The sequence below is a fragment of the Streptosporangium sp. CA-135522 genome, from assembly GCF_050949235.1.
Taxonomy (GTDB): Bacteria; Actinomycetota; Actinomycetes; order Streptosporangiales; family Streptosporangiaceae; genus Streptosporangium.
This window is the reverse complement of record NZ_CP192026.1, coordinates 3631953-4554698: the sequence shown is the minus strand read 5'-3', so window position 1 is coordinate 4554698 and position 922746 is coordinate 3631953. Positions and strand designations below refer to the sequence as shown.

Sequence of the window (922746 nt, the reverse complement as noted above, 5' to 3'; positions counted from 1 at the left end):
GGCCGCCCACCTCGCCGACGACGCCGCCCCACAGCGTGTTGTCCAGGTCGAGCGCCAGGACCTTGCGCGAGAGGCCCAATGTGGCCTGGACGACGCGGCGGACCTGCCTGGCCAGCACCAGCAGGGCGCCGTCCGTGTAGGGCAGGTCGCCGAAATGGTGCAGCCGGTCATCGCGGGCCGCCACTGGCGTCTCGGCCAGCTCTCCGGCCAGGTCGGTGACGGCCACCTGACCGTGCTCCCCGGCCAGGTCCAGCAGCCCGGCGTTGAGCCTGTACCAATGGCGTTGCAGCCGGGCTCGGCCGCGCAGCCCGATGACGGTGTCACTCACCACCGCAGGCAGCGGCACGGTGTGCAGCACGAAGGTCGCCGCCGAGCGGGCGGCAGCCGCCTCCAGCAGGCCGCGCAGGTCTGCGAGACGCCCCTCCAGGTGCTCGCCCAGGCCGTCAAGGTCGGCGGGATGCCAGTCGGCAGGCAGGAAGTAGGAGTCGTCGAGCAGGCAGATCACCATGTCGGCTTGGAGGTTGGCCGTGCCCATCTCCAGCTCGAAGGCGCCGTACTGCCCGCATTCCACCAGCGGGTTCACCCCCGCCCCGGCCAGCACGCCGTACAACATCGGCTGGAACGCGCCGATCGAGCAGGTGGCCAGCACGCGAACGCGCACGTGATCCTCGCCGGCCGGAAGGCGGGACAGCAGGCGGCCGGCGCGGCGCACGAGTTGCGGGTCGCGGCAGGCCGCCAGCTCAGCACGTACGGCGGAGCCGGGCACGCGGCCCGCCTCGACGGCGGCGTGCAGGGCCTCCAACAGGTCACTCATCGGCCGTTCCCGGGCTGAGGCTCCCACGCGGCGAACTCGCGCACAAAAGCGTCCTCCGCTGATGTGTCCATGGAAATTCCGACCTCCCTCGCAATGCGCTTTCAAGGCGTTGGGACAACACCATTCATGGCGTCGCGAGCGGATCCCGAAAAGAAACGTTTACTAATGCGCCGCATACTGGGCAAGCCCAGACAGTAGACCGGCGACAGCCGGATGACCAGTTGCCCGCCCGCACGGCCCTGGTCATCCAGCGGCGAACGTCGTCGAGTAACTGAACACCTTCAAGGTGCCGCAACAGCACCCGGCGTCCAAGTGCTGACCGTCCCTGGTTGAACGCTGCCTGACCGAGCGCCAGCGTGTGCTCGACGGTGGTCTTGACACCGCGCAGAAAAGACCCTCCGTCATCTCCACCGGGGAACCGGATCCGGTGCGCTGTTCACTCCGTGGTCGCGCCGCCCGAACGCGATGCCTACCATCGATCATCCGCAGGGTGCCGCGCCGGCGCCGTTCAACCGCGACGTCTTCCTTTCCCCGTTTGCCCATTGAATTTCTCCGCCTTAGCGGCCGCACCACGGCCGGTAATGACGTCCGATAATTCAGCCCACTCGAGATTGACTGAGGACCCATGACAACGCGGATCATCGGCTTCAACATAAGCCACGACAGCAGCGTGTGCCTGGTCGAGGACGGCGTCATTCGATCCGCACTCGCCCTCGAACGCACCTCACGGGTGAAACACGGAACCGTTCCCATTCACGCCTACGCGGCGGCGATGTCCGACCTCACCCAGGAAATGCTGGCCGATGCCGGAATTCAGGCCTCCGACATCGATTACTGGATCTCCTCCTCCACCGAAGCCCGCGACGAGCAGGAGGAGTCGCGGCTGAATCGGGTGCTGGGCCTGATGGCGCCGCCCGAGCGGTCACTGCACCTGCCGCACCCCAGCCACCACCTGGCCCACGCCGCCTCTGCCTTCTACTCCTCGGGATTCGACGAGGCCGCATCCCTCATCATCGACGCCTACGGCTCGCGGGTCGGCGCGGGACGCGAGCGTGAGAGCGCCTTCTACTTCCGTTCGGGCGCGACACCCGAGCGGGTCTTCTCGATGCTCCGCGAGTCCGACCGCATCGCGGGCACGCAGCGTGACGGCCACACCTGGCTGCCGGCCAACCCCGACGGCGTGGGCGAGCTGTACCGCGTCGTCACCCTGACCCTCGGCTTCCGCGAGTCGGGCACCGTGTACGACGACGCCGGCAAGACCATGGGCCTGGCCTCCTACGGCCGGCGAATGACACAGGAGAACCTGTTCATCGACGTGCTGCCGGACGGCACGCTCAGCTTCGCGCGCACCCCCGACTCCCTGATCGAACTGGGGCTAGCCGTCCGCGAGGGCGATGAGCTGCGGTTGATCCCCCACAAGTCGGGCGCGCCGTTCGAGCGCTTCCACCACGACCTCGCCGCCCAGATCCAGGCCGAGTTCGAGGAGGCCTGCCTGCACCTGACCCGCCGGGTGCTGGCCGAGACCGGCAGTCGCTCTCTGGTGGTCTCCGGCGGCTGCTTCCTCAACTCGATCTTGAACACGCGCATCCTGCGCGAGTGCGAGGTGGACCGCCTGTTCGTCTTCCCCGCCGCCACCGACGACGGCAACTCCGCCGGCGCCGCCCTGTACGCCTACCACAACCTCATCGGCCTGCCCCCGACCATCCGCCCGGCGCTCAGGCATGTCTACCTGGGCCCCTCCCGAGTGGCCGGACGCGATCTGAAGGCCATGGCCGACCACTGGAAACTGTCCAGCCGCGAGCACGCCGGCACCACCGACATGGTGGCCTCGGCCGCGGCGGCGATCGGGCGCGGCGAGATCATCGGCTGGTTCCAGGACCGCGCCGAGTTCGGCCCGAGGGCGCTCGGTGCGCGCTCGATCCTGTGCCATCCAGGCATCGAGGGCATGAAGGACAGGCTCAACGCCAGGGTGAAGTTTCGCGAGGGCTTCCGCCCGTTCGCCGGGTCGGTTCTGACCGAAAGGGCCGTCGACTTCTTCGAGGTTCCGGCCGAGGAGAGCCCGTTCATGCTGCACGTGTGCCCGGTGCTGCCGGAGCGGCAGGAGTCGATCAGCGAGATCGTGCATGTGGACGGCACCTGCAGGATCCAGACCGTTGCCGAGGACACCCCCGGCCCCTACCGCGCGCTGATCGAGGCGGTCGAGCGGCAGATCGGCCTTCCAATGGTGCTCAACACCTCCTTCAACCTGCGCGGCATGCCGATCGTGGAGCGGCCGGAGGAGGCCATGGACTGCCTGTACGGCGCGCGCCTGGATCGGCTGTTCATCGGCGACCTGGAGATCGAGGCGCCGGACCTGGACTCGCTACGCCCGCTGGCCACCGGCCGGAGCGGCAGGCAGGTCGAGGGCGTAGAGGCGAGGATCCTGGAGCTGGCCGACGGTGAGCGGCCGATGACCACGATCGCGGCCGAACTCGGCATCGACGTGTACGTGGCGGTGGACGCGGCACTGGAACTGCGCAGGCACGGCCTGATGCGGTGGGCGGACCTGCCCGAACCGGCCGGGCCGGCCGTACCCCTCCAGCAGTACTCTCCCAGCGCGACTCCTGCCTGACAGCACACCAGGCAGGACAGCCGGATCCCCGCCGGCTGTCCTGCCGTTGTCGCGACGGCTCCGCGAGACCGGGAAGCACATCGTAGGATAGGGTCGCGTCTCTGGCCGCCCGGGGAGTCGGAGGCACGGCATGCCGCTCGAGCAGGTTGATCTCGCCGACCCCGACACGTTCGTCGCCGGGCCACCTCACGCGGTGTTCGCGAGGCTGCGCCAGGAGTCTCCGGTGTTCCTGCATCATCGGGAGAACCTGCCGCCGTTCTGGGTGGTCACCGGATATCGGGACGTGGTCGAAGCATCGCGGGATTGGCACACCTTCTCCTCGCAACGCAACGGGGCGTTTCTCGACGAGCGGTCGGTTGAAACGGGGACTATGGTCAATCTGGATCCCCCGGGCCACACTCGGCTGCGCGGAATGGTGAGCCAGAGGTTCACGCGTCAGGCGATCGAGGGTTTGACGCGAAGAATCCGGCGGAGATGCACGTCGATCCTCGATCGGGTCTGCGAGAAGGGCGAGTGCGATTTCGCCGAGGAAGTCGCCGGGGTGTTCTCCTTCACTGTCCTCGCCGATCTGATGGGCATTCCCGAGGACGACTGGGAGCATGTGCGGCGGCTGACCACCGTCCTGGACGACCCGCTGGAACAGACCTTCCCCGACGCGGTGGAGAGGGCTGCCCGGCAGCTGCTCGAGTACGCCAACGAGCTGACCGACTGGCGGCGCAGATCGCCAGCGGATGATCTGGTCAGCGAATACCTTGCCAGCCCGGCCTTGGCGGGCCGTGACGCGCGGCGGGAATTCGAGTTGTTGTTCTTCCTGCTCATCACCGCCGGTCACCTGACGACACGACACCTGCTGTCCGGAGGAATGGCGGCGCTCAGCGAGAACCCGCAGCAGTGGCAGTTACTGCGGCAGGATCCGGCGCTGCTGGAGTCGGGGGTGGAGGAGATGCTGCGCTGGGTTACGCCCGTCATGCAGTTCCAGCGAACGGCCACCCGGGACACGATCCTCGGTGGCCGGCGGATCGCCGAAGGCGACCGGGTCGCGCTCTACTACGTCGCCGCGAATCGCGATCCCGAGATCTTTCATGATCCTGACCGTTTCGACGTGGCGCGCACACCCAACGACCACGTCGGGTTCGGCGCGGGCGGACCGCACTTCTGCCTCGGCAGCCGGCTGGCCAGGCTGCAGACGCGCATCATGGTCGAGGAGCTCCTACGGCGGGTGCCGGACATCGAGGTGATGGCGCCGCCTGAGTTCATGTCCTCCACGTTCGTCAACGGGATCCGATGGCTACCCGTGCGGTTCACTCCGGTTCCGCGAAGCTGAGACCGGGTGGGTCGAGGATCCAGGTGTGGTGGAGGAAGGCCTCCAGCTCCGCCTCCGCACCGGGGTAGGTGAGTACGAGGATCTCGGGCCGGGCCGCGCGCACTTGGGCGCACAGGGTCTCGTCCCCGCTGAGGAACAAGCATTCGCCGGCGGCCGCACCGGTCGCGTCCAGCTTCTCCAGCAGGGTTCGCCCATCCGCCCACGCCGTGATCTGGGGGTGATCCAGCGACGACGGCAGTGTGTTCGCGCAGACGTAGACACGCCGTCCCTGGTTGGCCAGCGACACCAGCGCCTCTGCCATCAGCTCGAACCCTCGCGGCGGCAGTCCAGCCATATCGTCGACGACGACTGTGTCGGGGTAGGAGCTGGTCAGGGCCGACAACTGCCGGGCCAGCCCGGTCCCCAGCGCGGCGAAGAACTCCGGGGTGTAGGGGACGTTCGCCGCTTCCTCTCTGACCGGATCCCGGAACTCCTCCACTCCGTACAGCCCAGCCATCGCGCCGGCGTCCAGGCAATACACCCCGTCGAGCCCTTCCAGCACTCTCGCGAACCGGGCCCGCCACGAGCTGTCGTCCGACCCGTCGGTGTCCGGGCAGAGGACCACCACGAATGGCCTGGGCCGTACCGCCAGAAAGGCCGCGAGCGCTCGGGTGAAGTCGCCATCGAGGTTCTCGTTCCCGGGCCAGTCCTGCCGCCGCACCATGACCACGTTCACCCCGTCGTGGTTGCCGGCCATGGCGCTTTCCGGATCGAGGAGCTGCTGGAACGCCTGGTTATACGGCGCGAACGACACGCTGAGGGGGAGATCCAGCCGTTCGCTCCAAAAGGCCAGGGGCTCCTCCACGGACTGGGCGGTGAACGTCGATCCGATCACGACCGGCAGGCTCGCGGGCGGCGGAAGCAGCGGAAGCTCGCCCAGCCCGATCTCGGGATCCTCGAGTACGGCGGCCAGCGCGTCCTGGAAAGCGTCCAGCAGCCACCTGATGGTGGACTCGTTGAAGAGGTCGGTGCTGTAGTCGACGGTCCCGCGCAACCCGTCCGACGACTCCTCCATGGCCAGGTTCAGGTCCATGAAGACATGCCCCTGGTGGACGTCGAGCGGCGTGACCTCCAGGCCCGCGATCGCGGGTGCGAGCTGCAGGTCGTTGATGTAGACGAACATGACCTGGAAGAGCGGATTCTGCGTCAGGTCGCGTTCCACTCCCAGGTCGGCCACCAGCTTGTCCACAGGCAGGCTCTGGTGATCGTACGCGCCCAGCACGGTGTCCTTGACCCGTCCGAGCAGTTCGGTGAAGGCGGGGTCGCCGCCCACGTCGGTGTGCAGCACCGTGGCGTTGCCGAACAGCCCGATCAGCGGTTCCAGCTCGGGGACGTCACGCCCGGCGACGGGCACGCCGACCACGATGCGCTCCTCCCCCGACCAGCGGTGCAGCAACGCCTTGAAGGCGGCCAGCAGGATGACGAAGACAGTCGTGTCCAGCCGCGCGCTGAGCGTCTTCAGCCCGTCCGAGAGTTCGGCCGAGATCTGGAAGGAGGTCTGCGCGCCACGATAACTGGCCACCTCGGGCCGCGGCCGGTCGTAGGGCAGCGCCATGACAGGCGGCGCTCCCTCCAGCGCGTCCCGCCAGTACGCCAGGAGCCCGTCCATGACGGGTCCGGCCAGCCAGTCCCGCTGCCAGATGGCGTAGTCGGCGTACTGGACGGGCAGCGGCGGCAGCGGCGATGGCCGGCCGGAGATGTAGGCGGCGTACAGCGTGCCGAGTTCGCGCGCCATGACCGCGATCGACCAACTGTCGGAGACGATGTGGTGAGTCGTCAGCAAGAGCACGTGCTCCCGCGCACCGACCCGCACGAGCGTGGTCCGCAGCAGAGCGTCATGTTCCAGGTCGAACGGCTTGCGTGCCTCGTCGAGCGCGAGCCGCAACGCCTCTGGCTCGGACGCGGGCAGCCCGGACACGTCGATGAGCGGCAGTGGGATGCGGCGCGCAGGGGTGATCACCTGTACGGGGACGCCGTCCTCGAGGGCGACGTTGGACCTGAGGACCTCGTGCCTGCCGACGATCTCGTTGAAGGCTCGGCGCAGCGCGCCCGCGTCGAGATCGCCGCGCAGGCGCAGCGCTGCCGACAGATGATAGGCGGTGATCCCGGGGTTGAGCTGGTCGAAGAACCACATGCGCTGCTGCGCGTGGGACAGCGGCAGCACGCCCTCCCGGCCGGCGGGCAGCAGCGGAGGGATCACGGTCATGGGCAGCCCGCCGTCTATGGCGCGCACGCGCTCGGCGAGGTCGCCTACGGTGGCCGACTCGAAAACGGTACGCAGCGTCACCTCCTTCCCCAGAGCGGCACGCAGGCGCGAGACCATCTGGATCGCCATCAGCGAGTGCCCGCCCAGGTCGAAGAACGTGTCGCGCATGCCGACCTGGTCGACCTTGAGCACGTCCTGCCAGATCCCGGCGATCGTCGCCTCCAGCTCGTCGCCGGGCGGCACGTACCGAGCCTGCGTCACCGCAGCTCGGATGGAGCGCTGGCCCTCGGTGGAGTCGGGGTCGGGCAGCGCCTGGTAGTCGACCTTGCCGCTGGAGTTGAGCGGCAGGGCATCCAGCCAGATGAGGACGGCTGGGACCATCACCTCGGGCAGCGTGCGCAGCAAGGCCTTGCGCAGTTCTTCCGGCGCCGGGGGCGTGCCCGCGGCGACCAGATAGGCCACGAGGTGGTCGTCGGCGATCACCGCGGCCTGCCGTACCGCAGGATGATCGAGCAGGACGCTTTCGATCTCGCCGAGCTCGATCCGGTGGCCGCCGAGCTTGACCTGTCGGTCCACCCGCCCGAGGAACTCGATGCGCCCGTCGGGCAGGTACCGGGCGCGATCACCGGTGCGATAGAGCCGCGCTCCCGGTGTGTACGGCGAGGGCCTGAAGCGGTCGGCGGTCAGGCCGGGGCGGTTCAGATACCCACGCGCCACCCCGAGCCCGCCCAGGTACAACTCGCCGGGCACACCGACGGGCAGCGGGCCCAGGTCGTCGTCGAGGATGTAGACGGTGGTGTTGGCGATGGGCCTGCCGATGGAGACCTCGCTAGTGACGAGGCTCGTGGTGGACCAGATGGTCGTCTCCGTCGGACCGTACATGTTGCGGAGTGCGGCGCAGGGGACGGCGGCGGCCAGCGCCGGCGGCAACGCCTCACCCCCGATCAGCAAGGTGCCCACTCCGCTCAGCGCCTGCCGCGTGGCGGGGTCGGCGACGAGGATGCCGGCGAGGGACGGCGTGCACTGGATGTGGGTGACGCCGTGGCGCTCGATCTGGGCGGCGACGGAGTAGTCGGCCTCGGCCGTTCCGGCGTCGGGGACCCGCATGCGCACGCGTACCTGGTCCAGCAGTGGCAGGCCGGCCAGCACGTCGTCGGAAGGAATGCCGAAGTCGATCAGACAGGCGAGCTCGTCGACGCCGCCGGAGCGCAGCCGCTCGGCCATGGCCGTGCATTCCTCCAGCGTTCCCATGAGGGCGCCACCGTCGTAGTAGTGCTCGAAGGCGTGGTCGAGCAGGGCCTCGACATCCTCCTCCGTCGGTTCGCCGTCGATGCCCAGGCTAGGCGCCAGCGCCTGTACCAGGCCGAAGGAGCTTCTGAGGTAGTCGCGGAACGGTTCGCGCACCGTCTTCTTCGTGGTGGTCGCGTCGGTGCCGACGTAAGCGTGGACCATGAGCGTGACGTGGCCGTCACCCTCGTGGCCCGCGGCCCGCCAGGCGCGCCGATACACGGCGATCTTGTCGACGAGCTCGTCCACGCTCTGGCCGAGCAGGTGGGTCAGGAGCCTGGCGCCGAGCTCTCCCGCCTGGCGGAAGGTCTCGGGGTTGCCCGCGGCGGTGAGCCAGAACGGCAGCTCGGGCTGTACCGGCCGCGGGTAGGTTCGCTTCTCCACCTCGCGCCCGACGCCGTTGGCCGCCGTGACGGGGTCGCCGCGCCACATCGCGCGGACGGCCTCGATGTCGGCCAGCATGGCGTCCTTACGCCTGCCGTAGACGCCGGGGTCCGGAGCGAGGACGAAGTCGTCGGCGTGCCACCCGGGTGCGAAGGAGATGCCCACCCGGCCACCGGACAGATTGTCCACCACCGCCCACTCCTCGGCCACCCGGATCGGGTTGTGGAGCGGCAGGACGACGCTGCCCGCGCGGAGCTGGATCCGTTGGGTGATCGTGGCCAGGGCTGCGGACGTCACCGAAGGATTGGGGTAGAAGCCACCGAACGGGTCGAAGTGCCGCTCCGGAGTCCAGACAGCGGTGAACCCGTTCCGGTCGGCGAACTTGGCGCCCTCGACCAGGAGCCGATAGCCGTCGCCCTGATCCTCGCTGACGGCGAAGTAGAACAGTCCGAAGTCGAGCGTGCCGACCGAGGCGCGGGCTCCGCCGCCGGGTAGCACATCGCCGTCGTCCTGGACGACCACCTGCCAGCCGCGGGTCAGCGGCCAGAGCAGTTCCAGCACGGCGATGTCGAACGACACACCGGTCAACGCGAGCCAGACGCCCGGCTCGCGCTCGTCGAGGACGTCGTCCATGGCCGACAGGAAGTTGGCCAGGTTCCCGTGCTCCAGCATGACGCCCTTGGGTCTGCCGGTGGAGCCGGAGGTGTAGATGACGTATGCCAGATCGGACGCCGATACTGACACCGGATCGGAGACGCGTGGGCCGCCGTCGTCCACGTCCGCGAGGACCTGCCTGACGGGCATGTCCGCGAAGCGATGCCGCTGAGCGTCGCTGGTGACGACCACGGAAACCCCGGCGTCCTGGAGCATGTAGGACAGGCGTTCCGGCGGCAGCGTGGTGTCGATGGGCAGGTAGGCGGCGCCGGCCTTCAGTACCGCCAGCAGGCTCACGATCATCTCGGGCGAGCGTTCGACGCAGACGGCGACCGGCGGCCCGCCCCGGACGCCCACCGCGCTCAGCCGCGCGGCCAAGGCGTCGGCGGCGCCGTCGAGCTCGGCGTAGGTGAGCTCGCGATCGCGGAAGTGCACAGCGGGCGCGTCGGGGGTGAGCCGTGCCTGAGCCGCGACGCGTTCGTGCACGCAGGAGATCGGGTACGGCTCGGCCGTGGCGTTCCAGTCGTCCAGCAGGAGGGCCCGCTCCTCACCGGACACCGTCGGCAGCTCGCTCACGACCCGTTCTGGGTCGGCGACAGCGGCTTCCAGCAGTGTCCGCCAGTTGCCGAGCAACCTGCGCATGGTGTCGTCGTCGAAGATGTCGGCGTTGTACTGGACGTTGGCGCGCGACTCGGTGCCGGAGTCGACGAACTCCAGCGTCAGGTCGAACTCGGTCGCGGTCCGGCGGCCCGGCAGCGGCTCGATGGCCAGCCCCGCCAGCTCCAGCGGCGACATGTCCGTGTTCTGCAGGGTGAACATCGTCTGGAACAGCGGCGGCCTGGACGCGTCCCGGCGCGGGTGCAGGACCTCGACCAATCGCTCGACCGGCACGTCCTGGTTCTCGTACGCGCCCAGCGCGACCTCGCGCACGCGGCGGAGCAGTTCGGTGAAGGTAGGAGCTCCGGACAGGTCGACGCGCAGCACCAGCGTGTTGACGAAGAAGCCGATGAGGTTCTCCGTCTCGGCCCGCGTCCGGTTGGCGATGGGCGAACCGAGCAGAAGGTCGGTTTCGCCGGAATAGCGCGACAGCAGTACGGCGAACGCTGCCAGCAGGCCCATGAAGCGGGTGGCGCCTTCGCGCCGGCACAGCGCGTCCATCCCGGCGACGAGATCGGCCGGCAGTTCAGCGCTCTGCCGCCCGCCCGCGAAGCTGCTGGTCTGGGGCCGGGGCCGGTCGGTCGGCAGTTCGAGGAAGGACGGCGCGCCCGCCAGGTGCCCGGTCCAGTAGTCGAGCTGGCCACCCATCGCCTCCCCCTGTAGCAGGGAGCGCTGCCAGACGGCGAAGTCGGCGTACTGGACGGGGAGCGGCGGCGGCTCCTCCCCCGCGTACAAGGCCGCCAGCTCCCTCATCAGCACGTCCAGGGACCACATGTCGGCGATGATGTGGTGGATGGTGAGCGTCAGCACGTGAACGTCGTCATCCATCCGCAGCAACGTGGTCCGCAGCAACGGCGCCTCGGCCAGGTCGAAGGGGCGCGCGCACTCGGCGGCCAGCAGGCGGTCGGCTTCCAGCCGGCGTTGGTCATCCTCCAGTGCCGTCAGGTCGATCACGGGCAGCGGTATGTCCACGGAATCCGCGATGAGCTGCACCGGGTCGTCCTCACGGAGCTCGAACGCGGTGCGCAGAGTCTCGTGGCGGTCGGCCAGTGCGGTGAATGCGCGGTGCAAGGCGTCCACGTCGAGGTCGCCGGTGATCCGTGAGGAGGCCGTCATGTGGTAGGTGGCGGTGCCCGGGTGCACCTGCTCGAAGAACCACATCCGCCGCTGCGGGAAGGACACCGACAGCGGTTCACCACGCTCGGCGCGGGCGATGGCCGCAGCCGGGCCGGGGGCCCGGCGGAGCAGATCCATCACCTCCGCCCGATGCTCGCCCAGCGCGTTCCTCAGCTCGGGGGTGAGGGCGCCGGGCGGCGCGCTGAAGCGCAGGCGCTCGCCGTCCACCCAGAGGTCCACTCCGGCCGCGCGCAACCGGGACAACAGGTCGATGGGCTTCACAGCTCCCCCTCCTCGTAGCCGTCCGTCCCGGCGACACGGCACTGGCCCGCCTCGCGGAGCACGTTCACCAGTTCTGCCTGAGCGCCCATGGTCGGTGCGTCGAACAAGTCCCTCAGCCTGACCTCCACGCTGAACGCCTCCCGAAGGCGCGTGGTCAGCCGGGTGCCCAGCAGTGAATGGCCGCCGAGATCGAAGAAGTTGTCACCGGGGCTGATCGTGGGGACGCCGAGCAGGTCGGACCAGATCGCCGCGACGGCCCGTTGCGTGTCATCGGACGGACCTGAGCCGACGAACGGATCCGCACCCGGCTCGGTCTCCACCTCGTGGTGCGAGACCGTGGCGATCGCGGCGCGGGGCTCAGTTCCGGTGACCCGGACGTCGTCCAGCCAGTAGCGCTGATGCTGGAAGGGGTACGGCGGCAGCGGCACGCGGCGACGACGGCGGTGAGCGTTCCTGCGACGCCAGTCGATCGACGCGCCGGCCGCCCACAGCAGCCCGGCCGCCTCCTGCAAGACCGCCGCGTCCGAAGCGGGCGAGAGAGGATGGCGCATCGAGGGCACGACGGCTGTGCCGTCCACGGCCGCCATCCTGGCCAGGGTGGACAGCGCCTGCCCCGGGCCCGCTTCGAGCAAGGTGTGCGCGCCGTCGCGGAGCACGGTGGCCAGGCCGTCGGCGAACCTGACCGGGCTGAGGGTGTGCTCGGCCCAGTAACCGGGGTCGGTGGCCTGCTCGTCGGTGATCCACTCGCCGGTCACGTTGGACACGAACGGGGTCACCGGCGGCCGGACAGTCATCCGTCCGACCAGATCGCGCAACTGCCTGGCTGCCGGCTCCATCATGGCCGAGTGGAAGGCGTGCGACGTGCGTAGCCGACGGCAGGCGACCTGCCGTTCCGCCAGCCGTACTGCGAGCTCGTCGATGGCGGGCTCGGGGCCGGAGACCACACACAGACCGGGCGCGTTGACGGCCGCGACGGAGAGGCCGGGCGTCAGCGTGCCCAGCTCCTCCTCCGAAAGCTGGACGCTGAGCATCGCACCTCTCGGTGCCTGCTGCATGAACCGGCCGCGCGCGGTGACCAGGGTGAGCGCGTCGGGCAGGGTGAACACTCCGGCCAGGCAGGCGGCCACGTACTCGCCGATGCTGTGGCCGAGGTAGGCGCGCGGCTCGACGCCCCAGGACTGCCAGAGGCGGGCCAGGGAGTACTCGACGATGAACAGGGCGGGCTGGGCGACGGCGGTCTCGTCGAGGTCACCGCCCGGGGCGAACAATTTCCCGCGAAGGTCGACGTACTCGCTGCAGCGGTCGATCTCCTCGCGAAAGCGGGGCTCGCTGTCGTACAGTTCGGCGCCCATGCCCGCGTACTGCGCGCCCTGGCCAGGGAACATGAACACCACTGGCGGGGCGATGGCCGGGCGGCGCCTGACCGGCGCGGTGGCCAGGCCGCTGACGGCCTCGACGACGTCCTGGCAGACGGCGAAGCGGCGATACTCGAGGGCGGTCCGCCCCACCTGCGTCGTGCAGGCCACGTCGGCGAGGTCGACCTCCGGGGTGGCGCGCAGGCGGGCCGTCAGGTCGGCGGTCATCTCCGCCAGGGCTGCGGGCGTCTTGGCCGACAGCAGCAGCACCTCGTGGAGCGCCTCGGCCGGTCTCTCCGCCGTGAGGGCCGGCGGAGCCTCTTCGAGGATGACATGGGCGTTGGTGCCACCCAGGCCAAACGAGCTGACGCCGGCCCGGCGGGGCACGTCCCCCGACGGCCACGGCCTGGCCTCGGCGTTGACGAAGAACGGACTGTCGTTGATCTTCATGGCCGGGTTCGGGCTCTGGAAGTGCAGGCTTGCCGGAATGAGCTCGTTCTTGAGCGCCAGCACGGTCTTGATCAGGCCCGCGATACCCGCCGCGACATCCAGATGCCCGATGTTGCTCTTGACCGACCCGAGGGCGCAAAAGCCCGTGCGGTCCGTCCCCGCGCGGAAGGCCCTGGTCAGACCGGCCACCTCGACCGGGTCGCCGAGCGCGGTCCCGGTGCCGTGCGCCTCGACGTAGCTGATCGTCTCCGGCGTCACATCAGCCACCTGCTGCGCCGCCCTGATCACCGCTGCCTGCCCGGAGACGCTCGGCGCGGTGTAGCCGACCTTGGCGGCTCCATCGTTGTTGACGGCTGTGCCCTTGATCACCGCGTGGACGTTGTCACCGTCCTCCAGCGCGGCCGTGAGCAGCTTGAGAACGACCAACCCGACACCGTCGCCGTGAACCGTGCCGTTGGCACCGGCATCGAAGGCCCGGCAGTGGCCGTCGTGGGAGTAGATGCCCTCGTCGTGGAAGGTGTAGCCCTCCACCTTCGGGAACGCGATCGACACCCCGCCGGCCAGCGCCACGTCGCAATCCCCAGCCAGCAAGGCCTGCACCGCGGTGTGCACCGCGACCAGCGAGCTCGAACAGGCCGTCTGCACACAGACGCTCGGGCCGCGCAGGTCGAGCTTGTAGGAGGTGCGGGTGGTGAGCTGGTCCTTGTCGTTGCCGAGCACGATGTCGTGGGCGTCGTTCCGGCGCGCCAGGTCGCGGGGCGAGAGCGGCAGGTACGAACCGGCGCTGGAGCCGCCGTACACGCCGATGGCGGCCTTGGTGTCGGCCGGAGCGATACCGGCGTGTTCGAGCGCATGCCAGGCGCATTCGAGGAAGAGCCGCTGCTGCGGGTCGATGATGCTCGCCTCGCGCGGGCTGTAGCCGAAGAAGGCGGCGTCGAACAGGTCCGAGTCGGGCAGGATGCCCTTGGCCGGCACGTAGCGCGAGCCGTTCACGACCTCCGGCGGAACGCCCTCCTCAAGGAGCTCCTGTTCGGTGAAGAACGTGATGCCCTCGACCCCGTCGCGGAGCATGATCCAAAACTCGTCGATACCCCTGGCTCCGGGAAAACGGCCGTCCATACCGATGACCGCGATGTCGGTGGCGCTCACTGTCTCTCCGTCCTTGTCCGGCGCTGAAGCAGACGCTCCCGCCCTCCGGCCGCTCTCGCCTCGTCCGTCTCACCGATGTCCGGCCGCTCCGCCGTGCCCGGCTCCCCGAGAGACAGGTGGCGGGCCAGCGACGCGACGGTCGGGTGTTCCAAGATCGTCAGTGGTGTGATCTCCATGCTCAGGCGTTCCGCCACCAGGCTGCTCATCTGCACCAGCAGTACCGAGTGCCCGCCGAGGTCGAAGAAGTTGTCGGTCACCCCGACCGCCTCCATACCGAGCACCTCACGCCAGATCCCAGCGAGGGCATGCTCCAGTCCGGTGCCCGCCGGCACGTGCCCGCCGCCGACCTCGACGCCGACCTCCGGCAGTGCCGCTCTGTCGATCTTTCCGTTGGCGGTCAGCGGCAGCGCCCCGACGATCCCGATCCGCGCCGGCACCATCGGCTCAGGCAGCCGCTGGCGCAGGTAAGAGCGCAGCTCGCCGGCCGTGGCGAGCGCGCCGGGCGCCGGCAGCACATGCGCGTCCAGCCGCAGCCCGCCAGAAGGCTCGGCCGCGGTGGTCACCACGGCGGCGCGTACGGCGGGGTGCCGTGCCAGCACGCTCTCCACTTCACCCAGCTCGATCCGGAACCCCCGGATCTTCACCTGCCCGTCGGACCGGCCGACGATCCGCAAGCGACCGTGCGGGTCGAGCCTTGCCAGGTCCCCGGTCCGGTACATCCGCCCACCGCAGAACGGGTCCGGGACGAACCGCTCGGCACTCAGCCCTGGACGGCCCGCGTACCCCCGGGCCAGCCCGCTGCCACCGATGTACACCTCACCGGTCAGGCCGATCGCGAGCGGCCGCAGCTCGTCGTCCAGCACGTGCACGCAGGTGTTGGCGATGGGCAGCCCCACCGTCATCGGCCCTGATCCCACCACGCCGCAGGTGGACCAGATGGTGGTCTCGGTCGGGCCGTACATGTTCCACAGGGCGCGCACTCGGGGCCGCAGTTCCGCAGCCAGCTCTGGCGGCAGGGCCTCTCCTCCCGCCAGGGCGGTCAGCTCAGGCCTGCCCGCCCATCCGGAGGTGACCAGCATCCGCCAGGTGACGGGGGTGGCCTGCAGCATCGTGGCCCCGGTGGCGTCCAGCAAAGCGCTCAACGCGGCGGGGTCGGCGGCGGTCGCCCTGTCCGCGATGGTGACGCGCGCCCCGACGGTCAGGGGTAGGTACAACTCCAGCCCGGAGATGTCGAAGGACAGGGTGGTGACAGCCACCAGGCTGTCGTCGGCGGCGATTCCCGGCCGAAGGCGCATCGCGTGGAGGAAGTTGGCGAATGCCCGGTGGGAGACCTGCACGCCCTTGGGCCGGCCGGTCGAGCCGGACGTATGGATCACGTAGGCGAGTTGATCGGGGTCGATGTCCAGGTCGAGGTTTCGCCCGTCGGCGCCCTGGCTGCCGCCCACGAGCGCCGTACGCCCGCCGTACGCACGGAGGATCGCAGACTCCTCGTCCCGCGCGATCATGATCGGCAGGCTGGTGTCCTCGACGATGAGCTGGATCCGTTCGGCCGGATGGGAGGGATCGATCGGGACGTAGGCAGCACCCGCCTTGTGGACGGCGAGCACCGCGACGAGCATGTCGAGCCCGCGCTCCAGACACAGCCCGACCAGCGTCTCGGCCCCTGCCCCGAGTTCCACCAGCCGCCGGGCCAGGTGGTTGGCACGAGCGTTGAGCTCACCGTAGGAGGTGTCCGTACCGTCGGCCGTCACAGCGGTGCGGGCGGGATCCTTGGCCGCCTGCTCCTCGAAGAGCTCATGCGCGCAGCGAGCGTCGGCGAACTCCACCGCGGTCCTGTTGAACCCGGCCAGGCGTTCTGCCTGTGCAGGACCGACCGCGCTGAGCGCGCCGAGAGCCGTCTCGGGCTGCGCGTTTCGCGCCAGCGCCACCAGCTCTTCCAGCAGGCAGTCCATCATCGCCGCGTCAGCGTGTGCCTGCTCGAACTCCAGCGTCAGCCGCAGCCCGTGCGTGCCGCGCTGGCAGCGCAGCTGCACGCCGATGGGCACCGTCCAGGCGAAGTGGTCCAGCAGCGTGAACACCGCCCCGCCCGACTCGACCGGCGACGGCAGGTCCACGTACTCGAAGCCCCACGCCGAATCGGACGCGGCGGGGTCCCAGAACGACTCACCCTCCAGCGCCTCACTGACGGCGTGCCGGATCCGCGCGGCGACCTGCCCGAACGGGTCGGTGTCCGCGAGCCGGGCGACCACGGGCAGCGACTTGGCCAAGGGGCCGATCACCGGTTCGAGCTCCTGGTAGACCCGCCCGTCGCAGACCAGCCCGACGACCGGCTCCGCCGTACCTGTCTGCTGCCATATCAGCGTCGTCCAGCAGGCGAGCAGGAAGTCCGGCGTGCTGACACCGCAGCGGGCCGCCGCGGCGTCGAGGTCGTCCGGGTCCACGTCCACCGAGCGTGCTGCCGGTCCGCGCGGCGAGTCACCGCCGGGCTCGAACGGCAGCGGCGCGGGGAGCGCGGGCGTCGCCGGGTTCTGCTCGATCAAGGCGTTCTGCCACGCGGCGACCTGCGCGTACTTCACGACCTCGCGCTCGTCACCATTGGCGACCTCGTGGAAGAGATTGCGCAGCCCGCGGGCGTCGGTGCGCAGAGCCGGCAGCGTCAGCACCAGCTCGTGCCTGAACGGCTCCCGCCTGACCAGCGTGGCGTGCAGCGGTGACTCGTTCCCGCGCCTGGCGTACTTGTCCAAGTGGAACGCGTCCCCGTCGTGCTGGTGGAACGTGTGCGCGCCCAGCAGGTCGTGCCGCAGCGCGACGCGCTCCAACCTCGCACGCAGACCGTCCACGTCCAGCTCACCGTCGATACCGATCACGCAACTCGCGTCCGGCGGCGACGCGGCGGCCATGAGTCGCTGCTGCGGTGAGAGTGTGCTGTCCATCTCAGCCTCCATCCGGGGTCAGGCCGTCGAACGTGGCTCGCGCGGCCGACAACCGCTCGCGGGAGAAGGCTTGTTCCGCCCGCGCCGCCAGCTCGTCCACCCTGCGGTCCGGCTCCGACACCATGGCGTCGAGCAGCATGCGGAGTTCCCCGCTCAGCCGCCTGGCCGTCGCGGCGGAGAACAGGCCCGCGTTGTAGGTCAGCCCGCCGTACAGGAGCGTTTCGGTCTGAACCACGTGGAGCGACAGGTCCAGCGTCGTGACCGCTCCGTGCAACCGCCGGGGGCGGACGGTCAAGCCCGGCGGCCCCGGCATCCTGTCGGTGGCGCGCTGGAAAGTGATCTCCACCTGGAACAGCGGCGCCCGGTCGGGCAGGCGCTCGGGCCTGACCAACTCCACCAACCGGTCGAAGGGAAGCTCCTGGTGGGTGTACGCGTCCAGCAGCACCCGCCGGACCTCGGCCAGCAGCTCGCGCACGGTCTCGTCGCCACGGACATGGGCGCGCAGCACGACCAGGTTGGTGAAGAACCCGATCAGCCGCTCGACCTCCACCCGGTCCCGGTTGGCCGTGTCGGTTCCGATCACCAGATCGGGGTATCCGGCACGACGGCGCAGCAGCACCAGGTAGGCGGCGAGCACGGTCATGAAGGGGGTCACGCCCTCCCGCCTGCTGAAGGCGACCACCTCGTCGGCCGGCATCTCGAACGGCGCGGTCTCGCTGGAGAAGACCTGCCCAGCCGAGCGTGGACGGCCGGCGGCCAGGTCGAGGACGCCAGGTGCCCCGGCGAGCTGACCTGTCCAGTACTCCTCGGCCTGCTTCAGCGCCCCGGCAGCCAGCCGATCGTGTTCCCAGATGGCGTAGTCGGCGTACTGGATCTGCATCGGCGCCAGGTCCCGGGACTGGTACAGCTCCCACAGCTCGCCGAGGAGCAGGTCGATGGACCAGGCGTCGGTCACGATGTGATGCAGCATCACCAGCAGCGTGTGCCGGTCATGGCCCAGACGCAGCAGGGTGACGCGCAGCAGCGGGCCGCTTTCCAGGTCGAAGGGCCGGGCCGCATCTGCCTCCACCAGCCGCTGCGCCGCCTCTCCTACCCCATCGGGGCCGAGACCGGACAGGTCGATGAGGGGCAGTGGCGCGGGCTCGTACGCGGAGATCACCTGTTCCAGCCGGCCACCGGACCGGCGGAAGGTGGTGCGCAGCGACTCGTGGCGGCGCCGGAGCGCCTCGACCGCGGCGTGCAGCGCGCCCACCCGCAGCGCGCCGTCGAGGTCCAGCGCGATCGCGACGATATGCACGGTGCCAGTCGGGTCGAGCTGGTCGATGAACCACAGCCTGCGCTGCGCGCTGGACAGCGGTATCGGTCCGTTCCGCCGGGCGGGTTCGATGGCGGCGACCGGCTCGGCGGCGCCCGCGATGCTCGCCCTACGGGCGAAGGCGCGCAGCGTGGGGGCATCGAACAGGGCGCGCACCGGCAGTTCCACCCCGAGCAGCGCCCGCACCCTGGCCACGACCTGGGCGGCGAGCAGGGAGTGGCCGCCGGCGGCGAAGAAGTCGGTGTCCGGGCCGATCCTGACCTCGGTGCGCAGAACCTCGCCCCAGATGTCGCTCAGCAGGTCGAGCATCGGCTCGTGCATGAGACCGGCGACGAGCGGTGCCGCGTGATCCTCCGGCTTCGGGAGCCTGGCGCGGTCCAGCTTGCCATTGGGCGTCATCGGCAGGGCGTCCAGCGGCACCACGACGGCCGGCACCATGTGCGCGGGCAGCCGCGCTGCGGCGAACTCCCGCAAGGCTTGCCCGCCCACGCCGCCGACCACGTGCGCGACCAGGCGCGTGTCGCCGGGCTCGGGCTCCCAGACGGTCACAGCGGCGTCTCGTACCTGCGGGTGGGCTCGGAGGGCGGCCTCTATCTCGCCCAGCTCGACCCGGTGGCCGCGGACCTTGACCTGCTGGTCTCGCCGGCCGAGGAACTCCAGCAGCCCCTCTCCGGTCCAGCGGGCCAGGTCACCCGTGCGATACAGCCGCCCGCCGTCGCCTCCGTACGGGTCGGGCACGAAGCGTTCCGCCGTGAGCCCCGGCCTTCCCACGTACCCTCTGGCGAGCTGCGCCCCCGCCAGGCAGAGCTCGCCGGGCAGGCCCGGCGGGACCGGCTTGAGGTTGTCGTCGAGCACGTACACCCTGGTGCCTGCCAGCGGCCGCCCGATCGGCACGGTCGCCGTGGCGGGCGCGGGACCGTGGTAGGTGACGCATCCGACGGTGGCCTCGGTGGGGCCGTAGTGGCACAGCAAGCGGCAGGACCCGGCGACGCTCAGCTCACGCCACAGTTCCGGCGCGACCGGCTCGCCACCGAGGATCAGCCACTGTGCCGGCAGCACCTGGGCGGCCGGAGCCTGTGCCAGCAGCATGCGCATCTGGGTCGGGGTGGTCTTCAGCACGTCGAGCGGCGTCCTGGCCACCGCGTCGGCATAGGCGTGACCGTCCATGGCGCACTCGCGCGACAGCAACGTGAGGCATCCGCCGTGCAGCAGCGAGGGGAAGATCGCGGTGTTGCCGAGGTCGGTGCCGGGCGCGGCCAGGAACCCGAAGCTCCACCCCTCGACCTGGCCGAGGGTCTCCCGGATGGCGGCGCTGTAGGCGACGACCGCACCGCGCGGCACCCCGACGCCCTTGGGGCGCCCCGTGGACCCCGAGGTGAAGATCACATAGGCGAGACTCCGGTCGTCGGCCGACCCGGGCGGGTTGTCCTCGGGTAGGTCGCGAGCGTCGGTTTCGAGGCAGAGGACGTCGGCATCGCCGTGGCGGTCGCGCCAGCGATCCTGGGTCAGCACCAGGCTCACACCAGCGTCCTCGCGCAGTCCCGCCAGCCGCGCCGGGGGGTACTCCGGGTCCATGGGCACGTACGCGGCGCCCGCCTTGAGCACCCCGAGCAGGCCCGCCACCAGGTCCGGCGTCCAGTCTCCCGACAGGCCCACCCTGGATCCGTCCCCGATGCCGCGTTTCAGCAGCGCGTGCGCCACCTGGTTGGCACGCTCGTTCAGCGCGCCGTACGACACCCGCTCGTCCAGGTGAGCGACGGCCGTCGCATCCGGCATGCGGCGGGCGCGCTCCTCGAACAACCCCACCAGATCGCCCCGTCCGGGCGGCGGGGTGGCGTTCCAGTCCACCAGCGCGACGCGCTCCTCCTGCGGGGTGGCCAGGGGCAGCTCGGATATCGGGCGCCCCGGGTCGCGGCAGATACCGCTGAGCAGAGTGCTGAAGTGGCTCAGAAATCGGCTCACCGTGGGCTCGTCGAACAGATCGGTGCTGTAGTCGAGGGTGGCCACGAGACTCTCGTCGTCGTCCCTGATCGCCATCGACAGGTCGAACTGCAGGGCCGGGCTGGTGACGCGCCACGGCTTGACTGTGACACCCGGCAGGTCCCAACTGGCCGGCGGCGTATTCTCCATGACGAACATGACCTGGTAGACGGGGGTGTGCCCGGCGCCACGCTGGACCGGCAACTCCTCCACCAGCCGCTCGAACGGCAGAGCCTGATGGGCGTAGGCGGCCAGCGTCCCCTCACGCACCCGCCCGAGCAACTCGACGAACGCCGGCTCACCGCTGAGGTCGGTTCGCAGAGCCAGGGTGTTGACGAAGCAGCCGATGAGGTTCTCCAGATCGCCGCTCACGCGTCCGGCGATCGGGGAACCGACGACCACGTCGTTCTGGCCGGTGTAGCGGTACAGCAGCACCTGCAGCGCGGACAGCAGCGTCATGTGCAAGGTGGCGCCCTCACGCCTGCCCAGCGCGCGGAGCTCGGCCGTCACCTCGGGCGGGATGCGCAGGTCCAGGTTGCCGCCCCGGTAGCTGGGGACGGCGGGTCGGGTTCGGTCGGAGGGCATGGCCAGCACCTGCGGGCTGCCTGCCAGGCGCGCGGTCCACCAGTGAAGTTGCTCGGCCAACTCGCCATCGCCGACACTGCGGTCCTGCCAGGCCGCGAAGTCCGCGTATTGCAGGGGAAGGTCCGGTACGGCAGGCGGACGGCCCTGGCGGTAGGCGGCGTAGTGCTCCGACAGTTCCCGGACCAGGACGGCCTGCGACCAACCGTCGGCCACGATGTGGTGTAACGACAGCAGCAGCAGGTGCTCCTCGTCGCCGATCACCAGCAGCGCGGCGCGGAGCATCGGCCCGCCGGCCAGGTCGAACGGGTGTCCTGCTTCGGCCTCCAGAAGCGGCTCCGGGGACATCCCCCGGAGGTCGACGACCGGGAGGGGGAGGGTCACGGCGGGCGCCACTCGCTGCACCGGCCGGCCGTCGACCTCTTCGAACGTGGTGCGCAGGATCTCGTGGCGGGCCACGACGGCGTTGAGTGCGCGGCGCATCGCGGGAACGTCGAGCGGGCCGCTCAGACGGAACGTCGAGCGCACGCCGTACAGGACGCTGCCGGGCTGCCAGCGATCGAGGAACCACATGCCGCGCTGCGCGTACGACAAGGGGGCGGAACCCTCGTCCGTGCGGCGCGGGATGCGGGCGGCGCGCTGCCGCTCCAGCAGCCTGCGTTCCAACTGGGCACGTTTGGCCGCGGGCAGCCGGGCCAACCGCTCGGAGAGATCGGCCATCATTGCTGCCCTTCCGCCTCCGCCAGCGCGGCGTCCTCGGGCATCGCCTCCAGTTCGTCCAGCAGGTCCAGCAGCTCGTCGTCGAGGGCCAGTGGCGTGATGACGGCAGCCAGGGCGGCGATGGTGGGAACGCGGAAGAGGCTGCTCAGGGGAAGTTCGATGCCGAGGCGGTCGCGCACGCGTGCGACCACCTGGTTGGCCAGCAGCGAGTTGCCGCCCGCCTCGAAGAAGTCCTCGCTCGTGCCGATACTGTCCCGCTCCAGGAGGTCGCACCAGATCTCGCTCAGGAACTGCTCGATCGGGGTGCCGGGAGCGCTGCCGGTGAGCGTGGCATCCTCGCGCGGCTCGGGCAGCGCGGCACGGTCGACCTTGCCCCCCGAGGTCAGCGGCAGAGCCTCCAGCCAGACGAAAGCGGAAGGCACCATGTAGTCGGGCAGCTTGCCGCCGGCGAAACGCCGTAGCTCGCGTGGATCTGGCGGGGCGTGCCGCTGCTCGCCATCCAGGCGCGGGACGCAGTAGGCGGCCAGGCGGCCATCGGTGGCGGTCACGACGACCTGGGCCAGATCGGGGTGGGTGGCGAGCACCGTCTCCACCTCGCCCAGGTCTACCCGGTACCCGCGGATCTTCACCTGGTCGTCGACGCGCCCGGCGAACTCCAGGTCGCCCCCGGGCGTCACCCGGGCCAGGTCGCCGGTCCGGTACATCCGCTCGCCCCGGCCGTAAGGGCTGGGTACGAAGCGCTCAGCGGTCAGGGCGGCATCGCCGACGTACCCGCGAGCCAGTCCCGCTCCGGTGACCCACAGCTCCCCGACCGTCCCGGCCTGGACGGGTTCCAGCTCAGCGTCCAGGACGTGCGTGCCGGTGCGTGGCAGCGCCCGTCCGATGGGCACCCGTTCCAGCTTCGCAAGCCGCGCCGGATCCATCGGCGCCTCGTACATGGTGGCGGCGATCGTGGTCTCGGTCGGGCCGTAGGCGTAGAAGAAGCGGTGCTCCGAGCCGGCCAGGCGCGCCCACTCCACCAGCCGGTCGACCGGGATGCTCTCGCCGCCGGTAATGAACAGCCGCATCCAGGACATCGAACGCCCCGTCAAGGCCAGCGTCTCGACCAGCAGCCGAAAGTAGACCGGAGGAAGCATGACGCCGGTCACTCCGCGGCGCTCGCACTCGTCCAGTAGTTCGAGGGGTGAGGTCCAGCTCGGGTTCGAGTGCACCACCAGGGCGGCGCCGGAGATCAGGGTCGGGTAGATCTCGTCGGCCGCGGCGTCGAAGCCCAGCCCGGTGAACTGCAGAACACGATCGCCCGGCGCCAGACCGTACAGGTCTGCCTTGGCCACCACTCGCTCCGACAGCGCCCGATGATCGATCATCACGCCCTTGGGCCTCCCAGTGGACCCCGAGGTATAGATCACGTAAGCGAGGTTCTCCGCATCCGCTTCTCTGGGAGTCTCATCCCCCGGTTCTTCCGGGGTGTCCACGCACACCGTCACCGCGCCGCATTCCGGAATCTCGGCTGCCAAGGCCTCCTGCGTGAGCACCAGCGGGGGCCGGGCGTCGCCGAGAATCTGGGCCAGCCGCTCTGTCGGCCAAGCCGTCTCCAGCGGCAGGTAGGCGGCCCCGGATTTCAGTACGGCGAGCAGTGCGACGATCATGTCGAGCGAGCGGCCCACGTACAGCCCGACCAGCACGTCCGGTCCGGCCCCCCGCCGGGTGAGCCGCCGGGCGAGCCGGTCGGCCCGCTCGTCGAGTTCCCTGAAACCGATCTCCTGCTCGCCGACGACCACCGCGACCGCGTCCGGGGTGAGCGCGGCTTGGGCGGCCAGCAACTCGGGCAGGTTCGTCATCAGCTTCCTCTCGGTCATGCCGTGGACGGCCGCTGTCCCATCCCGGCCATCGGGCCTAGCCACGGTCGGCTCGCGGATGGAGCCGGACGAACAGGCGGTTGTCGATCGCGGACTTCAGGTAAGGCGTACCGACCGTGTATCCGGTCCCGCTCTCTTCCCCGATCATGCGGACCGCCAGCTTCCAATGCGTTTGCTTCCATCGTTGGTGGACGTCCTCCAGCTCACCGGCCGCATCTCCGACGAGGTCACGCCCCTCCGGGTCCAGTACGCCCCGAGCCAGCGACTCTTCGACGGCCGAGGTCAGATCGAGCCACTCCCCCAGCACGCGATCCCTGATGACCGGTACCGACTCGTACGCCGGAGAGTCGATACGCGAGCGCGGCGGCGGCGAGCACAACGCCTCGAAGATCTTGTAGTTGTCCGACTGGATGGCGCTGGCGCCGACGGTGTAGATGCGGAAGGCGCGGAAGGACTCCGCCCTCATGGTCGCCAGCAGCGAGAACAGGGAACGGCTCGCCGCCAGCACGCCGGCGCAGCGCCTGAGGCAGGCCGCTGCCTCCTCTGCCAGCCCGGCCCGCACCGCCGCGATGGCGTCGCGAAGCTCGGCGGCCATCGCTGCGAAGGTCACTTCGAAGGCCTGGAGCACGCGGATGAACAGATACTCGTCGTGCACAACGTAGACGGGCTGCATGCTGACCAGAAGGGTCCGGGTCCGCGCGGTGGAGGCCTCATGGAGCAGCCGCCTGGCTCGCTCGTCCAGGCCACTGCCATCGCCGTCGTCGAAGCTCGTGGACAGCGCGGCCTCGAGCAGGCGCAGCCTCTTGTTGTGCAGGTCGGCGTCGGGCCGCATCATCGGCAGCCAGTCGTGCGCCTCGTCTCGGGCTCCGGTCTCGAAGACGAGCAGGTCGGCGAGGAGTAACCCGACCCATTCGTCGCGCTGGCGCCGCGCGGTCGCACCGTCGGCGTCGGGCACCAAGCCGAGCAAGTCGATGCCTAGGTAGGTCAGATAGTTGTAGCTCTCATCCCACTTATCCAGAGCCACATCAAGAAAGCCGATGAGAACCTCGTGCCCCGGCTCCGTCGGCGACAGCCGTGCCCGGGCCACATCGAGCGTTTTGAGCACGACGCCGGCCACGAACTGCTTACCTCTGGTGCGGTAGCACTCCATTACCTCCGCATAGGGAAACTCGCGCTCGTCCCGCTCCCAAGTCGCGAGTTCGCGTAAGACAACATCCTCTGGTGTGGTCCCCGTTTCCATAGAAAATTCGACCCTTCCGAAGTCGATTGAACATCCCCCGCGACAATGCGCTCGGCAAACCATCCAATCGAGTCGGAACGCGCATTTTCAAGGGTCGCAGCGCCCGAACGGCAGCCATTCAAGGGCAGCATCGAACCACGCCTGACGATATCGTCAGAACGCAATAGAACAATAATCCGCGACTATCGGGCGACCGGCTCCGCGACCTTCCCCGCACTCCAGCCGGACGGATATGCGAGTTTCAGCAGCGGCCCACAGAGCACGGTGGTGATCACCGCCATCGCCACCATGAGCGAATACATCCGGTCGTCCACTATCCCCATCTGCAGGCCTACGGTGAGCAGCACGATCTCAGTGAGCCCGCGAGTGTTCATCAGGGTCGCCAGGGCGAAGGCCGAACGCGGGTCCAGGTGGCTGAACCTGGCGGCCGCATAGACGCCGACGAGTTTCCCGCCCATCGCCGCCACCAGGATCAGGCCGAGTTCGAGCAGGTTGGATCCGGTTAGCTGGGACAGATCCACGTTGAATCCGGCGATCACAAAGTAGACAGGCAACAACATCGTGGCAAGCGGGGCGACCCGGCTACGCAGGTCGGCGCGCAGCCCCTCCGGCCGAGGCATGACCAGCCCGAACAGGAACGCGCCGAAGACGAAGTGCAGCCCCATCCACTCCGTGGCGCCTCCGGAGATCAGCACGCCGACCACCGCGACGGCCAGTCGCACCGATCCCGTGACCCGCGCCCACAGCACGCCGGTCAGGCGTGGCACCACGGTGAACATCAGCACGAGGTACGGCAGCGCCCAGAGGAGCTGCCAGGCGTGACCGCCGCTCCCATAGGAGGCGACGATCACGGCCAGCAACGTCCAGGCGATGACATCCCCGACTGCGGCGGAGGCGAGCGCCAGGCCACCGACCCTGCTCTGACCCATTCCCCGGTCTTCGATGATCCTGGCCAGGACGGGAAACGCGGTTACCGCCATCGCGGTCCCGATGAACAGGACGAATCCGGTGCCGCCCTGATGACCACCGCTCAGCCAGAGCGCCACCAGCACGCCGAGGCCGAACGGCAGGAGCACCGACCCGGCCGAGATACCGACCACAGCCCGGCCCTGAGCCACGCCGGAGCCCCGATCCAGTTCCAGCCCGACGAGAAACATGAACAGGGCGACGCCGAGGTTGGCCAGGGCTCCGAGCATGGGCCTGACGTCAGAAGGAAACAACGTGTCGGCGATCCAGCCCTGAAAAAGAGTGGGCCCGACGAGAATGCCGGCGACAATCTCGCCGATGACCGCCGGCATATCGAATCGCCGCGCCAGTGCACCGAGCAGCTGGCAGACCACGAAAATCAGTGCGAGACCCAACAGTAATTGCACGACAATTTCCGACTTCACGCACGCTCCTCAGAACTCGAGGTCATCCCGCGACAGAACTTCCGTTCTCGTCGTCAATACGTTCGGCGAGATCGCTCCAGTCGGCTGCACAGCGGCGGGCCAGCTGGGCCACCAGGACCAGGCAATGCGGTGGCACACCGTCGAGGAGCCGGACGAATTCTTCTACATCGAGGAGGTGTCTTTCGAGCTGCCCTAGCAGGGCCCGACCCGACTGCTTGTGCCTGACCGACGGATCCCTTCTCATCTTTTCCAGGATCGAAGGCACCTCGGGCAGCCCTGCATTTCGCCCGCGAGCCGCCAACTGCGCCGCCGCCGTGCGGTTCTGCGCCGCCTGCGGTGCGCTCGGCACGGGATCCTCACCCCTGCGTAGCCGCTCGCGCACGTCACGTACGGTCGTCGGTGAGATCCCCGCATCCCGGGCGACCTCCCTCAGGGATGCCTCCGGTTTGCTGCGCAGCAGCTCGGAGGCGAGCTGCCGGCCGACCGCCGCGTCCACGGGCCGGACCCTTCCGTCCATCCCGATCCTGGCGTCCAAGTGCTGCCGGACGTCGGTTGCACGCTGTCTCACGGTGCGCACCGACTTGGCGGAGATGCCCGCCGCGGCGGCGATGGCACGGTCTGACCACTGCGGATATGAGCGGATGAAGCGCTCGGCGGCCGCCTCTCGGTCCTTCCACGACAGCGGCAAACCATGGGTGATGTTGGCTCGCACTCCGCACAGGAATGACGCCTCATCGTCACCATCAAAGAATCTGACCTCGATGAATCGATCACCGCGCAACCGTGCGGCCATAACGCGGTGCATCCCGTCGACAATCCGCATCGAACCCCGCTGGACCAGTATCGGCGGAAGGACACCGTCCTGCCCAGAAAGCATTTTTGCGTGTTGTCTGTCGGTGCCATCCAGCCGCGGCGATTCCGCAGGGAGCAGGAGGTCGATGGATACGCGATGGACTTCTCCTGCGACTTCTTCCGGTAGTGCATCGCTTACAGACTGCGACGAATCAATCTCTTTGTGCACGAGCTACCCCCGGGCGTCCCGTTTGGTGTCAGCACTTTTCGTCCCCGTGGATCCAATCATGACAAGCATTGCACCCGCTTTGTGATCATATAGTTTGAAAACCGGCGATTCCAGAAGCGGTAAGGTTTGTAGTTAGATGTCCGTTCTGCTGGTCGGACAGCCAGCCTGGACGACTGGATCGCCCGCGCCCCACATGAGGTCGACGCCCGACGCCATCGGCGATCCCGTCCGCACCGAGCCCACGCTCCGGCGCCCCGCGCGCGCCGTTCCCTCGCGAACCCGGCAGAGCATGAAGGTCGTCGCCTGGCCGGGCGAAAACAACTCTCAATCGGCTCGATTGACCTTGCTCGCCTTTCAATGAGGATTGTTCATATATTCGCGCTACGAATCCCGCCGTTATCCACACCCGACAATTGCCGAGGGAAATGTCCATGCGAATCATCGGCTTCAACTTAAGTCATGACAGCAGCGCGTGTATCGTCGAGGACGGCGTCATACGTTCGGCACTTGCCCTCGAACGCACCTCGCGGGTGAAACGCGGAACCGTGCCAACGTACGCCTATGCAGCGGCCATGGCCGACCTCACCGAAGAAATGCTGGCCGACGCCGGCCTACATTCGGCTGAGATCGATTATTGGATCTCCTCCTCCACCGAATCGCGCAACATCGAAGAGGAGTCGCGGCTGAATCGAATACTCGGCCTGATGGTCCCGCCCGAGAAGTCGCTGCACCTGCCGTATCCCGGTCACCACCTTGCACACGCCAGCGCCGCCTTCTACTCTTCTGGATTCGACGAGGCAGCTGCGCTCGTCGTCGACGCCTACGGCTCGCGCGTCGGCCCCGGCCGCGAGCGCGAAACCGCCTTCCACTTCCGCACGGGATCCCCGCCTGAGCGGGTCTTCGGGATGGTCCGAGAGTCCGACCGTATCGCCGGGATTCAGCGAGACGGTCACACCTGGCTGCCCGCTGTCCCCAACGGGGTCGGCGAGCTGTACCGGATCATCACCCTGGCACTTGGGTTCTGCGAGTCCGGAACCGTGTACGACGACGCGGGCAAGACCATGGGCCTGGCCTCCTACGGCGAGCGAATGACACGGGAGAACCTGTTCATCGACGTCACGCCCGACGGCGGCATCAGCTTCGCGCGAACCCCGGACTCGCTGGTCGAGCTGGTACTGGCCGTGCGCGAGGGGGAGGAACTGCGGCTGATCCCGCACCCTTCCGGCTGGCCGTTCGAGCGCTTCCACCACGACCTGGCAGCACAGATCCAGTCGGAGTTCGAGGAGGCCTGCCTGCACTTGACCCGTCGGGCGCTGGCCACGACCGGCAGCCGGTCGCTGGTATTGTCCGGCGGCTGCTTCCTCAACTCGAGCCTGAACACGCGGATCCGGCGCGAGTGCGAGATCGACCGGCTGTTCGTCTTCCCCGCCGCGACCGACGACGGGAACTCCGCTGGTGCCGCGCTGTACGCGTACCACAACCTCATCGGGCGGCAACCGCCGGTGCGATCCGCGCTGCGCCACGTTTACCTCGGGCCGTCCCGGGTCGCCGGACGGGACCTGGCCGCGCTCGCCAACCGGTGGCACCTGCGCAGCCACCAGCACGGCAGTACCGCCGAGATGGTGATGGCCGCCGCGGCGGCCATCGGGCGCGGCGAGATCGTGGGCTGGTTCCAGGACCGCGCCGAGTTCGGCCCGCGGGCACTGGGCGCCCGATCGATTCTGTGCCACCCCGGCATGGACGGCATGAAGGACAGGGTCAACACGCGGGTGAAGTTCCGCGAGTCCTTCCGCCCGTTCGCCGGGTCTGTCCTGAGCGAGCAGGCCTACAAGTTCTTCGAAATCCCGGCCGAAGAGAGCCCCTTCATGCTGCACATCTGCCCGGTGCTGCCGGTCCGGAGGGGATCCATCAGCGAGATCGTGCACGTCGACGGCACCTGCCGGATCCAGACCGTCGCCGAGGACACACCCGGCCCCTACCGCGCGCTGCTCGAGGCCGTCGAACGGGAGACGGGCCTGCCCATAGTCCTGAACACCTCGTTCAACCTGCGCGGCATGCCCATCGTGGAACACGCGGAAGACGCCGTCGACTGTCTGTACGGCTCGCGCCTGGACCGGCTCTTCATCGGCGACGTAGAGGTCGAAGCCCCGGACCTGGACGCCCTGTGTCCCGTGACCACCAACCTCAGCACGGAGCGGGCGAACTGCTCCGAAGCCGAGATCCTGGCGCTGGCGGATGGGTTCCGGCCGATGACCGCGATCGCCGACGAGCTCGGTATCGACATCTACCAGGCGGTCGACGCCGCGCTCGAGCTGAGAAGGCACGGTCTCCTCCGGTGGGCGAGGGTCCCCGAGCGCGTACGGCCCGCCGTACCCCTGCCTCAATACTCCCCAAGCACCACAATCTGACATCGCCTACTACCATCACCCGCCGACGTCAGCGCAGGCCGGACAGCCTGATCTCCGGCTGCCCGGCTCCGGCGGCCAGGACGGCGGCGAAGTCGCCGGCGAACGTGTCGGCGGTGGCCTGCGTGAACAGGTCACGGCGGTAGTGCACCTCCACGGTGTCATCCCTGACGATGGTCAGCAGGTCGAGCGTGGTGCCGCTCTGTCCGGCCCGCACCGGCGAGCACACGATGCCCGGCAGCGCGACCCGGCTGGTGCGAGCGCCCAACGACTGGAAGCCCACCTGCACGATCGGGTTCCTGCTCAGGTCACGCGGAGGCCGCATCACCGTGACGAGCCGGTCGAAGGGGGTGTCCGGGTGCCGGTAGGCACCGAGCGCCGCCGAGCGCACCCGGCCGAGCAGCTCGGCGAAGCTCGGATCGCCCGCGCACCGCATCCGCAACGCGAGCGTGTTGACGAACAGGCCGACGAGGTTCTCCGTCTCGATACGCGTGCGGTTGCCGGCGAAGGTGCCGATGACGAAGTCGTCCCTGCCCGTGCTCAGGCTGATGGTCGCGACGTAGGCCGCGAGCATCGTCATGAAGGGCGTCGCCCCCGACGCCTTGGACGTCACGGCCACCGTACGCATCGTCTCGGCAGGTAACGTGAGCTCGACCACGGCCTCGGCCGACGCTCCCTGGGCGCCACGCGGATGGTCGAGCGGCAACTCCAGTTCCAGCGGCACCCCGTCTAGATGCGCCCGCCAGTAGTCGAGCCCGCTGTCCACCGAACGCTCGCGTTGCCAGCAGGCGTAGTCGGCATACTGGATGGGCAGTGGAGCGAGCTCGGGCTGGTTGCCCATGATCTCGGCGCGATAGCAGGCGCACAGGTCGCGCCAGAACACGTCCAGCGACCAGTCGTCGGCCACGATGTGGTGCATCACCACCAGGAGGATGTGGTCAGCCGCGCCGAGCCGTAGCAGCAGCATGCGTACCAGCGGCCCGTCGGCCAGTGAGAACGGCCGCAGCGATTCCTCCTCGATCATCACCAGCGCCGCCCGCTCCCCCGCCGCGCTCCCCTCCAGGTCTCGCACTTCGAACGGCACCGGCGAGTCCCGACCGACGAGCTGGTACGGCAGGCCGTCACGCTCAGGGAAGGTCGTCCGCAGCACGTGGTGGCGCGCCATCGTGCCGGCCAGCGCCAGACGCAGCGCGTCCGGGTCGAGGTCACCCCGCAATCGGTAGGACTCGTAGAGGTTGTGGTCGGCGCTCCCTGGCGCGAGCCGGTCAAGGAGCCAGAGCTGCTGCTGGGCGGAGGAGAGCGGGATGCCGGTGTCCCGGTGGCCTGCGAGCGGGATCGAGGACACGGGCGTGGCGGCGCTGTCGACGATCTCGCCGAGTCGTTCGACGGTGGCGGCGGTCAGCATCGCGTCGATGGACACCTCCGCCCCGAGCGCCTGCCGTATCCGGGCGCAGACGGCGGTCGCGGCCAGCGACTGCCCGCCCAGATCGAGGAAGGCGTCGCGGACGCCGACCGGTGATACTTCCAGGACGTCCTGCCATATCTCGCTCAGCGCGCGTTCGGTGGAGGTGCGCGGGGCGAGGTAGCTCTGGTCCAACTCGGGGCGGGCGGTGCCGGGGTCGGGCAGGGATTTGCGGTCGATCTTTCCGCTGACCGACATCGGCACTTCCCCGATCGTGACGCACACGGTCGGGATCATGTATTCGGGCAGCCTTCGCGACAGCCACTCCCGCATGGAGTCGATCCGCAGGGGGTCGGCGCCGTCCTCGGCGGGCACCAGGTACGCGATGAGCCGCTGGTCGCCGGCCTTGCCTGCCTGGCACGTGACGGCTGCCGCCGCGACCGCGGGATGGTCGGCCAGCGCGGCCTCGATCTCGCCCAGCTCCACCCGGTTTCCCCGGATCTTGACCTGCTGATCGAGCCTGCCCAGGTAGTCGATGGAGCCGTCCGGCAGCCGTCGAACCAGGTCGCCGGTCTGGTAGAGGCGGGCGCCCGGCTCGGTGGCGTGCGGGTCGGGCACGAACAAGTCGGCGGTCAGCCCCGGGCGGCGGTGGTAGCCGCGTGCGAGCTGCACCCCGGCCAGGCACAGCTGTCCCTCCTCCACCGGCTGGAAATCCTCGTCGAGCACGTGGGCCCGGGTGTTGGCGATGGGCAGGCCGATCGTGACCGACTCGCCGGGCAGGCAGTGGGCGGCGGTGACCTCGATGGTGGCTTCGGTGGGACCGTAGAGGTTGTAGACGTCACAGCCGATCCGCTCGTACACAGCCGCCACCAGGTCGCCGGGGAGTGCCTCGCCGGTGCACATCAGCCTGCGCAACGTCGGCAGCGCGCCGAACGGCGTGGCCAGGAAGGCGCGCAACATCGACGGCACGAAGTGGACGTTGGAGATGTTCCGCTCGTTGATCACGCGCGCCAGGTACGCGGGGTCGCGGTGCCCGCCGGGCCTGGCCATCACCACTGTCGCACCGTACGACAACGGCCAGAACAGCTCGGGCACCGACACATCGAAGCTGTAGGGCGTCTTCTGAAGCAGCCGCTCGCCCGATGACAAGCCGAAATACTCCTGACCCCAGACGATGCGGTTGACCACGCCCCGGTGCGCCACCACGACGCCCTTCGGCCGGCCGGTCGAGCCCGAGGTGTACATCACGTACGCGGGGTTGTCCGGGTGGGCGCCCGGCCGGGGGTTGTCCTCCCGCCCCGCGCACTCGTCCTCGACGTACACCAGGACACCGCTGTAGTCGCCGACGCTTCCTTCCAGTTTCCTGCTGGTGATCACAACAGGCGCGCCCGAGTCGGCCACCATGTAGGCGAGGCGGTCGGCCGGGTAATCCGGGTCGAGTGGCACGTACGCGCCGCCCGCCTTCAGTACGGCCAGCAGCACCACCAGCATGTCCGTACCACGATGCAGGCAGACCCCGACGCAGCTCTCGGGCCCGACACCCAGGGCGCGCAACTGATGCGCCAGGCGGTTGGCCCTGAGGTTCAGCTCCGCATAGGACGTTTCGCCGTCCACTTCGTCGTCGATCACGGCCAGAGCGTCAGGAGTCTTGCTGACCTGGGCCTCGAACAGCTCATGTACGCAAGGACTTCTCACCGGCCGACCTCCTTGAGACGAATGGATGGGGGACGGCTGCGCCTCGCGCTCACCACCACGTCACCGGCGAAAAGCCCCCGGCCTCCGAAAATACTGAGGCTCCCTAGCGGCCACCAGCCGGACACCTCCCGCCATAGCCCGTCCTGATCCGCATATCCGGTCATCGACGGACACGGGCCGGGCGAAGTAGCGTACGGCCTGATGATCTCAAACCCCCGCGCGCCGTCGAAGACGGACAGCGCCGCCGATGACCACACGTCCAAGGGCGGACCGGCCTCGGTTGGACGGCGCTGACATGGCGGAGCGGGAGTTGAGCCCGGACTGCCGACGCTGCTTCGGGCTGTGCTGTGTCGCCCCCGCCCTGCGCGCCTCGCCCGAGTTCGCGATCGAGAAAGACGCCAACGAGCCGTGCCTCAACCTGCGGGCCGACGACTTCCGCTGCCGCATCCACGACACACTCAGGCACAGCGGCTTCCCGGGGTGCGCGATTTACGACTGCTACGGCGCCGGCCAGCGGGTCGCGCAGGAGACCTTCGGCGGTACTGACTGGCGGCAGGCCCCGCACACCTCCACGACCATGTTCGCCACCTTCATGATCATGCGGCAGCTCCACGAACTGCTCTGGTACCTCGACGGGGCGCTGCGGCTTACCACCGCCACGGCTCTCCACGACGAACTGCGGCAGGCGAGCGCCGAGATCGACCTGCTGGCCTCCGGCGATGCTGTCACGCTGCTAGGGCTGGACGTGGCGGCGCACCGCCGAGAGGTCGAGGCCCTACTCCTTCGCACCGGAGCCGCCATCCGCGGCCAATAGGGAACCCTTCATCCCATGGCCCTGGCAAAGTGGCGCTGATGGCCATGATGTCCAGTTCATGGCTTGAGGACCGTGCGGCCGAGCCGAAGCGACAGGACGGGCCACCCAGCTGAACGAACAGGCACGACCTTCGAGATCATGAGGTTCTCGACGCCAAATGATCAGAGAAGGCCGTGCCTGCCCCCTTGTCATTGCCGATCACCCCTGCCCTGAACCACTTGACGACCGTGACCTGCGGTTCCGCGCCTGCTGCCGTCGCCGAGTACGCCAGCCTGCTCGATCACCTGCGCCAAGTTCCCGACCCACGGCGGCGACGCGGCATCCGCCACACGCTCGCCTCGATCCTGACGATCACCGCAGCCGCCGTACTGGCCGGAGCACGGTCCTTCACCGCCGACGCGCTCCACACCCAGCGCGAGCACGCCACCTTCCTGGTGACCGACAAGAACGCCCACTACATCCTGATCGTCAAGAAGAACCAGCCCACCCTGCACACCCAGCTCAAACGGCTGCCGTGGAAGCAGGTCCCCATCGCCGACCGACAGCGCGATCGCGGGCACGGCCGCGAGGAGCGCCGCACGCTGAAGGTACTCACCGTCAAAGCCGGCCTGCTCTTCCCGCACGCGGCACAGGCCATGCAGATCAAACGCCAGGTCAGGGACCTGGACAAGGGCAAGTGGCGGACCGTGACCGTCTACGCCATCACCGGCCTGCCCACCTGGCAGGCCGACCCCGCCGACCTGGCCACCTGGATCCGCGGCCACTGGAGCATCGAAAACCGGCTCCACTACGTCCGCGACGTCACCTACGGCGAAGACCACTCCCAGGCCCGCACCGGCAACGCACCCCGCAACATGGCCGCCCTGCGCAACCTCGCCATCGGCGCACTACGCCTGACCGGCGCAACCAACCTCGCCCAAGCCATCCGGCACCTCTCCCGAAACGCCACCCGCCCCCTGACCGTCCTCGGAATCACATGATCAACTGACTTTGCCGGGGCCCTGAGACGGAGCCGTCACGATGAACAGCACCGCGTCATCGTGAACGTGGCGGCCGGATCTCGGCCCGGACCTACCAGATGTCCCACCGAGAAAGAAATGCGGGCGTGACGCAATTCCGAATGCCTTCCAGGCGCTGTCTTCCCTGGTGACAGCCTTGAAGTATGAGGTACTCCGACAAAAAGCCGAGGGCGGGCCGGGACCGGCCCACCCGGTCAGGCAGGGTTCGCGGGACGGCCGCCTCACCGGCCCCGGTCCGCACCGGACAGCGCCCTACCGGCAGGTCTTCGTCTCCACCGAGCAGTGCTTGACTTCGGGGAAACGCCCGGAGGGCTTGTTCAGCAAGGGTTGTGGCTTCTTCAGCAGGTGCTGGTCGAGGAAGGCGCGCACGTACGCACGGGTGATCTCCATGGAGCGAACCCCGGACAGCTCGGCGCCGGACTCGATGCCGAGCTGGTCGACCAGCACGCCGAGGTCGGTGAAGGACGTGTGCTCCGCCCCGGTCACCATGAGCCAGCGCTTCCAGCCGTTCAGCTGCTTCCAGTCACGCTCCCAGGTGGCGGCCGCCTCTCCCTGACCCGGGGTGTAGGAGGACTGCTTGCCCAGGAACAGGAACGGCCGCGACAGCCCGCCGTCCGGGATCGGGGCCTGTGTGGTGCCGTCCATGTCGATTCCGGCGCGTACCCGGGAGTCCGTGAGCATGGTCGGGATGGTGCTCGCTCCTCCGGCGGAGTGGCCGGCCATCGCGATCCTGGATGGGTCGATCAGGCGGGCGCCTTTCCATTTCGGGTGTGACCCGGTCAGCCGGTCGAGCACGAAGGAGACGTCGGCCGCCCGGCTCCTCCCCAGTTTCTCCCACCACGCCGGGTCCTTCTTGATCTCGCACGTGACACAGGTGGCGACCCGTCCGTCGGGGAAGGTGGTGGCGACGTTCTCGTATGTGTGGTCGATCGCGGCCACCACGTAACCTCTGCTCGCCAGATCCTCGGCCAGCGCCGTCAGTTCGGACCGGGGCTTGGTGAAGCCGGGGGAGAGTACGACAAGAGGTAGACCGTGCTTGCGACCTTCCGGTTCGGCGTCGCTGAAGGCATTGGTCCGTGTCTTGCTCAGCACGTCCAGCGGCACTGTGGTGATCTCCCCACTTCTCAGGAGGAGCTCGGACTCCTTCGGTGTCATGTACTGCGCCCGGTGGCGGCCCGGTGACTTCGCCGGGTACCACAGGGAGATCATGAGCTCCCGCGCCTTCGCCTCGGGGACCCACGGGTCGGGCCGGGAGGTGTCCTTCAGGTAGAGGGACGTGGTCCCGATCGCGTGCGTGCCAGTCGGCTTGGGCAGGTAGGGCGTGCTGCTCGAGGTCGGTGAAAGGCCGGCGGAGGCAGGCGCGGACGCGGACGAGGCAGACCCGGACCAAGAGGACGCGGCTGAGGCGGACGCGGCTGACGCGGTGGCCACGAAGGCGAGCAGCCCGGTCGCGGCGACCGCACCGCCGCACAGGATCCGGCTCCGCGACGCAGGCCTTCCGCCGCGGGAGGTGCCCCGCTCGGCGGACGCCCCTCCCCCGGCGGTGCGCGCCGGCGCACCCGCGCCGCCGTACCGCCTGCCCGTACCCGTGCCCGTGCCCGCCGGCTCTGTCACATGACCCATGAACGTGTCCGTCCTTCGATCGGAATGGCCGCTTCGGCGGGAAGTCCCGCAGCGACCTGATGGCAGGGACGAGGCTAGAAGCGGCCGATGTCCACGCGCGTCGGCCGTCGCACCGATATCGGATACCTCCGGGGAACGACCTGCTCGTGGTGTCATCCCTGCGATGTACTCCCAACGGACACCGCCCTGGTCACTGAAGACGATGCGCGACAGATCACGCGAACACGACAATGTTCCGATGGCAGCAGACGAACGATGGCTTTGGCGGCGATACGTGCTGGACGCACTGCGTCCGGAACCGCGCACCGCCCGTCCGTCTGGCAGGGCACTCGCCGCCGACACGCTGCTCGCGATCTTCCTGACGATCGCCGCGCTGATGGCGGCGGGGGGACTCCAGGGGCCGGTCCATCGCGTCGACGTGCAGTCGCGCCCTCTGGTCGAGTTGCTGCGACTACGGCCGTCACCGGTGTCTCCCTCTCATCCGGCGTCTCCGTCTTCTCCGGCCTCCCCGGACGCGGGCATCGGCATCCGGCCACCCGTCCCGGCCCGGATCTTCCCACCACCCGTCCCGGCCCCGATCTCCCCACCACCCGTCCCAGCCCCGATCTCCCCACCGCCGGGCGTCGGCTCCGAGGGGTACGAGCCGCCCGTGCTTTTGGTGGCGCTGACCGCCTTACCTCTGGCGGCCCGGCGCCGGTATCCGCTCACCACCTTCTGGGCGGTGGTGTCGGCGGCGCTGGCCACGAACGGCGGCGAGACATGGATCACCGTGCTGACCTGTGCGATCGCCGGCTACAGTGTCATCACCCACAGCCGCAACCGCGTGCCCGCGGTGGCCGGCCTCCTGCTCGCGGCCGTGCTCGCCGGTGCCGTGGACCGGGACATCGCACCCAGCCTTCCCAGCTGGATGGGTCCCTACGTCGTCCTGCTGAGCGCCGGGGTCTGCGCGAGCATCGTCCGGTTCTGGCGGCGGAGCCAGGATCGGCTCGCCGAGCTTCAGCAGGATCAGCAGGACGCCATGCGGAAGGCGGTCGAGGCCGAGCGTTCCCGGATCGCCTCCGAACTCCACGATGTGGTGACCCACAATGTGAGCGTGATGGTGATCCAGGCGGGCGCGGCTCGCAAAGTGATGGACGCCGAGCCGGAACTGTCCAAGCAGGCACTGCTCGCGATCGAGACCAGCGGTCGAGCCGCCATGGCCGAACTGCGCAACGTCATGGGCCTGCTCGCCGGGTCGGAGGGCGGGCACGTGGACGGCCGGGGCGACGGCCTCGAACCACAACCCGGACTCGACCAGCTCGGCGGCCTCGTCGAGCGGGTACGCGCCGCGGGAGTGCCGGTGGATGTCAGGGTGTCGCCGCCGCCGAGTCCTCTGCCCGACGGAGTCGGTCTCGCCGTCTACCGCGTCGTGCAGGAGGCTCTGACCAACACGATGAGGCACGCGGCCGGCGCGGCGGCGTCCGTCGCGATCGATCATAGCGGCGACTGGCTGGAGATCGAGGTCGCCGACACCGGCGGCACGCGGGGCCCCCGGTCTCGGACCGGCAACGGCCGCGGGCTGATCGGGCTGCGTGAGCGGCTGGCCGTCTACGGCGGAACCCTGGTCGCCGGACCGACGACCGGCGGTGGATACCAGATCAGGGCCCGTCTCCCGTGGAGAACCGCATGAACCACCCGCTGCGCGCGGTCATCGCCGACGACCAGGCGCTGGTCCGCACCGGCTTCCGGATGATTCTCGCCGCCGACGGCATCGAGGTGGCGGCCGAGGCGGCCGACGGAGCCGAAGCGGTCACCGCCGTCCGGCGAACCAGGCCCGACGTCGTGCTCATGGACATCCGGATGCCGCGGATGGACGGCATCGAAGCCACCCGCCAGATCATGAGCGGCGGAGCGGACGAGACTCGCGTCGTCATCCTGACCACCTACGATCTCGACCACTACGTCTACGCGGCCCTCACCGCCGGCGCCAGCGGCTTCCTGCTCAAAGACGTCAGCCCCGAGCACCTGGTGGCCGCGGTACGTCTGGTGCGCTCCGGTGACGCCCTGCTCGCGCCGACCATCACGCGCCGCCTCATCGAGCGCTTCGCCCACCGCGACGACGCCAAGGCCGGCCTCCACCGCGATCTGTCCGAGCTGACGCCACGAGAGTTGGAGGTGCTGCGCCTGCTGGCCACCGGCCTGAGCAACGCCGAACTCGCCGACCGGCTGACCCTCAGCCCGACGACGGTCAAGACCCACGTCGCGCGCATCCTGTCCAAACTCGGCCTCCGCGACCGCGTCCAGGCCGTCGTGCTGGCCTACGAAACCGGACTGATCTCTCCAGGCGGCCCATCGGGTGCCGGCTGAGGCGAGCCATGGGCTTGACCGGGTAGCCGCGACGAGCGCGAGTTCGAGCACGCCGGCGACATGGACCTGACCCGCTCCCTCGACCCCCACCTGGCCTTCGGCGCCGGGCCGTACTCCTGTCTCGGCCGGTCACTGGCCCGCACCGAGTTGCAGACCGTGCTCAAGGTGCTGCTGAAGCGCCTGCCCACGTTGGAGCCGGCCGTACCCGCCGACTCCCTCGCCCGCCGCGAAGGGCTCGTCGGCGGCGGCCTGCAGCAGATCCCCGTGAGGTGGTGACGGTGGCCGTCAAGACCGGAGGTGAGGCCCGCGAGGCGATACGACGGCTCGCTGTACGACTGAGGGGAATCGCACGAACATGAACATCACCGTTGATCCCGACAAGTGCTGCGGCGCGGGCCAGTGCGTGCTGCTCGTCCCCGAGGTGTTCGACCAGGGGACGACGGCATCGTGATCCTGCTGGACCCGGAACCGGCCGAGCCCTTCCACGCCGCTGTCCGCGAGGCCGCGAGCGTGTGCCCCGCAGCCGCGATCACCCTGGACGATCGGCGCCGGGCTCGCCGGTCGCCGTACGGCCATCGGCGCCAGGCCGCCCTCCACGAGTTTCTCAGCGCGACTTTTCTGCCCGATGTGGTCACCGGGGGAATGACGGCCTTGGCATCTCCAAAATTGGAGACCCTCTCTAGAGAGTCTCTCTGGATTTCCTCTAGACTCCCGGTCATGGACAATGCGGAGACACACCGCTCGAACCCCGCCCGGACGGCCGTGGTGACGGGGGGCAATCGTGGCATCGGATACGCCATCGCCGCGCGGTTACTCCAGGACGGGTGCGAGGTGGTGCTGGTCGCGCGTGACAGAGAACGGGGGGAGGCCGCGCGGGCGTCACTCGCCGAGTCCGGTGGGACCCGCGTGCGTCTCGTCGTCGGCGACCTGTCCAGCGTCCGGAAGGCACGTGCGGCCGCCGAGGCGCTCGGCGAGTCCTGCCCGCGCATCGATGTGCTGGTCCACAACGCCGGCCTGTGGCCGAGCCGGCGGATGCCGAGCGAGGGCGGGCTGGAGCAGGCCTTCGTCACCAACCATCTTGCGCCGTTCCTGCTCAACCACGAACTGGAGCCGTTGCTCGTCGCCTCCCGGGCACGGGTCGTGCAGGTGAGCGCCGGGCTGTACGTCAAAGGCCGGGCCGATCCGGAGCGCACCCCCACCGGCCTGGACTTCCATCCGATGCGGACCTACGCCGACACCAAGCTGTGCAACCTGTTGCTGGTGCCAAGGTTCGCCGAACGCTGGAAGGATGCCGGAGTGACCATCAACGCCGTTCACCCGGGAGTGATCCGCACCGGGCTGGGAGACCGTGGCGGGCCGCTGGGCTACCTGCTCAAGGCGGTGAAACTGCTGTGGAAGAGCCCGGATGTGGGCGCCGGACCTGTCGTCAGGCTCGCGCTGGCCGAGCAGGTGGCCAGGCGGACCGGCCGTTACTTCCACATCGAGGTCGAGCAGCCGCTCGCTCCGGTCGCCGCCGACGCCGCGCTCGCGGAGCGGCTCTGGACGCAGGCGCTGGAGCTCACCGGCCTCGAACAGACCCCGCCGCCGGCCCGGCACGATGTCGCCTAAGCAGCAGCGAGGCGAGGCGACCGTCGACAGGGTCCTGGCCGCGGCACTCGATCTCTACGCGGCCGAGGGGTCCGGTGGGCTGACCATGACCGCGTTGATCGCCGAGACCGGTGTCAGCAGTGGCAGCCTCTACCACCACTTCGGCAATGTCGACGGACTCACCGCGGCCCTCTACAGCCGTTGCATGTCCGAACTGCTCGACGCGCTCATCGCCGCGCTCGAGCGTTCCAGGACGGCCCGTGCCGGCGTGCGGGCCCTCGTCGAGGCTTATTTGCGATTCACCAGGGACAGCCGGGCGGCGGCGCACTTCATCCACGCCTCGTCCTATGCCGACTTCCTGCCGGCCCACGCGGAGCGCATCGCGGAGGCGAAGGCGCCCAGGATGCGCCGGATCGCCGACTGGCTCCGTCCCCACGTGGAGGCCGGGCATGTCATCGCCCTGCCCGACTTCCTCACCGAGATGCTCGTGATCGGCCCGGTGGCGGAGACCTCCCGCCGCTGGCTCGCCGGAGCGCCCGACATCGACTTGGTGATCGCGGCGCGCCTGCTACCCGAACGCATCTGGCAATCGGTCCGCGGCGAACATTCGCCGCCTTCCGGCACACGCCTGTGAGATGCGATGACGATCGGCGCCCTGACCCGCCGAAGACGAACTCTCAGGCCGCTGCGCGCGGATATCCGGCCAGAGCGTCCTTGTCTCGCAGCGCCTGTAGCTCGCCGCGCGACAGTGTCACGGTGAACAGGCCGGGATCGTTTCCGGCTTGGGTCAGCCGCCTGCCGTCCGGGTGCCAGGCCCCGCTGCCGCCGCACGACTCCCATCCCGGCCCCGTTCCGGCGTAGTTCGCGGCGACCGCGAACATCCGGTGGTCCATGGCCCGGGCCGCGAAGTGGACGTCCATGCGCCGCGCCTCCTCCCGGGTGTACAGAACCGTCCCGGCGTACACCTCGGCGCCGTCGCGGGCCGCGGCCTCGGCATGGGCGGGCACGCCGGCGTCATAGCAGATGGCGAGGGCGACGCGCCAGCCCTCGATGTCGAGGAGCGGCCCCTTTCCGGCGGGCTGGAACATGTTTCGCTCCAGGCCGTGCAGGTTCCGTTTGCCGTGGACGTGGACGTCTCCGTCGGGGCGCACCACCAGCGAGGCGATCCAGGTCGTGTCGTCGGGCCAGCGGTAGGCGGCGCCCACCACCGCGGTCACCCCGCGCTTCTCGGCGGCCTGACGAACGACGTCGAGCCTCGAATCATCCTCGGTCACCCAGGATGACGGGTCAGCGAAGAGAGACAGGTCGTAGCCCACCAGTGAGAGCTCGGGAAACAGGAGCAGCCTTGTCCCTGCATCGGCGGCACTGTGGATCAAAGCAGCCGCCGAACGGGCGTTAGCCCTCACATCCCCCGGTTCTGCGGATGTCTGTGCAGTTGCTACGACCAACGACTCTGACGGCATGCCCGGCATCATATCCGCCGAGATCTTGACGGCCCGCAGGGACCACGGGACGAGAACGTACGCCAAACCGTGATCTCGGGGCCTGACGTGCCGGCACTTCCGGCGGCCGCGAGCATGCCCGGGGCGCGACACGAAAACCGAGTGACTCGACGCTCGAACAACAAACCGGAGTTCCGCTGCGGCGCTTCGACCGGGATCCCGGCGGCCGACGGCCGGCGGTTCGCCGAACTGAACGCCGACCAGGTCTCCACGTTCTACCAGGACTCCGTGCCCAACAGGTCCTTGACCGTCACATGACACCCGGCCGGAGGTCGCGCGGACAGACATCGGAACTCCTGTGCAGCGAGGCGATCACCACGGCCCTTCGCTGCACAGGAGCACCACGGGCGGACCCACCCCCATCGAACGCTCGCAATGCACTCGCCCGACACGCCCGGTTCTCCTCACGGATCCCCGTTCGCCCAAGGGGAGGTCACTCAAAAGGAGGCCGCGCAAGAGAAGGCCGCGACCGGCAGGCGATACCGTTTCGACGCACCGCCCCTGCGCCTACTTCTCGGCCAAAGCGTGTGCGACGAGGGCGTTGGCGTGCCCGTGCCCAAGGCCGTACTCGGTCTTGAGCCAGCGAACCAGCTCCATGTGTTTGGTGAGCGGTGAGGACTCGATCAGCTCCAGCCACTCGGCGATAGGCCGACCGTACTTCTTCTCAATCGCCGGAAAATAGCTAACGGGGCCATCGGCAGTATTCGTCATGCGCCCAAGTCTGCCACCACACCTCGTCGATCACCTGCGTCCCGGCGGCCGGCCGGGGTGATGGCGGAGATCTGTGCGGCGAGCTCGGCCAGGTGGGCGAGCGAGGAGTCGGCGGCGGCGTCGGGGACGGCGACGATGACGTGGTCGATGCCCAGGGCGGCCAGGTCGCCACAGCGCTGGACGCTCTCTTCGACGCTCTGGCCGTCGGGGATGCGCAGGTGAAGGGTCTTGTCGATCTCCTCGTAGGGCCGCCCCAGTCGTTCGCAGTGGGTGCGCAGCACGCCGAGCTTGTGTCGCACGTCGGCGCCGTACAGGAAGTTACAGGCGTCGGCGTACTCGGCGACGAGACGGAGGGTCTTCTTCTCCCCGCTGCCGCCGATCAGGATCGGCGGGCGCGCCTGTGGCGCGTTGAGCGTGCGCTCCAGCCTGTAGTGCCGGCCCTCATACGGCTTGTCCTCCTCGCTCCACATCTGCCTGGCGATCTGGAGTGTCTCCTCCAGCCGCTCGAACCGCTCGGCCAGGGTGGGGAAGCGGAGGCCGAGACCGCGGGCCTCCTCCTCGTACCAGCCGGCGCCGATGCCGAGGACGGCGCGACCACCGGAGAGCGCGTCCAAGGTGCTGACCTGCTTCAGCAACAGGCCGGGCTCGCGGTAGGAGGCACCGGTGACGAGGGCGCCCAGCGTGACCCGGCTGGTGAGGGCGGCGGCGTAGGACAGCGCGCCGTACGCCTCCAGCATCGGGTCCTCCACGGAGCCGAAGTTGGGTATCTGGAAGAAATGGTCCATCACCCACAGGCTGTGCAGCCCCGCCTCGTCGGCGCCGCGGGCGACGTCCGCGAACCGCCCGGCGATGGCGGAGTCGCCGCCGGGCCAGGTGAAGCGAGGGCAGGTCAGACCGAGTTTCATCGAGCACTCCTTGGTCGGGCGGGCATACCGGCCGCAGGATGACGCGGCATCGCGGCTGCGGGCATGAAAAAACCCTCTCGCCCGGGTTGCTGAACCCGAGGCAGAGAGGGCGTCGTATGAGTGATTATCCCATGAGCCGCGCGGCATCCGCCGACATGATCGGTCCGGCGGCGTCCTCAGGGGTGCCGGCGTGCGGCTTCACCTGGACGGACGCCCGAGTCCTGTACGGAGGTCAGGTCGGTGACGACGCCGTTGCGGGCGATCACGAGGATGCCGCCGTCGGTCCGCTCGCTCAGACCGCACTCCTACCGGAGATGATCCCTCGTGCGAGGGAGGAGGCTGGCGCCGCGGGGGGAGGGACCGGCCGGAGCAAAGCGGCAGGATCGTGGGCATGACCTCGACCAATCCTTCGACCAAGCCCTCGTTCAGGTCTTCGGCGGCCGCCTGGGCCGGAGCCGCCGCCCTGACCCCCTACATGGTGATGAAGACCTACTGGGCGTTCGGCGGGACGGCGGGCAGGCCCGGCGGGGACCTGGCCGCGCAACTGCGGGCCAACGGCGCACCCGAGGCGCTGGTGTGGATGGAGCAGCACGGGCTTGACTTCACCGCGCTGGGGGCACTGGTCGGGGTGGCGTTGCTGATGGCGCTGGTTTCGCCTTGGGGCAGGAGGCTGCCGCGCTGGAGCCTGCTGGTGCCCGGCTGGGCGGGGGCGTTGGCGCTGACGCCGTATGGGCTGGTCACCATGATCGCCGCGTCTTTGGGCGTCACCGTCGGCGACGCCAACGGATGGTCGGCCTGGGTGGGGATCGTCGGCGGTCTGGCGTTCGCCGGGCTGGGCGCGGCGCTTGGCGTGTGCAGCCGGTCCTACCAGCAGCGGACCGAACACGCCACCCGCCGGCAGACGTCATCGACCTGCTAACGTACCCGCTCACCACGGTGCTGGACGGCCGCAACGCCCACCTGGGCGACGGCGTGCGGCGTGCACTCGGCCGCCTGCCCCGCGACTTCGCCGACTTCGCTCGCCGTACCGCTGCCGCCGGCGTCTGGAATCAGCGCTGACCCCCAGAAAAATCCACAGACGGCCTGCCGGTCACCTGTCCGGCGAGGCCGTACCACCATCTGGAGAGCGGTTTTGAAAGCCCTCAGCACCATCGCCCTCGTTCTGTCCACGCTCAGCGCCGGACTCATGGCCGGACTCTTCGCCGCCTTCGCCTACTCGGTGATGCCCGGACTGAGGCAGAGCAGCGACCGCACCCTCGTCGAGGCCATGCAGAAGATCAACGTCGCCATCATCAACCCGGTCTTCATGCTCGTGTTCATGGGCGGTCTGGTTTTCACGCTCGCCGCCGTCGCCCTGCACTGGCAGGGTGACCTGCGCCCCGTCCTGCCGTGGGTGATCGCCGGATGCGTGCTCTATCTCGTGATGTTGGGTGTCACCAGCGCGGTGAACGTCCCCCTGAACGACCAGCTGGCCCGAGCCGGCAAGCCGGTGAAGATCGCCGACCTGGCGGCGGTGCGAGAGTCGTTCGAGGCCCGCTGGGTCACCTGGAACATCGTCCGGGCCCTCGCCGCCACCGGCTCGTTCGGATGCTTCATCTGGGCGCTGGTCGTCCACGGACAGTCCCGCGCCTGACCTCCGCGACACTCCTCGCCGCGGCCTTCGCCGCTGAAGGCCGTGCGGAATCACACTGGACAGCGACTACACACACGTATAGCATCCTAAATCAACGAGTAGTCAGCTATACATGCGTGTAAGGATGAATAAGCGTGAGCATGGCCGGATCCGACCCCGAAGACCTCACCGCGCGCGCTCGCATCAGGGACGCCGCGATGCTGCACTTCGCCGAGCAGGGGTTCGAACGGGCCACGATCAGAGGCATCGCCGAGACCGCCGGTGTGTCGTCAGGGCTGGTGCGCCACCACTTCGGCTCCAAGCAGGCGCTGCGCGAGGCGTGTGACGCACACCTGGTCAAGATGATCCGCAGGCTCAACGACGAGGTCCGGTCAGGCCACGCGCTCGACAAGACGAACCCCGTCGCCACCGCCAACGCCGCGATGGGTCCCTACCGGGGGTATCTGGCCCGCGCGCTGGTGGAGGGATCGGCCGAGGCCGTGTTCGACCAGATGGTCGAGCTCACCGAGGAGTGGCTCGCCGACGCCGACCGGAAACGTCCCGACGCCCCTGACGTCGACAGGAAGGTCAGGGCGGCGGTGAGCACCGCGATGGCGCTGGCCGTCGCGGTGCTGCACAAGCACCTCTCCAGAGGCATGGGCGTCGATCTGTTCAGCCCCGAGGGAGACCTGCTGCTGGCCAGGGCCCTCATCGACATCCACTCGCATCCCATGCTCAGCATCGAGGACGCCGCCGAGACCAGAGCCGCTCTTGACAGGCTCCAGCTCGCGCCGTCCAGGACAGACCGCGGAGCCCCGCCCCGCCAACGCGAGGAGCATCACCATGACTGACGCCGTCTCGGTGGTACGGCCTGCGCCGCCGGGACATGTCGCCCGGCTGATGCGACGCGGCCGAATTCCCCTCCGAACGTCTCAGGAACATGAAGGAGCACGATGTCCGAGTCCGTGACCCCCGCACCGCTCCCGACGACCCCCGCACCGCTCCCGACCGCCCGCACGACGGACCGTCCCTTCGACCCTCCGGACGGTCTCGCGCTGCTGCGCGAGAGTAATCCGATCAGCCCCCTGGCCTACCCCGACGGCCACGTCGGCTGGCTCGTCACCGGCCATGCCCTGGCACGCGCCGTCCTCGCCGACCCCCGCTTCAGCCACAGGGCCGAGCTCACCCACAGCCCTCTGGACGGGACGCGCATGGGCGCGCCCCAGCCGGCGCCTCCGGGGATCTTCACCTCGATGGACCCGCCCGAGCACACCCGCTACCGGCACCTGCTCACCGGCCAGTTCACCGTCCGCAGGATGCGCCGGCTGACCGGCAGGATCCAGGAGATCACCGCTGAACACCTGGACGCGATGGAACGGCAGGGTCCGCCCGTCGACCTCGTGGAGGCGTTCGCGCTGCCCATCCCCGGCCTGGTCATCTGCGAGCTGCTGGGGGTGCCCACCATCGAGCGGGCCAGGTTCCAAAGCGACATGTCCAAGCTGACGAGTCTGGAGGTCCCCGCCGACGAGAAGATCGCCGCCTTCGGCGCGCTTCAGGCGTTCATGCTCGACCTGGTGCTCGCCAAGCGCGCCGAGCCGGCCGACGACCTGCTCAGCGGCTTGGTCACCGGCACCGACCTGACCGACGAGGAGCTGACCAACATCGGCGGCGTCCTGATGGGCGCGGGCTTCGAGACCACCGCGAACATGCTCGCTCTCGGCGCCTACGCCCTCTTGCGCCATCCGGACCAGCTCGCCGCGCTCCGCGCGGACACGGGCCTCACCGACAAGGCCGTCGAGGAGCTCCTGCGCTATCTGAGCATCATTCCCGGCACCGTCAGGGCCGCGCTCGAAGACGTCGAGCTGGGCGGACGGCTCGTCAAGGCGGGCCAGTCGGTCATGGTCTCCATCCCCGCCGCCAACCGCGACCCCCGGCACTTCGCCGACCCCGACACGCTGGACCTCCACCGGCCCGCCACGGGACACGTGGCCTTCGGCCATGGCATCCACCAGTGCCTCGGCCAGCAGCTGGCGCGCGTAGAGATGCAGGTCGGCATCCCCACGCTGTTCGCCAGGTTCCCGACGCTGCGCCTGGCCGTATCGCCCGAGGAGGTGCCCCTGCGCACCGACATGATGATCTACGGTGTGCACCGGCTTCCTGTCACCTGGGACAGGTGATCAGATGACACGGATCGACGTGGACAGGGGACGCCGCTGCGGCTCGTGACGCCGCCACCGGGCCCGTTGCCGCTGTCACAGCGCGTGTCCGCCCGAGGTGAGAGTCGCGGACAGGTGCGCCCGTGATCGATGGTCGGCGGTGCCGGGACCGCCGAAGGGTCCTCAGCGCCGGCCCTTTCGGCGGATCTTGATGTCGCGCATGTCCGTCACCGCGGTGCGGAGGATCCGGTACGGCTGGTCGTACGCGCCCAATGCCGCGATCGCCCGCCCCGTGGCCTCGTTCTCTCCGTCGTCGGGGCCAGCGGGAACCTGGCAGCGGAAGGTGAACGCCGACAGGCTCTCGTCGTGGGTGAACGTGCCCGCCTCGGTGAAGGCGGCGCCGCCTGCCGCGAGGGTCGCGTCGCGGCCGGAATCGGTCAGCGCGTCGAACTTGCCGGAGATGATCACTCTGAACATGGTCGGTCCTTCCGTACGGCAGAACATGGTCGGTCCTTCCGTACGGCATAGGTGAGGATGCGTGCGCCGAGCGCGCTTGCGGGTGGCGTCGAGGAGATCCAGCACCGCCTCGGTGATCATATCGAGGCTCTCCCCTGCCGTGACGCGCCGGCCGATCTCGGCGTACACCGGGAATACAGGCAGCCGAGATGCCAGGCCACCACACGGGGAAGCGGGTCCTCCGGCGCGGCCCCGACCTCCTCGGCGAGCACTACGGTGCGGACTCGACGTCCTGGAGGAGTTCATCGTGAACGACGGCCGGCTGATGGGACTCAGCCGCGCCGGCGGCACCCGCCCCCGCAAGCGCTCACGCGGCGGGGGCTGAGGCGACAGCGGAGAGGCGGCCGGTCACGCGGGCGCGATGTTGGCGTTGAGCCGGAAGAGATTCTCCGGATCGTAGCGCCGCTTGATCTCGGCCAGCCGCTGGAGGTTCTCGCCGAACGCCGACCGGACCAGATCTGGCGTCTGCCCCGGTTCGTCGCCGTCGAAGTTGAGGTAAGCCCGGCCGGTCGAGAACTCCTCGGCCTGGCCGATGACCTGGCGGACCCAGGCGATATGGCGCGCCGGGTCGCCGTCGAACCAGTTGCCGTCCACGCTCAGCATGCTGACCGCGCTACGGTCGCCGTAGGCGGTGTCATCCGGGCTCACGCGGCTCACCGCCCCGCCGAGCAGCGGCACGTGGATCATGGTCTGCGGCGTGGTCCGCGCGAACCCGCTCCGCACGATCAGGTCCGCCGCCCGGCCGGGTGGCCCGCTCATGAACAGCGACTTCCAGTAGCTGGCCAGCTCACCCTTGGTGAAGAAGAAGTCGAAGGCCCCCTGGAACATGCGGTACGGCATCGGGGCGCTCAGGTCGACGAGCGGGGCGCCGAGCCGCCGTATCGGCTGGAGGATCTTCTCGCCCTCGTCGGGCGGCCCCGCGTAGAGGGCGGCGGTGATGAGCACCTGCCTGCCGTGGACCTGCGGGGGCATGTGCGGGTCGCTCGGAATGGTCCAGAAGACGGCTCTGGTGGTGACCTCGTCCGGCACCGTCTGCGTCCAGTCGCTCCAGGCGCGGAAGACCTCGCCGGAATCTTCGGCGTACATCGGCACCGCGCACATCACGGTCGGCCCGACGGGATGAGCGGTGAACTCGAAGGACGTGACCACCCCGAAGTTGCCGCCGCCGCCTCGCAGCGCCCAGAACAGGTCCTCGTTCTCGGACCGGCTGGCCCGCAGCAGCCGCCCGTCGGCGGTGACGACCTCGGCGGCTCGCAGGTTGTCGCAGGCCAGCCCGTACTTGCGGTGCAGCCAGCCGATCCCGCCGCCCAGGGTGAGCCCGGCGACACCGGTCGTCGACACTATCCCGCCCGGAACCGCAAGACCGAACGCCTGAGCCTCGCGGTCGACGTCTCCCCATGTGGCGCCCCCCTGGACGCGGACCAGCCGAGCGTCGGGATCAACCCAGACGCCTCGCATCCCGGACAGGTCGATCAGCAGGCAGCGATCTCGGACGGAGTGGCCCGCGACGCTGTGCCCGCCCCCGCGCACCGCCGCCAGCAGGCCGTACTCTCGGGCCAGGTTGACGGCGTCGATGACGTCGGCGGTACCCGAGCACCTGATGACGAGGGCGGGCCGGCGATCGATCAGCCCGTTCTGCACGACGCGCACCGCGTCGTAGTCGTCGTCCTGCTGTGTGATCAGCGGGCCTCGGAAGGTCATCCGAAGTTCTTCGAGTCTGTCGTCGTCCAGTGTGGCGCTCTCACCCGAGAGTGTCTCGACCTTGATCGACATGGACTGCTCCCTCTAGGAAGGTGGGTGGTGCTCGAGTGGACCTCTCTCCGCGCGGGGCGTTTCCCCGCCGGTGGGCGACCGGCGGATCCCGCTGAGACGTGCGGCGCGCGGCGGTCTTCCCGGCCCTGCCGCTTCCCGCGAACCGCTCGGGGCCGCCACGCCATCGGGCGGCGACGTATTGAAATCACCCCGTGACTTCAACGGTAACGCCGCCGCTTCGCCCGTCCGCATCCGGTGTCGACGGCCGCCTCCGCCGCTCGCCCAGCCGTCGATCCCGCGCGAGCCGTCCACCATCTCAATACTTCCTAGGGGCTATAGGTATTTACTTAATAGATATAGGCAATGCAGCGTTCCGGGTCGTGGAAGCGGTGGATGATCAGGAGATCCGCGCGGCGTCCGTCGGCTGCCCCATGGGAGAGACCAGGCGGCCGGCGCTCCCACGCGCGGGGCCGGGCCCTCGCACGGTGAACTCGGCGCGGCCGGCACCGTGTTCGTCGGCGGACGCAAGGTCGTGGAGCTGTGGGGTGGGATCGCGGACGAGCGGACCGACCGGCCGGCCGTGGGAGGAGGACACGGCCGTCCCGGTCTTCTCCTGCGCCAAGGGCGACGACGGTGCGGGCGGCCGGTTCGCCTTCGGCGACGACGAGTTCGGGGTGGGTTTCGGCTACGTCGCCGACCGGATGATCGGCCATGGCGACGCGCGTGCCGACCGGCTCGTCGCGGCAGCACGGGAGTGCCCGACCGGCGGATGAGCCATACGGGGACTACGCCGGCTCCGGAGCCTGTCCTCCGGGACGGACGACGGCGACGGGACAGTGGGAGTGGTGCAGGACGCCGTGACTGACCGAGCCGAAGACGGCGGAGGCGAGCAGGCCGTGACCTCGGGAGCCGACGACGACCATGTCGGCTTCGGTGGAGGCGTCACAGAGGGCTCCGACCGGGTGGCCGCAGACGACCGACTCGGTCACCGTGACGCCGGGGAACCGCTCCCGCCACGGCGTCAGCACCCGCCGGAAGAACTCGCCTCTCTCGTCGATGGCCCTCTCCGTCATGGCGCCGCCCTCGACGGCCGGCGTGAAGAGGACCGGGGGTTGCCAGGCGTGAACGGCGTGCACGACGGCGCCCCGGATCTCGGCCTCCTCGAAGGCGTGGGCGAGAGCGGCCTCCGCGCCCTCCGATCCGTCGACCCCCACCACGATCCGGCCGTGACGCGTCGTGGAGTCGCCGCGGACGACGACGACGGGACAGCCGGCGCGGCCCGCGACGCCCATGCCGACCGAACCCAGCAACAGCCCGGAGAAGCCGCCCTGGCCTCGGCTGCCGATCACCACCTGATCGGCCGTTCGGGACTCCTCCAGGAGCCTTTGGACGAGGTCTCCGTCAACGAGGGCGGTGGTGACCTCCAGTCCGGGCGCGCTCGCACGTGCCGCCTCGGCCTCATCCGCGAGCATCGCACGGCAGTGCTTCGCCTCTGGGTCACGGTAGTTCTTCATCGTGTGGACGGGGATGTCGCCGGCCCACTGCTCACGCACGTGGACGATCTTCAGGGGCCTGGCGCGCAGTACGGCCTCACGCGCGGCCCACCGCACCGCCTCCGACGCGGCGGAAGAACCGTCGGTACCGGTGATTACGGGTCTGTTCATGACGGGGCTCCTCGGACGTCGGTGTGTCAGGCGGTCAAGGCGCCCTGGATGTCGTTTCGGACGGAATTTCAGACGGGTGCGGGTCAGTCGTCATGACCGGCCCCGGCCGCTCCTCCTATGATCGCCGGACGGGCCGGAACCATGTCCATCATGATCCGCCCATGCGTTCGCCAGATCACCGCGCCCCGGGACACCAGGCGTCACTTCACCGGACGCCTACTTCCGGCAGACCCGGGCGGCGGTTCTAGCCGAGGGGGACACTCCATCGCAATCGGGTGCCGCCCCCGGGGGGAGATTCGACCGTGAAGGAGCCGCCCAGGCGTTCGGCCCGGTCCTGGAGATTGCGCAACCCGCTACGCCGGCCCTCCTCCGGCACCCCCACCCCGTCATCGGTCACCCGCAGGTCGAGCCGATCCTCACTCGCCTCGACCGCCACCTCGACCTTGCCCGCCCGAGCATGACGCACCACGTTGGACAGCGCCTCCCGCAACACCGCCAGCACCTGCTCGACGACCGGTTTCGGCACCCGGGTGTCCAACTGACCTTCCATGGTCAGACCCGGCATGAACCCCAGATGACCACGCGCGCCCTCCACCAGCGCCACGATCTGCGCGCGCAGCTCCTCCTCCCCCTCCTGATGCGGAACCTGCAAGGCGAAAATCGTCGAGCGGATCTGCCGGATCGTCGCGTCCAGCTCATCGATCGCACTCTGCAACCGCGACGACGCCTCTGGCCGCTCGACCAGCCGCACCGTGCTCATCAACGTCATCGCCACCGCGAACAATCGCTGGATCACCACGTCATGCAGATCCTTGGCGATCCGGTCACGGTCTTCCAGCAGCCCCAGCCGCTCGGCGTCCATCCGGCTCTCGGCCAGCTCCAACGCGATCGCCGCCTGCCCGGCGAACGCGTGCAGCATCCGCAGCTCCGCCTGGCTGAACGGCAGGCGGCCCGAGCGCTTGCCCAGCGACAACACCCCGTGCACGCTGCCCGCCGCGCCGATCGGCACCGCCGCCACCGGGCCCAGCGAGGCATAGTCGGCGATCGCGACCGGCACTCCGGCCTCGGCCGGATCGGCCACCATCAACGGCTCACCACTGCTGAACGCCCGCCCCGCCAGCGAATCGGCGACCGGCACCTGCGCGTAGACCACCTGGTCGCCCGCCAGCCCGTCGGCGATCACCACCCGCAGCATCCGCCCACTGTCATCGGGCAACAGCACGGCCACCACATCGGCGCCGACCATCTCCCGCGCACGCCTGGCGATCAACGTCAGCACCTGCCGCGGCTCTGCTCCCGACAACAAACTGGTCGTCACGTCGGAAGAGGCCTGCAGCCACCGCTCCCGCCGCCGGCTGTCGGCGTACAACCGGGCGTTCTCGATCGCCACGCCCGCCGCCGCGGCCAGCGCGGTGACGATCGCCTCGTCCTCGGCGTCGAACTCCCCGCCCCCGCGCTTCTCGGTGAGGTAGAGGTTGCCGAACACCTCCTCCCGCACCCGGATCGGCACCCCCAGGAACGACCCCATGGGGGGATGCCCCGGCGGAAACCCGTACGACTCAGGATGATCACTGATGTGAGCCAGCCGCAACGGGCGCGGCTCCTTGATCAGCAAACCCAGCAGGCCCAGCCCGTGCGGCCAGTGCTCGATCCGGGCGATCTCCTCCTCGCTCAACCCCACCGGGACGAACTGCACCAGCGTGTTGTGCTCCCCCACCGCGCCCAACGCACCGTAGGTGGCGTCCACCAACGTGGTGGCGGTCTGCACGATCCGGCGCAGCACCGTCTCCAGATCCAGATCACTGCCCACCGACACGACCGCGTTCAGCAACGCGTGCACCCGATCCCGGGTGGCCAGCACCGCCTCCAGCCGCACCTGCAGCTCCGACAACAGCTCGTCCAGCCGCATGTTCGGAATCAACCCGCCGGGCTCGATCTGTGCCATAACCGAAGTTTCGCATCCTGCGTCGGCAAAAGCCCACCCCGGCGCGGCCGGCCAGCACCCGTGAACGACCCCTCCACCCCCAAACGGACGCCCCCCGCGCAAACGGGCACGACACCCTCCCAAGCGGGCATGACACGTGAACGCCCGCCCCGATACCGGGACGGGCGTTCACATCCGAAGGCGGCGCCACCTTCGTGCAGGCGTGGCGGTACTACTTCAGGATCGGGTAGCGCCGCACCAGCCGGGTGCGCCCCCACCGGCCGCCGGCGCCCAGCACGTCCCCCGCCCCGCCCAGCGCCAGCCCGGCCAGCACCAGCGCGTAGACGAGGTGCTCGTCCATGAACGGGTTGTTGGCCAGCGGAAGCTCCGCGGCCCACATCAACACCATCAGCGCCCCTCCGCCGACGGCGGCGATCCGCATCCCCGCCCCCAGCGTCAGCGCGGCGCCCACCCCCAGCAGGCCGAGCATGAACAGCCAGTCGACCCAGCCCTGCCCGGCAAGGGCGCCGAACAGGCCGCCGAGCGCGTTGTCGCCGGTGCCCTTGAGGAAGCCGGTGGTCGGGCTCCCGCCATGGATCCACGCCCGACCGGCCGGGGTGGCCAGCCCCCAGCCGAACACCTTGTCGGCGAAGGCCCACAGGAAGATCCAGCCCAGCCCGATCCGCGTGACCGCCCAGGCGTAGCCGGCCGCGCGGCTTCCCGCCCCGGCCGAGCCGCTCCGGGCCCCGATCCGGCCACCGACGGCCCCGGCCGGGTGATCGCCCGTTCCGGCCGGACCGCTCACGGCCTTGGCCGAGCCGGTGTCAGTGACGGGCTCGGCGGCGTCGGCACGGCCGTTACGGTGGCCACTCGCGGTGATCGCCATGACTGATCTCCTTCGGTTCCGGTGCGCTCTGGTTGATGTGGCTCAATCACACCGTGCGGCGGAAGATCCCGGCAGTGCCCTACGGCTCACGCGTCCGGCCCCCGAAGTCCCTGCTTCACGGGACCTTCGGCCCTCATCGGACACTCCGGATGATCGCCGTCCCGTCATGGAGGGATGACGACGCCGTGGTTGCGTTCCCAGTCCCCGCCGGAGGGGGCGGTGTCGAACAGGACGGCGTCGACGGCGTTGCCCGTCAGGTCGTTGTCCTCGACCCTGCCGGACACGCAGCCGCCGTCGTCGGTGATCCACAGGCCGTGGGTCTGCGTCTTGGGAACTTGGTTGTCCCAGACGTGATTGCCGCGGATCGTGGGGCTCAACGTCGGCGCGTTCAGGCAGATGCCGGCCCGCACCACCGGAGAGCCGGGCAGGCTGTACGGCGCGCCCGCCTCGGGCGGATCGCCGATCCAGGCGGACGTCGCGCCGGGCCGGAAGGGCGCCAGGGTGAGTTCGGTGGCGGTGTTCGCGGTCACGATCGCCGTGCGGACGCCGACGGTGAGTATCTTGCCCCGGTGCCCGTCGGGGAGCCAGGCGGCGGCGGTGTCGGTCATGGACGTGGTGGTGTAGGTGACGGTGCCGCCTCGGCCGGAGGCCGCGGGGGCCGACCGGCGGCCGTTGTCACGGATCCGGTTGTCGAGCAGGGTGGCATCGACGAGGGTGCCGTCGACCTGGATGCCGTCCAGCGCGTTGCCCCAGATGTCGTTGCCGTCCAGGACCATCTCGGCGGAGGCGTGCGCGGGACCGCCGGGCAGGTTGTGCTGCCGGTAGCCGTGGCGGCCGTTACGGCTGATGCGGTTGCCCTGGACGGTGTAGCGCCCCGGGGTGTTGCCGATGCTGATGCCGTCGCGAACGTTGCCGTCGACGACGCAGCCGGTGACGATGCCGCCTCTTCCGGCGACGGAGGTCGTGCCCAGGCCCGAGACGTCGTATCCGGCCACCTCGTTTCCGATCATGGTGCAGGCGGCGACGATCAGTCCGTCGGCGCCCCAGTCGGAGATGCCGTACCTGTTGTTCTCGGCATGGCAGTTGGTGATGCGGATGCCGCGAGGCGGGGTCCATTCCCGACCCTGGAGTTCCAGGAAGACGCCGTTGGTTCCGTTGCCCACGGCGATGCAGCCGGTGATGGTGAGCCGCTCGACGTCACCCCAGCCGCCGATGCCGATGCCCAGGCCGGCGCCGCCTATCTGCTCGCCTCTGTCCAGCCGCCCGCAGCGTACGGCGACGATGCCCTCCACCAGCGAGTCCTGGAGGAAGTCGCAGCCGAAGCCGGAGGCGGCGGTGTCGTGGATGTACAGGTCGCGGAAGCGGCCCCGGAGCACGTACTGCAGGCCCAGCCCTTTGGCGAGCACGTCGTAGTCGGCGAGTGCCACGCCAGAGCCGTCGATCTCGAATCCGGCGAAGGTGCAGTCGGCGAGGTGGTTGTCGGGGCCGGCACCATGCTGGAGGGCGGTGAAGAAGGCCAGCGGTGTCGGATCGGTGGGATCGCCGGAGTTGGACAGGACGAATCGGGTCGCCCCCGGCCCCGCGCCGATGAGGGAGACGCCGCTTCTCCACACGGTGCCCGCGTCCCGGATCGAGTACACACCGGGCGGGCAGTAGACGACCCGCGGCCGGCCGTCGGCGGCGCAGGCGGCCCCGACCGCGTCGACCAGCCTGGCCAGGGCCGGCTGGTCGTTCGTGACGCCGTCACCGGCGAGACCGTGCTCGCGGGCGTCGTAGACGGTGGAGTCCGCCGCGAAGGAACCGGTGGCCGGGGGCAGGCGGACGACCGGTTCGGCGGCGGGAAGGGCCAGGGAGTAGGTGCGGCCGGGTGCGTCGGGCCACCGTTCGGTGACCCGGTAGGTCCAGTCGGAGGGGGTGACGCCGGCGGCGTCGGTGGCCGGCAGTTCGAGGGTGAAGCGGCCGGAGTCGTCGAGCCGCGCCTCGGTCCCGCGCAGGACGATGAGGCCGTGTTCGGCGCTGGTGAGGGCGGCGGGCTCCGGCTCGATGACCACGATGCCGCGGCGGGGCGCGCCGTCGGGGCACAGGTAGTGTCCGGTCACGACGACGGTCGGCAGGTCTGCGGGCAGGGACATCCCGGTCTCCTCTCGGCGAGCCTCAGCCGGTGGGCATGGCGCAGGGGCGAGGACGGCAGAGGCGGGCGGCGACGCCGGCGGAGGAGGACGGCCTGGACATCGCCCGTCGTGAGGGCCGGCCGGGGCAGGCTCCCGTGATGGGTTCACTTCCCTCCCTTCCCGCGAAGTAAGCGCCGGTCAGGCGGGTTTTCACCCCAACCTATAATCACCTTAAGTCATGATATGAATACTTTAAGTGGGAAAATCTGGGGAGCGACCGGGGCGTCCCGATGGGTTCCGGCGACACCGGAGCCGAACACCGAGGAGGCAGCAATGGAGTGGTTTCCCGCCATGCCGCTGGAGGACTGGGTCCGCACGAAGGAGACGGTGCACCGGTTCACCCAGATCGTCGGAAAGGTACGGCTGGCCGCGAGCGTCCGCCGCAACCACTGGTGGAATGTCCCCTTTCACCTGACCGGGAGAGGAATCACCACACGACCGGCGGGCGGCTTCGACGGCATGCCGATCTTCGCCATCGACTTCGACTTCGTCGGCCACCAGCTGGTCGTCAACCGGCTGGACGGGCGCGGCGTGACGTTCGGCCTGATGGGGCACTCCGTCGCATCCTTCCATCGCACCTTGTTCGAGGTGCTGGGGAACCTGGGCGTCGAAGTGGAGATCGAGGCGGAGCCGTTCGGGCTCACCGACAGCACGCCGTTCGCCCAGGACACCGGGCACGCCGACTACGACCCGGTGATGGTGACCCGTTACTGGCGAGTCCTTTCCCAGGTCAACCTGGTGCTGGAGCGTTTCGCCGCCGAGTTCTGCGGCAAGATCAGCCCGGTGCACCACTTCTGGCACACCTTCGACATCGCGGTGACCCGCTTTTCCGGCCGCTCGGCCGGCCCCGAGTCCAAGGCCGACCCCGTCACCAGGGAGGCCTACTCGCATGAGGTGATCAGCAGCGGGTTCTGGTTCGGCGATGACGCGATGCCCTGGCCGGCGTTCTACTCCTACACCGCGCCCGAGCCGCCCGGTCTCGCCGAAGAGCCGCTGCGGCCGAAGGAGGCCGCCTGGCTGCCGCAGCGGGGAAGCCATCTGGCCGTTCTGCGCTACGACGACGCGCGCGCCCACGACGACCCCGTCGCCACCGTGCTGGATTTTCTCGACAGCGCCTATCAGGCAGGCGCCCGGCGGGCTCGCTGGGACGCGGACCTGCTGGTCAGCCCGCCCGGAGTCACCGATCCGCTCACCGGAGCGGAAACCCGGTAGCGACGGCGGCGGCACGCGCTCCGCCCTCGCCGGGTGGTGCCCCGTACCGGCCCACCAGGCCGGGCGCGCCACAGGCGGGAAGAAGACCGCACGACGCCTGGTTTGGCAGGTCATGACCACCATCGCTGTCACAGGGGCCACCGGCCGTCTCGGCGGGCGCGTCGCCGGCCGGCTCGCCGCGACCGGAGCCGCGCAGAGACTGATCGTCCGTGACCCGGCTCGCGCGCCGCGGCTCGCCGGGGCGGAGATCGCGCAGGCCGGCTATGCCGACACCGACGCGGCGCGCCGGGCCCTCGACGGTGTCGAAACCGTGCTCATGGTGTCGGCGTCGGAGACTCCCGACCGCGTCGACCAGCACCGCGCCTTCGTCGACGCCGCCGCCGACGCCGGGGTCGGCCATCTGGTCTACGTCTCCTTCTACGGAGCCTCCCCCACCGCGACGTTCACCCTCGCTCGCGACCACTGGGCGACCGAGGAGCACATCCGCACCAGCGGGCTGCCGTTCACCTTCCTGCGGGACAACCTCTACGCGGACTTCCTTCCGTCGATGGTCGGGCAGGACGGCGTGCTGCGCGGCCCCGCGGGCGACGGGCGGGTGGCGGCGGTCGCCCAGGACGACATCGCGGCCGCCGCCACCGCCGTCTTGGGCGCGCCCACCGCGCACGTCGGCATGACCTACGACCTGACCGGACCGCAAGCGCTCACCCTCGACGAGGCGGCCGCGATCGTCGGCGCCGCCACCGGCCGCCGGGTGACCTACCATCCGGAAACGGTCGAGGAGGCCTATGAGTCCCGTGCCCGCTATGGCGCTCCCCGTTGGCAGGTCGATGCCTGGGTGTCGACCTACACCTCCATCGCCAACGGCGAGATGGGCGGCGTCAGCGACGCCGTGCCCCGGCTGACCGGGCGCCCCGCCACCTCGCTGGCCGACCTGCTCGCCTCCTGAGCATCGCGGGCGAGCCTGATCGCCTCGCCGATCGGCTCCCCGCCCCTTCGCCCCGGGTTCACCGCGGGCCGGTTTCCCCGCTCCTTCACCGTCTCCTTCACCCTGGGCCGGGCTCCGCCGCTCGGCCCCTCCTCCCGTCGCAAGTCACCCGGCGTCGAGTCCGTGGCGCAACAGGGCGAAGGCGCGTTCGGCGGCGTGGACGGCCGCGGGATGGACCTGCGCGGCCGTCTCCCCCTCGGCGAGCCTGCGCCAGTTCCGGTGGGCCAGCACGCGCTGTACGACGAGCACCTGCCCGGCGACGAGCCGCGCGGTGAGCTCGTCGGTGCTCTCCATGAGCGCCTCGGCCAGCGCCTCCTCGTCCACGGCCACGTAGTGGGACACGCGCGCCGCCAGGCTGGGCGTGGAGAAGACCATGCGGTGGTAACCGAGTACCTCCGGGTGGTCGTTGAGGCCGGTGACGGGATCATGCCGCTCCAGCCCGGCCAGGAAATGGCGCTCCAACGCCTCCAACGGCTCCTCGCCCGGCTGCCGGCCGCGCACGACGCGGGCGGCCTCGCCCTGGTGGTCGGCGATCCGGTGCAGGACGAGGTCCTCCTTGGTGGCGAAGTATTTGAAGAGGGTCGGCTTGGAGACCTCCGCCGCCGCGGCGACCTCGGCGACGGACACCTCGCCGAATCCCCGTTCCAGGAACAGCGAGATCGCCGCCGTGGAGATCGCCTCATGGATCCGCTGCTTCTTGATGTGCCGAAGTCCTGTCACACGTCCATCCTACTTGGGTGTTAACCTGGTTAATATCTTAACCGAGTTAACTTTGGTGGTGCGGGATGACCATACTTGACGATGAGAAGGCCTACCTCGTCCGCTGCGAGGCGGCGTTGCGCAGGATGCTCGACGGTGCCCGCCTGAACGTCGTCATCGGCGAGCAGGTGGCCGGTGACCGCTACAGCGCCGAAAGGCTCGGGCGCCATCTGAAAAGCCTGGCCAAGGAGCTGGAGGAGGGACCTGGCGGGCCGCCGTTCTTCGGCCGCCTCGACTTCGGCTCGACCGCCGCCGCCGGCGACCACCGCGCCCAGCGCTACTACATCGGCCGGCGGCACGTCTCCGGCGACGTGGGGCAGCAGCCGATGGTCATCGACTGGCGCGCCCCCGTCTCCCGGGCGTTCTACCAGGCCAGCGCCCGCGACCCGCGAGGTGTCGCCGTGCGCCGCCGCTTCGGCTGGGCGGCGGGGAGACTGACCGGCTTCGAGGACGAGCGGCTGGAGCGGGGCGAGGACCTGGGGACCGCGAGCCGGATCGTGGCCGCCGAGATCGAACGCCCCCGCGTCGGCCCGATGCGCGACATCGTCGCCACCATCCAGCCCGAGCAGGACGAGCTCGTCCGGGCCGAGCTGGAGGAGTCGATCTGCGTCCAGGGCGCGCCGGGCACCGGCAAGACCGCCGTGGGCCTGCATCGGGCCGCCTATCTGCTGTACGCCCACCGGCAGCGGCTCGAACGCGGGGGCGTGCTGGTGCTCGGCCCCAACCGCGCCTTCCTCGGCTACATCTCGGCGGTACTGCCGGCACTGGGCGAGGTCGACGTCGAGCAGACGACGCTGGAGCGCCTGCTGGCCCCGGGACCGGTCGAGGGCATGGACAGTGAAGCCGCCGCAGTCGTCAAACACGACGCCCGGATGGCCGAGGTCCTGCGCCGGGCGCTGTACGGGCGGGTGTGCGGGCCCGTCGAGCCGATCACCGTCCCCGACGGCTCCTACCGGTGGCGCGTGCCGGAGGAGGAACTGCGCCGCATCGTCGACGACACCCTGCGCGAGGCGCCGCCGTACGCCGTCGGGCGCGAGCGCGTGCTCTCCCGTGTCGTCGCCACGCTGCAACGGCAGGCCGAGGCTCGCGGGCAGAACGCCAACGCCGCCTGGGCGCGCAGGGTGGGCCGGGCCGCCACCCCGTTCCTGGACGCGGTGTGGCCCGCCGTACGGCCGCAGGAGGTCGTCGCGGAGCTGCTCGGCGACCCCGCGGCGCTGGCACGGGCCGCCGTCGGGGTGCTCACACCGCCCGAACAGGCGGCGATCGTGTGGTCCAGGCCACCGCGGACCCACAAGAGCGCCAGGTGGTCGGCGGCCGACGCCGTGCTCGTCGACGAGGTCGCCGGCCTGCTCGAACGCCCGCGCAGCTACGGCCACGTGATCATTGACGAGGCACAGGACCTGTCGGCGATGCAGTGCCGGGCCGTCGCCCGCAGGAGCGAGCACGGCTCGATCACCGTGCTGGGCGACCTGGCGCAGGGCACGACGCCCTGGGCCGCCCGCGACTGGCCGGACCGGCTGGCGCATCTGGGCAAGCCGCAGGCGCAGGTGATCGCGCTGGCGACCGGCTTCCGGGTGCCCGCGGCCGTCGTCGCGCTCGCCAACCGGCTGCTCGAAGCCCTCGACGTGGGCGTGCCGATGACCCGCTCCTTCCGGGCCGACGGCCGGCTCCGCATCCGTCGGGCGCCCGACCTCCGGCACGCCACCGTGGCCGCGGTGCGCGACGCCCTGTGCCACGAGGGCTCGATCGCCGTCATCGCCGCCGACGCCGCCGTCGAGGAACTGACGGCGGAGCTGTGGAACGCGGGCGTCACGGTCACCGAGGTCGGCGGGCCCGGCCCGGCCGGCGGTGCCACGTCGGTGAGCGTCGTGCCGGCGACCCTGGCCAAGGGGCTGGAGTACGACCACGTGGTGGTGGTCGAGCCGGCGGACATCGCCGACGCCGGGGAGCGGGGCCTGAACCGGCTGTACGTGGTGCTCACCCGCGCCGTCTCACGGCTCGATGTGCTGCACCACCGTCCTCTGCCCCCGCCGCTGGCCGACCTGTGACCCCGGGCGCCCGGCCGATCGGCGACGCGAACGGCGCTCTCCCCCGCCGGCGGAGCGTCGCTTCCGGAGAGGCCGTTCGTCAGGGCGAGTCAGGCGGGCGGGCGGACGGCCGTGCTCTCCCGCACGACGAGCTCGGGTTCGATCATCCGGTGCGGCGCGCCGGTCCCGCCGTCGATCCGGTCGAGAAGCAACTGGAAGGCCAGGCGTCCGACCTCCGCGAAGTTCTGCCTGACCGTACTCAGCGGCGGCCAGAGATAGGCGGCCTCGGGGACGTCGTCGAAGCCCACGACGCTGACGTCCCGCGGCACCTCGCGGCCGGCCTCGCGCAGCGCGCGCAACACCCCGGTGGCCATGTGGTCGTTGGCCACGAAGATCGCGGTGACCTCGGGGTCACGAGCCAGGCGCCTGCCGTGCTCGAACCCCGAACGGGCACTCCAGTCGCCGAGCAGCGGCTCGGGAACCTCGCGCCCCTCGGACTCCAGCACCGATCGCCAGCCCGCGACCCGCCTGCCGGCGTCGATCCAGTCCTGCGGCCCCGACACGTGCCACACGGTCTCGTGCCCCAGACTGAGCAGGTGCCTGGTGGCCCGCACGGCACCGGCGAACTGGTCCACGGTGGCCCCGGGAACGGGCAGGTCGTCCCCCGCGCCGACCACCACCGCGGGAAGGTCGGGGGGAAGGTGGCGCAGTCCCTCGGCCGCCGACTCGTGGGAGGCCACGATGACGATGCCGTCGACGGACTGGGAACGGAACCGGTCGACGGCATCACCGATGGATCTCCGACTCAGCACGCTCAGGCTCACTATCGTGATGAAGTAGTCCTCCGAGCGGGCGGCCTGCTCGATGGCGTGGAGCGTCGAGGCCGGGCCGTACAGAGTGGTGTCGAAGCTGACCACCCCGAGCACCCCGGAGCGGCCGGTCACCAGCGAGCGGGCGACGGAGTTGGGCCGGTAGCCCAGCTCGCGCACCGCGTCCAGGACGCGGGCGCGGGTGTCCGGACGCACCTTCTCGGGGTTGTTGAGGACGCGGGAGACGGTCATCGTCGAGACGCCCGCCCGCTCCGCGACGTCCTCCATGACGGCGACCCTCGGGCGCTCGGGGAACGCCCCTCCTGATACGCGCTGGGTCAACCTGCCCGCCTCGTCGAAATCACTCTCGGGATGGCCAAATGTTTGCGCCAACAGGGCCGAGCGAAACCAGAACGGCCCCCATCTGCGCGAAAACCATCCTAGCGGCGAAGAACAAGGAGGATCGATCAGTCTCTTCCCCCAATGATAGCGCTAACAATAACTGAATCCCGATTGTCGGGGAGCTCGCCGCCGATATCGGAGAAGACGCGCCTTTCACCGTCCCGCCCCACCGTCCGCGGGGACGGCGCCGTGCATGGCCCGCCGCCGGGACGCGAGCGGCCGGAGCTCCGCCGTATCACCGCGAAAATCTAGAAATCCAGCAGATTTTCGCGAACCCGGGCAGACTTCGGGAAACATTCACCAAAGACGGGAGAGGCCGAACATGGCGGAACAACCACGGTTGCTGCGGACTGGACGAGCGATGGCGGCGGCCACCTTCGTCTCCCGGGTGACCGGGTTCGGACGCACGCTCGCGCTGGCCGCCGCGCTCGGGCTCGGGACGCACCTGCTGGAGGCCCACACGGTGGCCAACACCGTGCCGAACACCATCTACGACCTGCTCCTGGGCGGGGCGCTGGCCGGCGTCATCGTCCCCCTCCTGGTCCGGGCCGACGCCGAGGAGTCCGTCGACGAGGAATTGTTCGCCCAGCGCCTGTTGTCCCTGGTCGTCTATGTCCTGTCCGCAGCGGTGATCGTCACGATCGCCGCCGCCCCGGTGATCATCGACCTCTACGCCTCGGGCCTCAGCCCGGCCGAGCGTCAGGCGGCGATCGTGTTCGCCCGCTTCTTCCTACCCCAGCTCCTGTTCTACGGGGTCAGCGCGACCCTGGCCGCGGTTCTGAACGCCCGCGGCAGGCTCGTCTCCCCGATGTGGGCTCCGGTCGCCAACAACCTCGTGGTCATCGCCACCGTGCTGCTCTATCTCGTCATCGGCGGAACTGGGCGCCTTGCGACGCTGACCCAGGGCCAGACGCTGTTGCTGGCGATCGGCACCACCGCCGGGATCGCCGCCCAGGCACTGGTCCTGGCGCTGGCCGGGCGCCGGTCCGGATTCCGGCTTCGCCTGCGCGCCGATCCCCGAGGCATCGGGCTCCGCCGTATCGCCGCCATGGCCGGATGGACGCTCGCCTCGGTGATCGCCGGTCACTGTGTATTCCTCGTCACCACCAACCTGTCGTCGACGGCGGGCCTGCCGGGGGCGATCGGGATCTCCGCCAACGCCTGGGCGCTGTTCCAGCTCCCGTACGCGGTCATCGCGGTGACCGTCGTCACCGGCGTGCTCCCCCGGATGAGCCGGGCCGCCGCCGAACGCGATCTCTCGCGGGTCACCGCCGACCTGTCTCGCTGCCTGCGGCTGACCGGCTTCGCGCTCGTGCCCACCGCCGTCGCGCTCGTCGTGCTCGGCCCGCGCATCTCCACGACGCTGTTCGCGCACGGCAACGCCTCACCCGCGGCCGCCCAGCTCACGGGATCCATGCTGGCGGCGTACGGATTGGCGCTGGTTCCGTACGCCGGCTACCAGATCATGCTCCGCGTGTTCTACGCGCTTTCCGATACGCGCACGCCCGCGTTGATCGGCGTGGGGGTCTCCGCCGTGGCCGTCACCGGCTGCCTCGTGGCCGGGCGGATGACGCGGGGCGCGGATCTGATCGTCGCGATCGCCCTCGCGTGGACCCTCGCCTCCGTCGCCGGCCTGGTCGCCACCGCGCTCGTGCTGCGTCGCCGGATCGGCCGCGTCGACGGGCACCGCCTTCTGGACGCCCATGCCCGGATGCTCGCCGCAGCCCTGGCCGCCGGCGCCGGAGCGGCCGTCACCGTCCGCGCGCTCGGCCCCGCCGCCGGGACCGCCTGGCACGGCTCGGTCACGGTCCTCACGTGCGCGGTGGCCGTCGGGGCGGTCCTGTACGTTCTCGCCGCGCGCTGCCTGCGCGTCGGCGAACTTCGAGGTCTCGGCGCCGTCTTCCGGATCAACGCCTCCTGAAGGGCGGCGGGAAGTGCGGCGTCGGCGGGGAGAGCCCGCGCCCACCAGATTCAAGAAATGGCTAACACGCGGATGACCTGCGACGACAAGGGAAGGAGCATGGTTGCGACTCTGCCGACCATTGTGAGGAATCATGCGGTTCCTGGCTCGCCCACACCAGCTTCCCGCCCGGCTCGCCGCCGGCGCCTTCATCATGAACTCAGGGTTGACCCTGGCGTCCTCCTACCGGGAGAGCGCGCCCCACATTCACGGGATGGCGGCGACGGCCTACCCGTTCCTGAAGGACATGGACGCGGAGGAGTTCACGCGGTGGCTGGCCAAGGGCCAGATCGCCGTCGGCGCGGCGCTGCTGATCCCGCTGGTGCCCTCCCTGCTGGCGGGCGCCGCGCTCACCGCCTTCGCCGGAGGGCTGGTCGGCCTGTATCTGAAGACGCCGGGTCTACGTCAGGAGGGCAGCCTGCGGCCTACCCAGGAAGGCCTCTCCTTCGCCAAGGACGTCTGGCTCCTGGGCATCGGCGCCGGCCTCGTCGCCGAGGAGCTCGTCCGCGACTGAGCCGCCGGACCGGCCGAACCGGAGCGATCCACCGCGGCCGGCTGTGACGGGGCGATGCTTTCATCTACCCGCGCCTCATTGACCACCAGCCTGTACAGGCCCAGCGCGGCCACCGCGATGACGACGAGGAAGCAGATCACCGCGAGGAGGGAGCCGAGCAGCCGGCGAGGACCGGGACGGTCGTCGGTGGCGGAGACCGACAGTCCGGCCAGGCCGAGCGCGTATGCCGCAATCAGCGCGGTGCCGCCGAGGAAACCTGCCGCCAGGAATCTCGTCAGGGTCGCCAGGTCTATGGAGCCGTTCATGACGCCGCTTTCTCGCCGGATGCCCGTTGCCCGGCCGCGGCCGGACGCTCGACGAGCGTGACGAGCGCGACCGCAGCGGTCCGGGCGGTCAGCCCGGCGTGTCCCGGCGCCGTGCCGGCGACGGTGCGGACCTCCCGTGCGGAAGACTGGGCGACGGCCGTCCCGGCGGGCGGCATCGGGCCTGCGTCCATATCGTGCTTTTAATCATCTTCGATGATGGGTAACCCACCCTTCCCGTAAAATTCCGGCCTTGCGCGAGGGCCGTCCCGTCCTATCCGCGGGATCCCTAGCGCCATTCGACGGCGAAGGCCCGGGCCGGATTGGCCACGAGGATCTGCTCGGCGAGGCCGTCGCCCAGTTCCTCCTCAAGTCGCGGGCGTAGCCCACTGAGCAGAAAGGGCATTCCGGGGCCACCGCCGGTGGCGGCCCGGGCCGCAGCGGTCGTGGTGTCGCCGCCGAGGAGCAGCTGGCCGGCGTGACCCGCGTCGACGAGTGAGGCGAGCGCGTCGAAGAGCCGCCAGTCGGTGGCGTGGTTGGCTCGTGACGGGCCGTCGAACGCGAGGAACGCTCCCGATTCGGCGAGTCGCCGATGGACTCGCAGGTCAGGCGAGCGGTTCAGATGGCCGAGGATGATCCGATCGGCGGGCACCCGTAGTTTCCCGCACAGCAGGTCGAGCACGTCCAGCGCGGCGGTGCCGAGCTCGTGGTGCACGCCGATGGGGGCGCCGGTCGCGTGGTGAGCCCGCGCGGCGGCGGTCATGACGTGCCGGGCGTGTTCGTCGAGGCCGTGGAACCCTCCGGCGACCTTGATCATTCCGGCTCGAGCGGGGAGGAGCGGGCCGTCGGGGTCGTCGCCAGGGCGCAGACCCCGGGTGAGCTCGCCGATGAACAGCTCCTCCAACCGCTCCCAGACGCGGCCGAGCAGGCCGGCGTCGTAGTTCGCGGCCTGGTGCAGGCCGGTGGCGGCGATCACGTTGACCCCCGTGGAGCGGGAGACCCGCGCGAGAGCCTCGGCCCGCCGACCCATCCCGAACGGCGTCCACTGCGCCACGGACCGGCCTCCGAGATCACCGAAGGCGCGCAGCTCGGCCGCCGCCGCCTCCGGGTCGTCGAGCTCTTGGCCGGGCAGGCGGGGGGTGCTCATGAAGAGATGGTCATGCGCGTCACAGGTTCCCAGCTCTTCGGGCCTGATGTCACCGAGGACGGTACGGATCGCGCTCATGCGGAGGTCCCGGCGAGTGCGGAGGCGGCGACCCGCAGACCGGCCAGGGCCTTCGGCATGCCGATGTAAGGGGCCAGGTGGACGAAAACCTCCACGATCTCCTCTGCCGTCAGGCCCACCCGCAGGCTGGTCCTCACGTGACCGGTCAGCTGCGGGTCCACGCCGCCGAGGGCGGTGAGCGCGGCCAGGTTGACCAGTTGCCGTTCGCGCAACGTCAGGCCGTCGCGCTGGTAGGTGCCGCCGAAGACGCTGGTCACGATCCAGTCGGGAAACCCCGGTGCGATCCGCTCCAGGCCGGGCAGCGTCGCCTCCCTGGTCTGCTCGTCCTGGAGCGCCTCCAGCAGCCGGTAGCCCTCCTCACGATCCAGCCGCGCCTCGCTAGGGCGCCGGGTCGTCGTCTCGTTGTGCTCCATGGGGTTCCTTTCGCTCAACGGTCCGATGTAACGCGTCAACCGTTACACAGCGGCGAATGTAACGGTTGACGCGTTACACCGTCAACACGGCCGGCGGCGTCGTCCCCGGAGAGGCGGACGGAGTCGGTGGCGCCGTTCCGGAACGCGCCGACAACGCGCAGGTAACGGCTGCAGCGTTACACTCGCCGGGTGAACGACGACGAGCGTCTCGCCTTCCGCTTTCATGGCGGCGACACGTGGCTCAACCTGCTCGCGACCCGCGGGCGCAGCTTCAGCGCGCAGCCGGTGGAGCGCCTCACCACGCCCGAACGGCTGCGCGAGTGGCTCGACCGTTCCGAACTGGCTCCGGCCCTGCCGCCGCAGGCCGCCGACCTGGACCGGGCCCGAGCGCTGCGGGAGACGCTGCGCGCACTCGCGCTCGCGACGGCGTCGGGGCAACCGCCTCCCCCCGAGGCCACCGCCGACCTGGCCGCCTTCCTCACCGACCAGCCCGACCCCGTGCACCTCGTCGCCGGGGAACGCCTGCTCAGGGAGCTCCCGCCCACCACCGGTGCGGCCCTTGCCCGCATCGCCCGGCAGGCGGTCGACCATCTCACCGGTCCCGGACGGCACGCACTGACGATCTGCGCCGAGCACGACTGCCACTGGGTCTTCGCCGATCCCACCGGCAGGCGCCGCTGGTGCCCGGAACCCGCCTGCGCGAGCCGAGGCCGGGTACGCGCTCTTCGCGCGCGCCGCCGGAGCACCGCCCCGGACCACCCCTGACCCGGACCACCCCGGGCCGGCCCACCTCGAACCACACTCGCACCGGAAGGGCCGTCATGATCAGTGGGCCTCGTTTCTGTACCTATTAGTATGTACAATCATGCCATGACCGCTGAGGAACGTTTGATCGAGAGCACCCGGGAGCTGCTCTGGGAGCGGGGTTACGTCGGCACCAGCCCCAAGGCGATCCAGCAACGGGCCGGAGCCGGTCAGGGCAGCATGTACCACCACTTCTCCGGTAAACCCGACCTCGCGTTGGCGGCCGTACGGCGTACCGCGGAGGACATGCGGGCCAAGGCGGAAGTCCAGTTCTCCGGCGAAGGGACCGCGATCGAGCGGATCTCGGCCTACCTGCTGCGGGAGCGGGAGGTGCTGCGCGGCTGCCCGATCGGGCGGTTGACGCAGGACCCCGACATCGTCGCCAGTCCGAGCCTGCGCCGACCCCTGGAGGAGACCTTCGACTGGCTGCGGGGCCGGCTGGCGGAAGTCCTCGCCGAGGGGCGGTCCAGGAACGAGTTCGCCGTGGACCTCGATCCGGCCGACACCGCCGCCACGATCATCGCCGTGCTGCAAGGCGGCTACGTACTGGCCAGGGCCGCCGACTCGACCGAACCGTTCGACCGGGCGGTCAACGGCGTGCTCGCGCTGCTCGCCGCCCGCACCCGCACCGCCTGACCACGCCGACCCCGGCGACCACCCCTCCCGACGATCCGCAGGAGAAATCCCTTCCCGTGTACGCCATGCAGTACGAGATCACGTTGCCCGCCGACTACGACATGAAGATCATCCGTCATCGGGTTGCGACGAGAGGCTCGGCCATGGACGCCTTCCCCGGACTGGGGCTTACAACTCCTAACGGAATGAGGTCGGTCGAGTCCGCGGACATGATCGGTCGTTGAACCGGGTGTGAGGAAGGGCGAACAGCCACCCTGGATCGTGTCCGATGGGCTCTGGCAACGGATCGAGCCGTTGCTTCCGACGGTCGAACGTCGCTACCGCTACCCCGGACGCAAGCGGATCGACGACCGCAAAGCGTTGTGCGGAATCCTGTTCGTGCTCTACACCGCGATCCCGTGGGAGTTCCTACCCCAGGAGCTGGGCTTCGGCTCGGGCATGACCTGCTGGCGGCGGCTGCGCGATTGGCATCAGACCGGCGTCTGGAACGCCCTGCATGAGCTGCTACTGGCCGAGCTGCACGCCGCTGATCGGCTGGACTGGTCCAAGGCGGTGATCGACAGCTCGCAGGTGCGGGCGCTCAAGGGCGGCCCAAAACCGGCCCGAGCCCGGTCGATCGAGGCAAGACCGGCTCCAAGCACCGTGTGATCACCGACGGGAACGGCATCCCGTTGGCGGTCAGCCTCGGCGGCGGCAACCGCAACGACATCCTGCAGCTCATGCCCCTGGTGGAGGCGATTCCACCAGTCTGCGGCAAGGTCGGCAAGCCTCGCCGAGGGCCCAAGACGCTGTATGCCGGCCGGGCCTACGATCACGACCGTTATCGCCGTCAGCTTCGCGACAAACGGATCGAGCCGATCATTGCGCGCCGCGGGACCGCGCATGGCTCCGGCCTGGGCGTGCATCGCTGGGTGGTTGAGCAGACGATCGCCCTGCTGCACTGGTTTCGCCGATTACGCATCCGCTGGGAGATCCGCGACGACATCCACGAGGCCTTCATGACCCTGGCCTCTGCCATCATCTGCTGGCGACGCCTCAATCGCTGAGCCTTTTTCACCCTGATGCGGAAGCATCAGACGGTCAGAGCAGGAAATGGAGTACCGCTGAGCCGGCTACTGGCGGCCTCGCCCAGCTTGAGTCTAGATCGACTGTGCTTACGACGCCCGGCATGTGAGCCTAAAGGCTCATTCTGCGTGACGCCGGCACCCACACCGACACCGACACCGCGTAAGGCTCCGTAGCTGCCCTGGACTGCGGACATCGCAGGCCAGCACACCCTGCTCGCAACCGGTGGCAAGTCTGCGGGCTAGCACCGGGGTGCGCCGATGTCACCTCTCGAGGCCGCACACGATTTCCGTCGCGCCCGCATGTCAGGATTTCTCTGATCTAACCACGGAGAGAGCAGGATTCTCGTGAGCGTCTACAGCTGGCTTGATGACGATGCATTCTGTGCAACGCACGTCCGCGGCCTTACCCCGTACGAGGCGTTGGCCCGCCTTGGGATCGAGGTGTTCGACGGTGACGACGAGGAAGGCGAAATTGAGGGGGGTGGAGTTGCCCCGGTTCGGTAGACACATCAGGGCTTTCGGCTACGCGGCAGCATAGTCGTCTTCTTGAATGGGCTTGAGGGCTTGGCGTCGCTCATATTCGGCCGGGCTGAGCTGGCCGTTAGCGGAGTGACGGCGGCGTGGATTGTAGAAGCCCTCGATGTAGGCGAACACCGCGCGCCCGGCCTCTGACCTGGTGTGGAAAGCACGCCGGTCGATCAGCTCGCACTCCAGCGAGGCGAAGAAGCTCTCGGTGATCGCGTTATCAAAGCACGTGCCGGTGCGGCCGGTGGAGGGGCGCACGCCGGCCTGCGCACACCGCTGGCCGAACGCAATCGACGTATATTGACCGCCCTTGTCGCTGTGATGGATCACCCCGGCGTCAGGGCAGCGCTGACCAACCGCCATCGCCAGGGCATCGGTGACCAGTTCGGTGCGCATGTGCTCGGCCATCGCCCAACCAACGATCCTGCGGGAGAAGACATCCAAGACGACCGCGAGGTAAAGGAAGCCCTGCCACGTCGGCACATACGTGATATCGGCGGTCCAGATCCGGTTCGGCTCGTCGGCTTCGAACGTCCGCCTCACCAGGTCTGAGGCGGCAGCCGCCTTCCTATCCGTAATCGTCGTGCGACAGCCCCGACGCCGAGACACTCCGGCCAGCCCGGCCGCGCGCATCAGCCGGGCCACCCGCTTGCGGCCCACGTTGTCCCCGTCGATCTGGCGCAGGTCGGCGTGGATGCGCGGCGCTCCGTAAATCTCATCGGAGGCCTGATAGTGAGCGTGGATCTTCTCGGTCAGCTCCGCATCGCGACGGGCGCGAGCCGACGGGCCGCGCCCGGCCCAGGCGTAGTAGCCCTGGCGCGACACACCCAGCACCCGGGCCAGCAGGGAGACGCCGTGGTGGTCTTTCTCCGCATGAATCAGCCGGAATCTCATCTCGGCCGATCCGTCTCCCGCGCGAAGAAAACCGCGGCCTTACGCAAGATCTCCTTCTCCTCGCGCAGCAGCTTGACCTCACGACGCAGCCGGGCCAGCTCGTCTTTTTCGGCGCTGGTCAGCCCGTCTTGGCGGCGGCCGTCATCCAGGTCGGCCTGGCGCACCCAGACACGGATCGACTGCGCGGAGGGCTCGAATTCCTTGGCGAGCTCCTCCGGCGACCGTCCCGCGCGCACCAGCTCCACCATCTGCCGGCGAAACTCCGGCGGATAGTTGTTCGGCACAGTGGACTCCTTCTTCCGGGAACCAGGGTTCCTCAGAAATCAGGTGTCCACCAAACCGGGTCAACTCCAGGGGTCTCATCTGTGCCCATCTCCGTGGACGCAACCCACTCTGCGCAACGATGCTCCACCGCGTCAGGATTACGCACCATAGTTCGCATCTTCATGGAGCGGCGACTGACCGTCCATAGTCGGGGTTGAGGAACAGCGGAGCAGCCGTTAGCCGCCTTGCACCAGATCTCCACATCAACTACGCATCAGGAACATACCGGCCTGCTTTGATAGCGCCGTGATCAAGCAAGGAAGGCACTCGACGGAAGCCGGCGACATTCGCTGGGCCTTCGGCTGCGGATTCCCCGTGATCATCGCCCTGGCGTTCGCGACCGCCGGAACCTTCTTCGAGATTCACCTGGTGGCTCGTGCGCACCTCTACTGCGCTGGTGACCTGAGCGCCGGAGAGAACTTCGCTGGATCCATCCGGGTAGTGAGCCGCCTCGTTCTCTTTCCGATCGTCTCGGTGGTGTCAGCACTCATCTCGCTGGCCTTCCAGCTACTCGCCCGACTGCCACGCCTGGCCGGCCGCATGTGGCTGGAACTCCTCCTACTGGCGCTCACCCTCGCCGTCTCGGCCGCCGGGCCGGTAGCCCTGACCCTGCACGACCTGGCCACCCAAGGCACGCCAGGCAACTGTGTCCTGCCCTGGTGGCCCTCCTGGCTGCCCTCCTAGAACGGGGTTGAGGAACCTGGGGACAGCCGTTGGCGCTGAGAACGATCTTGTGGTGTTGTTCCTGCTCGGTCGAGGTCCCGGCCCCTTTGCGTCGTGCAGCCTCGCCGCGAGTTGTCGGCAGGGTTTACGCCCTCGGTAGGCCGGGGTTTTGGCGGTGGGCCGTCGTACGGTGCGCGGGACCGGAATGGTGCGGGAACCGGCGCCGGGGCGGCGACCTGCGGTGATGCGGTTTTAGAGGTCAGGCAGGGCTGACGCACTGTCGGGCCGGCCCATCAGTGCCGAGGCCCCATGATCGTTCTCAGCGCCAACGGCTGTCCCCAGGTTCCTCAACCCCGATGTACGCCGAGCGCAAGGGCTGGGCTCTGGAGGGGGTGTCGGTCAGCCTGCGCCACTCGCGGGTGCACGCCCGCGACTGCGCCGACTGCGAGAGCGGCCACGGGCTCTTGGACCGCATCGAGGTGGTGATCGAGCTGGACGAGCCGCTGGATGAGCAGCAGCGGCGCCGTCTTATGGAGATCGCCGACAAGTGTTCCGTCCATCGGACGCTGCGCTCGCAGGTGCTCATCGAAAGATCGTGAAAATTCTTGGCCGCATCGGGAATCCACCGCCATCTTCTAACGGTTAAGAGCCGATACAAACGTTAGAAATGTGAGTGTGAGATGGCAACGAAGACCGTTACCACCGACACCTTCGCCCAGAGCGTCCTGACCAGCGACAAGCCGGTGCTCGTGGACTTCTGGGCCGACTGGTGCCACCCCTGCCACATGCTCGCCCCGGTCCTGGAGCAGCTCGCCGACGAGCGGGCCGACGACCTGGTCGTCGCCAAGGTGGACGTCGACGCCTATCCCGAGCTGGCCGAGCAGTACGGCGTGCGCGCTTTCCCCACCCTCAAGCTCTTCCGCGCGGGCCGCGTCGTCCACACCCTGGTGGGCGCCACACCCAAGCGGGTCCTCGTGGCCGAACTGGCCGACCACCTCTAAATTGACGAAAGGTTTGATCATCATGTCTCGTCTTCCCCTCGTTCAACCCGACCAGGCCACCGGCAAGGCGGCCGACCTGCTCGCCGGTGTGCAGAAGGCGCTTGGCGTCACGCCGAACATGACCAAGGCGATGGCCAACAGCCCCGCCGTGCTCAAGGCCTACCTGGACTTCTCCGGCGCGCTCAACAGCGGCAGCCTGCCCGCCTCCACCCGTGAGCGGATCGCGCTGGTGGTCGCGCAGGAGAACGGCTGCGACTACTGTCTGTCGGCCCACACTTACATCGGCACCAACCTGGCCGGGCTGACCGAGCAGGAGGCCGAGGCCGCCCGCCGCGGCACCGCCTCCGAGGTCAAGGCGCAGGCCGCGCTCACCCTGGCCGTCACCCTGGTCCGCGGCCGGGGCGAGGTGACCGACGCCGACCTGAAGGCCGCCCGCGAGAACGGACTGACCGATGGTGAGATCGCCGAGGTCGTCGCCCATGTGGCGCTGAACGTCTTCACCAACTACCTCAACAAGACCGCCGACACCGACATCGACTGGCCGGTCGTCCGTCACTGAAAGCTCCGGTACGGCTCGCCCACAGCCGCGGCGCGAGCCGTACCGGCACCATCAAGACGTCACGGTGAAGGCACACCACAGCGACCAGTCCGAGGTGAGCGTGCCGTCGATCGCCTGGACGCGGAACTGGTAGGAGCCGGGGGAGAGCGTGCCGGGCCCGACGCCGATGCCGAAGACGTAGCCGCTGGGCCAGACCGGTTCGGTGCGCCGGATCAGCGGGTCCTCGCCGGGGTGGCCGATCTCGAAGGTGGCGCTCTGGTCGGGGTGGGGGCTGCCGTAGGGGGTGGGGTTGGCGGCGAAGGTCACGCTGTCACCGGTGGCCATGACCGGGCCGTCGGCGCACTGCTGGAAACCGGCGTAGGGGCCGGTGGAGATGCGCAGCGCGTCGGGGACGCCGGGAGTCGGTACGGAGGTGGAGGTGTCGACGCGGAAGGAGCACCAGGGCAGCCAGCCGGAGACGGCGGTGTCGTCTTCGGCCCGTGCCCGTAGCTGGTAGTCGCCGTCGGTCAGGATCCCGGCGGGAACCTGGAGGCCGGCATTGCCAGGGCTGAAGACGAGCTCCAAGCGCAGCCGCGTCCGCTCGGGGCGCTGCACCGCCTGGACCGCCTCGGCGAACAGGCGTCGAACTCGGCCACGCGCAGCGGCTGCTCGGCGGTGGGCAGGATGCACGCTGAGGGCACCCATCCCTGGTCAAGGATGATGTCTTGGGTCATGCCTCGACGGTAAACCTGTACCTGGGTACTGGATGCAAGCCCTCTGTTCGGCCTTTGTCGCGCGGGTCCAGTTGGCCTATCAAGGTCAGTTAGCCGTAGCGCCAAAATCCGGTCCAATCCTCCCCGGAAGCCGAACCGACGCCGGAACCCACCTCACAGGACACCGCTCAGGAGCTCCTGCCACCAATCGAGCAGCACAACCGATCACGTCTCAGGCTCCAGCACGGGCTCTGACCCGCTCTATTAGCCCTTTCCGGCTTACTTGGTCTGTCCCCCTATGTGGGCTGCCCCCCTTGGCGCGTTCCTGTCCTAGCGCACACGCCGTGCCCACGCGTCAGCCACCCGTTTAACGCTTGACGATCACGCTTGGCGTACGTTTCTGTTCCGCCGTACTCCGGCCCCCGGTTCCCAGGTGATCGGTCCGGTTGTAATCGATGAGCTGTAACCGCCCCTCGGCCTGCCGCCAGCGTGTCACGGGGTTGCGTCCACGGACGTGGTGTACGAGTTTTCGCTGATGACAGGCGTGGCATCGTGAATTGAAGACGGCCATCGCGTGATCCTTCGTGATTGCGACATCAAGATCGAAGGAGAAGCAAGCGATGGCCGTACCCGACAGTGTGGACCCCAGCGCCTGGCTGGCCGAGCAGATCGAGCACGGGGATCCGGATCTGTTGCGATCCATGGTGAAGACCATGGCCGAGACGCCTGTGTCGGCCGAGGCCGATGGCCTGTGCGGGGCCGGATACGGGAGGCGAAGTGACGAGCGGACCAACCGGCGCAACGGCTACCGCACCCGCGAGTGGGACACCCGTGCCGGCACCGTGGCTGTTGCTTTTTGAGCACGATCTTCTGAAGCGGCGGATTCACCGGACTGAGTGATCGTTGGATGAGCGGGTGGCGAGGGGTTTCCGACGGGTTGATCGAGATCAGCAGTTCCTGCTGCCGGTGGATATGCGCGAGTGGCTGCCCGACGATCATGTGGTGTGGGTGCTGCTTGAGGTAGTCGAGCATCTGGACATCGCGAGGCTGGAGGCGCGCTATGCCCAGGGCGGTCCCGGCCGCCGCGCATACGATCCTCGGATGCTGCTGTCGCTGTTGATCTACGCGTATTCGGCGGGTGTGCGGTCGTCACGGCAGATCGAGCGGCTCTGCCGGACGGATGTCGCGATGCGGGTGATCTGTGGGCTGCAGGTGCCCGATCACACAGTGATCGCGCGGTTCCGTCAGCGGCACCAGGACTTCGTGCGGGAGCTGTTCACCCAGGTGCTGCTGATCTGCGCGAAGGCCGGGCTGGGGCGGCTGGGCGCCATCGCCGTGGACGGCACGAAGATCGCCGCTAACGCGGCGAAGAAAGCCACCTGCCAGCGGCAATGGCTGCAGCAGCAAGTGGATGAGATCCTCACCCGAGCCGCGGAGCAGGATGCGGCCGAGGACACCGCGTTCGGGCCGGGCGAGCACGCTGAGGAGACACCACGGCAGTTGCAGGGACGGCGTGATCGGGAGGAGCGGATCAAACGGGCACTGGCCGAGGTGATCGCAGAAGAGGCTGCGCGGGGCTTGGACGCAGAGGCCACGGCGGCCAGGAAACGCGCGTCCCTGGAGGCAACCCGGGCCGGCCGCAATGACGTGGGGTCTCGTCCGGTGGGAGCCGATCCCGTGGCGATCGCCGAAGCGAGGCTGCAGGCAGCCCAGGACCGGCTGGCCAAGGAGGTTGAGGCCAAACGGGCGCAGATCGCAGTGATGCGCGAGCGGATCCGGAGGTTCGAAGCAGGTCAGGGACCCAAGCCGAATCTCGGGCCGTTCAGCTTCGATGAGAATCGCGGCCAGCAGGTGGCCCGTGCCAAGCGGTGGGTCGCCCGAGCAGAACGGGAACTGGTCGTCGCCCGGGCGCGCAAGGCCAGCCCGCCTGCCGAGCATGAGCAGGACGATCTGTTGCCGGTGCCGGGCGGTGGCAGGCACGGGCCCCGTGGCATCACCAGCAAGGACGATCGCCCGGCCGTCCGGCGCAACGTCACCGACCCCGACAGCCGCCTGATGCACGACAGCAACGGAGGCGCCATTCAGGGCTACAACGCCCAGCTCGCCGTGAGCGACGACGGCTTGATCCTCAGCGCCCAACTCGTTCAAGACATCAACGACCGGCGGCAACTGCAGCCGATGAGCCAAGCAGCCCTCGCTGCGGCGCTGCTGGTTCACCAAGCACGATGCCTGGGCCAGTGCCCCAGCCTGGGCCGATGTTGCCTCGCCTGGGCCGCGTGCGAGGCCGGCAACCGCCCTCGCGACTGCGACGACACCGACTGTCCCTGCCTGGCCGACTGGATCGGCGCCCTGCTGTTCGATGCCGGCTACTGGAGCCAAGGCAACCTCACCGCCCCTGGTCCCGACCGGCTCATCGCGCCCGGCAAGAACGCGGTCCGGCCTCAGCCCGGCCAGGACCACGACCCGCCGCCCCAGAACGCCGATCCGGCCACCCTCATGATCTACCGCTTGGCCACCGAAGAAGGCGCCGCCCTCTACAAACGGCGCAGCGCCACCGTCGAACCCGTCAACGGTCATCTCAAGGACCGCACCGCCCTGCGGCGATTCGCCCGGCGGGGCCTGGCAGCCTGCCAAGCCGAGCTCACCTTCGCCGCGCTGGTCCTCAATATCGGCAAGTTCTGCCGCCTGGCTCCGGCCCGACGCTCGACCGCTCTCACCGCCTGAACCGCAGCGGTCCGCAAGCTCACCAGCCGACCTGCGCCGTTACGCAACTACAACCGGCGGGCCCGCCATATGTCGATCCACTCGGCCGAGCACCTCTGAATCAAGCCGCCTGCAATAGCGCAACAGCCACACCGTCGAGCTCGCCATCCCGAAACTGCGCTCGGGGTCGTACTTTCCCGACTGGCTGCTGGAACGTCGACGGCGGGCCGAGCAGGCGCTGATCAGCGTGGTGGCCACCAGCTACCTGCTCGGGGTCTCGACGAGGAGGGTGGACAAGCTCGTCGAACAGCTCGGCGTCAAGAACGTCTCCAAGAGCCAGGTCAGCCAGATGGCCAAGGTGCTGGACGAGCAGGTGGAGGCCTTCCGCACCCGAGCGTTGGACGCCGGGCCGTACGCCTTCGTGTGGCTGGACGCCTTGACCCAGAAGGTGCGTGAGGGCGGCCGGATCGTCAATGTGCACGTCCTGGTGGCCACCGCGGTCAACGCCAACGGTAATCGGGAGATCCTCGGGGTGGAAGTGTCTGCGGCCGAGGACGGCGCGGGCTGGCTGGCCTTCCTGCGCGCTCTGGTGGCCCGTGGCCTGTCCGGGGTGCAGCTGGTCGTCTCCGACGCTCACGCCGGGCTGGTCGAGGCGATCGGCGCGACCTTGCCGGGTGCGTCCTGGCAGCGCTGCCGCACCCACTACCTGCGCAACCTGCTCACGACCGTGCCCAAATCGGCCCAGCCGTGGGTGGCCACCTTGGTGCGCACCATCTTCGACCAGCCCACCAGTGAGGCCGTCCGCACCCAGCATGCCTGGGTCATCGAGGCCTTGGAGGCCAGGTATCCGGCCGCGTGCGAGCACCTGGACGCCGCCCGCGAGGAAGTCCTGGCCTTCGCCGCCTTCCCGCGCGAGGTCTGGAAGCAGATCTGGTCCAACAATCCGCAGGAGCGGTTGAACAAGGAGACCCGCCGCCGCACCGACGTGGTGGGGATCTTCCCCGACCGGCCCGCGATCATCCGGCTCGTCGGTGCGATCTTGGCCGAGCAGACCGACGAATGGACCGAGGCCCGCCGCTACATGGGCCTGGACATCCTGGCCAAGTGCCGGATGCGCGTCCTCGTCGGCGACACACCGCAGCACAACCCCATCCCGCAGACACTTACCGCTTAACCTGCAGAAACAGGATCACGCGGAGATCAACTCATACACCACTCCGCTGGACGTGACCGACGCAGTCGCCGCTCGGCCTGACTTCACCCGGCCCTCCGACCCCATGGCCGGGGCCGCTCGCTGTCGCGTTTGAGGTGCGTCTCGGCACCGGCCACCAGGTCGAGGGCGACGATCCGGGCGTAGGTCCCAGCAGAGCGGGACGCGGTTGCGTAGGCATAGTGCTCGGTGGCGGCCCGGCGGTCGCCGAGTGTTTCGTAGACCTTCGCGGTACGCGAGTACACCGCTGCGGCCGGAGGCCCCAGGCTAGAGCCCAGAACGGCTCTTCTTCGCCGGAACGGCGGCCAGCAGAATGCGGGCCTTCTCGGCCTCGGCGAGGACAGCCCGCTTGGAGCTGACATCTCCCCCGCCACCAGCAACGAGGTCTTCACCGACACGCCGGAGGAGACCTTGCCACCCGCCCGCTCGATCCTCTCCGCACTGGGTCAATCCGTAGGACAACGTGCGGACGAGCGCACCGGCGGCCGGGCGGTTCACCCGGACGGTCACATTGCGCAGGACCTCGGGAGCTGGATTTCTGTGAGGGTCGCGGTCCCCGCAGCCGGCTGCTGTTCATGCATGGTGATCACATCGCCGGGCCTGAGGTGCCGCCAATTGGCCGGGGTGAGCGGAAGGAGCCTGATCGGGCCCTGCCCACCCGGCGGGATCTCGGGCGCGGACTCGACCCAGATGCGGCCGACGTGCAGGTCAGCGAGACCGTCGGGCAGATCGGGGCACCCGATGGCCCACAGGGGTCGCAGCTGTCCGGCACCGGGGACCGGGAGCCGACGCCCCCTGGCCTCCCGGGTGGCGAGCCGCAGATCGGCTCTGATGATGCCGTTGCGCGTCTCGGCTCCGCGCCAGCGACACCAGGCAGCGTCGCGGCTGAGCCACATCCGCTGAGCGGCATCGGCCAGGAGGTTCCAGTACGCGATCGGTTGCCACTGGATGCCGCCCAAGTCCTGGAGAACGCCCAGCGCGATCTCCCATTCGTCGTGGCCGAGGTAGTCGCGAACGTCCTCTGCCGACAAACCGGCGTCACTTCGCACGTCCGCGGGGACAAGGTCAGCTGCGCGGCGAAGCAGTTCAGGAACCTCCATGGGGGTGATTCTCGATCAGGGCCGCCGCCAGCTGCGACGTGCGCCTGCTAGGGCGTGTCTTCAAAGTGTCATAGCCACATCAGTAGCGAGGCGAGGGTGACCGCGGCCTGGTAGGACTCGGCGGTCTTGTCATAGCGGGTGGCGATGCCACGCCATTGCTTGAGCCGGTTGAAGCAGCGCTCCACGACATTGCGGCGCTTGTACAACTGCTTATCGAGACCGGTGGGCGTCCGCCCCGCGAACCGCGCCGGGCCCGGTTGCCGACCTGGTCGGCGCGCTCGGGAATGGTGTGGGCGATGCCGCGCCGCCGCAGCCAGGCGCGGATCGCCCGCGAGCTGTAGCCCTTGTCGCCGATGAGGTGATCGGGCCGCACGCGGGGCCGCCCCATGCCGATCCGCGGCACCCGGATGGCCTGCACCAGCTGCGCCAGACGGGTGCAGTCGTTGACGTTGCCGCCCGTCACCAGCAGCGCGAGCGGGCGGCCCCGCCCGTCGCAGACCAGGTGGATCTTGGAGGTCAGTCCGCCCCGGGAACGTCCAAGCGCCGTCGCGCGCCCCCTTTTCGCGCCCCGGCGGCGTGCTGATGGGCGCGCACGATGGTGGAGTCCACGCATACCAGCCAGTCGACGTCGCCGGCGGCATCGGCTCTGGCCTGGACCGCCTGCAGCATCGCCGTGAAGGTGCCGTCCAGGGCCCAGCGGCGAAACCGGGTGTGCAGCGACCTCCAGGAGCCATAGCGCTCGGGCACATCCCGCCAGGCCACCCCGGCCCGGAACTTCCACACGATCCCATTGAGCACCCGCCGGTCATCGGCCCGGGGCCGGCCCATCCCCGACTTCGGCAGCAACGGCTCTAACGCCTGCCACTCAGCATCGGTCAGCTCATAACGTCGCACCACGACTTACATGTTGCACGACTCCCACCCACTTTGAAGACACGCCCTAGGCCGCCCAAGGGAAGGTAGACGATTTCCGGGTTAACGCCTCCAGCCCCACAGAGTGGTACTTCTGGGGGCAGACTTGCCCAGTGATGGATGGTGAGCTCTTCAGCGACGGGTCTCTCAACGACTACCTGCAGTCCCGATCAGCAGCCGCGGTGAAAGCTGCAGGACAGGTCCCCGCCGAGGAGATTAGGTTCTCCCCAACCGCCGTGGTAGAGCGTCTGATCAGTGAATACTCCGTCGAGCCCGCCCGCGTGGACTTCACCGCGAAGAGTCGGACCCCGATCAGCGAAACCACCATCCGACCACGGACCGGGTACTCCTCCCAGCGGGTGTCCGGCCAGGAGTTCTCCGTGATTGTGCCCTACACCGGCGACCCCGCCCTGCTCCGATACCAGGCCACGACCAGCCGGTTGAATGCTCCCCCGCGGGCCAGCATCGTCGAAGACAAACAGCACCTGCTGTTCTACATCCAGGCCCCCAAGATCACCCCCGAGTACGTGAGCCAGCGGATCGCGGCCATGGAGCGGGAGCTGACAGACCGGCTCCAATGGGCAGCGAACGACGTCCAAGCGTGGGAACACCACCTCCGTATCGACGTGACTAGAGCAGTCCAGGCGCGCAAGGACCTACTCGACCACGCCGAGGAACTGTCCGCGGTGCTCGACATCCCGTTGGCGCCCGCCCCCGAAAGCCAGCAGATCCCCATCCCCATCAGGCGGAAGACGCTGCGCGTACAACCGGCTTCCCCTTCCCCGGGTCGCGACGATCCGCGGATGGCCGAAGACGTGTACGAAGACGTGGTCCGCACCATCAGCGGCATGAGTCGATCCCTCGAGCGTCTGCCTAAGGCCGCCCTGAAGCTCGGTGAGGAAGGCATCCGGGATCTCCTCCTCATCGTTCTCAACGCGAACTACGAGGGGGCCGTCCGCGGCGAGGTCTTCGACTACAACGGCAAGACGGACATCCTTCTGAACTGGCAGGACCGCAACGTCTTCATCGGCGAGTGCAAGATGTGGGGCGGCCAGAGGAAGTTCAACGACGCCATCGACCAGCTTCTGAGCTACGCCGCCTGGCGCGACACCAAGGCCGCGCTCCTCCTGTTCATCCAGGAGGGCAACCCCACCGAGATCATCAAGAAGGCCGACGCCGCGATCCGCGCGCATGCCGCCTTCCAGATAGCCGCCCCCAGTGCGGAACCGGATCTGCGCCAGGACTACCTCATGCGCTCCCCAACCGACCGGGAGCGGTACATCAAGATGGCATTCCTGCCTGTCGTGGTGATCCCCCCGCAGTAGGGCCTCGCAGCAGCAGCCGCGCCAAGCCCGCCGTCATGCGCCGGGTGGGTGTCCTGGGCGGTAGTCGAGGTGGATGAGTTCCGGTGGGAGGACGGGTAACGGCACGCCGCGCACACGCATGTTCTCGCGCCGGTCCGCGATCCGCTCGGCGGCGTGCGCGGCGTCGCGCCACGCCTTCGGATACGGCTCGCTGTCGGCCCGCTGGTTGGCGGCCGCGGCAGCGCGGGTGCGCGCTGTCCATTCGTCGAGGAGGCGCTGGTGCTCGCGAAGCTCAACGCACCCTACAGATGGAGAACGTCCGAAGGTCTCCGACCAAGGGTTCCACTCCTTTCAACAGCTCCGCGAGCCCCTCACTACTCGGCGCGGCGCGTTTGTGAGGTCCGTTCCTCGGCCGCCTGCTCGGCCCGGGCCCGCTGCTGCTCGCGTTCGGCGATGGCCTCGTCTCGCTCCCGCCGCAGCGTGGCCAGCTCATCGCGGGCCAGCTCCAGCTTGGTCTCGGCGCGCGATACCTGTTTGGCGGCGGTGGTGGCCTGGGCGGCCTGCGCGTGAACCTCGGTCAGCTGGGTTCGCAGCTCGGTGATCTCCGTCTCGGCCTGGTGCCGGGCCTGGGCCAGTTCGCCGCCGAGCTGGTCGCGTACGGTCCGCGTCTCGGCACGAGCTTGATCCAGGTCGCTCTGGAGCCGTTGCAGCTGCCCGGCCTGCTCCTCCAGCCGCCGGCGCAGCTCGGCGGCCTGCTCACGACCGGCGTGCACCTCGGTGTCCTTGGCGGTCACCGTATGCTCCAGCTCGGTGATCCGGGCCTGCTGGGCGGCGGCGGCCCGGGCGGCCTGCTCCCGTTCGGCCTGTGCCAGGTCGCGCAGTTCGGTCAGCGCGGCCTCGGCCCGTTCGCGGACGGCCTCGGCCCCGCGGGCCTGTCCCTCGGCCTGGTCGGCCCGCCGCTCGGCCCGGCGCACGTCCTCGGCGGCCTGGCGGCGGGCGGCGGCCGCCTCGGCCAGGGCATCGTCGGCGCGGCGCTCGGCGGTCCGCTGCTGCTGCTCAGCGGCTTGCTGGCGGGCGATGTCCCGGTCCAGCTCGGCGTTGGCGGCCCGCCGGTCGGCGGTCTCGGCGGCCTGCACGGCCTGCTCGGTCGCGGTCTCCAGCCCGGCGTGGCGGCGCAGCAGGTCGTCGCGGACCTGGGTGAGCAGCTCGCGGTCGACGGCGAACGCGGTCAGCACCTGCTCGACGAGCGCGGCGCGGGCGGCGGCGTGCTCGCCGAGCTGGCGGACCCAGGCCGCCCCGTCGATCGTATCGCCGGGCCCGGCCCGTCCCGCCTGGCGGGCGCGCCGGTCGGCGTCCTTGCAGTCGCTGCTGCAGAACTTGGGCGGCCGCCCGGTCCCGGCGCGCTGCAGGGGCCGCGGCCGTCCGTCCTGCGTGTGCCACCGCGCGGCGCAGCCGGGGTGGGCGCAGCGGCCGTGTGGCGCGTCCGGGTCGTCGGGCACCCGGTCGGGCCGGGCCATCTCGGCGGGGTCCGGGGCGGCGTCCGGAGGACCCGGCGGGGAGTTCGCGGTCATGACGCGCACCCCATCAGAGCCGATTTCGCGAAACACTAAAGTTTTTCGAGTTCCGCGAAACTCATATAAGAGATGGTCGAAATGCTTCACAGAAGTGCCGTTCTGTGGGAAGCTCGATCGGCAATGGGGTCCAGCCAAGGTGAGCCCAAAAGCCGCAATACATGATCGTTAAGCGGCTTTCGGGGGCTGGTCAGTGGCCTGCCGATGACCCGTCGGGGTCGCTGGGGCGGCGAGCGGCCCGGTGCGGCGAGCATTAGATACCGCTTCATTCCCTGATGCGCTTTTTGCCCTTTTGGCTCCGACTGGAGACGATGTCGCGCGGGCGCATAGATCGCGTGGGCACGTTGGCGCGGGTATCGGGTGGAGTGGGACGTCAGCGATGACTCGACCGAGCGGACCGCGTATCCGCGGTTCAAGCGGCTGATCAGCGCACGGGAGCTGCATCTGTTCTTCTCCCCGACCAGCCAGGAGGTGGCCTGGGCGGCTGAGGGCACCGACTCCTATGAGCACCGGCTCGCGCTGCTGGTGGTGCTGAAGTCGTATCAGCGGATGGGCTGCTTCCCCAGGCGGGAGGAGGTTCCGGACGTGGTGGTGGACTTCGTGCGGCGGGTGGTGGATCTGCCGGAGGGGACGCTGCCGGTGTACGCCTCGGAGCGCACGGCTCAGCAGCACCGTACGCAGGTGCGGCGGCGCACCGGTGTGGTCTACGACGACGTGCGGGCCCGGGCCCTGGCCGAGGAGACGATCCGGGACGAGGCCGCATCGTACTGCGTGAACCCCGCGCACAACGCTCAAACGGCGCTGCGGGAACGCATACGGCTCCGCAAGCTGGCCGCCGGCATCTCCGCTGCCGAGCCCGTGCCGGACGACTTCAACCGGCCGGTCACCATGGGCGTCGCCCGTCTTGCTGAACTCCCACGCCCGCCGGGAGCTCGAACGCGTCGAGCAGGCGGCCGAGCGGGAACGGGACACTCTGCTCAAGGCGCACGGGGCCGAGGTCACGGCACTCACCCAGACCAGCACCGCGCACGCGCAACGCGCCGACGACGCCACGCAGGAGACCGGCCGGTTGCGTGCTGAGCGCGAGGACCTGGCCACGCAGCTTCGCGCCACCCGCGCAGCCCTACAAGAGGAGAGCATCAAGCGAGCCGACCTGGAGAGGCAGCTCACCGAGTTGCGTGGTCCTCGTTGAAGTCGCCGACGGCGATCGCGCCGGGGCCGGGGCCGGTCGGGTAGTTGACCGCGTCGACGAAGGTGCCGTCGCCACGGCCGATCAGGATGGAGACGTTGCTCGTGTGAGGTTGGTGACGGCCATGTCGAGATTGCCGTCCTCGTTGAAGTCCTCGATGCCGACGTAGTCGGCCTGACCGCCGGTGCGGTAGCGGACCGCGGGCTCGAAGCCGCCGCCGGGCTTGCCGAGGAAGACCGACACCGAGAAGCCAAGGAGGAAGTTGCTGACCGCGACCGTTGAGGCGCCCGCCATGGCAAGGCAGGCGGCAACGGCCGAGACGAACCTGGAAGGTGACATCCGTCCTCCCTCAATTTGCCCCGGGCACGGCCTCGACTCTCCCGCCCGGCCCGTTGAGCCTCAGGTGCGGTCTCCGGTTCCAGGGATGATCAGGCCGGTCTCGTACGCGATGACCACGGCTTGGGCGCGGCTGGACAGCTTGAGCTTGGTCATGAGGCGGCCCAGGTGGGATTTGACGGTGGCCTGGGCGATGTTCAGGTGGGTGGCGATCTGTTGGTTGGTCAGGCCCTGTCCGACCAGGTGGAGCACGGCGGTTTCCTGGCTGGTGAGCTGGGCGAGCTCTTCGGGCCGGCACCGGTTGGGTTCGGGTGCGGTGACGAAGTGGTGGACCAGGCGTCGGGTGACGCTGGGCGCCAGCAGCACCTCGCCGCGGGCGACTGTGGCGATCGCGGCCAGCATCTGGTCGGCGGGGGTGTCTTTGAGCAGGAATCCCGAGGCGCCGGCGCGCAGGGCGGCGAAGACGTGTTCGTCCAGGTCGAAGGTGGTCAGGATGAGGATCTTCGGCGCCGGGCCGGCGGCGTGGGCGAGGATGTGGCGGGTGGCGGCGACGCCGTCCAGGTTGGGCATGCGGATGTCCATCAAGATGACATCCGGGGCGGTCGCCCCGGCCTGGGCGATGGCTTCGTGGCCGTCGGCGGCCTCGCCGACGACCGCGAGACCGGCATCGGTGCGGAGGAGGGCGACCAAGCCCGCGCGGACCAGGGCCTGGTCGTCGACGACCAGGACGCGGATGGTCCCGCGATCGGTGTCGGGTCTGGTCATCAGGACGCCCCCAGCCGCGGTGCGCTCTGCTGCGGGTGGGCCGTGGCGAGGACGGGCTCGGCGAGTGGGGAGGCGGGCAGGTGCGCGGTCACGGTGAAGCCGCCGTCCTCGCGTGGGCCGGCGGTGAGGGTGCCGCCGTAGAGGGCGGCTCGTTCGCGCATGCCGATCAGCCCGTGCCCATCGGCGCTGTGCCCGGTGGTGGCCGGGCCGTCGTTGCCGACCTGCAGCGTGACCGCGGCGGGGTGGTAGGTCAGGGTAAGGGCCACGTCGGCGTGTGGGGCGTGTTTGAGCACGTTGGTCAGTGATTCCTGGGTGATGCGGTACAGGCACCGGTCCACGCCGGGTGGCAGCGGGCGTACCTGACCGGAGGTTTCCTGCTGGATCGACAGGCCCGACAGGCGGGAGCGTTCCAGCAGCGTGTCCAGCTGAGCCAGCCCCGGCTGCGGGGCGTAGGAGTCCTCACCGGTGTCGGACGTGAGGCGCAGGACCGACAGCATGTTCCGGAGTTCGGCCAGCGCCTCGCGGGTGGTGGCGGCGATCGCGGCGAATGCCTCGCGTGCGGTGTCGGGCTCGGTGTCGATCAGACGGCCGCCGGCGCCGGACTGGATCGAGATGACCGACAGATGATGGGCGACCACGTCGTGCAGTTCTCTGGCGATGCGTACGCGTTCTTCGGCGACCGCTCGCAGGGCTTTCTCCTCGCGTTCGATCTCCAGGTGGCGGGCGTGTTCGATCAGGTCCTGGTGGCGCAGGCGGCGGCTGCGCACCCCCTCCCCGATGGCCCAGGCCGCGCCGAGCTGAAGCGCGTTCTCGACCAGGCTTTTGACGGCCGCGAAGGTCAGCCCGGACCCGATGAGGTCGGGAACGAGGATGGCCGCCATCAACACCAGGGCCAGGACGCCGTCGCGGTGGCCCTCCCGGCGGTAGGCCGCGACGGTGTAGAGGCTGACCAGCACCGGCGGGGTCTGGAATCCGTTGGGGTAGCCGGCCAGGCCACAGCCGATCAGGCCCGCCGTGATCACCGCCAGGACGGCGATGGGGTAGCGCCTGCGCAGCACCAGCGGCGCGGTGGTGAGCACCGCCAGCAGGTACGCCAGCACGACCGGGTTATGGGCGGACAAGGCGGCCTGCGTCACCGCCAGCGCGGTGAACACGCCGGCCAGCACGCTGTCGGCGACCATCACCGGCAAGCCGCGCCACCAGCGGCCCCATCGTCGCACCACGTTCATGAGATGAAGGTAGCCACCAGCGTGACCCGCTTTGTCCTCCTTAGGGAGGAGACGCCGTTAGGGCAGCGGTCGCAGGAAAGCGGGCGGTTGGTGTGCCGGTGGCAGGGGTCAGATCGGCTTTCTGCTCGATGTCCAAGGGCTGCTCACGCCCTTAGCGTTGGACACAGCCAGTGATCAACGATCAACGGGGGACACTCTTAAGCCCGGACACATCACTGCCGGAGCGTCGGAAGCTGACGCGCGCCGGATCCGTAGGAAACAACCCCTTCACCAAGGAATGACGCATGCTCCTGATCAAGCGTGGAACTGCCGCCGCAGTAGCACTCACGGCCGGAATCGGATTGGGCGCCGCCGGACCGGCACAGGCGGCCACACCTCTGGACCGCTTCCACCATCAGACGATCACCTGGCGCGCCTGCGCGACCGGACCCGACGATGAGGTGGGCAAACAGCTGGACGCCGCCGGTGCTCAATGCGCCACCGTCCTGGTCCCGATGGACTACCGCGGGCCGCAGGGGCGGACCCTCTCCATCGCGCTCTCCCGGATCAAGGCCACCGATGCCTCGCAGCGCCGCGGCGTCCTGCTGCTCAACCCCGGCGGGCCGGGAGGCACCGGCCTCTCGATGGCGCTCCTGGGCAAGGAGATTCCCGAGGTCGCGGCCCGTTACGACCTGGTGGGCATGGACCCCCGATTCGTCGGCCGCAGCACACCGATCAACTGCCGGTGGCAGACCGACACCTTCCTCCGCTCGGCGGGACCCGACCGGCGTACCTTCAACGAGAGCGTGCGCCTGGCCAGACAGTTGGCGGCGGGCTGCGCGCAGGGCAATCTCCAGGCCCTGCCGTACGCCACGACCAGGAACACCGCACGCGACATGGACGTGATCCGGGCCGCGCTCGGCGAGCAGAGGCTGTCCTACCTCGGCTACTCCTACGGCACCTACCTGGGCGCGACCTACCTGCAGATGTTCGGCTCGCGGGCCGACCGGGTGGTGCTCGACAGTGCCGTCGATCCGCAGGTGTACGGTCCGCGTCTGCTCTCGCGTGCCGCCCCCGCGATCGACGCCGCGCTACGGCGCTGGGCGTCCTGGGCCGCATCACGTGACAAGGAGTACGGGCTGGGCAGCACGCGTGAGGCAGTCCTGGCGACCGTAGAGAAGATCAACCGGCATCCCGTGAAGATCGGCGGACACCGCGTCGATGCCCAGGTCGTGCCGTACTGGCTGTTCGGACGCCTCTACAGCGACCGCCCGCAGTCCTATGCCACCCTCGCCGAGGAGGCGCGGGCGCTGAGCCGCGCCGGCGAGACACCACCGCCCGCCTCGCTGAAGGAACTCCTCGACGGCCTGTTCACCGGTGCCGGAGAGGCCTCAGATCGGGCGGGCACGGCGATCCTGTGCGGTGACCGGGCCGCACCCCGCGACCCGGCGACCTACTACCGCGACATCCAGCAGCACCGCACCGCCGAACCACTGTTCGGACCGCTCGCCCGCAACATCACCCCGTGCGCGTTCTGGCCGGTCAAGCCGCTTGAAGCGCCCACCAGGATCGGCAACTCCGTACCGGCGTTGATCGTCGGCGCGGACGGCGACCCCGCGACGCCCTACCCGGGCCAGCAGGCCATGCACCGGGCGCTGACCGGCTCCCGCATGATCACACTGAACGGTGCCTACCGTCACACCGTCTACATCGCAGATGGGAACACCTGCGTCGACACCAAGGTGACCCGCTACCTGGTCGACGGTGTCCTGCCCGGCAGGAACGTCACCTGCGGCCGCCCGGCCGCCTGACACGTTCGCCCCGCACCACCCGCGGGCCCGCAGGCGCGACCGGCACCGACCCCGAGGCCACCTGCGGGCCCACGCTCACCGGCCCGCGCACCTCAAGCCCTGCTTCGGCCGGCGAGGAGACGACATGCCTCGACAAGGCCTTCCTCGTCGCGCGCGAGGGCGACGAGCTCGTGGTCACCAAACTCGACCGGCTCGGCCGCTCCCTGGAAAACCTCATCGAGCTGTCGAAGGAGCTCCAGGACCGCGGGGTCGGCCTCGTCGTCCTCGACCAGGGAATCGACACCTCCACCGCGGTCGGCCGGATGTTCTTCCCGATCCTCGGCGCCATCGCCGAGTTCGAGCACGCCCTGATGTCGGAGCGGACGATGGACGGGCTGGAGGCCGCCCGCGCCCGGGGCCGCACCGGCGGCCAGAAACCCAAGCTCGGCCCCCGCCAGGTACAGCTCTCGCGGAAGATGTACGACTCCGGCGACTACACCGTCCAGCAGATCGCCGACGGGTTCGGCGTTACCCGCCCCACCATCTACCGCCGCCTCGCCAAAGCCTGACGTCACACAGGTCCATACCCGAGCCACAATGTTGTTGATCTTGCGTTGCGGCTTTTGGGCTCACCTTGGCTGGACCCCGGGTAGTCCTCGTCGTCGAACCGGTAACCGGGGGTGTCGCCCGGTGCGGCGGGGAGCCCATCGGCCCTGCCCGCGGTGTCGGCCCTAGGGTGCCACCGGAATACGGCTGGCATGGGCCGTCAAGCAGCAGGGACTTCTTGAACGTAGGTTTTCGGACGGCATTCGCGCAGGTGAGCCCGTCGTCCGAGAACGTCTACGTTTCTGGACGCCGATCCTCCGGACGCACAGAACAGCAGGTCAGATAGGTAGACGGCCCGAATCTGCCGTATTCCGGTGGCACCCCGCATAGGGCGGCGCTCGGACAGAAACAAGGGCCGCGGGTTCGCGAGGTGCCGTCCGGGAGCCAGAGCGGTCGCGGCAGCAGGTGGGCGCTGCCGCTGTACCAGTACACCCACTCTTTCGCTCCACCCTTGGGCTGGAGGCGGGCGTCGGTCGAATGGTCCAGCGGTGTAGCCGGACACCGACCTGAACGGAGGGCCCTTTACGTGTGCTAGGTTAGACGTAGTTGCAGTTGTGGTACCCATAATGAACTTGTGTGCGCCTGACGGTATGTAGCGTCAGGCGCATTTTTTGTTTGCCGGTCTTCCCCGGGTGTGGGCCTATCGCGGCGACGCGGAATTCGTGCAATGCGAATTTCGGCTTTGCACCTATCAAGAGGAGATCAACATGGCTTCTGGCACCGTGAAGTGGTTCAACGCGGAAAAGGGCTTCGGCTTCATCGAGCAGGACGGCGGCGGCGCCGACGTCTTCGCGCACTACTCCAACATCGTCTCTCAGGGCGGCTACCGCGAGCTGCAGGAGGGCCAGAAGGTGGCCTTCGATGTCACCCAGGGCCAGAAGGGCCCTCAGGCCGAGAACATCGTTTCCGCCTGACCAAGCACCGCCGCTGATCAGGGCCCGCACCCTCACGGGTGCGGGCCCTGATTCGTTTGACCCGCGGAGACTCCTTGGAAACACGATCGCGAAACGGCGGGCCAAGCTCTACCCATGCAGGTCAGAACCGTAGCCGTTGGATTTTCCGCGATTGCTACCGGAGCCCCTTGTGGAAGGCCCCGTGATCATGGACAAAATCAATCGGTTTCTCGACAAGATCAGCGAGGGTGACGCCGGTGCGGCGGTCACTCTCGCACGGGCCGGATGGATACGCGATGGGCGGTCAGTGGTTGGCCGCCAGGTCCGGCCGCCCTGCCGCCGCTATGGGGCAGGGGGCCGCGGACTGCTGGATCGCTGATGAGGGCCTGCGGTCGCAGGCCCTCATGCCGAGCGGCGGCCGGCGTTCTGGGGCCGCTGGTCGCGGGTGTGCTGCAGCTCGGCGTTGATGCGCAGGGCTTCGGCGAGCTGGTCTTCCAAAATGATGATGCGGCAGGCCGCCTCCAGGGCGGTGCCCTGGTCGACGAGCTCGCGCGCGCGGGCGGCCAGGCGCAGCTGGTAGCGGGAATAGCGGCGGTGACCGCCGTCGGAGCGCTGCGGCTCGATCAGCTTGGCGGCGCCCAGGCTACGCAGGAACGCCGGGGTGACGCCAAGGATCTCGGCGGCCCGGCCCATGCTGTAGGCGGGATAGTCCTCATCGTCGAACCGGTGATCGGAGAGGTCACTCGGCGTGGCGGGGAACCCATCAGCCCTATCGGCCCGGTCGGCCCTGTCCGCGGTGTCGGCCCGTGGGGCCGTTTCAGCCGTATCGGCGCCGGCGCGGAGCCTGGGCTGCGCGCGGACGGCCGACGCTATCGGTGCTTGGTCCATACAACCTTCCTGACAACCTTCTCGAAATGCCGACAGGGCCCCGGCGCCATGATGCGCCGGGGCCCACGAGGTTCAACACCATCTACCGGCCCGGGGGCCGATCTGTCTGTTCCGCATTGGCCGCCCGATGGGGGCGGGGATGCGGGGATCGCATATGCGTGACCGTAGACCACCTTCCAATTCGTGGGACTGCGGTACCCGTGCGGCGAACCTCAGCCGGCGACGGGCGATCCTGATGGCGTTCAACACTCCTTTCGCTCTTTCTGGCGTTACTTCTTCGACCTCATGCATCACTTTTTGCCGCAGCTGCTTTGTCCACGGCCAGAACCCTTCACCTACTGCTGGCCCTGGCGCGTCCGACGTTGGTACTCATTACTCGTTCACTACCTGACTGCTGTGGCAGCGCGTCCACGGCCAGAACCCTTCAACCACTACCGGTCCCGGCACGTCCGACCTTCTGCCCCTCTTCACTGCTTCGTCTTTGGCTATCCAGCTATCCACGCTCGTCCGGGCAGTTCGTCGTGATGCCTACGTCCTGCTCTGCCCTCGTGGATCCGTTCCTTGCGATGTCAGGAACTCTACCCCCACCCACCACGGATGTCTACTTCAGCCACTACAGGTTTTCGGTGCCGAAGACGTAAAGGGTTGAGTCCTCACGCCGTCGGGAGCAGCTCGGCGACGGCTTGGTCGACGCTGTCGCGCAGCCCGAAGTGGGCCAGCAGTTTGGCAAGCCGGTTCCTTCGGTTGGGAACAAACGTTCAGAGAGCAAGTGGTCCGAAGGAAGGCTTTCTTACATCCCGATTCCGCATCTTCCCAACAGTTCGACCTCGGGCCCCTGCACGGACCCGCCCCCGAGCGGGCCGACTGACCGACCCCGCGTCCCACCTACGCCCCCTCCCGGGTCTTCTTCGGCCGGCGGGTACGGTGTCGCCCTTCAGGTGCCCGTACACCGTCGAGCGCGGCACCCCGAACAAGTCCGCGATCTGCTGGACGGTCTTTTCCCGCGTGTCGTACAGCTGCTGGGCGAGGGCGGCCTGGTCGGCGGTGAGCCTGGGGCGGCGGCCGCCGACCCGGCCGCGGGCGCGGGCGGAGGCCAGGTCGTCCATCGTGTTGGCCACGATCAGCTCGCGCTGCAGCTCGGCCAGGACCGACAGCATGCCGAACATCGCGCGGCCCTCCATCGTGTCGGTGTCGATGCCCTGCTCGATCACATGCAGGCCCACCTTGCGTTCGCGCAGGTCCGCCCCGAGGGTGACCAAGTGCAGGACTGAGCGCGACAGCCGGTCCAGCCGGGTTACCTTCAGCGTGTCGCCCCCGCGCAGCAGCTTGAGAACCAGGTCGAGGCTGGGCCGGGAGGCCTTGGCGCCACTGGCCTTGTCCAGATGGATGTCGTTGCGGTCGATGCCCGCGCGCAGCAACGCGTCGATCTGGTAGAGAAAGCGCCGGACGTGATGCATCGGGGCGCCCAGTACCCGGCCTATTAAGCTGAAGGATTCCCCGTCGCGCCAGCGCCGCCAGATCTCGTCTTGCTGAGCGGGTGAAAACCCGTAGTCACGCACACACACCTCCACGGCTACATGATCATCCACGGGTGGTGCGTTGACCCATTGAGAGTGCCACCGTTATTCGACACTGAGATGACCAACCTCGCCACCACACAGAGTAACAGCAGTTACTCAGCGCTACTTTGCGGCTGATGACACGGACCCGAGTGGGGGGCCAAGACATCTGCCCGCACACTGGCCGGGCCCGACTGGGTTACGACCGCGCCCGCGTCCTGCTCGACCAGTACGCCGGCCTGGACCTCCATCAACTGCGCCACAGCGCCGCCACCCACCTCGGCGACGCCAAAGTCCCGCTCCAGCTCATCATGGCCAAGACCCGCCACAAGAACCCCCGCACCGCCATGCGCTACGTGAAACCCGGTGGCGAAGCCGTCGCCGAGATCACCAGTATCCTCGGCCCACCCCGCCGTACTCATTGACTGCGACGCAGCAACCAGCGGAAACGCCATTCAAGATCGACTCAATGTGGGTTTTGGGCTTATGTGGGCCGGATACCTTACTGGCCCTGACCCTCTGGGAGGGGCTCGACCCCGGCGAGATCGCCACAGTGTTGGACTGTTCCCGCAACGCCGCCCGGATCCGCCTGCACCGGGCTCGCAAGCGCTTGGCCAAGGCCCTGGAGAAGACCCGTCCATCGGCCGCCGGTTTCGCAGCGCGGCCGCTCATCCGGTCTCAGGCGGCCCGATACGCCGCGTTCGGTGCATCGAGAGTATTCCTCGCCACTTCAGATGAGAATTCGCCACACGTGTTGCAGGGCCTGGACCTAACGGCTGAGGCGAACGCCATGGCCCTGATCAGCCCGCGTCCAATCCCTTGCCGAGCAGCAGCCCGTGGCTACCAAATCCGGCCGAAGAGTAGAAGCCGACGGCGTCCTCGTTCGGCGCGAAGACCACCGCAAGGAGGAACTCGACGCCGCGGTCCCTGGCAGTCTGCTCAGCCGCGGCCAGCAAAGTCCGACCGACGCCTCGACCGCGATGGCGGTCAAGAATCACAGTGTGGACCTCCGCAGTGCGGCGCGGAATCAGGATCTGATGGTCGGGAGGCGCCGATCGCAGGACGACTTCCGCCATACCCGCTGCCTCACCATCCACCTCGGCCACGAGGAGCAGGTCATCCTGCCCGTCGCGCAGACGACTCTCGAAGTAGCCGCGCACCGCATCGACGTCCGGTCGGCGATGGACGGACGGGCCAAGCCCAACGTGATGCTCCGCGTTCGCCATGCGTAGCTCGACGAGCGCGGGCACATCTTCCAACTCCGCACTTCGGATCGAAACGGCCACGTAGAACCCTCCATCAGCGATCTTGTAGGGATACTGCCTGCGATCAACCTGTACGGCGCTGTCACGCATCACACGCCGCGAGATTGCAACATAACGCTTCAGATCTTGTCGTCGTCTTCGGCGGCGTCGGGGTCGCGCAGGTCGCGGCCACGCGTGGCATCCTGCCGCGGGTCGTACCGGGGTCCGGGCGGCCGGGGGCCGATGCTGTATCGCGGGTCGCACCAAGAAGAATGCAGCAAAGGTGAAGGCGGCCGCCGCGGCGGCGAAGGACTCTGCGGCGGCCTCGTCTGCCCCGCCGACACCCGAGGCCGGCGCTCGGGCAGACGGCCGGGCGCCGAACGAAACCCCAACGTCGACGGCATCGCGTTGCCCGGTGTGCGGCGCGGCGATCGGCCAGGTACGCACCGGCCGCCCAGCCCGCTACTGCGGAACCCCGTGCAGGCAGGCCGCGCACCGGGCCCGCCGCCGTAGGGTCGAGGGCGCCCAGCGCGCGGCACGGCTGCGTGACCGTCTGGTGGTCGACGCCACCGCCGCCCGCCATCTGGCCGACGAGTTGGCCGCCGCGCTCGCCACCGTTCCCCTCCCCCTCCCCCCCCGTTGACGTCAGCCAAGACGGCCAGAACGACGAGACCGCGCCGTCGCCGACCGGGTGGGAGGACGAGCTGACCGCGCTGGCAGGCGGCCTGACCAGGATGGCAAGCGCCATTGGCGGGCACGTCCGTGACCACCAGGCCGCCACGGCCGACTGGTGTCACGCCACCCAGCGGTAGACCCGACAGCGCGCAAGGCTTCGTCAGGTCGCCCTCATGTCGCGTCGATGACCTCTTCCACCGCGCTGCTTCCGCTGCCAGGGCGAGATTCCCATTCCCATGACTCGTCCAGGCGTAGACGTCCGTCGGCCAGCACCGTGATTCGGGATACGCAGTGACCACTGGAGGTTTCGCCCGCCAGGTTGAGCTGGGTGTAGCGGAAGTCGATGCTGTCGCCGTCGAGGGTGCCGACGAGGAAGCCACGGCGGACGGAACCTCCTGCGTAGGTGCCCCAGATCTCGCTGCCGGTCTGGTGATAGGTGAAGAGCGTCTCGGTGCCAACCTCGCCGCCTGCCACATCTGCGACAGCGCGGAATCGGCGGCCGTCCAGGGAAGGAACTGTCATCCATGCAATCCTTTGGATCATGCGACCCACCCCCTCGCCGAGGAGCGGGTGCCTGTGGTGTTCTCCGACCTCATCGGCCGGACCATGATGCTCATCATCCCGCTGGTCCTGCTCCTCCAAGCCGCACCCGGTTCTGCCACTCTGCGGCATCAACGCAGCCGAACCGCACGCTGGGAGGTCGTGGCCGGGTACAGGTTGCCGAGGACCCGGCTGCGCGGACGAAGTGCCCAGGAGGCGAGGGTGCACAGGGCGAAAAGTGATGTGTAGGCAACGTGGTACCACGCCGAACCGGATACCAGGTGGGAGATCACGGCGCCGGAGAAGTTGAAGAACGCGCCCGCATAGGCCCATTCCTTCAACCGGGTGAATCCCGGCAGAAGGATCGCCGCGGGTGCCAGCACCTTCCAGAAGCCGATGACGAACAGGAAATATCCGGGGTAGCCCAGGGCCACCATGCCGCCGACGGTTTCCGGACGATGGCTCAGGTCGGCCACGCCACCGCTCAGCAACGCTCCCGTGAAGCTCAGTGAGACCACCCAGTAGGCAACCGCCGTTGCCCTGCTTCGCGAAGGAGCGCCCGGCAGGAGACGGGCGAACGTCGAGGAGTACGGCGCCGGGTGACGGCGACTCGCCGGCCGCAGCGCCCAGGAGACCACCGTGATGGCGGCGAAGCCGAGTGGGACGATGCCCGCGCTGACGTTGCCCACGAAGAAGTGAGAGACGGCGCCTGCCGTATAGACGAAGATCGCTCCCGCGTAGACCCACTCCTTCAGACGGGGAAAGCGCGGGATCAGCAGAACAGCCGCGCCGGAGATCTTCCACACTCCCAGGATGACGGCCACATACCACGGGTAGTCCAGTTGCTGTTCCAAGAGGTCACGAACATAGTCAATCCGCAGCACACCCGACACGCCGCCTACTGCCGACTCCACAGCGATGATCGCTGTCGTCACCCAGTAGAGGGCGCCGCGAACGCGCGGGTCGGCATCGGATTCGAGGACGTGCCTCGGCGTGGGCGTGATCGTCTTCGCGCCGTTGGACACGGCGTACTCCTCTCGGGTCACACCAACGGCTGCCCGCTGGTCATGAATATGACTCCGGAAAAGTGAAGAATGTGACCGCTGAGAGTTCTCCGGCGCATCGGCCGCTGTGATCACCGCACACCGAAGCCGGGCTACCTTCACCCGGCGGCCGAGCAGGGGCGAGTTGCCCGCTGTCACATTTCCACCGCGCGCCGGGTCATTGAGGCGACGGAACGGACTCGGCCGCCGGCCTCACGGCGCACCTCTTGCATGCGAGAGGCGTCACCTTTGCCGTACCCGCCCCGTCATGCAGGTGAAGACGAAACGCGAGCAAGTGGGTGTCCGTATATGTCAGCAACTGCATACGAGACTGCGGTGAGCGGGATCGTGGCTGAGGGTTCGCGGCCGATGCGGCGGACGGGCCGGGCACCCAGGCGGACGTCGGCTGACCGGCCTTGGCCTCCGTACATCTGATGCCTCGGTCCAGGTCAGCGGCAGGGAGCTCGGCTGTTGCACCCCGAAGATCCGTGGCTACCGGGGCATCTCCAAAGGCTGTCCGCCGACGGCTGCCCATGAGCAGGGGTCACCTGCCCTCGGTAGCCCTTTTCAACGAACCTGAAGGGATTCGTCCATGAAACTCACCGTCTTCGGCGCCAGTGGTGGCGTCGGCCGGCATCTGCTCGACCAGTCTCTGGCCAAGGGGCACGACGTCACGGCCGTCGTACGGGATCCGGCCAAGCTGGACGGGCGCCCTGTCCGCGTCGTGCGTGCCGCTGACATGGCCACGGCCGAGGTCGCGACGCTGCTGCCCGCCGTCGAAGGAGCCGACGCCGTTCTGTCGGCACTCGGCCCGCCGAACAATGCCGCGGCCGGGGTGGCCTCCAGAGGCACCAAGGCGATCCTCGCGGCGATGCGGTCCGCCGGGACCCGTCGACTGATCGTGGTGAGCGCCGCCCCGGTGGGCACCACGCCCTCTCCCGGCCGCCCCCATCCGCCCCGGCACGACCCTGGCGATGGGCCGTTCCTGCGTTACCTGGTGTATCCGATCGTCAAGGCCGCGCTACGTCCGCAGTACCTGGACCTGGCCGTCATGGAGGACGCCGTGCGTGACAGCGGCTTCGACTGGACGGTGCTCAGGCCGGTGCAGCTGACCGACAAGCCGGTGACCGGCGCTTACCGGACGGCGGTGGGACAGAACGTGCCGGGCGGCCGGTACGTCTCGCGCGCAGACGTGGCCCACGCCATGCTCGCGGTGCTCGACCGGCCGGAAACGGTCAAGCAGGTCATCGGCATGGCCAACTGACGCCCTCATCGCCGATCACAACCGACCGCAAGGGAGAAATCATGATGGAAGTTCCGATCACCCGTACCGAAACGCCTGTCGACGAGCCGATCACCATGATCAACGCTTTCACCGTACCGATAGAGGAGTCGGAGGCGTTCCTGCCGCTGTGGGAGGAGAACGCCGAGATCATGGCCAGGCAACCGGGATTCATCCGCGCCCGGCTGCACCGATCGATGATCGACGACGCTGAGCTACGGTTCGTCAACGTGGCCCAGTGGGAGAGCGGGAGGCAGCTGGAAGAGGCGCTGAGCAGGCCCGAATGGCACGAGAGCGCCCAGCGGCTGCTCAACGATCCTGGCCTGCACATCACCGCGCGGCCCAGCATCTACGAGGTCATCGTCGATCTCCTGCCCTCTCGCGTCGGAAGTGACGAACCGGCAACCATCTGAAGCCGGCGCCGTGGCCCGGGCATCCGCTGAAGGACATGCGGATGCCTGGGCCACGGCGTTTGGTACGGCAGGCGCTCAGGTCGCTGCGGCGCCAGGTCGGTGCGGCCCGCCGTCCGACGGCCGACCGGCACGCGTCCTCGACTTCGAGCGACATCCACGCCGGCTTCTCCAGCACCGTGATGCCCGCGGTGCAGACGACCTCGCTCGGGTCGGCGACCTCCGCCGGATATGGACGAACCTGGCCGGCACGGGTCCCTGGCCGGCAGCACACCGAGCGTCTCCTCTTCATGCCTCTTCGCACCCCGCACGGTGAGCGCGACACGGCATGGCCATGATCCCTGGCTGGATCATGGCCATGCCGCTCTCCCCTATCGAACGGTCGACGCCCGGCCGACCGACCGGCTCGGCGCCGCGCGGGCATTTCGGTCGTCGAGGGGATGGAGAAGGTCCCGCCAGTCGGATGGCCAGTTGGCCAGCGCCACGCCGATCATGATGGTCAGGTGCAGTGGCGCCGATACCTCCTCGTACAAGGGGGCGACGTCGATGAGGTGGGTCGTCACCGCGCCGATCAGCACGAACACCAGCCCCGCGGCGCCGATGAACCTGACCCGACGCCGGGGGACGAGCATCATCAGCCCGAAGACGAGCTCCAGGGTGCCGACGACGAACCGCATCCACGGCGGCCAACCCCAGTCGACGAACTTCTCCGCGTAGGCCGGACCGAAGAAGGTCGGCCCGGGCCAGAACTTGGTGGCGAAGCCGATGAAGAACGACACGGCCAGATACCAGTACAGGACTGTGGCGAGCCGTCGCGGCCAGGTACGTGCGGTCATGAGCACTCCGTCATGTTCGCCCATGCGATTCAGCCCCATTTCTGGCCGGCGAGCTGCCGGGTGGTGACGTTGAGCCGGTTCGACAGGTTCGTCACCGCCGCCATCAGAACGATGGCGGCCAGTCCCGCTTCGTCGTAATGCCGGGCCGCCTCCTCCCAGATGTGGTCGGGGACCGGGTCGCTGCGGTCGGCGAGCCGGGTGGCGGCCTCGGTGAGGGCCAGCGCGGCCCGCTCGGCGTCGGTGAAGTACGGCGTCTCCCGCCAGGCGACGACCAGCCCCGTCCGCTCGTCGCTCTCGCCGCTCTTCCTGGCGCTGCGGACCCCCGACTCCACGCAGGGGCCGCAACCGTTGATCTGGCTGGCGCGCAGGTGCACCAGCCCCAGGGTGGTCTCCGGCACGCCGGCCGTACGGGTGGCCTTGAAGAGCTCCTGGATGGGCGCCATCGCCGCCGGCAGGACGGCGGCGGGATTCTTCATCCGTGTCTGCATGTGTTTCTCCGCTTCATCGGCTGGACTTCCGTCCTGATGACGCGCCGCGAGGGGAGGTTGTGACGGCGAGCCGCCTGTCACATCTGCGCGGTCTTTTCCGTCATCTGTTACAGACAGCACGAGAGGGACGGCGTCATGGAGGAGAAGGACCTGCTGGCCGGTTGGTTCCAGCAGCATCGCGACCACCTGTGGGCGGTGGCCTACCGGCTGCTCGGCTCGTCGAGCGAGGCCGACGACGCGCTCCAGGAGGCATGGCTACGGCTCAGCCGCGCCGGCGCGGAGGACGTGCGGAACGTTCCGGGCTGGCTCACCACGATCGTCGCCCGGGTGGCGCTGAGCATGCTGCGCGATCGCCGGACGCGCCGTGAGGAGCCGCTACGCGCCGCCGGGCCAGACCCGACGGCCGGCCTGCGTGAGGCGGACGACCCCGAGCACGAGGTGGTCGTCGCCGATTCGGTCGGCCTGGCCCTGCTGGTGGTGCTCGACATGCTCACGCCGGCGGAACGGATCGCGTTCGTCCTGCACGACATGTTCGCCGTGCCGTTCGGCGAGATCGCGTTGATCGTGAACCGTTCGCCGGCCGCGGCCCGGCAACTGGCCAGCCGCGCCCGCCGGCGCGTACAGCATCCGACGGCCCCGGAGGCCGGGACCGACTCCGCCAGACAGCGGGAGATCGTCACCGCCTTCCGGGCCGCGTCCCGTGACGGTGACTTCGCGGCCCTGCTCGCGCTGCTCGACCCCGACGTGGAGATCAGCGCGGACCGCACCGCCGTGCTCTCCGGCGCGTCGAGGCTGGTACGAGGGGCGGACGGCGTGGCCGAGACCTTCGCCGGTCGCGCCCAAGCCGCCGAGCTCGCGCTCATCGACGGGGCACCGGGTCTGGTGTGGGCGCCGGGCGGACGGCCACGGATCGTCTTCGCCTTCACCATCGCGAACGACAGGATCACCCACGTCGACCTGCTCGCCGACCCCGAATACCTGGAGGACATCGAACTGGTGACGCTCGGTGGGTAGGCATCCGGCCGGGCCGCCGACCACGCGGTTCCCGGCGCGGAGCCGTCAGGCGAAGAACTGGGCCAGCGACTGCGACACCAGTTCGGGGTCTTCCTCACACAGCCAGTGCAGCGCCTTGTCCACGGTGACGATGCCGCGGACGTCCGTGGCCACCTGGGGCAGTGTGCCCTCGAACCAGGGGCGGGTGTCCGGGGCCACCAGGCCGAGTACGGGGGCGCTCACCTTGGCGTAGGTCTTCATGTCCTGGATGTCCTGGTGGCAGGCCTGGTACCAGCCGTTGCTCGCCCGGATAGCCTCAGCCTTGTCGTACACGCGCGCGTAGATGGCCCTGTCGCGGTCGGTAACCGTGCTTTGGTCGACGAGCCCGATGCCGTAGTGCCAGTCGATCAGGAACCGTGATCGGTTCGCGAGGAGTTGTTCCGGCAGGCCCCGCACCTGGTTGAACGCCCACCACCACATGTGCGTGTCGCCGCCTGGCCGCTGCAGCATCGGAATCTGGTAGAGACTCTCGTCGGGGTGCAGCACGTCCAGCAGCGCGAGCTTGCGCGTCGCGGCCGGATGGTTGGCCGCGAAGCTGAAGGCGACCATCGCGCCGATGTCGTGCCCGGCGATGTTGACGCTGTCGTGGCCGAGCGTGCGCACCAGTTCGTGGACGTCGCGTGCCATCGTCTTCTTGTCGAAGCCGCCCGCGGGTTTGTCGGACGCGCCCATGCCCCGGATGTCGACGGCGATCACGCGGTAGCGGCGGGCGAGGGCCGGCATGACCTTGTGGTAGCTCCACCAGGTGGCGGGCCAGCCGGGCAGCAGGACGAGCGGTTCACCCGCGCCTCCCGTCACGTAGTGCAGCCGGATCCCGTTGACATAGGCGTGGGCGCTGCGGAAACCGCCGGGGAGTGAGGCGGCCAGTTCGGCGTCGCCAGGAAGCTTCGGCCTGATGGCGGCCGAGGTCGGGCTCGCGGTCGCGTCCAGCCCGCCGATCGCGGCGAGCGCTGCGGCCAGCGTGATCATCTTGCGTCGGTTCACATTCATGTGAGGGTTCTCCCAGTGAAGGGGTTCTGGAGACTGCGACGCCGCTAGTCCCAGCTGGTACCGGCGGGGTCTTTGATGATGTTGTTGACGGTGTTGAAGAAGTTACTGGTGGCCATCCAGAGGATCAGCGTCGCGCGCTGCCGTTCGTCGTAGTGCTTGACGAGTTCGTCCCAGACCGCGTCGGGGATGGCATCGGCGGTCCGGTCGTTCATACGGGCAGCGGCTTCGGCCAACGCCAGGGCGGCACGTTCGGCGTCGGTGAAGAACGGCGACTGCCGCCATGCCGCTACCGAGGTCAGCTGGTCGTCGGTGACTCCAGCCTTCCTGGCTTCGGCGACGTCCGCGTACAGGCAGGCGCTGCCGCCGTTGATCTGACTGCCGCGCATGGCGGCCAGCATCAGCGTGGTCGGCGCGATGACGCCGTTCTCCATGTCGTGCCGCATGGCCTGGAAGAGGGCCTGGATCGCTTGTCCCGCGTCCGGCACCAGGTAGGCGGGGTTGGTCATTCGTGCTTGCATGATTCGTTCCTTTCGAGAAGTCGGTGCATCGGGAGCGCTCAGGGTGAGGCGCGGGCACCGCGTCCTCACCCTGAGCGAGTCCGCCGGCTACTGCCTCCACTGCTCCGTCGGCGACACCCCGGCCAGCGGCTTGCCGATGAGGGCCAGGGGGGTGAAGAAGCCGACCTGGCCGATGGCCATGATGAGCGTGGCGAGCGCCTTCTCGTCGTAGTGCTCGCGCGCCCGCTCGTACAGCTCGTCGGAGACGCGCTCACCGGACGGGTTCGCGGTGAGGACGGCCTCCACCAGGGCGAGCGCGACGCGCTCGGCGTCGGTGAAGTAGGGGGCGTCCTGCCAGGACGCCACGGCGGTGATGCGCTCCTCTGTCTCCCCGGCCTTGCGGAGGGTGCCGGTGTGCAGGACCGTCAGGTACGTGTTGCCGACGATCTGCCCGGCGCGCAACTGGAGCAGGCTGATGGTGACCTCCGGGACGGAGCCGTTCCCGGTCGCCCTGAACAGGGCTCCGGCGATCTCCTTCAGCTCGGGGACGAGCACGGCGGGGTTGGACAGGCGCGACTGGCGGTGCTGCTGTTCGGTGCTGGTCATGGTGGTGGGTTTCCTTTCTGGTTCAACGGTGTTCCGGCGCTATGACGGATCCCGCCGGTCGAAGGTGACCGGTGGGGCGATGGAGCTCAGCGAGGGGTGCTGCCGAGGCGCTCGGCGCTCCGGCTGACGGGGCGCGGCCGCAGGAGCAGGACGGCGGCCAGGACGGCGGCCAGGTAGAACGCGCCCGCGCCGAGCATGCCGGCGGTGTAGCCGCCGGTGAGCGCGTCCTGCGGGGGCGTGCCCGGCGGACGGCTCGCGGTGGCGGCGACGGCGATGCCGGCCAGGACGGCCAGCCCGAGTGCGCCGCCGATCTGCTGGCTGGTGTTGACCAGGCCGGAGGCGATGCCGGAGTCGCGGGACGCCACGCCCTGGACGCCGCCGATGGTGGCGCCGACGAAGCCGATGCCCAGGCCGACGCCCCCGGCGAGCTGGGCCGGCAGCAGGACGAACAGGGGGTTCTGGTCCGGGGTGAGGAGAGCGAACCAGCCCATCGCCGCGGCGGCCACCGCCATGCCGGTCGCCAGGACGGTCCGCGTGGAGGTGCGGGCCTGCAGCGCGGGCCCGACGAGGCCGGAGCCGATGCCGATGCCGACGGCGAACGGCAGGTAGGCCAGTCCGGTGATCAGGGGGGAGTACTGCTTGATCGTCTGCATGTAGAGGGTGAGGAAGTAGAAGGTGGCCAGCTGCCCGGCGCCCATGAGCAGCATGACCAGGTTGGCGCCGAGCCTGCCGCGGTCGGCCAGTACGCCGGACGGGAGCATCGGGCTGCGCGCGGCCCGCTGGATGACCACGAACGCGACGAGCAGCGCCACGGCCACCGCGCCGAAGGCCAGGGTGAGCCCGTCTCCGGCGCCGTGGGACCCGGCCCGGTTGATCGCGTAGACCAGCGCGCCGAGGGCCAGGGTCGCGGACAGCGCGCCGGGCAGGTCGAGCCCGCCGCGCTCACGGGTGCCGGGCACCAGGGCGAACGTGCCGGCCAGGACCAGGAGCGCGATCGGGATGTTGACGAACATGATCCAGCGCCAGCCCGCGTACTCGGTGAGCGCGCCGCCCAGCAGGAGTCCGGCGACCGAGCCCAGGCCGCCCATGGCGCCGTACACGCCGAGCGCCTTGTTGCGCCGGGGGCCGGCGGGGAAGGTGTCGGCGAGCAGCGACAGCGCGGCCGGGGCGACGATCGCGGCGCCGACGCCCTGCAGGACGCGGGCGGCGATCAGCACGCTCTCGTTGCCCGCCAGGCCGCCCAGCAGCGAGGCGGCCAGGAAGACCGTCAGGCCGGCGCGGAACAGCCTGCGCCGTCCGAACAGGTCACCGGCCCGGCCGCCCGCCAGCAACAGACCGCCGAAGGCCAGGGCGTAGGCGGTGAGGACCCAGTCCAGGTCCGCCTGGGCGATGTCCAAGCCGGTTCCGATGACGGGCAGGCCCACGGTCACGATGGTGCCGTCCATCACCATCAGCAGTTGCGCGGCGGCGATCACCAGGAGGGCGAGGCCGCTTCTTTCGGGACCGGGTGTGGTGTGCGTGCTCATGTGAGGTCCTCAGGAGGTGGTGGCGCGGTGGAGCGCCGCGGCGTCGTGCACCGCGGCGGCCAGCCGGTCGTGTTCGGGGTAGGACCAGCCGAAGCCGAAGCGGCGCCGGGTGTAGCCGAAGGCGATGCCGCTGAACGGGTCGGCGAAGGACTCCGAGCCTGCCGAGCCGTCGTGGCCGAACGCGTTCGCGCTGAGGAACGGGTAACGCAAGCCCTTGGCCTGGAAGCCCAGCGCGTAGCTGCCCTGCTCGCCGCGGACCAGGTCGCCGCCGGTGGAGTGCAGCATGGAGAACTCGCCGACGGTGTCCGGCTTGAGCAGCGGGGGGTTGCCGTCGATGCCCCAGACGGCCGCCGCGTACAGGCCGGCCAGGCCGCGCGCGCTGCCCACCCCGCCGGCCGACGCCTGGCCGCCGGCGCGGACGGCGCGGGTGTTGGCGAAGGCCACCTGGTCCAGCGGCGGCGTGCTGTTGAGCCCGTAGCCGATGCCGAGGATGCTGTGCGGTCCGGGCACGTTCGCCCAGAACGCGGCCTCCTGCTCCGGGGTGGCCGTCCACCACTGGATCGGCCGGAAGCGGCGCTCCTCGGACTCGGGCAGCCCCAGGTAGAGGTCCAGCCCGTACGGGGTGCGGATACGCTCGTCGTAGACCTGCTGCAGCGACCGACCGGTGACCCGCCGGACCACCTCGTTCACCATGGCGAACGAGACGAACCCGCCGTAGCCGTAAGCCGAACCCGGCCGCCAGTACGGGCGCTGCCCGGCCAGGCGGCGCGCGATCACCGCGTCGTCGGCCAGCTCGGCCGCCGACAGCCCGCCGTCGACGCCGATGACGCCGGAGCGGTGAGTCAGCACGTCCCGCAGCGTGATCCCGTCCTTGCCCGCGGCGGCGAACTCCGGCCAGTGCCGAGCCACCGGCTCGTCCAGATCGAGGACCCCCTCCTGCACCAGAAGCGCCGCCACCAGCGTCGCGGCACCCTTCGTGGAGGAGTAGACGCCGGTCAGCGTGTCGCCGTTCACCTCGTCCCCGGCCCACAGGTCCACCACCTGCCGGCCGTACACATAGGCTGTCAGTTGCGCGCCCGCCTGGCCGTCCTGCTCGGCCACCGTCGCGGCGAACTCCTCGCGCACCTGCTCGAAGCCGTCCGCGACCGTTCCGTGGACATTCATCCTGCTCATCGTCGGCAACCCTTCGTGAGTGAGTGTTGGTCGCCGGCATGACGGATGGTCCGCGGGAAAGGTGACCGGACGCGTTCACGGTCACCTTTCACCGGTTCGGTGCGTCAGCGCTCTGACGTGGCTGACATGAGGGGAATGCAACCGTGACATCCCAGGACTTCCTTGCCGACCGGTTCCAGGGGCACCGCCCTCATCTGAAAGCGGTCGCCTACCGCATGCTCGGCTCGCTGAGCGAGGCCGAGGACGCGGTCCAGGAGGCATGGCTGCGGCTGGCACGTTCGGACTCGGACGACATCGACAACCTCGGCGGCTGGCTGACCACCGTGGTCGGACGGGTGTGCCTGGACATGCTCCGCACCCGCAAGTCCCGGCGCGAAGAGTCGCTGGAGGACCGCCTGCCCGATCCGGTGATCAGCCGGGAGGACGCCACCGACCCGGAACAGGAAGCACTGCTGGCCGACTCGGTGGGCCTGGCCCTGCTCGTCGTCCTGGAGTCCCTGACCCCGGCCGAACGGCTGGCGTTCGTGCTCCATGACATGTTCGGCCTGCCGTTCGAGCAGATCGCGCCCATCGTGGACCGCACCCCCGTGGCAGCCAAGAAACTCGCCAGCCGCGCGCGCCGGCGCGTCCGCGGCTCAGCCCCGAGCCCGGACCCCGATCTGAGCAGTCAGCGCCGGGTGGTGGACGCCTTCCTCTCCGCCGCCCGCGACGGCGACTTCGCCGCGCTGGTGTCCATTCTCGACCCCGACGTGGTGCTGCGCGTCGACGGCGGGATGCTCACCGGCGGCATGAAGGTCATCAGGGGCGCCGCGGCCGTGGCGGGACAGCTCGCCACCTTCCAGCGCATGGCCACGAGCGCCGCCACCTACCCGGCGGTCATCAACGGCCTCGCCGGCCTGGTCAACACCATCGACGACCAGCTGATCTCCGTCATGAGCTTCACCATCTCCGACGTCAGGATCGCCACGATCGACATCCTGTCCGACCCCGACCGCCTGGCCCGACTCGACCTCACGCACCTGGAGCCGTGATGCCGGCGCACGCCGACACAGCGGCTCCCCTCGCAGCCGAGGGCGCGTTACGAGGCGGACGCGGACGGGCTTGACACTGACACCGTGTCAGGCGGCACGGTGCCGAGCATGTCTGTCACCTATGTCGGCTCCGGGCCGTACTGCTACGCCAACTCCCTCGCGATGGTCCTGGGCGGCGAGGCGCCGCCCACGGCCGTGATCGAGGTCCTGACGGGCTCCCCGTACGGGATGCAGCTCATCGGCGGCAGCCTGCCGTTGTTCGACTCGTTCGGCTGGGACCCCGAGGTCGGGCTGGACACGGCGATCGGCCTGCTCGGCTGGGAGTGCGAGCGCGTGGACGGGGGGACGGCCGCCGCAGCGCTCGACCGGCTGCGCCGCGCCTGCCAGGACGGCCCCGTGCTGGCCGGGCCGCTCGAGCTCGGTCTGCTGTCGTATCAACCCGGGGCGGGCAAGGCGGTCGGCGCCGACCACTACCTGGTGGTGCTGGAGGTGGACGGCGACACCGTGCTCGTGCACGACCCGCAGGGCTACCCGTACGCCACACTGCCGGTCGACGCCTTCGCCGAGGCGCGGCGCGGAGAGCTGATCCCCTACCTGGAGCGGCCGTTCCGGATGCGGCACAGGTTCACCCGGCGCAAGCAGGTCAGCCCGGAGGAGGCGCTGCGGCGCTCCCTGCCCGCCGGACTGGCCTGGCTGGCGGGCCGTACGGACGTGGAGGTCCCGTCCGGCACGCTGGGGCAGGCCGAGGCCGCCGAGCGCACGGCCGAACTGGTGGAGGAAGGGCTGGATCCCGAGATCAGGATGCTGTGGCAGGCGTTCGCGGTGCGGGTGGGCGCCCGCCGCCTCAACGACCTGGCGGCTTGCCTGGCGTCCCTCGGCCTCGACACGGGCGCGGCCGTCGCCGCGGAGCAGGCCCGTATCGTCGGTGGCCTGCAAGCTCCGCTCGTGGCGGGCGACGACATGGCGCTCGCGGCCGGCCTGCGCCGATTGGCTCCGACATACGAACGGCTGCGTACCGCCTTGATCGCCGATGAGGGGACGTCCCAGGCAAAGGGAACGCCTGCTCGAAGGAGTTGACCCTCGGCACCCTGCTCACCCTACTTCCGGAAACACAAGCCGATCGCGCGCGGCCACGCTACCCGGCCCGTACACCGCGATCCTCACCGAATACGCCACCGCGCTCAAGCGCTCCCCGCTGGTCGACTCCAGCAATTCAGAGCGACCTTGCGTCAGGCCGCCAGACCGACCGCGGAAGAGTCGATCTCGGCGAGTTCGGGATTGAACGCCGCCGGCTCGCATGCGATCTCGTCGGTGGCGTAAGCGCCGAAGCGGCGGATATGGGCGCGCAGGTAGGGCGAGATCGCGCCGAGCTCCTCGGCGGTGATGGGCAGCCCTCAGCGACCAGAGCGCGCCACAACCGCGCCGAACTCGAACGCCGCCTCGGCCACGCCAACGACCGCTATCTGCGCCTGTACACCAACCCACCCGACGACATCGCCGCCAGCCATATCGAAGATCTCTAGGACCTGAAACGAGGGACGGTCCCAGGGCGGGGCCGATTTCCTGACCGAAGGCTCTTTGCCGAGGGGCAGCCCCGAACTCATTCCTCCAGCCAGAGACGAGCACCACATCGGCCCACACCCCTTGGCCGGTGCGATGGAACGGAAACGTACGCCAGCGTCCTCCACTCAACGACGATCACACACCGCCGGTGAGCTGGGCGAACGGGCTTAGCGTACGTTTTCGTTCCCCCACGCTCCGAGGGCCGACGCCGAGACCATGACGGCCGCCTACGGCATGCTCCACGTCACCGTCGCGCTCACCCAGAACGGGCCGTAAGCACCAAGGGGTGGCCCGCGCCCGGCGCGGAGTCACCCCCTACGATCAACCGCCTACGCCATCGCCCGCCAACAGCACCGGGGTCAGGGCGTCAGCCCCAGCTCACGCAGCTGCGCGGGCCGCAGCGGCCGCCAGCCGCCGCCGTCCAACTTGGCCAGCTCCGCCTCCACATCCACGGTGATCACGCCGAAGAAGTTGACGTTCTCGCTGTGCGCCGGGGAGATGTGGGCCAGCAGCTCGTCCGGCACGTCCCGGCCTGCCGCACGCAATTGCCGCACGGCCAGCGAATAGTACTCCGTCGTCCAGGTGATGACAGCGTTGGTCAAAACGGTCAAACACCACGCCTGGTCGGTCTGATCGGCCAGGGCCGGCTTGGTGACGGCGCCCTGCTGGGCGTAGTGCAGGTCCCGGCGCAGCGCATGCAGGCTCTCGCCCTTGTTGAGCTGGCGGGCGATCTTCCTGCGGTAGGCCGGGTCGGACAGATACTTCGCCGCGTGCAGGGTGCGGCGCAGCATGCCCCACTCCTTCAGCGCCGCGGCCAGGGTGTTCTGTCGGGAGGCGGCCGACCACTTGCCCACCACCAGCGAGGCGGTGGCCTGGCCGTATTTCAGCGACCCGGCCATGCGCAGCAGGTCGGGCCAGCACTCGGTGATCAGGTCTTCGTTCCAGCGGGTGCTCAGCAGCGGGCCGGCGTGCGGGTAGCGCTTGACCGTCTCGGTGGGGGTGTCGTCCCGGATCAGGGTGATCTTGCCCAGATCGCGGATGCGCGGGGACAGCAGCTTGACCACCAGGTCGAACAGGGCAAAGTTGATCAACGTGACGCCGTGGGTATCGGTCGCGTGCTCGAACAGGGGCAGATCGGTGGCGTTGCCCAGGAAGTCGTCCAGCACAAAGTGCGCCTCGCGCGCGTTCGGCACGATGATCTTGGTGCCGAAGGTGGAGTGCTGATCCGACACGTGCGTGTAGGACGACAGCACCTGGCCGCCGTGGATGGCCATGTCCCGGGCGCTCGTGCTCTTGCCGCGGACCGGGAATCGCTGCCCGTCCGAACTCGACATGGTGCCGCCGCCGAACACCTTCGACAGCTCCAGGCCATGGTGGTGGTTGACCAGGCAGGCGTTGGCCTCGCGCAGCGTCTCCTCCCGCACGTACCACTCCTGCGTCCAGCGCAGCACGTCGTAGCCGATGCCGCAGGCCTCCGACATCCGGGACAACCCCAGATTCGTGGTATTGGCGATCAAGACACTGAGGATGTTGCGCTTGGTCTCGGTCGACGTGCTGATCTTGCGGCCACCAGCATGGGTGAAGCAGTCCAGAAACCCGGTGCGCACGTCCAGCTCGATCAACAGCGAGGCGATCGGCACGAACGGCAGCATCCCGGTCAGCTCGGCCTTCAGCTCCTTGACCTCGCCCGGCACGTCCTCGGCCGCCAGCGGCGAGATGACCAGCTTGTCGTCCTCATCCAGCCGGACGGCGCCGGTGTCGTCCGGCAGCGCCTGGGCCAGCGTCTGCTCCAGCTGGGCCAGCGCGGCGTGCAGTTCCTCCTTGCCCTACTCGATCGCCTCGGCCGCGTCAGCGGGCTTGCGCACCAGCTTGCAGAAGTCGGCACGCCGCGGCGCCCACTGCTCAGGCGTGTACAGGTAGGTGGCCGGGTCGGCGTAGCGGCGCGAGCCGGGCACGAAGATGTCGCCGGAGCGCAGCCCGTCACGAAGCGCCAGCACCACGCACAGCTCCCAATAGTGGCGGTAGGCGGTCTCGGGGTCTGAGGAACATTGGAACCGGATCGTGCGCTAAGCCATGTCCGTGCAGGTCATCGCTGTGCGGTTCTGCGTCGAGCCCTTTCAAGCATGGTTAGCCGCAGATACTTGACGATTATCTGCGATAGCGTCGATGCCGTCCTGGGGGAATGCCTCGCTCAGCCGGGTTCAGTCTCCATGGTTATCTGCGATAGAGCATGGGGGCGGTCGTGGGAGTGATCCACAGGATCGGGGCCGAACGGCAAGCGCCAGTGCTCAAGGAGGCGATCGAGGGGTTCCTCGCCGAAGTGTCCAACCCCAACACCGCCCGGTCCTATGCCACGGCGCTGCGCGCTCTAGCCCAGAGGTTCGGCTCCTACACCCCGATGAGCTCGCTGGAGGGGGAAGCGGCGGCCGACCGGGTCGCCGCCTGGTTCATCGAGCAGTGGGGGGCGCGCTCGGCGGCCACCGTCAACGCCCGGCTGAACGCGCTGGCTTCGGCGAGTGGGTGGTGGCGGGATCAGGGCTGGATCACCGAGGACCCGCTGCGTCGGCTCAAGCGCCGCCCGGTCGAGGTCGACCGTACGCGGTCGCTGGACCGCGCCGAAGTCGCCGAGTTGCTCGGGCGGGAGGGGATCGCGCTGCGTGAGCGGACCTTGTGGCGGCTGCTGTATGAGTCCGCGGCGCGGGCTTCCGAAGTCCTGGCGCTGGATGTTGAGGAACTGGACCTGCGTAACCGAAAGGCCCGGGTACGGCGCAAGGGCGGCGCGGTCGACGTGATCGTGTGGCGCACCGGTACCGCCCGGCTGTTGCCCCGCCTGCTGGGCGGGCGCCGGACGGGGCCGGTGTTCACCACCGACCGGCGGGCCCGGGTGGAGTTACCGCCAGGCGACGTCGACGTAGGGAGCGGGAAGGCGCGGCTGTCGTATCGGCGGGCGGCCGAGCTGTTCGAGGCGGCCACCGGCGGCTGGACTCTGCACCAGCTGCGGCACTCGGCGCTGACCCACGCGGCCGAGGACGGCGCCAACACCTCCACCCTTCTGGCCTACTCCGGGCATACCTCGGTCGCTTCGCTGGCCCGCTATGCCCGGGTCTCAGGCGAAGCGCTCGCGCGCTGGCAGGCCGGCCGCGACCCTGCTGCTCGCAAGCGGTAAAGGCCTTGGAGGATCGGTGCGGTTTTCGGCGGTACGCCATGAGGGGCTTGCATCCAGTACCTAGGTACAGGTTTACCGTCGAGGCATGACCCAGGACATCACCCTTGACCAGGGATGGGCGCCCTCAGCGTGCACCCTGCCCACCGCCGAGCAGCCGCTGCGCGTGGCCGAGTTCGACGCCTTGTTCGCCGAGGCACTCCAGGCCGTGCAGCGCCCCGAGCGGACGCGGCTGCGCCTGGAGCTCGTCTTCAGCCCCGGCAACGCCGGCCGGGCCGCCGAGCTGACGGCCCGGGAGAACGGCTGCTGCTCGTTTTTCACCTTCACCCTCACCATCGCCGACGGCAACCTGGCGCTGGAGGTGACGGTGCCGCCGCGGCAGGTCGAGGTGCTGGACGCGCTGCACGAGCGCGCCGCCGCGGCGGCCGTAGCGGGGCGGCCGGTGTGAGGCAGGACCTCGACGGGCCCTACCTGCGCAGTGGGCAGGTGGCCGAGCAGGCCGGGGTCAACCTGCAGACTCTGCGCTACTACGAGCGCCGCGGGCTGATCGCCGAACCGCGGCGCAGCCCCGGCGGGCATCGCGCCTATCCGCCCGAGACCGTCACCCTGCTGGCGGTGATCAAAGCGGCGCAGCGGCTCGGTTTCACGCTGCAGGAGGTGGCCGAGCTGATCGACACCGGCCGGCGCGGTCACCCCACGCCGGACCTGCGTGCCCGCGCCCAGGAGAAGATCGCCGAGGTGGACGCGCGGATCGCCGACCTGAGCACCATCCGGCGCGCGCTCAGCGCGGTGGTGAGCGCGGGTTGCGACAGCCTGACCCACTGCACCTGCCCCGAATGCCCGCTGCCCTTCGCCGACCTGGCCGAAAGCCGTGCCCCTGAGGAGAACTGACCGCTGTGAGCATCCACCGTGACCATCACGCATCCGCCGATCCTGTCCCAGTGGCCCTGTCGGCTTCCGGCCGGCGGTCGAACGGGTCCGGCACGGACGGCGGCGGGCCACCGCTGCGCAGCAAGGTCACCGCCGCCGTCGCGGCTGTGGTGTGCGCGGTCTGCTGCGCTCTGCCGTTGCTGATCGGTGCCGGGCTGCTCACCGGCGCCGGTGCCGCGCTGGCCGAGCAGATGCTGCTGGCCGCCTCCGGGCTGCTGATCGCCGCCGCGGCGGGCATGTGGTGGCTGCACCGCCGCCGCGCCTCGCGCGCCGCCGCGGCGAGCTGTGGCTGCGGCGGGAACGGCTGCGGATGCTGAACGCCCGTCCCACCGCATCAGCCTCGGCGGCGGCCCGGCGAAGGACCGGCTGCCGGGATGCGCTGTACTGCCTGCCATGACGATCGTCCGTTCCCTGGTGTTGTTCGCCGTGGCCGCGCTCGCCGAGATCAGCGGGGCATGGCTGATCTGGCAAGGCGTGCGCGAGCAGCGCGGCCTGGCCTGGATCGGCGCCGGTGTCATCGCGCTGGGCCTGTACGGGTTCGTCGCCACGCTGCAGCCGGATGCGAACTTCGGCCGCATCCTGGCGGCCTATGGCGGGGTGTTCGTTGTCGGATCGCTGGCGTGGGGCATGGTCGTCGACGGGTTCCGGCCCGATCGCTGGGATGTGATCGGCGCGCTGGTCTGCCTGGCCGGCGTCCTGGTGATCATGTACGCGCCGCGCGGCTGAGTAGGGCCGGTCAGACCGGGTGCGGGAACGGCTCCTCGGTGCCGGTGACCTCCAGGCCGGGGTGCTGGAGGTGGTCGATGTAGTGGATCGCCTCGACCTTCTCCAGGACCACCAGGCCTTCGGTGATGAGGTCGTCCAGCTGGGGCAGGAACGCGCGGATCGCCTCTTCGCTGTCGATGAGGGTGATCTCCACGGGCATCTCCTCGGCCAGCGACAGGATGCGGGTGGTGTGGATGCGCGAGGAGGCGCCGTAGCCCTCGATGCCGCGGATCACGCTGGCGCCGGCCAGGCCGCTTCGATGGGCGCGGTGCACGATCTCGAAGTACAGGGGCTTGTGGTGCCAGGTGTCGTTCTCGCAGACGAAGATGGTCAGCCGGAGTGCGGGGCCGTGGAGTTTCATGGCCGCCTCCTACCAGGATCTTGATGAGTCATCACTGGTAGGGACCGTTGACGAAGGAGCGCTTCGTGGTTTCCCCGCTCGATCATGGGGCGGGGGCGGCGGGCCCCACCGCCGCGATCCGGGAAAACCCGGTTTCACCAGCGATTATACCGCCGCACGCGTGGCCGGGGCAGGGGGCGGCGGGTATGCCGTTGTGGTGAGCGCTCCTGCCGCGCGTGCCGGACGGCTGGCGCGGCAGGGCGGCGGCGGAGGCAAGGGCGGGGACAGGGTGAGGACACTGATGAGCGGCTGTGCGGTGGGGCGCCGGTAAGAACGCTGTCATAGGCCCCAAACGGCGTTGATCTTGTTGTGACCCGCATAGGTGATACTGAGCGGGCATGACACGCCCCCCACTTCACATCGACGAACTCGTCGAGCACTGGACGATCCTGGACGAGGAACGCGAACTCATCTCCGGAAAGCGCGGCGCAACGCGACTCGCTTTCGGGATCTTGCTGAAGTTCTACACACAGTACGGCCGCTTTCCGCGAGGGCGCTCGGAGCTGGCCGACGAGGCCATCGAGCACGTCGCCAAGCAGGTCAAGGTGCCTGCCTCAGAGCTCTGACTGTACGAGCGGTCCGGTTCGCGACGATTGAGTACCACCGCAGCCAGATCCGCAAGCATCTGGGCTTTCGTACCTGCTCAACCGCTGACGCCATCAAGATCGCGGTGTGGCTGGCGGAGAACGTCGCGCACGCTGAACGGCGGCCCGAGCGGGTCCGTGAAGAGCTGCTCAAGCATCTGCGCGAGGAGAAGATCGAGCCGCCAACACCGGGTCGCGTCTCCCGGATCGTGGGGTCGGCCCTGCGGCAGTCGGAGAGGGCCTGGTCGCTACGGATCGTGTCCCGACTGGAGGCTGACACGCTGGAGCGGATCTGCGCCTTGGCCGACATCACCTTCGAGGAGAAGAACGAGACGGGCAGCGCGCCGGCTAAGGCGCCGGTCGACGTCGATACGCCGGTGGCCGAGCCGGAGACCATCGAGCAGGACGAGGAGGAGGAGAGCTTCGCCCTGCTCGCCTTCATCAAGTCGGCGCCGGGCAATGTGAGCCTGGAGTCGATGATGACCGAGATCCGCAAGCTGGTGGCGGTCCGGTCGATCGGATTGCCACCGCGCCTGTTCGCCGACGTGGCGCCCAAGGTGTTGGCCGCTTGGCGGGCCCGGGCGGCGGTGGAGTCGCCCTCGCACATGCGCACCCATCCGCCGGAGCTGGCGGTGCTGCTGCTGGCGGCACTGATGCAGGAGCGGGAACGGGAGATCACCGACACCCTGGTGGAGCTGCTGATCGCGACGGTGCACCGGATCAAGGCACGGGCCGACAGCAAGGTGACCAAGGAGCTGATCAACGCCTTCAAGCGGGTGACCGGCAAGGAGAACATCCTGTTCAAGGTGGCCGACGCCGCTCTGGGACACCCAGATGAGGCGGTCCGTGCGGTCATTTTCCCGGCTGTGACCGGCGGCGAGCAGACGCTGAGGGACCTGGTGCACGAGTTCAAGACCAAGGGGCCCGCCTACCGGACCACGGTGCAGACCACGTTGCGCGCCTCCTACACCAACCACTACCGGCGCGGCCTGATCGCGCTGCTGGAAACGCTGGAGTTCAAGAGCACCAACTCCGCCTACCAGCCTGTGATCAAGGCGCTGGAACTCATCCGCCGCTACGCCAAGGCGGGCAACACGACCTACTACCCCCGCGGTGAGGTCGTGCCCGAATACCGCGGCACCTCCGGCGCGTGGGAGGACTTGGTCTTCAAGAGCGACAAGCGGGGGCGTCGACGTGTGGTGCGGATGGTGTACGAGATCGTCACCTTCCAGGCGCTCCGCGACGCCCTGCGGTGCAAGGAGATCTGGGTCGTCGGCGCGCACTCCTTCCGCGACCCGGAAGAGGATCTGCCCAAGGACTTCCCCGAGCGGCGGGTCGAGAACTATGCCGAGCTGCGCAAGCCGCTGGACCCCAAGGACTTCATCGCCGAGTTGAAGGCGGAGATGCGCGCCGAGCTGGCGGCGCTCGACACCGCGCTGCCCAAGCTCGACTGGGTGGAGATCAAGGACCGTAAGTCCGGAGCGATCAAGCTGACAAAGATCGGACCCGCCGAGGAACCGCGCAACCTGCGGAAGATCAAGAATGAGGTGAGTCGCCGGTGGGGCTCGGTTCCGCTGATCGACATACTGAAGGAGGCGGTGCTGCGCACGGGCTGCCTGAACGCCGTCACCTCGGTCGCCGGCAGTTCCACCCTCAAGCCTGAGGTCCTGGCCGAACGCCTCATGCTGGCGATCTTCGGCTACGGCACCAACACCGGAATCCGGGCAGTGGCCTCCGGTGGCCACGCGCATAGCGAAGACGACATCCGCTACGTGCGGCGCCGATACCTGACCCCGCAGATCGCCATCGATATCGCGATCGCCATCGCGAATGCGACCTTCGCCGCCCGGGACATCAGTCTGTGGGGTGAGGGGACGACCACCATCGCCTCCGACTCCACGCACGTCAGAGCCTACGATCAGAACATCTTCACCGAGTGGCACTCCCGCTACGGCGGCCGCGGCATCCTCATCTACTGGCACGTCGAACGCGGATCCATGGTCGTGCACTCCCAGACCCTGCGCGCCTCCGCTTCCGAGGTGCACGCCATGGTGGAAGGCGCCGTACGGCACGGCACCCCCATGAAGGTCGAGGGCAACTACGTCGACTCGCATGGCCAGTCCGAAATCGGGTTCGGAGTGACCAGGCTCCTGGGCTTCGACCTGCTCCCGCGCATCAAGCAGATCAACAAGGTCAAGCTGTATCGGGTGGAGAGCGGGGAGAGCGATCTGTACGCGCGGCTGACACCGGCGATGACCCGGCCGATCCGCTGGGCCCTGATCGAACAGAACTACGACCAGATGATCAAATACGCGACGGCCATCAAGCAGGGCACCGCGGCGACGGAGGCGATCCTGCGCCGCTTCACCGAGTCCGCCTCCCACCCGACCTACCAGGCCATGCTGGAGGTCAGCCGCGCACAGAAGACCATCTTCGTCGTCCACTACCTGCGGTTACGCGAGCTGCAGCGGGAAATCCAGGAAGGGCTCAACGTGGTGGAGTCCTCCAACGGAGCGAACTCGATGATCTTCTACGGCAAGGGCGGCGACATCGCCACCAACCGGCGCGAAGAGCTGGAGATGACCGTCTTGTGCCTGCGAATCCTGCAGGCGGCCCTGGTCTACATCAACACGCTGATGCTCCAAGACGTCCTCGCCGATCCGGAGTGGGCCACGCTGCTCAAGCCCGCCGACCAGCGTGGGCTGACCCCCCTGTTCTGGCAGCACGTTCAGCCTTACGGCGAGGTACGGCTGGACGTCGCCAAGCGCTTGTCCCTCGGTGGCCGTTCAGATACTGAAGATCCACCATCTTGATTCCGCTGGTGAGGGAGCCGCACCAGCGAAAACCAAGATGGTGGATCTTCAGTGAAGATCCGACTGGACCTCGGTCAGTCGATGCCTTCGACGATGCGGAAGTCGCGCTCGACGCCGTCGGAGAGGGCGACCAGCGCCTCCTGGTAGGCCGCACTCTCACGCGCCGCGACGGCCTGCTCGAAGCTGTCGAACTCGATCAGGACGGTGCGCTCGGCGATTCCGGCGTCATGCGCCACGACCCGACCGCCACGGACGAGAACCCGACCGCCCCCGGCCTTGACGGCCGGACGGGCCAGCTTGTTGTAGGCAGCCAGCTTCTCAGGGTCTGAAATGGTGCGGTAAACGCTGACCCAGTAGCCCTTGGGCATGGAACCTCCAGTGTTGGGATGAGTGCATCTGACTTACGGGTTGGTCTCGGACGAGCGTCGGCGGGCGAGAGTGAGGCTTGTCAGCATCGTGATCGCCATGGCGCCGATGCCGACCAGCACCGCGGTGGTGTAGGCGCTGTCGTCGGGGAAGAGGTGGCCGGGGCCGGTGCCCGCGGCGAGGATCAGGCCGCCGATGGCGCTGCCCAGGGAGTACCCGACGCTGCGGACGACGTAGTTGAAGCTCATGGCACTCGACGTCTCGCTCTTGGGGGTGACGGCCAGGATGACGCCGGGCATCGCGGCCGAGAAGCCGCCGACGCCGAAGCCGAGCACGCCCATCGCCGCGAACAGTTCGGCCAGGTCCGACCGGGCCGCCGCGAACAGGGCGAACCCGCCGCCGACCACGACGGCGCTGCCGACCAGGAGCAGGGGGTCGGCGATCCGCGTCCGGACCCGCGGCGTGAGCTTGCCGGCGACGAACCCCAGCACCGAGAACGGGATGAGGACCAGCCCGGCGACGAAGGTCGTCAGCCCGAAGCCGTAGCCGGCGCCGTGCGGCGTCTGCGCGTACCGGGTGATGAGCGTGAGCAGGAGGTACATGCCGATCCCGCCGACGAACATGGCGAGGTTCGCCCCGGCGACCGCCGGGTGCCGCACCGCCCGCACATCGACCAGGGGCGTCGTGCTGCGCAGCTCGATGACGGCCCAGACGCAGAGCAGCACCACCGCGACGACGGCGAGGCCCGCCGCCACGGCGAGGTGCCGGCTCCACAGATTCCGTTCGCCGGCGAGGAACAGCACCAGGAGCAGCGCAGCGGCCAGGACGACCGCGCCTGCCACGTCCACGCGGGCGGAGCGGCCTTCGGGGGCTTCGGGCATGGAGCGCCACGCGGTCAGGAGGGCGGCGGCGGTGACGACCAGGCCGAGGCCGTAGGCGGCCCGTACCCCGCCGTACTCGGCGAGCAGTGCGGCCAGCGGGTAGCCGACGCCGGCCCCGATGATCGAGACCACCGAGATCAGGGCGATCACGGCCGCGCTGCGCTCCTCGGGGAGGTGGTCCCGGGCCACGCCCATCATCAGCGCCGTCAGCCCGAGCCCGACGCCCTGGGCCGCCCTGCCGGCCAGCAGCCACGCGAACGGCAGCGGCAGCACGGTGAGCGTGCTGCCGGCGACGACGACCGCCAGCGTGGCGAGGATCGTGGCCCGCCGGTGCGGGCCGGCTCCGAGCCGGCCGAGCACGGGTGTGGCGACGGCTCCGCTGAGCAGCGCGATGGTCAGCGTCCACTGCGCGCTGCCGAGTGAGACGTGGAACGTCGTCGCCACGCTGGTGATGAGCGGCGTCCCGAGGCTGGCGACCGCCGCCACGACCAGAGCGATGAACATCAGGGCGGGGACCAGCAGCCGCGCCTCGGAACGCGCCACCGGGAACGCCTTCACCGCGACCCCGCCGACCGGCTGCCCGGTCACTGCTTCGGCCCTTCGTGGTCCTGGCTTTCGAGCTCTGCCAGATGCTTCAGCGCCGGAAGGGCCGCGACCAGCGCCTCGACCTCGTCGCCGGTGAGCTCGCCGATCAACCGCTCGAACGCGTGGACGCCCGCCTTGCGCCGCGTCCGGACATAGGAGGCGCCGGCCTCGGTCAGGCACACCAGCGTGACCCGCTTGTCGGACGCGTCGCCCCGCCGCTCGACCAGGCCGGACTCCTCCATCACCCGGACCAGGGCGGTCATCGCGGGCTGGGTGACGCCCTCGACCGCGGCCAGATCGGTGATGCGCCGCGGGCCGGTCCGGTCCAGGGTGGCCAGGGTGGCGGCGGACGTCAGGCTCATGTCCCGGGGCAGGCGTCTCGCGGCCCTGGTGGCCAGGCCGTACAGGGCTGCCCCGATGGCGGCGGACGCGCCAGGAGCGGTGTCTTGACGACTCATGCTCGAAGCATAACATTTTTATATTCATAGTTTATGGAAATGCTTTGGCGAGTTCCGCCCGCATCACAGCTGCTGAGGCTTCCCGAGCATGATCAACCTCGTTTAGAACTGCTGATCGGCTGATCAGAACTCTGCATCCGGCCTCTCACCAGCCTAGATCCGCACCGTTTGGGGCCAATGACAGTGTTCTTACCGGCACCCCGCGGTGGCCGCTGATGCGAAGCCCGGCCGCCGCGCCGGCGATAGCGGCGGCGGTGGCTGGGATGCGCGGCTGCTGACGGTGTTCACCCGTCACCGGCGGCCGGTGCTGGTGCGGACGGCCCGGATGCTCACCCGGCTCGGCTCGCCGGCGGTGATGGGGGCGGCGGTGGGCGTGGCGGCGCTGCGGGCGGGCCGGTGGTCGCCGGTGGTGGTCTATGCGTCGGGTCTGCTGGCGCGCCATGGCCTGGCCGCGGTCGTTGCCCGGCCGCGGCCGCCGCGGCCGGGATGGCTGGAGGTGCCGCGGGGCCGAGCTGGCCGTCGCGGCACACCACCACTGCGGTGCTGGGCGGTCTGGTGATCGCCGGGCAGCGGGCGGCCCGGCCGCGCGCGGTGCTTTGCGGGGTGTCGCTGGCCGGGGCGGTCGGGGCGAGCCGGCTATATCTGGGGGTGCATTGGCCCGGCGATGTGATCGCCGCCACCGTTTTCGCCCTGGCCTGGTGGGCGGCGGGCACCCAGGTGGCCGGGTGCCTTGCCGCCCGGAGGCGCCCCGGTCGGGAACCTGGCCTACCGGACCGGTCTGCCCTGATCGGGGCGGGGTGGCGCGGCTGCCGGTGGCCTCGTCTTGGCGGCGGGGCAGGCGTTAGGCTGGGCGGGAAGGCGCCTATGTCGGCCGCGCAGGCGGGCTGAAGGGCATCTTGCGGCGGTGGGGCCCGCCGTACCCGAACCGCGGCAGCCATGCTGCCGCCAACGGTCCCTACTCGTGACAGCCTGTGCCCGCACGACGTGGGGCGCGCCACGTGTAGGGGGGATCATGCGCCCGGATGAGGTGAGGGGCGCGGCGGTGACCGAGCCCGTCGACCCCGATGTCGACCTGGCCGAGGTGCGGCAGCGCCAGGAGCTGCGCCGCTCGCACTACCGTGTGCTGGCGGTGATCGCCGCCGGTGGGGCGATCGGTGCGGGCGCCCGCTACGGGGCGGGCCTGTTGTGGCCGACCCCGGCCGGGGCGTTTCCGTGGACCACGCTGGGCGTCAACGCCTCCGGGTGCCTGGTGATCGGGGTGTTTTTGGTGACCTTGACCGAGGCCTGGACCGCGCCGCCCTGGCTGCGGCCGTTCCTGGCCACCGGCGTGCTGGGCGGATACACCACCTTCTCCACCTACTGCGTCGACATCGAACGCCTGGTGACGGCCGGCCGGGCCGAGACGGCACTGACCTATCTGGCCGCCACGGTGGTCGTGGCGCTGGCCGCGGTGACGGCCGGGGCCTGGGCGACCCGCCTGATCCTGACGGCGGCAGAGCGGCGGAAAACAAGGAGAACATGATGATCATGTCTGAACGGGCGCTGCGGCTGACTGTTTTCCTCGACGACACCGACACCTGGCACCACCGCCCGATGTTCACCGAGATCGTGCACCGCGCTCATGCCGCGGGCCTGGCCGGGGCGTCGGTCTTCCGTGGTGTGGAGGGCTTCGGCGCCACGCAGATCGTGCACACCACCCGGCTGCTGTCGATGGCCGACGACCTGCCGGTCGCCGTGGTGATCATCGATACCGAAGAGAAGGTCCGCGCTTTTCTGCCCCAGCTGGAAGATCTGCTCATCGAGGGGGTCGCGGTGCTGGAGGAGGTCGAGATCATTCACCACCGCAGCCGGCAGCCGGGCGCCCCCTCTGCCCGGCCTGCCCAGGCCGGGCAGGTCGACGGGGCCGGGCAGTGAAGCGGAGAACACGGTGAACTGGTTGCTGGTGCTCTTGGGCGGCGCGATCGGCGCGCCGCTGCGCTACCTGACCGATCGGGCAGTGCAGGCCCGTCACGACACGGTGTTTCCCTGGGGCACCTTCGCCGTCAACGTGACCGGCTCGCTGATCCTGGGCGCCCTGACCGGCGCCGTGCTGGCCGGGGCCGCGGGCCCGCAGGTGCAGCTGCTGCTCGGCACCGGGTTGTGCGGGGCGCTGACCACGTATTCGACCTTCTCCTACGAGACGCTGCGCCTGGCCGAGACCGGCGCGCTGTTCTTCGCCGTCGCCAACGTCATCGCCTCGGTGGTGGCGGGCCTGGGGGCGGTGTTCGTGGGTCTGGCCATCGCCCAGGCCGCCTTCGGCTGACCTGCTCTTCCCCAGTTCTCAGATACCCCTAGGTAGGAACATGGAATCAACCCCCCCTGGGCGCCCCGCGGCCGGACGGTGCTCGTGAACCCGTGGTGGTCCATCGCTCTGGCGCTCTTCGGTGGTCTGGTGCTGCTGTGGCTGGTCGCCCTGGCCGCCCTGGCTCTCGTCCGCCCGCGCGGGAACCTGCTGACCGAGGCGATCCGGCTGCTGCCGGACCTGTTGCGGCTCGTTCACCGCCTGGCCCGTGACCGGAGCCTGCCGCGCGGGGTGCGTGTGCGGCTGTGGCTGCTGCTGGCCTACCTGGCGCTGCCCATCGACCTGGTGCCCGACTTCATCCCTGTCCTCGGCTACGCCGACGACGCCATCGCGGTCGCCGTCGTGCTGCGCTCGGTCATCGGCCACGCCGGCCCCGACGCCCTGATTCGACATTGGCCCGGCACCGACGACGGACTGGCCGCCGTACGCCGCTTGGCCGGCCTGCCGGCCGCCCCGGACCGGTGACGCCGGTGGTGGAGACGGTCTGGATCTTCGCGGCGGTGGTCGCCCCGCTCTTCCTGGCCCGCGGCCTGCCGCGCGGCGCCTACATCGGCACCGAAGCCGCCGCCGCCGTCGTGATGCACCTGACCAAACTGATCGTCTTCGGCGCGGCCGCCGTGCTGACGGCCACCAACGCCGCCACCGGCCTGGCCCTTGCCCCGGCCAGCGCGGCGGGCACCTGGGCAGGCAAGAAGATCGTCGAGCGGCTACCCGCCCACACCTTCGTCCTCATCGTCGAGACCGGCCTGCTCATCTCCGGGCTCCTGTTGTTGATCACCGGCTGACCAGCCTCGCCTCGGGCGTCTGTACAGCCTGCCTGCCGCCAAAGAGCCAAGAGCACCCCTGCGAATCGCCCCCCCGGTCATCTGATCCTCGGCGCCGACAAAGACCCCAACCACGATCACGATCAGTAACGGCGGCTACACATAGCTACATTTCGTCTGGCCGCACGGTCCCGGGCGCAGGGCCTCCACGGCCATCAGGCGAGCGCTTGGACGGCGTACAGGCCAGCCAAGGCGATGGCCAAGGCTCCCAGCAGCAGCCGCAGTCCGGTTTCCGGCAGGCGGGGTTGCAGGTGGGCGCCGAGGTAGCCGCCGGCCAGCCCGCCCAGGCCGCACAAAAGGCCCAGCGCCCAGTCCGGTGCGATGGTGCCGGGGGTGGTCAGCGCCAAAACGGCGTAGGTGAGTGCTCCGGCGATCGAGGTGAGGAACGTCGAGGCCAGCGCGGCGGGGGCGACCGTGGCGACCGGCAGGCCGCGCCCGACCAGGATCGGCCCAAGGAGCGATCCGCCGCCGATACCGTACATCCCGCCGACCACCCCCACGGCCACCGCGAGCGCGGTGACGGCGCCCGGCGAGGGATCATCCGGCGCGCCGTGGCGGCGGGGTGGGCGCACCGTGCGCACACACAGCCACAGGCCTAGCGGGAACAGCAGGCAGGCCACCAGCAGGCGGAACACCTGAGCGCCCGGCAGCAGGAAGACCCGCACGAGCGCGCCGACGACGACGCCGGGCAGGGTGCCGAACACCAGCAGGCGGGTCAGCGGTCCGCCGAGGTGACCGCGTTTGCGGTAGCGCAGCAGCGCACCAGGGGTGGCCACGACATTGAACAACAGGTTGGTGGGCGTCACCGCCGGATTCGGCACCTGCAGCACGCTGAGCTGGACCGGCAGCAGGAACACCGCTCCCGACACCCCGACGGGGGTGGTCACCACCGCGATCAGCAAACCCGCAGTGAACCCGAGCAGACCCTGCCACCAGCTCATGGACTCACCGCTTCTGCTTTGTCCTGAAGGTCCGTTCAAAGGATGACATGGCGGACGGATGGTGGCTCGCCGACCGGTCGGCGGTCACTTCCCGTCACGTACACGGCATGCGGCCCACGCCGGTTGAGCCAAGGGGTGTCAGTTGTTCATGTCATCGTCGTGGACGTCGCCTGGATCTCCCAGCGGCCGTAATCCTCCGGGCAGTTCGGGCAGGGCGAAGGAGTAACGGCCCAGCATGTTCACATGCGCGTGGATGAAGGGCGACAGGCGGGCGACGTCTTCATCGCGCACCTCGAAGCCCTGGGCGCGCAGCCGGGTCACGGCGGCGTCCATGTAGCGGGTGTTGAACAGCACCACGGCGTTGAGCACCAGGCCGAGCGCGCCGAGCTGGTCCTCCATGCCTTCGTGGTAGCGCTGGTACAGATGACCGCGCTTGCCGTGGAAGATCCGCCGAGCCAAGGCATGGCGGCCTTCTTGCAGGTTGGACTGGGCCTTGATCTCGCGCCGGTAGTCCGGCTCATCGGCCATCCGCAGGATGTGCAGGGTTTTCGGGATGCGCCCGTAGTGGGCGATCGCATCGCCCAGTGGGGTGGGGCGGCCATCGCGCGACAGCATCCGGATCACGTCGTGGGCGCGCACCGCCCCAGTGTGGACGGAGGCGATGATGCGGCAGATGTCGTCCCAGTGCCGCTCGATCTTGTCCAGGGAGACGCGGCCGCGGGCGATGTGCTGCAAGGGGCCGTAGTCGGCGCGGGGGTCGATGCGCCACAGCTTCTGGTCGGGCAGGTCGGCCAGCTGCGGGGCGTAGGAGAACCCGGCCAGGGTGAGCAGCCCGTAGACGATGTCGCTGTAGCTGGAGGTGTCGGTGATGATCGTCTCGGGGCGGCGGCCGCCATCGCGGTCATACAGCACGTCCAGCACATACAGCGAGTCGCGCGGGGTGCCGGCCACGACCATGCCGCCCAGACCGGAGGCCTGGTCGTTGATCATGTTCAGCCAGGTCGCGCCACGGCGGCGGCCGAAGTACTTGGGGTTGGGCCGGGCGTGGATCGTGGCGGTGGGCACGACGAAACGCATCCCGTCGGCCGAGGCCACCAGCCCGCCACCCCAGGCCTGAGCCAGGCCGATGCCGGCCTGGGCGTCGATGAGGGTGGCATTGGCGGCCTTGTAGGTGGCCAGCCGCAGGTAGGTCTGATCGACATGGGACAGCCGGTCGCGCCGCAGCGCCTTGGCGCCGCCGATGACCGGGGTCATCCCGACGTTACAGCCGTGCGCCACCAGCAGCGCGGCGATCGAGATCGGAAGGTCGGCCAGCCGGGCCGCCTCCCCGGTGATGGAGGTGAAGGCCTGGTCGGCGCCGGTCCAGGAGAACACCTCCAGCAGCACCTCGGGCAGGTCCACCCGGGGCATCATCACCTCCACCGCCGCCCGCAACGCCAGCAGGCTGTCGGGTTCGGGGGTCGGTTCCAGCGCCGCCAGGTGCAGCCGCCCATCAGAGCCCATGCTCGCGCTGGTGTTGACCGGCAACCGCCCGGCCACCTGCCGGTAGGCCGCATCCAGCGCCTCGGCTTGGCGGGCCAGGTGGGCGCCCGGCTGCTCGGGCAGGCGCAGGCTGGCCAACGCCGTGGGCCGTAGCGCCTGCCATGCCGCGCCCTGCAGGAGCTTGGCGCCCGGGTCGCCCCACTTGGAGGAGTTGATCGCGAAGATCTCCCGGCGGCGCAGCAGCCGGTGGAAGGCCTCCTTCCGTCCGGGAGGTTGGGGTGTCGTGGACTGTCGCATGGCGGTGCATCTGCGGCTGTGAGCGACACGCTTTGTCGGGGTGTCGTTCACGCACTGGATCTTAAAGTGCACGTAAAGTCACCACTCATTCGCTGCTAGTGGGTGGGTGAGGGGATGGACAGATTCCGGCCGTTCCTGGTCCGGCTCCCGTCCGGTGACCGGTACTGGACCGTCATGGATGCGGCGTACCGACCCGTGGCCGCGGCCGACGAGTGGCTGCTCCACGTACGGCTCGGACGGGACTGCGCCGAGAGCACGACCGAGGCTTACGCGCGGTCGCTGGCGTTGTTCTTGGACTGGTGCACGGCGATCCGGCAGGACTGGCGGGAGACGCCGTACCAGTTCGGCCGGTTCGTCTACTGGCTGCAGCGCTACGACCCTGGCGTGCCGGCCTACGCGCAGACACGGATCGTGCGCGGGGCCCGCCGGGTGAACGCGGTGCTGGCCGCCGTACGCGAGTTCTTCAAGCACGCGGTCGCGGTCGGCCTGGCCGACAAGGCCGTGCTCGATGCGCTGTTCGACCTGGTGGAGGACTATGACCTGCCCGCCGAAGTGCGTGGCGAGCGACCGGGGCTCCGGTTGCGGAGCAGGCCCCGGCACCGTCTGTCGGAGCCTCAGCGGGTCGTGGACGCCGCGACCGACGAGGAGGTCCTGGCGTTGCTGAAGGCCTGCCGCAACGCTAGAGACCGGTTCATCGTGCTGGCCTTGTGGCGGATCGGGAACCGCCGCGGCGAGCTGACCGGCGTGCGGCTGGAGGACGTGCACTTCGTCCCCGACGCCTCGAGCCTGGGGTGCCGGGTGCGCGGCGAGCACCTGCACGTCCGCCGCCGCCCCAACCTCAACGGCGCGATCGCGAAGTCCCGCCGCTCCCGCGTCGTCCCGGTCGACTGGTTCGTGGTCCAAGGCTATGACCAGTACATGCTGGAGCGAGGCGCCTGCCAGCAGGCCCAGCGATGCGACTTCCTGCTGGTCAACCTGTTCCGCGAGCCGCTGGGCGCGCCGATGCGGCCCAAGGCGCTGAACGAGCTGCTGGCCGATCTGTCGCGCCGGGCCGGGCTGGACCGCAGCCTGCACCCGCATCAGCTCCGGCACTCGATGGCGACCAACGTCGCGGCGGCCGGCGGGACCCTGGACGAGATCCGTGAGCTGCTTGGTCATGCCGCCATCACCTCCAGCCAGGTGTATTTGCACCCGTCACCGGACCGGCTGCGGGCTGCCGTCGAGCGCGTTGAACTGCCGCGCGGCAGGGCTGGGAAGGAACTGCGGTGAGCGGGGTCGCGGCGCGGCCGCTGAGGCTGGTGGTGACCGACGACCAAGACGACGACGGTGACCGGCTGGAGCGCGTGCGGGCGTTGCTGCGGCCGGAGTTCCTGGCTGAGGTCTGGGATGCCGATGGTCAGGTGTTCGCGCCCCCGCGTGAGCATCTGCTGCTGGGATTGCGCAAGTGCGCCGTGGATGACTGTGAGGCCGGGGTGCGCACTCCCAACGTTGCCCTGTGCGCCCAGTGCATTCCCAGGTTCCAAGCCAGTGGCCTGACACTGGAGCAGTTCATTGCGATCCCCACCAACAAGATCACCAAGGGTGAGAAGTTCTGCCGCGTCCCTGGCTGCCCACGGCCTTCGCACCTGCGGGTCCTGCTCTGCCAGGTGCACTACTGCCAGTGGCAGACCCGGGGCGGGCCGGTGGAGGAGTTCGTGCCGTCCTCCAGGCGCACGCCGCCCGCCTCGTTCGGGTCGTGCATGGTGGCCTCGTGCAGCCGGACCGCCTGCTGCCGCGCGCGGTTGTGTCATACCCACCGCAGCCGCTGGGATTCCCTGCTGAAGAGGAGTCCGGATGCCGACTTCCAACGATGGCTCAGGGTCACCGAGCCGATCGGCGTCGACCACATAGTGATCTTCAAGGGGCTGGCCGAGCGCGTCCAACTGGAGCTGCTGCTGGGGCTGCAAGTCCGCACCGACGCTGGTGTCAGGACGTCGGTGAGCGCACTGCGGACGATCACCGCGGCGCTGCGCGCGGCCGAAGCCAGCAGGTTGGCCGAGCTGGATGAGTCGGTGCTGAAGCCGACTCGTAAGGACGCCATCATTCTCGCCCGGTTCCTTGATTCCGCGATTCGCCGAGCGACGACCACCCCGGAGGAGGAACGACGCAAGGACGTGTGGGACTTGGCCGTCATGGGCCTGTCCCGGCGGCTCGACTTCACCCCGATCAGCCAGAACTGGCTGCGGGAGAGCGCCAAACGGTGGGTCGAGGAGGAACTGCCCCGGCATCGCGGCCGCCAGGCGGCCAATACCTCCAGAAACACCCTTGGCGTTTTGGGCGACTTGTCGTCTTGCCTGCGCCAGACCCGCCCGGACCAGGGCGAGAACCCTGCCGCGCTCGACCGGCGGGACATCGTTGCGTTCACCAACCGGCTCGCCCACCAGCAGCGCACCGGGAGGATCAGCGACAAGATGCGGGTCAGAGCCTGCCGAGACGCCCGCCGCTTCCTCACCGACATCCGGGCCATGGGCCTGACCCGGGCCGACGGGATCGCCGCAGGCCTGCCCGATGACTTCATCATGAGTCGCCAGGACATCCCGGCCGAGCCCGATCCCGACGAGCAGGGCCGCGATCTGCCCGCCTGGGTGATGCAGATCCTCGACGCCAACCTGCCCCTGCTGGAACAGCGCAGCGGCGCCGACATGCGCCGGATGACCGAGCTGATGATGGACACCGGACGGCGTCCCGACGAGATCGTCCAGCTCCGGCTGGACTGCCTCACCCGCGACGCGCACGACAAGCCCGTACTGATCTACACCGATTCGAAGAACCACCGCCCAAACCGGCGCCTGCCGATCGCCGAGGGCACTGCGGCCGTCGTCGCCGACCAGCAGGCCGACGTTCGGGCCCGCTTCCCCGGCACTCCGGCCCGGGACTTGCCACTGTTCCCCCGCGAGAGGACCAACCCCGATGGGAGAGCCACCTACAACGAGCCGGCGTTCACCAACTCCCACCGGCAGTGGGTGAACTCGATCGCTCACCTGCTGGCGACCACCGTGACCGGACCCGACGGCACGCCCCGCCGCGTGGTTTTCGACCGGCTCGCCGTGGTGCCCTACGCCTACCGGCACAGCTACGCCCAGCGGCACGCCGACGAAGGTGTCCCGCCCGACGTGCTGCGAGACCTGCTGTCGCACGACAAGATCGGCACAACGCTGCGCTACTACCGGGTCTCGGAGAAACGAGTCCGGGTCGCGGTCGACCGGGTCAGCACCCACCAATTCGACAACCAGGGCCGCCGGGTGTTCCTCGACATCCGGGGCCTGCTCGCCGACGAGCACGCCCGGATGCGCGTCGGGCAGGTCGCCGTCCCGTTCGGCATCTGCACCGAACCGTCCAACGTCAAAGCGGGCGGCCAGGCCTGCCCCTACAAGTTCACCTGCCTGGGCTGCGGACACTTCCGCAGCGACCCCTCCTACCTGCCCGAACTCAAGTCCTACCTGCAGCAACTCCTCGCCGACCGGGAACAGATCCGCTCCGCCACCGACCTGCAGGAATGGGCCAAAGACCGCCTCGCGCCCCGCGAGGAGGAGATCGCACAGTTGCGGGAGCTGATCCGCCGCATCGAAGCCGATCTCGACGACCTGACAGCAGAGGATCGAACCCAGATCAGCGAGGCCATCACCGTGATACGCAAGACCCGACAGATCGTCAACCTCGGCATGCCGAACATCCGCACAACCGACAAACAGACCGGATGACCGGCTCGTGGACGAACAGACCCCACTTGCCAGGGCTCGCCGCCACGACGTCGACCGGCGGCGGCAACGCGTCCACCAAGCGCTCGCGGACATGCACGTCGATGGATCCGACATCACCATCTCGGCAGTCGCGGCCCGCGCAGGCGTCCACCGCTCCTTCATCCACCGCCACCCCGACCTGCACGCCGCCGTGCTGGAAGCATTCGCAGCAGCGCTCACCCAGCCGTCCCCGGCAGCCACCACCATCAGCCACCGATCCGTCCTGGCCGAGAACGCGAATCTGCACCAGCAGAACCGCAGACTCGCCCAGCGCGTCAGCGACCTGGAAGACCGGCTCTCCGAACTCCTGGGCCAGCAGGCCTTCGACCGCAGCGGGCTCGGCGCCCCTACCAGCACCGCCGCCCTCCAAGACGAGCTGGAGGCCCAGAAACAGACCGTCCTGGACCTTCGGCGGCTCCTGGAAGAACGCGAGGAGGAACTCGCCGCCGCCCGCGAGACGAACCGGCGACTGATGAACCAGCTCAACCGCACCCGCCCTTGATCGGCTGCGGCTCCGGACCTATCCATGGCCGGCACCGGTGAGCTGCGGCGCTGAGGTCACCTTGCGGACACCGCTTGCCCGCAGGTCCCCACCTCGGACGGCTCGACGGTTAACGCATTGCGCGGCCTTAGGCCAATCAATGAAGATCACTCTATGGAGCGAGACGTGATCAAAGCGGGGTGGCTTACCCTGCGGCCATTTACGCTGGACGACATTCCGTGGGTCTATGAGGTGTCCCTGGATCCAGCGTTGCAGCACTTCGTGGAGTTGCCGTCGCCCTACCGCATGGAAAACGCGGCGTTCTTCGTCGAGCAGCTGGCCATCGCCGGCGGACAGAGCGGACAGCGTCTGGAGTTCCTCGCTGAGGAGGCGTCCACGGGAGACCGCCTGGGCCGCGTCGGTCTGTGGCTGGGCACGCCGGGCACGGCCGAGATCGGGTACTGGGTTGATCCGAAAGCCCGCACGCGTGGCGTTGCGACCGACGCGGTGCGAGCTGTGTGTCAATGGGCCTTCCGCACCCACGGCCTGGAACTGATCGAGTGGCGCGCTGAAGTCGGCAATCTGGCTTCTCGCCGAGTCGCAGAGAAGGCAGGCTTCACCGTGGAGGCCACGCTCCGGAAGCGACTCTTTCACCGAGGAACTCGGGTGGATGCATGGTTTGGCTCCCTCCTCGAGAACGAGGCCCTTTGAACTCCCCGTCCGCAACGCCTGTCGCACACGAAGCCGACCGCATGCTGCGGCTGTGACCTGCGGAGATAGGCGATTGAAGATCGTCACCCAGCCAGAAAGGTCGAGCACGCAAAACGCGTACGCCTTCCAATCCACCAGCCCTTCCGCCAGGTGCGGCGCGCGTAGTACCAGGCGCCGCCATGACCCGGCCAGCAACGAGGTGTCGATCTCGGCCGGGGTGACACGCTTGCGCCCCATCAAGGCGGGCAGGGTGCGCAGCGCGGCCAGCACCGGTCGGCCCTCGGCGCTGGCCCCGAACTGGATCACCTCACACAGCCTCGGCAGGAAGGGCCGCACCATGGCGAAACGGCCCACCAGCATCGCCCGCCACGCCTCATCGGCATCCGAATCGGCCGGGGGGGTCAGCTCGGTGATCGCCTCCAAAGCCGCGGTCAGCTGCGGGCGCGGCACGACCGCCTCGATCGCCGCCCACACCTCCTGCACCGAGGCCAGCCCCGGCGCCAATACCTCGCCGGTGGCGCCATCGACCCGGTCGTCGGTGGCCTCGATCAGCACCCGCACCGCCTCGGCCAGCATCGCCGAGGCCCGCTCCACCCGCGGCAGGGTACGCAGTTTCTCCTTGGCCGACTCCCGCTCCGCGCGCGCCAGCAGCCGGGTGGCGATCAGCAGATCCAGCAGGTCCAGCGCATCATCGACCGACCGGCTGGTCAAGTGCACCACCGTGGCCAGCAGCGTGGCGACTTTACGCTCGACGCCGTGCCGGTCGATCAGCGTGGCCTTGCCATCCATGCCGTAGCGCCACAGCTCGGCCATCCGCCGCGGCGGGATCACCGACACATCCACCTCACCGACGCCGAGCGCGGCGATCTCGGCCACCCGCTCCATCTGCGGGCCCGAGGCCTTCACCACCGGGCGGCGCAATCGCTCCAGCGTGGAGACCCGCGCCCCGGCGGGCACCTCCACCAGCTCGGCCAGCACCCGCCGCTGCTCATCGTTCAGCAGGTCATGAAGGGTGTCCCACAGCCGCTTGGTGGCCTTCTCCCGCTCCCGGGCCACCAGCCGCGCCAGCCGATGCACCCCCGGCACCAACACCGGGCGGGTGCGTAACTCAGCCACCGCCGCATCGAACAGCGCCTTGGGGCCCTCGCCCGTGGCGAACGCCCGCGCCGCGATCCATTGCGCCAGCTCCCCTTCGACCTCGGCGAAATCGATCCAGCCACCGGCCTTCTCGATCTCCCCGGCGTGGGTACGCGCGGTCCCATCACGCTGGCCGTACAGCTTGATGCACGACGGGTCGGTGATGCCCAACTGCTCAGCGAGGTAGTCCACGACCTCGGCAGGGACCTGACGAGGGTCAGGCAGAAACCGCCGCAGGAACCGGGCCACACCAATCTGGACAGCGAATCCAAGCCGGTTGTGATCTCTGCGCTTGGACTCGATCGCCTCACGGTCAGCGTCATCGAGGAAGAAATACTTCTCCAGCTGAGCCCGCGTTGGCGACCCCTGAAACGAGGCGAACCCCGCCGCCTGCTCATCGGACAAGAACTCGACCGGCACCGTGAACCTCCCATAGGTCTACGACAAGACCCTCGAAGGCTTCCGGTAGTGATCATGGACGGTCAAACCAATGCTCACTAGGACAAACGCTTAGCGCACGATCCGGTTCCAATGTTCCTCAGACCCCTCCTCCTGCAGGGGATGCGTCCTCGGACCCCGCGAAAACCACGACGAGCTCCAGCCCGCCACCCGGATTGGGATTCGCTTGCACGTCGGCCCCGTGAACCTTCGCGATCGCCGCGACGATCGACAATCCGAGCCCGGCGCCCTGCCCAGGGGTCGTATGCAGCCGCCGGAAGGGCTCGAAGAGATCGCCGAAACGTTCCTGAGGCACGTGCGGACCGGTGTTACGGACCGTCAACACTCCACAGGAGAGCGTTACCTCAACGGTTCCGCCGGGATGGTTGTAGCGGACCGCGTTGTCGAGGAGGTTGGTGACGAGCCGGTTCAGCAGGACAGGGTCCCCATCGACGACGAACGGCTCTGCCCGCCCCGTCACGGTGACGCCGTCCGAACCTGTTTCCGCCAGGACGAGCCGTACCGTCTGGTCCAGGGCCACCGGGCTCCTGTTGTCCAGGCCGTTTTCCGCCTGGGCCAGGACCAACAGGGCGTCGATGAGGTTCTCCGCGCGACGGTTGTGGCGCAGGAGCGTGCCGCGGATCTCGCCGCCGTCCTCGGGGAGCCCGATTTCGATCGCCGCCCGCTGGACGGCCAGCGGGGTCCGCAACTCATGGGAGGCGTTGGCGATGAACCGCCGCTGCCCCTCGACGGAGCGTTCGAGCCGATCGAGCATCGCGTCGAAGGTGTCGGCAAGTTCCTTCAGCTCGTCCTTCGGCCCGGTGAGCGCGATCCGCTCGTGCAGGGTCGACAGGGAAAGTCGCTGCGCGGTGGCAGTGATCCGGTGGATGGGCCGCAGGATCCGCCCGGCCACCAGCCATCCGACGGCCAACGAGACCAACGTCAAGATCCCCACCGTGAAGGTGGTCATCTCCCACTGGTAGCCGATCACGTCGTTCACCAGCTCGGGTAGCTGCGGCCGCAGCGGCCGATCACCCGGTGCCAACGCTCCCCCGGGGAGCCGGGCGACCCGCGTCTTCAGCGCCTGGCGCAGCAGGAGGTTGACCGTGACCAGCAACACGACCGAGGTCAGCAGGAACAATCCGGAGTAGATCAGGGTGAGCCGGACCCGGATCGTCGTCACAACAGGTATCCCGCACCGGGAACGGTCTGAATGCACGGCGGGTCGCCCAGCTTGGCCCGCAGGCGGCTGATCAGGACCCGCACCACCGTCGTAAACGGATCGGCGTTCTCGTCCCAGGCCTCTTCAAGCAGCCGTTCGGAGCTCACGACCGTGCCGTCCGCCCTCATCAGCACCTCCAGGACGGCGAACTCCTTGAGCGACAGGTGCAGGTGCCGCCCGTCCCGCGAGACTTGCAGCCGGTGGGGGTCGAGCACGATCCCGTGCCGCATCAGTACCGGCGGTACCGCCGACTGGCTACGCCGTCCCAGCGCCTGCACCCGCGCAACCAGCTCGGCATAGTCGAACGGTTTGGGCAAGTAGTCGTCGGCCCCCATCCCCAGACCCGCCACTCGCTCCGGCACCGACGCCGCCGCCGTCATCATCAAGATCCGCGTACGGCTCCCGCGCGCCACCAGCTCACGACACACGAGGTCGCCGTGCATCTCGGGCAGGTCCCGATCCAGCACGAGAACGTCGTAGTCGTGCACCGCCAGCCGCTCCACCGCGACGGCCCCGTCATACACCACGTCGACGGCCATGGCATGGCGGCGCAATCCCACCGCCACGAGATCGGCCAGGTCTCGTTCGTCTTCGGCCACCAGAATCCGCACCCGACATTCATACTCGAACCGGGGTTTCAATGGCGTTAACGGATCCGTTCACGACCGTGTAACCCGCTTCAGGCCACGCTAGCGGCCATGATCAGAGCCCTCCGCGCGGCCGTCCTGGTGGCGGCCTGCTCCATGTCCGCACCCGCGTCCTCGCCGGCCACCACCTCAGGCGAGCGCTGCACCGCCGCCACTGCGCCACCTCCGAAATCGGCGCCGCCGACATCGGTGAACACGCTCCGGCAGGCGTACTTCTGCGTGCTGGACACCTACTACAGCGGTCCGGCCATGGATCCGAAGGCATTGCTGAAGAGCGCCTTCGCCGCCTATACCCAGGACCTGATGCGGCGCGACGCCGATCGGGCCGACCTCCGGCTGCCCGAGCTGACCGGGAACCGAGACATCGACTGGGCCGCCTTCGCCAAAGTCCTCGGCGCCGGTGACGTGTCCGCGCTGCGCGCCGCGATCACCGGCATGGTCGCCGGACTGCACGACAACCACGCCCGCGTGGTCAGGCCGACTCCCCAGCCGGAAGGCGGGCCGACCGGAACGGGCATCGTGGGCATATCGGCCCGGCAGGGCCAGCAACTCGACCCGGCGGCCAAGCCGCCGTTGTTCATCACCAGCGTCCTGCCCGGCAGCCCCGCCGCCAAGGCCGGCATCAGACCCGGAGACATCATCGTCAAGGCCAACGGCGTGCCCGCGTTCATCGGGAACACCGTGAACCAGAGCATCGTCGCGGCCTTCGCCACCAACCCGGTAAAGCTCACGCTCAAGCGCCCCACGACGGGACGGACCCGCACCGTCGACCTCAAGGAGGGGCCCATCACGAGGCAGCCTCCGGCGGTGACATCGAAGACGCTTCCCGGCGGCGCCATCTACGTCCAGCTGCCCGGATTCTTCGAAGGCGCCGCCGACCAGGTCATCGCCAAGCTGAAGGGCAAACCGAAGGCGGTGGTCCTCGACCTGCGCGGCAACGGCGGCGGGTCGCCCCGCGAGGTGACGCGGCTGCTCGGCGCGTTCGCACACGGCAAGGTCACCAGCTACTTCTGCCCGCTCAAGGGCGACTGCGTGCCCAACCGTACCGACGACACCGTCGCGCTGCTCGGCTCGCGCCTGGTCGTCCTCACCGACCGGGGATGCGCCTCGGCCTGCGAGGACTTCAGCGCGGCCGTCAAGGACAACAGAATGGGCACCCTCATCGGGACCCGCACCGCGGGAGCCGTCTCCGGCCCCGCCGAAGGCTACCTCCTCAACGACGGCAGCCTTCTGCTGCTGCCCAAGGTCCGGCACCTCGGGCCCGCCCGCGAAACCATCGACACGATCGGCGTACCGGTCGACCACTACGCCCCCATGACCGCGCTCGACCTGGCCACCGGGCGCGACCCGGGTGTGGCCAAGGCGCTGGCGCTTGTTTGACGTGCTTGCCGCAGCGGCCGGGCTGGCCGCCCCTCTCACCGTCGCCGACACCCAGCGCCCCGCTATGGCCGAGCCGGACGCGCTCGACCGCAGCGCTGTTGGCGGAGGGCATCGTGCTCCCGCTTGAGGCGGGGCCTGCGCCGGCTCAAGACCCGTAAGCAGAACTGGACCTATCCCAAGGAGTGGATCGTGAGCAATGCCGCCGACACGCCCGTACTGAGCGCCCGCGGGCTGCGGAAGGAGCATGGCAAAGGGGAAGGATTGGTGCGCGCCGTCGACGGCGTCGATCTCGACGTCAGCGCGGGAGAGACGGTGGCGATCATGGGACCGAGCGGCTGCGGAAAGTCGACGCTGCTGCACCTGCTCGGCGGGCTGGATCGGCCCTCGGCCGGCGAAGTGTCGCTGAACGACCGGCGCATCGACAACATCAGCGAGAAGGCGCTGGCCAGGATGCGGCGGACCGACGTCAGCTACGTCTTCCAGTCCTTCCACCTGCTGGAGGAGCTCACCGCCGTCGAGAACGTCGAGCTGGCGGCGCTGCTGGCCGGACGCTCGCCGCGGGTCGCACGGCGGCGTGCGGAGGAGCTGCTGGATCAGCTCGGACTCGCCGGCCGGGCGCGGTTCCTGCCCTCCGCGCTCTCCGGCGGCCAGCGGCAGCGGGTCGCGGTCGCCCGGGCTCTGAGCAACGAGCCGCTGGTCGTCCTCGCTGACGAACCGACCGGAAACCTGGACAGCGCCGCCACCTTGGACGTCCTCCAGCTCTTCAAGGACCTGCACGAGTCCGAGCAGACGCTGGTCATCGTCACCCACGACGCGCGGATCGCGGCCACCGCGGACCGGAAGTTCTCCATGCGCGACGGCGCGCTCGTGGACGAGACCTGGCTGACCGGCGGCACCACCGGGCAGCTCGGCGCGCTCGCCGGGCTGGAGGACTGACCGCAATGGGCCGCATCCTCCTCGTGGTCCGCCTGGCCCTGCGAGACCTCCGGCGTCGCCGCACCGAGGCCGCGCTTCTGCTGATCGCCATCCTGGCCGCCACCACAACGCTGACGCTCGGGCTCGTCCTGCGCGACGCGGCCGGCGACCCGTACCAGAGCACCCGGGCGGCGACCAACGGACCTGATGTGGTCGCCAACGTCGGCCAGGCCGACGACCTCGCGGAGCTCGGGAAACTGGCCACCGCCTCTGGCGTCACCGAGCACAGCGGACCGTACCCCGTCATCGCGGGGACGCTCGAGGCGTCCGGCCGGACGTCGGATGTCCAGGCCATGGGGCGTGACGCCGCTATCGCGGCGGTCGATCAGCCCGAGGTGACCCAGGGCAGTTGGGTCAGCGACGGCGGCGTGGTGCTCGAGGCCGCCTTCGCCGACTCGCTCGATGTGGGCGTCGGTGACTCGGTCGCCCTGAGCGGCAGGTCGTTCAAGATCGTCGGCGTCGCGGTCACCGCCGCCATGCCGCCTTATCCCGGAGCGTCCTGCATCGTCTCGACCGGCTGCATCAACGGCGCCATCCCCGACGACCGGAAGCTGCCGGCGGGGTTGCTGCACAATCCCGGGCTGGCTTGGCTCACCCAGGCGGACGTGCTGAGCCTCGCCTCGGACCGCAGTTCCCTGTCCTACGTGATGAACCTGAAGCTGGCCGACCCGGACGAAGCCCAGGCATTCGTCGACCGGAACGGCGGCGATCACGGCGGCGCCATGCCCATGCAGGCCTGGGAGAGCATTCTGGCCGACGCCACCGACCTGGCCCGGGACTCCCAGATCCTGCTGCTGATCGGCGCCTGGCTGCTCGGCCTGCTCGCTGTGGCCAGTCTTTCGATGCTGGTCGGCGGGCGGATGGCGGATCAGACCAGGCGTATCGGGTTGCTGAAAGCAGTCGGCGGCACACCGGGCCTAGTCGCTGCCGTGCTACTCGCGGAGTACCTCCTGGTGGCCGTCGTCGCGGCCGCGGCCGGGCTGACGATCGGAGCGCTGACCGCTCCGCTACTCACCGAGTCGAGCGCGGGCCTCGTCGGCGGCGCGGGGACGGCATTGTTGACCTGGTCCACGATCGGTCTGGTGACTGCCGTGGCCCTCGGCGTCGCGGTCGTGGCGACCGCTGTTCCGGCCTTGCGCGCGGCCCGCTCCAGCACCGTCAGCGCACTGGCCGACGCGGCACGCCCACCTCGCCGCACCGGTTGGCTGATCAGTCTCTCGGCGCGGCTGCCCGTCCCGCTGCTGCTCGCTCTGCGGGTCGCCGCTCGCCGGCCGCGACGGGTCGTGCTGGGTGTGGTCAGCATCGCGGTCACGGTCAGCGGCATCTACGTCCTGCTGGTGCTCGACGCCTTCCTCGGCGACCAGTCAGGCACCGGCGCATACACCGAAGCTCAGGTGGCGGTGCTGCGGCACGTGCTCCTCGTCTGGACGGTCATCCTGCTCTCCCTGGCGGCGGTCAACGCCATCGTCATCACCTGGGCGACGGTGCTCGACAACCGGCATGCGTCGGCGCTGGCGCGTGCTCTCGGCGCAACCCCGCGGGAAGTGACCGTCGCCCTGGCGACTGCGCAGGTGCTGCCCGCGCTCCTCGGTGCCGTCCTGGGGGTCTTCCCGGGAGGCTTCCTGCTGTTCGCCGCCATCACCCCGATCACCGGCGGCGACAGCGGCAAGGCCACGCTTCCCGCACCCTGGCAGCTGATCGCCCTGGTGCTGGCAACCGTGCTCGTGGTGGCGGCGCTCACCTCTGTTCCCGCCCACCTTGGCGGACGCCGTCCCGTGACCGCGACTCTCTAAGCCGACCACCACGGCAAGCCTGGTGATGCCGCATAGATCCGTTCCTTACGCCGCTCACCTCGGCGTACTGACCACGGACGTTGGGGACGCAAGGACGGGATTCGTGACCAGCCGTCGAGGATCTCGAAAGGGGTGAGGACGACCTCCTGGCGTGGTGTGTAGCGGCCAAGAAGCGCACCACCCGCCGGAGGTCCTCGGCCCCACCGGTCGCTTTCGGCATCTCATGAGGGGGATCAGGCCAGGGCCGCGGCGAACAAGCGCAGCGAGGCATAGATCCCGTCGTCACGCCCCGTAGGGGTATGGCGTATCGGTTGGATCTCCAACGCCATGTCGCCGATGGCGAACTGGAGACTGGTCATCGTCTGCACCATGTCGCGGGCCTGGTCGACCAGGTCGTCGAATCGGCGCTGGGTGGTGTCCCCGACATTGTTCACCACGGTGTGACCCCCACAGTGGCGTCTACCGCGTGGGGCGCTGGCCCGGATCACCGCTCGGGCACCTCGAAGTGTGTGGTCCCGAAGAAGGTGGGGTACTCGGCCGGTCTGCCAGCTCCACACGGAACCTTATGAGGGATCATTCACCTCTGCTTCCATGACCACAACCCGCTGACCAGGGAAAAAGCGCCCGAGGATGTGTATGCGCTGGCCGGTCAGGCCGGGGCGAACTCCTCCTGGCGGGTCAGACCAGGTCGCGGCCGCCGGAGCGCCCACGGAGGGCGCCGCCTCGGTAGCGCCGGCAGGTGCGTCCGATCGGTGGCCTGTTCGCCGGGCCTACGGCGGCGCCGTGGTGGGTCAGGCGACGGAGTGGTTGATCGTGCCGGTTTAGGTGCCGGCGACCGCCTGGGCGGGGACGTTGATCACGATGGTCGGGGTCCAGGTGGCGGAGTTGTTGCCGGAGCCGGTCGTCTTGCTGTAGGCGGTGCGCACCACGTCCAGCGTCTGCGCGGCCGCCGCGTCGATCTGGCCGGGAACGAAGGTGCCGGTGCCGGTGGTGGTGGCGGTGCCGGACCAGTACAGGACGGCGCTGGTGGGAACGGTCTCGGCGGCGGTGCCGCCGCCGGTGGTGAAGCCGGCCGGCGCCGCGATCATCGACGCCACCCAGGTGGCGGTCAGTGCCGCGCGCTGGTCGGAGACCGTGACCGGGCCGAGCGGCCCGCTGATCTGGGTGCCCGGCGCGCCGCTGCCGAGGTTGACCGGACCGTCGGGAACGGTGATCGTCAGCCCGCCCGGGGCGGTCACGGTGAAGGTCACCGTGGTGGAACAGGTGGTCGACGCGGGGCAGGTGCCGGCAGCACCCGGGATGACGCAGCATCCGACCCCCCGCCGGGGGACGCGCCACCGCGGCTACCCGGCCGAATACCAGCCTGGAGGCACTGACCAGCGACGGTGTCATCCTGCTGGATCCCCCCGGACCAGCGCGACGAGCACAGAGGAGGAGGCGGAGGAGAGCGAGGTCTTCGCCGACCTCCTCCCGCTCGCCGGGGTCCCGGTAGTGGGTGACGCGCTCTTCTTCGATCAGCCCGATCTCCTGGTACAGCTGCCGCGCGATCGGCTCCATGTAGGTCGGGCCGACGTTCATAGCGAGCTCGTTCGACCTGATGAAGCCGCTCATCTACCCGCAGAACACCGGGTTGTTCACGCTGCCGCGCGGGCTGAAGGCCATGGTCGACCGGTTCTACCAGGGCGGCGATCCCAAATGGGAGATCGTCCTGACGGCCAGGGTGGTGATCACCTTGCCGCTGATCGTGATCTTCCTCCTCGGTCAGCGTCACTTCCTGCAAGGCATCGCTACCACCGGCCGCCGATGACGCCTCAGCTCGTGAAAGCGGCGAGCAGCTCGTCCTTGGTCATGGAGCTGTGGCCCTCGACCTCCTTCTCCCTGGCCGCTCGACCGGTTCCTCCCTAGTACGGCCCTTCGGCCGGGGCGGCTTGGCGAGTTCCTCTGTCTCCGATAGTCCCTCGATCCGCTCCTACCCATCGTTACCTCCGGAAACGTCCAAGCTCGGCCATGTCGAGCGCATGACCGAACTTGGACAGATCTTCCTGGTCAGTCGGTGGTCAGCGCGTCCATCAGATCGCCCACCGAGGTGTCGGGCAGCGCCCGCGCCACGTCGGCCAGGGCGACCATGCCCACCAGGGTGTGGCCGTCGATCACGGGTAGCCTGCGCACCCTGTGGGAACCCATGGTGCGCAGGATCTCACGCGCGTCGTCATCGGCTCCGATCGTGACGACCTCCGTTCCGCCCAGCTCGCCGGCCAGGCACGACTTCGGGTCCTTGCCCTGAGCGATCACCTTCACCACGATGTCGCGGTCGGTCAGCATGCCCTTTAGGCGGTTGTCCTCGCCACAGATCGGCAACGAGCCGACATCCAGGCTGCGCATCTTCTCGGCGGCCTCGGCGATGGTCTGGCCGGAGCTCACGCACTCGGCGTTCGGGGTCATGATCTCGCGTGCGGTTGTCATCGTTCCTCCTTCCGATAAGGCCCTGCTGCCCGTTCCTGCCCGATGCACTCCTGTGCGCCGGCACGATTCAGAGGCAGCGGGCCGCCGGAAGGAGCTCGGCCCGCATGTTCCGCTCCATCATCCGTAGCGCCGCCTCGCCCAGGTCCTCGTGGATCGAGGCGACGCCGTCAACCGCGACGCGTACCGAGAATTCCCGCACGTAGGCGTCGAGGGCGCTGTACAGCACACACTGCTCGGTCACCTGCCCGGCCAGCACGACTGTCCCGATCTCCCCGCGGTTCAGCATGTATTCCAGAGGGGTGCCGTAGAAGACGCTGTGCCGCACCTTGGGCAGGAACGCGCACTCTTCCGGCGGCACCAGGGGTTCCACCAGATCTGGGCGTTTCCCAGCCAGCGCACGCCGCACCAGGTCACCCCGGGTCGCACTGAAATCACCCTGGTTGTCGTTGACGAACACCAACTCCACGTCGGCCCGCCTGGTCCGCTCGATCAGCCCGGCCAGAGGTTCGACGATGCACTCCACATTGGCGGCGAGCGCCTCGGCGTCCTCGTGGTCGTAGGTGTTGAGCATGTCCATCACAACGACCGCGACCGAACCACTCATGTCATCTCACTCCTTACGAGTAGAAAGCGAATGGTCAGATTCCGGCCGTCCGTCAGTTGTCGCCCACGACCATACAGATCGCCTCCTTGGCGAGGAGGCGATCGCCCCGTCCACGACCTGCCGGGCATACAGGTGGCCGAGTTCCTCCTCGGCCGTCTCGTGCACGGCGAGCAGGTGGATAAAGCGGCGGAAGGCATTCTCACGGTCCTTGCCCTCGGCCGCGGCAACGTCGGCGAACAGGTCGGTGATCTCCGCATGCCGACGGATCGGAAAGGCCATGGCATCGGCCTGCTGGGCATTCATGAAGAGATTCCCCCTCTGTGACGGCTTGGCTCTGAACGAAAACGGTCAAGGCATACGTCCATGGGGGGACCGCCGGTTAGGCGCATCGTTCGGCTAGATTCACGCTCTACCCACGCGTCCTCGGACGCTAACGCCATTCCGCCGCACGCCGGGCCCGGCACGCTAGCACCGGCAGCATAGGTATTGACATGATATCCGCTCGCCCAAAGCGGGATCATAGGCTGGTGATCGTTCGTTAGAGGGGTAGCCGGCTGGGCACGGGGTGAAGATGCCAGACAAACCACATCAGACACCACCCGCCCAGACTCAGGGCTACCCGGGCAGCAGCCGGGACATGACTCCCGAACCCCGGGACGAGATGCGTGACTACCAAGGCCGTGATCTGCTCAAGGGCCGTAGGGCCCTGATCACCGGGGGCGACTCGGGAATCGGCCGGGCCGTCGCGATCGCCTTCGCCAAGGAGGGCGCCGACGTCGCGATCGCTTACCTGAGCGAGCACGAGGACGCCGAGCACACCCGCAAACTGGTCGAGCAGGAGGGGCGGCGCTGCGTGCTGCTGCCCGGCGACCTCGGGCAGGCCGCCCACTGCGCCGACGTGGTCGACCAGACCGTCCGTGAGCTGGGCGGGCTCGACCTGCTGGTCAACAACGTCGCCTACCAGCAGCCGGTCACCTCACTCGAGAAGCTGGAGGACGAGCAGTGGGAACACACCTTCGCGGTCAACATCCACAGCTACTTCCGGGTCACCAAGGCGGCCCTGCGGCACATGGGCGAGGGATCGGCGATCGTCAACACCTCGTCGATCAACGGCCTGCGCGGCAACAAGACGCTGATCGACTACGCCGCCACCAAGGGCGCGATCAACGCTTTCACCCAGTCGATGGCGCAGAACCTGGTCGGCAAGGGCATCCGGGTCAACGCGGTCGCGCCCGGCCCGGTGTGGACGCCACTGATCCCGGCCACCTTCCCCAAGGAGAAGGTCGAGAAGTTCGGCAAGCAGGTGCCGATGAAGCGGGCCGCCGATCCGGATGAGATCGCACCGTCTTATGTGTTCTTCGCTGCCGGGCGTCTTTCGTCTTACTACACGGGTGAGGTGCTCGCGCCCATCGGCGGCGAGACCCTCCCGGGCTGACATGTCCGAGCTGCGGCCCAGCGACCCCGCCGAACCCGGCATCACCCGCCGCCGCCGGGGACGGTCCTTTCTCATACGCCCACCCCGGCGGCCGGCCGGTGAAGGACAGGCGCACCCTTGACCGGATCAGGGCGCTGGCCCTCCCCCGGTCTGGCGGCAGGTGTGGATCTGCCGCGACCCCACCGGCCACATCCAGGCCGCCGGCACCCGATGCGACGCCGACGTGGAACCGGGTGCCTCGCTAACCGGCGAACCGCAGAAGCGAAGAACCGATCATGACATCACAGCGACAGCACCTGCCCGTGCTCACCGTTTCCGCCAAGCTGCACAACGGGGTCGCCGTCATTCGCGTCGCCGGTGAGCTCGATCTGACGACCGCGCCAGCCCTCCGTCGGCGCCTGCGTGCGGCCGCCCTTCCTCCCGCTCCGCCGGTGCTGATCGTCGACGTTCGCGAGATCTCCTTCTGCGACTCGGTCGGGATGAGCGAGCTGGTCCTGGCGTTACATCGCAGCCAGATCGACGGACAGCGGCTGATCCTCAGCGGCCTGCACGGAAGCCTTGAGCGGCTGCTGTACCGCACCGGCCTACGCAACGTCTTCGAACGACATGCCAGCTGCGACGCGGCACTGCGTCAGGTGGGCGCTGAGACCGACCAATGATCTCTCCGGTGCCAAAAACGCCTGAACGCATCTCGCGTGCGAGCAGTGGTGACGGCTTTGGACACGCCGGTGACCGCGGTGACGGCCGGGGGCAGAGAGGAAGTCATCTGAACGGTGAAACCCGCGGGCAGATATACGCGCCCATTCGAGGTAAGGCGCCTGCACGAAGGAGGACGCCATGAATGACCGTCAGGCCGTCCCCGAGATAATGGGAAACGATGTTGTGGATCTTCTGCTCCGACAGGACGCGCTGATTCGTGACCTTTTCGACGAGGTCGAGAACGCCCCCGCCGGTGAGCGTGCCGAGCCGTTCCAGCGGCTGGTGCGGCTACTGGCCGTGCACAAGACGGCCGAAGAAGAGGTCGTCCCCCCTACGCGCATCGCAAGATCGACGGCGGCGAGGACGTGGTCGAGAGCCGGCTGGCCGAGGAGAACGAGGCCAAGCAGCTGCTCATGCGAATGGACAAGGCCGGAGCCGACGACCCGCAGTTCCCGGCCAACCTCACCGTCTTGCGCGCGGCGGTGACCGCCCACGCGCGCGCCGAGGAACATCGGGCGGCGCCGAACGCCCGGCTTCGGGGCCGTCGCCTCTGACGGCGAGGTGGTATGCGGCTGCGGATCCAGTCGGCTTCACCCGGCCGATATGGCGATCATCTCCAGGGCGGCCCAATCTGGGCCGCCGACCACCTGCCCACTCGGGGGGCCGGCATGCGCCCGATTCTTTGCCCCCGTAGCCCTCCGTGCAGGTCGTCGCCGACTGCACTGCCGGGCCCGGCGCCGCTGCGAGGCCTACCACGGAACCTGCGGGGGCGGGTCAACCGAGCCGCTACGCGGTCACCCTGCGGGCGAGCCGACCCGCTCCCGCAGAACCCGTGGTCGAGACGGCTTCGGCGCCGGAACCGGCGCAGAGCCAGCCACAGATCACGGAGATCACATGAACGAGCCCACCGAACCGGACGTTTCCGGATCGGGAAATGTCACCACCGGCCGACATGATGCCCTCATGATCGACGCTGCCCCCATCACTATGCTTGCCGATGAGACCGCCTACGCCGAAGCCGTGCAGCTGGCCGTCGACGCGGCCGCCGCCTACTACGGTGATGGCACCTCCCCGCTGGACGACGACAGCTTCGACTGTCGCTCGCGCGGCCCGCGTCCAACACAGCTTCCTCCACCGCCACCCCGACCTGCATGCCGCTGTCCTGACCGCCTCCACCCAGCCCCAGCCTCCCCTGGCCAACGGCGTGCAGGTTAGCACTGCCTCTCTCCGGGCTGACCCCCTCAACGCCCAGCAGCGCAACACTCGACTGCATCGCCACGTCCTCATGCCGGAAGCCCGCCTGTCGGAGGCCCTGGGCCAGGCTGCCGTCCACGCCGTCGGCCTGCAGGTCGCCGGCGACAGCGTCGCGCTGCGCCAGCGCATCACCGAACTCGAACAGCTCCACCTCGACCTGCGACGCCAACTGGAGGAGCGCACCGATGAGCTGCTCGCCGCGCGAGCCGCCAACCGTGAGCTCATGGCAGCACTCAACCGATCGTCCCTGCCGTAGTTCGGCCGGGCTGCTGGAGTGCCTCCTCCGCTGCGCTCGCCGGCGAGGCTTACGCGTCCCGCCCGCGCCCTGGGCAGGGCGAGAAGGGTTTGCCGTCTGCGCAGCGTGCCCTGACGGGCAGGAGGGCAGGCCACCGCCGGGACATCGGTCCGCGGAGGTGACCGCACCCCGTTGGCCGGTTGCGGACAATTCCCGTCCACACCCACCCAAGGGGTGTAATCGGCCACTTGCGGTACGTAATGTCAATGCCGGTCTGGTCTGTGCGGGACCGGCCGTGATGGAGGTAGCACATGCCATATCCCACGCGCGCGGAGCGACTGGACCGCGTACGGGCCACCCTGCAGGGCCGCCCGGCCACCGAACGCCTCGCCCACCAGGCAACGCCGCCCCCAGGCGCCTTCTTGCTGGTCGGGGTGATGCTGCGCGGCGCCGCGCGCCTGGAGGCCGGGCTGGAGCTGACCGAGCTCGAACAAGAACTCGTCGACATGCTCCGGCCACTGGCGGACGACGACGAGGAGGTTCGTGCGTTCGGCCGCACCTTTACCGAGGAGAACACAGCCGGCACCCGCCAGATACTCTCCGTGACCGTGGCCGATCGCCCCCTCACCGAGGGCTACACACAAGACGACCTGGCCAAGGACATCGCCGCGCTGAGCGAGGAACTCCGCGCCCTGCCGAACGTGAACTTCGTGAACATCGACGCCCTCGCCGAGGGCGACCCCCTCGACAGTGAGGACTTCCTCCAGGCCATGGCCGACTACGGCTACGGCGTCACCGTCGTCGGCAGCTCCCGCTCTGACACCGCGACCCCGGTCTCGCCCCCGCCGATAGACCTGAGACTGGACCTGCAACGGTTCGAATGCCGGCGCAGCACCGGAGACACAGTGTTCGGCCCTCAAGACGAGATCTACTGGGCCTACGCCTCAGCCAACGAGGCCGCCAGGAACAAGTGGAACAAGACGCGGGAGTACGGCGACGTCCAGACCGGTTCGGTGCGTGTGTTCGACGCGGGCACCACCCTGTTCAACGGCCGGGTCGGCAACAGCCTGCCCATCCACATCCAGTGCTGGGAAGCCGACGACAGCCCCTCCTCTTGGCACAACAAGCTCGTCGAAGACCTGAAGAAGATCGGCGACAAGCTGCAGCAGATCGCCTACCGGTTCAAGGACAATCCCGCCTGGTACTGGGAGGGCAGCGGATCGGACATCGGGGATTACCTCACTGTCATCACCGCGCTCGTCCAAGCGCTGATCGAGTGGTTCCGCAACGACGACGACCTGGTGCAGAACCGCACCATCGTCTTCAGTCGGCCTGCGCTTGCCGCGCTGGCCAACCGCCCGGGCGCCACCGACCATTGGGGCTTCAACGGCATCGGCCGTTTCGATCTCCACATCCGCCTCACCCTGCCTGACGAGGAACGGCTGCGCCTGACCACCTCCTCCAACGCCGGCGCCTGGAGCCAGGGCGCGCTGCTGCCCACCGCTACCGCTCGCACGGGCGCCGCGCTGGCTGTCTTCGACAACAAGCTGTACTGCGCGCACACCAGCGGCGACTTCCAGCAAATGTGGTGGTGCCACTACGACGGCACCAACTGGAGCGCCGACACCCTCTTCCCCGGCCCCCTCAGCAACGCCGCGCCCGCGCTGGCCGCCTACGACAACAAGCTGTACTGCGTCCACCGTGGCAGTAACGACAACGAGCAGCTGTACTGGTCAACCTTCGACGGCACCAGCTGGAGCGCCGACACGCCAATCGGTGGCCACGCCAGCCCCTCCGCGCCGGCGCTGGCGGTTCTCGGGAACAACCTGTACTGCGTCTACCGTGGCCAGGGTAACGGCCATCTGCATACGGTGTACTACAACGGCAACGGCTGGTACCACGGCAACGCCTGGGGCCAGAAGAGCGCGGACGGTCCGGCACTCGCCGTGTTCCAGAACAAGCTGTACTGCGTCTTCCGCGGCCCAGACTCCGACGAAAGACTCTACTGGGCGCGCCGCAACACCATGGGCGGCGGCAGCTGGAGCAGCCCCGCCCCATTGGGCACCCACAACAGCGCCGTCTCACCATCCCTGACGGTCTTCAACGACGGCACCGGCGCCAAGCTGTATGTCGTCCACCGCGGCAGCTACGCCAATCGCAACACCAAGCTCTACTGGTCCAGCTTCAACGGCACCAGCTGGAGCACCGACACCCCCTTCAGCCCCGCTGTCACCTCCGTCGAACGCCCTGCCGTCGCGGCGTACGACGGCAAACTCCATGTCGTCCACCGCGGCGGCGGCCTGCTGTAACCATCACCGCCGCAGGCCCGCCGGGCCCGGCCCACACTGGGCACCGCTAGGGGCGCGGAGTCTTTGTCCGGCCACATGGTGGCGCATTCGCCGGACAAAGGCTTCACGCAACCCTATGCCGCTAATTTCTGTGCTCAGCGTCCTCGAAGGCCGGTCCTTCGCACGCGCGTGTACGTATCCGGAAAGTCCGATCAAGGACACACACCTCCTCTGAGGGAGCCAGCGCCGTGTGCGCGGCCGCCATGCTCGCTGTGGCCGCGCACATCGCCAACTTCACGCTGCCGCCGACCAGCGGCAGCGTGAAAACGACAGCCGCACGACTCGGGCACCTGATCCGGTACATCGCCAGACTGGCTCCCAGTCGGACATGATGACGACGACCTGCGGGGATGCGCCGACAGTGCCCCCGGACAGCTGTCGCGCACCAGGGGGGCATCTCGTTGGGGGGCGCTGAGCTGCGAGAACGACCGAGCATGTCCGCCTCCGGTCCGCCAACCCCTACAGAAGCTACCTTCTCCCAGGCAAGCACCCCTACCCCGCAGCCACCACCCACCAAAGATCACCAACAGCATCCGGACTTCGAGCCAGATCCCGGTTCCACCTGCATAGCCAGACGATCGACACGTGGCGCACACGTTCGCCACGTGACACCCCAGCATGGCAAGGCTTGCCGGGCCTCCAAGGCTGGAAAATGCAACGACATCGGCGCGTGGGGACGCGGTTTCGTTCTACTGGGGCAACAGAACTGTAGTGCGATGTTGCATGAGCGGATGTAGCTGAAGCTGGTACAACACTTCTCTCGGTGTGTGGTTCTTGTGGCAGCTGTTGTACAGGAAGCCCTTGAATGAGGAGTGGTCGTTGCGCGCGTTTCCGGTGACGATGCCATCTGGGACTAGGTATTGGACCGTCATCGACGACGGGCTGGCCACGGTCGTGGTGGCAGACAGGTTTCTCCGGGAGGCCCGGTTCGGGAAGGACCTCGCGGAATCCACGACGGAGGCCTATGCGGGGGCGGTCGCGCTCTTCCTTCGATGGTGTGACCGGACTGGGCGGGACTGGAGGACTGCGGCCGCAGATCTCGGGCTGTTCATCACCTGGTTGAAATACACGCCGGCCAGCGGGAGCCAGCGCGTCGTCTACGGGCCGGGAGCTCAGGCGGTGCGCGGCGAACGCCGAATCAACGGAGTTCTCACCGCAGTCCGCCAGTTTCTGTCACATGCGGTCGTGTCGAATGAAGCCCCGGCTTGGGTGATCGGTCAACTCTACGAAGTCGCGGACGGGCGAGACCTACCCGCTGAGGCACGTGGAGAGGATGGAGGCTTGGCGTATCGGCTCGGTTCTCGGCACCGGCTCAAGGAGCCCCAGAAGCCAGTGGACAGGGCGACAGACGAAGAGATCGTAGCGATGTTCCTGGCCTGTAGGTCGGCACGAGATCGACTGATCGTGCTCCTGCTGGCGCGGGCCGGGCTGCGCCGGGGCGAGGCTGCGGGACTGCGGCGCAGCGACATGCATTTCGTCATGGACTCCCGCGCGCTCGGCTGTCAGGAAGAAGGTGCTCATCTGCACGTGGTGCGCCGTCAGAATGTCAACGGGGCTTGGGCGAAGTCCCGGCGGCAGCGCACCGTGCCGGTCGACTTCCTGTTGGTACAGGCGCACGATCAGTACGTCGCGGAGCGACAGAAGTGTGCCGCCGCTCGCGACTGCGACTACCTGCTGGTCAATCTGTTCGGGCCGCCGGTTGGGGCGCCCATCACACCTGAGGGGATCGGCGAGCGCATCGACGCGCTACAGCGACGGGCCGGGATCACACGCAACCTCACTCCTCATATGCTCAGACATGCTTTCGCGAGTAACGTCGCTGATGCTGGTGGTTCCCTGGATGAGATCCAGACCCTCATGGGTCACGCTGATCCGGCATCGTCAGATCCTTACCTGCACCCGGCCGCCGCCAGGATGAGGGATGCGATTGAACGTGTGCCCAGCCCGCGAACCTTTTTCGAAGGCTCGCAGCGATGAGCGCGGCGGCACCTTCGACTCGCCAAGCCGCTCTGCCTTCGCTCGACGACCCACAGGACTTGATCAGCTCCGAGTTTCTGGCCCTGGTCCGTTGGGACCCGAGGATCGGCTTGGTCTTCTTCCCCCAAGACCATCCCGAACTGGGCTACAAGCGGTGCCTGGTTAGCTGGTGCGTCAAAGCGGCCGTCAGCAAGCATCAGCTGTGCTGGGGCTGCACTGGTCGGTGGCGAGACAGCCGTCAGGAGCTCAACGAGTTCCTGACGGCCTCGGCGGACCAGCCCATCCGCGTGCCGGCGACCGGCCTGGGGACCTGCACAGTGCTGGGGTGCCCGCGGCCCGAGAGGTCGAGCCACGACAAGCTGTGCTTCGCCCACGAGTACCAGCGGAGCAAACGGGGCCTCACGTTTGAGGCCTACCTCGCCCATTCCGAGACCGTCGCGTTGCCCTCCTTCGGCCCATGCAGGGTGGTTGCCTGCGAGCGGCAGAGCAGCAGCCGCGGCCCTTACTGCCGTGGGCACGCCGCCACCTGGCGGCGCACACATGCCGCAGATCCGCAGCTCGACGAAGGGCGGTGGCGCCGGACCGCCCCGTCGATCGCGGTCAACGGCCAGGTGAGCCTCTGTGGACTTCCGGAACGGGTGACCTTCGAAATCCTCTACGGCTTGCAGGAGCGAACCAGACACGGGGAACGAACCCGGGACGATCAACTACGGCCACTCGTCAACCTCCTGCGGACCATCGAGGCCGCCAGCCTTCGCGACATCGAGGAGGCCAAGCTCAGCAGGCAAGTCCTCAACGTCCGGAACAGCCTGCTCAAGTATGTGATCCACAGTGAGTTGAGCCCCGAGACCGAGCGGGTCAAGGACGTCTGGAACGCCGCCGCGTTCGGCCATTCTGGATCTCTCGATTTCACGATCATCTCGCAGCCCTGGCTGCGGGAGGCCATGAAACGCTGGGCCTACGACGACCTTCCACGGCGACGCGGGAAGAGCCCGGCGCGCTCCGTGCGAACCGTGATCAAACAGATGGCACTGTTGTCCGACAGCCTCCGACTTCAGCGGCCTGATCTCGGGGACGACATCACCGCAGTGAGCCGCCTGGACCTCACCGCGTTCCTCAATCGGCTCGGATACCTGGTCGACCAGGGCACACTGAGCGCCACCTCGAGGGTCAACGCTTGCCGCCAGATCCGGAGATGCCTTGACGAGCTGCGAGGCAAGCTCTCGCTCACACGTCCAGGAGAGCCTCTCTGCGGTCTGCCCAACGACTTCATGCTCAACTACAGCGATGTACCGGACGATCCGGAGGACAGCGAAGCGGGCAAGGACCTTCCGCTGGAGGTGATGCGCCAGCTCTGCGAGCTTCTCCCATCCGTCGACGAACCCCATGGGCACGTCATCCGGCTCGGCATTGAACTGCTGATCGACACCGGCCGTCGCCCCGACGAGATCTGCGAACTCGACTATGACTGCCTGGACCGCGACGGCGACGGTAAGCCCGTGCTCATCTACGACAACCACAAGAGCTACCGGAAAGGTCGGCGCCTTCCGATCACAGAAAGCACCGCCGGGCTCGTAGCCGCCCAACAGGAGCGGGTACGTGCGCTGTTCCCATCGACGCCGCAGGACAAGTTGAAGCTGCTTCCCGCAGTTCAGTCAAATCGGGCAGGCCTCAAACCCGTATCCCCCAAAACAATCGACCGGCGGCATCGTGCTTGGGTGAGTTCCCTCTCCCCTCTCCTGGTGCCCACCACAGTCGAAGTTGAGGGGGAACGCGTCACGAAATTGCTTCCGTTCGACAAGAAGAAGATCTTTCCTTACGCCTATCGGCACACCTACGCCCAGCGCCACGCGGATGCAGGCGTACCCGTTGACGTGCTCCGGGAGCTCATGGACCACCGGCTTTTGGCAACAACGCAGAAGTACTACCGAGTGGGCGAGGAGCGCCGCCGCGAGGCCGTGGATCGGGTCACCACACTGCAATTCGACCGGCACGGCAACCGCATCTGGCGTGAAGCCAAAGCGTTGTTGGATTCCGAACACACCCGGCGAGGCGTCGGCATGATCGCCGTGCCTTACGGCGGCTGCACCGAGCCGAGCAACGTCGCGGCGGCCGGCCACGACTGCCCGGTTCGCTATCGCTGCGTTGGATGCGGTCACTTCCGCACGGACGTGTCCTACCTCCCCGATCTGGAAGGCTATCTGGCGGATCTCCTGCGCAGCCGAGAACGGCTCGCGGCGACCTTCGATGCTGACGAATGGGCCAAGAACGAGGCTCTGCCATCCGACACCGAGATCAGGAAGGTCTGCCGATTGATCAACCGGATCAAAGAGGAGATGGACCAGCTGACCGAGGAGGACAAGACCCAGATCATGGAAGCGGTGGGAACAGTCCGCCGTCACCGGCAGCAGACCGTGGGCCTCGGCATGCCCCGGGTCCGTCCACCCGAAACCGACCTTCGACCGGAGCGGATCGCATGAGTAAAGCCCCCATGGCCGCTGGCCGACAAGCTGACTCGGCCCGCCGCCGCCAGCGCGTTATCAAGGCCATCAACGATGCGCTCAGCGCCGGAGAGGAGATCAGCGTCTCCGGAATCGCGCGCAAAGCAGGCGTTGACCGCACCTTCCTCTACAGGCATCGCGACCTGCTCGAACAGGTCCACGTCGCCGAAACCCAGCCACCGGCGGCAGCGGCCGGTCCCCAGGTGAGCCGTGCTTCTCTCCAGGCCGACCTGCACAACGCTCAGGAGAGGAACGGCCGTATGGCCTCCCGAATCCATCAACTCGAGGGACGACTATCGGAGCTGTTGGGCGAGCAAGCATGGCGCGAGTCTGGCCTCGGCGCACCCGAGGACATCGAAGCCCTGAAACGCCGCATCACCCAGCTCGAACAGACCGTCGTTGACCTGACTGGACGACTCGAGGAGCGCGCCGAGGAACTGTCCGCCGCCCGGACCGCCAACCGAGAGATGATCGCCCAGCTGAATCGACAGGGCTGAGCACGCGCCTCTTGCGCCACACCTGTTGCACTCGCTAATCTCGATTGGTGAGCTGTTGAGCTGCGCATACTTGATGAGAGAGCGCCTCCAGTTCAGTTGAACCCAGCAGAAGTTTCGTCACCGCGCTCTCCCGGCGCTGGCCCGAATCGAAGGCCGCCTACCTCGCCTGGCATCGCTCCGGCGACGGGTTCACGCTCGGCGCGGTGCAAACCGTCCAGGTCGACGACGAGGTCTGGGTAGCCAACATGATCGGCCAGCACGGCATCCGCACCGCCGCAGGGCTGCGCACCGCCACCGGCGTGCAGCGAGGCGATCACAGCGCCCCCATCCGCTACCCCGCCGTGCAGCAATGCCTGGACACCCTCGCCGAGTCCGCCATCGCACGCGGGGCCAGCGTGCATCTACCCCGCATTGGCGCCGGCTTGGCCGGCGGCGTGTGGGAGCGCATCGAGTCTCTGATCGTTGAGGCTGTCGTGGGCCGAGGCGTCGCCGTCACCGTCTACGACCTCCCGTCGGGGCGCTGAGCAAGGGCAGCGCGAACAGGCGCCGTCGGTGGTGCCGTCAGCTCGTCCGGGATGAGCGTGCAGCGGCGCCGGGAAGAGTCCACGCGAGGTGGCCATGCCCGCCCGGGGTGGATCGGCTCCCGTGGAGATACGCCCGGTAAGCGGAGTTCACCGGGCGGGCTCCTGCCAGCGTTCCACGAAGGCCTGCAGCGCGGTGCGCTGGCGCCGTTCCTCGGCGAGCACGGCCTCCAGGGCGCGCATGTCAAGGTAGGCGGTGACCGCGCCGAGCATGAGCCGCCGCAACTCCCCCGGGTCCAAGCCCTCCACCTCCCACTGCACCGGGTGCTCGACCTGCACCGGGTGCTCGACGTCGTAGCCGTGCTTTCGGGCCCAGGCCGGCCACCGCGGATCCCCGCGCTTGCCCTCGGTGGCCGGCAGCCGATAGGCCTCCACCTGCTCACGGGTCAGCAGCAGCCGCTCGACGTGATTCCAGTAGCCGTCCGTCCTGGCCAGCCAGTCCCGTTCGACGTCCTACAACGCTCGGCGAAAACCCGGGAGAACGCAGTAGACCAGCATGGCCGCTCTCGGGTCGGCCGCAGTGCGTTCGCGTACCAAGGGGTCGAGGAGGATCCAGGCAGGATTGAACGGTAGGAGCGCGGGAGCCGGGGCGAGGAAGAACGGATGCGCACCTGCAACGGAACCGGACCGCACGCTAAAGGCGATGACGTGCGATCAGGTTCGGCGCAGCCCGGAGAGGCACTTCGACCCCTCTCGAAAGACACATGATCATCTGAGGGCACGTGAAGAGGTCATTACGGCTCGCCATCGGCAGGCTACGGGGCGATAGGAGTGCCGTTGGAGTTGAACCGGTGCTTGGCCAGCAAGTCGCGTCGGATCTGTCGGCGGCTGGCAATGGCGGTCATACAGGCGCCCAACAGAGCGCCGACCTTGAGCCCCCAGGAACCGGGCTCGCCGATCAACCCCAGGCCGTCCACCAGTGTGTACGGCAGGAAAACCAGGAACGTCCACGCCCCGAGAAGGCGCAGGAGAAAGAACCGGCCACGGACGTCGTCACGGACCCACCAGCGGTAGCGCGAGGGAAGCCGCTTGCCGAACAGGCGGTAGCAGAGCCAGCGCCACAGGGGAGGGCGCTCCCGCAGGCGCCAGGCCGCGCCGGCGCGCAGCACGTCCAGCACGGTGCGCAGGTCCGGCCGGGATCGGTCGGGCTCGGCCAGATCGAGAAGGGTGCCCAGGAACTCCTCGCCACGCGCGTGCATGAAGCGCTGCGGATATGCCACACGCAGCAGCAGGCGGCAGCGGTCTGTGTAGGCGTCGCTGGGGCTTTCGGCGGCGAGGTGCTCGTGTTCGGTCATCGCGTTCCCCACTCCGGCCGCAGGGACAGGCGGTGCTGGGCGGTGGTGGCCAGGCGGGTCAGGCGGGAGGTCTCCTCGGCCAGGACGGTGCGGCCGTGGCCGGTCAGGTCGTAGTAGCGGCGGTGGCGGCCGGCGACGACCTCTTCTTTGACCACGGACACCAGGCCGTCGCCCGACAATCGGTCGAGCGCGCCGTACAAGCCAGGCCGCCAGCAATTGCCGAATTGTTCTTATAGGGATCCAAGGGCGGCGGCTCCGCCGCCGCGCGCGACCCTCCCCGCGCGAGCATGCGGCCTGGGGGTCTCGCGCGGGAGCCATGCGGCTAACCGACTGCCCTCTACCGTGAATGTTCCTTCGACCACGCGCGGTGCCGGGCTCTACCGATGCCAACGACCATGAGTGCGACGAATGCGAGCACGAAGAACGACAGAAGATGCCACATCGGCCAGACCATTCTGGGCGTGGCGAACACGAAGCCTACTCCGGCTCCGAGCCACCCGATCTGGAAGCACCAGATCGCTGCCGCCACGCGAAACCAGATCGAGCGTTTGAACTCATCCACGCGGCGCAATCTTCCATGGAACTCCCACACCGGGCAAGAGCATGCCTCCAGCGGGACTCAGCTCCGGGAAGATCAGGCAGGGAGGAAGTGAGAGGAGATCATGGGGTTCTGACCCAGGAGGGTGACGGCAACGAAGACAGCAACGCCAGCGGACGATGACGGCCACAGTGCAGGCCCGCACCGCCCACCGCGCGTCAGCGAAAGTCGTCGAACACCCCGAACAGAACATCATCCATGGCCGGATCCGGCACGGTCAGCACCGGCTCCGGTCCGTCGGCGTCGTCGGTGAGCCTTACCCGGTAGCGGCCCGGCGCCAGCTCGACGCCGTCGACGGCGCCCCGGCGTCCGTGGTGACACCGCGATGCGCGTGCCGAATGAACTACCGTGATCGGCCATGAGAGTCCTCATCGCCGGCGGCAGCGGCCTGCTCGGCAGCGAGCTCGTACGGCAGTCCCTGACGGCGGGCCATGAGATCGTCGCGACCTACCTCACCCGGCCCGGCGACCTCACCGGCATCGACTGGCGACCCCTCGACCTCCGCCGCCGCGAGGACGTCACCACCCTGACCGACGCCTTCCAGCCAAATGCGATCGTCAATGCCGCGTTCCGTCAGACGGATTGGACGACCACCGCCGACGGCGCCGCGCGCCTGGCCGTCGCCGCCGCGGCCACCGGCGCCCACCTGGTCCACGTCTCCAGCGACGCGGTCTTCTCCGGCGCCCGGATCTCCTATGACGAGACGTGCACCCCCGACCCGATCACCCCCTACGGCGCGGCGAAAGCCGCCGCGGAGACAGCGATCAAGGCGATCTGCCCGGACGCGGTGATCGTGCGGACCTCGCTGATCATCGGCGACGGCCGATCCCCCCACGAGGGCCTGGTGCATGCGCTGGCCACCGGTCGCCGCCAGGGAGTGCTGTTCACCGACGAGGTGCGCTGCCCCGTGCATGTCGCCGACCTCGCATCGGCGCTGTTGGAACTCGCGGATGTTGAGCACGCCGGGGTGCACCACGTCGCCGGCGCCGACGCCCTCAGCCGCTACGACCTCGGGCTTCTCATCGCACGACGCGACGGGCTCGACCCCTCTACGCTGCCCTGCGGCCGGCGAGCCGACACCGCCCTCCCCGGCCCGATCGACGTGCGCCTGGACAGCGCGCTCACCCAACGACGGCTGCGGACCACGCTGCGCGGCGCACGGCAATTCCTGCGACCAGGGGACTCGCCAACGGCCTCGCTCGCGACTGAGCCTATGAAGGATCGGTGAGGTGGCGTCCGTTTGCCCGTGCCGGCAATCGCGGGCCTTGACCATCGGCAGCGGCCTGGGCGACATCTCCGAACAGGCCGCGTAGGTCCGTTATGGCGACGCGGAGAAGGACTTCCCTCACCGCGCCCCGCCAGCCTGGCTGCAACCCGAGCTATCGGTCGAGCACCTGGGCTCCTAGCCGCGCGGAAAGGTCGTCGAAACTCACCGGTAGATCACCCTTCGGCAGGCCGAGGGCAGCAGGCTCGGAGCCAGGGCGCAGGTCATGCCGCCTCGGGGCGGGGGTGCGCTGATCGGCGCACTCTGAGGCCAGCAGAACCGTCCCGTCCTGCAGACCGATGCCCTTTGATCTAGCGGTTCAGGTCTTTCTCCCGGTCATGGTGCCTACTGCGGCCGATGAGGAGCGTCGCGATCATGGCTAGGGCTGACAGTCCGCCCACTGCGCGGTGACCTTCGGCGCGGCGCTCATGCCGAAGGCCGGGCGATGCTCGTTGCGCCGACCCAGATGATGTACCGGATAACGTGCCGGAGTCGCGCACCGCCCCGGCGGGACGTTCTCCTGGTGACCACACCGCCGTGATCGCTCATCTACGTGATAATGATCCATTATCACGTAGATCCGCGACGGCGGCGGATCTTGTCGGTGTCCCTTGCCGCACTCGATCCGTCCGATAACAAGGCGTAGTTGCACGGCTACGAGCAGCAGAAGAGGCGACGACCGATGACGGCGGCACCCGCAGCTACTTCGGCCCCCTGGTCGTGGCCGACGAGGTCGGGCTGGCCCGCTGGCAGTTCGAGCGCGCCGAGGCGGCCGGCATGTTGCCCAAGCCGGGACACGCCCGCGGGCTGGCTGCCCGACCAGCTCGACGCGGTGCGCCAGGTGGTGCCCGCGATCGTCGAGCCCTCCAACCTCAGCACTCTCGCCGAGGCGGGCCGCTTCGCCGTGGCCGACGTGTTCGAGAAGAAGGGCCGTTGCTACGACCTGTACGCGCCGGCCGACATCGACGCCTTGACCCCTGAGCGGGTGCGGCCGGTGATCGAGGAACGGGTCGCGTGGCTGGACCGGTCGTTGTCGCTCGACGAGGCTACGGAATCGCTGGGCTGGCACTACCGCGAGTTGAACCAGGTCATCTCCGACCGTGGGATCGAGGTCCGGCTGCGCCGCATCGCCCGTGCCGATGTGGACGCGCTGGCCGGTGACTGGCGCGGATCAGTATGTCAACGACCGGGCGGGTCCGGTCGGTCCGCACAAGGTGAATTTCGATCTCAGGACAGTTTCGCTTCGGGGGCGAAGGCGGGCAGCTTCTCGAGACTGCTGCGCACGGCCTCGGCACCGTACTCGAACATCTGCCGTTCGTAGTCGTCGACCGCGCTGAGCAGATCCTGGCGGCCTTTGTTGGCCTCGATCAGGCAGCGGCGCAGCAGGTCGGCATCGCGCAGCGCGGTGTTCGCGCCGTTGCCGCCGGTCGGGGAGGTGGCATGGATCGCGTCGCCGAGCAGCGTGACCGGGCCGGACGCCCAGCGCTCACCGGGCTTGACCACCCGGATGGACAGCAGCGTGCTGTTGCCCGGGTCGGCCTGCTCGATCAGCGCATGCAGCTCCGGGTGCCAATCTCCCATCCTGGACAGCACGGCGTCCTGCGCGGTCAGGTCCTCCAGCGAGCCGTTCGGCGGCAGGATCATGGCCCAGCGCACGTAGTCGCCGATGTCGGGCAGCGTGACTTCGGGGGCCAGTTGCTCGGCGGCCTGCTTCGGCGGGGTACGGAAGCGCATCGCGCCGAGCAGCAGGCTGACGCCGTCGCCCGTGATCTTCGAGCCGTAGGCCTTGGGCAGGCTGGCGAACTCGTCGGTCAGCGGGGTGCGGCCGATGACGAACCGGACGCCGGTGTCGGTCGGGGCGGTCTGCGGCGACAACACCCCGCGGACTGCGGAGGTGACGCCGTCCGCGCCGACGAGCAGGTCGGCGGTGGCCGGGTCGCGGCGGGCAAACTGGGCTTGGACATTGCCGTCGGCCAGCACGTCGTAGCCGGTCAGCGCGGCATCGGTGTGCACGGTGAGGCCGGTCAGCAACAGGTGTCGCAGCACCTGCCGGTCGACCACGATGCCGGTCCGGCCCGCGCCGAGCTTGCCGATCTCGTTCAGCTGCGGGTCCAGGATCAGCTGCTCGGCGGAGGCGTCCATGACGATCTCGTCCAGCAGCGGGTGCCAGCGCGTCGGCAGGCAGTCGCGCACCGCCTGGAAACCGATCAGGTTCAGCACGAGCCGGTAGCCCTGGAACCGTGCGACGATCCCCGGGTCGCGCTCGAACACGTCGGCCTCGATCCCAGCACCACGTAGACCCTGTGCGAGAGCCAGGCCTCCCAAACCGGCTCCGACAACGGAAACTCGAATCACACACCTCCGGGACATCGATACGAACTTAGTTCGTTCTGACGATCTAAGTTCTATTCAACGAACTTAGATCGTGTCAAGCTATAGTGGCCGGTATGTCCGCCGATCCCCGCCAACGCCGTGCAGCTCGCCACGCCCAACCCGCAGCGGAGGCCGCCGCGTCGGCACCACGCAAGAAGCCGATCACCGTCGAACGGATCACCGACGCCGCCCTGGAAGTCGTCGCCACCGAGGGGTATGACGCGCTGACCATCCGCCGGGTCGCCGCCGTGCTCGGCACCGGCCCGTCGTCGCTGTACGCGCACATCGTCAACAAAGACGACATCGACGACCTGCTGATCGGCAGGCTCTACGCCGAGGTCGTGCTCCCCGAACCGGACCCGGCTGCCTGGCGCGAGCAACTGCTCGGGGTGTACACGCAGATCCGCGACCTCTACCTGAAATACCCTGGAGTCTCGCGCGCCGCGCTGGCCACGGCGTCGACCAACCTGGAAACGCTGCGGGTCGGCGAAGGAATCCTGGCGATCCTGCTCGCGGGCGACATCGAACCGAGGACGGCCGGATGGGCCCGCGACGCGCTGTCCCTCTACGTCAGCGCCTACGCACTGGAGCAGTCGCTGGTCCAGCAACGGCGCCAGCACCATGATCAGGAATGGGTGCTCAGCCACGAGGAGTTGCTAGACCGCTTCACCGCACTGCCGGCCGAGAAATTCCCGCAGACTCGACGCCATGCCGCCGAGCTGATCTCCGGCACCGGACACGACCGCTTCGAGTTCACCCTCGGCCTGCTCATGAACAATCTGCGGCCCGCATCCGGTTGACCTGCGGCGTGCACCTCATCGACGCCATGGTCTGGCTGGTCGGCCGGATGCTCACCGACCCAAGCACCTCTCCCGCTCCTACACCACCGCAGAACTGGACAGGATCATGACCGCACGCCCGACGACCAAGCCGGGCGTGCGCGCCCGGGAGATGAACCTCTACCGCCGCTACTTCGACCTGATCGCCAGCGGCACCAAGACCATCGAGGTCCGCGTCTGCTACCCCACCCTGCGCAACCTCACCGCTGGCGACCACATCCGCTTTGTCTGCGGCCGCGACGACGTTCTCACCCGCGTCAAGCGCGTCGCCCGCTACAGCTCGTTCGAGGAGATGCTCGACACCGAAGGCCCCGAGCGCGTCAATCCCGCCAGCCCCTGCGACCAGCAGCTCGCCAACATCCGCCACATCTACGGACCGGAGAAGGAAGCCCTCGGCGTCCTGGCCATCGAGATCGAGCTGGCTGGTGCCCCCTCCACAAACCGCCTCACCCGCAACGTTTAGCCTCGGTGTGCCGTTCAGACCCAGTCTCGGCCCGCTCCGTCGGAAAGGTCGGGGATCTCCACGAGGTCGCGGAGGCCCTGGATGGGAGCGGAGGCGGTGATGGCGTAGCGGCCCAGGAAGTTGATGTGGGCGTGGCCGAGCGGACTGAGCCGGGCGACGTCCTCGTCTTTGACCGGGACGCCCTGGGCCCGGAGCTGGTCGACGGCGGCTGACAGGTAGCGGCTGTTCCACAGCGCGACGGCGTTGACGACCAGGCCGAGCGCGGCCAGCTGATCCTCCTGGCCCTCGCGGTAGGGCTGGCGGATCTGCCCGCCTCCGCCGTGACAGACTTTCCGGGCGAGCCGGTGCCGGGACTCCTGCACGGGGTGTTCACGAGTACGGCTGAGCAGTGACGTTGCCGCGGTGGGGAAGATCGCTTCCCGACCTGATATTGATCGTTTCCCAGGTCAGCGGTGAAGGGGTTCGTACGCTTGGCCCCCCGTCGGTGCTGATGGGAGATGAAGTCGGGCGTCGTTCGGCTGCTGGCCGCGTTGAGTCGCGCTACGGCCTCTGCGAGCGTCGGTCGGCCCAGCCCAAGCGATGCGATGAGCCGTTCGCGCTCTTCTTTCGCCGAGAGTTCCGGATCCAGCCAGCGCGACGATACCCAGGCCGCCCATGAGACATGCGACGGGGTGCGAGGCGTTGATGCACGGCGGATACAGGGCCGAGCACCCGCGGATACCTGCTCGACGCGGGCCGGACGGAATGGGGCTCCAAAGTAGCCACGGCGTGATCCCCACCGAAGAGGAGTCCTTGATGCGTGTGTTGATGTGCGGTCTGCTCGGGCTGGCGGTGCTGACCGGCTGCGGGGCGACGCCGACCCCCGCGGCAGACGGCGCCACGATGGACAAGGTACGCGAGCGGGAGACCGTCATCGCCACCTGCATGAAGCAGAAGGGGTTCACCTACACTCCCTCGGTCAGCCGCCCCAAGCAGTCCGATGCCGACCCCGCTGACTACGAGGCGATGAAGGCGATTCGCGGAAAGGAGGGCTTCGGCGTCTTCTCCGCCATCGTCTATCCCAAGCCGCCGGAGAAGCGGCAGGAGCCGAACAAGGCGACGATCGACGGCCTCTCCGGCGGCAAGCGGGACGCCTATCTCAAGACCATGAACGAGTGCAGGGTCGACGCCCTCCGGCAGGTGGACGGCCTGAAGGTCACCTCGTTGGCCGACTATCAGGACCAGATGAGCAAGGAGATCGAGAACATCGACAAGACTCTCGACGGCGATCCCAAGCTCCTGGAGCTCGCCGCGCCTTTCGCCGAGTGCCTGAAGTCCAGGGGCGAGCGGGTAACGTCCGCGAGGCCGCTGGCGCTGGGTGGACGCGGCTTGGAGGTGTGGTACGAGCAGCTCGAGAAGCTGCGCAAGGCGGGCAAGGTCACGGCGGAGGCGGCCAGGCCGTACCTCGCCAGGGAGATCAAGTCGGCGCTGGTCGACCTGGAGTGCGGCAAGGACTTCTACGCCACCTTCGTCCCCCTGGAAAAGCGGCTCAACAACGAGGCCAGGGTGAAGTACGGGTTCGAAGCACAGTGATGCGCACCCCTCGCGGCAAGCTGCTGCTCGTCCTGGCCGCGGTCCTGGTGATCGCGGGGACCGGCTGGGGAGTGGGCACGATGCTGCGTTCCCCGGCCGACGAGGCGGCCGCTCGCAAGCCGCCCAAACCATCGCTGGTCACCGCCGTGGTCGAGCGGCGCAAGCTGATGGCCACCGTAGTGGTCAGCGGCGCTCTGGAGTACGGCTCGCCGTACCCGGTGTCGCTGGCCGGCGTGGTGGGCGGCAGCGAAACCGCTCAGCGCGCCACCCGCGCTCCCCGGCGGGGCACCCTTAAGGAGGGCGCCGTGCTGATGGAGGTGAACGGGCGCCCGGTGTTCGTCTTCTCTGGCAAGGTGCCGATGCACCGCAGCCTGGTCTCCGGCGCCAAGGGGGCCGATGTCAAGCAGTTGCAGAAGGCGCTGCGCGGGCTCGGCTTCCGCGCGCCGACCACCGGCGTGTTCGACCAGGCGACCATCGCGGCGGTGTCGCGCCTCTATGCCAAGCGGGGCTATGAGGCGCAGCAGCCCACCTTGGAACTGCGGCAGAAGCGCGATGAGCTGCGCCGGGCCGTACGGACCGCGCAGGAAGTGCTCGCAACCGAGAGCAAGCTCCTCGATCAGAGCCGGGACGTGCTCCCGCTGAAGGTCAGGCTCGCGAACGCCAGGCAGGATCTGCGGGAGGCCCAACGAGCGCTGAGCAGCGCGCGGGCCCAGAAGCACACCACCGAGGACGAAGCCAAGGTCGAGGCGGCGGAAAGCGCGGTAAGGGCAGCCGAGGAGAAGCTGCTGTCGGCCCGGCAGGAGCTCGACAGGGCCACCTCGACACCCGCCACGCCCAGTCCCAGCACGAGCCCCTCCCCCGGCCCGACCGCCGACACCCGCCTGCACGAACTCCGGGTCGCCAACGCGGAAGCGGATCTGGCTGCCGCCAGGTCGGCGCTGGAGCGCGTGCTGGAGGAGGCGGCCACCGCGCGGACCACGCGGCTGACCGAGCTGTCCAAGAACGTACGGGTGGCACGCGAGGCCGTCGTCACCGCCGAGCAGGCGCTCAAGCAGGCCAGGCAGCTCTCCCCCGCCAAGTTGAAGGTGTCCAACGCCCAGAGTGACCTGGCCGCGGCACGAGCGCTGCTAGCCGAGTTCTCCAGGACCTACGGCACCACCGTCCCGCCGGGAGAGATCGTCTTCCTGTCCAAGCTGCCCGTCCGCCTGCACAAGCCGACCGTCAAGGCGGGCGAGCTGGTGGACAAGCCGATCGCCACGGTGACCAGCTCCACCTTCGTGGTCGTCGGCTCGGTGGACGTGGCCGAGGCCGAGCGGCTGAAGACCGGTCTGAAGGCGAGCATCGAGACCGAGGCGGGCAAGATCGTCCCCGGCACGGTGACCTCCCTCGGCGGACGCGACAGGAAGGGCGCCACGCCGGTGAAGATCACTCCTGGTTCGATGAGGGGCCTCGAGAAGCTCGCCGGCACCCCGGTCACGGTCCGCGTCACCATCGGAGCCACCGGCCAGGAGGTGCTCGTGGTCCCGGCCGCTGCGGTCGTCACCGCTGCGGACGGTAAGGCCAGGGTGCAGGTGGAGACCGCGCCCGACCAGACCAAGGATGTCGAGATCCGCACCGGCCTGTCCGCCGACGGGGCCGTGGAGGTGACCGGCGACCTCAAGCCGGGCGACAAGGTGGTGATCAACAGTGCCTGAGCCGGTCATCCTGCTCCATGACCTCACCAAGGAGTTCCCTGCCGATCCTCCCGTCCAGGCGCTCTCGGCAGTCAACCTGAGAGTGGAAAGGGCCGACTACATGGCCATCGTCGGTCCTTCCGGATCGGGGAAGTCCACCCTGCTCAACACCCTCGGCCTGCTCGACCGGCCGACCAGCGGCAGCTACCGGCTCGACGGCCTCGAGACCATCTCCATGAAGGACAACGCGCGGACCACGATCCGCGGCAGCCGTATCGGTTTCGTCTTCCAGTCCTTCCACCTGCTGCCGCACCGCAGCGTCCTGGAGAACGTCATGCTCGCCGAGGTCTACAGCGCGGCACGGCGCGGGGGGCGGCGGGAGCGCGCGATGCGCGCTTTGGAGCGGGTAGGGCTGCCGCATCGGGTGGACTTCCTGCCCGGCCGGCTGTCAGGCGGCGAGCGGCAACGCGCCGCCATCGCCCGCGCTCTCATGGGCGAGCCGTCCCTTCTGCTGTGCGACGAACCCACCGGCAACCTCGACAGCAAGAACACCGACGCCGTGCTCGACCTGTTCGACGAGCTACGTGCCCAGGGGATGACCATCGTGGTCATCACTCACGAGAACGACGTGAGCGACCGGGCCATGCGCCGGGTGCGCATCACCGACGGCGTCCTTACGGAGGAGTAGACGTGCACCCTCGCGATCTGCTGAACGAGGCCGTGGCGGGTCTGCTCGCCCGCCCGGTGCGCTCGGCGCTGACCACCCTGGGCACAGTGCTCGGCATCACCACGCTCGTGGTCACTCTCGGCGTCGCCGCGACGGCGGGCAACCAGATCGTCGGCCGCTTCGACGAGCTGACCGCCACCTCCGTCACGATCGAAGTCCCGAAGCACGCATTTCCCCTGGTCGATTGGGCCGACATCGGCCGGGTGACCCGGCTGCGCGGGGTGGACTCCGCCGCCGCGCTCGCCGAGTCGGAACAGAGCGCCAATCTCAGCGTCCGCTCCAACGACATCGTGGATCCGACCAGGGTCATCGACCAGACTCTGACCGTGCTCGCCAGCGACCCCGGCCTGCCCGCCGCGGTCAAGGGCAGAATGATCGAGGGCCGTTACTTCGACGCCGGACACGTCGCCCGCGGTGACAAGGTCGTCGTGCTGGGCCAGCACGCGGCCAAGCTGCTGGGCATCACCCGGCTGACCCGGGCCCCGGCGGTCTTCATCGGCACCCAGGCGTACACCGTCATCGGGGTGCTCGGCGACCTGAAACGCGAAAAGAGCCTCGCGGGCGCGGTGCTGCTGCCGCCGGCCGTCGGCAAGCGCTACGGGCTGAGCATCGTGACCCGGGTCCTGGTCAACACCGGCCTCGGCGCCGCGGAACTGATCGCCAAGCAGGCGCCGGTCGCGCTCAGCCCAGGCAACGAGGCCCTGCTCCAGGTCATCTCGCCGCCCAGCCCCACCAGAGCACGTGACGCGGTGGAAGGCGACGTCAACGCCCTCTTCCTCATTCTCGGGCTGGTCTCCCTGGTCGTCGGCGCGGTGGGTATCGCCAATGTCACGCTGGTGACCGTCATGGAGCGCATCGCCGAGATCGGCCTGCGCCGCGCCCTCGGCGCGGCGCGTCGTCACATCGCCGCGCAGTTCCTGCTGGAGTCCACCCTCACCGGTATGACCGGCGGCATCATCGGAGCTTCAGGAGGCATCCTCGTGATCGTCGCGGTCTGCGCCGCCAAGCAGTGGACTCCGGTCATGGATGTACGGCTGGCCGCCATGGCCCCGGTCGCCGGTGCCCTCGTCGGGCTGCTCGCGGGGCTGTACCCGGCCCTGCGTGCCGCTCGCATGGAACCAGTCACGGCACTTAGGTAGATATCGTGCATTTCATGACATCTCTCCTGCTCGTCGAAGACGACGCGGTGATCCGCACGTCGGTCAGCCTGGCCCTGGAGCGCTACGGCTATCACGTGACCACCGCCGACGACGGGCTGAGCGGCCTGGAGGCGGCCCAGACGGGTGGCCACGACCTGCTGCTGCTGGATGTGATGCTGCCCAGCCTGGACGGCATCAGCTTGTGCCGCAAGATCAGGGAAACCAGCCAGGTGCCGATCCTCATGATGTCGGCCCGCGGCGACGGCCTGGACGTCGTCGCCGGGCTGGAGGGCGGCGCCGACGACTATGTGGTCAAACCGGTCGACCTGCCGGTGCTGGTGGCCAGGATCCGTTCCCTACTCCGCCGGACCACCATCGCTCAGCCTCAACCCGAGACCGGGCAGGTCGGCGCCACGCTCGCCTTCGGCGAGCTGAGCGTCGACACCGGTTCGCTGGAGGTACGGCGGGCCGGGCAGCGCCTGGAGCTGAGCCCGACCGAGTTGCGGCTGCTGCTGGAGTTCGCCGCCCACCCAGGCATCGTCCTGGAACGGGCGACGCTGCTGCGCACCGTGTGGGACTACGGATGGGACGGCGACAGCCGCGTGGTCGACCTGTGCGTGCAGCGGCTGCGCAAGAAAGTCGGGGCCGAGCGCATCGAGACGGTCCGCGGGTTCGGCTACAGACTGAACACCACATGAATCCGGCCTCTCTTCGCTGGAAGATCGCCGCGCTCGTCACGCTCGCCGCCACCGTCGTCGCCGCCGTGGTGGGGCTGCTGGTCCACCAGGCCACCTGGCAGCGTGACCTGGACATCGGTGAGGCCCAGGCCCTCACCGCCCTCGACGAGGCACTGGCTCGCGGTGAAACGGTGGCCGTGGAGGACCTTCCCGATGAACTGGTCCCCCAGTTGCGTCCCGGCCGATCGGTGACCTGGTATGGGGTCGATCACCGGGGCGAGCCGTGGATGTGGGCCGCCCAGCCGTACGGCAGCGACGGCCGCCAGGCGGTGAGCGCCCAGATCTCGATGGGCGCGGAGCTGCGCGGCCTGTACGCGCTGGATCGCAACATGGTCAAAGCCGGGCTGCTCGCCCTGGCCGGGGTGCTACCACTGTCGATGCTGGCGGCCGAACTCCCCAACCGGCGGCTTCGGCGCATGGCCCGTACCGCCCGTGAGATCGCCGACGGCGATCTGTCCGCGCGCACCGACGTGGGCGGCCGTGACGAGATCGCCGAGATCGGCGCCGGGCTCAATTCCATGGCCGCCAGCCTGCAGCAGCGGCTGCTGGCCGAGCAGCGCTTCACGGCCGACGTCGCGCACGATCTGCGCACCCCGCTGATGGGGCTGCTGACCGCCAGCCAGCTCCTGCCCGACGGGCAGGCGACCGATATGGTCCGCGAGCGGATCGGGGTGCTGCGCGGCCTGGTCGACGATCTGCTGGAGATCTCCCGCCTGGACGCCGCCGGCGAACAACCGGACCGGCAGCCGGTGCCGCTGGCCGACCTGGTACGCGAGTCGCTGCATCGGGTCGACGTGCCCGCTGACCTGAACATCGTCGGCGACCAGCGCGACACGACAGCCGTCACCGACCCGCGCCGCCTGGAGCGCATCGTCGCCAACCTGCTGCTCAACGCCCGCGCGCACGGCGCCGCCCCGGTGACGATCGCCGTGCGCTCCCGCCAGATCGTCATCCGCGATCACGGCTCGGGTTTCCCGCCCGGCCTGCTCGCCGACCTGAACAAGGGACAGGCACAGCGCTTCCACACCGGACGCAGCGAGCGCGGCCGCGGGCATGGGCTCGGCCTGACCATCGTGCTCGGCCACGCCCGCGTCATCGGGGCGAACCTCCAGTTCGACAACCCCGCCGACGGCGGTGCGCGTGTCACCGTCTCCCTGATGCACGACTGATACACGGCCAAGCCTCGGCGGAGACCCGCCCACGGCCGGATGGACACGCGGGTGGCCCACCGTGGTCGGCATGCGACGTTCCTTCGTATCCCTCCTGCTTCTGATCGTGGCGAGCGCCCTGTCCGGCTGCGGAGCCATGCCCCGCGTCTCCGGCACCGTTCCCTTGCCATGGCCGGCTGAGGGGCAGGCCGCGGTCGAAGTGGAAGGTGTGGGCAGCCTGGGCGCCAGCGGCGGCGCCGACCCGCTGCCCATCGCCAGCGTGACCAAGGTCATGACCGCCTACGTGATCCTGCACCGCCATCCGCTCCGGCCCGGCGACGACGGCCCGCCCATCACCGTGGACCGTACGGCCGAGGACGAGTCTTACGCGCCGCAGGAGTCCACCGCCCCGGTCAGAGAAGGCGAGCGGGTACGGCTGCGCCGGCTGCTTGAGCTGATGATGGTGCCCTCGGGCAACAACGTGGCCCGCTTCCTGGCCCGCTGGGACTCCGGTTCCCAGGAGCGCTTCGTCGAGCGGATGAACGCCGCCGCCCACCGCCTGGGCATGACCGCAACCACGTACACCGGTGCCAGCGGCAATGAGGACAGCACCGTCAGCACCGCGGCCGACCAGCTGAAGCTGGCCAAGGAGGCCATGCGCGACCCGGTCTTCCGCGAGGTGGTGGCACAGGCCGACACGGCCGTGCCCGGCGACGCGCGAAGGCTGCCCAACACCAACACCCTGCTGAACAAGCACGGCGTCATCGGCATCAAGACCGGCTCGGGCACCGCTGCGGGCGGCAACCTGATGTGGGCGTCCCGCGTACGCGGCCACCTCGTGCTCGGGGTGATCCTCGGGCAGGTGGCGAACACCAACCCGACCGCCGCCAAGGCTGCGGCGCTGGAGGCGGGCGCGAAGATGAGCGCGGCGGTGGAACGGTGGCTGATCGTTTCAGGCCCCACCCTCGCGAAGAGACGTGTGGTCAGCCATGGCATGAGCGCCGGGCCGCACGGCGGCACCACGATGGGCAGCTGCTTGTGATCGGCCTCCCCGGTGTGGTTGCGCGACGAGCGAGGCCGGTCGGCCGGGCCGGTTCGCGCATCGATGAGCACCGTGACGTGGTCGGCCGCCGATACGGCGATTCCTGATCGCGCCCACGACAACTCCGCCCAGGCCCTGGCTGCCTCCGACGAGGTGGGGAAATCCGGCTACAGCGCCGCTCTCACCGTCGCCGCCCGCCCCACTTCGGAGCAGGCCATCCGGACCACTCCAGGGCCCCAGACCTGCACGAACCCGATTCGGGAACCCCTGAACGACGAGATCCCGCCTGATCGTGATGATCAGACGGGATCCCGTCGACTTCAGTCCGGCCGTTTCAAGAACGGCCCTGCACGGTGAGCTGCTTGTTCAGGCGCCGGTGGTAGGTGTCGTCGATCGGGTCGAGGACGCCGAGCAGGTGCAGCGTCTTGTCGATGCGGCCCTACTCGGCGAACGCCTGCCCGAGCGGGTGGGGCTGGACCCACTCCTGGGCCGGCCACCGCCGTGCGGCACTACGACGACATCGAGCGGCGGATCCGGCGGGCAGCGATGCAGGTGATCGTCCGTGAGGCCTACCAGCAGACGCTGGCCGAGCAAGACCGCGAGCATCGCAGGCCGGCCGAGTTCGCCGATGCGTGGAAGATGCGTCTGGTTGATCTCCTGGCGAGAGGGACCGTCGAGGTATCGGGCTGGTCGAAGATCACCATCGCCGACCTTGATGCCGACCTGGGCTGGAGTCTGTATGCCGCGGCAAGCTACGCCAGGTCGGAGGCCATCAGTTCGGTTCGGTCAGGGTAGGCCGGAAGCGCTTTGGCAGGAGAGTGAAGTCCGTGACGGTGGAGCGACGCTCATGCGAGGTTAACGCGTCGATCACCTGGCTCCGGTCCACCGCCAGCCGCGAGGTCTCACTCGCCGCGTTCGACAATGGCCACTGACGGGCCAGCGGAGCTCGTCGCTGGCTGCGGTCGCAGCCCCAGGATGGCCTAGAGCAGGGCCTTGACGCGGATGCAGACGCAACAGCTGGGTGCGCACATCATCAGGTGAAAGCCGGGGTAGGGAACGGACATGTGTCCCAGCGTTGCTCAGCGGGGCGGAATCTGTCCGGGTTTTGGGACGGCTGACGGGATGTCGTCCCTATAGGGCCGTAGGGACGGTGAGGGCTCCTTCTTCCCCTCGAGGTGAAGATGCCCGCCGCTGTCGCACCGGCTCCCCCCGTGAGCTGCCGCCCCGGCCCGAATCTTGGTCCCCTCCTCCACCCGGCGGTGGAAGTGGCGTCGGGGCGAGGCCGTCCCCGGCTGGGTGGATGTCATCCAGGCCCGCGTCAGCAATGGGATCGGTGACGGGCGGCATGCTGATCACGCTACGCCGCCCTGCTCCGCAGGCATCGGGTAAGCCGACCGCTGACCGGTAGGGACAGCACTGGCTCTTGACCGGCAGGTGCGGCGCCGGGCGTGTTGTTGGCGGATAAGCGGGCTTGTGGCCTCCGCTACGCTCAACCTCCCCCGATCGGAGGTCCACGCCGATGCACCCCTACCGCAGGCGAGCGTTTGCCGTCGTGGCCGGCCTGGCCGCCGTCATCGGTGTCGCCGCGGTGGCGGTGTATGTGCGCTGGGGCAACGAGCGTTAGTACTCTTCGCCGCCGCAATGATCATCCAGTTGGGGATCTCGTTGTGGCTGTATAGCCGCGTCAACACCTTCGCCAGTCCTGCGCAGCTCAGACAGTTATGGGCGCTGGCCAGGCGGCTGCCGGTCGATGCGCGGCTGAACTGCCCGGGCCGGATGCTTGTGTGGATCGACAAGCGCTCGACGATGACGGCCGTCATCTCCCGGATCCAGCGGGATGCCCTAGCCGAAGCCGAGCTGCGCGCCGGTCAGCAGGTCAGCACGGTCCCGTTCGTCCTGTTCATGATCACTGGGGTGTGCATGGTCTCCTGCTACCGTGGCGTTCACACCTTGGAACACGCACGACGGTGGAGTGCAAGTCGTCGCGCCGCCGCGATCCACCCAGTCCGCTCTGCGCAGGAGAATGCGCATATGCGGGAATCGGTCCGCCTCCTCGCATAGCCAGGTCAGGGCCTAGTCAGTAGAGAAGTCGTCGATGGCCAGCAGCTCATAGCTCAGCCCACTGGAGTCCATCGCCTTGTAGATCCGTTCGGCCTCGTCCACCGGGTGGTCCCTCGTTGTAACACGGCAGGACGACAGTCACCGTCGGTTCCACCGTGCCGAGAAAGCTCACGCGCGGGCCGCCCACACGTCGAAGGTGAGACTCCACACTGAGCGTGGCGGGGAGGTCAGATAATGGCCGTCCTTCTTCGTCCGCAGGTGCAGGACGTGCCGCGGCGTGCCGTACGGCGCCACGTCACCGGGGTTGGCCCCGAGAAGGACGGGCACACGGCCCACCGCGCGGATCTTCATAATAAGCCGCAGCACATGCGCTGGATCGGCGAGATCGGCCCCCGGCGACCTCTGCCCCGGCACCCCCTCGCCGGGAAAGTCCGCGGGGTTGCCCGCAACTCGTGCCGTCGGTAGCCCACACATCCCTCGGACTACTTGGCTGAACCGGTCCCCGGTGACACGCTCCACGATCAGCACCGAAGCGTTTGGGCCGATGGCGCGGCAGAGGTTCCGTACTGCCGCCACCTCGCCGCGCTCCACCGGTTGGAACGTGGTGCCGAGTGCAGTCAGCGCGGGCGGCACCAGCAGCAGTGCGACCGCGACCGGCCCGCTGATCGTTCTCCACCTGCTGCCAATCATGCGTGCGTGTCCTTGTGCGAACCCCCAGGTGGCAAGCAGGATCACCCCGGGTAGCACGACCGGGATCAGCCGCCGAGATGCCCACGGGTGGTCGGGGGTGATCGACGGCAGAAGCAGCACCTGGATCGTGGACCAGGCGATGACAGCGTATGGCAGTAGCCAGCGCGCCCGCTCGCCGCGGAGCAAGGCACGGGTCAGCAGCAACGCCGCGAATGCAGCCGCGATCACGGCGGGCAGGCCAACGTACCAGATCACCCAATGCGGGCTCAGCTCCGAATATTGTCGTGTCGGGTCGATCGGCAGGCCGAGGGCCTGCTGGCTGGCCGCGACCCTCCCTGTCAAACTAGACAGAGGTAACAAACAGGCACGAAACTCTGTGCTGAGGGTGGGGAAGGAGTCATCCCTTCGTGGGAGCAAGTGAGCAGGATCCCGAGACCCCTGACCCTCAGGTGAACGAGCGGACAGCGCCGCGCCGCTACACCGCCGCCTACAAGGCCCGGATCCTGCAGGAGTACGACCAGCTGGACAAGGCCGGCAAGGGCGCGCTGATGCGTCGCGAGGGGCTGTACTCCTCGCTGATCTCCAGTTGGCGGACCGCGCGGGATCATGGCGCGGAGCAGGCGCTGGCCCGTCCGATCGGCCGACCGAAGGCCGACCCCCGGGACAAAAAGATCGACACGCTGCAGGCGGAGGTCGAGCGGCTGCGCGCCGAGCTCGGCACGACCCGCCAGGTGATCGAGGTGCAGGGAAAGCTCTTCGCGCTGCTGGATCAGCTCGCCACCAGCAGCGAGGCGCCGCCGGATCGGGGCGAGCCGTGACCGAGATCATCCAGGCCGCGCAAGCCGAGGCGATCGCCGAACCGGCCCCGCTGCTCGGGCGCCGCAACGCGTGCACGGCGGCCGGAGTAGCGCAAGCCGCCTGGTACCGCAAGAATCGCCAAAGCCCGCCGCCCACCCGCACGGTCACGCCCCGCCAGTCGCACCCATCTGCACTGTCGCCGGCCGAACGCGACCACGTCCGCGCGGTGCTGAACGAGCGCTTCGCCGACGCCTCCCCGGCGACGGCCCACTTCTCCCTGCTGGATGAGGGCCTCTACCTGGCGTCGGAATCGACGATGTATCGGATCCTGCGCCGGCACGGCGAGGTCGGCCGGGACCGGCGCCGTCAGGCCACCCACCCGCCCAAGAGCATCCCCGAACTGTTCGCCGACGCCCCCAATGTCGTGTGGGCCTGGGATATCACCAAGCTCCGCGGCCCGGACAAGGGCCTGTGGTACTCGCTCTAGACCATCATCGATATCTACAGCCGCTACGTCGTCGGCTGGATGGTCGCCTCCCGCGAGTCCGCGGACCTGGCCAAACACCTCATCCAGCAGACCGCGCGCAAGCACCACATCAACGAAGGCACCCTCACCCTGCACGCCGACCGCGGCAGCTCGATGAAGTCCAAGACCGTCGCCGAACTCCTCATCGACCTGGGCGTGGCCAAATCCCACTCCCGACCCAAGACCTCCAACGACAACCCGCACGTTGAGGCGAGCTTCAAAACTCTTAAGTACTGCCCCGATTTCCCCGGCCGATTCGGCTCGATCGAGGACGCACGCCTGTTCTGCCAGGAGTTCTATGCCTGGTACAACCACGAGCATTACCACTCCGGGATCGGCTACCACCACCCGGTCGACGTGCACTACGGGCGTGCCGCCGCCATCCGCGACCGGCGCGCCGCCGTCCTGGCCGCCGCCCAAGCCGCCCGCCCCGAACGCTTCGCCGGCGGCGGCACCCCACCCCGCCCGCCCTGCCCGGCCCCGCCTGGATCAACAAGCCCAAGACCGAGGAGCACACCACAGAGAAGTCGACACAGAATTAGCCCAGCTCAACTGCCTTGATCAAATTGACAGGTTCCGATGCCCCAACCAGTCCCCGCCGACCTCCTGGAAATCGCTGAAACACTAGTTCCTGACGCTGCTCCTGCCTCCGCACGCCTTGCCGAGCACGGGAACATGCACCACGTCGTGCTGTTCCCCGGCATCGCCGCCGTGCGTATCAGCAAGCGCCCCAGTGCCGCCGCCGAGCTGCCGCGCCGGGTCGAAATTCTTCGGGCCGTTGCGGCGGCCGGCCTGCCTTTCGCCGTGCCGGAGCCGCTGACTGCGGTGGCCACGTTCGGGGAACGTGCGGCCGTCGCGATTTCGTGGATCGACGGCGAGGGGCTGCCGGAAGGCATCGGGGACCCGGCGGCGTTCGGCCTGCTCTTGGAGGCACTGCGCGAGGTTGAGATCTCGCCGGAGCTCGAGGCCGTTCTCCACAGGCCGCGCCGGTATGTCGATGGCTTGGGATGGGCCGACATCCTGAACGACGAGATCATTCCGCGCCTGCCGGCGAAGTGGCGTGACGGAGTTCGGCAGCGGCTGGACACGCTGCTGGCGCTCGAGGAGGTCCCGGCCAGACTTGTCCACGGCGACCTCGGCGGCAGCAACTTCCACTTCGGCGAGGACGGCAAGCTGACCGGCGTCCTCGACTGGGACATGGCGATCCTGTCCGACCCGGCGATCGACGCGGCACTCGTCGCGGCCTGGCATCGCTGGAACGTCCTCCGGGCCGCTACCGACGAGGAGACCTACCGACGCGCCTGGGCCTGGAACGACGCGGTCGGGGTCGGGCACCTCCACCCGGTGTTCGCCGGCAAACCCTTGTCACGCGTCGACGGTCTCGTCCGGTCCGTCATCGCTTGGTTGGAGGAGCGCTGCTAATGCCATCCCTCCAGGTCGGGCCGGGGACGTGAAGTAAGGGGCCCGACGAGGAGCCGGAGCATCCCCTATGTCAGGTCCCGATGAGGACCGCCTCGATGAGGCCGCCGCACAGGTTCCCCCGCCGGGCGGCGGTACCGACCGCGCGTAGCACGGTCCTCAGGTCCCGGTCCGGGCGCTGGCCGATCCCCAGCAGCCCGGCATACAGCCGGATCACGCCGGAGGCGGAGGCGGCCTGCACCCGGTCCCGGTCGACGACGATCGCGGCGTCGGCCGCGACGATCCACGGCCTGCGCCCGAGCGCGGCGCCGTTGCCTCAAACTCACCCACGCTGAACCCGCCGGTGAGCAGCTGGAGCTGTTCGCGCCCGAGCCGGACGCGACCGATGCCGGGGGCGCGGCCGGTGCCTGACTGCTTGCAGGATCCCGGTGACCACGTTGGCGGTCCGGGATCCTGCTCTGTTATTGGACACGCGCCGCTCCCTGCCGCGCCGTCTTTGTGAGGACCGATGCAGGGGCTTCCGAACGGGCACGCTTCCCGGTATGAGCAGCCCACCACCCGACCCCGACGCACCGGCCGTGCTCGGCCCGGCTGCGCCACGGGACGCCATCACTGCTCGTGAGCTGACCGCGCAGATCCGCGCGTCCATCGCCGCAGTGGAACGCGCCGGCACGCTGCTGGCCGCGCGGGTCCGCCGTGCCCGCCAGGGCCGCATCCGGCGCGCTCGGCTCCGCCTCCTGGGCCGACTACGCGGCGGCCGAGTTCGAGATCGGGGTTGAGGAACAGCGGAGCAGCCGTTAGCCGCCTTGCACCAGATCTCCACATCAACTACGCAACAGGAACATACCGGCCTGCTTTGATAGCGCCGTGATCAAGCAAAGAAGGCACTCGACGGAAGCCGGCGACATTCGCTGGGCCTTCGGCTGCGGATTCCCCGTGATCATCGCCCTGGCGTTCGCGACCGCCGGAACCTTCTTCGAGATTCACCTGGTGGCTCGTGCGCACCTCTACTGCGCTGGTGACCTGAGCGCCGGAGAGAACTTCGCTGGATCCATCCGGGTAGTGAGCCGCCTCGTTCTCTTTCCGATCGTCTCGGTGGTGTCAGCACTCATCTCGCTGGCCTTCCAGCTACTCGCCCGACTGCCACGCCTGGCCGGCCGCATGTGGCTGGAACTCCTCCTACTGGCGCTCACCCTCGCCGTCTCGGCCGCCGGGCCGGTAGCCCTGACCCTGCACGACCTGGCCACCCAAGGCACGCCAGGCAACTGTGTCCTGCCCTGGTGGCCCTCCTGGCTGCCCTCCTAGAACGGGGTTGAGGAACCTGGGGACAGCCGTTGGCGCTGAGAACGATCTTGTGGTGTTGTTCCTGCTCGGTCGAGGTCCCGGCCCCTTTGCGTCGTGCAGCCTCGCCGCGAGTTGTCGGCAGGGTTTACGCCCTCGGTAGGCCGGGGTTTTGGCGGTGGGCCGTCGTACGGTGCGCGGGACCGGAATGGTGCGGGAACCGGCGCCGGGGCGGCGACCTGCGGTGATGCGGTTTTAGAGGTCAGGCAGGGCTGACGCACTGTCGGGCCGGCCCATCAGTGCCGAGGCCCCATGATCGTTCTCAGCGCCAACGGCCGTCCCCAGGTTCCTCAACCCCGGGGCCCCAACAGGGGCGTTACGCCTCGGCCTTCTCTGGGGTGGAGGGAGTCGGCTGAGGTGCTGCGGACGCATGGTGGCGTGCGGTTGTCAGGTGGTAGAGCAGCGCCAAGGTCGTGACACCGGCGGCTGGCAGCCCCAGCGCGGCGGGCACGATGGCAAACCACTTCTGGGCCAGTCCGCCCAGGCCGCCGCCAAGAGCTATCCCGACGTAGATGGCCGAGGAGTTGAGGCCGAGCAGGACCGGTGCTGCGGCCGGATTGAGGGCGATGAGTCGGTGCTGTTGGGGCACGACGATGACGCCCAGGGCCGCGCCCCAGATCGCGGCCCATGCCAGGGTGGACACGAGCGTGACGGTCGCCGCCGAAGTGAGGGCAAGGGCGACGGCGGCGATGGTGAGGGGACCGGTCAACACGTGCGCGGGGTCGTGCCGGTCGACCAGCCGTCCGGCGATGATGTTTCCGGCCAGGACGCCGATTCCCCAGGCCAGCAGGATGACGGTGAGCAGCGATTCGGAGCCGCCGGTCGCATCCTGTAGGGCCGGGCCGATGTAGGTGTAGAGGGTGTAGGCGCCGAGGAAGACCAGCGTGGTGACGGCCAGCAGCGCGAGGACCCGGCCCTGCTTGAGCGGGCGCAGCCGATCGCTCAGCGACGCGGCGGGGAGCGTCACCTTGGGCAGGCCGGCGGCGATCCCGAGGGCCGCGACGAGGCCGATCCCGGCGACGGCCCACATGGTGATGTGCCAATCGGTACGGCCGATCAGCGTGCCGAGAGGAAGACCCAACGCCGTCGCCAACGTGAGGCCGCCCAACACAAAGGCCAGGGCCCTGCCTCGGCGTTCCGGGGGTGCGACGGCTCCCGCAGTGCTGGAGGCGGCGGAGTTGATCATCCCGGCCCCGACCGCGGTGACAATGCGGGCGATCATCACCACCTCGTAACTGGCGCCCAGGGCGGTGACAGCGTTGCCGACCACGAAGATGCTCAACGCGATCAGCAGCGCGGTCCGCCGGTCCAGTCCACTGGTGAGCGCGCCCATGACGGGCGCCGACAGGGCCATCACCAGGGCGAACACCGTCACCAGCTGCCCGGCGGCGGGAGTGGAGACCTGCAGGTCGGTGGCGATGGCGGGGAGCAGGCCCGCGATGACGTAGCTGTCGGTGCCGACGGCGAAGGTCGCCAGGGCCAGCGGAAGAAGTCGTTTCAACACCGGGTGGTGCCGCCTTTCCAGAGGAACCTCAGAAGTACCGAGGGGAACCCTAGGCAATATATTGATGCTTGTCCATGTATCCATAGGTTGGTAGCGTGGCGTGTGTGCGAAACACAGGGGGCGGCGATGCGTGAGGTGTCACAACCGGCGACCGAGGCCATCCGGCTGGTGGAGGTGCTGCGCGCGCTTGCCGATCCGGTGCGGCTGGACCTCGTCCTGCGGCTCGACCGGATGGGTGAGGACTTCTGCAACGCGATCGGCGCCGAAATCGACGTGCATCAGACGACGCTGTCGCACCACTACCGGGTGCTGCGTGAGGCCGGCGTGACGTGGACGAAGGTGCAGGGCCGATCCCGGCTGGTACGGCTGCGCCGAGAGGACCTCGACGCACTGTTCCCCGGCCTGCTCGACTCTGTACTGAGCGCACAGCGCCGAACACGCGATACCACGACCACCGGCACCGTCGAGGCGCCGTAGACCCGGGCTCCCCGGCGCCCGCTCACAACGTGCGATAGACGCAAGCGAGCCCGCTCCCCGATATCCACTCCCCAGGTCACGCGAGGGCGTTAGCCCAGATGGCCGGGGCCAAGCAGACTGGTGACCTCTGCGATCGCCTCCGGCGTGGGATGGAAGTATCGGCGGAGGTTCTCAGTCTTCTTGTGTCGGGACTTGGCCATCAGCATCAGCAGGACAACTTCCGAGATTGCGCAGCGGCACCCGGATGACCTCCCCCTCACCAAGGTGCTCCCCGACAACGGCAGGTCGGCGACAGTCCCGGCCCACAGCTCCAAGATCGACTCATGGCCGGTTTTCCCCGTATCTCGGCTGGACCCGGATGGCAGTCCCCGACCTTCCTCCATAGCTGCCGACCCCGCCGTCGACAAAGCCCTAGGTCCAGATGGAGCGGCCCGAGCGGAGCGAGGGACGACTACCTGGAGGTGGGGCGAGCGACGGCCATACTCGGCAACGAGGAAGGCCAAAGTGGGGGGCAGACCAAGTAAGCCAGAAAAGGGGCAGACCGCAGGTCAGGGGCCGTTCCGGTGGTTGAGAGCTGATCTCAGTGCTGGTCTTCCGGAAGCGAGTGCTCGACCTCGTCCCCCGATGCGGTGGGCTCTGGCGTCGATTCAGGGGGTTCAGCCCACATAAGGTCAAAACCCAATTCGGTGGATCATGAACAGGTGTTGGAGTGCTTTTCCTCGCACCACGCGGGCACTGTTTCATCTGGTCGGGCCTCATTCCGGATGTATCGTCAAGAGACGAGCTCTACGGTCAGGTTCGTCCTGATCGTTGAGATTCGGAGAAGATGTCAATCTCATGCGCCGTGCCATGGTCCTTCTGGGTGGCGTCGCCCTCGCCGTCGGCGCGTTCGCCCTCTTCTACCGCGGCCCGGGACAACCGTTCATCCGCGGTTACGTGAGCGACGTCGGCGCCACCATGCTGGTCTACGCGTTCTTGGGGCTGCTGTGGCGCACCACCGCCGCACGCCGCACCCTGGCCACGGCCGCGATCGCCGCCGCCGTCGAGTTCTACCAAATAATCGGCATGACCCCGCCGGGCATCGGCGGTGTCCTGGTCGGCGCGTTCCCCGACCCCTGGGACCTGGTCGCCTATGCCATTGGTGTGGTCGCGGCCCTGGCCTGGGAACGCCGATCGGTCCGATCCGGTGATCAGATCGGCTGACTCTCGGACTCCACCCCATCGGCACGCTGACGGTATGGATGCCCCACAGCGGCGAGGTCATCGGGTTCGTCCTGCGCGGCGGCCAGCCGTTGCAAAGCAGGACGAGGTCCGGCCCATATAAGCCCAATACCCACATTCACCAGGTGTTGCTCGCCGGCGAGGAGCCTGAGGGGCGGCGCGCGGCGGACACGGGTTGATGTGCCGGATAAGAGACCGTTATCGCGTACATCGCCGCCTTCACGTTGCCGCCGACCAGCGGCAGCGTGAAGGCGACAGCCGGACGACTTCGGCACGCTATCCGGTACATCGCCCGACTGGCCCGGCCGGACATGATGACGACCTGCATGATGCGACGGCGCGGTGTGTTTCTTCCGTACTCCGGCCGCCCCGGGTGGAGACGATCCGCCGCAAGTGATCACACCGTCCGGCTTGCCCGCGCCCCGCCCAGCCCCCATGAGACGATCTTGGTCGGAGTGATCCTGATGATCTCTCGGGAGAGGCCGGGCAGCGGCGGCTCCTGGTCCGTCAGCGCCTCCGCCTTGCCCCGAATCTCGATACCCCGCGGCGCCCACGGCTCGACGGCAGCCAGGTCGTCCACGACGAACGCGACCGTGCTGCCCTGCTGGACGTTCCGGAACTTCTTCGACTTGCCCAGCGCACCCCCGCCGATCACGATCGTGCCGCCCTCGGCATCGACGAAGAAGTTGGTCGGGTTGTTCTGGACCTGACCGTTGGGCGAAACGGTGGCCAGCCGCCCGATGGGCTGCGTGGCCAGGTAATCGAGCTCAGCTTGAGTGAAAATCATGTGCCGACGGTACCGAGGCCACTCGCCCTCCGCATCGGTCACTCCTACTTAACGGAGCCAGCCCTTTGACAGGGGCGCGCGTCTAAGAGCTTCTAACAAAATGAGGTGTTTCGGAGCTCTTAGCGGGCTGGAATCGGCATGGCCGACGGCTGCCACTCTCGCCTGAGCAACCCGAACACCCACGAGTCGGACACCTCGCCGTTTACGACGCAGTCTTCCCGCAACGTCCCTTCACGTACGAATCCGATCTTCTCCAGAACCCGGGCAGATGCCACGTTGCGCGTATCGGCTTCGGCCTGAACACGATTCAGGTCCAGCGTGTCGAATGCCCACCGCAGCAACGCGTGCGCGGCCTCCGTCGCGAAGCCGCAGCCCCACATCGCCTCATCGAGGCAGTAGCCCAACGACGCGCTGCGGTAGTCCGGGTTCCATCCGGTCAAACCACACCAGCCAACGAAGGCCCCGTCAGAAGCACGGTCGATGGCCACCCGCGCCCCGGTGCCTTCGTCCGCTATCTTCCGGCACATCGCGATGAAGCGCTCGGCGCGGGCCCGTTCGGTCCACGGCGGGGAGTCCCAGTAGCGCATCACGTCGGTGCTGCTGTGCAGCGCGAAAAGGCGGTCCGCGTCGGCGTCGGCGACGGGCCTCAGTCGCAGGCGAGCGGTGTGCAGTATGGGGGTGGCCAAAGTCATGCGCACCATCTTGCGTCCTCAGAGGGCGGGCAGACCACCGAATATCCGACCCCGGTCCGGGTCTCACGACTAAGAACTTCTAACCGAATGATCAGCGGGCGAGGCGCCGCCAGCAGATGATGGCGGCGCCGAGGGTCATGAAAGCCTCGTGGATGTCATCGCGGATCTCCCAGCGGATACGCAGCCGACCGAACCAGTGCAGCAATGCGATGGTCTGCTCGATCACCCACCGGTGTACGCCCAGGCCGGAGCCGTGCCCGCTACCTCGGCGGGCGATCACCGGCTTGACGCCGGTGGCCCAGACCAGCCGCCGGTATTTGTCGTGGTCGTAGCCTCTGTCGGCGTACAGCACCTTCGGCCGTCGGCGGGGGCGGCCACGCCGCCCGCGCACGGGCGGAATCGACCGCAGCAGCGGCATCAGCTGGGTGACGTCGTTGCGGTTACCTCCGGTCAGACTCAGCGCCAGGGGGATGCCGTTGCCGTCGGCGATCACATGATGCTTGGAGCCCGTCTTCTCACGGTCGACCGGGCTCGGACCCGTTTTGGGCCGCCCCTCAGCGCCCGGACATGGGAGCTGTCGATCACCGCCTTGGACCAGTCCAGCCGACCCGCGGCGTGTAACTCCGCCAGCAACAGCTCATGCAGGCGCTGCCAGACCCCCGCGGCGTGCCAGTCCCGCAGCCGCCGCCAGCAGGTCATCCCCGACCCGAAGCCCAACTCCTGGGGCAGATGCTCCCACGAGATCCCGGCATACAGCACGAACAAGATGCCCGACAGCACCCTGCGGTCCTCCAGGCGCTTGCGCCCGGGGTGATCGGCACGACGAGGCACCACCGGCAACAACGGCTGTATCCTCGCCCACAACTCATCCGGAACCATCCATGGCGGCTGCGTGCCCTTCCTCACGCCCGAGATCAACCCGGGAGCGATCACCCGTATTCCTAGATCATTTTGTTAGAAGTTCAAGGCGTTCCTCATCCGCGAGCGTGGAAGCGACGGCTCACCCGTCAACCAGTACGCCCCCTTCTACCTGTGGGCCGAGACCGGTGGAATGAACCGTTTCCTGTGGGGTGGGGCCGGATTCGGCGGCATCGTCGAGGACTTCGGCCGCCCCGGAGTCCGGCACTGGACGGGCGTCGCCCTTGAGCGGGGACCGGCCCGTACGGCCCTCCCCCGCGCGGCCACCCGCCGTACCGATCCGATCGCACCCGGCGCGGACCCCACCGCCGCCGTCGAGCGGGCACTGGGCGAGCTCCAGGCGCAGACCCGCGTCGAGGGCGTGCACACCGGCGCACTGGTGGTCGATCCCCTCCACTGGGAGCTGGTGCACTTCACCCTCTGGGAGCACGCCGTTCCGGAAACGGCGGCGGGAGACCGCTACGAGGTGCTTCACCTGTCCGCCCCGGGTCTGGACGGGATGGGGACCGGCCGACACTGGTGACCTTCGTTCCACCGGGCCTGCCGTCCTGCGTCCCACCGGGCCCGGACCGGTCAGGGGCCGCGGACGAACGCACCGAGGCCGATCCGATCGAGGCCCTCGACCGGCGCTCTCCCTCCGCACACGGTTCGTGAACGGCGTGTCGCCCGGGCGGCCCGGTCGGACCTGGCCTTCACCTCGTATCAGGTGAAAGGCCGCTCTCAGCCGGATTCCACCGCCAGGCGGATCCCGAAGCCGATGAACACGATGCCGGTCACCTGCTCCATACGGCGGCGGACGATCGGCCGGGCGAGGCCGCGCCGCATGAGGCTCGCGGCGAGGACCACGAGCGCGAACCACGCCACGCCCAGCAGGTTGTGAATGGTGACCAGAAGCAGAGTCGCCGGCAGTACGGGAACATCGGCGGGGACGAACTGCGGCAGCAAGGTCATGTAGATGACCCCCACCTTGGGGTTGAGCAGGTTGGTCACGAACCCGGTGCGCATGGTCGCCAGCGCCCGGACGGGGGCGTCACCCGAGCCGTCCCCGGGCTCGGCGAGCCCCGCCGGCCCGGTGGACGCGGAGCGGCGGGCCTTCCACAGCGCCCGCGCACCGAGCCACATCAGGTAGGCGACACCGGCGATCCGCACGGCGGTGTAGGCCGCGTCGGAGGCGGCCAGCAACGCGGTCAGGCCGAGCGCGGTGGCGACTCCCCAGACATAGCAGCCGAGGTTGACCCCCAGACCCGCAAGGAAGCCCGCCCTGTGCCCCGAGGAGACCGTGGTGCGCAGCACGATCACGGTGTCCGGGCCGGGCGAGACGGTGAGGATCAGCGCGACGACCGTGAAGGCGAGAGCGGCGGCAAGCATTCCAGAAGTGTAGATTCCCGGCGGCGTCTCCCCGGCGGCGGGTGGACTCCGCCGTCCTCGCTGTGGGACTTTCCGCCACGCTCACGCCGGTCCCACCGGGGGCCGGCTCCCCTCCTCGCGATCACGACACGATCCGGCGGCGCTCACGCGGCGCTCACGCGGCGCTCATGCGGCGATCACGGCACGCGAGCGGTCGGTGGCGATGCGCAGCGCGAACCCCGCCAGCGCGGCACCCATGAAGTAGCGCTGCACCCGCATCCACAGCGGTCGCCGCCCCATGAACGCCGCGATCGATCCCGCGGACAGCACGATCATGCCGTTGATGGACAGGGCGATGACGATCTGGGTCAGTCCGAGAGCGAGGCTCTGCGTGGCGACGTCACCGCGCGCCGGATCGACGAACTGGGGAAGCAACGACACGTACAGAATGGCGATCTTGGGGTTGAGGAGGCTGGTGACCAGCCCCATCGAGAAGAGCCGTCGCGGCGGATCCTCCGGCAGCGCCTTGGGCGTGAAGGCCGACTGCCCGCCCGGACGCACCGTCTTCCACGCCAGCCACAGCAGGTAGGCCGCGCCGGCGAGCTTGATCACGGTGTAGACGGCGGGCACCACGGCGAAGATCGTCGCGATGCCCGCCGCGGTCGCGACCAGGTAGACCAGGAAACCGGCGCCGACACCGGTCAGCGAGATCAGCCCGGCCCGGCGTCCTTGCGCCACCGACCGGGAGATCAGATAGATCATGTTGGGTCCCGGGGTGAGGACCATTCCGAGGGCTATCGCGGCGATGCCGAGGAGAGCGCTGATAGAGGCCATGGGGGCATACTCCTGCGTTCACGCGGATGGTTGAACGGCCAATTTCGCAAAGTGGCCTTGAACGCTCGGGCATGCGAACGCTCATGCGTGCGAACGCTCATGCGTGCAGCGGCAGCCGCTTGGTCAGCGCGGTGACCCGGTTGCGCGGGCCGAACACCGCCACCGCGACGTAGTCGACGTCGCCCGCGGGAGTCACGGCCAGCGCGTCGAGGTAGTCACCGTAGTCGCGGGCCCGGCGAGCCACCTCGTTGAAGCCGACCGCGACCAGATCTTCCCGCGTCCGGGCCTTGTCGTGCAGCTCGCGCAGTTGCTCGGCGGAGGCGGTCAGCACGGGCACCGGGTGCGGATTCAGCCCGGCGTGCACCTCCCCCGAGGCGTCCTTGCCGTCCGGACCGACCGGATGCGACAGCCGTGCCCCCAGACTCAGCCCGACCACGGCGGCGGCGTTCACCGCCAGCGCCGGCTCCAGGCCCTCGCGGACCACCAGCACCAGCTTCGTCGTCAGGGTCACCCCATGCTCCTTCCGAATGAACAGTGATATGCCATTGAAGCTAGCCAGACGTGCGGACCACACCACCTGAAAACGAACATTCGATTGGAACCGATGCCAGAATCCCAGTCATGGACGAACTTGATACGGAGATCATCCGGCTTCTCCAAACGGATGCGCGCCAGTCGAACCGGGAACTGGCCCGCAGGCTCGGAGTCGCCCCTTCCACCTGCCTGGAGCGGGTCCGCGCGCTCACCCGGCGCGGTGTGATCCGGGGCTATCACGCCGACATCGACCATGCCGCGCTCAACCGTGGCGTGCAGGCCATGGTCTCGGTCCAGGTGCGCCCGCTGAGCAGGGCCGTCATCGAGACCTTCAAGGACTCGGTGGGCGCCCTGCCACAGGTGCTGAGCGTCTTCGTCCTGGCGGGCGGCGACGACTTCCTGCTCCATGTCGCCGTACAGGACCTGGACCACCTGCACGCCTTCCTGCTGGACCAACTCAGCCAGCGCCGCGAAATCGCCGGTTTCCGCACCTCGGTGATCTTTCAGCGGGTCCAGAACACCGTCCTGACCCGGCTGCCGGATCCGACCTGAGCACTGTCCCGCCGGTGGAGGTCACGAGCGGCCCGCTGGACCTCCACCATCAAGATATTTTCATCAAATGCATAAATAAATGAACTTTCTAGTTCAATTAGCTGAACGAGCTTTTGCGGGAAGGAACCAGGTCAGCACGGCGACGACGAGCGCGACCCCGGCCGCGGCCGCACCGCCGGCGAAGGCGCGTGAGACACCGTCGGACACCGAGGCTCCCCCGGCGAACAGGGTCAGCAGTACGGCGAGGCCCAGCGAACCGCCGACCGACAGGGACGCCTGCAAGACGCCCGAGGTGATTCCGGCGTCCGCCGCGGGAGTGTCGGACAGGATGATGACGTTGAAGGGGACGATGGCGGTACCGGCGCCCACGCCGAGCAGCAGCATCGGGCCGAACACCGCCGTCAGATACCCTCCGCCTCCATCCGATCCGGCCAGCCAGAGCGTGCCGGCGAGGACGAGGACGAGCCCGGCCACTCCCGCCGCCCGGGGTCCGACCTTGGCCAGGAGCTTGGCGGACGAACGGGCGGCGACCAGCAGCGACAGCCCGAAGGGCAGGAAGGCCAGGCCGGTGGCCAGCGGGTTCAGGTGCAGGGTCCGCTGCAGGAACTGCGTGGTGAAGAACAGGAAGCCGGTCAGGACGAACGCCAGCAGGACCAGGTTGACGAACGAGCCCGCCCTGGCCCGGTGGGCGAAGATCCGCAGCGGCAGCAGGGGCGTGGCCGCACGGGACTCCAGCAGCACGAAGGCGGCCAGCACCAGCACACCGGCGACCAGCGCCACCAGCGCGGCCGTGTCCCGCCAGCCGGCCTCGGCGACCCGCACGAAGCCGTAGACCACGGCGGTCATGCCCACCACCGACAGCAACGCCCCCGGCAGGTCGAGCGCGCGGCCGCGCGGCGGCGAGTCGGAGGCGTCCAGCACCCGGGCGCCCAGTGCCACGATGAGCAGCCCCACCGGCACGTTGACCAGCAGGGTCCAGCGCCAGTCGGCCACCCAGACGAGCACGCCGCCCAGCACCATGCCCGTCGAGGCGGCCAGCCCGGTCACGGTCGAGTAGGTGCCGAAGGCGCGCTGTCGCCGGGCCCCGTCGAAGGCGACCGACAGCAGGGCGAGCCCGGCGGGCCCCGCCAGCGCCGCGCCCGCACCCTGGAGCACCCGCCCCGCGATCAACCAGCCGAGATCGGGGGCGAGCCCCGCGAGAAGGGAGGCCGCGGCCAGCAGCCCGGCGCCGGCGAGGAAGGCGGCACGGTGGCCGAGCAGGTCGCCGAGACGACCGCCGAGCAGCAGCAGGCCGCCGAACGCGAGCAGGAACGCGTTGATCACCCACGACAGGGCCGCGGCGGACAGGCCGAACCCGGCCTGCAGGTCCGGCAGCGCGACGGCCACGATCGTGCCGTCGAGCTGCAGCATGAACTCGCAGCCCACGATCGCGGCCAGCACCAGGCCCTCTCGAGCCGGTGGCGCCTCTACGGTCATGACGTTCTCCCATCCAGAATTTACCTTTGAGTGCATGAGTATGAACTCAAGAGTTCAAGCTGGCAAGTTCAAATGGATGGTCATCGAGGTAAGCTAAATGGGTGACCGACAGCACAGCCCCCAGCAGAGGGCGAATCGACAAGCGCGCCGCGATCCTGGAGGCGGCCGTGAAGGTCTTCGCCCAGGAGGGATACGCGCAGGCGGGAGTCGACACCATCGCGGCCATCGCCGGGGTGGCCAAGCCGACCGTCTACAACCACTTCGGTGACAAGGAGGCGCTCTTTCGCACGGTGATGCGGGACGGCGCCGAGCGCACCGCCGCCAAGATCGTGGCGGCGTTCGCGACGCTCCCCGACGACGGCGTCGATCTGCCCGGCGAGCTGACCAGGGTCGCCCATCTCATGGTGGAATGCCAGCTCAGCGATGAGGGCTGGGCGTTGCAGCGGTTGCTGTACGCGGAGGCGGCGCGCCTGCCCGACCTATACGACGAGGTCGTCTCGCGGGGCGGCACCCCGGCGCTCAACGTGCTGGCCGGGCGGCTGGCCAGCCTGGCCGGCCGCGGCCATCTGGAGGTTGGCGATCCGATGGTGGCCGCCACCCAGTTCATGGCGCTCGTCTCCGGCAACCTGCCCGCGCTGTCGGCGCTGGGCACCCGCCCGGTCAGTCCCGAGGATCTCGACTCCACGGTCCGCACCGGCGTCGCCACCTTCCTGCGCGCCTTCGCCGTACCGAGCAGGCGCAGGAAGGACACGGCCGCCCCGCGGTGAGGCATGGCCGGCGCCCCCCGGGGTGGGCCGGGACACCCCGGGGCCGATCCGGGGCCTCTCCGGATCCGGACCCTCTCCAGGTCCGGGGCCGATCCGATCGCGGCCGGCCCCGGGCTCTCTCATCTCACCGGCGGGTCATCCGGTGCGGTGCAGGTGGCCGAACAGGGTCAGCCACTGGTCGGGGTGGACGAACGCCACCACCGTTCCGGGCAGCACCCCTGCCGCCTCGCACGCGGCGTCCACCCGGTGCGCGGGGTGACGCGTTCTCAACGAGGCGTGCAGCGAACCGCCGACCCCGGCGAAGCCGTACTCGACGAACGCGTCGTAGGCGGCCAGCGACTCCGGGGGCAGCAGGGCCACGGACCGCCGCTCGATGCCCAGGACGGCCGAGTCGACCACCGGTACCGGGCGGAAGCTCTCCCTGCCGATGAATCCCAGCAGACTCCAGGAATGCTCCGGCCAGGTCCGCACGGTCAGCAGGCTCCAGCGGTCGAAGTCGCCGGTGCGCTTGCGCGCGTACTCCAGTTGGGTGACCAGCGTCGCCGAGGTCAGCGTGGGCGCGGCCAGGCACCATGCGACGATCTTCGAGGTGATCGCGTAGGGGATGTTCCCGACGACCGCGAACGGCTCGCGAGGAGCCCGCGCCTTCAGGAAGTCCCCTCTGACCACCTTGATCCGACTCTCGCCACGGGTGCGGGCGGCGAGCCTGCCCGCCAGCAGCGGGTCGATCTCGTAGGTGATGACCTCCTTGCATGTTTCGGCCAGGGCACGGGTGAGGACGCCCTCGCCCCCGCCCGGCTCCAGGATCAGCTCGTGCGAGCCGGCGGCTTCGGCCACCCGCCGCACGGCGGACGGATCGATCATGAAATTCTGCGAGAAGACACGTCTGGCCTGGTCACGGCCAGTACGGCCGCCACCGTTCTTGACTCGCTTCTGGGTGTGTGAGTGGTCTCCGTGCGCGAAGGACTGCGCCATAGCTGTCGCCCTTTCGGGTCCGAGATGAACAAGGTCTCGGAGGCCCTGGGCGCACGCATCGGGGACGCGCGGATGAGAGGGAGCGTCCCTTCAGCGGGCCAGAGCCCGGCCGCCGCGGGGACGCGCCACGAGAAGGCCCACCATGAAGGGGTCGGAATACATGCACATGTTGGGAACGGTACGGACCGTCTCGCTGGCCGCGCAACTTCTTTTCGGGAACCGAGCGGTTCTTTTGGGCGATCCGCGCCTCACCGCCGGCGGCGCGGTCAGCCGAAACGGACCTCCCGGACCGTCGCCGACGCCGCGACGAAGTCCAGCATGCGCATTCCCTCTTCCTCCAGCGCCGCCTGCTCCCGCGCCGTCACCGGCTGGAACAGCTCCACCTCGAGCACCGCCTCGCCCCGCTTGGCGGTCACCTTCCACATGCCCCGCACGAACCCGTCCACCAGCACCGCCGCCCTGATGATGCCGTTGACCGTGAACATCCTGCCGCGATACTCGTCCGCCATGATCCGGGTTCGGGTCCGCTCGCTGAACGACAGCAGCATGTTGTCGAACTCCGACAGGTAGCGCACCGGAGCGGGGGCGTCCGGGCCGGGCCGGGAGGCGTCGGGCAGATCGACCAGCTCCACGCCCTCCTCGGTCACGAAGGACCGCAGGTCCATGCTCCGGGCGACCTCTCCCAGCCGGGTCATGCCCGACCACTGCTGGATGTCCATCACCGCCGCCGGACCGTAGGCGGCCAGGTAGCGGCGGACCATCTCCTCCAGCGAGGCCCGCTCGTTCATGGGACGACCCAACCATGCCTCCGTGCTGGTGTGGGCGGGCTGTCCTCCCACCCCCCAGATACCCCGGGGCGGGACCTGCACCAGCGCCACCGTGTTGCGCACACCGTTGACCAGGTCGGCCCCGGCGCGTTCCGGCCACCGCTCGCGCAGGCGCTCCCCGAGCTCGCGGAAGGTGAGGGGCTTCTCCTCGACCATGGCCCGTCCGGCGGCGGCGAGCTCGTCCAGGTCCAGCCCGGCCAGTCTCTTGCCGTGACCGCCCAGCAGCCCGCGCATCAGCATCGGCTGCAGCAGCGGGCGCAGGCTCAGGCAGTCGTCCGCCGTGACCAGGTGGATGGTGGAACGCATCAGGGCCAGCCGCACCACCTTGCGCTCATGCAGCAACCGCGCCAGGTCCTCGTGGCCGAACTCGGCCAGGCGGCTCCACAGTCCGATGTAAGGCGGATTCGGCGCTTGTGCCTGCATGCCGTACAGGTGCCGGATCGCGTCGAAGGCCGGCAGCTCCGCCCGGGTCAGCAGCAACTGCCGGTCCAGGGTGGCCCGATTGAGCGCACGTCTACTGAGCACCTCGGGCATGTACGTCCTCTCCTCGGGCTTTCCTCGGCCACATCTTAGCAGAATGGAATAGTCTATTCCGAGATATCCGGTGAGCACCGCTTGACCTCGACGCACAGGTCGACCTCTACCGTCCCTGGCTGACGGCATGACCGGCCGACCCGGATCCGCGACCGGCTGACCGAACGGCTCACCCCTGCCCCTCAGACGGTCGGAGGCACCCACATGTAGGGCGTCGTCGTCGCGATCGCCTCCAAGCCGAGCCTGGACAGGATCGGGCGGCTGTCGTCAGAGGCGTCCACCTGCACCAACCGGAATCCCCGCTCCACCGCCAGGCCTGCCCGATAGGCCACCATCGACCGGTAGATCCCCTTGCCCCGCCACTCCTTCAGTGTCGAGCCGCCCCACAGCGAGACGAAGTCGGTGCCCTGGTGAAAGCGCATCCACGCCGCGCACACCACCCGCTCCCCCGCCTCGGCCAGCACCACCGCGCACCGGTCACCCGGCCCGGCGATGTCCCGCTCCAGGAGGTCGGGCAACCAGCTCCGATCGGCTTCCCAGACGGTCTCCTCCATCTCCCGGATCCGCTCCAGATCGCTCCGCCCGGCCACCTCCCGTAACCGCACTCCCTTGGGCGGCGCCGGAGCCGCCGCGAGTCCGGCCGTCTCACCCACCATGACGGTCTCGCGCTCCTCGGGCTCGAACCCGGCCGCGACCAGCCGATCGGGCAGGTCCACCGGCAGGTCGTAGTCGTGGTACTTCCATTCCACCGGCCGCCCGATCTCGGTGAAGAAGTCACGCTGGCCGGCGATGAACGCGTCCAGCTCCACGCCCTCCAGCCCGCCCAGATCCCGGTAGGTCACGAATCCCTGCCCGTGTCCGTCGGACACCACCCGCAGCACCGGTCCGATCCGCTCGGCCGTACGGCCGGGCATCGGCCTGCCCCGCAGTTGCTCGTCATAGGCGCGAAGATAGGCCGAGGCCCGCGATGAGATGTTCATTGCGACCACCCAATCACACAGCGAGACCCCGGTGACATGGAGCCGCCGGCCCGGTCCGGTCCGGCCGTCGATGTGGCGGCGACGGCCCGTCACCCTCGCGGGGGCGTCGTGTGAACCGAACGAGTTTCTTTACAATGTAGATCAATAATAATGGATAGGGTCGTCCGGGTGAGCGTGCCAGTCGTCCCCCAGTCGCCCCGCACCGCCGTCGAGCCCGCCCGCGATCCCTACCGGGTGTATCTCGACTCCCTGTCCAGCGCCGAGTCCCGCCGCGCCATGCGAGGCTGCCTGGACCGCCTGGCCGCCCTCGTCTCCGGGGACGAGGTCTCCTCCGGAGCGGGCCAGCCCTGGCACCTCCTCCGCTACGAGCACACGGTGCGCATCCGGGCCCTCATGATCGAACGCGGCTGGTCCCCCGCCTACGTCAACAAGCACCTTGTCGCGCTGCGCAGGGTGCTGCGGGAAGCCTGGCGGCTCGGGCAGATGACCGCCGAGGAGTACCAGCGCGCCGCCGACCTGCCGACCGTCGAGCACACCCGCCTGCCCACGGGACAGCACGTCCCGCCCGAGGTCGTCGGTGCCGCACTGGCCGCGTGCGACGCCGACGACTCCCCCGCCGGGGTCCGCGACGCCGCGCTGCTGGCGGTGCTCTACTCCACCGGCTGCCGCCGCGCCGAGATCGCCGGGATGACCCTGAGCGACTACGACTCCGGATCGCGCTCACTGCGAGTGCGCGGCAAGCGCGACAAGGAACGTCTGGTCTACCTGACCGCCGAGGCCGTCGGCCGGCTGGAGCGCTGGCTGGCGGTGCGGGGGCGCCCGGCGGGAGCGCTGTTCTCCCCCATCGGCAGCACCGGACGGCTGCGGATCAGGGACGGCGGGCCCGCGGCCATGACGGGACAGGCGATCGCCGACATCCTGTCCAGGCGGCTGGCCGAGGCGGGAGCCATGCCGCGCACCCCGCACGACTTCCGGCGCACCTTCATCGGCGAACTGCTCGACGCCGGCGTGGACCTGGCCACGGCTCAGGCGCTCGTCGGCCACTCCTCCCCCGCCACCACCGCCCGCTACGACCGGCGTCCCGAACGGCGCCGCCGTGAGGCCGTCGACAAGATCACTCTGCCCGCCCCCAGACCGCTGTGACCGACGGGCCGGCCCCGGCGGAACACGGTGACGGGAACGCCCCGGCACGCGGCCACGGCGTCGAGACGCTCACCGCCAGGCGTCGCGGCCGATGCGGTACAGCACATGCGGCCGGAGCGGGCTGTCGACGGGCACCCGGGGGTGATCGAAGTCGTCGGCCGGGTCCCTGGTCATGCCGAGGCGTTCCATGACCGCCCGGGAACGCAGGTTGGCCACGGCCGTCATGGAGACGATCTCGTCCCGCCCCGCCGGGCCGAAGCCGTGACGCAGCGCCGCCCGAGCCGCCTCGCTCGCGTAGCCGTACCCCCAGGCGGATCGAGCGAGCCGCCAGCCGACCTCCAGCGCCGGGGTGAAGTGTGCCTCGAACGTCTGCCACGCCAGCCCGGTGAACCCGACGAACTCCCCGGTGGCACGCACCTCCAGTGCCCAGAGCCCGTAGCCGTGCCTGTCGAACCCCGACTCGATCCGATCCACCATCGCATCGGACTGCTCGCGGGTCAGCGGGGCGGGGAAGTGCTTCATCACCTCGGGGTCGGCGTTCAACGCCGCGAACGGCTCCCGGTCGGCCTCCCGCCACCTGCGCATGATCAGACGCTCGGTCTCCACTGAACCTCTCCCCGGGTCGTCGGCTCTCGCCCTGGCCGTACTCCATGGATCATACGAAAACGGCCACCCGGCCGCGTCTCACCGCCATCGCACCACCGCCATCGCACCACTGTCCGGCCACCGCCTCGCCGGTGACGCCGGGCGCCCCGGGGGCGCGGCGCCCGGCATCCGGCGTGTGTGCGATTCTGGCCGCCATGGCCCTCCTTCCCCCCTCCGGCGAGCTTCGTTCCCACATCGTCGCGAACCTGGCCGGATTCCGGCGGCAGGGCGCCCTCCCCCTGGCCGAAGGGCTGCGGCACGCCGCGGTCACCGTGTGCGTGCTGGAGGATGCCGGGCGCGGGCCGTACACGATCGTGATCAAAAGGGGCGCCTACGGCCGCAACCCCGGGCAGTGGGCGCTGCCCGGCGGGAGGCTGGAGGAAGGTGAGGACGCCGTGACGGCGGCGCTGCGGGAACTGGCGGAGGAGGCTTCGATCCAGGAGGCGGAGGTGGCCGGGCTGCTCGACGACTTCGTCACCGACTCCGGATTCGTGATCACCCCGGTGGTGGCGTTCGGCGGGCGGCAGCGGCCCCGCCGGGACCCCCGCGAGGTGGCCTCCGTCCACCGGGTGCCGCTGGAGCGGTTCATGGCGCCGGGGGTGCCGCGCTGGCGGATCGACGAGGAGGGACGGAGCCTGCTGCAGATGCCGCTGGGCCCCTCGATCGTGATCCACGCGCCCACCGGGGCGATCCTGTGGCAGTTCGCCGAAGTCGCCCTCAAAGGGCGTGACCTGCGGGTGGCGGGGGTGGCCCAGCCCCGCTGGACACGCCGGTGACCCGATCTGGAATAACCAGCGGCGGACGTCGGTTACAGTAATCGTGCCGATGTGGTTTGTGTCCCCCGGGCCGCAAATTACCGCCTTCACGGAATACCGTTCGGCTGGAGCCGTGTTGTGCCTCTCGCCGAGGAGGCGACCGCCACATCGGCACTAAACGTCTCGCCCCGCGGGAGCCCAGGCTCCCGCGGGGCTTTTGTTTTCAGGTTTCCCCAAGAAGACGGCCGTAGCTTTGGAGGAGAACTACAAACCTGACGGCCCTGCTTGTGCGGGTGCGCACACCCGCCGATCGTCAGGCCACCACCTAGTGTGGTGAACCCGTCTCATGAGGAGAGCCCGTGCTCTATCGCCTGGCCAAGATCGTCAGCGCTCCCGTTCTTCGCCTGCTGTGGCCCACCGAGGTCACCGGGGCGGAGCACGTGCCCGGATCGGGGCCGGCCATCCTGGCCTCCAACCACCTGTCCGTCCTCGACTCCACCTTCCTGCCGATAGTGCTGCCGCGCCAGGTCAGGTTCGTGGCCAAGGCCGAATACTTCACCGGCAACCCGGTCACCGCGGCGTGGATGCGAGCCACCGGCCAGATCAGCATCGATCGGCAGAGCCCCTCCTCCGCTCAGGACATGCTGGACGCGGCCGCGCGGGTGCTGGACGACGGTGAGCTGTTCGGCATCTACCCCGAGGGCACCCGCTCCCCTGACGGCCGCCTCTACCGGGGCAAGGTCGGGGTCGCCTGGCTGGCCCTGGCCACCGGGGCGCCGGTGATCCCGGTGGCGATGAGCGGTACCGACGCGGTGCTCCCGATCGGCGCCTCGCTGCCCAAGCTGGGCCGGGTGGGGGTCCGCATCGGCAAGCCCCTGACGTTCTCCGGTTCGCAGACCAGCGCGCGTGACCGGCGCCAGGTGACCGACGAGATCATGGCGGCGATCCAGGAACTGTCCGGGCAGGAGTACGTGTCGAGCTACGCGCACAGCAGCAGCTTGGACAAATGATCATTAACCGGGATGCGTCGCGGCGACCACGCTAAGCTGCGGCCCTAGGGGCCGCAGAGACTGGGGGTAGTCAGGTGCCGCGTGGCAAGACGATCGCGATCACATCGGTAGCCGTCGTGCTGGTGGCGGGGGCCGCCGGGGGTGGCGCGTGGTGGGTACTGCACACCCGGGGCACTCCCAAGGAGACCGCGCAGCGCTTCACCCAGGCCTGGCAGCGGGGCGATCTGGCCGCCATGCGCGCCGAACTGGGGGCGACCGACCCCGCCTTCGGCAAGACGTACGAGGACATGCGCAAGAACCTCGCGATCGAGGGCACCGCGGTGCGGCTGGACTCGGTACGCGAGACCGGTGACGGCGTCGGCCAGGCCGCCTACACCGCCACGCTGAAGCTGAAGAACGTCGGCGAGTGGAGTTACACCGGCGCCCTCGACCTCGCGGTCGTCGACCACCACTGGCGGGTCAAGTGGTCGCCCAAGGCCGTGCACCCCGGCATGACCGCAGGTGACGGGTTCGCGCTGAAGACCAGGTGGCCGGAGCGGGCGAAGGTCGTCGCCGCGGGCGGCGAACGCATCGACGGCGGTGACGTGGGCGGATCGGTGCAGCAGATCGTCGGATACCTCGACAAGGCCACCGCCAAGGACGTCAAGTCGCTCGGCTCCTCCTACAAGGTGGGCGACGCGATCGGCCGGGGCGGGTTGCAGCAGGCCTTCCAGCGACGTCTGGCGGGCACGCCCACCACCGAGATCCAGCTCGTCGGCGCCGACGGCAAGACCGCCAGGCCCGTCGGCAAGCTGGAGGGAAAGGGCGGCGAAGCGGTGGAGACCAGTCTGGATCTGCGGGTCCAGCGGGCCGCCGCCGACGCGGTGCGCGACCTCAAGCAGACCACCTCGCTGGTCGCGGTCAAGCCGTCCTCGGGTGAGATCCTCGCCGTGGTGAACAACCAGGGCGGCTTCAACCGCGCTCTGGAGGGCAACTACCCGCCCGGCTCGACCTTCAAGGCGATCACCGCCGTCGGGCTGCTGGCCGAGGGGATGGCCCCCGGCGACCGGGTCACCTGTCCCAAGGACGTCAAGGTCGGCGGTCTGCCGATCCGCAACTCCCACCACGCCGGATACGGCGCGGTGTCCTTCTCCGACTCCTTCGCCTACTCCTGCAACACCACCTTCGCCCCGTTGGCCAAGGAGAAGCTGGGCGCCGACAAGCTGCTGAGCACCGCGGAGCTGTTCGGTTTCAACAAACCGCTCAGCATCGGCGTCGAGCTGGGCACCAAGAGCAGCTTTCCCAGGGCCCAGAGCGACGCCGAACTCGCCGCGGAGTCCTTCGGCCAGGGTCGCATCACCGCCAGTCCGCTGCTGATGGCCTCGGTGGCCGCCGCGCTGGCCGACGGCAGCTGGCGCCCGCCGACACTGGTCCCCTCGGTCAAGCAGAAGCTGCAACCGCAGGCGCTGCCCGAGGGGGTCACATCCCCGATGCATCGGATGATGTCCGCGGTGGTCACCAAGGGCACCGCCAAGGACGCGGGCCTGCCGGCAGGCACCAGGGGGAAGACCGGCACCGCCGAGTACGGCCCGCAGGACGCGCTGAAGACCCACGCCTGGTTCATGGGCTTCCGCGGCGACCTGGCCTTCGCCGTCATCGTGGAGGAGGGCTCGGGTGGCGGCGCGGTCGCCGCCCCGGTGGCCGCCCGCTTCCTGCGTGGCCTGAGCTGATCCCGTACGGCGGCCCGAACCCGTCGTCGCCGGGACGTTCGCCTTCCGGCACCGTCGCGGGCAGCGACGCCCGGCTCGTCATCAGGGCCGGCCGCGGTGAGACCGCCGACGGCCGAAGGCGCCGCGCTCGGCGCGTCCCGGCCGCTCCAGCGTCCGCTACAGCGCGAGCGCGGCGGCCTCGTGGCGGAGCACCAGGATGAGCAGCGTGGCGATCAAAGTCGCGATCAGCACCCAGCTGACCATGATGATGACCGTCGACCGGCGCGGGCGTCGGGAGGAGCGCCCACCCTTCTTCCTCGCGTCACGCCTGCGACGGCCGTGCTCCTTGCGGTGGACACGCTCGTTGAACGATTCGAGCCGCGCCGCCAGCCGCGGGTCCTCGTCGATGAGGTGACGCTCGATTTGCAGCAGTAGTCGCTCCTCGTCTTGCGACCAGGCCATGCCGTACCTCCCCGGAACGCAAGGCGTGTGCGGATTTCCTGCCCAATCGTGAAGATCGTTATCCATTCCGAGGCCTGCGATTTACCGCTTCTTTTCGCGTCCGACGCCTGTTCCGCCGCCGGTGGGCGCGCTGTCGGCGATCCCGGCGCGTCCGCGATCCCGCCACGCCGCACCGCGCCGAAGGCCTCGCCCCTGGAGGAGATCACGTCAGGCGACCGTGACCCGGTGACCGTTTACGGCCGGCGCGGCACTGGCGCGGTCATCTCACTCGCCGGCCCTTCGCCTGCGTCCGCCTCGCCGAGTGGGACAACTATTCGGACATAAAACAAAAATTAGGTTGATATCTCCCATCTATGCGCCACATACCCCAAACCACCCCTCTCTCCGAACACCCTCAAACCCCCTTTTGTAATCACAAATAGCGACGATCACAAAGACTTAGCCATGCGCTCCAGCCCTTTTGAGGAATGTGCAGCAGCGCTCCCTTCCTTATGACCGGAATCGACCTATGCTCGTCATCGAGAGTCACAGAACGTGACATCTGACGCGGAAGGCAGGTACCGACCGTGGCCACTACACCGAAGACTTCCGACCAGAAGCGTCCACCTCGAACCCACGGCAAAAAGCCCAAGCTCAGGGGTGAGGAGACGACCTGGCACAGGCCCGACTACCGGATCGTCGAGGCCTCCATGGAGATGACGGCCTACTTCCTGACCAGGTGACAGAGCGCCGCTTGCGAGGTGGGCGATGCGTTTGCAGGTGCTCGGCACCGCAGCGGGCGGCGGCGTGCCCCGGTGGAACTGCGCGTGCCGCGGATGGGGTGCTGACCCGGCTCGGTGTCGAGGTGGCCGCCGCGGGAATGGAGATCCAGCCGTGAGCGCCGCACCGTGGACACCCGCCGAGTTCGAGGCGCGCATGCGCGCCGTACCCGGCGACCGCTACCACGACCGGCATCCCTTCAACCTCCGGATGCACGCGGGCGAGCTGAGCCGGCGGGAGATCCGCGGCTGGATCCTCAACCGGTTCCACTACCAGCGGCACATACCGATCAAAGACGCGCTCATCCTGGCCAAGCTGGGGACGCCGGAGCTGCGCCGGATGTGGATCCGCCGGATCCGCGACCAGGACGGGACGCGGAACGGCCAGGGAGGCATCGAACGGTGGCTGCGCCTGGGCAGGGCGGCGGGCCTGGACCGCGGGCTGCTGCTGTCCGGCGAGGGGGTGCTCGCCGGTGTACGGCTGGCGGTCGAGGGCTACGTCAACCTGTGCCGCCTCGGCTCCCCGCTGGAGGCCGTCGCCGCGTCGCTGACCGAGCTGTTCGCCCCGGATCTGATGCGCGTGCGCATCGACGCATTCGAGCGCCACTACCACTGGGTGGCCCCCGAAGGCCTCCGCTACTTCCGGGGGCGCATCGCCCAGGGCGGCCAGGACGGCGGCGAGGCGCTCGGCCTGGTCCTGGAGTGGGCGCGTGACCGCGCCGACCAGGAGAAGGCCGTTGCGGCGCTGAGGTACAAGTGCGACGTGCTGTGGTCGCTGCTCGACGCGGTGGAGCGGGAGTATCGATGAGCGGCCCGGCCTGGCGCCCCGAACTCGCCTCCTCGATCATGTTCCGGCATGACGGCGTGCGCGGCACCGACCTGCTGGTCATGCCCGAGAAGGTCGTGGTGCTCAACGACCAGGCGGCCGCCGTCATCCGCCTGTGCGACGGCAGCCGGACCGTCACCGAGATCGTCGGTGAGCTGAGCGCCCGCTTTCCCACGGCCCCCGTCGCCGACGACGTGCCCGCCTTCCTGCACCGGGTCCGGCGAGAGGGGTGGCTCAGATGAGCGTCGAGGCGCCGTGGGCGATGCTGGCAGAGCTCACACACGCCTGCCCGCTCCACTGCCCCTACTGTTCCAATCCCCTGGAACTGATCGGCCGTTCCGGCGAGCTCGGCACCGGGGAATGGGCGCGGGTGATGGAGGAGGCCGCCGCCCTGGGCGTCGTGCACGCCCATCTGTCCGGCGGCGAGCCGCTCCTGCGCGCCGACCTGGCCGCGATCGTGGCCGCGGCCGAACGGGCCGGAATCTACACCCAGCTCGTCACCAGCGGCGTCGGGCTCCACCGTTCCCGGCTGGACGAACTGGCCGGCTCGGGCCTGCGCAGTGTCCAGCTCTCGGTACAGGACGCCGTGGCCGAGACGTCGGACCGCATCGCGGGGAGCCGGTCGTTCGCAGCCAAGGAGCGGGCCGCCGGACTGGTGCGCGAGAGCGGCCTGCCGTTCGGTCTCAACGTCGTACTGCACCGGCACAACCTCGACTCCGTCGAGGAGATCATCGCACTGGGCGTCGCGTGGGGCGCCGAACGCATCGAGCTGGCCAACACCCAGTTCTACGGCTGGGCCCTGCGCAACCGCGACGCCCTGCTGCCGACGCGCGACCAGCTCCGGCGCGCGGAGGAGAAGGTTCGCCTGTGGCGGGACCGGCTGGCGGGAGGGGTCCGGCTCGTCTGGGTCGTCCCCGACTACTTCGAGGGCGTCCCGAAGCCCTGTATGGGCGGGTGGGGGGCGATCTCCCTGACCGTCGCGCCGGACGGCGGGGTGCTTCCCTGCCCGGGCGCCTACGCCCTGCCGGACCTGGTGCCGCCCAACGTCCGGGAGCGTTCCCTGCGGTGGATCTGGGAGGAGTCGGCGGCGTTCAACGCCTACCGGGGAACGGCGTGGATGAGCGAGCCGTGCGCCGGCTGCCCGCGTCGCGACATCGACTTCGGCGGATGCCGCTGCCAGGCCTACGCGATCACCGGCCGGGCGGCCCGTACCGACCCGGCCTGCGCGCTGTCACCCGATCATCACCTCATCCGCGAGCTGACCGGGAATCCGGCGGCGGAGAAGGCACCGTCCGAAAAGGCACCGTCCGGCAAGGCGCCTTTCGACTACCGGCGGCCGCCCGTCCGGCACGGGAGAGCCGGCCGACCGTGAGTCGCGTCCCCGCCCGTTTCCGGCGCCCACCCGGCCGGCGGCACAGGGACGAGAACGTGTACGCGACGGCCGCGGCCACCGGGGCCGTCAGATGGGGCTTGGCCGGCGGTGACCCCGGGATCGGGCGGTGACGCGCGAGGCACACCACGAAGTGTGGGTACCTAATCCCATAAAGGGCACTAACTACCTCTATATCGGAAATGGGGGCATTACTGCGCTCGGCGTACCAGGGGAACGCATCGGGGCGCCATGACCGTGAAATCATGATCAGGCGACCGGAGCGAGCCCCCACCCGGTCACCCGATCATGGAGTGACACCATGTCCGCCTACCTGCGATTCCCGACCGTCTTCGGCGACACGGTCGTCTTCGCCGCCGAAGACGACCTGTGGACGGTGCCCGCCACCGGCGGGCGGGCCTTCCGGCTGACCGCCGGGGTCGCCGAGGCGGGTTACCCCCGCTTCTCCCCGCACGGCGACCAGATCGCCTTCGCCGGCCGCGAGGAAGGTCCGGAGGAGGTCTACGTGATGCCCGCCGACGGCGGAGCGGCCCGGCGGGTCACCTATCACGGAGCCCGCTCCACCGTCACCGGCTGGGATCCCGACGGTGCCGTCCTGTACGCCAGCGACGACTCCCAGCCCTTCGAAGGGCGCAAATGGCTGCACCGGGTGCGGCCCGACGGCGTTCCTGAGCGCCTGCCGTACGGTCCGGCCAACTCCATCTCCTACGGCCCGCAGATCGTGCTCGGCCGCAACACCGCCGATCCGGCCCGCTGGAAGCGCTACCGGGGCGGCACCGTGGGCGACCTGTGGATCGGCACCGAGGAGTTCCGGCGGCTCATCGCCCTGCCGGGCAACCTGGCCTCACCCTGCTGGGCCGGAGAGCGGGTCTACTTCATCTCCGACCACGAGGGCGTCGGCAACGTCTACTCCTGCACCGCCGACGGCGACGACCTGTGCAGGCACTCCGACCACGCCGACTACTACGCCCGAAACCTGTCCGGTGACGGCCGCCGGCTGGTCTACCACGCCGGAGCCGAGCTCTACATGATCGAAAATGGGGAGTCGCACCACGTCGAGGTGTGCCTGCGCAGCTCCCGCACGCAGCGCAACCGGCGTTTCGCCCCGGCCGAGGACTTCCTCGACAGCGCCACACTCAACCCCGACGGCAGCGGCCTGGCCATCACCACCCGGGGCAAGGCGTTCTCCTTCGCCTCCTGGGAGGGCCCCGTCCGCCAGCACGGCGCGCTGTACGGCGTCCGCTACCGCATGCTGACCTGGTTGAACGACAACGAACGGCTCGTCGCGGCGGCCAGCGACGACGGTGACCGCGAGGTTCTGGTCGTGCTCACCGCCGACGGCAGCGCCGAACCGGTCCGGCTCGACCACCTCGACACCGGACGGGTCACCGCGTTGGAGGTCTCCCCCAAGGACGACATGGTCGCGATCGCCAACCACCGCAACGAACTGCTCGTGATCGACCTGGCCAAGAGCACGGTGACCGACGCCACGAGCGCGGTGGTCGACACCAGCAGGTTCGGCGGGATCGAAGACCTCGCCTGGTCCCCCGACGGCCGCTGGCTCGCCTACGCCTGCCGCGACACCGCGCAGACCATGGCCGTCAAACTGTGCCGGGTCGAGACCGGCGAGACCTTCCCCGCCACCCGCCCGGTGCTGTGGGACTCCTCCCCCGCCTTCGACCCCCGCGGCGACTACCTCTACTTCATCGGACAGCGCGTCTTCAACCCGGTCTACGACGAGCTCCAGTTCGACCTGGGGTTCCCGCTCGGCTCGCGTCCCTACGCCATCGGCCTGCGCGCCGACGTCCGCTCCCCCTTCGTCCCCGAGCCCCGACCGCTCAAGGACGACGATGACGACGACGATGACGGCGGGGACGGCGGAGACGACGGCGAGCAGGAGATCGAGGTGGTCATCGACCTGGACGGCATCCAGGACCGCGTCGTCGCCTTTCCCGTCCCCGAGGGACGCTACGACCGCATCGCCGGGATCAAGGGCAAGGCCGTCTACCTGACCTTTCCCGTCGAGGGCAGCCTCGGCGACGACTACGCCGACTCCTCCGACGGCGCGCTGCACGTCTACGACTTCGCCGGCCAGAAGCAGGAGACGCTGGTCGGCGACGTCTCGGGGTTCCAGCTCGGCCGCGATGGCGTCACGCTGCTCTACCAGGCGGGGAGGCGGCTACGGATGATCAAGGCGGGCGAGGAACCCGAGGACGACGACACGCCGAGCCGCGGCAGCGGATGGATCGACCTGTCACGGGTCAAGGTGTCCATCCGCCCGGAGGCCGAGTGGCGGCAGATGTTCCGCGAGGCCTGGCGGCTGCAGCGGGAGAACTTCTGGGCCCAGGACATGGCCGGAATCGACTGGGAAGGCGCCTACCGGCGTTACCTGCCGCTGGTGGACCGGGTCACCACCCGAGGGGAGTTCTCCGACCTGCTGTGGGAGCTGCTCGGCGAACTCGGCACCTCCCACGCCTATGAGAGCGGCGGCGCCTACCGCTCCCGGCCGCACTACCGGCAGGGCAAGCTCGGTGTCGACTGGTCTTTCGAGGACGGCCTCTACCGGATCGCCCGCATCGTCGGCGGCGACCGCTGGGATCCCGAGGCGACCTCGCCGCTCAACCGGCTCGGGGTGGACATACGGCCCGGCGACACCGTGCTGGCCGTCAACGGTCAGCCCGTCGGGCCGTCGGCGAGCCCGGACGAGCTCCTGGTCAACCAGGCCGACCAGGAGGTCCAGCTCACCGTCAGGCGCGGGGAGGACAAGCGGACTTTCGAGGTCAGGGCCATCGGCGACGAGCAGCCCGGCCGCTACCGCGACTGGGTGGAGGCCAACCGGGCCCACTGTCACGAACGCAGCGGCGGCCGGATCGGCTACCTGCACATCCCCGACATGGGCCCGGAGGGCTACTCCGAGTTCCACCGCGGCTTCCTCACCGAGTACGACCGCGAGGGCCTCATCGTGGACGTGCGCTTCAACGGCGGCGGCCACGTGTCGGCCCTGCTGCTGGAGAAGCTCGCCCGCCGCCGTCTCGGCTACAACTTCCCCCGCTGGGGCGTGCCCGAGCCCTACCCCGACGAATCCCCCCGCGGGCCGATGGTCGCGATCACCAACGAGTGGGCCGGCTCCGACGGCGACATCTTCAGCCACACCTTCAAGCTGCTGGGCCTGGGCCCGCTGATCGGCAAGCGCACCTGGGGCGGGGTGATCGGCATCTGGCCCCGGCACCAGCTCGCCGACGGCACGGTCACCACCCAGCCGGAGTTCTCCTTCGCCTTCGACGACGTGGGCTGGCGGGTGGAGAACTACGGCACCGATCCCGACATCGAGGTGGACATCACCCCGCAGGACTACGCCCGGGGCGTGGACACCCAGCTCGACAGGGCGATCGAGGTCGCACTGGAACGCCTGGTCGTCTCTCCTCCGCACACGCCCAACCCGGCCGACCGGCCGCGGATCGTCATCCCGCGCCTGCCGCCCCGCTGACAGGCCCGCGGCACCGCAGCCGGGGAGACCCGGCGGGCTCTCGCGGATTTCGGCGAGGTGGTCAGGGCCCGACCCCGGCCGCCTCGACGAGCCGTCCGGCCAGTGCCCTGATCTCCCCGCGCAGCTCGTCCGGTGTGATCACGGTGAACGGCCAGCCGAGTCCGGCGAGCATCTGGGCCATCCCGTCCAGTCGTTCGGCCCTCGTCTCCACCAGGACCCCGTCGTCGGTCTCGGTCAGAGTCGCCGTCGAGGCCGGGATCCTCCTGGCCGCCTCCTCCATCGTGGTGGCCAGCAGCACCTTCACCTCGTGCCGGTACGGCACCGCCGCCAGCGAACCGAGCACGTGCGCGACCGGGTCGAAGTCCGCCGGGACCTCGAAGGCGGTTCCGGTCCGTGCTGCGCTCGCCACCCGGTCGACCCGGAAGGTCCTCATCTCCCCGCTGGCATGGTCGAATCCGGCGACGTACCAGCGCCCGGAGTGGAAGACGATGCCGTAGGGGTCCAGGTCGCGTTCGGAGGAATCGCCCCGCCAGGACCGGTAGGCCAGCCGTACCGTGTGCCCGCGCCGGGCGGCGCCGGCGAGCGCGAGCAGCGGCCCGGCCTTCGGGGTGTTCACCGGCGCCGGAGTCCGGGTGTGCGCGAGGGTCTCCGACACCGCGTCGACGCGGTCGCGCAGCGCCTGCGGGAGCACTCGCTGGATCTTGGCCAGCGCGCTCTCGGTCGCCGCCTCCCCCACCGCGAGCCCGCTCCGCCGCCCGGCGAGCAGCCCCAGCATGACGGCCGTGGCCTCGTCATCGGTGAGCATCAGCGGCGGCAGCTTGAAGCCGGGCAGGAGCCGGTAGCCGCCGTAGCGGCCCCGTTCGGCCTCCACCGGGACCCCGATCTCGGCGAGCCGCACCGCGTAGCGGCGGACCGTGCGCTCGTCCACCTCCAGCCGGGCGGCGAGCTCCGGCCCGGTCAGGCCAGGCCTGGCCTGCAGTAGTTCCAGCAACGTGAGCACTCGGGTGACGGTCACCAAGGTCTCCTAAAATCAGGACTGATTCTGTCCGGATTCGATCATAGGGTGGTGTCAACCGATCAAGGAGAAAAACGAATGAGCACCTATGTCCTGGTCCCCGGTTTCTGGCTCGGCGCCTGGGCCTGGGAGAAGGTCGTTCCCCCGCTGCGCGAGGCCGGCCACGACGTCCACCCGGTCACTCTCACCGGGCTCGGCGACCGGGCGCACCTGGCCGGTCCCGGGGTCGACCTGGAGACGCACATCCAGGACATCGTCCACACGATCGTCTTCGCGGACCTGCACGACGTGATCCTCGTCGGCCACAGCGGCGCCAGCGGCGCCGTCACGGGCGCGGCCGACCGGATCCCCGAGCGCGTCGCCCGCCTCGTCTACCTCGACAGCGGCCCGACCGCGGACGGCATGACGTTCATGGACTTCAACGAGCCCGACCAGCGGGCGTTCATCGAGACGCGAGTCGCCGAACAGGGCGGCGGGGTGGAGTATCCGCTGCCGTCCTGGCAGGAGCAGGAGCAGGCCGGAGCGAGCCTGGAAGGCCTGGGCGAGGCCGAGCGCGCGTGGTTCGTCTCCCGCGCGACGCCCCAGCCGTACGGCACGATGACCCAGCCGCTGGCGCTGAAGGGCGGAGTGGACGGGCTGCCCAAGTCGCTCATCGCCTGCTCCATCCCACTGGAGCAGGTCCGTGAGATGGCCGCGGCCGGCCACCCCCTCTTCGAGGCGCTCGCCGGGCCGCAGTGGAGCTTCGAGAAGCTGCCCACCGGCCACTGGCCGATGTTCTCCGAGCCCGTGCGGACCGCGGCCGTCCTGGCCTCACTGGCGAGCTGAGACCGCACCGGAGGCGAGCGGGCGAGGAGGGCGAAGGGGAGAACCCTTGAGCCTCCTGCGCCCATGCCGGCTCACCGGCCCCGCCTTCACCACCCTCTCATCACCTCTAGTAACGATATAGTAACTTGAAGTGATGAGGGTGGCCGGGGGACCATCGGTCGGGCAAGCGCAACCCCGACCAGAGGACTCACCGTGATATCACCTGTCCACAAGGCGCGCCTCGCCGCCGTCGCCATCGTCGCCGCCCTCCTGTGCGCGGGATTCACCGCGCCCGCACGAGCGGAGCCGGGCTCTCCCGACCGGCGTTCCGAGCAGGCGGCACTCCGGCGCGCGGCCGAGCAGTGCGGTGCAGGACAGATCTGTTTCTGGTACTACCGAAACTTCAGCGGCACGCCGTGGCGGTGGACGCCCTCGAGCGGCTACCGCGACATGCCGTCCAACCTGCACGACCACGTCTACTCCTTCTACGCCAACGCCTCCGGCTGCTTCATCGACTGGGACCCGGCGGAGCGGCGCAGGGCAAACGCCGGTGACTACGCCAAGGCGTACGACACCAACTTCGGCAAGAGAATCGACGCGGTGGGCCTCACGAACATGTGCTGACCCTCGCGCGGACGCACGTGACGCCCCCGAGACCGGCCGCTGAGACAGGCCGCTGAACCCGGCCGCGCCCCTCATCCGATGGGCGCGGCCGCACCGTTCGCCGGCGGCGGCGTCAGGGTTGGGTCTGCAGCTCCCACACCGGCTCCTCGACCCAGTCGCGGATCGTCTGGAAGGTCCTCTGGGCGATCAGCTGCTGCCCGGCGGCGTTGGGATGGAAGAAGTCCCATTTGCTGACGTGGTTCAGGGTGAACCGGGTGTTGAACAGGGCGTTGCCGTCGAACCTGCAGGCCGGGCCGTAGGCGGCGCAGACCTTGGCCAGGGCGGCGTTGTAGGCGACCACCCTGGCACGCACCCGGTCGCGGCGGGCCCGGTCGGCCGCGGCGGTCGAGGTGGGCCTGGCCAGCATGGTCTGGCAGATCCGGCCGACCGACCAGAACCCGCGCGCCAGCAGGTCGTCCTTGCCGACCTGCCAGAGCCGCTTGAGGTCGGGGATGCTCGCCACGAACACCTTGCCGCCGGGCCGTCCGGTCCGAAACAGCTTCAGGGCCTCCGCCACCCGGCTCTGGTAGACCCCCACCGGGGTCATCCCCCGCTCCTCGGACACGCAGGCGTCCTGGGCGCCGATCAGAACCGTCACGTAGTCGGCGCGCTGCGCGACGGCCCGAGCCATCTGCGTGGCGAGGTCGGCGCTGGTCGCACCGGGGACGGCGAGGTTGACGTTGTGTCCGGCGATGCCGTCGTCCAGGTCGCGGAACCTGAGGTAGTGGCTTTGGACGGCCGTGCTGTCACCCGAGGTCCAGGAGCGCGAGACGCAGGGGGCGTACCAGCCGCAGGCGTTGAACCCGGCGCTGATCGAGTCGCCGACCGCGGCCATCACCACCGGCCGCCACGGCTCGACGGCGCTCGCCGCCGGCGGGATCGCGAAGGTGGCCGCGAGCACCACGACCCCTGTGAATGCTGTCACAGTCCGGCAAGCCATGGCACCTCCGCCTGAGAGATCAGTCTGCTTCGGATGTATCACCGCAGAACAGCGTGGCGCCCTTCATTGACCGAGTGCCTTGGTTTTCTTGACAGAGCGTGGCGAGCGTGCAGATTGGGGGACCCTCGCCGAACACGTTCAGTTTCCGGCATAGAGTGTTCCGGGTGAGTGTCGCGCTCGGATTAACACGTCCCCTCGTGGTGAGAACCACGCTCGTCGGCGACCCCGGCGACCTGCTCGCGCGACTTCCCAAAGCCGCCCCCTACGCCTGGATCAGGCACGGCGAGGGTCTGGTGGCCTGGGGAGAGGCCGTACGCGTGGCTGTGCCCCCCGGCCCCAGGCGTTTCGAGTGGGCACGCGACTGGTTGACGGCCACCTTCGGCGAGGCCCACGTCGACGACGACGTGGGCGCCCCCGGCTCGGGCCCGGTCGCGTTCGGTTCGTTCACCTTCGACCCGGACGCCCACGGCTCGGTTCTCGTCGTGCCGCAGGTCGTCCTCGCCCGCCGCAACGGCCGCGCCTGGCTGACCACCCTCGGCGAGGAGCGGCTGGACCTGGTCACCCCGCTTCGCGACCCCGGCAGGATCCGCTACGGCGACGGCAGTCTGACCGCTCCCGAGTGGGAGCACGCCGTGGCACGCGCCGTACGGCAGATCAGGTCGGGCCGCCTGGAGAAGGCCGTGCTCGCCCGCGACCTGACCGCCACGGCGGAGCGCGAGATCGACGTCCGCCTGCTGCTGTCGCGCCTGGCCCAGCGCTATCCGGCGTGTTACACCTTCTCCTGCGCCGGCCTGGTCGGCGCCACTCCCGAGCTGCTGGTGCGGCACACCGGTGAGACGATCGAGTCCCTGGTGCTGGCCGGCACGGTCTCCAGGGGCGCGGACCAGGCGGAGGACGAGGCGCGCGGTGCCGCTCTGTTCGCCTCCGACAAGGACCGTTACGAACACACCTGCGCGGTGGAGTCGGTCCGGGAGGCGCTGTCCCCGCTCTGCTCCGAGCTGAAGGTGCCCGAGGAGCCCGAGCTCCTGGTCCTGTCCAACGTCCAGCATCTGGCCAGCCCGGTGACCGGGCGGCTGTCGGCCGGGGCCTCGGTCCTCGACGTGGTCGCGGCCATGCACCCGACGGCCGCCGTCGGCGGCACGCCCACGGAGACGGCGCTCGACGTCATCCGCGAGCTGGAGGGCATGGATCGCGCCGGTTACGCCGGCCCGGTCGGCTGGATCGACGCCCGGGGCGACGGCGAGTGGGGCATCGCGCTGCGCTGCGCCCAGATCGAGGGGTCTCGGGCCCGCCTGTTCGCCGGCTGCGGCATCATGGGCGACTCCGACCCGGCCGCCGAGCTCGCCGAGGCCCAGGCCAAGCTCCGCGTCATGCAGTACGCCCTGGAAGGCTGAAGAACGCGCCGGCGGGGTGGACGCGTGTCCGGGGAGAATGCCCGGCGCGCCTCACCCCGTCGAGGACGAGCCGTCCGGGAGAGTCTCCTCTCCCGCATCCGGACGGCGGGCTCCTCGCTGATCACGAAGGCGATGGGCCGGGCCGCCCGGCCATCCGGCCGGCCGCCATGGCCCTGTACTCCTTGGCCTGCGGGTGTGCGGGCACCTGGGCGAGGACCGCGTCGAATCCTCTGACGGCCCCGGCGTAGTCCCCCGCCCAGTAGTCCTGCAGGGCGGTGCGGTACAGCCCGTCCACGGGGCCGAGACGGTTTCTCACCCCGCTGCGGCCGAGCAGCTCCCGGACGAGTGAGGAGGGCGAGGCGTAGTTGAACGGCTGCTCGTTGCGGGCCCTGTAGAAGAGCACGCCGATGACCTGGGCGGACGCCGTCTCGACGGCGGGCCCTCCGCTCATGCCGTTCGTCACGGCCGCGCTGATCTCGTAGAGGGGCAGCCCTCTGTTCACGCTCTTCGCGCTGACCTTTCCGTCCTTGTTGCTCGGTTCCAGCACCTGATCCGTCATCGAGAGCACCGGCCCGGGGTAACCGATCGCCAGCACGGGTGTTCCTATCTCGACCGCTGACTCGGGGGCGAGTTCGACGCTCGGCAGGTTCGTTCCCTCGATCTTCAGCAGCGCGAGGTCCCCCTCACTGGAGGGCTCGAACATGATCACGCGGGCGAACTCCGACCGGCCTCCCATGGGGCTCGGCGAGGCGGTGCCCGTCGTGGGAGCCTCACCCGGGGTGTCTCCGTTGAACAACGGACCGGCGATGGTCTGCCTGACCCGCACCTCCCTGTCCGGCGGCGTGCCCGCGACCTGTCCCTCGGCGACCCAGTTGCCGACGAGGTCCCGGTCCAGCTCGGCCCTGGTCTTCGGATTGCCGTTCGCCCGTTCCTGGTCTATCACCTCGTCGAAGAACGACCGCGTGATGCCCTCGATCCCGGGATCGACGCAATGGCCGGCGGTGACGAGATATCCGTCTGGATTCACGAAGAACCCGGTGCAGCCGCTCGTATCCTTGATGGGTTTGCTTCCCCAGAGCTGTCCGGTCGCCTCGTTCCGGAGATAGCCGGACCATCGGACCTCCACGAACACGATGGCGGGGCGGACCAGGGCCGACGCGCGTTCCTCGGCCGTGACCGGGGCGGGTCCTCGGCCGGGGAGCGAAGGAGCGGCGGAAGCCGGCGGGGACGGGGAGGGCGGCGGGGCGGTGGTGGAGCCGGAAGGGGCGGGGGAAGCCGGCGGAGCCGCAGGGGTGGCCGAGGTGATGGAGGTGGTGGATGTGGAAGTGGCAGGAGAGGCCGACGGGCCCTGGGAGACGGTGCCACTGCCGCAGCCGGACACGGCGAGCGCCAACGCGGCGGCCGTCCGGATCACCAGTTGCGAGAATCCATCCATCAGACGCGGCCTCCCCCTGGCCGGTTCGAACGACTTCCCCTTCCCCTCCCGCCTCACCGCCGGGCCGCAGGAAGCGTCGAGGCGGCAGTGGAAAGGGCGAAATACAGGTTTCGGGGATTCAAGAAGGTTTCCGTGGAGCGGGCGACACGACGGCGGCCGTCCGAGGGCCGTGCGCGGCTCCGCGGCCGGATCCGGCCTGGAATCGGATCGGAGACTCCCAGATCCTCTTGTCCGGTCTCACACCACGACCCGGCTCAGTCGAAATCATACAGGTCAGGCAGCTGCCTTGATCAATGAGATTGGATAACGTTCACATCTTTTGAACCGCTCGGAAGCCGAGACGGCACAGATGCCCGAGCGGGCCTCGGCCGGCCCTCTTCCGCGTGTTCACCGCCCCGCGTGGTGCCTGCCCGTGCGCCGGTCCCTCAACCGGATCACGACGAAGACCACCACGGCGAGCACCACGACGCCCAGCACGGCCTTGGACAGGACCCCGGCGTAGTCCTCGACCAGCGACCAGTTCTCGCCGAGCAGGTATCCGGCCATCACGAAGGCGGTGTTCCAGATGAGGCTGCCCAGCGTGGTCAGGAGGGTGAAGACCGTGATCGGCATGCGCTCGACCCCGGCCGGGATCGAGATGAGGCTGCGGAAAATGGGGATCATGCGACCGAAGAAGACCGTCTTCCTGCCGTGCCTGGCGAACCAGGCCTCGGTCTTCTCGATGTCGGAGACGCTGATCAGTGGCAGCTTCGCCGCGATGGCCACCACCCGGTCGCGGCCCAGCATCGCGCCGATCCCGTAGAGTGCCAGCGCGCCGATCACCGAGCCGAGGGTGGTCCACAGGACGGCGTCGAAGAGAGTCATGTTCCCCTTGCTCGCGGTGAACCCGGCCAGTGGCAGGATCACCTCGCTCGGCAGCGGCGGGAACAGGTTCTCCAGCGCGATCGCCACACCGGCGCCGGGCGCGCCCAGGGTCTCCATCAGATTGATCGCCCATCCGGCGATTCCGTCGACGTTGGTTGCACTCATGGCGACAAGGCTAAAGAGATTCAAATACGCCAGACATGAGGGACGCCATCGGACCTTCTCGCACGCACCCCAGCATGCGAGGTGCGGAAAACCCCAGGCTCCACCGGGCGGTCGGGGCCGCCGGACCGTTCGCCCGACCGCTCCGTAGAGATTTCCGCACGTCAGGGCGGCTCTCAGCCGCCGCGGGCGAGCGTGGCCGGCGGAAGCCGGACCCGGCCGCGGCGACCGGCGGACGGGCCCTGCCCGCTCACCGGCCGCGAAGTTCCGTGAACGGCGGTGATCCATCCCACATTTCCCGCCACGGGGAGCACGCGCTCACGCATGCGCGCCGGCCGCGCCACCGCGCCGTATCGATCCCGGGGTCGGTTCCGGGCATGACGCGCGCTCCGCGGAGCGGTCAGGCTTTCCTCAGATAGACCGTCTCGCCGGCCTCGACCTCCGCGCGGCCGGCCGTCAGCGTGGCGACCCAACCGGGGAAGACGGTCAGGTCCGCCTCCCGCACCGCGACCCGGAAGCCGACCTCGGCGCCGTAGACGACTTCCCTGAGCTCGTACGGCGAGGCACGGAGGTCGTTCTCCAGCCGTCCCGCCTGGACGTGCTCCACGGTCACGAACACGATCCTGGCGGGCACCATCTCCACCAGGGGCGTGAGGTCCAGCGTCTTGCCGACCGAGGAGCCGTACGCCCGGACCAGGCCGCCCGCGCCCAGCTTGACCCCGCCGAAGTAGCGCGTGACCACCGCCACCGCGTCGCCGAGCCCGCGGCGCAGCAACGTCTCCAGCATCGGAGTGCCCGCGGTGCCACCGGGTTCCCCGTCGTCGTCGGCTTTCTGCACCAGCCGGTCCCCGCCGATCACGTAGGCGGAGCAGTTGTGCGTGGCGTCGCCGTACAGCCGCCTACGGCCGGCCACGAACCGCCTGGCCGCCTCCTCCGTGGTCACCGGAGCGATCGCGCAGATGAACCGTGATCGTTTGATTTCGAGCTCGTGCTCGGCGACGTCTTCCAACGTGAGGTACGGGGCGGCCACCCGGACAGGCTATCGGCGAGTGCGGTCCGCCCGGGTGGCCGGGCGGCTGGGCTGGCGCGGCGCCGATGGGCAGCGTCCGGGGTTCGGTGGCGGTCATGGGGCTCCTCGGGAGGGGGCGCGAAGTCTTGCCGCACCATGGATCCGGCCCCCTTCGGGAGAGCTGTGCACTTCGCCCGCCCGACTCCTCGCCGAGCGGGCACCAGGCCCTGTCGCCCCAGGATAACCGCAGCTCAGAGCGTGTTCTCGTGGATGTGCACGATGAGCCACTCCCCCTCGACCAGCCGCAACACCGCGGTGGTGCGCACGATCTCGGGCTCACCTTCGGCGAACTCGACGCGGAGCAGGTAGCGGGCGAGCGCCGTCTCCCCCCAGACGTCGACGACCTCGTCGTGGGCACGCACCTCGGTCTCCCGCGGACCGTCGGCGGGCCGGGCGTCCCGGACCTTGTCGAGCTGCGTCCCGCTGGTGATCAGCATGGGCTCCGCCGAGTCCCAGATCGTCGCCTCCGGGTGCAGCAGCCGGTCGATCCCGGTCCGGTCACCGCGCCGGTAGGCGTCGTACATCGCGGTGATGACGGCCCAGACGGCTTCGCGTGCCACTTGTCGTATCTCCTTCGCTCGGGGGTCGCCTTCTCACGTTACGGCCATGCCGGCCCGACCCCTGCCCTTTACAAAGTAGATTCATAGTAGGAGGTTCCGCGGCCGGTGTGTTCAGCCGGGCGGCTCGCCCCGCCCCAGCTCGTGGGCGAGCTGTTCGAGCTCGGCCCCGCCCGCCATCAGGGAGGTCAGCTCCTCGCGGGTGAGCTCCGCCTTGCCGTACTCGCCGAGGCTGGCGCCCCGGTTGAGCAACAGGAACCGATCGCCGACCGGGTAGGCGTGGTGCGGGTTGTGGGTGATGAGGACGACTCCCAGTCCCCGGTCACGAGCCCGGGCGATGTAGCGGAGCACGACCCCGGCCTGCTTGACCCCCAGCGCGGAGGTCGGCTCGTCCAGGATGAGCACGCGGGCGCCGAAGTGGACGGCTCGGGCGATGGCCACGGACTGGCGTTCGCCGCCGGACAGGGTGCCGATCGGCTGGTCGACGTCGCGGATGTCGATACCCATGGAGCGCAACTCCTCGCGGACCACACGCCTGGCCCCGGCCACGTCGAAGCGGCGCAGCGGGCCCCGGCCGAGCAGGGGTTCGGAACCGAGGAAGAAGTTACGCCAGACCGACATCAACGGGATCATCGCCAGGTCCTGGTAAACCGTCGCGATGCCCCGGTCCAGGGCGTCACGGGGGCTGGTGAAGGCGGCGGGCGCGCCGTCCACGAGATACTCCCCCGAGTCGGGCGGGTGCACACCCGACAGGATCTTGATCAACGTGGACTTGCCGGCGCCGTTGTCGCCCAGAACGCAGGTCACCTCCCCCGGGCACACCCGCGTGGAGACGTCCCGCAGCGCGATCACGCCGCCGAACGTCTTGCCGACGGCACGGACCTCCAGGAGGCGGCGGGCGCCCTCACCGGTGTCATCGGGGGCCACGTCGGTTCGGGTCAACGCTTCGCCTCCTCCGCGTAGCGGCGGACGAGCCGGTTGGCGAGGGTCGCCAGCAGCAGCATGGCGCCCAGGAAGAAGGTGAACCAGTCGGCGTCCCAGCCGGCGAACACGATGCCCTTGTCCGCCATGCCGAAGATCACGGCGCCGATCGCGGCACCGATCGCGGAGCCGTACCCGCCGGTCAGCAGGCAGCCTCCGATCACCGCCGCGATGATGTAGACGAACTCCTGGCCGATGCCCGAGTTGGCCTGCACCGAGGTGAAACGCAGCGCCAGGATCGAGCCGACCAGCCAGGCCGCCGCCGCGGTCGTCATGAACAGCGCGATCTTCGTCCGTTCGGCGGGGACCCCGACGGCCCGGGCGGCCCGGTCGTCACCGCCCACCGCGAAGATCCAGTTTCCGGCCCTGGTCCGCATCAGGACCCAGGTGGCCAGCGCGGTGACGCCCAGCCACCACAGGATGGCCACCCGGAAGTCGGCCCCGCCGGCCGGGACGGTCCCGGCCAGCAGGGCCCGAGCGCCCTCGTATCCCTCGGCCTTGCGCAGGCCGCCGACCTGGACGGTGCCGGTCAGGGCCTTGGTCACGCCCAGATTGGCGCCCTGCAGCATCAGGAACGTACCGAGCGTGACGATGAAGCTCGGCAGGCTGGTGCGGACCACGATCAACCCGTTGAGAAAGCCGACCAGCAGGGCCACCGCGAGGGCGACGAGCATCGCCGTCCAGACCGCGAAGCCGTACCGGGTGGCGAGGACGACCACGATCAGGCCGGTGGTGCCGGTGAGCACCCCGGCCGACAGGTCGAACTCGCCGCCGATCATCAGCAGCGCGATCGCCACCGCCATGATGCCGAGGGTGGAGGCCGGGTCCAGCCAGTTGGCCACGCCCTCGATCGAGCGGAACGTCGCCGACTGGCTCGCGAAGAACGCGAAGACCACCAGCGCGCCGACCACCGCGCCGAGCTCGGGCCGGATCAGCAGCCGGCGGGCCACGCCCGTCCGGGCGAGCCGCTCGTCCGCGACCGTCATCGGGTGCCGCTCTCGGCGAGCTCGGCCACCTGTTCGGCATTGTCCTTGGTGACGAATCCGGGACCGGTGTTGACCGGCAGGCCACCGCCGACGGTGTTGAGGTTGTCACGGTAGAGGACCAGGAAGGTGATCGGCAGCCAGCCCTGCAGGTACTGCTGCTGGTCCACGGCGAACAGGATCTCGCCGTCCTTGATGGCGGTGACGACGTCGGCCGACAGGTCGAAGGTGGCGAGCCTGGCCTTGGAGCCGCTGTCGGCGATCGCGTCGCGGGCGGCGACGGCCACGGCGGGGTTCAGGGTCAGCACGCCGTTGACGGAGGTGTCCGACTGGAGCCTGGCCTTGATCTTGGAGGTGGCGTCGGCGAGGTTGCCCACGTCCACCTGGAGCCGCTCGACGGTGCCGCCCAGCCCCTGGGTGGCGCCCTTGCAGCGCTGGTCGAGGCCGACGTTCCCGGCTTCGTGGATCACGCAGAGCAGCTTGGTGACGCCCTCGGCCTTCAGCTTCTCCCCCGCCCCCCGCCCGGCCACGTCCTCGGACTGGCCGACATGGGTGATCGCGCCGAACTCCCGGGACCGGTCCCCGCCGGAGTTGATGGTGATCACCGGTATCCGGGCGGCCACGGCCTTGCCGACGGCCTCCCTCAGCGCGTCCGGATTGGCCATGGAGACCACGATGCCGTCGACCTTCTGGCTGACGGCCTGGTCGATGAGCTGGGACTGCCGCGCCGGGTCGCCGTCGCCCTGGTAGCTCACCGTCACGCCGTAGCGCTTGCCGGCGGCTTCGGCCCCGTTCTTGACCACGTCCCAGAAGGCGTCTCCCGAATTCGCGTGGGTGATGACGGCGAAGGCGCCTCCCCCGGCCGGGGCCGAGGAGGCCGCCGGCTCCCCGCTGACCCGCCCACCCTGTCCACTTTGCCCGCCCGAGCAGCCGGTCAGGGCGGACAGCCCCAGCGCGGCCACGACGACCAGCCCTGTCGTCCACTTCATCGGTAACCTCCGCGCGTCGCCTCGCCGGATCTCCCCCGTCCCTGGTTTGTAACCATGGCATTACCGCGCTGTCAATAATTTGTCGTGACATTAGGACTTGGAGAGGCAACAACGAGAGCACCTCCAGGCAAGAGGACAGCTCATACATAGGGTGTTTGAGGTGCGCTTGATGGGAAAAACACCGAAAACAGCCTGAAAGTCCGCAACAGGACCGGCACGCCCGCCATGACGGGCAGACGAACCCAACTTCACGCCCGCGGGCGAGGCCACGCCGCGAACCCGCCGCCGCGCCATGCCCCGGAGTTCCCGGCCCCCGACCCCGGCGACCGCTCGCCGATCGGCGCTTGTTTTTACCCCTAAAGGGGTTATATTTGCCCTAATAATAGTAGGAATTAGGGGTAATGACGATGTCCTTGCCGGATTTCCTCACGATCGGCGCCCCGAAAACCGGGACGACCGCGCTGCACTCGGCGCTCGCCCGCCACCCGGGGCTCTTCCTGTCACCGGTGAAAGAGCCGAAGTTCTTCCTCACCGAAGGGCCGCCCCCGACCAGGGGCGGCCCCGGCGACGCCCAGACCTACCGCGAGCACGTCTGGCGTCGCGAGGACTACGAGGCCCTGTTCGGCGCGGCGCCACCTGGCACGCTGACCGGCGAGTCCACCCCGTTCTACCTGTACGACCCGGCCGCACAACGGCGTATCCGGGCCACGATCCCCGAGGCCAGGCTGATCGTGGTGCTGCGCGATCCGGTGGAACGGGCCCACTCCAACTGGACCCACCTGTGGTCGGCCGGGCTGGAGCCGATCGGCGACATCGTGCGGGCCTGCGAGGAGGAGGGACGGCGGATCAAGGCGGGCTGGGCGCCGTTCTGGCACTACCGGGGGCTCGGCCGGTACGGCGAGCAGCTCGCGCACCTGTTCACCCTGTTCCCCCGCGAGCAGGTGCTGATCTTCCGCTACCGCGACCTGGTCGACCGGCCCGTCGAAACCCTGGACCGGATCTGCCGCTTCCTCGGGGTCGAGACCGGCGTCCTCACCGAGGTCCCCCGGGAGAATGTGACCGCTCATCCCGAGCCGACACACGGCCACCGGTTGCTGTCGCGGGCGCTGCGGGTCGGAGCGGCGGTCGGCCGGTTCCTGCCGGCGCGGGCGAGCGGGGCGCTCACCGATCCGCTGGAGCGGCGGCTGCAGCAGCAGGACCGTCCCCGCCAGCCCCTGACCTGGGAGCAACGCGAGCGGCTGATCGGCCATTTCGCCGAGGACATCGCGCTGCTGCAGCGGGTGACCGGCGAGGACTTCAGCGACTGGCTGCGCCCGCGCGAGCGGTCCGGCGGCCTGGTGGGCACCCGCCCTTCGGGTCAGCGCCAGGCCCGCAACGGGCGCCCGCAGGCGTAGCGGACGCCGGCGAGCGCGGGACAGGACGCAAGAGGCCGGGGCGGGGGCGCGCCTGGGCGCCAGCTTCCACACGAGGTGCGTCCCAGGCCGCCGCGGCCTCACCGGATGGGACGGCCGGGTGGGACGGCCCGTGATCGCCAGGTGATCGCCAGGTGGCGTCAGCGCAGTTCGGTGCGGAGCTCGTGGGCCCCGTCCGGGCGGGTGTATTCGTAGTAGAGCCGGTACCCGCCCTCCGGCAGGTCCACGATGTCCAGGTAGCGCAGCCCACCGCCCGCGTGCGGGGAGACCGCGGCGGGTTCGGTGCCGATCGGGGTGAGCTCGGCCGGGTCGGCGCCGATGGCCACTCCGGTCTTCTCCTCGTAGTTCTCCGCCGCGGTGGCCCGGCCGTCGTAGAAGGCGACGACCTTGTCCTCCAGGAAGCGGACCGCCGCGATCCGGGCGCCCCGGGCGTCCCAGGTGCCGGGCCGGCCGCTGAGCGCCGTGCCCTGCCAGGTCCACTCAAGGCCGTCGGCGCTGGTGGCGTAGTCGCTCACCATCTGGTCGGCCTCCTCGGCCTCGGCCAGCGGGTGGCAGGAGGCCCACAGGTGCCACACGTCGCCCCGCCGTACGATCACCGGATCCTTGACGCCGGTCTTGGGATCGCCGGGCAGCACGACCCGGCGGTCGCGGGGGTCGAACCCGGCAGGGTCGCCGGCCTCCAGCACCTCCACCCGCCAGTGCTTGCTCCCGTAGGTGGCGCAGCTCAGATAGAGCCGCCAGCCTCCCTCGAGGGTGCGCACGAGGGTGGGACGCTCCAGCGACTCGGTGTCCATCTCCTGCCGGCCGATGGTGAGCAGGGTCTCGAACCGCTCGCCGTCGGTCGACCGGGCGACGGCGACGGCGTAACCGCGCCCCTCGCCGACCGGGCGGCGCAACCGGTACGCCAGGTAGACGACCCCGCCGTCGGCCACCGCGCTCGGGGCGCCCACCCAGTGGCCCGGACCCGGCTCGGCGGGCTCCAACGCCACCGTGGAACGGCCCGGGTCGGGAAGGAAGTCCTCAATGGTCAGCACGGCACCGACGGTAGGCAAGGCTTGCGTAGTGCTCACGAAGAATCACCAATCATGGTCACGAGCTTGATCGTCTTTTGACGGTCACGTGGCTCAGGTCGTTTTCAGGACCTTTTTCAGGACCTCACGGGAAGGGACCGCCATCGCCCGTCGCCCCTCCGTACGGCGCCGCGTCCGGCGACGACACCGCCACGTTCAGGAAAGTTCAGGAAGGTTCAGGAATGACGAAGCGTCGCGGTCGGCAGCGGGATGGCGGGGAACGGGTTGTCGGGTGGCAGCATGAGTCGCCGGATCTCCTGCGGGCGCGTGGTGGCGTCCAGGTGGAGCAGAGCCGCCCCGATCCCCGCCGCCCCGACCATGTAACCCGTGTCGGCGGTGACCTCCCAGGGACGCAACCGGCGATAGGCCTGGTACCACCGGGAGCCCTGCTCGTCGTGCCGGGTGGCCCGGCCGATCAGGTTCGCCCCCAGCTCGTGGGCGAACTCCAGGTGGGTCTGGCGACCGGTGGCCGCCCAGAGCCCGACGAACAGCTCCACCAGACCGGCGGCGCCGCAACACTGGCAGGCCACGTTCCAGTAGCCGTCCGTCTGGCGGGCGGGGGTGCCGCTGCGGACGATTCCCCGGGCCAGCCGCTCCACCCAGTCGAGATCCCCGGCGTCGCCCGCGACCCGGTACAGCTCATAGAACATGCGCGCGACTCCGGCGGAGCCCGAGCAGAATCCCAGGTAGTGCAGATCGCGCCCCTGCGGGATGTGATGGGGGACCATCGCGCACCGCTTGGTCACGACGCTGATCGCGCGGACGAAGTCGGCTCCCCTCCGGGCGGCGCGTAGGAAGTCGCTCCGCCCGGTCAGTCCGTACAGGCGGGCGAGCAGGAAGGCGGTGCCCGCCGTACCGGACAGGAAGCCGGGCGTGACCGCGTCCAACGGCAGGTCGGCGCAGGCGCCGTCGCCGAACCGGTGGCCGGGCACGGCGAGCGTGGCGATGCGCGCGCCCGCCTCGACGGCGATCTCCTGATAGGTGGGGACGCCCAGGATGCCCGCGGCGTGCAGGAGCCCCAGGATGATCCCGCCGTCACCGCGCTGCGAGGGGTCGCCGGTCCAGCCGAGGCCGCCGTCGATGGGACGGGCACTGCGCACGATGTGGTCGGCGATGGCCCCGGCCTCGACCTCGAAGGAGCTCTCCCCGGTGGCCCATCCCGCCTCCGCGAGCACGAACATCACTCCCGCCAGCCCGTGGTGGAGGGAGAGGTCGGGCTGCTCCCGCCAGGTGGCGGCCAGGTAACGGGCTCCGGCCACGGCGTCGTCGAGATAGCCGTCGTCGCCGGTGGCGGCGGCGAGTTCGAGGAAGAACAGGACGATGCCGGCCGCACCGGAATACAGCGACGACGGCTGGCCTGGCATCGCGGACCGGCCTCGCACGTCGGGGTTGGCTCGCCAGTGCCGCCCCCGCTCGTCGTCCACGGCGGCGGAACGGATCCAGCGCGCGGCCCTGACGGCGGTGGGCAGCGGGCCCTCGGCCCCCGGTTCCGGGCTCATGGCGGCTCCTTCGTGTGACCAGACAACCACTTTACCCCCATTTCCTACATGATCAATAGGTAATATTGGCGTCCATGGCGCCGACGACGGCTCCCGAGTACATTGGCAGGTTACTACGCCGACCGCCGACCTGCTGGATCATTGACGTTTCCGGAGCGGTGGACTGTTATTTGTCATGACATTCTGATGTCCACTAGCCTGGTCACAGAGCGCATTCAAGGGAGGGCAGATGACCGCGAACCTCGCCATCGATCTGGACCGGTCCAGCCCGGTCCCTCTGTACTTCCAGGTGGCCGAGCAGATCTCCGAGGCCATCCAGCGAGGCGATCTGCCCCCGGGGTCCCGGCTGGACAACGAGATCCTGCTCGCCGACCGGCTGGGCCTGTCCCGTCCGACCGTCCGCCAGGCGATCCAGTATCTCGTCGACAAGGGCCTGCTGGTGCGCAAACGCGGCGTCGGCACCCAGGTGGTGCACGGTCAGGTCAAGCGCTCGGTGGAGCTCACCAGCCTCTACGACGACCTGCGCAGGGCGGGCCAGGAACCGGCCACCCGGGTGCTGGCCCTGGAGCCGGAGCCCGCCGACGAGGGGGTCGCCGCCGTCCTCGGCGTCGCTCCCGGCACCGAGGTGCTGCGCCTGGAGCGGATCCGCTACGCCGCCGGCGAGCCGCTGGCACTGCTGCACAACTGGCTGCCCGTCGGGCTGGCCCCGCTGACCACCGACAGCCTCCAGGAGCGCGGGTTGTACGAACTGCTCCGGTCGGCCGGGGTGCGGATGCGCGTGGCCAACCAGCGGATGGGAGCGCGCGCGGCCACCGCCACCGAGGCACGACTGCTCGGTGAGCGGCGCGGCGCGCCCCTGCTCACCATGCTCCGCACCACCTATGACGACCAGGGCCGGGCCGTGGAGCACGGCTCCCACGTCTACCGCGCCTCGCACTACTCCCTCGAGGTCACGCTCATCGAGCGCTGAGGGTCTCGAGCCGGTCTGGCGACGCACCGGACATGAGAGTGGAAACGCTCATTAATCAACCTTTGAGCATGTAACCCACCAAAGGTGCATCCATTTGGGTACTTTCCTCGAACAGAGTGTCCCGCCCCCGAGGACGTGATGCCGGGAAACATCCGATGGGAAGTCGATCGCATGACCTCAGAGCCAGGACGAGACGGTGCGCGGCCGCGGACCTGAGTGGGCGACGATTCTCCGCCTGCTGGGGGCCGTGACGGACACGAGCTGCAACGTGGTGCTGGTGGAGGGCGAGCCGGGGATAGGCAAAAGCCTCCTGCTCGCGGAGGCGGCGGCCGTGGCGGCCGCGCGCGGGACGGCGGTCGCGTCCGGCCGGGCCGACGAGCTGGGGCGGCTGACGCCTCTGGGGCCACTGCTGTCGGCCCTGGAGGAGGCACCGGCGCTCACGCCCGTCGGCCGAAGCGACTTCCCCGACGGACCCGGTCTGCTGATGTGGCTGGCCGAGCGGGTGAAGACGGCGCTGGAGAGACGGACGGAGCCGGGGCCGCTGCTGGTGACCCTGGACGATCTCCAGTGGGCCGATCCGGCCACGCTGATGGTTTTGCGGACGCTGCCGTCACGGCTGGCCTCCCGCCCGCTGGCGTGGCTCCTGGCCCGTCGCACCACCTCCGGCCCCGGCGAGTGCGACCGGCTGTTCGACCTCCTGGAGGAGGAGGGGGCCGCACGCCTCCTGTTGCGCCCGCTCGACGACGCCACCGTTGCCGAGGTGGTCTCCGACGCCCTGAACGCGGCTCCCGGACAGGAGCTGGCGGAGCTGTCCGCGCAGGCGGGCGGTAACCCCTTCCTGCTCATCGAACTGCTGACCGGGCTGCGCGAGGAGAACGCCGTGCGGATGAGCTCCGGTGTCGCCCGGCTGACCGGGACGGCTCTCCCCCGGCGCGTCCACACCGCCGTCCGGCGGCGCCTCGGCGAGGTGAGCACCAAGACCCGGCACCTGCTGGAGGCGACCGCGGTGCTCGGCCGCTCGTTCTCGCCGACGTACGCGGCCGAGCTGCTCGGCGAGACCCCGGCCGCGCTGCTCCCCTCGCTGGAGGAGGCTCTGGCGGCCGATGTGCTCGTCGTCACCTCCGATGAGCTGACCTTCCGGCACGAGCTGCTGTGGCGGTCGATCGTCGAGACGGTGCCCGCGCCGGTGCTGCGGGCGCTGCAGCACCAGATCGAGCGCAGCCCGCCGGACCGCCCGGCCGCGGGGCCGCGGGGCGCGGACGGCACCGCCGCCGAGGCGCTCGTGATCCTGGCCCTGCTGGCATGGGACGAGGGCAGGCTCTCACGCGGGCTCGACCTGGCCCGCGAGGCCGTGGAACTGCCGAACGCCGGACGTCACCCGCAGCCGCGGGCCGTCCTGGCGACGATGCTGATCGACCTGTGGCTGCTCGACGAGGCGGAGGCGGTGCTGACGAGCGCCGAGGCGGAGGCCGTCGGACAGCCGGCGTGGAGCGCCGAGATCCCCGTTCTCCGTGCCCGCCTGGACCTCGCCGCCTGCCGGTTCGGCAGCGCGATCAAGCAGGGGGAGGCCGGGCTGAGCGCCGCCGGCACCATGGACGACCCCGTCCTCGCCTCCTCTGCGCTGTCGGTGCTCGGCACCGCCTCGCTGCGGGCGGGTGACCTCCCCCGGGCGATCAGGTACCTGGAGAGCGACCTGGCCAGGGGGTCACGGGACGCACCGCCGTACACGCGGCTGCGGTCGGAACTGGCGGCCGGGCAGATCAGCGAGGCGCGCGGCGGAGCGGCGAGCGGGATGAGCTCGCTCAGCCGCGTCTACGACGCGCTGCCCCGGCACACCGGGGTCCTGACCAGCGAGCCCACGGCTGCGGCATGGCTGGTGCGGATGGCGATGGCCCTGCGGGACGAGCGCCGGGCCGACGTCGTGGTGGACGCCGCCGAGGGCATCGCCTGGCGCAACCCCCTCCTGCCCAACCTCGCGGTGTCGGCCGTCCACGCGCGCGGCCTGCGCGACCGCGACCCGGAGGCGCTGGGCCGCGCCATGGCCGGGCACGCCGATCCGTGGGCCAGGGCCTCGGCCGCCGAGGATCTCGGCGTGCTCCTCAGCGCGGACGCCGGCGCGCGCGATCTGGCCGTCGACAGCTTCAACAGCGCGCTCGTCTGCTACGCGTCGGTGGAGGCGATCCGCGACGCGGCGCGGGTACGGGGCCGGCTGCGGATGCTGGGCGAGCGGCGCCGCCACTGGGTCCGGACCGAGCACCCCCTGCTGGGATGGGCCAGCCTGACCGCCACCGAGCGCACCGTCTGCGATCTCGTGGCCCAGGGACTGACCAACCGGCAGGCCGCCGAGCAGATGTTCATCAGCGAGCACACCGTCGCCTTCCACCTGCGTCAGATCTTCCGCAAGCTGGACATCCACTCGCGCGTCGAACTGGCCCGGATCTCCGTGCAGGAGGGCGTCCACCCCGATCGCTGAGGCCGGATCACTGAGGCGTCTCCTGCCGTAGGAAGTGCTCGTGCACCAGCCGGATGGCCATGGAGCCCTCGCCCACCGCCGAGGCGACCCGCTTGATCGACTGGCTTCTGACGTCGCCCACCGCGAAGACGCCCGGCAGGCTGGTCTCCAAGGGCAGGCCCTCGTCGAAACCGGTGACGACGAACCCCTTCTCGTCGAGGGCGATCTCCGGAGCGAGCCAGGTGGTGCAGGGAACGGCGCCGATGAAGACGAACACGGCCCGCGCGTCCAGGCGCAGCCGCTCCCCGGTGCGGGTGTCCTCGGCGACGACGGCCTCCAGGGCGCAGGCGCCGACGAACTCGCGCACCTCGGTGTGGAGCATCACCTCCACCTTGGGATCGGACTCGATCCGGTCGATGAGATAGCGCGACATGTTCTCCGCGATGTCGTCACCGCGAATGAGCAGGCGCACCGACGCCGCGTGCTCGGACAGGAAGATCGTCGCCTGCCCGGCCGAGTTCCCCCCGCCCACGACGACGGCCGTTTCACCATGGCAGAATCCGGCCTCGGCCAGGGTCGCGGCGTAGTAGACGCCGTTGCCCTCGAAGTCCTCCAAGCGCGGCACGTCGAGCTTGCGGTACCGCGCTCCGGTGGCGATGACGATCGTGCGGCCCTCGACCGGCGGCTCGTCACGGAGTCCGACGGTGTAGTGGCCGTCACGCCGCTTGAGGAAGGTGGCCTCGGCGGGCACGCCGAGGTGCGCGCCGAACTTCTTGGCCTGGATGACGGCCCGTTCGGCGAGTTCGCCGCCGGAGATCCCGGCGGGGAAGCCGAGATAGTTCTCGATGCACGAGGAGGTGCCCGCCTGGCCTCCGGCGGCGATCGCGTCGAGCACCACCGTGCGCAGTCCCTCCGACGCCCCGTACACCGCGGCGGCCAGGCCCGCGGGACCGGCTCCCACGACGACGAGGTCGAAGAGGTCCTCCGGCGCGGAGGGCGCCGGCAAGCCGATGGCGCGGGCCAGCTCGGCGTTGCCGGGGTTGCGCAGGACCCGGGTTCCGCCCAGGATCACGATCGGAGTCTCGTCGGGCGCGATGCCGAGACCGCGCACCAGCGCCTCCGCCTCCTTGTCCTCCTCCAGATCGATCCACCGGTACGGCACGCGGTTGCGGGTGACGAACAGCCGCAGCCGGCGGGTGTCCGGCGAGTAGCGGGAGCCGATGAGCCTCAGTCCGGCCCCGCTGGTGATGAGCAGCGAACGGCGGATCATGAAGGCTCGCAGGATCAGGTCCCCCAAACCTGGATCGTGGGTGACGATCCGCCGCAGGGTGCGGGCGGGGACCGCCAGGACCTCGCCCGCCTCGCAGACGACCGATGTCGTGAACGCCTTCTGCCCGGTGAGCAGCCCGAGCTCGCCGAGGAAACGGCCCGGCCCGTGGACCAGCCAGACCCGCTCGGACTGGATGACGGCCGCCTTCCCCGCCAGGATGACGAAGAACTCGGAGCCGGACTCGCCCTCACGGATCAGGACGTCACCCGGCCGGGTAGGCCGCCGAGCCCCGTGGGGCGCGAGCCCGGCGATCTGCTCGTCGCTCAACCGGGGAAAGGCCCCATGGTGATCGGGGGTCTCGGCGAAGGCGTCCATCTCAGCCGCTCTCCGACCCCGGCGCGGCCCCCGGCGCCCTGTTCTTCCGCCCGCATTTCTTGCATTGGATGATATTTGGCGACATGCCCGCTTCTCCTCATTCGTAGGTGACGTCGAGCTCCCCCTCGGCCAGCTCGACCCGGACCACGCCGCCGTCGCGTATGTCACCGGTGAGCAGCGCCCGGCCGATGCGGGTCTCCACCTCCCTGGCGATGAACCGGCGCAGCGGGCGGGCGCCGTACACCGGGTCGTACCCCCGCTCGGCGATGTAGCGGCGCGCCTCCTCCGAGACCTCCAGCCCTATCCCCCGCTCGGCGAGCCGCGCCCGCAGCTCGCCGAACATCAGCTCGACGATGCGTTCGATCTCCTGCAGCGTGAGCGGCTTGAAGATCACGATGTCGTCGATGCGGTTGAGGAACTCGGGGCGGAAGTGCGAGCGCAGCTCCGCCATCACCTGCTCCTGCGCGTCGTGCTTGATCTCCCCGCTCGCCGTGACGCCTTCGAGGAGGTAGACGGAGCCGAGGTTGGAGGTCATGATGAGGACGGTGTTGCGGAAGTCCACGGTCCTGCCCTGCGCGTCGGTGAGCCGCCCGTCGTCCAGCACCTGAAGCAGCGTGTTGAAGACGTCGGGATGGGCCTTCTCCACCTCGTCGAAGAGCACCACCGAGTACGGCTTGCGCCGCACGGCCTCGGTGAGCTGGCCTCCCTCGTCGTATCCGACGTAGCCCGGGGGCGCGCCGACCAGACGACTGACGGTGTGGCGCTCCTGATACTCGCTCATGTCGATGCGGATCATGTTGTCCTCGGTGTCGAACAACGCCGCCGCGAGCGCCTTGGCCAGCTCGGTCTTGCCCACGCCGGTCGGCCCCAGGAAGATGAACGACCCGATCGGGCGGCGCGGGTCCTTGATGCCGGAACGCGCCCTGATGACGGCGTCGGCCACCAGCCGGACCGCCTCGTCCTGGCCGATCACCCGCTCGTGCAGGATCTCGTCCAGGCGCAGCAGCTTCTCCCGCTCCCCCTCCTGCAGGCGGCTCACCGGGATGCCCGTCCAGCGGGAGACGATCATCGCGATCTCGTCCTCGGTCACGACCTCGCGCAGCAGCCGCCCGGCGCCCTGCTTGACGCGCAGACGTTCCTCCTCGGCCCGCAGGCGCCGTTCGAGCTCGGGCAGCCTGCCGTGCCGCAGTTCGGCGGCGCGGTTGAGGTCGTAGTCGCGCTCGGCGCGCTCGGCCTCGCCACGCACGCGCTCTATCTCCTCGCGCAGAGCCTGGACGCTGCGCAGAACCTGCCGCTCGGCCTCCCACTGCGCCCGCATGGCGTCCGCCTCGGCGCGCAGGTCGGCGAGCTCCTTGCGCAGTTCCTCCAGCCGGGATCTGCTCGCCTGGTCCTCCTCCTTGGCGAGCGCCGCCTCCTCGATCTCCAGCCGCATCACCCTGCGGGTGAGCCCGTCGAGCTCTGCGGGCATGGAGTCGATCTCGGTCCGGAGCATCGCGCACGCCTCGTCCACCAGGTCGATGGCCTTGTCGGGCAGGAAGCGGTCGGAGATGTAGCGGTGGCTCAGCGTGACGGCGGCCACCAGTGCGGCGTCCTGGATCGTCACGCCGTGGAAGACCTCGAGCCGCTCGCGCAGGCCGCGCAGGATGGAGACGGCGTCCTCGACCGAGGGCTCGTCGACCATCACGGGCTGGAAGCGGCGTTCCAGCGCGGCGTCCTTCTCGATGTGCTTGCGATACTCCTCCAGGGTCGTCGCCCCGATCATGTGCAGCTCGCCCCGGGCCAGCATGGGCTTGAGCATGTTGCCCGCGTCCATGGCCCCCTCGGCCGCGCCCGCGCCCACGACCGTGTGCAGCTCGTCGACGAAGAGCAGGATCCGCCCCTCGGCGGCCACGACCTCGGTGAGCACCGCCTTGAGGCGTTCCTCGAACTCGCCCCGGTATTTCGCCCCGGCCACCAGCGCGCCCATGTCGAGGCTGAAGACCACCTTGTCCCTGAGCCCCTCGGGCACGTCGCCGTTGGCGATCCGCTGGGCGAGGCCTTCGACGATGGCGGTCTTGCCCACTCCGGGATCGCCGACCAGCACCGGGTTGTTCTTGGACTTGCGAGAAAGGATCTGGATGACCCGGCGGATCTCGCTGTCGCGCCCGACGACCGGGTCGAGCTTGCCCGCGGCGGCGTCGGCGACCAGGTCCCTGCCGTACTTCGACAGCGCCTCGTAGGCCACCTCGGGCATCGCCGAGGTGACCCGCTGGTTGCCGCGGATCTCGGTGAGCACCCGGAGAAATGCGTCCCTGGTCAGCCTCTGCTGGCGCAGCAGCCGCCCGGCGGAGGTCTGGCTGCCCTCCTCCAGCAGGGCGATGAGCAGGTGCTCGACCGAGACGTAGTCGTCCTTGAGCCGGTCCGCCTCCCGCTTGGCCGCCTCCAGCAGGCGTGACAGCCGCTGGGTCACCCGGACCTGACCGGGGTCGACCCCGGGTCCGCTGACCCGGGGCCGGCGGTTCAGCTCGGCCTCCAGGTCGGCGATGAGCCGCTCCAGATCGACGTCGGACTTGGTCAGCAGGCGGGGTATCAGACCGTCCGGCTGGTCCAGGAGCGCCAGCAGCAGGTGCTCCCCGTCCACTTCGGTGTGCCCGAAGCGAAGAGCCTTGGTCTGCGCGTCGTGCAGAGCCTCCTGCGACTTCTGCGTCAGCTGGTTGACATCCACGTCGATCCCCCCGTGGTACCCGTGATACGAGAGCGGTTGCGCTGGGCTGCTTCCAGCTCCGCGATGCGGTCGAGCAGGTCCAGCACGAGGCCGAGTGCGGCGTAGTTGAGCGCGAACCCGGCGCGCAGGCGCTGGATCCGGGCCATGGCGCGCAGCTGGGACGGCGGGAACCACAGGGCTCCGGCCGCGTCGCGCTGCGCGTCGAGCACGCCGAGGGCGACGAGGCGGCGCACCAGGTCCGGATGCGTCCCGGTGACCCGGGCGAATGCCTCCAGGTCCAGGCGCGGGGGCCTTACGAGGGCGTAGGTCATGGCCGCCTCCTCGGAGCGGGTCGCCGCGACCCCACGGGCGGGCGGGTCATCGCCGCCTCCCGGGGTCGAAGGTCGAGACCGCGGCGAGCCGCTCGAACAGCCGCCGTTCCTCGTCCGACAACGTGGGCGGAACCATGATCCGCACCTCGGCGAACAGATCTCCCGGCGTGCCGCGCCGGTTCGGCATCCCCCTGCCGCGCAGCCGCAGCCTCCGTCCGCTGGACGTACCGGGGGGCACTTTCACCTTGGTCTCGCCCGCCGGGGTGTCGACGGCGACGGACGCGCCGAGCGCCGCCTCCCACGGGGTGACCGGGAGCCGGAGGTGAATGTCGCGCCCCTCCACCCGGTAGCGGGGGTGGGGTGCGATCCTGACGATCAGGTAGAGGTCCCCGGCGGGGGCTCCGTCGCCGCCCCTGCCGCCCTGCCCTGCCAGCCGGATGCGCTGCCCGTCGGTCACGCCCGCGGGGATGTTGACCTCGATCCGGCGGCCGCCCACGGTGATCGAGTGGCGGCCGCCCCGGTAGGCCTCCTCCAGCGGCAGCTCGATCTCGGCCTCCTGGTCGGCGCCGGGGATCGGTCCCCAGCTCCGGCCCGCCCGACCCGCCCGGCCGGAGAACAGCCCCTCCAGGAGATCCTCGAAGTCGACGCCCTCCCCGAAACCCGCCGGTCCGCTCGGGCCGGCGCCGGTCCGGGCCCCGGGCCGGCCGCCCCGCCCGGCTCTGGCGCGGGCCCAGGTCTCGGGGTCCACGTCTTCGGGCACCTGGCGGAAGTCGGCCCCGAAGGCGTCGTAGCGGCGGCGCGTCGCGGGGTCGGACAGGACGCTGTAGGCCTCCGAGATCTCCTTGAAGCGGTCCTCGGCACCCGGGTCCTTGTTGACGTCGGGGTGGTAGGTCCGTGCGAGCTTGCGGTAGGCGCTCTGGATCTCCTCCTGGCCGGCGCCCCTCGACACGCCAAGACTCTCGTAGAAGTCGCGGGTCGTGGCGGCCATCACTCCCCCTTGGCCACCACGACCAGCGCGGGCCGCAGTTGCTGTTCGCCGTCTCCGTAGGCCGGCCGTACCACGTGGAGGATCGTCCCGTCGGGCACGCCCTCCTGGGCGAGCGTGGCCACCGCCTCGTGCCTGGCGGGGTCGAACTCCGTCCCGGCGTCGTCCCGGCGCGGGAAGCCCAGGCGGGCGAGCACGTCCAGCGCCTGGTCCCGGATGGCCCGCAGCCCTTCGACGATGGAGGCGGGATCGCTTTCGGCGTGTTCCAGCGCGCGTTCCAGGTTGTCCAGCACGGGCAGCCACTCGACTGCCGCCCGCGCCCGTTCCTCCACCCGCACCCGATCGGCGTCCCGGCTGACCCGCTTGCGCAGATTGTCGAGGTCGGCCAGGGCGCGCCGCCACCGGTCCTCCAGCTCCGCGACCCGCTGCTGGAGCCCGGCGGCCCGAGCCTGGAGCCCGGCCACGTCCGGGGTGGCTTCCTCGGCGGTCTCCTGGGTGACCTCTTCCGGCTCGGATGCCTCACTCATCGGTCGTGAACTCCGCGTCGATCACGTCGTCGTCTCCGCCGCCGCCCTGGGTCCCCTGCGGGCCCTGCCCGCCCGCAGCCCCTTGGGTGCCGCCCGCGGCCTGGCCCGCGGAGGCGGCGGCGAGGCTCTGGTAGATCTGCTGCAGCTCGGAGGTCAGGGACCGGAGCCGGTCGATCGGGGCGTCCTGCTGCTTGACCGCCTCACGGGCGTCGTTGACGAGCATCTCGGCCCGTGCCTTCTCATGGACGGGCACCGCGTCGCCCAGCTCCTTCAGCCGCCGTTCCACCTGGTAGGCGGCGCTGTCGAGCTCGTTTCGCGCGTCGACCGCCTGCCGCAGCCGCGCGTCCTCGCCACGGTGCCGCTCGGCGTCGGCGACCATGCGCTCGACCTCGCCCTGATCGAGGTTGGAGCTCTCGCTGATGGTGATGCGCTGCTCGGCGCCGGTGTCCTTGTCCCTGGCCGAGACGTTCACGATCCCGTTGGCGTCGACGTCGTAGGTCACCTCGATCTGGGGCTCGCCGCGGGGCGCGGATCTGATGTTCTCCAGCCGGAAGCGGCCCAGGGCCCGGTTGTCGGCGGCGCGCTCGCGCTCTCCTTGGAGCACCACGACGTCGACGGCGTTCTGGTTGTCCTCGGCGGTGCTGAACACCTCGGTGCGGCGGGCCGGGATCGTCGTGTTGCGCTCGATGACCTTGGTCATGATCCCGCCGAGCGTCTCGATGCCGAGCGAGAGCGGCGTCACGTCGAGCAGGACGACGTCCTGCACGTCGCCCTTGATGACGGCCGCCTGGATCGCGGCGCCCAACGCCACGACCTCGTCGGGGTTGACCGTCATGTTGGGGTCCTTGCCGCCGGTCATGCGACGCACCAGGTTCTGTACGGCGGGCATCCTGGTCGAGCCGCCCACCAGGATCACCTCGTCGATGTCGTTGGCGGTGAGCTTGGCGTCGGCTATCGCCTGCTCGACCGGGCCCTTGCAGCGTTCCAGGAGGTCGGCGGTGATGTCCTCGAACGTCGCCCGCCGCAGCGTGGTGTTCAGATGCTTGGGGCCGGAGGCGTCCGCCGTGATGAAGGGCAGGCTGATCTGCGTCTGGGTGACCGCCGACAGCTCCACCTTGGCCTTCTCTGCGGCCTCGAACAGCCGTTGCAGCGCCTGGGGATCGTTGCGCAGGTCGATGCCGGTGTCGCGCTGGAACTCGTCGGCGAGGTAGTCGACGATGCGCCGGTCGAAGTCGTCGCCGCCCAGGTGGGTGTCGCCGGAGGTCGAGCGCACCTCGACGACGCCGTCGCCGATGGTCAGGATGCTGACGTCGAACGTCCCGCCGCCCAGGTCGAAGACCAGCACGGTCTCGTTCTCCTTGCGGTCCAGGCCGTAGGCCAGGGCCGCCGCGGTGGGCTCGTTGATGATCCGCAGTACTTCCAGGCCGGCGATCTTCCCGGCGTCCTTGGTCGCCTGGCGCTGGGAGTCGTTGAAGTAGGCGGGCACGGTGATGACCGCCTCGGTGACCTTCTCTCCGAGGAACTTCGAGGCGTCGTCGACCAGCTTGCGCAGGACCTGGGCGGCGATCTCCTCCGGCGCGTAGAGCTTGCCGTGGACGTCGAAGCGCACGGCCCCGTCCGGACCCGGCACCACGTCGAACGACACCGCGTTCATCTCGCTGGTGACCTCGTCGTAGCGGCGGCCGATGAACCGCTTGGCCGAGTAGATCGTGCCCTTGGGGTTGAGGATCGCCTGCCGCCGGGCCAGCTGCCCGACCAGGCGCTCGCCCTGCTCGGTGAAGGCCACGACCGATGGCGTCGTCCTCGACCCTTCGGCGTTGGGGATGACCGTGGGCTGGTTTCCCTCCATCGTGGCTATCACCGAGTTGGTGGTGCCGAGGTCGATCCCGACAGCTCTAGCCATATTGACCTCCAGTGTCCGATATCGCCGGTATTGGTACTGGGCAGGGCGTGCCACATCCTCAGACCTGGTGGTCGCGGCCCCGCCCGTCCGGGCGGGGGACGCGGACAGCCCGCCCCGGCCGGTGGCTCACCACCGGCCGGCGAATCGGCGGCCGGGCCGGTGACGGCCCCGGCCCGCCGTACGGGCGCGCCGCTAGAACTGCTGCGGGCTCTGCGGGGTCTGCGGGGTGCGCGGAACCTGCTGGGTCTGGGCGGGCTGTGAGAGGCCGACGTCGAGGAGCCGGTGCGCCTCGGCGGCGTGGTCGGTCGTGGCCATCACCTCGTAGCGGTTGGCGACGACGGCGCTGGAGGACAGGAAGTCCCGTTTGCCGCCGGTCAGCGCGTGACCGATCAGCCCGAAGATCGCTCCGGCGATGGCGCCCCAGACCAGTGCCCACAGGACCAGGAGGAAGGGGAACCGGCCCGGAGTGAAGATCGCGAGGAACAGGCCGATCAACAGGCCGATCCAGGCGCCCGACGCCGCGCCCATTCCGGCCGCGCGCAGATAGGTCAGCCGTCCGAGCACGTTCTCGACGAGCTTGAGGTCCAGTCCGACGATTTTGGTGTGCTCGACCGGGAACCGCTGGTCGGACAGGTGGTCCACGGCCCTCTGCGCCTCTTCGTAGGTGCCGTATGAGGCCACCGGTTCGTAGGCGGTCAAGCTGTCGGCAGGTCGCATGGCTCTTCCCTTCACGGTGAGTCGTACTCCCCTCACCGTGACCGCACCTCTACGGCCCGCACATCCCCAGGTCTGACAGTCAGTTCGTGCCGGCGGGCCCCGCGACGTCCTTGGCGACCATTTTGGCCGCCCGGCGCTTGACGAGCAACGTGGTCACGACGCCGACGACCACGGCGAGCGCCAGCCCGGCCCAGGAGAAGCCCTTGAGCCACTTCTCCGCGACCCTGCCGAGGTAGTAGATGACCGCGGTGGTCCCGCCCGCCCACGCGATCCCGCCGAGCACGTTGGCGATCAGGAACTTCCAGTACGGCATGCGCAACGCCCCCGCGAGCGGGCCGGCCAGGATGCGCAGCAGCGCGATGAACCGGCCGAAGAACACCGTCCACATGCCGTAGCGCTCGAAGTAGTGTTCGGCCTTGGCGATGTGGGAGGGCCCGAAGTGCTTGGGGAACCTGCGGCCCAGCCGGTCGAACATGGGCTTGCCGCCCTTGCGCCCGATGGCGTAGCCGATGGAGTCGCCGACGATGGCCCCGACGCTGGCGCAGATCCCTACCCAGAGCGGACTGACCACGCCCTGCGCCGCCAGCAGCGCGGAACTGACCAGGACGATCTCCCCGGGCAGCGGGATGCCCAGGCTCTCCACCCCGATCACCAGCCCCACCAGGGCGCAGATCCACACGGGAGGAATCGCCTGAAGCCATTCGTCGACATGCATGACCGACACCTTATTGCGTCACGGTGCCGTCCAGCCCGCCGCCGGCGCCGTCGCGGGGCCACGCCGGGCAGGGTGATCCGGTGCCCGTCCCGCCCGGCGCGGGCGTCACACGACCTGGCGGATCGCGGCGTGGGCCGCGTCGCGCATCATGGCGTGCAGCAGCGCGTTGGACTCCCGGTCGGTGCGGACCTCGACGATGCGCGGCCCCTCCCCGCGCAGCGCCTTGGGCAGCTGGTCGGCCTCGCCGACGAAGGTGTACGGCGTGCCGGTGGCGGCGGCCACGTGCGCCAGGTCCACCCCGTGGGCGGTGCCGAAGACCCGCTCGAACGGGTCACGCAGCGCCGCCTGGGGCAGCAGGGAGAAGATCCCGCCGCCGTCGTTGTTCACCACGACCATGCACAGGTCGGGGCGGGGCTCACGAGGGCCGAGGATCAGCCCGTTCTGGTCGTGCAGGAAGGTCAGGTCGCCCATCAACGCGTAGGTGGGGCCGTTGTGCGCCAGGGCCGCGCCCATCGCGGTGGACACCACTCCGTCGATGCCGGCGGCGCCCCGGTTGGCCAGGATCCGCAGACCCCTGCGGGGACGCATCGCCTGGTCCAGGTCGCGGATCGGCATGGAGGAGGCGGAGAACAGCAGCGCCCCGTTGGGCAGCGCGTCCGCCAGGTCGCGGGCCAGGCGTGGCTCGCTGAGTCCGGCGCCGTCCAGCACCTCGTCCACCGCGGCCCTGGCCGCGGTGTCGGCACGGCGCCAGGAGTGCAGCCAGGCGTCGTCCCCCGCCGCGACCGGGATCTCCACCGCCTGGGCCACCTGGGTGGCCGAGCGGGTCGGGTCGGGCCAGCGGGTCAGGTCGGGGGCGACCACGATGTGCTCGTCGGCGTGCCTCAGCCAGTTCAGCAGCGGCCGGGACAGGCCGGGCCTGCCCAGGGTGACGACCACCTCCGGCCGGTGCCGATCGGCGAACTCGGGGGTGCCGAGCAGGAAGTGATAGGCCGACATGGCGTGGTCGCCGTAACGGGCGCCGCCGTTCGGCTCCGAAAGCACCGGCCAGCCGGCCATGCCCGCCGCCGCGACGTACCTGCGCATGTTCGACGCCCCGTCGCCGACGACCAGCACGCCCCGCCTGGTCGGCGGCAGGTGCAGCGCCACCGCGGGGGGCGCCACCCGGGCCCGGATCCAGGGACCGTTGGCGTCACCCTCCAGGGACTCGCACCAGGAGGCGTCGCCGTCCGGGATCAGCGGCTCACGGAAGGCGAAGTTCAGGTGGACCGGGCCGGGGTCGGAGGGGCCCAGCGAACGCTGGTAGGCGCGGCAGGCCAGCGATCGCCAGTAGGCGACCTGGCCGGGGCGGTCCTCGGGCACGCCGACCTCGCTGAACCAGCGGACCGCCGTGCCGTACAGCTTGATCTGGTCGATGGTCTGGCTGGCGCCGGTGTCGCGCAGCTCGGGCGGCCGGTCGGCGGTGAGCAGCAGCAGCGGCACCCCCGACTCGTGAGCCTCGATCACCGCCGGGTGGAAGTTCGCCGCCGCGGTGCCGGAGGTGCAGACCAGGGCGACCGGGCGCTCGCCGCGCCGGGCCAGGCCCAACGCGAGGAAGGAGGCGGAGCGCTCGTCGATGCGCACGTGCAGCCGGACCCGGCTGTCGGCGTGCACGGCCAGGGCGAGGGGGGCCGAACGCGAGCCGGGCGCGAGCACCACGTCGGTAAGGCCGCAGCGCACGAGCTCGTCGACGAGCACCGTCGCGAGCGCGGTGGCGGGGTTCACCGCACTGCCTCCTGTCGCCCCGGCACCCGGGCGGGTGCCTGTGTCCCGCGGCGTGCCGGACGCGCCGCTCCCGTCATGGGACGGCGCGCCCGGACACCGGCTCCCGTCTGCCTCATTACAGCCGGCTCGTCACGGCCGGCGCGGGAACTTGCCGAAGTCGGGGGCGCGCTTCTCCTTGAAGGCGTCGCGGCCCTCCTGCGCCTCCTCGCTCATGTAGTAGAGCAGGGTGGCGTCACCGGCGAACTGCTGCATTCCCGCGGCGCCGTCGGTCACCGCGTTCAGGGCGCCCTTGAGCATGCGCAGCGCCAGCGGCGACTTCTCCAGCATCTCCCGGGCCCACGCGACCGTCTCCTCCTCCAGGCGTTCGAGGGGGACGACCGCGTTGACCAGCCCCCAGTTCAGGGCGGTCTGCGCGTCGTACTGACGGCACAGGTACCAGATCTCACGGGCCCGCTTCAGGCCGACGGTCTCGGCCAGCAGCCAGGAGCCGTAGCCTCCGTCGAAGGAGCCGACCTTGGGACCGGTCTGGCCGAAGACGGCGTTGTCGGCGGCGATGGACAGGTCGCAGCAGACGTGCAGCACGTGGCCGCCGCCGATGGCGTAACCCGCGATCATCGCGATGACCGGCTTGGGGCAGCGGCGGATCTGCACCTGCAGGTCGAGCACGTTGAGCCGGCCCACGTGCGGGGTGGACTTGTCGACGTAGCCGTCGTCGCCGCGGATCTTCTGGTCCCCGCCGGAGCAGAAGGCCCTGTCCCCCGCGCCGGTGAAGATGATCACACCGACCTCGGAGTCCTCCTGCGCGACGTTGAAGGCGTGCCTGAGCTCGAAGAGCGTCGTCGGGCGGAACGCGTTGTGCCGCTCCGGCCGGTTGATCGTGATCTTCGCGATGCCGTCGGCGGTCTCGTAGACGATGTCCTCGTAGTCGCCCGACCGCTTCCAGTCGGCGGCACGCGCCTGGACGCTCGCCGGCATGGGACTCGCCTCGCCCGCCCCTCGCTCGCTCGTGCCCGGCTCGACCCGCTCCGTGCTCACGATCGCTTCGCCCCTTTCCGCTGCGCCGGGTCCCACCCGGTCGTCGACCCGCTTGTCGGCACTAACCTTACGACTGTGATGACCGGTTCCGTGCACCCGGAGCAACCTTCCCCCTCACGGGAGCTGCACGCCGTCGTGCTGCCGCCCGGACCCGAGCTGTTCCGGGCCGTCGCCGCGGCGCTCGACGGCCGGGGCCCCGCCGTGCTGCCCCTGTCCCCCGCGCTGCCCCCGCGGGTGTTGCGCGCCACACTCGACGCGCTGCGTCCCACCCATGTCGACGGGGTACGGCGCGAGCACGGTGTGGGCGTCCCGTCCGAGGTGGCCGTGGTCATCGCCACCAGCGGCACGACCGGTACGCCCAAGGGCGTCCAGCTTTCGGGGGCCGCCCTGCGCTCCTCCGCAGCCGCCTCGCTGCGCCGGCTGGAGGCCCGGCCCGGCGAGCGCTGGCTCTGCTGCCTGCCGCCCTCTCACGTGTCCGGGCTGCAGGTGCTGGTCAGGTCGCTGCTGAGCGGGACCGAGCCGATCATGCACGACGGGTTCTCCCCGGAGGCGGTGCTCACCAGCGGCGCCGACCATGTCTCGCTGGTGCCGACCCAGTTGCGCCGGCTGCTGACGGCGGATCTGTCGGTCTTCAAGACGATCCTGCTCGGCGGCGCCGCCGCTCCCGCGGACCTGCTCGTGGCCGCCCGGAGCGCCGGCGCGCGGGTGGTCACCACGTACGGCATGAGCGAGACCTGCGGCGGGTGCGTCTACGACGGTGAGCCCCTGCACGACGTGGATCTCAAGATCGGCGGTGACGGGCGGATCCGCATCGCCGGTCCCGTGCTGTTCTCCGGCTACCGGCTGCGCCCCGATCTCACCGACGCCGCCCGCGACGGTGACTGGTTCCTCACCTCCGACCTCGGCGCCCTGGCCGGCGGGCGGCTGCGCGTCCTGGGCCGCGCCGACGACGTCATCAACACCGGGGGCGAGAAGGTCGTCGCGGCGGCCGTGGCCGCCGTCGTGGCCGAGCATCCGGCGATCACCGACGCCGTCGTGGTCGGGCGCCCCGACGCCGAATGGGGCGAGCGGGTGGTCGCCGTCGTCGTCTCCCCGCTCCCTCCGTCCCTGGCCGAGCTCCGCGCCTTCGCCAAGGAACGGCTGCCCGCCTACGCCGCCCCGGCCGAGCTGGTCGTTGTGCCCGAAATACCTCTTTTGCCCAATGGCAAACCGGACCTCGCCGCCCTCCGTTATGGTCTTCGACGGGAACCATAGAGGTGCCCCCGCACGTCAAACAGACAGCCGAAGCAGGAAGGAGGGGCTCGATGAGGTTAACCCGTGGCACATGGGTCTCCGCCGGCATCGTCAGCGTCGTCCTCGCCGGCGGCATTTCCGTCGCGGCGGCGGCCTCGGCGGGCAGAATCGACAAGGGCCAGGATCCCGCGCCCGCACTGGAGGGCAACCGGCCGTCCTCCCGGCATTCGCCCGGCTCGTCGCCGTCCCAGGGGACGGCGGCGCCCTCAGAGGACCCCGCAAAGGACTACGTGGTCTCCAGGGAGATCAACCCCGACCCGCAGAAGGTCACCGGCTACTGGACGGAAGAGCGCCTGCGGGAGGCCGATCCGTTACCGATGCCCGCAGTCGAGGGCACCGTGGTCGAAGGCTCCGCGGACGTCATCGAATAGACCGCTCAGCGCCCGAAACGGGTGGATCGCGGTAAACAGCGATCCACCCATCATATTTCCCCGTCAAGTCGGGAACAGAAAGTTCTTGAGTGGGGTTATTGGTACTGGTGCGCAGAGCGGCCCCCTCGCCGCCCCACCCCACAACCGGTAAACAGACGACTCCGTGATGGAGGAGGTGTCCTCATGCCCCAAACCGCCGTGGCGACCTCATCTGAGGCCCCGACGACCCTCGAGCAGCTCCTTGACCGAGGGCGAGTCCAGGGTCACCTATCACTCGCGGAGCTGCGTCACGCCTTCGCCGAGGCAGGGATCAGTCCGACCGAGGGCAGGTCGATCCTGCGGGAGCTCACCGAGGCGGGAGTCAGCCTGGCCGCCGAGAACGAGCCCGCGCTCACCGCGGCCGCCAAGAAGCCGGTGGCCAAGAGCGCGACCCGTAAGACGGCCGTCCGCAAGCCGAAGGCCGCCGCCGACAAGCCCGGTAGGAAGGCCGCCGCCGAGAAGACGGTCACCGCGGCCGAGCCCGCGGCCAAGAACCTCAAGAACGCCCTTCCCGAGGTGGACGAGGAGGAGTGGGCCGCTCCCGACGAGGCGGAGCTCGAGGCGGAGGCCGAGCCGACCATGGATCTGGACGACCAGTCCTCGGTCATGGGCGACTCGGTGCACACCTACCTCAAGTCGATCGGCCGCCGCACGCTGCTGACCGCCGCCCAGGAGGTCGAGCTCGCCAAGCGGATCGAGGCCGGCCTGTACGCCGAGTCCAAGCTGGAGGCCGAGCCGGGTCTGTCCGCCGCGAGGCGCGACGACCTGGAGTGGGTGGCCGAGGACGGCCGCCGCGCGAAGGACCACATGCTGGAGGCCAACCTCCGCCTGGTCGTCTCGGTCGCGAAGAAGTACACCGACCGCGGCATGGCCCTGCTCGACGTGGTCCAGGAGGGCAATCTCGGCCTGATCCGCGCGGTGGAGAAGTTCGACTACACCAAGGGCTACAAGTTCTCCACCTATGCCATGTGGTGGATCCGCCAGGCCATCCAGCGCGGCTTCGCCGACTCCGCCCGCACCATCCGCCTGCCCGTGCACGTGCTGGAGATGCTCTCCAAGCTGTCGCGCATCGAGCGCGACATGCACCAGCGTCTCGGGCGCGAGCCCACGCCGGAGGAGCTGGCGGTCGAGCTGGACAAGACTCCCGACCAGATCGAGGAGCTGCTGCGCACCAGCCGCCAGCCGATCAGCCTCAACGCCACCATCGGCGAGGACGGCGAGACCACCATCGGTGACCTCATCGAGGACGTCGATTCGCCCGAGGCGTCCGAGGTGGTGGACCGTCAGCTTCTCGGCGAGCAGCTGCGCGGCGTGCTGGGCAACCTCTCTCCCAGGGAGGCCAAGATCATGGCTCTGCGCTTCGGCCTCGTCGACGGCAAGCCCCACACCCTCGACGAGATCGGCAAGCATCTCGGCCTGACGCGCGAGCGTATCCGCCAGCTGGAGAAGGAGTCGCTCTCCAAGCTGCGCCATCCCAGCAACACCCGTCCGCTGCTCGACTGGGCGAGCTGACCTGACCCCGAGGCGCCGTCGCGATCTTGTCGTTCGCGGCGGCGCCTCGTCATGTCCGGCTCCTGTCGGAGCGCCGGCGGGGAAGGTGTCGCCGGCCGCCGAACGGTTGATCTTTTCGGCGGCCGCCGCCGGGGCCGCCGTCACCCGCGACCCGCGCCGGACCGTCCTGGCCATCGCCGTCCTGCTGGGAGGCCACATACTGATGGTCCCGCCGGTCGGCGGGTCAGGCGACCGCACGGGCCAGCACGATCCCGCCGACGATCAGCGCGAGCGCCGCCAGGCGCCCGGCGTTCAGCGGATCGCCGTGCAGCGCGACCCCCAGCCCGATGGCGCCGACGGCGCCGATGCCCGTGAACACGGCGTAGGCCGTGCCGACGGGGAGGTCCTGCATGGACTTCGACAGCAGCCAGACCGCGACGGCGGCCAGGGCGAAGCAGATCAACGTGGGAATCGGCCGGGTGAACCCCTCGGTCGGTTTGATGCTCTGTGACCAGGCGATCTCCACCAGCCCGGCCAGGACGAGCAGGACCCAGCTCATCGCCCGGCGAGCTTTCCGGCGAGTTCGGCGGCGAGGCCGAGGGCGTCGTCGTAAGACTGCTCGTGCTTGTCCCGCAGGCCGGCCAGCCCGGGGTCGATCAGCGCGTTGGTCAGCTCGGCGTGGACGAACGTGACGTCCTCGACGTTGAAGTGGCCGAGGAAGAAGTCACGCAGGTAACGCTCCTCATAGTCGAACGGCTCCCGGGGGGTGCCAGGACCATAGGCTCCCCCTCGCGCGCCCGCCACGACGAACGACCGGCCCTTGAGGCTCATCTTGGGGAAGGTCACCTGGTCGATCCAGGCCTTCAACACCGAGGGAACCGAGAAGTTGTACATCGGCGTGCCGATCAGCACGACGTCGGCGGCCTCCAGCTCGGCGATCAGCGGCTCGGTGATCGCCCAGGCCTTCGCCTGGGCCGGGGTCCGCACCGCCTCGTGGTAGCGGCCGATGTCGGTGATGCCCTCGGCCAGGACGTAGTAGCACAGGTCGGTCCACGCCTCGTCGATGTGCGGGACCGGGTCGGCCGCCAGGTCGCGGTAGGTGTATCCCCCCTCGGGGTCGGCGGCGCGCCATGTCTGGGCGAACATCGCGGACAGGGCGCGGGAGAAGGACTCGCGACGGGCGCTGGCGTCCAGGTGCAGCAGGTGACTCATGACTCTCCGTTCGTAAAGCGGACACAATGTCCACTTAGTTCACCGTAGCGAAAAGCGGACATGATGTCCAGTTGAGTGGACAGAGAGCCGTGCATCCGGCGCGGGCCGTCGCGCGCGGCGACCGCCTGCGGCCCACGCCCGTCGAGGCGGCGGGAATCCATCGGAACGCGGGCATGGCCCAGGGGCCCGGGGCGAGCTTGAGTTCCAGTGGTCGTCGCAACACCCCGCTTCAGGGGATGCGATGGACTTCGAGATCCGCAAGGACCGTAAGCCGCAGAGGTGAAAGATGCCGACCCGTGAACGGGCGGCATGCTTCCAGCCCATGCAGCAGGGCTGCAGCAGCACGGATGTCCGGCGAGAGGCGTTCCGGGAAGTGGACTCACATCCGCCCGCCGTACGCGCGGCCGGAAAAGAGAACACCCACCGCGAGACTGCGCGGTGGGTGCGGAAAAGCGATCGCCCGAGAGGGCGCGCGGTCAGCGTGCGGAAGCGGTGACCGGGCGCGGGACGCGGGCGATGCCGGTCAGACGGTTCTGCTCGCGGAGGGTGCGCAGACGGTTGACCTCGTCGGTCCACTCGGCGCCCTTGGGGGTGGCCCGGCCCTTACGCCGGCGGATCCGGTCATCGTAGGACTTCACACCGAACGTCGCCCGCTGGTTGGCCTCGGCCGCACGCAATGCGTCGGTCAGCGCCTTGTCGAGAGCCAGGCCCGCGGCCCGACGCTCCTCGGGGGAGGTCGAGGTGGCCTGCACCTGGCGCAGCGCGGCCTCCGCGGCACGCGCCTTCTCCAGGAACTCGGGGAAGCTCTTCCCGACCTCCTGGTCAGCGTGGTAGCGAACCTCCGCCTCCCGGCTCACGCCCGGTCGGAAAAACGCCATCGTCTGCCCTCTCTCACCCGTTGCCGGGCATTCCCCGGCAGATCACAGGCCGTAGCCTACGCCGTCCGCTCCACCCTCACACACTCAGGCGTCGTCCTGTCCGGCGCGCCTGCCTTTACGCAGTAAGGTCCAGGGTGGCAGGATGACCCCCATGCCTGCCAAGAGACCGCCCGTTCCGCTCTCCAGGGAACGCATCATCGAGGCGGCCCTGCACATCGCCGACAGCCAGGGGCTGCGACGGCTGACGATGCGACGGCTGGGTGACGCGCTCCAGGTCGAGGCGATGGCCATCTACCACCATCTGCCGCGCGGCAAGGACGCCCTCATGGACGCGCTCGCCGAGCATGTCACCACCGTCCACGTCGAGCCCGGCGAGACCTGGCAGGAGAGCGCCAGGGCATGGTGCCGGGCAAGCCGGGCTGCCCTGCGGGAGCATCCCGGGGTGCTGGCACTGGCACTGACCAAACCGGCCAAGGGCCGCGCGGCGATCGCCGTGCGCGAGCAGACCGACCAGCTCGCCGACGCGGGACTGCCCGACGCGGCGCGGGCGGTGCGGGCGATGCGGGCCTACGTCTTCGGGGCGGTGGCGGTGGAGGTGCAGCAGTCCGGCTGGGCCGAGCCGATGGACGACGACGACGAGCCTTGGCGACCACCGTCGAAGGGCGGCGGCAGCGCGGCGGCCGACGACGATTTCGAGCTCGGCCTGAACGCGCTGCTGGCGGGCCTGGCCGCCCCCTCCACGACGTGAGGAACTTGTAACCGATCATTTACCAGGCGGGCGGCGTGTCGCACTTGGCCTGTTATCAGTCCATGAGGCATGCTGTGCTATAGGTCACACCCCCGAACAACCCGAGGGACTCACCCTTTCCGCCTTCACAAACAGTCCTAACGGGCTATGTCGCCGGGTGCGGCCAGATCACACACTTGTTCGTGCGGTCGAATCGCACGCTCAAGGGTGCGACCCGACGGCACATTTGATCTGCTTGATGTGCGGGCCTCATCCAGCCCGAGGCGCGCACGACCATATGTCAACCCAGATGCTCGTCCCCCCGCCCACGGTGGGAACGGAGTCCCATCGGTGACGACGGTCCCCGCCGGCCGGCCGATGACGATTCCAGCGAGCCGCCAAGAGAGATCCGGAGGCACGCCGATGTGCCCGCACCAGCCTTCCTGCCCGTCCGCCGAGGCGCTGGACCGCGAAGCCGCCCGCACGCTGGCAGCGCACCCCGAGCAGGGGTGGAGCCTGCTCTGCAACGGTGTGGTGCTGTTCGAGGACACCGGCGAGCTCCTACCCGACGGCGCCGTCATCGAACCGCACCGTCCCCTTGCCGGCGTCGCCTGACCCTCACGCCGAACCCGGCCGCATCGTGGCCCCGAGCCACTCGGCAACGACCTCGCCCACCCGGGCGGGGTCTTTCTTGAGGTCGTGGCCCTCGCCCGGCAGCACCACCAGGCGCGTGGTGTCCGCCGGCTCGGGCACCCCGAACGGGTCGCGATCACCGTTGACCACCAGCACGTCCACGCCGGCGGCGCGCAGCTCGCCGGCGCGCGAGCGCTCCGGCTTGCCCGGCGGATGGAGCGGAAAGGCCAGCGCGACGACCGCCTCGGCCCCGACCTGCAGGGCCGTACGGCAGGCGACCCTGGCTCCGTTGCTGCGGCCTCCCTGCGCCAGCGGCAACCCCGGATAGCGCGCCCGGAGTCCGGCGACCAGTGCCGTCCACGCCTCGTCCTGCTTCACCGCCGACCCCGGAGCCCGGGCCCCCCGCATCCGGAACGGCTGGAGCACCCGGGCGACCACACCACCGATCCCCGCCGCGGCGTCCCGAACGGCCAGCAGGTCCACCGCGTCCACTCCCCCGGCCGAGCCGTGGGTGAGCACCAGCAGGAAGCGCGGGTCGGCGACCTCGTCGATCTCCGCCACGGCCGGTCCGTGCGGGGTCGCGATCTCCACCGGGGAGGCCGCGCTCGGAGTGGACACAGATCTCGTCCTAACGACTGATGCCGGGAACCGCGCGTGGGCGGAGAATGAAGACGTGCAGGATCATCAAGATATCCGACAGGACATGCGCGCCACCATCGAGGCCCGGCGCGAGCTCGGCCCGGAGTACGAGGCCGCGCTGGTGGAGTCGTTCGTGGAGCGCCTCGACGCGACCATCGCCGCCCGTGTCCGGGCCGAGATGCACCACGCAGGAGCGCGGCCCCAGCATGGTCCTCACCCGGACCAGCGACATCAGCAGCGCAGGGGCGGCAGCTCCTCCGTCCCGATCGCGCTGGGTTCGATGGGCATCGGCATCCCGCTGACCGCCATCGCCGTGGACCAGGCGGGCACCGCGGGGCTGCTGCTGGCCTGGGGCGGCATCGTCGCGATCAACTTCGCTCACGCGATCAGCCGCTGGCGCGGCCGCGACTGAGGGCGCCCCGTCCTCGCCGCGCGAGCCGCACCGGCCCTTTCGGCCCGGTGGGCGAGCGCGGCTGCCGGCATGGGTCAGGCGCCTCCGGTTTCAGGTGCCCCTGGTTTCAGGCGCCTCCGGTTTCAGGCGCCCCTGGTCAGACGTCCCGGTTCAGCCGCAGGCGGACGTCCTCGGCGAGCTCCTCGTCGGCGCTGTCCAGGCCGTAGCGCCACACCTGCTCGGCGTCCTCGTCGCGGCCTCGCAGCGGAAGCGTGCGGGCCAGCAGCTCGATGGCCAGCGCCTCGGTCCCGGCGTCGCCGCCCGCCTCGATCGCCCCGGCGAACTCCGCGCAGGCCAGCTCCAGGTGCGCGATGCCCAGCAGCACCCGCAGCCTGGGCACGTCGGTCACATCCGGCACCGACAGCGCCTCCAGGAGCACCTCGGCGGCCTCGCCGGCCTCCCCCTCCTCCAGCAGGAGCTCGGCGAGCCGCTGGGCCGCGTGGGAGGAGATCTCCGGGTCGGCGGCGGCCACGGCGGCCCGCAGGGCCTCCTCAGCCTCCCGCCGGCTCGCCGCGAGCCTGGCCAGAGCCATGTGCGCCAGCGGCACGCAGGCGGGGTTTCCCGCGCCGAGGGCGGCCTGCCAGGCCGCCCGGGCCTGGTCGAACAGATCCTCCTGCTCGAAGCTGCGGGCGAGCAGGCAGGCGGCCTGCCCGGCGAACTCCGGATGCCCGGTGGCCAGCGCGGCGCGCGCGGCCGTCCGGGCGCCCGCCACGTCCCCGCGCTCCTGGAGCACCACCGCCAGCCCCACCGCCGCCTGCGCCCGGTCGGGCTCCGCGGAATCGGCGGCCAGCTCTGCGAAGATCGTTGCCGCGCCGTCCAGATCGCCGCTCTCGGCCAGTTTCCGCGCGGCGTCCAAAGGACGCGTGTCCACCTCTGGCATGCAGGGTCCTCCCGGGTAAAGGAATGCCCCGAGCCTAACGACTCGGGGCCGTGTCCGTCCCCACATATGGGGGCAATACGGCCCGCGCCGGGAGGACGCGGACCGCACAGCGCGGATCAGTCCTCGTAGGCCTCCAGCGGCGGGCAGGAGCACACGAGGTTGCGGTCGCCGTAGGCCTGGTCGATGCGGCGCACCGGCGACCAGTATTTGCCCTCGCGCAGGGAGGACAGCGGATAGGCCGCCTCGGTGCGGGCGTAGGGGTGAGTCCACTCGTCGGCGACCAGGCAGTCGGCCGTGTGCGGGGCGTTGCGCAGCGGGTTGTCCGTCTTGTCGTAGGCCCCGGAGGCGACCTTCTCGATCTCTCCCCGGATGGCGATCATCGCGTCGCAGAACCGGTCGAGCTCGGCCAGGTCCTCGCTCTCGGTCGGCTCGATCATCAGCGTGCCGGCCACCGGGAAGGACATGGTCGGCGCGTGGAAGCCGTAGTCGATGAGGCGCTTGGCCACATCGTCCACCGTCACGCCGGTCTCCTTGGTGATCTGACGCAGGTCGACGATGCACTCGTGGGCGACCAGGCCGCCCCGGCCGGTGTAGAGGACCGGGTAGTGCGGGGCGAGCCTGCGGGCCAGGTAGTTGGCCGACAGGATGGCCTGCTCGGTGGCCGCCTTGAGTCCTTCGGCGCCCATCATCCGGACGTAGGCCCAGGAGATGGGCAGGATGCCCGCCGAGCCGTACGGCGCGGCCGAGACCGGGCCGACCTCGGAGCCCTCGCGCAGCGGGTGGCCGGGCAGGTAGTCGGCCAGGTGCGCGCGGACCGCGACGGGGCCGACACCGGGGCCGCCGCCACCGTGCGGGATGCAGAAGGTCTTGTGCAGGTTCAGGTGGGACACGTCCGCCCCGAACTCACCCGGCTTGGCCAGCCCGACCAGCGCGTTGAGGTTGGCGCCGTCGACGTAGACCTGGCCGCCCGCCTCGTGCACCCGCTCGCAGATCTGGGTGATGGTCTCCTCGTAGACGCCGTGCGTGGAGGGGTAGGTCACCATGATGGCGGCGAGCTGGTCGCGATGCTTGTCGATCTTGGCGTTGAGGTCGTCGAGGTCGACGTTGCCGTTGTCGTCGCAGGCGACCACGGTGACGCGCATCCCCGCCATGACGGCGCTGGCGGCGTTGGTGCCGTGCGCGGAGGACGGGATCAGGCAGACGTCGCGGCCCGACTCACCGCGCGCCCGGTGGTAGGCGCGGATCGCCAGCAGACCGGCGAACTCGCCCTGGGAGCCGGCGTTGGGCTGGATCGACACGGCGTCGTAGCCGGTCACCTCGGCCAGCCAGCCCTCCAGCTCCTTGATCAGCTCGATGTAGCCCGCCGCCTGGTCCTCCGGGGCGTAGGGGTGCAGCCCGGCGAACTCCGGCCAGGTGATCGGCTCCATCTCGGTGGTCGCGTTGAGCTTCATGGTGCAGGAGCCCAGCGGGATCATCGACCGGTCGAGCGCGATGTCCTTGTCCTGGAGCTTGCGCAGGTAGCGCAGCATGGCCGTCTCGGAGCGGTGGCTGTGGAAGACCGGGTGGGTCAGGTAGTCGCTGACCCGCGCCAGGGCGGCGGGCAGCGCGTCGTGCGCGGCGGCGTCCAGGTCGGTCAGGACCGCGCCGCTGACCTCGAAGGCGGCCAGGACCTGCTCCAGGTGGATGAGCTCGGTCTTCTCGTCACAGGTGACACCGACGTGGTCGGCGTCGACCAGGCGCAGGTTGACCCCGTTGTCACGGGCCACGGCGACGACCTGGGCCGCACGGCCGGGCACGCGGGCGAGCACGGTGTCGAAGAAGGTGTCGTGCACGACCTCGACGCCGCCGTGGCGCAGGCCCTCGGCGAGCACGACCGCGTGCCGGTGGACGCGCTGGCCGATCCGGCGCAGCCCCTCGGGCCCGTGGTATACGGCGTACATGCCCGCGATCACCGCGAGGAGGACCTGCGCGGTGCAGATGTTACTGGTCGCCTTCTCGCGCCGGATGTGCTGCTCGCGGGTCTGCAGCGCCAGCCGGTAGGCGGGACGCTGGTCGGCGTCCTGGGAGACGCCCACCAGACGGCCGGGCATCTGCCGCTGCAGGCCGTCGCGGACGGCCATGTAGGCCGCGTGCGGGCCGCCGAAGCCCAGCGGGACGCCGAAGCGCTGGGAGGAGCCGATCGCGATGTCGGCGCCGAGCTCGCCGGGCGCGGCGAGCAGGGTGAGGGCGAGCAGGTCGGCGGCGGCGACCACCTGGGCGCCGCGAGCGTGGGCGGCGTCGGCGATGGAGCGGAAGTCCCTGACCCGGCCGCTGGCGCCCGGGTACTGCACGAGCACGCCGAAACACTCGGGAAGCTCGGCGGTGAAGTCGCTCTCGACCAGCTCGATGCCGAGCGGCTCGGCCCTGGTGCGCAGCACGGCCTTGGTCTGCGGCAGCGCGTCGGTGTCCACCACGAACACCTTGGTCTTGGCCCGGCCGGCCCGCAGGGCCAGGGTCATCGCCTCGGCGGCGGCGGTGGCCTCGTCCAGCAGGGAGGCGCCGGCGACGTCGAGCGCGGTCAGGTCGGAGATGACCGTCTGGAAGTTGATCAGTGCTTCCAGCCGGCCCTGGGAGATCTCCGGCTGGTAGGGCGTGTAGGCGGTGTACCAGCCCGGATTCTCCAGGAGGTTACGGCGGATCACGCCCGGGGTGATCGTGTCGTGGTAGCCCAGGCCGATCATCGAGGTCAGCACGCTGTTGCGCGCGGCCAGGGCGCGCATCTCGGCGAGGGCTTCGGTCTCGCTCGCCGCCGGGGGGAGCTGGAGCCGGTCCTTGGCCCGGATCGCCTCCGGCACGGTCACCGCGACGAGGTCGGCGGTGGAGGCGAATCCGACCGCCTCCAGCATGCGGGTCTGGTCGGCGTCCGCGGGCCCGATGTGACGGGTGGCGAACGGCGGGGAGTTGAGCTCGCTGAGCGGTGACAGGTCGGTCATGGAAAGCCTCCCGAGGCGGTGGAGACCGGCGCTGGGCGCGGGCGTATGCCGGATCTCCCCCTCTGTCATCTCGACCTGAGAGCTTCACCTCTCCTGGCGGGGAGGTTTTCACCGTCGGTGAGATGCGCCTGGCGGACGCACCTGCTTTCCAGAGTCGCCTCGTCCGTGCGGTACCGGGTGCCTGAGAGATTCCGGGGAGGTTGCTCCTTCGGCGCCCCGATCGTGTCGGGGTCTCTCCCGCACAGGGTCAGCAGCGAGAACAACTTTACCCCGTGCGGCGAGCCCTGCGACGACGGGCCAACTCATCGGCGTGGTGATCGTCTAAAGGGCCCTGGGCGGACTCCGCGCGCTCGCCGGGAAGATCCGCGAGAGAGCCCTCCACCTCCTGCCAGACCCGGCCGAGCGCGATGCCGAAGACGCCCTGCCCACCCTGGAGCAGGTCGATGACCTCGTCGGGCGAGGTGCACTCGTAGACGCTCACCCCGTCGCTCATCAGCGTGATCTGGGCGAGATCGTGGACGCCGCGGTCACGCAGGTGCTGTACGGCGATGCGGATCTGCTGGAGGGAGACGCCGGTGTCGAGCAGTCGTTTGACGACTTTGAGCACCAGAATGTCGCGGAAGCCGTACAGCCGCTGGGAACCCGAGCCGTGAGCCGCCCGCACCGTGGGCTCGACCAGTCCGGTGCGCGCCCAGTAGTCCAACTGCCGGTAGGTGATATCGGCCGCCGCACAAGCGGTGGGTCCTCGATATCCGATGTCGGCGGGCGGTTTCACCGGTTGCCCGTCGAATAGCAGACCCTCTTCACCCGCGCGCTGACGTGCCGACTGGCGCCGTTCCGGGTCATCCTGATCGGCGTTTCTACCCTCGCCGCTGCTGACCGCCACGCGGACCTCCGGCTTTCTCTCATCCCGCGGCCTGATCTGGGGGTTTGCGCACGACCGCGGGTTTCACTTGCACCGTAGGACTGGGGCCAAGCTCAGTCAACGACCCCACGCGGCGCGTCGTGAAGCGTAAATGCACCGAAATTCCTACCCTGCGCGACCGAAGTCCTCGGGCGTGATTGTGTCAAGGAACTCCCTGAACTTCTCCACCTCGTCCTCCTGGTCGTCGGGAATGATCACCCCTGCCTCCCGGACCACGTCCTCACTGGCGAAGATACGCGCGCCGGTGCGAAGCGCCAAGGCGATCGAGTCCGAGGGACGCGCACTCACCTCGACCCCGTTGGAGAACACGAGATCGGCGAAGAAGATCCCATCACGGAGCGCGACGATGTTGACCGTGCTCAGCCGAACGCCGAGCGCGTCGAGCACGTCGCGAAACAGGTCATGAGTGAGCGGCCGCGGCGGCGGCTCCTCGGCCTGCGCCATGGCGATCGCCGTCGCCTCCGTCATGCCGATCCAAATCGGCAGATAACGCTCCCCTTGTGCCTCCTTCAGCAGGACAATTGGCTGGTTGGAGGGCATCTCAACCCGAACGCCCACGACCTCCATCTGCAACACGGGCTGCTCCGTCTTCGCTGGATTCCGACCGGTTTGTTCAACGTAACACTCGTGGGGGTACGAGTGCCTGGTCAGGTTGTCACCGGCCCAGGACCCCACGAACGCCGGAACGCAGCAGCGAGGCGTGCAATTCCAGCAGGAGGCCGGAGATCTCCCTGGCCGTCTCGTCGGCCTGGTCGATGGCACCGGGCCCGCGACGGCGCAGCAGCGGGGCGATGGCCTGCTCCACGAGCCCGGCCTCCCGCTCGGCCGCGGCCTTGACCGCTCGCAGATGACGGGCGTGCAGCCCGAAGACGGTCAGGGCACCGACGCTGCGGGCCACGGCCAGGGCCTCGGCGTCGTAGTAGCGGGCCACCGCGGCCAGCAGGCCATAGTCCTCGAGCTCGGCGAGGGCCTCCTCGCTGAGCTCGGCGGCGGCGAGCAACTCCTCACGGGTGAGGCGGACCTCGGCGGGCGCGTCGTCGGGGACCGCCCGCGGGCGCGCGACCGGCCGCTCCTCGCGGTCGGCCGCCTCGAGGTGATCCTTGATCACGCGCAGCGGCAGGTAGCGGTCACGCTGCTCGCTGAGGATGTAGCGGAGCCGCTCGACGTCGGCGTAGGTGAATTTTCGATATCCGGAGGGACTGCGCTCCGGCTCGATCAACCCCTCGCCCTCCAGGAAACGAATCTTGGAGATGCTGACGTCGGGGAACTCGCCCTGCAGGAGAGCGAGCACCTCCCCGATGCTCATGTGTGCACGAGCGGCCTGCGAGCTCATCATCCTCCAGCGGCGCCACGGGTGAGGAAGACCAGACGGAACTTGCCGATCTGAACCTCGTCCCCGCCGTACAGCGGGACCTCCTCGATCCGCTCTCGGTTGACGTAGGTGCCGTTCAGGCTGCCGACGTCCCGGACGGTGAAGACGCCGCCGCCGCGCCGATAGAACTCCACGTGACGGCGCGAGACGGTGATGTCGTCAAGGAAGATGTCGCTCTCGGGATGACGACCCACGGTGGTCAGATCGCTGTCCAGCAGGAAGCGGCTGCCGGCGTTGGGACCGCGCATGGCGACCAGCAGGGCGGCGCCCGGAGGCAGTTGCTCGACGGCTTGCCGCTCGGCGAGAAGCGTCTCCCCGGTCTCCGCCTCGTAGGCCTCGATCCCGGAGAGGGAGATCGTGGACGTGCTGTCTCCGGGTGTGTCGGCGGACCTGGTCAGCGGCGACCCGCATCGTGAACAGAAACGGGCATCCTCAGGGTTGGCATGACCGCACTGCGTGCAGTAGACGCTCGGCATCGATCGGCTCGGCCTCCTACCGCGAAGACGCGGCAACGGTACTCAGGGATGCGCGCCTCGCTTCTTCGCTTCTCAAGTATTTTCTCAGACTGCGAATGCCGCAACATACACCGTTGAGAAGCAAAGATCAAGGCAGACGCTCGACCGCGGGTTCGGTCGGTGACAAAGTTACAGGCGGGCGGTGCCCCCGGTCCATGCCGCCGCGCTGGGTTCGTCGCACGTGATCCGGCCGGCGCGCCCCGTCCGGTCACGTGCCCGCCGCCTCCTCCACGACCCGCGCCCAGTGCTCCAGCAGGCTCTGCGCGGAGTCCACGTCGCCTCCCTCGGCCCACAGGTGGGTGACGGCCTCGGCCGGATCGGGCAGCACCAGCGCCCAGCTGCCGTCCTCGGCCACCACCCGCACGCCGTCGGTGGTGTCGATGCGGTAGCGCTCGGCGGCTTCGATCACCGAGCGCATCACCACCCCTTTGGCCGCCCACGGTGTCGGAACGGTACGGCGCAGCAGCCTGGCCTCGGGGATCCTGGCGTCGATCTGGCTGAGCGACAGCCGTGTCCTGGCGACCAGGCCGAGCAGGCGCAGGAAGACCGCCAGGCCGTCCACCGTGGGGCCGAACTCGGGCACGATGAAGCCGCCCCGCCCGTCCGCCGCGAAGATCATGTCCTGGCCCCGGACGGAGGTGGTGAGCGCGTCCGTCGCGGTGGAGGTCCACTCGACCTGCACCCCGTGGAAGCGGCAGACCTGCTCGGCCACCCGGGTGGTGGTGACCGGCAGCGCCACCCGGCCGCCGCACCGTTCGGCCGCGACCAGGTCCAGCACCACCAGCAGGGCGCGCTCCTCGCTGATCAGCTGGCCCATCTCGTCCACCAGGGCGACCCGCTCCCCCACCGGGTCGAACCGCACCCCGAAGGCCGCCCTGGCGGAGCTGACGAGCTCCGAAAGGCGCTGCAGGTCGCGGCGGCGCTCGGCGAGGGTCTCGGTGGGCGAGGCGTCGTCCAGCCGGTTGTTCACGGTGAGCACGTCCACCCCGACCCGGCCTAGGAGGCTGGGCAGCACCAGCGAGGAGGTGCCGCCCGCGCAGTCCACCACGACCTTCATGTCGGCGTCGCGGACCCCCGTCATGTCGACGCAGCGCAACAGCTCGTGGGTGTAGTCCTCGACCGCCCGAGCGGGGAAGCTGAGCTCGGCGATCTCCCCGGGGAAGGCCCGGCGGAACTCCTGCCGGGAGAAGACCCGCTCCAGCTTGCGCTGGGCCGCCTGGGACAGGTCGGCGCCGTGCTCGTCCATGAAGACGATGTCCACGCTCTGCGGGTCTCCCGGGGTGGTGCGCAGCGCGATGCCGCCGACGGCGTTCTCCCTGGCGGTGTGGAAGCGGGACACCGGTAGCGGGGCCGCCTCCAGGTCCAGGACGTTGATCGCGCTGGCGGTCAGGGCGCTGATCACGGCCCGTTTCAGCGCCCGCGCGGCGCGCGAGGAGTCACGGGAGGTGATGACCGAGGCGCCCTTCTTGAGCGTGGTGGCGTAGGCGCTGGCCAGCCGTACGCACAGCTCGGGGGTGATCTCGACGTTGACCAGGCCGGACACTCCGCGCGGGCCGAAGAGGTTACGCTGGCCGCGCGGCTCCCAGATCACGCTGGTGTTGACCACCGCCCCCGCCTCGATGGTCTTGAAGGGGTAGACCTTGACCCCGGAGGAGACGTACGCCTCGGCCTCGATGATGCACTCGTCGCCGACGACGGCGCTCTCCTCGATCCTGACGCCGGTCATCAGGTCGGTGTTCTTGCCGATGACGCAGCCGCGCAGATGGGCGCTGGGGCCGACGTAGACGTTGTCGTGGACCACCGCGCGGTGCAGGAAGGCGCCCTCGCGGACCACGACGTTGCTGCCCAGGACGGTGTATTCGCGCAGCTCGGCGCCCGCCTCGACCTTGGCGTAGTCGCCGATGTAGAGCGGGCCCTTGAGCACGGCGTCGGGGTCGACCGAGGCGCCCTCGGCCACCCAGACGCCCGGGGAGACCTCGAAGGCGTCGGTATCCACCCTGACCCGGCCGGAAAGCACGTCGGCCTGGGCCTTGAGATAGCTCTCGTGGGTGCCGACGTCCTCCCAGTAGCCGTCGGCGACGTAGCCGTACAGTGGAGCGCCGCGCGCCAGCAGGCGCGGGAAGACGTCGGCCGACCAGTCGACCGGCTCTCCGAGGGCGATCTCGTCGAGGACCTCCGGCTCCATCACGTAGATGCCGGTGTTGACGGTGTCGGAGAAGACCTGCCCCCAGGTGGGCTTCTCCAGGAAGCGCTCCACCCGGCCCTGGTCGTCGACGATGACGATGCCGAACTCCAGCGGGTTGGGGACCCGTTTGAGGCCGATGGTGACCAGCGCGCCGTTCTCACGGTGGAACCGGATCATGTCGGTCAGGTCGATGTCGGTGAGCGCGTCGCCGGAGATGACGAGGAAACGGTCGTCGCGGAGCTTGCCGGCGGCGTTCTTGACGCTGCCGGCCGTGCCGAGCGGGGTGTCCTCGGTGGCGTAGTACAGGCTCATGCCGAGCTCGTCGCCGTCGCCGAAGTAGTTGCGGACCAGGGCGGCCAGGAACTGCACGGTCACCACGGTCTCGGTGAGCCCGTGCCGTTTCAGCAGGCGCAGCACGTGCTCCATGATCGGCCGGTTGATCACAGGTAGAAGGGGTTTGGGCTGGTTCGCAGTCATCGGCCGGAGCCGTGTTCCTTCCCCACCCGCCATCACAACGGCCTTCACAGATCACCTCTTAAGGCGTTTGTCTCCTTTGACGAGCTGCCGCACCTGTACCCAATACAGCACCCCGGACCACCAGTACAGACCTGTGCCCCAGATCGCGAGCGACCAGCCGACGATTCCGGCCACATACGCGTACCAGGCGTCGTGGTGGGCGAGGAAGAGCAACGGGAAGGCATAGAGCAGGTTGGCGGTGGCGGCCTTGCCCAGGAAGTGCACCGGCAGCGCCGGGCCGTACCCGAGGCGGCGCAGGATGGGCGGAATGCCCAGCAGCATGACATCGCGCAGCGGGATCGCCAGCGCCAGCCACCAGGGGATGATGTCCCGCATCGCCAGGCCGAACAGGGTGGCCAGGATGTAGAGCCGGTCGGCCAGCGGGTCGAGCAGGCGGCCGAGCCTGCTGGTCTGGTTCCACGCCCGGGCGATCTTGCCGTCGAGCCAGTCGGAGAACCCCGCCAGCATCAACAACGCGACGGCCCAGCCGTCGGCCTTGGGCCCCAGCACCAGCCACAGGAAGACCGGCACGCCGAGGAGCCTGGCCAGGCTCAACGCGTTGGGAACCGTCAAGATTCGATCCTCGGCTCCCGATGCTTCCGGATTCACCCGAATGTCTCCCTCCCCGTACTTGATGCCGACCCTACCGGTGCGGGAACGCGCGAGCCGTCCCGCCCGATGCGGACTCCGCCTCCGGGCGGGCGGAGGACGCCGAAGGCGCCACCGCCTCCCCGGTGGGGTGCGGTTGGCGCCTCGAAGTCCCCGGCCGGCTCCGACCGGCCCGACCGGCTCGGAAGGGGTGCCGGACGGTCTGCGCCCGGCACGCCTTCCGGACGGGCCTAAGAGCGGCGTACGGCGGCGCGGGGTGACCAGGCCCAGATCAGCACGGCCACGGTCAGGCCGAACAGGGCCAGGCCACTGGGCACGTGGGTGCCGAGCATCTCCCAGCTGAAGTGCTGGCCCAGACCGATCAGGAGCAGGCCGAGGCTCGCCGACGCGGGCCACCCCGCACCCCGGCCCGGCCGCCAGACCAGCACGGCCGCGACGGTCTGGAGCAGCGCGATCAGGTGCACCACCATTCCGACCATGACGTGGGTCTCGGCCAGCTCTCCCCCGCTCTGCACGGCCTGGCCGGCGAACGAGGCGGCGACGACCAGGGCGGCCGCCTGGGCGACGACCAGGACGCGCAGGCCGTAGAGCAGGCCGGGGGAAACGGGGCGGCCCTGTGCTGCGGCCGGCGGGGCGACGACCTCCTGCATGAGATGTGTCCTTCCTCCGGTAACTGATGACCGGTGACTGGTGAGGAGCACATCGTGGCCGCCGAGGACGCGCCGGGTCGTCAGCCTGGGGGGTGACTCCCCGATCCGCCTCGTGGTGGATTCCGGACCGGGCGGAACCCGGCGTCGACCAGACCGATCCGGTGCGCGACCACCGCGGCCTGGGTGCGGTTGCGAAGGCCCAGCTTGTCCATGGCGGTCGAGACATGGGTCTTGACGGTGGTGACTCCCACGTGGAGCGCGTCGGCGATCTCCGCGTTGGACAGCCCCACCCCGACCAGCGCCAGGACCTCCAGCTCGCGGTCGGTGAGCCCGGCGGGGATGTGCGCGGTGGCCTGCTCCTCGGCGGCCAGCGCGCGCTCGACCACCCGGCGCAGCACCGAGGGGGCCAGCAGCGGCTCCCCGGTGGCGGCCCTGCGCACGGCGTCGACCATCCGCTCGGGCTCGTCGTCCTTGACCAGGAAGCCGATCGCCCCGGCGCGCAACGCGGCGTAGACGTTCTCGTCCTCGGCGAAGGTGGTGAGGATGACGATCCGCGCGCCGGGCCAGGCCCCCAGGATCCGCCGGGTCGCCTCCAGCCCGTCCACCCTGGGCATGCGCAGGTCCATCAGCAGCACGTCGGGACGGAGCCGCTCGGCCTGCTGTACGGCCTGCGCCCCGTCCACGGCCTCACCGCAGACCTCCATCTCTCCGGCGGCCTCCAGCAGCATCCGCACGCCCGCGCGCACGAGTGCCTGGTCATCGGCGACGACGACTCTGATCACCGATCCTCCTTCGGCCGCCGCGGGACCCGGGCCCTGCCATGCTCTCTCACGAGGTCTCACCTTCCTCCCGCCACCAGGGCATTCTCCTGCGCACCGGCGCCGCCGCGCACGCGCGCTCGACGCGCTCCAGGGGGAGCGTCGCCGCCAGCCGCCAGCCCCCGGCCCCGTCAGGACCGGAGGACAGGTCTCCGCCCAGTGCCCGCGCGCGCTCGCGCATGCCCGCGATGCCCTGCCCGGAGGAGGGCAGCGCGTCGCGAGGGCCGGGCGGCGGACCGCTGAGCACGTTCACCCTCAGGGAGTCGTCCGCCACCGTCAGCTCGACGACCGCCGAGGTGCCGGGGCCCGCGTGCTTGAGGACGTTGGTCAGGCCTTCCTGGACGATCCGGGCGGCCGAGGCCCGGGTCACCAGGGGCACGAGTTCGGCCCCGGGGTCGAGGCGGAGCTCGGCCTCCAGCCCGGCCGCGTTCATCCGCTCCACCGCGTCGCGCACCACCTCCTCCGGGTCGGCCACGGGCAGGTGGGCGAGATCGGGGTCGCGCAGCACGTTGAGCAGGCCGCGCAGATCCTCCAGCACCTGGTGGCCGGTGGAGCGGATGTCGGACAGCGCCTCGGCCACCGGCCCCGAGGGCGCGGCGTACTGGGCGGCGCCGGCCCGCAGCACCATGGCGCCGACGTGATGGGCCACGATGTCGTGGACGTCACGGGCGATGCGCTCGCGCTCGGCCAGCAGGTCGGCCCGGGTCCGCTCGGCGGCGAGCTGCCTGGCCTCCTCCGCCATGGCCAGCTCCAGGCCCGCCGCGTCCCGGCGGACGCCGATGTAGCGGCCGATGATTATGGGGGCCGCCACCATCGCCAGCAGTGCGGCCACCCTGGGTGGAGTGATCCGTGACAGTTCGTCGCCGACGATGTTCAGCGCGGTCACCCCGCCGGCGATCAGGTAGGCGACGGCCGTCCAGGACCAGGAGGCGTGCATCGCGAAGGCGCCCAGCGTGACCAGGAACAGGCCCTGCATCGAATTCGCGGCGAACCCGGCGCTCTGGTCGGCCAGGAGCACCAGCAACGCCTGCAGCCCGAACGCGGTGCCCGGCAGGCTGCGCACCAGTCCGGCGGTGAGGCCGCAGCCGATGGCGAACCATCCCGCCGCCCAGACCGGCAACGGACCGTCGTGCCACTCGGTCCAGGTGTCGAGCACCATGAAGGCCACCCCACCGCCCGCCAGCAGCAGGTCGAGGCCGGGACGCCGTTCCACGGCGGCCATCGACTCGACGGGGGCGCGCAGGTAACGGCCGGCGACGACCGGGGCCGCGGCCATCGCAAGCGGGAAGTACCAGGTGCCGAGGGTGAAGGAGATCCCGGGATCGGCGAGGTTGACCGCGGTGGCGAAGCCGGCCAGGACGGCGGCGGGCGCGATCTCAGGCCAGGCGCCGAGGTAGGCGAGTGCTCCCACCGCGACGGGGAGCAGGATCTGGACGGTGTCGGAGGTGTGGACGCCGAGTTGGTCGCACACGATCAGCAGGAGCGCCTGGTAGACGCAGACCACGAACGGCAGCCGCCGGACGAGACCCATGGGCGCCCCGGCCAGCGATGCGAGGATTCCCACGCTCCACCAGGGCATCGTGCCCGCCTGTCCGGATTTGCCGGAGACGAACAGATCCAGGGCGACCGCGGCGGTGGCCAGGCAGACGTCCAGAACCCGGCCGCGGGATCGCAGGGGAGAAAGGACCGCACCACGGGATCGCATGGGAGAAAGGTATCCGGGCGAGCCGGGCGCTCCTCATCCTCGCGGGGCATCCGATCATCCTTCAGGAGGGCGCCGCCTCCTCCAAGTGGCCGCGATATCAGCCGGATGGCTGAACCGTGTGGCACCGCGCAGCCTTTACGCTTCACAGCATGACCAATGACACCACGCTGTTCCTGGGTCAGTGGATTCGCTCCCCGGGAACCGTCGGGGCGGTGGCGCCGAGCTCACGCCGGCTCGCCGAGACGGTGACGACGCCCGTCCCGCACCGGGGCGACCCGGTGGTCGTCGAGCTCGGTCCCGGCACGGGGGCGTTCACAGCGGAGATCCAGCGGCGGCTGGGCGGCCGGGGACATCACATGGCCGTCGAGATCAACCCGAGGCTGGCCGAGTTCCTCTCCACCCGCCACCCGAAGGTGGACGTCGTGGTCGACGACGCGGCACGGCTGCCGCAGCTGCTGGAGGAGCGTGGGTTCGTCAAGGCCGACGCGATCGTGAGCGGGCTTCCCTGGGCGGCGTTCTCCGAGGAGACGCAGATCCGCCTGATGGACGCCGTCACCGCGATCATGGATCCGAACACCGCCTTCACCACCTTCGCCTACAGCTTCGCCAAGCGCCTGCCCCCCGCGCTGCGCTTTCGCCAGCGGCTGCACGACACCTTCGAGGAGGTCGTCGTGGGCCGGACGGTGTGGGGCAACCTTCCGCCGGCCTTCGTCTATCACGCGCGCCGGCCCCGCGAGAGCGTCGTCGACTGGAACTGAACTCCCGGCACGCGGCCTCGCGTTCGGGGGTGCAGCTTAACCGAACTTCGTTCTACCATTGCGCACGCAACGAGAACGGAGTTGATCACGGTGGACTTCACGCTTCCCGAAAGCGCGCTCGCCGTCCAGCGCGGTATCGCCGACATCTGCTCGCACTACGACCTGGACTACTGGCAGCGCTGCGAGAGCGAAAAGCTCTGGCCGGAGGAGGTTTGGGCGGATCTGGCCAAGGGCGGCTGGCTCGGCCTGGCCGTTCCCGAGGAGTACGGCGGAGGCGGCCAGGGCCTGCTTGAGCTGGCCGTGGCGACCGAGACGCTGTCGGCCTCCGGCTCGGCCGGAGGATCGGCGTTCACCTACGTCCTCACGCCGGGCTTCGGCGCCATGACCCTCGCCAGGCACGGCGACCCCCGCCAGCGCGAGGAGCTGCTGCCCCGGCTGGCCACCGGCGAGCTGGAGACCTGCTTCGCCCTCACCGAGCCCGACGCCGGGTCCAACGCCCTGGGCATCTCGACCTTCGCCCGCCGCGACGGCGACGAGTTCGTCGTCACGGGTCAGAAGATCTGGATCACCGGTGTGCAGCGCGCCACCTGGATGCTCCTGGTCACCCGGACCGTTCCGGCCGCCGAGGCCCGACCGCGCACCAACGGGCTGACGGTCCTGCTGGTGAACGTGCCCGAGGCGGTCGCCGCCGGTCAGCTCTCCTTCCGGCCGATCCCGAAGATGGGCGCCAACACCACCCCGTCCAACATGGTGTTCATCGACGACCTTCGGGTGCCGGCCGCGAACGTGGTGGGCGAGGTGGACCAGGGCGCACTGGTGCTGTGGGACATCCTCAACCCCGAGCGCGTCCTGCTGGCGGCCTCCGCGCTGGGCGGCGCCGAGGTCGCGCTGAGGGTGGCCGTGCAGTACGCCAAGGAGCGCGAGGTCTTCGGCCGCCCCATCGGCGCCAACCAGGCCATCGCCTTCCCGCTCGCCCAGGTCAAGGCCAAGATCGAGCTGGCCAGGCTGATGCTCTACAAGGCCGCCTGGCTGTTCGACAACCGGCAGCCGTGCGGCACCGAGGCCAACATCGCCAAGCTGACCGCCTCCCAGGCGGCCTGGGAGGCGGCCGACCACGCCTTCCAGACCCACGGCGGCATGGCCTACTCCCTGGAGTACCCGGTCGCCCGGCTGCTGGCCGACGCCCGCATCGGCAAGGTCGCCCCGGTCACCGAGGAGCTCCTGCTCAACTACCTCGCCACCCAGGTGCTCGGGCTCCCCCGAAGCTTCTGAGCGGTTGCCGGAGCACCGGTACGGGCAGACCATGAGCAGATCCGGCCGAGCACGAGGGAGTGATCGATGTCCGCCTACGCCAGCACCGTGGTCGACGCCTCAGCCGACGAGGTGTGGAGCTATCTGAGAGACTTCGGCAACCTTGCCGAGTGGTTGCCCGGCATCACCCTCTGCGAGATCGAGGAGGGCGACGCCACCCGGCCCGGAGCGGTGCGCAGGCTCGATGGCGCGGGCGGGGTGTTCCGGGAACGGCTGCTCACCCTCGACGACGACTCCCGCTCGGCGAGTTACGAGATCTTCGACAGCCCGCTGCCGGTCCGCGACTACCGGGCCGTCTACCGGGTCTTCCCCATCACCGACAGCGGCCAGGCCTTCATCGAGTGGTCGGCCACCTTCGAGGCCGACGACGAGGAGAAGATGAACAAGGTCTTCACCCGCGGCGTCTTCGAGCCCGGCCTGACCGCCCTGGGCAAGCGTTTCCAGCGCTGAGACGGACCGATCAGGCGTTCTCCGCAAGCGGGCCGGTCCCGGACCGGCCCGCGTCGTTTCGCACATCCAGGCCCGCGCCCCCTGCCCGGATCCACTGCCCCCTGCCCTACCGCACGCCCCGATCCACGGCCCTGCCCGAACCACGCCCTACCGCACGCCCGGACCCGCGGTCTCCCGCACGTCCGGGCCCACGGCCGCCCCCGCCCGGTCCCGCACCGCTTCGCCTCTCCTGCCCCGCACGGCGATGAAGACGCCGGCCGCCGCCGGCACGGCGGGAACGAGGAGGTACGGCCCGCAGGAGGCCAGTAGCAGCAGGGTGAAAGCCGTGGCCACGACGGCGATCCGGCGCCCCGGCGGAGGCAGCAGGCGGGACGCGGCGGCGACGCCGACCGTGGTGACGGCCGCCAGGCAGGCCGAGGTGGCGCGCATGAGCGTGTCGAGGTCGATCTCGCGGGCCGTCGCCACGACGGTGAGGGCCGCGGTCAGCACAGCGAGGAGGGCGAGGCTGCGGCCGGGCTTCTCCCCCGGCGCCGCCCCCTTCGCCAGTGCCCGGGGCAAGGCGCCGTCGCGTGCCAGCGCGGCGCCCAGCCGCGCGCCCGCGGCGATGTAGGCGTTGATGGCGCCGAAGCTCAGCAGCACGGCGGCCGCCGCCGTGACCGGCCCGGCCAGGGCGCCCATCCCCTCCCGCAGCAGCAGGGCGAGTGGGACCGGGGAGGACTCGGCCCGGTCACCGAGCAAGCCGATCGTGGTGACGGCCAGCCCCAGGTAGAGCACGCCGACGATCGTCAGGGTCAGCGACGTGGCCCGCGGCAGGTGACGGCGCGGATCGGCGAACTCAGCCGACAGGTGGCTGGCGGCCTCCCAGCCGACGAAGGAGAAGAAGAGCACTCCCGCCGCGTGGGCGATCCCGATCCAGCCCCGGGGCGCGAAGGGGGTGAAGTTGCCCGGCCGCACCGCGGGCGCGGCCACCACGATGGCGACCACCAGCAGCACGACGAGCAGGGCCAGCAGGATCAGCTGCAGCCGCCCGGAGAAGCGCAGACCGGCGTGGTTGGCGGCGAAGGCCGTGGCCAGCAGGACGCAGGTCACCGTCACCGTCCCGGCGGGACCGAGGCCGAGGCCCGAGGCGACGTAACGGGCGCCGATCACGGCTCCGGCCAGCACGCCGATCGGGACGGCGAAATAGAACCACCAGCCGGTCACCGCGGCCACCCGGCTCCCGAAGGCCCGGGCGGCGAATGTGGCCACCCCGCCGCCGTCGGGGAACCGGCCGCCCAACGCGGCGAAGGTCAACGCCACCGGCACGCTCAGCGCCAGCAGCACGACCCAGGCCACGATCGAGGCCGGTCCCGCCGCAGCCGCGGCCAGGTGGGGCATGGCCAGCACGCCGGGGCCGAGCACGGCTCCCAGGAAGAGCGCCGTGCCCTGGCCGAGGCCGAGTCGATGAGCGGCCGCCGTTGCGGGAGACCTCGTCTTCACCATTTGCGGCTTCCTTTCATTCGGTCGGTGATACGCCGATGAAGGTAGCCAAACGGGTGTCCGAAATCGCCTATCGCTGAACATATAACCGGAATGAAAGCGTCATTCTGGTCATAAGCGAACGTCGTACGGCAGCCGCCCGCCTTTCCCGGACGGATGCCCGGCCGGTTCTCGCCGGCGGACGCCGGTCAGCCGAACCGGGGCGGGCGCTTATCCCGGACGGCTCGCACGCCCTCGGCGACATCGGGCCCGGTGAAACCGAGGAACTCCATGGCCAGGGAGGCGTCGAAGGAGGGACCGGCCAGGCGCAGCCAGTTGTTGAGGGAGTATTTGGTCAGGCGGATCGCCTCGGCGGAGCCGGCGGCCAGCCGGGTGGCGATCTCCAGGGCCCTGTCGTGCACCTGGTCGTCGTCAACGCAGACGCTGACCAGGCCCATCGCCTCCGCCTGCTCGCCGGTGACCGGCTCGCACAGCAGCAGGTGGTATTTGGCCTTGGCCAGCCCGCACAGCAGTGGCCAGACGATGGCGGCGTGGTCGCCGGCCGCCACGCCCAGCCGGGTGTGGCCGTCGATGATGCGGGCGGCACGGCCGGCGACGGAGATATCGGCCAGCAGCGCGACCGCGAGCCCCGCGCCCACCGCGGGCCCCTGGATGGCCGAGACCACGGGCTTGGAACAGTTGAGCACGTTGTAGACGATGTCGCGGGCCTCGGTGAAGACGCGCATGCGCGTGCCGTGGTCGCGCGTCATCTCCTCGATCATCGACAGGTCGCCGCCCGCGGAGAAGGCCTCTCCTTCTCCGCGCACGACGACCGCGCGCACGTCGTCGTCGCGGTCCACGTCCCGCCAGATCTCGGCCAGCTCGCGGTGCCCGGTCATGTCCACGGCGTTGAGCCTGCGCGGCTCGCTGATCACGATCCGGAGCACCCCGTCGGCGGCCCAGTCGATCTTCAGTTTCTCGTAGTCCCTCACCGGAAGGCCTCCTTCAGCCGCGCGGCGGCGTACTCCCGCGCCTCGACCGCCTGGTCGAAGAAGCCGGGCAGGCCGAAGAAGCCGTGGACGGCCCCCTCGTAGCGCATCAGCTCGACCGGCACCCCGGCCGCGGCGAGCTGGGCGGCGTAGGCCTCGCCCTCGTCGCGGAGCGGGTCGCACTCGGCCGTGATCACCGTCGCCGGCGCCAGGCCGGCCTTGTCGGCGAGCCGGAGGGGAGCCAGCCGGGGATCGGCCGGATCCCCGCCGTACTGCTGGGCGAACCAGGCCATCTCGTCGGCGCCGAGCCCGAACCCCGTGGCGTAGTCGCGGTAGCTCGGGGTGTCCATCGCGACGTCGATCACCGGGTAGACCAGCACCTGGTGCGCCAGTCGCAGTCCGGCGTCCCGGGCCCGCCAGGCCGCGACGGCGGCCATGTTGCCCCCGGCGCTGTCGCCGAGGACGGCGATCCGCTCCGGGTCGGCCCGGTAGGCCGCGGGACGGGCGAAGACGTCCTCGACGACGGTCCACGCGTCGTCGGCCGCGGCCGGGAAGGGGTGCTCGGGGGCGAGCCGGTAGTCCACCGAGACCACGACCGTCCCGTTGCGCACGGCCAGGTCGCGGCCGAGGGCGTCGTTGCGGGCCACGCTGCCGAACACCCAGCCGCCGCCGTGGAAGTAGACGATCGCGGGGAGCGGACGATCGCCCTCCACCGGCCGGTAGATCCGGACCGGCACCCCCTCCACGACCTCGTCCACCACGACCGGCAGCGGCGCCTTCGGCCCGCGTTGCTCGGCGAGGCCGTCCATGGTCCGCATCTGGACGATCATCTCTGGGGTCAGGGAGGAGACGGGAGTCCCCAGATCCGTCGGGAACAGCTTCAGATAGGCCTCAGCCTGGGGATGCAACGGCATGAGCGCACATTACCCCGGCGGTGCCGGCCCGGCCGTTGACGACCTGGGCGGAGCCGGCCGAGGGTCAGCCGGCGGCGGCCTCGACCAGCGCCCCGACGAGCCGGTTGTCCTCCCCGCGCTCGGGGTGCCACTGGACGCCCACGGCGAAGCGGTGCCCCTGGAGCTCGACGCCCTCGACGATCTGGTCGTCCGCCCAGGCCACGGCGAGCAGGTCGGCGCCGAGCCGCTTGACCGCCTGGTGGTGCGGCGCGGTCACCTCGGCGCGGTCGCCCACCGCCTTGCCCAGCTTGCTCGACACGCTGATCTGGATGACGTGCGTACGGCCGGCGCCTGCGTGGCGGTCGTGGTCGACGACCTCGGGAAGCCAGGGGATCAGGCTGCCGCCCCGGGCCACGTTGAGGATGTGCATGCCCCGGGCGACCCCGAGCAGCGGAAGGTCGGCCTGGACGGCGGCGCGGGCCAGCGCCAGCTCGAAGCGGTCGCGGTGGGGCTGGGGCTCCTCCACCCGCTCCTCGCGGGCCGCGCCGTACAGGGCCGGGTCGAGCTCGCCGCCGCCGGCGAGGATGATCCCGGACAGCTCGCGCGCGTAGTCGTCGACTCCGCCCAGGTTCAGCGGCGGCAGCAGGACCGGCAGGCCGCCGGCCTTTTCGACCGCACGGGCGTAGGAGAGAGGCGACAGGACGGCCTCACGGACCCAGTTGCCCCAGCGGGCGGCCTCGAGGTAAGCGGTGATACCGATCAAGGGTCGGGACATGCGTTCTCCATGGGGCCATGCGGAAGGCGGCACCCCGTTTCGGACGGCACCGATCCCATCTCCGGCAGGATCCCTATCATGACGCACACCATTTCGGTTATGTCACGCATCTGAGGTATCAGTGTCGTCTCGCCGGAGACCGGCCGCCGCCGCCCACGGGAGAGGCCGCGGCCCGGGCACCCGCGGCGGATGACCATGACAAGAATTCGCAGAACGGGTAAAACGGGGACTTCGGATAAATGCGATTCTTATTCACTTATCTCTTCGAGAGCGCGTAACGCCCGTCACGGAAAATAACTTTCCCATTACAGATAGTTTGAATTCCCATCATATTGCAGAGAAACGGTTGTGACGTCCACATAGTGATGGAAGACTCAAATTCGAGCGATCAGGTGCGCCGGGGCCGCCGACCGCTCGTTACCCGGAACCGTCAGGGAGGTGGATCTGCATGATCGGGTTTTACCCGATCAATTAGGGTGGGTTCGGTCAAATGTCGTTGAATCCGCGTCTCGTCAAGGAAAGCTTCGCCGTCGTCGAGCCCGTCGCGGACAAGGCCGCGGCATACTTCTACGGTCGTCTGTTCGCCGAGAACCCGCACCTGCGGGGGATGTTCCCACCGGCCATGGACCTCCAGCGCGACCGCCTGTTCAGCGCGCTGACCAGGATCGTCTGGAGTCTCGACAGCCCGGGCAGCCTGTCGTCGTTCCTCGGCCAACTCGGCCGCGACCACCGCAAGTACGGGGTGGTCGCCGAGCACTACACCGCGGTCGGCAACGCGCTGCTGGCCACGATCAGGCGCTTCGCCGCCGAGATCTGGACAGCCGAGATCGAAGCGGCGTGGGCGGCCGCGTACGCCGTCGCCGCCGATCTCATGATCGATTCGGCCGTGTCCGACTCGGGCGTCTCACCCGCCTGGTGGCCGGCCGAGGTGATCGACCACGAGCGCCGCACACCGGAGATCGCGGTGATCACCCTGCGGCCCGGCCAGCGCCTGCCGTACCAGCCGGGCCAGTACGTCAACGTGCAGACCCCCCGCTGGCCGCGTGTCTGGCGCCCGTTCTCCATCGCGAACGCGCCGCGGGAGGACAACACCATCCGCCTGCACGTCAGGGCGGTCCCCGGCGGCTGGATCTCCACCACCCTGGTCGAGCACACCAGGATCGGCGACACCGTGACGCTCGGCCCGCCGGTCGGCACGATGGCCCTCGGCACTCCCGGAACACCCGGGACTCCCGGCAGCTCCGGCCGTGACATCCTGTGCGTCGCCGGAGGCACCGGGCTCGCCCCGCTCAAGGCCATCGTGGAACACGTCATCGCGTCGGGGCGCCGGCCCAACATTCATCTGCTGTACGGCGCACGTCACTCGCGTGAGCTCTACGACCTGCCCGACCTGATCCGGATGGCATCGGGCTTCCCCTGGCTGAAGGTGCTGCCCGTGGTCTCCGACGAGCCCGGCTACGACGGCATGCGAGGCCGGGTGACCGAGGTGATGGAGCGTTTCCACTCCTGGGCCGACCACGAGGTCTACGTCTGCGGCCCGGCCGCCATGGTCGACGAGGCCGTCCGCACGCTCCAGCGCGGCGGGGTGCCGCCGGCCGACATCCACCGGGATCTGGCCCACGGCGAGCCGTGAGCGGCGCCGACCGGCCGCGACCGTCGCGTGAATCACGGAGATCGGGGCACGACGCGTCGCGGCATGGCAGCATGAGGCCAGATCGAAGGCCGGATCGAAAGGGAGGCCGTCATGCACGACACGCTCCTCGCCGTGGGCACCCGCAAAGGCCTGTTCCTGGCCCGCTCCAGCGGGGGCGGCCCGTTCGAGGTGGAGCCGGTCCGCTTCTCCACCATCGGCGTGCACGCGGTCGCGATCGACACCCGAGGCCCGGTCCCCCGGATCCTCGCCGGAATCGAGTACGGCCACTTCGGCCCGTCCGTCATGTGGTCGGACGACCTCGGCGCGACCTGGCAGGAGGCCGGCAGAGCCCCGATCGCCTTCCCCGAGAACACCGCGACGACGCTCACCCGTGTCTGGCAGCTCCAGCCCTCCCCCACCGAGCCGGAGGTCGTCTGGGCAGGCGTCGAGCCGGGAGCGCTGTTTCGCTCCGAAGACCGCGGTGTCACCTTCTCCCTGGTGGAAGGCCTGTGGCACCATCCGCACCGGGCTCAGTGGCAGCCCGGCTTCGGCGGGCTCTGCCTGCACACTGTGTTGCTCCACCCCGGCGACCCGAAGACCATGGCGGTGGCGATCTCCTCCGGGGGCTTCTACCGCAGCACCGACGGCGGCGCCTCCTGGGAGGCGGCCAACCGGGGGATTCGCGCCCCCTTCCTCCCCGAGGGGTCGCAGTATCCGGAGTTCGGGCAGTGCGTGCACAAGGTGGACATGCACCCGTCCCGGCCGGAGCGGCTCTTCCTCCAGCACCACTTCGGCGTCTACCGCAGCGACGACTTCGGCGGCTCGTGGGTCTCCGTCGGCGACCCGCTCCCCTCCGACTTCGGCTTCCCCCTGGTCGTGCACCCCGACCGGCCCGACACGCTGTACGTCTTCCCGCTCCAGGCCGACCTGGACCGCACGCCCGCCGACCACCGCTGCCGGGTCTTCCGCAGCGACGACGCGGGCGCCTCGTGGCATGCCCTGGCCGCGGGGCTGCCCGAGGGCCCGGTCCACGCCGCGGTTCTACGCGACGCGATGTGCGCCTCCGGCGCCGGGATCTTCTTCGGCACCCGGGACGGTGAGGTGTACGGCTCCCGCGACGACGGCGACACCTGGTTCCCCGTCACCCGGCACCTGCCGGACGTGCTGACCGTACGCGCCGTAGTGCTCTGAACCGGCGGCCGGGCCCGTCACGGACGTGACGGGCCCGCTCCCCGGCCGGCCGCCGGTGAGGAGAGGTCGTCTCCCGGTCCTCGGCGTCCAGGCCGGTTCACCCCTGTGGGTCGGGCAGCAGGACGGAGGGCAGCCGGCTGGCGGGGTGCATCCGCAGCAGCTGGTAGATCACCCCGCCCACACCGGGCAGCAGCCCCGGTGCGAAGGCGTCCCTGGCCAGGCCGCTGACGGGACCGTACTCCTCCAGACTGCCGAGGACATGCGCGTCCAGGGTCTCCCGGTCCAGCCCCTTCGGCCCCAGGCCGATCTCCATCGCCCGTCGCACCACCTCCCAGCTCCCCAGGTCGCCGTGGCAGAGCGTGTGATTCCACCCCATGCCGCCGGACCAGCAGGCCGCCGCGGCGCGGCGCAGCACCTCCCGCCATCGCCGGTCGCCACCGTGGGCCAGCCGCTCGACGGCCACGACACCGATGCCTCCGGCGCCGTGGCACCAGGCCGCGGCGGTCACGCCGGGCTCGCGCAGGTCCCGCCAGCCTCCCTCCGCCGGGTCGAACAGCGACTCCTCGTAGGAGAAGGCGGCCTCGGCGAGCGCGCCGAATTCGGCCCCGCCGGGCGTGCCCGGCGGGGCGGGTGCCGTCGAATCCGTGGCCTCGGACAGCCGGGCCAGTGCCCAGCCGATGCCGGTGGCGCCATGTGCGAACCCGCCCAGCCCCTGGGGGAACCTGGCGCTGGGCCAGCACGTGCCGGCGTCCCCGGATTCGGCGAGCGAGACCAGCCGTTCCCCGATCCGGCGGGCCGTTTCCGACCAGCGCTCGTCTCCCGTGCATTCGGCCAGGCGCAGCAGCGGCACCACCGCTCCGGCCATCCCGGTGAGCACGTCGTAGGTGTCGTCGGCCGCCACCGCCTCGGGAACCCGCTCGGCCAGGGCGCACGCCCGAACGACCGCCTCGGAGCCGACGGCGCCGAGCCTGCGCAGCAGCAGCCAGCTCCAGATCTGCGAGCCGAGGCCGATATAGCCGCCCGGAGGCTGCGGGCGCAGTTTCGTCCCGCCGCGCCGGTTCGCGGCGTCGTTGTCCTCCGCCGTCCTGATCGTGCGCAGCACGTCGGCCAGGAGCCGCCCCAGCCCCGGGATCTCGTCGGCCCGGCCCTGCCCCGCCTCTCCCAGGTAGGCCGCCAGCAGGACGGCGACGCCGTGAGCCCCGCCGTAGACGTCGGGGGACAACGGCTGCACCGCCCAACCGGTGGGGTTGAGCACCGGCGTGATCCAGGTGACGGTGCCGTCATCGCCTCGCACGGAGGCCTCCAGCAGCCCGCGGGCGATGCCGGCCGCCGCCTCGCGCCGGCGGCGGTCCAGATCGCCGGTCCGCACCAGGGTGGCGACCAGCGGCTTGTCGTCGGGCAGCCACCCCTCGTTGAGGTAGGCACTGACCAGCGCGGCCTGGATGACCTGATGGTCCAGGACCGGATCGCGTCCGCGCCAGCGCCGCAACGCGTCGGCGAGAAGGTCATGCTCCGTCCCGCAGGAGGTCGCGCCGGGGCCGTCCAGACGCCCGCGGCCAGGCGTGGTGGAGAAGAAGGGGATGTCGCCGCCCAGCAGCTCGGTCACCTCCGCGTCGATCACCCCGGGGTCGGCCGGCGCTCCCGGCAGGTTCTCCGCCTGCCGGGCCAGCAGCCGTGCCGCCTTGCTCCTCGCCGTGGCCTCGTCGTGGAGCGAGACCGGGTGCCACAGCATCCGGCTCAGCTCGGCGTAGGTCTCGGTGGCGCGGAGCACCACCCGGATCGGGCACTCGGCGAAGTCCGCGAGCGCCCCCTCCAGCTCGCCGGCCCGGTCCAGCTCGCCGAGATGCTCGCCCAGCTCGGTGAATCCCGACACCACCAGGTCCCAGTAGCCGCCCAGCACCGGGTCGGGACTGGGGTGGTTGGCCGCCGGCGCCACCGCCGTACGCTCCAGGCCCACCCTGGCCACGTCGGTGCCGGCGTCGATGACGACCGGCAGCTCCGCGGAGGGCTGCTGGCCGGGAAGGGCGCCCAGCGCGGAGGCGTCGATGCCGCGCCAGCCCAGCGCGACGCCGCGTCCGGGCAGCAGGCCGGTGCGCAGCACCGACCCTCGGACCAGCTCGACGGCCCGGTCGATCGCGAGACCGTAGCCGGAGGGCGGGCCGGGAACGTGCGGGGTGAACAGCGTCTCGCAGTCGACGACGACGGGCACGGGCCCGGCCGCGATGAGGTTCTCCGCGTGCAGGTCGCTGCCGCCGACCAGACGCATCAGGGCCAGCCAGTGCCCGATCCCCCGGTAGAAGGAGCGCAGCTCCGAGTCGCCCTCGCAGTAGCGGTGCCGGATGTGCTCGGCCCAGCCGTACCCCTCACGCGCGATCACCTGAGGCACGCGGATGGGGTTGTCCGCGGGCAGGGCCGGCGCGAGTCGTGAGATCAGCCGGGCCAGCGCCGAATCGACGGCCAGGGATCGCGGCTTGTAGACCACACGGCCGTCCATGCCGTCCGTGCCGTGCAGGACGGCGACGGTGTGGCCGCCACGGTGGCTGTCGCCGGCACCGAACACGACATGAGCCAGCTCGCCCGTCATGCCGCCCGGCAGCGCGGCCAGCTCGTCCCTGTCGGCGGCGAATCTGCGGGCCAGCGCCGCGGCCGCGGCGCACCTGTTGTCGACGACCGTGCCCAGCCTGGCCAGCAGCGTGGGGTAGTGCTCGGTCAGCGATCGCCAGAACGCCGGCTTCGCCGAGAGCGCCTTCCATTCCTGCCATCTGGCCTGCGGGTCGGCCGCGACCAGCCGGCCGCTGATCCTGGCCGCGTTGAGCTCCAGCACTAGGACCCGGCTGACCTTGCGGCGTACGGTCTCCTCCAGCGCCGCGGCGGCGCCTTCGTGCAGTGCGCGCCGCTCCGCATCGCCAAGGCCGGTGACCGACCCCAGCCGGGCCGCCAGCGTGGTCAACGCCGGTCCTGTCAGGAAGTCCAGGGAGGGGTCGAAGTCACCGGCCATGCCGTCTCACCTCTCCTAGATCAGCAGCACACTCTCGTCATCGACCACGTGCAGGCGGTTCCGCAGCGACCGGACTCGGGCACCCCCGCCATGGTGATCTCGGATTCGGCGTACTCGCCGCTTGAGAGCAGCGGCCCGGCCGGGTTGTCCCAGCCCTCGATCGGTTCCGTGCCGCTGCGCCAGCCGGCGATGATCTCTTCGGCCTGTTCCAGGGTGACGGGCATGGTCACTCCCTTCTCGACTTTCTCGACGTGGCGTCATGATCTGCGTTAGCCGGGACGGGTGATAGAGGCCATAATGGAGGCCTTGACACGCCTCGGCCGGCATGAGAGCACTCCCTGACCGAAGGGCGGACATGATCACCATGTCGATGGTCGACGGCGACCAGATGCTGCTCGACGGGTTGACCGCCTGGCTCTCGGCCACTCCCGACGTGCGACTGCTCAGCACCGCCCGCACGGTCCCCGAGTTGCTCGGCTCCGGCGTGGAACGGGCTGACGTGGTGATCCTGGACCTGCTGCTGGCCGACCGCTCCGATCCCATCGCCAACGTGCGCACGCTCGTGGCCGCGGGTCATCGGGTGCTGGTCGTCAGCGTGGTGCCGTCGGCGACCATGGCCATGCAGGTGGTGCGGGCCGGCGCGAGCGGCTATCTGACCAAGGACCACAACCTGGCGGCGCTGGTCTCGGCGGTCCGCGAGGTCGCGAGCGGAGAGATCGCACGCTCCCCCGAAGCGACCTCCGGCAGGTCGTCCGACCGCGGCGTGGACCGTCCCCTGCTGTCGCCCCAGGAGCGGGCCGTCCTGCTGGCCTACGCATCGGGGATGACCCTGGCGGCCGCCGCCCGCAGCACCGGCGTCCAGCCGGGGACGGCGAAGAACTACCTGGAGCGGGTGAAGGAGAAATACCGCAGGGCCGGCCGGCCCGCATACACCAAGATCGACCTGGCGACGCGGGCTCGGGAGGACGGCCTGCTGCGCTGAGTACGACAACGAGCTGAGTACGACAACGACAGGTCGTCGTGCGGGTCTTCGTTTGTGGTGACCGACATGCCCACGAGCCGGCCGGCTCGGCCGGACCGGTGTCGCCGGGCCGGGGAAGGGCCACGGCGCCTACTCCAGCGGCGACCGCCGCGTCACCGGTCCGGTGAGCCGAACCGGTCGCGAACGAAGTCACCTCACACCGGCGTAAGGGGTGATGACCTTTAGTGATATTGCGTAGGGAAGATCATCAGGTCATCCTGATCATGACGGCGCGGTGCCGGGGGGAGCAGACGGGTGGATCTGATCCCTCGCTCATCCGCGCTCGGAGGTATCGGATCGACATCAGGGGGAGCCGATGCGACACATGACAAGGAAGACGGTTTCGACGATCCTTGTGACCGCCGCCATGGGCCGGGAGGCGCCGCCACGCCTGTGTCCACTCGCGTTACCGGCATGGTATGGAATGCGCGTTCGTACGGCTAAGCCGCCCGCGGCTTAGCCGGTGGGCTTGGCCTGCGTTTCGACAGTGGGTGCCGGATCGGTAAGGGCGCCGTTCGCGGTGCCGCGTCCGGAAATTCGACCTTCGTTGTCCGATCCCTTCCGCGTCACCGGTTCGCGGTGTACCGGATCCAGGGCGACCTCGAGGTGCGACCACTGCGAAACCGATCGGCCCTGAGCCGCGCGGCGACCAGATGGCATGACGCCCTAAACCGTGCGGCGACCAGATGACATGACAACGGACCGTGGCACCTGCCCGCCCGTTTGACGTCGAACCCCCCATGCGGACCAGACCGCCGAATCATCCCTCGGCCGGACGTCTCAGCCGATTACGGAGATCACGAAAGGCCGAGGCCGGGAGACCCGAGGTGCTGGTCTTTCGCAGACACAGGAGATCTCATCCATGTTGGTCAAATTGCTCGGGCCGGTGGAGATAGCCGAAACAGATGGCTGGCGACGCAGTGGCCCGCCCAAACAGGCGTGCGTCCTCGCCAGTCTCGCCCTTACACCGAGAACGACGCTCAGTATCGACACGCTGGCGCATCGGATCTGGGGAAGCGATGCTCCCGTTGAGAAGCGAAACGTCATCTACGGGCACATCACCCGGCTGCGGCGACTGCTCAGCATCCACGAGGCGGTTGAGCTGCGTCGTGTCAGCATGGGCGGATACAGGTTGGAGATCGCAGCCGATCAGATCGACGTGTTCCACATGCGAGCCCTGGCCGGACAGGCGCGCGAGGCACATGAGATGGGAGAGGTGGCCTTGGCGGCCCGGCGCTGGCGTGAAGCGGCCGAGCTGTGGCACGGTCCCGCGCTGGCCGGTATCGAAGGATCCTGGGCGGCCCGGACCAGACGCAAGCTGCATGATGAGCACATCGCCGTATTGGCGGACCTCAGCGACTGCGAACTGGCGCTGGGACGTCACGCGGAGGTCGCCGCCGACCTTGTGTGCGTCGTGGAGCAATATCCCCTGGCGGAGAATCTGATCGCGCCCCTCATGCTCGCCCTGTATCGGTGCGGCAGGGTGACCGAGGCGTTGGCCCGCTACGCGGACACGCGCAACCGCTTGCGCGAAGAACTCGGTAACGAGCCTGGTAAACGGCTTCGCGAACTGCACCAGCGCATCCTTCGCCAGGATCCTGAACTGGTGAACACAGCAGGCGCGATCGAGCGGGTCCGGCCGCCTGCGGGAGGGGCGATTCAGTTTGCCCCATTTGTTCCGGTGCCACCGTCCATGAACACGAACGATGACATCGGTCGCAGGAAGATACACAGCATGCCCGGCCGTGTGCTGGACGGCGTCGGCGGCGTGACCAGGCGGTTGGCGACTCACGTGCTCGATGGCGTCGTCAGCGATGCCACCGGGCGGTCGGCACCTCATGTGCTCGATGGCGTCGTCAGCGGCGCAGCCGGGCGGTCGGCACCTCGTGTGCTCGATGGCGTCGTCAGCGATGCCATCGGGCAGCTGGCGACACAGAACCGGGCACTTGGCTTCGCCATGACAAGGCTGTCGCACGAGGCGGCCACCCGGCTCGGGCTGCAGCCGGTCGATCAGCAGTGCGTCGACCTCCTGCACCGGACTGGGCCGATCCACATCGCCCGGCTCGCCCGGCTCACCGGGCTGAGCGCCGTCTCGGTCGCCGAGATGGTCGACCGGCTGGAGCGGGCGGGCTTCGCGCACCGCCAGCCTGCCGTCTGGGGCGGATGCAAGATCGTGGTCGTCCCGCTGCCGTCGGCCGAGGCGAAACAGGTCTCCGAGCCGCTCAGGGAGCGGCTCGACAAGCTGAACGGCCAGTACTCGGAAGCCGAACTGGCTCTGCTGACCGACTATCTCGAACAGGTGGCGGGGCTCATGCAGGAGCACGCCGACGCGCTGGGCTCCGGCGTGCCGCTCCGGAAATCGTCGTAGGCCTGCGAATCGGTTCTGGCCGGCACGAAGACCGATCTAGTCGGCGGACGGGACGGGGGCGGAAACAGCGGTTCGCTGAAAACGGTGTACGACGACTCCCAGGATCTGGTCGCGAGGGCACGGACCGTGCTGCTTGGAATCGATACTTTGCGGGCCGTCCCCGATGACCAGAATGTGGTCATCGGGGACCACGCCCTTGCTGCCCGCCCTCGGCGGATAGGGGTCGCCCGCCAAGGCCACCGCGCGTTTGATGTACCAGCGAGTCCCCTTCGGGGCGCGCCCGACGGGCGGGTTGTCCCTCCAGCCCGTCACCATCGCCGGGCGCGCGATCACCACGATTCCGCCTCTGCGGAGGTTCCGGGTACCGCGCCGGATCAGAACCCGATCTCCCGTTTTCAGCGTGGGAGTCATGCTCAGGCCGCTGACAGTGATCACCACGAAGTTGCGCCGGATCCACCACGCCGCGGTGAGGGTCAGGGCGGTCAGCGTGCTCGACGTGATCAACCGGGACATGTTTCCATCTCCGACGGAGATTGAAGCGAGCTCTTCGGCCGAGCCGGGTCGTCCACATAGTTCGAAGCCTGGATCGTGAACAATCGGGCGTATTCCCCTTCGGCGGCCATCAGATCATCATGACTGCCCTCTTCTGTGATCTTGCCTTCCTGGAGTACCACGATCCGGTCGGCTCGTCGCACCACGCCCAGGCGATGCGAGATGAGGACGCTGGTCGCGCCGGCCTGATGCTCACGAAGCCTGTCGTGAACGGATTGCTCGGCGGCGGCGTCCAGCCCGGCGCTCGGCTCGTCGAGAATAAGGAGATCACGGTCGGTGCGCATCAGAGCGCGGGCGAGGGCGATCCGCTGCCACTGCCCGCCGGAGAGAGTGGTGCCCTGCTCCGGATCGTCTTCGTCCTGGAAGAAGATGCGTGACAGCATGGTGTCGTATCCGCGAGGCAGGCGCGTGACGAGGTCGTGGGCGCCGGCCCGTCGCGCGGCCGTGTGGATCAGCTCGGATTCGTTCAGGTTCTCCGGGTCGCCGATGCCGATGTTCTCGGCGGCCGTCAGGTCATAGGACATGTAATCCTGGAACACCGCGCTGATGCGGCGACGCAAATGGGTGATCTCGACATCGCGGATGTCCACGCCGTCCCAGCTGATGCCGCCCTTGGTCGGGTCGTACATGCGGCACAGCAGCTTCACCAGCGTGCTCTTGCCCGCGCCGTTGAGACCGACGAGCGCCAGCGACCTCCCGAAGGGGATGGTCACGGTGACGCCGCGAAGCACCCACGGCCCGTCGTCGGTGTATCGGAACCAGACGTCGTCGAGCTGGATCGCGCCGCTCAGCGCCGGGAGGCTGCGAGGGTTCATCGGAACGGGAAGGTCGGCCTCCTCCTGTGTGATGTCGACGTAGTGGCCGAACATCAGCAGCGCGTGGTAGCCCTCGGTCACATTGGACACGGCACCGCTCAGCCCGCCCTGGATCCCCGCGACCGCCGCGATGAACGCCGAGACGTCACCGATGCTGAACCCGCCTCGCATAGTGACATCGATCATCCAGATCAGCCCGCCGGCCGCTACGGCCGCGCCCAGCACCGCCAGCGGTCCCTGCCCGGCCAGGACCCTGCGATCCAACCCCTCCTCGGCACGATTGATCTCCCCGGTCTCCTCACGCATGCGTCCCAGGAGAAAGCCGCCGGAGCCGAAGAGCCGGGTCTCCTTGATCGCCGTAAGATCCAGCATCAACGTCTGGTAGAACATCCGCCGTCTGGTACGGGGACTCATCCGCCACATCATGTCGGCCTGCTGGCGGCTGATCGCCAGCTGAACGAACAACGCGGGTATCGCGGCCACGACAGTGATCAGGGTGACCATGGGACTGATGACCACGAGGACGCCCAGGAGGCTGCACACCATCAGAGCGCTCTGGATCATTCCGAACAGCGAGGCGATCACCTGCTTCGGCGCCGACATCGCCGCCTGCTGCGCGAGCCGTAGCCGGTCCAGGAAGGCGGGATTCTCGAAACGCGCCATTCCGGCCAGGCGGTTGACGGAGGAGTAAAGCCTGTCCTGCACCAGCAGGGCCACCCCTCGCTGGAGCCGCGACCTCACGTACTCCGACCCGTACGGCAGCATGGCGGCGGCCATGCCGAGCAGGCCGATACCGAGAGCCAGGTGCGTCGGTGAGATGCCTGGCAGGGACGACCCGTCCGAGGCGGAGCCGGCCGCCGCCCCGCCGAACTGGATGCCGTCGATGAGCCATTTGGTCAGCAACGCGACGCCGGCCGGCAGCATGCCCTGCATCACGGTCATCACCAGGTACAACGTGGCTTCCACCGGCCCCGCCCGCCAGGCCAGTCCCAGGGCGTGCGCCGCCCGGACCGCCAGCTCCCGCGAACCTCCGACCGTGGCGGCGTCCTGCCGATCGGTCATGCCGGGATTCCGGCCGCGAGCGTTCCCCCGCCGTGGCCGGAACGGACGACCACGCCGTCGGCGCCGGCTATCACGAAGGCGGGAAAACTGTTTATCGAGAACGCGCGAGCCATGCTCCCCATCGTCTCCTCGACGATCACCGTAGCCGTTCCGCCCAGTTCGTCGACGTACTCGGACGCGTTGCCGTCGTTGTCACCCACCACCGCGATGACCTGGCCGGTCGGCAACGCGTTCTTCCTGGCGAACTCGATCAGTTTCGGCACGGTCGGCTTGCATGCCGAACAACCTGTGTCGAAGAAGGCGAACACCGCTGCCGACCCGGCCGTGGTCTGGGCGGAGACGATCTCACCGGATACCGCCTCGCCGTGGAACGACGGCATCCGGCTTCCCGCCGGAAGCTCCGGCAGGTCCGGCGGCGCCGCCCGCCCCGCTCCCGTGGAGGCCGTGTCACGCAACTTGCGGATCACCGCCATCGTCAACAGCAGGTTCAATACGGAAATCCCACCGATCAGCACGACGGCGGCGACGAGAAACGACATGAAAGCAATTACTCCGTTTCAATGGGACCGGTGTCACGGCGGTTCATTCGCCTCGGACCAGGTCGACGATGTCGTCGTAGAAGGCGGTCAGCAATGTGATCACTACCGCCGCGACCACGGAGACGGCGATGCCTCCGGCCTCCAGCGGGATATCCGCTTGGACCGTCACCCCGGCTACCGCGATACTGAGAAGAACAAGATTTCGCCACACATGACGCCAGCCCAGCGGCGTGGTCGCGCGGCCGAAACAGGCACAGGCCAGGTTCAGCTTGGCGCGTGCCGAGAGCACGGCCATCGCACTGAAAATCGACAACAGCACCATGGCCGACACCAGCGCGGGCACGCTCAGCCCGCCACCGGCGAGAAGCGCGACGCCCGTGACGGTCTCGACTCCGATCAGCGTCCACGACGCCGCTTCAGCCAGGCTCCTGCCGCTCAGCCGCAGGCTTTTCAACAGGGACGTCCACATCGCGACGGTGTCGCCGACGGATCGAGCCTTCATGAGACCGGACACGAGAAAAACGCCCGCAAGCGTGAGCCGTAGCGCCAGCGCCACATAGGGCATCGCCGCATCCTCCATCGACCGCGCCCACCGACAGCCCGGAATGGCGCATTTTAATATCGACACGGTCGCATACCAGCCGCGCACCGGAGGTGCGCGGCTGAGCCGGAAAAGGTGAATTTCCGATATGCGACCGTGTCCTCAAGGTGTTTCTACACCGCTGCTAGGAACTAGCAGCAGCCGACCCTCTCCCAGTCCCCGTAGCTCGGCCCGGAGTTACCGGCGCACACCAGGCGGGTGTACTTGTTGCGGTACGCCGACCGGAAACAGCCGAGCAAACTGAAGTCGCACTTATACTCGTAAGTGCAATCGTCCGCGGCCGCCGTGTCCTGCGGCACCAATCGGCTCAGCATCCGGTCGCCGACCGAGTCGAGAATTTTGTCAAGCCTCATTCAACGCTCCTGTTTGGGAAAGCAGCGAGGTCGCCAGTCCTGTGACGTGGCGCTTACGAGAGAAACCTAGTCGGCGTTTCTTGCGCGGATCTTGCGGGAAGTCTTACGTAGATCTTGCGGGAGATCGCCGCTTCGCGTCCGGGCCGGAACACCGCGGCACCCTTCGGCGATCGCCTACCCTGCCCAGCGCCTCCCCGGCGCACCCACCCGGCCGTTCCAGGATTCGGGTCCTCCGGACGGGGACCGCGAGCACCGCTCCCGCCGTTCCAGGATTCGGGCCCTCCGGACGGGGACCGCGAGCGCCGCTCCGGCCGCGAGGGTGGCGATGACGGCGGCCGACCGCCCGCCGCTGCGCCGCCGTAAGATCATCTGCCCCCTCGCCCAGCCGCGCGATCAGGCCGCGCATCGGCGGGTACGAAGATCACGCGGTGGGCGGCGGCCCGTGTCGGGGTCCGCCGCCTTTCCCGTCGGGACGACGCGGCTGCTCAGCCGGCGGGTCGCCCAGATCAGGGGGCGACTCGGCCGCCCGCGACGAAGGCCGCGTGGGTGAGGGGCATGAGGGCCGACCAGGCGGCCTCCATCTTCTCCGCCACCATCTCGATCTCCCGCTGCGGGAACGAGGGCACCGCGGCCTGCTCGTTCTTGGTGCGCAGGGACAGGAAGTGCATCAGCGAGCGGGCGTTGCAGGTGGCGTACATCGAGGAGAACAGGCCGACGGGCAGCACGGCCCTGGCCACCTCACGGGCGATCCCGGCCTCCAGCATCTCCTGGTAGGCGGCGTAGGACTGCCGGTAGGCCGCCTCCATCGCCTCTCTCGCGAGCTTGTGCTGCTCCTCGCTGCCCTCGACGAAGACGTATTTGCCCGGCCGTCCCTCCTGGACCAGCTTCCGCTCCCCGCTCGGAATATAGAAATTGGGGTGAAGCTCCCGATAACGACCACTTTCCTCGTTGTATGACCAGCCGACTCTGTGGCGATGGAATTCTCGGAAGACGAAGATCGGGGCGCTGACGAAGAAGGTCATCGAGTTGTGCTCGAAGGGGCTGCCGTGCCGATCGCGCATCAGGAAGTTGATCAGCCCCTTGGAGCGCTCGGGATCCTTGTGGACCTCCTCCAGCGACTGCTCCCCCGCGGTCGACACCCGCGCCGCCCAGAGCACGTCGGAGTCCGAGGCGCTGTGCTTGACCAGCTCGACGGTGACGTCGTCGAAAAAACGCGGTTGGCTGTCGTCCATGGGCTCAGACCTTCCGATGGCGGGGATGGGACGTAGGCAAGCCTAGCGTCGTCCCTGGTCGGAGCTGTTTCGACGACGCCAGGAAGCAGCGGCCCGAAAGCGACGGGCGGTAAGCGACAGCGGGTAAGCGACAGCGGGTAAGCGACAGCGGGTAAGCGACAGCGGACTACAGCCGGTAGACCCGGCGGGCGTTACCGGAGCCGATCATGTGGGCGACCCGGGCCGCGTCCGAGACGCTCCACTCGTCGTCGGCCAGCCGCAGCGCCAGCGTCCTGGCCAGTCCCCGCCGGTAGTAGAGGGCGCCCAGATGGCAGGTCTCGGCCACGCCGTAACCGTCGGAGCTGAACAGCTGCTTGTGGAAGGGGACGAGCTCCAGCAGCTCTCCCATGACCGCGGCCGATCCGGCGGCGGTGTGGGTCAGTGCGAGTCCGACGTCCACGTAGACGTGCGGGAAGACGCTGGCGAGGTAGGCCGCCTGGCGGTGGAAGGGATAGCAGTGCAGCAGGATGACCGGCACTCCGATCGGCTGCAGCGCCCGGACGAAACCGGTCATCAGCGCCGGGTCGGCGCGGTGGAGGTCCAGGTCGGGGTCGCCGTAACCGGTGTGGAACTGCAGCGGCAGGCCGCGCTCCCTGGCCACGTCCACGGCCGTCCAGAGCAGGTGACGCAGCAGCACCGGATCGGTGAGCCGCTCGCCGGGGTCGGCCAGCCGCCGGTCGGCCGCCGCGATCACCGATCCCCGGCTCGGCCGTGCCGGGTCGAAGTCGAGGCCGTGCCGGTAGGCGACGATCGACTTGAAAGCGACGGCCCGGGCGGCCCGGACGGCGAGCTCCCCGGCGAGGGCGCCGACGTAGGAGACCGGGGAGGCGGCGACCGCGGCGACGTCCCGCTCCACCTGCTCGATGCGGATGATCTCGTCGGCCGCCGCACCGCCCAGCCGGCCCATCTCGGCCACCGAGAGGAGTTCGGGGCCGTTGACGCCGGCGTCGACCAGGAAGGCCACGATCCCAGCCGCGCACAGCAGCCTCCGGTTGACCTCGGCCGGACCGAGCTCGGACCGGCGGGCCAGATAGACGGCGGGCGGCACGTGCGGGTCCAGATCGAGGACCGGCGCGCACCAGCGCCGGACCGCGGCGCCGGCGGGGGTGTCGAAATGGGTGGTGCCCGGCGGCGCCGGGGTGCCGGCCTCGGTGATCAGCATCTCGAACCGCGCCCTGGTCAGGTCGTCGCGGCGCACCCCGTGGCAGTGGTGGTCGACCAGCGGGGCCAGCAGGGCTTCCCGTACCGGGTCGGGCAGCTCGACGGGCAGCGTGTCCTGCGGTTTCATGCCGGCTCCTCCCACGGCTACGGGCGGACCGGGGAAGCCGGTCCGCCTGCGGTCCTACGGCAGGAGCACTCTATGACCACCGCGCGTGATCTCGCCTGCCTTTAGGCAGAGGCACGGCAGAGCCGGAGAACATTGGAGATGATCTTCGCGCCGGCCCCGCCCTCGGCGGTGAGGATCGACTCGGGGTGGAACTGCACCGCGAAGCGCCTTCTGGCCACGTCCTCGATCGCCATCACCGCGCCGTCGGGGGTGAGGGCGGTGGCCGTGAAGCCGGTGACCCCGGGCTGCTTGGCATGAAGGGAGTGGTAGCGGGCCGCGGTGAACTCCTCCGGGAGCCCGTCCAGCAGGGCGCTGGCGCCGATCCGCCGCACCTGGCCGCGCTTGCCGTGCTCGGGGTGGGACAGCAGTTCCAGCGTGCCGCCCGCCTGCTCGACCATGCCCTGCAGGCCGAGGCAGACGCCGAACACCGGCAGCTCGCGCTCGTACAGGGCCCCGACCAGATCCGTGAGGCCGAAGTCCGACGGCCATCCCGGGCCGGGCGACAGCACCACGAGTGACGGCGCGATCTCGTCGATCATCGTCACGGGGAAGCCGTGCCGGAGCGTGACGACCTCCGCGCCCTGCTGGCGGAAGTAGTCGGCCAGGGTGTTGACGAAGGAGTCCTCATGGTCCACGAGCAGCACCTTCATGCCCTCGCCGGGCTGCTCCCGGACCGGCTCCGGCGCGCGTCGCTCCTGCTGCCGGGCCGCGCCCACCGCCGCCAGGGCGCCGAGCAGGGCGCTGGCCTTCAGCTCGGTCTCCCGTTCCTCGGCCTCCGGGTCGGAGTCGAACAGAAGCGTGGCGCCGGCCCTGACGGTGGCGACGCCGCCGCGGATCTGTGCGGTGCGCAGGGTCAGGCCGGTGTTCATCGAACCGTCGAAGCCGATGTAGCCGACCGCTCCGCCGTACCAGCGCCTGGTGGTGGCCTCGTGGTCCTCGATGAACTGCATCGCCCAGGCCTTGGGGGCGCCGGTGACGGTGACGGCCCACATGTGGGTGAGGAAGGCGTCCAGCGCGTCGAACTCCGGCCGCAGGCGTCCCTCGATGTGGTCGACGGTGTGGATCAGCCGCGAGTACATCTCGATCTGGCGCCGGCCGATGACCTGAACGCTGCCCGGCACGCAGACGCGTGACTTGTCGTTGCGGTCCACGTCGGTGCACATGGTCAGCTCCGACTCCTCCTTCACACTGGTCAGGAGGGTGCGGATCGCCTCGGCGTCCTCGATCGGGTTGCCCCCGCGGGCGATGGTTCCGGAGATCGGGCAGGTCTCGACGCGGTCCCCGCTGACCCGGACGTACATCTCCGGGGAGGCGCCGACCAGGTGCTCGTCCTCGCCGAGGTTGAACAGGAACTCGTACGGCGCGGGGTTGACCTTGCGCAGGGTCCGGTAGAACGCGGCCGGGTCGGTGCAGGCGGCGTGGAAGACCTGGCCTGGGACGACCTCGAACAGGTCGCCGCGGACGAACTTCTCCTTGGCCGCGGCGACGACCCGTGCGTAGGTGCCCTTCTCCGGGTCGGCGGGCAACTCGGCGGGAGCGGCGGGCAGCGGGACGCTCTCCCCCTCGCGGGCCAGACCGTGGGTGGAGATCCCGTCCACGGTGAACTCGTAGCGGTATTCCTTGCTGGTCTCCCGCTTGCGGTCGATCACCATCACCCGGTCGGGCAGGTGCAGCACCAGGTCGCGCTGGTCCTCGGCGCGGGTGAGGACGTGCCGGATCGGCTCGAACTGGAAGGCCAGGTCGTATCCGAAGGAACCGTACAGTCCCAGGTGCTCGTCCTCGCCCTTGAACGCGGCGATGATCTCTCGGATCGCGGTGAAGACCGTGGGGCGGCGGCTGCGCATCTCCTCGGGGAGGATGTCCTCGGACTCGGCGACGTAGACCTCGACGTGGTCGGCGGTCGGCTCCCCGGTGGGCTTGCCCGCGGCGAGCAGGCAGGACGTGACCGCCGGCAGCACGACCCGGCCCCGGGCGTTCAGGGCGCGGGCGGCGATCCTGCGGCCCCTGGCCACGATCTCCAGGCAGGGGTCGACGTAGGCCAGGTGCCACCGGCTGTAGCGGCCGGGATACTCCATCCCGGAGGAGAGCACGCCGCCGCGACGCTCACCGAGCGTCGTGACGACGTCTTCGAGCATCGTCTCGGGCACATCGGACGCCGTGACCTCGACTTCGATGCCACCGGCGGTGGTATATCCGCTCGTCTCCACTACAGCCTCGCCCCTTTGTGATTTCCCTGATGCCCAGAGGGGGCGGACACAGCAAGGACCGCCTGTCTGGGCGGCCGTCTGTCTGCTCGCGAATGCGAAACCTGCGCCGCCTAGAAGCGGCGCCACCACTGAAGGGTGTCGAGGTATCGCATACCGCGAAGACTACCGGCGACAAGCGTGATCATGCAACGTGACCGGGTGGCGGCGAGTCGGTCTCCCCCGTCATCTGACCAGCGAGGACGCCCACGCCGCCGGCGCCGCGGCCGAGGGGCGCCCGTCCCGCGGAACTTTCGACCGGTGCGGACGGCCGGCTCGGCCGGAATCCGGCGGTGATCATGCGGCGACCGGGCGGGGCGCCGGTGGAGGCGCTGCCCGGTCGCCATGACGGGCGTCACATCGGCCGCCTCTGGCCCATCCGGGGCGTGATCTGTTACGAGTGGTGGATGCCCCCGTATCGCGTCGCTCTCCAGCGTGACCTGCCGGTGCCGATGACCGACGGGGTCACGCTCCTGGCCGACCGCTACGTGCCGGTCGGCGCCGTGCGGCCGCCCACGGTCCTGGTCCGCTCGCCGTACGGCAGGCGCGGAGTGTTCGGGCTGGCCTTCGGCCGGGCGTTCGCGCGGCGGGGGTTCCAGGTGATCCTGCAGAGCTGCCGGGGCGGGTTCGGCTCCGGTGGCCTGCTCGACCCGCTCGGCGACGAGCACGACGACGGGCTGGCCACGCTGGCCTGGCTGCGCGGGCAGCCCTGGTACGGCGGAAGCCTCGCGATGCACGGCCCCTCGTATCTGGGCTACACCCAGTGGGCGATCGCCCCGTTCGCCGGACCCGACCTGAAGGCCATGGCCACCTCGGTGACCGCCTCCCAGTTCCGGGACGCCGCCTACGTGGGCGGGGCCTTCGCTCTGGAGTCGTCGCTGATCTGGACCACGCTGACCGCCTCGATGGACAGCCGGTTCGGCGGGGCCGGCGCGCTGCTGGCCCCGCGCAGGACGCGACGCGCGGCACTGTCGGGACGACCGCTCGGAGAGCTGGACGTGCTGTCGGCGGGCAGGGGGATGCCCTTCTTCCAGGATCTGCTCACCTATCACGCGGATCCGGCCGACTACTGGGGCAGACGCGACTTCTCGGCCTCGGTGGGAGAGGTGGAGGCGGCGGTCACCATGGTCGGCGGCTGGTACGACGTGTTCCTGCCATGGCAGGTCAAGGACTACACGGCGATGCGGGCCGCGGGGCGACGGCCGTACCTGACGATCGGGCCGTGGTACCACGCGGACATCCGGCACGGCCGGGTGGCCAACGCCGACGCGCTGGCCTGGTTCCGGGCGCACCTGCTGGGCGACCCGTCGGGGCTGCGGGAGCAGCCGGTCAGGTTGTACGTCACCGGCGCGGACCAGTGGCGCGACTATCCCGACTGGCCGGTGCCGGGCATGCGGGAGCAGCGCTGGCACCTGCAGCCGGGGTTCGCCCTCGCGCCGGACGGTCCGCGGGGCGGCGCGCCCGACCGCTACCGCTACGATCCCGCCCACCCGACTCCCGCGCTGGGCGGTCCGGTCCTGCTGGGCAACTCCGAACCGCGCGACAACCGGCGCCTGGAGGCCCGGCGCGACGTGCTCGTCTACACCGGCCCCGAGCTCCACGAGGACACGGAGATGATCGGCCCGGTCTCGGCCGACCTGTACGTCCGCTCCGGCACCGAATATGCCGACGTGGTGGTGCGGGTCTGCGACGTCCATCCGAACGGCGCCTCCTACAACGTGTGCGAGGGCGTGCGTCGCCTGGCGCCCGGCGCTCCCCCGGCCGATGCCGACGGGGTCCGCCGCGTCCGGGTGGACCTGTGGCCGATCGGCCATCGTTTCCGGCGCGGCCACCGGATCCGCCTGCACGTCGCCGGCGGCGCCTACCCCCGTATCGCCCGCAACCTCGGCACCGGAGAGCCCATCGGCACCGGCAGCACGATGATCGCGGCCGACCACGAGGTCTTCCACGATCCGGCTCGCCCCTCCGCGGTCGTGCTCCCCCTCGTCCGGGGATGAAGGACGGCGGCCGGGTCGAACGGGCGCGGTGTCCGGGTTGCGGTGTCCGGGTCGAACGGGCGCGGTGTCCGGGTTGCGGTGTCCGGGTCGAACGGGCGCGGTGTCCGGGTTGCGGTGTCCGGGTTAGGGTCGGGGAGTGCGTGCGGCCAGGTTGATGTCGTTGGTGCTGCTGTTGCAGGCCCGCGGGGGCATGACCGCCGCGGAGCTCTCCCGGGAGCTGGAGGTCTCCGAGCGGACCGTCCACCGGGACGTGCTGGCCCTGGCGGAGGCGGGGGTGCCGGTCTACGCCGATCGCGGCCGGGGCGGGGGGTATCGCCTGTTGGCGGGATACCGCACCCGGCTCACCGGCCTGGACCGGGCGGAGGCCGAGGCGCTGTTCCTGTCCGGCGTGCCGGAGGCCCTGCGGCAGATGGGGCTGGCCGAGGTGGCCGCCACGGCCAGGTTGAAGGCCTCGGCCGCGCTCTCGCCCGGCGTGCGGGACGCGCCCGCGACCGCCGCGCAGCGCTTTCACCTGGACGCGCCCGGCTGGTTCGCCAGCGAGCGGCCGCCTCCCGCGGCACTGGCGCCGCTGGCCGGGGCGGTATGGGACGACCGTCCGGTCACCGCCCTCTACCGGGGGGCGCGGCGGACGCTGGACCCGTACGGGCTCGTGCTCAAAGCCGGCGTCTGGTATCTGGCGACCCGATCCGCGATCTACCGCGTGGATCGCTTCGCCGAGGTGGAGATCCACGCCGACCGGCACTTCGAGCGCGACCGCGCCTTCGACCTGGCCGCGTTCTGGAGCGGGCGTGCCGCCGAGTTCGCCCGTTCCCTGCTCACCGCGCGCGTCACGGTGCGGCTCAGCCCGACCGGCTACCGCCGGCTACCCCACTTCGCCGATCCCGCGGCCATCGACGACGCGCTGGCCTCTGCGGGGGAACCCGACGAACGGGGCTGGATCACCGTGTCCCTGCCCGTGGAGTCACTTGAGGTGGCCCACGACCAGATCGTCCGGTTCGGCCCGGAGGCCGAGGTCATCGACCCGCCCGAGCTACGCGCCGGCCTGGCCGAGGCCGCCGCACGGCTGCACTCCCTGTACGGCGGGGCCTGAGGCCACGGCGCCGCGCGGCTGTTCTCGCACGACGATGTCCGTTCCCGTGACGATGTCCGTTCCCGTACGGCAGGACCGGCACCGCACGACAGGACCGGCACCGCAAGGCGAGATCCGGTCGTGCGGACCGGGTTGAAACCGCACCTCCGGAGTTCGGGGTCACCGCGGGGACGGGCGCGTCAGCGGTACCCCGTCACGTCGGCGGGCAGACCTCTGTCCTGGACCTCGACGAGATAGCGCCAGGCGTCCGGCCTGCTGCCGTCGGTGTCGGTGAAGCCGTACACCTGGGCCAATCGCCCGCTGGAGAGGGACTGTCCCGACCACCGCCCCCGGTCCTCGTCCGCCGCCAGCGCGACGACCGCGCGGCCGGTGTAGGCGGGTGACTCCGAGATCGCGAAATGCGGTTCCCGGGCGGTGGCGTCGCGCCAGTTGTCCTCGGTGACGCCGAAGTGTTCGAGCATCATCTCCGAGCGCAGCCAGCCGGGTGTCAGCGAGACCGCCGCACAGCCGTGCGAGCGCAGCTCGTGGGCCTGGGAGAAGGCCAGACGGTTCACCGAGACCTTCGCCAGGTCATAGAAGAACGAGACCCGGTAGTTGGCGGCGTTGTACTCCGCGGTTCCGTCGGTCATCTCGACGACCAGACCGCCGGGGTTCCTGATCAGCAGGGGCAGGGCGTGGTGGCTGGTGATGACGTGGGTGTCGATCGCCAGCCGGAGCAGACGCAGCCCGTCCTGCAGCGGGTGCTCCCACAGCGGGGTGTGCCAGGCCGCCAGCGCCTCACCGCCCCAGATGTCGTTGACCAGCAGGTCGAGCCTGCCCCGCTCGCGATCGATCCGTGCCACCAGGTCTCGCACCTGCTCGGCCTCCAGGTGGTCGACCTGGAGCGCGACGCCCTCTCCGCCGGCGCGTGTCACGAGCTCGGCCGTCTCCTCGATGGTCTCGGGCCGGTTCATCTCCGAGCGGTGCTCCCGCGTGGTCCTGCCGGTGCAGTAGACCGTGGCCCCCGCCTCGCCCAGCGCGACCGCGATCGCCCTGCCCGTCCCCCGTGTCGCCCCGGCGACCAGGGCGACCTTTCCCTTCAGCGTTCCGTTCATGGTTGTGCGCATGGAGAAGATGCTGGCCGGAAAGCAGGACATCTCCTGTCATGTTTTCTTCGGCCTTCTTCGAAGGGGCGCCGGCCGCACGCTCCACTCCGCCTCGTCCCGTAGCGGGCGGGCCGTACCCGGTCGTCTCCGGCCGGGTCACGTGCCCGCGGATGGCCGCCCGCAGGCGCGTGACCGGGCGAGCCCTAGACGACCAGATTCAGCAGCAGGACCAGCACCAGGCCGGTCACCGAGATGATGGTCTCCATCGTCGACCAGGTCTTGACGTTCTGGCCCACGGTGAGCCTGAAGTACTCCTTGACCAGCCAGAAGCCCGCGATCGGCGGCAGCGACTGCTCCAGGGACTTCGCGATCGCCCTTTTGTCCATGGCGGCGCTGCGTCCCAGGGTGAACATCGCGACGATGACGGCGATCAGCAGCGCCACCAGCGGCGTGCCGAGGAAGTCGAGCACCATGCGGGCGGCGTTGGTCTTGGGGGCGAAGATGTCGGCGAGGGCCTTGCCCATCATCAGCACGACCGGCAGCAGCACGGTGGCGAGGGTGACGCCGAACGCCGGCCGCCGGATGTCCTCCGTACCGGTCCTGGCCTCGTAGAGCTCCGGGGCCGGGACGTCCACCCAGCGGGCGGCGTACTTCGAGAACAGCGGGCCGGCGATGGCCACGGTCGGAAGGGCCACGAGCACGCCGAGAGCCAGGGTGAGGCCCAGGTCGGCCTTGAGCGCGTCGATGGCGACCAGCGGCCCCGGGGTGCGGGGGCACGAGCCCGTGCATCACCGACAGGCCCGCCAGCGCGGGGATTCCCACCCGGACCAGGGAGAGCCCGGAGCGACGGGCGACCAGGAAGATGACCGGCATCAGCAGGACGAGGCCGATCTCGAAGAACATCGGCAGGCCGATCAGCGCGCCCACCGCGGCCATCGCCTAGGGCAGGGAACGAGGGCTCGACCGGCCGACGATCGTGTCGACGATCTCGTCGGCCCCGCCGGAGTCGGCGAGGAGCTTGCCGAACATCGCACCGAGCACGATGAGCGTGCCGACGCCGGCCGCGGTACTGCCGAAGCCGGCGGTGAAGTTGGCGATGGTGTCGGCCATCGGCAAGCCCGCGATGGCTCCAACGGCCAGCGAGCCGATGGTCAGGCTCAGGAAGGGGTGAAGTCTGAAATACGTGATCAGCAGGACGATCAGGGCGATGCCCACGAGCGCCGCGGGGACCAGCCGGCCCGGGGAGGCCGCGGCGGGGGCCGCGAGTGCGATCAGGGTGGGCTCATGTCACTCTCCTGGGTTCGCCGGGCCGCCGGTGCCCGGGGCCGGCTCGGTGGGGGGTGCCGGCTGCGGCCGTGTCCGGGGGGATCGCGTCGCGGCGAGATAGGCTTCGACGATCTCGTCGACCGGCTTGTCGAGGTCGAGGACGATCCCGTGCTCGTCCGGCTCCAGCGGCTCCAGCGTCGCGAACTGCGAGGCGACCAGCGAGGCCGGCATGAAGTGCCCCGGCCGGCCGGCCATCCTCCGGCGTACGACCTCGGCGTCGCCGTCCAGATGCAGGAAGCTCACCGCCGGGGCAGAGTCGCGCAGGATGTCGCGGTAACCGCGCCTGAGCGCCGAGCAGCTCACCACGCCGCCGGTGGCGGCGTTCCTGGCCAGCCAGGAGCCGATCGTCTGCAGCCACGGCAGCCGGTCGCCGTCGTCGAGCGGTATGCCGGCCGACATCTTGGCGATGTTGGCCGCGCTGTGGAAGTCGTCGGCGTCCGCGAACGGCACGCGCAGCCGCTGGCCGAGCGCGGCACCCACGGTGGTCTTGCCCGAACCCGTCACTCCCATGACGACGAGCAGCGGGGCGGTGGAGGTCGGGACGGCAGGGTCTTGTGCGGGATCCATCGTTAAGCCTCTCGTGTCGAGCTTTGCGCCAGAGTGACACGCTTAGGCATATGTAATCAATAGTTAACTTGAATAAGGCATATCTTTTAAGCTCGGCAGGGGTACTGATGGAGATCCGTGCGAGGATTGGCCGTTGTGGGAGACAATGACCAGACCATCGGAGGGCTGCATCAGAGTGTCCTCGACAAGCTCGGGCTGCTGATCACCGCGGGCGATCTCGCCGCCGACCAGGTGCTGAAGATCGAAGAGCTGGAGCTTCGCTTCGGAGTCTCCCGGTCGGTGATCCGCGAGACGATCCGCGTCCTCGAATCGATGGGCATGGTGGGCAGCCGCCGCCGCGTCGGCGTCATCGTGGCTCCCCGTGCGCAATGGAACCTGTTCGACCCTCGGGTCATCCGGTGGCGGCTCGCCGGCCAGGACCGCGAAGAGCAGCTCAGATCGCTGGGCGAGCTGCGCCACGGCGTCGAGCCGGTGGCCGCGGCCCTCGCCGCGCGCCACGCGACTCCCGAACAGTGCGGCGCGCTGACCGGCGCCGTCATGCAGATGGCCGTGCACGGCAGGTCCGGCGATCTGGAGGCCTACCTGGCGGCCGACATCCTCTTCCACCGCACGCTGCTGGAGTCCTCGGGCAACGAGATGCTCGGAGCGCTCACCGACGTGGTCGCCGAGGTGCTGACCGGCCGGACGCATCATCACCTCATGCCGGCGCGTCCCGAGCCGGCGGCGATCCGGTGGCACGCGGAGGTCGCGCAGGCGGTGCAGTCGGGAGACGCCGCGGCCGCCGAACGCGCCATGCGCGACATCGTCGACGAGGCGACCCGGGCGATGCTGGGCGGCGTTCCCGGAGAGACCCGGCCGGCCTCCGAACAGATCCGGTCATGAGTGCCCCATGGGCGCCGTGATCGGACTCTCCCCTGGCGACCTGCGCATGCTCACCGACCCGTCCATCGATTCTGCGCGGGTGTCGGCCGATTCTGCGCGGGTGTCGGCGACGCCTCACCGGCTCGGCGCGCCGCCCCCGGCGCAGCGCCTCTCGGTCACGCATGGAGGCGAGCACGTACGGATCGCGGCGTGGCCCGACGACGCCCTCGTCGGGCCACGCCGAATCTGACGTGCCGAGCCGATGTTCCCGTGGAACCCTGCTCGAAACACGATGGTGACGTCCCATGCCCCACGACCCATGCCCCGCAGCCGTGGGCCGTCCCGGCGGTGTGACCCGGCGGTGTGACCCGGACAGCGTACGGCCGAGATCTCGAGCTGCCAGACCCCGAGACCGGCAAGCCTTGAGAGCGCCAGACCGCGAGCCGCAAGGCCGTAAGACCACGCGAGTGGGCCAGGCGGCCGGTGGCGCCCATCACGTCCCTGTCGTCCCGGCCATGTTTCGGGTGACCCAGGTGTGATAAGTAACTCATTACTTCGACGAGCGAGGAGACCATGGGCGACAACACCGAGTTCGAGCTACGCGGGGTCAACCATCTCGCGCTGGTGTGCTCGGACATGAAACAGACGGTCGACTTCTACTCCGGCGTCCTGGGCATGCCCCTGATCAAGACGATCGAGCTGCCGATGGGCTGGGGCCAGCATTTCTTCTTCGACTGCGGCGGCGGCAACGCCCTGGCGTTCTTCTGGTTCCCCGACGCCCCCGAAGCGGTGCCCGGCGTCTCCGCGCCGAAGAACCTGCCCGATCGGGGCGAGCTGCTGTCGGCGGTCGGCTCGATGAACCACATCGCGCTCGACGTGGCACCGGACAAGATCGAGGAATATCGCGACAAGCTCATCGCCAAGGGCGTGGATGTGGGGGTGCTCCTCAACCACGACGACAGCGAGTTCGGCATCGCGCCCGAGATGCAGGAGGGTGTGTTCGTCCGCTCGATCTACTTCAAGGACCCCGACGGGATCCTGCTGGAGTTCGCCGCCTGGACCCGCGAGCTCGGACTGCCCGAGGACGTCCACCACGAGCCGAAGACCGCCGCCGACAGGACCGTGTGATGCCGCGGCTGCGCCAGGTGCCCCGCGCGGAGGTCACCGACCCGCTCACCCTGTTCTTCTACGACCGACTGTTCGGCCCCGACCGGGATCCGGCGGCCGACCCCGGCACCGCGACCGGCTCCCCGGGTGACTGGTGGACGGTCTTCGCGCTGGACCCGGCCATCCTCAGGCACTGCGTGAAAGGCTTTCAGCTCTACCGGGAGGCCAAGCTCGATCCCGTGCTGCGCGAGCTGGGACAGTGCAGGGCAGGGTGGGCGCGGGGCAGCAAGTTCGTCTTCTCCCAGCACTGCAAGCAGATGCGGGCGCTGGGCGTGCCTGACGAGAAGGTCCAGGCGGTCGCGTATTGGCAGGTCAGCCTGCACTTCGACGAGCTGGAGCGTGCCGTCCTGGCCTACACCGACGGCCTGGTGCTCGACGGCGGGCGGGTGCACGACGAGATCTTCGCGGCCCTGAAGGCACGCCTGTCGGACCAGCAGATCCTGGAGCTGACCTACGTCACATGCCTTTATGAAATGCATGCCACGATGTCAAGAGCCCTACGACTGGAATTCGACGACCGGCCGGAACCCGTCGTCGAAGTGGACGCGCCCGAGGGATACGGCAACCGCGACATCGCAGACGAGCTCCGCACCGGAGGTTGATCTACCGTTCGCCGCGCCAACCACTCCGCTGGGCGCTTGGCGATCGCAATGAAACATTCACCTAATTACGCTGCCGGTCAGCCGAACAGGACAGCCGTAGCCGACTGCCTCCTCTCCACCTTCAGGAGACCGAGTTGACCACTTCCGACAAGGATCACAGCGATCGCAGCGATCGCAGCCCGTGGAACTGGCTGTTGATTCTGCCGATCATCCTACCTTTACTGCCCTTCCTCTTCAATTTCGACGAGCCTCGACTCTTCGGTTTCCCGCGGTTCTACTGGCTCCAGTTCGCTTTCATCGCGGTCGGCGTCATATGCACCACGATCGTCTACCAGATGACCAAGCGGAAGCGGTGACCCCGTGAGCGAGCACTTGACCGAGATCATCGTCTTCTCCATATTGTTCCTGCTGGTCAGCGGCATGGGTTTCGTGGCCGCGCGCTGGCGCCGCCCGGACAACCTGGCCACCCTCGACGAATGGGGATTGGGCGGCCGGAGTTTCGGCCCCTGGGTCACCTGGTTCCTCGTCGGCGGCGACCTCTACACCGCTTACACCTTCGTGGCCGTGCCCGCCCTGCTCTGGAGCGCGGGAGCGATGGGCTTCTTCGCCGTGCCGTACACGATCGTGGTCTACCCGATCGTGTTCCTGGTGCTGTTGCGGCTCTGGTCGGTCTCGCACGTGCACGGCTTCGTGACCCCGGCCGACTTCGTCCGTGCCCGCTTCGGCTCTCCCACGCTGGCGCTGCTGATCGCGATCACCGGCATCGTCGCGACGATGCCCTACATCGCGTTGCAGCTCGTCGGCATCGAGGCCGTGCTGAAGTCGATGGGGGTGACCGGCCATCTGCCGATCATCATCGCCTTCGCCATCCTGGCCGCCTACACCTACCAGTCGGGCCTGCGCGCTCCGGCACTGATCGCCTTCGTCAAGGACACCCTGATCTACATCGTGATCCTGGTCGCGATCTTCGCGATACCCGCCCAGATCGAAGGCGGCTGGTCAGGGATCTTCGACGCGGCCCAGGCCAAGTTCGCCGCCTCGCCCGCGCCGGGGGACGGCATCCTGCTCAACGCCAACAACCAGCTGCAGTACATCACGCTGGCCCTGGGCTCGGCGCTCGCGCTCTTCCTCTACCCGCACAGCATCACCGGTGTGCTGGCGTCGAGGAACCGTGACGTGATCAAGCGGAACATGTCCGCGCTCCCCGCCTACAGCCTGCTGCTGGGTCTGATCGCGCTGCTCGGCTACATGGCCATCGCGGCCGGGGTCAAGCCCATCGGCAAGGACAACAACACGATCGTGCCGCAGCTGTTCGACCGGATGTTCCCCGACTGGTTCACCGGCGTCGCCTACGCCGCGGTCGGCATCGGCGCGCTGGTCCCCGCCGCGATCATGTCCATCGCCGCGGCGAACCTGTTCACCCGCAACGTCTACAAGGAGTACCTGAAGCCGAACGCCAGCGAGGCCGACGAAGCCCGCGTCTCGAAGATCACCTCGCTGCTCGTCAAGGTCGGCGCGGTGCTGTGCATCCTGTTCCTGGACACCGGATTCTCCATCGACCTCCAACTCATCGGCGGCGTCATCATCCTGCAGACGCTCCCGGCGGTCGCGCTCGGTCTCTACACCCGGTGGTTCCACCACGGCGGCCTCATCGCCGGATGGGCTGCGGGCATGGCGACCGGAATGGTCCTGCTCTACAACATCGGCAACCCGACCACCGGCAAGCTGCACTTCGCCGGATCGGCGTTCCCGCTGGAGAAGCTTGGCCTGGACACCAAGATGACCATCTACGCCGGCATCCTCGCCCTGGCCGTCAATCTGACCGTCGCCGCGATCGGCACGGTCATCGCCCGCGCCGTCAACGCTTCCGAGGGCGACGACGCCACCCGGCCGGACCACTACCTCGCCGACGAGGGTGACCCCCGGATCAAGGACCTCGGTCTCACCGCCCACTGACGTTCGGTACGGCTCGCACCCAGCGTGGGCGGGTGCGAGCCGTACCGAGCGGGCTTCCCCCGAAGACGGCAGGCGCACGGTCCGGACGTCCCGCCGCCGGTCCGTGAATCCGGATGGCCTTTCCGGAGCCCCGATCTAAATCATGTATTTCCTACCGTGTTAGTTGACAATTATCGCCAAGGAGACTTACGTTGAAGACGTGACCCACCGGCTGTATCTCACCACGCGCCACCACGTGGACTTCTGCCGCGTGGCCAGCGCACTGTGTCCTTCCGTCCGGCCCCGATCCCTCTGAAGATCCCCAACCGGAAGGAAGACCGTAATGCCCTCCCCCTTCATCAGCCCGGTAGCCGGACGCATCGGCGCCGAGGTAAGCGGCGTCCGGCTCGGTGGCGGCCTGCCCGCCGAGACCGTCGCGGAGATCCGCGCCGCGCTGCTCCGCCACAAAGTGATCTTCTTCCGTGGCCAGGAGCACCTCGACGAACAGAGTCAGGTGGCCTTCGCCGGTCTGCTCGGCGACCTGACCACCGCCCACCCGACCGTGCCGGCGCTGAACGACAACTCCCACATCCTCGACCTGGACTACAGCCATGGCCAGAAGGTCGACCGCTGGCACACCGACGTGACCTTCGTCGACCGCCCTCCGCTGGCCTCGGTGTTGCGCGCCGTGACCGTTCCCCCTGCGGGCGGCGACACCCTGTGGGCCAACACTGTGAGCGCCTATGACAATCTGCCGCCAGAACTGGCCGACCTGATCAAAGGCCTGCGCGCCGTCCACACCAACCAGTTCGACTACGCCAGGATCGCCACCTCCGCCGATCCCGACCGAACCCGCGAATACGCCGAGATCTTCACCTCCACCGTCTTCGAGACCGAACACCCCGTCGTCCGCGTCCACCCCGAGACCGGCGAGCGATCGATTCTGCTGGGCGACTTCGCCAAACGCATCGTCGGCCTGCCCGCCGACATCTCGGCCAGCCTGATCCGCCTGATCCAGGAGCAGGTGACCCAGGTCGAGAACACCGTTCGCTGGCGTTGGGCCCCGGGTGACGTCGCGATCTGGGACAACCGGGCCACACAACATCGAGTCGTGCACGACTTCGACAACCGGCCTCGCCGGCTCCACCGGGTCACCGTCGCCGGTGATATCCCGGTCGGTGTGGATGGGCGGCCGAGCGCGGTCCTGTCCGGCGACTCCTCGGCGTACTCCTCACCCATCGCCGCCTGACGGCGCTCGTCTCCGCCCCGGCCGCTACGTCCTTTACGACCTTTTCCGCTACGACCTTTACGACCTTTCCCACTGCCCCCGATCGAGCCCGCCCGGTTTCCTCCCCCGGGCGGGCTTGTTCTCTGGAACCGGAAAAGCCCAGGACGCTGTCCGCTCGGCCAGGGAAGAGACCGGAAGCAAGGAAAAGAACCGCAGGAGCGGGAAAAGAACCCAGAAAAAGGCGCGGACAAAGAGCCCGAGAAAGCACGAACAAAGAACCCCAAAGGGCCGGGAAAACAGAAAAGGCCACCCCAAAAAAGGGGTGGCCTCTTCCCAAACGATTGTCCGGCGGCGACCTACTCTCCCACACCGTCCCCGGTGCAGTACCATCGGCGCTGAAGAGCTTAACTTCCGGGTTCGGAATGTAACCGGGTGTTTCCCCTTCGCCATAACCGCCGTAACACTATGAAACTATCAAACACACACAACGGGTGCTTGTTGTTTCAGAATTGCCTAGTGGACGCGAGCAAAATGCTTTGTGGTCAAGTCCTCGGCCTATTAGTACCGGTCAGCTCCACACATTACTGTGCTTCCACCTCCGGCCTATCAACCCGGTCGTCTACCGGGAGCCTTACCCCCTCACAGGGTGGGAGACCTCATCTCAAGGCGAGCTTCCCGCTTAGATGCTTTCAGCGGTTATCCCTTCCGAACGTAGCCAACCAGCCGTGCTCCTGGCGGAACAACTGGCACACCAGAGGTTCGTCCGTCCCGGTCCTCTCGTACTAGGGACAGCTCCTTTCAAGTCTCCTGCGCGCGCAGCGGATAGGGACCGAACTGTCTCGCGACGTTCTAAACCCAGCTCGCGTACCGCTTTAATGGGCGAACAGCCCAACCCTTGGGACCTACTCCAGCCCCAGGATGCGACGAGCCGACATCGAGGTGCCAAACCATCCCGTCGATATGGACTCTTGGGGAAGATCAGCCTGTTATCCCCGGGGTACCTTTTAGCCGTTGAGCGACGGCGCTTCCACAAGCCACCGCCGGATCACTAGTCCCAGCTTTCGCTCCTGCTCGACCCGTCGGTCTCACAGTCAAGCTCCCTTGTGCACTTACACTCGACACCTGATTGCCAACCAGGCTGAGGGAACCTTTGGGCGCCTCCGTTACTCTTTAGGAGGCAACCGCCCCAGTTAAACTACCCACCAGACACTGTCCCTGATCCGGATCACGGACCGAAGTTAGACGTTCAAAACGACCAGAGTGGTATTTCACCAATGACTCCACGGTAACTAGCGTCACCGCTTCACCGTCTCCCACCTATCCTACACAAGACGTTCCAAACGCCAATGTCAAGCTGTAGTGAAGGTCCCGGGGTCTTTCCGTCCTGCTGCGCGTAACGAGCATCTTTACTCGTAGTGCAATTTCGCCGGGTCTGCGGTTGAGACAGCGGGGAAGTCGTTACGCCATTCGTGCAGGTCGGAACTTACCCGACAAGGAATTTCGCTACCTTAGGATGGTTATAGTTACCACCGCCGTTTACTGGCGCTTAAGTTCTCAGCTTCGCACACCCAAAGGCGCACTAACCGGTCCCCTTAACGTTCCAGCACCGGGCAGGCGTCAGTCCGTATACATCGTCTTACGACTTCGCACGGACCTGTGTTTTTAGTAAACAGTCGCTTCCCCCTGGCCTCTGCGACCCCCACCAGCTCGGAGTGCAAGACTCGTCACCAGCGAAGGCCCCCCTTCTCCCGAAGTTACGGGGGCAATTTGCCGAGTTCCTTAACCACAGTTCACCCGATCGCCTTGGTATTCTCTACCTGACCACCTGAGTCGGTTTCGGGTACGGGCCGCCACGACACTCACTAGAGGCTTTTCTCGGCAGCATAGGATCACCCACTTCGCCACAATCGGCTCGGCATCACATCTCAGGATTAACGGACCGCGGATTTGCCTACGGTCCTCCCTACCTGCTTACCCCAGGACTACCATCGCCTGGGCTGGGCTACCTTCCTGCGTCACCCCATCGCTTACCTACTACCAGATCAGGCCAGGCGTTCACTCTGACGCCGTCCCCGAAGGGACAACCGAGTTAAGGACCCTTAGTATCACTGGATTCAGTATTGGCGCATCGTAGCGGGTACGGGAATATCAACCCGTTGTCCATCGACTACGCCTGTCGGCCTCGCCTTAGGTCCCGACTTACCCTGGGCGGATTAGCCTGGCCCAGGAACCCTTGGTCATCCGGCGCAGAAGTTTCTCACTTCTGATTCGCTACTCATGCCTGCATTCTCACTCGCACGGCCTCCACAACTAGATCACTCTGCTGCTTCGCCGGCCGCACGACGCTCCCCTACCCATCCACACACCTAAACCACAAAGGCTCAGCAAACGTGTGAATGCCACGACTTCGGCGGTGTACTTGAGCCCCGCTACATTGTCGGCGCGGAATCACTTGACCAGTGAGCTATTACGCACTCTTTCAAGGGTGGCTGCTTCTAAGCCAACCTCCTGGTTGTCACTGCGACTCCACATCCTTTCCCACTTAGCACACGCTTAGGGGCCTTAGTCGGTGGTCTGGGCTGTTTCCCTCTCGACTACGGAGCTTATCCCCCGCAGTCTCACTGCTACGCTCTCACTTACCGGCATTCGGAGTTTGGCTGACGTCAGTAACCTGGTAGGGCCCATTAGCCATCCAGTGCTCTACCTCCGGCAAGAAACACGTAACGCTGCACCTAAATGCATTTCGGGGAGAACCAGCTATCACGGAGTTTGATTGGCCTTTCACCCCTAAACACAGGTCATCCCCCAGGTTTTCAACCCTGGTGGGTTCGGTCCTCCACGCGGTCTTACCCGCGCTTCAACCTGCCCATGCCTAGATCACTCCGCTTCGGGTCTACAGCATGCGACTGACAACGCCCTATTCAGACTCGCTTTCGCTACGGCTCCCCCACACGGGTTAACCTCGCCACACACCATAACTCGCAGGCTCATTCTTCAAAAGGCACGCAGTCACATCACAGACGTCCGAAGACGCCTACGCTCCTACGGCTTGTAGGCACACGGTTTCAGGTACTATTTCACGACCCCTCACCGGGGCGCTTTTCACCTTTCCCTCACGGTACTTGTTCACTATCGGTCATCAGGGAGTATTTAGGCTTACCAGGTGGTCCTGGCAGATTCACACAGGATTTCTCGGGCCCCGTGCTACTTGGGATCCCCTCAAACAGTCGACAAGATTTCGCCTACCCGGCTCTCACGGTCTCCGGCGCTTCTTCCCAGAAGCTTCGACTATCCCATCGATTTCTCACTGCTTGGAAGAGCGGCAGCTCCTCCCAGAGGGTCCCACAACCCCGCACACGCAACGCCTGCCGGCTATCACACGCATACGGTTTAGCCTCTTCCGCTTTCGCTCACCACTACTCACGGAATCACTAATTTGTTTTCTCTTCCTACGGGTACTGAGATGTTTCACTTCCCCGCGTTACCACCAACCGCCCTATACATTCAGGCGGAGGCAACACCACATGACTGGTGCTAGGTTTCCCCATTCGGACATCCCCGGATCAAAGTCTGGTTGGCGACTCCCCGGGGCTTAACGCAGCCTCCCACGTCCTTCATCGGCTCCTGATGCCAAGGCATCCACCGTGTGCCCTAAAAAACTTGGCCACAAAGATGCTCGCGTCCACTATGCAAATCTCAAACAACAAACAGCGACCAGATCCACCCCGCCACCAACACCCACCCACCGGTGAGCTGATCTGACGGAAGACCGATCCCGCACGAGGTCACACAGACCACGAAGCCCACCCGCAGGCAGGCTCCGTATCCGGCCCGTTTCCTCAGGACCCAACAGTGTGTCCAACCCCGACCCGGCCCCCCGCACCCGCGTTCCCACTCCCGACTCCGAAAAGTCAGGCGGTACTAGCCGGTCGGCGACCCGATCCGATTGATTAGCCAGTGCTCCACTAATGAGCGCGTCATGGGCAGAACAGGCGCCTACCATCATGACCTGGACCACGATCACCTAAGTGACCGCAGCCGATGCTCCTTAGAAAGGAGGTGATCCAGCCGCACCTTCCGGTACGGCTACCTTGTTACGACTTCGTCCCAATCGCCAGCCCCACCTTCGACCGCTCCCCCCACAAGTGGTTGGGCCACGGGCTTCGGGTGTTGCCGACTTTCGTGACGTGACGGGCGGTGTGTACAAGGCCCGGGAACGTATTCACCGCAGCGTTGCTGATCTGCGATTACTAGCGACTCCGACTTCATGGGGTCGAGTTGCAGACCCCAATCCGAACTGAGACCGGCTTTTTGGGATTCGCTCCACCTCACGGTATCGCAACCCTCTGTACCGGCCATTGTAGCATGTTTGCAGCCCAAGACATAAGGGGCATGATGACTTGACGTCATCCCCACCTTCCTCCGAGTTGACCCCGGCAGTCTCCAATGAGTCCCCACCACCCCCGAAGGAGCGTGCTGGCAACATTGAACAAGGGTTGCGCTCGTTGCGGGACTTAACCCAACATCTCACGACACGAGCTGACGACAGCCATGCACCACCTGTCACCCGATCCGAAGAGGCACCCATCTCTGAGTGTTTCCGGGCGATGTCAAGCCTTGGTAAGGTTCTTCGCGTTGCGTCGAATTAAGCAACATGCTCCGCCGCTTGTGCGGGCCCCCGTCAATTCCTTTGAGTTTTAGCCTTGCGGCCGTACTCCCCAGGCGGGGCGCTTAATGCGTTAGCTACGGCGCGGAAACCGTGGAAGGCCCCCACACCTAGCGCCCAACGTTTACAGCGTGGACTACCAGGGTATCTAATCCTGTTCGCTCCCCACGCTTTCGCTCCTCAGCGTCAGGTAAGGCCCAGAGAACCGCCTTCGCCACCGGTGTTCCTCCTGATATCTGCGCATTTCACCGCTACACCAGGAATTCCGTTCTCCCCTACCTACCTCTAGCCAGCCCGTATCGAATGCAGACCTGGAGTTAAGCCCCAAGCTTTCACACCCGACGTGACAAGCCACCTACGAGCTCTTTACGCCCAATAATTCCGGACAACGCTTGCGCCCTACGTATTACCGCGGCTGCTGGCACGTAGTTAGCCGGCGCTTCTTCTGCAGGTACACGTCAACTTCGTCCCTGCTGAAAGAGGTTTACAACCCGAAGGCCGTCATCCCCCACGCGGCGTCGCTGCGTCAGGCTTTCGCCCATTGCGCAATATTCCCCACTGCTGCCTCCCGTAGGAGTCTGGGCCGTGTCTCAGTCCCAGTGTGGCCGGTCGCCCTCTCAGGCCGGCTACCCGTCGTCGCCTTGGTAGGCCGTTACCCCACCAACAAGCTGATAGGCCGCGAGTCCATCCCCAACCGAAACAACTTTCCACCACCATCCCATGCGGGAAGTGGTCATATCCGGTATTAGACCCAGTTTCCCGGGCTTATCCCAGAGTCGGGGGCAGGTTACTCACGTGTTACTCACCCGTTCGCCGCTCGAGTACCCCGAAGGGCCTTTCCGCTCGACTTGCATGTGTTAAGCACGCCGCCAGCGTTCGTCCTGAGCCAGGATCAAACTCTCCAAACAATGTCTGAACAGTCGTTTCCCGGCTGAAAGCACCCCCTCGGGCCCGCGAGCGGGCCGGGGGTGTATCAACCAAAGGAATCCGTCTCCCACCGGGGGTGGGTGGACGGGGTTGTGCTTCATGCACTGGCTTTTAACACACTGTTGAGTTCTCAAGAAACGGACGCGTTCTCCGTCGCCGTGACCATGGTCCCGGCTTCAGGGCGTTTCGTTCGTTCCGTTGTGCCTTTATTCTTTCAGGCCTGCTTTTTCGTGTCAAACCGGTCCGTTTGGAACTGCTTGACTTGATCTAGCTGGTCTTACCGGAATTCCGGCCACCCCGTTTCCGGGGCAACCCCTCAAACTTACTCCGTCGTTCGCTTCATGTCGAATCGAACCTCATTGCGACATAATGATCTCAATGAGTGGATTTGATCAAAGGGAGTTCCTGAGATCTCGGCACCGCCGACTCCCTCAGGCCTGGTGAACTTTATGGACCGCTGCCCACATCGTCAAATCAATCCGGCTCGACCGACAGAGGAGAAGCGGGCGGTCGATCACTCAGCGGGACATAGTGGCGGACATCGTCGCCACGATCACGCTGACCAGCCCCTCGACGACCTCGGCCCGGTCCACCTCCGGATGTTCCAGCCACCAGTCGCCGGTGGCCTGGACCATGCCGACGAAAGCGTGCCCCAGCACCTGGGCGCGAACCGGGTCGGGAATCGCGGACTCCGCGACGATCACCGCACCGAGCTCCTCTCCGAGGCTGCGCACGATGGCGGTCATCTGGGAGTGGGTACGGCTGTCCTCGGCGCCGGCCCGGTGGAACAGGAAGCGGTAGAGGTTGAGGTTGGCGGCGATCATGTCGAGATAGGCGGTGATCGTCGAGCGGGCGCGGCTGCGCAGGTCTGTCCGGTCCCGGTCGAACTCCGGCCGCAACAGGCTGACCACGGTGCGGACGTGACGGTTGGCCAGAGCCTGGTAGAGCCCGCTCTTGTCGCCGAAGTGCCGGTACAGGATGGGTTTGGTGATCCCGGCCTCGGCGGCGATCGAGGCCATCGACGCCTCCGGCCCCTCACGCCGGATCACCCGGTCCGCGGCGTCCAGCAACGCCCGGCGTCTGTCGGGATCCCGTCCGCTCACCGATCTCCCCTCTCAGAGGAGATCAGCATAGGCCTCACCACGCCCATGCCACCGCGACACCGGGGTCTCCTCCCTCTCTCCCGCCCCGAGTCCCCGGTCCCCTGTCCCACCCCGAGTCCCCGGTCCCGTCCCCGAGCGGGTCCGTGCTCCACTTCCGAGCGGGTCCGTGCCCCACTTCAGCGACGTGCCTCACTTCAGCGAGACGGCACGCTGAAAGAACACGGGCCCGCCCCCGTCTTCACCGCCGCGACACGGTCAGCTCACGCCCGGCTCAGCACGTTGATCTCGGCCGCCGAGGTCCACGGCCCGCCGTTGATCTCCGACAGCGCTCTGAGCCGGACGCGGCGGCCGTTGACCGACACCGGGAAGATCACCGTTTTGAGCGCGGCGTCGGCCGCCCAGGTGCCGGACGCGACCGGGCTGCCCCAGTTCACGCCGTCGGCGCTGACGTAGAACTCGTAGGCGGCGATGGTCCCGTTCACACCACTCTGACGGGGCAGATAGCTGAATCCCGCGCAGGAGCGGGTGGCGGCCATGTCGAGCCGGATCTCGTGCGGGTGGGCCGGGCCGGCGGCCTGCCACTGGGTGTGCCAGATGCTCGTGCCCGACCCGTCCAGCACGTTCTTCGCCGCGCCATCCTCACCAGAGGTCTCCTGGCTGTCGGCGTATTCGACGGTCCAGCCCTCCCGCGGGATCACGCCGAGCGCGGCCGCCGGGTCGGTGACGCTCGCCGAACCGTTCTCGACGTGTCCCGCCAGCCGTCGCAGGAACCCGTCGGAGGTGTCGGCGGTGACCGTCAGGTCGTACCACCCCCGGTCGGTCGTGAACGTGGCCTGGCTCGAACCGCCGGCCGGGACGCTCTGGCTCCACGGGCCACCGGTGCCGTACGCGTTGTCGGTGACGGTCACCGTTCTGGCGGAGCCGGTGGTGTTGGCGAACGTGAGCGTGATCGCGGTGCCGTTCGCGGCGTAGGTGGAGCGCACCTCGACCGAGCCGGAGACGGCCGCTTTGGAGATGGTGCCGGCGAAGCGGCGGTGAAAGCCGTTGGGACCGTAGAGGGAGAGGTCGAACCGGTCGGAGGCGGCGAAGAAGTCCGACAGCGGAGCGGTGGTCGCCGTCCCCGCGCCCACCGTGTAGTGCCACGGCCCGTCCGTGCGGAAGGCGTTGGGCAGCACGGTGAAGGTGACGGCCGCCGTCCCGGTGTTGACCATGTCGATGTAGAAGCGCTTCTCCGCTCCGGCAATTCGCCCGGCGGCGTCGGGCTGCCAGGGCAGCGCCCGGGCGGGTTTCGTGCCGGACTCCTGGACGGGAGCGATCTGGTCGGGCGGGATCGCGTAGGAGCCGCACGCGGTGCTGATCGCCGCCGGCAGCAGGCCCGCGCCGGGCATCGGGGCGAACGCCGCCGCGGATGAGAAGTCGAACACCGAGGTCAGGTCGCCGCACACCGCACGGCGCCACGGGCTGATGTTGGTCTCGGTCACCGGCTTGCCGACGGCGGCCGACCATTTCTCCAGCAAGCGCAGCAACGAGGTGTGGTCGAAGGTCTGGGAGTTGACGTACCCGCCCCTGCTCCACGGCGAGACCGCGATGAGCGGTACCCGCCAGCCGGGGCCGGTGGGCACGTTCTGGTGGATCTCCCCGATCACCGTGCCGCCGGCGTCCACGCCCACGTTGCTCTTGCTCCCGCCGCCGCTGGCGGGACTCGGTGGGACAGGGGGCGGGACGTGGTCGTAGTAGCCGCCGTTCTCGTCGTAGGTGACGATGAAGATCGTGTCCTCCCACACCCCGTGCGGGTGGCCGTCGAAGGGCGCGTACAGCGCGTCAAGAATCTTGGAGGTGAACAGCTCGCCCGCCGGGGGCTTGGCGTTGGGGTGCTCCGACTCCTCGTATCGGGTGACGATGAAGGAGACCTGCGGCAGCGTGCCCGCGACCACGTCTGCGCGGACCACCGCCGGGATGTCGGCGACCGTGGTCATGCCCCGCTGGTGGAGCGGGCTGCCCGTGTTCTGGTACTGGGTGAACCAGACCAGCGGGTTGTCGTCGAAGTTACCGTCCCCGAGCGGGCCGTTCTGGTAGAACTTCCAGCTGATCCCGGCGTTCTGCAGACGTTCGGGGAAAGTGGTCCACTTCAGCGTGCGGTTGGCGGCGTTCACACTGTTGTCGATCACGATCGGCGGTGTGTAACCCGGGTAGGCGCCCTGGATGGACACGCCGTTGGTGCCGGTGAACATGAACAGCCGGTTCGGGTTGGTCTGTGTGAACGCGGAGCAGTGATAGTTGTCGGCGATGGTGAAAGCGTCGGCGAGCTCGTAGTAGAAGGACAGCTCGTGGCGCGCCAGGTAGCCCATCTTGGCGCCGGCCTCGGACCTGTGCCACTGATCGACGCGGCCCCTGTTCCAGAATTCGTGGTTGACCGACCAGTTCATCGATCCCCCGGCCTGGCAGAACGGGGTCTGGTTGACCCAGCCCATCCGGAACGGGCTCACATATCCGGTCGACGTGGCCGTGCTGGCCTGGCGCAGTGTGGTGCGGCCGTTGAAGGTCAGGGCGTTGCGGTCGTTGAAGCCGCGCACCCCTCGGGAATGTCCGAAGTAGTGGTCGAACGACCGGTTCTCCTGGCTGAGGATCACGATGTGCCTGACGTCGGCGAGGGAGCCGCCGGCGACGGTGGCGGAGGCGGCCGCGTGCCGGAGTGAGGCGGGGAGCAGGGTGGCCGCGGCGGTGGCCGCGGCGGCAGTGCCGATGAAGTGCCTGCGGGAGATCTGGGCCATGGGAGGCTCCAATTCGACAGGAGGGGGCGCGCTCTTTCTATGCGCTCATCCGGCCCCCGTCGCCGGGCGATCTCCCTATCGCCGCCATAGGCACGGGCTATGGGACGCCCGTGCCCTGATGGGCGGCCGGGGCCGATCTCCGGCGCCGGGGACGCGCCGAAGAATTCATCCGTGCGTCACGGAAGGCGCCCGGTGACCGTGCCGTCCCGTGCCGTCCTCACCGCGCTCGCGCCCACCGGCGCCGGGCTCTGCCGAGCTCCGCCCGGCTCTCGAAACGTCGAAACACGGCCTACTTTGCTGGCATAAGTCCGGTAATCTGCCGATCTCTCCAGGAGGTGGCAGGTGGCCGAAGCAGGTGCCGTGGCGGTGCCGGGCTACGAGGTTTCCGGCGTGCTCGGCCAGGGCGGTTTCGGAATCGTCTACCGGGCCAGGCAACTGGCGGTGGACCGCGAAGTCGCTCTCAAGGTCGACAACCGGGTGCTGATCTCGGAGCGGGACCGACGCCGTTTCATGCGCGAGGTCACCTCGGCGGGAGCGCTCTCCGGGCACCCGCATGTCGCCCATGTCTACGACGCCGGGGTGCTGCCCGACGGCAGGCCGTACATGGTGCTGGAGTTGTGCCCCGGCGGATCGCTGCTGGACCGGATGCGGGCCGAGGGCAGGCTGGCGCCCGCCGAGGTGGCCGACATCGGCATCCGCATCGCGGACGCGCTGGCGGCCGCGCACGCCGCGGGGGTGCTGCACCGCGACATCAAGCCCGCCAACATCCTGATCAACCGGTACGGCAACGTGGTGCTGTCCGACTTCGGCCTGGCGACCATGCCGTCCCTGGGCGGGGAGGTCTCGGTGACCCGCGAGTCGCTCACCCCCGCCTATGCTCCGCCCGAGGCGTTCGAGCTGACCGAGCCCGCCGCCGCCGGGGACGTCTATTCCCTCGCCGCGACGCTCTACGCCCTGCTGTCGGGCCGGCCTCCCAGGTTCCCGGAGAGCGGCGTGGCCAACATCGCCGTGATCATCGCCCTGCATCGTCTGCCCATCCCGGACATCCCCGATGTGCCGGTCGAGCTCACCGCCGTCCTGCGGCAGGCCATGGCCACCGATCCGGGACAGCGCACCCCGTCGGTGGCGGCGCTGCGAGACGCCCTCACCGATCTGAGGCTGGACCGGGGCGTCAGGCCGGCCGCCCCGCGTCCGGCCGCCCCGCCCGCCCCGGCCACCGCGCCTCCCTTCGCGGCTCCTGCCGTGGCTTCCCTCACCGGCGCGTCCTCGCCGTACTCGCCGCACGGCGTGCCGCCCCACTCCCCGGCGGGCAGGGAGGCGGTGCGCGCGCACCAGACCTCGCCGGGGCTGCGGAGCATGGCCGAGACCCACGCGCCCGCGACGGCCGCCGCGTCGACCGGCACATCGAACAGCCGGGTGTTCGCGGCGGTGGCCGTGGCCTTCGTGATCCTGCTGCTGGCCGGGGTGGGAGTGATGTATCTGGAGAACCGGCCTCCGGCCACCGGTTCTCAACAGGCCGCTCCCGGCGGCATCGAGGAGGTCGACACGGTCACGGCCGCCTGCCCCGCCACGAAGGTGCCGGGCGCGCGGGCGGCCTGCGTGAAGGAGGCCGAGTGCTGGGGCGGCGTCCTCTCCATGGCGGGGGACGCGACGGCCAAGCGGATCGGCTGCGAGGAGTCGCACTCCTGGGAGACCTTCGCGATCGCTCCCCTGCCGTCGGACTCCCTCACCTACGACATGACGGCCCTGGAGAAGCACCCGACGGTGAAGAAGGTGTGCGCGCAGGCGGTCATGCTCGACTCCCGGTACGGCGACGCCCGCGCCTCCACCTCCCGCGCCAAGTGGCGGACCGTGGTGCTGCCGCCGTCGAAGGAGCAGTTCGACAAAGGCATGCGGACCTACCGCTGCCTGGGCGGCATTCTCGGCTCGGAGAGGCCCGGCACCCTCTTCCGTCCCTGACCCCAACTCTTCCGTCCCCGACCTCAACCGACGGGATGTCACCGACGATGCCCCACCGATGACCGCTACGGGGAGCAACCTGACATTCTTGGACGCGAAGCACGAAGGGGGTATCGGAGAATGACCCAAGCACGAATCGGTGTGACCGGACTGGCCGTCATGGGGGCGAACCTCGCCCGCAACCTGGCACGGCACGGGCACGTGGTAGCCGTACACAACAGGTCGCAGTCCCGGACCACGGCACTGATCGAGGAGCACGGAGACGAGGGCGCCTTCGTCGCCTGTGAGACTCCGGAGGAGTTCGTCGCGGCGCTGGAGCGTCCCCGGCGCGTCATCATCATGGTCAAGGCCGGCGCGCCGACCGACGCGGTGATCGAGGAGTTCGCTCCCCTGCTGGAGCCGGGCGACATGCTCGTGGACGGCGGGAACGCGCACTTCCTCGACACCCGCCGCAGGGAGGCCGCGCTGCGCGAGCGCGGCATCCACTTCGTCGGCGCCGGGGTGTCCGGCGGTGAGGAGGGCGCGCTGCTGGGACCGAGCATCATGCCGGGCGGCTCCAAGGAGTCCTATGAGGCGTTGGGCCCGCTGCTGGAGGACATCGCCGCGAAGGTCGACGGCGTGCCCTGCTGCACGCACATCGGCCCCGACGGCGCCGGGCACTTCGTGAAGATGGTGCACAACGGCATCGAGTATGCCGACATGCAGCTCATCGCGGAGGCTTACGACCTGCTCAGGCAGGGACTCGGCCTGAGCCCGGCCGAGCTCGCCGACGTCTTCGAGGAGTGGAACAAGGGCGAGCTGTCCTCCTATCTCATCGAGATCACCGCCGAGGTGCTCCGGCAGGTCGACGCGGGCACCGGCAAGCCGCTCGTGGACGTCATCGCCGACCGGGCCGAGCAGAAGGGCACCGGCCGGTGGACCGTGCAGATCGCGCTGGACCTGGGCGTGCCGGTGAGCGGCATCGCCGAGGCGGTGTTCGCCCGCTCGGTCTCCGGCCACGCGGAGCTTCGGCAGGCCGCGCGCGGCCTGCCCGGTCCCTCGGGTGCGCCGGCCGGGTCGGTGGGCGAGGGATTCGCCGAGGACGTGCGGCGGGCGCTGTACGCATCGAAGATCATCGCCTACGCGCAGGGGTTCGACCAGATCAGGGCCGGTAGCACCGAGTACGGCTGGGACGTCGACCCGGGAGCGCTGGCCACGATCTGGCGTGGCGGCTGCATCATCCGAGCCGTCTTCCTGGACCGCATCCGCGAGGCCTACGAGCAGGAGAGCCCGCCGGTGACCCTGCTGACCGCCCCGCTCTTCGCCGAGGCTCTGGGCCTGGCGCAGGAGTCATGGCGGCGGGTGGTGGCGAAGGCGGCCGAGCTGGGCATCCCGGTGCCCGGCTTCTCGACCGCGCTGGCCTACTACGACTCCCTGCGGGCCGAACGGCTGCCGGCGGCCCTGATCCAGGGACAGCGGGACTTCTTCGGCGCGCACACCTACCAGCGGGTGGACCGGGAGGGTTCCTTCCACACCCTCTGGTCGGGCGACCGCTCGGAGATCGGCGCCTGAGGCCGAAGGTCTGAATCCCAGATCCCGGATCCCGGCGGCCCCGGAGTCCGGCACTGCCGGGATCCGGGGCTCACGATCCGGAGTTCAGAACCGATGCTCAGAACCCGGGGTGCCGGAAGGCGCGCCGGCCGGATCGTCCGGCGCGGGCGCCGCCGGTGATCAGGCGGCCAGGTCCAGCGGGATGACCTGGCTCGCCGTACGGCGCAGCCGGTGGTTGAGGGCTCCCGGGCGGGAGACCACCACGACGCGGACACCCCGCCCGGCCAGCCAGCCGGCGAACTCGGTGAAGATGCCGTCGCCGGAGCCGATGACCACGCGCTCGAACCGGTCGTCGAGGTGGTCGAGGCGGATCACCTCGCCCAGGGCCTCGTCGGCCCCGTCGCGGCCGGAGCGGACCAGGAGCTGGATGCCGGCCAGGGCCAGGCCGACGGGAACCATGGCCCCGTGGTTGACCGCGGCGACGTACTGGTCCATGCCGCCGGTCGGGACGCGTTCGCGGTAGCGGCTCATCATGGTCTGGACGTCTCTGGTGGCGGGGCGCGCGGTTCCTACGAGGTTCTCCACGTCCAGCAGGTGGACGGCACGACCTTCAGATAGGTTACGCATTAAATGCCCCTTTCGTCCCAATATTAATGTGTCATGACCTGCACTTTAATGCTGGAATTCGCTGGAATTCAAGGGAGACTGGTGGAACTCCTGTTACGCTCCGGGCCGTGAGTGAATCACTGGACGCGTTGGAGCGGCGGATAGCCGAGCTCCGCGCCGAGGTGCGGCGGGCGGTGAAGGCGAGGGACAACGCGCTCGCCCGGTCGCTGCGCGGGGATCTACGCCGGGCCGAGCAGGCGTGGGACGCGGCGGTCACCGCCGAGGAGCCCCCGGCGCCCCTGGCGCTTCGCGAGCCCGAGACCTCCCTGCTGCCGATCAGGGAGCAGGTGCACCAGACACTGGCCCTGCTCGGCGTGCCGACCGCGGCCAAGCTGATCGTGGCGGTGAACGACGCGTTCTTCTCCGGCGCGCTGCGCGGTTCCCAGCTCACCAGCCTGCGCAGGGACGAGGAGCGCTCCTTCCGCAGCGATCCCTACGCGCGCCCCTACTACCTGTGCGCGGCGCTGACCGACCGCCTCTCCCCCGCCCGCGGGCTGCTGGCCGACAGCACCTGGGCGCCCGAGCTACGGGTGCTGGGACCGCTGAGTCCACGCGTCGACTTCCTCACCTCGACCATGCGCATCGCCGAACACCTCGCCCGGCTGGCCGAGCCGCCGCCGGGCGCGCTGCGGCTGCTGTCGCGAATGGCGCAGAACATCCCCGGCGCGGTCGAGGGGTTCGTCCCGGCCGATCCGGCGACCGCGATCCGCGCGGCGCGGGCCGAGCTGGAGGTGCACCGGGCCGCCGACACCGCGCAGCGGGCCGAGGTGGCGGCACGGGCGAGCAGGCAACTACCGGACGTGGAGCGCCTGTTCGGCGCCACCGCGATGAGCACTTTGAGAGGGGCCTGTTGATGGACAGGCGGAACATGGCGTGGGCGGCGCGGAGCGCCGGACTCGGGAGCGGCCGGTGAACCGGCTGGACGAGCTGCGCGGACCGATGCCGTCCCGCGCGCACGACGCCCGCGCCATCGCGGCGCTGGCCGCCAACCCCGGCTGCGCCCGCCGGGCGTTGATGGACGCCGCCGGAGTGGACAAGGATCGCACCGCGCGACACCTCGGCTTTCCCGCCCCCTTCGGCCAGTCGCAGTTCGCGATCACCCGCGGGAACGTGTTCGAGGCCCTGGTGAAAGAGAACGGCTGCGCCGAGCTGCTGCGACTGCTGCGCGAGCTGCTCGGACTGCCCGTCGCCCAGGTGGGCTACCAGGACGTGGAAAGCGTCGGCTCCCACCTGCGCCACTCCCACACCCGGGCGCTGATCGACCGGGCGGCGCGCGAGAACGACGACACGGCGGTGTTCTACGACCATCCGCTGTTCAGCCTGGAGATCGCCGGTCACACCTCCTATCTGGAGCCCGACGTGGTGGCCTTCCAGCTCGGGGGACGCTTCCACATCGTGGAGATCAAGTCGTTCAGCGTGATCGACGACCAGGCCGAGCCGGAGAAGGTCGCGGCGGCGGCCAGGCAGGCCGCGGTCTACGTGCTGGCGCTGCGCGCCCTCCTGTCCGACCTCGGGCACGACCCCGGACGCGTCTCCCACGAGGTGGTGCTCGTCTGCCCGGAGAATTTCGCCAACCGGCCGACCGCGACGCTGGTGGACGTGCGCAGGCAACTCGCGGTGCTCAAGCGGCAGCTGGCCCGGATGACCAGGGTGGACCGGCTGCTGGAGGGGCTGCCCGACGGACTGACCTTCGACCTGGTCCCGGATCGGGACGGGGTGCCCACCCGGCCGGCGCAGGAGCTCGCCGAGGCACTGTGCCGGGTGCCCGCACGCTATGCGCCGGACTGCCTGTCCACCTGCGACATGTGCATGTTCTGCCGTGACGAGGCGCGCGGCTGCGGCTCCGCCGATCTGCTCGGCCGCCAGGTCCGCGATCAGCTCGGCGGCGTCTCCGGCATGGCCGAGGCGCTCGGCCTGGCCGAGGGCACGGTCGAGCCGGCCGAGGGACAGGAGGAGATCGCCCGGCTGCTCCGCCTGGCGAGCCGCCTGCGCGAGGAGTGCCTGAATTGAGCGCCCTGACGGCGCTGGCGCAGCTGCTGGCCGTCCGGGAGGGGTCCGCGCAGCGGATCACCACGGTCCGGCACTGCCACATCGCCCCCCGCCCGATGGTGTTCATCCCGCTCAGGCTCGCCGGTGAGGCCGCCGCGCCGCTGGCGGCCATGGTGGGCACCGATCCGGACCACCCCCGGCTGCTGGTGGTCCCCCAACCGCGCAACCGGGACCTGCGCTTCTCCTTCGCCGCCGGGCTCGCCGAGGTGCTCCTGCCGTACGTCGAGGGGTTCGAGAAGACCACCGAGACGGTCGAGAAGAAGGGCGGCGAGCCGTACGAAAGGTGCCTGGACGCCCCGCAGATCCTCGTGCCGAACCGGTCGGCGGCCGCGTTCGTCGGGCTGCTGGGCCGCTCCACCCGCTTCCGCCGGGCCGACGGGCCCTACCCGGTGCACCCGTCGGTGCCGCTGCTCGGCCGGTGGCTGACCTACTTCGCCGACCGGTCGCACCAGCCGGGTTCGTGCCTGCTGCTCATCGCGACCGAGGCGCTGGGCATGCACTGGGCGACCGGGCAGAGCGCCCTGGAGGACGCCAACCTGGCGGCACTGCTCGGATGGATCGATCCGCCCGGCGGGATGACCGGCCGGCAGGCCGCCGAGGAGGCCGAGGACCCGCTGCTGTGGCCGCCGGCCGGTCCCGCCACCGACCCGGGCTTCGACAACGAGGTGCTCGCCCCCGCCGTGCGGGCCTATGAGGAGGCTCCGACCGACCGTGCCGTGGAGCGCGTCGCCCAGGCGGTGCGAACCCAGCTCGAACCGACCTGGCGGCTGATGTGGAGGGCGGCCGGCCTGCTGCGCGCGCTGCCCGAGGGCGGGCGGGTGAAGGACCGCTGGGACGCCGATCGCGGATCGTTCACCCGGTTCGTCGAGCGGATCGCCGAGGGCGGGCCGCCGCAGGCGCGCCGCGACGGCGCGGTCGGCGCCGCCGCGCGGCTGGCGGGGCTGGAGCGGGCCCGGGCGAGCTACGACGTGCAACGCGCCTACGACGACCCGCTGGTCATGGCCGAGTACCGGCTGACCGGCGAGGCGTTCTCCGGGACGGTCACGGGCGCGGATCCGGAGCACACCGAGGGCGAGGGCCGCTCGCGCAAGCTGCGGCCGCTGATCACGGTCCGCACCGACGATCCGGTACGGCTGGCCCCGGGCACCACGGTCGGCAGCCCCGACCGGCGCGGCCACGCCGCCGAGATCGTCGAGATCGCGGACGGCGAGATCACCCTGAAGATCACCAAGGGGATGGGGCGGGGCAAGACGCCGGCCCCGGGCGCGGTGCCCGAGCCGGGCGAACGAGTCTCCTACACCTCGCTGACCGACGACTTCCAGTCCTCGGCGGCGCTGCCCGACCCCGAGCGGACGCCATGGACCCACGGCGGTCCGCCGCAGGAGTACGTGCCCAGCGACGACGACGCGCAGGAGGAATGGTCGTGAGCGCTCAGACGCCCCAGCAGGAGGCTGCGGCCGTCGTCGACGCGGTCCTGGCGGACCTGCCCCGTAACCGGGGCGTGGTGGTGGACTCTCCGCCCGGCGCGGGCAAGTCCACCCTGGTGGTCAAGGCCGCCGGGCACATCGCCGAGACCGGCGAGCCTCTGATGATCGTCGCGCAGACCAACGAGCAGGTCGACGACCTGGTGGACCGGCTCGCGACCGAGCATCCGGACCTGACGATCGGCCGGTTGTCGGCCGGCGGCTACATCACGCCGGGCCGTATCCTCGCCCACTCCAATGTCTCGGTGGCGGGCAAGCTCCCCGATCTCGGCGACCCGGCCGTGGTGATCGCCACCGCCGACAAGTGGGCGTGGATCGGCGACCGGACCTGGCCCTGGGCCATCGTGGACGAGGCCTACCAGATGCGTTCGGACAAGCTGCTGCGCATCGCCTCGCTGTTCGAGCGGTCGCTGTTCGTGGGCGACCCGGGCCAGCTCGACCCGTTCTCGATCGTGGACGGCGACCGCTGGGCGGGCCTGTCGTGGGACCCGGTGCAGAGCGCGGTCTCGGTGCTGCTGCGGCACAATCCCGACCTGCCGGTGCACCGGCTGCCCGTCTCCTGGCGGCTGCCCGCCTCGGCGGCGCCGGTGGTCTCCGAGGCGTTCTACCCGTTCACCGGGTTCCGGGCCGGGACGGGTCACGCCGACCGTTCGCTGGAGCTCACCGTGAACGGCATGCGCACCTCCTACGACCGCGCCCTGGAGGAGGCGGCCGCGTCGGGTTGGGCGCTGTATGAGCTGCCGAGCCGTCACACCGTGCGCACGGACGCCGAAGCGGTGCAGGCGGTGGCGGTGCTCGCCGTACGGCTGTTGCAGCGGGCGCCGGTCGCCCATTCCGAACGCGGCAGCCATCGCGTCACGGCCGACCGGATCGCCATCGGCGCCGCGCACCGCGACCAGGTCGCCGCGATCCGGGCCGCCGGAGTGCCTGAGGAGATCACGGTGGACACCGCCAACCGTCTCCAGGGGCGGGAGTACGACGTGACGATCGTGCTCCACCCCCTCTCCGGCCGTCGCGACGCCACGGCGTTCCATCTGGAGTCGGGGCGGCTGTGCGTGCTGGCCTCGCGGCACCGGCACGCCTGTGTCGTGGTCGCCAGGGCGGGCATCCCCGAGCTGCTGGACGCCCATCCTTCGGCCGAACCGGTCCAGCTCGGAGTGCCGGTGAAGTTTCCCGACGGGTGGGAGGCCAACCAGGCGGTGCTGGCCCATCTCTCCAAGCACCGGGTGGTCCCCACCCATTGAGGACCGGGTGGTCCCCACCCATTGAGGACCGGGTGGTCCCCACCCATTGAGGACCGGGTGGTCCCCACCCATTGAGGACCGCCGCGCCCGGGGCCTCTGGCGGCGGCGGAGCCCCTTCTTCCGGCGCGAGACTCTCGCGGCGCGCGACGATCCATCGCCTACCGGCCGGCCTGACGAGGGCGGTCCCCGCCTCCGAAGAGACACCGCCGGCGAAATCGAAGCCGACGGCGTTCCCCTCCGAGGCGGGACGACACCCGCCGTATCCCCTGCCGGAGTTCAGTGGGTGTGCGCCGAAACCGCCGGGACCTGCGGGTTCGCTCTGATCCAGGCGATCCGCTCGCGGCTGTCCTCGTCCATCGGCGTGTAGACCACCATCCGCGTCTCCGGCGGCGACGCCAGCCCCATGCTCGTGGAGATCGTGCGCACCTGCCCGGCCGCGGAGTGCTGGAAGATCTTCATTCGGCTCCCGGGCCTGGCCACGTCGTGGGTGGCCCACATGCCCGCGAACTCCGGGCTGGCGGCCGACAGCCGCCGGACGAAGTCGGTCCAGGAGGGATCCCGCAGATGCCGTCCGAACCCCGCGCGGAGGGTGGCCACCATCTGCGGCAGTTCCTCCTTGCGATTGACCATCGGGCTGCAGCAGTCCTTCGCGATGAAGACCTGCCACAGCGCGTTGCGGGTGCCGGAGGGCTGCGAGATCATGTTGGGAAACAGCGCGGCGTAGGCGTCGTTCCAGGCCAGCAGGTCGTAGCGGCCGTTGTAGACGCAGGCCGGCAGCGGGCTGAGCTGGTCGAGGATGAGCTGGGTCTCGGGCTCCAGGACGGTGCCGGCGCCGGCGGCGGGCACCGAGGGCATGTCGGCGAGCCGGTAGAGATGCTCGCGCTCGGCCTCGTCCAGCTTGAGCGTCCGCGAGATCGCGTCGAGCACCTGCGCGCTGACGTTGATCGGCCGTCCCTGCTCCAGCCAGGTGTACCAGGTGACGCCGACCCCGGCGAGCAGGGCGACCTCCTCGCGCCGCAGGCCGGGGGTACGGCGGCGCAGTCCCGGGGGCAGGCCCACCGCGGCGGGGGTGATGCGGTCACGGCGGCTGCGCAGGAAGGACGCGAGCTCGACGCGGCGGGCGCGCGCGTGGGTCGTCATGGTCACCCCTCCATGCTGGCCGACGGGCGAGGGCTCTGCCAGGTGCTGTCAGTACCAGGATCGGCAGGCACTCGTTACCGGTACCGGCCCGGCACCACAGTCATCTCCATGACCGCGACATCCACTGCTGAATCCACTGCCGGATCCGCCGCCGGGGTTTCGGCCCCGCGCCGCACTTCCTGGCTGCTGACGGTGATCCTCACCGGCCAGTTCATGGCGATCCTGGACGTCTCCATCGTCAACGTCGCCTCTCCCGTGATCCGTTCCGACCTCGGCACGTCCGGCTCGGGACTCCAGATGATCATCTCTGGCTACACCATCGCCTACGCCATGTTGCTGATCACCGGTGCCCGGCTGGGCGGCCGGTACGGCGGGCGTCGCCTGTTCCTGTACGGTCTGGCGGGCTTCACCGCCGCCTCCCTGGCCTGCGGGCTGGCCGCCTCAGCCGGGCAGCTCATCGCCTTCCGGCTGCTTCAGGGCGCGGGTGCGGCCCTGATGGTGCCGCAGGTGCTGAGCATGATCCAGACCAACTTCGAGGGGACCGCGCGGGCCCGCGCGCTCAGCCTCTACGCGACGGTGATCTCGGGGGCCGCCGTCGTCGGCCAGGTGCTGGGCGGCGTGCTGGTCTCCGCCGACCTGTACGGCACGGCATGGCGGCCGGTGTTCCTGGTCAACGTGCCGATCGGGCTCGGCCTGCTCGCCCTGGGCGCGAGGCTGCTGCCCGCCGACGGCCCCCTGCGCCACCGCCCGCTGGACCTGCCCGGCCTGGTCACGCTCTCGCTGGCGGTCAGCCTGCTGGTGGTGCCGCTGGTGCTGGGACACGACCAGGACTGGCCGCTGTGGGGATGGGTCGCAATGGCCGCGAGCGTGGCGTTCGCGGGGGTCTTCGTGCTGGCCGAGCGCAGGGCCGCCGCTCCGCTGGTGCCCGCGCGGGTGCTGCGGGCTCCCGGGGTGGTCACCTCCGCGCTGGCCGTCTTCGGGGTGATGGCGACCTACGGCGGGTTCCTGTTCACCCTCGCCCTGCATCTGCAGGGTCGTCTGGGAGACAGTCCCCTGCGGGCGGGCCTGACGTTCATTCCCGGCGCGGTGGCGTTCGCCGTGACCAGCCTCAACTGGCGGCGGGTCCCCGAACGTCTGCAGCGGCGCATGATCGTCGTCTCCTACGGCGTGACCGCGCTGGGCTACCTCGGTCTGGCACTGGCGTTCGGCGGCGGCGGGCACGGCCAGCCGTTCCTGACGGTCACCCTGGCGGTGATCGGGTTCGGGCTCGGCGGGGCGTTCAGCCCGGTGCTGGCGGTCGCGCTCTCCCACGTCGCACCCGAGGACGCCCCCGACGCCAGCGGGCTGTTCGTCATGATGGCCCAGCTCGGCCAGGTCGTGGGCGTGGCCACGTTCGGCACGCTGTACCTGAGCGTCGGCTCGATGACGGGCACCGGCGTGGCCCTGGCGGTCACGGCGCTGGCCACCGGGGCGTGCGCGCTGCCGCTGCTGCGGCGCTGAGCTCCTCGGGTACGGCCCGCGCGGGGCCGTACCCGCGACGGATCAGACGGTCCGCCGCCAGACGTCGATGGCCAGCACCTGGCGCATGCCCACCGACAGGTACAGATCCAGCGCGGGCGTGCTGTTGTTGGCGTCCACGTGGAGGTAGGTGCCCACCCGGCCGCGCCGGGCGTCGTCCGCGAAGGCCCTGCGCAGCATGAGGCGGCCGAGGCCCCGGCCGCGGAAGGCGGGCAGCACGGCCAGCTGCCGGACGTAGCCGCAGCTCTCGTCCCCGGCGAAGGCGTCGGTGCCCAGCAGCATCGCCGCCGGCTCGCCGTCGGCATGGGCGACCGTCAGCTGCGACCAGTCGGTGCTGGCGGAGGAGTCCAGCTCCGCGTACCACGCGTCGTAGTCCTTGGGGCTGAACCCGAAATGTTCGGCGAAGCCGGCCTGCTGGACGGCGTGCCCCTGGCGGCGCACCTCCTCGGTGAGCCCCCGGTGGAGCGAGAGGCCGGGCGGGAGCTTCGGTTCGGCAACCGGGGAGTCGTGGTCGACGAGCATGCGGATGAAGCTGGTCGCCGCGCTGAACCCGCGGGCGGCGACGACGGCGCGCTTGCCGCTGTCCTCGCGGTACAGGCCGATGTCGGCCACGGCCCTGTCATGGCCGAGTTCGGCGGCGATCTGCCGGGCCCGTTCGATCACGGTGTCCCAGAGCGGGGCGGTCAGCTCCGCCGCGTCGGGGTGCACGACCACGTCGATGTCCACGTTGGCGCCGGTGCCCTTACGGCAGGCCCAGGCCCAGGCGACCAGGCGCCCGGCCCCGTCGTGGACGACCCAGCCGTCGGCCTCGCCGTCGAAGGAGGGATCGTTCAGCTGGTCGGTGACGTCGTCCAGTGTCATGTCCGCCTTGCCGATCACCTGCGTGTCGCACAGGGAGATCAGCTCGTGGATGTCGCGGGCGTCTTCGACCAGAGGCCGCCGGGCGTGGTGCCCGGCGGCGGTGGCGGTTGTCGCGGTGATGTTCACGGACCCAGCCTGCCCGGTGTGACTTGGGGCCGGCTGGGTCGCGACTTGGCGATGCTCCCGTGGACGTCAGTCGAGCACGGCGGCGGCGACCGGAGCCTCGGCGGCCTCATCCTGCCCGGGGGCGCCGCGCAGCGGGATCTCCTTGATGAAGGCGGCCAGCAGGGGCACCAGGACGGCGAACAGGATCGCCCACCAGAAGACGTCGGCGATGGAGGTGGCCAGTGACTCCAGGAAGCCGATCCGCACGTTCGGGGGCAGCTGGTGCAGGGCGGCCGGGTTGAACTGGCCGCCGCTGGAGGCGAGCTTGTCCCCGGCGGGGCCCAGCTTGCTCTCCAGGTTGGAGGTGAGCTGGTTGTTGAAGACCGCGCCGAACAGCGAGACGCCGAACGATCCTCCGATGGAGCGGAAGAAGGTGGAGGCGCTGCTGGAGACGCCCAGGTCCTTCTGGTCCACGCTGTTCTGCGCGATCAGCATGGTGGTCTGCATCAGGAAGCCCATGCCCAGGCCGAGCACCGCGATGAACACGCCGGTCTGCCAGGACGGCGTGTTGACGTCCATCAGGGACAGCAGCCACATGGCGACCGCCATGATCACACCGCCGAGGACCGGGTAGATCTTGTACTTGCCGGTCTTGGTGATGGCCTGGCCGACGAAGAGCGAGACCACCATGGCCGAGCCCATCATCGGCAGCAGCAGCAGGCCGGAGTTGGTGGCCGAGGCGCCCTGGACCGTCTGCTGGAACAGCGGCAGGAAGTTGATGGCGCCGAACATCGCGAAGCCGAGCAGGAAGCCGACCAGCGAGATCAGCGTGAAGTTGCGGTTGCGGAACAGGTTGAGCGGCATGATCGGCTCGGCGGCGCGGCGCTCCACCGGGATGAACAACCCCAGCGTGACCACGGCGAGCGCTGCCAGGCCGAGGATCTGCGGCGAGCCCCACGCGTAGTCGTTGCCGCCCCAGGTGGTGATGAGGACCAGCGCGGTGATGCCGACCGACAGCAGGGCCGCGCCGAGCCAGTCGATGCGGTGCTCGGTGCGGTAGGTGGGCAGCTTCAGCTTGACCACCAGCAGCGCCAGCGCGATGAACCCGATGGGCAGGTTCACGTAGAAGGCCCAGCGCCAGTCGAGCTTGTCGGTGATGAATCCGCCGACGAGCGGGCCGGCGATCATCGCCAGCGACATCACGCCGGCCATCATGCCCTGGTACTGGCCGCGCTCGCGGGGCGGGACCAGGTCACCGATGATCGCCATCGCGTTGACCATCAGGCCGCCGGCACCGAGACCCTGAAAGGCGCGGAAGGCGATGAGCTGGGCCATGCCGCCGGAGGGTCCGCCCAGCATCCCGGATCCGGCCATGCCGCAGAGCGCGGAGCCGATCATGAAGATGACGATGGAGGCGAGGAAGATGTTCTTCCGGCCATACAGGTCGCCGATCTTGCCCCAGATGGGGGTGGACACGGTGGTGCCGAGCACGTAGGCCGTCACCACCCAGGATAGGTGGGTCAGGCCGCCGAGCTCCCCGACGATGCGAGGCATCGCGGTACCGACGATCATGTTGTCGAGCATGGCCAGGACCATCGCGAGCATCAGGCCCGGCAGCACTACCATGACCTCACGCCGCCGCCCCGGTGCGGCTGTGGTCTCCGTCACTTCTGTCGCCCCCTCAAGAAACGATCTCACTTACTTGCCGACCGGCTAGTGTCGGATATGCTGGGAATGTAGGCCGATCACTTACCGGCCGTCAAGTTGATTTCGCCGCAAAGGGAGCCATGAGGGAAAACGTCGATACCCGGACCCGCATCCAGGAGATCGCCCTGAAGCTTTTCGTCGAGCAGGGCTACGAAGCCACCTCGCTCCGCGAGATAGCCGAGGCCCTCGGCGTGACCAAGGCCGCCCTCTACTACCACTTCAAGAGCAAGGACGAGATCGTCACCAGCCTGGCGGAGGACCGGGTGCGCACGGTCGAGCAGCTGATCGCCTGGGCCGAGACCCAGCCGCGCACCGACGAGACCCGCCGCGAGCTGATCCGCCGCTACTCCGATGACCTGTACCGGGGGCGCCACCAGGAGGTCATGCGGTTCTTCGAGCGCAACCAGACCGCGCTGAAGGATCACCCCGTGATGGAGAAGACCCGGGACCGGATGTTCAAGGTGCTCGCCTTCCTCGTCGATCCGGAGGATCCGACGGCCGTCCGGCTGAAACACTCGATGGCCCTGTTCGCCCTGCACGCGAGCTGGTTCATCCTGCGGGACGACGAGATCTCCGACGATGAGCGCCGGGCCGCGGCCCTGGAGGTCGCGCTCGAACTCGTCCAGCGGTGAGCGTCCTGATCGACCCGCCCAACTGGCCGGGTCCCCGCGACCTGCTCTGGTCCCACCTGGTCAGCGACAGCTCGACCGAGGAGCTGCACACCTTCGCCGCCCTGCTGGGCGTGCCGCCCCGGGCGTTCGACCGCGACCACTACGACGTCCCCGAGACCGTCTACGAAAGGGCGGTCGCACTGGGGGCCGAGGCCGTTTCGTCGCGCGAGCTCCTCGCCCGGCTCATCGCCTCGGGTCTGCGAAGGCGCAAGGTTCGTCCCTGAATCGGTGTCCCGGGCATGAATTCTCCAGTGAATCCGGACACCCCGCATAGACGCCGACATGCCGGGAATTACTGCCCCCCGGAGACATCGTCGCACGTCACAAGGGGAAATCATGCTCAACGACAAGACGATCGCGTTCCTCGTCGCCCCGGAGGGCATCGAGCAGGTCGAACTCACCGAACCGTGGCAGGCCGTCAAGCAGGCGGGGGCCACACCCAGGCTGATCTCCACCCAGGCGGGTGAGGTGCAGGCGTTCGACCATCTCGACAAGGCCGACCGGTTCCCGGTGGACGAGACGATCGACGACGTGCTGGTGGCCGACTTCGACGGGCTGGTTCTGCCCGGCGGCGTCGCCAACCCCGACTTCCTGCGGACCGTGCCCAGCGCCGTCCGGTTCGTCAAGGACTTCTTCGACACCGGAAAGCCCGTCGCGGCCATCTGCCACGCGCCGTGGACCCTCATCGAGGCCGACGTCGTACGCGGCAGGAAACTCACCTCCTGGCCCAGCATCCAGACCGACCTGCGCAACGCCGGGGCGAACTGGGAGGACCGGGAGGTCGTGATCTGCACCTCGGGCCCGAACACCCTGGTGACCAGCCGTAAGCCCGACGATCTCAAGGCCTTCTGCCAGGCCGCCGTGGACGCGTTCTCGGGTTAGGGCCCGCTCTCTTCGGACCCGCCGGCGGGCCTCGGGTGACGGCGGGCCTCGGGTGACTGCGGGCCTCAAGTGACGGCGGGTGCCGGGCGACGGCGGTCTCGACAACGGTCTCGACAACGGTCTCGACGAACAGAAAAGTCAAAGTTGCATGGCGTGCAAGTCCGGGTATGGTCGAACAAGAGCGCACCATCCACTGTGATCCACCACAGGAGTGCTGATGACCCGTTCTGCAGCCGAGGTCTCCCGCGTCGAGCAGCCCCCGTCACCCGATCAGGTCACGATGCGGATACCGCTGCCCCCCGAGCTGACGGCCCGGCAGTGCCCGTTCGACCCGCCGCGGGCACTGGCCGAGATGCACGGGGAAGGGCCCGTCAACCAGGTCAAACTGGCCACCGGTGAACCGATATGGATAGTTACCGGCATGGAGGAGGCCCGTGTCGTGCTGGCCGATCGCCGCTTCAGCGCCGATCGGTTCAACCAGCACAACGCGCTGATCTCCGTGCCCGAGGAGATGCGCGAGAAGCTGTTCGACCCGCGGGCCCGGGCCGGGCAGTTCCTGGCCATGGACCCGCCGGAGCACACCCGGCTGCGCAAGATGGTCATCGGCCAGTTCACCCTGCGCCGGATGCGCGCGCTCGTCCCGCGCATCACCGAGATCGTCGACGCTCACCTGGACGCGATGGCGGCCGCGGGCACGTCGGCCGACCTGGTCAGCGCGTTCGCCCTGCCCGTGCCGTCGCTGGTGATCTGCGAGCTGCTCGGCGTCCCGTACGAGGCCCGGGCCGACTTCCAGCAACGTACGGCGACCCTTCTGCGCATGGACGCGCCGCTGGAAGAGGCGGTTCGGGTCCGTGATGAGATGCGGCAGTTCATGCGCGAGCTGGTGACCGCCAAGCGTTCCCGGCCCGACGACGGCCTGCTGTCCGGGCTGATCCACGGCGACCACGCGGGAGAGCTCAGCGACGACGAGCTGGTCGGCATCGCCAACCTGCTGCTCGTCGCCGGGCACGAGACCACGGCCAACATGATCGGCCTGGGCGCCTTCGCCCTGCTGGAGCACCCCGGCCAGCTCGAACTGCTGCGCCACGACCCCGAGGTGGCCGGCCGGGCCGTCGAGGAACTGCTGCGCTACCTGTCGATCGTCCACCTGGGCCCGATCCGCGTCGCCACCGAGGATCTGAGCCTCGGTGGCGAGCCGATCCCGGCGGGCGGCACGGTGATGATCTCGACACCGGAGGTCAACCGGGACCCCGCGCTCTGGGCCGACCCGGCCGCCCTCGACCTCACCCGCGAGCGCAACCCGCACCTGGCCTTCGGACACGGCGTCCACCAGTGCCTGGGCCAGCAGCTGGCCCGCGCGGAGATGACCGTCGCCCTGCCCGCCCTGGTGCGCCGCTTCCCGCACCTGCGGCTGGCCTGCCGCCCGGAGGAGGTGCCGCTGCGCGACAACATGTTCGTCTACGGCGTGCGCGCCCTGCCGGTCGCCTGGGACGCTCCCGGGGACGCCTGACGCCGCCTCAGGCTTCGGGACGGTCCAGCGGTGCGCCCAGCCCGGCGTCGAGCTGGGCGACCACCGCGTCGACGAGCGCGCCGAGGGGGCCCGATTCACTCAACCAGCGCTGGATCGCCACCCTCAGCGCGCTCAGCACGCACGACGCCACCAGCCCGGGGTAGAGGTCGCCGTCCCCCACCCCGGCACGCTCCGACACCGCGGCGGCCAGCGCGCGCTCGTGCGCGGCGAACGCCTTGAGCTGGTACGGCAGCAGCGCCGGGTCACCACGCAGGACCCGCAACTGCTCGGCGCGCAGCCGCAGTTCCTCCTCATCCACCACCTCCAGCACGGCGGCGCGCAGCGCCACCAGCACCGGCTCGGGTCCGGGGCGCTTCCTGAAGGCGGCGACGATGGCCTCGGCGATGACCGCGTCGCCCGCCACCACGGCCTCTTCCTTGCAGGAGAAGTAGTTGAAGAAGGTTCGCAGCGCGACCCCGGTCTCCTCGGCGATCTGCTCGGCGGTGACGTTGGCCACGCCCCGCTCGGCGCACAGCCGCAACGCCGCCTCGCTCAGCGCCGCCCGGGTCGCGCGCTTCCTGCGCTCCCGTCGGCCCCCACCACCGTCGTCCATCCACCACACCCCAGCGAGCCGCCTGCCGTATCCGGAGGATAGAGGGTCGGCGCCCGGGAGCCCTCACCGCCGGCGGCACCGGCCGACGGGTGTCAGCGGACGGGCGTCCCGCAGGTCGCGACGTCCAGACGCACCCGCCGTCATTCGATTAGGACGGGACGGGTGGGGCAAGGCTGTAGAGGTCGTCTGTAGAAGGAGGAGCCGTGGAGGCCACGATCTCGTTACGTCTACCGCGTGACGCCGCCAGTGTTCCCGTCATCAGGCAGTTGCTGGACGCGTCGCTCTGCGCCCTGGGGGTGGAGCCGCCCATCCGGGAGGACATCCAGCTCATGCTCTCGGAAGCGTGCTCCAACGTGATCCAGCACGCCACTCCCAGCGACGACTACATGGTGAGCACCGAACTCCATCACGACATCTGTGTGATCAAGGTGGTGGACGCCGGGAACGGTTTCGACTTTTCCGGGACGCCCTCGTCGCCCTCGCCCACCTCCGAGCACGGCCGTGGCCTGCTCATCATGAAGACCTTGGCCGACGACATCCGCTTCGTCAACCGGCATGAGCGAGGCTCGATCGTCTGCCTGGAGAAGAAGCTTCGCTTCGTCAAGGACGCCCCGGGAAAGTCACTGCTGCTCAGCGAGGAGCTTGAGTTCGGAGAGGGCGTCCCGGAGGTAGTCGGTGACGATCCACACGTCGGGGACCATCTCCCGGCAGGCGATCACGCCCACGTCAAGTGAGCCGTCGTAGGAGAAGACGGTGATGTTGAGGCCGCCGCTGGCATCGCTGATCACTGAAACGGGGTGATAGGCGAGCAACCGGACGCCGTTCACGTAGAGCGGCAGCTGTGGGCCGGGGACGTTGGAGATCACCACGTTGATCGGGCCCGCGGTCTCGGCGAGCAGGTTGAAGGCCGCCCGGGCGGCCAGGCCGGTCAGCGCCGACGGCATCATGTCGCTGACCTCCTGGATCCAGCGCGCCGGGGCGAGCGACGAACGGTCCTTGATCAGGGCCATCGCGTCCCGCACCGCCCGCAACCGCTCCACCGGGTCGGCGACCTGCGTGGCCAGCGTGGCGATCATCAGGGTGACCTGGTTGCCGGTGTCCTGGTCGCCGGGAGCGCGTAGCGAGAACGGCACCCCCGCGACGAGCGGCAGGTCCGGCAGCGCGTCGTGCTTGAGCAGCCACTGCCGCAGCGCTCCCGCGCACACGGCCATCACCACGTCGTTCACCGTCACGCCGAAGGCGTTCTTGACCTGTTTGACGTCCTGAAGCGGCAGCTCCGTGAAGGCGAAGCGGCGGTGACCGGTGATCCGCCCGCTGAAGGGCGTGCGGGGAACGGCCATCTTGGGCAGGGCGGGCACCGAGGCGCCACCGGACAGGCGCTGGGCCAGGTCCCGGGTGACCCGGGAGACCAGCCCGGCACCGGGCAGTTGGGAGAGTACCGGGATCTCGTCCAGATGCGGAACCGCGTTGACCAGGAACCTCACCGTGTTCGCCGGGTTGAGGACGACGTTGGCCACGCCCCGGACGATCATCTCCTGCGTGTCGATCCGCTCCTCGGGCTCGCCGTCGGGCGCCATCGCGATCTCGGCGGGTTCGGGAGAGGTGTCCAGCAGGGCGGCCAGGACGTCGGCGCCGGTGACGCCGTCGATCGCGGCGTGATGGACCTTCATGTAGAGGGCCGTCCGGTCGCCCGCGAGGCCGTGGATCAGATACATCTCCCAGAGCGGGCGGCCACGGTCCAGGCGGCGGGCGTGCAGTCGCGCCACCTGCGCGCCGAGCTGCCTGTCACTCCCCGGAGCGGGTAGCGCGATCTCCCGCACGTGGTAGTCGAGATCGATCCTGCCCTCCTCCGTCCAGTACGGATGGTCCAGACCGAAGGGCACGAAGGCGAGCCGCCGCCGTAACGGCGCGGCGAGGTGGAGCCGCCTGGCCAGGAGGGAGAGCAGGTCACCGCGGGTCAGCTCGCCGGCCAGGATCGCCAGCCCGGCGATGTTGGCGACGTTCGTCGAGGTCTCGAAGTTCAGGAACTGCGTGTCCACCGCACTGAGCTGCCGCACCGTCTACCTCCTGGGAGTCCTGGCTCCATCCTGCTCCCGGAGGGTCGACAGGGCCAAAGCGGCCAGCGTGAGGATGACGACCACGGAGACGGCGAGCATCGCCAGCCAGATGAGCGCGAAAGCGACCAGAGCCGTGGCGATCCCACTGATCAACTGCAGCACCGCAGAGCTGTGCCCCGTATTCTCCGCTTTTACACCGCATTCCAGCGGGCGAGCTTCAACGCGAGATGCATTTCTAACCTGTGGGATCCATCCTTCAGGTTGCGCCCTGTCAGCTCCTCGATCCTGGTCAGGCGGTAGTAGAGGCTGGTGCGGTGCAGGTGGAGCATGCGGGCCGTCTCCTGCGCGTCTCCCCCGCGGTCCAGGTAGGCCTCCAGGGTGACGACCAGCGCAGGATGCTCGCGCAACGGGCCGAGCGGACCGGCCGCCGGCTCGGCGAGCAGCCGGTAGACGCCCAGGTCCGGCCAGCGGGCGACCGGCCCGAGCCCCGGTTCGGCGGCGGCCGCCCTGGCCGCGGCGACCGCCTGCCCGTGGGCCTCCCGGATCGATTCGAGCCCGGGGTGGAGCGCGCTGATCCCCACGCGTCCGTGGGCTCTGGCGGCCAGCGACTCCGCCAGCGCCGACGCGTCCTCATCGCTGTCGAGCAGCAGTACGGCGTGCCGGTCGAGGATCGCGAAGGCCGGAGGGCGGCGCATCCGGGCGAGCTCGTCGCCGACCGCCTCGCCCAGGCCTCCCCGATCACCGCGCACGGCCAGGACGCGCAGCGGCCCCTCCCCCAGGACGCCGGCGGCCCGGGGGGCGGTGATCTCCCCCCTGAGCAACCGGCGCAGGGTGTGCGAGCCCCCGCCGTCGTCGAGCAGGGCGGCGATGGCGGCGGCGTCCCGTACGGTCCGCTCCTGCTCCTCGGAGGTCAGCGGGCCGTGACCCTCGATGACCCACAGGGAGCCGACGCGCCGGCCCCGATGGAGCAACGGCACGCAGAGCCGGGCCGCCATGCCCAGCGCCGGGTTGGCCGGGACCCTGACCGGTTCGCGGGTCGTGGCCACCCCGTGCGCCTCCTGCCAGGCTCCGACCTCGGCCGGGACGGATCTGGACAGGATGGCCTGGGCCCTGACCTGATCGACCTCACCGTGGTGGACGCTGTGCGCGACGACCCGGCCCTCGGGGTCGTCCACGGCCATGCCCCGGCCGACGATCATGGCCAGGGAGTCGAGAAGATCCTGGACATCACGTGCGATCACCTCGCAAATCCTACAGATGTAGGAAGGATCTCCGCTGGCGGAACGATGACGGATTTCCGGCGTGAGCCGTAGCGTCACATCAATCCCCGTCCGGAAGGAACCGTCGTGGAAGAGCGCAGCCGAGTCGCCCCGTGGGCGCCGCCCCGGGCGCAGCGGCGTCTGGTGGAGCTGGAGTCGGAGCTGGGCGGGCTGGGCCTCGACGAGGTCACCCGCCTGATCGACGCGGTGCTGGCCGAACACCGGGGCCGCCTCGAGGATGACGGCATCGTCCTTTACGCCGGTACCAACACGATGAGCGAGCGGGCCCGCGCCGCCCACGAGGTCACCTTGGGCAGCCGCCCGTCCATGGGCTGGCCCGGGGAGAAGTTCCAGACCGGTTTGGACGAGCTCGACGTGCTGGAGGTGCTGGCCCCGATTCAGGTCGCGACGCTGATGGGCGGCCGGTTCGCCGAGGTCAGGCTGCAGAGCGCGACGCTGGCCAACCTCGCCTGCTACACCGCCTTCGCCCGGCCGGGCGACACGATCGCGGTGCTGCCGGAGGCCGCCGGCGGTCACGCCAGCCACCATTCCCAGGGTGCGGCCGGGGTCCGGGGCCTGCGGGTGGTCGATCTGCCCTACGACGCCGGCCGGTTCGACATCGACTACGACGCCCTGCCGCCGTTCCTGCGCGAGCACCGGCCGGCGCTGGTGGTGGTGGGCGCGAGCCTGATGCTCTTCCCGCACGACGTCGCGCGGGTGCGGGCGGCCTGTGACGAGGTGGGCGCCGTCCTGGTCTACGACGCCTCGCACGTGGCCGGGCTGATCGCGGGCGGCCGGTTCCAGCGACCTCTGGACGAGGGCGCCCACCTGGTGACCATGTCGACCTACAAGTCCTTCGGCGGCCCACCCGGCGCGGCCATCGTGACCCGCGAGGAGGATCTCGCACACCGGGTGTCCACGGCCGCCTACCCCGGCCTGACCGCCAACTACGACGCCTCCCGGCTGGCCCCGCTGGCCGTCACCGCCGCCGAGCACGCCGAAGGCGGCGCCGCCTACGCCGACCGCTGCATGGCCGGCGCCCGGGCGCTGGCCGCGGCGCTGGCGGGCGAGGGCTTCGCCGTGGCGGCCGCCGACCGGGGCTGGACCGCCTCCCACCATGTGGCGGTGGACGCCGCCGCGTTCGGCGGCGGAGACGAGGCGGCCCGGCTGCTGGCCGAGGGTGGCGTCTACCTCAGCGGCATCGGCCTGCCCGACCAGGCTCCCGGCGAGCCCATGCGAGGTCTGCGGATCGGCACCCAGGAGGTGATCCGCCGCGGTCTGGGCCCGGAGGCCATGGGCGAGGTCGCGGTGCTGATGCGCCGCCTGTTGATCGACGGCCACGATCCGGTCAAGGTCCTGCAGGACACGGTCGCGCTGCGCCGCGCCACCCCATGATCTCGGACCGGCCCGCTCGACCCCCTGGGGTACTCCCCCTGGCGGGCCGGTCCGTATCGTCTCTCCCGTGTGCGCCGTGCCCCCGTCCCGGGGCGCGGCGCGCACGGCGGCTCAGCCGATCCAGACGGTCTTGAGGTTGCAGAACTCGCGGATGCCGTGCGCGGACAGCTCCCGGCCGTACCCGGAGTTCTTGACCCCGCCGAAGGGCAGTTCGGGGTAGGAGGTGACCATGCCGTTGACGAAGACCAGTCCGGCCTCCAGTTCGGTGACGAAACGCTTCTGCTCGACCACGTCGGCGGTCCAGGCGTTGGCGCCGAGACCGAAAGTGGTGACGTTGGCCAGGGCGAGGGCCTCGTCGATGTCGGCGACCCGGTACAGCGAGGCCACCGGGCCGAACACCTCCTCACCGAACAGCCTCATCTCCGGGGTGATGTCGGCGATCACGGTCGGCTGGTAGAACCAGCCGGGCCGATCCGGGCTCCACCCCCCGCACAGCACCCGCGCACCGCGCCCGGCCGCGTCGGCCACGAGCCTCTCGACGTCGTCGCGTCCCTGCTGGGTGGCGAGGGGACCCACATCGGTCGACTCGTCCATCGGGTCGCCCACCCGCAGCGCCTCCATCCGCGCCAGGAAACGGCCGGCGAAGTCGTCGTAGACGTCGGCGTGCACGATGAACCGTTTGGCCGCGATGCAGGACTGCCCGTTGTTCTGCACCCGCGCGGTGACCGCGGTGGCGGCTGCGGCGTCGAGGTCGGCGGACGGCATCACCACGTAGGGGTCGGAACCGCCCAGTTCGAGGACGGTCCTCTTGACCTCGCTCCCCGCGATCGACGCCACCGACCGGCCGGCCGGCTCGGAGCCGGTCAACGTGGCCGCCACCACCCTGCGGTCCCGCAACACCGCCTCGACCTGCCCGGATCCGATCAGCAGGGTCTGGAAGCAGCCACGGGGAAAACCCGCCCTGGTGAACAGCTCACCCAGGTAGAGCGCGGTCTGCGGGACGTTCGAGGCATGCTTCAGCAGCCCCACGTTGCCGGCCATCAGCGCCGGCGCCGCGAACCGGATCGCCTGCCACAGAGGGAAGTTCCACGGCATCACCGCCAGCACCGGCCCCAGCGGCTGATAGCGCGCGTAGGCCCGCCGCGCGCCCACGGCGGGCGCGTCCGCGGGCTCGTCGGCCAGGAACTCCTCGGCGCGCTCGGCGTAGTAACGCATACCCTTCACGCACTTGGCCACCTCGCTACGGGCCGAGACCAGCGTCTTGCCCATCTCGGTGGTCATCAGCTGGGCCACCTGCTCCTGCTCGGACTCCAACAGCGTGGCGGCGGCGTGCATCCAGGCCGCCCGCTGCTTGAATTCGGTGCTCCGGTAGGTGGCGAACTCCGCGGCGGCGAGCGCGATCCGCTCGTCCACCTCGTGCTCGCCCAGCGGTTCGAAGGTCTTCAGAGTCTCGCCCGTGGTGGGGTTGATCGTCGCGATCGCCATCGGTACCTCCTCGGCGGCCGTCGCCCTCGGACGACGGCCGGTCGGGCTTGGGAGCCGTCGGACAGGGACCGGGCCGGCGGCGCGGCGGCACCTGCGAGGACGAGCCGGCCTCTTACGGCGCCGACGCGCCGGCCACGCGCGGGACGCGGACGAGAGGCCGCGGAGATCGGCGTCCTGCCCCTGTTGTCAGTATCCGCCCTGCTCCACGGGGAGCGAACGAGAGGCCCGGTACCGGCCCCGTGCCCCTTTTCCAGGGCTTTACACGAGAACTCGATGAAAAGAGAGCCAAGAGCGCAGGCAGGGAACATCGGTGACGCCGGTACTGGGTACGGGACACCTCACGACCCTGTTTCGGGAGGTCAGGCCATGAACGCCGAACGCGGCAGCGCCAAGCACGGCCCGCGCATCGATGACGAGCAAAAGCACGAGACCGAGGGTGTCGTCCGCGGCAGCGGCCCCACCCGCGCAGAGGAATGGGCGGATCCGGAGGGGGTGGTGGATCCCGAGGAGGAGCTGACGCCCAGAAACCGTCCACCGGGGCACAAGCCCGGCACCCCGGAGGGAATCACCCCGGAGGCCGTCGAGCGTCGCAGCGCCCTCGCCAAGTGGCTGAGCGACGCCCACTGGCCGTCGGACCGCGACGACCTCCTGGCGCACGCCGAGGAGAAGATGGCCCCCGACCCCGTCGCCGAGAGCCTGCGCGACCTGCCGGACGGGGAATTCCACAACATCGGCGAGGTGGCCAGGGCCCTCGGGCTCGGAGCCGAGCGCCGCCGCTGGTAAGGGCTGCCCGCGCCCCGGGAGGCGCCGCTGCCCGCCGAGTGAGCGGCGGAGCGCCTCAGACCCGCGGTTCTCCCGCCGGGCGCCCGGGCGAAGCCGATGAGCGGCGCGTGACGAGCCAGCGCCAGCGCGGGATCTCGGCGACCACGCACGCCGCGGCGAGCACGCTCACCACGATCGCGACCGGGGTGAACCAGGCCGCCCAGGAGGAGGCCACCGCCGCGGCCAGCTGCATGAGCACCAACGCGATCGTCACGACGCCGGGCACGGCGATCATTCCGTGGGCCTTGTCACCGGGGGTGGTGAACACGGTCGGCAGGCCGATCAGCAGCACGACGGACAGGAGGGCGGCGGGAACCGACACGGACCACAGGGCCCAGGGGGTGGCCACCCAGGCGACCAGCTCGCTGGAGAAGCGCAGGACGGAGGCCAGGCGGCTGTCGGGAGACTCCCCGCCGGGACCGGTTCGCTGATTCGACACAGGTCGCACGATAACGGACCCGCGCACGGGAGCGGGCCCGTGGCCGGCCCCGCGGTTCGCGGGGCCGGCGTTCAGTCGCGGGCGCCGGAGGAGCGCAGCAGCTTGACCGCGAACATGGCCACCGCGGCGACCAGACCGATGATGAGCGCCCACTTGAGCAGGCCGAACAGGAAGCCCAGAACCGAGCCGAGCAGGAGGAAGGCGAGCAGCGCGGCCGCCACGATCAGAAGAATCCGTTGCATGTGTCCAACGGTAGAGGTCGGCGCGGCCCGGCGGCAGGGGTGCGGACCGAAGTCAGGGACAAGCCAGGGTCGCCCTCAGGGATCTCCCCGTCTCCCGGCCCCGTCTCCCGGCCGACCCGACGCCGGGCCGGCCGGGGCTCGGGGGCAGGGCCGGTGCCGGGTCAGTGCGGGGTCAGCGCGGGATCAGTGCCGGGTCAGTGCCGGGTCAGCGCGGGATCAGTGCGGGGTCAGTGCCGGGTCAGTGCGGGGTCAGTGCCGGACGACGGGGGCGTCGCGGCCGGCCGCGACGCCCCCGGTCCCGGTCAGCCGAGAGCCGACCGGCCGCCGACGAGGGGAAGCTCGACCGAGCTGTCGCCGGGCTCGACCGAGACGCCGGTCCCGGCGGGCAGGCGGAGCGTGAAGTCGTGGTCGGTGGAGATGAGCACGACCCCGATGCGGTGACCGGCCTTGACGACGTAGTCGGTGGGCTGGAGGTCGAAGTCGAAGTCGTAGAAGCGGCCCTCGCGCAGCAGGTCGGTGCGGGAGGCGGAGTGGCGGTTGCGGACGTCGAGCCAACCCCTGGTGATGATCTTGTAGGGGGCGGTCGCCGTGACGTGCTCGGCCAGGCGCGCGCAGCCGGTGTCGCCCGGCACGCCCTCGCCGTAACAGACCGGGGTGGTGCCGTAGACGACCTCACCGTAGGCACGGGTGTCGGTGCCGTAGTCGACCAGCAGGGCCGTCAGGTACGGCGAGCGCCCGCCGGCGAACGCCGCCTTGATCGAGGCGCTCGGGGTGCCGGAGAGCCGGGCGTCCTTGGTCAACGTGGGCGACAGGTAGGCCAGCCGGTTGGGGTCGGTGGCCGTGACGTTCTCGGCGAGCTGCTCGGCGGTGCGCGTGCTCTGGTCGGTGAAGGACTCCACGGAGTGGCCGCCGGAGCGCTCCCGGCTCAGCGTGCCGTTACGGCCGTCCGCCCCGGCCGCCAGGCTCAGCCGCACGTCCCGGGTGCCGGGCAGTGGCCACGAGGCGTGCTGGGCCCACTGACCCGGCCCCGACTCCACGTCCGCCTGCGGCTCGTCCATGATCCCGTTACGCAGGCCGTACAGGTAGAAGTCGAACCAGTGGTGCAGCTGGCGCAGCCACTCGGCGTTGCGCCGGGCGTAGGAGAAGGGGTTGAAGTGGGCGCCCTGGTGCAGCCAGATCTTGCGCGGCACGCCCTGCCGGGCGAGCGCGTCCCACCACTGCACGGCCTGCTTGGTCTTGACGTTCCAGTCGTTGAGGCCGTGGACCAGGAACACGCTGGCGCGGACCTTGCGCACGTCGTTGAGATAGTTGCGGCTGTCCCAGAAAGCGGAGTAGTCGCCGGTGACCCGGTCCTGGTCGTGCTCGATCCTGTCCATCAGCGCGCCGCAGGCCTGCTCGGCGTTCTCTCGGGTGAGGACGTATCGAGCGAGCACGTCGGCGTCCTCGCCCTGGTAACCGCCGGGGGCGAGGACGGCGCCGTTGGCCCGGTAGTAGTCGTACCAGGAGGAGATGGCCGCGATCGGCACGATCGTCTTGAGCCCCTTGACCCCGGTCGCGGCGACCGCGTTGGGAAGCGTGCCGTTGTAGGAGACGCCGGTCATGCCGACGTTCCCGGTGGACCAGTCGGCCCGGACCTCGTTGCCGGACGCGTCGAACCCGCGGGCCCGGCCGTTGAGCCAGTCGATGGCGGCCTTGGGCCCGGCGGTCTCGTTGTCCAGGCCGGTCGTGGGGCAGCCGGTCGCGCGGCCGGAGCCCAGGTTCTCCACCAGGGCGACCGCGTAGCCGCGCGGGACGAAGTAGTTGTCGTAGTAGCCGCGGAAGGGCGGGGCCACCGCGCGCGACGCGGCCGAGTCGTCGTCGAGGCCGAACATCTCGTCGCGCAGGTCGTCGAACTTGTTGCGCCGGTACTCCATGCCCGCCGGGTCGGATCCGTCGAGGTCGACGACGTGGTTGGGCACGTCGTTGCCGCCGGCGTAGTAGGGGCTGGCCTCCATGATGACGGGAACCTTCAGCCCGGACGCGGTCTCCTTCGGCCGCATGATGTCGACGGCGACCCGGTCCGGATGGCCGTCGAGGTCACTGTCGACCCCGGCGACCTCGACGAACACGGTCTCGCTCAGCGCGTCGGCGCGCGAGTAGACGGGCTGGGTCTCGTTGTTCTCGATCGGAGCGGACGCGGATCGCGCGGCCGCGGCGGGCAGTGCGCCGGAGGGTAGGGCCACCGCCAGGGCGATGAGGACTGTCTTCCATCTGGTCATCGAGGGGGACTCCGAGAGGGTCGATGAGAATCTGACTGCTCCGGTCAATGTCCTTCGAAGCGATCTCCACCTGCAAGATCTGGGAGATAACGAATCCGGCGGCTATCCCGCCCCGCGGGCGAGCTCCAGCGCGTAGGAGGAGAACCATTCGCCCGGCCTGGGCTCTCCCCGATGGCAGTCGCCGTCGGACTCCCCGGGCCGCTTGATCCACAGGAAGGCGTCCACCCGCTCGTGGCCGGTCCGGGTCGTCGGCTCCGGGCCCAGCGCCCGCCCCTTGGGATTGCACCAGGAGTCGTCGCCCTGGCTCTCGCGCAAGGGGCCGTTGCCGTTGCGCGAGGTGTCGATCACGTAGTGCACACCGCCGAGCGCGTCCGAGAGCCGCCCGGCGGCGGCGACGCTTTCCTCGACGGTGAAGAAGTTGCTGACGTTGAAGGCGAAACCGTCCGCCTCGGTCACCCCGGCCTGGCGCATCGGCTCGACCCAGTCGCCGGCGTTCCTGATCCAACCGGCGTTCCCGGCGTCCAGGTAGACCCTGACGCCGGGCTGCTTCTTCAGCGTCTCCACCGCCCCGCGCAGCAGGCCCAGGCGCTCGGCCGCCCTGCCGCCCTGGGTGCAGCTGTCCAGGATGTGGGCCAGCGCGTCCGGCTCGACGACGACCCAGGCGGGCCGGTCGCCGATCGCCTCGGCGAAGCGACCGATCCAGGAACGGTACTCCTCGGCGCTCGCGGCGCCGCCGGCCGAGAACCGGCCACAGTCGCGGTCGGGGATGTGGTAGGCCACCAGGACGGGCATCTGCCCGGCCTCCTGCGCCTTCGCGGTGATGTCGGCGACCCTGGCGTGCGGGTCCTCGTCACCGATCCAGATCGCGTTCGGCCGCTCGGCGATCCTGCGGACCAGGGCCGCGTCCCCGGTGTTCCCTTCTGCCTGCAGCCTGCGCATCTCCGCGACGGCGGTGCCCTCGGGGTCCACGTAGAAGTGCGCCGGACCGGCCGTGCCCGGCGGGGAGTCCTCCCCGCAGGCCGCCACCGCGAAGGAGAGCACCAGCGCGGCGATCGCACGGCCGTACCTGTTCATCGGTCTCCTTCGATGTGGACCCAGCGGGCCGGTGAGGGCGTCCCCTTGGCCGTGATCCCGAACAGCATGTACCAGCCGGGCGGTATCAGGGCCGGGTTGGACGGGACCGTCACGACGACGCCGGTGGGCACCCGGGTGAAGCCGACCTTGATGGAGCGCTGCTCCACGTCGGTGACGTGGGTGACCGCGCTCGGGCGCATCAGCCGCATCTCCTTGATCCGCTCGCCGTCGGCGGTCTTGAAGCCCGCCCGGGAGCCCAGGCGCAGCATCCGCCGTCCATCGGTGATCATCGGTCGTTTCTCACCGTTGTGCAGGTAGGTCGGGGTGTAGATCTCGATCCGCTGCTCGAACGTGCCGGGCACCGTGTTCTCCTCGTCGGAGAAGAGAGGGTCGGAGCCCATGCTGAGCACCCGGCCGTCCGGCAGCAGCAGGCCCTCGGAGTGGTAGTTGCGGCCCACCGCGGGCGCCGCGGCCTCGTGGAAGCTGTTGCTCTGCGGGCGGTAGACCTCGGCCCGCAGGACGTCGCTCCTGCCCCGGCCGCGGTAGTCGCTGGACCCGTTGAAGGAGAGCACGGTGTCGTCGGGGAGCAGCACCGCCGACGGGTAACGCACCGGGTCGGACAGGTTCGGGCCGCGGACGTAGCGGGGCGCGGGCTGCTTGAGGTCGATGATGGCGGTCCGGGCGGTGGAGTTCGGCAGGCCCGGCTGGCGCTCCCCGACCGGCCCGCCGCCCATCACCATGATCCGCTGGTCCTGGGCGGGAGGCAGCAGCACCGAGGCGCCCGTCTCGTTGAGCTCGGGCTCGGGCAGTCCGGGGACCGGGGTGAACGCCTCGGTCTCGTCCGGCGCCACGCCTCCGACCCCGCCGGGGAACTTCACCAGGCGGTCGGTGTCGTGGCGGTAGTCCCAGATGCCGGGGGGACGCAGCGTGAGCCGGCCCGAGCCGTACCCGGCGTTCATCCCGGAGAAGAACAGGGTGTCGTCGTCCAGCAGGAACAGCGCCGGGTAACTGGGGAAGAACCGTTTGGGCCCGGGGATCCAGCTCCTGGTCTGCGGGTCGTAGAACTCGTTGTCCCTGCTGATCTCCCCGACGCTGTCCAGGCCGGAGACCGCCATCACCTTGCCGTCGGGCAGGGCGGTCAGCGTCGGATACCAGCGGCCCTCCGCCATGTCTTCGACCCTGATGTAGCGCTCGGCGATCGGATCGAATTCGTAGGCGTCCTTGATGCCCTGGTAGTTCTGCTTTTCGAGCGTCATGCTGCCGCCCATGGCGTACAGGTTCCGCTTCTCCCTGCCGACCAGCCCCTGGATCTCGTACTTGACGTAGCCGCCGGGTGAGGTGAAGACGCCGGGCGTGCCCTCGACCACGGCCTCGGCGAAGACCTTGGTCTCGCTGGGCTTGATCCGCACCTTGCCCGGAACGCCGGTCTCGAACTTCTTGGCGGGGAGCACCGTGATGGGGGCGGTGGTGCGGTAAAGCCTTCCGTTCGGGGCCGCGATCAGCGTGCCGGGGTGCAGGTCACGGTTGACGTGCGGGCTCTCGTTCTTCACCACCAGGGCTCCGCCGGCCCGCTTGACCTTGCTCCTCAGCACCTCGAAGCGGAGTGTGCCGCCGGCGATGAGGAGGTTGCCGTTGGGCAGCAGCACATGGCCGGCGCAGAAGAAGTCGACGGGTGTGTCGATCATCTTGAACTCGCCGGCCTGACCGGGTTTGGTCGGGTCCCACAGCACGGTCTTGAAGGTGCCCTTGGCGAAGTTGGCGGCGTTGTTGCCGGAGCCGGCCACGATGAGGACCTTGCCGGTGCGCAGCAGCGCCGCGTGAATGGCGTTGACCTTGAACTGGTCGGGGACGTTCAGGAAGCTCCAGTGTCCGTAGCGCGCCTTGTAGTCGTCCTGGTTGATCCGGTAGGCATGCCATTTCCTTGTGGCGAACCCGGCGACGGCCGGCATGTTGACCCCGACGATCGCGAGGACCACCGCGGCGGCGATCAGGTTCTTGCGTAGACGGCTCAACGATCACCTCGGCTGGTCCACACCCAGGTCGCCAGGGGGCCCAGGCAGATCACAAGGGCGGCGATCACCCACAGGGTCATGACCAGGTGCACGTGCCCGGTCCAGAACATGGTGAGCAGCAGCCCACCACCGAAGACCACGGCCCACCACAGGTGGATGCGGAAGGTGGCGAGCTGGTCGGGACTGGCCGAATCCCCCTTGGGGGTGACCACGAACCTGCTCGGCCGCCGCAGCACCGCCCCGATCAGCGAGGCCACGTAGACGGGCGCCGACAGCGCCGACATGACCATCCCCGCCACCCCGGAGGAGCCCTCCGGCTCGTGCGGGCTGACGTTGTGCCGCCGGTTCCAGGTGTAGAGCATGACCTGCAACAGCGCCGCGTCGCCGTAGAGCATCAGCCACACGTCCATGGGCACGGTCACGCCGGAGCCGCCCACGGCCATGAACAGGGTCGCGCTCAGCCCGGCGAGCAGCCAGTTGAGCGCGGACATCGGATAGAACGTCACCATCAGGCTGTAGTTGAACAACCGTCCGGGCGACAGCTGGAACGCCGCCCGCCAGAACTGGGTGAGCAGCGTCTCGTAGGTGCCCCTGCTCCAGCGCAGTTGCTGGGTGAAGAAGTCGGTCCACGACGACGGTCCCTCGCCGACCGCGAGCACGTCCGGGGTGTAGACCGACATCCAGCGCTCCCCGGTCTCCGGGTCGCGGGAGCGGTGGAACTCGATGCCGGTGGCCATGTCCTCGGTGATCGAGTCGTACAGGCCGCCGATCTGCTTGAGCGCCCGGATCCGTACGGCGTTGTTGGTGCCGACGAACATGGGCGCCCCGTACAGGTTGCCGGCGCGCTGGATGAGGGAGTGGAAGAGGAACTGCTGGCTCTCGGCGGCCTTGGTGACCCCGGCGGTGTAGTTGCCGTAGACCTGGGGACCGACCACGAAGGCCACCCGGGGGTCGCGGAAGTAGCCGAGCATGCGCTCACAGAACTCCGGCAGCGGGACGTGGTCGGTGTCGACCGAGACGAAGAACTCGTAGGAGTCGCCATGGGCTGCCAGCCAGCTGTTGTAGTTGCCGTGTTTGGTCTTCGCGCGGAAGGCGCCCTTGGGCTGGTTCCACTGGGGCACCCCCTTGCGGCTGAAGTGCCGCACGCCCAGCCAGTCGCACAGCTCGCGGATCTCGGGGTCGTCGCCCTCGTCCAGCAGCCACACGTCGAGCACGCCGTCATGGCGGATCTGCAGGGCAGCCGACAGGGTCTCCCGGACCATCTCCAGCGGTTCCTTGCCGGGCACGCAGGTGGTGATGAAGGCCACCCGGCTGCCGGGCCGGGACGTGACCGGGATCGGATCTCTGGCCGCCAGCATGGCGTGCACGTTGGAGACCACACTGACCAGGCGGAATATCTCGATCAGCGCGATCGCCACGAGCATGGCCTTGTCGGCGGCCGGGATGTACCACGGAAGCATGCCGTAGGGGTCGACGCGGACCGTCCAGTGACCGGGCAGCAGCAGCCACGTCATCATCGTGAACTCCACGACGAGCGCGGCGGCCATCAGCAGCACCGCCCGCACCCGGTGGGGCTCGCCGGCCAGCATGGACCGGTACTGGACGCGGTACGGCCGGCCGGGCTCCGGTTCGGTCAGGGGCCCGGCGAGCCGGCTGAACCGTTCGTAGTCATAGAGAATGATCTTCGCTTTGTCGGCCGGGTGACTCATGGGTTCGACGCCCTTTTACCACGCATGACGAAGGCCGGCACTGTCCCCCCCAGACGGATCACACCGGCCACTCCGCCCATAATGGAGTCAAGCCCGGCCCATAGATCGGTAAACAGTGAAACATCATATTGGGCGGGGTAAGCCCGATCTCACCTGATTCGGCACTCGGGAACATTCCGTACGGCACGCACCGGTCCGGTGGTCCCGAGGCGATGCGGGCGCTCGAAGCACCGCGCCGGAAAACCCGTGTCGGGCGCGGCGCCGGGCTGGCAGGCTTGGCGGATGGAAGCACGGTTCGTCCCCGATCACCTGGTGCTGTCGGTCGTGGTCGGCTCCCGCGCCTACGGGCTGGAGACCGAGGACTCCGACGTGGACCGACGCGGCGTCTTCGTGGCGCCGACACCGCTGTTCTGGCGGCTGACCAAGCCGCCCACGCATGTCGAGGGGCCGTTGCCCGAGCAGTTCTCCTGGGAGGTCGAACGGTTCTGCGGTCTCGCGCTGGAAGCCAATCCGACGGTCCTGGAGTGCCTGTGGTCGCCGATCGTCGAACAGGCCGCCCCCGCGGGAGAGGAGCTGCTCTCGATCCGGCGAGCCTTCCTGTCCGGACGCGCCCACCGGACCTTCACCGGATACGCCGACGCCCAGTTCCGCCGCCTGGATCCGGAGCGCCCCCGCTGGAAGCAGGCCATGCACATGATCCGGCTGCTGCTCAGCGGCCTGCATCTGGCCCGCCACGGTGAACCGCTGGTCCGGATGGACGGCCACCGCGACCGGTTGCTCGCCGTACGGCGGGGCGAGGTCTCCTGGGCGGAGGTCCAGCGGTGGCGGGCGGAGCTGACGGCCGCCTTCGACGACACGGGCGCGCTGCCCGCCGAGCCGGATCGGCGGCGCGTCGAGGATTACCTGATGTCCACGAGAAAGGCGGCGCTTTGACCATCGCCCTGCCGGCCTGGCTGGCCGACATTCCCGCCGAGCAGCCCCATCCACCTGCCTTCGTGACGGTCAGCGGCGCGCACCTGTACGGCTTCCCCTCGGCGGACTCCGACGTCGACCTGCGCGGCGTGCACGTCCTGCCGGTGGAGGAGGTGGTCGGTCTGCGCACCGGCGAGGAGACCGTCAGCCGTTCCTGGATGCGGCATGGTGTCGAGGTGGACCTGGTCACCCACGACCTGGCCAAGTTCTGCCGCCTGCTGCTGCGCCGCAACGGCTACGTGCTGGAGCAGCTGCTGTCCCCTTGGTGATCGCCACCTCCGCGGTCCACCAGGAGATGATCGCCGCCGCGCCGGGATGCCTCACCCGCCACCACGCCCACCACTACCTGGGTTTCGCCCGTACTCAGTGGCGGTTGTTCGAGCGCTCCGGCGAGCTCAAACCTCTGCTCTACACCTTCCGCGTGTTACTGACCGGCATCCACCTGATGCGCGTGGGCGTCCTGGTCGCCGACCTTCCCCTGCTCACCGGCCTCACCGTCGGCGCTCCGGCGTACCTTGCCGACCTGATGGCCGCCAAGCGCTCCGCCGAGCACGGCCTGCTGCCCGCCGGAGCCCCCGAGCCGGTACGGCTGGCGCACGACGTCGCGCGCCTGACCGCGGAGCTGGAGGAGGCGAGGGGGCTCTCACGGCTCCCCGACGCCGCTACCTCGACCGCCGTCCTGCACGACCTCGTCGTCCGCACCCGGCTCGCGGCCCCGATCCCGCCGGGCTGACCTCCCTCGGGCCGCCCGGTGGTTCGTTCAGGCGCCGAGCAACTCCCACCAGGGGTCCACCAACGGGACGTCCCCGGCGTCGATCCGGTCACCGGGACGCGGGATCGCGAGCCGGACGTCACGGGCCTTGGCCTCGTGCCACAGCCGGTCGGCGGGTTCGGCCCACGGGTGGACGGCCAGGGTGAAGGTGGCCCAGTGCACCGGCAGGAGCACCCTGCCGCCCAGGTCGAGGTGGGCGTCGATCGCCTCTTCTGGGCCCATGTGGATGTCGGGCCAGGCGGGGCTGTAGGCGCCGATCGGCATCAGCGTGAGGTCGAACGGACCGTGCGCGGCGCCGATACCTGCGTATCCGTCGAAGTAGCCGGAGTCGCCCGCGTAGAAGACCCGCTTGCTGCGCCCCGCGACCACCCATGAGCCCCAGAGGGTGTTGTTGCGGGTGAACGCGCGCCCGGAGAAGTGCCGGGCGGCGGTGGCGACGAACCGCAGACCCGCGACGCTCGCCTCCTCCTCCCAGTCGAGCTCGACGATCCGCGAGGCGGGCACGCCCCAGCGCTCCAGGTGGGCGCCGATGCCCAGCGGGACCAGGAAGGGCGCGTTCTGGGCCTTGGTGAGCGCGCGGACCGTGGCCCTGTCGAGGTGGTCGTAGTGGTCGTGGGAGATCACGATCGCGTCGAGGACCGGGAGGTTCGTCAGCGAGGACGGCAGCGGGTGCAGCCGTCGCGGGCCGACCAGCTGCGAGGGCGACACGCGCTCGCTCCACACCGGGTCGAACAGGACGCGCCGCCCTTCGATCTCCACCAGCGTGGTGGCGTGGCCGTACCAGACGACGCTCAGCCCGGTCTCGGACGGCGGGGTGGCCGGGGAGGACACCAGCGGGATCGGCCCGGCGGGCCTGCGGCTGTCACGATCGACCACCATGTCCCTGATCAGTCCCGGGAGGCTGCCCACCGGTGGGGTGTAGGAGCCGGACACGGCATTGTGGAAGACGCCGTCGCGAAACTGCGGGGACCGCAGCATACGGGCCAGCCGCTCCCCCGTGGCCCTGCCGCCCAGCTCCGCCGGGATCTCCCGCACCGCCCATCCCACCGCGGCCAGCGCCAGTCCGCCCGTGAGGAGGCGTCCCACCGATCGTTTTCCCGCCATCCGGCAACACTCTCCTTGAGATTCGGCCCATCCGTACAAACTGATCGCAGGTCGCCGGCGTTCCCGCCGCGGGTCATGGGCGCCCGCGGAGTCCCGGCTCCGCGGCGACGCGCGGCGGCGAGACGGCCAGACGGCGCCGCGCGGGCGTCGCTATCGCAGGTGACGCTCGACCGTGGCCACCTTGGCGTCCAGCCGGCCGCTCTGCCCGGCGCGGACGTCGGCCTTGAGTACAAGGCTGACCCGCCCGCACCGCGCCTCGACCGCCGCGACCGCGTCCTTCACCACGGCCATGACCTCGTCCCAGGTCTCCGCCTCGACCGTGGTGAACATGGCGTCGGTCCGGTTCGGCAGTCCCGACGCGCGGACCACCCGCACCGCCTCGGCGACGAGCTCGCCGACGTCCTCTCCGGCTCCGACGGGGGTCACGCTGAACGCCACGAGCACCGACATGTCCGGCCCCTTTCCCGAAGGTCTGCTTGTCGCACCCTAATTTCCCTCGGCCGCCGTCGCCGAGCCGGGTGCGGTGACGGCCGACCGGTCCCCGCGCCGGACGATCCCCGGCCTGGTCACCCTCACGATCACACCGAACTTGTTCTCGTGCTCCTGGATCAGCCATTTCTGCAGTGCGGGCCAGCGCTCACGCCCGTCGGGGTCCCAGCTGGGCACGGCGCACCGGATGCACGGCCCGGCGTTGTCCCCGGTCACCGCGAGCTCCACCTCGCCTACCGTGATCGTGGTGCCGGGACCCCAGTTCTCCTCGGCGAACGCGGGGGCGTCGAGTTCGAGGTGCAGGTTGGGGCGGAACCTGCGCAGATCGACGGACCGGCCGAGCTCCTCCTCCAACGCGGCCCGGGACGCCTCCAGGGTGACGAGCACGGTCGGCCCCCGGTCCTGCTGCCCGTCGGCCGCGCGCAGGCTCAGCGGCGTTCCGAGCGAACTCCCCAGCGCACCCGCCAGGCCGGGATCGTCCCACCTCCAGGTGGTCCCGTCCGGAGCGGTCAGCTCCGGCGCGCCGCCCGCGCCGTAGGCGCTGCTCCAGTGCAGCATTTCGGCCCGTTGCCGTACGGTGAGCACCTTGCCGGCGTGGTTGTCGCGCTCGTCGACCAGTGAGTAGGCGCGGTCGCCCGCCAGTCCCCGGTCGTCGAGCAGCCCTTCCTGGAGCTCCTCGCCTCGCAGCGACTTCACCGGCCACCTCAGCAGAAGCTGCAGACTCCCCCTGTGTTTCGTCATGCTCTAAAAATAGCGATCATGTATACATGAAGGTACAAACCCCCCGAACCATCCTGGAGGCGGAAGCGATCCAGGACGAGCTCCGGCCCCTGCTGGACCTGACCGGGCCGGGCCCTCTCCGGCCCGCCAGGGTCGCCGGGGTGGACGTGGCCTATGACGGGGAACGGCTCGCCGCGGCGGTGGCCGTGCTGGACGGCGCCACGCTGGAAGTCGTCGAGCAGGTGACCGTCGGCGGCCGGGTGGCCTTCGACTACGTCCCCGGACTGCTGGCCTTCCGGGAGGTTCCCGCCCTCCTCGACGCCCTCGGGCGCCTGAGCGCCGCCCCCGACCTGGTCGTCTGCGACGGGTACGGCCTGGCCCATCCGCGCCGCTTCGGCCTCGCCTGCCATCTGGGCGTGCTGACCGGCCTGCCCACGATCGGCGTCGGCAAGACCGCCTTCGTCGGCACCTATCCCGAGCCCGCTCCCGAACGGGGCTCCTGGACCGACCTGACCCTGGACGGCGACGTCGTCGGCCGCGTGCTGCGCACCCGCCACGGCGTCAAACCGGTTTTCGTCTCGGTGGGCCATCGCGTCGACCTCGACACGGCCTGCCACAACGTTCTCGCCCTGACCCCCCGCTATCGCCTCCCGGAGACGACCCGCGTCTCCGACCGGTTATCGCGTGCGACTTTGATCAAGGCCGAAAATGTCACCTTAGAGTGATTTGATCCACTCAGCGCTAAAGATTGGGATGACTGTGAGCGACGACGAGTGGGTCGGCAGCATGGGCGCCTGGAGCGACACGAACCTGGCGGAGATCCGGGAACGGCTGGCCGACGGATTCGATCCCGGCCAGCGGCTCTTCTGGCTGCGCTCGACACCTCTGCACCAGGCGGCCCAGGAAGGTGCGGTGAAGGTCATCGAGTTGCTCCTCGCCTCGGGGGCCGAGGTGGATCCCGCCGACCGGTACGGGGCCACTCCCCTGTGGGAGGCCGTGCGCCACGGCCAGGACGACGCCGTCCAGCTTCTGCTGGCCGCGGGCGCCGACCCGTGGCGGCCCTGCATCGCCGGGCGCTCGCCCGGACTCCAGGCGCTCTTCACCGAGCTCGCGGACCTGTTCACCGACCTTCCGGGAGTCCCCCGTATCAGTCCGCGGCTGCGTGAGCTCCAGGACACCGTCGACGAGATGATGTTCTCCTACGAGGACTACAACGAGGGGTTCTGCATCGCCTTCGTCGGCGGGGTGGCCGAAGACGAGGTCATCCGCCGCCTGGGCGCGGCGCCCGAGCTCTGCCCGCCGGTGGAGCCGGGCGCGTTGTGGGAGGCCGAGCACGCCTCCCCCGTCGAGCTGCTGCGGGTCGCCAGCCCGCCCGGCGGCGGGGTCGTGCTCTTTCAGACCGAGGGCGTCCTGCCGGTGCACGACGGCGTCGCCCGGCTGGTCACCGCCGGCGGCGGAGTCCTGGCGGGCGCCTTCCCCGTCACCGGCACCTCGGTCGACATCTGGCGGGACGGCTTCAACGTCGGCCGGCCCTCGGTTCACGAGCAGCTCAGCGAGGACAGCATGCTCGAGCTGTGGATGTGCCGCTTCGGTGACTGCGGCGCGCATCCCTCCACCTCCATGGAACGCATTCTGGCCCTGATGACGCTGCTGACCGCCACCTACGTCACCGAGGAATGGCTGTGGAGCGCCCCGGTGAGGCTGGTCCCGGTCCGACTGCGAAACGCCAGTGGAGATCGGTAGAGTCGCAAAACCATGAAAAAGCACACGATCACCGCGCTGTGGGAAGAGATCCCCGACGACGCCGACGATCTCGTCCTGGTGCGCGGCGGGTTCCGGCTCTACCTGTGCCTGTGCGGCAAGCACCTGGCCGACCGGGCCGCCGCGGAGGCGCACGCCGCGGAGACCAACCAGTGCACCACGTGCCTGGGATCGGCGACCGAGGAGATCGTGCCCGGCTTCTCCCAGGAATGCACGTCCTGCGCGGGAACCGGCCGGCGTAACGCGCAGCTCACCTGGGAGCTGGCCTACGTCGAGGCCGAGACCATGATCACCATTGGCCTGGTCCGCTCGCTGATCGCCCCGTTCACCGAGCCGTTCCAGCTCTCCCAGGTGGCCGATACGGTGCGTTCCGCCCTCGGACTGCCGGTCGGCCGCCTGCCCGTGGGTCCCCGCGTCCGCGACGTCCTGCGCCAGCTCGAGGCCGCGGGCGAGCTCACCCTGGTCTCCGCCCCGGACGAGCTGCTGCGGGGCACCACCGTCGTGCTCTACCGCGATCCCTACTGGCAGCACGCCCCCAAGTGAGCCTCCACCGCCCGCTCCCCTGAGCCGAGCGCCGGACCCGGTGGCCCGGGGGTCCCGGGCGTCCGGCGGCGAGCCGGGCCTTAACGATCCGCGGGCCGGGTCTGACGGTCCGCGGGCCGGGCTCTCAACGGTCCGCGGGCCGGGCCGAATCAGCCGCGAGCTCCGCCAGATGGACCACCCGCACGGCCGACTTCCTGCGGCGCAATCCCTGCTCCAGCTGGCGGTAGCAGCCGGGGTTGACCACGGCCACGTAGTCGATCCCGGCCGCCTCGATCTCGTCGAGTTTGGCGTCGAGGATCCGCCGGCTGTCTCGGGGGCGGACAAGGGCATAGCTGCCCGCCGCCCCGCAGCAGGTCCCCGCCGAGGGCAGTTCGACGTATTCGCCGAGTCGCTCCAGCAACGCACGGGGCTCACGCCAGACGCCCAGGCCGTTGCGCAGGTGGCAGGAGTCCTGCAGGGCGATGCGCGCGCGGGCGCGGACGCCGTCCGCGCCGGCGTCCGTACCGACGCCGGTGCCGGTGCCGGCCTCCCCGCCTCCTGGGCCGGCCGGGAGCACGTCCGCGCCGGTCAGATACTCCGAGATCTCCTTGACCCGGTCACGGCCGAGCACGTCGGCGAGATGGGCGGCGCAGCCGCCGGAGGTGGTGACGATCGTGCCGGGCAGCCGCTCGCCCAGTTCGACGGCCAGCTGCCGGCCGCGGGCGGAGTCGCCGTTGTGCGCGTGCAGCGCTCCGCAGCACCCCTGCGACGCCGGGGCCGCCAGCTCGGGGTGGAGCCGCCGGGCGGCCCTGCTGACCTTCGGGTAGAGGGCGCGTTCGAAGCAGCCGAGCATCAAGTGCGGGCCTGAGGAGGCGGGACGGGTGCGGGCGTGGCGACGGAGCAGGCCGAGCAGCCGGACGCGCCGGCGGGAGTCGATCGCGAACATCAGCAGCCGGACGATCAGGGGGCGGCGGGCGCCCTGCCACTGCCGGTCCCGCCACTCTTCGAGCAGCGCGCCGTACTGCACGCCCGCCGGGCAGACGGTCTCACAGGCCCGGCAGCCGAGGCAGAAGCTCGACTCCTCCTGGAGACGCAGGTCGTTGTCGGGCAGCGTGCCCTCCTCCAGGGCGCGCATCAGCGTGATACGGCCGCGCGGGGAGGAGGTCTCGTCTTTGGTCAGGGCGTAGGTGGGGCAGGCGGGGAGGCAGAAGCCGCAGGAGATGCAGCGATCGAGCAGCTCGGGGGTGAAGCCGTTCGAGAGCCCGGCTTCTCGGGATTCGTTCAAGAGCCCAGCTTTCCGGGGTTGAGGATGCCTGCGGGGTCGAAGGCCGCCTTGATCCGGCGCAGCAGCGCCATCTGGTCGGCGCCCAGCCGTTCGGTGAGGTAAGGCAGCTTGGCGGCGCCGACGCCGTGCTCGCCGGTGATGGTGCCGCCAAGCTCCATCGCGGCGCGGAAGACGTCGCCGAAGGCGCGGTGCGCGCGTTCGATCGCGTCGGTGTCGCCGGCGCCCACCACGCAGGTCGGGTGGAGGTTGCCGTCCCCGGCATGGCCGAAGGTGGCGATCGTGACACCGTGACGGCCGGCGATGGCGTCGATGCGGCCGACCATCTCGGCGATGCGCGGGCGGGGCACGCTGGCGTCCTCCAGGATGGTGACCGAGCCCAGCCTTGACAGCGCGGGCAGCGCACACCGCCGCGCGGCGAGCAGCGCCTCCGACTCCGCCGCCGCACCCGCGACGGTGGCCTCGAGCGCCCCCTCGCCGAGACAGAGTTCGGCCATGCGGGCCAGGCTCCGGCCGACCGGCGAGGTGTCGCCGTCGTCACCGAAGAGCAGCAGAGCCCCCGCGTCGGATCTGAGCCCGAGCCCGGCGTAGGACTCGACCGCGTCGATGCACTTGGCGTCCAGGAACTCCAGAGTCGCCGGGACGAGACCGGAGCCGATGATCCGCGCCACGGCCCGCCCGGCGTCGGCCAGGGTGGCGAAGTACGCCAGCCCGGTGCCGCTGGTCTCCGGGGCGGGGGTCAGCGCGAGGGTGGCCTCGGTGATCACGCCGAGAGTGCCTTCGGAGCCGGTGAGCAGGCGGGTGAGGTCGTAGCCCGCGACGTCCTTCCACAGCCGTCCGCCGGTGCGGATGACCTCGCCGGTCGCCAGCACCGCCTCCAGGCCGAGCACGTAGTTGCGCGTGACGCCGTATTTGAGGCCGCGCAGGCCACCGGCGCACGTGGCGACGGTGCCGCCGATCGTGGCCACGGTCCTGCTGCCGGGGTCGGGTGCGTACAGCAGGCCGTGCGCGGCGGCGGCGCCGGCCAGCTCGGCCGTGGTGACGCCGGGCTGGCAGACCGCGAGCAGTTCGTCGGCGCTGATCTCCAGGATGCGATCGAGCCGGGTCAGCACCAGGACGATGCCGCCGGCCAGGGGGACGGTGGCGGCGCACAGGTTGGACCCGGCTCCTCGTGGGACGACCGGGACGGCCCGCGCGCCGGCCAGCCTGAGCACCGCCGCGACCTCCTCGGTGGAGCCGGGGTGGACGACGGCGTCGGGGCGGGCGGAGAAGAGCGGGGTGGCGTCCCTGGCATAGGCGGCGACGTCCCCGTCGGCGTGCCGTACGTGATCGGCTCCGACGATCGCGCGCAGTTCGCGCAGTACGGTGGCGTCCATCTGCTCCCCGGGTGAGGCGGTGTTCACAGGTTCTCCTCGACGTACGGCGGCGCGGTGTCACATGATCGCGAGCTGGCCGCCGTCGATCACCAGCTCCGTGCCGTGGATGAACGCCGCGTCGTCGGAGGCCAGGAAGGCGTATCCGGCGGCGACCTCCTCGGCCAGGCCGGCCCGGCCGAGCGGGATGTGGTCGCGTTCGTAGGCGGAGACGAAGTCGTCGGTGAGCTCGGCCGAGATCGCCGCGTTCAGCGGGGTGCGGATGTATCCCGGGCAGAGCGCGTTGACGCGGATGCCGTGCCTGCCGAGCTCGACCGCCATGGTCTTGGTGAGCAGGAGCACGCCTCCCTTGGAGGCGTTGTAGTGGGCGTAGTCCGCCTCTGCGCCGAGCCCGTTGGTGGACGACATGTTGAGGATCACCCCGCCGGAGCCCTGGGCCACCAGGTGTCTGGCCACGGCCTGGGCGACCAGGAACATGCCGCGCAGGTTCACCGCGACGATCCGGTCCCAGTGGCCGGGGGTGATCTCCAGGAACGGCTCGCGCCAGGCGGTGCCGGCATTGTTGACCAGCACGTCGACGCCGCCCAGCGCCGCGACCGCGCCATCGACCAGTCGCGCCACGTCGGCCTCGGAACTGACGTCCCCCGCCAGCCCGCTCACCTCACCGAGCGGGGCGAGCTCGGCCACCGCCCGGTCGACCTCGGCCCGGTCCAGCCCGCCCAGGAAGACCCGCGCGCCCTCCTGGAGGAACCTGCGGGCCGCCGCGGCGCCGATGCCGCTGCTGCCCCCGCTGACCAGCACCCGCTTTCCCGTCAGTCCTCGCATCGTGTTCCTTCCTTTCACAGCACCGCCCTTTCACAGCACCGCGCCGCGGACGGCGACGCGCAGTTCGGTGACGACCCGGCCGACCTCGACACCGTGGGCGGCGGCCGCCTTCGCCATCTCCGCCACGTTGGCGCGGACCACGTCGAGGTCGATGACCAGCGCCGGGGTGTCGGGTTCGGGATACATCGGCGGGATCGCCCCTCTCGCTGTGCGGCACGTTCGGACCGAAACTAACATCAGTTCCGTATCACGATCCAGCATTCTGTTATTCGGAATTTACTGAGCGCTCCTGGCGACGACGCCCGGCTCCACACGGACGGCACCGGGCCACAGCCGGCGGGCGCGCGGGACGGTGCGGCCTTCCGCGAAGCCGGTCACGCGGCCGGCACGATCCGCTGGATACCTCCAGGAAACGGGGGGAAGTGGACGCGGCGGGCGCCGCGCGACACCCTCGGATCCCGCTGACGTCCGGCTCGCCGGCCGCGACGTTCACGGGGGCACCGAAGAGGCGCCTTCCGCCGGCCGGAGAGGAGGATTCGGTACGGGGCCTTACGGAAGCGCGGATCCACCGGCCAGATCGGCCGGAACCGCCGCACATCCCTTCCGTCTCCGGAGCCGCGTCTCGACTTCCTGACTCGCGACCCAGGGTCGTCCCTCCCATCTGGGGTGTTGCTGAGAACTCTTGACAGCCCCTCACCAAGGATGGTGTTCTGTCGCCAGTTCAGAATTGCATTCTGCAATGCGGAATAAGGAGAACGAATGAGGCTCGGCACGGTGCGCGTCGGCGAGGCCCGGCTCGCCGCGGTGGAGCGCGAGGGATCCTGGTACGCGCTGGAGGTGCCCGCCGGCACTCCCCTGGGGGCGGTGCTGGCCGCGGGAGCCGAGGAGACGCTGCGGCTGGGCGCCTCGGCGACCGAGCGGCTCGCGGGCGCGGTCCCCGTCGCACCGCTGCGGCCCGGCAAGATCGTGGCGATCGGGCTGAACTACCTGGACCACATCCGCGAGGCCGGGATGGACAAGCCGGAGCGCCCGCTGATGTTCGCCAAGTTCCCCTCCGTCGTGATCGGCCCCGACGAGCCGATCGTCATCGACGGCGAGCTGACCGAGCGGGTCGACTGGGAGGTCGAGCTGGCCGCCGTCATCGGCTCGCCGCTACGGCACGTGAGCCCGGCCGAGACCCTGGCGGGAGTGGCGGGATACACCGTGGCCAACGACGTGTCCGCCCGCGACCTGCAGTTCGCCGACGGCCAGTGGACGCGCGGCAAGAACCTGGACACCTTCTGCCCGCTCGGCCCCGTCGTCGTGACACCCGACGAGCTCGGCGACCCGCAGTCACTGCGGCTGCGCACGGTCGTCAACGGCGAGACCGTGCAGGACTCCAGCACCGCGGAGATGCTCTTCGGCATCGCCGAACTGCTGTCCTACTGCTCGCGCGCCTTCACCCTCGAACCCGGTGACGTGGTGCTGACCGGCACCCCCTGGGGCTGCGGCGAGTTCATGGACCCGCGGCGCTCGCTCCAGCCGGGAGACGTCGTCGAGGTGAGCGTCGAAGGCATCGGCACCCTGCGCAACCCGGTCACGGGCCGGTGACGGGCCCCGTGCCGGCCGCGGCACAGGCCGGAATGCCGGCCACAGCACACGCCACGGTGCGGGCCCCAGCACACGCCACAGCGCAGGCCCCAGTGCGAGCCCCAGTGCGAGCCACAGTGCGGGCCACAGTGCGAGCCACAGTGCGGGCCGCGATGCCGCGTCGCCCCCGCCCGGCCGGCCCCGCGTCACGCCCGACCCCCGAGACAGGAGTATCCGTGAGACACGCACATACGGCCGAAGGCGGGCTCCGGTGAGGGCTCTGGTGTTCACCGGGCCGGGCGCCGTGGAGATGCGCGACGTGCCCGAGCCCGAGCCCGGCCCCGGCGAGGTGCTGGTGCACGTGGTCACCTCCGGCATCTGCGGCAGCGAGCTGCACGGCGTCAAGACTCCGGGATTCCGGGTGCCGCCGCTGGTGATGGGACACGAGTTCGCGGGCCGCACCGAGGACGGCCGCCCGGTCATCGTGAACCCGATCCTCTCCTGCGGCCGGTGCGACCTGTGCGCGCTGGGACTGCGCAACGTGTGCAGGCAGCGGCGGATCGTCGGGGTGCACACGCCGGGCGCGTTCGCCGAGCGGGTCGCCGTGCCCGCCGACGCACTGATCCCCCTGCCCGAGGGCCTCGGCTGGACGGCTGCGGGCATCGCCGAACCGGCGGCCAACGCCGTACACGCCTGGGCGCTGGCCGGCGCTCCGGCGGGGGCCCAGGTGGGCGTCATCGGCGCCGGCGCCATCGGCCTGGCCTGCCTGCAGGTCGCCCGGTCGGGCGGGGCCGGGCGGATCGAGATCGCCGACCGGTCCGAGGACCGCCGTGCGATCGCGAGCCGGCTGGGCGCCGACGCGGCCGTGCCCGAGCTGACCGGCGAGTACGACGTGGTCTTCGACGCGGTGGGGGCGGCCGCCACCCACGAGCAGTCGCTGGCCCGCCTGCGTCCCGGCGGGATCGCGGTGTGGCTGGGCCTGGCGGACAGTGCCGCCGGCTTCGACGCCGCCGACCTCGTACGCGGTGAGAAGCGGGTGCTCGGCTCCTTCGCCTATCGCGACGCCGACTTCGCCGCCGCGGTGGACATGGTCGGCGGCTGGGACCTGAGCTGGGTCGACACCTTCCCGCTCGCCGAGGGCGCCGAGATCTTCACCACGCTGATGAACGGCCACACCACTCCCGTCAAGGCACTGCTCACCCCCTGAATCGAGGTACCCCATGGCCCGGATCGTCCTGGTGGGCGCCGGTAGCATCACCTTCGCCAAGAACCTGCTCTCCGACATCCTGACCTTTCCCGAGCTGGCCGAGTCGACGATCGTGCTGCACGACATCGATCCCGCGCGGCTGGCCACGGCCGAGGCGATGGCCACCTGGATGGTCGCCGAGCTGGGCGTCGGAGCCAGGATCGAGGCGCACACCGACCGCAGGGCCGCGCTCGACGGCGCCGACTACGTGATCAACGAGATCGCCGTCGGCGGTCTGGCCGCCGTACAGCGCGACTTCGACATTCCCGCCAGGTACGGCGTGCGCCAGACCATCGCCGACACCCTGGGCATCGGCGGCATCTTCCGGGCCCTGCGCACCATCCCCGTGATGGTCGCCCTGGGACACGACCTGGCGGAGCTCGCCCCCGACGCGGTGCTGTTCAACTACACCAACCCGATGTCGATGATCCCCTGGGCGGTCTACGCGGGCACGCCCTTCCGCAACGTCGTGGGCGTCTGCCACGCCGCCCGCGACACCCAGGCGACCCTGGCCAGGATGGTCGGCGTGCCGGAGGAGGAGGTCTCCTTCCTCACCGCCGGCGTCAACCACCAGGCGTTCGTGCTCCGCTTCGAGCGCAACGGGGAGAACCTGTACCGGCGGCTGGACGAGCTCATCGAGGCCGATCCGGATCTGCAGCGCAGGGTCCGCATAGAGATATACCGAAATTTCGGTTATTTCCCGACGGAGTCGAGCGAGCACGGCTCGGAGTACCTGCCCTGGTTCCTCTCCAAGGCCGACGAGGTCGAGCGCTACCGCATCCCGGTCGGCGTCTACCTCGACTGGCTGGCCGACGGCTTCGCCGAGTACGAGTCGCAGAAGCGCTCCCTCGACGAGGGCAAGGGCGTGACCATCGAACGCGGCGACGAGCTGGCCACACTGGCCATTCACTCCATCGAGACCGGCACTCCCCGCCTCATCCACGGCAACGTCCGCAACGCCGGGCTCATCGCCAACCTCCCCGCCGACGCCTGTGTCGAGGTGCCCTGCCACGTGGACAGGTCGGGGGTGCGGCCGACCGCGATCGGCGAGCTGCCCGCCCAGCTCGCGGCCCTCAACAGAACCACGCTCAACGTGAGCGAGCTGACCGTGAAGGCCGCCCTGGAGGGCCGCCGCGACCACGTCTACCAGGCGGCCCTGCTCGACCCGAACACCGCGGCCACCCTGCCGGTGCGCCGGATCCGCGAGCTCGTCGACGAGCTGATCACCGCCCACGGGGACCTGCTGCCCGAAGGCATCAGGAGCTGACCATGTGCACTCCCGATCTCCCGCTCTCCCGCTACCGCCCGGTCTCCCAGCTCCGGGTGCCCGTCCACCACGTCGACCGCGCCCGCCTGCCCGTCGTGGACGCCCACATCCACCTCGGCCGCTGGCTCACCGAGGACGGCGACTGGATGGTCAAGGACGTGCCGGCGCTGCTGGAGACGATGGACGAGCTCAACCTGCGCGGCATGGTCAACCTCGACGGCCGCTGGGGCCGGGAGCTGGCCGAGAACATCCAGCGCTACGACGCCGCCCACCCCGGCAGGTTCGCCACCTTCTGCCACGTCGACTGGTCGCAGACCGCCGAGCCGGGGTTCGGCGAGCGGCTGGCCGCGCAGCTGCGCGCGTCGGTCGCCGAGGGCGCCGTCGGGCTGAAGGTCTGGAAGGACGTCGGCCTGCACGTGCGCGACCACGACGGCGAGCTGGTCATGCTCGACGACGTACGGCTGGGCCCGCTGTGGGCGGCCGCCGGTGAGCTGGGCATTCCGATCGCCCTGCACACCGCCGACCCCGTCGCCTTCTTCGAGCCGATCGACGAGCGAAACGAGCGCCTCGAACTGCTCGCGGCCCGTCCGGACTGGGCCTTCTCCGGCCCGCGGTTCCCGCCGTTCGAGCGGTTGATGGAGGCCCTGGAAGCGATGGTCGCCGCCCATCCGGCCACCACCGTGATCGGCGTGCACGCCGGATGCTGGCCGGAGAACCTCGGCTGGGTCGGCCGGATGCTCGACGAGCACCCCAACTTCCACATCGACATCGCCGCCCGCATCGCTGAGCTCGGCAGGGCTCCACGCGCGACCCGGGAGCTGATCCTGCGCCACCCGGACCGGGTGCTGTTCGGCACCGACGAGATCCCGCCGAACCCGGAGGTCTACCGGATCCACTTCCGTTTCATGGAGACCGCCGACGAGGCGTTCGCCCACTCCCTGGACGACCCGCCGCTGATGGGCCGCTGGACCATCAGCGGCCTCGACCTCCCGGACGACGTGCTGAGCCAGGTCTACACCGGCAACGCGCTCAGGCTCGTGCCGAGGCTGGCATGAACACCCAGGCGCTGACGCGGGCCGTACCGGCGCTCGGCAGGCGGCGGCACAGCGCCGAGGGCGGCCAGGGCGGGGCGGCGCTGCTGTTCCTGCTCCCCGCCCTGGCCGGGTTCACGCTCTTCTACATCTATCCCAGCGTGCGCGGCGCGTGGATCTCGCTCACCGACTGGAACCTCCTGTCGGACCCGGAGTTCACCGGGATGGACAACTATGCCGAGCTGGCCGTCGACCCGCTGTTCTGGCGGGCGCTGCTGCTCACCGGTTACAACACCGTGCTCAATCTGGTCGGCCAGCTCACCCTGGCGCTGCTGCTGGCCGCGCTGATGCACCGGCTGACCAAGTCGGTGGTGCTGCGGGCGATGCTGCTGCTGCCCTGGCTGGTGCCCAACGTGTCCATGGCGCTGCTGTGGCTGTGGCTGCTGGACGCCAACCTCGGCTTCGTCAACCAGCTGCTCTCCTCGCTGGGTCTGTCCACCCACGGGTTCTTCAGCTCCCCCGGCGAGGCGATGCCGACCGTGGCCGCGGTCACCACCTGGGCGTCGGTCGGCTACGTGGCCCTGCTGCTGTACGCGGGGATGATGCAGATCCCGACGCAGGTCTACGAGGCGGCGGCGATCGACGGCGCGGGAGAGATCCGCACCTTCTTCCGGGTCACCCTGCCGCTGCTGCGGCCCATCCTCGCGCTGGTGCTGGTCGTCTCGGTGATCGGCTGCTTCCAGATCTTCGACACCATCGCGGTCGCCACCAAGGGTGGCCCGATCAACGCCACCAAGGTCATCTATTACTACATCTACCAGGAGGCCTTCACCCACTTCCGGATGGGCTACGCCTCCGCCATGGCCCTCAGCCTCGTGCTGGTCCTGGGCACCCTCACCTACCTGCAGATGCGCCTGATGCGCGCGTCCAGCTCGGACCTCGGTTAGGAGGCGGTCGCGTTGCGCGCCGGCCGTACCTTGGCGTGGACCGTGATGGCGATCGCCGTCGTGGTCACCGTGTTCCCGTTCTACTGGATGGTCCGCACCGCCTTCACCGACGCCGGACACCTGTTCACCGACAACTTCTCCCTCGTCCCCGGGCACCTGACGCTGGCCAACTTCAAGCGGGTGCTCGGCCTGTCCACGGTCGCCGAGGCCCAGGCCGCCGGAGGTTCGGGAGCCTCCCTCGACTTCCTTCTCTACCTGCGCAACTCCATCGTCTACACGACGGTCGTGGTGGTGGCGCAGACCATCTCCTGCGCGCTGGCCGGATACGCGCTGGCCCGGCTCCGGTTCCGCGGCAGGGAGGCGGTCTTCTCGATGTTCGTCGCGTCGCTGATGATCCCGCCGATCTTCACGCTGCTGCCGAACTTCGCCATGGTGCGCAGCCTCGGGCTGCTCAACACCTTCGCCGGGCTCGTCGCGCCGATCCTGCTCATGACCCCGTTCACCGTCTTCTTCCTGCGGCAGTTCTTCCTGTCGCTGCCACGCGAGGTCGAGGAGGCCGCCTTCATCGACGGGGCGGGGCTGTGGACCATCTTCTGGCGCGTGGCGCTGCCCATGTCGAAGGGGCCGCTCATCACGATCGGCATCACCAACGCCGTGTGGGCGTGGAAGGACTACCTCTGGCCGCTGCTCGTCGGCCAGGAGGAGGGCACCCGCGTGCTCACCGTCGCGCTCGGCGTCTTCCTGCAACAGTCCCCGAACGCCCGTCCCGACTGGACGGGCCTCATGGCCGGCTCGGCCCTGTCCGTCGTGCCCGTGCTGCTGCTCCTGCTGGTCTTCGGCAGGCGGCTGGCCAATTCCCTTCAGTTCACGGGCATCAAGTAAAACCCTCGTCACGAGGAAGGACCCCCCAATGTCCAGGTCAGTTCGTCTCGCCCCGGTCGTGATCGCCGCGGGTCTGCTCGCCACAGCGTGCGGCGGCGGCGCGAAGGAGGGCGGCGGCCCCGTCACCCTCACCTACGTCATGTGGGCCGACAACCAGGTGCCCGCCTACCGGCAGTGCGCCGACGCGTTCACCGCGAAGAACCCCGGCATCACCGTCAAGATGAGCTCGGTGGCGTGGCCGCAGTACTGGCAGAACCTCACCACCCAGGTCGTCTCCGGCACCGCCCCCGACGTCTTCCGCGACTCGGTCGCCTATTATCCGCAGTTCGCCAAGAACAACCAGATGCTCGACATCGGCGAGCTGGTCGACAGGGACAAGATCGACCTCGGCCGGTACCAGAAGGGGCTGGCCGACATCTGGGTGCGCGACGGCAAGCGCTACGGCCTGCCGCTCGACTGGGACACCATCGGGGTCTTCTACAACAAGGACCTGGTGTCCTCGGCGGGGGTGAAACCGGCGGACCTCGCGAACTGGACGTGGAACCCGCAGGACGGCGGCACGTTCGAGAAGACCATCGCCGCGCTGACCGTGGACGACAAGGGCCGCAGGGGCACCGACAAGGGGTTCGACAAGGACCACGTCAAGGTGTACGGCATCGCCCCCGATTACAACACCGGGGCGCTCGGCCAGACCTCGTGGGCCGGGCTCGCGGTGAGCAACGGGTTCAAATACCTCGACAAGAACCCCTTCGGCGGCAAGTACTTCTACGACGATCCCAAGCTGGCCGAGACCATCGACTGGTTCGCCGGGCTGATCAGGAAGGGGTACGCCCCGCCGTACGACAAGCAGTCGGCGCTCGGCGGCGACGCGGTGCTCCAGGCGGGCAAGGCCGCGATGACCATGGCGGGGTCCTGGATGTCCAAGACCTACCTGGACAGCAAGACGCTGAAGCTGGCCGTGGCCCCGCTGCCCGCCGGCCCCCAGGGCCGCAAGTCTCCGATCAACGGCGTCTCCGACGCCATCTACACCGGAACCAAGCACAAGGACGAGGCCTGGCGGTGGGTCAAGTTCGTCGCCTCCGCCGAGTGCCAGGATCTGGTCGCCGCCACCACCGAGGTGCTGCCGGCCATCAGCACCTCCTCCGACAAGGCCCTGGCGGCCCACGCCGCGGCCGGACGGGACGTCAAGCCCTTCGTGGACGAGGCGAAGGCACCGGACGGCACGTTCCTGCTGCCCATCACCGACAACGCCGACCGGGTCACCGAGATCATGGACAACGCGATCTCCTCGGTCTACCTCGGCAGGTCGGATGCGAAGACGGCGCTCACCGCCGCCAACACCGAAGTCAACGCCCTGTTCCAGTGACCCGGTTCCGGTGACCCCGGTTCCGGTGACCCCGGTTCCGGTGACCCCGGTTCCGGTGACCCCGCCCGGGCGGCCCGCCCGCGGCCTCCGCGAAAAGAGATGTTCCCGCAGGAGAGATGTAGGAGAAGCATGTCCAGCACAACCTGGCACCGGTTAGCCGGCGTCACCGCGCTCGCCCCCGTCGTCGCGTCACTGTTCGCCTTCGCCCCCGCCCCGGTCCAGGCCGCGGGCGCCACCCTCGGCCAGGAGGTCGCGGTCCCGGCGTACTTCTATCCCGGAGGCGCCTCGGCCACCTACTGGGACCAGATGACCACCGCGGGCAGCACACCGTCCGTCGCGGTGGTGAACGTCTTCAACGGTCCCACCAACGCGGTCAACCCCGACTACGCCACCGCCCTGGCCAAGGCGCACAACGCCGGCGTCAAGGTCATCGGCTACGTGGACACCGGCTACTTCGGCACCTCCCAGACCCCCCAGGCCACCCGGCTCGGCTCGACCCAGGCCTAGGACTGGCGGGCGCAGATCCAGCTCGACGTCGACAACTGGTACAAGTTCTACGGCAGCAACATCGACGGCATCTTCTTCGACCAGGCGCAGAACGCCTGCGGCCCGGCCGGCGGCGGGGACGCGTGGGTGGACCTCTACCGCGAGGCCAGTGCCTACGTGAAGAAGTACCACCCCGGCGCGATCACCATCCACAACCCGGGCGCCCCACCCGCCGCCTGCTTCCAGGACTCCGCCGACATCCTCGTCACCTTCGAGAGCGACTACGCCACCTACCTGAACCCGCCCGCCAACCTGGCTCCGCCCGCCTGGCAGGCCGCCTACGACCCCAAGCGCATCTGGAACCTGGTCTACAACGTGCCCGACCAGGCGGCCCTGTCCACGGTCATGGCCAAGGCGAAGGCCAACAACGCCGGATACGTCTACATCACCGACGACGTGCTGGACAACCCGTGGGACAAGCTGCCCGACACCTCCTACATGTCCGCGCAGTTCGCGGCGGCCAAGGGCACCGGCGGCGCCACCCCGGCGGCCCCGGCCACCCCGACCGCGAGCCAGGTGAAGGCCACCGGCCTGCGGCTGAGCTGGACCTCCGCCGCCTACCCCGGCGTGGTCGGCTACGACGTCTACCAGGGGTCCACGAAGATCGGCACGGAGGCCAACTTCACCCCGAACGCGACCATCTTCGAGGTGGAGGGGCTGTCGCCCTCGACCGCCTACACCTTCTCGATCCGCGCCAGGGACAAGGCGGGCAACACCTCGGCCGCGAGCGCGGCGGTCCCGGTGACCACCGCGGCCAAGAGCGCGACCGCGCCCACCGTCCCCGGCACCCCGGTCGCCTCCGAGGTCGGCCCGACCAGCGTCCGGCTGACCTGGACCGCCTCGACCGACGCGGACTCCGGTGACCACGTCGACTTCTACGACATCTTCCAGGGCGGCGTCCGCATCCTGTCGCTGCCGGAGTCCGTCACGACCGCCCACTTCGGCGGGCTGAGCGGCGGGCAGGGTTACTCCTTCACGGTGAAGGCGCGCGACACCACCGGCAACTCCTCGGCGGCGTCCGGCGCGGTGAGCATCACCACGCCCAACCCGACGCCCATCGGGACCCCGGTGGCGGCGCTGAACGCGACCACCGCCACCTACACCCTCCAGTACAACCTGCCCTACGACCTGCACCTGGTCTTCATCGACACCGACGACAACCCCGCCACCGGCTACACCGTGCCCGTGCCCGGGGGCGGAGTCGGGGCCGACTACATGATCCAGAACGGGTCGCTCCACCGGTCCACCGGCACGGGCTGGGGGTGGACGACCGTCTCCGGCATGAGCCCGCTGATCTCCAGTTCGGGAGGCCTCTACCAGTGGTCGGTGCCGACCTCGGCCTTCACCGGCGCGGGCACCACCCACAAGGTGGTCTTCAACGGCACCGGCACCTCGCCCGAGGTCTACTCCGCCGTCCTCGCCGTGACGAAGAACTGATCGTGGAACAGAGCCGAAGGAACGGCTGAGACGACAAGGCCCGCTTCCGGTGAATCCGGAAGCGGGCCGGTCGGCCTTGGCCGGTCAGCGACAGGGCTTGTAGGGCTGGTTCTTCAGGGAGTAGTCAGAGGCCTTCTTGATGGCGTTGAAGTTGAGCGTGGCGGCGTTCGCCTTGGTGCAGAAGTTCGACGGCGAGGTCTTGTACTCCACCTGGAACACCGGCTTGCCCGCCTGGACGAAGCGCTTGAGCTCGTCGCACTCGTCGAACTGGAAGCACTCCTCGTTGACCGCATAGTCGAAGCTCGACACGAGGTCGGGGATCTGGCTGAGGTCGTTCTTGAGCGCCACGGACAGGCCCTGCGCGTGCGCCATGTCGGCCAGCGCCCGGTTGTAGACGAGCTGGGTGGCCGCGCTGACGTTCCAGCCGGTGACGGAGGCTCCTTCCTCGTGCGCGTGCACCACGTCGAACTCCACGCCGTCGAATCCGGCCGCGGCGCACTTGGCGACTCTGGCCTTCATCATCTGCAGGAGGAAGTCACGCTGGCCCTTGTCGTTGTTGATGTTCGCCCAGCGCTCGTTGGGGAACTCGTCGCTGAACGGCTTGCCCAGCAGGGAGTTGCCGTGGCTCTTGTGCCAGGTGAGGAACTGCTGGTAATCGGGGCGGAAATCCTCGATCGACCCGGCGTCGATGTAGCAGATCGCCTTGGCGCCTCGCGCGTGGATCGCTTTGACGGCGGCGGTGTTGGGGGTGGTGTTGTTGCCGGCGACGGCGGCGTCCACGTAGAGGTCGATGTCGAACACGGTCGGCCGGACACAGGCGCCGCCCGTCTGCGGGGTCACGCAGATGCCGACGTCGATGCCGCCGGTCGAGGCGTAGGTCGGATTGCCCTCGAGCTGGTACTGCCAGCGGCTCTGCACCGGCGGGCGCCAGAGGGCGGCGCTCGTGGCGGCGCCGGCCGTCGCCGACGAGACGGCGGCAGTGGAAGCGGCGGCAGTGGAGGCGGGGGCGCCGGCCGTCGCTGCGGAGGCGGCGGTGCCGGAGGCCGCGATCGGGGCCAGGACCACGGTCGTGGCCACGGCCAGCCGCGCCACGAAGCGCAGCGGGGCCGAGCGCAGGGATAGGGGGTTGACCTGCACGCTTACCTTCTTTCTTTCCGTATAGCGGAATATCATTCTGCGATCAAGAGAATCGGGGAACGGGTGAGCTCGTCAAGTTTTCCCCGACTTCGGCAGATGCCCAGCGGACGCCCGAAGAAAGGCGACCGCCCCTGAAACGTCAGCAAGTATGCCCTATTGCCCCCATCAACAGGCGCTTCTTACAGCATATTCCGTCTGACGGAAACCTAGTCTGCACAGCGGATAGGCGCTACTATCGCCGCACGCAGCGGCCAAGGCCGCCGTGCTCTGCGGAAGGAAAGTCCCATGGCACGTATCGTGTCCATCGGCGCGGGCAGCGCCGAGCTCACCACGAACCTCCTCCCCCATCTCCCGGGATCTCCCGAACGAGAAACCTCGTCTCCCCCCACGCCCCGGAGCGTCCACGATCCCGCGGACACGACGACCACCCCTCGTGGCGGCCCGCTCGCCGGGGTGACCCGGTGAGGCGCGCCCTGGCCGCGGTCGCGGTGATGGTGCTGGCGGCGGCGCCGGCCGTGACCGGCTGCGCGTCCGCGGAGAAGCCGTCCGCCGGACCGGTGGAGATCACCGTCTGGCACGGCCAGGAGGACACCTCCGCCAAGTCCTTCGAGAAGCTGGTCACCCGGTTCAACCAGACCCACCAGGACGTCAGGGTAAGCGTCGAGTCCGGCGGGGCGACCGCCGACGGCATGCTTCCGAAGATAACCGCCGCCCTCACCTCCGATGCCTATCCCGACATCGCCTACCTTTACGGCTCCTGGGCTCCCAACATCGCCCGGAACCCGAAGGTGGCCGATCTGTCGGAGTACGTGAAGGCCCCGGCTGTCGGCTGGACCGATTTCTGGGCCAGCGAACGCGAGGCGGTCACCGTCCAGGGGAAGGTCATCGGCTTTCCCGCGGTCGTCGACAACATGGTGGTCCTCTACAACAGGAAGCTGCTGGCCAAGGCCGGGGTGGAGCCGCCCAAGCCCGACTGGACCTGGGCGGACTTCCGGACCACGGCGAAGAAGGCCACCGACCCGAGCGGCGGCGTCTTCGGCACGACGTGGGCGATCAGCGGCGGTGAGGAGGCCGTCTGGGGCCTGTGGCCGATGATCTGGCAGGCGGGCGGCGACATTCTCTCCCCCGACGGCAAGAAGGCCGTCTTCAACTCCCCCGCCGGGCAACAGGCGCTGGACCTGCTACGAGCCATGACGATCGACGATAAATCGGTCTACCTGGACTCCAGTCCGGCGGAGAAGGGCCAGAAGCTGTTCGAGTCCGGACGGCTGGGTCTGTTCCTGTCCGGCCCGTGGGTGCTGTCCGACCTGCGGGCGGCGAAGCTGGACTACGGCGTCGCGCAGCTGCCCGGTACGGCGGGCAACCACGAGACGATCTCGGGACCCGACAACTGGGTCGTGTTCAAGCACGACGAGCGGCGCGTCAAGGCCGCCGCCACCTTCCTGAGCTGGCTGACCGCGGCCGAGCAGCAGCTGGTGTGGATGAGCGACACGGGGTCGCTGCCGATCCGCGAGTCGATCACCAAGCTGCCCGGCTACCAGGACTACCTGAAGAAGTATCCCGGCATCGACGTGGTCTCGGACAACCTCGCCAACGCCAAGCGGGTCAGACCCCCGACGACCAGATATCCGCGGGTGTCGTCGTTCGTGGCCGACGCGATCGCGCAGACCCTCCTCGGCAGGTCCGACCCCAAGACGGCGCTGGACCAGGCGGCCACCAAGGCCGACGCGGCGCTCGCCGTACCGGGCTCGTGAGCACCACCGCACCGGCCCTGAGCCGGACCGGCGGCGCCGACGGGCGGCGCCGCGATCGCAGGAAGCTGGCCGACGACGTCGCGGGGTGGTCCTTCGCGGGCCCGGCGACGCTGGTCATCCTCGGCTTCTCGCTGATCCCCATGGCGTGGGCGCTCGCGCTCTCCTTCACCGACTCCGATCTGATGTCCCCCGGACGCGACGTCGGGCTCGACAACTACCGGGCGCTGCTCCACGACCCCGTCTTCCACCAGGCACTCGCCAACACCGGGCTGCTGGTGGCGATCTACATCCCGGCCTCGCTGGCGGCGGGCCTGCTCGTGGCGGTGCTGCTGAACAGGAAGGTGCGGGGCATCGGGTTCTACCGGGCCTGCTTCCTGGTGCCCTACATCGCCTCGGCCACCTCGGCCGGGCTGCTCATGGGCTACATCTTCGACCGCGACTTCGGGTTGATGAACGGGCTGCTCGTCAAGCTCGGCCTGCCGGTGCAGGGGCTGCTGAGCAGCCCCTCGCAGGCCATGTTCGTGCTCACCCTCATCTTCTTCTGGACCCGCTTCGGGTTCTCGGTGGTGATCTACCTGGCCGCGATCCAGGAGATCAGCAAGGAGGTCGTGGAGGCCGCCGCCATCGACGGTGCCGGCAGGTGGGCCACGTTCCGGCACATCATCGTGCCGTCGGTGCGGCCGATGACGATCTTCCTCGCGGTCTGGGGGCTGATCGACGCGTTGCAGTTCTTCGACCTGGTGATGACCACCACCAAGGGTGGACCGGCGAACTCGACGGTGACGATCGTCTACTACGTCTGGCAGCTCGCCTTCACCTTCTTCACCGCCGGGTACGGCGCGGCCGTGGCGTACGTCCTGTTCGCCGGCACCCTGCTGCTGATCGTCGTGGGGATGCTGATCGCGCGGCGGAAGGGAGTCCTGCGATGAGACGCCGTCTGCCCAGCGGGTGGCACCTGGTGCTCGCGCCGATGTCGGCGGTGACCGTGCTGCCGTTCGTCTGGATGGTCCTCAGCTCGGTGATGACCCAGGGAGAGCTCAACCGCTTCCCGCCGGCGATCTGGCCGGAGGGCGTCGACCTGGGCGGCTACCGTACGGTGCTCCAGGGCTCCGACTTCCCCCGCTGGTTCCTCAACAGCGTGATCGTGTCAGGCGTGATCGTGCTGGCCCAGCTGGCGCTGTGCAGCATGGCGGGCTACGCGTTCGCCAGGATCAGGTTCGTCGGCTCCAGGCTCACGCTGGTCCTGGTGATCGCCACCGCGCTGATCCCGTTCCAGCTCACGGTGATCCCGACGTTTCTGATCTTCAACAAGGTCGGCCTGACCGACACGCTGGGCGCGCTCATCGTGCCGCAGCTCAGCTCGGCGGTGGGCATCTACCTGATGACCTCTTTCTTCCAGTCGTTCCCGAAGGAGCTGGAGGAGGCGGCGCGGATCGACGGGTGCTCCCGCTTCGCCGTGTTCTTCAGGGTGGTCCTGCCCGTGGCCAGGCCCGCCCTCGCCGCCCTGGCCGTCATCACGTTCATCGCGGCCTGGAACGACCTGTTCTGGCCGCTGGTGGCGATCAGTTCGGAGGCGAAGTACACGGTCCAGGTGGGTCTGACGACCTTCCAGGGCCAGCACCGCGCCGACTGGCCGGCGATCATGGCGGGCACGGTGCTCACCACGCTTCCCGTGCTGGGCGTGTTCCTGTTCGGCCAGCGCCGGTTCGTCCAGGCGCTGACCGGCGCGGTCAAGGGCTGAGCCGGAGCGCGGGCCCGGCGGCGTGCCCGATGACGTGCCCGCGCCGAACCCGGCACGCGCGCCATCGGGCGGGCCGCCGGCAGAGCGGCGGCCCGCCTCCGGGACCCCTCAGGCCTGCTCTCGGTAGGGGTTGGCCGGCAGCCCCTCGACGGTCGTGTGGCAGCGCAGCAGCTCGCCGCCGGCCGTGCCGTCCCAGGCGGTGGTCACGTACAGCACATCGAGGTCCGGCCCGCCGAACGCGCAGCTCGTCACGTTGGCGACGGGGATCTCGACGGTCAGGTCGAGCCTCCCGTCGGGGCGCAGGCGCACGAGCGCCCCGCCGCCCCACAATGCGACCCACACGTGACCTCGGGCGTCCACGGTGATCCCGTCGGGCAGTCCCCGCGGGATCTCGGCGAAGACCCGGCGTTCCCCGAGCCGCCCGTCACCGGGGTCGTAGTCGAAGACGTCCACCCGCCCCGTGGGCGTGTCCACGTAGTAGAGCAGCCGCTCGTCCGGACTCCAGGCGATGCCGTTGGAGATCGTGACCCCGTCCAGCACCCGCTCGCAGTGACGGTCTGAGTCGAGCCGGTAGAGCGCGCCCGCTCCGGGGGCGTCGTCCTCGGCCTTGGTACCCGCGAAGAACCTGCCCGCGCGGTCGCAGGCGCCGTCGTTCATCCGGTTGCCGGGCCGCTCGGCGGCCGTCACCGGCGCGATCAGCTCCAGGTCGGGACGGCCGTACGGGCGCACGCCGTCCTGCGGCCTCACACCGGAGTCATCCGGGCGCAGGCCGCCCCGCGGTTTCGCGCCGGAGTCATCCGGGCGCGGACCCCTCCGGTCCGTGGCCGTCGCCCACCCGCTCTCCGGGAGTACGGCGAAGCCGTCCCGGACGGCCAGCGCCAGCCCGCCCGAGGCTCTGGGCACCGCCACCCCGACCGGCTGGCCCACCTCGATCGCGCCGTGCGAACCGTCGGCGGGGTCGAGGCGGTGCACCCGGCCGGCCGGAATGTCGACCCACAGGAGCGTCTCGGTGCGGTCGTCCCAGCGAGGCCCCTCGCCCAGCCGCGCGGCGGGCACGGGGACGACCTCGGGCTCCGAAACCACACCCGTCACGGGATCACCACCGGATCGTGCGGAGCGTCGGCGCCGCGTACCGCGAGGACTCTCATAAACCCTCCTTATTCCGTGATGCAGAATGTAATTCCAAATCTGCCCCAGAACATCACCGCGGAGATCACGCTGTCAAGGGTCAGACCTGCTCGGCGATGGCCCGCCGCAGGGCGCGGCCGACCTCCTCCATCCTGGCCGGCGGCATGCGGTCCTTCAGCGCCGTCACGCTCACCGCGGCGACGGGCACCGTCTTGCCCATGAAGATCGGCGCCGCGACGCACCGCACACCGGGCTCGTTCTCCTCCAGGTCCAGCGAGTAGCCTCGCTCCCGGATCTGGCTCAGGTGCGCGGCCAGCTTGGCCTGGTTCGTGATCGTCGCACGGGTCCGGGACGCGAGGGGACCGTATCGCTCCGCCCACGCCCTGACCGCCTCGTCGGTCGGGTAGGTCCAGGCCAGCAACGCCTTGCCCACCCCCGTGCAGTGCGCCGCGTTGCGTCCGCCCACGACGGAGGTCATCGTGATCGACCGCACCGCCTCCACCTTGTCCAGGTAGACGACCTCTCCCCCGTCGAGGGTGGCGATGTGCACGGTCTCGGCGAACTCCTCACTCAGCCGCAGCAGGAGCGGGTGGACGATGGTGCGCAGGTCCATGGTCTCGTAGAACCTGAAGGCCGTGGCGAGCATCTCGGTGCCCAGGAAGTAGGGCCCGCTGGACTCGGGCTGCGCGGCGAAGCCGCGATGCTTCAGCGCGCCGAGGAGGCGGTGCAGCGAGCTTTTGGGCAGTCCGAGCCGGGTGGCCAGCTCGTCGAGGGTCACCCCCCTGCTGTGCTTTCCGATCTCCTGCAGGATCAGCAGGGCGCGATCGACGCTCCCCACCGGCGACTGGGCCTCACCCATGAACTCTCCTCGCGTATTCCGAATAATGGAATGCTATAGCGTTATGCGGAATAACTGCCACTTTCTGCGCGAGAAATCACAGAGGCCCCCGACGCAGGCCGATGCGAGGCGAGCGGCTCCCCGCCCGCCACCCCGCGCCTGCCGCCACTTCCACCCGCTGTCGCTTACCGTATCGAGGCCGTCACCGGATCGCACATCACGATGCCGTGAAGGACGCGGAGGGCCCTCCACCCCCTCCTCGCATGCGCATTCCCCGAAACTTGGGTCTTACCGGAAAGATTCTTTACTATTAACCTTTCGGTGTGGACCTAGAAGTGCGTCATTTACGAGCAATCTGTGCGATCGCCGATTCCGGCAGCATTTCCAAGGCGGCAACCGCACTCAAGATGTCGCAGCCCGCGCTCGCCACGCAGCTGCGGCGCATCGAGCGGATGTTCGGCGGGCCACTGTTCGAGCGCGGCCGAGAGGGGACGCGCCCCACCCAGCTCGGTACGTGGGTGCTGATCAGAGCGCGCTCGCTGTTACCGGCGTTCGACGAGTTACGGCGGGACGGCATGCGCTACGCCGAACCGGCGGTCGAGAAGCTCAAGATTCGGGTGGGCTTTATGTCCAGCCATTTAGCGATAAATGTCCTTAAATGCCTCAATGAACTGGTAGCCGGGGCCGACATCACCGTCCGCACCGAGGAGGCGATGGACCTGCTGCCCGGGTTGCTGGAGTCCGAGCGCCTGGAGCTCGCCACCCTGGGCGACTACCCGGGACACGAGCTCTCTCCGCCGCCGGGCGTGGTCTACGCGGGGGTGGCCGTCGAGCCCATCTTCGTCGGGCTGGCCGCCTCCCACCCGCTGGCTCAGCGCGAGGAGATCGAACTACGGGATCTCGCCTCCGAGGACTGGAGCCTGCACGCGCTGGCCGAGGCGGGACACCGCGAGCACTTCTGGGCCGCCTGCGCCCGCCAGGGCTTCACGCCCAACGTCGCCTACTCCGCCGACCTCAGCCTGGCCATCGACCTCATCTCCTCGGCCCGGTGCGTGGGCATGTTCCAGGCCACCAGCAAGGGCTATCCCGGCATCGTCATCCGGCCGCTCGCCGGGACCCCGCTGCGGTTCCGGCACATGATCGGGTGGACCGAGTACGGGCCGGTCGCCCCGCTCGGGCCCGACCTGGTCCAGGCGGTCACCAAGACCTACTGGGCCGAGGTACGGCGCGCACCCGTCTACGCGTCATGGCTGAAGCGCCACAGGCCGCTCTCACCGCCTATCTAGCCGCCTATATCGCGAAGTTATGGATTTTCGTGGGGTACTCGCCCCCGTACTCACGGTGTCAGCTTTGGTCCAGCCCAAACCGTCAGGGCTCCTTGCATCCCTCTAACCCCCCAAGGGACACCGAGAGGAGTCACCCCGCGTGAATCCCAAGGTCAGAGTGGGCGCCGTCGCCGTACTGGCTGCCGTCGCCATGACCACAACCTCGGTGGTGAGCGCCGCCGGCGCCGCCACCGCCCCCGCGGGCACCGTCGCCCACACCATATCCGCAGATCCCCCGGCGTTCGCGCCGCCGGACCCCGAGTCCCGCAAGCGCGCGATCTCCAGCGCGGACGGAGCCCTCACCGCCAGGGCAGACGCCCTGTTCAAGGCGGCCGAGGACGAGTTCACGCTGGCGAAGACCATCGCGGGGACCCACGGCCTGCAGTACCTGACCTACTCGCGGACCCACCGTGGGCTGCCCGTCTACGGCGGCGACGTGGTCGTCACCACCGACAGGACGGGCCAGGAGGTCGGTTCCGTCGCCTCGGGGCAGCGCGCCGAGATCAGGGTGGGCGTCAAGAGCAAGATCGGCGCCGCCACCGCGGCGGTCACCGCCCGCGGCAAGCTGCCGGTCGTGGAGAGCGTCAGCACGCCCACGCTGGTCGTGCACGCGGCCGGCGAACGGCCCAGGCTGGCGTGGGAGGTGGTCGTCACCGGCGCCACCAAGCAGGCCCCGAGCATCCTGCACGTCTTCGTGGACGCCCTCGACGGGTCGGTCGTGGACTCCTACGACCAGGTCCGCGCGGGCACCGGCAACAGCTTCTACAACGGCAACCCGGTGACCATCCAGACCTCCGGCTCCGGCGGCTCGTACTCGATGACCGACACCACCCGCCCCGGCCTGCGCTGCGGCGGCCAGGGCGGCACCGCCTACACCAAAGCGAGCGACTCCTGGGGCAACGGCTCGGGCACCAACCTGGAGACCGCCTGCGTCGACGCGCTGTACGCCGCCCAGAAGGAATGGGACATGCTGCGCGACTGGCTGGGGCGCAGCGGCTTCAACGGCTCCGGCGGCGCCTTCCCCACCAGGGTCGGCCTGAGCGACGTCAACGCCTACTGGAACGGTTCCTACACCAACTTCGGCCACAACCAGGCCAACAACCAGCAGGCCACCCCGATGGACGTGGTCGGTCACGAGTACGGCCACTCCATCTTCGAGTACTCCGGCTCCGGCGGCTCCGGTTCCGGCAACGAGACCGGCGGGCTCAACGAGTCGACCGGCGACATCTTCGGCGCGCTGACCGAGCACTTCGCCAACAACGCCGCCGACCCGCCGGACTACTCGGTCGGCGAGGAGGTCAACCTGGTCGGCAACGGGCCGATCCGCTACATGTACAACCCCTCCACCAACGGCGACCCGAACTGCTACAGCTCCTCCATCCCCAACACCGAGGTGCACGCGGCGGCCGGCCCGCAAAACCACTGGTTCTACCTGCTGGCCGAGGGCACCAGCCCGGGCGGCGGCAAACCCTCCAGCCCGGTGTGCTCGGGCCCGTCCTCGCTGACCGGCATCGGCGTCCAGAAGGCCGGCCAGATCTTCATGGCCGGGCTGAACGCCAAGACCATCCCGTGGACGCACGCCAAGGCGCGTTCGGCCACCGTGGCCGCGGCCAAGCAGCTCTTCCCGAACAGCTGCGTGGAGGTCAACGCGGTCAAGGCCGCCTGGACCGCCGTCAACGTCCCGGCGCAGAGCGGCGAGCCGACCTGCACGGTCAACCCGCCCGGCAACGACTTCTCGGTCTCGCTCAGCCCGGCCTCGGGGAGCGTGCAGGCGGGCCAGTCCACCACCGCGACCGTGCGGACCACGGTGACCGGCGGCGGCGCCCAGTCCATCACGCTGCGGGCCGCCGGCCTGCCCTCCGGCGCGACCGCCTCCTTCAGCCCGGCCACCATCACGGCGGGCCAGTCGTCGACCCTGACGCTGGCCACCTCGGCGAGCACCCCGCAGGGGACCTACTCGGTGACGGTCACCGCCGACGGCGCCGACGTGGACAGGACGGCGGCCTACGCGTTGACCGTCGGCACCGGTAATCCGCCCGACCCGACCGTGCCCGACATCCCGGTGGCCAACGTCAGCGCGCACCTGAACCAGCTGCAGTCGATCGCCACGAGCAACGGCGGCAACCGCGCCACCGCCACCTCCGGCTACACCGCCTCCCTCAACTACATCAAGGGCAAACTCGACGCCGCCGGCTACAGCACCAGCGTGCAGAACTTCACCTACAACGGCCAGAGCCACGCCAACCTCATCGCCAACTGGCCCGCCGGCCCCAGCGGCCCCACCGTGCTGCTGGGCGCCCATCTCGACAGCGTCACCGCCGGCCCCGGCATCAACGACAACGGCTCCGGCTCGGCCAGCCTGCTCGAACTCGCCCTCACCGTGGCCAACCGCAACCCCACCCTCACCAAACACCTGCGCTTCGCCTGGTGGGGCGCCGAAGAGCTCGGCATGCGCGGCTCCACCTATCACGTGCAAAACGGCGGCGCCACCGGCGTGGAGGCCTATCTCAACTTCGACATGACCGCCTCCCCCAACCCCGGCTACTTCGTCTACGACGACGACCCCGCCATCGAGAAGATCTTCAAGGACTACTACGCCACCCTCAACGTCCCCACCGAGATCGAAACCGAAGGCGACGGCCGCAGCGACCACACCCCCTTCAAGAACGCCGGTGTCCGGGTCGGCGGCATCTTCACCGGCGCCGAGACCACCAAGACCTCGGCCCAGGCCGCCAAGTGGGGCGGCACCGCCGGACAGGCCTTCGACCGCTGCTACCACTCCTCCTGCGACACCACCTCCAACATCAACACCACCGCGCTGGACCGCAACGCCGACGCCATCGCCAACGCCCTGTGGAAACTCGCCGTGGGCACCGTCCAACCCCCCACCGACGACTACTCGGTCTCGCTGAGCCCGTCCTCGGCCTCGGTGCAGGCCGGGCAGTCGGCGAGCACGACGCTCAGCACCCAGGTGACCTCCGGCGGCGCGCAGTCCATCGCGCTGAGCGCCGGCGGTCTGCCCTCCGGCGCGACCGCGTCCTTCAGCCCCGCGAACATCAGCTCCGGCCAGTCCTCCGCGGTCACGATCGCCACCTCGGCGAGCACGCCCGCCGGGACCTACACCGTCAACGTCAACGCCGACGGCGCCTCCGCCGACCGGTCGGCGACCTTCACCCTCACCGTCGGCGGGGGTCAGGGCGGCGGCACCTGGGCGGTCTGGACCTCGTACGCGGTCGGGGACACCGTGACCTACAACGGCATCGGCTACCGATGCCTGCAGGGTCACACCTCGCTGCCCGGGTGGGAGCCGCCGAACACCCCCGCTCTGTGGCAGCGGATCTGATCCGATGACGACCGTCTAGATCTCCTCCACCTCCCAGCGGAGTACGGCGGGCGGGCATGGCCGCCCGCCGTACTCGTTTTTCCGTGTGAGGCATCCGGCGCACCGTGATTGGGCCGCCCGAAAAGGGTAGGTATGCGCTGCTGCATCACGGAAGTCCGGCCGGAGGTCGAGAACGAGGCGGTCATGATGGTCCTCAGCCGATTGCTCACGTCGTCCGTACGCCCGGAGAGCCCGGCAGGGGGCCGCTCGACCCGCTTCCCGGCCGGATGAGCGCCGCGGCCCGGTCCGGCGGGACGTCGACCGCGCGCGAGCGACAGGCCGCGGACCCGCGCCGGTGGAAGGCGCTGATCGTCTGCCTGGTGGCCGGCTTCATGACGCTGCTGGACGTCAGCATCGTCAACGTGGCGCTGCCCTCCATCCGCACCGGGCTGCACTCCCCGCAGAGCGACCTGCAGTGGGTGGTCTCCGGGTACGCGCTCACCTTCGGACTGGTGCTGGTGCCCGCCGGGCGGTTCGGCGACATGCGCGGCCGGCGCAACGTGTTCGCCTTCGGCGTCGCCCTTTTCACTCTCGCCAGCGCGGCGGCCGGCGTCGCCCAGAACTCCACCTGGCTGGTCGTCGCGAGGCTCGTCCAGGGAATCGCCGGCGGAGTGATCAATCCCCAGGTCAGCGGGCTGATCCAGCAGCTTTTCCGGGGTGCGGAGCGCGGCCGGGCGTTCGGGCTGCTGGGCGCCACGATCGGCATCTCGACCGCGATCGGCCCGCTGCTCGGCGGGCTGCTCATCCACCTCGGCGGCGGGCAGGAGGGGTGGCGCCTGGTCTTCTACGTCAACGTGCCGATCGGCGTCCTGGCCGTGATCCTGGCCTACCGCTACATCCCGAGCCGGGCGCAGGAGAGACGACGGCGGGAGAGCATGGACCCCGTGGGCGTGCTCCTGCTGGCCGTCGGGGTCGTGCTGGTGCTGCTGCCCCTCGTAGAGGGACAGCAGTGGCGGGGTGAGGGGAAGTGGGCGGTGCCGGTCGCCGGGGTCGTCGTGATCGCCGGCTTCGTGGGGTGGGAGCACCGGTACGCCCGGCGGAGCCAGCCGGTCGTCGACCTGTCGCTGTTCGGCAGGCGTTCCTATGCCCTCGGCGCCCTGCTCGCCGCGCTCTACTTCGCGGGCTTCACCGCGATCTTCTTCGTCCTCACCCTGTACCTGCAGGACGGCCTGCACTACGCGGCCCTGGAGGCGGGCCTGGCGAGCACGCCGTTCGCGGCGGGATCGGCCGCCGCCTCGGTGCTGGGAGGCCGGATCGTCACCAGGCTCGGCCGCCCGCTGGTGGTGCTGGGCCTGGTGCTGGTCACCGTCGGGCTGGCCGCCACGGAGCTGGCCGTACGGCTGGCCCCCGGCCAGGAGGTGGGCTGGGCGATCGCGGCGCCGCTGCTCGTGGCCGGGCTGGGCAGCGGCCTGGTGATCTCCCCGAACCAGACGCTGACCCTGTCGGAGGTGCCGGTCGCCGAGGCCGGCACCGCCGGCGGCGTGCTGCAGACCGGTCAGCGGATCGGCGCCGCCCTCGGCATCGCGGTGGTCGGCTCGGTGTTCTTCGCCGGGGTCGCCTCCTCCCACGGGGACTACGCCCTGGCGTTCCGGCACGCGCTGCTGGTCACCATCGGCTTCGTGGTGGCCGCGCTGGCGGTGGCCCTCACCGACGTGGCCGCCGACCGCCGCGCGGCGAGCCGGGGCCGGCGGGCGGGGACCACCGCGTCCGCTCCTCAAGGAGGCTGAGAACGGGCCACGGCCATCGAGACGGCCCGGGCCTGTCGTCACCTTGACAGGCGGGCCTCCATCACGACCGGATGCGTCTAGCCCTTGCGGGCGATCCCGCCGTACATGAGCTGCTGGCCCACGGTGAGTTTCTCGGGGACGGGCCCGTCGGGTCGCCACAGGGGCAGCGGGACGACGCCCGGGTCGAGGAGCTCGAAGCCGTCGAAGAAGGCGGTGATCTCCTCCGGTGTGCGGAAGCGGCCGGTGCCGAGCAGCGCGAGGAACTTCTGCTCGGCCTCGCGCGACTCCTGGGTGGAGGCGCAGAAGTGGGTGATGAACAGGTGGCTGCCCGGCGGAACCGCCGCCATGTAGGCCTCGACGATCCCCCTGGGGTCCTCGTCGTCGTGCAGGTGGTGCAGGATGCCGATCAGCAGCACGCCGACCGGGCGGCCGAGGTCGATGAGGTTCTTGAAAGCCGGGTCGGCGAGGATGGCCGCCGGATCGCGCAGGTCGGAGGTGATGACCGCGGTGCGGTCGTTGTCGGCCAGCAGCGCCCGGCCGTGGGCCAGCACCATCGGGTCGTTGTCGACGTAGACGACCCGCGAGTCCGGGTTCGCGCGCTGCGCGACCTGGTGGGTGTTCTCCACGGTCGGCAGGCCGGAACCGAGGTCGACGAACTGGGTGATGCCCTGCTCGACCAGGAAGCGCACTCCGCGGCCGAGGACCTGCCGGTTGTAGGTCGCCACGTCGTAGATCTCCGGGACGACCTTCACGATCTCGGCGACGAAGGCGCGATCGACCTCGAAGTTGTCCTTGCCGTTGAGGACGACGTCGTAGGCCCTGGCGATGCTGGGCCTGGTGGTGTCGATGCCGGCGTTCGGCTCACTCAGCTTGTCGACCACAGGGGTCCTTCCTCGCTGTCCCGGGGCGGTTTAAATGATCATAGATGGTGGAAGGTCTCCGAGACGCGCCTTTTGGCGATTAACGGATGACCGATTTCCGGGAACCGGTACGGGCGATGCCGGGAGCGGCGTCTCCCGCGCCGGACGGGCGGGGATGGACGGCTCCGCGCCCGTCCGGCCTCGAGACGCCCGGGTGAAGGCCTACTTCGGCGAGTCGCTCAGAACGGTGAAGGTGATGCCCGCCCGGCCGAGCCGTTCGATCAGCGCCCCGCCCATGGCGGCGGCCGGGGTGAGCTGGCCGGAGACAGGTGGCAGGTCGTCGAAGGCGAGGCAGAGCGCCGATTCGGCGAGCATCTTGGCGGTCTCGTCGTAGCCGGGATCGCCGCCCGCGACTTCGGTGACCACGCGCCGTCCGCCGCCCCGGCCCAGGAAGGTGACCTTGAACCAGCTGCCGGCCCGCTGTTCGGGGGTGGGCCCGTCACCGGGTGAGATCCGGCCGAGCAGCCAGGAGCGGGCCGGGGGGATCTGGGCGAGCACGGCGACCACGCCCACGCCCGCCACGAGCCCCAGCACGGCGGGCAGCCGTTTGACGGCGAAGTGGTGGCGATAGGTGAAGTCCGGGCCGTAGCGTGCCAGCGCGCGGGCCGAGCGCGCCACGATCTGCGGGTCGATCGTGGGCAGCGGCAGGGCCCAGCCTCCCACGTAGCGCGGCGACCCGGCCCTGGCGCGCACCCGGCGGTCGGCGGGACGGGCCTCGGCCTCGCGCCGGGCGTGCGCGGCCCGGGCGGTCTGCCGGGACCGGGCGATCGCCATGAGGGCGGAGCTGACGGTGCCTCCCGACGGCCTGCCGTCGGCCCGAACGAAACCGTCCACCTCGATCGGCACTCCCTCGGGGAGCAGGCCGACGGTGAAGTAGGCGCCGAGGTCGTGCGGGACGGAGTCGAATCCGCAGGCGTGCACGATCTTCGCCCCGGTCCGCTCGGCCCGCTCGTGGTGCCGGGTGAACATGAGGTCGACGAACTCCGGTTCGCCGGTGATGTCGGCGTAGTGGGTGCCGGCGGCGGCGCAGGCGGCGACGAGCGGCTCGCCGTAGGAGATGTAGGGGCCCACGGTGGTGGCGACGACCCTGGCCTGACCGGCGATCCGCGCCAGCGAGGCCGGGTCCGTCACGTCGGCGTGAAGCAGCGGCAGCTCCGGCAGGCCGATCCGCTCCCTGAGCGCTTCGAGCTTGGTCCGATTGCGCCCGGCCAGGGCCCAGCGGCAGTCAGGGGCGGCGTTGCGTGCGAGATACTGCGCGGTCAGCGCGCCGGTGAAGCCGGTGGCGCCGAAGAGCACGATGTCGTACGGGCGGTCGTCAGGCATGGGCTGAGACTCCTCCCAAGAAAGGGCGCGTGCAAGTCCCGAGAAGGGCCGCAGGTAGGGCCGTACCGGCCGACCGTTACTTCGATCACCTCGCCGCGGGTTCGGGCACTTCGGCGACCGTCGCGCCGTCGACCCGGCAGCGCTTGCCGTCGAAGTCGTACGGCGTGCCGCTCCGCGCACCGCGCACGATCGACAGGAACTCGCCGGTGCGCTCGTAGCGCTCGTCCTTCGACAGGTGGTCGCCGAGCCTGGCCTGTCGGCCACGAGCCGCCCGGGTCCGGCTCATCGTCTGACACATGACCGACAAAATGAATCGGTAATACCGGTTATTCTCGCGCCCGCGTTTTCCCCTATCGATTGGTAGGTTCATGGAAACAGCCAATGCACACATAAATGGAGGAATGGCGCGGTGGAGGTCGAGCAGACGGCACTGCCCGGGATCGGACTGCGGCACGAGTTCACCACTCGGTCGGGCCGGAGGATCGGGATCGTCTCCCATCGGACCGGCCGCCGCGATCTGGTGATATACGATCCAGCGGATCCTGATCGCGCGTGCGAGACCGTCAAGCTGAACGACGAGGAAGCGGACGCGCTCTGCGAGCTGCTCGGCGCCCCGCGCATCGTGCAGCGCCTCAACGCCCTGCACCGCGAGGTCGAGGGCCTGGTCAGCCTCCAGCTTCCCATCCTGGCGGGCACGCCGTACGCCGGCCGGCCGATGGGCGACGCGCGCGTGCGCACCCGCACCGGCGCCTCCATCGTGGCCGTGGTCCGCGGCGGGCAGGTCTTCGCCAGCCCCGGCCCCGACTTCGCGTTCGCCGACGGCGACGTGGTCGTCGTGGTCGGCAGCCCGGAGAGCACCGCCGCCGTGGCCGACATCCTGACCAACGGTTAGGGCCGCGGGTGCACGACACAGCGACCCTGATCCTGGAACTCGGCGCCGTCCTTCTCGGGCTCGGCATTCTCGGCGCCCTCGCCATGCGCGTCGGCATCTCCCCCATCCCCCTCTACCTGCTCGCGGGACTGGCCTTCGGCAAGGGCGGCATCCTGCCCCTGGCCACCAGCGAGGAGTTCATCTCGGTCGGCGCCGAACTCGGCGTCATCCTGCTGCTGCTCACCCTCGGCCTGGAGTACAACGCCGACGAGCTCGTGACCAGCCTGAAGGGCAACGCTCGGGCCGGAATCGTCGATCTGGTGCTCAACGCGGCACCCGGCGCGATCGCCGCGCTGTTGCTCGGCTGGGGCCCGGTGGCCGCGGTCGCCATGGCCGGCGTCACCTACGCCACCTCCTCGGGCATCACCGCCAAGGTCCTGTCCGACCTGGGCTGGATCGGCAACCGGGAGACCCCGGTGGTGCTGTCCCTGCTGGTCTTCGAAGACCTGACCATGGCGATCTACCTGCCGATCCTCACCGCCATGCTGGCCGGGGTGAGCTTCGTCGGCGGCGCGGTCACCGTGGGGATCGCGCTGACCACGGTCAGCGTGGTGCTGTTGGTGGCGCTGCGTTACGGCCGGTTCATCGAGGCCTTCGTCTCCAGCCCCAACTCGGAGGTGCTGCTGCTGAAGGTCGTCGGGCTCGCGCTGCTGGTCGCCGGAGTGGCCCAGCAGCTCCAGGTCTCGGCCGCCGTCGGCGCGTTCCTGGTCGGCATCGCGGTCTCCGGAGAGCTGGCCGAAGACGCCCAGGCGCTGCTGAGCCCGCTGCGGGACCTGTTCGCCGCGGTGTTCTTCGTCTTCTTCGGTCTGCAGACCGACCCCACCAAGATCCTCCCGGTCGCCGGGCTGGCCGCGCTGCTCGCCCTGGTCAGCATGATCACCAAGCTGCTCACCGGCGCCTACGCCGCCCGCCGGGCGGGAATCGCCAGGGCGGGGCGGGCGCGGGCGGGCATCGCGCTCATCCCCCGCGGCGAGTTCAACATCGTGATCGCCGGCCTGGCGGTGGCAGCGGGCGTCCACCCCGACCTCGGGCCGCTGGCCGCCGCCTACGTCCTCATCCTCGCCGCGTTCGGTCCCCTGGCCGCCCGGCTCGTCCAGCCCCTCATCACCGCCATCGCCAAACGCGCCTGACCCGTCAGGCGCTCGCACACGGCGGCTCCCCCGCGTGGCGGCCACCGCCGGGTCACCCGCCCGGTGACCCGGCGGTCGCGCTCCCCAGCGGGCGGATCCGAGCGACACAACCGGCCGGATCGGTGGTGCCGGCCGGCAACCGGCGGCGAACCCCCACATGACCGCCCGAACCTTCGGATCACCCGGTGAGCTCCGCCCATTCCGCGGCGAGCAGTTCATAGGAACGGACCCGATCGGCGTGGTCGTGGGTGATGGTGGTGACGAGCAGTTCGTCGGCGCCGGTGACGTCGCGCAGGACGCGCAACTTCTCGGCGACGGTCGGCGGCGAGCCGACGAACTGGGTCGCCACCCGGTCGGCGACCAGGGCGCGGTCCTCCTCGGTCCACTCGTGGACCGCGGCCTCCTGCGGCGTCGGGAACGGGATCGCCCCGGCGCCACTGCGGATGCCGCGCACCCACAGCCCGTACGGCGAGGCGAGCTCGCGGGCCGTGTCGTCGTCTTCGGCGACGACCACGTCGGCGGAGACGATCAGGCGGGGCTCGGTCAGGATCGGCGAGGGTTTGAAGGCCGCCCGGTAGGCCTCGGCCGCCTCCAGCACGTTGGACGGGCTGACGTGGTAGTTCGCCGCGAACGGCAGCCCTCGCTCGCCTGCCGCCTGAGCGCTCTGCCCGCCGCTGCTGCCCAGCACCCACAGCTCCAGGTCCGCGCCCTCGCCCGGCACGGCGTGCGCCGCCAGCCCTTCGGCCGACCGGTAGGTCCCGGCCAGCAGCGCGATGATGTCGTCCACCTGGTCGGCGAAGTCCGGGCTCTGCGCGCCCGGCTGCTGCAGCAGCGAGCCGTACAGGGCGAAGATCGGCGAATTGGCGAACGAGGCGAAGGAGAACGCCTCCGGGATGAGCAGCCCGTCCACGATCCTGGCCGGCTCGGGCGGCGGCGGAGTCTTCGCCGCGAGCTCGGCCATCTCGCGGTTGCGCTGCCCCGACCGGCCGAGGCCGAGGTCGATCCGACCCGGGTAGAGCGCGTCGATCAGGCCGAACTGCTCGACCACGGCCAGGGCCGTCTGGTGGCCGAGCTGCACGGCCCCGGAGCCGACCCTGATGGTGCTGGTCGCGGCGGCGACCAGGGCGATGAGCACGGCGGGGGCCGCGCCGGCGACGCCGGGGGCGAAGTGGTGCTCGGCCAGCCAGTAGCGGTGGTAGCCGAACTCCTCGGCGCGCCTGGCCAGGTCCAGGGTGTTGCGCAGCGCGTCGCCGGTCGTGCCTCCGGAGGGGACGGGGGACAGGTCGAGGATCGACAGCGAGGTCATGACTGCCTTTCGAGCCGAGGGCCTTCGGAGCGGGGGCTCTCGTGCGGGGAGCCGCCGTTCCGGGGACCACCGTTCTGGGGACCACCGTTCCGGGGACCACCGTTCTGGGGACCACCGTTCTGGGGGCTCTCGTGCGGGGAGCCGCCGTTCCCGGGACCACCGTTCCGGGGACCACCGTTCCGGGGACTCTCGTGCCGGGAACCGCCGTGCCGGGTGAACGGCCTGCTGGGGATCTCCCCGCGCAGCACGGGGGCGATGTCGCTCTGGAAGAGCTCGAGGGCGGCCCGGTGCTGCTTGTCGGTCAGGCCGTCGGCGTCGGCGTGCACGTGCATGACCTCGTGTCCGAGCCGCTCGTGATAGCGGTGGACCTTGTCGATGATCTGCTGGGGGCTGCCGACCAGGATCGAGCTGCGCTCGATCGCGTCCTCCAGCGTGTGGAAGACCGGGTCCACGCCGACCTTCTTGAACAGCTCCAGCCGGGCGTTGAAGATCGGCCGATAGGTCTCGATCGCGTCCTGGGAGTTCTTGGTCGCGTAGTAGCCCGCGCTGCCGGCGCCGACGAGGGCGTCGGCGGGGTCGTGGCCGTGGAACTCCCAGCGTTCCCGGTAGTAGCCGACCAGCTCGGCGTAGGGCTCGACCGGGTTGGTGACGTTGGCGGAGAAGAGCGGGTCGCCGTACTGCGCGGCGAGGTCCACCGACTCCTTGCTGGTGGCACTGCCGTGCCAGACGCGGACGGGCCGCTGCAGCGGACGGGGCCAGGTCTCGGCCTCGTGCAGGGACGGCCGGAACCGGCCGGACCAGGTGACCTTGTCCTCACGCCACAGGCGGCGGAACAGCTCGTAGCTCTCCCGGTTGCGGTCCCACTGGTCCTCGCCGGTCACATGGAACAGCTGCGCCTGCGCGGCCCCGTTCCCCTTGCCGATGATCAGCTCCAGGCGGCCGTCCGAGAGGTGGTCCAGGGTGGAGTAGTCCTCGAAGGCCCGGACCGGGTCGAGCAGGCTCAGCGTGGTCACCGCCGTGAACAGCTTGATCGCGGAGGTCCTGGCGGCGATGTGGCTCAGCACGACCGGTGGGGAGGAGGAGATGAAGGGGCGCTCGTGCCGCTCCCCCACGCCGAAGCCGTCGAAGCCGAGCTCCTCGGCGAGGACGGCGTTGTCCACCACCTCGCGCAGGCGGGCGTTGGTGGACTTCACCTCACCGGTGATCGGGTCGGGCCCGTGCACGATGAGCGTGATGGCCAGGAACTTCATGCGTCGTCCTCCAGTCCGAGATGGCCGCGGAGCGTGGTCGTCTCGTATTCGGCGCGCAGGACACCGCGCTCCTGCAGCAGCGGGACGACCTTGTCCACGAACTCGTCCAGCCCGGCGGGGGTGAGGTGCGGCACCAGGATGAAGCCGTCGGCCGCGTCGGCCTGCACGAACTCGTTGATCTCCTGGGCGACCCGCGCGGGCGAGCCGATGAAGGACTGCCTGCCGGTGACCTCGATGATCAGGTCACGGATGCCGAGCCGCTTCGCCTCGGCCAGGGCCCGCCACTCGGCCGCCGTCTTCAGCGGATCCCTGGTCATACGGGTGCGGCCCTTGATGATGGTCTCCTCCGAGACGTCCGGGTCGATCTCGGGCAGCGGGCCCTCGGGGTCATAGGCCGACAGGTCGCGGTTCCAGACCTGCTCCAGCAGCAGGATCGCGGTCTGCGGGCTGACCTGCTGCCGCCGGATGTGGTCGGCGTTCTCCTGGGCCTCGGCGTCGGTGTCGCCGAGCGCGAACGTGGCCCCGGGGAGGATCTTCAGCGAGTCGGGTGACCTGCCGTGCGCGGCGGCCCTGGACTTGACGTCACGGTAGAAGGCCTGCCCGTCCGCCAGCCCGCCATGCCGGGAGAAGATGGCGTCGGCGGTGGCCGCCGCGAACTCCCTGCCCCCGTCGGAGTCGCCCGCCTGGATGGTCAGCGGACGGCGCTGCGGGCTGCGCGGCACGGTGAAGTGGCCGCCGATGTCGAAGTGGGTGCCGCGGTGGGTGAACGCGCCCGCCCTCTCCGTGGCGAACGTGCCGCTCGCGGGGTCGGCCACCAGGTCCTCGGCGCCCCAGGAGTCCCACAGCTCCCGGACGGTCCGCACGAACTCCTCGGCGCGCTCGTAGCGCTGGGAGTAGTCCAGGTAGCCGCCCCGGCGGAAGTTCTCTCCGGTGAACGCGTCGGAGGAGGTGACGACGTTCCATCCGGCCCGGCCGCCGGACAGGTGGTCGAGGGTGGCGAGCTTGCGGGCGAGTTCGTAGGGCTCGTTGAAGGTGGCGTTGATCGTCCCGGCCAGTCCCAGGTGGGTGGTGACCGCGGCGAGGGCGGACAGCACGGTGAGCGAGTCGGGGCGGCCGACCACGTCGAGGTCGTGGATCCTGCCGCGCTGCTCGCGCAGCCGCTGGCCGTCGGCGAGGAAGAAGAAGTCGAACCTGCCCCGTTCGGCCGTCCGCGCGAGGTGGACGAAGGAGGCGAAGTCGATCTGGCTGCCGGAGGCGGGATCGCTCCAGACGGTCTGGTTGTTCACGCCTGGGAAATGGGCGGCGAGGATGACCTGCTTCATCATCGGCTCCCTGCGTAGCGGCCGGCGGGGCGCGGCAGTCCGAGGTGGCCGCGGAGCGTGGTCGCCTCGTACGCGCCGCGGAAGGCGCCGCGCCGCTGCAGTTCCGGAACCAGGCCCCGGGTGATCGCGGTCAGGTCGGCCGGCAGCACGGCGGGGCGTAGCCGGAAGCCCTCCAGACCCGCCCGGCGCCACTCCAGGAGCAGGTCGGCGAGCTGTCCGGGCGTACCGGTGAAGACCGCGGCGTCGGAGGTGTACGCGGCCCCGTCGAGCTCGTCGAGCCGGGCCTTGCGGTTGCGGGCGTCCCGGGCGTCGTCGTCCACGAAGACGACCAGGTCGGCGAAGACCTTCAGCGCGCCGTCGCCGGGCCCCGCGAGCCCGCTGAGCTCGCGAAGCTCCGCCGTGATGGCGCGCGCCTGCTCGGTGTCGTGCGGCGTGATGTAGACGACGTCGACGCTGCGGGCGGCGAACTCGTACGGCAGGCGCGAGTGGGCCAGCGCGGTGACCAGCGGCTGTCCCTGCGGGGGGCGCGGGACGATCGAGGGGCCCTTGACGCTGAACCGGGGGCCCTCGAAATCGATGTAGTGCAGCCTTTCGCGGTCGACGAAGCGGCCGGTGGCCACGTCGCGGATCACCGCGTCGTCCTCCCAGCTGTCCCACAGGCGGCGCACCACCTCGACGACGTCCGCGGCCTCGTCGAACAGCTCCTGGTACAGGGGGAACGCCTCGAGGGCGACGGCGTGCTCCGGCCGCAGCTCGGGGATGTCACGGCGGCCGAAGTGAACGGCCTCGGCGCGCCGCCCGGACACCTGCGGGCGCCATCCGGCCCGGCCACCGCTGACGTAGTCGAGCGTGGCCAGGGAACTGGCGATGTGGAAGGGCTCGGTGTGAGTGGTCGTGGCCGTGGGAACGAGCCCGATCCTCTTGGTCAGCGGGGCGATCCGCGAGGCCACGAGGACCGCGTCGAAGCGGCCTCGTACCTGGTCGGTACGGCCGTCGTGACCGTCCAGGCGCGTGGTCTGCAGGGCCAGGGAGTCTTCGATGGTCACGAAGTCGAGCAGGCCGTGCTCGGCTTCGGCCGCGAGGGTGGCCCAGTAGGCGGCGGTGAACAGGTTTTCAGGGGAGGCGGCGGGGTCACGCCAGGCCGCCGGATGCCATCCGGCGCCGTCGAGGGCGACGGCGAGATGGAGAGGAGCTGCCGACATGTCCCGACGATAACACCAAAACCTAAAATTCCTACAGGTTTAGTTGGTTTTATGGAGGGGATTGACCGGGCGGGGTCCTCTCGCTCACGCTGCGTTTGAGCCGATCAACAGGAGGGCCCATGCCGCACATCGATCTGCCCACCGACGCCCCCGGAATAGGCGGGTTGTTCCAGTACCGGCCGCAGACCGCCGTCCCCCTGACCCAGCTCGCCGAGGTGCTGCTGCGCGGCGAGCACTCCCTCTCCCGGGGGGAGCGCGAGCTGATCGCGACGTATGTGTCCTCGCTGAACGACTGCGGGTTCTGCACCCGCTCGCACGCGGCCTTCGCCGCCGCGCAGCTTCCCGGCGGCATGGACCTGGTCTGCCAGGTCGCCGACGACCCGGACGGCGCCCCCGTCTCGGACAAGATGAAGGCGCTGCTGGAGATCGCCGGCGCCGTCCAGCGCGGCGGCCTCGAAGTCGGCACCGGTCATGTCCAGGCCGCCCGGGAGGCCGGCGCCACGGATCTGGAAATCCACGACACCGTGCTGATCGCGGCCGCGTTCTGCATGTTCAACCGCTACGTCGACGGGCTGGCCGCCCTCACCCCCGACGAGCCCGCCCTCTACAAGACGATGGCCGACCGCATCGTGACCGACGGCTACCTGACCATCGCGCCCGGCGGCTGAAGGCGCCGGACGCCATCGCCGCCGGATCCCCGGCCCGCGGGCGATCTCGCCCCGCGTCCACGGTCCCCGCCTCGCGATCGGGGAGACCACCCGCCTCCGATGCCGGAATCTGGTAGGCATTTGCACGTGATGCGTTTGCTGACACTCCTCGCGGCGGCCCTCCCCCTCCTGTCGGCCACCGGCCCGGCGTCCGCCGCCGCCCCGGGCGAGCCCCACGTCCCGGCGGGGGTGGCCGCCGGATACGTGGTCTTCGACCGGCAGTCGGGCAAGGTCACCTCCCACCGCAACGCGCACCGGAAGTTCCGGTCCGCCTCGGTGGTGAAGATCCTGATCGCGATCGACTACCTGGAATCGCACAGGAGCGTCCCCAGGAACGACCTCGCGCTGCTCAAGGTCATGCTGCGGGTCAGCGACGACAACGCGGCGACCTCCTTCTGGACCCGGGGCGGCCAGGGAAGGATCATCGAGCGGACGGCGCGCAAGCTGGGACTGACCGACACCGCTCCCCCGCCCGCCGGTCTGCCCGGTTTCTGGGGCTACACCTCGCTCAGCGCGCTGGACGTCACCCGCACCTACCGCTACCTGCTCGACCGGGCCGATCCGAAGGTGAGCGGCCTCATCCTCGGCCATCTGCGCCAGGCGGAGCAGTGCGGCTCCGACGGCTTCGACCAGTACTTCGGCATCCCCCGCGGGGTCGCCCGCCCCTGGGCGGTCAAGCAGGGCTGGTCGGGGTACGGCTCCACGCCCCCGGTCCGCTGCAGACAGGCCGGCCCCGCAGGCGCGCCGGAGAAGGCCACGGCCACCGGCGTGGCGCCCGGCACGACCGCCACCGCGACGAGCGCCGAGACCGCCACCGCGCAGACCACCGCCGCCGCGGACAGGGGTGCGGCGCCCGGCACGACCGCGGGCATCGCGCGGACCGCGGCCGCCTCGTCGGCCGCTTCCGGCGCGACCGCGACCGCCGCGGCCACGGTCGCCGCGGCCACGGTCGCCGGCGCGGTCCCCGACCTCGGCCATCCGGTGCTGCACACGACCGGGCTCGTCGGCCCGGGAGAACGCTGGATCATGGTTCTGCTCACCGCGCACCCCTCCGGGACCGGCTGGCAGCGCTCCACGGGCCAGGTGACCAGGCTGGCCGGTGAGGTCTATCGCAGCGGTACCTCGTGATCCGCGACTCGCCCCGGGCAGGCCCCTCTCAACGCGATCTCGGACTTTCCGGTTCGCCGAGGTGGGCGGCGGCGACCCTTTTGGGCGCCACCATCCGCCACGCCTCCTCGACGAGCTCCCGCATCTCGGGCTCGTCGATCGCCTCCAGCCACACCCGCACCCAGTTGTAGCGCTCGTCGGACGGCCGGGGCATGTGAAACTTCCCCGGCTCGGCCGCGATCAGCGCGGCCCTCTCCTCCTTGGGGAAGGCGAAGCCCATGGAGGTCTCGTCCGGCGAGATCGCGGCGTAGACGATCCTGCCCACCCGGAAGGTCACCCGATCCCTGACGATCTTCTCCTCGGTCCGGGGCAGCGCCATGGCCACCCGGCGGACGTCGTCGGCCGCGATCAACGGACCGCCTCGTCCAGGGCGGCGGTGAGGCGGCGCAGCGTGCTCTGCAGGTCGATCAGCTCGGCCGGGTCGAGCCCGGTGGCGTCGAGGATCCGGCCGGGCACCTCCAGGGCCCGCCGCCGCAGTTCGGCACCCGCGGGCGTGAGCCGTACCAGCACGGAGCGCTCGTCGGCGGCGCTGCGCTCCCGGCGCACCAGCCCCGCTGCCTCCAGCCTCTTGAGCAGCGGCGACAGCGTGCCCGAGTCGAGCCGCAGGGCCGCGCCGAGCTCCTTGACCGTCACCGGCTGACGCTCCCACAGCACCATCATCGCCAGATATTGCGGGTAGGTCAGGCCGAGCTCGCGCAGCTCCCTGCGATAGACGCCGTCCAACGCCCGCGACGCGGCGTGCAGGTCGAAGCAGACCTGGTCCTCCAGCAGCATCTTCACGACGGGAAGTATATCAACTTGACTGCCCCCGATTTGATTGTGCACAATCAAATTGTTAGCAATCGACAGGGAGTAATCATGAGCACGCTCTACACGGCCATCGCCACCGCCTCCGGCCGTGAAGGACGGGCGGTGTCCTCCGACAATCGTCTCGACGTGACGCTGGCGCCGCCGAAGGAACTCGGCGGCTCCGGTGAGGGCACCAACCCCGAGCAGCTGTTCGCGGCGGGCTACGCCGCCTGCTTCGCCAGCGCGCTGCAGCTGGTGGCCCGGCGCAGGAAGGTCGACGTCTCCGAGGCCTCGGTGACGGCCGAGGTGGGCCTGGCGCCGGACGGCGAGGCCTTCGGGCTGAGCGTGACGCTGCGCGTCGAGCTACCCGACGAGCTGCAGGGCGACGACGGCACCGCCCTGGTCGAGGCCGCCCACCGGGTCTGCCCCTACTCCAACGCCACCCGGGGCAACATCCCGGTCACCCTGGTGATCGAATAGGGATTTCGCTCAGCGAAGGGGACGACGGCCGGCGAAGCCGAGATCGTCCCGGTGGTACCAGGCGAGTTCGCGGTCCCCTTCGAGCCAGCACAACCGCACGGGCACCCCGTCGAGCATCGCGGGGAAGTCCAGCAGCAGGGGCGAGACCCCCTTGATCTCGATGCCGTGCGTCTCGAACCAGCCGAGGATCTCATCCAGCCGCGCCTCGAGCGCCTTGGCCTCGGGCAGGCCGCCGGCCTCCGAGGTCCCGTACTCGCGAAGATCCCGCGCGAGCTCGGCGAGGTCGCCCCGCAGGCCCACGAACTCGTCGGCCCGCTCCAGCAGCGAGGGCATCAGCGCCCGCGCCTCCTCGACGGTGAAGATCCTGTCCACTCCTGAACGGTAGCGCCTCACCGGCGGACCGGCCCGCCGCCTCCGCGATTTCACCGCGGTGGATCACGGACCGGACCGGCGCCACGGTGGCTACGCCGGCGACATCGCCGGATCGGAGCGCTCGTCGGACGGCGGGGATGGGGGCGGGTCCTCCTCCAGCAGGGTGGTCTCGTCGAACGGGAGCCTGCCGGCCAGCACCTCGACCGCGCGCTCCCGGTCGAACTCGCCGGTCCAGGTGCCGACCAGGACGGTGGCGACCGCGTTGCCCGCGAAGTTGGTCAGCGCCCGGGCCTCGGACATGAAACGGTCGATGCCGACGATCAGGCCGACGCCGTCGACCAGGTCGGGCCGGTGGGACTGCAGGCCGCCGGCGAGGGTGGCCAGACCGGCGCCGGTGACCCCGGCGGCGCCCTTGGAGGCGATGATCATGAAGATCAGCAGGGAGATCTGCTCGCCGAGCGAGAGCGGGGCGCCGGTGGCGCTCGCGATGAACAGGGTGGCCATCGTCAGGTAGATGGCGGTGCCGTCGAGGTTGAAGGAGTAGCCGGTCGGCACGGTGATGCCGACGACGGGGCGGCTCACCCCGAGATGCTCCATCTTGGCGATCAGGCGGGGCAGCGCCGACTCGGAGGAGGAGGTGGACAGGATGAGCAGGAACTCCCGGCCCAGATAGCGCAGCAGGGACGGCAGGCCGATCCGGGCGAACGCCCAGAGCATCGGCCCGAGCACCCCCAGCACGAACACCAGGCAGGTGAGGTAGAAGGCCAGCATGATGACGCCGAGGCTCTTGAGGGCGTCCACGCCGGTGGCGCCGACGACCGCGGCCATCGCGCCGAACGCGCCGACCGGGGCTGCCCACATGATCATGGCGAGGATGCGGAAGACGAGGCGCTGGATGTGCCCGATGCCGGTCAGGACGGGCGTGGCCCGCGTCCCCATGGCCTGCAGGGCGAATCCGGTGAGCAGGGCCACCAGCAGGGTCTGCAGCACCTGGCCCTCGGTGAACGCCGACACCAGCGTGGTCGGGATCACCCCGAGCAGGAACGTCACCGTGTCGCTCTCACCGCCTTTGGCCGCCTCGGCCTCGGCCGCCTTACGGAGCTCGTCGGTGAGCTGGAGCCCCTGGCCGGGGTCGATCAGGTTGCCCACGACCAGGCCGATGGCCAGCGCGACGGTCGACATGACCAGGAAGTAGCCGAGCGCCAGGCCGCCCACCCGGCCGACCTTGGCGGCCTGGGCCACCGACCCGACGCCGAGCACGATCGTGCAGAAGATGATCGGGCTGATCATCATCTTGATCAGCGCGACGAAGGCCGTGCCGAGCGGTTTGAGCTCCTTGCCGAGACCGGGGGCGGCGAGCCCGACGGCGATCCCGGCGACCACCGCGAGGATGACGGCGATGTACAGATAACGGGTCCGATCTCGGGACATGAACGCTCGGCCTCCCCGGCCTCGACGGAAACGCGGTCGAGCGACTATGCGCCGATGCTGTGATCCAAGTCACCATTGCGTACATTTCGTTCGTGGACGTAGAGAGGCTGTCCGGGTGGACGCGCCGCTGGAGCCTGGCGCGGCAGATGCTGACGCTGCAGATCGTCGTCGTCGGGTTCACCGTGGCGGGGGGTGCGGCGCTGACCTTCCTGCAGACCCGGGACCTGCTCGTCGAGGAGGCGGCGGGCAAGGCCCGCGCGGTGACCGTCACGGTGGCCGACTCCCCTTCGGTGCTGGCCGCCCTCGGCGACTCCGCCACGCTCCAGCCCTACGCCGAAAGGGTCCGGCGGGAGACCGGGGTCGACTTCGTCACGATCATGAGCACCGGCGGGCTCCGCTACACCCACCCCAACCCGGCCCAGATCGGCCGCCGGTTCCTCGGCACCACCGCGCCCGCCCTGGAGGGCCGGACCTTCACCGAGACCTACACCGGCACCCTCGGCTCATCGGTGCGCGCCGTCGCCCCGGTGCGCGACGCCGGAGGCAGGGTGCGGGGTCTGGTCAGCGCGGGCATCACGGTCGAGAGGATCGGCGCCAGGCTGCGCGGGCAGGTCGCCGGCGCGGTGCTGGTCGGCCTGCTCGGCCTCGGTCTCGGCGGTGCGGGAACCTCTCTGGTCGGGCGCCGGCTGCGCCGCCAGACCCGCGGGATGGGACCCGGCGAGTTGCGGCGGATGTACGACTACCACGACGCGATCCTGCACGCCGTACGGGAAGGGCTGCTGCTGGTCGACGAGGCCGGCAGGCTGACGTTGTGCAACGACGGCGCCCGGGAGCTGCTCGGCCTGTCCGGCCGGGCGGACGGGCGGCACATCACCGAGCTGGGCCTGCCCGCCTCCCTCTCCGGGCTGCTGGCGACCGGGGAGAACCGGACCGACGAGATCCACCTGACCGGGGAGCGGACGCTCGTGGTGAACGTCGCCGTGGTCCGTTCCGGCGACCGCTCGCTCGGTACCGTGGTGACCCTGCGCGACCACACCGAGCTGCAGTCCCTGGCCGGGCAACTCGACGCCGAGCGCGGCTTCGCCGACTCCCTGCGTGCCGCCGCGCACGAGTCGGCCAACCGGCTGCACACCGTCATCACCCTCGTCGAGCTGGGCCGGGCCGAGCAGGCGGTGGCCTTCGCGACCGCGGAGCTCAGGGCGGCCCAGCAGCTCACCGACCGGGTGATGGGAGCGGTGCGCGAACCGGTGCTCGCCGCCCTGCTGCTGGGCAAGAGCGCCGAGGCGGCCGAGCGCGGCGTGGAGCTGGTGATCAGCCCGGACTCCGAGCTCGACGACATCGGCCTGGACGACCGGGACCTGGTGACGATCCTCGGCAACCTGATCGACAACGCGGTGGACGCGGCCGTGTCGGGCGTCCCGCCCGCGTGGGTGGAGGTCCGCCTGCGGGTCGACGAGACGGTCTTCCTGGTCGGCGTCGCCGACAGCGGTCCGGGGCTGGACGCGGCGGTGGCGCGGGATGCCTTCCGACGGGGTTGGAGCACCAAGGGCGACGGCCGGGGCCTCGGGCTGGCCATGGTGGGGCAGGCGGTCCGCCGCCTGGGCGGCACGATCGACGTCGGCGGCGGGCCGGGAGCGGTGTTCACCGTACGGCTGCCGCCGCGGGAGGAGAGGGTTTCATGATCTCTGTGCTGGTCGTCGAGGACGAGGAGATCACCGCCGAGGCGAACCGCCTCTTCGTGGAGCGGGTGCCCGGCTTCCGGGTGGCGGGGGTGGCCAGGTCGGGCGGGGAGGCGTTGCGCTTCCTGCGGCGGCGGCCGGTGGAGCTGATCTTGCTCGACCTCTGCCTGCCCGACATGCACGGGCTGGAGGTGTGCCGGGCTCTGCGGGCGGCGGGCGTCCTGTCCGACGTCATCGCGGTCACCTCCGCGCGCGACCTGTCGGTGGTCAGGTCCGCGGTCTCCGTCGGCGTGGCCCAGTACCTGCTCAAGCCTTTCACGTTCGCCTCGCTGAATGAGAAGCTGACGCGTTATGCGGAGTTTCGGTCATCGGTGGAGGGACCGGGAGAGGCCGGGGGGCAGAGCGAGGTGGATCGGGCGCTGGCCACCCTGCGTGGCCCGGCGCGCAGCACGCTGCCGAAGGGGATGACCTCGGCTACCCTGGAGGCCGTACTGGCCGAGCTGCGCAAAGCCCCCGAAGGCGTCTCCGCGCAGGCGGCCGGTGCCGCGATCGGCATCTCGCGGGTGACCGCCCGCCGATACCTGGAGCATCTGACGGGCAGCGGCGTCACGCGCAGGGTTCCGCAGTACGGCGGAATCGGACGGCCCGAACTGCTCTATCGAATCGTTTGAATCCCGGGACGTTATCGGGGCCGTAGACCTGGTAGGACAGAGGCAGCCCGCCCTGCGACCCGCGGGCAAAGGAGTGGAGCATGGCCTTTTTCACGGTTTCGACAAACCTGCACGGCACGGCGTGCGTCGTGCAGGCGAGCGGGGAGCTCGACTACGGCAACGCCCCCATCTTCCGCGACGAGATGACCAAGGTCTGGGAGGCCGAAGCCCCCGCCACGATCGCCATCGACGTCACGGGGCTCACCTTCTGCGACTCCACCGGCGTCGCGGAGCTGATCGTGAGCCTTCGGCGGAGCCGCGCCCTGAGCACCCGCCTGGTCCTCGTCGGCGTTCACGGCACCCTGGAGCGGATCCTGACCATCACCGGTCTGCGCTCCGCCTTCGAGCTCTCCCCCACCGTCGAGGAAGCCCTGCGGGGGATGTGATCAGCTGGTGTGGTCCATCGGCACCCGGGGCGCGTCCACGATGACGTCGGAGAAGATGTCGACCACCAGGGCGATCACACCACCGACCGCGACGATCCCGGCGCCCACCCAGAACAGCATCCAGTTGGGGCCGAGGCACAGGGCCACACCACCGACGGTGAACCCGAGCAGAATGACGATCACCGCAAGCCAAGACTTGGGGCTTCCTCCGTGGCTTCCAGCCATGAGCCTTTCCTGTCCTCTCTGTGGATCAGCGATTCGCGCCGTTCGCCGCGGCGATCACCTTGGTCAGCGACCGGTGGAGCTCCTGTAGCTCCTCCAGGTCCATACCCAGGCGTTCGACGACGGATGGCGGAACCTTCTCAGCTTCACTCCTCAACTCCCGGCCCTTCGGTGTGAGCGTGACCGAAAGGACGCGTTCGTCCCGACTGTCGCGCTCTCGCCGAATGTAACCGATCGCCTCAAGACGCTTGAGGAGCGGGGACAGCGTACCGGGGTCCAGTTGCAGTAGCTTGCTCAGCTCCTTCACAGACAGCGGCGCGTACTGCCAGAGCGCGAGCATCACCAGGTATTGCGGGTGGGTGAGCCCCATGGGTTGTAGCAGTGGCCGGTAGACCCCGATGACGCTGCGCGAGGCCACCGCCAAGGCAAAACACACTTGTCGCTCCAGGTCGAGCGCATCGGCCATATCGCTCACGCACACCTCCTACCGACATAGTACGATAATTGGTGTACAAACTATTATGGCACTAAGCATTGCTTTGCCCTAAGGAGTTCCATGTTCAACCGCAAGCCGATCGAAGAGCGGATCGCCGAGCGGGAGGCCGGACGCCCGTCGCTCGCGGAGGGCAAGCACTTCGAGCACGGACCGGCGAAGTTCATCTTCCTGTTCGTCATCGTGTTCGTGGTCATCGGCCACCTCGCCGGCCTGCTGCTGCTGATGGCTCTGGGCCTGCACTAGGTCACCCCGCTCCCGACGAGGCCGCCCGCCCCGCTCCGGCGTGCCGTCACTTCGACCCGGTGAAGGCGATTCCCTGGATCAGCTGTTTCTGCAGCACGACGAAGACCACGATGATCGGCAGGGTCGCCATCAGTGATCCCGCCATGAGCACCGGATACTCGGTGACGTGCTCACCGTGGAGCGCGGCCAGACCGGCCGAGAGCGTCATCTTCTCCGGATCGGTGTTGACCACCAGCGGCCACATCAGGTCCTTCCACGACCACAGCACGGTCAGCACGCCGAAGGCGAGCAGGCCCGGCCTGGCCAGCGGCAGCATCACGCTCCAGAAGATCCGCAGCGGGTTGGCGCCGTCCAGCCTGGCCGCCTCCTCGATCTCGCCGGGCAGGCTCATGAAGAACTGCCGCAGCATGAAGGTGCCGAACGCGCTGAACATGCCCGGCAGGAAGAGACCCGGCAGGGTGTTCAGCAGGTCCAGGCCCTTGATGATCTGGTACTGCGGGATCAGGAACAGCTGGTCGGGGACCATCAGCACCGACAGCAGGAGCACGAAGATGACGTTCCTGCCCGGGAAGCGCAGCCGGGCGAAGGCGTAGGCCGCCAGCGAGCAGAACAGCAGCTGCGCCAGGGTCCGCACGACGGTCATCACCACGGTGTTGCCGAACTGCTGGGCGAAGGGCGTGCTGTCCAGCACCCGGGTGAAGTTCGACCACTGGAAGGACGGGATCCACGTCGGCGGGACCCGCGTCGACTCGGTGAAGGTCTTCAGGGAGGTGAGCACCTCCCAGAAGAAGGGGATCACCATCGCCGCGGCGCCGACGGCCAGCACGAGATGCACCGGCCAGAGCCGACCGTTACGCATAGTGCACCCACCTCTTCTGCAAGCGGAACTGGATCGCCGTGATCGCCAGGGTGATCGCCATGAGCACGACCGCGATCGCCGCGCCGTACCCCTTGGCGCCCTCCTCGAAGGCCTTGTTGTAGAAGAGCAGCACGATCGTCTTGTTGTCCGCCCAGGCCGGGCTGTTCTTGCCGAACATCAGGTAGAGCAGGTCGAACATCTGCAAGCCGTTCATGACCATCAGCACGCTGGAGAAGAACACGGTCGGGGTGAGCAGCGGGAGGGTGATCTGGAAGAACTGCCGGAACCGCCCGGCGCCGTCGATGGCGGCCGCCTCGTAGAGGTGGCCCGGGATGCCCTGCAGGCCGGCCATGAAGATCACCGTGAAGTAGCCGAGGAACATCCAGACGAAGACCACCATCACCGCGTAGAGCGCGGTGGACGGGTCGGAGATCCATGACTTGCCGGTGATGCCCACCAGGGAGAGCAGGTAGTTGATCAGGCCGTACTGGCCGTTGTAGAGCCAGCGCCAGATCAGCGCCACCGCCGCGGGCATGGTGACCACCGGCAGGAAGTACAGCGTGCGGTAGAGCGACACCAGCCTCAGGCCCCGGGTGTTGAGCAGCGCGGCCACCACGATCGAGAGCGGGATGACCAGCAGACCGAACACCGCGACCAGGAAGGTGTTCCACAGCGCCCTACCGACCTCGGGATCGCTCAGGAGCCGGGTGTAGTTGTCCGGTCCCACCCAGGAACTGTCGCCGAACAGGGTCCACTCGGTGAAGCTGTAGTAGACCGACTGCAGGACCGGCCACAGGTAGAACACGCCCAGCCCGAGGGTGAGCGGCGCGATCATCAGGTAGCCCCAGAACCACTCGCGGTCGCGCAGCCGGCGGCGGGACACGGGGCGGGCGGCCGCCTTCGTGGCGGCCGCCCTCTCGACGACGCTCATTCCTTGGCCAGTGCGTCGTTCATGAACGCGGCCAACTCCTTGGCCGTCGCGTCGAGGTCCTTGGTCCCGGCGAACGCCTGCGCGATGAGCTCGGTCTCCTTGGTGGACCAGACGGAGGTGTTCATCGACCTCGGGTACGGCACCGCGTCGGGCACCTGGTCGATGTAGGACTGCAGCTTGAGCTTGGGCATGGACTTCACCCACGTGTCCTGGAGCCCGTTGTAGGCGGGGATGACCGTCCCGGTCTCGGCCTGGATCTTGTTGGCCTGCTCGCCGCCGAGGAACTTGACGAACTCCCAGGCCTCGTCGGGGTGCTTGGACTTGGCGTAGACCACGTTGGCGAGGCCGTGAATGATCACTGCCTTCTTCTTGGGACCGGCCGGCAGCGGGACGACGTCGGCGTTGAGGCCCTCGGTCTGGTTGTAGGCGATGGCGTCGTAGGAGCCGTCGTAGAACATGGCGGTCTTGCCGTTCTGGAACATCTGGATCGGGTCGGTGTCCTCCAGCTGCTGGATCGTCGGGGAGGACTTGTCCTTGTTGATGATGTCCACCCAGAAGCGCAGCCCCTCGATGCTGGCCGGGTCGTCGAAGCCGGACTTCTTGCCGTCCGGGGAGATCACGTATCCGCCGGCCTGGTAGATCGTGTTGTAGTAGAGCTCCTGGGACCAGGCGGGGGCCGCGATGCCGTACACGCCCTTGCCGGAGTCCGTCAGCTTCTTGGCCGCCGTGCGGACGTCGTCCCAGGTCCACGAGGCGTCGGGATACTTCACCCCGGCCTTGTCGAACAGGTTCTTGTTGTACCAGAGGCCGATGGTGTCGAAGTCCTTGGGAACGCCGTACTGCTTGCCGCCGAGGGTGTACAGGCTGTTGAGGGACTCGGGGAACTTCGTGGTGTCGAAGCCGTCCTTGGCGATGCGGTCGGACAGGGGCAGCAGGGCCCCCTGGGAGGCCCACAGGCCGACCCGAGGACCGTTCATCCAGAACACGTCGGGTGCGCTGCCACCGGCGGCCGAGGTCTGCAGCTTGGTCCAGTAGTCCTTGGAACCCGGGGTCAGCTCGACTTTGACCGTGATGCCAGGGTGGGTCTTGCCGAACTCCTGAGCGATCTTCTCCATCGCGGGCTTCTGGTTCTTGTCCCAGATGCCATAGCTGAGCGTGACCTTGCCCCCGGAGTCGCCACTCCCGGAGGAGGAGCATCCCGCGGCAGCCGTCACGAGCGCTCCGGCGCAGAGAAGCGCCCACACCTTCCTGGTCATCTCGTCCCTTATCTGTTGAACCTGTACGAGTGAGTACGGAGGCTAGCGCCCATTTATGAAAATAACTAGGGTAAATGGAGCAAGAGTGAGCAGAAGCGTGGCGAACAGGAGCGACTGTGAGGAACGACCTCCGCATCGGAGTAGCGGGATACGGCCTGAGGAGGTCACTGGCCCTGGAAGCGCACCGCCCGGGCAACGGCAGCCGGGTGGTGGCCCTGTGCGACCCCGATCCCGCCGCCCGGGAGCGCGCCCGCGCCGAGATCGGCCCTGACCTGCAGGATACGTCCGATTTCGGGGAGCTCCTGACCGACGACGTGGACGCGGTGATGATCCTCACCCCTGATCACACGCATGTGGAGCTGGCCGTCGCCGCGTTGAAGGCGGGCAAGACGACACTGGTGGAGAAGCCGCTCGCGGTCACGGTCGAGGACTGCGACCTGATCCTGCGCACCGCTCGCGACCATGGCACCCGGCTGTACGTGGGACACAACATGCGGCACATGCCGGTCGTCCGGACCATGCGGCAGCTGATCATGGACGGTGCGATCGGCGAGGTCAAGGCCGTCTGGTGCCGGCACTTCGTCGGGCATGGCGGTGACTACTACTTCAAGGACTGGCACGCCGACCGGCGCAACACGACCGGGCTGCTGCTGCAGAAGGGCGCCCACGACATCGACGTCATCCACTGGCTGGCCGGAGCGAGGACGACACGGGTCACCGGCATGGGCGGGCTGACGGTCTACGGGCAGGTCACCGACCGTTCCGAGGGGCTGCCCACGGACTGGTTCAGCCCGGCGACCAACTGGCCGCCGCTCGCCCAGCACGGTCTGAACCCGGTGGTGGACGTGGAAGATCTGTCCATGGTTCACATGAGGCTGGAGAACGGCGTTCACGCCAGCTATGAGCAGTGCCACTACACCCCCGACTACTGGCGCAACTACACCGTCATCGGCACGGCCGGCCGCCTGGAGAACTTCGGCGACCACGGGGAGCACGCCGTCGTCCGGGTCTGGAACAGCGGGCGGCGCGACTACGACCCGGTGGGCGACCTCCAGGTGCCGGTCACCGCGGGCACCGGAGGTCACGGTGGTGCGGACGAGGGCCTGATCAGCGAGTTCGTCCGATTCGCCGTCGAGGGAGGCCCGACCGACACCTCCCCCGTGGCCGCCCGCGACAGCATCGCGGCGGGGGTCTACGCCACCGAGTCCCTGCGGGACGGCTCGACGCCCCGCGAGGTCCCGCCCGTCTCCCCCGACCTGGCGGCGTACTTCGCCGCCGGACAGATCTGACCCCGTTTACGAAACCTGTTTGCATAAAAAATGCCCCCGTGGCCGGATCGGGCTCGAGGGCCGTCCGGATCGGACCCGGGGGCTCAGGCCGTCGCGGTGAACAGCGTCCGGTCGAGATGGTCGAGGGCCAGCCGTACCGCGCCCAGCGCCACGGAGTCGCCGCCGAGCCGGGAGGCCACGACCTCCGGCGGGTAGAGGGTGACCCGGTTCAGATGCCGCTGGATGGGCTCGACGAGCAACGGGCCCGCCTGGGACAGGCCGCCGCCGACCACGACCAGCTCGGGGTCGAGCGGGTTGACGATGGTGACCAGCCCCTCGGCCAGGCGGAGGGCGAACGCCTCCACCGCCTGCGCCGCCGTCTCATCCCCCTCACGTGCCCGCGCGACGGCGAACTCGGCCGACTGCCCCGGAGAGCGCAGTTCCCCGGGATCGACCGTCATGGCGTAGTCGATCACGTTGCGGAAGGCCAGCCGGTAGCCGCTCGACTGGTCGCCGATCTCCCCCGAGGCCGCGTGGCTGCCCCGATGCAGGGCCCCGCCGATCAGCAGGCCCAGGCCGATCCTGTTGCCGGTGAACAGGTAGACGACGTCGCGATACCCCTTGGCGACGCCCCGCCAGTGCTCGGCGAGCACGGCCAGACGCATGTCGTTCTCCACCAGGACCGGCACCGGGATCCGGCGCGCCAGCTCGGCCTGGAGCTCGACACCGGTCCACTCCGGGATGGCCACGCTCTTGACCACCCGCCCCGCCTCGTCGACGACCCCGGTGGTGCCGACCGCGACCGCCGCCAGCTTCCTGCTGTCGACGATGCTCTCCTCGACGAGCGCGACGATGGCCTTGAGCCGCTCGGCCGCGGGCAGCTCCGGGGAGACCGCGACCTTGCGGGTGGCGAGGATCTCCCCGTTGAGGTCGGCGGTCATGGAGAGCAGTTTGTATCCGCCGACGTCCACGCCGATCACGTGACCGGCCGTCCCGTGGAAGCGGAAGCGCCGCGCCGGTCTGCCACGCTGGCGATCACCCGGCTCCTCGGCGCACTCCTCGGCCCATTGCTTGGCGAGCAGGTCCTCGACGATCCCCTCGGCCGTGGGCCGCGACACCCGTGCGGCCCGGGCGAGCTCGGTGAGGGTCACCACCTCCCCGCCGCGCAGGATCCGCAGGATCGCCGCCGAGTTCAGCTTGCGGAGCAGGGACGCGTCGCCGCTCTCCTGTCTCATTGCACCTCTCGACCTCGCTCGGAGACCCTTCGGAGGGCTATCCTACTTAGATAAGAGTCTTGCATATTTCCTGCCAAACCGAATCTCTATTTAGGACGTGAGAGGATGATGAGCCGGTTGGTCGGAGTGGACTACCCGCCCAGATCAGGAGGTCCGTATGTCTGACGTCACGCCGGAGCCCCAGAGTTCCGAGGACGAGCTGAAGCGCAAGTTCCGCGAGGCCCTGGAGCGTAAGAAAACCGCCCAGACGGACGCGAACGCCGGTGGCAAGGGGAAGAACTCCTCGAAGATCCACGGTGCTCACGGCCCGGTCGGGGGCAAGCGTTCCTTCCGCCGCAAGAGCGGCGGCTGAGCTCGCCCGGATCAGGCGTCCCGCCCAGGCCGGGCCATGCCGCCGACCGGCGGCCGACCGGCGGGCGGCGCGCCCCGCTCGCCTTGCGGCGGCACCATCTCATGGGATCTCAGCCGGACGCCGTTCTCGCGAAGGCGCCCTCTCGTAAAGGCATCGTCTCGTAGGAGCGCCGCCTCAGAAGAGCACCGTCTCGTGAAGGCACCGCCTCGTAAGAGTGCCGTCTCGCGAAGGCACCGGCTTGCGAAGGCGCGTGTCCTCGGAGGTATCCTCTCGCGGAGGCGTCGCCCTCGGGCGACTCCACCCCGAAGGAGGGTGATGCCCGGGACGGGCCGGCCGCACGGCTACGCGGTCATCGACGTCGAGACGACCGGCCTGCGGCCCTCGTGGAACGACCGGATGATCGAGATCGGGATCGTGCACCTGGACCTCGCGGGCGCGGTCACCGGCGAGTGGGTGACCTTGATCAACCCCGGGCGCGATCTCGGCCCCCAGCACATCCACGGCATCACCGCCGCCGACATCCGGCACGCCCCGGCGTTCGAGGAGATCGCGGGCGCGGTCGCCGAGCGGCTCGACGGCAGGGTCGTGGCCGCTCACAATCTCCCCTTCGACGTGAGCTTCGTCTCCCACGAGTTCGGCCGCATGGGCCTGGACACCCCGCTCGACCGCACGGCGGGAGTCTGCACGATGGCGTGGTCGGCCGAGTTCCTGCCCGGGGCGCCCAGAAGCCTGGCCGCCTGCTGCGCCAGGGCAGGAATCCCCCTCGACGACCACCACGAGGCTCTGGCCGACGCCCGCGCCGCCGCCGGGCTGCTACGCCACTACCTGGCGACCGCCGGCCAGGCGGCCCCGTGGGAGCCGCTGTTCGACACCGCCCGCGACTCCGCCTGGCCTCTGCTCGGCGATTCGGGGGCCGCCTGGGTACGGCGCGGCGTGGCGGCCGCGCGCGACCCGCACTTCCTGACCAGGATCGCCCACCGGCCGCCGGCACCGGCGCGGCCCGATTCCGGCACCGCCACCGCGCCCGATCACGGACCCGGCTCCGTACCCGATTACGGGCCCGGCTCCGCGCTTGATTCCGGACCCGGCTCCGTATCCGATTCAGAACCCGGCTCCGCGTCCGGTTCAGGGCTCGGTTCCAGGCCCGGATCCGAGGCCGCGACCGCCTATCTCACCCTGCTCGACCAGGTGCTCCTGGACCACCACATCTCGGTGTCGGAGGCCGACGCCCTCGTCCGGCTCGCCGCCGTCCTCGAACTCGGGCGGAGCGAGGTGGAACGGCTGCACCTGGACTATCTCGCCGCCCTGGCGCGGGCCGCCCTGGCCGACGGCCTCGTCACCGAGGACGGCAGGCACGAACTGGAGCTCGTCGCGACCCTCCTCGGCCTGTCCGCCGAGTCGGCGGAGCGGGCGCTGAGCGGAGCGATCGCCGGCTCGCCGCCGGATTTCACGCGCTTCAGCCTGACCCCGGGCGACCTGGTGGTCTTCACCGGCGAGATGGACGGTCCCCGCGACGACTGGGAGTGGCGTGCCCTCCAGGCGGGCTACGTCCCGCACGGCTACATCACCAAGAAGGTCCGGCTCCTGGTCGCCGCCGACCCCGACAGCCTGTCCACCAAGGCCCGCAAGGCTCGCGACTACGGCATCCCGATCGTCACCCCCGACGCCTTCGCCCGCATGCTCGGCTAGGACCCGGCCGACCTCGACCGTGACCTTTTCGAGGGCGGCGGCCTGCTACCCGGCCCGAACGCCGTCCTCGCCGGCCCCATGTTCGAGAAGTGGCTCGATGAGGACCACCCGGCCGGCGGCTGAGCGACGGGCGGAAGGGGAACGCTCAGCATTCGATGACGTTGACCGCGAGGCCTCCGCGGGCGGTCTCCTTGTACTTGACCTTCATGTCGGCGCCGGTCTCGCGCATCGTCTTGATGACCTGGTCGAGGGACACGTGGTGGGCGCCGTCCCCGTGCAGGGCCATGCGCGCCGCGGTGATGGCCTTCACCGACGCGACCGCGTTGCGCTCGATGCAGGGGATCTGCACCAGACCGCCCACCGGGTCACAGGTCAGGCCGAGATTGTGCTCCATGCCGATCTCGGCGGCGTTCTCCACCTGTTCCGGGGTGCCTCCGATGACCTCCGCGAGTCCCCCCGCGGCCATGGAGCAGGCGGAGCCGACCTCTCCCTGGCAGCCGACCTCGGCTCCCGAGATGGAGGCGTTCTCCTTGAACAGCACGCCGATCGCACCGGCCGTCAGCAGGAACCGCACCACGCCGTCGTCGTCGGCGCCCGGCACGAACCGGGTGTAGTAGCCCAGCACGGCGGGCACGATGCCCGCCGCCCCGTTGGTCGGCGCCGTCACCACCCGGCCGCCGACGGCGTTCTCCTCGTTGACCGCGAGGGCGGACAGCGTGACCCACTCGATGGCGCGCAGCGGGTCGGCGGAGTCCGCCCGGCTCTCCAGCGCCTGGCGCAGCGCGGCTGCCCGGCGGCGTACCTTCAGCCCGCCGGGCAGCGTTCCCTCGCGGGTCGAACCGCGCTCCACGCACTGGCGCATCACCCGCCAGATGTCGAGCAACCGGTCGCGTATCTCCCCCTCGCCACGCCACGCCTTCTCGTTCTCCATCATGATCGCGCTGATCGGCAGGCCGGTGGCCCTTGTGTGCGCGAGCAGTTCGGCGCCCGTGCCGAAGGGATATCGCACCGGGGTGGCGTCGGGCACGATCCGGTCGGCGCCGGTCGCCGACTCGTCCACCACGAACCCGCCGCCCACCGAGTAGTACGTGCGTTCGCGCGTCCGCTCACCGGTCGAGTCGTAGGAGGTGAAGAGCATGCCGTTGGAGTGGTAGGGCAGCCTCTGCCGCCGATGCATGACGAGATGGTCGTCCTCTGTGAAGCGGATCTCGTGCTTTCCCAGCAGCCGCACGGTCGCGGTCTCGCGGATCCGCCGCAGCACCGTGTCGATGCCGTCCGTGTCGACCGTCTCGGGAGCCTCCCCCTCCAGGCCGAGCAGCACCGCCTTGGGGCTGCCGTGCCCGTGTCCCGTCGCGCCGAGCGAGCCGAACAGCTGCACCCGGATCTCGGCCGTCGCTTCGAGCAGGCCGTCTCGTGCCAGGCCCTCGACGAAGAGCCCGGCGGCGCGCATCGGCCCGACCGTGTGGGAGCTGGATGGACCGATCCCGACCTTGAACAGGTCGAAGACGCTGACGGTCATCCGTCTGATCCGTTTCGTGGCGGAAGGTATTCGGCTGCCGCGTCGAGCAGCCAGTCGGCGAGGTAGCCGGCGAACGACGAACGCACGAACACCATGAACTCCTCACCCTCGTGGGCGGCGAGCAGGACCTGGGCACGGGCCAGCGTGGTCTGGGCGCACCGGCCGGGACCGAAGAGGCGGGGGTGCAGGTCGAGCGCGCAGCCGTGGGCCAGCAGGTCGCGTGCCCGGGGTCCGGCCACGAGCAGGGCGGTCCGCTGCGCCGAGACGTCGGTGACCGCGACGTGCTCGGTCCCGGCCGCGGCCCGCAGCCGGGCCTGCAGATTCTCCTCCCCGCCGGGCTCGGCGACGACCAGCCACTCGTCGGGGCCGAGCCACAGCACGTCGGCTTCCGCGCTCGCGTACGTGCCGGGCTCCGTGGGCAGCGGCGTGCCGAGGGCGAGCCCGATGTCGCCGGCCGCGGGGCTCTTGGCGTCCACCCGCAGGTTGATCTGGATGAGGAACGGCACTTCCAGGATGCACAGGTCGTCGCTCGACACCGGCTCGAACCGGGTCAGCGGACTCAGTCGCTCAGCCATCGCGGCGTGCTCCCTCGGGATCGTAGAGGACGTGATGGGTGACCGTGACGGGAACCAGGTCGTCCCCGACCGGCACGTAGAGTCGCTCGCCGACGCGCTCGCGCCCGCCGCTTACCAGGGCGAGCGCGAAGGTCCGCCCGAGCGCCGCGCTGCGGTAGCTGGAGGTGACGTGACCGAGCATCGGGACCGGCGGCTCGGGCAACCGGTCGCCGGCCACCAGGTGGGCGCCCTCTGGCAGCAGACGCCCCGGATCGACCGGTAGCAGGCCGACCAGGTGCTTGCGGTCGGCCCTGAGCGCGTCGGCACGCGCGTAGGACCGCTTGCCGACGAAGTCGGCCTTCTTCTTGGACACCACCCAGTCCATGCCCAGGTCGGCCGGGGTGACGGTGCCGTCGGTGTCCTGGCCGACGATGGGATAGCCCTTCTCCGCCCGGAGCACGTGCATGGTCTCGGTCCCGTACGGTGTGACGACGCCGGTCTCCTGGACCGCCTTCCACAGCGCGAGCCCGTCCCAGGAGCTGACGTTGATCTCGTAGGCCAGCTCGCCGGAGAAGCTGATCCGGCACACCCGCGCCTCGATGCCCGCCACCCGGGTGTCCCGCCAGGTCATGAACGGGAAGCTCGCGTTGTCCACGGCCAACTCGGGGGCGAGTGCGGCCAGCACGTCCCGCGAGCCGGGCCCGGCGAGCGCCACGGTCGCCCACTGCTCGGTGACCGAGGTGCAGTAGACCTTCAGGGACGGCCACTCGGTCTGCAGCCATTCCTCCATCCAGTCCAGGACGGCGGCGGCGTTGCCCGTGGTCGTGGTCACCAGGAAACGGTCCTCCGCCAGGCGGATCACCGTCCCGTCGTCGAAGACCATCCCGTCGGGCCGGCACATCACCCCGTAGCGGATCGCGCCGACCTTGAGCGTGCTCATCATGTTGGTGTAGAGCCGGTCGAGCAGCTCGGCGGCGTCCGGCCCCTGGACGTCGATCTTGCCGAGCGTGGAGGCGTCCATCGCCCCCGCGCCCTGCCGTACGGCCGCGCACTCCCGCAGGACCGCGGCCTCCATGTCCTCGCCCGGGCGGGGGTAGTACCAGGGCCGCTTCCACTGCCCGACGTTCTCGAACAGGGCGCCACGCGCCACGTGCCAGTCGTGCAGCGGGGTGACCCGGACGGGGTCGTGCAGCGCTCCCCTGTCGCGGCCGGCGAGGGTGGCGAAGCTGACCGGCGTGTACGGCGCGCGGAAGGTGGTGGTGCCGAGCTCCTCGACGTCCACGCCGAGGAAGTGGGCGACGATCCCGCTGGTCAGCACCCCGGAGGTCTTGCCCTGGTCGTGGGCGGTCCCGGCGGTGGTGTAGCGCTTGACGTGCTCGACCGACCGGAGCCCGGCTCCGGTCGCCCGCATGACGTCGGCGACGGTCACGTCCCGTTGCAGATCGACGAAGTGGCTGCGGTAGTCCTCCCCGGGCACCAGCCACACATGCTCGGCGGGAGTCGCCGTGACCTCCTCGGCGCGGGGAACCGGCCTGCGGCGGTCCGCCGGGAAGCCTGCCGACTCCGCCGCCCGCGCTCCGGCCTCGGCTCCGTCCGTGAGGCAACCGGCAAGGGTGAACACCCCTCGCGCGGCCCCCGCGACCTCCACCGCCTGGCGGACGGCCGCGGGGAGGAACGTGCCGAGCTCCTCGTCGTAGCGCAGCTGCCCGCCCGCCTGACTGAACAGGTGGACCACGGGGTTCCAGCCCCCCGAGACGAGCAGCAGATCGGCCTCGAACTCGCGCCCCCCGGAGACGGTCACCGAGGAGACGCCCTCCCGGCCGCCCACCCCGGTGACGAGGTGCCCGGCGAGCACGTCGGCTCCGTCCCAGGCCGGGCCGCCGCCGCGCCGCGCGTCGACGACGGCCGCGATCTCGACGCCGGCGGCCGCCAGGTCGTGGGCCGCGGCGTAGGCGCTGTCGTTGGTGGTGAACACCACGGCGCGACGGCCCGGCAGTACGCCGTACCGGTTGACGTAGGCGCGGGCTGCGCCGGCGAGCATGACACCCGGCCGGTCGTTGCCGGCGAAGGCGATCGACCGCTCGTGCGCGCCGGTCGCCAGCACGACGCGCCGGGCGCGGATGCGCCAGACGCGCTCGCGGGAGGACGCCCGCTCCCCGCGGCGCTCCACCGCGACCAGATAGTTGTCGTCGTAGTGGCCGAACACGCTGGTGCGGGTCAGCACGCGCACCTCGGGGTGGCCGTCCAGCTCGGTCAGCGCGGCGGCGACCCAGTCCGCGCCGGGGCGGCCGTCGATCGTCTCCATGGTGTCCGGCAGGCTGCCGCCGGCCACGGGCCGGTCGTCGGCGAGGATCACCCGGGCGCCCGAGCCGGCGGCGGACAGCGCCGCGGAGAGCCCGGCGGGTCCGGCGCCGATCACCAGGACGTCGCAGTGGGCGTACACGCCGTCGTAGCGCGCCGGGTCGGGGTCCTCGCTCAGCCGGCCCTTTCCCGGCAGGCCCCTGGCCACCAGCCCGTCGTACAGCTCGACGGTGGTGGCCTGGAGCATCGGCTCGGGGAAGGGATGCTCGATCTGGACGAGCGCGTTCGGCTCCTCGGTCCACGCGGCGAAAACGCCCCGGGGCCGGTTGTGCGCGATGCTCGTCGACACCGTGCGCACCCCGTTGGCGAGCAGGGCCGCGGCGAGCGTGTCACCGCGGTGACCCTCGTAGTCCCGGCCGTCGAACCGGAACCGCAGCACCTCGCCCTGACGCCCGTCCATGCGGAATCGCTGGGAGCTCATGCGATCACCGGCCTTTGCTCACCCGCGCGGTAGACGGCGTGGATCTCGTTGGTGGCGGTGTCCCGGACCACGTTGAACCAGCGGCGGCACCCGGCCGTGTGGTTCCACCGTTCGGCGAACGGCCCCTTGGGGTTGTCGCGGAAGAACAGGTAACGGGCCCATTCGTTGTCGGAGAGTGCGGCCGGGTCGTCGGGGTAGGCGACGTGCGCCTGCCCGCCGTAGTGGAACTCGGCCTCGTCGCGTGGCCCGCACCACGGACATGGGATCAGCAGCATCGGTGGGGCTCCTTCAGTGGGCTACCGCGGCGGCGCCGTGCTCGTCGACGAGCGCGCCCGTGGTGAATCGTTCGAGGGAGAAGGGGGCGTTGAGCGGGTGCGGCTCGCCGTGGGCGATCGTATGGGCGTAGCACCACCCGACTCCCGGCGTGGCCTTGAACCCGCCGGTGCCCCAGCCGCAGTTGACGTACAGCTCGTCCACCGGGGTGAGCCCGACGATCGGCGAGGCGTCCGGGCTGACGTCCACCACCCCGCCCCAGGTCCGCAGCACGTGCGCCCGCGCGAAGACGGGGAACAGCTCCAGCGCGGCCGCCATCTGCCGTTCGATGATGTGGAAGGCGCCGCGCTGCCGGTAGGAGTTGTAGGCGTCGATGCCCGCTCCCATCACCAGCTCGCCCTTGTGCGCCTGGCTGACGTAGACGTGCACGGCGTTGGACATGACCACCGTCGGGTGCACGGGCTCCAGCAGCTCCGAGACCAGCGCCTGCAGCGGATGGCTCTGCACCGGAAGCTCCAGCCCCGCCATGCCCGCCACGACCGAGGAGTGCCCGGCCGCGCACAGCGCCACCTTGCCGGCCGCGATGCGGCCCCTGGTGGTCTGTACGGCTTGCACCCGCCCGTCGGCGACGTCGATCCCGGTGACCTCGCAGTGCTCGATCAGGTCGACGCCCAGCGCCGCGGCGGCGCGGGCGAAGCCCCACGCGACGTAGTCGTGTTTGGCGATCCCGGCCCGCGGCTGGTAGGTCGCGCCCAGCACCGGATAGCGCACGTCGGGCGAGACGTTGACGATCGGGCAGACCTCTTTGACCTCGTCGGGGCCGAGCCACTCGGCGTCGACGCCGTTGAGCCGGTTGGCGTTGACGCGGCGCACGCTCTCGCGGACGTCCTGCAGGCTGTGGGCGAGGTTGAGCACGCCGCGCTGGCTGAACAGGATCGGGTAGCCGAGGTCCTCCTCAAGCCCCTCCCACAGCTTCAGCGAATGCTCGTAGATGCCGGCGCTCTCGTCCCACAGGTAGTTGGACCGGATGATCGTGGTGTTGCGGGCCATGTTGCCGCCCGCCAGCCACCCCTTCTCCAGCACCGCGATGTTGGTGATCCCGTGGTTCTTGGCCAGGTAGTAGGCCGTGGCCAGGCCGTGGCCGCCCCCTCCGACGATCACCACGTCGTAGGAGGCCTTCGGCTCGGGACTGCTCCACAGCCAGTCGGGGTGCTCGGGCAACTCGTCGCTCATCATGCTCCTTCCGTGAGGCCGTGGAGCTCGGGGAGCTCGGGGTAGAGCGGGTGCTTGGCGGCGAGGGTCTCGACCCGCCCGCGCAGATGTGCCAGCGTGGCTTCCCCGCCGTCACCGATCAGGGTCTCCGCGATGATGTCGGCGACCTCCGAGAAGTCCGGGGCCCGGAACCCGCGTGTCGCCAGGGCCGGGGTGCCGATCCGCAGGCCCGAGGTGACCATCGGCGGCCGGGGATCGAAGGGGACGGCGTTGCGGTTGACGGTGATGCCGGCCGTGTGCAGCCGGTCCTCCGCCTCTTTTCCGTTCAGCTCGGATTCGCGCAGGTCGACCAGGACCAGGTGGACGTCCGTGCCGCCGGACAGCACCCGGACACCGGCCGCCGCGGTGTCCGCCGCCAGCAGCCGGTCCGACAGGATCCGCGCTCCTTCGAGCGTGCGGCGCTGGCGGTCCCGGAACCACTCCCCCGCGGCGATCTTGAAGGACACCGCCTTCGCCGCGATGACGTGTTCGAGCGGCCCGCCCTGCTGGCCGGGGAACACCGATGAGTTGATCTTCTTAGCCAGGTCCTCGGTGGACAGGATCACCCCGCCCCGCGGCCCGCCGAGGGTCTTGTGCGTCGTGGTCGTCACCACGTGGGCGTGCGGCACCGGGGAAGGGTGCAGCCCGGCCGCCACCAGGCCGGCGAAGTGCGCCATGTCCACCATGAGGTAGGCGCCGACCTCGTCGGCGATCCGCCGGAAGGCCGCGAAGTCGAGTTGGCGCGGGTAGGCCGACCAGCCCGCGATGATCAGCTTCGGCCGGTGCTCCCTGGCGAGCCTTTCGACCTCGTCCATGTCGACGAGGCTGTCGCTTTCCCGCACGTGGTAGGCGACGACGTTGTACAGCCTGCCGGAGAAGTTGATGCGCATGCCGTGGGTGAGGTGGCCGCCGTGCGCCAGGTCCAGGCCCAGAATGGTGTCCCCGGGCTCCAGCAGCGCTGCCATGGCCGCCGCGTTGGCCTGCGCCCCCGAGTGCGGCTGCACGTTGGCGGCCTCGGCGCCGAACAGGGCCTTCACCCTGTCGATGGCCAGGCTCTCCACGACGTCGACATGCTCGCAACCGCCGTAGTAGCGCCTGCCGGGATATCCCTCGGCGTACTTGTTGGTGAGCACGGAACCCTGGGCGAGCATGACCGACACCGGAGCGAAGTTCTCCGACGCGATCATCTCCAGCGTGGACTGCTGGCGGCGCAGCTCGGCGTCGATCGCGACCGCGATCTCCGGGTCGACCTCGGCGAGCGGCGCGTCCATCGGCGATTCGGATGCGTTCATTGGAAACCTCGTTCTGCGGTCTCGACAACGGTGGTGAACGGGATGGCGTGGGCGGCGGCGCTCTGCACGCCGCCGGAGGTCTGTGTGGTCACGGGTCTCCTCCCTGGCCCTAGCCGCGCAGGCGTTCCATCGCCGGGTCGTAGAGCGGCTCCTCCGCGACGACGGCGGTGACCCGCTGGTCGAAGTAGCCGATGTGGAGCACCTGCCCGGGGACGGACAGCCCGGCCGGCAACCAGGCGTAGGCGATGCCCTTGCCGATCGTGTAGCCGTAGGCGGCGCTGGTGACGTATCCGACGCAGTCGTCGCCGTCGTAGACGGGCTCCTTGCCCATGACGACGGAGGCGGGGTCGTCGATCGTCAGGCAGGTCAGCCGGCGCTCGACCCCGGCGCGGCGCTCCTCCAGGGCCGCGCGGCCGATGAAGTCGCCCTTGCCGTCCTTGCGTACGGCGAAGCCGAGGCCGGCCTCGTAGGGGTCGTGCTCGTAGGTCATGTCGGTGCCGAAGGAGCGGTAGCCCTTCTCCAGCCGCAGGCTGTTGAAGGCGCCGCGGCCACCGGCGATGATCCCGTGGCTCTGTCCCGCCTCCCAGAGGGTGTCCCACAGCTTGGCGCCCATGTCGGCGGTCGTGTAGAGCTCCCAGCCGAGCTCTCCGACGTAGGACAGCCGCAGCGCGGTGACGGGCACCGTGCCGACGTGACCCTGCTTCCCGCGGAAGTAGCGGAAGCCGCCCTGGGCGAAGTCGGGACCGGCCAGCGGGGCCACGACGTCGCGGGCGCGGGGGCCCCAGATCCCGATGCAGCAGGTTCCGCTCGTGATGTCCCTGACCACGACGGATCCGTCGGACGGGAGGTGGTGGTGGAACCAGTCGAGGTCGAGGTTGCCGTTGGCGCCGACCTGGAACAGGTCCCGGTCGATCCGGGCGACGGTGATGTCGCTGCGGATGCCGCCGTCTTCGTTCAGCAGGAGGCAGTAGGTCACCGAGCCGACGGACTTGTCGACGTCGCCCGTCGAGATCCGCTGCAGGAAGGCGGCGGCTCCGGGACCGCTGACCTCGATCCGCTTGAGCGCGGTCATGTCGTACATCGCGACGGACTCGCGGGAGGCCTGGGCCTCGGCGGCGACGATCGGCGACCAGTAGCGGGAGGCCCAGTCGTTCGGCTGGGGGATGTCCCGACCTTCGAGCAGCCGGGCGTTGGCGCCGTACCACTGGGGACGCTCCCAGCCGCCGGCCTCCAGGAAGAACGCGTCGAGCTCCCGCTGCCGCGCGTGGAACGGGCTGGTGCGCAGCGGGCGCAGGTTCTCCGGCGGCTGCAGCGGGTGGATGATGTCGTAGACCTCGACGAAGTTCTGGCAGTCGCGGGTCAGGACGTACTCCGGGGCGAGCTGGTGGGGCTCGAACCGGTTGACGTCGCACTCGTGCAGGTCGAAGGACGAGCAGTAGCCGTCCGCCAGCCATTCGGCCATGGCCCGCGCGACACCCGCCGAATGCGTCACCCACACGGCCTCGGCGACCCAGAAGCCCTTCACCTGGGGCGACTCGCCCATCAGCGGCATGTTGTCGGTGGTGAAGGAGAACAGGCCGTTGATGCCCTCTTCGATCTTGGCTTCCTGCGTCGAGGGCAGCAGCGACCGGGTCTCGGTCCACGCCGGGGCGAAGTCGTCCTCGGTGAACGGCGTCACCGACGGCATCACCTCGGCCGCCTCGATCGAGAGGATCTCCTCCGGGCGGATCGGCATGGGGCGGTGGCCGTAGTAGCCGATGCCCAGCTGATCGAACCGGTCCCGGTAGTAAAGGTCGGCGTCCTGGTGGCGCAGGATCGGCCGGACGGCCTCCTCGGTCTGTCCGCTCAGCGCGGGAATGGGACCGGTCCAGGCGAGCTGGTGCGCCAGCGGGGTCAGCGGGAGCGACATCCCCACCATGCCCGCGACCTTCGGACCCCAGATGCCCGCGCAGCACACCACCAGGTCCGCCGGGATCTCACCCTGGTCGGTGACGACGGCGACGACCCGGTCGTCCTCGACGCGGATGTCCAGCACCTCGTGCCGCTCCAGCACCCGCACGCCCCGCTCCTGGGCGAGCCGGAGCTGGGCCTCGACGGCGCGCACGGCCTTGGCCAGGCCGTCGGTGGGCAGGAAGAGCCCGCCCAGAATCCGATCGGGGTCGAGCAGCGGGTGCCGCTCCACACACTCCGCGGGCGTGAGCAGGTGCGCCTCGACGCCCCAGGCGGTGACCCAGCCGTGGCGGCGGCGCAGCTCGACGAGCCTCTCGGGCGTGGTGGCCACCTCGAGGCCGCCCACCTGGAGGAAGCAGTCCAGGGAGACGAACTTCTCGACGGTGTAGCGGGCCATCTCCGTCATGGTCTTGGACGAGTTGGTCTGGAAGACCAGCCCGGGCGCGTGGGAGGAGGATCCGCCCGTGGACGGCACGGCGCCCTGGTCGACCACGGTGATGTCGTCCCAGCCTCTCGCGGAGAGCTCGTCCGCGAGGGCGGCCCCGACGACTCCGGCTCCGATGATGACGACGCGCTGGCCTGCCATACACACCTCCGTCGTTGCGCAGTCCGAAACACTGTGCGCTTCTCGCAACAGGTTCTCCTCCCTGAGACGTGCTGTCAAGGATTAAAAAAGGTCAGATCGGCCAGCCGTACAGAAAGAACACGGAACATGACATCGGGCACGGCACGGACGCCATAGTCGTCCGTGCCGTGCCCGATGGGAGGGAACACCGGCGAGGGGGACCCCGTCGAGGACGGGGCCGGCACCGTTCAGGAGGCGGGCAGCCAGGCCTTCACCTTGTCGGGGTTGTCGTTTACCCACTTCTCCGCCGCGTCCTCGGCCGTCATCTTGTCCTCGGAGATGTACTTGGCCACCGTGTTCTGGTCGTCGTTGGTCCAGGTGAAGTTCTTGACCAGCTCGTACGCCGGGCTGCCCGAGTCCGCGAACTTCTTGCTCACGATCTTGTCGAGCTCGTAGAGCGGATAGTCGCAGGCCACCTTCTCGGCGTCGGCGTCACAGCCCTCGGTGTACTTCGGCAGGTTGACCTTGACCAGCTTCACCTCGGACAGGAACCACTGCGGCTCATAGAAGTACCCGATCATCGGGGTCTTCTGCTTCTCGGCCTGTCTGAACCCGGTGATGAGCGCCGCCTCGCTGCCCGCGTAGACGACCTTGTAGTCCAGGTTCAGGTTCTTGACCAGGGCCGCGTCGTTGGTGACGAACGACGGGTCACCGTCCAGAAGCTGCCCCTTGCCTCCCGACTCGGAGCTCTTGAACAGGGCGGCGTACTTGTTGAGGTTCTTCCAGTCGGTGATGTCGGGATACTTCTCGGCCATCCACGGCGGCACGTACCAGCCGATGACTCCCTTGTTCCCCGTCGGACCCGCCGAAACGGCGACCTTCTGATCCTCGATGTATTTCTTCTTCAGGTCGTCGTGGGCCCAGTTCTCCACGACCGCGTCCACCTGGCCCGTGGCGAACCCCTGCCAGGCCACCTCTTCCTTCAGATCCTTCTTGGTGACCTTGCACCCGAGCTTCTTCTCGGCCACATGGGCGATCACCGCCGCGTTGGCCTCGTATCCCACCCACGGGTTGACCGCGATGGTCACCGAGCCGCACTGCTTGTTCGCACCCTGGCCGCCGTCACTCGACGCGGCTGTGCTCTCGCCGACCTTCGCTCCGCCGCACGCGGAGACGAGGAGGCCGGTGGCGACCACGAGCACGATCGCCCGCGGTTGCCCGATCCTCTTGGCTGTCACTTAGGTCCTCCTATGTCTGAGGCCGCCTCCGGCAGCCGTTCGTCCGGGGCACCGTGTGTACCCGGTGTTCAGTGCGACGTGTGTGCCGCGGTGTCCGCCCGTCGCGCCGCCGCCCGGGTGATCCGCTCCAGCAGGATGCCGAGCACCACGATCGCCACCCCGGCGGCCAGCCCCTTGCCGCGCAGCTGCAACTGGGAGAAACCGGCCACCACGTCGTAACCGAGCGCCCCAGCCCCCACCAGGCCGCCCACCACCACCATGGCCAGCACGTAGATGAGCCCCTGGCTGGTGGCGAGGGTCACCGCGCTGCGCGCCATCGGCAGTTGCACCTTCGAGATCAGCTGCCAGGTGTTCGACCCCGCGGCGGTCGCGGCCTCCACCGTGCTGGCCGAGACGCCCCGTATGCCGTCCGCCGTGAGCTTGATCGCCACCGGCGCGGCGTAGACGACCGCCGCGATGATGGCGGTGAACCGGGTCGCGCCGAACAGACCCAGGATCGGCACCAGGTACACGAAGGCGGGCATGGTCTGCCCGGCGTCCAGCACCGGCCGCAGCACCTGGTCGACGCGGTCGCTGCGCCCCATCCAGACACCGAGGGAGATTCCCAGGACCATCACCAGCACGGTGGCGACCAGCGTCGAGGCCAGCGTCACCATGCTGTCCTGCCACAGACCGAGCCCGACGAGGATGCCGATGCACGCGGCGCAGACGAGCACCACCCGGCCGTTGCCCAGGATCACGGCGAACGCGAGCAGGACGAGGCCGACGAGCCACCACGGCGAGCCCGTCAGCAGCGCCTCGAACGGGTTCAGCAGGGCATGGGAGATGAGGTTCTTGAAGGCGCTGGTATAGGCGAACAGGTTGTCCTGCGACCACTGGCTGGCCGCGTCGGCGCTACGCCGCACGTACGAGCCCACGTCCGCCTCGCCGGGGAACTTCGCCGCCCACACGTAGGTGTAGGACAGATAGACCAGGATCCCGGTGACCCCCAGAACCACCGCGACCTCGGCGCGGCGGTGTCCCGGCCCTTGCGCACGGCCGGCTCGGTGACCGGCCTCGACGCGCCGACCGGCCGCCGAGGTCACCCTATCGAGCACGATCGCCATGATGACGATGGCCAGACCGGCGTTGAAGGCCGTACCGACGTCCAGCGTCTCCAGCGCCTTGAGCACGGTCTTGCCCAGCCCGGGCGCGTCGATGAGCGCGGCGATGGTGGCCATCGACAGCGCCGCCATGATGGTCTGGTTGACACCGACGACGATGGTCCGCTTGGCCAACGGAAGTCGCACCTTGCTGAGCGACTGCCACGGGGTCGAGCCCAGCGAGGTGCTGGCCTCCAGGATCGCGGGCCGTACCTCCCGTATCCCGTGGGCGGTGATCCGGATCGCCGGCGGAACCGCGTAGACGATCGTCGCCACGGTGGCGCTGGCCGGCCCGATGAGGAAGAACAGGGTGAGCGGCGCGAGATAGACGAAGGTCGGCATCGTCTGCATGAAGTCGAGCACCGGGGTGACCAGCCGGTTGAACCGGTCGTCGACTCCCGCCCAGACGCCGAGCGGGATGCCTATCAACAGCGAGAGCGCGACGGCGGCCAGGGTGAGGGCGAGGGTGTCCATGCTCTCCTCCCACAGGCCGAGCAGGCCGAAGGAGACGAAGCCCGCCACGGTCAGCAGCGCGACCCTGCGGTTGCCGTACAGCAGCGCGACCGCCGCGGCAATGGCGACCACGCCCAGCCAGCCGATGACCGGAACCGGCCGGCCGAAGGAGGGCTGGCTGATCAGGCCCTGCACGAACGCGACGGACTCGTCGAGGAAGAGCCGAATGTAGTTGATGAAGTAGAGGAACAGCGGGTTTTCGTTCCTGCCGTTGTCAATGGCTTCGCTGCCCTCGTTGAGGCGTGTGTGCAACGGCGTGAGGTCGGCGCCGCCGAGTTGGAGGGTGTCCTGGCCCCGGACGAAGAACCAGACCACCACCCACCCCACGACGACGGCGGCGAGCAGGTAATGCCGGGGCCAGGCATGCCGGCGTCGCAGGCCGGCCGACAGCACGGCCAGCGCGGCTGTCACAGCCGCTCCTCGGGAGACTCCGCGATCACCGCGAGGATCTCCTCGCTCGTGATGACGCCCAGCAGCTCGCCGTCGGCGACGACCTTGACCGGATGCCCCGCGCGAAGAACGGTGTGCACCGCGTCGCGGACGACGACTTCGGGCCCGAGTTCGGGTCCCTCCAGCGATTCGCCGGGACGGGGCGGGCGCATGATCCACCGAGCCGTGAGGACGTGCGAGCGGGGCACGTCCCGGACGAATTCCCGCACGTAGTCGTCGACGGGCGCCCCGACGACCTCGTCGGGCGCTCCCATCTGGACGAGCTCGCCGTCACGCATGATGAGGATGCGATCGCCGAGTTTGAGCGCCTCGCTCAGGTCGTGCGTGATGAAGATCATCGTCTTGCCGACCTCACGGTGCAGGCGGATGACCTCGTTCTGCATGTCCCGCCGAATCAGCGGGTCGAGCGCCGAGAACGGCTCGTCGAAGAAGAGCACGTCGGGGTCGACCGCGAGCGCCCGGGCCAGCCCGACGCGCTGCTGCATGCCGCCGGAGAGCTGGTCGGGGTAGGAGCCCTCGCAGCCGGAGAGCCCGACGAGCTCGATCATCTCCCGTGCCCGCTCGTAGCGGGTCTCCTTGCCCACCCCGCGGATCTCCAGCCCATAGGCGACGTTGTCCAGGACCCGCCGGTGCGGCAGCAGGCCGAAGTGCTGGAAAACCATGGCGAAGCGGCGCCGGCGCAGCTCACGCAGCTGCTTGTCGCCGGCCTTGCGGATGTCCTCGCCATCGAACAGCACCTCGCCCGCCGTCGGCTCGATCAGCCGGGTCAGGCAGCGCACGAGGGTGGACTTGCCCGATCCGGACAGGCCCATGACGACGAAGACCTCTTGGGGCCGCACGGTGAAGGAGACGTCGCGGATTCCCGCGACGCATCCTGTTTTTGTCTTCAGCTCGCTGCGTGACAGGCCTTCCAACGCTGTTCCGACGACCCGGTCGGAACGCGGGCCGAAGACCTTCCACAGACCGCGCACGTCGAGGACGGCCCGGCCCTCGCCCGGCGCGGAGACGCTCGGCTGTACCTGTTTGGTCGGTGACGTCATGGTCATGACCACCTCATGGTCGTCCGGGAATGGAAATCCGTTTGTCAGCCGCTGAACCACTGCTGCGGGTGGGGGCGGACGTTCTGCCATACATGCTTGATCTCGCGATACTCGTCCAGGCCGGCCCGCCCCAGCTCGCGGCCGACACCGGACTGCTTGAACCCGCCCCACTCCGCCTGCGGGACGTAGGGGTGGTAGTCGTTGATCCAGACGGTGCCGTGCCGCAGCCGACCGGCCACCCGCTGGGCCTTGCCCGCGTCCTGCGTCCACACCGCTCCGGCCAGGCCGTAGTCGGTGTCGTTGCCGAGGCGGACCGCCTCGTCCTCGCCGCTGAAACGCTCGACGGTGAGGACGGGACCGAAGGACTCCTCGCGCACCACACGCATACTCCGATGGCACTCGTCCAGGATGGTCGGCGGGTAGAAGTGCCCCTTGCCGGGGAGCCGTCGTCCGCCGCAGCGCAGCACCGCCCCTTCGGCGACCCCTGCCGCGACGTACTCCTCCACCTTGGCCAGGTGCTCGGCCGAGATGAGCGGTCCGGTCTCGGCGTCGAGGTCGAAGGGACCGCCGAGCCTGATGCGTTCGGCCCGGCGCACGACCTCGTCGACGAAGGCGTCGTGCAGGGAGTCCTCCACCAACAGCCGGGCGCCGGCCGAGCAGACCTGGCCGGAGTGGAGGAAGACCGCGGTCAGCGCGAAGTCGACGGCCGCTTCGAAGTCGGCGTCGGCGAAGACGATATTGGGATTCTTGCCGCCGAGTTCCAGCGCGACCTTCTTCACCGTCCTGGCCGCCGAGGCCATGATGAGCCGGCCCGTCGCCAGGCCGCCGGTGAACGACACCATGTCCACATCCGGGTGCTCGGCCAGCGGCGCGCCGACCTCGGCACCCGCGCCCAGCACGAGGTTGGCGACGCCCGGGGGCAGCCCGGCCTCCTCGAGCAGGCGCATGAACATGATCGCGGTGGACGGCGTGAGCTCGCTGGGCTTGAGGACGAAGGTGTTCCCGGCGAGCAGGGCGGGGGCGATCTTCCAGGAGGCCTGCAGCAGCGGGTAGTTCCACGGCGTGATGAGGCCGCACACCCCCACCGGCTCGTGGACCACGCGACTGATGGCGTCCTCGCGACCCGTGTCGATCACACGACCGGCCTCGGTTCCGGCGATGCCGCCGAAGTAGCGCAGGCACGCCACCACGTCGTCGACGTCGTATTCACTCTCGACGATCCGCTTTCCGGTGTCGAGCGACTCGGCCCGGGCGAAATCCTTCTTGTCCCGCTCCAGCAGGTCGGCCACCCGTAGCAGCAGGGCCCCGCGCTCACGTTCGGGGGTCGTGGGCCAGGGCCCCTCGTCGAACGCCTGGCGGGCCGCGGAGATCGCGATCTCGGTGTCCGCACCGGTGGCTTCCGCCACCGTCGCCACGAGGGTGCCGTCGGCGGGCGAGTGGATTTCACGGCGCCCACCCAGAACGGGATCTCGCCAGCTTCCACCCAGATAGAGATCTGTCACGAACGGGCCGTCCTTCCGGTTACCGCATGATCCGTTGCGTATGGCGCATCGGAATGCTTAACGAGAAACAGAATCGACCCTCCGCGTTCACCCAGTCAAGGCCCTGCCGTTTTCATTACCGTGCCAACCAAGTCGTGATGAAACCTGCTTCGCAGCCGCCACCACCTGCTCGGCCACGCCTGGAAGCCGCTCCGCGGGAAGGCGGAAGGTCGGGCCGGACACGCTCATCGAGGCGACGACCGTGCCTTCGACGTTCCAGATGGGCGCCGCCACAGCGGTGAGCCCGATCTCCAGTTCGTCGGCCGCGATCGCGTATCCACACCCCCTGACATCATCGAGCTCTTCTCCCAACCGCTGGGCGTCGGTGACGGTACGTTCCGTGAACGACTCCAGCGGACCGGCGGCCAACTTCTCCAAACGTTCCACGGGGGCATGGGCGAGCAACACCTTGCCGTTGGACGTGGCGTGCGCCGCCACGCGCCGGCCCGCCCAGTTGTAGGTCTGCAGAGCCGAAGGCCCGGCCATCTGGTCGACGTACAGAACCGCGTCGCGATCAAGAATGGCGATGTTGACGGTCTCGCCGACCGCCGCCGCAAGCTTCTCCCCGATGGTCCGGCTCTCTCGCACCACGTCGAGCCTGGCGGTCGTGGCGCCGGCGAGCCGGAGCACTCCCACGCCCAACCGGTACTTTCCCCGATCGGCGGTCTGCTCGACGAGCTCGTGCATCTCCGCCGTCATGATCAGCCGGAACGCCGTGGACCGGTGGACTTCCAGGTGCGCGGCGATCTCGCTGATCCCCAGCTCCCCGTGCCGGGCGAGCAGCTTGAGGATGGACAGCGCCCGATCGACGGACTGCACCGCAGCGCCATCCTTTTCCAGATTGTTGCTCATGGCACAACTTTAAGCGGGTTGCGCATCACCTCTTGACCCACACCGCAGAGGCGAGGCATTCTGTTGCGCATCAATCACTAGGTTGCGTATTACGCAATCGTACTCGCTGGAGCTTCCATGTCCCACCGCGAGTTCATCCTCACCGTGTCCTGTCGGGAAAAGCCCGGTCTCGTGCACGCGATCAGCAGCTTCCTCCTCCGGCAGGCGGGGAACATCCTGCAGAGCCAGCAGTTCGACGACCGGTTGCAGGATCGCTTCTTCATGCGGGTGCACTTCGACGTCGCCGATCCCGAAAAAGGGGTCGACGAGCTACGTGACGGATTCGGGCCAGTGGCGCAGTCCTTCCAGATGACCTGGCAGCTGGAAGACGCCTCGACCCCGACGCGGACCCTCATCCTGGTGTCCAAGTTCGGTCACTGTATGAACGACCTGCTCTTTCGCCGGCTCACCGGAGCCATGAACATCGAGATCCCCGCGATCGTCTCCAACCATCGCGAGTTCGAGTCGCTGGCGACCTCCTACGGCATCCCGTTCCACCACATCCCGGTGACCCCGGAGACCAAGCCCGCGGCCGAGGAGCGCGTCCTCGAACTCGCCAGCGAGCTCAAGGTGGACCTGGTCGTCCTCGCGCGCTACATGCAGGTCCTCTCCGACGGCATGTGCAAGGAGCTGGAGGGCCGGGCCATCAACATCCACCACTCGTTCCTGCCCGGCTTCAAGGGGGCCAGGCCCTACCATCAAGCCCACGAGCGAGGCGTCAAGCTCATCGGCGCGACCGCGCACTACGTCACCGCCGACCTCGACGAGGGGCCCATCATCGAGCAGGACGTGGCCCGCGTCGACCACTCCCTCGCCCCCGCCGACCTGGCCGCCATCGGCCGCGACGTGGAGGCGCAGGTGCTGGCACGGGCGGTGAAGTGGCACACCGAACGGCGCGTGCTGCTCAACGGCAACAGCACCGTCGTGTTCCGCTGACCCCTCTCTCCGTACGGACCCCCTTCCCACTCGTACAGGGAGGGGGTCAGACCCCCGTACGGATCCTCCCTCTCCTGTCTCCCGTAGAAGCCCTATGGGAGACAGGAGAGGGAATCAGACCCCGTACGGAATCCCCTTCCCGTACGGCTTACGCCCCCGGACCCCTGAGGCAGGGTCCGGGGGCGTATCTATTTCCCGCACGGCTTACGCCCCGGACCCCTGAGACAGGGGTCCGGGGCGTATCTATGGCCGCTACCGGCCGGCGTGCTTCTGGTGCCGGTAGAAGTCGGTCTTCTCCGCCTCGAGCGGGGTGTTGCCCAGGATCAGGTCGGCCGCCTTCTCCGCCACCATCATGACCGGCGCGTAGATGTTGCCGTTGGTGACGTACGGCATGACCGAGGCGTCCACGACGCGGAGCCCTTCGAGACCGTGCACCTTCATGGACAGCGGGTCGACGACGGCGAGGTCGTCGACGCCCATCTTGGCCGTGCAGGAGGGGTGCAGCGCGGTCTCGCCGTCCTTGGCCACCCAGTCGAGGATCTCCTGGTCCGTCTCGACTCTCGGCCCGGGTGACAGCTCCCCGGCGTTGAAGACGTCCATGGCGGGCTGGGTCAGGATGGCGCGGGCGGCCCGGACGGCCTCCACCCACTCCCGCCGGTCCTGTTCGGTGGACAGGTAGTTGAAGCGCAGGGCGGGGTGGACCCGGGGATCGGTGCTCTTGATCTTCACCGAGCCTCGCGCGTCGGAGTACATCGGCCCGACGTGCACCTGGTAGCCGTGCCCGCCCGAGGGCGAGGAGCCGTCGTAGCGCACGGCGATGGGCAGGAAGTGGAACATCAGGTTCGGGTAGTCGACCTCCTCGTTGCCGCGGATGAAACCGCCGGCCTCGAAGTGGTTGGTCGCCCCGGGCCCCGAGCGCAGGAACAGCCACTGGGCGCCGATCCAGGGCCGGTTACGCCACTTCATCGCGGGCTGCATCGACACCGGCTGCTTGCAGCCGTACTGGATGTAGACCTCCAGGTGGTCCTGCAGGTTCTCCCCGACCCCGGGCAGATCGTGCACGACGTCGACCCCGAGGGCTCCCAACTCGGCGGCGTTGCCCACGCCGGAGAGCTGGAGCAGCTGGGGCGAGTTGATCGCGCCGCCGCAGAGGATGACCTCACCCGCGCGGACCGTCTTGCCGTTGTACTCGACACCGACGGCGCGATCACCCTCGAAGAGGATCTTCGTGACGAACGCCCTCGTCTTGACCTCAAGGTTGGGGCGGCTCATCACGGGGTGCAGGTAAGCCCGGGCAGCCGACAGCCGGCGTCCCCGGCGGATGTTGCGGTCGAAGCGGGCGAAGCCCTCCTGACGGTATCCGTTGACGTCGTCGGTCAGCGGATATCCGGCCTGCTGCACCGCCTCGAAGAAGGCCCCGAACAGCGGGTTTCGCACCGGCCCACGCTCGAGCATGAGAGGCCCGCTGTGTCCTCGCATCGGGTCGTCAGGACCCGCGGCGAGGCAGTTCTCCATTCGCTTGAAGTACGGCAGGCAGTGGGCGAAGTCCCAGGTCTCCATGCCAGGGTCGGCACCCCAGCGCTCGTAGTCCAGGGGATTGCCTCGCTGGAAGATCATTCCGTTGATGCTGCTGGAACCGCCGAGGACCTTGCCGCGGGCGTGATAGATCCGGCGGCCGTTCATGTGCGGCTCGGGCTCGGATTCGTATTTCCAGTCGTAGAAGCGGCTGCCGATCGGGAAGGGCAGCGCGGCCGGCATATGGATGAAGACGTCCCAGAGAGAGTCTGGGCGACCGGCCTCCAGCACCAGCACTCGATTGGAGGGATCGGCGGACAGCCGGTTCGCAATAGCGCTTCCGGCCGATCCGCCCCCGACGACGACGAAGTCGTACATGTCTGCCTCGTCTCGCTCAAGCAGGGGTAGTGACGGCAATCGTATCGAATAGCGCAATACGTTGCACTATTCGCAACCAAGATTGTTGCCAATGGATGGACGTCGGTTCCTCATAGCGCTTACAGTCCCGCTATGGGCAACGATTCCTCCAACGGCCGCGCTGACAGCAGCGGCGGTGTCCAGTCCGTCGACCGGGCCATCAGCATCCTGGAGATCCTCTCGCAGCGCCGGGAGGCGGGCGTGAGCGAGATAGCCCTGGAGATCGCGGTCCACAAGTCGACCGCCTTCCGGTTGCTCGGGGCGCTGGAGTCCCGAGGCCTGGTCGAGCAGGCCGAGGATCGCGGAAAATACCGGCTCAGCTTCGGGATGGTCCGCCTCGCCGGCGGCGTGGCCGCCCGGCTGGACCTCACCCAGCAGGGCCGTCCCATATGCCGGCGGCTCGCCGAGGAGATCGGCGAGACGGTGAACCTCGCCGTCCTGCGGTCGCACTACGCGGTGAACCTGGACCAGGTGCGCGGGCCGGCGGCGGTCACCACGCAGAACTGGGTGGGACAGCTCACCCCGCTGCACGCCACCTCGAGCGGGAAGGTGCTGCTGGCCTCCCTCGACGACCGGCACCGGGCGCAGCTTCTGGAGGCCACCGGCTTCGAGCAGTACACACCGAACACGATCACCTCGGCCGACGCCCTCGGCGAGCAGCTGGAGCAGGCCCGGCACAGGGGTTACGCGGTCACCCTCGAGGAGTACGAGATCGGGCTGAACGCGATCGCCGCGCCCATCCGGTCCTATGACGGCGAGATCGTCGCCGCGGTCAGCGCCTCGGGTCCCGCCTACCGCTTCAGCCGGGAGCGGATGTGCGAGCTCGCCCCGGTCCTGATCGCGGGAGCGCGCGACATCAGCCACCGCCTGGGATACGCCGGCTGAGCCTCACCACGACGCTCTTGGACGTGGGGGTGTTGGAGGTCTCCGCGACCGAGTCCAGCGGCACGAGCACGTTGGTCTCGGGGAAGTACGCAGCGCAGCATCCCCGCGCGGTCGGGTAGGCGATGACGCGGAACGCCTCGGCCCTGCGCTCCCCGTCCGGCCACTCGCTGACCAGGTCGACCACGTCGCCGTCGGCCAGGCCCCGCTCCGCCAGGTCGTCGGGATGGACGAACACGACGCGGCGGCCGCCGCGCACGCCGCGGTAGCGGTCGTCCATGCCGTAGATCGTGGTGTTGTACTGGTCGTGGCTGCGGACCGTCTGCAGCAGGAGCCGGCCCTCGGGGACGCGCAGCACCTCCAGCGCGTTGACGGTGAAGTTGGCCTTCCCCGTCGCGGTGGGGAAACGCCGCTCGTCGCGGGGCGCGTTGGGCAGGGCGAACCCACCCGGGGCGCGGACTCGGGTGTTGAAGTCGCCGAACCCGGGCACCACCCGCGCGATGCGGTCACGGATCGCGTCGTAGTCGGCCGCCAGTTCCTCCCAGGGCACGTGGGGGTCCGCGCCGAAGACCTCCCGCGCCAGCCGGCAGACGATCGCCACCTCGGACAGCAGCTCCGCGGAGGCGGGGCGGAGCCGGCCGCGGGAGGCGTGGACCAGGCCCATGGAGTCTTCGACCGTGACGAACCGCTCGCCGTCGCGCTCGGTGCGCCCCAGCGTCGGAAGGATGAGCGCCTGCTCGCCGCAGATCGCGTGCGAGCGGTTCAGCTTGGTCGACACCTGCACCGTCAGCCGGGCCCGGCGCATCGCCGCCTCCGTCACCGCCGTGTCCGGGGTCGCGGCAACGAAGTTGCCGCCCATCGCGAAGAACACCTTCGCCTCACCCGATCGCAGCGCTCTGATCGCCTCCACGGTGTCCATGCCGTGATGGCGGGGCGGCTCGAAGCCGAACTCGTCACGGAGCGCGTCGAGGAAGTGCGCGGACGGTTTCTCGTAGATGCCCATCGTGCGGTCGCCCTGGACGTTGGAGTGTCCCCGCACCGGGCAGACACCCGCACCCGGCCGCCCCACGTTTCCGCGCAGCAGCAGGAAGTTGACCACCTCTCGGATGGTGGCGACGGAGTTCTTGTGCTGGGTGAGCCCCATCGCCCAGCACACGATCACCGATCGCGCCCCGAGCACCTCCCGCACGGTGTCCTCGATGGCCGGACGGTCCAACCCGGTCGCCTCCGCCACCTCCGCCCAGTCGAGGCCACGGACGTCCTTCTCCCACTCGTCGAAGCCGTGGGTGTGGGCCTCGACGAACTCGCGGTCGATCACCGATCCGGGGGCCCCGTCCTCGGCCTCCAGCAGCAACCGCGACAGGGCCTTGAACAGCGCCAGGTCGCCGTTGAGCCGGATCTGCAGGAACCGGTCGGCCAGCGTGGTGCCGCGCCCCACGACCCCGGACGGCCGCTGCGGGTTCTTGAACCGCAGCAGCCCGGCCTCGGGCAGCGGGTTGACCGCGACGATCCGCGCCCCGTTCCGCTTGGCCTTCTCCAGCGCCGACAGCATGCGCGGATGGTTGGTGCCGGGGTTCTGGCCGACCACGAAGACGAGGTCGGCCCGGTGCAGATCCTCAAGCGAGACCGTGCCCTTGCCGATGCCCAGGGTCTGGTTGAGGGCCGATCCGCTGGACTCGTGGCACATGTTGGAACAGTCGGGAAGGTTGTTCGTGCCGAAGCGGCGCACCAGGAGCTGGTAGACGAACGCCGCCTCGTTGGAGGTGCGGCCGGAGGTGTAGAACAGCGCCTCGTCCGGGCTGTCGAGCGCGCGCAGCTCCCGGGCGACGATGGCGAACGCCTCGTCCCAGCTCACCGGCACGTAACGGTCGGACCCGGCCGGCTTGTGCATGGGTTCGGTGAGCCGCCCCTGCTGACCCAGCCAGTAGTCGGTACGCCCGGCCAGCTCGTCGACGGTGTGCGCGGCGAAGAAGTCGCGGGTGACCCTGCGGGTGGTCGCCTCCTCCGCCACGGCCTTGGCGCCGTTCTCGCAGAACTCCGCCGGGCTGCGGTGCTCCCCCTCGGGCCACGCGCAGCCCGGACAGTCGAAGCCGTCCTTCTGGTTGACCCGGACCAGGGTCAGGAGCGTGCGGCCGGCGCCCATCTGGGCGTAGGACGTCAGCAGCGACCGGGTCACCCCGGGCATGCCCGCCGCCCACTCCTTGGGCGGGCCGACCTCGAGACCGTCCTCGGTGACGTCCTCGCGTGGGGCCTTCCTCGCCATCCCGACACCTCTTTCTTCCGGTTTTCCGGTTTCTTTCGGATCCGGGCTGCAAGGACGTCATCCTCAGCCTGTCGATCGCCCAATCTACGCGGGCTTGGTCCCCAGCCGCTCGAGCACCCAGTCGTGGAAGGCTCCGATGTGGTGCTCGCTCGGCACCAGGACCCCGCCCTGAGCGTACGCGCGGGAGTTCATCGCCGGCTGGCACCGTTCGCAGGCGTCGAAGTCCTGCACGTTCACCCGGTGGAAGAGCTCGACGGACGGACCGAGGTCCCTGCCCTCCTCGACGACGTCCTTGCGGAACAGCCAGTCGCACTCGACGATCGTCCGGTCGGCCGCCAGCGGGAACATCCTGTGGATGATCACATGGTCGGGCACCAGGTTGATGAACACCTGCGGCTTGATGGTGATCGCGTAGTAGCGGCGGTCCTGGTCCTCGCTCACTCCCGGGATCCGGTCCACCCCCTCGGACCCGTCGACCGTGAAGCCCTGGATGTCCTCGCCGAACTCGGCGCCGTGCCCCACGAAGGACTGCGCCGCGTACCCGTCGGCGAACTCCGGGAGCACCTCGGTGAGCTCTGGGTGGATGGTGGCGCAGTGGTAGCACTCCATGAAGTTCTCGATGATGAGCTTCCAGTTCGCCTTCACGTCGTAGACGATCCTGCGGCCCACCCCGAGGGCGTCGATGTCGTAGTTCTTGATCATCTCCTCGTCGCCCAGCCGGGTCACCACCTCGCCGACCACGTCCGCCTCGAACGACGGCGGCTCGTCGGCCAGGCACACCCAGACGTAGCCGAGCCATTCCCGGACGTGGACGTTCACCAGCCCGTACTCGACCCGGTCGATGTCGGGCATCTTGGTGAGGTTCGGGGCGGCGATCAGCTTGCCCTCGAGATCGTAGGTCCAGGCGTGGTAGGGGCACTGGAACGCCCGCTTCACCTCGCCGGACTCCTCGGTGCAGAGCTGGGCGCCCCGATGACGGCACACGTTGAGGAAGGCACGGATCGAGCCGTCCCTGGTTCGGGTGACGAGGATGCTCTCCCGCCCCACCTGAACCGTCTTGAAGGCGCCCGGCTTGCCCAGATCGGAGGAACGGACGACGCAGAACCACATCGACTCAAAGATCTGCGCCTGTTCCAGGGCGAAGACGTTCTCATCGGTGTAGTAGCTGCCGGGCAGGGTGGCGATCACGCTGGGGGGCAGGCTTCTCGTGGTCATCACGCCTCCTTCTGCTGCCGCGTTTGCGGGTTATGGTGTTCGGTTGTCCGCTCGTTCACACTTCACTCCTCAGGATGGAACCTGTACGGCTCGCACCTCGCGAGACCGCACGCGAGCCGTACGATGCGGGTCTTGTCAGTGGCCGCGGCGGATCCAGTCCTCCAGCTGGGGCGCCTCGGCCCCGATGCTGGTGTCCTGGCCGTGGCCGGTGTGCACGATCGTCTCGGGCGGCAGGCCGAGCAGCGTGTCCCGGATCGAGGAGATGATCGTGGGAAAGTCGCTGTGGGACCGGCCGGTGGCGCCCGGACCGCCGTTGAAGAGCGTGTCTCCGGAGAAGAGCACCCCGAGGTCGGGCACGTAGAGGCAGACGGCGCCGGGCGCGTGGCCCGGCGTGTGCAGGACGTGCACCGCCGTGCCGGCGACCTTCAGGATGTGGCCGCCGGCCAGCTCCGCGTCAGGCTTCGCCGTCGTGTGCGCGAGCCGCCACAGCACGTCGTCGGCGGGATGCAGGAGGATCGGTGCGCCGGTGCGCGCGGCCAGTTCCGGCGCCGCGCCGACGTGGTCGTCGTGGGCGTGCGTGCACACGATGCCGACCACCTGCCTGCCGCCGACCGCTGCCACGATCGCGTCCGCGTCATGGGCGGCGTCCACGACCAGCACCTGGTCGTCGTCCCCGAGCAGCCAGACGTTGTTGTCCACCTGCCAGGTCCCGCCGTCAAGGCTGAAGGTCCCCGAGGTGACGACATGTTCGACGCGCGTCACAGGACCACCACCGAGCGCAGCACCTCTCCGCGGTGCATCTTCTCGAAGGCGCTCTCGACCTCGTCCAGCTTGATCGTCTCGGTCACGAAGGCGTCCAGGTCGAACCGGCCCTGCAGATAGAGCGACACGAGCATCGGGAAGTCGCGGCTGGGCAGGCAGTCGCCGTACCAGCTCGACTTCAGGGCGCCGCCGCGGCCGAACACGTCCAGCAGGGGCAGCTCCAGCGTCATCTCGGGCGTGGGAACGCCGACCAGGACGGCGGTTCCCGCGAGGTCACGCGCGTAGAAGGCCTGTTTGAAGGTCTCCGGCCGGCCCACCGCGTCCACCACGACGTCGGCGCCGAATCCACCCGTGAGCTCGCGGATCGCCTCGACCGGATCTGTCTCGCGGGCGTTGACGGTGTGGGTGGCCCCGAGGAGGCGGGCCCCCTCCAGCTTCCTGTCGTCCACGTCCACGGCGATGATCTTGACGGCTCCGGCCAGGTTCGCTCCCGCGATCGCGGCGTTGCCCACCCCGCCGCAGCCGATGACCGCGATGCTGTCGCCCCGGCCGACCCCTCCGGTGTTGACCGCCGCGCCGAAGCCGGCCATCACGCCGCAGCCGAGCAGTCCGGCCGCCGCCGGAGAGGCGCTGGGATCGACCTTGGTGCACTGGCCCGCCGCCACGAGCGTCTTCTCCGCGAACGCGCCGATGCCGAGGGCGGGGCTCAGCTCCGTGCCGTCGGCCAGAGTCATCTTCTGCTTGGCGTTGTGGGTGGCGAAGCAGTACTGCGGGCGGCCTCGCAGGCAGGAGCGGCAGGATCCGCACACCGCCCGCCAGTTCAGGATGACGAAGTCGCCGGGGGCGACGTCGGTGACCCCGGCGCCCACGGCCTCGACGACGCCGGCCGCCTCGTGTCCGAGCAGGAACGGGAAGTCGTCGGAGATGCCTCCCTCGCGGTAGTGCAGGTCCGTGTGACAGACCCCGCAGGACTGTACCTTCACCAGGGCCTCACCCGGCCCGGGATCGGGAACGATGATCGTCTCCAGGCTGACCGGTGTTCCCTTGCCCCTGGCCACGACCCCGCGGACCTCGTGCATCATGATTTTCCTCTCAACGAGTCGTGACGGCGTCGATCTGACGGCGCCAGCGGGTGAACAGACGGACCTGGTTCATGCTCAGCACCGCGACCGGCCGGTCGTCCCGCCGGTAGACGGCCAGGAAGCTGCGGTCGGCCACGTCGCCTTCCTCCACGGTGATCGTGTCTCCCGGACGCGCGTGGCCGACGAACTGGATCTTCGTTCCGTACTGGTCCGACCAGAAGTACGGCGGCCTGGGGGGCTCGGGCACGGTCATTCCGCCCGACAGCAGCGTGACCGCCGCCGCGGCGGGCCGTTGCAGCGCCCCGGTCCAGTGCTCGACGCGGTGATGCTGTCCCACGGCGGGGTCGAACCAGGCCGCGCAGTCACCGACGGCGACGACGCCGGGCACTCCGGTGGCGCCTCCGGCGTCGCACAGCACTCCGTTGGCGAGCTGGAGGCCCGATCCTCCCAGCCATTCGACGTTGGGCCGCGCTCCGATCCCGACGAGCACCACGTCCGCGGGCAGGACCCGGTCGTCGTCGAGCAGCACCCCGTTCACGCGGCCCGTTCCGGTGAGCGCCCGCACACCGACGCCGCAGATGAGGCGGACCCCGTGGTCGCCGTGGAGCGAGGCCACCACGGCGCCCATCTCGGCGCCGAGCGAGCCGGCGAACGGCGCCGGAGCCGTCTCGACGACCGTCACGTCGAGCCCCAGCTCGCGAGCCGTCGACGCGACCTCGGCCCCGATGAATCCGGCGCCGATCACGACGAGGGACCGTCCCGGCACGAGGTCGGCGCGCAGGGCTCTGGCGTCGTCGAGGGAGCGCAGGGTGTGAACCCCGTCGAGCCCGTCGCTTCCGGGCAGGCGGCGGGCGGTGGCGCCCGTCGCGATGACGATTCCGTCGGCTCGCACGGTGGTGCCGTCGCCGAGGAGCACGCCGCGGTCCCGCGGGTCGAGACCGGTCGCGGTCACGCCGAGCCGCCAGGCGGCCCCGAGGTCCTCGTCGTCGGTCTCCAGCGCCAGGTCGGCCTCGCTCATCCGCCCGGCGAGGAAGTCCTTCGACAGCGGCGGCCGGTCGTAGGGGCGGTGCCGTTCGGTGCCGATGAGCGTCAGCCGCCCGTCGAATCCCTGGCCACGCAGCGCGCGGGCGGCCGACAGGCCCGCCAGTGAGGCGCCGACGACGGCGATCGACCTCATGTCGTCTCCGGACGGATGCCGGGCGGCAGGTTGGGGGGCTCCTCCGACGGCAGGACGTAGACGACGCCGTCCTCGACCGTCACCCGGTGGGTGCGGATGGGCAGCTTCGCCGGCGGTGCGTCCACCTTGCCCGTCCTCAGGTCGAAACGCGAGGCGTGCAGCGGGCACTCCACCTCGCAACCCTCCAGCCACCCGTCGGCGAGCGAGGCGTCCTGGTGGGTGCAGGTGTCGTCGACGGCGTAGATCTCACCGTCCTCGGTGTGGAAGACGGCGATGGGCGGTTCGCTGTCGAGCCGGTAAGCCTCGCCCCGCGGGAGGGCGGTAAGAGGACACGCAGGGATCATCGCAACCAACCCCGGTTTCGTAAGACGGAACAGTCAGCGCTATACGCAACAGCGTGACCTCGCGGGGTTTCAATGTCAAGGGTCGACAGATGGGGTCAAATCACCCATAATCTCTACGCGTTCCTCCGGGGCCCACCGTTAATCTCTACGCGTTCCTCCGGGGGCCCACCGCCGCCGAGCCGGACGCGGCAGTGACTCGAGCAGTGACTCGAACGGGACGGCGGCCGGCGAGAGCCTCGGCAGGGTCACCGGGATCGGCGGAAGAAGTCGGTGGCGTCGATCATCGCCTGAGCGACGGCCGGCTCGGCGGAGCTGTGACCGGCGTCCTCGACGATCACAAGTTCGGCGTCCGGCCATGCCCGGTGGAGTTCCCAGGCGGCGAGCGGGGGCGTTTGGAAGTCCCAGCGGCCCTGCACGATGCGGCCGGGGATGCCGGCGAGCCTGCCCGCCTCACGCAGCAGGACACCCTCCTCCAGCCAGGCGGCGTGGCGGAAGTAGTGGGTGACGATCCTGGCGAACCCGAGCGCGAAGGCGGGGTCGGCGTATTCGCCGGCGAGCTCGGGATCGGGGCGCAGGGAGACGGTCTCGGCCTCCCACGCGCACCACGCGGCGGCGGCCCGCTCGCGCACGGCGGGCTCGGGGTCGTACAACAATCGGTGGTAGGCGTCGATGAGATCGCCGTCGGCCGTCCCCGGCGGCGCGGCGGCGCGGAACCGGTGCCATGCCTCGGGGAACAGGAAGCCGGAGCCGCCGCCGTAGGACCAGTACATCTCGCTGCGCCGCGCGGTGAACACCCCGGCCACCACCAGCTCGCCGACCCTGTCGGGGTGGCGCTGGGCGTAGGCGAGGGCGAGCGTGCTGCCCCAGGAGCCGCCGCATACCAGCCAGCGGTCGACACCCAGCCGTTCGCGCAGGAGCTCGATGTCGGCGAGCAGGTGGGCGGTGGTGTTGCCCGCCAGGTCGGCCTCGGGTTCGGCGGCACCGGGAGTGCTGCGTCCGCAGCCGCGCTGGTCGAACAGCACGATCCGGTAACCGTCGGGATCGAACAGCCTGCGGTGGCGCGGCGAGCAGCCGCCACCGGGTCCGCCGTGCAGGAAGAGCGCGGGCTTGCCCGCCGGGTTCCCGCAGGTCTCCCAGTAGAGGAGGTTGCCGTCACCGACATCCAGCCTGCCGTGCTCGTACGGTTCGACCTCGGGATACAGTCCGCCCATGATCGCCGCTCACACCCGCACGTCGTTGTGCGCGTCGAAGTGGATCAGCCCGAACCGCTCTCCCGGGTGTGTCCGGGCGAACGCCCGCGCCGCGGGTGCCGTCACCGCGTGGTCGCCGCCCAACAGCACGACGAACGGGTCCTCGGGCAGGGCGTGCAGTCCCGCCACCGACTCCTCGACGCGCCGCAGCCCCTCCACCGGGTCGAGCACCGGCATCGCGATGTCGCCCAGATCCCTGACGATCATCTCCGTGAGATCCACGTCGAAGTCGGGGCTGTAGGCGGAGAACCCGGCCGGCGAGGCGCGGAACGCGTCGGGCGCGGCGTGGTAGCCCGTCGGCGTGAGCGAGCCGCCGCGCAGTCCCGCACCGACGACTCCCACCTCCAGCGGGGAGCCGAAGTCCCACGGCGGCAGCCAGTCGGCCGCCGTCTCGTATCGGTCGGTGAAGTCAGGCCGCATCGCCAGGCCCGGCGGCCCCAGATGCACGCGGAAGTCCTCAGCCATGTCCCCTCCAGGTCGCCGCACTTCACAGAAGCTTGCAGATCCCTCCACTCCACGACAAGAATTCTGGTGATGAATTAGGAATTCAACGAATATCTGCATTTCCTGCAGAACGGGAGTGGAACATGACCCCCACGTCGCAGATCCTCCACGACGCCACCGGCCTGTCCGAGCACGAGGGGCGTATCCTGCTGTCCCTCGCCGATGATGCGAGGATGACCAACGCGGCCCTCGCCGAGACGGTGGGCATCCCCCCGTCCACGTGCCTGCTGCGCGTCCAGAGCCTGCGCGAGCGCGAGGTGGTGCGCGGCTTCCACGCCCACGTCGACCGCCGGGCGCTCGGCCTCCACCTGGAGGTCCTGGTCGCCGTCGAGCTCGCCGAACAGTCCTCGGAGGCGACCGGCCGCCTCCTGGCCACCTGCCGTGCCCTCGAACACGTCATGGCCGTGATGCAGGTCAGCAGCGACCACCACTTCCTGCTCCAGGTCTACGCCACCTCGACCGACCAGCTCCTGGAGCGCGTGATCACCCCTCTGGAGACCCTGCCGCAGGTCCGCCGCACCAACACCACCATCGTCTTCGATCACTGGCGACGCCAGAGCTGCCTTGCTCCGCTGTCGGCCACGTAGAGGCCCGGTGTGACGAGGCCCGGTGTGACGCGAGCGGCCCCCTGCGGATCACATCGAGGCAGGGAGGCCGGCGACGGCGGGGCCGTCGATGAACGGGGACGCTTCGGCGGGGAGGTGCGGAGAGGCCGGGCGGCTCAGCCCGTCTTCTCGACGGAGCAGGCCTCGGGCCGGTAGGTGATCAACCGGACCGCCGGGGCGGAGACCACGTCGATCAGGCCGGTGCCCGGCACCTCGATGTGGGCGAAGCCGCCCTCGAAGGCGACCCGGGCCTCCTCCACCCGGTCGGTGGGCCGTCCGTCGGGACCGGTCACCCGGTAGCCCGAGACGAGCTCGACGGAAGCGGTGCGCCAGGTGGGGTTCATGCGGTCACCTCGGGGAAGTCGAGCTCGGGCTGGGCCAGGTGGTTGAAGTAGTTCGACAGGGTGTTCAGCGCGACATGGGCGACGATCTCGGCGAGCTCGGCGTCGGTCACCCCGGCCTCCCGGGCGCGCGCCAGGCTCTCGTCGCTCACCCTGCCGCCCGCCTGGACGACCTCCCGGGTGATCTGCAGGACCGCGTCGGCGTGCGGGTCGGCGTCGTGGCCGTCACGGGTCAGCTTCAACTCCTCCTCGCTCAGCCCCATGCGGGTGCCGCGCATGGTGTGCGCGCTGACGCAGTAGGTGCAACGGTTCTCCTGGGCGACCAGCAGGGCGATCTGCTCGCGCAGCCTGGCGCGCAGCACGCCTTGGGTGAGCGCGTCACGCATCGCCAGGTAGCCGCGCAGTGCGGCGGGGCCGTTCGCCATCGCGGCGTACAGGTTGGGCACCCGGCCGAGCTGGCGCTGCGTCTCCTCCAGCAGGCCGTCGGGGTCTTCGGTCAACTGCGGTAGCCGAGGCATGATTTCTCCCACAAATGGTACTGATCGGTTCCGTCACTAAAACGGTACCGATCAGTTCCATCATTGTCAACGACGGACGTGCCCGAACCCCGCGCATGCCGCGCCATCGCCCCGGCCCTGCCTGCGGGAACACGCCGGACGGCTAAGACAGATCCTTCTGGGCAGGGAGAGAGCACTCCATCCCATGAACATCAGGAGGTGACAGGCATGGCGGCCGATGTCCCGATCGTCGTGATCGGCTTGATGGGCGCGGGAAAGACCAGCGTGTCGCGGCTACTCGGCGAAGCCCTCGGCAGACCCGTGCGCGACAGCGACGAATACCTCGAGGAGCGCTACGCCGCCACCGCCGCCGAGATCGCCGCCCGCGAGGGCGCCGAGGTACTGCACGCCAGGGAGGCCGCCCATCTACGGGAGTCCCTCGCCGAACGGCCCGCCCCGGTCATCGCCGCGGCGGCCAGCGTGCTCGACGACCCGCAGTGCCGGGCCGAGCTGAAACCGGCCCTGGTCGTGTGGCTGGACGCCTCGCCGGAGTTCCTCGCCCAGAAGATCCTGGACAAACCGCACCGGCCGCGGTTCGGCAAGGAGCCGCTGATACTGGCGACCGAGCTGCGCGAGCGCCGGGCGGCCTCCTTCGCGGAGGTGGCCGACCTGCGCTTCCACAGGCCCGAGATGTCCAAGCACAAGGTGGCTCGGGCCGTACTCGACCACCTGGAGCGACCGGGCGCGTAGGAAGGGTCCCACACCCACGGCGGTGGGTCGAAGTGAATCCGGCCGGAATCCGCCGCTCCGATGACCGTTCGCGGGGCACGGCGATCCTCAGCGGGCGATCAGACCGAAGACGGCACTCCGTGCCGCGGACCGTGTTCGCGCGCCTCCGGTCGCGGGCGGACACCGGCCCCGCCCGCGACCGCACGGCCGCCGCCTCAGGGACGGGTTCAGGACGTGTCCCCCGGCGGAATGTGCGGGCTGTCCTCCTCGACGGTCTCCTGAGGATCGACGCCGGTGGCGTCCTCCGGAGCGGAGGTCCCGTACGGACGTCCCGTCTTCTCTTCGACGCCGGTCGTCCGGCGTCCCTCCTCGCTCTCGCGGCTCGCGATCTCCTCGGCGCGCCGGGACGCGCTGACGCCGACACCGAAGGGTCCCTCGGGCTCGGTGTCGGTGGAGGAGACCCCCTGTCGTTCCTCCTGCGACACCTCGCGACCGGGCTCCTTCTCCTCCGGCGGAGTGTCCCAGGCCCGGTCACCGGCCTGGGACACCTCTTCGCTCGCGCGCCCCACGTCGGGGGAGTAACCGTGCTCGTCTCCCTCGAACCGGCCCGCGTCCTGTGACTCGCGTGGCTCGTTCATCTCCAGCCCCCCATCGGATTTCGGGTTCTCAGCAGATTCTCGGCAAGGGGTCCCCGACCAGCGGGTCGACGATGCGGGTGCCGCCGAAGGAGGTCTTCGGCAGGACCGGCCCGGGGGGTCGTCGTCGATCCGCCCGATGACGGCCGCGGCGGAGCCGAGCGGATGGGAGCGCAGGGCGGTCAACGCGGCCTCGGCGGACTCCGGGGCCACCACCACGACCATCCGGCCCTCGCAGGCCACGTGGAGCGGATCGATCCCCAACAGTTCACATGCCCCGCGCACGGCCGGACATACCGGGATCGTCTCCTCTTCGAGCACGACCGCGACCTTCGGGGCCTGCGCGATCTCGTTGACGACCGTCGCGACCCCACCCTTTCTCCAGCAGGTCGACGTTGATCGCGCGGCGCACCCCGCTGACGTCGGCCATGGCCAGGTCAGGATGGTCCGGCAGGATCTCCACGATCTCGCCGGGAATTCCCGGGCACGTGGGTGGCCTCCGCCAGCTGGATGGATTCGAGGACGAGGTCGTCGCCGCCCTCGGTGTCGATGTCGGCGCCACCGCACTCGAAGCAGGTGGCGAAGGGGTCGACGGACGTGGCCGTCTGCCCGCAGGAGCGGCAGATGAGCCGCACGGGGACGATGACCAGGTCCACGCGCGCCCCCTCCGCCAGCGATCCTTCGGCGACCAGGGCGAACGCCTGGTTGATCGCGGGTTCCGTGACGCGCAGCAGAGCGCCGGCGTGCACCTTCGCCCGCCGTACCCGCCGGCCGTCCGCGCGTCTTTCCACCGCGTCGAGGATCGCCTCGGCGATCCCGAATTCGTGCATGACCGAATTCACCTCGTTTCACTCGGTTTCACGGGCCGCGTGCCACGACCCGCCGTCGGGATGTGACGGCCCGCGAGCCGTCACATCCTCCTGATCCGCAGGTAGCGCTTGATGTCGGGGATCAACTGGTAGACCAGCGCGGCCACCCCGATGACGAGCGCCGCGGCGACCAGACGTTTCAGCATGTTCGTTCCTCCTCGTGACTCGCGCCGGCGGACACCGTCGCGATCTGCTGCCGGAGCAGCTCCAGGACCGGTTCCGCCGCCCCACGTCCTCCCGCCGCCGGGCAGACGGCTCTCCGACGGCCGATCGGTCACAGCGCGCCGGACGCGTGCCGGGTGCGCGGCCCGCGCAACTCCGCGCCCCTTCCCGCGGGCCCGCTGCGGCGGGCCGGCCGAACCGCCTATCCGGTGCCGTGGGCCTGCCGGGTGGTGGGCACCGCGCCGAGCGCGTGCTGGGTGAGCTCCCACAGCACGTGGTAGACCGTGGTCTGGGCTTCCTGGATCCGGTGCACCGACGACGACGGGATGACGAACAGGTAGTCGAGCAGGTCGAGCTCGGCCAGCCTGCCTCCCCGATCCCCGGCCAGACCGATGGTGAGCATGCCCTGGCGCTTGGCCTCCTCGAAGGCCCGCACGACGTTGGAGGAGCCTCCGCTCGTCGACAGGCCGACGGCGATGTCGCCGTGCCGTGCCAGCGCGGCGAGCTGGCGCGCGAAGACGACGTCGAATCCCACGTCGTTGGAGAGCGCGGTGACCACGGCGACATCGCTGGTCAGGGACAGGGCGGGCAGCGACAGGCCGTAGGGCGGGTGGAGGAAGACGGTGGCCACCTCCTGGGCGTCGGTGCTGCTGCCGCCGTTGCCGAAGGCGAACAGCCGCCCGCCCGAGGCGAAGCGCAGGGCCATCTCCTCGGCGCACTCCATGAGCGCGTCGGCGGACGCCTCCGCCACCTGCCAGCGGAGCCGTACGATCTCGGCCGCCTTCTCCTCGGTGGACCGGCAGGCCTCCGCGAGCACCGATTCGACGTCGGCGCGCCCCTCGTAGAGGAAGGGGTACAGATCCTGGACTTCCTCGGTCGGCGGCTCCTCAAGCATGCTCACCGTCTCCCCTCGCGATCACGGCCACGGCCTCCTCGACGCACACGCCGTCGCGGCAGCCTCCGGGCCCGCTCATCCGCTCGCCTCCCCGCCCGTCCCGGCGTGGAGCGAGCCGGACTGCTCGAAGAACACATGCACCAGCTCCCACAGCACGTGGTAGGCGGTGACGTGCACCTCCTTGACCACGGCGGGGTCGTCCGAGGCGACGGTCAGCACGTGGTCGGTCGCCGGGCTGCGCGCGATGGGGCCTCCGTCACCGCCGACCAGGGCGCCGGTGAGCAGCCCCAGCATCTTGGCCATCTCCAGGCCTCGCAGGACGTTCGCGCATCGGCCGTCGCGAGAGATCCCCAGCGCCATGTCCGCCGGATCCGCCCAGCGGTGCATCTGGTGGGCGAAGGTCTCGGCGATGCCCTCACGATTGCTCACCCCGGCGAACGTGGCGGCGTCGTTGCTCAGGGCGAGCGCCGGCAGGGCCCTCTTGCCCACGATGACCGGATGCATGAACTCGACCGCGATGTGGGCCGCGTCCGCGCCTCCGCCGCCGTTACCGAAGACGATCAGCTTCCCGCCGCGGTGGAAACGGGCGGCCATGTCCTGGCACATCCGCGCGATGCGCCCGGAGTCTCCCGCGAGGACGCGGCCGGCGCGATCGCGCCGGGCGAAGGCCTCGTCGACGGCTGACTGCATGGTCGATGTCACTGACATATGGACGCTCCGTTATTTACGGTAGTCGTCACATTACGGTGGGTGCTCGCCGGGCAGGCACCTTCGCCGCTGCAAACCGGGGTAAAGGTCTGATCATGGGCGGAGCCCCTCGGCTCGTCGCCGGCCCATGCCGCCGGCCATGTCGTCGGCCTATGCGGCCGGGCGCCGGTCCGGCGGCGCGTCGGGACCGGCGCCCGAGGCGCCGGTCTCCGCCGGGCCGCCGTGCGCGCCCTCTTCCGGCACGGATCCCGCCTTCTCCGGGGACGGGCCCGCGGGCGAGCGGGGAGCGGCCGCGCGCAGCGCCGGCCACGTGATCAGAGCCAGCGCTCCGGCGAGCGCCGACACCGCCAGCATGGCGCCCGGCAGGCCGGCGACCTGGGCCCAGTAACCCACGTATACCGGCCCCGCGAGGAAGCCCAGATAAGCCACGGTGGTCATGATCGACGTGGCGGCGCCGCGGGCGGAGTCCCGGACGCCGGCGGCGGCCAGGCTGAGCAGGGTCGGAAACAGCACCGCGGTGCCGGCGGCGGCCAGGGCGAGCCCGAACAGCGCCGCCGGCACCGCGGTGGCGAGGGCCAGCGTCACGGTTCCGGCGGCCGCCGCGACCGCGCCGAGGATCAGCACGGTCATGGCCCCGCCGGGGCCGGATCTCACAGAGCCCGCCGCGAACCGGGTGAGGGCGACGACCGCGGCGAAGACCGCCGGGCCCGCGGAGGCGAGCACGGGATCGGCGCGCAGGATGTCCGCCAGGTAGACCGCGCTCCAGCTCTGGTGGGCGTTCTCCACGGCGAAGGCGAGCGCACCCAGCGCGCCGGCGACCAGCAGGACCGGCAGGTACGCCCGGGGCAGCGACCGGCCTCGGGCTCCGCCCTCCGGCGCCGGGCCGGGACGGTCGGGTACGGCACGGCGGTCACGGGCTCCGCCCTCCGGCGCGCGGCCCGGACGGACGGGTGCGGCGCGGCGGGCGTCGGCGGCGATGACCAGGCCCGCGCCCACCGCGGCGAGCGCGACCAACGCGAACGGCACCACAACGGGCGCCGCCACACCGCGGAACAGGCCGGTGACGAGGCTGGCTCCGACCACCGCGGTGGAGAAGACGCCGTGCGCCCTGGTGATGACCGGCCGGCCTGCGGCGCTCTCCGCTGAGCCCGCGGCCGAGTTGACGGCCACGTCCGCGGCCCCCGAGGCGGCACCGAGCAACGTCAGCCCTGCCGACAGGCTCACCGGATCCGCCGCCGTGACGGCCACCCCGATGCCGACGACACCGAGCAGGACGAGCAGGGCCGCGGTCAGGCGATGCCCCCACCGGTCGACGGCCCGTCCGGCGGTCAGCATCGCGGGAAGCGCCCCGGCGCCGATGAACAGCAGCGCCGCGCCCAGTTCCCCGTCGGTGAGACCGGCCCGGTCCCGGATCGCGGGCACGGAGGCGCCCCACACGCCCCAGAAGGCCCCGAAGACGGCGAACCCGCAGTACGCCGTTCTGGCCCGCGTTCCCACCATCCGAACAGACACGTGTGTAACGATACACAAGTTAAGGTGAGGGATGACAAGAGCTGCGTCGCGCCGGCGGCCGACCATGGCGGAGGTGGCACGGGCGGCAGAGGTGTCGGTGATGACCGTCTCCTACACCTACGCCCAGCCGGAGCGGGTCTCGGAACAGACCCGGACCAGGGTCCGCGAGGCCGCTGAGCGGCTGGGGTATCCCGGCCCTCATCCGGGTGCGCGCTCGCTGCGGCGCGGGCGGGCGGGCAGCCTCGGTGTGATCCTCGGCGAGCACCTGACGTACGCCTTCGAGGATCCGCAGGCCGCCCGCTTCCTGGCCGGGATCGCCGAAGTGTGCGCCGGCCACGGCCTGGGACTCACCATCGTGCCCGTCACCGGCTCCCCGGGAGACGTCGACCGGGTGGCCGAGGCCGCCGTGGACGGCTTCGTGGTCTGGACGACCTCCGATGACGACCCGGTCGTGGACGCGGTCGCCGCCACCGGCCTGCCCTCCGTCGTGCACGGCGGCCCACGCCGTGACGACCTGTCGTTCGTGGCGGTCGACGACCGCGCGGCGGCGCGGGCGGTGGCCTCGGCCGCCTTCGCCGGCGCCCGGCGGCCGATGGTGCTCAGCTTCCCCCTCGACCGCGCGCGGGCCACCGGCGTGCATCGGGCGCTGGATCCCGCCACGGCGACCTTCCGGGTGACCCGCCGCCGTCTGCTCGGTTTCCGTGACGCCTGGGTGGAGACCGGGGGGCGGTGGTCACAGGTCCGCGTGGCGGTGTGTTCGCGCAACAGCGCTCGCGAGGCCGAACTCCTCGGCGCCGGCCTGCTCGCCGGACCGCACGCCCCGGACGCCGTCGCGGCGATGAGCGACGAGCTCGCGCTGGGACTGATGCGGGCGGCCGCCCGGATGGGTCTGGCCGTGCCCGGCGACCTCGCCGTCACCGGCTGGGACGACACCGACGCGGCCGCCGCCGCAGGACTGACGACCGTCGCGCAGTCCCTGCGCGACCAGGGCGCCCGATGTGCCCGGCTGGCCTTGGGCGAGAAGGACGACGGCGAGCCGGTCGGCTGGAGGCTGATCCCGCGCGACTCCACCCGGCGAGCGTGAGCCAGACTCCACCCGGCGAGCATGAGTCAAGGACGCGACACGACGGGCATTCAGATTCTGGACAAATGTCTCCCATGGCAAGAAACTGGCCCCACCCCCGGAGCCGGAACGGCACGGCGACATCCCCTCTGGCCTGACCGAAGGAGAAGGACCTTGACGGCAGCCCGTTCCTGGCTCCGGCGTTTGTCCCCATCACCGCGGAGCGACGTCCAGGTGGTCCGCCTCCTCCCGGCAGGAGGGGGCACGCCGTCCGGAGTCCCGTCCCCGCCCGCCGGGATGCTCGCCGTGACCGGCCTACGGGCCACCGCGGCCGTGGCCGGCGCCGGATCGCCGAAGGCGGCCCGCGCATGACGTCGCTGCTGGCCATCAGCGATCTGCACATCGGCTACCGGGAGAACCGGCGCATCGTCGAGGAGCTGCGGCCCACCTCCGCCTCCGACTGGCTGCTGGTGGCGGGAGACGTCTCCGAGAAGGTCGCCGACGTCGAGTGGGCGCTGCGCCTGCTCGCCGGACGCTTCGCCAAAGTGGTGTGGGTGCCGGGCAACCACGAGCTGTGGACCCACCCCAGCGACCCGGTCCAGCTACGCGGCGAGGAACGCTACCGCCACCTGGTGAAGGTCTGCGGCGACCTCGGGGTGGTGACTCCCGAGGACCCCTATCCGGTGTGGGACGGACCGGGCGGGCCGGTAACCGTCGCCCCGCTGTTCGTGCTGTACGACTACACCTTCCGCGTGCCCGGCGTCGCGTCGGCCGAGGAGGCGCTCGCCCTCGCCTACGAAAAGGGCGTGGTGTGCACCGACGAGATGTTCCTGCACCCCGATCCCCACCCCTCCCGCCCCGCCTGGTGCTCCGCCAGGGTCGCCGAGACCGAACGCCGCCTGACCGCCCGCCCTCCGGACATGCCCACCGTGCTCGTCAACCACTATCCGCTGGTCCGCGAGCCGACCCTGGTCATGCGCCACCAGGAGTTCGCGATCTGGTGCGGCACCGAGCAGACCGCCGACTGGCACGTGCGCTTCAACGCCCACACGGTCGTCTACGGCCACCTGCACATTCCCCGCACCACCTGGTACGACGGCGTGCGCTTCGAGGAGGTCTCGCTGGGCTACCCCCGCGAATGGCAGCCCCGTGCCACTCCGCCCGGCCGTCCGCGCCAGATCCTGCCCGCCCCGCCGCGCGTCCCGTGATCGAGAAGATCCTGCCGCCCTGGGTCGCCGCCGCGGAGGCCTTCCGCGACCCGCCGGACATCGCGCTGTTCCCCGAGGAGGAGTCCGTCGTCGCCGGCGCCGTGGACAAGCGGCGGCGTGAGTTCACCACCGCCCGGCACTGCGCGCGCCAGGCCCTGGCCCACCTCGGACTGCCCCCCGCTCCGATCCTGCCCGACGAGCACGGCGCCCCGCAGTGGCCCGGCGGGGTGGTGGGCGCCATCACCCACTGCGCCGGCTATCGGGCCGCGGCCGTCTCCCTGAAAGCCATCACCCTCGGCATCGACGCCGAACCCCACGAGCAGCTCCCTCGGGGAGTCCTGCAGACCATCGCCCTCGACGAGGAACGGGCCGCGCTGGAACGGCTCGGCGGCCGGGTCCATTGGGACCGGCTGCTGTTCAGCACCAAGGAGAGCGTCTACAAGGCCTGGTTCCCGCTGGCCCGGCGCCCGCTCGGCTTCGAGGAGGTCCACATCCTCCTCGATCCCTCCGGCGCCTTCATCGCCCGTCTCCTCGTCCCCGGCCCGCAGGTCGCGCGGCGGAGGCTGACCGGCTTCACCGGGCGCTGGATCGTCGCCGACGGCCTGGTGGCCACCGCCATCACCCTGCCGGTCTGATGACCACCCTGCCGGTCTGATGACGCTCCGGCGGGGAGGCGTGCGTCAGGGCTGGAACCGGTAGCCCATGCCCGGCTCGGTGAGCAGGTGGACCGGCCGCGCGGGATCGGGTTCGAGCTTACGGCGCAGCTGGGCCATGTACTGGCGCAGGTAGTTGGTCTCCGTGGTGTGCTTGCTGTCCCACACCTCGGCGAGCATCTGCCGCTGGCTGATCAGCTTGCCCGGATTGCGCAGGAGGAGTTCGAGCATGCGCCATTCGGTGGGGGTCAGCCGCACGCCTCCGGAGATCGCCTTGCCCGCCAGGTCCACCGTGTGGTCACCGATCCGGACCCGGGCGAGCTCGGCGTCCTGGACGGCCGTACGGCGGGTCACGGCTCGGATGCGGGCGAGGAGTTCCTCGATGTTGAACGGCTTGGTGACGTAGTCGTCGGCGCCCGCGTCGAGGGCCTCGACCTTGTCCCGGTTGCCGGCACGCCCGGAGAGCACGATGATCGGCACGGTGGTCCAGCCCCGCAGCCCATGAATGACGTCCACACCGTCGATGTCGGGCAGCCCGAGGTCGAGGACGACCAGGTCGGGATGCCAGTCGGCGGCCTCCCGCAGGGCGGCGCCCCCGTCGGGGGCCACCGCCACCTCGAAGTGCCGGGCGACCAGGTTGATGCGCAGGGCCCGCAGGATCTGCGGTTCGTCGTCGACGACGAGAACGCGTGTCATGGGTGCGCCCGCGAGGGGATGGACAGCGTAAGGATCATGGTGAGACCTCCCCCTGGTGTTTCCTCCGGAGTGAGCATGCCGCCCATCGCCTCCGCCAATCCCCGGGAGAGCGCCAGGCCCAGCCCGACACCGGTGTGGTTGTCCCGGTCGCCCAGCCGCTGGAACGGCATGAAGACGCGCTCGTGCGCCTCGCGCGGGATGCCGGGGCCTCGGTCGATGACGCGGATCTCGACATGGTCGCCGTGCCGGCTGGCGGTGACGAGGACCTTCTGCCCCGCCGGACTGTAGCGCACGGCGTTGGACATGACGTTGACCAGGATCCGCTCCAGCAGCGCGGGATCGGCGAGGACCTCGGGGAGTTCCACGGATATGTCACCCTCGACGTGATCGCGGAGCGGGCCGAGGTCGTCGATCGAGCGCGGGATGATCTCTTCGAGCGCGACCGGCTGTCGGGTGAGGCCGAGCACGCCGGCCTGCAGGCGGCTCATGTCGAGCAGGTTGGCGACCAGCCGGTCGAGCTTGACCAGCGACTCGTCCGCGGTGGCCAGCAGCTCCTCGCGGTCCTCCTCGCTCCAGTCGATCTCGGTGCCGCGCAGGCTCTCGACGGCGAGCCTGGCCGACGCGAGCGGGCTGCGCAAGTCGTGGCTGACCGCGGCGAGCAGGGCGGTGCGCATCTTGTCGGCCTCGGCCAGCGGCCCGGCGAGGTCCGCCTCCCGGCGCAGGCGCTCCTGGCGCAGCGCCACCGCCGCCTCCGCGGCGAACGCCTCCAGCACCCGGCGGTCGGCGGCGTCGAGCAGCCGGCCGCGGGCGGCGAGCACGAGATCCCCGCCGATCGCCACATCGGTGTCGGCGGATGCCGGGCAGGTGCAGGGCGGTCCCCCGGAGGTCGCGACGATTCGCCACGACCCCGGCTCGGACTGGTCGTCCGGCGCGGGCTCGCCCACGCGTTCCAGCAGTGTCACCGAGGTCAACGTGAAGGTCTCGCGCAGCCGCGCCAGCAGGGACGGCAGCGCCGCGTCACCGCGCAGCACGTGGCCCGCCAGCGTGGACAGCACCTCGGCGTCCGCGCTCGCGCGCACCGCTTCTCTGGTACGGCGTGCCGCCAGGTCCACGACCGCGCTCACCATGACGGCCACCAGCACGTAGACGCTCAGCGCGAGCAGGTTCTGCGGGTCGGAGATGGTGAACCGGCCGACCGGGGGCGTGAAATGGTAGTTGAGCAGGAGGAACCCTGCCACGGCGGCGGTCAAGGCCGGCCACATGCCGCCCACCAGCGCGACGCCGACGACCATGAGCAGGAACAGCAGGATCCCGCTGGGCAGCGTCAGCTCGGTCCTGAACGGGATCAGCGCGACGGTGAGCGCCGGGATGCCCAGCAGCGCCATCGCCCACCCGGCGAGCCGGCGCCTTCGGGTGAGGGCGGCCCTCGACCGGACGGATCGCGCCCCCTTGCCGGCCTCCGCGTGGGGGATCATGTGGACGTCGATGGAACCGGACAGCGCGGCGGCGGTCGCCCCGGCGCCCCGGGAGAACAGGTGGGCGAGCCTGCCCCTTCGGGAGGTGCCCAGCACGAGCTGCGTGGCGTTCACCCCGGCGGCGAAGTCGAGCAGGGCGCGCGGCACGCTCTCCCCCACGACCTGGTGGTAGGTGCCGCCCATGCTCTCCACCAGCGTGCGCTGACGCGCCAGGTGCGCGGGATCGGCCCCGCCCAGCCCGTCGGAGAGGGTCACGTGTACGGCCAGCAGGTCGGCGCCCTTGGTCCTGGCCGCGATGCGGACGGCTCGCCGTATCAGCGTGTCCCCTTCGGGGCCGCCGGTCAGCGCCACCACGACGCGCTCGCGGGCCTCCCAGGTCCCGGCGATGCCGTGTTCCGCGCGGTACTGGTCGAGCTGGTCGTCGACCTTTCCCGCGAGCCAGAGCAGGGCCAGCTCCCGCAGGGCCGTCAGGTTGCCCACCCGGAAGTAGTTGGACAGGGCCGCGTCGATCTTCTCCGGAGCGTAGATGTTGCCGTGGGCCATCCGGCGGCGCAACCCGTCCGGCGGCATGTCCACCAGCTGCACCGCCTCGGCCCGCCGTACCACCTCGTCGGGCACGGTCTCGCGCTGCGGCACCTCGGTGATCTGCTCGACGACGTCGTTGAGCGACTCCAGGTGCTGGATGTTGACGGTGGAGATGACGTCGATCCCGGCGTCGAGGATCTCCTCGACGTCCTGCCAGCGCTTGGCGTTCTTCGAACCGGGCACGTTGGTGTGCGCCAGCTCGTCGATCAGCGCCACTTTCGGCCCGCGTGCGATGACCGCGTCCGCGTCGAGCTCGGTGAAGCTCGCCTCCCGGTACAGCGTGGTCCTGCGGGGGACGACCTCCATGCCCTCGATCAGCTCGGTGGTGCGGGCGCGACCGTGGGTTTCCACGAGACCCACGACCACGTCGGTGCCCCGCGACAGCCTCCGGTGCCCCTCCTCGAGCATCGCGAAGGTCTTGCCGACGCCGGGAGCCGCGCCCAGATAGATGCGCAGCCGCCCGCGGGCCCTTTTCACCGTCCGTTCTCCCCTCCCCCGTCACCTCGCTCCCCGTCACCTCGCGGGGCGCCCGTGCGCGTGCTCGTGGCCCCCAGACGGGTGGCCTTAATCAAGCAAATCCCGAGATCGGGGGACTTTGACGCATCTTGACGGCTTTCATACGCGCGCGAGGCGATTGTTGACACGATTCCTACGCCCTGACCCGCGCACCTCGCGAAGAGCGCCGGGTCGCGCCCCGGACCGGAACCGGCGCTCCGGCAGGACCCGGGAGGTACAGGACGACCACTCCCAGGGCAATTGCTCGCGTCGTACCGGGTCACGGAGACTTTAACCGTCGCCCACACCGGGAGGTGAACGGGCGACGCCGACCAGCGCGACACCGCCGGGGCTTTCGGGGCGGAAAACCGGTTGACGGGGGTCTTAGCCTGAGTGGGCCCTGACCCCGGAATGGTGATCAACTCAAGTGAGAACCGTGAGGAGTGTGCTGCCTGCTGATGCCCCCTGATACCACCGCTCCCGAGCGAGATACCGAAACCCGTCAGCCCTCGACCCCCCGCCCACGCGGCGTCAGAACGAACTCGCTGTGGCGGATGAAGTCCTACCTCCGTCCCTACGCCACCCGGCTGCTTCTCATCTGGATCCCGGCCTTCGGCGGAACCGGGATCGGCATCGTCATCCCGCTGATCGGCAAAGAGATCATCGACGGCCCCGTCGCGCACGGCGACACCGGAGGTCTCGTCCCCCTCGCACTGCTCGCCCTGGCGCTGGGCGTGATCGAGGCTCTGCTCATCTTCCTGCGCAGGTGGTTCCTGGCCGACGCCGTCATCGGCCTGGAGACCACGATCCGCGACGACCTCTACCGGCACCTGCAGCGGTTGCCGATGAGCTTCCACGGCGCCTGGCAGTCCGGCCAGTTGCTCTCGCGCGCGACGACCGACCTGTCGGCGATCCGGCGCTTCCTGGGCTTCGGCGTCCTCTTCCTCGTTCTGATCGTCGTCCAGATCACGACGGTGACGGGGCTGCTGCTCCATATGTACTGGCCGCTCGGGCTGCTGGTCGCGGCCTCGGCGATACCGGTCGTGGTCACCTCGCTGCGCTTCGAGCGGGGCTACATCACCGTCTCGCGCCGGGTTCAGGACGAGCAGGGCGACCTCGCCACCGTGATCGAGGAGTCCGCGGTCGGCATCCGCACGATCAAGGCCTTCGGCCGCGGCCGCCACGTCTTCGGCACCTTCGACGACGGAGCCGGCAAGGTCTACCGGAGCTCGATGGAGAAGGTACGGCTGTCGGCCAGGTTCTTCACCTTCCTGGAGGTGATCCCGAACCTCACGCTCGCGATCGTGCTGCTGCTGGGCGCGCTCGCGGTCGGCTCGGGCTCACTGACGCTGGGCACGCTGGTGGCCTTCACCACGCTGATGCTGCAACTGGTGTGGCCCATCTCCGCCCTCGGCTTCATCCTGGTGACGGCCCAGGAGGCGATGACCGCGGCGGACCGGGTGATGGAAGTGCTCGACACCGACCCGGAGATCGCCGGCGGCACGGGCGTGATCGAGCACCCTCGCGGGCATCTCCGTTTCGAGGGCGTGGGGTTCCGCTTCCCCGGGGCCGGCGAGCCCGTGCTCCACGACGTCTGGCTGGATGTGCGTCCGGGAGAGACGGTCGCGATCGTGGGTGCGACCGGTTCGGGTAAGACCACCCTCACCGCTCTCGTCCCGCGGCTGTACGACGTCAGCGCGGGCCGGGTCACCATCGATGGGCACGACGTGCGGGAGCTGTCGCTGCCCGCCCTGCGCTCGACGGTCGCCACGGCCTTCGAGGAACCTACCCTTTTCTCGATGAGCGTCAGGGAGAACCTCACTCTCGGGCGGCACGACGCCACCGAGGAGGAGATCGAGGAGGCCCTGCGAATCGCCCAGGCCGGGTTCGTCCACCGCTTGCCGTGGGGGCTGGAGACCCGGATCGGCGAGCAGGGGATGTCGCTGTCCGGCGGCCAGCGCCAGCGCCTCGCGCTGGCCCGCGCGATCCTCAGCCGGCCGAAGGTCCTCGTGCTGGACGACACCCTGTCGGCGCTGGACGTCGAGACCGAGGCGCTGGTGGAGGAGGCGCTGCGGCACGTCCTGCGGGACGCCACCGGAATCGTCGTCGCGCACCGGGCCTCCACCGTGCTGCTCGCCGACAAGGTGGCCCTGCTGCTGAACGGCACGATCGCGCACGTCGGCCACCACCAGGAGCTGCTGGCGAACGTGCCGGAGTACCGGGCGCTGCTGTCGGCGGACCTGAACGACGACCTGGACGGCGATCTGGACAAGCTGGACGAGAGCCTGGACGGCGGCCTGGACGAGCTGGACGGCGGCCGCGACAGCGAGGGGGCGCTGCGATGAGCCAGACCACGACGCAAGGTTGGCGCGGCGTCGCCGCCGAGGATCGGGACGACCTGTCGGATCAGGTGTCGTTCCTGCTCCGCGCCCGGTCCAGGCGGCTGCTGGGCGAGCTGCTGCGGCCGTACCGCAGGGAGATCGCGCTGCTCGTCGCGATCATCGTGATCTGCAACGCCGCCTCTCTCGCCATCCCTTACCTGATCAAGGTGGGCATCGACTCCGGCATCCCGCCGACGATCGCGGGTGAGGGGCCGGCCACGCTGGTGACGGTCGTCGTGACCGTGCTGGTCGCGGCGGCCGTCCAGGCGGCCACCCGCCAGGTGTTCCTCAGGATGGCCGGTCGCATCGGCCAGGACATCCTGCTGGAGCTGCGCCGGCGGGTCTTCGGCCACTTCCAGAGATTGTCGCTGTCGTTCCACGACGACTACACCTCGGGCCGGGTCGTGGCCAGGCTGACCTCCGACATCGAGGCCATCTCCGAGATGCTGCAGTCGGGCTTCGACGGCCTCGTGACGGCCGTGCTGACGCTGACCGGCACCGCGGTCCTGCTGCTCGTCCTCGACGTCCACCTGGCCGTGGTCGCCCTGCTGCCGCTGCCGGTCCTGCTGTTGTTCACCCGTTGGTTCCGGCGGCAGTCGAGCATCGCCTATCGCAGGACCCGGGAGACCGTGGCACTGGTGATCGTCCATTTCGTGGAATCGATGACCGGCATACGGGCGGTTCAGGCGTTTCGCAGGGAGCCGCGCAATCAGGAGATCTTCTCCCAGCTCAACGCCGACTACCGGGACGCCAACGTGCGGAGCATGCACCTGATCTCGCTCTTCATGCCGGGTGTCAAGCTGATCGGGAACGTCACGATCGCCGCCGTCCTGCTCTACGGCGGCTGGCTGGCCGTCGGCGGCGCCACCACCGTGGGCGTGCTCACCGCCTTCCTGCTCTACCTGCGCCAGTTCTACGAGCCGATGCAGGAGATCTCGCAGTTCTACAACACCTTCCAGTCGGCGGGAGCGGCCCTGGAGAAGCTCTCGGGCGTGCTGGAGGAAAGACCGACGGTGGCCGAGCCGCGCGACCCCGTGACGCTGGAGCGGCCACGGGGGGAAATCCGCTTCGAGGGGGTGGAGTTCTCCTACCTGGACGGCACCCCGGTGCTGTCCAGGATGGACCTGGCGATCCCGGCCGGGCAGAGCGTGGCGCTGGTCGGCACCACCGGGGCGGGGAAGACCACACTGGCGAAGCTGGTGGCCAGGTTCTACGACCCGGTGGCCGGCCGCGTGCTGCTCGACGGGATCGACCTGCGCGATCTCGCCGAGGAGTCGCTACGGAGCGCGGTGGTCATGGTGACGCAGGAGAACTTCCTGTTCACCGGCTCGGTGGCCGACAACATCAGGTTCGGACGGCCCGACTCGACCATGGCCGAGGTCGTCGAGGCCGCCCGGGCCATCGGCGCCCATGACTTCATCTCGGCGCTGCCCGAGGGCTACGACACGCAGGTCGCCAAGCACGGTGGCCGCCTGTCCGCCGGGCAGCGGCAGCTCGTGGCGTTCGCCCGCGCCTTCCTCGCCGACCCCGCGGTGCTGATCCTCGACGAGGCGACCTCCAGCCTGGACGTCCCCGGCGAGCGGCTGGTGCAGCGGGCGATGCAGACGATCCTCGCGGAACGGACCGCCCTGATCATCGCCCATCGGCTGTCGACCGTCGAGATCGCCGACCGGGTGCTCGTGATGGACGGCGGCGGCATCGTGGAGGACGGCCCGCCCGACCAGCTCATCGCACGGGAGGGCCGCTTCGCCGGCCTGCACCGGGCCTGGCTGGACAGCATCTCGGATCTCCCGGCCGCACGCGGCTAGGGCATCCTGGCCGGACCCGTGACCGGGTCCGGCCAGGATGGGCGCGTACGGCTCCTCGGGATTCCCCTGCGGCTCTTCGCCGGCGGGCTTCGGAGAGCCCTCGATCGACCCGAACGTGAAAGCACGGCAAAAAAGGGTAGATCGTGCCAAATGAAGGAAGACGACTGGTTCCTCACCGGTGCGGAGCGCGGCAACCCCGCGACCCGAATCGACGCCAGACACGACGCCGGCATCGCCTGGTCGCGCGGGAACACGGTACGTCCCATCCCGCACGGCGTGCCGTACTTCACCGAGCTGCTCGCGCGCGTCCGCGAGCTGCGCGCCGGAGACCTGCTGCTGTTCACCGACTGGCGCGGCGATCCGGACGAGAGGCTGGACGGTCCCGGAACGGAGGTCGCCGGCGTGTTCGCCGAGGCCGCGCGGCGCGGAGTCGTGGTGAAGGGGCTCCTGTGGCGCTCCCACTGGGACCGGCTCCGCTTCAGCGAGGCCGAGAACCGCCACCTCGGAGACGTCATCGAGGCCGCGGGCGGCGAATGCCTGCGCGACATGCGCGTTCCGCCCGGCGGCTCCCACCACCAGAAGCTCGTGGTGCTGCGGCACCGCGCACGACCGCGACGCGACATCGCCTTCGTCGGCGGGATCGATCTGTGCTGGAGCCGCCGTGACGACGCCTCGCACGACGGGGACGCCCAGGCCGCGCCCATGGCCGAGGCGTACGGCGCGAACCCGCCCTGGCACGACGTCCAGGCCGCGATCCAGGGGCCGGCCGTCGGCGACGTCGAGGCCGTGTTCCGGGAGCGCTGGCAGGACCCCCGGCCGCTGACCCGCAACCCCCTGCACCGCATTGCCGACCTGGTGCGCCGCGAGGACACCCGGCCGGATCCGCTGCCACCGCAGCTTCCCGATCCACCCGCCCGCGGCCCGCACGCCGTACAGCTGCTGCGGACCTACGCCCACCGGCGCACGCGCTACCCGTTCGCGCCGCAGGGCGAGCGCAGCGTCGCCCGCGGCTACCTCAAGGCGCTGCGCCGCGCCCGTTCCCTCATCTACATCGAGGACCAGTACCTGTGGTCCCCGCAGATCGCCGAGTCGTTCGCCGAGGCGCTCGACGCCAACCCGGACCTGCTGATGATCAGCGTCCTGCCCCTCCATCCCGATCAGGACGGCGTGCTCAACGGCACCCCGCAGATACTGGGCCGCAACCAGGCCCTGTCCGTCCTCAAGCGCGCGGGCGGGGACCGCTTCGCGGTGTACGGCGTCGAGAACCGGCGGAGCACTCCGATCTACGTCCACGCCAAGGTCTGCGTCATCGACGACGTGTGGGCGACCATCGGCTCGGACAACTTCAACCGCAGGTCATGGACCTACGACTCCGAGCTCACCTGCGCCGTGCTCGACGAGACCCCGGACGGCCGGGAGCCGGCCGACCCAGGAGGCCACGGGGGTGGCGCCCGCCGCTTTCCCCGGGACCTGCGGCTGACCCTCGCACGGGAGCACCTCGACCGTCCCGGCGTCTCCGACGCCGACCTCCTGGACCCGAAGTCGTTCTTCGCGGCCTTCGCCGCCTCCGCCGACGCGCTGGAACGCTGGCACGCCGAGGGACGTCGCGGGCCGCGACCGGACGGGCGGCTACGGCTGTACGAGCCCGCGCCCCTGTCCGCGCTGACCACCGCCTGGGCCACCCCGTTCTACCGGATCGTGTGCGATCCCGACGGGCGCCCGCGCGCCATGCGCCGCAGCGGGGTCTACTGACCGCACGGGGCACCGCGCGCCCCGGCCGCTTCCACGGCACAGGAGATCATCGGCGTGCGGGGCGCCCGTGAAGAAAGACCGGAGAACGGGTCGCCCACGTGTGGCGATCTCCTGTGCCGCCGCGGCACCGTCAGGAGAAGCTCAGCGTGCCGCTGCCCTCGACGGCCTCGAGGTCGCCGAAGTCGCAGGAGGTGTCGGTCGTGGGGACGACGGTGCCCGCCACGCGTCGCCCGTCCAGGGTGCCGGAGATGACGGTGCCGGCCAGCAGCGCGTCAGCGAGGCCGGCGGTGCTGAGGGCGCGGGACCGGGAGCGCACCTCGGAGGTCCCGGCGGTGGCGCCGTCGGCGTCGTACCAGGTGATGGTGCCCTGACCGCGCAGGTTGCTGACGGCCCCGCAGCTGGCCCGCCCCGAGGTGCTGACCATGATCTGCCCGCTCCTCAGGTCGGGATGGGAGCCGTCGGGAGAGGTGCAGGACTCCAGGAGCAAGATGCCTCGCGCGTTGACGGAGCGGGGTGCGAAGGTGATCGGCGGAGCGAAGGTGACCGGCTGCCCGGGGGTCGTGGTCACGGTGCAGGTCAGCTTGACGAGCTCGGTGCCGGGCGAGGCCGGCGGCCGGTCCTGCGCGGCGGCGAGGCCACCGGGAGCCAGTACGGCGAGCACGGCGGCGAAGGTGGCTCCTCCGAGGCGGGCCCTGCGGCGACCGCCGGGGCGAAGAACGTCTGTGGTGCGGAGCTGGACGGACATGTATTCTCCTCACACAAAACTAATCACTCATAGTTGATCTGTAATCACTATCTGTAGCATGTGGGAGGCGATCAACGGAGGTATCCGATGATCGAGTCGCGTGACGGTCTGCCTACCGTCGCCATCTGACCGCCACGCTCAGGCTCCGCCACCACCGGACCGCCGCACTGCAGGCATGGCAGGCACCGCAGGCACCGCAGGCACCGCAGGCACCGCAGGCATGGCCGTCATGGCCGTCATGGCCGAACTCCAGCATGCTGCCCCCATCGCCGGGGGCAGCAGCACCCGGGCCGCCCCAGGCGCGTGGCGGGCAGGGCGGTGATCCGCGAGGTGCGGCCGTCGCGCCGAAGCAGCTGTCCGGTGTCAGGCGTCTTTGATGTCGCAGATGACGGCGCCGGCGGTGACGGTCTGCCCGGCCGCGGCCGACAACCCCGCCACCGTACCCGCCTTGTGCGCGGTCAACGGCTGCTCCATCTTCATCGCCTCCAACACCACGATGGTGTCCCCGGCCGCGACCCGATCCCCATCGGCGGCCACCACCGTCACGATGGTGCCCTGCATCGGACTGACCAACGCATCCCCCCGACCGCGGCCTTCTTGACCCCGCCCCCGACCCGCCGCGGCCCCCGACCCGCCCCGACGCCCGCCCCACCCGCTGCGCCGGCGCGAGAGCCGGCCGCGGCGCCGAACCCGGCCGGCAACACCACCTCCAACCGCTTGCCCCCCACCTCCACCACGACCCGCTCCCGCTGCCCGGCCTCGTACGACCCCCCACCATCGGCGCCGCCCGGCCCGGCCTCGTACGGCGCGATGGTGTTGACGAACTCGGTCTCGATCCACCGGGTATGCACCCGAAACGGCTCATCGACGAAATCGGCCTCGGCCAGCACCGCCCGATGAAAGTCCAGCACCGTCGGCATCCCCTGCACGGTGAACTCCGCCAGCGCCCGCCGCGCCCGGCGCAGCGCCTGCGCCCGATCGGCGCCGGTCACGATCAGCTTGGCGATCAGCGAGTCGAACGCGCCCGGCACCTCCATCCCCACCTCATAGCCGCCATCCAGCCGCACCCCCGGCCCGGACGGCACCCCCATCGCGGTGATCGTCCCGGGCGCGGGCAAAAACCCCCGACCGGCGTCCTCGGCATTGATCCGAAACTCGATGGCATGCCCGCGCGGCACCGGATCGTCATAACCCAGCGGCTGCCCGGCCGCGATCCGAAACATCTCCGCCACCAAATCGATGCCGGTGACCTCCTCGGTGACCGGATGCTCGACCTGCAGCCGGGTGTTGACCTCCAAAAACGAGATCGTGCCGTCCTGGCCGATGAGGAACTCACACGTGCCGGCCCCGACATACCCGGCCCGCCGCAAGATCGCTTTGGAGGCGGTGCGCAGCAACGTCTGCTGCGCGTCGGTCAAGAACGGCGCGGGCGCCTCCTCGACGAGCTTTTGGTGGCGGCGCTGCAGCGAGCAGTCGCGGGTGGAGACCACCACCACCTGGCCGTGGGCATCGGCCAGGCACTGGGTCTCCACGTGCCGGGGCCGGTCCAGGTAGCGCTCGACGAAGCATTCGCCGCGGCCGAAGGCGGCCACCGCCTCGCGCACCGCGCTGTCGTACAGGGCGGGGATCTCCGCCAGGGTGCGGGCGACCTTCAGGCCGCGGCCGCCGCCGCCGTAGGCGGCTTTGATCGCGATCGGCAGGCCGTGCTCGCGGGCGAAGGCCACCACCTGGTCGGCGTCGGTGACCGGGTCGGTGGTGCCGGCCACCAGGGGGGCGCCGACGGCGTGGGCGATGTGGCGGGCGGCGACCTTGTCGCCGAGCGCGGTGATCGCCGCCGGGGGCGGGCCGATCCAGGTCAGGCCGGCGGTGATGACGGCCTGGGCGAAGGCGGCGTTCTCGGCCAGGAAGCCGTAGCCGGGGTGGACGGCGTCGGCGCCGCTGGTCGCGGCGATGGCCAGGAGTTTATCGATGTCGAGGTAGGTGGTGGCGGGGCCGGTGCCGTTGAGGGCGTAGGCCTCATCGGCCAGGCGTACGTGCAGGGCGTCCAGGTCCTGGTCGGCGTAGACGGCGACGCTGGCCAGTCCGGCGTCCTTGCATGCGCGGGCGATCCGCACGGCGATCTCACCACGGTTGGCGATCAGGACCTTGTGGAAATGACGGTTCATTGCGGCCTTCGCAGCGTGGAGGGTGATGACCAGGGGCATGGCGACCGGTGGCCGCGCGGCTCCCGGATGGACGTTTCCGTACGGGGGCGAGCGAGTTCCTCCGCTTTGCGGCCGGGACCCGTCGTCCCGGAGGCGGGACTCCGGTGGGACGCCCGCCGGACCGGCTCCGGCTCGGAGGCCCGATCGCGCGCCGGTTCCCCCGGCGGATCGGTCATCGATGCCGGAGCGTCCCCGGCCTTCCGTTGTGCGTGCACACGATCTCCTCACTGAATTTCCGGCTACGCCACTCCAGAAATGTGAAATACATCGATGTCATTAGATTAATCAGGGATGTCCTTTTCGTGGCACCCCTACAAAATCGGCCCCGCCGGCCACCGTGGTGCGCCGGACCCGCGCGGACCCGGCACGGTTCACGTGTGGTTCAGGCACGGTTCAGGCGGTGATGGGACTGCCGAATTCGAAGCTCGACGGCAGCTCGGCACGCCGGGTGATGTTCAGCTTGCGATAGGTGCGGGTCAGGTGTTGCTCGACCGTGCTGATCGTGATGTAGAGCTTTCCGGCGATCTCGCGGTTGGTGTATCCGGCGGCCGCCAGGGCGGCGACCCGGCGCTCGGCGTCGCTCAGAGCGGCGGTCGGCTCACCGGCCGCCACGCCACCGGCGTTCGCGTCGCCTCCGGCTTCCTTGCCGTCCCAGGAGAGCGCCTGGCTCAACGGCCCGGCCTGGCATTCCCGGGCCATGGAGCGCGCCCGGTCCGCGATCATGGCCGCGCGGCGGTACTCGCCGAGCGCGTGATAGGACTTGACGAGGTCGAACAGCACCCTGGCCAGCTCGTATCGGTCCCCGCCCGCACGCAGCAGTTCCATCGCCTGGCGCAGCAGCATGGGGCGGTGCCGGGCCTTGCCCGTGGCGGCCAGCAGGCGTACGGCCATGCCGTGCGCCCTGGGCGTCGCCGGACCACAGCGGCGGATCTGCTCCTCGACCAGTTCCCGCGCCTGCTCCTGCCTGCCCAGGCGCAGGCAGGCCTCGGCGGCGTCGATCCGCCAGGCGACGAGCCCCGGCACGTCGAGACCCCACGCTCCCATCAGCTCGCCGCACAGCTCGAAGTCGCGCAACGCCAGGGCCGGATGGTCGGTCGCCAGGCTGTAACGCCCCCTGGCGTGCAGGTAGTGCAGGCCGTACCGGGTCTGGAACATGGCGTCGGGCACGGGCTGGTCGAGGTGCTCGTGCACGGCGTCGTACCTGCCCATGGCCGTCAGGGCGAGGATCAGGCTGCTCAGTGGCCCGCCGGCGGCGACGCCCCAGCTGCTCGGAGGAATGATCTCCAGGGCGACGCGGGCGTGGTGTTCGGCGTCCGGCATGTCCCCCTGGCGGATCGCGATCTCGGCCCGGATGGCCGCGAGCCTCGCCTGCCTGCTCGGGGCGTGCAGCGAGGACGCCTCGGCGCTGAACAGATCGCACCAGGGGGCGGCCCGGTCGGGCCGTCCGGCGTAGGTGAGCGCCAGCAGCGCGCTCTCCACGGTGTCCATCGACATCTCGTCGAGGCGGCATCCGCGCAGGATCCGCTCGACCGCGTCCACGACTTCCTCGCGCGGCCCGGTGGCGAGCACGTCGGCGAGCGCGAGCGCGGTGTCCAGCCGCCGATTGGCCGTCACCGACACGATGGCGGCACGATCCTGCTCGCCGGGCGCCTGCCGGAGATGGGTCAGGAAGGGAGGGTGGGTGGCGCGCAGCCAGGGCCGGGCGATGACGAGCTCCGTCACCGTCTCCGGATCCATGCCGGCGCCCGACTCGTTGAGATGGTCGAGCACCTCTCGCGCGTCCTCGAACCGGCCGTGCCACAGCAGTGCCCGTGCCAGCACCACGGCGTCGCTCCCCCGCAGCTGGCCCCGCTGCATCGCCTCGGTCATCTCGGCGAGGTGGCTCGCGGGCGCCCCCGGGTTGATCCGCCATTCGGCGCGCACGAGCATCGTGGTGATCTTCATGCGATGCTGCTCGTCCGCGCATTCGCGCCACGCCAGCCGGAGATAGGCGACGGCGGACTCCACTCGTCCTTCGCGCAGGGCGTTCCTGGCCGCGTCCTCCAGGACGGAGACGACCCAGGGGGCCTCGACCCGACCGGCCTGCAGGAGGTGGTCGGCGACCGTCGTGGTGGACGCTCCGCTCTCGTGCGCCAGCCGCGCCGCGCGCCGATGCAGCTCCATCCACTCCTCGGAGCCCACCTCGGCCAGTACGGCGGCGCGCGCGGTCTCGTGCCGGAAGCGGCCCAGGGCGAGCAGCCCGGCCACGGTCAGGAAGTGCAGGGCCCGGATCACGGACGCGGGACCGACCCCCAGCAGCGGGGCGAGGGAGTCGGGACTGCCCAGGATCGCCAGCCCCCGCGCCACCTGGAGCATCTGCGGCTCGCCGCGATGCAGGCACGACAGCACGGCCTGGCCGTACCTGGTGCCGACGACGAGCTCCGCCGGCGGCTCTCCGCCGGCGGCCCGCAGGAAGTCCTCGTAGTCGTCCACCAACGCTCCGGCCAGCAACGGGTTGCCGCCGCTGACGGCGTACCAGTCGTCGGAGAAGCGTTCGGCCGCCTCGCGTCCCAGCCGCTCGGCGACCAGTGACATCACCCCGGCCCTGGAGAGGGGGGCGAGCTGGATGCGGCGGCAGTGCGGCTGGCGGAGCAGCTCGGTCTGGAAGAACGTCTCGCTGGACCATCCGTGGTCGGAGTGGCTGAACACCGCCACGATCCTGGCGAAGCGTACTCGTCGCGACAGATAGGCCAGGCAGAGCAGGGAGGCCCGGTCGGCGTGCTGCACGTCGTCGACGACGATCATCAGTGGGTAGCGCTCCGACAGTTCGAGCAGCACCGTGCACAGGGCGTGGACGATCTGGGCGTCGACCTGGTCGAGGGGCTCGGTCTGGAGGTCGGACGACGTCACGGTGCGCACCCCCTCGTCCAGCAGGGCCATGGCCCGCTCGCGTTCCTCGGCGACCAGCGGCGAGTCCTGGATGAGCTGGCGCAGCACGCCCAGCGGCAAGTCGCGTTCGACACGCGAACCCGTCGCCGTCACGGGCAGGGCGCCCAGCTCCATGGCCTGCTCCGCGAAGGTGTGCAGCAACTCGCTCTTGCCGGTTGCGACGGTGCCGCTGACCAGCGCGACCCTTCCCTTGCCCATGACAGCGTTGGCCAGGAGCCCCTCGAGGGAGGCCAACGCCTCATCTCTTTCGACCAAGCTCACGATCAGCCTCCCTCTACGAGAAATCAGTCGAACGGTTCAGAACTGCAACTTACGGCCGGACGGAGTGCGCAGGTCCAGTGCACCGAGCGCCTTGGGCTTGTGCTTTTTGAGCTGGATTCTCCGCATGGTCGTCGCACCTTTCAAACTCGGCTGTTCTCCGATGGGGTGACGATGAAGACGCTAGGTCGTTGCGGTTTCCGTCCGTTATCGGGCGGCTATCACCCGATTTGAGGGCTATTTCCTGTATGCGGTAATCGGCTCCCATCTGTCGCAGCGTCGGCTACCCACCGGCGACGGCCAGCGGCGCGGCGATCCCGGCCTCCCCCTCCCCCGCGGCGGACACGTGCTTCAGGCGCGCCCTGATGACGGCGGAACGCACCGCCGCCAACGAGGCGGTCTCGACGTCCCGGTCGATGCCCACGCCCCAGGAGGCCCGGCCGTCCACCCGGCACTCGGCGTAGACGGCCACGTCCTCCTCCGCCCTCCGGTCGTGGCAGGCCAGCCCCGTGCGGTGCACGGCCCGCACGTCGAAGCCCCAACGGCTGAGCGCCGCCCGCACGGCCTGGACGGCGTCGGCTCGGTCCGCGCCGACGTCGAACCTCTGGCCGTCGATGTGCAGGACGGTCGTCACCAACTCGGTCCCGGAGGCGAGGGGGACGGGCAGTTCGGAACTGGAGAGGTACTCACGCTCGAAAAGCCCCCTGACCAGGTCCGGCGTGATTTCTCCGCCTTCGGCGTCAGCCCGCGACTGAACCACCCGCGCGAACTCGATCTGCAGGTCGCGCGGCAGGTTCAGCCCGTGCCAGGCGCTCATGACGTAGGCCACCCCGCCCTTGCCCGACTGGCTGTTGATCCGTACGACGGCCTCGTAGGTGCGGCCCACGTCCTCGGGGTCGAGCGGCAGGTACGGCATCTCCCACGGGAGGTCTCCGACATCGGCGCCCAGGCGGGCGGCTTCGCGCTCCAGGGCGTCGAAGCCCTTTTTGATCGCGTCCTGATGGGAGCCGGAGAAGGAGGTGTAGACGAGGTCGCCTCCGTAGGGATGGCGCGGATGGACCGAGAGCCCGTTGCAGCGCTCCACGGTACGGCGGATCTCGTTGATGTCGGAGAAGTCGATGCCGGGATCGACCCCGTGGGTGAGCATGTTGAGCCCGAGCGTGACCAGGCAGACGTTGCCCGCCCTCTCCCCGTTGCCGAACAGGCAGCCCTCGATCCGCTCCGCGCCCGCCAGGAGAGCCAGCTCCGCGGACGCCACGGCCGTGCCCCGGTCGTTGTGCGGGTGGATCGAAAGGCAGACGTGCTCTCTCCTGGAGAGGTTCCGGCTCAACCATTCGATCTGGTCGGCGAAGACGTTCGGCAGGGAGCGCTCGACGGTCGTGGGGAAGTTGAGGATGATCCCGCGGCTCGGCTCGGGCTGCCAGACGTCCATGACGGCCTCGCAGACCTCCAGCGAGAAATCCAGCTCGGTGTCGCTGAAGAGCTCCGGGGAGTATTGGAAACCGAGGTCACAGCCGCCAAGCGTTTTATCAGCATATTTCATCATCAACCGGGTTCCCTGTACGGCGAGGTCCTTGCACTCGTCCCGGCTCATGCCGAACACCACGCGCCTGAACAACGGCGACGTGGCGTTGTACAGATGGATCGTGGCGCGCGGCGCCCCTTCGAGGCTCTCCACGGTGCGCCTGATCAACTCGTCCCGCGCCTGCACGAGCACCGAAATCCGCACGTCGTCGGGAATACGGTCCTGCTCGATCAACACGCGCAGGAAATCGAAGTCGTCCTGGCTGGCGACCGGGAATCCGACCTCGATCTCCTTGTATCCCATGCCCACCAGCAGTTCGAACATCGCCAGTTTGCGATCGGGGGACATGGGATGGACAAGAGACTGATTACCGTCACGAAGGTCGGTCGAAAGCCAGCGCGGCGTGGCGACGATGGTGTTGTTCGGCCACGTGCGTCCGGGAAGGGATACCGGCGCGAACGCGCTGTAGCGCCCGGCTGGGCGGCTCGGGGTCTTCACTGGCGAGCTCCTTTCCGTGCCTGCGCGCTGACCGTCAGTTGTTCGAGCCGAAATACGTGGAGTAGGAGTACGGCGATAGCATCACTTTGATCTGATACGAGTCCGCTTCATGCTGCATGCGAAATATGACGGATATTTCGGGATAAGCAGCACTGAGACCGAGACTGACGAAGTAGTAGTCGCTGTCGAACACGATGCGGTACAGCCCGCGTTCGAACTTCTGGCCGCACCACTCGGTGATGCAGCCCTCGCCGTCGGTCTCGGCGTCGGCGACGGCGCTCCAGTGACTGTCCTCGGCCCGCTCCAGCCGCGCCCGCACGCCGGCGGCCGAACGGCCGTAGACGCTGTCCAGCGCCTGTGCACTAATACCCATGTCAGGGCCACCTATCTGCCAGGCCCGCCACGACGGACCGGTCCGAACATCTCTGTGATCACATGCCGGCACCGGCGGCGGGTCCTCGCGAACCGGTGGACGCCCCGCGCACATCCCCGGTTCGCGCGGTTCCGATCCGGCGCGCGCCGGCCCGGCCGCCGGATGCCACCGGGCACCGGCCGGTCCGGGCCTCCGTCCAGGCTTCCTTAGGCCGCTATCGATACGCCTTCGTCCGGCTATCGCCCGATGAACCGCCCCGGAAGAACAAATATCGCGGGTTTATCCGCAGACATCGCGATAACCCCCCTCACAATTGGCGAATCCTCTTCGCAAACAGTCGAGAAAGGCGCTATCAGGCCGCTGAGCTGGGCTGATGGCAGTCCGGAAGAGATCCGATAATGACCGGATGGTGGCAGCTGAGACGTTGAAGACGCATCAGCCGACCGGCCGGCGACACGGGCCACCGCGACAGACAAGAGGTAAATAGAAATGAGCGACTACAACAACAGCCGCATCTTCCGCCTCGCCTTCTCCGTCATCATCGCCACAGCGGGCGTAGTGGCCACCGGCGCCGTCGTCGGCGCGAGCGCGGCGACCGCGAACGCCGCGGGAGTCGTGGTCGTGACCGCCTCGGACGATCAGCCGGCTCCCATCCCGACCCCCACCCCGACCCTGCACCCGAATGGTGAGCCGTGGGGCGGCAGGTAAGCCGGTGAAGTCTTGAAATGAGTGTCGCGGGCCGGCCTTGGCCGCCCATACGGCCGGAGACATCATGTCTCCGGCCGTTTTCGCTTTCTCGTGGCCGTCAGGTTACCGGCGCAAAACAGCAGGCGAACTTATCCGGCTCACACCACCCCCTCTGGCAGGCAATCACGCGAAGTAGTACACTCCACACGAAAGTTACACATTGCACACGGGGTGACTCTGGTATCGGTAGGATCAACGACCTCGGACATCGCGAGGCCATCAACGATAATTACCGTTACAAGTAAGATCTCCCCGGTCTTCCTGGGGACGCACACCTGACAGTGAGGTTGCACGACTGACACTTCTCTCGCATCGGGAAGTGCAGAGGCTTTCGCATAGGCCGGGGTTGCGGGTTTTTTCAAGGAGATGCGGTGGACTTTCGCGTTCTGGGACCTCTGGAGGTCGCCGCCGGCGATCAACGGCTGGATCTCGGAGGCATCCGGCAACAAACCGTGCTCGCCGTGCTTCTCCTCGACGCCAACCGGGCGGTCACCACCGGCCGCCTGATGGAGGCGATCTACGGGGACGAGCCCCCGACCACGTCACGAGCCCAGGTCCAGATCTGCATATCCGCCCTTCGGCGTCTTTTCGCCGCCCACGGCAATGCCGATGTCATCGCCACCCAGTCCCAGGGATACGCGCTCCAGGCCGACAGCAGCCAGATCGACTCGCACCGTTTCGAGAACCTCGTCCTCCAAGCCCGGCGCGCGCGCGAGGGGCGCGACCTCGACCAGGCCATACAGCACTACCGCAAGGCGCTCGCGCTCTGGCGCGGGCCCGCCCTGGACGGCATCGAAAGCAGGCTCGTGCAGTCGGCGGCCAGCAGGCTCGCCGAGCACCGGATCACGGCGAACGAGGACTGCGTCCAGCTGGAGCTGGACCTGGGCAGGCACCACGAACTGGTCGGCGAGCTCACCGAGCTCATGGAGGAACATCCGCTGCGCGAGCGGCTACGTGGTCAGCTGATGCTGGCGTTGTACCGTTCCGGACGCCAGGCGGAGGCGCTACAGGTCTACCGGCTCGCCCGGCAGACCATGATCGACGAGCTGGGAATCGAGCCCAACGAGCGCCTCCAGCAACTCGAATACGCGATCCTCACCTCCGACGAGAGCCTCGACCTGCCGGCGCAGCCCGTCATCGCGGTGGCCGAGGAGCCCTCGGCCCGCGTCCCGAGCGTCCCCGGCATGCTCCCCACCGCCATCGCCGACTTCACCGGCCGCACCAAGCAGATCGACGACATCCGCCAGCGGCTGACGCTCGCCTCCGGTGACCGGTCCCGCCTCGCCGTACCGATCATCGCGATCGTCGGGAAGGCGGGGATCGGGAAGACCACCGTCGCGGTGCACGCCGCGCACAGCGTCGCCGACCACTTCCCCGACGGGCAGCTCTACGCCGACCTGCACGGAGGCGTCTCACGGCCGACCAGCCCGATGCAGGTGCTCGAACGCTTCCTCCGCGTGCTCGGCGTACCGGGCACCGCGCTCCCCGACGGCCTGGAGGAGCGGGCGGAGATGTATCGCGCCCTGCTCGCCGACCGCAAGATGTTGATCGTGCTCGACGACGCGGGTAACGAGAGTCAGGTCCTGCCGCTGTTGCCCGGCAATCCCGCCTCCGCCGTGATCATCACCAGCCGAAGCCGGCTCGCCGGGCTGGCCGGCGCGATCCACATCGATGTGGACGTCTTCGATTCGAGCCAGTCGATGGACCTGCTGTCCCGGATCGCCGGGGTCGAGCGGGTGCAGTCCGAAGCGGAGTCGGCCGCGGCGCTGGCCGAGCTCTGCGGCCAGCTTCCCCTGGCCCTGCGCATCGCCGGCGCGCGGCTCCTGGCACGCCCTCATTGGAGCATCGAGCAACTGGTGGGGCGGCTCGAAGACGAGACCCGCAGGCTCGACGAGCTCAAGCACGGCGACATGGGGATCAGAGCCAGCATCTCGCTGACCTATGACAGCGCCGGCGAAGACGCCCAGCGGCTCTTCCGCCGGCTGGCGATCCTGGACTCCCAGCTCTTCTCGGCGTGGATCAGCGCCGCCCTCCTCGACATGCCCTTCGCCGACGCGCAGGACCTGCTGGACGACCTGGCCGACGCGCAGCTGGTCGAGACCACCGGCGTCGGGCGCGGCGTGCACACCCAGTACAGATTTCATGACCTCATCCGGGTGTTCGCCCGAGAGCGCCTCGCCGCGGAGGAGACCGCCGCCGAGCGCAGCGCGGCGTTGGCCCGTGTGCTCGGCGGCCTGCTCTTCCTCGCCGAGGCCGCCCGCCGCCGGGAGTACGGACCCGACGTTCTGATCCACAGCGAGGCGTCGATCTGGTCGCTGCCCAGGGAACTGGTCGACCAGCTCGTCGCGGTGCCGCTGGCCTGGTTCGAACGCGAGCGCCTGATCCTGGTCTCCGGTATCCGCCAGGCGGCGCAGGCGGGGTTCGTCGAGCTCTGCTGGGGGCTCGCGATCAACGCGGTGACGTTCTTCGAGTCACGGGTCTACCTCGACGACTGGCGGGAGACCCACGAGATCGCGCTGACGGCCACCCGGCACGCCCGGGACAAGCGGGGCCAGGCGGCGGTCCTCTACTCCATGGGATCGCTGGCCATCACCGAGCAGCGCTTCGACGACGCCCAGCGTGACTTCGAAGCCGCGGTCAGGCTGTTCCGGGAGGTCAGCGACAATCGAGGAGTGGCCCTGGCCATCCGCAACATCGGATTCCTGGACCGGATGAACGGCCGTTTCGACGAGGCGGAAGCCCACTACGCACGGGCTCTGGAGATCTTCCGCGCCACCGGCGACCAGGTCGCCGCCGCCTACGCGCTGCACAACCTGGCCCAGCTCAGACTGGAGTGCGACGATCTCCAAGGCGCCATGCGGCTGCTGTCGGAGGCGTTGCAGCTCAGCGGGAACGGCGGCAGCAGGAGGGTGAAGGCGCAGGTCCTCCATCGGATGGGTCACACCCACCTCCAGTCGGACGAACCCGCACTCGCGGCTCGCGTGTTCGATGAGGCGCTGACCGTCGTCAGAGACATCGGCGATCCGACGGGAGAGGCGTACGCGCTGCACGGGCTGGGCATCGCACGGCTCCGGCAGGGCATGCTCGCCGAGGCCGAGAGCGCGCTGCGCCACGCTCTGATGCTGGCCAGCACCTCCAGCCAGCGGCTCGCGGAGGCGCGGGTGCTGGTCGGACTCGGCGAGCTGGCCATCGCCGGCGGCAACCCGGCACAGGCCGTGACCCATTTCCAGCAGGCCCTGTCCTTGTTCCGCCGGATTCAGGTCCCGCTTCACGAGGCTCGCACCCTCATCATGCTCGGCGACGCGCAACTGGCCGCCGGAGACAGCGCCGGGGCGCACAACGCCCTGGCCGAGGCGCACGCCCTGGCCGACAAGCTGGATCCTCCGGCCGCCGAGCGGGTGCGCACGCAGCTGGCCGACAGGTCACGCGGCCACAAGGAGTGACGGCGGACGGGCGGCCGGAAACCGCGCCGGACGCCTTCACGATCATTCGTATTCGAGAACGGCGACATGCCCGCCGACGACGTCCCGAATGAGGCGGCGCATTCGAATGGCACGGCCGATAACGGCGCGACTGATAACGGCACGGCTGACAACGGCACGGCGAACAGGATCGCACGCGCGACCGCCCCGAACGAGCGGAATTGTTTCCGCGAAAACCGCGAACTCGGTTCGAGAATGGCCCGGACGGATATCATCCGGTCAAAATAAATCACGGCCCGGCAGGCGCCGCCCTTTCCCGTGGCGGATCCTCCGTACGAGGCGACCGCGCCCCCGGCGGATCCGTTCTCGGCGCGCCCCTCCTCGACGACCGCCGCCGGCTCACCGTCCACCCCCTGCCACCACGTCTCTCTTCCGCAGATCTCCCTTCCCCGGGGCGATCGGATGGACCACCCGCGCAGCCCGTCCCGAACGCGGTCCTCCACCCTCCCGCCGCACCTGTTTGGACGCCAAAGGCCGCCGCCGGGTTGTCAGGGATCACGCAATACTTTTATGTCACATTTTGCACTATATGTGCGATTAGTGAAATGCCGCTTTTCATCACGAGTCAATGACGACCCTTGAGAGCCATCCGGACGGGAGGTAAAAGAGAGACCGACAACAAAGGAAATGAAGAACGGGGATTCGATGCGACAGCTATGGTTGCATGAATCAGCGAGCAAGCCCGATAAGAGTTGTTTCGAGGTCGACTTCGACGGCCGGGTCATCACCGACACGCTTTTCGAGCGGCATCTCGGTACGGCCGGAGGTGTTCCCTGCATGCTCAAGTCGGCGGTGGGACCCTCGGCGTTCCCCACCCTCCGGCGAGAGGTGGACATGGCCGAACACCTCCGGCAGGGGCACCCCAGGATCAGCACGATGCTCGGCTTCGACATCACCGACGATCACGCGCACGCGCTCTTCAGATGCGCGGGCCGGCCCCTTTCCCACCAGGGGGCTCTGCTCCCCATGGAGGGACGGACGGTCAAACAGGCGGCCCGCGATCTGTTCACCGCCCTCGACTTCCTGAACGACAGGGGTTACGTGCACAACGACGTCTCTCCCGACACCGTCCTGTGGGACCGGGGCATGCCCTTCCAGCTCTCCGGGTTCGGCCGTGCCACCCCGCTGCACACGACTTCGACCGACACCGACGTCCGCATGACCGCGGATCTCCTCTATTACATGGCGACCGGCGACCTCGCCGACGACTCGGCCGGCTCCGACCTGGTGGACCAGGTCGCCGGGATCAACCCACGGCTCGCCGAGTTTCTACGGCCCGCGTTCATGCCGGGTACGGCGGGCCGTCCCAGCCCGAAGGAGATGCTCGAACGCCTCCGGACACCCGATCTCGCGACCCCGCGCCCGACCCCCCTGCCTGAGGTGTCCTCCCACTCCGAGGCGTCCGCCCGGCCCGGCGCGCCCTTCCGGCCCGGTGCGCGGCCCCCGCGGCAGCGCGCTCCGCAGGGGGCCGGGACGTCCGGCATTCGCCGGGAGCACTCCGGAAACGGACGTGAGATGGAGGCTCGCCGCGAGTTTCGCGATCTACGCCGCAAGCAGGCGGCCTTCCGGCTCAGCGAGCGACCGCCCACCAGGGCGCCGCTGCCCGAGCCTCCTCCCCCGCCACCGCCCGTCGAACACGACGTCGCCTCCTCTCTGCCCGACCGGCGCGTTCTCGTCGCACTGGCCGCCGTCCTGCTGCTCCTCCTCGCACTCCTGGTCGTGGTGGTGGTGAAACTGTGAACGACGACGACCTCGGCCTTCCGCAGATCCCCCCGGCCCCCTACGCCCTCCCCCCGGTTCCCCCGCCCGCTCCGGCCGGCGGCCCGCGGGCCGAACCCGAACCCACCGGGTGGTACCCACCGCCCTGGCAGGAGACGGAAGGCGAACCGGGCGTCGCGCACCCCTACGAGAACGGCACCCGGCAGTCTCTCGGCCAGGGCCACGGCGACGGCCACGACCAGGGCCAGGGCCACGGTGTCGGCCAGACCCCCGGCCAATGGCCGCCGCCCGTGGACGACGCGGCGTACCCGCCCCCGAGCGCGACCCGGCCCAGGGGGAGATCCCGCGCCAGGAAGACCCCGGGCGACGGCGCGACCACGGTGGTCTGCCCCTACTGCCTGTGGGAGCTGGACTGGGAGGCGCTTCCGCTGGTGCTCAGAAAGCACGATGAGATCATCTACCTGGAACGGGAGCCGGGTGAGTCCGAGACCCGATGGCTACAGCGGACCGCCAACGCCGAGCGGATCTGCGACGCCGACGGCAGCGAGCACTACCTGCCCTGCGACTACGGAGACTACAAGCCGATGATCATCGGCATCGTCGGGTCGACCGCGGCGGGCAAGACCCACCTGCTGGCGGCGATGATCGACCAGCTCGTGCAGACCATCCAGGTGAACGTCCGGCACAACCTCACGATCTCCCCGCTGGACACCGTCATGCACCGGCAGTTCATGCTGGAGAAGGTCTTTCCCTTCACCACCACCCGAAAGGTCCTCGGGCGCACGCGCCGTGAGGACGAGGTCGCGTTCGTGTGCGCGCTGCGGGCGCGCAACGACGTCACCGGGGAGAAGCACGCGCTGGTGTTCTTCGACGTTTCGGGAGAGTTCTTCGACGACGCCGACCTGCGCAGCCTGCATTTCATCAGCATCGTCGACGCCCTGCTGTTCGTGGCCGACGGGGAGAAGCTCGACGAGTTCCTCCGGCGGTCCGCCCCGCGTCTGGCCGACCCCGCCTTCATGGAGCCGTTCGGGCACATCGACCGGCTGCGCAACCCCCGGCAGAAGGCGATGCTCCCGCTGCCGGCCGCGCTGGTCGTGGCCAAGTCCGACCTGCTGCGGTGGCTGCCGCTCGTCGACGGCTGGTTGCGCGCCGACGACGACATGGATCTGGACACCGTGGAAGAGGAGACCGAGGAGGCCTATGTCTTCCTCCAGTCGCACAACGCGCAGTCATGGCTGCACCCGGTGGTGCACTGCCAGGACTCCACGATTCACTTCGTCTCGGCCTCGGGCGTGGCGAAGATGGACGACACGGTCTTCCCCGAAAGGGGCTTCGGACCTCGCCGGGTGCTGCGCCCGCTGCTGTCCCTGCTGGCGATGAAGGGCATCATCCAGGGACACGATCTGGGCCGCGACGACATCGGCCTGGGCCCATCGTGAGCGGGGTGGAGATCCACCAGATCGTCTTCCGATGGTCGGAGGAGCTGCTGGTCGGCAGGCGGGGGCTCGGGCCGGTCGCCTCCTCTCTCGACGGTCAGCAGCTCGTCGACTGGTCCGTCCTGCTCCGGGCCGGGGACTTCGTGCAGGGCATGTGGACCGACGGCGCCGCCAACGCCCCGGCGGTGGGCGCTCTGCAGATCGGACCGGCCCGGGAGAGCGGCGTGATCGTCCGGGTCCTGCCCGTGCGCGACGCCAACGGGCGCATGTCGGAGCTGATCCACGTGTTGATCGGCCCCGCTTCGGTGCTCACCGGCCGTCTCGCGGTGGGGCTGTGGAACTGGCCGGGCTGGGTGCGGCCGGAGACGGCGGACACGCTGGCGGCGCAGATGCCGTCCATCCCGTCGGAGACGCTGGAGACGGAGGCACGGGACACCAACCGCGCACTCCACGAGGTCGCGTTGCGCCACCCTCTGCTGCCGAACGTGGCCGCCGACGTGCTCAACGCCCCCTCCGCGCACTACCAGCTCATCCTGCCCCCGCAGACCGGCCCCGAGGACGACATGGCCGCCCACCTGACGTACGGGCTGCTCACCGCGCTCGGTGACTTCACCGGCGAGGAGCCCTGGACGTTCCTCGTCCGCGCCGAGCTGAAAGTGCGGGAGGCGGACGCCCGTCTCATGGTGGTCGAACGCGCTCCCTCCCCGTCGGCGTTCGCCCGGCGCAGGCGGGTGTCGCTGCGCCTGGAGTCCGGCGCGGCGGCGAACGGTCCCGTATCGGTCTCCACGGCCGGTTCCGTCATCGCCGCGATCGCCGACGGCAGGCCGGTCACCTACCCGCGGACGCCGTTGCTGTCGGCCCAGGACTCGGCGGACTGGGCCGACACCCAGCTCCTGCGCCTGAGCGGGGTGGCGAACCTGCTCAGGCGGGCGGTGCGCGGGCAGCTGACCGCGAAGGAGGAACAGGACCTCGCGCAGCCCGCCGTACAGCTCGGCCACGAGTTCCGTACCTGCTCACCGGCCGAGACCGCGGACGTCCTCCGCCTGTGGCGGGACTTCCGGTCCTACCCCCGCACGCGCGAGGTCCTGGTCTCCGCCGGCGTCCGGTGCGCGCTGAACGCGGCCCGGCGCGAAGCGCCCGAGACCGAATCCCTGATGCACGCCGTCCAGGCGATGTCCCCGCCGGCGGGCACGGTCGAGAGCAATCTCGCCGACCTCTACAGGCACGGCCAGAAGCCCGACCCCAACGAGGTCTCCCGGGTCCTGATCGCGGCGGCGACCATCGGGGTGGACGCGCAGAACGATCCCACGGTGGGGTGGCTGCTCGCCGGCCTGGAACCTTACGTGCTCGTGCAGTGGTCCATCCGGCTGATCAGGCCGGAACCGGTCGAGAACGGGCGGCCCCGGCCGGAACCGGATCTGGCGGCCGCCTGCCTGCAGCAGGTCCGCATGAGCCGGATCGACTCCGCCCGACGCAGGCGTTGCCGGCAGATCCTCCTCGACGACCGCGGGATGGCGGAGACGGTGGAGATGATCACTCCCGACCCCGCCCGGCGCGTCGCCCTCTACGGCAAGGCCCTGCCGGCCGCCTACGAGCCTCCCCACCGGGCGGCCGGAGTCGAGGAGATCCTCGACGACCTCCAGCAGGCCGGAGCATCGCTCTCCGAGACCGTCTGGCACACGCTGTACGGCATGAGCGCCGATCCGGTGATCCGTTTCGCCGTGGCGGCGGGGGCGATCCGGCGAGGGCACGGGGGGATCGGCGGGAGCCTGCTGTCGTCGCTGTCCATGGAGGCGATCGTCGACGGCGCCGCGAACCTCGGCGGGGAGCCGGAGGCGGCCCGCCAGGTGATCGACCACCTGCTGCGCCGCATGCCCGCCGAGAGCGGGAGCGACATCGCCCACGCGCGCGGCGGCCTTCTGCGGCACGGGCACCTGATCGGCCCGGTGTCGGCCGCCTATCCGGCCTCTCCCGAGCAGGCCAGGGCGTTTCGGGGGCTTCTGAAGCAGGCCTACGGCCCGAACCTGTCCGCCGACACCGTCAGGGAGATCTATCACCGCATGACGACGACCTCGCCGGGCTTCGTCGAGGCGATGCTCTCCCTCGCCACCTCCGGGGGGAGGGAGGAGATCGTGTGGGCGAACACCAGGCTGCTGGTGAGATCGTCGGGCGGGAGCTGGGAGGAGACCTATCGGAGCGCGGCCTCGACCGGTGCGGGCCAGACTCTCGACGATCCGCGCGCGCTCCGTCCGTATCCGCGCGAGATCCACCGGGACGGACACGAAGCCTCCCGCGACCGCACGCCGCCCGTCCGTTCCGTCCTTCCGGCGACGGCCCCTCCCGCCATGGCGCCCGCCCTGCCCGTCCTCGCGCGTCCCTCCGGCAGGCCGCAGCCACAGGACACGCTCGTGCCGGCCTCCGACGCCCCGGACACGCCGACGTACACCGACCGCGGATGGATATGGAACCTTTCTCCCTTCTCCCGCGCCCCGGGTTCTCCGCCCTCCCGGCGCATCCCGATGCTGCCGGCTTTCAGCCCCGGCGCCGGGATGGCGATCGCCGCCGTTCTCGTCTCCCTGTTGCTGTTCCTGGGAGCCGCCTACATCCTGGCGACCGTCCTTTCCGGATCCGTCGTCCCGACGCCCTCGCCGACCGACGTCGCCCCCGGCCTCAGCGATCCGCCGCCTCCGCTTCCGTCCAGCGCGCCGCCGGTCGTCCCTCCCGATCCGCTCCCCCGGCAGAAACAGACCGAGCAGAGCCACGACGGCGAGCAGGCAGGAGACCTTCCCCATGGCCACTGACACCCTGACCGCCCCAGGCATGCTGGAAAGCCTGGCCGACCGGATCGCCGAGACCGCGCACCAGGCGCGGAACACCTCCGGAGAGGAGTACCCGACGGGGCCCGAGGCCCTGATCATGCTGGCCGAGGCCATGCGGGACGGGGGTGGCGCGCTCGCCGGAGTGGACCTTCTCAACGTCTATCCGCCCGAGGCCCTCCTGCCCGACCGCAGGGCGCCGGGCTGGGAGGCCGTGCTCACCCTGCTGCGCGTCGCCCGTGACATCATGATCTTCCTGCCGGTCTTCATCACCTGGCTCATGCTGCAGAAGGCGCTCACCGCCTACGGCGAGGTGAAGTCGCCGCCGCCCTTCCTGGCGGGCTGGCAGGCGGGCACCTTCGGAGGCCGCTCGTTCACCCCGCTCAGCGACGCGGCGATGGCGGTGGCCCTGTTCGTGGCGCTGGTCATGGCGTGCGCGGCGGCCGTTCACCTCGGCGAGGGATACGTGGCGCGGCTGACGTCCAACGACAGGGCCCGGCACCAGCTCGCCCAGGATCTGGCCCTGGCCACGCTGCTGATAGCGCCGGTGCCCGAAGACGTGCGCCTGTCGATCCGCGAGGTGGCCCGGCAGCTGCCGGTTCTGCGCTCCAGTACGGCGCAGCTCGTGCTCGCCCTGGAACGGACCTCGGACGAGATCAGGGCGGCGCTGGAGGGCGGGCCGGGCCAGCAGATCAGCGACGCGCTCAACACGTGGGTCGCCAAATCCGCCGCGCTGGAGAGCGCCCTCAGCGCCGTCCAGATCCCCACCACCACGCTGCAGGAGTTCGAGAAGCTCCAAAGACGCATCCACGAGGACCAGCAGGCGGTCCAGCGGGAGCTGAACGGCCTGGTGACGCGGATTCAGTCGATCTCCGACGGCTCCGACCGGCAGGTCGAGGCCGCGCGGCAGCTCGTGATCAGCGTGATGAGCGGCCTGGGCGACTCGCTGAACCGGTTCGGCACCGGGGTCGACGATCTGGCGAAGACCACCGAACAGCTCCGCCGTTTCGTGGACGCCGCCCAGCGGTTCGTCATCGAGCTCCGTGATCGCGACGACAACCGGGCCGACTGGTGAAGCGCGTCGGGGAGCGGCTCACGGCCGCGCATCTGGCGGGCTGGCTCTTCGCCGACCTGCTGCTGGTGCTGTTCCTCGTGTCGCTGTCGGCGCAGACGTTCTCCCCCGTTCCGCCTCCAGTCCCGTCCCCCACTCCCACGCGGACGCCCGATGCCGTCCGCACGCCGAAACCCGCCACGGCCAGGCTGCTCAGCAAGGACTACTGCGAACTTCTGATCAGGGCGGACTTCGGGCTGATGCTCGGCACCGGTCCGGCGCGGGCGGCCGAGGAACGCCGGGTCGTCAGGAGGATGGACGCCGTGCTTCAGGGCCGTGACCCGCAGGCCGTACTGGGCGTGAACGCCGGCCCCTGCCGCGAGCACCTGCGCCGCGACCGCCAGGCGGGGATCATCATCGCCTACGGCGCGGCGCCCCGATCCAGCATCGGGCTCGCCACGCAGGTCGCGAAACGGGTCAGTGACGCCGTCATCGCGGGCCATCCGCGGTTCGCGGGCGCCACGGCCCTGGCGCAGTGGACCGAGCAGGGGACCGACCAGGTCAAGATGATCGTTTTCTTCTACGAGTCGTAGTCCTCGCCGGCGTCGCCGCCCGCGCGCCGGCGCCGTCAGCGGCGCGGCGACTCCACCCGCCGTCGTTCCTCCTGTTCCAGCCGCCAGCGGCCGTATCGGCTCTGCCAGCGGACCCGCGCACGGCGCCAGAACACCTGGCCGTGGGAGAGCCCGCTCTCCGCCTGCCCCATCAACACCCGGACCACCGCCGCCCAGACCACCGGGAAGCGCACGCGAAGCTCGAACCAGAGGGACTCGGCGGTCCTGGCGGCCCGGACAGCGGCCGAACGCCCCTGGTCGGCGAGCTCCTGCCTGCGCCGCCGCAGCTCCTCCCGGCTCTCTTCGGCGAGCTGCCGGCCGGCCTCGTCGGCACTTGAGGTGAGCAGGAGCACCGACACGAGAGCGGCGCGGGTCCCGAGCTCGCCGGCGTCGCCTTTCAGGGCGTTCCTGCGCTGCTCCGACCACCAGGGAATCCGCACGATCGCGGCCCGCCGCAGCGGATGCAGGCTCTCGGCGCGCAGCCGCCACCGGTGCGCGCGGGCGGCCTGCGGAACCAGGCACAGCTCGACGGCCGCCGCCACGCCCCGCTCCCACGTCTCGCCGGAGACCTGGCCGACGACGTCGTAGAGCCGGTCGAGCACGCCGCCCACCTCGGCCATGACGGCGGGGACCTCGGTCTCGACGCGGCGCAGGCGGGCGCACCCGCCCGCCGTGCCGTCCGGACATTCCTGATGGGAGCAGCGGTGGCGGGCCGCGTGCGCGAGCGCGCCGGACGACGCGGCCTCGGCGAGGGCGTGATGCCCGGACGATCCGCCTCTGGCCAGGTCGAGGAGACCGTCGGCGTCGATCGCCATCCCCCGGTAGCGGGGTCGCAGTCCCGCCGTGAACGTCGCGGCGAAGGCGGCCAGGGCCACCGGCTCGGTCTCGTCGAGCCACGCGCGGTCGAAGCGCTCGTCCCGGACCTCGCGGTCCAGCCATACCGCGAGCCGGGCACGGCCGCCGTCGCGCAGCCACGACTCGGCCGCCCCGGGCCGTGCCGTCAGGTCCGTCGCCAGGGCGGCCGGGGTGGCGTGCCGCCGGCCGCCGAACTCGATCGGGGCGTACCGGCGGACGGGGACGACGTCGGGCGCACCGCCCGCCAGCCATGACTTCACCGCCTCGCCGTCCCAGCGGGCGTCGGGGTCGAGGGTCAGCAGGCCGGTCAGCAGCCGCTCCCAACGCTCGTCGTCGACGGCGCCGAGACCGACGGTCGCGTCACCGGGCTCGAACACCGGAGGGCGCCCGGTGAGCAACTCGTGCGCGATGACGCCCAGCGTCCACCAGGCGGCGGGCGCCTCGCGGACCCCCTCGACCGTCTCGGGCGGCGCCGGCCAGGGAGAGCCGGTGGAAAGGGCCGTCCACTGCGCGGCACGATGGTGTCCGAGGGCCAGGACCAGCGGGCCGCTCTGCCTGACCAGCAGGTCGTCGGGGCCGAAGTCGCCGACCCTGTGCCCGAGCGCACCCTGCCAGCAGTCGAGACAGCGCGCGACGGCGGCCACGATCTCACGCGACCGCTCCTCCTGGAACGGCGTGCCGTTCATGAGGTCGCGCAGGGTTCCCAGCGGAAGGAACTCCTGGACCAGCCACGCCGCACCCGTACGGTCGTAATCGATCAACCTCGTCGTGTACGGCTCCGCCGTGATGAGGCCGCTCAGCCGTTGCGGCAGGGCCGGGTCCACGCTCAGCCCCGGACGGTAGATCCTGAGCGTCACCACCGTGGCGTCGTCCTTGCGGGAACGCGCGAGGTAGAGGTCGCACTCGTCGTTCTGGACCAGAAGCCGCTCGGTCACGTATTTGCCGCTGAGGGACCAGGGAACGGACACGCGCGGGATCATGGTCTTCCCTCCGGCAGCCCGAGAAGGGACAGCAGCGTGTGCAGGCCCGACCCGAGCGGGACGAACGAGGTGGCGAGCAGGCGCAGGAGCAGGAGCAGGGTGAGCGCGATCGTCGCCCGGTAGGCGAACACCCGCAGGCGCGGCCGTCGCCAGAGCCGGTGGGAGGAGGCGGTCGCGGTGGCGGCGATCAGCAGCGTCGTGCACAGCAGGGCACCCGGAAGACCCGGCATCCCGAGCGTCGCCCACCCCACCGGCTCGCTCAGGCCGCTGCGTCCGATCCCGGCCGTGATCGCGTCGATCACCCGCCCGGCGGAGGCCGATCCGTCCCGCGGGACGTCCGGACCGGCCGGGTGCGCGGCGGAGCCGAGCACGTCGAGGAGTCCGAGCACGATCATCGGCACCGCGAAGCGGCGGCAACGCCCGGCGCGCCGGGCCTTGTCCCCCAGGGCCTCCGGCGGGCGTGGCCGGACGCCCGAACCGATCGTCGTGGGGGCCGGCCGGGGAGCCGCGGCCAGGGCGGGAGCCGGAGCGTAGCGGATGAGGAGGTGGGTGAGCACGATCCTGCCGCGCCCGGGGACGCTCTCCACATCGGCGTCGTGAGCGGCTCTCCGTTCCCGGATCCACCAGGGGGCGTCGCTCTTCACTTTGCGGATTCTAGCCAAAAAGCCGCCTATCGCTTCCGGGCGCAGCGTCAGTTCGGCCGCGGCGCTCCACGCGAGGCACATGTCGCCCGGCGTCGGGCCCATGCCGGCGGGCAGGTCGTGTCCGAGATCCCCGGCGTTCCGTTCGATCATCGGACGCAGCCAGCCCAGCCGGCCGACCACCTCCGCGACCGTCCGTGGCACCTCGTCGAGCACCCGTGCGAGGACTCGGCAGCCGTCCGGGCACATCCGCCGGTGGGCGCATTCGTGTCTGGCCGCGTAGGTGAGCACGCCGCTCTCCAGTATCTCCCGCAGCGCCCGGGCGTCCTCGACCGTGCCTCTGGCGAGGTGGAGCAGGCCCGCGTCGTCGACGACGTGATCCTTGTACCGGGGCACGCGGTCGGGCAGGAAGTGCGCGGCGAGGGCTGCGAGCGCGAGGTGGCGGGCTTCTTCGCCCGCGCCCGCGACGCCGAGGCGTTCGAGCGGGGCCGGATCGAAGCCGAGGTCGGCGAAGCCGCGTGCGATCCAGCCCGCCAGCCTCCCGGCGTTGCCCTCCGCGAGCCAGGCGACCGCGAGCGGCCAGCGGTCCTGCATGTCCAGGACGAGCTCACCGGGGTGGGCATACCCGCGTCCCCCGAACACGACGGGCTCGAAACGCCTGGTCGACGTGGGCACGTTGGGGGTGCTTCCGGCCATCCACTGGAGGACCTGCCGGTGCCGCCAGCGGGAGTCGCGCTCGACGGTCAGCAGGCCCTGGACCAGCATGCGCCAGCGCGGATCGGTGATCGCAGACAGGTCGAAGGGCCGTGCCCGGTGCAGGAGATCGGGTATGTCGCTTTCGGGAAGGTCGTGGTAGGGCGTTTCCCCGGTGAGCAGTTCGTAGACGATGACACCGACCGACCACCATGCCGGCGGCTCGCCGCGACGCAGCTGAAGCGCCTCCGGCGCCATGTAGCGGCGGCTCACCAGGACCGTCCCTATTTCCTGGCTCGCGCTGTTGCGCACCGCACCGCCGAAATCGCCGATGACGAATCGGTACGGCGCGGCCGAGCGGACCAGAATGTTGTCCGGTTTGATATCGGTGTGGTTGTAGCGGATCTCGGACTGCCAGAAGGCGACGCACGCCGCCAGCTCCACGGTTATCTCCCGGACCTCCGCCTCCGGCAGCCCCCGCCTGCCGGCCGTCACCGTCTTCAGCGAACCGAGGCCGAAGTATTCCTGGGCCTCCCAGCCGATCATGGCATCGCCGGCGCGCTGGAGGTTTCCGTAGCCGAGCAGGCGGGGCACGTGCCGGGAGAACCGCTCGTCGGCGAGATCCGCCCGCATCGCGAGGTCGATGGTCTTGCCGCGGTAGACCTTGACCGCGGCGAGGTCGTCTCCGGGACGCACACCGCAGAGGAAGACGTCGGCCTCGCCTCCGCGCGCGATGAACTCCAGCGGCTCGTAGGCGGTCAGGAGCTCCGCCGGAAATCCGGAAAGGGGATTTTCACTCACGGATCCGTCCAGCGGGACGGGGGAATGTCAGCGACATGGCGACGATTCTTTCAATCGCCCGCGGACGCCACCCGAGGATCGCCTAACAATACGCACACCTTTGTTCACACAAAGACATGTGATTTATATCGTTTCGCACATTTTAGCCCTTTTACGGCTATTAACAGAAAGCCGCGAGCCGCGCCCTCCCGCCGCTCGACGGCACCACCCGCCGGTGGGTTACCCGCGAGGCTCAGGCGCAGGTCGGCAGTGCCGGGCCGTCGTTGGTGCGGACGGCGGGAAGCCAGGCGAAGCCACCGGGCACGTCGTCGAGCCGGACGCGGAACCAGCGCGTCGTGCCGACGCCCGTCTCGTCCTCGACCCGGTCACCGTCATAGAGAACGCAGTCGGCGTTCAAGACGTCGTCGTGCCATACACGATGACCGACCACGTTGGCGGCGTCGTACTTCAAACGCGGGTTACGGGCCAGACCCATGCTGCACGCCGGCACCCGCTCCACCCGGACCCTGCAGCCGCCCTCGATGTTGAAGATCCGCACCGGTACGGTCACGGGGGCACCGCCCGCCCGGCTGTCCGCCATCACCGGCAGGTCGAGCCCGCGGCCCGCGCCCAGCACGACGAAGACGGTCACGGCGGTCACCGCCAGAAAGGCCGCCACCACGACGGCCGGAATCGGCCGGCGGGCACGGAGCCGTGCCCACGACATGAGCGTGACCTTTCGCGGCTGCCGCGGCCCGGCTGTTTCCCCGTCCTCGGTCTCCCCCCGCTCAACCGTGCTCCCGGGCAGCGTGGACGAGGAGCGCGCGATATCGGCGAGCACCCACAGTCTGTACAACTCCCGCAGTTCCTCGCCGCTGGCACCACAGGCCTTGGCGAACGCGTGAACCGTTTCGTAGCCGGCCGGGAAACCGGCGCCCGCGTAGTAACGGTGGAGGCTGGAACGGCTGATCCCGCTCCGGCCGGCCAGCGTCTCGAAACTTTCCCCCGCACGGTCCTTGAGTATCCGGAGCCGGGCGGCGAACTGTTCGGCTTCGGCTGTCTGCGCCATCGTGCTCTCCCAATGCGGAAACGAGCGGCACGCCGGACCCCGCCGCGGGGACAAGCGCGTCCCATTCGCATCCCAGCGGTTCGGCAAGCACGCAGCTCATGGTGGATGGAGACGTCCCAGCATCCCATTTCCGCTGTTTTCCTTGCTAGGGGTTCGAGCCTGCTGAAAAGATCGCCATTGTCTCCGGGGCGATACCGGCGACGAAGGGCGACGCCCTTCGGGAAAGGTGCGAGGAAAGGCCGGCGGTCCTTCGGCCGGCACGTGTTCCGCTCACCCGGAAACCGCGCACGCGATCACGACCGAACGGCACGGGAAACGGCACGGGAAGCGGACCGGCGATTCGCCGGCGGACGACCCGGGCCGTCGAGGAAGACACTTCACCGACTGCGGGAGAAGGGTCGGCGGCAACTCGGTGTGCGGCGCCTGGTGGTAGCCCTCCGCGTCGCGGCGGGTGATGCGCGCCGCGTCGGACGTCGGCGAACGAGGGCGGCCGGCGTCCGGCGCGGCGGGCCGAAGGCGCCACCCGCCAGGAAACCATGATCACCGTCCGCGACCGTCCGGCCTGCCCGGGACGGCCGGGGACGGTCTCCCGCCGTCCCGGGCGTGGGAACGATCGGACCGATCGGCCCGGCGTCCCGCGGATCAGGCCACCCGGGACGGCGTGGCGGTCCAGGTGTCGCAGGCCGCGGGAGAGCTCGCGCGATAGCCCCGGTCGAACCAGCGGACCCGGTTGGCGCCGGTGCCGTGGGTGCGGTAGTCGCCGTCGTCGCCGCTGGCGCGAAGCGCGGCCGACAGCGCCTCCCAGTCCTGCCCGGTACGCGGCAAAGAACGTCGTACGCTACCCAGGAACACCCCCGACAGGCAGTCGGCCTGCAGCTCGTAGCGACGGCCGAACTCGGCCTGACGAGCGCGGTCGGAGCGGACGCGAGCCTCGTAGCCGGCCCTGACGCCGGTGAGGCTCTGCAGATGGTGGCCGTATTCGTGAGCCGCCACCTTGAGGGGGTAAAGATCGATCCGGCCCTCGATCCAGTCGCCGGTGAGCGGGAACACCAGCGTGGCCCGTTCCGTGCAGTAGAAGGCCGCCGCGTTGGCGGGCCAGCGCACTCCGCACACGCGCTGCGCGGGTTCCTCGTAGAAGCGGACCGTGGGATCGCGGAACCTCAGCCCGGCCCGCGCGAAGTGAGCCGACCATGAGGTGTTCAGGCACTTCATGGCCGCCGTCAGGTATTCCCGCGGCCGGGGCATGCCTCCGTCGATGAGAGGCGGTTCCGGGCACGACGTGGCCGCCAGCGTGCCGGTCCCCAGCAACGGGGCCCCCGGCGAGGTGGCCCGCGCGGCCCCGGCCGGCAGGACGGTGAGGCACACCGACACCAGTAGGGCTCGTCGCGTGAGGACGGCCAGGCGTCGGAGAGGTCGCCGAGCATCGGCGCCGGTCGGCAGGAAGCGCATGATCGGACAGCTTAGAACCCCTCACGCGGTGAGCCGAGGCGGCGCCGGCGGATCGAGACGCGGCCGAGACCTGGAGGCGCGTGACGGGTACGGCGAGCCACGTCGCCGCGCGGCCACATCGCCTTGCCGGTCCCCTGCGGGGGCTCGCCGATCCCTCTTGAGAGGGAGGCACAGGCCGTGCCGCCGGTGAGACGGTGGGAGCCGGAGGTTTCGATGATGACAGGTGAGGCGGGCTCCCGGATGCGCCGCGTGGTCGCGCTGGGATGGGATTATCTGCTGATCATCGGCTGGCTGGCGCTGCTGGCCCTGTCGTATCTCCTGGGATTGAGACCGCTCGGCCGGCTGGCCGAAGCACCCCTGGTCGTGGCGGACCTGGTGATCACCGTGGCGCTGGCGCTGCTGCGCCGCGACCGGGCGGCGCTGCACGACTTGGTGGCGGGCACCCGCGTGGTCAGCCGGACCCGCTGACGTCAGCGGGTCCGGCACCCGGTCCAGATCGGCGGCCATGGCGGCGCACGGGTCGAAGGGGCCGTGACGCCGCAGGTCGCGGTCGAGGCGCGGCACGTAGGCGAGGGGTGCGCCTGCCCTGAAAACTGCGGTGGACGGCATGAGTGCGATGTGAACGATGAGTGTGCGAACCATGTAACTTGATCTTTACATACAAGATCATCCATAGCGGCCGGAACTACACCAGGATGATCAAGCCCAGGAAGGTCGGAGCCGCCCAGCCGATCCTGACCGGTGCGCACGGGTCGTCGCCCCCATCCTCATGGGCGCTGAACGATCCATGACGCCACCTGGCACACGGGGATCACATTGGCCCGATCGATCAAGGAAGAACCGTGAAGAATTCGCGCCGCACCCTTGCGGCTCTCGGCGTCGCAGGCGTCACCTTGGCCACCACTCTCACCGCGACCCCCGCCAACGCGGTCAGCGGCGGCGGCTGCAGCGACGGCTACTACGTAAGGGCGTGCATCAGCGTGGACAGCGGCGGCTCAGTGAGAGGTGACGGTTACATGAATGTCATTCCGACCGGATGCGTCGGCGTGACCATCAGCTTGCACAACGCGTCCGGGACGTATCTCAGGGGCATGGATTGGAGCCATGCCGGCCACTGCGAAAAGGGCTGGCTCGGCATGGAACTGTACTCCTACTCCACGAACCAGGGCGGGTTCTACACCAAGATTCAGGCCTACGACAAGAATCACAAGTACATCAGCTACGCCACCAGCCCGATGCAGTACTGAGACCACGCTCGCCCCGCGGCCGTTCCCGCCGCGGGGCGATCCGCCCCGCCGGTGATCACCGGCGGATCCGGCGCGGACGGCCGCACGCGAAGCGCCCGCCGCTACCCGTCCACACCGGCCAGGCCGAGCAGCAGATCCTTGACCTCGGTGGCGGCGAAGTGCTCCCTGGCCGGACCGGGATCGGAGCACAGCAGGACCGGAGCGTCGCGCGGATCACCGGGAAGCCGCCCGTGGGATCCCCGTACGGCCCGGGCCCCCGCGTCGAGCCCGACCACGCTCATCATGTAGCGCATGCCGAGCTTCTTGCGCAGCAGCGCCACCGCGGCCCGCCGCTTGGCCGCGCCCGGCCCCGCGGGGTCGAAGAACAGCTCCGCCGGGTCGTAGCCGGGCTTGCGGTGGATGTCGACCAGCCGGGCGAAGTCCGGCGCCCGGGCGTCGTCGAGCCAGTAGTAGTAGGTGAACCAGGAGTCGGGCTCGGCGACCAGGACGAGCTCTCCGGCGCGCGGGTGGTCCAGCCCGTGCCGGGCCTTGCCCTCGCCGTCGAGCACCTCGGCCACGCCGGGCAGGGCGGCGCAGAGCCCGGCCACGGCGGGCACGTCGGCCGGGTCGCGCACGTAGACGTGGGCCACCTGGTGGTCGGCGACGGCGAACGCCCGCGACGTCCACGGGTCGAGATACTCCATCGCGGCCTGGGTGTGCACCCGCAGCAACCCCTCCGCGCGCAGCAGCCGGTTGACGTCGACCGGCCGGGAGACCTCCGTGATGCCGTACTCCGACAGCACCACGACCGTGCCGCCCCGGGCCGCGGCCGCCTCGAGCAACGGCGCCAGCACCCGGTCCAGGTCGGCGGCCGCGGCCGCGGCGCGCGGATCGGAGGGACCGTACCGCTGCAGGTCGTAGTCGAGGTGCGGCACGTAGGCGAGGGTGAGGTCGGGGTCGTACGCCTTCATGATCTGCTCGGTGGCCCGGCAGATCCACTCCGACGAGGTGATCCCCGCTCCCGCTCCCCAGTAGCTGAAGAGCGGGAAGTCCCCCAGCCGGGCGGTGAGCGCGTCGTGCAGCTCCGGCGGGTCGGTGTAGCAGTCGGGGCTCTTGCGACCGTCGGCGTGGTAGATCGGCCGGGGTGTGACGGTCCAGTCGACGTCGGCGCCCATGGCGTACCACCAGCACACGTTGGCCACCGTGTAGCCGGGGCGGGCACGCCGGACGGCCTCCCAGAGCTTCTCCCCGGCGACCAGCGCGTTGTGCTGCCGCCACAGCAGCACCTCCCCCAGCTCGCGGAAGTACCAGCCGTTGCCCACGACGCCGTGCCCCGACGGGAGCTCCCCGGTCAGGAAGGTCGACTGGACGGAGCAGGTGACGGCGGGCAGCACCGTACCGAGCGAGGCCCGGAACCCGTTCTCGGCGACGGCGCTCAGCCGGGGCATGTGCTCCAGCGTCCGCGGGGTCAGCCCTACCACGTCGAGGACCAGAAGTGACGTCATGCGCTCATCCCCAGGCCGTGCGGCTCCATCCCCAGGCGGTGCAGCTCGGCACGGGCGAAGGCCAGCTCGGCGGCGATGCCGTCGGCGAGCTGGCCGGCGGTCCGCGGGCGCTGCGCGGCGGGCAGCACCCCCCAGGTGTAGGTCTCCACGTCGAAGTGGTCGCACGCCGCGTCGGCGGCGCCGACCAGCTCCCCGAGCGCGTCGCGCAGCAGCGGCGCGGTCGTGGCCAGCGGCGCGGCCGGGGAGGAGTGCAGGGGCACGTGGTAGTGGACCCGCCACGGACCGGGCAGCCCCGCCTCGAAGGCCTCGTCGAGGTCGTCGGCGGCCCCCCTCGCGGGATTGCGGATCTGGTGCAGGAAGCGCGGCTCGGCGTACTCCCGCAGGGCTTCGGGGTCGTCGGTCTCCAGCGCGTTGGACAGCTGGACCTTCACCACGGGCACATCGGCCGCGCGCAGCGCGCGCAGCGCGTCGGCGGGCCGCTCCCACGCGCACGCCAGGTGCGCGAGGTCCAGGCAGACGCCGAGCCGGTCGGTGTCGGCGCCGGAGAGTACGGCGACGGCCTGGTCGGTGGTCTCGACCACGCAACCGGGTTCCGGCTCGAACGCCACCCTGATCACCCGGCCGGTCCGGTGCTCGATGTCGGCGAGCCCCGCGGCCAGCTCGTCCAGCATGTGCGCGGCCGCGTCGGCGCGGGCGCGGTCCCAGGGATGCCGCCAGGCCAGCGGCAGCGTGGAGATCGATCCCCGCGCCGCGTCGTCCGGGAGCAGGTCGGCCAGAACGCGCGCCAGGTCGAGGGTGTAGCGCAGGCGTTCGGAGGTGGTCCAGTCGGGGTGGTAGACCGCCTGTTTGACCACCGGATCCTGGAACGAGCGGTAGGGGAAGCCGTTGAGCGTGACCACCTCCAGGCCGCGCGCGTCCAGCTCACGGCGGAGCCGTCTGCGGGCTCCGCCGTCGACGGCGACCGCCTCGGCGACCGGCGCGGCCAGCCAGAGCCCGAGCCCGAGCACCTCGCTGCCGAGGCGCTCGCGGATCGGCAGCGCGTACTCGTCGAGCTGGCCGACGATGCCCTCGAGGTCCTCGGCCGGGTGCACGTTCGTGCAGTAGCTCAGATGGAGGAGGCGTCCTCCCGGATGCCGCAGGCGCATCAGTTGCCTCCCCGCAGGATCGAGCTGCCCTCGAAGGTGGGTTCGCCGTCGCCGGCGTCGGACAGGTCGAGCCGCCCGGACTGGCCGTAGAACTCCACCGGGTTGCGCCACAGCACCCGGTCGACGTCGTCCTCGGTGTGGCCTGCGGCGAGCATCGCCCGGCCGGTCTCCAGGGTCAGCAGCGGGTCGGAGACGCCCCAGTCGGCGGCCGAGTTGATCAGGATCCGCTCCGGCCCGTGGACCCGCACGATCTCCACCATGCGGGACGGCGACATCTTCGTGCCGGGATAGATGGAGAATCCCATCCAGCAGCCGGAGTCGTGCACGAGGTCCACGGTGACCTCGTTGAGGTGGTCGATGAGGACGCGTCCGGGTGGGATGCCGGACTCCGCGACGACGTCGAGGCTGCGCCGGGTGCCGCGGACCTTGTCCCGGTGCGGGGTGTGCACCAGCGCGGGCAGGCCGTGCTCGACGGCCAGCGCGAGCTGCGCGGCGAACGCCTCGTCCTCCTCCGCGGTCATCGAGTCGTAGCCGATCTCGCCGACCGCGACGACGCCGTCCTTGTCGAGGTAGCGCGGCAGCAGGCCGAGCACCGGCCGGCAGCGCGGATCGCCCGCCTCCTTGGGGTTGAGCGCGATCGCGGCGTGGTGACGGATGCCGAACTTGCCGGCCCGGTACGGTTCCCAGCCGATCAGCGAGTCGAAGTAGTCCGTGAAGGAGCCCGGGTTGGTGCGGGGCTGGCCCAGCCAGAAGGCCGGTTCGACGACGGCGCGGACCCCGGCGGCCGCCATCCTCGTGTAGTCGTCGGTGGTGCGCGAGGTCATGTGGATGTGGGGGTCGAAGATGCGCATCAGGCCTCTTTCTCGGCTGTCAACCGGCTGAGCAGGGTGGTCGCGTCGGCGGGGATCGAGCGGCCGGCCGCGGCGCGCTCCTCGGCCAGGCCGGCCAGCATCGCCGCCAGCTCGGCGTCGGCCCGCTCCTCCAGACCGTCCACCACCGCCAGCGGCACGTCCATGAACACGCACTTGAGCACCGCCTGCCGCCACGCCGCCTGGTCGAGATCACGGGCGCAGGGGCCGAGCGCCGCGGCCACCAGGCGCGCGTCGTTGGTGCGGATCGCGTCGTGGAGCAGCGGAACGGCCGCCGGGCCGGCTTCCAGCATCGGCAGGGCCTTGAGCACCGCGCGCTTCTCCCGGGCGTCGCCGTAGCGGTAGAGGACGGCGACCTCCTGGGTGACGCGGTCCTGCGGCAGTGCGGCCAGCAGCAGTGCCCTGGCGGCCTCGTCCGCCGTCCAGCCCGGAGCGTCCGGCAGCGGCGTCCGCCCGGTGTTGCGCCCGGCGGCGGCGAAGGACCGCGCGATCGTCTCGGGCCGTTCCGCGAGACGCGCCAGCGCGCCGTCCAGCCACTGCCGGCCCGGTACGACCGGCAGCGCGGCCCACAGTGCGGCCCGCAGTGCGGCCCGCAGGCGCTGCGGTTCCGTCACGGTTCTCTCCTCCCTGCGGGCTTCTCCTCGGCTGCCTTCCCCTGGGCGGCCCTCTTCTCGACGGCTCTCCCCTCGGCGGCTCTCTTCTCGGCCGTCCGCAGGAAGTCGAGCGAGCGGGCGGCGACGACGGGCGCGGCGTGCGAGTGGCGGGGAAGCTCGACCGCGACCAGCCCGCGATATCCGGCGTCGCCGAGCGCCCGCAGCACCGGCGGGAAGTCGATCTCCCCGTCCCCGAATTCGAGGTGCTCGTGCACGCCCCGGCGCATGTCGTCGATCTGCACGTTGACCAGGTGTTCCGCCACGGCCGTCACGCAGGCGGCCACCGGCTCCGGCTCGACGCAGCGGCAGTGGCCGATGTCGAGGGTGAGGCCGAAGACGGCCGGCGCGCCGAGTGCTTCGCGCAGCCGCCGCCATCCGGCGATCGTCTCGACGAGCATCCCCGGCTCGGGTTCGAACCCGAGAGGCGGGCCCGCGGCCTCCGCGGCCTCGACGAGCCGGGCGCAGCCGTCCACGAGGCGTTCCCAGGCGACACGCTCGTCCATCCCGTCCGGACGCACGCCCGCCCAGAAGGACACCGCCTCGGCACCCAGGTCGGCGCCTATCGCGACCGCCCCGCGCAGGAAGTCCAGCCGCGTCCGCCGCTCGTCGTGCAGCAGGGTGGGGACGTGCTTGCGCCAGGGATCCAGCAGGTAGCGCGCGCCGGTCTCGATCACCACGGCGAGGCCGAGATCGCGCAGCCGGTCGGCCAGCTCCGTCACCCGCCGGGCCAGGTCGCCGGCGTAGGGGTCGAGGTGGTGGTGGTCGAGCGTCAGGGCCACGCCGCTGTAGCCGAGGTCGGCGATGACCTCGCAGGCGTCGGCCAGGCGGTGGTCGGCGAACCCGTTGGTGCCGTAACCGAATCTGAGCCCGGCGCTCATGTCGGGGAGACCTTCCTGGCGAGCCGCCGGCCGAGCGGCGCGGCCAGCGCCACGGCCAGTCCGGTGGGAACGGCCCCGGCGTGCACCGTGAGCGCGCCCTGCAGCGCGGGCAGCGCGGTGATGCCGGTGCCCACCGCGTCGCGGATCCGGGGCGCGGAGGGCTCGGCGACGGCACGGGCCTGGGCCGCGCCGAACCGGGCGAGATACCAGGAGGCGAGCGCCGCCCGGACGACCGCTCCTCGACCGGCACCCCGGCCGGGGGCCGTGGTGACGACCCGGACGGCCAGCGCCGCCGTACCCGCCAGGGTCGCGGCCGGGACGAGACACTCGGCGCCGGACACCTCATGGCGCGACAGCGAAGTGATCATGTAGGTATGGGCCGCGACCGTGAGGGCGGAGGGCACCGCGCCGATGAAGGGGCGGGGGAAGGGCGCCGCGCCGGCACTCGCGCCGAGCAGCACGTCCAGGGCTCGACAGGCGGCCATCACCGTGGGACCCGCCGGAGTGTCCTTCGCCAGCAGGTCGTAGGTCCACACCGCGAGGGCGAGCGGTACGGCGACGGCGAGCCCGCGGCGTCCGGCGGCGAGGCCGGCCGCCGCGAGGCCCGCGCCGGTGAGTCCGGCGGCCGTCGCCAGTGCCAGCTCCGGCGAGACACGGCCGGACGGTATCGGCCGCTCCGGGCGTTCCACCGCGTCCAGGTGGCGGTCGGCCCAGTCGTTGGCCGCCATTCCCGCCCAGTACAGGCAGATCGAGGCGCAGGCCAGTGCCGGCGTCCGGCCGCCGAGCACACCGGCGGCGGCTCCGCCGGCCACGACGTCGCCCGGCACGGACAGCGCGGCGGGCGCGCGCACCAGTTCCAGAAGGTCGCGCAGCGCCGCCATCAGAGCACGTCCCGCGTGTCGAGCCCGGCGACGAAGTCGCGCAATACCCGCCACTGCTCGGCCAGGGCGTGCGGCCCCGGACCGAGCGGATCCTTGAAGAAGAAGGCGAGCTCGGTGAGCGGGCCGCTCCGCCCCGCCCGGTGAGCCGCCGCCGTGAGCCGCGCCAGGTCCAGCACCAGGGGTGCGGCGAGCGCGGAGTCGCAGCCGTGCCAGGTGAACTCCATGCGCATCGGCACGCCGAGGAAGCCCTCGAAGGTCACCAGGTCCCAGGCGGTCTTGAAGTCGCCGATGTCCTCCAGGTAGTCGATGCGCGTGGTGCCCTGGGGGGTGTAGCCGAGTGTCTCGGCCAGTACCCGCTGCTTGCTGGCGGTCTTCGCCGCGTTGGGAGCCGGCTCGGCGAGGTTGGCGCCGTCGCCGCCGCCCAGCAGGTTGATCCCGGACCACGTCCGCACCCGCAGGTTACGCAGGGCGAACATCGGCGCGAGCACCGACTTGACCAGCGTCTCGCCGGTCTTGCCGTCGTGCCCGCCGTACGGCAGGCCCCGGCGCCTGGCCAACTGGTCCAGGGCGGGCAGCCGGGCGCCGGTCGAGGGGGTGAAATCCACATACGGGCAGCCGGCGTTGAAGGCCGCGTAGGCGGACAGCGCGCTCGCGGGCAGCAGCGACCGCGAGCGGGGCAGCTCCGCCTCCAGCGCCTCCAGGTCGGCGTGCGCGGGATGCGGCCCGGGTGCCGGCTCGGTGGTCGACACGTTGATCACGACGACCCGGTCCAGGTCGTGCCGGCTCCGGAAGCCGGCCAGGTCAGCGCCGATCAACTCGGCCGTCTCCGCCTGGTCGCCCGCCTCGGGCACCGGCCGCAGCTCCCGCTCGACCGCCGCGAGGTCGTCGTGCAGCGCCCTGACCAGCCATGCGGGCACGACACCGGCGGCGGCCAGCGTGTCGGCCTGCTTGCCCAGGGGCGTCGAGGAGATGTCGTGCCCGCCGAAGGTGAGATCCCCGAGGCCCGGTATCCCGGGATTGCGCAGTTCGGGCAGCTCGGTGACGCAACCGGTCGGATCGGCGAGGCCCGCGCGCAACGCGAGCGCCCCGATCACGCTGGTGACGGCGACCGATCCCCGCGCTCCTACCAGCCACACTCCTGTACGCATCCGGGCCTCCTGCCGAAGTCGGTTACCTGGGGGTGAAGGACGGCGGCACACGCGTCCGGCCGCCGCCCGGGGATCTGCGGGACGGGATCAGTCGGTGGAGAAGGCGGCGTCGAAGGAGGTCGCCGGCGGGGTGATCGCGTTGAACCCGCGGATCACGCCCAGGGCCTCGGCGGCGCCGGCCAGACGGTCCATCCCGGCGTCCTCCCACTCGATGGAGATCGGCCCGGCGTAGCCGATGGCGTTCAACGCCCGGAAACAGTCCTCCCACGGCACGTCCCCCCGGCCGGTGGACACGAAGTCCCAGCCGCGGCGCAGATCGGCCCAGGGCAGGTGCGAGGCCAGCCGGCCCCGCCGGCCGTCGCCGGTCCGCACCCGCACGTCCTTGCAGTCGACGTGGTAGATCCGCTCGGCGAAGTCGGTGATGAAGCCGACCGGGTCCAGGTCCTGCCAGATCATGTGGGAGGGGTCCCAGTTCAGGCCGAAGGCCGGGCGGTGGCCGATGGCCTGCAGGGCGCGCACCGTGCTGTGGTAGTCGTAGGCGATCTCACCGGGGTGCACCTCGTGCGCGAAGCGGACCCCGACCTCGTCGAAGACGTCCAGGATGGGGTTCCACCGGGCGGCGAAGTCGGCGTAGCCGGCCTCGATCATCGCGGCGGGCACCGGCGGGAACATCGCCACGGTGTGCCAGATGGCCGAGCCGGTGAAGCCGACCACGGTGGCGACGCCGAGCCGGGCGGCGGCGCGGGCGGTGTTCTTGATCTCTTCGGCGGCCCGGCGGCGGACCTGTTCGGGTTCGCCCTGTGCCCAGAGGCGGGCGGGCAGGATGGCCTGGTGGCGGGCGTCGATGGGGTGGTCGCAGACGGCCTGGCCGACCAGGTGGGCGGAGATGGCCCACACCTCGAGGTGGTACTTGGCCAGGATGTCGCGTTTGCGGGGGATGTAGGTGTCGTCGGTGAGGGCTTGCTCGACGTCGAAGTGGTCGCCCCAGCAGGCGATCTCCAGGCCGTCGTAGCCCCATTCGGCGGCCAGCCGGCACACCTCCTCGAACGGAAGATCGGCCCACTGACCGGTGAACAGGGTGACGGGTCGTGTCATGATTCCTCCACAGGGGTCCAGCGGCTGTGATCGGCGGCGCTGGCCTCGACCGCGGCCAGCACCCGTTGCACCCACAGCCCGTCCTCGAACGACGGAGAGGGCGCGGTGGGAGTGCAGAGCGCTTCGACGAAGTCCTTGATCTCGTGCGTGAAGGTGTGCTCGTAGCCGAGTCCGTGCCCGGGCGGCCACCATGCCCCGGCGTAGGGGTGGGCGGCCTCGGTCACGATGACCTTGCGAAAGCCCGCCTCGGCGGCGGGCAGGGTGTGATCGTGAAACCACAGCTCGTTCATCGACTCGAAGTCGAAGGCCACGCTGCCGGCCGAGCCGTTGATCTCGATGCGCAGCGCGTTCTTGCGGCCGGTGGCAAAGCGGGTCGCCTCGAACGAGGCCAGCGCGCCGTCGCTGAAACGGCCGAGGAACAACGCGGCGTCGTCCACCGTCACCGCTCCCCTGTCCGGCCCCCCGCCCGAAGCCGTGCCCGCGTCGGCGGCCGGGCCCTCGGTGGAGCCGGTGGACGGATCGGTGGTCGTGGCGGGGTCGATGCCGGGGGCGGTGGCGGCGGTGAGACCGGTGGAGGTGGCGGCCAGCGGGCGCCGGGTGATGAAGGTCTCGGTCAGCGCGCTCACCCCGGTCAGCTGCGCACCGGTGACGAACTGGGCGGTGTCGACGGCGTGCGCGCCGATGTCACCCAGCGCGCCGGAGCCGGCGTGCTCACGCTGTAGCCGCCACACCAGCGGGAAGGCCGGATCGGCGATCCAGTCCTGCAGATACTGCACACGCACGTGATACAACCGGCCCAACCGGCCCTCGGCCACCCAGCGGCGCGCCAACGCGATCGCCGGCACCCGGCGATAGTTGAACCCGACCATCGCATACACCCCGTGCTCGGCCGCGGCTCGGGCGGCGTGGACCATCGCCTCGGCCTCGGCCACGCTGTTGGCCAGCGGCTTTTCGCAGATGACGTGCTTGCCTGCCGCCAACGCGGCGATCGCGATCGGCGCGTGCCAGTCGCCGGGTGTGCAGATGTCGACCACGTCGACATCGTCGCGGGCGATCAGCGCCCGCCAGTCGGTCTCGACCGCCGCCCAGCCCAACTGCTCGGCCGCACGGGCGGTGGCCTGCGCGGAGCGGCCGCAGACGGCGGCCATGACCGGCCGGACCGGCAGGTCGAAGAAGGCCGCGACGCTGCGCCAGGCCTGGGAGTGGGCCCGCCCCATGAACGCGTATCCCACCATGCCGACTCCCAGCGTCGGGATGTCCTTTCGAGCCATCACGATCGGTTCAGCCTCCCGGCCTGTCGGGTTCGATCCGTCCTCCCGGCCCGTCGTGATCGGCTGGTCGTCACGATCGGCCGGGATCGGCCGGCCTGCCCGGCTCATCAGGATTCGAATCCCAGCGGCAGGTAGGCGGCCACGTTGTCCTTGGTGACGGTCTCGGAGGCCAGCGTGATCGATTGCGGCACCTGGGTCTCCACCAGGTCGCTCATCCCCTTGCCCTGGGCGATCAGCCGGGCCAGTTTGACCGCCGACGAGGCCATCGTGGGGCTGTAGGTGACCGTGGCCTCCAACACCCCGCCGCCGGTTTGGATCTCGCGCATCGCGTTGGCCGAGCCGGCGCCGCCGACCATGAAGAACTCGTCACGCCCGGCCTCCTTGATCGCGGCCAGCACGCCGATGCCCTGGTCGTCGTCGTGGTTCCAGATCGCGTCGATCTTTTTGTGCGCCTGCAGCAGGTTGCTGGTCACCTTGGTGCCCGACTCCACGGTGAACTGCGCGTCCTGGCGGGCGCGCACGGTGAAGCCGTAGGCCTGCAACGCATCGGCGAAACCCTTGCTGCGCTCTTGGGTCAGCGGCAGCGTGGCGATGCCCTGGATCTCCACGATCACCGGGTCGCTCACCCCGGTGGCTTTGAGTTTCTTGCCGATATAGATGCCCGCGGCCACGCCCATGCCGTAGTTGTCGCCGCCGATCCAGGTGCGATACGACAGCTTGTCGGGAAAGACCCGGTCGAGGTTGATCACCGCGATGCCGGCGTCGCCGGCCTGGCGGGCGATCTGGTTGAGCTGCCGGCCGTCGTTGGGCAAGATGACCAGCGCGGCGACCTTGGCCGCGATCAGTGATTCCACCGCTGAGATCTGCGCGTTGATGTCGTTGGTCGGCTCGACCGCTTTGAACTGCACGTCGGGATACCGCTTGGCGGTGGCCTCGGCGTTCTTGGCGATCGCGGCGATCCAGCCGTGATCGGCGGCGGGGGCGGAAAAACCGATCACGACCGGGGCGGCGGGGGCGTCGTTGCCGCCGGCCGGGGCGCCGGCCGGAGCGGCGGCCGGGGCGGTGGAGGCCGCCGGCTGGTTGCCGGTGCAGGCCGTCACCAGGGCACCGGCCCCGACCACGGCGCCCCCGACCAGAAAACCCCGACGGGCGAGCGGGTTGGAAGACATGCGCTTCTCCTTGCGAGATGGGGGGTGACGATCAGGTGCGAGAGGTCAGGCCGCGCCGTTGCAGCAGCACGGCCACGATGATGATCAGGCCCTTGGCGATCAACTGATCGCTGGTGTTGAGCCCGTTGAGAATGAACAGGTTGGTGATCACCGTGAAGATCAGCAGGCCGAGAATCGACCCGAGGATCGACCCTCGCCCCCCGGTCAGCAGCGTGCCCCCGATGATCACCGCGGCGATCGCGTCCAGCTCGTACAGATCCCCGTGCGTGGAAGACCCCGTGGTGGTCCGCGCCATGATCAACACAGCGGCGATCCCGCAGCACACCCCCGACAGCACATACAGCCACATCGTGTGCCGGCGCACATCGATCCCGGCCAGCCGCGCCGCCTCGGCGTTACCGCCCACCGCATACGTACGCCGGCCGAACGTGGTGCGGTTCAGCAACACCCACCCGGCCGCCACCACCACCGCGAACACGTACACCAGCACCGGCAACCCCAGCACCCGGGTGGTCGACAACGCCACGATCAACTCGTTGCCCGGCCCGACCAGCTGCGTCCGGCGATCCGACATTCGCTGCGCCAGCCCGCGGGCGGCCACCAGCATCGCCAACGTCGCGATGAACGGCACCATCCGCCCGTAAGCGATCAACAGCCCGCTCACCGCACCGGCGCCCGCCCCGACCAGCACCGCGCAGACCATCATGACCAGCGGCCCATAGGACTGGGTGGCCACCGTGGTGGCCCACACCGAGGCCAGCGCCATCACCGCGCCCACCGACAGGTCGATCCCCCCACCGATGATCACGAAGGTCGCGCCCACCGTGATCACCCCGATGGTCGCCGCCAGCGCCAGAACGCTCACCAGGTTGGAGGTGGTGGCGAAGGTGCCGGGCACCGTCACCAGCCCCACCACCGCCAGCGACACCAGTGCCGCCACCAACCCCAGATGCGGCACCTCCCCCAACCGGGCCAGCCGGCCGGTGCCGGCGCCCTCGCGCCGCGGCGTACCGGCCCGGCCGCGCCCACCGGCGGAGAGCTCGCCGTCCACCGGGCTTACGGGCGCCTGGCTTCGCGAATCGCTCACAACGCACTCCCTTCCATGATCATGTCGAGCACGGTGTGCTCGTCCAGCTCGCCGGCGTCGGCCTCGCGGATGATCACGCCCTCGCGCAGCACCAGCACCCGGTCGGCCAGCCCGAGCACCTCCGGCACCTCACTGGAGACCAGCACCACCCCGACACCCGCGTCGGCCAGCCCCCGGATCAGCGCGTACAACTCCGCCCGCGCCCCGACGTCCACCCCCCGGGTCGGCTCGTCCAGCAACAGCAACCTGCGGCCGTCGACCAGCCAGCGCGCCAGCACCGCCTTCTGCTGGTTGCCTCCCGACAGCGTCTTGACCGGTCGCTGCGGATCGGGAGGCCGAATATCCAGCCGCTCCACCATGGCGCGTGCCTCAGCGGCCTCCCGGCGTCGATCCAGCCAGCCGAAGCGCGCGTACCTTCCCAAAGCGCCGAGCGAGATGTTGCGCGCCACGCTCTGATCCAGCAGCAACGCCTGAGCCTTACGCTCCTCCGGCGCCAGCCCCATGCCCAGCCGCACCGCGCGAGCCGGTCCGCCCCGCCCGACGGGGACGCCGTCCAGCACGACGCGGCCGGAAAAGCGGCGCGCGCCGTAGACGGCTTCGATGATCTCCGAGCGGCCCGAGCCGACCAGCCCGGCCAGCCCCACGATCTCCCCCGCCCGCACCGTGAACGACACCCCGGCCACCCGGCCCGCCACCGTCAATCCCTCCACCCGCAACACCTCGGCCCGGCCCGCGTCCACCGGCCGCGCCGGCCGTACCGGAAAGACCTGCTCCACCGCCCGCCCGGTCATCAACGCCACGATCTGCGCGGTCGGCATCTGCCGTACCGGCACCCCCGCCGCCACCGTGCGGCCGTCCTTGAGCACCGTCACCCGGTCTCCGATCTGCCGGATCTCCGCCAGCCGATGCGAGATGTAGAGCACCGCCACCCCGCGGGCGGTCAGCTCCCGGATGATCCGGAACAGGTTGGCCACCTCGTCGTGCGCCAACGCCGCCGACGGCTCGTCCATGACGATCAACCGGGCGTCGCGCGACAGCGCCCGCGCCATGCTGACCACCTGCTTGGCCGCCGGCGACAACCGCCCCACCTGCGCCCCCGGCCGGATCTCGCCGTGCCCCAGCCGTTCCAGCAGTCGCCGGGCGGCCCGGTTGACCTCGCCCCGGCCGACGAACCCCAACCGGGCCGGCTCATGACCGAGAAAGATGTTCTGCGCCACGCTCAGCCCGTCCACCAGGTCCAGCTCCTGGTAGATGGTGGAGATCCCGGCCCGGATCGCCGCGATCGGGCTGCTCGGCCGCACCCGCTCACCGGCCAGGGTGATGGAGCCCTCCTCCGGCTGATGCGCACCCGCGAGGACCTTGATCAGCGTCGACTTGCCCGCGCCGTTCTGGCCGAGCAGGCAGTGCACCTCCCCGGCACGGACATCGAGATCGACGCCGTCCAGGGCGCGCACACCGGGAAACCGCTTGACGATCCCCCGCATCGTGAGGAGAGGTACGGGGTCGGGGGGTGACTCTGGCATGAGATCCTCCTGGATCTTGTCCAGTGGGGTGGGGAGGTCGGGCCCGTCCGCCCGGTCGGCTCGGAGCGGCACCACCGTGACGGGGTCGAGGTCGGCGAGACGACGCCATCACGAATCCGGTCGGCCGGACGGACGGGGATATGGAGGGTGACGGGGGTATGGAGGTGGGGACCGGGGCCGGTGGCCCCGACCGGGATTCGCGGTTTCGTCAGTTCAGCGGGAGAACGTTCGGAGGCATTCGATCGGCGTCCCCTTCCGGATTCGATGGTGTGATGCGGCGGATGCCGATGATGGTGGGGTCGGAGAGCACGCGTTCGACGACGACGCCGGCCGCGCCGCGGGAGGCCGCCCCGAAGCCGAGATCGGAGGCGACGAAGCTGCAGCGGGCGGCCGAGCCGGCGACCCCCAGCCGTGCCAGCTCCGCCTGGGCGACGGGAATGATCTGCCGGGCGAGCCGGGCGAAGTATCCGCCCAGGACGATCACTCGCGGGTTGAACAGGTTGACCAGCGTGGTGGAACCGCGCCCCAGCCAGCGGCCGACCTCGGTGATGGCCTCGCCGACCCGGCGGTCGCCGGCGGCCTGCCTCAGCTCGATCTCGGCCAGGCGCTCCTCCGGGTCGCGCACCACCCCGTCGCCCACGCCGTAGGCGCGTTCCGGGGTGACCATCCGCACCAGCGCCGCCAGGCCGACCTTCGTCTCCCAGCAGCCGATCCGGCCGCAGCCGCACCGTTCTCCCGAGGGGTCCACCATCACGTGCCCGACCTCGCCGGCGAAGCCGTCCGCGCCGCCCAGCAGCCGTCCGCCGGCGATGACGCCGCCGCCGACGCCCACCTCGCCGGTGAGGTAGACGAGATCGGGGGTGCCCGTCGCGACCCCGGTGGTGAACTCGGCCAGCGCGGCGAGGTTGGCGTCGTTGTCCACGGTGATCGGCACGTCGGGCGCGATGTCCGGCGCGGACAGCCGCTCCGCCACCGGCACGCCGTACCAGCCGAGGTTGGGCGCGACCTCGACGGTTCCGGTGGAGGTGTCGATGAGACCGGGCACGGCCACGGTGATCCCGGCGAGAGTGACCCCGAAGGCGGCGAGATCCGACACCGCTTCCCTGATCGTCCCGGCCAGCTCGTCGAGCGAGCGGTCGGGGCCGCTGCCCATCGCGTCGAAGCCGACGCGCCGGTCGATGAGCACCCGGTTGGCCACGTCGGTGGCGAAGGCCGCGATGTAGTCGACGTTGACCTCGATGCCGAGCGCTCCCACCCCGGATCCGTCCAGGGCGAGGGCGAGGCCTGGACGTCCGACGGCTCCCGCGTGCTGTGGCCCGATCTCCTTGATCAGCCCGCGTGCCACCAGCTCTCCGACGAGGCTGGTCACCGTGGTCTTGTTCAGGCCCGTCTCCGCGGCGACGAGTGACCGCGACCGTGAGCCGTGCTCGCTCACGTGCCGCAGCACGAGGGAGAGGTTGGATCGGCGCACCGTGGCCTGGTCGGCGGGGGCCCCCGCCGACCTGCCGGAACCTCTGGGATCGCCGTTCCGACCACCACCCTGACCGTGGCGCACGTCACCCTCCTCATTAATTTGCATGACTCGCCGAATTAAAAGCACCCGCGGAACGGGGACACAAGCGTCGAAACGCTTCGTCTTGCGTAACACTTCCGTAACCTTGCTTAATTTTTTCGTTCACCTGCAACAAGTCCCCTGGTTATCCATTCGTTATCCGCCGCGGGGGTGCACAGCACGACATCCGCGTGTTACAAACCCAATTAATTGCTCTTGAAGACAAATAAAGGCTCCCGAAACACCACGGCAACCAGCGCGGCGGCGCGCGCCTTGCCTGACTTAACTCCCCAGGTCAGGAAAGGACCCACATGTCACCACGTTCTCGGCCCCGGCCCCGGCTGCTCGTCACAGCGCTGCTGGTCGCCGGTGGCGGCCTGACGATCTCCGCGGCCCATCCGGCCCCGGCCTCCCACGGAGCCGCTCACCCGGCGCGCGCCGACCACGGCTCCCATGACCCCGGCGCGGCTCCGGCGGCGGCCGACTTCGCCCCCTGGCAAGGCCCTCAACCTGTCGCGGTTCGTGCTGAAGACCGACGGCACACTCGACCTCTCCAGCGAGAAGGTCGTCCTCGAAGTCGCCAACGACCGGGGACAGTGCTGTCACGTCGGCGGTGACATCGACTTCGACGCCGCCGGGAACCTGTACCTCACTACCGGTGACGACACCAACCCGTTCGAGTCCAGCTCCTACTCGCCCCTGGACCAGCGGACCGACCGCAACCCGCAGTTCGACGCCCAGCGCTCCTCGGGCAACACCAACGACCTGCACGGCAAAGTTCTGCGGATCAAGCCCCGGCCCGACGGCACCTACACGATTCCCGCCGGCAACCTCTTCGCACCCGGCACCGCGAAGACCCGGCCGGAGATCTACGCGATGGGCTTCCGCAACCCCTTCCGGATGTCGGTCGACAAGGCCACCGGCATCGTCTATCTGGGCGACTACGGCCCCGACGCGGGCTCTGCCGACCCCAACCGCGGCCCCGGGGGCCAGGTGGAGTTCACCCGGATCACCGGGCCGGGCAACTACGGCCGGCCGTACTGCACGGGCACCAACACCCCGGCCGAGACCTACAACGCGTTCACCTTCCCCGACGGGCCGTCCGGCGCCAAGTACGACTGCGCCGGCGGTCCGGCCAACGGCTCCTTCCGCAACACCGGCCTGGCCAAGCTCCCCCCGGCCAAGCCGAGCTGGATCAAGTACGGCGACGCGGGTTCGCCTCCGGAGTTCGGCGGCGGCTCGGAGTCGCCGATGGGCGGGCCGGTCTACCGCTATGACGCCACACTCGACTCCGGCGTCAAGTTCCCCGCCTCGCTGAACGGCCGCTACTTCGCCGGCGAGTACGGCAGGCGCTGGATCAAGGCCATCGAGGTCAAGGCCGACGGTTCCCCCGGTGAGATCGCGGCGTTCCCGTGGACGGGCACCCAGGTCATGGACATGGCGTTCGGCCCGAACGGCGCGCTGTACGTGCTGGACTACGGCACCGGCGGCGACAACCAGGCGCTCTACCGGATCGAGTACATCGGCGCCGGCAACCGCAACCCCGTGGCCAAGGTCGCCGCGAACAAGACTTCCGGCCCCAATCCGCTGGCCGTCGCCTTCTCCTCCGCCGGCAGCTCCGACCCCGAGGGCGGCGCGCTCACCTACTCGTGGAGGTTCGGTGACGGCGGGAGGTCCACCCAGGCCGACCCGTCGCACACCTACACCGTCAACGGCACCTACACGCCGACCCTGACGGTCACCGACCCGACCGGTCTGACCGGGACCGCCAGCGTCGTGGTGACCGTCGGCAACAGCGCGCCGTCGGTGTCGCTCACGCTTCCGGCCGACGGCCAGCCGTTCTCCTTCGGCGACACCGTGCCCTTCCAGGTCAACGCGAGCGATCCGGAGGACGGCGCCGTCGACTGCGCCAAGGTGAAGGTCACCTACCTGCTGGGCCACGACAGCCACCGCCACGCGATCACCTCCAAGAACGGCTGCTCGGGGAGCATCGCGGTGCCGGTCGACGGTGAGCACGACACCGCCGCCAACATCTACGGCGTCTTCGACGCCGAGTACACCGATGCCGGCGGCCTGACCGCGCACAGCGTCCGCACACTGCAGCCCCGGCACCGGCAGGCCGAGCACTTCGGCGCGCAGTCCGGCGTCCAGCCGGCCGACCACGCCTCGGCGGAGGGCGCCAGGACCGCCGGGTTCATCGACAACGGAGACTGGATCTCCTTCCAGCCCTACGTGCTGTCCGGAGTCAGGGCCATCTCCTTCCGGGTCTCCTCGGCCGGAGCGGGCGGAACCATCGAGGTGCGCGCGGGTTCGGCCACCGGCGCCCTCCTCGGCACGACCGCCGTGCCGGTCACCGGCGGCTGGGAGACCTTCACCGACGTGACGGCGAACATCTCCGGCGCGCCCGCCGGGACGACCGCGCTGTTCCTGGTGTTCAAGGGCCCGACCGGTTCGGGCAACCTCTTCGACGTGGACGCCTTCACCTTCGTCACCGCGACCGGCACGCCGGTGGAGGCGGAGTCCTACACCTCGAACTCCGGCGTGCAGATCGCCGACCACGCCCCCGCCAGCGGCGGCAAGACCGCCGGATACATCAACAACGGCGACTGGACCGGCTACGCCACCATCACAACCACCGGCGCCACCGGCTTCAACGCCCGCATCTCCTCCGCCGGACACAGCCGGACTGCCGTACCAGGGGTAGTCGAACAGGTGAACGTCCGTCGCGTCGTGCTCCTGCGCGAGGTCGGCTTCCGCCGACACGGCCGGAGACGCTCCTCCGGCCGTCAAGGCGAATGTCAGGATCAGGGCGGCGGCGGCCGCCCGGCTTCGCCGGTTCCGCATGGGTGAATCACTCCTCGCACCGACGTGCCCTTCCGGCGGGCGGTACGCGCCCGCCGTCGCGCCGGCTGCACACCACGGCCTCCATTCAGTGAATTTCAATACCAATTCGATTTTTTACATACTCAGCATTGAAATTTGCTCATCTCGCCGTATTGAAAGACGATCCCGGCCATGACGCAAGATTCGAAACGTTCCACATCCCGTAACATTTCGGCAACATATGGGCGTGCCGCGTATCCCGATCCGACCGACGGGTGCGAAGTCGTTACCGATGCGCCCTGTACGGCCCGCCCGCTCGGGTGTTAGAAAACAATTAATTGCGCTTCAAGATAAATAAAGGCCGGTGACCGCATGACGCAGGGGCAGCATTTCGCCCGCCTGACAAAGGGCGCCGCCCAGCTGACAGCCCAACCGACCGGCCAACCGGCCGCCCAGCCGACAGCCCAGTCGACAGCCCCGCCGACCGGCCACGCGTCGCTGCGCCGGGCCAACCTCTCACTCGTACTGCGGCACCTGCGCGACCACGGCTCCAGCTCGCGTGCCGACATCGCGGAGTCGACGGGCCTGCACCGGGCCACCGTCTCCAACCTGATGGCCGAGCTCCTCGACCGGAGGCTGGTCCGCGAGATCGGCATCGAGCACGCGGGAACGGTCGGCCGCCCCCGGCGAGCGGTGGCACTCGACGGGGCCCACGTCGGGGTCCTGGGGCTGGAGATCAACGTCGACTACGTCGCGGTCCACGGCACCGACCTCGGCGGGCGCGTCCTGGTGGAGCGCCGCGTCGGTTTCGACGCGATGGGCAGCGGGCCGGACCACTCCCTGCGCGAGCTCGGCCGGGTGGCCCGGCAGGCCGTCGGCGAGCTCACCCGGGCCGGATCCCGGCCATCCGGCGACGCCTCCGGCATGAAGGTGGCCGGCATCGGGGTGGCCGTTCCCGGTCTGGTGGACGTCGGTCGCGGTGTGGTCGCGCTCGCGCCCAACCTGGGCTGGCGTGACGTCGCGCTCGCCTCGCGGCTGTCGGTCGCGCTCGGCGACCTGCACGCGCCGGTCACCGTGGACAACGACGCCAACCTGGCCGCGCTGGCCGAATACACCTCGGGCGTCGCCGCCGGGACGGCCGACATGGTCTATCTGACCGGCGAGGTCGGCGTGGGCGGCGGCATCATCGTCGGCGGACGCCTGCTCCGCGGCGCGGACGGCTTCTCCGGCGAGGTCGGCCACATGCCCGTCGATCCGGGCGGCCATCGATGTGGTTGCGGGCGCGACGGCTGCTGGGAGACGAAGGTCGGTCTCGCCGCGCTGGTACGCACGGCGACGCCGGACCAGGCCTACGGGCTGAGCAACACTCCGGTGCCCGACCCCGAGGAGCGGGTGGCGGAGATCGCCCGCGGGCTCGCCGCCGGGGACCCGCTGATGCTCGCGGCGGTGGCGGAGGTGGGCCGCTGGCTCGGGCTCGGCGGCTCGATCCTGGTCAACCTCTTCAATCCCCGGGTCATCGTCGTCGGCGGCTACTTCGCCACGCTGGCCCGTTGGCTCCTTCCCTTCGCCCAGGCGCAACTGGAGAGCCTGGCCGTCGCCGGGCCCGCCGCACGGTGCCGCTTCGTCGCCTCCGGCCTCGGTTTCGGCGCCGCGTCCCTGGGGGCGACGCACGTCGTGATCAACCAGCTCATCGACGACCCCGTCGCGATCGGCGCGGCCCACGCCTCGCTCGCGATCCCGCAGCCCTCGGCTCCCTGAGACGCCCGGCGTCATCCGTCCGGGCCGGGTGTCCTCGCCCTCGACTCTCTCGACGCCCCTGATGCCCCCGATCCCCCTGACGCCTTTGACGCCTTTGACGCGGCGCGGAGAAGGTCGCGCACCTCTTCGTCGTCCGTCTGGGTGAAGTCGACGTAGGACTGCCCGACCGCGAAGAACACCCGCGGCGTGCTGGCGCAGACCACCTCGTCGGCCAGGGCCTCCAGCTCGCAGCAGGTGGACTCGGGCGCGACCGGAACCGCGACGACGATCCGCGCCGGCCGCAGCCGGTCCAGCGCCTGGACCGCAGCCCGCATGCTGGCGCCCGTCGCCAGCCCGTCATCGGCCACGATGACGACCTTGCCGGTGAGTTCCGGCATGGAGCGCACTCCCCGGTAGAGCCGCTCGCGCCGGAGCAGCGCGTGCCGCTCCCGCGCCGCGACCTCGTCGATGGTCTCCTGCGACAGGCCGCGGCTCCAGACGACGTCGTCGTTGAGCACCATCACGCCGCCGTCGGCGATCGCCCCCATGGCCAGCTCCTCATGGCCCGGGACGCCGAGCTTGTGCACGAGGAAGACGTCGAGCGGGGCGTCGAGGGCCGTGGCGATCTCGTACGCCACCGGCACACCGCCACGGGGCAGCCCCAGGACGACGGTGTCGGACCGACCCCGGTGGTGTCCGAGAAGATCGGCCAGCACCCGGCCGGCGTCCCGGCGATCGACGAACAGGCGATCCACCACGGCTCTCGCCTCCCCTGATTTCAGCCAAGCTTCATTCCCCTTTACGGACGGATCAAACAGGAGTCTCCGGGCGTCTCGAACCGGACGGTTCCCGGCGGTCCCGGAGGATCGAACATCCCTTTGCGAACGCGGGGAAATGCCAGGAGGACGAGCGGGTAGGGAAGCCCCATGAATGGCGAAGCCGATACGACACGATGGGATGTCGCGACTCCGGTCACGGTGGACATCCGGCTGTCGGTCAACCGGGACGAGTATCCGATCACTGTGGACACACGGGAGACGCTTCTTGACACCTTGCGCGAGCAGCTCGATCTGATCGGCGCCAAGAAGGGTTGCGACCACGGGCAGTGCGGGGCCTGCACGGTGCTGGTGGACGGACGGCGGGTGAAGTCCTGCCTGACCCTGACGGTGACCCTCGACGATCGGGAGATCACCACGGTCGAGGGGCTCGCCGACGGCGACACGCCGCATCCGCTGCAGACGGCGTTCATCGAACACGACGCCTTCCAGTGCGGCTACTGCACGCCCGGGCAGCTCTGCTCGGCGGCCGGGATGCTGGCCGAGGCCGCGGCGGGATGGCCGAGCGCCGTCACCCCGGACGTGAGCGCCGCGCCGCGCCTCGACGACGACGAGATCCGCGAGCGGATGAGCGGCAACCTCTGCCGCTGCGGCTCCTACGTCAACATCGTCACGGCGATCGGGGAGGTGGCGCGGTGAGGCCCTTCGCCTACCGGCGGGCCACCGACGCGCAGACGGCGGTGGCGGCGCTGAGCGAACGACCCGACGCCATGTATCTGGGCGGCGGCACGAACCTGGTGGACCTGATGCGCCTGGGCGTCGTCTCCCCCGGCGCCCTGGTGGACGTCACCCGGGTCGCCGCCGGCACGGTCGAGGAGACCGCCGACGGGGGCCTGCTGATCGGCGCGGGCGTGCGCAACAGCGACCTGGCCGCGCATCCGGCGGTACGGCGGCGCTACCCGATGCTCGTCCAGGCGGTGCTGTCCGGGGCGTCGGGCCAGATCCGCAACATGGCCACGGTCGGCGGCAACCTGCTGCAACGCACCCGCTGCTCCTACTTCCAGGACGTCTCCAAGCCGTGCAACAAACGGCGGCCGGGCTCGGGCTGCCCGGCCGTCGAGGGTGACCACCGCAACCTGGCGATCATCGGCCACTCCGACGCCTGCGTGGCCACCCATCCCTCGGACATGGCCGTGGCGCTGGTCGCGCTCGGCGCGATCGTGCACGTGGAGGGGCGGCACGGAGCGCGCCGGGTGCCGATGCCCGGGTTGCACCGGCTTCCCGGCGACGAGCCGGAGCGCGACACCGTGCTGGAACCGGGCGATCTGATCACCGCGGTGGAGCTGCCGGCGCTGCCGTTCACGACCCGGTCGCGGTATCGCAAGGTGCGCGACCGGGCTTCGTTCGCGTTCGCGGTGGTGTCGGTGGCGGCGGCGCTGGACACGGCCGACGGCGTGGTCCGGGACTGCCGGATCGCGTTCGGCGGGATCGCTCACGTGCCCTGGCGGGCGGAGCTCGCCGAGGAGGCGCTGCGCGGAGCCCCGGCCACCGCCGCCGAGTTCGCCCGGGCGGCGGACGCCGAGCTGACCCGGGCGCGCCCGCTGCGGGAGAACGGGTTCAAGGTGCCGCTCGCTCGCAACGTGCTGGTCCGCACCCTCACCGATCTCGTGGAGACGCCATGACCACCACGACCCCGGCGTATGTCGGCTCGGAACTGAACCGGGTCGAGGGCCTGGACAAGGTCACCGGCCGTGCCCGGTACGCCTTCGAGTACTCTCCGCAGGATCTGGCCTACGCGGTGCCGGTTCAGGCCACCGTCGCCCGCGGCGAGATCCTCGCCGTCGACGTCGACGCCGTGCTCAAGCACCCCGGCGTGATCGCCGCCGTCTGGTACGGCAACGCCCCCAGGCTGGCCCCCGCCGACAACGCCGAGCTCTCCGTGCTCCAGTCGTCGCGGGTGGCCTACCGCGGCCAGTATGTCGCGGTCGTGGTGGCCGAGACGCTTCAGGACGCCAGGGAGGCGGCCGAGTCGGTGCGGGTGGAGTACGCCGCCGAGCCGCACGACGTCGGGCTGCGCACCGACCATCCGGGGCTGTACCGGCCCGACCACGTCAACCCGAACTTCCCCACCGACACCGAGCAGGGCGAGCCAGACGCGGCCCTCGCCGCCGCCCAGATCGTGGTGGACGCGACCTACACCACGCCCGCCGAGCACAACAATCCCATGGAGCCGCACGCGACGGTCGCCGCGTGGGACGACGACGGGCTGACGCTCTACGACTCCACCCAGGGGGCGTCGCTGGTCCGCGACACCGTGGCGTCGCTGTTCGGCATGCCGCCGGGGAACGTCCGGGTGGTCTCCCCGCACGTGGGCGGCGGCTTCGGCTCCAAAGGAGCCCCCCACCCGCACGTGGTCCTCGCCGCGCTCGCCGCCAAGCAGACCGGGCGCCCGGTCAAGCTCGCGGTGACCAGGCAGCAGATGTTCGCGGTGACCGGCTATCGCACCCCGACGATCCAGCGGGTACGGCTCGGCGCCGACGCCGACGGGCGGCTGACCGCGATCGTGCACGAGGCGTTCGAGCAGAGTTCCACGATCCGGGAATTCGCCGAGCAGACCACCGTGCCCACGCGAATGATGTACGCCGCACCCGCCCGGCGTACCACCCACCGGCTGGTCCGGCTGGACGTCCCCACCCCGACCTGGATGCGCGCCCCCGGCGAGACCCCGGGCATGTTCGCGCTGGAGTCGGCACTGGACGAGCTGGCGATCGCCTGCGGGCTCGACCCGATCGAGCTGCGGGTCCGCAACGAGCCGGACGTCGAGCCGGAGAGCGGCCTGCCGTTCAGCTCCCGCAACCTGATCGCCTGCCTGCGTGAGGGGGCGCGGCGGTTCGGGTGGGCCGGGCGGGATCCCGCGCCGGGTATCCGGCGCGAGGGCCGGATGCTGGTCGGGACCGGGGTGGCGTCGTCCACCTACCCGGTCTACCGGAGCCCCTCCAGGGCGAGCGCCCGGGCCGAGCCGGACGGACGCTTCACCGTGCGGATCGCCGCCACCGACATCGGCACCGGCGCCCGGACGGTGCTGACCCAGATCGCCGCCGACACGCTGCGCGCTCCGGCGGAGCGGGTCAGGGTGGAGATCGGCGACAGCACGCTGCCCACCGCCTCGCTGGCCGGGGGGTCGATGGGAACCGCCTCGTGGGGCACGGCCGTGGTGCGGGCCTGCGAGGCACTGCTGGACGACCTCGACCGGCGGGGCGCGGAGGTGCCCGACGGCGGTGTGGAGGCGAGTGCCGACACCTCGGAGGAGATCAGGACGCAACAGCGGTTCGCCCGCCACGCCTTCGGCGCCCAGTTCGCCGAGGTGGGGGTGGACGTCGACACCGGGGAGACGCGGGTGCTGCGGCTGCTCGGGGTGTTCGCCGCGGGCCGGATCGTCAATCCGAAGACGGCGCGCTCGCAGTTCATCGGCGGCATGACGATGGGCCTGTCGATGGCCCTGCTTGAGGAGAGCGTCATGGACCGCGAGTTCGGCGACTACCTCAACCATGACTTCGCCCAGTATCACGTCGCGTCCTGCGCGGACGTGCCCGCCATCGAGGCGCTCTGGGTCGAGGAGGATGATCCGCACCTCAACCCGATGGGTTCCAAGGGCATCGGCGAGATCGGCATCGTCGGCACCGCAGCGGCGATCGCCAACGCGGTGCACCACGCCACCGGCGTGCGGATCCGCGATCTACCGATCCGCCTCGACAGGCTGGTGGGGTAGGCCGCTCCCTCGGCCCGCTGGGATCAGCGGGCCGAGGGGGCGAGCGTCTCCGGCCGCGGCGGGCCGCTCCGGCGGGGTGTCGCCAGGCGGACGACTCGGCGAGCACGCCGTGTCGCCAGGCGGACGACTCGGCGAGCATGCCGTATCGCTAGGCGGACGACTTGGCGAGCATGCCGTTCGGGTCCAGCACGTACTTGCGCGCGGCGCCCTTGTCGAACTCCTCGTACCCCTGGGGCGCTTGGTCGAGCGAGATCGGTGTGGCGTTGACCGCCTTGGCGATCTGCACCCGGTCGTTCAGGATCGCCATCATCAGCTGGCGGTTGTAGCGCATGACCGGGCACTGGCCGGTGGTGAAGGCGAGCGACTTGGCCCAGCCCAGGCCGAGCCGGATGGACAGCGATCCCTTCTTGGCCGCCTCGTCGGCGGCGCCCGGGTCACCGGTCACGTACAGCCCCGGGATGCCGAGCGCGCCGCCCGCGCGGGTGATCGTCATGAGCGAGTTGAGCACGGTGGCGGGGTGCTCGGTGGCCGCCTCGGCACCGTGGCCGCGGGCCTCGAACCCGACGGCGTCGACGGCGCAGTCCACCTCGGGTTCACCGAGGATCTGCTCGATCTGGTCCTGCGGCTCTCCCTCGGAGACGTCGATGGTCTCGCATCCGAAGCTGCCGGCCTGGGCGAGGCGTTCCTTGTTCAGGTCGCCGATGATGACCACGGCGGCTCCGAGGAGGAAGGCCGACACGCCGGCGGCGAGCCCGACCGGGCCCGCGCCCGCGATGTAGACGGTCGAGCCGGGCTTCACCCCGGCGCTGACGCAGCCGTGGAAGCCGGTCGGGAAGATGTCCGAGAGCATGGCCAGGTCGAGGATCTTCTCCATCGCCCGATCCTTGTCCGGGAACTTCAGCAGGTTCCAGTCGGCGTAGGGGACGAGCACGTAGTTGGCCTGCCCGCCGACCCAGCCGCCCATGTCGACGTAGCCGTAGGCCGAACCGGGCCGGTCCGGGTTGACGTTCTCGCAGACGCCGGTCTTGCCCTCCTTGCAGTTGCGGCATCGGCCGCAGGCGATGTTGAAGGGGACGGACACGAGGTCGCCCTTCTTGATGAACTCCACGTCGGGGCCGGTCTCGATGACCTCGCCGGTGATCTCGTGACCGAGGGTGAGCCCCGCGGGTGCGGTGGTGCGGCCACGGACCATGTGCTGGTCGCTGCCACAGATGTTCGTCGCGACGGTCTTGATGATCGCACCGTGCGGAACCTTGCGGCCCACGTTGGCCGGGTTGACCCCGGGCCCGTCTTTGAGCTCGAACTCGGGGTAGGCGATGGCCTGGACCTCCACCTTGCCCGGTCCCTGGTAGGTAACGCCCCTATTGTCAGGCATGACGTTTTCCTTCCTCGCCGAAAGCGCGGATGGAACAGCGGCCTCCCGAGAGGGCTCGGCGGCGTTCGGGCCGGGAGAGGGGAGGACGGGCGACGTCGTCCCGGCGACTACCCCGAACGGTCCCTCCGCGGGCGGCCGGCCATCGCGACCCCCGACAGCGATGGTTCTTCCCCAACTAGCAGTACATACCCTGCGATTAATGCAGTAACCAGGCATTTCATGCATCCGGTCCGCACGGGAGCTCGCCGGGCGGGCGGCGTCAGGCCTCACCCGGCGGCGTCCGGCAGCGGCGGTGGGTCTCGTCGATCCGCTCGGTGAGCCCGCTGCGATCGAGGAGTTCCAGCAGCGGCACCGCGACCCTGCGGCTGGTGCCCAGCGCCTGCCTGGCCTGGCTGACCGTGAACGGCTGTGGCAGCCGGGCCAGCAGCTCCGCCGCCCGGACGTCCGCGCCGGGCGGCAGCACGACCCCGGCGGCCACACGGAGCAGAGCTCCGGCCCGTACGGCCGCCGCCAGCTCGCGGGACCCCAACCCCAGCTCGACCAGCCGCCCGGCCTCCGGTGCCCGGAAGGGCTGCGCGGACAGCTCCGCGCCGAGCCGCTCGACCGCCCTGGCCAGCGGCGCGGGCAGGCCCGCAGGCCCGCTCGTTATCCGGCCGTCGGCGACGGCCAGCGGCGGGCGCACCAGCGCGGCGACCAGCCGCCGGTCGGGCAGGCCGAGCGCGTGGCGGGCCGCCTCAACCGGCATGCCCGGCTCCAGGGGATGTTCGGCGGCGTGGCGCCGTACCTCCCGGGCCAGGCGCTCGCCCAGCCCCGCCCAGTACGCCGGGTCGGCGTGCCAGTCACCGCAGACCGGCCCGCCCTCGGGGGCGCACCCCATGGCCAGCAGGTCGCCGGCGCGCAGCAGCCGATGGGTGCGCAGCAGCCAGGACGCGTCCGGCAGGGCCGCCGCGAGCCCGGACGCGCGCTCCCGCGCCGCGCCCCGGCGGCGCAACGCGGGCGGGCGCACATCGAGCACGCTCGCGCCGGCGAGCACCCGGACCTCGGCGCGGTCCCGGCCGGGATCGCGCAGCAGCAGCACGTCGCCCAGATGCAGCGGCAGCGGCCTGGCCAGGCGCAGCCGTGCGATCCGCCCGCCCAATGGCCGCACCTCGCACGTCACCGCCGCCGATCCGATGTGCGCGGTCAGCCGCCGCGGCAGGTCGCCCCGGTCCGCCACGTACCCTCCGGCGGCTTTCCGCGCCCCCCGCCGATCACCCGCCGCCGCGGCGGCACCGGACGGTCCGGCCGCCCGGCCCGCGCCGGGCGCCGCGCTCCCCCGGACCGTCCCGACCGGGCAGAGCCGCACATCGACCAGGTCGGTGCACGTCCACCGCTCCGGCGTGACCAGGGCCTGCCCCCGTTCGGGAACGCCCTGCCCACGCAGGTTGAGCGCCACCCGCGCCACGCCGGTCACCGAGGTCCGCGGCTCCTTCAGGCACTCCATTCCCCGGATCCGCACCGGCCCGCCGGGGAGCTCCAGCTCGTCCCCCACCGCGATCGTTCCCGCCGGCAGCGTCCCGGTGACGACGATTCCGCTGCCGCGCACGCTGAACGCCCGGTCGATCCACAGCCGCACCGGCGCCCGGTCGTCCGGCACGGGCAGCGTGGCCACCAGCCGGTCCAGCGCCTCTCGCAACGCGTCGAGGCCCTGCCCGGTGCGCCCGCTCACCGCCAGCGCCTCGACCCCGCCCAGCCCGCTCGCGGCCAGGCGGGCACGGGCCCGCTCGATCGCCGGCGCGGGGTCGGCCAGGTCGGCGCGGCTCACCACGAGCAGGCCGTGCCGTACGCCGAGGGCCTCCAGCGCGACCAGGTGCTCCTCGGACTGCGGCATCCAGCCGGCGTCGGCCGCCACCACGAACATGACGGCCGGTACGGAACCGACCCCGGCCAGCATCGTGCCGAGGAAACGCTCGTGCCCGGGCACGTCGACGAAGGCCAGCCGCTCCCCCGAGGGCAGCGCCGTCCAGGCGTGGCCGAGCTCGATCGTCAGCCCTCGCCGCCGTTCCTCGGCCAGCCGGTCGGGCTCCATCCCGGTCAGCGCCCGCACCAGCGTGGACTTGCCGTGATCGACGTGGCCCGCCGTGGCGACGACGTGCATCAGCCGCTCGCTCCGAGGATCGCCCGCGCCACATCGTCGTCCCGGTCCGGGGGAAGGGTCCGCAGGTCGAGCAGGAGCCGGCCGCCCTCCACCCGGCCGACGACCGGGGGTTCACCGGTCCGCAACGGGACGGCGAGCCGCTCGGGCAGGCTCACCGCCGCGCTGCGCAGCCGCACGCCGGGGGCGCCCCCGCCGCCCACGGTCGCCTCGCTCGGCACGGCCCTCGCGTCGATCCCGGCCTCGGACAGCCTGCCGGCGAGCGCCCCGGCGCGCTCGTCCAGCACCTGCGGATCGGCGTGCAGCGCCTCGTGGAGGGGTGTGGCCGGCCCGCGCAGGGTGGCCTCCAGCGCCGCCAGGGTCAGCTTGTCCACTCGGAGCGCGCGGGCGAGCGGGTGCCGTCTGCACCGTTCGACCAGGTCACGGCGGCCGAGCAGCAGGCCCGCCTGCGGTCCGCCGAGCAGCTTGTCCCCGCTGGCGGTGACCAGATCGGCTCCGGCCCTGAGCACGCCCGCCGCATCCGGCTCCTGCGGCAGCAGCGGTTCGCGCGCGAGCAGGCCGGAGCCGATGTCGGCCACGACGGGAACGCCGAGCCCGCAGAGCGCCGTGACCTCGACCGATCCGGTGAAACCCTCGATCCGGAAGTTCGACGGGTGCACCTTGAGCACGAACCCCGTCTGCGGTCCCACGGCCGCCGCGTAGTCCGCGTAGGAGGTGCGGTTGGTGGTGCCCACCTCGCGCAGCCGCGCTCCCGTGGAGACCAGCAGGTCGGGGATGCGGAAGCCGTCCCCGATCTCCACCAGCTCGCCGCGGCTGATCACGATCTCCCGCCCGGCGGCGAGCGCGGTGGCCACCAGCACCAGCGCGGCGGCGTTGTTGTTGACCGCGTGCACGTCCTCGGCGGCGGGCACGGCCCGCGCGAGCGCGACCATCGCGCCCCGGCCACGGCGGGCGCGGGCACCGGTGGCCAGATCGAACTCCACGTCGGCGGAGCCCGCCACGGCCACCGCCGCGGCGATCGCCGCGGGTGACAGGGGGGCACGTCCGAGATTGGTGTGCAGCAGCACGCCGGTCATGTTGATCACCGGCCGCATGCTCGTGGCATACGGTGGAAGGGCCGCCACGGCCGCGTCCGCGACCTGCTCGGGCCCGATCTCGCCCTGCCGCGCCCGCCGCTGGGCCTGGGCCACCGCGTCCTTGACGACCGCCCGCCCCAGCCGCAGCGCCGTCGCGACCAGCCGCGGGTCGGCGAGCACGAGGTCGGTGCGCGGCACACGCCTTCGTGAGTCCATGGTTCGAAAATAGAGCGGAGGCGGACGGGAATCGAACCCGCCAGGCCGAGGACCTCGACCTCGTCGGTTTTGAAGACCGCGGGGGCCACCAGGCGCCCACACGCCTCCAGGGGAGAACCTAGCAGCAAGCGGGTAGAGCCGAGACAGCGCGTGACGAGGCGGCGCGCCGCGCTCCGCCGCGCGGTCGCCGAGGATCCAGCGAGGGGAATCCCGATGACGGAGACGACGAGAACGGCGAGACAGGACGTCCCGGCCTCTCCCGCGCCATCTGCCGCGCCGTCAGGGTCGCCCTCTCCCGCGCCGTCCGGGCCGGACCGGAGCGCGATCCGCCTGACGCAGTACGCGCATGGGGGCGGCTGCGCCTGCAAGATCCCGCCGGGCGAGCTGGAGGCCGTCGTCGCGGGCCTCATCGACGGGCCGGACGGCACCGCCCTCCGCGCTCCCGCCGGCGAGCTGATCATCGGACTGGACGACGGGGACGACGCCGCCGTGGTGCGAATCGGGGGTGGCCGGGCGGTCGTGGCCACGGCCGACTTCTTCACCCCCGTGGTGGACGACCCCTACGACTGGGGACGGATCGCGGCGGCCAACGCCCTGTCCGACGTCTACGCCGTGGGCGGGGAGCCGCTGGTGGCGGTCAACCTGCTCGGCTGGCCCCGTGAGAGGCTGCCGATGGATCTGGCGAGGGAGGTGCTGCGCGGCGGGCTGGACGTGGCCCGGATCGCCGGCTGTCACGTCGCGGGCGGCCACAGCGTCGACGACCCGGAACCGAAGTACGGCATGGCCGTCACCGGTCTGGCCGATCCCGGGCGGCTGCTGCGCATCGGCGGCGGGCGGGCGGGACTGCCGATCTCCCTCACCAAGCCGCTCGGCGTCGGGGTGCTCAACACCCGGCACAAGGCGACCGGCGAGGTCTTCCCGCAGGCGGTCGCCGTGATGACCACGCTCAACCGGGACGCCTCCCGGGCCGCGCTCGCCGCCGGCGCCGGATGCGCCACGGACGTGACCGGGTTCGGCCTGCTCGGCCACCTGTACAAGCTGGCCAGGGCGAGCGGCCTGACGGCGGTGGTCGACGTGGCGGCCGTACCGTACCTGGAGGGGGCCCGCGAGGCCGTACGGGACGGCTACGTCAGCGGTGGCACCCGGCGCAACCTGGCGTGGGTGCAGCCGCACCTCGACCCCGGCCGCCTCGGCGAGGAGGACCTGCTGCTGCTCGCCGACGCCCAGACCTCCGGCGGCCTGCTCGTGGCCGGCGAGGTCCCGGGCGCCCCGGTCATCGGCAGGCTGACCGCCCCGGACGGCCCGGCGTTGCGGCTGCGCTGAGCACCCCGCGTCCGGAGGGGCCCGTCATCCGGACGGCCCAGCGACCCGGCGACCAGACGGCCCGGATGCCCCGGACGGCCCGGCGACCAGACGGCCCGGACGGCCCGACACCGCGGCCGCGCCGCTACGGCCACACCCGTGCCGGGGGCCGCACGACCTTCCTCGTCTCCCGGCGCCGCCGCTGGGGCACCACCGTGTATTTGGGATCGGCCGCCGAGGCCCTGCCGGCCTCCAGGACACCGAAGCGGGTGTACAGGGCACCGGCGGTGAGAGCGGCGCCGGACAGGGCTGCGAGTGCGCGGCTGCGTCCGGCGACCGTGGTGAGCAGGGCGCCGCCGACGGTGAGGGCACGGGCGATCCGCATCCGGCGTCCCGCCTTCCCCAGCCGGTACGGCTCGCCGACCAGGCCGAGCCGGCGTTCCAGCACCGCGCCCGCGGCCGTCTCGAGCGCGGCCCCCAGCACGGCGACCGTACGCGCCGGGCCCGCCTCGGCGGGAGGGACCGCCAGCATGCCCAGGGCACCCGCGCTGGCCAGCGCGCTTCCGGCGAACAGGAACGGCAGTTCCCGGTGGGCCTCGTGCCAGGCGGGCACGGCGGTGTCGGCGACGAGCACGGCGGTGTAGGTCGCCATCAGCGGTCCGGTCAGCACGGTGACCAGCGCCGCCGCGCCGCCGGCCGCGGGCAGCGCGGCGGCGACCCCGGCGGGCAGCCGGGAGACGATCCTGGAGCCGGGCGAGGCGGCGGCGACCGAGGAGGCGGCCGCGACGGTGGCCAGCCCGCTGTGCGCGGCCAAGAGCCAGGAGCCCATGCTCATCGGCGAGGTGGGCTTGAACACCCGCAGCATGTTGAGGAACCGCTCCGGCCGGCCGAGCTCGGCCACCAGGAAGGCGGCTCCGCCCGCGGCTCCGGCCACCGCGGTGATCCCGCCGGCGAGCGCGAGCCGGTCGCGCCCGGTGAACCTCGCCATGGCGGACATCACCGAGGCGGCCCCGGACAAGCCTCCCAGGTAGAGGTAGAGGGGCATGTTGGGCTCGTGCCAGACCGGAGCCTTGATCACCGGCTGCCCGTAGTAGGAGCGGAAGTCGGCCTCCGGCACCATCGCGTCCTCGCGCCTCACCGCCGCCACCCCCGGTGACCGCCGCGCTCTCCTGCCGGGACCACGCCGGCTCCCCCGCTCACGCCCGCTCCGTGCTCGGCGTCCGCTCCCCCGCTCACGCCCGCTCTGCAGTCGGCGTCCGCTCCCCCGCTCACGCCCGCTCCCGGAGGAAGGACGCCGCCATGACGGCGGTCAGGGAGAGCGCCGCCCCCGCCGCCCACCGCCACATCGCGGGCAGGTCCCGAGTGGTGACCACCGGGTCGGGCGGCAGGCCGTACACCTCTGGCTCGTCCAGCAGCAGGAAGAACGCGCCGTCGCCGCCCACACCGTCGCCCGGGTCGGCGCCGTACAGCCGCGCCTGCGGCCGGCCCTCCGCGTGCAGCCGCTCGACCCGCTCCCCGGCGCGGGCACGCAATTCCTCCAGCGGCCCGAACTGGATGGAATCGGTCGGGCAGGCCTTGGCGCAGGCCGGCTCCAGTCCGCCGAGCTGGCGGTCGTAGCACATCGTGCACTTGAACGCCCGGCCGTCGCGTTCCCTGCGGTCGATCACGCCGTAGGGGCAGGCCGGCACGCAGTAGCCGCAACCGTTGCAGACGTCCGCCTGTACCACCACCGTGTCGAACTCGGTGCGAAACAGCGCTCCGGTCGGGCAGACGTCCAGGCAGGCGGCGTGCGTGCAGTGCTTGCACACGTCGGACGACATCAGCCAGCGGTCGATCGGCTCGGCCGCCCCCCCGTCGGCCCGATCCCCGCCGGTGGGCGCCGGGACCTGCTGCTCGATGAAGGCCACATGGCGCCAGGTGTCCGCTCCCAGGCCCCCCGTGTTGTCGTAGGAGGTCGCCCGGAAGACGAACCCGTCGTCGGGGACGTCGTTCCACTCCTTGCAGGCGACCTCACACGCCTTGCATCCGATGCAGACGCTGGTGTCGGTGAAGAATCCCATCCGCTCAGCCATGGCGGTACTCCTCGATCAGGTCGAGCAGGGCTCTGCCCCGGGGACGTCTGCCGGGCCGTACGTCGCAGGTCGCGGCCTTGCCCTCCTGGATGTAGACGTTCGGGTCGAGCACGATGGGCAGCAGGTCGTTGACGACGTCGCCGGTCACCAGGCCCTCGCCGCCCCAGTGGTACGGCAGGCCGACCTGCTCGATCTCCCGGCCCTCGATCCGCAGCGAGCGAACGCGCGCGGTCACCAGGACGCGGGCCTCGATCGCGGTGCGCGCCGTCACGATCGTCGCCCAGCCCCCGTTGACCAGCCCGAGCTCGGCGGCGAGGCGGGGGGAGACCTCGCAGAACAGCTCGGGTTGCAACTCGGCGAGGTAGGCCAGCGTCCGGCTCATGCTCCCGGCGGTGTGGTGCTCGGTGAGCCGGTAGGTCGTGAGCACGTACGGGAAACGTCGCGACTCCGACGGGTTGTAGGGCGTCTCGGGACGCCGGTAGGTTCGCCGGCAGGGGTTGGCCTGCTGGCCGTACAGGCCGTTGGGCACCGGTGACTCGTGCGGCTCGTAGTGAGCCGGCAGTGGTCCGTCGGCCAGCCCGGCCGGGGCGAACAGCCAGCCCTTGCCGTCGGCCTGCATGATGAACGGGTCGGTTCCGGCGAGCGCCGCCTCGGCTCTGGCGCCTTCGGGCGGCAGGTAGTCCGGCGGCTTGTTCTTCTCGAAGTCGGGCACGTCGTCGCCGGTCCACTCCCCCTTGTCGGCGTCCCACCAGATGTAGGCCTTGCGCTCGCTCCACGGGCGGCCTTCGGGGTCGGCGGAGGCGCGGTTGTAGAGGATGCGCCGGTTGGCCGGCCACGCCCAGCCCCATTCGAGCGCGACCCTGTCCTGCTCACCCCGCGGCTTGCGCCGGGCCGCCTGGTTGACTTCGTCGGCGTAGACCCCGCAGTAGATCCAGCAGCCGCATCGGGTGGAGCCGTCATCCTTGAGTTCGGTGTAGGCCGACAACGCCCGCCCGTCGGGGCCGGTGCCGTTGATCTCGCGCAGCACGGCCTCGGCCGACGGCTCCCGGTGCTCGCCGTGCTCGGGATAGGCCCAGGTCAGCTCGCGCAACGGCCGGTCGATGTCGTCGTCACCCAGCCGCGCCCTGAGGAGTTTTCCCAGGTGGTAGTAGAACCACAGGTCGCTGCGGCAGTCGCCCGGCGGGTCGAGCGCCTTCTCCCGCCACTGCAGCAATCGCTGGGTGTTGGTGAAGGTGCCCTCCTTCTCCACGTGGCTGGCGGCGGGCAGGAAGAACACCTCGGTGCCGATGTCCTCGGTGCGCATCTCCCCGGTCTCGATCTCCGGGCCGTCCTTCCAGAACGTGGCCGTCTCCACCAGCGTCAGGTCGCGCACCACCAGCCAGTCCAGGTTGGCCAGCCCGAGACGGTGCGCCTTGCCTCCCGAGGAGCCGACCGCCGGGTTCTCCCCCACCACGAAGTAGCCCTTGACGGTGCCGTCGATCTGCCCCATGACGGTCGTGTAGTGCCCGTGGTCACCGGTCAGGCGCGGCAGGTGGTCGAAGCAGAAGTCGTTCTCCTCGGTGGCCGCCTCACCCCACCACGCCTTGAGCAGGCTCACCATGTAGGAGCGCTTGCGGCCCCAGAAACCGGTGTCGGCACCGGCGTTGGCCAGGTAGTCCTCCAGCCCCTCGTGCCGGTGGGCATGGGGCATCGGCAGGTATCCGGGCAGGATGTTGAACAGCGTCGGGATATCGGTGGAGCCCTGGATGCTGGCGTGGCCGCGCAGCGCCATGATGCCGCCGCCGGGACGGCCCATGTTGCCCAGCAGCAGCTGCAGGATCGCGGCCGTGCGGATGTACTGCACGCCCACGGAGTGCTGGGTCCAGCCGACCGAGTAGACCCATGCGGTGGTGCGTTCGCGCCCGGAGTTCGCCGTGACCGCCTCGGCGAGCTCGGCGAAGTCCGCCGGGGAGATGCCGCACAGCTCGGCCACCTTCTGCGGGGTGTAGCGGGCGAAGTGCCGCTTGAGGATCTGGTAGACGCAGCGTGGGTCGCTCAGCGTCGGGTCGGTTCGCGGGGTGGCGAGCATCGCGGGACCGCCCGAGCCGTACTGGTGGGGGCCCGCGGCCTCGGCGTGCTGCCCGCCGCCCTCGAGCTGCTCACTCCGCTGCCCGGCGGCGGCCTCCTCGGCCGCGCCCTCGTAGGCCCAGCTCGACGGGTCGTATTTACGGCCCTCGGGGTCGAAGCCGGAGAACAGCCCGTCCAGTTCCTCGGTGTCCCGGAAGTCTTCGGAGACGATCGTCGAGGCGTTGGTGTAGGCCAGGACGTATTCGCGGAAGTCCAGCTCGTTCGTGAGCACGTGGTTGATCAGCGCTCCGAGCAGGACGATGTCGCTCCCGGCGCGGATCGGCACGTGCTTGTCGGCGAACGCGCTGGTCCGTGTGAAGCGCGGGTCCACGTGGAAGACCTTCGCCCCGCGCGCCTTGGCCTCCACCACCCACTGGAACCCCACCGGATGGCATTCGGCCATGTTGGAGCCCTGGATGACGATGCAGTCGGACTCCGCCAGATCCTGCTGGAAGACCGTCGCGCCGCCGCGCCCGAAGCTGGTCCCCAGACCGGGGACGGTGGAGGAGTGTCAAATACGCGCCTGGTTCTCCACCTGGATCGCGCCGAGGGCGGTGTACAGCTTCTTCATCAGGTAGTTCTCTTCGTTGTCGAGCGTCGCCCCGCCCAGGCCGGCGATGCCCATGGTGCGCCGTACGACCTTGCCGTCGGCCTGCTGCTGCCAGGTCTCCCGCCGGGTCCGCAGCACCCGGTCGGCGATCATCTCCATCGCGGTCTCGAGCTCCAGCGGCTCCCACTCCGTGCCGTTCGGCCGCCGATAGAGCACCCGCGTCTGCCGGCCCGGATGGGTGACGAGCTGCTTGCTCGCCGCCCCCTTGGGGCACAGCCGGCCACGTGAGATGGGCGAGTCGGGGTCGCCCTCGATCTGGGTGACCCTGCCGTCTTCGACGTAGACGAGCTGGCCGCATCCGACCGCGCAGTACGGGCAGACCGACCGCGCGACCGTGTCCGCCTTCTCGGTGCGGGGTCGCAGCGCGTCGGTGCGCGCCGACCGCGCGGCGTCGCTCCTGGCGTCCTCTCCCCTGAGCTGCCGGATCACCGGCCAGCGGGAGATCCGTCTCCCCTGTGCCATGTTGCGGGTCCTCCCCCTGATCCACCAGCGCTAATCACCCCGCAGACGACTAAATGGCGATCAGCCCGATTCCGGATACCCGTGCCCGCTTCCGGCGCCGCCCGCCGAGAGGCCCGCGATGGGGGACGCGATGAGGGAACGGTGAGCTCGGATGACTTACTTCACGGCCTGATCTAACATGATCGAAGGGCGGGGGAAGGAATGGACGATGGTCAGGGCCGAACGCAGGACAGTGCGCGATCTCCGACGCGGAAACCGTGCGGTGCTGCTGCGAACCCTTTACTTCGAGGGCCCGACCAGCCGCCACGAGCTCAGCGGGCTGACCGGCCTGAGCGCCGCCTCGGTCAGCAACGTGACCGGTGATCTCATCACCGACAACGTCATCGTCGAGGCGGGCCTGGTGGAGTCCGACGGCGGACGCCCCCGGGTGCTGCTGCGCGTCAACCCGGAGTTCGGATACGCGATCGGCGTGGACGTCGGGGAGACCCACGTGCGCGTCGAGCTGTTCGACCTCGACATGAACGAGCGGGCCAAGGCCGAATATCCCCTCCGCCCGGCGCGGCACGACGTCGATCTGATCGTGCGGCACATTCTGTCCGGCATCGATGCCGTGCTCGCCGACAGCGGTGTCGACCCCGCCCGGGTGCTCGGCGTGGGCATCGGCGTCCCGGGCATCGTCGAGAACGGTCCCGAGGCGCTCATCCACGCCCAGACCTTCGGCTGGGACGCGGTTCCCCTCGGCGCGCTCGTGCGCGCGGGCACCTCCCTGCCGCTGTACATCGACAACGGCGCGAAGACGATGGGCCAGGCCGAGCTGTGGTTCGGCGCCGGTCGCGGAACGCGGCACACGATCGTCGCGCTGATCGGCTCGGGGGTCGGAGCGAGCATCGTCAACGACGGGATCACCTACCGTGGCGCCAACAGCAGTGCCGGCGAGTGGGGACACACCAAGATCACGATGGGTGGCCGGGCCTGCCGGTGCGGTGGTCACGGCTGCCTGGAGGCCTACATCGGGGCCGAGAGCATTCTGGAGCGGGCCGGGCTGTCCACCGCCGAGATCTCCGACGAGCAGACCGTCCTGGCCGACCTGGTGCGGTCCGGAGGCCCGGTCATCGACGAGACGGCCGACTACCTCGGGGCCGGCCTGGCCAACCTGATCAACCTGTTCAACCCCGAGCGGATCGTCATCGGCGGCTGGGCCGGCCTCCTGCTCGGCCAACACCATCTGACGAGGATCAGGCGCTCCGCCGCCGGCAACTCCCTGGCCCAGCCGTACGAAACGGCCTCCATCGTGCTGGGCCGCCTCGGGCCCGACGCCGTCGCCCTGGGGGCCGCCACCCTCGTCGTAGAGGACTTCCTGATGGCCAAGGCCGTCCCGCCCGGCCAGCGGTCGGCCGCGGTCTGATCCCGGCGTCCCACCTCGCCCGATCCGCCGACCGGCTAAGCGGAATAAACCTCCGCTTAGCCGAAGTTGCCGTTGTCATGGCTGAAGACAACATTCGTGGCGTGGCGCGCGGCGCCGCCGACGTCCCCCTGTCGATCCTGGAGCTGGCCACGGTCGGCTCGGGCGTGACCGCCACCGAGACCCTGCGGGCGAGCACCGAGCTGGCCAGGCGCGCGGAGGCGCTGGGCTACCACCGGATCTGGGTCGCCGAACACCACGGGATGCCCTCGGTGGCCAGCTCCTCCCCCGCCGTGCTGATCGCCCACCTGGCCGCGGCGACCACGACCATCCGGCTGGGGTCCGGCGGCGTCATGCTGCCCAACCATGCCCCGCTGATCATCGCCGAGCAGTTCGGCACCCTGCACGCGCTACATCCGGGCCGCATCGACCTCGGGCTCGGCCGGGCACCGGGCACCGACCCCGCCACCGCCCGCGCGCTCCGCCGCCACGGCTTGGACGCCGACGACTTCCCCGAGCAGCTGGCCGAGCTCACCGCCTTCCTTGACGGCGCGTTCCCGGCGGGCCACCCGCTCGAGAAGGTCGTCGCCACCCCTCGATCGCCCGAAACGGGCCGGCCGCCGATCTGGCTTCTCGGCTCCAGCGGCTTCAGCGCCCAGCTCGCCGGCCTGCTCGGGCTGCCGTTCGCCTTCGCCCACCACTTCAGCGCGGCCAACACCATTCCCGCCCTGGACCTCTACCGGTCGTCCTTCCAGCCCTCGGCCGTGCTCGACCGGCCGTACGCGATGATCGGTGTCTCCGCCGTCGCAGCGGAGACACCGGAGCAGTCTCTGCGCATGGCCCGTTCCGGCGGGCTGTCCATGCTGCGCCTGCGCCGCGGCGCTCCGCAGCCGATCCCCACCCCCGAGGAGGCCGAGGCCTACTCCTATGGCCCGGTGGAGAAGGACTTCCTCGACGACTACCTGTCCAAGGTGGTGCACGGGGACGCCGCCCAGGTGCGGGCCGGCCTCGAGGAGCTGCGCAAGCGCACCGAGGCCGACGAGCTGATGATCACCACGCTGGTCCACGACCCCGCGGCCCGGATCCGCTCCTACGAGCTGATCGCCCAGGCCTACGAGCTGTCGCGGAGTTCCTGACCGGTCGCCGGAACGCCCGCCCACGACGGGCGCCCGACCGCCACGGGCGCCCGGCATCGCGGACGCCCGGTCGTCACGGCGTTCGCCCGCTAGGGCGTTCGGTCGTCGGGATCTTCGGCCGGCCGCGGCGCCGGCAGCTCGGGCCGCGAGTCACCGCGCTCGGCGAAGTCGAGGAACGCGTGGTCCTCGGGCGGGTCGGCCAGCTCGATCAGCTGCCGTACGGCGGGGCTGTCGAGGAACGCGGTGACCGCGCCGGCCAGCCCTTCGCCCAGGGGGCGGAGCGCCTCCACCACGGTCTCCACCGCCGCCTGCGTCTGCGTGCCGAAAAGGACACCGACCTCGCGCAGGAAGTCGTCGGAGATGTGCGGCAGGGGCGGCGCGGGTAACGCGAGCCGCGGCCTTGGCGGAGCTTTCTCTGGTGGCGCCCAGCGCATGGAGTCCTCGCTCATGGCGAGCCACTCGTCGACGACTCCGTCGATGGCGTCGAGCACGTGGTCGGGATCGCTTGGCATAGCGGTTCCCCCGGTGGCTGAGATTCGATAAGACGACGGTACCTCTCCGCGGCCGGCAGGCAACGGGGTGCCCGCCGTACCGGATCGTCTGCCCGGCCGCGAGCCCTCGATCCTCTCCGTCCACGCTCGCCCGCCACTGGTGGAGAGCGCTCTCCGGTCAGGACACAAGGACACCTCCGGCGGTGGGAGATATCAACGGTGGTGTCAAAAAGCCCTATTTAGGGCGCCCGGCGATAGGGGTCAACTTCAGTCGCCTGGTCGTTGGGCGGGCGCCCCACCGGTAACGCTTGCGGGCGCGCTGAATAAATTGACGTACGGTGACGAACACGGCGGACAGGTAGAGGTCCACGATCCGGCCGTCGCGGTCTGTGCAGCGTCGGATCTTCCCGTATCCGTTCATCCAGGAGTTCGTTCGCTCGACCACCCAGCGCTTGCCGGTCTGGATCGGCGCGGGCACGCCCTTACGGGAGAGCTCCTCGCCGAACCCCAGCACTTCCAGTACGGCACGGCTGGGCGCATTGTCATAGGCCGCGGCTAGATGCACGGTAACGCCGTCCGGTATGGCTCCACCTGTGTCAACGCCGCGTCCAGGATGGGGCCCAAGAGCGCGGTCGGGGATCCGGCGTCGATGGCAGCCCAGCGGATGATCTGGGTGGAATTCGGGACGGTCTCTGCCGATCGCGGCGTGGAATTCGACCCAGATGGATTCCAGCAGGCATGATGGCACGACAGGCACGGGCACCTCGGTGATCACTGAGCGTAGACAAATCCATGATCACTCAGCCGTTCCCGTTCGCATCTCATGTCGACCCGCGGCCGAGCCGTCATCCCTATCGCCGGGCGCTCTAAACCCTCCCAGGGTTCATTCCCCTACAGAGCGACTCTTCTCCCCTTCACGGGGGAGTCGCGCCCGGGGCGCCGCGAGAAGAGTTGATGATGTGAGAAACGCATACGCGGCGATCGCGTGGACCGGCCTGTACGTGGCGTCCAAAGTCCATTTCGCGCTGGAAGAACGGCTCGGGGTCACCGGCGGGCCGCACGTCTCCCCGGAGAGCTACCAGGCGTTCGGGGCTGGCGAGGTGGCGCTGGCTCAATGGGGCAACGCGGCGAGCGGGCTGCTCATCGGGGGCATCCTGCTCGCTGGGCGCCTGCCCCTGCGCGGGCGGTGGCCGCGCATGGTCCGACTGGTGCTGCACTGGGCGTGTACGGCGATCGCGACCGTGGGCGCGGTGGGCATGCTGGGTGGCGCGCTGCTGACCGACCGGGGCGGCGCGGTCTTCGGCGGCTACTGCGCGGTCTGGGCGGCGCTGCTCTTCCTCGCCACCCGCGACCTCCGGATCCGCGACACCCGGACCCGCGTGCCGCAAACCGCGTAGCCGGCGGCCCCCGCGTCCCCGGCCCTTGAGGTGGAAGCGCGCCCGCAAGCGTTACCGGTGGGGCGCCCGCCCAACGACCAGGCGACTGAAGTGACCCCTATCGCCGGGCGCTCTAAATAGGGCTTTTTATTTCGATGAGATGAGCCCCAGGTTTCTTTCCCGCGACGGCCGCCGACACCCTCCTGTCCCAAGGCAGGCCCGCCACCGCCTCCTCCTCCGAAGGCGCCGCCTACGCCCCTTCGGCCGCCTTCGACGGCGACCGCGGAGAATGCCCCCGGGTGACCGGGAGACGCACCGGAGAGCGCTCTCCAGCTATGCTATAAAGTCCACATGAGCGAAGGTCTTCCGTCGGCGCCGGGCTCCCCCACCCTGGAGGACGTGGCCCGGGTGGCGGGCGTCTCCCGCGCCACCGTCTCCCGCGTGATCAACGGCATTCGCAACGTCGATCCCGCGATCCAGGAGACGGTCAGGCAGGCCATCTCCACCACGGGCTATGTCCCCAACCAGGCGGCCCGCTCGCTCGTCACGCGCCGCACCGGGGCGATCGCGCTGGTCGTCTCCGGAGCGGGCGGCGAGAGCGAGGACGACCCGTTTCCGAGCCAGGTCTTCGCCGACCCGTTCTTCGGCCGGGTGGCCGGTGGCATCGTCGGCTTCCTCCGCCCCCGCGGCATCCACCCGATCCTGATGTTCGCCGAGACCCCCGAGGCCCGCGCCCAGGTGCTCACCTACCTCCGCCAGGGCAACGCCGACGGAGCCGTGCTGGTCTCCACCCACTCCGATGATCCGCTGCCGCGGCTGCTCGCCGACTCGGGGCGGCCGGCCGTGCTCTTCGCCAGGCCCGCCCGGCCGATCCCCATCAGCTACGTCGACGTCGCGCACCGCACCGGTGCGAAACTGGCCGCCGACCGCCTCGTCGCCCGCGGCTGCCGGCGCGTCGCGACCATCTCCGGCCCGCTCGACGTCCCGGCCGGCCAGGACCGCCTGGCCGGCTTCCGGGACGCGATGGCCGCGCACGGCCACCCCTACCTCCCCTGCGTCGAGGGAAATTTCACCTACGACAGCGGCGAGGCCGCCATGGAGCGACTGCTCGCCGAGCATCCGGACATCGACGGCGTCTTCGTGGCCAACGACCTCATGGCCCAGGGGGCCCTTCTCGTGCTGCGGCACCACGGCCGCAGGGTGCCGGACGACATCGCGGTGGTCGGCTTCGACGACAGCAGCGCGGCGCTGGCCTGCCGCCCCCCGCTCACCACGGTCCGCCATCCGGTGGAGGACATGGCCGCCGAGATGGCGCGCCTGCTGCTGAGCCGCATCGAGCAGCCGGACCGGCAGGTGACCTCGGTCATCTTCGAGCCCACCCTCGTAGTCCGCCAGTCCGCCTGACCCCACGCGGCACGGCCGGGTTCGGTGGCCCGCCGGTCCCCGCGCGACCGGCCTCGGACGTGCTCGAAGTCAGGCCCGCTCGGACTCAGACGCGCTCGGGCACCGGCGCCTCGGCCGCCTGCTCGACGAGACGTTCGCCGCGGTGCCCGGCAGCGTCACCCTGCCGATCTGAGAGCACCCCCGGATCGCCTGCCGCACGGCCGGCGGCCTCCCGGCGGGCTCTCCCCAGATGCCGGTGTTTCGCCTGTGGCAGCGCTTCCGTCCGGCGCGTTTCCCTTGTCAATCTCGACGTGGTCCGGCGGGAAAATCAGGCATTTGCTTATAACGTTGTACGGACGCTTTCCGGCAAAGTTACGCAGGTGAAGACTCCGCCAGACGATGTACGGCTGGCAGATCAATTGTCGGTCGGTTACCTCACGTCCATCTTTCCGATGTCGCTTCTCGACGAGGTGATAGAGGTCAGCGGATGCGCGGAGAGACGGCGGCGGGCCCTGCCCGCGCGACTGACGATGTACTACGTACTCGCCCTGTGCCTGTTCTCCGACAAGAACTACGACCAGGTCATGCGCCTGTTGCTGAACGGGCTGGCCTGGCGGTCGCGCTGGGCCCACACCTGGGAGGCGCCCAGTGTGTCGGCGATCAGCCGGGCCCGCGCACGGCTGGGCGCGGAGCCCCTGCGTGTGCTCTTCTGCCGGGCGAGCGGCCCCGCGCCGGAAACCCGGCCGGCCGCATCGCGGCTGGCCGGGCTCCGACTGGTGACCATGGACGGCGCCACGCTGTTCGTCCCCGAGACTCGCGACAACTCGGCCTTCGGCTATCCGGACGAGACAGCCCGGTTCCCCTGCGTCCGCGTGGTGGCCGTGGCGGAGAACGGCACGCACGCGTTGATCGACGCGACGTTCGGCGATTCGGCCGTCGAGCGGCACACGCTGGCCCGGAGGCTGTTGCGTTGCCTGGAGTCGGACATGCTGCTGCTCGCCCGCTTCGGCCCCCAGGGGCTGGGGTTGTGGCGTCAGGCGGCCGAGACCGGCACGCACCTGCTGTGGGGGATCACCGGAGCCGGCGCGTTCCCGATGGGACGTGGCTTCGCGGACGGATCCTACCTGACCAGGGTCACCGGGCTGGGAGACGCTCCCCTGCGGGTCATTCCCCTTCCGGGCGCGGAGTGGCTGATCACGACGCTGACCGATCCGAATCAGGCGACCGCGGCCGAACTGGCGGCGCGGTACGCCGATCGATGGGTCATGGACAGCGCACTGGCCTGGCTGTACCCCGGCCGTCGCGGTGCGGCGGCGATGTTGCGCTCCAGGAGCCCGGAGATGGTCGCACAGGAGATCTGGGCCCTGCTCTGCATCTACCAGGCCGTGCGCGCGCTGGCCTGTCAGGCCGCGGGCGATACGGGGTCGTCGTGGACGTTCGTCTAGTCCGGCGTCACGGTGCGGACGTCGTCCCCTTCCCCGGCGGTGGCGGCCGGGCGGGGGTCGCGTGCGGCCCGGCGGCACACGGTTCACCGGCATGCCAAGGCCCGCCTCTCCCTGTGTGGGAGAGGCGGGGCCTGCCGGACCGGTGGGATCGCTCAAGAGTCCCGGAGGGTCACGGGGACGTCAGGAGGTGAGGTGGAGTTTCTGGTTGTAGACGCCCGATCCGGCGACGGTCTCACCGAGGAGCTGGAAGGTGGCGCTGAAGGTGGCCGTGCCGGGGCACAGGAAGCTGCCGCCGTCCTTGTTCAGGGTGTAGCTGGTCGCCTTCGCCTGGGCCTGGGCGATCGTGGTGACCGGGCGGTTGGGGTTGTCGGAGTTGAAGGCGTCCAGGGTGATGCTGTTTCCGGCACCGGAGCCCCGGTAGGTGCAGTTGATGGTGCCGAACCATCCGGTGGTCACCGAGGAGACCTTGACGTTGCTGAGGGTGAGGGTGCCGTCGCGCCCGCCGCTCACCGCGCCGTAGGTGACGTTGCCGCCGGTCCAGGGAAGCCCGACCGCGGTCACGGTGGACGAGCCGCCGGCGCTGTTGGGGCACTGCGGACCGGGGTTGTTGCTGAAGTTGTAGGCCGTGACGTTCAGAGCGGTGCCGTTCGACTGGACGGTGCCGTCGATCTGGCCGACGTTGCAGGTGGCGGTGCCGAGTGAGGTGGTGATCGATACCGGGGCGATCAGCGTCGACCTGACCTTGCCCGAGTAGGGGGCGCCGGCCGCGTTGTCCCTGTGGACGGTGGTGGTGGCCGCCCAGGCGGAGGTGGGGACGAATGTGAATGCCAGAGCGGCGGCGGCCACGGCGGCGGCGACATTTCGGAAGTGCTTCATCGGCCACTCCTCTGTAATTTGCCAGACATCGCGAGAGTAGATAGCCGAATATCGCGAGTCAATGTCTGCACGCCAAATACATTGGCCGGAAGCCAATCTTCGACCGTCAATTCATGGGCATTCCGTTGAGATAAGGAGCACGCCGCCAGAGGCACTCGGCGACGAATTCCATGGAATCCGACGACTCTTGATCATCGCGAACCCGACTCAACAGATACACATTTCCCAAGCTCACGGCGGCGGAAAATCGGCCAGGAAGTGGCCACCGGTCGAATCCCGCCCCCATGCCGAGGTCAACGCAAATCACGTTCGGCCACATTAATACCAATGGCAGCCGGAGAGTGGCGGCTATGCTGACATGGATCCGTCAATCACGTCAGAATATGCGGTTGCATCGATAGATGACTTCCGGATGGACAGTAAACAATGCGACCAGGGAACATCCACGACGGCCGCTTCCGCACGCCGTCCGGCGTGTACCGGTTTCCCTCCGCCGCGGCTAAACCAACCAAGCGCTTGAGTAAACTTTCTCCGAGGTGGACGAGGACGACGTGCGGCCCTCCTCCCCGGCCGTCCCGGAGCGCGCCGGCCCCCGCTCGCCCGACCCTTGTGAGGCCCGTCCGGGCGACCCGCGCGACCTCGGGGACCCGGCGATCCGCTGCCGGGGAATCCCCCGGGCACGAAGATGTTGAAGAGAGGGTGAACCAAGCACTGCAGGCGATACGGCTGTCGATCCTGGACCGCTCCCTCACCCGCCGGGGGCACGAGCCCGCGCGGGCCCTGCGGGACACCGTCCGGTTCGCCCGGGAGGCCGAGGTCCTGGGCTACCACCGCTTCTGGGTGTCGGAGCACCACGGAGTACCCGGGGTGGCGGGCTCGGCGCCGACCGTCCTGGCCGCCGCCGTCGCGGCCGCGACCTCGCGCATCCGCATCGGCACCGGCGGCGTGATGCTCCCCAACCACCGGCCGCTGGTCGTCGCCGAGCAGTTCGGCGTCCTCGAATCGCTGTACCCGGGGCGCATCGACATGGGCCTGGGCCGATCGGTCGGCTTCACCGGCGGCATCAGGCGGGCGCTGGGCCACGACAAACGCGACGCGGAGGACTTCGGCGCCCAGCTGGCCGAGTTGCTCGGCTACTTCACCGGCGGGCAGAAGGCGCACCCGGGCGTGCACGCGCTTCCGGCGGAGGGGCTGCGCGTGCCCGCGTACGTGCTGGCCACGGGCGCCGGGGCGGACATCGCGGCCGACCACGGGCTGCCGCTGGTGATCGCGGCGGCGGGCGGGCAGGAGCGGATGCTGCAGGCGATCGCCCGTTACCGCGAGCGCTTCCAGCCCTCGGCCTGGTCGGCGCGGCCGTACGTCGTCGTCGCGGCCGGCATCGCGGTCGCCGACACGACCGAGCGGGCCCGCCGGCTACAGATGTCCGAGGCGTGGGCGACCGCCTTCTCCCGCACCCATGGCGTCTTCCCGCCGCTCGCCCCGGCCGAGGAGATCCTCTCCACGGACATGACCGTGCGAGAACGCGCGTTCTTCGAGGAGTCGCTGGCAGGACAGATCCACGGTACGGAGGATGAGGTGGCGGTCGCGCTGGAGACGCTGGTCGAGCGCAGCGGCGCGGCGGAGGTACTGGTCACCATGAACACCTTCGACCATGAAGAACGCCTCGACTCCTACCGCCGTCTGGCCCGCCTGGCCGGCGCCGGTGCGCCACAGAGCGAAAGGCAATCTCGTTCACGACTTTTTTCGCAATTCAAATAACGCCACAAACCCAGACGTAATGGATAAATAACCGATTGCAGGAATAGTCAAACAGGGAAAGTCCTAGACTCTGTGGGGTAGGCCGGTGAAACGGTGAGGTCGACGAGCGCATGATCGCCTCTCCCGTTCGGCCATCCCCCAGCCGATCACCCAACCAGCGCCCGCACCACCGACCATGCAGCCGGGCGACTCCGGAGAGCCGCCTTGACCACACGAACCCGCATCGCGATCGTCGTCTCCCCCTACGTCACCGCGGTATGGGTGATGTTCTTCGCCGGGATGAGCGGTGACGACGAACGCGGCGTCATCGCGTTCCTCCTGGTCGAAGCGGGCCTTCTCGTCCTCGTCCAGAGCACCTGGATGCGGGGCAGGTTCAGCGTGGCGAGCGTTTTCACCTGGAATCTCGTCGTCTTGATGGCATCGGGTCTCGCCGCGGGGACGATGAGCCGCGGCGAGACCCCCCAGGGGGTCGTGGGCGGTTTCGTGATCGGCGTCCTGGCGGGTCTCGCGTCGCTGTGGCTGGGAGACCTGGCTCAGCTGCGCCACAGACCGCGCGTGTTCCTCAGCTACCGGCGCGGCGACTCCTCGGACGTCACCGCCGACCTCTACCAGCTGCTGGCCGGCCGGTACGGCAGGCGGAACGTGTTCATGGACGTCCACTCCATCCGGCCCGGCCGCGACTTCCGCCGCGAACTGGACGAGGTCATAAAACGCTGCGACGTGCTGGTGGCGGTGATCGGCCCCCAATGGCTGGACATCCGAGACGAGCACGGCCGGCGGCGTGTGGACCAACCGGAGGACTACGTGCGGATCGAGATCGAGACCGCCCTGTCCGCCCGCCTGCCGGTCGTTCCGGTGCTGGTCTGCGGGGCCGTCCTCCCCCGGAGGGAGAACCTCCCGCAGAGCCTCGCGGACCTGCCGTACATGCAGGGAGCGTCGTTGCGTCCGCCGCCGGACTTCCGCGAGGATTTCCACACTCTCGTCACACGGTTCGAGGAGACGCTCCAGCTGCACGCCTCCGGCACGATCACGCCGCCGCCCCCGAAACCCGGCCCCCGCCGCAGGCTCAAGGTCGCCGTGCTCGTCCTGGCCCTGCTGATTCCACCGGCCTGGAAAACCCTCGACGTCGTCACCGCCGACGTGCGCAATCTCAACGACGCCGCGCTCTCACCCGACGGCACCCGCATCGCCTCCGTCCACGGTACGGGTCTCGGCGTCAATACCACCCTCCGGCTCTGGAACGCCGGAACCGGGAGATTGGAGGCCATCGGCGACTATCCCGCCGATATGGGGCCGATGTGGACCGTGCGATGGTCGCCGGACGGCCGCCTGCTTGCCACCGGCGACCACGAGGGGACGATCCGGATCTGGGATGCGACGAGCCTGACCGTGATCCGGACCCTGAGGGGTCACCAGGGCATGCTGGACGACCTCGCATGGTCGCCGAAGGGCGAGGAGGTCGCCTCCGGAGACGAGAAGGGAACGGTCCGGGTCTGGAACGTGGGAACGGGAGAGCTGGTCGCGTCCACGACGCTCTTCTCCCAGCGGGTCAGCGCCCTCGTCTGGTCCCCGCGTGGGCGGGAGATCGCCGCGGGAAGCTGGGACACGACGGTCGTCGTGGCGAAGGTGGAGGGGCGGGGGCTGAAGCGACTGCGCACCCTCACCGAACACACCTCGTTCATCAAGAAGCTGGCCTGGTCACCGGACGGCCGTCGCCTCGCGTCGGGCGCTCTGCAACCGCCGTATCTGGCAGTGCACGACCTGGAGGACGGCACAGCGGCTCGCGTCATGATCCTTGAACGGCAGCCCGACGTGGTGACGGCCCTGCGCTGGTCGCCCGACGGTGCCTGGCTCGCCTCCGCGAGCGGTGACGACGTCCGGCTCTGGGACGCCGGCGGCGGGCTACGGCGCAGGCTGTCCCTGGGGCAGGCCTACGACCCCGATCTCGCCTGGGCGCCGGACAGCTCGGCGGTCGCCTCGGCCGACGACTCGGCCGTGCGGATCTGGCCGGTGAAGGAAGGAGAGCCGGCCGCGCAGCCGGCCGGCCGACGGGGCACCTCCGCCTTCGCCGGATGGTCGCCCGACGGACGCAGGGTCGTGTCGTGGACACGGTACGGGGACGAGGTCCGCGTCTGGGACGTCGGCAGCCGTACCGACATCGCGATCTGCCGGCTGAGCGTCTGGGACGGATTGCTGAGCCTGTTCTGAGGCATGGCCGGCGTCGGTGCGTTCCCGTCACGAACCCCGTCGAACTCCTACCGGGGCTCGGCGTGCCCCCGTCACGAACCCCGTCGAACTCCTACCGCAAGCTCGGCGAGCCGCTGTCACGAGCTCCGGGAAACCTCCCGAGCGGTTCCCTCCAGGCGGACGATCTGGAAGCCGGCCGTGGCCAGCACGGCCGGCAGGTGACGGATGACGTTGCGGTCCTTCTCCTTGGACGACTCGGGAAGGCGGTCCCAGTCCTCCATGTCGGGATGTCTCTTACCGACGGCGTCGCGGGAAGGACCGTGGGTCCAGCCTTCCGCCGCGCGCTCGTCCATCCAGCGCCGGTGCTCCATGATGGCGAGCCGTTCGATCTCCTGGTCGGTGAAGGCGAACTCGAGCTCCGGATTCACCCGTGAGGCGAGGACGCCGCCGACGGCCTTGAGCTTGCGGCCGATGTCCTGAGCCTGGCCGCGGTTGGCCTTCCTGAGGGTCTCCGGCAGCTGTGACCAGGAGACCAGCGAGTTGTTGGTCTCCGGGGAGTCGCCGCTCTTGAGACTGTCGTAGACGTAGCTCTCGTGGATGGCCCGCGCCAGTTGCTCGATGAGATCCTCGGCGATCAGACGCGGGTCGCCTGCCTCGTCGGCGACGGCGAACACGCGCAGGAGCCCGGCCAGGTCCTCCAGAAGGCTGACTCCCTGGAAGGCCTGCTCGAACATCCCCTGCCGCTCGACCCGGATCACGAGCGAGCGCGGCACCCTGGTCCACAGCCGCAAGGTGGTCAGCGCGGTCTTCAGCGCCAGGTCCTCGTCGCCGTAACAGACGTACACCCGCTGCGGCGCGTCGGCACGCGTGTCGCCCTCGGAGTCGAACCGGTCGGGATGGATGGTCGTGAGGTCGAGGAGGGAGTCGATGAATTCGTACCTGCGGCGAAGAACGGCCAGCGTCGCGTCGGCGTCCGCGTCGATGACGGTGACCGGCAGCCTGGGCCGGGGCTGCGGAGACCGTAGCCGCCACCGACGAGCCAGCCCGACGAGCAGCGCGCGGCCGAAGCCGTCGAGCCCGATGATCGTGATCGGCAGGCACTCCTCGACGGGATCGCGGTCCAGCAGCACTCGGGCGGCGAGCTCGTCGAGGTTGAAGAAGTCGAGCCGGAGACCCGGCGGGTCCGCCACGCCCAGCCGCCGGGCGCGCAGTGCCGCGCAGAGGTCGGGATCGGGGATGAGCACGTACGCCGCCAGCGAGCCGGGGGCCGTCCGCCGGACGCCGTGGGCGGCCAGGGCGATCCCCGTGTTCGTGGAGCTGTCCTTCTCGCAGGCGTAGAGCACCTCGGCTCTGGCGACCCCCGCGGCCCTGAGCACGGCGGGGTCGCGGGCGTCGCCGACCACGTGGAGCACGCGTGGGTCCTCCAGTGCGGTGACGGGAGCGGAGGTGATCACCACGACGTCGCGCCCGCTCTCGCGCAGCCTCTCGACCAGCCTTCGCGTCACCGGCCCCTCCCCGCAGATCACGGCATGCCGTCGTGCCTCCCGCGCCCGGATCCGCCGGATCTCGGTGGTGAACATGAGCCGCGCCGCCTCGATCAGGGCGTAGATCGTCACGGCGGGCGCGATGAACCTGGCCAGTTCCAGCGTCCACGGCAGCGGGTGCGTGCCGTCGAAGGGGGTGGGATCGAGAACGAACAACTGGAGATCGTAATAGAGGAGGTCCAGCGGCGACCGCGCGAACTCCGGCCGAGAGGCCAGGTAGGTTCGCATACCGACATATCCCAGTACAAATGCCGCAATCGCCAGGAGAATGAACGCGGTTCGGAGCCGGAAGGCGGCAAATGGCGTCTTCACTCATGCCTCACTCATGACGATGTCGAAGTGTCGATAATCGCGCGCGGTGCCCCGATCCGGAGATGAATGATCCCTTCCACATTAACGGCCGGAACGGCCGCGCGACGTCGATCCGAGCAGGTTGGATCCGCCTCCGCGGCGCCTGCCCGGCGCCTCGCGAAGCCGTACGGCGCGGGCATGCACGGCGGTGGCGGCCGGGGCAGGCGCGTCGATGACACGTCCGCATCGTCGCCCGCGTGGCGTTGTCGGTAAAAGTACACATACTTCACCCCGGGTGGCGACCGGGCCGAAAGCTAAAGTCGTCCTCATGTCTTCGGGGACCGATCAGAATTTCGCAACGCTGGGGCGGCGGCTCCAGGCTGCCCGCGAGCGGGCCTTTGTCGGACGGGAGGAGGAACTGGCCGCCTTCCGCTCGGCCCTGTACGGCGACGGCCTCAGCGTGCTCTACGTCCACGGTCCCGGTGGTGTCGGAAAGTCGGCGCTGCTGCGGCGCTTCGCCCAGGAGGCGACGGCGGCCGGCCGGCCCGTGATCAGGGTGGACGGGCGCACGCTCGACCCCTCCCCGGCGGCGTTCGAGGCCGAGGCCGATCTGGTGCTGCGCGATGAGCGGGCGGTGCTCCTGGTCGACACCTTCGAGCGATGCCAGGGCCTGGAGGGCTGGCTGCGCGAGCGGTTCCTGCCACGGACGCCGATCGGGGCGCTCGTCATCGTGGCGGGGCGGACCGCTCCTGACGTGCAGTGGGAGGTCGACGCCGGCTGGATGGAGTCGATGAAGGCGATCTCACTGTCCGACCTCCCGCTCCAGGACGCCCGGGCGATGCTCGACGCCCGCGGGGTCGCACCCGACCTGCACGAGCCGCTGCTCGCCTTCGCCGGCGGGCACCCGCTGGCACTGTCTCTGGGCGCGGCCGTGGCGGTCAAGGACGAGAAGGCGAGCACGCGATGGGTGCCCAGCCAGGAGGTGGTGGCCACGCTGCTGGACCAGTTGGTCGGTGAAGTCCCCTCACCGGCCCACCGCCATGCGCTGGAGGTGTGCGCGCACGCGTACACGACCACGGAAGACCTGCTGCGCGCGGCCCTGCCGGATGACGCGGCGTCGTTGTTCGCGTGGCTGCGACGGCTGCCGTTCATCGAATCGAGCAGCCTCGGCGTGTTCCCGCACGACGTGGTCCGCGAGGCGCTGGAGGCCGATCTGCGCTGGCGGGACCCGCACGGGTACGCGGCCGTACACCACCGCGTCCACGCCCACCTCGCCGCACGGGTGCGCGACGCCCCCGACCCGGAGGTGCTGCCGGCCGTCGGAGCGCTGTTCCACCTGCATCGCGACAACGCGATGACAGCGGAGTTCCACACCTGGCGGGGGGAGGGCAAGGTGCAGGAGGACATCTTCAGGCCCGAGGACACGAGCGCGCTCGTACGGCTCGCGGCCACCGCCGAGACCCAGGCGTCGGCGGCCGGCGCCGCCTTCTGGAGCGCCAGGCAGCCGGCGGCGTTCCGCGTCTACCGGTGGACGGAGACCGGCGACCCCGTGGCCTTCTGCGCGTGGCTGCGCCTGGAGGAACCCGTCGAAGAGGAGATCGCGGCCGACCCGATCACCGCCGCGGCCTGGGCGCACGCCCGCGCCACCGCTCCGCTGCGCCCGGACGAACACCTCGCCATCGGCCGGACCTGGGTCCTTGCCCCCTATCGCGGCAACTCGCCCGTGATGGACCTCATCCAGTGGCGGGCCGTGGGCTACTGCCTGCGCGCCGAGCGAATGGCCTGGTCGTACATGGCCATGCCGGATCCGGATTCGTCCAGGGACTACCTGCGCCACTACGGCATGACCGAGATCTCCCAGCGTCCGCGGCTGGATGACGAGCCCTATGGCCTGTTCGCCCATGACTGGCGGGCGACGCCGGCGGAGGCTTGGCTGGCACGGCTGAATCGGCTGCTGCTGTCCGGCGGGCAGGAACACCCGGCCACCCCGCCGGTCCGGTTGGCGGTGCTGTCGCAGCCGCAGTTCGCCGCCGCGATACGTCAGGCACTGCGCGGCCTGGCCCGGCCGGCCTCGCTGGCCACCAACCCGCTCACCCGCAGCAGGCTCCTCACCGGGCATTCCGCGCCGGATGCGGCTAGCGCGCTGCGCGAACTGCTGGAACAGGCGATCGAAGCCCAGCGGGACGACCCGCGGGCGGCCAAGTTCCATCGGGCCATGTCCACCACCTTCCTCCAGGGCGCGCCCACCCAGGAGGTCGCCGCCGAACGGCTCGGACTGCCGTTCACCACCTACCGCCGCCACCTGAGCGCGGGCATCGAACGGGTGTGTGAAGATCTGTGGCACCGCGAAGTCCACGGGACGGATCACCCGGCGTGACCTCAGGGCAGCAGGGCCCGGTGCGGCGCCGGCGCCGCACCGGACCGAGCGAACCGCTCAGGGATCGTTTCATGCGCGCCGTCTCCGCCGCGCCCGAATCGCTTCAGCGGCGAATCGCCCTGACCGGGGACTCCATGCTGTCCGGCCCTCGTTGCCTCTCCGGGTCTTCTATGACAAGGGTTATCGCGACCGGACGCGCGCGGGTTTCCGATGTTCGTTCAGTGTGAGTGACCAATCGGTCGGCAGAACGCCGTTGATCAGGCATTTTCGGTGGCCCATGGTGGACGGGCCGATACCCCTTCCGCTTGAGGAAGATCTCTCATGTCAAGATCCACCGGAAATGGGCCGCCCTGGCGTTGCTCGCGGCGACACAGTTCGTCCTGATCCTCGATCTGACGATCATCAGCGTCGCCTCACCGTCCATGGGGCTGGACCTGGGCCTGTCGCAACAGGAGCTGTCCTGGATGACGACCGCCTACGCGCTGGCGCTCGGTCTTCTTCGTCAACGTGCCGCACGGCGTCGCGACCCTCATCATGACGGTCGCGCATCATGACGGTCGCGCTCGCCAACGCCATCGACCGCATGTGGGTGACCGTCAGAACCCGTCCCGTACAGGAGTGATCAGCTCGGCGGCAGAGAGGCGACGGCCCGGCCGAAGGCGGCGCCCAGCAGGTAGGCCATGGCCGAGCAGGCCGATCGCCGCCGACCGGTGATCATCGGGGACCGCCGCGGTGGCCCGGACCGCGAACACCCTCTGGCCCGAGAGCGCGGCGATCGAGCCGACCACCGCGAGCGCCGATCATGCCGCGGCTTTGACGGCCTTGGTTCCACGGGCGAACCGCACGACCCGTTCGGTCTGCACACGGGCGGCGGCGCGGGTGGTCTCGTCGACGGGGTGGGTACCGCCTCGGTCGCAGTGGGAGGTGCCGTAGGGGTTGCCGTCGGCCCACTTGTCGGGATGGGTGTAGGCGGGCGGGACGATGATCCCGCCGAAGTGGATGAAGGTGTTCGACAGCGCGAGCAACGTGGACTCGTGGCCGCCGTGCGCGGTGCCGGTGGAAGTGAAGCCGCTGTAGACCTTGTCGGCGAGCAGGCCCTTGCTCCACGGCCCGCTCAACGTGTCCAGAAACTGCTTGAGCTGAGAAGAGATGTTGCCGAACCGGGTGGGCGAGCCCATGAGCACCGCGTCGGCCCAGACGAGGTCGTCGGCCGTGACGACCGGAACGTCAGCCGTCGCGGCGGCATGGGCGGCCCACGCGGGATTGGCGTCGATCACGGCCTGCGGCGCCAGCTCGGCCACCCTGCGCAGCCGTACTTCCGCACCCGCCTTCTCCGCGGTCTCGGCCATCTCCCGGGCGATCGCGGCGATCGTGCCAGTGGACGAGTAATAGACGATCGAAAGATTCACGGACGTGTTCACGAGGACTCCCCGAAGAAGAGGACGAAGTGGCACGTCAGACAATATAGTCATAATTCATTACAGTCAACATTAGTGACTAAACAGGATGGTCCCGATGCGGAGCGGACGCGAGGATCCCGATCCCGGCTTCCCGCCAGCCTGCGCCTCCGGCGCTCGGCGCACGCCCACAGCCGGCGGCGGCGTCGATCTCGCCCGCACCCGGGCCGGCGCACCGGCCCGGGTGCGGCATCCTCCGCCTCCGCCGACTTCGGCCCTCGCTCCGAAACGATCGGTCAGAAGTCGCCCGGCTCCGCCTGGGTGGCGAACCACGTCTGTGAGGCCTGGGCCTTACATTCCACGGCGGAGACCGCGGCGGTCAGCTGCGGGGTGGTCGCACCGATCTTGAGGCACTTCTTGGTCTGGAAGTTCTGGATCCTGAACCGCTTGCCCGCCGGCTTGAACGCCCACTTCTGCGAGTTCCTCCCGGCGGCACAGGGGGCGATGAAGACGCTCCCGCCGCCGCCGCTCTCCAGGCAACGCGTCGTGCCCTGACTGCGTCCCCTGCTGACGAGCTTGCCTCCGTCGATGTGGTTCCACTGCTGCACCACCTGCTGGTTGCCACCGACGGTGGTGAAGACGTTGCCCCTGCCGCCGGCGTTGACGACGCCGGCCGTCAGGCTCTGATTCGCGTTCGTGATCCGGATCGTTCCGACCGGCGCCGCCGCGGAGGCCGTGACCGCCGCGTCGGCGGGAACGGCCATCGCGATGGCGGCCAGGGCAGCGGTCACCGCGCCCATCACCGCGGAGCCCGTCATACGCCGCCACGTGGCGCCCCCGCCGCCGGCTGATCCGATCATGTGCATGCTCATCGAAGCTCCTGATTGACTCGAACGTGATGGTGAGGCGTGCTCACCACCCGGGATGTGCGAGAGGCAAGGTTCACCCGGGGAGCTGTCCAGAACGAAGACCGTTCACCGCCCGGTTCCTGCTCACCGTCCGGCCGGCGGAGACCGGCGTCGCCCACGGCGACAGGCCGTCTGGGTCGCCAGATACCGGAGGGCGATCTCTTCACCGCCCCGAAGGCACGCTTGACCCCTCGGACGGCAGCGCGGCCAGTGGCTCATCGGGAGCGACCGCGCCCGCCACGGTCAGCCGCGCCGCCCGATCCATCCGGTTTCCAGCATCGGTGCAGGTGAAACGGGGTAAGAGCCCTTCACCAGACCCGACGTCGGGTCGGATGATCCGCTGTGGGCGTGCGGAGAGGATGCGTGATGGCCATATTCCGGTCGGGATCAGGCGTGCTGCGCCGTAAACCCATCGAGCACATCGAGGAGCCAGAGGGAGACAGGAGCGAGCAGCTCACACGCGTGCTGGGGCTGTGGCAGCTCACCGCGATCGGGGTGGGCGGCATCATCGGCGCGGGCATCTTCACGCTCGCGGGCACCGTCGCCAACGGCACGGCCGGACCGGCCGTCGTGGTGTCGTTCCTGATCGCCGGAGTGGCGAGTGCGGCGGCGGCGCTGTCCTACGCGGAGTTCGCCGGGCTCATCCCGAAGGCCGGGTCGGCCTACACCTACGGGTACGCGGTCCTCGGCGAGCTGCCGGGCTGGTTCATCGGCTGGGACCTGCTGCTGGAGTACACCGCGATCGTCGCGGTCGTCGCGATCGGCATCTCCGGCTACTTCTCGTTCCTGATCAGCGACCTGGGCGCGCAACTGCCCGCCTGGATGCTGGGGGCGCCGGGGACCGGCCCGGGACACCGGGTGGACCTGTTCGCCGCCATACTGTGCCTGCTGATCGCCTACCTGCTGAACCTGGGCATGAGGAACGCGGCCCGGTTCGAGACGACCGTCGTCGGGATAAAGGTCGCCGTGGTGCTGCTGGTCATCATCGTCGGCTTCTTCTTCGTCAACAGCGACAACTACACCCCGTTCTTCCCCTACGGCATCGGCGGCGCCATCACCGGAGCGGCCACGGTCTTCTTCGCCGTCTTCGGCTACGACGCCATGAGCACGGCGGCGGAGGAGTCCAAGGACTCCCAGCGCCACATGCCCAAGGCGATCGTGTACTCGCTTGCCATCTCGATGGTGCTCTACGTGCTGGCCTGCCTGGTGCTGACCGGCATGCAGAAGTACACCGAGATCGACAAGGAGAGCGGCTTCTCCACGGCGTTCAAGTCCGTGGGCCTGAACCGCCTGGCGGACGTGATCGCGGTCGGGGCGATCGTCGGCATCCTCACCGTGATGTTCACCTTCATGCTCGGCGTGAGCCGGGTCTGGTTCTCGATGAGCCGCGACGGGCTGCTGCCCAAGTGGTTCGCCAAGACGCATCCGACGCGGCACGTGCCGACGCGCGTGACGTGGATCGTCGGCATCGCCTCGGCGTTCATCGCCGGATTCCTGCCCATCAGGGAGGCGGCGGAGCTGACCAACATCGGCATCCTGCTCGCCTTCGCGGTCGTGTGCGCGGCGGTGATCGTGCTGCGCTACCGCCAGCCCGACCTGCCACGGACCTTCCGCTGCCCGGGGATGCCGGTGGTGCCCGCGATCGGCGTCGTCTTCTCGCTGTGGCTGATCACCTTCCTGCAGTGGCAGACCTGGCTGCGCTTCGTGGTGTGGTTCCTGATCGGCCTGGTCGTCTACTTCGGCTACTCCTACCGGCACTCCGAGCTGGCCAAGACACAGGCCACCGAGCGCTAGACCCACCGAGCGCCAGACGGGAACCCGTTGACGCGGTCGGCATGAGTCTCCGGTCATCACAGAGACGGGTCGGCATGAGTCTCCGGTCATCGCGGAGACGGGTCGGCATGAGTCTCCGGTCATCGCGGAGACGCCATGTCCCGTCGACCGGGCGGAACCTCGATACGGTCGTGAGCGGCGGCCGGAACCTGTCGGCGTGGACCATGTCGTTGAACCCGATGACGAACCCGTCGACCCGTCGCTCTTGAAGACCGCTGAACAGCATCTCCTCCCGCTGGGGGTCGTGCTCGGTGTTACCGAGCAGCGCGATGTGGAACGTTAGCCGGTTCTTCGGACGGGTATCGGGGCCGGCCGGGAACAGACGGTGGAGATCACGATAGGCCATGGGCGGGGGTCCTCCCGGCGGGCGTCTCGGGGCCCGGCCGAACCCGCTGTGACCTGCAATCATGAATGAACCGATATCGATGTCCCGCTGATACCGATATTGGACGCGGGGTGACCCGGTCTGCTTTGCTCCTACCTCCGATGGAGGAGAGCGAGGACAGGGCATGCAAGACGGGCTCACGCCCGAACGGGGTGAGAATCGGCCGAGGACCGCGTCCAAGATCGGGCGTCTTGCCGCCGTGGGGACGGTGGCGGGCGTGCTGGTCGCGGGGATCGCCCTACCGGCGGTGGGGGGTGCGGGCTTCGGCTTCATGTCGGTGGCCGACGAGGTGAACCTCGAACCCGAGGACCTCGCCGAACCGCCACCGGCGGAGGTCACGATCGTCCAGGACGTCAGGGGCGACGAGATCGCGCGGTTCTACGAGGAGTACCGCGAGGTCGTCAAGCTCCACGAGATGGCAGAAGTCATGAAGACCGCGATCGTCTCGATCGAGGACTACCGGTTCTACGAGCACGGCGCGATCGACATCGAGGGTACGATCCGCGCGTTCGCCAAGAACCTGCAGGCGGGCGGGGTGAGCCAGGGCGGGTCGAGCATCACCCAGCAGTACGTCAAACAGGTGCTGCTCAACTCCGCCGGCACCGACGAGGACAGGGACAAGGCGCTGGAGGCCAGCTACGCGCGCAAGCTCAACGAGCTGCGCCACGCGATGGCGGTCGAGCAGAAGTACTCCAAGGACGAGATCCTGGAGAAGTACCTGAACATCGCCTACTTCGGCGCGGGCGCCTACGGCGTCGAGGCGGCGGCCAAGCGGTTCTTCGGCGTCAGGGCCGCCGAGCTCACCCTGCCGCAGGCGGCGACGCTGGCGGGCGCCGTACAGGACCCCAACGCCACCGACCCCAATCTGGGCGGCAAGCAGCGCGAGCGGCTGCTGAACCGGCGCAACGTCGTGCTGGACCGGATGGCCGAGCTCGGCAGGATCACGCGAGCCGAGGCGGCGGAGGCGAAGACCACCAGACTCGGCTACAGGGGCACGAAGCTGCCCGGCGGCTGTGAGGTCAGCGATCATCCGTACTTCTGCGTCTACGTCCGTAACGAGATCATGAACAATCCCGCCTTCGGCAGGACGGCCGAGGCGCGGGAGAAGTTCCTCAACCGCGGCGGTCTGACGATCAGGACGACGATCGACCCCAGGATGCAGGCGGCGGCCGACAGGGCGATCAGGAAGTGGGTCCGCCCCTCCGACGACCCGGCGGCGGCCGAGGCCCTGATCCAGCCGGGCACCGGGGCGATCAGGGCGATGGCGGCCAGCCGGGCGTACGGCCGCGACAAGGCCGGAAACGAGGTCTCCTACAACCTCGTCGCGGACGCCGCGCACGGCGGCGCCACCGGCTTCCAGGCCGGTTCCACCTTCAAGACCTTCACGCTGCTCAACGCTCTGGAGAAGGGCATGAAGGTCGACGACGGCTTCGACGTCGGCGCCGGCTACCGCGCCTCGGGCTACTCGGCGTTCAAGAACTGCAAGGGCGAGAACATCGGCGACCCGACCCACACCGTCACCAACGACGAGGGCACCCCCGGCTGGAAAACCCTGCGGACCGGCACCTGGGGTTCGGTGAACACCTTCTTCATGGAGCTGGAGCAGCGGGTCGGCCTCTGCGACACGGTCAAGACCGCCAGGTCACTGGGCATCCACCGCTCCGACGGGGCGAAGCTCCAGGAGTACGAGTCGTTCACACTCGGCATCAACGAGATGGATCCGGTGACCGTGGCCAACGCGTACGCCGCGATCGGCGCGCGCGGCAAGTACTGTGCGCCGACGGCGATCACCCGGATCACCGACAGGGACGGCGAGGTCACCGACTTCGCGCCCAAGTGCCATCAGGCGCTCGACCCGGAGGTCGCCGACGCGGCGGCCGACGTGCTGTCCGGCGTGTTCACCGAGGGCACGATGCGGGGCGTCGGCGGCATCGGCCGCGACGCCGCGGGAAAAACCGGCACCACCGACGACTACGCGGCCGCGTGGTTCGCCGGATTCACCCCGGACCTGGCCGGAGCGGTCAGCATCGGCGACCCGCGTGGCTCGCAGGAGCACAAGCTGAACGATGTCACGATCGGCGGCCGCCACTACGGCTCGGTGCTCGGCGCCGGTATCCCGGGGCCGATCTGGAAGGACACGATGCTGGGAGCGCTGAGGGGTGTGCGGCCGACGCCGTTCACCCCGATCAACTCGGCGCGGTTCGGCGGCTGCGGCCAGAACTGCCGGCCCACGGCGGCCTCGCCGGATGACGGCGACGGCTCGAACGGGCCCGACGGCGACGGCACGGGCATCCCCCTCGGCAGGGAGACGGCGGCCGACGGCCACTGACACGACGCCGTCGGGTGCCCGCCGGGCGGCTGCCGCCCGGCGGGCACCCGGCACCGGCCGCGGAATGGTCGACGGAGAACCGGCGGCGTCACCGGTAGCGCCGGCCGGGACGCCTCACGGCTTTCGCCCGACGGCGCCGAACTGGGCCACCTCCGCCGGGGCGCCGCCGATGTCGGCGGGTTCGGGCCGCCAGCGCGAGCACGACACCATGCCGGGCTCCAGCAGTTCCAGACCGTCGAGGAAACCGGCGACCTCCTCACCGCTGCGGGCGGTGATCGGGGGCGTGGCGTGCTCGTTCCAGAACCGCATGGCCTCGGCGTTCGCCTCACCGCCGAGTTCCAGAGTGGGGTGGGTGAGCACCAGGTAGCTGCCGGACGGCACGGCGTCCACCAGCCGGCGCACGATCCCCCGCGCCTCATCGGTGTCGAGGATGAAGTTCAGAATCCCCAGCAGCATGATCGCCACCGGCCGGTCGAAGTCCAGTGTCTGCGCGGCCGCCTTCAGGATCGTGCCGGTGTCCCGGGCGTCGGCGTCGATGTAGTCGGTGGCGCCCTGCGGCGAACCGGTGAGCAGGGCACGGGCGTGCACCAGCACGAGAGGGTCGTTGTCGACGTAGACGATCCGCGACTCCGGTCCCAGCCTCTGCGCCACCTCGTGGGTGTTGTCCACGGTGGGCAGGCCGGTGCCGATGTCCAGGAACTGCCGGATCCCCATCTCACCGGCCAGATGGCGGACCGCCCTGCCGAGGAAGGCGCGGTCGGCGCGGGCGACGTGCACGATATCGGGAAACATCCTGAAAACCCGATCGCCGACCTCGCGATCGGCAGGGTAATGGTCCTTACCGCCCAGCCAGTAGTTCCAGACCCGGGCATTGTGCGCCACCTCGGGGTTCAGCTCGCCCGGCTCGGAGAGACTCCGCCTGTCGCTCACACATTCTCCTTGGTCTCGCGCCTGTGGTCCGCCCGGCTTCGCCCGCCATGTGCGGCGACGTCCCGGTGCGATCATGAAAATGGTAGTGAATCCCGGATCGCGTCACACGAATCTCCGATATTGAGAAATAGAACCCATGGGGGGTATGTTACGGTTCCACAGATACCCCACCGGGGTACTTGAGAGAGGAGAATCCCATGTGCTCGGCATGTGCGTGCGGCACCCAGAGCAGCGTCTCGACGCAGGCGACGGCCATTGACCGGAGTGCGAACGTCTACACGGTCAGCGGGATGACCTGCGGCCACTGCGTCTCGGCGGTCTCCGCCGAGATCGGCGGGGTCGGCGGAGTGACCGGCGTCCAGGTCGACCTGACCGGCGGCGCGGTGACCGTCGACGGAACGGGCTTCTCCGACGAGGAGATCCGCGCGGCGGTGGAGCGGGCCGGTTACGCGCTGGCCGACGCCGCATCCGTCGGCGCTTCCTAGAGGAGCCTCACCCGACGAGACAGGCGGTGGGCGCGCATTGGCGTGCGCGCCCACCTGCGGGGCCGGTCCGACTCGAATCACACCAATCCCCACAACGCATCCTGCCATCCTGGCGAGGATGCGAGGAATCAGGAGTGCGGCATGAACGCCGTCAATCCACGCAGGTGGCAGGCACTCATCGTGCTCGCCGCCGCGCAGTTCATGGTCATCATGGACACCTCCATCATCGGTGTCGCCCTGCCGGACATGCAGCGCGACCTCGGCTTCTCCCCGGGTGACCTGCAATGGGTCTTCAACGCCTACGTCATCGCCTTCGGCGGCCTGCTGCTGCTCGGCGGCCGGCTGTCGGACCTGCTCGGCGCCCGCAGGGTCTTCACCGCCGGCTGGATCGTCCTGATCGCCGGCTCCGTCGTGGCCGCGGCGGCGGGCAACGCCTGGGTCGAGATCCTCGGCCGCGGCGTCCAGGGGGTCGGCGGCGCACTCATCGCCCCGGCCTCGATGACCCTGCTGATGATGCTCTTCGGCCACGACCCGCGCGAACTGGGCAAGGCCATGGCCCTGTACGGCGCCGCCGCGCCCGCCGGCGGCACCGCCGGGGTGTTCCTCGGTGGCGTCATCACCGAGTATCTGAGCTGGCCATGGGTCTTCATCGTCTACGTGCCGATCGGCCTGGCCACCCTGGCCGCCGTCCCCGCCCTGCTCCCCTCCGTCCAGGGCAGACGCGGTTCGGTCGACGTGCTGGGCGCCGCCTCCGTCACCGCGGGCATCGCCCTGGCCGTCTACGCCATCGTGCGCGCCCCCGAGCAGGGCTGGGGTTCGGCCGCGACGCTGCTGGAGCTCGCCGGGGCACTCGCGCTACTGGCGCTGTTCCTGGTGGTCCAGCGCACGGTGCGCGAGCCTCTCATGCCGCTGGGCATCTGGCGGACTCCCGGCCTGGCCACCGCCAACCTGGCGATGGCGCTGCTGGGCGCGGCGTGGATCCCGATGTGGTACTTCCTGAACCTCTACCTGCAGCAGGTGCTGGGCTACGGCGCCTTCGCCAGCGGGGCCGCGCTGCTGCCGATGACCGTCGCCATCATGATCTTCATGATCGGCGTCACCGCCCGGCTGCTCGGCCGGTTCGGCGCCAAGCCGCTCATCGTCATCGGCCTGCTCGTCCTGGCCGCCGGCGTGGCGGGCCTGTCCCTGGTGCGGCCGGACGGGGCGTTCGTCTCCGATGTGCTGCCCGCCTCCCTGATCGCCGCGATCGGCATGTCGCTGGCCTACATCCCGGCGATGATGTCGGCCATGTCGGGGGTTCGACCGGAGGAGAGCGGCCTGGCCTCGGGCATCGTCAACACCACCTACCAGGTCGGCTCCGCCCTCGGACTCGCGGTCATGACCGCGATCGCCACCTCCCAGGGAGCGGCCGAGCCGGGGGATCTCCCCGGGCTGACCGACGGTTTCCAGGGTGCCTTCATCGGCGCCGGAGTGGTCGCGGCGGTGGGAGCCGTGCTCACCCTGCTGCTCATGCGCAGGCCGAAGCCTGCGGCTACCGGCACGGACGCCGGCCGCGAGGCAGCACGCGCCTGACCTGGCTCGGGGGCGTGGTCGGGCACGCCCCCACCCCCGGTGCGTCCGGTTCGCGAACCGGACGGGAATACCGTAGGGGGGTACCGTGTTATGGTGTACATGAAGCTGAGCCGAGGGGGAGAGATGGCCGGATACAGTGACACCAAGCAGGACCACCTGCGGCGGCTGCGACGAATCGAGGGCCAGGTCCGCGGCCTGCAACGCATGGTCGAAGAGGACAAGTACTGCATCGACATCCTCACCCAGGTGTCGGCGGCCAACCGCGCACTGCAGTCCTTCGCCCTGGCCCTGCTGGAAGAGCACATGGCGCACTGCCTGGCCGACGCCACCGCCAAGGGCGGCGCCGAGGCCGGAGCCAAGATCAGGGAAGCCTCCGACGCCATCGCCCGTCTCGTCCGTTCCTGATCAGCACCTAGATCCACGCGCATAACCAGATCCACGCAAAAGAGGAGTGACCTCCATGGCCACCAGCACATACACCGTCAAGGGCATGACCTGCGGCCACTGCGTCAGCTCGGTCGAAGAAGAGGTCGGCGCGGTCACCGGCGTCACCGGCGTCCAGGTGGACCTGGCGACCGGCCTGGTCACCGTCGACAGCGACGGTCCCGCCGACGGCGCCGCGATCGCGGCCGCGGTCGAGGAGGCCGGCTACGAAGTGGTGACCCCCTCGTGAACGCCTCCGCGAAACTCGGAGCCTACGCCCTCGGCCTCGTTGTGATCTTCGGTGGCGCCCTGGGAGCCGGCAACGCCGTGGGCTCCACCGGAACGCCGCCCGTCGCAGACGGCCATCAGATCCACACGACCCCGGACCCGAGCCGGTCGGCCGGCGGCCACGGAGCCCACACCGAACCCGCTCCGAACCAGTCCACCACCTCGACATCCATTCCAGGAGGGCTCCAAGTGTCCCAGGACGGCTACACCCTGACCCCCGAGACGACGACGATCCAGCCGGGCCAGGCCACGGACTTCCGCTTCACCGTGACCGGTCCCGACGGCGGGCCGGTCACCGGCTACCAAACCCAGCACGACAAGAAGCTGCACTTCATCGTGGTCTCCCGCGACCTTGGCCACTTCCAGCACCTGCACCCCGAGCTCACCGGCGACGGCGTGTGGTCGGTGAAGCTGACCCTGCCCGAAGCGGGCGCCTACCGGGCGTTCGCCGACTTCGTCCCCGAGGGCGGCAGCGGGCTGACCCTGGGCGCCGACCTGCAGGCCCCCGGCGACTACGCACCCGGAGCGCTACCCCCGGTAAGCCGCACGTCCACGGTCGACGGCTACACCGTCACCCTCGACGGCGACCTGGTCTCGGGCAGGGCGAGCAAGCTCACCCTCAAGGTGAGCAAGGACGGCCACCCGGTCACCGACCTGCAGCCCTACCTGGGCGCCTACGGCCACCTGGTCGCGCTGCGCGGCGGGGACCTGGCCTACCTGCACGTGCACCCCGATGGGGAGCCGGGCGACGGCAAGACGCCCGCCGGGCCGGAGATCACTTTCTACGCCGAGGTGCCCAGCCGGGGCGACTACCGCCTCTTCCTGGACTTCCAGCACGAGGGGACCGTGCGCACCGCGGACTTCACCGCCCGCGCCGACGAGACCCCGGCACAGGCCACGACCGACCCGAAGCCGTCGGCCACGCCGTCCGCATCCGGCTCGCACGGCGCCCACAACCACTGACACCGGACATGACGAGCGGAAGGAGCAGGTGATGTCCCCCCTCACCGACGACAGACCCCAAGGCGCGGTCGAACTCTCGATCGGCGGCATGACCTGCGCGTCCTGCGCCAACCGGATCGAGCGCAAACTCAACAAGCTCGACGGCGTCACCGCGACCGTGAACTACGCCACCGAGAAGGCCAAGGTCACCTTCGGCGAGGGGGTGGACCCGCAGGCGCTGATCGCCGAGGTGGAGAAGGCCGGCTACACCGCCGAGCTGCCCGCCCCGCCCAGCGCCGAAGGCGCGCCGCCCGAGCCCCATGACGAGCTCCGGCCGCTGCGCAACCGGCTGATCACCGCCGCGGCGCTCGCCGTACCGGTGATCGCGATGGCGATGATCCCGCCCCTGCAGTTCACCCACTGGCAGTGGCTGTCGCTCACCCTCGCCGCGCCGGTCGTCGTCTACGCCGGCTGGCCGTTCCACAAGGCGGCCTGGACCAACCTGCGCCACGGCGCCGCCACCATGGACACCCTCGTCTCGCTCGGCACCATCGCGGCGCTCGGCTGGTCGCTGTGGGCGCTGTTCTTCGGCAGCGCCGGCACCCCGGGGATGACCCACCCGTTCGCGTTCACCATCGAGCGCACCGACGGCTCGGGCAACATCTACCTGGAGGCCGCCGCCGGGGTGACCGCGTTCATCCTGGCCGGCCGCTACTTCGAGGCCCGTTCCAAGCGCCGCGCGGGGGCCGCCCTGCGCGCCCTGCTGGAACTCGGCGCCAAAGACGTCGCCGTACTGCGCGACGGCCACGAGAGGCGGATCCCGTCCGACCAGCTCAAGGTGGGCGACAGGTTCGTGGTGCGGCCGGGCGAGAAGATCGCCACCGACGGCGTGATCGAGGAGGGCTCCTCCGCGGTCGACGCCTCGATGCTCACCGGCGAGTCCGTTCCGGTCGAGGTACGGCCCGGCGACGCGGTGACCGGCGCGACCGTCAACGCCGGCGGCCGCCTGGTCGTCCGCGCCACCCGCGTCGGCGCCGAGACCCAGCTCGCCCAGATGGCCAAGCTGGTGGAGGACGCCCAGACCGGCAAGGCACAGGTGCAACGGCTGGCCGACCGCATCTCCGGGATCTTCGTCCCGATCGTGATCGCACTGGCCGTCGGCACGCTCGGCTACTGGCTCGGCACCGGCGGCGGTGCCGGCGCCGCCTTCACCGCCGCGGTGGCCGTGCTGATCATCGCCTGCCCCTGCGCCCTCGGCCTGGCCACCCCGACCGCGCTGCTGGTCGGCACCGGCCGGGGAGCCCAGCTCGGCATCCTGATCAAGGGCCCGGAGGTGCTGGAGTCCACCCGGACCATCGACACCGTCGTGCTCGACAAGACCGGCACCGTCACCGAGGGCAAGATGACCCTCGTCGACGTCGTCACCGCCGACGGTGAGGACGCCGACGAGGTCCTGCGCCTGGCGGGCGCCCTGGAACACGCCTCCGAGCACCCGATCGCCCAGGCCGTCGCCCGCGGCGCCGCCGGCCGCGTGGGCGCGCTGCCCGCACCGGAGGACTTCGCCAACGTCGAAGGGCTCGGCGTCCAGGGCATCGTGGACGGGCACGCCGTGCTGGTGGGCCGTCCCCGGCTGCTGGCGGACTGGTCGCAGCACCTGCCGGCCGAGCTGGAGCGGGCGCTTGAGGCGGCCCAGGCGGCCGGCCGTACGGCCGTCGCGGTCGGCTGGGACGGCCGCGCCCGCGCGGTCCTCGTCGTGGCCGACACCGTCAAGCCGACCTCGGCCGAGGCGATCAGGCAGCTGCGCGCCCTGGGGCTGACCCCGGTGCTGCTCACCGGCGACAACGAGGCCGTCGCCCGGTCCGTGGCGGCGGAGGTGGGCATCGACGAGGTCATCGCCGAGGTGCTTCCGGCCGACAAGGTCGACGTGGTCAAGCGCCTGCAGGACGAGGGCAGGTCGGTGGCCATGGTCGGCGACGGCGTCAACGACGCCGCCGCGCTCGCCCAGGCCGACCTCGGCCTGGCCATGGGCACCGGGACGGACGCCGCCATCGAGGCCTCCGACCTCACCCTGGTCCGCGGCGACCTGCGGGTGGCCGCCGACGCCATCCGCCTGTCCCGCCGCACCCTGCGCACCATCAAGGGCAACCTGTTCTGGGCCTTCGCCTACAACGTGGCCGCCCTGCCGCTGGCCGCGCTCGGCCTGCTCAACCCGATGATCGCCGGGGCCGCCATGGCGTTCTCCTCGGTCTTCGTGGTCAGCAACAGCCTGCGCCTGCGCGGCTTCAAGTAAGCGGGCTCCGACACGGCCTCCGGCACCCCGCCGGAGGCCGTTCCGTTGCGGCGCGGCCAGTCGCGACCACTCCGGTCGGCGAACTAAGCCGCAGCTCAGGGACGGTTGACACCGCCACCACCGGGGATCATGGATCGTAGTGAGTGGGGGAGAGATCCATGCAACCCTGGGCGGCCGTCCTCGGCCTGCCGGCCGTGCTCGCCGGAGGGATGATCGGCGTGTACGCCGCCTCGCTCCTGCTCGCACCGGGGAAAGCCTTGAGGCGGGCCCGTTCCTGTCGGGCGCCCGGCCGCGGGAACACGCCCTGTCCCGGTTCCACGTTCGCTGGTACGCCGTGACGCTGCTCTTCCTCGCTTCGACATGGAGATGGTCTTCATATACCCGTGGGCCCTGGTGGTCGCCGAGGTGGGCGCCGGGGCGCTGGTGAGATGTTCGTCTTCCTCGCGCTGTTACGGTCCGTGACGGACCTGGCCGGTCCGGCGCCTCACCCGGCCCGGGCGACCACTCGATCGCGTCCGGTCGCGTACCGGTAGGAGGCTTCGATCACGGTCCGTGCCACGTGGATCTCCTCGTCATCGCGTGGGCCGTAGAGCATCACCACATTGATCCGGGCGGAGTACAGCGGGTGCCTCTCCCCCCATCCCTTGGCCACCAGTTCCCGCTGGTCCTCGATCGGCAGTGACAGATGCAGGCTGCCGTCGGAGTGCACGTGGGCGAACTCCGCGTCGAGCCGCGGCGGCAGCAGGACGGCGCCCCGGGGTGGAAGGGTTCCGTCGAGGAAGAAGGCCAGCGATCCGGGCTCGGAGATCTCGCTGGGGCGGATGACGGTGCCGGGCAGCTCGGTCGACATCCAACGCTTCAGCTCCTGCCTGATCTCATCGGGGCTGTTCTGGGTGAGCTGAACGTGCGGGACCGACGGACCGGTCTCGGGTCGGTCTCCCTCGCGCGCCGGAAGCTCTGGCATGGTCATGGCGGCTCTCCTCCGCTGTCGGGTCCACTGTCGAGTCCGCTGTCAGGTCCGCTCCGGGTCCGCTTCGGGGCCGCTGCCGGGCCTGCGTTCGGTCGTGTCGGCGGTCGGTGTGGCCGCTCGATCCGCCTAACGGAAGAAAGCTAACATCCTCGATATAGTAGGTTCCTAGAAGATAGTTACTCTCCTTTGAATGCCGAGGGTACGGAAAGGCGGGTTCGTGTCCGAGCAGACGGCTGAGGCGTGCCCGATCAACCCGGTGGTGGATCTGATCTTCAGCCGCTGGACCACGCCGATCCTGTGGGTGCTGCGGCACCACGGCCGGCAGCGTTTCAACGAGCTCCACGGACGACTGCCCTCGATCACCGCCAAGGTCCTCACGCAACGGCTGCGGCGACTCGAGCGTGACGGGTTGCTGACACGCACCTACCACGCGGAGATCCCACCCCGGGTCGAGTATGAGATCAGCGAGCTCGGACTCACGCTCAGCACGGTCTTCGCGACCCTGGTGAGCTGGTCGGACGCCCATCTGCCGGCGGTGGAGGACGCCAGGCGCCAGTACGACGCCGACCACGATCTCGGCACCCACCTCTGAACCCGGCACCCGCCCCTGAACCTGGCCCCTGCCGTTTCGGGATGCGCGGGCAGGCGGAACGATCTCAGCTTCGATGTCTCCGGGACGGCTCAGGTCCTGTCACCTGGAGAGCGTTTCATTTGGTGGTCGCTCGTTGCGTGAGACGTGGAAACGTTCATGGACGGCCGGTCCCTGGGTGCGGTCGTGTCTTCGGCATGGGAGCGGTGGACCAGGACCAGGTGGCCACGGCCGGTCATCCGCCAGAGCCGGACGGGCACCCGTGCCCAGGCGTAGCAGCGTGGCGGCGGTGACACGAACGCCGCCCGGCGCCGCCCCGCCCGGCCGTTGACCCACCGATCGCGCGGCGGGTCTCGCCGTAAGGCGAGTGCCGAGGTGAGCGGTAAGTGGGCAGAAAGTGGACAGCCTTTTGGCATGTCGTCGATTTCGCGCTGGGTCTAGTGTCGATTTCGGAAAAGATAGCCGTGGCGGCCGTCGCGACAGACGGCATGAGACCGGTTACGCGCATCCGGACACCATTCCGCGGGGGATCACTCCCCTTCTCCACCAGGAGGCTGATTTCGACGACATATGTCTGCCAGTGATGCTTCAAGCGCCGCAGCGTCGGCGCGGAATCCATATTCGGATCAAGCCAGAAAGGCGTGTTCGATGCAAATGATTAAAACTACGATCGCTGGATTTGTTGCGTTGGCCGGCGCGACCGTCATGCTCGTCGGGGGTGGCGCCTCCAGTGCCAGCGCACAGGCCGGCGAGGGTCGCTACAACATCATGATCAACACGAACAACACGTACTTCGTTGCCGATTACTGCGTGCTGACGACCACCAGCGGCAATTCCCGCGCCCAGTGCAGCGGGAACAAGGAGTCGGCCTCGAAATTCCGGATGGGCGTGGTCCACAACCCCGGAGACAGAGTCTGGCTGGACGTCAATATCGTCGCCGGCAAGGACCGTAAGGGCATCGACCTTCGGGGAACGCACTATATTACGGTGGAGGGCGATCTCTCTGGTATAGATGTCTGCGGATGGAGCAGCAAAGCCGCGTACGACGACGAAAGGCAAGGGGTCGGCCTGCATGGCGACCCCTCGTGCAGGCCATAGCGGGCATCGTCGGCGACCGTATGGCACATGTCGTCGATGACCCCCGGTAGGCGGTGAGGCCTCCGCGTGCTTGGGGAACCTTCCTGCGGTTTCTCAAGCGCCGGAGGATCCATGAGCGTTTCGACGCGCCGTCCGGTCCTGGCGCGACAGCCCGTGCCCGCCGGCGTCCGCTCCGCCCCGCCTCGCAGACGCCACCGACCAGCGGGAACGCGTCCCCGTAGCCCCTGATGACCGCTCGTGAGCCGGCCGTCCGGCGAACTCACGGCTGAACGGCCACCGCAGGTGAGCCCTCGCGGCCCCTGGACGCGTAGTCCCTCAGCTTGACGATCTCCGTGCGCGTCACCTCGGGAGCGTTCGCGGCGATCATGTCGAGGATCTCCTAGGTCGGGGGGTCCATGAAGAACCGCTCGGCCCCCTCGCGCCCGACCTGCTGGTGCTCGGTGACGTAGCCGCGCATCTGCCGCTCGTAGGCCGTGAAGGCGGCGGCGTGGTCGCCGCCGGCCTCGGCCAGCTCGCCGGCCAGGATGTACGCGCCGATCAAGGCCTGCGAGGTGCCCCGGCCCGAGGTCGGGCCCGAGCAGTAGCCCGCGTCGCCGAGCAGCACGACCCTGCCCTCGGACCAGCGGTCCATCACGATCTGGGCGTTGGCGTCGAAGTAGAAGTCCTCGGCGGACATCATCTCCTTCAGCAGCCGCGGCACCTCCCAGCCCTCGCCGGCGAAGTGCTCGGCCACGATGCGCCTGTGCTGCTCGACGTCGCGCCGGTCGTAGTCGAGCGGGTCGGAGACGAAGTGCAGCGCGGCCCTGGCCTCGGTGTTGTCTCGGGCGCTGAAGATGTTGGCCGCCTTGCCGGGCACGGTGTAGAGCCGGCCGGTGTTCTCCAGGCCGAGGTAATTGTCGAGGTTGAAGATCGCGGTATAGATGCCCAGGTGACGCAGGAACGGCTCTTCGGGGCCGAAGACCAGCTCCCTGGTGCGCGAATGGAGCCCGTCGGCGCCGACCACCAGGTCGAACATGCGCGGCTCGCCACGCGCGAACGTCACGCGCACGCCCGTCTCGTCCTGCTCCAGGGAGGCGATCGAGTCGCCGAAGACGTATTCCACGTCGTCGCGGGTGGCCTCGTACAGGATGCGGGTCAGGTCGCCCTTGAGGATCTCCAGGTCGCCCGCGAAGATCACCGCCGGAAGCGTGGCGTACCGGTTGCCGTCACCGTCCACCATCGCCGCGTCGCCCATGTGGGTGTCGAGCGCACGCACCTGCTCAAGGAGACCCATCCGGTCGAGGACGTCGAGAGCCTCGCCGCGGAAGTCGACCGCGTAGCCGCCGTCGCGGACCTGCCGGGCCGGTTCCACGACGGTCGGGGTGTGGCCGTGGCGGCGCAGCCAGTAGGCCAGAGCGGGGCCCGCGACGCTGGCACCGGAGATGAGGATGTTCATGGCGTTTCTCCCTTGCTTACCGTGTTGCGTACAACGTACATGTGTTGAAAGCGTCTGGAAAGGTATTATTTGCGGAGTGTACTAGTCCACTAGACTGGGTGTACTAGTACATGAGAGGAGCGCCATGCCCCCGTACGCGCGCATCGCCGCCGAGATCAGACGGCGTATCACCGCAGGTGAGCTCCGGCCTGGAGAACAGGTGCCCTCCACGCGCGCGATCACCAGGGAGTGGGGCGTCGCCATCGCCACCGCCACCAAGGCGCTCAACGCGCTGCGCGAGGAGGGGCTCGTGCGTGCCGTCCCCGGTGTGGGCACGGTGGTCAGCGCGGCGCCCCGGCAGGCCGTCCCCCACACCGGCGGTGCCGGTCCGGTCCGCGACCGGATCGTGCGTGCCGCGATCCGGCTCGCCGACGCCGAGGGGCTCACCGCGGTCACCATGCGGCGCATCGCCGCCGACCTGGGCGTCGCGACCATGTCGCTCTACCGGCACGTGCAGAACAAAGGCAGTCTGGTCACCCTCATGGCTCAGACGGCATTCGCCGAGAAGCCCCTGCCCGAGCCGCCCAGCGGGTGGCGGGCCCGCCTGGAGACCTCCGCCAGGACCCAGCGGGACCTGTACCTCAGGCACCCTTGGCTGGCCCAGGCCATGAATCTGAACAGACCGCTGCTGATCCCCAGCAGCATGCTCCACATCGAATGGGCGTTGTGCGCCCTCGAAGGGCTCGGCCTCGACGACGACACCCGCCTGCACGCGGCCATCACACTGTTCGGGTACGTCCGCGGCAACGCCGTCGATCTGGAGTCGGAGAGGCAGGCCGGCCAGGACACCGGCATGGACGGCGAGCAGTGGCTCGACTCCCAGGACGAGACGATGGCCGCGATTCTGGCCGACGGGCCTTTCCCCACCTTCGCGGCCATCAGGCGGGGGCCGGGAGTGGACGTGAGCGTGGACTCACTGTTCGAATTCGGGCTCGCCAGGCTGCTCGACGGGATCGCCGCGCTGATCGACGGGGACCGGATCGGCTGACACGAACGCGTCCCGGAACGCGTCGTCCCACGGCCGCCGCGGGCCAGGCGAGCCGAGCCGGTCAGGTGGAGTCCGGACTCCTCCCGGAAGCGGGAGGGGCGCTCGCATACGCGGGGCCGCTCATCGCCCGGCCGGCGGCACCGCCCCCGCCACCAGCGCGCACAGCGCGGCCAACGCCTTCTCGGGATCGACCCGGTCGGGCGCCAGCAGCCACTGCTGGTGGATGCCGATCCCGGCGCCGACGATCGTGACGGCCAGCGCCTCGGCGGACAGCTCGGGCGGCAGCGGCAACCGCTCCAGCCACCTCCTGCAGTGCTCGCGCAGGGTGTTGTGGATCTCGAGGTAGCGGCCGTGGATGGGCGAGCCCGGCTCCAGCGCTTCCACCAGGAGCGTGACGAAGAGCCTGGTGGTGGGCAGGGTGAACAGGGTGTTGAGGCCCTCCATCAAGCGGTCGAACCCCGCCTCCACCGACCCCGGCTCCTCGGTGAGGCCGACGCGGATCAGGTTCACCGAGCGTTCGAGAACGGCCAGCAGCAGGCCCTCCTTGCCACCGAAGTGCCACGGGATCGATCCCCTGCTGATCCCCGACCGCTCGGCCACGTCGGCGAACGTGGTCTGCCGGTAACCCTTCTCCGCGAACAGTTCCGCCGCCGCCACGAGGATCAGCTCGCGGCTCTCCCGACTCGTCTGCTCTCGTCGCGTTGTCACGCCGCCCCCTTCTATGCCAGTACTCATATCCTATGCCATTCAACATAGGAGGTCGCTTCGCGGTTCGCCACCTACGCGTCAGCCGGCGGAGACCGGGTCGGCGCCATCGGCCCGGACGGCGACGTTCCCCTCTTGCGCGGCGGCGTCCGGTTCGGCCTCGAGCCGGAGATCGGCGCCGCGGGGAGTGCGATCGGACAGCGCCCTCAGAGGGATGACCACCCACGTGACCACGGGTCAGAACGTCAGGACGTCAGTAGACCGAGATGTGGGGATGATCGAAATGATTGGCCGTGGTGCCGCCGCGGTCGGACATCGTCCGCCAGGTGCCGGTGCGGACGTGCCAGATCCGCTGACGGAAGATGATGTACATGATGCCCAGGCGCCGGGCGTTCTTGATGGCCCAGGCCGCGATCTGGTGCCCGCGCTGGGTTTCGGCGGCGGAGGGCATGCCGCCCCCGTGACTGAGCATGAAGTCGCAGGCGCGGCCGAGCGGGTGCTCTCCGCCGCCCGCGATGCCGCCGTCGGCCCGGTAGCAGCCGATCCCGAACCGCGGCCCGAACCGTTGCGCGACCAGCTGCCGGACCAGGCGCATCCTCGGCGTGATGTTGTCCGGTCCTGACGGGAGTTGAGGAACCCATGTGCCGTCGGCTCTTCTGAGTCCGGGGGTGGGGTAGATCTGGTCGATCTTGTCCTTGATCTGGTCGATCAGCTTCTTCGCTCGCTTCTTCTGGCCGTCGAGCTTCTTGAGCGACGCGCGCAGCTCGCCGGCGCGCTTCTCCGCCGCCTCCTGCGCCCGCCGGTGGAAGTCGCGGACCTTCTGAAACCCCTCCAACCTGGCATCCTGCTCGCTCACGATCTGCTGAGCGAGGGCCAGGCGGTTCAGCATGCCGGCCGGATCGACGTCCCCCACCAGCGCGGAGGGCACGTTCATCCCGCCGGTGCGATACTGCTCGACGGCCAGCAGGCGGATCTCGGTGGAGGCCCGCTCCAGCTCCTGCTGCGCGCGTTTCAGGTTGCCGCGCGCCACCTTCTCGGTCTTGTCCACCTTCTGCAGCTCGATCCGCCCGGCGTAGTACTCGGCGATCATGGTTTCCGACTGCTTCTGGAGCTGCGCCAGCTCCTTGCGGAGTTTCTTGGCGCTCGGCTTGGGCGCGGCCTGGCCCGCCGAGGCCACGCAGGCGCACAGGATCACGGCGGTGAGCGCCGAGACGAGGGCTCGGAACGCGTCGCGACGCCGAATCCCGCGGGACGCAGCCGTCACGCTTCTCCCTTTTCCGAAGGTGGGGACGCCTGCCATCACATGTCCGGCCGGAACGCCCTTCGTCCGATGGACGGTAGTAGGGGATGATGCCGCGACGGCCCCCATTGTGCCAAATCCGACATAAAGCACTTCAGGGGAAAGAATGCCTGATTTTGCACCCCTCGTTCCCCTCGGGCCACTTCCGTCATCGTTCTTCACGACCCGGTCGCGGGGACAGTGGCGACCCTTCGCCACGGGACGATCTCGCGCACATCACCTTGAGAGTGTCTCTACTAGCCAAGATAGTAGTATGGCGACCTCAGAACGATCGGACGTCTCGACCACCCCGCCCGCCGTCGCTCGCCACCAGCCGCCGTCGCGAACGCGGCGGTGGCCAGGAGATCGAGGTCGTGTGGCAGCGGCGGGCCGGAAACGAACTCGCCCCCGGAGATCGCAGCCACCGCCGCCAGGACGGCGGCCGTCACACACGACCCCCAGGGGGGTATACCTTCAGCGCGGCCTCGAGCGCGACCGCCTCCTCCGGCGTCAGCCGCTCCAGGAAGTGCACGAGAGTGGCCGCCTGGTTACCGCCGGAGGCGAGCGTTTTCCGCATCAGCTCGGCGGTGTAGGCCTCTTTGGTGGTCACCGTCTCGTAGACGTAGGCCCGGCCGACCGCCTTTCTGCGCAGCAGACCCTTGGTGTGCAGCTTGTCCATCACCGTCATGACGGTGGTGTAGGCGATCTCCCGCTCGCGGCGGAGATCGTCGAGCACGTCCCGGACAGAGGCGGGCCGGCGGGACGACCACAGGCGATCCATGATCACAGCCTCCAGATCTCCCAGTCCGCGCATCGTGTGAGGCTCCCATCTACCGCGAGTCGTCCAATGCTACCGAGCATCGTAGACGTCCCGCCATGTCCGCACCGCTCGCATCGACGCGGTGGCGGGTGACGACGACGCTCCCGCACCGGACATCGCCCTCCCCTGCACGGCCTGCCCGCTTCCACCCCCTCGCGCTCGCCAGCTGACACCGATCGCCGATCGTAGACCGGTAGCAGAGAGGCCTCTCCGCCGGAGCGCCCAGTGCCGGTACGCTCGGCGTCCGGCTCGTTCGCGCCATTGCCATATACCCCCCACAGGTATAACGTGATCGAGTCAGCGGGATTGAGGGCAAGGAGGACGTGATGTCCGAGTCGGTGCAGCACACGGATCACGCCGGTCACACAGGCGACCACGCGGATGGGCACGGTCATGCGAGAGAGCATGGGCACGTTCACCACGTGCACGAGGGCCACACCTCGGGGGTGACGTGGCGGATGGCCGCGTCGGCGACCCTGCACTGCCTGACCGGGTGCGCCGTCGGCGAGGTGCTCGGCATGGTGATCGGCACCGCGCTGGGGTGGTCGACCCTGCCGGTCGTCGTCCTCGCCGTCGTGCTGGCCTTCCTCTCCGGCTACGCGCTCACCCTGCTGGGACTGCGCAGGGCGGGTGTCGGCTGGCGCCAGGCCGTACGGCTGGCACTGGCCGCCGACACCGTGTCGATCATCGTCATGGAGATCGTTGACAACGGCGTGATGATGGTCGTCCCGGGTGCCATGGAGGCCGAGCTCGCCTCCGGCCTGTTCTGGGGCACTCTGGCGCTCTCCCTGCTGGTGGCCTTCGTCGTCACCACGCCGGTCAACAAGTGGATCATCGGTCGGGGCAGGGGGCACGCGGTGGTCCACGCCTACCACCACTGACGGTCCCGTTCGCCTCATGAAGCGCGAGGGCCGCGCGGCCGGCGGCCTAGGACGAGCTCCCGCCGGCGCCGGAGTGGTCCGACACGGTGTCGCGCAGGCCCTGCACGGCGGAGTTCACCCGCTCCACGGCCTCCTCGTCGGCGAGCTCGGGTTCTCTCGGCGCCCGTCCCTCTCGGACGTCGGCGGCGATGTTCTCCAGAGAGACCGCCAAGGCCCGGACGGCCGTCTCCGACGGCGGCGGCGCGCCGTGTTCGGTACGGGCGACGGTAGCGACGGCCGCGTCGGCCACCTGTTCCAGCGCGGTCATCGCGGGCATCCAGGTGGTGATACGCCGGCTGACCACACGCGGTTCGGTCACCGCCTGCTGGAAGACGGTCCTCAGATCGGCCAGGGCGTCGTAGGCCTTGCGGCGCAGCAGCGCCTTTCCGGTGTCGTTCGGGTCGAACGCGTGCCGGAGGTAGCGTGCGGTGGCCGACACCGCGTCGGCGAACCATGGTCCGACCGGCGCCTCCCAGTTCGCCGGCCATGGCAGATATCCCAGCAATAAGACGATGACGCACCCGATCAGGGTGTCCACCAGCCGGATCTCCGCCAGCTTCGGACCGCCTTGGCTCGGCAGGTCCACCAGGAGCAGCATCAGCGGCACCTGGAAGGCCGACGTCAGTCCCCAGTTGCGCTGCATGCCGTACGGCAGGAGCCCCGCGAAGACGGCGATCGGGACCAGGAGCGCCGGGCCGTACGGCACCACGACGAGCACCACCGTGCCGATCAGCGTGCCCGCGAGCGTCCCGAGCGCGCGCCGTACGGCACGCGCGAAGACCGATCCGAAATCGGGCTTGAGCACCAGCGCGACGGTGAGCATCAGCCAGTAGGACCGCTCCAGCCGGCCGGACTCGCTCACCGCGCCGGCGACGCCCATGCAGAGCGCGAGCCGGACCGTGTGGACGCGGGCGAGGGGCCCGTACCACATCCGCCGCCACAGCGCCCGGAGCCGCCGGCCATGGCCGACCGGCTCGGCCGCGATGTCGCCGCCGGAGGCCAGCTCGACGGCGCCCTGCACCGCGGAGTGCAGGGCGCGCAGGGCGGGTGAGGCGAACGGGGCGCACGCGTGCCGCGAGGTCCGCGGCGCTCCTTCGCCGGCGGGTGATGCGGCGAATGATCCGGCGATCTCCTCGACGGCGTCCGCCAGGTCCCCGGGCGGCTCGCGTTTCTCCTGGCACAGTGAGACCAGGGCGTTGCGGATGAGCGAGGACTGGTTGAGCAGGGCGACCAGCCGGGTGCGCTCGGGGTCGGTGCCCGCCGCCGAGGAGCGGGCGCTGAGCACCGTGTCGTAGCCGTTCCTCAGCGCGGTGTCGAACGCCGCGAGCGCCTCGGGACCGCGGTCGGCGAACACCCCTCCGAGCGCCCGGTAGGTCGTGGCCACCGCGGCCTCCTCCGCCGCCCGGGGACGCAGCGGCCAACGGACCGACGCCAGCGCGACGGCCCACAGCGCGCCCGACACGAACTTCAGCGTGTTCAGGCCGGGCGATCCCGGCAGCGCCATGCCGGTGCCGAGCACCGTCATCACGAGCAGTTGGAGGCCGGCCGCCGAGCCCGCGGCTCCTCCCGTGCTGACGAACACGGACACCACCGAGACGGCCACCACCACCAGCACCGTCCACCAGCCGTGGCCCCGCGCCACGGCCCCGGTGAGGTATCCCAGCGCTCCGGCGGACCCGGCCGCGCCCATCAGGATGATCCTGGCCCGGTAGGAGCCGCCCCGGTCGGCCAGGGCGATGGACATGACGCCTATGGCCGGCAGCAGGCCGAGCGCGAGCTGTCCGGCGGCGAGCCCCACCAGCAGCGGGGTGACGATGCCGATGGCCATACGCAGCATCGGCTCCCAGCGGAGCGCCGCCGGCGCCGGCCGTACCGTCTCCACCAGCCAGCCCGGGGCGGCGTCGGTCAGTCTGTCGGCGGCCCGCCGGAAGAGCGGTGACATCGCTGACCGCCCGCGCTCAGCGCGCCGGTCCGCCGGGGCGCACCGGCCCGTGGACCGGCCCGCCGGGATGGACCGGCCCCGTACTGTTCGCTTCGCCCTTCACGGGCGCTCCCCTACCCCTCCGTCCGTCCGGCTTATCCCCGCGTTCACCGACGAACGGTTGACCGTCCTGCTTCGTGGCCCACGCCCGGGAGTGGCTTGTCAGGGCGGAGACAATCCCGTCGCACGAATTACCGGCGCAGGCACAAGCGCCCGTCCGCGAGCGCGGGTAGCGTTCTCGGCTGAACGGATTCCGGCCGTAAGGGCGGGTGCGGCCTCCCGCCGTCACCGATCGCGACGGCCGGTGCCCGCGGCGCGAGTTCACGGAAGTGCCCATCGACCGAGAGGACGGCGTCGCCGTGCGCGCACCTTCCATGAAATCCGTCATGCCGCTCTCCGCGGTCGCCGTGCTGCTGGCGTCCCTCGTCGCCCCGGCGCCCGCCGCCCGGTCGGCGTCCCTGCGCGAGGTGCTCCTGGTGGGCAACGGGCAGGGTGGGACGGTCAGTTTCATCGACGGCCGTACCTACCGCAATCTGGGCTCCTTCGACACGGTCCCGGATCTGGAGGAGCGTCTGAGGGCGATGAACCCGGTCGAGCGCGCGGGCTACGAGGCGGTCAACCGGATCCAGGGATACCGCAAGCTCGTGGACGACATGGCGGTCTCCCCCGACGGGCGCACGCTGTACGTCTCCCGCGGCAACCTGTCGGACGCGGTGGCCTTCGACATCGCCGGCCGCAGGATGCTGTGGCGTTACAAGATCGAGGGATTCAAGGCCGACCACGCGGCGCTCTCGGCCGACGGCCGGTTCTTCATCGTGTCGGCGACGACGGCCTCGGCGGCACAGGTGATCGACACCGCCACCGGCGCGCTCGTGACCGACATCCCGACCGGGGCCTACCCGCACGCCAACGACTACTCCCCCGACGGGAGCCTCCTGTACAACTCCAGCATCGGCGTCACCTCCCTGCCCAGGTCGCTGAACGCCCTCAAGGGGGCCCGGCAGCTCACGGTCGTGGACGGCGCCACGTTCAAGGTGCTCAGGAAATACACCTTCGAGTACGGCATCCGCCCCGCGGTGTTCACCCCTGACAACCGGACGATGTACGCCCAGCTCTCCTACCTCAACGGCTTCGCCGAGATCGATCTGACCACCGGGAAGATCACCCGGAAGGTCGAGATGCCCTACAGCGACGCGGGTCGCGAACTCGCCGCCGACGACTACCCGCAGAATTCCGCGCACCACGGCATGGCGATGTCCGCCGACACCGGCAAGCTCTGCGTGGCGGGCACGATCGACGACTACGTGGCGATCGTCGATCGTCCGGGGCTGGCCGCGCGGGGGTATGTGCACTACGAGACCGGCAGCCTGCCGTACTGGACGGCCACCGGTCCCGACGGCGGGCACTGCTTCGTCTCGCTCAGCGAGAGGGACGCGATCTCGGTCGTGGACTACGACACCGCGCGGGAGGTGGCCCGCGTGCCGGTGGGACGTTTCCCTCAGCGTGAGCGGTTGGGCCAGGTCCCCGAGGACGTGCTCGGTTCCCTGGACGCCGCCGCGGGCTGATCCGCAGGCTCGTGCCTCACCGGACGTCCTCTCCCCTACGGCTTCCGTACGGCTCCCATACGGCGCGGTCGTGGGTCAGGCGATCGCCTCCAGGATGGTCGCGTTGGCCAGCCCGCCGGCCTCGCACATGGTCTGCAGCGCGTAGCGGGCGCCGCGCTGGTGCAGGGCGTTGACGAGGGTGGTCATCAGCCGGGTCCCGCTGGCGCCGAGGGGGTGGCCCAGGGCGATGGCGCCGCCGTTGACGTTGACCTTGGCGGGATCGGCGCCGGTCTCCTTCAGCCAGGCCAGCACCACGGAGGCGAACGCCTCGTTGACCTCGAACAGGTCGATGTCGTCCAGTCGCAGCCCGGCCCGGCGCAGCACCTTGCCGGTGGCCGGGATGACGCCGGTCAGCATCGTCAGCGGGTCGGAGCCGACCACCGCGAAGCCGTGCAGCCGCGCCTTCGGACGCAACCCGAGCCGGGCGGCGGTCTCGCCGGAGGCGATCAGCACGGCGGAGGCGCCGTCGTTGATCGGGCTGCTGTTGCCCGCGGTGACCGACCAGCCGATCTGCGGGAAGCGGTCGGCGAAGGCCGGGTCGGCGAAAGCGGGGCGGAGCCCGGCGAGGATCTCGGGGGTGGTGTCCGGCCGTACGGACTCGTCGGTGCGCACCATGCCCGCGTCCGTCGCGACGGGCGCGAGCTCGGCGTCGAACAGGCCGTCCGCGTGCGCCTGGGCGGCCCGCCGGTGGGAGGTGGCGGCGAAGGCGTCCATCTCCGCACGGCCGATCGACCACTTGGCCGCGATCAGCTCGGCGCTGATGCCCTGGGGGACGAGCCCCCCGGGGTAGCGTGCCGCGATCCCCGGCCCGAAGGGGTCGGCGCCCGCCGGCACGTTGGACCACATCGGCACCCGGCTCATCGACTCGATCCCGCAGGCCACGACCAGGTCGTACGCTCCGGAGATCACGCCCTGGGCGGCGAAGTGGACGGCCTGCTGGGAGGACCCGCACTGGCGGTCCACGGTGGTCGCCGGGACGGACTCGGGGAAACCGGCCGACAGCCAGGCGTAGCGGGTGGTGTTCATCGCCTGCTCGCCCACCTGGTCGACGCAGCCGCCGATCACGTCGTCGACGAGCTCCGGATCGACGCCGGAGCGGCCGACGAGGGTGCGCAGGGTGTGGGCGAGCAGTTCGACCGGGTGCACGCCGGCGAGCGCGCCGCCCGGCTTGCCCTTCCCGATCGGCGTTCGTACGGCCTCCACGATGACGGCGTCGCGCATGTCCATCGACTCCTTGAGGGCACCAGTCAGTTGGAAAACTGGATGAACTATAACCCGGTAAGTTGGATAAGCAAATGCACTGTCCTAGGCTGGGCTTATGCGCGATCCTCGGCCCTGCTCGATCACCGACACGCTCGGCGTGATCGGCGAGAAGTACTCCCTGCTGGTCCTCCGCGAGATCTTCTGGGGCGTCCGGCGCTTCGACGCCATGATTCGAAACATCGGGGCCCCCCGCGACGTCCTGGCCACGCGCCTGCGCACTCTCGTCGAGGCCGGCGTGCTGGAGAAGGTCGCCTACAGCGAGCGCCCGCCCCGCTTCGAATACCACCTCACCGATGCCGGACGGGAGTTGCGGTCGGTGCTTCTCATGCTGATGAGCTGGGGCGACCGCCATCTCGCCGACCGCCCGCCGGTGGTGTTCCAGCACTCCTGCGGGGCCCCCCTCGACCCGGTCGTGGTCTGCCGCGCCTGCGGCGAGGAGCCGACGGAGACCTCGCTCACCGCCCGGTTCCAGATTCCGGGCTGGAACGCCGCCGGCCCCGTGACCGTCTGAGGCCCACCGGGACGGCGCCCCGTGGACGACGGCCACAACCGTCGCGGACCGCTCGGCGGCGTCGGCCGCCGGCCGGTCAGTGGCCGTGCGGGTCGCCCTTAATCGATCGAGGGAGGTGTGGCGCGGGCCGCTGTCGGGTGCGGGCGGCCCAGAACGTACAGGCCCTGCGGGCCGGCACCGCATAGCGTGCTCGCGTCCGCGAGCCAGGCGAGGCTGGTGATCCGTTCGGCGGTCTGGAAGGTGACCTCGTCGGATCCGTTCCACAGCTTGATGGTGCCGTCCTGTCCGCCGGTGGCCAGCCAGTCACCGTCGGGAGAGAACGCCACTGCACCTACCCGGCCCCGGTGCGCGGTCGGGCAGGCCTGCTCGTGACCGTCCGGATCCCAGATGCGCACGACGCCGTCCGGGTCTCCGGTGGCCAGCCGGGCGCCGTCCGGCGAGACCGCGATCTTGATCGGCTCCCAATGGGGACTGCCGCCGAAGCTGCTGCGCTGCTCGCCTGCGCAGTCCCACACTAAAACTCGGCGGCCGTCCCCGGCGGCCAGCCAGGTTCCGTCCGGCGAGATGATCAGTGTGCTGACTCGCCAGAGGGGGGAGCAGCGAAGGTCGAAACGGAACGTGCCGTCGGCGTCCCAGGTCTGGATCCGGTTGCCGGCCGCTGTGGCGAACCAGGTTCCGTCCGGGGCGATGGCCAAGGCGAGAATCCGCTCTTCCCCATCGCGGAGCGTCAATTTGCGGCGCAGGTCGCCCCCGCAACTCCACAGCCGGACCTCGCCGCGGCCACCGCCGGTGGCAAGCCACGACCCGTCCGGAGAGATGGCCAGGGCCGACGAACCGTCTGCCCCGCTCAGCCGGGCGCGCGGCTCGCCCTGAGCGTTCCACAGCCGGACGTCCTCGTAGATGGCCGCTGTGGCGAACCAGGCACCGTCCGGCGCGACGGCGAGCGCGGACACCTGCGTGGGCAGGGCGCTCACCTCGGCACGCCGGTTCCCGTCGATGTCCCAGACACGTACCCGACCCCGGTCGTCGCCGACGACGAACCATGGTCCGTTCGCCGCGGCGGCCAGGGCGGTGACCGGCCCGGCCTCGTGCGGAGTCTCGACGAGCACGTCAGGGGTGGAGTCCCAGAGCCTGGCAGCGTTGTTCCCGCTGCTCGCGCTGGCGAGCCAGGTGCCGTCGGAAGCGATCGCGAGCCCGCTCATCCAGCCGGTGTGGCCGCTCAGCCTCGCCCGTGGACTGCCGTCGCTCTGCCACAGGCGCACCTTGCCGGTCACGTCGCCGCTGGCCAGCCATGCGCCGTCCGGTGCGATGGCCAGGGCGGTCACCGCGGCGTCATGGCCATCGATGACGCCGCGCACGTGCCCGTCGCGGTCCTGGATGTGGATCCGGCCGGCGTCGCTGCCGGCCGCGAGCCAGGAGCTGTCCGGGGAGATCGCCAGACAGCGGCACTCCGAGGTGAAGGCGAAAGCGCTGGGCAAGGCGGTGAAGTGCGGGGCCAGGACCAGGACGTGCACGGCGCCGCGATCGTCACCCATGGCGAGCCAGGAACCGTCCGAGGAGATCACCAGCGTCGTCACCTCGCCGTCGCCGGGATCGAGGAGGGCGATCGGGATGCCGCCGGGATGCAGGATCGTCATGCGGGATCGGGAGCCGGAGGAGACGGAGGCCAGCCAGGTACCGTCCGGTGAGATGGCCAGCGCCGAGATCCGACCGATGGCGGTGTTGCTGTCGTACGTGGCCAGCAGGCGGCCTTGCCTGCTCCAGATGCGGACGGTGGCACTGTGGTCGCCGGTGGCCAGCCAGCTGCTGTCGGGGGCGATGGCGATCGCCGTCACCATGTCGTGGTGGCCGTCGAGGGAGGCGATGCGGTCTCCTTCGGGCGTCCACAGCCGGGCGGCGCCGACGGTGTGCTCCATGCTGATCGCGTCGAAGCCGTTGCCGTCGCCGGTGACCAGGAAGGTGCTGTCGGGGGCGATGGCCAGCGCGCTGACCCCACCCGGATGTCCGTCGAGAGTGGCCTGCAGGTCACCGTCGCTGTTCCACAGGCGCACGACGCCGACGGCGTCGCTGTAGTTGGCGTTGGATTTCGGGCCGCTGCTCTCGCCGGTGGCCAGCCAACTGCCGTCGGGAGCGATCGCCAGTGCGGCCACGCCCTTGGGGTGGCCGGGCAGCAGGCGGCGCAGGTTCGCCGAGTCGCCCTCGGGGAGCGGCCAGCGGGCGGGCAGAAAGGAGACCCCGGCCTGTTCGGCGTACCAGGCGACCGGCGCTTGCCGGCCGGGGATGGCGCTGAGCCGGGTCAGCAGGTCGGAGGAGGAGGTCAGCAGGGGTCCGAAACCGGAGAGCATGCCGGCGATCCGCCGGGCCGGCGGCGAGGACGCGTGAGCAAGGTCGGCCGCCGCGGCGGCCGACCCGGATCGGGCGGTGCGCGGCACCAGCCAGCGGACGTCGGAGACGAGGTCGTTCACTTCGTCGTGCAAACCGGCCTCTTTGAGGTGGAAGGCCAGGTTGTCCCATAGGTAGGACTCGCCCGGCGGCAGGTTCCACCATCCGCCGGGAGCGAGCGCTCTGGCCCGGGTGATCAACCGGCGGCCGGCCATGATGAGGGCCGTCGGTCCGGCTGCCGAGCGCAGATGGCTGCGGATGACGTCGTGCAGGGTGACCACGGCCATCGAGTCGGCGGCCCAGTGCAGTGTGAGCAGGGCGAGCTCGTGCAGCTTCTCGCACAGGCGCTCCGCTTCGGGCTTGGGGCATCCCCACAGCAAGGCGACAGCGTCGACCGGCACGTCGGTGTCCTCGGGCAGGACGCCGAGGTCGACGAACCGGGTCCGTTCTTCGCCCGTGATCAAGTCCTGGCTGTAGTCGACGGTCGCGCTCACCGCCTGCGCGCGCTCATCGGTCACGGTGAGGTCGAAGGTGGCCGGCCCGTTCGCCCGCAGCCGCTGTAGCGCCTCCTCGGCGGCCGTGTCCACGTCGGCGCCGCAGGCTCGCTGCTTGCGCAGGCGGGCGTTGACGATCGCCAGCAGCAGCGGCCAGCGGCCGGTGGCGCGCAGCAGATCCCGTACGAGATCGGCCCGCATGTCCGGCAGGTCACGGGTGAGCAGGTGGGTGGCCGCCCGCGGGGACATCTCATCGACCTCGATCGTGGTGTCCCGCACGATGGACGGACGCCGGGTGGTGACAAGGAGCTGAGCATGGGCGGCCGCGAGCAGGAACGGACCGAGCTGGGCGGCGTTCCACACGTCGTCGATCACTAGCAGCACGGGCTTGCGACCGTCGAGGACCTCGGCCAGCCGGTGGCCGGCCTGCTCGGGATCACCGAACTCGGGGCGCTCCTCGTCGAGGTGGGCCACGACGTCGTTGATGAGGGAGGCGAGTTCTGCGCCGGTCCGGTCGCGGCCGAGCGTCACCCAGATGATGCCGCCCTTGAACCGCCGGCGGGCCTCCCCGCGATGGCAGATCTCGGCGGCGAGCGAGGTCTTGCCGAAGCCGCCCGCGCCGACGATGCCCGCGGTCAGCCCGACCGGTGCCGATCCCCGGCGCAGCGCAGCCGTGATCATGGCGAGTTCCGGCCGGTCGACCCATTCCGGATCCCGCGGCGGCACGCGGAACGACGGCACCCGAGCCCGGCGCTCGGACAACCTGGGTAACAGCAAGGTGAGGGCGACGATGAGCACGACGGCACCGGCGAGACCGGCGATCCAGGCGGGCCTGTTGGCGGTGACGTTGTCCGGAAGGTAGTCGCTGACGACATTGATCGGCAGGCCGATCACGATGCCGAGCACCACGAGCAAGGCCGTCACCAAGGCCGGTGCGAGCGTCCTGCGGCGCGCCATGGGTCACCTCGCGCTCACCTTAACGCCTTGCCGCCGCACGGGTCATCCAGGTGTTTCGACCGAAACACCTGGACGCACGTTCGAGGCACGGGCAAGGCATCGAGCCCGATGGATGCCTGAGGCAGCCTGACGGCCGCAACGCTGACGCACGACACGTACGACCGAGCACCGAACGAGATCCTTGAGGAGGGTTTCCGCAGGTGACCGACGTGCCTGACAACCCCGGACGACTCTTCAGGCATGTTCCGCGGGAACCTACTCGCCTCACATGTCTGACGCCTTCTCAGCACCCCGGATAACGGCGGCGTCGGCCGCCAGCCCGGCGAAAGCCGCCGGCCAGTCGGTGTCCGGGGCGCTCGGGTCGTCGTAGAGCTCGAAGGTCTTGCCCAGGGCGGTGGGGCCGGACAGTGCGGCGACCGCGGCGGCGGCAACGGCGTCACGGCTGATCCGGCCATCGCCGGTATCGCCCTGCTCCAGGCGGACACCACCCGCCGGCCGGTCGGTGAGCCAGCTCGGGCGGATGATCGTGTACGGCGCGCCGCTGATCCGCAGGGCCTGCTCGCCGCGCGCCCGGGCCTCGATGATGCCGGCCGTCCCCGGGTGCTGACGCGCGCGGGTCACGTAGATCTGCGACACGAGCACGACCTGTGCCCCGGTTCGGGAGGCCACCTCGGCGAGCGAGGCGACACCCCGGTTCAGGACGGCGTCGGCACCGGCCGAGTCCGACGGCGGCTCGACGCTGACCACCACGCCGCTCATCCCGGCGAGCAGCTCCGGATCGACGCCACGGGCCAGGTCGAGGATCACCGCGTTCAGCCCGTCGCGGGAGCGCCCGGGGCGCCGGCTGGCGAGGGTCACCTGGTGCCCGGCGCCGGTGAGTGCCTCGACGACGCGTCGCCCGGTACGGCCGGCGCCGCCGACCACCATGAACGAGCCCATCAGCAGACCCCGTTCAGACGGACGTGGACACCGGCCCGCGTGATGGCGGGCCGGTCGTGCTGCTCATTGCTCATCGTTTTGCTCATCGTTCGCTCCCGAGGACGGTGAAGACAGGTGTCGTCACAGGCCGGTGACCGGTCCGGGCGGCCGGCCCCGAAGATCGTCCATGATCGCCCCTGCCTCGGCAGGCACGATATCCAATGCCCATATCGCGATCATCGGTGGGCGCCGGCACCTGCCCACCGCGTTGTCTCGATCGCCTGTTCTCCCGTACACCGCCCGCCGGTTCGGGGGCCGGTGTGTTTCGGGGGGCGGTGTGTTTCGGGGGGCCGGTGTGACGAGTGCCACTTGCGGCGTAGAGCGCCCTCGGCCTTGCGGAGGAGTGCCTTCGGCCTTACGGCGGATGGAAAACCGTCGCGGGAGCGAGGAGCCTGAACCTCAGGACCGACAGGGGTCCGTCCCGAGCGCCTCGCGGTCTCGGGAATCCCGGCAGGAGCAGGGGGCGGGTCATGAAACACGCAGTGCGGCCGATGAGATGGTTGGGCGGGATGGTCCTCGCGCTCGCCGCCGTCCTCCTCGTCGCGTCGTGTTCCGGACAGCAGCGTCCGGCCGCCTCACACGGCGCGGCCGCCTCGCCCGGCTCCGGCGCGGCGACCGGCGCCGGAGCGCACGGCGGCCACGGCAAGCCGTTCGCGCCACCGCCGGCGGCGCCGCTGCGGCCTTCCGAACGGTTCGTCAATCTGACGCTGCCCCAGCCGTACACCCCGGCGGCCCCTTCGGGCGGGACCGATGAATACCGGTGCTTCCTGGTCGATCCCGGGCTGACGGATCGGGCGTTCCTCACCGGCAGCCAGTTCCTGCCGCAGAACACCGACATCGTCCACCACGCGATCATCTTCCAGATCGGCCCGAAGGAGGCCGAGGCGGCCGCCAAGCTCGACGCCGGCACGCCGGGAGAGGGATGGACCTGCTTCGGCGACGCCGGCATCGACGGCGGCGCCTGGGTCGGCCACTGGGCGCCGGGGGCCAACGAGACGCTGCTCACCCAGAAGGTCGGCTACCCGCTGCCGGCCGGCAGCCGGCTGATCATGCAGGTGCACTACAACCTGCTCGCCACCGAGGGCAAACCGGTGGGCAGCGACCGGTCCGGGCTCCGGCTGCGGCTCACCGACGGCAAGGCCGACCTCGCTCCGCTGGCGACCGAACAGCTGCCGGCACCGATCGAACTGCCCTGCACGGCCGAGGAGTCCGGACCGCTGTGCGAGCGTGAGGCCGCGGTGCGCGACGTCGCGCACCGGTTCGGGGACCGGTCCAGGTCCATGGTGACCGAGCTCAACCAGTTCTGTAACAACGCCCGGCCGCCGGTGGCCGGACCCACCCAGCACTGTGACCAGAAGGCCGACGGGCCCGCCACCGTGTACGCCGTCGCCGGTCACATGCACCTGCTCGGACGCTCGATCAAGGTGGAGCTCAACCCCGGCACGCCCGGTGCCCGGACCCTGCTCGACATCCCCTCCTACAACTTCGACGAGCAGGCCATTCGCCCGCTGGCCAAGCCCGTCGCCGTCAAGGCCGGCGACACCTTCCGGGTGACGTGCACCCACGACGCGGGCCTTCGCAAGCTCCTGCCCGCGCTGCGCGAGCTTCCCCCGCGCTACGTCGTCTGGGGCGAGGGCACCAGCGACGAGATGTGCCTGGGGCTGCTCGTCCTGTCGCCGCAGGCCCGGACGGCCGGCTGACGGCACGCCCTGACGGGCGGAGCACCGCCGGTCCCGGCCTCCAGGCGCGAGGCCGGGACCGGCGGTGACCTGCGGGAAAGCAGAATGTCGGGGGGATGTCATACCGTCGGAGCATGTGCCGGAGTATCAAAACTCTTCGTGAACCGTACGCCAGTGACGTGACGGAGGACGACGTGCGCGCCGCCGCGCTCCAATACGTCCGCAAGCTCTCCGGATTCCGCTCCCCGTCCGCGCGCAATGCGGAGGCCTTCGACCGAGCCGTGGACGCCGTGGCCGCCGCCACGCAAACCCTGCTCGAAGACCTCCGGCTCAAGCCCGTCTCCCGGCGGCCGCCGCAGGAGTGATCCCCTGGGCGGGTCCGACGTCATCTCGGATGTCATCGCGAGTGCCATCCCGGACGGCATGGTTGCGCGGCCACGCGGCCGGGCAGTGACCGAGACGGCGTCACCGGCAGGCGGAAGCCGTCCGACGCCCGAGGAGGACAGTCATGAGCGCTTCGACCGACCACGACGCGACCGACGCCGCTGGCGCGGTGAACCTGGCGGATCCCGAGCTGATGAAAGACCCCTTCGGGGGATACTCGCGGCTGCGCGAGCAGGCTCCCCTGGCGCGCGGGACCCTCCCCGGGTCGACCACGCCGATCTGGCTGGTCACCCGGTACGACGACGTCAAGACGGTGCTGAGCGACCCGCGGTTCGTCAACAACCCGACCAACGTGCCGGGGATGGACCTGCGGAGCGTCCGCGAGGAGCAGCTCAGTGCCCGCGGGGTTCCCCCGGAGTACGCGCGGTACGTGCTGGACGGCGTCCTTGAGACCGACGGCGCCGACCACCTCCGGCTTCGCCGGCTCGTCTCGCGCGCGTTCACCGCGCGCCGGGTCGCCGAGCTGCGGCCACGAGTCGAGGAGATCACCGAGGAGCTTCTCGACCGGCTTCCCGAGACGGCCGAGGACGGTGTCGTCGACCTGCTGGAACACTTCGCCTATCCGCTGCCGATCACCGTCATCTGCGAGTTGGTCGGCATTCCCGAGGAGGACCGCCCCCGGTGGCGCGAGTGGGGCAGGGCCCTGGTGTCCCTGGAGCCGGAGGGCTTCGGGACGGCACTGCGGGAGATGGTCGCGCACGTGGAGGAACTGATCGGACGGCGTCGCGTCGCACCCACCGACGACCTGCTCAGCGGGCTGATCCGCGCCCATGACGAGGACGGCGACCTGCTCGGCGACACCGAGATGATCACACTGGTGCTGACCCTGGTCCTCGCGGGACACGAGACCACCGCCCACCTGATCGGCAACGGGACCGCCGCCCTTCTCACCCACCCCGACCAGCTCGCCCGGCTTCGGGGGGAACCGGAGCTGATGCCTCGCGCCGTCCACGAGCTCATGCGCTGGTGCGGCCCCGTCCAGGGAACCCGGATGCGTTACGCGACGCAAGATCTCGAAATCGGCGGTATGCCGGTGCGGCGGGGTGAGATCGTGATGGCCATCCTGGTCGGAGCCAACCACGACCCGCGTGCGTTCGGCTCTCCCGGACGGCTCGACATCACCCGGGAGCCGGACGGCCGCCGGGAGAACCACGTCGGTTTCGGGCATGGTCTGCACTACTGTCTGGGCGCGGCGCTGGCACGCCAGGAGGGCGAGGTGGCGTTCGAGGCGCTGCTGCGCCGTTTCCCCGATCTCGCCCTCGCCGTCGAGCCGGAAGACCTGGAGCGTCAGCTGATGCCGGCTTCGTGGCGGCTGGCCCGGCTGCCCGTGCGCCTTTGAGACGGACCGGCGACGGCGGGCGGGGGCGCCCCGCCCGCCGTCCCCGGTGTCAGCTCAGCGGCTGGTCCTTGGTCTCCTTGAGCGCGAAGACGTAGACCAGGGTCGACCCCAGGGCGAGCGCCGACATGTACCAGGCGAACAGTCCGGCGTTGCCGGCGTCGATCAGCGCGGTGCCCACGAGCGGGGCGGTGCCGCCGAACAGGGCGACGGTCAGGGAGTAGGGGAATCCGGCGCCCGAGGCCCTGACCCGGGTCGGGAAGAGCTCGGAGTTGACCGCCGCCGAGATCGACGTGAACCCGCCGAGGAAGACCATGCCGACGCACTGGACCAGCAACAGGCTGGCGAAGGAGTCGGTCAGCAGCCCCATCAGCGGCACCGGCAGCAGAGTGAAGGCCAGGCCGAAGGTGATCAGCATCGGCCGGCGGCCGATCCTGTCCGACAGCATGCCGAGCAGCGGCTGCAGCACCATGAAGAACAACAGCGAGATCGTGCCGACCTGAAGGGCCTCGGCCTTGTCGAACTTGACCGTGAGCTGGGCGTAGGTGGGCAGGAAGGTCGTCCAGGTGTAGTAGGCGACGGTGCCGGCCATGGTGATGCCCACGATCAGGAACGCCTTGGACGGGTAGCGGACGAGGAACTCGAAGAGCTTCGGCTTCTCGGCCACGCCGTTTTTGATGTCCTCGGCCAGGGTGGTGGTCTCCTCGGCGCCGCTGCGGATCCACAGCCCGACGAGGCTCGCCAGTGCCCCGACGACGAATGGGACGCGCCAGCCCCACGAGCTCATCTCGGCCTCGGCCAGGGTCGCGGCGAGGAGGGCGGCGAGGCCGGAGGCGAGGAGCTGGCCGATGGTGGTGCTGACGTACTGGAAGCTGGAGAACAGGCCGCGCTTGCCCGGCGGGGCGGACTCCACGAGGAACGTGGTGGCCGCGGCGAACTCCCCGCCGACCGACAGCCCCTGGATCAACCGGGCCAGCGTCAGGACGATCGGCGCGAGCACTCCGGCAGACTCGTAGGTCGGGGTGATCGCGACCAGCAACGAGCCGGCGCCCATCAGGATGATCGTGAAGGTCATCGCGGCCTTGCGGCCGAACCGGTCGGCGAACGAGCCCACGAGAAGCCCGCCGAGCGGGCGCATGAAGAACCCGACCGCGAAGACCGCGAACGTGCTCAGCAACGGCACCAGGCCGCTGCCCGCGCTCTTGGGGAAGACCTGGGTCGAGAAGAAGACGGCCAGGAAGGAATAGGTGTACCAGTCGAACCATTCGACGACGTTGCCGACGTTGGCGGCCATCAGCTGGCGCACCCGGCTCCTGGGGACGCCGAGCGGGGCCGGCCTGGGGGGAACTGTGGCCACAGGGACTCCTCATGCCTAGTGGTAAGCCAAGTCTCTCAGGTGGCCCACCATGCAACTAAGTGATAGAACTAGTCAAATATCTTGAAATATCTTTATATTCCCGACATACAGACGAGTTTCGGTGACCATTTTTGACGATCTTGACCGTCGTCTGGCCACGGCTCTCCAGGTCAGCCCCCGCGCGACATGGGGCGAGATCGGCGGCGCCGTCGGCGAGCACGAACGGACCGTGGCGCGCCGCCTGCAGCGGCTGCTGTCCACCGGAGCCGTGCGGGTCACCGCCATCCTCGACGAGCTGCGCTGCGGGCTCGGCACGCCGGTGCACCTGCACGTCCAGGTCCGTCCCTGTACGGCCGAGCAGGTCGCCGAGGCGCTCTCCGCGCGTCCCGACACCCGTTCGGTCTACGCGGTGGCGGGAGCCGCCGACATCGGCTGCGAGCTGGTGGCTCCGTCCAGAGATCTCCTGCACGAGATCCTGATCTCGCAGATCCCCGCCACTCCCGGCATCGTGCAGACCCGGACCCAGGTCGTGCTGCACACCTTTCAGACGGTCGCCGAGTGGCACGCGCCCTACCTCACGCGAGAGCAGGTCGCGCTACTGAGGGCCGGCGCGCCGGCCCCGGTCGCGCCGCCGGAACGGGTCGAGCTGACCGCGGCCGAAATGGACGTCGTCGGCCTGCTGGCCGCCGACGGGCGCATCGGTTTCACCGCGATCGCCGAGAGGCTGGACATGTCGGTGCCGACCGCCCGGCGCCGGGTGGCGGCGCTCGTCGAGCGCGGGATCGTGCACCTGCGCGCGGAGATGGAGCCCGCGCTGCTCGGGCTGGAGGTGGAGGCCCAGCTCTGGCTCTCGGTTCGCGCCCACGGCCTGGACGAGGTGGGCCAGACTCTCGCCGGCCATCCGAGCGTGCGCTACTGCGCCGCCACCTCGGGCACCCATACCATGATCGTCCAGGTCGTCGTGGCCCACGAGGCGGAGCTCTACCGTTTCCTCACGACCGTCGTCGGCCCGCTCGACGATGTCACCGACGTCAACGTCACCCTCGTCACCCGTGCCTACAAGCGTGGTCACCTGCGCAAGTCGGGCCTGCTCACCCTGGAGTACCGATGACCCCCGCCGAGATCGAGGTAGCCGAGCTCTGCACCGAGCTCATCCGCATCGACACCAGCAACTACGGAGACGGCAGCGGCCCCGGCGAGCGCGCCGCGGCCGAGGCCGTCATGGCCAGGCTCGCGGAGGTCGGGGTGGAGGCGACCTACCTGGAGAGCGCACCCGGCCGCGGCAACGTCGTGACCAGGATCGAGGGCTCCGACCCCGCGCTGCCCGCGCTGCTGGTGCACGGCCACCTCGACGTCGTGCCCGCCAACGCCGCCGACTGGAGCGTCGACCCGTTCGCCGGCGAGATCCGGGACGGTTATGTCTGGGGCCGGGGCGCGGTCGACATGAAGGACATGGACGCCATGATGCTGGCGGTCCTGCGGCAGATGGTGACCGAGGGCCGCAAGCCCAGGCGCGACATCGTCTTCGCCTGGATGGCCGACGAGGAGGCGGGCGGCGAGTTCGGCGCCAAGTATCTCGCCGCCAAGCATCCCGAGCTGTTCGACGGGGTCGACCACGCCATCAGCGAGGTCGGCGGCTACTCCCTGGAGGTCGACCCCTCGCTGCGGCTCTACCTGATCGAGACCGCGCAGAAGGGCCTGGCATGGATGCGCCTGGTCGCCGACGGCACCGCCGGCCACGGTTCCATGCTCAACCCGGACAACGCGGTCACCGAGGTCGCCAAGGCGGTGGCCCGGCTCGGCTCACACGAGTGGCCGCTCAACCTGACGCCGACCGTGCACCGGTTCCTGTCCGAGGTGGCCGACGCCTTCGGCCTGCCCTTCGACCCGGCGGACCCGGCGCCGATCATCGACGCCATCGGCCCGCTGGCCAGGTTCGTCGGCGCGACCCTGCGCCACACGACCAACCCGACCATGCTCACCGCCGGCTACAAGGCGAACGTGATCCCCGGCCAGGCCGGCGCCGTGGTGGACGGCCGCTTCCTGCCCGGTTTCGAGGAGGAGTTCCTGTCCACGGTGGACGAGCTGCTCGGGCCGAACGTCCGGCGCGAGTACGTCACCCACGACATCGCGCTGGAGACGACGTTCGACGGTGAACTGGTCGAATCGATGATCGCGGCGTTGAAGGCGGAGGACCCGACCGCCCGCGCGGTGCCGTACTGCATGTCGGGGGGCACCGACAACAAGACGTTCTTCGCCGACCTGAACATCAGGGGCTTCGGGTTCGTCCCGCTGCGGCTGCCCCCGGAGATGGACTTCGCCGCGATGTTCCACGGTGTCGACGAGCGGGTGCCGGTGGACGCCCTGCGGTTCGGCACCCGGGTTCTCGACCGGCTGCTGATGAGCTACTGAGCCCGTCGAGGCCCTGACCACCGGCGTCCCGGGCGGCTTTCCGGGCGCCGGCGACCAGGACACCCACGCGCCCGACGGCCGCCGGGCGGCGCCCGCAGGGGCGCCGCCGGGGGGTGTCCACGCCACGTCAGGCCGGACAGCAGCGCGGTCGCCGACCATGCGGGAATCCCCCGGCGGTGTGCGGGGCCGTACGCACCGCCTCGAAGCCTCGGTGAATTACGTCACGAATGAGGCACGAAAAGTGACATAAGGTATATAAAGGACAAGGCTTCCTCATTGAGAGGGGCTTCATTCCCACACATGTTCGCGTGATCGCAAAGGATCGCCCCGGCCCGACCCTCGTGGCGGCCATTCCCTACCCGGCCTCTGGAAGGCGTCTTCCGGTCACGCGAACGACACGTTCGCCACCCACCGGAAAGCCACGCCATGAGCCAGGAAAGCAACAACGCCCACGCCGTCTTCGAGATCGACCTCACGCTGGAGGAGACTCGCCGGCGCGCCGCGGTCATGGCGGCTCTCGGACCGGAGTGGGATCCGCCGGCGGCGCTGCGGTCCGAGGAAGAGGCGTACGACCTTCTCTACTCCGGTCTCGACGAGCGGCAGCGGGAGACCTACGACATGCTCGTGGCCGCCGGAGTGCTCCCGGAAAGGGGGCCGGGTCGTGCTGCCGCTTGATCCGCACGCCGATCTGGGGCGCAGGGCATGGGTGTCGTGCCCCGGATGCCGCGACGACGAGGACTGCGGAAGCTGCCTCGGCGGCCGGAACTGCGGGGAGCACTGGCGCTATCTCATCGGCAACACCGGGAGCCGCCTGCATCTGCAGTGCCCGGCGTGCACTCATCTGTGGGATCACGAAACCCGTTTCGGCGCCGGCGGAACCACCCCGTTCCGGCGGTGACGACCGCGGGGGACCTCCGCGTACCGCCGTCCGGTCCAGGGTGATCCGGTACGGCCTCGTTTGATATCACACCCCCGTCCGGGCAGCATCGGGATGCTCCATCCGCGCGATCTCCGGAACGGACGAAATGTCGCATATCAACTTCAGCACTCCCCCGGTGCTGCCACCCGCCAACGGCTACAGCCACGTCGCCGCCATCGCACCGGGCAGCCGGCTCGTCTGGACCTCGGGGCAGGTCCCGATCGCCGCGGACGGCACGCCGGCCGCCGCCGGCGACTGGGCGGCCCAGACCCGCCTGGTGATGCAGAACGTCGGCGCCGCGCTCGAAGCGGGCGGGGCTACCTGGGACGACGTGTTCAAGCTCACGATCTTCGTCGTCGACACCTCGGCTCTGCCCATCGTCCGGGCCGTGCGCGATGAGTTCGTCAACCTACAGCGACCTCCGACGAGTTCGCTCGTGCAGGTGGCGGGTCTCTTCCGGCCGGACATCCTGATCGAGATCGAGGCCGTCGCCGCGGTCCCCGCGGCCTGACGGCGAGCGCGGCACCGGCTCGCGGCCCGCTTGCGCGCCGCGAGCCCCGGCGGGCGTCTCCTCCCCTTTCGTCAAGGGTTCACCGCGGGCACCGAACATTCGACAAACCCCCGGGAATCAGATTACTCAAGCATTTACTGTTAGGAAACTTTCTTTTATGTTTGAGTTATCCCCCCAGCAAAGGAGTAGGAGATGCGAAGAGCGATCACCTTCCTCTCTACGGCGATCATCGCCATCGCGGCCACGGTTTTCATAGCTTCACCGGCCCACGCGCACGGCTACATATCGTCGCCGCCGAGCCGGCAGGCCATGTGCGCCCAGGGTCGCGTCGCCAACTGCGGCGAAATCATCTATGAGCCGCAGAGCGTGGAGGGGCCCAAGGGCCTGCGCAGCTGCAGCGGCGGCAATTCCCGCTTCGCCCAGCTCGACGACGAGAGCAGGAGCTGGCCGGCCACGAGCGTGGGCACCTCGGTCACCTTCAACTGGGTGCTGACCGCTCGCCACGCCACCAGCACATGGGAGTACTACGTCGGCGGCACCCGGATCGCGGTGTTCAACGACCAGGGTCGCCAACCCGGCGCCACGGTCTCGCACAGCGTGAGCCTGGGCGGCCGATCCGGCCGGCAGAAGGTTCTCGCGATCTGGAACATCGCCGACACCCCGAACGCCTTCTACTCGTGCGTCGACCTGCAGGTCGGCGGCGGCTCGCCGGATCCGACGCCGACGCCGACCACCGGCCCGACCGCCACCCCGACCCCCACCCCGACCCCCACCTCGACGACCCCCTCCGGAACCTGGACCACGGGCACCGCCTACCAGCCGGGGGCCGTGGTCACCTACGGCGGCGCGAGCTACCGGTGCATCCAGGCGCACACCGCGATTCCCGGCTGGGAGCCGCCGAACGTCCCGGCGCTCTGGCAGCGGCTGTGACCCGCTGAGCCGGCCCCTCGTCCGCCCGGACGTACGGCGCCCGGCCGCGGTGACCGTCACCCGTGGCCGGGCATCGGCGGGCCGAAACGCCCCGGCGCCCCCATCCGGACGCCGCGCGCCCCATCCGGAAACCTGCCGGGTCCTTGACGCGGGCCAGACCCCGGCACGCGTCCGGGGCACATAGCTTGAGGGCGTAGGAGCGGGGGTGCGCTGGTGAGAGGGCCGACATGATGACGGCGGGGTCCGCGTGGCCTCCGGGCCCGGCAGGCGCCTGCCGATACCTGCCGATCGCCGACCACGGGCTGATCGGTGACATGCGCAGTGTGGCGCTCGTGGGCACCGACGGCACGATCAGCTGGTACTGCTGCCCGCGCTTCGACGCGCCGAGCGTGTTCGCCTCGATCCTGGACGCCGACCGGGGCGGATCGTTCGAGCTGGCCGCCGACGTACCGGCACGGACCAAGCAGTTCTACTTCCCCGACACCAACGTGCTGATCACCCGCTTCTCCGCCGCCGACGGGGTGGGCGAGATCCAGGACTTCATGCCGATCGTCGGCGACCCGGGCGAAGTCGGCAGGCACCGACTGATCCGGCGGGTGGTGTGCGTGCGGGGAACGCTGCCCTTCCGGGCGCGGGTGGCGCCCAGGTTCGATTACGGCAGGCAGCCGCACTCGCTGAGCCTGCGGGACGGCGGGGCGATCTTCGAGTCGCCGTCGCTCTCCCTGGCCCTGACCGCCGGCACGCCCCTCGAGGCCGACGGCCCGGACGTGTGGTCGGAGTTCAAGCTCCGCGAGGGCGAGTGCGCGGTGTTCGCCCTCGACCGGCTCGGCGACGACGTGACGAGGCGGTCGTGTCCGGTCGCCGAAGCCGAGGAGCAGTTCACCGCCACGGTCGCGTACTGGCGACGCTGGCTGTCCGCGTCCCGCTACCGCGGCCGGTGGCGGGAGATGGTGCACCGTTCCGCGCTGACACTGAAACTGCTCACCTACGCGCCGACCGGCGGGATCGTGGCGGCGCCGACGACCAGCCTGCCCGAGCAGGTCGGCGGGGAGCGCAACTGGGACTACCGCTACGTCTGGGTCCGCGACTCGGCGTTCTGCGTGTACGCGCTGCTCAGGCTCGGTTTCAGCGAGGAGGCGGCGGCGTTCATGCGCTTCCTGTCCGAGCACGTCAGCCGGGGCGACGGCGGCCCGTCCGGCCCGTTGCAGATCATGTACGGCATCGACGGGCGTACCGAGCTGCCCGAGGCCGAGCTGCCCCACCTGGAAGGCCACCAGGGTTCGGCCCCGGTGCGCATCGGCAACGCCGCCGCCGGCCAGCTCCAGCTGGACGTCTACGGTGCCCTCATCGACTCCGTCTACCTCTACGACAGGATGTGCCAGCCGATCTCCAGCGACCTCTGGGAAGAGGTCCACACGCTGGTGGACTGGGTCTGCGACAACTGGGACCGGCCCGACGAGGGCATCTGGGAGACCCGCGGCGGCCGCAAGAACTTCGTCTACTCGCGGCTGATGTGCTGGGTGGCGATCGAACGGGCCATGCGGATGGCCGGCCGCCGGGGACTGCCCGCCGACACACCGCGCTGGCAGCGGGCCCGCGACGCGATCTACCGGCAGATCATGCGATACGGCTGGTCGGACCGGCTGCAGGCGTTCGTCCAGCACTTCGACGACGACGTCCTCGACGCCTCCGTGCTGATGATGCCGCTGACCAAGTTCGTCGCTCCCACCGACCCGAAGTGGTTGTCCACGCTCGACGCGCTCGGCGGGAAGCTGGTGTCCGACTCGCTGGTGTACCGCTACGACCCCACGACCAGCCCGGACGGCCTGCGGGGGCAGGAGGGCACGTTCTCGATCTGCTCGTTCTGGTACGTCGAGGCGCTCACCCGGGCCGGACGTCTCGACGAGGCGCGGCTGGCCTTCGAGAAGATGCTGACCTACGCCAACCATCTCGGCCTGTACGCCGAGGAGATCGGGCAGACCGGCGAACAGCTCGGCAACTTCCCGCAGGCCTTCACCCATCTCGCCCTGATCAGCGCCGCCTTCAACCTCGATCGCGCTCTCGGATAGACCGGCGGTCCGCCCGCCGCCCCGGCGAAACGGCCGGACGCAGACCGTACGCCCCGGCGAAACGGCCGGACGGAGGCCGTACGGCCCGGAGGGGTGATCGCCGGTGCGGCGGTTGGCCGCCGCGGCGGCGGGCATACCGACCTCATCGCCGACCCAGGGGAGAAAGCGCATGTCACGGGGGCAGAACGCGATTGGTCGGGAACGGCGTCCGGGAGTGCCGATCGCTCGCCCGGTCGGAGTCGGGGCCGTCGACCGGCCGGGGCGCGCCGGCGGTCCCGCCGTCCCGCGCCGGCCCGGTGCCCCGCCGGTGAGGGAGTGCCGCCGGTGAGCCTGCAAGCGGGAATCTTCGCCGGAGCGGCGGGCACCACCGCGCTCGACATCGTCACCTACCTGGACATGGCCGTGCGCGGCCGCCCGGCCAGCGGCCTGCCCGCCGAGGCCGCCGGCGAGCTGACCGGCCGGGCCGGCGTCGATCTCGGCTCCGGAGAGGCCGGGCAGAGCCGGCGACAGGGAGTGGGCGCGCTGCTCGGGTACGCGGCGGGCGTGGGGGTCGGCGCGCTCTACGGGCTGGTGGTCCGCGACCGGCGCCTTCCCCTGCCGGTGGCCGCGCTGGGACTCTCCACGGCGGCGATGGTGGCCGGCGACGTCCCCCTCACCGCGCTCGGCCTGACCGACCCGCGCGAATGGGAAGCGTCCTCCTGGATCGCCGACATCGTCCCGCATCTGGCCTACGGGCTGACGTCCGCGGTGGTCTACCGACGGCTGACCCGTCCGTGATCCGCCCCCGGCCTCCACACCGGACGCGGTCCGCGACGGGTCCGGTGAGGGTCCGGTGCGGGTCCGGTGAGGGTCCGGTGCGGCGTGATCCCGATGGCGGCGGCCCGGCGTGGCGAGGTGACCGGTGCGGCTACGGCCTGACCTGGATCAGAGCGTGCGTGCCGCTGGTACGCCAGGGGCGCCCGGTCGCGTCCAGCGCGGCGACCACCCCGGCTTCGAGGCCGACCACGACATCGCATTTGAGGGTGCGCAGCGCCGCCACGGGCCCGGGGAAGTATCCGACGGCCGAGGCGAACGCCGTGGTCGGCGGCCACGCCCGATCACCGACGAGGCGCCGGTAGTTCAGATCCCCCTTCATGATCGTTAGTGACGCGGACGCGAACTCCTCCCGCAGGTCGTCGGGCATCTCCTCGTACGGCAGGGGTGCGCAGGAGAAGGCGTGGGCCCGCACGGCCAGCCGCCCGGACCCCATCGCCCCCCACAGGCGATCCCCCATCTCGCCGGCCCGGCCGCCCGCGGCCGACAGCCGCCGCAGGCAGGCGACGACGTCGGCCGTCACGGCGTCGGAGACGTAGTACGGCGAGGGCTTCACGTGCAGGAGGACCTCTTCCGTCCCCCGCGCGTGCAGCAGGTGGTCGATCAGGGCGAGGTCGGGCAGCAGCTCGCCTCCGGCGTTGTCGGCGACGAGACAGATCCGTGCGGAGCGCGAGGCGTCCACCGCCGACCAGACGAGCTCGCCGTCGTCGGCCAGCAGGCCCGCCACTTGGCCGGCGGCCTGCTTCCCGGCGGCGGAGATCCGGAAGCCGAGGTCGGCCCGGTTGCCCCACAGCGCCCGGTGCATCAGCGTTCGGGCCTGCTCTCCGGCGGGCATGCCGGGCAGGTCCTCAATGGCGCGGAGCTCGGCCTCGACTCCCTCTCCGAGCAGTTCGGCCTGTTTGAAGGGCTCGAACGGGTCGACCCCGCGCCACGGCCCCGGATCGAAGTAGCCGACCGCGCCGAGGAGCTTGCGATAGAAGTAACCCTCCGCCCACAGGAACGGCGCGTCGTCCCATCGCCGCCCGAGGTGGCCCCGGTCCCAGCTCCGCCAGAGGTCGGCATCGGGCGCGGCCCCCTCGATGGGACCGATCACACCGTCGGTGATCTCCTTGAGCAAGAGGTCGAGCGCCCGCTGCCGGTCGGGTCCGTACGGCGTGGCGTCACGGACCTTCCGGATGAGGGCGGGGTGCCGGTCGTGCAGGACCCCCCAGGGGAAGGAGCCCGGTACGTCGCTCCGGATCACCGGCGACTCGGAGGTCACCTCGGGCCGCCCGGCCCGCCTCTGGGCATCGCCGTCCGCCATCTCCCGCTCCCCCATCCGCCGCACCCGCCTCACCGGTCCTCATCGCCGTGACGTCCGCGGCGTCCGCGGCGTCCCGGCGAACACGCCGACCATCTGAGTAGTATCGAACGCCCCGCGGCGGACGGGGACATCGCCCCCGGGCGGCGCTGCCACGGCGCTGCCGCGGCGAGGGCTCCTCGCGCCGCCCCGCCATCCCCGCCGCGTCAATCCTGTTGCCCGGTGAGGGCCCGATTCGCCAGGCTGATCGACATGAACGAGCCCTATCGGCAGATCCGCGCCGCGTACACCCAGGAGACCGTCACCCTCTACCAGGCCTACGACCCGCATATCGCCGGGCCCGCCGTCACCGCGCAACGGTTCGTCGCGCCGTTCAAGCGTGAGCGGATGACCTGGATCAAGCCGTCGTTCCTGTGGATGATGTACCGCTGCGGCTGGGCCGCCAAGCCCGGTCAGGCTCGCGTCCTCGCCATCGACATCACCCGCGACGGCTTCGAATGGGCGCTGGCCCACGCCTGCCTCAGCCACCACGACGGCGACCTGCACGGCGACCGTGACGCCTGGGCAGCCCGGCTCAGGGAGAGTCCCGTGCGGATCCAGTGGGACCCCGAACGCGACCTGCACCTGAACGCCCTGCCGTACCGCTCCATCCAGATCGGCCTGTCCCGCGAGGCCGTACACCGCTATGTCGACGAGTGGACCGTCGCGATCACCGATGTCACCGACAGGGCCCGCGACGTCCACGCGGCCGTCCGGAACGGTGACGCGGGCAAGGCGACGGACCTGCTCCCCGTCGAGCGGCCCTATCCCGTCCCGGCGGACCTGGCGCGGACCATCGGCGTCTGAGCCCGGCGGAAGGAGCGTCGAGGCCACCGGGTCGCCGCCCCCGCCGCGACGGCCGGCGGCACCGGGACGGCCCGCTCGGGATTCCACCGGGCTCCATCGGGACTCCACCGGACTCCACCGGGGCTCCGCGGGTGTGGGCCGGGCGGGTCACGGGCAGGTCCCGGTCGTGGAGACGTCGATCGACGGGACTGGCCTCTCATGATGCGGGTGGGGACGTCCGGCTGGCAGTACGCCGACTGGCGCGGCGGGCTGTACCCGCCAGGCCTGCCCCAGCGGCTGTGGTTGGAACGGTACGGCGAGTGCTTCGAGACGGTGGAGAACAACAACACCTTCTACCGGCTGCCGGCCCGCCAGACGTTCGAGAGCTGGAGGGATCGCACGCCGGACACGTTCGTCATGGCGATCAAGGCGAGCCGCTTCCTCACCCATGTCAAACGATTGAAGGATCCCCGGGAGCCGGTCGAGCGGCTGCTCGCCGCGGCCGAGGGGCTGGGGACCAAGCTCGGGCCGGTCCTGCTGCAGCTCCCGCCGACGTTGCCGGCCGATCCCGGGCTGCTCGACGCGTGCCTGCGTTGTTTTCCCTCCCACGTGCGCGTCGCCGTCGAGCCGCGGCACGCGTCCTGGTGGAACGATCCCGTCCGCGAGGTGCTGTCGGCGCACGACGCGGCCCTGTGCTGGGCCGACCGGCTCGGCCGTCCGCAGACTCCCCTGTGGCGCACGGCCGGCTGGGGTTACCTGCGTTTCCACGAGGGCCGCGCCCACCCCCGGCCCGCCTACGGCGACGATGCGCTGCGTTCCTGGCTACGCCGCCTGAGCCAGGCGTGGGACGGGCACTGTGACGTGTACGTCTACTTCAACAACGATCCGGGCGGCGCGGCGGTGCGCGACGCCGGCCGGTACGCGGAACTCGCACGCGCCGGAGGGTGGCCGGTGAGCTATGCGGCGCCGGTCTGGGCGCGGACCATCCGCGCGTAGAGCCCGTGCCGATCGCCGAGCAGGTCCAGACGCGTGCCCTGCTCCACCACCCGGCCTCCCTCCAGGGCCACGACGGTGTCGAAGGAGTCGAGCACGCCGAACCGATGGGTGATCATCACGGTCGTCCTGCCCACCCGTTCGGCCAGGAGCGCCTCGACCACCTCCAACTCGGTCAACGGGTCGAGCGCGGAGGTCGCCTCGTCGAGCACCAGCACCGGCGCGTCGGCCAGCAGCGCGCGGGCCAGGGCGATACGCTGCCGCTCTCCGCCGGAGAACAGCGCGCCCCGCTCGCCCACCAGGGAGTCGTAGCCGTCCGGAAGCGCCATGATCCGTTCGTGGATCCGGGTGGTCCGGCAGGCTCGCACGAAATCGTCCGTCGTGGCGCCGGGAGCGGCGTATCTGAGGTTGTCGGCGACCGACCCCTGCAGCAGGAAAGGCTCCTGCGTGGCGATGCAGATCCGGCCGGGCAGCGGAGCCTGGACCTCCGTCCCGTCCAGCGCGATCGATCCGTCGGTGGGCCGGTGCAGTCCGGCGAGCAGGTGGCCGAGCGTCGTCTTGCCGGAGCCGCTCGGGCCGACGACCAGCGTGGCGGACCCGGCCGGAATGTCGAGGCTCACGTCGTGCAGGGCCGGGCGATCCTCCTCGCCGACGCCCGGGTAGCGGAAGCCGGCGCCGCGTACGGCGAGCGCCCCGGGACCGGAGGCGGGCGCCCCGGGACCGGAGGCGGGGACCTGCCGGGGCTCCGGCTCGGGCTGGAGGTCGAGATAGCCGAAGACCCGCTCGAAGGCTCCCTGCGCGGAGCGGAACTCGGTGGAGATGTGCAGGATCTGCCACAGGGGCTGGTAGAGCCTGGACTGCAGCACGGTGAAGGCGACGAGCGTGCCCGCGGTGACCCCGTCCGTCAGTCCGGCCGCCACGAACACCAGATAGGGGGTCAGCACGAAGAAGACGTGCCCCACGCTGAGCACCCACTGGGCCACCACCCCCGAACGCACCCCCAGCAGCGCCAGCCGCTCGCTCTCCGCGGCGAACGCGGCGGCCTCGGCGTCACGCCTGCCGTGGATCCTGGCGAGGGTGACGCCTCCCGGAGAGAGGCGTTCGGCGACGATGGAGGACAGCTCCGCGCGGGCGCGCTGGCCGACGGCCGACAGGGTTTCGAGCGCCCGTCCCGAGCGGGAGGCCACCAGCAGGACGAGCGGCGACAGGATCAGGGCGACGATCGCCAGCACCGGTGACAGGGTCGCCATCGCGCCGGCCGCGACCACGAACCCGGCGGCGCCGGACAGCGCGCCCGGCAGGGTGTCCTTGACGGCGTGCTCGATCTGCGTGGTGTCGCCGGCCAGCCGCGACTGGATCTCGCCGCCCCGCTCGGTGGCGAAGAAGGCGAGCGGCATGCGCTGCAGGCGGCCGAACATCTCCGTGCGCAGCCCGTGCACCACGCGCTGCGCGACGCGGGCCGACACCCACGTCTGCGCCAGGTCCACCGCGCCCACCGCGCAGGCGAGGGCCGCCGCCAGCCCGGCGATCAGGGCGAGCAGCGGCAGGTCGGGGCCGCCCGGACCGAAGAGCGCCCGGTCGAAGACCATCTGCGTCAGCAGCGGGACGGCGGCGTTCAGGGCGGAGTAGACGGCGATGAGCACGACGAGGACGCCGACGGCGGCCCGGTACGGCATGAACAGCCGCACGACCCTGCGCCAGGTCCCTGGGGCGGGTGGGGTCTCCGAAGCGGAGGGGGGATGATCGCGCACGGCCGGACCTGCCCTTGTCTGGTGATCGAACAGAGCCCCGCCCGCCCGTCACCGGGCGGGCGGGGCCGTCATGTCAGTTGCCCGTCACATCAGTTGTCGGTGCAACCGAAGTGCCTGAGGCAGTTGGTCAGCCGGAGCGCCTCGGTGGCGCCGGGCTCGAGCTCCTGGAGAGCCTGCAGGTCCTCGACGTCGAAAGACATGGTCGTTACCTCCTGTGAATTTCGGGACCGCCTTGGTGCGGCCCGCTTTCCTTGCCATCGCCGTCCCGTCGCGGACGGCGAGTCTGTGGGGCGTCGTCGGGCATCCACAGCCGGGGGTGCCGGTGACGCAGCCGGAGGAGGAAGGCGAGGATGCCCGCCGTGCCTCCGAGGAAGGTGGGTGACGGAAGACCGGTGTGGGGGTCGGACACGAGCAGCCGGCCGGAACGCTCGACCGCTCTGGCCTCCAGGCAGCGGGCCAGGTCGCCGGCCCACCGGCGGTATCGGTCCTCGCCGGTCAGCTCTGCCATGTCGAGCAGGAACTCGCCGTCGCCGGCGAGCCCGTGGCAGGGCACCGGTCCCGACTGCCATCGGGTGCGGTGCACGGCCGCCGCCGCCTTGCCCGCGAGGTCGAGGGCGCGCGGATCGCCGGTGGCGGCCCAGTACCTCACCAGGAAGGAGCCGACCCCGGAGGAGCCGCTGCACCAGTACGGCCGGCGGGGACGCACCGTGCTCAGGTCGCCGCGCAGGGTCGGCCACCAGGCGGCGTCGGCGTCGACGTCCGCGTGTTCGTGGAGGGCGTGGGCGATCTCATGCACGGTCTGCGTCCAGTCGGGCCGGTCGAGCGCCCGGGCGGCGTGGAGCAACGCGGTCCCGATGCCGGCGATGCCGTGCGCGAAGCCGAAGTGGTTCGCGCCGGCGAGGCCGGAGTCGAGCGTCTCCGGCGTCGGCCACTGCGGATGCCCGTCCAGGTACGACCGCGCGTCGTGCAGGTTTCCGAACATCCTGGTGGCGCGCTCGCGCAGCGCCGGGTCGCCCGATCGCAGCGCGATGTGCAGGACCGCCATGCCGCATCCGGCCAGCCCGTGCGTCACGTCGGGAGAGGGGTGGTCCGTCGGCAGCAGGCTCGCCGCCCGCACCGCGAATCGCGCCAGCGCGGTGTCGTCCATGGCCGTCGCCGCGTCGTACAGCGCCCACACCGCTCCGGAACGCCCGAAGTGGAGGCCGGGCCGCCAGACGTCCTCCTCCTCCAGCCGTCGCCGCAGCCAGTGTGAGAGCGCGGCGACCGTGCCGGCCGCCTCCGGCACGGCCATGGCCGGCGTCAGGACGCCGAGGACACCCGCGGCGCCGCCGTGCACCGAGCACGGATCCACTTCGGCTCCGTCGAGGGTCCCGTCGAGGGCTCCGGACCAGGACGACGAGTCTCCGCCGCCGGCCGTCACCGTCTCCACCAGATACGCGACCCCGTCCCCGATCATCCGGTCGATCCGGTCCACCGGCCGGGTGACGCCGTCGTGGACCATGCCGTCGTGGACCATGCCGTCATGGACCCTGGACGCGACTTCCGGGACGGCTCGCTCGGGCACGGGAGCGGGGCCTGCCCGCTCGGACGTGAGCGTGGCGAGGAAGCGCTCGCACCTGTCCAACGACCAGCGCCGCTCCGGCTCGGCGGCCAGCAGGCCTTCCACCAGCGGCAGCAGCAGGGCCAGTGTGGGGTTGGCCGCGGCCGCCGCGGTGAGCGGCCCGGGACCCGGCGGATCCGGATGGGCGCCCGTCGCCAGGAAGTACACCATCGCGCCGAGGCTGTAGAGATCGGCGGTCCCGTCGGGGGCGGGCAGGTGCTCTCCGACGTGGTCGGCCAGCTCCGGCGCCAGGTAGCCCGGGGTTCCGCCGACCATGACGACGGCGCCCGGCACGGCCGCGTGCTCCAGGTCGATGAGCCGCAGGCTTCCGCCGGGCAGTCGCATCACGTTGTTGGGCGACAGGTCGCCGAACACGTGACCCCGGCCGTGCACCGCCCTCAACAGCTCGACCAGGCGGCCGACGAGCGGCAGCACCTCGGCGATCCCGTTGCCGAACCCGTCCTCGCCCAGTGGCCCGGCGTTGCCGTCCGACCAGCGCTGCAGGGTGATCCCCGGCACGAACTCCTCGACGAGAAAGGCGTGGCCGCCCTGCTCGAAGAAGTCGACCACCGCGGGGACCGCCCCGGTCGCCGCGAGCTCCCGCAGGACGGAGCGTTCCGTCGCCACCCGGTCCCGTGCGTCCCTGCCGCTCAGATCGGCGCACGCGTGTGGGCGGCCCTCCTTGACGATCACCTCGTGCCCGGTCTTGGTGTCCTCGGCGAGATACACCCCGCCCCGGTTGGCATGCCGTACGGCCTCGCGGACGACGAACCGGTCGTTCAGCATGACCGCGGCCGCTCCGGGGCGCCGGGGCGCCGGGGCCTCGAACGGGCAGATCGCGAACGGTGGCGGGGAGAAGCGCGGCTGCCGCTCGTCGGGGACGAGCCGGCCCTGCGGGGATCGCAGCCGGACCTCGTAGAAACCGTCGTTGCCGAGCGTCCGGTGCCCGCTGAAAGCGCCGTAGCGGTAATGCACGATTCCGCCGGCCCGGTAGGGGCGGTCGGAGAGGATCGCCGGCCCGGGAAGGCCCCGGGTCACCTCGTCGAGAATGGCGGCCAGACGCACCGACTCGGCGTCGTCACGCGGATAGGCGGTGATGAACTTCCCCGCCTGGGCGCGGCTGCAGTGCGGCTCGAGGAATTTCCAGTAGTCGTGCAGCCGGGCGGGGAACTTGAAGGCGCAGGCGGCCTCGGCCAGCACCCGCGAGACGCGGGAGAGCACCACGGGGGCGGAGAGCATCGTCGCGGAGACGTGCAGCTTCCAACCCTGGTCGGGCAGCGGACGACCGGTCGGCATGACCTTGCACCACAGTCCGTCCTCGGCGACCCGCCAGTCTTCCGCCCCGGCGCGCCCGAGTTCGGCGGTGACGATGTCGCGCAGGATGGCCGGATCTCCCGAACGCACTCTCACGTGGACCCACCCCCGATCTTCGCGGTTCTTGCTCGCAGAACCCGAGATTGGTGGAGAAGTCTTGTAAATTACTGGTAATTGGATTGCATAGGAGGTGAGAGGCGCATTCCACGCCTCAGAGAGGGATTTCGGTCATATCGGCTATAGCGTTATTGACATTTTTGGACGCACTTGTCTTGACTGCATCACACGTGTTCACACTCGCTCTGACCACGGCGGCGACGGCGGACGCCGCCGGTCCCGCGCGCCTGCCGGTACGGCGCCCCGGCTCGTGGAGGCGCGGGCTACGACCGCGCCGAGTCCAGGCCGAGGACGAACAGCCGGGCCAGATCGTCGAGGCGGTAGTGGACGCGTTCCGTCTGGCCGGTGTTGACCACCGAGACGAACCGGGCCTCGGCCAGGACCCCCAGATGGTCATGGGCGGTGACGTGGTTCAGGCCGCACACGGCGGCGACGGTGCCGACCGCGAAGTAGACCGGGCCCAGCTTGGCCAACCGGGCCAACGTCGGCCGGACGTCCTCCCTTATCCAGTCGTGGCACTGTCGCAGGCCGTCCCGCACCGCCAGATCCGCGACGCTGAGCTCGTCCAGGCGACGCTCCTCGTCACGCAGCAGGGCGACCAGGGTGGCGATCGGCCAGTGCGGGCGGGCGGCGAGCCGGGCGCCGCAGATGCGCACCGCCAGGGGCAGGCCGCAGCACAGCCGGACCAGCTCGGCCGCGGCCTCGGGCTCGGCGGTCGCCCGCTCGTGCCCGATGACGGCCGCCAGCAACTGGACGGCGCGGTCGACGTCGAACCGGCCGAGTTCGACGACCCTCGCGCCGCTGACGCCCACCAGCCGGCACCTGCTGGTGATGAGCGCCGAACACGTCGGGGAGCCGGGCAGCAACGGTCTCACCTGCGCCTCTCCCTCGGCGTTGTCCAGCACGACCAGGATGCGACGGCCGCTGAGGAGACTGCGGTAGAGGGCCATGCGCTCGGCCAGGTCGTCCGGGACGTCGTTCTTGCCGATCCCGAGTGCCCGCAGGAACCGTCCGAGCACGTGGAACGGGAGCTCGGCGTCGGCCGCGATGCCGCGCAGGTCGGCGTAGAGCTGACCGTCGGGGTACAGCTGCGCCAGCCGCTGCGCGACGTGCACGGCCAGAACGGTCTTGCCGGCTCCGGCGGCGCCGGTGATCCCCGCGACCAGCGCGGTCGGCCGCATCGGGTCGTTCAGCATCCCGCCCAGGTAGTCGAGGAGCACGGCGATCGGCTTGTCGCGCCCCGTGAAGTCCGCGATGTCGGCGGGAATCTGGTGGGGCACGACCGGACGCCCCCCTCCCGGGACGCGGGCCGGCCCGCTCCTGCCGACCAGCGGAGGATCCTGGTCGAGCACGCCGAGATAGGCGCGCTGCACGTCCGCGCTGGGCGCGACTCCCAGCTCGTCGGCGAGCCGGGATCTCAACTGCTCGTACTCCATGAGCGCCTCGGCGGGCCGGCCGCAGGCGGCGAGCAGCTCGATCAGACGCGTGTGCAACGGTTCGTCGAAAGGCCGCGACCGAGCCAGGGCTCGGGTCCTCGGCAGCAGCAGTTCGGGAGCCTGGACCGATATGGCGAGCGCGGCCAGCCGTTGCAGGCACATGGCGTGGTCGTCGTCCAGCGCCCGGATCGCGGAGTCGTGCCGCACCCCGTCGGGGGCGCCGTCCAGCACCGGTCCGCGCCACTGTTCGAGCGCGGTCATCAAGGAGGTCAGGCGCAGGTGGGGGTCGATGCCGGCGGTGTCGGAGTCGGCGGCCAGGACCGCCCGGAACCGGGCGGCGTCGACGAAGCGGTCCGGCAGTCGCAGCCGGTAGCCGCCGTCGACGTGCTCGACGCAGGCGATCGACCCGGCCTCGCAGCGCAGCCAGGAGCGCAACCGCGACATGGCGGTACGCAGGGCGATCATGCTGCCGGCGCCGTGGCCCCACACCTGCTCCAGCAGCCGCTCCTCGGCGACGATCTCATCGTTGTGCAGCAGCAGCACGGCCAGCAGCATGCGGGGATGGCGCGCCGGCAACGGCACCGTGACCCCCGCCAGGCGCACCTGGAGCGGCCCGAGGATCTGGAAGTCGCACATGGGAACAGTGCTGTCGACGATCATGGCCGTTCCTCCGCCTGAGCCTCCCGCGAAATCTGCGTGAGAGGTCACCCCTGAACCGCATATAGCCACGTTTGCGGATAAAGCAATCGTATGGCTAATGATCAGCAAAGTCTCCCCTTTACCGTTCCATATGTCAGCGGGCCGCGAGCCATGCCTGACCGCGTAACAGGGGCGATGGCGGATTCAGATGGTGATTAACGTGCAGGAACTCCACTAATGCCACAAACGGTAGTCGGCCGATTCCTCGATGTCGTAAGTAACAATTCCGACCGCATAGCGGTGTACTCGACCGGTTCCCCGGTCACCTATGCGGAGTTGGCCTTCGCGGCCGGGGGGATACAACACCTCGTCACCACGGCGGGAGGCCGCTCGGGAGCGCGCGTCGGCCTGCTGGTCGGCCACGGCCCGAGCATCGTCCCCTCGATCATGGGGGCCCTGCTCGCCGGCTGCGTCTACGTGCCGTTGGACCCGTCCTATCCGGTGCCCCGGCTGGCGTACATGCTCGACGACGCCGACGTGAGCGTGCTGGTCACCACCCGCGAGCACGAGGCGCTCGCCCGGACCCTGCTCGGAGACCGGCCCTGCCGCGTGGTGTTCGTCGAGGACGCGCCCACGATGCCGCCCGCCCCCGAAGCGATCGAGCCGGACAACCTGGCCTACCTGCGCTACACCTCCGGGTCCACCGGAACGCCCAAAGGGGTGGCCCAGAGCCACCGCAACCTGCTGCACTGCGTGGACAACCAGATCGAAAGCCTGTCGATCACCGGCGAGGACCGGCTCAGCCTGCTCGCCTCGGTCAGCTTCGACGCCTCCATCCCGGACATCTACCCCGCCCTGCTGAGCGGTGCGGCCGTGGTGCCGATCGACGTCCGCGCGCTCGGGCCGGATGAGCTGGTGCGCCGCCTCACCGACCTGGGGGTGACCGTCTACCATTCCACGCCGACGCTCTACCGGTACGTGCTCGACGCGCTGGGACCCGGCGGCCGGCTGCCCGCGGTGCGCACCGTACTGCTCGGCGGTGAGCGGGTGAGCAGGTCCGACGTGGCGGCGGGCCGGGGACGTTTCGCCGGCGGTTGCCGGTTCGTCAACGGGTACGGAGCCACCGAGGCCACCTTCGTGGCCCACTACCGGACCTCCTTCGACTCCCCGGAGACCGAACCGCAAGCCGGTCCCGCGGTACCGATCGGCCACGCGCTGCCGGGCTACGAGGTGGTGCTGCTCGACCCCGACGGCGACGGGCTGGGCGAGATCGCCATCCGCAGCCCGTATCTGGCGCTGGGCTACTGGCGGGATCCGGAGCGCACCGCCGAACGGTTCAGCACCGACGACGACGGCAGGCGGCTCTACCGCACCGGCGATCTCGGGCGCGAGCTTCCCGACGGCACTCTGGTCTGCCTGGGCAGGCTCGACCGGCAGATCAAGGTACGCGGGTTCCGCGTCGAACCGGCCGAGGTGGAGGCGCACCTGTCGGGGCAGCCGGGGGTGGCGCGGGCCGTGGTCACGCTCTCCGGCGACAGGCTCGTCGCCCACGTCCAGCGTTCCGCCGGCGCCGTGCTCGATCCGGCCGCGATGCGACGCGCCACGGCCGAGGTCCTCCCGGACCACCTCGTACCCGCCGCGATCATGGTGCTCGACGCGCTGCCGCTCACCCCGACCGGCAAGGTGGACGCCCGTGCCCTGCCCGCGCCGCGCTCCGCCCGCGCCGGCGAGCCGCCGGCCACACCCGCCGAGGCGGCGGTGCACGACATCTGGTGCGACGTGCTCGGTGTGTCCGAGATCGGGGTCACCGAGCCGTTCTTCGACGCCGGCGGGCACTCCTTGCTGCTGGGACGGCTCCAGCAGCGGCTGACCGGCGTGTTCGGGACGCCGGTGCCGATGACGATGTTGTTCGAGCACACCACGGTGCGGGCCCAGGCCCGGGCCCTGTCGGCTCCGGCCGGGGCACCACCCCCCCGGCCGGCCGCCCCGGCCTCCATCACGGACGCCGACGCCGACACTGATGCCGACACTGATGCCGACGGCTTCGACGGGCACATCGCGGTGGTCGGTCTGGCCTGCCGGTTTCCCGGCGCACCCGACCCGGCCGCGTTCTGGACCGTGCTGTCCGACGGGGTGGACGCCATCTGGGACTACCCGGAATCGGAACTGCGCGCGCTGGGGGTCGGAACGGCGCTGCTCGCCGATCCGGCGCATGTGAAGGCCGGCGGGAAGCTGGAGGGAGTGACGGACTTCGACGCGGATTTCTTCGGATTCTCCGCCGACGAGGCCACCCGCACCGATCCGCAGCACCGGCTGTTCCTGGAGACGGCCTGGGAGGCCCTGGAGGACGCGGGATGCGACCCGGACCGGTTCGACGGCCAGGTCGGCGTGTTCGCCTCCACCTCGGCCAACCGGTACTTCCTGTTCCACCTGTTCGGCAACCCCGCCGCCGGCGTACCGGACGACCCCGACGACTGGGAGGGACGGCTCCTGCCCCACCAGCGCTCCGACCACCTGCCGGGGCAGGTGGCCTACCGGCTGGGTCTGACCGGTCCGGCGATCGCGGTGCAGACCGCCTGCTCCAGTTCCCTGGTGGCGGTGTGCCTGGCCGCCCAGAGCCTCATCGACCACCGCTGCGATCTCGCACTCGCGGGCGGCGTCAACGTCACCTGGCCCCGCTACCGGCACACCTCCGGCGGCATGGCCTCCCTTGACGGCCGGTGCCGCGCGTTCGACGCCGCGGCCGACGGCTCGGGGTTCTCCAGCGGCAGCGGCGTGGTGGCGCTGAAGCGGCTCGCCGACGCCATGGCCGACGGCGACCACGTGTACGCCGTGATCCCCGGCTGGGCGATGGGCAACGACGGCGCCGCCCGGGCCGGCTTCGCCGTACCGGGCCTGGCCGGGCAGACGGCCGCGGTGACCGAGGCCCTCGGCGACGCGGGAATCTCCCCCGACGAGGTCGGCCTGGTGGAGACGCACGGCAGCGGCACGCCGCTGGGGGACGCCATCGAGGTGGAGGCGCTGACGCGGGCCTTCCGGGCGGCCGGCGCGCAGGGCACCGGATACTGCGCGCTGGGCGCGGTCAAGACCAACATCGGTCATACGGACGCCGCCTCGGGGATCGCGGGGTTCATCAAAGCGGTCCTGTCGGTGCGCCACGGGCAGATCCCCGGCAACCTGCACCTGGACACCCCCAACCCGCAGCTCGACCTGGAACGTGGACCGTTCTACCTGCCCGCCAAGACCACGCAATGGCCCGACGGCCGACGGCGCGTCGCCGGGGTCAGCGCGATCGGCATCGGCGGCACCGGTGCTCACGTCCTGGTGGCCGAAGCCCCACAGCCACCGGCCGTCGCATCCCCGTCCGGCGGCCGGTACCTGCTCCCCGTCTCCGCCCGCTCCCCCGAGGCCCTGCGCGCCGCGATCGTACGGCTGCGCGACCACCTCGCCGCCAACCCCCACCTGTCCCCGGCGGACGTGGCGCACACCCTGACGGCCGGGCGCCGCTCCTTCGCCCACCGGGTCGTCGTGGAGTGCGGCAGCCTCGCCGAGGCGGTCGCGGCCCTCGACCCCGACCTGCTGACGCCCCGGGCAGGTGCGCCGCAGACGCCGTCTTCCGGCTCCGCCGTCCCGGGCCGGCTCCTACCCCTGCCCACCTATCCCTTCCAACGGCAGCGCCACTGGATCGACCCGCCGGGAGGCACCCGATGACCACCCTGACGGCCCGCTGGTTCCGTTGTCCGCGGCCGCTGCCGCACGCGGCGCTGCGGCTGTTGTGCCTGCCGTACGCCGGCGCCGGCGCCGGCGTGTTCCATCCATGGCCGGCCGCCCTCGCCCCCGGCGTGGAGGTGCTGGGCGTCCAGCTCCCGGGCCGGGAGAACCGGATCGTCGAGCCCGCCGAGATCGACCTGGCCGAGCTGGCCGACGCCGTCGCCGACGCCGCGGTCGCCGACGGCCGCCCCTACGCGCTGTACGGTCACTCGCTGGGCGCGCGGCTCGCGTTCGAGGTGACACGGCTGCTGCGCCGTACGGGTGCGCCCCTGCCTGCCCGGCTGTACATGGGCGCCGCGCGGGCGCCGCACCTGCAGGGGTCCGACACGTTCGACGGGCTCTCCCGGGTGTCCGACGACGAACTGGTGGCCCGGGTCGTGGCCGGGGGCGGCGTGCCCGAAGCCGTCGCCGGCGAGCCGGAGTTGCTGGAGCTGCTGCTGCCGACGCTGCGAGCGGACTTCACCTGGCTGGACGACTACGTGTACCGATCCGAACCGCCGCTGCCGGTGCCGATCACGGCCTTCGCCGGCACGCTCGACCGGGCCGTCTCCGTGGAGCAGATGGCCGGTTGGGAGCGGCACACCACCGCGGGATTCGTTCTGCACCACGTCGAAGGCGGCCACTTCTTCCTCCAGGACCGGCTGGACGACTTGATCGCCCTCCTGTCAGCGGATCTCAGGTCCGTGGACGGTGGGCGGTGACGAAGGTCGATCTGGGCGGTACCGGCTGGTCGGTGTGGTCGGACGCGCTGCTGCGCACCACCGGATTCCCCGCCGACGGACTGGACGCCTTCGCCGCACCCTCGGCCGCCGCCGCGGCCGACGACCTGCTCGCCGGCCACGGCGACGCCGCCGTCTTCGACAAGGCACTGACCGAGGCGATCGCCACCGGAGCCGCCAAGATCTACGCCATCGCCGCCGACCCGCTGTTTCGCGAGGCCGTCACCTGGCAGAACCCCGGCGTACTGATCGCCCTGGACGGAATCGTCACCGGCGGCCCCGACGCCACCCGCAACGTGCGCCGCCGCGACCGCGAACGAGCCGTCGTCCGGTACTGGCAGCGCTACTGCGCCAAGAACGAGACCATCGGCTTCTTCGGCCCCGTCTGCTGGATCACCGTCGAGGACGACGCCGAGCGCGCGCTGAAGGTGCGCACCGGCGCGAGCCTGCTGCGCCGAAGGCGCGTCTTCTTCGAGGGCTGGGTGATGACCGCCTACGCCGACCACCTCGCGGAGGATCCGCGGGTGCGCCGCTGGTTGCCGCCGATGCTGCTGCCTCATCTCAGTCTGAGCGGACGGCATCTGTTGCGTCCCATGCAGCCCCCGCTACCCCTGTCACCACCGGAAGCGGCCGTGCTCGCCCGCTGCGACGGCCGCACCCCGGCAGCGGAAGTCGTCACCGAACTGGCCCGCCCCGAAGACGGCTACCTGCTCCTGCAACGACTGACCGAACGCGACCTGATCACCTGGGACGCCGCCCTGCCCATCGGCCGCGACGCCGAACAAGCCCTCCGCGAACGCATCACCACCATCGACGACCCCCACCTGCGAACCCACGCCCTGACCGGACTGGACCGGCTGTGCGCCGCCCGCGACGCCGTCGCCGCCGCCGCCGGCGACCCCGACACCCTCAAAAACGCCCTCGCCGCCCTGGACCAGGAATTCACCGCCATCACCGGCGCCCCATCCCGCCGCCGCGACGGCCAGATGTACGCCGGACGCACCCCCTGCTACGAAGACACCACCCGCGACCTCGACGTCACCATCGGCACCACCCTCCTCGACGACCTCGCACCGGCCCTCGACGTCATCCTCACCACCGCCCGCTGGCTCACCCATGCGATCAGCTCCGCCTGCCAGGACGTCCTGTCGGACCTCCACGCCGAGCTGCGGGCGGAGGCCGACGCCCCCGTGCGCCTGGCCGACCTGTGGTATCTCGCCCAGGGACTGTTGTTCACCGGGGGTGACAATCCGTTCCGCACGGTGGCGGACGACTTCGCCCGGCGGTGGGCCGAGCTGATCGCCGTACCGGCCGGTGCCGAGAGGACCACCCATGTCCGGCTCTCCTCCGCCGAACTGGCCGAATCGGTGGCGCGGCTGTTTCCGGCCGGGCGTCCCGGCTGGGCAGCGGCCCGGGTGCACAGCCCCGACCTGCAGATCTGCGCCACCGACGTCGAGGCCGTCAACCGCGGCGACTACCAGGCGGTCCTCGGCGAGCTGCACCCGGCGTGGCCGGCGTTCGACAGCGCGCTGTTCAGCCCGTTCCACCCCGACCCGGATCGGCTGCGCGCCGACCTCGATCAGGATCTGGGGCCGGACCGGATCCGGATCCTGTATCCGGAGAACTATCCGCGCAACACCAGCCGCACCGGTTACGGGCTCGTCCGGCCGCGTGACCGGCAGCTGGGCGTCGACAGGGCACGGGGCGCCGACCCCGACCGGCTGCTGCCCGCCACCGCGGTCATCGTCTCCGACCAGGACGGGACACTGACCGCCACCGCACCCGACGGACACCGCTGGCCACTGATCGAGATGTTCGCCGAGATGCTCAGCACGCAGTTGCTGGACGCCTTCAAGCTGACCACGCCCGCCGCCCATGTCCCCCGGATCACCATCGACCGGCTCGTCATCAGCCGCGAGACCTGGCGCACCACCGTCGCCGCCACCGGCCTGGCCGACATCACCAACGAACGCGAACGCTACCTCGCCACCCGCACCTGGCGACACCGCCTCACCCTCCCCGACCAGATCTTCGTCAAGATCGGCACCGAAGTGAAACCCTGCTACTTCGACCTCACCAGCCCCCACTACATCGGCGTCCTGTGCACCATGCTCCGCACCGCCGGACCCGACGCCTCCGTGACCATCAGCGAAGCCCTCCCCACCCCCGACCAAGCCTGGGTCCCCGACCACAACGGCAACCGCTACTTCAGCGAACTCCGCCTCCAGATCACCGACCCCACCACCACCGGCGGTGAGCGGTGACGAAGGTCGATCTGGGCGGTACCGGCTGGTCGGTGTGGTCGGACGCGCTGCTGCGCACCACCGGATTCCCCGCCGACGGACTGGACGCCTTCGCCGCACCCTCGGCCGCCGCCGCGGCCGACGACCTGCTCGCCGGCCACGGCGACGCCGCCGTCTTCGACAAGGCACTGACCGAGGCGATCGCCACCGGAGCCGCCAAGATCTACGCCATCGCCGCCGACCCGCTGTTTCGCGAGGCCGTCACCTGGCAGAACCCCGGCGTACTGATCGCCCTGGACGGAATCGTCACCGGCGGCCCCGACGCCACCCGCAACGTGCGCCGCCGCGACCGCGAACGAGCCGTCGTCCGGTACTGGCAGCGCTACTGCGCCAAGAACGAGACCATCGGCTTCTTCGGCCCCGTCTGCTGGATCACCGTCGGCCCCGCTTCACGGGCGTTGGACGTCCGCACCGGAACCGGCCTGCTACGTCGGCGCCAGGTGTTCTTCGAGGGCTGGGTGATGAACGCCTACGCCGACCACCTCGCTCACGACCCGCGGATCCGCCGCTGGTGGCCACCCGCGCTACTGCCCCACCTGACCGTGCACGAACGGCATCTGATGCGTCCCATGCAGCCCCCGCTACCCCTGTCACCACCCGAAGCGGCCGTGCTCGCCCGCTGCGACGGCCGCACCCCGGCAGCGGAAGTCGTCACCGAACTGGCCCGCCCCGAAGACGGCTACCTGCTCCTGCAACGACTGACCGAACGCGACCTGATCACCTGGGACGCCGCCCTGCCCATCGGCCGCGACGCCGAACAAGCCCTCCGCGAACGCATCACCACCATCGACGACCCCCACCTGCGAACCCACGCCCTGACCGGACTGGACCGGCTGTGCGCCGCCCGCGACGCCGTCGCCGCCGCCGCCGGCGACCCCGACACCCTCAAAAACGCCCTCGCCGCCCTGGACCAGGAATTCACCGCCATCACCGGCGCCCCACCCCGCCGCCGCGACGGCCAGATGTACGCCGGACGCACCCCCTGCTACGAAGACACCACCCGCGACCTCGACGTCACCATCGGCACCACCCTCCTCGACGACCTCGCACCGGCCCTCGACGTCATCCTCACCACCGCCCGCTGGCTGACGGCGACGCTGGCCGACGCCTACGCGACGGCGCTGCGCGAGCTTTACGACGAGCTTCGGGAGGAAACCGACGCCCCGATCCGGCTGGCCGACCTGATGTCGCTGGCGCAGGGCCTGTTCTGGGGGACCGGGCGGCGGCCCGCGGACGACGTCACCGAGGAGTTCACGCGGCGCTGGATGAGTCTGTTCGGCCTGCGGGAGGGCGGCTCCGAGGTCCGGCTGGCCGCCGCCGACCTCGCCGAACCCGTGGCCCGTCTCTTCCCCGCCGAGCGTCCCGGCTGGGCCACGGCCCGGTTGCACAGCCCCGACCTGCAGATCTGCGCCACCGACGTCGAGGCCGTCAACCGCGGCGACTACCAGGTGGTCCTCGGCGAGCTGCACGCGGCGTGGCCGACGTTCGACTGCGACCTGTTCACCGCCTGGCATCCCGAGGTCGACCGGCTCAGGGAGGAGCTGGCCGCCGACTTCGGGCCGCACCGGGTGCGGCTGCTCCACCCCGACACCTGGCCCCGGCACACCGGGCGGGTGGCGGCGTCGCTGATCGGCGCCACCGACCGGTTGCTGGGGTTCGCCGCGGCGCCCGGCGCCGACCCCGACCGGTTGCTGCCCGCCACCGCGGTCGTCGTCTCCGACCAGGACGGGACACTGACCGCCACCGCACCCGACGGACACCGCTGGCCACTGATCGAGATGTTCGCCGGGATGCTCAACGGACTCGCCGTCGACGCGTTCAAGCTGACCACGCCCGCCGCCCATGTCCCCCGGATCACCATCGACCGGCTCGTCATCAGCCGCGAGACCTGGCGCACCACCGTCGCCGCCACCGGCCTGGCCGACATCACCAACGAACGCGAACGCTACCTCGCCACCCGCACCTGGCGACACCGCCTCACCCTCCCCGACCAGATCTTCGTCAAGATCGGCACCGAAGTGAAACCCTGCTACTTCGACCTCACCAGCCCCCACTACATCGGCGTCCTGTGCACCATGCTCCGCACCGCCGGACCCGACGCCTCCGTGACCATCAGCGAAGCCCTCCCCACCCCCGACCAAGCCTGGGTCCCCGACCACAACGGCAACCGCTACTTCAGCGAACTCCGCCTCCAGATCACCGACCCCACCACCACCGGCGGTGAGCGGTGAGCGATCTGCTGACCGGCTCGAAGGCGAGCCAAGACGTGGAGACGGGCCACGGCCCGGACACCGGCCGGCCGCTCCCCGCGGCGCGGACCGTCGTCGACCTCGTCGTGGCGCGGGCCCGCGCGGTGCCGAACGCGGTCGCGGTCGCCCAGTGGGGCGAGGAGATCACCTACGGCGAGCTGGTCGGTCGCGCCACGGCGCTCTCCGCCCGGCTCGGCGCGCTCGGCATCGGACCGGAGACCAGGGTCGGGATCTGCATGGAGCGGCGGCCCGCGCTGCTGGTCGCGGTCCTCGGCGTGCTGCTGTCCGGCGGCTGTTACGTGCCGCTGGACCCGGCCGGTCCGCGGCTACGGCTGCGGGACATCGCCGCCGACGCGGGGCTGGACGTCGCGGTGTGCGACCGGACGGGAGCCGAGGTGGCCGGCGCGGCGGGGCTGCGGTGCGTCGTCGTACCCGAAGCCGCCGAAGCCGCCGAACCGGCTCGGCCCGCCGGCCCGGCCGCCGTGCCCGCCTGCCCGGCCGCGCCGGACAACCTCGCCTACGTGATGTACACCTCCGGCTCCACCGGACGGCCCAAGGGCGTGCTCATCACCCACCGCAACCTGATCGAGTTCGTCCTCGACTGCGCCGCGAGCACCGGGGCCGAGGAGACCACTCGCGCGCTGGCGTTCTCCTCTCTCGGTTTCGACGCCTCCGTAATCGACCTGTTCGTGCCGCTGACCGTGGGCGGGGCGATCCAGCTCGCCGGTGACGCCGACCGCACCGACCCGGCCAGGCTGCAGCGCTTCGTCTCCGAACACCGGGTCACCTGGGGGGTCGTCACCCCGGCCGTGCTGTCCCTGCTCGACCCGGCCGCGCTGCCCGGCTGGCGGCTGGTGATGTGCGGCGGCGACGCGGTGCCGCCCGCGCTGGTCAACCGGTGGGCCACGGCCGGCCGCCGGTTCCTCAACGTCTACGGACCCACCGAGACCACGGTGACGGTCGTCGCCGACGAGCTGACCGCGCCGCAGGCCGTACCGGTGCCGATCGGTCACCCGACGACGGGCCATCGCTGCTACGTCGTCGACGAGCGGCTCCACCAGGTCGAGCCCGGCGTGGAGGGTGAACTGCTGGTCGGCGGTCCAGGCGTGGCCCGCGGTTACCTGAACAGGCCCGGTCTGACCGCCGAGGCGTTCGTGCCGGACCCGTTCTCCGGTGAGGCGGGCGCGCGGCTCTACCGGACCGGGGACAGGGTGCGGTACGCCGACGACGGGCGGCTCGTCTACCTGGGCCGCCGCGACGGGCAGGTCAAGATCCGCGGACAGCGGATCGAGCTGGGCGAGATCGCGGCCGTTCTGGAGGAGCACCCGGCGGTGACGCAGGCGGCCGTGGAGGCGGTGCCCGGGCCCGGCGGCCTGGAGCTGGTCGCCTTCCTCACCCCCGAGGACGCGCCGCAGGACGCGGGATACGCCGCGTCGCGATTGACCGCGGCGATGCTGCCCGGGCGCGTGCTGCGCCTGCCCGAACTGCCGATCAACATCTCCGGCAAGGTGAACCGGGCCAGGCTGCGGGAGCTGGCCGCCGCCGAACGCCCGGCCGACGACTCACCGGAAGGGAAGACGCCCACCGAGCGGGCGCTCGCGGCGATATGGCGGCGCCTCGGCGTCGGCGCCGACTTCTTCGCCGCCGGCGGCGACTCGATCACCGCGATGCGGCTGGTCGCCGCCGTCCGCGACGAACTGGGCCTGGACGTGACGGTGGACGACGTGTTCGCCGGCCGTACCCTGCCGGAGATCGCCGCGCTGTTCGACAGGGCCGCCCGGCTGTCGGAGCCGGAGCTCACCCTCGGCCACCCGCCGACCCTGGCCCCGCCGCAGCGCCGCCTGTGGTTCCTGGACCAGCTGGCCCCCGAGGCCGCGCCGTACAACATCGCGCTGGCCGAGACGCTGCACGGGCCCCTGGAGGTGGCCGCGCTGCGGGCGGCGCTGCGGACCGTCTCCGAGCGGCACGCCGTGCTGCGCTGGCGGATCCGGCAGACGGCCGGCGTGCCGTACGCCGTCTGTGAGCCGCCGGCCGACGTGGATCTGACCGTGGTGGACCTGAGCGGGTACGGCCGTGCGCAGCGGGAGACGCAGCTGCGCACCCGGCTGGCGACCGGCGCGTCCGCGCCGTTCGATCTGGCGGGCGGCTCCCCCTGGCGGGCGCAGCTGTACGTGCTGGGCCCCGACGAGCACGTGCTGGCGCTGACCCTGCACCACGCGGTGTTCGACGGCTGGTCGCGGGAGACGCTCTACCGCGACCTGTCGGCCGCCTATACCTCCGCCGTCGCCGGCCGGACGCCGGACCTGCCGCCGGTGCGGGCGTCCTACGCCGACTACGCGGTCTGGCGGGCCGAGCGGGACGACCGCGCCGGCCAGGCGGACCTGGCCTGGTGGTCGGAGCACCTGCGCGGGGCGCCCACCGTGCTGGACCTGCCCCGTGACCGGCCCCGCCCGGCCGTGCAGACCTACCGCGGCGCCGAGGCCCGTGTGGCTCTGCCGCCCGGGACGGACGCCGCGGTCCGCGCGCTCGCCGCCGACCTCGGGGTGACTCCCGCGGGAGTGCTGCTGGCAGGGCTCGGCCTGCTGCTGCACAGGCTCACCGGCGCCACCGACCACGTGCTCGGCGCGGTCGTCGCCGATCGGCGGCTGGCCGCCTTCGACGACCTGATCGGGTTCTTCATCGACATGATCCCCCTGCGGCTGCGGTCCGACGATCAGAGCGACTTCGCCGCCCACGTACGGCGGGGCGCCCGCGAGTTGCTGGACGTCGCCGCGCACTCGGCCGCGCCGTTGGAACGGGTGGTCGAAGAGCTCGGCATCCGCAGGGACACCTCCCGGGCCCCGCTCGTGCAGGTCATGTTCAACGTGCTGAACCTGACCGAGCCCCGCCTGGAGCTGCCCGGCCTGCGCAGCGAGACGATCGAGGTCGACAAGCCCGGATCGCCGTTCGACCTGACCGTGTACGTGGTGGAGCGGGGCGGCCGGTTCCACGTCGAGGTCGTCTACAACCCCGACCTGTTCGACGCCGCCCGGATCGACGCGATGCTGACCGACTACGTGAACGCGGTCGGCGCGCTGGCCGCCGCCCCGGCCGTCCCGGTGGCCGCGGTCGCCCTGCCCGCGCCGGTCTCGCCGGACGCGGCTCCCGGCGCCATGCGGGTCGCCGACCCGGTGACGGCACCGATCGCGGGGCCGGGTGCCGGATCGGCCGCCACCGAGGAGCTGATCGCCGCGATCTGGCGTGAGGTCCTGGAACGGGACGCCGTCGGCCCCGACGACAACTTCTTCGACATCGGCGGTCACTCGCTGGCGCTCGCCGCCGTGCACGCCCGCCTGTGCGTACGGCTCGACCGTGAGCTGCGCATGGTGGACCTGTTCCGCTACCCCAACATCCGCACTCTCGCCGCCCACCTGGACGCCCAGGCGGGCGCCCCCGGCGACCACCCCTCTGCCGGGAATCCCGAACTCGCCCGTGCGGCCTCCCGGGCCGAGGCGCGGCGCAACCGTACCCGACGCCCACGACGCGTCCACAGCACCACCGGACAGGAGAACGACCATGACCAGTGACGTCACCGACGAGGGCGTCGAGCCGATCGCCATCGTAGGGATGGCAGCCCGGGTACCGGGCGCGGCCGACATCGGCGCGTTCTGGCGCAACCTGGTCGACGGAGTCGAGTCGATCAGCACCTTCACCCGCGAGGAGCAGCTGGCCAGGGGGGTGCCGGAGGACGAGGTCGACGATCCGAGCTGGGTGTCGAAGGCGCCGTACGTGGAGGGGTGCGACGAGTTCGACGCCGAACTGTTCGGCCTGACCTCGCGGGAGGCGGAGATCCTCAACCCGCAGCACCGCCTCTTCCTGGAGTCGTGCTACTCCGCGCTGAACGATTCCGGGACCGATCCGGCGCGCTACGACGGCGCCATCGGCGTCTACGCGGGCACCGGGGGCAGCCTGTACCTGTGGGAGAACCTGGCCCGCAACAAACGGGTGTGGGAGACCCGCCACGGCATCGGGCTCGCCACCGCCAACTCGCCCAACTACGTGGCCACCACTGTGTCGTACCGGCTGAACCTGCGCGGGCCCAGCATGACCCTCCACACCGCCTGTTCCACGTCGATGGTCGCGATCCACCTGGCCTGCGAGGCGCTGCGCGGCGGCGAGTGCGACATGGCGCTGGCCGGTGGGGTGAACCTTGAGCATCCGCCGGGGACCGGGTACATCGGGGTGGAGGGCTTCACCTCCCCCGACGGTCGCTGCCGGCCGTTCGACGCCGACGCGAACGGCACCGTCTGGGGCAGCGGCGTCGGCGCCGTGGTGCTCAAGCGGCTGGAGGACGCCATCGCGGACGGCGACCACATCCGCGCCGTGGTGCGGGGCAACGCGATCAACAACGACGGCGCCGGCAAGGTCGGTTTCTCCGCGCCCAGCGTCGACGGGCAGGCCGCCGCGGTCGCGCAGGCGGTCGGGCTCGCCGCGATCGACCCCCGCACGATCACCTACGTCGAGGCGCACGGCACCGGTACCGCGATGGGCGACCCGATCGAGGTCGCGGCGCTGTCGGCGGTGTACACGCAGGCCACGCGGGACCGCGGCTGGTGCGGCATCGGCTCGGTGAAGTCCAACATCGGCCACCTGAGCCAGGCCGCGGGCGTCATCAGCGTGATCAAGGCGGTGCTGGCGCTGGAGCACGGCCTGATCCCGCCGACGATCAACTACGAGCGCCCCAACCCGGCGATCGACTTCGACGACACCCCGTTCTACGTGGCGTCCACGCTGAGCAAGTGGGAGACGGACGGCGGTCCCCGCCGCGCCGGGGTGAGCTCCTTCGGCATCGGCGGCACGAACGCGCACGTGGTCCTGGAGGAGGCGCCGCGCGCCAGGGCGGTCGCCCGCCCGGAGCGGCCCGCGCACCTGTTGCAGGTGTCCGCCAAGACCCCCACCGCGCTGGACGCCGCGGTGGAGCAGCTCGCCGGGCACCTGGCCGCCGGCGAGGATCTCGACCTCCAGGACGTGGCCCACACGCTGCGGGTGGGCCGGACGGAGTATCCGCACCGAGCCACGGTGGCGGTCACCGGCCTCGCCGACGCGGTCACCGCGCTGCGGGACCGCAAGCGCCTGCGCAAGGGGAAGGCCGGCACCACCCCGCCGCCGGTGGCCTTCCTGTTCTCCGGGCAGGGCGCGCAGTACGCCGGCATGGGCGCGCAGCTGTACGGCGCGGAACCGGTGTTCGCCGCGGCCGTCGACGAGTGCGCGGACCCGCTCGCCGAGCACCTCGGCCTCGACCTGCGCGATCTGATGTTCGGCACCGCGGCCGACGCCGACGAATCGCTCCGGCAGACCCGTTACACCCAGCCGGCGCTGTTCACGGTGGAGTACGCGCTGGCCCGCCTGTGGCAGAGCTGGGGCGTACGGCCGGCGACGATGATCGGCCACTCCATCGGCGAGTACGTCGCGGCGACCGTCGCCGGGGTCTTCACCCTGGCCGACGCCGCGCGTCTGGTCGCCGCCCGGGGCGCGCTGATGCAGTCGATGCCGCCGGGCGCGATGCTCGCCGTCCAGCGGGACGAGTCGGAGCTGGCCGGACGGTTGCCTGAGGGGGTGTCGGTGGCGACCGTCAACGGTCCGGGCACCTGCGTGGTGGCGGGTCCCACGGACGCGATCGAGGCCTTCGCCGAGACGCTGAAGGCGGAGAAGGTGGGCTGCAAGGCCCTGCGCACCTCCCACGCGTTCCACTCGCCGATGATGGAGCCGATCCTCGCGGAGTTCACCGCGCTGGTCGCCTCGGTGCCGCGGCAGGCGCCGAGCATCCCGTTCTGGTCCAACGTCACCGGCGAGCCCATCACCGCCGAGCAGGCGACGGACCCGGGATACTGGGCCGGCCACCTGCGGCAGCCGGTCAGGTTCGGCGCCTGCGTCGCCGGGTTGTACGCCGCCGCCGGCGACACCCCGCCGCTGCTGGTGGAGTGCGGACCCGGGCGGCAGCTGGCCGGACTGACCAGGATGCAGCTTCCCAAGGGCGCGCCCGCGCCGCTGCCGAGCCTGCCGGGGCCCGGGGAGCGCAGCGAGGACACCGTCACCCTGCACGACGCGGCGGGCACGCTCTGGTCCGCCGGGGTGCCGCTGTCGGCGGGCTTCGGCGCGGCGGGCCGGCGGGTGCCGCTGCCGGCCTACCCGTTCGAGCGGCGCCGCTACTGGATCGACCCCGACCCCGCCGACCAGGCGGCGCCCGCGCCGGCACGGCGCCGGGGTCCGCTGCCGCTGGCCGACTGGTTCGCGGTGCCCACCTGGCGCCAGGCCGCTCCGGACCTGCGCCGCACCGACCTCGGCGACTGTGTGGTGCTGGCCGACGGGCCCCGCGGGGAGCAGCTCGTCGCCGAGCTGCGCGCCCGGGGCGTCGCCGTACGGGTCGCCGGCGCGGGCGGCCACGAGGCGGCACTCGCCGGCGGCGTCCCCGCCAGGATCGTGCACGCCCTCGCGCTGGACGGCGAGCCCGCCGGCGACGGGATCGCCGCCGCCTGGGACGCGCAGGAACGCGGCTTCTTCGATCTGCTGGGCCTCGTCCAGGCGCTGGCCGGCGCGGGGGTGGCCGACGGCGTCCACCTCGACGTGGTGTCGTCCGGCACCTCGGACGTCCAGGGCGCCCTGACCCGTCCCGAGCACGCCACCCTCGCCGGCATCACCCGGGTGGTGCCGCTGGAGCTGCCCGGACTCACCGTCCGCCACATCGACGCCGACCCGCAGGCGGGTGCCGCGCAGGCGGCCGACCTCGTGGCGGAGCTGCTGCGGCCCGCCGACGAGAAGGAGGTGGCGCTGCGCGGCGGCCGCCGCTGGGTCACCGACTACGCGCAGGTGCCCGTGACCGAGGAGGCCGCCGGGACCACCGCGCTCCGCGAGGGGGGCCGCTACCTGATCACCGGCGGCGTCGGCGGGATCGGCATCACCCTCGCCGAGGACTTCGCGCGGCGGGCCCGCGCTCGCCTGGCGCTGCTCAGCCGGGCCGGCCTGCCGCCCCGCGAGAAGTGGGACGAGCACCTGGCGGTGCACGGCGGCGCGGACCGGACGGGCCGGGCCATCCTCGCGATCCGGCGGATGGAGCAGGCCGGCGCGCAGGTGCTGGTGCTGGCCGCGGACGTCACCGACCCGGCGGAGCTGGGTGCGGTGCGGGAGCGGATCGACGCCGAGTTGGGCGGGCTGGACGGCATCGTGCACGCCGCCGGTCTGCCCGGCGGCGGCATGGCGGAGGTGAAGGACCGCGCCGCGGCCACCGCCGTACTGGCCCCCAAGCTCGCCGGGACCCTCGCCCTGGCACGGGTCTTCGGCGACCTGCCGCTCGACTGGGTGGCGCTCTGTTCCTCGGTGACCTCGGTGGTCGGCGGCTTCGGGCAGGTCGACTACTGCGCGGCCAACGCCTTCCTCGACGCCTACGCCCGCGGCGCCCACGGCTGGCGCGCGCCGGTCGTCTCCCAGAACTGGGGCGGCTGGACCGAGGTCGGCATGGCCGTCGAGGTGTCCGCGCCCGACGGGTTCCGCACCGCCCGGGGCGCGGTGGCCGGGGCGATGGACCACCCGGTCCTCTCCACGCTGGTCAACGGCCAGGACGGGGAGGCCGAGTGCCACGGTCTGGTCTCCGCCGCCACGCACTGGCTGCTCGACGAGCACCGCATCGGACAGGTGCCGGTGGTGCCCGGCACCGGCCACCTGGAGTCGGTCCGGGCCGCCGTCGCCGCGAGCCTGCCCGCCCCGGACTCCGGCCACGTCGTGGAACTGCGGGACGTGGCGTTCCTGGAGCCGTTCTCCGTCCCCGAGGGGAGCGTCGCCCAGTACCGGGTGGAGCTCACCCCCTCGGCGGACGGCGCCGAGTTCCGCGTGGTGAGCCGTACGGCGGGCCGCTCCGCCACGCACGTGCGCGGCTCGGCCGCGTGGGTCCGTCCGGAGCCCGCCGCGGAGGCCGACGCCACCGCGATCACGGCCCGCTGCCGGCCCCGGTCCGCCGGACGTGAGACGGGCGGCGCGGCGGATCTCGAATCCGGCCGCACCAGCATGCTCGCCTTCGGTCCCCGGTGGGACGCGCTGGGCGAGCACCACGTGGGCGCCGACGAGGAGCTCGCCAGGATCGTCGCCCCCGAGGCGGCCCTGGCCGACCTGGACCGCTGGGTGCTGAACCCGGCGCTGCTCGACGTGGCCACCGCGTTCGGCGAGGGCCGCGGCGAGGGCAGCTACCTGCCTCTCTCCTACGGCCGGGTGCTGGTGCGCGAGGCGCTGCCGGCGCGGTTCTGGAGCCACCTGCGCTACGCCGACGGCGGCGACGACGTGGTCTCGGCGGATCTGACGTTGTTCGGCGAGGACGGCCGGGTACTGGTGGAGATCGGCGACTTCGTGCTGCGCCGGGTGAACCGCGACGCCGTCACCGGCGACCTGGCCGGCGGAACCGACACGGTGGCCGTGGCGGCGCCCGCCACGGACGGGATCTCCCCCGTGGACGGCGCCGAGGCGTTCCTCCGGATCATGGCCGCGCGCCTCGGCCCCCAGGTGGTGGTCAACCCGCTGCCGGTGACCGAGCTCCTGGAGCGCGTCCGGGCCCGGACCTCCGACACCCTCGCCGGGGACGGCGAGGCCGGGGATCAGGCCTGGGGCGTGCCGGCCGACGACGGTCACGACGCGCCCCGCACGGAACTGGAGGCGACCATCGCGCGGGTCTGGAGCGACGGCCTGGGCGTGCCCCGGGTCGGAGTCGACGACGACTTCTTCGAACTCGGCGGCAACTCCCTGGTCGCGGTGCAGCTCATCGCCTCCCTGCGCAAGGCCGTCGGCGTGAAGCTGCCGATGCGCAGCCTGTTCGAGTCCCCGACCGTGGCCGAGCTCGCCGCCGTCGTCGAGCGGCTTCGCGCCGCCGACGGCGGCGCCGAGCAGTCGCGCCCGGCCACCACCATTCCCAAGCTGGACCGTCGATGAACGAGGCAGGAACCATGAACGACGACCACTACCTGGTCGTGCGCAACGACGAGGAGCAGTACTCGATCTGGTCGGCGGGGCGCGCCCTGCCCGCCGGGTGGTACGAGGCCGGCTTCGGCGGAGCCAAGCAGGAGTGCCTGGACCACATCGAGACGGTGTGGACCGACATGCGCCCGCTCAGCCTCCGCCAGGGGGGATGACGAAGGTGACCCCCAGGGAATGGGAGGCTCCCGCCTCCTTCGGCCAGGAACGCATCTGGCTGGCCGACCAGATGGACCCCGGATCGCCGGTTTTCAACCTGCCGTGCATGCTGGACGTCGCGCAGCCGGTCGAGGCCGACGTGGTCGTCGCCGCGCTGAAGGCCGTCGCCGGGCGGCACGAGGCGCTCCGCACCTCCTTCAGGGTCGTCGACGGCGTCCTGCGCCAGGTGGTGCACGCCGAGATCGACCTCGACGTGCAGGTGCACGACCTGCGGGCGCTTCCGTTCGAGGAGCGGGTGAAGCGGATGCTGGAGTACGCCGCGGACTCCGCCGGGACGGCCATCCCCACCGACGGCGCCCCGCTGTGGCGGGTCACGGCGGTCCGGAGCGAGGACGCGTACTGGATGGTGAGCTTCGTCGTCCACCACGCCGTGTTCGACGCCACCTCGGCCGTCGTCTTCACCGAGGAGGTGGTCGAGCTGTGCGCCGCCGCGGCGGCCGGCCGGCCCGCCGACCTGCCCGAACTGCCCGTCCAGTACGCCGACTACGCGGCCTGGCAGCGTGACCAGCTCACCGGTCCGGCCCTGACCGGGCAGGCGGAATACTGGCGGTCGCGGCTGGCCGGGTTGCCCGCCGTGCACACCCTTCCGACCGACCGGCCGCGGCCGGCCCGGCTCGGCTACGCCGGCGACGAGGTCCGTTTCACCATCCCCCAGGAGATGCAGGAGCAGGTCGCCGCGGTGGGGCGCCGCTCGGCCGCGACGCCGTTCATGGTGTTCCTGACGGCGTACGTCGCGCTGCTGGCGCGGCTGTCGCGCGACGACGACACCGTGGTCGGGGTGACCCTGGGCGGGCGGGATCTGCCCGAGGTCGCCGGCCTCATCGGCATGTTCGTCAACCAGATGGTGGTGCGGGTGGACACCTCGGGCGACCCGGCATTCGCCGAGCTGCTCGGCCGGGTCCGCACCACTCTGCTCGACGCCATGGAGAACGGCCAGGTCCCGTTCCAGGCGGTCGTGGAGGCCGTCGCGCCGCAGCGGAACCCGGGAGTGCAGCCGCTCTACCAGATCGGCTTCAACTTCATCCCCGACTCCGGCATCGAACCGATCCCCTACACCACCTCCAAGGACGATCTGGCGTTCGACCTGACCACCGACACCAGCCGGTTGCTGTATCGCACCGACCTGTTCGACCGGAGCACCGCCGAGACGTTCGTCTCCCGCTACCTGCGCCTGCTGGCCGCGGGCGCGGCCGGCCCGGACACCCGCGTGGGCGACCTGCCGCTGATGGACGAGGCCGAGCTCGCGACGGTGCTGGGGCCGGCCGCGCAGGAGCCGCCGCGTGAGCACGCCACGGCGCTCCAGATGGTGCGGGCCCAGATCGCGCGTACCCCGGACGCGGTCGCCGTGATCGCCGGTGACCGGCGGCTGACCTACGCGGAGCTGGACGAGGCCGCCGACCGGGTGGCCGACCGGCTGCGCCGGTCGGGCGTCGGCCCCGAGTCGCTGGTCGCGGTGCACGCCGAGCCGTGCCCGGAGCTGCTGCCCGCCCTGCTGGGCGTGTGGAAGGCCGGGGCGGGTTACGTGCCGGTGGACCCGGCCTATCCCGCCGAACGGGTGGCGTACATGCTCTCCGACTCCGCCGCCGCGGTGGTGCTCACCCAGCGGCGCCTGGCGGACGCCCTGCCGGCCGTCGAGGCGACCGTGCTCGTCCTCGACGACCCCGGCGAGCGGGCCGGGGAGGCGGACGCCGGCCCCGCGCGGGCGGCCGGTCCGGAGAACGTCGCGTACGTCATCTACACCTCGGGCTCGACCGGCACTCCCAAGGGCGTCGTGGTCGAGCAGGGCTCGGTCGCCGCCTACCTGGCGTGGGCCGCCGCCGCCTACCCCGGACTGGCCGGGCAGGCGCTGGTGCACTCCCCCATCTCGTTCGACCTGACCGTGACCGGCCTGTTCGGGCCGCTGACCGTCGGAGGCGCGGTACGGCTGGCCGCTCTCGACGACGTGGCGGCCGGTGAGCGGCCGACGTTCCTCAAGGCCACCCCGAGCCACCTGGCGCTGCTGGCGGCGCTGCCCGACCACGCCGCTCCCGGCGCCGACCTGGTGCTGGGCGGCGAGGCGCTGTCCGCCGACGCCGTCACCGCCTGGCGGGAACGGCACCCCGGCGTCACCGTCGTCAACGAGTACGGGCCCACCGAGGTCACCGTCGGCTGCGTCGCGGCCCGCGTGGCGCCGGGTGAGGCGCTGCCCGTCGACCAGGCGGGCTCGGTCGGGATCGGTCTCCCGGCCCCCGGCAACACCGCCTACGTGCTGGACGGCCGACTGCGACCGGTGCCCGCCGGTGTCGTGGGTGAGCTCTACGTCTCCGGCCCCCAGGTCACCCGCGGCTACCTGAACCGGCCGGGCGCCACCGCCGCCGCCTACCTGCCCTGCCCCTACGGGCCGCCCGGCCGGCGGATGTACCGCACCGGCGACCTGGCGCGCCGGCGCGCCGACGGGAGCATGGAGTTCGTCGGCCGCGCGGACGACCAGATCAAGCTGCACGGCTACCGCATCGAACCCGGCGAGATCGAGGCGGTCCTCCGCGCGCAGCCCGAGGTCCGGGACGCCGCCGTCAGCGTCCGCGAGGACACCGCCGACGGCAAGCGGCTCGTCGCCTATCTGGTCGGCGAGGCGGACAGCACGGCGGTGAACGACGCCCTCGTCGCCGCCCTGCCCGCCCACATGGTCCCGGCCGACTACGTCACCCTCGACGTCCTGCCCCTGACCGCCAACGGCAAGCTCGACCACGCCGCGCTTCCCGCGCCGACGGTGGCGGTGGAGCGCAGGTACATCGCCCCCCGCACCGCCGCGGAGGAGTTGGTGGCGGAGGTGTTCGCCGAGCTGCTGGGAGTGGAGAAGGTCGGCGCCGAGGACGACTTCTTCGAGCTCGGCGGCAACTCCCTGCTGGCGATCCGGGCCATCGCCAAGATCCGCGGCCAGATCGAGGTCGACATCCCGGTCCGTGGGCTGTTCTCCTACGCCACTGTCGCCGACCTCGCGGCCGAGATCGAACGGCGGCTCACCGAAGACCTCGACCGGCTCAGCGATGAGGACGTCGAGCGGCTACTCGCAGCGGAAGGTGACGGCCGGGCATGACGACCACCCCAGAGACCCCCTCGCAATCCCCCTTGCCGGCCCCTTCGCCGGCCTCCTCCTCCGCGGCTCGCCGGGCCCTGCTGGAACGGCGGCTGCGCCGGCGCGCCACCACCACCGTGACGCCCCGCCCCGAGGGAACCGCTCCGCCCCTGTCCTACCAGCAGGAGCGAGTCTGGTTCATGGAGCAGTTCGCGCCGGGTACGAGCCAGTACAACATCCCGGTCCCGATGCGCCTCGCCGGAGAGCTCGACCTCGAGCTGCTGGAGGCGGCCCTGCAGACGCTCCCGGTCCGGCACGAGGCGCTGCGGATGCGCTTCCCCGCCGACGCGGACGGGCGGCCCACCGTCCACGTCGAGCCCGCCGTCGCGGTGCCGCTGCGCTTCGTGGCGGCCGACGACGAGGCCGCGGCGCAGGTGCTGATCGACGAGGCGGCCACCGAACCGTTCGACCTGGCCGGCGGGCCGCTGCTGCGCGCCCTGCTGGTCCGGCTGGCCGACGACGACCACCGGCTGCTGGTCACCACCCACCACATCGTCGGCGACGGATGGTCGGTGGACCTGCTGCTGCGCGATCTCGCCGCGGCCTACCACGCGCTGCGCGCCGGCACCTCGGACACGCTCCCCGACGTGCCGATCTCCTACGGTGACTTCGCGCACTGGCAGCGGCAGACCCAGACCGGCACCGAGCTGGAGCGTCAGCTGGCGTTCTGGAGCGACCGGCTCACCGGCGTCCCGGCCCTGGAGCTGCCCGCCGACCGGCCGCGCCCCGCCACCCAGGCCTTCGACGGTGACTGGCATGTCATCGAGGTCGGCGCCGAGCTCACCGGCGCGGTCAACCGGTTCTGCAGGGAGCGCAACGCGACCCTGTTCATGACGCTGCTGGCCGCCTACCAGGTGCTGCTGGCGCGGCACTCCGGCCAGGACGACTTCGCGGTCGGATCGTCGTCGGCCGGCCGGTCGCTGGCGGAGCTGGAGAACGTGGTCGGCATGTTCGTCAACATGCTGCCGATGCGCGCGCGACTGGGCGACGACCCCACCTTCGACGAGCTGTTCGAACGCACCCGGGTCGGCGTGCTCGACGCCTTCGACCACGCGGAGGTCCCCTTCGAGCAGCTGGTCAACGCGCTCGGCGTGCCGCGCGACGTCAGCCGGTCGCCGGTGTTCCAGGCGATGTTCGCGCTGCAGAACTACCAGATGGGCAGGATCGCGGAGGCGGGAAGCTCGGACCTGCGCATCGCCTGGCTGCCGATGGACCTGCGGGCCACCCGCTTCGACATCGAGCTGCACGTCATCGAGATCCCCGACGGCCTGATCGTCAAGTTCGTCTACAACACGGCGCTGTTCGACGAGCCGACCGTGGCGAGCATGGCGACCCGCTTCGTCACCCTGCTGCGGTCGATCGTCGCCGCCCCGGCCACCCGGGTGTCCGAGCTGCCGATGCTGGACGCCGCCGAGCAGACGCTGCTGGTGGACGTGTGGAACGACACCGGCGCCGCGCTGGAGGAGGGGACGACGCTGCACGGCCTGATCGAGGATCAGGTCGCCCGCACCCCCGACGCGGTCGCGGTGACCTTCGAGGGCAGCCACCTGACCTACGCCGAGCTGAGCGGGCGGGCCGACCGGGTGGCGCACCGGCTGCGTGAGCTGGGCGTGGGGCCGGAGACCCTGGTCGGCGTCTACGCCGAACGCTCGGCCGAACTCGTGGTGGCACTGCTGGGCGTGCTCAAGGCGGGAGCGGCCTACCTGCCGCTCGACCCGGAGTATCCCGCCGACCGGCTGGCATTCATGATCAATGACGCCGACGCGCCCGTGGTGCTGACCCAGGAGCACCTGCGGGCGACCCTCCCGGCCACCGACGCGACCGTCCTGGACCTGGACCGGCCCGGCGAGTGGGCGGACCGGCCCGCCGGCGCCCCTCGGACGCCGGTCACCTCGGGCAACGCCGCCTACGTCATCTACACCTCCGGCTCCACCGGCAAGCCCAAGGGCGTGCCGAACACCCATCGCGGCATCGTGAACCGGCTGCGGTGGATGCAGCGGACCTACCGGCTGGGCGACGACGACGTCGTGCTGCAGAAGACCCCGGCCGGTTTCGACGTGTCGGTGTGGGAGTTCTTCTGGCCGCTGCTCACCGGGGCGCGGCTGGTGCTCGCCAAGCCGGGCGGCCACAAGGACGCGGCGTACCTGCGCGAGCTGCTGATCTCCGAGAACGTGACCACCGCCCACTTCGTCCCCTCGATGCTGGCGGTGTTCCTCGCCGACGACGAACGGGCCGCCGCCGACTGCACCGGGCTGCGCCGGGTGATCTGCAGCGGCGAGGAGCTTCCCGTGGCCACGGCGGCCACCTTCCTGGCGGCGCTCCCGAACTGCGAGCTGCACAACCTGTACGGTCCCACCGAGGCAGCCATCGACGTCACCTCCTGGCACTGCACCCCCGAGGCCGTCGCCGGCGCGGTCACCCTGCCGATCGGCGCCCCGATCACCAACATGCGGCTCTACGTCCTCGATCGGCACGGTGCCCCCGCGCCGATCGGCGTGCCCGGGGAGCTGCACATCGGCGGGGTCGGGGTGGCCAGGGGCTACCACCGCCGCCCGGCGCTCACCGCCGAACGGTTCGTCCCCGACCCGTTCGGCTCCGACCTGGGCGGCAGGCTGTATCGCACCGGTGACCTGGCGCGCTGGCGCGGTGACGGGAACCTGGAGTTCCTCGGCCGCATCGACCACCAGGTGAAGCTGCGCGGCCTGCGCATCGAACTCGGCGAGATCGAGATGGTGCTGCGGGAACGGGAGGACGTCGCCGACGCGGTGGTGGTGGTCCGCGAGGACACCCCGGGCGACAAGCGGCTGGTCGCCTACCTGACCACCCCCGGCGGGACGGACATCGACGTCGCCGAGCTGCGGGCCGCGCTGAAGCAGGGCCTGCCCGACTACATGGTGCCGACGGCGTTCGTCGTCATGGACGCGCTGCCGCTGTCCCCCAACGGCAAGCTGGACCGCGCGGCGCTGCCCGCCCCGCAGGCGACGCGGGACGCCACCGCCGAGCTGGTCGAGCCGGAGACCCCCACGGAGCGGATGCTGGCCGGGATCTGGACCGAGGTCCTCGGCCTGGAGCAGATCGGCGTCCACGACGACTTCTTCGACTCCGGCGGCCACTCCCTGCTCGCCACCCAGGTGGTGGCCCGCATCCGCAAGGCGTCCGACGGCTCGGGACGTCCCGTCGGTGTGATGGACCTGTTCCAGAACCGCACCATCCGTGAGCTGGCCGTCTTCATCGACGCCGGAGCCGACACCGCGGCCGGGCCGCAGCCGCTGCTGTACGAGCTGACCCCCAAGGGGGGCAGACGCACCCTGTCCTATGTGTGCGTGCCGTACGGCGGCGGCAGCGCGATCGTCTACCAGCCGCTCGCCGACGCCCTGCCCGCCGGGCACGCGCTGTACTCGGTGGCCATCCCGGGCCACGACGTGGGCCTGACCGAGGAGGGACTGCCCTTCCACGAGCTGGTGGACCGGATCGTGGCCGAGGTCCGGGAGAAGGTGGACGGCCCGCTGGTCCTGTACGGGCACTGCGGCGTCGGCAGCGCCATCGCGGTCGGCGTGGCCCGCAAGCTGACCGAGGCCGGCCGGGACGTGGAGGCGGTCTACATCGGCGCCATGTTCCCCTTCGCCCGGCTCAAGGGCGTCATCGGCGCGGTGCGGACCCGGCTGGAGAGGCTGCGCAGCAACCGCGAGTCCGCCAACTGGCTGAAGGGAATGGGCGTCGACACCGACGCCCTCGACCCGGAACAGGCCGACCGGATCATCGGCAACATGCGGGCCGACTCCCGGGCCGCCGAGGAGTACTTCACCGAGCTGCTCGACCGGCGCCCGGAACCGATGTCCGCTCCGATCATCTCGGTGGTCGGCTCCGAGGACCCGATCACCGACTACTACGCCGAGCGATACCGGGAGTGGGAGTTCCTCACCGACACCACCGGGCTGGTGGTGCTCGACCGGGCCGGTCACTTCTTCCTGAAGCACCGGGCGGAGGAGTTGGCCGAGATCGTCACGAACATCCACCCGGCGATGGCCCGGCGCGAGACCGCCGAGTACGGCGTCGCCGCGCGGGGACCGGACGCCTCGTGGGCGCTGCACGACACGCACTACCCGGCCGAGCCCGGTCAGGCCGATGACCCGCCCGCGGTGGAGCCGAGCAACACGAGGTTCCTCAGCGTCGCGGTCGGCCAGATGGTGTCGGTGACCGGGTCGGCGCTGACCGGCTTCGCCATCCCGGTGTGGCTGTTCGACCGGACCGGGTCGGTCACCGACCTCGGCCTGCTGTGGGCCCTGTCGCTGATCAGCGGCGTGGCGATGCTGCCCATCGCCGGGCCGCTGATCGACCGGTTCGACCGGCGGCGCGTCATGCTCGCCGCGAGCGGCCTGTCGGGCCTGGTCCAGCTCTGCGTCACCCTGCTGCTGTGGACCGGCCATCTGGACCTGTGGGTCATCTACGTGATGCTGCCGATCAACTCGATGGCCGCCACCTACCAGCGGCTGGCCTTCCAGACCGCGGTCCCGCAACTGGTGCCCAAACGCTACCTGGGACACGCGGTCGGCCTCACGCAGCTCACCAACGGGTTCGCGATGCTGTTCGCCCCCCTGCTGGGCGCCGGGCTGTACGTCACGATCGGCCTGTCGGGCATCCTCGCCATCGACATGGTGAGCTACCTGTTCGCCGTCGCGGTGCTGCTGGTCGTCCGTTTCCCCGACACCCTCGGTTTCCGCCGCAGGGAACCGCTGGTCACCGCGATCGCGGAGGGGCTGCGGTACTCCTGGAATCTCCGCGGTTTCCGGGCCATGGTCGTCTACTTCACGGTTGCGAACGTCTTCCTGGGCCCCGCCCTGGTGCTGACCGTCCCGCTGACGCTCTCCTTCGGCACGGTCGACCAGGTCGCCCAGGTGTCGGTGGCCGAGGCGCTGGGCGCGGTGGCCGGCGGCGTGGTGATGGCGCTGTGGGGCGGTCCCCGCAAGCGCAGGATGGTCGGGGTGTTCCTCGGCAACCTGGGAATGGCCGTCGGCTGCCTGGTGATGGGTCTGCGGCCGTCCCTGCCCGTGGTCATGGCCGGTGTCTTCTTCCTGGGAATGACGATGACGATCTCCCAGGGCATCTACGTGACGTTGATCCAGGTCAAGGTGCCGCAGCGGTTCCACGGGCGGGTGTTCGCGCTCAACCAGGCCATCTCGTGGTCCACCCTGCCGCTCGGGTTCGCCGTGCTCGCCCCCCTGGCCACCTCCCTGTTCACTCCCCTGCTGCGACCGGATGGTGCGCTCGCCGGCTCGGTCGGCGCGGTCATCGGCACCGGGGACGGGCGGGGCATGGGTCTCACCTACATCGTCTTCGCGCTGATGATGGCCGCGGTCACCGTGGGCGCGTCGGGCATCCGGCTGCTGCGGCGCTTCGACACCGAGGTGCCCGACTCGCTCCCCGACGACCTCATCGGCATGCAGGAACGGCAGCGTCGTCTGAAAGGAACCATCGCATCATGACGGGTGTCATTCCCACGGACCCGGCCCGGCTCGGGCCGGTGACCGGACGTCTGGACGGCAACGACCACACCACCATCGTGGTGTACGGCCTCGGGCCGGACATGACCGATCACCTGGGCTGGGTGACGGACCATCGCGACGGCCTGCGCGCCGCCCTGGCCGAACACGGCGCGGTACTGCTCCGCGACCTGCCGGCTGATCTGGAGCTGTTCGACCGGATCGTCCGGGTGGTCGGCGGTGATCCGCTGCGCTACACCGAGCGCTCCACCCCGCGCACGTCGGTCACCGAGTCCATCTACACCTCCACCGAGTATCCGGCCGACCAGCCGCTCCCGATGCACAACGAGAACTCCTACTCGGACACCTGGCCGGGTCATCTGTTCTTCTACTGCGACATCGCCGCCGCCACGGGCGGGGCCACCCCGATCGCCGACAGCCGGGCGGTGTTCCGCCTGATCCCCCAGGAGGTGCAGGACAGGTTCGCGGGCGGCGTGGTGTACGCCAGGGCGTTCCGGGAGGGACTCGGCCTGTCCTGGCAGGAGTCGTTCCAGACCGACGACGCGGCGGCGGTGGAGGACCACTGCGCGCGGCACGGGCAGACGTTCGAATGGGTCGAGGACGGCCTGCGCACCAGGCACCACCGGCCCTCCCACCAGACCGAGCCGCTCACCGGGGAGCAGGTCTGGTTCAACCAGGCGAACCTGTTCCACGTCACCAGCCTGGACGAGGAGGTCCGCGAGGCTCTGCTGTCGCTGTACGACGAGGCCGACCTGCCCCGCAACGCCTATCTGGGCGACGGCGGCCCGATCGATCCGGCCGACCTCGCCGCGGTCAAGGCCGCCTACGACGAGGCCGCCTACGCGTTCCCCTGGCGCCGGGGCGACTTGATGATCATTAACAACATGCTGTGCGCGCACGGCCGGGAGCCGTTCACCGGCGCTCGCCGCATCCTGGTCGCCATGACGGCCTGACCCGTCCCGTTCGTCGCGAGCCCGAGGGGCCGGCCGCCGGTTCGGCGGCCGGCCCCTTTCCGGCAAGGGCGCGGGGCACGGCGTCACGGGCACGGCGGGTCATAGGGCAGGGCGTCACAGGTACGGCGTCACGGGCACGGCGGGTCATAGGGCACGGCGGGTAGATACTGCGCCCACTCCTCTCGGGTGGTGGCCGCTCCCACCTGCTCGCAGAGCCGCCAGGCCGTCCATCCGGGGTCCACGGACCACAGCCGTACGGTTCCGTCCCGCGATCCGGTCGCGAGGACGCCGCCGTCCGGGCGGAACGCGACGCCCAGCGTCCAGTCGGGGTGGCCGGTGAGGGTCGCGTGGAGTGCCGGGGACTCGGCCGTGAGATCCCACACCTTCACGGTGTGGTCGGCGGAGGTCGTCGCGAGGAAGCGCCCGTCCGGGCTGAAGGCCGCCGCGGCGACGAGGTCGGTGTGGCCGGTCAGCACCGCCGGCGGCCGGGGACGGGCGGGGTCGGCCAGGTCCCACAGCAGCACGGTCCCGTCCCGGGAGGCGCTCGCCGCGACACGTCCGTCCGGGGCGACGGCCACGGCGTTCACCTGGTCACCGTGCCCGAGCAGCCGGGTGCCGACCGGGCGGGCCAGCGACGACAGCAGGGCGCTGCGGGCCTCGACGGTCGGGGAGATCCGGTAGGCGGCCAGGCTGAGCTGCGCCGCGAGAGAGGTGTCGGGAAGCCGGGCGCTGCTGATGGCCGCCACCTGGGAGATGGCGGCGTCGCGCTGCCGGACGACGGTGACGGTCCTGACGGCGGCCAGGACGCTCGCCGTGACGGCGAGCACGAGCAGGACGAACCAGCGGGCGGCGTCCAGGGCGGCCTGGATGCCGGGCCACAGGGCCGGGCCGGCGGCCAGGCCCGTCTGGTCCCGGAACACCTCCATGGCGCGGCGCTGGTTCCAGGGCTTGGCCAGCCGCTGCAGTCCGCGCTGGAGGGCGGGACCGAACAGGCCGTCGGCTCTGTGGGAGTAGGAGACGAAGGCGTCGTAGGCCTTCGGGAGACGTCCGGACCGGGCCGGCTCGGAGGGAAGGTCCGGAGCCGTGACGTCCATGTCCGTCCTCCGTCCACGAGGGGCGGTCAGGCGATGCCGGCGACCGCTTCCGGGGGACCCGGAGAGTATCCCGAAAACAACGATCGCACCAGCGGATGCGCCCGGATCACGAGCACGACGCCCGCCGGGCGGCGGATCGGCCCGGACGTGCCGCCCCGCCGCCGCGGACGCACCCGCGCGCGGGTGCGTCCGCGGCGGCGCTCATCGTACGGACCAGCGCTGTGCCCCGGTGCCGTTGCAGTCCCATAGCTGGACCAGTGTCCCGTTCGCGGTCCCGCTCGTTGTCACGTCGACGCACTTGCCCGACCCGGCGCCCACGATGCTGCCGTTCGTGTTGAACGTGAACTTCTGCGCCGCCCCGCCGTTGCACGTCCAGATCTGGATCTTCGTGCCGTTGGCGGTGCCGTTGCCGTTCACATCGAGGCAGCGGTCGCCGTAGACGCGCAGTTCACCGGCCGCGGTGCGGGTCCAGCGCTGGTTGGTCCCGCCGTGGCAGTCCCAGATGATGATCTGCGCACCGGGGGTGGTAGCGGCCCCGTAGACGTCCATGCAACGGTTCGACTGCGGGTTGGACAGCGAGACGGCGACGCCCACCGGCGGAACGACCAGCGGAGTGAGGCTGCCGGGTACGGACTGCAGCGCGGAGAACCAGCGCGCCGCCATCTTGTCGTAGCCGCCCTCGTTCGGGTGGAGGCCGTCGGCGAGGTCGGCGGTGGTGAACCCGGAGTGCATGTCGACCAGGTGAGTCATCGGCCCCTTCTGCGAGACGACGCCGGGAATGGCCGCGTTGAACGCCTGCACCCGCGCCTCCAGCGCTGGATCGCTCGCCGGCGTGATCTGCGCGACGAAGAGTTCGACCGTCGGCGCATTGGCGCGGATCTTGTCGATGAGTGCGGACAGCCGAGCCGGCGCATTGGCGACGTCGCGGTTCTGGCCCATGTCGTTGGTGCCGATGTGCAGCAGGATGGTGCGCGGGGCGGAGGTCTGCAGCCAGCCGACGATGTTCGCGTCGATCTCGTCGATCCGCCACCCCGAGTGGCCCTCGTGGTCGTGGTCGCCGAGGCCGGCCGGCCCGTTGAATCCGGACCCGACGAAGTCGACCGTGTACTGTCCCGAGGCCATCCGCTGCCACAGGTTGTTGCGGTAGCCGCCGGGCACGTTGAACCCGTCGGTGATGGAGTCACCGAGCGGCATGACCCGCACTCCGCCGTTCGACTCGGCTCGCGCCGGCGCTGCCGTCGCCATCGTCAACCCGGCGGTGAGGGCGAGCCCGAGCCCGGCGGCGAAGAACCGTCTGATGTTCCGTCGCATGGCTGATCCTTTCGTCCGCGCCGTCCCGGGCCGGACTTCGAACGGTCGTTCACGGCGGGAAACGACCTGCCGCAGCGGGACGGGCGCGTCGTTCGGGGGGTGGGGAGGTCCGCCGTTGGTCGGTGCCGCCGGTGCGGCTGTTTCTTCTTCGCAGGTCAGGTCCCCGACTTCCGTGTCGGAGGGAAGCTCGCGAACGGCTCCGCCGGCGTTCTTCGGCCGGCGTCCTCGAGTTCCAGGGCGGTGGGCGGGTCGGCCCCCGCGCGGGCACAGGTGATGGCGGCGGCCGTCACCGCGCGGGTCAGCGGCCCGGACAGCAGGGCCCGGTCGGCCCGGCCGAGCTCCGCCCGCCGCCCGGGGTCGAGCAATCCGGCCGCCAGCAACCCGGACAGCAGGCCCGACATGAACGCGTCCCCGGCACCTACGGTGTCGACCACCTCGACGGCCGGGGCGGGACGGTGGATCTGCTCGGCGGCGGTGACGGCGACGCAGCCGCCCGGCCCCCGGGTGAGCACGACGAGCGCGGGCCCGGAGCGCTGCCACGCGCGGGCGATCCCCACCGGATCGGCCCCCGGGTAAAGCCACCCGAGGTCCTCGTCGCTGGCCTTGACCACGTCGCTGAGCGCCACCTGCCGTTCGACCCGGCGACGCTCGGACGTTCGGTCTCCGAGCAGCGCCGGTCTGATGTTGGGGTCGTAGGTCACGATGGCCGTCGCCCGTGCCCCGGCCATCGCGGCCTCGGCCGATCGGTCCCCCGGCGGTAGCGCCGCGGCCAGCGATCCGGTGTGCAGTACGGCGGTGTCCGGCGGCAGCACGGGCGCCGCGGGCTCCCAGGACAACGCGAAGTCGTACGAGGGGACACCCGCCCCGTCGACCGACACGATGGCCAGACCGGTGAACGGGGCGGGTTGGGCCTCCACCGTCACCCCCGAGGCGACCAGACGCGCGGCGACCAGACGGCCGAATGCGTCGTCGCCCAGACCGGTCGCCAGCGTCACCGAGACTCCCATGCGGCCCAGCCCGACGGCGACGTTGGCGGGGCTGCCGCCGGGGTCGGCCCGGAAGTGCCGGCCGTCCGGGGTGGCGACCAGATCGACCAGGCTCTCGCCGAAGACCGTGATCCGGACCATGTTCCTCCGTTCCTCCTCCCGGGTTCCGGGTCTCAGCAGCCGGCCTTGTAGAGCACCTTCTGGATCTCGGGCTTGTCGATGTTCTCCTTGGTGACGATGGTGGCGTCGGTCGGGATGGAGGCGCTCACCGGCCGCCCCTCGACCGCCGCGACGGCCTGCTCGACGCCCTTGGCGCCGATGTCACCGGGAAGCTGGGCGATCAGGCCCTGGACGACACCGTCGCGCAACTGCTTGACCTGCGCCGGTCCCGCGTCGAAGCCGATCATCTTCACCTTGCCGAGCTTGCCCGCCTGCTGCAGGGCCGAGCCCGCGCCGGTGGCGGAGTTGAGGTTGGTGGCGAACACCCCGGCCAGGTCCGGGTTCTTGGCCAGCGCCGCGTTCACGATCTTGCTGGCCTCGCCGACGTCGTTGTGGGAGTACTGCACGCCGACGTACTCCACGTTCGGGTGGCCGGCCTTGATCTCCTGCTCGAAGCCCGCGATCCGGGCGTCCACCGTGCTGACGCCCGGATCGGTCGAGACGACCAGCACCTTCCCCCTGTCACCGATCTGCTCGGCCAGCGCCTTGGCCGCGGCCGCGCCGCCCTTGGCGTTGTCGGTGCTGATCCGAGACAGTCCGATGCTCGGCTCCTCGACCACCGTGTCCACCAGGATGATCTTGATGCCGGCGCTCTTCGCCTGGGTCAGCGGCGCGACCAGCGCCTTGACGTCGGTGGGCGCGATGAGCATGGCGTCGGGACCGCTCGCCACCACCGAGTTGACGATCGGGGTCTGCAGTATCGGGTCGAACTTCTGTGGCCCCTGGACCTGCAGGTCGACGCCGAGCTCGGCGGCCTTGGCCTTGGCTCCGCAGGCCATCGTCTCGTAGAACTCCTCACCCGCCAGGCCCTGCACGAGGGTCACCTTCGTCTTCGCGGCGCCGCCACCGGCGGAGCCTCCGTCGTCGCCGCAGGCCGTGACGGCCACCGCGAGCACCGCCGCCATGGTCAGGCTGGTCACCTTGCGCATCGTCTGCCTTCCTGTCGTGCCTGTCGCATCTGTCGTGCCCGCCGGGTTCCGTCGAGGCCGCTGTCAGTGATCGCGCGCCCTGCGGCGCCATTGGTCGAGGTAGACGGCGGCGATGAGCACCGCGCCGACCACCACCTGCTGCCAGAACGGCTTCACCCCGAGGATCTGGAAGCCGTTTTGCAGCACCGCCGGGATGAACACCCCGATGACCGTGCCGACCACGGTGCCGACGCCGCCGAAGAGGCTGGTGCCTCCGATCACCACGGCGGCGATCGCCTGCAGGTTGTCGGTGGAGTGCGCCGACACCCCGGTGATCCCGTACTTGGCCAGGGACAGATAGCCCGCCAGCCCGGCCAGCGTCCCGGCCAGCCCGTACACCTTGACCAGCTGGCGGTCGACCAGGACTCCGGAGCGGCGCGCGGCCTCCATGTTCGAGCCGCTCGCGTACGTGTGGCGGCCGAACCGGCACTGCGCGAGCACCACGCCCAGCACCGCGGTGATCACGGCCGAGATCCAGGCGATCTGCGGCACCCCGGCGAACCTGTCCAGGCCGAGGCCCAGGTTGAGCTCGCCGGGCGCCCGCATGTCGACCCCGCCGGTGATCAGCAGCGCCCCGCCCAGCGACATGCCGAGCGTGCCCAACGTGACGATCAGGGACGGGATCCGTCCGTACGCGACGAGCACGCCGTTGAGCGCCCCCCAGGCCAGCCCGGTGAGCACCGCCGTAACGGCGCCCAGCAGCAGCGAACCCGCCGACTCACCACCGGTGGCCTCCATCACCGTGGTGGCGGTGACGCCGGAGAAGACCAGCACCCCGCCGACCGACAGGTCGATGCCCGCCGTGATGATCACGTATGTCATGCCGGTGGCCAGCAGCAGGAGGATGGCCGCGTCGCTGACCAGGTTGAGCAGGTTGAAGGAGGTCGCGAAGCTGTCGGGCCTGAGCACGGAGAAGGTGATGAGCAGCCCGGCCAGCACCAGGCCGATCCAGACCACCTGGGCCGTCAGCAGTTGCTCACGCAGCCTCGGCAGTGGTGGCCGGCCGCGCCCGGCAGCCTGGCCCGCCACGGAATCATCCACCCGGGTCCGTTCGGAGCCGGGAGAACGGCCGGATGCGCTCATCTGTGCCGCTCCCCGTCCATGCTCCCCGGTCCGGGGAGTCGCGGCTCGTCGCCGTCCGCCGCGGCGAGATCCTGCTCCAGCGCGCCTGTCATCGCACCGACGAGTTCCTCCATGGACACCCGGGCGGTGGCGAAACGCGCCACCCGGCGTCCCAGGCGCAACACCTCGATGCGGTCCGAGACCGCCCTGACGTCCTGCATGTTGTGGGTGATCAACACGATCGCCACCCCCGTGTCGCGCACGCTGCGGATCAGGTCCAGCACCCGGCCGGTCTGCACCACGCCGAGTGCCGCGGTGGGCTCGTCCATGAACACCACCCGGCGTGCCCAGGTCACCGCGCGGGCGACGGCGACACCCTGCCGCTGGCCACCGGACAGCGTGGACACCGGTACCGAGTCCGACTTGAGCAGGACCCCGAGGCGTTCGCACTCCTGCCGTGTCCGGGTCCGCATCGCGGCGTGATCGAGGAAGCCGAGCCGGCCCAACAATCCCGAACGCAGCACCTCCCTGCCGAGGAAGAAGTTGGCGGCCGGCGTGAGGTCGGCGCACAGTGCGAGGTCCTGGTAGACGGTCTCGATTCCCATGGCACGGGCCTGCTCGACCGACTCGAACCGGACCGGTCTCCCGTCGATCAGGACCTGCCCGGCGTCCGGACTCTCCGCGCCGGACAGGATCTTCGCGAGCGTCGACTTGCCGGCGCCGTTGTCACCGATCAGGGCGACGACCTCACCCTCCGACAGGGCGAAGTCGGTGCCGCGCAGCGCGTCCACCTGCCCGTAGCTCTTCACGACGCCCCGGGCCTCGAGCAACGGCCGCGTCATGGTGTCCTCCCCGCTCATACGCCGCCGCCCGGGGGCGTGCCGGGGCTGGGGGGCAGGCAGCGCAGCACCTCGACCTCGCCGTGCACCGTCGCGGGCCCCGATCCGTACGGGACGAGGAGGGTCTCGCCGGCTTTGAGCGGTAACGGCTCACCTTCGGAGGGCTCGAGCTCTCCGATGCCGCCCAGCACCACCAGCACCGCGAAGCTCTCGGCCAGCTCGGCGCCCGCCCCGACGAGTTCGGCCCGGAAGTAGGGGTCGGCCGACTCGGGCAGCACCCGGCGCACTCCCGGCGCCGATTCCGCGAGGGCGGACGGGCGGCGGACGAGCCCGGCGATCTCCTCCTTGGACCACGCGCGCCGGTCCACGCAGCGCAGCGCCGTGTCCCAACCGAGTCTCAGGTGCCCTTCCGTGCCGCCGTACGGCGCGAATCCCGCCCACTCGATCAGCACGCTGAAGTCGGTCGGCTCCTGGATCTCGACGAGGAAGACTCCGGCGTCCACGGCGTGCGGCAGCCCGGCCGGTACGAGCACGGCGTCGCCCGGCCGGACCGTCACCGGGTTGGTCGCCTCCAGTATCGCCATCCGGTCCTGGACGCGAGACCACTCGCGAAGCCGCCGCTCGGCGACCTCTTCCTGGAAACCGAGATAGACCTGCCCTTCTCCGCCCTCCGGCACGTCCACGACCAGCCATGCCTCGGTCTTGCCGAAGGCGCTGCCGAGGTGGGCGCCGGCGAAGTCCCGGCTCGGATGGCAGTGCACCGGCAACCTTTGGCCGGCGTCGAGCAGCTTCACCAGCAGGGCCGGGGTGTCTCCCCAGCGGTCCAGGTGTGCCGGTCCCAGCCATCCGGCCGGGTCGGTGGCGATCGCGGCGGGCAGCGTACGGCCGTCGGGCAGGACCGTGAGCCCGAGGGCATCGGCGCCGAACCGGCACGTCGCCGACCCCACCCAGTCCTCCGGCCGGTAGTCGTCGGGGGGAGCTGCTCCCCGGAAGCGGCCGATGTTGCCGCCACCCCGGTAGAAGTGCCGGGGCTGGTTGGCGGTCAGGGGGATGGGGCGCAGTTCAGGCATCCGTCCTCGCCAGCTGGTGGTCGACTGTGACGCATCGCACATTGCCGCCTAAAGGTCTTCATCTACAGACATCGTTGTCAAGTATGGCCGAGGAGCTGTGATCTCCCCGTGACCTTCGCCGCCTTCTTCCCGGACTTCTTCCGGAACCGAAATAGGGTCTTTGAACTGCGGATAAGCGGAACAGTCAGCGACTTTTGCCGACAACACGCAATACCGCCGGTGCCATCGGCTCGACTTCCTGCTGGGACAACGTTGTCTCCACTTCAATCGCCCGGCGTCACCTCACCCGGCCCCGAAGATCCAGAAGTCGCCGAGACCCCCGCCCCCGTCCAGGCGGCGGGCTCGGCCACCGAACCCCCGGTCACGGCGCCGTCCACCGGGCGCGCTCGCCCGTGCCGGCCCCGATCCCGGGCGGCCGGGCGACTCCACCACCCCGGCTTCACCCACCGGCACCGGGCAGGCCCACGCTCACCTGTGAACCGGAGCACTACATTTGGTCAGGACATCGTTATCGCACACCCGTCATCACGGATGGCGCCGGCCGTGATGACAAGAGCGCGACCTCGTCAGGAGGACTCCGGTGGGTGGGCAGGACAGACCGCGAAGGCCGACGATCTCCGACGTGGCGGCCACGGCCGGCGTCAGCGTGAAAACGGTCTCCCGGGTCATCAACAACGTGCCGACGGTGCGGCCCGAGTTGGTCGAGCAGGTGCTCAGCGCGGTCGGCGAGCTCGGGTTCCGACGCAACGACATGGCCAGCTCACTGCGCTCCGGCAGACGGACCGCGACGATCGGGCTGATCATCGAGGATCTGGCCAACCCCTTCTACTCGGTGATCGCGGCGGCGGTGGCCAAGGTCGCGCGCTCACACGACACCCACCTGATCACGGTCAGCTCGGAGGAGGATCCCGAGTTGGAGCACCGGCAGTTCCTCGAGCTGTGCCAGCGCCGGGTGGACGGGCTGATCATCGTGCCCGCCGGGTCGGATCACTCCTACACGCGGTCCGAGGCGGAGATGGGCATGCGGATGGTCTTCCTGGACCGACCGCCGTCCGGCATCCTGGCCGACAGCGTGGTGATCGACAACGCGCGGGGGGCCCAGGCCGGCATCGAGGACCTGCTGGCGGCCGGGCACAGCCGGATCGGCGTCATCACCGACTCGTCGACCATCTACACCGCGCGTGAACGGCTGGCCGGCGTGCGCACGGCGCTCACCGGAGCGGGCATTCCCTACGACGACTCCCTGGTCCGGGTCGGGGCCGCGCATCCCGAAGAGGCCGCCGAAGCGGTCGCGAACATGCTCGACGGCACCGATCCGCCCACCGCGTTCTTCACCGGAAACAACCGGATCACCGTCGGCGCCATCCAGGAGCTCTGCCGGCGCGGCCACGACGCCGCGCTGGTGGGCTTCGACGACTTCGAGCTGTCCACGCTCATGCCACGCCCGCTGACCGTGATCGCCTATGACGTCCAGGAGCTCGGCCGCGCGGCCGCCGTACGGCTTTTCGAGCGGATCGGCGGGGATGCCTCCTGGCCGTCGGAAACCGTGATCGACACCAGGCTCATCCGCCGCGGCATCGAGCCGTTGAAGCCCTGAGCGGCGAGCCGCCGAAGAGCGCCGAAGACGCGGACAGGCGTCTCACGTCAGGTGAGCGGCGCGTCCCGTACGGCCTTCCGGCCATCATCTGCAGACATCGTTGTCAAGAGCGCCCTGTCGGCTGTGATCGGTCCGCAACCTTGACGGAGCCGTTCGCCGGTCCCCTCGGACGCCGTAAGCGGAGCTTTGACCTGTGCCGGAAAAGAAACATCGGTGATCTCTATTGACAGCGGGTTACGCCCATTCGACTATCCGGTCAATTGCCCTAGTTAAGACAACGTTGTCTTAACTCCCGCGTGAATGCTCAGGCCCTGTCAGGCGTTGTCACCCCCCAGGAGGCACACAGTGCGCGCCTTAGTCGCGTTCGCCCTCGCCCTGGCTGTCATCGGACCACCGACTTCCGCCGCCGGCGTCGCCGCGGAGTCACTCGCGATCGATGATCCCGCCCAGTACGTCAACGCGTTCGTCGGCACCAAGCCCGGCGGCCCGGATTTCGGGCACGGCGGCGGCGCCGGCAACACCTTCCCCGGTGCCGACGCCCCGTTCGGCATGTTGCAGTGGAGCCCGGACACGGTGACCTACCAGCACGGCGGATACCACTACGACGACAACCGGATCAGGGGATTCAGCCTGACCCACCTATCCGGCCCGGGGTGCGGTGACTTCGGCAACATCCCGTTCATGCCGGTGCTCGGCTCGTCCCCGGTCAGCTACTCGACCTTCACGCACGCCAACGAGTCCGCCTCGCCGGGCTACTACTCGGTCGGGTTCGACAACGGTCTGCGGACCGAGCTGACCGCGACCCCCCGGTCCGGAATGGGCCGGTTCACCTATCCGGCGGGACAGCGCGCCTCGCTCTCGGTGGATGTCGCGAAGGCCTTCAACGCGGCCAGCGGGTCGCTCACCATCGGCACCGACACGATGTCCGGATACACCGACAGCGGCGGCTTCTGCGGTGCCGGCAACCGCTACCGGCTGTATTTCCACGCCGTGTTCGACCACCCCTTCGCCACCGCCGGTGTGGCCTCGGCCGATGGCAAGGTCGACCAGGGCGAGCGGACGATCGAGGGCAGCAGCAAGGGTGCGGCCCCGCCCGCGCCGAAGAGCGCGAAACTGCAGGAGAAGGCACGCGCCGCCGCCACGGTCGAGGATGTCCGGCCGCTCGCCGCGGCCGCGTTCGTCTCATTCGACACCAGCACCCAGCGATCGGTCACGGTCCGGGTCGGCATCTCGTTCGTCAGCCTGGACGGCGCCAAGGCGAACCTCGCCGCCGAGCAGGGTTCGCGGGGATTCGACGAGGTGAAGGCGGGCACCAGGAACGCCTGGAACGACCTGCTCGGCCGTATCTCGGTCACCGGCGGAACCGATCCGCAGCGGCGTGTCCTCTACACCTCGCTCTACCATTCGCTCTTGCACCCCAACGTGTTCAGTGACGTCGACGGCCGCTACATCGGCTTCGACCGGCAGATCCACACCGTGCCGGCGGGTCGCGCGCAGTACGCCAACTATTCCGGCTGGGACGTCTACCGCTCCCAGGCCGCGCTCGTCGCGCTGATCGCGCCGAAGGAGGCGGCCGACGTCGCGCAGTCCGCGATCAACCAGGCGGCGTACGGCGGCTACTTCGACCGCTGGACCGTCGCCAACGGCGGCACCGGGGTGATGAACGGCGACCCGCTGGCGATCATCGTCTCGACCATGCACGCCTTCGGGGCGACCGGCTTCGACACGGCGGACGGGCTGCGCCGGATGGTCGCCGGCACCAAGGACGTGCGTCAGCGGCCGGGCTGGTTGCAGTACGACACCTACGGCTACGTGCCGACCGGGCTCGGTGACGTCTGGGGTTCGGCGTCGACCACGCTGGAGTACACCAGTGCGGACTTCGCCATCTCGCAGTTCGCCGCCAGGATCGGCGACGCCGCGACCGCCGAGACGTTCCTGCGACGCGCGCAAAACTGGCGCAACCTATTCAATTCCGGCAGCAAGTACTTGCAACCACGCAAAACCGACGCCACGTTCCCCTCGTTCACCCCGGTGCAGCAGAACGAGTACGTCGAGGGCAACGCGGCGCAGTACACCTGGATGGTGCCCTACAACCACCGCGGCCTGTTCGACGCGATGGGCGGCAACGCCGCCGTCCTGTCCAGGTTGGACGACTTCTTCACCGAGCTGAACGCCGGGCCGAACAAGACGTACGCCTATCTCGGCAACGAGCCGACCCTGAACACGCCGTGGGCATACGCCTATGCCGGCGCCCCGTACAAGACCCAGGACGTCACGCGCCGCGCGTTGACGACGATCTTCAAGCCGACCCCGGACGGCATGGTCGGCAACGACGACCTCGGCCAGATGTCGTCGTGGGCGGTCTGGGCGGCGCTGGGCATGTACCCCCAGGCACCCGGCAGGGCCGATCTGGTGCTGGCCAGCCCGCAGTTCCCGGCGACCACCATCAGCAGGGGCAACGGCAAGACGATCACGATCAACGCGCCGAACGCCTCCGACAGCGCCAAGTATGTGCAGAGCCTGAAGGTCAACGGGCAGACCTCGACTCGGCCGTGGCTGCCGGAGTCGTTCGTCGCCAGTGGCGGCACGCTCGACTTCACTCTCGGCACGGCGGCGAATGCCGGGTGGGGCAGCGCGCCGGGCGACGCACCGCCGTCGTACGACGTCGGCCCGGTGCCGCCGCGGTCCGGGGCGATCTCGGGACTGGCGTCCAAGTGTCTCGACGCCGATCCGGGCAGCGGAACCAACGGCGCCTGGGTCCGGCTGTGGGACTGCAACGCAACGTCCGCCCAGCAGTGGACCCTCGCGTCGGACGGGTCGGTCCGCGCGCTGGGCCGCTGCCTCGACGTCTCGCAGAGCGGCCGCACGAACGGGACGAAGGTCCAGCTGTGGGACTGCAACGGCACCGGCGCGCAGCAGTGGTGGCCGAAACCCGGCGGGGCGCTGGTGAACCCACCGTCCGGACGCTGCCTTGACGTGCCGAACAGCAACACCGCCAATGGAATCCAGTTGCAGATCTACGACTGCAACGGCACCGGCGCGCAGGTGTGGCGCCTGCCGTAGGCACCGGGTGGCCTGGCTCGCCCCGCCGGCGAGCCAGGCCACCCCGCCGGCATCGCCGGCCGGTCGGCGACCGGGCTTCGCGCCGCTTCTCCGAGCGGCGCCGGCCCCCGTTCAACCGGCGCTCGGAACACCCTCCAGCCGGGCGATCTCGTCCATGCCGAGCACCAGGCCGGCGGCGGCCGCGGAGTCGCGGATCGTCTCCGGACGGCTGGCTCCGGGAATCGGGATGACGACCGGGGATCGGGCGAGCAGCCAGGCGAGGCAGACCTGTTGCGGGCTCACGCCGTGCTCGCGCGCGACCGCGTGGAACGCGTCGTGCAGCGGGTCGGGCGCACCGAGACGGGACTCGCCGTCGAGCGAGCTGCGGGAGATGCCGCCGAGCGGGCTCCAGGGCAGGAACGCGACGCCCAGCTCCTCGCATAGGCGCAGCTCCGGCTCGCCGGACCGGAAGGCCGGAGAGAACCTGTTCTGCACCGACGCCAGACGGCCGCCGAGGACCTCGTACGCTTCGCGGATCTGCCCGGCGTCGGCGTTGGAGATCCCGGCCATGCGAATCTTGCCCTCGTCGAGCAGCTCGGCCAGCGCGCCGACGGAGTCGGCCCAGGGGACGGCCGGATCGGGCTTGTGCAGCTGGTAAAGCCCGATCGCCTCGACACCGAGCCGAGCGAGCGACGCCTCGCAGGCCCGCTTGAGACGCTCCGGCGAGCCGTCGACCGTCCACGAGCCGTCGCCCGGCCGGCCCCGCCCGCCCTTGGTCGCGACGAGCACCGCGCCGGTGTCGCCGCCGTACGCCGCGAGCGCGCGAGCGACCAGCTCCTCGTTGTGACCGGCTTCACCGGCGTACCAGTGGTAGGAGTCGGCCGTGTCGACCAGCATGACGCCGGCGTCGAGCGCGGCGTGGATCGTGGCGATCGCCCGGCCCTCGTCCGGCCGTCCCTCGATCGACAGGGGCATCGCGCCCAGCCCGATGAAACCGGCAGGGACGTCGCCGATGTGGCGTGTGCGCATGTTCCGTGACCTCACAGTGAATCCTGCGGTGAATCTCGCGGTGACCTCACAGCGACCTCACAGCGCTTCGGCGATGGCGCCGGGCAGCCAGTCGGCGGTGTGCGAGAAGCCGAAGCCGAGCCGCCCGGCCCGGCCGTTGTCCATACCGTAGTAGTGGTCGAAGGAGTACGGCGACGCCTGCCCGGCCTCGCCCGTCTCGTAGACCGGCCGGACCCCGACCTGCGCCGCGATCCGCTCGCACAGCTCGACGACGCCGAACTCGCCGTGGGAGCGGGCGTTGACGGCACCGGTGAAGTCCGCGCCCGCCGCCCAGTACAGGAATTCGGCGATCTCCCGGTCATGGACGAACGACGACGGGTGGTTGTCGCGGTGGATCACGACGGGCCGGCCGTCGCGGATCCGCTCGACGTGGTGCCGCAGCCGGCCGGTGAAGTCGGCGGGACCGCCGCCCACGACGTGGCCGGAGCGCACGGCGACGAACGGGAAGGCGTCCGCCCGGGTGAGGACCGCCTCGGCCTGCCTCTTGCCCTCGCCGTACATGTCCTCGCGGAACGCCGGGTCGTGCCAGGGCAGGTCCTGGTCCACCGGCCACAGCCACGGGTCGACGGCCGTCTCCGCCATCGGGGTACCGGGCGTGGCCGCGGGAATGCCGTCGGTCAGGGCGTGGTCGTAGACCTCGATGGTCGAGGTCATCACGTACCGGCCGGTGCGACCGGCGAAAACGCGTGCGGCGACGGCCGCCTGGCGCGGCGTGCCGCACACCTGGTCGACGACCACGTCGAAGGTGCGCTCACCCAGCGCCGCGGCGAGTTCCCGCTCGTCGTCCCGGTCGGCGACGAGGTGCTCCACCCCCTCGGGCGCCGCCTGCGACCCGCGGTTGACGAGCGTGACGTTGACACCGGCGTCGCGCAGCCGTACGACCAGGCGCCTGCCGAAGTATCGGCTGCCGCCGATGACGCATACCTCTTTCATGGCCCCAGCATGTCCCGATACGGTGTTAAGCAGAAGTGGCGATCCGCTTAACCGGCTGTTAGGAAAACTGATGATCGATGTCCAGCGGCTCGGGATGCTGCGCGAGGTCGCCCGGCAGGGCAGCTTCAGCAGGGCCGCCGCCGCGCTGCTGCTCACGCCGTCGGCCGTCTCCCAGCAGATCGCCGCCCTGGAGCGCACGCTCGGCACGCCGGTGGTCCACCGCAGCACCCGCGGGGTGGCACTCACCGAACCGGGCCGGATGCTCGTCGAGGCGGCCGAGACGATCTCGGCCGAGCTGCGGCACGCGCAGGAGCGGATCGACCGGCTCACGACCGGACGCACGACCATGACCATCGCGACGTTCACCAGCGGCGGCCGCCATCTGCTGCCCGCCGCCCTCGCCCGGTTCACCGCCGAGCACCCCGACGTCGAGCTGACCGTGCTGGAACGCGAGCCGGAGGACAGCCTGCCGATGGTCCGCGAGGGGCAGGCCGACATCGCGCTGGCCTACCACTTCGACAAGCCACTGCCGATCCGACCCGGCGAGCGCTCCCGCCTGACGTGGACGCCGCTGATGGACGACCCGATGTCGATCGTCATGCCCGCCGGCCACCCGCTCGCCGGCCGCTCGTCGGTGGACCTGGCCGAGGTGGCCACCGAGCGCTGGGTGCTGGGCTGCCTCAAAACCGGTGATTTCCTCCAGCGGTACGCGGAGCTCGCCGGTTTCGAGCTACGCGTCTCGGCCGCCACCACCGACTACTTCTTCGCCCAGACGATGGTCGCCGCCGGGGTCGGCATCGCCCTGATCCCGCAGGTAGCGCTACAGCCGTCTGCGGAGCTGGCCGTGCTGCCGGTCGAACCGCCGCGTCCCGCCCGGTACATCGGCATGGCCGTCACGCGCCGGCGCCGGACGCAACCGCACGTCGCCGATCTGACCGCCGCGCTGCTGGCCGCGGCCGGTGTCCGGGCCACCGGGCCGGCGCTCGCGCGTGAGGCGCCGGGCATGGACGGGGGGTCTGGACGGGGGCGGGAATAATCCGCCGGCCGCGATGTTAAGGGTGGTTGAAATTTAAATAGCACGAGGAAGAGAATGGTGAGCACGATGCAGTTCGGGATCTTCACCGTGGGCGACGTCACCGTCGATCCCACCACCGGCAGGACGCCGACCGAACGCGAGCGGATCAAGGCGATGGTCGCCATAGCGCTCAAGGCGGAGGAGGTCGGCCTCGACGTCTTCGCGACCGGCGAGCACCACAACCCGCCCTTCGTGCCGTCGTCGCCGACCACCATGCTCGGCTACATCGCCGCGCGGACCGAGCGGCTCATCCTCTCCACCGCCACGACCCTGATCACGACCAACGACCCGGTCAAGATCGCCGAAGACTACGCGATGCTGCAGCACCTGGCGGACGGGCGCGTCGATCTGGTGCTGGGCCGCGGCAACACCGGCCCGGTCTACCCGTGGTTCGGCAAGGACATCCGTCAGGGCATCCCGCTGGCCATCGAGAACTACGCGCTGCTGCACGAGCTGTGGCGCAAGGACGTCGTGGACTGGGAAGGCCGCTTCCGCACGCCCCTGCAGTCCTTCACCGCCGCGCCCCGCCCGCTGGACGGCGTGCCGCCGTTCGTCTGGCACGGCTCGATCCGCAGCCCGGAGATCGCCGAGCAGGCCGCCTACTACGGCGACGGGTTCTTCGCCAACAACATCTTCTGGCCGAAGGAGCACTTCCAGCGCCTGATCGAGCTGTACCGGGAGCGCTTCGCCCACTACGGGCACGGCACCCCCGAGCAGGCCATCGTCGGGCTCGGCGGCCAGGTCTTCATGCGCCGGAACTCGCAGGACGCCGTGCGCGAGTTCCGGCCCTACTTCGACAACGCGCCCGTGTACGGTCACGGCCCGTCGCTGGAGGAGTTCACCGACCAGACGCCGCTCACGGTGGGCAGCCCGCAGGAGGTCATCGACAAGACGCTGACCTTCCGTGACTCCTTCGGCGACTACCAGCGCCAGCTGTTCCTGATGGACCACGCCGGGCTGCCGCTGAAGACCGTGCTGGAGCAGCTCGACATCCTCGGCGAGGAGGTCGTGCCCGTCCTGCGCAAGGAGTTCGCCGCCGGCCGGCCGAGTGAGGTGCCCGACGGCCCCACCCACGCCGCCCTCGTCGCTCGCCGTGACTCCGGTGACGGCACGCAGCCGCCCGTTCCCGCCGGCTCCCCGGCCTGACCCCGCCCCGCGTCCTCGCGCGCATCCGATGGAGGAGAAGTAGATGAAGCCCCTGAAGCTCGTGGTCGTCTCGGCAGGTCTCAGCCGGCCGTCGTCGACGCGCCTGCTGGCCGATCGGCTGGCGGAGGCGACCGAGCGGCGCCTGACGCGGGAGCGCGCGGTCGAGGTGACGGTGGTCGAGCTGCGCGATCTGGCCACCGACATCGCCAACAACCTGGTGACCGGCTTCCCCGGCGTGGCGCTGCGTGAAGCGGTCGGGGCGGTGACGGAGGCGGACGGCCTCATCGCCGTCACGCCGATCTTCACCGCCTCCTACAGCGGGTTGTTCAAGTCCTTCTTCGATGTGATCGACAACACCGCGCTGGCCGGAAAGCCCGTGCTGATCGCGGCCACCGGCGGCACGGCTCGGCACTCGCTCGCCCTCGAGCACGCGATGCGCCCGCTGTTCGTCTACCTGCGCGCGCTCGTCGCCCCCACCGCGGTCTACGCCGCGTCCGAGGACTGGGGGTCGGGCGGGGACGCCCGCACCGACGGCCTGACCGCCCGCATCGCCCGCGCGGCCGGGGAGCTGGTCGATCTGATGCTACGCCGACCGGCGGCGACCGAGCGGATCGACGCCGAACAGGCCGGCACGGAGCGGACCGACGCCGGGCGAACCGACGCCGGGCGGACCGACGCCGAACAGGCCGGCACGGAGCGGACCGACGCCGTCATCCCGTTCGAGCAGTTGCTCGCCGCGCTGCGCCCCTGACCGCTCGCCGCGCTGCGCCCCTGACCGGGAGGGTGGACGCGCCGAAGGCGGCCCCCGCGCCGCAGCGCCTCGTGGACCGTACGACGGCTTCGCCTCGCGCTACACCCTTGAGAACCGCGCGGCGACCTTCCCTCGTTCTACAACGCCTTGAGGAACCGCGCGGCGATCGGCGCCGCCACCTGGCCGCCGCTGCCGCCGTTCTGGACGAAGACCGCGAAGGCCAGGGAGCCGTGGTAGCCGATGAACCAGGCGTGGGACTGCGCGCCGGCGACCTCGGCGGTGCCGGTCTTGCCCGCGGTCTCCGGGGGGAGGCCGGCCTGGGCGGCCGTGCCCTGGGTGACCACCGCGCCCATCATCGTGCGCAGGCCGGCGGCCACGCCTTCGTCCAGCGGCACCGCGGGCGGCGAGTCGTCCGGAGGCTCGGTGGTCATGACGGCTGGTTTCCAGACGCCGCTCGCCACCGCCGCCGCGACCTCGGCCATGCACAGCGGGCTGGCCTGCACCGAGTTCTGACCGATGGCGTCGGAACCCAGCTCGTTCAGGTCCGCGGACGGGCCGATCCGGCAGGAGCTCAGGCCCGGCTTCTCCCGGAACCCGAACCGGTCGGCCGCCTCGGCGCGCAGCCGGTCGTCGCGTAGCCGCTCGTAGGCGTTCTGCACGAAGGTGGTGTTGCAGGAGAGCGCGAAAGCCGTGGTGAGGGGCACGGTGCCGTGATCGGTGCCGTCGGCGTCGCGGAAGCTCCTGGCGTTGGGAACGGTGTAGGTCGCCGGGCAGGCGACCGGTGACTCCGGCGCCAGGCCGGTGCGGAGCAGCGCGGCGGCGGTCACCACCTTGAACGTCGAGCCGGGCGGATAGAGACCGTTGAAGGCCCGCCTGCCGCCGAGTGTGTCCGCCACCGCGCGCACCTGTCGGGTCTGGACGTCGACGGCCACGATCGCGGCGGGCTGCCCGAGACCGTCCAGAGCACGGGCCGCCGCCGCCTGCACGGGCTGGGAGATCGTGCTGCGCGTCCCGGCGGGCACCGGCGGAGCCGCTGATTTCAGCAGCGTCCGGCCCGAGGGTGCCTCCTCCAGCGACAGGATGGTCGCCGTGCCGTCCAGCCCGGTGACGTAGTCGCCCGCCCTGCTGTCGCGGGGGAACGGCACGCCCTCACGGGTGAGCGTGGCCGGCCGGCGAACCTGGGTCTCCTTGAGCCGCAGGCTTCCGCCGTCCTTGAGCGCCGGGTGGAGTGTCTCCGGGGTCCAGAGCACCTTCCAGGCGCCGGCCCGCAGTCCCAGACGCAGGATCGAGGAGAACTCCCACCGGCCCAGTCCCGCGATCTCCCGTACCCCGCGGAAGGGGACCTCGGCCGCCTCCCCGCCCTGGCGGCGCAGACCGCCGGGGGTCAGCGACAGCGACGAGACTCGCAGCTCGGTGTCGAAGCGCCGGTGCCGCTCGGCGAAGTCGGCCGGCGGGTCGGCGACCAGGCCGGTCATGGCCGGGAGGTCACCTGACTGCCAGGCGGTGAGATACCTCGTCGCGGTCGTCTCGGGGCCCTCCGGTGGCGCCGACTGGAGGGTGGCGGGCATGGGGGTGGGAGACGGGTCGAGCAGCACGAGGGTGGAATCGGGCTTGGGGGCGAGCGGGCTCTCCTCGGTCATCTCGCCGGGAGAACTCGGGCGCGGTGACACCGAGGTCACCGTGGTGCCCGACGTGGTCACCAGGCCGTACACGCCGAAGGCGACGATCGCGACCGCCGAGGCGATCAGCGCGAGGAGCCATCGACTACGCATACCGTTCACCCCCTGGGTTCCCAGGGCTGTATATCACTCGCCGACCGGAGTGATCTAGGCCCACGTCCGGCCAGGCGGGGGTCCCGCTCGCCGCGGGACCCCGATCACCGGGTCAGACGAAGTCCTGGACGAGGGCGGCGAACTCCTCGGGGGTGGCGATCCGCACTCCCAGCGCCGCGGCCTTGTCCTTCTTCGAGCCGGCCTTCTCCCCCGCCACGAGCAGGGAGGTCCGGGCGGAGATGCTGGAGGAGGATCTGCCTCCGGCGCGCTCGATCAGCTCGGCCACCACCCCCGGCGCCTTCTTCGGGCCGATGCCCTCCACCGCCTCGATCGCCTCGGCGTCGGCCGCGCGGATGGCGTCCATGCTGCCGAAGTGCCGGGCGATGCGCCGACTCATGGAACGGCCGGTACCGCGCACGCCCAACGCGCAGAACACCCTGCTGAGCGGCTGCGCCTTGGCCCGCTCGATGGCGGCCAGCAGGTTGTCGGTACTGGTCTCACCCATCCGCTCCAGGCCCAGCACCTGCTCGCGGGTCAGATAGAACAGGTCGGCGAAGTCGACGATCAGCCCGGCGCCCAGGCGGCGCTGGACCCGCCGGACCCGGCCCGGCCGGTTCTCCTGGCGCGACATGAACTCCCGACCCGACCGGTCCTCCCCCGCCGTCGTGACCTCCGCGTCCATCACATCGAGCGGCAGCATGACCGCGCGCACCGGGTGGACCTCACGTCGTCGAGGTGCCCGGCCGCGCGGCGAGGCCAGAGCACCCACAGGCACGACGCCGGGCGTACCGCCACCACCAGCGTCCTCGCAGTAGTGCGCAGCTTGTCACCCGAGCGGTGGGAGGCGAGGACGACGTCCGCAATGGCCAACCGGCGGCGACTGTGAAAATCGCTATCCGATCACCGGAGCATGGTGATAGACATTCGGCGTGGAAAAGAAACTTGAGTTCCCTGACCTGCTGCGACTGATCGATGAACGGTCGACCGCCTTCCGCGCCACGGTCGCCGCCGCGCCCAGTCTCGACGCACAGGTGCCGACCTGCCCCGGGTGGACGCTGTTCGATCTGGTGAAGCACCTGGGTGGGGGAGACCGTTTCTGGGCCGCCATCGTCGGCGCGGGGCCTGCCGACGCTCCCCCGGCCGAGGCCACCGCTGCGCGCGCCGCTCTGGAAGTGCCGCGGGAGCGTGAGGTCCTGCTGGCCTGGCTGGCCGCGTCGACGCAGCTTCTGCTGAGCGCCCTGCGCGAGGCAGGACCGGAGAGCGGTTGCTGGACGTGGTGGCCTGCGTCGCAGTCACCGCAAACCTCCGGCGGTATCGCCCGGCACCGGGCCCAGGAGAGCGCGGTGCACACGTACGACGCCCAGCTCACCGGGGGTGCCCCGCAGCCGCTGCCGGTCGAGGTGGCACTCGACGGTGTGGAGGAGTTCCTGTTCACCGTCTGCGCAACGCAGAGTGCCTGGCCGCACAAGCCCACGGCCTTCGACTTCCACGCCGCCGAGGGCCGCTCCTGGCGCCTCACGGTCGACGGCGACGGCGCACGCTCCACCCGCATCCCCGCGCCCACTGCCGCGACCGGCGAGGACTCGGACGCAGCCGGTGCCTCCGTCCATGGCACGGCCAGTGAGTTGGTCCTCTACTTGTACGACCGTATCCCGGCCGGCTCCTTGCACGTTGACGGAGACGCAGGGCTGCTCGACCTGCTCCGCGCCTGGGAGCCGTAGGAGTAGGACGTAGCGGGGGCGGTTGGCCGCGCCTCGAGCCGGTAGGACACGACTCTTCGCCAGGTTCGTCAGTCGCGGCACCGGGCTCAAACCCGCGAGGCGGCCCCGGGGCGTCACCAAGCCGACCGTCTACCTGGTCAGAGCTCGAACTCACGACCTCCGCACGATCAGAGACGAGTACATCGACAGCCGGGCAACCGCCGACCGGCTCGCTCTCCGTATACAGCGAGCCGGCGGTTCTGCGTCGAGGCCGACCCCTGGCCGCGCCGAGCATCAGGCCCCGGCGGTTGATGTCGGCGACATTGTGCAGGGTGGCTTCTCTGAACTACCGAAACCAGCGTTGCCCGGCAGGTCGAGCGGCACGTCATCGGTTACCGTCGCCTGGCGTGACGCCCGGGGCCGGGCATGAAGTGGCTACGCGGCTGGAAACGACGGTGGATCCGTGTGATCCACCGTCGTGTCCGTCGGAGGGTGTCAGGCATCGAGAGCTGAAGGTACTGGGAGGCCGGCTCCCGGACCGACCCGGTATTGGAAGGACCATGACGTGGTCCGCCCGGCGACCTCGGGATAAACCGCACGCGATTGCGGAGGTTCCTTTCCCGCGTGCGTCAAGCCCGGATCTGACAGGTGATGGAGGGATCGGTGATGGCGGTGTCGTTCGCCAGCAGGAAAGCCTTGCTGAGGATGAGCGCCAACCGGCCGTCCTCCTCGAACGGGAGGAACAGCCCGGCGTGGGGGTCGCGTCCGGAGACGATGCACAGGTAGGCGTCGTTGGGTTCCATCAGGATGTTCGCCGACCCCAGGTGGATCTTGTAGGTGCGTAGATCGCCTCGAACCACCAGGAAGCGGTCCGTCATGGTGCATCGGTCCGCGATGGTCGTACGCCCGATCAATCGGGACAGGGCGTCGCGCCGGACCTGGGCGCTCTCGGCCAGGTCGCCGAAGCCGTAGGACTGCCAGTAGTCCCCGTGGCCGTTGGGGTCCAGGCCGGTGGAGGTGACACCGACGGCCAGGTCGGCGTCTCGCAGCGCCTCCGACAGGATGAGCGGAGGAACCTCGGCCAGCGGGACCGGCGAGATGCCGGCGAGGAAACGGATGTCGCCGCTGACGCAGATGGAGACGGGGCCGACGTTGTCCCGCTCGGCGGACCCCTCGTCCAGGTGGAAGTCCCAGGTGACGGTCAGGCCGCCGGGCAGCTTTTTGGTGGCCGTGCACTCAGCGGACCCTCCGGCCCAGTCCCAGTGGCCCAGCGTCATGCCGGTCCAGCCGCGGTCGGTGAGCAGTGTCTTGGCCTGGCCGTACCGGAGCAGGTGGTTGGAGAAGCGGCGCGAGTGGTCGCGTGTCTCCTCCTCGGCGGGGGTGAGCAGGTAGACCTCGCGGAAGGCCTGCTTGTACGGCTGGCGCAGCTCCTTGCCCTGCACCACCTCTCGCCAGGCGCGCACCTCCTCCAGGGACGCGCGGGCCGGATGCCACAGCCGCACCGGCACGTCCGGAACGGTCAACCCCAGCTCGCTGCGCCACACACCGGGCGAGACCTCGAACTCCCAGATCAGCCGATCGGTGACCGGGTGACCCTCCAGCTGCCGGTACGGCGGAGCCGTCTCGCCGGCGCATCCGGCTTCCAGCGCCCTACTCAGGGTGGCTTGTTGCTGCGCGGTCTGCTTGGCCAGCTCGCGCAGCCGCTTGACCTCCTCGGGGTGCTCCCGTTTGACCGCCGCCGGGACCGCCTTCAGCTTCTTGTCCCCGTGCCACCACGACAGCTCGACCTTGCCGTCGGTTGAGATCATCGCCGTGTGCTCGCCGACGGCCTGCCGCAGCCGCCCGTCGGGTATCCGGAACGCCACCTCCAGCCGGTTCGCCAGGGCGGCCTCGATGCGCTTGAACATGCGGTCCAGTTGCTTGGGCACCCCGGCATGCCGGGTGGCCTGGCGGGCGGCGCGCAGCGCGGAGATCGCCTCGGGCGTCGGGTGCTCTTCCACCGCGCGGGCGATCTCGAACAGCAGCCCCTGGGAGGGCAGGGTCTTGGCCTGGGTGGGCGCCACCGCGATCCCGCGCAGCAGCCTGTCCAGCAGATCGGGCAGCCAGGGCTCGTCCCGCAGGAGCGCCAGCCGTACGGCCCGGCCGATGGTCCTCTTCTCTCCGTCGTCGAACGCCTTCTCCGCTCTGTAGGGAATCTCGCCGGCGTGGATCGCCGTGACGCGGGCCTCGGCCGCCTCCAGAACCGTCCGGGCGAGGTCCAGGTAGCCGGGCCGGCCGCCGAGCCATTCGATGACGGCGGGCAGCGGGGCGGCGTGGTCTGGCCGTTCTCGCATCGCCTTGGCCATCGCCTCGGCGAGCAGCGCCCGCAGCTCCACGTCCCAGCCGAACACCACCTCCATCTCGGCGACCGCGATCGGCCCGCGCTTCTCCGTGAACTGGGCGCTCACTTCGGCGTCCATGCCCGCCAGCCCCGCCGCCGCCATCACGGAGAAGGGTTCGTACGGTCGGTGTTCGTACCGTCGGTGTTCGTCCAGCAGGTATCCGACCAGCTCGCGGGCCGCCACGGCCAGCCGCTGCTCGTCGACCACGTACGGTGCCGATATCAAGCTGCCGTCGACGGCCCGGACCGCCGCGCCCAGCCCGGCGCTCAACTGGGAGGCCTCGGGCCAGTATGTGGGGTCATTCGCGGTCCCAGTGATCAAATTGTGCAGGCGCTGCGCGAGGGGGGAGAGGTGCATGCCGATGGTTCCTGTCAGAGGTGGATCTGGCCGGTGATGGGCGGGCCGGTGATGGCTATCGAACCGTCGCCGCGTCCAGGCCGATGCGGTGATCGGTTCAATCACCTCGTAGATGCGGTGATCGGTTCAATCACCTCGTAGATGCGGTGATCGGTTCAATCACCTCGTATAGGTCTCTACGAGGTGATTGCCACGTGGCTGATTCGAGCTCGTCGATCAGATGAGATGACTCCGGTCCTGATCAGATGAACGGGCCGACGAGGTCGGCGAACTCCTCCGGGCCGACGATCCGTACGCCCAGGCTCTCGGCCTTGGCTCGCTTGGAGCCCGCTTTCTCCCCGGCCACCAGCAACGACGTCTTCGCCGAGACGCTGGAGGAGGATCTGCCTCCGGCGCGCTCGATCAGCTCGTTCATCTGGTTGCGAGACAGCGCCTCCAGCGCTCCGCTCATCGCACCGGTGACCACGACGGCCATCCCGGCCAGCGGCAGGTCGGACGCGCCGCTCGTCTCGGCATCGGTGCCGGTGCCGCTGTCGGAGCTGGGCTCGACGGGTGGTGTCCAGCCCGGCTCGGTCATGGTCGCCCCGGCCCTGACCAGCTTGTCGATGAGGTCGGCGAGTTCGATCAGCTCGGCCACCACCCCCGGCGCCTTCTTCGGGCCGATGCCCTCCACCGCCTCGATCGCCTCGGCGTCGGCCGCGCGGATGGCGTCCATGCTGCCGAAGTGCCGGGCGATGCGCCGACTCATGGAACGGCCGGTACCGCGCACGCCCAACGCGCAGAACACCCTGCTGAGCGGCTGCGCCTTGGCCCGCTCGATGGCGGCCAGCAGGTTGTCGGTACTGGTCTCACCCATCCGCTCCAGGCCCAGCACCTGCTCGCGGGTCAGATAGAACAGGTCGGCGAAGTCGACGATCAGCCCGGCGTCCAGCATCTGCTGGATGCGGCTCTCGGCCAGGCCCTCGATGTCTAGCTGGTCGCGGCCGGCGGCGTAGCCGATGGAGGCGATCGCCCGGCAGGCGCGCCCGCGAACGCACCGCCACCGCTCCTGGGAGGCGTCGATCGCGTCGCCGCACAGCGGGCAGACCTGCGGGATCACGATCGGCTGCTCGTCGCCGGTGCGCAGGTGCACGACCGGGGCCTCGACCCGGGGGATCACATCACCGGCCTTGTAGACGACCACGGAATCGCCGAGCATCAGGCCCCTGCGGGCGATGTCGGCAACATTGTGCAATGTTGCGTAGGTAACGGTGCTGCCGTCGAGCTCGACCGGCTCCAGCACGGCGCGCGGGGCGATGATGCCGGTGCGGCCGGTGTTCCACTCGACGCCGATCAGCTTGGTGATCTTTTCGGTGGCGGGCAGTTTGTAGGCGATCGCCCATCGGGGAGCGCGCGAGCTGAAGCCGGCCTGCGCCTGGTCGGCGGCGAGATCACACTTGATCACGATGCCGTCGATGCCGAACGGCAGCTCCGGCCGCAGCGTGGCGATCTACTCAACGCGCTCCTGCACCTGCTCCAGCGTCTCGGCGACGATTCCGGCGACCGGGGTGGCGTCGGTGGTCTGCGCGCCCTGGCTGGCGACCCACGTCATGACCTCGCTGTGCGGCAGCTCGCGCAGCCGCGCGGCCTGCTCGGAGGTGTCGTCGGGGTGTGGCAGCGCGCCGTAGCCGAAGAACGTCAGCTCGCACACGTAGGGCCGGTCCTGGGCGCGCAGCGTGCCGGCGGCGGCACTGCGCGGGTTGGCGAACGTGGTGCCGTCGTGCGCCTGGCGCTTGGCGCACGCGTCCTCGAACTGCGAGGTGGTCATCATCACCTCGCCGCGCAGCTCCACCGTGACCGGTTCGGCCAGTCTGGCTGGCAGCCCCACGATGGTGCCGATCGCGTGGCTGACGTCCTCCCCCTTGGTACCGTCGCCCCGGGTGACCAGCTGCGCCAGCCGCCCGCCGCGATAACGTGCGGTGATCGCCAGCCCGTCGAGCTTCGGCTCCACGCTCCACGCCGTCACAGGCCGGCCCAGCCTGCGCTCCAGCGACGCCGCCCATTCGACCAGCTGCCCGGCGCCGAAGACGTTGTCCAGACTCAGCATGGGGACGGTGTGCGGGACGTCCCCGACCACGGCGCCCGCGGCGACCTTCCCGGTGGGCGAGTCGGGCAGCACGTGCCCGGGATGCGCCGCCTCGTAGGCCTCGATGCCGCGCACCAGCCGGTCGTAGGCGTCGTCGTCGAGGGCGGAGTCACCCGCGCCGTAGTAGGCCGCGGCGGCGTCGACGGCCAGCTGGACGGCCTGGGCGTATTCGGCCCGGTCGGCGAGCGGGGTGGCGTGAGGGGTGCCATGGGAGGCGTCCTGGGGGGCGTCAGTCATGCGCCCATCGTGCCGGGCCCCACCGACAAATGACGCAATCGGGTCATCTGACGGCGGCCGTCCATGTTACGGAAGTCATGCCCTCCGAAACGGGAAACGCGTTCCGCCCGGCCCGGAGGCGGCCGGGCGGAACGCTCAGGAACGGTCAGCGAGGATTATCGAAGGCCAGCCGGTAGGACTGGCCACCGAACGTCACGGTGAAGTTGGAGGGAGTGGCGATGGGCAGGTCATAGCGGAGCTGGACCTCCTTCGACTGTCCCGGGGCGATGCTCTCCCAGTTCGGGACCGTCAGCCGGACCCGATGGAAGTCGCCCTTGAGGCCGCCGGCGTTCGGGCCGGTGTGGCCGGTGGACACGATGGAGAGCGTCCAGCCGGTCTGCTGGGTCATGGTCGCCGGTGCGGAGGTGCCGTAGTCGAACTCGATCGTGGCCCCGCCGGGGATGGTGGTCGTGGAGTTGTTGGTGAACTTGAGCTTGGGCGAGATCGGGTAGTTCGCGTCGCCGACCGCGAAGCCGTACAGCTCGGCCTGGACGTTCAGGGCCTGGGTGGGCATCGTCCTGGTTCCGGCCTTCAGGTTCCCGTACGGCGCGGCCGTCTTGAAGGTGTTGTAGATCTTCGTGGTGAGCGTGTCCCCGATGAAGTACTCGCCCTTGCCGCCGTCGCGCCCCGGGTAGTAGGCGTAGTCGCCGGCCAGCTCCCAGATCATGATGCCGCCGAGGCCCTTGGCGGCCACGTAGTCGGCCTTGCTCTGGACCGACTGGTCGTCCTCGGTCGACAGGTAGACCTTCTTGTCGTTGTTCCACAGCCAGGGAGCGACCATGGAGGAGGAGTACTTACGGGCGTAGGTGCCGGAGATGCGGTCGGCCGGGTCGGTGTCGGGGGTCAGCCCGTACTGGGTGATGTAGCTGCCCTGCTTGCCTTCCTGCAGGTTCTTGAAGTGCCAGACCGGGTTGACGCCCGCCGGGACCTCCTTGCCCGCCTTGTCCAGGTCGTGCCAGAGATTGTCGATGCCGACCGCGCCGTTGCCGCAGGGCACCGTGGAGCCGATCTTTCCGCCGGTGCCCTCCGGGCAGTTGTTCTGGTCGGGCAGCGCGGAGATCCCCCAGAGTCCGTCGGTGCCGCCGGTGACGCCCTGCCAGCCGCGGCTGTAGTAGCCGAGGCCCAGGTTGATCCGGCCGGACTGGATCGCGCCGCGCAGGTGATGGTAGGCCCAGTCGCCGTTGAGGTAGCCGATGCCGCTGTAGGTGCCGTACACGTTCCAGTGCTTCATCTCGGCGTCGGTGCCGTCGTCGTACAGGGCCTGCAGCGGGCCGACGAACTGGTTCCACGCGCCGTGCAGGTCGTAGGTCATCATGTTGGCGAAGTCGAGGTACGGGGTGACCTGGTAGGACTCGCTGCCGCGCAGGATCCAGCCGGAGGCGCTGGTGGCGGCGGTGAGCAGGTAGTACTTGCCGTCGGCCGCGGCGGCCGCGTCCAGCTTCTGGCGCAGCGTCCTCATCAGGTTGACGTAGCCGGCCACCAGCGTGGCGCGGCGCGGGTTGGAGAAGGTGAAGTCGTCCGGGTTGCCGGCGCTCGGAGCGGATGTCGCGTACTCGTAGTCGATGTCCACACCGTCGAAGCCGTAGTCCTTCATGAACTTCACGGCCGAGTCGGCGAAGGTGTTGATGCCCGCCTGCGAGCCGGTCATCGTGTAGAAGCCGCCGGTGGCCTGCCGGGTGCCGTTGTCGTCGAGATAGCCGCCGGTCTCCGCCCAGCCGCCGATCGACAGGATCGTCTTGACGTTGGGGTGCTGCTTCTTGAACTTGTTGAGCAGGTTGAAGTGGCCCTTGTACGAGTACGACGGATCCATCTCGGCCCCGGCGACGCCCGGCCACTCCATGCCCAGGGACGGGTTGTTCGGACCCGAGGTGCCGACGGAGACCTTGCCCTGGCCGTCGATGTGCGCGAAGGCGTAGTTGATATGGGTGATCTTGTCCCAGGGGATGTCTTTCGCCAGGTAGGCCGGGGAGCCGTCCCTGCCGGTCCGCCAGCTGGTGAAGTATCCGAGCACGCGGCGCGGGTGGTCGGCGCCCATCTTCTCGCGCCCGTCGGTGTCGTACACCGTGCAGTACGGCACGCCGGTCACACCCGGCGACCGGTAGAGCCCGTCGGGCCGGCAGGCCGACTGGTCGGTGGGCTGCTTGTCGGTCCGTACGGTGACCGTGCCGGAGAAGGCCGACTGGTTGCCCGCCGCGTCCTTGGCCCGGACCTTGAAGGTGTGGTCGGTGTCGGCGGCGAGGCCGCCGACCGTCGTGGTGGTGCCCGGCGGGGTGCCGGTGACCGTGGTGGCGAGGGCGTCCCCGTTGTACACCTCGTAGGAGGTGACGCCCCGGTCGTCGGTCGAGGCGGCCCACTGCAGTGTCACGCCGGTGCTCGTCTTACCGGTGGAGACCGGGGTGCCCGGCGTGGTCGGCGCCTCGGTGTCGGGGGTCTGCTCCTTGAGCGTGTGCGCGGTGGCGGCCGGAGAGAACGGCGACTCCTGGCCGGCGGTGTCCCTCGCCTTGATGGTGAAGGTGTAGTCGGTGTCGGGTGTGAGGCCGTTCACCGTCGCCGAGGTGGCCGTGACCGAGGTGACCTTGGCAGCGCCCTGGTAGACGTCGTAGCCGGCGATCCCCTTGTCATCGGTGGAGGCGGCCCAGGTCAGGGCCACGCTGGTGGTCGCCGGAGTCGCCACGGGCCTGCCGGGCGCGGTCGGCGGGGTGTCCGGCGCGGGTCCGCCCTCGCACGGGCTACCGTTGATCTTGCAGTTGGCGGGCGCCGTGCTCGGTCCCGTCCCGACGAACCCGAAGCTGTTGCTCCCGGTGGTGCCGCCCGCGGGCACGTTGGCGTTGGCGCTCGACGGCTTCACGGTCACGTGGCCGCCGCTCACGGTCGGCGTGCCGTTCCACCAGTTACCGATGGACTGGCCGGAGTTGAGGTCGAATTCGAGGGTCCACGTGGTGGCCGCGGTGTCACCGGCGTTCTTCACCTCGTAGCCGCCCTGCCACCATGTGCCGCGGTCCGCGGCGGTGAACTTGGCGGTCAGTGACGTCGCGGCGTGCGCGGCCGGCGCGCCGACGGCGGCCAGGCCCGCGGCGGCGACCGTACAGGCGACCGCCACGACGGCTGCTCTCCATGGACGGAGACGGGACATCGTGCTTCCTCTCTGGAGGCTCGGATGGTCGGATAGGACGTGTGGGTCCCCCGGGTGATCGTGCACGCGTGCGTGACCTTCCCCCGGCCGACGGAGAGCGCTCGTCAGGGAAGCAACAAACAAGAAACTTTCTTATTTAATTTGGGAAGTTACGCGCGTCGGCATGGGCCGTCAACCCTCGTTTTCCGCCCCTCTCACCGTCTCCACTCGGTTGGTCGACGTCCGCGCACCGCCGGCCGGCCGCACCCGCCGGGCGTCCAGGTCGAGGGCGGGGGCCGGGGACCCGAGGGCCAGGGCGATGCCGGGATCGACACTCGAGGTCATGCTCCTAGTGCGGTGACCACGAACGTTCACCGGCTTGAGTGATCAGGCCGCTCGGGCGAGCGGTCGGCCCCAGCGTCGTTGTTTCTCGCTGCGGATACGGGCGCGTTCGCGGCGTTGGGCGGCCAGCACGTCGGGGTGGCGGGCATTGGCGTTGCGCCAGCGTAGGTAGGCCTGCAGCTTGCGGGTCTGCACGGCGTGGTCGGGATGGTGAGAGTTGCTGATCACGAAGGTGCGCACCGGTCCGAACTGCGCTTCGATCGGGTTGGCCCAGGAGGCATAGGTCGGCGTCAAGCACAGCTCGACCTTGTTCTTGGCCGCCCAAGCACGGATGGCCGGGGCTTGTTGGCCGACAGGTTGTCGCAGATGACGTAGATCGGCGCGCCGTCGGGGCGGGCCTTGCGGATGCTCTTGAGCGCGGCCAGCGTGTGGGCACCACTCTTGCGCTCGCGGACGACGCCCCACAGCTGGTCATCGCCCAGGCTGTAGCAGCCGTGGAAGTAGCGGATCCCGTGCTCGCGCCGGTAGGTGGCCGGCCAGCGTTCGGGTCTGCCCTCGCGAGCCCAGCCCGAGCCGGGCTGCGGCCGGATCGACAACGGCCCGAACTGGTCGAAGGCAAAACACCGGTTCGGAAAGCGGGTGGTGACCTCCTCGATCCGGTCCAGCTTGGCCTCCCGATGGGGATCGGTGGACTCCTTCCAGGTCCGGGTGCGCTGGAAGGAGATCTTGTGCTCGCGTAAGTACTGCCGCAGCCGCTCCCGGCCGATCACCACGATGCGGGTCGGGTTGTCGGCCAGATAGGCGAGGAGTGTGCGGATGCTCCACCGGGTGAAAGGACGACCCAGCTTCTCGGGCCGGGTCGTGGCCGTCCGGGCGATGAAGTCCTCATCATCGCTGGTGATGCGGCGGGGACGGCCTCCCGCCCAGTTAGGGTCCAGCGCGGACAGGCCCCGCTCGTTGAAGGCGTGGATGACATCACGCACGGTGTCTTCATCGGCCGCGACCAGTTGGGCGATCGCCGTCACCGGTGTCCCGCTGGCCGATGCCATGACGATCAACGCGCGGCGGACCCGGACCGAGTCGTGCTTTCCCCGCCGCACCAGCCGCTGCAGCGTTTGCCCTTCATGGTCGGACAACCGCCGCGCCCGCACAGGCTCGGCCATTGTGCTCCTCCTCCATCGATCGCTTCGGTGTCGATACGACAGTGGAGGGCAACCAGGACAGCCAGCGCAAGCAGTACAGCGCTGTTCCTCGAGCCGATGAACCTATGTGGTCACCGCACTAGGCAGGCGGCTACGGCCGCGACGAACCTGGAAGGTGACATCTGTCCTCCCTGAGTTTTTTGTGCAAACTTTAATAAAGATGGGCACTAAATAGGGAGAGTGCATCACCGAAAATCGCCTGTGACGATCATCGTGTCACATAAGGTCACCGGGGCCGATTACCTCGGGTGCGGCGTCGACTCTTCTGTCCGGCCTGTTCGGCCACGTCGACGCCCCGATGGAGCACCCCACCGGCGATCTCGGCGCCTAGCGGAAAGCGTCCGCGTGTTCCCGCGCCCACGAGCGGAACGTCCGTGCCGGCCGTCCGCGTGCCCGGGCCGGTCAGCGGATGATGTCGATTGAGGTGATCGGCGCTGTGTGACCGTGCTCAGTGGCCCGGCCGGCGCGGGCGCAGTCCGTTGAGGGCGGTTGCGACGACGCTGTCGGCGTATTCGGGAGTGAGCGGCCCGCTGCGCTGCAGCCACCGGTTGAGCAGCGGGCCCCAGACCATCTCCACGGCCACGTCGAGATCGAGATCCTCCGCCAGTTGCCCGGCCCGCTGGGCACCGCGCAGCCGTCGCTTCTTGAGCTCCTTCATCGGTCCGTCCAGCCGCTCGGCGTAGGCGGCGGCCAGTTCCGGATCGTGTGCGATCTCGGTGGCGAGCGCGCGCATCGGCTCGTCGTAGCGCGGATCGTTCAGCTCCGCGACCGTGGCGCGCAGGACCGTCTTCAGGTCGGCCTCCAGGTCGCCGGTGTCGGGTAGTGCTGCGGGTTCGCCGTCCGGCCCCTCGCTGAACATGAGGAAGGCGTCGAAGAGCACCGTGCCTTTCGAGGGCCACCAGCGGTAGATGGTCTGCTTGCCGACGCCGGCCCGCGCGGCAATGCCCTCGATGCTCAGCTTGGCGTATCCGACCTCCTGGACCAGGTCGAACGCCGCGGTGAGGATGGCCCGCCGGGAGGCGTCGCTACGGCGGGCCGCGTTGGGAGAGTTCTTGCGCTGCGTCGTCATGCCGCCAATCTAACAACAGCTAGACGAGACGGATCGTCTTGACCCGTCGTGCGTGGGCGCGTACAGTCGCCATCACGAAACGAGACGAACCGTCTCGACTCGCATGACTTTCGTCGAACGAACGGAGATCGCATATGCGCACCCCGGCCCCCACCTCCCCGCGCACCTGGTTCATCACCGGGGCCAGCCGCGGCCTGGGCCGCGCCTTCACCCTAGCCGCGCTGGAACGCGGTGACCGAGTGGTCGCCGCCGCCCGGCGCATCACCCGAAAGGACTTCGACGACCGGTACGGGGACCGGCTGCTGACCCTGACCCTCGACGTGACCGACCGCGCCGCGGTGTTCGCCGCCGTATCCACCGCCGTCGAGCACTTCGGCCGACTCGACATCGTGGTCAACAACGCCGGAACCATGTCCTCGGGCATGATCGAGGAGTTCACCGAGGCCGAGGCCCGCGCCCAGCTGGAGGTCAACCTCTTCGGCGCGCTGTGGGTCTGCCAGGCCGTGCTGCCGCACCTGCGTGCCCAGGCCTCCGGCCACATCGTGCAGATCTCCAGCATCGGCGCCCTCGGCGGCTTCCCGACCACCGGGATGTACAGCGCGAGCAAGTTCGCGCTGGAGGGCATGAGCGAGGCGCTGGCAATGGAGGCCGCGGCTTTCGGCGTCAAGCTCACCATCGTCCAGCCCGGCGGCTACTGGACCGACCTGTACACCAGCATGACCTCGACCACGCCGCTGGAACCGTACGGCCCGCTGCGCGCGGAGCTGGAGAAGCAGTGGGCCGAGGGATCGATCGACAGCGAGCCCAGGCTGGCCGCCGAGGCGCTGCTGAAGCTGGTCGACAGCGATAATCCGCCGCTGCGGCTGCTGCTCGGCAGCATGGTCTACGACCTGGCCTTCGACATCTCCCGCCGGCGGATGGAGGTCTGGTCCGGCTGGGAACAGGTCAGCCGGGCCGCCGAGCGCGCCGTACCGGCCCCGGGGAGCGCCGACTGACCTCGTGCTGCGTAACTCGTCAGACGTAGGGCGAGCGGCTCTTCAAGATCACCGACCCCGGCGGGATCGTCGTCCGGTCCGTCGAGTCGGCCACACCCGGCCACCGCCTGACGAGCCCCGCCCCACGCCACCCATCCAAGGAGACAGACCATAGGACGCCTTGCATCCCCTCGCCGGCCCCGCCGCACCACGTCGCGGGCGGTGCCCGCGGACCCGTCATCGATCCACATCGACCGGCTTGGCCGAGAACAGGGGAACAGCCTTATGCGTACCTCACAACTCACCCTGCACGACATCACCAAGACCTACGGCGACCAGATCGTCCTCGACCGGGCGTCGTTGACGATCAAGCCCGGTGAGAAAGTCGGCGTCATCGGCGACAACGGCTCGGGTAAGTCCACACTCCTCAGGATCATCGCCGGGCAGGAGCGCCTCGACGGCGGCGAGATGACAGTGCGCGCGCCCGGCGGCATCGGTTATCTGGCCCAGACGCTGGACCTGCCGTTCGACGCCACCGTTCAGGACGCCGTCGACCTGGCCCTGACTGACCTGCGTGAGCTCGAAGCACGGATGCGCGAGGCCGTGGCCATCCTGGAGCACGGGGGCGAAGCACGGTTCGACACCTCCCGCGCGGCCACGGCCTACGCCACGCTGATCGAGCAGTACGAGGCGCGAGGCGGCTACGAAGCCGACACCCGCGTGGGCATCGCGCTTCACGGCCTCGGCCTGCCGTACCTGGAGCCGTCCCGGCGGCTCGGCACGCTGTCCGGTGGGGAGCGCGCCCGCCTGGCGCTGGCCGCCACGCTGGCGTCACAGCCGGAACTGCTACTCCTGGACGAGCCGACGAACGACCTGGACGACCAGGCGGTCGGCTGGCTGGAAGCGCACCTGCGCGCGCACCGCGGAACGGTGGTCGCGGTCACCCACGACCGAGTGTTCCTGGAGCGGCTGACCACCACGATCGTCGAGGTCGACGCCGGCCAGGTGTCCCAGTACGGCAACGGCTACGACGGCTACCTCGCCGCCAAGCTCGCCGAGCGACGACGACGGATGAGGGAGTATGACGACTGGCGCGACGAACTCGCTCGCAACAAACGCATCGCCGCGTCCAACGTGGCGAGACTGAACGCCATCCCGCGCAAGGCGCCGCTGAGCGTGTTCGGTCACGGCGGGTTCCGCGCACGCGGGCGCGGGCACGGCGCGATGGTCCGCATCCGCAACGCCAAGGAACGGGTCGAGCGGTTGACCGCCGCACCCGTGACGCCACCGCCCGACCCGCTGGTGCTCACCGCGCGGGTCGCCACGGGATCGGACGTCCGGACCGGCGAGCCGGCCGCCCAGCTCACCGGCGTGCACGTCGGGAACAGGCTGAACGTGCCCTTCCTGCTGATCCCGCCCGCCGAGCGGCTGCTGGTGACCGGCCCCAACGGAGCCGGCAAGAGCACCCTCATGCGGGTCCTCGCCGGGGAACTGCGACCGGACGGCGGCGCCGTGCGCGTTCCCGGCCGCGTCGGACACCTCCGCCAGGAGGGGACACCGTGGGCGCCCGAGCTGACGGTCGTCCAGGCGTTCCGTCAAGGAAGGGCCGGCGACGCGGACGAGCACGCCGAGACGTTGCTCTCCCTCGGCCTGTTCGGCCCCGCCGATCTGCACCGGCGCGTAGGTGAGCTGTCCTACGGACAGCGGCGCCGGATCGAACTAGCTCGGTTGGTGAGCGAACCGGTCGATCTGCTGCTACTGGACGAGCCCACCAACCACCTTTCCCCCGCGCTCGTCGAGGAACTGGAGGAGGCACTGACCGGGTATCAGGGGGCGCTGGTGATCGTCACGCACGACCGCCGGATGCGGTCGCGGTTCGCCGGCTCGCACCTCTTGCTGCGCGAAGGCCGGATCGAAAGCGGGGCCGGGGCCGTGTCGCTCAATCGAACATAGGCTCTTCACCGGCGTGCCGCACTTCCCGTCCTCATGGCGCCGTGACTTCATCGCCATGATTCTCGCGGTGCCCCACATCCGGCGCTGCCGGTGCCGCGTGGTGCCGGAGATCGAGGATCTGCTCGGCGAGTTCGCGGGCCAACGCCGCGGGGCGGTCGTCGGCTCGGGTGGCCCCGGCTGCCAGCGTGCCTGTGATGAGCAGCAGGAGTTGGGCGGCGGCGTGCGCGGGCTGCGGATGTCCGAGCTTGACGAACTCGTGCTCGAAGAGCCGGTGCAGGCGCAGGTGGTAGTCGTGGGTGATGGCGTGTGCGGGGTGGTCGGGGTCGGCCAGGGTGAGATCGGCGGCCAGGTAGCGGCAGCCGCGGAAGTCCGGCTCGGCGATGATGTGGGCGAGGTTGTCGAAGATGGCCAGCAGGCGTTCGCGTGGGTCCTCGCCCGCGGCCTGCATGACCTCCATGTAACGGGCTTCGTCCTCGGTGGTGCTGCGCCGTAGCACCTCCGCGATCAGCCCTTCCTTCCCGCCGAAGTGGTCGTACAGCGAGCGCCGGGCCACGTTCGCGGCTTTCAGGATGGTGTCGACGCCGATGCCCACGCCGTGGCTGTAGGTCAGCTCTTGGGCGGCATCCAGGAGGCGTTCCCGCGGGCCGGGTGTGGCGCGTGTGCTCATGGTCCTCAGCCTGCCATCGCTTGACGAACAGATCAACCAGTCTATATATATCTGTTAGACAGAACGTTCTATCTCTTAGGATTCTCATATGACGCACCGCACAACGACCGAGGTCATGGATCTCTTCAACCGGGCCTTCGTCGAGGGCGACCCCGACCTGCTCACCGACCTGGTCGCCGAGGACTGCGTGATGGAGTCGGTCCAGCCGGCCCCCACGGGGGAGCGCGTCGAGGGCCGCGAGGCCTGCCTGGCCTGGTGGCGGGCGCTCGTGGAGGACCGCACGAGCCAGTTCGAGCCCCAGGAGGTCGTGGTCGCCGGAGACCGGGCGACGATCCTCTGGCACTACCGTTTCGGCCCCGGCGACGCCGACTGGGTCAGCGGCGTGAATGTCATGCGGGTGTGCGACGGCCTGATCGTCGAGGCTCTCGGCTTCAGCAAGACCGCAGGCGAGGTCCCGCTGGCCGCCGAGTCCGGTATCGAGGGCTGAGTTCATGCGCAGCTATCACGTCAACAGCGGCGCCGGGATCGATGGCCTGTCGATCAAAGAGCACGACGCCCCGGTTCCAGGCCCCGGACAGGTTCTGGTTGCCGTGCGAGCCACCTCCCTGAGTTTCCGTGAGCTGATGGTCCTGCGCGGTGACTACGTGCTGCCGGTGAAGGCGGATGTGGTCCCGGTCTCCGACGGCGCCGGCGATGTCGTCGCGGTCGGACCCGGCGTACACACCGTGCAGGTCGGTGACCGGGTCATGGCCACGCTCTTTCCGAGCTGGCAGGACGGCCCGTTCGGCGTCCAGCACTTGGCGCAGCTGGGTGGCTCGCTGGATGGCATGCTCACCGAACTGGCGGTGCTGGAGGAGAGCGCGCTCGTGCCGGTCCCCGATCACCTGTCCTACCAGGAGGCCGCGACGCTGCCCTGCGTCGCGGTGACCGCCTGGAACGCCCTGACGGGGGATGGCGCCGGTCTGGGGCCGGGGCAGACGTTGGTGACGCAGGGGTCCGGGGGCGTGTCCCTGTTCGCGCTCCAGTTCGCCAAGATGCTCGGAGCACGTGTGATCGCCACGACCAGTGGCCCGGACAAAGCCGCCCGCCTGATCGAACTCGGTGCCGATGAGGTCATCGACTACCGGGCGGCGCCCGACTGGCCCGCCAAGGTCCGGGAACTGACCGGCGGGCAGGGCGCCGATCGCGTCATCGATGTCGCCGGCCTGCTGGAGCAGTCGCTCAAGGCCGTGGCGATAGGGGGCCATGTCGCCTGTGTGGGTTTCGTCGGGGACAACGCGCCACCTATCGACTCCCAGGTGCTGTTCCTCTCCGGTGCCACCGTGCGCGCCGTCGCCGTCGGCAGTCGTGCGCAGTTCCTCGCGATGAGCCGCGCCATCGACGTCAACCGGCTCCGTCCGGTCATCGACCGGGTGTTCCCCTTCGACGACGCCCCTGACGCCTACCGCTACTACGCCTCGGGCAAGGCGTTCGGGAAGGTCGTCATCGAGCTCTGAACCGACTGCCCGGACCTCGCGCCCGTTCCAGGCGCAAGGTCCGGGCTCACGCCGACTTCTTGATGACGTCCTCGATCGCGGCGACCACGACGCCGGGATCCTTGGCGAGAATCTGCACATGGTTGCTGGGTGTGGTCGCGAACACCGTCACCAGGTCGTTGCTCGCGATGGCCTCGGCGGCGGCGGCGCGCATACTGCGGTTGTCCTCCGCTGAGGCGCCTGAGTGGGCGCCGCTGCCCACCACGAAGACGGTAGGAGATCGCAGGGCGGCAAAATCGGCCCCGAGCGTGCCGTTGATGGCATCCATCTCGATGACGACCTCCGCGCTCTCGGCGGGCGACATCCTGGCCGAAGCGCCGAAGAAGGCCAGAATACGCATGATCCATCCCAGTCGGCGGAACTGCGCGCGCACGGCCTCCCTGCCTGCCTCGTCGAACATGGAGATCGGGTAGGCGCCGTCGATAAGGACGAGTCCGGCGATCCGCTCCGGATGCCGGGCGGCATAGCGCACCGCGAGCGTCGCGCCTTGGGACCAGGCCACCAGAATCGGCCGCTCGACACCGGTCTCCGCGATCACGCGTCCGACGTCGTCGACGGCGGCCTGAGTGGAGTAGTCCGACGACGTGCCCGACTTGCCGCGGGCCCGCGCGTCGAAGGTGATGGTGCGGTACATGCCGCCCAGCCGCTGGATAACGCGCTTCCAGTGCCGCTGTGTCGCGAAGGCGCCGTTCAGGAAGAGCAGCGCGGGCGTTGGACCAGGGGTGTCGGTGCCGTGGAGCCGGGTGTCCGCGGTTTGGACGGTGAAGTTCGACATGGGAAGAAGCTCTTCTCGTCAGTTGGAGTTGCGTACGCGGGCCACGGCCAGGGAGGTGAGAACGGCGAGGGCCGCTCCGAACCACAGGACCCCCGCGATGGCCACGTTGTCGGCGATGATGCCGCCGAACAGGGCGCCGAGCGCGATGGCCAGGTTGAACACCGAGGTGTTCAACGCGGTGGCGGCCTCGGCCGACTGCGGCGCCGCCCGGAGGATCCAGGTCTGCACGCTCACCGGCACACCTCCGAAGGCCAGCCCCCACAGGATCAGCAGGCTCACCCCGCCGATCGCGTTGCCGCCGACGACCGGGAAGAGTGCCAGGATCGCGGCGAGCAGGACGCTGATGGCGATGACGGCCCCGCGGAGATTGCGTGACACCAGGCTTCCGACGATGAAGTTGCCGATGATCCCGGCGATGCCGAAGGCCAGCAGGAGCGGCCCGATCAGGCCGCTGTCGATTCCTGCGATGGTCTGCAGGATCGGGCTGACGAACGTGAAGGCGGCGAAGTGGCCGCTGACCAGGAGGAACGTGGAGATGATGCCGGCCCTGACGGTGGGGTTGCGTAGCTGCTCGGCGAGCGTCCGCAGCCGTACGGGCTGAGTGGCCGGCATGGCCGGCAGCAGGAGGAACAGGGCGATGACCACCAGCAGGCCGAGTCCGCCGACGGCCGCGAACGCGACGCGCCAGTCGGTCAGCCCGCCGATCAGCGTTCCCGCAGGAACCCCGAGCACGTTGGCGGCCGTGGCCCCGCCGAAGGTGAGCGCGGTGGCCTGGGGGACGTACTTTTCCGGCACCAGACGTACGGCGATGCCGGCCGCGAGCGCCCAGAAGCCGCCGATGCTGATCCCCACGAGGAACCGCGCCGCCAGCAGCACCGCAAACGTCGGAGCCAGCGCGGACATCAGATTGGCCAGCACCATCAAGACGATCAGACCGAGCAGGACGATCCGCCGGTCCAAGCGGCCGATCGCCACCGGGAGGATTGGGGCGGTGGCCGAGGCGACCAGGCCGGGCACGGTCACCATCAGGCCCGCCGTACCCTCTGACACCTCCAGCGCCCCGCCGACAGAGGTGAGCAGGCCGACTGGTAGCTGTTCGACGGTGACGACGGAGAACGTGCCGACGGCCACCGCCACAACACCGAGCCAGCGCTTGATTGGTACATGGTCGGTGACGGGCAAGGAAGCGAAGGTGGTCACGGGAAAACTCCTCTCCGTCGCAGTACGCGACGGGATGGGGGAAGGGGTTACACGGCGCTGCCGGCGCGGAGGGTCTGGCCGGTCACCCAGCCGGCCTCGTCGCTGATCAGCCAGCTGACGAGGGATGTGATGTCTCTTGGCAGGTTCCGCACCCGGCTGGGCTGGGGGGAAGGGGCGTCCTCGGGGTCGGGGGTGACCGCGTTGACGGTGATGCCACGGTCACGGAGTTCCATGGCGGCGGCCGCCACCAGGTGCTCGATGGCGGCTCTGGCACCTGAGTACAGGCCGTAATGCCCGGTCGGCGACCAGGCGGGGGCGGCCAGCAGCACCACGTAACGCCCGCCGTCCGCCAGGTGGCGAGCGGCGGCGCGCAGGGTGTTGAACACGCCGCGGGTGTTGCGGTCGATGAGGAGGTCGAAGTCGTCGTCGGTGAGGTCGGCCAGTAGCCCGCCGGCAACCACCCCTGGAACGTGGATGACGACGTCCAACCTGCCGTGCCGGGCCATGATGCCCTTGAACAGCGTGTTCACATCCGCCGAGACGGTGGCGTCCGAACGGCTCGCCTCGGCCGTCACCTCGTACTTCTCAAGGAGGGCCAGTGTCCGCTCCGCGGCCAGGTCGTCGTGGGCGTAGCTGATCACCGTCGTGGCGCCGCGCGAGGCGAGGCTCTCGGCGAACATCGCCCCCCGGTTACGGCTGCCGCCGACGATCAACGCGACCTTGCCCTCGAAATCACGCAAGGGAGACATGAGCTTTCCTCTCAGCAGGGCCAGCGGACGCCCCAAATCCTGCACCCAGCCGCACTAGCTGCGGAAACAGAGAATTTCTGGGGGCGTCACAGCTTCTGCTTGTGCCGCAGGATCTCCGGTAATGTGAGTGCGGTGATTGATACGGATATCAGGCACATTGAGTCATTTATTGCGGTTGCTCAGGAGCTGAACATCACCCGCGCCGCCGCGCGCCTGCACCTGACGCAGCAGGCCGTCTCGACCCATATCCAGCAGCTCGAACGCTCTATGGAGGTGACGCTCCTGGTGCGCACGTCCAGAGGTGTGCTGCTCACCCCCGCGGGCGACGAGCTCGCAGCCGGCGGCAAGACGATCGTCGCGGACCTGTCGGAGCTGACCGAGCGGGTACGGCGCACCGCCAGGCAGCAGGCCGGTTCCCTGCGGCTGGCCTGCTGCCCCTACGCCACCTCGCTGTTCGCGGTCGAGGTCGCCGATGCGATGGAGGCAGCGGTTCCCGGCCTGTCCGTCGAGCTGACCAGCGTGCGTACCCCGAAGCAGGAACTGGAACTGCTCAACGTCGGCACCGCTGACGCGGCGTTCATGTGGCTGCCGGTCGGAGAAGTGGGGCTGCACCACGCGGTGATCCGTACCGACTCGCGAGCCGTGGCACTACCCCTCGGCCACTCGCTGGCCGGACGTGACGCGGTGTCCCTCGCCGACCTGGCGGACGAGCCCGTCATCTGCCCCGACGTCCTCATCTCGGCAGAGTCGGAACGCCACTGGATCGTCGACCCGCGCCCCGACGGCACCCCCGCTCCACGCGGCCCTGCCGCCGCCACGATCGAGGACTGCCTGATGATGGTCGCCCGCGGGCGCGGGATCTGGCTGGCACCCGAGCCGCTGAGCCGATGGGCTCCGACGCCCGGTGTCCGCTGGCTTCCCCTCACCGACGCCGAACCCTGCGAGCTGGCTGTCGTGTGGACGCCGCGGGCACCGGAATCCGTCGTGGCCAGACTGATCGCCGAGATCGGAAAGATCATCACCTGAGCGACGGCGACGCCCACGGGCAGTCCACCTCCGTGGCCGGCGTCGACCTCATGCACATCCGCGACGGGCGTATCGTCGAAGCCCTGGGCTGCAGCAAGACCCCGTGGCCTTGCCTCTACGCGATCTGCGTCTCCCGACGCGGGCTGGCTGTGACTATGCGGCGGAGAAGGCGGCCCGGCGGTACGGCCGACATGCGCGTCGCCGTAGCGGGGGTTCTACTCGGACGCCAGTCGGCGCAGCGTGCCGAGGATCCAGGACGGGCAATTCGGGTGAGCCTCCGCCTCGCGGACGGTGAGCCACTCCATCGCAGCGACCTCTCCAGGTGCCGCGATGGCGGGGCTCGCCGTGGCGGGCATGCGTCCTGTGAAGACGACGTTGATCACGGGGTCGCCCTCCACCTTGCCGCCGACGCCGGCGAGCGCGCCGGGCGCCTGGGACTCGTGCGCGCCGCGCTCGATGAACAGCCAGCGGCCGTCCCGTTCGAGGAAGACCTCCACGTTCACGACGAAGGCGGGCCGCCCGGCACGGCTGGTGATCCCGGGGAAGCGTGTGCTCGTCATGAGGGCGTACTCTATGCGCCCTGCCGCGGACGCCGGGATGAACGCCATCTGCGAGGCAAACGACCAGGTCATCACGCTGGCCACGCCCCACCAGGACACGTCCACAAGATCTTGTCACGAGCTCTGCGGTGCGCCGCCGCTTCGCGAAGGGCTTGCCCGTCCACAGCGGACAGGAAGGGAAAGGGGGAGCGCCCGCTCCTTTCCACTCTCAACGTATAGCGCACCGGGGGGCTTGCGGCAAGAGCCGGGTCGTGCGGCAAAATCGTCCGCCGAAGCCAGAATCTGCTGAAATAGGAGATTTGCGAAGTGCGCGTGCTGTTGTCGACGTATGGGGCGCGTGGGGACATTGAACCGCCGGTGGCCGCGACGCTGCTGCTCGATACGGTCAGCGCGGTCAGCCGGGAAAGGCCGCCCGTGTCGGCGTGAACCACGCGGGATCGTCGAGCCAGGACCCCGAAGCCGGGCCAGGACCCCGAACACGGGCCAGGACCCCGAAGCCGGGCCAGGACCCCGAAGCCGGGCCAGGACCCCGAAGCCGAGAACCCGCGAACCCCCGGCGGCCTGAACCGGCAACGGTTACGAGGTCCACGCCAGGCAGAGCGTTGATCGCCATGACCACCAGATTCGTCACACCGGTCCAGACGCCTTGCCACGCGCAACGGTCGCAAGCGACCTCAGATCGGAGCCGATGCCATGAACCCCCTGACCACCAGCGCGTTCGACCTTCCCGACCACCTCTCCCCCAAAGCCGACCCGACACTGATCGCCGGCGACGAGCAACACTTCACGGCCATCGCCGACAGCCTCGAACAATCGATCACCGAACTGTCCGACCGCCTCGATACCGCCCGCAAGGCGCCCGGCGGCATCGGCCGCCAAGCGATGGACCGAGACCTGGAAATCCACCGGCTGACCACGCGGCTGCGCGCCCTGCGCCGCTTCGGCCTGGACCTGTGCCTGGGACACATCATCAGCACAGACCACCCCGAACCCCTCTACATCGGACGACTCGGCCTCACCGACAGCGCGGGCCGCCGGCTGCTGCTCGACTGGCGCTCCCCGGCGGCCGAACCGTTCTTCGGCGCCACCCACGCCAACCCCATGGGGCTGGCCAGCCGCCGCAGATACCGCTGGACCCGCGGCCGCATCAGCGACTACTGGGACGAGGTGTTCACCGCCGACGGATTCGAAGGACACGCCGCGCTCGACGACCAGTCCGCCTTCATCGCCAGCCTGGGCGGCAGCCGCTCGCCCCGGATGCGCGACGTGCTCGCCACCATCCAGGCCGACCAGGACGCCATCATCCGCGCGGGATCTCGCGGCGCTCTGGTCGTCGACGGCGGCCCGGGCACCGGCAAGACCGTCGTCGCCCTGCACCGCTCCGCCTACCTGCTCTACTCCGACCCGCGCCTGGACCACCACCGGGGCGGCGTGCTGTTCGTCGGCCCGCACCAGCCCTACCTGGCCTACGTCGCCGACGTGCTGCCCAGCCTCGGCGAGGAGGGCGTGCAGACCTGCACCCTGCGCGACCTCGTCGCCGAAGGCGCCACGGCGACGATCGAGACCGACCCGCAGGTGGCCGCCTTGAAGGCATCGGCGAAGCTGGTGGAGGCGATCGAGCCGGCCGTCAGGTTCTACGAGAACCCACCCACCACCGGGATGACGATCGCCACCCCCTGGTCCGACATCTGGCTGAGCGCCGAGGACTGGGCCGAGGCCTTCCACGCACCCGACCCCGGCACCGCGCACAACGATGCGCGCGAGCAGATCTGGCAAGAGCTGCTGACGATCCTGATCGACAAGCACGACGACGACCGCGACCGCGATCGCGACGGCGGCGGCGTCTCGGCCGACCTGCTGCGCAGGGCGCTGCTGCAGGACCGGGAACTGCTGACCACCTTCAACAAGGCGTGGCCGCTACTCGACGCGGCCGACCTCGTGGCAGATCTGTGGTCGGTGCCCGCCTACCTGCGGATGTGCGCACCCTGGCTCAGCCCGGAGGAGGTCCGCATGCTGCAGCGCCAGGACGCCCAGGCCTGGACGGTGTCGGACCTGCCGCTGCTGGACGCGGCACGCCAACGGCTCGGCGACCCGCAGGAGGCACGGCGCAAGCGCCGGCAGGAAGCCGCTCTGGCCGCCCAGCGCGAGCGGATGGCGCAGGTCATCGACAACCTGCTCCAAGCCGATGACGACGGCGAAGGTCTGGTGACGCAGCTGCGCCGACAGGACCTGCAGCGCAATCTGGTCGACGAGTCCGAGCTGCCCACCCTCGCCCCGGACCTGCTCGCCGGCCCGTTCGCGCACATCGTCGTGGACGAGGCGCAGGAACTCACCGACGCGCAGTGGCAGATGCTGCTGCTGCGCTGCCCGTCGCGGAGCTTCACCATCGTCGGCGACCGCGCCCAGGCCCGGCACGGCTTCACCGAGTCCTGGCAGCAACGGCTGGAGCGGGTCGGGTTGGAGCGGATCACCCTGGCCGGCCTGAGCGTCAACTACCGGACGCCGGAAGAGATCATGGCAGAGGCCGAGCCGGTCATCCGGGCCGTGCTCCCGGACGCCAACGTGCCGACCTCCATCCGCAGCGGCGACGTCCCCGTCGTCCACGGATCTGTTGCGGATCTGAGCTCGATCCTCGACACCTGGCTCGCCGCGCATGCCGACGGGATCGCCTGCGTCATCGGTGATCCCACCTTCCAGGAAAGGCCCCGCGTCCGGTCGCTGACCCCGGAGCTGGCCAAGGGGCTGGAGTTCGACCTGGTCGTCCTGATCGATCCCGAGGCGTTCGGCGAGGGCATCGAAGGAGCGGTCGACCGCTACGTCGCGATGACCCGGGCGACCCAGCGGCTCGTCATCCTCACGAGCCCCTGACCTCGGCCGACGGTGTCTTCACCCGGTTGCTGGAACACGTGCGGGTCCACAACGATGCGGTCGGCCAGGTCGACTGGTCGGCCATCTGCGTGGACTCCACCATCATGCGCGCCCACCAGCACGCCGCCGGCCCCCGTAAAGGGGAAGCCGTGAAGGGACGCACGGGCAGCAAAGCGCTCAGATCCATCAGGGCCGACAGGTGCTCGGGCGCTCGCTCGGCGGGCTGACCACCAAGATCCATCTGGTCGTCGATTGATCATCTTCGGTCTTTAGGATCTTGCTCGTTCGCCGCTCGTCGCGTTCCCTCGGCTGTGCTAGTCCCGGTACGTCTCAAGCAGCCGCAGCCACACCTCGCTGATGGTGGGGAAGGGCGGTACGGCGTGCCAGAGGCGTTCGACGGGGGTTTCGCCGGTGATGGCCACGGTGGCGGAGTGGAGGAGCTAGATGATTGCTTCCAAGGGGTTCAGTGGTCGTAAGCGATCAAGGCACGTTTGACGGGCTGGCCGGTGTGGTCGTTGTGCCAGATCGCGGCGGTCAGCGCCAGGACGCGCTGCAGGACGCGAGCGATCACACCACCGGGGGTGCGTCCGCGGTGGCGCTCCAGATCGAGCTGGCCTTTGAAGGTCTCGTTGATCGACTCAATGATCTGCCGTAATGGCTTGAGCATCGGTGCGCCGGGCCGCGCCGCCTCGCTTTTACGGGCTGGCCGGAGCAGTCGGAGGTTCCACTCGGCCAGCTGTTGCTCGAAGTCACAGCCGAAGTAATTCTTGTCACCGATCAGCGTCTGTCCGCAGCGGCCGTGGAGCAGACCGGGTTCGATTTCGAACATGCCCAGCAGCGTTTCGCGCTCGTCGGCCTTGGCCCCGGTCAGGGCGAACGCGATCGGTAGGCCGTGCACGGTGCACACCAGGTGCGGCCGCAGCCCCCAGAAGTACCGCGAATGGCTGGCGCAATAGCCGTACTCCGCCCAGCCGGCCAATTCGGAGCGCAGAGCGGTCTCGCGGGAGCGGCCGCACTCCACCGGGGTGGAGTCCACTACCCACACATCGTCGCTCCACAGCGTAGTTTCGACCGCCAGCAGCCGTATGGTCTGCTGGAGCAGGCCCGCCGCCTTGCGCAGCCGCTTGTTGTAACCGGGTGCCATCGGTAGATATGGGAACAGATGCCGTAGGTGAGCGCGGGCATGACGGATCCACCGCCGCTCCGAGGTGAAGCCCAGCAGGGCCTGCAGCATCGCCAGCGTGACCAGCTCCGCGTCGCTGAGCTTTGGTGTGATGCCCACCGACGGGCGCCAGGGTGCCAGCTGAGGTGATTCCTTCAGCAGGTCGTCGGATCGTACGTACAGCGCAGTGGCCAAGCTGCCGAGGTCCGGCTTCACCGACGTCTCCGTCTCCCCTCAAGCCAAGGAACATGGAGTGCGAGGCGGGACCTCGCTACCGAATCAGGTGATCACACTCTTCGGCGGCACTTTCGTAACTACTCAGAAGGAAGGTGTGGATCGCCGTCAGTTGGTCGCCGGAGAAGGTGGCCATCAATCGGCGGCTGCGGGCGTCGATCCCGTCGTAGAACGAAGCGATCCGTTCGAGTCCTGGGGCCGAGGCTTCGACGAGTACGCGGCGGCGGTCCTGCGGGTCGGGTTTACGCCGGACGTATCCCGCCTTCTCTAGACGGTCGATCATGTGCGTGACCGCGCCAGTGGTACGCCCGAGCTGAGAGCTGAGTGCGCCGGCCGTGGAGGCTCCGGCGCGGTTGAGTACGTGCAGGCATAGCAGATCAGTCTGCGCGATGCCGAGTTGCTGGGCGATCAGGTCGTTCAGGCGTCCCAGGGCTCCGGCGAGGTCCGTCATGGACGCAATGATCCGGTTGGCCAGTTCGTTCGGCTGGTCGTCCTGCGGTTTGACGGACATGCGGCTTCCATTTACCTTCACGGTTCAGATACTTAGCTATGAAGCTACTGTATCCGATGCATTACTTCTGCGAACTGGAGGGCCTGATGGCGGCCCAGGCCCAGGTCGTTCCCCTTGGAAGGAGCCCTGCCATGGACAGCTGGTATGTGGACGACCGCTGCATCAACTGCGATACCGCCCGACAACTCGCGCCCGACCTGATCGGCGAGGCCAGCGGACGGTCGCAGATCCTGCGCCCGCCGAACGATGAGGCGGAGACACGGCGCCTCCACGCGGCCGCCTTCGCCTGCCCCACACGCTCGATCCGCCCGGCGTCCGGGCAACCGGACCAAGCACTCGACCCTTTTCCGATGGCCTTGGACAACGGCGTACTGATGTGCGGGCACAACTCCCGGCACACCGCCGGGGCCAACTCCTACCTGCTGCTGCGGCCGTCCGGCACGGCCATGATGATCGATACACCGCGCTGGAGCCGTGAACTCGCCGAGCGTTACGCGGCATCGGGCCTCGTTACCGATGTGCTACTCACACACCGAGACCACGCCGCACACGGCCGCCAATACGCGGACTATTTCGGCGCCCAACTGTGGATCCACGAGGGAGACCTCGACGCAGCGCCGGACGCCGACCAGGTGATCCGGGGCCTGGAACCTCTGGAGATCAGCGAGGGGGTCACCGCCCATCCACTGCCCGGCCACACCCGGGGCAGTGTGCTCTACCTCGCGGATGACCGGTACTGCTTCAGCGGCGACAGCTTCTACTGGTCACGCACCACCGGCGATCTGGAAGTCGCGGAGAGCGTGACCTGGTACTCCATCGAGCAGTTGGCCGCCTCCCTGGCCAGGACGGCCGTACGGATGCGATTCGAATGGATCCTGCCAGGCCACGGTGACCGCCACCGCCTGCCCGCCGACGAGATGTCCCGGCGGCTGCGAGCGCTGGCCGAACGCACGCGACTGCTACGGCCCCGGCCGATCGACTTCACGGCCGTCCGCTGGTGAGGGGCCGGCCCAACCGTCACCGAGGTCCACACGGCGGCCGCAGTGCCCTTCCTCAACATTGGCGATTGCCGGGGCACGATGAGACAGCCCCCCTGATCCTGCACGGCCAGCAGAACGCGATCCTGCGCGTCACCGCGGCCCAAACCACCGCTCGCGCCGTCTACGGGGCCCAGCTGATGACCAACCCCGGCGTCGGTCGCGACCTTCCAGCCGTCCTGTGGCCAGCCGTCGCCCGCGAGGTGCGCGAACTGGCCGCAACGCTATCCACGCAGCCGGATGCCGGACATCGTCGGCTCAGCGCGTAACGCGCCCCACTAGACCTGCCCGCACCTCGACAGACAAGGACACACCATGACGATTTTGGGAACCCTCCTGAAGAACAAGCGCGCCGGCGAAGCGAAACCGGCCTGGAACCTCCCACCCTGGCCGGACCTGAGGTGCTGGGCCTTTACAGCACCGATTTCGAACACGAGGGCGTTATCCCTACGGCCCACATCGGCAAGCGCGCAGGCGGCGAGAACCGCTCTCCTGCTCTGGCCTGGAGCGGCACACCCGAAGGCACCGCCCAACTGCTGCTGGCCGTCCAGGACATCGTCTCTCCCACCCGCACCCCGTTCGTCTACTGTGTCGCCCTGCTCGAACCTGATCCCGTCACGCTGCCCACCGAGCCTTGAACGCAGGAAGTCCGGTCCAGGGAGTGCGGGTACTTCGCTCAGGAGTGGGGCGCGACTACTTGGGCCCCGAACCGATCAAGGGACACGGCCTGCACCGGTACGTCTTCCAACTGTTCGCCCTGCCCACCGCCATCACCTCGGCGGAAGGCGACACAGCGCTGGACACAGCCAAGCCCAGGGCCGTGCTCTCCACCGTAAGCGGCCCGGCCCTGGCCTGCGGCCGCCTCGACGGTCTCTACACACGCTGATACCGCACCGACGGCGCAACCGCAACGCTAGAACCTTCCGTTACGTCGGGGTCAAGCCCACGCAGCCCACGCCTTGGAAGCAATCATCTAGATGATCTCGAGGTTGGCCATCATGCCCATGTCCTCGTGTTCGGCGTTGTGGCAGTGGAAGAGGTAGCGGCCGCGGTAGCCGTCGAACCGGGTGATGATCTCCACGGCTTCGCCGGGTCGTAGCGAGACGGTGTCCTTGAGTCCCGCGTCGTGGGCCAGTGGCGGCCTGCCGCTGCGCGAGAGCACCCGGAAGCCGACCAGGTGCAGGTGGACGGGATGGTGGACGTCGGCGATGAGCCGCCAGACCTCGACGTCGCCGAGCCGGGTGGTGACGTCGGTGCGGGCGGGGTCGAACGGCAGGCCGCCGATGAGCCAGCCGTGGCCTGTGTGCATCCGCCCGGCGCGGAAGGCGAACTCGCGCACCCTGACGGCGTCCGAGCGCCGCCAGGCCGGCAGGTCGTTGGACAGGGTGCGGGGGATGCGGCTGTCGTCCGCGGCCTTGCGGGCGACACGGAAGGCCATCACGTCGCGGGTACGGCCGGAGCCGAGCCGGTTGATCACCCTGACGCGGCCGCCGATCGCGACGCCGGAGAAGTCGACGACCACGTCGTAGCGTTCGGCGGGTGCGATCGGCAGCAGCTTGTGGGTGACCGGGGCGGCGAGGAGTCCCTGGTCGGCACCGATCTGGATGAGGTCGAGGCGGCGCCCGTCGTCGGTGACCGCTTCGAGTTCGTAGTGGCGGGCGTTGGAGGCGTTGAGGATGCGCAGCCGGTAGCGGGCCGCGTCGACCTCGTGCACGGGCCACGGCGCGCCGTTGACCAGGATGACGTCGCCGAGGACCCCGGCGAGGTACGGCTCGCGGACGCCGGGCCGTACGCGCAGGGTGGGGTCGAGGGCGGGGTAGGAGAGGCCGCCGTCGGCGGCGAACGCCCGGTCGGCGATCATGAGGGGCAGCTCGCGCGGCCCGGCGGGCAGGCCGAGGGCGTCCTCGGCGTCGTCGCGCACGAGGTGCAGCCCGGCCAGGCCCCGCCAGATCGCGGGCGCCGTGAAGTCCATCCGGTGGTCGTGGTACCACAGCAGCGTGGGCCGCTGGTCCAGCGGGAAGGTGTAGTCCCGTGTCAGCTCGGCCACCACGGCCCTCGGGTCGTGCATGCCATGCTCGGAACCGTGCCCCGTCCCCATGGAGTGCTCCTGCCGGCCTTCGGGCAGGAGCAGGTCGGTCGGATACCCGTCGGAGGCCGCCGGAGTCCGCCCGCCGTGCAGGTGCACGACCGTCGGGACGGGCAGCTCGTTGCGGTGTGACACGGTGACCGGCCGGCCGCGGCGCGACTCGATCGTCGGCCCCGGGAAGGTCCCGTTGTACGTCCACATCGGCGTCGTGACACCGGGCAGGATCTCCGCGCTCGCTTCGCGCTGGGTGATCTCGTAACGGTCGACCCCGCCGGAGGTGCTGACCGGCTTCAGCACGGCGGGAATCGGCAGCGGCACCTGGAAGGGCGGCGGTAGTGGTACGGCGCTGCGCAATTCGGCACCGGTGATCGACGGCCGGCGGGCCAGCGCGGCCGAGACCGACAGCCCGGTGGCCGCCATCAACCCGAGCGCCCCACCGATGCCCAGCACCCGCCGCCTGGTCACGCCACGGCCGCTACGCATTCTCGGCCCCCACACGCAGGAGAGGCCGCCGCCATACATCGATGAACTGCACCACGACCGTGACGATGGTCATCACCCCCAACGGGAGGTGCAACCACAGCGCGCCGTCCAACCCGGCGAAGTACTGCACCGTCTCGGCTGCCACCACCGCCGTCGTGGCGAGGAACGGCCAGACCTGGCGCAGCCGGACCCAGATCGCGATCGCGACGACCGCCTGCAGGTAGCCGATGGAGGTGACGACGTTGGCGCCGGCCGTATGCAAGCTCAAACCGCCGTAGTCACCGCTCAGATACACCCCGGCGAACACCGGCTGGCCGGCGATCGCCACCGCGTGCGCGCTGACGACGGCCCGCAGCACCCATCCCGTGGGTGTCGTCCGGGACGCGGCAACGGTGAGCATGTGGATCCCTCCTCACTCCGTTCTCGATTCGTGAACGAACCCGACACTATGGCTCGTGGGTTATCTTGTCTAAGATCAATATTGCTATAGCGTTATGTTGCGGGAGGCATGATGGAGCTGAACTCGCTCAAGCAGTTCCTGGTGGTGGCGCGACTGGAGCACCTCAGCCGGGCAGCCGACGAGCTTCACATCGCCCAGCCGTCGCTGAGCCGTACCATCGCCCGGTTGGAGAGCGAACTGGGCACACCACTGTTCGACCGGAGCGGCCGGCTCCGGCTCAACGACGCGGGCAAGCTCTTCCGTGATCACGTCGAACGTTCCCTCGGTGAGCTTGAGGCCGGACGACGCGCCGTCGCCGAGGCCACCGGCGAGGGCCCGGGCACCGTGAGACTGGCGTCGGAAACCTTCCTCACCCTCACCGGCCCGCTGGCGGCCTACAAGCGAGCCCATCCCTCCATCGAGATCGAGCTCCACTGGTCCCTGGCCGAGGACATGGCCCGCCGCCTGCGAGCCCAGGACGTCGACCTGTGTGTCGCCTCGCAACCGATCCACGCCGAAGGCCTGGAGTCGATGCAGCTGTTCGACGAGGCTGTGGGGGTGGGCACGCCACTCGATCACCCGCTCGCGGGCCGTAAGTCCGTGAGCGTCGACGAACTCGCCGACCAGTCCTTCGTCACCGCCCGCCAGGGGCACTGGCTACGCCGGCTGCTCGACCGGCTCTTCGCCGCACGAGGCCTCACACCGAAGATCGTCTGCGAGAGTGACGAGCCCGCCGCCATCGCGGAGCTGATCAGCGCGGGACTCGGCATCGGTCTCGTCCCCGCCTTCGCCCGCCGCAGCGCCACGCGTGCCCCCCTCGCCTGGGTCGCCGTCGACAGCCCCGACTGTCATCGCAGGGTCACCCTGCACTGGGACGCCGACAGCCGCCTGTCGACCGCCGCCCGCCTGATGCGCACCACGATCACCAGCTGGGACTGGATCACCGGCGAACCCCGAGAGAAACGCTGATGATCAGCTCGCGGGGTGGGTGCGACATGCCCCGGGCCTTGGCCATCCCGGTTGGGCAGCCCGTGTCAGCGCTTGGCTGTCGAGGGTGAGCGGTGCGAGTCAGCCTGTCGTCCACGGGCGGAGCTTGTCGGGGTTGCGTAGGTCACCGTCGCCTGAACCCCCGGAAGCCCGTCCCCGGCGAATCAAGTTGAGCCGCTGTGGCGGCCCCCGTTACCGGCCGAGCGGCGTAACCACATCGCATGACCACACACCCCGAGCGTCACAGGACGCGCGGCAGGCACCAACACGGCCTGCCGCGCGTCCTGTTGTTAGGGACAGGCACACCCGGGAGGAGATCCATGAGGAGACCAGGCCGTCAGGTCGTCCTGGCAGCCGCTTCGGTGGGGTCCGGCACGATCGTGGGCGCTCTGACCAACCTGCTGACGGGGAGCTGGAATTGGGCGCTGGCCGGAGGACTGGTCGCCGCTGTGGCACTGTGGATGAGCGTGGAGATGACCAGGGCTGCGACGGCCGGGAATGGCGTCATCCGCGTGGTCCAGCGGGTCAGACGACGGGTGCTGGGCAAGGTCATCGGGGTAAGGAGGTCCGGCGAGGTCGCGTCCGCGGACATCCGTCAGGACGTCGACGAGGTCGGCAAGGGTGGAGAGGTCATCGGGTATGACGGCACTTGACGAGTTGTTCTACCGGCCCCTCGTCCAGGTCTACACCGACGACGATCCGCGCCACGTCGAGCGGACCTGGCTCACCGGGGTCGTCACCGCGCTCGCCGCCGAGCCCTCGCACCGGATCGTCCTGGTCACCGGCGAGCCGGGAGCGGGCAAGAGCGCCCTGGCAGCGGCGCTGTGCAGGGACAACCCGGCCTGGCTGCGCTACTTCGTGCGCAGGGACAGCCGCTCGCCGCTGTCAGCCGTGGACGCGCGTTCGCTGCTGCTCACGCTCGGGCACCAACTGGCCGCCACGCGCCCCGAGTTGTTCGACCCCGCCGTCCAGATCACTGTCGACCAGCGCGTGGGGAAGGTGCACGGCGACGCCTCCGTCACCGGAGTGCGGATCGAGAACCTGCAGGCCTCCCCGTTCCTGTCGACCTCGATCAAGGTCACTCAGGCGGCCTCGCGCGTCGACGGGACCGTGACCGGTGTGGACATCAAGTCCGCGACGCTCGAGCCGCACATGCTGGACGTCGGCAACCTACAGGCCCTGGCGCTGGGGCTCCCGGCAGGCGTGCTGGCCCGCACCGAGCCCGGCGAGCGCATCGTCATCGTGATCGACGCCGTGGACGACGTCCGCTACCACGGCGGCGGTTCCGACAGCATCCTGACCTGGCTGGCTTCATGCGGCACGTTGCCGCACAACATCATGATCGTCGTGACCTCCAGGCACGACCCTCCTCTGCTGCAGCGCCTTCGGCAGGTCCACGGCGGCGCGCTGGCCGAGCTGAACCTGGACGCCGAGCGGGACAGGGCGCGCTCGGACATCGACCTCTACGTCGGCAGGCTCGTCGGCGAGGCGGCCACGTCGAGGCTGCTGGCCGAGCACGCCATTTCCGCGATCGGCTTCCGCGGCCGGGTCGTGGCCAAGGCCGACGGGAACTTCCAATACGTCACAGCCATCGGTCGCGCGATGGACGCGGCGGGCGCCCACCCGCAGCTCGCGGGGTTGCTGCGCGACCTCGACGACCTGCCGCCCACGCTGGACGAGCTGTACGCCTACTTCCTGGGGCTGATCAGGGACTGCGTCGGCAGGACCTCGGTCGAGGTGGGCGAGGAGGTCTACCTGTCGGCCTGGACGGCCCTCTACCTGCCCCTGCTGGGCATCCTGTCGGCCGCTCGCGCGCCGCTGACTCCACGGCAGCTCGCCGACTACGGCGGCATCCGCGCGACCCCCGACGACGTGGACCACGCCCTGGATCTGCTCAGCCAGTTCCTTCACCCGGCGGAGGGCGGGCTGACCCTCTATCACGCCAGCTTCGCCGATTTCCTGGCAGCGGGCGACGGCGAGCGATGGCACCGGAAGATCGTGGCGGTGGCACGCGCCGGCTTCGCCGCCGACTGGGCGGCGATGGACGACTACGCCAGGTTCCACCTGCCCTTCCACGCCGCCGTGGGAGCGGAGCTCGACGCCCTGCTGGACGACCTGGGTTTCGTGGTGGCGGCCGACCCCGACGGGCTGATCCCCTTCGCCGCGGACGCCGTCTCGGACCGTGCGCGGGCCGTGGGGGAGAGCTTCCAGATCGCCTACCGGCAGGCACGCGGGCGGCCCGAGGAGGAACGCGCCGCCTTCCTGGCGCTGGCCGCGCGGCAGCTCGGCCAGCACGAGGTGGCCGCTGCGGCGGACAGGCTCAGCCAGGGCGGTCCCTGGTCGATCCGATGGATCAAGCGCCTGTCCGAGCCGGTGATCCAGCATGTCGCCTACCACGAGGACTTCGTGACCGCCCTGGCCTGCGCCCGCTTCGGCGACCGGACGCTGGTGGTGTCGGCGGCCAACCGCAGTAAGAGGCTCCTCGTGCACGACCTGGAGACGAGTGACCTGCTGGACACGATCCTGCTGGACCACGTCGGCTACAACGTGACCGCCCTGGCGGCCTTCTCCCTGCCCTCGGGGCTGCTGGTCGCCGCCGGTGACTGCGACGGGACGATCCAGGTGTTCAGCGCGGACCAGCACATCGTGGCCGACACCGAGTTGCGGCCTCATGACTCGGTGATCACCTCGCTGGACTTCCTCGAAGTGGGCGACGCGCTGCTCCTGATCTCGGCCGACGACCGGCGGCGGGTGGCGAGCACGGCGCTCAGGGGCTCGCCTTCGCTGAGCATGCCCGCGGTGATCGAAGCCGACGAGGGTTCCCGGGCCCAGTACGAGATCACCGCCTCCGGGCTGGACCGGGACAATCCCAAACACCCCACCCACGTGTCGGCTCTCCTCCGGCGGGGAGTGCCCGTGCTGGCCTCGACCACCAATTCGCGTTACGCCCAGCTCACAGAGTTGAACAACGGCACGGGAGTCACACGCGTCGAGTTGGGGCAGGCACCCGTCTGCGCCCTGGCCGGCGGCTGGCTCCAAGGCAGGCAGGTGCTCGTGGCCGCCGCCGAGGGCTTAGCGGTCCACGACCTGGAGACGGGCGAGAAGATCGCAGGCCTCGACGAGCAGCGTGCACACGTCACGGGAAGCGCCCTGGCGGCGGCCTCCTCGCCTGAGGAGCCTCTCGCCGTGGTGTTCGGGAACAGCTACGGCGACATCTGCGTATGGCGGCCCGAGGGAGCGGGCACGGTCGGTGAGGCGGAGTGGACGCAGCCCATCGTCGCGCTCTCCGCCGGCGTGTCCGACGGCGGAGGAGTTCTGCTCGTCGCGCACAACGACAACTGGCTGCGCGGGCCCGGAGCCCGGGTCAGTCAGGATGAGGACCGGGTCAACGACATCGAGGCGTTCGACTCCATGACGGGCGAGTTCATTGAGACGATCGCTCAGGTCATGGGCGCGGGCGGGATCAGCGACTTCACGCTCCTCGACGGCAGGCTCATCATTTCCTCCATCGGCGGCCCGGAACTCCTCGAGATAGAGCTGTCCGAGCCCAGATCGCAACGCCTCATCGACACCGGCTTGAACAACATCTGCAGTGTGTCGGCCGTCTCCACAGTGGGCGGCGGACTCATCGCCACAGCGACCACCCGTGATGCCCTGATCAGTATCTTCGAGGCAGCCTCAGGGGAGTTGGCGGCCAAAATGCCGACCCTCGAGAAGGGGAGAATATCCGCGCTGGACCTGTTCGAGGTGAACGGCGGCTTCGCCCTCTTGGCCGGCTTCGGGGGAACCGGCGGGATCCTGTTCCTGGACCTTGGGGTCGACCCGCCCGCCTACACCATGATCGATCCGGGATATGCGGGTCATACCGTCGCGGTGAGGAGCCTGGTGGCGGGCAACACGTTGCTCGTCTGTTCGGGAGACCAGGCCGGGCAGGTGCGGATCCTCAATCTGTCCACACGCCGGATCGTCTGCTCCTTCGGCCTCGACTCCCCCGTCACCGACCTCTGCTTCACCACCGATCTGGGCCTGGCGGTATCAACCCGTTCCGGGCTGACGGTGGTGAACCTGCACTTCCTCAGCGCCGGCTGATCAGCGCCTCGACGCCGTTGAGGATGCGCTCCAGGTCGAACTCGAAGGCGTGCTCCGGGCTGTAGGCCGACTGGTGGGCCTCGTCGGCGGCCTGGCCGACGCGGGTGGCGACGCAACGCAGGTCACGACGGCGCCCGAGTCCGGGTGGCGCAGGTGGCAGCCTTGGACCGCGATCACTTCGCCGGGTGCCAGGCCGCAGCCGGAGGCGAGCGCGATCAGTGCGAGCCGGAAGCGTTCGCTGCGGTCAACCCCAGCGGGCTTGGAAAGCCTATTCAGCGCCGAGCGCCGGCGCGGCGGCGTCTTGACCTCCCGCAAGGACGGCAGGACCGTGCTGCCCCGGGCCGACAAGCAGGCCAGCGCCGCCCTCGCCGAGATGCAGGCCTTCCCGTGGTGTGGCAGTGCTGCTGTGGTGTGGCATTGTTGCTGACCGCCCGGGACGCCACGTCATGATGGTGCGGGCCGCTCGCTCCGCCCAGTTCCACGTGACGTCAACCGCCTCGGCGGGTTGATCCTCTGCAATCCCTTACTCGTCGGCGGCCGCGCGGGCGGCGGCGACGAAGGCTCTGATCAGCCCCGCGTCCTTCACCCCGGGCGCGACCTCCACGCCGCTCGACACGTCGACCCCCCAGGGCCGGGCCGCGGCGACGGCCTCGGCCACGTTCGACGGGTCCAGCCCTCCGGCCAGCAGCCAGCGGCCCGCCGGGCGCCCGCGCACCGCCGACCAGTCCCACGGCCGCCCCGAACCGGGTCTGGGCGCGTCGACGATGAGCAGGTCCTCGTCGAAGGCGCCGCAGTTCAGGTCCGTGTCCGCGGCTCCGGCGCGGATCAGCGTGAGGTCGAGGTCCTTCAGCGCGGTGAAATCCTCGTGCGGGTGGTTGCCGTGCAGCTGGACGGCGCGCACCCCGGCCTCCAGCGCGGCCGCCCGGACCTCCTCGGTGGCCTCGCCGGCGAACACCGCCACGGTCAGCACGTGTGCGGGAACCTCGGCGGCCAGCTCGCGCGCCCACGCGGGAGTGACCCGCCGAGGGCTTCTGGTGAGGACGAAGCCGATCGCGTCGGCTCCCGCCTCGACGGCGGCCGTCACGTGCTCGGGCTCGCGCAGCCCGCAGATCTTCACATACACCCCTCGCACATTAGCGGCGGCGGGTCGGACCGGCACAGTCGAGCTTCATCTACTCCCGGCCGCACGCCGTTCGCCCGCTCACTTCAGGGCTCTGCCGAAGAGCTCGTCACCCGATGCGCCGCCACTCTGACCACCCCGTAGGGGTGGCCTGGCGCGCGCCCCGCCCGCGGCCTAGGATGATCGAATTCCGGCCCGGCATCGGCCCGTCCGCCCGTGCCGGACGATCGTCCGTCCGCGGTTCGAAAGCCGCGTCCAGTGCCGTGCTCAGTCGAGGAGACTCCGGCGCCGGACACCGGCTTCCCGGGCCGTGATCTCACGATGGGGGGCGTCCTGTGCCTGCCACGACGCCCGATGGGCCCGGTGTCCCACGCCTGATGTCGGTGCCGGCGCTCGTGGGGCGCGAGCCGGAGCTCGCGGCGTTCGAGCAGGCGCTGACCGGGGCACCGGCGATCGTCCTCGTCGAGGGGGAGGCCGGAATCGGCAAGAGCCGCCTGCTGCGGGAGTTCCTGGGCTCGCCGATCGCGCGCCGGCGTCGAAGCCTGGTGGCCTGGTGCCCGCCCTTTCGCGAGCCGTACACCCTGGGCCCGATCGTGGACGCGGTACGGCAGGCCGCGGACCGGGTGGCCGGCCTGCGACTGAGCCCGCTGGCCGGAGCCCTGCGGCCGCTGTTTCCCGAGTGGGCCGACGAGCTGCCGGTGGCCCCGGACCCGCTGGACGACGTCAGAGCCGCCCGGCACCGCCTCTTCCGGGCCCTCGCCGAAGTGCTGCAGCGCCTGAAGGTGTCGGTGCTGGCGGTCGAGGACGTGCACTGGGCCGACGACGCCACGCTGGAGTTCCTGCTCTTCCTGGTCTCCCGGCAGCCTCCGCTGCTCAGCCTGGTGGTGACCTACCGCCCGGAGGACGTGCCGCCCGGCTCGCTGCTGCTTCGACTGTCGTCCAGGCATGCCGCGGGGACGGCACGGCTGCGGCTGGCGGTGGGCGCGCTGGACGTCACGCACACCGGCCGGCTGATGTCGTCGATGCTGGACGACGAGCCGGTCTCACCGGCGTTCGCCGCGCTGCTGCACCAGCACACCGACGGGATCCCCCTGGCCGTCGAGGAGTCGGTGCGCCTGCTGCACGACCGCGCCGACCTCACCCGGCGCGACGGCGAGTGGATGCGCCGCAGGCTCAACGAGATCGACGTGCCCCCGACGGTGCGCGACGCGGTCCTGGAACGGGTCGAGCGGCTGAGCGCACCCGCCAGAGCCGTCCTCCGGGCGGCCTCGGCGCTGTCCGACCCCGTGGACGAGGCCATGCTCGGCTCCGTCCTCGGCATGGCGGCGCCACCGGCCGGCGGGCTGGCGGAGGCGCTGGCGTCCGGCCTGCTGCGGGAGAGCGGCGGGCTGGTGTCGTTCCGGCACGCGCTGGCCTCTCGGACGGTCTACGAGGCGATCCCGCCGTCGCAACGCCGGACGATGCACCGGCGGGCCGGGCACGCCCTGGCCGCTCGCACCCCGCTGCCGGTCTCCCGGCTGGCCCGCCACTTCCGCGAGGCCGGCGACGTGGGCGAGTGGATGCGCTACGCCGAACAGGCCGCCGATCTCGCCCTGGCCGCCGCCGACGAGGCCGGCGCCTCGGCGCTGCTATACGACCTGGTGACGCACACCGAGCTGCCCGCCGCCGCGACGGCCCGGCTGACCCGCAAGATCCCGTTCTCCTCGTTCACCGGGGACGACCGCTTCAGGGGTCTGGTGCGGGCGTTGCGGTCCGCGGTGGACACCGCCGCCCTGTCGCCGGCCGAGGAGGCGGAGACCCGCTACCAGCTCGGCCGGGTGCTCACGCTCATGGAGGAGTTCGAGGCCGGACGGGTGGAGCTGGAGAAGGCCGTCCCGCACCTGCCGCCCGGCTCCTTCAGCGCCGCCCAGGCCATGGTGATGCTGGGGTGGCCGCATGAGTCCTCCGCGCCGGCGTCGGAGCACCTGTGCTGGTTGCGGCGCGCGGGCGAGCAGAGCGAGTCGCTGCCGCCGGTCGAGCGGCTCGGCCTGCTCACCGAACGGATCAGCGCGCTGCTGCTGCTGGGCGAGGAGTCGGGCTGGGCCGAGGCCGCCCTGCTTCCCGGCGCCGCCTCGACCGCGAGCGAGAGCAGGCACCTCGGCAAGGCCCATCTCAATCTCGGTGACGCGGCCGTGTACTGGGGGCGGTTCGAGGAGGCTCACAGGCATCTGGCGACGGCTTCGGAGATCGTCGAGCGGCACCGGTTCACCCGATACCGCGACACCATCAGCGCGACCCGGATCCATCTCGACTGGTTCACCGGCGACTGGCCGGGGCTGGCGGCGCGGGCCACCGCCCTCGCGGACGACAACGTGATGCAGCCGGTGACCCAGCTGGAGGCGGTGCTGGTCGGCGCCCTGCTCGGCGCGGCGAGCGGCGACCCCGCCGCCGGTGAGCGTTTCCGGCACGTGCTCGCCGAAACACACCGGCGCGGCGCCCCCGAACTGGTCTCCGAGCCGGCGGCGGCCCTGGCGCGGGTCCTGCTGGAGCAGGGCCACGCCGACGAGGCCCTGCGGATCACCGAGGGGCCCATCCGGCTGGTGGCCGGCAAGGAGGTCTGGCTCTGGGCCACCGATCTCGCCCCAGCCCGGGTCCAGGCGCTGGTCGTCGCCGGGCGGCTCGACGAGGCCGTCGAGCTGACCGGCGCGTTCGCCGGATGGGTGCGGGGCAGGGACGCGGCGGCGCCCCGCGCGGGGCTGGAGCTGTGCCGGGCGCTCCTGGCGGAGAGCCGCGGCGACCCCGGCCGCGCCGCGGTCGCGTTCGCCCGTGCGGCCGGTGCCTGGCGAGGACTCCCCCGCCCGTACGACGCGCTGCTCGCTCAGGAACGCCAGGTCGCCTGCCTGCTGGCCGCCGGCGCGGCCGAGGAGGCCCTCCAGCTGGCACGGCGGGTGTTCCAGGAGCTGACCGAGCTGGGTGCCCGTACGGCGGCCGACCGGATGGCGCGCCTGCTGCGCGAGCACCGCGTCGAGATGCGGGGACGAGGCCGGCGCGGCTACGGCGACCAGCTGTCGCCCCGCGAGCTGGAGGTCGTCCGCCTGCTGGCCACCGGCAGGACGAACAGGGAGATCGCCACCGTCCTGTCACGTTCGCCCAAGACCGTCGCCGCACAGGTCAACTCGGCCATGCGCAAGCTCGGTGTCAGCTCCCGCACGGCGCTGGCGGTCAGCGCCGTCGAGTCGAGCCTCCTGTCCTGAGGGCGTTCGCGGCACCGTCGAGTCGAGCCTCCTGCCCTGAGGGCGTTCGCGGCACCGTCGAGTCGAGCCTCCTGCCCTGAGGGCGTTCGCGACGTCGTCGAACCAGGCGTCAGGCCCCGTACCCGTACAGGCCGTGACGAGCACCGCCGTGCCGGGCGTCGCGCCCTGACCGCTGACCGCTGACCGGCGCGATCATTCGCGTGTCGCATTCATTAGGTCATCTGCCCCATGACAAGAATTTCCGGCGGCCCGAAACTCTCCGCATGGACACGCCTTCCGATGAGATTCCGGACGAGTCTCCGGTCGAGGAGGCTCCGCCCGCAGGCGAGGCCGACGAGTACGAGCCCCTCTAGCCCCTCCCCCAGGAGAATCCCATGAAGATCATGAAAGGCGCGTTACGGCGCGGCCCGGTCGTGGCCGCCGCGGTGGTCGCGATGGCCGCGGCGACGCTGCCGGTGCGCGCCGCCGCGGCCGGCGATGACCCGGCCACGGCGCGGCAGACGCTCACGCCGATCACCCTCGACGGCGTCAGGCCGGGCAAGCATGAGATCACTCTCATCACGGGCGACAAGGTGACGCTGACCGAGATCGGCGGCCGCTACGGCTTCCGGGTCGAACCGGCCGCCCGACCGGGCAGGCCCGCACCCACCTCCTTCCGGGGGCTGAGCGGACCCGACGGCTTCTACGTCTACCCCGACGACGTGCTGCCCGCGATCCAGGCGGGCCGGATCGACCGTGAACTGTTCGACGTGAAGTATCTCGCCGAGAACGGCTACGCCGACGAGCAGTCGGCGCAGACCCCCGTGATCGCGCAATATCCCGTGGCCGAGCCCGCCGTCCGGGGTGCCGCCGAGGCACTGCCGGCCAGCACGCCGACCCGGGCCCTGCCCAGCGTCCACGGCGCCGCACTGGCCGTGCCGCACGACGGGACGGCCGCGTTCTGGTCCGCCGTACAAGGGCAACCGGACCGGAACGGGGCGGTGACCACGCTCGGTGCGGGGCTCGCGAAGCTGTGGCTGGACAAGAAGGTCGCGGCCGACCTGGAGCAGAGCGTGCCGCTGATCGGCGCGCCGCAGGCGTGGTCGGCCGGATTCGACGGCACCGGGGTCAAGGTCGCCATTCTGGACACCGGCGTCGACGAGACCCATCCGGACCTGTCCGGAAAGATCGCCGAGACCAGGTCGTTCGTCCCGGACGTCCCGGTGCGGGACGGCAACGGACACGGCACGCATGTGGCCTCCATCATCACCGGCAGCGGCGCCGCCTCGGGCGGAAAGTACAAGGGTGTCGCGCCCGGTGTGAAGCTCGCGATCGGCAAGGTCCTCGACGACAGCGGCACCGGCACCTGGAGCGGCATCATCGAGGGCATGCAGTGGGCCGCCACCAGCGGGGCCAAGGTGGTGAGCATGAGCATCGGCGGCGAGCCGACCGACGGCACCGATCCGGTGAGCCAGGCGCTCGACGAGCTGAGCGCGTCCACGGGCACGCTGTTCGTCGTCGCCGCCGGCAACAACGGGACGGCCGAGTCCGTCAGCACGCCGGGCAGCGCCGCCTCCGCCCTCACCGTCGCGGCGACCGACAAGAGCGACGGGCTCGCGTCCTTCTCCAGCCGCGGCCCCCGGCTGGACGCGACCATCAAGCCGGACATCGCGGCACCGGGCCTGAGCATCGTCGCCGCCCGCGCGGCGGGAACGAGCCTGGGCACGCCCGTCAACGACTCGTACACGAACCTGTCGGGGACGTCGATGGCCACGCCGCACGTCTCCGGCGCCGCCGCGATTCTCTCCCAGCGGCATCCGGGCTGGAAGGCGCCGCAGCTCAAGGCGGCCCTGATGAGCACCTCCAAGGACGTCGGCCTGACCGTCTACGAGCGGGGCGCCGGGCGCCTGGACCTCGCCACCGCGATCGCCCAGAAGGTCTACGCGAGCACGGCGAGCGTCGACTACGGCGCCGTGCCCGACGGCGGCGAACCGCTCGGCAAGCAGCTCGCCTACACCAACCTGTCCGACCAGCCGGTGACCCTGACCCTGACCCCCGCGCTGCGGACCGTCGGAGGCGAGGCCGTACCGCAGGACGCGCTGACCGTCGACAAGACGCTGACGGTTCCGGCCGGCGGGACGGCCACGGCCACCGTGACGCTCACCTCGTCGGGTCTCGGCGTCGCCACCTACACGGGCGCGGTCACCGCGACCGACGGCCACGGCGTCCGGCTGACCACGCCCGTCGGCCTGCTGCGTGAGCCGCCCAAGGTCGCGCTCACCGTCAACACCCTCGGCCGCGACGGCACGCCCGTCGACCCGGGGCTCATCAGCATCCTCGACGTCACCGGCGACCGGGGCGAGGTCTCCGGCCACATCCAGCACGTGGCCCCCGGCGTGAACAAGGTCCTGGTGCCGCGCGGCGTCTACAGCGTCACCGAGTGGCTCAACTGGATCGAGCCGTCGACGTACGTACCCAACAGCGCCTGGCTGCTCGACCCGGAGGTCACGGTCACCGACGACACCGAGATCACCCTCGACGCGCGCAAACTCCAGGAGGTCACCTTCAGCACGCCGAAACCGTCGGCGGTGACGCCCGGCGCGGGCAGCTACACCCTGGTCCAGCGGATCCTGGCGGACGGCGGCATATGGGGCAGCTACGAGATGGCGGCCACGTTCTACCGGTTCTGGGTGACTCCCACCAAGCGGGTGACCAAGGGCGAGTTCCTCTACACCGTCAGCCGGGCGCTGACCGCCCCCGAGGTGACCATGGAGATGCGCGGACGCCGTCCGATCGCGCTGCACCCCGAGGTCTTCCCGCACGACAAGACCGTTCCGAACGGCGGCATGATGGACGGCCAGGTGCCCTTCGACGGAACCTTGACCGCGCAGCTGGTCGACGTCGGGGTCGGCAGGCCGGAGAATCTCGCCGGCCTCGACCTGAGGGGCAAGCTGGCGTTGCTCGACGACGACCAGACCTGCGCCGGGCGGATGGACCGCTTCCGCAACATCCGCCGGGCCGGGGCGGCCGGCATCCTGCTGTGGCCGTCGGGACCGCTCGGGGTCTGCATCGGCGGCCCGATCATTCCCGAGTACGTCGTCTCCACCGACGAGGACCCGTCCACGACCATCGGCATCCCCTACGTGACGCTGCCGCCGGTCGAGGCGCGGGCGCTGGTCAAGCGGCTCGCCACGGAACCGGTCACGATCACCGTGCACGGCACGCCGTACTCCTCCTACGGCTACCAGCTGCACCCCGTCGAGCAGGGCCGGGTGCCCGCCTCGATGCACTACGGGCTCACCGAGCGACAGCTGGCCACGATCGACACCCCCTATCACTCCGGCACGCCCGGCGACTCCTACGCCGACTCCGCGGCGTTCACCATGAGGCAGCTCATGTTCTTCCCCTCGTTCCTGCCCGCGCAGCCGGTGCCGGGGACCCGCCGCGAGTATGTCGGCCCGCTCGACCCGGACGCGATCACCGTGCGGGAGGCGAGCACTCCGGGCGGCGGCTACCACATGTCGCTCGACGTCTTCGACCGGCCGGTCCACCTCACCCGGCACTGGAACGCCGGGCCGTTCACGCCGGGCACGGTGACGGCGTCCGACTCCGTCTACGGGCTGCCCGACCCGAAGGCGCCCTACGGCACGCAGAACGTCATCGGGCTGTGCTCGATCTGCCGGCAGGGCGACACCCTGTGGCCCAACTTCACCGAGATCGGCGGGCAGGGCCAGTACGGCGGGTCGTGGATCGGCGGCGTCCACCTCTACAGGGACGGCACGGAGATACCCGCCGCCGGCACCGGCTACCCGACGTTCTCCCTGCCCAAGGAGGCGGGCGATTACCGGCTCACGCTCGACGACCGTGACATCAGGACCACGACGGAGTGGACCTTCCGCTCCGGGACGGTCACCAAGGACGCCACGCAGCCCGGGTTCGCCTGCGCGGGCAGCGTGTTCGGTTCCAAGGCGCCGTGCCGGCCCGAGCCGGTGGTGTTCGTCTCCTACGACATGACCGACGGCATCGCGCTCGACAACACCGTGCCGGCGGGCCGGCGGCACGCCTTCCAGGTCAACGTCTACCACTCGCCGGGCGGGGAGCGGATGCCCGCCATCGCCGGCCTGAAGCTGTGGGCCAGCACCGACGACGGCGGGCGCTGGGAGCCGGTCGAGGTCCGCCGCGGCCACGCGGGCGCCTTCACCGCCTCCGTACGGTATCCGCGCCTGGCCGACACCAGCGGCGCGGTGAGCCTGCGAGCCGAGGCCTGGGACGCGGCGGGCAACCGCGTCACCCAGACCACGCTCCGCGCCCTCACCCTGCGCTAGGTGTACTGATCACAGAGGTCGAGTACGCGGGCGACACGTGTGCCTGACCTCTCAGGTCAGTACAGCCAGGCGGCAGGCGGGCGACCGCGTCGGGCCGAAGACCTTTCGGCGTCCCGCGGCGGCGGGCCATCCGGCCCGCCGCCGCGGGCGTCCTTAGCGCAGGCCGTCGAAGAGGTCGTCCTCGCGGTCTGCGGCGGGAACCCGGGTGAAGTGCCGGATGAAGGCCTCGTGGGCGAGCGCGCGATGCTGGGCCTCGGCGGGCATGCGCAGCAGGAAGATGTTCTCGCCCTGGCTGGCGTGCGCCTCCAGTGCCTTGAGCTTGCGCTCCACGTAGGGCGCCACGTCGGCCACGGTGGTGATCTGCTCCTCGGGGGTGCCGAAGTCCTCGGGAAGCTCCAGGTCCTCGGGGGCGCTTCCGCTCGAACGGAGATACTCGAACAGCTCGGCGACCCGCTCGCGGGGCACGGCGGTGTAGTAGAGCTTGCTGGGAACGCCGCCGGCCTCCGCCGCGGCGACGGTGATCCGGTGGGCCTGGATGTGGTCGGGGTGGCCGTACCCGCCGTTCTCGTCATAGGTGACGACGACCTGGGGACGGTAGCGTTCCATCAGCTCGGCGAGCCGCCCGGCGGCCTGCTCGACGGGAACGTTGGCGAAGGCGTCCGGCGCCTCGTTGGCGGCCCAACCGGCCATGCCGGAGTCGCGGTAGCCGAGCAACTCCAGGTGGGCGATCCCGAGATGGGCCACGGACTCGCGCAACTCCTCCAGCCGCAGGGCGCTCACCGCCGCCTCGTCGTGGCCCGGCTCCCCCGGCTTGACTCCGCCGGGACCGTCACCCTGCTCACCGTTCGTGCAGGTGACCAGAACGGTGCGGATGCCCTCTTCCGCGCACCTGGCGAAAAGTCCACCCGTCCCGAGCACCTCGTCGTCGGGATGAGCGTGGACGGCCATCAGTGTCAGCTCGTTACCCATGGATATCGACCCCTCTGTCAGAGAGGGCCATACGGCCCCGCACACTCTACGGCGGGCGACCGGAATCTGCTGGATCCTGCCGCCTCATCCGCTTACCCGCCTGATCGCCCCGCCCGGCCGACAGCGACGCGACCAGGGGCGACCTCCCCTACATGGCCGTGCCACTTCATCCGAAACGGCCGGCATCCGCCGGTCGGCGGAGATCTGGTCCGCCCCCCACCACGAGTTCCGCCAGCGCGGTCATCCCGCCTGCGCGGCCTGCCGAGGGCGTCCGCGCCGCCGGCGCGCGGGCTCCTCCGCCGTGCCCTTCACCGTGTCCTCCGCCGCAGGATCGGCACGCACGCCCTCGACCACCTTCTTCAGCCGCCTCTGGGACGACCGCACCGACCGACCGGCCGCCTCCAGCGTGTCACCGACGCCGACCATCAGGGCGGTCAGCTGGGCTTCGAATATCCGGTCGGCATCACACGGGGCGATGAGATAGTCGCCGAGTTCGAGCGTGACCAGCCCGTGGATCGCGGTCCACAGCTGGTGGGCGATGAGCTCGGCGTCGCCGGTCCGGAACCGGCCCGCCTCGACGCATCGGGTCGCGCACCCGACCACGACGCCCAGGGTGTAGCGGCCGTACTGCCGGTCCTCCGCGTCCAGGGAGAACCCGGCCAGTGACGCCCCACCGAACATCACCGCGTACAGGTGCGGGTTCGTCAGGGCGTTGTGCCGGTAGGCCCGCCCGAACAGCACCATGTCGGCGACGGGGTCGGCGGTCTCGGTGACGTGCGTGAAGTAGTTCTGCAGGCGTGCGAACCCTTCGTACACCATCTCCCGCACCAGCCCGCTCATCCCGCCGAAGTTGGTGTAGACCGCCATCGTCGAGCTGCCCGCCTCCGCGGCGATACGGCGCGTCGACAGCGCCTGGGGCCCCTCGGCGGCGAGCAGCCGTGCGGCGATGTCGACAAGGGCGGAGCGCGTCTGCGGATCGGACCGGCGTGGGCTCATCTTGACAGTATTGCATAACGCCGATATGTTAAACACAACGCCGTTATGCTACAGCGCCGGACCTCGCAGGGAGGTAGTCGACATGACCGCCACGGACCCCGAGCTCGATCTGATCACGACGTCCGGCCACCTGCCGCACGACGAGCGACTGCGCGTCGACGGCGTCATCCCGGCAGGACTCGAAGGGGCCTTCGTGCAGACGGTCCCGCACCCGGGAGCGTCGTGCCGCCCGGCCGGGCCGGGCCCGCAGCGGGACTCCGCCCTCCTGTCCGGCGTACGGCTCGGCGCCGCCGCCGCCCGGCGGCTGCACGCCCCCACCGGAGAGTTCGCCTGCCCGATTCCCGGCGCCGCGCTGTGGGCCCGGCCCGCGGGATCCGCCGATCCGCGGCCGGAGGGTCCGGGCCGGGCGAGCGTCGCGCTGCCGGTCGAGGACCGGCTCACGCGGCAGTGGCACACCGTCGCCACCTACCCCGGTCTGGACCGGGCGGAGCACCTGGTCATCGGGCCGGACGGCGCCGTGCTCGGGAGCCGGCCGTTCGCGCTCGACGGCGCGCCCCTCATGCACGCGGTCGCGCTCACCGAACGGTTCGTCGTGGTCTTCGACCTGCCCGTGACCTACCGCCGGGCCGCGGCCATGGTCGGCGGACGTCTCCCCTATCGCTGGCAGCACGGCCGGCCGGCCCGCATCGGGCTGCTGCCGCGGTGGCCGGGCGACGCGCAGGAGGCGCGCTGGTTCCCGATCGACCCCTGCTACGTCTTCCAGTCGGTGAACGCCTACGACGACGGCGACCGCGTCGTCGTCGACGCGGTGCGCCACGACCGCGCCTTCGACGCCTCACCGTGGGGCGGGGACGGCGCCGCCGGATCGCCGCGGGTGCACCGGTGGACCCTCGACACGGCGAGCGGCGCGGTGTGCGAACGACCGCTGGTCGACTCCGTGGCGCTGGCGTCGGTGGACACCCGGCGGGCAGGCCTCAGGCACCAGCTGGTGTTCGGCTGCGCCCCCGGCGGGCGGGCGCTGGTCGGCCACGACCTCGCGGCCGACAGCAGCCGGGTGCGGAGGCTCGCCCCCGGCTGGCGCGCCGGCCTGCCGGTCTTCGTCCCCCGCGGCCGCGTCGAAGGCGACGGCTGGATCGTGGTCCTCACCCAGAACGCCGCACAGCGGCGAGGCGAACTGCTGGTGCTCGACGCCTTCGACCTGACCGGCCGGCCGCAGGCGGTGGTCCACCTCCCGGGCACCCTGCCCGCCGTACGGCACACCGACTGGGTGCCGGCGTCCGGAGGGCACGCGCACGGCCGGTAGCTCCGGCCGGTCACGGGCCCGGACCTCGGGGCGGGTCCGACCGCCCGCCGGCCGACTCCATCCCCTCACGAGGGGGTATCGAACCCGGTGAGTTCCGAACGGCGATCCGTCGCCGCCGAAAGGAGTCGCCATCGTGGGCACGACGAAGAACACTGAGATCTACCGGGAGGCCCGGGACCTGCTGCTGGGGCTGAGCGGAGACCACGACGGGGCGGTGGGGCGTTTCGCGTGGCCGCTTCTGCGGGGCACCTTCAACTGGGCGCACGACTGGTTCGACGTGATCGCCCGGGGCAACGGGCGGACGGCCCTGTGGCTGGTCGAAGAGGACGGATCAGAGGCCCGATACTCCTTCGACGAGATCGCCGGGCGCTCGGACCAGGTCGCGGCCTGGCTCGCCGGGCAGGGTGTGGCCCGCGGCGACCGGGTGCTCATCATGCTGGGCAACCAGGTCGAGTTGTGGGAGTCGATGCTGGCGGTGATGAAGCTCGGCGCGGTGATCATGCCGACGACCACCGCGCTGGGTCCGGCCGACCTGCCGGACCGCATCGAGCGCGGCGGTGCCCGGCACGTCATCGCCAACAGCGCCGACACCGGGAAGTTCGCCGAGGTGGCAGGCGACTACACCCGGTTGTGCGTCGGCCGGGCACCGGCGGGGTGGGCTGCCTACCATGACGCCTACGACATCGCGGCCGCGCCCGTGGCGCACCCGGGCACCGCGCCGGACGACCCGCTGCTGCTGTATTTCACCTCCGGCACGACCAGCCGGCCCAAACTGGTCGAGCACACACAGGTGTCCTATCCGGCCGGGCACCTGTCCACCCTGTACTGGATGGGGGTGCGGCCGGGCGACACGCACCTGAACATCAGCTCGCCTGGCTGGGCCAAACACGCGTGGAGCTGTTTCTTCACCCCGTGGATCGCCGAAGCGACGATCTTCGTCTACAACTACGCCCGCTTCGACGCGGGCGCGCTGCTGGCCCAGATCCGCCGGGCCGGGGTGACCACGTTCTGCGCGCCGCCGACGGTGTGGCGGATGCTGATCAAGAGCGACCTGTCGGGTGGGCCGGGCTCGCTGCGCGAGGTGGTGGCGGCCGGCGAGCCCCTGAATCCCGAGGTCATCGAGCAGATCGGGAACGCCTGGGGACTGACGCTGCGCGACGGGTTCGGGCAGACCGAGACCACCGCCCAGGTCGGCAACACCCCGGGCTCACCGGTCAAGCCCGGCTCGATGGGGCGCCCGCTTCCCGGCGTGCCCGTGGTGCTGGTCGATCCGATCACCGGGCAGCCCGCCGAGGAGGGCGAGATCTGCATCGACCTGGCCCGCCGTCCGATGAGCCTGATGGCCGGTTACGAGGGCGATCCCGGCAGGAACGAGGAGGCGATGGCCGGCGGCTACTACCACACCGGTGACATCGCCTCCCGGGACGCGGAGGGCTACATCACCTACATCGGGCGGACCGACGACGTGTTCAAGGCCTCGGATTACAAGGTCTCCCCGTTCGAGCTGGAGAGCGTGCTCATCGAGCACCCGGCCGTCACCGAGGTGGCCGTCGTGCCCGCCCCGGACCCGGTCAGGCTGGCCGTGCCCAAGGCCTACGTCGCGCTCACTCCGGGATGGGAGCCCAACAGGGAGACCGCGCTGGCCATCCTCCGCCACGCGCGCGAGAACCTTGCCCCCTACCTGCGAGTGCGCCGGCTGGAGTTCTCCGAACTGCCCAAGACGATCTCGGGCAAGATCCGCCGGGTCGAGCTCCGTGCCCGCGAGGAGCGGTCCGCGGGCACCACACCGGCCGCGGAGTGGCGTGACGACCAGTTCCCCGAGCTTCGGGACTGAGCGACCCGAGGCCGACCGGCCGGGCCGCTTCCCGACGCGGGCGGATCAGCGAATCACCAGGCGCGGTCCGGATCGCACTCGGCCGGCGCGACGGCGCTCCGGCCAGGGAACCGGGTCAGGATCGCTGACCGGAGCCCTGGCCGGAGCCGTCGTCGGCGTGGCTGTCAGACCCAGTGGTAGGCCAGCACGAAGCTCATCGCCTCGGGGTCGGCCGCGCAGTCCGAACCCTGGGTCTGGGCGGTGATGAGGTAGCAGGAGTCGACCCAGTCGTCGTGGTCGGTGGTCCAGTCGCTGGGAAGCGCGCCGATGACCTTGTCGGCGACCTGGACGTACTGGCCGTTGCCACTGATCACGAGCGCGCCGTCGACGACGGCGCGGACCAGGCCGGACAGGTCGGTGTCGTCGTCGTGCTCCATGAAGACGACGTCCACGGCGGTCCAGCTGAAGTTGGACCACTCGACCAGGACCTGGCCGGGCGAGTAGACCTTGCCTTCCTGCTGGATGTAGGGCATCTCGACGGCGTCGATCCGGGCTTTTCCGTCGAGACCCGCGCCCATGACCCATGCATAGATCTCCGGCCCGCCCTTGTACCACGGCTCCTGGTCGATGCGGTTGACGATGCGGAAGAGGTGGGACACCGGTCGCGTCGCGGCCAGGGGCGCGGGCGAGGACGACGCCTGCTGAGTGCCGGTTTCGAGCGTTCTATCGGTTCCGCCGATGCCGGCCTCGGTGAGCCGGCGCCGGATGGTCTGCCGGCTCAGGGCGGCGGTCCTGCGCTCGTCGAGGCCGACGATGAGCACCGGGCGGGTGGGCGCCCGGCGGGCGTCCAGCTGGTGGGTACGTCCCGCGGAGTCGTAGGCGGTGACGGTACGGACGGCCTTCTCGTCCCCGGAGGGGGTGAACATGACCAGGGCCTGCTCTCCGGCGGCGACCCGGCGTGCCATGGCCGGATCGGTGCGGATCTGTAGCAGCGACTCCCCCTCGGCCTGGATCCCCTTCAGCCGCAGGATGTCCTGGTTGGCACGGCGGGTGTAGTCGGCCAGTTCCCGGCCATCGGACACCGCGCCGAACAGCGCCGCCAGGTCGGCCTGGCCGTCGTCGGCCAGCTCGCGCGTGATCTCGGTCCGGAATCCGCGGTCGCCGAGGCGGCGAGCCACCTGCTCGGCGAGCGCCCGTTTGTAGGCCTCCATTCCGGCCGCCCGTTCGGCGGCCGGCTTCTCGACGGCCGGGGTCGGCGGCGTGGCGGCCGACACCGGCGGGATGCCACCGAGGACGGCGGAGGCCATGGCGGTGAACGCGGCCAGACCGATCAGCTTCTTCACTCGAATCTCCTGACGAATTGCGTGGAATAACCGACACGAGGAGTCCGCTGAAATTTCCATGGAAATTCCAGCGAGCACTTCCCGGCGACACCGCGGCTCCGAATTCCTTTAACCAGATGTTTTCACGGAAGAACTCGGAGCGGTAAAGGCGTGGCTTCCACAGCGTCATAGATTCTGCTTGGAGATCACTTGGGCCCGGCTTGCAACTTATCGGCAACCGGATAGAAGCCTCCGGCACCTCGACTTTCTCCCGATTCGGGCCAATGGAAATGAGCTTTCCGGCGCACAGAAAGCAGAGCGCCATCCGGTCGCCTGTCGCACCGCGCGACGACGGTCGCGCAATCTCCGCGGCCGCCTCGCCCCCGGTGAATCCCCTCCGGTGAATCCCCTCGGAGGAAAGCGCCGCCGTACCGATGCGCTCGACCGTGTCGAGGGATGTCGGCGTCGAAAACAGCCGGCTGCCGGAAACGGCGCAATGCGAACGGACCCGCTACGGAACAGGCGGTCCGATCAGCGAGGCGGTGCGGTGCCGCGGCGGACGATCAGGTCGGTGGCCGGCTCGATGCGTGTGCTCTCCGGGATCTCGCCCCGGGCCGATCGGCGCCGCGATCCCCTACAGCGCCGCGCACATCAGTGCCTGCTGCAGCGCGGCCCGCCCCTGATCGAGCCGGCCCGCGTCGCCGTGGAGATCGGCGACGACCATCCACGCCGCCGAGGCCGGCCGCAGCGCGGTCATCTTCTCCAGCGCCTGCGCGGCCGCGGTCTGGGCGAGTGCCGCCTCGTCCAGGCGTCCCAGTGCCCGATAGACCTCCGCCAGCAGTTCGTGCGCCTCCACGGCCACCGGTCCCACCACATCCGCCGCCTGTTCCACCGTCATCAGCGCGCGCTTCAGAGCCGCCTGCGGCTCCTCGCGCAGCAGGTCGACGCGTGCCAGCGCGAGCAGGCAGGAGATGACGTCGCCGGGGTGGGCCGAGTTCGCCACCAGTTCGGCGTGCGCGTCGGTGAGCATCCGCTCGATCCGCTCGACATCCTGCGGCCCGTGCCGCAGGGTGTATTCGGCCATGCACATCCGCAACCGGCCCATCGCCAGCCCGTCGCCCAGCTCGGCCTGCACGCGCAGGGCGCGGTTGGTCAGCAGGTCGGCCTCCAGCGGATCGTCGAGGATGCGCGCCACCACCGCACTGTTCCAGGAGGCCGCCACGATCGCGCGGGGCGACCCGAGCAGATCGGCCTCCTCCAGCAACTCTGTGGCGAACTGCGCCATTCGCTCCCGATCACCGCGTTCGACGTAGGCGGCCAGCAGGGTCGAGGCCAGCTCCACCAGCCGGTCGGTCCACCCCGAGGGCGTCTCCCGCTCCAGGGCCTCCTCACCGACCTGGACGGCCGTGGCCAGCGCGCCCACCTCCCGATGACACCGGCACAGGGCCAGGGCGATGGAGATGCGCTGCTCGCGAAGCCGCATCTCCATCCCGGCCAGCGCCGCCGCCGTCTCGGCGCGGTCGGAGCACGCCTCCCGTAGCAGGATCGTCAGCTGTTCGATCGCGGCCGGCCGGTTGTCGGCGGCCTCCAGCGCCAGGGCGTAGCCGTAGCCGACACGCCGGCGTAGATCGGGCAGGCAGCGGAGCGCGGGTTCGGCGATCAACCGGGCCAGCTCTTCCCCTGCCGTCTGGACGTCGCTCTGGCGCAGAGCCGTCTCCGCGCGAGTCACCCGGGCGTGCAGAGCGGCCGTCCACCGGTCGGTGATGCCGTATTCGAGCTCGGCGGAGGAGCAGTGCAGCCGTTCGGCCAGGATCCCCAGCTCCGCGGCGTCGGCGTCCCGTGTGCCGTTCTCGATCGCCTCAACGTCCTCTTCGCGGAGTTCCGGTTCCGCGATCTGTGCTCTTGTCATGCCACACCGCCTGCGCAGTGCCCGCAGACGTTCACCCACGCTCGTGCCGCTCACGTCGCACTCCCTGGACGCCGCCATAGGATCCACATTCATCCTTGGTCTGGATCATCTCAACAGCGCATCTTAAACATCGCAAGCTTTCGCCCGCCAAAGCCGAATCGGTATGCGCATTCGGGTGTTGTGTCATACCGGCGGCACGCGAGACAATCCTCCCGAAGATCCACAAGGCATCACGGAGGTCATCTGTGAAAAAGCGCGCGCTGGTCAAGGTCGCCGTCACTGCGGCCGCATTGACCATTTCCCTCTGTACGGCGGGCGCCGCCGCCCCCACACCGGAAAACTCCACGTCGGCCGCGGGCTCGACGGTTTGGGTGACCAGCCCCAACGGCGGCCTGTGCTGCTACGGATAGACCTCGGCGGTCGAGGAATCGCCGGTCGTCGGTCGACCGGCCCGGAGACGCGGCGGCAGGCGTTCGGCCTGCCGCCGAGCGGCGTCGGCGGCGGGAGTCCGCCTCCTCTCCGCCCTGAGATCTCCGTTCCGAGGCCTCCGTCCTCAGGCCTCCGCATCAGATCTCGTCCTCAGAGCGCCTCGGATCTCGTCCTCAGAGGCCGTTCAGGCCTCGCCGCCCTCGCCGGTCGGATGCAGCCGCTCGCTTCGGCCCTGCAACTCGTCGATCAGCTTGGACGCCTGCGCCTTACTGAGGCCGTCGGGCACGTCCGCACCCGCTTCCCGGGCGAGCGTCCGCAGGTACGACTCCTGCGGCGCGGTCATCGGCTCGTCTCCGGTCGCCCATTCCTCCGGGTTCTTCTCCACCGGCCCGTTGCTCATCCTGGCCTCCCCTCGAATTTCTGTTCGCCTCACCGGCCTCGGCATGCCCTCGCATCCGGGGTGCAAACCGCGCCCCGCGGCCAGGCCGTCCGGTGATGACGCGGGGGTGACGCGGCGGAACGGCTCCCGGCCGGCTCGCCACCCTCTTGGGACGGCCCCTGAAGTGCAGAAGACCTTTTTTTGGGAAAAGGGAAGGAATTCCTGACGAACCGACATGCTCTGGGGTGGTCAAATGGCGGGTCTCGCGGGACCGATCGCGGTAGGTGTCGAAGAGGAGTTCCACGTCGTGGACGTCGACACCCGGCACCTCGTCCCCAGGGCCGGCGTCCTGCTGGAGCAGTTACCGGCCGACCGGTTCACCCACGAGCTGCAGCGGTCGGTGGTGGAGGCCAACAGCCGGCCCTTCGTGCGGCTGGAGGATCTCGGGCACGACCTGACCGCGCTGCGGCGCACGGTCATCGAGGCGGCGGACGGGGTGGGCCTGGGGATCGTGGCGGCAGGAAGCGTGCCGCTGGTGGACCTGGAGGCGCTGAAGATCTCCCCGGACCCCCGCTACGAGCAGATGCTCGCCGACTACCAGCTCCTCACCCGCGAGCAGCTGATCTGCGGGACCCAGGTGCACGCCGAGGTCGACGACCGCGATCTGGCGGTCGCCGTCGCCCACCGGCTCGCCCCCTGGCTACCGCCGCTGCTCGCCCTGAGCTCCAGCTCGCCGTACTGGCTGGGGTCCGACACCGGATACGCCAGCTACCGCCCGCTCATCTGGCAGCGCTGGCCGACCGCCGGCCCCGTGGCCGAGTTCGACTCGGCCGCCGAGTACGACCGGGTGGTCGACGAGCTCGTGCGCTCGGGTGTGATCACCGACCCCGGCATGATCTACTTCGACGTCCGGCCCTCGGCGCACGTCCCCACCGTCGAGCTGCGGATATGCGACGCCTGCCCCCGCGTGAGCGACATCATGCTGATCGCCGGGCTGTTCCGGGCCCTGGTGGCCCGGGAGCTGGAGGCGGTCCAGAAGGGGCCCGACCGTTCGGTCCGGCTGGAGATGGTACGCGCCGCGACGTGGCGGGCGGCGCGCTCCGGTCTGGAGGGCGAGCTCGTCGATCCGGTCGAGGGCGGCCCGGGGCCGGCCGCCGAGGTGATCGGGCGGATGGTGGACGGCCTACGCCCGCAGCTGGAGGAGTCCGGCGACTGGGAGATCGTCACGTCCCTGGCCGAAGAGGCACTGGCACGGGGCAGCTCCGCCGCCCGCCAGCGGGAGGCGTTCGCCCGTGACGGCCGGCTGGCCGACGTGGTCGACCTGGTCGTCGCCGAGACGCGGTCGCAGGAGTGGGAGACCGCCTTCGGCGGGCCGACGCCGCGGATGCGCACCAGCCTGCTCGACGGCTACGACGCCCCCGGCGACGAAGTGATCATCGAGGGCACCGTGCGCGAGCCGTACCAGCCGGTTCTGCGAATTCTCGACCGCCTGGGCGCCGATGGCCTGCGGGGCAGGGAGCGCCGGCGCGACCGGTACCAGCGCCACAACGGCATGACCTTCCAGGTGGAAGGAGAGGACGAGAGCCGGATCTTCCCCTTCGACCTGGTCCCGCGGCTGGTCCCGCCCGACGAGTGGTCCGAGATCCAGCGGGCCCTGCCGCAGCGGGTGCGCGCGCTGGAGGCGTTCCTGCGCGACGTGTACGGCGAGCGCCGGATCGTCAAGGACGGTGTGATCCCCGCCTGGGTGGTCGAGGAATCCCCGGGGCGCCGGGAAGCGGGACGGCTGATCCCGCCGGACGCCGTACGTTGCACCGTCGCGGGAATGGACCTGGTCCGAGACGACGTCGGCCGATGGGCGGTGCTGGAGGACAACCTGCGGGTGCCCTCGGGCATCGGGTACGCCGTGGCCAACAGGCGTCTGACGGCCCAGGTCCTGCCCGAACTCGTCCCCGGCGAGGGGTTCGCCGACCCGCGAGAGGGTCTGCGAACGCTGCGGGAGGCGCTGCTGGCGGGTTCGGGTGACTCGCCGGTCCTGGCCGTGGTCTCCGGGGGGCCGGGCGACTCCGCCTACTACGAGCACCGGATGCTCGCCGAGGAGATGGGGGCGATCCTGACCGTCCCCGCCGACCTGACCGTCAGAGATGGGCACGTCGAGGCCGCCGGACGCCGGATCGACGTGCTCTACCGCCGGATCGACGAGGACGAGCTGCTGGCGAGCCCCGCCGGGCCGGAGATCCTGCGGGCCGCCGGACGCTCCGCGCTCCTGCTGGCCAACGCGCCGGGCAACGGCGTCGCCGACGACAAATGCCTGTACCGGTACGTGCCCCGCCTCATCGACTACTACCTGGGCGAGCAGCCGCTCATCGACAACGTCACCACCTATCTGTGCCGGGACGACGGTGACCGCGAGCGGGTGCTGGACCGGCTGGCCGAGCTGGTGATCAAACCGGTGGACGGATTCGGCGGCCAGGACGTGGTCATCGGCCCCGGCGCGTCCCGCGCGGAGCTCCGGGAGATCCGGGAGAGGATCCTCGCGGAGCCGGACCGGTGGGTCGCCCAGGAGACGGTCCGGTTGTCGACTCACCCGGCCTTCGACGGGGAGCGGCTGCGCCCGCGCGTCGTCGACCTGCGGGCCTTCGTCTGCTTCGGGGAGACGGCGGTGGTGCCCGCGGCGGCGCTGACCCGCGTCGCGCCGGCCGACAGCATGATCGTCAATTCCTCCCAGGGTGGGGGTTCCAAGGACACGTGGCTTTCGGAGGTATGACCGATGTGCGGACTGAGCGGTGAGATCCGATTCGACGGGCGCGCGGCCGATATCGGCGCCGTGGGCCGGATGACCGACGCCATGCACGAGCGCGGCCCCGACGGATCGGGGCTGTGGTCGTTGGGACCGGTCGCCCTCGGCCACCGGCGCCTGAAGATCATTGACCTGTCCGACAAGGCCGCGCAGCCGATGGTGGACAGCGACCTCGGCCTGGCGGCGGTGTTCAACGGCTGCCTGTACAACTACCGGGAGCTGCGTGAGGAACTGCGCGGCGAGGGCTACCGGTTCTTCTCCGCCTCCGACACCGAGGTGCTGGTGAAGGCCTTCCACCGCTGGGGACCCGACTGCGTCGGCCACTTCAAGGGCATGTTCGCCTTCGCGGTCGCCGAGCGGGACACCGGCCGGCTGACCCTCGGCCGGGACCGGCTGGGCATCAAGCCCATGTACGTGGCCCAGGACGCCGAGCGGCTGCGGTTCGCCTCGTCCCTGCCCGCGTTGCTGGCGGGCGGAGGGGTGAGCACCGACATCGACCGGGTGGCCCTGCACCACTACATGACCTTCCACTCGGTGGTGCCTGCCGAGCGCACGATCCTCACCGGCGTGCGGAAGCTCCCCCCGGCCACCGTGCGCACCGTCGAGGCCGACGGCACGGTCACCGACCACTGCTACTGGCGGCCGCCCTACTCCCGTTCGGCCCTGGGCGAGTACGGCGGCCTGTCCTCCGGGGAGTGGCGCGAGGCGGTGCTCCACCGGCTGCGAGTGGCCGTGCGCAGGCGCATGGTCGCGGACGTGCCCGTGGGTGTGCTGCTCTCCGGCGGCCTGGACTCCAGCATGATCGTGGCGTTGCTGGCCGAGGAGGGGCAGGAGGGACTGTCGACCTTCAGCATCGGGTTCCACGCGGTGGGCGGCGAGCAGGGGGACGAGTTCGCCTACTCCGACCTGGTCGCCCGGCATTTCGCCACCGATCACCACCGCATCGTCATCGACGACGCGCGCCTGCTGCCCGCCCTGGAGCACGCCGTGGGGGCGATGAGCGAGCCGATGGTCAGCCATGACTGCGTCGCCTTCCACCTGCTGTCGCAGGAGGTCTCCGAACACGTCAAGGTCGTGCAGTCCGGTCAGGGCGCCGACGAGGTGTTCGCCGGTTACAGCTGGTATCCGCCGTTCGCCGGGGTGGCCCGCGAAGAGGCCGCCGCCACGTACGCCCGGGAGTTCTTCGACCGCTCGCACGGAGCCCTGGCCGAGGTCCTGGCACCCGGCTACCTGACGGACGAGGACGTCAGCGGCGAGTTCGTCCGGCGTCACCTCGCGACGCCCGGCGCCGACACCGCGCTCGACGCGGTGCTGCGCCTGGACACCTCCGTCATGCTCGTCGACGATCCGGTCAAGCGCGTGGACAACATGACGATGGCCTACGGGCTGGAGGCCCGGACCCCGTTCCTCGACCACGAGCTGGTGGAGCTGGCGGCGGCCTGCCCTCCGGAACTCAAACTCGCCTCCGGCGGCAAGGGCGTCCTGAAGGACGCCTCCAGAGGACTGCTGCCCGCCGAGATCGTCGACCGGCCGAAGGGCTACTTCCCCGTCCCCGCCATCCGGCACATCCACGGGCCGTTCCTGGAGCTCGTCAGGGACGCGCTGACCGGGCAGGCGGCGCGCTCACGCGGCCTGTTCAACCAATCGTACGTGGACAAGCTGCTCGCGGCGCCCGATGAGCACCGGACGACTCTCGGCGCCAACGCGTTGTGGCAGCTCGGACTCCTGGAGCTGTGGTTGCAGGCCCGGGGAGTCTGATGACGGAGATCCTCGGCGCCCGTCGCGGCCCGTCGGCGGACACGGGCCTCACCGCCTGGAGCTGCTGGAAGCCCGCCCCGGCGCCGGACGCCAGCGCCGTCGCCTTCGTCAGCGACAGGGACGGCTCGCCCCGGGTCTGGATCCAGCCCCTTGGAGGGGAAGCGCGGGCGCGGCCCGTCGGCACCGGCCCGGAACCCGTCGCCGACGTGAGCTGGTCGCCCGGCGGCGGGCGGCTGGCCGTCCTCGTCGTGCCGGGCGGCGGGGAGCACACCCAGGTCTGGACGGTCCGGCCCGACGGCGGGGACCTGCGCCCGCTGGCCTGCCCCGCAGGCGGCTCGGCGTCGTTCGTGCGCTGGAGCGGGCGGGGCGAGATCCTCCTGGTCGCCGAGGTCTCCGCGGCGGGCCGGACGGAGGCGGTGCTGATCGACGCCGAGACCGGCGGCCGGGAGGTGGTCGCCGCCGGAGCGCTGATGCACCCGGCGGCGGTGAGCCGTGACCAGGGGCGGATGCTGCTGCGGCGCGGCCCGCGCGGCGCCCGGCGGATGTACCTGGCGGACCTGCCCGCCGGCCGCGCCGCCGATCTTCCCGCCGGTCCTGTGCCCGGCCCGCCGGGAGTCCCCGTGGGCGACCCTCCCGGAGGACGGGAGCGGCCGCTGCTGGCGGGCCTGCCCGGATCCACCGATCACGGCGCCCTCTCCCCCGACGGGATGACCGCCTATCTGCTGTCCGACGCCGGCCGCGACCGGACCGCGCTGGTCGCGGTGGGCGAGGACGGCGGGGCGGCCGTGCTGGCCGAGCGCGCGGACGCCGAACTGGACCGGTTCGCGCTGAGCGTCGACGGCCGTCGCGCCGTCCTGCTGTGGAACGTTCGCGGCCGGTCCGAGCTGGAGGTGCTGGAGACCGGCACCGGCGTGGTGCGCCCGCTCCCCCCGCCTCCCGCGGAGGTGGTGTCCTCGGTCCGGGTGTCCGCCGACGGCGGCCTGGCCGTACTGGCCGCCGAAGGTCCCGGCCGGCCCTCTCACGTGGTGCTGTGCGACCTGGCGACCGGCGGTTATCGGCAGGTCGCCGGGGCGGGTCGGATCGCCGCGACGGTCGAGGCGGAACCGGTGGGCCTGCGGGCGCGTGACGGCGTGGAGCTGACCGGCTGGCTCTACCGGGTCCCGGGCGTCCAGGCTCCGGCGCCCTTCGTCGTCTACCTGCACGGCGGCCCGGAGAGCCAGGAACGGCCCACCTTCAACCCGCTGTTCCAGAGCCTGCCGGCCGCCGGGATCGGAGTGTTCGCACCGAACGTCCGTGGTTCGAGCGGATTCGGGCGCGCCTTCCGCGACGCCGACAACCGCGCGCTCCGCTTCCGCGCGATCGACGACGTCGCCGACTGCGCCTCTGAGCTGGTACGGCGAGGCGTCGCCGATCCGGCCCGGATCGCCTGCATGGGACGCTCCTATGGCGGCTACCTGACGCTGGCCGCCCTCGTCACCCATCCCGAGTTGTTCCGGGCCGGTGTCGACGTCTGCGGGATGGCCGACTTCGAGACCTTCTACGCGCGGACCGAGCCGTGGATCGCCGCGGCGGCCGTCAGCGAGTACGGTCATCCCACCGCCGACCGCGACCTGCTGCGGGCCCTGTCACCGCTGCGCTCCTTCGACCGGCTGGCCGCCCCGCTGCTGGTCGTGCACGGCGCCCGTGACACCAATGTCCCTGTGCACGAGGCCCATCAGGTGCTCCGGGCGGCCCGGGCCCGCGGGGTGCCGTGCGACCTGCTGCTGTTCGAGGACGAAGGACACGAGATCCGGCAGGCCGCCAACCGGGTGACCTTCGTCGGAAACGTCGTCGAGTGGCTCGGGCGGCATCTGACCCTCCCCGGCCGGGCCTGACGGCGCAGGCCGGGCGCCCGGCGGCCGGTCACGTCTCCTCGTACGGCAGGCCGACGTAGTTCTCCGCCAGCGTCGTCGCCGCGGCGGCCGAAGAGGTCACGTAGTCCAGGTAGGAGGTCTGCAGCCGCCGTCCGTAGGCGTCGTCGGAGTCGAAGGTGTGCAGCAGCGTCGTCATCCACCAGGAGAAGTGCTGTGCCCGCCAGACGCGCTTCAGGCAGGCCCCGGAGTAGTCGTCGAGCAGGTCGGCCGAGCCGGTCGCGTACCAGTGGGCCAGCGCCTCGGTCAGCACCCGCACGTCCGCGACGGCCAGGTTGAGCCCCTTGGCCCCGGTCGGCGGAACGATGTGCGCGGCGTCTCCGGCCAGGAACAGCCTGCCGTACTGCATGGGCTCGACGACGAAGCTGCGCATGGGCGTGACGCCCTTCTCGATGATCTCCCCGGTGGCCAGGGTGAAGCCCGGCACGGTCTCCAGCCGGGCCTTGAGTTCGGCCCAGATCCGCTCGTCGGACCAGTTCTCCACGTCCTCACCGGCGGGCACCTGGAGGTAGAACCGGCTGATCTCCGGAGAGCGCATGCTGTGCAGGGCGAAGCCGCGCTCGGTTCTGGCGTAGATGAGCTCCTCGGCCGACGGCTTGACGCGGGCGAGGACGCCGAGCCAGGCGAAGGGGTAGTCCCGCTCGTACTCGGTCAGCACGCCCGGCGGGATCGACGGCCGGGACACGCCGTGGAAGCCGTCGCAGCCGGCGATGACGTCGCAGTCCAGCCGCTGTCCGCCGAAGGTGACGAAGGGCCGGTCGGTGTCGATGCCGTGCACGGCCACGTCGTCCACCTCGAAGCGGACGTCCCCGCCGGCGGCCAGGCGTGCGGCGATGAGGTCCTTGACGACCTCCTGCTGGCCGTACACCGTGATCGTCCGATCGGGCACCAGTTCCTCGAAGGCGACACGCCGGCCCGCACCGCCGTAGCGCAGCTCGATCCCCTGGTGGACGAGCCCCTCGCGCAGGAGTCGCTCCCCGAGTCCGGCGGCGACGAGGGTGTCGACCGTGCCCTGCTCCAGGACCCCCGCCCGTACCCGTTGTTCCACGTGGTCGCGGCTGCGGCGTTCCAGTACCACCGACTCGATGCCGCGCAGATGGAGAAGATGAGACAGCAGCAGGCCCGCGGGCCCTGCTCCGATGATGCCGACTTTAGTACGCATGGGGGGATCATTCCCGGTGTGGCGGCGCGGGGGACAGTCGCCCCCTGCTCTCGGGTCGCGGACGGTGCCCGCCGCCGGGTCGCGCGAAGGCGCGCACCGCGCCGCCGGTGCCGGCGGCATGCCGTCCGGCGAGGCGACGCGGTGCGTGTTCACGGTGACGTCGGTGCGGCGTCGGTGCGGCGCCGACGCGATGTCAGTATTCGGTCTTGATCGTGGCTCCGGTGAAGGACTGTGCCGCGTGGAGGCTGATGTAGACGTAGCCGGCCGGCGGGTTGGCGATGGTCAGGACCTCGCCGTTGCCCGAGTTGGCCGACCGGCTGGTGTAGGCCGACGTCGTGGCCCAGGCGGCGCCGTTGTAGTAGAGGTCGGCGTTTCCGGTGCCGCCCGAGGAGGTGATGGTCAGCGTGCGGGTGCCCGCCGGAAGGTAGAGGTAGAAGTAGGCGTAGTTGGCGACGGTCTCCGACAGGTTGCTGCGCCGGCAGTTCCGGTCGAGCTGCCGGGTGTCGGCTCCGGTGCACTCGGGGACGGACGATCCGCCCGAGGAGACCGTGACCTGCTGGGTGCTCGTGGCGGTCGCGCCCCCGTTGTCGGTGACCGTCAGTTTCACCGGGTAGGTGCCGGCGGTGGCGTAGGTGTGTGAGGGGGTGGCCGAGGTCGACGTGCCGCCGTCACCGAAGTCCCACTGACGCGACGCGATCGTCCCGTCGGGGTCGGCCGAGGTGTCGGTGAAGGTCACCGCGAGACCGTTGGCGGTGGAGGTGAAGCTCGCGCTCGGCGCCTGGTTCCCGCCGCCACCACCCGTGCAGCCGCCCGCGGCGCATGCCGCCAGCCACGTCCGCCAGTCGCTGTCGTAGCGGCTGCCGATCGTCGTGGTCAGGAAGGTCCGGGCGGAGTTCCAGGCGCCGGTCCGGTAGTGGCCGAGGACGGTGGCGACGTCGGCGGGATGCTTTTCGAACATGTACCGCACCGCCAGGTAACCCCAGCGGTAGATGCGGGTCGTGTCGTTGTCGTAGGTGGTGTTCCACAGCGTGCTGAGCGCGTAGGTCTGCTTGGCGGCCTCGGTGATCGCGGCGTCGTAGGCGAGCTTGCGGTAGGAGTAGGAGACGTACTCCGCGAAGCCCTCGATCCACCAGATGGTCGGGGTGGTGACGCCGGCGTTGAAGTCGCCGTACATGTCGAACCGGCCGTCGAGGTAGTGGGTGTACTCGTGGTTGAGGTTCCAGATCTGGAAGGCGGGCCGTACCCATTCGGCCTCATAGGCGATGAACCGCGGCTGGTTGCCCGCGGCGGCCGGGTCGCCCTCCAGGTACATGCCGCCGTTGTTGGTGTCGATGCCGAAGATCGCGCCGGCGTAGGTCTGGTAGTCGGTGCTGGAGTCGAAGACGCAGACCTCGATCGTGGTGTTGGAGTCGTTGGCGACCGGGCGGTTGCCGTCCTTGGCCAGGTTGTGGAAGTACGCGTCCTGGTCGGCGAGGCTCTTGCAGCTGTCGGCCAGTTGCGCGGAGGTCATCTCCTGGGCACGGATCTTGATGCTCGGACTGCAGGTGTGGTTGACGGTGAGGACGTTGCGCGCGAGAAGCTGCGGGAGGTCGCAGATGCCGTAGAAGGAGCAGTTGGCCTTGTCGTAGAAGTAGGCCGTATCGGCCACCCCGACCCAGAGCTGAGCGGTTTTCCCGGTCATGCTGCTGCGGGTGAGCAGGTCCTTGGCCATCGGCCGGGCCTTGGGCTGCAGCGTGGAGTACTGGAGGAAGCGGCCGAGCTCCCGGCCGGCGTTGGCGGTCAGGTAGCTGCGGTCGGTGCCGAGCAGGCCGAGGTGGTTCAGCGCGAAGGAGTTCAGGGTGTCGATGACGCTCGGGTCGGCCTGGACCGCGCTGACGAACGCCGGAACCTGGTGACCGCGGAAGAGCACGGTGTAGGTGTTGTTGACCGCGTTGACCATCCACCAGTGGGCGTCGTACGAGCTGTCGTAGCCGGTGAGCAGCCGCTTGACGACGCCGAGGTAGCGGTCGTTCTCCTGGGCGCTGTCGATCAGGGTGACCGCCTCGGCGAGGATCTCGCCGTTGGCGTCACTGACGGTGGCGGACCGGGAGTTGCCGAAGAACCCGTCGAGGCCGGCCTGGATGGCGGTCTTCAGCGTGGCCCCGTAGGCGCCCACGGTGGAGGGGTTGTACCACTGCACGTAGTAGCCGGCGCGCAGGTACAGGACGAGCTGGGCGGTGCTCGTGCTGTTGTCCCCCGGGTAGGAGGCGGCGTTGTCGCGCAGCGCGTACGCGACGCTGGCCATCTGCGGCTCGCGGAAGGCGTAGTAGGCGTCGTTGCCGGTCAGACGGAACAGGGTGTTGACGCAGTCGGTGGTCGAGGCCTTGATCTGCTGGACGAGGGCGCTGCCGGATTTGCTGGTGAAGTCACTCGTGTTGCATGCCGCCGCGGCTGCGGCCTTGGCCGTCTTGGCCGAAGGTCTCGGATGCTCGGGTGTGCGGGCGGGCTTGTCGACGTCGCGCCGTAACGCGTCCGCCGACGCCGGCAGCGGCGGGCGTTCCTTGACTTCCAGCGAGGACTCCTCGACATGCCGGGCATCGTCGGTGGAGCTCACCCCCACGGGCGGGGGTTGCGAGACGGCGGGGGCGGCGGGAGCGGCGCTCGCGGGCGAGGCCGCCAGCGGCTGGAGGGCGAGTCCCAGCCCGAGGACGGGGGCGAGCAGTGCCGGCAGGTGCCTTCTGAATTCGTGAAGAGGCGGCGTGAATCTCAAGTAAACCTCCGGGGGGTATGCATGACGGCATGCGAGGTTGAATCTGGTCGGCCGGAAGCCGGGGTTGGGGGGATCGGCGATCGCACCGGACCCAGGAGCGAGGGGCGGAACTCCGGGGCCTCACACCGGAGGATCGGAAGCGGCCTTTCGTCGCAGTTTCATGACCGAACGGGGTTCTTTGTCATAACGCGGCACATAATTCTTGGCTATGGATCTAGATATCAGGCATCTCCGCATGATCTGTGCGATAGCGGAGACCGGCAGTGTCACACGTGCCGCCGCCCGGCTGGGCCTGTCCCAACCGGCCATGACCAACCAGCTGCACCGGGTCGAGGAGCTCGTCGGCGGAGCGCTGTTCGTGCGCAGCCACTCCGGAGTGCAGCCGACCCCACTGGGACGGCAGATCATCGCCCGCGCCCGTATCGTCCTGATGGAGGTCGACGCGCTCTTCGGTGACCTGCGCGGATCCTCCGGGCCGACCGGGGTCGTCCGGCTGGGGTGCGTGCATCTGGCCTGCGTCGCGAGCATCGTCGACCGGGTCGGCGACATGCTGCCCGGATGCGAGATCTCGCTGCGCATCGAGCCCTCGGCGGCACTGCTGGGCGAGGCGCTCGCGCACGGCCACCTCGACGCGGCGCTGCTGGGCGTCATCGAGGGGTTCGACATCACGCTGACGGCGCCGGTCGTCAGCCGCACCCTGATCCCCCGGTATCCGATATTCATCGCCCTGTCGGCGAACCACCGGCTGTCCGGGCACGAGGAGATCCATCTCGCCGACCTGAAGGACGAGCACTGGATCAGCCCGCCGGGCGCCGACGACGGCTCGCTCGCCGCGTTGCGCGCCTCCTGCCGCGCGGCCGGGTTCGAGCCCAACGTGCGCTACGACGCCCCGAGCGGCGCGGGACGGCCGCTGGTGGCGGCGGGCCACGGGGTGCGCCTGGTCGATCCCTCCTGGCCCGCACCGTCCGGCACGGTCGTCCGCCCGCTCGCCGGGCAACCCCAGACCGCCCGGCTGGTGGTGGCCTGGCGTCGGGATCGGCTGAGCAACGAACAGGCGGCGGCGGTCTATCGCGGCCTGGCCATCGCCTATTCCGACCACGTGGGCGACAACCCGATCTTCAAGCGCTGGTGGGACACCCACCCCGAGGTGCATCCGCTGCTATGACCGTTCGAGCGATGAATTCAAGCGATACCGACCCCCGATCCGGGAGGACGGAACACACGGCCACGGATTGGTAACGCTCTATTGTCAATACAATTTCACATTACTATGTTACGTGACACTCACGCTCTTCCCCCCAGCGACGCGGAGTGACACATGTTCATAAAGACCACGGCGGGCCCCTGCCTTCTCGCGATCGCGGTGCTGTTGGGCACCGCGGCCTGCAGCGGCGGCGGCAAGGCGCCCGCCGCACAGCGGTCCGGGGAGGCCTCGCAGCCCTCCGCCGGCGAGGCCGCCCGGGGTGGCACGCTCACGATCCTGTCCAACCAGGATTTCTCCCACCTCGACCCGACCCGCAACTGGACGATGCCGGAGATGGACTTCGGCCTGCGCTACCTCTACCGCTCCCTGGTCACCTACCGGGCCGAACCGGGCGCGGCCGGCCTGCAGGTCGTTCCTGACCTGGCCACCACCGTCGGTGAGATGTCCGACGGCGGCAAGACATGGACCTTCACCCTCAAGGAGGGCCTGAAGTACGAGGACGGCTCCCCCGTCGTGGCCGCCGACGTCAGATACAACGTCGAGCGGTCCTTCGCCCCCGAACTGCCGGGCGGTCCCAACTACGCCCGCCTGGTCCTGGCCGGCGCCGAGAAGTACCGGGGCCCCTACCGGGACGGCTCGCTGAAGTCGATCGAGACACCCGATGACAGGACGATCGTCTTCCGGCTCAAGCGCCCCGTCGCCGAGTTCCCCTACTACGCCACCCTGCCGACCTTCGCCCCGGTGCCCAAGGCCAAGGACACCAAGGCCCAGTACGACAACCACGTCTTCTCGTCGGGACCGTACAAGATCGACACTTATGACCGGGGCAAGCAGCTCGTGCTCAGCCGCAACGAGCACTGGGACCCGGCCACCGACCCGACCCGCAAGGCGCTGCCGGACAAGATCGTCGTCAAGCAGGGCCTGCGGCAGAGCGTGATCGTGGACCGGCTCATCGCCGACCAGGGCGACGACCGGACCGCGGTCACCTACGCCGACGTCAACGGTGAGAGCTTCGCCAAGATCCTCACCAACCCCAAGGTCAAGGCACGCTTCCACAACGAGATCCGGGGCTGCACCGACACCCTGGCCATGAACACCACCATGGCGCCGTTCGACAAACCGGCGTTCCGCCTGGCCCTGCAGTACGCGATCGACAAGGAGGCCTACCAGACCACCCAGGGCGGCCCGGCCGCCGGCGAGATCGCCACCGCCTACCTGCCGCCGTCGCTGTCCGGCGGTGTCCCGCAGGACACCCTGAAGATCCCGCCGGCCGGCGACGTGGCGAAGGCCAAGGCGCTGATCGCCGAGTCCGGCGTACCGATGCCGGTGAGGATCAAGATGTACGCCTCCACCGGCGACAAGGTGGCCGCCACCGCCATCCAGGAGTCGCTCAAGCGGGTCGGCGTCGAAACCGAGATCAACACCTTCGACCCGTCGGTCTTCTACGACACGATCGGCGACACCGCGAAGTTCGACGGGATGGCCCTGTACGGCTGGTGCCAGGACTACCCGTCCGGATCCTCCTTCATCCCGATGATGTTCGACGGCCGGACCATCACCGACAAGGGCAACAGCGGCAACATATCGCTGTTCAGGGACCAGGAGACCATGGACCGGATCGACGCGATCCAGGCCATGACCGAGCTGAAGGCCGCCGACCGCGCCTGGGTCGACCTGGACGCCGCGATCATGCAGAAGGCCCCGATGATCCCCCTGGTCTGGGCCCGCAAACCGCTGCTCGCCGGCTCCGGCGTGGGCGGCGCCTTCGGCCACCCGATCTGGTCCGGCCAGTTCGACTACGCCACGCTCGGGATCAGGAAGTGACCGCCGCCGTACGGGAGGGGACCGCGGTGAGGCCCGCGGCCCCGCCCGGCCGCGGGCGCTCTCCGGGGCGGATCGCCTGGGAGCGGCTTCGCCGCGACCCGGCCGCGCTCGCCGGTCTCGCCGTCGTGACGCTGTTCGTCGTCACGGCGCTGGCCGCCCCGCTGCTGACCCGGCTCAACGGCTGGGAGCCCGAGACCTTCGACAAGAGCGCGATCGACCAGGCGCTCGGCGGGATCCCCCTGGGTGACTTCGGCGGGATCGGCGCCGAGCACTGGCTCGGGGTCGAACCGGGCAACGGCCGTGACGTCTTCAGCCGCATCGTGTACGGCGCGCGGGTGTCGCTGCTGATCGCGGTGGCCTCCACGGCCGTCACCGTGCTCGCCGGCACCGTGGTGGGCCTGGTCGCCGGGTACTTCGGCGGCAGGGTGGACACGGTGCTCAGCCGGATCATGGACCTGGTGATGTCCTTCCCCAGCCTGATCTTCATGCTGGCGCTGCTGTCCGTCGCGCCGGAGGCCAACCGCCTGCTGCTGCTCGTGCTGATCATGAGCGTGTTCGGCTGGCCGTACGTCGGGCGCATCGTGCGCGGGCAGACGATGAGCGTCAAACACCGTGAGTTCGTGGAGGCCGCCCGCGTCAACGGGGCGATGGGGCCGCACATCCTGCTGAAGGAGATCCTGCCCAACCTCACCGCGCCCATCATCGTCTACGCGACGCTGGCGATCCCGGCCAACATCGGCACCGAGGCCGCGCTGTCCTTCCTCGGCGTCGGCGTGCGGCCCCCCACCCCGTCATGGGGTCAGATGATCGACAACGGGCTGCTCTGGTACCAGGTCGTGCCGACCTACTTCATCGTCCCGGGCGCCTGCCTGTTCCTGACCGTCCTGGCCTTCACCCTGCTCGGGGACGCGCTGCGCGACGCACTCGACCCGAAGGGAAGCGGCCGATGACCCTCTACGTGCTGCGGCGGATCGCCGCGGTGGCGGGCGTGCTGCTGGTCATCTGCGCGGTGACCTTCGCCATCTTCTACGTGCTCCCCTCGGATCCGGCCGCCCACGCCTGCGGCAAGACCTGCACCCCGGAGCAGGTGACGCTGGTGCGCGCGCAGATGGGCCTGGACCGGCCGGTGCACGAGCAGTTCGGCGCCTACGTGGCCGGCATCTTCACCGGCCGCACGCTGGGCACCGGCCCGGCCGCGTTGACGTGCTCGGTCCCCTGCTTCGGCTACTCCTACCAGAACGCTCTGCCCGTCTGGGACCTGCTGACCGACCGCCTGCCGGTGAGCGTCTCGCTGGCCCTCGGCTCAGCCGTGCTCTGGCTCGTCGGCGGCCTGGCCGTCGGGCTGGTCGCGGCACTGCGCCGGGGGACCGTGCTCGACCGCTCGCTCATGGCCGCCACGCTCGCCTCCGCCTCGGTGCCGGTCTACTTCACCGCGATGATGCTGCTGCTGATCCTGGTCCAGCAGCTCGAATGGCTGCCCTATCCCGACTACCGGCCGATCACCGAGGACCCGGCCGCCTGGGCGGGCAACCTGCTGCTGCCCTGGATGACGCTCGCCAGCCTGTACGCCGCCATGTACGCCCGGCTCACCCGGGCTTCGATGATCGAGACGATGGCGGAGCCGTACATCAGGACGGCACGGGCCAAGGGCCTGCACGAACGGACCGTCGTCACCAAGCACGGCCTGCGCTCGGCGCTCACCCCCATCGTGACGATCTTCGGCATGGACCTGGGCGGCCTCCTCGCGGGGGCCGTCATCACCGAGCACGTCTTCGGCCTGCCGGGTGTCGGGCAGCTCACCTATGACGCGATCTTCAAGGCCGACCAGCCCGTCGTTCTCGGCGTCACCCTGCTGGCCGCGTTCTTCATCACCCTGGCCAACCTCGGCGTGGACCTCGTCTACGCGGTGATCGATCCCCGTGTGAGGTACGCGTGATCCTGCGAGTGAGAGACCTGCGGGTCGGTTTTCCCGCCGGGACCGCGGTGAACGGGATCGACTTCGACCTGGACCGGGGCCGCACGCTCGGCGTCGTCGGCGAGTCCGGTTCCGGCAAGTCGGTGTCGTCACTGGCGATCATGGGCCTGCACCGCGAGGCGGCCGTCTCCGGCTCGATCGTCTTCGACGGCGAGGAACTGGTGGGCGCGCCGGCCTCCCGCCTGCGCGAGTTACGCGGCCGCCGGATGGCGATGATCTTCCAGGATCCGCTGTCATCACTGCATCCCTTCTACACCGTCGGCGAGCAGATCGCCGAGGCCTACCGGCTGCATCTGCGCGCCTCACGCCGGGTGGCGCGCGAGCGCGCGGTGGAGATGCTGGCCGAGGTGGGCATCCCCGAACCGAGACGGCGCGCGGGTGAGTACCCCCATCACTTCTCCGGCGGCATGCGGCAGCGCGTGATGATCGCGATGGCTCTGTCCTGCGAGCCGGACCTGCTCATCGCCGACGAGCCGACCACCGCCCTGGACGTGACCGTGCAGGCGCAGATCCTGGAGCTGATCAGGAAGATCCAGCAGGACCGCGGCGTGGCGGTCCTGATGATCACGCATGATCTCGGCGTCGTCGCGCGGGTCGCCGACGAGGTCCTGGTGATGTACGGCGGCCGCACCGCCGAACACGCCCCCGTGAGGGAGATCTTCAAGGCCCCTCGTCACCCCTACACGCAGGGGCTGCTCGCCTCCGTCCCCCGCCTGACCGCCGAAGACGGGACGGAGGGGGGACGGCTGCGGGCCATCCCCGGCAATCCGCCGTCACTGCTCGCGCCGCCGCCCGGTTGCCGGTTCCACCCCCGCTGCGCCCGCTACGCCGCCACCCCCGACGACGCCTGCGTCACCGAGGCCCCGCAGCCCCGTCTCACCGGTCCCGGCGGCGGCGACCCGGTGGGAGCGGGTCACCGGACGGCATGCCACCTCGTCGAGACCTCCGGAGACCCGCGATGACCGAGTCACTCCTCACCGGGCCGAACAGCGAGCCGGGCGCCGGATCGGACACCGGCCCGGACACCGGATCGAACACGGCGTCGGAGACAGTTTCGGACACGGCGTCGGAGAGCACGGCGGACACCGGGCCCCGGACCACGCCGCTGCTGTCCGTACGGGACCTGCGGATGACCTTCGGGAGGCGGAACGGGGTGAGGGCCGTGGACGGCGTCACCTTCGACGTGTGGCCGGGAGAGACTCTCGGCCTGGTCGGGGAGTCGGGCTGTGGCAAGTCCACCACCGGCCGGATGATCGTCCGGCTGCTGGAACCCACCGGCGGCACCGTCGTCTTCGACGGCCACGACATCACCCGGCTCGGCCCGCGCGACATGCGCCCGTTCCGTCGTGACATTCAGATGATCTTCCAGGATCCGTTCGCGTCGCTGAACCCCCGCCAGACCGTCGAGCGGATCGTCGCCGGCCCGCTGCGGCTGCTGGACCGGCGCGGCGTGATCGAGCTCCTGGAGATGGTCGGCCTGGGCGCCGAGCACGCCGACCGCTACCCGCACGAGTTCTCCGGTGGCCAGGCCCAGCGCATCGGCATCGCCCGGGCGCTGGCGTCACGGCCCAGGCTGATCATCTGCGACGAGCCGGTGTCGGCGCTGGACGTGTCGATCCAGGCGCAGATCGTCAACCTGCTCGCCGACCTCCAGCGGGAGCTGGGCCTGGCCTACCTGTTCATCGCCCACGACCTGTCGGTGGTGCGGCACGTATGCGACCGGGTCGCGGTGATGTATCTCGGCCGCGTCGTGGAGGTCGGCTCCCGCGAGAGCGTCTACACCACCCCGGCCCACCCCTACACCCGCGCCCTGTTGTCGGCCGTACCGGTCCCCGACCCGGAGGTGGAGCTCACCCGCGAGCGGATCGTCCTGCCGGGCGACCCGCCCAGCCCGGCCGACCCGCCCCCGGGCTGCTCCTTCAACCCCCGCTGTGCTGCGGCGCGGGACGTCTGCCGGACCGAGGCCCCCCTGCTCGAGATCCACGGCTCCGGGGAAAGGATGGTGGCCTGTCACTTCCCCGGCTGATGGATCCCCGGGCCGACGGCGAGTCCCCCGCCGGCGGATCTCCGGGCCGACGGCGAGTCCCCGGCCGGCGGCGAGCCGCCCGTCGCCCGCCGTCAGCCCGGCACCCGCGCCTCGCCACCCCGCGAGAGCGCGCTCCCGATCAGTAGGCGACCGGCACGTCGACGGACACGGACGTCGGACCGGGCAGAGGGGTGCCGCCGCCGCCGGGGCCCACGGGGCCGGGCGTGATCGTCACCTTGGCGCGGACCGTGGACCCGGAGGCCACGGTCGCGGTGACGCCCTCGACGGTGAAGAAGTTGTTCCAGATGCTCAGTGCCCGGCTCCCGGAGCCGAGGAAGGCACCGCCGACGATCTCACCGGAGACCTGCGCGCCGACGTTTCGGGGGGTCCCCGGGGGCTCGGAGATACCGAGGGCGCCGACGATCCCGTAGACCCGCACCAGGTCACCGGTGACGTCCACGCACGCCTTGACGTTCAGGCCCTGGATCGGGCCCGTGGTGCTGCACGTGGTCGTCGTCGTGACGGTCCCTGCCGACGCGGGCGCGGCCACGGCGAGCCCGCCTGCCATGGCCACCCCCGCCGCCAGAAGGGCGACACCACGATTGGCGATCTTGTTCATCGAGTTCCTCCATTGAAGTCACGGATGAGGTCACGGATGGCCGGCTTCGTCGCCGGGTGCCCGTGATTAATAATATGCCACATGTAACATTGCACCGTAATGATCAATAGGAGAACTGTGGCGAAACCCACAGGGAACGCTCCGGAACGCCACGACCAACGTCTCCGGCTCTCCGCCCGGTTCGGCATGACGAAGGCGTGGCGCGGCCCGCGGGCGCTCAACGCGCTCCTCACCGAGACCGGAAGCGTCTTCGCCTGATCTCCGCGGGCGGTCACGGCGCCGGCCCCCGGCCCTGACCACCCCGGCGGCGCGGTGTCACGCCGCCCGGAACCGGTGTCACGCCGCCCACGATCACAGTGTCGCGCCGCCCGCGATCACAGCGTCACGCCGCCCGGAACCACAGTGTCGCGCCGCCCGCGATCACAGCGTCACTCCAGCGACCCCCTGGACGAAACCGGGTCTTGCGCAGAGTAAGGTTTCCCTGCCCTAATTTAGGTAAGCCTTCCCAATTCCCAAGTCTCTGGAGTGACGGTGTTCGCCAGCTACCTCATCGGCCTGCGCGAAGGTCTGGAGGCCACGCTCGTGGTCTCCGTGCTCGTCGCGTTCCTGGTCAAGAGCGACCGCAGGGACCGTCTCCCGCTGGTGTGGGCGGGGGTGATCGCCGCCACCGCGCTCTCCATCGGGTTCGGCGCACTGCTCACCTTCACCGCCGCTCACCTCGGGCACCAGCAGCAGGAGCTGTTCGACGCGATCACCTCGCTGCTGGCCACCGTCTTCGTCACCTGGATGATCTTCTGGATGCGGCGGGCCGCCCGCTCGCTCTCCGGCGAGCTGCGCGCCAAGCTCAGCGACGCACTCCAGCTCGGCCCGGTCGCCGTGGTCGTCATGGCGTTCCTGGCGGTGGCGCGCGAGGGACTGGAGACCGCGCTGCTGTTCTTCGCCTCCGTTCAGGGCGCCACCATGAGCGCGAACCCGCTGGTCGGGATCAGCCTGGGCATCCTCACCTCGATCGTGATCGGCTGGGGCCTCTACAAGAGCGCACTCAAGATCAACCTCACCAAGTTCTTCACCTGGACCGGACTGCTGCTCATCCTGGTCGCCGCCGGCATCTTCAAGTACGGCGTGCACGACCTTCAGGAGGCCAACATCCTGCCCGGCCTGTCCAACCAGGCGTTCGACATCACCGCGATCATGCCGGCCGACTCCTGGTGGGGCGCGCTGTTCTCCGGGATGTTCAACATCACCCCGCAGCCGACCGTCCTGGAGACCGTCGCCTGGGTCGCCTACGCGGTGCCCACGCTCGTCCTTTTCCTGCGGCCGCCGTCCAAGCGTTCCGCGCCCGCCGTTCCCACCACCGCCTGAAACGAGAGAGCCATGCGTACCCCCTTCGTCCTCGCCGCCGCCGGACTGGCCCTGGCCGCACTGTCCGCCTGCTCGAGCGAGCCTCAGGCGGGAGGCCCGAGCCCTGCGCAGGCCAAGGACGGCAAGATCACCGTCGCGGCGACCGACACCGAGTGCAAGGTCGCGGCCAGCGAGATCAGCTCCGGCACCTCCACCTTCGCGATCACCAACGGCGGTTCCAAGGTGACCGAGTTCTACGTCTACGCGCCGGGTGACCGGGTCATGGGCGAGGTGGAGAACATCGTGCCCGGCCTGACCCGTGAGGTCATCGTCGAGCTGCCGCCCGGCAGCTACGAGGCCACCTGCAAGCCGGGCATGGTGGGCAAGGGCATCCGCAACGCGCTGAAGGTGAGCGGAGCGCACCAGCCGCTGTCGGCCGACGCCAAGCTGGCCGAGGCCACCGCCGGCTACAAGCGCTACATCAAGTCGCAGAGCGACACGCTCCTGGCCAAGACCGAGGAGTTCACCGAGGCGGTCAAGGCGGGCGACATCGACAAGGCCAAGGGCCTCTACCCGGTCGCGCGCACCTACTGGGAGCGGATCGAGCCGGTCGCGGAGATCTTCGGAGACCTCGACCCGGCGATCGACGCCCGCGAGGCCGACCTCGAGAACGGTCAGGAGTGGACCGGCTTCCACCGGATCGAGAAGGATCTGTGGATCAAGAAGGACGTCGCCAAGGACGGCCCCATCGCCGACAGGCTGATGACCGACGTCAAGACCATCGTGCAGAAGGCCAACGAGGCCCAGCTCTCCCCCCTCCAGCTGGCCAACGGTGCCAAGGAGCTGCTCGACGAGGTCGCCACCGGGAAGATCACCGGCGAGGAGGACATCTGGTCGCACACCGACCTGTGGGACTTCGACGCCAACCTGCAGGGATCGAAGGCGGCCGTTCAGGCGCTGCGACCCGTCCTGGAGGAGCGGGCGCCCGACCTGGTCAAGACGCTCGACGAGAAGTTCGCCGGCGCTGAGGCGGCGCTGGGCGCCCACCAGAAGGGCGACGGCTGGGAGCTGCACGACAAGCTGTCCAAGGAGGAGCTGAAGGCGCTGTCCGACGCGATCAACGCGCTGGCCGAGCCGATCAGCAGGATCGCCTCGGTCGTCGCGAAGTAGACCGTCGTCGCGAGAAAACCGTCGCCGGGCCGGCCGCCGCGAGGAGCGCCGGCCCGGGATGGAACCGGTCCGTCAAAACCGGATGGTCTCCTGATACCCATGACCGGAGTAAAGGCAAAAATCAGGAGAAACGGCGCACCCAGGCCGCCGCCCCGGGGATCACCTTCTCCACCGGATCGACCTGGGGGTACCAGGTCCGTTCCCACTCCAGCGACGCCCAGCCCTCGTATCCGCGCTCGCGCAGCAGCGCCCCCGCCTCCTCCAGCGGGACCCCGCCCTTCCCCATCGGCACCGGGGTGAGGTCAGGTCCGGCGTCCTTGATCTGGACGTAGGCGAGACGGTCACCGAGGGCCGCGAGCGTGCTCGCCGGGCTCTCGCCGTGCCGCCAGGGATGGAGCAGGTCCCAGATCACCCCGGTGGTCTCCGGCTCGTCCGCCGCGTCGAGCAGTCGCGCCACGGCCGCGCCGGTGGGCATCGCGTCATGCGTCTCCACCAGTACCCGCACCCCGGACCGCCCGGCCTCCCGCGCGACCGCCCTCAGCCGCCGCGCCCCGATCGCCGGATCCTCTCCCCGGGGGAACACCCGCACCCCGGGCGCCCCGAGGTCGGCGGCGAGAAGCAGCTCGGCCGTCAGCGCCTCGATCACCGGACCGTCGTCCCCCGGTTCGCAGATCCCTACATACCCCGCAAGAGCGGATATCTCCAGCCCCGCCGCGCTCACCGCCGCCCGGACCCGGGGCCGGTCGGCGGGCGGGTCTTCCCGCTGCGCCACCGCCTGCGCGGGCGCCGGCGATGCCGTACGGCGGGCGCCCGCTCCCGGCAGCCCGACATGGACTCCGGTGTCGGGGTGCAGGCGCAGCTCCAGTCCGTCGCATCCGTGCGCCACCGCGACCCGGATCGCCTCGGGCAGTCCCGCACCGGGCAGGCCCAGCGTGCTCAAGGACAGTTTCATGCCGGACTCCGTCTGTTGTCTCGAAGGGCTGTCCCGAGTGCGGCGGCGACCCTGCCGTCCAGGGCCCGAGCGTACTCCTCGGCCACCAGCGAACGACGGACGTCGTCGCGGGCGTCGGCGAAGGAGGGCGCGCCGGGTCGCGACAGCCTCCCGTAGTGGGCCCGGAGCCGGCTCTCGGACAGATCCAGCTTTCCGGCGAGCCGCTCGCTCAGCGCGTAGTCGAGCTCGGCCGCGCTCACCTGGGCGTAGGTGTACTCGTCGTAGCGGGGCACGCCCGGCAGCGGCCGTCCGGCCCGCCGGGCCGCCTCCCGCCGCCCGTTCTCCAGCGCCAGCGCCCGCTGGAAGGCCGCCTCGCTCACCTCCTCGACCAGCCCGGCCTCCCGGGCCCAGATCCTTCGCACCTTGTCCCGTACGGCAGCCGCCAGCGCCCGTTCCCGGAGCCGGTCCCGGGCCGTGACCCCGGCCAGCGGCCGATCCCAGAATCCGGATCCGGCCGCGACGCCCCCACCGGTGAACTCCGCGATCACTTCGGGTCGCACCACGTCGGCGGATCGGAGGACCTCCGCCCCGACCACCGGTTCGCCCGCCGCCTCCGTCACCGTGTCCCGCGGCGCGAGGCCGAGGACCTGGGCCGGGGTGGCGGACGCCGGGAGCCCGGCGGGCTCCGGTTCCCGGGATGTCCCCAGGCGGACCGGCAGGACCACCCCGGCCACCAGCAGGCAGCCGATCACCGCGGCCCACACCCGCGGCCGCGCGAAGACGCCGGCGACCCGTCCGCCCGTGACGCCGCGGCCGATGACCCGTCCGCCCGTGATGCCACGGCCGACGATCCGTCCGCGGGTGATCCGTCCGCCGGCGACCCGTCCGCCAGTGATCACGCGGCCGGCGGGAGACGGGGTGGCCGAGGTGGGTTCCCGCATGTCAGGAGGCGATCTTCATATCGAAGACGTGGAGGCCCGCGTCGGCGAGGGGGCTGCCGGCGGGCAGGGTGACGGAGGCGACGATCTTGGCGGGATCCAGCGGGACGGCGTGGGCGAACACCGATACTCCGGACTCCCGGGTCTGTCCGGTGGCGGGGTTGCGATAGTTGGTCTGGGTGATGTTGTGATACGCCGACCGGGCGACCACGACGGCGCCCTCGGGAGCCGTCGCGTCCCAGAAGTCACCGAAGCGGATGGTCCTGTCCTCCACCGTCCCGTCGGTGTAGGTCACCTTGAGGACACCTGAACGGACCTTGAAGACGCCGGTGCCGAGCAGGACGAGCCTGCTTCCCCGGCCGGAGAGCTCGATGGTCTGGCCGGCCGCCTTGACGTTGTCCAGCGTGCCGTACGCCCCGGGGTGCCAGGTGAAGTCCGCGCCGAAGGCGGTCACGGTAGCGCCCGGGCGGAGTCCGGCCGCCTCCAGTCCCTGGCCGGAGTAGCTGCGGCCGGAGGTGGACAGGCCGCCGACGTCGGGGTTGCGGTCGGAGCTGACGCCCACGTTGTTGTAGGCGGCCTTGACCGACGCGTGGACCACGGGGCCGACCGCGGGTCCGGAGTAGGCGCCGCGGGAGACGGTCGCACCGATCGGGTTGCCGAAGTAGTCGCGCCCGCCCACGCCCTCCACGAGGGCTCCGGTACCGAGCGCCGGAGAGCCGGTCACCAGCTTGTACCCGGCGGCGTCGCCCTGGCCCGTGGCGGTGCCGGGCGCGGCCAGACCGGGATCGGCGGTGATCGCGGTGGCGTCGCCGGCGGGCGCCGTGATGCCGCCGTAGTAGACGTTGGAGTCATAGGTGACGTTCTGGCCGGTGGGCAGCGTCCCCTGGGCCGCGTGGAAGATGTTGTTGACGATCTTCGTGTTCGCCGACGGGCCGTTGGGCACCGCGACGTTCAGCTTCTCGCTCGCGCAGAAGAAGGTGTTGTTGTGGATCCACAGCGGGCTGCCGTTGTCTCCGGACGCGTTGCCGGCGATGCGGCAGTCGTCCTGGGCGATGTTGAACCGCAGGATCGCCGTCGCCCTGTAGTTCGGGAACTCGGTGCAGCTCTGGCAGCCCAGGTAGAAGCCGCCCGCGTTGGCGTGGGAGAAGTTGTACTGGTAGACGCAGCTGCCCTTGATCCCGCCGTCGCAGTCCCAGGCCGTGGAGTCGAAGATGGTCGGCCGCTGCCGGGTCACCTCGTTGTACTGGAAGACCGGGTCGACGGAATTGATCGGCCACATTCCGGCGAAGTTGCCGTCGACGTAGGGATACTTGCCGCCGCCCCCGTCGTCGAACAGGTTGTGCTCGACCAGCGGGCGGGCGGCGGCGTGCACGACGATGCCGTCGCCGCCGACGCTGCGGATGGTGTTGCCGGCGATGTGAACGTTCCTGTGGTAGTCCGTGCCCTTGCGGCTGATCTTGATTCCACCGCCGCCGGTGTCGTGGACGTAGTTGCCGGTGATGGTGATGCCGTCGATGTAGCCGACCTTGCCCTCGGGCAGGGCCTGAACGCTGATGCCGGCCGAGTAGGCGAACCAGCCGGAGTTGGCGCCGGTCTTGTCGCCCCAGCCGGCGACGTCGGAGATCTCCAGGTCGCGCAGGACCAGCCCGGCCTTGGGTTCGGGCGTCGTGGAGTTGTACTGGATGCCGGTCCGTTTGGCCGTGGTGGCCGCAGGATTGGTGACGTGCAGTTTCTCGACGGTGATGTGGCTGTTGTCGACGAGGTGGACGGCCCACTCTCCGCCGTCGCCCTGGATGATCGGTCTGGGGCCCTCGCCGTAGGAGGTGAAGGTGATCGGCCGGCCGGGGGCGCCGGAGCCCACCGGCTCCAGGCGGCCGGCGCAGACGGTCCCGGCTCTGAACTTGACCTTGTCCTTCGCCCGCAGCCGGAGGGCGTTGACCTCCGCGAGGCTCGTCAGCGGCCCCGCGGCGTCGCGCCCCGAGCCGCCGGGCGTCGCCGTACAGTCCACGAAGAAGACGCGGGCGGCCTGCGCCTGCGCCGGCGTCGCGAGTGCGCCGGCGCAGGCCAGAGCCACGGCGGCGATCGCGGTGGGACGGAATAACCGCATTCAACTGCTCCTTCTCGGTGGGGGGGGACCAGAGGGTCAGGCGGAGCGGACGAGCCCCTCCGGGGCGACGCCGTAGCGGAACGGCAGGCTGTGGGCGTAACGCTCCAGCTCGTCGAGTGCCACGTCGGCCATGCGGCGCAGCTCACCGCCGAGCGAGCCCGCGATGTGCGGGGTGAGCAGCACGTTGGGCAGGTCGTACAGGGGCGAGGAGGCGGGCGGCACCTCGGGTTCGGTCACGTCGATGACCGCGTGCAGCCGCCCGGACAGCAGCTCGCCGGTCAGGGCCTCCTGGTCGACCAGCGCGCCCCGGGCGGTGTTGATCAGCGTGGCCCCGTCGCGCATCAGCGCGAGGCGGCGGCCGTCGATCATGTGGTGCGTCGAGGGCAGGGCCGGGGCGTGCAGGCTCACCACGTCGCTGCCGGCGACCAGCTCGTCCAGCTCGGCGAGCCGGACACCCAGCCGGGCCGCCTCGGCGGCGTCCAGATAGGGGTCGCTGACCAGGACGTCGAGGTCGAACGGCCGGAGCAGTTCGATCACCCGGCGGCCGATCGTGGAGGCGCCCACGATCCCGACCGTGCGGCGGTAGTTGCCGAAGCCGGGGAAGCGCCGGTCCCAGTCGAGTGCGGCGCGATGCCGCCGGTAGAGCTGGGCGATCTCCAGCACGCGCTTGCCCGCGAACAGGATCGCGGCGAGGGTGAACTCCGCGACGGGCAGCGCGTTGGCGATCGCCGCCGAGGAGACGCTCAGGCCGCGTTCCCAGCAGGCGTCGGTGATGTGGTGTTTGACCGAGCCGGCCGCGTGCACGACGGCCCGCAGCCGCGGCGCGGCGGCGAGCACCTCGGCGGTCAGGGGCGGGCAGCCCCAGCAGGTGTAGAGGACCTCGGCCTCGGCGAGCGCGGCGCGGACCGCGGGCTCGGCGAAGTCGGCGGCCACGAGCGACGGGTCCGCCTCGGCCAGCGTGGCCAGGCGGCGCCGTACCGGATCCTCCAGGAGGCGGTCGGCGACGTCGTGTGACATCGCGACGACCACCCGCGGGCGACGAGACATCGATTCCCCCGATGTGATGATCACTTGATGCTGCCCGCCGTCATGCCCGCCCGCCAGAAGCGCTGCAGGAAGACGAACACCACGAGCAGCGGGACCACCGACAGCAGTGAGCCGGTGATCACCAGGGTGTGGAACTCGGGGAACGCGGTCCCCTGGTTGTTCCACGAGAACAGGCCCAGGCTGAGCGGGAACAGGTTGTGGTCGGAGAGCATCACCAGCGGCAGGAAGAAGTTGTTCCACACCGCGGTGAACTGGAACAGGAAGATCGTCACGAAGGCGGGCTTCAGCATGGGCAGCGCCACCGAGACGAACGTCCGCAGGTCGCCCGCGCCGTCGGAGCGGGCCGCCTCCAGCACCTCGCCGGGCACGTAGCCGGACGACAGCACGCGGGCGAGATAGACGCCGAACGGGTTGACCAGGACCGGGATGAACACCGCCCAGAAGGTGTTGACCACGCCCACCTTGGAGGCCAGCAGGTACAGGGGCAGAGCCGTGGCGGTGCTGGGGACCAGGACGCCGAGCAGGACGACGCCGAACAGCTTCTCCTTGCCGCGGAAGCCGTACTTGTCGAAGCAGTAACCCGCCATGACGCTGATGAGCGTGCCGATCAGGGCTCCGCCGCCGGCGTAGAGGACGCTGTTGAGATACCAGCGGAAGAAGATCCCACCGCCCTCCTCGGCGACCGCGGAGAGGTTCGCGCCGAAGTCGAAGCCGGCGAAGGCGAACCCGGGGCTGGAGTAGAGGTCGTGCAGCGACTTGGTGGAGGCGAACAGCAACCAGGTGAGAGGCAGCAGCGTGTAGACCGCGGCGACGGCCAGCAGGGCGTTGACCACGCCCCGGGAGAGGAAGGCGGGCCTGCTCACTTGCCGCTCCTCGCGCCGAACCGGGTGACGGCGAACGACAGGCCCGCGGCGAGCGCGGCGAGCAGCAGCGAGGCGGCGGCCGCCTGGCCGTAGTCGTTCTTGGAGAACGCCTCGGTGTAGGCGAACATGTTGGGCGTCCAGCCGCTGACCACTCCCGCGCTGGCGTCGGCCAGGATCATCGGCTCGGTGAACAGCTGGAGCGATCCGATGATCGTGAACAGCATCGTCATCACCACCGCGCCCCGGATCATCGGAAGCTTGACGCGCAGCGCCGTGCGGACCGGTCCTGCGCCGTCGACCGTGGAGGCCTCGATCACCTCGCGCGGGATGGCCTGCAGCGCCGCGAAATAAATGATCATGTTGTAGCCGATCCACTCCCACACCGCGATGTTGACGACGGAACCGAGGACCTTGCCGGAGGACAGGAAGTCCCAGTGGATCCCGCCGGACTCCAGCGCGGCGACGATCGGGCTGACGCCGGGCAGGTACAGGTACATCCAGACGAGCGCGGCGATGATGCCCGGCACGACGTGCGGCAGGAAGAGCACGAGCTGGAAGAACCGCTTGGCGTAGACGAGGCCGGAGTCCAGCAGCAGGGCCAGCAGCAGGGCGCCGCCGATCATCAGTGGGATGTACAGCGCGCAGTATCCGGCGATGACGCCGAAGCCGTCGAGGAAGGCCGGGTCGGCGAGGGTGTCGAGGTAGTTGCCCAGCCCGGCGAAGACGGTCTCCGATCCGCCGAACCCGAGCCCGGAGGACTTCTGGCTGAACAGGCTGAGCCAGACCGCGTAGCCCAGCGGCGCGATCATCACCGCCGCGAACAGCACGAAGAACGGCGCCAGGAACAGCGCGATCGCACCGCGCCGCCGCCGCGTCCGGCGTTTCAGGGACTCCGGGCCGGTACGGCTGTCGCCCGGCGGACCGGCCGCCGACCGGTCGAGGGTCGTCGTGAGGGAGGACATCGTGCCCCTTCCCCCCTTTCTGTGGCCTTCCCGAAAGGTCGGCCTCATCGTGAGATCCCGGTGAGTGCGGGATTTGATCCAGATGAGTGCGGGAGCCGCCCGCCGCGGCGGCTCCCGGCCGGCCCGGTCCTCGGCCGGTCCGGTCCGGTTCTGGACGGTCCGGTCCCTGACCGGTCCTGCTCGCGGCGGGGCCGGTTCGAGATCGGTCCGGTTCTGGACGGTCCAGTCCCTGACCGGTCCGGTTCTGGACGGTCCGGCCGGGGCCGCTCGATCCGCGGGCCGGTTCAGCCGGCCACGTTCAGACCGCGGCCCTTGATCTCGGTGACCGTCGCGTTCTGCGTCTCGTCGAGGGCCTGGGGCAGCGTGGTGCCGCCGCTGGGCACCTTGCCCATCTGGTCCTTCATCGAGGTGAACACCTGGGTCATGGTCGGGCCCCAGGTCCAGCCGGGCTGGATCGTCTTGTAGGACTCCGCGAACAACGCGTAGATGTCCTGGCCGTCGTAGTAGGAGGTGTCGAAGCTCTTGGCCGCCACCGGCACCAGGTCCGGGGCCGCGGGGAAGCCGCTGGAGGTGCCGGAGGCCAGGCGCGAGGTCCAGGCGGCATCGGAGGTGGTCAGCCACTTGATGACCTCGGCCGCCGCCTTGAGCTTCTTGGTGCCCTTGCCGGCCACGAAGCTGGTGCCGCCCAGCATGCCGCTGGCGGGGGTGCCCCAGTTCGGCACGGGGGCGACGGCCCACTTTCCGGACTGGGTGGCGTGGTTGCCCTTCATGACGCCCGCGCCCCAGGAGGCGCCGACGTAACCGGCGGTCTCACCGCTCTCCAGCGAGGCGTTCCACTCCTGGCTGAAGGCGGCGTGGGAGTGGACCAGGCCGTCCTTGACCAGGCCCTGCCAGTAGTCGGCGACCTTCTTGGTGGCCGCGTCGTTGACGGCGACCTTCCAGGCGTCGCCCTCGGCGCCGAACCACCTGGCGCCCGCCTGCCAGGCGAGCGCGGCCAGGACCGGGCCGTCGTCGGGGAAGAACGTCGCGATGCGGGCCTTCTTGTCGGCCTTCTTGACCTTCTCGGCGGCGGCGCGGAACTCGTCCCAGGTCTCGGGGACCTCGACGCCCCACTTGTCGAACAGGTCCTTGCGGTAGTAGAAGACCTGCGGGGCGGCGTCCATCGGCAGGGCCCAGGTCTTGCCTCCGAGCTCGACCATGCTCAGCACGTTGGCCGGATATTTGGCCTTGACGTCGGCGACCTCGACGGAGAGATCCTCCACCGCGCCCTGGTTGACGAAATCGGGAAGCTGGGCGTATTCGATCGACATGACGTCGGGGGCGTTGGCCGCCTTGACGGCGTTGGAGAACTTGGCGTAGCCACCGGCCGCGCCCGAAGGGATCTCCTCGAACTTGATCTTGATGTCGGTGTGGCTCTTGTTGAACTCGTCCACGACCTCCTTGGTGCCCTTGGCCCAGCCCCAGAAGGTCACTTCGGTGGCGGCCCGCGCGGCGTCGCCGGAGGCCGCCCTGTCCGCCTCGCCACCGCTTCCGCAGGCGGTCAGCAGCGTGACCGAGGCCAGCAGCCCGGCAAGTCCGGCCGTGGCCCGAGACGTCTTACGCTCCATCGAATCGCTCCTCATGTCCATTCGATCGATAGGACATCATTCGCTCAAGAACGAACAGATGGCTAGAGGAAACGTTCAAATGATCAGTAACGAAATGGCAGCGTAACGATTCGACACGGACAAATCACCCAATAGGCACGAAATCATACGACAGAGCCGCAGGAGTCGCGCAGGCGAAGCTGGGGAAGCAGGTCCAGATGGTGATGCGGACGGTCCTCGCCCTCGGTGATCCGGCCCACGAGGAACTCCACGGCGGCCTGGCCGACCGCGTGCTTGGGCGGCGCGACCGCGGTCAGCGGAGTGTCGGCGAGCGCGGCGACCTCGTCGTCATAGGCGACCACGGAGACGTCGCCGGGCAGCTTGAACCCGCTCGACCTGAGCTTCTGCACCAGCACCAGCGCGTCCTGGTCGTTGTGGACGACGACCGCCGTGGCGCCGCCCTCCCGGATCGTCGCGATCGCCGGATCCAAGGAGGCGCCGAAGGTCTCCGGGTCGTGCTCGAACGCGAGCGTCTCGATCATCGGCGGTCCGTTCAGGCCGAGCGAGCGCAGCGCCGCCTCGTAGCCGGCCCGCACACGCGGGGTGGTGGGGCTGTCTCCCCTGGCCACGAAGAGGATGTCCCGGTGGCCGAGGGCCGCGAGATGGCGGACGGCCAGATGCCCGCCGTAGGCGTGGTCGGTGGCCACGTGGTCCAGGTGCTCCAGGCCGCTGCCGAGCGCGGCCCGGCGCTCCACCAGCACGGCCGGAAGGTCCAGGTCCGCCAGCCAGGCCAGGTTCTGTCCGGGGGCGTCCAATGCCCGGCACGGAGTGACCAGCAGTCCGTCCACTCCCCCGACCAGCAGCTGCTCCACCTGGGCGCGCTCCTCGGCCGGCTCGTAGCGGGAGATGCCGAGCACCAGCCTGGCCCCCAGCCGGGCGGCCGCCGCCCTGGCCCCGCGGATCACCTCGGGGTAGTAATAGGTCGCCGAGGGGACCAGCATGCCCAGGGTGAGCGACTCTCCGGACCGGGTCGCCGAGAGGGGCGAGCCCGCCGGGACGGCCGCCCCCGCGGCCGCCGGGCCGCCCGCTCCGGCCGGCGTGACGCCGGCTCCCTGCCCGCCGGCTCCCGCCGAGGCCGCGCCGAGGGCCGCGGCGGGGCTCCGAGGTGGGGCGACGCCGCCGTGCACCCGTGTGACCAGGCCCTGCTCCTCCAGATCGGCCACGTCTCGCCGTACGGTGACCGGCGAGACGCCGAGCCGGTCGGCCAGCTCGGCCAGTCGGACCAGTCCCCGCGTCCGGACCTCGCGCAGGATGAGGTCGTGCCGCTCCGTGGCCAGCATGGGGCGTCTCCTTCGTACCGATGGGATCCAGGGTCCAGCCTAACGGCCGGCGTTCGTTTCTGCACGATTACGATCGTTCGATCATTCCGGTGTTGACCGGGGGTGGATGAGCGCCCTAGCGTCACTGCCGCACAGCATCCCGTTCTCCGGAGGTTTCCGCTGATGATCATGCCGCTTCCCCCGGAGGACCGCGTGCTCAGCCCGTACACCGGATGGACTCGCGCCCATTGGGAGGCCGCCGCCGACGGTCTCCTCGCCGGAGTCGGGCCATACTTCTCCCCGGCGAAGGCACAGATCAGGCTCCCCGGCCGGGCCAGCTGGTCGGACTGCGACGGCCTGGAGGGCTTCGCCCGCACGTTCCTGCTCGCGGCCTTCCGGGTGGCGGGCGGCGGCGACCCCGCCCTGCTGACACCGTACGGCGAGGGCATGGCGGCCGGCGCCGACCCCGATCACGCGGAGGCCTGGCGACCGATCACCGACCGGACCCAGCCCATGGTCGAGGCGGCCTCGATCGCCATCGGGCTCCAGCTCACCAGGGAGCACCTGTGGGACCGGCTCTCCCCGGCCGTGCGGGACGCGGTGGCCGGATGGCTCGGCGGAGCGCTGCGGCACGAGCCGGTGGACAACAACTGGTGGCTGTTCCCCGTCGCGGTAGGCGATTTCCTGCGGTCGGACGGCCGGGACGAGGCCGCGGCCCACGCGGCCGTCGAGCGTGGCCTGGGCAGGATCGAGGACTGGTATCTCGGCGACGGCTGGTACTCCGACGGCGACGCCCGCAACCTCGACCACTACAACGGCTGGGCCATGCACCTCTACCCGGCCCTGCACGTCTGGCTGACCGGCGCCCCGGCCGAGCCGTACGGCTCCCGGCTGCGGGAGTTCCTGTCCGGCTACGGCGGCGCGTTCGACGTCAACGGCTCCCCCGTCTACCAGGGCCGGTCCGTCATCTACCGGTTCGCCACCGCCGCCCCCCTCTGGCTGGGCGCGATGCTCGGTGTCTCGCCCCTGTCCCCCGGGGCCACCCGCCGCCTGGCCAGCGGAGCCCTGCGCCACTTCCTCGACAACGACGCGCTCACCGACGGCCTGCTCTCCCTCGGCTGGCACGGCCCGCACGAGCCCTCCCTGCAGGACTACTCGGGCTCCGCCTCGCCGTACTGGGCGTCGAAGGGGTTCGTCGGCCTGCTGCTGCCCGCCGACCACCCGGTCTGGACGGCGGTGGAGGAGCCCGGCCCGGGTGACGGCTCGACCGGTCTGCCCGGCCCCGGCCTGCTGGTCCACCGGCACGGCGGGATCGTCCGGCTGGTCAACCACGGCACCGACCACCAGCCCCTCGACGGCGACGCGCTGCCCGACGACCCGCTCTATGCCCGCTTCGCCTACTCCACCCGAACCGGCCCCGGCCTCGACGTGCCGGACAACCACGTCGGCCTCGTCCTCGACGGCACGATCACCGCCCGAGGCCGCCTCACGCCCCTGGGCGCCGGACCGGACTGGGCCGCCTCCTCCCACCGTCCCGCTCCCGGCGCCCTGATCGAGTCGCTGAGCGTCACCCGGGGTCCGGTCGAGGTCCGGGTCCACCGTGTCACCGCCCCGGCCGGAACGCTCATCCGCCAGACCGGCTGGGCCGTGGTCCCCGGTGACGGCCTGACCAGCGACCTGTTCGGCATCGCCGGGTTCGCCGCCGCCGAGCCTCTCGTCTCTGTGGCCGGCACCGTTTTCGGCTCCCCCGCCCGCGTCCCCGCCCTGAAGGCCGTGACCTCCGGCGAGACCACCGTCCTGGCGTGCGCGGCGATCCTCAGCCCGTCCTCGACAGGCGACGAGGCCGTCCCCACCCTGGACGTCCATGGCGACCACGCCACTCTGGCCTGGCCCGACGGCGCCGTCCATCACATCGTCCTGTCCCCCGCCCCGGCCGTCGCCTCTCCCCGGGACACCGCCGGGGGCGGCACGGCCACCGGCCGCGCCGACGCGGAACGGCCACCGAACGCATGATCCTGAAGGCCGTCCCGGGACAGCCTTCGAGATTCGGGCGAGGATGGCGCCATGAACCGTCTCTCCCGCTGGTATGTGAACTTCCAGCGTCCCTACCGGCGCACTCCCCGCGGGATCGACACCTTCGACCTCCTGCTCGACCTGGTCGTGACCCCCGACCTGTCCTCCTACACGTGGAAGGACGAGGACGAATACCTGCACGGCAGGCGACTGGGAGTCGTCACCGACGCCGAACACCGCCGGGTGCAGCAGGCGCGCGACGAGGCGCTGGCGATGGTAGAGGAACGGCGCGGTCCGTTCGCCGCGCCCTGGCCCGACTGGCGAACCGACCCCTCATGGCCGGCCCCGGTCCTCCCCGACGACGCCTTGGCCGCCTGGCCGATGTGAGGCGTCTACAGGCACGAGCCGGGGACGGGCAGGTCGGCCATGCGTCCTTCGACGATCCGCTGGAGCAGGGCGCGGAACTGTGCCCGTTCGGCCGGTGTGAGATCGGTGAGGAGATCGTCTTCGACCTCGGTGACGGTTTGGCTGGAGCGGGTCAGAGCCTCGCGTCCGGCGTCGGTCATGGTGACGATGCGGGCGCGGCGGTCACCGGGGTCGGGTTGCCTTTCGATCAGTTTCTTTCGTTCGAGCTGATCGAGGACGGGGGTGAGCGTGCTCTTGTCGAGGCCGGCCTTGTGAGCGATGGTGAGCTGGGTGGGTGCGCCCTCCGCGATGGCGTTGAGGGCGACCTGCTCGCGCACGCTCAGATCCTGCTCCGCCAGGCGTTGTTCCTGGGTCTGTTTTGAGACGTGGGAGGCGACCGACAGCAGCAGGATGAGGTGCTCGCGTAGCGGGCGGACCACCATGGCCGCTCTCCTTTCCGACAATAGCTGAGCTCAGATGTTCTCATCCTAGACCATCTCGGTTACGGAATTCGTGAGGGCAGGGTCGCGCTGGATCCGGCGGTCACGTGCGGAGGCCAGGCCGGCGAGCAGTTGCGGGACGAGCAGGACGAGGAGAACCGCGACGGTCGATGTCCAGGAGCCGGTGATCTCGTGCAGGATGCCCATGGTCAGGGGGCCGAGGCCGGCGATGAGATATCCGAACGACTGCGCCATGGTCGACAGGGCGATGGCGTCCTCGCTCGTGCTGGTGCGCAAAGCGATCAAGGTGAGAGCGAGCGGGAAGAGCGCCCCCATGCCCAGACCGGTCAGCGCGGCCCACAGATAGGGCGCCGAGGTCGGCGCGATCAGCAGCCCGGCGAGACCGCCGGCGGTCAGGGCGATCAGTCCCGCCACCCATCGGCGTTGATCGCGGCTACGGCTGGCGAGCGCGGGCAGTACGAGGGTCACGGGGGTGGCCACGATGGTGGCGACCGAGAGCAGGGCACCGGCAGTGGAGGCGCTGATGCCGTGGGCGGTGTAGATGGACGGCAGCCAGGCCAGGATGGTGTGGTAGGTCAGCGACAGCAGTCCCATGAAAAGGGTGAACTTCCATGCCAGTCCGTTGCGCAGGAGGGCTGTCACGCCGCCCCGGGGCCGTGTTCCACGGGTCGATCGGCGGATCTGCGGCAACCACACCATCAGCGCGAGGATCGCGGGAACTGCCCAGATCCCGATCGAGCCGCGCCAGCCTTGCCCGAGGGCGTCGCCAAGAGGGACGGTCGTCCCGGCGGCGATGGCGGCGGCCGCTGACAGCGAGGCGGTGTAAAGACCGCTCATCAGGCCGATCCGGTCCGGGAAATCACGCTTGACCAGTGCGGGGAGCAGCACGTTGGCGACCGCGATACCACCGCCGAGGATGGTCGTTCCGATGAACAGTGTCGCTTGCGAGGGCCCTAGCCGCAGCAACGTCCCGGCGACGAGGGCCACCAGCGAGACGAACAAGGCACGCTCGATGCCGAAGCGGCGGGTCAGCAGGGGAGCCAGCGGGGCACCCAGCCCGAAGACCACCACGGGCAGGGCGTTGAGGACGCCGGCGCCGGTCGTCGACAGGCCCAGTCCCGCGTGGAGCTGGTCCAGCACCGTCGCCACGCTGGCGATGGTGGGGCGCAAGTTCGCGGCGATCAGCACGATCCCGGCGCCCAGCAGGATCATCGAGCCCGGCCGCCGGCTCGTCCGGTTAGATTGAGACATCGACGCACTCCTCATGTCAGGTCATGTCGGGCCCGCCCCGCACGGCGATGAGGGGCGGGCTTGCCGGTTCAGGCGAAGAACTCGGTGAGGAGTCGGACGACGGTCTCGGGCTGTTCCTCGGGGAGGTAATGGCCGCTGTTCCTCACCTCCACCACCCGCACGTCGGTTCCCTTGCTCGGCAGCACGGCGGCCAGGTAGGCGTGGTTGCTGTGGTCTCCCCCGAGTGCGAGGACCGGCACGCTCAGGAGTTCGTGGCCCTTCTCGTCCTCGATGTCCTGCATGAACGTCTGGTACCAGGCGTTGCCGGCGCGGATCGCGTCCGGGGACGAATAGGCCCGCGCGTATATGTCGCGGTCGCCTTCGCCGATGGACTCGCGGTCCAGGAGCAGGTAGTCGAAGAGCGCGTCGATCCATTCCCGCTCGCGGCCGGCCAGCAACTTCTCCGGAAGGCCGCGGACCTGGTTCAGGGCGAACCACCACAGGTAGGTGCGGGAGCCGGCCTTGAAGTCACCGTTGACATGCTGGTCGGGCTGCGGGAGCAGGGTCAGCCCGTACATGGTCTCGTCCGGGTGGTGGACGTCCAGCAGCACGAGCTTCTTGACGACCTCCGGATGATTCGCAGCCAGCGACTGGGCCACCATGGCGCCGATGTCGTGCCCGGCGATGTTCACCTTCTCGTGGCCGAGAGACCGCACCAGTTCATAGAGGTCACGGGCCATGGTCTTCTTGTCGTATCCGGTTTCCGGCTTGGCCGAGCCGCCCATGCCGCGCAGGTCGACGGCGATCACCCGGTAGTGGCGCGCTAGCGCCGGCATGATCTTGTGAAACTGCCACCAGGTCTGCGGCCATCCGCCCAGCAGCACCAGCGGATCACCCTGCCCGCCCTCGACGTAGTGCAGGCGAACCCCGTTGACCTCGGCGAGACGGCTGGAGAAGCCCCCCTCCAGAGAGAGGGCCAAGGTGGCGTCGGAGAGCACTTCGGTCACGGGAACTCCTAAATGTTCTGAAACAAGAACTTCTGATGTCAGAAGAATAGGAGGCCCATTGCGCTCAAGTCAAACCATCTGAGTTGAGAACATCTGAGGAGCCACTGATGCGGCACTTGCCGACCCGGCAGCCGAGGTTGATTCAGCACCCCGAGCGACCGTGCCCGAGGTCTCCGGCGCACCGGCACCGAAGAGACGGGATCCATGGTGCGAGACCGCAAAATCTGTCGACATCACCGCTCGCTCCGGGAATCGTCGACGGCATGCGACAGGATGAGATCTGGGACGTCGAAGCCGCCCGGAGCTATGACACACCCGGCACCGGCGTGTTCGCGCCAGAGGTTCTGGAACCGACACTGGACCGCCTCGCCGAACTCGCCGACGGCGGACGGGCGCTCGAGTTCGCCATCGGAACCGGCCGTGTGGCCGTCCCGCTCGCGCAGCGAGGAGTACCGGTCGCCGGCATCGAGATGTCGCAGCCGATGATCGACCAACTGCGTACGAAGGCGGATGACGCGACGATCCCGGTCGTCGTCGGCGACATGGCGACCGCCGGCGCTCCAGGCATGTTCCAGCTGGTCTACCTCGTCTACAACACGATCTCCAACCTGCTCACCCAGGCCGAACAAGTCGCGTGCTTCCGCAACGCCGCCCGCCACCTCGCACCGGGCGGACGGTTCGCCATCGAGCTGTGGGTCCCCGAGGTGCGGAAGCTTCCCCCCGGTCAGCAGGCCGTGGTCTGGCGATCCGAGGCCGGCTACATCGGTCTGGACACCTACGACGTCCTGCGCCAGCAAGTCGTCTCCCACCACTTCTGGTTCGACGACGGCAGGAAGGCGCGGGTGTTCCGCAGCCCACACCGCTACATCTGGCCGGCCGAGCTCGATCTCATGGCCCAGTTGGCCGGATTCGAGCTGGAGTCCAGGCATACCGACTGGCACGGAGCCGAATTCACCGCCGAGTCACGTTCCCACGTCTCCGTCTACCGCCTCCCCCACGGCGACTAGCGCCGACGTGTCGTCCGGCCGAGGCCGCGCACCGCCGGCAGCCGCCCCTTCGGCCGACAGGTCACCACCACCCGGAAGGAACGGCGCTTCGACGCCTACTCCTTCGTCTCACCGAAGCCCACCGACCTCACATGCCGATCGACCGCTACACCGAGCCGAGCGGCCGGCCGTTCATGCCGCCGATCCACGGCCTGACGGCGAAGGGCTCCGCCTTCAGTTTCCTGAGGCGATGGACGCGGGCAGCTCGAACCAAACGACTTTGCCCGTGGACGTGCGGGCGCTGCCCCAACAGCAGGACAGCTGCTCGATCAGATGGAGTCCGCGCCCCGCCTCGTCGTCGTCGCGGGCCTGGCGCGGGCGGGGTGGCACACCGTCGGCGTCCTCGACCTCGCAGCGCAGCAGGCCGTCCTCGAAGGAGAGAGCGAGCCGGATCGTGCCGTGCGTGTGCCGCAGGGCGTTGGTGACCAGCTCGCTGATGAGCAACTCGGCGACCTCGCTCTGCGCGTCGAGCCCCTGGTAGGCCAGCCAGGCCCGGGCCAGGCGGCGGGCCCTGCGCGCGGATGACGGCTTGGGCGTCAGTCGCCAGGAGGCGTCCTGGCCGGCGGCAAGCCCGGCGAAGCGGCTGAGAACGGCGTCGAACCAGCGCTGGCGACGCACGTGGTGGCTTTCGGCGACGACCGCGAACGAAGGTGAGCCCGCCGGAAGGCGTGGTGTGTTCGTCCGTCCGTCGACGGGACCGGGATGCGGGTTCATGTCGCCTGCCCGCAAGGGCTGCGGTGGGCGGGAACGCTGCTTCCGTCAGGCAGGAGTTCACCGGTGTCGTCGAAGATCACCACACCGTTGCAGAGCAACCACCATCCCTGCTCCGGATGGAAGGCCACGAGCATCGCCGCCTCACGATCGGGAGCTTCCGCGGGAGGGCACTGGGGCTGATGTCGACACATGATTCCTACTTCCTACAGCAGGTCAGGTCAGGCCAGACGAGTTCTCTTCGGGCTCCTGGAGACGGGCGGCGTTCCACTCAGCGAGGTTGGAGTCGCCCGCCACGATGGCGGGCCCCGATGGCAGCCGCACCCGGCGGCGAGCCTCACGGGGTACTCCAGCGAGCACCGGCGCTAGTTTGGTTACGGTGATTTTCTTGATCAATTAATCAATCTTCACCTTAATCAAACAGACTTAATCATATAAAAGTTGCATTCTGGGCACATGTCAACGACGTTTCGCGCCCTGATGTTGGTTTTTGTCGGACTCTTACCCTTGAGTGCCCGCCGGCACGGCTCGCCGCAGTGCCGACCACGGTGCAGGCTGCAGGCCGCGAGCCGACCCCGTACCCCACTTTGGCGTGACTCTCAAGTAGTGACATGCGCGATTTAATGCACTATACCCTCCCTATAAGCTCAAACAAGAGCGAAACGGAGACTTTATGAGCAGAATCGCGCAGATCGACCCTCCGGCAGGATCGGAGCGGTGGCCGCCGATCTGGCCGCCACCGATCTGGCCGCCACCGTCCTGACCGGGCCGCCGCGGGGCGCCGAGGCCGCAGCCGACACCACCCGTGGACCGGCGCGCCGATCTCCCGGCCGCCGGCGCCGGAACATCCCGAGGACGCCGGCTCCTGGAGTGAGGCGGCCCGATACCGGTTCCCGCCCGGCAAGGACTTCCTGCTCACCCCGGTCTATACCGCAGGCGAGGTGCGCGAAGGCACGGTGTACGCCTCGGATCTGCCCCCTGGAGAGCGCCGACCGCTGGGGGACGGTGGAGAGGGACCGCGGCGACGGCGAGAACCGCGCCGGGAACGACGAGGCCCTCGGCCCGGCCGGCACGACGTGCGCCAGGGGCCGGGCACCACGCATACTCGAAGGCCACCCACCACCTCGGCGACGGCCGCACCCGGTTCACCGCCAAGGTCGGAGCGGGACGACGAGATCGCCGACCACGGCCGGTGACGTTCAAGGTCATCGCTGACGGCGAGGTCGCGCTCACCTCCGGGCTGCTCACCGGCACCACCCGGCCGGAGACGCCGGACACGGACATCGCCGAGCCAGGGTCGCGGAGCTGGAGGTCAACGACTCCGGTGACGGCAACGGCGCCGACCGAGCCGACCGGGCCGACGCGAAGTTCGTCTGCGCCCCATGACGCCGCCCGAATCGGCCGATTCAACCGGTATAGACCAGCACTCCCCTTTGTCTCCAGGTTGTTGTAGATCCGATATCTACTGGTATAGACCGATCATTCGCCGTCCACTTACTCTGACGGAACCCACAACACGGGCGTCCCTCCCTCTCACCCTCACCCGGTACGGACCAGCGGTCCCAGTTCAAGGTGGTAATCGAGATGAACAAGAAGATCGCCGGCGCGACCACCCTCGGCGTGGCCGCCTTGCTGGCCCTTTCCGCCTGCGGCTCAGGCGGTGACGGCGGTGGTAACGGCGGCGGCGAGAAGGCCGCCGACGGCTCGGTGACGTTGAAGCTGGTCGCGGCCGACTACGGCGCCGGCCCCACCGCGCCGGACAGCGGCGAGAAGTTCTGGAAGGGCGTCACCGACGAGTTCAAGGCCGCCAACCCGAACATCAACGTCGAGGTCCAGGTCATCAACTGGAACGACATCGACAAGCAGGTCGCCACCATGGTGCAGAACGGGCAGATGCCCGACATCCTGCAGACCGGCGACTACTCGGGCTTCGTCAAGGACGGTCTGCTCTACAAGACCGACGAGGTCCTCTCGTCCACCACCCAGTCCGACCTGCTGGCGAAGTTCGCGGAGTTCGGCAAGGTGGACGGCTCGGCGTACGGCATCCCGTTCGTCTCCTCCGCCCGTGCCCTGTTCTACAACAAGGACCTGTTCGGCAAGGCCGGGATCACCGAGGCCCCCAAGACCTGGGACGAGGTCAAGGCCGCGGCGGAGAAGCTGAAGAAGGCCGGGGTCTCCCAGCCGTTCGGCCTGCCGCTGGGCCAGGAGGAGGCACAGGCCGAGTCGTTCCTGTGGTTCCTGGGTAACGGCGGCGGATACAAGGACACCGCCGGCAAGTGGACGATCAACTCGCCACAGAACGTCGAGGCGTTCACGTTCCTCAAGGGCATGGTCGACGCCGGCCTGACCACCCCGAACCCGGGCACCAAGGACCGTAAGAAGGTCTGGGAGGACTTCGCGGCGGGCAAGGTCGGCATGGTCAACGGCGGCCCCATGTCCATCCCGATCTTCGAGAAGGGCGGCCTGACCAACTTCGGCGTCGCCCCGATCGCCGGCAAGTCCGGTCCGCTCGACACCACTCTCGGCGTCATGGACTGGATCATGGCCTTCAACAAGAACGGCCACAAGGAGGAGGTCAAGAAGTTCTTCGACTTCTTCTACTCCTCCTCCGCCGTGCAGAAGATCAGCGACACCTACAAGCTGCTGCCGGTGACCACCTCGGGCATCGAGAAGCTCTCCTCGGACGAGAAGCTCAAGCCGTTCCTTGACGCGCTGCCCAACGCCACCTTCTACCCGTTCACCGACCCCAAGTGGTCCGAGGTGAACACCCAGATCAAGCAGACCATCGGCAACGCCGTCACCTCCGACCCCGCGGCGGTGCTCGGCTCGATCCAGAAGGTCGCCGAGGCCGGCTGATCCAGCGGTACGGCTCGCGCCCGCGGCGCGCGCCGCGGGCGCGAGCCGTACCCCTTGCAGGAAGCAGGAGTTATGCAGCAGATCTCCACCCCGAAGAGGGTGGCCCGAGCGCTGGGACCTCTCGCCTGGATCGGTCCGGCGGTGGTGCTGATCGGCGTGGTGGTCGTCTGGCCGGTCGTCACGATGATCCAGTCGTCGTTCCTCAAGATCAGCAGGTTCGGCGTGGTCCAGGGAACCAACGGGCTGGACAACTACGGCAAGCTGTTCGACGAGCCCGACTTCGGCGGGGTGATGTTCCGCAGCCTGATCTGGGTGGTGGCCGTGGTCGCCCTAACGGTCCTGCTGTCGCTCGGCCTCGCCCAGCTGTTCAACCAGAGCTTTCCCGGCCGCCGGATCGCGCGCTGGGCGATGATCGCGCCGTGGGCGGCCTCGGTGCTGATGACGGCGATCATCTTCAAGTGGATGCTCGACCCCGAGGTCGGCCTGATCAACATGATCCTGCACGACCTGGGACTGCTCGACGCGCTGGGCGGCGCGGACGCCGACCCGCTCGGCAACGCCTCGACCGCGATGCCGTGGCTGATCGCCGTGGCGGTGTTCGTCTCGCTGCCGTTCACGACCTACGCCCTCCTGGCCGGCCTGGCCACGATCCCGTCGGACGTCTACGAGGCGGCCAGGATGGACGGCGCGGGCAAGCTTCGGATCTACTGGTCGATCACCCTTCCGATGCTGCGTCCGGCGCTGACCGTGGCGACGCTCATCAACGTGATGAACGTCTTCAACAGCTTCCCGATCATCTGGGCGATGACGCACGGCCAGCCGGGTTACTCGACGGCCACCTCCACGATCTTCATGTACATCCTCAAGGGCTCCAACATCGGGGAGTCGGCCGCCATGTCCGTCGTGAACTTCGGCATGGTGATCGTCCTGGTGGCGATCTTCCTCAAGGTGAGCAAGTGGAAGACCGAGGTGTCCTGATGACCGTCACCCAGACCGCGCCCGCGGCCCGGACCGCCGGCCGTACCGCGTCCCCGGCTCCGGCCCGGAGGCTGCCGTCGATCAAGACGGTGATCGTCGCGGCGAGCGCCTACCTGATCGCGTTCGTCTTCCTCTTCCCGTACCTGGTGATGGTCCTGACCGCGCTGCGGCCGCAACAGGACCTGCGCACGGCGGCCTATCTGCCCAAGTCGTTCGCCTGGGAGAACTTCACCGGCTTCTGGTCCGGAGGGCTGGCGGGGAACCTGCTGGTCACCCTGCAGGTCGCCGCCGGGTCGACGATCCTGGTCCTGCTGGTGGCGCTGCCGGCGGCCTACTACACCGCCCGGCACGAGTTCCGGGGCCGCACGGCGTTCCTGGTGCTGGTGCTGATCACCCAGATGTTCCAGCCGACGGCGATGCTGGTCGGCATCTACCGCGAGTTCTTCCAGTTCGGCATGGTCGACTCGATCTGGTCGCTGATCCTGGTCAACGGAGGCTTCAACCTGGCCTTCGCGGTCTGGATCCTCAACGCCTACTTCTCCTCGATCCCGCGCGAGTTGGAGGAGGCGGCGTTCATCGACGGCAACGGCCGATTCGGCGCGCTGTTCCGGATCACACTGCCGCTGGCGGCGCCCGGCGTGGTCACCGCGCTGATCTTCACCTTCATCGCCGCCTGGAACGAGTTCGTGGTCGCCCTGACGTTGACCACCTCACCGGACAAGCAGCCGCTGACCGTGGCGCTCAACTCCTTCATCGGCCAGTACGAGGTCGACTGGCAGAACCTGTTCGCCGGCTCGGTGATCGCCACGATCCCGGTCATCATCCTGTTCGGGCTGATCGAGCGGAAGGTGGTCGGCGGCCTCACGGCCGGATCCATCAAGTGAGGGCGCGTGTACGGCTCACGCCCGGCCGGGCGTGAGCCGTACACACGTCCGGGGCGCCCGGCACCCGCGGTACGGCCCGGAGGATGACACGGTCTTCGGGTTGCGAGAGCGACCACAGATCACGCTTTGATAACGGTGCGTATCTCGCCATCTGATATCCTCTTCGATGTTCGGACTGCGACGGCATCGGTCACGCGCGCCACGGCCTAGGCCCGTGGCTCGACATGAGCCCCTCCGGATCGCATTCCGGACGAAGCGACCCTCGCGCCGGGATGACCCGGCGCGCCCGTCGGCAGGACCGCGGGCCGGATGCGCCGGCACATGCCGGTGCTGGATTCCGAACCGCCACAATCGAGCACGTGCCCGGCCGATCCGCCGATCCCGCGTGTCGGCTCTTCAGGCGTCCCGCGGTCACGCCTCGCCGAGGAAGAGATCGCCGCGTGGACGACCGGCCAGGTCCTCGCATCCGCCCCGGTTTCCGGGGCGCCCGCGCCGGGCCGGTGCTCGGCGGCAACCGCCCGGCCCGCCCCTGAACCGAAAGCGAGACGGTCACCGATGGACAAGGCCTGCCCCACCGCCACGGTCGCCGCGCACCGGCCGTCGCCGGGGCGGCACACCGTCGAGCGCCATCGGGGTCCGGACGGGACCACCATCCACCTCGCGCTCGCCGGCTCGAAGCGTGACGGCCCCCTCCCTGCCGGCGGCGGTCTGCGGCTCTGCCCGGCGGGGGTCGGCGAGAACCACGCCCGGGCGCTGAGCCGCCGGCTGGCGCAGGAGATGTTGGCCAAGCACCGCCTGCACCGTACCGGCTTCATCGGCGCCAAGATCGTGGTCAGCGGTGCGCGAACGGTCAGCGACGATCTCCTGCACGCCGTCGCCGAGGTGCTGAACCGGCGCCGGGGCCAGGTCTACACCGGTGTCGACCTGGGCACCGGCGAAGCGGACATGATCCGGCTGGCACAGCTGACCCCCTACGTCCTCAGCGCTCTGGGCAGTCCGGTCGATCCCGGCATCGCCACCGCCTTCGGCGTGCTGGGAGCGCTCGACGCTTTCACCGGCGGGCGGCTGGCCGATCACACCTTCCTCGTGCACGGCACCGGCAAGGTCGGCATGCCTCTCGCCATGGAGCTGGCCGTCGAAGGGGCCCGGGTCCTGACCTACGACGTCCGGCCCAGGGCGGCGGCCGTGCCCGGATGCCATCCGGTCACCGACTGGCATCGGCACCCCGTGGACGTCCTCGTCCCCTGTTCCACCAACGACCTGATCGGTCCAGAGCTGGCGGCGCGGCTGCGCTGCCGGGCCGTGATCGGGGCGGCCAACGCCGTACTGGCCGGTGGCCCGGCGACCGCCGGCCTGCTGCACCGGCGGGGTATCACCCACCTGCCCAGCCCGCTGACCAACGCGGGAGCCGTCATCGTCGACTCCATCGAGCACTACGCGCCCGAGGCGTTCGCGAGCGCACCGGCCCACCTGATCTACGACTTCGTCCGCGCGACGATCCGCCGCGCCGCCGACGACCTCCTGAGCACGGTGCTGCGTACCGGCAAACCGCCCGCGGTCGCGCTGGACGCCTCTCGCGTGCCGCCCACCGCCGGCATCTGCGGCCGGGACTTCGCCGCCTCCTTCGGCGGATAACGACGCGCCGCCCCGTCGAAGCGCCGCGCCGCGAGCACGAGACCGCCGGCGCCGGCGACCAGGGCCGCCGAGACGACGGTCACGCTGAGCCATCCCCCGCTCTGCCACCGGTGGGCGGCCAGCGCGCCGAACACGGAACTGCCCAGGTAGTAGGCCAGCAGGTACAGCCCGGAGGCCTGCCCGACGCCGACGCCGACCCGATGGGCCCGGTCGGACACCCAGCCGCTGACCAGCGAGTGAGTGCCCAGAAACGCGAAGGTCACCACGCCGAGACCGGCGACGACCATCGGCAACGGGGTCGCGGCGGTGAGCAGCACGCCGGCGAGCAGGAGGACGACACCGATCAGAGCGCCGCGGCCACGCCCGGTCCGGGCGGCGACGCGGCCCGCCGCGAGCGGCGCGAGAACGCCCACCGGATAGGCCAGGAACACCAGCGCGGCAGCGCCCCCCAGCAGGTAGGGGGCGGCCTCCAGCCGGAACGCCATGGCGTTGTACAGCCCGACGAACGCGCCCATGGTGGCCGCCCCGACCAGGCACAGCATGACGAGGACCGGATCCCGCAGGGTCAGCCGGGTGTTGCGCAGCAGGCTCCTCGGCCTGGGGCTGGAGCGTTCGAAGCGCCGGGACGGCGGCACCATGATCCACAGGCCGGCCGCGCAGGCCAGGGTGAGGCAGCCGACGACCAGGGTGGCGCCCTGCCAGCCCCACAGCGCGTCGAGCGGTCCGGGGAGCAGCCGGCCGGCCGCCCCGCCCAGCGCCGTGCCCGTGATGTAGGCGGCGTTCGCACGCAGGTGCGCCCGGGGGTGCACCTCCTCGCGCAGGTAGGCCAGGGCCACCGCAGGCAGGCCGGCCAGCGCGATGCCCTCCAGGCCTCTGACGACCAGAAGGCCGTGCCAGGTCGGCGCGAACGCGGCGGCGATGCCCAGCACCGCCGTGCCGACCAGGGACAGCCGCATGATCGTCACGCGCCCGACCACGTCAGAGAGCGGGCCGACGAGCAGGAGCGCGGCGGCCATGGTGACCGTGGACAGCGACAGCACCGCCGTCGACGCGGCCGCGGACACCTGGAAGCCCCTGGCGATGCCGGGCAGGAGCGGCTGGACGTAGTACAGCGCCATGAAGTTCGCGAGCCCGCCGAGCGCCAGGCCGAAGGTGACCCGCCGGTAGGCGGGGTCACCCGGCCGGTGCCCGGCATGGGCCGGTGCGGCCCCGGCAGGCGCGGTCCGGCAGGGAAGAGTGGAGGTCATGCTCCGATGCTGCTTCGCCAGCCATGATGCTCAAAATGCAATAATTGACATTGTTGATGCGTGATACGCATCATCACTGGATGGACATGCAGGCGCTGCGCTGGTTCCTGTCGTTGTGTGACACGGAGAACATGCGGGACACGGCCGCGATCGAAGGGGTCAACCAGTCGACGCTGTCACGCTCGCTCGCCCGGCTGGAAGCCGAGCTCGGTGTCGAGCTGTTCCACCGGCACGGTCGCAGACTCGCCGTCAACCGGTTCGGCGCCCTGTTCCGCGATCACGCCGGTCGAGCCGTCGGCGACCTGGACGCCGCCCGCCGCCGCATCGACGCCCTGGCCAACCCCGACACCGGGCTGATCCGGCTCGGATTCCTGCACTCCGTGGGACGCTGGCTCGTCCCGGAGATCCTCCGCGACTACCGGAGCGTCACCCCGGGCATCAGGTTCGAGCTGCATCAGGGCTTCGCCCGGGAACTGTTCACCTGGCTGCACAACGAGGACATCGACGTCGCCCTGGTCACGCCGCCCCCGGAGGAGACCGGCGCGCGCTGGCATCGACTGCGGGAGCAGGAGCTGTGCATCGCCCTGGCCGTCGACCATCCGCTCGCCGACGCGCCCGGGCTCGCACTCGGGGACGTGCGTGACGAACCGTTCATCGCGTTCGCCCGCACCACGGACCTGCGCCGGGTCATCGACAGGCTCTGCCACGCCGCCGGTTTCGAGCCGGTGATCGCGTTCGAGAGCGAGGAGATCGCCACCGTGCGGGGGCTCATCGGTGCCGGCCTCGGGGTGGGCGTCCTGCCCCGCCCGGCCGTCCTGGAACACGACGATCCCGCCTACCGTCCCCTCCTCCCTGCCCAGCACCGGCCCATCGGCCTGGCCTGGCACCCGAGATCGGTCCCCACGGCGGCGACCGCGCGGTTCGTCGCGCACCTCAGCCCGGCCGGCCGCGGGCACGCACCTTCGTCCACTCGCCCCGCGGCCCGAACGGACTCCCGAACGGACTGAGGAATTCGACCGGCTGCGCTCCGGCGCCGGCGTACGCGTGCGGTACGCGGTGTCGAACTCGGCGACCTCGCCGGCGATGAGGACGAGGTCGCCGTCCGCCACCCGCCTGTTTGCCGATCCGGCAACGAATTTTGTCAAACACCGGGGCGCGGGCGCACCATCCATCGTGAACGGTGAACGGAGGTACTACCCATGACTGCACATGTGGAACAGAAGACGCCCGCCGCCCCCGTGGGCGAGGAACGGCGCTATGACGTCGTGGTCGTCGGCGGTGGCGCCGCCGGGCTGAGCGGGGCGCTGACCCTGGCCCGGGCACGACGCTCGGTGCTGGTGATCGACGCCGGCCGGCCGCGCAACGCTCCAGCGGCCCACGTCCACGCTTACCTGACACGCGAGGGCATGCCGCCCTCGCAGCTGCTGGCCGCGGGCCGCGCCGAGGTGACCGGCTACGGCGGTGAGATCGTGACGGGCGACGTCGTGGCGGCCGAGCGGCTGGACCGCGGAAGCTTCCGTGTCGTGCTCGGGGACGGGTCCGCGGTCGTGGCGGACCGGCTGCTGGTGGCCACCGGCCTGGTCGACGAACTGCCCCCGCTGCCCGGCATGGCGCAGCGATGGGGACGCGATGTGCTGCACTGCCCCTACTGCCACGGCTGCGAGGTGCGCGACCGGGCGATCGGCGTCCTGGCCACCGGGCCGCTGGCGGTCCACTAGGCCCTGCTGTGGCGGCAGTGGAGCAAGGACGTGACCCTCTTCCTGCACACCGCTTCCGAGCCAGGCGACGACGAGCGCGAGCAACTGGCCGCCCGCGACATCACCGTGCTGGACGGACAGGTGACGGCGCTGGAGGTGGCGGACGACCGGCTCACCGGCGTACGCCTGGCCGATGGCCGGGTGGTCTCCTGCGAGGCTCTCGTGGTGGCCCCGCGCCTCACCGCTCGCGCCGGCTTCCTCACCGGCCTGGGCCTGGAGCCGACCGATCAGGAGATGGGCGGACAGGTGATCGGCGGCTACGTCGCCGCCGACCCGTCCGGGGCGACGAAACTTCCCGGAGTGTGGGTGGCCGGCAACGTGGCCAACCTGACCGAGCAGCTCATCGGCGCCGCCGGCGCGGGCGTGCGCGCCGGCGCGGCGATCAACGCCGACCTGATCGCCGAGGAGACCCGGCGGGCCGTCGCCGCCCACCGCGCCGGCAGAGGAGACGCCGCGACCCACTACCTGGACGACACCTCTGCCGAGCGGTTCTGGGACGCCCGTTACTCCCAGAGCGACCGGATCTGGAGTGGAAACCCCAACGCCGCCCTGATCCGCGAAGCCACCGACCTGCCCCCTGGCAGAGCTCTCGACCTGGGATGCGGCGAGGGAGCCGACGCGATCTGGCTCGCACGGCGCGGATGGCACGTCACCGCCGTCGACGTCTCCCAGGTCGCCCTGGACCGGGCGGCCGGGCACGCGGCGGAGGCCGATGTGGCCGACCGCATCGACTGGCAGCGGCACGACCTCGGCACGACCTTCCCCGCCGGTGTCTTCGACCTCGTCTCCGCCCATTTCCTGCACTCCCCTGCCGAACTGCCCCGAGAGGAAATCCTGCGGACCGCCGCCGACGCCGTCGCCCCCGGCGGGGTGCTCCTTGTCGTCGGACACGCCGGGCATCCCTCATGGGAGCACGATCCGCACTCCGACGTGCGCTTCCCCACGCCCGAAGAGGTGCTCCATTCCCTTGACCTCCCGGACGGGCAGTGGGAGGTGCAGCTCTGCGAGGAGCACCCGCGCGTCCAGACCGGCCCCGACGGGCGGCCGGGCACCCGCACGGACAACATCCTCAGAGTCCGGCGCCTGACCGGTTGAGCCCGCTCACCGGTTGAGCCCGCGCACCATGTTCGAGCCCTCGGCGGGCGCTCTGCGGACGGCAGGCGTCGTCCGCGGAAGACGTCACGGTTGCACCGGCGGTGTCCCGTCAGGGGCGAAGGACCCGGGAAGCTGGCCTTCTCCGCGGGTGGGCAGGCTGGAAGGCCGGTCTTCTCCCCGGATGGGCGGGCTGGAAGGATGGCGTCCGTGACCCCGATGGCGTCGGCGCTGCGCGTGCCGCGAGCACTCGTCTTCGCGACGGCGTGCCTCGCGGTCTCCGGCGGCGGCCACGCCCTGGCCGGCGGCGGACCGATACCCGTCGGGCCGACTGTTCTCGGCGCGGTGATCGCCTTCTGCCTCGCCTACATGCTCAACGGGCGTGAGCGCGGCCTGGAGGTCGTGCTTCCCGCGACCGCCGGCACGCAGATCCTGCTGCACGAGCTGTTCACCCGTGCCGCGCCGGCGCCGCACACGACCTCCGTCGCCGCCGATCACGGCCATCCCGGTTGGGGCATGACGGTGGTCCATCTGGTGGTGGCATCGCTGACCGGGTGGTGGCTGCACCGTGGCGAGAGCGCGCTGTGGCTCATGATCCGCCTGTGCGGCATGCGGATGCCGGTGATCCGGCTGTTCGTCACCGTCGTCGAGACCTCATGGCAGGCCTGGCGGGCCGTACCCACCTCCGATGTCCGGCCGTACGGCGGCTGGGAGATCTGCCCGGCGCTGCGCAGGCGTGGCCCGCCCACGCCGGGTGGCGTCGGCTGAGGGAACCCGGAGGGTCCGGCGGCCGACGCGCCCCGTGACCGAACGCTCCCTTTCTGTGAGGAAGCGTCTTTCCGGCCTGCCGGCCGTGCCGAGGGCGCGGTCCGGGAGTCTCTTCTGGAGTTCCGTGATGGCACACCTGCCACGTTTCATCCGCAAGACCGTTCTGGTGGCGTTCTGCTGCTGGTCGACGCTCATGCTCACCGCGCCCACCGCGCTCGCCCATGACAGTCTCAAGAGCAGTTTCCCGGCCAGGGACGCCGAAGTCTCGTCCGTCGAGCGGATCGAGCTGGTCTTCAGCGCCCGCGTCATGTTCCCCGCCGTGGCCCTGCGCGAGGCGAGCGGCGCGCCCGTGGCCATCGGCAGGTCGCAGGCCGACGGGTCCAAGGTGATCTCGAAGGTCACCGGGGCGATCGCCCCGGGCGAGTACGTGATCGCCTGGCGGGTCGTCTCCTCCGACGGTCACCCCGTCGAAGGCGAGATCCCCTTCACCGTGACCGGCTCGGCGGCCCCGTCCGCCCCGGCCACGCGCGGCGGTCCCACCGCGTCGCTCTCGCCCGCCCCGGTGGCGGCGGGTCCGGCGACGACCGGCGGCCAGGGCTCCTCCCCGGAGGTGCCGGGGTGGATCTGGGGTGGGCTCGTCGCGCTCGTGATTCTCGGTGCGGTCGTCTGGTCGCGGACCTCACGCCGGAACGCCCCCGACAGCACCGACAGCACCGACAGCACCGGATGATCTTCCGCCCGTGCCCCGGCCGCCTTCGTGCACCGCGCCGGGCCGGGCGTAGCCAGGTCGGGCGTAGCCAGGTCGGGCGTAAGGGACAATCGACGCCATGCAGTTCGGCATTCTCGGTCCTCTGGACGTCCGCTCCCCCGCCGGTGAAGCGGTCGCCGTCGGCGGGCCCCGTCCGCGCGCCCTGCTGGTGATGCTGTTGCTGGACGCGGGCAGGGTGGTCGGCGTGGAGCGGCTGATCGACGGCCAGTACGGCGACGACCCGCCCGCCGGCGCCGCCAACGCCGTACAGGCCCAGGTGTCCCGCCTGCGCCGAGTCCTGCCCGCCGAGCTGATCGAATTCCACGGGGCCGGATACCGGCTCGCGATCGACCCCGACGACGTCGACGCCCACCGCTTCGAACGGCTCGCCCGCGAGGGGCGGCGGCTGGTGTCCGCCGGTGGTAACGCCGCCGCCGCGGCGCTGCTGCGGGAGGCGCTCGGCCTGTGGCGGGGACCCGCCCTGGCCGACCTGCCCTCCGGGCAGGCGCAGGCGGCCCGGCTGGAGGAGCTCAGGCTGACGGCGGCCGAAGACCTCGTGGAGGCGGAGCTCGCCCTTCCCGAGGGCGCCTCGGTCGCCGAGCTGCAACGGCTGGTGGCCGCGCATCCGCTGCGGGAGCGGCTCAGCGGGCAGCTGATGCGCGCTCTGTGCGCGGCGGGGAGACCGGCCGAGGCGCTGGCGGTGTTCGAGGAGACCCGGCGCCTGCTCGCCGACGAGCTCGGCACCGACCCGTCGCCCGAGCTCACCGCGCTCCACCTGGCCATCCTGCGCGCCGAGCAGCCGGCACCGGTGCCGCGGCAGCGGATCGCGGCACAGCTGACCAGCTTCGTGGGACGCGAGCGGGAGCTTGATCAACTCGACGCGCTGCGCGACTCCCGGCTGATCACCGTCATCGGGCCCGGCGGCACCGGCAAGACCCGGCTGGCGATCGAGGCGGCCGGGCGCGCGCGGCGTGAGGCGTGCTTCGTCGACCTGTCCCCGCTCGACGGCGGCGACCAGGTGCCCCACGCGGTGCTCGGCGCGCTCGGCCTGCGCGAGACCGGGTTCCCGTCACCGCACGCGCCCGACCCCGCGCGGCGCCTGGTGTCGGCGTTGGCCGAGCAGGAGCTGCTGCTCATCCTCGACAACTGCGAGCACGTGATCGCCGCCGCCGCCGCGCTGACCCGTGCGCTGCTGGGCGGGTGCCCGGGACTGAGCGTCCTGGCGACCAGCCGCGAGCCCCTGGGCATCACCGGCGAGACGCTGGTGCCGCTGGTGCCGCTGGCCACCCCGCCGCCAGACTCCTCGCCGGCCGTCGCACTGACCTATCCGGCCGTGCGGCTGTTCGCCGGCCGCGCGGCGGCCGTACGGCCGGCGTTCGAGGTGGGGCCGGACAACGTGGCGGCGGTCAGCCGGATCTGCGCGACGCTGGACGGACTGCCTCTGGCCATCGAGCTGGCGGCGGCGCGGCTGCGGTCGTTCGGCGTCGAGGAGATCGCCGCGCGCCTGGCCGAGCACGGCCGTTTCCGGCTGCTGTCGCGCGGCGACCGCACCGCGGCGGCCCGGCATCAGACCCTGCACGCGGTGGTGGAGTGGAGCTGGGACCTCCTCACGCCGGACGAGCAGGCGCTGGCCAGGCGGTTCACCGTTTTCGCAGGAAGCGCGTCCCTGGAGGCGGTCGAGGCGGTCTGTGACGTCGAGGACGCCGCCGGAGTGCTGGCCGACCTGGTGGACAAGTCGCTGATCGAGGCGGACGGCGACCGGTACCGGATGCTCAACACGATCCTGTTGTTCTGCGCGGAACGGCTGTCCGAGGCCGGAGAGCAGGAGGTCCTGCGCGGCGCCCACGCCCGTTACCTCCTCGACCTGGCCCAGCGTGCCGACCCTCACCTCCGCCGGGCCGAGCAGCTCCACTGGCTGGCTCGGCTCTCCGCCGACCACGACAACCTGATGAACGCGCTGCACTGGGCCGTGCGCGAGGACCGGGAGACGGCGCTGCGGCTGATCGCCGCGCTGGCGGCGTACTGGTGGCTGAGCGGGCGGCGCAGTCAGACCGGGGAGGCGGCCGCCGAACTCCTCGGCGCGATGGGCGGGCCTCCCGAGGGGCTGGAGGAGGAGTACGTCATGTGCGTGGCGCACGCCGTGCCACGGGCGTCGCCCGAGCACTGGGAACAGGCCGGGGCGATCATGTGGTCGCTGGACCGGCCGCCGCAGCACCCGTTCGCCATGGCCCTGTGGGGCATGGTCGCGGGGCCGCCGCAGCGGCCCGGGGCCGATGTCGAATGGCTCATGGGCTCCGACCCGTGGAACGAGGCGCTGGGACGGCTGAGCCTGGCCCTGCTGGCGGTGCTCAACGGTGACCCCGCTCGGGGGGAGCGGGAGTTCGAGGAGGTGCTGTCCCGCTTCCGCTCCCTGGGCGAGCGCTGGGGAACGGCCCAGGGGCTCGACGGGCTGGCCCTGCTCGCCGGCCTGCGCGGAAAGTGGGCGCGGGCCGGCGAGCTGTGGGGGGAGGCGCTGACCGTGCTGGAGGAGCTCGGCGCCCTGGAAGAGGCCGCGGACGTGCTGGTGCACCGGGCCGAAGGGCTGACGCGCCAGGGGGAGCTCGCTGCCGCCGCCGCCGACTATCGGCGCGCCGCAGAGCTCGCCCGCAGGGCGGGCTGGCCGGATGCGCCCGGCGAGGTCCACCTGGGCCTGGGCGGGATCGCACGGTCCGAGGGGGACTTCTCCGAGGCCCGCCGCCGGTTCGAGACGGCACTGCGAGCCTCGGAGGCCGGGGTTTTCGGCTCGGAAGGGGTGCGGGTGCGCGCGCTGACCGCGCTGGGCCGGCTGGCCCGGGCCGAAGGCGATCTCGCCGAGGCCCGGCTTCGCCATCGGCAGGCGCTGGCCGCGGCCCGGAGGTCGCCCCTGGTGGTGGACCGCGCCGTGGCCGCCGAGGGGCAGGCAGAAGCCGTCCTGCTGGAGCGGGTGGGGGAAGCTCCGGCGGGTGATGGGAAGGCCCCGCGGGGATCGCAGACGCGGCCGGAGGTCGCGGGGGAACGGGCGGCGCTGCTGCTAGGCGTGGCGGTGGCGCTGCGCGGGGCGGCCGTGGCCGCCGACCGCGACGTCGCCCGGACGGCCGCGGACGCCCGCGACCTCGCGGGCGCGGAGGCGTTCGCGTCGGCGTTCGCCCGCGGAGCCGCGATGCGCTACGACGAGGCGACGGCCGTGCTCGACGGGGAGGCCGGCAGCACCAGCGCCGGACCGTGGATATGACCACATCGGGAACGACCCCGCCATCGCGCACAGGCCCTGACCCCGACAGCAACTACCAGGCGACCGCCGTCCTCACCATGACCCGGTGACCCTCCGCCGTCAGGCTTCGGGGGCGAGGGGCGGGCGGAGGATGAGATCGCGCCGGAACACGTCCAATTTGCTGTAGATCCGGCTTAGGTGCGTCTCGACGGTATTGACGGTGATCGAGAGGCGGCCGGCGATCTCGGCGTTGGTCAGGCCCTGGGCGGCCAGAGCCACAGAGATCACCGGAGCCACCGAGCTCGACAAGGTGCGGAGTCCGACAAGGTGCGGAGTCCGACAAGGTGCGGAGTCCGACAAGGTGCGGAGAAGAGTGTCAGCCGTTGGTCGGTGAGCTGTCAGCGCCCCTCGACAAGCTCGTGGACATGAAGAACACCACGGTCCTCATCTCCGGCGCGAGCATCGCCGGCCCCGCGCTCGCCTACTGGCTGAACCGCTACGGCTGCGCCGTCACCGTCGTCGAGAAGGCGCCCGCGCTCCGCCCCGGCGGCCAGCGCGTCGACTTCAAGGGCGCGACCCAGCTCGCCGTTCTGGAGCGGATGGGAATCCTGCAGGAGGTGCGGCGGCACCAGACCGGCGGGATCGACCAGGTCATCGTCGACGCCGACGGCAGGCGGCTGGCGGTCATGTCGGGCGAGTTCACCGGCGGCGACGTCGAGATCTCCCGCGGTGACCTGGCCGCCCTGCTGTACGACAGGACCGCGGGGAGCTGCGAGTACGTCTTCGGCGACAGCATCACCTCGCTGACCGAGACGGCCGGCGGCGTGCACGTCACCTTCGAGCGCGGCGCGCCGCGCACCTTCGACCTCGTGGTGGGCGCGGACGGCATCCACTCCAACGTGCGGCGGCTGGCCTTCGGCCCCGAGTCGCAGTATGTGAGCTTCCTCGGCCACTACTACGCGCTGGCCGACATCGACACCGGTCCCGACGGCGTGATGTACAACGAGCCGGGCAGGATGGCGGCGATCGGCGGCCCCAAGGCGCCCGCGTTCTTCGTCTTCGCCTCCGAGGAGCTCGACTACGATCGCTACGACACCGACCGGCACAAGCGGATCCTGGCCGACGCCTACCGGGGCGGGGGCTGGCGGATCCCCGAGCTCATGGCAAAGGTGGCGGACGCGCGCGAGCTCTACCTCGACTCGATCAGCCGGGTCGAGATCGACACCTACGCCACGGGACGGGTGGCGCTGCTCGGCGACGCCGCCTACGGCAACACCCTGGGCGGCTTCGGCACCGGACTGGCCGTCGTGGGCGCGTACGTGCTGGCCGGGGAGCTGGCGGCGGCCGGCGGCGACCACCGGATGGCGTTCCGCGCGTACGAGGAGGCGTTCCGCGGCTACGCCAAGGTGTCCCGGCAGGGCAACGCCGGCGCCTTCCTCGCCCCGGCGACGCCAGGGAAGATCAGGATGCGGAACTGGATGTTCAAACGCAGGTTCCTGATGTGGGCGCTGCTGAAGTCGACCGACATGTTCGCCACGAACATCGATCTCAAGGATTACCCGTCGCTCGCCGGGGCCTCCAGCGCGACCTGAGAGGTCGTGAGGGGGAAGCGCGCGAGCGGGAGCCCGCGACCGGGCTCCCTCGCGGCGGACGGCTATCCCCTGTCGAGAGCCAGGTTGAGCCGCAGGACGTTCACGCCCGGCTCCCCCATGAAGCCGAGGGAGCGACCGGTGGTGTTGTCCCGGATGAGCTGCCTGACCGTCCGCACGGGCAGGCCGCGTTCCCGGGCCACCCGGGGTGCCTGCAACTCGGCGTAGGCCGGCGAGATGTGCGGGTCGAGGCCGGAGCCGCCGGCGGTGACCGCGTCGGCGGGCACCGTCGCCCTGGCGTCGCCCCGGATCGGGACGGTACGGCCGGCCGCGTAGTCCTCGCCGGGCTCGGCGCACTCCACCTTCACCCCCTGGTAGACGGCGACGAACGGGGCGGCCGGGCAGGCCTGGTTGACGCTGACCACCCGGGCCGGGGCCCCGACGGCGGGGAAGGCCTTCAGCACGGCGCCGACGCCGTCGGGCGTGCAGTACGGCCGGGCCCCGCTGACGCCCTCCAGCTCCCCGACGGCCTTGCTGCGGGCGCAGATCCGGGTGAGCAGGCTCTGCCTGCCCTCCTCCGGTTCGCCCGCGGCGTTCTCGGCGCCGGGCACCGGCGGGACGTCCACGACGTCCTCGGGGCCCAGGTTGCTCGCGGAGGTGGCCAGCATGTCGTAGCCGTCTCCGGCCGCGGACGGGCGGCTCTGGAAGTACTTTCTGATCGGCTTGCCGTCGGCGTCGGTGAAGTTCTGGCCGACGATGGCGCTGCCGACGGTCTTGCCGTCCTCGCTCTGGACGAGCGAGCCGTTGGCGTTGCCGCTGAAGACGACCTGGGCGACCCCGGTGACCAGCAGCGGGTAGGCCCCGCCGAGGACCAGGGTCAGGACGAGCAGCGCGCGCAGCGCGGCGAGGTGCCGGCGGATCCAGCTGGGCAGGCGGTCCATTTATGCCATCCCGGGAAGGAATTGGACGAGCAGGTCGATGATCTTGATGCCGATGAACGGGACGACGATGCCGCCCAGGCCGTAGACGTAGAGGTTGCGGCTGAGCAGCTTCGAGGCACCGGATGGGCGGTAGCGCACCCCGCGCAGGGCCAGCGGGATCAGCGCCACGATGATGATCGCGTTGAAGACGACCGCGGACAGGATGGCCGACTGCGGGCTGGCCAGGCGCATGATGTTGAGGGCGTCCAGTCCCGGGTAGAGCGCGGCGAACATCGCGGGGATGATCGCGAAATACTTGGCGATGTCGTTGGCGATCGAGAAGGTCGTCAGCGCGCCGCGGGTGATGAGCAGTTGCTTGCCGATCTCGACGATCTCGATGAGCTTGGTGGGGTTGGAGTCGAGGTCCACCATGTTGCCGGCCTCCTTGGCCGCCGAGGTGCCGGTGTTCATCGCCACCCCCACGTCGGCCTGGGCGAGCGCGGGCGCGTCGTTGGTGCCGTCGCCGGTCATGGCGACCAGCCGCCCGCCCTCCTGCTCTTTTCTGATCAGCGCGAGCTTGTCCTCGGGGGTGGCCTCGGCCAGGAAGTCGTCGACGCCGGCCTCGTCGGCGATGGCCCTGGCGGTCAGCGGGTTGTCCCCGGTGATCATGACGGTGCGGATGCCCATCCGGCGCATCTCGTCGAACCGTTCGCGCATGCCCTGCTTGACGACGTCTTTGAGGTGGATGACGCCCAGCACGCGTGCTTTGCCGTCGGTGACCTGGCCGACGACCAGCGGGGTTCCTCCGGAGCCGGAGATGGCGTCCACGATGGCGCCGACCTCGTCGGTCGGGTGCCCGCCGTTGTCGCGGACCCAGCGCATGACCGCGGTGGCGGCGCCCTTGCGGACCTGACGGCCGCCGGTACCGCGATCGCCCGGGTCCGGCGTGATGTCGACGCCGGACATGCGGGTCTGGGCGGTGAAGGCGATCCACTCGGCGTGGTCCAGTTCCCCCGGCTGCCGCTCGCGCAGGCCGTAGGCCTGCTTGGCGTAGACCACGATGGAGCGGCCCTCGGGGGTCTCGTCGGCGAAGCTGGCCAGCTGCGCGGCCGCGGCGAGATCGTCGGCGGAGACGCCGGGCGCCGGGACGAACTCCGACGCCTGGCGGTTGCCGAGAGTGATGGTGCCGGTCTTGTCCAGTAGCAGCGTGCTGACGTCGCCGGCGGCCTCGACCGCCCGGCCGCTCATGGCCAGCACGTTGCGCTGGACCAGGCGGTCCATGCCCGCGATGCCGATCGCCGACAGCAGAGCGCCGATCGTGGTCGGGATGAGGCAGACCAGCAGCGAGACCAGCACGACGCCGGTGACGCCGTCGCCGGTCAGGGCGAGGGAGTCGGGAATCGCGGGGTTGACGGTCGTGGAGTAGATCGCCAGCGGCTGCATGGTGACGGTGGCGACCAGGAAGATGATCGTCAACGCGGCCAGCAGGATGTTCAGCGCGATCTCGTTGGGCGTCTTCTGCCGGTTGGCGCCCTCGACCAGGGCGATCATCCGGTCGATGAAGCTCTCGCCGGGTTTCTGGGTGATCTGGACGATGATCCGGTCGCTCAGCACCCTGGTGCCACCGGTGACCGCGGAGCGGTCGCCGCCGGATTCGCGGATGACCGGCGCCGACTCGCCGGTGATGGCCGACTCGTCGACGCTGGCGATGCCCTCGACCACGTCGCCGTCGCCTGGGATGATCTCCCCGGCCTCGACGATCACGAAATCGCCCTGCCTCAGCTCCGGGGCGCCGACGTGGTCGAAGGGGACGTCCTGCCGGCCCGGCCGCCAGTCCTTCAACCGCCGGGCGGTGGTGTCGCGTTTGGCCGCGCGCAGCGTGGCGGCCTGCGCCTTGCCGCGCCCCTCGGCCACGGCCTCGGCCAGGTTGGCGAAGACCACCGTGAGCCACAGCCAGGCGACGATCGCCCAGGCGAAGAACGACGGGTCGATCACCGCGAGCACCGTGGTGAACAACGCGCCGACCTCGACGATCAGCATGACCGGGTTGCGCCACAGGTGCGCGGGGTTCAGCTTGGCGAGGGCGGCCGGCAGCGACGTGATCAGCTGCTTGGGGTCGAGCAGCCCGCCGCCGACGCTGCCGTTCCTGCGCGGAGCGGGGGTACGGCCCGGCGCCTCGATCGTGGGGGTGGACATCAGTGGATTCCTTCTGCGAGCGGGCCCAGCGCCAGGGCGGGCAGGAAGGTCAGGGCGACCAGGACGACCGTCACGCCGGCGACCATGCCGACGAACTGCGGCCGGTGCGTGGGCAGCGTGCCCGCCGAGACCGGTACCGGCGCCTGTCCGGCCAGCGACCCGGCCAGGGCGAGCACGAACACGATGGGCAGGAAGCGTCCGAACGCCATGCACAGGCCGAGCGCGATGTCATACCACGGGGTGTCGACGGTGAGACCGCCGAACGCCGAGCCGTTGTTGTTGGAGGCGCTGGTGAAGGCGTACAGGATCTCCGACAGGCCGTGCGGGCCGCCGTTGAGCATGCCGGTCCGCTGCTGTGGCGAGCCCATGGCCGCGGCGGTGCCGGTCAGCACCAGGACCGGGGTGACCAGGAAATACATCGAGGCGAGCTTGATCTCGCGGGCGCCGATCCGCTTGCCGAGATACTCCGGCGTGCGGCCGACCATGAGCCCGGCGACGAAGACCGTGATGACCGCGAGGACGAGCATGCCGTACAGGCCCGAGCCGACCCCTCCCGGCGCGACCTCGCCCAGCATCATGTTGACCATCGTCATCATGCCGCCGAGCGGGGTGAAGGAGTCGTGGAAGGAGTCGACCGCGCCGGTGCTGGTCAGCGTGGTGGCGGCGGCGAAGGTGGCGGAGTTCGACACCCCGAACCGCACCTCTTTGCCCTCCAGCGCGGCGCCGGCGGCCTGCGCGACGGTGGAGCCTCCGGACAGCTCGAAGACGTTGGTCAGCACGACGCCGGCGAGAGCCAGGACGGCCATCACCGCGACGATCGCATACCCCTGCCTGACCTGGCCGACCATCTTTCCGAAGGTGCGTGGCAGCGCGAACGGGATGAGCAGGATCAACACGATCTCGAACCAGTTGGTCAAGCTCGTGGCGTTCTCGAAGGGGTGAGCGGAGTTGGTGTTGTAGAAGCCACCGCCGTTGGTGCCGAGCTCCTTGATGACCTCCTGGCTGGCCACCGGGCCACCGGTGATCGCCTGCTGTCCACCGGTCAGGGTCGTCACCGTGTGCGGCTCGGCGAAGTTCTGGATCAGGCCGCCGGCCACCAGCACCAACGCGCCGACGAAGGCGATCGGCAGCAGGATGCGGATCGTGCCGCGGACCAGGTCCACCCAGAAGTTGCCGAGGTCGTCGGTCCGCTTCCCGGCGAATCCGCGCATCAGCGCGACCGCCACCGCCATGCCGACCGCCGCCGAGACGAAGTTCTGCACGGCAAGGCCGGCCATCTGCACCAGGTGTCCCATGGTGGACTCACCCGAGTAGGCCTGCCAGTTGGTGTTGGTCACGAAGCTGACCGCGGTGTTCCAGGCGACGTGGTCGGTGACCGGCGCCATGCCCAGCGACAGCGCCAGCTTGTCCTGCAGGCGCTGCAAGCCGTACAGCAACAGGACCGAGACCAGCGAGAACGCCAGCACGCCGCGGGCGTAGACGCTCCATCGCTGTCCGGCCTCCGGCCGCACGCCGATGGCCCGGTAGATCACCCGCTCGACGACGGTGTGTCCGGTGCCGGTGTAGACGCGGTACATGTGATCGCCCAGCGGGCGGTGGGTCAGCACCAGCACGAGGACGATGGACCCGACGAACAGGGTTCCGGCGAGGGTGGGGCTCATCAGAAACGCTCCGGGAAGAGCAGCGCCGCGACCATGAAGATCACCAAGACCGCGACCACCACCAGACCGGCGGCGTTGACGGCGCTCACAGCCGCTCCACCGCCTTCACCACAAGCCCGAGGACCGCGAACACCGCGACCGTCAGGACGACGAAGATGACGTCGGCCATCCCCACTCCTCAAAATCCGGAAATGCTCTCACCGCCACCGAACCGGTGGCACAAAGCCAGCAAATCGTGGTTTTCTGCACATATGGCACTTCTTGACGGCTTCCATACGGCGGAGCGGCAAGCTTTGACGGCATCCCTACGCGGGGCCCGGGAGCCTCATCACGGCGGACGGGCTTGAGTCTCCGGTAAGGGGAGGCGCGAGAGTAGGGGCATGGACGGCGACACGCTCTACTCGATCGGTGATCTGGCCAGGCGGACCGGGCTGACGGTCAAGGCCATTCGGTTCTACTCCGACCGCGGGATCGTGCCGCCGACCGACCGTAGCCCGGCCGGCTACCGCCTCTACGGCATCGACGCCGTCGCGCGCCTGGATCTCGTACGGACGCTACGCGAGCTGGGAGTGGGCCTTCCCACGATCCGGAAGGTCGTGGACCGGGAGATCTCGCTTCCCGAGGTCGCCACGGCGCACGCCGAAGCACTGGCGACGCAGATCCGAACGCTGCGCCTGCGGCGCGCGGTGCTGACGGCGGTGGCCAAGCGCGGGTCCACACCTGAGGAGATGGATCTCATGCACAAACTGGCCAAGCTCTCCGAGGACGAACGCCGACGTCTGATCGACGATTTCCTCGACACCGCCTTCGACGGCCTGGACGCCGACACCGGATTCGCGGGGATCAGGCGTTCGATGACCCCCGAGTTGCCCGACAATCCCGAGGCCGAGCAGGTCGAGGCGTGGATGGAGTTGGCCGAGCTGTCGCAGGATCCGGATTTTCGCGCCGGTGTGCGGCGCATGGCCGAACAACACGCGGCCGAGCGGGCCCAGGGCGACACCACGGTCCTGCGCCGCGACTCCGCCGCGATGGTCCGCGACCAGGCCGGCCCGGCCCTGGCGGCCGGCGTCGATCCGGCCTCGCCCCAGGCCGATCCGGTCGTCGCGGCGGTCACGGCTCAGTACGCGCACGTCTTCGGCTGTCCCGACGACGCCGACCTCCGGCGCCGGCTGTTGGCCCGGCTGGAGACCGCGAACGACCCTCGCAGGGAGCGGTACCTCCGTCTGCTCGCGGTGATCAACGGCTGGCCGGCCCCGGAAAGCCTCGCGCCGGTGCTCGACTGGTTCACCCGGGCCCTGCGTGCCCGGACACCGCCGAAGTCGCGCGGGAACTGTCGCTAGGAATCCACGAACGGTTCCGCTTCCTCGTCCGGCACGCACGGCGCGCACAGGTCGATGCCTTCGGCGATGCGGTTGGCGTCCATCAGGCGAGGAAGCCTCGAAGATCCGCACCGGCTCCGCTCCTCGGATCATGGCCGGCTTCCGGAACCTGGTCATCGGGTCGGCTCGCCTGATCGGCCGCACCGACATCGCCATCGCCATTGCCATTGCCATTGCCATTGCCATTGCCATTGCCGCCAACCATTACCGTAGCCATCTCTCCGACGGTCTTCAGCCACTCGGTCTCACGACATGAGAACACTTCGGCCCTGACTTCAGAGCGGCATAGGACTTGGCGAACTGTTTGTCGACGGATACGAATGGAATTATTCCACCAAGGGCATGATGCAGTGCGGGGAGACGGCTTCAATCCCCGAAAATCATGAAAGACATCCCACACAAGAACTCGAATGTCGTTAGGTGTGAGAAAATGTATCAAGAAAACTATCTACGTGTCGTAGACAACGAAATCAATCCGTCGGCCCCGGCGGTTTCAATGATAGGCGGAGGGTCGAAGATCGAGGTATACAAGGGATTCCGCAAGGTCACCGGAGCCACGATCGATGTCATCGGATCGGGCGCCTGGGTGGAAGGAACCCTCACAGGCGATCTCACGACGTACGCACACGAAGAAATCTACAAGATCTACAATCTCAAGGAAAACGAGTCGGCCGACTACTGGTTCATTAAATACCAAAAAGAAAAGGACCATGACGAACTGAAGAAGGCGTTCGAGGAGACGACCACACAGTCCTACCATTTCGACTTCAAGTACAGGCTCCAAGGAAACGATTACGGCATTACGGCGGTCGACCTGGGATTCGTTACCATTCGCATTGATTACGAAGGGATGACGAAGCTTTTCACGGTCCCGAACAGCGCGAGCTCGAGAGCAAAGACGAATGACGGGGAAGACTACCCCGGCGGGTTTGAACCAATCTAAACGTCCGGCGCCTCGACCAGCTCAGCGCATTCGGCCACCCGCCGGCCAGAGGGCGGCGATGGCAACCACCCGGCGGCCCGCGCCCCCGCAGCGGACCGCCGACGAGCTGGTGTTACCTGCTGACGGCGTCCTTGCCAGGGGTGGGAAGGATTCAGGTCATGAGCGTTCCAGCTGACGGTCCGGGGCGGCGAACGCTGCTGGCAGGTGCCGTGTCCCTTGCAACGGCGTGCCTTGCCGGTTGCTCGTCGGCCGAGGTGGCGAACAAGGCGGTGCCCGTGTCTACCGCAGAACCGCCCCTGGGCTCGCCAAAGGCTGCTTACGAACGGCTGATGAAGGGCAACAGACGCTGGGTGACCGGCGCACTTCAGCATCCTGATCGCGATCCCACGCGCCGGGAACTGCTGGCCACCAAGCAGCAGCCCTACGGAGTGGTGTTGTCGTGCATCGATTCCCGGGTCCCGCCCGAGCTTGTCTTCGACACCGGGCTGGGTGATCTGTACGTGATGCGTACCGGCGGGCAGGCCGTGGGGCCGGTAGTCACCGGATCCGTCGAGTACGGGCCGATGACCAGCGGGACCCCGCTGATCGTCGTACTCGGTCACCAGCGGTGCGGCGCGGTCTCCGCCGCGTACAAGGCCCTGCGGGAAGGTAAGCCGCTGCCGGGCAACCTGCAGGCGATCGCGCAGGCTCTGCGTCCGGCATACGAGCAGGCCGTAAGGGAGAGCAGCGCCGACCCCGTCGAGACGATGGCCAGAGCCCAGGTGAAGCTGACCGCGGACGCCCTGCGGGGCAATCAAGACCTCGCGCCGTTGGTGAGCAAAGGAGTACTGGCAGTGGTCAGCGCGTACTACTCCCTGGACACAGGCCAGGTCGAAATCTTGAACGGCGCCCCTGCCTGAGCGCTGGAGCATCTCGGGACCAGTGGTTTCGCGGCCTCCTACCAGCGGGCAAGCCCGGCTTCCCAGCCTGCGGGGAGACTCAGGATCCAGCGTGCGACGGCGGTTCAAGCGATCAAGGCCGAGGGCTCCGGCCTCCCCGCCCTCCCACCCGTCCGAGGAGAACGGGATAAGAAGAGCCGAGTCGGCCCGCGTAGATGTGTCCACGTATACGCTCGGCGCTGGGCGGCGCCGGATACACGGCGAGAGGGGTATCGCGGGACGAGTACCAAACGGGTGCTCCGCCTCTCGACGGGAATAACCGGCAACCGGTGGCCGCGGGAACGATCAAGGGCACGTGGTCAAGGCGCCCGAACGTGATCGCTTTACACCGCCACCGGCATGCGGAAACGTCACCGTACGGGCAACCCGGTCACCGCCCGTCCAATGATCAACCGTTGGATCTCGCTGGTCCCCTCGAAGATGGTGTAGATCTTGGCGTCGCGGTGGAATCGCTCGACGGGATGCTCGCGCGTGTAGCCGGCTCCGCCGAGGATCTGAATGGCCTGTTCGGTCACCCAGACCGCGGCCTCGCCCGCGACCAGCTTGCACATCGAACCCTCGGCCTGGTCGAAGGCGCGATTGTTGCGGGCCATCCAGGCCGCGCGCCAGGTCATCAGGCGGGCGATGTCGACACGGGTGGCCATGTCGGCCAGCAGGAAGGCGATCGCCTGGTTCTCGCCGATCTTACGGCCGAACTGCTCGCGCTCACGGGCGTAGTCACGGGCGTACTCATATCCGGCCCGGGCGATGCCCACCGCCATCGCCGCCACCGATGGGCGGGTCGTCTCGAAGGTCCGCATCGCGCCCTGCTCTCCGGCGCGCTCGCCGGAGCGGACGCGGGCCAGCCTGGCGTCGAGTTTTTCCTTGCCGCCGAGCAGGCACGAGCCCGGGACGCGCACGTTGTCGAGGATCACCTCGGCGGTGTGGGAGGCGCGGATGCCGTGCTTCCTGAACTTCTGTCCCATCGACAGGCCCGGCGTTCCCGGGGGGATGACGAAGGAGGCCTGGCCCCGGGCGCCCAGCGCGGGGTCGACCGAGGCGACGACGACGTGGACGTCGGCGATGCCGCCGTTGGTGGCCCAGGTCTTCACGCCGTTCAGGATCCAGTCGCCGCCGGAGTGAACGGCTCGAGTACGGATGGCCCCTATGTCGGAACCGGCATCGGGCTCGGAGGCGCAGAACGCGCCGAGTTTGATGTCGTCGGGGGTGCCGAACATCTGCGGAAGCCACTCCCCCAACTGCTCGGGGGTGCCGCCCGCGGACAGGGCGGCGGCGGCGAGACCGGTACCGACGATGGACAGGCCGATGCCCGCGTCTCCCCAGAAGAGCTCCTCGAACGCGACCGTCAGGCCGAGACCGCTCGGCTCGAACCACTGCTGGGCGAAGAAGTCGAGCGAGTAGAGCCCGATCTTGGCGGCCTCCTGGATGACCGGCCAGGGCGTCTCCTCACGCTCGTCCCACTCGGCGCCGGCCGGGCGGACGACGGACCGGGCGAACCGGTGCACCCAGTCGCGCACCTCCCGCACGTCATCGCTCAACTCCGGGCAGAAGCCGATCTCGCTCATCGTCCACTCCTCCTGGGAAGCGTTACCACCGGTAACACCCTTACTTTACCGATGGACGGACCGCCGCGCGCAACACCATGGCGGACATTGGCATTGGCATTGGCATTGGCGTTGGCAGCGGACATCGGCGGCGGGCATCGACGGGCATCAGCGGGCATCAGCGGCGGAGACCGCTCACGGGAGGGACCGTGACCAACTGTCCAGCCGGAAGTCAACCAACCGGTTGGTCCAATAGACTTGCGCCATGCCGAAGGAAGCCACCAGGGACGCCCTTCTCTCCGCCGCCCGCAGCGAGTTCGCCGCCCATGGCATCGCCGGGGCCAGGGTCGACCGGATCGCCGAGCGCGCCGGGGTCAACAAGGAGCGCATCTACGGCTACTTCGGCAGCAAGGAGAAGCTGTTCGACGCCGTCATGACGGCCGTGCTCGACGAGCTGGCCGAGGTGGTGGCGATGCCCGGCGACGACCCCGTGGAATATGTGGGCAGGATCTACGACTTCCACCTCGCCAATCCGGAGCTGGTTCGGCTGCAGATGTGGGAGTCCCTGCACCACCGGGCGGACGACCTTGACGGTCAGGAGGAACGGATCGCCCGGTGCGCCCGCAAGGCCGAGTCGCTCGCCGCCGGTCTCGGCCGCGATCCCTCCCCCGAGATGGCGCGCACGATGATGACCCTGATCGGCCTGGCGGCCTGGCCGATGATCATGCCGAGGCTCGGCCGGATCGTCGTCGGTGACGAGTCGGGCACCGAGGAGGGTCATCGACGGATGCGCGAGCATCTCGTCGACTTCGTCCGGGCGGCTCTGGGCGGGGAGCCGGGCCACGGGGCGTAGCCGCAAGCGGCTCACATCGGCAGCCGCCCGGCGACGTTGAGGGCGAAGCGTGAACACCCGGCGACACCGAGGGTGGAGCGTGAACACCCGGGGACACCGAGGGTGAAGTCTGGACACCCGGGGACACGGGAACGAGTCGCCCGGCGACACAGGGCGAGTGCGCGGCCGGCCGGTGGCTCGTCAGCCCGTGGCGGGTGGGCGGCGTCCGGGCATGGTGATCATCGGGGGGCGCTCGGCCACGGCGACGTCGCGGACGGTCGGGTGGTGACCGTTCGAACCCCGCCGGAACTGGGCGAGCCGCGACGAGGGCGTGTGCAGGGAGATCATCTTGTTCTGGCGTTCGAGGCGGGACCAGGAAGTCTGCAGGATCTGTGCGGCCATGCCGCCGAGCGCCTCCGTCGACTGGTGGGAGTGGACGCGGCGCCCCAGGTCGACCTGGGCGAGGGCGTCCAGGCCGGCGATCTCCAGCAGGTCGATCAGCAGACCCAGCTCCACGCCGTAGCCGGTGACGAACGGGACCCGCTCCAGCACGGACCGCCGCCCGGCGTACTCGCCCGCCAGGGGCTGCACGAACCCGGCCAGCAACGGCCAGTGCAGGTTGAGCAGGGGGCGCGCGACGAGCTCGGTGACACGGCCGCCGCCGCTCTGCACATTCTGCAGTGGCCGGTCATAGCAGCCCTTGACGTAGACCACGCCGGGGTCGGCGAGCAGCGGGCCGAGCAGCCCCGTCACGAACGAGGTACGAAACTCGCGCAGGTCGGCGTCGATGAAGACCAGCAGGTCACCGGAGGTCACGGCGAGGGACTTCCACAGCGCCTCCCCCTTGCCGTCCATCGGCTTCAGGTCGGGCAGGATCTCATCCTGCGCGATCACCTTGGCTCCCGCCTGGGCGGCGCGCGCGGCGGTGTCGTCGACGGAACGCGAGTCGATGACCACCAGTTCGTCGACGAGCGGCACCGTCTCCATCAGGTCGTGCCGGATCGCGGTGACGATCTCCCCGACCGTCTCCCCCTCGTCACGGGCAGGCAGCACGACGCTGATCGTCGTGTCGCCCTTGGCCTCCAGCAACCATGGCAACGACCAGTCGTCCGATGATGAGGTGCGCTCACGCAGCCATGCCTCCACCTCAGGCAGCACAGCCCACCCTTCCCATCACCTTGGAACCCACGGCTATCACCCTATGTGGCGCCGATTGTCACCGGGTACCGGATCCCGGCCTCTCCGGTAGATGGGAAGATCGGTTCAGACCGGAGCGAGGGGGCGGCATGGACCCGGCAGCAGTGATGAGGGCGGCTCGTACCGTCCGTGACGAGCTCGACTATTTGCTGGGCGACGCCTCCGCAGAACTGCGGGACCGGCTCGATCCGCTGCTGGCCGAGGAGGGCGGTCAGGCTCCCGGGCCACTGGCGGATGCCGTCGTGATGCTCATCGCCCAGTACGGCCCCGTCTGGGAGCGTTTCACCGTCCTGCGTCGTCTGAACGAACAGGCCGCCGAGCAGCCGGCCTCGCCGCCGCCCGCTTCCGCGAGCCCGCTTCCGCCCGACCCCGCCGCCCCGTTCTCTCCCGATCCCGCGAGCCCGCTTCCGCCCGATCCCGCGAGCCCGCCGCCGCCCGGCCCCGCGAGCCCCTCCTCACCCGGCCTCCGGAACCCTCCGGCACCCGGCTCCGTGGACCCGCTTCCGCCCGGCCCCCAGAGCCCGCCGCCCGATCAGGGCGGATCGGACCGGGCCGGCGAGCCGTCGGCCGGCACGTTCCCCGGGCACGGTATCCAGCCCCGGCGGGAGGCGAGCGCCGCCAAGGCCGACCGGGGCCCGTCCGTGCTCGGCAGGCTCACCGGGGCATTTCGCCGGCGGCGCAAGGATCCGGCCCCCGCCGTGCCGGAGTGGGAGGCGTTCCCGCTGATCGAGGTGCCCGGCGAGGTGGTCGCGGGCTGGGGGGTCGAGGTCGAGGTCGGTCTCTCCCCCGGGTCCCCTGGGTCTTCCGGCTCTCCCGGTGCCCCTTCGTTCCCGATGCCCCCCGGCGCTTCCGGCACGGGCACCGCTCCCGGCGGTCCGGGCGGTCCCGGCGACGGTCCCGACCTCGGAATCCCCTTCGCCCCGGCCCCCTTCACCCACGAGCCGGCCGATCTGGACATCCAGATCATCGCCGAGGGATTCGACGCGCCCGGTGGATGGCGGGTACGGCTGCGCGTCGACGAGGCTTCGCCGTACCCGAAGGCGACGGTCCGGCTGGTCGCCCTCCCGCAGGATCAACCGGCGATGGCCCGGCAGGTCCAGACGATCCACGCGGTCGGCGGCCAGGTGACCGGGTTCGGCGTGCGCGCGCTCGCGGTCCTCGACTCTCCCGGCATGCTCGGCCGGGAGAGCGTCCCGCAGCCGGTGGCGGGCACCCGGATCCGGGTGCCCGACGCCGCCGAACCGGCGGACGTCACGGTGGTCGTCGTCCACGGCGACCGGCCGGGGCGGCTGTGGTGGACCTACCAGTCCCCGCACTTCACCACGCCGGACCAGGCGGAAAGCTGCGATCTGGAGATGCGGACCTCCGAGTTCGGGCGGCACGTGGCGGAGCGGGCACAGAGCGTCGAGGACATGGGACGGCAGGTCGCCTCGAAGATCCCGCGGGGCTTCTGGGAGCTGCTGAACGCGGTGGCCGGCCGGGTGGCCCCGCGCCGCCCGAGCGTGCTGATCCTCTCCCAGGAGCCACATGTCCCCTGGGAGCTGGCCATGCTGGAGCAGCCCTTCGACCCGTCGGTTCCCGCCCTGCTGAACTGCCAGGCGGTGACCGGTCGCTGGCCTCTCGGCGGCCGGCGGCCGGAGCTGCCTCCGCCGGTGCGCGCGCGGGCCGACAGCATGGCGGTGGTGTACGGCGGGGCGGAGGTCCATCCACTGGTCACCGCCTACGGCGCCACCCGGGTCACCCCCGTCCTCGGCGACGTCCTGGCCATGCTCGCCGAACCGCCGGACATGATCCATTTCACTGCCGGCGGAGCGGCGTTCGAAGCCCTGGGCCGGGGCATGGGCGACGGCTCGTTCGTCTTCCTCGAAGAACCCGGAGACTGCCAGGCGTTCCTGCTCGCGGGCGCGAACGGGGTCGTCGCCCCTCTCTGGCCCGTCGGCGACGGCCTGGCGCCGGAGTTCTATCGACGCTGCCTGGGCGGCGAGCCTCCCGCCGAGGTGCTGCGCTCCCTGCGCTGCCAGTCCCCCGCCACGGGGCCCGCCTATCAATTCTTCGGCCACCCGGCGCTCACGCTGTCGCGGGGTCACTCGAGGGCGTGACGCTCCAGGAAGGTGTAGACGTCGGCCTCGTCCACGCCGGGGAAGGATCCGGGCGGCAGCGCGGCGAGCACGTGGGAGTTGCCGCGCGCCGAAGGCCAGGCGTAGCCCTCCCAGCGCTGGGTCAGCTCGGCGGGCGGGCGGCGGCAGCAGTCGCCGGTGGGGCAGCCGGACCTGGTGCGATGCGTGGTCTCCCTGCCCCGGAACCAGCGTGATTCGCGGTACGGCACGCCGAGGGTGATGGCGAAGTCCCGTTCCCGGGAGGGATCGACGTGGGCGACGCAGAAGTAGGTTCCGGTGGGCGAGTCGGAGTACTGGTAGAAGACGGAGAACCTGTCCGGGGAGAGGAAGACCTGCCGCCCCGACCACTGCAGGCACATCCGCTGTCCCTCGATCGCCCCCTGCTCGTCGGCGGGGAAGACGATGCCGTCGTTCTCGTATGCCTTGTAGATGATCCCACCGGCGTCGTTGCGGACGAAATGGCAGGTCAGGTCCAGGAAGTGGGTCGCCAGGTTGGTGAAGCGGTGCGCGGCCATCTCGTAGGAGACGGCGAAGACGTCCCGCAGGTCCTCCACGCTCAGCGCCCGGTCCTGTTTGGCCTCCCTCAGGTACGGCACGGCGGTGGCCTCGGGCACCAGCACGGCGGCGGCGAAGTAGTTGGCCTCGGTCCGCTGGCGGAGGAAGTCGGCGAAGTCGCGGGGCTTGTGGTGGCCGAGGGCGAGGTGGCCGAGAGTCTGCAGCAGGATCGTGCGCGGGGTGTGCATGCCGAGCTGCTCGTGCTTGACGTAGATGCGCCGGTTGCGCAGGTCGGTGATGGAGCGGACCGTGCGGGGCAGGTCCTGGACCGTCTGCACGGTGTAGCCGAAGTGGGTGACCAGAGCTTGGACGGTGCTCTGCGACAGCGCGCCGGCGCGGTAGCCGACCGCGGAGAGCGCCTCGGCCGCGGCCTTCTCGATCTCCTGGAAGTAGTTGCCGCGCTCGCGCTGCATGCGGCGGAGCTCGGCGTTGGCGACGCGCGCCTCCTCGGGGGTGGCGGTGCCCTTGGCCTGGCGTGAGCGCAGCTCGCCGTACAGGCCGAGGATGTGTTCGAGCACGTCGTTGGGGACGCGCGCGGAGACCTTCAGCCTGGCCAGGCCCAGCCCCGCATACAGCGGGTCGCGCTGCGCCTCCTCCAGGGCCATCTCCAGCTGCGCGCGGCGGTTGGGCGCCTGACGGCGCAGCAGCTCCTCCACCGGCACGTTCAGCGCGGCGGCGAGGGACTTCAGCAGCGACAGCTTCGGCTCGCGCTTGCCGTTCTCCAGCAGGGACAGCTGGCTCGGTGCGCGGCTGACGCGTTCGCCCAGGTCGGAGAGGGTGAGCCCGCGTTGCTTACGCAGGTGTCTCAGGCGCTGGCCGAACGCGATGAGATCCAGCTCCTGCGTCAAGGACAGCGGTTCTTCACCGACCAAGGATGCCATAGCACGATGCTAAACGAAATTTCAGAGGTTTTTTCACCCCTCCCCCATCACGGCTGATCCTCACCGGCGGATTGGTCTAGTCCATAGCGCAAACTCTCAAATTCTTCTCATCTAAATACCCGTCAGTATTCGCCTGACAAGAAAAATGAAGGATTTTTCGTAAAGATCGACCTTGTTTGCCCGTTTCGTCGGAGCACACACTCGGAGCAAGGCACCCAGGGGACGACAAGGAGTGAAAAAATGAATGATCGCCTCAAGGGAGCCGCAGACGAGCTGCGGCGCGAGTGGGAGACCAACCCTCGCTGGAAGGGCATCGAGCGGACCTACACGGCTGAGGACGTGGTCCGGCTGCGAGGGTCGGTCCAGGAGGAGCACACGCTCGCCAGGCTCGGCGCCGAGCGGCTGTGGGACCTGCTCAACACCGAGGACTACGTGCACGCGCTCGGCGCGCTGACCGGCAACCAGGCCGTCCAGCAGGTCAGGGCCGGTCTGAAGGCGATCTACCTGTCCGGCTGGCAGGTCGCCGCCGACGCCAACCTCGGCGCGCAGACCTACCCCGACCAGAGCCTCTACCCGGCGAACTCGGTCCCGGCCGTCGTGCGCCGCATCAACAACGCGCTGCTGCGCGCCGACCAGATCACCTGGTCGGAGGGGGACGAGGACGCGCCGCACTGGCTGGCCCCGATCGTGGCCGACGCCGAAGCCGGCTTCGGCGGCGTGCTCAACGCCTTCGAGCTGATGAAGGGCATGATCGCCGCGGGTGCGGCGGGCGTGCACTGGGAGGACCAGCTCGCCTCCGAGAAGAAGTGCGGCCACCTGGGCGGCAAGGTCCTGATCCCGACCGGCCAGCACGTCAAGACCCTCAGCGCTGCCCGTCTCGCGGCCGATGTACTGAATGTCCCGTCTCTGATCATCGCGCGGACCGACGCCCAGGCCGCGACGCTCCTGACCACTGACGTCGACCCCCGCGACCAGGCCTTCACCACCGGCGAGCGCACGGCCGAGGGCTTCTACCGCGTCCGCAACGGCGTCGACTCCTGCATCGCCCGGGGTCTGGCCTACGCGCCCCACTCCGACCTGCTGTGGATGGAGACCTCGCTGCCGGACCTGGACGTGGCCCGCGAGTTCGCCGAGGCCATCAAGGCCCGGTACCCCGACCAGATGCTGGCCTACAACTGCTCGCCTTCCTTCAACTGGAAGAAGCACCTGGACGACTCGACCATCGCCAAGTTCCAGCGCGAGCTGGGCCACATGGGATACAAGTTCCAGTTCATCACGCTGGCGGGCTTCCACTCGCTCAACTACTCGATGTTCAACCTGGCCCAGGGCTACGCCGAGGAGGGCATGACCGCCTACGTCGAGCTCCAGGAGGCCGAGTTCGCCGCCGAGTCGCGCGGCTACACCGCCACCCGCCACCAGCGTGAGGTCGGCACCGGATACTTCGACCTGGTCAGCACGGCCATCGCGCCGGATTCCTCCACCACGGCCCTGCGGGGCTCCACGGAGGAGGAGCAGTTCGAGAAGGCTCACTAACCCTTCGAACCGAGCTCGCCCGGGCGTTCCCAGGGCATGGATCTCCTTCCCGGGCGAGCTCGACGACCAGGTCGTCGGTCGAGGCCCCGCCGGACGGATCACCCCGATTCCGTCCGGCGGGGCTTCTCGCCGTGCGCCGCCCGCCGCGTGACCGGGACTCGCCGGGATCGAGGCCCGGTCACGCGGCGGGCGGAGAGCCGGCCGTCTCAGCCGGCGATGGCCTGGATCAGCTTGCGGCGCTGCTGCGCGCCGAGCCCGCCGAGACGACGGGCCTCGTCCACCTCGGCCTCCGCCATGAGCTGTGCGGCCTTCACGTTGCCGATGCCGGGCAGCGCGCGCAACGCCTGCGACACCTTGATGCGCTTGGCGATGTCGTCATCGCGGTCAAGCAGCTGCTCAAGGCTCACAGAGCCGGCCTTGACCTCGGCCAGAAGCTTGGCACGGGCCGTACGGGTCTCAGCGGCCTTGACGAGGGCGGCCTGACGCTGTTCGGGGGTTAGCTTGGGCAGAGCCATGTTGACTTCTCCTCAATTACTCGGATTATGACGGTCTGTTACCCACAGCGACTCGGCTAATCATCGCCGAATCAGGGGAAAGCAGTCTGTCTAGCACAGACCATCACGATATGCCCGGATGGTTACCCCGGCCTTACCTGACTCTTCGTAGCCTCGACCCCATGGGTATCTGGCAAGGGCCGGAAGGCATCGAGGTCGAAGCGATCATGCTGGACGACCTTCCGTTCCTGCGCGTGACACAGCCGATCGGCGGGCAGCGAATGGTACTGGCCTACTGCATGGACGTGCGCGAGGTCGAGCGGCTGGTGGACCTGGCGAAACTCGTCGCGGCGTAGGGGCCGGTCTCTGAACGATCAAGTTAGGGTCACAGCAGAGTCTGATTCGGTATGGCCGTGAACTTCTGCGCTCCCTGGGACGTCGGAGTAGCAAGGGAGGCCCGTATGGAAGTTCTGGACGGCCTCGTTGACGAAGACCTCCGACTGGAGCTCCTCCTCGTTGAGGCCCTGTACGAGGAGGCGGAACGGCTGGCCGCCCAGTCCGACCGCTGAACGACGACAGGTGCCTGTCACCTCATCCAGGTGACAGGCACCCGTCATGCTCTTCTCTCCAGGGATGCCGGCCGTACCGCCACTGTCGCACCACGTACCGACCGCCAGCCGGAGCTCCTCCGTCCGAACATGGCCACGAAATCCGTGGCCATCGAACCACCCGGGGCCGCCGTCACCACATGCCGTCATGATGGCCCCGCTGCCGGCGGGATGCGGGGCGGCGGGGTCATCACGGGCGGGCTTCCTCATCTTGTTCTCCCGACGCCGACTTGGCCCGCCGGAGAGAAGTCGTCACCGCTTTTCTCGCCGCCTCGCGCGGCGGTGACTTCGACGCGCTGCTCGCGCTGCTCGACCCGGACGTCGTGCTCCGTCCTGACCGCGTCGGCGCGGGCGCGTTGGGACTGGTCCGCGGCGCCACGGCCGTGGCCGGCACCTTCTCCGGGCGTGCCCAGGCCGCCCAACCGGCGCTCATCAACGGGGCCGCCGGAGCCGTGTGGGCCCCGGGCGGGCAGCCGCGCGTCGTCTTCAGCTTCACGATCACGCACGGGAAGATCACCGCGATTGACATGCTCTCCGACCCGGAGCATCTGAGCCGACTCGATCTAGCGATCCTCGGCGGCTGACGGGCCGATCGGCAAAGCGACCACGGCTCGATGGACACGGCCTCGATAGCATTAACTATGCCCTTGACATCCTCCTCCTCGTGAACGAGGGGGATTCCAACCCATCGACCTACACGGAGAGGAGGACGGGTTGAGGTTCGCGGTGCACCGGCCCGCTATCGCGTGGCCCTTCCCGCGCAGACACGGCATGCCCTGCCGCGTGTTTGATGTTGCGGGCCGCGTTCACATCGGCGTTGCAGGCATACCCGCAGGACCGGCAGCAAAAGCGCGCTCGGCTCTCGCGCGCCTTCGCATCCACGATCCCGCACGCCGAGCACCGCTGACTCGTGTGACGCGGGTTGATCTTCACGACCCGGCCGGGCGCCTTGTGTTCCAGACGTTGGACCAGGCCGCCCCAGCAGTTGGCCAAGATCCCACGGTTCAGCCCGGCCTTGGCACGGACGCAGGTTCCGGGCCGTTCGACGCTGCCTTTGGCCGAGCGGGTCATGTTCTTGATGGTGAGGTCCTCGACGGCGATCACCTCGAAGCGGCGGGCCGGGTCGGTGCTGGTCTTCTCGACCCAGTCCTTACGCCGATCCGCTTGGCGGGCCTTCAGCGTCGCGATCGCGGCCTTGACCTTGCCCCGCCGCTTCGACCCGCCTTTGGCCCTGGCCAGCTTGCGCTGCAACCGCCGAAGCCGCGCCTGCTCGGCCTCGCGCACAGGCGGGGCGTTGAGCATCTCGCCGGTCGACAGCGCGGCCGACACCTTCACACCCCGGTCGAGGCCCACCGTCTGGCCCGTGCCCGGCGCGGCGATCGGCGGGGGGATCGCCGCGAAGGCGACATGCCAGCGCCCGGCGCGGTCACGCGTTACCCGGTAGGACTTCGCCCCGGCGGCCACGGCCCGCGACCAGCGCAACCGTACCCACCCCACCTTCGGAATCCTGACCTCGCCCACGTGGCGGGACACGCGCCGTACATCGCCGGGCTTGACCGCGACGATCCGAAACCCCTCGTGCCGTCCGGCCTTGCGCCAGGTCGGCCTGCGGTGAGTCCCGGCGAAGAAGTTGGCCATGGCCTGGGCGAAGTCTCGCAGCGCCTGCTGCTGGACGGTCTGGCTACCGGCGCGCAGCCAGGCGAACTCCGCGCGGGCCTCGGTCAGCTGGCGGGACTGCTCGTTGTAGCCCGGTGCCGGCGTGCGTCCGGGCCGCCAATGCGCGTGCTGTTGCACGGCCAGGTTCCACACGAAACGTGCGTGTCCACAGTGTTCGGCCAGCGCCTGCTCTTGGGCGGGCGTGGGCTGGAGACGGTAGCGGGACACGCCGATCAACCTAGCCGTCGGCACCGACAAACCGTGCGGCGTCGTGCCGCGTTTCCTCCTCGCCTGAAGGCGGGGGTATCCACGCTCAAGGAGTTCAGATGAACAAGCGCGAGCTGATCGAGAAGGCCGCGGCTGAGGCGGGGCTCAGCCGGCGGCAGACCGCCGCCGCCCTGGAGGCGATCCTGGGGACCATCCAGACGGCCGTGGCGGCCGAGGACAAGGTCGCGATCCCCGGTTTCGGATCCTTCGAGATCGTGCACAAGCCGGCGCGGACCGGACGCAACCCGCAGACCGGCGAGCCCCTGGAGATCGCTGAGACCTGGACCGCCAAGTTCAAGCCGAGCCCGGGGTTCATGGGCCTCATCCGCCAGCGCAAGAAGGACTGATCGTTCCCACGGACGGATGCCACCGGGCGGGAGCGCGCCGGGAAAGACGACGGCCCCCGGGGAAGTGTCCATTCCCCGGGGGCCTTGGGTGCCGCCATGTCGCGGCGTCAGCGCGTTTAAGAGGGCCGGTCATTCATAACGATGTCGTGCTCTGCCATTAAGCTACGAACGCACGTGGAGCGTCCAGCGGGACTCGAACCCACACCCGACGATCACTGCCTTCCCCCGGTCGATCTGACGCTCGGCGGCGAATGCTGAACCTGGAGCGAGAGTCTGAGCTTGAGCGGCCGCCTCTTCCACTTGGGCTATCCCGGCGCGGAGAGTGCCGGGAGAGGGACTCGAACCCCCACTTGGACCGCGTGTCAGTCTGACATTTCAGTTTCAGCTTTCGCGCTTTCGCGCGTCCCCGCGCTCCCACGGGGAGTATTGGGAGGCTACCCCAGCAGGTAGCCGAACACCTTGTCGCCGATGCGCTGGTCGGTGACCTCGGTGCCGTTGGCCTCCTCACGGGCGAACTTCACGGCGTCCTGGAGCTTGGTGACCCGCTCCAGGAGTTCGTTGACGCGCTTTCGCGGGACGGCGCCGGAGAAGGCGATCTTGGTCCAGAAACCGACCACGACGTCCTCGTGGTAGACCTCGACCTGGGCCGGGTGCTTGTCGGTCGCCTCGGCCTTGACGTGGTTGCGGGGCACCTTCTTGGTCCGGGTCGTCTTGACCGGCTCGGTCCGCCAGCAGTCGGTCGACTGATCCAACGTCCAGGTCTCCGCCGCGTCGAGCACGGGCAGCTTGGAGACGAAGGTGTGCAGGTCGATGAGCTGCTTCTCCAGGAAGAGCAGATAGGTCACCGGCACGCTCTCCAGCAGGACGGCGCCCTCCACCTTGACATCGGCCCGCGCGACGCAGTTCGCCCAGTCCTTGGTGGCGGTCACGTCGAACAGCCGGGTGAGCGCGGTGCCGAGCTGCTTGAGCAGATCCTCGGCCTGGACCTGCACACGCGTCGACTCGGCCGGCAGATGCTCGCCCTCATCGTCGATCGGCTGGTAGGTCCGGGAGATGCCCGAGAGCAGAGCATTCTTCTGGATCGTGTGGTACGCGTCGGTCACCTTGCGCTGGGTGTCGGACTTGACGCCCTTCTCCACGGCGAGAATCTGGTTCAACTTGGTCGCCATGGAGGACACGCTATCGGGAAGATCACCCCACCTCATCCCTTTTATCGGCGTACGGCCCGCTTCACCGGTGTACGGTCCGCGCGCACTCTCAGCTGCGTACGGCGCGGGCGTACCAGCGCCCGTCGAGGTTGTCGATCCGCAGCCGCCTGCCGAAGCACTCCGACAGGCTCTCCCCGGTCAGGATCTCCGCCACCGGCCCGGCCGCCTGGACGCGGGTGTCGCGCATCAGCAGGGCATGGGTCGTGGTGGCCGGAACCTCCTCCAGGTGGTGGGTGACGGTGATCGTGGTCAGCACCGGACGGGTCGCCGCGAGGTCCTCCACCGCGGTGATCAGGTCTTCGCGGGCGGGCAGATCCAGGCCGGCGAACGGCTCGTCCAGCAGCAGGACCACCGGGTCGGCCATCAACGCCCTGGCCACCCTGATCCGTGCCCGCTCGCCCTGGGAGCAGACCCGGAAAAGCCGGTCGGCGAGATCCTTGCAGCCCATGTCCGCCAGCAACCCGTGGGCCCGCTCGTGCTGGGCCGGGCCGTATCGATCCCATAGGGGGGCACTGGTCCCGGTGTGGCCGGTCAGCACGACGGTGTGCGCGGTGGCGCCCTCCTCCTCCAGCAGCTCCTCGTCGACGAGCCGCTGGCTGGCCGCGACCAGGCCGATGTGCCGGCGCAGCTCCCTCAGGTCGACCCGGCCCAACCGCTGGCCCAGCACGGTGGCGATGCCCTCGGTCGGATGCCGTACGGCGGCGGCCAGCGACAGCAACGTAGTCTTGCCGGCACCGTTGGGGCCGAGCACCACCCAGTGCTGGCCGTACTCCACCCGCCAGTCGATGGCTGCCAGCAGGGTCCGCCCGACGGCCCGCACGCCGACGCCGCTCAACTCCACCGCACCGGGCCCGAACCCGTCCATCGGTTCCCCCTCCGATTCGATACGCGGCGCTCACCTTAACGGATGCACCGCCTGGCCCTCATGATCCGTCCGGGCGGTGGAAGCGGGCCGGCGAACCCCCCGTCTCAACCGCCGATCTGCACCGAGGGGCTCGTGGCCGGCAAGGACGACGAAGCGGTGACCGTCGCGGACGGGGCCGGTGACGGGACCGGGCTCTCCCCGTCTCCGGTCTGCGGAATCTGCGTGAAGGACGGGCGAGAGCCGTCCGGCGTCGCCGGGCAGTCTTCGGCCGGACCCCTGCCCGCTCCCCCGTTCCGCCCCCTCGCGTCCGCGCAGGTCTGCGGCCCGGCTCCGTCGGACGGACCATCACCGCCCCGCGGGCGGTCGGGGCGGTCGGGGCGGTCGGGGCGGAGTCTCGCGCGGTCGTCGCCCACCGGGGACGCCGAGACGGTGCGGGTCGCGGTGACCAGGACCGTGGCGGACGTCACCGGCGGCGTGCTGCGCGACCTGGCGCCCGGCGGGCGGGGACCGCGCGAGGCGGAACCGGCGCTCTCCCGGGCCGGGACCACGACCGGCATCAGCTCGGGCACGCCCGGACCATCCTCGCCACCGGCGGCGGCGACCACCGTGACGGCGGCCATGGAGACCGTGGCCAGCGCCGCGAAACCCGCCTGCGACAGGTGCGCCCGCCTGCGCGGCGCCGCCCGGCGAGCGGTGCCGGCCGGCACCGAGGACTGCTCACGCACCGGTTCGCAGGCGGCGTGCCCCGTGTGACCGCCTCCGGGCGGGTGGGGCACCGGCGTCCAGATCTCCGCCAGCACCTCGGCGACCGCCACACGGGGATCCCACGGATCGCCCACGCCGCCCGCCGCGAGCAGCGCGCCGAGCACGTCGGCGGCCCGGGGCCGGTGCGCGGGGTCCTTGGCCAGGCAGGCCGCTACGGCCGGACGCAGCAACGCGGGCACCGAGGCCACGTGCGGCGGCTCGACCATGATGCGCCGGGCCAGCGCGTCGGGCTCGCCGGAGCCGAAAGGGTGGTGACCGGTGGCCGTGTAAGCGATCAGGCAGCCCCAGGCGAAGACGTCGGAAGCGGGCAGCGCGGGAGTGCCGACGAGCCGCTCCGGGGCCACCCAGCCGGGGCTGCCCATCACCTGCCCGGCCTGCGTGTGCGCGGCGAGGGCGTCCACGTCCCGGGCGATGCCGAAGTCGATCACCCGGGGCCCGGTGCGCGACAACAGCACGTTGGCGGGTTTGAGATCACGGTGGACCAGCCCCGCCTCGTGCACCGCGACCAGCGCGCCGGCCGTCCCCAGGGCGACGCCGTAGGCGAGGTCGGGGGTCAGCGGGCCCCGCGCGGACACCACCTGCGACAGCGCCGGACCGGGGATGTACTCCGAGACGAGGTAGGGACGGCCCCGATCGGCGCCGTCCTCGACGACGGCGGCGGTGCAGAAGGGCACCACTCGCCGGGAGAACTCCACTTCCTGCGCGAACCGGGCGCGGAGCGTGGCATCGTTGAGATGCGCCGGATGCGGCGTCTTGAGGGCCACCACCCCGCCCTGCGGGTGTTCGGCCAGATAGACCACACCCATACCACCGGCGCCGAGGCGACCGAGCAGGAGATAACGGCCGATGATGACCGGATCCCCGACGGTCAACGGCCGCACACCGGGCGGCATGCCGTTCGTCGGATCGGTTCCGCCACGTGCCATCCTGGGTGAGCCTCTCGTGTACGCGCTATGGCAAGCACACTGTGGCGGGATTCGACGGGACTTCGCGGCCGACCTGTCACAAGGGGTATGGCGGGTAAGGCGAATGGTCCCCCGGGGTAAGTCACCGGCGGCGTGCCAGGTGCGTCGTGATGCCGGACGTGCCTGACACGCCGGACCTGCCTGACATGCCGGACGCGCCGGACGTGCCTGCGCGGCCGGGAGGGCGTCCCGTCAGGCGGCGGCGGAGCCGCGCCTCGCGGACCCGTCCCGAACGACGGCACCGAGGTCGGAGCGCGCCCGCACGGGCGGATCGGGCGGCTCCAGGACGGCAGGATCCCGCGCGGACAGGCTCCGCACGGCCGCCAGGAAACGGGCGATGTGCCGGAAGACCCGGCGGGCCTCGGGGACGAGGTCGGCGAGGATGGCGAAGACGTGGGGCATGCGGCGCCACTCCTCGTAGGTCACCGGAACCCCGCAGGCGCGGGCCCGCTCGGCGACACGGCGCCCCTCGTCACGGAGGACCTCGGTGGAACCGGTGACGATCATCAGGGGTGGCAGGCCGGTGTAGTCGCCGAAGACCGGGGAGACCAGAGGGTCGCGGGGGTCGAGGCCGGAGGTCCAGCGACGGGCGAGCCATTCGACGCGGCCCGCCGGAATCAACGGGTCGAGCATGCGGTTGGCCCGGCGAGGCACGTCGGTGAGATCCGCCCACGGCGACAGGCACACCGCGGCCGCCGGCGGCGGCAGCCCCCTGTCGCGCAGCGCCAGCAGCGTGGCCAGGGTGAGGTGACCGCCCGCGGAGTCGCCGGCGACCATGATGCGGGCCGGGTCGTAACCCCGATCCAGCAGGCACAGGTAAGCGGCGACCGCGTCCTCGAGGGACTCGGCCAGCGTGTGGACCGGGCCCTGACGGTAGTCGAGGGCCAGCACCGGGCACCCGGCGGCGGCCGACAGCCGCCAGGTGATCGGCCGGTGCGTCGCCGGAGAGCAGAGGAAGTAGCCGCCGCCGTGGAAGTACAGCAGCACCCCGGTCTCGTCCAGCCCCTGTCCCGCGCGCACCCACTCACCGGAGCAGGAGCCGATCGGCTCCTGGACCACGCTCACGTGGGCGGGCAGGGGAAGGGGCACCCTCCCGGCCAGGGTGACGAGGCGGGAGGCCGCCAGGAAACCGGCGTCGGTCCTCAGCAGCAGACCGGAGATCGGCTTGAGGGTGCCGCGCATCAACGTGTTGAGGGCGGCGGCCTGCCAGCTCACGGGATAGCCCGGGCAGACGTCGACGTCGATCTCCTCGTGCATGCGGACCTCCATAAGGGAGGATTCCCGCAGAACATCCTTCTATTCCATCGGTAACCGTTTCCTGGCGATCACGGCCACATGTCGGACCTTCCCACTCCGCGCTTACGGCTGACCGGTTCGCCCACCGGCCGGAGATAAATCCGTTGCCCACACTCAAGCCGCCGAGGAAAATAGGAGGGTTGCCCGGACGTCCTTTGGGAGGCCGCCTTCCTGCTCTACCTGCGCATCGCCGGATACGGCTTCCGCCGCCACTCCGCCTACCGCGCCGCCGCCCTTGCCGGAGCGTTCACCAACACCGTCTTCGGGATCCTGCGCGCCTACATCCTCATCGCCCTGTGGGAGGCCCGCCCCGGCCTGGCCGGATACGGCGTCGCGGACGCCGTCACCTTCTGCTTCCTCAGCCAGGCCTTCATCGGCCCCATGCAGGTCTTCGGCGGCGGACTCGAACTCGCCGGACGGGTCCGCACCGGCGACATCGCCGTCGACCTCGTCCGGCCGGCGTCGCTGCAGATGTGGAGCCTCGCCGACGACCTCGGCCGGGCGGGCTACCTGTTCCTGCTGCGCAGCCTGCCGCCCACCCTCGTCGGCGCCGCGCTGTTCGGCCTCGTCACGCCGGCCGACCCGGCGACCTGGCTGTTCTTCGCCGCCGCCTTAACGCTGGGGGTGGTCGTCAGCTTCGGCTGGCGCTACCTGATAGCGCTGTCGGCCTGCTGGATCGTCGACGACCGGGGCGCCCAGTCGCTGTCTCTGGTGATGACGTTCTTCTTCAGCGGCATGGTGCTGCCGCTGAACCTCTTCCCCGGATGGCTCGGCACCCTCGCCAACGCCCTCCCCTGGTCGGCGATGGTCCAGGTCCCCGCCGACGTCTACCTCGGCAAGCGCGACGTCCTGGACGCGCTGGGATTCCAGGCCGCCTGGGCGGTGGCGCTGCTGGCCCTGGGCGCGCTCGTCACCCGCGCGGCCCGCCACAAGGTCGTGATCCAGGGTGGGTGACGGCATGGACGCCACGAAACGCCGAACCGGGACGGGCCCGTGATGGTCAGAACCTACATCCTGCTGGCCTGGACCTGGCTGCGGGCCTCGGCGCAGTATCCGGGACCGCTGATCATGATGGCGATCGGCTCGTTCGCCGTCAACGCGCTGGACGTCCTGGCGATCTGGGTGATCTTCACGCACACCGGGTCGCTGGCCGGCTTCGGCCTGGCCGAGGTGATGTTCCTGTACGGCACCGCGGGCCTGTCGTTCGCGCTGAGCGACATGCTCTTCGGCAACGTCGACCGGCTCAGCCAGCACATCAGGGCCGGCACCTTCGACACCATGCTGATCCGCCCGGCCGGCGCGTTCGTCCAGATGGCCACCGACCGCTTCGGGGTGCACCGCTTCGGCCGGACGGCCCAGGCGCTGGTCGCGCTGGGCATCGGCCTGTCCCAGCTCGACCTGTCCTGGAGCAGGGCGTGGATGGTCCCGGTGATGGTCGTGTGCGGGGTCGTCATCTTCGCCTCGATCTTCACCCTCGGCGGCGCGCTGCAGTTCCTGCTGACCGACGCGCCGGAGGTGGCCAACGCGTTCACCTACGGCGGCGGCACGCTCACCCAGTATCCGCTGAGCGTCTACGGCGGCGAGCTCGTCCGGGGCGTCACCTTCGTCGTGCCGCTGGCGTTCGTGAACTGGCAGCCCGGACTGTTCGTGCTGGACCGGCCGGACCCCTTCGGCCTGCCGTACTGGCTGCGCTTCGCCGCGCCCCTGGCGGCGCTGATCCTGGCCGCGGTCGCCGCGCTCGCCTGGCGGGCGGGCATCCGCCGCTACCGTTCAACGGGGAGTTGATCACATGATCGAAGTCGACCGGGTCGGCCGCTCGTTCGCCGTGGGGCGCCGCCGCGAGCGCAGGACCGTGCACGCCGTACAGGATCTCTCCTTCCACGTCGGGGCGGGGGAGTTCGTCGGCTATCTCGGCCCCAACGGCGCGGGCAAGTCCACCACGATCAAGATGCTCACCGGCATCCTCGCGCCCACCTCGGGCCACATCCGGGTGGCCGGGCTCGACCCGGCGCGGCGCCGTACGGCTCTCGCTCGCAGGATCGGCGTGGTCTTCGGCCAGCGGACGACCCTGTGGTGGGACCTGCCGCTCAAGGACAGCTTCGAACTGATCCGACACCTTTACAAAGTAGAACAAGTTCAGTTCCGCCGGCGGCTCGACGAGCTGACCGACCTGCTCGGCCTCGCCGAGTTCATGAAGACACCGGTCCGCCAGCTCAGCCTCGGCCAGCGCATGCGCGGCGACATCACCGCCGCCCTGTTGCACTCCCCCGCCGTGCTGGTGCTCGACGAGCCCACCATCGGCCTCGACGTGGTCAGCAAGGCGGCCATGCGCGAGTTCCTGCGCCGCCTCAACGCCGAGCACGGCACCACGGTCCTGCTCACCACGCACGACCTGGGCGACATCGAGAAGCTCTGCCGCCGGGTGATGCTCATCGACCACGGCCGCCTGACCTTCGACGGCACCCTGGACGACCTGCGCGCCACCGTCCCGGAGGAGGACTCCATCGAGGACGTGGTCGCCCGCCTCTACAGGGGATGACCACGCTCGCCGGGGCCCACTCCGCGTCGGGATCCGCACCGGGATCCGCGCCGGGATTCGGAGGCCGATCCGGTGACCGAGGCGGGTGGGCCTCAGTAGTAGCCCTGGTCCTGCGAGCGCTCGTAGTCGTCGTCATCGCCGCGGGGACGGCGAGCCCAGCGGGAGGGCATCAGGACGGGGACGAACAGCGCGACACCGAGGAGGGCGTAGACGCCGCCGGCGAGCAGCAGGCCCATGCCCCGCGCGATCGGGGCGAGGTCCTGGTGCAGGGAGACCACGTCGGACAGCAGGCCACCGGCGCGCCCGACGTCGAGGGCGTAGACCACGTTCCACGACAGCAGGACCATCGACGGGACGAAGGTCGCCATCGGGGAGATCCGGCCGGCGACCACCAGGCCGAACAGCAGACCGATCGCGGCCATCACCCCGAGCATGGTCCAGATCCTCGGACCGCTCTCTCCGGTGAGCGCGGTCGCGCTCGCCGCGGCCTCCTGCGCCGCCCAGCCCCCGCCGAACAGCAGGACGGCCGTCATGACCAGTCCGACGAGCAGCCCGAAGAAGTGCCGCATCACCACCACCTCGACTTGGAGCGCCTGTCGCGATCGCGGCAACCATAGCGACAAATGAATTGAAACGGCAGGTCTTGCGAGCGCGTGAGAATATATGGGTCATCATGCATGCCCGTCTCCCGTTACGCCTCATGCGGGCGGCCGCCTTCTCGGCCGTCTGCGTGACGCTTGCCGCGCTCGGCCACCTGGCCGCGGGCGGTTCGGGGCCGCAACCGTGGGCGCTGGCCGCCGGAACCACGGTGGTCACGGTTTTGGCGGTGCTGCTCGCCGGGCGCGAGCGCTCCATGGTGACGATCAGCGTGGGACTGTCGGCCATGCAGCTGTTCCTGCACGAGCTGTTCGCCTACGGCGACCCCTCGGGAATCTCCCTGACCGCCCATCCCCACGGTCAGGGGCTGGGCGAGGGTCTGGGCATGCTGACCGCGCACCTGACCGTCACGCTGGTCACCGGCTGGTGGCTGGCGCGCGGCGAGGCCGCCCTGTGGGCGCTGCTGCGTGCGGCGGGAGAGCGCCTCGGCGCGATGTTCCGCCTGCTTCCCCGCCCGGCGACGATCGCCGCCCCGCCGCGTGCGATCCTCGCCGCCCCCGTGTCTCCCCCGGCGCGGGGCGTCCTGCGTCACACCGTCAGCCGGCGTGGTCCTCCACTTCCCGCCGCCTGACCTCTTTTTCTCACCCCCGCACGCCTCGGCGTGCTCGAAATCTCGAAGTGGAGAATCCCCATGTCGCTTTCCGCCGTCTGCCGCCGCGCCGTGACCGTGACCGCCGGTGTCACCGCCCTCACCCTGGGCCTGGCCCTGCCCGCCCTCGCGCACGTGACCATCAACCCCGGCAGCGCCCAGCAGGGCGGCTTCACCAAGGTCGCCTTCCGGGTCCCCAATGAGCGTGACGACGCCTCGACCAGCAAGATCGAGGTGACCTTCCCGTCCGACCACCCGCTGCCGTTCGTCTCGGTCAAGCCGCTGCCCGGCTGGGACGTCAAGGTGACCGAGGGCAAGCTGCCCAAGCCGGTCGCCACGGAGTACGGCGAGATCACCGAATCCGTCACGAAGGTCACCTGGTCGGGTGGGAAGATCGAGCCCGGCCAGTTCCAGGAGTTCGAGGTCTCCATGGGCGCGCTGCCCAAGGACACCGACCACCTCGTCTTCCCCACGACCCAGACCTACACCGGCGGCGAGGTCGTCAAGTGGGCCGACGAGCCCAAGGCCGACGGCTCCGAGCCCGAGCACCCGGCGCCCACGCTGAAGCTCACGCCCGCCTCCGCTGAGGGTGACGACCACGGCCACGACGAGGCCTCGGCGGCCCCGTTGACGCCCTCGACCACCGACGCCGCGCCGACGGTCGCGGCCATCGCCGGGACGGACTCCTCCGACGGCACCGCCCGTCTGCTCGGAGGTGCCGGCCTGCTGGTCGGGCTCGCCGGGCTCGTGGTCGGCGCGCTCGGGCTGCGCCGCGGCGGCCGTACCTCCTGAGTCCCTCCCGAACGCCGACGAGACGGGTCCCGCGGAAAGACTTCCGCGGGGCCCGTCCCGTTTCCCAGGGGCTTCGGTCTCCCCAGGGGCTCTGGTCTCCCAGGACGCTCCGGCATGCCGCGGAGTTCGTCGCCCGGGGCTCCTCGACCGGACGGGGCGGCCTCACGGCACCCCGGCGGCGGACGGGGCGGGCCGGGCGGGCCGGGCGCAAGCCGGCACCGCCGTCCGGCCGGCCTCTGCGAGCGCGCGGTAGCCGCCCGCGTGGAAGACCAGCGGCTCCCCCTCCGACCACCGGAAGCGGCCGACCTCGCCGACGAAGATGAGGTGGTCGCCGCCGTCGTGCGTGCTCACCGTACGGCAGGCGAAGCCGGCCAGGGTCCCGGCGAGCATCGGCACGCCGCCGGGCCCGGGACGGACCTCCACCCCGGCGAACTTGTCGGGCAGCGGCCTGGCGAACCGCTGTGACAGGTGGTCCTGTCCGGCGGCCAGCACGTTGACCGCGAACCGCCCGGCCCGCAGGAAGACCGGCGCGCTGGGTGCCCGCTTCGACAGGCACCACAGCACCAGGGGCGGGTCGAGGGAGACCGAGGTGAAAGAGTTGACGGTGACGCCGGCCCGGGCCCCGTCCGGGGCGGCGGTGGTGACCACCGCCACCCCGGTCGCGAACTGCCCGAGAGCGTCGCGCAGAGATCTCATCGTGTCTCCTCAGGAGGGCTCACGGCGCCCTCTCGGGCGCCGGCCCGCGCCAGGTATTCACCCGCCGCGTCGGGGTCCATGAACCAGGCGGCGTAGTCCGACGGGTCGTCGAAGCCGTTGACGAAGCGCGAGGCCACCTCGGGCAGCCGCCCGGCCGCGGTCAGGATCTCCAGCACGTGCGGAGGCGGTGGCGCCAGGAGCGCGTTGGTCCAGGCGGTGGCGTGCCGGGCGCTCCGCCAGTAGCGCTCGAAGGTCCGCTCCATCCAGGCCGCGTCGAACGGCCGCTCGCCGTGCTCGACGATGTCGGCCAGGTAGGAGGCGGCGCACTTGGCGGCGTTGTTGGCCCCCTGGCCGGTGATCGGGTCGTTGAGCACGACGACGTCGGCCACCCCGAGGACCGCGGCGCCCGAGGGCAGTGTCGCGACGGGCCTGCGGACGACGGGGCTGAAGCGGCCGGACAGGACGCCGCCGCCGTCGGTGAGCTCCACGCCGCCGCAGCGGGCGGCCTCCCACGGCAGGAAGGTCTCCAGGACCCACCGGCTCCTGGCCAGGTGCTCGGCGGGGGTGCGCACATCCGTCCAGCAGTCCATCGGGCCGCCGGGAATCCCCTCGAACACCATGATCTCGCAGGGGCCGGTGACGGTGAGCGCGGGGAAGACGAAGTACTCCCCCACCCCGGGGATGAGGTTGAAGCACACCGCGGAGTGCTCGGGCCGCGGTGTGAGACCGGTGACGTAGGTGAGGGCCAGGGCCCGTTGCGGGGCGGCGTACGGCGAGCGCGACTCGTCGCGCTCGAACAGCGAGGCGATCGGCCCCTTGCCCGCGGCGACCAGGACGAGGTCGTGGTGGGCGGCGTAGTCCTCCAGGTCGCGCGCCGTCGCGTCGTGAACGACGACCTTGCCGCCGAGCCGTTCCACCTCGGCCATCCAGGCGGGCATCTTCAGCCGCTGGTCGACCGAGCGGGCGGGGGTGTCGAGCCGGGCCGCCCAGTGGATCGCCCTGCCGCCGTCCGGGCCGGGAACGGTGAACTGGATCCCGTCGATCGGCGGGCAGTCGTCCGCCCACAGGTCCAGGCCGAGGGCGCGCTCATGGCCGAGGGCCGTGCCGAACATGGCCTGGCTCGACATGACGCGGCCGTCACGGATGTCCTCGGGAGCGCGGTTGGAGACGACGGTGACGTCGTAGCCGTTCCGCAGCAGGCCGACGGCGAGGTGGAGGCCCGCCTGCCCGGCCCCGACGAGGAGGATTCTACGCATGACGATGTGTCCTTTCCGAAGGAGAAGGAGGAGAGTTGGTCGGACGGCGCTCCGGTGGACGGTCGTACGGCGCCTGGTGAAAACGTACGGCGGCGGCTCCGTACGGGATATCCGCTCAGCGCGGACTTCGTCCGCCTGGCGCGGGATCTCCGTCCGCGAGCTCTCCCGGGTCCCGCCGCGGGCCGTCAGCGGCCGCGCAGCGTCTGCGACGGCGCCTGCCCGTACCGGGCGCGGTAGGCCGCGGCGAACCTCCCCTGGTGCAGGAACCCCCACCGCGCGGCCACGACGGTCACGGTGCATCGGGCGGGGTCACCGGTCACCAGCTCCTCGTGGACCCGGCTCAGGCGTACGTCCCTGAGATAGGTCATCGGGCTCAGGCCGAGATGGCGTCGGAAGCCCTCCTGGAGTGAGCGTCCGCTGACCGCCACGGCGCGGGCCACGTCGCCGATCGTCAGTGGCTGGTGGGCGTGGCCGTCGATGAACTCCATCGCCCGGCGCACCACCTTGGGCACCGCGGGAGAGCGGGGGTCCCGTAGCCGTGCCCGGTAGTTGGACGGCTGCATGGTGAGCAGCGAGGTGAGCAGCGCGTTCTCCAGATGGGTGACCGCCAGCGGCTGCACGGCGAGCCCGTCGTCGTGTTCGGCCTCCTTGACGATCAGGTCGGCCATCGCTCTCCAGGCCCGCGCCCAGCCGGCCGTCATGTCCATGCCCAGGTCGAAGACGATGGGCCGGTCGAGCCGCTCCCCGAGCATGCCTTCCAGCGCGCCCTCGACGGCCGGCCGGTCGAACTTGACGATCAGCTGCGGGCAGCCGGCCTCCCAGCGCATGTCCAGGTGCTCCGACGGCGCGGGCAGGGAGGCCAGCCGTGGGGTCGACACGATCTCCTGCCCGCCGCACCGGATCAGGCTGCGCCCGGCCAGCGGGATCTGCACCAGGAAGAAGGATTCCAGCCGTCCCGGCTCGATGCGGACGTCCGTGCCGTAGTCCAGGTAGTTCACCCGCACGGCGCCGAGCTGGGCGGAGTTGAATCGCGCGGCCAGCCGCGACACGTCCCCGGTCAGCTCCAGCCGGTGCGGGCAGAACACCCGCGCCACCTGCTCGCGTGCCTCGTCGAGGTCCTCGGTGCCGAAAAGCCTTCTGTTGCCGAGCGGAATCCGCTCGCGCGCCTCACCCATCGACGCTCCCGCCCTCGGGCTCCATCGCCTGCGCACGGCAGCGCGAGAGTGCGCGTGACCGGCATGTCGATGGTCACCGCTCCGGGCGTGACCGACCACGTACAAATACGCACAGGCCGCAGGCGCGTTCCGCGCTCCTGGCGGCGCTCGGCGCGGTGTCGCGCGTTCCTGGCGGAGGCTCGGCGCGGCGGGGCGGTCCGGCCGATGGTCGGGCCGGTGGTCGGGCCGCCCCGGGACGCCTGGCCGTACGGCCCGCGCCGCGGCCGGGAACGCCCGGGGCCGGCCCGCCGGCCGGAGTTCAGCAGGTGATGTCCTTGCCGGTGAAGCGGGACCAGGCGATCGAGCCGAAGACCGCGGTGTAGGCGGCGAAGACCAGCAGGCCCTGGGCCATGTCGCCGACGGCCATCGGATCGCGCAGCACCCCGTCGAAGCCGCCCCACCAGTGCGACAGCAGGTACGGCTGGAGGCCGGACAGCTGCGGGATGGCGCCGAGCACCTGGGCGACGATGACCAGGGTCACGGTGGAGGCGATGGCGCCGATGGCCACCTCGGTCAGCGTCGAGAGCGCCAGCGCGACGGCGGCCAGGGCGGCCATGCCCGCCGAGACGTACAGCACGACGACGCCGATCCTGAGCACCCCGTCGAGCAGCGGGATCGTCGCCCCGGACAGCAGGGTGATCGGGCCGGCGGGGAACAGCAGCAGCCCGACGAGCAGCGCGGACAGCGCGATCACACCGACGGCGGCCAGGCAGAAGACGACGGCGTTGGCGTATTTGGCGCCCAGCAGCCGGCCCCGGCCGGCCGGGGCGGCCAGCAGGTAGCGCAGCGTGCCGATGCCCGCCTCCCCGGCGATCGAGTCTCCGGCGACCACCGCGACCGCGACCGGCAGCAGCAGCTGCACCAGGATGGAAAGCGCGGCGAAGGTGAGGAACAGTCCGTTCCCGGTGACCTCCCCGAAGAGCGAGGGTCCCATCTCGGCCTCGTCCGGGCCGCCGAACGTCCGCAGCACGATGCCGATCACCACCGGGACCACGGCGAGCACGGCGAGCATGGCGATGTTCCTCGGCCGCCGGAAGGTCAGCCCCACCTCCGAGCCGACCAGCCGTAGCCAGGCGCGGGGGGCGCCCACCGCCCGTCCCCGAGCGACCGGCGCGATGACCGGCGGGGTGACCCGCGGGATGATCGGCCCGCCGGCCGGCGCGATGACCGGCGCGGCGCCGGCGGCCGTAGGTCCGGCGTCCGCGTCCCCACGGGCCGGCGCGCCGTTCCCGCCGGCGGACACGGCCTCTTCCCGGCTAACCGTTGACATCGAACCCCTCCCCGGTCAGGCCCACGAACATGTCCTCAAGGCTCGGTCGCTGCGCGGCCAGGCCGCGCACGGCCACACCCGCGGACACCAGCGCCGCGCAGACCCGCTCCGGGGCCTCCGCGCCCAGCTCGGCGCCGACCTCGCCGTCGCCGGCCCGGACCTGCGCCAGCCCGAGCGCGGCCAGTACGGCCGCCGCCTCGGCGGTGTCGGGGGTCTCCACCCGGATCCGCACCACCTCGGCGGCCCGCAACTCGGTGATGGGGCCCTGCGCGACCAGCCGGCCGGTCCGCATGACGGCGATGTGGGAGCACATCTGCTCCACTTCGGCCAGCAGGTGGGAGGAGACGAACACGGTCGTGCCCTCGGCGGCGATCTCCTTGACCAACGCCCGCACCTCACGGGTGCCCTGCGGGTCCAGGCCGTTGGTCGGCTCGTCGAGGATCAGCAGCTCCCTCGGGCCGAGCAGCGCCGCGGCGATCACCAGCCGCTGGCGCATGCCCAGCGAGTAGGCGCGGTAGCGCTTGCGCGACGCGGCGGCCAGGCCGACCCGGTCCAGGGCGAGCCCGATCCGGGCGGAGGCCGTACGCGGGTCTGCCGCCGGATCGGCCGCGTCGTAGCGGCGCAGGTTGGCCTCGCCCGACAGGTAGGGGTAGAACGCCGGCCCCTCGACCAGCGCCCCCACCCGGGACAGCACGCCGGGCATCCCACCGGGCATCGGCGTGCCGAGCAGTTCCCAGGCGCCCGCGGTCGGCGAGACCAGGCCGAGCAGCATGCGGATGGTAGTGGTCTTGCCCGAGCCGTTCGGGCCGAGGAAGCCGAAGACCGACCCCCTGGGCACGGCCAGGTCGAGGGTGTCCACGGCGACCTGGCCGCCCCGGAACCGTTTGGTCAGCCCGCGGGTGACGATCGAGCAGTCCTCCGCGGAGTCCGTGGCGGGCGACGCCGGCTCCCGGGCTGCCCGCGCGGCTCCCCCGCCGGTCTCGGTGTTCCGGACGGCGGGCGGGGGCGCCGCGGTGGACGCCCCCCGGCTCTCGTCGAGCTCCGCGAGCTCCGCACCGTGGGTTCCGCTGTCGCGGTCGCCGCGGTCGCCGCGGTCGCCCGCCAGGAGTCGTGTGTCTCCCGGCATCTCTCTCATCCCTGTCCGGCCGCTTCGGTGAGCTTGTCGGGGGTGACCGCCCCGACAAGCAGGCGGCCGTCGTCGGTCAGCAGCGCGGAGACCAGCTTGGTCTGGATGACCCTGCCGCTGCCCCACGTCCCGCTGACCGGCTTGGCCGCCTTCAGCAGGGTGTCGGTGATCGCGGTCGCGTCCTGCCCGGCGGGCCGGCCCTCCGGCTGCGACCGAGCCTGGTCCTTGAGGTCGTCCAGGGAGAACGGGAGAATCGCGACCGTGGTCCAGCCCTTGCCCACGGTCTTGACCTCGCTCTTGAGCTCCTCGGCCCGCTCCTGCCCGGCCTGCGGGTCGCGGCCCAGGTCTGTGAGCGACTTCTCCTCCACCTTCGCGCCCGCGGGCGGGGTGAAGGCGAAGTTGTCCTCGGCGGGCGGGGTGAACGTCACCGAGGTGAAGCCGACCTCGAAGGCCGGCTCGGCCGCGCTCTTGGCGTAGATCTGGACCCGCAGCGGGATGAGGGTCTCCCCGTCGAGCGCCAGCCTGATCTCCTTGACCAGGGAGGAGCCGTCCTTGGGAGCCAGGACGAGCTGGTAGGCCGGGCGGTCGGCGACCCTCTCGGTGTTGCTCACGCTGACCACGGTGTCGGCGTCGGCCCGCTTCAGCGCCTCCTCGGCCAGCTGCTGCGGGGTGGTGGCCGAGGGCAGGGCTGCGGTGTGGTCCCGCGTGAGCCGGGCGCCGGCCGGGTCTTCCGTCGGGGCGCCCTTGATCCGGGTGGCCTTGTGCGCCTGGCTGTCCCACAACCACACCTGGCCGCCGTTGATGATCAGGTCGGTCTCGCTCATGCGTCCGGGAAGGGCGAACCGGACCCGGTCCGCGCCGCCGTACCAGACCTTGAGCTCGTGAGAGCCCGCCAGCAGGGCCGCGGGGGACGCGCCCGCCATGCCCGGCAGCGCGGGCAGGCCGAGCGAGGCGGTCTGCATCACGGTGCCCGACATGGGCTTCAGACCCGACTCGGCGGCCCGGGTCGCGTCGGCGAGCAGCTGCTGGGCGGTGCGCTGGGGCAGCGCCGGCTCTCCCTGGACCGCCGCGATGACCGGGCCCGCCCCGATGGCTCCGGCGACCACCGCGATCGTGGCGATCGGCACGCCCCACCTCACCACGCGGCCTCGTCTCGTTCGCTCTGACATGTCACTCCCTAACGGTATGCCGTCAATCCCTGACATTCGCAGCTTGCGTGAAGGGTCCTGTGCCGGAGCTGAGACAGACTGAGAGGGCTCACAGGGTTCTCAGCCGCCTCTCAGGACGGCTGGCCGAGGATGGGGGCGGACAGTGGCGGACAGCGGAGGAGGGGGAGCATGCGGGTTCTCGTCGTGGAGGACGAGCGGCGGATGGCAGCGGCGCTCCAGCGCGGGCTGCAGGCCGAGGGGTTCGCGGTCGATCTCGCGCACGACGGCGAGGACGGTCTGCACCTGGCCCGGCAGGGCGACTACGACGTGGTCGTACTGGACATCATGTTGCCCAGGATCTCCGGCTACAACGTCTGCAAGCAGTTGCGGGCCGAGGAGAACTGGGTGCCGATCCTGATGCTGTCGGCCAAGGACGGCGAGTACGACATGGCCGACGGGCTGGACCTGGGCGCCGACGACTACCTGACCAAGCCCTTCTCCTACGTCGTGCTGGTGGCCAGGCTCAGGGCGCTGCTGCGGCGCGGCGCGGGCCGGCGTCCCGCCGTGCTGCGGGCCGGGGACCTGTCGCTGGACCCGGCGCGGCGGCGGGTCTGCCGGGGTGAGACGCCGGTGGAGCTGACGCCCAGGGAGTTCGCGCTTCTGGAATATCTGATGCGCCGCCACGACGAGGTCGTCTCCAAGACCGAGATCCTGGAGCACGTCTGGGACACCTTCGACACCGACCCCAACGTGGTCGAGGTCTACGTCGGCTACCTGCGCCGAAAGATCGACGTACCGTTCTCCAGGAGCGCGCTGCAGACGGTCCGCGGGGCCGGATACCGGCTGGCCGGCGATGGAGGCTGACCCGCGCCCGCGGACCGGCGCACGGGACCGGCGGCGCACGGCCGGCTGGTGGCGGCGCAAGAGCCTGCGGTTCCGGCTGACCGCGGTGGCCTCGGCCGTGCTCGGAGTGGCGCTGTTCGTCTCGGCCTATGTGATGATCGGCGTGCTCGGCAGGTCGCTGCTGTCCGCCATCGACGAGTCGATCTACCAGCGGGCCCGCGAAACGGTCTCGCTGGCCGACGCCGAGCGGCTGCCGGAGGAGGTGACCTCGCCCGACGGCATCCTCCTTCAGGTGATCGACGAGACCGGGCGGATCACCCACGCCACCACCGGCACCGACCGGCTCGTCCCGCTGCTGAACGCCGAGGATCGGACGTCCGCGATCGGCAGGGGCCAGGCTCGGTTCCTGGACGGCGAGCCGTACGGGATCCCGCACGTGCTGCGCGTGCGGGTGCTGAGCGCCGACCGGGGCCTGACGGTGATCGCCGCGCGCCCCTTCAGCGAGGTGCAGGCCAGCGTCACCACGACCGGTCACGTGCTGTTCGTCGGCACCCCGCTGCTGCTGGTGCTGCTCGCCGGGGCCAGCTGGGTGATCATCGGTGGGACCCTGCGGCCCATCGCCGCGCTGCGCCGGGGGGCGGAGGAGATCACCGACACCGCCCGCTCCCGGCGGTTGCCGGTGCCCGAGGCCCATGACGAGGTGCACAGTCTGGCCGTCACGCTCAACGACATGCTGGCCCGGCTGGAGAAGGCCGACGCCCGCCAGCGGGCCCTGGTCTCCGACGCGGCGCACGAGCTGCGCAGCCCGCTGGCCAGCATCCGGCTGCAGTTGGAGGTGGCGCTCGGCCATCCGGACGGCCAGGACTGGCGGGAGACGGCCGAGGGCGTGCTCGAAGACACCCTGCGCCTGGCCCGGCTGGCCGAGGACCTGCTCGCGCTGGCCCGCCTGGACGAGCGCGGCGGCGCGCCGGCCCGCAGGGAGCCGGTGGAGCTGGACCAGCTGATCCCCCAGACCGTCGAGCGGTACGGCGGGGCCGTCACGGTGCGGATCGGCGACGGCCCGCTCGAGCGGCCGGGAGCCGCGGGCCGTACGAACGCGAGGCCGGAAGCGGGCACGAAAGCGGGCACGGACGCCGGCGGGGGCGCCGTCACGGGCACGGAAACGGGCACGGAAACGGGCACGGAAACGGGCACGGACGCCGGCGGGGACGTCGGCACGGGCACGGAAACGGGCACGGGCGCCGGCGTGGACCGGGCGGCCGATCCGATCGTGGTCGCCGGAGACGCGCTGGATCTGGGACGGGTGCTGGTCAATCTGGTGGACAACGCCCTGCGGCACACCAGCGCCCCGGTGGCCGTGGAGCTGCGCGTCGCGGGCGCCGACGCGGTGCTCACCGTCACCGACGACGGCCCCGGCATCCCGGAGGCCGACCGGGAGCGGGTCTTCGACCGGTTCACCCGGCTGGACAGCGCCCGCAGCCGTGACGAGGGCGGAGCGGGGCTGGGCCTGGCGATCGTCCGGGAGACCGTCCACGCCCACGGTGGCGCGGTCCACCTGGAGGACGCCTCCCCGGGCCTGCGGGCCGTCGTCCGGCTTCCGCTATCTTGACCGAGGCTTGTCCGTCAGGTGATGGCCGGGGCGCGTTTTCGGATCTAGCGTCGCTTTCATGACTTCCGCTGAGGGCGGTCAACGGGAGATGATCCTGCAGGTCGCGACCCGGCTGTTCGCCGCGCTGGGCTACGATGTGACCTCCATCAGCCAGATCGCCGAAGCCACCGGCCTGGACGTCGCCACCATCACCGAGAGCTTCGGCGGCAAACGCGAGCTGTACATGGCGGTGATGGAGCGCGCGCACCAGGCCGAGCTGTCCGGCCTGCAACGGTCGGTCGCGGGCATCGCAGCCGCGGCGCCCGAAGAGACCGCGGCCGCCGTGCATCACCTCATCGACGACTACATCGACTTCTGCACCCAGAACTCCGAGATCCCCGCGCTCTGGATGCACCGCTGGCTGTTCGACGCCAGCGACGTCCCCGAGCTCGACCGCTACTACGTCCAGCCGCTGGTCCAGTTCGTCACCGAAGCCCTCAGGCCGCTGACCTGTGGCGCTCCCGACTTCAGGTACGTGATCTGGTCGGTGATCTGGTGCACCCACGCCTTCTCCCGCGGCGGGGTGCTCGACGAGGAGGGCAACCGGGTGGGCGCGGAGGACTCGGAGACCCTGCGGCGCTTCCGCGCGTACATGCACGAGATGCTGCGCTGCGTCCTGTCCCTTCGCAGCGATTCCCCCTGATCCGGAGGGGAATCGCTCCCCGGCGTGCGGGCCGCCACCCTCCTTCCGCTATCTTGACCGTGGCTTGTCCGTCCAGTGATTGGCCGGAGCGCGTTTTCGGATCTAGCGTCGCTTTCATGACTTCCGCTGAGGGCGGTCAGCGGGAGATGATCCTGCAGGTCGCCACCCGGCTGTTCGCCGCGCTGGGCTACGACGTGACCTCCATCGGCCAGATCGCCGACGCCACGGGGCTGGACGTCGCCACCGTCACCGAGAGCTTCGGCGGCAAACGCGAGCTGTATCTCGCGGTCATGAACCGGGTATACGAGATCGAGCGGTCCTCCCTGGCCGAGGCGCTCAAGATCGGCCCCGCGACGACTCCCGAGCAGACGTCGGCCCTCATGCACCGGATCGTCGACCACTACATCGATCTGTGCGCGGCCTATCCCGAGGTGCCGACGCTATGGATGCATCGCTGGCTCTCCGACGCCATCGACGTCACCGAGCTGGAGCGACGCTACACCCAGCCGCTGGTCAAGCTCATCCGCGACGCGTTCGCCCCCGCGATGTCCGCCGGGCACATCGGCCCCGACGTCGACCTGGACTACGTCATGTGGTCGTTGCTGTGGTGTGTGAACGGCTTCTCCCAGAGCGGGACGCTCGACCAGGACGGCAACCGCAGGCGCGCCGACGACCCCGAGGCGCTGCGCAGGTTGCGCGTCCACCTCCACCGGATGATCCACCGTGCCGCCTCCCTCCCCGGAGAATTTCCTTGACCCTGGAACACTCCCCCTGGCGGCCGTCGGCGGCCGCACCCTCACTCAGCCGCGGGCGGCCGCTCGGCTACGCCCTGGGCTCGGTCGGCACCGGGGTTTTCCCGCGGTTCCCGGCCTGCTCCTGCTGTGCTACCTGACCGCCCTCCCCACGCTGCTCATACCGCTCAGCCTTCCCCTCGTCATCGCCTACCCCCGGCTCACACGAGCCGTATCCCCCAAGGAGATTCATGAGCCTGCCTGAGAAGGGCCGGGACGTCGAGGAACTGCTCGCCGAGATCTCCCGGCTGAAGCAGGACGACCTGCCGGTGCGCGGAGGCAAGGTGACCGCGTACGTCTACGACACCGGACGACCGCAGGTGCACGAGGCCGCGGCCCGGGCCTACTTCGAGATGCTGGAGGTCAACACCCTCGACCCGACCGCGTTCCCCAGCGTGGTGGAGATGGAAAGGCAGGTCGTCGGCGCGGTCGCCGAGCTGCTGGGCGGCGGCTGCGGCATCTTCACCAGCGGCGGCACCGAGTCGATCATGCTGGCGGTGAAGGCCGCGCGGGACTTCCGGCCGGTGGCGGGGCGTCCCCGGATGGTCGTCCCGGTCACCGCGCATCCTGCCTTCCACAAGGCCGCCCACTATCTGGGGGTGACGGTGGACGCCGTGCCGGTCGACCCGATGACGTTCCGGGCCTCCGTGGCGGCCGTCGAGGCGGCGATCACCGAGGACACGGTGCTGGTGGTGGCCTCGGCGCCGTCCTATCCGCAGGGTGTGGTGGACCCGGTCGCGGAGATGGCGGCGATCGCCTCCGAGCGCGGCGTGCTCTGCCACGTGGACGCCTGCGTGGGCGGGTGGCTGCTGCCCTGGCTGCGTGAGGCCGGGGCGCAGGTCCCGCCGTTCGACCTGTCGGTGCCCGGGATCACCTCGCTCTCCTGCGACCTGCACAAGTTCGGCTACTCTCCCAAGGGCGCCTCGGTCGTGCTGTTCGCCGACCCGGCGTTGCGGAGGAGGGCCTACTTCGCCTCGGCGTCGTGGCCCGGCTACACGGTCATCAACGCCACCGTGCAGAGCTCCAAGTCCGCCGGCCCGCTGGGCGGCGCCTGGGCCACTCTCCAGGCCCTCGGCCGCGACGGCTACCTCGAACTCGGCCGCGCCACCCTGGCGGCGGCCCGGCGGCTTCGCGAGGGCATCGCGCGGATCCCCGGCCTGCGGGTGCTGGGCGACCCCGAATCCGCCCTGGTCGCCTTCGGCTCGGACGAGGTGGACGTGTTCGTGCTGTCCGACGAGGCCAGGAAGCGCGGCTGGTTCCTGCAGCCGCAGCTCTCCTACGCGGGGATTCCGGCCAACATCCACATCACGGTGACCGGGGTGACCCTCCGGGGGGTGGAGGCGATGCTGGAGGTGATCGCGGAGTCCGCGCGGGCGGCGCGGGAGCGCGGTCCGGTGACGCTGCCCGCCGGGCTGGTGGAGCTCGTCGCGAGCCTGGACCTGGACGCGCTGGACGATGCCGCCTTCGGCGAGCTCGCCGCGTCCGTCGGGGTCGATCTCGGCGGGTCGGGTCAGCCGGAGATGGCCGTGGTCAACGCGGTCCTGGACGCGCTGCCGGCCTCCCGGCGGGAGGCGATCCTGATCCGTTTCCTGTCCGTGATCTATGCCTGATCGGAACGCCCGGAGTACATAACAAATTAATTTACTCCTGTCAGGATATTGCGTAAACAATTCGCCTGGTTGACGATAGAACAGTTCCCTCCGCTCCCGGGCTCGTGAGGACGCGCCGGGCCGCCCCGTACGGAAGGCCCCGTCCCGATGAGCGAGGTCACCGGAGCCCGAGCCGCCGGGCCCGTCTCCGCGACGTCGCTCGTCCCCGAACCGGGCCGAACGGCATGACCAGCACCACACGACAGGACCACGTGAAAGGCGAGACGTGCCCCCGTCTCGCGATCGGGCCACCCGTTCCCCCCACGGGTGGCCCGATCTGTTCGGCCGCCGGCCGCCGGGCGCCGGGCGCCGGAGACTACGGCAGCCGCACCCCGCCGAGCTCGGCGACCAGACCGGCCCGGGTCCCGGCCCGGACCCGCAGCTCGACGCCGAGCGCGGCCAGGTCTGCGGCGACGGCTCGGGGGTCGGGGTGGAGGGCGGTGAAGGAGGTGAGCTCCGCCACGGGCAGGCCGCGGTCGGCGGGATGGACCGTGCTCCCCCAGTCGATCAGGAACGGGACCAGGCCGTCGCGGTTGCCCTCGTGCGGCCAGGTGAGCCGCCACTCCAGCAGTTCGCCGTCCGGGGTGCGGCGTGACAGCGGGCTGATCTCCCCGGGGTCGTAGCCGCTCCTCCTGGCCGCGGCGACGGTCTCCTCCAGATCGGCGGAGCGCACCGCCCAGGTGACCAGGCGGGCGGCGGCGAGCCCGTCGATGCCGAACGGGCGGGCGAGCTCGGGCTCGGGCTGCCCGGGGTCCGGACCGACGATCTCCAAGTAACGGCGGCCGCCGAGGCCGAGCAGGTAGTTGCGGGTGCCCCGGCCCACGTGCCGCCCGCCCTCCACGGGCCGCACGCCGGTCATGGCGGCGACCTCGCGCACGGTCCCGTCCAGGTCGGGGGTGGCGTAGACGAGATGGTCGAGCAGTTCTTCGGTCATGTACGGGCTCCCCGCGCGTGCTTGCCGAGCGCTGTCAGTATCGCCTCCTGCGCGAAATCTCCGTTCTCCGCGCCGGTCAGGAGGTCCGCGCGGGTCAGGAGGGGAGCCGTCCCCGCAGCCCGGCGACGGCGGCCAGCGCGGTGCGGGCGGAGGCGGCGTCATGGACTCTGAAGACCCGGGCGCCCTGCCAGGCGGAGACCGCCAGAGTCGCCATGGTGCCGGCGTGGCGCTCGTCGACCGGCAGGCCCCCGAGAGTCTCGCCGACGAAATCCTTGTTGGAGACGGCGACGAGCACCGGCCAGCCGGTGGCCACCATCTCGTGCAGGCGGCGGCTGACCTCGAGGGAGTGCCAGGTGTTCTTGCCGAAGTCGTGCGCCGGATCGATCAGTATCGACTCCCTGCGGACCCCCGCGGCGACCGCCCGCTCGGCGAGGGCGGTGGTGTAGCCGATGACGTCGGCGACCACGTCGTCGTAGGCGATACGGTGCGGGCGAGTGCGGGGGACGACGCGTCCGGCATGCGCGCAGACCAGCCCGATGCCGTGCTTGGCGGCGACCTCGGCCAGTGCGGGGTCGACCCCGCCCCAGGTGTCGTTGAGCAGGTCGGCGCCCGCCTCGGCGACGACCTCGCCTACCTCGGCGCGCCAGGTGTCGACGCTGATGATCAGCTGGGGATGACGTTCCCGGACCGCCGCGACCAGATCGGCCACCCGGCGGATCTCTTCGGCCGGGTCCACCTCTTCACCGGGGCCGGCCTTGACGCCACCGATGTCCACGATGTCCGCGCCGCCGTCGACGGCCTCGTCCACCGCCTCCAGGGCGGCCGCGAAGCCGTAGGTCCTGCCTCTGTCGAAGAAGGAGTCAGGGGTGCGGTTGACCACCGCCATGATCGCGAACTCGCCAGGCCGGAACTCACGGCCACGCAGGCGCAAGATAGTCATCGAGACCGAGCCTATCGCCCGGTGTCGGAGAGGCAGGCGCTCCCACCTGCGCCGCCTCTGGGGGTTTTCGGGAAGGACGAACGACGCGTTCCTAAGCGGCCGACCCACCTTCGGCCACGGAAAGGAACTCCTGGGCGATGGCGGGCAGCCGCCGTCGCGCGTGGACAAGGGCGATCACCCGGCGGACCGAGGGATGGAGGGGACGGACCACCAGCCCGGCCCGGGCGGCCTGCTCGGCCATCCCCCGGTACCAGAGCAGGGAGGCCGCACCCGAGCGGACCGTGTTCAGCCAGTTGCCCCGCTCGTCCAGCTGTACGGACGGCACCGGGGCGACGCCGTACTTGGCGAACAGGGCGTCGAACTCCCTGCGCCGGGCGCTGCCCGGCACCGGCAGGACCAGCCGCATGCCGTTGAGCCTGCTCATCGGCACCGGGTCGGGCAGATCCATGCCGGGCGGGGAGATCAGCACGATCTCCTGACGCTCCAGCGGATGGCTGATCAGGTCGGTGGGGACGGGCAGGTCCGTCAGGCCGAGATCGGCCCGTTGGTCCCTGATGGCGTTCACCACGCCGTCCCGTCCGTCACAGCGGACGATGTGCACGCGCACTCCGGGATGCTCGGCACTGTAGGCGGGAAGGAGGCGCCCGGCCAGCCCCGGCTCAAGGCTCGGGGTCGAGGCGATGCGCAACTCCGCCTCGGCGTGACCATGGCTGGACAGCGCCTCGATCTCGCGAACCGCGTCGAGTGCCTCCCGGGCGAGCTTGACCACCCGGCGCCCCTGCGCCGTGACGACCACGCCACGCCCGGAACGGGCGAACAACGTCATCCCGAGCTCTCGTTCGAGATCTCTGATCGCGCGTGAAAGCGCAGGTTGCGCGATGTACAGCGACCTGGCCGCGTCGGTCATGGTGCGATGCTCCGCTGTCGCGACCACATAGCGGAGCTGCTGCAGATTCATGGCTTTGAAGCTAAATCACGGGGGCGGCATCGGTCCCGCACATCGCGGAGATCACCTTGGATGATTTCGGAATGTAATCGAATGCAGCGACATCCGTGACGGGTGAGAAATCAGTATGCTTACGCCCCAAATTCGATAAAGATCCTGGCATTCATGCCATAGAGGACGTTCGGGTTAACGGGGAGACAGCGTGTCAGGCAACGGGCAGTACCCTCCAGCACCACCTCCACCCCAGGGGTATCCGCTCCCCGACCGGCAACCGCCCGGCTGGGCCCCCGCCCCGCCCCAGGGACCTCCCCAGGAATATCCGCCCCAGGGCCCTCCGCAGAACCACCTACAAGGCCATCCCCAGGGCCCTCCGGCGCAGTGGCCGCCCGCGCAGGGACACCCCGCCCCGCCGCCCGCCCAGGGGTTCCCGTCCGGTTACGGCCATCCGCCCGCCCCGCCGCCGCCGCCGAACCAGGGGCATCCCTCTCCTGCGCCCCCTCAGGCGTATCCCCCTCAGGCTCATCCCCCTCGGACCTATCCGCCCCATCCGCTCCCGCCCCAGGGACCGCACCCGGGTCATCCGGCGCCGGGCCGTCCGCCCGCGCCCGGACAGGGCTACCCACCCGCGCCCGGACAGGGCCATCCGCCGCAGCCCCCGGGACAGGGCTACCCGGCCCAATCGCCACCCGGGCAGGGCTACCCGCCACCGGTGCCGCCCGGGCAGGGACATCCGCCCCAGCCCTTCCCGCCCCGGGGGCCGATGCCGTACGGCCAGCCGCCGCCCCCGCCACCCGATCCCCGGCGGCGGCAGCCGTCGTACCCGCCGCCCCAGTGGCAGCCGCAGCGCCCTCGCTCCGGCGGCGGAGCAGGGGCGGTCATCGGCGGGATCTTCGGGGTGGTCGCGCTGGTGTTCGTCGGGCTCGTGGTGGTCGGAGCGCTGATCAAGAGCGGCCGCCACGCGGATCCGGTCTCGCCGATCGCGATCCCCACCTTCGGCACGTCCGAACGGCCCACGAGCACTCCCACCTCCCCGGAGGCCACCGAGTCGAGCTCCGCCGAGCCCACCAGGTCCACCGATCCCACCGAGAATCCGGTCAAGCAGCAGGTCCTGAACACCAGCCTGAAGAACAACACCCTCTACCGGGCAGGCGGCCTGCCCCCGGTGAGCTGTCCGGTGGGATCGCCCAGCATCTACGACCACAGCCAGCTCAAGGCACTGATCCTGAAGACGTCCAGGTGTCTGGACAAGGCCTGGTCCCAGGTCATGCGCGCGCAGGGCATCGCCTGGCAGCGTCCGGGCTACGCCATCGTCGCCACCAAGGGACGCGGCGCCTGCGGCGACTTCCCCTCGCGCAACAGCAACGTGCCCTACTACTGCCCGCGCAACGACACCATCTACGGCTCGACCTCGGCCCTGGTGAAGGAGTACGGCGACGGCCTTCCCTGGCACGGGGCGATCGTCAGCATGATGGCCCACGAGTACGGGCACCACGTCCAGGAGCTGTCCGGCCTGTCCGACAGTTGGTGGCGGCAGACCTCGCAGGCCACGAGCGAGAGCGGCAAGCTGGCGCTGAGCCGCCGGGGCGAGCTCCAGGCCACCTGCTTCGGCGCGATGTTCATGCGCTCGGTCGCGGCCACCTACCCGGTCACCCCGGCGCGGCGCAACACCCTCTACTACTTCTACTCGCAGGTCGGCGACTGGCAGGGCCATCCCCGCGACCACGGTTCCCCCACGAACAACAACCGCTGGTTCCGTCAGGGCTACGAGAAGAACAAGACGTTCCAGTGCAACACCTGGCTGGCCCCGTCTTCATCGACGTCATAGCGTAGATGACCGTTAACCGAAAATTGGTCATCTGTCTGTCATGTCCAGGTATGGGGACTAGAATCCTGGCAATTCTGTGAAATCGGGGAATCTGGTCCGTTTCGCCAGGTGGACCGGGATAAGACCTAGGAAGCGGTGTGACGATGCACCTTGGGCAAGACTCGGGGGAGCCCGCCGGCGACGGCGGGAAACAAAACCCCCGGCGGCACGGCACGGGCGGTGAGGCACAGCCCGGCGCAGACGGCGCGCGGGGCCCCCACGACGTGTGGGTGGCGGGGACGCCGGAGGCCGGCCCGATGCGCGAGCCCGAGGGCGCGGCGGAGGCCACCGAGCAGGCGACGGGGCCGGTCCCTTCCGGACCTCCCGCGCCCCCGCCGCCCGGCACCGCTCCCAAGGGGCGTCCGCAGTTCGCCAAGCCGCTGACGACCGGCTCGCTCATCGGCTGGACCCTCCTGTCGGCGATCCTGCCCGGCGCGGCGCACCTGCGCGCCGGGCGCCGCCGCATCGGCTACGTCCTGCTCGGCGTGTTCGCCCTGTTGCTGGTGACCGCGCTCGTCGGCGGCCTCGTCCTGAAGAGCTCGCAGGAGGACTTCGGGTTCTTCACCCGCGACAGCACGCTCCTGACCGGTGCGGTTGTCGCCGGGGCGGGCGCGCTCTGCTGGTTCCTGCTGGTGCTGTCGTCCTACATCACCCTGAGACCCAACCGGCTGACCGGCCGGGGGCAGATCGTCTCGGGCGTCGTCGTCGGACTGCTGTGCGTGTCGGTGATGGCGCCGTTCGCGCTGACCGCGAACACGGTGCTGACCGCCAAGGAGACGGCCAACACCATCTTCCAGCCCGCCGCGAGCGACCCGACGGCGGTCCCGATCAAGCACGACGACCCCTGGGCCGGCCGGGACCGGGTGAACTTCCTGCTCATCGGCGGTGACGGGGCCGGCAACCGCGAGGGCATCCGGACCGACAGCATGACCGTGGCCAGCGTCGACGTCAAAACCGCCAACACGGTCATGTTCAGCCTGCCCCGCAACATGCAGCACGTCCACTTCCCCCCCAACACCCCGCTCGGCAAGCGGTTCCCCAACGGCTTCATGCGCGAGCTGCCCAACGGCGGGCTGCTCAACGAGGTCTGGCAGTACGGCGAGGAACACCCCGAGGTCGTCCCGGGCAAGGACGGGCAGCGGGGCGCCCGGGCGCTCATGGACGCCATCGGCTACACGCTCAACCTGAAGATCGACTACTACGCCCTGATCAACATGTTCGGCTTCGCCCACCTGGTGGACGCCATCGGCGGCCTGAAGATCCGGGTGGACACCGACGTCAAGTGGGGCGGCCTCTACGGCACCGCGGGCACGATCAAGGCGGGTTACCAGACGCTGTCCGGCGAGGAGGCGCTGTGGTACGGCCGCTCCCGCGTCGGTAGCGACGACTTCTCCCGCATGGCCCGTCAACGGTGCGTCATCGGCGCCTTCGCCCAGCAGGCCACCCCGCAGGTCGTGCTCACCAACTTCGTCAAGATCGCGAACGTCGCCAAGCGGATGGCCAGGACCAACATCCCCCGAGAGCTGCTGGAGCACGTGACCGGGCTGGCCATCCGGGTCAAGGACGCCAGGATCACCAGCCTGCAGTTCGTGCCGCCGGAGTTCTTCAGCGGCTCCCCCGACTGGCAGAAGATCCGCACCGTGACCGCCCGGGCGCTGCGTCAGTCCGTCCAGCCCGGCCGCCGCGCCCTGGCCGCCGGCGTGACGGCCTCCCCCGAGGCGAGCGGCGCCACCCCGACCCCCACCCCGACGCCCAGCAGGACCGCCACGGCCCGGCCGAGCGAGACCCCCACCCAGAACGGCAAGGTCGCCAAGTCCCTCGGCGAGCTCTGCGGGTTCTGACCGCCCGCTTGCACCACCCATGTGGCCCAGCCTCCCCTCGTGGGAGGCCGGGCCACGGTCGTCTACCCTTGTCCGGGCGGGCCCGGACGGGTCCGGGCGGCCTCGGCCCGGACGGTCCCACCCGACCTCAGGTGGCCTTGGCCCCGCGAGGAAGCAGGACGAAGGCGCCGAGATAGAGGACGCCCGCCACGATCAGCAGGGCCTGGTAGCCGATCACCAGCGCCAGGTACTCCAGGCAGCCGCCGACCATCGCGCCCAGCAGGTTCGCGCCGAAAGCGGTCGTGCCGTCACCGGAGCCGGCGAAGCGCTTGGCGAACACCACGTTGGCCGCGAAGATCGGCAGGAACGCCACGATCACCGCGACCACCGCCCGCAACGGCAGCGGCAGTCCCAGCAACCAGGAGTTGGGCACCAGCCAGGCCAGTACCAGCCCGGCGAGCAGCACGCCGTACATGACGGGCAGCGGCGGGGTCGTGAAGCGGCGGGTCACCTCCACCGCGGCGAGCACGGCGACCAGCACGCCGGCGAAGACGATCGCGTTCACCACCCAGGTCGTGCCGAACAGCAGCGCGAACCCCGTCACGCTCTTGGTCTCCAGCAGCAGGAAGGCCACGCCCAGCAGGAACAGGTCGGCGTAGGGGCGCATCCGGGTGTACGGCCCGGCCACCACCCGCACCGCCAGCATGCTCACGATCAGGATCAGGCCGAGGGTGATGATGTAGATCTGCGGGATCGTCCGGTCCTTCAGATAGAGGAACGGGCGGTCGTCGCCGGTCGGCGGCGGGGTGTCGGCGGTCGCGCCGGCCCACTCCGCGCCGCAGCTCTGGGCCTGGGTGGTGAGGCCGGCGGTGATCACGGCCTGCTGGCCGGTCTCGCTGACGATGTCCACGCACGGCTTGTGCCCGAAGGCGGCCTGCATGGTGGCGGCGAGCCGGTCCACCAGCCAGCTCTCCCGGTAGTAGTTGTACATGGAGAAGGTGCCGCCGGGCTTGAGGTGGTCCCGGGCCGCCTCCATGGCCTGCTGGGTGAACAGGTAGCTCTCCAGCCGCAGCGAGCTCGCCCCGGAGACCAGGGTGAGCGAGTCGGGCAGCGCGAAGAGGATCAGGTCGTACTTCCCGGAGGTGCGCTCCAGGAAGGCACGGCCGTCGGTGACGACGGTTCTGACACGGGGGTCGCTGTAGGGCCGGTCCGGGTGGTAGGTCGCGCCGAGCTCGCGGAGCTTGGGGTCGATCTCCACCGCGTCCACGTGCTTGGCCCCCTTGGACAGCGCGATCGCCACGTCGGTGCCACTGCCCGCGCCGACGATCAGGACGTCGTCCAGCTTCTGTGCCGTCGCCCGCTCGTACGGCAGCGCGTACTGCCGCTCCCACTCCAGCCGGTTGCGCGCCGGGACGGCCTGCTGGTGCGGGATTCCGTTGACCTGGATGTCCATCACCGGGACGCCGCCGTAGTCCAGGCGGTTGTAGGTGACCTTGTAGTAGGGCGACCACAGCGCCCCCGCCGTCAGCGTCTCCACCGCCAGCGCCCCGACGATGACCAGCGAGGGGATGGCCAGCGCGACCCGCCCCCACACCTTGCGCGGCCACAGCAGCGCGATGTAGGCGACCGCGGCGATCGTCCCCCACACGACCGGGGGCGCGCTGAGGAACGACAGCCCGGTGAACAGCGCGATGCCGGTAAGGCTGCCGAGCAGGTCGTAGCGGTAGGCCTCCAGCCGGTCCAGTTCGGGGAAGCACCGGCCGACCAGCTCCGCCGGGCCCATCAGCACGATCGCCGCCGCGGCGAAGATCACCGGCAGGATCAGCCACGGCGGCGGCCCGCTGGTGCTCAGGCTGGTCCAGTACAGGACGCCCTCGGTCTGCCGGTCCACGGTGACCGGGAAGAACAGGATGACCAACACGAGGACGGCCAGCACGATCGGCGAGTAGTACGGCTGCCGCGTCGTGCGTCCCACCCGAAGGAAACCGAGTCCGATACCGAGGAACGAACCGAGAAGGACGAAATTCGTGAAGTAACTCAGATGCACAATGTTCGATCCGGTCCACCGGATCAGAGCCAGTTCCAGGAAAAGCATGAATGCGCTGGCCAGGACCAGTCTCGGCCTGGTGCCCAGCCAGTGCGCTGACAGGGCATCGGAAGGGGGGGATGGCGTTGTCTCCGCCGCTGCGGTCATGCCGTACAACGCTAGTGACCGTCCCAGCCCCAGGGAAGGAAATAAGTGTCGGCGGTTTGCGATGATTAGGGACACGAAGACCCATGCACGCTGTTTTGAACGGCTGGACGTGGCCGAGGCGCATGAAGGAACGTGGTGGAGTCCGTTTCCCTTCAGCCCTGGTGGTGCACCATGCGGGTCCTCATCCAGCTCCGCCCCTCTCCGGACGTCGTCGCGGCGGTGGCCGACCCCGATGTGACCGCGACCACGACCGACGTCGCCGACGGCCTGCCCGGGGTCGTCCTGGATCCCTCCTTCACCCCGATCGCCGTGCCACGCCCCATCCCCGCGCCCGGGGGTGACCCTCTGTCCCTGAACCAGTCGCTGACCTTCTCCCTCGCCGCCGACCACGCCTCGGTCATGGTCCGCGGGGAGATCTCCGACGACGAGCTGTCCACCCGGGTGACCCTGCTGCCCACACTCCGCAACGACGTCGTGGGGGTGTTCGCCGATCCGGTGATCGAGCCGAACCTCACCTGCGGCGGCGACGCCCCGGTGGGCGACTGGCACGACGTGGAGCGGCTGCTGCACGTCGCCGAGCTGCACGCCGAGGGGCTGGACGGGTCCGGCGTCGCGCTGGCGGTGCTGGACACCGGCATCAACGCCGCGCACGTGAAGCGCCACCTCGGCCGCGAGTTCCTGCTGGACGAGGAGCGGAGCTGGAACCCCGACGGGGTGACCGGCAGACCGGGCGAGTTCCCGGTCAACCACGGCACGATGTGCGCGTTCGACACGCTCATCGCCGCTCCGGGGGCGTCGCTGATCGACATTCCCGTCCTGCTCTCCCAGCGTCCGGGCGGCTCCGCCCTGGACGGCCTGCTGTCGGACGCGGTCGCGGCCTTCGCCCACCTGCGCACCGTCCTGGAGGCCCAGCCCGAGGAGTCACGCTCCCTGGTCATCAGCAACAGCTGGGGTTCCTTCTCTCCCCGCTGGGACTTCCCGGTCGGCCACCCCGGTAACTACTCCGACAACCCGGCCCACCCGTTCAACCTGATCGTGGCCAGCCTGGCGCAGGCGGGCGCCGATGTGCTGTTCGCCGCCGGCAACTGCGGACGCGAATGCAAGGACGGCCGGTGCGCCTATCCGGACCGGCCGATCGCGGGCGCCAACTCCCACCAGGGAGTGCTGTCCGTCGGCGGCGTCGACACCAACGGCGAGCGGGTCGGATACTCCTCCCAGGGGCCGGGCCGCCTGAGCCTGCGCAAGCCGGACCTCTGCTCCTACACCCACTTCTCCGGCTCCAAGGCCTTCGGCGACGGCGAGCCGGACTCGGGCACCTCGGCCGCCTGTCCCGTGGCCGCCGGCCTGGTGGCGGCCATCCGCACCCGGTGGCCCTCCTCCGTCCTGTCCCCCTCCCAGCTGCGCACCCTGCTCCGCCGCACGGCCGACGACCGCAGCGACATCGGGTTCGACTACGACTACGGCTACGGCATCGTCGACAGCTTGGGGGTGGTCGCCTCATTGCGCCGCAGGGCCATGCGCGTAGCGTGAGGTCATGGTTCTCGTCACCGTAAGACTCCCGCCCCGGGCGACGCTCGCACAGGCAATGCACCGCCTGGGGCTGTCGGAGGAAGAGGTCGACATCGGCTACGGTCTGGTGCTCATCGATCCCGACCAGGGCCTGTACGGCCTGCGCGTGACCGAGGAGGCCGCCCGCCGCGTCGACCCGGCGGCAGGCGGCGGGCCCTACGCCGACCCGAGGATCGAGCCCTACGGCCCGCCGGAGTGAGACGGGCCGTAGGGGACGGGACGCGCCGGCGAGGCGGGATGGGTCGCCGGTGCGAAACGGTCGGCCGGCGGACCGAGGGGAAACGGTCCGCCGGGGTGAGAGGGGACGGCGTCGGCGCTCAGGCGTTCTCGCGGTTGAAGACGCGGGTGCCGACCGTCACGCAGACCATCGAAAGGATCAGGGTCACCGCGACCCCCGCGGCCACGGTCCAGGTCGTGTAGCGCCCGTCGAACAGATCGCGCATGGCCTCCAGCACGTAGCGGAACGGGGTGAGCCGGGACAACGCGTCCAACCAGCCGGGCGCCATCGACATCGGCAGGAACGCCCCGGAGAGCAGGACCAGCGGGACGACCGCGGTGCTCATGACCGGCGCGAACATGTCGTTGTTCATGGTGAGTGCGATCGCGTTGGACAGTGCGGCCAGGCTCACCCCCAGCAGCGCCATGAGGACGAGCCCGGCCAGCACGCCGGGGATCGCCGCGCGCATGCCGAAGGCGTAGCCCACCACGATCAACATCACCGACTGGATCAGCAGGGTGACCGAGTTGCCCAGAACCCTGCCGAGCAGCAGGGACATCCGGTGCGCCGGAGTGACCCGCAGCCGCTCCAGCACGCCCGACCTGGCGTCGAAGACGACACCGAATCCGGCCATACCCGCGCTGAGCAGCCCCACCTGGACCAGCAGGCCGGGGATCAGCGTCTCCCAGGTCCCGATCGTGGCGAAGAGCGGGCCGAACAGCACCAGGTAGAGCAGGGGCTGCACGACGCCGAAGATGATCCCGATCTTCTGCCGCAGGGAGATCCGGACGTTGTACCGGAAGATCAGCCAGGTGTCACGGACGATGCTCATCGGTCGCTCACCCTTCCCCGTTCGCCACGTCGGCCGTTTCTCCCCGGAGAGAGTCTCCCCGGAGAGAGCCGGCCGTCTTCTCCCGGAGGGAACGGCCGGTGATGGACAGGAAGACGTCGTCGAGGGTGCCGACACCGTCCTTGAGCTCGGCCGGAGTGCCCTCGGCCACGATCACTCCGTGGTCGATGATGAGCAGCCGGTCGGCGAGCGCGTCCGCCTCTTCGAGGTAGTGGGTGGTCAGGAAGACCGTGAGACCGCGCTCGGCGCGCAGGCGCCTGACGTGGTCCCAGAGGTCGGCCCGGCTCTGCGGGTCGAGACCGGTGGTGGGCTCGTCGAGGAAGAGCAGCGCCGGGCCGTGGACCAGGCCGAAGGCGAGGTCGAACCGGCGGCGTTGGCCGCCGGAGAGCGCACCGCCCGGACGGGTCTGCAGGCCGGTGAGGGCGAGGTCGCCGAGCACCTCGCGGACCCGTTCGCGAGCCTGGGCGGGCCGCATGCCGTACAGCATGGCGTGGAGTTCGAGCTCCTCGCCGACCGGGTTGACCGGGCTGAGCCCACCGGCCTGGGACACGTAGCCGATCCGCCGCCGCACCCCCTCGGGATCGGCGAGCAGGTCGTGCCCGGCGACCGTGGCGGTGCCCCCCGAGGGGCGCAGCAGCGTGGTCAGCATGCGCATGGTGGTCGTCTTCCCCGCACCGTTGGGACCGAGGAAACCGACGATCTCCCCCGCCTCGACGGCCAGGTCCACGCCTCGGACGGCCTCGATGCCGCCCGGGAACGTCTTGCTCAGACTCGATGTCTTGATCATTTAATCGCCTCCATTTTTACAGTAACACCAAAATTTGAGTGACTGAAAATATTGTCCGGCACCATAGGATGAGGCCATGAGCGAAGGCCTGCGTGAGCGCAAGAAGAGGGAGACCCGGCGACGCATCTCCGATGTCGCGACGGGGCTGTTCATGCTGCGCGGCTTCGACGACGTGACAGTGGCGGAGGTCGCCCGTGCCGCCGACGTCTCGGTCAACACGGTCTTCAACTACTTCGCCACCAAGGAGGACCTGCTCCTCGACCGGGCCCCCGAGGTCGAGGGCCTGCTCGGCCGGGTCGTCCGAGAGCGCAGGCCGGGAGAGAGCGTGCTGGAGGCGGTGCGCCGCGACTTCCTCGACGCGCTGGAGACCGGCCACGAGCGCTACGGCTTTCACGAGGGCGGTGACGGCTTCGTTCGCATGGTCGAGGCCAGCCCGGCGCTGGTCGCCCGGGTCCGGGAGATGAACGAGGCCCGAGAGCGCAGGCTGGCCGAGGCGATCGCCGAGGAGTCGGACGCCGACCCCGACGACCTCACCCCCGCACTCGTCGCCGCGCAGGTCAACGCCGTCCTGCGCACCGTGGTCGGCTACGCCGTACGGCGCATGCTCGCGGGCGAGAGCGTCGAGGCCATCGCTCCCGACCTGCGCGATCGGGCCAGGCAGGCCTTCGACATGCTGGAGTCGGGCATCGGCGGCTACTGCGTCCGGTGGGAGGAGACCTCACCGGCTCCCGGCGTCAGGGAACCGGCCTGACGCCGGCCGCGTTTCCCGGCGGGGCGGGCGGCGAAGCCGGCCATGAATAGGAAGATCTTCGGGGCGATATGATCTACCGGCAGTTCACTCGGCCCCACGACCCCCCGGAGAGTCATTCGTGCCGATGCGCGAGCGTGTCCGCGCAACGCTGGAGGCCCCGCGTTTCCAGCAGGTCATCATCGCGGTCATCGTGATCAACGCGGCCACCCTGGGGTTGGAGACCTCGGCCGCGGCCGTCGAGCGGTACGGCACGGCGCTCACCGTCGTCGACCACCTGGCGCTCTACATCTTCGTGGCGGAGCTGGCCGCGAAGGTGTACGTCTACCGCCGGGAATTCCTGCGGGACCCGTGGAACCTGTTCGATTCCGTGATCGTCGCCGTGTCCCTGCTGCCCACGGCCGGAGGCCTGTCGGTGCTGCGGGCGCTGCGGATCCTGCGGGCGCTACGGCTCATCTCTGTGGTGCCGAGCCTGCGCAGGGTCGTGACGGCCCTGCTCACCGCGGTGCCGGGGATGACGTCGATCGTGCTGCTGCTCGGCCTGGTGCTCTACGTCACGGCCGTGATGGGCACCAAGCTCTACCACGCCACCGCCCCGGAATACTTCGGGGACCTGCCCACCTCATTGTTCACCCTGTTCCAGATGATGACCGGGGACGCGTGGTCGGACATCACCCGGGAGGTGATGGACGAGCATCCGTCGGCCTGGGTGTTCTTCGTGCTGTTCATGCTGGTGTGCACCTTCGTGGTGCTGAACCTGTTCATCGCGGTGGTGGTCAGCGCGATGGAGGACGAGCACGCCGAGGAGTCGGTCCAGGCGACCCAGGAGCTCGGCGTGGCGGTGCTCGCCGAGCTGGCCGCGCTCAGGGCTGAGGTGCGGGAGTTGCGGGAGTTCCAGGGGCGGGCGCCCGCGGCGCCGGGGACGGACGACAGGCGAACGAGCGCCCCGGCGCCCCGGCGGCGCGGATCGGCACGCGGACGATCCAGCGGCGGATGACCACGGCGCGGACCGGCACGCGGACGGTCCGGCGATGGATGGACGGTCGGCGGCGCGGTCAGCGGGAGTAGAACTCGACCACGAGCTGCTCGTCCACCGGCACGGCGATCTGCTCGCGCAGCGGGCGGCCGACCACGGTGAAACGCAGCTCCGCGTGGTCGACGTCCAGGTAGGGGGCGATCCGGTCGTCGGCGTAGACGCCCTCGGCGGCGGCGACGAACGGCTGCATCCCCCGCGACTTCTGCCGCACCGCGATGACCTGGCCGGGCTTGACCAGGTAGCTGGGGATGTCCACCTTGCGGCCGTCCACGGTGATGTGACCGTGGGTGACGTACTGGCGAGCCGCGTAGATGGACGGGGCCAGACCGGCGCGCAGGACGAGCGAGGCGAGACGGCTTTCCAGGAGCACCACCAGCTCCGCGCCGGAACGGCCGGTGCCGCGCAGCGCCATGTCCCAGTAACGGCGCATCTGCCGTTCGGAGACGTCGTAGTACCAGCGCAGCTTCTGCTTCTCCATCAACCGCAACCCGTAGTCACCGGTCTGCCTCCGGTTGGTCTTGCGCCCGTGCTCACCCGGCGGATACGGACGCTCCTCGAAGTAGCGAACGGCCTTGCGGGTCAGCGGGACGCCTGCCCGGCGGGACAGGCGCACCTTGGGTCCGGTGTAGCGCACGGTCACTCCTTTGTGGTTAGGTTTGCCTTATTGAGGTAAGCCTAACCTTAGTTGAAACAGCAGCCTGATCTCAAGGAGAGCCGGTTCATGCAGCAGCCCGTCACCGCTCCACCGATCCCTGAGCGGGTCCGCACGCTGGCCGCCACCGCCGTCCCCACCCACGTGTCCCTGGCCGGTACGGCCCGGCCCGCGATGCCGGCCAAGGGGGGCGTGGACGGCGCGGGCCGCCCGGTCCTGCTGGTGCTGCCGGGAGATCCGCTGCACGACGCGGGCAACGAACCGGTGGTGACCGTCGACCTGGCCGCCAACCGTTCCCTGGGCGGCCTGGAGCTCTCGCGTGGCCTGCTCAAGGTGCAGGGCTGGGTGCAGGCCGTACCGGCGGACGAGGCGCGGGAGACCGCGGTGGCGATCGCCGAGCAGTGTCCGGACGAGGCGCTGTTCGAGACACTGGAGCAGACCGGCGGACCTCGGCTGCTCCGCGTCGACGTCGGTCAGGTGATCTATCTCATCGGCCCGGAATCGGGCGTCCTGGACGCCGAGGAGTATCTCGGCGCCACCCCCGATCCCCTGATGGGCCAGGCCGAGCGGATGCTGCGTCACGTCAACGCCACCCATCGGGGACAGTTGGAGTCCGCGTTGCACTCGCTGCTCGCCGCCCCGGTCTCCGACGTGTGGCTCTGGGAGCTCGACCGCTTCGGCGCGACCATCCGCTCCGGAATCGAGCGGCCCACCCTGGTCCGCCTGCCCTGGCCCGCGCCCATGACCGACGCCGGATCCCTGGAGCAGGCCCTGCGCTGCCTGCTCTGCCACCACTGACGACGGCCGCGCACCTCACGGATACACCGGAAGGCGCGAGCACATGACGTGGATCCTCACGCGAGCACATGACGTGGATCCTCATCCGCGCGAGGTGCGCGGATGAGACAGGGCGGGCCGCGTCCCGAACGGCTCCGGGCTCGCTGGTCTAGGCTGCACCGGTATGCGAATCATGGACGCCTGGCGCGAGGTGGGCGACGGGGTGTTCGTACGGCGTCACGAGATCGCCGACCTCAACATCGGACTGGTGGTCGGCGAAGAGTCCTGCCTGGTGATCGACACGCGAATGTCACACCGGCAGGGTCGCGAGCTCGCCGCCACGATCCGTGAGATCACCTCGCTGCCGTGGACGGTGGCGAACACCCACGGCCACTACGACCACTGCTTCGGCAACGCGGTGTTCCTGCCCGCCGATATCTGGGGCCACAAGGGCTGTGCGGACATGCTCATCGCCCACGGCGCCGTCAAAAAGGCGTATTTCCGGATACGGGCCGCCGAGGCGGGTGATCACGAATTCGCAGACGATCTCGACGAGGTCGAGATCGTCCCGCCCAACCGGACCTTCACCGGCGAGGCCGTCCTGGATCTGGGCGGTCGCGCAGTGCGCCTGAGCCACCTGGGCCGGGGCCACACCGACAACGACGTCGTGATGGAGGTGCCCGGCACGGGGGTGGTCTTCGCCGGAGACCTGGTCGAGGAAGGGGCCCCTCCGGTGTTCTCCGACTCGTTCCCGCTGGAGTGGCCCGCCACTCTGGAAGCGCTGGTACGGCTGGCGCCGGAACGGGTGGTCCCGGGCCACGGCGACGTCGTCGAACCCGGCTACGTGACCGCGCAGGCGGCATCGCTCGCCGAGGTCGCACGGGTGGCCCGGGAGGCCTTCACCGCGGGGCGGGAGATGGATGACGCCTTGCGTGACGTGCCGCTCCCGGAGGAGACGGCACGCCACGCGCTCGCCCGGGCCTACCGCCAGCTGCGCGGTGAGCCTTCGTACGACTCCCCGGAAGAACTCGGCGCCATTCTCGGGGTGAGCCTGAATTAGGCGAGGAAATCATCCGGATAATGGATGACTAATTCTCCGCTCCCACTTCCCTGGTGCTCCGGATAACCTCGTCGACGAATCCGTAGTCCTTGGCCTCGGCGGCGGTGAACCAGCGGTCGCGGTCCCAGTCCGCCTCGATCTGCTCCAGCGTCTGGCCGGTGTGGAAGGCGATCCGCTCGCGCATCGTCTGCTTGGTGTAGAGCATCTGCTCGGCCTGGATGGCGATGTCGGTGGCGGTGCCGCCGACGCCGCCGGACGGCTGGTGCATGATGACCCTGGCGTGCGGCAGGACATAGCGTTTGCCGGGCGCGCCCGCGCAGAGCAGGAACTGGCCCATCGAGCCGGCTATGCCCATTCCCACGGTGGCGACGTCGTTCGGGACGTACTGCATCATGTCGTAGATCGCCATTCCGGCCGACACCGAGCCGCCGGGCGAGTTGATGTAGAGCCAGATGTCGCGCTGATCGTCGTCGGCCGAGAGCAGCAGCAGCTCGCCGCAGATGCGGTTGGCCACCTCGTCGTTCACCTCAGTGCCGAGCACGACGATCCGCTTGCGCAGCAACCGCTGGTACAGCGCGTCCTCGACCATGGGCTGTGGACCGCTCATCTCTTTCACCTGCCCCAAATCCAGAATTTATGAATGGTGAATCCCTGCGACCATAACGCGGCGCGGTGCCGTGATTTCGCTCCGTTCGCTGTCAGCGCTTTCCGCTGACAGCGCAGCGCCGGCGAATTGTTTCGCGCGGCCGGGACACGACCGGTTCCGGGGTGGGAGGCGGCCCGGCGGTGTGTGATGATTGCCGCACCATGTCCGCGACCGTGCCCTTCCGTCTCGCCCGCGCCTCGGCCTTCGCCGCGGTGTCCGTCGGGCTGGGCGTGGTCGCGCACGTGTTCGCCGGGGGCACGGTGTCGGCGTGGGGCGCGGCGGGCGGGCTGGCGCTGGCGCTGGCGGCCGCGCTTCCGATGACCGGGCGCGAGCGCGGTCTGGCCGCGATCCTGCCCCTCCTCGGGGGCGGGCAGGCGATGCTCCACCTGCTGTTCGCCGCGACGGACGCGGCGGCCTCGCACCGAGGGCGGTCGGGTCTGCTACCCGATCTGGCCACGCTGGTCACGCACCCGCACTCGGGCCTGCTGCCCGGTCTGGCCATGCTGGTCATGCACGGCTGGGCCGTGGGACTGACCGCGCTGTGGCTCGCCCGCGGCGAGGCCCTGCTCTGGGCGCTGCTGCGACGGCTCGGCGCGCGACTCGGCCCGGTCCTCACCGGCGAGCCTCCGTCCATCTTCTCGCCGCCTTCCGCGGCTCCCCACCGGGACGAGGCCGTCCTGCGCCCGTCCCCGCTCCGCCACGTGGTGAGCCGGCGCGGCCCGCCTCTGTCCCCTCCCGTCACGTCCCGCTGACGAGCTCGTCCTCGCGGCGCCCTCGGCCTTCGAGTCGCGCTTCCTTTCGACGGCTTTGCCCGTTACCCGGTCTGCGATGGTCGACCCACTCGGTCACGTCTTCGAACGCGTGCCCGCCGGAGACTCGTTCTTCGGAGACCCGTTCTTCGGAGAGCCGCCTTTTCGGAGACCTGGCTTCCGGAGGTCCGTCCCCCAGGGCCTGACTTCCAGGGCCTGGCTTCCGGCGGCTCCGGCTCCGATGGCCTTCGTCTCTGATGGCCGTGTCCGTGGACGGCTCTCCGGTGGCCCGTGCCCTTCGGGTGCCTGTACCTCGCCATCCGATGGCCAGGCCTGAGGGTCGGTGTCCGACGGTCCCACTGACCAATGGCCGTGTTTGCGGCCTCACCTCCTGGCGGCCTTCCGTCCACCCGGTGGCCGGGCCTGCGGCGCGTCGTCCGAGGGTTCGCCGCCCGGCGGCCTGCTGTCCGATGCCCTGCTGTCCGGCGCCTCTCCGTCCGACGGTTGGCTGTCCTACGGTTGGCTGTCCGGCGGCTCTCCGCCCGGTAGCCCTGCCGTGCCCGCCGACGAGCCCGTCCTCTGGCGACCTGACGACCCGACTGGTCTCACGATCCGACCTCCCCGGGCCGCGTCACGCGGCGGCGGGTGCTCCACCTGCTTTCTCCCTCGGCCTCTCGCGGCCACTTGAGCGCGATGCCGTACATCTGACATCCGAAAGGTTTTTTCATGATCGTTCGTCGTGTTCTCTCCTCCGGCCTCCTCGCGGTGCTCGCCGCCGCCTCGGTGAGCGCCTGCGGCGCGCAGCCCACCGGCCGGTCCGCCGACCAGGCGGCCGCTCCGGCGGCTTCGGCGGCTCCGGCCGCGAAGAGCCCCGCCGCGGCGAGCACGTCTGACGCCGCCCCGCCCGTCGCGATCACCGACCCGTGGGTGAAGACCACCAAGAAGGGCATGAGCGCCGCCTTCGGCACCCTGGTCAACAACACCGACACCGACGTGACCGTCGTCTCCGGAGACTCACCCCTGTCGCCGAAGATCGAGCTGCACGAGGTGGTCGATTCCAAGGGAAAGATGATCATGCGTCCTAAGGAGGGCGGGTTCGTGATCCCGGCTCGGGGCACTCACCGGCTTCAGCCGGGTGGTGACCACATCATGCTGATGGGCGTCACCAAGGAGGTGAAGCCGGGCGCGCAGATCCCCTTCACCCTCACCCTCAAGGGTGGCGAGAAGCTGGAATTCACCGCCGTCGGCAAGGACTTCGCCGGGGGCAAGGAGGACTACCAGCCCGGCATGGACATGGGCCAGGACAACGGCTGACCGAGGACAGCGACCATGCGAGACCCCCAGCTGACTCGCAGGGGACTGTTCGCCGGGGGCGCCGCCGCAGCGGTCGGCGCCCTCGCGGCGTGCGCCCCCGAGCAAGCCGCCTCCCCCGGCCAGACCGCCACCGCTCCCGGCCGGGCCGCCGCCGCGAGGGCGGCGCACGCGGCGGCCCCGCTGCCCGGCGGTTCGGCGGTGGAGCCCTTCGACGGCGTCCACCAGGCCGGGATCGCCACCACCCCGCAGGCCCACGCCGTGTTCGTCGGCCTGGACCTGCTTCCCGGCACCGGCCGCGAGGCGATCGTGCGGATGATGCACCTGCTCACCGACGACGCCCGCCGCCTCACCCAGGGCCGCCCCGCCCTGGCCGACACCGAACCGGAGCTGACCGTCCTGCCCGCCCGGCTGACCGTCACCTTCGGCTTCGGCCCCGGCCTGTTCGAGGCGGCCGGAGTGGAGGAGCGCCGGCCGGAGTCGGTCGCCCCCCTCCCCCGGTTCGTCATCGACAGGCTGCAGGAGCGGTGGACCGGCGCCGACCTGCTGCTGCAGATCTGCGCCGACGACCCCGTCACCCTCGCTCACGCCCTGCGCATGACGGTCAAGGACGCCCGCTCCTTCACCCGGGTGCGCTGGACCCAGCGGGGATTCCGCCGCAGCGCCCATGCCACCGTCCCCGGCACCACCCAGCGCAACCTCATGGGCCAGATCGACGGGACCGTCAACCCCCAACCCGGCACGCCCGACTTCGAGCGGGCCATCTGGGTCGCCGACGGCCCGCGATGGCTGCACGGCGGCACCACGCTGGTGCTGCGACGCATCCACACCAAGCTGGAGACCTGGGACGCCGCCGACCGGGTGGCCAGAGAGTTCACGATCGGCCGCCGCCTGGACACCGGCGCCCCGCTCACCGGACGCGACGAGCACGACGAGCCCGACTTCGCCAGGCTCAACGCGACCGGCTTCCCCGTCATCTCCGAATACGCCCACATCCGCCGCGCCCACGTCACCGATCCCGGCATGCGCATCCTGCGCCGCGTCTACAACTACGACGAAGGCCTCACCCCCGAGGGACACAGCGACTCCGGTCTGCTGTTCGCCTCCTACCAGGCCGACGTCACCCGCCAGTTCGTCCCCATCCAGAAACGGCTGGCCGAGGCCGACCTGCTCAACGAGTGGACGACCCCGATCGGCTCGGCCGTCTTCGCCATCCCGCCCGGCTGCTCTGCCGGAGGATGGATCGGGGAGACCCTGCTGTCCTGATCAGGGCTCTCCCGCCGCTCCCCTCGTCACCGGACGCCGAGTCCACTACCGGATTCCCTCGGCTCCGGCGGCGAGCCGGGACCCGCACACCCAGCCGATTCCGATCACGAGACCCGCACGCCCGGCCGATTCCGATCATGAGACCCGCACGCCCGGCCGGCTCCGATCATGAGCCGGGTATACGGCACGCAACCGGCGGGCCCTGGCGCACGGGGCACAGCCATCCGGGCCCGCCGAAGTCACGGCCGTCCTCCCGGGACGCACGACCTTTCTCACAGTCTTACGGCGGTCTCACTGTCTTACGGCAGGCACTCCTCCCGGGCCCATTCCAGGTAGGCGAGCGTCTCGTTGGTGATGATGTGATCGACTCCGTAGTCCGCCAGGCGTCGCCAGGAACTCTCGTCGTCGGGCGTCCAGGCGTACACGGTCAGGCCGTGGTCGAGATATTCGTCGACCAGCGTCGGAGTCAGGCTGTCGTACCTGACCCCGACGAAGGAGAACCTCTCGGCGAGCGAGAGTCTCGGCGCGGGCGTCGACAACAGGCCCTTTCGGGCAGGTATGGACTTGACCGCGTCGAGAGCCGCCGGAAGGAACGACATCAGGCTCGCCCATCGGTAGGCGTCGAACCTGCGGTAATCGTCCTGCAGGGAGCGCAGGTCCTGGGCGTCGGGGACCTCCTTCAGCTCGACCAGCAGCTCCTCGACCCTTCCGTCGAGGAGCTCCAGGGTGTCGGACAGGGTCGGCGGATGCTGGCCGTCCGTGGTGCGGAGCTCGCGAAAGCGCGCCAACGTCATGCCGGAAACCCGGCCCGTGCCGTCGGTGGTCCTGTCGACCAGTTCGTCGTGCATCAGCACCGGCTGGTGGTCCGTGGTGAAACGCACATCGAGCTCGACGCTCGGAGAGCCCTCGTCGAGCGCCTGCTCGAACGCCCTTTCCGTGTTCTCCACCGTCCCGGCCCAGTAACCGCGGTGGGACACCACTCCGGGCACCGGGCACTCTGGCGCGGAGGAACGGACGGCGGCCGCACCCGGTGAACCGGCGACCATGGACAAGCCTGCGAGGGCGCCCACGGCAAGCGAGACCACGATCCGTTTTCTGAGCATTGCATCCCCTTCGATCCGCATCTTCGATCCGCCTCACACCCGCCGAGCCCGAAGCCGCCGACCGGTCAAGCAGCGTCACTCGACCGGCAATGATTACGTAAAGTATTTATACAACTACTCATCGCATAAATACATAGAGCAATCTCCCAGACACTCTCCGATTCCCGTCGGTTCGGGCATCGGCACGGCGTGTCGGATCGTCGGTGGTCTCGCGGGCCGCCACCGGCTCCCCGCGCCCATGGCGGGAAAGCCGGTGGTCACGGCCACCGTCCCGGTCATGCACGTGGCCGTACGGCTTGCGAAAGAGTCCCGGCGCGCACGAGACAGCGGATACGACGCCGAGGATCGTCTGTAGCGACGTCGGCCCCGTTCGGCCCGCGCACCCGTTCAAAACGACAGGGGAACCAGAGCCCCAGCCGCCCGCCCCGCCCGGCTCTCTTCGTCTACGACCACCGGCGGACGCCCTCGCCACCCCTCCCGGTTGAGCAGACCCGGACTCCGGCCGGTCTACTCCCGGTCGAGGCCCTGACGGGTTCCGGCGGCGAGGCGGGCGCGGAGCGTGCTCAGGGCGTCGTCGACCAGCTCGGGCTCGTCGATCTCCAGGCCGTAGACCACGTCCTGCGCCGGATCGGCCAGGCTCCAGAAATCGAGCTTCCGGACCAGCCCCTTGGCCAACGGCAGGCCCCGGTGAGCCTGCACCCGCCGTACGAACTCCGGCCCCGCCTCGGCCCACAGGTAGGACAGGTCGTAGTCGGGATCGCCGATCTCGGCGTCGCCGAAGTCGATGAGCCCGGTGATCTCCTCGCCGGAGACCAGCAGGTGGTCCAGGCTCACGTCGCCGTGCGTCAGCGTGGGCCGGTAGGCGAAGTTGGCGTCGCCCCCGAGGTAGCCCTCCCAGGCCGCGAGCAGTGTCTTCCCCTGCTCTGAGGTCAGCCTGGGGAGCACCTCCCGCCGGATCGAGGCCAGGTCGTCCGCGAAGTCCTCCCGCAGTCCCGGGGCCGGCAGCCCGAGCCTTTCGGCCTTGTCCACCGGGAAGGCGTGGACGGCGTCGAGCGCCGCGGCGACCCGCCGTACCGACTCGGGCCGGTCGAGCAGCCCCCGTGCGCGCCACTGCTCCGGGGAGAGCACCTCGCCGGGAACCAGGACGTAACCACAGAAGGAGCCGGGACCGAGCGGGTTGGGCGCGGTGAACAGGAAGCGCGGGATGGCCAGGTCGATAGTGAGCTCGGGAAGCAGCCGCGCCTCCCGCTCGACGCTCTCGGCTCCGTCGTCGTTCTTCGGCAGCCTCAGGACGATCTCCTCGTTCAGGAGCAGCGTCACGTTGTCCAGCCCGGCGCCGAGGGGGCGAAGCGAGGCGTCGCGCAGCTCGGGCAGCACGCCACCAAGGGACTTCCGGACTCTCGGCTCCCAGTCGTCCGGCAGCGAGACATTCCTGATCATGCGCCCACCGTAGCCAACGGAACAGCCCATGATCGCCAAAGCTCGCCTCGCATGCCGATCCCCGGCGGGCACGCGTCCCCACCATCCACGACCCCGCTGACGCCCTGTGACCCCGCGCCGTACGGCGTGCGGCTCCTGTCGCACGGCGGCCCCGAGTGTGTAGAGCGTCAGCTCCCTGAGAGGCTCTACACCTCTGTCGAGGCCTCTGCCTCCTGCGCCATCGCCCGTGTCAGCTCGTCGGCGAGTCCGTTCATGCCGTGTGTGCGGGCGCTGGCCACCATCATCTGCAGGTCGCTGGATATGCGCCGGGATCGGACGCCGGTGGCGTCCCGTACGGCCCGGCGCGCCTCGCGTTCGCCGAGTCCCTGGTCTCCGGCGCGCATGTGCAGGACGGCCAGCCGAGTACGGCAGCGCAGCCCGGTGCGGGTCCGGCCGGCCTCCAGCCTGGCCACGGCCGATGACAGGCGCTCCCGCGCTCGGGCGTCCTCATCGAGAGCGAACAGGGCCAGGCCCAGGGCGCTGTCATGGTGTCCGGGGGAGACGGTGATGCGCCGTGCCCAGTCCGGTGATGAGGCCGGTTGCGCTTTGGTCAGTGCTTGTTCGGCGAGGTCGACGTGTCGTAGCCCTGCTGGGCGGTCGTGGGCTGCGGCGCAGTGCCGGGCGGCGACGGCGTGCAGGTTGGCCCGCTCGGCGGAGCTGATCCGCTCATCGCCCAGGGCCAGCCGGAGGATCTCCACGCCTTCCAATGGGCGGCCTGCGTCGGTGACGACGGTGGACAGGTCCAGCATGACGTGGGCGCGCAGGTCCCGATCGGTGCCGCGTGCGGCGTTGTCCAGAGCGAGAGTGAGCACTCGGCTGGCCTTGGCGGTGTCGCCCGCGTCGTAGACGGCCCAGCCGAGGCGGTCGGCCAGCAGTCCGATGGCTGAGGACAGGCGTTCGCGGATCGGCGGTGTCATCGGCTTGTCCAGCAGTTCGATCGCCCAGCTCAGGGAGCCGCGCGCCATGGCCGCTGCCATGCTTCCGCCGTGGGCCAGGTCCATGCGGGTGTACAGATCGGCGGCGGCCTCGACCGCCTGGACCTCGGCGACGCCAACACTGGCGAGGTCCTTGCCGTCCAAGCCGTCCAGCAGGCGAGCCAGCGGCTCCAGTGCGGCCGATCCCACAGAGGCAGCCGCAATGATTCCTAAAACACTTCTGCGTTTCATATCTTCCATAGTGTCCGGTAAGAGAGATTCGGTGTTTGTTGCCGCAACATACACGCCTAATGCTTGTTGGTAGCTGCGCAGTAAGGCCGGTGTAGCTTCTCGTTGTCCACGTTCCACGCGACTGAGATGTCCCTTTGACATGCCGATCTGCTCGGCGAGCGCATCGAGACTGACCTTCGCGCCCTGCCGCGCTGCCCGTAAGTCTTGGCCACTGACCACGCCGAACGCCCTCTCTGACCGTTGCGGCAACGATTGTTGCGGCAACGGCGCAACGGTGAATTGCCGGTTGTCGACCCTGATGCTTTTACCAGGCGGGGAGCAGGCGGCTACCAATTCGTCTTCCTCGCCCCGAAAGGTCATTTCCCTGTTCAGCGACCACCGGAAAGCAACTGCCGTCACGCGGCTACGGCGCAATCCATGGTGGCTCCGGTACGGGGGCGCGGTCAATGACTACGGCGAAGGACGGTACCGTGACCAGCCTCGAAACAGGCCCAGATCTCCAGCACCCCACTCGGCGCACCATCCCGGCCCTGATCACCGTCGATCCCGGCCGGAGGGCCGAACTTCTGCGCGTTGCTCTGGAGAAATACGGCATCGTCGCCGACGTCCATGACGGCTACGGGCTGGCGCTGGTGTCGGTCTGGGTCGGCCTGGTGGTGTGGTGCGACGGGGACCGGTTCTGGTGGCGCACCGGCTGGGACGCCCGGCGCCGGCGGTTCGTCTACGCCTGGCACCCGGCGACCGACCCTGACCGCGCCGCCCGGCGCGTCACCTTCCGCTACCGGGAGCTTCGGGAGACACATCCGCTGTCGGAGCTGATCGCCGAGAGCACGGCGTGATCACGCTGGATGAATGCCTGAGCCCGCACGTGGTCATGGCCCAGCGCGATCACGCGAGGCTGGAGTGGCGAAAGCCGTATCCGGTGCTCGCGCGGGTGCGCTCGGTGGCCTGGACCTGCTTCTGCCGCGCCACTGTCTATGAACTGTGCGAGGGCGGCGGGCGGGCGTTCATCCGGCGGACCATTCAACTCGACGGCAGGCACGAGGTGCATGAGACCTCTGTCAGCTCGATCCATGAGGTTCGGGCGATCTGGACGGCGCTGCTGTCCGGACGAGCCCGGTGAAGACGGGCGTGGCGGCGTGGGATCTGGAGGGACCATGCCGCCACAGTGCCCTCGGGATGCGAACCCTCGTCGAATACGAGATGCTCTACCCAGCCCGCCAACCAGCATGAAGCCAACCAAAGTAACTTCATGCAACTCGGAGCACATCAGAGTCTCCACCGAACCCGGGGCGATTCACTGAACGTTTTTCATCCCCTGACGGCGGAGCGCTGGTCACAGCGTGATCGCAAGGTCGGCGTTCGCCTGACGACATAGAGAAACCCCTGGTAGACGGGTTGATCACCACAACCCACACCGTCGCAACCAGGGGCTTCGGATGCTGTTCTATCGTGCTGCCGTCGATTTGTCGTCGGGCCGGAATCGTCACCCTGGCCGACAAGGGCTATCAGGGCGCCGAGGGACCGCTGATCACCCCGTACAAGGGCAAGAACAAGCCCGAATCCCAGAAGCGGGCCAACCGCGCCCACGCCAGGTTACGCGGACCCGGCGAACGCGCGAACGCCCAGCTCAAAGACTGAAGATCCTCCGAAAGCTACGCTACGGCCCTTCCAAGGCCGGCCACCCCTGCAAAGCCATCGCCGTGCTTCAGAACCACCGTGTCGCCCAGGCCGCATGAGGCTGACATAGGTTCACTGTTGGCCAACGTTACGACTTGGTTGGTTCTGGGACGACGCCCCACATGAACGTGGAACTCTTCAGTAGTTGCTCCGTCGCCCTGATCCCGGTCAGGTGCTCGACGAGCAGGAAAGCCGGCCCTTGGTAGAGCCGGGGACCCGATGGGTAGAGCCTGTCGATCTCCGCCATCGTGTCCACGAGTTCGTCCGGAATCTCCGTCAGATATCCGTCATCGCCGCCCCAGGCGAATCGGATCTCGCCGTCCTCACACCAGTAGAAGTAGTCCATGTCCTTGATGCCGAGTGCGGCTTGGGAGACGAGGCGGGTGCCCTCGGAGAGTTCAGTGATCACGTCTTCGCGGGTGCCGAGCCAGTCAGAGTCGAAAACGAACGTCCAATCGCCGATGGAGGTGACGCCGAGAGGCTTCTCAGAGCGTGAGTAGTAATCCGGGTCGTCGGGGAAGGGACCCGGCGTGAAGTCCTCCCATCGACCGCCGAGGTGGGCGACCACCTGTTCAGGCGTGGCACGGATGTAGATGAAGCTGTAGCACTCCTCGGCGTATTCACCGCAGAGCCAAGAGATATCGAAGGGCTGCATCGTCATGTCGTCATGCTGCCAGCCGCCACCGACAGGCACAGGACCCGATCGCCGCAGGACGATGGGACTGGGCGCAATGCGGCGTGACGCGCTTGGACTGGGCCGGATCACCCGACAACCTGCCCGGTGGCGGCCTGAGTGTTCACCTCTACCGACTCAGCCGCTCTAAGCTGCGGCTTCAGGATGAAAAAGGCTCACTGAAGCCGTAGGAGATCCAGATAGCGACTACCTCCACATACGGGTGACTTCGACCACCTGGGCACCCTCGATGACCGGCTTCTTGGCCAGCTGGCGAATCCCGGAAACGTCGCTGGTCACAAGGATCCCCGCGATAAGGCCGGACGCGGCTCTTGTCGCGATTTCGTCGCTGTCTAGGCCCACCAACTCAAGGAGATCCTGGTCCTTTCGAGTGAGGCTGGACGCCCAGCGCTGAAACTGACCAACGTTAGAAAGGATCTGCTCGCACTCCTGAAGTCCACGGGAATAGCAGTTTGTCGTCGCCGACCAGGTGATCGGGGATGCCTCAGCGCCTCGCGCTGACGGAGGGAAGAATACCGTCTCCACTGCATGCGGCCAGATGGCTTCCACCTCCCTCTCTTTCAGGGGACGCCTGAACCACACCACGGCAGTTGCCCAGAAAGGCCCCTGAATCTCATCCAGCATGTCTTCGACAGATTCGGTCTTGAATGCCAGCATTCTGTAGGCGGCTGAGATTCGCGTAGTCCACAGTTTGGGCAACTTGATCGAGCCGTCTGGGAGTAGCCCGATCGACGTCTCGAATCGTAGGTCGTTGCCCAGTTGCCCCGGCATGGGTGACAGTACCAGCCGCAAATCACTTCCTCGGCTTGATACGCTTGCATTCTCGCGGTCTGACTCAAGGTAGTCGACCGCATAGTCAGGGTTAGCTGAGGCGAAGCCGTTCACGAGAACCCGCCATACGTCTTGGGTGCTATACATGTTCCGCCATAGGTCTGAGGAAGGCGTTCGGGCGGCCACGGGAAGCAGGACGAGGCCGGCTAACACCACCATCACGGCGATGGCCAAACTCCCCAGGCGAACTCTGCTCGCCTTCATTGTCATGATGCTCCAAGAGTTCGTGTTGTTACTTGGCTCAGCCGAGACCGGCGACAGGATGTGTCTCAACACCCTGCCGCCGCATCATATGAACGCCCTATCTTAATCCAGCGTTCCCGCGACAAGCGCCTGAATCACAGGTTCGCACTTCAGCGGACGCGACACCACCTCATTAGGATTCTTACGGTACCGCGACACGTAACAGTCCGCCGAGTGGTTGGCTTTCACCGAGTAATTCTGAGTGGAAACCTTCCCGGTCTTCGGGTTGGTGGCCTTCACACTGAAGTACGCCCACATCATGGCGGTGAAGTGATGGCGGTATCTTCCGATCCCGCATTCACCGAAGACCGGGACGGTGCATCTCGCTTGGACGTCTCCGGTTGCATCCGAGATTTTCGTGGGGTTGTTGGGGTCGTGGTTCTTCAGCAGGAGGACATCCGTGCAGCCTTCGGCAATCTGACCGCTCACAGTCTTTTCGCCCGAAGCCCCAGCCTGCTCCCACATCAGCGATATCGCGCCCTTGACCTGACCATCGATGGTCTGCTTCTGGAAGCAGCCTTTCGAACGGTACTCCATACCGCCACTCTTAGTGGAATTGGAGTAGAGCACCTTAGAGAATGCACGACCGAACGGGGTGTTCAACTCCTTCTGGCCGTTGGCGGGATACACGTGCATGAAGCTGTGGAATCTGTTGATCTTCCAGCGGTGCTCCGGGAACTCGTCGCACTCCAGAGGACAGCCGACACCTATACCTTCGTGAGGTCCCCACTCGGCGTAGCCCGAGGTGAGAAGCCACCAATTCTTCCGGCCAAGCTGCTGCCGCATCTCGCAGTACAGGCTTTGGTCGGCAGTCCAGCATGACGTCCGCTCTCCCGGTGTTGTCTTGCAGCCAGGCGCTCGGGGGGCACCGCACGGCGGAGGAATAGCAGCGCCGCCAGCTCCGCGGTCTGCGTGGTCAGTGGAATCCTCGTTCGCCTCCAACGGGACGTCGATGATGGTGACATTGCCGCAGCGGTCGAACACGAAGATCGAGATAGTCGCCTCGCTTGGTTCGATCGTCCCCCCCGTACCTACAGCGGACTGATCCGGGACGGTGCTGAACGTGGATCCACTCGTTTCTGTCCAGGTGCGCTTGACCTCGGCGGCGACGCGGACGCTGCCATCCGCAATCGCCTGCACAACCGTATTGGCCAGTTGCACCGATGAGCCGGATCTGATCTTGCCATCCTGCGCCAGCGCCTCTCGTTCCTGCACGAGAGCAGCGTTCAGCAGCGACAGCTTGGCCGCGCTGGGTGCGCTCGCGGTGACGCCGGGGGCGTCCCAGATGGTGGTGGCCCGGCCTTCGAGTACGGCGTCTTGTGCCTGGTAATAGGCCTGGATGCGGTCGAGGTACTCCTGTGCCCCCGATTCCGAGACCGACACGCTCTTCACAGCCGAAGGCGGTGTGTCAAGAAAGGGGATGCACGCCCTTGTCGGATTCGGTGTCGGAGGCGGTGGGACCGCTTTGGTCGTGGCGGTGGCTGCTTCCCAGTCACTGACGCCGAATGCGGTCTTAGCCCGCACCTTGATGGTGTAGGTTACACCGTTGGCCAGGCCACTGATCGCCGCCCACGGGTCCTTGACCTGCACCGTCTTGACGGCGGTGCCACCATCATCGACCACTTCGACGTCGTAGCCGTCCAGCAACGCCATGCCGCCGTTGGATTCCGGCACGCCCCAACTGGCGATAGCGCTGGCATCGCCACCGGAGGCGTTCAGGTTGAGCACCTTGCTCGGCGGTCCGGCGGGCAGGTAGGTGAGCGCGAGCGAGGGCTGTTCGGTAGCCGCTGCATCCGCGAAGGTGATGATCTCGTCCTGGTTGGATGTGAGCAACAGCCATTGGTACTCGCTTCCAGCGATGTCGGCCTGTGGGCCAGCCAGCGGTAGCGAGTACGGCGTCGCCTCGGGATCGGCGTCGCCCGCCAGATCCGAACCCTTCGACTCGCTCGTAACCGGACTCTTGAGCGGAGTAGCGGTGATGACCGCGCCTGTGGGGCAGGTACCTGCCGGACACCCTGACGCGCCGAGCTTAAGGACCCCTTCCGTGATGACCGCACCGTCGGGGAGCTCATCGAGTCTGAATCCGATAACGGCGGCGATCTTATCGGTGCCAGTGCCGCCGATCCGCATGACCGTGTCGTCGGTAACGGTGCAAGGGGCGCCACCGCAGGCAGTCGGGTCGGTCTTCGCCGTCTTGATGACAAAGTTGTCTTTAAGAAGGGTCAGATGTCGGACGTCTTCAGCGGGCGGATCAGTTGGGGTGCCAGGGACAGTGAAACTGACCGGGGCGGTCTTAGCGGTGCATACCTCCAGCGCACACGCCTGCATCTGCCAGGTGTACGTCCCGCCGAGACGAACGGTGTTCTCAGGGATCTGGAAGGACGCCCGCTCTCCGCCGTTGACGACGCGCTCGCCCAGTGGGCTGGAACCGACCGGAGCACCGGTGCTGTCGTACAGGAAGTACTTGGCGGTTACCTGTCCACCCGAGGGACGCGACACCATGCCCGACAGGATCGGCCGGGTGGGATCGGCCATGCCGGTCTCGGCGTCCGTGGGGACGAACGGAGCGTCACTGGTGATGCGGTAGGCCGGGCTTTCGTTGCAGGAGGGCGGAGTGACGCCTGTACGGCAGGCCTTCACGACGAACTTGAAGCTGGCAGGATTGTCGAGGGTGAACAGCTTGTCGACGATCTGTCCCGACGGGACGCCGTTATAGCTGGTAGCGGTGGGGACACCGTGCAGGGCCTGAACGTCGGTCTCGGTGAGCACGCGGCTGTAGACGTGGACGTCGTCGACCGCGCCGTTGAGGTAGTTGGCGAAGGAGTTGTCCACCTTGGTGCGACCGATTTGGAAGTTCCCTCGGGCGTTCCACGGGGTGGCGTGGTCCTTCTCCCCGGACAGCCTGCCGTCCACGTACAGTCGTAGCTTCAGCGTGGCGGCGTCGTAGACGGCGACCAGATGGGTCCAGGTGTTGATCTGGGCCGGCTTGTCGGAGGCCACGATCGTCGTGGTGGTGGGGACCGCATCGCTGCGCGGCATGCCGAACCACCACTTCTGTTCGTACTCGTGGTAGGTGAGGAAGAAACCGGCCTGCTTGGTGCCGATCTGGCTCACGATGGTGTGGTCACCGGTGCTGCCGTCGAGTCGCGCCCAGGCGCTGACCGAGAAGCTCTGGTTGGTGTTGAGTACCGGCTTGGTGGTCACGGCGTAGGCGTCGTTGGGGTCGGTCAGGCCGTCGTTGACCAGCTTCAGCGCCTTGCCGAGTTGCCCGGTGTCACGGCTGGCGGCCCCGTTCATCGTCGCGGGGAATCCCTTGCCGGACGAGTCTGTCGCCGTCGTTCCGGAGGCCTCGTCGAACTTCCAGTAGGCGGCCTCACCCGTTGGGGTCGCCGGCGGGGTGCCCATGGTGGAGTCGTTGACGCTCACGGTGTAGTCGAGGTTGGTGGCCTCGGCGACACTGGACTTGAATCCGACCTTGACGTTGGTGCTGCGCGCGATCGCGTCGTTGCCGGCCATGGAGTCGATGGACTCCGCGGTGACGGTGGGGATCTCCGGCGGCAGCATGTAGGAGACGGTCAGCTTCGGGGGATGCGCACCGCTGCCGGTGGTCTCAGCGGAGTGAAACTCGATGGTGCCGTTCGTCCCCCACGTCATCGACTCGCTCGCGATGCGGATCTGCAGGCCGTAATTGGCCGTTCCCGCCGCCCAGCTGCTGACGATGTCCTTGACCGACCAGGTGAACGCCCGGGGATAGACGCCCTCGGCATAGGGCGGGCAGAGTTGAATCTGGGACCCGCTTTCCGCCGTGGCGGGCTGATTGGCCCAGGTGACCTGACCAGGCGTCCACGCGCCGGTGAGACGCGAAGCCTTCAGGCCGTCTCCGTAGACGTCGCATCGGGAGCCGTTCGGCGCCCACAGTTCCAGCTGCGCGCTGGCGATCGCCCTTCCGGCCAGGGGACTCGCGTCGAATTTGAGCAGGGATCTGTTGTAGTCGACGACGGTTGCCGTGCTGCCGCTGGGTCGCCATGTCTCACCACCGACTTTGAGGGAGCTGGCACCAGGCTGGTCATAGCCCGTGCTGTTGGAGTGCAGATAGGTGTCAGTGTCCAGCGTGAGCGTGGAGGTCGGATCCACGACGACCGGATACTTGGTGGCGGGGTCGGCGAGGAATTTCGCGTCCGGCTTCAGAACCAGAACCGAGGTGCCGTTCTCGGTGATCACCTGCGTGTCGATCGAGCCGGTCCGGCGGCTTCCCTTGCCATCGGCGTCCGGCTCGGCGCTGTCCCGCATGATCGGTTCCGGGGCCTGAGCGACTGTCTTGCCCTTCGGATCGGCCAGTTTCAGGCCGCCCTTTTTACCTTCGGCGAACCGCAGGCCCTCCTGCTGGATCGGGATGCGGAACTCCACCGGCCCCTTGGGCTTCTCACGCAGCACCACGTCGTGCTGGAACCCGGTGGGCAGGGCCGTCAGGACCAGATCCGCTCCGGGCCCGGCGGCGTCCACGTAGCGGGCGACATTGCCCGTCACCTCCGGGCGTGGAAGGGATTTCCCCCAGTCCAGGGCGAACCGCTGCCCCTTGCCATCGCGTTCCATGGACGCGAACGCCTTGCCGTCGCCTCCGAGGGAGAACCCGATGTCGGCCCTGCCGACCTTCGGCTTCAGAACACCGTCACGTTCCACCAGGGCGGTGTCGATCCAAGCCCAGGAACCGTCGGCCTGCTTGACTCTGGCCGGGCCGGCGTAGGACTGCATGGTGATGGTGCCGTCAGGGTTGGCCCACGACCGGGACGCCTCTGTGCCCGCGGCCTCCACCTCGACGGGCTTGTTCTGTTTCCTGGCCTCCTCGACACCGGCGCGGAGTGGAGCATCCGGATCTTCCGGGCGAGGGAAGGTCGTCACCGCAGGTGTCGCGGGTGTCGGCGCAGCACCTGGTTTCGGGTCGGCCTGGGCGGGCAGGGAGCCGCCCGCCGCCAGGAGTGACGCGGCAAGAGCGGAGACGGTCACGACCGTGAACGTGGTCCGTGGGGGTGATCCGCGCCGTGGCGGCGGCGTGGATGGGCGGTACGGCAAGGAAGACCTCACCAATTCCTCCAGCATGTAGGGAGATGGTCCGGCCGGTGTGGGGAAGTGGGAGAACCGGCCGGAAATGATCACCGCAAGCATGCAGGATGGCGATGTTGATCTTGTCTTATATTGTGTCGCGATCTTGGTCTTCGCCGCATCGCCGCGTGTCTGAACAGGAGGCTTATCGGAGGACAACCTCCTGTGGCGCCGCCTCGATCAGTGCCCGCCACAGCCGCCCGCCATCCGGATCGATCAGGAGGACCGCCACCTCAGGCGAATGCCACCCCTGCGGCGATGACCTCGGCCTCCGGGATCCCCATCGGGGTGAGTATGGCGAGAGCTTCTTTCCTGTGCCGGCTTGACTCCTTCTTTCTTCCCGAGGCTTCCAGTGTCACGGAAAGCACACTGTGCGCAAGGCCTTTATAATAGAGATTGTTCAAAGATGAGGAGAACCCCAAGGCCGTCCGGTGATTCTCTATCGCGGCATCGTTCTCTCCGACCGCCAGGTGAGCTTTCCCCAAGTCGATGAGTATTTCGCACTCAATCTCCCCGTTACCCGCCTCCCCTATCTTGACGAGGGCCTCCTTGTGATAGGCGAGGGCCTCGGCATGGCGTCCCTGCCTCAAATGGTCTCTACCGAGATGATTCAAGGCGTCCGCCACCATACGGACATTTCCCAACTTATGGCCAATTTCAAGAGCCTGCGCATGGCACTTCAACGCGGCCTCGAAGTCACCCAGCCTTGCATGGGCTTCGCCCAGATGCATCAGAATGTACGCGTCGCCCTGCCCGCCCCCTTGCTCTTGCAAGTAAAATCGGCAGTCCTGGAGATGGCTCAGCGCATCCTCCGGGCGTCCTAACTGCAGGTAGGTTATTGATATGCGGTGTAGCGCACCGGCAGGATCGGGCTGCTTACCAAGAGAACGTTCGAGTTCGATGGATTTCCGGCAGACCTCGACCGCCTCGGTCAGCCGTCCGACGCGTGTCAGGCCGTAGCCGATATCGCTGAGGGCTCTGGCCTGCCCCTCACGATCTCCCATGGCCTCACACAAGGCAAGGCTCTGCCGCTGAAGGTCCAGATACATGGAATAGTCTCCAGCGAACATGTACGCATAGCCCAAGGCCGCCAGCATTTGAGCCTCACCGTGCTGGTCTCCGATCACACGAGAAGCGGTCAGGCCGATCTGTTGGATGGCGATCCAATCGTCTATGCGATTCTGCACATCAAAGAACCGTGACAATGATCGCGCCGCTCTCCAGGCGTGAGCGGACCATCCATGGGAAGCTCCATAGGAAACCACGGCCATCAACGAGCGGTGTTCTGCTTTCATCCACTTCCACGTATCCGCCGGACCTTTGAACCTCGCTCTGTCGTCATCCTCCACCGGGATATCGAGCGCCTTCGTCAGACGGCCGGGATCGATGAGGTCCATGGCGGCGACGGTCGTGCGCAGATACCAGTCGAACAGGCGTGTCAGCGCAGCGCGGCGGTCGGCCTCCGGGTCATCGACCTCGGCGCGGTCACGCGCGTAGACACGGATCAGATCGTGCATCGTCAGCCGCCGGGCATCGTCTCGGCCGACCAGGTGCGCGTTGACGAGCGTGTCGACCACCGCGCGGCATTCTCCGACGGACAGGTCGGTCAGGGCGGCGACGCCGTCAAGACTGATGTCCTCTCCGGGGGCGAGACCCATCAGCCGGAAGACCAGCCGGGCGGGTTCTGGTAGGGCCCGGTAGGAGAGCTCGAAGGCGGCGCGGACCCCGATGTGTGGATCTTCTTCGATCTCCAGGGTGGCCAGGGGGTTCTCCTTGCGCAGCCGCGCCGCGAAGTCGCCGACGGGCAGGGCGGGCTCGCTCGCGAGATGGGCCGCGGCCAGCCGGAGCGCGAGCGGCAGGTATCCGCACAGCCGAGCCAGCTCCGAGACCGCGTCCATTTCATCGCGGATTCGATCGATCCCCAGAACGGCGACGAGCAGTGCCCGCGCCTCCTCAGCCGAGAGGACCTCGAGAGCGATGGCGCGGACATCATGGGTGACCGATAGTCCTCGCAGCGAGTCCCGGCTGGTGATGACCACTTTGCACGAAGGCGATCCGGGCAGGAGGGGACGTATTTGCTCGGATCTGGCCGCGTCGTCGAGCACCACGAGCATCCGCTTGCCGGCCATGAGTGACCGGTAAAGGGTCTCCCGCTCGCCCGTGTCACGAGGAATCTCCTCCACCGCCAGACCCAGCCCACCGAGAAGCTGGCGTAGAGCCTGCGCTCCCGTGACGGGCTCCTGCTGCGAATAGCCGTGGAGGTTCACATACAGCTGCCCGTCGGGAAACCGGTCGGCCACCCGGTGGCCCCAGTGTGTCGCGAGCGCGGTCTTCCCGACTCCGGCGGTGCCCGCGATGGCGGTGATGACCACGACCGGCACGCCCTCCTGCTCCATGGCCAACAACCGGTCCAGCTGCCGCAGGCTTTCCTCCCGGCCGGTGAAGCGAGCGATGTCAGCGGGAAGCTGCCGGGGAATCGAATGGGGGCGAGCCGGAGGAGCGGGTGCCTCTGCATGCCGTACCTCGGCGGTGAGATCGAGCCCGGGGTCGGCCGAAAGGATTTCCTGGTGAAGCCTGGCCAGGTTCTCTCCCGGTTCCAGACCGAGCTCGCGCCGGAAATGCTCGTGTGCCCGCCTGTACTCCTCGAGCGCCTCCGCCGTCCGTCCCGCGCGATGAAGCGCGAGCATCAGCTGCGCTCGCAGCCGCTCGTGCAGTGGATTCTCGGCGACGAGCCCTCTCAGCTCGCTGACCAGCTCGGAACCGCCGCCCGAGGCGAGGTCGGCCTCGATTCGCCCGACGAGCGCGGCGGTTCTCTGTTCCTCCAACGCGGGACCTTCAGCCGACTGGAAGCCGGGACTGGCGCCTTCGAACGCGGAGCCGCGCCACAGTGCCAACGCCTTCTGGAATCGCTCAGACGCCTGTACTGCATCGCCCGCCGACAAACAGGCGCGGGCGGCCTCGGTCTCGGTGAGGAAAACGCCGAGATCCGAGGCATCGGACGGGATCTGCAACGAGTAACCCATGGGCGTGCTCGCCAGAACAGCGGGATCGGTGAGCAACCGGCGCAGGGACCACAGATGGTTATGCAGCAGCCTGCGCCCGGAGGCCGGAACCGTGTTTCCCCACAGCGCGGTAAGCAGCCGATCGTGCGAGACGACACGACTGGCGTTCAGCACCAGCACGGCGAGTAATGTTCGCTGTTTCGGGCCGACGACCGAGAACAATCGTCCGTCACGCCAGACACCCACCGGCCCGAGTACCCGGAACTCCAAACCGACCCCTTTCAACCCTGAGATTCACCTCCGGGCATGCCGGCCACGGTGTATGCCAGTTCGGCATACACCGTGCAGCCGCCTCATCTCGGAGAGCAGTCTCAACAAATCAAATCTTCGATAACGGGTCAAACAATACAAGATCGAAGAATTTGGGTTGAGGGACCCCTATGCAGACTCGTTTCCTCTTCATTTCCCAGGTCACGGGGCGCCGCAACTCAGAGGGCCCGGCATGGAATAGAAAAGCTCCCGCTGGGAGATTGCCGATGGGAACAATCATCACAACGGGAGCTCGGGCATTTTCCTGTCGTTCCGTAGCATCCTTATCGCGAAGAGTGCTCTCCACTTACTCGTACATGGTCAGGCCGGGAGGACTGAGGAGCTCTGCTGGACGAGGTCCCAGACCTGTTCGGCGCTGTCGCAGCGCAGGGCGTCGGCCGCCAGGTTCCGGCAGTCGTCGCGGCGGAGACGGCGGATCCGGTAGCGGATCTCGTCGAGTGCGGCCGGGGAGACGGAGAGCACGTCGCAGCCCAGGCCGACCAGCAGGGGCATGACGGTGGCGTTCGCGGCGGCGTCGCCGCAGATCGAGACCTGCCGGCCGTGGCGGTGGGCGGCGCGGACGACCTCGGCGATGGCGGCCAGGACGCGGGGGTGGGCGGTCATCATCGGCGTGGCCGCGGGGTCACGGCGGTCGAGGCCGAGGATCTGGCTGGTCAGGTCGTTGCTGCCGATGGACAGGAAGGCGGCCTCCGCGGCGAGCCGGTCGGCGGCGGCGACGGCCTCGGGGAGTTCGATCATGACTCCGAGGGGCGGGGCGGGGACGCCGAGCTCGGTGGCGGCGGCGTCCAGCAGGTCGCGGCAGGCGCGGAACTCGGCGATGTCGGCGACCATGGGGATCATCAGGCGCAGGCCGTCGCCGGCCGGGGCGACGCTGAGGACGGCGCGGAACTGGTCGGCGAACGCGGCGGGCTCGGCGAGCATGAGCGGCAGGCCCCGCCCCAGACGCTGCCCCTGACGCCCCGCGGTGAGGAACGGCGGGAGCTTGTCGTCGGCGAAGTCGAGGGTGCGCACGGTGACGGTTCGGCCGACGAGTTCACGCATGATCGGGCTGAGCTCGACGCTGTGCAGGGCCTGCGTCGGCCAGCTCGTCGCTTCCAGGAACGGCAGTTCGGTGCGGAGCAGCCCCACGCCGTCGGCGCCCGACGCCAGAGCTGCGCGCGCCTCCTCGGCGGTGGCGATGTTGGCCCGCAGGACGACCGGGTGCCCGTCCAGCGTCTGGCAGGGCAGGTCCCGCTCGGCGGCGTAGGTGACTCGCCGGTCCCGGGCCCGCGCCATCTCGGCGAGCGCGGCCTCGCGGTCGGGAGTCGGCGGGTGGGGGCGTACGGTGCCCCGCCCCCCGTCGACGAGCAGTTCCACACCGTCGGCCATGTCCAGCAGGGCGCGGTCGATGCCGGTGAGCAGGGGGATCGACAGGGATCGGGCGACGATGGCGGCGTGGGAGTTGGGCCCCCCGGTCACCGACAGGGCCGCGGCGATCGGGGACTCGGTCTCCAGGAGGTCGGCCGCGCCGATCTCCTCGGCGATGAGGACGAGCGGGCCGTCCGTTCCGGCGCCGCCGGAGAGGTCGGCGCCGTCGAGCCAGGCAAGAGCGCGTTTTCCGACCTGGCGGACGTCGGCGGCGCGTTCGGCGAGGGTCGGGTCGCCCAGGGAGGCGATCATGGTGGCGTAATGGCCGACGGCCTCGCGGATCGCGTCGGCCACGGGCACGCCCTCGTCGGCGCGCTGGATCGCGGCGGCGCGCAGGTCACCATCGCGGGCGATATGACCGTTGACTTCCATGATGTCGGCCTGCTCGGGTCGACCACGCTCGCGCAGGGTCGCCGCCAGGTCGCTCAGCCGCTCGGCGACGGCGTCGAAGGCCTCGGTGACGCGCCGGGCGGGCTCTCCACCGGCCCTCTCCCCCGTCGAGGCGGGCCTCGGGCGGTCGGTACGGCGGGCGAATCCCAGCGCGACGCCCGGCGAGGCCACGCTGCCCGTGAAAGAGGACACCTCACCCGAAGGGCCCAAAGAGCCCGCAGAGTCCGGAGAACCCGGAGAGCTTGAAGAGTCCGGAGAAGAGGCCCCCTCGCTCGCAGACCGTGAAGAAGAGGTCACCTCGGCCGTGGAAGAGGGGGCCGCACCGGTGGAAGAGGCTGCGTCACCGGTGAACTCGGCCTGGTCCACGGTCATCCGCTCACCACCTCGGCAAGGGCGTGGAAGATCAGCACGGTGGAGGTGGCGCCGGGGTCCTGATGGCCCTGGCTGCGGGGGCCGAGGTAGGAGGCACGGCCCTTACGGGCGATCATGGGGATGGTCGCGCGCATGCCCTCCTCCGCGCTGTCCGTCGCCGCCAGGGCCGCGGCGACCAGGTCGCCGCCGTTGCGCAGTGCCTTGTCGAAGGCGTCGAGGGCGGGACGGTAGGCATCGATCATGGTCTTGTCGCCCGGCTGTGCCGCACCGAGTCTCTGGACCGCCTCCAGCCCTGCCGTCAGTCCTTCCAGCAGCTGCTCGGCGGTGACCACCGGATCGGTGAGCTGCTTGCCTGCGGCGCGGAACGCGGACCCGTAGAGGGGGCCGGACGCGCCGCCGACGGTCGACACCAGCGTGGTTCCGGTCTTGGTGAGGACCTCGCCGACCGTGGTGAACCGCGAGCCGTCCAGTGTGGCGACGACGGCGGAGAAGCCACGGTGCATGTTGGTGCCGTGGTCGGCGTCGCCGATGGCCGCGTCCAGCTGGGTCAGCTGGTCGGTGTGTTCGGTGACGGCCTCGGCGATGGCCCGTACCCAGGCCAGGGCGGTGTCGGTGTCCATGTGAAGTACTCCTGTCGTGGCCCCGGCCCGGGCGGCCGGGGCGTGAGATGCGGCGATGTGGTGGGCGGAAGGCGGTCCGGTGTCACACGAGCCGGTGTCACACCGGACCGGTGTCACGCGGCCCGCTGCGGTCAGACTCCCCAGCGCAGCGCCGGGGTGTTGACCGGGGCGTCCCACAGGGCGAGCATCCGCTCGTCCGCATGACAGACGGTGAGAGACGCACCGGCCATGTCGAGGCTCGTGACGTAGTTTCCGACCAGGCTGCGAGCGATGATCACGCCCTGCTCGGAGAGCCGTGCCGCCACCTCGCCGAACAGCACGTACAGCTCGATCAAGGGGGTGGCGCCCAGGCCGTTGAGCATGACGATGGTCTTGTCGCCGGCCGACAACGGCATGTCGGCCAGGATCGCCTCGACCATGGCGTCCGCGAGTTCCGCCGCGGGCCGGATCTTCCCGCGGCGGCGGCCGGGTTCGCCATGGATGCCGACGCCGATCTCGATCTCGTCGTCGGGCAGGACGAAACCAGGCCTGCCGGCCGCGGGAGTGGTGCAGGAGGTGAGGGCGATGGCGAAGGAGCGGGAGGCGGCGTTGACCTGACGGCCGAGCTCGGCGACCTCCTTGATCGGGGCGCCCTGCTCCGCGAGGGCGCCGGCGATCTTCTCGACGAACACGGTGGCGCCGGTGCCGCGCCGCCCCGCGGTCCAGGTGGAGTCCTTCACCGCCACGTCGTCGTCGACCAGTACGGTCTCCACGGTGATGCCGACGTCGGCGGCGAGCTCGGCGGCGAGCTGGAAGTTCATGACGTCGCCGGTGTAGTTCTTGACGATGAAGACCACTCCGCTGCCGCTGTCGACCGTTCCCGCGGCGGCGAGCATCTGGTCGGGCACCGGGGAGGTGAAGACCTCGCCGGGGCAGGCGGCGTCCAGCATGCCCGTTCCGACGAACCCGCCGTGTAGCGGCTCGTGCCCGCTGCCGCCGCCGGAGATCAGCGCCACCTTGCCGGGCGGGGTCGCGGCGGCCCTGGTGACGACACGACCGTCGGAGTCGATTCGAAGGGAGGGGTGGGCCGCCGCCACGCCGATCAGCGCGTCCCGCAGGACCGAGTCGGGGCTGTTGATGAACTTCTTCACGACAGTGCCTCCTTGACGATGACCGGCTCGACGGCCGGAGCGGCGGTCTGCGCCGCCCGGCGTGTGTTGAGGACGAACTCGTAGACCACTCCGGCGAGCACCGCTCCGATCACTTCGGCGACGACGTAGACGGGGAACTGTCCCCACTGCACCTCGGCTCCCGCGAACTGGCCGACGAGCATCGGCCCGAACGCGCGCGCGGGATTGATCGCGGCTCCGGTGGCGGGAGCGACCGGAATGATGATCGCGAAGACGGCCAGGCCGATCGCCATCCCGGCGAAGCCGCCGGGCGCGCGGCCGTCGATCGCGCCGAAGACCACGAGCGCCAGCAGGAAGGTGCCGATCGCCTCGGCGATGAACGCCTGTCCAGCTCCCACCCCCTGGCCGTAGGCCGCGATGCCCAGACCCGCCGCGACGGCTTTGTGGCCCAGCACGCCGATGATGGCCAGGCTGCCCAGGATCGCGCCCAGCGCCTGCGCCGCCAGGTAGCCGGGCACTTCCCGCCAGGGCATCTTCCCGGTCGCCGCCAGCGCCAGCGTGACCGCCGGGTTGATCTGACAGCCGGAGACGTGGCCGATCGTGTAGATCATGGCGACGACCGCCGTGGCGAAGGCGAGGGAGATCATTCCCAGTTGGGCCATGGTGAACGGCGCGTCACCGCCGACCATGAGAGTGGCCGGCACCGAGCCGACACCGATGAATACGAGGGTTCCCGTGCCGAGCGTCTCGGCCAGCAGTTTCTGCGTTTGGCTGTTTTCTGCCATGACCCCGCTTGACGGCATCGCCGCCAAGCGCCTCACCTCCTCAGATGAGAGCTGAACCCTGTTCACCAATGATGAACATTGGTCGGAATTTAAGCTCGTCCTAAAGTGGTGTCAAGGGGGTGTTTCGGGCTTGTGACAGTCGCGTTACCGGAGATCCGGCCGGATTCGCCCGGCCGGCACCCCGATCCACGCCCTCGATCAGCTCGATCAGCGTCCTCGATCGGCGTCCTCGATCGGCGTCCTCGATCGAAGGCGTCAGCGACCGAAAACGCCGGCCCACGTCGACCGGCGGCTCCGGTCCACAGCGTCGACCGGCGGGGTCGACCAGCGGCGTCAACCGGCGGCGCGGCGTGCGTGCCCGCGGGCCGCACCGAGGTCGCGGGAGAGGTTGCGGGCGGTCTCCCGGACCGCGACGGCCAGCTCTTCCCGCCGCCCCTCGGCCAGCAGCCGCTCGACCGGCCCGACGAGGCCGATGGCACCGGCCACCTCTCCCGAACGGTCGAACACCGGGGCCGCGATACCCGCATCCCCGATGGCGGACTCCTGATCCTCGATCGCATATCCGACGTGGCGCACCGCCTCCAACTGCTCGGCGAGCCGGGCCGGATCGGTCACGCTCCGGCCGGTCAGCACGGCCGGCTCCGCCGCCAGCAGTTCCGCCTCGACGGCTTCGGACCCGAACGCCACCATCGCCTTACCGAGCGCGCAGGTGCTCCAGGGAATGCTGGCGCCGACCTCAAGGATCTGGATCGCCCCCTCGGGACGGAAGGCGTGGTGCACCACCAGCACGTGGTCACCGGTGAGCACGCTCACCCACACGGCCTCACCCGTCCGGGTCGCCAGCGAGTCGGCCCAGGTCATCGACCGCGTACGCAGCTCGTGGCCGTCCAGATAGGCATTGCCGAGATGCAGCAGGCCAGGACCCAGCCCGTACTTGCTGGAGTCACGATCCTGCACCACCAGCCCCTCCGCCTCCAGCGTCCGCAGCATCGAGTGCACCGTCGGCTTGGCGACGCCGAGCCGCTCGGAAAGTTCGGTCACACCGAGCTTCGACCCCGCGGAGGCAAGCTGTCGCAGGATTTCCACCGCACGTTGCACTGACTGAATCATGGGCCGCCATTCGTTCGGTATTGCTGAACGTTGTTCCGAAATATATGGTTAGCGTTCATGAGTGAACCTGTCGGCATCGTACTCGTGTCTCACAGCCCTCGGCTGGCCTCCGGACTGGCCGAACTCCTGGAACAGATCACTTCCGGCGCGGTGCCCGTGCACGTCGCGGCCGGCACCGAGGACGGAGAGATCGGGACGAGCTACACGCTCATCAGCAAAGCGATCTCCGACGCCGACCGAGGGGCCGGTGTCGTGGTCCTGCCCGATCTCGGCAGTTCCGTGCTCACCACCCGTACGGTCCTGGAGGACCACCCCGACTCCACCGTCGTCATGATCGATACCCCGTTCGTCGAGGGGTCGGTCGCAGTCGCCGCCACCGCCGCGACCGGCGCCGACCTGGCGACCGTCGTCGCGTCAGCCGAGGAGGCACGCCATGTCCGCAAGTTCTGATCCCGTCACCACGGACGCGGAGGTCGCCGAGATCACCGTCGTTCTGCCCGCCGCGCTCCACGCGCGTCCGGCCGGGCAACTGGCCCAGGTCGCCGCGGGCCTCCGACCGGCCGTCCGGCTGGAGTACGCCGGCAGGACGGTCAACCCCACCGGCATCCTCTCCGTCATGGGTCTGGGGGCCACGGCCGGTTCCACCGTCACCGTCCGCGCCGAAGGGCCCGGCGCCGAACACGCCGCGCAGGTGCTCGCCCGGCTGCTCAACGAAATCGACTGAACGGCCGGCCCCGACCGCTCTCACCCACTGCGGGCAGCGCGACTCCACGGTCCCGGCGGTTCGTCAGGGAGCGGTCAGGCTGTCAGGGAGCGGGTCAGACCGGCAGGAGCGGTCAGGCCGGCAGGAGCGGTCAGGCGCGCCGCGGATCGCTCCTCCGACGAGACGGGCACGTCGAGAGCCGCGATGACGCGGCGGGCCACGTCGGCCCAGGGACGTGCGGCCACCACCGGGACACCCGCCTCGGCGGCCTGCGCGGCGAGCCGCTCACCGTGGAGGACGCTCACCCGGGCGCGGTGGCGCTGCTCGCCGTGATCGGGTTCACGATGCCGGTAGTTCTCCACGAGCCGATCCTCGTCCGGCTCACGGATGACCACCGCGGCGACCCTCCCGGCGGCGGGGACGCCGGCGAAGCTGTCGCGCAGGGCGAAGGCGGGCAACAGGTAGTCCCCTTCGACGATCACCGGGGTGTCGGTCTCCAGATGGTTGCCCACGACGGCGTCCACGGCCGGGATGAGCACCTCCGCGATGGCCATCTGCAGGTCGACGATGTCGGCCGGGGCGAGCCGGGCAGCGGCTTCGGGATGAGTCCGCCAGTAGTGCAGGAGTGGCTGCTGGCTCGGAGTGGTCATGGCCTGCAGGGCCTCGACGAGATCGTCCACCTCGACGATGGGGGTCCCGTAGTGCCGTGCCAGCGGATAGCTGACCCGGCTCTTCCCTGCGCCGGAGGCCCCGCAGAGCAACAGCACGCGCCAGGCCGGACGCCCATCCGGTGAGCTCATCCCGTCCGGTGTCACGTCGGGAACAGCGCGGCCCATGTTTACCCCTCTCATCTGCGGACACTAAGTATTCCTGCACGAAGAGAACTTCGCGTAAGAGGGAGGAATCACACCATGGGTGCTGACGACAAGCTCTCCAACAAGGCCGAAGAGCTCAAGGGCAAGCTCAAGGAAGGCGCCGGTCGCGCCACCGACGACGAGAGCTTGGAAGCCGAGGGCAGGGCCGACCAGGCGGAGAGCAACCTCAAGCAGGCGGGGGAAAAGGCGAAGGACGGCATGAAGAAGGTCAAGGACGCCTTCAAGAGCTGACCACCGTCCGGACCGACCGGACCTGCGGCGGAGGCCCCGATTTCCGGGGCCTCCGTCGTTTCACGCCCCTTTCAAGGCCGTGGAAAGGCTCAGGACGCCGGTCCCACCTCGGGTTCGGGAGCGCGCTTGCCTGACTCCTCCCCGGTAGCCGCCGAGTCGGTCCCGGCGGAACTGCGCGCGTCGTCGGGGTCGGCCAGAAGCGGGCGCTCGGGGAAGGAGGTGTCGGCCCCCGACCTCTCCGCCACGACCCGGCTCTCCCCATCGACGCCTCGCGGGGCCGCGGGCGGCGGGCTCTCCGGTGAGGGGTCGGATCCATCCGTCTTCTCGTTCACTGCACGGTGCTCGGTCATGACACCCCCTCTCCCCGACAAAAGTCTAAATATGTCGCCCACCAGGCATGGAGTCAGACAACCGGGTACAGAATCCCCTGGAGGAAGGAGCACCATCATGACGGTGACGCGATTTCAGGATCTCCCCCTCGCCGACCGCGAGCGGCACTGGGACGGAGACGCGGCGGAGAAGCGCGTCCGCGCGTGGGCGGGAGCCGAGGATGAGCCCAACGCGAAGTACCGCGACGCGCATGTCTGGTACGACGGCGATGACCCTGACAAGTTCGAGAGCCACAAGCTGCTGATCGCCGATGTGATCGACGGGAGGCTCAAGGCGGTGCCACATGCCGTCATGGCCGCCGGAGCGGTCATGCAAGGAGCGCGGGGCGGGGTCGACGTGCCCGATGAGGACGTCGACCGCATCAAATCCCACCTGGCCAAGTACTACGCCAAGATGGGCGACACCGCTCCCTGGGATCGCTGATCGGCATGCCACGCTTCGGCTTCGCGATCGATCCGACCTGGAGGCTTCCCCTCCGGTTGATCGGGGTGACGCCCGAGCGGGCCTTCGCCCTGGTCGAGAACGGCGGGCTCACGGTGCGTTTCGGGCCCTGGCTGCTGCGCACGCCCGTGTCCAACGTCGCCGGCACCACCATGACCGGTCCCTACACGGCGTGGAAGGTGATCGGCCCGCATCTTTCGCTGGCCGACCGGGGAGTGAGCTTCGGGACCAACACCCGGCGCGGCGTCTGCGTCCGTTTCCACACCCCGGTGCCCGCACTCGCCCCGGGTGGGTTCCTCACCCACCCGGGTGCAACCCTCACGCTCGCCGATTCCGAAGGACTGGCCAAGGCAATCGAACGTTCTCAGGGCACATGACGGGAGGGCTCCCGGGTACAGGGGGATCCTTATCGAAGGAGGAGAAGATGAATCCCGAAGGACAGCCGGAGGAGATGTCCGAAAGAGGCAAGCCGATGGTTCGGGCGACACCGCGTGACGTGGTGTACATCCGCTTGGGCTCGTTCGGGCTGATACCGATCGCCATCCTCGGCGTGTTCGGCTTCGCCACCGGCCTCACTTGGTTGATCGTCGCCATGGCCGTGCTCGCGGTGATCGTGATCGTGTTCATCACCCTCGCGGTCCGCCGCCAGTCACACCGACCGGATGCCACCACCGAAGAAGCGGGCTGAGGGATTCGATGATCCGGCGGCGGCTCCGGGAGGCGGGGACCCCCTCGGAGCCGCCTGGATCGGAAATTCCTGACCTGGAAAACGCCCCGTGTCGGGAGTCCGGCCGTGGACCCGGCCCGCGGGCCCTATGAACCGGTTCACGAGACGGCGTCGACGGCCTCGGGTGAAAGTATGTGGTCGAGGACCATGTGGGCGCAGCCGACGATGCCCGCGCCGGGGCCGAGACGGCTGCGCTCGATCCGCAGGTTGCGGGTGGACAGGGCGGTCGAGCGGCGGTGGACGACCTCGCGCACGCCCGACACCATGGGCTGGAAGGTCTCGGCCACGTCGCCGCCGAGGACGACCACGGCGGGGTTGAGCAGGTTGACCGCGCTGGCGACGACCTCCCCGAGCATCCGGGCGGCGTTGCGGACCACGGTCATGGTCTCGGCGTCGCCTGCCCGTACCAGGCTCACCACGTCGGTCAGGTTCTTGACCTCGTGTCCCCGGGCGCGCAGGTCGCGCAGGATGGCGGTGCCGCTGGCGACCGAGTCGACGCAGTCGATGTTGCCGCAGCGGCACAGCACTCCCCCGCCGTCACGGACCGGGATGTGCCCGATCTCCCCGGCCGCGCCGAGCGCGCCGCGCAGGATCTCGCCTCCCGCGATGACACCGGAGCCGATCCGGGTGGAGACCTTGATGAACAGCAGGTCGTCGGCCTCGCCCGCGTAGACCGCGCGGTGCTCGCCGATCGCGATGACGTTCACGTCGTTGTCGAGGAAGACCGGGACCGGGAAACGCTCGGCGATGATCGGCGGGATGGCGACGCCGGTCCAGTTCGCCATGATGCGGGCGCTCTCGGTACGGCCGGCCGCGAACTCGACCGTGGCGGGGACGCCCAGGCCGACACCGCGTACCTGGGAGAGCGGCCGGTCATCGAGCAGCTCGCTCCAGGTGTCCATGACCAGCGGAAGGACGACGTCCGGGCCCTCCTCCACGTCGACGGCCAGTGTCCTGCCCGTCAGCTCGGATCCGGCGAGGTCGCAGACGGCGATCTGCGCGCGGCTCGCACCCAGCGAGGCGACCAGCACGACGCCGCCGGAGGCGTTGAAGACCAGACGTGTGGGCGGCCGGCCGCCGGTGGAGGGACCCTCGCTGTCTTCCACGACGAGGCCGCGGTCCAGCAGTTCGGTGACGCGCAGGGAGACGGCGGGCCGGGACAGGCCGGTGACGCGCCCTATGTCCGCGCGCGTGACAGCTTCACCGGTGCGGATGAGGCGAAGCACCTCACCGCTGGTGGCGAGCGCGGCAGCGGGACGTCGAGGCATCGGCCAAGTGAATCACACCCACTTAGGAAATGAAAACTTCGACCTTTCTCATCTCAGATTACAAAACTCCGCTTGTGCGGAGCGCAAGATATGACTACTGTCCTATCTATCCCCAATTTCGGTAGATCACTATGGAGCACACCCCATGTCCGAGACACCGCAATCCGCCGACCTGATCGTCTTCGGTGGCACAGGCGACCTCTCCATGCGGAAACTCCTACCGGCGCTCTACCACTGCGACCGTGACGGCCGCCTCTCCCCCGAGACCCGCATAATCGCGATGTCCCGCGGCGGGCTCGACGACGCCGACTTCCGCGGCAAGGTGGACGCCGAGGTGCGGGATTCCGTGCCGGTGGACGATCTGGACACCTGGCAGCGTTTCCTCGGCCGCCTGCACCACGTGTCGGTCGACATCGGCGGCGAGGACATGACGGGCTGGGCGAAGATCACCGAACTGCTCGCCGGGCACGAGCAGCGGGATCGGGTGTTCTACCTGGCCAGCCCGCCGATGACGTTCGGCCCGTTCTGCCGGGAGTTGAACCGCGCCGGTCTGGTGACGCCCGCCTCACGGGTGGTGCTGGAGAAGCCGCTCGGCCGCGACCTGGCCAGTGCCCAACGCATCAACGACGAGGTCGGCGCCATCTTCGACGAGCGGCAGATCTACCGCATCGACCACTACCTGGGCAAGGAGACGGTCCAGAACCTGCTCGTCCTGCGGTTCGCCAACGCGTTCCTGGAGCCGATCTGGAACTCCCTGTGGATCGACCACGTCCAGATCACCGCCTCCGAGACCGTGGGCACGCCGGGTCGCCGCGGCTACTACGACCACGCGGGCGCGCTGCGCGACATGGTGCAGAACCACCTGCTCCAGCTGCTCTGCCTGGTGGCGATGGAGCCGCCGTCGCGCAACGACCGCGAGTCGATCCGTGACGAGAAGGTCAAGGTCCTGGAGTCGCTGCGACCGATCACCGGCGGCGAGGTGGACCGTTTCACCGTCCGCGGCCAGTACACCGCCGGCGAGTCGGGCGGCGTGCCGGTCCCGGGCTATCTGGACGAGCCCGACAACACCGCGCCGACCGAGGCCTCTCGCCAGGTGGAGACCTTCGCCGCGATCCGCGCCGAGGTGAAGAACTGGCGCTGGGCGGGTGTGCCGTTCTACCTGCGCACCGGCAAGCGCATGCCGTACCGGCGCTCGGAGATCGTGGTGCAGTTCAAGGACGTGCCCCACTCGATCTTCCCGGGCAGCGCGCCCAACCGCCTGGTCCTGCGGCTGCAGCCGAGCGAGGGCATCGAGCTGCACATCATGGCCAAGGAGCCGGGTGCGGGCGAGGTGGCGCTCAAGCCGGTCCCGCTCAGCCTGAGCTTCGCCGAGACCTTCACCACCCGGGTGCCCGAGGCCTACGAGCGGCTGCTCATGGACGTCCTGACCGGCAACCCGACCCTGTTCATGCGCCGCGACGAGGTGGAGGCCGCCTGGCGGTTCATCGACCCGATCCTGCGCGAATGGGAGTCGTGGGGCACGCCGCCCGAGCCGTACCCGGCGGGCTCCCCGGGCCCGGCCGGAGCCCACGAGCTCGTCCTGCGCAGCGGGCGCTTCTGGCACGAGGAGGACCCCGCATGAGTAGCGAGCACGCGGACCGCACAGACCGCACAGACAACGCAGGCCGACCCGGCGACGCGGGCCGAGCAGGACACGCAGACCGACCCGACAACGATGGAGGAGGCCGGGTGAACCCCGTCATCCAGGAGATCACCGACCGCCTGATCGAGCGCAGCCGCGCCAGCCGTACCGCCTATCTGGCACGGCTCGACGCCGAAGCCGAGGCCGCCCGCCGGCGCGGACCGGCCCGGGCCAGTCTGGGCTGCGCCAACCTGGCTCACGGCTTCGCGGCCGCGGAAGAGGACGACAAGCGGCATCTGCGGGCCGGTGTCAAGCCGGGCGTGGCGATCGTGTCGAGCTACAACGACATGCTGTCGGCGCACCAGCCGTACGAGACCTATCCGCCGATCCTCAAGGCGGCCGTCCGCCAGGCGGGCGGCGTCGCGCAGTTCGCCGGCGGCGTGCCCGCCATGTGCGACGGCATCACGCAGGGCCGCGCGGGGATGGAGCTGTCGCTCTACAGCCGCGAGGTCATCGCGATGGCCACCGCGATCGCCCTCTCGCACGACATGTTCGACACCTCTCTCCTGCTCGGCGTCTGCGACAAGATCGTGCCGGGCCTGCTGATCGGGGCGCTGCACTTCGGCCACCTGCCGGCGGTGTTCGTGCCGGCCGGGCCGATGGCCTCCGGCCTGCCCAACAAGCTCAAGGCCCGCACCCGGCAGCTGTTCGCCGAGGGCAAGGTCGGCAAGGGCGAGCTGCTCGACGCCGAGTCGAAGTCCTACCACTCCCCCGGCACCTGCACCTTCTACGGCACCGCCAACTCCAACCAGGTCATGATCGAGGTCATGGGCCTGCACCTGCCGGGCTCGACCTTCGTCAACCCGCGCACCGAGCTGCGCGAGGCCCTGACCAAGGCCGCGGGCAGGCGGGCGGTCGAACTGACCGCGCACGGCGAGGAGTACACGCCCGTGGGCCGGGTGGTCGACGAGAAGGCGATCATCAACGCCTGCGTGGCGTTGCTGGCCACCGGCGGTTCGACCAACCACACCATGCACATCGTCGCGATCGCCGCGGCCGCCGGCATCGACCTGCTCTGGGACGACCTGGCCGCGCTGTCGAAGGTGGTGCCACTGCTGACCCGCATGTACCCCAACGGGCAGGCGGATGTGAACCACTTCCACGCCGCCGGCGGCATGCAGGTGCTCATCGGCGACCTGCTGGACGCCGGGCTGCTCCACGGCGACGTGCTGACGATCGCCGGTCGCGGGCTGGACCACTACCGCTCCTCCGTCGAGCTCAAGGACGGCGAGCTGGTCTGGGAGGAGCGCACCGGCGGCAGCGCCGACCCGGACGTGCTGCGCCCGGTCTCGAACGCCTTCTCCCCCGACGGGGGCATCCACATGCTCGACGGCAACCTCGGCCGCGCGGTCAGCAAGGTCTCCGCGGTCAAGGACGAGCATCTGATCGTGGAGGCCCCGGCGAAGGTCTTCGACGACCAACTGGAGCTGCTGCGCGCCTTCGAGGCGGGCGAGCTGGACGGGCAGGACTTCGTGGCGGTCATCCGCTACCAGGGGCCGAGCGCCAACGGCATGCCCGAGCTGCACAAGCTCACCCCGCCGCTGTCGGTGCTGCTGGATCGGGGACAACGGGTGGCGATCGTCACCGACGGCCGCATGTCCGGTGCCTCGGGCAAGGTCCCGGCCGCCATCCACCTGTCGCCCGAGGCCGCCCACGGCGGTCCGATCGCGCTGGTCCAGGAGGGCGACCCGATCCGTCTCGACTCCACCGCGGGCACCCTGGAGCTGCTGGTCCCGGCCGAGGAGCTGGCCGCCCGCACGCCGCAGGGGGCGCCGCTCACCGACGCCCAGTGGGTGGGCACCGGCCGCGAGCTGTTCGCCGCGTTCCGCCGTACGGCGGGCCCCGCGGAGCGCGGCGCCGGGATCTTCGCCCTGAACGGCCGCGCCGAGAGCGAGGAGGCCCGATGAGCCTTCCCTGGCTCGTCGCCGACATCGGCGGCACCAACGCGCGGTTCGGACTGGTCATGGAGCCGGGCGGGCAGCCGGAGGCGGTGGCCGTACTGGCCGGCGCGGATCACGACGGGCTTCCCGAAGCCGTAGCCGCCTATCTCGCAGAACATGCGGGCGGAGTTCAGCCGGGAGCGGCCTGCATCGCGATCGCCGGTCCGGTCGAGGGCGACCGTTATCGGCTCACCAACGCCGGATGGTCCGGTTCGGTGCGCGACCTGGGCATCCCGAACGCCGAGCTGCTCAACGACTTCGAGGCCCTGGCGGCGTCCCTGCCGCACCTGAGCGGCGGCGATCTGGTCTCGCTGGGCGGACCGGAGCCCTCTCGCGGGGTCAAGGCCGTGCTGGGCCCGGGAACCGGGCTGGGCGTGGGCGGCCTGGTACCCGCGGGCCGGGGCTGGGTGCCGATCCCCGGTGAGGGCGGCCATGTCACCATGCCGGTCCTGGACGAGCGGGATCACGCGATCGTCCAGGCGCTGCGCGCGGACGGCCTGCAGCACGTGGTGGCCGAGCACCTGCTGTCGGGGCCGGGGCTGACCCGGCTGCACCGCGGGCTCGCGCTGGTGCGTGGTGTGGACGCGCCGCGGCTGTCGGCCTCGGACATCGTGGCCCGGCTGGACGACTCGCTGTGCGCGGAGACCGTGGAGGTCTTCTGCGGCATGCTCGGCACCTTCGCCGGGAACGTCGCGCTGACCCTGGGCGCCCGTGGCGGCGTCTATCTGGGCGGCGGCGTGCTGCCCCGTATCGTGGAGCGGGTCCGCGCCAGCGACTTCCGCCGCCGGTTCGAGGCCACCCCGACGTTGAACGACTACCTGTCCGCCATCACCACGGCCCTGATCGTGGCCCCCCAGCCCGCGCTGGTCGGCGCGGCGGCCTGGTTGAACCAGCGCCTGTCGAATATGGAGTACGCATGAGTCTGCTGGACATCGCCCCGGTCATCCCGGTCGTCGTGATCGACGACCTGGAGGCCGCGGTGCCCATGGCGCGCGCCCTGGTGGCGGGGGGTCTGCCGGTCATCGAGGTGACCCTCCGCACGGCCGACGCCCTGAAGGCCGTCGAGCGGATCGCCGCCGAGGTGCCCGAAGCGGTGATCGGCGCCGGAACCATCCGCACCCCGGCCGATGTGGCGGCCTCCGTGGCGGCCGGCGCCGGGTTCCTGGTCAGCCCGGGCAGCACGCCGAAGCTGGTGGACGCCATGGAGGCGAGCGGCGTGCCGTTCCTGCCCGGTGTGGCGACGGCGTCGGAGGTCCTGGCGCTGGCCGAGCGTGGGCTGACGGAGATGAAGTTCTTCCCGGCCGAGGCCGCCGGAGGGCTCCCGTACCTGAAGTCGCTCGGCGGCCCGCTGCCCGACGTGCGATTCTGCCCGACGGGCGGGATCAAGCTCACCACGGCTCCCGACTATCTCGCGCTGCCGAACGTCGGCTGCGTGGGCGGAAGCTGGCTCACCCCCGCCGACGCGCTGGCCACCGGTGACTACGCCCGGATCGAGAAGCTGGCCGCCGAGGCGGCCGCGCTCCGCTAGAACCGCTTTTCCGGCAGTCGCCGCAGATCACCGGGAGCCTCGCGGGTGGGCCGCCTCCTCCCTTGGTCCGCCCGCGGCCATGAGTCACCGCGACCCGGTGTGATGCTCATGGGACCCGGCCCGTGGTCGCCTTACCCGGCGGCCACGGGCCTTTCCCGTACTGGTCTTCTGTGCCGATCTTCTGTGCTGATCGGTTCCGTCGCGTGGCGGGCCCGCGTCCGCCGCGCTCTCAGATGCGGGCCGCCCGGCAGGCGAGTTGCAGGGCCAGGCGCTGCTGGGGGTCGTCGAGATCGGCGCGCAGGAGGTCCTCGATGCGCCGGATCCGCTGGCTGACCGCGTTGCGGTGCAGGTGAAGCTCCTCGGCGACGCGTGCGGGCGAGCCCTGGTGGTCGAGGTAGGACTGCAGGGTCCGCACCAGCGGCTCGGCTCGCTTGGGGCCGAGGGCCAGCAGCGGGGCGAGGAGCTCCTGCACGGCCTGGCGGGCGGCGTCGGATGAGTACCATTCCACGAGCATGCGATCGAGGCCGGCCACGTCGTAGGCGGTGACCGGGGAGGTCGCGGCCGGACTGCGGAGCAGCGCCGTACGTGCTTCGAGTGCCGAGGCGCGCAGGCCGAGTGGACCGCGATGCGCACCGCTGACCCCGCAGCGCAGGTCCGCGCCGGGGAAGCGGTCGCGAAGGCGCGACAGCAGCCGTTCGGCGGCGACGACGGCGGCCCGCAGGCCCTCCCTGCCGGGGTCGAGCTGCTGGGTGCGGATGATGATCAACGCGTCGTCGGCGCGGGCCGGATGCCAGTCGGGGCCGCCGCCCGACCGCAGCAGGCGCGCCGCGACGGGTTCGGCGGCGTCGAGTACGGCGTAGCGGTCCGGGCCGGTCAGCGCGGTGGGCTCCACGCGGAGCGCGATGTGCCAGGAGTCGACGGCGAGCCCGAGGGCACGTGCGCGGGTGGCGAGCCGGAACGCCTGCTCCTCGGGGGCGACCAGCAGCTCGGTCAGCAGCTGCGAGCGTGAGCGCACCGGGTGGTCGTCGGCGTGACCGGCGGCGGCGGCGAGGGCGGCGACGTCGAGGACCAGCCGTACGGCGAGGGCGAGATGACCCCCCGGCGCCCCGGGGCGCGCCGCGCCGCCGCCCGGTTCCCCGGGCCGGTTCTCGAGATCACCGCGCAGATCCGCTTCCCCGCAGTCGCCGCGAAGCCCGCCCGGCGCGTCCGGCCCGCCGGGGAACTCGTCCGGCGCGTGCGCGGAGAAGGCGGAGAAGGGGGGCGCGGAGAAGGCGGAGAAGGTCGTGCCGTCTGTGCGGACGGGGACGCCGAGTGATCGGGACGCCGCGGTCGCGATCCGGTCCGGGTCGCCGCCCGCCCGCAGGACGGCCGAGGCCGCCGCCTCCGCCCGGACCAGCGCGTCGGCCGCCGAGCCGGACAGGGCGCGCTCGGCCGCCACGGCCAGCTCGGCGAGATCTCCGGTGAAGGCGAGCAGGGCCAGGCCGCCCCGCTCGGCCAGGGCCGTCGCGGTGACGGGCAACGGACCGTCGAAGGAGGTGAGCACCAGGGCGACTGCCGAGGCGGCGGCGGCGTCGCGAATGGCGACGTCCAGGCGGTAGCCCGCGGCCTGCCGGGTGGCGGCGCCGGTCAGCACGATCACCGAACCGGGCGGTTGGCCGGCCAGGTCGCGCAGGTCCTCCGCCAGCCGGACGCGGCCGACCCGCCGGGCGCCCAGCGGACCGGCCAGATGCCGGAGTCCGTCGAGGCCGGGAGCGCTCAACAGGCGGTCTATCACCTTCCCAGTGTGCCAGGGTCACATTTTTCCGGCTAACCGTGTTCTCCCAGCACAGGGAGCATGCGGAGGGTTGTCCATAGCCTTTCGGTGTGGACATCGACATCGAGTTGCTTCCCGCGTACGCGCGCGGCTGCGCCGTCCTGGGATCGGGCGGCGGCGGGTCGGTGGCGATGATGCGGGCGGTGGCCCAGCAGGCGCTGGAGGAGCACGGCCCGGTCCGCGTCGTGCAGCCGGAGGAGCTGGATCCGGACGTTCTCGTCATGCCCTGCGGCAGCGCGGGCACCTCCGCGGTACAGCTCGAGCGGATCGGCGGCAGGGGCGAGCCGGCCTATCTGCGCGCCGAGGTCGAGAAGTCGCACGGCGGCCGGGTCGGGGCGCTGATGCCGAGTGAGATCGGCGGGGCCAACGGATGCGTCGCCGTGGCGTGGGCGGCCTATCTCGGACTGCCGCTGGTGGACGCCGACGGCATGGGCCGGGCCTTCCCCCGCATGGATCAGACGGCGATGGAGCTGCACGGGATCAGCCCCACGCCCGCCGTCCTGTGCGACGAACGCGGCCGGACCGTGGTGATCGACCACGTGGACGGACGCTGGCTGGAGCGCCTGGTGCGGGTGTCGCTGGAGGCCTTCGGCGGTCAGGTCGCCTCCAGCGAATACGTGCTGCGCGCCGGCCAGGTCCGGACCTGCACCGTCACCGGCTCGGTCACCCGCGCGGTCGAGATCGGGGAGAACCTTCCCGGCCCTCTGGTCACCGGGAAGGTCACCGCGGTGGAGGACGGCTCGATCCTCGTCGAAGGGCTGGGGCCGGACGCCGGACGGCTCGTCCGGATCGAGGCGCAGAGCGAATACCTCGCGGTCTTCGAGGACGGCCGCCTGCTGGCCGCCGTCCCGGACGTCATCGCGCTGCTGGACACCAGGGGCGGGGAGACCGTCCAGGTCGAGCAGCTCCGGTACGGCCTGCGCGTCGGCGTCGTGCATCTGGAGTGCGCCCCCGTCTGGCGGACTCCCGCCGGGCTCCGGCTCGGCGGCCCGGAGGCCTTCGGCCTGTCGGGTCTTCCCCGGCCTCCCCTGCCGTGCGACCCGGCGGCACCACCGGCGGCACCTTCATCGGGGCGCTCATCGGGGCGGTCATCGGCACCGTCGTCGGCACCGTCGTCGAGGCCGGAGGCGCAGAGATGAACGTCGGCGTGGACGTGGGCCCCACCAACACCGACGCCGCCGCCCTGGACGACACCGGAGCCGTGCTGGCCACGGTCAAGGTGGGCTCGGTCCACGGCGACCCGGTGGCCGGCGTGGTCGCGGCCCTGACGGCGCTCGCGAAGCTCACCGAGCCCGGGGAGACGCTCTTGGAGCTCACCGAACTCACCGCGCCCAGGGAGTCCGGGGCCTTCGGCCCGACCGGCTTCGGCGGGGGCGCCCGGGTCGCCGTCGGGCTGCGCGGAGCCGCCACCGCGGTCGCCGGGCGCACCGGGCTCTGCCGGGTCGCGGCGCTGCGGATCGGCGGTCCCGCCGCTCAGGCGGTCCGGCCGTTCTTCGGCTGGCCCGCCGACCTGCTGACGGCGGTCGGGGCGGACGCGGAGATCGTCGACGGCGGCGGCGGGCTGGGCCCCGAGCACTGGACCCCGCTCGACCGCGAGGCGGTCGCGCGATTCGCGGCTCGGGTGGCGGGGCGGGTCGAGGCCGTCGCCGTGACCGGCGTGTTCGCGCCCGTCGACGGAGGCCAGGAGCACGAGGCCGCGGAGATCATCCGCGCCGAGCTCGGGCCGTTGCCGATCTCCCTCTCCGCCGACCTGGGCTCCCTGGGGCTGATCGAGCGGGAGAACGCGACGATCCTGGACGCGGCGCTCTCCCGCTTCGCCCGGGAGACGGCCGAACGGCTGGCCCTCGCCCTTCCCCGCGCGACGGTCTTCGTGACCCGGGGCGACGGCACACTGATGAGCCTGGAGTATCTGGCCCGGCATCCCGGGCTCAGCCTGGGCAGCGGGCCCGCCAGCACGCTGCGCGGCGCGGGGATGCTGACCGGCCTGCGGGACGCGGTGGTCGTCGACGTGGGCGCGAGCCGGATCCGCGTGGGGGTGCTGGCCGGGGGCTTCCCCGAGGAGACCGCGCGGGGAGCCGACATCGGCGGCGTCCCGGTGGGTTTCCGCATCCCGGAGCTGATCCGGGTGCCCCGCGCCCCGGACGACGGCCTCACGGAGCTGGCCGAGGCGGTGGACCGGCTGCAGCCGGGCGTCGACCGGCTGCCGGTGGTCATGGTGGGCGGCGGGGCGCCCGCCGTAGCGGACGGAATGCTGGGAGTCCCGGACGTGCGGCGGCCCGAGCACGGCCGGACGGCCGGGGCGATCGGCGCGGCGACCAGCCCGGTCGGCGGGCAGTGCGAGCGGATCGTCCGGCTGCAGGAGCGGGACCGGCTCGCCGAGGCGCTCGACGCCGTCGTCGAGGAGGCGCGGGCGCACGCGGTGCGCGCCGGAGCCGACCCCCGGCACATCGAGATCGTCGAGACCGGCGCCTCCCCGCTGCCCTACCTGCCCGGCCCGTTCCTCAGGCTCCGCGCCCGGGCGGCCGGTCCGCCCTCACGACTGTGACAACCCCCCTGGAAAGGCCCTGAAATGATCGATGAGGACTACCCGCTGGAGCGGGTCCCGCAAGAGGCCCGCTACTCGTGGTTCAACGTGGCCGTACAGCGCTTCGGCCAGCTGTCGGACCTGACGCAGTTCCTGCTCGGCGCGACGCTGGGCGCGGGACTGTCGTTCTGGGGAGCGTTCTGGGCCTTCACGCTCGGCTCGGTGATCCTGGAGGTCGTCTGCATCTTCGTCGGCATCGCCGGGATGCGCGAGGGCCTGTCGACCTCCGTGCTGGCCCGCTGGACCGGGTTCGGCCGGTACGGCTCGACGCTGATCGGCGTGATCATCACGCTGAGCCTGTTCGGCTGGTTCGGCGTGCAGACCGCGGTCTTCGCGGCGGGCCTGCACGCCATCATGGACGGCATCCCCCTGTGGGCCTGGTCGCTCATCGCCGGGCTCGGCGTGACCGCCCTGGTCCTGCGGGGATTTCGGGCGATGGGCTGGACGGCCTTCGTCACCGTGCCCGCCTTCCTCGGGCTGGCCGGCTGGGCCATGTGGGTGGAGGTCTCCCGGCACAGCCTCGGTGAGCTGATCTCCTCGGCGCCGTTCGGCACGCCGATCACGATCGCGACCGGCGCGACGATCGTGGCCGGCTCCTACATCGTCGGCGCGGTGACCACCCCGGACATGACCCGGTTCAACCGCAACACCGCCGACGTGGTCAAGCAGACGCTGGTCGGCATCTCCCTCGGCGAGTACGTGCTCGGCCTGGCCGGGGTGCTCCTCGCCTACGCCGTCAAGACCTCCGACATCATCGCGATCATCACCGCCTCCTCGGGCGTCGTCGGCGTCGTCATCCTGGTCTCGGCCACCGTGAAGATCAACAACTGGAACCTGTACTCGGCCACGCTCGGGCTGATGAACGCCGTGGAGTCCACGGTCGGCCTGCGGCTCAACCGGGTCGCCGTCACCGTCGGAATCGGCCTGCTGGGCAGCATCGCCGCCGCCGCCGGAATCCTGGACGCCTTCGCCGGCTTCCTGTTCGTCCTCGGCGTCGTCACCCCGCCGATCGCCGGGATCATGGTCGCCGAATACTTCGTGGTCAAGCGCTGGCGTCCCGTCCTGGACGCCTCCCGGGAGCTCGGGCGGCTGCCCCAGACCGAGCCCGCCTGGGTGCCCGCCACCCTCCTGATCTGGTCGGCCTCGGCCCTGGTCGGCTGGCTGAGCGACGTCTACGGGTGGATCGGCATCCCCGCGCTCAACTCGCTCGTCCTGGCCGGGCTCGGCTACGTCGCGGCCGGGAAGCTCGGCCTGGTCCGGGGAACGCGGGAACTGCCCGTCGAACAGCCCGCCGTACACGCCTGAAAGTCACCGCCGTACACGCCTGGAAGTCATCCGGAAGAGAGCATGATGCGCATCGGAATCGATGTCGGCGGCACCAACACCGACGCCGCCCTCCTCGGCGACGCCGGCGAGGTGCTGGCCGCCGTCAAGTCCCCCACCACGGCGGACGTCACCTCCGGCGTCGCGGGGGCGATCACCGCCCTCGGCGCCGTCGACGCCTCCGCCGTGATGATCGGCACCACCCATTTCGTCAACGCGCTCGTGGAGGCCTCCCGCCTGGAGCCGGTCGCCGCCGTACGGCTCGGCCTGCCCGCCACGGCCGCGCTGCCCCCGATGGTCGACTGGCCCTCCCGGCTGCGCGAGGTCGTCAGGGGGCAGAGTTACCTGTGCCACGGCGGCCACGAGTACGACGGCACCCCCGTCTCCGAGCTCGACCCCGAGGAGCTGAGGCGGGTCGCGGCCGACATCTCGGCCCGGGGTCTTCGCTCGGTGGCGATCTCCTCGGTCTTCTCCCCGGTCAGCGGGGAGTTCGAGCTGCGGGCCGCGGAGATCCTCGCCGCCGAGCTCGGCCCGGAGGTCCACCTGTCGCTCTCCCACGAGATCGGCCGGATCGGCTTGCTGGCCAGGGAGAACGCCACCATCGTCAACGCCGCCCTGCGGCCGCTCGCCGAGCACATCGCCGGCGCGTTCGAGGACGCGCTGAAGACCGCGGGCATCGTCGCCCCGCTCTTCCTGTCGCAGAACGACGGGACGCTGATGGACGCACGGCAGGCGCAGCGCTACCCGGTGGCGACGTTCGCCTCGGGGCCGACCAACTCGATGCGGGGCGCGGCGTACCTGTCCGGGCTCACCGACTGCGCCGTGGTCGACATCGGCGGCACCACCACCGACGTGGGCATCCTGGTCGGCGGTTTCCCCCGGGAAGCCTCGGGCGAGGCGGAGCTGGCCGGGGTGCGGACCAACTTCCGCATCCCGGACGTGCTGTCGCTCGGCATCGGCGGCGGTTCGCTCATCGGCCCGGACGGCTCGGCCGGACCGCGCAGCGTCGGCTACCGGCTCACCGAGGAGGCCCTGGTCTTCGGCGGCTCCACCCTGACCGCCACCGATCTGGCGGTGGCCGCCGGGTACGCCGAGATCGGCGACCCCTCGCTCGTCGCGCATCTCGACCCGCGCGCCGCGCTGGCGGCGATCGCCGAGCGCGTCGCCGAGACCGTGGACCGGATGCGGACCTCGGCCGCACCGCTGCCCGTCGTCGCCGTCGGCGGCGGCAGCGTCCTCATCCCCGACGGCCCGCCCGGTTTCGACGAGGTCCGCCGTCCCGGCCACTTCGCCGTCGCCAACGCCGTCGGCGCGGCCATCGCGCAGGTCGGCGGCGAGGTGGACCAGGTCTTCTCCGGAGCCCGCGAGGCCATGCTGGACGAGGCCCGCGACGAGGCGGTCTCCCGTGCCGAGCGGGCCGGCGCCCGCACCGGCGGCGTGCGGATCGTCGAGGTGGAGGAGATCCCCCTGGCCTACCTGCCCGGCGGTGCGACCCGCGTCCGTGTCAAAGCGGTCGGCGACCTGGACCTGGAGAAGATCAATGCGTGAACTCGGAGCCGACCAGCTCGACGACCTCGCCCGCGGCGCCGGAATCCTCGGCACCGGCGGCGGGGGCGACCCCTACATCGGCAAGCTTCTGGCCCGCGAGGCGATCCTCGCCCACGGCCCGGTGACCGTCCTGGACATCGACGAGGTGCCGTATGACGCCACCGTCGTGCCGATCTCCGGCATGGGCGCGCCGACCGTGCTGCTGGAGAAGCTCCCGGCGGGCACCGAGGAGCTCACCGCCCTGCGCGCGCTGGAGGCGGTGCTCGGCCGGCGGGCCACCCACATCGTCCCGATCGAGATCGGCGGCGTGAACTCCATGATCCCGATCGCCGCCGCCGCTCAGGCCGGGCTGCCGCTGGTCGACGGGGACGCGATGGGGCGAGCCTTCCCCGAGGCCCAGATGGTGCTGCCCACGCTGATCGGCGTCTCGACCACCCCGATGGCCCTCGCCGACGACAAGGGCAACACCCTGGTCGTCGACGCGGTCTCCAACCGGTGGTCGGAGAGGATCGCCCGCGCGGCCTGCGTGGAGATGGGCTGCCAGGTCTCCTGCGCCGACACCGTGCTCCGCGGCGACCAGCTGCGCGACGGGCTGGTTCCGGCGACGCTCACGCTGGCCGAGGACCTGGGCCGCGCCGTACGGCTGGCCCGGACCGAGCACGCCGACCCGGTGGACGCGGCCAGGCGGCTGCTGGGCGGCGTGCGTCTGCTCGCCGGCAAGGTCGTGGACGTGGAGCGCCGCACCACCGGCGGCTTCGCCCGGGGCCGCGCACGGCTGGAGAGCCCGGACGGCGCCCTTGAGCTGAGCTTCCAGAACGAGCATCTGCTGGCCGTACGCGACGGCGTGATCGTCGCCACCACTCCCGACCTGATCTGCGTGCTGGACACCGACACCGGTGAACCGGTCACCACCGAGGCCATGCGGTACGGCCTGCGCGTCACGGTGATCGCGGCTCCCTGCGACCCCCGATGGCTCACTCCCGGTGGCCTGGCGCTCGCCGGGCCGCGTTACTTCGGCTATGACTGCGATCACGTGCCGCTGTCCGGCGCGGGGTCGGTCCCGGAAAAGGTGGAGTGATCCGCCGCGGTCCCCTAACCTGTGAGGACGAGGGGAGTACTTCCCAAGAGCCGGCCCGGTCAATACGGACGCCCTGCGGCGTCCCCGGGCGGTCGCCCGCGAGGTGCGGGTGAAGGAGACCTCGAATGGCCGAGCGCATTCGAGGAGCCCCCATGCTCGCAGACACATCACCCCACATCTCCGACGGGGTTCTCCCCGGCCCGCCCCGGCCCGGGGAGACCTCCGGCACCGGTCGCCACCGGCCGCTGCCGTGGTGACCGGCCAGAGGTCCGCCGAGGACCTGAACTATCCCCCGGGGTCGCTGGTGCTGCTCGCGGGACTTCCCGGCGCGGGCAAGAGCACCCTGCTGGACCGGCTGTACGGGCTGCGCGGCGACGAGCGGGAACCGGTCCGGGCCGGCGAGGTATGGGTGATCGACTCGCGACAGTCCCGCAACTGGTGGGCGCGCTACCTCGGCCCGATCCCGCCGCGGATCCGCACCCCGATCGTGCACGCCACCCACGTGTCGAGGATCGCGCGGGCGTTGTTACGCGGGCACGGCGTCGTCGCGCACACCCGGGGCACCTGGCCGCACATCCTGTACGGCTTCGCCTGGCTGGCCCGCCGGGTCGGCAGCGAGGTCCATCTGATCCTGCTCGATGTGGATCCGCAGACCGCACGCGCCGGACAGCTCTCCCGCGGCAGGGTCGTCACCGCCGCCGGCTTCGCCCGGCACTGCCGGCGCTGGCGGGTGCTCGTCGGCCGTGCCCGCAGCGGCGCGCTCCCCCCGGCCGCGGGCGTCGTCGTGCTGGACCGGCCGGCCTCGGACCTGCTGCGCGCCATCCGCTTCGACGGGGACGAAGTCACTGACACCGAGACGAGCTGACGCCGAGACGAGCGGTGAGGGTGTGGAACCGGTCCATCAGCAACGAACGGTGGACCTTGGTGGACCGGGACCTGGTGGACGTGCCGTACGAGATTCGGTCCACGGCCGGCGACACGAGCAACCACTGACTCGACGTCCCCGGACAGTCGAGGCAGCTCGGCCTGGCCATGCACATCTACGCCTGCGACCACAGCCTCGCCCAGCGATTCCTGTGAACCGCGTCCGTCCGCGCCCGGCGCGATCAGGGCGCCGCCCCGGGCGCGGACGGGCGAGCCGTTCCCCGGATGAAGAAGGACATCGGCGTGCGCACGGCCGGGAACGAGAAGCGCTCCAAAGCGGTGATGGTGAACCCGGCCTGCCGGATCGCCGCCGCGCTGTCGCGGCCGGTGTGACAGCCACCGGCCAGGCGCGGCCAGACGGTGGCGTCCAGCAGATCCTGCACTCGAACGAGTCCGGCCGAGTCGGCGCGCACATGCTCCAGGAACCGCAGCTGCCCGCCCCTGCCCAGCACCCGGCGCATCTGTCTCAGCGCCGCGTGCGGGTCGGGCAGCGAGCACAACACCAGTGAGGCCACCGCGGCGTCGAAGACGCCGTCGGCGGCCGGCAGGTGCTCGGCCAGGCCGTCGCTCACCTCGATCGGGATCGGCGCCCGCTCGGCCGCCGCGCGGGCCAGGCGGCGCAACCGCGGCTCCGGCTCGATCGCGAGCACGCGCGTGACGGTGGGCGGGTAGTGGGCGAAGTTCAACCCGTTTCCGGCGCCCACCTCGATCACCTGCCCGCACAGGCCCGCCAGCAGTGCCCGGCGATGTTCGGCCAGCCCTCGATCTTCCACGACCCGGCTGATTCGGGCGTAAAAGCGGGCGAAGATCGGATGGTTGACACCCGTGGCGGCCATGGTGTCCTTCTTCCCGCTCGTCGCCGCTTCACCGGGTGACCGGCGGATCGGCCAGGTCACGGGCCACCCGGCGCGGGCGTCGTCGCGCGGATCTGCCGCCTACCGTCGGGTGGAGACCCTCAGATCGGCCAGGATCGCGCGGTGGTCGCTGACCGTTCTCGGCAGCACCCGGCTGTCGAGGGCCGTGAACCCGCGGGTGAGCACGTGATCCAGGCGGACGGCCGGCAGGACCGCCGGCCAGGTGAACTGCAGGCCGGTGCCGGCCTGCTCCGACACGGGCGACAGGAGTGCGGTGAGGCGGCTCAGCTCCCGGTCGGTGCTGGCGGTGTTCAGATCGCCGACGACGATGATCCGGGAGCTGGGGTCTCCCTGGAGCGCGCGGGCCAGGGCCTCCACCTCGGCGTTGCGGTTGGCGATGAAGGACGGCCGGTCGGGGCGGAAGGACGCCAGGTGCACCGCGTAGAAGCTGACCTCGCCCTGCGGCGTGTGGATGATCGCATGCCGTGAGCGCACCACCCCGGGCACGGGCTGCGGCCGGCCGTCGAAGGGATACCTGCTCCACACCGCCACACCCGGGTTGTCGGGAAACCGGTAGGGATAGCCGGGGTCGATCTCCTTGGCGAAGGCGGGGTCGACCGTTCCGTTCTGCAGCACCGGGTCGTCGGGGACCTCCGCCGCCACGAGGATGTCCGCGCCGGCGGACCGCAGAGCCCGGGCGGTCCTCGGCAGGTCGCCGTTGGCGTAGTTGACGTTCTGGTGGACCACGCGCAGGTCCCGCGGCCCGGCGCCGGCTTCGCGGACGAACGCGGGCCCGAACAGCAGCACCCACGTCATGGCCGGGATCAAGGCCCCCGCCAGAGCGAGTCGTGACCACCGGACGAGCGCGGCCACCGCCAGGACGGGGACCGCGAGGCCGAGCCACGGCAGGCCGCTGTCGAGCGTGTTACCCATCCCCCGCCAGTTGGGCAGCAGCCGGTGCCCGGCCAGGACGAAGGCGACCAGGGCTCCCGCGGCCGCTGTCAGCCCGCCCGGAAACCGCGACCACATGATGACGAGAGATCCTTTCGGCCGCTGCGGGTTCCGGCGCCCTTCACCGCGGTAGTCCATCACAGCGCCGGCGGATGCGGTGCGGAGACAGGCGACGCAGGGAGCCGTCATGCCCGCGCCGGGCCGATGACTTTACCGTCGGCCGACGATGTCCTCCACACTGCCCTCCACACCGTCCTCCACACGGGCGGGGTGGACGCGGGCGGCGGCGCCGGTGACGAGAACCGTCCCTACCATGGTGACTCCTGAGGGCCGGGTTAGACTCCGGCCGCATGGAGCGCCGCTTTCGGAGAACACGCGAGCCCCCGCTCCGGGCAGTGACACGGAAGGACCACCGCATGGCGAAGACAGCGGCCACGCCGGACGCCACCGACCCCGCGATGCGCGCCGACGCCCGCCGTAACCGCGACCGGGTGCTGGGCGCCGCCCGGACCGTCTTCTCCGAGCACGGGACCGACGCCTCCCTGCGGGACGTGGCGCGGCGCGCCGGGGTCGGGATCGGCACGCTCTACCGGCACTTCCCCACCCGCGAGGCACTGCTGGAGGCATTGGTCGGCCACGGCTTCGACGGGCTGAGCGCCGCCGCGGAGGAGTTGCTCACCGCCGAGTCACCCGGCGACGCCCTGATCTCCTGGCTGCGCGACCTCGCCGCCGGCACCACCACCTACCACGGGCTGCCCGCGTCGGTCATGGCCGCCGTGCACGACGAGGAGTCGTGGCTGCACGAGTCGTGCGCGGCCATGCGGGCGGGAGGAGCCCGGCTCCTGACCCGCGCCCAGGAGGCCGGAGCCGTACGCTCCGACGTCACCATGGAGGAACTGCTCGCACTCGTCGCGGGGATCTCCTGGGTGAGTGAGCGGATCCCCGCTCAGGCCGATCTGGCCGACCGGCTGCTGTCACTGACCATGGAGGGCGTCCAGCGGCAGGGAGGCCGAGGGGAGGCCCACCCGGTCGTCACGCCCGGTGACCGCGACACCCGGCCGTAGCAGGCCGACCCACCCTCCTTCCGGCCCGTACGGGCACGTCCGGAGTGCTTCGGCGATCAGTCCGGAGCGAGGGTGGCTCTCCTTCAGCTCGGTGTAGCGCTGTGCCACCACGCGGGCGACGGCCGCCGGGTTGTCCAGGCCGTACACGGCGTAGAGCCGCCGCCTGGTTCTCGGCGACAGCCGTCCGGTCCACCAGCGGTAGACCATGCCGTCCGTCCAGATCACCAGGTCCGCCCAGACCGACACCAGCGCCAGGCCGTAGCCGTCGTGGACGTCGCCCTGGACACCGTGCCGTGCGAGCTCGTCACGGAGCAGACACGCGGCGTGCACGGCGGGCGTTCCCGCGAGCACACCTCGGAGGTTCGCCATTGCCCACCTCCTCTCGGCGTTCGGGGAAAACGACGAACCGTTTCCCCTTCACAGGGTGTCGTGGGATGATTACTTTCGGTAGGTGCTCGATTACTAAGAGACACATGCAACGTGGTTGGGTTTCACTGTGGGACCCGCCCCGGCACATGTAGGACCCGAAAGGACGGGAGCCCCCATGCCCGCCCCAAACGAGCTGGATCCCAGTGCCAGTGTCATGGCCTACTGGGGCTCTGAGCTGCGCCGGCTGCGAGAGGCCATGGGCTGGAGCCAGCAGGAGCTCGCCAAGCGGACGACCTACTCCACCTCATTGGTGGGCCTGGTCGAGACCGCCATGCGCGCTCCGACCAGGAAGTTCGCGCAGCGATGCGACGAGGTGCTGGAGACCGGGGGGACGCTCGTCAAGCTCTGGCCGCTGATCGGCCGGGAGTCCTCGCCCGCCTGGGTCCGCTCGCTGTTCGAGCTGGAGTGGGAGGCGCGCACGCTGCGTAACTATCAGCTCGCGGTGGTGCCGGGGTTGCTGCAGACCGAGGACTACGCGCGGACGCTGACCCGACTGGGCCGGCCGTTCGACACCACCGAGCAGGTGGAGGAGATGGTGACGGTGCGGATGCAGCGGCAGCGGCTGCTGGACCGCCCGGACCCGCCGATTCTTTTCGTCCTGCTGGACGAGGCCGTGCTTTCCCGCCCCATCGGCGGCGCCCGGGTGATGCGCGAGCAGCTCGCGCACCTCCTGGAGGCGACGGCGCGACCACGGGTCACCCTTCAGGTGATCCCCTTCGAGGTGGGGGCCTACCCCGGACTGGCCGGACCCATATTGGTCCTCTCCTTCAGGGGAGCGCCCGATGTGGTCTACATGGAGAACGCGGAGAACGCGCAGCTCCTGACCGATCCCGCCAGGGTCGACCCCCTGTCGGCCCAGTTCGACGCATTGCGTTCCTGGGCACTCCCACAGGCCGCTTCCGCGGCCTTCATCGAGAAGAGGATGAGTTCATGGATCTGACCGGTGCCCGGTGGCGCAAGAGCAGCCGCAGCAACGGCAACGGCGGCGAGTGCGTCGAGGTGGCCGTCAACCTCCCCGGCGTGGTCGCCGTCCGCGACAGCAAGAACCCCGACGGTCCCGCCCTGCTGTTCTCTCCCGAGGTTTGGACCACCTTCCTGACCCAGATCAAGGGCGACTCGATCTAGGAGCGCCCGCCGCATTTCGCCAATTGCTCCTGCGGGCGTAGCGTAGATCTTTCCACCCCGACGGTAGCTATCGTGCATATTCACCCAGCCTGTATGGGTATGCGACTCATTCAGGGGGAGCGTGCGGGCAACGTTCGACGCCTGTGCACGCGAAGGCTTCGGCCAGGGAAGGCACGATGAAAGTTGCCCGGGGGGAAAGGTCCAGCGGGCTGGGGCTGGAGGTGTTCGATCCGGCCCCCGTCGGGGTGTCGGTCACCAGCACGCGAGACCGTCGGCTGGTGTACACCAATGCCGTCTACCGGTCGGTTTTCGGTGACAGGTCGCTGTGGGCCCTCGCTCGCGAGGCGTTCGGCGACCATGTCGAACGGGATTACTACTACGGGCTGCTGGACCAGGTCCTGTGCACCGGGAAGCCCGTGACCGTCATCGAGGCCCCCGTGGCCATCGCCTACGCCGACACCGGCCCGCAGGAGCGTTTCTTCACCTTCAGCCTCTCGGAGATCTCTCTCGGCGACGGCGATCCCGGGGTGCTGCTGGTGTCGGTGGAGGTCACCGAGCAGGTCACCGCCGCGCAGCGGATCCAGGCCCTCGCCGAGGAACGCCGCCGTCTCGTCGAGCGCTACCACAAGCTGGGAAGCGTCGGCGCGGAGATGATCTGGGTGACCTCGGCCGACGGCCGCGTCATCGAACCGAGCCCCGGCTGGGAACGGGTGACCGGGCAGTCGTGGGAGGAGTTCAGGGAGGAGGGGTGGCGGGACGTGATCCACCCCGACGACCGCGAGGCGACCGTCCGGTCGTGGTCGCGGGCGGCCGAGGAGGTGCCTCCCCTGTGGGAGAACATCCACCGCATACGCCTCGCGAACGGCACCTACCGGCACTTCAGCGTCCGCGCCGTGCCGGTCATCGAAGGCGACACCGTGGTGGAGTGGGTGGGCAGCTGCACCGACATCGAGCAGGAGTGGCAGGACACCCGGCGCCTGGAACTGCTCGGCCTCGCCGCCGCCGCCACCGCGGACATCACCCGCCTGGAGGAGATGCTCACCGCGCTGGCACACGCGATCGTGCCCGAACTGGCCGACGGGTGCATCATCTACCTCCTGTCCGAGTCGCCGGACCGTCCCGCGAACGCGCCGCTGGTGGCCCAGCATGTCGCCTCCGCCGCCCGACCGGGCCTGCCCGATCTACCCGAACAGGGCGAGGAGATCTTCACCTCCGACAACGTGCTGACCCGCACGGTCCAGCGCCGCCGCGCCATCCACCGGACGTTCCCGCCGGGAATGCCGGCACCCGGTGTCGCGCCGGCGAAGGCCGAGGCGTGGCTCGTCGCGGCCAAGGCCAACAGCGTGGTCCTCGTGCCGGTCATCGTCGACGGCACCGTGGCGGCGGTGGTGGCCGCCTCCGTCTGCGGGGAACGCCCCCCGATCAGCGTGGCCGACATCACCCTGATCGGCCAGATGCTCGACCACGCGCACGACCCCCTCAGCAACGCCATCGAGTTCCGGCGCACCAAGCGCGTGGCCCTCGCCCTGCAGCGCAGCCTGCTGCCGGAACCGCCCGACGTCCCGGACCTGCAGATCGCCGCCCGCTACCAGCCGAGCCCCGCCGCGGCCGACGTCGGCGGGGACTGGTACGACTGCTTCCGGCTGCGCGACGGCGCCACCATGCTGACGATCGGGGACGTGGCCGGTCACGACCTGCCCGCCGCCGTCACCATGAGCCAGATGCGCAACATGCTCAGGGGGTTGGCCGTCGACCGCGAGGAACCGGTCGGAGAGATCCTCAGACGCCTGGACGTCGCGATGGAGACCCTGTACGACGAGGAGACCGCGACCTGCGTCCTGGCGCGCGTGGAGCAGCCCGCGCCCGGCCGGTGGCAGCTCGACTACTCGGTGGCCGGGCACCCGCCGCCCCTGCTGGTCACCCCGGACGGCGACGGCCGCTTTCTCCTGGAGACATCCGACCCCCTCCTCGGCGTGCTCCACGACAGGCCGCGCGGCAGCAGCATCGAGCCACTGCCGTCGGGCAGCACGCTGCTGCTGTACACCGACGGCCTCGTCGAGCGTCCGGGCGAGGACATCGACACGGGCCTGGCCCGGCTGCGCCGCCACGCCGCGGCGCTCGCCAGGGAATCCCTGGCGACCTTCTGCGACGAACTGCTGGTCAGGATGACCGCCGGCGGGAAGGATGACATCGCCATGATCGCCGTCCGCCTGCCGTCCGACCCCGAAGCCGGGCCGGCCGCGCCCCCAGCGCCTCGGATCCCGCCGTCCTGAGGTCACAGCGGCAGGACACCCCCTGGTTTGAGGGCCTTCATGGCGATCTGGGAGGTGAGCTTGTCGAGTCCGGGCAGGCGGCCGAGCTTCTCCAGGCAGAGCTGGCTGTAGGAGTCCATGTCCGGCACGGCGACCCGCAGCACGTAATCGGGGCGGCCGAACATGCGCAGGCACTCGATCACGTCGTCGACCTCCATGACGGCCGCCTCGAAGGCGGTGACGGTCTCGGCGTCCTGACCTTCCAGCTCGACGTAGGCGAGGACCTGGAACCCGCGCCCGACGGCCGCCGGGTCGACCACGGCACGATAGCCGGTGATCACTCCCGACTCCTCGAGGTTGCGGACCCGGCGCAGGCACGGCGAGGGAGTCAGCCGCACCCTCTCGGCGAGTTCCAGGTTGCTCAGCCGCCCTTCCACCTGAAGGAGACCGAGAATTGCGCGATCGGTTGCATCCATGGCAACTGATGCTAACCAATCTGTTAATCAGCATAAATATTGACATCGAATTTCAGGCCGCCTGGCATAACCTTGCGGGCAATCCAAGGCGCAGACAGACGGGACCACGATCATGACGATCTTCGCCGACGCCCGTGAGGTGACTCCCGACGACCGCTACGCCCTCGACGAAGGCCAGGTCTTCATGACCGGCACGCAGGCGCTGGTCCGGGTGATCCTCGACCAGATGCGCGCCGACCGCCACGCCGGCCTCGACACGGGCACGATGGTGTCGGGCTATCCCGGCTCTCCGCTCGGCGGCTTCGACCAGGAGCTCGTCCGCTCGCGCCGGCACACCGAGCCACTCGACATCGTGCACCGGCCGGGCCAGAACGAGGAGCTGGGCGCGACCGCCGTCTGGGGCAGCCAGCTCGTGCCCGGCCTCCCCCGGCCGCGCAAGGCCGGCGTCCTGGGCGTCTGGTACGGCAAGGCCCCCGGCGTCGACCGCGCGGCCGACGCCTTCCGGCACGGCAACTTCGTCGGCGCCCACCCCGACGGCGGCCTGATCGCCTTCTGCGGCGACGACCCGACGTGCAAGTCATCGACGCTGCCCTCGGCCACCGAGAGCGCGCTCGCCGCGCTGGGCATGCCGATCGTCCACCCCGGCAGCGTCCAGGAGTTGCTCGACCTGAGCCGGCACGCGATCTCGGCGTCACGGGCCAGCGGCCTGTGGGTGGCGGTGAAGGCGGTCACCAACGTGATGGACGGCACCGGCACGGTCGGCGTCGGCACCGGCCGGGTGGTTCCCGTCATGCCCGTCGTCGAATTCGAGGGCAGGCCGTACCGGCACACACCGGACGCCACACTGCTCACCCCCTGGTCTCTGGAGATGGAGCGGACGCTGGTCGGCCCGCGGCTGGAGCTGGCCCGCGCCTACGCCAGGGAGAACGGCCTCAACCGGATCACCGTGGATCCCGGGGACGCCTGGCTCGGCATCGTCGCCTCCGGGACCGCCTACTACGACGTGCGCGAGGCGTTCCGCAAGCTGGGCGTGGAGCCCGCTGAGCTCGGCGTGCGCATTCTCAAGATCGGCATGCTCTGGCCGCTGGAGCCCGGAATCGTCCGGGACTTCGCCCGCGGCCTTGAGGAGATCATGGTCGTCGAGGAGAAGGGCCCGATGCTGGAGACCCTGATCAAGGACGTCCTGTACGGCACCGCCGACGCCCCGCGCGTCCTCGGCAAGCTCGACGAGAACGGCGCCGTCCTGATCCCGCGGACCGGGGGCGTCGACGCCGATCTGGCGGCCAAGGCGGTCGCCTTCCGGCTGCGCCGCAAGGGCCTGGACGGGCGCGTCGGAGCGGCACCGCAGGAGGGCTCCCCGGCCGGCGGCCGGGAGCAGGTCTCCCTGGCGGCGGGCGAGCGCTTCACGCCCGAGGTACGCGACCGGATCGCCAAGGGCCTGTCCGTGATCTCCCGCCCGGGACCGTTGAAGCTGCTCGGCGCCCAGCGCACCCCGTTCTTCTGCTCGGGCTGCCCGCACAACCGCTCCACCGCCGTCCCGGACGACGCCCCGGTGGGCGCGGGGATCGGCTGCCACACGATGGTGGTGCTCAACCGCGAGGGCAAGGGCACCCTGACGGGCCTGACCCAGATGGGCGGTGAGGGCACGCAGTGGATCGGTCAGGCGCCCTTCACCGACACCCCGCACATCTTCCAGAACCTGGGCGACGGCACCTTCCACCACTCCGGTTCGCTCGCCGTGCGCGCCGCCGTGGGCGCGGGCGTCAACATCACCTACAAACTGCTCTACAACAGCGCCATCGCCATGACCGGCGGCCAGACGATCACCCCGTCCCTCGCCGTGGCCGACCTGACCCGCTGGCTGGAGACGGAGGGCGTGCGCCGGGTGATCGTCACCACCGACGAGCCCGAGCGCTACCGGGGGGTCAGGCTGGCGCGGATCGCCGAGGTCCGCGACCGCACCGCGCTGGAGGACGCCCAGCGCGAACTGGCCGCGATCGCCGGAGTGACCGTGCTGGTCCACGACCAGCAGTGCGCCGCCGAGAAGCGACGGCTGCGCAAGAAGGGCGAGCTGCCCGACCCGGTCCGGCGGGTGGCGATCAACCAGCGGGTGTGCGAGGGATGCGGTGACTGCGGGCAGAAGTCCGAGTGTCTGTCGGTGCTGCCGGTGGAGACCGAGTTCGGCCGCAAGACCGAGATCCACCAGTCGTCCTGCAACAAGGACTACTCCTGCGTGGAAGGCGACTGCCCCTCCTTCCTGACCGTCGTCCCGGCCAAGGCGACCCGCGGGCGCGCCGCCGTACCGGCTCCTCCTCAGACGCCGGCACCCGAGCTCCGTGCCGGGGAGACGACGATCCGGCTGGTGGGCATCGGCGGCACCGGCGTGGTGTCGGTGGCGCAGATGCTCGGCACCGCCGCGATGCTCGACGGCAGGCAGTCGCGCGGGCTCGACCAGACCGGCCTGGCTCAGAAGGGCGGCACGGTCGTCTCCGACATCCTGATCTTCGACGGTGCGGGCGACCGCTCCGGGCAGGCCGGCACGGCCGGCGTGGACGCCTACCTCGCGCTCGACCTGATCGGCGCCACCGATCCCAAGCACCTGCGCGGCGCCGACCGCGACCGGACCGTCGCGGTGGTCTCCACCAGCCTCGTCCCCACCGGATCCATGGTCCTCGACCCGTCCAAGCACGTCACCGACCTCGGCTCGCCCATCGGCGCGCTGGAGTCGCGCACCCGGCGCGAGCTGAACGTCTACCTCGACGCCGAGGACGTGGCGCAGAAGCTGTTCGGCGACCACATGCCGGCCAACACGATCGTGGTCGGCGCGGCCTGGCAGCGCGGGCTCATCCCGCTGAGCCTGGAGTCGATCGAACGGGCCATCCGCATGGGTGGCGGCAAGAGCGCCGACAAGACGATCGCCGCCTTCCACTGGGGCCGGGCCGTCGCCGCCGACCCGGAGTCGGTGGCGCGGGCGACCGGCTCCCCCGCCCCGGCCGAGCGGGCGCCGAGCCCCGAGGTCACCGCGCTCGTCGACTCGATCGCCGCTCCCGGCACCGAGCTGCACCGGATCCTGACGGTCCGGGTGCCCGACCTCGCCGCCTACCAGAATCCGCGCTACGCCACCCGCTACGCCGAGGCGGTCCGCGCGGTCCTCGCCAAGGAGCGGGAGGTCTCGGCCGAGCGCTGCCCGGTCACCGAGGCTTACGCCCGTCACCTGTACCGCCTGATGGCCTACAAGGACGAGTACGAGGTGGCCCGCCTCCACCTCGACCCGGCCGAGCGGGCCCGCATCGCCGCCGAGTTCGGCCCCGGCGCGAAGATCTCCTACAACCTGCACCCGCCGGTCCTGCGCGCCATGGGCATGAACCGCAAGATCCGTCTCGGCTCCTGGTTCGACCCGGCCTTCCGCCTGCTGTACGGCATGCGCGGGCTGCGCGGCACCCGGCTGGACCCGTTCGGCATGGCCGGGGTGCGCAGGACCGAACGCGAGCTCGTCACCGAATACACCCGGGACGTGCACCGCGCCCTCGCGCACCTGCGCCCGGAGACCGAGGAGCGGGTCTGCGAGCTGGCCGAGCTGCCGGAGATGATCCGCGGCTACGAGCACGTCAAGCTGCGCAACGTGGTCGCCTATCGGGAGCGGGTGGCCGCGCTGCTCGGCGGCCTCGGCGACGGCCAGGGGTCCCGGTAGGGGGGGCCCGCCGGAGGTCACCCGGCGACGGCCAGGGGTCCCGGTAGGGGCCCCGCCGGGGGTCACACGGTGACCGCGGACAGCGGGGGCGTGACGTCCTCCAGGGAGGCCCGCTCGGCCTTGACCGCGAACAGGAGGGCGACGATCCCGGCGAGCACCATCATGGCCGCCGCGACCAGATAGCCGTAGAACAGGCGGGTCGGGTCGGGGTTGCGCTGGTCGCCGATCAATGCGCCGAAGATGGCCGGGCCGAGGGCGCCGAAGGTCTGGGCGACGGCGAAGAACACCGCGATGGCCAGGGCCCGGATCTCCAGCGGGAACAGCTCGCTGACGGTGAGGTATCCGGAGCTGGCCGCGGCCGAGGCGACGAAGAAGATGACCGACCACAGCAGGGTCTGGGTGGTCGCGGTGAGCACGCCCTCCTTGAACAGCCAGCCGGTCACGGCCAGCAGGAGGCCGGAGAAGATGTAGGTGGAGGAGATCATGGGTTTGCGGCCGACGGTGTCGAAGAGCGGGCCGAGCACGAACGGGCCGAGCAGGTTGCCCAGCGCGAACAGGAACAGGTACTTCGACGCGTCGGATGCGCTCACCCCGTAGAACTGCGAGAGCACCAGCACGTAGGTGAAGAAGATCGCGTTGTACAGGAACGACTGGCTGATCATCAGGGTGGCGCCGAGAATCGACCTCTTCGGGTAGTCCTTGAAGATCACCCGGAGGACGTCGCGGTAGCGGACCGCGCCGTGCGGGCGGATCTCGATGATCCTGCGCTCGTCCACCGGTGGCACCTCCTTGCCGGACTCCCGCACGTGCTGCTCGATCTCGCGGACCGCCAGCTCGGCCTCCTGCTCCCTGCCGTGCATGACCAGCCAGCGCGGGCTCTCCGGCAGGTGCCGGCGCAGGCCCCAGATCAGCAGGCCGATCAGCGGGCCGATGAGCAGGCCGAGCCGCCAGCCCAGGTCGACCGGGAGCAGGTCGGGGTTGAGGAGGATGTAGGTGGACGCCGTACCGATCATGGCGCCCAGCCAGTAGGTGCCGCTGACGGCCAGGTCGATCCGGCCGCGGTAGCGGGCGGGGATGAGCTCGTCGATGGCCGAGTGGATCGCCGCGTACTCTCCGCCGATGCCCATCCCGGCGAAGAAGCGGAAGAGCAGCAGCCACCAGTAGGAGAAGGAGAAGGCGGTGATGCCGTTGGCGACGAGATAGAGGCCGAGTGTGATGATGAAGAGCTTGCGCCGGCCGAATCTGTCCGACAGACGTCCGAATATCAGCGCGCCGGCGACCTCGCCGAGCAGGTAGACCGTGGCGGCCAGACCCACCTCGGCCGCGGTCAGGGCGAGCGTCTGCCGCTCGCGCAGGACGTCGCCGACGGCGCTGGCGATCGTGATCTCCATGCCGTCGAGCACCCAGGCCACCCCGAGCGCGACGACCATCCTGGTATGGAAGCGCGACCAGGGCAGCCGGTCGATCCGCGCCGGGATGAGTGTCTGGATGGTCCGATCCTGCGATTCCCCCATAACTACATAGTGTAGTTAGAAATAGCCTAAAGTGACGGTCGGTGGAGTGTCACGGGTAGGACAGGGCGTCAGGCCGGGCAGGACGTCAGGCCTACGAGAGGCGGGCGAGCTCCTCCCCGCGTCCGAGAAGGGACGGCTCGTCGATGGGGTTCTCGTGGGTGCCCGTCGACGTGCAGGCGTGCGCGCCCGCGATGGTGCCCAGCCGGACGGAGTCGTCCAGGGGCCGGCCCGACAGCAGGCCGTACAGGACGCCCGACACGAACGCGTCCCCGGCCCCGTTGCTGTCGGCCACCGGGCCGGGCAGCGGGGCGGCGGGGAAGTGCCGCAGCCCGTCGGCGTCGAGGACGTGGCAGCCCTCGGCGCCCGCCGTGCAGATCACCGTCCTGGCACGGCCACCGGCCAGGATGTCGCGCATGACGGCCTCGCGGCGGGAGCCCAACGCCGTGTCCGACAGGAAGACCAGGTCGGAGGAGTAGGCGTAGTCCCGGTGGAAGTCGTTGTCCCCGTCCCAGTCGTGCAGGTCGGTGGAGACGGACCCGCCCTCAAGGTCGGGGTAGACGTGCCGGGAGAAACCGGTGAGCGACACGTGCACGTGCCGGGCCTCGCGCACCGCCGGTAGGTAGAGCTCCCTGGGCAGCCGTTCGCCGGGCGCGTCACGCGGGTCGAACAGCGACAACCGCCGCCCGTCGGGGCCGACCAGCAGGACGCTGCGCCGGGTGCCCTGCGGGGCGAGCGCCCATTCGAACTCCACGCCCTTGGCCTCCATGTGGGCCCGGATGAAACGGCCCTGTGGATCGTCGCCGATCAGGTCGACGAGCTTGACCTTCAGGCCGAGTGTGTGACAGCCGAGCGCGACGCCACTGCCGGTGTTGCCGATCCGGTCGACCATCGGGGGGACGGCGTAGGTGTCCGCGTACGGCAGGGGCAGTTCGGGCACGTAGGCCGTGGTGTCCACCCCGGTCCCGCCGATGACGATGACGTCATAACCAGTCTTCATCGCCTCATGGTCCCATTCACCGTCCGCGCTCGCCCCGACGGACCGCGCTCGCCCCGGCGGCAGCGGTCTCGCTCGCGGCCCCGTGCCGGTGGGACTCCGCTAGCGGTTCACCAGCGGGCCCGAGCCCGTCGAGCGGCGCACGACCAGCTCGGGCTGGAACATCAGCTCGATGTGCCTGCTGCGGACGCCGTTGATCTCCTCCAGCAGGGTCGCCACGGCGGCCGAGGCCATCGCGCCGATGGGCTTGCGCACGGTGGTCAGCGGCGGATCGGTGAAAGCGATCAACGGCGAGTCGTCGAACCCGACCACCGACACATCCGCCGGCACCGACAACCCCCGATCCCGGCACGCCCGGATCGCCCCCAACGCCATCAGATCCGACGCGCACACGATCCCGGTGCACCCCCGCTCCAGCAACTGCGCCGCCGCCGCCTGACCCCCCTCCACCGAAAACAGCGAATGCGAGATCAACCCCTCCACCTCGGTCGCACCCAGCAACTGCGCCATCGCCTGCCGATACCCCTCGATCTTGCGAATCACCGGCACGAACCGGCGCGGTCCGACGGCCAGACCGATCCGCTCATGCCCCAGATCCACCAGATGCTGTACGGCCAGCCGCGCCGCCGCCCGATCGTCCGGCGAGATGAACGGCGCCTCGATCTGGCCGCTGTAGCCGTCCAGCAGGACGATCGGCAGCCCGCGCTCGGTCAGGCGGGTGTAACGGTCCATCTTCGCCGTGGTGTCGGCGTGCAGGCCGGAGACGAAGACGATGCCGCTGACCCCGCGATCGATCAGCAGCTCGGTGAACTCGTCCTCGGGTGCTCCGCCGGGAAGCTGCGTGCACAGCACCGGGGTGTAGCCGTGCTGGGTCAGCGCCTTCTCGATCGCCTGGGCGAAGGCCGGGAAGATCGGATTGTCCAGCTCCGGGGTGACCAGGCCGATCAGCCCGTTACTGCGCTGACGCAACCGCTGCGGACGCTCATAACCCATCACGTCCAGCGCCGCCAGAACGGCCTGCCGGGTGGCGGCCGACACCCCCGGCTTGCCGTTGAGCACCCTGCTGACCGTGGCCTCGCTGACCTTGGCCTGCGCGGCGATGTCGGTCAGGCGGATTCCCGCGCCGTCGGGACGCGACCGGGGAATATTCGTGAGTTCACCATCCATCAGAAGTAACCCCACCATGCGGCTGAATTGGGCGCAAGCCGGACGGCATTGAGCACCTTGATGTGAAACTCGTTGTTGAAACTTTTCCCAAACTGTAACATCCCGCGCTCGTGATCATGCGCATTGTCACAGCCGCTCCAACGAAACTCCCAACGCGCAACTTGCTGCTCATCACCGGCGACAAAGTAACCAGTAGATGTGCGATTTCTAACGACATCTATGGACACATGGGCAAGAGGCGCGATGTACTACCTCATCAATCACACGGCTGGATCCGGGCAGTGGAGTCCGGGAGGAACGAGCGCGCATGAGTACCGTCGTCCTCGACAATGTGACCAAGGTCTACCCCGGTGGGTACCTCGCGGTTGACCGCATGAACCTGCGCGCCGACAACGGGGAGTTCCTCGTCCTTCTGGGGCCTTCCGGTTGCGGTAAGTCCACGCTGCTACGAATGATCGCGGGCCTGGAGGAAGTCACCTCCGGAGACCTGTGGCTGGGCGGCACGCTCGCCAACGACCTCGCCCCACGCGATCGTGACGTGGCCATGGTCTTCCAGAACGGCGCGCTCTACCCGCACCGCACGGTGCGCGGCAACATCGCCTTCCCTCTGGAGATCGCCAAGGCCGACCCGGCGATGGTCCGGGAGCGGGTGACGGAGCTGTCGAAGGCGCTGCACATCGACGAGACGCTCGAACGCCGCCCTGGAACGCTCTCCGGCGGCCAGCGTCAGCGCGTCGCGATGGGGCGCGCGATCGTCCGCCAGCCCTCGCTCTTCCTGATGGACGAGCCGCTGTCCAACCTCGACGCGGGCATGCGCACCGAGTTGCGCATGGAGATCTCCTCGCTGGTCCGATCCCTCGGCGTGACCACCATCTACGTGACGCACGACCAGGTGGAGGCCCTGACGCTGGCCGACCGGATCGCCATCATGAACCGGGGCGTGCTTCAGGACGTCGGCACGCCCGGCCAGGTCTACAACGACCCGGCCACCGCCTTCACCGCCGCCTTCCTCAGCTCCCAGCAGCTCAACCTCCTCGCGGCCACCGTGCGCACCCCGCAGAACCAGTTCATCCTGCTGGACTTCGGGGTGCATCAGATCATGATCCCTTGGACCGATCCCAGGGCCTACGCCATCTCCCAGCACGTCGGTCAACAGATCATCGTCGGCCTGCGCCCGGACTGCCTGGCCCCGGTCCCCGAGACGTTCGAGGGTCCCGTCTTCCTCGGCCGCGTCCGCGCGCTGGAGTATCACGGCCACGAGTGGCTCGCCTACGTCGAGAGCGGCATCCCGACCGTGCCCGTCCCCCAGCCTCCCGATCCTCGCCACAAGGCCCGCGGCCTGGCGACGTCCGCCACGGGCGGGCGGGCTCGTGCGGCCATCAGGCGCCTGCTGCCCGGCACCGGCTTCGACCCCGAGCCCCAGCAGGAGCAGGAGCAGGTCGGCGGCGGCACTCACCGTCGCGCCGACCTCATCGTCCGCATCGGCTCCCGGCCCATCTGGCGGGCCGGCGAACCCGCCCGTGTGGGTGTCGACGCCACCCGCCTGATGCTCTTCACCCTGGACGGCTCCCGCATCGACCCCCCGCACCGCTGACCGGCCCCCACTGGCCGGCCCTTGAGGCACGGGTCGGCCGCACCGGCGCCACGCCGTACGCGCCCGGTCGGGCAGCGGTGCCGCCGGGTCAGCGGGCGATGATGGAGACGACCTCGACGACGCGGATGGCACGGTCCAGCTCCGCCCGATGGAAGGACGGGCCCTCGGTGCGGGCGAGGACCAGGTGCAGGCCCGTGTCCGGCACCGGCAGGCTCATCAGCCTGTTGCGACCCGAGCTGAGGAGCGAGGGGCGCAGGGGCGTGAGGTCGGCCGCCTTGACGCCGACGAGACCGCCCGTTTCATCGAGCGAGATCGGGGCCTGCCAGCTTCGGTGGACGAGCTCTCCGCTCCCGGAGGACACCGCGACCGCCCATTCGGCGCTCACCAGGCCGGGAACGGCGTCCACGAGGGTGGCGATGGCCCTGCCGGGCTCGGTCGCGACGTGCTTGAGCAGGTCGTAGTCGGGGGCGGCGCCGGGGATCTCACGGGTGGGCCAGACGGCTTCGACGCGTATGCCGGGGACGACCGACAGGCGGTCCCGGACTGTTTCGGCGTCGACGGTGCCGGGCCAGGAGACGGTGAAGTCGTCCACGGCCCGGCCGGTCTCGCGTTCCAGCACCGTCACCTGGAGGATGTCGGCCCCCAGCGTGCCGAGCACCCGGGCGACCTGGCCCAAGGCGCCCGGGCGATCGGGAAAGGACACCCGTAGCCGCAACATCATTTCGATCACCTCTCTTTGGACATCAGGGTGTCCTAGACAGGTTTCATGAAGGTTCCGGGGAGATGTCCAGGATAAGACCTGACATCGCGAAATATCAGTCCTGACAGACCTTTCCCCCGGCGGGCCGGGCCCACTCCTGGACGCCGCGTTCCAGCAGGCCCGGGGTCCGCCACTCCCCGGAAGAGGCCCGGAAGGCCGAGCACACCTAGCGCAGGACCTTCGGCCCCGAACCGGTGGAACCCCGCACGATGAACTCCGGCTGGAACATCAACTCGGAGTGCTGCATGGGCGCACCGGAGACGGCCTCCAGCAGGGTGTGCACCGCGGCGGTCACCATCGACTGGACGGGCTGACGCACGGTGGTCAGAGGCGGATCGGTGAAAGCGATCAACGGCGAGTCGTCGAACCCGACCACCGACACATCCGCCGGCACCGACAACCCCCGATCCCGGCACGCCCGGATCGCCCCCAACGCCATCAGATCCGACGCGCACACGATCCCGGTGCACCCCCGCTCCAGCAACTGCGCCGCCGCCGCCTGACCCCCCTCCACCGAAAACAGCGAATGCGAGATCAACCCCTCCACCTCGGTCGCACCCAGCAACTGCGCCATCGCCTGCCGATACCCCTCGATCTTGCGAATCACCGGCACGAACCGGCCTGGCCCGACGGCCAGGCCGATCCGCTCATGCCCCAGATCCACCAGATGCTGTACGGCCAGCCGCGCCGCCGCCCGATCGTCCGGCGAGATGAACGGCGCCGGAACGTCAACGGCGTGCCCGTTGAGCAGGACGATCGGCACCCCCTGCCCGATGAGCTGGGTGTAGCGGTCGGAGCGCGCGGTGACGTCGGCGTGCAGGCCGGAGACGAAGATGATGCCGCTGACCCCGCGATCCACGAGCAGCTCGGTGAACTCGTCCTCCACCGCTCCGCCGGGAAGCTGCGTGCACAGCAGCGGGGTGTAGCCGTGCTGGGTCAGCGCCTTCTCGAAGGCCTGGGCGAAGGCCGGGAAGATCGGATTGTCCAGCTCCGGGGTGACCAGGCCGATCAGCCCGTTACTGCGCTGACGCAACCGCTGCGGACGCTCATAACCCATCACGTCCAGCGCCGCCAGAACGGCCTGCCGGGTGGCGGCCGACACCCCCGGCTTGCCGTTGAGCACCCTGCTGACCGTGGCCTCGCTGACCTTGGCCTGCGCGGCGATGTCGGCCAGCCTGGCCGAGCCGTTCCCCGGCTGGCCGCCGTTATACGCCATCGCGTTCCCACCAGACGGCGGAGTCGGGGGCGAGCCGTACCGTGTCGCCCTCGACGGCCGGCTCCTCGCTGGCCAGCAGGACCCGCCCGGGAGCGGGCAGCTCGACCGGCTGGCCGGTCAGGTTGAGCGTGCAGGCGAACCCGTCGCCCCGGGTGAAGGCCAGCGTGCCCTCGGGAGAGTCCAACCAGGTCAGCGGCGCGCCGCCGAAGGCCTCACGGTCCCGCCTGATCTCCAGCGCCGCGCGGTACAGGCGCAGCGTGGACAGCGGGTCACGCAGCTGGGACTGGACGCTGAGCGGGCCCCACGAGGCCGGCATGGGCAGCCAGGACTCCTCGATGCCGGGCAGGCTGAAGCCGAAGTGGGGTTCGACGTCGGCCCACGGGATGGGGACCCGGCAGCCGTCGCGGCCGTCGTCGGGGTTGCGCAGCCGCTGCGGGTCGCGCAGAAACTCCTCCGGCAGGTCGAGGACCTCCGGCAGGCCGAGCTCCTCGCCCTGGTAGACGTAGGTCGAGCCGGGCAGGGAGAGCATCAGCAGGGCCGCCGCGCGGGAGCGGCGCAGGCCGATCTCGCCGCCGCCGTAACGGGTCAGGTGCCGTTTGACGTCGTGGTTGGACAGCACCCAGGTGCTGGGCGCGCCGACCAGCCCGGCCGTGGCCAGCGACTCCTGGATCACCGCGCGGAACCTGGCCGCGTCCCACGGGGTGTTCAGGAAGTGGAAGTTGAACGCCTGGTGCAGCTCGTCGGGGCGGACGTAGTCGGCCAGCCGTTGCGGGGACGGCGCCCACGCCTCGGCGACGCCGATCCGCTCGCCCGGGTAGGAGTCGAGCAGCTTGCGCCAGGCGCGGTGGATCTCGTGCACGCCGTCCTGGTCGAAGAACGGGACCACCTCGGAGCCGATCATCCGGACCTGGTCCGGATGGCCGACGTCGGGCAGGCCCTCCGCCTTGACCATGCCGTGCGCGACGTCGACACGGAAGCCGTCCACGCCCAGGTCCAGCCAGAAGCGCAGCACCGACTCGAACTCCGCGTGGACCTCGGGGTTCTCCCAGTTCAGGTCGGGCTGTTCGGGGGCGAACAGGCGCAGGTACCACTCCCCGTCGGGCAGCCGGGTCCAGGCGGGGCCGCCGAAGACCGACTCCCAGTCGTTCGGGGGCAGTTGTCCGTTCTCGCCCTTGCCCTGGCGGAAGATGTAGCGCTCTCGCTCGGGGCTGCCGGGCCCGGCCGCCACCGCCTGCTGGAACCACACGTGCCTGTCGGAGGTGTGGTTGGGCACGACGTCGACGATGACCCGCAGACCGTGCCGGTGCGCGTCGTCGATCAGAGCCTTGGCGTCGGCCAGCGACCCGAAGATCGGATCCACGTCCCGGTAGTCCGCCACGTCATACCCGAAGTCGGCCATCGGCGAGGTGTAGAAGGGGGTCAGCCAGACGGCGTCGACCCCCAGGTCCGCCAGATACCGCAGCCGGCTCCGCACGCCCAACAGGTCGCCGATCCCGTCGCCGTTGCCGTCGGCGAAGCTGCGCACGTAGACCTGGTAGATCACAGCGTCTCGCCACCATCGGGTGGCGGTGTCGCTGGCATGGCCCGCGTGGACGAGCTCGGTCATATTTGTCCCCCGATCAAATGACATATCAGGACGTGATAGCACGGTGGTGTTACGACTTGGTGGCGCCGGCGGTGAGCCCGGCGACCAGATGACGCTGGACGAGCAGGAAGACGACCGCCGCGGGCAGCGCGATCAGCACGGCCGAGGCGGTCAGCAGGCCCCAGTCGGACCAGTGCTGGCCGACGAACTGCTGCAGGCCGGCCGCGAGGGTGCGCGTCTCCTCTCCCGTCATGAAGACCGAGGCGTAGGCGACCTCGCCCCAGGCGGTCATGAAGGAGTAGAACGCGGTGACCGCGATGCTCGGCCGGGCCAGCGGCAGGATGACCCGCCAGAAGGTGCCGAACGGGGTCAGCCCGTCGATCATGCCGGCCTGGTCGATCTCGCGCGGGATGGAGTCGAAGTAGCCCTTCATCATCCACGCGCAGAACGGCACCGCCACGGTCATGTAGGCGAGGACCAGGCCGGGGATCTGGTTGAGCAGCCCGAGGCCCGCCATCAGGTTGTAGAGCGGCACGATCAGGATCGCCACCGGGAACATCTGGGTGATCAACAGCATCCACATGACGCCGCGGTAGCCCGGGAACCGGAAGCGGCTGATCGCGTACCCGGTCGTCGAGGCCAGGAACACGCCGATGATCGTGGTCAGCCCCGCGATGATCACGGAGTTGAGCAGCCAGTTGGGGAACTGCGTCTCGGTCAGCACCCGGACGTAGTTGTCCAGTGACGAGTCGTCGAAGAACTTCAGCTCGGTGGACAGCCAGCCGTCGCGCGGCTTGAGCGAGGTCAGGACCAGCCACACGATGGGAAACAGCGCGATGACGGACGCGACGATGAGCGTTCCGTGCAGCAGGATCGAGCCGCCGATGCTGCGTTCCTCACGGCCGCGGGCACGACGGCGCCCCGCGGGACCTGCGGTGGCGGTGCTCACCAGACCTCCCCTTGCTTGCGCAGCGCGCGGCGGTAGACCAGGGCCAGTACGACGAGGAGCAGGAGAATGATCACTCCCCATGCCGCCGAGCCCGAGTAGTTGCGGATGCCGGTGAAGGCCTCGCGGTAGGCGTAGGTCACCAGGATCTCCGTGGAGCTGCCCGGGCCTCCGCCGGTGATCAGGAAGATCAGCGGGAACATGTTGAACGTCCAGATCGTGCCCAGCAGGACGACGGTGCTGGAGACCGTGCGCAGGCCGGGGACGGTGATGTGGCGGAAGCGCTGCCACGGCGCGGCGCCGTCCACCTCGGCCGCTTCGTAGAGCTCGCCGGGGATCGACTGGAGGCCGCCGAGCATGGCGACCATCATGAACGGCACGCCCACCCAGACGTTGACCGCGACGACCGCGATCTTCGCCATGGTCGGGTCGTCGAGCCAGCCGACCGTCCCGAGGCCCGCGGCCCTCAGCATCGCGTTGATGACGCCGTAGTCGCTGTTGTAGAGGTAGCGCCAGATGAACGCGGCGACGAAGGGCGGGATCGCCCACGGCAGGATCAGCATCAGCCGGTAGAACGAGCGCAGGCGCATCTTCCGGTTGAGCAGCAGGGCCAGGCCGAGGCCGAGGCCGTAGTGGAGCCCGACGCAGGCGACGGTCCACACGACCGTCCAGGTCAGCTTGTCCCAGAACAGACCGCTCGTCAGGATGTCGACGTAGTTGCCGAGCCCGACGAACTCATAGCTCGATGGGATCACGTTGACGCCGATCGTCCGCCCCATCGTGGCCTCGGTGGCGTCGGTCAGCGACAGGTACACACCCCGCACCAGCGGCCAGCCGATCAGCACGGCGGTGACCACGACGACCGGGGCGACCATCGCCCAGGCGTACCAGTACTGCGACAGCGACCGCCGAATCGGGCCGGCCTCCTCGCGGCGGACCGGGCCGCGGGCGTCGCCCGCGGCCCGGTCCCTGGCCGTGCCGGTCACACGTCCAGTGGAAGTCGCCACGGATCAGCTCCAGCCCTTGAAGATGCCGTGGTACTTCTCGTCCACCGACTTGACCATGTCCTCGGGCGAGGCCTTGCCACCGACCAGGGACTGGTAACCCTCCAGCAGCGGCTGGAAGAGCTGGCCGCCCTCGGGGATCCACGGCCGCGCGACCGCGGTGTCGATGATCGGCTTGAAGGTGACGACGTCCTTGTTGGCCTGGACGTCGGGGTTGTCGTAGGCGGAGGCGCGGGTCGGCAGGAGGCTGATCTCCTTGGCGATCCTGGCCTGGGCCTCGGGGGTGCTCATGAAGCGGACGAACTCGTAGGAGGCGTCCAGGTTCTTGGAACCGGCGTAGATGGCGTAGTTCCAGCCGCCGGTGGGGGCGCCGGCCTTGGCCGATCCCGCGGGGACGGGCGCGATGCCGAGGTTGGCCTTGTCCTTGAACTCCTTGCCCTGGTAGATCTCCGACAGCGCCCACGGGCCGTTGTAGATCATCGCGGCCTTGCCGTCCTTGAGGGCGGTCATCGCGTTGGCGTAGCTGTCCTGGATGGCGGGCTTGGCCGCCGCGCCGGAGGTGACCAGGTCGGTGACGGTCGCCATGGCCTTGACGTTGGCCGGGGAGTTGATGGTGATCTTCTTGTTCTGGACGTCGAGAAGGTCACCGCCCTCGCCGTAGATGAACGGAAGCAGGAAGTAGGAGTCGACGTTGAGCGCGAGACCGTTGACGCCGGTCTTGGCCTTGACGTCGAGGGCGGTCTTCTTGAGCTCCTCCACCGTGGCCGGAGCCTTGTCGTGGCCGGCCTTCTCCAGGAGCTTCTTGTTGTACAGCAGCGCCAGGGTGTCGGTGACCTGCGGCACCGCGTAGGACTTGCCGTTGTACTTGGTGCTGCTCAGCGGGCTGGGCAGGAAGTCGGACTCGTTCTCCAGCGCGCGCGTGCCGTCCAGCGGCTGGAGGTAGCCGAGAGAGGCGAACTGTGAGGTCCAGGCCACCTCGGAGCGGATGACGTCCGGCGCGCCGCTGCCGGCCTGCGCGGCGGTCTGGAACTTGTTCTGCGCCTGGTCCGAGGGGACGTTGACGTAGTTGACCTTGATATTGGGGTACTTCGCCTGGAAGTCCTTGATGAGCGCCTGGAACGTCGGGCCCTCGCTGTCCGGCCGGACGGTGTCCCACCAGGTGATCTCGCCGCTGATCTTCGACGGATCGGCCGCGGCGGACTGGGCGGGCGCCGCCGCCGAGCCGCCGTCTCCGCCGCCGCAGGCGGAGACCGCCAGGGCGAGGGCGGCGACGATCGTCGCAGCCGAGAAGGCTCGCCGCATCATTTCTCCTCATAGCTCAGGGGACCGGTCCGGGCAGGGGAAGCCACCGGGCCGGGTTTGGAGTACGCCGGACGTTACGCCGCCGTGAACCGTGTTGGAAGAAGTTTCTGCAAGTCTCTGCAAATTTGTTACATACTCCACCAAAAGCGCCGAGGGTGACATCCCCGCCATCGAAGGTGTTACCGCAGATACTTGCACGTCAGAGCGATCATCTACGTCGAAATGGATCTTCGACTCGGGGGGTGGGAACGCCGCCCGCAACCGAAAATCACCACACTTCAGAAAGTTTCGGTAAGGGATTGCATAGATCATGTCCAATGAGTAGCTTCCGGGCAACACCCCCGAAACAACTTCGCGGAGGCCCCCGGTGGTCTGGCCACTCCTCCCACGACGCGCGAGAGCGACCCTCCTGACAGGCGCCGGACTCACGACGGCCCTGATCGCCTCCTGTCTCGCCGCGCCCCCTCCTCCCGCCGCCGCGGCGCGGCCGCCCTCCCCGTTCACCGGCACGACGGCCATGGCCGCGCCGCAACCGCTCACCGCCCCGACGGTCTCCGGCTCCCCCGTGATCTCGGGGCTGAGCCGTACGGCGGAGCCCTCCGACGCCGGCCTCGCCCGCGACGCGCTCCGCGCCGACCTGAGCCGCGAACGGTTCTACTTCGCGATGACCGACAGGTTCGCCAACGGCGATCCCGGCAACGACCGGGGCGACCTGTCCGGTGACCGGCTCGCCACCGGGTTCGACCCCACGCACAAGGGCTTCTACCAGGGCGGCGACCTCGAGGGACTGCTCGGCAGGCTCGACTACGTCAAGGACCTCGGCAGCACCGCGATCTGGATCACTCCGGCCTTCCGCAACCGCCCCGTCCAGGGCACGGGCGAGAACGCCTCGGCCGGTTACCACGGCTACTGGATCACCGACTTCACCAGGATCGACCCGCACCTGGGCACGAACGCCCAGATGAAGCGGCTGGTGCGGGAGGCGCACCGGCGCGGGATGAAGGTCTTCTTCGACATCATCACCAACCACACGGCCGACGTGATCGACTACCAGGAGAAGAGCCGCTCCTACCGGTCCAAGGGGGCCTACCCCTACGTCGACGTCAAGGGCGTGCCGTTCGACGACCGGCGCTACGCCGGCGGGAACGCCTTCCCCGAGGTCGGCCCCGGATCCTTCCCCTACACGCCGATCGCGCCGATGAACGCCAAGACGCCGTCCTGGTTGAACGATCCGACGATGTACCACAACCGAGGCGACTCGACCTTCAGCGGCGAGAACTCCGAATACGGCGACTTCTTCGGCCTCGACGACCTGTGGACCGAACGGCCCGAGGTGGTCAGGGGCCTGACCGACGTCTACAAGACCTGGGTGCGCGACACCGGTCTCGACGGCTTCCGCATCGACACCGCCAAGCACGTGAACATGGAGTTCTGGGAGAGGTTCTCCCCCGCCCTGCGCGGCTACGCGGCCGGACTCGGCAACAAGCGGTTCTTCATGTTCGGCGAGGTCTACTCCGGCGATCCCGGCTTCACCAGCCGCTACTCCACCCGTGGCGGGATGAACGCCACCCTGGACTTCCCCTTCCAGGAGGCCGCCCGCGCCTTCAGCGGCGGCACGGCGGGCGCGGAGAGACTGGCCCGGCTCTTCGCCGGGGACGACTACCACACCGACGCCGACGGCAACGCGGCGTCGCTGCCGACCTTCCTCGGCAACCACGACATGGGCCGCATCGGCCGGTTCCTCACCCAGGACAATCCGGGGGCGCCCGACTCCGAACTGCTTCGCAGGGACCTGCTCGCCCACGAACTGATGTATCTCACCCGCGGCCAGCCCGTGGTCTACTACGGCGACGAGCAGGGCTTCACCGGCAAGGGCGGCGACCAGGACGCCCGCCAGCCGATGTTCGCCTCCAGGACCGACAGCTATCTGAGCGACGACCTGATCGGCACCGCGGCCACCCACGCGCAGGACAACTTCGTTCCCGCCCACCCGCTCTACCAGGGCATCTCCGCCCTCGCGAAGCTCCGTGACGCCCATCCCGCCCTCGCCGACGGCGCCCAGATCGAGCGCCTGGCCGCGGACGGCGTCTACGCCTTCTCCAGGATCGACGCCCGGGCACAGGTCGAATACGTCGTCGCGGTCAACAACGCCGAGCGGGCGGCGACCGTGAACGTGCCGACCTTCTCCGCGGACACGGCCTTCACCAGGGTGTACGGCGAGGCCGCCGCGGAGTCCACGACGGGCGCCGACACCAGGCTGACGGTGACCGTACCGGCCCTGTCCGCGGTGGTCTACCGGGCCTCGGCGAAACTCGCCGCCCCGGCGGCGGCGCCGGCGATCTCGATCGCCCTGCCCGGTGCCGAGATCCGGGGGACGGCCGAGGACGGCCGGATCCCGGTCTCCGCGACCGTACCGGGAACGGGCTTCGACCAGGTGACCTTCGCCGCCAGGTCGGGTGACGGCCCCTGGAAGGTGCTCGGCACCGACGACGCGCCGAACTCCTCGGGCGGGAGCCGTACCTTCCGCGTCTTCCACGACCTGCGTGACATCCCGGCGGGCACGAAGATCACCTACAAGGCGGTCGTGAAGGACTCCGCGGGCAGGTTCGCCGCCGCGACCGCGACGGCCGCCGTCGGCCCCGAACCCACCCCGCAGGAGCCCGGCGCCGTCCGGCGCGACTGGCTGATCGTGCACTACGGGCGGCCGGACGCCGACGGCTGGGGCCTGCACGTCTGGGGCGACGTCGACAGACCGACCGAATGGACCAGCCCGCTCCCGCTGACCGGCGAGGACTCCTACGGCAGGTTCGCCTGGATCAAGCTCAAGCCCGGCGCCACCGACGTCGGGATCATCGTCCACAAGGGCGACGAGAAAGACGGCGGTGACCGGACCGTCAACCCCGCCAGGACCGGCGAGGTCTGGCTGGCGGCGGGCGATCCCGCCACCCACGCCTCCCGTGCGGCGGCCCAGGGCCACGCGACCGTCCACTACGGCCGTCCCGGCAAGGACTACCAGGGCTGGGGCCTGCACCTGTGGGGCGACGGGCTCGCCGACGGGGTGCCCACCGAGTGGGCCGCGCCACGCCCGCCGGACGGCACCGACTCCTACGGCGCGTTCTGGAAGCTCCCGCTGAAGAACGCCTCCGCCCCGGTGAACTTCATCATCCACAAGGGCGACCTCAAGGATCCCGGCCCCGACCAGGCCTTCACTCCGGCGCTGCAACCGGACGCCTACGTCGGCTCGGGCGTGGCGAAGGCCCATCCGACCCGCGCCGCGGCCGAGAACGTCGCGATCCTGCATTACCACCGGCCGGACGGGAATTACGACGGCTGGGGACTGCACCTGTGGGGTGACGTGGCCGCTCCCACCGAGTGGGCCACCCCGCTCCGGCCCACGGGCGAGGACGGGTTCGGGGTTTACTTCCGCGTCCCCCTGACCGAGGGGGCGAAGAACGTGAGCTACATCATCCACAAGGGTGACGACAAGGATCTGCCGGACGACCAGGCGCTGGACCTCACCGCCGTGGGCCACGAGGCCTGGCGGGCGGCGGCCACCGAGGGCTACCTGCTGCCCCAGCCGCCGGCCCGCGGCGCCGACGCCGACCTGACCAAGTCGGCGGCGCACTGGATCGACCGCGACACCCTCGCCTGGAAGGTCGAGCCGTCCTCCTCCCTCCACTACTCCCTTGCCTTCTCCGGCAAGGGCGACATCGCGCACACCGGGGGCGACCTCTCCGGCGACCTGCGGATCATCCGGCTGATCCCCGGGGCGCTCACCGACGCCCAGAAGGCGAGATGGCCGCACCTGGCCGCCCACGTCGCCCTCAAGGTGGATCCGCGCGACGCCGGCCTGGTCGACGAGGCGCTGCGCGGCCAGCTCGTGGCCGTCGAGCGGGACGCCTCGGGCGCCCTGCTCACCGCCACCGGCGTGCAGATCCCCGGCGTGCTCGACGACGTCTACGCCAAGGCCGCCGGTGCCGAGTTAGGCCCGACCTGGCACGGATCCCCCCGTTTGTCCGTCTGGGCGCCGACCGCGCGGAAGGTGGAGCTGGCGCTCTACCGCGACGCCTCGGGCGCCGGCCGTACCGTCCACCGGATGCGGCGCGACGACGAGACCGGCGTCTGGTCGGCGCGGGGACCGTCCTCCTGGAAGGGGCGCTACTACACCTTCCTGGTCACGGTCTACTCGCCCGCCGCGGGCAAGGTCGTCACCAACGAGGTGACCGACCCCTACAGCCTGTCGCTGGCCGCCGACTCCGTCCGCAGCCAGGTGGTGGACCTGTCCGACCGGTCCCTCGCCCCCGACGGCTGGGCCTCCCTGGCCAAGCCCGAGGCGGTGGCCCAGAACAGGGCGTCGATCTACGAACTGCACGTGCGTGATTTCTCCGCCTCCGACGCCTCGGTCCCCGCCGGGCGGCGCGGCACCTACGCGGCGTTCACCGGGCAGTCCGCCGGGATGAAGGAGTTGCGCAAGCTCGCCGAGGACGGGCTGACCCACGTGCACCTGCTACCGGTCTTCGACCTGGCGACCGTCCCCGAGCGCAGGGCCGACCGCGCCGAACCGGACTGCGACCTGGCCTCGATGCCCGCCGACTCCGAGCGGCAACAGGACTGCATCGCGAAGGTCGCCGCCAAGGACTCCTTCAACTGGGGCTACGACCCGCTGCACTACACCGTGCCCGAGGGCTCCTACGCCTCCGACCCGGAGGGCTCCGGCCGGATCAAGGAGTTCCGGGGGATGGTGGCGGGACTGAACCGGGCCGGGCTGCGGGTGGTGATGGACGTGGTCTACAACCACACCCACGCCGCCGGCCAGGACCCCACCTCGGTGCTCGACCGCATCGTGCCCGGCTACTATCACCGGCTGCTCGACGACGGCGCCGTGGCCACCTCCACCTGCTGCGCCAACACCGCCCCCGAGCACACGATGATGGGCAGGCTCGTCGTCGACTCCGTCGTCACCTGGGCCCGCGACTACAAAGTGGACGGTTTCCGGTTCGACCTGATGGGCCACCATCCCAAGGCGAACATGCTCGCCGTCCGCGAGGCCCTGGACCGGCTGACCCTCGCCGAGGACGGTGTGGACGGCAAGTCGATCATCCTGTACGGCGAGGGCTGGAACTTCGGCGAGGTGGCCGACGACGCCCGCTTCGAACAGGCCACCCAGCTCAACATGGCGGGCAGCGGCATCGGCACCTTCAGCGACCGGCTGCGTGACGCGGTGCGCGGCGGCAGCCCGTTCGACGCCGACCCCAGGATCCAGGGCTTCGGCTCCGGCCTGGCCGGCGCGCCGAACGGGTCGGCGGCCAACGGAACGGCCGAGCAGCAGCGCGGTCGCCTGCTGGGGTATCAGGATCTGATCAAGGTGGGGCTCACCGGCAACCTGCGCGACTACACCTTCACCGCCTCCGACGGCAGGCGGGTCAAGGGCTCGGAGGTCGACTACAACGGCTCCCCTGCCGGCTACACGGCCGCGCCGGACGAGGTCGTGACCTACGTGGACGCCCACGACAACGAGACGCTGTTCGACGCGCTCGCCTACAAGCTGCCGCCGGCCACCCCGATGGCCGACCGGGTGCGCATGCAGTCGCTCTCGCTGGCCACCGCCGTGCTGGCACAGGGCGTCTCGTTCGTCCACGCCGGCAGCGAGCGGCTGCGCTCGAAATCGCTCGACCGTAACTCCTTCGACTCCGGCGACTGGTTCAACCGGCTGCTGTGGGACTGCTCGCAGGGCAACGGCTTCGGCGCGGGCCTGCCGCCCAGAGCGAGCAACGAGGACAAATGGGCCTATGCCAGACCGCTGCTCGCCGACCCGGCGCTCAGGCCGGACTGCGCGTCGATCGCCTCGGCCCGGGCCCGCTACGGCGAGCTACTGAAGATCCGCTCCTCCTCCCCCGCCTTCGCGCTCGGCTCCCTGGCCGAGGTGCAGAAGCGGCTGACCTTCCCGACGAGCGGCACCGCGGAGATCCCGGGTGTCGTGACCATGCACCTGGACTCCTCGGGCATCGACCCGCGCTGGAAGTCGATCACCGTCGTCTTCAACGCGACCCCCGAGACACAGCCGCAGACCGTGGCCGCGCTGAAGGGCGCCCGGGTGACGCTCCACCCCGTCCAGACGGCCGGCGACGACGCCGTCGTGAAGCGGTCGGCCTTCGAGCCGGCCACCGGCACGCTGACGGTCCCGGCCCGCACGGTCGCCGTCTTCGTGCAGTCCTAGCGCGTTCGCGCAGTGCTAGCGCAGCCCGGCAAAGGCGCCGGGCCGGGTGTTGCGGCACCCGGCCCGGCCCGGGGGTCGTACCCGCGACCCCGCGGGGCTCCCCGCAGGACCGCTGTGGCGGGAGTCACGGTCACCCCCGCGGTCGAACGAACTAGCCGGAAACGCCGGCCAGGCCGTTTTCGAGGTGGCCCATCACCCGGCGGTGGAAGAACGGGTCCTCGGCGACGGTCAGCCGCAGGTCGTACCAGCCTGACGCGGTGTCCCAGCCGAGCGAGGCCCGGCCCCCCGGGACGACGGGCACCTCGCGCCGGCCGGCGCCGTAGGACAGTGCTTCGACCGTGAACGTCAACGCGGCCGGGCCCGGGTTGACGATCGTCACCGTGAGCCTGTGCCCCTCAGCGTGGGAGGTCACCGCCGCTCGGGCGGCCGAGCCTGTTCGGGTTCCGGCGAACTCACGCCGGAACCCGTTCGGGCCGGTGAGGACCAGCCGGTAGGCGTCCGCTTCCAACGGAACGGTGAGAGACTGCGCACCGAGCACGTCGAAATGGCGGGGAAACTCGAATTCCCCCGCGTACGGGTAGAGCCCGAAATGGCTACCCCGCTCCCCGGTGTCGGTCATGGTGACGACCAGCCCGTCGTCCTCCAGGACGGCGGACGCCTCGGACCGGTAGGACAGCGGCCGGGCGGGCCGGGTGCCCGGCTCCTGCGCGGCCAGCCGCGGTGCGGCGGGCGGCGTCGCCGGCCAGCGCATGCGGAACGGGGGGACGGACACGGCCGCACCGGCCTTCGGCACGAGCGCCGGGACCGGAACCGGGACCGGAACCGGAACCGGAACCGGAACCGAGGTGAAGTCGAACGCCGAGGTGAGGTCGCCGGCGACACGCCGCCGCCACGGGCTGATGTTCGGCTCCGCGACGCCGAGCCAACGTTCCACGAACCGGATCGTGGATGTGTGGTCGAACACCTCCGAGCAGACGTACCCGCCGACGGTCCACGGCGACACGACCGTTGTCGGCACCCGGTAACCGAGCCCGATCGGGAGTCCGTCGATGAATTCCCCCTCGGTGCCTTCCGGTGGCAGCGGCGGCGGCACGTGGTCGTAGAAGCCGTCGTTCTCGTCGAAGGTGAGGAAGAGGGCCGTCCGTTCCCACACCGAGGGGTGTGAGGCGAGCGCGTCCAGGATCTCGTAGACGAGGCCGGCGCTATGCGCCGGGCTGGACGGGTCCGGGTGCTCGGAGTACGCCTCGGGCGCGACGATGTAGGAAACCTGCGGAAGCCGCCCCTCGGCCACGTCCGTGCGGAAGGACGCGGCGAGCGACCCCGGCGTGACCCTGCGCAGTCCGCGCTCGTAGGCCTCCCGATCGGCGGGGGTGAGCTCCGCGACCCCTTTTTCCAGGGCCGCGAGCATGCCCTCCCGTTCCGCAGGCAGCAGGACGGCCGACACATAGAAGGAGTGCAGGCTCCGGTACGGCGTGTGCCGCAGGGCCTCGCGCGCGACCCTCTTGAAGGACGCGAAGTACTCCATCGAGTTGCACTGGTAGTTGTCCCACTCCTGGTACACCCGCCAGGTCTTGCCTGCCGCCGTCAGCCGCTCGGGGTAGGAGGTGTGGGTGTAGCCGGGATGGGTGTCCTCTTCACAGGCGTCGTTGGCGGTGGTGCGCCGCCCGGACGGCTCGTGGCCGACGGTCCCCGACCAGTGGTACAGGCGGTTGGGATTCGTCGGCCCGAACATCGAGCAGTGATAGGCGTCGCACAATGTGAACGTGTCGGCGAGCTCGAACTGGAACGGCAGATCACGGCGGTCGAAGTGGACCATCGCGCCGGCCCCCTTGCCCGCGATCCAGCCGTCGTGCCAGCCACCACCCCGGGTCCGCTGCCCCGTGTCCCATTCGTGGTCGACACCCTCGACATATTGGAGGTCACCTTCGCTCAGGTCACGGTCGCCCGTCCCGGCGCGCACCGGGTAGGGAAGCACTCCCGACTGGTCGAACACCGGCCGTCCGTCCGGCAGCGTGATGGCGTTGCCGTCGCCGAACCCGCGCACTCCGCGCAGCGTCCCGAAATAGTGGTCGAAGGATCGGTTCTCCTGCATGAAGAACACGACGTGCCGGAGGGAGTCGAGCCCCCCGGGCGGCGCAGGCCGGGCCAGCGCCGCCCGCAGGGACGGGGGAAGAGCGGACAAGAGGGGACCCTTCAGATTTTGCGGCAGTACAGGGCGTCGGGCGTGCCGTAGCGGCCGACGTTATAAGAGAACGCGATCCCGGCGGCGTACTCGTCGGACGCGCACTGCGCCTTGTGGTAGCCGTAGGCGTAGTCACCGCCCTCGCCGGAGGCGGGACGGCTGTCGCCCCTGTCGTCCCACACCGTCCGTCCAGCCCCGGCGAGCGGGGTCCGCCCGGGGGCGCAGAGGACCGCCGACACCTTGTCCCCGCGCAGGCTGTAGCCCATCATGAACTGGCCGGCGGGGCACTGGTACTTGGTGAACGTGGTCGCCCAGTCAGTCGTGACGTTCTCGCTGCTCACCACGGTGGCCGGGCCGGAGGCCCACAGATCCGCCGCCCCGGCGTCGGTGCACAGGCCGCCCTGGCCCTTCTGGCTGATACCGATCATGCGCTGGTCGTCCGGGCAGGACAGCTTGTGAGCCCCCTGGTCCCAGTCACCCCGGGCCCGCATCCGTGCTGACTGGTCGGCGTCGGCGTGGATGCCCTGGAGCATGGACCAGGTCCGGACGGGGGTGACCGGCCCGGTGCGTCCGGTGGCGGCGATCAGGCGGCGCCAGTGCGTCCCCCGCCAATCGTCGGTGTCGAGCACGCTGCGCAGTCCGCCGCCGACGGCGTAGCGGACCAGGCCCCAGGTGTTGCCCTGGTCGTTGTCCTGGAAGCCGACCATCGGCCAGTAGGCGAAGTCGACGTCGTTGTCGACGAGGAAGTCGATCATGTTGCCGAACCAGGCCTTGTCCTGGTCGGTGGCGACCTTGCCGACGCCGAACTCGCTGATCCACACCGGGGCGGTGAAGTGCCGGTCCGGCGTGCTCGCCACGTAGGTGGCGCTGTCGCGCATGACCGCGAAGAGGTCGGGGCGGCTCAGCTCCCGGTAGCGGGCGTCATGGGTTTCGCCCAGTCCGGTCGCGCCGGTGTGCCGCGGGCCGGTGTAGCCGTAGAAGTGCGCCGCATAGACGAGCTTGTGCGAGCGGATGAGAGTCTGCGAGAGCGTCTGAAGCGGTTTGAGCAGCGGCCTGTCGTGCCAGAGCCCGTCGACCGGGATGCCCGACCAGTTGATCCCCTCGATCATGATCAGCAGGTCCGGGTTGGCCTCGGCGAGGATCCGATCACCCGCCCGCTGGGCGGCGGCGGCCCAGTCGTGGTCGTCGCCCATGCCCCAGTTGGGGTTGTCCCAGGTGTCCCGGCGCACTTCGTTGCGCAGGTCGGCGCCGACGACCCGCTTGTTGGCCCGGTACCGCCCGGCCATGAACACCCAGTCGTCCAGCCATTTCTGGACGCTCTGGCTGCTGTTCCAGCGTTCGTTGCCGTCGACGCCGCAGCACCAGCGGGTGGTGGTGGTGTGGTTGTTGAGGATGACGGCGAGCCCGCCGGCGGTGAGGGCCTCGATGACCTTGTCGTAGACCTGGAGGGGGGTCAGGCCGCGCAGGTTCGGGTTGGCCGCCACGCCGACGTCGGTGACGGGCCGCGCGTCGGTGATCATCTCGTTGGAGAACGGCAGCCGGATGCTGTTGACGCCGAGCGTGTGGAAATCCGCGATCAGTTTGCTCATCGGGACCCGGTCCAGGCCGAGCGGGACTCGGTGGGAGGTCTCCGACGCGTAGTTGTTGGCCGGGTTCTCGTCGTCGCCGCTGCCGGTCCAGGTGCCGCTGGCGCCGTGCCAGTTGCCGGACTGCAGTTTGAACCGTTTTCCGGTGGCGTCCACGATGTAGCGGCCCCGGGTGCTGAGCGGCCCCTCCCAGGATTCGGCGAGAGAGAGCGGCCCCGCGGCCTCCGCCGTGGCCTTCGTGGCGGTGACCGCCGCCGCGGGCTGGGAGACCGCGGCCAGACCGCCGAGGGTGAGGACGGCGGCGAGAACCGCCGGCAGTGCTTTCGTTCTCATGAGGGCACCTCAGAGAGGGAAGGACGCGCGAGAGCCGCGACGTCATGGGGGGTGAGAATCATGAGCTCAGTCCTTCACACCACTGGCTGTGATGCCCTGGACGATATAACGCTGCGCGACCAGGAAGATCACGACCAGCGGGAGGATCGTGACGACGGCGCCGGCGAACAGCGCGGGAAGGTTGATCGTCTGGGAGGTGAGGAAGGTGGACAGCGCGATCTGAACGGTCCACGAGGTGGGGTCCTGGCCGATGACGAGGGGCCAGAGGAAGGCGTTCCAGCTCTCGATGAACGACAGCGCGCCCAGTGAGGCGAGCATGGCGCCCGAGTTGGGCAGCGCGAGCCGCCAGTACACGCCCAGATGACCGAGGCCGTCCAGGCGGCCCGCCTCCTCGATCTCCTGGGGGAACTTCAGGTAGAAGTTGCGGAACAGCAGCACCGAGAACGCGTTGAACAGGCCGGGAGCGATGACACCCCACTGGGTGTTGACCCCGTCCATCGCGCTGACCAGCACGAAGCTCGGCACGAACGTGGCCGAGGTGGGGATCATCAGGGTGACGACGATGAAGCCCATGATCACGCCGCGGCCGGGCACGGGGATGCGGGCCAGGGCATAGCCGGCCATCGAGCCGAGCATGACGGAGGCCGGCGCGGTGATGATCGCGATGAGGAACGAGTTCCAGAGCGCCTGGCCCATCGGCACCGACAGGTCGTCGAACACGTCCCTGAAGCCCTGCAGGCTGAACGGGTCGGGCAGCCAGTGCCAGTCCGGATCGGTGACCTGCGTTCCGGTCATCAGCGCGGCGCGCAGCATGAGGTAGAACGGCACCAGGAACAGCGCGGCGGCGACGCCGACGACCAGGTAGGTCAGGACCGTCCCGAGATTCTTGCGCATGGTCAGTCCTTCCGGCCGAACCCGACGAGGCGGCCCTGCAAGAGGGTCACCAGGACGATCAGCAGGGTCAGCAGGAACGCGCCGGCCGAGCCCACCCCGTAGTTCTGGTCCTTGAGCGCGGAGTCGTACAGGAAGACCAGCGGCGGCCGTACCGGGGCGGCGGAGCTGCCCGCGGCGGTGCCGAACACGTTGTAGAACTCGTCGAATGCCTGGAACGCGGCGATGAGGATCAGCATGAAGATCGCCACCGAGGTGTTGCGCAGCATCGGCAGGGTGATGTGCCGGAACTGACGCCACCGGGATGCGCCGTCCAGCGCGGCCGCCTCGTACAGGTGAACCGGGATGGCCTGCAGGCCCGCCAGGAACAGGATCATGTAAAGACCGATCTGGAGCCACAGCCGCAGGGTGACGATCACGATCCAGTACAGGGGCGGGTCGGTGCTGGAGATCCACGGTTGGACGTCCCAGCCGAAGAACTCACCGATGGTGTTGGCGACACCGGACGGCAGACCGTTGAACAGGCTCATCTTCCAGACCAGGGCGGCGGCGACGTAGGAGACGGCGGCCGGGATGAGGAAGGTGGTGCGGAAGAAGGCCCGGCCCCGGCGGAGCCCGTTCAGCAGCACGGCGAGCCCGAGCGCGATGCCGAACGTCACCGGGACGATGAAGATCGTGAACGCCACGATCCCGGTCATCGAGGACCGGAACGCCTCGTCCTGGAGCAGGAACGTGTAGTTCTCCAGGCCGACCCAGTCGCCCAGGTCGACGGTGCCGCGCGCGTCGCTGAAGCTGAGCAGGAAGCTCCAGCCGATGGCTATGTACTTGAACAGGCCGAGGCCGAGGAGCATGGGCGCGGTCAGCAGGACGAACGCGCCCACGGCCCGCCAGTCCGTCCGCCGTTCCCGGCGGACGGTCCGGCCCCCGGCCGGGCGTGCCGAGGTGGCCGCACGCCCGGTCGTGGCGGTGTCTGACATGCTCAGGCCAGCTGCTTGTCGAGCTCGGCCTGGCACTTGGCCGCGGCCTCGTCGAGCAGCGCCTTGGCGTCGCCCCCGCTCTTGGCTATCTTCAGGACGGCCTGCGCGAACAGGGAGTCCATCGTGGTGTTCCACAGGTTCGGGTAGGCCTTCCCGGTGTTGGCCAGAATGTCGGCGGCGTCCTTGGCCGGGCCGGAGGTGAACTCGGTGGTCTTCGCGGTGACGCTCTTACGCGCCGGAACGTGGAACCCGTAGCTGACGCACCAGTCCTTCTGCAGCTCCTCCTGCTTGATCCAGAGCCACTCGATGTACTTCCTGGCCTCTTCGGCGTGCTTGCTCTTGGCGTTGGCGACCGCGAACCAGCCACCGATGCGGGAGACGGGCTTGCCCGCGTCGCCGAACTTCGGCCACGCGACGACGCCGAAGTCGTCGCCGAGCGCCTTCTTGATGGCGGGCATGGCCCACAGGCCGCACCACTGCATGGCCGTGGCGCCCTGGACGAACGCGCCGGGGTCGTACCAGTCGGTGGTGAAGTCCTGCAGCAGCGACTTGTCGTCGTGCAGCTGCTTGAGGGCGGAGATCGCGGCGATGCCCTCGGGCGAATTGAAGACGACCTTCTTACCTTCGGTGTCGAGCAGGTCGGCGCCGTTGGACCACAGCAACAGGTAGGGAGCGTTGCCGAGGCCGTCGGAGCCGATGAACAGGCCCTTCTGCGCGCGGGTGGTGAGCTTCTTGGCGGCGGCGGCCAGCTCGGCGTAGGTCTGTGGCGGAGTGATCCCGGCCTTCTCCAGGACGCTCTTGCGGTAGTACAGCACCATCGCGTCGTCCATCATCTTCAGGCCGTACAGCTTGCCGCCGACCGTGGCGGACTCCAGCGCCACCTTGGCGTACTCGCCCTCCTGGCCCTTGACGATGTCGTCGAGCGGCGCGAACAGCCCGTTCTTGACGTCGATGTACTGGAAGTCGCCGACCTCGAACAGGTCGGGCGCCTGCGGGGTGAGCAGCGTCGAGTGGAGTTTCGCGGAGTAGTCGCCCGCGATCCAGGTGACCTTGATCGCGACGTCCGGGTTGGCCTTGGTGTACTCCTTGGCGTACCGGATTGCGGCCTGCTGGGTGCCGGCCTCGCCGTAGGCGTGGTACCACTGCTCCAGCGTGACCTTGGCCCCGGCCTTGACGGCGTCGTCCTTGCCGCAGGCCGCCAGGGCCATGCCGCCGACGAAGAGAAGCGAGCCGCCCAGGAAGGCTCGGCGGGATGTCTGGAAGGTGCTCATATTGGGGGGTTCCTTTCGGAAATAGGCACCGGGACCCGAGGGCCCGTGGAGCAGGCCTTGGTGCTGAATGCCGCTAACTGGATGGTGTGACGAGAGACTGGATGGCGACGGCCGCCGCGCCGCGCGCCCATTCCTCGAACGGCAGGGGACGGATGACCAGGCCGCACCGCCCCGCGCTGCCATAGGCCTGGACGGCGAACGCCTCGCGGATCGACTCCTCGAACAGGTCGTAGGCGTCGAGGCCTTCGCCGGAGACCACGAGCCGTTCGGGGCCGAGGAGGTTCGCCACCACGGCCAGGCCGAGGCCGATGGCCCGGCCGACGGTGGCGAAGACCCCGCGGAGAACCTGGTCGCCGGAGCGGGCCAGATCGACCGCCTGTTCGATGGTGAGGTCGTCCGTACCGGTGGCGCGGCGGGCCTCGGTGAGCAGGGCCTGCGTGGAGGCCAGCGCCTCCAGGCAGCCCATCGCGCCGCAGTGGCAGTGCGGTCCCTCGATGCCGATCGGCACATGGCCGATCTCGCCGGACACGCCGAACGCGCCGGAGACGAGACCACCGTTGACGACGAACGCACTGCCGATGCCGGTGCCCACGGTGACCAGGGCGAAAGAGGACGCTCCGACGCCCTCGCCGAACCACTGCTCGGCCACCGCGAGGGCCTTGACGTCGTTCTCCAAGGTCGTGATGAGCCCGGTGGCCTCCTCCAGCAATCCGGCGAGCGGGACGTCCCGCCAGCCGAGGAACGGAGAGTAGCGGACGGTGCCGGTGCTGCGGTCGGCGTCACCGGAAATGGCGATGCCGAGCCGACGTGCCCGTCCCCGGAAATCGGGGTGCTCGTCCAGCAGCTCCGTGACGAGAGCGGCGATGACCGCGACCACGTCGGCGGGTTCCATGGGGGTGGGGGCATCGGGGGCGGCGGTCCGCACGTCGAAGCCGGGCAGGGCGTGATGACGGGCGGCCACGATCCGGGAGCCGAGGTCGGTGACCACCCCGATGAGATCATCGCTGGTGATCTTGACGCCGACGAAGTACTCACGCTCCGGCACGATCGCCAGGGGACTGGCGGGTCTGCCCGCGCCGGGCGCGGTCCGCTCGGTGGACGCCAGTTCCCGCAGGTAGCCCGCCTCGATGAAGGGGCGGGCCGCCTTGGTCACGGCCGCCGACGACAGACCGGTGAGCCTGCAGACGTCGACCCGGCTCACCGGGCCCCGGGTGAGGACCATGGTGAAGACCGCGGCGGCGGCGGGGCTGGTGATGGGCGCCCCCGGATCCTGGCTTCTCGGCATGCCGGTTACCGTAGGGTTAATTAATTAACTTCGTCAAGAATTTAATTTCAACGACTTAGGTTCTACGATTCCAGAGCGTCACCCCCCGAGGAGCACTCCGCTGTGATCGAGTTCGACCCCACGCACCGAATCTGGCTGCTCAGCACACCTGCGAGCGCGTACGCGCTGCGGCTGGACGAAGACGACACCCTCTGCCACGCGCACTGGGGGCGGCCCCTGACCCTGGAGCAGGCGGCGGCCGTGCCACGTTTCCGGAATCCGGCGGAAAGCACCTTCGAGCACCCGCGGGAGGGTGAGGCGGAGCTTCCGGTCTCCGGGTTCGGGCCGTCCGCGCTGCAGATCCGCTTTCCCGGCGGTGCACGGGAGATCGAGTGGCGCTACGACGGGCACGTGGTGGACGGCGGACATCTGACGATCCATCTGCACGACCGGCACTATCCGCTCGCGGCCGAACTGCACTATCGGGTGCGCGAGGACAGCGACGTGCTGGAACGGTGGACCGTGCTGCGGCACACCGGGACGGACGCGCCGATGGAACTGCTGCGCGCGGACTCGGCCTCATGGAGCGTTCCCCGCCTGCCGGACTACCGGCTGAGCCAGGTGACCGGGGCGTGGAGCAGCGAGTTCCGGCTGCGTCGCGAGCCCGTCCCCGGCGGAGAGACCGTGCTGACGAGCAGGCGCGGTGTCTCAGGACATCACGCCAACCCGTGGATCATGATCGACGACGGCGGGGCGGGCGAACACCACGGCGAGGTGTGGAGCACCGCGCTGGCCTGGAGCGGCAGCTGGCGGGTCACGGTGCACCGTTCGTCCGCCGAACGGCTGTGCTGGACCGGCGGGTTCGGCCACGAGGGCGTCACCTGGTGGCTGGGGCCGGGCGAGTCCCTGGAGACCCCGGTGTTCGCGGGGCTGTACAGCGCCGGCGGGTTCGGCGGCACGAGCCGGGCCTGGCACGCCTACATCACGCGGCATGTGCTTCCCGCCGGATCCGAGCTACGTCCGGTGATCTACAACTCGTGGGAGGCGACCGGCTGGGCGGTGACCGAGGAGGGGCAGAAGCGGCTCGCGGCGCTGGCCGCCGAGGTCGGCGCGGAGCTGTTCGTCATGGACGACGGCTGGTTCGGTGCGCGCGACAGTGACGGCGCCGGGCTTGGCGACTGGGCGCCGAACCCCGGCAAGTTCCCCGCGGGGCTGGACCCACTGATCGCCGAAGTGCGGCGACTCGGCATGCGGTTCGGGATCTGGGTGGAGCCGGAGATGGTCAACCCCGACAGCGACCTCTATCGCGCCCATCCTGACTGGGTCCTGCATCAGCCGGACCGGCACCGCACGCTGCTCCGCAACCAGTTGGTGCTCGACTTCGGCCGGCCCGAGGTGGCCGCGTGGGCGCACGGCTGGCTGGACCGGCTGGTGGACGGGCACGAGATCGACTTTCTCAAATGGGACATGAACCGGGCCTTCACCGAGGCGGGACGGCCCGGGTCCGGTGATCCGGGCCGGGTGTGGATCGACCATGTGCGCGGCGTCTACGACATCATGGACCGGCTGCGCGCCGACCATCCCCGGCTGCGGATCGAGACGTGCGCGGGCGGCGGCGGCCGGGTGGACCTGGGCGTGCTGCGCCGCACCGACGAGGCCTGGACCTCCGACAACACCGACGCCGCCGACCGGATCGCGATCCAGCACGGGTACGGGCAGCTCTATCCCGCGCGGACGATGGCCGCCTGGGTGACCGACAGCCCGCACTTCCTGACCGGCCGGGACCTGCCGTTGCGGTTCCGGTTCCATGTGGCGATGGCTGGAGTGCTGGGCATCGGCGGTGACCTGCTGAGCTGGAGCGCCGCCGAGCGGGAGGAGGCCGCGGAGTTCGTCGCGCTCTACAAGGAGATCCGGCCGGTCGTGCAGCACGGCGTTCAGTACCGGCTGGGCGATCCGCCGCTGACCGGTGTGCAGTACGTCGCGGACGAGCGGGTCGTCGTGCTCGCCTGGCGGCTTCCCACCTCTTTCGGCGTCTCGCCCGTCCCGCTGCGGCCGCGCGCTCTGGACCCGGACGCCCGCTACCGCGACGACGACACCGGGATCGTCCATCATGGGGCCGTCCTCCTGGCCCACGGCCTCCCCCTCGACCTGCCGGGCACCGGCTACGCCAGCGCTCTCGTCCGCCTGACCCGCCTGCCCTGAAGCGGTCTCGACCCGGGCGGGCGGTTCACCGCGCCCTCCATGGCTCGCACCGCGGCCGTCACGTGCGGAGCAGCGTCGCCAGGCCCGGGTAGTCGACGACGATCCCGTCGTCGTCGAGGGTGAGGTCGGCGCTGAAGCCCTCGCTTTCGTAGCGCACAGCTCCCGAGCGCAGGTGCGTGTAGCGCTGGGGGTGGCGGATCACGTGCAGGTGGGGAACCTGCACCCAGGCCATGACGAAGTCGATCCGCCCCTCGCACTCGTTGAGGCCGTGGCGGAGCACCGGCATGGTATTGGTCAGCGGCGAGAGTCCCAGGTCGCAGTCGAGCGCGTCGTTCAGGATGTTCATGTCCCCGCCGGGCGGCGGCCCGTCGAGACGGCCCTCCTCCTTGGTCTCGCATGACCAGGTGCCGTGGGCCGAGCGGCGCAGGTCGAGCGCCCGGTGCCAGCCCGTGCCGTGAGCCCGTACCGACAACAGCTCGGTCACGTATCCGGGGAGGGTCCGCAGGGTGTATTCCAGCCGGTAGGGCGTGGGGTTCGCGCCGATCGCCACGCCGACCGCCGTCAGCTCCGCCCCGAGACCCACCTCCGCGTATTCGGCGCCCTCACCCTTCATCCACACGAGCCCGCGCATACCTGTCCCCCTTTGGCCCGCCTTCCCCACCTCTTCGCGAGATGGCCGGCGGCACCGACGTACCCCTGCAGGGCCGGCGCGAACCGCCGCCCGCGCACGGGCGTCGTCCCGGAGCCCGCCGCGCGGCGCGGCAGGCCGTACCGGCGGCGGGAAAGGCCGTCGCGGACGATCCGGGCCTCGCCCACGATCCCGGGCGTTACCATCTCGCCATGCTGACCCACGAGCGGGAGATCACCGTCCCCGTCGACCTGTGCCTCCCGGACGGGCGCCTCGATCCCAGGGCCGTCGGCTGGACGCGGCGCCCGCTGCACCGGGCGAACCTGCGCGGCTGGGGACGGGCCAAGCGCTGGGAGTACTGGGGGATCGTCACCCCCTCCCACGTGATCGGCCTGGTGGCGTCGTCGCTCGACTACGCGGGCGTGCACGGCGTCTACGTCCTGGACCGCGCGACGGGCACGGAGCTGGCCGAGGACGCCGTGGTGCCGCTGGCGCGCGGAGCCACGATGCCGGAGCGCAGCGGTGCCGGGACGGCGTCCGTCCGGGGTGGCGGCGTGTCGATCGACATCGATCAGCGTCCGACCGGCACGTCGCTGCGCGCCGTCGCGCCCGGCGTCGAGGTGGATCTGGAGGTACGGCTACCGGCGGGGCACGAGTCGCTGGGCGTGGTGATTCCGTGGGGGCCCCATCGGTTCCAGTACACGGTCAAGGACGTCGGGCGTCCGGTGCGGGGACGGCTGCGGCTGGCGTCCGGCGAGCACACGGTGAACGAGGAGGACTCCTTCGCGGTGCTCGACCACGGCCGCGGCAAGTGGCCGTACTCGGCCACCTGGAACTGGGCGGCCGGCAGCGGTCGCGGCCGGGCGATCCAGCTCGGCGGGAAATGGACCGACGGCACCGGTATGACGGAGAACGCGCTGTTCGTGGAAGGACGGCTGCACAAGATCGGCGAAGAGCTGGCGTGGAGCTACGACCGGACCGACTGGCTGCGTCCCTGGCGGATCGCGGGTCCGCGGGTCGAGGTGGAGTTCACCCCCTTCCACGAGAAGGTGACGCGGACCGAGCTCGGCGTGGTGGGTGCGGAGACTCACCAGTGCTTCGGCCACTTCGCCGGGCGGGCGCGGACCGACGACGGCGCGTGGATCGACCTCGACGGCCTGGTGGGCTGGGCGGAGGAGGCGCGCAACCGCTGGTAGCCGTCCCCGAGGCGGAAGGTCACACCTGCTCTTGCCGTCCACCGGGCGGTCGCGTTGCCACACCGTTTCGCGGTCTGTGCGACCGTTGGAAATCCACAGTGACATGTGCGAGGCGTTCACGACGCCGGCCCGCCTCACCCGGCCGCTGTGTCGGCGCGGGCACCGGCACCACCGGGGCGGGGCGGCGGCTCGCCGGCCGTTCTACACGAGGAGACCGCAGGTGCCCACCGAATACGAAGCGAAAGTGCTCGACATCGACCCGGACCGGGTCACCGATCTGATCACGTCTCTCGGCGGGCGGCGGACTTCCAGCGCCCGGCTCATGCGTCGCTACGTCTACGACATCGTCTCCGGTGACGCGGGCCGATGGGCCAGGCTCCGGGACACCGGAACCGAGATCACGCTGGCGGTCAAGGAGATCGCCGGTGACGGCATCGACGAGACCCATGAGACCGAGATCGCCGTCTCCGGCTTCGACACGACCAACGAGCTGCTGGGCAGGCTCGGCTTCACCCCGAAGTCCTATCAGGAGAACCGGCGCACCAGCTTCGCCTTCGGCGGCGCCCGGCTGGAGATCGACGAGTGGCCGGGAATCCCGCCGTATCTGGAGATCGAAGGCGACAGTCGTGAGCACGTCATCGAGGTCGCCCGGCGGCTCGGCTACGACGAGCTGCAGCTCACCGGCGAGAACACGATCAAGGTCTACGCCGGGCACGGCATCGACCTCACCGCGGTCACCGATCTGAGATTCGGCGTGTTCCCCGATGCCCGGCACAGGGCGTCCGGGGAATCCGGGTGACGCGACCGGCGCGGTCCTCCATGCCGGCGGGTGGTTCCCGCGAGGTCGCCTCCCCTTGCGGGTGATCATGCCGACCCGCCGTCTCACTGGCCCTGATTTGGGCATATTTCCAGGAAAGGGATGAGTAGGCCGATCGGGGGCGGGTCGGCCCCTGCCCGGAGGCGGGGGCGATCTCCTTCCCCCGGGGGAGGACGCCATGAACGCCGTCCGGATGAACCTGGAGCGGTTGGAGATTCCGGCCGCGGACGTCGTGTTGGAGGCCGACATCGCGGTGCCGCGGCCCGCGCACGGGATGGTGCTGTTCGCGCACGGCAGCGGCAGCAGCCGCCACAGCCCGCGCAATCGCCATGTGGCGGGCGAGCTCCAGCGGGCCGGCCTGGCGACGGTCCTGGCCGACCTCCTCACGCCGCGGGAGGAAAGAGCCGATCTCCGCACGGGCGAGGTGCGCTTCGACATCGACCGGCTCGCCGTACGGCTGGCGGCGCTGGCCGACTGGCTGGTCGAGCATGAGCCCACCGCCGGTCTGCGCGTCGGGCTCTTCGGCGCCAGCACGGGTGCGGCGGCCGCTCTCGTCGCCGCCGCGGCCCGGCCGGCCTTCGTGAGGGCGGTCGTCTCGCGGGGCGGACGGCCGGACCTCGCCGGCGCGGCGCTTCGATCGGTTCGCCAGCCGACGCTGCTGATCGTCGGGGAGTGCGACCCCGTTGTGATCACGCTCAATCAGGAGGCGCTGAAGGAGCTGGGCGGTGAAAGATGCCTGGAGACGATCCCGGGGGCGTCGCACCTGTTCGAGGAGCCCGGGGCGCTGGAGCAGGTGGCCGAGCTGGCCAGGGAGTGGTTCCTGCGCCATCTGACGCGGGCGCCCCGCCCGCCCGGCTCCTGATCCCACGCACGCTTCCCGGGGTCGTCCGCCTGTCCGCCGGACCCGCCCGTCGACGCCCCGCCGCGGACCCGCTGGCCTTCGCGGACGTCGACCACTGGGTCGAGGCGGGCCGCGTCGCCGAGCGCGGCCTGCTGGACGCGGTCTTCCTGTCCGACACTCCCGGCCTGTGGGGCGACATCGGCACCGACCCCCAGGGCGCCCACTTCCTCGAGCCGACGCTGATCCTCACCGCCATCGCGCGGGCCACCGAACGGATCGGCCTGATCGGCACGGCCTCGACGAGCTTCAACGAGCCCTACAACATCGCACGGAGGTTCAAGTCGCTCGACCTGATCAGCCACGGCAGGGCCGGATGGAACGCGGTGACCACCTTCGTGCCCGCCGTCGGGGAGAACTTCGGGCAGGCCGGGGTCGCCTCCCGCGAAGACCGTTACTCCAGAGCCGAGGAGTTCGTGGACGTGGTGCGGGCGCTGTGGCGAAGCTGGGAGCCGGACGCGCTGACCCCGCGCGGCACCGGATGGAACGGGCATGTCACCGCGGTCGGCACGCCCGAGCAGGTGGCCGAGCGGCTGACCGGTCTCGTCGAGGAGTCCGGAGCCGACGAGGTGCTGGTCGTGACGAACATCCCCGACCCGGGCGAACGTAAGGAGTCCTACCGCCGCCTCGCCGACGTGATGGGGATGGGCCCGCGGGACGAGCCGCTCCGCTGAGACGGGGCGGCCGGGTTCTCGATCACCCTGGTCGGCCGTTGGGTTCCAGGTCAGCGGTGATCGTGGACGCGATCTTCTCCAGCACGGAGGTGAAGAGGTGCCGCTTGTCCGGGCGTGCCTTGCCCGCGGCGTGCCTGAGGGCGGGGATCGCCGGCGCGCCGAGGAGGACGAGCCCGTCGGAGGCGGCCTTTCGGACGGCGGGGTGGGAGTGCGTGAGCAACTCGACCAGTGCGGGGATGGCCGGCTTCCACGCCGCGTGGCACAGGGTCTTGACCGCCGAGCGCACGATGTCGGGTTGCCGGTCGTCCAGCAGCAGCGAAGTCTGCTCCAGGTAGTCCCCGTGGCTCATCACCTTGCGGGAGATCCGGTGGGCGTGCAGCCGGACTCTCGCCTCGGGATGGCCGAGCGACTCGGCGAGTAGTTCCTTGAGCTCGGGATCGCGATCCGCCGGCCGGTCCGCGTCGTGTCGGCGCAGGCGGGCGGGGTCGTCGTCGTAACGCTCGGCGAGCAGGGTCAGCGCCCGGCGGATCTGCTCGGGGTCGCCGGTACGGGCCAGGTGGAGCAGTTCCGCCCGGGGCGGCCGTTGTTCCCGGGCGGCCGCTTGCGGGGCACGGGTCCGGCTGCGGAGCGCCGAGAGAGCGGCGGAGTCCTGCTGGGCCGCATCGGGATCGCGTAGCGGCCCTTCCACCAGCACGATTTTGTCCGCGAGATCGTCGCGTCCTTCTTCGCGTAGCCGCCGGCGCGCCCGCACCAGCGTGGGGGTACGCAGCAACGCGACGCCGGAGATGAGATCGAGCAGACCCCAGGCTCCGGCTTCGAGGCGGCCGGACAGGATCTCGGCCAAGACGTCGGGGTCCGCCTTGCGCAACGCCCGCTCGGCTGAGACGTGAAGAGAGGGTCCGCCGTGTTCCCACCATGACAACAACGGGGGGATGAGCCGTTCCATGTCCAGCGGATCCAGATGGGCGGCGACGCGGGCGATCCGTTCGCAAGCCGCGTCGTCGCCGGAGTCATGCTCGCCGGCCTCGCGCAGTTCGGTATCGCTCATGAGGGTCAGGGCATGCGCGAGATCCGCGGTGACGGTGAGGTCGACCCGGCCGTGGAGGAAGGCACGCGACACCGTGAGCCGGAACCGGGGTTCGGGCCAGCTCAGCAAGGCCCGTGCCGCGGCTTCGCGTTGATCCTGAACGGGATCGTCCAGCATCTCCAGCAGGCGTTCGTACAGGATCGCTGAGCGGGGCTGGTCCCGATCACCGGGACAAGGTACGCGGGCGGTCGACGCGGACCGGCGGGCGTCCTCCGCGATGGTCCATGATGGCGCGTCGAACGGCTGCAGCTCGATCATCCAGTCCAGCAGGACGTCGCGCACCTCCGTGCCGGCCGCAGGAAAAACGCCGATCAGCGCGTTGAGCCGGTCGCGCGAATCCACTGGGCGTCCGTCGCGACCAGCACTGGCGCGGTCTCCGGGAGGGGCCTCGTCAGAGGCTTGGGAGTCGAGACCGTCCATGGGCCTGTCGGCGACGCGGAATCGCCGGAGGGCGTCAGGTGTGCGGGCGGCAGCGGCGAGGGCCTCCCGCCATCGGCGTACGGCGGGGCGCTCGTGCACCTCACCGCCGCCGCTCGACGCGGCGGCGGTGACCGGTCGCGGCAGCCCGAATGCCTCCCGCAGCACCTCCTCCTCGGCCGGCCACGGATTCGCGCCCGCGCGGGCGGCGGCCAGCGCCCGCCCAAGATCGACACGGGTCAGCACCGCGCCGCATCGGCGCAGCAGCACCAGCACGGACCGGCTCCCCGCGGCCTCTGGCGGCAGCGCGCGAATCCGCGCGGCGATGTCGAACAGGTCGGTGGAGGACAGCCGCACGACAGTGTCTTCAAGCAGTGCGAGGAGACGGTCGCGGTGAGCATCGCCGATGTCGGCCAGCCCTGCGACCAGCGTCCGTACCGACCGAGCGAAGGTTCCCATCTCGCCGGCCGTCCACGGCGGCGGGCAGAGCCGTAGCGTGAACCGCAGGACCCGGCTGCGATGTTCTGGCCCTTCGGCGGCCAGTTCCAGCCAGCGTTCCAGCATCGGCCGGAGCCGGCTCAGCCGTTGGGCGGTTGGCTCGTCGGGGTCCCGCTCGTACCTTTCCACAAGGCGCCGTGCGATCTCGGTGTTCCAGCCACGGCTCGCCAGGGCGTCGAGGTCGGCATCCGGCCGGGCGGCCGGCGGCGTGATGCCGTGGGCTGTCATCCGGTCTGCCAGTTCCGCAGCCGTACCCGAACCAAGGGTGAGCCGGCCTGCGGCGACGAGGGAGATCAGGGTGGCCCCGGCCTGTGACCCCTGGTCGGCCAGCGCGCCGACGGCACGGGCGGACAATACGCCATCGAGGCCGTTCAGCAGCAGGTCATGGGTACGGTCGTCGCCGGCGCGGTCGGCCGCGGCGACGACGGTGGCGGCGTAGGCGTCGCCGAGGATCGTCCGCAAAGCCTCGATGAGCGCGGCACGCAGACCCGGGTTGTCGTGCCGGCCGAGCCAGTACAGCAGCTTCGGCACAGCCACCGGGGCTCCGGCGTGGATCAACGCGGTCGCGGCGGTCTTCTTGACGTTCATGTTGGGATGGTCGAGACAGGCCGCGACCGCCGCGGCGGCCCAGCACGCGCGCGCGTGCCCGAGCGCGAGCAGCGCCTGCCGTACGGTCTGCACGTCGGAGGCGGTGGTGAGCGGGATCAGGCTCGCCGACAACGCCTGTGCGTCCTCGCCGTCGGCGTCGCGGGCGAGTAGCGCGATGACGTGCTTGCGGACGTGGCGGTCACGGTGGCGTAGCAGTGGATGTACTCGTGACCGGATTCCGCGGTGGGAAGTCTGGAGGAGCAGGCTGAGCAGGATCATCTGCTCAGCCGCCGTGAGCGCGGGGCGGTCCAGTAGATCGAGCGCGATGCTCGCCACGAGCGCGTCGCCGGCCTCCCGCGCGTCCGCGGCGTCCAAAAGACAGCGCGGCCGGATCTTCCCCCTTTCGTGGAGGCGGCCACCGAGGTCGCCGACGGCCGCGACGACTTCCGGCGGCACCGCCGGTTCGCCGCCGCCGCCGGACGCGCCCGGCGCCCAGGAGGCCGCGAGGTCGGACACGACCCGCAGCAGAAGGTCGGCGATGGCGGGCACCGTAGTGGAGCCGCCGTTTCGCGCCAGCCTGCACAGGGCGGCCACGGGCTCATCCGGGTCCAGGCCCGCGCGGAGCAACGCCAGCTCCCGTTCGTCCGGGCCTCCAAGGTCGACGACGATCCGACGAGGCAGATCCTGCGGGTCGAGCCGAACCAGGATCGACTGTCGCCGGTCGGGGTCCTCGGTGAGATGCCACAGCACTTCCAAGGCCCGGCGGCGAATCGGCCGCAGGTAGGACACCACGGTACCGACAGCGTCTCCGCCCTCTGCCCCGTCCAAGCCCAGCCCGTCTCGCAGCGCCGTGACCGTCCGGTCTCCGCCCACGGCTTCAAGAGCCTCCAGCGCCGCCGCGGGTGACCGTGGTAGCGCGGCGATGACGGCCTCCTCGGCGGCCGTATGGCACAGCGCGCGGATCGCTCCCAAGAACGGTCGTGGATCCGGCGCGATACGCAGCAGGCCGGTGACCTTTTCCCCCACCGGCAGGTCCCCGGTGCCCTGAGCGGCCAAGGCGACCAGGAGTTCCAGCCGCCGCGGCCAGTGCGGATCGTCCGCGGCCGCCGCGGTCAGCTCCTGGAGCGTCTCTCGTCGGCACGTGAACAAGATGGTGGCGACCTCGCCCGCAGGCACCGAGTGGTCGGCGATCGCCAGGCGCACGATCGCCGGTGCGTCCTCGCCCGCTGGGAAGTGTCCACGCCGGTGTAGGCCGCGCAGGCACCGGATGGCCGGCCCGGCGAGCAAGAGCGGGTCGATCGCGGCGATGCCCGCGAGGTCCCGGATGTCGTCGCGGCTCGCAAGGTCCCCGAGCAGTTCCAGCGCGCGCCGTCGGAGCACCGGGGGCCGATTCCGGTCGGCGGCCACGTCGCGGAGCACGTCCTGATGCCCGTGGTGTGCTGCGGCTTCGATCGCCGCGTCGGCCACCGCGGAGACGGCGGTGCCGGGCTCGGTCCTGAGGAGTCGGTACAGGTGCTCTCGTGGCAGCGGATCCGACGCGGCCCAAGGCTCTGACAGCTCACGCAGCGCGGCCGCGGCGAGGTCGGCCGCGGCGGCGTCCGTGCCGGGTTCCCCGGCGATCGATCCGACGAGCCCCACCACGAGCCGCCGGGCTCGTGCCGGTGCCAGCAGACCGGCGTGTAGGGCCTCGCGAGTGATCCGCAGAGCCTCCACCCGCAACACAGGATCGAGCCGGTCCGACAGCTCCCGGGCGAAACTCTCTGGTTCGTCCACGTCAACCGCGCCGATCCCGCGGACGGCCTGGTAGAGCAGTTCGCCCTCGGGTTCGTTCCGCAAGGTCTCAGGCCGGTCAGTGATCTCGGCGCTCAGCCAGGCGATCTGGACCCGGGTCGGCAGATCCGCCTTGCGCCACTGCGGCCAGGGTCGGGGACGGACATGGGCCCGCAGCTGGAGATAAAGGTGTGCCAGAGCCAGCGCCGCCTCCGGCGGGCCATCCAGCGAGCCCGGCAACGACGCCGCGAATCCGGCCTGCTCGGAACGGTCTTCGTCGCGTCTCGCGTCAAGGCGTTCGGCAAGGCCTACCAGGCCCGGTCCCCGCAGTCGTGGATCCTCATGCCTGATGAGAAGCCGCAGGGTGGCCGGCGGACACCTCAACGGATCAAGGCTGGTGGAAAGCAGGTCCGCATCGGCGTGGCGTATGGCGGTAAGGACCGTATCGTCGACCGACGTCATGCGCTATCAACTCCAGCCGGACCGGCAAATAGCGCTAAGCGTAGCGAAACGCCCTCTACACCCGACGAGCCGAAAGGGGTCCGAGAAGCCTCCAGGCCCACACGGACACCCGAAAGGTGGGCACCCGCCGCCGCGCTACCGATCCGGGAATCTTCCCAGGGAACGGGATCTTCCAAGAGCCGGCCGCGATCGCGGTGAACGCCGCCATCGTGCTCATCGGCGTCCTGACCAGCGCCCTGTTCCTGCGCAGCGCCCGGTCGACTGCGGTGTTCGGCGGCAACCACTGCAGTGTCGCGGCAACGCATTCCGCGGCCAGTGCTCCTCCGCTCAGTCCAGCGTAGGTGCGCCCGGATTTGTCGGTTGCTCCGTCGATGACGGCCGCGCACCGGATGCCGTGCTCGTCGTCGATCACCACCAGCCGGTCTTCGCCGCAGCCGGCCCCCTTGGGCGCGTGCGCCTGTTCGGCGACCATCCATCGGCTCACCGCTCTCCCGCCTCGGCCGAGGCCGCCTCATCCACCAACCGGCACGCCACCCCGCGACGCCCCCACATCAGAGCAGGCCAGGGGTATGTCCGCTGGATTCCCGGCGATCACTACCGGGACCTCTCCACGGTCCCGGCGCATACGGCCGGCCGTACTGGCAGCGCGGCCCGGAACGTGCGCCGCCCATGCTCATGGAGTCCACCGGCGCCATCTCCTGATGATTCATCACCATCTGTCACCATGAAGCAGTATTTCGTCACTCAAAGTTAGCTAAGTGGCGATTGGTCCTCCCATTTCTGGCTATGAGAGGAAATAACCAATCGGTCCTGAACTACGGGGGAGCACGATGACGAACTTCGACCAGATCAAGGGCAAGGTCAAGGAGACCGCCGGGGAGGCGGTCGACAAAGACAACCTGGCCGACAAGGGCCGGGCGGACCGGGCCAAGGGTAAGGCGAAGGAGGCGGCGGACAAGGCCAAGGACAGGGCCAGGAAGGCCTCCGACGACGCGCGGGGCCGCTTCGCCGAGTAGGGACCGCACCGGATGACGGGCGTCGCGGACGGCACTCGATGCCGTCCGCGACGCCTTCGTCGTTGGAGCTCCCGCCTCGCCCGGAAAGTTAAGGCGGGCGACTCTGGACGTTCAGCTCAGGCACCCCTGTCCGGTCACCCTCGTGACTAGCGTTCCTAAAACACCCCAGTTCAGGGGCGTTTGCCGTAGTCATGAGGAGCCACCTTGCGAGTCCTGGCCGTTGTCCCCGCCCGTGGAGGTTCGGTGGGCGTCCCGCTGAAGAACCTGGCCGCGGTGGGCGGCACTCCCCTGGTCACCCGCGCGGTGAAGGCCTGCGTGCGGGCCGAGCTGGTCGACGAGGTGGTGGTCAGCACCGACCACGCGGAGATCGCCGCGGTGGCCCGCGAGGCCGGGGCGACCGTGATCCACCGGCCGGAGGAGCTGAGCGACGCGACCGCCTCCAGCGAGTCCGCCGTCCTGCACGTGCTCGACCACATGTCCGACAACCCTGACGTGGTCGTCCTGGTGCAGTGCACCAGCGCGTTCATCGACCCCGCCGACCTGGACACCGCCATCGTCAAGGTCCTCGACGGCGCCGCGGACGTGGTGTTCTCCGGGCTGGAGACGCACGAGTTCCTGTGGAGCGCCGCCGGCGCCGGCGTCAACCACGACCCGTCTTCCCGGCCACGGCGCCAGGACCGCGAGCCGCACTTCCGCGAGACCGGCGCGTTCTACGTGATGCGCACCGAGGGCCTGCGCGAGCACGGCCACCGCTTCTTCGGCGCCGTCGCCGTGCAGGCGGTACCGTCGCGGCACGCGATCGAGGTCGACACCCCCGAGGACCTGGAGATCGTCCGGGCGCTGGCACCGTTCGTGGACGAGCCCGAGCCGATCGACGTGGACGCCGTGATCACCGACTTCGACGGGGTGCACACCGACGACCGCGCCTACGTCGACCAGGACGGCCGTGAGATGGTCGCGGTCAGCCGCTCCGACGGCATGGGGATCTCGCTGCTGCGCCGGTCCGGCGTCAAACTGATGATCATGTCCACCGAGCACAACCCGGTGGTCGCCGCCCGCGCCCGCAAGCTGGGCGTGCCGGTCCTGCAGGGCCTGACCGACAAGCGGACCGTGCTGCGCGACTGGCTGAGCATCGAGGGGCTGGACCCGGCCCGCGTCGCCTATGTCGGCAACGACGTCAACGACCTGGGCCCGATGAGCGAGGTCGGCTGGCCCGTCACGGTCCCCGACGCCCACCCCCGGGTCCGCGCCGCCGCCCGGACCGTGCTCACCCGGCCCGGCGGGGCGGGAGCCGTACGGGAGCTGTGCGACCGGGTCCTCGCCGCGCGCCCGGAGCCCGAGATCGCATCCGCGCCCGCGCCGCGCGCCGAACTACGCCTCACCCCGGTCGCCAAGCCCGTCCAGATCGGCGACGCCCTGGTCGGCGCCGGCCAGCCGGTCTACGTGATCGGCGAGATCGGCATCAACCACAACGGCGACCTGGACATCGCGCGCAGGCTCATCGACGTGGCGGCCGAGGCGGGCTGCCAGGCGGTCAAGTTCCAAAAGCGCACGCCGGAGATCTGCGTGCCGCTGGAGCAGCGCGACCAGATCCGGCAGACGCCGTGGGGCGAGATGACCTACATGGAGTACAAGATCAGGACGGAGTTCGGCCTGGACGAGTACACCGAGATCGCCAAGCACTGCCGGGAGCGCGGTCTGCACTGGTTCGCCTCGCCGTGGGACGTGCCGTCGGTGGACTTCCTGGAGTCCATGGACGTGGTCACGCACAAGATCGCCTCGGCCAGCGTGACCGACCTGGAGCTGCTGCGCGCGCTCGCCGCCACCGGCAAGCCGCTCATCCTGTCCACCGGCATGTCCACGCTGGAGGAGATCGACCGGGCGGTGGAGATCCTCGGCACCTCCAAGCTGGTGTTGATGCACGCCACCTCCACCTATCCGCTCCCGCCGGAGGAGGCCAACCTCCGCACGATCGTCACCCTCCAGGAGCGCTACGGCGTGCCGGTCGGCTACTCCGGCCACGAGCGCGGCCTGCAGATCTCGCTCGCGGCGGTGACCCTGGGCGCGGTGACCGTGGAACGGCACATCACTCTGGACCGCACCATGTGGGGCTCCGACCACGCCGCCTCGCTGGAGCCGGCCGGCCTGGAGCACCTGGTCCGCGACATCCGCATCATCGAGACCGCGCTGGGCGACGGGGTCAAGCGGGTCTTCCCCGGCGAGGAGGCTCCCAAGTCCCGCCTGCGCCGCGTCACCGTGTGATCCGCGTGGCAGAACGGCGCCGCGCGACGCGGCCCGGATCCTCCCCACCGGCGGAACCCCCCTCACCGCTCATCCACCTGGCTCCCTCACTCCCCCGGTCCGGCCACCGGCGCGTCCGCGTGGGAGCCCGAACTCCGAATGGAAAGGGAACTTGATCAAGCTGTCCGTCGTCGTCCCGGTGCGGGACGCCGAGCTCTACGTCTCCGACGCGCTCACCTCGCTCGTCAGGAACGCGCACCGGGATTTCGAGTTCATCGTGGTCGACGACGGGTCGGCGGACGCGACCGGGCAGATCATCGACGACTTCCGCGATGACCTGCCCGGTCTGGTCGTCCTGCGCAACGAGACGCCGGTCGGGCTGGCCGACGCCCGCAACCTCGGGGTGTCGCTGGCCTCGGGCCGCTACCTGACCTTCATGGACGGCGACGACTGGCTCGCACCCGGCTATCTCACCGACCTGGTCGAGGCGATCGAACGGCTCGGCTGCGACTTCGTCCGGGTGGACCACGTCCAGGTGGAGGGCCGCAAGCGGGTGATCCACCGGGCGCCGCTGGCCACCCGCGAGGTGGCACTGAAACCGCGTGACCACATCCTGCCCGCCGGAGTCAAGACCATGGTCGACTATCCCTACGCCTGGGCCGGGATCTACCGCCGCGACCTCGGCGACCTGCTGACCTTCCCCGGGCACCTGCACACCGCCGAGGACCGGCCGTGGATCTGGCGGCTGCACCGGCAGGCGGGCTCGTTCGGGGTGGTCTCGCTGGCCGGCCTCTTCTACCGGCGGATGGTGTCGGGCTCGCTGACCCAGATCGGCGACGCCAGGCAGCTGCACTTCTTCGACGCCTTCGACCTGGTCTTCGCGGACCTGGAGGAGGAGTTCGCGCCCAAGGCGGCACGCACCTTCTGCGCGCTGCTGGCCCACCATCTGGAGCTGGCCGACCGTTTCTCCCCCGACCTCCGCGCCCGTTTCGAGCAGCGCGGTGCCGACGCCCTGCGGCGGCTGCCCTCGGGCCTGCTGGCCGAGGTCCGCCTGGAACCGGAACGCGACCAGATCCTGCAGAGGCTCCTGGAGGACAGTTGACACAGCTCTTCTACGCTTCGACGCTGTTCGGCGCGATGACGCTGGCGGCGGCGATCGACGACGGCCGGTTCGGGCCGCACGAGGGGCGCCGCATCCTGCTGGTCTCCAACAACGCGGCCATTCCGGAGATCACCCCGGCCCTGGACGAGACCCCCGGCTTCGCCGCGCTGCGCCCGCGCTTCGACGAGGTCCGGTCGTGGAACGACATCGTGGCCCCGCTTCATCCGTCGGACTGGAAGGCCCGGATCATCGAGGCCCCGATGCTGGGCCGCCTGCTGCGCTCCCACCTCTCCCTCGGCGACGGCCCCGACGAGCTGATCCTGGAGTCCATCGCGGTCCCCCCGTCGCGGACCATCGCCGGCCTGGTCAAGGACTGCCCGATCACGGTCTACTCCGACGGCCTGATGAGCTACGGCCCCACCCGTGACCCGCTTCCGGCGGAGATCTCCGGCCGCATCACCCGCCTGCTCCACCTCGACCTCGTGCCGGGCCTGTCCCCGCTGCTGCTGTCGGAGTACGGCGTGCCCGCCGAAACCCTCCCCGACGGGGCCTTCCTCGACGTGGTCGAGCGTGGCGGCGTGTTCGGGCAGGACACGACGGGCCTGCCCGCCGGGCAGCCGATGATCCTCGGCCAGTACCTGTCCGCGCTCGACATCGTCACCCCGGAGGAGGAGGCCGGCCTACACGCGGACATGCTGCGCGGCCTGGTCGCCCGGGGGTTCGACACCGTGCTGTTCAAGCCCCACCCCGCCGGCGGACGGCGGCACGCCCAGCAGCTCCGCGAGACGGCCGGGGAGCTGGGCGTGCGGCTGGCGGTGGTGGGAGAGACCGTCCCCGCCGAGGCGTGCTTCGCGGCACTGCGGCCCGCCCTGGTTGTGGGATGCTTCTCCACCGCCCTGATCACCGCCAGGCGGCACTTCGGCCTGCCGGTGGCCACGGTGGGCGGGGAGCTGGTGCTGGAACGGCTCACGCCGTACGAGAACAGCAATCGCATCCCCGTCACCGTCACCGACGCCCTGCTCCCCCGCCTGTCGGCCGACGGATCACTGCGGGAGCCGCCGCCGGTGGATCTGCAGGCCCTGGTCCGCGCCGTCGGCTACTGCATGCAGAGCGAGACCCATCCCGGCCTGCGCGAGCAGGCCGCCGCCTATCTCGACGCCCACGGACCCGGCCGCTATTTCAAGCGCCAGCGCCTGACCGCCCTGGAGCTGGGCTCCGCGACCCGGCTCCCGGACGGCCGGCAGCCCGGCGCCCTGGACCGGCTCCGCCGCCGACTCTCCAGAGCGCTTTCCTGAGCGCTTTCCTGAACGCTTCCCTGAGCGGACCGCTGGACGCCTCAGAAACCCCACAGGCCTCAAGAGTGCTCTCATGACACTCCGTGGCCACACGGATTCTGTTCACTCCATCTTCTTCGGGCGTTGCCGATCAGTGCGCCGTGCGCTTCTCTCTGCCGTCGATACCGTGACGTGCCCATCGCGAGAAGCACGCGAATCGGGCGAACAGCGAGTTTCCAAAGCTTTTTGGGACTCCGGAAATTGGGAGATCGGCATGAGCAGCCAGGACGACCACCGACGCGACGGGGAGACGGTCCCGAACCGCCGCTCCTTTCTGCGCGCCACTGGGCTGGCCGGCGTCGGCGCCGCGGCCCTGAGCGTGGCGGGCGCGCCTGCGGCGTCCGCGACACCACTGTCCGGCGGGCTCGCCTCGGACGAGGCCCGATCATGGCAGTCCGATTCGGACAACCTCCGCTTCACCCTCGTGGTGATGCCGGACACCCAATATCTCTTCGACGACCAGAGCATCAACCCTGAGCCGGTCGAGGCGGCGTTCCAGTACATTCTGAACCACCGCCGCGAGGAGAACATCGTCTTCATGGCGCACTTGGGCGACCTCACCCAGAACGGCCTGAAGCACGAGTTCGACCCGATCGGGAAGACGTTCCAGCTTCTGGACCGGCGCGGCCTGCCGTACAGCGTGCTGGCCGGCAACCACGACATCGACTCCTCGACCGATGACCAACGAGGCCGCACTCCCTACCTGGACGCCTTCGGCCCGCACCGCTTCCGCAAGTCGCGGACGTTCGGCGGTGCCACCCCTGACGGTTACAACACCTACCACGTGTTCCGCGCCGCCGGGCGGGAGTGGCTGGTGCTGGCCCTCGACTGGCGGCCGTCCGCGGCGAGCATCGCCTGGGCCCAGGACGTCATCAGGCGGAACCCCAAGCTGCCGGTGATCCTGACGACACACGAGCTGATCTACACCGACACCTACGGTGACGAGGGTCAGTTCTCCGAGTTCGGCGCCCGTCTGTGGGACGAGCTCATCGCGGGGAACGATCAGATCTTTCTCGCCCTGAACGGGCACTACTGGCCGCCGGCGCGCACGACCAGGAAGAACACCGCGGGCCACGACGTTCACGTGCACATCACGAACTACCAGAACCGCTACTACGGCGGCGCGGCGATGATCCGGCTCTACCGGTTCGACCTGGCCAGGAACGCCATCGACGTCGAGACCTTCTCCCCCTGGGTCCTCAGCCGGACCGCCGAGCACCTGAACGGCCTCGAACGCCTCGAGATCGAGCAGACCGGGCCGCAGGACTACTTCTCCATGGCGATCGACTTCGATGAGCGGTTCTCCGGGTTCGCACCGGTGCCGCCGCGGGCACCACGGCCCGCGGCCGCCATGGTGATCCCCGGGACGGTGGCCTACTGGCGGTTCGACGGCTCCCACGAGGACGGCTCACCGGTCGTGGACACCGAACGCGTGACCGACCTGTCAGGGCGCGGCAACGACCTGACCAAGATGACGGTGCCCGGCAGCCCCGCGACCGCGCTGACCTGGTCCACCCAGCACCATCCAGACCAACCGGGGCACGGCAGCCTGTACTTCGGCGGCAACAAGAATCCGCTCGGGGGCGCCTACCTCCAGACCGTACCCACGGCGCCGCTCAACTCCGCCACGTTCCCCTCGGGCTACACGTTCGAGGCGTTCTTCAAACTCCCCGCCGACTGGGACGGAGGCCAGAACGGCTGGGCGGCCCTGCTCAGCCGCTGGGGCCTGAGCGGCGAGGCCGGGAAGACCGAGGGGGACCGCGACGAGCCGGTGGCCACCCTCAGCCTGTCCCCCGGCCGGGAACTGCAGTGGGCCGTCTACCCGCTGAACCTGAAAGGCCCCGTCACCAACTGGGGTCACGAGCTGCCGCTCGACCGCTGGTGGCACGTGGCCGTGGTAAACGACGGGCGCCACACCACCATGTACGTCGACGGCTGCCCTGTCGCCCGCAACCCCACCACCAAGGCGACCGGCCTGTCCACCGTCGGACTGCAGTGGCTCCTGGGCGGCTACGAGTACGGCGGCAAGCTGGATCAGATCCTGCACGGCTGGGTCGGAGACGTCCGTATCGCCGACCGGGCCCTGCCGGTCGGCGAGTTCATGCCGGCGCGGTGATCCAGTCCTCTGTTCCGCCCGCGGAGCATGCCGAGGAAGGCGTCGGCACGAATCGGACGCGACTCGATCGGGCGCCGCGGTGGTGGCGTACCGCGCCGTCGCCCTGCCCATTGCCGCGGGCGTGTTCGAGCCCGCCTCGGCCTCGTGCTACGCCCGGAGATCGCCGCGCTGTCGATGTCGGGCTCCAGCGTCATCGTCGCCGTCAACGCCCTGACCCTCAAAGGAACAGAGCTCAGCTCAGCGCGTTGAGATAGCGACGCATCCGGCGCTTGGCCCGGTAGCCGACGCGCAGCACGTTGGGCGGGACCTCGACGCGCAGGCGGGCGCGCCGCCGGGCGGCGGCGTGTTGCGGGCCGTCGAGCAGCGACCGGGCGGGGGCCAGGCGTCCGGCGCGGACCTGGGCGACCAGCGTGACCATCTGGGAGACCCAGTCGCTCTCCCCTCGCGGGTGGAAGTAGTTGGCCCGGCACCAGGCCTCGTCGGGAGTATGGAAACGGCCCTCGGACAGCTCGTCCAGGCTGCCGAGCAGGCCGCTGCCCTCGAAAACCAGATTGATCATCTCGGCGCTGACCCCGAAGTCCGACAGCACCAGCTGGGGCACCGACTGGGCGATGGCCTCCAGCGCGGCGGTCGAGCTGACCGTGACGAATCCGGCCGCGTGCGCCAGATGCTCATGCATGGGGCCCACCGCGAAGCGCACGGCGTCGGGACGGACCTGGCCGCCGTCGGCCAGCGACTGCCACAGACGCTGGTAGTGGTGACGCTCGTTGTGGGTCTGCCGCTCGGTGTCCAGGGCGCGGAGCTTGACCACCACGTCGAGGTCCGGCCGGCGCCCGGCCAGCGCGGCCAGCGCGAGCAGGATCTGCTCCCGCTCCTCCCTGCGTCTGGGCACCTTGGCCTGCGTCGCGAACACCACCCGGTCGCGCGGGCCGGTGACGGGCACCTCCGCACCGCTGTGCAGGAAGGGCAGCCTGGCCATCCCCACCACCCCGCCCCCGCCCAGCTCCCGGCCGATCGCCGTGAACTCCGCGACCTCCCGCTCGCTGTGCAGGACGAACAGGTCGCATCCGCTGCGGAACACCCATGCCTTCTCGGTCGCCGGGATGGAGATCCCCGGCAGTCCGGAGACGAACACCGGTCTGGGTGCCAGGCCGGACAGCACCTCGCTGACCAGCACGTCCACCACGGGTCCCGTGCAGGCGACCAGCACCACGTCGGGCCTGAGCCGTTCGGCGGCCCGGCGCAGCGCCCGGGCCGACAGCACGGGCGGGTCGGTGGCCGCACCCGTGACGGCCGCGTGGATCTGGGCCGGGGAGGGCGTGATGGGAGTGCGGATCACCGTCAGCTCCGCCGTACAGCTCGCGGGCAGGTCCCCGAGCAGATAGGCGGCCCACTTCAGGTAGGAATCCGAGTCGGCCACGGCCAGGATTTTCAACAAACACCTCCGGTGTGGAGTCCCCCGGGCCTACCTGTGGAGCCGTGAACCCTCGGATTCGTCCGTGGGTTCATGCCCCTGTGACTCCGGTGTCGTGATGGGCGAACATCGACAGGTGGGAACGCAGTGACGGCGCCGCCTGAGCGGTCCACCACTCGTCGGGGACGTCCACCGTCTCCACGGTGACGCCCCGAGCCGAGAGCAGGACCCGCAGGGAGGTGACCGCGGTCGACGGCAGGCTCAGCACCCGCTGCTCGGCGGCCAGCCCCCGCAGGGTCATCTCGGCCGGGATCCCGCCGTCGTAGACGGTGATCCCGGGCTGTCGCCTGACCCGGTCGAGATCATGGGGATCCTCCCGGCGGTGCGGGAAGTAGGCCACCGGCTCGGACGAGCCGAGTCCGGCCAGCCAGGTGAAGTAGCGCTCGCGGTGGATCAGGCCGTTGCGGACCAGCGAGGTGCCGAGCACGACGGTGCGCTCCTGCGGACGCGGCCTGCGCAGGGGCTGCGAGCGCAGCCAGGCGAAGTCGTGGGTGATCAGCTCCGTGCCCCCGTCCCGTACGGCCCGCGCCAGCTCGGCGGGGACGGGCAACGCCGTGAAGATCGACAGGCGGCCGGAGCGGGCGGCGGCGCGCAGTCGCAGGCCGGCGGCCGTCCCCAGCGCGCGCCTGAGCCCGGCCCGCAGTGGGCCGGAGGCGCTCGCGCGAGCCCGCAGCAGCGGTGTGAAGACCTGTCCGGTGAGCAGTTCCAGGAGCCTGATGGTGGCCAGGCCGTCGTCGACGATCACGATGCGGCCCGGCAGGGCGGTCAGCCAGCCGAACTGCACCTTGCCGGAGAAGGCGTCGCCGACCGCCCAGGTCGTGCCCCGGCGGGGCCTGGGCATCTCAGGCTCGGGAGCGGCCAGCTCCAGCCCGCCGGGCGGGCCGAGCCGGGAGATCTCACGGCGGGTGATCAGGAGCGGACGCAGGCCCGCTCGGGGCACCACTCGGGCACGTGGGCCGAGCAGCCCGGCGTGGTGGGCTTCCACGGCGCAGAGCATCTGCAGCGGGGACTCCACCCAGGCAACGGCCGAACCCTGCTCCCGCGCGTGGTCTCGACCGTGCTCCACGCCGGGCGATGACCCGTTCACGACTGCCTCACCGTAACCGGGATGTCTTACACGCCCGGGAACTGTGGGTGAACACCCGAATACGCCCACTTGCGCATCTGATCCAGGACGATCTACCGTGGTGTACGGAACGGTTTCGTACACCTTGCCTCACGCCTCAGAGGAGCGAGCCATGTGGACCCCGGACGACATCCCCGACCTGACCGGCACCACCGCGGTGGTCACCGGCGCCGGTGGCGGCATCGGACTCCCGACCGCGCTGCACCTGGCCGGGCACGGTGCGCGGGTCATCGTGGCCACACGGGATCGGGCCAGGGGAGAGGCGGCGACGTCCGCGATCCGCCTGCGGGTCGCGGACGCGCGAATCGAGTGGAGACGGCTGGACCTGGCCGATCTGAGCTCGGTGCGGGCGTTCGCCTCCGCCTTCGACGGGCCCCTCGACATACTGGTCAACAACGCGGGAGTCGGCATGATCCCTCGGCGGACCACCGCCGACGGGTTCGAGATGCAGTTCGGCACCAACCACCTGGGTCACTTCGCCCTGACCGGGCTGCTGCTGCCGCACCTGCTCGCCCGGCCGAGCGCCCGGGTGGTCACGGTCTCCAGCGACGCGCACGGCCTGGGCCGGATCGACTTCGGCGACCTGGGCCTCGAACGCCGCTACGGGCGGTTCTCGGCCTACGGCAGGTCGAAGCTCGCCAACCTGCTGTTCACGCTGGAGCTGCAGCGCAGAGCGGAGGGGCGGCTGCTCAGCGTGGCCACTCATCCCGGTGCGACGGCCACCGGCATCATGAAGCTGGGCGTGCTCACCAGGCCGGTCAACGCCCTCATGCGTTTGGCGCTGCAGCCTCCGCTCAAGGGCGCGATCCCCTCCCTCTACGCCGCCACCTCCACCGAGGTGACCGGCGGCCAGTTCATCGGTCCGGGCCCGAAGACGCTGACCCCTTCCCCCAAGGCACTGGAGGAGGATGTGGCCCGGCGGCTGTGGGAGACCTCGGAGGAGCTCACGGGCGTACGATTCAAGACGATCACACGGCACTCGTAGCCCATCGGAGGCACCTTGCGTCTCGATCCCAGCCGGGAGCGGGCGATTCTCGACGCGACCATGGAACTGCTCTCCGAAGTCGGGTTCGACCGCATGTCCGTCGACCAGATCGCCAAGCGCGCCAGCGCGAGCAAGGCCACGATCTACCGCCGCTGGCCGGGCAAGGAAGCGCTGGTCGTCGACCTGGTCTGCAACCATCTGGAGATCGACGTCGCGCCGCCGCCCGACACCGGGTCGATGCGCGGCGACCTGACGGCGGTGGTGGCCGGGTTCTGCCGGACCCTGGAGCAAAGGCACAGCCTCGTCTTCGGGCTGCTGCCCGCACTGCTCACCACGCCCGACCTGGCGGCCGCCCTGCGCGAGCACGTGCCCCGCCCCGACATCACCGGCACCACCCCGCTGCTCGACCGCGCCCGCGAGCGGGGCGAACTACCGGAAAGGATCGAGCCCGGCGAGATCAGGAGGGTCACCGAGGCCCTGGTCTGGCATCGGCTGCTCATCCTCGGAAAGCCGCTCGACGAGGCCTTCGCCGAGGAGACGGTCGACCGGGTGCTGCTGCCGCTGATCCATGCCTGGTCCGCGACGAAACACTGATCGAAGCGAGCGTTTTCGCAGGTAAAACCCCTCTTGGGGAAAAGATCTACGTTGATGACGAACACCGGGGGACGAGGAGGGAGTCGGGCGGCGCACTTTTCCCTCGTCTCCTCGCGGAAAGGCCGTGCGCCTCGGCGTTTCCGGTCTCCTCCCGGACGCCGGGAGCGAGCGGAGTGATCTTGGGAAAGACCAAGTCTTCCCCCTCGATTCGGACGCATTCCCAAGCCAAGGCAATGTGTCCCACTTGTAATCGTTTGTCCGTTTCACGTAGCTTCTAGTCATTCCTGGTGAACGCCTAGGTCTTTGCAGGTCTACGCGTTACCAACACATTGCCCGACCGTGTCGCATCGGAGTGGATCACTCCGCCCGGTGAGCACGGCCGCCGAATCCGCGAGTCGCGGAACCGGGGAACCACGTTCTTGGGGTGAATCGGCGCCTTTGCGCGCCGTAGGGCACTTCCCAGCCCGAACCCGTCAGCTAACCCGGTAGGCGGAATGAGAAGCGAAGCAAGGAGTCACACCCCCGCATGGCCAAGAACCGCCTCACCCCCAAGACCCGTCACCTGACCCGCATCGTTCTGGGCGCTTCCATCGCCCTGGGTGGCAGCATCGCCGCAGTCCCCGCCGCCCTGGCGGACACTCCGGGACAGCTCCCCGTCGCCATCCCCCAGGTGGAGATCTCCAAGACCACCGAGACCCCTCTCCAGGCCAAGGCCGCGCGCCTGCCCAAGGTCACGGCCGCGCAGGTCCTGCGCATCGCCGCCAAGCAGGTCGGCGTCTCCGAGAACGCCCAGGGCGGCGGGACGAAGTTCCAGTCCTGGTACGTCTCCTCCCCCCGCGCCCGGGAGACCGTCGCCCGTGACGGCGGCAACGTGCGGGCCTACGCCAACGCCCCCTGGTGCGCGATGTTCGTCTCCTGGGTCGGCGAGCAGGCCGGCATCCGTCCCACCATGGGCTGGGACGCCTACACCGTCGCCCACGCCCGGTGGTTCAAGAACAACGACCACTGGGGCAACGCCGCCAAGCCCGGCGCCGTCGTCTACTTCGACTGGAACGGTGGCAAGAGCATCAGCGGGATCGACCACGTCGGCTTCGTGAAGAAGGACAACGGCGACGGCACGATCAGCACGATCGAGGGCAACACCGGCAACGGCCGGGTCGAGCAGCGCGTCCGGCCCAAGTCCCAGGTCGTCGGCTACGGCTACCCGGTCTACGCCGGCTGATCCACCGGCGCGCAACACCGCCGATCCATCGGCGCGCACCGGCCGCCCCCTCGGCACGCACCGCCGATCCATCGGCACGCACCGGCCGCCCCCTCGGCACGGAGCACGAAAAAGGGCCCGGCTCATCAGAGCCGGGCCCTTTCGGCGTCCGCCCCCTGCTCGCGCTCTCGCCTCCCTCCCCCAGTCGCGTCTCACGGTCCTCACCCGGCCGCGTCTCACGGTCCTCCCCGGCAGGCCCCCTCCCCGTGCCCCCGCGGCCTCTCGGCACCCCGCCCCCACGGCTCGCCGGCCCTTCGCGGTGCCCGGTCCACTCGAACGACGACCTCGCCGTAAGGAATGTCCGGTTGCATCCCCCTGCGATGGGAGCGCTCCCAAACACACCTCTGGGTGATTTGTCGACTTATATAACTATTCGTCCCCACATAAAGGGTGGGATGTAACGGTTGAGTTTCGGCATATTGACGTCCCGGATGCCTATCGTCCACTCTTCGTGGGAGCGCTCCCAAAACACGTTGAGGGACAACCCGTCGCGGACGCGTTTGTCGGGGACCGATCCGCGACGCCACCTCCCATCGATTCGGGCGACCACCTGAGAGGGGTCCGGAATGTTGAACAACAAGCGGCATGGCAAGCTCGCCGCGGTCGCGGTGATGGCGGCCACCGCCCTGGCGATCACTTCCTGCGGTTCGAGTGAACCCGCCAAGCCGGCGACCGGCGGCGGCTCCTCCGCGCCGGCCGCCGAGCCGGTGACCATCACCGTGCACACCTTCGGCGGTGGCGAGAACTTCGGCTATGACAAGGCCGTGGAGACGTGGAACGCCGCGCATCCGAACATCCAGGTGAAGTACCAGAACCTCACCGACCGCTTCGAGGACGTCTACCTGCCCCAGCTGCTGCAGCGTCTGCAGGCCGGAAGCGGCGCGGCCGACATCATCGCCCTGGACGAAGGCGCGATGGGTCTCATGAAGGCGCGTCCGCAGTTCTTCACCGACCTCGGCGCGTACGGCCTGGACAGCCGCAAGGCGGACTTCCCCGCGGCGAAGTGGGACAACGGCATCAACGCCGACGACAAGCTGTTCGCGCTCGGCACCGACATCGGCGGCATGACCATGTGCTACCGCACGGACCTGTTCAAGAAGGCCGGCCTGCCCACCGACCGCGAGGAGGTCGGCAAGCTCTGGCCGGACTGGAACGCGTTCATGGAGGTCGGCAAGAAGTTCCAGGCCGCCAACCCCGGCAAGGGCGATCCCAAGTTCCTCGACGGCCCGAACACGCTCTACAACGTGATCCTGTCGCAGGAGGCGCCGAAGAACGGCAACGTCTCCTACATCGACAAGAACAACCAGCTCGTCATCGAGAGCAACCCGGCCATCAAGACCTCCTTCGACACGGTGAAGAGCTTCAGCGAGGCCGGCCTGACCGCCAAGCTCGCCTCCTTCACCCCGCCGTGGAACGCCGCCATCAAGAAGGGCGGGTTCGCCACGATGGGCTGCCCGGCCTGGATGCTCGGCGTGGTCTCCGGCGCGGCCGGCGACGTCGGCAAGGGTAAGTGGGACATCGCGGCGGTGCCCGGCGGCGCCGGCAACTGGGGCGGCTCCTACCTGGCGGTGCCCAAGCAGAGCAAGCATCCCAAGGAGGCCGCCGAGGTCCTGAACTACCTCACCGGCAAGGAGGGTCACGTCATGGCCTTCCAGGAGGCCGCGGCCTTCCCGAGCTCCATTCCCGCCCAGCAGGACCCGGCGGTCAGCGAGTTGAAGAACCCGTTCTTCAACGACGCGCCCACCGGCCAGATCTTCGGCGCCTCGGTCAAGGACCTGCTTCCGGTCTTCCTCGGCGAGAAGCACGCCCAGGTGAAGACCTCGGTGGAGAAGGTTCTCGAGGGCATGGACCAGGGCTCCGTCCCCTACGACCAGGCCTGGACCAGGTTCCTCGAGGCCGGCGTCAAGGCGGCGAGCTGATCCCCTCCCGCCCCGCACCGGCCCGGCGGCGGTGATCCCGCCGCCGGGCCGGTGGCCTGCCCTCGGCTGAAAGGCTGAACATGACCCTGCACGTCGACACCCCGGCTCCGGCCCGGCCCGGCCCCCGCCGGCCGTCCGGGCACCGGGGTTCGGGACGGGGCGGCGGACTCGCCAGGTTCGACCTCCGGGCGACCCCGTACTTCCTCGTCTCCCCCTACTTCCTCCTGTTCGCCGTCTTCGGCGTCTTCCCGCTCGGCTACACCTTCTGGGTGTCGCTGCACGACTGGGAGCTCGCCGGGGACAAGACCTTCGCCGGCCTCGACAACTACATCGACCTGATCACCAACGAGGCGTTCTGGAACGCGGTGGTCAACACGCTCGGGATGTTCGTCCTGTCGACGATCCCGCAGCTCGTCCTCGCCCTGATCCTCGCCAACGCGCTCAACAAGCGCATCCGGGGCCGGCTCTTCTTCCGCCTCGGCGTGCTGCTGCCGCTGATCACCTCCGTCGTCGCCGTCGCCGTCGTCTTCACCCAGCTCTACGGGCGCGACTACGGCATGATCAACTGGTTCCTCGGGCTCTTCGGGGTCGACGCGATCAACTGGCAGAACGAGAAGTGGTCCTCGTGGCTCGCGATCTCCACGATGATCGACTGGCGTTGGACCGGCTACAACGCGATCATCCTGCTCGCCGCCATGCAGACCATCCCCAAGGACCTCTACGAGGCCGCCGCCATCGACGGCGCCACGGCCCGGCGGCAGTTCTGGCAGATCACCATCCCGATGCTCCGCCCGACGATCATCTTCACGGTGTTCATCTCGACCATCGGCGGCCTGACCCTGTTCACCGAACCGGTCATGTTCGACGGCAACCCGACGATGGCGGGCGGCACCACCGGTCAGTACCAGACCGTGGCGATGTTCATCGTCAAGAAGGCGTTCCGCGACTTCGACTTCGGCTACGCCGCGGCCGCCGCGTGGCTGCTGTTCGCGCTGATCCTCATCGGCACGCTCATCAACTACTCCTTCACCCGCCGTATCGGGGGTTCCAAGTGACGGCGATCCAGACCCGGCGGCGTCCCGCGCGGCCCGAGGCCCGCAACCGCATCTGGGACGCCGGGCCGCTGACGAAGGTCGTCCTGGCCCTCGCCCTCGTGCTGTCGGCCTTCCCGATCTACTACATGTTCGTCATGGCCACGCGGACCAACGAGGAGGCGATCGACGTCCCGCCGCCGCTGCTGCCGGGCGGGCACCTCGGCGAGAACGTCGAGCGGCTGCTGGCCACCGAGGACGCCTACTTCCTCACCGGCCTGGTCAACTCGGCGATCGTCTCGGTCATCGTGACCGTGTCGGTCGTGCTCATCTCCACGCTGGCCGGCTTCGCCTTCGCCAAGCTCAGGTTCCGCGGAAGCAAGATCCTGCTGGGCCTGATCCTGGTGACGATGATGGTTCCGCTCCAGCAGATGGGCGTGGTGCCGTTGTACGAGCTGATGGTCACCCTCGGCTGGACCGGCCAGCTCAAGGCGGTGATCCTGCCCTTCCTGGTCAACGGGTTCGGGGTCTTCATGATGACCCAGTACGCCACCCAGGCGGTGCCGGACGAACTGGTCGAGGCGGCCCGCGTCGACGGCGCCTCCACCATGCGCATCTACGCGAACGTCATCCTGCCCGCGCTCCGTCCCGGGATGGCCGTACTGGCGCTGCTCGTCTTCATGCAGACCTGGAACGAGTTCATGTGGCCGCTGATCGTGCTGAACCCGGACAACCCCGTGGTGCAGACCTCGATCGCCGCGCTCAACCAGGCCCACGGCACCGACTACGTCATGCTGTTCACCGGCACGGCCGCCTCGGTCCTCCCCCTCTTCATCGTTTTCGTCGCGTTCGGTCGCCAGATCGTCGGCGGCCTCATGGAAGGTGCGGTCAAGGCGTGATCACGCAAGAAACGCAGATTCAGACCCCGGATCTGGTGTTCCCGACCGGCTTCGTCTGGGGCGCGGCCACCTCCGCCTACCAGATCGAGGGCGCCGTCTCCGAGGACGGCCGCGGCCGGTCCATCTGGGACACCTTCGTCCGGCAGCCCGGCCGGGTGGTCAACGGCGAGAACGCCGACGTCGCCATCGACCATTACCACCGCTACCGCGACGACGTCCGGATGATGGCCGACCTCGGCCTGAGTGCCTACCGGTTCTCCGTCTCCTGGCCCAGGATCCAGCCCGACGGCAGCGGCGCGATCAACGCCAGAGGCCTCGACTTCTACAGCCGGCTGGTCGACGAGCTGCTCGCGCAGGGCGTCGACCCGTGGGTGACGCTCTACCACTGGGATCTGCCGCAGGCTCTGGAGGACGCGGGCGGCTGGCCGTCACGGGACACCTCGAAGCGCTTCGCCGACTACGCGGCGGCCGTACACGAGGCGCTCGGCGACCGCGTCCGCAACTGGAGCACGGTCAACGAGCCCTGGTGCGCGGCGTTCCTGGGGTACGCCTCCGGCGAGCACGCCCCCGGACGGCGCGAGCCGGTGCAGGCGGTGCGCGCCGCCCATCACCTCCTCCTCGCGCACGGCCTGGCCACGGCGGCCATGCGCGCCCAGCGGACCGACAGCAGGATCGGCGGTTGCGTCAACCTCTACGCGATCTCGCCGGAGACCGCCTCCCCGGCCGACCGGGACGCCGCCCGCCGTATCGACGGCCTGCAGAACCGCTTCTTCCTGGACGCGCTGCTGAGGGGCGAGTATCCGGCCGACGTCCTGGAGGACCTCGCCGACCCGAGCGGGTTCGTCCAGGACGGGGACATGGACGTGATCTCCGCTCCGCTGGACATGCTGCTGATCAACTACTACAGCCGCTTCACCGTCTCCGGCACGCCCGGCGGCGCGGCGTCGGCGGCGTCGGCTCCCACCGACACCGGGTCGCCTTGGGTCGGCAGCGAGCACGTGTCGTTCGTCGAGGGCGGACGGCCGGTCACCGCGATGGGCTGGGAGATCGACGACACGGGGTTGCACGAGATCCTGCTGCGGGTCGCCCGGGAGTATCCGCCGGTCCCGCTGGTCATCTCCGAGAACGGCGCGGCCTTCGACGACGTCGTGGACGCCGACGGCGTCGTGCACGACCGCGAGCGTCTGAGCTACATCGACGCCCACCTGCGCACCTGCCATGCCGCGATCGAGGCGGGGGTGCCGCTGGAGGGCTACTTCGCCTGGTCCCTGATGGACAACTTCGAGTGGGCGTGGGGATACGGCAAGCGCTTCGGGCTGGTTCACGTCGATTACGAGACCCAGCGGAGAGTTCCCAAAGAGAGCGCTCTCTGGTATGCCGGGACAATCAGGCGTGGAGGCCTGAGCGGTCCGGCAGAATAAGGGGTCGGCAATCTTTCATGGGGGCGAGGAACATGAACGGCGACCGTCGTCCGACCCTTGAGGCGGTCGCGGCCCTGGCCGGTGTCGGCCGCGGCACGGTGTCGCGGGTCATCAACGGCTCACCGAAGGTGAGCGAGAAGGCCCGTGGCGCGGTGCAGCAGGCGATCCAGGAGCTGGGTTACGTCCCCAACCGGGCCGCGCGCGCGCTGGTGACCCGGCGCACCGACACGGTCGCGCTGGTGGTCTCGGAGTCGGAGCTGCGCGTCTTCGACGAGCCCTATTTCGCCGGGACCATCCGCGGCATCGGCTCGGCGCTGTCGGAGACCGGCCTGCAGCTGATCCTGGCGATGGCCCAGTCCGAGCAGGACCACGAGCGGCTGGAGCACTACCTGACCGGGCAGCACGTCGACGGCGTGCTGCTGATCTCACTGCACGGCGCCGACCCGCTGCCCGGACGGCTGGAGGCGATGGGCGTGCCGACCGTCATCGGCGGCCGCCCCGTCGGTCCCGCCCCCTACAGCTACGTCGACGTGGACAACCGTGCCGGCGCCCGGCAGGCGGTCAAATACCTGCTGGGCAAGGGCCGCCGTCGCATCGCCACCATCGCGGGACCGCAGGACATGGGGGTGGGCGTCGACCGGCTCGCGGGCTACCGCGACGCGCTGCTCGCGACCGGCATGACCGAGATCGTGGCCTACGGCGACTTCAGCGAGGAGAGCGGCATCGTCGCCATGCGCAAGCTCCTGTCGGACGACCCCGACGTCGACGCGGTCTTCACCGCCTCCGACCCGATGGCGCTGGGCGCGATGCGGGTGCTGCGGGAGGAGGGCAGGGCGATCCCGGAAGACGTGGCGGTCATCGGTTTCGACGACTCCCCCGCCGGGTCGCACTCCTCGCCCGCGCTGACCACCGTGCATCAGCCGACCGAGCAGATGGGCCGCCAGATGGCCCATCTGCTCGTGGCCCGCATCAACGGCGAGCACCTGGAGCAGCCCGTGGTGATACTGGACACCCATCTGGTCGAGCGGGCCTCCGCGTAGCGAGGCACCCCGGCTGTGTAAGTTCGAACCGGTCATGCTTGTCTCAGTCTCCCCCCTGGCGAAAGGACCACCGTGTCCCGGCAGTTCACCCTCCGCAGCGGCGCCATGCACGCCGAGATCACCGAGCGCGCCGCGGCCCTGCGCGTGCTCCGTCACGGTGGGCGCGATCTGGTGACCAGCTGGCCGGCGGACGAGCCGATCCCCTACTACAGCGGCACGCTGCTCGCCCCCTGGCCCAACCGGATCGCCGACGCCTCCTACACCTTCGACGGCCGGACCCACCGGTTGCCGATGAACGAGAAGGACCGGGGCAACGCCATACACGGGCTGGTCGCCCAGGTCGACTGGGAGGCGGTGGAATGGCTGGCCGTCGAGGACGAGCACGGTTTCGTACGGCTGGCGCACACGATCACCCCGTCTCCCGGCTACCCCTTCACCGTCGCCCTGCGGGTCCTGTACTCCCTCACCCCCGATGGGCTGACCACCACGCTGACCGCGGAGAACATCGGTGACGGCCCCGCCCCCTACGGCTGCGCCCCGCACCCGTGGCTGCTGCCGGGCGATGTGGAGGGCTACGAGCTGCACGTGCCCGCGACCAGGGTGCTGCTGGTGGACGACCGCCTGCTGCCGCGCTCCCTGGAGGACGTCGCCGGCACGCCGTACGACTTCACGACCGCGCGGACGGTCGGCGACACCGCGGTGGACCACGCCTTCACCGGCCTCCTCGCCGACGCCGACGGGACGGCCCGGGTACGGGTGAGCGGTCCGGACGGCGGGGTCGAGATCCGCTGGGACGCCGCGGCGCTGCCCTGGGTCCAGGTGTGCACCGGAACCGGGCTCGGCCACTCCGGACTGGCCGTCGAGCCGATGACCTGCCCGCCGGACGCCTTCAACTCCGGCACCGACCTGGTCGTGCTCCAACCCGGCGACAAGATCGAGACTTCCTGGACGATCTCCCCCGCCTGAGGTGCCACGATGGACAGCAGGACCAAGCGCCCGCTCACTTCCGTGGAGCTGGACGCGCTGACCCGGCGGGCGCTGGGCACCGGGCTCGCCGCCGCCACCGAGCTGACCGACGGCTTCGCCAACGCCGTGTGGCGGCTGACGCTGCGGGACGGTCGCGAGGTGGTGCTCAAGCTGTCGCCCCCGCCCGAGCTGGAGCAGCTGCGCTACGAACGCAACCTGCTGCGCACCGAGGCCATGGTCTACGGCCTGGCCGGGCCCGCCGGGGTGCCGGGTCCCGAGCTGCTGCGGGCCGGGTTCGACGATCCGGTGCTGGGCGGCGACTACCTGATCCTGTCCGCCCTCGACGGGGTGCCGTGGAACCGGGTCACGCCGGCCGAGGCGGACCAGCGCGCGCTCCGCAGGGAGCTCGGTGGTCACCTGGCCCGGCTGAACACGATCACCGGCGACGTCTACGGCTATCCGCACGCCGGTCTGACCGGTGACACCTGGCGGTCCGCCTTCCTCGCGATGACCGACGCGATTCTGGCGGACGCGCGCCGTTACGCGACGCCGCTCCCCCGGCCGGCGGCCGAGATCTCGGCGGTGATCGAGGCCGGCGCGGCGGCACTGGAGGAGGTCACGCGGCCCTGTCTCGTCCACTTCGACGTCTGGCCGGGCAACGTCTTCCTGACCTCGGGCGACAGCCCGCGCATCCAGGCGATCATCGACCACGAACGGGCGTTCTGGGGCGATCCGCTGGCCGACTTCGTCACCCCGACGATCTTCGGTGAGCTGGACGAGGCCGACGAGATCGTGGCCGGCTACCGTGAGGTGGGCGGCGTCGTGGAGTTCACCGACTCCGCCCGCGCCCGGCTGGCCCTCTACCGCCTCTACCTCGCGTTGATCATCCTGGTGGAGAACGGTCCCCGGCAGTATCCGGAGGAGGACTACGCGCCCCTGCGCGATCTGAGCGCCGCCGCCCTGGTCAGGGCACTGGATCAGCTCTCCGGCCGAATGCGGTGATCGCGCCGGGCGGGTCGGCGCGAGGGCGTCACGACGGCCGGGCCACCAGCAGGTTCAGGTCCAGGCCGAGGGGGCGCACCGAGGTGAGGGTGAAGCCGGCGCCGGACAGCAGCCCGGCGTAGTCGGCGCGGGTGCGCTCCCTTCCCCCGGTGACGGCCAGCATCTGCAGATCCCAGGCGACGGCGAGCGAGGCCGAACCGTCCACCGGAAGCAGCCTTTCGATGATCAGCAGGTGGGCCGAGTCGTCCAGTGCCTTGCGGCATGTTCGCAGGATCGTGTCGCAGTCCTGGTCGTCCCAGTCGTGCAGCACCCGGGAGAGCAGGAACACCTCCCCCTCCGCCGGGATGTGCTCGAAGAAGTCTCCGGTCACCATCGTCATCCGGCCGTCCGAGCCCGCACGCGATTTTCCGGCCTGGGCCACGACGTGCTCGAGGTCGACGAGAACCCCGCTGGCGGCGGGCGTCCGGGACAGGACGGCCTCCAGGAGCGTGCCGTCGCCGCCTCCCACGTCGACGATCCGCGCGGCCGGGGGGAAGGGGAACGCCTGGCACAGATCGTTGGCGATCATCTGCGTGGTGGCCGCCATCGCCCGGTCGAAGCGGCGCGCGCTGTCCTGGTGAGCCTTGAAGTATTCGAAGTGTTCGTCTCCGAACGCCTGCCCGAAGGCGCTCTTGCCGGTGCGGACGGCGTGCGGGAACTCTCCCCACGCCCGGTAGAACTCCTCGCCGTAGAGAAGGGTCAGGTCCCGGAAGGGGTTGTCGGAACGGAGGAGATCGAGCACTCCGGTCGTCCCGTACCCGAGCTCGGCATCGACACGCAGCAGTCCGATGTGGGCCAGGAACCTCAGAAGCCGCGCCATCGCGGCCGGGTCGCAGGAGGTGACGGCCGCCACCTGGGCGGCGGTGCGCGGACCGTCGGCGAGCGCGTCCGCGACGCCGGTGACGGCGGCGGCGTGCACCGCCTGCGCCGACCAGTAGGCCGTGATCAGGTTGAGCAGGCGCAGTTCGCTGGAGCCGTCGGCGATCGGGAGGCCGGACTCGGACGGAGGAGCGCCGGTGTGCCCGTCCTGCCGGTCGATGGCGTTCAGGTGCTCGTCGAGGGCACGGGTGTGCTCACCCGCGGAGAACAGTTCGATGCGGTGCACTCCCGGTGCTTCCTGCGCGTCGGTCCGGGGAACGGCGAAGTACAGCACCGAGCGGCCGCCGCGGTCCGCCTCGTCTCCGGGGTTGTGGCCGCCGCCGTCCGGTCTCATGCGATACCGGCCGGCCAGGTCGCGCAGGAGGCGAAGCGTGCGGGTGTCGTCGTCGCGGACCCGGAAGGCGAGGTGCGTCTCGTTCTCCTCGCGCCGCTCGCGGACGGGCAGCGCCGCCGGTAGTTCTTCGCATGCCCGCCGGGGGAGGACGAAGACCTCGATCTGCCGCCCTTCTCCCCGTGGGGAGACGTCGCGGCCGCGGACGATCGTCACCGGCGCGGCCTTCCCGGCCAGGCCGTACCTTTGCCGCAGGCGGTCGCGGACCACGACGCTGGGCAGTACGGTGACGATCTCGAACGTGCGGCTCACCAGCAGGTCCTGCACGTCCTGCGCGGATCCGGGGAAGACGAGGATGCCGGCGTGATCGAAGTCGCAGTGGCCGGCCAGTTCGCCGGCCCTGTCGTGAGGCGCTCGGCCGGGAAGTATCGAGCGCAGCGCCTGCGCGGTGTCGTTCTCCCGAACACACTGGATCATTCGGTCAAGCCGGCTGACGTCTTCTGGATCGATCATGAGCGGGCCTCACAGCATGTCAGTGATCAGGTGGCCATGGTGTCCGTGCTGCCGGAGGGCAGAGCGAACGGCGGAGAGAGCGGCAGGGCATAGTGATCATCGGTGGATCCCCTCCATTGTTACCGCGGTCGCTTCCGAAAACGCGTGACGAACCTCGACGGTGACGGGAAACATCGGGAAATCACGAAGACGCGACCCGAATCGTGTTTCCCGTCGCGGTCATGGCCCCTTGTAGATCATGAGGTCGCCCAGGCGATCTGGTCCCGGAGCCTGGTGGCGGCGCCGCCCTCGTGGCCGTTGAACGGATGGACGGTGATCTCCGCCGGGCCCGCGTAGGCGTTGAACGCGGCGTAGACCGTCGACGGCGGGCAGACCTGGTCCATGAGGCCGACCGAGAACAGGGCCCGTGCCGTGGCGCGGGCGGCGAAGGCGAGGCCGTCGAAGTAGGAGAGGGTCGCGAAGACCCGCTCGACCTGGTGCCGGTTGGCCGCGCAGAACCTGGTGATCTCGGCGTACGGCTCGGTGTCGACCAGTTCCACGGCGCGCCGGAAGTGGCACAGGAATGGCACGTCGATGAGGGCCCCGGCCAGGTCGGAGCGCAGCCCCGCGACGGCCAGCGCGACGCCGCCGCCCTGGCTGACGCCCGCCACCAGGACGCGGTCCGGGTCGACGGCGGGATGGGCGCGGGCCGCGTCGACCGCGCGGACGGCGTCGGTGTAGAGCCTGCGGTAGTAGTACGTGGCCGGGTCGAGGATTCCGTGGGTCAGCATTCCGTGGGTGGCGCCGTGGGGGTCGGGGGTGGCCCCGGCGTGTTCGGCGGAGGCGCTGCCCTGCCCCCTGCTGTCCATGACGAGGGTGGCATGGCCCGCGGCGGGCCAGGTCAGCCAGGGGTAGGGCTCGCCCCGGCCGCGGCCGTACCCCAGGTACTGCACCACGCAGGGCACGGGCTCCGCCGTACCGGCGGGCAGCAGCAGCCAGCTGCGGATCGGATGGCCGCCGAACCCGGCGAAGGTCACGTCGAAGACGTCGACGAGGGGCAGGCCCGCGTCCACCGGTGTGAAGACCGGCGAGAGGGGGCCCGGTGCGGCGAGGGTCGCCTTCCAGAACTCGTCGAAGTCGTCCGGCGAGGGGACGGCGGGCCGGTAGGACCGCAGGTCGTCGAGAGGGAGATCGAACAACGGCATGGAGACTCCGGTGGATCAGGTGAGGGTGAGGTCGTAGACGCTGGTCGCCGTCCCGTGGAGCACGGCGGCGCGTTCGCTCGGCGACAGGCCGGCGATCAGGGCGTCGGCCGTCGCGGACCCGACGGGCGGGTTGGCGGCCGGCGGGAAGTCCGCCCGGATGGGGGCCGGCGCGGGGGTGTCCAGCCGGTGGTGGGGTCGCCGCGCCAGCTCCCATACGTGGTGGTGGGCGTCAATTCTTGACGGTGACGGCATTGCCGTACCTCTCCTGGGCCGCCCAGACGCCGGGGATCTGGTTCGGGTAGGTGATCGGCTTGCCTGCCGTGGCCTCCACCCAGACTCCGAAGTTCATGATGGCGATCACGCTCGGGTGTTTCCTGGCGGCGTCGAAGTAGACCTGCTGGACCGCCTCGATCTTCGCGGGGGTGTCGTACTGGCCGGTGTAGGGGGCGACCTCGGTCGGCGGGAAGAGGTAGGTCCGCTTCGCGCCGCCCGTCATCCGCTCCAGAGCGCCGAGCAGGTGGTCGAGCCTGGCCGCGTCCGCGTTGTAGTCGTCGACGCCGACCCAGTCGACCTCCGCGGGGATGTACGTGGCCGGGTTCACGTCTCCGCTGGCCAGGGTCAGCATGATGGGGAACGGCCCGAATCCGGATCCGGGCGCCATCGACGCCTTCACCGCGCCGGCCATGGTCTGCAGGTCGGCGTTGGTGACGCCGTAGACCTGGGGCTCGTCCTTCAGGTAGATCGTCGCGATCCGGTCCTGGTAGGGCTTGACCAGTTCGACGAACTTCTTCCATCTGGTCTGCTGCGGATCGATGGGGCAGGTGCCGTTGACGCAGGTCGAGGGCGGGAAGAACTCCTCACCCACGTACAGCGCGCAGGAGTGGGGCGGGCAGCCGGCCAGTTCGGAGACCGTGTATCCGGTCGTCGGGTCGTTCCAGTCGGGAGAGACGCTGATCCAGTGGAGGTTGGCGAAGCCGGTGACCTCGGGCAGGTGGTTGCCCCAGCTCTTGAGCGCCCGGGTGGCGAAGTAGCCGTAGTACTCCAGGCCGGGGTAGGGATCGACGCGGCTGACGGCCAGGTCGTCGACGGTGCTGACCTGCTTGTCGTTGCTGACATAGGCGCCCAGGTAGAGGTACGGCCTGGCGATGGGGGCGCCGAGGCCGGTGGTGCGGGTGGCGCCGTTGACGGTGGCGGTGACCGACGGGTCGGCCTTGGAGGCGCCGGTCACGGCGATGGTGACGTGGAAGCCGTCGTCGGCCCGCGTGGTGGTCAGCGGGGCGCTCCACAGCGCGGTCCCGGCGCGGAACAGCTGAACCTCGCCGTTGCGCGCGACGGTCAGCCCCAGTTGGACGTTGCCGTTGGTCACGTAGCCGGTGGAGTCCGCCGCCCTGGACAGCATGATCGAGCTCCAGTCCCCGGGCGTGCCGCGCAGCTTCGGGTCGGGGTCGACGGTGGCCGAGACCGTGTAGGCGTCGTTGACGTCCGGCGCCACCGGCGCGTCCAGCCGCACGGCGGAGCGGCCCAGCGCGAAGGCCAGCTTGCCGGGGTAGTCGGAGTGGTTGACCTGCGAGTAGTACGGCGCAGGCGGGTCGTAGGAATACCAGTTACCCGACACCCGGGTGTACTTCTCGTTGAAGAGAGGCGCCTGCCTGCCGGCCAGCGAGTCGTTGAGCCCGTAGCCGGGATCGACGTCCTTGGCTCCGTCGAAGCTGTCGGCGAAGCGGGAGACGCGGCTGACGGCCAGGTCGTCGACGGTGCTGACCTGCTTGTCGTTGCTGACATAGGCGCCCAGGTAGAGGTACGGCCTGGCGATGGGGGCGCCGAGGCCGGTGGTGCGGGTGGCGCCGTTGACGGTGACGGTGACCGACGGGTCGGCCTTGGAGGCGCCGGTCACGGCGATGGTGACGTGGAAGCCGTCGTCGGCCCGCGTGGTGGTCAGCGGGGCGCTCCACAGCGCGGTCCCGGCGCGGAACAGCTGAACCTCGCCGTTGCGCGCGACCGTCAGCCCCAGTTGGACGTCCGCGCTCGTGACGTAGCCCACCGAGCCGGAGGTGCGCGACAGCATGATCGAGCTCCAGTCCCCGGGCGTGCCGCGCAGCTTCGGGTCGGGGTCGACGGTGGCCGAGACCGTGTAGGCGTCGTTGACGTCCGGCGCCACCGGCGCGTCCAGCCGCACGGCGGAGCGGCCCAGCGCGAAGGCCAGCTTGCCGGGGTAGTCGGAGTGGTTGACCTGCGAGTAGTACGGCGCAGGCGGATTAGTGGAGGTCCATGACCCCGACACCCGGGTGTAGGTGACACCCCGCGCGGTCCCGCCCTGCCGTACTCCCAGGGAGTCGTTGAGCCCGTAGGTGGGGTCGGTGTCGCGTGCCCGGTCGAAGGTGTCGGTGAGCTGGGGGGCCGCGGCAGCGGTGGCGGTGGCGGCCGGAAGGGCTGTCAGGCAGGAGGCGAGCAGGGTCAGGCATAACAGGGTGCGCTTCATCGGCGGCCCTTTCCGAGGTCGTGACGGGCGAGCCGGGCGGCGGCGGCCGCGCCGTCGCCCGAGTACGTGATCGGCGCCGCGGGCCAGCGTTCGGCGACCGCCTCTCCCACGGCGACGGCGAGCGGGGTGCCGGCGGCGAGCAGGCCGCCGCCGAGCACGACGGGCGAGTCGTCCGCCGCGTCCCGGACGACGCCCAGGGTGGTCACGAGGTGGGCGGCGGCCCGGGCGAGGATGTCCACCGCGTCCCGATCGCCCTCGGCGGCGGCCTGGACCACCGCGGGAGCCAGTGCGGCCGGCGCGGTCACCGGGGCGGCGTGCACCGCCTCGACCACTCTCCCGACGGCGGCGCGATCGGCGGGTCCGCCCCCGGCGAGCCGCTCCAGCACGGCCGTGGCGAGCGGCGGAGCGAGCCCGCGGTCGATGGACCGCAGCGCGTGCCGCACCGCCTCCCTGCCGATCCAGACCCCCGACCCGAGGTCGCCCAGCAGCCAGCCGTGGCCGTCGGCGGTCCGCGTCACCGCGTGGTCGACGATCCGGGCGGCGGCCGCCCCGGTCCCGCTGACCAGGACATTTCCCGAGGCGTGGTGCGTGCCGGCGACGAAGGCCAGCTCCACGTCGCTTACCAGCCGGGGCCCGCGGCCGAGCCCCAGCCGGGCCCAGAGCCGGTCGAACTCCGCCGCGTGACGGCCCATCCCGCCCGCCAGGCCGATCACTCCGGCGCGCACGCGGGCCGGGTCCAGCCCGGCCAGTGCCTCACGGACGGTCGCGCCGATCACCTCCACGGCCACGGCGCCGTGGGCGACCGGATTGCCGCCACCGCCCGTCGCCCTGGCGATCACCGTGCCCTCCAGGTCGGCGACCAGCGCCCTGGTGGTGCTGCCGCCCACGTCCAGTCCGAGGGTGAGGGTCATTTGAGCGCTCCTTCCGTCATGCCGGCCTGGATGTGCCGTTGGAAGACGACGTAGACGGCGAGCATCGGAAGGATCGACATGCTGAGCGCCGCGAACAGGGCGCCCCAGTCGGCGCTGTAGCCGGTGGCGGTCGAGATGTCGGCGATGCCCTGGGTGAGCACCCACTTGTCACGGGCGTTGCCGCTGAGCAGCACGAGCGGCAACTGGTATTGGTTCCACTGCCCGAGGACGTTGAAGATCGTGATGCCGGTCAGCGCGGGTCTCGCCATGGGAAGCATCACCTGGAAGAAGATCCGTGAGTGCGAGGCGCCGTCCATGAACGCCGCCTCGGCCACCGAGCCGGGCAGCGTCCTGAAGAACGCGGTCAGGAAGAACACCGTGAAGGGCAGCGAGTAGGCGATGTACACCAGCACCAGTCCGCCGTGCGTGTCCAGGCCGATGAACGGGCCGATGACCGGGATCGAGCCGGTGTTCTTGACCACGAAGAAGAGCGGGGTGAGCGCCAGGTAGACGGGGAAGGCCATGCCGGAGACCAGGAGCAGGTAGATGGCGCCGCTGCCACGGAAGGGATAGCGGGCCAGCACGTAGGCGGCCATCGAGCCCAGCACCATGGTGCCCGCCGTGGAGAACAGCACGACGATCACGGTGTTGACCAGGTAGGTGCCGATGTGCGCCTGGTCGACGGCTCTGGCCCAGTTGTCGAGCCGGAGCCTGGCCGGCAGCGTCCAGGCGGGGCCGAAGATCTCCGCGGTGTCCTTGAAGGACGCCAGGAAGGTCCACAGCATCGGGACGATGACCAGGATCGCCCAGAGGATCAGCGCCAGGTGCGCCAGCCGCCTCGGCCCGCGCGGGGCCCGTGGGGCACGAGGCGGGCTCGGGGCGCGCCGCCGTACGGCGGGATGGACGTCGACGGCCATCGTCAGAACTCCAGTCGGTCGCGCCGGGTCAGCCGCAGGGTGAGCGCGGCGAAGGTGATCGTGCAGAAGAACAGGGCCACCCCGATGGCCGACGCGTAACCGAACTTCGCGTAGCCGAAGGCGTTGCGGTAGACCTCGTTCGCCAGCACGGTGGTGCTGTAGTCGGGGCCGCCGTGCTCGGCCGACAGCACGAACACGATCGAGAACGCGTCGAAGGCGGCGACCCCCAGATAGACCCAGCCGACCTGCACGGTGTGCCGCAGCAGGGGCAGGGTCACCTGGAAGAAGGCGGCGGCCTTGCCCGCACCGTCGATCTGCGCGGCCTCGTGCAGCTCTCTGGGGATCGCGGCCATGCCGGCGGAGAACAGCACGACGTAGAAGCCGACCGCCTGCCAGACCAGCACCCCGAGGATGGACCACAGGGCCAGGCCCGGGTCGGTGAGGAAGCCGACGGGTTCCAGGCCCAGCTGCATGAGCAGCCCGTTGACGACGCCGCTGCGGTCGGGGCGGAGCACCGACTGGAACATCACCGCGATGATCGTGACCGACAGGACCTGGGGGAAGAAGAACACCACGCGGTAGAAGCGCGACCCGCGGATCCCGGCGCCGGGGCGGTCGCCTCCGGCGTTGAGCAGGTACGCGAAGAAAAGGGCGAGCCCGAGGGTGATGACGGGCAGGCCGGCCAGGAGGATCGCGTTGTGGCTGATCGCCTTCCAGAAGACGGGATCGTCCAGCAACCGCCGGAAGTTCTCCAGCCCGATGAACTCCGGCCGGGCGTCGATCCCCCTCCAGTCGGTCATCGAGATCTGGAACGCCTGGGCGTACGGGGAGATCACGTAGACCACGTAGAGGAGGACGGGCACCGTCAGGAATCCGATGACGAAGCGCCGTCGTCCGTGCCGCACGGCGGGCTACCTCGAGAACTTCTTGATCGAGGAGTCCTTCTTGACGGCGTCGGCCTTGCGCTGCAGACGCTCCGCCCACTGGTCGGCGGTGATGCCGCCGGTCATGAGCCGGCCGGTGGCGGCGTCCAGTTCGGTGGCGATCTCCTTATACCACTCGTGCACACGCCAGTTGACCAGGCCGGTCCCCGCCGCGCTCAGTGCGGCCGCCGCGCTCTTGAGCCCTGGCCGGGCGTCGGCGGGCAGTACGGCGTCGCGGACCGTGGTGAGCGTGCTGACCAGGCCGCTGTACTTGCCCGCGCCCTCGCTGGACACCATCGTGCGCAGATACTCCATGCCCGCCTGTGGGTTCTTGCTCCTGGACGCCACGAGGAACCCGGCGCCGGGCATCGCGTGCAGCGCGGTGTTCGGGAGCGCCTCAGCGGCCTCGAGCGCGGGGACCGGGGACATGGCGTAGCCGAAGTCGGCCGGGGCGACCTTCTTCTGCTCGTTCTCCAGCCAGGAGCCGTTGGGGATCACGGCGACCTCGTAGCCGTTCTGCCTGGTCTGCGACTCGGTGTGGTTGAGGCCCTCGGTCCCCTGCAGCAGGTAGCCCTTGGCGTGCAGCTCGCCGAACGCGGTGGCCGCCTTCCTGAGCGCGTCGACCTTCCAGGCGCCGTCCTCCAGGTTGTCGACGTTCCTCATCACGTCGAGCCCCCCGTGCTTGACGGCCATCGTCAGGATCGCCTCCCAGACATAGCCGGGGTACTTTCCCGCGTAGGCGAACGGCGCGATGCCGGCCTTCTTGATCTCTCCGCAGAGGGTGAGGAACTCATCCCAGGTGGTGGCGGGTTTCCAGCCCTTCTCGGCGAACAGCTTTCCGGAGTACCAGAAGCCGAAGATCATGAACACGTACGGCAGGCTGTACGGCTTCCCGTCGAACGAACCGGCCTCGATCGCGGCGGGCAGCAGGACCTCACGCACCTTCTTGCCCGGGTCGTCCCAGGAGGGGGCTTCGAGCAGCGGCGTCAGGTCCTGCGCCTGACCGCCCTGCACCAGCGCCGCCAGGTCGAGCGCCTGGGCGCCGTCGTTGTTGATCACTTCGGGCGGGTCGCCGCCGACGAAACGCGGCTGCAGGGTCCCGGAGATCTCCTTGGTGCTGACGTGCTTGAGCCGCACCTTGGGATGCCTGCTCAGGAACATCGGCTCGTGGATCTCGGTGGCGTAGGCGTCGCCGAATCCGCCGTCGAAGATGACGATCTCAAGGGGGCCGGTCTCGTCGATGCCGAGCGGGTTGGTGGCGCTGATCGCGCCCGTCATGGCCGGCTTGGGCGTGCCGGCGGCGCCGCCGGGCATGGCGCAGGCCGCGGCCAGCAGGCCGGTCCCCGTCAGGGCCGCTCCGCGCAGAAGCTGACGCCGGGAAAGATCTTTCATGGTCGTTCTCCTGGGTTACCTGGTGGTCCGGCGGATGCGCCCGTCGTACCGTTCTTCGAGGAGGCGGTTGTGCTCGTCGCCACCCTGGGCGTTCGCCGACAGGTACACCGGTGGCCGCACGCCCGACTCCTCCATCCGGCGCACCACCTCGGCCACGATCTGCTGGGCCAGCAGCGCGCCGGTGATGGAGGAGACCCCGCACACGTGGCCGCCGTCGCGCAGCGGGATGATCGCGTCGCCGTACGGCGCGCCGTTGTCCAGCACGATGTCGGCGTGGTCGGCCAGGTGCAGCCCCGACGGGTGCCGGGAGGCCATCCGCCCGGAGTGCTCCGCCGAGGTCACCGCGATCAGCGCGTGGCCTCTGGCCTTGACCAGGGCGGCGAATTCGACGATCGAGCCGTTGACCCCCGAGTTGGACGCGATGACGAAGACATCGCGCGGGTGCGGCGCGGCCAGCTCGTACAGCCGGCGCGCGACGCCGGGATCTCGCTCCAGCAGCGGATCGGTCAGCACGTCCGGCTCGGCGCCACCGCGCAACACGAGGTCGCGCAGCTCGATCCGGTTGGCGGCGACCAGCCCGCCCGCACGGCCGCTCAGCTCCAGGGCGAACGCCTCGGAGTGGCCGCTGCCGAAGGCCTGCAGGACGCCTCCGGCGGTGATGGCCTCGGCGATCAGCGCCGCCGCCTTGTCCACGAGCGGCGCCTGGGACGCGCTCACCCTGGCCATGAGGTCCTGAAGCACGTCCAGATAGGCCGCAGCGGAGACGGAAGACATCGACACCTCGATCAATAGCGATCAATTTTTCTCTGTGGCCGCTAAGATGCGACCAAATCACCCTGATCGTCAAGGGGTTGCGTACGCACGGATTCGCCATTGACGCCGTAACGATGAATAATTATTCTCCGTGAAGCGGATAGGGAGGACCTACATGCAGAGCCCCGTGGAGGGCATCGTCGACCGGATCGCCTCGCTGGCGTCCTCGATGCCCGAGGCCCAGCGCGCCATCGCCGAACTGGTGCTGGCAGATCCCGGCGCGGTGGCCCGCCTGACCATCCTCGACCTGGCCGACCGGTGCGGGGTGTCCACCGGCAGCGTCACCAGGTTGTGCCGGGCGCTCGGCCTGAACGGCTACGCGGAGCTGAGGCTGGCCCTGGCCTCCGACAGCGGCAGGACCCGGGCCGAGCCGTGGAGCGCGAGCATCGGCGCCGACGTGGCCGAGGACGACGGCATCCAGCGCATCGCCGAGGTGGTCTCCGCCGCGATCACTCAGGCCGCCGTCGAGACCGTCTCCCGGCTCGACCTGGAGGCTGCCGACCGGGCCTCCACCATGCTCGCCACCGCCCGCAGGGTGTGGGCGTTCGGCGCGGGAGGCAGCTCCACCGTGGCCTCGGAGCTGCAGCAGCGGCTCTACCACATCGGCGTGCCCGCCTGGACCTCGACCGACACCCACATCGCGCTCAGCGGCGCCGCGCTGCTCGGCCCCGGCGACGTGGTGGTGGCCATCTCGCACAGCGGCCGCACCAAGGAGGTGATCGACCTGGTGACCGAGGCGATGATCCACGGCGCGGCCACCATCGCGATCTGCAACGACCCCGCCTCCCCCCTCGCCGCCCGCGCCGAGCTCACCCTGCTGACCAGGATCCGGCAGACCGGGTTCCGCACCGAGGCGCTGGCCACCCGGCACGGCCAGCTCGCCGTGGTCGACGTGCTGTTCATCGCGGTGGCCCAGCGGACCTTCGAGCAGGCGGGCGAGACCATGGCCGCGGCGCAGCAGGCCGTCCAGCCGTACAAAGAGCAGGGGAACTGATGGACCGGATCGTGGACGTCCGCGCCTACGTGGCCGACTACACCAACCTTCCGCCCGCGGCGGCCGACCCCGCCGACAATGAGGCGTTACGGCAGTGGAAGCGGCGCAAGGTCGCCAGCCCGATGAGCCAGCACGCCGACTTCCGCGACGACCGGATGGCGGCCATCGGGCCCAACTCCCAGCAGACCGTGGTCGTCCAGGTGGAGAGCGCCTCCGGGCACGTGGGCGTCGGCACCACCAACGGCGGGGTGGTCGTCGCCACCCTGGTCGCGCTGCACCTGGCCTACCTCGTGCGAGGCCAGAGCGCCTTCGACCACGAGCGGCTCTGGGACCGGATGTTCAACAGCACGCTGCACTACGGGCGAAAGGGCTTGGCCCTGCACGCCCTCTCCGCCGTCGACCTGGCGATCTGGGATCTGCACGGGCGCATCACGCAGACCCCGGTGCACACCCTGCTCGGCGGCCCGGTGCACGAGTCGGTCGAGCTGTACGCCACCGGTCCGCGGCCCGAGATCGCGCGCAAGCTCGGCTTCTGGGGCGCGAAGATCCCGCTGACCTACGCGCCGGTCGAGGGCGAGGACGGCTTCCGCGCCAACGTCTCCATCGCCGAGCAGGCGCGTGACAGCGTCGGCGCGGATTTCCCGCTCATGTACGACTGCTGGATGTCACTCGACGTCGACTACGCCGCTCGCCTGGGCCACGCCGTCGCGCCGCTCGGCTTCCACTGGATCGAGGAACCTCTGCGGCCCGACGACTACGCCGCCCACCGGCGCCTACGTGACCGCCTGCCGCCGCAGATGACGCTGGCCTCGGGTGAGCACGAGTACACCGCCGCCGGGTTCGGCCTGCTCTGCGAATCGGGGGTGGACCTCCTCCAGCCCGATCCCAACTGGTGCGGCGGGCTCACCGAACTGCGCCGGATCTCGGCGGTCGCCCGAACGAGCGGCGCCCGGCTCATCCCGCACACCGGTGGCCACTACGCCTACCACTTCATCGCGACCCGGCCGGAGCCGCCGCTGGCCGAGTTCGGCATCTTCGCCGGAGACTGCGGCGACCTGGTCCCGCAACATCCCGTCTTCACCGGCGAATCGTTCCCGGTCGACGGCAGGGTGCGGCTGGGCGACGCGCCCGGCTTCGGGCTGGAGCTCGACCCCGCCGTCCCGCTGCACCGCGTCCGGTGACCGTTCGACTGGGTGTGATCGGCCTGGGCTGGTGGGCTCGCTTCGCCCACCTGCCGGCCATCGCCGCCTCTCCCGAGCTCGACCTGGCCGCGGTGTGCGACACCGATCCGCTCCGCGCCTCGCAGGCGGCCGGGGCCTCGGGCGGAGTCCGCGCCTTCACCGACCCGGCCGAGTTGTTCGCCTCCGGCCTGGTCGACGGCGTCGTCATCGCCACGCCGCACGCCACGCACCACGCCCTGGCCCGCGCCGCGCTGGAGGCCGGCATCCACGTCCTGGTCGAAAAGCCCATGGCGACCACCGCCGCGCAGGCATGGGACCTGGTCGCCACGGCCGACCGCGCGGGAGCGCATCTGTCGGTCGGGTACACCGGCCAGTACACGGCCGCCGCCGCACGCGTGCGCGCCGCCGTACAGGAGGAGATCGGCGAGTTGGTCTGCGTCAACGGCGACTTCTCCTCCGCCATGATGGACCTGTTCACCGGTACCTCGTCCTACGGCGACCCCGCCCTCGCCGCGGGTGGGCAGGGCCAGGCCCAGCTCACCCACCTCGTCGGCGCCCTGATCCGCGCGACCGGCCGCCGGGCCGAACAGGTCTTCGCCTACATGGACAACCGCTCGCTGCCCCTCGACGTGGTCAACGCGCTCACGCTCCGCCTCGCCGGCGGCTGCGTGGGCGCGCTGACCGCGACCGGCACCGTGCCCGGCGGCCTGCCGACCAGGCAGCGCCTGCGCTTCTACGGCACCGCCGGCATGGTCGAGCACGACATCCAGTACGGCACCGCCGCCGTCCACCGGCCGGACGGCTCGCAGATCCGCCTGGCTCCCGACCCCAGCCAGACCGCGTGGGCCAGGCACGCTCCCGTCGAGGCGTTCGGAGCACTGGTCGCGGGGCGGGGCGAGAACCACGCGCCCGGCGCGGAAGCCGCCGCGGCGGTGGCCGTGATCGAGGCGGCCTACGAGTCGGCCGAGACCGGCGGCCCGGTCACGATCCACCCCCACCCCGCCGACCGGCGGCGACGGCCGGGCCGGGCGCACGAAGCCGCCTGCGGCGAAGGGACCTGACCGAACCGTAGGGGCGGGCCGCAGGCACCTTCCGCCGGCGACCCCCGAGATCCCTCGGCGGGTCACCGCTCCCGGGGAAGGGGTTACCGCTCCTGGGGAAGGCGGAACATCTCCGACTCCAGCTCGAAGAACCGCCGGGTCCGGCCGAGCGAGGTCATGCCGAGCCTGCGGCAGACCGCCATGGACGCCTCGTTGCCCGGCATCACCAGGGCGTAGACCTCCTCCAGCCCGGAGGCGAAGCCGCGCTCGACCGCGCCGCGGGCCGCCTCGGTGGCGTAGCCGTTCCCCCAGGAGTCGGGGTGGAAGTGCCAGCCCACCTCGACCTCCCCCTCTCCCCCGGGAATCGGCCGAAACAGCACCGTCCCGGCGGCCACCCCGGTGTCGCGCACCTCCACCGCCCAGGACCCGAACCGCCGGTCCCGCTCGTGGAAGGCCCGCCAGCCGTCCACCGCGGGCGCCGCCTCGAAGGTGAAGGGCGGCAGCCAGCGGGTGACCTCCGTTCGGGAATAGAGGTCCGTCATGCGGTCGAGGTCGGCCTGATCGTGGGTCCACTGGCGCACGACCAGCCGGTCGGTCTCGTAAACGGTCATGGAACGACTATCGCCCGGCGGGGTCGCGCCGCGCGTCCCCCGTGAGGCGGATGAGCCTCCCGTCCTCCCGGGGCGCACCTCTCGGGGTGGACCTCCAGAGGCGGAGGCGACCGTCCCGATTCCCATCGTCATCCCCATCGTCCCGAGGCGCACCGCCCGCGGCGGACGCGATCCCCGCCGTCCCGGCGCCCGTCCTCGGGGACGGGCGTGGTGGCGTGTCCCGGCTTCGACCCCGCCTTGAGGAACGGGGCTTGCGGCCAAGACATCGGTCAGGCGGCCGGGAGGTCGGCGACCATGATGGGGGTCGTGGTGGGCTGGTCGGAGCCGCCCGCCGGCTCGACGGTCAGGCCGACCCGGGCGTCCCCGCGCAGCGGGGTGGCCATGATCGGGAGTGTGACTCCGCCGGCGCCCCGCTCCAGCAGCCCGGCCGGCCGGGCCCCGTCGGGGCCCATCAGCCACAGCTCGTAGACCTGGGAGGCGGGCAGCGGGGGCAGCCCTCTCGCGGTGAACACCATCTTCCCCCGGGAGGGGGACATCACCATCGTGCCGGTGCCGCCGGAGGAGACGGGATGGCTGACCGTCCTGGAGTCGGGCGCCGCGATCACCGTCACGATCTGCTGGAGCGCGTCGCGTTCCCGCTGGGCGTCGACGGCGACGACCCCGAGGGCCACCGCGGCGGCGCTCGTCACCGCGGCCAGGCCCGCCACGGCGCGCCCGCGCCAGGAGGAGCGAGGCAGCGGCCGTACGACGGCGCCGAGCCGCGGCTCGACACGGACGTCGAGGAGGGGCGGTTCCTGGCGGACCTCGGCGATCCGCGCCATGACGCGGGCGCGCAGCGCGGCGGGCGGTTCCTCGGCGGCGCCCGTGGCCAGGCGTGCCGCGGTCTCCGACAGGCCTCGCACCTCGACGGCGCAGGCCTCGCACCTGGCCATGTGGTCTTCGAAGAGCGTCACCTCCCGCTCCGGCAGCGCGTGCAGCGCATAGGCGCCGGACAGGGTGTGGAGGTCCTCGTTCATCGTTCCACCCCCATGCAGTCGCGGAGCCGGACGAGCCCGTCGCGCATCCTGGTCTTGATCGTGCCGAGCGGCACCCGGAGCAGCCCCGACACTTCCGGATAGCTGTAGCCACCGTAATAGGCAAGGGTCACGGCCTGCCGTTGGAGATCCGTCAGGCCGCCGAGGCAGCGGCGTACCCGCTCCCCCTCCAGGCGGGTGGTGACCGCCTCGGAGACCTGGTCGTAGGGGATCTCCCCGGACATCCGGGAGACCCTTTCCTCCCGGTCGGCCGAGGCCTGCGCGGACCGGACCCGGTCCACCGAGCGGCGGTGGGCCATGGTCATCACCCACGAAAGGGCGCTGCCGCGTGTCCGGTCGTATCGGGACGCGGTGCGCCACACCTCGACCAGGACCTCCTGTGCCACCTCCTCGGCCTGGGCCCGGTCGCGCACGACCCTGCGGGCGAGCCCGAAGACCGGTCCCGCCAGCAGGTCGTAGACCCGCTCGAAGGCCTGCTCGTGACCGAGCGCCACCTGGGCGAGGAGGTCCTCCAGGCCGGGCTCCGCCCCGGAGGCCAGCGCCTCTGAAGGTTCGCGTTCTGTCCTCACACCTACCTATTCGACACCGGGTGAGGAATGGATTGCCGGGAGAGGTGTTTTCTTCGTGGGCGACCTGTGCCAGTATTTCATTAGGTGATGAATTATGAGTCGGAACACATGCGTGATCGTCGGAGGCGGCCCGGCGGGGGCCGTGCTCGCGCTGCTACTGGCCCGCTCCGGCGTCCAGGTGACGCTGCTGGAAAAGCACGGCGACTTCCTGCGCGACTTCAGGGGCGACACCATCCACCCCTCGACCCTGCAGGTCCTCGACGAGCTCGGCCTGGCCGGGGAGTTCGACCGGCTGCCCCACCGCAAGGCCCGCACCATGTCCATTCGGACCGACGACGCCACGGTGCGGCTCGCCGACCTGTCCAAGCTCCCCGGCCGATACGGCTACATCGCGTTCGTGCCGCAGTGGGACTTCCTCGATCTGGTGACCGGGGCCGCCCAGCGCTGTCCCACCTTCCGCCTCGTCATGAACGCCGAGGTGCACGACGTCATCCGTGAGGGCGACGCGGTGCGCGGGGTCCGCTACCGGGACGCCGACGGCGAGCACGAGCTGCGGGCGACGCTCACTGTGGCCGCCGACGGCCGCCGCTCCGACGTGCGCAGGGCCGCCGGACTCGTCCCGGTGGAGCACGGCGCGCCGATGGACGTGCTGTGGTTCCGGCTGCCGCGCGAGTCCGCCGACCCCGTCGACCCGTTCCTGCGGGTGTCCACCGGTCACATGATGGTGGCCATCAACCGCGAGACCTACTGGCAGCTCGCCTATCTGATCCCCAAGGGCGGCTTCGACGCCCTGCGGTCCCGGGGCGTCGAAGCGCTTCGCGAGCCGGTCGCCAGGCTGCTGCCCTTCCTCAAGGACCGCGTCGGGCTGCTGTCGGGCTTCGACGACGTGAGCATGCTGTCGGTCGCGCTCAACCGGCTGCGCCGCTGGCACCGTCCCGGCCTGCTGGTCATCGGTGACGCGGCGCACGCGATGTCGCCGGTCTTCGGCGTCGGCATCAACCTGGCCGTGCAGGACGCGGTGGCCGCGGCCAACCTGCTGGCCGGCCCGCTCGCCTCCGGAGCCGAGATCCCCGAGTCCCTGCTCGCCAAGGTCCAGCGCCGCCGCATCCCGCCGACGGTGATCACCCAGCTCGCCCAGCGCGTGGTGCAGGACCGGCTGATCCGCCCCGCCCTGTCCGCAGGCGCCAGGCCGATACGGGTATCGCGCGACATTTCCCACCTCCCGCTGATCGGCATCCTGGCACGCCGTTTCATCGGCCTAGGCGTCCGTCCCGAGCATGTGCGGACCTCGGACGGGTCTCACCGTTCATAAAGACGTTCTCAGTCCGTGGACAATCGGGTCGGCTCGCGCACTCGGTTGCAATAACCTGGTATGTCGTGAGCATCAACCTCGATTCCTGGCGGCAGCTGCCCGCGGCGCAGCAGCCCGAGTGGCCCGACCGCGGCGAGCTGGACAAGGTCGTCACCGAACTGCAGGGGCTGCCGCCCCTGGTCTTCGCGGGGGAGTGTGACAACCTCAAGGCGAACCTGGCGGCGGTGGCGCGGGGCGAGGCCTTCGTGTTGCAGGGCGGCGACTGCGCCGAGACGTTCGCCGGGGCGACCGCGGACGACGTGCGCAACAAGCTGAAGACGCTGCTGCAGATGGCGATCGTGCTCACCTACGCGGCGAAGGTGCCGGTCGTGAAGATCGGCCGGATGGCCGGGCAGTTCGCCAAGCCCCGTTCCAAGGGCACCGAGGTGCGCGACGGCGTGGAGCTGCCGGCCTACCGGGGCGACATGGTCAACGGCTTCGCCTTCACCCCCGAGTCCCGTGTGCCCGACCCCTGGCGGCTGCTGCGCGCCTACCACTCCTCCGCGGTGACCCTCAACCTGGCCCGCGCCTTCACCAAGGGCGGCTACGCCGACCTGCGCCAGGTGCACGCCTGGAACCAGGACTTCGTGAGCGAGTCCCCGGCCGGCAAGCGCTACGAACAGCTCGCCCGCGAGATCGACCAGGCGCTCGCCTTCATGCGCGCCTGCGGGGCCGAGCCGGAGGAGTTCCACAGCGTGGAGTTCTACTCCTCCCACGAGGCGCTGATCCTCGACTACGACCGGGCCCTCACCAGGATCGACTCCCGCACCGGCGAGCCGTACGACGTGTCGGCGCACATGGTGTGGATCGGCGAGCGCACCCGCCAGCTCGACAGCGCGCACGTGGAGTTCTTCTCCCGGATCCGCAACCCGATCGGCGTCAAGCTCGGCCCGACGACCACCCCGGAGGAGGCTCTCGCGCTGATCGAGAAGCTGAACCCGGACAACGAGCCCGGGCGGCTGACGTTCATCACCCGGATGGGCGCGTCGAAGATCCGCGAGCACCTCCCCTCGCTGGTGGAGAAGGTCACCGCGAGCGGCGCCCAGGTCGCCTGGGTCTGCGACCCCATGCACGGCAACACCTTCGAGGCGCCCAGCGGCCACAAGACCCGCCGCCTGGACGACGTCCTGAACGAGGTGGCGGGCTTCTTCGAGGTGCACCGCGAGCTCGGCACCCACCCGGGCGGCATCCACATCGAGTTCACCGGTGACGACGTCACCGAGTGCGTGGGCGGCGGCGCGGAGATCGTCGAGGACGACCTGGCGTTGCGCTACGAGACGGCCTGCGACCCGCGCCTGAACCGAAGCCAGTCTCTGGACCTGGCCTTCCGGGTGGCGGAGCTCTACCGTTCGGTCTGAGCCGCCCCGCGACCCGTCAAGGGGGTCCACACGTGCGAAAGCCCCGCGCCGTCACTGGCAGCGGGGCTTTTCCGATCCGGCTTCAGTTGTTCTGGACGCCCATCTCGTTCGCGAGCTCGGCTCGGATCGCGTCCATGTCGAGCGCGCGGACCTGACCGATCAGATCCTCCAGGGCCGGCTCGGGCAGCGCGCCGGGCTGGGCGAAGACGACGATGCCGTCACGGATGGCCATGATGGTCGGGATCGAAGTGATCTCGAAGCCCTGGGCCAGTGCCTGCTCGGCCTCCGTGTCGATCTTGCCGAACTTGATGTCGCCGTGCTTCTCCGACGACTTCTCGAAGATCGGCCCGAACGTGCGGCACGGTCCGCACCAGGCCGCCCAGAAGTCCAGCAGGACGATTCCGTCGTCGGCGATTTCGTTGAAGTTCTTCTCGGTTACCTCAATGGTCGCCACCGGTGGCTCCTCTAGTCGTTCGCGTCTGTACGGCTGGCATAACCATTTCCCGGCTTCAAGCATTCCATCCCGCACCGGCCGCGAAACGGGCCGGCGCCGGCCGATCGGCCGCCGCCGGCCCGGCACCCCGATCCGGCCGCTCAGGGCGGATCGGGGCCGGTGCGGTTTGACCCGGTTCTGCCGGAGTTGACCAGAGCCGGTCCGGTACGGCTAGCGTCCGCCGGGCAGGGTGAGCCCGATGACCACGGGGTCGTGGTCGGAGGAGCGGAAGGCGTCAGGCCGGTAGAGGCCCGGCGGGTTGTATTCGGTGTTGTAATCGAGGATCCGGCTCTCGTCTGTGTTCTACTTTGCGATGGATTTACCGTCGCATGGGGTCTCCCCGGTTCAGATGAACCGGGCATGAGCACAGGAGAACCGTTGCCTCCGCGTAAGCAAGCTCTACGATCCGCCGTGATGAGCGTCACGGACGGCACCCGAGCCTTGATCGTGATCCGCCTGTCCAACATGACGGACACGACTACGAGCCCACAGCGCCAGCGGGAGATCTGCGAGAAGTACTGCACAGCGAACGGCCTCACGATCGTCGGCCATGCGGAGGACCTTGACGTCTCCGCGACTGAGTACGCTCCCTGGGATCGCCCCGAGCTTGGGGAGTGGATGAGAGATCGGGCAGCCCAGTTCGATGTCATGGTCTTCTGGCGAGCGGACCGACTTGTCCGCAACGCCGGGGACCTTACCCAGATGGCCGACTGGGCACGAAAGCACGGCAAGCGGCTGATCTCGGCCACAGAACCCAACTTCGATGTCATCACGGCGACCGGCGAGGGCATCGCAACCATCCAGGCCGTGTTCGCCCGCATGGAGTCAGAGGCCACGCGAGCGCGCGTGATGAGCGCCAAGGATGCTCGCCGTAAAGCGGGCAAGTGGAACGGCTCCAGCGCCCCGTATGGCTACTCACCCGTACCGGCAGACGACGGAGGATTCCGGCTTGAGCCTGACGAGAACTCCAAGCGGATTCTCGAATGGGCTGATGCCGTGATCGCCGGTAAGTCGCGTGTGTCCATCGTGGAGGAACTGAGGGCGACCAAGGTCCCTACTCCTGCGGACGTCAACAACATGCGCGTGGGGAGGTCACCCAAGGGAAACGTCTGGACCCTCCAGGCGGTGACCAAGATCCTGACATCTCGAATCTTGACTGGGGAAACGGTTCACAACGGGGAAGTGCTCCGGGACGACAGGGGAGCGCCAATCCTCCGCACCACTCCCATCATGAGCCGGGAGAAGTGGCAACGTCTTCAGGATGCGATCAACGACAATGTTCGTGGCCAGAAGCGCACTCAGCGCAAGAATGCTTCCCTCCTTCTCCGCGTCGCGTTCTGCCGGTGCGGAGAGCCTTTGTACACAAAAAAGTCAACAAACAAGTACAACAAGACAGACTATTACGTCTGCTACGGCCGCCAGACCGGGAATTGCGACGCGCTTTACATCCGGAAGGATCTGCTTGAACAGTATGTAGAGGCCTCCCTTCTCGACCATCTTGCAGATGAAGAGGTAAAGAAGGCAGTCCACGTTCCTGGCGAAGATCACACCTCAGAGCTTGCCGACGTCGCCGAACTCATGCGGAAGACCCGGGAGGAACGACGCAAGGGGCATTACGACTACCCTGGCGGCGAAGAAGACTTTGAAAATGAGATCAACGCCCTAGTCAAGCGGCGTAAGTACCTGGCCTCCCTACCACACCGAGAAGCCCGAACCGAATACTTGCCCACAGGCGAGAAGTTCCGCGATTTCTGGAGGCGGCTCACTCAGGAAGAGAAGGGTGTGTATCTCCGAGAGGTTGAGTACAAGGTCTATGTCACCGAGATGAGCAAGCGAATGAACAACATCCACGTGACCTGGGGCGTGACTTTCGAGGCCATGCTTGAAGTGGCCTCAAGACGCCCCTGAGTGCAGGAACATCTATCTAAGGCCCCCGCTAACGGCGGGGGCCGACTTTCCCCTAACTGCAAGGAATCAAGTTGAGCCCTGATATACAGTCCCGCCGCTTGCTCACAGCGGAGTACGACAACAAAGTGTTGTTTGAACGGATGCTCTTTGATGAGTTCGGACGGGAGATTCTTCCCCACTTCGACAGGCCAGAGAACGCGCGCAAAGCGCTCTTGCTCGCCCTCGCGATCGTTCGCCACATCAATGGAGCCAGCGGGTTTACCCACATCGGCTTGGCCACGGTTGCCCAAGACTTGGGATACACAGGAAATGATCACAAGTTCAGAGCAAGCCTGAACATCCTCTTGGCTCTGGGGTTCTTCACCCAAGACGGCAATGTGAAGCGGGCACCCAAGATTCGCATGTCCCTCCCTGAGCATCTACGGGAGAAGTATCAGGAGGACTTCCAAGACAGCATTGGGGCTGAATTGATCACTGCCACAGACAAGGCGGCGGAGCGAAACGGGAAGGTCTCGCCTCCGGCGAACTACTACAACGGCGATCCCTTCAACCACCCGACTGAAGAGCCCGTCTGATGCCCGCCGTAGCGGGCACTAAGTTAAGAGTTGAAAGTTAGAAGCCCGAAGGGCGAAGAGAGAAGTAGGAAGCTCCAAGCCTGAAGCTTGGAGCCTTCTACGGTGTAGGTCATCAGGTTGCCCCTGGCTCTCATGAGCCCAGTTAGTTACTTCAGACACTTTTACAGTGCCCACGGTTCAGGCCGTGGGCTCTACCCAGAGTGACCGTTAGGTCTGTACTGGTCCGTTGGGTGACTCAGGCCGCCCCCCTCACGGGCGGCCGGTGAGCACACATCGTTAGGAGAAGACATCCACCGTTACGAAGATGGTCACCTCACCCGTCTCCTCAACTGTCCGCACTGCGGCAAGTTGGCCAAAGAAACCAGAAAGCTTGGCGAAGGACGGCCCGGAGCATGGCGCGAGTACTGCTCTACAGAGTGCTTCAGGGAGGCGAAGCGGCTACGGGATCGGGAGCATGCCCGTCGTAGCTATCGCCGTCGAAAAGGCCTGTGCCTGATCTGTGGCTCCAAGATGAGCCCCGACATGGTGGAGCACTGCTCAGATGAATGCTGGGATAGCTCGTATGAGCTGTTGACGCTGATGGCGTAGGCGTCAGTTCTCCAGGGGTGTCTAGCACAATTGTTGGACGAGACTGTCTAATAGTAAGTGAGAGAAGAACGTAAGGGCTCTCCTCTCGATACCTCATTTAAGGCCCTCGGCCACTTTCAGGCCGGGGGCCTTTCGCATGCCTACCTACCGCTTGGAGACCTACACATGATCACTGTTGACCAGTTCTCGGATATGACGGCCAAGGAAGTTCTCGCCGCCTGGCGAGAGAACCGCCTTGACTCTGAGATTCAGATTGTGGCGGTTAACGGACCGCTGGATGACCCCAAGTCCATCACGTACTGGGCTCCCACGGTACACGGCTGGAAGATCTGACCCGCACTACTCAAGCACTGACGTTCGACAGTTCCTCCCTGAAAGAGTTGATGCCCTGATGGCAGTTTTCCCCGCTACTGGTAATACCGAGATCGCGTCGTTCATTCCTGAGGTCTGGTCGGCACTACTGATGGTTCCTCTCTCCGAGGAACTCGTTCTTGCCTCTGGTCTCTGTACGAACCGGGACTTTGATGACGAGATCCATGGGTTCGGTGATCGGCTCCACATTAACGCGCTGACCCGCCCGACCATTGTTGACTACACCCGAAATGCTGATGTTCAGCCGGAGTTCGTGGAGACCGACAAGCAGACCCTTGTCATTGATCACGGTAGGGCGTTCGCCTTCATCCTGGGGGACCTGGACAAGGTCCAGCAGGCAGCCTACGAGACCGGTAAGCCCGACCCGATCGGCATCGCCACCGATGAGGCGATGCAGGGCCTTAGGGTCGCTGCTGACTCCTATGT

At 70.1% G+C, this 922746-nt stretch carries 781 protein-coding genes, 1 tRNA gene, 3 rRNA genes, 20 pseudogenes and 2 riboswitches (2 of these 807 running past the window's edge); of the genes and pseudogenes, 402 read left to right on the top strand and 403 right to left on the bottom strand.

All coding sequences use genetic code 11. The annotated features are described in order from the left end of the window. On the bottom strand, positions 1-814 hold the 5' portion of the coding sequence (locus ACQPYK_RS21135) for an HAD-IIIC family phosphatase (RefSeq protein ID WP_433257658.1). 1028 nt of this gene lie to the left of the window's left edge; 814 of the gene's 1842 nt are visible here — the first part of the coding sequence; its start codon is at positions 812-814; its stop codon lies off the left edge, out of view. Positions 815-1439: 625 nt separating this feature from the next. Between ACQPYK_RS21135 and ACQPYK_RS21130 the strand changes: the two genes are divergently transcribed. After that, entirely contained in the window at positions 1440-3425 is a 1986-nt protein-coding gene (locus ACQPYK_RS21130; RefSeq protein WP_433257656.1) for a carbamoyltransferase family protein, read from the top strand. 130 nt (positions 3426-3555) lie between these two features. Then, positions 3556-4749, top strand: coding sequence for a cytochrome P450 (locus ACQPYK_RS21125; protein WP_433257653.1), 1194 nt, complete (start codon positions 3556-3558; stop codon positions 4747-4749). Here the strand turns inward: ACQPYK_RS21125 and ACQPYK_RS21120 are convergent. The 8 genes from ACQPYK_RS21120 to ACQPYK_RS21085 form a co-directional block, all read right to left on the bottom strand. Continuing rightward, positions 4727-11374, bottom strand: coding sequence for a MupA/Atu3671 family FMN-dependent luciferase-like monooxygenase (locus ACQPYK_RS21120; RefSeq protein ID WP_433257650.1), 6648 nt, complete (start codon positions 11372-11374; stop codon positions 4727-4729). The two genes, ACQPYK_RS21125 and ACQPYK_RS21120, sit on opposite strands and share 23 nt — an antisense overlap. Next, complete coding sequence (locus tag ACQPYK_RS21115; protein WP_433257648.1) at positions 11371-14328, bottom strand: type I polyketide synthase; 2958 nt, start codon at positions 14326-14328, stop codon at positions 11371-11373. Before ACQPYK_RS21115 ends, ACQPYK_RS21120 begins: the two co-directional genes overlap by 4 nt. Then, entirely contained in the window at positions 14325-17261 is a 2937-nt protein-coding gene (locus ACQPYK_RS21110) for a non-ribosomal peptide synthetase (protein ID WP_433257647.1), read from the bottom strand. The genes ACQPYK_RS21115 and ACQPYK_RS21110 overlap by 4 nt, the downstream gene beginning before the upstream one ends. A gap of 1 nt (position 17262) precedes the next feature. Next, positions 17263-21861 carry an amino acid adenylation domain-containing protein gene (locus ACQPYK_RS21105; protein ID WP_433257645.1) on the bottom strand — a complete coding sequence of 1533 codons (4599 nt, stop codon included), beginning with the start codon at positions 21859-21861 and terminating at the stop codon, positions 17263-17265. Further along, positions 21858-23717, bottom strand: a complete 1860-nt coding sequence (locus tag ACQPYK_RS21100; protein WP_433257643.1) for a non-ribosomal peptide synthetase — start codon at positions 23715-23717, stop codon at positions 21858-21860. The genes ACQPYK_RS21105 and ACQPYK_RS21100 overlap by 4 nt, the downstream gene beginning before the upstream one ends. 37 nt (positions 23718-23754) lie before the next feature. Beyond that, positions 23755-24867: a tryptophan 2,3-dioxygenase family protein gene (locus tag ACQPYK_RS21095; protein WP_433257641.1), complete on the bottom strand. Its 1113-nt coding sequence runs from the start codon at positions 24865-24867 to the stop codon at positions 23755-23757. 272 nt (positions 24868-25139) lie between these two features. Then, the gene (locus ACQPYK_RS21090) at positions 25140-26348 is read right to left on the bottom strand and encodes a cation:proton antiporter (RefSeq protein ID WP_433257638.1); all 1209 of its coding nucleotides are present in this window, start codon (positions 26346-26348) and stop codon (positions 25140-25142) included. A 22-nt stretch (positions 26349-26370) separates the two neighbouring features. Further along, complete coding sequence (locus ACQPYK_RS21085) at positions 26371-27369, bottom strand: ParB N-terminal domain-containing protein (protein ID WP_433257635.1); 999 nt, start codon at positions 27367-27369, stop codon at positions 26371-26373. Between the two features lie 572 nt (positions 27370-27941). Between ACQPYK_RS21085 and ACQPYK_RS21080 the strand changes: the two genes are divergently transcribed. After that, positions 27942-29777, top strand: coding sequence for a carbamoyltransferase C-terminal domain-containing protein (locus ACQPYK_RS21080; RefSeq protein WP_433257633.1), 1836 nt, complete (start codon positions 27942-27944; stop codon positions 29775-29777). A 28-nt stretch (positions 29778-29805) separates the two neighbouring features. On the opposite strand, the gene ACQPYK_RS21075 is transcribed toward ACQPYK_RS21080, so the two are convergent. Beyond that, positions 29806-32871 carry an amino acid adenylation domain-containing protein gene (locus tag ACQPYK_RS21075; RefSeq protein WP_433257630.1) on the bottom strand — a complete coding sequence of 1022 codons (3066 nt, stop codon included), beginning with the start codon at positions 32869-32871 and terminating at the stop codon, positions 29806-29808. A gap of 247 nt (positions 32872-33118) precedes the next feature. Here ACQPYK_RS21075 and ACQPYK_RS21070 point away from each other — a divergent pair, with 247 nt between their 5' ends. Next, entirely contained in the window at positions 33119-33685 is a 567-nt protein-coding gene (locus tag ACQPYK_RS21070; RefSeq protein WP_433257628.1) for a hypothetical protein, read from the top strand. Positions 33686-33912: 227 nt separating this feature from the next. Continuing rightward, complete coding sequence (locus tag ACQPYK_RS21065) at positions 33913-34665, top strand: ISAs1 family transposase (protein ID WP_433258873.1); 753 nt, start codon at positions 33913-33915, stop codon at positions 34663-34665. A gap of 291 nt (positions 34666-34956) precedes the next feature. Here ACQPYK_RS21065 and ACQPYK_RS21060 read toward each other — a convergent pair whose 3' ends face one another. Further along, a complete protein-coding gene (locus tag ACQPYK_RS21060) occupies positions 34957-36327 on the bottom strand; it encodes an alpha/beta hydrolase family protein (protein WP_433257625.1) in 1371 nt (456 codons plus the stop codon). A 238-nt stretch (positions 36328-36565) separates the two neighbouring features. On the opposite strand from ACQPYK_RS21060, the gene ACQPYK_RS21055 reads away from it, so the two are divergent. The 6 genes and pseudogenes from ACQPYK_RS21055 (at position 36566) to ACQPYK_RS21030 (ending at position 40894) form a co-directional block, all read left to right on the top strand. Continuing rightward, positions 36566-37996 (top strand): sensor histidine kinase, encoded by a 1431-nt coding sequence (locus ACQPYK_RS21055; RefSeq protein WP_433257622.1) that lies wholly within the window; start codon positions 36566-36568, stop codon positions 37994-37996. Next, positions 37993-38673 (top strand): response regulator, encoded by a 681-nt coding sequence (locus tag ACQPYK_RS21050; protein ID WP_433257620.1) that lies wholly within the window; start codon positions 37993-37995, stop codon positions 38671-38673. The genes ACQPYK_RS21055 and ACQPYK_RS21050 overlap by 4 nt, the downstream gene beginning before the upstream one ends. A gap of 60 nt (positions 38674-38733) precedes the next feature. After that, positions 38734-38949 (top strand): cytochrome P450, encoded by a 216-nt coding sequence (locus tag ACQPYK_RS21045; RefSeq protein WP_433257617.1) that lies wholly within the window; start codon positions 38734-38736, stop codon positions 38947-38949. A 79-nt stretch (positions 38950-39028) separates the two neighbouring features. Beyond that, positions 39029-39216 (top strand): annotated as a pseudogene (locus ACQPYK_RS21040) (ferredoxin); the annotation flags it as partial. A 174-nt stretch (positions 39217-39390) separates the two neighbouring features. Continuing rightward, positions 39391-40281 (top strand): SDR family NAD(P)-dependent oxidoreductase, encoded by an 891-nt coding sequence (locus tag ACQPYK_RS21035; RefSeq protein ID WP_433258871.1) that lies wholly within the window; start codon positions 39391-39393, stop codon positions 40279-40281. Then, positions 40271-40894, top strand: a complete 624-nt coding sequence (locus ACQPYK_RS21030; protein WP_433257615.1) for a TetR/AcrR family transcriptional regulator — start codon at positions 40271-40273, stop codon at positions 40892-40894. Before ACQPYK_RS21035 ends, ACQPYK_RS21030 begins: the two co-directional genes overlap by 11 nt. A 43-nt stretch (positions 40895-40937) precedes the next feature. Here ACQPYK_RS21030 and ACQPYK_RS21025 read toward each other — a convergent pair whose 3' ends face one another. Further along, complete coding sequence (locus tag ACQPYK_RS21025; protein WP_433257613.1) at positions 40938-41723, bottom strand: carbon-nitrogen hydrolase family protein; 786 nt, start codon at positions 41721-41723, stop codon at positions 40938-40940. A 141-nt stretch (positions 41724-41864) separates the two neighbouring features. Here ACQPYK_RS21025 and ACQPYK_RS21020 point away from each other — a divergent pair, with 141 nt between their 5' ends. Next, positions 41865-42020 (top strand): hypothetical protein, encoded by a 156-nt coding sequence (locus tag ACQPYK_RS21020; RefSeq protein ID WP_433257611.1) that lies wholly within the window; start codon positions 41865-41867, stop codon positions 42018-42020. A gap of 249 nt (positions 42021-42269) precedes the next feature. Here ACQPYK_RS21020 and ACQPYK_RS21015 read toward each other — a convergent pair whose 3' ends face one another. Together ACQPYK_RS21015 and ACQPYK_RS21010 are read right to left on the bottom strand one after the other, a co-directional pair. Then, positions 42270-42473: a DUF4287 domain-containing protein gene (locus ACQPYK_RS21015; protein ID WP_433257609.1), complete on the bottom strand. Its 204-nt coding sequence runs from the start codon at positions 42471-42473 to the stop codon at positions 42270-42272. After that, positions 42470-43378: an LLM class F420-dependent oxidoreductase gene (locus ACQPYK_RS21010; protein WP_433257607.1), complete on the bottom strand. Its 909-nt coding sequence runs from the start codon at positions 43376-43378 to the stop codon at positions 42470-42472. The genes ACQPYK_RS21015 and ACQPYK_RS21010 overlap by 4 nt, the downstream gene beginning before the upstream one ends. 391 nt (positions 43379-43769) lie before the next feature. Here ACQPYK_RS21010 and ACQPYK_RS21005 point away from each other — a divergent pair, with 391 nt between their 5' ends. The 5 genes from ACQPYK_RS21005 to ACQPYK_RS20985 all read left to right on the top strand — a co-directional run bounded on the left by ACQPYK_RS21005 (position 43770) and on the right by ACQPYK_RS20985 (position 47167). Further along, entirely contained in the window at positions 43770-44297 is a 528-nt protein-coding gene (locus tag ACQPYK_RS21005) for a hypothetical protein (protein WP_433257605.1), read from the top strand. A gap of 17 nt (positions 44298-44314) precedes the next feature. Beyond that, positions 44315-44437 carry a hypothetical protein gene (locus ACQPYK_RS21000; RefSeq protein ID WP_433257603.1) on the top strand — a complete coding sequence of 41 codons (123 nt, stop codon included), beginning with the start codon at positions 44315-44317 and terminating at the stop codon, positions 44435-44437. Between the two features lie 73 nt (positions 44438-44510). Beyond that, positions 44511-45011: a DUF1772 domain-containing protein gene (locus tag ACQPYK_RS20995; RefSeq protein ID WP_433257601.1), complete on the top strand. Its 501-nt coding sequence runs from the start codon at positions 44511-44513 to the stop codon at positions 45009-45011. Positions 45012-45151: 140 nt separating this feature from the next. Beyond that, positions 45152-45841, top strand: a complete 690-nt coding sequence (locus ACQPYK_RS20990) for a TetR/AcrR family transcriptional regulator (protein ID WP_433258869.1) — start codon at positions 45152-45154, stop codon at positions 45839-45841. A gap of 102 nt (positions 45842-45943) precedes the next feature. Further along, positions 45944-47167, top strand: a complete 1224-nt coding sequence (locus ACQPYK_RS20985) for a cytochrome P450 (RefSeq protein WP_433257599.1) — start codon at positions 45944-45946, stop codon at positions 47165-47167. A 162-nt stretch (positions 47168-47329) separates the two neighbouring features. Here the strand turns inward: ACQPYK_RS20985 and ACQPYK_RS20980 are convergent, their stop codons facing one another. Both ACQPYK_RS20980 and ACQPYK_RS20975 read right to left on the bottom strand, forming a co-directional pair. Continuing rightward, complete coding sequence (locus tag ACQPYK_RS20980; RefSeq protein WP_433257597.1) at positions 47330-47743, bottom strand: DUF6204 family protein; 414 nt, start codon at positions 47741-47743, stop codon at positions 47330-47332. Between the two features lie 267 nt (positions 47744-48010). Beyond that, positions 48011-49435 (bottom strand): FAD-binding oxidoreductase, encoded by a 1425-nt coding sequence (locus ACQPYK_RS20975; protein WP_433257595.1) that lies wholly within the window; start codon positions 49433-49435, stop codon positions 48011-48013. Between the two features lie 524 nt (positions 49436-49959). Between ACQPYK_RS20975 and ACQPYK_RS20970 the strand changes: the two genes are divergently transcribed. After that, a complete protein-coding gene (locus tag ACQPYK_RS20970) occupies positions 49960-50187 on the top strand; it encodes a hypothetical protein (RefSeq protein ID WP_433257592.1) in 228 nt (75 codons plus the stop codon). 12 nt (positions 50188-50199) lie between these two features. Here the strand turns inward: ACQPYK_RS20970 and ACQPYK_RS20965 are convergent, their stop codons facing one another. The 4 genes from ACQPYK_RS20965 to ACQPYK_RS20950 all read right to left on the bottom strand — a co-directional run bounded on the left by ACQPYK_RS20965 (position 50200) and on the right by ACQPYK_RS20950 (position 56020). Then, on the bottom strand, positions 50200-51078 hold the full coding sequence (locus ACQPYK_RS20965) for a universal stress protein (RefSeq protein ID WP_433257590.1): 879 nt from the start codon (positions 51076-51078) through the stop codon (positions 50200-50202). Between the two features lie 244 nt (positions 51079-51322). Further along, the gene (locus ACQPYK_RS20960; protein ID WP_433257588.1) at positions 51323-53023 is read right to left on the bottom strand and encodes a GAF domain-containing protein; all 1701 of its coding nucleotides are present in this window, start codon (positions 53021-53023) and stop codon (positions 51323-51325) included. 211 nt (positions 53024-53234) lie between these two features. Then, positions 53235-53888 carry a hypothetical protein gene (locus ACQPYK_RS20955; RefSeq protein WP_433257586.1) on the bottom strand — a complete coding sequence of 218 codons (654 nt, stop codon included), beginning with the start codon at positions 53886-53888 and terminating at the stop codon, positions 53235-53237. A gap of 164 nt (positions 53889-54052) precedes the next feature. Next, the gene (locus ACQPYK_RS20950; protein WP_433257584.1) at positions 54053-56020 is read right to left on the bottom strand and encodes a right-handed parallel beta-helix repeat-containing protein; all 1968 of its coding nucleotides are present in this window, start codon (positions 56018-56020) and stop codon (positions 54053-54055) included. Between the two features lie 312 nt (positions 56021-56332). Between ACQPYK_RS20950 and ACQPYK_RS20945 the strand changes: the two genes are divergently transcribed. Together ACQPYK_RS20945 and ACQPYK_RS20940 are read left to right on the top strand one after the other, a co-directional pair. After that, positions 56333-57271 carry a DUF5996 family protein gene (locus ACQPYK_RS20945; protein WP_433257582.1) on the top strand — a complete coding sequence of 313 codons (939 nt, stop codon included), beginning with the start codon at positions 56333-56335 and terminating at the stop codon, positions 57269-57271. 112 nt (positions 57272-57383) lie between these two features. Next, positions 57384-58217, top strand: a complete 834-nt coding sequence (locus ACQPYK_RS20940; RefSeq protein ID WP_433257580.1) for an SDR family oxidoreductase — start codon at positions 57384-57386, stop codon at positions 58215-58217. Positions 58218-58361: 144 nt separating this feature from the next. Here ACQPYK_RS20940 and ACQPYK_RS20935 read toward each other — a convergent pair whose 3' ends face one another. Beyond that, complete coding sequence (locus tag ACQPYK_RS20935) at positions 58362-58976, bottom strand: TetR/AcrR family transcriptional regulator (RefSeq protein ID WP_433257578.1); 615 nt, start codon at positions 58974-58976, stop codon at positions 58362-58364. 65 nt (positions 58977-59041) lie between these two features. Here ACQPYK_RS20935 and ACQPYK_RS20930 point away from each other — a divergent pair, with 65 nt between their 5' ends. Next, complete coding sequence (locus ACQPYK_RS20930) at positions 59042-61063, top strand: HelD family protein (RefSeq protein ID WP_433257576.1); 2022 nt, start codon at positions 59042-59044, stop codon at positions 61061-61063. An 89-nt stretch (positions 61064-61152) separates the two neighbouring features. Here ACQPYK_RS20930 and ACQPYK_RS20925 read toward each other — a convergent pair whose 3' ends face one another. Next, a complete protein-coding gene (locus ACQPYK_RS20925) occupies positions 61153-62139 on the bottom strand; it encodes a LacI family DNA-binding transcriptional regulator (protein ID WP_433257574.1) in 987 nt (328 codons plus the stop codon). A 436-nt stretch (positions 62140-62575) separates the two neighbouring features. On the opposite strand from ACQPYK_RS20925, the gene murJ reads away from it, so the two are divergent. Next, a complete protein-coding gene (murJ, locus tag ACQPYK_RS20920; protein ID WP_433257572.1) occupies positions 62576-64174 on the top strand; it encodes a murein biosynthesis integral membrane protein MurJ in 1599 nt (532 codons plus the stop codon). 133 nt (positions 64175-64307) lie between these two features. Beyond that, positions 64308-64727: a hypothetical protein gene (locus ACQPYK_RS20915; protein WP_433257571.1), complete on the top strand. Its 420-nt coding sequence runs from the start codon at positions 64308-64310 to the stop codon at positions 64725-64727. A gap of 301 nt (positions 64728-65028) precedes the next feature. On the opposite strand, the gene ACQPYK_RS20910 is transcribed toward ACQPYK_RS20915, so the two are convergent. From ACQPYK_RS20910 to ACQPYK_RS20900, 3 genes are all read right to left on the bottom strand, one after another. Beyond that, positions 65029-65223: a hypothetical protein gene (locus tag ACQPYK_RS20910; RefSeq protein ID WP_433257569.1), complete on the bottom strand. Its 195-nt coding sequence runs from the start codon at positions 65221-65223 to the stop codon at positions 65029-65031. Positions 65224-65318: 95 nt separating this feature from the next. Continuing rightward, complete coding sequence (locus tag ACQPYK_RS20905; RefSeq protein ID WP_433257567.1) at positions 65319-66254, bottom strand: phosphotriesterase family protein; 936 nt, start codon at positions 66252-66254, stop codon at positions 65319-65321. Continuing rightward, entirely contained in the window at positions 66251-66667 is a 417-nt protein-coding gene (locus tag ACQPYK_RS20900; RefSeq protein WP_433257565.1) for a carboxymuconolactone decarboxylase family protein, read from the bottom strand. Before ACQPYK_RS20900 ends, ACQPYK_RS20905 begins: the two co-directional genes overlap by 4 nt. A 189-nt stretch (positions 66668-66856) precedes the next feature. Here ACQPYK_RS20900 and ACQPYK_RS20895 point away from each other — a divergent pair, with 189 nt between their 5' ends. The 4 genes from ACQPYK_RS20895 (at position 66857) to ACQPYK_RS20880 (ending at position 69153) form a co-directional block, all read left to right on the top strand. Continuing rightward, positions 66857-67432: a CGNR zinc finger domain-containing protein gene (locus ACQPYK_RS20895; RefSeq protein WP_433257563.1), complete on the top strand. Its 576-nt coding sequence runs from the start codon at positions 66857-66859 to the stop codon at positions 67430-67432. Positions 67433-67537: 105 nt separating this feature from the next. Beyond that, positions 67538-68107, top strand: coding sequence for a TetR/AcrR family transcriptional regulator (locus tag ACQPYK_RS20890; protein WP_433257562.1), 570 nt, complete (start codon positions 67538-67540; stop codon positions 68105-68107). 65 nt (positions 68108-68172) lie between these two features. Further along, the gene (locus tag ACQPYK_RS20885) at positions 68173-68331 is read left to right on the top strand and encodes a DUF4865 family protein (protein ID WP_433257560.1); all 159 of its coding nucleotides are present in this window, start codon (positions 68173-68175) and stop codon (positions 68329-68331) included. A 34-nt stretch (positions 68332-68365) separates the two neighbouring features. Further along, a protein-coding gene (locus tag ACQPYK_RS20880) for an IS5 family transposase (protein WP_433258867.1) occupies positions 68366-69153 on the top strand; the annotation gives its coding sequence in 2 pieces (ribosomal slippage) (positions 68366-68699 and positions 68699-69153; 789 coding nt in all). Positions 69154-69696: 543 nt separating this feature from the next. Here ACQPYK_RS20880 and ACQPYK_RS20875 read toward each other — a convergent pair. After that, a protein-coding gene (locus ACQPYK_RS20875; protein ID WP_433258866.1) for an IS3 family transposase occupies positions 69697-70841 on the bottom strand; the annotation gives its coding sequence in 2 pieces (ribosomal slippage) (positions 69697-70628 and positions 70628-70841; 1146 coding nt in all). A gap of 322 nt (positions 70842-71163) precedes the next feature. On the opposite strand from ACQPYK_RS20875, the gene ACQPYK_RS20870 reads away from it, so the two are divergent. The 4 genes from ACQPYK_RS20870 (at position 71164) to ACQPYK_RS20855 (ending at position 73140) form a co-directional block, all read left to right on the top strand. Next, positions 71164-71601, top strand: a complete 438-nt coding sequence (locus ACQPYK_RS20870) for a hypothetical protein (protein WP_433257558.1) — start codon at positions 71164-71166, stop codon at positions 71599-71601. Between the two features lie 335 nt (positions 71602-71936). Then, positions 71937-72179: an OsmC family protein gene (locus ACQPYK_RS20865; protein WP_433257557.1), complete on the top strand. Its 243-nt coding sequence runs from the start codon at positions 71937-71939 to the stop codon at positions 72177-72179. An 81-nt stretch (positions 72180-72260) separates the two neighbouring features. After that, positions 72261-72581 carry a thioredoxin gene (gene trxA, locus ACQPYK_RS20860; RefSeq protein WP_433257556.1) on the top strand — a complete coding sequence of 107 codons (321 nt, stop codon included), beginning with the start codon at positions 72261-72263 and terminating at the stop codon, positions 72579-72581. 22 nt (positions 72582-72603) lie between these two features. Beyond that, positions 72604-73140: a carboxymuconolactone decarboxylase family protein gene (locus ACQPYK_RS20855; protein WP_433257554.1), complete on the top strand. Its 537-nt coding sequence runs from the start codon at positions 72604-72606 to the stop codon at positions 73138-73140. A 51-nt stretch (positions 73141-73191) separates the two neighbouring features. Here the strand turns inward: ACQPYK_RS20855 and ACQPYK_RS20850 are convergent, their stop codons facing one another. Further along, positions 73192-73809: a hypothetical protein gene (locus ACQPYK_RS20850; RefSeq protein ID WP_433257552.1), complete on the bottom strand. Its 618-nt coding sequence runs from the start codon at positions 73807-73809 to the stop codon at positions 73192-73194. A gap of 643 nt (positions 73810-74452) precedes the next feature. Between ACQPYK_RS20850 and ACQPYK_RS20845 the strand changes: the two are divergent. The 3 genes and pseudogenes from ACQPYK_RS20845 to ACQPYK_RS20835 all read left to right on the top strand — a co-directional run. Next, a pseudogene (locus ACQPYK_RS20845) lies at positions 74453-74686 on the top strand (transposase); the annotation flags it as partial. Between the two features lie 61 nt (positions 74687-74747). Continuing rightward, positions 74748-76556: a transposase gene (locus ACQPYK_RS20840; protein WP_433257551.1), complete on the top strand. Its 1809-nt coding sequence runs from the start codon at positions 74748-74750 to the stop codon at positions 76554-76556. 130 nt (positions 76557-76686) lie between these two features. Further along, positions 76687-77709, top strand: a pseudogene (locus ACQPYK_RS20835) (IS256 family transposase); the annotation flags it as partial. 83 nt (positions 77710-77792) lie between these two features. On the opposite strand, the gene ACQPYK_RS20830 reads toward ACQPYK_RS20835, so the two are convergent. The 3 genes and pseudogenes from ACQPYK_RS20830 to ACQPYK_RS20820 all read right to left on the bottom strand — a co-directional run bounded on the left by ACQPYK_RS20830 (position 77793) and on the right by ACQPYK_RS20820 (position 79739). Further along, a complete protein-coding gene (locus ACQPYK_RS20830) occupies positions 77793-77990 on the bottom strand; it encodes a hypothetical protein (protein ID WP_433257550.1) in 198 nt (65 codons plus the stop codon). Positions 77991-78251: 261 nt separating this feature from the next. Next, positions 78252-78845: a hypothetical protein gene (locus ACQPYK_RS20825; RefSeq protein WP_433257549.1), complete on the bottom strand. Its 594-nt coding sequence runs from the start codon at positions 78843-78845 to the stop codon at positions 78252-78254. 68 nt (positions 78846-78913) lie between these two features. Beyond that, a pseudogene (locus ACQPYK_RS20820) lies at positions 78914-79739 on the bottom strand (IS5 family transposase). Positions 79740-79993: 254 nt separating this feature from the next. Between ACQPYK_RS20820 and ACQPYK_RS20815 the strand changes: the two are divergent. After that, on the top strand, positions 79994-81082 hold the full coding sequence (locus ACQPYK_RS20815) for a hypothetical protein (protein WP_433257548.1): 1089 nt from the start codon (positions 79994-79996) through the stop codon (positions 81080-81082). A gap of 353 nt (positions 81083-81435) precedes the next feature. Here ACQPYK_RS20815 and ACQPYK_RS20810 read toward each other — a convergent pair whose 3' ends face one another. Next, the gene (locus ACQPYK_RS20810; RefSeq protein WP_433257546.1) at positions 81436-82632 is read right to left on the bottom strand and encodes a hypothetical protein; all 1197 of its coding nucleotides are present in this window, start codon (positions 82630-82632) and stop codon (positions 81436-81438) included. A gap of 360 nt (positions 82633-82992) precedes the next feature. Here ACQPYK_RS20810 and ACQPYK_RS20805 point away from each other — a divergent pair, with 360 nt between their 5' ends. Both ACQPYK_RS20805 and ACQPYK_RS20800 read left to right on the top strand, forming a co-directional pair. Continuing rightward, on the top strand, positions 82993-83712 hold the full coding sequence (locus ACQPYK_RS20805) for a DUF4158 domain-containing protein (RefSeq protein WP_433257545.1): 720 nt from the start codon (positions 82993-82995) through the stop codon (positions 83710-83712). Beyond that, positions 83702-83824, top strand: a complete 123-nt coding sequence (locus ACQPYK_RS20800) for a hypothetical protein (RefSeq protein WP_433257543.1) — start codon at positions 83702-83704, stop codon at positions 83822-83824. Before ACQPYK_RS20805 ends, ACQPYK_RS20800 begins: the two co-directional genes overlap by 11 nt. Positions 83825-83905: 81 nt before the next feature. Here the strand turns inward: ACQPYK_RS20800 and ACQPYK_RS20795 are convergent, their stop codons facing one another. From ACQPYK_RS20795 to ACQPYK_RS20785, 3 genes are read right to left on the bottom strand one after another with little or no spacing between them, the layout of a single operon-like run. Then, positions 83906-84160: a hypothetical protein gene (locus ACQPYK_RS20795; RefSeq protein ID WP_433257542.1), complete on the bottom strand. Its 255-nt coding sequence runs from the start codon at positions 84158-84160 to the stop codon at positions 83906-83908. 60 nt (positions 84161-84220) lie between these two features. Further along, positions 84221-84922, bottom strand: coding sequence for a response regulator (locus tag ACQPYK_RS20790; protein ID WP_433257541.1), 702 nt, complete (start codon positions 84920-84922; stop codon positions 84221-84223). Then, on the bottom strand, positions 84922-86151 hold the full coding sequence (locus ACQPYK_RS20785) for a sensor histidine kinase (RefSeq protein WP_433257539.1): 1230 nt from the start codon (positions 86149-86151) through the stop codon (positions 84922-84924). The genes ACQPYK_RS20790 and ACQPYK_RS20785 overlap by 1 nt, the downstream gene beginning before the upstream one ends. A 284-nt stretch (positions 86152-86435) precedes the next feature. Between ACQPYK_RS20785 and ACQPYK_RS20780 the strand changes: the two genes are divergently transcribed. From ACQPYK_RS20780 to ACQPYK_RS20770, 3 genes are all read left to right on the top strand, one after another. Further along, on the top strand, positions 86436-87941 hold the full coding sequence (locus tag ACQPYK_RS20780; RefSeq protein ID WP_433257538.1) for an alpha/beta hydrolase: 1506 nt from the start codon (positions 86436-86438) through the stop codon (positions 87939-87941). Beyond that, positions 87857-88489 carry a recombinase family protein gene (locus ACQPYK_RS20775; protein ID WP_433258864.1) on the top strand — a complete coding sequence of 211 codons (633 nt, stop codon included), beginning with the start codon at positions 87857-87859 and terminating at the stop codon, positions 88487-88489. Before ACQPYK_RS20780 ends, ACQPYK_RS20775 begins: the two co-directional genes overlap by 85 nt. Positions 88490-89233: 744 nt before the next feature. After that, positions 89234-89440, top strand: a complete 207-nt coding sequence (locus ACQPYK_RS20770) for a cold-shock protein (RefSeq protein ID WP_433257536.1) — start codon at positions 89234-89236, stop codon at positions 89438-89440. Positions 89441-89821: 381 nt separating this feature from the next. Here ACQPYK_RS20770 and ACQPYK_RS20765 read toward each other — a convergent pair whose 3' ends face one another. After that, positions 89822-90112, bottom strand: coding sequence for a MerR family transcriptional regulator (locus ACQPYK_RS20765; RefSeq protein ID WP_433258862.1), 291 nt, complete (start codon positions 90110-90112; stop codon positions 89822-89824). A gap of 953 nt (positions 90113-91065) precedes the next feature. Continuing rightward, entirely contained in the window at positions 91066-91866 is an 801-nt protein-coding gene (locus tag ACQPYK_RS20760) for a recombinase family protein (protein ID WP_433257534.1), read from the bottom strand. Positions 91867-92003: 137 nt separating this feature from the next. Here ACQPYK_RS20760 and ACQPYK_RS20755 point away from each other — a divergent pair, with 137 nt between their 5' ends. Beyond that, entirely contained in the window at positions 92004-92291 is a 288-nt protein-coding gene (locus ACQPYK_RS20755) for a tyrosine-type recombinase/integrase (RefSeq protein WP_433257532.1), read from the top strand. Positions 92292-92335: 44 nt separating this feature from the next. Then, a pseudogene (locus tag ACQPYK_RS20750) lies at positions 92336-92431 on the top strand (hypothetical protein); the annotation flags it as partial. Positions 92432-92666: 235 nt separating this feature from the next. Here the strand turns inward: ACQPYK_RS20750 and ACQPYK_RS20745 are convergent. Then, positions 92667-93152 carry an N-acetyltransferase family protein gene (locus tag ACQPYK_RS20745; RefSeq protein WP_433257531.1) on the bottom strand — a complete coding sequence of 162 codons (486 nt, stop codon included), beginning with the start codon at positions 93150-93152 and terminating at the stop codon, positions 92667-92669. A gap of 373 nt (positions 93153-93525) precedes the next feature. Between ACQPYK_RS20745 and ACQPYK_RS20740 the strand changes: the two genes are divergently transcribed. After that, positions 93526-93753 carry a hypothetical protein gene (locus tag ACQPYK_RS20740; protein ID WP_433257530.1) on the top strand — a complete coding sequence of 76 codons (228 nt, stop codon included), beginning with the start codon at positions 93526-93528 and terminating at the stop codon, positions 93751-93753. 203 nt (positions 93754-93956) lie between these two features. Here ACQPYK_RS20740 and ACQPYK_RS20735 read toward each other — a convergent pair whose 3' ends face one another. Both ACQPYK_RS20735 and ACQPYK_RS20730 read right to left on the bottom strand, forming a co-directional pair. Beyond that, positions 93957-94307 carry a hypothetical protein gene (locus tag ACQPYK_RS20735; protein WP_433257528.1) on the bottom strand — a complete coding sequence of 117 codons (351 nt, stop codon included), beginning with the start codon at positions 94305-94307 and terminating at the stop codon, positions 93957-93959. A gap of 149 nt (positions 94308-94456) precedes the next feature. Next, a complete protein-coding gene (locus ACQPYK_RS20730) occupies positions 94457-95527 on the bottom strand; it encodes a DoxX family protein (protein WP_433257526.1) in 1071 nt (356 codons plus the stop codon). 433 nt (positions 95528-95960) lie between these two features. Here ACQPYK_RS20730 and ACQPYK_RS20725 point away from each other — a divergent pair, with 433 nt between their 5' ends. From ACQPYK_RS20725 to ACQPYK_RS20715, 3 genes are read left to right on the top strand one after another with little or no spacing between them, the layout of a single operon-like run. Further along, positions 95961-96632 carry an NAD(P)-dependent oxidoreductase gene (locus ACQPYK_RS20725; RefSeq protein WP_433257524.1) on the top strand — a complete coding sequence of 224 codons (672 nt, stop codon included), beginning with the start codon at positions 95961-95963 and terminating at the stop codon, positions 96630-96632. Between the two features lie 41 nt (positions 96633-96673). Beyond that, positions 96674-97063, top strand: a complete 390-nt coding sequence (locus tag ACQPYK_RS20720; RefSeq protein WP_433257523.1) for an antibiotic biosynthesis monooxygenase family protein — start codon at positions 96674-96676, stop codon at positions 97061-97063. Positions 97064-97104: 41 nt separating this feature from the next. After that, positions 97105-97398, top strand: a complete 294-nt coding sequence (locus ACQPYK_RS20715; RefSeq protein ID WP_433257522.1) for a hypothetical protein — start codon at positions 97105-97107, stop codon at positions 97396-97398. Positions 97399-97431: 33 nt separating this feature from the next. Here the strand turns inward: ACQPYK_RS20715 and ACQPYK_RS20710 are convergent, their stop codons facing one another. Both ACQPYK_RS20710 and ACQPYK_RS20705 read right to left on the bottom strand, forming a co-directional pair. Then, entirely contained in the window at positions 97432-97896 is a 465-nt protein-coding gene (locus ACQPYK_RS20710; RefSeq protein WP_433257520.1) for a DoxX family protein, read from the bottom strand. A 29-nt stretch (positions 97897-97925) separates the two neighbouring features. Further along, positions 97926-98384 carry a carboxymuconolactone decarboxylase family protein gene (locus tag ACQPYK_RS20705; RefSeq protein ID WP_433257518.1) on the bottom strand — a complete coding sequence of 153 codons (459 nt, stop codon included), beginning with the start codon at positions 98382-98384 and terminating at the stop codon, positions 97926-97928. A gap of 135 nt (positions 98385-98519) precedes the next feature. Here ACQPYK_RS20705 and ACQPYK_RS20700 point away from each other — a divergent pair, with 135 nt between their 5' ends. After that, positions 98520-99398 carry a sigma-70 family RNA polymerase sigma factor gene (locus tag ACQPYK_RS20700; RefSeq protein ID WP_433257516.1) on the top strand — a complete coding sequence of 293 codons (879 nt, stop codon included), beginning with the start codon at positions 98520-98522 and terminating at the stop codon, positions 99396-99398. A gap of 45 nt (positions 99399-99443) precedes the next feature. Here ACQPYK_RS20700 and ACQPYK_RS20695 read toward each other — a convergent pair whose 3' ends face one another. The 5 genes from ACQPYK_RS20695 to ACQPYK_RS20675 all read right to left on the bottom strand — a co-directional run bounded on the left by ACQPYK_RS20695 (position 99444) and on the right by ACQPYK_RS20675 (position 104229). Further along, positions 99444-100427: an alpha/beta hydrolase gene (locus tag ACQPYK_RS20695; RefSeq protein ID WP_433257514.1), complete on the bottom strand. Its 984-nt coding sequence runs from the start codon at positions 100425-100427 to the stop codon at positions 99444-99446. Between the two features lie 44 nt (positions 100428-100471). Beyond that, positions 100472-100945, bottom strand: coding sequence for a carboxymuconolactone decarboxylase family protein (locus tag ACQPYK_RS20690; protein ID WP_433257513.1), 474 nt, complete (start codon positions 100943-100945; stop codon positions 100472-100474). An 87-nt stretch (positions 100946-101032) separates the two neighbouring features. Further along, positions 101033-101530, bottom strand: coding sequence for a carboxymuconolactone decarboxylase family protein (locus tag ACQPYK_RS20685; protein WP_433257511.1), 498 nt, complete (start codon positions 101528-101530; stop codon positions 101033-101035). Positions 101531-101616: 86 nt separating this feature from the next. Beyond that, entirely contained in the window at positions 101617-103056 is a 1440-nt protein-coding gene (locus ACQPYK_RS20680; RefSeq protein WP_433257509.1) for an MFS transporter, read from the bottom strand. 9 nt (positions 103057-103065) lie between these two features. Continuing rightward, on the bottom strand, positions 103066-104229 hold the full coding sequence (locus tag ACQPYK_RS20675; RefSeq protein WP_433257508.1) for a serine hydrolase domain-containing protein: 1164 nt from the start codon (positions 104227-104229) through the stop codon (positions 103066-103068). 143 nt (positions 104230-104372) lie between these two features. Between ACQPYK_RS20675 and sigJ the strand changes: the two genes are divergently transcribed. Both sigJ and ACQPYK_RS20665 read left to right on the top strand, forming a co-directional pair. Continuing rightward, positions 104373-105260, top strand: coding sequence for an RNA polymerase sigma factor SigJ (sigJ, locus tag ACQPYK_RS20670; protein ID WP_433257506.1), 888 nt, complete (start codon positions 104373-104375; stop codon positions 105258-105260). A 108-nt stretch (positions 105261-105368) separates the two neighbouring features. After that, complete coding sequence (locus ACQPYK_RS20665) at positions 105369-106337, top strand: hypothetical protein (RefSeq protein ID WP_433257504.1); 969 nt, start codon at positions 105369-105371, stop codon at positions 106335-106337. Positions 106338-106489: 152 nt separating this feature from the next. Here the strand turns inward: ACQPYK_RS20665 and ACQPYK_RS20660 are convergent. The 3 genes and pseudogenes from ACQPYK_RS20660 to ACQPYK_RS20650 all read right to left on the bottom strand — a co-directional run. Then, positions 106490-106671, bottom strand: a pseudogene (locus tag ACQPYK_RS20660) (hypothetical protein); the annotation flags it as partial. A gap of 511 nt (positions 106672-107182) precedes the next feature. After that, positions 107183-108517: a transposase gene (locus ACQPYK_RS20655; RefSeq protein ID WP_433257502.1), complete on the bottom strand. Its 1335-nt coding sequence runs from the start codon at positions 108515-108517 to the stop codon at positions 107183-107185. Positions 108518-108649: 132 nt separating this feature from the next. After that, complete coding sequence (locus ACQPYK_RS20650) at positions 108650-108823, bottom strand: hypothetical protein (protein WP_433257500.1); 174 nt, start codon at positions 108821-108823, stop codon at positions 108650-108652. A gap of 242 nt (positions 108824-109065) precedes the next feature. On the opposite strand from ACQPYK_RS20650, the gene ACQPYK_RS20645 reads away from it, so the two are divergent. The 5 genes from ACQPYK_RS20645 (at position 109066) to ACQPYK_RS20625 (ending at position 111642) form a co-directional block, all read left to right on the top strand. Beyond that, the gene (locus tag ACQPYK_RS20645) at positions 109066-109989 is read left to right on the top strand and encodes a tyrosine-type recombinase/integrase (protein WP_433257498.1); all 924 of its coding nucleotides are present in this window, start codon (positions 109066-109068) and stop codon (positions 109987-109989) included. Positions 109990-110074: 85 nt separating this feature from the next. Continuing rightward, a complete protein-coding gene (locus ACQPYK_RS20640) occupies positions 110075-110434 on the top strand; it encodes a hypothetical protein (protein WP_433257496.1) in 360 nt (119 codons plus the stop codon). Beyond that, entirely contained in the window at positions 110431-110877 is a 447-nt protein-coding gene (locus ACQPYK_RS20635) for a MerR family transcriptional regulator (protein WP_433257495.1), read from the top strand. The genes ACQPYK_RS20640 and ACQPYK_RS20635 overlap by 4 nt, the downstream gene beginning before the upstream one ends. 50 nt (positions 110878-110927) lie before the next feature. After that, a complete protein-coding gene (locus ACQPYK_RS20630; RefSeq protein ID WP_433257494.1) occupies positions 110928-111233 on the top strand; it encodes a hypothetical protein in 306 nt (101 codons plus the stop codon). 76 nt (positions 111234-111309) lie between these two features. After that, complete coding sequence (locus tag ACQPYK_RS20625; protein ID WP_433257492.1) at positions 111310-111642, top strand: YnfA family protein; 333 nt, start codon at positions 111310-111312, stop codon at positions 111640-111642. Between the two features lie 10 nt (positions 111643-111652). Here the strand turns inward: ACQPYK_RS20625 and ACQPYK_RS20620 are convergent, their stop codons facing one another. Next, complete coding sequence (locus ACQPYK_RS20620) at positions 111653-112042, bottom strand: DUF190 domain-containing protein (protein ID WP_433257491.1); 390 nt, start codon at positions 112040-112042, stop codon at positions 111653-111655. A gap of 377 nt (positions 112043-112419) precedes the next feature. On the opposite strand from ACQPYK_RS20620, the gene ACQPYK_RS20615 reads away from it, so the two are divergent. Then, the gene (locus ACQPYK_RS20615) at positions 112420-112647 is read left to right on the top strand and encodes a DUF4158 domain-containing protein (protein ID WP_433258861.1); all 228 of its coding nucleotides are present in this window, start codon (positions 112420-112422) and stop codon (positions 112645-112647) included. Next, entirely contained in the window at positions 112644-115478 is a 2835-nt protein-coding gene (locus tag ACQPYK_RS20610) for a Tn3 family transposase (RefSeq protein WP_433258860.1), read from the top strand. Before ACQPYK_RS20615 ends, ACQPYK_RS20610 begins: the two co-directional genes overlap by 4 nt. Positions 115479-115552: 74 nt before the next feature. Here ACQPYK_RS20610 and ACQPYK_RS20605 read toward each other — a convergent pair whose 3' ends face one another. The 3 genes from ACQPYK_RS20605 to ACQPYK_RS20595 are packed head-to-tail and all read right to left on the bottom strand — an operon-like array spanning position 115553 to position 117768. Next, positions 115553-115846: a DUF1330 domain-containing protein gene (locus tag ACQPYK_RS20605; RefSeq protein ID WP_433257489.1), complete on the bottom strand. Its 294-nt coding sequence runs from the start codon at positions 115844-115846 to the stop codon at positions 115553-115555. Between the two features lie 33 nt (positions 115847-115879). Continuing rightward, the gene (locus ACQPYK_RS20600) at positions 115880-117313 is read right to left on the bottom strand and encodes an MFS transporter (protein ID WP_433257487.1); all 1434 of its coding nucleotides are present in this window, start codon (positions 117311-117313) and stop codon (positions 115880-115882) included. After that, complete coding sequence (locus ACQPYK_RS20595) at positions 117310-117768, bottom strand: MarR family winged helix-turn-helix transcriptional regulator (RefSeq protein WP_433257485.1); 459 nt, start codon at positions 117766-117768, stop codon at positions 117310-117312. Before ACQPYK_RS20595 ends, ACQPYK_RS20600 begins: the two co-directional genes overlap by 4 nt. 280 nt (positions 117769-118048) lie before the next feature. Between ACQPYK_RS20595 and ACQPYK_RS20590 the strand changes: the two genes are divergently transcribed. From ACQPYK_RS20590 to ACQPYK_RS20560, 7 genes are all read left to right on the top strand, one after another. Further along, positions 118049-118327 (top strand): hypothetical protein, encoded by a 279-nt coding sequence (locus ACQPYK_RS20590; protein WP_433257484.1) that lies wholly within the window; start codon positions 118049-118051, stop codon positions 118325-118327. Next, positions 118255-118656: a phosphatase PAP2 family protein gene (locus ACQPYK_RS20585; protein ID WP_433257482.1), complete on the top strand. Its 402-nt coding sequence runs from the start codon at positions 118255-118257 to the stop codon at positions 118654-118656. Before ACQPYK_RS20590 ends, ACQPYK_RS20585 begins: the two co-directional genes overlap by 73 nt. A 124-nt stretch (positions 118657-118780) precedes the next feature. Continuing rightward, positions 118781-119290: a fluoride efflux transporter CrcB gene (crcB, locus tag ACQPYK_RS20580; protein WP_433257481.1), complete on the top strand. Its 510-nt coding sequence runs from the start codon at positions 118781-118783 to the stop codon at positions 119288-119290. Beyond that, positions 119287-119682 carry a DUF190 domain-containing protein gene (locus tag ACQPYK_RS20575; protein ID WP_433257479.1) on the top strand — a complete coding sequence of 132 codons (396 nt, stop codon included), beginning with the start codon at positions 119287-119289 and terminating at the stop codon, positions 119680-119682. Before crcB (ACQPYK_RS20580) ends, ACQPYK_RS20575 begins: the two co-directional genes overlap by 4 nt. Positions 119683-119695: 13 nt before the next feature. Continuing rightward, positions 119696-120070 (top strand): fluoride efflux transporter CrcB, encoded by a 375-nt coding sequence (gene crcB / locus ACQPYK_RS20570; protein ID WP_433257477.1) that lies wholly within the window; start codon positions 119696-119698, stop codon positions 120068-120070. An 84-nt stretch (positions 120071-120154) separates the two neighbouring features. Next, the gene (locus tag ACQPYK_RS20565) at positions 120155-120574 is read left to right on the top strand and encodes a YkvA family protein (protein WP_433257476.1); all 420 of its coding nucleotides are present in this window, start codon (positions 120155-120157) and stop codon (positions 120572-120574) included. A 5-nt stretch (positions 120575-120579) separates the two neighbouring features. Then, complete coding sequence (locus ACQPYK_RS20560; protein WP_433257474.1) at positions 120580-120894, top strand: hypothetical protein; 315 nt, start codon at positions 120580-120582, stop codon at positions 120892-120894. Positions 120895-121088: 194 nt separating this feature from the next. On the opposite strand, the gene ACQPYK_RS20555 is transcribed toward ACQPYK_RS20560, so the two are convergent. Both ACQPYK_RS20555 and ACQPYK_RS20550 read right to left on the bottom strand, forming a co-directional pair. Continuing rightward, positions 121089-121874 (bottom strand): TSUP family transporter, encoded by a 786-nt coding sequence (locus ACQPYK_RS20555; protein WP_433257472.1) that lies wholly within the window; start codon positions 121872-121874, stop codon positions 121089-121091. Between the two features lie 138 nt (positions 121875-122012). Beyond that, a complete protein-coding gene (locus tag ACQPYK_RS20550; RefSeq protein ID WP_433257471.1) occupies positions 122013-123653 on the bottom strand; it encodes a Tn3 family transposase in 1641 nt (546 codons plus the stop codon). Between the two features lie 114 nt (positions 123654-123767). Here ACQPYK_RS20550 and ACQPYK_RS20545 point away from each other — a divergent pair, with 114 nt between their 5' ends. From ACQPYK_RS20545 to ACQPYK_RS20530, 4 genes are all read left to right on the top strand, one after another. Next, a complete protein-coding gene (locus tag ACQPYK_RS20545) occupies positions 123768-124922 on the top strand; it encodes a tyrosine-type recombinase/integrase (protein ID WP_433257469.1) in 1155 nt (384 codons plus the stop codon). Next, positions 124919-127393, top strand: a complete 2475-nt coding sequence (locus tag ACQPYK_RS20540; RefSeq protein WP_433257467.1) for a tyrosine-type recombinase/integrase — start codon at positions 124919-124921, stop codon at positions 127391-127393. Before ACQPYK_RS20545 ends, ACQPYK_RS20540 begins: the two co-directional genes overlap by 4 nt. 7 nt (positions 127394-127400) lie before the next feature. Beyond that, complete coding sequence (locus ACQPYK_RS20535) at positions 127401-127934, top strand: DUF6262 family protein (protein ID WP_433257465.1); 534 nt, start codon at positions 127401-127403, stop codon at positions 127932-127934. A gap of 153 nt (positions 127935-128087) precedes the next feature. Further along, a complete protein-coding gene (locus ACQPYK_RS20530) occupies positions 128088-128624 on the top strand; it encodes a GNAT family N-acetyltransferase (protein WP_433258859.1) in 537 nt (178 codons plus the stop codon). A 1059-nt stretch (positions 128625-129683) separates the two neighbouring features. Here the strand turns inward: ACQPYK_RS20530 and ACQPYK_RS20525 are convergent. The 3 genes and pseudogenes from ACQPYK_RS20525 to ACQPYK_RS20515 form a co-directional block, all read right to left on the bottom strand. Beyond that, positions 129684-130181 (bottom strand): annotated as a pseudogene (locus ACQPYK_RS20525) (DUF4158 domain-containing protein); the annotation flags it as partial. Between the two features lie 118 nt (positions 130182-130299). After that, positions 130300-131382 carry a HAMP domain-containing sensor histidine kinase gene (locus ACQPYK_RS20520; RefSeq protein ID WP_433257463.1) on the bottom strand — a complete coding sequence of 361 codons (1083 nt, stop codon included), beginning with the start codon at positions 131380-131382 and terminating at the stop codon, positions 130300-130302. Further along, positions 131379-132032, bottom strand: coding sequence for a response regulator transcription factor (locus ACQPYK_RS20515; RefSeq protein ID WP_433257461.1), 654 nt, complete (start codon positions 132030-132032; stop codon positions 131379-131381). Before ACQPYK_RS20515 ends, ACQPYK_RS20520 begins: the two co-directional genes overlap by 4 nt. A gap of 87 nt (positions 132033-132119) precedes the next feature. On the opposite strand from ACQPYK_RS20515, the gene ACQPYK_RS20510 reads away from it, so the two are divergent. The 4 genes from ACQPYK_RS20510 to ACQPYK_RS20495 all read left to right on the top strand — a co-directional run bounded on the left by ACQPYK_RS20510 (position 132120) and on the right by ACQPYK_RS20495 (position 136216). Further along, positions 132120-133448 carry a S41 family peptidase gene (locus tag ACQPYK_RS20510; RefSeq protein ID WP_433257459.1) on the top strand — a complete coding sequence of 443 codons (1329 nt, stop codon included), beginning with the start codon at positions 132120-132122 and terminating at the stop codon, positions 133446-133448. Next, positions 133441-133575, top strand: a complete 135-nt coding sequence (locus ACQPYK_RS20505; protein WP_433257457.1) for a hypothetical protein — start codon at positions 133441-133443, stop codon at positions 133573-133575. The genes ACQPYK_RS20510 and ACQPYK_RS20505 overlap by 8 nt, the downstream gene beginning before the upstream one ends. Before the next feature lie 62 nt (positions 133576-133637). Then, positions 133638-134384 (top strand): ABC transporter ATP-binding protein, encoded by a 747-nt coding sequence (locus ACQPYK_RS20500; protein WP_433258857.1) that lies wholly within the window; start codon positions 133638-133640, stop codon positions 134382-134384. A 5-nt stretch (positions 134385-134389) separates the two neighbouring features. After that, positions 134390-136216 (top strand): FtsX-like permease family protein, encoded by a 1827-nt coding sequence (locus ACQPYK_RS20495; protein ID WP_433257456.1) that lies wholly within the window; start codon positions 134390-134392, stop codon positions 136214-136216. Between the two features lie 233 nt (positions 136217-136449). Here the strand turns inward: ACQPYK_RS20495 and ACQPYK_RS20490 are convergent, their stop codons facing one another. Continuing rightward, positions 136450-136653 (bottom strand): hypothetical protein, encoded by a 204-nt coding sequence (locus ACQPYK_RS20490; RefSeq protein WP_433257454.1) that lies wholly within the window; start codon positions 136651-136653, stop codon positions 136450-136452. Between the two features lie 384 nt (positions 136654-137037). Continuing rightward, positions 137038-137466, bottom strand: coding sequence for a hypothetical protein (locus ACQPYK_RS20485; protein ID WP_433257452.1), 429 nt, complete (start codon positions 137464-137466; stop codon positions 137038-137040). Positions 137467-137813: 347 nt separating this feature from the next. Here ACQPYK_RS20485 and ACQPYK_RS20480 point away from each other — a divergent pair, with 347 nt between their 5' ends. Beyond that, on the top strand, positions 137814-138023 hold the full coding sequence (locus ACQPYK_RS20480; protein ID WP_433257450.1) for a hypothetical protein: 210 nt from the start codon (positions 137814-137816) through the stop codon (positions 138021-138023). A 239-nt stretch (positions 138024-138262) separates the two neighbouring features. Here the strand turns inward: ACQPYK_RS20480 and ACQPYK_RS20475 are convergent, their stop codons facing one another. From ACQPYK_RS20475 to ACQPYK_RS20465, 3 genes are all read right to left on the bottom strand, one after another. Continuing rightward, on the bottom strand, positions 138263-138679 hold the full coding sequence (locus ACQPYK_RS20475; RefSeq protein WP_433257449.1) for a CBS domain-containing protein: 417 nt from the start codon (positions 138677-138679) through the stop codon (positions 138263-138265). Positions 138680-138746: 67 nt separating this feature from the next. Continuing rightward, positions 138747-139283 carry a cysteine hydrolase family protein gene (locus tag ACQPYK_RS20470; protein WP_433257447.1) on the bottom strand — a complete coding sequence of 179 codons (537 nt, stop codon included), beginning with the start codon at positions 139281-139283 and terminating at the stop codon, positions 138747-138749. A gap of 6 nt (positions 139284-139289) precedes the next feature. Further along, positions 139290-139586 (bottom strand): hypothetical protein, encoded by a 297-nt coding sequence (locus ACQPYK_RS20465; protein WP_433257445.1) that lies wholly within the window; start codon positions 139584-139586, stop codon positions 139290-139292. Between the two features lie 268 nt (positions 139587-139854). On the opposite strand from ACQPYK_RS20465, the gene ACQPYK_RS20460 reads away from it, so the two are divergent. The 10 genes and pseudogenes from ACQPYK_RS20460 (at position 139855) to ACQPYK_RS20415 (ending at position 150753) form a co-directional block, all read left to right on the top strand. Beyond that, positions 139855-140718 (top strand): SDR family oxidoreductase, encoded by an 864-nt coding sequence (locus ACQPYK_RS20460; protein ID WP_433257444.1) that lies wholly within the window; start codon positions 139855-139857, stop codon positions 140716-140718. A gap of 98 nt (positions 140719-140816) precedes the next feature. Next, positions 140817-141079: pseudogene (locus tag ACQPYK_RS20455) on the top strand (hypothetical protein). Further along, positions 140994-141377, top strand: a complete 384-nt coding sequence (locus tag ACQPYK_RS20450) for an STAS domain-containing protein (protein WP_433257443.1) — start codon at positions 140994-140996, stop codon at positions 141375-141377. Before ACQPYK_RS20455 ends, ACQPYK_RS20450 begins: the two are co-directional and overlap by 86 nt. Positions 141378-141782: 405 nt before the next feature. Further along, positions 141783-141971, top strand: coding sequence for a hypothetical protein (locus tag ACQPYK_RS20445; protein ID WP_433257441.1), 189 nt, complete (start codon positions 141783-141785; stop codon positions 141969-141971). Positions 141972-142477: 506 nt separating this feature from the next. Continuing rightward, a complete protein-coding gene (locus ACQPYK_RS20440) occupies positions 142478-142927 on the top strand; it encodes a hypothetical protein (RefSeq protein WP_433257439.1) in 450 nt (149 codons plus the stop codon). A 290-nt stretch (positions 142928-143217) separates the two neighbouring features. Then, positions 143218-145215: a hypothetical protein gene (locus ACQPYK_RS20435; RefSeq protein ID WP_433257437.1), complete on the top strand. Its 1998-nt coding sequence runs from the start codon at positions 143218-143220 to the stop codon at positions 145213-145215. 858 nt (positions 145216-146073) lie between these two features. Further along, complete coding sequence (locus ACQPYK_RS20430) at positions 146074-147231, top strand: tyrosine-type recombinase/integrase (RefSeq protein ID WP_433257436.1); 1158 nt, start codon at positions 146074-146076, stop codon at positions 147229-147231. After that, positions 147228-149711: a tyrosine-type recombinase/integrase gene (locus ACQPYK_RS20425; protein WP_433257434.1), complete on the top strand. Its 2484-nt coding sequence runs from the start codon at positions 147228-147230 to the stop codon at positions 149709-149711. The genes ACQPYK_RS20430 and ACQPYK_RS20425 overlap by 4 nt, the downstream gene beginning before the upstream one ends. Further along, entirely contained in the window at positions 149708-150229 is a 522-nt protein-coding gene (locus ACQPYK_RS20420; RefSeq protein WP_433257433.1) for a DUF6262 family protein, read from the top strand. The genes ACQPYK_RS20425 and ACQPYK_RS20420 overlap by 4 nt, the downstream gene beginning before the upstream one ends. Positions 150230-150432: 203 nt before the next feature. Further along, positions 150433-150753: a hypothetical protein gene (locus ACQPYK_RS20415; protein ID WP_433257431.1), complete on the top strand. Its 321-nt coding sequence runs from the start codon at positions 150433-150435 to the stop codon at positions 150751-150753. A 147-nt stretch (positions 150754-150900) separates the two neighbouring features. Here the strand turns inward: ACQPYK_RS20415 and ACQPYK_RS20410 are convergent, their stop codons facing one another. The 4 genes from ACQPYK_RS20410 to ACQPYK_RS20395 form a co-directional block, all read right to left on the bottom strand. Next, positions 150901-151185 carry a hypothetical protein gene (locus ACQPYK_RS20410; protein ID WP_433257429.1) on the bottom strand — a complete coding sequence of 95 codons (285 nt, stop codon included), beginning with the start codon at positions 151183-151185 and terminating at the stop codon, positions 150901-150903. Between the two features lie 380 nt (positions 151186-151565). Then, on the bottom strand, positions 151566-152105 hold the full coding sequence (locus ACQPYK_RS20405; protein WP_433257427.1) for a DUF5313 family protein: 540 nt from the start codon (positions 152103-152105) through the stop codon (positions 151566-151568). Then, entirely contained in the window at positions 152102-152305 is a 204-nt protein-coding gene (locus ACQPYK_RS20400) for a PadR family transcriptional regulator (protein ID WP_433257425.1), read from the bottom strand. Before ACQPYK_RS20400 ends, ACQPYK_RS20405 begins: the two co-directional genes overlap by 4 nt. A gap of 137 nt (positions 152306-152442) precedes the next feature. Then, positions 152443-152667: a hypothetical protein gene (locus tag ACQPYK_RS20395; RefSeq protein ID WP_433257423.1), complete on the bottom strand. Its 225-nt coding sequence runs from the start codon at positions 152665-152667 to the stop codon at positions 152443-152445. Between the two features lie 394 nt (positions 152668-153061). On the opposite strand from ACQPYK_RS20395, the gene ACQPYK_RS20390 reads away from it, so the two are divergent. Beyond that, positions 153062-153931 carry an SDR family oxidoreductase gene (locus tag ACQPYK_RS20390; RefSeq protein ID WP_433257421.1) on the top strand — a complete coding sequence of 290 codons (870 nt, stop codon included), beginning with the start codon at positions 153062-153064 and terminating at the stop codon, positions 153929-153931. 682 nt (positions 153932-154613) lie between these two features. Beyond that, a complete protein-coding gene (locus ACQPYK_RS20385; protein ID WP_433257420.1) occupies positions 154614-155288 on the top strand; it encodes a hypothetical protein in 675 nt (224 codons plus the stop codon). Here the strand turns inward: ACQPYK_RS20385 and ACQPYK_RS20380 are convergent. Then, positions 155195-156337, bottom strand: a complete 1143-nt coding sequence (locus tag ACQPYK_RS20380) for an FAD-dependent oxidoreductase (RefSeq protein ID WP_433257418.1) — start codon at positions 156335-156337, stop codon at positions 155195-155197. The two genes, ACQPYK_RS20385 and ACQPYK_RS20380, sit on opposite strands and share 94 nt — an antisense overlap. Positions 156338-156414: 77 nt before the next feature. Here ACQPYK_RS20380 and ACQPYK_RS20375 point away from each other — a divergent pair, with 77 nt between their 5' ends. Together ACQPYK_RS20375 and ACQPYK_RS20370 are read left to right on the top strand one after the other, a co-directional pair. Beyond that, positions 156415-157140 carry a TetR/AcrR family transcriptional regulator gene (locus ACQPYK_RS20375; protein ID WP_433257416.1) on the top strand — a complete coding sequence of 242 codons (726 nt, stop codon included), beginning with the start codon at positions 156415-156417 and terminating at the stop codon, positions 157138-157140. A 106-nt stretch (positions 157141-157246) separates the two neighbouring features. Next, entirely contained in the window at positions 157247-157642 is a 396-nt protein-coding gene (locus ACQPYK_RS20370) for an ASCH domain-containing protein (RefSeq protein WP_433257414.1), read from the top strand. A 14-nt stretch (positions 157643-157656) separates the two neighbouring features. Here ACQPYK_RS20370 and ACQPYK_RS20365 read toward each other — a convergent pair. Then, positions 157657-157998 (bottom strand): annotated as a pseudogene (locus tag ACQPYK_RS20365) (Tn3 family transposase); the annotation flags it as partial. Between the two features lie 439 nt (positions 157999-158437). On the opposite strand from ACQPYK_RS20365, the gene ACQPYK_RS20360 reads away from it, so the two are divergent. From ACQPYK_RS20360 to ACQPYK_RS20315, 10 genes are all read left to right on the top strand, one after another. Beyond that, a complete protein-coding gene (locus ACQPYK_RS20360) occupies positions 158438-159214 on the top strand; it encodes a hypothetical protein (protein ID WP_433257413.1) in 777 nt (258 codons plus the stop codon). Next, a complete protein-coding gene (locus ACQPYK_RS20355; protein WP_433257410.1) occupies positions 159214-160908 on the top strand; it encodes a peptidoglycan-binding protein in 1695 nt (564 codons plus the stop codon). The genes ACQPYK_RS20360 and ACQPYK_RS20355 overlap by 1 nt, the downstream gene beginning before the upstream one ends. After that, positions 160901-161575 (top strand): ABC transporter ATP-binding protein, encoded by a 675-nt coding sequence (locus ACQPYK_RS20350; protein WP_433257408.1) that lies wholly within the window; start codon positions 160901-160903, stop codon positions 161573-161575. Before ACQPYK_RS20355 ends, ACQPYK_RS20350 begins: the two co-directional genes overlap by 8 nt. 2 nt (positions 161576-161577) lie before the next feature. Beyond that, a complete protein-coding gene (locus ACQPYK_RS20345; protein ID WP_433257406.1) occupies positions 161578-162753 on the top strand; it encodes an ABC transporter permease in 1176 nt (391 codons plus the stop codon). Positions 162754-162767: 14 nt separating this feature from the next. After that, complete coding sequence (gene cseB / locus ACQPYK_RS20340) at positions 162768-163451, top strand: two-component system response regulator CseB (RefSeq protein WP_433257405.1); 684 nt, start codon at positions 162768-162770, stop codon at positions 163449-163451. After that, positions 163448-164659 carry a sensor histidine kinase gene (locus ACQPYK_RS20335; RefSeq protein ID WP_433257403.1) on the top strand — a complete coding sequence of 404 codons (1212 nt, stop codon included), beginning with the start codon at positions 163448-163450 and terminating at the stop codon, positions 164657-164659. Before cseB ends, ACQPYK_RS20335 begins: the two co-directional genes overlap by 4 nt. A gap of 70 nt (positions 164660-164729) precedes the next feature. Beyond that, on the top strand, positions 164730-165680 hold the full coding sequence (locus ACQPYK_RS20330) for a D-alanyl-D-alanine carboxypeptidase family protein (protein WP_433257401.1): 951 nt from the start codon (positions 164730-164732) through the stop codon (positions 165678-165680). Positions 165681-165743: 63 nt separating this feature from the next. Beyond that, positions 165744-166037: a hypothetical protein gene (locus ACQPYK_RS20325; protein ID WP_433257399.1), complete on the top strand. Its 294-nt coding sequence runs from the start codon at positions 165744-165746 to the stop codon at positions 166035-166037. Between the two features lie 144 nt (positions 166038-166181). Continuing rightward, positions 166182-166475 carry a hypothetical protein gene (locus tag ACQPYK_RS20320; protein WP_433257397.1) on the top strand — a complete coding sequence of 98 codons (294 nt, stop codon included), beginning with the start codon at positions 166182-166184 and terminating at the stop codon, positions 166473-166475. Positions 166476-167321: 846 nt separating this feature from the next. After that, complete coding sequence (locus ACQPYK_RS20315; protein ID WP_433257395.1) at positions 167322-167741, top strand: hypothetical protein; 420 nt, start codon at positions 167322-167324, stop codon at positions 167739-167741. 168 nt (positions 167742-167909) lie between these two features. Here the strand turns inward: ACQPYK_RS20315 and ACQPYK_RS20310 are convergent, their stop codons facing one another. After that, positions 167910-168686: a hypothetical protein gene (locus ACQPYK_RS20310; protein ID WP_433257393.1), complete on the bottom strand. Its 777-nt coding sequence runs from the start codon at positions 168684-168686 to the stop codon at positions 167910-167912. Between the two features lie 152 nt (positions 168687-168838). Between ACQPYK_RS20310 and ACQPYK_RS20305 the strand changes: the two are divergent. Further along, positions 168839-170297, top strand: a pseudogene (locus tag ACQPYK_RS20305) (IS3 family transposase). A gap of 133 nt (positions 170298-170430) precedes the next feature. Beyond that, on the top strand, positions 170431-171177 hold the full coding sequence (locus ACQPYK_RS20300) for an aminoglycoside phosphotransferase family protein (RefSeq protein WP_433257391.1): 747 nt from the start codon (positions 170431-170433) through the stop codon (positions 171175-171177). A 70-nt stretch (positions 171178-171247) separates the two neighbouring features. On the opposite strand, the gene ACQPYK_RS20295 is transcribed toward ACQPYK_RS20300, so the two are convergent. After that, a complete protein-coding gene (locus ACQPYK_RS20295) occupies positions 171248-171391 on the bottom strand; it encodes a hypothetical protein (protein WP_433257389.1) in 144 nt (47 codons plus the stop codon). 325 nt (positions 171392-171716) lie between these two features. On the opposite strand from ACQPYK_RS20295, the gene ACQPYK_RS20290 reads away from it, so the two are divergent. Then, positions 171717-171953: a hypothetical protein gene (locus ACQPYK_RS20290; protein WP_433257388.1), complete on the top strand. Its 237-nt coding sequence runs from the start codon at positions 171717-171719 to the stop codon at positions 171951-171953. 88 nt (positions 171954-172041) lie between these two features. Continuing rightward, positions 172042-172479 (top strand): hypothetical protein, encoded by a 438-nt coding sequence (locus tag ACQPYK_RS20285; RefSeq protein ID WP_433257386.1) that lies wholly within the window; start codon positions 172042-172044, stop codon positions 172477-172479. A gap of 352 nt (positions 172480-172831) precedes the next feature. Here the strand turns inward: ACQPYK_RS20285 and ACQPYK_RS20280 are convergent, their stop codons facing one another. Further along, positions 172832-174016, bottom strand: a complete 1185-nt coding sequence (locus ACQPYK_RS20280; protein ID WP_433257384.1) for an MFS transporter — start codon at positions 174014-174016, stop codon at positions 172832-172834. Between the two features lie 129 nt (positions 174017-174145). On the opposite strand from ACQPYK_RS20280, the gene ACQPYK_RS20275 reads away from it, so the two are divergent. Then, positions 174146-174496 carry an ArsR/SmtB family transcription factor gene (locus tag ACQPYK_RS20275; RefSeq protein ID WP_358141526.1) on the top strand — a complete coding sequence of 117 codons (351 nt, stop codon included), beginning with the start codon at positions 174146-174148 and terminating at the stop codon, positions 174494-174496. Positions 174497-175333: 837 nt separating this feature from the next. After that, positions 175334-175699 (top strand): DUF2809 domain-containing protein, encoded by a 366-nt coding sequence (locus ACQPYK_RS20270; RefSeq protein ID WP_433257382.1) that lies wholly within the window; start codon positions 175334-175336, stop codon positions 175697-175699. Between the two features lie 136 nt (positions 175700-175835). Here ACQPYK_RS20270 and ACQPYK_RS20265 read toward each other — a convergent pair whose 3' ends face one another. The 4 genes from ACQPYK_RS20265 to ACQPYK_RS20250 form a co-directional block, all read right to left on the bottom strand. Further along, entirely contained in the window at positions 175836-176045 is a 210-nt protein-coding gene (locus ACQPYK_RS20265; protein WP_433257380.1) for a hypothetical protein, read from the bottom strand. A gap of 69 nt (positions 176046-176114) precedes the next feature. Beyond that, a complete protein-coding gene (locus ACQPYK_RS20260) occupies positions 176115-176504 on the bottom strand; it encodes a PPOX class F420-dependent oxidoreductase (protein ID WP_433257378.1) in 390 nt (129 codons plus the stop codon). Positions 176505-176623: 119 nt separating this feature from the next. Next, the gene (locus tag ACQPYK_RS20255) at positions 176624-177196 is read right to left on the bottom strand and encodes a GNAT family N-acetyltransferase (RefSeq protein ID WP_433257376.1); all 573 of its coding nucleotides are present in this window, start codon (positions 177194-177196) and stop codon (positions 176624-176626) included. Positions 177197-177287: 91 nt separating this feature from the next. Beyond that, positions 177288-178075 (bottom strand): IS5 family transposase gene (locus tag ACQPYK_RS20250; RefSeq protein ID WP_433258856.1). Its coding sequence is split into 2 segments (ribosomal slippage): positions 177288-177742 and positions 177742-178075, totalling 789 coding nucleotides; the frame shifts between segments, so codons are not numbered across the junction. 91 nt (positions 178076-178166) lie between these two features. On the opposite strand from ACQPYK_RS20250, the pseudogene ACQPYK_RS20245 reads away from it, so the two are divergent. After that, positions 178167-178637, top strand: a pseudogene (locus tag ACQPYK_RS20245) (DUF4865 family protein); the annotation flags it as partial. A 197-nt stretch (positions 178638-178834) separates the two neighbouring features. On the opposite strand, the gene ACQPYK_RS20240 reads toward ACQPYK_RS20245, so the two are convergent. From ACQPYK_RS20240 to ACQPYK_RS20230, 3 genes are all read right to left on the bottom strand, one after another. Continuing rightward, on the bottom strand, positions 178835-179482 hold the full coding sequence (locus ACQPYK_RS20240; RefSeq protein WP_433257374.1) for a LysE family translocator: 648 nt from the start codon (positions 179480-179482) through the stop codon (positions 178835-178837). Between the two features lie 165 nt (positions 179483-179647). Next, entirely contained in the window at positions 179648-180295 is a 648-nt protein-coding gene (locus tag ACQPYK_RS20235; RefSeq protein WP_433257372.1) for a LysE family translocator, read from the bottom strand. A 97-nt stretch (positions 180296-180392) separates the two neighbouring features. Beyond that, positions 180393-180806, bottom strand: a complete 414-nt coding sequence (locus tag ACQPYK_RS20230; RefSeq protein WP_433257370.1) for a DUF2000 domain-containing protein — start codon at positions 180804-180806, stop codon at positions 180393-180395. Between the two features lie 110 nt (positions 180807-180916). Here ACQPYK_RS20230 and ACQPYK_RS20225 point away from each other — a divergent pair, with 110 nt between their 5' ends. Then, positions 180917-181381 (top strand): Lrp/AsnC family transcriptional regulator, encoded by a 465-nt coding sequence (locus ACQPYK_RS20225; RefSeq protein ID WP_433257368.1) that lies wholly within the window; start codon positions 180917-180919, stop codon positions 181379-181381. A 93-nt stretch (positions 181382-181474) separates the two neighbouring features. Here the strand turns inward: ACQPYK_RS20225 and ACQPYK_RS20220 are convergent, their stop codons facing one another. Next, positions 181475-182857, bottom strand: coding sequence for an MFS transporter (locus ACQPYK_RS20220; protein WP_433257367.1), 1383 nt, complete (start codon positions 182855-182857; stop codon positions 181475-181477). Positions 182858-182958: 101 nt separating this feature from the next. Here ACQPYK_RS20220 and ACQPYK_RS20215 point away from each other — a divergent pair, with 101 nt between their 5' ends. After that, a complete protein-coding gene (locus ACQPYK_RS20215; protein WP_433257365.1) occupies positions 182959-183624 on the top strand; it encodes a TetR/AcrR family transcriptional regulator in 666 nt (221 codons plus the stop codon). Positions 183625-183759: 135 nt separating this feature from the next. Here the strand turns inward: ACQPYK_RS20215 and erm are convergent, their stop codons facing one another. The 3 genes from erm to ACQPYK_RS20200 all read right to left on the bottom strand — a co-directional run bounded on the left by erm (position 183760) and on the right by ACQPYK_RS20200 (position 186940). Continuing rightward, positions 183760-184599, bottom strand: a complete 840-nt coding sequence (erm, locus tag ACQPYK_RS20210) for an ErmE/ErmH/ErmO/ErmR family 23S rRNA (adenine(2058)-N(6))-methyltransferase (RefSeq protein WP_433257364.1) — start codon at positions 184597-184599, stop codon at positions 183760-183762. Positions 184600-184865: 266 nt separating this feature from the next. Beyond that, positions 184866-185960 carry a winged helix DNA-binding domain-containing protein gene (locus ACQPYK_RS20205; RefSeq protein WP_433257362.1) on the bottom strand — a complete coding sequence of 365 codons (1095 nt, stop codon included), beginning with the start codon at positions 185958-185960 and terminating at the stop codon, positions 184866-184868. Positions 185961-186142: 182 nt separating this feature from the next. Continuing rightward, positions 186143-186940 (bottom strand): GNAT family N-acetyltransferase, encoded by a 798-nt coding sequence (locus tag ACQPYK_RS20200; RefSeq protein ID WP_433257360.1) that lies wholly within the window; start codon positions 186938-186940, stop codon positions 186143-186145. A 168-nt stretch (positions 186941-187108) separates the two neighbouring features. Between ACQPYK_RS20200 and ACQPYK_RS20195 the strand changes: the two genes are divergently transcribed. Further along, positions 187109-188083: a tyrosine-type recombinase/integrase gene (locus ACQPYK_RS20195; protein ID WP_433257358.1), complete on the top strand. Its 975-nt coding sequence runs from the start codon at positions 187109-187111 to the stop codon at positions 188081-188083. A gap of 69 nt (positions 188084-188152) precedes the next feature. On the opposite strand, the gene ACQPYK_RS20190 is transcribed toward ACQPYK_RS20195, so the two are convergent. Further along, on the bottom strand, positions 188153-188689 hold the full coding sequence (locus ACQPYK_RS20190; protein WP_433257356.1) for a GNAT family N-acetyltransferase: 537 nt from the start codon (positions 188687-188689) through the stop codon (positions 188153-188155). 194 nt (positions 188690-188883) lie between these two features. Here ACQPYK_RS20190 and ACQPYK_RS20185 point away from each other — a divergent pair, with 194 nt between their 5' ends. The 3 genes from ACQPYK_RS20185 (at position 188884) to ACQPYK_RS20175 (ending at position 192202) form a co-directional block, all read left to right on the top strand. After that, complete coding sequence (locus ACQPYK_RS20185; protein WP_433257355.1) at positions 188884-189504, top strand: NUDIX hydrolase; 621 nt, start codon at positions 188884-188886, stop codon at positions 189502-189504. A gap of 338 nt (positions 189505-189842) precedes the next feature. Beyond that, on the top strand, positions 189843-190493 hold the full coding sequence (locus ACQPYK_RS20180; RefSeq protein WP_433257353.1) for a lysophospholipid acyltransferase family protein: 651 nt from the start codon (positions 189843-189845) through the stop codon (positions 190491-190493). A 74-nt stretch (positions 190494-190567) separates the two neighbouring features. After that, positions 190568-192202 (top strand): penicillin-binding transpeptidase domain-containing protein, encoded by a 1635-nt coding sequence (locus tag ACQPYK_RS20175; protein WP_433257351.1) that lies wholly within the window; start codon positions 190568-190570, stop codon positions 192200-192202. A gap of 156 nt (positions 192203-192358) precedes the next feature. On the opposite strand, the gene ACQPYK_RS20170 is transcribed toward ACQPYK_RS20175, so the two are convergent. After that, positions 192359-192643 (bottom strand): DUF3040 domain-containing protein, encoded by a 285-nt coding sequence (locus ACQPYK_RS20170; RefSeq protein WP_433257349.1) that lies wholly within the window; start codon positions 192641-192643, stop codon positions 192359-192361. Positions 192644-193209: 566 nt separating this feature from the next. Here ACQPYK_RS20170 and pqqA point away from each other — a divergent pair. From pqqA to ACQPYK_RS20145, 5 genes are all read left to right on the top strand, one after another. Continuing rightward, the gene (gene pqqA / locus ACQPYK_RS20165; protein ID WP_433257347.1) at positions 193210-193365 is read left to right on the top strand and encodes a pyrroloquinoline quinone precursor peptide PqqA; all 156 of its coding nucleotides are present in this window, start codon (positions 193210-193212) and stop codon (positions 193363-193365) included. Between the two features lie 151 nt (positions 193366-193516). Next, complete coding sequence (gene pqqC / locus ACQPYK_RS20160) at positions 193517-194209, top strand: pyrroloquinoline-quinone synthase PqqC (protein WP_433257345.1); 693 nt, start codon at positions 193517-193519, stop codon at positions 194207-194209. Further along, positions 194206-194469: a pyrroloquinoline quinone biosynthesis peptide chaperone PqqD gene (pqqD, locus tag ACQPYK_RS20155; protein ID WP_433257343.1), complete on the top strand. Its 264-nt coding sequence runs from the start codon at positions 194206-194208 to the stop codon at positions 194467-194469. Before pqqC ends, pqqD begins: the two co-directional genes overlap by 4 nt. Continuing rightward, complete coding sequence (pqqE, locus tag ACQPYK_RS20150) at positions 194466-195599, top strand: pyrroloquinoline quinone biosynthesis protein PqqE (RefSeq protein ID WP_433257341.1); 1134 nt, start codon at positions 194466-194468, stop codon at positions 195597-195599. Before pqqD ends, pqqE begins: the two co-directional genes overlap by 4 nt. A 319-nt stretch (positions 195600-195918) precedes the next feature. After that, a complete protein-coding gene (locus ACQPYK_RS20145) occupies positions 195919-199104 on the top strand; it encodes a S41 family peptidase (protein ID WP_433257339.1) in 3186 nt (1061 codons plus the stop codon). Positions 199105-199165: 61 nt separating this feature from the next. Here ACQPYK_RS20145 and ACQPYK_RS20140 read toward each other — a convergent pair whose 3' ends face one another. Then, entirely contained in the window at positions 199166-200119 is a 954-nt protein-coding gene (locus tag ACQPYK_RS20140; RefSeq protein WP_433257337.1) for a helix-turn-helix transcriptional regulator, read from the bottom strand. Between the two features lie 78 nt (positions 200120-200197). Between ACQPYK_RS20140 and ACQPYK_RS20135 the strand changes: the two genes are divergently transcribed. Both ACQPYK_RS20135 and ACQPYK_RS20130 read left to right on the top strand, forming a co-directional pair. Beyond that, positions 200198-200944: an alpha/beta fold hydrolase gene (locus tag ACQPYK_RS20135; RefSeq protein ID WP_433257335.1), complete on the top strand. Its 747-nt coding sequence runs from the start codon at positions 200198-200200 to the stop codon at positions 200942-200944. Between the two features lie 192 nt (positions 200945-201136). Next, positions 201137-201547, top strand: a complete 411-nt coding sequence (locus tag ACQPYK_RS20130; RefSeq protein WP_433257333.1) for a peptidase inhibitor family I36 protein — start codon at positions 201137-201139, stop codon at positions 201545-201547. Positions 201548-201659: 112 nt separating this feature from the next. Here ACQPYK_RS20130 and ACQPYK_RS20125 read toward each other — a convergent pair whose 3' ends face one another. Next, positions 201660-202511, bottom strand: coding sequence for a GDSL-type esterase/lipase family protein (locus ACQPYK_RS20125; protein WP_433257331.1), 852 nt, complete (start codon positions 202509-202511; stop codon positions 201660-201662). A gap of 179 nt (positions 202512-202690) precedes the next feature. Between ACQPYK_RS20125 and ACQPYK_RS20120 the strand changes: the two genes are divergently transcribed. Next, on the top strand, positions 202691-203920 hold the full coding sequence (locus ACQPYK_RS20120; RefSeq protein ID WP_433257329.1) for an isochorismate synthase: 1230 nt from the start codon (positions 202691-202693) through the stop codon (positions 203918-203920). A 121-nt stretch (positions 203921-204041) separates the two neighbouring features. Here ACQPYK_RS20120 and ACQPYK_RS20115 read toward each other — a convergent pair whose 3' ends face one another. The 7 genes from ACQPYK_RS20115 to ACQPYK_RS20085 form a co-directional block, all read right to left on the bottom strand. Further along, complete coding sequence (locus ACQPYK_RS20115) at positions 204042-205355, bottom strand: trypsin-like peptidase domain-containing protein (RefSeq protein WP_433257327.1); 1314 nt, start codon at positions 205353-205355, stop codon at positions 204042-204044. Positions 205356-205742: 387 nt separating this feature from the next. Beyond that, positions 205743-206384 (bottom strand): DedA family protein, encoded by a 642-nt coding sequence (locus ACQPYK_RS20110; protein ID WP_433257325.1) that lies wholly within the window; start codon positions 206382-206384, stop codon positions 205743-205745. Positions 206385-206781: 397 nt separating this feature from the next. Beyond that, complete coding sequence (locus tag ACQPYK_RS20105) at positions 206782-207411, bottom strand: YigZ family protein (protein WP_433257323.1); 630 nt, start codon at positions 207409-207411, stop codon at positions 206782-206784. Between the two features lie 230 nt (positions 207412-207641). Beyond that, positions 207642-208010: a nuclear transport factor 2 family protein gene (locus tag ACQPYK_RS20100; protein ID WP_433257321.1), complete on the bottom strand. Its 369-nt coding sequence runs from the start codon at positions 208008-208010 to the stop codon at positions 207642-207644. Between the two features lie 111 nt (positions 208011-208121). After that, the gene (locus ACQPYK_RS20095; RefSeq protein WP_433257320.1) at positions 208122-208949 is read right to left on the bottom strand and encodes an ATP-binding cassette domain-containing protein; all 828 of its coding nucleotides are present in this window, start codon (positions 208947-208949) and stop codon (positions 208122-208124) included. After that, a complete protein-coding gene (locus ACQPYK_RS20090) occupies positions 208946-209974 on the bottom strand; it encodes an ABC transporter permease (protein ID WP_433257318.1) in 1029 nt (342 codons plus the stop codon). Before ACQPYK_RS20090 ends, ACQPYK_RS20095 begins: the two co-directional genes overlap by 4 nt. Beyond that, a complete protein-coding gene (locus ACQPYK_RS20085; RefSeq protein WP_433257316.1) occupies positions 209971-210960 on the bottom strand; it encodes a sugar ABC transporter substrate-binding protein in 990 nt (329 codons plus the stop codon). The genes ACQPYK_RS20090 and ACQPYK_RS20085 overlap by 4 nt, the downstream gene beginning before the upstream one ends. A gap of 407 nt (positions 210961-211367) precedes the next feature. Between ACQPYK_RS20085 and ACQPYK_RS20080 the strand changes: the two genes are divergently transcribed. Next, complete coding sequence (locus tag ACQPYK_RS20080; protein ID WP_433257314.1) at positions 211368-212354, top strand: sulfotransferase family protein; 987 nt, start codon at positions 211368-211370, stop codon at positions 212352-212354. Between the two features lie 158 nt (positions 212355-212512). Here ACQPYK_RS20080 and ACQPYK_RS20075 read toward each other — a convergent pair whose 3' ends face one another. Then, complete coding sequence (locus ACQPYK_RS20075; protein ID WP_433257313.1) at positions 212513-213406, bottom strand: hypothetical protein; 894 nt, start codon at positions 213404-213406, stop codon at positions 212513-212515. Between the two features lie 212 nt (positions 213407-213618). Continuing rightward, positions 213619-214941 carry a lanthionine synthetase LanC family protein gene (locus ACQPYK_RS20070; RefSeq protein ID WP_433257311.1) on the bottom strand — a complete coding sequence of 441 codons (1323 nt, stop codon included), beginning with the start codon at positions 214939-214941 and terminating at the stop codon, positions 213619-213621. Positions 214942-215170: 229 nt separating this feature from the next. Between ACQPYK_RS20070 and ACQPYK_RS20065 the strand changes: the two genes are divergently transcribed. Both ACQPYK_RS20065 and ACQPYK_RS20060 read left to right on the top strand, forming a co-directional pair. Next, on the top strand, positions 215171-215911 hold the full coding sequence (locus ACQPYK_RS20065; protein ID WP_433257308.1) for a GntR family transcriptional regulator: 741 nt from the start codon (positions 215171-215173) through the stop codon (positions 215909-215911). A gap of 196 nt (positions 215912-216107) precedes the next feature. After that, positions 216108-218384, top strand: a complete 2277-nt coding sequence (locus ACQPYK_RS20060; RefSeq protein WP_433257306.1) for a helix-turn-helix transcriptional regulator — start codon at positions 216108-216110, stop codon at positions 218382-218384. 7 nt (positions 218385-218391) lie between these two features. On the opposite strand, the gene ACQPYK_RS20055 is transcribed toward ACQPYK_RS20060, so the two are convergent. The 10 genes from ACQPYK_RS20055 to menB form a co-directional block, all read right to left on the bottom strand. Continuing rightward, a complete protein-coding gene (locus ACQPYK_RS20055) occupies positions 218392-220008 on the bottom strand; it encodes an FAD-dependent oxidoreductase (protein WP_433257304.1) in 1617 nt (538 codons plus the stop codon). Between the two features lie 97 nt (positions 220009-220105). Next, complete coding sequence (clpB, locus tag ACQPYK_RS20050; RefSeq protein ID WP_433257302.1) at positions 220106-222712, bottom strand: ATP-dependent chaperone ClpB; 2607 nt, start codon at positions 222710-222712, stop codon at positions 220106-220108. Further along, positions 222694-223023, bottom strand: coding sequence for a chaperone modulator CbpM (locus tag ACQPYK_RS20045; RefSeq protein ID WP_433257300.1), 330 nt, complete (start codon positions 223021-223023; stop codon positions 222694-222696). The genes clpB and ACQPYK_RS20045 overlap by 19 nt, the downstream gene beginning before the upstream one ends. Positions 223024-223069: 46 nt before the next feature. Next, a complete protein-coding gene (locus tag ACQPYK_RS20040; protein WP_433257298.1) occupies positions 223070-224011 on the bottom strand; it encodes a DnaJ C-terminal domain-containing protein in 942 nt (313 codons plus the stop codon). Then, complete coding sequence (locus ACQPYK_RS20035; protein ID WP_433257296.1) at positions 224011-224535, bottom strand: nucleotide exchange factor GrpE; 525 nt, start codon at positions 224533-224535, stop codon at positions 224011-224013. Before ACQPYK_RS20035 ends, ACQPYK_RS20040 begins: the two co-directional genes overlap by 1 nt. Beyond that, complete coding sequence (gene dnaK, locus ACQPYK_RS20030; protein WP_433257294.1) at positions 224528-226438, bottom strand: molecular chaperone DnaK; 1911 nt, start codon at positions 226436-226438, stop codon at positions 224528-224530. The genes ACQPYK_RS20035 and dnaK overlap by 8 nt, the downstream gene beginning before the upstream one ends. 192 nt (positions 226439-226630) lie before the next feature. Then, the gene (locus ACQPYK_RS20025) at positions 226631-227155 is read right to left on the bottom strand and encodes a general stress protein (protein WP_433257292.1); all 525 of its coding nucleotides are present in this window, start codon (positions 227153-227155) and stop codon (positions 226631-226633) included. 79 nt (positions 227156-227234) lie between these two features. Beyond that, complete coding sequence (locus ACQPYK_RS20020) at positions 227235-227870, bottom strand: DedA family protein (RefSeq protein ID WP_433257291.1); 636 nt, start codon at positions 227868-227870, stop codon at positions 227235-227237. A 105-nt stretch (positions 227871-227975) separates the two neighbouring features. After that, positions 227976-229631 (bottom strand): 2-succinyl-5-enolpyruvyl-6-hydroxy-3-cyclohexene-1-carboxylic-acid synthase, encoded by a 1656-nt coding sequence (menD, locus tag ACQPYK_RS20015; protein WP_433257289.1) that lies wholly within the window; start codon positions 229629-229631, stop codon positions 227976-227978. A gap of 129 nt (positions 229632-229760) precedes the next feature. Then, a complete protein-coding gene (menB, locus tag ACQPYK_RS20010; protein ID WP_433258854.1) occupies positions 229761-230606 on the bottom strand; it encodes a 1,4-dihydroxy-2-naphthoyl-CoA synthase in 846 nt (281 codons plus the stop codon). A 138-nt stretch (positions 230607-230744) separates the two neighbouring features. Here menB and ACQPYK_RS20005 point away from each other — a divergent pair, with 138 nt between their 5' ends. The 3 genes from ACQPYK_RS20005 (at position 230745) to ACQPYK_RS19995 (ending at position 233881) form a co-directional block, all read left to right on the top strand. Next, a complete protein-coding gene (locus tag ACQPYK_RS20005) occupies positions 230745-231920 on the top strand; it encodes an AMP-binding protein (protein ID WP_433258853.1) in 1176 nt (391 codons plus the stop codon). A 50-nt stretch (positions 231921-231970) separates the two neighbouring features. After that, complete coding sequence (locus ACQPYK_RS20000) at positions 231971-232330, top strand: hypothetical protein (protein WP_433257288.1); 360 nt, start codon at positions 231971-231973, stop codon at positions 232328-232330. Positions 232331-232513: 183 nt separating this feature from the next. Beyond that, positions 232514-233881, top strand: a complete 1368-nt coding sequence (locus ACQPYK_RS19995) for an RNA polymerase sigma factor (protein ID WP_433257286.1) — start codon at positions 232514-232516, stop codon at positions 233879-233881. Between the two features lie 223 nt (positions 233882-234104). Here ACQPYK_RS19995 and ACQPYK_RS19990 read toward each other — a convergent pair whose 3' ends face one another. The 3 genes from ACQPYK_RS19990 to ACQPYK_RS19980 all read right to left on the bottom strand — a co-directional run bounded on the left by ACQPYK_RS19990 (position 234105) and on the right by ACQPYK_RS19980 (position 235950). Continuing rightward, the gene (locus tag ACQPYK_RS19990) at positions 234105-234419 is read right to left on the bottom strand and encodes a DMT family transporter (protein WP_433257284.1); all 315 of its coding nucleotides are present in this window, start codon (positions 234417-234419) and stop codon (positions 234105-234107) included. Next, complete coding sequence (locus ACQPYK_RS19985; RefSeq protein WP_433257282.1) at positions 234416-235072, bottom strand: FMN-dependent NADH-azoreductase; 657 nt, start codon at positions 235070-235072, stop codon at positions 234416-234418. The genes ACQPYK_RS19990 and ACQPYK_RS19985 overlap by 4 nt, the downstream gene beginning before the upstream one ends. A 476-nt stretch (positions 235073-235548) precedes the next feature. Further along, positions 235549-235950: a hypothetical protein gene (locus ACQPYK_RS19980; protein WP_433257280.1), complete on the bottom strand. Its 402-nt coding sequence runs from the start codon at positions 235948-235950 to the stop codon at positions 235549-235551. Between the two features lie 151 nt (positions 235951-236101). Here ACQPYK_RS19980 and ACQPYK_RS19975 point away from each other — a divergent pair, with 151 nt between their 5' ends. Next, positions 236102-236698: a TetR/AcrR family transcriptional regulator gene (locus ACQPYK_RS19975; RefSeq protein WP_433257278.1), complete on the top strand. Its 597-nt coding sequence runs from the start codon at positions 236102-236104 to the stop codon at positions 236696-236698. Between the two features lie 402 nt (positions 236699-237100). Further along, entirely contained in the window at positions 237101-237292 is a 192-nt protein-coding gene (locus ACQPYK_RS19970) for a DUF5999 family protein (protein WP_352032052.1), read from the top strand. 3 nt (positions 237293-237295) lie between these two features. Here ACQPYK_RS19970 and ACQPYK_RS19965 read toward each other — a convergent pair whose 3' ends face one another. After that, a complete protein-coding gene (locus ACQPYK_RS19965) occupies positions 237296-237901 on the bottom strand; it encodes an alpha/beta hydrolase family protein (RefSeq protein ID WP_433258851.1) in 606 nt (201 codons plus the stop codon). Positions 237902-238013: 112 nt separating this feature from the next. On the opposite strand from ACQPYK_RS19965, the gene ACQPYK_RS19960 reads away from it, so the two are divergent. Further along, complete coding sequence (locus tag ACQPYK_RS19960) at positions 238014-238361, top strand: hypothetical protein (protein WP_433257276.1); 348 nt, start codon at positions 238014-238016, stop codon at positions 238359-238361. 136 nt (positions 238362-238497) lie between these two features. Here ACQPYK_RS19960 and ACQPYK_RS19955 read toward each other — a convergent pair whose 3' ends face one another. The 11 genes from ACQPYK_RS19955 to ACQPYK_RS19905 all read right to left on the bottom strand — a co-directional run bounded on the left by ACQPYK_RS19955 (position 238498) and on the right by ACQPYK_RS19905 (position 251547). After that, positions 238498-239280 (bottom strand): tetratricopeptide repeat protein, encoded by a 783-nt coding sequence (locus tag ACQPYK_RS19955; RefSeq protein WP_433257274.1) that lies wholly within the window; start codon positions 239278-239280, stop codon positions 238498-238500. A 116-nt stretch (positions 239281-239396) separates the two neighbouring features. Beyond that, positions 239397-242252 carry an aminomethyl-transferring glycine dehydrogenase gene (gcvP, locus tag ACQPYK_RS19950; protein WP_433257272.1) on the bottom strand — a complete coding sequence of 952 codons (2856 nt, stop codon included), beginning with the start codon at positions 242250-242252 and terminating at the stop codon, positions 239397-239399. A gap of 158 nt (positions 242253-242410) precedes the next feature. Next, a riboswitch (glycine riboswitch) is annotated at positions 242411-242502 on the bottom strand. Between the two features lie 15 nt (positions 242503-242517). Further along, complete coding sequence (locus ACQPYK_RS19945) at positions 242518-243138, bottom strand: MerR family transcriptional regulator (RefSeq protein ID WP_433257270.1); 621 nt, start codon at positions 243136-243138, stop codon at positions 242518-242520. A gap of 144 nt (positions 243139-243282) precedes the next feature. Continuing rightward, positions 243283-243753, bottom strand: a complete 471-nt coding sequence (locus ACQPYK_RS19940) for a bifunctional nuclease family protein (RefSeq protein WP_433257268.1) — start codon at positions 243751-243753, stop codon at positions 243283-243285. A gap of 79 nt (positions 243754-243832) precedes the next feature. Then, positions 243833-244483, bottom strand: coding sequence for a transcriptional regulator FtsR (gene ftsR / locus ACQPYK_RS19935; RefSeq protein WP_433257267.1), 651 nt, complete (start codon positions 244481-244483; stop codon positions 243833-243835). A gap of 26 nt (positions 244484-244509) precedes the next feature. Beyond that, entirely contained in the window at positions 244510-245025 is a 516-nt protein-coding gene (locus ACQPYK_RS19930) for an FHA domain-containing protein (RefSeq protein WP_433257265.1), read from the bottom strand. Positions 245026-245272: 247 nt separating this feature from the next. Beyond that, positions 245273-247774, bottom strand: coding sequence for a sugar phosphate nucleotidyltransferase (locus ACQPYK_RS19925; protein ID WP_433257263.1), 2502 nt, complete (start codon positions 247772-247774; stop codon positions 245273-245275). Between the two features lie 3 nt (positions 247775-247777). Then, on the bottom strand, positions 247778-248338 hold the full coding sequence (locus ACQPYK_RS19920; protein ID WP_433257262.1) for a CDP-alcohol phosphatidyltransferase family protein: 561 nt from the start codon (positions 248336-248338) through the stop codon (positions 247778-247780). Positions 248339-248604: 266 nt separating this feature from the next. Beyond that, positions 248605-249024 carry a hypothetical protein gene (locus ACQPYK_RS19915; protein WP_433257260.1) on the bottom strand — a complete coding sequence of 140 codons (420 nt, stop codon included), beginning with the start codon at positions 249022-249024 and terminating at the stop codon, positions 248605-248607. An 80-nt stretch (positions 249025-249104) separates the two neighbouring features. Continuing rightward, the gene (locus ACQPYK_RS19910) at positions 249105-249806 is read right to left on the bottom strand and encodes a response regulator (RefSeq protein WP_433257258.1); all 702 of its coding nucleotides are present in this window, start codon (positions 249804-249806) and stop codon (positions 249105-249107) included. Between the two features lie 46 nt (positions 249807-249852). Then, the gene (locus ACQPYK_RS19905; RefSeq protein WP_433257257.1) at positions 249853-251547 is read right to left on the bottom strand and encodes a sensor histidine kinase; all 1695 of its coding nucleotides are present in this window, start codon (positions 251545-251547) and stop codon (positions 249853-249855) included. 149 nt (positions 251548-251696) lie between these two features. Between ACQPYK_RS19905 and ACQPYK_RS19900 the strand changes: the two genes are divergently transcribed. The 3 genes from ACQPYK_RS19900 (at position 251697) to ACQPYK_RS19890 (ending at position 254066) form a co-directional block, all read left to right on the top strand. Next, the gene (locus tag ACQPYK_RS19900; protein ID WP_433257255.1) at positions 251697-252305 is read left to right on the top strand and encodes a class I SAM-dependent methyltransferase; all 609 of its coding nucleotides are present in this window, start codon (positions 251697-251699) and stop codon (positions 252303-252305) included. Positions 252306-252395: 90 nt separating this feature from the next. Beyond that, entirely contained in the window at positions 252396-253577 is a 1182-nt protein-coding gene (locus ACQPYK_RS19895) for an acyl-CoA dehydrogenase family protein (protein WP_433257253.1), read from the top strand. 66 nt (positions 253578-253643) lie between these two features. Further along, on the top strand, positions 253644-254066 hold the full coding sequence (locus ACQPYK_RS19890) for an SRPBCC family protein (RefSeq protein WP_433257251.1): 423 nt from the start codon (positions 253644-253646) through the stop codon (positions 254064-254066). A 147-nt stretch (positions 254067-254213) separates the two neighbouring features. Here the strand turns inward: ACQPYK_RS19890 and ACQPYK_RS19885 are convergent, their stop codons facing one another. The 4 genes from ACQPYK_RS19885 to ACQPYK_RS19870 form a co-directional block, all read right to left on the bottom strand. Next, the gene (locus ACQPYK_RS19885; RefSeq protein WP_433257249.1) at positions 254214-255548 is read right to left on the bottom strand and encodes an APC family permease; all 1335 of its coding nucleotides are present in this window, start codon (positions 255546-255548) and stop codon (positions 254214-254216) included. A 185-nt stretch (positions 255549-255733) separates the two neighbouring features. Then, on the bottom strand, positions 255734-256516 hold the full coding sequence (locus tag ACQPYK_RS19880; protein ID WP_433257247.1) for an enoyl-CoA hydratase/isomerase family protein: 783 nt from the start codon (positions 256514-256516) through the stop codon (positions 255734-255736). Beyond that, the gene (locus tag ACQPYK_RS19875) at positions 256513-257427 is read right to left on the bottom strand and encodes an alpha/beta hydrolase (RefSeq protein ID WP_433257245.1); all 915 of its coding nucleotides are present in this window, start codon (positions 257425-257427) and stop codon (positions 256513-256515) included. Before ACQPYK_RS19875 ends, ACQPYK_RS19880 begins: the two co-directional genes overlap by 4 nt. A 64-nt stretch (positions 257428-257491) precedes the next feature. Continuing rightward, positions 257492-258181: a gamma-glutamyl-gamma-aminobutyrate hydrolase family protein gene (locus ACQPYK_RS19870; RefSeq protein WP_433257243.1), complete on the bottom strand. Its 690-nt coding sequence runs from the start codon at positions 258179-258181 to the stop codon at positions 257492-257494. 490 nt (positions 258182-258671) lie between these two features. Here ACQPYK_RS19870 and ACQPYK_RS19865 point away from each other — a divergent pair, with 490 nt between their 5' ends. Beyond that, complete coding sequence (locus ACQPYK_RS19865) at positions 258672-259814, top strand: globin domain-containing protein (protein WP_433257241.1); 1143 nt, start codon at positions 258672-258674, stop codon at positions 259812-259814. A 111-nt stretch (positions 259815-259925) separates the two neighbouring features. Then, a complete protein-coding gene (locus tag ACQPYK_RS19860) occupies positions 259926-261005 on the top strand; it encodes a WD40/YVTN/BNR-like repeat-containing protein (RefSeq protein ID WP_433257239.1) in 1080 nt (359 codons plus the stop codon). 97 nt (positions 261006-261102) lie between these two features. Here the strand turns inward: ACQPYK_RS19860 and ACQPYK_RS19855 are convergent, their stop codons facing one another. Next, a complete protein-coding gene (locus ACQPYK_RS19855) occupies positions 261103-264003 on the bottom strand; it encodes a type 2 lanthipeptide synthetase LanM family protein (protein ID WP_433257237.1) in 2901 nt (966 codons plus the stop codon). Between the two features lie 20 nt (positions 264004-264023). Further along, positions 264024-264227, bottom strand: a complete 204-nt coding sequence (locus tag ACQPYK_RS19850; RefSeq protein WP_433257235.1) for a DUF6229 family protein — start codon at positions 264225-264227, stop codon at positions 264024-264026. Between the two features lie 131 nt (positions 264228-264358). Between ACQPYK_RS19850 and ACQPYK_RS19845 the strand changes: the two genes are divergently transcribed. Together ACQPYK_RS19845 and ACQPYK_RS19840 are read left to right on the top strand one after the other, a co-directional pair. Next, entirely contained in the window at positions 264359-264985 is a 627-nt protein-coding gene (locus ACQPYK_RS19845; RefSeq protein WP_433257233.1) for a sigma factor-like helix-turn-helix DNA-binding protein, read from the top strand. Between the two features lie 901 nt (positions 264986-265886). Then, a complete protein-coding gene (locus tag ACQPYK_RS19840) occupies positions 265887-267392 on the top strand; it encodes a BTAD domain-containing putative transcriptional regulator (protein WP_433257231.1) in 1506 nt (501 codons plus the stop codon). 36 nt (positions 267393-267428) lie between these two features. Here ACQPYK_RS19840 and ACQPYK_RS19835 read toward each other — a convergent pair whose 3' ends face one another. From ACQPYK_RS19835 to ACQPYK_RS19800, 8 genes are all read right to left on the bottom strand, one after another. Then, positions 267429-267905, bottom strand: coding sequence for a S26 family signal peptidase (locus ACQPYK_RS19835; protein WP_433257229.1), 477 nt, complete (start codon positions 267903-267905; stop codon positions 267429-267431). Then, positions 267893-269821, bottom strand: coding sequence for an ABC transporter ATP-binding protein (locus ACQPYK_RS19830; protein WP_433257227.1), 1929 nt, complete (start codon positions 269819-269821; stop codon positions 267893-267895). Before ACQPYK_RS19830 ends, ACQPYK_RS19835 begins: the two co-directional genes overlap by 13 nt. Next, positions 269818-270336 carry a TlpA family protein disulfide reductase gene (locus ACQPYK_RS19825; RefSeq protein ID WP_433257225.1) on the bottom strand — a complete coding sequence of 173 codons (519 nt, stop codon included), beginning with the start codon at positions 270334-270336 and terminating at the stop codon, positions 269818-269820. Before ACQPYK_RS19825 ends, ACQPYK_RS19830 begins: the two co-directional genes overlap by 4 nt. A 67-nt stretch (positions 270337-270403) precedes the next feature. After that, entirely contained in the window at positions 270404-270925 is a 522-nt protein-coding gene (locus ACQPYK_RS19820; protein ID WP_433257224.1) for a MauE/DoxX family redox-associated membrane protein, read from the bottom strand. 167 nt (positions 270926-271092) lie between these two features. Further along, positions 271093-271314, bottom strand: coding sequence for a hypothetical protein (locus ACQPYK_RS19815; RefSeq protein ID WP_433257222.1), 222 nt, complete (start codon positions 271312-271314; stop codon positions 271093-271095). A 506-nt stretch (positions 271315-271820) separates the two neighbouring features. Continuing rightward, a complete protein-coding gene (gene thyX, locus ACQPYK_RS19810; RefSeq protein ID WP_433257220.1) occupies positions 271821-272546 on the bottom strand; it encodes an FAD-dependent thymidylate synthase in 726 nt (241 codons plus the stop codon). A gap of 166 nt (positions 272547-272712) precedes the next feature. Then, positions 272713-273873, bottom strand: a complete 1161-nt coding sequence (locus ACQPYK_RS19805; RefSeq protein ID WP_433257218.1) for an amidohydrolase family protein — start codon at positions 273871-273873, stop codon at positions 272713-272715. A gap of 101 nt (positions 273874-273974) precedes the next feature. Continuing rightward, positions 273975-276119 (bottom strand): anthranilate synthase component I, encoded by a 2145-nt coding sequence (locus tag ACQPYK_RS19800; RefSeq protein ID WP_433257216.1) that lies wholly within the window; start codon positions 276117-276119, stop codon positions 273975-273977. Positions 276120-276454: 335 nt separating this feature from the next. Between ACQPYK_RS19800 and ACQPYK_RS19795 the strand changes: the two genes are divergently transcribed. Together ACQPYK_RS19795 and ACQPYK_RS19790 are read left to right on the top strand one after the other, a co-directional pair. Next, the gene (locus ACQPYK_RS19795) at positions 276455-278152 is read left to right on the top strand and encodes a CocE/NonD family hydrolase (protein ID WP_433258850.1); all 1698 of its coding nucleotides are present in this window, start codon (positions 276455-276457) and stop codon (positions 278150-278152) included. 136 nt (positions 278153-278288) lie between these two features. Continuing rightward, positions 278289-279242, top strand: a complete 954-nt coding sequence (locus ACQPYK_RS19790) for a helix-turn-helix transcriptional regulator (protein WP_433257214.1) — start codon at positions 278289-278291, stop codon at positions 279240-279242. 179 nt (positions 279243-279421) lie between these two features. On the opposite strand, the gene ACQPYK_RS19785 is transcribed toward ACQPYK_RS19790, so the two are convergent. From ACQPYK_RS19785 to ACQPYK_RS19770, 4 genes and pseudogenes are all read right to left on the bottom strand, one after another. Next, on the bottom strand, positions 279422-280336 hold the full coding sequence (locus ACQPYK_RS19785; RefSeq protein ID WP_433258848.1) for an SDR family oxidoreductase: 915 nt from the start codon (positions 280334-280336) through the stop codon (positions 279422-279424). 194 nt (positions 280337-280530) lie between these two features. After that, the gene (locus tag ACQPYK_RS19780) at positions 280531-281052 is read right to left on the bottom strand and encodes a hypothetical protein (protein WP_433258847.1); all 522 of its coding nucleotides are present in this window, start codon (positions 281050-281052) and stop codon (positions 280531-280533) included. Between the two features lie 112 nt (positions 281053-281164). Beyond that, a pseudogene (locus ACQPYK_RS19775) lies at positions 281165-281542 on the bottom strand (gluconate transporter); the annotation flags it as partial. Between the two features lie 72 nt (positions 281543-281614). Then, positions 281615-282220 carry a gluconokinase gene (locus tag ACQPYK_RS19770; protein ID WP_433257212.1) on the bottom strand — a complete coding sequence of 202 codons (606 nt, stop codon included), beginning with the start codon at positions 282218-282220 and terminating at the stop codon, positions 281615-281617. Between the two features lie 135 nt (positions 282221-282355). On the opposite strand from ACQPYK_RS19770, the gene ACQPYK_RS19765 reads away from it, so the two are divergent. From ACQPYK_RS19765 to ACQPYK_RS19730, 8 genes are all read left to right on the top strand, one after another. Beyond that, entirely contained in the window at positions 282356-283102 is a 747-nt protein-coding gene (locus ACQPYK_RS19765; protein ID WP_433257210.1) for a FadR/GntR family transcriptional regulator, read from the top strand. 7 nt (positions 283103-283109) lie between these two features. After that, positions 283110-283331: a hypothetical protein gene (locus ACQPYK_RS19760; protein WP_433257208.1), complete on the top strand. Its 222-nt coding sequence runs from the start codon at positions 283110-283112 to the stop codon at positions 283329-283331. 323 nt (positions 283332-283654) lie between these two features. Further along, positions 283655-284209 carry a VOC family protein gene (locus ACQPYK_RS19755; protein ID WP_433257206.1) on the top strand — a complete coding sequence of 185 codons (555 nt, stop codon included), beginning with the start codon at positions 283655-283657 and terminating at the stop codon, positions 284207-284209. Then, a complete protein-coding gene (locus ACQPYK_RS19750) occupies positions 284209-284850 on the top strand; it encodes a carboxymuconolactone decarboxylase family protein (protein WP_433257204.1) in 642 nt (213 codons plus the stop codon). Before ACQPYK_RS19755 ends, ACQPYK_RS19750 begins: the two co-directional genes overlap by 1 nt. Before the next feature lie 134 nt (positions 284851-284984). Continuing rightward, the gene (locus tag ACQPYK_RS19745; protein ID WP_433257202.1) at positions 284985-285206 is read left to right on the top strand and encodes a DUF3311 domain-containing protein; all 222 of its coding nucleotides are present in this window, start codon (positions 284985-284987) and stop codon (positions 285204-285206) included. 4 nt (positions 285207-285210) lie between these two features. After that, positions 285211-286806 carry a monocarboxylate uptake permease MctP gene (gene mctP, locus ACQPYK_RS19740; protein WP_433257200.1) on the top strand — a complete coding sequence of 532 codons (1596 nt, stop codon included), beginning with the start codon at positions 285211-285213 and terminating at the stop codon, positions 286804-286806. Positions 286807-287005: 199 nt separating this feature from the next. Beyond that, complete coding sequence (locus ACQPYK_RS19735; protein ID WP_433257198.1) at positions 287006-287101, top strand: putative leader peptide; 96 nt, start codon at positions 287006-287008, stop codon at positions 287099-287101. A gap of 27 nt (positions 287102-287128) precedes the next feature. Continuing rightward, positions 287129-288034, top strand: a complete 906-nt coding sequence (locus ACQPYK_RS19730) for a TauD/TfdA dioxygenase family protein (RefSeq protein WP_433257196.1) — start codon at positions 287129-287131, stop codon at positions 288032-288034. Positions 288035-288356: 322 nt separating this feature from the next. On the opposite strand, the gene rrf is transcribed toward ACQPYK_RS19730, so the two are convergent. The 5 genes from rrf to ACQPYK_RS19705 all read right to left on the bottom strand — a co-directional run bounded on the left by rrf (position 288357) and on the right by ACQPYK_RS19705 (position 297480). Next, a 5S ribosomal RNA gene (gene rrf / locus ACQPYK_RS19725) occupies positions 288357-288473 on the bottom strand. A gap of 78 nt (positions 288474-288551) precedes the next feature. Continuing rightward, positions 288552-291679, bottom strand: a 23S ribosomal RNA gene (locus ACQPYK_RS19720). A 386-nt stretch (positions 291680-292065) separates the two neighbouring features. Continuing rightward, positions 292066-293587: ribosomal RNA gene (locus ACQPYK_RS19715) — 16S ribosomal RNA — on the bottom strand. Together the 16S, 23S and 5S rRNA genes form the textbook arrangement of a ribosomal RNA operon. Before the next feature lie 537 nt (positions 293588-294124). Next, positions 294125-294709: a TetR/AcrR family transcriptional regulator gene (locus ACQPYK_RS19710; protein WP_433257194.1), complete on the bottom strand. Its 585-nt coding sequence runs from the start codon at positions 294707-294709 to the stop codon at positions 294125-294127. Positions 294710-294969: 260 nt separating this feature from the next. Continuing rightward, positions 294970-297480, bottom strand: a complete 2511-nt coding sequence (locus ACQPYK_RS19705) for a phosphocholine-specific phospholipase C (protein ID WP_433257192.1) — start codon at positions 297478-297480, stop codon at positions 294970-294972. Between the two features lie 342 nt (positions 297481-297822). Between ACQPYK_RS19705 and ACQPYK_RS19700 the strand changes: the two genes are divergently transcribed. Then, positions 297823-299439, top strand: coding sequence for a serine/threonine-protein kinase (locus ACQPYK_RS19700; RefSeq protein WP_433257190.1), 1617 nt, complete (start codon positions 297823-297825; stop codon positions 299437-299439). A gap of 120 nt (positions 299440-299559) precedes the next feature. After that, on the top strand, positions 299560-300990 hold the full coding sequence (gndA, locus tag ACQPYK_RS19695; protein WP_433257188.1) for an NADP-dependent phosphogluconate dehydrogenase: 1431 nt from the start codon (positions 299560-299562) through the stop codon (positions 300988-300990). Between the two features lie 159 nt (positions 300991-301149). Here gndA and ACQPYK_RS19690 read toward each other — a convergent pair whose 3' ends face one another. Continuing rightward, positions 301150-301596, bottom strand: a complete 447-nt coding sequence (locus ACQPYK_RS19690; RefSeq protein WP_433257186.1) for a hypothetical protein — start codon at positions 301594-301596, stop codon at positions 301150-301152. Positions 301597-301703: 107 nt separating this feature from the next. Between ACQPYK_RS19690 and ACQPYK_RS19685 the strand changes: the two genes are divergently transcribed. The 4 genes from ACQPYK_RS19685 to ACQPYK_RS19670 are packed head-to-tail and all read left to right on the top strand — an operon-like array spanning position 301704 to position 306412. Further along, positions 301704-302489 (top strand): hypothetical protein, encoded by a 786-nt coding sequence (locus ACQPYK_RS19685; RefSeq protein ID WP_433257184.1) that lies wholly within the window; start codon positions 301704-301706, stop codon positions 302487-302489. Positions 302490-302544: 55 nt separating this feature from the next. Continuing rightward, positions 302545-303645 carry a hypothetical protein gene (locus ACQPYK_RS19680; RefSeq protein ID WP_433257182.1) on the top strand — a complete coding sequence of 367 codons (1101 nt, stop codon included), beginning with the start codon at positions 302545-302547 and terminating at the stop codon, positions 303643-303645. Beyond that, entirely contained in the window at positions 303642-305111 is a 1470-nt protein-coding gene (locus ACQPYK_RS19675) for a hypothetical protein (protein ID WP_433257180.1), read from the top strand. Before ACQPYK_RS19680 ends, ACQPYK_RS19675 begins: the two co-directional genes overlap by 4 nt. After that, a complete protein-coding gene (locus ACQPYK_RS19670; protein ID WP_433257179.1) occupies positions 305102-306412 on the top strand; it encodes an AAA family ATPase in 1311 nt (436 codons plus the stop codon). The genes ACQPYK_RS19675 and ACQPYK_RS19670 overlap by 10 nt, the downstream gene beginning before the upstream one ends. Before the next feature lie 276 nt (positions 306413-306688). On the opposite strand, the gene ACQPYK_RS19665 is transcribed toward ACQPYK_RS19670, so the two are convergent. Continuing rightward, positions 306689-307552, bottom strand: a complete 864-nt coding sequence (locus tag ACQPYK_RS19665; protein ID WP_433257177.1) for a helix-turn-helix transcriptional regulator — start codon at positions 307550-307552, stop codon at positions 306689-306691. 108 nt (positions 307553-307660) lie between these two features. Between ACQPYK_RS19665 and ACQPYK_RS19660 the strand changes: the two genes are divergently transcribed. Beyond that, positions 307661-309052 carry an MFS transporter gene (locus tag ACQPYK_RS19660; RefSeq protein ID WP_433257175.1) on the top strand — a complete coding sequence of 464 codons (1392 nt, stop codon included), beginning with the start codon at positions 307661-307663 and terminating at the stop codon, positions 309050-309052. Positions 309053-309094: 42 nt separating this feature from the next. Here ACQPYK_RS19660 and ACQPYK_RS19655 read toward each other — a convergent pair whose 3' ends face one another. Further along, positions 309095-310057 (bottom strand): GNAT family N-acetyltransferase, encoded by a 963-nt coding sequence (locus ACQPYK_RS19655; protein WP_433257174.1) that lies wholly within the window; start codon positions 310055-310057, stop codon positions 309095-309097. 66 nt (positions 310058-310123) lie between these two features. Beyond that, positions 310124-311704, bottom strand: a complete 1581-nt coding sequence (locus tag ACQPYK_RS19650; protein ID WP_433257173.1) for an MDR family MFS transporter — start codon at positions 311702-311704, stop codon at positions 310124-310126. A gap of 119 nt (positions 311705-311823) precedes the next feature. Here ACQPYK_RS19650 and ACQPYK_RS19645 point away from each other — a divergent pair, with 119 nt between their 5' ends. The 4 genes from ACQPYK_RS19645 to ACQPYK_RS19630 all read left to right on the top strand — a co-directional run bounded on the left by ACQPYK_RS19645 (position 311824) and on the right by ACQPYK_RS19630 (position 314806). Then, positions 311824-312375 (top strand): TetR/AcrR family transcriptional regulator, encoded by a 552-nt coding sequence (locus ACQPYK_RS19645; RefSeq protein ID WP_433257171.1) that lies wholly within the window; start codon positions 311824-311826, stop codon positions 312373-312375. After that, entirely contained in the window at positions 312372-312638 is a 267-nt protein-coding gene (locus ACQPYK_RS19640; RefSeq protein WP_433257169.1) for a DUF4031 domain-containing protein, read from the top strand. Before ACQPYK_RS19645 ends, ACQPYK_RS19640 begins: the two co-directional genes overlap by 4 nt. 112 nt (positions 312639-312750) lie before the next feature. Then, positions 312751-313296 carry a type 1 glutamine amidotransferase domain-containing protein gene (locus ACQPYK_RS19635; protein ID WP_433257167.1) on the top strand — a complete coding sequence of 182 codons (546 nt, stop codon included), beginning with the start codon at positions 312751-312753 and terminating at the stop codon, positions 313294-313296. 217 nt (positions 313297-313513) lie between these two features. After that, positions 313514-314806 carry a cytochrome P450 gene (locus ACQPYK_RS19630; RefSeq protein ID WP_433257165.1) on the top strand — a complete coding sequence of 431 codons (1293 nt, stop codon included), beginning with the start codon at positions 313514-313516 and terminating at the stop codon, positions 314804-314806. Between the two features lie 7 nt (positions 314807-314813). On the opposite strand, the gene ACQPYK_RS19625 is transcribed toward ACQPYK_RS19630, so the two are convergent. Then, positions 314814-315419: a TetR family transcriptional regulator gene (locus tag ACQPYK_RS19625; protein WP_433257163.1), complete on the bottom strand. Its 606-nt coding sequence runs from the start codon at positions 315417-315419 to the stop codon at positions 314814-314816. Between the two features lie 203 nt (positions 315420-315622). On the opposite strand from ACQPYK_RS19625, the gene ACQPYK_RS19620 reads away from it, so the two are divergent. Further along, the gene (locus ACQPYK_RS19620) at positions 315623-316153 is read left to right on the top strand and encodes an ATP-binding protein (protein WP_433257162.1); all 531 of its coding nucleotides are present in this window, start codon (positions 315623-315625) and stop codon (positions 316151-316153) included. Here the strand turns inward: ACQPYK_RS19620 and ACQPYK_RS19615 are convergent. From ACQPYK_RS19615 to ACQPYK_RS19605, 3 genes are read right to left on the bottom strand one after another with little or no spacing between them, the layout of a single operon-like run. After that, on the bottom strand, positions 316040-317476 hold the full coding sequence (locus tag ACQPYK_RS19615) for a WS/DGAT/MGAT family O-acyltransferase (protein ID WP_433257160.1): 1437 nt from the start codon (positions 317474-317476) through the stop codon (positions 316040-316042). The two genes, ACQPYK_RS19620 and ACQPYK_RS19615, sit on opposite strands and share 114 nt — an antisense overlap. 3 nt (positions 317477-317479) lie before the next feature. Then, positions 317480-317638: a hypothetical protein gene (locus tag ACQPYK_RS19610; RefSeq protein ID WP_433257158.1), complete on the bottom strand. Its 159-nt coding sequence runs from the start codon at positions 317636-317638 to the stop codon at positions 317480-317482. Positions 317639-317667: 29 nt separating this feature from the next. Further along, the gene (locus ACQPYK_RS19605) at positions 317668-318717 is read right to left on the bottom strand and encodes a PucR family transcriptional regulator (RefSeq protein WP_433257157.1); all 1050 of its coding nucleotides are present in this window, start codon (positions 318715-318717) and stop codon (positions 317668-317670) included. A gap of 105 nt (positions 318718-318822) precedes the next feature. Here ACQPYK_RS19605 and glyA (ACQPYK_RS19600) point away from each other — a divergent pair, with 105 nt between their 5' ends. Then, positions 318823-320130 (top strand): serine hydroxymethyltransferase, encoded by a 1308-nt coding sequence (gene glyA, locus ACQPYK_RS19600; RefSeq protein ID WP_433257155.1) that lies wholly within the window; start codon positions 318823-318825, stop codon positions 320128-320130. Positions 320131-320241: 111 nt separating this feature from the next. On the opposite strand, the gene ACQPYK_RS19595 is transcribed toward glyA (ACQPYK_RS19600), so the two are convergent. Then, positions 320242-321615 (bottom strand): NADP-dependent succinic semialdehyde dehydrogenase, encoded by a 1374-nt coding sequence (locus tag ACQPYK_RS19595; RefSeq protein ID WP_433257153.1) that lies wholly within the window; start codon positions 321613-321615, stop codon positions 320242-320244. A 366-nt stretch (positions 321616-321981) separates the two neighbouring features. Here ACQPYK_RS19595 and ACQPYK_RS19590 point away from each other — a divergent pair, with 366 nt between their 5' ends. Further along, on the top strand, positions 321982-322398 hold the full coding sequence (locus ACQPYK_RS19590) for a DUF2795 domain-containing protein (protein ID WP_433257151.1): 417 nt from the start codon (positions 321982-321984) through the stop codon (positions 322396-322398). Between the two features lie 55 nt (positions 322399-322453). Here the strand turns inward: ACQPYK_RS19590 and ACQPYK_RS19585 are convergent, their stop codons facing one another. The 6 genes from ACQPYK_RS19585 to ACQPYK_RS19560 all read right to left on the bottom strand — a co-directional run bounded on the left by ACQPYK_RS19585 (position 322454) and on the right by ACQPYK_RS19560 (position 330171). Beyond that, the gene (locus ACQPYK_RS19585; protein WP_433257149.1) at positions 322454-322876 is read right to left on the bottom strand and encodes a hypothetical protein; all 423 of its coding nucleotides are present in this window, start codon (positions 322874-322876) and stop codon (positions 322454-322456) included. A 71-nt stretch (positions 322877-322947) separates the two neighbouring features. Next, a complete protein-coding gene (locus tag ACQPYK_RS19580) occupies positions 322948-323118 on the bottom strand; it encodes a hypothetical protein (RefSeq protein ID WP_433257147.1) in 171 nt (56 codons plus the stop codon). Positions 323119-323420: 302 nt separating this feature from the next. Further along, the gene (locus ACQPYK_RS19575; protein ID WP_433257145.1) at positions 323421-325376 is read right to left on the bottom strand and encodes a Xaa-Pro dipeptidyl-peptidase; all 1956 of its coding nucleotides are present in this window, start codon (positions 325374-325376) and stop codon (positions 323421-323423) included. A gap of 102 nt (positions 325377-325478) precedes the next feature. Beyond that, positions 325479-326450 carry a glycoside hydrolase family 6 protein gene (locus tag ACQPYK_RS19570; RefSeq protein ID WP_433257143.1) on the bottom strand — a complete coding sequence of 324 codons (972 nt, stop codon included), beginning with the start codon at positions 326448-326450 and terminating at the stop codon, positions 325479-325481. After that, on the bottom strand, positions 326447-328462 hold the full coding sequence (locus tag ACQPYK_RS19565; protein ID WP_433257141.1) for a galactose oxidase-like domain-containing protein: 2016 nt from the start codon (positions 328460-328462) through the stop codon (positions 326447-326449). The genes ACQPYK_RS19570 and ACQPYK_RS19565 overlap by 4 nt, the downstream gene beginning before the upstream one ends. Continuing rightward, the gene (locus ACQPYK_RS19560; RefSeq protein WP_433257140.1) at positions 328459-330171 is read right to left on the bottom strand and encodes a glycosyltransferase family 2 protein; all 1713 of its coding nucleotides are present in this window, start codon (positions 330169-330171) and stop codon (positions 328459-328461) included. The genes ACQPYK_RS19565 and ACQPYK_RS19560 overlap by 4 nt, the downstream gene beginning before the upstream one ends. Positions 330172-330453: 282 nt before the next feature. Between ACQPYK_RS19560 and ACQPYK_RS19555 the strand changes: the two genes are divergently transcribed. Genes ACQPYK_RS19555 through ACQPYK_RS19545 form a run of 3 tightly spaced genes read left to right on the top strand, consistent with a single transcriptional unit; the run spans position 330454 to position 331876 of the window. Then, the gene (locus ACQPYK_RS19555) at positions 330454-331104 is read left to right on the top strand and encodes a nucleotidyltransferase domain-containing protein (RefSeq protein ID WP_433257138.1); all 651 of its coding nucleotides are present in this window, start codon (positions 330454-330456) and stop codon (positions 331102-331104) included. Beyond that, positions 331101-331412: a nucleotidyltransferase domain-containing protein gene (locus ACQPYK_RS19550; RefSeq protein WP_433257136.1), complete on the top strand. Its 312-nt coding sequence runs from the start codon at positions 331101-331103 to the stop codon at positions 331410-331412. Before ACQPYK_RS19555 ends, ACQPYK_RS19550 begins: the two co-directional genes overlap by 4 nt. Further along, a complete protein-coding gene (locus ACQPYK_RS19545; RefSeq protein WP_433257134.1) occupies positions 331409-331876 on the top strand; it encodes a DNA polymerase beta superfamily protein in 468 nt (155 codons plus the stop codon). Before ACQPYK_RS19550 ends, ACQPYK_RS19545 begins: the two co-directional genes overlap by 4 nt. A 27-nt stretch (positions 331877-331903) precedes the next feature. Here the strand turns inward: ACQPYK_RS19545 and ACQPYK_RS19540 are convergent, their stop codons facing one another. The 3 genes from ACQPYK_RS19540 to ACQPYK_RS19530 form a co-directional block, all read right to left on the bottom strand. Next, on the bottom strand, positions 331904-333019 hold the full coding sequence (locus tag ACQPYK_RS19540; RefSeq protein ID WP_433257132.1) for an MBL fold metallo-hydrolase: 1116 nt from the start codon (positions 333017-333019) through the stop codon (positions 331904-331906). A gap of 150 nt (positions 333020-333169) precedes the next feature. Beyond that, positions 333170-333469, bottom strand: coding sequence for a thiamine-binding protein (locus ACQPYK_RS19535; RefSeq protein WP_433257130.1), 300 nt, complete (start codon positions 333467-333469; stop codon positions 333170-333172). A 36-nt stretch (positions 333470-333505) separates the two neighbouring features. Next, on the bottom strand, positions 333506-334249 hold the full coding sequence (locus tag ACQPYK_RS19530; protein ID WP_433257128.1) for an MOSC domain-containing protein: 744 nt from the start codon (positions 334247-334249) through the stop codon (positions 333506-333508). 26 nt (positions 334250-334275) lie between these two features. Here ACQPYK_RS19530 and ACQPYK_RS19525 point away from each other — a divergent pair, with 26 nt between their 5' ends. Genes ACQPYK_RS19525 through ACQPYK_RS19515 form a run of 3 tightly spaced genes read left to right on the top strand, consistent with a single transcriptional unit; the run spans position 334276 to position 336532 of the window. Further along, on the top strand, positions 334276-334953 hold the full coding sequence (locus tag ACQPYK_RS19525; protein WP_433257126.1) for an endonuclease V: 678 nt from the start codon (positions 334276-334278) through the stop codon (positions 334951-334953). Between the two features lie 28 nt (positions 334954-334981). Next, a complete protein-coding gene (locus ACQPYK_RS19520) occupies positions 334982-335971 on the top strand; it encodes an ankyrin repeat domain-containing protein (protein ID WP_433257124.1) in 990 nt (329 codons plus the stop codon). A gap of 12 nt (positions 335972-335983) precedes the next feature. Continuing rightward, the gene (locus ACQPYK_RS19515; protein WP_433257122.1) at positions 335984-336532 is read left to right on the top strand and encodes a hypothetical protein; all 549 of its coding nucleotides are present in this window, start codon (positions 335984-335986) and stop codon (positions 336530-336532) included. A gap of 124 nt (positions 336533-336656) precedes the next feature. Here the strand turns inward: ACQPYK_RS19515 and ACQPYK_RS19510 are convergent, their stop codons facing one another. Genes ACQPYK_RS19510 through ACQPYK_RS19495 form a run of 4 tightly spaced genes read right to left on the bottom strand, consistent with a single transcriptional unit; the run spans position 336657 to position 340177 of the window. Beyond that, complete coding sequence (locus ACQPYK_RS19510) at positions 336657-337796, bottom strand: (Fe-S)-binding protein (RefSeq protein ID WP_433257120.1); 1140 nt, start codon at positions 337794-337796, stop codon at positions 336657-336659. After that, a complete protein-coding gene (locus tag ACQPYK_RS19505; RefSeq protein ID WP_433257118.1) occupies positions 337793-339196 on the bottom strand; it encodes an FAD-binding oxidoreductase in 1404 nt (467 codons plus the stop codon). The genes ACQPYK_RS19510 and ACQPYK_RS19505 overlap by 4 nt, the downstream gene beginning before the upstream one ends. Positions 339197-339226: 30 nt before the next feature. Next, on the bottom strand, positions 339227-339991 hold the full coding sequence (locus tag ACQPYK_RS19500) for an SDR family NAD(P)-dependent oxidoreductase (protein WP_433257116.1): 765 nt from the start codon (positions 339989-339991) through the stop codon (positions 339227-339229). A gap of 30 nt (positions 339992-340021) precedes the next feature. Continuing rightward, positions 340022-340177 carry a hypothetical protein gene (locus ACQPYK_RS19495; RefSeq protein WP_433257114.1) on the bottom strand — a complete coding sequence of 52 codons (156 nt, stop codon included), beginning with the start codon at positions 340175-340177 and terminating at the stop codon, positions 340022-340024. Positions 340178-340750: 573 nt separating this feature from the next. On the opposite strand from ACQPYK_RS19495, the gene ACQPYK_RS19490 reads away from it, so the two are divergent. The 9 genes and pseudogenes from ACQPYK_RS19490 to ACQPYK_RS19450 all read left to right on the top strand — a co-directional run bounded on the left by ACQPYK_RS19490 (position 340751) and on the right by ACQPYK_RS19450 (position 350282). Next, on the top strand, positions 340751-341581 hold the full coding sequence (locus tag ACQPYK_RS19490) for a fumarylacetoacetate hydrolase family protein (protein WP_433257112.1): 831 nt from the start codon (positions 340751-340753) through the stop codon (positions 341579-341581). Positions 341582-341831: 250 nt separating this feature from the next. Further along, positions 341832-342767, top strand: coding sequence for a zinc-dependent alcohol dehydrogenase (locus tag ACQPYK_RS19485; protein ID WP_433257110.1), 936 nt, complete (start codon positions 341832-341834; stop codon positions 342765-342767). A gap of 13 nt (positions 342768-342780) precedes the next feature. Then, complete coding sequence (locus tag ACQPYK_RS19480) at positions 342781-344073, top strand: alpha-glucosidase/alpha-galactosidase (RefSeq protein ID WP_433257109.1); 1293 nt, start codon at positions 342781-342783, stop codon at positions 344071-344073. A gap of 2 nt (positions 344074-344075) precedes the next feature. Next, positions 344076-345128: an amidohydrolase family protein gene (locus tag ACQPYK_RS19475; protein WP_433257108.1), complete on the top strand. Its 1053-nt coding sequence runs from the start codon at positions 344076-344078 to the stop codon at positions 345126-345128. Next, positions 345125-346051: a carbohydrate ABC transporter permease gene (locus ACQPYK_RS19470; protein ID WP_433257106.1), complete on the top strand. Its 927-nt coding sequence runs from the start codon at positions 345125-345127 to the stop codon at positions 346049-346051. The genes ACQPYK_RS19475 and ACQPYK_RS19470 overlap by 4 nt, the downstream gene beginning before the upstream one ends. 12 nt (positions 346052-346063) lie before the next feature. After that, positions 346064-346933 carry a carbohydrate ABC transporter permease gene (locus ACQPYK_RS19465; RefSeq protein ID WP_433257104.1) on the top strand — a complete coding sequence of 290 codons (870 nt, stop codon included), beginning with the start codon at positions 346064-346066 and terminating at the stop codon, positions 346931-346933. Between the two features lie 28 nt (positions 346934-346961). Further along, positions 346962-348299 carry an ABC transporter substrate-binding protein gene (locus ACQPYK_RS19460; protein ID WP_433257102.1) on the top strand — a complete coding sequence of 446 codons (1338 nt, stop codon included), beginning with the start codon at positions 346962-346964 and terminating at the stop codon, positions 348297-348299. Between the two features lie 99 nt (positions 348300-348398). Further along, a pseudogene (locus ACQPYK_RS19455) lies at positions 348399-349262 on the top strand (spherulation-specific family 4 protein); the annotation flags it as partial. A gap of 21 nt (positions 349263-349283) precedes the next feature. Continuing rightward, on the top strand, positions 349284-350282 hold the full coding sequence (locus tag ACQPYK_RS19450; protein WP_433258845.1) for a fibronectin type III domain-containing protein: 999 nt from the start codon (positions 349284-349286) through the stop codon (positions 350280-350282). A gap of 84 nt (positions 350283-350366) precedes the next feature. On the opposite strand, the gene ACQPYK_RS19445 is transcribed toward ACQPYK_RS19450, so the two are convergent. Continuing rightward, positions 350367-351419, bottom strand: coding sequence for an endo alpha-1,4 polygalactosaminidase (locus ACQPYK_RS19445; protein ID WP_433257101.1), 1053 nt, complete (start codon positions 351417-351419; stop codon positions 350367-350369). 285 nt (positions 351420-351704) lie between these two features. On the opposite strand from ACQPYK_RS19445, the gene ACQPYK_RS19440 reads away from it, so the two are divergent. From ACQPYK_RS19440 to ACQPYK_RS19425, 4 genes are read left to right on the top strand one after another with little or no spacing between them, the layout of a single operon-like run. Then, entirely contained in the window at positions 351705-351884 is a 180-nt protein-coding gene (locus tag ACQPYK_RS19440; protein ID WP_433257099.1) for a hypothetical protein, read from the top strand. After that, positions 351881-353173 carry an ABC transporter substrate-binding protein gene (locus ACQPYK_RS19435; RefSeq protein WP_433257097.1) on the top strand — a complete coding sequence of 431 codons (1293 nt, stop codon included), beginning with the start codon at positions 351881-351883 and terminating at the stop codon, positions 353171-353173. Before ACQPYK_RS19440 ends, ACQPYK_RS19435 begins: the two co-directional genes overlap by 4 nt. After that, positions 353170-354102 carry a carbohydrate ABC transporter permease gene (locus ACQPYK_RS19430; RefSeq protein ID WP_433257095.1) on the top strand — a complete coding sequence of 311 codons (933 nt, stop codon included), beginning with the start codon at positions 353170-353172 and terminating at the stop codon, positions 354100-354102. Before ACQPYK_RS19435 ends, ACQPYK_RS19430 begins: the two co-directional genes overlap by 4 nt. Next, positions 354099-354914, top strand: coding sequence for a carbohydrate ABC transporter permease (locus ACQPYK_RS19425; RefSeq protein ID WP_433257093.1), 816 nt, complete (start codon positions 354099-354101; stop codon positions 354912-354914). Before ACQPYK_RS19430 ends, ACQPYK_RS19425 begins: the two co-directional genes overlap by 4 nt. A 108-nt stretch (positions 354915-355022) precedes the next feature. On the opposite strand, the gene ACQPYK_RS19420 is transcribed toward ACQPYK_RS19425, so the two are convergent. Together ACQPYK_RS19420 and ACQPYK_RS19415 are read right to left on the bottom strand one after the other, a co-directional pair. Continuing rightward, entirely contained in the window at positions 355023-356006 is a 984-nt protein-coding gene (locus tag ACQPYK_RS19420) for an SMP-30/gluconolactonase/LRE family protein (protein ID WP_433257091.1), read from the bottom strand. A gap of 136 nt (positions 356007-356142) precedes the next feature. After that, entirely contained in the window at positions 356143-356901 is a 759-nt protein-coding gene (locus ACQPYK_RS19415) for an IclR family transcriptional regulator (protein ID WP_433257090.1), read from the bottom strand. 302 nt (positions 356902-357203) lie between these two features. On the opposite strand from ACQPYK_RS19415, the gene ACQPYK_RS19410 reads away from it, so the two are divergent. The 3 genes from ACQPYK_RS19410 (at position 357204) to ACQPYK_RS19400 (ending at position 363314) form a co-directional block, all read left to right on the top strand. Continuing rightward, entirely contained in the window at positions 357204-358166 is a 963-nt protein-coding gene (locus tag ACQPYK_RS19410; RefSeq protein ID WP_433257088.1) for a LysR family transcriptional regulator, read from the top strand. A gap of 139 nt (positions 358167-358305) precedes the next feature. Then, positions 358306-361548: a M28 family peptidase gene (locus ACQPYK_RS19405; protein ID WP_433257086.1), complete on the top strand. Its 3243-nt coding sequence runs from the start codon at positions 358306-358308 to the stop codon at positions 361546-361548. A 266-nt stretch (positions 361549-361814) separates the two neighbouring features. Further along, positions 361815-363314, top strand: coding sequence for an MFS transporter (locus ACQPYK_RS19400; protein ID WP_433257084.1), 1500 nt, complete (start codon positions 361815-361817; stop codon positions 363312-363314). Between the two features lie 77 nt (positions 363315-363391). Here ACQPYK_RS19400 and ACQPYK_RS19395 read toward each other — a convergent pair whose 3' ends face one another. The 3 genes from ACQPYK_RS19395 to ACQPYK_RS19385 form a co-directional block, all read right to left on the bottom strand. Continuing rightward, the gene (locus ACQPYK_RS19395) at positions 363392-364195 is read right to left on the bottom strand and encodes an SAM-dependent methyltransferase (RefSeq protein ID WP_433257082.1); all 804 of its coding nucleotides are present in this window, start codon (positions 364193-364195) and stop codon (positions 363392-363394) included. Positions 364196-364396: 201 nt separating this feature from the next. Then, on the bottom strand, positions 364397-365557 hold the full coding sequence (locus tag ACQPYK_RS19390) for a saccharopine dehydrogenase family protein (protein WP_433257080.1): 1161 nt from the start codon (positions 365555-365557) through the stop codon (positions 364397-364399). Between the two features lie 85 nt (positions 365558-365642). After that, positions 365643-365843 carry a hypothetical protein gene (locus tag ACQPYK_RS19385; protein ID WP_433257078.1) on the bottom strand — a complete coding sequence of 67 codons (201 nt, stop codon included), beginning with the start codon at positions 365841-365843 and terminating at the stop codon, positions 365643-365645. A 123-nt stretch (positions 365844-365966) separates the two neighbouring features. Here ACQPYK_RS19385 and ACQPYK_RS19380 point away from each other — a divergent pair, with 123 nt between their 5' ends. Both ACQPYK_RS19380 and ACQPYK_RS19375 read left to right on the top strand, forming a co-directional pair. Beyond that, a complete protein-coding gene (locus ACQPYK_RS19380) occupies positions 365967-366449 on the top strand; it encodes a cation:proton antiporter regulatory subunit (protein WP_433257077.1) in 483 nt (160 codons plus the stop codon). 8 nt (positions 366450-366457) lie between these two features. Beyond that, a complete protein-coding gene (locus tag ACQPYK_RS19375) occupies positions 366458-367618 on the top strand; it encodes a cation:proton antiporter (protein ID WP_433257075.1) in 1161 nt (386 codons plus the stop codon). A 178-nt stretch (positions 367619-367796) separates the two neighbouring features. Here ACQPYK_RS19375 and ACQPYK_RS19370 read toward each other — a convergent pair whose 3' ends face one another. Genes ACQPYK_RS19370 through ACQPYK_RS19355 form a run of 4 tightly spaced genes read right to left on the bottom strand, consistent with a single transcriptional unit; the run spans position 367797 to position 372698 of the window. Continuing rightward, complete coding sequence (locus tag ACQPYK_RS19370; protein ID WP_433257074.1) at positions 367797-368924, bottom strand: LLM class flavin-dependent oxidoreductase; 1128 nt, start codon at positions 368922-368924, stop codon at positions 367797-367799. Then, positions 368921-370174, bottom strand: a complete 1254-nt coding sequence (locus ACQPYK_RS19365) for an LLM class flavin-dependent oxidoreductase (RefSeq protein ID WP_433257072.1) — start codon at positions 370172-370174, stop codon at positions 368921-368923. Before ACQPYK_RS19365 ends, ACQPYK_RS19370 begins: the two co-directional genes overlap by 4 nt. Continuing rightward, positions 370171-371499: an NtaA/DmoA family FMN-dependent monooxygenase gene (locus ACQPYK_RS19360; RefSeq protein WP_433257070.1), complete on the bottom strand. Its 1329-nt coding sequence runs from the start codon at positions 371497-371499 to the stop codon at positions 370171-370173. The genes ACQPYK_RS19365 and ACQPYK_RS19360 overlap by 4 nt, the downstream gene beginning before the upstream one ends. Next, on the bottom strand, positions 371496-372698 hold the full coding sequence (locus ACQPYK_RS19355) for an LLM class flavin-dependent oxidoreductase (protein ID WP_433257068.1): 1203 nt from the start codon (positions 372696-372698) through the stop codon (positions 371496-371498). Before ACQPYK_RS19355 ends, ACQPYK_RS19360 begins: the two co-directional genes overlap by 4 nt. A gap of 119 nt (positions 372699-372817) precedes the next feature. Between ACQPYK_RS19355 and ACQPYK_RS19350 the strand changes: the two genes are divergently transcribed. Together ACQPYK_RS19350 and ACQPYK_RS19345 are read left to right on the top strand one after the other, a co-directional pair. After that, positions 372818-373366, top strand: coding sequence for a carboxymuconolactone decarboxylase family protein (locus tag ACQPYK_RS19350; protein ID WP_433257066.1), 549 nt, complete (start codon positions 372818-372820; stop codon positions 373364-373366). A gap of 126 nt (positions 373367-373492) precedes the next feature. Next, entirely contained in the window at positions 373493-374533 is a 1041-nt protein-coding gene (locus ACQPYK_RS19345; protein WP_433257064.1) for a hypothetical protein, read from the top strand. A 28-nt stretch (positions 374534-374561) separates the two neighbouring features. On the opposite strand, the gene ACQPYK_RS19340 is transcribed toward ACQPYK_RS19345, so the two are convergent. Continuing rightward, positions 374562-374924, bottom strand: a complete 363-nt coding sequence (locus ACQPYK_RS19340; RefSeq protein ID WP_433257062.1) for an MmcQ/YjbR family DNA-binding protein — start codon at positions 374922-374924, stop codon at positions 374562-374564. Continuing rightward, complete coding sequence (locus ACQPYK_RS19335) at positions 374921-375346, bottom strand: MarR family winged helix-turn-helix transcriptional regulator (RefSeq protein ID WP_433258843.1); 426 nt, start codon at positions 375344-375346, stop codon at positions 374921-374923. The genes ACQPYK_RS19340 and ACQPYK_RS19335 overlap by 4 nt, the downstream gene beginning before the upstream one ends. A gap of 84 nt (positions 375347-375430) precedes the next feature. On the opposite strand from ACQPYK_RS19335, the gene ACQPYK_RS19330 reads away from it, so the two are divergent. Next, a complete protein-coding gene (locus ACQPYK_RS19330; protein ID WP_433257061.1) occupies positions 375431-375841 on the top strand; it encodes an organic hydroperoxide resistance protein in 411 nt (136 codons plus the stop codon). A 9-nt stretch (positions 375842-375850) separates the two neighbouring features. On the opposite strand, the gene ACQPYK_RS19325 is transcribed toward ACQPYK_RS19330, so the two are convergent. Both ACQPYK_RS19325 and ACQPYK_RS19320 read right to left on the bottom strand, forming a co-directional pair. Continuing rightward, entirely contained in the window at positions 375851-376213 is a 363-nt protein-coding gene (locus tag ACQPYK_RS19325; protein ID WP_433257059.1) for a DUF2203 domain-containing protein, read from the bottom strand. A 90-nt stretch (positions 376214-376303) separates the two neighbouring features. Continuing rightward, positions 376304-377644: a cation:dicarboxylate symporter family transporter gene (locus ACQPYK_RS19320; protein WP_433257058.1), complete on the bottom strand. Its 1341-nt coding sequence runs from the start codon at positions 377642-377644 to the stop codon at positions 376304-376306. Between the two features lie 92 nt (positions 377645-377736). Between ACQPYK_RS19320 and ACQPYK_RS19315 the strand changes: the two genes are divergently transcribed. From ACQPYK_RS19315 to ACQPYK_RS19305, 3 genes are all read left to right on the top strand, one after another. Then, positions 377737-379326, top strand: coding sequence for a sensor histidine kinase (locus ACQPYK_RS19315; RefSeq protein WP_433257056.1), 1590 nt, complete (start codon positions 377737-377739; stop codon positions 379324-379326). After that, positions 379323-379994, top strand: coding sequence for a response regulator (locus ACQPYK_RS19310; RefSeq protein WP_433257054.1), 672 nt, complete (start codon positions 379323-379325; stop codon positions 379992-379994). Before ACQPYK_RS19315 ends, ACQPYK_RS19310 begins: the two co-directional genes overlap by 4 nt. 80 nt (positions 379995-380074) lie before the next feature. Then, a complete protein-coding gene (locus tag ACQPYK_RS19305) occupies positions 380075-380419 on the top strand; it encodes an anti-sigma factor antagonist (RefSeq protein WP_433257052.1) in 345 nt (114 codons plus the stop codon). On the opposite strand, the gene ACQPYK_RS19300 is transcribed toward ACQPYK_RS19305, so the two are convergent. Then, positions 380420-380644, bottom strand: a complete 225-nt coding sequence (locus ACQPYK_RS19300; RefSeq protein ID WP_433257050.1) for an HGxxPAAW family protein — start codon at positions 380642-380644, stop codon at positions 380420-380422. Positions 380645-380669: 25 nt separating this feature from the next. Then, on the bottom strand, positions 380670-381107 hold the full coding sequence (locus ACQPYK_RS19295; protein WP_433258842.1) for a MarR family winged helix-turn-helix transcriptional regulator: 438 nt from the start codon (positions 381105-381107) through the stop codon (positions 380670-380672). A gap of 90 nt (positions 381108-381197) precedes the next feature. Between ACQPYK_RS19295 and ACQPYK_RS19290 the strand changes: the two genes are divergently transcribed. Then, a complete protein-coding gene (locus ACQPYK_RS19290; RefSeq protein ID WP_433257048.1) occupies positions 381198-381380 on the top strand; it encodes a hypothetical protein in 183 nt (60 codons plus the stop codon). Between the two features lie 46 nt (positions 381381-381426). Here the strand turns inward: ACQPYK_RS19290 and ACQPYK_RS19285 are convergent, their stop codons facing one another. From ACQPYK_RS19285 to ACQPYK_RS19275, 3 genes are read right to left on the bottom strand one after another with little or no spacing between them, the layout of a single operon-like run. Further along, a complete protein-coding gene (locus ACQPYK_RS19285) occupies positions 381427-382239 on the bottom strand; it encodes a carbohydrate ABC transporter permease (protein ID WP_433257046.1) in 813 nt (270 codons plus the stop codon). Continuing rightward, a complete protein-coding gene (locus tag ACQPYK_RS19280) occupies positions 382232-383170 on the bottom strand; it encodes a carbohydrate ABC transporter permease (protein ID WP_433257044.1) in 939 nt (312 codons plus the stop codon). The genes ACQPYK_RS19285 and ACQPYK_RS19280 overlap by 8 nt, the downstream gene beginning before the upstream one ends. Next, on the bottom strand, positions 383167-384426 hold the full coding sequence (locus tag ACQPYK_RS19275; RefSeq protein WP_433257042.1) for an ABC transporter substrate-binding protein: 1260 nt from the start codon (positions 384424-384426) through the stop codon (positions 383167-383169). Before ACQPYK_RS19275 ends, ACQPYK_RS19280 begins: the two co-directional genes overlap by 4 nt. A gap of 116 nt (positions 384427-384542) precedes the next feature. Here ACQPYK_RS19275 and ACQPYK_RS19270 point away from each other — a divergent pair, with 116 nt between their 5' ends. After that, a complete protein-coding gene (locus ACQPYK_RS19270) occupies positions 384543-385715 on the top strand; it encodes a Gfo/Idh/MocA family protein (protein WP_433257040.1) in 1173 nt (390 codons plus the stop codon). Between the two features lie 83 nt (positions 385716-385798). Here ACQPYK_RS19270 and ACQPYK_RS19265 read toward each other — a convergent pair whose 3' ends face one another. Beyond that, positions 385799-386929: an ROK family protein gene (locus ACQPYK_RS19265; RefSeq protein WP_433257039.1), complete on the bottom strand. Its 1131-nt coding sequence runs from the start codon at positions 386927-386929 to the stop codon at positions 385799-385801. Positions 386930-387086: 157 nt separating this feature from the next. Between ACQPYK_RS19265 and ACQPYK_RS19260 the strand changes: the two genes are divergently transcribed. Further along, on the top strand, positions 387087-387281 hold the full coding sequence (locus ACQPYK_RS19260) for a DUF5302 domain-containing protein (RefSeq protein WP_433257038.1): 195 nt from the start codon (positions 387087-387089) through the stop codon (positions 387279-387281). A 315-nt stretch (positions 387282-387596) separates the two neighbouring features. Then, complete coding sequence (locus ACQPYK_RS19255; RefSeq protein WP_433257036.1) at positions 387597-388970, top strand: exonuclease domain-containing protein; 1374 nt, start codon at positions 387597-387599, stop codon at positions 388968-388970. A gap of 145 nt (positions 388971-389115) precedes the next feature. On the opposite strand, the gene ACQPYK_RS19250 is transcribed toward ACQPYK_RS19255, so the two are convergent. From ACQPYK_RS19250 to ACQPYK_RS19195, 12 genes are all read right to left on the bottom strand, one after another. Continuing rightward, positions 389116-390489: an L-serine ammonia-lyase gene (locus tag ACQPYK_RS19250; protein ID WP_433257035.1), complete on the bottom strand. Its 1374-nt coding sequence runs from the start codon at positions 390487-390489 to the stop codon at positions 389116-389118. Beyond that, complete coding sequence (locus tag ACQPYK_RS19245) at positions 390486-391064, bottom strand: sarcosine oxidase subunit gamma (protein ID WP_433257034.1); 579 nt, start codon at positions 391062-391064, stop codon at positions 390486-390488. The genes ACQPYK_RS19250 and ACQPYK_RS19245 overlap by 4 nt, the downstream gene beginning before the upstream one ends. Beyond that, positions 391057-393825 (bottom strand): 2Fe-2S iron-sulfur cluster-binding protein, encoded by a 2769-nt coding sequence (locus tag ACQPYK_RS19240; RefSeq protein ID WP_433257032.1) that lies wholly within the window; start codon positions 393823-393825, stop codon positions 391057-391059. Before ACQPYK_RS19240 ends, ACQPYK_RS19245 begins: the two co-directional genes overlap by 8 nt. Further along, on the bottom strand, positions 393822-394100 hold the full coding sequence (locus ACQPYK_RS19235; RefSeq protein ID WP_433257030.1) for a sarcosine oxidase subunit delta: 279 nt from the start codon (positions 394098-394100) through the stop codon (positions 393822-393824). The genes ACQPYK_RS19240 and ACQPYK_RS19235 overlap by 4 nt, the downstream gene beginning before the upstream one ends. 13 nt (positions 394101-394113) lie before the next feature. After that, the gene (locus ACQPYK_RS19230; RefSeq protein WP_433257028.1) at positions 394114-395331 is read right to left on the bottom strand and encodes a sarcosine oxidase subunit beta family protein; all 1218 of its coding nucleotides are present in this window, start codon (positions 395329-395331) and stop codon (positions 394114-394116) included. Continuing rightward, positions 395331-396641, bottom strand: a complete 1311-nt coding sequence (glyA, locus tag ACQPYK_RS19225) for a serine hydroxymethyltransferase (protein ID WP_433257026.1) — start codon at positions 396639-396641, stop codon at positions 395331-395333. Before glyA (ACQPYK_RS19225) ends, ACQPYK_RS19230 begins: the two co-directional genes overlap by 1 nt. A gap of 109 nt (positions 396642-396750) precedes the next feature. After that, a complete protein-coding gene (locus tag ACQPYK_RS19220) occupies positions 396751-399177 on the bottom strand; it encodes a GcvT family protein (protein ID WP_433257024.1) in 2427 nt (808 codons plus the stop codon). Between the two features lie 227 nt (positions 399178-399404). Further along, positions 399405-400394: an ABC transporter substrate-binding protein gene (locus ACQPYK_RS19215; protein WP_433257022.1), complete on the bottom strand. Its 990-nt coding sequence runs from the start codon at positions 400392-400394 to the stop codon at positions 399405-399407. A gap of 68 nt (positions 400395-400462) precedes the next feature. After that, a complete protein-coding gene (locus ACQPYK_RS19210; protein ID WP_433257020.1) occupies positions 400463-402460 on the bottom strand; it encodes an ABC transporter permease in 1998 nt (665 codons plus the stop codon). Beyond that, the gene (locus ACQPYK_RS19205) at positions 402457-403539 is read right to left on the bottom strand and encodes a quaternary amine ABC transporter ATP-binding protein (protein ID WP_433258840.1); all 1083 of its coding nucleotides are present in this window, start codon (positions 403537-403539) and stop codon (positions 402457-402459) included. Before ACQPYK_RS19205 ends, ACQPYK_RS19210 begins: the two co-directional genes overlap by 4 nt. A 44-nt stretch (positions 403540-403583) precedes the next feature. Continuing rightward, the gene (locus ACQPYK_RS19200) at positions 403584-405041 is read right to left on the bottom strand and encodes an aldehyde dehydrogenase family protein (protein WP_433257018.1); all 1458 of its coding nucleotides are present in this window, start codon (positions 405039-405041) and stop codon (positions 403584-403586) included. Positions 405042-405128: 87 nt separating this feature from the next. After that, entirely contained in the window at positions 405129-405932 is an 804-nt protein-coding gene (locus tag ACQPYK_RS19195; protein ID WP_433257016.1) for an IclR family transcriptional regulator, read from the bottom strand. Between the two features lie 117 nt (positions 405933-406049). Between ACQPYK_RS19195 and purU the strand changes: the two genes are divergently transcribed. Continuing rightward, positions 406050-406907, top strand: a complete 858-nt coding sequence (gene purU, locus ACQPYK_RS19190) for a formyltetrahydrofolate deformylase (protein WP_433257014.1) — start codon at positions 406050-406052, stop codon at positions 406905-406907. Positions 406908-407159: 252 nt separating this feature from the next. Here the strand turns inward: purU and betA are convergent, their stop codons facing one another. Then, positions 407160-408800 (bottom strand): choline dehydrogenase, encoded by a 1641-nt coding sequence (gene betA, locus ACQPYK_RS19185; RefSeq protein ID WP_433257012.1) that lies wholly within the window; start codon positions 408798-408800, stop codon positions 407160-407162. Between the two features lie 132 nt (positions 408801-408932). On the opposite strand from betA, the gene ACQPYK_RS19180 reads away from it, so the two are divergent. After that, the gene (locus ACQPYK_RS19180) at positions 408933-409724 is read left to right on the top strand and encodes an IclR family transcriptional regulator (protein ID WP_433257010.1); all 792 of its coding nucleotides are present in this window, start codon (positions 408933-408935) and stop codon (positions 409722-409724) included. Here ACQPYK_RS19180 and ACQPYK_RS19175 read toward each other — a convergent pair. The 8 genes from ACQPYK_RS19175 to ACQPYK_RS19140 form a co-directional block, all read right to left on the bottom strand. Next, positions 409696-411984, bottom strand: a complete 2289-nt coding sequence (locus tag ACQPYK_RS19175) for an FdhF/YdeP family oxidoreductase (RefSeq protein WP_433257008.1) — start codon at positions 411982-411984, stop codon at positions 409696-409698. The two genes, ACQPYK_RS19180 and ACQPYK_RS19175, sit on opposite strands and share 29 nt — an antisense overlap. A gap of 84 nt (positions 411985-412068) precedes the next feature. Further along, positions 412069-413199 carry an aromatic ring-hydroxylating oxygenase subunit alpha gene (locus tag ACQPYK_RS19170; protein ID WP_433257006.1) on the bottom strand — a complete coding sequence of 377 codons (1131 nt, stop codon included), beginning with the start codon at positions 413197-413199 and terminating at the stop codon, positions 412069-412071. Positions 413200-413334: 135 nt separating this feature from the next. Then, positions 413335-413961, bottom strand: coding sequence for an MBL fold metallo-hydrolase (locus ACQPYK_RS19165; RefSeq protein ID WP_433257004.1), 627 nt, complete (start codon positions 413959-413961; stop codon positions 413335-413337). Beyond that, positions 413958-415043, bottom strand: a complete 1086-nt coding sequence (locus ACQPYK_RS19160) for an S-(hydroxymethyl)mycothiol dehydrogenase (RefSeq protein ID WP_433257002.1) — start codon at positions 415041-415043, stop codon at positions 413958-413960. The genes ACQPYK_RS19165 and ACQPYK_RS19160 overlap by 4 nt, the downstream gene beginning before the upstream one ends. A gap of 10 nt (positions 415044-415053) precedes the next feature. Further along, a complete protein-coding gene (locus tag ACQPYK_RS19155) occupies positions 415054-416220 on the bottom strand; it encodes an NAD(P)/FAD-dependent oxidoreductase (protein WP_433257000.1) in 1167 nt (388 codons plus the stop codon). Then, a complete protein-coding gene (locus tag ACQPYK_RS19150; RefSeq protein WP_433256998.1) occupies positions 416217-416564 on the bottom strand; it encodes a bifunctional 3-phenylpropionate/cinnamic acid dioxygenase ferredoxin subunit in 348 nt (115 codons plus the stop codon). Before ACQPYK_RS19150 ends, ACQPYK_RS19155 begins: the two co-directional genes overlap by 4 nt. Before the next feature lie 245 nt (positions 416565-416809). Further along, positions 416810-417775 carry a prolyl aminopeptidase gene (pip, locus tag ACQPYK_RS19145; RefSeq protein ID WP_433256996.1) on the bottom strand — a complete coding sequence of 322 codons (966 nt, stop codon included), beginning with the start codon at positions 417773-417775 and terminating at the stop codon, positions 416810-416812. A 9-nt stretch (positions 417776-417784) separates the two neighbouring features. Continuing rightward, complete coding sequence (locus tag ACQPYK_RS19140) at positions 417785-418279, bottom strand: arginase family protein (RefSeq protein WP_433256994.1); 495 nt, start codon at positions 418277-418279, stop codon at positions 417785-417787. A 122-nt stretch (positions 418280-418401) separates the two neighbouring features. On the opposite strand from ACQPYK_RS19140, the gene ACQPYK_RS19135 reads away from it, so the two are divergent. Beyond that, positions 418402-418905 (top strand): Lrp/AsnC family transcriptional regulator, encoded by a 504-nt coding sequence (locus ACQPYK_RS19135; protein WP_433256992.1) that lies wholly within the window; start codon positions 418402-418404, stop codon positions 418903-418905. Between the two features lie 134 nt (positions 418906-419039). Here ACQPYK_RS19135 and ACQPYK_RS19130 read toward each other — a convergent pair whose 3' ends face one another. Together ACQPYK_RS19130 and ACQPYK_RS19125 are read right to left on the bottom strand one after the other, a co-directional pair. Continuing rightward, positions 419040-419267, bottom strand: a complete 228-nt coding sequence (locus ACQPYK_RS19130) for a hypothetical protein (RefSeq protein WP_433256990.1) — start codon at positions 419265-419267, stop codon at positions 419040-419042. Further along, positions 419264-419782 carry a carboxymuconolactone decarboxylase family protein gene (locus tag ACQPYK_RS19125; RefSeq protein ID WP_433256988.1) on the bottom strand — a complete coding sequence of 173 codons (519 nt, stop codon included), beginning with the start codon at positions 419780-419782 and terminating at the stop codon, positions 419264-419266. Before ACQPYK_RS19125 ends, ACQPYK_RS19130 begins: the two co-directional genes overlap by 4 nt. A gap of 207 nt (positions 419783-419989) precedes the next feature. Between ACQPYK_RS19125 and ACQPYK_RS19120 the strand changes: the two genes are divergently transcribed. After that, entirely contained in the window at positions 419990-420511 is a 522-nt protein-coding gene (locus tag ACQPYK_RS19120; RefSeq protein ID WP_433256986.1) for a shikimate kinase, read from the top strand. 206 nt (positions 420512-420717) lie between these two features. Here ACQPYK_RS19120 and ACQPYK_RS19115 read toward each other — a convergent pair whose 3' ends face one another. The 6 genes from ACQPYK_RS19115 to ACQPYK_RS19090 form a co-directional block, all read right to left on the bottom strand. Continuing rightward, a complete protein-coding gene (locus ACQPYK_RS19115) occupies positions 420718-421446 on the bottom strand; it encodes an AIR synthase-related protein (RefSeq protein WP_433256984.1) in 729 nt (242 codons plus the stop codon). Positions 421447-421562: 116 nt separating this feature from the next. Then, positions 421563-421955: a hydrogenase maturation nickel metallochaperone HypA gene (locus ACQPYK_RS19110; RefSeq protein WP_433256982.1), complete on the bottom strand. Its 393-nt coding sequence runs from the start codon at positions 421953-421955 to the stop codon at positions 421563-421565. 80 nt (positions 421956-422035) lie between these two features. After that, on the bottom strand, positions 422036-422140 hold the full coding sequence (locus ACQPYK_RS19105; protein ID WP_433256980.1) for a DUF6893 family small protein: 105 nt from the start codon (positions 422138-422140) through the stop codon (positions 422036-422038). A 218-nt stretch (positions 422141-422358) separates the two neighbouring features. Continuing rightward, positions 422359-423051: a D-sedoheptulose-7-phosphate isomerase gene (locus ACQPYK_RS19100; RefSeq protein ID WP_433258838.1), complete on the bottom strand. Its 693-nt coding sequence runs from the start codon at positions 423049-423051 to the stop codon at positions 422359-422361. A 75-nt stretch (positions 423052-423126) separates the two neighbouring features. Beyond that, a complete protein-coding gene (locus tag ACQPYK_RS19095; protein ID WP_433256978.1) occupies positions 423127-423759 on the bottom strand; it encodes a D-sedoheptulose-7-phosphate isomerase in 633 nt (210 codons plus the stop codon). Positions 423760-423909: 150 nt separating this feature from the next. Further along, positions 423910-425271, bottom strand: coding sequence for an MFS transporter (locus ACQPYK_RS19090; RefSeq protein ID WP_433256976.1), 1362 nt, complete (start codon positions 425269-425271; stop codon positions 423910-423912). 31 nt (positions 425272-425302) lie between these two features. Here ACQPYK_RS19090 and ACQPYK_RS19085 point away from each other — a divergent pair, with 31 nt between their 5' ends. From ACQPYK_RS19085 to ACQPYK_RS19075, 3 genes are all read left to right on the top strand, one after another. Then, a complete protein-coding gene (locus ACQPYK_RS19085) occupies positions 425303-426355 on the top strand; it encodes a LacI family DNA-binding transcriptional regulator (RefSeq protein ID WP_433256974.1) in 1053 nt (350 codons plus the stop codon). Between the two features lie 347 nt (positions 426356-426702). After that, positions 426703-427542: a metallophosphoesterase family protein gene (locus tag ACQPYK_RS19080; RefSeq protein ID WP_433256972.1), complete on the top strand. Its 840-nt coding sequence runs from the start codon at positions 426703-426705 to the stop codon at positions 427540-427542. Then, positions 427539-428177: a 4'-phosphopantetheinyl transferase family protein gene (locus ACQPYK_RS19075; protein WP_433256970.1), complete on the top strand. Its 639-nt coding sequence runs from the start codon at positions 427539-427541 to the stop codon at positions 428175-428177. The genes ACQPYK_RS19080 and ACQPYK_RS19075 overlap by 4 nt, the downstream gene beginning before the upstream one ends. Positions 428178-428222: 45 nt before the next feature. Here ACQPYK_RS19075 and ACQPYK_RS19070 read toward each other — a convergent pair whose 3' ends face one another. Next, positions 428223-428891, bottom strand: coding sequence for a response regulator (locus ACQPYK_RS19070; RefSeq protein WP_433256968.1), 669 nt, complete (start codon positions 428889-428891; stop codon positions 428223-428225). Further along, entirely contained in the window at positions 428888-431428 is a 2541-nt protein-coding gene (locus tag ACQPYK_RS19065; RefSeq protein ID WP_433256967.1) for a DUF4118 domain-containing protein, read from the bottom strand. Before ACQPYK_RS19065 ends, ACQPYK_RS19070 begins: the two co-directional genes overlap by 4 nt. A gap of 572 nt (positions 431429-432000) precedes the next feature. On the opposite strand from ACQPYK_RS19065, the gene ACQPYK_RS19060 reads away from it, so the two are divergent. From ACQPYK_RS19060 to ACQPYK_RS19050, 3 genes are all read left to right on the top strand, one after another. After that, positions 432001-433791, top strand: a complete 1791-nt coding sequence (locus ACQPYK_RS19060) for an ABC transporter ATP-binding protein (protein WP_433256966.1) — start codon at positions 432001-432003, stop codon at positions 433789-433791. Beyond that, positions 433788-435635: an ABC transporter ATP-binding protein gene (locus ACQPYK_RS19055; protein ID WP_433256964.1), complete on the top strand. Its 1848-nt coding sequence runs from the start codon at positions 433788-433790 to the stop codon at positions 435633-435635. Before ACQPYK_RS19060 ends, ACQPYK_RS19055 begins: the two co-directional genes overlap by 4 nt. 150 nt (positions 435636-435785) lie before the next feature. Continuing rightward, on the top strand, positions 435786-437387 hold the full coding sequence (locus tag ACQPYK_RS19050; RefSeq protein ID WP_433256962.1) for a phospholipase D family protein: 1602 nt from the start codon (positions 435786-435788) through the stop codon (positions 437385-437387). A 130-nt stretch (positions 437388-437517) separates the two neighbouring features. Here ACQPYK_RS19050 and ACQPYK_RS19045 read toward each other — a convergent pair whose 3' ends face one another. Beyond that, entirely contained in the window at positions 437518-438132 is a 615-nt protein-coding gene (locus tag ACQPYK_RS19045) for a hypothetical protein (RefSeq protein ID WP_433256960.1), read from the bottom strand. Between the two features lie 175 nt (positions 438133-438307). Here ACQPYK_RS19045 and ACQPYK_RS19040 point away from each other — a divergent pair, with 175 nt between their 5' ends. Beyond that, positions 438308-438454, top strand: a complete 147-nt coding sequence (locus ACQPYK_RS19040) for a hypothetical protein (protein WP_433256958.1) — start codon at positions 438308-438310, stop codon at positions 438452-438454. Between the two features lie 41 nt (positions 438455-438495). Here the strand turns inward: ACQPYK_RS19040 and ACQPYK_RS19035 are convergent. From ACQPYK_RS19035 to ACQPYK_RS19020, 4 genes and pseudogenes are all read right to left on the bottom strand, one after another. After that, positions 438496-440297: pseudogene (locus tag ACQPYK_RS19035) on the bottom strand (acetyl/propionyl/methylcrotonyl-CoA carboxylase subunit alpha). Positions 440298-440729: 432 nt separating this feature from the next. After that, entirely contained in the window at positions 440730-443525 is a 2796-nt protein-coding gene (locus ACQPYK_RS19030; RefSeq protein WP_433256957.1) for an AAA family ATPase, read from the bottom strand. Positions 443526-443805: 280 nt separating this feature from the next. Next, positions 443806-445545: a 2-isopropylmalate synthase gene (leuA, locus tag ACQPYK_RS19025; RefSeq protein ID WP_433256955.1), complete on the bottom strand. Its 1740-nt coding sequence runs from the start codon at positions 445543-445545 to the stop codon at positions 443806-443808. A 34-nt stretch (positions 445546-445579) separates the two neighbouring features. Then, on the bottom strand, positions 445580-445918 hold the full coding sequence (locus tag ACQPYK_RS19020; protein WP_433256953.1) for a hydroxyisourate hydrolase: 339 nt from the start codon (positions 445916-445918) through the stop codon (positions 445580-445582). A gap of 489 nt (positions 445919-446407) precedes the next feature. Between ACQPYK_RS19020 and ACQPYK_RS19015 the strand changes: the two genes are divergently transcribed. The 8 genes from ACQPYK_RS19015 to ACQPYK_RS18980 all read left to right on the top strand — a co-directional run bounded on the left by ACQPYK_RS19015 (position 446408) and on the right by ACQPYK_RS18980 (position 457762). After that, entirely contained in the window at positions 446408-446626 is a 219-nt protein-coding gene (locus tag ACQPYK_RS19015) for a hypothetical protein (RefSeq protein WP_433256951.1), read from the top strand. A gap of 410 nt (positions 446627-447036) precedes the next feature. Next, positions 447037-450108 carry an AfsR/SARP family transcriptional regulator gene (locus ACQPYK_RS19010; RefSeq protein WP_433256949.1) on the top strand — a complete coding sequence of 1024 codons (3072 nt, stop codon included), beginning with the start codon at positions 447037-447039 and terminating at the stop codon, positions 450106-450108. Positions 450109-450174: 66 nt separating this feature from the next. Next, positions 450175-450375: a hypothetical protein gene (locus ACQPYK_RS19005; protein WP_433256947.1), complete on the top strand. Its 201-nt coding sequence runs from the start codon at positions 450175-450177 to the stop codon at positions 450373-450375. A 417-nt stretch (positions 450376-450792) separates the two neighbouring features. Next, entirely contained in the window at positions 450793-451887 is a 1095-nt protein-coding gene (locus tag ACQPYK_RS19000; RefSeq protein WP_433256946.1) for a hypothetical protein, read from the top strand. Then, positions 451884-453305, top strand: coding sequence for a TRAFAC clade GTPase domain-containing protein (locus tag ACQPYK_RS18995; protein WP_433256944.1), 1422 nt, complete (start codon positions 451884-451886; stop codon positions 453303-453305). Before ACQPYK_RS19000 ends, ACQPYK_RS18995 begins: the two co-directional genes overlap by 4 nt. A gap of 5 nt (positions 453306-453310) precedes the next feature. Further along, positions 453311-456103 (top strand): hypothetical protein, encoded by a 2793-nt coding sequence (locus ACQPYK_RS18990; RefSeq protein WP_433256942.1) that lies wholly within the window; start codon positions 453311-453313, stop codon positions 456101-456103. Next, complete coding sequence (locus tag ACQPYK_RS18985) at positions 456093-457193, top strand: hypothetical protein (RefSeq protein WP_433256940.1); 1101 nt, start codon at positions 456093-456095, stop codon at positions 457191-457193. The genes ACQPYK_RS18990 and ACQPYK_RS18985 overlap by 11 nt, the downstream gene beginning before the upstream one ends. Continuing rightward, the gene (locus tag ACQPYK_RS18980) at positions 457190-457762 is read left to right on the top strand and encodes a hypothetical protein (protein ID WP_433256938.1); all 573 of its coding nucleotides are present in this window, start codon (positions 457190-457192) and stop codon (positions 457760-457762) included. The genes ACQPYK_RS18985 and ACQPYK_RS18980 overlap by 4 nt, the downstream gene beginning before the upstream one ends. Before the next feature lie 35 nt (positions 457763-457797). Here the strand turns inward: ACQPYK_RS18980 and ACQPYK_RS18975 are convergent, their stop codons facing one another. From ACQPYK_RS18975 to ACQPYK_RS18960, 4 genes are all read right to left on the bottom strand, one after another. Continuing rightward, on the bottom strand, positions 457798-459603 hold the full coding sequence (locus tag ACQPYK_RS18975; RefSeq protein ID WP_433256937.1) for a hypothetical protein: 1806 nt from the start codon (positions 459601-459603) through the stop codon (positions 457798-457800). An 8-nt stretch (positions 459604-459611) separates the two neighbouring features. Then, on the bottom strand, positions 459612-461750 hold the full coding sequence (locus ACQPYK_RS18970) for a protein kinase domain-containing protein (RefSeq protein ID WP_433256935.1): 2139 nt from the start codon (positions 461748-461750) through the stop codon (positions 459612-459614). Positions 461751-461982: 232 nt separating this feature from the next. After that, positions 461983-462798 (bottom strand): helix-turn-helix domain-containing protein, encoded by an 816-nt coding sequence (locus tag ACQPYK_RS18965; RefSeq protein WP_433256934.1) that lies wholly within the window; start codon positions 462796-462798, stop codon positions 461983-461985. 642 nt (positions 462799-463440) lie between these two features. Beyond that, on the bottom strand, positions 463441-464247 hold the full coding sequence (locus ACQPYK_RS18960) for a neutral zinc metallopeptidase (RefSeq protein WP_433256933.1): 807 nt from the start codon (positions 464245-464247) through the stop codon (positions 463441-463443). A 213-nt stretch (positions 464248-464460) separates the two neighbouring features. On the opposite strand from ACQPYK_RS18960, the gene ACQPYK_RS18955 reads away from it, so the two are divergent. Continuing rightward, complete coding sequence (locus ACQPYK_RS18955; protein ID WP_433256931.1) at positions 464461-464715, top strand: hypothetical protein; 255 nt, start codon at positions 464461-464463, stop codon at positions 464713-464715. 374 nt (positions 464716-465089) lie between these two features. Beyond that, positions 465090-465494, top strand: a complete 405-nt coding sequence (locus ACQPYK_RS18950) for a hypothetical protein (protein ID WP_433256929.1) — start codon at positions 465090-465092, stop codon at positions 465492-465494. A 101-nt stretch (positions 465495-465595) separates the two neighbouring features. On the opposite strand, the gene ACQPYK_RS18945 is transcribed toward ACQPYK_RS18950, so the two are convergent. The 13 genes from ACQPYK_RS18945 to ACQPYK_RS18885 form a co-directional block, all read right to left on the bottom strand. Next, positions 465596-466978: an alkaline phosphatase family protein gene (locus tag ACQPYK_RS18945; RefSeq protein ID WP_433256927.1), complete on the bottom strand. Its 1383-nt coding sequence runs from the start codon at positions 466976-466978 to the stop codon at positions 465596-465598. Further along, the gene (gene eboE, locus ACQPYK_RS18940) at positions 466975-468123 is read right to left on the bottom strand and encodes a metabolite traffic protein EboE (RefSeq protein WP_433256925.1); all 1149 of its coding nucleotides are present in this window, start codon (positions 468121-468123) and stop codon (positions 466975-466977) included. The genes ACQPYK_RS18945 and eboE overlap by 4 nt, the downstream gene beginning before the upstream one ends. Then, complete coding sequence (locus ACQPYK_RS18935; RefSeq protein ID WP_433256923.1) at positions 468123-468974, bottom strand: TatD family hydrolase; 852 nt, start codon at positions 468972-468974, stop codon at positions 468123-468125. Before ACQPYK_RS18935 ends, eboE begins: the two co-directional genes overlap by 1 nt. Next, complete coding sequence (locus tag ACQPYK_RS18930; protein WP_433256922.1) at positions 468974-469606, bottom strand: EboA domain-containing protein; 633 nt, start codon at positions 469604-469606, stop codon at positions 468974-468976. The genes ACQPYK_RS18935 and ACQPYK_RS18930 overlap by 1 nt, the downstream gene beginning before the upstream one ends. Then, complete coding sequence (locus ACQPYK_RS18925) at positions 469603-470523, bottom strand: sugar phosphate isomerase/epimerase family protein (RefSeq protein WP_433256921.1); 921 nt, start codon at positions 470521-470523, stop codon at positions 469603-469605. Before ACQPYK_RS18925 ends, ACQPYK_RS18930 begins: the two co-directional genes overlap by 4 nt. Beyond that, positions 470520-471404: an SCO3242 family prenyltransferase gene (locus ACQPYK_RS18920; RefSeq protein WP_433256920.1), complete on the bottom strand. Its 885-nt coding sequence runs from the start codon at positions 471402-471404 to the stop codon at positions 470520-470522. The genes ACQPYK_RS18925 and ACQPYK_RS18920 overlap by 4 nt, the downstream gene beginning before the upstream one ends. Next, complete coding sequence (locus ACQPYK_RS18915; protein WP_433256919.1) at positions 471404-472552, bottom strand: inositol-3-phosphate synthase; 1149 nt, start codon at positions 472550-472552, stop codon at positions 471404-471406. The genes ACQPYK_RS18920 and ACQPYK_RS18915 overlap by 1 nt, the downstream gene beginning before the upstream one ends. An 87-nt stretch (positions 472553-472639) precedes the next feature. Continuing rightward, on the bottom strand, positions 472640-473647 hold the full coding sequence (locus ACQPYK_RS18910; RefSeq protein WP_433256917.1) for a sugar phosphate isomerase/epimerase family protein: 1008 nt from the start codon (positions 473645-473647) through the stop codon (positions 472640-472642). Continuing rightward, positions 473644-474918 (bottom strand): Gfo/Idh/MocA family protein, encoded by a 1275-nt coding sequence (locus tag ACQPYK_RS18905; RefSeq protein WP_433258836.1) that lies wholly within the window; start codon positions 474916-474918, stop codon positions 473644-473646. Before ACQPYK_RS18905 ends, ACQPYK_RS18910 begins: the two co-directional genes overlap by 4 nt. A gap of 107 nt (positions 474919-475025) precedes the next feature. Then, positions 475026-476087, bottom strand: a complete 1062-nt coding sequence (locus ACQPYK_RS18900) for an ABC transporter substrate-binding protein (protein ID WP_433256915.1) — start codon at positions 476085-476087, stop codon at positions 475026-475028. Positions 476088-476118: 31 nt separating this feature from the next. Further along, positions 476119-477174 (bottom strand): ABC transporter permease, encoded by a 1056-nt coding sequence (locus tag ACQPYK_RS18895; RefSeq protein WP_433256913.1) that lies wholly within the window; start codon positions 477172-477174, stop codon positions 476119-476121. Continuing rightward, positions 477171-478697 carry a sugar ABC transporter ATP-binding protein gene (locus ACQPYK_RS18890; RefSeq protein ID WP_433256911.1) on the bottom strand — a complete coding sequence of 509 codons (1527 nt, stop codon included), beginning with the start codon at positions 478695-478697 and terminating at the stop codon, positions 477171-477173. The genes ACQPYK_RS18895 and ACQPYK_RS18890 overlap by 4 nt, the downstream gene beginning before the upstream one ends. Before the next feature lie 208 nt (positions 478698-478905). Beyond that, entirely contained in the window at positions 478906-480252 is a 1347-nt protein-coding gene (locus tag ACQPYK_RS18885) for an ROK family protein (protein ID WP_433256910.1), read from the bottom strand. A 450-nt stretch (positions 480253-480702) separates the two neighbouring features. Between ACQPYK_RS18885 and ACQPYK_RS18880 the strand changes: the two genes are divergently transcribed. Beyond that, positions 480703-483099 carry a carbohydrate-binding protein gene (locus ACQPYK_RS18880; RefSeq protein WP_433256908.1) on the top strand — a complete coding sequence of 799 codons (2397 nt, stop codon included), beginning with the start codon at positions 480703-480705 and terminating at the stop codon, positions 483097-483099. 345 nt (positions 483100-483444) lie between these two features. Next, on the top strand, positions 483445-484830 hold the full coding sequence (locus tag ACQPYK_RS18875; RefSeq protein WP_433256906.1) for an ROK family protein: 1386 nt from the start codon (positions 483445-483447) through the stop codon (positions 484828-484830). Between the two features lie 11 nt (positions 484831-484841). On the opposite strand, the gene ACQPYK_RS18870 is transcribed toward ACQPYK_RS18875, so the two are convergent. Next, entirely contained in the window at positions 484842-485567 is a 726-nt protein-coding gene (locus ACQPYK_RS18870) for a phosphoribosyltransferase (RefSeq protein WP_433256904.1), read from the bottom strand. A gap of 168 nt (positions 485568-485735) precedes the next feature. On the opposite strand from ACQPYK_RS18870, the gene ACQPYK_RS18865 reads away from it, so the two are divergent. The 3 genes from ACQPYK_RS18865 to ACQPYK_RS18855 are packed head-to-tail and all read left to right on the top strand — an operon-like array spanning position 485736 to position 489354. Continuing rightward, positions 485736-486284, top strand: a complete 549-nt coding sequence (locus tag ACQPYK_RS18865; protein WP_433256902.1) for a 2Fe-2S iron-sulfur cluster-binding protein — start codon at positions 485736-485738, stop codon at positions 486282-486284. Further along, positions 486281-487267 (top strand): FAD binding domain-containing protein, encoded by a 987-nt coding sequence (locus tag ACQPYK_RS18860; protein WP_433256900.1) that lies wholly within the window; start codon positions 486281-486283, stop codon positions 487265-487267. Before ACQPYK_RS18865 ends, ACQPYK_RS18860 begins: the two co-directional genes overlap by 4 nt. Continuing rightward, a complete protein-coding gene (locus tag ACQPYK_RS18855) occupies positions 487264-489354 on the top strand; it encodes a xanthine dehydrogenase family protein molybdopterin-binding subunit (RefSeq protein WP_433256898.1) in 2091 nt (696 codons plus the stop codon). Before ACQPYK_RS18860 ends, ACQPYK_RS18855 begins: the two co-directional genes overlap by 4 nt. Before the next feature lie 148 nt (positions 489355-489502). Here the strand turns inward: ACQPYK_RS18855 and fdhA are convergent, their stop codons facing one another. The 4 genes from fdhA to ACQPYK_RS18835 all read right to left on the bottom strand — a co-directional run bounded on the left by fdhA (position 489503) and on the right by ACQPYK_RS18835 (position 494263). Further along, complete coding sequence (fdhA, locus tag ACQPYK_RS18850) at positions 489503-490729, bottom strand: formaldehyde dehydrogenase, glutathione-independent (protein WP_433256896.1); 1227 nt, start codon at positions 490727-490729, stop codon at positions 489503-489505. A 259-nt stretch (positions 490730-490988) separates the two neighbouring features. Then, a complete protein-coding gene (locus ACQPYK_RS18845; protein WP_433256895.1) occupies positions 490989-492866 on the bottom strand; it encodes a SelB domain-containing protein in 1878 nt (625 codons plus the stop codon). Further along, positions 492866-494155 (bottom strand): L-seryl-tRNA(Sec) selenium transferase, encoded by a 1290-nt coding sequence (gene selA, locus ACQPYK_RS18840; protein ID WP_433256893.1) that lies wholly within the window; start codon positions 494153-494155, stop codon positions 492866-492868. Before selA ends, ACQPYK_RS18845 begins: the two co-directional genes overlap by 1 nt. 15 nt (positions 494156-494170) lie before the next feature. Beyond that, a tRNA-Sec gene (locus ACQPYK_RS18835) sits at positions 494171-494263 on the bottom strand. A gap of 105 nt (positions 494264-494368) precedes the next feature. On the opposite strand from ACQPYK_RS18835, the gene selD reads away from it, so the two are divergent. After that, positions 494369-495478, top strand: a complete 1110-nt coding sequence (gene selD / locus ACQPYK_RS18830; protein WP_433256891.1) for a selenide, water dikinase SelD — start codon at positions 494369-494371, stop codon at positions 495476-495478. Between the two features lie 124 nt (positions 495479-495602). On the opposite strand, the gene nrfD is transcribed toward selD, so the two are convergent. The 3 genes from nrfD to fdh all read right to left on the bottom strand — a co-directional run bounded on the left by nrfD (position 495603) and on the right by fdh (position 500707). Further along, the gene (gene nrfD, locus ACQPYK_RS18825) at positions 495603-496595 is read right to left on the bottom strand and encodes an NrfD/PsrC family molybdoenzyme membrane anchor subunit (RefSeq protein ID WP_433256889.1); all 993 of its coding nucleotides are present in this window, start codon (positions 496593-496595) and stop codon (positions 495603-495605) included. 130 nt (positions 496596-496725) lie between these two features. Next, a complete protein-coding gene (locus ACQPYK_RS18820) occupies positions 496726-497529 on the bottom strand; it encodes a 4Fe-4S dicluster domain-containing protein (protein ID WP_433256888.1) in 804 nt (267 codons plus the stop codon). Next, on the bottom strand, positions 497522-500707 hold the full coding sequence (fdh, locus tag ACQPYK_RS18815; protein ID WP_433256886.1) for a formate dehydrogenase: 3186 nt from the start codon (positions 500705-500707) through the stop codon (positions 497522-497524). Before fdh ends, ACQPYK_RS18820 begins: the two co-directional genes overlap by 8 nt. A 262-nt stretch (positions 500708-500969) precedes the next feature. Here fdh and ACQPYK_RS18810 point away from each other — a divergent pair, with 262 nt between their 5' ends. Both ACQPYK_RS18810 and ACQPYK_RS18805 read left to right on the top strand, forming a co-directional pair. After that, positions 500970-502112, top strand: a complete 1143-nt coding sequence (locus ACQPYK_RS18810) for an ROK family protein (protein WP_433256885.1) — start codon at positions 500970-500972, stop codon at positions 502110-502112. A 77-nt stretch (positions 502113-502189) separates the two neighbouring features. Beyond that, the gene (locus ACQPYK_RS18805) at positions 502190-503245 is read left to right on the top strand and encodes an LLM class flavin-dependent oxidoreductase (protein ID WP_433256883.1); all 1056 of its coding nucleotides are present in this window, start codon (positions 502190-502192) and stop codon (positions 503243-503245) included. A gap of 89 nt (positions 503246-503334) precedes the next feature. Here ACQPYK_RS18805 and ACQPYK_RS18800 read toward each other — a convergent pair whose 3' ends face one another. Further along, a complete protein-coding gene (locus ACQPYK_RS18800; RefSeq protein ID WP_433256882.1) occupies positions 503335-503757 on the bottom strand; it encodes a hypothetical protein in 423 nt (140 codons plus the stop codon). Between the two features lie 214 nt (positions 503758-503971). After that, positions 503972-504493, bottom strand: coding sequence for a hypothetical protein (locus tag ACQPYK_RS18795; protein WP_433258835.1), 522 nt, complete (start codon positions 504491-504493; stop codon positions 503972-503974). A gap of 202 nt (positions 504494-504695) precedes the next feature. Here ACQPYK_RS18795 and ACQPYK_RS18790 point away from each other — a divergent pair, with 202 nt between their 5' ends. From ACQPYK_RS18790 to ACQPYK_RS18780, 3 genes are all read left to right on the top strand, one after another. After that, the gene (locus ACQPYK_RS18790) at positions 504696-505133 is read left to right on the top strand and encodes a hypothetical protein (RefSeq protein ID WP_433256880.1); all 438 of its coding nucleotides are present in this window, start codon (positions 504696-504698) and stop codon (positions 505131-505133) included. Between the two features lie 330 nt (positions 505134-505463). Continuing rightward, a complete protein-coding gene (locus tag ACQPYK_RS18785) occupies positions 505464-506516 on the top strand; it encodes a LacI family DNA-binding transcriptional regulator (RefSeq protein ID WP_433256878.1) in 1053 nt (350 codons plus the stop codon). Between the two features lie 59 nt (positions 506517-506575). Then, positions 506576-507940, top strand: coding sequence for a transposase domain-containing protein (locus ACQPYK_RS18780; protein ID WP_433256877.1), 1365 nt, complete (start codon positions 506576-506578; stop codon positions 507938-507940). A gap of 180 nt (positions 507941-508120) precedes the next feature. Here ACQPYK_RS18780 and ACQPYK_RS18775 read toward each other — a convergent pair whose 3' ends face one another. Then, positions 508121-508816, bottom strand: a complete 696-nt coding sequence (locus ACQPYK_RS18775; protein WP_433256875.1) for a hypothetical protein — start codon at positions 508814-508816, stop codon at positions 508121-508123. A 699-nt stretch (positions 508817-509515) separates the two neighbouring features. Between ACQPYK_RS18775 and ACQPYK_RS18770 the strand changes: the two genes are divergently transcribed. Both ACQPYK_RS18770 and ACQPYK_RS18765 read left to right on the top strand, forming a co-directional pair. After that, complete coding sequence (locus ACQPYK_RS18770; protein ID WP_433256874.1) at positions 509516-510574, top strand: MsnO8 family LLM class oxidoreductase; 1059 nt, start codon at positions 509516-509518, stop codon at positions 510572-510574. 204 nt (positions 510575-510778) lie between these two features. Beyond that, the gene (locus ACQPYK_RS18765; RefSeq protein WP_433256872.1) at positions 510779-512782 is read left to right on the top strand and encodes a toll/interleukin-1 receptor domain-containing protein; all 2004 of its coding nucleotides are present in this window, start codon (positions 510779-510781) and stop codon (positions 512780-512782) included. A 116-nt stretch (positions 512783-512898) separates the two neighbouring features. Here the strand turns inward: ACQPYK_RS18765 and ACQPYK_RS18760 are convergent, their stop codons facing one another. Continuing rightward, on the bottom strand, positions 512899-514533 hold the full coding sequence (locus ACQPYK_RS18760; protein WP_433256870.1) for a RyR domain-containing protein: 1635 nt from the start codon (positions 514531-514533) through the stop codon (positions 512899-512901). Positions 514534-514924: 391 nt separating this feature from the next. On the opposite strand from ACQPYK_RS18760, the gene ACQPYK_RS18755 reads away from it, so the two are divergent. Continuing rightward, positions 514925-516973: an ATP-binding protein gene (locus tag ACQPYK_RS18755; RefSeq protein ID WP_433256868.1), complete on the top strand. Its 2049-nt coding sequence runs from the start codon at positions 514925-514927 to the stop codon at positions 516971-516973. A gap of 305 nt (positions 516974-517278) precedes the next feature. After that, a complete protein-coding gene (locus ACQPYK_RS18750; protein WP_433256867.1) occupies positions 517279-517527 on the top strand; it encodes a hypothetical protein in 249 nt (82 codons plus the stop codon). Positions 517528-517773: 246 nt separating this feature from the next. Here ACQPYK_RS18750 and wrbA read toward each other — a convergent pair whose 3' ends face one another. Together wrbA and ACQPYK_RS18740 are read right to left on the bottom strand one after the other, a co-directional pair. After that, entirely contained in the window at positions 517774-518394 is a 621-nt protein-coding gene (wrbA, locus tag ACQPYK_RS18745; RefSeq protein ID WP_433256865.1) for an NAD(P)H:quinone oxidoreductase, read from the bottom strand. Positions 518395-518666: 272 nt separating this feature from the next. Next, positions 518667-519242 carry a ricin-type beta-trefoil lectin domain protein gene (locus tag ACQPYK_RS18740; RefSeq protein ID WP_433256863.1) on the bottom strand — a complete coding sequence of 192 codons (576 nt, stop codon included), beginning with the start codon at positions 519240-519242 and terminating at the stop codon, positions 518667-518669. A gap of 402 nt (positions 519243-519644) precedes the next feature. Here ACQPYK_RS18740 and ACQPYK_RS18735 point away from each other — a divergent pair, with 402 nt between their 5' ends. Continuing rightward, the gene (locus ACQPYK_RS18735) at positions 519645-521072 is read left to right on the top strand and encodes an amino acid permease (protein ID WP_433256862.1); all 1428 of its coding nucleotides are present in this window, start codon (positions 519645-519647) and stop codon (positions 521070-521072) included. Positions 521073-521620: 548 nt separating this feature from the next. After that, positions 521621-523825, top strand: coding sequence for a transglycosylase domain-containing protein (locus ACQPYK_RS18730; protein ID WP_433256860.1), 2205 nt, complete (start codon positions 521621-521623; stop codon positions 523823-523825). Positions 523826-523939: 114 nt separating this feature from the next. Here the strand turns inward: ACQPYK_RS18730 and ACQPYK_RS18725 are convergent, their stop codons facing one another. Next, positions 523940-524755 (bottom strand): SAM-dependent methyltransferase, encoded by an 816-nt coding sequence (locus ACQPYK_RS18725; RefSeq protein WP_433256858.1) that lies wholly within the window; start codon positions 524753-524755, stop codon positions 523940-523942. A gap of 197 nt (positions 524756-524952) precedes the next feature. On the opposite strand from ACQPYK_RS18725, the gene ACQPYK_RS18720 reads away from it, so the two are divergent. From ACQPYK_RS18720 to ACQPYK_RS18695, 6 genes are all read left to right on the top strand, one after another. Beyond that, positions 524953-525240, top strand: a complete 288-nt coding sequence (locus ACQPYK_RS18720) for a heavy-metal-associated domain-containing protein (RefSeq protein WP_433256856.1) — start codon at positions 524953-524955, stop codon at positions 525238-525240. Between the two features lie 141 nt (positions 525241-525381). Further along, positions 525382-526812 (top strand): MFS transporter, encoded by a 1431-nt coding sequence (locus ACQPYK_RS18715; RefSeq protein WP_433256855.1) that lies wholly within the window; start codon positions 525382-525384, stop codon positions 526810-526812. A gap of 123 nt (positions 526813-526935) precedes the next feature. Next, on the top strand, positions 526936-527217 hold the full coding sequence (locus tag ACQPYK_RS18710; protein WP_433256854.1) for a metal-sensitive transcriptional regulator: 282 nt from the start codon (positions 526936-526938) through the stop codon (positions 527215-527217). A 55-nt stretch (positions 527218-527272) separates the two neighbouring features. Further along, positions 527273-527485, top strand: coding sequence for a heavy-metal-associated domain-containing protein (locus ACQPYK_RS18705; protein WP_433256852.1), 213 nt, complete (start codon positions 527273-527275; stop codon positions 527483-527485). Beyond that, on the top strand, positions 527482-528486 hold the full coding sequence (locus ACQPYK_RS18700) for a hypothetical protein (RefSeq protein WP_433256851.1): 1005 nt from the start codon (positions 527482-527484) through the stop codon (positions 528484-528486). Before ACQPYK_RS18705 ends, ACQPYK_RS18700 begins: the two co-directional genes overlap by 4 nt. Positions 528487-528517: 31 nt before the next feature. Beyond that, positions 528518-530755 (top strand): heavy metal translocating P-type ATPase, encoded by a 2238-nt coding sequence (locus ACQPYK_RS18695; RefSeq protein WP_433256849.1) that lies wholly within the window; start codon positions 528518-528520, stop codon positions 530753-530755. Positions 530756-531239: 484 nt separating this feature from the next. Here ACQPYK_RS18695 and ACQPYK_RS18690 read toward each other — a convergent pair whose 3' ends face one another. After that, complete coding sequence (locus ACQPYK_RS18690; RefSeq protein ID WP_433256847.1) at positions 531240-531725, bottom strand: luciferase family protein; 486 nt, start codon at positions 531723-531725, stop codon at positions 531240-531242. 217 nt (positions 531726-531942) lie between these two features. On the opposite strand from ACQPYK_RS18690, the gene ACQPYK_RS18685 reads away from it, so the two are divergent. After that, positions 531943-532317 (top strand): winged helix-turn-helix transcriptional regulator, encoded by a 375-nt coding sequence (locus tag ACQPYK_RS18685; protein ID WP_433256846.1) that lies wholly within the window; start codon positions 531943-531945, stop codon positions 532315-532317. Positions 532318-532962: 645 nt separating this feature from the next. Further along, the gene (locus tag ACQPYK_RS18680) at positions 532963-533412 is read left to right on the top strand and encodes a hypothetical protein (protein WP_433256844.1); all 450 of its coding nucleotides are present in this window, start codon (positions 532963-532965) and stop codon (positions 533410-533412) included. Between the two features lie 379 nt (positions 533413-533791). Here ACQPYK_RS18680 and ACQPYK_RS18675 read toward each other — a convergent pair whose 3' ends face one another. After that, positions 533792-534847: an FAD-dependent monooxygenase gene (locus tag ACQPYK_RS18675; RefSeq protein ID WP_433256842.1), complete on the bottom strand. Its 1056-nt coding sequence runs from the start codon at positions 534845-534847 to the stop codon at positions 533792-533794. 124 nt (positions 534848-534971) lie between these two features. Between ACQPYK_RS18675 and ACQPYK_RS18670 the strand changes: the two genes are divergently transcribed. After that, positions 534972-535874, top strand: coding sequence for a TetR/AcrR family transcriptional regulator C-terminal domain-containing protein (locus tag ACQPYK_RS18670; RefSeq protein WP_433256841.1), 903 nt, complete (start codon positions 534972-534974; stop codon positions 535872-535874). 120 nt (positions 535875-535994) lie between these two features. Here the strand turns inward: ACQPYK_RS18670 and ACQPYK_RS18665 are convergent, their stop codons facing one another. The 4 genes from ACQPYK_RS18665 to ACQPYK_RS18650 all read right to left on the bottom strand — a co-directional run bounded on the left by ACQPYK_RS18665 (position 535995) and on the right by ACQPYK_RS18650 (position 538672). After that, on the bottom strand, positions 535995-536582 hold the full coding sequence (locus ACQPYK_RS18665; protein ID WP_433256839.1) for a TetR/AcrR family transcriptional regulator: 588 nt from the start codon (positions 536580-536582) through the stop codon (positions 535995-535997). A gap of 78 nt (positions 536583-536660) precedes the next feature. Continuing rightward, complete coding sequence (locus tag ACQPYK_RS18660) at positions 536661-536813, bottom strand: hypothetical protein (protein ID WP_433256837.1); 153 nt, start codon at positions 536811-536813, stop codon at positions 536661-536663. A gap of 19 nt (positions 536814-536832) precedes the next feature. Beyond that, a complete protein-coding gene (locus ACQPYK_RS18655; RefSeq protein WP_433256836.1) occupies positions 536833-537843 on the bottom strand; it encodes a coiled-coil domain-containing protein in 1011 nt (336 codons plus the stop codon). Positions 537844-538303: 460 nt separating this feature from the next. After that, a complete protein-coding gene (locus ACQPYK_RS18650; RefSeq protein ID WP_433256835.1) occupies positions 538304-538672 on the bottom strand; it encodes a BlaI/MecI/CopY family transcriptional regulator in 369 nt (122 codons plus the stop codon). 332 nt (positions 538673-539004) lie between these two features. Between ACQPYK_RS18650 and ACQPYK_RS18645 the strand changes: the two genes are divergently transcribed. After that, positions 539005-539559 (top strand): DUF4396 domain-containing protein, encoded by a 555-nt coding sequence (locus ACQPYK_RS18645; RefSeq protein ID WP_433256834.1) that lies wholly within the window; start codon positions 539005-539007, stop codon positions 539557-539559. Positions 539560-539605: 46 nt separating this feature from the next. Here the strand turns inward: ACQPYK_RS18645 and ACQPYK_RS18640 are convergent, their stop codons facing one another. Further along, complete coding sequence (locus tag ACQPYK_RS18640; RefSeq protein WP_433256832.1) at positions 539606-541540, bottom strand: FUSC family protein; 1935 nt, start codon at positions 541538-541540, stop codon at positions 539606-539608. Positions 541541-541965: 425 nt separating this feature from the next. On the opposite strand from ACQPYK_RS18640, the gene ACQPYK_RS18635 reads away from it, so the two are divergent. Next, the gene (locus ACQPYK_RS18635) at positions 541966-543144 is read left to right on the top strand and encodes a YncE family protein (RefSeq protein ID WP_433256831.1); all 1179 of its coding nucleotides are present in this window, start codon (positions 541966-541968) and stop codon (positions 543142-543144) included. A 75-nt stretch (positions 543145-543219) separates the two neighbouring features. Here ACQPYK_RS18635 and ACQPYK_RS18630 read toward each other — a convergent pair whose 3' ends face one another. Further along, positions 543220-544404, bottom strand: coding sequence for a thiolase family protein (locus tag ACQPYK_RS18630; protein WP_433256829.1), 1185 nt, complete (start codon positions 544402-544404; stop codon positions 543220-543222). 97 nt (positions 544405-544501) lie between these two features. On the opposite strand from ACQPYK_RS18630, the gene ACQPYK_RS18625 reads away from it, so the two are divergent. Beyond that, on the top strand, positions 544502-544957 hold the full coding sequence (locus tag ACQPYK_RS18625) for a winged helix-turn-helix transcriptional regulator (RefSeq protein WP_433256827.1): 456 nt from the start codon (positions 544502-544504) through the stop codon (positions 544955-544957). Positions 544958-545055: 98 nt separating this feature from the next. Here the strand turns inward: ACQPYK_RS18625 and ACQPYK_RS18620 are convergent, their stop codons facing one another. Beyond that, complete coding sequence (locus ACQPYK_RS18620; protein WP_433256825.1) at positions 545056-548790, bottom strand: NB-ARC domain-containing protein; 3735 nt, start codon at positions 548788-548790, stop codon at positions 545056-545058. A gap of 264 nt (positions 548791-549054) precedes the next feature. Beyond that, on the bottom strand, positions 549055-549729 hold the full coding sequence (locus ACQPYK_RS18615; RefSeq protein ID WP_433256824.1) for an SDR family oxidoreductase: 675 nt from the start codon (positions 549727-549729) through the stop codon (positions 549055-549057). Positions 549730-550238: 509 nt separating this feature from the next. Here ACQPYK_RS18615 and ACQPYK_RS18610 point away from each other — a divergent pair. The 3 genes from ACQPYK_RS18610 to ACQPYK_RS18600 all read left to right on the top strand — a co-directional run bounded on the left by ACQPYK_RS18610 (position 550239) and on the right by ACQPYK_RS18600 (position 553230). Further along, the gene (locus ACQPYK_RS18610) at positions 550239-551468 is read left to right on the top strand and encodes a monooxygenase (protein ID WP_433256822.1); all 1230 of its coding nucleotides are present in this window, start codon (positions 550239-550241) and stop codon (positions 551466-551468) included. 95 nt (positions 551469-551563) lie between these two features. Beyond that, positions 551564-551812, top strand: a complete 249-nt coding sequence (locus ACQPYK_RS18605) for a DUF2277 domain-containing protein (protein ID WP_433256821.1) — start codon at positions 551564-551566, stop codon at positions 551810-551812. Between the two features lie 143 nt (positions 551813-551955). After that, a complete protein-coding gene (locus ACQPYK_RS18600) occupies positions 551956-553230 on the top strand; it encodes a cytochrome P450 family protein (protein WP_433256819.1) in 1275 nt (424 codons plus the stop codon). A gap of 49 nt (positions 553231-553279) precedes the next feature. On the opposite strand, the gene ACQPYK_RS18595 is transcribed toward ACQPYK_RS18600, so the two are convergent. Beyond that, positions 553280-554584 (bottom strand): MFS transporter, encoded by a 1305-nt coding sequence (locus tag ACQPYK_RS18595; RefSeq protein WP_433256817.1) that lies wholly within the window; start codon positions 554582-554584, stop codon positions 553280-553282. Positions 554585-554705: 121 nt separating this feature from the next. Between ACQPYK_RS18595 and ACQPYK_RS18590 the strand changes: the two genes are divergently transcribed. From ACQPYK_RS18590 to ACQPYK_RS18555, 8 genes are all read left to right on the top strand, one after another. Next, a complete protein-coding gene (locus ACQPYK_RS18590; protein WP_433256815.1) occupies positions 554706-555695 on the top strand; it encodes an Lrp/AsnC family transcriptional regulator in 990 nt (329 codons plus the stop codon). Continuing rightward, positions 555692-556996, top strand: a complete 1305-nt coding sequence (locus ACQPYK_RS18585) for a M20/M25/M40 family metallo-hydrolase (RefSeq protein ID WP_433256813.1) — start codon at positions 555692-555694, stop codon at positions 556994-556996. The genes ACQPYK_RS18590 and ACQPYK_RS18585 overlap by 4 nt, the downstream gene beginning before the upstream one ends. Positions 556997-557422: 426 nt before the next feature. Next, positions 557423-557671, top strand: coding sequence for a DUF6400 family protein (locus ACQPYK_RS18580; RefSeq protein ID WP_433256811.1), 249 nt, complete (start codon positions 557423-557425; stop codon positions 557669-557671). Continuing rightward, positions 557658-557894: a hypothetical protein gene (locus ACQPYK_RS18575; protein ID WP_433256810.1), complete on the top strand. Its 237-nt coding sequence runs from the start codon at positions 557658-557660 to the stop codon at positions 557892-557894. Before ACQPYK_RS18580 ends, ACQPYK_RS18575 begins: the two co-directional genes overlap by 14 nt. A gap of 127 nt (positions 557895-558021) precedes the next feature. Further along, positions 558022-558426 carry a RidA family protein gene (locus ACQPYK_RS18570; protein WP_433256809.1) on the top strand — a complete coding sequence of 135 codons (405 nt, stop codon included), beginning with the start codon at positions 558022-558024 and terminating at the stop codon, positions 558424-558426. Between the two features lie 192 nt (positions 558427-558618). Further along, complete coding sequence (locus tag ACQPYK_RS18565; protein ID WP_433256808.1) at positions 558619-559356, top strand: lytic polysaccharide monooxygenase; 738 nt, start codon at positions 558619-558621, stop codon at positions 559354-559356. Positions 559357-559583: 227 nt separating this feature from the next. After that, positions 559584-561425, top strand: a complete 1842-nt coding sequence (locus ACQPYK_RS18560; RefSeq protein ID WP_433256807.1) for a glycoside hydrolase family 15 protein — start codon at positions 559584-559586, stop codon at positions 561423-561425. Between the two features lie 324 nt (positions 561426-561749). Beyond that, complete coding sequence (locus ACQPYK_RS18555) at positions 561750-562202, top strand: hypothetical protein (protein ID WP_433256805.1); 453 nt, start codon at positions 561750-561752, stop codon at positions 562200-562202. A gap of 130 nt (positions 562203-562332) precedes the next feature. Here ACQPYK_RS18555 and ACQPYK_RS18550 read toward each other — a convergent pair whose 3' ends face one another. Further along, on the bottom strand, positions 562333-563541 hold the full coding sequence (locus ACQPYK_RS18550; RefSeq protein ID WP_433256803.1) for a damage-control phosphatase ARMT1 family protein: 1209 nt from the start codon (positions 563539-563541) through the stop codon (positions 562333-562335). A 249-nt stretch (positions 563542-563790) separates the two neighbouring features. On the opposite strand from ACQPYK_RS18550, the gene ACQPYK_RS18545 reads away from it, so the two are divergent. Further along, a complete protein-coding gene (locus ACQPYK_RS18545) occupies positions 563791-564384 on the top strand; it encodes a DUF4291 domain-containing protein (RefSeq protein WP_433256801.1) in 594 nt (197 codons plus the stop codon). 201 nt (positions 564385-564585) lie between these two features. After that, positions 564586-565359 (top strand): DUF72 domain-containing protein, encoded by a 774-nt coding sequence (locus tag ACQPYK_RS18540; protein ID WP_433258833.1) that lies wholly within the window; start codon positions 564586-564588, stop codon positions 565357-565359. Here ACQPYK_RS18540 and ACQPYK_RS18535 read toward each other — a convergent pair. The 3 genes from ACQPYK_RS18535 to ACQPYK_RS18525 form a co-directional block, all read right to left on the bottom strand. Beyond that, the gene (locus ACQPYK_RS18535) at positions 565320-567107 is read right to left on the bottom strand and encodes an ABC transporter ATP-binding protein (RefSeq protein ID WP_433256800.1); all 1788 of its coding nucleotides are present in this window, start codon (positions 567105-567107) and stop codon (positions 565320-565322) included. The two genes, ACQPYK_RS18540 and ACQPYK_RS18535, sit on opposite strands and share 40 nt — an antisense overlap. Positions 567108-567312: 205 nt before the next feature. Continuing rightward, complete coding sequence (lanL, locus tag ACQPYK_RS18530; RefSeq protein WP_433256798.1) at positions 567313-570117, bottom strand: class IV lanthionine synthetase LanL; 2805 nt, start codon at positions 570115-570117, stop codon at positions 567313-567315. 284 nt (positions 570118-570401) lie between these two features. Then, positions 570402-572234 carry a BTAD domain-containing putative transcriptional regulator gene (locus tag ACQPYK_RS18525; protein ID WP_433256797.1) on the bottom strand — a complete coding sequence of 611 codons (1833 nt, stop codon included), beginning with the start codon at positions 572232-572234 and terminating at the stop codon, positions 570402-570404. A 216-nt stretch (positions 572235-572450) separates the two neighbouring features. Here ACQPYK_RS18525 and ACQPYK_RS18520 point away from each other — a divergent pair, with 216 nt between their 5' ends. From ACQPYK_RS18520 to ACQPYK_RS18475, 10 genes are read left to right on the top strand one after another with little or no spacing between them, the layout of a single operon-like run. Then, positions 572451-575924: an amino acid adenylation domain-containing protein gene (locus ACQPYK_RS18520; RefSeq protein WP_433256795.1), complete on the top strand. Its 3474-nt coding sequence runs from the start codon at positions 572451-572453 to the stop codon at positions 575922-575924. Further along, positions 575921-576685 (top strand): thioesterase II family protein, encoded by a 765-nt coding sequence (locus tag ACQPYK_RS18515; RefSeq protein WP_433256793.1) that lies wholly within the window; start codon positions 575921-575923, stop codon positions 576683-576685. The genes ACQPYK_RS18520 and ACQPYK_RS18515 overlap by 4 nt, the downstream gene beginning before the upstream one ends. Next, entirely contained in the window at positions 576682-578967 is a 2286-nt protein-coding gene (locus ACQPYK_RS18510) for a lantibiotic dehydratase (protein WP_433256791.1), read from the top strand. Before ACQPYK_RS18515 ends, ACQPYK_RS18510 begins: the two co-directional genes overlap by 4 nt. Continuing rightward, positions 578964-581237 (top strand): lantibiotic dehydratase, encoded by a 2274-nt coding sequence (locus ACQPYK_RS18505; protein ID WP_433256789.1) that lies wholly within the window; start codon positions 578964-578966, stop codon positions 581235-581237. The genes ACQPYK_RS18510 and ACQPYK_RS18505 overlap by 4 nt, the downstream gene beginning before the upstream one ends. Next, positions 581234-584821 (top strand): amino acid adenylation domain-containing protein, encoded by a 3588-nt coding sequence (locus ACQPYK_RS18500; protein ID WP_433256787.1) that lies wholly within the window; start codon positions 581234-581236, stop codon positions 584819-584821. The genes ACQPYK_RS18505 and ACQPYK_RS18500 overlap by 4 nt, the downstream gene beginning before the upstream one ends. After that, on the top strand, positions 584811-590204 hold the full coding sequence (locus ACQPYK_RS18495) for an SDR family NAD(P)-dependent oxidoreductase (protein WP_433256785.1): 5394 nt from the start codon (positions 584811-584813) through the stop codon (positions 590202-590204). The genes ACQPYK_RS18500 and ACQPYK_RS18495 overlap by 11 nt, the downstream gene beginning before the upstream one ends. Then, a complete protein-coding gene (locus ACQPYK_RS18490; protein ID WP_433256783.1) occupies positions 590201-590404 on the top strand; it encodes an MbtH family protein in 204 nt (67 codons plus the stop codon). The genes ACQPYK_RS18495 and ACQPYK_RS18490 overlap by 4 nt, the downstream gene beginning before the upstream one ends. Then, positions 590401-593541, top strand: coding sequence for a non-ribosomal peptide synthetase (locus ACQPYK_RS18485; protein WP_433256781.1), 3141 nt, complete (start codon positions 590401-590403; stop codon positions 593539-593541). The genes ACQPYK_RS18490 and ACQPYK_RS18485 overlap by 4 nt, the downstream gene beginning before the upstream one ends. Then, positions 593538-599063 (top strand): non-ribosomal peptide synthetase/MFS transporter, encoded by a 5526-nt coding sequence (locus tag ACQPYK_RS18480; RefSeq protein ID WP_433256779.1) that lies wholly within the window; start codon positions 593538-593540, stop codon positions 599061-599063. Before ACQPYK_RS18485 ends, ACQPYK_RS18480 begins: the two co-directional genes overlap by 4 nt. Further along, complete coding sequence (locus ACQPYK_RS18475; protein ID WP_433256777.1) at positions 599060-600034, top strand: TauD/TfdA family dioxygenase; 975 nt, start codon at positions 599060-599062, stop codon at positions 600032-600034. The genes ACQPYK_RS18480 and ACQPYK_RS18475 overlap by 4 nt, the downstream gene beginning before the upstream one ends. A gap of 128 nt (positions 600035-600162) precedes the next feature. On the opposite strand, the gene ACQPYK_RS18470 is transcribed toward ACQPYK_RS18475, so the two are convergent. From ACQPYK_RS18470 to ACQPYK_RS18440, 7 genes are all read right to left on the bottom strand, one after another. Beyond that, a complete protein-coding gene (locus ACQPYK_RS18470) occupies positions 600163-601128 on the bottom strand; it encodes a WD40 repeat domain-containing protein (RefSeq protein WP_433256775.1) in 966 nt (321 codons plus the stop codon). A 201-nt stretch (positions 601129-601329) separates the two neighbouring features. Continuing rightward, positions 601330-602439 carry an RICIN domain-containing protein gene (locus ACQPYK_RS18465; RefSeq protein ID WP_433256774.1) on the bottom strand — a complete coding sequence of 370 codons (1110 nt, stop codon included), beginning with the start codon at positions 602437-602439 and terminating at the stop codon, positions 601330-601332. Positions 602440-602594: 155 nt separating this feature from the next. Then, on the bottom strand, positions 602595-603566 hold the full coding sequence (locus ACQPYK_RS18460) for a carbohydrate kinase family protein (RefSeq protein ID WP_433256772.1): 972 nt from the start codon (positions 603564-603566) through the stop codon (positions 602595-602597). Between the two features lie 32 nt (positions 603567-603598). Continuing rightward, positions 603599-604573, bottom strand: a complete 975-nt coding sequence (locus tag ACQPYK_RS18455) for an ABC transporter substrate-binding protein (RefSeq protein ID WP_433256770.1) — start codon at positions 604571-604573, stop codon at positions 603599-603601. A gap of 63 nt (positions 604574-604636) precedes the next feature. After that, positions 604637-605641, bottom strand: a complete 1005-nt coding sequence (locus ACQPYK_RS18450; RefSeq protein ID WP_433256768.1) for an ABC transporter permease — start codon at positions 605639-605641, stop codon at positions 604637-604639. Between the two features lie 50 nt (positions 605642-605691). After that, complete coding sequence (locus ACQPYK_RS18445; protein WP_433256767.1) at positions 605692-606516, bottom strand: ATP-binding cassette domain-containing protein; 825 nt, start codon at positions 606514-606516, stop codon at positions 605692-605694. Positions 606517-606530: 14 nt separating this feature from the next. Further along, entirely contained in the window at positions 606531-607583 is a 1053-nt protein-coding gene (locus ACQPYK_RS18440) for a class I mannose-6-phosphate isomerase (protein WP_433256766.1), read from the bottom strand. 580 nt (positions 607584-608163) lie between these two features. Here ACQPYK_RS18440 and ACQPYK_RS18435 point away from each other — a divergent pair. Both ACQPYK_RS18435 and ACQPYK_RS18430 read left to right on the top strand, forming a co-directional pair. Next, complete coding sequence (locus tag ACQPYK_RS18435) at positions 608164-609180, top strand: LacI family DNA-binding transcriptional regulator (RefSeq protein WP_433256764.1); 1017 nt, start codon at positions 608164-608166, stop codon at positions 609178-609180. Between the two features lie 345 nt (positions 609181-609525). Beyond that, positions 609526-612243 (top strand): lectin, encoded by a 2718-nt coding sequence (locus ACQPYK_RS18430; protein WP_433256762.1) that lies wholly within the window; start codon positions 609526-609528, stop codon positions 612241-612243. Between the two features lie 111 nt (positions 612244-612354). On the opposite strand, the gene ACQPYK_RS18425 is transcribed toward ACQPYK_RS18430, so the two are convergent. Both ACQPYK_RS18425 and ACQPYK_RS18420 read right to left on the bottom strand, forming a co-directional pair. Continuing rightward, a complete protein-coding gene (locus ACQPYK_RS18425) occupies positions 612355-613251 on the bottom strand; it encodes an aldo/keto reductase (RefSeq protein ID WP_433256761.1) in 897 nt (298 codons plus the stop codon). Between the two features lie 57 nt (positions 613252-613308). Then, positions 613309-614223, bottom strand: coding sequence for an NAD-dependent epimerase/dehydratase family protein (locus ACQPYK_RS18420; RefSeq protein ID WP_433256759.1), 915 nt, complete (start codon positions 614221-614223; stop codon positions 613309-613311). 70 nt (positions 614224-614293) lie between these two features. Between ACQPYK_RS18420 and ACQPYK_RS18415 the strand changes: the two genes are divergently transcribed. From ACQPYK_RS18415 to ACQPYK_RS18405, 3 genes are all read left to right on the top strand, one after another. After that, positions 614294-615259, top strand: coding sequence for a LysR family transcriptional regulator (locus ACQPYK_RS18415; RefSeq protein ID WP_433256757.1), 966 nt, complete (start codon positions 614294-614296; stop codon positions 615257-615259). Between the two features lie 66 nt (positions 615260-615325). Further along, the gene (locus ACQPYK_RS18410) at positions 615326-616444 is read left to right on the top strand and encodes an LLM class flavin-dependent oxidoreductase (protein WP_433256756.1); all 1119 of its coding nucleotides are present in this window, start codon (positions 615326-615328) and stop codon (positions 616442-616444) included. Positions 616445-616487: 43 nt separating this feature from the next. Beyond that, positions 616488-617195, top strand: coding sequence for an FMN reductase (locus tag ACQPYK_RS18405; RefSeq protein ID WP_433256754.1), 708 nt, complete (start codon positions 616488-616490; stop codon positions 617193-617195). Positions 617196-617332: 137 nt separating this feature from the next. Here ACQPYK_RS18405 and ACQPYK_RS18400 read toward each other — a convergent pair whose 3' ends face one another. Beyond that, positions 617333-618967, bottom strand: coding sequence for a penicillin-binding transpeptidase domain-containing protein (locus ACQPYK_RS18400; protein WP_433256752.1), 1635 nt, complete (start codon positions 618965-618967; stop codon positions 617333-617335). Positions 618968-619079: 112 nt separating this feature from the next. Continuing rightward, positions 619080-619742, bottom strand: a complete 663-nt coding sequence (locus tag ACQPYK_RS18395) for a helix-hairpin-helix domain-containing protein (protein WP_433256751.1) — start codon at positions 619740-619742, stop codon at positions 619080-619082. Positions 619743-619896: 154 nt separating this feature from the next. Between ACQPYK_RS18395 and ACQPYK_RS18390 the strand changes: the two genes are divergently transcribed. After that, positions 619897-620688, top strand: a complete 792-nt coding sequence (locus ACQPYK_RS18390; RefSeq protein WP_433256749.1) for a maleylpyruvate isomerase family mycothiol-dependent enzyme — start codon at positions 619897-619899, stop codon at positions 620686-620688. 608 nt (positions 620689-621296) lie between these two features. Here the strand turns inward: ACQPYK_RS18390 and ACQPYK_RS18385 are convergent. The 6 genes and pseudogenes from ACQPYK_RS18385 to ACQPYK_RS18360 form a co-directional block, all read right to left on the bottom strand. After that, a complete protein-coding gene (locus ACQPYK_RS18385) occupies positions 621297-623405 on the bottom strand; it encodes a DUF4132 domain-containing protein (protein ID WP_433256747.1) in 2109 nt (702 codons plus the stop codon). A 241-nt stretch (positions 623406-623646) separates the two neighbouring features. After that, positions 623647-625491, bottom strand: a pseudogene (gene ligA, locus ACQPYK_RS18380) (NAD-dependent DNA ligase LigA). A gap of 421 nt (positions 625492-625912) precedes the next feature. Further along, positions 625913-628939, bottom strand: coding sequence for a chitinase C-terminal domain-containing protein (locus ACQPYK_RS18375; protein ID WP_433256745.1), 3027 nt, complete (start codon positions 628937-628939; stop codon positions 625913-625915). Positions 628940-629110: 171 nt separating this feature from the next. Then, positions 629111-629263: a hypothetical protein gene (locus ACQPYK_RS18370; RefSeq protein WP_433256743.1), complete on the bottom strand. Its 153-nt coding sequence runs from the start codon at positions 629261-629263 to the stop codon at positions 629111-629113. A gap of 42 nt (positions 629264-629305) precedes the next feature. Continuing rightward, positions 629306-630423 (bottom strand): annotated as a pseudogene (locus tag ACQPYK_RS18365) (IS630 family transposase). Positions 630424-630910: 487 nt separating this feature from the next. After that, positions 630911-631531: a TetR/AcrR family transcriptional regulator gene (locus ACQPYK_RS18360; protein ID WP_433256742.1), complete on the bottom strand. Its 621-nt coding sequence runs from the start codon at positions 631529-631531 to the stop codon at positions 630911-630913. 134 nt (positions 631532-631665) lie between these two features. On the opposite strand from ACQPYK_RS18360, the gene ACQPYK_RS18355 reads away from it, so the two are divergent. Further along, the gene (locus ACQPYK_RS18355; RefSeq protein WP_433256740.1) at positions 631666-632526 is read left to right on the top strand and encodes an SDR family oxidoreductase; all 861 of its coding nucleotides are present in this window, start codon (positions 631666-631668) and stop codon (positions 632524-632526) included. A 264-nt stretch (positions 632527-632790) separates the two neighbouring features. Continuing rightward, positions 632791-634458: a TlrC/CarA/OleB/SrmB family ABC-F type ribosomal protection protein gene (locus tag ACQPYK_RS18350; RefSeq protein ID WP_433256738.1), complete on the top strand. Its 1668-nt coding sequence runs from the start codon at positions 632791-632793 to the stop codon at positions 634456-634458. A gap of 31 nt (positions 634459-634489) precedes the next feature. Here the strand turns inward: ACQPYK_RS18350 and ACQPYK_RS18345 are convergent, their stop codons facing one another. Beyond that, on the bottom strand, positions 634490-635125 hold the full coding sequence (locus tag ACQPYK_RS18345; RefSeq protein ID WP_433256737.1) for a TetR/AcrR family transcriptional regulator: 636 nt from the start codon (positions 635123-635125) through the stop codon (positions 634490-634492). An 88-nt stretch (positions 635126-635213) separates the two neighbouring features. Between ACQPYK_RS18345 and ACQPYK_RS18340 the strand changes: the two genes are divergently transcribed. Both ACQPYK_RS18340 and ACQPYK_RS18335 read left to right on the top strand, forming a co-directional pair. After that, a complete protein-coding gene (locus ACQPYK_RS18340) occupies positions 635214-635612 on the top strand; it encodes a nuclear transport factor 2 family protein (RefSeq protein WP_433256736.1) in 399 nt (132 codons plus the stop codon). Between the two features lie 4 nt (positions 635613-635616). Further along, positions 635617-636621 carry a zinc-dependent alcohol dehydrogenase family protein gene (locus ACQPYK_RS18335; protein ID WP_433256734.1) on the top strand — a complete coding sequence of 335 codons (1005 nt, stop codon included), beginning with the start codon at positions 635617-635619 and terminating at the stop codon, positions 636619-636621. A gap of 46 nt (positions 636622-636667) precedes the next feature. Here the strand turns inward: ACQPYK_RS18335 and ACQPYK_RS18330 are convergent, their stop codons facing one another. From ACQPYK_RS18330 to ACQPYK_RS18320, 3 genes are read right to left on the bottom strand one after another with little or no spacing between them, the layout of a single operon-like run. Next, on the bottom strand, positions 636668-637435 hold the full coding sequence (locus ACQPYK_RS18330) for an alpha/beta fold hydrolase (protein ID WP_433256732.1): 768 nt from the start codon (positions 637433-637435) through the stop codon (positions 636668-636670). Between the two features lie 18 nt (positions 637436-637453). Next, the gene (locus ACQPYK_RS18325) at positions 637454-638635 is read right to left on the bottom strand and encodes an MFS transporter (protein WP_433256730.1); all 1182 of its coding nucleotides are present in this window, start codon (positions 638633-638635) and stop codon (positions 637454-637456) included. 47 nt (positions 638636-638682) lie between these two features. After that, complete coding sequence (locus ACQPYK_RS18320) at positions 638683-639384, bottom strand: SDR family oxidoreductase (protein ID WP_433256728.1); 702 nt, start codon at positions 639382-639384, stop codon at positions 638683-638685. 132 nt (positions 639385-639516) lie between these two features. Here ACQPYK_RS18320 and ACQPYK_RS18315 point away from each other — a divergent pair, with 132 nt between their 5' ends. Continuing rightward, positions 639517-640410 carry a LysR family transcriptional regulator gene (locus tag ACQPYK_RS18315; protein ID WP_433256727.1) on the top strand — a complete coding sequence of 298 codons (894 nt, stop codon included), beginning with the start codon at positions 639517-639519 and terminating at the stop codon, positions 640408-640410. 215 nt (positions 640411-640625) lie between these two features. Here ACQPYK_RS18315 and ACQPYK_RS18310 read toward each other — a convergent pair whose 3' ends face one another. Then, entirely contained in the window at positions 640626-640970 is a 345-nt protein-coding gene (locus ACQPYK_RS18310) for a hypothetical protein (protein WP_433256725.1), read from the bottom strand. 693 nt (positions 640971-641663) lie between these two features. Here ACQPYK_RS18310 and helR point away from each other — a divergent pair. Both helR and ACQPYK_RS18300 read left to right on the top strand, forming a co-directional pair. Continuing rightward, on the top strand, positions 641664-643838 hold the full coding sequence (helR, locus tag ACQPYK_RS18305; protein WP_433256723.1) for an RNA polymerase recycling motor ATPase HelR: 2175 nt from the start codon (positions 641664-641666) through the stop codon (positions 643836-643838). A gap of 2 nt (positions 643839-643840) precedes the next feature. Beyond that, positions 643841-644091, top strand: a pseudogene (locus ACQPYK_RS18300) (IS5/IS1182 family transposase); the annotation flags it as partial. Between the two features lie 210 nt (positions 644092-644301). Here the strand turns inward: ACQPYK_RS18300 and ACQPYK_RS18295 are convergent. Together ACQPYK_RS18295 and ACQPYK_RS18290 are read right to left on the bottom strand one after the other, a co-directional pair. Then, positions 644302-645216 carry an IS982 family transposase gene (locus tag ACQPYK_RS18295; protein WP_433256721.1) on the bottom strand — a complete coding sequence of 305 codons (915 nt, stop codon included), beginning with the start codon at positions 645214-645216 and terminating at the stop codon, positions 644302-644304. Positions 645217-645271: 55 nt separating this feature from the next. Next, on the bottom strand, positions 645272-645745 hold the full coding sequence (locus ACQPYK_RS18290; RefSeq protein ID WP_433256720.1) for a MarR family winged helix-turn-helix transcriptional regulator: 474 nt from the start codon (positions 645743-645745) through the stop codon (positions 645272-645274). 38 nt (positions 645746-645783) lie between these two features. Here ACQPYK_RS18290 and ACQPYK_RS18285 point away from each other — a divergent pair, with 38 nt between their 5' ends. The 4 genes from ACQPYK_RS18285 to ACQPYK_RS18270 all read left to right on the top strand — a co-directional run bounded on the left by ACQPYK_RS18285 (position 645784) and on the right by ACQPYK_RS18270 (position 647668). Continuing rightward, positions 645784-646746, top strand: a complete 963-nt coding sequence (locus tag ACQPYK_RS18285; protein WP_433256718.1) for an MBL fold metallo-hydrolase — start codon at positions 645784-645786, stop codon at positions 646744-646746. Between the two features lie 65 nt (positions 646747-646811). Next, positions 646812-647051, top strand: a complete 240-nt coding sequence (locus ACQPYK_RS18280; RefSeq protein WP_433256717.1) for a hypothetical protein — start codon at positions 646812-646814, stop codon at positions 647049-647051. A gap of 132 nt (positions 647052-647183) precedes the next feature. Then, on the top strand, positions 647184-647420 hold the full coding sequence (locus tag ACQPYK_RS18275) for a hypothetical protein (protein WP_433256716.1): 237 nt from the start codon (positions 647184-647186) through the stop codon (positions 647418-647420). Beyond that, the gene (locus ACQPYK_RS18270) at positions 647417-647668 is read left to right on the top strand and encodes a hypothetical protein (RefSeq protein WP_433256714.1); all 252 of its coding nucleotides are present in this window, start codon (positions 647417-647419) and stop codon (positions 647666-647668) included. The genes ACQPYK_RS18275 and ACQPYK_RS18270 overlap by 4 nt, the downstream gene beginning before the upstream one ends. Positions 647669-647755: 87 nt before the next feature. On the opposite strand, the gene ACQPYK_RS18265 is transcribed toward ACQPYK_RS18270, so the two are convergent. Together ACQPYK_RS18265 and ACQPYK_RS18260 are read right to left on the bottom strand one after the other, a co-directional pair. Further along, complete coding sequence (locus ACQPYK_RS18265) at positions 647756-649351, bottom strand: multicopper oxidase family protein (RefSeq protein ID WP_433256712.1); 1596 nt, start codon at positions 649349-649351, stop codon at positions 647756-647758. Beyond that, positions 649344-649751 (bottom strand): hypothetical protein, encoded by a 408-nt coding sequence (locus ACQPYK_RS18260; RefSeq protein ID WP_433256710.1) that lies wholly within the window; start codon positions 649749-649751, stop codon positions 649344-649346. Before ACQPYK_RS18260 ends, ACQPYK_RS18265 begins: the two co-directional genes overlap by 8 nt. A gap of 108 nt (positions 649752-649859) precedes the next feature. Between ACQPYK_RS18260 and ACQPYK_RS18255 the strand changes: the two genes are divergently transcribed. The 4 genes from ACQPYK_RS18255 to ACQPYK_RS18240 all read left to right on the top strand — a co-directional run bounded on the left by ACQPYK_RS18255 (position 649860) and on the right by ACQPYK_RS18240 (position 655293). Then, on the top strand, positions 649860-650759 hold the full coding sequence (locus ACQPYK_RS18255; protein WP_433256709.1) for a LysR family transcriptional regulator: 900 nt from the start codon (positions 649860-649862) through the stop codon (positions 650757-650759). Positions 650760-651097: 338 nt separating this feature from the next. Beyond that, positions 651098-651430: a hypothetical protein gene (locus ACQPYK_RS18250; protein WP_433256707.1), complete on the top strand. Its 333-nt coding sequence runs from the start codon at positions 651098-651100 to the stop codon at positions 651428-651430. After that, positions 651417-654866 carry a WD40 repeat domain-containing protein gene (locus tag ACQPYK_RS18245; protein WP_433256705.1) on the top strand — a complete coding sequence of 1150 codons (3450 nt, stop codon included), beginning with the start codon at positions 651417-651419 and terminating at the stop codon, positions 654864-654866. Before ACQPYK_RS18250 ends, ACQPYK_RS18245 begins: the two co-directional genes overlap by 14 nt. A gap of 259 nt (positions 654867-655125) precedes the next feature. Next, complete coding sequence (locus tag ACQPYK_RS18240; RefSeq protein ID WP_433256703.1) at positions 655126-655293, top strand: hypothetical protein; 168 nt, start codon at positions 655126-655128, stop codon at positions 655291-655293. 96 nt (positions 655294-655389) lie between these two features. On the opposite strand, the gene ACQPYK_RS18235 is transcribed toward ACQPYK_RS18240, so the two are convergent. Beyond that, positions 655390-655989 (bottom strand): phosphoribosylanthranilate isomerase, encoded by a 600-nt coding sequence (locus ACQPYK_RS18235; RefSeq protein WP_433256701.1) that lies wholly within the window; start codon positions 655987-655989, stop codon positions 655390-655392. A gap of 332 nt (positions 655990-656321) precedes the next feature. Between ACQPYK_RS18235 and ACQPYK_RS18230 the strand changes: the two genes are divergently transcribed. Then, positions 656322-659219, top strand: coding sequence for a helix-turn-helix transcriptional regulator (locus tag ACQPYK_RS18230; protein ID WP_433256699.1), 2898 nt, complete (start codon positions 656322-656324; stop codon positions 659217-659219). 374 nt (positions 659220-659593) lie between these two features. Then, positions 659594-663523, top strand: a complete 3930-nt coding sequence (locus ACQPYK_RS18225; protein ID WP_433256697.1) for a S8 family peptidase — start codon at positions 659594-659596, stop codon at positions 663521-663523. A gap of 153 nt (positions 663524-663676) precedes the next feature. Here ACQPYK_RS18225 and ACQPYK_RS18220 read toward each other — a convergent pair whose 3' ends face one another. After that, entirely contained in the window at positions 663677-664492 is an 816-nt protein-coding gene (locus tag ACQPYK_RS18220) for a PIG-L family deacetylase (protein ID WP_433256695.1), read from the bottom strand. Positions 664493-664732: 240 nt separating this feature from the next. After that, positions 664733-665488, bottom strand: a complete 756-nt coding sequence (locus ACQPYK_RS18215) for a TetR/AcrR family transcriptional regulator (RefSeq protein WP_433256693.1) — start codon at positions 665486-665488, stop codon at positions 664733-664735. An 82-nt stretch (positions 665489-665570) separates the two neighbouring features. Here ACQPYK_RS18215 and ACQPYK_RS18210 point away from each other — a divergent pair, with 82 nt between their 5' ends. Both ACQPYK_RS18210 and ACQPYK_RS18205 read left to right on the top strand, forming a co-directional pair. Next, complete coding sequence (locus tag ACQPYK_RS18210) at positions 665571-666791, top strand: carotenoid oxygenase family protein (RefSeq protein WP_433256691.1); 1221 nt, start codon at positions 665571-665573, stop codon at positions 666789-666791. A 133-nt stretch (positions 666792-666924) separates the two neighbouring features. Continuing rightward, positions 666925-668625 carry an AMP-binding protein gene (locus ACQPYK_RS18205; protein WP_433256689.1) on the top strand — a complete coding sequence of 567 codons (1701 nt, stop codon included), beginning with the start codon at positions 666925-666927 and terminating at the stop codon, positions 668623-668625. 164 nt (positions 668626-668789) lie between these two features. Here the strand turns inward: ACQPYK_RS18205 and ACQPYK_RS18200 are convergent, their stop codons facing one another. The 3 genes from ACQPYK_RS18200 to ACQPYK_RS18190 all read right to left on the bottom strand — a co-directional run bounded on the left by ACQPYK_RS18200 (position 668790) and on the right by ACQPYK_RS18190 (position 672664). Next, on the bottom strand, positions 668790-669947 hold the full coding sequence (locus ACQPYK_RS18200; protein WP_433256687.1) for a DUF3103 family protein: 1158 nt from the start codon (positions 669945-669947) through the stop codon (positions 668790-668792). A 613-nt stretch (positions 669948-670560) separates the two neighbouring features. Then, positions 670561-671835: a hypothetical protein gene (locus ACQPYK_RS18195; protein ID WP_433256685.1), complete on the bottom strand. Its 1275-nt coding sequence runs from the start codon at positions 671833-671835 to the stop codon at positions 670561-670563. A 613-nt stretch (positions 671836-672448) separates the two neighbouring features. Then, on the bottom strand, positions 672449-672664 hold the full coding sequence (locus ACQPYK_RS18190) for a DUF3072 domain-containing protein (protein ID WP_433256683.1): 216 nt from the start codon (positions 672662-672664) through the stop codon (positions 672449-672451). Positions 672665-672896: 232 nt separating this feature from the next. On the opposite strand from ACQPYK_RS18190, the gene ACQPYK_RS18185 reads away from it, so the two are divergent. The 3 genes from ACQPYK_RS18185 to ACQPYK_RS18175 are packed head-to-tail and all read left to right on the top strand — an operon-like array spanning position 672897 to position 679072. Continuing rightward, positions 672897-675407 carry a glutamate--cysteine ligase gene (locus tag ACQPYK_RS18185; protein WP_433256681.1) on the top strand — a complete coding sequence of 837 codons (2511 nt, stop codon included), beginning with the start codon at positions 672897-672899 and terminating at the stop codon, positions 675405-675407. Between the two features lie 3 nt (positions 675408-675410). Further along, positions 675411-677198, top strand: coding sequence for an N-acetylglutaminylglutamine amidotransferase (locus tag ACQPYK_RS18180; protein ID WP_433256679.1), 1788 nt, complete (start codon positions 675411-675413; stop codon positions 677196-677198). Beyond that, the gene (locus ACQPYK_RS18175) at positions 677198-679072 is read left to right on the top strand and encodes an alpha/beta fold hydrolase (RefSeq protein WP_433256677.1); all 1875 of its coding nucleotides are present in this window, start codon (positions 677198-677200) and stop codon (positions 679070-679072) included. The genes ACQPYK_RS18180 and ACQPYK_RS18175 overlap by 1 nt, the downstream gene beginning before the upstream one ends. A 28-nt stretch (positions 679073-679100) precedes the next feature. Here ACQPYK_RS18175 and pobA read toward each other — a convergent pair whose 3' ends face one another. After that, positions 679101-680270, bottom strand: coding sequence for a 4-hydroxybenzoate 3-monooxygenase (gene pobA, locus ACQPYK_RS18170; RefSeq protein ID WP_433256675.1), 1170 nt, complete (start codon positions 680268-680270; stop codon positions 679101-679103). Positions 680271-680463: 193 nt separating this feature from the next. Next, positions 680464-683019 (bottom strand): collagenase, encoded by a 2556-nt coding sequence (locus tag ACQPYK_RS18165; protein WP_433256673.1) that lies wholly within the window; start codon positions 683017-683019, stop codon positions 680464-680466. Positions 683020-683227: 208 nt separating this feature from the next. On the opposite strand from ACQPYK_RS18165, the gene ACQPYK_RS18160 reads away from it, so the two are divergent. The 6 genes from ACQPYK_RS18160 to ACQPYK_RS18135 all read left to right on the top strand — a co-directional run bounded on the left by ACQPYK_RS18160 (position 683228) and on the right by ACQPYK_RS18135 (position 690048). Then, the gene (locus ACQPYK_RS18160) at positions 683228-684184 is read left to right on the top strand and encodes a LysR family transcriptional regulator (RefSeq protein WP_433256671.1); all 957 of its coding nucleotides are present in this window, start codon (positions 683228-683230) and stop codon (positions 684182-684184) included. Between the two features lie 153 nt (positions 684185-684337). Then, positions 684338-686047: an ABC transporter substrate-binding protein gene (locus ACQPYK_RS18155; protein WP_433256669.1), complete on the top strand. Its 1710-nt coding sequence runs from the start codon at positions 684338-684340 to the stop codon at positions 686045-686047. Then, complete coding sequence (locus ACQPYK_RS18150; RefSeq protein ID WP_433256667.1) at positions 686044-686997, top strand: ABC transporter permease; 954 nt, start codon at positions 686044-686046, stop codon at positions 686995-686997. Before ACQPYK_RS18155 ends, ACQPYK_RS18150 begins: the two co-directional genes overlap by 4 nt. Then, complete coding sequence (locus tag ACQPYK_RS18145) at positions 686994-687983, top strand: ABC transporter permease (protein ID WP_433256665.1); 990 nt, start codon at positions 686994-686996, stop codon at positions 687981-687983. Before ACQPYK_RS18150 ends, ACQPYK_RS18145 begins: the two co-directional genes overlap by 4 nt. After that, a complete protein-coding gene (locus ACQPYK_RS18140; RefSeq protein WP_433256663.1) occupies positions 687980-688984 on the top strand; it encodes an ABC transporter ATP-binding protein in 1005 nt (334 codons plus the stop codon). Before ACQPYK_RS18145 ends, ACQPYK_RS18140 begins: the two co-directional genes overlap by 4 nt. A gap of 167 nt (positions 688985-689151) precedes the next feature. Continuing rightward, positions 689152-690048, top strand: a complete 897-nt coding sequence (locus ACQPYK_RS18135) for an ABC transporter ATP-binding protein (protein ID WP_433258831.1) — start codon at positions 689152-689154, stop codon at positions 690046-690048. Between the two features lie 139 nt (positions 690049-690187). Here the strand turns inward: ACQPYK_RS18135 and ACQPYK_RS18130 are convergent, their stop codons facing one another. Further along, positions 690188-690667, bottom strand: a complete 480-nt coding sequence (locus tag ACQPYK_RS18130; RefSeq protein WP_433256661.1) for a hypothetical protein — start codon at positions 690665-690667, stop codon at positions 690188-690190. Between the two features lie 117 nt (positions 690668-690784). Between ACQPYK_RS18130 and ACQPYK_RS18125 the strand changes: the two genes are divergently transcribed. The 3 genes from ACQPYK_RS18125 to efeO all read left to right on the top strand — a co-directional run bounded on the left by ACQPYK_RS18125 (position 690785) and on the right by efeO (position 693178). Then, positions 690785-690925 (top strand): hypothetical protein, encoded by a 141-nt coding sequence (locus ACQPYK_RS18125; protein WP_433256660.1) that lies wholly within the window; start codon positions 690785-690787, stop codon positions 690923-690925. A gap of 273 nt (positions 690926-691198) precedes the next feature. Further along, positions 691199-692029, top strand: coding sequence for an iron uptake transporter permease EfeU (gene efeU / locus ACQPYK_RS18120; RefSeq protein WP_433256658.1), 831 nt, complete (start codon positions 691199-691201; stop codon positions 692027-692029). A gap of 12 nt (positions 692030-692041) precedes the next feature. Continuing rightward, positions 692042-693178, top strand: coding sequence for an iron uptake system protein EfeO (gene efeO / locus ACQPYK_RS18115; RefSeq protein ID WP_433256656.1), 1137 nt, complete (start codon positions 692042-692044; stop codon positions 693176-693178). Positions 693179-693299: 121 nt separating this feature from the next. On the opposite strand, the gene ACQPYK_RS18110 is transcribed toward efeO, so the two are convergent. The 8 genes from ACQPYK_RS18110 to ACQPYK_RS18075 all read right to left on the bottom strand — a co-directional run bounded on the left by ACQPYK_RS18110 (position 693300) and on the right by ACQPYK_RS18075 (position 702952). Then, the gene (locus ACQPYK_RS18110) at positions 693300-694130 is read right to left on the bottom strand and encodes a sugar phosphate isomerase/epimerase family protein (protein ID WP_433256654.1); all 831 of its coding nucleotides are present in this window, start codon (positions 694128-694130) and stop codon (positions 693300-693302) included. After that, positions 694127-695050: a hypothetical protein gene (locus tag ACQPYK_RS18105; protein WP_433256652.1), complete on the bottom strand. Its 924-nt coding sequence runs from the start codon at positions 695048-695050 to the stop codon at positions 694127-694129. Before ACQPYK_RS18105 ends, ACQPYK_RS18110 begins: the two co-directional genes overlap by 4 nt. Before the next feature lies 1 nt (position 695051). Beyond that, positions 695052-697154, bottom strand: a complete 2103-nt coding sequence (locus tag ACQPYK_RS18100; protein WP_433256651.1) for a right-handed parallel beta-helix repeat-containing protein — start codon at positions 697152-697154, stop codon at positions 695052-695054. A 36-nt stretch (positions 697155-697190) separates the two neighbouring features. Further along, a complete protein-coding gene (locus ACQPYK_RS18095; RefSeq protein WP_433256649.1) occupies positions 697191-698201 on the bottom strand; it encodes a hydroxyacid dehydrogenase in 1011 nt (336 codons plus the stop codon). A gap of 20 nt (positions 698202-698221) precedes the next feature. Further along, positions 698222-699064: a carbohydrate ABC transporter permease gene (locus ACQPYK_RS18090; RefSeq protein ID WP_433256647.1), complete on the bottom strand. Its 843-nt coding sequence runs from the start codon at positions 699062-699064 to the stop codon at positions 698222-698224. After that, entirely contained in the window at positions 699061-700026 is a 966-nt protein-coding gene (locus ACQPYK_RS18085) for a carbohydrate ABC transporter permease (protein WP_433256645.1), read from the bottom strand. Before ACQPYK_RS18085 ends, ACQPYK_RS18090 begins: the two co-directional genes overlap by 4 nt. Before the next feature lie 284 nt (positions 700027-700310). Beyond that, the gene (locus ACQPYK_RS18080; protein ID WP_433256643.1) at positions 700311-701633 is read right to left on the bottom strand and encodes an ABC transporter substrate-binding protein; all 1323 of its coding nucleotides are present in this window, start codon (positions 701631-701633) and stop codon (positions 700311-700313) included. Between the two features lie 143 nt (positions 701634-701776). Continuing rightward, on the bottom strand, positions 701777-702952 hold the full coding sequence (locus ACQPYK_RS18075; protein WP_433256641.1) for a substrate-binding domain-containing protein: 1176 nt from the start codon (positions 702950-702952) through the stop codon (positions 701777-701779). A gap of 168 nt (positions 702953-703120) precedes the next feature. On the opposite strand from ACQPYK_RS18075, the gene ACQPYK_RS18070 reads away from it, so the two are divergent. Both ACQPYK_RS18070 and ACQPYK_RS18065 read left to right on the top strand, forming a co-directional pair. After that, positions 703121-704944 (top strand): DUF2264 domain-containing protein, encoded by a 1824-nt coding sequence (locus ACQPYK_RS18070; RefSeq protein WP_433256639.1) that lies wholly within the window; start codon positions 703121-703123, stop codon positions 704942-704944. A 51-nt stretch (positions 704945-704995) separates the two neighbouring features. Further along, complete coding sequence (locus ACQPYK_RS18065; RefSeq protein ID WP_433256637.1) at positions 704996-705331, top strand: DUF402 domain-containing protein; 336 nt, start codon at positions 704996-704998, stop codon at positions 705329-705331. Positions 705332-705336: 5 nt separating this feature from the next. Here the strand turns inward: ACQPYK_RS18065 and ACQPYK_RS18060 are convergent, their stop codons facing one another. The 3 genes from ACQPYK_RS18060 to ACQPYK_RS18050 form a co-directional block, all read right to left on the bottom strand. Next, the gene (locus ACQPYK_RS18060; protein ID WP_433256635.1) at positions 705337-705792 is read right to left on the bottom strand and encodes a MarR family winged helix-turn-helix transcriptional regulator; all 456 of its coding nucleotides are present in this window, start codon (positions 705790-705792) and stop codon (positions 705337-705339) included. Positions 705793-705837: 45 nt separating this feature from the next. After that, on the bottom strand, positions 705838-707061 hold the full coding sequence (locus ACQPYK_RS18055; RefSeq protein WP_433256633.1) for a CynX/NimT family MFS transporter: 1224 nt from the start codon (positions 707059-707061) through the stop codon (positions 705838-705840). 68 nt (positions 707062-707129) lie between these two features. Next, positions 707130-708047, bottom strand: a complete 918-nt coding sequence (locus tag ACQPYK_RS18050; RefSeq protein ID WP_433256631.1) for an alpha/beta fold hydrolase — start codon at positions 708045-708047, stop codon at positions 707130-707132. A gap of 263 nt (positions 708048-708310) precedes the next feature. Here ACQPYK_RS18050 and ACQPYK_RS18045 point away from each other — a divergent pair, with 263 nt between their 5' ends. Then, the gene (locus ACQPYK_RS18045) at positions 708311-709054 is read left to right on the top strand and encodes a class I SAM-dependent methyltransferase (RefSeq protein ID WP_433256629.1); all 744 of its coding nucleotides are present in this window, start codon (positions 708311-708313) and stop codon (positions 709052-709054) included. A gap of 213 nt (positions 709055-709267) precedes the next feature. Here ACQPYK_RS18045 and ACQPYK_RS18040 read toward each other — a convergent pair whose 3' ends face one another. From ACQPYK_RS18040 to ACQPYK_RS18030, 3 genes are read right to left on the bottom strand one after another with little or no spacing between them, the layout of a single operon-like run. Then, the gene (locus ACQPYK_RS18040; RefSeq protein WP_433256627.1) at positions 709268-709807 is read right to left on the bottom strand and encodes an ATP-binding protein; all 540 of its coding nucleotides are present in this window, start codon (positions 709805-709807) and stop codon (positions 709268-709270) included. Further along, positions 709804-709998 (bottom strand): DUF5999 family protein, encoded by a 195-nt coding sequence (locus ACQPYK_RS18035; protein ID WP_433256625.1) that lies wholly within the window; start codon positions 709996-709998, stop codon positions 709804-709806. Before ACQPYK_RS18035 ends, ACQPYK_RS18040 begins: the two co-directional genes overlap by 4 nt. A gap of 22 nt (positions 709999-710020) precedes the next feature. Further along, entirely contained in the window at positions 710021-710164 is a 144-nt protein-coding gene (locus ACQPYK_RS18030; RefSeq protein WP_433256623.1) for a hypothetical protein, read from the bottom strand. A gap of 523 nt (positions 710165-710687) precedes the next feature. Here ACQPYK_RS18030 and ACQPYK_RS18025 point away from each other — a divergent pair. The 5 genes and pseudogenes from ACQPYK_RS18025 to ACQPYK_RS18005 form a co-directional block, all read left to right on the top strand. Further along, complete coding sequence (locus tag ACQPYK_RS18025; protein ID WP_433258830.1) at positions 710688-711257, top strand: NPCBM/NEW2 domain-containing protein; 570 nt, start codon at positions 710688-710690, stop codon at positions 711255-711257. Between the two features lie 131 nt (positions 711258-711388). Next, on the top strand, positions 711389-712660 hold the full coding sequence (locus tag ACQPYK_RS18020; protein ID WP_433256621.1) for an extracellular solute-binding protein: 1272 nt from the start codon (positions 711389-711391) through the stop codon (positions 712658-712660). 72 nt (positions 712661-712732) lie between these two features. After that, complete coding sequence (locus ACQPYK_RS18015) at positions 712733-713638, top strand: carbohydrate ABC transporter permease (RefSeq protein WP_433256620.1); 906 nt, start codon at positions 712733-712735, stop codon at positions 713636-713638. Further along, positions 713638-714522 carry a carbohydrate ABC transporter permease gene (locus ACQPYK_RS18010; protein ID WP_433256618.1) on the top strand — a complete coding sequence of 295 codons (885 nt, stop codon included), beginning with the start codon at positions 713638-713640 and terminating at the stop codon, positions 714520-714522. Before ACQPYK_RS18015 ends, ACQPYK_RS18010 begins: the two co-directional genes overlap by 1 nt. 309 nt (positions 714523-714831) lie before the next feature. Continuing rightward, a pseudogene (locus tag ACQPYK_RS18005) lies at positions 714832-715971 on the top strand (hypothetical protein); the annotation flags it as partial. A gap of 26 nt (positions 715972-715997) precedes the next feature. Here the strand turns inward: ACQPYK_RS18005 and ACQPYK_RS18000 are convergent. Then, positions 715998-717404, bottom strand: a complete 1407-nt coding sequence (locus ACQPYK_RS18000) for an MFS transporter (RefSeq protein WP_433256617.1) — start codon at positions 717402-717404, stop codon at positions 715998-716000. A gap of 80 nt (positions 717405-717484) precedes the next feature. Here ACQPYK_RS18000 and ACQPYK_RS17995 point away from each other — a divergent pair, with 80 nt between their 5' ends. From ACQPYK_RS17995 to ACQPYK_RS17970, 6 genes are all read left to right on the top strand, one after another. Then, positions 717485-718411, top strand: coding sequence for a LysR family transcriptional regulator (locus tag ACQPYK_RS17995; protein WP_433256615.1), 927 nt, complete (start codon positions 717485-717487; stop codon positions 718409-718411). Between the two features lie 192 nt (positions 718412-718603). Beyond that, positions 718604-719122 (top strand): FAD-dependent oxidoreductase, encoded by a 519-nt coding sequence (locus ACQPYK_RS17990; RefSeq protein ID WP_433256613.1) that lies wholly within the window; start codon positions 718604-718606, stop codon positions 719120-719122. A 30-nt stretch (positions 719123-719152) separates the two neighbouring features. Continuing rightward, a complete protein-coding gene (locus ACQPYK_RS17985) occupies positions 719153-720256 on the top strand; it encodes a methyltransferase domain-containing protein (RefSeq protein WP_433256611.1) in 1104 nt (367 codons plus the stop codon). A 207-nt stretch (positions 720257-720463) separates the two neighbouring features. Continuing rightward, positions 720464-721021, top strand: coding sequence for a hypothetical protein (locus tag ACQPYK_RS17980; protein WP_433256609.1), 558 nt, complete (start codon positions 720464-720466; stop codon positions 721019-721021). A gap of 127 nt (positions 721022-721148) precedes the next feature. Then, positions 721149-721751 carry a copper resistance CopC family protein gene (locus ACQPYK_RS17975; protein WP_433256607.1) on the top strand — a complete coding sequence of 201 codons (603 nt, stop codon included), beginning with the start codon at positions 721149-721151 and terminating at the stop codon, positions 721749-721751. A gap of 97 nt (positions 721752-721848) precedes the next feature. Continuing rightward, complete coding sequence (locus tag ACQPYK_RS17970) at positions 721849-725019, top strand: BTAD domain-containing putative transcriptional regulator (RefSeq protein WP_433256606.1); 3171 nt, start codon at positions 721849-721851, stop codon at positions 725017-725019. A gap of 99 nt (positions 725020-725118) precedes the next feature. Here ACQPYK_RS17970 and ACQPYK_RS17965 read toward each other — a convergent pair whose 3' ends face one another. Then, complete coding sequence (locus tag ACQPYK_RS17965) at positions 725119-725277, bottom strand: helix-turn-helix domain-containing protein (RefSeq protein ID WP_433256604.1); 159 nt, start codon at positions 725275-725277, stop codon at positions 725119-725121. A 146-nt stretch (positions 725278-725423) separates the two neighbouring features. Here ACQPYK_RS17965 and ACQPYK_RS17960 point away from each other — a divergent pair, with 146 nt between their 5' ends. Next, positions 725424-726590 (top strand): FAD-dependent monooxygenase, encoded by a 1167-nt coding sequence (locus ACQPYK_RS17960; RefSeq protein ID WP_433256602.1) that lies wholly within the window; start codon positions 725424-725426, stop codon positions 726588-726590. 62 nt (positions 726591-726652) lie between these two features. Here ACQPYK_RS17960 and ACQPYK_RS17955 read toward each other — a convergent pair whose 3' ends face one another. Genes ACQPYK_RS17955 through ACQPYK_RS17940 form a run of 4 tightly spaced genes read right to left on the bottom strand, consistent with a single transcriptional unit; the run spans position 726653 to position 731453 of the window. Continuing rightward, on the bottom strand, positions 726653-727528 hold the full coding sequence (locus tag ACQPYK_RS17955; protein ID WP_433256600.1) for a potassium-transporting ATPase subunit C: 876 nt from the start codon (positions 727526-727528) through the stop codon (positions 726653-726655). Then, complete coding sequence (gene kdpB, locus ACQPYK_RS17950) at positions 727529-729703, bottom strand: potassium-transporting ATPase subunit KdpB (protein ID WP_433256599.1); 2175 nt, start codon at positions 729701-729703, stop codon at positions 727529-727531. It abuts the gene before it with no gap. After that, a complete protein-coding gene (gene kdpA / locus ACQPYK_RS17945; RefSeq protein WP_433256597.1) occupies positions 729703-731364 on the bottom strand; it encodes a potassium-transporting ATPase subunit KdpA in 1662 nt (553 codons plus the stop codon). The genes kdpB and kdpA overlap by 1 nt, the downstream gene beginning before the upstream one ends. Next, the gene (locus ACQPYK_RS17940) at positions 731364-731453 is read right to left on the bottom strand and encodes a potassium-transporting ATPase subunit F (RefSeq protein WP_433256595.1); all 90 of its coding nucleotides are present in this window, start codon (positions 731451-731453) and stop codon (positions 731364-731366) included. Before ACQPYK_RS17940 ends, kdpA begins: the two co-directional genes overlap by 1 nt. 291 nt (positions 731454-731744) lie before the next feature. Between ACQPYK_RS17940 and ACQPYK_RS17935 the strand changes: the two genes are divergently transcribed. The 4 genes from ACQPYK_RS17935 (at position 731745) to ACQPYK_RS17920 (ending at position 734585) form a co-directional block, all read left to right on the top strand. Next, positions 731745-732704, top strand: coding sequence for a MerR family transcriptional regulator (locus tag ACQPYK_RS17935; protein ID WP_433256593.1), 960 nt, complete (start codon positions 731745-731747; stop codon positions 732702-732704). Between the two features lie 130 nt (positions 732705-732834). Beyond that, positions 732835-732999, top strand: coding sequence for a hypothetical protein (locus ACQPYK_RS17930; protein ID WP_433256591.1), 165 nt, complete (start codon positions 732835-732837; stop codon positions 732997-732999). Positions 733000-733125: 126 nt separating this feature from the next. Next, on the top strand, positions 733126-733686 hold the full coding sequence (locus ACQPYK_RS17925) for a hypothetical protein (protein ID WP_433256589.1): 561 nt from the start codon (positions 733126-733128) through the stop codon (positions 733684-733686). Between the two features lie 329 nt (positions 733687-734015). After that, positions 734016-734585, top strand: coding sequence for a carbonic anhydrase (locus ACQPYK_RS17920; RefSeq protein WP_433256588.1), 570 nt, complete (start codon positions 734016-734018; stop codon positions 734583-734585). 389 nt (positions 734586-734974) lie between these two features. Here ACQPYK_RS17920 and ACQPYK_RS17915 read toward each other — a convergent pair whose 3' ends face one another. Continuing rightward, positions 734975-736189 carry an acyl-CoA dehydrogenase family protein gene (locus tag ACQPYK_RS17915; RefSeq protein WP_433256586.1) on the bottom strand — a complete coding sequence of 405 codons (1215 nt, stop codon included), beginning with the start codon at positions 736187-736189 and terminating at the stop codon, positions 734975-734977. A gap of 244 nt (positions 736190-736433) precedes the next feature. Between ACQPYK_RS17915 and ACQPYK_RS17910 the strand changes: the two genes are divergently transcribed. After that, positions 736434-737021: a TetR/AcrR family transcriptional regulator gene (locus ACQPYK_RS17910; RefSeq protein ID WP_433256584.1), complete on the top strand. Its 588-nt coding sequence runs from the start codon at positions 736434-736436 to the stop codon at positions 737019-737021. A gap of 180 nt (positions 737022-737201) precedes the next feature. On the opposite strand, the gene ACQPYK_RS17905 is transcribed toward ACQPYK_RS17910, so the two are convergent. Next, positions 737202-738158 carry a glucosyl-3-phosphoglycerate synthase gene (locus ACQPYK_RS17905; RefSeq protein ID WP_433256582.1) on the bottom strand — a complete coding sequence of 319 codons (957 nt, stop codon included), beginning with the start codon at positions 738156-738158 and terminating at the stop codon, positions 737202-737204. Positions 738159-738286: 128 nt separating this feature from the next. On the opposite strand from ACQPYK_RS17905, the gene ACQPYK_RS17900 reads away from it, so the two are divergent. After that, complete coding sequence (locus ACQPYK_RS17900) at positions 738287-740296, top strand: hypothetical protein (RefSeq protein WP_433256581.1); 2010 nt, start codon at positions 738287-738289, stop codon at positions 740294-740296. Here ACQPYK_RS17900 and ACQPYK_RS17895 read toward each other — a convergent pair. Then, the gene (locus ACQPYK_RS17895) at positions 740281-741750 is read right to left on the bottom strand and encodes a helix-turn-helix domain-containing protein (RefSeq protein ID WP_433256579.1); all 1470 of its coding nucleotides are present in this window, start codon (positions 741748-741750) and stop codon (positions 740281-740283) included. The genes ACQPYK_RS17900 and ACQPYK_RS17895 overlap by 16 nt on opposite strands. A gap of 240 nt (positions 741751-741990) precedes the next feature. On the opposite strand from ACQPYK_RS17895, the gene aceA reads away from it, so the two are divergent. Next, positions 741991-743283, top strand: coding sequence for an isocitrate lyase (gene aceA, locus ACQPYK_RS17890; protein WP_433256577.1), 1293 nt, complete (start codon positions 741991-741993; stop codon positions 743281-743283). 206 nt (positions 743284-743489) lie between these two features. Here aceA and mihF read toward each other — a convergent pair whose 3' ends face one another. Beyond that, positions 743490-743798, bottom strand: coding sequence for an integration host factor, actinobacterial type (gene mihF / locus ACQPYK_RS17885; RefSeq protein WP_433256575.1), 309 nt, complete (start codon positions 743796-743798; stop codon positions 743490-743492). A 161-nt stretch (positions 743799-743959) separates the two neighbouring features. Between mihF and ACQPYK_RS17880 the strand changes: the two genes are divergently transcribed. Together ACQPYK_RS17880 and ACQPYK_RS17875 are read left to right on the top strand one after the other, a co-directional pair. Beyond that, the gene (locus ACQPYK_RS17880) at positions 743960-744133 is read left to right on the top strand and encodes a hypothetical protein (protein ID WP_433256573.1); all 174 of its coding nucleotides are present in this window, start codon (positions 743960-743962) and stop codon (positions 744131-744133) included. A gap of 482 nt (positions 744134-744615) precedes the next feature. Beyond that, positions 744616-744969: a hypothetical protein gene (locus ACQPYK_RS17875; protein WP_433256571.1), complete on the top strand. Its 354-nt coding sequence runs from the start codon at positions 744616-744618 to the stop codon at positions 744967-744969. Positions 744970-745078: 109 nt separating this feature from the next. On the opposite strand, the gene ACQPYK_RS17870 is transcribed toward ACQPYK_RS17875, so the two are convergent. Further along, complete coding sequence (locus tag ACQPYK_RS17870) at positions 745079-746269, bottom strand: RNA-guided endonuclease InsQ/TnpB family protein (protein WP_433256569.1); 1191 nt, start codon at positions 746267-746269, stop codon at positions 745079-745081. 98 nt (positions 746270-746367) lie between these two features. Between ACQPYK_RS17870 and ACQPYK_RS17865 the strand changes: the two genes are divergently transcribed. After that, positions 746368-746655 carry an HU family DNA-binding protein gene (locus ACQPYK_RS17865; RefSeq protein ID WP_031163487.1) on the top strand — a complete coding sequence of 96 codons (288 nt, stop codon included), beginning with the start codon at positions 746368-746370 and terminating at the stop codon, positions 746653-746655. Positions 746656-747089: 434 nt separating this feature from the next. Here ACQPYK_RS17865 and ACQPYK_RS17860 read toward each other — a convergent pair whose 3' ends face one another. From ACQPYK_RS17860 to ACQPYK_RS17845, 4 genes are all read right to left on the bottom strand, one after another. Beyond that, positions 747090-747824, bottom strand: coding sequence for a hypothetical protein (locus ACQPYK_RS17860; protein ID WP_433256567.1), 735 nt, complete (start codon positions 747822-747824; stop codon positions 747090-747092). Positions 747825-747912: 88 nt separating this feature from the next. Next, positions 747913-748728 carry an ABC transporter ATP-binding protein gene (locus ACQPYK_RS17855; protein WP_433256565.1) on the bottom strand — a complete coding sequence of 272 codons (816 nt, stop codon included), beginning with the start codon at positions 748726-748728 and terminating at the stop codon, positions 747913-747915. A gap of 104 nt (positions 748729-748832) precedes the next feature. Next, the gene (locus ACQPYK_RS17850) at positions 748833-750419 is read right to left on the bottom strand and encodes a serine/threonine-protein kinase (protein ID WP_433256564.1); all 1587 of its coding nucleotides are present in this window, start codon (positions 750417-750419) and stop codon (positions 748833-748835) included. A 231-nt stretch (positions 750420-750650) separates the two neighbouring features. After that, positions 750651-751715, bottom strand: coding sequence for an alpha/beta hydrolase (locus ACQPYK_RS17845; protein ID WP_433256563.1), 1065 nt, complete (start codon positions 751713-751715; stop codon positions 750651-750653). Between the two features lie 210 nt (positions 751716-751925). Between ACQPYK_RS17845 and ACQPYK_RS17840 the strand changes: the two genes are divergently transcribed. The 3 genes from ACQPYK_RS17840 to ACQPYK_RS17830 are packed head-to-tail and all read left to right on the top strand — an operon-like array spanning position 751926 to position 754293. Further along, positions 751926-752708 carry an ABC transporter permease gene (locus tag ACQPYK_RS17840; RefSeq protein ID WP_433258828.1) on the top strand — a complete coding sequence of 261 codons (783 nt, stop codon included), beginning with the start codon at positions 751926-751928 and terminating at the stop codon, positions 752706-752708. A 42-nt stretch (positions 752709-752750) separates the two neighbouring features. After that, positions 752751-753539: an ABC transporter permease gene (locus tag ACQPYK_RS17835; protein WP_433258826.1), complete on the top strand. Its 789-nt coding sequence runs from the start codon at positions 752751-752753 to the stop codon at positions 753537-753539. A 4-nt stretch (positions 753540-753543) separates the two neighbouring features. Then, a complete protein-coding gene (locus ACQPYK_RS17830) occupies positions 753544-754293 on the top strand; it encodes an ABC transporter ATP-binding protein (RefSeq protein WP_433256561.1) in 750 nt (249 codons plus the stop codon). Positions 754294-754385: 92 nt separating this feature from the next. Here ACQPYK_RS17830 and ACQPYK_RS17825 read toward each other — a convergent pair whose 3' ends face one another. Beyond that, complete coding sequence (locus ACQPYK_RS17825) at positions 754386-754862, bottom strand: hypothetical protein (protein WP_433256559.1); 477 nt, start codon at positions 754860-754862, stop codon at positions 754386-754388. A gap of 104 nt (positions 754863-754966) precedes the next feature. Between ACQPYK_RS17825 and ACQPYK_RS17820 the strand changes: the two genes are divergently transcribed. Together ACQPYK_RS17820 and ACQPYK_RS17815 are read left to right on the top strand one after the other, a co-directional pair. Continuing rightward, positions 754967-755521: an MFS transporter gene (locus ACQPYK_RS17820; RefSeq protein WP_433256557.1), complete on the top strand. Its 555-nt coding sequence runs from the start codon at positions 754967-754969 to the stop codon at positions 755519-755521. Between the two features lie 60 nt (positions 755522-755581). Then, positions 755582-756331: a YcnI family copper-binding membrane protein gene (locus tag ACQPYK_RS17815; RefSeq protein ID WP_433256555.1), complete on the top strand. Its 750-nt coding sequence runs from the start codon at positions 755582-755584 to the stop codon at positions 756329-756331. Positions 756332-756493: 162 nt separating this feature from the next. Here ACQPYK_RS17815 and ACQPYK_RS17810 read toward each other — a convergent pair whose 3' ends face one another. From ACQPYK_RS17810 to ACQPYK_RS17785, 6 genes are all read right to left on the bottom strand, one after another. Then, on the bottom strand, positions 756494-757027 hold the full coding sequence (locus ACQPYK_RS17810) for a flavin reductase family protein (protein WP_433256554.1): 534 nt from the start codon (positions 757025-757027) through the stop codon (positions 756494-756496). Next, complete coding sequence (locus ACQPYK_RS17805; RefSeq protein WP_433256552.1) at positions 757024-758283, bottom strand: styrene monooxygenase/indole monooxygenase family protein; 1260 nt, start codon at positions 758281-758283, stop codon at positions 757024-757026. Before ACQPYK_RS17805 ends, ACQPYK_RS17810 begins: the two co-directional genes overlap by 4 nt. A 185-nt stretch (positions 758284-758468) precedes the next feature. Then, positions 758469-759458, bottom strand: coding sequence for an AraC family transcriptional regulator (locus ACQPYK_RS17800; protein ID WP_433256551.1), 990 nt, complete (start codon positions 759456-759458; stop codon positions 758469-758471). Between the two features lie 298 nt (positions 759459-759756). Further along, entirely contained in the window at positions 759757-760767 is a 1011-nt protein-coding gene (locus ACQPYK_RS17795) for an ABC transporter permease (protein WP_433256549.1), read from the bottom strand. After that, positions 760754-761893, bottom strand: coding sequence for an ABC transporter ATP-binding protein (locus ACQPYK_RS17790; RefSeq protein ID WP_433256547.1), 1140 nt, complete (start codon positions 761891-761893; stop codon positions 760754-760756). Before ACQPYK_RS17790 ends, ACQPYK_RS17795 begins: the two co-directional genes overlap by 14 nt. A 5-nt stretch (positions 761894-761898) precedes the next feature. Beyond that, positions 761899-763062, bottom strand: a complete 1164-nt coding sequence (locus ACQPYK_RS17785; RefSeq protein WP_433256545.1) for a LolA family protein — start codon at positions 763060-763062, stop codon at positions 761899-761901. Positions 763063-763230: 168 nt separating this feature from the next. Between ACQPYK_RS17785 and ACQPYK_RS17780 the strand changes: the two genes are divergently transcribed. The 5 genes from ACQPYK_RS17780 (at position 763231) to ACQPYK_RS17760 (ending at position 768576) form a co-directional block, all read left to right on the top strand. Next, positions 763231-763905 (top strand): response regulator transcription factor, encoded by a 675-nt coding sequence (locus ACQPYK_RS17780; RefSeq protein ID WP_433256543.1) that lies wholly within the window; start codon positions 763231-763233, stop codon positions 763903-763905. Next, positions 763895-765493 carry a sensor histidine kinase gene (locus ACQPYK_RS17775; protein ID WP_433256542.1) on the top strand — a complete coding sequence of 533 codons (1599 nt, stop codon included), beginning with the start codon at positions 763895-763897 and terminating at the stop codon, positions 765491-765493. Before ACQPYK_RS17780 ends, ACQPYK_RS17775 begins: the two co-directional genes overlap by 11 nt. Positions 765494-765551: 58 nt before the next feature. Further along, on the top strand, positions 765552-766175 hold the full coding sequence (locus ACQPYK_RS17770; protein WP_433256541.1) for a TetR/AcrR family transcriptional regulator: 624 nt from the start codon (positions 765552-765554) through the stop codon (positions 766173-766175). 116 nt (positions 766176-766291) lie between these two features. Further along, the gene (locus ACQPYK_RS17765) at positions 766292-766930 is read left to right on the top strand and encodes a TetR/AcrR family transcriptional regulator (RefSeq protein ID WP_433256539.1); all 639 of its coding nucleotides are present in this window, start codon (positions 766292-766294) and stop codon (positions 766928-766930) included. A 227-nt stretch (positions 766931-767157) separates the two neighbouring features. Continuing rightward, a complete protein-coding gene (locus tag ACQPYK_RS17760) occupies positions 767158-768576 on the top strand; it encodes a pyridoxal phosphate-dependent decarboxylase family protein (RefSeq protein WP_433256538.1) in 1419 nt (472 codons plus the stop codon). Between the two features lie 355 nt (positions 768577-768931). Here the strand turns inward: ACQPYK_RS17760 and ACQPYK_RS17755 are convergent, their stop codons facing one another. The 3 genes from ACQPYK_RS17755 to ACQPYK_RS17745 all read right to left on the bottom strand — a co-directional run bounded on the left by ACQPYK_RS17755 (position 768932) and on the right by ACQPYK_RS17745 (position 771447). Further along, a complete protein-coding gene (locus ACQPYK_RS17755) occupies positions 768932-769549 on the bottom strand; it encodes a VOC family protein (RefSeq protein WP_433256536.1) in 618 nt (205 codons plus the stop codon). 94 nt (positions 769550-769643) lie between these two features. Continuing rightward, positions 769644-770489 (bottom strand): dihydropteroate synthase, encoded by an 846-nt coding sequence (gene folP / locus ACQPYK_RS17750; protein ID WP_433256534.1) that lies wholly within the window; start codon positions 770487-770489, stop codon positions 769644-769646. Between the two features lie 91 nt (positions 770490-770580). After that, the gene (locus tag ACQPYK_RS17745) at positions 770581-771447 is read right to left on the bottom strand and encodes a LysR family transcriptional regulator (protein ID WP_433256532.1); all 867 of its coding nucleotides are present in this window, start codon (positions 771445-771447) and stop codon (positions 770581-770583) included. A gap of 697 nt (positions 771448-772144) precedes the next feature. Here ACQPYK_RS17745 and ACQPYK_RS17740 point away from each other — a divergent pair. Both ACQPYK_RS17740 and ACQPYK_RS17735 read left to right on the top strand, forming a co-directional pair. Then, on the top strand, positions 772145-773260 hold the full coding sequence (locus ACQPYK_RS17740; protein WP_433256530.1) for a neutral zinc metallopeptidase: 1116 nt from the start codon (positions 772145-772147) through the stop codon (positions 773258-773260). A 143-nt stretch (positions 773261-773403) separates the two neighbouring features. Further along, positions 773404-775140, top strand: a complete 1737-nt coding sequence (locus tag ACQPYK_RS17735) for an LCP family protein (RefSeq protein WP_433258824.1) — start codon at positions 773404-773406, stop codon at positions 775138-775140. Between the two features lie 127 nt (positions 775141-775267). Here ACQPYK_RS17735 and ACQPYK_RS17730 read toward each other — a convergent pair whose 3' ends face one another. Then, positions 775268-777094: a spermidine synthase gene (locus ACQPYK_RS17730; RefSeq protein ID WP_433256528.1), complete on the bottom strand. Its 1827-nt coding sequence runs from the start codon at positions 777092-777094 to the stop codon at positions 775268-775270. 354 nt (positions 777095-777448) lie between these two features. On the opposite strand from ACQPYK_RS17730, the gene ACQPYK_RS17725 reads away from it, so the two are divergent. Next, a complete protein-coding gene (locus tag ACQPYK_RS17725; RefSeq protein WP_433256526.1) occupies positions 777449-778843 on the top strand; it encodes a S8 family serine peptidase in 1395 nt (464 codons plus the stop codon). A gap of 4 nt (positions 778844-778847) precedes the next feature. Further along, positions 778848-779081, top strand: a complete 234-nt coding sequence (locus ACQPYK_RS17720) for a hypothetical protein (protein ID WP_433256524.1) — start codon at positions 778848-778850, stop codon at positions 779079-779081. 118 nt (positions 779082-779199) lie between these two features. Here ACQPYK_RS17720 and ACQPYK_RS17715 read toward each other — a convergent pair whose 3' ends face one another. Both ACQPYK_RS17715 and ACQPYK_RS17710 read right to left on the bottom strand, forming a co-directional pair. Then, on the bottom strand, positions 779200-779931 hold the full coding sequence (locus ACQPYK_RS17715) for an ABC transporter permease (RefSeq protein WP_433256523.1): 732 nt from the start codon (positions 779929-779931) through the stop codon (positions 779200-779202). Between the two features lie 7 nt (positions 779932-779938). After that, entirely contained in the window at positions 779939-780736 is a 798-nt protein-coding gene (locus tag ACQPYK_RS17710; RefSeq protein ID WP_433256521.1) for an ABC transporter ATP-binding protein, read from the bottom strand. A gap of 76 nt (positions 780737-780812) precedes the next feature. Between ACQPYK_RS17710 and ACQPYK_RS17705 the strand changes: the two genes are divergently transcribed. Beyond that, positions 780813-781487, top strand: a complete 675-nt coding sequence (locus tag ACQPYK_RS17705; protein ID WP_433256519.1) for a TetR/AcrR family transcriptional regulator — start codon at positions 780813-780815, stop codon at positions 781485-781487. Positions 781488-781611: 124 nt separating this feature from the next. Beyond that, positions 781612-782481, top strand: coding sequence for an ion transporter (locus tag ACQPYK_RS17700; RefSeq protein WP_433256517.1), 870 nt, complete (start codon positions 781612-781614; stop codon positions 782479-782481). 58 nt (positions 782482-782539) lie between these two features. Here the strand turns inward: ACQPYK_RS17700 and rpsD are convergent, their stop codons facing one another. Then, positions 782540-783154 (bottom strand): 30S ribosomal protein S4, encoded by a 615-nt coding sequence (gene rpsD / locus ACQPYK_RS17695; RefSeq protein WP_433256515.1) that lies wholly within the window; start codon positions 783152-783154, stop codon positions 782540-782542. 87 nt (positions 783155-783241) lie between these two features. On the opposite strand from rpsD, the gene ACQPYK_RS17690 reads away from it, so the two are divergent. Beyond that, positions 783242-783970: a DUF2470 domain-containing protein gene (locus ACQPYK_RS17690; protein WP_433256513.1), complete on the top strand. Its 729-nt coding sequence runs from the start codon at positions 783242-783244 to the stop codon at positions 783968-783970. Between the two features lie 163 nt (positions 783971-784133). Further along, complete coding sequence (locus tag ACQPYK_RS17685) at positions 784134-785009, top strand: MBL fold metallo-hydrolase (RefSeq protein ID WP_433256511.1); 876 nt, start codon at positions 784134-784136, stop codon at positions 785007-785009. 28 nt (positions 785010-785037) lie between these two features. Here ACQPYK_RS17685 and ACQPYK_RS17680 read toward each other — a convergent pair whose 3' ends face one another. Next, the gene (locus tag ACQPYK_RS17680) at positions 785038-785616 is read right to left on the bottom strand and encodes a ClpP family protease (RefSeq protein ID WP_433256509.1); all 579 of its coding nucleotides are present in this window, start codon (positions 785614-785616) and stop codon (positions 785038-785040) included. Positions 785617-785816: 200 nt separating this feature from the next. On the opposite strand from ACQPYK_RS17680, the gene ACQPYK_RS17675 reads away from it, so the two are divergent. From ACQPYK_RS17675 to ACQPYK_RS17665, 3 genes are all read left to right on the top strand, one after another. Beyond that, positions 785817-786407: an MFS transporter gene (locus tag ACQPYK_RS17675; RefSeq protein WP_433256507.1), complete on the top strand. Its 591-nt coding sequence runs from the start codon at positions 785817-785819 to the stop codon at positions 786405-786407. A gap of 723 nt (positions 786408-787130) precedes the next feature. Continuing rightward, complete coding sequence (locus ACQPYK_RS17670) at positions 787131-787718, top strand: copper chaperone PCu(A)C (RefSeq protein ID WP_433256505.1); 588 nt, start codon at positions 787131-787133, stop codon at positions 787716-787718. Positions 787719-787733: 15 nt separating this feature from the next. Beyond that, the gene (locus ACQPYK_RS17665; protein WP_433256504.1) at positions 787734-788981 is read left to right on the top strand and encodes a Dyp-type peroxidase; all 1248 of its coding nucleotides are present in this window, start codon (positions 787734-787736) and stop codon (positions 788979-788981) included. Positions 788982-789280: 299 nt separating this feature from the next. On the opposite strand, the gene ACQPYK_RS17660 is transcribed toward ACQPYK_RS17665, so the two are convergent. The 4 genes and pseudogenes from ACQPYK_RS17660 to ACQPYK_RS17645 form a co-directional block, all read right to left on the bottom strand. Continuing rightward, complete coding sequence (locus tag ACQPYK_RS17660; protein ID WP_433256503.1) at positions 789281-790084, bottom strand: glycerophosphodiester phosphodiesterase; 804 nt, start codon at positions 790082-790084, stop codon at positions 789281-789283. Between the two features lie 507 nt (positions 790085-790591). After that, on the bottom strand, positions 790592-791524 hold the full coding sequence (locus ACQPYK_RS17655; protein ID WP_433256501.1) for a phosphotransferase family protein: 933 nt from the start codon (positions 791522-791524) through the stop codon (positions 790592-790594). Positions 791525-791709: 185 nt separating this feature from the next. Further along, a complete protein-coding gene (locus ACQPYK_RS17650) occupies positions 791710-792687 on the bottom strand; it encodes a hypothetical protein (protein ID WP_433259156.1) in 978 nt (325 codons plus the stop codon). A gap of 105 nt (positions 792688-792792) precedes the next feature. Then, a pseudogene (locus tag ACQPYK_RS17645) lies at positions 792793-793089 on the bottom strand (helix-turn-helix domain-containing protein); the annotation flags it as partial. Positions 793090-793199: 110 nt separating this feature from the next. Between ACQPYK_RS17645 and ACQPYK_RS17640 the strand changes: the two are divergent. The 3 genes and pseudogenes from ACQPYK_RS17640 to ACQPYK_RS17630 form a co-directional block, all read left to right on the top strand. Continuing rightward, on the top strand, positions 793200-793568 hold the full coding sequence (locus tag ACQPYK_RS17640; RefSeq protein ID WP_433256499.1) for a hypothetical protein: 369 nt from the start codon (positions 793200-793202) through the stop codon (positions 793566-793568). Next, positions 793565-793852: a hypothetical protein gene (locus tag ACQPYK_RS17635; protein ID WP_433256498.1), complete on the top strand. Its 288-nt coding sequence runs from the start codon at positions 793565-793567 to the stop codon at positions 793850-793852. Before ACQPYK_RS17640 ends, ACQPYK_RS17635 begins: the two co-directional genes overlap by 4 nt. A 347-nt stretch (positions 793853-794199) precedes the next feature. Then, positions 794200-794468: pseudogene (locus ACQPYK_RS17630) on the top strand (transposase family protein); the annotation flags it as partial. 29 nt (positions 794469-794497) lie between these two features. Here ACQPYK_RS17630 and ACQPYK_RS17625 read toward each other — a convergent pair. The 9 genes from ACQPYK_RS17625 to ACQPYK_RS17585 form a co-directional block, all read right to left on the bottom strand. Next, entirely contained in the window at positions 794498-795070 is a 573-nt protein-coding gene (locus ACQPYK_RS17625) for a DUF6461 domain-containing protein (RefSeq protein ID WP_433256496.1), read from the bottom strand. A gap of 219 nt (positions 795071-795289) precedes the next feature. Then, positions 795290-796144 carry a hypothetical protein gene (locus ACQPYK_RS17620; protein ID WP_433256494.1) on the bottom strand — a complete coding sequence of 285 codons (855 nt, stop codon included), beginning with the start codon at positions 796142-796144 and terminating at the stop codon, positions 795290-795292. Positions 796145-796240: 96 nt separating this feature from the next. Continuing rightward, on the bottom strand, positions 796241-801181 hold the full coding sequence (locus ACQPYK_RS17615) for a LamG-like jellyroll fold domain-containing protein (RefSeq protein ID WP_433256492.1): 4941 nt from the start codon (positions 801179-801181) through the stop codon (positions 796241-796243). 329 nt (positions 801182-801510) lie between these two features. Beyond that, positions 801511-804549, bottom strand: a complete 3039-nt coding sequence (locus ACQPYK_RS17610; protein WP_433256491.1) for a BTAD domain-containing putative transcriptional regulator — start codon at positions 804547-804549, stop codon at positions 801511-801513. A 360-nt stretch (positions 804550-804909) separates the two neighbouring features. After that, the gene (locus ACQPYK_RS17605; RefSeq protein WP_433256489.1) at positions 804910-806598 is read right to left on the bottom strand and encodes a putative PEP-binding protein; all 1689 of its coding nucleotides are present in this window, start codon (positions 806596-806598) and stop codon (positions 804910-804912) included. Positions 806599-806774: 176 nt separating this feature from the next. Next, positions 806775-807398, bottom strand: a complete 624-nt coding sequence (dhaL, locus tag ACQPYK_RS17600; RefSeq protein ID WP_433256487.1) for a dihydroxyacetone kinase subunit DhaL — start codon at positions 807396-807398, stop codon at positions 806775-806777. 131 nt (positions 807399-807529) lie between these two features. After that, the gene (gene dhaK, locus ACQPYK_RS17595) at positions 807530-808528 is read right to left on the bottom strand and encodes a dihydroxyacetone kinase subunit DhaK (protein ID WP_433256485.1); all 999 of its coding nucleotides are present in this window, start codon (positions 808526-808528) and stop codon (positions 807530-807532) included. Beyond that, positions 808525-809292, bottom strand: a complete 768-nt coding sequence (locus tag ACQPYK_RS17590; RefSeq protein WP_433256484.1) for an MIP/aquaporin family protein — start codon at positions 809290-809292, stop codon at positions 808525-808527. Before ACQPYK_RS17590 ends, dhaK begins: the two co-directional genes overlap by 4 nt. A 333-nt stretch (positions 809293-809625) precedes the next feature. Next, positions 809626-810402, bottom strand: coding sequence for an IclR family transcriptional regulator (locus tag ACQPYK_RS17585; protein ID WP_433256482.1), 777 nt, complete (start codon positions 810400-810402; stop codon positions 809626-809628). A 57-nt stretch (positions 810403-810459) separates the two neighbouring features. Here ACQPYK_RS17585 and dhaM point away from each other — a divergent pair, with 57 nt between their 5' ends. Both dhaM and ACQPYK_RS17575 read left to right on the top strand, forming a co-directional pair. Beyond that, complete coding sequence (gene dhaM, locus ACQPYK_RS17580; protein ID WP_433256480.1) at positions 810460-810852, top strand: dihydroxyacetone kinase phosphoryl donor subunit DhaM; 393 nt, start codon at positions 810460-810462, stop codon at positions 810850-810852. Continuing rightward, complete coding sequence (locus ACQPYK_RS17575) at positions 810836-811126, top strand: HPr family phosphocarrier protein (RefSeq protein WP_433256478.1); 291 nt, start codon at positions 810836-810838, stop codon at positions 811124-811126. Before dhaM ends, ACQPYK_RS17575 begins: the two co-directional genes overlap by 17 nt. A gap of 74 nt (positions 811127-811200) precedes the next feature. Here ACQPYK_RS17575 and ACQPYK_RS17570 read toward each other — a convergent pair whose 3' ends face one another. Continuing rightward, a complete protein-coding gene (locus ACQPYK_RS17570) occupies positions 811201-811941 on the bottom strand; it encodes a hypothetical protein (RefSeq protein WP_433256477.1) in 741 nt (246 codons plus the stop codon). Positions 811942-812016: 75 nt separating this feature from the next. On the opposite strand from ACQPYK_RS17570, the gene ACQPYK_RS17565 reads away from it, so the two are divergent. Then, positions 812017-812211 (top strand): CsbD family protein, encoded by a 195-nt coding sequence (locus ACQPYK_RS17565; RefSeq protein ID WP_433256476.1) that lies wholly within the window; start codon positions 812017-812019, stop codon positions 812209-812211. Between the two features lie 89 nt (positions 812212-812300). Here ACQPYK_RS17565 and ACQPYK_RS17560 read toward each other — a convergent pair whose 3' ends face one another. Further along, the gene (locus tag ACQPYK_RS17560) at positions 812301-812561 is read right to left on the bottom strand and encodes a hypothetical protein (RefSeq protein WP_433256474.1); all 261 of its coding nucleotides are present in this window, start codon (positions 812559-812561) and stop codon (positions 812301-812303) included. A 97-nt stretch (positions 812562-812658) separates the two neighbouring features. Here ACQPYK_RS17560 and ACQPYK_RS17555 point away from each other — a divergent pair, with 97 nt between their 5' ends. The 3 genes from ACQPYK_RS17555 to ACQPYK_RS17545 are packed head-to-tail and all read left to right on the top strand — an operon-like array spanning position 812659 to position 813730. Further along, positions 812659-813024 carry a hypothetical protein gene (locus tag ACQPYK_RS17555; protein WP_433256473.1) on the top strand — a complete coding sequence of 122 codons (366 nt, stop codon included), beginning with the start codon at positions 812659-812661 and terminating at the stop codon, positions 813022-813024. A 5-nt stretch (positions 813025-813029) separates the two neighbouring features. Then, entirely contained in the window at positions 813030-813419 is a 390-nt protein-coding gene (locus tag ACQPYK_RS17550; protein ID WP_433256471.1) for a hypothetical protein, read from the top strand. Next, positions 813416-813730: a hypothetical protein gene (locus ACQPYK_RS17545; protein ID WP_433256470.1), complete on the top strand. Its 315-nt coding sequence runs from the start codon at positions 813416-813418 to the stop codon at positions 813728-813730. Before ACQPYK_RS17550 ends, ACQPYK_RS17545 begins: the two co-directional genes overlap by 4 nt. A 137-nt stretch (positions 813731-813867) precedes the next feature. Here the strand turns inward: ACQPYK_RS17545 and ACQPYK_RS17540 are convergent, their stop codons facing one another. Continuing rightward, on the bottom strand, positions 813868-815037 hold the full coding sequence (locus tag ACQPYK_RS17540; RefSeq protein ID WP_433256468.1) for an ROK family protein: 1170 nt from the start codon (positions 815035-815037) through the stop codon (positions 813868-813870). 145 nt (positions 815038-815182) lie between these two features. On the opposite strand from ACQPYK_RS17540, the gene zwf reads away from it, so the two are divergent. From zwf to eda, 4 genes are all read left to right on the top strand, one after another. Further along, positions 815183-816658, top strand: coding sequence for a glucose-6-phosphate dehydrogenase (gene zwf, locus ACQPYK_RS17535; protein ID WP_433256467.1), 1476 nt, complete (start codon positions 815183-815185; stop codon positions 816656-816658). A 107-nt stretch (positions 816659-816765) separates the two neighbouring features. After that, positions 816766-818625 (top strand): phosphogluconate dehydratase, encoded by a 1860-nt coding sequence (edd, locus tag ACQPYK_RS17530; RefSeq protein ID WP_433256466.1) that lies wholly within the window; start codon positions 816766-816768, stop codon positions 818623-818625. Further along, positions 818622-819578: a glucokinase gene (gene glk, locus ACQPYK_RS17525; RefSeq protein WP_433256464.1), complete on the top strand. Its 957-nt coding sequence runs from the start codon at positions 818622-818624 to the stop codon at positions 819576-819578. Before edd ends, glk begins: the two co-directional genes overlap by 4 nt. Next, entirely contained in the window at positions 819575-820186 is a 612-nt protein-coding gene (eda, locus tag ACQPYK_RS17520; RefSeq protein ID WP_433256463.1) for a bifunctional 4-hydroxy-2-oxoglutarate aldolase/2-dehydro-3-deoxy-phosphogluconate aldolase, read from the top strand. Before glk ends, eda begins: the two co-directional genes overlap by 4 nt. A gap of 229 nt (positions 820187-820415) precedes the next feature. On the opposite strand, the gene ACQPYK_RS17515 is transcribed toward eda, so the two are convergent. Then, positions 820416-821960 carry a PucR family transcriptional regulator gene (locus tag ACQPYK_RS17515; protein WP_433256462.1) on the bottom strand — a complete coding sequence of 515 codons (1545 nt, stop codon included), beginning with the start codon at positions 821958-821960 and terminating at the stop codon, positions 820416-820418. 89 nt (positions 821961-822049) lie between these two features. On the opposite strand from ACQPYK_RS17515, the gene ACQPYK_RS17510 reads away from it, so the two are divergent. From ACQPYK_RS17510 to ACQPYK_RS17485, 6 genes are all read left to right on the top strand, one after another. Further along, complete coding sequence (locus tag ACQPYK_RS17510) at positions 822050-823138, top strand: DUF917 domain-containing protein (RefSeq protein ID WP_433256460.1); 1089 nt, start codon at positions 822050-822052, stop codon at positions 823136-823138. Continuing rightward, positions 823033-824544 (top strand): hydantoinase/oxoprolinase N-terminal domain-containing protein, encoded by a 1512-nt coding sequence (locus tag ACQPYK_RS17505; protein WP_433256459.1) that lies wholly within the window; start codon positions 823033-823035, stop codon positions 824542-824544. The genes ACQPYK_RS17510 and ACQPYK_RS17505 overlap by 106 nt, the downstream gene beginning before the upstream one ends. A gap of 24 nt (positions 824545-824568) precedes the next feature. Next, the gene (locus ACQPYK_RS17500) at positions 824569-825888 is read left to right on the top strand and encodes a purine-cytosine permease family protein (protein WP_433256457.1); all 1320 of its coding nucleotides are present in this window, start codon (positions 824569-824571) and stop codon (positions 825886-825888) included. A 42-nt stretch (positions 825889-825930) separates the two neighbouring features. Further along, a complete protein-coding gene (locus tag ACQPYK_RS17495) occupies positions 825931-827454 on the top strand; it encodes a hydantoinase/oxoprolinase N-terminal domain-containing protein (RefSeq protein WP_433256455.1) in 1524 nt (507 codons plus the stop codon). Further along, the gene (locus ACQPYK_RS17490; protein ID WP_433256454.1) at positions 827447-828532 is read left to right on the top strand and encodes a DUF917 domain-containing protein; all 1086 of its coding nucleotides are present in this window, start codon (positions 827447-827449) and stop codon (positions 828530-828532) included. Before ACQPYK_RS17495 ends, ACQPYK_RS17490 begins: the two co-directional genes overlap by 8 nt. A 253-nt stretch (positions 828533-828785) precedes the next feature. Next, positions 828786-829397 (top strand): AAA family ATPase, encoded by a 612-nt coding sequence (locus ACQPYK_RS17485; protein WP_433256452.1) that lies wholly within the window; start codon positions 828786-828788, stop codon positions 829395-829397. Positions 829398-829638: 241 nt separating this feature from the next. Here ACQPYK_RS17485 and ACQPYK_RS17480 read toward each other — a convergent pair whose 3' ends face one another. Next, positions 829639-830292 carry a class I SAM-dependent methyltransferase gene (locus ACQPYK_RS17480; protein WP_433256451.1) on the bottom strand — a complete coding sequence of 218 codons (654 nt, stop codon included), beginning with the start codon at positions 830290-830292 and terminating at the stop codon, positions 829639-829641. 99 nt (positions 830293-830391) lie between these two features. Continuing rightward, the gene (locus ACQPYK_RS17475) at positions 830392-831339 is read right to left on the bottom strand and encodes an endonuclease/exonuclease/phosphatase family protein (protein WP_433256449.1); all 948 of its coding nucleotides are present in this window, start codon (positions 831337-831339) and stop codon (positions 830392-830394) included. 338 nt (positions 831340-831677) lie between these two features. Here ACQPYK_RS17475 and ACQPYK_RS17470 point away from each other — a divergent pair, with 338 nt between their 5' ends. Beyond that, on the top strand, positions 831678-832325 hold the full coding sequence (locus tag ACQPYK_RS17470) for a TetR/AcrR family transcriptional regulator (protein ID WP_433256447.1): 648 nt from the start codon (positions 831678-831680) through the stop codon (positions 832323-832325). Here ACQPYK_RS17470 and ACQPYK_RS17465 read toward each other — a convergent pair. Next, positions 832236-832694: a hypothetical protein gene (locus ACQPYK_RS17465; protein WP_433256446.1), complete on the bottom strand. Its 459-nt coding sequence runs from the start codon at positions 832692-832694 to the stop codon at positions 832236-832238. The genes ACQPYK_RS17470 and ACQPYK_RS17465 overlap by 90 nt on opposite strands. A 175-nt stretch (positions 832695-832869) precedes the next feature. Between ACQPYK_RS17465 and ACQPYK_RS17460 the strand changes: the two genes are divergently transcribed. The 3 genes from ACQPYK_RS17460 (at position 832870) to ACQPYK_RS17450 (ending at position 836152) form a co-directional block, all read left to right on the top strand. After that, complete coding sequence (locus ACQPYK_RS17460; RefSeq protein ID WP_433256445.1) at positions 832870-833694, top strand: helix-turn-helix domain-containing protein; 825 nt, start codon at positions 832870-832872, stop codon at positions 833692-833694. Further along, complete coding sequence (locus ACQPYK_RS17455; protein WP_433256444.1) at positions 833685-833879, top strand: DUF397 domain-containing protein; 195 nt, start codon at positions 833685-833687, stop codon at positions 833877-833879. Before ACQPYK_RS17460 ends, ACQPYK_RS17455 begins: the two co-directional genes overlap by 10 nt. 176 nt (positions 833880-834055) lie before the next feature. Then, positions 834056-836152 (top strand): SpoIIE family protein phosphatase, encoded by a 2097-nt coding sequence (locus tag ACQPYK_RS17450; protein WP_433256443.1) that lies wholly within the window; start codon positions 834056-834058, stop codon positions 836150-836152. Positions 836153-836154: 2 nt separating this feature from the next. Here the strand turns inward: ACQPYK_RS17450 and ACQPYK_RS17445 are convergent, their stop codons facing one another. Continuing rightward, positions 836155-836607, bottom strand: a complete 453-nt coding sequence (locus ACQPYK_RS17445) for an Lrp/AsnC family transcriptional regulator (RefSeq protein ID WP_433256441.1) — start codon at positions 836605-836607, stop codon at positions 836155-836157. 112 nt (positions 836608-836719) lie between these two features. Between ACQPYK_RS17445 and ACQPYK_RS17440 the strand changes: the two genes are divergently transcribed. Then, entirely contained in the window at positions 836720-840298 is a 3579-nt protein-coding gene (locus ACQPYK_RS17440; RefSeq protein WP_433256439.1) for an indolepyruvate ferredoxin oxidoreductase family protein, read from the top strand. A gap of 62 nt (positions 840299-840360) precedes the next feature. Here the strand turns inward: ACQPYK_RS17440 and ACQPYK_RS17435 are convergent, their stop codons facing one another. From ACQPYK_RS17435 to ACQPYK_RS17420, 4 genes are all read right to left on the bottom strand, one after another. Further along, a complete protein-coding gene (locus ACQPYK_RS17435) occupies positions 840361-841812 on the bottom strand; it encodes an MFS transporter (RefSeq protein ID WP_433256437.1) in 1452 nt (483 codons plus the stop codon). Between the two features lie 91 nt (positions 841813-841903). Continuing rightward, complete coding sequence (locus ACQPYK_RS17430) at positions 841904-842809, bottom strand: carbohydrate kinase family protein (RefSeq protein ID WP_433256435.1); 906 nt, start codon at positions 842807-842809, stop codon at positions 841904-841906. Between the two features lie 99 nt (positions 842810-842908). After that, on the bottom strand, positions 842909-843973 hold the full coding sequence (locus tag ACQPYK_RS17425; RefSeq protein ID WP_433256433.1) for a LacI family DNA-binding transcriptional regulator: 1065 nt from the start codon (positions 843971-843973) through the stop codon (positions 842909-842911). Continuing rightward, a complete protein-coding gene (locus ACQPYK_RS17420; protein WP_433256432.1) occupies positions 843973-844200 on the bottom strand; it encodes a hypothetical protein in 228 nt (75 codons plus the stop codon). Before ACQPYK_RS17420 ends, ACQPYK_RS17425 begins: the two co-directional genes overlap by 1 nt. 80 nt (positions 844201-844280) lie before the next feature. Between ACQPYK_RS17420 and ACQPYK_RS17415 the strand changes: the two genes are divergently transcribed. Then, entirely contained in the window at positions 844281-845567 is a 1287-nt protein-coding gene (locus ACQPYK_RS17415; RefSeq protein WP_433256430.1) for an ABC transporter ATP-binding protein, read from the top strand. Between the two features lie 88 nt (positions 845568-845655). Here the strand turns inward: ACQPYK_RS17415 and ACQPYK_RS17410 are convergent, their stop codons facing one another. The 6 genes from ACQPYK_RS17410 to ACQPYK_RS17385 all read right to left on the bottom strand — a co-directional run bounded on the left by ACQPYK_RS17410 (position 845656) and on the right by ACQPYK_RS17385 (position 852383). Next, positions 845656-846288 (bottom strand): amino acid-binding protein, encoded by a 633-nt coding sequence (locus ACQPYK_RS17410; protein ID WP_433256428.1) that lies wholly within the window; start codon positions 846286-846288, stop codon positions 845656-845658. A 205-nt stretch (positions 846289-846493) separates the two neighbouring features. Beyond that, entirely contained in the window at positions 846494-847543 is a 1050-nt protein-coding gene (locus ACQPYK_RS17405; RefSeq protein WP_433256426.1) for a LacI family DNA-binding transcriptional regulator, read from the bottom strand. Further along, entirely contained in the window at positions 847533-849149 is a 1617-nt protein-coding gene (locus tag ACQPYK_RS17400; RefSeq protein ID WP_433256424.1) for a glycoside hydrolase family 13 protein, read from the bottom strand. Before ACQPYK_RS17400 ends, ACQPYK_RS17405 begins: the two co-directional genes overlap by 11 nt. Positions 849150-849198: 49 nt before the next feature. Continuing rightward, a complete protein-coding gene (locus tag ACQPYK_RS17395) occupies positions 849199-850077 on the bottom strand; it encodes a sugar ABC transporter permease (RefSeq protein ID WP_433256422.1) in 879 nt (292 codons plus the stop codon). Then, on the bottom strand, positions 850074-851081 hold the full coding sequence (locus ACQPYK_RS17390) for a carbohydrate ABC transporter permease (RefSeq protein WP_433256420.1): 1008 nt from the start codon (positions 851079-851081) through the stop codon (positions 850074-850076). Before ACQPYK_RS17390 ends, ACQPYK_RS17395 begins: the two co-directional genes overlap by 4 nt. Before the next feature lie 3 nt (positions 851082-851084). Further along, positions 851085-852383, bottom strand: coding sequence for an extracellular solute-binding protein (locus ACQPYK_RS17385; RefSeq protein WP_433256418.1), 1299 nt, complete (start codon positions 852381-852383; stop codon positions 851085-851087). 364 nt (positions 852384-852747) lie between these two features. Between ACQPYK_RS17385 and pulA the strand changes: the two genes are divergently transcribed. Then, positions 852748-858597, top strand: a complete 5850-nt coding sequence (pulA, locus tag ACQPYK_RS17380; RefSeq protein ID WP_433256416.1) for a pullulanase-type alpha-1,6-glucosidase — start codon at positions 852748-852750, stop codon at positions 858595-858597. A gap of 151 nt (positions 858598-858748) precedes the next feature. Here the strand turns inward: pulA and ACQPYK_RS17375 are convergent, their stop codons facing one another. The 6 genes from ACQPYK_RS17375 to ACQPYK_RS17350 all read right to left on the bottom strand — a co-directional run bounded on the left by ACQPYK_RS17375 (position 858749) and on the right by ACQPYK_RS17350 (position 867122). Continuing rightward, positions 858749-860779, bottom strand: a complete 2031-nt coding sequence (locus tag ACQPYK_RS17375; RefSeq protein WP_433256414.1) for a phosphocholine-specific phospholipase C — start codon at positions 860777-860779, stop codon at positions 858749-858751. An 11-nt stretch (positions 860780-860790) separates the two neighbouring features. Next, positions 860791-862698: a glycoside hydrolase family 5 protein gene (locus ACQPYK_RS17370; RefSeq protein ID WP_433256412.1), complete on the bottom strand. Its 1908-nt coding sequence runs from the start codon at positions 862696-862698 to the stop codon at positions 860791-860793. Between the two features lie 66 nt (positions 862699-862764). Next, positions 862765-863592 (bottom strand): carbohydrate ABC transporter permease, encoded by an 828-nt coding sequence (locus ACQPYK_RS17365; RefSeq protein WP_433256410.1) that lies wholly within the window; start codon positions 863590-863592, stop codon positions 862765-862767. A 2-nt stretch (positions 863593-863594) separates the two neighbouring features. Further along, positions 863595-864566: a carbohydrate ABC transporter permease gene (locus ACQPYK_RS17360; RefSeq protein ID WP_433256409.1), complete on the bottom strand. Its 972-nt coding sequence runs from the start codon at positions 864564-864566 to the stop codon at positions 863595-863597. Between the two features lie 2 nt (positions 864567-864568). Next, positions 864569-865837 carry an ABC transporter substrate-binding protein gene (locus ACQPYK_RS17355; protein ID WP_433256407.1) on the bottom strand — a complete coding sequence of 423 codons (1269 nt, stop codon included), beginning with the start codon at positions 865835-865837 and terminating at the stop codon, positions 864569-864571. A gap of 73 nt (positions 865838-865910) precedes the next feature. Beyond that, a complete protein-coding gene (locus ACQPYK_RS17350; RefSeq protein ID WP_433256405.1) occupies positions 865911-867122 on the bottom strand; it encodes an ROK family protein in 1212 nt (403 codons plus the stop codon). A gap of 102 nt (positions 867123-867224) precedes the next feature. On the opposite strand from ACQPYK_RS17350, the gene ACQPYK_RS17345 reads away from it, so the two are divergent. Next, on the top strand, positions 867225-869303 hold the full coding sequence (locus ACQPYK_RS17345; protein WP_433256403.1) for an alpha-galactosidase: 2079 nt from the start codon (positions 867225-867227) through the stop codon (positions 869301-869303). A 58-nt stretch (positions 869304-869361) separates the two neighbouring features. On the opposite strand, the gene ACQPYK_RS17340 is transcribed toward ACQPYK_RS17345, so the two are convergent. Then, complete coding sequence (locus ACQPYK_RS17340; protein ID WP_433256401.1) at positions 869362-869934, bottom strand: putative glycolipid-binding domain-containing protein; 573 nt, start codon at positions 869932-869934, stop codon at positions 869362-869364. Between the two features lie 41 nt (positions 869935-869975). Between ACQPYK_RS17340 and ACQPYK_RS17335 the strand changes: the two genes are divergently transcribed. From ACQPYK_RS17335 to ACQPYK_RS17320, 4 genes are all read left to right on the top strand, one after another. Further along, positions 869976-871127: a DUF2804 domain-containing protein gene (locus ACQPYK_RS17335; RefSeq protein WP_433256399.1), complete on the top strand. Its 1152-nt coding sequence runs from the start codon at positions 869976-869978 to the stop codon at positions 871125-871127. Positions 871128-871347: 220 nt separating this feature from the next. Continuing rightward, positions 871348-871926, top strand: coding sequence for a class IV adenylate cyclase (locus ACQPYK_RS17330; RefSeq protein ID WP_433256398.1), 579 nt, complete (start codon positions 871348-871350; stop codon positions 871924-871926). A gap of 196 nt (positions 871927-872122) precedes the next feature. Continuing rightward, the gene (locus tag ACQPYK_RS17325) at positions 872123-872806 is read left to right on the top strand and encodes a dienelactone hydrolase family protein (RefSeq protein WP_433256396.1); all 684 of its coding nucleotides are present in this window, start codon (positions 872123-872125) and stop codon (positions 872804-872806) included. Further along, positions 872758-873516 carry an LLM class flavin-dependent oxidoreductase gene (locus ACQPYK_RS17320; RefSeq protein WP_433256394.1) on the top strand — a complete coding sequence of 253 codons (759 nt, stop codon included), beginning with the start codon at positions 872758-872760 and terminating at the stop codon, positions 873514-873516. Before ACQPYK_RS17325 ends, ACQPYK_RS17320 begins: the two co-directional genes overlap by 49 nt. A gap of 22 nt (positions 873517-873538) precedes the next feature. Here ACQPYK_RS17320 and ACQPYK_RS17315 read toward each other — a convergent pair whose 3' ends face one another. Both ACQPYK_RS17315 and ACQPYK_RS17310 read right to left on the bottom strand, forming a co-directional pair. Continuing rightward, complete coding sequence (locus tag ACQPYK_RS17315) at positions 873539-878260, bottom strand: HEAT repeat domain-containing protein (protein WP_433256392.1); 4722 nt, start codon at positions 878258-878260, stop codon at positions 873539-873541. A 133-nt stretch (positions 878261-878393) separates the two neighbouring features. After that, on the bottom strand, positions 878394-878822 hold the full coding sequence (locus ACQPYK_RS17310) for a hypothetical protein (protein WP_433256390.1): 429 nt from the start codon (positions 878820-878822) through the stop codon (positions 878394-878396). Between the two features lie 346 nt (positions 878823-879168). Between ACQPYK_RS17310 and ACQPYK_RS17305 the strand changes: the two genes are divergently transcribed. The 5 genes from ACQPYK_RS17305 (at position 879169) to ACQPYK_RS17285 (ending at position 886147) form a co-directional block, all read left to right on the top strand. Next, positions 879169-879354 carry a CsbD family protein gene (locus ACQPYK_RS17305; protein ID WP_433256388.1) on the top strand — a complete coding sequence of 62 codons (186 nt, stop codon included), beginning with the start codon at positions 879169-879171 and terminating at the stop codon, positions 879352-879354. Positions 879355-879558: 204 nt separating this feature from the next. Next, positions 879559-881616 (top strand): N-acetylneuraminate synthase family protein, encoded by a 2058-nt coding sequence (locus tag ACQPYK_RS17300; RefSeq protein WP_433256386.1) that lies wholly within the window; start codon positions 879559-879561, stop codon positions 881614-881616. A gap of 151 nt (positions 881617-881767) precedes the next feature. Then, the gene (locus ACQPYK_RS17295; RefSeq protein WP_433256384.1) at positions 881768-882697 is read left to right on the top strand and encodes a glycosyltransferase family 2 protein; all 930 of its coding nucleotides are present in this window, start codon (positions 881768-881770) and stop codon (positions 882695-882697) included. Then, a complete protein-coding gene (locus ACQPYK_RS17290) occupies positions 882694-883992 on the top strand; it encodes a polysialyltransferase family glycosyltransferase (RefSeq protein ID WP_433256382.1) in 1299 nt (432 codons plus the stop codon). The genes ACQPYK_RS17295 and ACQPYK_RS17290 overlap by 4 nt, the downstream gene beginning before the upstream one ends. Positions 883993-884245: 253 nt before the next feature. After that, positions 884246-886147, top strand: coding sequence for a LamG-like jellyroll fold domain-containing protein (locus ACQPYK_RS17285; RefSeq protein ID WP_433256380.1), 1902 nt, complete (start codon positions 884246-884248; stop codon positions 886145-886147). A gap of 232 nt (positions 886148-886379) precedes the next feature. Here the strand turns inward: ACQPYK_RS17285 and ACQPYK_RS17280 are convergent, their stop codons facing one another. Together ACQPYK_RS17280 and ACQPYK_RS17275 are read right to left on the bottom strand one after the other, a co-directional pair. Next, positions 886380-887567, bottom strand: coding sequence for a DUF6716 putative glycosyltransferase (locus ACQPYK_RS17280; RefSeq protein ID WP_433256378.1), 1188 nt, complete (start codon positions 887565-887567; stop codon positions 886380-886382). 85 nt (positions 887568-887652) lie between these two features. After that, the gene (locus ACQPYK_RS17275; protein WP_433256376.1) at positions 887653-888708 is read right to left on the bottom strand and encodes a hypothetical protein; all 1056 of its coding nucleotides are present in this window, start codon (positions 888706-888708) and stop codon (positions 887653-887655) included. Positions 888709-888859: 151 nt separating this feature from the next. On the opposite strand from ACQPYK_RS17275, the gene ACQPYK_RS17270 reads away from it, so the two are divergent. From ACQPYK_RS17270 to ACQPYK_RS17225, 10 genes are all read left to right on the top strand, one after another. Then, entirely contained in the window at positions 888860-889732 is an 873-nt protein-coding gene (locus ACQPYK_RS17270; RefSeq protein WP_433256374.1) for an oxidoreductase, read from the top strand. Between the two features lie 15 nt (positions 889733-889747). Continuing rightward, complete coding sequence (locus ACQPYK_RS17265; RefSeq protein WP_433256372.1) at positions 889748-890326, top strand: TetR/AcrR family transcriptional regulator; 579 nt, start codon at positions 889748-889750, stop codon at positions 890324-890326. 370 nt (positions 890327-890696) lie between these two features. After that, positions 890697-890832, top strand: a riboswitch (cyclic di-AMP (ydaO/yuaA leader). Between the two features lie 20 nt (positions 890833-890852). Continuing rightward, positions 890853-891548 (top strand): CHAP domain-containing protein, encoded by a 696-nt coding sequence (locus tag ACQPYK_RS17260; protein ID WP_433256370.1) that lies wholly within the window; start codon positions 890853-890855, stop codon positions 891546-891548. Positions 891549-892153: 605 nt separating this feature from the next. After that, entirely contained in the window at positions 892154-893506 is a 1353-nt protein-coding gene (locus ACQPYK_RS17255) for an ABC transporter substrate-binding protein (protein ID WP_433256368.1), read from the top strand. An 80-nt stretch (positions 893507-893586) separates the two neighbouring features. Then, entirely contained in the window at positions 893587-894561 is a 975-nt protein-coding gene (locus tag ACQPYK_RS17250; RefSeq protein WP_433256366.1) for a carbohydrate ABC transporter permease, read from the top strand. Continuing rightward, entirely contained in the window at positions 894558-895436 is an 879-nt protein-coding gene (locus tag ACQPYK_RS17245; RefSeq protein WP_433256364.1) for a carbohydrate ABC transporter permease, read from the top strand. The genes ACQPYK_RS17250 and ACQPYK_RS17245 overlap by 4 nt, the downstream gene beginning before the upstream one ends. After that, a complete protein-coding gene (locus tag ACQPYK_RS17240; RefSeq protein WP_433256362.1) occupies positions 895433-896857 on the top strand; it encodes a GH1 family beta-glucosidase in 1425 nt (474 codons plus the stop codon). The genes ACQPYK_RS17245 and ACQPYK_RS17240 overlap by 4 nt, the downstream gene beginning before the upstream one ends. A 32-nt stretch (positions 896858-896889) precedes the next feature. After that, positions 896890-897897: a LacI family DNA-binding transcriptional regulator gene (locus tag ACQPYK_RS17235; protein WP_433256360.1), complete on the top strand. Its 1008-nt coding sequence runs from the start codon at positions 896890-896892 to the stop codon at positions 897895-897897. Positions 897898-897969: 72 nt separating this feature from the next. Then, positions 897970-898863, top strand: coding sequence for an aldose 1-epimerase family protein (locus ACQPYK_RS17230; RefSeq protein ID WP_433256358.1), 894 nt, complete (start codon positions 897970-897972; stop codon positions 898861-898863). A gap of 9 nt (positions 898864-898872) precedes the next feature. Continuing rightward, entirely contained in the window at positions 898873-899865 is a 993-nt protein-coding gene (locus ACQPYK_RS17225) for a phosphotransferase family protein (protein ID WP_433256357.1), read from the top strand. A gap of 28 nt (positions 899866-899893) precedes the next feature. Here the strand turns inward: ACQPYK_RS17225 and ACQPYK_RS17220 are convergent, their stop codons facing one another. The 9 genes from ACQPYK_RS17220 to ACQPYK_RS17180 form a co-directional block, all read right to left on the bottom strand. Then, positions 899894-901591: a methyltransferase gene (locus ACQPYK_RS17220; protein WP_433256355.1), complete on the bottom strand. Its 1698-nt coding sequence runs from the start codon at positions 901589-901591 to the stop codon at positions 899894-899896. Between the two features lie 272 nt (positions 901592-901863). Beyond that, positions 901864-902811, bottom strand: coding sequence for an acetylxylan esterase (locus ACQPYK_RS17215; protein WP_433256353.1), 948 nt, complete (start codon positions 902809-902811; stop codon positions 901864-901866). 15 nt (positions 902812-902826) lie between these two features. Then, positions 902827-903063 (bottom strand): hypothetical protein, encoded by a 237-nt coding sequence (locus tag ACQPYK_RS17210; RefSeq protein WP_433256352.1) that lies wholly within the window; start codon positions 903061-903063, stop codon positions 902827-902829. Then, positions 903041-905290 carry a hypothetical protein gene (locus tag ACQPYK_RS17205; RefSeq protein ID WP_433256351.1) on the bottom strand — a complete coding sequence of 750 codons (2250 nt, stop codon included), beginning with the start codon at positions 905288-905290 and terminating at the stop codon, positions 903041-903043. Before ACQPYK_RS17205 ends, ACQPYK_RS17210 begins: the two co-directional genes overlap by 23 nt. Then, positions 905287-906201, bottom strand: coding sequence for an N-acetylglucosamine kinase (locus ACQPYK_RS17200; protein ID WP_433256349.1), 915 nt, complete (start codon positions 906199-906201; stop codon positions 905287-905289). The genes ACQPYK_RS17205 and ACQPYK_RS17200 overlap by 4 nt, the downstream gene beginning before the upstream one ends. Further along, positions 906198-907118, bottom strand: coding sequence for a carbohydrate ABC transporter permease (locus ACQPYK_RS17195; protein ID WP_433256347.1), 921 nt, complete (start codon positions 907116-907118; stop codon positions 906198-906200). The genes ACQPYK_RS17200 and ACQPYK_RS17195 overlap by 4 nt, the downstream gene beginning before the upstream one ends. Positions 907119-907120: 2 nt before the next feature. Then, the gene (locus tag ACQPYK_RS17190; RefSeq protein WP_433256345.1) at positions 907121-908023 is read right to left on the bottom strand and encodes a carbohydrate ABC transporter permease; all 903 of its coding nucleotides are present in this window, start codon (positions 908021-908023) and stop codon (positions 907121-907123) included. 6 nt (positions 908024-908029) lie between these two features. Continuing rightward, entirely contained in the window at positions 908030-909433 is a 1404-nt protein-coding gene (gene ngcE / locus ACQPYK_RS17185; protein ID WP_433256343.1) for an N-acetylglucosamine/diacetylchitobiose ABC transporter substrate-binding protein, read from the bottom strand. A gap of 15 nt (positions 909434-909448) precedes the next feature. Beyond that, on the bottom strand, positions 909449-910207 hold the full coding sequence (locus ACQPYK_RS17180; RefSeq protein WP_433256341.1) for a sugar isomerase domain-containing protein: 759 nt from the start codon (positions 910205-910207) through the stop codon (positions 909449-909451). 154 nt (positions 910208-910361) lie between these two features. Here ACQPYK_RS17180 and ACQPYK_RS17175 point away from each other — a divergent pair, with 154 nt between their 5' ends. Genes ACQPYK_RS17175 through ACQPYK_RS17165 form a run of 3 tightly spaced genes read left to right on the top strand, consistent with a single transcriptional unit; the run spans position 910362 to position 913482 of the window. Next, the gene (locus tag ACQPYK_RS17175; protein WP_433256340.1) at positions 910362-911240 is read left to right on the top strand and encodes a MurR/RpiR family transcriptional regulator; all 879 of its coding nucleotides are present in this window, start codon (positions 910362-910364) and stop codon (positions 911238-911240) included. Beyond that, the gene (gene rhmD, locus ACQPYK_RS17170) at positions 911240-912421 is read left to right on the top strand and encodes an L-rhamnonate dehydratase (protein WP_433256339.1); all 1182 of its coding nucleotides are present in this window, start codon (positions 911240-911242) and stop codon (positions 912419-912421) included. The genes ACQPYK_RS17175 and rhmD overlap by 1 nt, the downstream gene beginning before the upstream one ends. Continuing rightward, the gene (locus tag ACQPYK_RS17165; protein WP_433256337.1) at positions 912418-913482 is read left to right on the top strand and encodes a Gfo/Idh/MocA family protein; all 1065 of its coding nucleotides are present in this window, start codon (positions 912418-912420) and stop codon (positions 913480-913482) included. Before rhmD ends, ACQPYK_RS17165 begins: the two co-directional genes overlap by 4 nt. Before the next feature lie 83 nt (positions 913483-913565). Here ACQPYK_RS17165 and ACQPYK_RS17160 read toward each other — a convergent pair whose 3' ends face one another. From ACQPYK_RS17160 to sigK, 3 genes are all read right to left on the bottom strand, one after another. Then, positions 913566-914072 carry a GNAT family N-acetyltransferase gene (locus tag ACQPYK_RS17160; protein ID WP_433256335.1) on the bottom strand — a complete coding sequence of 169 codons (507 nt, stop codon included), beginning with the start codon at positions 914070-914072 and terminating at the stop codon, positions 913566-913568. A 269-nt stretch (positions 914073-914341) separates the two neighbouring features. Further along, entirely contained in the window at positions 914342-915088 is a 747-nt protein-coding gene (locus tag ACQPYK_RS17155) for an anti-sigma factor (RefSeq protein ID WP_433256334.1), read from the bottom strand. After that, positions 915085-915675 carry an ECF RNA polymerase sigma factor SigK gene (sigK, locus tag ACQPYK_RS17150; protein ID WP_433256333.1) on the bottom strand — a complete coding sequence of 197 codons (591 nt, stop codon included), beginning with the start codon at positions 915673-915675 and terminating at the stop codon, positions 915085-915087. Before sigK ends, ACQPYK_RS17155 begins: the two co-directional genes overlap by 4 nt. A 94-nt stretch (positions 915676-915769) precedes the next feature. Between sigK and ACQPYK_RS17145 the strand changes: the two genes are divergently transcribed. Both ACQPYK_RS17145 and ACQPYK_RS17140 read left to right on the top strand, forming a co-directional pair. Beyond that, positions 915770-916987 (top strand): FAD-dependent oxidoreductase, encoded by a 1218-nt coding sequence (locus ACQPYK_RS17145; RefSeq protein WP_433256331.1) that lies wholly within the window; start codon positions 915770-915772, stop codon positions 916985-916987. A 65-nt stretch (positions 916988-917052) separates the two neighbouring features. Continuing rightward, complete coding sequence (locus ACQPYK_RS17140) at positions 917053-918384, top strand: class II 3-deoxy-7-phosphoheptulonate synthase (RefSeq protein WP_433256329.1); 1332 nt, start codon at positions 917053-917055, stop codon at positions 918382-918384. Between the two features lie 82 nt (positions 918385-918466). Here the strand turns inward: ACQPYK_RS17140 and trxA (ACQPYK_RS17135) are convergent, their stop codons facing one another. Beyond that, positions 918467-918838, bottom strand: a complete 372-nt coding sequence (gene trxA, locus ACQPYK_RS17135; protein ID WP_433256327.1) for a thioredoxin — start codon at positions 918836-918838, stop codon at positions 918467-918469. A 453-nt stretch (positions 918839-919291) separates the two neighbouring features. On the opposite strand from trxA (ACQPYK_RS17135), the gene ACQPYK_RS17130 reads away from it, so the two are divergent. The 4 genes from ACQPYK_RS17130 to ACQPYK_RS17115 all read left to right on the top strand — a co-directional run. Continuing rightward, positions 919292-920785, top strand: coding sequence for a recombinase family protein (locus ACQPYK_RS17130; protein WP_433256325.1), 1494 nt, complete (start codon positions 919292-919294; stop codon positions 920783-920785). A 98-nt stretch (positions 920786-920883) separates the two neighbouring features. Continuing rightward, positions 920884-921360 (top strand): hypothetical protein, encoded by a 477-nt coding sequence (locus tag ACQPYK_RS17125; RefSeq protein ID WP_433256323.1) that lies wholly within the window; start codon positions 920884-920886, stop codon positions 921358-921360. 753 nt (positions 921361-922113) lie between these two features. After that, positions 922114-922281, top strand: a complete 168-nt coding sequence (locus tag ACQPYK_RS17120; RefSeq protein ID WP_433256322.1) for a hypothetical protein — start codon at positions 922114-922116, stop codon at positions 922279-922281. Positions 922282-922339: 58 nt separating this feature from the next. Next, positions 922340-922746 carry the start of a hypothetical protein gene (locus tag ACQPYK_RS17115; RefSeq protein WP_433256320.1) on the top strand. 463 nt of this gene lie beyond the right edge of the window, so the window shows 407 of its 870 coding nt (coding positions 1-407); the start codon lies at positions 922340-922342; its stop codon lies beyond the right edge, outside the window.

Coding starts and splice junctions, on each gene's coding strand:
- ACQPYK_RS18385 (WP_433256747.1), bottom strand. CDS start 623,405: ATGCACCTCTCCCCCCTCGCGCAGCGCCTGCACAATTTGATCACTGGG.
- ACQPYK_RS18985 (WP_433256940.1), top strand. CDS start 456,093: ATGGCCACTGACACCCTGACCGCCCCAGGCATGCTGGAAAGCCTGGCC.
- ACQPYK_RS17385 (WP_433256418.1), bottom strand. CDS start 852,383: ATGATGCGGCGAGCCTTCTCGGCTGCGACGATCGTCGCCGCCCTCGCC.
- ACQPYK_RS20235 (WP_433257372.1), bottom strand. CDS start 180,295: ATGGCCTCTATCAGCGCTCTCCTCGGCATCGCCGCGATAGCCCTCGGA.
- pobA (WP_433256675.1), bottom strand. CDS start 680,270: ATGCGTACTAAAGTCGGCATCATCGGAGCAGGGCCCGCGGGCCTGCTG.
- ACQPYK_RS19005 (WP_433256947.1), top strand. CDS start 450,175: ATGCCCGCCGACGACGTCCCGAATGAGGCGGCGCATTCGAATGGCACG.
- ACQPYK_RS19415 (WP_433257090.1), bottom strand. CDS start 356,901: ATGGGTGAGGCCCAGTCGCCGGTGGGGAGCGTCGATCGCGCCCTGCTG.
- ACQPYK_RS21005 (WP_433257605.1), top strand. CDS start 43,770: ATGACCTCGACCAATCCTTCGACCAAGCCCTCGTTCAGGTCTTCGGCG.
- ACQPYK_RS17575 (WP_433256478.1), top strand. CDS start 810,836: ATGTCCGCAAGTTCTGATCCCGTCACCACGGACGCGGAGGTCGCCGAG.
- ACQPYK_RS20765 (WP_433258862.1), bottom strand. CDS start 90,112: ATGGGCCGGGCCGCCGAGATCCTTGGCGTCACCCCGGCGTTCCTGCGT.
- ACQPYK_RS18705 (WP_433256852.1), top strand. CDS start 527,273: ATGGCCACCAGCACATACACCGTCAAGGGCATGACCTGCGGCCACTGC.
- ACQPYK_RS17560 (WP_433256474.1), bottom strand. CDS start 812,561: ATGACCGAGCACCGTGCAGTGAACGAGAAGACGGATGGATCCGACCCC.
- ACQPYK_RS19480 (WP_433257109.1), top strand. CDS start 342,781: ATGGCCCGGATCGTCCTGGTGGGCGCCGGTAGCATCACCTTCGCCAAG.
- ACQPYK_RS17350 (WP_433256405.1), bottom strand. CDS start 867,122: ATGCCGAGAAGCCAGGATCCGGGGGCGCCCATCACCAGCCCCGCCGCC.
- ACQPYK_RS17565 (WP_433256476.1), top strand. CDS start 812,017: ATGGGTGCTGACGACAAGCTCTCCAACAAGGCCGAAGAGCTCAAGGGC.
- pqqD (WP_433257343.1), top strand. CDS start 194,206: ATGAGCGGCCCGGCCTGGCGCCCCGAACTCGCCTCCTCGATCATGTTC.
- ACQPYK_RS17820 (WP_433256557.1), top strand. CDS start 754,967: ATGCATGCCCGTCTCCCGTTACGCCTCATGCGGGCGGCCGCCTTCTCG.
- ACQPYK_RS19260 (WP_433257038.1), top strand. CDS start 387,087: ATGTCTGACGTCACGCCGGAGCCCCAGAGTTCCGAGGACGAGCTGAAG.
- ACQPYK_RS18965 (WP_433256934.1), bottom strand. CDS start 462,798: ATGGCGCAGACAGCCGAAGCCGAACAGTTCGCCGCCCGGCTCCGGATA.
- ACQPYK_RS20585 (WP_433257482.1), top strand. CDS start 118,255: ATGGCTGGAGGTGCCGCGGGGCCGAGCTGGCCGTCGCGGCACACCACC.
- ACQPYK_RS20330 (WP_433257401.1), top strand. CDS start 164,730: ATGCGACGTTCCTTCGTATCCCTCCTGCTTCTGATCGTGGCGAGCGCC.
- ACQPYK_RS17960 (WP_433256602.1), top strand. CDS start 725,424: ATGAAGAACACCACGGTCCTCATCTCCGGCGCGAGCATCGCCGGCCCC.
- ACQPYK_RS19690 (WP_433257186.1), bottom strand. CDS start 301,596: ATGCGTAACCTATCTGAAGGTCGTGCCGTCCACCTGCTGGACGTGGAG.
- ACQPYK_RS17865 (WP_031163487.1), top strand. CDS start 746,368: ATGAACAAGCGCGAGCTGATCGAGAAGGCCGCGGCTGAGGCGGGGCTC.
- ACQPYK_RS18210 (WP_433256691.1), top strand. CDS start 665,571: ATGACCGCCACGGACCCCGAGCTCGATCTGATCACGACGTCCGGCCAC.
- ACQPYK_RS18645 (WP_433256834.1), top strand. CDS start 539,005: ATGTCCGAGTCGGTGCAGCACACGGATCACGCCGGTCACACAGGCGAC.
- ACQPYK_RS20985 (WP_433257599.1), top strand. CDS start 45,944: ATGTCCGAGTCCGTGACCCCCGCACCGCTCCCGACGACCCCCGCACCG.
- ACQPYK_RS19750 (WP_433257204.1), top strand. CDS start 284,209: ATGCCGCGGCTGCGCCAGGTGCCCCGCGCGGAGGTCACCGACCCGCTC.
- ACQPYK_RS19760 (WP_433257208.1), top strand. CDS start 283,110: ATGGGCGCCGTGATCGGACTCTCCCCTGGCGACCTGCGCATGCTCACC.
- pip (WP_433256996.1), bottom strand. CDS start 417,775: ATGGGCGGACTGTATCCCGAGGTCGAACCGTACGAGCACGGCAGGCTG.
- ACQPYK_RS17705 (WP_433256519.1), top strand. CDS start 780,813: ATGAGCGAAGGCCTGCGTGAGCGCAAGAAGAGGGAGACCCGGCGACGC.
- ACQPYK_RS20735 (WP_433257528.1), bottom strand. CDS start 94,307: ATGACAGTTCCTTCCCTGGACGGCCGCCGATTCCGCGCTGTCGCAGAT.
- folP (WP_433256534.1), bottom strand. CDS start 770,489: ATGACTATCTTGCGCCTGCGTGGCCGTGAGTTCCGGCCTGGCGAGTTC.
- ACQPYK_RS20325 (WP_433257399.1), top strand. CDS start 165,744: ATGAGCACCGTGACGTGGTCGGCCGCCGATACGGCGATTCCTGATCGC.
- ACQPYK_RS19055 (WP_433256964.1), top strand. CDS start 433,788: ATGAGCCAGACCACGACGCAAGGTTGGCGCGGCGTCGCCGCCGAGGAT.
- ACQPYK_RS19785 (WP_433258848.1), bottom strand. CDS start 280,336: ATGAACGGAACGCTGAAGGGAAAGGTCGCCCTGGTCGCCGGGGCGACA.
- ACQPYK_RS17465 (WP_433256446.1), bottom strand. CDS start 832,694: ATGGCGAACCTCCGAGGTGTGCTCGCGGGAACGCCCGCCGTGCACGCC.
- ACQPYK_RS18040 (WP_433256627.1), bottom strand. CDS start 709,807: ATGAACCCGCATCCCGGTCCCGTCGACGGACGGACGAACACACCACGC.
- ACQPYK_RS17360 (WP_433256409.1), bottom strand. CDS start 864,566: ATGTCAGACACCGCCACGACCGGGCGTGCGGCCACCTCGGCACGCCCG.
- ACQPYK_RS19060 (WP_433256966.1), top strand. CDS start 432,001: ATGAAGTCCTACCTCCGTCCCTACGCCACCCGGCTGCTTCTCATCTGG.
- ACQPYK_RS18470 (WP_433256775.1), bottom strand. CDS start 601,128: ATGGACGTCACGGCTCCGGACCTTCCCTCCGAGCCGGCCCGGTCCGGA.
- ACQPYK_RS19815 (WP_433257222.1), bottom strand. CDS start 271,314: ATGAGGCTTGACAAAATTCTCGACTCGGTCGGCGACCGGATGCTGAGC.
- ACQPYK_RS18160 (WP_433256671.1), top strand. CDS start 683,228: ATGGATCTAGATATCAGGCATCTCCGCATGATCTGTGCGATAGCGGAG.
- ACQPYK_RS19890 (WP_433257251.1), top strand. CDS start 253,644: ATGTCCGCCTACGCCAGCACCGTGGTCGACGCCTCAGCCGACGAGGTG.
- ACQPYK_RS20255 (WP_433257376.1), bottom strand. CDS start 177,196: ATGACTTTGGCCACCCCCATACTGCACACCGCTCGCCTGCGACTGAGG.
- ACQPYK_RS18585 (WP_433256813.1), top strand. CDS start 555,692: ATGACCCCCGCCGAGATCGAGGTAGCCGAGCTCTGCACCGAGCTCATC.
- ACQPYK_RS18465 (WP_433256774.1), bottom strand. CDS start 602,439: ATGCGACGGAACATCAGACGGTTCTTCGCCGCCGGGCTCGGGCTCGCC.
- ACQPYK_RS21070 (WP_433257628.1), top strand. CDS start 33,119: ATGACCACACGTCCAAGGGCGGACCGGCCTCGGTTGGACGGCGCTGAC.
- ACQPYK_RS18640 (WP_433256832.1), bottom strand. CDS start 541,540: ATGTCACCGCTCTTCCGGCGGGCCGCCGACAGACTGACCGACGCCGCC.
- ACQPYK_RS20465 (WP_433257445.1), bottom strand. CDS start 139,586: ATGAATGCCCAGCAGGCCGATGCCATGGCCTTTCCGATCCGTCGGCAT.
- ACQPYK_RS20700 (WP_433257516.1), top strand. CDS start 98,520: ATGGAGGAGAAGGACCTGCTGGCCGGTTGGTTCCAGCAGCATCGCGAC.
- ACQPYK_RS17975 (WP_433256607.1), top strand. CDS start 721,149: ATGGCACACCTGCCACGTTTCATCCGCAAGACCGTTCTGGTGGCGTTC.
- ACQPYK_RS20440 (WP_433257439.1), top strand. CDS start 142,478: ATGGCACCTCCCCGCTGGACGACGACAGCTTCGACTGTCGCTCGCGCG.
- ACQPYK_RS17900 (WP_433256581.1), top strand. CDS start 738,287: ATGGACCCGGCAGCAGTGATGAGGGCGGCTCGTACCGTCCGTGACGAG.
- ACQPYK_RS20940 (WP_433257580.1), top strand. CDS start 57,384: ATGACCACCATCGCTGTCACAGGGGCCACCGGCCGTCTCGGCGGGCGC.
- ACQPYK_RS20945 (WP_433257582.1), top strand. CDS start 56,333: ATGGAGTGGTTTCCCGCCATGCCGCTGGAGGACTGGGTCCGCACGAAG.
- ACQPYK_RS19915 (WP_433257260.1), bottom strand. CDS start 249,024: ATGCAGGAGGTCGTCGCCCCGCCGGCCGCAGCACAGGGCCGCCCCGTT.
- ACQPYK_RS20225 (WP_433257368.1), top strand. CDS start 180,917: ATGGACGAACTTGATACGGAGATCATCCGGCTTCTCCAAACGGATGCG.
- ACQPYK_RS17895 (WP_433256579.1), bottom strand. CDS start 741,750: ATGGCATCCTTGGTCGGTGAAGAACCGCTGTCCTTGACGCAGGAGCTG.
- ACQPYK_RS18350 (WP_433256738.1), top strand. CDS start 632,791: ATGCGTACCTCACAACTCACCCTGCACGACATCACCAAGACCTACGGC.
- thyX (WP_433257220.1), bottom strand. CDS start 272,546: ATGGACGACAGCCAACCGCGTTTTTTCGACGACGTCACCGTCGAGCTG.
- ACQPYK_RS18130 (WP_433256661.1), bottom strand. CDS start 690,667: ATGAACAAGATCGCCAATCGTGGTGTCGCCCTTCTGGCGGCGGGGGTG.
- ACQPYK_RS21060 (WP_433257625.1), bottom strand. CDS start 36,327: ATGGGTCATGTGACAGAGCCGGCGGGCACGGGCACGGGTACGGGCAGG.
- ACQPYK_RS18405 (WP_433256754.1), top strand. CDS start 616,488: ATGAAGCCCCTGAAGCTCGTGGTCGTCTCGGCAGGTCTCAGCCGGCCG.
- ACQPYK_RS19555 (WP_433257138.1), top strand. CDS start 330,454: ATGGAAGCACGGTTCGTCCCCGATCACCTGGTGCTGTCGGTCGTGGTC.
- ACQPYK_RS19990 (WP_433257284.1), bottom strand. CDS start 234,419: ATGAGCTGGGTCCTGCTCGTCCTGGCCGGGCTGGTGGAGATCGCCTGG.
- ACQPYK_RS20960 (WP_433257588.1), bottom strand. CDS start 53,023: ATGGCACAGATCGAGCCCGGCGGGTTGATTCCGAACATGCGGCTGGAC.
- ACQPYK_RS18565 (WP_433256808.1), top strand. CDS start 558,619: ATGCGAAGAGCGATCACCTTCCTCTCTACGGCGATCATCGCCATCGCG.
- ACQPYK_RS20550 (WP_433257471.1), bottom strand. CDS start 123,653: ATGCGACAGTCCACGACACCCCAACCTCCCGGACGGAAGGAGGCCTTC.
- ACQPYK_RS17670 (WP_433256505.1), top strand. CDS start 787,131: ATGATCGTTCGTCGTGTTCTCTCCTCCGGCCTCCTCGCGGTGCTCGCC.
- ACQPYK_RS18310 (WP_433256725.1), bottom strand. CDS start 640,970: ATGACGAGCACACGCTTCCCCGGGATCACCAGCCGTGCCGGGCGGCCC.
- ACQPYK_RS17735 (WP_433258824.1), top strand. CDS start 773,404: ATGCACCTTGGGCAAGACTCGGGGGAGCCCGCCGGCGACGGCGGGAAA.
- ACQPYK_RS17405 (WP_433256426.1), bottom strand. CDS start 847,543: ATGGCGTATAACGGCGGCCAGCCGGGGAACGGCTCGGCCAGGCTGGCC.
- ACQPYK_RS19670 (WP_433257179.1), top strand. CDS start 305,102: ATGGTCGTGAGCGCTCAGACGCCCCAGCAGGAGGCTGCGGCCGTCGTC.
- ACQPYK_RS18145 (WP_433256665.1), top strand. CDS start 686,994: ATGACCCTCTACGTGCTGCGGCGGATCGCCGCGGTGGCGGGCGTGCTG.
- ACQPYK_RS17455 (WP_433256444.1), top strand. CDS start 833,685: ATGGATCTGACCGGTGCCCGGTGGCGCAAGAGCAGCCGCAGCAACGGC.
- ACQPYK_RS20640 (WP_433257496.1), top strand. CDS start 110,075: ATGACCCAGGACATCACCCTTGACCAGGGATGGGCGCCCTCAGCGTGC.
- ACQPYK_RS17990 (WP_433256613.1), top strand. CDS start 718,604: ATGACTGCACATGTGGAACAGAAGACGCCCGCCGCCCCCGTGGGCGAG.
- ACQPYK_RS18460 (WP_433256772.1), bottom strand. CDS start 603,566: ATGGTCCGGATCACGGTCTTCGGCGAGAGCCTGGTCGATCTGGTCGCC.
- ACQPYK_RS17255 (WP_433256368.1), top strand. CDS start 892,154: ATGTTGAACAACAAGCGGCATGGCAAGCTCGCCGCGGTCGCGGTGATG.
- ACQPYK_RS18035 (WP_433256625.1), bottom strand. CDS start 709,998: ATGTGTCGACATCAGCCCCAGTGCCCTCCCGCGGAAGCTCCCGATCGT.
- ACQPYK_RS17355 (WP_433256407.1), bottom strand. CDS start 865,837: ATGAGCACCTTCCAGACATCCCGCCGAGCCTTCCTGGGCGGCTCGCTT.
- ACQPYK_RS20275 (WP_358141526.1), top strand. CDS start 174,146: ATGCGTGAGGTGTCACAACCGGCGACCGAGGCCATCCGGCTGGTGGAG.
- ACQPYK_RS19470 (WP_433257106.1), top strand. CDS start 345,125: ATGAACACCCAGGCGCTGACGCGGGCCGTACCGGCGCTCGGCAGGCGG.
- ACQPYK_RS20170 (WP_433257349.1), bottom strand. CDS start 192,643: ATGGCCTGGTCGCAAGACGAGGAGCGACTACTGCTGCAAATCGAGCGT.
- ACQPYK_RS18290 (WP_433256720.1), bottom strand. CDS start 645,745: ATGTCCGTCAAACCGCAGGACGACCAGCCGAACGAACTGGCCAACCGG.
- ACQPYK_RS17155 (WP_433256334.1), bottom strand. CDS start 915,088: ATGAACGAGGACCTCCACACCCTGTCCGGCGCCTATGCGCTGCACGCG.
- ACQPYK_RS18605 (WP_433256821.1), top strand. CDS start 551,564: ATGTCATACCGTCGGAGCATGTGCCGGAGTATCAAAACTCTTCGTGAA.
- ACQPYK_RS19870 (WP_433257243.1), bottom strand. CDS start 258,181: ATGTCCCGACCCTTGATCGGTATCACCGCTTACCTCGAGGCCGCCCGC.
- ACQPYK_RS20020 (WP_433257291.1), bottom strand. CDS start 227,870: ATGCATGTCGACGAATGGCTTCAGGCGATTCCTCCCGTGTGGATCTGC.
- ACQPYK_RS18925 (WP_433256921.1), bottom strand. CDS start 470,523: ATGAGCGCCGGGCTCAGATTCGGTTACGGCACCAACGGGTTCGCCGAC.
- ACQPYK_RS20625 (WP_433257492.1), top strand. CDS start 111,310: ATGACGATCGTCCGTTCCCTGGTGTTGTTCGCCGTGGCCGCGCTCGCC.
- ACQPYK_RS19335 (WP_433258843.1), bottom strand. CDS start 375,346: ATGCTGCTGGAGGACCAGGTCTGCTTCGACCTGCACGCCGCGTCGCGG.
- betA (WP_433257012.1), bottom strand. CDS start 408,800: ATGTACGACTTCGTCGTCGTCGGGGGCGGATCGGCCGGAAGCGCTATT.
- ACQPYK_RS19570 (WP_433257143.1), bottom strand. CDS start 326,450: ATGAACAGGTACGGCCGTGCGATCGCCGCGCTGGTGCTCTCCTTCGCG.
- ACQPYK_RS17880 (WP_433256573.1), top strand. CDS start 743,960: ATGGGTATCTGGCAAGGGCCGGAAGGCATCGAGGTCGAAGCGATCATG.
- eboE (WP_433256925.1), bottom strand. CDS start 468,123: ATGCGCCTGCGGCATCCGGGAGGACGCCTCCTCCATCTGAGCTACTGC.
- helR (WP_433256723.1), top strand. CDS start 641,664: ATGAACCCCCTGACCACCAGCGCGTTCGACCTTCCCGACCACCTCTCC.
- ACQPYK_RS17145 (WP_433256331.1), top strand. CDS start 915,770: ATGAGTCGGAACACATGCGTGATCGTCGGAGGCGGCCCGGCGGGGGCC.
- ACQPYK_RS18755 (WP_433256868.1), top strand. CDS start 514,925: ATGTCTTCGGGGACCGATCAGAATTTCGCAACGCTGGGGCGGCGGCTC.
- ACQPYK_RS18080 (WP_433256643.1), bottom strand. CDS start 701,633: ATGGAGCGTAAGACGTCTCGGGCCACGGCCGGACTTGCCGGGCTGCTG.
- ACQPYK_RS17205 (WP_433256351.1), bottom strand. CDS start 905,290: ATGAAGCGCACCCTGTTATGCCTGACCCTGCTCGCCTCCTGCCTGACA.
- ACQPYK_RS17700 (WP_433256517.1), top strand. CDS start 781,612: ATGCGCGAGCGTGTCCGCGCAACGCTGGAGGCCCCGCGTTTCCAGCAG.
- ACQPYK_RS18175 (WP_433256677.1), top strand. CDS start 677,198: ATGACGGAGATCCTCGGCGCCCGTCGCGGCCCGTCGGCGGACACGGGC.
- ACQPYK_RS19265 (WP_433257039.1), bottom strand. CDS start 386,929: ATGAGACAGGAGAGCGGCGACGCGTCCCTGCTCCGCAAGCTGAACTCG.
- ACQPYK_RS20085 (WP_433257316.1), bottom strand. CDS start 210,960: ATGAAGTGGACGACAGGGCTGGTCGTCGTGGCCGCGCTGGGGCTGTCC.
- ACQPYK_RS18715 (WP_433256855.1), top strand. CDS start 525,382: ATGAACGCCGTCAATCCACGCAGGTGGCAGGCACTCATCGTGCTCGCC.
- ACQPYK_RS20315 (WP_433257395.1), top strand. CDS start 167,322: ATGATCATCCAGTTGGGGATCTCGTTGTGGCTGTATAGCCGCGTCAAC.
- ACQPYK_RS18650 (WP_433256835.1), bottom strand. CDS start 538,672: ATGCGCGGACTGGGAGATCTGGAGGCTGTGATCATGGATCGCCTGTGG.
- ACQPYK_RS19360 (WP_433257070.1), bottom strand. CDS start 371,499: ATGATGAAGCAGGTCATCCTCGCCGCCCATTTCCCAGGCGTGAACAAC.
- ACQPYK_RS20665 (WP_433257504.1), top strand. CDS start 105,369: ATGTCTGTCACCTATGTCGGCTCCGGGCCGTACTGCTACGCCAACTCC.
- ACQPYK_RS21055 (WP_433257622.1), top strand. CDS start 36,566: ATGGCAGCAGACGAACGATGGCTTTGGCGGCGATACGTGCTGGACGCA.
- ACQPYK_RS19425 (WP_433257093.1), top strand. CDS start 354,099: ATGAGACGCCGTCTGCCCAGCGGGTGGCACCTGGTGCTCGCGCCGATG.
- ACQPYK_RS19500 (WP_433257116.1), bottom strand. CDS start 339,991: ATGCGAGGACTGACGGGAAAGCGGGTGCTGGTCAGCGGGGGCAGCAGC.
- ACQPYK_RS17570 (WP_433256477.1), bottom strand. CDS start 811,941: ATGGGCCGCGCTGTTCCCGACGTGACACCGGACGGGATGAGCTCACCG.
- ACQPYK_RS20615 (WP_433258861.1), top strand. CDS start 112,420: ATGACACGCCCCCCACTTCACATCGACGAACTCGTCGAGCACTGGACG.
- ACQPYK_RS18185 (WP_433256681.1), top strand. CDS start 672,897: ATGGCGGGTCTCGCGGGACCGATCGCGGTAGGTGTCGAAGAGGAGTTC.
- ACQPYK_RS21035 (WP_433258871.1), top strand. CDS start 39,391: ATGGACAATGCGGAGACACACCGCTCGAACCCCGCCCGGACGGCCGTG.
- ACQPYK_RS20685 (WP_433257511.1), bottom strand. CDS start 101,530: ATGACCAGCACCGAACAGCAGCACCGCCAGTCGCGCCTGTCCAACCCC.
- ACQPYK_RS19285 (WP_433257046.1), bottom strand. CDS start 382,239: ATGCGTAACGGTCGGCTCTGGCCGGTGCATCTCGTGCTGGCCGTCGGC.
- ACQPYK_RS18415 (WP_433256757.1), top strand. CDS start 614,294: ATGATCGATGTCCAGCGGCTCGGGATGCTGCGCGAGGTCGCCCGGCAG.
- murJ (WP_433257572.1), top strand. CDS start 62,576: ATGGCGGAACAACCACGGTTGCTGCGGACTGGACGAGCGATGGCGGCG.
- ACQPYK_RS20955 (WP_433257586.1), bottom strand. CDS start 53,888: ATGGCGATCACCGCGAGTGGCCACCGTAACGGCCGTGCCGACGCCGCC.
- ACQPYK_RS19385 (WP_433257078.1), bottom strand. CDS start 365,843: ATGAGCCGGACCCGGGCGGCTCGTGGCCGACAGGCCAGGCTCGGCGAC.
- ACQPYK_RS17665 (WP_433256504.1), top strand. CDS start 787,734: ATGCGAGACCCCCAGCTGACTCGCAGGGGACTGTTCGCCGGGGGCGCC.
- ACQPYK_RS18880 (WP_433256908.1), top strand. CDS start 480,703: ATGACCCCGGCGCGGCTCCGGCGGCGGCCGACTTCGCCCCCTGGCAAG.
- ACQPYK_RS19140 (WP_433256994.1), bottom strand. CDS start 418,279: ATGGCTGAGGACTTCCGCGTGCATCTGGGGCCGCCGGGCCTGGCGATG.
- kdpB (WP_433256599.1), bottom strand. CDS start 729,703: ATGTCCACCCCCACGATCGAGGCGCCGGGCCGTACCCCCGCTCCGCGC.
- ACQPYK_RS20335 (WP_433257403.1), top strand. CDS start 163,448: ATGAATCCGGCCTCTCTTCGCTGGAAGATCGCCGCGCTCGTCACGCTC.
- ACQPYK_RS19515 (WP_433257122.1), top strand. CDS start 335,984: ATGAAAAAGCACACGATCACCGCGCTGTGGGAAGAGATCCCCGACGAC.
- ACQPYK_RS17815 (WP_433256555.1), top strand. CDS start 755,582: ATGTCGCTTTCCGCCGTCTGCCGCCGCGCCGTGACCGTGACCGCCGGT.
- ACQPYK_RS17995 (WP_433256615.1), top strand. CDS start 717,485: ATGGACATGCAGGCGCTGCGCTGGTTCCTGTCGTTGTGTGACACGGAG.
- ACQPYK_RS20865 (WP_433257557.1), top strand. CDS start 71,937: ATGTACGCCGAGCGCAAGGGCTGGGCTCTGGAGGGGGTGTCGGTCAGC.
- ACQPYK_RS17825 (WP_433256559.1), bottom strand. CDS start 754,862: ATGCGGCACTTCTTCGGGCTGCTCGTCGGACTGGTCATGACGGCCGTC.
- ACQPYK_RS19970 (WP_352032052.1), top strand. CDS start 237,101: ATGTGCCCGCACCAGCCTTCCTGCCCGTCCGCCGAGGCGCTGGACCGC.
- ACQPYK_RS19205 (WP_433258840.1), bottom strand. CDS start 403,539: ATGACGTCACCGACCAAACAGGTACAGCCGAGCGTCTCCGCGCCGGGC.
- ACQPYK_RS18420 (WP_433256759.1), bottom strand. CDS start 614,223: ATGAAAGAGGTATGCGTCATCGGCGGCAGCCGATACTTCGGCAGGCGC.
- ACQPYK_RS17555 (WP_433256473.1), top strand. CDS start 812,659: ATGACGGTGACGCGATTTCAGGATCTCCCCCTCGCCGACCGCGAGCGG.
- ACQPYK_RS18400 (WP_433256752.1), bottom strand. CDS start 618,967: ATGCGTAGTCGATGGCTCCTCGCGCTGATCGCCTCGGCGGTCGCGATC.
- ACQPYK_RS18135 (WP_433258831.1), top strand. CDS start 689,152: ATGACCTTCGGGAGGCGGAACGGGGTGAGGGCCGTGGACGGCGTCACC.
- ACQPYK_RS20530 (WP_433258859.1), top strand. CDS start 128,088: ATGGAGCGAGACGTGATCAAAGCGGGGTGGCTTACCCTGCGGCCATTT.
- ACQPYK_RS17850 (WP_433256564.1), bottom strand. CDS start 750,419: ATGGCACGTGGCGGAACCGATCCGACGAACGGCATGCCGCCCGGTGTG.
- ACQPYK_RS20220 (WP_433257367.1), bottom strand. CDS start 182,857: ATGACCGTAGAGGCGCCACCGGCTCGAGAGGGCCTGGTGCTGGCCGCG.
- ACQPYK_RS19295 (WP_433258842.1), bottom strand. CDS start 381,107: ATGGCCGATGCGCTCGACCTGGAGCGACAAGTGTGTTTTGCCTTGGCG.
- ACQPYK_RS17790 (WP_433256547.1), bottom strand. CDS start 761,893: ATGCCGGGAGACACACGACTCCTGGCGGGCGACCGCGGCGACCGCGGC.
- fdhA (WP_433256896.1), bottom strand. CDS start 490,729: ATGCCTGACAATAGGGGCGTTACCTACCAGGGACCGGGCAAGGTGGAG.
- ACQPYK_RS20575 (WP_433257479.1), top strand. CDS start 119,287: ATGATGATCATGTCTGAACGGGCGCTGCGGCTGACTGTTTTCCTCGAC.
- ftsR (WP_433257267.1), bottom strand. CDS start 244,483: ATGAGCATCGGGGAGGTGCTCGCTCTCCTGCAGGGCGAGTTCCCCGAC.
- ACQPYK_RS18820 (WP_433256888.1), bottom strand. CDS start 497,529: ATGGCTGAGCGGATGGGATTCTTCACCGACACCAGCGTCTGCATCGGA.
- ACQPYK_RS18845 (WP_433256895.1), bottom strand. CDS start 492,866: ATGCACGTCGTCGCCACGGCGGGCCACGTCGATCACGGCAAGTCCACG.
- ACQPYK_RS18250 (WP_433256707.1), top strand. CDS start 651,098: ATGAGGAGACCAGGCCGTCAGGTCGTCCTGGCAGCCGCTTCGGTGGGG.
- ACQPYK_RS17715 (WP_433256523.1), bottom strand. CDS start 779,931: ATGAGCATCGTCCGTGACACCTGGCTGATCTTCCGGTACAACGTCCGG.
- ACQPYK_RS17260 (WP_433256370.1), top strand. CDS start 890,853: ATGGCCAAGAACCGCCTCACCCCCAAGACCCGTCACCTGACCCGCATC.
- ACQPYK_RS18355 (WP_433256740.1), top strand. CDS start 631,666: ATGCGCACCCCGGCCCCCACCTCCCCGCGCACCTGGTTCATCACCGGG.
- ACQPYK_RS18915 (WP_433256919.1), bottom strand. CDS start 472,552: ATGCGTACAGGAGTGTGGCTGGTAGGAGCGCGGGGATCGGTCGCCGTC.
- ACQPYK_RS17915 (WP_433256586.1), bottom strand. CDS start 736,189: ATGAGCGAGATCGGCTTCTGCCCGGAGTTGAGCGATGACGTGCGGGAG.
- ACQPYK_RS19705 (WP_433257192.1), bottom strand. CDS start 297,480: ATGGCCCAGATCTCCCGCAGGCACTTCATCGGCACTGCCGCCGCGGCC.
- ACQPYK_RS17785 (WP_433256545.1), bottom strand. CDS start 763,062: ATGTCAGAGCGAACGAGACGAGGCCGCGTGGTGAGGTGGGGCGTGCCG.
- ACQPYK_RS19235 (WP_433257030.1), bottom strand. CDS start 394,100: ATGCTGCTGATCCCATGTCCGTGGTGCGGGCCACGCGACGAGGCCGAG.
- ACQPYK_RS17550 (WP_433256471.1), top strand. CDS start 813,030: ATGCCACGCTTCGGCTTCGCGATCGATCCGACCTGGAGGCTTCCCCTC.
- ACQPYK_RS19590 (WP_433257151.1), top strand. CDS start 321,982: ATGAACGCCGAACGCGGCAGCGCCAAGCACGGCCCGCGCATCGATGAC.
- dhaM (WP_433256480.1), top strand. CDS start 810,460: ATGAGTGAACCTGTCGGCATCGTACTCGTGTCTCACAGCCCTCGGCTG.
- ACQPYK_RS21100 (WP_433257643.1), bottom strand. CDS start 23,717: ATGACCGAGAGGAAGCTGATGACGAACCTGCCCGAGTTGCTGGCCGCC.
- ACQPYK_RS19280 (WP_433257044.1), bottom strand. CDS start 383,170: ATGAGCGTCGTCGAGAGGGCGGCCGCCACGAAGGCGGCCGCCCGCCCC.
- ACQPYK_RS18525 (WP_433256797.1), bottom strand. CDS start 572,234: ATGATCGTCGACAGCACTGTTCCCATGTGCGACTTCCAGATCCTCGGG.
- ACQPYK_RS17780 (WP_433256543.1), top strand. CDS start 763,231: ATGCGGGTTCTCGTCGTGGAGGACGAGCGGCGGATGGCAGCGGCGCTC.
- ACQPYK_RS18265 (WP_433256712.1), bottom strand. CDS start 649,351: ATGCGTAGCGGCCGTGGCGTGACCAGGCGGCGGGTGCTGGGCATCGGT.
- ACQPYK_RS17480 (WP_433256451.1), bottom strand. CDS start 830,292: ATGGCCGCCACGGGTGTCAACCATCCGATCTTCGCCCGCTTTTACGCC.
- ACQPYK_RS20715 (WP_433257522.1), top strand. CDS start 97,105: ATGCCTGGGCCACGGCGTTTGGTACGGCAGGCGCTCAGGTCGCTGCGG.
- ACQPYK_RS20910 (WP_433257569.1), bottom strand. CDS start 65,223: ATGGACGCAGGCCCGATGCCGCCCGCCGGGACGGCCGTCGCCCAGTCT.
- ACQPYK_RS19175 (WP_433257008.1), bottom strand. CDS start 411,984: ATGGCGAGGAAGGCCCCACGCGAGGACGTCACCGAGGACGGTCTCGAG.
- ACQPYK_RS20205 (WP_433257362.1), bottom strand. CDS start 185,960: ATGCCCGAGGTGCTCAGTAGACGTGCGCTCAATCGGGCCACCCTGGAC.
- ACQPYK_RS18785 (WP_433256878.1), top strand. CDS start 505,464: ATGAGCGAAGGTCTTCCGTCGGCGCCGGGCTCCCCCACCCTGGAGGAC.
- ACQPYK_RS19160 (WP_433257002.1), bottom strand. CDS start 415,043: ATGATGCACGAGGTCCGCGGGGTCGTGGCCAGGGGCAAGGGAACACCG.
- ACQPYK_RS19535 (WP_433257130.1), bottom strand. CDS start 333,469: ATGTCGGTGCTCGTGGCGTTCAGCGTGACCCCCGTCGGAGCCGGAGAG.
- ACQPYK_RS20925 (WP_433257574.1), bottom strand. CDS start 62,139: ATGGAGGACGTCGCGGAGCGGGCGGGCGTCTCGACGATGACCGTCTCC.
- ACQPYK_RS17415 (WP_433256430.1), top strand. CDS start 844,281: ATGAGTACCGTCGTCCTCGACAATGTGACCAAGGTCTACCCCGGTGGG.
- ACQPYK_RS17365 (WP_433256410.1), bottom strand. CDS start 863,592: ATGCGCAAGAATCTCGGGACGGTCCTGACCTACCTGGTCGTCGGCGTC.
- ACQPYK_RS17855 (WP_433256565.1), bottom strand. CDS start 748,728: ATGGACGGGTTCGGGCCCGGTGCGGTGGAGTTGAGCGGCGTCGGCGTG.
- ACQPYK_RS20380 (WP_433257418.1), bottom strand. CDS start 156,337: ATGTCCCGGAGGTGTGTGATTCGAGTTTCCGTTGTCGGAGCCGGTTTG.
- ACQPYK_RS19440 (WP_433257099.1), top strand. CDS start 351,705: ATGGCACGTATCGTGTCCATCGGCGCGGGCAGCGCCGAGCTCACCACG.
- dnaK (WP_433257294.1), bottom strand. CDS start 226,438: ATGGCTAGAGCTGTCGGGATCGACCTCGGCACCACCAACTCGGTGATA.
- ACQPYK_RS17130 (WP_433256325.1), top strand. CDS start 919,292: ATGAGCGTCACGGACGGCACCCGAGCCTTGATCGTGATCCGCCTGTCC.
- ACQPYK_RS19755 (WP_433257206.1), top strand. CDS start 283,655: ATGGGCGACAACACCGAGTTCGAGCTACGCGGGGTCAACCATCTCGCG.
- ACQPYK_RS20595 (WP_433257485.1), bottom strand. CDS start 117,768: ATGAGTCGTCAAGACACCGCTCCTGGCGCGTCCGCCGCCATCGGGGCA.
- ACQPYK_RS18110 (WP_433256654.1), bottom strand. CDS start 694,130: ATGAAACTGTCCTTGAGCACGCTGGGCCTGCCCGGTGCGGGACTGCCC.
- ACQPYK_RS18540 (WP_433258833.1), top strand. CDS start 564,586: ATGCGGGTGGGGACGTCCGGCTGGCAGTACGCCGACTGGCGCGGCGGG.
- ACQPYK_RS18055 (WP_433256633.1), bottom strand. CDS start 707,061: ATGTCTCAATCTAACCGGACGAGCCGGCGGCCGGGCTCGATGATCCTG.
- ACQPYK_RS18000 (WP_433256617.1), bottom strand. CDS start 717,404: ATGACCTCCACTCTTCCCTGCCGGACCGCGCCTGCCGGGGCCGCACCG.
- ACQPYK_RS17475 (WP_433256449.1), bottom strand. CDS start 831,339: ATGTGGTCGCGGTTTCCGGGCGGGCTGACAGCGGCCGCGGGAGCCCTG.
- ACQPYK_RS17335 (WP_433256399.1), top strand. CDS start 869,976: ATGGCCGGCGGCACCGACGTACCCCTGCAGGGCCGGCGCGAACCGCCG.
- ACQPYK_RS19905 (WP_433257257.1), bottom strand. CDS start 251,547: ATGCGATCCCGTGGTGCGGTCCTTTCTCCCCTGCGATCCCGCGGCCGG.
- ACQPYK_RS21125 (WP_433257653.1), top strand. CDS start 3,556: ATGCCGCTCGAGCAGGTTGATCTCGCCGACCCCGACACGTTCGTCGCC.
- ACQPYK_RS19840 (WP_433257231.1), top strand. CDS start 265,887: ATGTTGGTCAAATTGCTCGGGCCGGTGGAGATAGCCGAAACAGATGGC.
- ACQPYK_RS18855 (WP_433256898.1), top strand. CDS start 487,264: ATGACCACCACGACCCCGGCGTATGTCGGCTCGGAACTGAACCGGGTC.
- ACQPYK_RS19020 (WP_433256953.1), bottom strand. CDS start 445,918: ATGGGTATTAGTGCACAGGCGCTGGACAGCGTCTACGGCCGTTCGGCC.
- ACQPYK_RS19495 (WP_433257114.1), bottom strand. CDS start 340,177: ATGTATCCCGAACCCGACACCCCGGCGCTGGTCATCGACCTCGACGTG.
- ACQPYK_RS19045 (WP_433256960.1), bottom strand. CDS start 438,132: ATGTCCGTCCAGCTCCGCACCACAGACGTTCTTCGCCCCGGCGGTCGC.
- ACQPYK_RS19000 (WP_433256946.1), top strand. CDS start 450,793: ATGCGACAGCTATGGTTGCATGAATCAGCGAGCAAGCCCGATAAGAGT.
- ACQPYK_RS18805 (WP_433256883.1), top strand. CDS start 502,190: ATGGCTGAAGACAACATTCGTGGCGTGGCGCGCGGCGCCGCCGACGTC.
- ACQPYK_RS17305 (WP_433256388.1), top strand. CDS start 879,169: ATGACGAACTTCGACCAGATCAAGGGCAAGGTCAAGGAGACCGCCGGG.
- gcvP (WP_433257272.1), bottom strand. CDS start 242,252: ATGACCGACCTGTCACCGCTCAGCGAGCTCAACTCCCCGCCGTTCGCC.
- ACQPYK_RS20000 (WP_433257288.1), top strand. CDS start 231,971: ATGAGGTTAACCCGTGGCACATGGGTCTCCGCCGGCATCGTCAGCGTC.
- ACQPYK_RS18900 (WP_433256915.1), bottom strand. CDS start 476,087: ATGTCTTCCAACCCGCTCGCCCGTCGGGGTTTTCTGGTCGGGGGCGCC.
- ACQPYK_RS18375 (WP_433256745.1), bottom strand. CDS start 628,939: ATGTCCCGTCTCCGTCCATGGAGAGCAGCCGTCGTGGCGGTCGCCTGT.
- ACQPYK_RS19400 (WP_433257084.1), top strand. CDS start 361,815: ATGAGCGCCGCGGCCCGGTCCGGCGGGACGTCGACCGCGCGCGAGCGA.
- ACQPYK_RS20780 (WP_433257538.1), top strand. CDS start 86,436: ATGCTCCTGATCAAGCGTGGAACTGCCGCCGCAGTAGCACTCACGGCC.
- ACQPYK_RS17830 (WP_433256561.1), top strand. CDS start 753,544: ATGATCGAAGTCGACCGGGTCGGCCGCTCGTTCGCCGTGGGGCGCCGC.
- ACQPYK_RS20200 (WP_433257360.1), bottom strand. CDS start 186,940: ATGAACATCTCATCGCGGGCCTCGGCCTATCTTCGCGCCTATGACGAG.
- ACQPYK_RS18410 (WP_433256756.1), top strand. CDS start 615,326: ATGCAGTTCGGGATCTTCACCGTGGGCGACGTCACCGTCGATCCCACC.
- ACQPYK_RS21045 (WP_433257617.1), top strand. CDS start 38,734: ATGGACCTGACCCGCTCCCTCGACCCCCACCTGGCCTTCGGCGCCGGG.
- ACQPYK_RS18945 (WP_433256927.1), bottom strand. CDS start 466,978: ATGACGTCACTTCTGGTCCTCGACGTGGTAGGGCTGACCCCGCGGACG.
- ACQPYK_RS18105 (WP_433256652.1), bottom strand. CDS start 695,050: ATGCGGGAACCCACCTCGGCCACCCCGTCTCCCGCCGGCCGCGTGATC.
- ACQPYK_RS17235 (WP_433256360.1), top strand. CDS start 896,890: ATGAACGGCGACCGTCGTCCGACCCTTGAGGCGGTCGCGGCCCTGGCC.
- ACQPYK_RS20390 (WP_433257421.1), top strand. CDS start 153,062: ATGAGAGTCCTCATCGCCGGCGGCAGCGGCCTGCTCGGCAGCGAGCTC.
- ACQPYK_RS19195 (WP_433257016.1), bottom strand. CDS start 405,932: ATGAGCAACAATCTGGAAAAGGATGGCGCTGCGGTGCAGTCCGTCGAT.
- ACQPYK_RS17495 (WP_433256455.1), top strand. CDS start 825,931: ATGATGCGCATCGGAATCGATGTCGGCGGCACCAACACCGACGCCGCC.
- ACQPYK_RS19085 (WP_433256974.1), top strand. CDS start 425,303: ATGACAAGAGCTGCGTCGCGCCGGCGGCCGACCATGGCGGAGGTGGCA.
- ACQPYK_RS19125 (WP_433256988.1), bottom strand. CDS start 419,782: ATGCCTCGGCTACCGCAGTTGACCGAAGACCCCGACGGCCTGCTGGAG.
- ACQPYK_RS18910 (WP_433256917.1), bottom strand. CDS start 473,647: ATGACACGACCCGTCACCCTGTTCACCGGTCAGTGGGCCGATCTTCCG.
- ACQPYK_RS19255 (WP_433257036.1), top strand. CDS start 387,597: ATGCCCGGGACGGGCCGGCCGCACGGCTACGCGGTCATCGACGTCGAG.
- ACQPYK_RS20690 (WP_433257513.1), bottom strand. CDS start 100,945: ATGCAAGCACGAATGACCAACCCCGCCTACCTGGTGCCGGACGCGGGA.
- ACQPYK_RS21050 (WP_433257620.1), top strand. CDS start 37,993: ATGAACCACCCGCTGCGCGCGGTCATCGCCGACGACCAGGCGCTGGTC.
- ACQPYK_RS19070 (WP_433256968.1), bottom strand. CDS start 428,891: ATGACACGCGTTCTCGTCGTCGACGACGAACCGCAGATCCTGCGGGCC.
- ACQPYK_RS18670 (WP_433256841.1), top strand. CDS start 534,972: ATGCCCCCGTACGCGCGCATCGCCGCCGAGATCAGACGGCGTATCACC.
- ACQPYK_RS19995 (WP_433257286.1), top strand. CDS start 232,514: ATGCCCCAAACCGCCGTGGCGACCTCATCTGAGGCCCCGACGACCCTC.
- ACQPYK_RS19875 (WP_433257245.1), bottom strand. CDS start 257,427: ATGCCGTTGCATCCCCAGGCTGAGGCCTATCTGAAGCTGTTCCCGACG.
- ACQPYK_RS20040 (WP_433257298.1), bottom strand. CDS start 224,011: ATGGCCGCCACGACCCGCGACTTCTACGAGAGTCTTGGCGTGTCGAGG.
- ACQPYK_RS19155 (WP_433257000.1), bottom strand. CDS start 416,220: ATGAGGTCGATCGCCGTCGTCGGCGCCTCACTGGCGGGCCTGTCGGCC.
- ACQPYK_RS20510 (WP_433257459.1), top strand. CDS start 132,120: ATGATCAGAGCCCTCCGCGCGGCCGTCCTGGTGGCGGCCTGCTCCATG.
- ACQPYK_RS19530 (WP_433257128.1), bottom strand. CDS start 334,249: ATGACGAAACACAGGGGGAGTCTGCAGCTTCTGCTGAGGTGGCCGGTG.
- ACQPYK_RS21030 (WP_433257615.1), top strand. CDS start 40,271: ATGTCGCCTAAGCAGCAGCGAGGCGAGGCGACCGTCGACAGGGTCCTG.
- ACQPYK_RS17210 (WP_433256352.1), bottom strand. CDS start 903,063: ATGCCGTCACCGTCAAGAATTGACGCCCACCACCACGTATGGGAGCTG.
- ACQPYK_RS20990 (WP_433258869.1), top strand. CDS start 45,152: ATGGCCGGATCCGACCCCGAAGACCTCACCGCGCGCGCTCGCATCAGG.
- ACQPYK_RS18495 (WP_433256785.1), top strand. CDS start 584,811: ATGACCAGTGACGTCACCGACGAGGGCGTCGAGCCGATCGCCATCGTA.
- ACQPYK_RS20135 (WP_433257335.1), top strand. CDS start 200,198: ATGAGCACCTATGTCCTGGTCCCCGGTTTCTGGCTCGGCGCCTGGGCC.
- ACQPYK_RS18615 (WP_433256824.1), bottom strand. CDS start 549,729: ATGGGCTCGTTCATGGTGGTCGGCGGCGCCGGCCGTACCGGGCGACGC.
- ACQPYK_RS17430 (WP_433256435.1), bottom strand. CDS start 842,809: ATGAAGACTGGTTATGACGTCATCGTCATCGGCGGGACCGGGGTGGAC.
- ACQPYK_RS20035 (WP_433257296.1), bottom strand. CDS start 224,535: ATGAGTGAGGCATCCGAGCCGGAAGAGGTCACCCAGGAGACCGCCGAG.
- ACQPYK_RS19660 (WP_433257175.1), top strand. CDS start 307,661: ATGACCGCGACATCCACTGCTGAATCCACTGCCGGATCCGCCGCCGGG.
- ACQPYK_RS18550 (WP_433256803.1), bottom strand. CDS start 563,541: ATGGCGGACGGCGATGCCCAGAGGCGGGCCGGGCGGCCCGAGGTGACC.
- ACQPYK_RS17470 (WP_433256447.1), top strand. CDS start 831,678: ATGGCGAAGACAGCGGCCACGCCGGACGCCACCGACCCCGCGATGCGC.
- ACQPYK_RS18195 (WP_433256685.1), bottom strand. CDS start 671,835: ATGACAAGAGCACAGATCGCGGAACCGGAACTCCGCGAAGAGGACGTT.
- ACQPYK_RS18760 (WP_433256870.1), bottom strand. CDS start 514,533: ATGCGAACCTACCTGGCCTCTCGGCCGGAGTTCGCGCGGTCGCCGCTG.
- ACQPYK_RS19105 (WP_433256980.1), bottom strand. CDS start 422,140: ATGCTGAAACGTCTGGTCGCCGCGGCGCTCGTCATCGGGGTGGCCGCG.
- ACQPYK_RS20545 (WP_433257469.1), top strand. CDS start 123,768: ATGGACAGATTCCGGCCGTTCCTGGTCCGGCTCCCGTCCGGTGACCGG.
- trxA (WP_433257556.1), top strand. CDS start 72,261: ATGGCAACGAAGACCGTTACCACCGACACCTTCGCCCAGAGCGTCCTG.
- glyA (WP_433257026.1), bottom strand. CDS start 396,641: ATGAACGCATCCGAATCGCCGATGGACGCGCCGCTCGCCGAGGTCGAC.
- ACQPYK_RS19730 (WP_433257196.1), top strand. CDS start 287,129: ATGCCCTCCCCCTTCATCAGCCCGGTAGCCGGACGCATCGGCGCCGAG.
- ACQPYK_RS17370 (WP_433256412.1), bottom strand. CDS start 862,698: ATGAGAACGAAAGCACTGCCGGCGGTTCTCGCCGCCGTCCTCACCCTC.
- ACQPYK_RS17845 (WP_433256563.1), bottom strand. CDS start 751,715: ATGCACGAGGAGATCGACGTCGACGTCTGCCCGGGCTATCCCGTGAGC.
- ACQPYK_RS17410 (WP_433256428.1), bottom strand. CDS start 846,288: ATGATGTTGCGGCTACGGGTGTCCTTTCCCGATCGCCCGGGCGCCTTG.
- cseB (WP_433257405.1), top strand. CDS start 162,768: ATGACATCTCTCCTGCTCGTCGAAGACGACGCGGTGATCCGCACGTCG.
- ACQPYK_RS20405 (WP_433257427.1), bottom strand. CDS start 152,105: ATGACCGAACACGAGCACCTCGCCGCCGAAAGCCCCAGCGACGCCTAC.
- ACQPYK_RS20265 (WP_433257380.1), bottom strand. CDS start 176,045: ATGCAGGTCGTCATCATGTCCGGCCGGGCCAGTCGGGCGATGTACCGG.
- ACQPYK_RS18865 (WP_433256902.1), top strand. CDS start 485,736: ATGAATGGCGAAGCCGATACGACACGATGGGATGTCGCGACTCCGGTC.
- ACQPYK_RS17625 (WP_433256496.1), bottom strand. CDS start 795,070: ATGACGATGCAGCCCTTCGATATCTCTTGGCTCTGCGGTGAATACGCC.
- ACQPYK_RS17160 (WP_433256335.1), bottom strand. CDS start 914,072: ATGACCGTTTACGAGACCGACCGGCTGGTCGTGCGCCAGTGGACCCAC.
- ACQPYK_RS17685 (WP_433256511.1), top strand. CDS start 784,134: ATGCGAATCATGGACGCCTGGCGCGAGGTGGGCGACGGGGTGTTCGTA.
- ACQPYK_RS20270 (WP_433257382.1), top strand. CDS start 175,334: ATGCGCCGTGCCATGGTCCTTCTGGGTGGCGTCGCCCTCGCCGTCGGC.
- ACQPYK_RS19095 (WP_433256978.1), bottom strand. CDS start 423,759: ATGTCAGTGACATCGACCATGCAGTCAGCCGTCGACGAGGCCTTCGCC.
- ACQPYK_RS17675 (WP_433256507.1), top strand. CDS start 785,817: ATGTCCGCGACCGTGCCCTTCCGTCTCGCCCGCGCCTCGGCCTTCGCC.
- ACQPYK_RS18260 (WP_433256710.1), bottom strand. CDS start 649,751: ATGCTCACCGTTGCCGCGTCCCGGACGACACCCACGGGATGGGTGCTG.
- ACQPYK_RS17655 (WP_433256501.1), bottom strand. CDS start 791,524: ATGATCAGGAATGTCTCGCTGCCGGACGACTGGGAGCCGAGAGTCCGG.
- ACQPYK_RS20115 (WP_433257327.1), bottom strand. CDS start 205,355: ATGGATGGATTCTCGCAACTGGTGATCCGGACGGCCGCCGCGTTGGCG.
- ACQPYK_RS17955 (WP_433256600.1), bottom strand. CDS start 727,528: ATGGACCGCCTGCCCAGCTGGATCCGCCGGCACCTCGCCGCGCTGCGC.
- ACQPYK_RS18600 (WP_433256819.1), top strand. CDS start 551,956: ATGAGCGCTTCGACCGACCACGACGCGACCGACGCCGCTGGCGCGGTG.
- ACQPYK_RS18475 (WP_433256777.1), top strand. CDS start 599,060: ATGACGGGTGTCATTCCCACGGACCCGGCCCGGCTCGGGCCGGTGACC.
- ACQPYK_RS20980 (WP_433257597.1), bottom strand. CDS start 47,743: ATGATCACCGAGGCGGTGCTGGATCTCCTCGACGCCACCCGCAAGCGC.
- ACQPYK_RS19885 (WP_433257249.1), bottom strand. CDS start 255,548: ATGGTGAAGACGAGGTCTCCCGCAACGGCGGCCGCTCATCGACTCGGC.
- ACQPYK_RS19450 (WP_433258845.1), top strand. CDS start 349,284: ATGTCCGCGCAGTTCGCGGCGGCCAAGGGCACCGGCGGCGCCACCCCG.
- ACQPYK_RS17620 (WP_433256494.1), bottom strand. CDS start 796,144: ATGACAATGAAGGCGAGCAGAGTTCGCCTGGGGAGTTTGGCCATCGCC.
- ACQPYK_RS20005 (WP_433258853.1), top strand. CDS start 230,745: ATGACCGGTTCCGTGCACCCGGAGCAACCTTCCCCCTCACGGGAGCTG.
- ACQPYK_RS20975 (WP_433257595.1), bottom strand. CDS start 49,435: ATGTCGATCAAGGTCGAGACACTCTCGGGTGAGAGCGCCACACTGGAC.
- ACQPYK_RS20055 (WP_433257304.1), bottom strand. CDS start 220,008: ATGGACGCCTTCGCCGAGACCCCCGATCACCATGGGGCCTTTCCCCGG.
- ACQPYK_RS17755 (WP_433256536.1), bottom strand. CDS start 769,549: ATGACCGAAGAACTGCTCGACCATCTCGTCTACGCCACCCCCGACCTG.
- ACQPYK_RS17460 (WP_433256445.1), top strand. CDS start 832,870: ATGCCCGCCCCAAACGAGCTGGATCCCAGTGCCAGTGTCATGGCCTAC.
- ACQPYK_RS20090 (WP_433257318.1), bottom strand. CDS start 209,974: ATGACGGTCGCGGACGAGCGGCTCGCCCGGACGGGCGTGGCCCGCCGG.
- ACQPYK_RS18740 (WP_433256863.1), bottom strand. CDS start 519,242: ATGAGCATGCACATGATCGGATCAGCCGGCGGCGGGGGCGCCACGTGG.
- ACQPYK_RS19250 (WP_433257035.1), bottom strand. CDS start 390,489: ATGACCGTCAGCGTCTTCGACCTGTTCAAGGTCGGGATCGGTCCATCC.
- ACQPYK_RS18070 (WP_433256639.1), top strand. CDS start 703,121: ATGCCGCTTCCCCCGGAGGACCGCGTGCTCAGCCCGTACACCGGATGG.
- ACQPYK_RS20065 (WP_433257308.1), top strand. CDS start 215,171: ATGACCGCGAACCTCGCCATCGATCTGGACCGGTCCAGCCCGGTCCCT.
- ACQPYK_RS18520 (WP_433256795.1), top strand. CDS start 572,451: ATGCCACAAACGGTAGTCGGCCGATTCCTCGATGTCGTAAGTAACAAT.
- ACQPYK_RS18155 (WP_433256669.1), top strand. CDS start 684,338: ATGTTCATAAAGACCACGGCGGGCCCCTGCCTTCTCGCGATCGCGGTG.
- ACQPYK_RS17220 (WP_433256355.1), bottom strand. CDS start 901,591: ATGATCCAGTGTGTTCGGGAGAACGACACCGCGCAGGCGCTGCGCTCG.
- ACQPYK_RS20300 (WP_433257391.1), top strand. CDS start 170,431: ATGCACCACGTCGTGCTGTTCCCCGGCATCGCCGCCGTGCGTATCAGC.
- ACQPYK_RS19820 (WP_433257224.1), bottom strand. CDS start 270,925: ATGCCCTATGTGGCGCTGGCGCTACGGCTCACGCTTGCGGGCGTTTTT.
- ACQPYK_RS19460 (WP_433257102.1), top strand. CDS start 346,962: ATGTCCAGGTCAGTTCGTCTCGCCCCGGTCGTGATCGCCGCGGGTCTG.
- ACQPYK_RS18215 (WP_433256693.1), bottom strand. CDS start 665,488: ATGAGCCCACGCCGGTCCGATCCGCAGACGCGCTCCGCCCTTGTCGAC.
- ACQPYK_RS17500 (WP_433256457.1), top strand. CDS start 824,569: ATGATCGATGAGGACTACCCGCTGGAGCGGGTCCCGCAAGAGGCCCGC.
- ACQPYK_RS19355 (WP_433257068.1), bottom strand. CDS start 372,698: ATGTCGGCAGCTCCTCTCCATCTCGCCGTCGCCCTCGACGGCGCCGGA.
- ACQPYK_RS18485 (WP_433256781.1), top strand. CDS start 590,401: ATGACGAAGGTGACCCCCAGGGAATGGGAGGCTCCCGCCTCCTTCGGC.
- ACQPYK_RS18890 (WP_433256911.1), bottom strand. CDS start 478,697: ATGCCAGAGTCACCCCCCGACCCCGTACCTCTCCTCACGATGCGGGGG.
- ACQPYK_RS20915 (WP_433257571.1), top strand. CDS start 64,308: ATGCGGTTCCTGGCTCGCCCACACCAGCTTCCCGCCCGGCTCGCCGCC.
- ACQPYK_RS18015 (WP_433256620.1), top strand. CDS start 712,733: ATGCAGCAGATCTCCACCCCGAAGAGGGTGGCCCGAGCGCTGGGACCT.
- ACQPYK_RS20950 (WP_433257584.1), bottom strand. CDS start 56,020: ATGTCCCTGCCCGCAGACCTGCCGACCGTCGTCGTGACCGGACACTAC.
- ACQPYK_RS20785 (WP_433257539.1), bottom strand. CDS start 86,151: ATGAACGTGGTGCGACGATGGGGCCGCTGGTGGCGCGGCTTGCCGGTG.
- ACQPYK_RS18800 (WP_433256882.1), bottom strand. CDS start 503,757: ATGCCAAGCGATCCCGACCACGTGCTCGACGCCATCGACGGAGTCGTC.
- ACQPYK_RS20890 (WP_433257562.1), top strand. CDS start 67,538: ATGACCGCTGAGGAACGTTTGATCGAGAGCACCCGGGAGCTGCTCTGG.
- ACQPYK_RS17835 (WP_433258826.1), top strand. CDS start 752,751: ATGGTCAGAACCTACATCCTGCTGGCCTGGACCTGGCTGCGGGCCTCG.
- ACQPYK_RS21025 (WP_433257613.1), bottom strand. CDS start 41,723: ATGCCGTCAGAGTCGTTGGTCGTAGCAACTGCACAGACATCCGCAGAA.
- ACQPYK_RS20025 (WP_433257292.1), bottom strand. CDS start 227,155: ATGCGACCTGCCGACAGCTTGACCGCCTACGAACCGGTGGCCTCATAC.
- ACQPYK_RS19300 (WP_433257050.1), bottom strand. CDS start 380,644: ATGGCTGGAAGCCACGGAGGAAGCCCCAAGTCTTGGCTTGCGGTGATC.
- ACQPYK_RS19135 (WP_433256992.1), top strand. CDS start 418,402: ATGACCCCCACGTCGCAGATCCTCCACGACGCCACCGGCCTGTCCGAG.
- zwf (WP_433256467.1), top strand. CDS start 815,183: ATGTCCGAGACACCGCAATCCGCCGACCTGATCGTCTTCGGTGGCACA.
- ACQPYK_RS19645 (WP_433257171.1), top strand. CDS start 311,824: ATGAGGGAAAACGTCGATACCCGGACCCGCATCCAGGAGATCGCCCTG.
- ACQPYK_RS19805 (WP_433257218.1), bottom strand. CDS start 273,873: ATGAAACCGCAGGACACGCTGCCCGTCGAGCTGCCCGACCCGGTACGG.
- rhmD (WP_433256339.1), top strand. CDS start 911,240: ATGGACCGGATCGTGGACGTCCGCGCCTACGTGGCCGACTACACCAAC.
- ACQPYK_RS19370 (WP_433257074.1), bottom strand. CDS start 368,924: ATGACCTCGCTGTCGATCCTCGACCTGTCCCCCGTCCCCTCCGGAGGC.
- ACQPYK_RS19595 (WP_433257153.1), bottom strand. CDS start 321,615: ATGGCGATCGCGACGATCAACCCCACCACGGGCGAGACTCTGAAGACC.
- ACQPYK_RS17325 (WP_433256396.1), top strand. CDS start 872,123: ATGAACGCCGTCCGGATGAACCTGGAGCGGTTGGAGATTCCGGCCGCG.
- ACQPYK_RS18630 (WP_433256829.1), bottom strand. CDS start 544,404: ATGCGCGACGCCGTCATCGTGGAGGCCGTACGAACGCCGATCGGGAAG.
- ACQPYK_RS19540 (WP_433257132.1), bottom strand. CDS start 333,019: ATGGCGGGAAAACGATCGGTGGGACGCCTCCTCACGGGCGGACTGGCG.
- ACQPYK_RS20885 (WP_433257560.1), top strand. CDS start 68,173: ATGCAGTACGAGATCACGTTGCCCGCCGACTACGACATGAAGATCATC.
- ACQPYK_RS20675 (WP_433257508.1), bottom strand. CDS start 104,229: ATGAGCAGGATGAATGTCCACGGAACGGTCGCGGACGGCTTCGAGCAG.
- ACQPYK_RS19040 (WP_433256958.1), top strand. CDS start 438,308: ATGGCAGGCACCGCAGGCACCGCAGGCACCGCAGGCACCGCAGGCATG.
- ACQPYK_RS18710 (WP_433256854.1), top strand. CDS start 526,936: ATGGCCGGATACAGTGACACCAAGCAGGACCACCTGCGGCGGCTGCGA.
- ACQPYK_RS18875 (WP_433256906.1), top strand. CDS start 483,445: ATGACGCAGGGGCAGCATTTCGCCCGCCTGACAAAGGGCGCCGCCCAG.
- ACQPYK_RS20705 (WP_433257518.1), bottom strand. CDS start 98,384: ATGCAGACACGGATGAAGAATCCCGCCGCCGTCCTGCCGGCGGCGATG.
- ACQPYK_RS21110 (WP_433257647.1), bottom strand. CDS start 17,261: ATGGACAGCACACTCTCACCGCAGCAGCGACTCATGGCCGCCGCGTCG.
- ACQPYK_RS18075 (WP_433256641.1), bottom strand. CDS start 702,952: ATGCTGGCCACGGAGCGGCACGACCTCATCCTGCGCGAGGTCCGGACG.
- ACQPYK_RS17215 (WP_433256353.1), bottom strand. CDS start 902,811: ATGCCGTTGTTCGATCTCCCTCTCGACGACCTGCGGTCCTACCGGCCC.
- ACQPYK_RS17250 (WP_433256366.1), top strand. CDS start 893,587: ATGACCCTGCACGTCGACACCCCGGCTCCGGCCCGGCCCGGCCCCCGC.
- ACQPYK_RS20905 (WP_433257567.1), bottom strand. CDS start 66,254: ATGAGCGCGATCCGTACCGTCCTCGGTGACATCAGGCCCGAAGAGCTG.
- ACQPYK_RS19490 (WP_433257112.1), top strand. CDS start 340,751: ATGAGGCTCGGCACGGTGCGCGTCGGCGAGGCCCGGCTCGCCGCGGTG.
- ACQPYK_RS18085 (WP_433256645.1), bottom strand. CDS start 700,026: ATGTCCTCCCTCACGACGACCCTCGACCGGTCGGCGGCCGGTCCGCCG.
- ACQPYK_RS18060 (WP_433256635.1), bottom strand. CDS start 705,792: ATGGTGGTCCGCCCGCTACGCGAGCACCTCATCCTGCTGCTGTCGGTC.
- ACQPYK_RS20475 (WP_433257449.1), bottom strand. CDS start 138,679: ATGACAACCGCACGCGAGATCATGACCCCGAACGCCGAGTGCGTGAGC.
- ACQPYK_RS17590 (WP_433256484.1), bottom strand. CDS start 809,292: ATGGCAGAAAACAGCCAAACGCAGAAACTGCTGGCCGAGACGCTCGGC.
- dhaL (WP_433256487.1), bottom strand. CDS start 807,398: ATGGACACCGACACCGCCCTGGCCTGGGTACGGGCCATCGCCGAGGCC.
- ACQPYK_RS19350 (WP_433257066.1), top strand. CDS start 372,818: ATGCCGCACATCGATCTGCCCACCGACGCCCCCGGAATAGGCGGGTTG.
- ACQPYK_RS18730 (WP_433256860.1), top strand. CDS start 521,621: ATGCAAGACGGGCTCACGCCCGAACGGGGTGAGAATCGGCCGAGGACC.
- ACQPYK_RS20810 (WP_433257546.1), bottom strand. CDS start 82,632: ATGACCGCGAACTCCCCGCCGGGTCCTCCGGACGCCGCCCCGGACCCC.
- ACQPYK_RS20710 (WP_433257520.1), bottom strand. CDS start 97,896: ATGACCGCACGTACCTGGCCGCGACGGCTCGCCACAGTCCTGTACTGG.
- crcB (WP_433257481.1), top strand. CDS start 118,781: ATGCGCCCGGATGAGGTGAGGGGCGCGGCGGTGACCGAGCCCGTCGAC.
- ACQPYK_RS17925 (WP_433256589.1), top strand. CDS start 733,126: ATGAAAGACATCCCACACAAGAACTCGAATGTCGTTAGGTGTGAGAAA.
- ACQPYK_RS18960 (WP_433256933.1), bottom strand. CDS start 464,247: ATGCGCTTCCTGCCGACCGGCGCCGATGCTCGGCGACCTCTCCGACGC.
- ACQPYK_RS21095 (WP_433257641.1), bottom strand. CDS start 24,867: ATGGAGTGCTACCGCACCAGAGGTAAGCAGTTCGTGGCCGGCGTCGTG.
- erm (WP_433257364.1), bottom strand. CDS start 184,599: ATGGCGCAGTCCTTCGCGCACGGAGACCACTCACACACCCAGAAGCGA.
- ACQPYK_RS20080 (WP_433257314.1), top strand. CDS start 211,368: ATGTCCTTGCCGGATTTCCTCACGATCGGCGCCCCGAAAACCGGGACG.
- ACQPYK_RS17545 (WP_433256470.1), top strand. CDS start 813,416: ATGACGGGAGGGCTCCCGGGTACAGGGGGATCCTTATCGAAGGAGGAG.
- pqqE (WP_433257341.1), top strand. CDS start 194,466: ATGAGCGTCGAGGCGCCGTGGGCGATGCTGGCAGAGCTCACACACGCC.
- ACQPYK_RS20900 (WP_433257565.1), bottom strand. CDS start 66,667: ATGGAGCACAACGAGACGACGACCCGGCGCCCTAGCGAGGCGCGGCTG.
- ACQPYK_RS19365 (WP_433257072.1), bottom strand. CDS start 370,174: ATGAAGTTCCTGGCCATCACGCTCATCGTGCACGGGCCCGACCCGATC.
- ACQPYK_RS18635 (WP_433256831.1), top strand. CDS start 541,966: ATGCCGCTCTCCGCGGTCGCCGTGCTGCTGGCGTCCCTCGTCGCCCCG.
- ACQPYK_RS20855 (WP_433257554.1), top strand. CDS start 72,604: ATGTCTCGTCTTCCCCTCGTTCAACCCGACCAGGCCACCGGCAAGGCG.
- ACQPYK_RS17910 (WP_433256584.1), top strand. CDS start 736,434: ATGCCGAAGGAAGCCACCAGGGACGCCCTTCTCTCCGCCGCCCGCAGC.
- ACQPYK_RS20720 (WP_433257523.1), top strand. CDS start 96,674: ATGATGGAAGTTCCGATCACCCGTACCGAAACGCCTGTCGACGAGCCG.
- ACQPYK_RS18935 (WP_433256923.1), bottom strand. CDS start 468,974: ATGCGCATCTTCGACCCCCACATCCACATGACCTCGCGCACCACCGAC.
- ACQPYK_RS17710 (WP_433256521.1), bottom strand. CDS start 780,736: ATGATCAAGACATCGAGTCTGAGCAAGACGTTCCCGGGCGGCATCGAG.
- ACQPYK_RS19830 (WP_433257227.1), bottom strand. CDS start 269,821: ATGACCGATCGGCAGGACGCCGCCACGGTCGGAGGTTCGCGGGAGCTG.
- ACQPYK_RS17200 (WP_433256349.1), bottom strand. CDS start 906,201: ATGACCCTCACCCTCGGACTGGACGTGGGCGGCAGCACCACCAGGGCG.
- ACQPYK_RS18545 (WP_433256801.1), top strand. CDS start 563,791: ATGAACGAGCCCTATCGGCAGATCCGCGCCGCGTACACCCAGGAGACC.
- ACQPYK_RS19845 (WP_433257233.1), top strand. CDS start 264,359: ATGATCACCATGTCGATGGTCGACGGCGACCAGATGCTGCTCGACGGG.
- ACQPYK_RS18245 (WP_433256705.1), top strand. CDS start 651,417: ATGACGGCACTTGACGAGTTGTTCTACCGGCCCCTCGTCCAGGTCTAC.
- ACQPYK_RS17585 (WP_433256482.1), bottom strand. CDS start 810,402: ATGATTCAGTCAGTGCAACGTGCGGTGGAAATCCTGCGACAGCTTGCC.
- efeO (WP_433256656.1), top strand. CDS start 692,042: ATGCGTACCCCCTTCGTCCTCGCCGCCGCCGGACTGGCCCTGGCCGCA.
- ACQPYK_RS20480 (WP_433257450.1), top strand. CDS start 137,814: ATGAAGCCGCTCATCTACCCGCAGAACACCGGGTTGTTCACGCTGCCG.
- ACQPYK_RS19520 (WP_433257124.1), top strand. CDS start 334,982: ATGACTGTGAGCGACGACGAGTGGGTCGGCAGCATGGGCGCCTGGAGC.
- ACQPYK_RS19625 (WP_433257163.1), bottom strand. CDS start 315,419: ATGGACGACGGTGGTGGGGGCCGACGGGAGCGCAGGAAGCGCGCGACC.
- ACQPYK_RS19080 (WP_433256972.1), top strand. CDS start 426,703: ATGACGTCGCTGCTGGCCATCAGCGATCTGCACATCGGCTACCGGGAG.
- ACQPYK_RS19560 (WP_433257140.1), bottom strand. CDS start 330,171: ATGAGTCACCCGGCCGACAAAGCGAAGATCATTCTCTATGACTACGAA.
- ACQPYK_RS19980 (WP_433257280.1), bottom strand. CDS start 235,950: ATGGCGTTTTTCCGACCGGGCGTGAGCCGGGAGGCGGAGGTTCGCTAC.
- ACQPYK_RS17120 (WP_433256322.1), top strand. CDS start 922,114: ATGATCACTGTTGACCAGTTCTCGGATATGACGGCCAAGGAAGTTCTC.
- ACQPYK_RS20435 (WP_433257437.1), top strand. CDS start 143,218: ATGCCATATCCCACGCGCGCGGAGCGACTGGACCGCGTACGGGCCACC.
- ACQPYK_RS19475 (WP_433257108.1), top strand. CDS start 344,076: ATGTGCACTCCCGATCTCCCGCTCTCCCGCTACCGCCCGGTCTCCCAG.
- ACQPYK_RS18345 (WP_433256737.1), bottom strand. CDS start 635,125: ATGAGCACACGCGCCACACCCGGCCCGCGGGAACGCCTCCTGGATGCC.
- ACQPYK_RS19855 (WP_433257237.1), bottom strand. CDS start 264,003: ATGGCCGGTGACTTCGACCCCTCCCTGGACTTCCTGACAGGACCGGCG.
- ACQPYK_RS18190 (WP_433256683.1), bottom strand. CDS start 672,664: ATGAGCAACGGGCCGGTGGAGAAGAACCCGGAGGAATGGGCGACCGGA.
- ACQPYK_RS19795 (WP_433258850.1), top strand. CDS start 276,455: ATGCGGCGACCGGGCGGGGCGCCGGTGGAGGCGCTGCCCGGTCGCCAT.
- ACQPYK_RS20795 (WP_433257542.1), bottom strand. CDS start 84,160: ATGTCACCTTCCAGGTTCGTCTCGGCCGTTGCCGCCTGCCTTGCCATG.
- ACQPYK_RS20470 (WP_433257447.1), bottom strand. CDS start 139,283: ATGAGTGGTTCGGTCGCGGTCGTTGTGATGGACATGCTCAACACCTAC.
- ngcE (WP_433256343.1), bottom strand. CDS start 909,433: ATGAAAGATCTTTCCCGGCGTCAGCTTCTGCGCGGAGCGGCCCTGACG.
- ACQPYK_RS20605 (WP_433257489.1), bottom strand. CDS start 115,846: ATGCCCAAGGGCTACTGGGTCAGCGTTTACCGCACCATTTCAGACCCT.
- ACQPYK_RS18360 (WP_433256742.1), bottom strand. CDS start 631,531: ATGACGACGCAGCGCAAGAACTCTCCCAACGCGGCCCGCCGTAGCGAC.
- ACQPYK_RS19110 (WP_433256982.1), bottom strand. CDS start 421,955: ATGCACGAATTCGGGATCGCCGAGGCGATCCTCGACGCGGTGGAAAGA.
- ACQPYK_RS18445 (WP_433256767.1), bottom strand. CDS start 606,516: ATGACGCGGCCGTTGCTCGAGGCCCGGGGCGTCGTGAAGAGCTACGGG.
- ACQPYK_RS20425 (WP_433257434.1), top strand. CDS start 147,228: ATGAGCGCGGCGGCACCTTCGACTCGCCAAGCCGCTCTGCCTTCGCTC.
- ACQPYK_RS19100 (WP_433258838.1), bottom strand. CDS start 423,051: ATGCTTGAGGAGCCGCCGACCGAGGAAGTCCAGGATCTGTACCCCTTC.
- ACQPYK_RS19930 (WP_433257265.1), bottom strand. CDS start 245,025: ATGCCGAGCGTCTACTGCACGCAGTGCGGTCATGCCAACCCTGAGGAT.
- menB (WP_433258854.1), bottom strand. CDS start 230,606: ATGCCGGCGAGCGTCCAGGCGCGTGCCGCCGACTGGAAGCGGTCGGGC.
- ACQPYK_RS18625 (WP_433256827.1), top strand. CDS start 544,502: ATGCGCGATCCTCGGCCCTGCTCGATCACCGACACGCTCGGCGTGATC.
- ACQPYK_RS20695 (WP_433257514.1), bottom strand. CDS start 100,427: ATGAATGTGAACCGACGCAAGATGATCACGCTGGCCGCAGCGCTCGCC.
- gndA (WP_433257188.1), top strand. CDS start 299,560: ATGACCCAAGCACGAATCGGTGTGACCGGACTGGCCGTCATGGGGGCG.
- ACQPYK_RS20620 (WP_433257491.1), bottom strand. CDS start 112,042: ATGAAACTCCACGGCCCCGCACTCCGGCTGACCATCTTCGTCTGCGAG.
- ACQPYK_RS18100 (WP_433256651.1), bottom strand. CDS start 697,154: ATGCGGTTATTCCGTCCCACCGCGATCGCCGCCGTGGCTCTGGCCTGC.
- ACQPYK_RS19330 (WP_433257061.1), top strand. CDS start 375,431: ATGAGCACGCTCTACACGGCCATCGCCACCGCCTCCGGCCGTGAAGGA.
- ACQPYK_RS18515 (WP_433256793.1), top strand. CDS start 575,921: ATGACCACCCTGACGGCCCGCTGGTTCCGTTGTCCGCGGCCGCTGCCG.
- ACQPYK_RS20965 (WP_433257590.1), bottom strand. CDS start 51,078: ATGAACAGACCCGTAATCACCGGTACCGACGGTTCTTCCGCCGCGTCG.
- ACQPYK_RS18570 (WP_433256809.1), top strand. CDS start 558,022: ATGTCGCATATCAACTTCAGCACTCCCCCGGTGCTGCCACCCGCCAAC.
- ACQPYK_RS20110 (WP_433257325.1), bottom strand. CDS start 206,384: ATGAGTGCAACCAACGTCGACGGAATCGCCGGATGGGCGATCAATCTG.
- ACQPYK_RS18225 (WP_433256697.1), top strand. CDS start 659,594: ATGAAGATCATGAAAGGCGCGTTACGGCGCGGCCCGGTCGTGGCCGCC.
- ACQPYK_RS17400 (WP_433256424.1), bottom strand. CDS start 849,149: ATGACCGAGCTCGTCCACGCGGGCCATGCCAGCGACACCGCCACCCGA.
- ACQPYK_RS18680 (WP_433256844.1), top strand. CDS start 532,963: ATGCAAATGATTAAAACTACGATCGCTGGATTTGTTGCGTTGGCCGGC.
- ACQPYK_RS19835 (WP_433257229.1), bottom strand. CDS start 267,905: ATGTCCCGGTTGATCACGTCGAGCACGCTGACCGCCCTGACCCTCACC.
- ACQPYK_RS18695 (WP_433256849.1), top strand. CDS start 528,518: ATGTCCCCCCTCACCGACGACAGACCCCAAGGCGCGGTCGAACTCTCG.
- ACQPYK_RS20260 (WP_433257378.1), bottom strand. CDS start 176,504: ATGATTTTCACTCAAGCTGAGCTCGATTACCTGGCCACGCAGCCCATC.
- ACQPYK_RS17860 (WP_433256567.1), bottom strand. CDS start 747,824: ATGGCGACCAAGTTGAACCAGATTCTCGCCGTGGAGAAGGGCGTCAAG.
- ACQPYK_RS19120 (WP_433256986.1), top strand. CDS start 419,990: ATGGCGGCCGATGTCCCGATCGTCGTGATCGGCTTGATGGGCGCGGGA.
- ACQPYK_RS17660 (WP_433256503.1), bottom strand. CDS start 790,084: ATGCTCAGAAAACGGATCGTGGTCTCGCTTGCCGTGGGCGCCCTCGCA.
- ACQPYK_RS19770 (WP_433257212.1), bottom strand. CDS start 282,220: ATGGATCCCGCACAAGACCCTGCCGTCCCGACCTCCACCGCCCCGCTG.
- ACQPYK_RS19960 (WP_433257276.1), top strand. CDS start 238,014: ATGCGCGCCACCATCGAGGCCCGGCGCGAGCTCGGCCCGGAGTACGAG.
- ACQPYK_RS18370 (WP_433256743.1), bottom strand. CDS start 629,263: ATGACCTCGAGTGTCGATCCCGGCATCGCCCTGGCCCTCGGGTCCCCG.
- ACQPYK_RS21105 (WP_433257645.1), bottom strand. CDS start 21,861: ATGATGGCCGATCTCTCCGAGCGGTTGGCCCGGCTGCCCGCGGCCAAA.
- kdpA (WP_433256597.1), bottom strand. CDS start 731,364: ATGAGCCCCACCCTCGCCGGAACCCTGTTCGTCGGGTCCATCGTCCTC.
- ACQPYK_RS19955 (WP_433257274.1), bottom strand. CDS start 239,280: ATGCCAGAGGTGGACACGCGTCCTTTGGACGCCGCGCGGAAACTGGCC.
- ACQPYK_RS17930 (WP_433256591.1), top strand. CDS start 732,835: ATGGCCGGCTTCCGGAACCTGGTCATCGGGTCGGCTCGCCTGATCGGC.
- glk (WP_433256464.1), top strand. CDS start 818,622: ATGAGCCTTCCCTGGCTCGTCGCCGACATCGGCGGCACCAACGCGCGG.
- ACQPYK_RS17810 (WP_433256554.1), bottom strand. CDS start 757,027: ATGAGATCTCTGCGCGACGCTCTCGGGCAGTTCGCGACCGGGGTGGCG.
- ACQPYK_RS19850 (WP_433257235.1), bottom strand. CDS start 264,227: ATGCCCGTCACCCTGGAACAGGCCGAAGAGATCATCGCCGGCTGGCGC.
- eda (WP_433256463.1), top strand. CDS start 819,575: ATGAGTCTGCTGGACATCGCCCCGGTCATCCCGGTCGTCGTGATCGAC.
- ACQPYK_RS18690 (WP_433256847.1), bottom strand. CDS start 531,725: ATGACCATGCCAGAGCTTCCGGCGCGCGAGGGAGACCGACCCGAGACC.
- selD (WP_433256891.1), top strand. CDS start 494,369: ATGACGGAGACGACGAGAACGGCGAGACAGGACGTCCCGGCCTCTCCC.
- ACQPYK_RS18455 (WP_433256770.1), bottom strand. CDS start 604,573: ATGCGCAAGGTGACCAGCCTGACCATGGCGGCGGTGCTCGCGGTGGCC.
- ACQPYK_RS19900 (WP_433257255.1), top strand. CDS start 251,697: ATGACCAATGACACCACGCTGTTCCTGGGTCAGTGGATTCGCTCCCCG.
- ACQPYK_RS20555 (WP_433257472.1), bottom strand. CDS start 121,874: ATGAGCTGGTGGCAGGGTCTGCTCGGGTTCACTGCGGGTTTGCTGATC.
- ACQPYK_RS19305 (WP_433257052.1), top strand. CDS start 380,075: ATGGCCTTTTTCACGGTTTCGACAAACCTGCACGGCACGGCGTGCGTC.
- ACQPYK_RS17450 (WP_433256443.1), top strand. CDS start 834,056: ATGAAAGTTGCCCGGGGGGAAAGGTCCAGCGGGCTGGGGCTGGAGGTG.
- ACQPYK_RS17935 (WP_433256593.1), top strand. CDS start 731,745: ATGGACGGCGACACGCTCTACTCGATCGGTGATCTGGCCAGGCGGACC.
- ACQPYK_RS18920 (WP_433256920.1), bottom strand. CDS start 471,404: ATGGCGGCGCTGCGCGACCTTCTGGAACTGGTGCGCGCGCCCGCCGCG.
- mihF (WP_433256575.1), bottom strand. CDS start 743,798: ATGGCTCTGCCCAAGCTAACCCCCGAACAGCGTCAGGCCGCCCTCGTC.
- ACQPYK_RS19580 (WP_433257147.1), bottom strand. CDS start 323,118: ATGCAACGGATTCTTCTGATCGTGGCGGCCGCGCTGCTCGCCTTCCTC.
- ACQPYK_RS19245 (WP_433257034.1), bottom strand. CDS start 391,064: ATGGCTGAGCGACTGAGTCCGCTGACCCGGTTCGAGCCGGTGTCGAGC.
- ACQPYK_RS20725 (WP_433257524.1), top strand. CDS start 95,961: ATGAAACTCACCGTCTTCGGCGCCAGTGGTGGCGTCGGCCGGCATCTG.
- ACQPYK_RS18320 (WP_433256728.1), bottom strand. CDS start 639,384: ATGTCTCCCTTGCGTGATTTCGAGGGCAAGGTCGCGTTGATCGTCGGC.
- ACQPYK_RS18955 (WP_433256931.1), top strand. CDS start 464,461: ATGATGACAGGTGAGGCGGGCTCCCGGATGCGCCGCGTGGTCGCGCTG.
- ACQPYK_RS20495 (WP_433257456.1), top strand. CDS start 134,390: ATGGGCCGCATCCTCCTCGTGGTCCGCCTGGCCCTGCGAGACCTCCGG.
- ACQPYK_RS17440 (WP_433256439.1), top strand. CDS start 836,720: ATGACGATCTTCGCCGACGCCCGTGAGGTGACTCCCGACGACCGCTAC.
- ACQPYK_RS19170 (WP_433257006.1), bottom strand. CDS start 413,199: ATGACCACGAGAAGCCTGCCCCCCAGCGTGATCGCCACCCTGCCCGGC.
- ACQPYK_RS18010 (WP_433256618.1), top strand. CDS start 713,638: ATGACCGTCACCCAGACCGCGCCCGCGGCCCGGACCGCCGGCCGTACC.
- ACQPYK_RS19050 (WP_433256962.1), top strand. CDS start 435,786: ATGAAGGAAGACGACTGGTTCCTCACCGGTGCGGAGCGCGGCAACCCC.
- ACQPYK_RS20460 (WP_433257444.1), top strand. CDS start 139,855: ATGCCAGACAAACCACATCAGACACCACCCGCCCAGACTCAGGGCTAC.
- ACQPYK_RS20450 (WP_433257443.1), top strand. CDS start 140,994: ATGACATCACAGCGACAGCACCTGCCCGTGCTCACCGTTTCCGCCAAG.
- ACQPYK_RS20370 (WP_433257414.1), top strand. CDS start 157,247: ATGACCGCACGCCCGACGACCAAGCCGGGCGTGCGCGCCCGGGAGATG.
- ACQPYK_RS17770 (WP_433256541.1), top strand. CDS start 765,552: ATGACTTCCGCTGAGGGCGGTCAACGGGAGATGATCCTGCAGGTCGCG.
- ACQPYK_RS20070 (WP_433257311.1), bottom strand. CDS start 214,941: ATGAGCCCGGAACCGGGGGCCGAGGGCCCGCTGCCCACCGCCGTCAGG.
- ACQPYK_RS17540 (WP_433256468.1), bottom strand. CDS start 815,037: ATGCCTCGACGTCCCGCTGCCGCGCTCGCCACCAGCGGTGAGGTGCTT.
- ACQPYK_RS18720 (WP_433256856.1), top strand. CDS start 524,953: ATGTGCTCGGCATGTGCGTGCGGCACCCAGAGCAGCGTCTCGACGCAG.
- ACQPYK_RS18735 (WP_433256862.1), top strand. CDS start 519,645: ATGGCCATATTCCGGTCGGGATCAGGCGTGCTGCGCCGTAAACCCATC.
- ACQPYK_RS18340 (WP_433256736.1), top strand. CDS start 635,214: ATGACGCACCGCACAACGACCGAGGTCATGGATCTCTTCAACCGGGCC.
- ACQPYK_RS19220 (WP_433257024.1), bottom strand. CDS start 399,177: ATGGCAGGCCAGCGCGTCGTCATCATCGGAGCCGGAGTCGTCGGGGCC.
- ACQPYK_RS20420 (WP_433257433.1), top strand. CDS start 149,708: ATGAGTAAAGCCCCCATGGCCGCTGGCCGACAAGCTGACTCGGCCCGC.
- ACQPYK_RS20930 (WP_433257576.1), top strand. CDS start 59,042: ATGACCATACTTGACGATGAGAAGGCCTACCTCGTCCGCTGCGAGGCG.
- ACQPYK_RS20790 (WP_433257541.1), bottom strand. CDS start 84,922: ATGACCAGACCCGACACCGATCGCGGGACCATCCGCGTCCTGGTCGTC.
- ACQPYK_RS18580 (WP_433256811.1), top strand. CDS start 557,423: ATGAGCCAGGAAAGCAACAACGCCCACGCCGTCTTCGAGATCGACCTC.
- ACQPYK_RS17775 (WP_433256542.1), top strand. CDS start 763,895: ATGGAGGCTGACCCGCGCCCGCGGACCGGCGCACGGGACCGGCGGCGC.
- ACQPYK_RS19575 (WP_433257145.1), bottom strand. CDS start 325,376: ATGACCAGATGGAAGACAGTCCTCATCGCCCTGGCGGTGGCCCTACCC.
- ACQPYK_RS19390 (WP_433257080.1), bottom strand. CDS start 365,557: ATGCCTGACGACCGCCCGTACGACATCGTGCTCTTCGGCGCCACCGGC.
- ACQPYK_RS19985 (WP_433257282.1), bottom strand. CDS start 235,072: ATGAGTCACCTGCTGCACCTGGACGCCAGCGCCCGTCGCGAGTCCTTC.
- ACQPYK_RS18220 (WP_433256695.1), bottom strand. CDS start 664,492: ATGGGTAACGAGCTGACACTGATGGCCGTCCACGCTCATCCCGACGAC.
- ACQPYK_RS18020 (WP_433256621.1), top strand. CDS start 711,389: ATGAACAAGAAGATCGCCGGCGCGACCACCCTCGGCGTGGCCGCCTTG.
- ACQPYK_RS19975 (WP_433257278.1), top strand. CDS start 236,102: ATGCCTGCCAAGAGACCGCCCGTTCCGCTCTCCAGGGAACGCATCATC.
- ACQPYK_RS19275 (WP_433257042.1), bottom strand. CDS start 384,426: ATGACCAGGAAGGTGTGGGCGCTTCTCTGCGCCGGAGCGCTCGTGACG.
- ACQPYK_RS20770 (WP_433257536.1), top strand. CDS start 89,234: ATGGCTTCTGGCACCGTGAAGTGGTTCAACGCGGAAAAGGGCTTCGGC.
- ACQPYK_RS17805 (WP_433256552.1), bottom strand. CDS start 758,283: ATGCGTAGAATCCTCCTCGTCGGGGCCGGGCAGGCGGGCCTCCACCTC.
- ACQPYK_RS18610 (WP_433256822.1), top strand. CDS start 550,239: ATGAAACACGCAGTGCGGCCGATGAGATGGTTGGGCGGGATGGTCCTC.
- ACQPYK_RS17425 (WP_433256433.1), bottom strand. CDS start 843,973: ATGGATGGTGAACTCACGAATATTCCCCGGTCGCGTCCCGACGGCGCG.
- ACQPYK_RS18285 (WP_433256718.1), top strand. CDS start 645,784: ATGAAGCTACTGTATCCGATGCATTACTTCTGCGAACTGGAGGGCCTG.
- ACQPYK_RS17195 (WP_433256347.1), bottom strand. CDS start 907,118: ATGGCCGTCGACGTCCATCCCGCCGTACGGCGGCGCGCCCCGAGCCCG.
- ACQPYK_RS20290 (WP_433257388.1), top strand. CDS start 171,717: ATGAGCAGCCCACCACCCGACCCCGACGCACCGGCCGTGCTCGGCCCG.
- ACQPYK_RS17445 (WP_433256441.1), bottom strand. CDS start 836,607: ATGGATGCAACCGATCGCGCAATTCTCGGTCTCCTTCAGGTGGAAGGG.
- ACQPYK_RS18180 (WP_433256679.1), top strand. CDS start 675,411: ATGTGCGGACTGAGCGGTGAGATCCGATTCGACGGGCGCGCGGCCGAT.
- ACQPYK_RS17795 (WP_433256549.1), bottom strand. CDS start 760,767: ATGTCAACGGTTAGCCGGGAAGAGGCCGTGTCCGCCGGCGGGAACGGC.
- ACQPYK_RS19240 (WP_433257032.1), bottom strand. CDS start 393,825: ATGAGCTCCCAGCGATTCCGCATGGACGGGCGTCAGGGCGAGGTGCTG.
- aceA (WP_433256577.1), top strand. CDS start 741,991: ATGAATGATCGCCTCAAGGGAGCCGCAGACGAGCTGCGGCGCGAGTGG.
- ACQPYK_RS20680 (WP_433257509.1), bottom strand. CDS start 103,056: ATGAGCACGCACACCACACCCGGTCCCGAAAGAAGCGGCCTCGCCCTC.
- ACQPYK_RS21015 (WP_433257609.1), bottom strand. CDS start 42,473: ATGACGAATACTGCCGATGGCCCCGTTAGCTATTTTCCGGCGATTGAG.
- ACQPYK_RS17970 (WP_433256606.1), top strand. CDS start 721,849: ATGCAGTTCGGCATTCTCGGTCCTCTGGACGTCCGCTCCCCCGCCGGT.
- ACQPYK_RS19150 (WP_433256998.1), bottom strand. CDS start 416,564: ATGATCCCTGCGTGTCCTCTTACCGCCCTCCCGCGGGGCGAGGCTTAC.
- ACQPYK_RS19630 (WP_433257165.1), top strand. CDS start 313,514: ATGACCCGTTCTGCAGCCGAGGTCTCCCGCGTCGAGCAGCCCCCGTCA.
- ACQPYK_RS20240 (WP_433257374.1), bottom strand. CDS start 179,482: ATGCTTGCCGCCGCTCTCGCCTTCACGGTCGTCGCGCTGATCCTCACC.
- ACQPYK_RS17180 (WP_433256341.1), bottom strand. CDS start 910,207: ATGTCTTCCGTCTCCGCTGCGGCCTATCTGGACGTGCTTCAGGACCTC.
- ACQPYK_RS19180 (WP_433257010.1), top strand. CDS start 408,933: ATGGGCAACGATTCCTCCAACGGCCGCGCTGACAGCAGCGGCGGTGTC.
- ACQPYK_RS20045 (WP_433257300.1), bottom strand. CDS start 223,023: ATGACCTACGCCCTCGTAAGGCCCCCGCGCCTGGACCTGGAGGCATTC.
- ACQPYK_RS18330 (WP_433256732.1), bottom strand. CDS start 637,435: ATGTCGAACTTCACCGTCCAAACCGCGGACACCCGGCTCCACGGCACC.
- ACQPYK_RS19310 (WP_433257054.1), top strand. CDS start 379,323: ATGATCTCTGTGCTGGTCGTCGAGGACGAGGAGATCACCGCCGAGGCG.
- purU (WP_433257014.1), top strand. CDS start 406,050: ATGTCCCACCGCGAGTTCATCCTCACCGTGTCCTGTCGGGAAAAGCCC.
- ACQPYK_RS18560 (WP_433256807.1), top strand. CDS start 559,584: ATGATGACGGCGGGGTCCGCGTGGCCTCCGGGCCCGGCAGGCGCCTGC.
- selA (WP_433256893.1), bottom strand. CDS start 494,155: ATGGACTCACGAAGGCGTGTGCCGCGCACCGACCTCGTGCTCGCCGAC.
- ACQPYK_RS19525 (WP_433257126.1), top strand. CDS start 334,276: ATGAAGGTACAAACCCCCCGAACCATCCTGGAGGCGGAAGCGATCCAG.
- ACQPYK_RS19860 (WP_433257239.1), top strand. CDS start 259,926: ATGCACGACACGCTCCTCGCCGTGGGCACCCGCAAAGGCCTGTTCCTG.
- ACQPYK_RS17225 (WP_433256357.1), top strand. CDS start 898,873: ATGGACAGCAGGACCAAGCGCCCGCTCACTTCCGTGGAGCTGGACGCG.
- ACQPYK_RS18255 (WP_433256709.1), top strand. CDS start 649,860: ATGATGGAGCTGAACTCGCTCAAGCAGTTCCTGGTGGTGGCGCGACTG.
- ACQPYK_RS20185 (WP_433257355.1), top strand. CDS start 188,884: ATGGCCCTCCTTCCCCCCTCCGGCGAGCTTCGTTCCCACATCGTCGCG.
- ACQPYK_RS17745 (WP_433256532.1), bottom strand. CDS start 771,447: ATGAATCTGCAGCAGCTCCGCTATGTGGTCGCGACAGCGGAGCATCGC.
- ACQPYK_RS18425 (WP_433256761.1), bottom strand. CDS start 613,251: ATGCGCACACGCCACATCGGCGACGTCCCTGCCGGTTTCATCGGGCTG.
- ACQPYK_RS20355 (WP_433257410.1), top strand. CDS start 159,214: ATGCGCACCCCTCGCGGCAAGCTGCTGCTCGTCCTGGCCGCGGTCCTG.
- ACQPYK_RS17285 (WP_433256380.1), top strand. CDS start 884,246: ATGAGCAGCCAGGACGACCACCGACGCGACGGGGAGACGGTCCCGAAC.
- ACQPYK_RS18675 (WP_433256842.1), bottom strand. CDS start 534,847: ATGAACATCCTCATCTCCGGTGCCAGCGTCGCGGGCCCCGCTCTGGCC.
- ACQPYK_RS20825 (WP_433257549.1), bottom strand. CDS start 78,845: ATGGAGGTTCCTGAACTGCTTCGCCGCGCAGCTGACCTTGTCCCCGCG.
- ACQPYK_RS19665 (WP_433257177.1), bottom strand. CDS start 307,552: ATGACGACCCACGCGCGCGCCCGCCGCGTCGAGCTCGCGTCCTTCCTG.
- ACQPYK_RS18440 (WP_433256766.1), bottom strand. CDS start 607,583: ATGCCTGAACTGCGCCCCATCCCCCTGACCGCCAACCAGCCCCGGCAC.
- ACQPYK_RS17435 (WP_433256437.1), bottom strand. CDS start 841,812: ATGGGGGAATCGCAGGATCGGACCATCCAGACACTCATCCCGGCGCGG.
- ACQPYK_RS17340 (WP_433256401.1), bottom strand. CDS start 869,934: ATGCGCGGGCTCGTGTGGATGAAGGGTGAGGGCGCCGAATACGCGGAG.
- ACQPYK_RS17690 (WP_433256513.1), top strand. CDS start 783,242: ATGCAGCAGCCCGTCACCGCTCCACCGATCCCTGAGCGGGTCCGCACG.
- ACQPYK_RS21130 (WP_433257656.1), top strand. CDS start 1,440: ATGACAACGCGGATCATCGGCTTCAACATAAGCCACGACAGCAGCGTG.
- ACQPYK_RS19230 (WP_433257028.1), bottom strand. CDS start 395,331: ATGAGCGACGAGTTGCCCGAGCACCCCGACTGGCTGTGGAGCAGTCCC.
- ACQPYK_RS21080 (WP_433257633.1), top strand. CDS start 27,942: ATGGCCGACCTCACCGAAGAAATGCTGGCCGACGCCGGCCTACATTCG.
- ACQPYK_RS17175 (WP_433256340.1), top strand. CDS start 910,362: ATGCAGAGCCCCGTGGAGGGCATCGTCGACCGGATCGCCTCGCTGGCG.
- ACQPYK_RS18480 (WP_433256779.1), top strand. CDS start 593,538: ATGACGACCACCCCAGAGACCCCCTCGCAATCCCCCTTGCCGGCCCCT.
- ACQPYK_RS19130 (WP_433256990.1), bottom strand. CDS start 419,267: ATGAACCCCACCTGGCGCACCGCTTCCGTCGAGCTCGTCTCGGGCTAC.
- ACQPYK_RS21010 (WP_433257607.1), bottom strand. CDS start 43,378: ATGAAACTCGGTCTGACCTGCCCTCGCTTCACCTGGCCCGGCGGCGAC.
- ACQPYK_RS20375 (WP_433257416.1), top strand. CDS start 156,415: ATGTCCGCCGATCCCCGCCAACGCCGTGCAGCTCGCCACGCCCAACCC.
- ACQPYK_RS19015 (WP_433256951.1), top strand. CDS start 446,408: ATGAGCGACTACAACAACAGCCGCATCTTCCGCCTCGCCTTCTCCGTC.
- ACQPYK_RS18775 (WP_433256875.1), bottom strand. CDS start 508,816: ATGAAGCACTTCCGAAATGTCGCCGCCGCCGTGGCCGCCGCCGCTCTG.
- ACQPYK_RS17760 (WP_433256538.1), top strand. CDS start 767,158: ATGAGCCTGCCTGAGAAGGGCCGGGACGTCGAGGAACTGCTCGCCGAG.
- ACQPYK_RS20755 (WP_433257532.1), top strand. CDS start 92,004: ATGACACGGACCCGAGTGGGGGGCCAAGACATCTGCCCGCACACTGGC.
- ACQPYK_RS19290 (WP_433257048.1), top strand. CDS start 381,198: ATGTTCAACCGCAAGCCGATCGAAGAGCGGATCGCCGAGCGGGAGGCC.
- ACQPYK_RS17800 (WP_433256551.1), bottom strand. CDS start 759,458: ATGGGTGAGGCGCGCGAGCGGATTCCGCTCGGCAACAGAAGGCTTTTC.
- ACQPYK_RS17765 (WP_433256539.1), top strand. CDS start 766,292: ATGACTTCCGCTGAGGGCGGTCAGCGGGAGATGATCCTGCAGGTCGCC.
- ACQPYK_RS17270 (WP_433256374.1), top strand. CDS start 888,860: ATGTGGACCCCGGACGACATCCCCGACCTGACCGGCACCACCGCGGTG.
- ACQPYK_RS17680 (WP_433256509.1), bottom strand. CDS start 785,616: ATGAGCGGTCCACAGCCCATGGTCGAGGACGCGCTGTACCAGCGGTTG.
- ACQPYK_RS17920 (WP_433256588.1), top strand. CDS start 734,016: ATGAAGGGCAACAGACGCTGGGTGACCGGCGCACTTCAGCATCCTGAT.
- ACQPYK_RS19865 (WP_433257241.1), top strand. CDS start 258,672: ATGTCGTTGAATCCGCGTCTCGTCAAGGAAAGCTTCGCCGTCGTCGAG.
- ACQPYK_RS18620 (WP_433256825.1), bottom strand. CDS start 548,790: ATGGCGCGCCGCAGGACGCTCGCACCGGCCTTGGTGACGGCCTTGCTC.
- ACQPYK_RS18335 (WP_433256734.1), top strand. CDS start 635,617: ATGCGCAGCTATCACGTCAACAGCGGCGCCGGGATCGATGGCCTGTCG.
- ACQPYK_RS19320 (WP_433257058.1), bottom strand. CDS start 377,644: ATGTCCCGAGATCGGACCCGTTATCTGTACATCGCCGTCATCCTCGCG.
- ACQPYK_RS20145 (WP_433257339.1), top strand. CDS start 195,919: ATGTCCGCCTACCTGCGATTCCCGACCGTCTTCGGCGACACGGTCGTC.
- ACQPYK_RS18045 (WP_433256629.1), top strand. CDS start 708,311: ATGCGACAGGATGAGATCTGGGACGTCGAAGCCGCCCGGAGCTATGAC.
- ACQPYK_RS17490 (WP_433256454.1), top strand. CDS start 827,447: ATGCGTGAACTCGGAGCCGACCAGCTCGACGACCTCGCCCGCGGCGCC.
- ACQPYK_RS17720 (WP_433256524.1), top strand. CDS start 778,848: ATGGTTCTCGTCACCGTAAGACTCCCGCCCCGGGCGACGCTCGCACAG.
- ACQPYK_RS19635 (WP_433257167.1), top strand. CDS start 312,751: ATGCTCAACGACAAGACGATCGCGTTCCTCGTCGCCCCGGAGGGCATC.
- ACQPYK_RS20360 (WP_433257413.1), top strand. CDS start 158,438: ATGCGTGTGTTGATGTGCGGTCTGCTCGGGCTGGCGGTGCTGACCGGC.
- ACQPYK_RS18095 (WP_433256649.1), bottom strand. CDS start 698,201: ATGTCTCGTCGCCCGCGGGTGGTCGTCGCGATGTCACACGACGTCGCC.
- ACQPYK_RS18490 (WP_433256783.1), top strand. CDS start 590,201: ATGAACGAGGCAGGAACCATGAACGACGACCACTACCTGGTCGTGCGC.
- ACQPYK_RS18065 (WP_433256637.1), top strand. CDS start 704,996: ATGAACCGTCTCTCCCGCTGGTATGTGAACTTCCAGCGTCCCTACCGG.
- ACQPYK_RS18905 (WP_433258836.1), bottom strand. CDS start 474,918: ATGGCTCGAAAGGACATCCCGACGCTGGGAGTCGGCATGGTGGGATAC.